A 912596-nucleotide genomic window follows, 5' to 3' on the forward strand; every position below is an offset into this window, starting at 1 on the left:
CGCGCCGTCCTGGTCGCCCTCGGCCCGCTGCTTACGCGCCTGTTCCCATCGGCCGGGCCTCTCTCCTCGGACTCGCTTTTGGGAAACCCACGCCGCAGCTCCGGCACCATCATGGCCATGGCCCTCTCGCTCACCTTCGTGCTCGGGCTTGGGGGGTACATGGGCTCCACCAGGCTCACCATCGTGCGCTGGATGGACGACATCCTCACCTGCGACCTGTTCGTGCGCGCCTCGGCCAACTTCTCGCGTCCCGACTTCCTCTACCCCGGCGCGGTGAAGGGTGAGATCCTGGCCCTTCCCGGCGTGCGCACCGTGGAGAGCTACCGCGCCATACGGCCGCAGTTCCGCGGCAGGCAGATCCTGGTCGGATCGGTGGAGATGGACACCCTGATGCAGCGGGTGCGCTACGACTTCGCCCAGGGGGACCTGAAGTCCATGCGGGAGGGACTCATCAACAAGGAGATGTGCGCCGTCACCGAGAACTTCCGGGACCGTTTCGGCCTCGGCGTCGGCGACAAGGTGCCGCTCAACACGCCGGGGGGGATGGTGGAATTCCCGATCGCCGCCGTGATCCGCGACTACTCCTCGGACCAGGGCGCCGTCTTTCTGGACCGCAACGTCTTCTTGAGGCACTGGCAGGACGACCGGGTCGACATCTACGACGTGTCGGTGACGCCGGGGACCGACCCGGGCCGCGTGCGCGACCAGATACGCGCCAAGCTCTCCGGCAGGTACCCGGCGCTCATCTCCACACAGCGCGAATTCAAGGACGAGATCGGCAAGGCCATCGACGCCTTCTACGCGGTCATGCGCATCACCGTATTGCTGGCGCTCGGGGTCGCCTTCCTCGGCATCGTCACGTCGCTCCTCATCTCGGTCGCCGAGCGCACCCGGGAGATCGGGATTCTGAAGGCGCTCGGTGCGCTCCCCGGCCAGATCGCCCGCAGCGTGGTGCTGGAGGCATTGGTGCTCGCGATGGTGGGGCTCATGCTGGCGCTTCCCGCCGGCAACCTGTTCGCCTCCTTCATGGAGGGGCCGGTGGCCAAGGCGTTCACGGGGTGGGCCATGCCGCACCATTATCCCTGGGAGGTGCTGGGTGAGCTCATCGTGGCGCTGCCGCTGGTTTCCTTCCTGGCCGCCGGGATTCCCGCGCGGCAGGCCGCCGGGGTCAAGGTGACCGAGGCGATCGAGTACGAATAGGAATTATCCTCCCTCTCCCCCTGGGAGAGGGCCGGGGTGAGGACGTCGGCAGTGGCAACCTGTTCGCCCGGGGCATCCCCCTCACCCGGCCTTCGGCCACCCTCTCCCGGAGGGCGAGGGTACAGGAAGAATGGACATCATCCCTCCTCTCCCCCTGGGAGAGGGCCGGGGTGAGGGCATCGGCAGTGGCAACCTGTTCGCCCGGGGCATCCCCCTCACCCGGCCTTCGGCCACCCTCTCCCGGAGGGCGAGGGGTACAGGAAGAATGGACATCATCCCCCTCCCCCAGGGGGGGAAGGGGGATCGTAACATATTGCACAATCAGGTAACGGAGGTATTCACCATGTTCCGAACACTGTTGAACCCGCTGCTGCTCCTCGTCGCCATGGTTATCTGCACGCCGCTCTTTTCCGCACCGGCCATGGCCGCCCCCGACGCCCGCGCGCTCTTGAAGGAATCCGAAACCCGGCACCGCACCAAGACCCAGCAGTACTCGGGCGACCTCACCGTGGTGAACAAGGAGGGGAAGGTCCGGAAGAAGGGGTGGAACAGCTACCGCCAGGGGTACGCGGGGGACTCGAAGAACCTGATCCGCTTCACCGATCCCCCCGAGGTGAAGGGGGTGGGCTTTCTCTCCCTGCCGCGGCCGGGCTCGGACAACCCGGACCAGTGGCTCTACCTCCCCTCCATGAAACGGGAGCGGCGCATCGCGCCCCAGGACCGGGACGCTTCCTTCGTCGGGACCGACTTCAACTACGAGGACATGGAGGAGTTCGATCACGAGAAGTACAAGGTCTCGCTGCAGGGGGAGGAAACGCTCGACGGCCAGCCCTGCTGGGTGATCACCGCGATCCCGCTTGAGAAGGGGAGCAAGTCGATCTACCAGAAGCTGACCCTCTACCTGAGAAAGGACATCCTCTACCTGGTGCGCGAGGACCTGATCCGCAAGGGGGAGAAGGAGCCGGCCAAGCGCCTGGTCCTCTCCGACATCAAGAACGTCGAGGGGCACTACGTCGCCGCGCGCATGGAGATGACCGACCTGAAGAAGGGGAGTCACACCACGGTGACCTTGAAGCAGATTTCCTTCAACCGTCCCCAACCCGCCAGCCGCTTTACGCTGCAGAACCTGACCCGCGAGGGGGGCGATTGAGAACCGCTCTCCTGCTTCTATTGCTGCTGGCCCTCCCCTGCTCCGCGCTCGCCGAAGGTTTCTCCGGCTATGCCGAAGTGAAGGGGTTCGCCTACGGTGAGCGCTTCGCAGGCGAGCCGTACGGCGCCGGCTGGGGCACGCTCTACGGCAAGTGGGAACAGCGCCTCGCCGAGGGCCAGTTCACGGCGTCGTTGCGCGCCGAGTGGCTCACCTCGCCGCAGACGAGCCCCCTCGTCTTCGACCCCGCGGACCGCAAGCTCCGGCGCCCGCCGCTCTCGGCCCCGGAGCTGTGGCTGCGCGTCCCGCTCGCTCCGTCGCACGACCTGGAGTTCGGACGCTTCCAGCTCGGCTGGGGCAAGACCGACGGCTACTCCCCCGCCGACGCCTTCCTCCCCCGCGACCTGACCGATCCCTTCGCCGACGAGAAGCTGCCGCTTTGGGCAATCCGCCTGAGCGGACAGGAGGAGAACCTGCGCTACCAGGCGGTGCTGGTGCCGGTGACGACGCCCTGGCGCCTCCCCCCCTTGGGAAGCCGCAACGCCCCCATCGCCTCGGGCGCCCTCCCGGCAGGGACCACGTTTCAGGAACAGGACGACGCACCGCCGCTCCCCGGCTTCGCCGCCCTGCGCCTCCTGGCCACCCACGGCGACTGGGACCTCGGCGTCTGGGCGAGAAGCGGCGTGCGGCCGGCGCCCATCCTGGCATTCTCTCTCGACCCGGCGATGCAGACCGGACCGGTCCCCGTCATCTCGGTCGGGCGGCGCTATCCGCGCGAGCATGGTGTCGGCGTCGAGGTCTCCCGCGTGGCCGGCCCCTACGTTCTGCGCGGCGAGGCGGCCGCCCTCTTCTCGGCGGACCGGGAACTGGGTGACGCGCTCATCGGCACCCTGAGCGTCGAGCGCGGTTTCGGGGACGGGACGCTCCTCGTCACCCTGGCCGGCAACGCCATCGACCCGCCGGTCGATCCGACGCTCCTCTTCGACCGCGGCCTCCTCCCCGCCCTGATCGTCGCCTGGAACCGGACCGAGGAGTGGGGTGCCTGGAAGCTCGTCTGGGACTGCGGCCTCGAACGGGGCGACGGCCTCGTCAAGGCGGAGGTCGGCTACAACGTCACCGACACCTGGAAGGTCACCGTCGGGGGCGATCTCCCCTACGGCTCGGACCAGGGCCCGCTGGGCGCGCTGCACGGGGCCCGGCGCGTGGTGGCCGCCGTCCACCGCAGTTGGTGACCCCCCTCCTCCGGTCTTGACAAGGTCGATTGAAAAATTAATATTTTCCAATTCGAACTGCCATAAGGGGGGAGCACCATGGACGTCGAGCTCGCCGTAATGCTGGGCAAGGAGTTGACCCGCCTGGGCGCCGACCTGATGTCGAAACACCTGGAGGCGCAGTTGGCAGGGAACGAAGAAGTCGCCACCATGGCCCTCGCCAAGGTGGTCTTTTACACCAAGGTCCTGGAGCGTTACCAGGAAAACGACGACTACTATACCTTCGTCATCGACATGCAGGTGGCGCGCGAGGTCCAGGAAGACTTCTACTACGAGTCCCGTGCGGCCAACGACCGGAAGCGGGCCCTGGTCGCGCTGGCCAGGCTCCGTTTCCTCGCCATGCTGCAGCGCCGCCTCGCCGCCGCGGAACGCGACAAGGCCATGGAAACCCTCCGCAACACCCCTTCCATCGTGCGTCACTGAACCCGCCCTCATTGACGTATACGCGGCCGCAACCCTTTGCGTGGTATACGTTTTAGACACCGCCCCGCCTTTACGCTACCATCGTAAACCTCTTCGGCACCCTGCCCCGGCCCAACCGCCACTGCACCGGGTAACCTCCTGCCGAAGCCGGGAGGACGATGGCTTTAATCAGTTCCGAGACCATTTCAGGGATCCGCCTTTTCAGCGGCCTCAAAGAGGGCGACCTGGAGCGCATAGCGCTGCGCCTGGAGCTGCGCGATTTCGCCGCCGGCGACGTCATCCTCGCCCGGAACGAGCCGGCGCAGGAGCTCTACGTGATCCTCTCCGGCAGGATCCGGGTGGAGCTTTTGGACCGCTCCGGGCAGATCCTCAACCTCACCGAGCTCGGCATCGGCAACGTGATCGGTGAGCGGGCCATCCTCACCGACGAGAAACGCTCCGCCGACGTGCGCGCCATCACCGACGTCCAGGCGGCGCGGCTCACCCGGGACCACTTCGAGGAGCTTTTGCAGGGCATGCCGCTGCTCTACGCGAACCTGAGCCGCATCCTCGCGGCGCAGCTGGGAAGCTGGGCGCACCGGCACCAGCGCGAGGAGAGCGAGCACCGCGAGGTGATCACCAACATCATCGGCTGGCAGCTCCTCCCCGAATTCGGCGAGTTCCCCGGCACATCCTCCTGGGTGCGCCTTTTGAACCAGCGCCTGCAGCACCTCTCCGACACCAGGAGCCACGTCCTCATCCTGGGGGAACCCGGCACCTGGAAAGACCTTGCCGCCCGCCTGATCCATTTCCACAGCACCGGCGACCGCCCGGTCCTCTTCCTCGACTGCGCCTCCCCTCCCCCGGTGATGGGTGAGGAATGCTCCGCCAGCGACTCCGCACAGCAGAATTCGCTCCTCCTGGGGCTTGCCCAGGAAGCCGCCCTGTTCGGCCACGCACCGGAGGGGGCGATGTACGCGCGCCGGGTCAGGCGCGGCATGATCGAGCTCGCGGCGGGGGGGGACATCATCCTCAGGAATATCGACTGCCTCTCCAGCGCTGTGCAGGAAGAGCTGGTCGAATTCATGGAGAGCGGCCATTTCACCCGCCGCGGCGAGACCAAGCTCAGAAGCGCCCAGATCCGCATCATCGCCACCAGCGGCAAACCGCTCCGCCCGCTCGTTGAGAGCGGCAAGTTCAACGCGGTGCTGTTCAAGAAGCTCTCCGGCGAGACCCTGGAGCTCGTGCCGCTCAGGGAGCGCAAGAAGGACATCCCGGTCATCGCGCGGAGCCTTTTGAAGTCCCTGAACGCCAAGCACCACAAACAGGTGCGCCGCCTCTCTCAGGACGCCCTGAACCGCCTGGTGGACCACGACTGGCCCCTGAACGCCAGCGAGCTGTACCAGGTCCTCTCCCGCGCGGTGGTGGTCTGCAACGACGACGAGATCCAGCCCGAGCACATCTCGCTGCAGGGACACCCCTTCGGGGACGGACGCTTCAACCTGCTCACCCTGCCGGCAGTGGAGAACCTGGCCAGGAACCCGCGCTTCCCGCGCCTGTTGCGCTGGCTTACCGTGCCGCTCTTTCTCGGCGTCACGTTCTACACCCTGTTCGGGCCGCGCCAGCACAACGCCGCCAACCTGGTGGCCTGGACCATCGGCTGGCCGGCGCTTTTGCTCACCGCCTTCCTTTTCGCCCGCGGCTGGTGCAGCTTCTGCCCCATGGAGGCGATCGGCGAGTACCTGGGGGTCTCCAGCCGCGTGGTGCGCGACCCCGCTCCCTGGCTGCGCCGCTGGGGACCGTCGCTCTCCTTCGCCGCACTGGTGGTGATCCTCCTTTTGGAGCAGGCCACCGGCATGTTCAGCTACGCGGGCGCGACCGGCGTGCTCCTCTCGGGGATCCTCTGCGCCACGGTGAGCGCGGACCTCGTGATCGGCCGCCGGGGGTGGTGCAAGTTCCTCTGTCCCCTGGGGCGGATCGTGAGCCTCGTCTCGCGCATATCCCCTTTGGAGATGCACAGCAACCACAACGTCTGCCTGAGCCGCTGCCGCGTCGACGACTGCATCAAGGAAAAGGGGTGCCCGATGGGGCTGCACCCCTCCGGCGTCGACAGCTCGGACCACTGCGTGCTCTGCCTGAACTGCGTCAGGAGCTGTCCGCACCGCTCCATGCAGCTTGACCTGAGAAACCCCACCTGGGGCGGCTTCAACCGGGCCCGGCGCGGCTTCCGCGAGGCGCTCTTCAGCACCACCCTGGTCGGCGTGGTCATAGCCGCCAAGGGGACGCCGCTTCTGGCCGGCCGGCCGGCCGAGATCTTCACGCGCACCCTTTGGAGCGTGAACGACTACCTGCTCGCCCTGGCCATCGTCACGGGGTTCACCCTGCTCGCCTGCCTCGCCTCGGCCCCGGTGCGCGGCACCGGCTGGCGCCCGGTCTTCACCACCAGCGGCCTCGCCTACCTCCCCCTGGCCGCGGCCGGCCTGTTCATGATCTTCTTCCGGGCCCTGGTCGAGGGGGGTGCGCAGATCGTCCCGCTCTCGATCCACGCGCTTGGGCTCGACCACGTCCTGGACGCGGCGGCGCTCACCCCGGAACTCGGAACGCTGCGCCTGCTCATCTACCCGCTGCTCCTCCTCGCGTCACTTTTCTCATGGGTGATCCTCGGCAAGCTGCAGCGCCAGGACGGCCTTCCGCCCCGGGCGCTGGTCGGGCACCGCCTGCTCATCCTGACGGCCGCAGCCATCTTCATAGCTATCCTGTAAAGTAATAATGTGAGATAATTCCAGTTACAGAAGCGCCGCCGAAAGTCATAGGGCTCGAGGTTACAGCCACCTCCTTGACACTGGCGGCGCTGGTGTTACTACTTGTTCCGGAGGTCACACTCAAACAGGAGGCGCACAATGAAGAGAATTGCTTTGGTCGTCATGGCAGGTTTTCTGGCAATCGGCAGCGTACCAGCCTATGCTGCGGACACCGGCGGCAAAGACGAGTGTCTGCTCATCTCCAAAAACTGTAAGAACGAAGTGGACAGCATCCAGCAGAAAATCAAAAAACTCCAGGTAGAGATCAAAAAGGGTAACAAGGTCTACACGACCGATGAACTGAAGAAACTCCACTCAAAACTGCAGGAGGCCAATCAGGTCCTCGAGGATCTTAACAAGCCCGGCCACTAGGCCCCCGGGTACGTCTTCGCGTCAGCACCACAAAGGCCATCGTGACAGTCACGATGGCCTTCCGCGTTTCCCAAAGCCCCCGGCTACTTTTTCCTTGCCACCCGCACCCAAACCTGTTACAAATTTTTGGTCAGACCGGCCGGCCATCGCCTCAAACTCCCACGGCTCTGACCACATACGCATAGCAGCACGGAATTCCTCGTTACGATGAGGCGTTTGCACAAACACAGGCTACTGCCCGGAAACGTCGAAAGACGCCAATGGGTAGACCAGGTATTGCCGGATTAAGGCTTTACTTAAGGTAGCTGGTCCCCGCGACCTACGTTGTGCACTGCCGAAAACCTACGAGTGGGGAATCACAGGCAGACGTCCAGGCCCGGGTTCCCCCGTGGCCTTTTTTCGTTTCAGCACGTCGGATAAGAAAGGTGGTGGTTCTACAAATTGGACAGTCATAGTAGCGAATATCCGTTACCCATCCCGTTCTTGCGGCGCTAGCCCCCTCTCAAAGCCTTCCTCCTTCCCTGCCTGCTTTGACCCGCTTCCGCCTGAGAACGGGACTTGAAGAAGCAGCGGGGAGTTGTAGTACACTCCCTCGTAGTGCAATCACCGACCGGTTTACGCGATCGGCGGCAGCTTGTCTGCCGTGCCGCGCCCGGGCCGGGGTGCGAACCGAGAGTTCTTTCTCTCGCCTGTTCTCCCCTGTCCAGTCGCCCCCCGCGTGACCGGTTTGCCGGCGCCCCCCGGGCCGCCGGAGTAAGGCCGTGGTCCGCCCCGCCAGGCGGCCCTCAGCAGCACGGACGTGATAGGAGAAGGAAGGATGTTCATCGTTTCCAATATAACCACCGGGCGTTCCGGGAAGCACCAGCCTCCCGCCCAGCGCGCCGCAGCGCAGAAAACCGCGTCCCAGGGCGCCAGCGAGCGCCGGCTGATCGAGCTCTGCGCGATGTCGGTGCGCGACTCGCTGAAGGAGCTGGACACCAAGGCGAAGGAAGGGCTCACCACCGAGGAGGCCGAAAAACGCCTCGACGAGTACGGCGCCAACGAGCTCGCCCACGCCAAGCGCCTTGGCGTGCTGGCCGACCTCCTCGAGCGCTGCAAGAGCCCGCTCGTCATCCAGCTCCTCGTCATCGCCATCATCTCCGGCGTCGTCGGGGAGACCAAGTCGGCCGTCATCGTCGGGGCAATGATCGTCCTGAGCGTCGGGCTCTCCTTCATCCTGGACCGCCGCTCCGGGCAGGCCGTCGAGGCGCTGGGCAAGAGGGTGCAGTCCCGCACCCTGGTGCTGCGTGACGGCGAGGAGACCGAGATCCGGATCTCGGACGTGGTCCCCGGGGACGTGGTGCTCCTCATGGCGGGCTCCATCATCCCCGCGGACGTGAGGCTCCTTGCCGCGAAGGACTTCTTCGTCAGCCAGTCGGCGCTCACCGGCGAATCGATGCCGGTGGAGAAGAGCGCGCAGGCCGACAAGGAAGAGGTGGCCGGCCTTTCCGCGTGGGAGCTTCCCAACGCCTGCTACCTGGGATCCAGCGTCAACAGCGGCTCTGCCCGCGCCGTCGTGGTCAACACCGGCGTGCGGACCCTGTTCGGCTCCATCTCCGCCTCCCTTGCCGAAAAGGGGGAGGACACCAGCTTCGACAAGGGGACCCGCTCGTTCACCTGGCTCATGATCCGGTTCATGCTGGTGATGACTTCCGCCGTCTTCCTGATCGTCGGCATGACCAAGGGGAACTGGGTCGACGCCCTCCTCTTCGGCCTCTCCATCGCCGTCGGCCTCACCCCCGAGATGCTCCCGATGATCGTGACGGTGAACCTCGCCAAGGGGGCGCTCACCATGGCCGCCAAGAAGGTGATCATCAAGCGCCTCCCCTCCATCCAGAACTTCGGCGCCATCGACATCCTGTGCACCGACAAGACCGGCACCCTCACCCAGGACAAGGTCGTCCTCGAGAAGTACGTCGACCTCACCGGCCGCACCAGCGAGGACGTCCTCACCTACGCCTACCTGAACAGCCACTACCAGACCGGCTTGAGGAACCTCATCGACCGCGCCATCCTCGACCACACCGACATGAACGTCCAGCTCTGCCGCCTGGTGGACGAGCTCCCCTTCGACTTCCAGCGCCGCCGCATGTCCGTGGTGGTCGACTTCGAGGGTGATCACGTGCTGATCTGCAAGGGTGCCGTGGAGGAGATCTACGAGTGCTGCAGCCACTACCAGATCGGCGAGGAGGTCTACCCCCTCTTCGCCATGATCCGGGACAACCTGTTCGAGGAGGTGGAGCGCCACAACCGTGACGGCTTCCGGGTCCTCGCCATCGCCTACCGCGAGTTCCCGCGCGAGAAGACCCAGTTCGAGGTGAAGGACGAGTCGCAGATGATCCTTTTGGGCTTCATCGCCTTCTTCGACCCGCCAAAGGCACAGGCGAGCGAGGCGCTGGGGCTCCTGCAGGAGGCCGGGGTGAGGGTCAAGGTGCTGACCGGCGACAACGGGCTGGTCACCCAGCGGGTCTGCACCAACGTGGGTCTCAAGGCGGACCGGATGCTTACCGGAGCCGACCTCTCCCGCATCGGCGAGGAGGACTTCGCCAAGGTGGTCCAGGAAGTGGACGTGTTCGTCAAGCTCTCGCCCGCCCAGAAGGAGCAGATCGTGCGCAGCCTGCGCGCGAGCGGCCACGTGGTCGGCTTCCTCGGGGACGGCATCAACGACGCCCCGGCACTGAAGGCGGCGGACGTGGGGATCTCGGTCGACTCCGGCGTCGACGTCGCCAAGGAGACCGCCGACATCGTGCTTTTGGAGAAGAGCCTCCTCGTCCTCGAGGAAGGGATCATGGAGGGACGCCGGGTCTTCGCCAACATCGTGAAGTACATAAGGATGGGGGCCTCCTCGAACTTCGGCAACATGTTCTCCGTGATGGGGGCGAGCTACCTGCTCCCCTTCCTCCCCATGCAGCCGGTGCAGATCCTGACCAACAACCTCTTGTACGACTTCTCGCAGACCGGGATCCCGACCGACCGCGTCGACCCCGAACTGGTGGCGAGGCCGCTTAAGTGGAACATCGGGAACATCAAGCGCTTCATGTTCTGCGTAGGCCCCATAAGCTCGCTCTTCGACTACGCGACCTTCGCCCTCATGTGGTATGTTTTCGGCTGCGCCGCCTACAACGCCCCGGGCGTCACCGCGCTGCAGCAGGAGGGACTGGCCAAGCTGTTCCAGACCGGGTGGTTCGTGGAGTCGCTTCTGACCCAGACCCTGATCGTGCACATCATAAGGACCCGGCGCATCCCGTTCTTCGGCAGCTGCGCCTCGCTTCCCATGACCCTGACCACGCTGCTGATCATGGGTATCGGCGCCTGGCTCCCCTACTCCCCCTTCGCCGCGGCGCTGAACCTCGTGCCGCTGCCGCCGGTCTACTGGGTCTGGATCATCGGCTTCCTGTTGACCTACTCGATACTGACCCACTTCGTGAAGACCTGGTTCTTCAACCGCTTTGGAGGTGACTGATGGACAGCTTGCTCGACGCACTACAGGAAGGACGTCTCCTCGAGATACCTGACGACTACGACAAGGAGGATGCGCTCCGCTTCCTGGCCCACATCCTCGAGGCCGTCCCGTCCCTGCCGCCGGACACGGACGTAGCGGGGCTCATCCTCGCCAAGGAGGGGACCGCCAAGACCGCCCTCGGCAAGGGATGGGCCTGCCCCGACGCCCGTGTTCCCTTCGACGAGGACCTGATCTGCGTCGTCGGATGGAGCCCGAAGGGGATCGACTACGGCTCCCCCGACGGCAAGGCGGTCAAGGTCATCGCCATGTACCTGGTCCCGGAGAACCAGCGCAGCAACTACCTGCGCGAGGTTTCCCTCCTCGCCAAGGCGCTCGAGATCTATCCCGAGATCGAGCGGTTGAACGCCGCCGACAGCCTGAACGACATCCGCGACCACCTGCTCGACCTGATCAGCACCACCAAGGGGACCGTCGGACCCGACTCCCGCGCCCGGATGATCCGCCTGCAGGGGAAGGTCGCAGCGGTGGAGCCCGCCCCCTACGACCTGGCCAACCTGGTCGTAGAGCCGATCACCATCCTGATCGGCAACGGCCTGAAGCCCGTGGTGCTCGGCCACGACCAGGCGCTCGTGGAGCTTTTGGAAGGGTTCCCGGGATTGGCCGGGGAGGTGACCGCCCACAGCGCCTTTAACACCGGCGGCTGGCGCATCGTCAAGCGCAAGGACGCCTCCTTCACCGGGGAGCGGCTCCTCATCGACTGCCTCGCCCTCAAAACTTCCGGGAAGTGACCGCGTAGACCTGAAGCACGTATCCACTGAACGAAAAAGGGCAGCCGTTACCGCGGCTGCCCTTTTTTCGCTGTGCCTGCGCCACAAATGACAGCTTTGTCATCTGTTTGTCATTGCCGCGCAATTTTTTCTCTCTTATCATGGCAAACTGCACCAACACCGAAAAGGAGACTGTCTCATGTCGGAACTCAACGACCTGCAGGAGCGGCTCGATTCATCCGAAGCCAAGAACAGCCTCAACAACTGGGTCGCCATCGCCGTCGCGCTCATCTCCGTCTTCATGGCGGTCTGCAAGGTGAAGGACGACAACATCGTCCAGGCCATGCTGCAGGCGAAATCGGACCAGGTCGACACCTGGAACGAATACCAGGCCAAGAAACTGAAGCAGCACCTGGCCGAACTGGGCCTGAACCAGGTCGCCGCCCTGGAGTCCCTGGCGCCGGGGAAGGTCTCAGCGTCCCTTTCCTCCCAGCAGAAACTCTACAGCGACAATATCGCCCGCTACAAGGTGGAGGAGGCGAAGCTGGCGGATAAGGCCAACGCCCTGGGCAAGCAATACGACGACCTCAACTACCGCGACGACCAGTTCGACCTCTCCGACGCCACGCTGGCGGTGTCGCTGGCCATGCTGGCCATCACCTCGCTCACCGGGAAGCGAAAGCTCCTCTACCTCGCGCTGGCGTTCGCGGGTTTCGGCATCCTCATGGGCGTGGCCGGCCTGGCCGGGCTGGCGCTGCATCCGACGGCGCTGGTCAAGGCCCTCTCCTAGCCCTGCCGGCAGCCTGAGCGCCCCCCTCCTCCGCGATGGTGTCGAAAAGCCCGGACACCACCCTGGAGAGGTGACACCCGGACAGCAGTTGGCCATAGCCGCGATCGTCGGTGATGATCCTCTTTTTCAGCGGCCTGTGCTCACTCTCCGACAGCAGCTCCTCGAGAATGCTCCGGATGGTCTTCCCCCTGGGGACCACCTCGATATCCCGCCCGCACCCCGAATCGTCCAGGGCGCAGACGTACCAAAGCCGCAAGGGAGCGAGCCCGGGGTCGGCCTCCAGGTGACCGCTGCTCTTCACGAAGTTGATCACCTTTAGTACCAGCTGCAGCTTCGCCATCTCGTAACAGGACTCGTCCACGAAGTTGCCGTGCTCGAAGAAGGGAATCACGTGCAGCCACGGTTCCTGGCGCACCTGATCCATCCCGGGCTTCAGCTCCCGCCCCACGACGAAGAGGGCCCATACGTACCCCGTGTAGAAGAGCCTTGAACTCGCGGGGTTGCCGATCACGCTGTGCCCTTCGTACTCGATGATGAATGCCTCGCGGTCCGGGTTCAAAAGCTCCTGCTGCGCGCCGCAGATCTCCCCCAGGAAGAAGCTGCCGGGAGGCCACAGCCTTCCGGTGATGCTCACATGCAGCGCGGGATGCGCGCCGCTATTTCTTCCCGCCACCGCCTTGCGCAGCTCCGCCAGCAGTTGCTCCTTCCTCTCGTCCCTCACCCGCACCCGCACCGAGTTGTTCTCGTCGCCAAAACCGTACTGCAGCGTCACCGGTCCCCCCCACTGATCGCAGCTGCAGATCGGCACGCTCGCCCCCCACAGAAGCCATAGGTTGAAGATGGCCATCTGCTGCGGCGAAAAGGCCCGGCCGGCCATGCGGTCATAACTGGAGATGATGGGGTCCCAGTCGTCGGCGAAACGTGACATGGGCCCCGCCAGGAGATTCAGAGGGAGCAAAAAGCCGTGCTCGATCTTCACGCTGCACAGAAACGGTGCCTGTTCGTCCAGCGCGAGCCTCAACTGCGACACCGCGAGCAGGTACTGCTTGATGCCGTCCTTGGTGCTTTCGTTGTTCAGGCGGAAGACGTCAACCACCTCGATCACCGGCTCCCGGTCCTCGATCTTCAGCGCGCCGAACTTCGCACGCGTCGAGCGTTTCCACTCGGCCAGTTCGTGACTGAAGGCAGCATCGTCGTACCGCAGCTGGTAGCGCTTGGTCCTCGGGTCGAGAAACCACTTCGGCTCCCTGCACGGCTTCGGGTGCAGCAGCCTCAGCTCCAGCCATAGGCGCATCTGTCTTCTGAACATGGCGGGGTTAAAGGGCCAGGCGGAGTCATAGCATGCCTTGAGGGTATTGAGGAGCGGGAGGTTTTCCTGTGTGGAGAGGCAGCGCCAGACCAGGCGGATGGGGGGCACGAAGAACCAGATCAGATAAAAGAATGCGGTGGCTACAGCGAGGATTATAGCGACAATCTCTTTGTAGCTTTCCATGGATGCCCCCGCTCACTTATTAAAAATAGCCAACAAAGTGTAGCGACCACCCCGCGTTTTTCAACGTAGGGCATTTTACACAGTGCCTTGCGCCAAGACTGCTAATTTTTCACTGAAATTTGCCGATAGAGTAAGACATCGGCGCCCGGCGCCTTACCCCTTCGCAGGAACGATAACGAAAATGACACGACGCACCATTCAGAAACCGGCACTGACACTGCTGGTCCTCATCTGTACCTGCCTCTGCCTGTGCGGCTTGGTCTTCCTGTTCTCCTATCAGCAGGCCAGGCAGTCGGCAATAACGAGGCTGCACGACGAGCAGATGATCCATGCCAAACAGGCGGCCCAGGGAATCCAGGATTACTTCAGCACCTGGACCGGCATCCTCAGCTCCATGGCCCGGCTGAAGGAGATTGCGGCCGCGGACGACTCCGGCCGGCAGCAGATGGAGTTCTTCTATGACGCCCACAGGGAGCAGATCCGCTCCTTCACCCGGGTGGATGAGAACGGCATCGTCCTGGTCAGCATCCCCCAGCGCGAGATGGCGGGGAAGAACATCGCCTCCCAAAAGCACATCCAGGAATTGCTGCGCACCCGCAAGCCGGTGGTGAGCGACGTTTTCAAGGCGGTTCAGGGATATGACGCCATCGCCCTGCACGTTCCGGTCTACGAGGGGAGCCGCTTCAGGGGAAGCATCGCCATCGTCATCAACTTCCAGAACCTAGCCGGACGTTACCTCGACGTGATCAAGATCGGCAAGACCGGCCACGCCTGGGTCATAAGCCGTGACGGGACCGAGCTGTACTCCCCTGTCCCCGGGCACAGCGGCCAGAGCATCTTCGCCAACGGCAGGGAGTACCCCACCCTGCTCGCCATGGCGGCGCAGATGCTGCGAGGGCTCTCCGGCACCGCGACCTACACCGCCCCGTCGGAAGGGGATGCGCACGGGACACCGGCCCGGCATCTGGCCGTCTACCGCCCCATAGCCATCGGCAACACCTTCTGGTCCATCGCGGTGACCTCGTCGGAGCGGGAGATCCTCGCGTCGCTCACCGCGTACCGCAACCGCCTGGTACTGGCTGTTCTGATCCTGTTGGCCGGAGGGGTGACGGTTTCCGTGTTCGTCGTGCGGGCCATGGTGATCGTCAAGGAAGAGGAGGCCCGCAGGGAGGCCGAGGAGGAGTTGAGGGCGAACGAACGGAGGTACCGCGATCTTTTCGAGCACAATCCCGCGCCGATGCTGGTCTACGAGCGGGGCAGCATGGAGATGGTCGCCGTCAACGAGGCGTTCCTGATCGCCTACGGTTACACGATGGAAGAGGTGCTCTCGCTGCACCTGCCCGACCTCTATCCGGAAAGCGAGAAGCGGAAGATCACGGAGGTGGCCGCCGGGCTGTCCGGCCATACCTACGTGGGCGAATGGCACCACCGCCGCAAGGACGGCACGGTTTTCCCCATCGTGGTCACCTCGCACGACGCCCTCTACCAGGGGAGGACCTGCCGCATAGCCGTCATCACGGACATAACCGACCGCAAGAGGATGGAAAAGGCGGTCGAGGAGGAGTCGCAGTTCAACCGGATCCTGCTGGAACAGTCCCCGGACGGCATCGTGATCATCGAGCCGGCTACCGCGCGCTTCATCAACTTCAACGGCGCCGCCTGCCGCCAGCTCGGCTACAGCAGCGAGGAGTTCGCGGAGCTCACGGTCTTCGACGTGGAGGCCCGTGAAACACAGGAGGAGACCCGCACGCGGATCGCCGACATCCTGGCCAACGGCAGGGGGAGCTTCGAGACCGTGCAGCGGACCCGTACCGGCGAGTTGAGAAACATCGAGGTGAACGCCCAGATCGTCACGATCCACGACCACCCCGTGTACTACTGCATCTGGCGCGACGTGACGGAACACAAGAAGCTGGAGGAGCAGCTGCGGCAGTCCCAGAAAATGGAATCGGTGGGACGCCTGGCCGGCGGCGTCGCGCACGACTTCAACAACATGCTCGGCGTCATCATCGGCTCCGCTGAACTGTGCCGGCACCAGCTCCCCGAGGAGAGCCCGGTGCACAAATACCTGGAGCACATCCTGAAGGCGGCGCAGCGCTCGAGCGAGATCACGCGACAGCTCCTCGCCTTCTCGCGCAAGGAGATCGTTTCCCCCAAGCCCGTGAACCTGAACAGCCAGATCATCGACTCGGAGAAGATGCTCTGCCGCCTGATCGGCGAGGACATCCGGCTCACCTTCAGGCCGGCCACCCCGATCTGGACCGTTCTCATCGACCCATCCCAGGTGGACCAGATCCTCATGAACCTCTCCGCCAACTCACGCGACGCCATGCCCGACGGCGGCATCCTGAACATCGAGACCGCCAACGTCCGTCTCGACGCGGATTACTGCCGGCATCACTCCGGCTGCACTCCCGGCGACTATGTGAAACTGACCGTCAGCGACACCGGCGTCGGCATGGACCGCGAGACCCGGGAGCACATCTTCGAACCCTTCTTCACCACCAAGGGGCTCGGCATGGGGACCGGGCTCGGGCTTGCCACCGTGTACGGCATCGTCACCCAGAACGACGGGCAGATAAGCGTCTACAGCGAACCGGGGCACGGCACCGTGTTCACCATCTACTTCCCGAGGTTGCGGGGCGCGGAAGCCGATGAGGAGGATGCCTGTGCCGCCATCCCCTCCACCGGAAGCGGGACGGTCCTACTGGTCGAGGACGAGGAGATGCTCTTGTGGACCACGACCAGGATGCTCGAGGAGATGGGATACACGGTGATCCAGGCCGGGAGCCCGGCAGCGGCCATCGGGATCTGCGGCAAGGGGGAGCGGATCGACCTGGTGCTGACAGACGTGGTGATGCCGGGGATGAACGGGCGGGAGATGGCCGAGCGGATCAGGGCGATCCGCCCGGAGGTGAAGGTGCTTTTCATGTCGGGCTACACCGCCGACATCGTGGCGCAGCGCGGCATCGTCGAGGAAGGGATGCACTACATCTCGAAGCCGCTGGACGCCAGGAGGCTGAACGAGAAGATCGCCCAGATGCTGGCGCAATGAGTTGCCGCCTGCGCGCCCCGCGCAGGCGTTGCCGTCCCGGGCGGCTCCCGCTCTAGGGCTTTGCTCTTCCCGCGTCAGGACCTCCCAACGACTCAAGGAGCGCGGCCAGCGCCTCGACCCCGAACGGCTTGCACAGGGCCTCGACGAAGCCGTACTCCCTGAAGCTGGCCATCACGGGGTCGTTCGAATAGCCGCTCATCACCACGAGGCGCGCCTGGGGATCCAGCGCCAGGATCTGCTGGGCCGCGTCCCGCCCTCCCATCCCTCCCGGGATGGTAAGATCGGCCAGGACCAGGCTGAACGGCGTGCCGTCCTGCAGCGCCCTCCGGTAAAGACTCACCGCTTCCGCCCCGTCCGCACAGGTACGGACCTGGTGCCCCAAATGCTGCAGCATCCCTTCCGCCAGCTGTCGTATGACGTCCTCATCATCCATCACCAGTATGGACAGGGGGGCGAGCACCTCCCGCCTGGACACCGTTGCCTCCGGTTCCTGCGGCAGGAAGGCCCTCCCCAGGGACGGCAGGTGGATGGTGAAGGTGCTCCCCTCGCCGACACGGGAATCGACGCTGAGACTGCCGCCGTGCCTTGTGACGATGGAGTATGCAGAGGCGAGCCCCAGCCCCCTCCCCTTGGGCTTGGTACTGAAGAAGGGGTCGAAGATCTTCTTCAGTGAATCCTCCGGGATCCCCGCACCGTGGTCCCGGAAGTCGATGCGCACATAAGGTCCGGGGGGGAGCTTGACGGGATTGCCCGCATCGAGAAAGAGCTCGCGCGCGGCGATGTTCAGCACCCCCCCCTCGGGCATGGCCTGTGCGGCGTTGATGATGATGTTGCTGAAAGCCTGGCACATCTGCCCCGCGTCCGCCTGGACCGCGCTCAGGCCGTGCGGGATGTCGACGATCCCCTTCACGTTGGAACCGCTCAGGGTGAGGGAAACGGCCTCATCGACGAGGGGTGCCACCGAGGTGACCTCCCTTACCGGCGCTCCCCCCCGGGCGAAGGTGAGGAGCTGCTTGGCCAGGTCCCCGGCGCGCAACGCCGCTTTCTCAGCCGCTTCCAGCAGCGGTTGCGAGCCGTGCTCCGGCGCCATCTGCAGCTTGGCAAAGGATATGTTGCCGAGGATAGCGGTCAGGATGTTGTTGAAATCATGCGCTATGCCGCCGGCCAGCACCCCCAGGGACTCGAGTTTCTCCATCTTTAGCCGCTCGTCTTCCAATGCCTTCAACGCCTGCTCCGCCTTTTTACTTCGGTCCCACTGCCTGCTGAAAATCATGGCGAGGGCGATCGTGATGGTCAGGAAGATGAGCATGAAAAAGGCGCCGTGATAAACCTCCTTGTACCAGTTGGCAAGATAGTCGGAGGTGGCCAGGGCCACGAAGACGTAAAGCGGCTGCGACAGCGAGACCTTCCTGAACGAATAGATGCGATCGCGTCCGTCGATGCTGCTTTTGGCACTATAGGTCGCCGAGTCCCGCCCCGCGGCCAGCAACGCCTGGAACTGCGGCGAGGTGATTTTTACTTCCGGCGCACCCGGCGGCCGGTTCAGCTTCGGGTAACGCGCCAGCAGGGTCCGGTCTGCCGCCACCAGCGCCAGCAATCCCTGTTTTCCTACGTTAACCGTGGCGAAGCTTTGCGAGAGGTAGTCGAGCGTGATCCCGGCATAGACCAGGCCGGCGAACGACCCGTCCGGGAAGTTGACCCTTCTGGAGAGCACAACCATCCATTTCCCGGAGATACCTCCCACCAGGGGTTTCGAGATCACCAGCCCAAGGGCCGGGTTGTCACGCTGGGAGCTGAAGTAGTCCCGGTGGGCGAGGCTCTTGGTGGTGGCCGGCGTGACTTCGGGTCCGTAGAGGGCCATCCCGGAGGGATCCGTGGCCCTGAGAGCCACCAGCTCGGGGAGTCTCTTGTGCTGGCGCACGATGAAGCCGTTCAGCTCTTTCGGTGCCACCCCCCCGGTTTTGAGCTCACGTTCATATTCGTCGCAGACCGCGAGCAGGGCGACGTCTATCTTGGAAAAGACGCCGGAGATATTCGCATCGAGGACCTTGGCGAGGTTCTGGGTCGCTATCTCGGTCCGGTTGCGATACGCTTCCCTGCTTTGCAGCACGGCGAAGGTTATCATCCCCGCCACGACAAGGTTCAGCAAGAGCACACCGGAAAACAGGTGCCGTTTGAGAACATTGACTGACTTGGCCAAGGCCGTGTCAGGCTCTGTATTTGATCTCAGCTTATCCATATCTTCAGACCGCATCTATCGTTTGCCAGGCGTGAACCACTCAGCCCCCTCACCTGCCACCATTGCCCCAGCCGGCTAGACATGGCCCCCCGCGGCCGGCTCCCGGTCCAGGATGTTCCGCACCCGCCGCAAAAGCTCCATCGGCTGCACCGGCTTCATGATCAGCTCCGTCCCGGCGTCTATGGAATCGCGCATGTACACGAAATCCCTGGTGTAGCCGCTGGTGAACGCCACCTTTACCTCGGGATTCATGGTTCTTATGGCGTCGCAGGCCTCCTTGCCGTTCATCCTGGGCATGATCATGTCCATCAGCACCAGGTCGACACTCCCCGCTCCCCGGAACTTCTCGACGGCGTCGAGCCCGTCCTCGGCGAGGATCACCCGGTAACCGTACTCGACCAGGACGCTTTGCAGCAGCTCGCGCAGGACCGGCTCGTCCTCGACGACCAGGATGGTTTCCGAGCCCGCCCTGGGGGGATCGAAATTACCCCGCGCCCTCTCGCCCGACTCCACGGTCTCGATGAGCGGCAGGTAGATCCGGAAGGTGGTCCCGACCTGAGGCTCGCTGTAGACGTTGACGAATCCGTTGTGCTGTTTGACGATGCCGTACACGATGGACATGCCGAGACCGGTCCCTTTCCCTTGCTCCTTGGTGGTGAAAAAGGGCTCGAAGACCCTGGACCGGGTCGCCTCGTCCATGCCCAGGCCGGTATCGGAGACGGAAATGACCGCGTAGTTGCCTGGTTCACCCAGATCGTGAGGCATGACGCGACGCTCTTCGAGCGCCTGCCACGACGTCTCTATGGTCACCACCCCTCCCTTGGGCATGGCGTCGCGGGCGTTGGTGGCCAGATTCATGAGCACCTGCTCGATCTGCCCGCAGTCGACGTTGACGGACAGGGGGGCGGCACTGACCACCGACCTCAGCTGGACGTCCTCGCCGATGACCCGGGTCAGGAATTTTTCCACGTGCAGGATGACGTCGTTGAGGTTCACCACCTCGAGCTTCATCACCTGTTTGCGCGAGAAGGCCAGCAGGCTCGCGGTCAGCTGCGCCCCCTTGTCCGCCGACTCGAGGATGTGCTCCACCTTCTCCTTTTGCTGGGAACCCAGGAGGGCGTCCGCGGTGAGCATGGAACCGTACCCCATGATCACCATCAGGATGTTGTTGAAGTCGTGGGCTACGCCGCCGGCCAGTTGCCCGATGGCCTCCATCTTCTGGGACTGCCTGAGCTGCTCCTCGAGCCTGTGCCGTTCGGTGATGTCGTCCTTCAGGATCAGGTAGTGGGTGACCTCCCCCTCCTTGTTGCAGATGGGCGAAACGGTGATCCGGGCCCAGAAGGATGCGCCGTCCTTTCTGTGGTTCGGCAGTTCCCCCTCCCAGGCAGCGCCGGCGGCGAGGGAGGCCTGGAGCTCTCCCTTGGCGCTGCCGGCGTCCTCCTGCGAGGTGAGGAAGACGTCCGCGGGCTTGCCGACCACTTCCTCCGCCGAGTACCCGGTCATCTCGGTGAACCTCGGGTTGACGAACTCCACCACACCGTCGCGGTCGGTGATGCGGATCGATACCGGGCACTGCTCGACGGCGTGCGACAGCTTTATGACCTGCTCTTCGGTATGCCTGCGCTCGGTCAGGTCGTCCACCAGTGCGATCAGGTAATCGGGAACGCCCTTTCTGTCCAGCGAGACGGAAGAGGTAAGGCGGCTCCAGCGCGGTCCGCCGGGGGTGGGGACCGGCGCCTCCCGCACCACGACCCGGCCCGGCGCCGGCAGCAGCTCCTCCGGGTCGAACCCCGCGAACCAGGCCTGAAACGGCTGCCCCAGCAGCTCCGCCTCCGATCTCCCCAGGAATTCCCTCAGCTGGCCGTTCGCCCTCAATATCTCCCCGTGCAGCTGGAGGTGGGCGATCCCCAGCCCCGCCTGCTCGAAGGTGCTCCGGAAGCGGTGTTCACTGTCGATCAGCTTGCGGCGCGTCTGCACCGACTCCAGCGCGTTGGCCAGGGTGAGCCGGATCTCGGTCTCGTTCCACGGTTTCTTGAAGTAGTAGTAGATCTGGCTGCGGTTGATGGCCTCGATCACGGCATCGATGTCGGCGTACCCGGTCAGTATCATGCGGGCGTTGTCGGGGTACTCCTCCGCCACCTTCTCGAGAAACTGGGTGCCGGTCATGCCCGGCATGCGCTGGTCGGAGACGATCAGGGGGATGTCGTTGCCTTGCAGCAACAGGAAGGCCTCCTCCGCCCTTTCCGCAATCAGCACCTCGTAGGTGTCGCGCAACAGCGCGCGCAGCGCCACCAGGTTGGGGCGCTCGTCGTCCACATAAAGGAGTTTCGGTCTGGCGGCGGCTTGCAGGTCTTCCATGATGACGGTCCTTTCCCCTAGGCTTCGAACTGCGGCAGCACCACCCGGAACAGGCTCCCCTGCCCGGCCCGGCTCTCCACTTCGATACTCCCTTCGTGGTCGCGTACGATGCCGTGCGAGATGGCGAGTCCGAGGCCTACCCCGTTCCCCACCTCCTTGGTGGTGAAGAAGGGCTCGAAGAGGTGCTGCTTGACCTGGTCGCTCATGCCGACGCCCGTGTCCGCGATCTCCACGACGGCGCAGCAGCGGCCGTCGCGCTCTTCCAGCCGGGTGCTGACCCGGATCTCCTCGTCGGCACCGGAAGCGGGCTTGGCGTTGATGGCATCCACCGCGTTTCCCAGGAGGTTCATGAACACCTGGTTGAGCCTTCCCGGCTGGCACAGCCAGAGGGGGAGGTCGCCGTAGCGGCGGTCGATGCGGATGTGGTCCTTGTAGCGGCTGTGCAACAGCAGCAAGGCCGCATCGAGGCATTCGTGCAGGTTGACGTTCTTCCTCTCGGCCTCGTCCAGCCGGGAGAAGATGCGCAGGCTGGCGACGATCTCGGCGGCCCGGTTGGCGCCATAGCAGGCGTTCTTCACCAGCTCGTTCATTTCCTGGCGCAACTCCTCGGGGTGGTTGGCGCCGCTCCAGGCCTGAAGGCGCCCCAGTACCGCGCCGTTATCCCCCCCCGCCAGTTCCTGGCAAAGCGCCATCAGCTCGTCGACCGGGGCCACCGTCTTTTGCAGCCCCTGGACGCTGGCGGAGATGAAGTTGAGGGGGTTGTTGAGCTCGTGGGCCACGCCGGCGGTGAGCAGCCCCAGCGCCGCCATCTTCTCCGACTGGATCAGTTGGGTCTGCGCCCGGGTCAGGTTCCGCAGCGCCTGCGCCAGGGCCTGGTTTTGCCGCTCGAGCTCCGCGCGCACGCGGGCGAGCTCGAGATGGGTCTCCACCCGGGCCAGCACCTCCTGCGGCTGGAACGGCTTGGTGACGTAGTCCACCCCTCCTTCCTCGAAGGCGCGCAGCTTGTCCGCGGTTTCCACCGCCGCCGACACGAAGATCACGGGGGTGCGGGCCAGCTGCGGGTCGTTCTTCAGCTCCCGGCAGACCTCGAAGCCGTTCATCTCCGGCATGTTTATATCCAGCATGACCAGGTCGGGGGGCTGGATGCGGGCGGCCTTGAGGGCGAGGCTGCCGTTGATGGCGGCCCGGACCGTGTACCCCCTCTCCTGCAGGATCGACTCCAGGAGCTGCAGGTTGGCCGGGGTGTCATCGACGACGAGGATGTTCACTCTGTTCTGTGTCATGTTCCGCTCCCTATCGCTTCGGGGTGTGCCCCCGTTATCACCCCTGCCGCTCTCCCGCTCCCGCCTGCGCGACCAGCTCCTCGATCAGGTCGAAACGGTACCTTTCAGCGAGCCCCTTAAGCCGCCGGGCCACCCCGGGTGCGCTTTGCGCCACCGGTTCCAGCAGCTCCAAGAGGGAGTTCTTGTCCAGCCTCCGGGCGGCGGCAACCAGGCTGCGGCACAATTCCGGCGGCAACCGGGTCAGCTCCTGGTCCAGCTCCCCCGGTTCCGGCTTCCGCTCCGCGGCCGGCGCACCGCGCCGGCGGTCGAGGGCATCGGCCAGCTCCTGGGCGGTGGCATGGCTCAAGGGTACGCTGAGGTGGAAGCAGGAGCCCTGCCCCAGGGTGCTCCGCACCGTGATGTCCCCCCCCATCAGGCGGGCGTACTGGCGGCTGATGGCCAGGCCGAGGCCGGCCCCCCCAGGTCCGCCCCCCCCAGGTGCGCCTGTTCGAAGGCGTTGAAGATCCGCTCCAGGTCCTCCGGTGCGATGCCGCAGCCGCTGTCCTCGACCTCTACCTCCAACCACGCCCCTGCCTCGCGGGTGCCGGTGCGGCTTCGTACCGACACGGCTCCTTCTCGGGTGAACTTGACGGCGTTGCCGACCAGGTCGCCCAGGATGTGGCGGATCTTCCCCTCGTCCCCCGCGGCGTAGCGCAACAGCTCCCCCGCCGGTTCATGGACCAGCTGCAGGCGCTTGGCGCGCGCCTCGGGGAGGAAGGATGCCACGACCTCGTCGAGAAGGGAGGGGAGCTCGAAGACGCCACGCTCCAGGGCGGCGCGCCCCGACTCGATCCTCGAGACCTCTATCACGTCGTTGATCAATGCCAGGAGCTGTTCGCCGGAGCGGTTGATGATTTCCAGGTTGTGACGGTTCTCCGAAGTGAGGGTGGCGTCGTGCAGGGCGATCTGGCTGAAGCCGAGGATCGCGTTCAGCGGGGTGCGGATCTCATGGCTCATGTGGGCCAGGAAGACGGTCTTGGCCCGGTTGGCCACCTCGGCGCGCTCCTTTGCCTGCGACAGCGCCTCGATCGCCCCTTCCAGCTTCCTGGTCCTGTCCTTGACGCGTTCCTCGAGGTGGCCGTTCAGCTCCCGCAGGGTCGCCTCGCTCGACCGCAGCTCCGCGGTCCGGGCGAGGACCAGCCGCTCCAGCTCCTCGCGCTGCGCGTAGCCCCCCCGGAAGTACAGCCCGAGGAACACGCTAACGAGCGCCCCGGCCGGCAGCAGCAGCCAGTAGGCCACCGGTGCGTTGTGCTCCAGGTAATCCCGGCTGGGAGAAAGCCGCATCGCCCATCGGCGCCCGCAGAATTCGATGTTGCGGACCAGGGTCCGGGAGGGGGGCAGCAGTGGGGCGTACCAGGTCGCCCCCCCCTGCTGCCGGCCGCTCCACCGGTAGAGCAGTTGCTCCCCGGAAGGTGCGGACAGGTCGACAAGGTCGAAGTCGAGGCCGAACGGGGCCGCCACGCCGAAGGTCGCGACCAGGAGCTTCTCGATGTTGAGCACCGCAACGGTTGCACCTTGGAACGCCATCCTGCGCTCCGCCACGTTCCCGGCCGGAAGCCCCCTGGCGTAGACCGGGTGGAAGACCAGCACGCTGTAGGTGGTGGCCCGGTCCTGTACCAGCTTGATCCGCTCCGTCGCCGTCGGTCTTCCCGTGTCACGCGCGCGCTCCAGCGCGGCCAGCCGCACCCGGTCCGATCCCACGTCGAAACCGATCGCCTTGCCGTTCTCCGCCATCGGCTCGATGTACCAGACCGGATAGTAAACATCCCGCTCCGCGGCCGGGACGCGCACGCCGCTCGCGTCACGCTCGGTGAGGACGAACCCGGAGCCGGCTTCCCTGCGTCCCCCCTCCTCGAAGCGCACCCTTTGCCCGCGTGGCACGGCGGGGTTCCAGGATAGCGCCTTGATGTCGGCGCGTTCCCTGAGAAACGTCTCCGTGAAGATGGCGAACTCCCCCCTGCTGACCTCCTTGCTCGAGGCAAAGTGGTTGCGCAGGGCCATCAGCACAAGCCCGGTGTCATCCACCTTGTTGGCCAAAGCGTCGGCGCAGTTGGAAACATCACGCTCCAAGCGGGACTGGAAGGAGGCCGTTTCCGATTTGCGCACCACGAAGAAGAGCACCACGGTGACCAGCAGCCCCGCCAACACCACGATGGGCACGCTCCAGTGGGGTCGGCGCGACCTCATCCCCGCCCCCCCGCCCCCGGGTATCGCAGCAACGCCTCCTCGATCAGATCGAAGCGGTAGCTCTCGGCATGTCCCAGCAGGCGGCCGGCGACCTCGGGCGCGACCGCCGCCAGCTCCGCAAGCAGCGCCACCACGCGCCCCCGGTCCAGCTCACTGGCCGCGGCGATCAGTGCCTCGCGCAGCTCCTGGGACATCGTCCCCAGCACCTCCACGAAGCCTTGCTCCGAAAGCCCACCCTCCTGCGCCGTCGGCCGAGGTTCAGCCCCGTCATAGGCGAACTGGGCCGGGAGCAGGCGGGCGATCTTCTCCAGCAGCTCCTCCTCGCGAAACGGCTTGCGCAGGAAGTCGTCCGCCCCTGCCTCCATCACCTCGCGCAACTGCTCCTCGAAGACGCTGGCCGAAACAGCGATGATGGTGACGTCTCTTCCCTCCGGCAGGGCGCGGATGCGCCTGGTCGCCTCGCGGCCATCCATCACGGGCATCACCACGTCCATGAGGACCAGGTGGGGCGCATGGGTCATGAAGAGCTCGACTGCGCTCTCACCGTCTTTGGCCTCCATGGTTTCGAACCCCACCGGGGAGAGCATCTTCACCAGGATCTCCCGGTTGGTGTCCCGGTCGTCCACCACCAGCACCCGCCACGCCTGCTGTCCCGCCTTCAGGCGCGCGATGCGCGGGAGCTCCCCCCAGGCCGTTGCAGCCGGGCGCTCCGCCTCGGCGACCGGCAGGGTCAGGTGGAAACACGCCCCATGTCCCGGCTGACTGGTGACGGTCAGGTCCCCCCCCATGAGCCGGGAGTACTGGCGGCTGATGGCCAGCCCCAGACCGGTGCCTCCCTCGGTTCTGCGCCCCATCTCCGCCTGTTCGAAGGCCCCGAATACGTTCTGGATGTCCTCCGGGGCGATCCCCGGGCCGCTGTCCTGGACCTCCACCTCGAGCCACAGTCCCCCATCCCGCACGGAAGTCCGGGCCCGGAGCGAAACCCCGCCCTTCTGGGTGAACTTGATGGCGTTACCGAGCAGGTTGATAACGATCTGGCGCAGCTTCCCCGCGTCGCCCATGACGTAGCGGCACAGGTCCGGCTGGGTCTCGAGCACCAGCTGCAGCCCCTTGGCCAGCGCCTTGGGGGTGAGCAGCTCCGTCTCTTCCCGGAGCAGCCCGGGCAGGTCGAAAGGCGCCTTCTCCACGGTCACCCGCCCCGACTCGATCTTGGCCATGTCCAGGACGTCGTTGATCAGGGCCAGCAGGTGCTCCCCGGAGCGGTTCACCGTCTCGAGGTTGTGGCGGTTCTCCGGCGACAGCTTCGGGTCGTGCAGCACGATCTGGCTGAACCCCAGCACCGCGTTCAGCGGCGTGCGTATCTCGTGGCTCATGTTGGCAAGAAAAAGCGACTTGGCCCGGTTGGCGGCTTCGGCCCCCTCCTTGGCCACAGCCAATTCCTCCATGGTGGCGCGCAGCTTGAGATTTGCTTCCTGGAGCGAGTAGGTCCGTTCCTCGACGCGCTGTTCCATCTCCTGGTTGACCAGCTGCAGCTCCCTGGTACGCGCCTTGACCTGATGCTTCAAAACGATGCCCCCGACGATGCTCATCAGCAGTGCCACGCCCAGCACCGGCCCCAGAAACTGCAGCCACAGCGGCAGCTTCCAATCGACCTCCTCCGAGGTCCACCGTTTCAAGATGGTGTAGTAGGCGGACTGGGGATCGTTCTTCATCTCGGCAAGGTGGCGGTCGATTGCTTCCAGCAACTGCAGCGATTCCCCGGAGGCCGGTTTCTGTGCGGCAAACAGGTAGGGGGCCGGATCGAACATGATGGGGGTATCTTCGAGGCCGGACTTCCTGGCGAACATCAGGCCGTAGTAGCGGTTGGTGACCCCGGCATCCACCTGCCCCGCGGCGATCATCTGGAACTCCGTCTTGTAATTGGAGACCGGGACCAGGGTCACTTTCAGTCCGAAACTCCTGGCCAGCCGGTCGACGGTTTCCAGCTGGATGGTCTTCTCCAGCCCCGCCACGCGCTTTCCGTTCAGATCCAGGATCGACTGGATGCCGCTCCCCTTGCGCGCGTAGACCTGGGACCAGCCGGACAGGATGGGGACCTTGTTGAAGACGTAGATCTTTTCCCGCTCCGCGGTGTAGGCCACGTCCGGCATCAGGTCAATCTCCCCCCTCTGCAGGCGCTCCAGGCCTTCACTCCAGGTACCCGGAACATAGCGCATGCGCCACCCTTCCTTTTCTGCGATCTGCTCGATGAGGTCGATGAAGATGCCGGTGGGCTTGCCGGCGTCGGAAGTGAAGATCTTGGGGGGATTTTCGTAGACTCCGACCGTCACGGTCCTGCCGGAGGCGCCCGCGGCTGCGGGGAAAAGACAGGTGCAGGTGAGGATTAACAAAAGACAAAAGACAAGGAAAACAGCAGGGTGGGTAAGAAGGGGACCTGCGACGAAGCGGAACGCATTCGTCCAGCGGGGCAGCTTTTCGACAGAGGGGGGAGCCGTCATGCGTGTCCTTGGTAACGGCCGCTTCTGTACGCCGCCGTTACTCTGTGGGCTTTTTCAGAGTGTACCTACCCCTCCACTATCAGTAGAGGAGATATATCAGTCTAAGCAAAAGCGTTCTCCTGCGTACAATGTGTCGTACCCCGAGACGGAAACACACGACGAAATCTTCCATGACAGTAATTTCTCGCCCCGTTCCACGAGCGACCCTGGTAAATACTACAACTAAAATAATTTTCTTCAATTGAGGAAAAAGTAAAGGGTACTTGCGCATCCGCTAAGACGAAGCCGATCAGCCATATAACGTTTTGATTGGCACTTCTGCCTTAACAATTCAAGGAGAATGCCACCTGCATCTGATCGCTTCCTACAGGAGTGAAGACGTCCATGAGAACAAACGGAAATAAAGAGAGGGGCCAGTTGTGGAAACCTGGCCCCCTCTCTTTGTTAATGGCAGGGAATGGATTCGTATTGCTTCTCAACCGCGGCGCCGGCCGTTCACCCTCTCTGATCCGGCAGCGTCACCGGTTCGCTTTCACCCCGTTACCCGAACGGCACCGCCGGCCGTCCCACCGCGAAGCCCCCCTGCCGCCGGCTCCTTCAGGGAAGCTCTATTCCCGCGGACGCAGCAGGTTGGCGTACTCGCGCAGCATCCAGCGCCGGGGCTCGGCTGGCAGATCGAGGATGCCGGAAAGGAGCACCCGGTACCCCCAGCATAGCTCCCCGTCCTGGGCGGCTTCCGGTTTTCCCCAGACCCTCCCGAACTGTTCGAGCTTTTCCGGCGGCAGCCGTCTCTTTATCTCCGCGAAGAGGGCCTGATATGCCACCGAGGTCTGCTCCTTACTGTTCGCCGGCAGACGCGGCGAGCGCGTAATCTCGGCGATCAGCGCTTTGCGGGTGAGGCGCAGGTACACCTGGGCATCTTCCAGCGGCAAAAGCTCCAGCCAGTGGTAGTCAAAAGCGCTTCCGGGGCGCAGCATATTCGCGCAGTCCCGTTCGGGGAGCCTGTCCGCCATGACGTTCATCACGCGCAGCAGCTCCTGGAACTCACGCTCGGAAAGGCGCGTCAGCCCGCGCACCGCGTAATCTCCGACGAGGGCCTTGCCGAAGGCATCGAAATCGGTGACGTGGGCGGCATTTTCCTTGACGGAAGTGTAGAGAAAATCTATTACCGCCGGGTCGGACAAGGTATCCCGCAGGTAGGAGTCGAAGAGGCGGTACATCTTCGTCCCCTTTTTAAAGGTGTTGTTCTTGTCGAGGAACTCCGGGTCCTTCAAAAGCTTCGCCACGGCCAGGTGGAACTCCTCGCGGCTCCCTGATGGCTCGCCCTTTTGCTCCACTTTCTTGTCCGGCGTAAGGGGTGCGACAGCCCCCCGGCTGACACCGGCGGCACCGAGAAGGAGAGCCACCAACAGCACGCCTGCGGACCTGTTTCTGCGCCATGTCATCGTCTTCGTCCCCTTCATTTGCCCCCCGTGGCGAAGCAGCCGGTCAAGGCCGCGGAGCGTAGTTCGGAAACCTCACCCCTAAACGGCGCGCGAGGGTCAGTCGGTCCGGGGGCGGGGCGACTGCACCTGTACCGCTCCTCGGCGCACGATCTCTTTGCGGAAACTCTCGGGAAGACGGGCCCGGCCGACGCCAAGGGTAGCGCGAACATAGCCACCGATTGCCAGCGCTGTCACAGCGCCGCCGGCTTCGCCCCCACCATCGCGGGACTCCTTTCCGGCAGCGGCGACAGGGACAACGACACCGCCTTCCCCTGCGGGTAAACCAGCACTGACTCATACAACAAAAGGTATGAGGACGCTACATTAAAAAAAGACCACTTGCAACAAAAATCCCGCCGCAGTTCCAGGAGTTACTGGAAGCGCGGCGGGACCGGAAGCGAATGATTCTTTGCCTACGGATGGAGGCTAGTTCGCGAGTTTTGCTGCTTGCTCCTCAGCATCGTATGCCTGCAGGTAAACTTTCCCAGCCACCCAACTGCCCCATCGAGCAAAATAACCCTCTTTAATCTTCATTTCGGTAAAGACCGCTTTCAGTAGTTTTGCCCCAGACAGCATATTCTCAGGAGTGAAGACATCCTTAACCGAATTGATTTGAGACTCAGCCCATTTCTTGATTTCCGGATCCTTGATGTGGGAGAGAGACGGGTTTAAGAGCGCATCCGGGTTTTTATTGAGACCAGCTATGACTTTGTCGACGTCAGCCGGGGTCAGCTTGGTAAAATCTTTCCTATCGCCGGGTTTAGTGAGTGTTGCTACAGCCCACACAATTCCGCCAACAAGGTAGACTGGGCGGCGGTTACGGTAACCCGGTCGCCTCTGCATTTCTGCCTTTAGCCTAGGGGCAAGCTCTTCATGAATGACCTTGTCTGCGGCGTTAGACAAGGCTTTCGGGTCATCGCCAGCTTTGGCTACAGCATCGGAGAGGGAAACAGTGCCAAGTGGCACTTCGACGGCAACAACATTGTCCCGACCATTGGCTCGATCCCAGTATCCAATCTTTGTGTTACCACTGCCGATGTCAACAGAGAGGGCTTTGGCGATTTTATCTGCAGGAATGCTTCCCACCACATTATAGAGGACTTCGTCATCCTTGGTAATGTATGTTAGCTTTGCGCCCGTTAGTTGCTTTACTTTTTCCGTCAAGGCATCACGGTTGGTGGCCTTTGCAACGGCGCTGCTCCCAACAAGGTAGATGTTTTTCATGTCGACCTTGTAGCTGCCAACCATCAAGTCGAAGAGTTCTTTTACGGCGTTGGCCGTCTCATCAATAGCCTGGGGTTCAAAGGCTCCCTTTGTTTTCACACCAGCGAAGATTGTGGTATTAATGGTTTTGCGGAGAGCCTCGTCTACATCATAAGACCCTTCAGGCAGAGGTTTGATAATTAACACAGAGGCCTTAACCCCTTTGGCCCCGATCTCGATTCCGCCATACGGACGGGGTTGCGAGAGGTCCTCAAATGCAGCTCTGGTATTTGCCAGGTCAGCAGCAGCCCCTATCTTGGAGTATATATCTATAGCGGCACTAAACCACTTCCGGGCAAGGGGTATATTCCCCATATCTCTGTACAACCGCCCCAGATAGACATCTGCTACAGCCTCCCAATATGCATCTTTGACCTTCCTGACTTTATCTAGTCCTTGGAAAAGGGAGTCGTTGGCCAGAGAAAACTCGCGCAACCGTGTTTGAATGGACCCTAAGTTCAGCAAATGTATTGCTTGAGCGTGGTAATCGCCTTTCTTTTCATCAATCTCAATTGCGCGTTTGATATATTCTACGGCTTTATCAGTGTCGCCTTTCGAAGCGTAAAGCAAGCCCATGTTATTGTAAACAGGAGCGGACTTCTCATCTTCAGTTAACTGAAGGGCTTTTTGATAATATTCTAAGGATTGATCAAGCTGACCACGATTATGGTAAATATCAGCAATATTTGCCAAGGCTGTACCTTCATCACCCGTTCTACCAAGCTCTTTAGCAATGCTTAGATATCTACTATACTCCTGCAACGCTTGCTCTTCTTCTCCGGTTGTACTTAGAACTATGCCTTGCTGGTTATAAATGTACATCAAGGCTTCTTTATCGCTGGTAAGTTCCTCTGCCTTTTTAAACGCGGACAAAGCGGAATTGAGTTCTCCTGCCATCCGTAAAGAATATCCAAGACAATAAAAACTTTCATAATTTTTTGGAGACGATTTAGTGGCTTTTTTTGCATGCTCTACGGCGCGTGAGTAATCACTTGCTTTTGAAAAGTTCCAGCATGCGTCCAAGTTAGCATCGGCAAAACTTAATACCGGCACCAGTAAAACTACAAAAGCCACCATTATTCGAAGAAACCGAATCACAATATTGCCCCTTTCTTGACCAATTGCGCTCAAACGTGGCGAGTTAACGGCGGACATTCCTTTGACGGCAACAGCCATCAGCTTGAAATGCTTTCATCGGCTGAAGAACCAGCCAATGATGCGACCGCACAGGCTATGGTGCCACAGAAGATCAAAATAGTACCGAGACCGATAGGGTGCCCCCGCACGAGCGGGGGCACTCAGTCTTTACTTGAAGTATCCCGCTATCTGGGAAGCGAGGCGGCCAGAGATCGTCTTGGTGGCTTCCTCACGGTTGATGTTGGTCTGCACTGCTTTCACGCCGATGCGGGTGCGGTACTCCTGCCTGCTGTCGGACACGCTCCGGGTGGTGTTTTTGGAGGTGCTGGATCCGTTGCTAAGGGAGGCTGTCTCTGTACCGGTGACACCACCTTCAACGGCTTCCTTGATCGAGATATCCACCAGGCCAAGGTAGGTATCGACGTGCACCATGGACCCGGCTAGGGCGCCGAGCCCCGCACCTGCTGCACCTATGGCGAGACCGGTAAGCCCCCCGCCGTATCCGCGCCCGTCAGCCCTGGCCATACCGAGAATGGCGCCACCGACGCCGCCGGCCACGGCCCCTTCCATGGTCATGTCTTTCTTCTCTTCACCAAGGTACAAAAGGTTCGCCTGCAACAGGTATGCTGCCTCTTTGGGGTTGGAGGTAACTTTGCGCCCCGAGGCTGTGATCTGGTCTTTCAGAGCTTTGCCGAAGTCGATCTCCTGGAAGTCGCTGGTATTGGTCACCCTGACGTAAATCGGCTTGCCGGATTCAAGAGTCTCCGGATCCAGGAACACCGTGTCGCTCATTTTCGCTGACACTTCGAGGTTGCGGTGCTGGATCGCCGCGCAACCGGGCAAGAGCATGGCGGTGAGAGCGAAGAGCATCATTACTTTCATAGTGGCTTTGAACATACTTCCTCCAGTTGTTGAGTGTGCCTGCAGCTGTTATGTGTGCAGGCCATAAAGAAACACCGCAGGTTCTGCCAGCCCGCTGTCGTCATAGCAGCGGGCACACAAAAAAAAGCGCCCGACTCAGCATTTACGCTGAGAACATGGGCGCTTTTAAAAATCCCCGCTTCTTCGGTAACCGGCTATCCATAATCTCTCTATGGACCCTATGGTTTTGCGTCATCAGATTACTCTGATTTTGCTCTTATCGGCAGCAGCCCTGAATTTCGCTTTTAGATTGCTATTCCCCGCTCTTCCTGCTTTCGCAGGCTCTAAGTTCAGTTGCTCTCATACCACTATTCACTTTCGATGTCTAATGATTTTATTTGATGAACTGGAGCAGGGCAAAAATAGAAGGGGAGGTTGAGGAGGTTCCAAGGGACGCGGGCGGCCAGCGTAAAGTGACTCCGGTGGACCATGGTGTCCGGTTCGTCTGTGAGGGAAAAGGAAGCTCTTTTCTAGCGACGTTTGCCGCTTTGCACCTGCACGGTCCCGCCTCGCTCGATCTCCCCCCTGAAGCTCTCAGGAATACGCGCCCAATCGAGGATATCGACGAGAATGGGGATGTTGCTGTCGGACAAAGCCTCTTTCAGCTCAAAAAGGTTTGGTTGCGGTACGCTGAGGTCGGCGACGTTCCGGGCGACCAAGTCGAGATCGCTACCGTCGTGGGACGTCCCCTGCACCCGGCTGCCATAAGCAAGCACCTCGGCATCCGGGAGATGAACGGCCAGCAACTGGCGAACCATCTCCAACCATTCAGGGCGCAAATCAAGCTTCGGCATCGCCTGAACGCTCCAGCAAAGTGGCCTCCAAGGCACGGGCGTCAACGATGAACCCGGGCAGGACTTTCAGTGTATCTTCCGCAAAACCGACACCATAATCATGTGCAGTGCTGTTTCGGTTGTCGCGATAGAGGAACCAGCGTTCGACAGTATCGGCCTCCATCAGACCGTGTTTGGCGGCATGACGCAAAACGTCTTTGTAGGTGAGACTGTCGACTTCTCTTGGGCTGCCGGTGTAAGCCTTCAGAGCCTTACGGAGCAGCTTGCCGCCCGTTTCCAAGGTCAACTCGAAACCTTTGACAACTGCGTTGCGATATATTTCGTATTCGATGCTGTCAGGATCAGACGCGGTGAGAAGCGTGAGGGAGCTCTCCAGGGTTTTGATGCAGCGAGCGAAGTGTTCGGTGTTCAGATGCATCACTGCCTCCAAGTGGTGTGACAGTACCTGCCGAGCCGTAAGGAAGAAATAAAAAAAGAGACCAGCTATTTCTAACTGGTCTCTTTACTTTCTAGTGGTGCCCAGAGACGGAATCGAACCGCCGACACGAGGATTTTCAATCCTCTGCTCTACCGACTGAGCTATCTGGGCAAGAGACCAACTTTATACTTTGATTCCCTGATTGTGTCAACCCTTTTCTTTCCACCTTCGCCAAGGCTTCGGTGGACAAGCTAAACTAGGCGCGGGAGATGAAACGACCGTCGCGGGTGTCGACCTTGATCTTCTCGCCTGCCTCGAGGTACGGCGGCACCTGCAGACGCAGACCTGTCTCCAAGACGGCTTCCTTGGTCTGCGCGGTGGCGGTGGCGTTCTTCATGGCGGGAGCCGTCTCGGTTACCACCAGTTCGACTACCATGGGAAGGTCCACGTTGACCATGCGCTCCTGGAAGATGCCAAGCTGCACTTCGGTACCGTCAAGAAGAAACGGCGCGATGGCTTCGAAGTTGTCCTCTTCCATCTCGAACTGCTCGTAGGTCTCCAGGTCCATGAAGATGCCGCGGCCGCCGTCGGCGTAGAGGAACTGCCCCTTGTGACGCTCGAAATCGGCCTCGTCTACCTTGTCACCGGAACGGAAGGTCTTCTCGAGGACCTGCGCGGTGATCAGGTTGCGGTATTTGGTCTTCACCATGGTGTTGGCGCCACGGGCCGAAGGGGACTGAAAGCTTACGTCGACTAACACGCAGGGCGCGCCGTCCAGCTGGATGACGAGGCCTTTCTTGAAATCGTTGGTAGTGTACATGCGGGGTTCTCCTTAGCGAAATGTCCCTTTTTAGCAGAATTTTGTGCTAAATTCAACCGCGCCATGACGGCGAGACTTTGAGATGTGGAGGATCTGTGAAGATAGATACAGAATTTATCAAGTTGGACAGTTTTCTTAAGGCGGTGGATGCGGTCTGCTCCGGAGGCGAGGCGAAAATCATCATCTCGGAAGGGATGGTCTCGGTAAACGGCGAGGTGGAACTGCGCCGCGGCAGGAAGCTGCGTCCTGGCGACAAGGTGGAACTTGGAGGAAAAACGTTCCCGGTGGAATAGCCGGATCAGCCTCCCGCGCGTTTGGCCTTGTAGCCGCGCTTGATCAACTCGGCGAGGAGCACCTCGGCGTGGTCGCCCTGGATCTCGATGACGCCCTCCTTGGCGGTCCCGCCGCAGCCGCAACGCTTCTTCAGTTCGCCCGCCAGTGCCGTGAGCGCCGCCGCGTCGAGGGGGAGCCCTGTGATGACGATGACGGTCTTGCCGCCGCGTCCTTTGGTTTCGCGTCTCAGGCGCACCACTCCGTCACCTGCGGGCGCTGAGGATTTCTTGCAGGCACAGGCGCTGACCGGCTTTCCGCAACCGGGGCACATGCGGCCGAATTCACAGGAGTAGACTACCGGGGCATCACTGTTGGAGGTGGTCTTTTTCATGGCTGCTTTTGTAGCAGAAAATCCACTTCGTGTCACGCAAAGCCGCAAAGACGCTAAGAAAGTCTGAACCATTAGCCACGGAGAAAATCTGAGAACTTCTGAGAAAACCGAGAAAAGCCGGAGGGTAGAAGCAAAAGGTTTTACCCTTTTTTTGTTTTTGCATTCTCAGATTTCCTCAGATTTTCTCCGTGGCCACTGGTTCTGTCTTGTGTCTCTCTTTGCGCCTTTGCGGCTTTGCGTGAGGCTCATAGCTCTACCGGCCGCGGCACCTCGCCTTCCATGATGGGACGCGGGGTCAATCGATCGGGGATCTTCAAAACGGTGACGCCGGGCGGCGGCTCGATCTCCTCATATAGCGGCGCACTCCCTCTCTGGTAGGTCTTCGAGAAGTGCATCGGCAGCACGTACCTGGGACGCAAGCGCTCCAGCAGCTTGTTGAACTGCGTGGTGCAGAGATGACGGGACAGCTCCGCCTTCTTCTGTTCGGACGCCAGGAATGCGCACTCGCACACCAGCAGGGTCACTCCTTCCAACAGGCCCGCCAATTGCTCCAGGTTCTCCCCGGAGTACCCGACGTCAGTCACATAGCCGATGCTGGCCGGCTCTTCAAACTTCCTGATGCGCTGGTACAGGGCGGCCGCATCCGGCTCCAGCCTCTCCTCCACGCTCCCTCCGATCTCGCACGGGTAGCGGACCGGGTTCCTCTCCATCACGCCGTCGTGGAACAGCTTCTCCATATCCTTCAGCCAGGCCCCCTTCCGCACCCCCTCTACGGCCATGCGATGGTCGTCGAGCACGAATGCGGCACCCTCGTCTATCCGGTAGGCCATCACCGGGATGTGGTGCTCGCACTGCGTGGCGGTGACGGTCAGGTGCCGGTTGCCGTAGAGCACGCCGTTACGCTCTCCCTCGGAAGTGGCGGCAAAGGCTTCCGGGCCGTTGTACAGGGTGCTGGTGACCCGGCCGTTTGCCCCGACCTCGTTGACACGGAAGTTACCCCAGAAGGTGTCGGCGAGGTTCCAGTCGTAGCAGGCGAACTTGTTGGCCATGCGGCCGGCAAGGCCGGGGGGGCCGAACACGTCGATGGTGCGTGGCGAGGCGTGACTGTGGCGGATCACGCTATCCATCCCCATGAAATGGTCCATGTGGGCGTGGCTTATGAAGATGGCGTCGATGGAGGTGTAGACTCTCTTGGCGAGGTGATGCATCTTGCCGCAATCGAAGAGGAGCGCACGTCCGGTGGGACGTACCCGGACCAGGAGCAGCGGGTCGTCGAAGAGACCCGCGAAGAAGGTGGGTTCGAGGTAGCGGAAAGGTTTGGGCATGCGCAGAATTTTACCATTAGATTGACCTGCATCAATTGCAACACTCTCTGTACGGGTTACAGTTCCCATCAAGAGAACAACGGCAAGCTCACAGGAAAAGGAGAAATGACATGGCTGAGAAAAAGGGTGTGGCTCTGGGTGAGGCATTGAACCTGGTGAATCTTGCGGGCTATCAGGACGGCGCGGTGGTGAGCAGGACGGTCATAGACAAGCCTGTCGGCACGATCACAGCTTTCGCTTTTGACGCCGGTGAGGGGTTGAGCGAACACACCGCTCCGTACGATGCCTTCGTGCAGGTGCTGGACGGCGAGGCGGAAATAAATATCGAGGGGACGACGCACACCGTGTCGGCCGGGGAGATCATCATCATGCCCGCCAACAAGCCGCATTCCCTGCGTGCGGTCAAGCGCTTCAAGATGCTGCTGGTGATGATCAGGGCCTAGAGACAAAAACTTGAAAAGCGGAGCACAGAGGACACCGGGGGAAAACCCGGGCGGACACAGAGACAAAGCTTTTTGTTTTCCTCTGTGAACCTCTGTGACCTCTGTGTTGACGCCTTAACACTTTTGTTTGACCCTCATTGCGCCTTGGGCTATGCTCACTCCTGCCAGAACAGCAACTTGTCGGGTCAGGATCATGACTATTTTCAACATCGATCAGTGGCGACAACACGTCGCTCTTGATGTCGGCACTGCAACCACTCGTATTGCGACCGGAAACTGCGGGATCTTCGAAGTCCCCTCCCGGATCGGCTCCCGCAGGGCGCTGCGCGACGGCGTCGTCGTCGACCCGGACACGACCGTCCAAATCCTGCAGCCAGTCATCGAAAAGCGCCGTGTCTTCGGCATGGTGAAGCCGAGCATCCTCGGCTGCGCCCCCAGCGACGCCAGTGAAAGCGAGCGGCAGCTGCTGACGGATGCGATCATGAAGGCGGGGGCCGCGGCGGTGTCCATCATCCCGGAGCCGCTCGCCGCCGCCGTTGGCGCCAGCCTCGATGTTTCTTCTCCTTACGCCCAGATGGTGGTGGATGTCGGCGACGGTGTCACCGATTGTGCCGTATTCCGCTGCGGAAAAGTCATCGCCAGCTACGCCCTCCGGGGCGGCTGTTGCCGTATGCGGCGGGCCATCGCGACGGCAGTCGCGTCGGAGCGCAAAACCACGCTTGATGAGGAGGAGGCGGACCTGCTGCTGCGGAGCTACGGCACCAGCGCTGGGGAACACCCGGCGGGAATGACGGCTGCTGCCGCCCTGCCCACGGTCCTCGAAGAGATTGCCGACGGTATCGACATCTTCATCAGGGACCTGCCCAACGATATTGGGTGCGACATCATCTACAGCGGCATCTGTCTCACCGGCGGCGGCGCGTTGATACCGGGACTGCGGCACCTGCTGGAGGAGCGCACCGGCATCAACGTCTTCACCGCAGCCCACCCGCGCAGCGCCGTCGTCGAGGGTGCACGCGCCATCCTTCCGGTCGTAGTGATGCTGAACCGGTGGAAATAACTGCGATGCCCTCCTTTGCGAAGGCTTTATTAGCGGACGGTGGCGGTATGGATCTTACAGGAGAGAGGGCGCACGGCAGAAGGGACTGGCTCCTCTAGCGGAACGCTCCATTCAGCTCAGCCAACGTCCCAAGCACCAAGGGGACAGGCCCCTGGCGGAGCCAGCCCCCCCCTTCGGGGAAGGGCTCCAAGGTGGGAAACCACCACGCATCGCTAATAGAACCTTTGCAAAAGGGGGAACGTGGGGACACGCGCGGTGCACCGCAGGCAACATACGCCACCTTCCCGCCAATTCCCCAATGAACATAAAAAAGCCCCTGCCGACAGAGTCGACAAGGGCTTTTACTTTATATGGTGCTACTGGCTACCGGCAGCCGCAGCCGCAACGGCCGTTCAGCTCCGCCTCGTAACCCTTGCGCAGCAGCTTGGCCACTTCTTTGGAGTGGTAGGTCAGGATCAGGTCGGCGCCGGCGCGTTTGAAGGACATCATGGTCTCCATGACCACGCGGTCCTCGTCGATCCACCCCATCTTGGCGGCGGCCTTCACCATGCTGTACTCGCCGGAGACGTTGTACACGGCGGTGGGGAGGTTGAACTCGTTTCTCACCTCGCGCACGATGTCGAGATACGGCAGGCCGGGCTTGACCATCAGGATATCCGCACCTTCTTCGACGTCCATCCTCGCCTCGCGGATCGCCTCGAGCCTGTTGCCCGGATCCATCTGGTAGGAGCGGCGGTCACCGAACTGCGGGGTGGATTCGGCAGCCTCGCGGAACGGACCGTAGTAGCCGGAGGCGTATTTGACCGCGTAGCTCATCAGCGGGATGTGGTTAAAGCCGTTGTTGTCCAGCGACTCGCGGATCGCGGCCACGCGGCCGTCCATCATGTCGGAGGGGGCGACCATGTCGGCGCCTGCCTGGGCGTGAGAGAGCGCCTCGCGGGCCAAGAGCTCCAGGGTCTCGTCGTTGTCCACGTCGCCGTTTTTGATCACGCCGCAGTGGCCGTGGTCGGTGTACTCGCACATGCAGACGTCGGTGATGACGGCGAGCTTGGGCACGCTCTTCTTGATGGCGCGGATGGTCTCCTGGATGATGCCGGTCTCGGAGTAGGCGTCGCTCCCCATGGCGTCCTTCTGCTCGGGGATGCCGAACAGGATCACGGCCGGAACACCCAGCTCGTAAACCTCCTGGGCCTCCTCGACGATGTTCTCGATGGACTGCTGATAGATCCCCGGCATGGACGAGATCTCTTTTTTGATCCCCTTGCCGAAGGCGGAAAACATCGGGTAGATCAGATCGTTGGCGGAAACGGAGGTCTCCCTGACCATGTTTCTGAAGACTTCCTTGCCCCGAATTCGTCTCGCTCTGTACACCGGGTAGAACATAGATTTCTCCTTTTGGTTATGCGTTCGTTTCTAAAAGGATCCCTCACGTCCCTCTCCCGGAGGGCGAGGGGACGTGAGGGGCAGATTGTGCGTGCTGCGAAGGATCTAACCGGGGGGGAAAGCGCTCTGCTATTTCCCGCCGAAGTACCTGACCATCTCCCGCGACAGCGCTTCCAGGGTGAACTCGGCCGGCTCCATGTGCACCTCGAGGCCGAGGTCACGGCAGGTCCTGGAGGTGATCGGCCCTATGGAGGCGATCTTCACCCCTTCCATCAGGTGCAGGAATCGATTTTCCCCAAGGATGCCCGCCAGGTTCTGAACCGTCGACGAGGAGGTGAAGGTGGCGCAGTCGATGCGCCTCTCCTCCAGCGCCTGTAACGCCTCCTCCGGGATGCTCGCGGGAGTATGGTTGGCGTAGGCCACCGGCGCGATCACCTGTGCCCCCAGGCGCCCGAGTTCTTCCGGAATCACTTCGCGGGCGCGGTCGCCTTTCGGGAAGAGAACCCACTTGCCGTCCATCTCCAATTCGGAGAAGGCGGCCACCACACCCTCGGCCTTGTACTCGGCGGGAATGAGGTCGGGGCGGATGCCGTAGGGGGCGAGCGCTGCGGCGGTCTTGGGACCTACTGCGCAGACGCGGCAGGCTCCCAGGGCCCGGCTGTCGAGGCCGTGATCGGCAAGCCTGGTGAAGAAGTATTTGACCGCATTGTACGAGGTGAAGATGATCCAGTGGAAGCTGTCCAGGGCGTCGATCGCCTCGTCAAGGGCCGCGTAGCTCCCGGGTGCCGCGATCTCTATGGTCGGACAGCAGTAGGCGTGGGCGCCCAACTGTTCCAGCATCGAGGTGAATTCGCCGGCCTGGTCGGCGCCGCGGGTAACCAGGACCGACTGCCCGAAGAGCGGGCGGTTATCGAACCATCTCAGCGTCTCCCTGAGGTTGACCACTTCACCGACCACGGTGATGGCGGGGGCCTTGAACCCGGCGACGCGCGCTTTTTCGGCGATGTCGGCCAGCGTCCCTACCAGCACCTCCTGCTCGGGGCGTGTGCCCCAGCGGATCAGCGCCACCGGGGTTGCCGGCGCACGGCCATGATCCATGAGGCTCTGCGCGATATGCGGCAGGTTGGTGACCCCCATGTAGAAGACCACCGTGCCGCTCCCGAGCGAAAGGCCCTCCCAGTCGATCTCGGAGGAGGCCTTTCCCTTCTTCTCGTGACCGGTCACGAAGGCGACCGACGTGGTGACGCCGCGGTGGGTAAGCGGAATCCCCGCGTAGCTGGTGGCGCCTACAGCGGCTGTGATACCCGGGACGATCTCGAATGGGATTCCCTCCGCCACCAGGGCCTCGCACTCCTCGCCGCCGCGGCCGAAGATGAAGGAGTCCCCCCCCTTGAGCCTGGCCACCACCTTGCCGGAGAGCGCTTTTTGCACCAGCAGGTCGTTGATCTGGCTCTGCTCGCGGTTGTGCTCGCCGCCGACCTTGCCGGCGTAAATGAGCTCCGCCCCCTTGGGAGCGAGCCGCAGCAGCTCGTCGTTGGCCAGGTAGTCGTACATCACCACCTGGGCCTTGGCCAGGCAGTCACGTCCCTTGACGGTGATGAGACCGGGATCGCCGGGCCCCGCACCGATCAGGTAGACATATCCTTTTTTTGTCGTATCAACGGTCATCTCGCACCAGGAAAAGAGAGTGTCGTGCGCAAAAGGCAAAAGGCTAAGGTAGAACCATTAGCCTTTAAAAGAAAGTCAGAACCGTTGGACACGGAGAGACGGAGGACACGGAGAAAGGCAAAAAAAGGGGTAACCCCAAAGTCTTTGGCTTTTCTCAGATTTTCTCCGTGCCTCCGTGGCTAATGGTTTGGTGGTTTTATACCGGGATTTCCTTCTCCCGGGAGACTTCACGCTGGTACACCTCGGCGAGGATGGCGTGGCCACCTTCGGAGAGGAGCTGCTCGGCGAGCTTCACGCCCAGCTTCTCGCAGTCGTCGGCGGGGCCGGTAACCACACCCTTCACGGAAACCTTGCCGTCCACCGAGGCGATGAAACCGGTCAGCTTCAGCTCGTCGCCGGTCACTTCGCCGTAGGCGGCGATGGGGACCTGGCAACCGCCCTCGCAGCGCCACAGAAGAGCACGCTCGGCACGAACGGCGCGGCTGGTGTCCGGGTGGTTGAAGAAGGAGATGGCGTCCTTCACATCCTCGTTGGAGAGGTTGCACTCGATGCCCAGCGCACCCTGGCCGATGGCCGGCAGGGAAAGGTCGGTCGGCAGGAGCTCGGTGATCTGGTCGGCGAAGCCCAGGCGGTTCAGGCCGGCGGCAGCCAGGATGACGGCGTCGAGCCCCTCGGTCTCGAGCTTGTCCATGCGGGTCTGCACGTTGCCGCGGATGATGACCATCTCCAGGTCGGGGCGGACCTTCAGCAGCTGCGCCTGGCGGCGAAGCGCCGAGGTGCCGATGCGGGCGCCCTGCGGCAGGTCGAGAAACTTGACGTTGCGGGAGATGACGGCGTCGCGCGGATCTTCACGCTCGGTGATGCAGTAAAGGCCCAGCCCTTCCGGGAACTCGGTCGGCACGTCCTTCATGCTGTGCACCGCGATGTCGATCTCGCCGCGCAGCATCGCCTCTTCGATCTCCTTCACGAAGAGTCCCTTGCCGCCCACCTGCGCCAGCGGCACGTCGAGGATCTTGTCACCGATGGTCTTGATCTTCTTCAGGGTGACCGTCATGTCGGGGTAGCGTTTCTCCAGCTCGGACTTGACCCAGTTTGCCTGCCAGAGTGCGAGCTGGCTCGCGCGGGTTCCTATTCTCAGCTCTTTCAGCGCCATATATATTCTCCTTTTCGGTTAAATTTAATCTTCCAGCTCCATCATGCCTTCCTGCTGCTCGGGGGTCTCCAGGTCGAAGAGGTGGCGCAGTGCGTCGACGTACAGGTCGTTGCGGCTCCCCTGGTCGGTCCTCTTCAAGAGGCTGGTCGGGTGGTGCAGCAGCTTGTTCATGATGGCGTTGGTCAGTGCTTCCATCTTCTTCTCCGCACCGGGAGGGAGATCCTTCCAGTTGGAGAGGGTCTTGGCCAGTTCCGCCTTCCTGATCTCGTCGAAGTGGCTCCTGAGTGCCACGATGGTCGGGGTCACGTCCAGCGAGGAGAGCCATTTGAAGAACTGCCCGATCTCCTGCTCGACGATGGCCTCGGCCTTGGCCGCCTCTATCTTGCGCTGCTCAAGGTTGGTGGCCACCACGCCGTTCAAGTCGTCGACGGTGTAGAGATAGCAGTTCTCCACGTCGTTCACCTTGGGGTCGATGTCGCGCGGTACGGCGATGTCGATGAAGAACATCGGCTTCAGCTTGCGGCGCCTGAGCACGTCCTCCATGTCCTTTTCGTGGATGATGAAGTGGGGAGCCCCGGTGGAGGAGAGGATGATGTCCGCCTTGGGGAGGTGGTCCATCAGGGCCTCGAAGTGGACCGGCTTGGCGTCGAACTCCTCGGCCAGCTTCTCGGCGCGCTCGTAGGTGCGGTTGGTGACCATGACGCCGCGCACGCCGACGTTGATGAAGTGCTTGGCGGCCAGTTCGCACATCTCGCCGGCTCCGATCAGAAGGACCGTCTTGTCGGAGAGCTCGCCGAAGATCTTCTTGGCCAGTTCCACCGCGGCAAAGGCGACGGAAACGGCCGAAGAGGCGATCTTGGTCTCGGTCCTCACCCTCTTGGCGACGGAGAAGGCCTTGTGCAGGAAGCGGTTCAGGATCACGCCGGAGCTCTTGAACTCGGCGGCGTAGCCGTAGGATGTCTTGATCTGCCCGAGGATCTGCGGCTCGCCTACCACCATGGAATCGAGGCTCGAGGCGACGCGGAACACGTGGCGGGTGGCCTCCTCACCGTGGTAGCTGTACAGGTGCTTCTCCAGCGTCTCCAGCGGGAAGTTGTGGTACTCGGCAAGAAAGCGCTTCAGGCGGGCCATGCCGCCGGCGACGTCACGGGTGGTGGCGTAGAGCTCCACGCGGTTGCAGGTGGAAACGATCACGGCCTCGGTGATGTCGGGGAGCGCCACGAGGGCATTGAGAGGCTTCTCCATCTGGGTGGGGGAGAATGCGACCTTTTCCCGGATTTCAACTGCGGCAGTTTTGTGCGAAAGCCCGACCACAATAATGTTCATAACAATCCCTGCCCCTTCTGGGGAAATCCCTCTTACTTGTAGCTGTGCAGCCCCGGCAGCAACAGGTTAACGCCGAGGAAGGTGAAAAGCATGATGACGAAGCCAAAGATGGAGAGCATGGCGGCTTTCCTGCCGCGCCAACCGGTGGTGAGCCTGCCGTGCAGCAAGGCGGCGTAGATGAACCAGGTGATCAGCGACCAGGTCTCCTTGGGATCCCAGCTCCAGTAGGTCCCCCAGGCGGTCTCCGCCCAGATGGCGCCCGAGATGATGGCGAAGGTCAGGAGCGGGAAACCGAAGGTGAGGCAGCGGTAGCTTATGTCGTCCAGAATGTCCAGCGACGGCAGCTTCTGGAACATGGAACCGAGCCGGCGCGTCTTCAGGAAGTGCGACTGGATCAGGTACATGATGCTGACGCCGAAGGAGATGGCGAAGGCGGCATACCCCAGAAACGCCATGATGGTGTGGACCGCGAGCCACTTGCTTTTCAGGGCCGGGTTCAAAGGCGGAATGATGGTGGAGAAGGAGGCGGAGATCGCCATGATCAACAGCGCCACCGGCATCATGAACGAGCCGAGGATGCTGATCTTGTAACGCCTTTCCAGCAGCAGGAAGATGCCGACCACCGAGAGACTGAAGAAGGAGAGCGATTCGTGCAGGTTGGTGATCGGGGTGTGCCCCGCCTCGATGAAGCGGTTCAGGGTGAAACCGCAGTGCACGAGGAAGCCGGCCAGGGTGAGCCAGAGGGCTGTTTTGCCCAGGGACTCCTTCGGCTTGAGCAGGTAGATCAGGTAGACAGCGGTGACGACCGCGTAGATGACCAGGGTGCTGTTGAAGAGCAAGGCGTTCATGAAGGGTCCTCTTTTCCTGCCCCTGCCGGGCCCGGTGCGGCCCCGGCAGCGGAGAGCTTCAGGAGTATCTGGTCTATGGCATCTCTCTGCCCATTTTTAATCAGCGCGGGGAGGTCCAGCGCGGCAAGCTCGGCAAAAACCGTGTCATTGTATGCGTTCCCCACCTTTTCAGTCAATAGCTTTTCACGGACGGCATCTAAAAGAGCAACAGCTTCACCGTATTCAGGACCAAACTGGGGCCTCAGTCGTTCGACGATGCTTTTTGACAGAGAAGGGCTGGCTCCACCAGTCGAGACGGTGATGAGAAGCCCCCCCTGTTCGAGAACGGCGGGTGTCACGAAGTCCCCATCTCCCGGCAGATCGACACAGTCGACGAGGATATTGAGTTCCCGGGCCTCCCGTGCCACCTCGCGATTGACGGCGGGATCGCTGGTGGCAGCAAAGACAAGGATCGCACCGGAGATGTCCCCGGACCGGTAGCTGCGGCACAGGTGCGCGACTCCCCCGTGCGCTACGAGAGCGGCAAGCGACTCCTCCACCACAGGCGCAACCACGGTGACACGCGCCCCCGCGCCGACCAGGCGCGCCGCTTTGCGGGCCGCGACCTTGCCTCCGCCTACGACCACGACAAGGCGCCCCTTCAGGTTCAGGTTTATGGGATAATGACGCACGGGCACTCCGTAGCACGCCGCCGGGACGGCCGGGGTCGTTGATTTATGGCGGTCGGCCGCCCCAATATGGCCCTATCCCGCCGACCTGTCAATGCTGAATACATGAACGATGCGAGGGGTTTGCCGACTTTAGTTGGCTCTCACCAAGGGGGCAATTACTCCTTGCTTTTTTCATCGGCTCATTTATAGTAGAACTCACTTTTTTTTATTAAAGGAGAAGGTTCCATGGCCAGCGAAAACGTACATACCTTTACCGACGACAACTTTGAGAAGGAAGTCCTGCAGTCCGACATCCCGGTGCTGGTAGACTTCTGGGCCACCTGGTGCGCCCCCTGCAAAGCTATCGCTCCCCTCATCGATACGGTCGCGTCCGAATACGAAGGACGCGTTAAAGTAGGCAAAGTCAACGTTGACGACAACCCGGCGACCCCTGGCAAGTATGGCGTGCGCGGGATTCCCACCGTAATCCTGATCAAGGACGGCAAGGTGCTGGACCAGGTGGTCGGCGCCATCCCGAAAGCCCAGCTGGAGGCCCTGATCAATAAGGCTCTCTAAAAATGAAAAAGCAGATGCAGTTTAAGAAATACCTGATGAGAATTACCCCGCTGGCACTCGCAGGCCTGCTGCTCTTCACGCAGCCGGCAGCCGCGATACTGCAAAAAGGCGACCCCGCTCCCCCGATCAGATTGACCACCACTTCCGGGCAGCCGATCACCCTGAGCAATTACAAGGGCTATGTCCTGGTGATGGACTTCTTCGCCACCTGGTGCCTCCCCTGTAAGGAGGCCATCCCCCACCTGAACTCGCTGAGGGCGAAGTACGGAAAGCAGGGGTTGCAGGTGCTCGGTGTCAGCGTCGACGAAGGGAGCGACCGCGACGTAAAGAACTTCATCAACGAGCGCAGGATCAGCTACCCCGTCGCCATAGCCGGCGAGGAGATGCAGACCGACTATGGCCTGCGTTCCATCCCGACCGTCTTCGTCATCAACAAGAAGGGAGTCGTCGCCGAAAGGTTCCAGGGGTTCTCGGATCAAACTGCGAAGACGATGGAAGACACCATAAAGAGGCTGCTCGCAGAATAGACAGGCAGTCAGCACCACGAAAAATGAGAAGAGCGGCGTCTCGCGGCGATACCATTTACGGTCATCGTCGCGAGACGCCGCTTTTTTTGTTCCCGCCCCCTCCCCGCCACGGATTCCCGCTGCTACTTACCTGCCTCTCCCGGCCAACACATTGACTTTTTTTAATCACATGGCACGATTCTGTGTGTTTTTCCGGACAATGCGAACAGGGGGTGACCCATGAGACTGAGGGCAACGGGAATGATAGGACAGGACGACGACGGCCACATAGTTCTCGAATTGAAAAATGGTCAGGATGTGGCGGCCATCAAGAGTCACGTGGGGGAGGAGGTCGAGATGGTAATCCTCACCAAGGAAGCAGCGGTGAAGGCACGCGAGTCGACTGCTTCAGAAAAGGGCTCGGAAGGTCTCAGCACATGCGCCAAGCCGGGGTATTGGAACATCGAGGACCAGCAATAACCACTCCTTGGAGCAACGGCCAGCAACAACTTCTTGGTGATGGCCATCAACACAGTTGCGACGGTCATCAACACAGTTGCGACGGTCATCAACATTGTTGCGATGGTCATCAACATTATTGCGATGGTCATCAACATCGTTGCGATGGTCATCAACATAGTTGTGATGGTCATCAACATAGTTGTGATGGCCATCAACATCGTTGCGATGGTCATCAACATCGTTGCGATGGTCATCAACATCGTTGTGATGGTCATCAACATCGTTGCGATGGTCATCAACATCGTTGCGATGGTCATCAACACTTTGTTGATGGGTACACCGCAGATGGGCGCTTTAGCGGATCAGGCGGAGACCGATGATGGAATGTCGGCGGTCGCCATGCGGCGCAGGTGGGTGATGTCCCGCAAGGGCGGCGTTCCGAACAGGCGGCTGTATTCGCGGCTGAACTGGGAGGCGCTCTCGTAACCTACGTTGAAGGCGGCAGTGGTCGCGTCCAAGCGCTCGGTGAGCATCAGGCGCCGGGCCTCGTTCAGGCGCAGCATCTTCTGGTACTGCAACGGGCTCATGGCGGTCAGGGTCCGGAAGTGGTGGTGGAAGGTCGAGGTGCTCATGTTGACCTTGGTTGCCAGATCGTCGATACGCAACGGACTGCTGAAGTTCCCCTTGAGCCAGTCGATGGCCCGGGCGATCTGCTGGCTCTGGCTTCCCGCCGAAGCAATCTGCCTCAGGCGCGCCCCCTGGTCGCCGACAAGCAACCGGTAGATGATCTCACGCTGGATCATCGGTGCGAGAATGGCAACATCCTTCTCGTCGTCAAGCAGGTCGAGCAAGCGCTGGAACGCGCTGAGAAGCGGCAAGGTCACCTCTCCGACCGCCATGCCGCGGCTGGACTGCTGGGTACGGGGCTGGGGGAGGTTGCTGTCGAGCATCAGTTGGGAAACCTCTCGCAGGTCGAGCATCAGCCTCAGCCCCAGATACGGCTTTTCGGGGCTTGCCTCGATGATCTGCACCACCGTGGGCAGATGCACCGACGTGATCAGGAAGTGATTGGCGTCGTAGATCAGAGTTTCGTCACCAAGCTGAACGCGCTTGGCGCCTTGCGCTACCAGGCAGACACTGGGCTCGTACATGCCGCTGGCGGGTTCGGTGACTTCTTCCCTTTTGAACAGCGACAGGCCGGGGACCGGCGTCTGGAACAACTCTCCCCGTTCAGTCCATCGGGCAACACTCCGTCTCAAACTTTCAATAGCGTCTTTCATTGCGAGAACCTCCAAGCAGCAGCCCAACAAGCTGTTTTAACAACCTTTTGACGTAACTCATCCTACCCAAGCTCCGCACCCATTACAACATTTTTTGCAGCGCCCGGAGAATCAGGCAAAAATCAGGCAGGATCGGTCTACCAACCTTTCCGTTATAAGAGCTACGATCCAATCATCTCCAACGGGACACGAGCATGGCCGGCTGGAGCATGGGGCACGATGCGGTAGAATTTGCCGGTATGCCGACTCTCACAACATCGGTCCCTACTGCATCAACTACAACACCTATCAGTTAAAGGAGACCAGTATGCAAAAGCGTAAACTCGGAAACAGCGGGCTGGAAGTTTCCGCCCTGGGCCTTGGTTGCATGGGGATGAGCTTCTCGTACGGTCCGCCCAAGGACAAACAGGAGATGATCACCCTGCTGAGGACGGCGGTGGAACGCGGCGTCACCTTCTTCGATACGGCCGAAGTCTATGGCCCCTTCACAAACGAGGAACTGGTCGGCGAGGCGCTCGCTCCCCTGAGGGAGCAGGTGGTAATCGCGACCAAGTTCGGCTTCGACATCGCCCCCGGCAAAGATCCCAGGGGGATGAAGGGCGCGACTCCGGCATTGAACAGCCGCCCGGAGCACATCCGGGAAGTCGCCGAGGCCTCCCTAAAGCGGCTCAAGATCGACGTCATCGACCTCTTCTACCAGCACAGGGTCGACCCGGACGTTCCGATCGAGGACGTGGCAGGCGCGGTGAAGCAGCTGATCCAGGAAGGGAAGGTGAAACACTTCGGCCTGTCCGAGGCGGGCGTGCAGACCATCCGCCGTGCACATGCCGTGCAGCCGGTCGCCGCGCTGCAGAACGAATACTCGCTGTGGTGGCGCCGCCCCGAGGCGGAGATCCTCCCCACGCTGGAGGAACTGGGCATCGGGCTCGTCGCCTACAGCCCGCTCGGCAAAGGCTTCCTGACCGGAAAGATTGACGCCGGCACCACCTTCGACAGCACCGACTTCCGCACCACCCTCCCCCGCTTCACGCCCGAGGCGCGGCAGGCGAACCAGGCACTGGTGGACCTCTTGGGGGAAATCGCGGCTCAGAAAAAAGCCACCCCCGCGCAGATCGCCCTCGCCTGGCTGCTGGCGCAAAAACCGTGGATCGTACCCATCCCGGGAACAACGAAACTTGAGCGCCTGGACGAGAACAACGGCGCCCTCGACATCAGCCTGAGCCGGGACGACCTGCGCCAAATCGACTCCGCCGCCGCGAAGATACACGTGGAAGGGGACCGCTACCCCGAGATGCTGGAAAAGCTCACCAACAGGTAAGGAGGATCAATCATGTATAAGGCAAAAGCATATTCCGCCGCCAGCGCGACTGCCCCGCTGGCATCGACCACCATTCAGCGCCGCGAGCCGACCGACCGCGACGTCCAGATCGAAATCCTTTTCTGCGGCATCTGCCACTCCGACCTGCACACCGTGCGCGACGAGTGGAACAGCGTCATGCCGACCATGTATCCCTGCGTTCCGGGACACGAGATCGTCGGGCGCGTGACCAAGGTGGGCTCCGCGGTAACCAAGTTCAAGCCGGGCGACCTGGCCGGCGTGGGCTGCCTGGTGGATTCCGATCACAGCTGCCCCAGCTGCGAGGCAAACCTGGAGCAGTTCTGCACCAACGCGACCTTCACCTACAACTCCCCCGACAAGCACCTGGGGGGGATCACCTATGGCGGCTACTCGGACAGCATCGTGGTGGACGAGCACTTCGTATTGCGCGTCCCCACCAACCTGAACCTGGCCGGGGTGGCACCGCTGCTTTGCGCCGGAATCACCACCTACTCCCCCATCCACCGCTGGGGCGACATCAAGGGTAAGAAGGTCGGCGTGGTCGGTCTGGGCGGCCTCGGTCACATGGGGGTCAAGTTCGCCAAGGCGTTCGGCGCGCACGTGGTGGTCTTCACCACCTCGCCCGGAAAGAAAGAGGACGCCCTGCGGCTGGGCGCCAACGAGGTGATCATCTCCACGGATGCCGAGCAGATGAAACAGCACGCCGGCAGCTTCAACTTCATCCTCGACACCATCGCAGCCGACCACGACTTGAACGCCTACATCCACATGCTGGGTCTGGAAGGGAACATCACCCTGGTCGGTGCGCCGGACAAGCCGCTCGCCCTCTCCTCCTTTGCGCTCCTCTTCGGCCGCCGCAGCGTCTCCGGCTCACTCATCGGAGGGCTCGCCGAGACCCAGGAGATGCTCGACTTCTGCGGACAGCACAACATCACCTCCGACGTCGAGGTCATCCCGATCCAGAGGGTGAACGAGGCCTACGAAAGGCTGGTGAAGTCGGACGTGAAGTACCGCTTCTCTATCGACATGGCCTCGCTGAAGGCGGAGTGAACAAAGTTGGCCGGTGTGCCCTACCCCTCCCCCCTCCCCTTGCGGGAGGGGGTTAGGGGGTGGGGGAAGGTGCCATGGGGAAAAATGAACCTGAAGCGAAAGATCATCGCGGTAATGGTTGTCGGAGGCTTAACAGTCATGGCAGTACGTAGCGGCGACGAAGTTGACCGGGACCGGTCAGCGCAAGCCGGGAAAAAACCATCAGGAGAAGTGATGACCACCGGAGGAATCCTCGAATCGACCCGCGTCATGTGGAATTTCTTCTTCAACAAGCCGGCCGACACCCGTCCTGCCGGGAAAATACCGGTCCACAAGATATCCAGCGAAGAGCTGCTCTCCGCGCCCAACAACACCGTCTTCAGGATCGGGCACTCCACCGTCCTCCTGAAGCTGCAGGATGCCTTCTGGCTCACCGATCCGATGTTCTCGGACCGGGCTTCACCGGTCCAGTGGGCGGGTCCGCAGCGGTTCCATCAAGCGCCGATAAGCATCGAGGAGTTGCCCCCCATCAAGGGGGTGATCATCTCCCATGACCACTACGACCACCTCGACCGCGATTCCATCGTGAAGCTGGCCGCCAAGACGGAGCACTTCCTGGTGCCGGCCGGGGTGGGCGACATCATAACCGGTTGGGGCGTCCCCGCCGCCAAGGTGCGGCAGCTGAACTGGTGGCAGTCGGCACAGGTGGAGGAGGTGCGGCTGGTGGCCACTCCCTGCAGTCACTTCTCCGGCCGCGGCCTTTTCAACAAGAACCAGACCCTGCAGAACTCCTGGACCATCTTAGCCCCCGGGTTCCGGGTATTTTTCAGCGGGGACTCAGGGTACTTCCAGGGGTTCAAGAGGATCGGCGAACAGTACGGCCCGTTCGACCTGACTTTACTCGAGGCAGGGGCCTACAACGTGAACTGGTCGGGGGTGCACATGATGCCGCAAGAGACGGTACAGGCACACATGGACTTGAAGGGGAAAAGGATGCTGCCGATCCACAACGGCACTTTCGACCTTTCCATGCACGCGTGGCACGAACCGTTCGACAGGATCCTTGCCCTGGCGCAGGCGCGGAGCATCGACGTGGCCATACCGGTCATGGGCGAACCGCTCTACTCATCCGCAGCCGCTCAAGACCGGCCCTGGTGGGCGGCGGTCGATGCGGTGCCTGCGCCGGCCACGGGAAAATTCAAACCGTTGGCCACGCCTTTGGGCCGCAGCCCCCAGGGCGCAGGATCGGAGGAAATCTGAGGAAATCTGAGAAAAGACAACAGCTGAGGGAGGCAAAAGTCTCTCTGGACATGAAACTGCTAGTGGCAAATGCTTTCCCAATTTGGAGGCTGACATGACAAAGGAAAAAGGGGGGACCTTCACCCGCCGGGAGTTTCTGAAGGGAGTAGGGGTGGGTGGGGGCGCGCTGGTGCTGTTCGGACAGTTCGGGATTCACTCGGCAGCCTGGGCGCTGTCGGGCGAATCTGCCCTGAAGATGGTCGTGGTCGATTACAACAAGTGCACGGGATGCCGGACCTGCGAGACGGCGTGCTCGGCGCGCAACAGACCCGCATCGGTCGCGGGCAGGGAACTCCCCGGCCTGGGCAACCCCTACTTCGCCAACATCAGGGTCCACAACTTCAACCCCGACGTGGACGTCCCCAACGTCTGCGCCATGTGCGCCGACACCCCATGCGCCACGGCATGTCCGGTGGACCCGGACCCGAAGACGGGCCGGCGCGCCTTCTACCGGGACCAAACGAACCACGCCATGCGCAACGACACCGCCCGCTGCATCGGCTGCGGCAGTTGCGCCAAGGCCTGCGCCTCGCAACGCACCGGCGTCATCCGGCCCAACCCGGAGACGGGGAAACCGGAGCGGATGTGTACCCTGTGCGGTGGCGATCCGCAATGCGTCAAGCGTTGCCCCTTCGGGGCGCTCTCCTACGTCGAAGTGCGGCGCGACAGGAAATTCTACGGCCTCGGGCCGGAAAAGATAGCTGCTGAACTGGCCAGAAACTGGTACGGGACGGCAGAGTTCGGAGGTGTGAAATGAGCGGCAAAGCGGGATACCACGGCAGGATCCTTGAAATAGATTTGAGCTCCGGGAAGTCCAGGACCGTGGCCATCCCTTCCGAGGATCTGGACAAGTTCGTGGGGGGACAGGGGCTGGGGATGAAGCTGCTCTGGGACCGGCTGAAAAAGCCGGGTGTCGACGCACTCTCTCCGGAAAACCCGCTCATGTTCATACCGGGACCGTTTTCGGGGCTCCCCGTCCCCTCTTCGTCGAGAACCTGCGTGGTCACCAAGTCCCCGATCACGGCTCCGCTGAAATCAGACCATCGCCATGCCTCCACCGTCACCTACTCCAACATGGGCGGCTTCTTCGGCCCGGAGATCAGGTTCGCGGGGTACGACGGACTGGTGGTTGTCGGCAAGGCGAAAGAGCTTTCCTACATCGTCATCGACGACGACAAGGTGACGATCCGGGACGCCCGGAAGTTCAAGGGGATGCGCACCGACGCCTTCGACAAGGCTTTCCTGGAGGATCTCGGCGACCGGAAGTACAAGACGGTCTACATCGGGCCGGCGGGTGAGAACCTGGTCCCCTACTCCAGCATCATCCACACTGCCGGGAGGGCCGCAGGGCGCGGCGGATCGGGATGCGTCATGGGGTCCAAGAACCTGAAAGCCATCGCAATCAAGGGCTCCGGCCAGCCGGGCGTCGCCAACCACGAACGCTTCCTCACCGCACTGGAGAAGTCCAGGCGCGCACTGTACGGGACGACCTATGCCAAGTCCTGGGCCGAACAGGGGACGGCCCGGGCCATCGTCGGCAACAGCAACGCCGGGACCGAGTCGGTGCGCAACTACCGGGAGGGGACCTTCACCGGGGCGGACAAGATCGGCGGCGACGCGGCGCGGCGCGACGTGTGGGTGAGGGACTTCGCCTGTTATTGCTGCCCGCTTGCCTGCAAGAAGAGCGGCGTCACCAAGGGGAAATACGGCGGCGTGGTGCACGACGGCCCCGAGTACGAAACCGGCGTCATGCTCGGCTCCAACCTGATGATCTCCGATATGCCCGGTCTTTTGAGGGCGATCTACAACATCGACGACCTGGGGCTGGACCAGATCTCCACCGGCAACGTGATCGGCTTCCTGATGGAGGCCTACGAAAAGGGGATGATCGACCAAAAGTTCCTGGACGGCATCGACCTCACGTGGGGGAACGTGGACGCGACCCTGGCCATGATCGAAAAGATCGCGGCCAAGGACGGGGTGGGCGCGCTCGCCGCCCAGGGCGTGGCGACCTTGTCCCGCCACATCGGACAGGGAAGCGAGAAGTTCGCCATACACGTGAAGGGGCTGGAACTGGCGGCGCACAACATCCAGGGGAACCAGCCCAGGGCGCTTTCCTACGTCACCGCGTCCCGGGGGGCCTGCCACATGAGCGGCGACGACATCGCCATGCAAAACAGGCGCGCCATGCTCGACTCGACCGGGATGTGCTTTTTCCCCACCTTCGAACCGGCGCTGGAAGAGCCCATGCTCGAATTGCTGAGCGCGATCACCGGCCACGAGTACGACAAGGCCGAGTTCGAAAAGGCCGGCGAGCGGATCTTCAACCTGGAGAAAATGTTCAACTACCGCGAGGGATTCCGCCGAGGAGACGACAAGCTTCCGGACCGTTTCTACGAGGATGCCTTCACCATCGGCGCGAAGAAAGGAGCCGTGCTCGATCGCAAGAAATTCGAGGAGATGCTGACCAAATACTACCAGGACCGCGGCTGGGACCCGAACAGTACCAAGCCCGGACCGGCAAAACTGAAAGAGCTGGGGCTGGACCTCGTCTAACAGACACAGAAAACGCAGAGAGGATGTTTTTGATGAGCAATGAAAGCAACAGGGCAAGCTTCGGGGGGTGGAAGGTTCTGACCGTGTACTTCTCGCATTCCGGGAACACCAGGGAGTGTGCCCGGCAGATCAACCAAAGGGTAGGAGGCGACCTGCTCGAATTGACACCGGTACAACCGTATCCCGAAGATTACGATACCGTCGTGAGTCAGGCGAAGCGGGAACTGCGGGCGGGGTACAGGCCGGAGCTGAAGGCGAAGGGCGACGACGTCGCCGACTACGACGTCGTGTTCGTCGGCTCACCGAACTGGTGGAACACGGTAGCGCCGCCGGTCATGACCTACCTGGCCGGATACGACTTCGCCGACAAAGCGATCGTGCCGTTCATCACGCATGAAGGCACGGGCTTAGGACAAAGCGCCCGGGACATCAGGGATCTCTGCCCCGGCGCCACAGTTCTGGAGGGCATCGCCATTCGAGGCGGCGAGGTCAACAGGGCCGGGCAGAAGCTGTCGGAATGGCTACGCAAACTCGGCATAGCAGAGGCGGCGTGACGAGCCGCACAGGGAGAAACCAATGACAAAACCTGAAGCAGCAAAGGGGATGAGCGATCTGGAGGCGGTGGGGACGTGCTGGACGCCTTGGCGGAATAAAACCTGTAGGGGCGAATAAATATTCGCCCGCCGTTACCGCACCTGGCACCTCGGCCTCTCTCGCCATTGGCAGAGGCAGGGGCACCGGCGGCTGGGCAAATAATTATTTGCCCCTACAGCACCTGCGGCGTCCCTTGGCTGTACCGCTCGGCCATGTAGGAGCTGCGCACGTAGGGTGCGCTCTCGACGTGGAGCAGGCCGGCGGCAAGTGCCTGCTCCTTCAGCCTGTCAAAACGCTCCGGCTCGACGAAATTCTGTACCGGATAGTGCTGCCGGCTGGGAGCGAGATACTGGCCGAGGCTCAGGTAGCTGCACCCAGATGCAACCAGATCCTTGAATACCGCGAGAAGTTCGTCCTCCTCCTCGCCCAGCCCGAGCATCAATCCGGATTTCGTCTTCAACGCCGGCTCAAGCCGGCGGGCGTTGGCCAGAAGCCGCAAAGATCTCTGATAATCGGCGCCGGAGCGGATGGCGTAGAGCCTCGGCACCGTCTCCAGGTTGTGCCCCAGGATGTCGGGCGCGCTTGCCAGCACTTTCTTCAGCGCGTCCAGGTCCCCCTGGAAATCGGGGATCAAGAGCTCGATCTTCGTGTCGGGGGAGGCCGAGCGAATGGCGGCGACGGTCTCGGCGTACTGTCGGGCGCCACCGTCGGGGAGGTCGTCCCGGGTGGGGCTCGTGATAACAACGTGGGAGAGCTTCAAACGGCAGACTGCCTCGGCTACCGCGGCCGGCTCGCCCTGCTCCGGCGGCAGCGGCACCTCCTTGGAGACCGAGCAGAACGAGCAAAGCCGCGTGCAGGCGCGACCGAGGATCAGGAAGGTCGCCTGCCTCTGCCGGAAGCATTCCGTGATGTTGGGGCAGCGGGCCTGCTGACAGACCGTATTCAGGTTGAGCTCTTTAAGGAGCCCTTCCATCTCCGCGTGTGCCGCCGGGTTCACCTTCTTTTGCAGCCATTCCGGCTTGCGTACTGCTTTCATCTCCCCCCCAAAAAACCGTCCACATCCCCTCTCCCTCCGGGAGAGGGGACCAGCATAGGTTGCTTTTAGCTCCGCCCCTCGAAGGTCCAGGTCGGGCAGCGGTATTTGTGTTCCGCAAGTTTCCGGGCACTCACCGCCTCATCGTCCGTGACCGGTTCGGGCAGCAGGTCAACACCCATGCGCTCCTGGAAGCACTCGACCAGGAGACGCTTCAGTTCATCGGGCTCCGGCGTGTGCCCCAGTTCCGAGAGGCTCACCGAGCGCGCCGCACCGGGAGCCGGTTCTTTCAGGTAGCGCAGTCCCTGCTGCACCCGGTTTTCCAGCGGGATGGAGCCGTGCTGCAGTATGGCGCCGGAAAGCCTGCGCTGGGCGTTGCCGCCGATCTTGCGGTCGTTGACCACCACGTCGAATTCCTCCTTCCCGGCAAAGCAGAAGGAAGTCCGCTCTCCCAGCCGCTCCCCGTCCGGGTTGCAGTCGACGGCGAAGCGGGCGTCGAGCCCCAGGCGCTGATAGGTGCCGAGGAGGAAGCCGCACAGTTTGCGGAAACCTTCCTTGACGCCGGTCCGGTCTCCCAGGTGTTCGGGCGCGCAGACCACGCTGTAGGTCACCTCCGCCGCGTGGTAGATGATGCCGCCGCCGGTCATGCGGCGCACCACCGGCACCCCCTCCTCACGGCAGAGATCGAGCTTCAGCGCGGCGGCCGCGTCCTGGTAACGCCCCACCGAAAGCGTGGCGGGACTCCAGCCGTACAGGCGCAGAACCGGCCTGGCGGGGTCCTTCTGGAAGCAGTTGAGAAGCGCCTCGTCCAGGGCCATGTTGGCAGGCCCATCCAGGGGACCCGTATCTATCAATCGCCACTTACACATAAAACCTCTAAACCATTAGCCACGGAGAAAATCTGAGAAAAACAGAAACCTGAGAGGAACAAAAAGACCTAAATCTGGGACACTACGGGTCCTTTAAGGCTTTAGCCTTTCAAAGCCTTTATCTTTTCCCATGTTTCATGGTTTTCTCAGATGTTCTCAGATTTTCTCCGTGGCCAATGGTTTTGTCTTTGTCTCTCAGGTTCTATTCGCAGCAGACCTGCTGCATCCTCGCCGCGCGGGTCTCATCCAGGCGGCCGACGGGGGTGGTCACCGGCGCTTGGTGCAACCGTTCCGGATCCTCCCTGGCCAGCCGCGCCGCTTCCAGCATCACCTCGATGAAGGCATCCATGGTCTGCTTGCTCTCGGTCTCGGTCGGCTCGATCATGATCGCCTCCTTGACGTTGAGCGGGAAGTACACGGTCGGCGGATGGAAGCCCCGGTCGATCAGGTACTTGGCGACGTCTATGGCGTGGACGCCGTTTTGCACCTGGCGGCTCGCGGAGAAGACGCACTCGTGCATGCAGGTCTGATCGAAGGGAATCTCGTACTCCTCCTTGAGCCTCGCCATCATGTAGTTGGCGTTCAGCACCGCCTGCTCACTCACCTCGATCAACCCTTCGCGCCCAAGTAATGTGATGTAGGCGTAGGCGCGCGCCATGATGGCGAAGTTGCCGAAGAAGTCGGAAACACGCCCGATCCCCTCGGGATGGTCTTCCACGGCGTAACTGCCGTCCTCCCTGCGCAGCACGCGCGGGGTCGGGAGGAAGCGGACCAGGTCCCCTCTCACGCCGACCGGACCGCTGCCGGGGCCGCCGCCACCATGAGGGGTGCCGAAGGTCTTGTGCAGGTTGACGTGGATCACGTCGAAGCCGACGTCGCCGGGGCGCACCTTGCCCAGGATGGCGTTCAGGTTGGCGCCGTCGTAGTAGGTGAGTGCCCCCCCCTCGTGAGCGATGGCGCAGATCTCGGCGATGTGCGGGTTGAAAAGCCCCAGGGTGTTGGGACAGGTCAGCATCACCGCCGCCACCTCGTCGTTCATCGCCTGCCGGAACAGGTCGAGGTCCATGTCGCCGTAGGGGGCGGTCGGCACGGTGACGATCTCGTATCCCGCCATGGCGGCGCTGGCGGGGTTGGTGCCGTGCGAGGAGTCGGGGACGATGACATACTTGCGCTTCCGGTCACCGCGCGCCTTGTGATAGGCGGCGATCACCATGATGCCGGTCATTTCGCCGTGGGCGCCGGCCAAAGGCTGCGTGGTCACCTCTTCCATGCCGGTGATCTCGGCCAACTGCCGCTCCAGCTCATACACGATGGCCAACGGTCCCTGCACCAGCTGGTCTCCCCCCGGGAGCAGCGCCAGCATCGGATGGCAGGAGGCGAAGAGCCCACCGGCATTCTCGGTGACCTTGGTGTTGTACTTCATGGTGCAGGAACCAAGCGGATAGAAGTTGGTGTCCACCGAGAAGTTCCTGCGGGAAAGGTTGGTGTAATGCCGCACCAGGTCCAGTTCGCCCACCTCGGGCAGCCGCACCGGCTCACCGCGCCGCAATTCGCCGGGCAAAGGGGCGGCCTTGGGTACGTCACTCAAGGGGACCCTGACACCGGTGCGTCCGGAGACGGATTTCTCGAAGATCAGCTCCATAACGCCTCCTCAAGCAGCGCCGCCAGGCGGTCGATCTCGTCCCGGGTCCGCTTCTCGGTCACGGTCACCACCAGCGCCCGCTCCATCCCGGGATAGTACTGCCCAAGCGGCACGCCGGCCGCCACTCCCTTGTCGAGCAGCCGTTGTACCACTTCGGCGGCGTCCTTGGGAAGAGACAAGGTGAACTCGTTGAAGGTCGCCCCGGCGTTGAGCACCTCCACCCCGCGCACGGCGCCGAGCACGGACCTGGCGTACTGCGCCTTGTCGTAATTCAACCGGGCGAGTTCCTCGAATCCCTTCCGCCCCAGGGAGGCGCAGAAGATGAGGCCGCGCAGGGCGCACAGGCTCTGGTTGCTGCAGATGTTGGAGGTCGCCTTGTGCCTCTTGATGTGCTGTTCACGCGCCTGGAGGGTGAGCACGAAACCGCGCCGCCCCTGGTGGTCGACGGTCTCCCCCACGATGCGTCCGGGAAGGTTCCTGATGAAGCGCTTGCGGGTGGCGATGAAGCCGAAGTAGGGGCCGCCGAAGGAGAGGTGGTTGCCGAGACTCTGCCCCTCTCCCACCGCGATGTCCGCTCCCATCTCGCCGGGGCTCGCAACGAGACCCATGGCGATGGGGTAGCAGGACACGATCAGCAGCGCCTCGTGGTCATGCGCCTTCTGCGCCAACTCCCGGAAGTCCTGCACCGAGCCGAAGAAGTTGGGGCTCTGCACGATCACCGCTGCGGTCTCGTCGTCGATGGAGGCGATCAGGCGGGCGAGGTCGGATGCGCAGCCGTCGGATGCGACCTGCACCGCCTGCGCGGAGAGGCCGTGCAGGTAACCGGTTACGATCTCCCGGTGCAGCGGGTTAACGGACCCGTCCAGGATCACCTTGTGGCGGTCGGTGATGCGCAGCGACATCAGCGCCGCCTCGGCCACCGCGGTGCCGCCGTCGTAGAGCGAGGCGTTGGAGGCCTCCAGTCCGGTCAAGCGGCAGATGGTGGTCTGGTACTCGTAGAGGGCCTGGAGCGTCCCCTGCGCGCATTCCGGTTGGTAGGGGGTGTAGGCGGTGTAGAATTCGGCGCGGGAGGCGAGGTGATCGACGGCGGCAGGGATGAAGTGGTCGTAGATCCCCCCGCCGATGAAGGGTGTGATCCCGGCGCCGCAGGAGGCCGCCTTCTCCCTCATCAGCCGCATGAGTTCCAGTTCGGACATGCCGGGGGGGAGATCGAAGGATTTGGCGCGCAGCTGAGCGGGAATCGGGGCGAAGAGCTCCTCCACACTGGCCGCGCCGATCGCCGCCAGCATGTCCCGGATGTCATCCGGCGTGTTCGGGGAGTATCCCATGTCAGAGTCCTTTCAGGTACTCGGTGTACGCATCGTCATCCATAAGGGCGGAGAGTTCGGCGCTATCGCAACCTTCCAGTTTGCAGATCCATCCTTCGGACTCGGCCCACTGGTTCACCAGCTCGGGCGCCTCCTCCAGCGCCTGGTTCACCTCCGCGACCTTCCCCGAGAGCGGCGCGTAGATGTCGCTGGCAGCCTTCACCGACTCGATAGCCGCCAGGGCCTCGAACTGTTTGACGCTTTTACCGATCTTCGGGAGTTCGACGTAGGTGATGTCCCCCAATTCGTGGGCCGCGTGCTCGCTGATCCCCACCGTCGCCTGCGCCCCTGCCACCTCGACCCACTCGTGCTCCTTGGTATAGAACTTTGCCATCGGTGCGACCTCCGTTTCGAATTATGGATTTGCCCCCCTCCCTTGACGCGAGGGGGAGTTATCGTGCAAGTTTATGACCTTAAGGATCCTCCGGTGTAGAAGGGAAGTTCGACCACCTGCGCCTCCATCTCCACCTTTTCATGCCTGATGGTGAGCCGTGTCCCGAGCGCCGCCGCCCCGGGTTTGACCAGCCCCAGGCCGATGCCACAGGAGAGCATGGGTGAGAAAGCGCCGCTGGTTACGACACCCACCTCCTCCCCCTGGTGCAGGATCCGGTAATGGTGACGCGGCGCACGCCGGGAGTCGACCTTGAAGGCGACCTTCATCCGGGGGGAGCCCTGCACCAGCTCCCGCTCCAGGGCCGCCTTGCCGACGAATTCCTTGTCCATGTTCACGAAGGAGGAGAGCCCGGCGGTGAGGGGGGTGATGGTTTCGTCGAGGTCGTTGCCGTAGAGGGAGTACCCCATCTCCAGGCGCAACAGGTCGCGGGCGCCCAGCCCGGCGGGGGCAACGCGCGGGTCCTCGAGCAGCAGCCGCCACAGTTCGGGCACCTTGTCCGCCGGCAGGAAGATCTCGTAGCCGAGTTCGCCGGTGTAGCCGGTCCGGCTCACGATCGCGTCGCTCCCCAGGATGGCCGTTTTGATGAACTTGAAGAAGGGGATGTCCCTGATCGCCTCGCCGAAATGCTCCACCATGATCGCGCGGGAGAGCGGTCCCTGCAGATCAACTTTACCGGTGCGGGCGGAGATGTCGGTGAGGGCGGCGGGATTCTTCAGCCGGGAGCGGATCACGGCGAAATCGTTGCCGGTGGTGGCTGCGTTGACCACGATCATGGCCTCGTCGCCCGCCAGCCGGAATACGATGAGGTCGTCGATCACTCCTCCGGCATCGTTCAGCAGGAACCCGTAGCGCGAGCGCCCCACGGGAATGGTGCTGACCGGGAAGGTGAACACCCCCTCCAGCCCGTCGGCGACCAGGTCCCCCTTGAAGAGGAACTCCCCCATGTGGCAGATATCGAAGAGCGCGCCCTTCTCCCGGCACCATTTGTGCTCGGCGATGATCCCCGAGTACTGGATCGGCATGAGCCACCCGCCGAAGGGTGCCATCAGCGCCTTGAGGTTCTCGTGCTCCGCGCGCAGCGGCGTCGCCTTGAGATCTTCCATAACCTGGACTCCTTTCAGCCGGCAAAAGGTTAGCTTCCGTCAACAAAAGAAACCGGACGTACTGTTTGAAACCGCCCCAAACACCCTATCTCTTTAACTTCTTGCTAAATTCTCCAATATGAATATAATCTAGCCTTTGTCAGGAGAACTCATGGATAAGTCTGAGTTATTACAAAAGACAGCTGAAAAGCTGACGCCGTTCGAGACGGCCAACATTATAGACTTCGCCCGGCACCTCACCGTGAAGAGCGCGCTTTCGAACCCGTGGATCGTCTGCGGCTTCCTGATCATCACCTTCTACGCCGTGGTGGTACGGTCGAAATTCGTGCTGGCAGCCTTGTTCACCACCATTTCGCTACTGCTCCTGATCCGCTACACCATGCCGGCGGAAGGCGACTCGCTGAACCTCTCTACGACCCTTCCCTTCGCCTTCGGCGGTCTCGCCATCGGGGCCTTCCTCATCTATTTATTTTTCATCAAGACGGAGTAGAACTTTTGCGCAGAGTAGGCTTTACCACCACCATCCCGCTGGAAGTACTGGTCGCGGCGGGCGTGGTCCCCATCGACCTGAACAACGTCTTCATCACCCACCCCGAAAACTACTCACTGATAGAAGATGCCGAATTGACCGGCTTCCCCCGCAACGTCTGCGCCTGGATCAAGGGTATCTACGGCGCCGTGGTCGCCAGCGGCGTAAAGGAGATGATCGCCGTTACCGAAGGTGACTGCAGCTACACGAAGGCGCTCATGGAGGTCCTTTCGCTGAACGGCGTCCAGGTCTACCCCTTCGCCTATCCGGCGAGCCGCGAGGCCCTTCCGCTCAAGGCGGAGATAGAGAAGCTCATGTCCGTTTTCGGTGTCGGCTGGCCGGAGGTGGGCGAGGCGAAAGAGCGCCTGGACCGGATCAGGGCGAAGGTGCACGAGATAGACCGCCTCACCTGGCAGGAGAACCGGGTCAGCGGCGAGGAGAACCACTACTTCCAGGTCTGCACCTCGGATATGAACGGCGACCTGGACGCCTTCGAGGCGGAGGTCGACGCCTTCCTGGCGCAGGCAACGCAGAGGCCCGAGCGCGGGGAGCGGATCAGGCTGGCCTACCTGGGGGTCCCCCCCATCGTTTCCGGGCTGTATGGTTTCGTCGAGGAGGTCGGTGCCCGCGTGGTCTTCAACGAAACCCAGCGGCAGTTCTCCATGCCGTACGGCATCCAGGACCTGGTGGAGCAATACCGCACCTACACCTACCCCTACGACATCTTCCACCGGCTCGGCGACATCAGCAGTGAACTGGAGAAACGGAAAGTGGACGGGGTTATCCACTATGTGCAGTCGTTCTGCTTCAGGCAGATCGAGGACATGGTGCTCAGAAAGAGCATCAAGCTCCCGATTCTGACGCTCGAAGGTGACAAGCCGGGTAAGGTCGATGCCAGGACAAAGATCAGGCTGGAAGGCTTTCTGGAATTGCTCGAGGAGCGTAGCTGACAAGCCCCCGGCTGTGCCAAGCCCGTGACCAAATATACAATGGCCTATGCGATTGGCAAGCAGGGCCACAAGATAAAACCGTCCCGCGCATTCCCTGGAAAGCATGTGAACGGCAGGCAATGACAGGAGAAGAGATTCAGGTGTCAGATACACTGAAAATAGGAATAGACCTCGGGAGCAGGAAGGCGAAGTTCGCCCTGATGCGCGGCGACCAGATCGTCAGACTGGCGGACCTGGACACCATCGCCTTCTACAAGAAGTACGGCAGCATCGTGAACGAAGAGCTGTCGCTCGACCTTCAGGGGAGTGGCATCTTCAGCGCTGAAGAGCTGGCCGAGGCGCAGATAACGGTGACCGGCTACGGCCGCAACAGCATCAACCTGCACGGCGCGCGGGTCATATCCGAGATCAAGGCGCACGTCGCCGGTGCGCGCACCCAGACCGGGCTCGCCAACTTCACCCTGCTGGACATGGGGGGACAGGACACGAAAGTGGCCCAGGTGGTCGCGGGGAGGCTCACCGACTTCGTCATGAACGACAAGTGCGCCGCCTCCAGCGGCCGGTACCTGGAAAACATGGCGGCGGTGCTCGAGGTAAGCCTGGAGGAACTCTCCTCCCACTCCGACGACCCCATCGCACTGGATGCCACCTGCGGCATCTTCGGCGAAAGCGAGCTGATCGGCCAGATCCTGCGGGGGTATCCCGTCTCCAGGCTCTGCGCCGGCGTCAACCTCACCCTGGTGAAGCGGGTGATGCCGATGCTGAAGCGCTTCCCCGGGGACACGCTGGTCATCACCGGCGGGGTCGCGATGAACGCCGCCATGGTGAACCTGTTGAGGGCGCAATGCGGCATGGAGATCGTGATTCCACAGCACCCGCAGCATAACGGCGCCATCGGCTGCGCCGCAAACCTTTAAAACCATTTTCAACGCAAAGTCGCAAAGGCGCAAAGACACCAAGAGAACCAAAAAGCTCGAACTTGACGTCTCAAAGATTTTCTTTGCGGCTTTGCTTTGCGTTAAAAGCTTTAAGCCTCAACGTAAAGCCGCGGTGCCGCAAAGGCGCAAGTAAAAGCGGAAATGGTTTCAAACCAAAAAGCTTTCACAGTTCCCCGTACTTGTTCTTTCTCTTTGCGCCTCCGCGCCTTGGCGTCTTTGCGTTAAAGGCTCTTCTAACAATTTTTCTTGAATTTTCCCTGCGGCCCGTTTAACCTCGCCGCTTAGATTTGATCCCCGGAGGGCACATGCGTATCGGCAAAAAGGACTGGATCTTCATCGGCATCATCGCTGCCGTTTTTCTCATCTTCTACGTCATTTCCGGCGAGGAAAAGACCAAGCGCGTCCCCCTGGACGACGCCCACAAGCCCTCCTACGAGCTGTTCAAGAAGACCGGCAGCAAGATGGAGGCCGACAAGGGCTGCCCCGCCTGCCACAACACCAATCCCGGCGGCATCCCTTTCCCCGCGAAACACCCCGTGAAACCCAAGGACGGGCCGATGCGCTGCCTGTTCTGCCACAAGCTTAAGTTAGCCGGAGTGCAATGACCACGCTGAACCTGACCGGGGAGCTGGAGCGGCTGATCTACGACATCACCCTCCGCACCCCGGAGCTGCAACACGTCATCCCCGAGAAGCTGCTGGTCTGCGTCTCCACCGGCCGGACCAGCCGCGGCGGGAGCCTGGCGAAGATCCACCCGCTGCGTTTCGCCGGCGGAGAAAGATCGGTCAAGACCAGGCGCGGCAGGCGTAGCGTCCTTTGCACCATGCCCAGCATCACCCACCGCGGCGAGGAGATGCTCTACGTCATCTACTTCCTGATCCCCCGCTTCCTGGAACTCTCCTTCCGCGAGAAGATGATCACCATCTTCCACGAGCTCTACCACATCTCCCCGGCCTGCGACGGCGACATCCGCCGCTTCCCTGGCCGAAACTACGCCCACGGCTCGTCCACCAAAAGCTACAACCTGTTGATGGGGCAACTGGTGGACCGCTACGTGGAGGCGCTGCCGGACCGGTCCGCGCTCGACTTCCTGGAGGGGAACCTGGCGGCCCTGCGCTCGCGGCACAGCGCCATCGTGGCCCGACGGCTGCAGGCCCCCCGCATCAGCATCACGCCGGCTTGAGAATAAGCCATTCTTGACTTTTCACGGGTAAAACTATAATTTCGCAGACATTTACAGATCCGTAGACCCCAAAGGGGGCACATCGTCATGTTGAAACTCGACTACACCGTCACCCGCAAGTTCGAGGAACTCGCCGAGAAGGCGAAAAGGGTGAGCTCCTCGCAACTCATCAACGACATCGCCGCCACCGTCGACTCGAAGCTGTTCCAGGACTGGGCCAACTCGGCGCTGAGCCTTTTGCAGCAGATCTTCGGCGAGGAAAGCGCCTACTACCGCAACTTCCAGTCCATCTACTCCAAGATCATCAACATCACCTACAAGGAGAGCTTCGACAACTGCCGCGCCATCGTGCACTCCGCCCGCGAGGAGTACGAACAGGGAGGGCTCACGGAGATCGGCCTGTTCCTGGATCACGCGGTGCTGGAGTACCTGGGAGGCAGGACCTCCGACTTTTTGAGGCGCGGCGACAACCACACCGCCTGCATCCTGGCCTCGGTGTTACTGGAGCAGGTGCTGATGCTCATCTGCGGCAACAAGGGGATCGCTACGGGAAGCACCGACGAGATGAACGAAGCGCTTTACCAGGCGAAGGCGTACCAGGTGGGGACCTACCAGCGGGTCAAGGACTGGTGCTACATGAAGGCGGATTTCCTGGCCGGGCAAGGGGAGCGGTACCGCACCGCCGACGTGGACGAGATGCTGCGCGGCGTGCAGCGCTTCATCACGAAGGAGATCGGGTGAAGGAAGCTCAAGATAAAGGTTGAGAACTCAGATCGAGATACATTCGAGACGGAAAAGTGAAAAAGGGGACGCCATACGGCCTCCCCTTTTTTATTACGCGGTCCCTGGCTGGCAGCCGCCAGGGTTTCCTCATCTCAGTCTTTATCTACTTTGTCACCACGCAGTCGATGATGGCGTTGATCCTGCGGTTCTTGGCACGTCCTTCGGCCGTGCTGTTGTAGGCAACGCGCCTGGTGTAGCCGTATCCCTTCGCGGTCAGGCGCCCCTTCTCGATGCCGAAGTTGTCGACCAGGTACCGCACGGCGCTCTCGGCGCGCTCGCGCGACAGCTTCATGTTGTACTCATAGCCACCGACGTTATCGGTATGCCCTTCGATGATCGCGGTGGTGGTCGGGTACTTCTTCATGTAATCGGCGACCTTCGCCATTTCGTCCTTGTACTGCGGCTTTATGTCCGCCTTGCCGGTGTCGAATTCGACCACCAGGGCCATGCACAGACGCTCGGGAGGCTTAACCTCCTTCACGTCGAAGGCGCAGTCGATGATCGCCTCGATGCGTCGGTTGGCCTGGCGTCCCTCGTCCGTCGCATTGGACGCCACCGGGCGCGCCATGCCGAAGCCGCGCGCCTCGAGACGCGAGCGGTCGATGCCGCAGTTGGCGACCATGTAGTCGACAACAGCCTGGGCGCGACGCTTGGAAAGGTCTAGGTTGTACTCGGGGGTTCCGACGTTGTCGGTGTGCCCCTCGATGACGGCGGTGGTGGTGGGGTACTGCTTCATGAACTCACACACCGGAGCGATCTGTTCCTTGTCCTCCTGGCGGATGGCGGCCTTGTCGATGTCGAATTCGCCATGCAGGGTGACGCAGTACTTGTAGTGGCCAGGCGTCGGCTCAGCCGCCGGGACCACCTCCAGGGGGGGCTCCTCAGCGGGAGCCGGCTGCGCCACCGGTGCCGGTTTTGCTACGGCCGCGGGGGCCTCCTTGACACCGCCGAACACGAAGTCCAACCCGACGCTGTACTCGAGGTTGTGGAAGGATTCGCCATCCTCCCTGAGGATGAGATGCCGCAGGTCTCCCCTTAGCGCCATGGCTTCAGTTAGGAAGTACTTTACGCCAGCACCGTAGTTGAAGGCGGAACGGGTGGTCTCGAACGGCCCGGATGCTTCACGGGACTGCCCGCCATAACCGGCTGCGACGTAGGGGACCAACTGCCGGTCCGGCATGAAGTGATAGAGCATGTCGAGGTGGTAGTTGTAGGCATCCAGGTCGCCGATGTTGCTGTTTCTCTTGCCCTCGGTGGGGACATAGTCGAACACAGCCTCCAGGCCGAAGTGCCGGGTGAAGTTGTAGCCGCCGCGCAAACCGAAGGCGGGGGCTGTTTCCAGGTGTTCCTTGCCGATGAAGGTGTAACCGCCAACAAAGGGTGAGAGGGAGAAGCTTTGTGCCTTGATCTCGGCGTGTGCCTGCGGGAGCAGGGTGAACAACAATGCGGGAACCAGAACAAGCAACAGCAGGTACTTTTTCATCTGACACCTCCTCTGTTTGTTTAGGCTTCTAGTTGTGTAGCGTTCTTACTTCACGTCGTGCGGTTCGTTCAGTTCCTACTGCTCCGACGTGCAATTGGGGCAGCGGCTGGCATTCACCGGGATCATGGTGCAGCAGCGCGGGCACTCCTTGGTCGTCACCGGTGCAGCCGGCGCCGGCTGCAGCCTGTTTATCTGGCGCACCAGAAGGAACAGGGCAAAGGCGATGATTACGAAGTCGAAAATGGCGTTCAGGAAAAGGCCGTAAGCCACCACCGGCACGCCCGCAGCCTTGGCTTCCGCCACGGAGCGGACGGGGGTGCTGGAAAGGTTGATGAACAGGGAGGAGAAATCCATGTTGCCGAGGAGTTTTCCGATGGGCGGGGTGATGATGTCTGCGACGAAAGAGCTGACCACTTTGCCGAAGGCCGCGCCGATGACGACTGCAATTGCGAGATCAAGGACATTTCCCTTCAACGCGAACTGCTTGAATTCCTTTAACATTCTTGTAAGCCCTCCTTGTTAGAACGATAGCAGCCAAATCACAATGAGAAAGGCTACCACCCTTTACACGGGGCGCAAGAAAGCCTGCCCCTTTTTTGCCCGGTTGAAGGGGCGGGGCAGGCCGTTGTCTGGTTCCGGGGAAAAAGAGGAAGTCAGAAGAACGATACAGGTTGTCTCGTGAGTAAGAAGTCCTGGTCAGCCTCCGGCTAACCCGCTGAACTTCAACTGCAGGAGCAGGCAATGCCGCTCGCCTTGCCGAAGGCCTCCCTCCCCTCCTTGAAGCTGAACCAGGCGATGCCGAGTGCTCCGGCCGAGTCGAGCCAACCGATGCCGGTGAGATAATAGCCGGCGCTGGAGACGAGCAGGATGACGGAAAGGTAGAGACAGACCCTGGTGCAGGCGGCGTCGGCGAGGATAGCCTGGGAACCGAGCTCCTTCCCCACCTTCACCTTCTGTTGTATCAACAGCCACATGGAGAGTATGGAAACCAAGGAGACGACGATCCCCCAGAAGGTGGTGGCGGGGGCGTGGTGCTGAAAGGCGTCGTAGACGGCGGTACCGAGCAGACCGGCAGCGAGCAGGTAAAAGCCGCCGCCGGTGATCCTGAGCGCCCCGCGCTCGAACTGGTCGGGCGCTTGGTCGGGGTTCTCCCGCTGGCGGCGCACCATGTGCCATATCCCCGCCCCGGACACCACCTCGACGAAGGAATCGAGGCCGAAGCCGAAGAGCGCCAGTGACTCGTCCTCGAAGCCGAACCAGGCCGAGACGACCCCTTCGAGGACGTTGTAGAAGACGGTTATGAAGGCCAGCAATTGCGCAGCCCGATACAATTTTTGAAGTCGCGTGTTCATCGTGGTCCTTTCGCCGCTGCTGCGAATAAAACATTGCGGGTTTTGAATATATCCCGGCCGTCGCTGCAAAGTCAACCGTGGCGCGCAAACACGAGATGAACCCGAGCGGGGGTGACCCGACTGTCGCCAGGCTAAACCACGGATTTGACGGAGCTCTTAATAGGGGGATCGGGGAGAGCCTAAAAAATGAAATTTTCGGAGGGAACGCCTGCAGAAATATTATTGACAGCCAAAAACCGCTATGCTATACACGTAATCTCTTCGCGGCACAGGGCGAAGAAAACCAATATTCCCGAGTAGATCAGTCGGTAGATCAGCGGACTGTTAATCCGTGTGTCGTAGGTTCGAGTCCTACCTCGGGAGCCAAATTATTCAAAGGGTTACAGCTTTTAGCTGTGACCCTTTTTGCTTCATAGGTAACACATAGGTAACTTCAGGTGATGTTTCACGCGAACCTGCTCCCCCCTGCTCCCCCGAATGCCCCAAACCGGTTCCTATAATCTATCCAGTAAAAAAATCTTTATCCTTAGTGTGGGCCATGGTATTTTCTCACGCAATACCAGCAGAGGCTAGGGGAGAGGTCTATCATGAATAACGCGAGCTTCGAATTGTTCGTAAGGCTTGTAAGGCAAAAGCATCAGCAGTTAGTTTCCAACCTCAATACAGTTTTAGAAAAGTTGTCTGGAGAGGATGCCCAAAGTAAGACCGCCTCTGCTGAAGCTATGTCCTTGACAGCCAAAGATTTACGGGGGTTGATGGCAAATGAGGATATCCCTAACTGGTTAAATCAAACTATTCAAAGTTTGACTAATTATACAAGCGGACAATGGAATGGATACAACCTCCTTGTCTCGCTTATAAATCTTAAAAGCCAAATTGAGTCCTATGCTTTTGTCTTCGAAAACCAGAAAGAGGTCGGATTTGATTTTGATGCAATATATGAGCACTTCAAAAATGAAAGCAGATTGCCTGAGCTTTTTGAAGAGATAATCAGAATTTTAGAGGAAATACAGAGTAGTGGCGCAGTAGATAGTGTAACCATGCTGTCAGCACTTGAAAAAGTGATTGCTACTATCAGAAGAGGTAAAGGCGGCTCATATCTTTCTATGATAAGCTCTTGGAATTTCCTTATGAGTTTTTTGAAGAATTATATGTGGGGGGAGCTTTCAAAACTTCCAGTAATCGGGACAGCTATGGAAGCACTCGAAAAGACCATAAAAGAAGCTGATGAAGAAATGGAGAGGCTTCATCAGAAGGTAGAAGCTGATGCAAGGCGTGTAGTGGAGACCGAGGTGAAAGCGCTGGCGGGAAAAGCGCAATTCCCTGGGATTACTTATAGAAGTACTGGCGGCCTGATAACACACCAGCCAGATGCAACGATTACTACAACCTCTACTATAGCCTAGGACCTGCAATGAGTTCAGTTGAGACGACCGTTTCATGCATGCATTGCGGCACCGACCTACCTGAACAGACAGCCCCATTGCCTGGGGACCGCCCCCCCTGCCCTGAATGCGGTTCAATGGCTCGCACCTTTCACGTCCACATTACCGAGACTGTTACCGTTTTTCAAAAGATTGGTACAAAACACAAACGTCCCGGAAAGAAAAAACCTATCTTTGAGTCTGTTACAGGCGATGACCTCCACCGTGCGACCGGCAGATGGAACAAACTGACTCGTCAAATCGACAGGGAAAACGATCACTACAGGGAGATCATATTTGATCCCGAGACGGGCCATATCATACGAGAATGCGACGAACCCCTAAGTGAGCATGTGGGAAGGGGGTCAGATAAGCCACAGTTGAATGACCCGAGTTGACTGTCCCAAACAGAGAAGGGGCCAGTCTCCCGGCCCCTTCTCAATCCTTCTCCTGCTCTTGTCGGCTACGCTGCCAGCAGCACCAACGCCCCATCCTCGATGTCCCGCCGCTCAAGCTCCGCCTCACAGGCTGCATAAAGCTCTTTGTCCCCCTCACCCAACGCCACCCACCGGAAATCTGCCAATTCGTAGCGCGACATCTGCGTTAACTTGGTTCCCATCATGCCCCTCCATGTGCAATATCATTGAATTGAACAACTGCAACGAGTATCGCACAAAGCCGTCTACAACACAAGAAAATTCAACAAAATCAATCACTTAACAACTAGGTTGTTTCGGTGACTCAACCAAGTTGCGCCCCCCCTCCCTACCCCCGGACCCCCAAAACGCCCCCGGCGAGTTCCTGTGAAGTCATTACCGGTATCCGGTCCAAAACAGCCCGAAAAGCCGTTGTGTGAAATCCGACGGTCCCTCTCAACGAGAGTCCCCGTCACCGCAGCCGCACTACTACCTCGCCTCAAAATAAATTTTGCAAATTAGCAGGCACCATGATATAGCGAGCGTTCAGGCACAGGTACGGCTTGGACTGTAGCATCAGACATGATAGGAAGGCACTATGGTAAGGTCGGTAATTCTTTGGTTGATACTCGCAACAACTGTAAGTAGTCCCTCTACTACAGAAGCTGCCATAGGCGACTTTATGGCCACAAAAGCATGGGGGACAACTAACGACCGCGCCACAAAAGCCCCAGCCAAGAATAATAACCGTGCCCCTAAAGCCTCCGCCACAGATAATAACCGTCCTGCTATCAAAGAATTGAACAAGTGGGCTGCTGGCACTATAGTATTTAACCCGCAGCCAGCAATGACACTTTATGAGTGGCACAGCTTTGACGTGATAATTTCACCGGTGAAATACAGCAAAGCTCTCCTTGAGAAGTTAGTCAGAAGCCTCAGAAGACCCACCTTCGTTCAATACACCTCTGTCAATCACGTTACCAGCAAAATGAAAATTCAACTTTCTGGTGGCCATCCAGACGATTTTGATATTACGCCAAAAGAACCTGTGGTGTTGGATATAGTTCAAGCCGCAAAGCAAGACTTCTCAGTTATGCCTTTGAAAGGTGGGCTACTTAATCTTTACCTAAATGTGAAACCGGTAATATATGACAGAGTGACCGGCAAGGAAACTACAATCAATGGTCTTGACGAACTTAACAGGAAGATCGAGGTAGAAGTCACAACAGTTGGATCAATAAAACGATATTCACCTTATGTGAAAGATTATTGGACAGTCATTGCATCTATTTCAGGCGTCTTTGCGATAGGTGCCGGCTACGCTTGGAGAAAACGAGCCGAGATTTTCAGCTTCATCAAGCGATTTAGGAGCTAGCGAAGCAAGCAAACCAACCACAAGCCCAAAGCTTGTGTACCAGAAGGCTGATGGCCTGTTCACGTCCAAAGGAGGGCAAAAGGACTGCAAATCCTTCACGGCCCGAAGGGGCATAACCCGCACAACCTCTATCTGGTTATCTTTATAGTCTTAAGAGACTGTAAGTCTCTACTATAGTCCTCTCGGTACTATAAGGTCTGATTGGTAATGTGAATGTAGGGCAGGAAATTACGGCGCTGACAGCCACGATGTCTTGCATTTCCCACATGCGCGACGAATACCTATTAGAGGTTTCACTGCTCTCTGAGGTAACACCGCTAGGGGGATCGTTACGCTATCCTGAGATGCCGTGCGGCCATAGCCACTTCTGTCTTCTCGTCTTCCGTGTAGAGGTCAGGGTTCGCTTCCATCTCTTCCAGCATCGCCTTGACCCTTGCCACTCGTTCTTCTCTCGGTCTTGGTGTCTGCTGCTTCTCCGTAGTGGGCATCATGCCTACCCCTCCAGTCGTATCAAGTAGCTCCTTTTTCGGCAGGAGCAGGCAAAATCCTCCAGTAGCGATTGCAACTATGGCCCACTGTACTAAAAGCCTTTGAATATCAATACGGCCAAGCGTCTCGTAACTGGAACTTAAGGTGGGTCTGGTATAGCTCGGCGGGGTTGCGATGAAAACATACCCAAGATCTTTGGTCACAGTTCGGTATTCACCTGCTTTGTAAGTGATAATCCACGGTGGGAACATACCGATCAACACGACCAACGCGATTCCTGCGGCAAGACCCTTTTGTTGGTTCAGCGAGCCCAGCGAAAACATTCTCCGAAACGAAGTTAACATGCGCCCCCCCTATGAATACCTGAACGTGCACCTAGATTATCGAAAGGCATACATATTGACAAGATATAATTGGCTTATGCTTATGGCTTTGAGCAGGTACAAGAAAGCCGGCCCTCAATAGAGAACCGGCCCCTGGACCTTCCGCCACTGTTTCTGTGAATTGCGAGTAAACAGCCCCTTAAACAACCCCTCCTCGCCCACCCCTTACCTCGCTATTCCTCCCCCTCGGTTAACGCCCCTCATCAGGCGTCTGCTTCGCAAAAAGCACAGGGTGTCACTGATTGACGGCCTCCTTGGCAACGTTTCTCTTGGCGGCCCTCGCGGCCTCTCGCTCCTCCCGCCTCTTCATCCAAGCGTTGAAAGACTGCTCCGTTGCAAAGACAGCGTGTTCGAGCTTCACCCACTTGAGGGGTAGGATACCTTTGTTGCGGCCACAGTAGAGGTAATTGGTGGTGAGGCCACTTCTTGCCGCCATCTGTGGTATCGAAAGTAAGTTCTTCATGATCCAGACTCCTTGTTTCCCCTTCACCAGGGGCTAGATTAATGTGGGCAGTTGAGGTGCCACCGCCCGGCTAGGTTAGACTTCCCATGCCCTTTTGGGGCCGTTGTAGCCGCTGGCAGATTCGTCAACCTCATCCTCCCACCGTCTACCAGTGAGCCAGTTGGCAGGATCGGGGATGTATCGGGTTCCCTCATCGAGGCCCGTCCAAACCGTGCCGTGTTGCAGGTGCACGGCATCAACGATGGCCTGACATAACCCCTCGTCCGGTTGGATTGCTGACCATGCCTCCTCTGCCTGCTGTCGCTTTACCTTCTTTGGGTACACCTTCCAGAACCGAAGAAACCCTTCGACCGGCGCACGCGGGGTGCTTGTTGTTTTTCCCTTCTTCCCCTTTTTTACATCTTCCCTTTCTTGTTCGGGGACTGTTTTCGGGTCCGGCTTCGCGCCGTTTTCGGGTCCGTCTTCAGTGCCGTCTTCGGGTCCGCCGAATTGGTAGCGGTCGTAATTAGTGATGGTAATAAGAGAAGTTGCAGCTACGTTTTTCAGGGCCGTCTCTCTGGTGATCATCTCCCGTTCTTTAAGCTCGTTCAGGAAACGTTTTACCTTCCCTTCGCTCCAGAGCCATCTTGCAGCAAGGGCATCCTGCGAGTACCCGACTTGGCCCCGCTTTACCTTGACCGCGATGCCCCGTCTGCGGATCATGCCCGACTTGTGGTTGGCGAGGAGAATCAAATCAACCCAAGCCTGCCCCCTTGTAAATGGTTCACTCCGCCAAAGGTCATGCTCCTGAAGCGACCTGTCCACCATTATCCAACCCATACGCCCCCCTGCATCGCTTTACGAGCCTGCCTGTAGAGCCACGCACGGCAGGCGGCAAAACGTTTGACGGGTTGATGAAGGGCGCCAGTGGAATAGGCCAGGGCGATGTACTGGTGCTCCTCGCTCGCCTCGAAGGCGAAGCTAACCAGACTGTTGCCCGACTGACGGTGGATGTTAGGGCGGGTCCCAGTACCCGCCATGATGGCGGCGGCTTGGTCGAGGTCGGTTGTCTGTAGTTGCTCTGTCGGTCTCATGCTGCCCCCCCTACGCCGCGTGGTCGGCTTCGGTGGTTGACCCGAACGCCTCAAGGCCGGCGATGTAGGCGGTAACATCGCTGAAGCGATACCTGACCGAGCGTCCGATCTTAACGAACTTCGGCCCCTGGCCTTTGAGGCGCCACTGCTCAACCGTCGATTTGGCCGCACCGAGCATAGCCTGTACCTCGGCCTGCCTCAGAAGACGATCACCGTGAGGTTGTGCCGTTGCTGCGCGGGGGAGTTGAGTGACATTTGGGTTATTCTTCATTCTTGTAAACCTCCGTAACGTGAACCTACTGAACATCACATAACAGTGCACAGTTGTGGATAGAACCACACAGTAGTTATTCAAGTCAAGTTACAGAGGCATTTTCTTTAAACGCAAAAAATCCGCGCCTACATAGTAAGTGCGGATTCTTCAGATAGGATCAAGCTTTTTCCAGATACAAAGTTGTAAACAACTCACGATGCTAGAATTGTTAACGTGGGGCGGTGGCCTCCGATGGATGCCTTTCATACGGGAACTTTGTATCCGCCTGCCGCTGCCGCCTCTTCTCCGCAAGGTTGATGACGCCCGGATTGGATTCTGCCGGGGTCGGTTGTTCATAAGGGCTCCATGCGTGGGCCGCAAACATCAAGGTGTCCGTAACTCGCTGCATGAGGGGGCGGAGCTTTTCGACATTTTTGACCACGTACCCTGCGGTAACATCGTTGGTATTGGCCGCATGGTTCAGCAAACGCTTCAGTTCATAGTAGCCCACAACGCCGTCGATCGCGCTTGTATAAGACCGCCTCATGTCGTGCAGGGTGAACTTAACGCCCGTTTCGTCCATCACCTTGAGCATCTGCTTCCTCGGCTCGACTAGATGACCATGCTTCCCAGTCCCCGGAAAAACGAAATCGTTTTCACGCAGAGCCGCACGCCGCTGGAAGATTTGATAGATGAAGTCACTCATGGGGAGAGGCAAGGGCTTTCCGTTCTTGGTCTTGGTGAGGACAAAGGTTCGCTGCCCCATGTCTACGTCCGACCATGATAGTGATGCCGTCTCTGTGCGCCTAGCGCCAGTGAAGAGGAGCAACAAGAGGTAGTCTCGGATGGTCGGATTGTCCAGCCTGTTGACACTGGTGAGCCATTTGGGGAGATCGGCTTCCGCGACAATGCTGTCTCTCCGTTCGACCTTGAACCACTGGCGCGTGTTCGACAGTCGCTTGACGGGGTTCACGGGCAAGGTGTCATCCAAAAGTTCGTTGGCAAAATTGTAGACCAGTCGCAGGGTACGCATGGTGTTGTTTGCGGCGGCCTTTCCCTTCTGAGAAACCTTCAAGTGCCGTTGCGCCACCATGTCCTTAGTAATTTCCCCAATGGGCTTACTCATCCAGTCAGAGAGGTACAGCCTGAAAAGGTCGCGGTAGGTGGTGACAGTGCGCGGCTTCAACTCCTGCCGGGCCATGAAGTAGCTCTCAAGCATGTCCCCGAGGCTGACGCCTCGCTCCCGGTTCTGTGCTTTCTCGCGGTTGATGTCGATGCCTTTGTGTAGTTCCGAGAGGGCGTCTATGGCGGCGGCGCGTGCGTTCTCAGCGGTAAGGATGCCATGCTTGCCGAGCGTCACCCGTGTTAACTTCCCGTTCACGCGCTTCATCACGAAGTATGCCTTGCTCGTATGTGATACGCGGACGCCAAAACCTTTCAGGTCTGAATCCCAGTAGTCAACCTGCTGGCCTTTCTGCGCAAGCGGCAGTCCATCGACAGACCTCTTCCCGATCTTGATCTTCCCCTTTGCATCTGCCATGTCCGCCCCCCTTTGAATTGCCATCCTATCAACAGGTAACACATAGGTAACACAATAAAGGTAACACGTCAATACAGCACACAACTACAACAGATATAAACACTTGATATTTCATAGGTCACAACACTCCACATCAACACACGCAATACAGACCCTCAAACTGTTAATCCGTGTGTCGTAGGTTCGAGTCCTACCTCGGGAGCCAAAAATTCAAGGGTCACAGCGCAAGCTGCGACCCTTTTTCATTTACTCCCTCCCCGGATGCTCCTTCCCCCTTCACGGCCCTTTTATTTTCAGTACCTGCGCTCGCCGTACCCGCCGCGGTCATCATAATGCCTGCCGCCGCGACCGTAGCCATCATCATGCCACCAGCACGGGCAACACCCCGACAGCAGCGTGACAAGGAGCAGCAGCCCCACCGATATCCTTATCTTCTTCATGATCATTTCTCCTTCACTTCGGCACCCTTCGCAACCTCCATTGTAATCCAAATGACCAGGTTATTGACAATTTCCAGCCACCCCATCCCGCCCCATCCAAGCTGCATCACTTCACTCTCCACCGCTTGACATGCCGCGAGGCATGACCTATAGTCAAATCTGACCATGAGTCAACTTTAAGGAGAACCGTGATGAGCAGCGTCACAAAGCAGAATCCCCCCCCTGCCGACCGCCCCTCAGGACGCAGGGCGAAAAGGAGCGAGGAAACCAGGCAGCGGATCTTCCGGGCCGCGCTCGGCCTCTTCGCGGAGCGGGGGTTCAACGCTACCACCATAGAGGCGATCACCGCCGCCGCTGACGTGGGCAAGGGAACTTTTTTCAACTACTTCGAAAACAAGGAAAGCGTCCTGCTCGAATACCGGGAACTGCAGATGGAGCGGGTGGCGGAGTTCGTCACCGCGCACCGTGATTCGGACCGTCCGCTCGCGCCGCTTTTGCTGCAACTGGCACTGACGCTGACTGCTGAGCAGGAAAAAGGGCCCGGGCTGATCCAGAGCCTCATGACCGCCGTTTTCGGCAGCGAGACGGTCCAGAAGCGGATGGCGGAGGCGATGGAGGGCAACATCCGGCAGCTCTCGGCCCTCATGGCGCGGCGCCAGCAATCGGGGGAGATCCGCTGCGACCTCGATGCCTTCAGCATCGCTCAGTCGTTCCAGCGCATCATTTTCGGCACCATGATCACCTGGTCGCTCAACCCGGTCGATCCCCTGGAGGAGAACCTTAAGAAGAGCATCCAGCTCTTCGTCGACGGGGCCCGCTCCACGTAGCAACAAAGGACACGCCATGATCACAAACGCCTTGAAACTGTTGACCGTATCCCTCCTGCTGGCTCTGGCGGGGAGACAGGCGTGCGCCCAGGACTCCCCTCCCCTGGCGCTGTCGCTGGACCAGGCCATCACCCGCGGGCTGGAGACGAACTTGAACGCGGTGCTGGCGAGATCCAGGGTGAACGAAGCGGAAGGGACGCGGGAACGCAGGGTGGCCGGTTACCTCCCGCACCTGCGCATCGAGACGCCGTTCGCCTGGCAGACCCGCAACCTGCGCGCCCAGGGGATCAGCCTCCCCAACTCCCCGGCCGTGGTCGGTCCCTTCACCAGCTATGACTTCCGCATCTACGGCGAGCAGAACATCCTCGACCTGCAGAGCTACCACGCCATCAGGGCGGCCGAACAGGAGAAAAAGGCGCGGCTCGACGACTACCTGGATGCGCGCGGCGAGGTGATCCGGCTGGTCACGGTGCAGTACCTGAATGCCGCCTACGCCGAGGCCCGGGTGGCGACGGCGCGAAGCCGGGTGCAGACCTCGGAGGCCCTGGAGAAACTGGCCCGGGACCAGCGCGCGGCCGGGGTGGCCGACGGCCTGGACGTGCTGCGCGCCCAGGTGCAGCTTGCCAACGACCGCCAGAACCTCCAGGTGACCGGGAACAACGCGCAACTCGCCCTGCTCGCCCTGGCCCGCAGCGTCGGCATCGACCTGGGCACCCCCATCACCCTCACCGACAAGCTCGCCTTCAAGCCCCTGGAACCGCCGCGGATCGAGCAGGGGATCGAGGCCGCGCTGGAAAGCCGCCCCGACTACCGCTCGCTCTTTTCCCAGCGCGCCTCCCTGGAGGAGCTGGTGAAGGCCTCCCGCTCGCGCTACCTCCCGAAGATCGTGGTGAGCGGCAACTACGGCACCAGCGGCCAGGAGGTGAGCAGCCTCGATCCGAGCGGGATGCTGCAGGTCAACATGGTGCTGAACCTGTTCGACTACGACCGCAAGGGTGAGCGCCTGGAACTGGAGAGCCGCCTCGAGCGCAACGCCCGGCAGGTGGCCGACCTGAAACTCGGGGTGGAGCAGGACATCCGCGCGGCCCTGTTGACTCTGGCTTCCGCGACTGACCAGGTGGCCACCGCGCGGGAAGGGGCGCAGCTCGCCGAGCGCGAACTGCAGTACGCCGGCGACCGCTTCAGAAACGGGGTCGCCAACAACATCGAGGTGGTCACGGCGCAGGAAGCGCTGGCGCGGGCTCGCGACAACGAGCTCAACGCGCTGGCGCAGCACGCCGAGGCGAAGATAGCGCTCGCCCGCGCCTTGGGCGACACGGAAAAGGTGTACCGGCTGTTCCTGGGCATCGAATAACTGCGAGGTCACGCACGCCATGAAAAGAAAACTGATCCCGATCATCCTGCTGGTCGCCGTCGCAGCCGGCGCCGGATACTTCTTCACCCACCGCGCCGCTAAGGATGCCGGCGCCACTTCGGTGACGCTCTCCGGGAACATCGAGGCGCACGAGAGTGTGCTCGGGTTCAAGGTTCCCGGTCGCCTGACGGAACTGCCGGTCGAGGAGGGGGAGCTGGTCAAGGCGGGAGACATCCTGGCAAGGCTCGACCAGAGCGATTACCGGCAGCAGGTGCAGATCGACGAGGCGGGCGTGGGGACACGCCAGGCGGAGCTTGGGCTCGCCACTGCCGGGAGCCGTCCACAGGAGAAGAAGGCGGCGCACCAGTCGGTCTTGGACGCCCAGGCGGACTACGAGCTGAAAAAGCACGACCTGCAGCGCTACCAGGCCCTCTACGAGAAGGACGAGGTGTCGGCGCAGGTGCGTGACACGGCCTCCGCCGCGCTGAAGCGAAGCCAGGCGGCCCTGGAGCGGGCGAAGCAGAACTACGACCAGGTGCTGGAGGGGGTGCGCAAGGAGCAGGTGGAGATCAATCGCGCCGCGGTCCGGTCGGCGCGCCAGGCGCTGGAACTCTCCCGGATCAAGCTCTCCTACACCACCCTCCAGGCCCCCATCTCCGGGGTGGTGCTGGTGCGCCAGGCCGAACTGGGCGAGGTGCTCGCCGCCGGGGCGCCGGTGGTGACCATCGCGGACCTCGACCACCTCTGGATGCGCGGCTACCTGAGCGAGACCGACCTCGGGAGGGTGAAGCTCGGCCAGGTCGCCACGGTCAAGACCGACACCTATCCCGGCAAGTCCTACCGGGGACGGGTCTCCTTCATCTCGTCCCAGGCCGAGTTCACCCCCAAGTCGGTCGAGACTCACAAGGAGCGGGTGACCCTCGTGTACCGCATCAAGATCGAACTCGAGAACCCGGGGCACGAGCTGAAACCGGGGATGCCGGCGGATGCGACCTTCTCCGTGGCGCCGGCCAGGTAACATGAGCGGCGGGGAGAACACCATAGAGCTCACCGGGCTCACCAAGTCCTTTCCGGGGGTGCGGGCCGTGGACCGGCTGAGCTTCGCCGTCCGGCGCGGCGAGATCTTCGGGCTGGTCGGCCCGGACGGCGCCGGCAAGACCACCACCATGCGCATGCTGGCGGGAGTACTCCCCCCCGACGAGGGAAACGCCACCGTGGCCGGCTACGACCTGCGCCGCGACGCCGAGCGCGCCAAGCACCACATAAGCTATATGCCGCAGCGCTTCGGGCTTTACGAGGAGCTGACCGTGGACGAGAACATCCGCTTCTACGCGGACCTCTTCGGGGTGCCGCGCCGGGAGCGGGAGGAGCGCTCCGTGGAACTGCTGCAGGCGGCCGGGATGGCGGAGTTCCGCTCCCGCCTCGCCGGGAAACTCTCCGGCGGGATGAAGCAGAAACTGGGGCTTGTCTGCGCGCTGATCCACACCCCGGAGGTGCTCCTGCTGGACGAGCCGACCAACGGGGTCGACCCGGTGTCGCGGCGCGACTTCTGGCGCATCCTCTACACGCTTTTGGACCAGGGCGTTACCATCCTCACCACCACGGCCTACCTGGACGAGGCCGAGCGGTGCCACCGCGTGGCGCTCCTGCACGAGGGGCGCATGCTCTTTTGCGACACCCCCGCCAACCTGAAGGGCTCGCTTCCCGGCGCCGTCTTATCCATCGTCTGCGCCGAACCGCGCCCGCTCCGGGACCTGTTAGCCGGGATGGAGGGGATCTCCACCGTCATGATCGTGGGGGACGGCCTGCACCTGGTGGTCAGCGACCCGCAGCGCATGATCCCGGAACTGCGCACCCGCATCGCCGCGGCCGGAATATCCTGCGACGCCATCGAGCAGGTCCCCCCCTCCATCGAGGACCTCTTCGTCGAGGCGGTGCAGCGCGAACAGGCCGGACCGGCCAACCAGGGGGGCGGGCGATGAACGGGACGCCCCCGGCAGTCGTGGTGCGGGACCTGGTGAAGCGCTTCGGCGACTTCGTGGCCGTGGACAACATCTCCCTCGAGGCGAGCCCGGGCGAAATCTTCGGGTTTCTCGGGCCCAACGGCGCCGGCAAGTCCACCACCATCAGGATGCTGTGCGGCCTGTTACGGCCGAGTTCGGGACAGGCGCTGGTGGCCGGACTGGACGTGGCGCGCGAACCGGAGCGGGTGCGGCAGAATATCGGCTACATGTCGCAGAAGTTCTCCCTGTACAACGACCTGAAGGTGATCGAGAACCTGCGCTTTTTCGCCGGGATGTACAGCGTACCGGCGGCCGATCTCACGGAGCGCATCGACTGGGCCATCGACATGGCGGGGCTCTCCGGCCGGGAGCAGCTCCTCACCGGGACCCTCGCCGCGGGATGGAAGCAGCGCCTGGCCCTGGGCTGCGCCGTGCTGCACCGCCCCCCCATCGTCTTTTTGGATGAACCCACCTCGGGTGTCGACCCCATCTCCCGGCGGCTCTTCTGGGAGCTGATCCACCGCATGGCCGACGACGGGGTGACCGTCTTCGTGACCACCCACTACATGGATGAGGCGGAGTACTGCAACCGCCTGGTGCTGATCGACCGCGGCAGGATCGTCGCCTCCGGATCGCCGCTGGAATTGAAGGAAAAGAGCATGGCCGGGGATCTCCTCCTCGTGGAATGCGACCAGGTGGGGAAGGCCCTTGAGGAATTGCACGGGGCGCCGGGCGTCACCGACGCCGCCATTTTCGGTAACGCGTTGCACCTGGTGGTACCTTCCGCGCAGCGCGCCATCCCGCAGGTGCAGGAGTTCCTCGCCGCGCGCGGCATCCAGACAACCCGCATCGAGCGGATCCGCCCCTCCCTGGAGGACGTCTTCGTGGCGCTCACCACCCTGAACAGGGATGCAGGGGACACGGAAGGGAACTGGGATGAAGGGGATACAACCGGGGCAACCGGGGCAACCGGTGGGGAAAAGGGGCAACCATGAACTGGAACAGGCTCTGCGCCATGGCACGCAAGGAAATGATCCAGATCCGGCGCGACGCCCGCAGCATCGGCATCGTCATCGCCATGCCCATCGTGATGATGTTCGCCTTCGGCTACGGCGTGAGCTTCGACACCAAACACATCCCGGTCTACGTCTACGACCAGGAGAAGAGCCAGCAAAGCCAGGACTTCCTCAAACGGTTCCAGGCCTCGGTCTACTTCAAGGTGGTAAAAACGGTGGCAAGCTACCCGGAACTGGTGCAGGCGATCGACAAGGGAGATTGCCAGATCGGCCTCGTGGTCCCTCCCGACTTCTCCAGGAAACTCCGCTCGGGGCAGAAGGTGAGCATTCAGGCGATTTTCGACGGCACCGACAGCAACAGCGCGAGCCTGGGGATGAGCTACACCGAGGCGGTGGCGCAGGCGCACTCCCAGCAACTCCAGCTCGAATGGCTGCAGGGGCGCGGACAGGGGGAGGCGCGGCTTCCCTTGAGCGTCGACGCCCGGACCTGGTTCAACGAGAACCTGGAAAGCATGGTCACCATCGTCCCGGGCGTGGTGGCCATGGTGATGGCGGTGGTCGGGACCTTCCTCACATCACTCACCGTGGCACGGGAATGGGAGCGCGGCACCATGGAGCAGCTCATCTCGACGCCGGTGACTCCCTTGGAGATCATGCTCGGCAAACTCGCACCCTACGTGGCGATCGGTCTCGCCGACACCACCCTCTGCGCCATCATGGGGGTATGGTGGTTCGGCGTCCCCTTCCGCGGGCACATCTGGGTCTTCCTGCTGAGCACCTTCCTGTTCCTTACCGTGGTCCTTTCGCTGGGGTACTTCTTTTCAGTAGTCGCCAAGACGCAGCTCGCGGCGAGCCAGATCTCGCTGATCGCCACCTTCCTCCCCGCGTTTCTCCTGTCCGGCTTCGTGTACCCGATCGACCAGATGCCGGCGATGGTCCAGGGCATCACCCACATCGTGCCCGCCCGCTACTACATGGCGATCCTGCGCAACGTCTTCTTGAAGGGGTCGCCCGTCCTTACCATGTGGCAGGATTTCCTGGGGCTCGCCATCTTCGCGGCCCTGCTGGGGCTTGCCGCCACGCGGGTCTTCCGCAAAAAACTCGCCTGAGGGGAGAGACATGCTCGGTCGCCTGCGCCAGATGCTGATCAAGGAGTTCCTGCACGTCATCCGTGACAAGAGGGCGAGATTCTTCCTGTTCGCCCCACCGGTCATCCAGACGCTGGTCTTCGGCTACGCCGCCACGCTGGAGATCAAGCACGTCCCGATCGCCGTCGTGGACTACGACAACAGCCAGGTGAGCCGGGACCTCATCTCCCGCTTCCAGGCGAGCCGCTACTTCCAGGTGCGCCGTGTCGCCGACCGCCGGGAGATCCCGGACCTGATCGACCGGAGCGAGGTCACCATGGCGCTGCAGATCAATTCGGGGTTCGCGCGCGATCTGCGCAAGGGGGAGACCGCGCACCTTCAGGTGATAGTCGACGCCAGCAACTCCAACACGGCGCTGGTGGGGCTTGGTTACCTGAACCAGGTGGCACAAGGGTTCGCCCGGCAGTACCGGCTCGATGCGCTGAACCGCCAGGCTCCCGCCGTCGCCGCCACGCTCCCCGAGATCGTCGTCGAGCGCCGCCCCTGGTACAACCCCGACATGAGCAGCCAGTGGTTCTTCGTGCCGGGGGTGATCGGCAACCTGGTCCTGGTGATCGTGGTCACCCTGACCGCCTTCGCGGTGGTGCGGGAGCGCGAGATCGGCACCCTGGAACAGATCATGGTGACGCCGATACGGCGCACCGAATTCATCCTGGGCAAGACCATCCCCTTCTTCCTGATCGGGCTCCTGGACACGGCGCTGATCAGCCTGGCGGGGACGCTCTGGTTCCGCGTGCCGCTCACCGGCAGTTTCCTGGTGCTGGCCGCCGGGACCGTCTGCTTCATCCTGTGCATGCTCGGCGTCGGGCTCTTCATCTCCACCGTCTCGGCGACCCAGCAGCAGGCCATGGTGACCAGCTTCTTCTTCATCATGCCCGCCGTCATCTTCTCCGGCTTCGGATCCCCCATCTCCAGCATGCCGGAAATCCTGCAGTGGCTCACCTACCTGAACCCGCTGCGCTACCAGGAGGTGGTGCTGCGAAGCGTCTACCTGAAAGGGGTCGGCTTCGATGTGCTCTGGCCCCAGATGGCCGCCATGGCGCTCATCGCCGCGGTCATGCTCACCGTGAGCGTGCTTCGCTTCCGCAAGTCGCTGGAATAGCCGCACCGGTTCTGCCGCTGCCACCCCATACTTCCTTTAATTCAAATAATGTGATACAACACCCCTCCGGGATACCTGCCCCTCAAGCTGCGGTACGCCGCGGCCACCATACCGGAGGTTTTCATGAACAAGGAAAAGCAACAGGAACTGATCAGCAGGCGCGACTTGCTGAAAGGCTCGCTCTGCCTGGGCGTCTGCCTCGCAGCGGGAAACATCTCCGGCGAGGCCGGGGCGGCCGCCGACGCCAAGACCGCGGCAGGACGCCCGGAAGCGGCCAGGAAACATTTCCTGAAATCGACGAACTGCTCCCAGGCTATCCTGGAGAATTACGCTCCCGCTTACGGCATCTCTCCCGAAGCGGCCGGCAGGCTCGCCACCGGATTCGCCGGAGGGATGACCACCGGCCACGAGTGCGGCGCGGTCACCGCGGCCTACATGGTGCTTGGCCTCGCTTACGGCCCCAAGGAAAGGAAGGTGTTCCCGAAGGTCGAGGCATTCAACAAGGAGTTCAAGGCGCGCCACGGAGAACTGGGGTGTTCGCAGCTCCTCGGCATCGACATGTCGACCAGGAAAGGGATGAAAGAGGCCGACAGCAAGGGGCTCTTCAAGACCCGCTGCCCCCATTTAGTGAAAAGCGCCGGGGAGATCCTCGAGGAAATGATCTAGCGTGCCGCCCGCGCCGGTCTTATTCCGGTGCGGGCTCGATCTCCCCATCCCGCCTCCCCGCACCTCCCTCCGGTGCCGCTCCCGCGGCTCCACACCGGGTGCCGTCGCTTGAAACTGTGGTCAATAATCCACCGTTTGACTCCACGACGATCATTTTCCACCTTTAATCCGTCAAAGCCGATCTAAACCGTTGACGTAGCGCATGACCGGTGTATAAAATGCCGCACCGAAATCGGTCCTACAGCGCGCAGGACGGTGACCGACGTCACCTTCGGCCACGCCCCTCAACCGCGGGAGCACGACGACGATGACGCAACCGAGCTACCACTCCAAAACCCGGGCCGAGTACCTGATCGCCACCGGGCGCGTCATCCTCTCCGCTTTCTTCCTGTTCGCGGTCTGGCTCGACCCTTCCGAGCCGACCCGCTACGCGGCAACAGCCTATGGCATCCTCTCCGGCTACCTCGGCTACTCACTCGCCATTGGCGCTCTCACGTGGCGTCAGGCCTTTGGCTGGAGCAGGCTGCACCTGATCACGCACAGCATCGACCTCCTGGTCTTTGCCTGCCTCATGTTCCTCACCACCGGGCCCAACAGTCCCTTCTTCGTCTACTTCATCTTCATCCTGGTCTGCGCCACCTTCCGCTGGCAGTGGCGCGGCACCCTCTGGACCGCAGTGGCGGCGATGTCCATCACCTTGCTGCTCGCGTGGTACCCTTCCAACCTGCTGTTGGAGCACAGTTTCGAGCTCAACCGCTTCATCATCCGCATCGCCTATCTCGCGGTAGTAGCGGGGCTTCTGGGCTACCTCGGCGCCTACGAGGAGTCGATGCGGGAGATCCTGGCCATGCTGTCCCAGTGGCCCAGGGAAACGCTCCCGCAGGAACCGGGGGCGGACGGCCAGGGGATGCTGGGTCACGCCGCGGCCATCCTGAAAGTGCCACGCGTGGTGCTTTTGTGGGAGGAGGAAGAGGAACCGTGGCTGCACCTGCTGTGCTGGACGGCCGAAGGGTGCCGCTACGAGTGGAAGGAGCCCGGCATCTTCGGCGACCTCGTCGCCGGGGGACTGGAACGGGCGAGTTTCTTCTGCCGTGAGGCCGGCTCCGACCGGGCGCTGGTGGTGTGCAACACCGCCGGCGGTTTGCAACAGCGCCGCTGCGCACCGCTGCACCCCGAGTTCGTACGCTACTTCAACGTCTCCTCCGCCTGCATCTCGCCGCTGGGAGGGGAGAAAGTCTCCGGGTACCTGTTCGCCCTGGACCGGAGCCACCTCACCCCGGACGACCTGGTCCTGGGAGGGATCGTGGCACGCGAGATCGCCGCCCGCCTCGATCACGCGCTGCTCTTGAAACAGCTCCAGCAGGGGGCCGCTGCAGACGAGCGTCTCCGGCTTGCCCACGACCTGCACGACGGCCTGCTCCAGGCCCTGGCGGGCGCCGGGCTGCAACTGGCGGCGGCGAGCCGCCAGATCGCGACGGACCCGGCCGCGGCCCGGGAGAACATCCTGCAGGTCCAGCAACTGCTCGCCTCCGAGCAGCGGGACCTGAGGACCCAGATCAACGACATGAAGCCGCTCTTCTCGCGGCGCAAGACCGAGGAGTTCGGTCTCCCCAAGCGGTTGGAGGAACTGGCCGGGCGCATCAAGCGCCAATGGGAGGTCGCCTGCTCCGTCACCTGCCACACCCCCGCACCGCGGCTGCAGCGCAGCATGGCGCGCGAGATCTATTTCGTCGTTCACGAGGCGCTGATCAACGCGGTGCGCCACGCGGAGGCGACGACGCTGCGCGCCGAGATCCATTTCGACACCCAGTGGGCGCGGATAACGGTGACCGACGACGGGCGCGGCTTCGGCTTCCAGGGATGCTTCGACCAGGACCAGCTAAGCGACCTGAAGCGCGGCCCGGTGACGCTCAGGGAGCGCATCGACGCGCTCAACGGGAAACTGGTGATCGATTCCAGCGAGCACGGCGCCCGCCTCGACATCACACTGCCCCTCATGGAACTAGGAGGCTGACATGATTCGACTGGTCATCGCCGACGACCACCCGCTGATCCTTAACGGACTGACCGGACTGTTCAACTTCGAGGAGGATTTCGAGGTGCTGGCCAGTTGCAGCAACGGCGCTGAGGCGCTGGAAGAGATCCGCCGGCAGCGCCCCGACGTGGCGGTGCTCGACATCCGCATGCCGGGGCTGACCGGCATCCAGGTGGCACGCAGGGTGACCGAGGAACGGCTCGGCGCGCGGTTGGTCCTGCTCACCGCGGCCCTGGAGGACGAGGATATGCTGGACGCGGTCATGCTCGGCATCCAGGGGGTGGTCCTGAAGGAGATGGCGCCTCAGTTCCTGGTGCAGTGCATCAGGAAGGTGCACGCCGGCGAACAGTGGCTTGAGCGCCGTTCGGCCAAGCAGGCACTGGAAAAGCTCCTGAAGCGCGAAGCGGGGGGGCGCGAGGTGGCCAACCTCCTCACCCAGCGCGAGGTCGAGCTGGTACGCATGGTGGCAGGCGGGTCGCGCAACAAGGAGATCGCCGACAGGCTCTGCATCAGCGAGGGGACGGTCAAGGTCCACCTGCACAACATCTACCAGAAGGTCAACGTCGACGGCAGGCTCGCACTGTTGCGCTACGCACAGGAAAAAGGATTGGTCTAGCAGCCGCCATCCGCCACAGGCATCCACCTCCCCTCTCCCTCTGGGAGAGGGTCAGGGTGAGGGGAGGTGCCAAAGGCAAGATCCCAGCAGGCGGCGCCCTCACCCGCCCTTCGGGCACCCTCTCCCGGAGGGAGAGGGAACTGACGCAAGATCCCTCCATTCTGTCATTACTCGCCCCGCCGACACGTCAAAATATTCTTGTTTTACTCATAAACACCATTCATTCTGACTTTTTTTCTCACCAGACTCACTTTCCCCTCTTGCAATAAAACATCTTTCTACTAAAATAGCATATACTGCCAGTTCTGGTTCACGCGCCAAAGAGTCCACCGTTTCGCTGTCAGCAAGGGGAGGCCGGGATGAGCACGACGAGAACGGAGCCGTGTAACGAAACACGGGGAGATACCCAGCGCAATGAGGATCTCTCCATCAGCCAGATACTGAAGGAGCGCGGCGTCTCGCGACGCGACTTCCTCAAGTTCTGCTCTACGGTCACGGCGGCCCTGGCGCTGCCACCTTCCTTCGCCCCGTCCGTGGCCCGGGCGCTGGACGAGGTGAAACGTCCCCCCCTGGTCTGGCTCGAATTCCAGGGGTGTACCGGCGACAGCGAGGCGCTCCTGCGCTCGGCCAACCCCACGGTCGCCGAGATCATCCTCGACATCCTGTCGGTCGACTACCACGAGACCATCATGGCCGCCGCCGGGCACCAGGCGGAGGCCGCGCTGGAGAAGACCATCACCGACTACAAGGGGAAGTACTTCGCCGTCATCGAGGGCTCCATCCCGATGAAGGACGGCGGGGTCTACGGCTGCGTGGGGGGGAAGTCGAACCTGGAACGCGCCCGCCAGGTCTGCGGCGGCGCCGCGGCCACCATCGCCATCGGCAACTGCGCCTCGTACGGCGGGATTCCCGCGGCCGCCCCCAACCCGACCGGCGCGGTGGGGGTCAAGGAGGCGGTCCCCGGCGCCACGGTGATCAACCTCCCCGGCTGCCCCTGCAACGCCGACAACCTGACCGCCACCATCGTGCACTACCTGGTCTTCAACAAGATCCCCGCTCTCGACGGCCACGGCCGGCCGCTCTTCGCCTACGGCAAGCGCATCCACGACAACTGCGAACGGCGCCCGCACTTCGACGCCGGACAGTACGTGGAACGCTGGGGGGACGACGGGCACCGCAAGGGGTACTGCCTCTACAAGATGGGGTGCAAGGGCCCCGCGACCTTCCACAACTGTCCCACCCAGCGCTACAACGAGAAGACCGCCTGGCCCATCGGCTCGGGTCACCCCTGCGTCGGCTGCGCCGAGCCCCAGTTCTGGGACGTCATGTCCCCCATGTACAAGAGGCTTCCCAACGTGCCGGGCTTCGGCATCGAGCACACCGCCGACGCCATCGGCCTCGGGCTCGCCGCGGGTGCTGCGGGCGCCTTCGTGGTGCACGGAGCGCTTTCCGCCATGAGAAAGGACAAGGAACCGGGCGAGGACGCCAAGGAGGAGTAAGATGACCAAGATCGTTGTCGACCCGATCACCAGGATCGAAGGGCACCTGCGCGTCGAGGCGGAAGTCTCCGGCGGCAAGATCAGCAATGCCTGGGTCTCGGGCACCATGTTCCGCGGCATAGAGACGATCCTCAAGGGGCGCGACCCGCGCGACGCCTGGTACTGGACCCAGCGCTTCTGCGGCGTCTGCACCACGGTGCACTCCATCGCCTCCATCCGAGCCGTCGAGGACGCGCTGAAGATCCCGGTCCCCCCCAACGCGCAGCTGATCCGCAACATCATCATCGCCATCCAGAACACCCAGGACCACGTGATCCACTTCTACCACCTGCACGCCCTGGACTGGGTGGACATCACCTCGGGGCTGAAGGCCGACCCGGTGAAGACCGCGCAGCTCGCCGCCTCCATCTCGGACTGGCCCAACAACTCGCCGACCTACTTCAAGTCCGTGCAGGACAAGGTGAAGGCATTCGTCGGTTCCGGGCGGCTCGGCCCCTTCGCCAACGCCTACTGGGGGCACCCGGCCTACAAGCTCCCGCCGGAGGCGAACCTGATGGCCACCGCCCACTACCTGGAGGCGCTGGAGTGGCAAAAGGACATCATCAAGATCCACGCCATCCTGGGGAGCAAGAACCCGCACCCGCAGACCTTCCTGGTGGGTGGGATGTCGATCCCCATCGACCCGGACTCGCAAAACGCGCTCAACGCCGACAAGCTGATCGAGATAAAGCGCCTGCTGCACAAGGCCCAGGAATTCGTGGAGAAGGTCTACATCCCGGACCTTTTGGCGGTCGCCTCCTTCTACAAGGATTGGGCGGGGATCGGCGCCGGGGTCGGCAATTACATGTGCTACGCCGAGTTCCCCGACGCCAATGGGAAACCGTGGCTCCCCGGCGGCGCCATCCTGAACCGGGACATCTCCAAGGTGGTGCCGCTGGACCAGAAGAAGATCACCGAGCACGTGGAACATTCCTGGTACCAGGATGCCGGCAGTGACGGCAAGGGACTGCACCCCTGGGAAGGCTCCAGCGAGCCCAACTACACCGGCCCCAAGCCCCCCTACCAGTACCTCGACACGGACAAGAAATACTCCTGGGTCAAGGCGCCGCGCTACGAGGAGAAACCGATGGAGGTTGGGCCGCTCTCCCGCGTGCTGGTCGCCTACGTCTCGGGGCACAAGGAGACCAAGACGGCGGTGGACCTGGTGCTGAAGAAACTGGGTGTCGGCCCGGAGGCGCTCTTCTCCACCCTCGGTCGGACCGGCGCCCGCGGCATCGACTGCCTGGTCATCGCGCAGCAGGCCCCCAAGTGGCTGGACGAGCTGATCGGCAACATCGCCAAGGGAGACCTGAGGATCCATTCCAACGAGCTGTGGGACCCGGCGACCTGGCCGGCCGAGGCGCACGGCTACGGCTGGCACGAGGCGCCGCGCGGAGGGTTGGGGCACTGGATCAAGATCAAGGACCAGAAGATCCTCAACTACCAGGCGGTGGTCCCCTCCACCTGGAACGCCTCGCCCCGCGACGGCAAGGGGCAGGCGGGGCCCTACGAGGCGGCCCTTCTGGGAACGCCGGTGGCGGACCCGGAAAAGCCGCTCGAGATCCTGCGTACCATCCACTCCTTCGACCCCTGCCTGGCCTGCGCCGTGCACGTCCTCGACGCCACCGGCAGGGAGATGGTCAGGGTGAAGGCATCCTAGAGGAGGTGGGCCATGTCGGATCGTTGCAAGTTCAAGCAGTACGTCTGGGAACTGCCGCTGCGCTGGTTCCACTGGATCAACGTGCTCGCCATCGTGCTCCTGTCGGGGACTGGGTTCCTGATCGGGCACCCGGTGACCCTCGGGGCGAGCGCAAGCGACTACGCCATGGGGTGGATCCGCCTAATCCATTTCGTGGCGGCCTACGCCTTCACCGTGAGCGTCGCCTCGCGCGTGGTCTGGTCCTTCATCGGCAACGAGCACGCCAGCTGGCGCGCCTTCTTCCCGATGTTCAGCGCCACGGGGAGAGAAAAGCTCCGGCACATGATACGCTACTACACGCTGCAGACGCACCAGGTGCCGGAAACGGTGGGGCACAACCCGCTGGCGACCACCGCCTATTTCGCGCTCTTCCTGGTCTACCTGGGCATGATCCTTACCGGCTTCGCCATGTACGCCACCCACGCCCCGGGGGGCGTGATGTTCACGGCGCTTGGCTTCATGTACTCCCACTTCAGCCTGCAGGGGATGCGCCTGGCCCACCATTTCGGGATGTGGCTCATCTTCGGCTTCGTCATCAACCACATCTACAGCGCATGGCTGATGGACATCAAGGAGCACGGCGGAGAAATCTCCAGTATGTTCAGCGGGTACAAGTTCACCGTTAAAAAGGGAGAATAACCTCCTGGATTCCCTCTCCAGAACCCCGGACTCCAAAATCCCCTCACCCTAGCCCTCTCCCAGGGGGAGAGGGGATTGTAAGAGTTGGGGGGGGCGGAAGATCGCGCAAGCTCTCTCCCGGGAGGAGAGGGGATTATAAAAGAGTCAGGGGGCGGAAGATCACACAGGCGCTCTCCCGGGGGGAGAGGGGATTGTAAGAGTCGGGGGGCGGAGAGCATACCTAATTAAAGGAGAACGAACACGTGGCGGCAAATTCCGTGAAAAACGCACCGAAGGTACTGGTGCTTGGCGTAGGAAACCTGGTGATGGGCGACGACGGCGTCGGCATCCGGGTCGTGCAGCAGCTGCAGCGGGAGTTCCTGTTCCCAAAGAGCGTGGAGATCGTTGACGGCGGCACGCTGGGGCTCGACCTCCTCCCGGTGCTGGAAGGGAGGAGCCACCTGATCATGGTGGACGCGGTGGAAACGGGGAAGGAGCCCGGAACCTGCGTGCGGCTTTCCGGCGAGGAGCTCCCGATCGCCCTGGAGACCAAGGTCTCGCCGCACCAGATGGGGCTCAAGGACCTCCTCTCGGTGGCGCGGCTCATGGGGCAGGCCCCGGGCAAGATGGTGCTGATCGGCGTTCAGCCCGGGAGCATCGAGATGGGGACCGAACTCACCCACGAGGTGTCGCTGCAGGTGGAAACCATGAAGGGGGCGGTACTGAAGGAACTTTCCGCCTTCGGCGTCCAGTGCCGCCCCGTCTCCCGCTCCTTCAGCGAATGCAGGGACTAGCCGCCATGCCCCTGCGCCCCACAACTTCTCCATCAGCTCCTCCCCCCGGAAGGGGAAGGTCGGGAGGGGGGGCTCATGGGAGGCAAGGACATCGCCCGGTGCCGCTGCCGCCACCGTTACCGGGCCGCCACATCGCCGCCTGCCTCGCCGCCTGCCTCGGCATGGCCGCGCTCCTTGGCGGCTGCACCGAGTCTCAGAAAACCGGCTCCCCGCCTGTGGCCAGCGAGCGCGGAGCGCAGCTGTTCAAGGTGCGCTGCGCCCCCTGCCACCCCGACGGCGGCAACGTCATCAATCCCAGGAAGACCCTGCACGGCGGCGTGCTCGCCGACAACGGCATCGCCTCGCCCTCCGGCATCATGAACAGGATGCGCAACCCGGGCCCCGGGATGACACGCTTCGACCAGGGGACCATCCCGGACTCCGACGCCCGCCTCATCGCCGAGTACATCCTCGCCACCTACCGCTGAGCTGTGCGGCACCAGGCCGCCCCGCCATAACGTCCTCGATGGTATGATCTTGCACCACTCTCCTCTCCCTCCGGACCTTCCCCCGCCATCTCCCACAGCGTCTCGTTCCTGGACATGCTGGTCTGGGCCGGGGTCGCCCTCCTGGTCCAGCTGCTCGCGTTCCTGGCGCTGCGCCTGGTCTTCGCCGACTTGAGCCGTTCCATCGCCGGCGACGCGCTTGGGCCCGCGGTTTTGCGGGGAACCCTCTCCCTTGCCGCCGGCATCCTGAACGCCGCCTGCCTCACCTACTAGGACTCCCCTGAGGCGCCAGCCGCTCCATTCCGGCTGTCCCCCCACTTCCGGCTGAGTCCCACTTCCGGCGGCAACCGCCCCTCCCCCCGGAGGGGGGAGGCTGGGAGGGGGAGGAAGGTGGTGCCGCATCACGTGGCAGGTGCCCCTTTTTACAGCAGACCCCGCTCTTCTCCCCCCTTAGCCCCTTTTCCACCCCCACTGTCACCACGGTTCACCGGAGATTGCGGGAGAACGGCCCGTCGCCCCCCTTCCCTTTGCAGGAGGGACAAGGGAGCAACAAAAAACGGTGTCATTTCTGCTTCTTGCGGCTTACCTACCCCACCCCCTCCCGTCAAGAGAGGGGGGCGTCCCGAGGCCGACGTTCTCCCGGAACTTTTCTTTGGACCTTCGTCAGCTGACAACTAAGCCATCCCGACCGATGTGGCACGCGTCATGTAATCGAGGCAACGACGGCAAAGCACGCCGGTTCCCCCCATACATTCCGCAATAAAAGGAGCGCGCCATGAAGAAAGTTCTGATCCGGGCAGCATCGTCCCTCTTCGCCCTGCTTTTGCTGGCAGCACCGGCTCTCGCCGGTGAAATCTCCATCTCGGCCGCCGCGAGCCTCAAGGAAGCCCTCAACGAACTCGCCGACGGCTTTTCACGCCAGCACCCCGGAGTCAGGATCGTCACGAACTACGGCGCATCCGGCACTCTCGCCAAGCAGATCGAGAGCGGCGCCCCCGCGGACATTTTCATCTCCGCCAACGAGGTGTGGATGACCTACTTGAAGCAGAGAAAACTCATCTCCTCCGTCGACACCCTGGCCTGCAACACCCTCGTCTTCGCCGGGAGCACCGGCAAGAAGGTCACCGGCATGAGCGACCTCGCCCTCCTGGACAGAATCGCACTGGGGAGCCCCGGCAGCGTCCCCGCCGGCGAGTACGCCGCCGGGGCCATCCGGCAGGCCGGTCTTGAAAAACGGCTGAGCGGTAAACTCATCTTCGCCAAGGATGTCAGGCAGAGCATGATGTACGCGGAGCGCGGCGACGTGGACGGCGCTTTCGTCTACCGTACCGATGCCCTGCTCGGGAAACGGGCCCGCATCCTCTTCACCGTGCCGCGGCAGCTCTACCCGCGCATCACCTATCCCATGGCACTCACCCCGTCCGGGGCGGGAAAGAGCGAGGCAACCGCTTTTTTCAGTTACCTCAAAGAGGCTCAAGCTGTGTCGGTTCTGAAAAAGTACGGATTCACATTCTGACGACCAGCATGACTGTATCTGACACATCGTTACACTGACACCCCTTTATCTTGGTCACTATAAACCCCTTTTTTATCGAATAAAAACCGAGTTCCACGCAGCACAAAGAAAAATATTTGAGAGAAACAAATTATCTGCTAATAATGTTTTCCGACTCAACCAACTCATGCGACTGATCTAGACCCGAGCCAGGTTCAGCAGAGGTTCAGGATGCCAACAAAAGACAGCCACACTTTCCACCCCCCCCTTCCCCCGGACAGGAACACCGCCGGCTCCGGCGGCAACGCCCCCGTCCTGGAACAGATGCTGGCGGACCATTACTTGAAAATCCTGGCCGAGGCCCCGGTGCTCATATGGCGCGCCAACACGAGCGCCGAGTGCGACTGGTTCAACGACTCCTGGCTGTCGTTCACAGGCCGGACCATGGAGCAGGAATACGGCAACGGGTGGGCCGAGGGAGTGCACACGGAGGACCTGCAGCGCTGCGTCGATATCTGGCTGGGAGCCTTCAAGAAACGGGAAAGCTTCGAGATGGAGTACCGTCTGCGCCGTCACGACGGGGAGTTCCGCTGGATCATGGATATCGGGCGCCCCTTCAAGGCCGTCGACGGCTCCTTCGCCGGCTACATCGGCTACTGCTTCGACATCACCGACCGCAAGGAGGCGGAGATGGCGCTGGTATTAGCCAGGGAGAGCGCCGAGGCGGCCAACCGGGCCAAGAGCGACTTCCTCGCCAACATGAGCCACGAGATCCGCACCCCGATGAACAGCATCATGGGGATGTCGCAACTGCTCGCCTTCACCGAACTCACCCCCGAGCAAAAGGAGTACGTCGAAGGGATCATGGGCTCCTCCGAAGGGCTTCTGGCCATCATCAACGACATCCTCGACCTCTCGAAGGTGGAGGCGGGCAAGATAGACCTGGAACTGCACAATTTCAGCATCAGGCGCAGCATCAACGACGTCATCAAGTCCCAGATGAGCTCCGTCCTGGGCAAAGGGCTGTTCCTGCGGCCGGAAGTGGCCGAGGATGTGCCCGACACCCTGGTTGGGGACCAGTTGAGGCTGAAGCAGGTGCTCTTCAACATCGTGGGCAACGCCGTCAAGTTCACCAACGAGGGGGGCGTCACCGTATCGGTCTCACTCCAGGAAGAGCGCGGGGATGTCGCGGTCCTGAAGATCAGCGTCACCGACAGCGGCATCGGCATCACTCCCGACGCCATCGAGCGCATCTTCTCCCCTTTCGGCCAGGAGGACAGCTCCACCACCCGCAAGTACGGCGGCACCGGGCTCGGGCTTTCCATCAGCAGCAAGCTGATCGAGCTCATGGGGGGGCGGATCTGGGCCGAGAGCCTCAAGAACGCGGGGAGCAGCTTCCACCTCTTGATCCCGTTCCGACGCTCCGACGAGCGGCCGGACCTGCTCGCACCGGCAAGAAGCGGCATGACACCGCTTTGGGAGGGAGAGAAGCTGCACATCCTGCTCGCGGACGACCAGGAGACCAGCCGCAATATCATGTCGCGTCTTTTGGAGCGCTTCGGACATACGCTGGAGACCGCGGCCGATGGCGAGGAGGTGCTGCGGAAATGGCGCGAGCAGCGGTTCGACGTCATCCTCATGGACGTGGAGATGCCCACCATGAACGGCAACGAGGCGATGCGCCAGATAAGGGAGATGGAAGCGCCCTCCGGTAACCGGACCGCCGTCATCGCCCTCACCGCCCACGCGCTGAAGGACCAGCAGGAGATGTTCCTGAAACTGGGGTATGACGGCTACGTGGCGAAGCCGGTGGAGATCGCATCTTTGCTGCAGGAATTGAAGCGCTGCCTGCAGCTCCCTGCGGTCCACCTGGAAGCCCCGCCCGATGCCACAGCATCCACGGCCGTGTCTATTGACATAGCGAAACTCACCGACATACTTAGCTCGGTGGTTCCACTGTTAAAGCAGAGAAACATGGGGGTGCTGGACACGGTTAACGACCTTCCCCACGCCGGTCCACAACTCCCCCTGCTGTCTCAGTTGAACCTGCAAATCAGGCAGTTTGATTGCGCCGGAGCCTTGCAGACAGTGCAAAGGTTGTGCGAGGAGTTGAACATCCAGATCGACCAGCGCCTGTAAGCAGACTTCGGATCGTATTGAGGGCCCGGTGGCAAAAAAAACCCTTCTTGTCGTTGACGACACCATCGACAATCTCATAGTCCTCTACAAGGTGCTTCGGGCCGAGTACGACGTCATCGGCGCCAGCAATGGCAAGGAAGCGCTGCGACTTGTCGAGGCCACCCCTCCGGACCTCATCCTGCTGGACATCATGATGCCGGAAATGGACGGCTACGAGGTCTGCCGCCTGCTGAAGCTGGACCCGCGGCTCCGTGACATACCGGTCATCTTCATCTCGGCGCTGAACGAGGAGGTCGACGAGACCCGCGGCTTCGAGATGGGCGCGGTGGACTTCATCACCAAGCCGGTCAAACCGGCGATTCTGTGTCGCCGCGTGGCGGTGCACCTGGAACTGCGCTCCCAGAAGGAGGAGCTGCGGCGCCAGAACCAGGAGCTGCAGGAGGTCCTTTCCCAGGTGAAGGAGCTCTCCGGGCTCCTCCCCATCTGCATGACCTGCAAGAAGATCCGGGACGACCAGGGGTACTGGAACCAGTTGGAAACCTACATTTCCGAGCACTCGGACGTCCTCTTCAGCCACAGTTACTGCCCCGACTGCGCCGGGATCGCCTTGGAGGAGTTTCTCAAGTAGGGGGTACGCTCCTTTCTCAGAAGCCCCCTTACGAAGTTTCCCATACAGCCCTACATTTTCCCTCATTGACACCCATTGGCATACGCTATTAAGTAAAGGGGCGGGGCTTGTAGCAGCTCCAGTACCAGCTACTTCAATGACATTGCGGATACCGGGAACACTGATGAAATACCCCATCGCCGAACTTCTCGACATCCCGAAACTGCAAACGATCCTCGACAGCCTCTACGAGGTGTCAGGGATCCCGTCCGCCATCATCGACCTGGAGGGGAAGATCCTGACCGGCTCCGGATGGCAGGACATCTGCACCAGGTTCCACCGCGGCAACCCCGCCACCGAGAAATTCTGCATCGAAAGCGACCAGAAAATCACCAGCGGACTGCAGGACCAGCAGCGCCACGTCCAGATCACCTGCCCCATGGGGCTCACCGACACCGCCACTCCGCTCATCATCGAGGGGGAGCATCTCGCCAACATCTTCACGGGCCAGCTCTTCCTGCAACCTCCCGACCGGGGCCGTTTCCAGCTCCAGGCGCAACAGTACGGCTTCGAGGAGGCGTCCTACCTGCTGGCCATGGACCGCGTCCCGGTCATCAGTCAGGACAAGCTGGACCAGAACCTCTCCTTCATCGCCAACCTGACCGAGCTTCTCGCCCTGCAGGGACTGACGCAGTTGCGAAGTTTGGAGGTCCAGGAGTGCCTGCGCGAGAGCGAGGAGCGCGTGCAGCAGATCATCACCTCGGCACAGGAAGGGATCATCGTCTACGACTGCGGACTGCGCTTCCAGGTCTGGAACCGTTACATGGAGCAGCTGTCCGGCCATAGCGCCGGGGACGTCATCGGCAAGCTTCCCCAGGAGGTCTTTCCTATGCTCGAGCATTCGGGGGTAGTCGAGAGGCTGCGGCGCGTTCTTGCCGGCGACGGCGTCACCTCCGACGAGGTCGAATTGAGGCTCCCGGGCAGCGGCCGCACCATCTGGCATTCGGACACCCTGGCCCCGCTAAAAAATGCCAGCGGCGAGATCGTCGGCGTCATCGCCACCGTGCGCGACATCACCGAGCGCAAGCAGACCGAGGAGCAGCTGCGGCAGGCGCTGAAGATGGAATCGGTGGGGAGGCTCGCGGGAGGGGTGGCCCACGACTTCAACAACATGCTCACCGTAATCATGGGGCAGGCGCAACTGGCCCAGATGAAGATCGCCCCCGGTCACCCGCTGTGGCAGCCGCTGGAACAGATCGGGACCGCGGCGCAGCGCTCGAGCCAGATCACCCGCCAGTTGCTCGCCTTCTCCCGCAAGGAGATCATCGAACCGCGTCCGGTGGATCTGAACCAGCTGATCACCGAGGCGCAGAAGACGCTGCTGAGGCTGATCGAGGAGAACATCACGCTGCACTGCCTGCCGGGGGCCGACCTCTGGCCGGTCAAGATGGACCCCTCACAGGTCGACCAGGTGCTGGTCAACCTCGCCGTAAACGCCCGCGACGCCATGCCCAACGGGGGCGTCCTCTCCATACACACCGACAACGTCCACCTGAGCCAGAAGAGCTGCCAGTACCTGCACGACGCGGTGCCGGGCGATTACGTGCAGCTTGTCGTGAGCGACACCGGGGTGGGGATGGAGGCGGAGGTGCTCGAACACCTCTTCGAACCGTTCTACACGACCAAGGGGGTGGGCAAGGGGACAGGCCTGGGGCTTGCCACCGTGTACGGCATCGTCCGGCAAAACGGCGGCTTCATCAACGTCTACTCCGAGGTCGGGCACGGTACCTCCTTCAAGATCTTCCTCCCGCGCACCAGCGGGGATGCCCCGGCCGGGACTCAGCGCAGGTGCGCCGACGTCCGGATCGGCTCAGGCACCGTGCTGCTGGTCGAGGACAACGACATGGTGCGCAGGGTTACCAGGTCGTACCTCGAGGAGTTGGGATACCACGTGATCGTTGCCGACACCCCCAGGGGGGGGATAGATATCTGCAACGACCGGCAGAACAAGATCGACCTGGTGCTGACCGACGTCATCATGCCCGGCATGAGCGGCAACGAGATGGTGCACGAGATCAAAGCGCACTTTCCCGAGGTGAAAGTGCTGTTCATGTCCGGCTACACGGCCGACCTGGTGGCGAGAAGCGGCGTGGTCGAAGAGGGAATGCACTTCATCCAGAAACCGTTCGACATCAGCACCCTTTCCGTCAAAATCGAGGACACCTTCCTTTGCGACGACTGACCGGCTCCCGCGACGTTTTCCCAACCGGCTGGAGGTAGCTTGAACCGGCCGGTTTTTTTTGTTGACATTAGTTGGCCGTCAAACTAAATTCCGCTGTCATGGAAACCAGAAACATCGCCACCATCATCAGCGAGACGCGCGCGGGGATCAACCGGTACCTGCTCCAGGAGCTCAAGCGGCTGGGGATCGACGGGCTCGCCCCTTCGCACGGCGCCATCCTGTACCATCTCTTCAACAACGAAGAGGTCACCATGAAGGACCTGGCCAAGGCGGTGCGCCGGGACAAGTCGACGGTGACGGCGCTGGTAGGGAAGCTGGTTGCCAACGGCTACGTGGACAAGGTGAGCAGCACCGTCGACCAAAGGACCGTGTACGTCAGGCTTTCGCAGCGGGGGCAGGCGCTGCGCCCCGTATTCGAGGAGGTGTCGCGCAACCTTATCGATCAGATGTGGCGCGGCGTCGACGGCGCCGAGCAGCGCGAGCTGGTGCGCCTTTTGAAGAAGATCCGCGCCAACCTGCCCTAGGCCTTCGTCCCTTCCGTCCTGCATCTCTTTCATCCCCTTCATCCCTGTTAAAAATCCAAACGCCCTCCCCTCCCGCAAGCCATGGAATCGACGCGCTCCCGACGGAGCTGGGCGAATGATTATTCGCCCCTACAGTGGTCATCGCTCCCCTCCCTTGATCCCGGAGCGGGACCGTGGGGGCGATGTACCTGAGGATCAACGCGGCGCGCGCGGCGACACCCGAACTGCGGGAGCCGAACCGGTACTTCCTGGGACTCACGGGGGGAGGGTTCCACGAGGAGATCTTTTCGGTCGCGCGCTGGCGCGCGGAGGAGGGGGAGAGGGACGCGGTGACGCTGGTGTTCGTGAACCTGAGCGTATCCAACGGCAACGCCGGGACCTTCCGCCTGCCCGACAGCATCCGGCTATCGGGTCTTTACCAGGTGAGGAACCTGGTGGCGGACGACGCGGACCGCAGGCTGTGGCCGGCGCCGCGCGACGCGCGGGAGATCTATCAGGAGGGGGTCTTCGTCGTCTTCACCCTTCCCAACGAGGTGCAGTACCTGAAGCTGGTTCCGGTCTGACCGCTGTCAAGCCAGCCTCTCCAGCACGAAGCCGGCGATGGTGTGGGCGATCCGGTCGGAAGAACAGCGGTCGTTGTTGAAGAGGAGATCGTAGAGGGCGGGATCGTGCCCGTCCTGGTTGAGAAAGTCCTTGGTGAAGCGATCGCGCACCTTTTGCTGGCGGTGCATGAGCTTCTCGGCCTCCTCCTCTTCGATGCCGAGGCGGCGGGCGAGGGTCGAGATCTTGAATCGCTCGGAGCCGTAGATCCTGAAGTGGTAGGAGTGCTCCAGGTGCCTCGCCACGATGGCCCCGCCGAGATCGAGGATCAGGACGTTCCCCTGCTCCGCGAGCGCCACCACGTGCTGGGAAAGCGGCAGGAAATAGTCGTAATTGCTCTTCCAGCGGGAGGAGAAGGTGGCGAGGATCTCGGAGAGAAGCCGGTTGTTTTCCCCCAGCGTCTTCAGGATCTCCCGGGAAAGGTTGTGGCGCTTGGCCACCTCCTCGATGATCGCCCTGTCCACCAGGACCCATTCCTCCCCGGTCTTTCGCATCAGGATGTCGCGCAGCAGTTCCGCGGTGGGGTAGCCGGTGCAGCCGTACTCCCTCGATATGGTGATGCAGGGGCGGGCTTTCGGCTTGGCGTGCCGGGAGGCCGCCTTCTCCTTCTGTCTGCGGTTGTACTCCTCGAGGCTCCCGATCCTCAGGTCCACCGAGGGTATGAACAGGTTGTCAGGCATGATCCCCCCTTCGCGCGGCACTAGCCGCTCATCTCCTTCAATTCCCGTATCAGGTCCACCTGGCGCTGAAAGATGAACCGCGAGAGTACCCCCTCGATCTGGGGATCGGAGCCGATCGAAAAGCGGCACAACTCGCCGCCGTCCGCTTCGGCCAGTTCCACCACCGTCGCCGGCAGTTCCAGCGGGGTCACCGTGTTGTGCAGCAGGTTGGGTATCATGACCTTCAGCAGCACCTCGTCCCCCTTTTCCAGCAGGCTCCGCTCTGAGCTCAGCGCCGAGAAGCCGCCCAGTGATACATCGAGCGCCTTCGCCGCGACCTTCCGCCCCGCGATCGTTATCTCGGCGTCAGCAGGGGGCTCCAGTTCGAGCCGCAGCGAGGCGCGCTGCTCCACCATCAGGTCCACGTAGCTGAAGTTGTGCAGCGACGCCATCATGCGCCGCACGTCCGCGTCCTTGACCTCGGCAAGCAGGGTATGGGCGAAGGTGCCGCACTTGATGCAGGTCCGCCCGGAGATCCCCAGGGCCACCGCCTGCTGCGGGTGCACGTCCAGTTCCAGGATCTCCCCGCTGACTTCCACCAGGGTCGCCGGATAGCTGATCGGCAGCCCCTTGTAGTAGTTAAGCAGTTTCACCCCGACGCCCGGACCGCGCTTGACAAGATCCCTGAAGCCGCCGAGGATCTCGGCGCAGTCCGCCTCTGTGGACGCTTTCACCATGGTCCGGTAGAAATTAGGTTCCATGGAAAATCCTTGTCAGAGCAGCCCGTGGCGCTGCAGCACGGCCATCAAATCGGCCCGCGATACGGGTTTGACCAGGTAGTCCGTGCAGTCGCCGTCCCACATCGCCTCCTCCATGTTGGCGGGAGAGTTCAAGGAGGTGGTCATGATGATCACGCTCTTGCGCCCTGCCGTCCCCTCTTCCTTTTCGGCCTTGCGCATCAGCCGCAGCGCTTGCTGCCCGTCCATCTCCGGCATGACGATATCGAGCAGCACCAGGTCGAAAGGAGGCCCCTGTCGCAGCGCGGCGCTGAACAGATCCACCCCTTCCCGCCCGTTGCCCGCCGTCTCGATATCCGCCACCCCCTGCAGGAACATCATGAGCCCCTCACGCAGGAATTCGTTGTCTTCAATGATCAGGCACTTCATATCGCTCCCCCAACGGCCACGCCCGTGGCGCCGCGGCTGATTTCCCGGCCGTCATCCGCACGCCGCCGGTGATCCACTGCCATCCTTATCGGCGTCGTTTCATGAGCCTTGAATGCCGCTTACTGTTTTGTTTCCTGTGACGGCTCGAGCCGCTCCGCGCCTTCCTCCTCGAGCGCCAGTCGCACCGCCGCCTCGAAGCCGGTGAGCGGGATGGGGAGGATCTTCCGGATTTCCTGGTCGTGGCAGATGACCTCGTTGCCCAGCCCCTCTATGAGCGGCATGGAAATGGAGGGCTTCACGGGCGTGATAAGCCAGACCCAGTAGGAGGAGAGTTTCGGGGTGAGAAACGGGACCGGGATGATCTTGATGGACTTCTTTTCCACCGCCGCGAAGTGCTCCATCATCTCCCTGTAGGAGAGGAGTTCCGGTCCGCCGACGTCGTAGGTCTTCCCGGCCGTGCGCGGGTCCTTCAGGCACCCCACCAGGTAGGCGATCACGTCCTGCACCGCGATGAACTGGCACTTGGTCGAGACCCAGCGCGGCGTGATCATGACCGGAAGCCTCTCCACGAGGTAACGGATCATCTCGAAGGAGGCGCCCCCCGCGCCGATGATGACGGCGGCCCTCAGGTAGGTGGTCTGGAAGGCGCCGCGCTGCAGGATCCTGGCAACCTCCAGGCGGCTCGCCAGGTGCTCGGAGAGTTGGTCCCCCTCCTCCCCCAGCCCCCCGAGGTAGATGACCCGCTTCACCCCCTGCATCTCCGCCGCAGCCACGAAGTTCTCCGCCGCCTGCCGGTCGCGCCGCTCAAAGCCGGCGCGCTCCCCGGCCATGGCGTGCACCAGGTAGTAGGCCGTCTCGATCCCCCGCAGGGGAGCGAGCAGCGAGTTGCGCTGCAACAGGTCCCCCTGGGCCACCTCCACCTGCGGCGGGAAGGGGGCGTCGGGCCGGCGCACCAGGCAGCGCACCGGGATCCCTTCCGCTGTCAGCGCGTCGACGAGCCTCCTCCCTATGAAACCGGTGGCTCCGGTTATCAGTACCTTCGCTTTGGCGTTCTCACTCTGGCTCAAGAGCATCTCCGCTGTTACTGTTCTTTGGGGACATCCGAATTGAATCAGTTTAGGTGCTGGACACTCAAAGTCAACACCGCCCGAACCTGCGCGGCAAGCGTCTCATTCAATGGAAGTTTGCCGCTTTAAAACCTGCCCCGCATCCATTATCATTGCTACCTGGCCCCGCATCATCCGGGAGCCAACATCAGTCACGCAAGGAGAAAACGTCATGAAAGTCATGGTTGACCTGTGCATCGTCCCGCTGGGTGTCGGCGTATCCCTTTCCAGCTACATCGCTGCCTGCGAAAAGGTTCTGAACGACGCCGGCCTGAAGATCGCGCTGCATTCCTACGGGACCAACATCGAAGGGGAGTGGGACGACGTATTCGCCGCCATCAAGCGCTGTCATGAGACGGTTCACGCCATGGGCGCCCCGCGCATCACCTCCACCGTTAAGCTCGGCACCCGCACCGACCGGGAGCAGAGCATGGAGGACAAGATCAGGAGCGTGAAGGAGAAGATGTAAGGCTCCCCTGTGCGGAGAGGTTCGAGCCGCTTGCAAAACGTGCATCCCCACATATATTTCAACAGTCCCGGCTGGCCGCGCCGGGAGGGACGTCAATCTTTTCCCATGGGAGGTTCGTCTATGTCGAAGAAACTGGTGATGTGCTTTGATGGGACCTGGAACAAACCGGACGAGAAAAGCGACGGGAGAGACACCAACACCAACGTGGAAAGGCTCTTCGTCTCCATCGCCGGCGTCGATGCCAGGAATTACGCCGGTGGTGGCCTGACCACCGGTACCCTGAAATGGTACGACTCCGGCGTCGGCACCAAGTGGTACGAACACATCCGCGGCGGCGCCTTCGGCTACGGGCTGTCGCTCAACATCCGCGAGGGATACAAATTCCTGATCGACAACTACGATCCTGGCGACGAGATCTACGTCTACGGCTTCAGCCGCGGCGCCTACACGGCCAGGAGCCTGGTGGGGCTGATCAGGAACTCGGGGCTGCTGGACCGGGAACAGATTCTCAAGATCCGGGACGATGATAACTACCCCTGCTGGCCGCGCCCGAACCTCGATCAGTTGAAAAAGATGAAAGCCGATGACGTTCCGCACATCATGGACGCCTACCAGCTTTACCGCAACCGGGACGGCAGCGCCGACACGGATTTCGCGGTGATCTTCAGGGGAAACTATGCCTACCCCGACGTGAAGATCAGGCTGCTCGGGGTCTGGGATACCGTCGGCGCCCTTGGTATCCCGTTCAAACTGTTCGAATCCTTCAACGCCGAACAGTACAAGTTTCACGACCAGGAACTAAGCGCCATCGTCGAGAACGCCTTTCACGCCATCGCCATAGACGAGCACAGGGAGAATTACGATGTGACGATCTGGAATCCCAAGCAGAAGGTGAACCAGGTCATGGAGCAGGTATGGTTTGCGGGTGCGCACGCCGATGTCGGCGGAGGGTACGAGGTGCCGGAGCATCCCCTTGCCGATGCAGCGCTGGCATGGATGCAGAAGAAGAGCCTGCTGAACGGAAGCGGGCTGACCTTCACGACGATGCAGCAGGTGGATGAAGAAAAGATCCAACAGGCGCGCCCGACAGACTCCTTTAACCAGTTCCTCGGCGGCGTGTACCGGATGTTGAAAGACCGGCACTACCGGATGATGGGGGCAACGGAGTACGGCAACGAATATTGCCACGAGATCTGCCGCCAGATGAAGGGGTACGCCCCCAGGAACAAGGGGTATGTCACGATAAAGTTCGAACTGCCTGCGTCACCCTGATGAGCGGCGGAGTCGCCGCAGCGCCGGTCTGAATAGAACGCCCGCCCCCTTGGGGGCGGGCGTTGTTGTTTTCTTTGCCGGTTGCGGCAGGAAACCGGTGATGGTGGAACGCACGCAGAAGGGCGCCGCGTTTACCGCTCCTCGACGGCGAGCATCTCGACCTCGAAGAAGACGTCCTGCCCGGCGGGAAGGGGCTCGCGGTAATCACGGGTCCTGCCGGGGAGGGAAAGGGAGACGTCCCCTCCCGCACCGGGGCCGAAATCGTAGGCGACGCCCGGGGCCCGGCCGGTCGAGAAGGCGAAGTGGGAGCCCAGGGGAAAGGGGAAGAGGTTCGCCTCTGCGCCCGGCACGCGTATCACCCGGTGATCCCCCCGGGCCATCCCCATGAGCCCCTGCTCGAGGGCGGGAGGAACGCGCCCCGTTCCCACCACGAACTCGAAGGTGTTGTGCTCGCCGACCAGGTAGACCCTGCCGTCATCGAGCCTGCACTTGTACCTGATATTGACCCTTTTGCCGGATTCGGTTTCCATGGGGCACCGCCTTTTTTGGGGGTTGGACCAGAAACCACACTATAGTAGCAAAGACATTAATTATTTCAAACACGACACCGGAAACCGCTCAGACCCCGATCCAGGCGGCCCCGAAGACGCCGGCGGAATCACCCAACTCGTTTTTCAGGACCGGCGTGCGCAGGTCGTTGTGAAAGACGTAGTGCCGCACCCGTTCCAGGCCGGCGTGGTAGAGCTCCTCGATGTTGGAAAGACCTCCTCCAAGGACCACGGCGTCGGGATCGAGGACCGAGATGAGGCCGCCCAGGCTGCGGCCGAAGTCGTCGAGGAAGGTGTTGAAGGCCAGGAGGGTACGCGCCTCGCCGCGGCGCGCTCCGGCCACGATCTCCTCCATGGTGAGGCTCACGCCGTTGCGCGCGAGATAGGCCGCCTCCACGCCGGACCCGCTGATCTTGGTCTCGATGCAGCCGCGGTTGCCGCAGTAGCAGGGGGACCCCGCGGGATCGATCGAGACATGCCCCCACTCGCCGCTGATACGGTGCGGCCCCTCGCGCACGATTCCGTCGATGCAGATCCCACCGCCGCAGCCGGTCCCCATGATCACCCCGAACGCCACCTGGTGCCCGACGCCCGCCCCCTTGCGGCACTCGGCCAGGGTGAAGCAGTCCGCGTCGTTGCGCACCCCGACCCTTCTCCCCAGGATTTTTTCCAGGTCGGCCGGGAAGGGACGCCCGATCAGGCAGACGGAGTTGGCGTTGCGCACGAGGCCAGTGACCGCATCCACCGAGCCGGGAATGCCCACACCGACGCTGTACGGCACCCCCTCCGGGAGTCGTGCCGCGAGGTCCCGCACCAGCTGAGCCACCGACTCCAGGACGGCCTGGTACCCCTCCGACAGCGGCGTGGAGCGGCGCTGTCGGGCCAGGACCGCGTCCAGAGGGTCGAGGAGCACCCCCTCCGTCTTGGTCCCCCCGAGGTCGATGCCGATACGATACAGGTCAGCGTCTGTCATGTGCACTCCCTAAAAAAGATAGGCCCCCGGGAACGGGGGCCATGCATTTGTCTTCCGCTGGTTCCCGCTCCTTGCGGGAGAGGGGATTGAGGGTGTCCGTGGCGGCAGGCGAAAGCTGGCCCCTACTCCCCGGACTCCGTCTCTTCCGGTTCCACCTTTTTCTCCTTGAAGAACACCACGAAGGCGCCGCTCCCCCCCATGTCGCTGGGAGCCTGCACGAACTCGGCGACCATCCCCTTGCCGTGCTCCCTGAGCCAGTTGGCCACGGCCACCCTCAGGACCGGCTCACCCGCAGAGTTGTTCCCCTTGCCCGTGATCACCAGCACACCCTTCTGCCCCCGGTTGTAGGCGCCCCTCACGAAACGCTCCAGGTTTTCCACCGCCTCGTCCCGGGTCAGCCCGTGCAGGTCGAGTTGCAGGTCGATCCTGATGCCGCCGCGGCGTACCTGGCGCAGCCGGTTCACCGCCCCCGGACGCGGAGCGGGCTCGTCGTCCTGCACCTGGTCGGAAAACCGGACATCAAGCCGCAGGGCCTCGAGCGCCTTCAGGAAAACCTCCTGGTCTTCCTCGTCACGCCGGGCCTTCGCCGTCTGCTGCGCCTTCACCTGCGCCACAGGCGCGGTCCCGGACAGACGCTTGATCCCCGCGACCGCCTCGAAGAACAACATCTCGTCGGAGAGCTCCTGTGCCGCAGCCGCGGGCTTCTCTTCCTTCTTCTTCGCCGGAGTCGAGGCCGCTGCACCCTGCAGCTGCAAAGAGGCGCCCTTGAGGGCCTTGAAGGGTGAGGCGGCGAATTCTTTCTGCTTGGGCTGCTGTTTCTCTTTGTCCTTCCTTTTCATAGGGCGGGCCCTTTCCTTTGCTTCAGCTCTGCCTGCGGCCCGATCCTGCGCAGTGACAGATGCGCGCTAGCACAACATGCTGTTTTTACTGGTATTTATTTCGAGAGGTGAGGTTTTTAGAAAGAGGAGATAAATTAGCCTGCTCCAATCGGCATGGTATACTACCAAGGTTTTGGGGCCCATGTCAACGAGGAGTGTCAATCAGCGTCAGGCAGCCGGGATATGCCGGCGCTCACGCGGGGGAAGGTGCATGGAAAGCTACGGCAACTACCCGAACAAATCCACCCGCAAAGACGGGATGGAAGACTCCGGCCTGGAGATCGCCTCGCTGCTGGTCAGATCCGGCTACCTGGCTGAGACCCAGCTGGCGTATGCCCAGCGGGTGAAGACCAAGCTGGTGACGCCGAGAACCCTGATCGCGGTGCTGCTCGAGCTGGGATTTTTCAGTCGGGGGCAGCTGCGGGAGACCCTGCGCAACAACATCGTGTCGGTGAAGCTGGGGGCCCTGCTGGTGGAGCTCGGCTACCTCAAACCCGCGGAACTGCAGGCCGCGCTCGGGATCCAGCGCGACGGGGACAACTGCAAGATGCTGGGCGAGATCCTCGTGGAGCAGCGTTTCATCGAGGAGTACACGCTGGCCGAGGTGCTCGCCTTCCAGCTGGGCTACCCCTTCATCGACCTGCAGGCCGCCGACATCGACCGGTCGCTTTTGGCAAAGGTCCCGCAGCACTGGCTCGCCCAGCACAACTTCGTCCCGGTCCGGGAGGAGAACGGACAGATCCTGGTGGCGATCGCGGACCCGTTGAACCTGGAGGGAAGGCGGACGGCGGAGAAGCTCTTCGGCCAAGGGAACACGGTCTTCACCATCTGCACCATGAAGGCGATCCGCGAGGCCTTCACCCTCCTGAAAAGGGGGATGATCCAGGGCGACGGCACCGCGACCGACGAGCACACCGTCACCGGCATCGTCAATTCCATCTTCGAGGAGGCGCTCAAGGAGGGGGCAAGCGACATCCACATCGAGCCGATGCGCAGCGTGCTCAGGGTCCGCTTCCGCCGGGACGGGATGCTGGTGCTCTACAAGGACCTCGCCAAGGAACTGGCGCTGCCGGTCAGCAGCAGGATCAAGGTGATGGCCGAGGCCGACATCGCGGAGAGAAGAAGGCACCAGGACGGCAGGATATGCTACGAGAGCCCGAAGAGCGGCGCCACCCTCGACATGAGGGTCTCCTTCTACATCACCATCCACGGCGAGAAGATCGTGCTGCGCCTGTTGAGCATGAAGGGTGAGCTGCTCGACCTCAAGGAGATCGGCATGCCGGCACGCATGCTGGAGCGCTTCATCGACGACGCCCTGGATACGCCAAGCGGCGTCCTCATCGTCACCGGTCCCACCGGCAGCGGCAAGACCTCGACTCTTTACAGCTGCGTGCAGCACCTGAACGAGCTCACGACCAGTATCGTCACCGCGGAGGAACCGGTCGAATACGTGATCGAGGGGATCGCCCAGTGCTCCATCAACCAGAAGATCGGGGTGACCTTCGAAGAGACGCTGCGCCACATCGTGCGCCAGGACCCCGACATCATCGTGCTCGGCGAGATGAGGGACAACTTCTCGGCCGAGACGGCGATCCAGGCCGCATTGACGGGACACAAGGTCCTCACCACCTTCCACACCGAGGACAGCGTCGGCGGGCTGCTGCGCCTTATGAACATGGACATCGAGGCGTTTTTGATCGCCTCCACCGTGGTCTGCGTCCTGGCCCAGCGCCTGCTGCGCCGGATCTGCCCGGAGTGCGCCGAGCCGTACCTCCCAAACCCCACCGAACTGAGGAGGATCGGCTACAGCAACACAGACCTCAGGGGCGCCGAGTTCAAGACCGGACGGGGGTGCGGGAAATGCCGTTACAGCGGCTACCGTGGCAGGGTCGGCGTATTCGAGATGCTCATTTTGAACGAACTGGTGAAGGACGCCATCCTGAGCAAGAAGACCTCCTACGAGATCAGGAAGATCTCGACCGAAACCACGGGCATGGTCACCCTTTTGGAATCGGGGCTGTGCAAGGCGGCGCGGGGCGAGGTTTCGCTGCACGACACGGTGCGGCTGCTGCCGCGAATCGGCAAACCGCGCCCGATCGCCGAGATCAGGCGCCTTCTGGGGGAATGACATGCAGAGCAAACCCTTCGTGGAGGTCGTCAAGGAACAGTTGGAATCGGAAACCCTGAATCTTCCCGTCTTCCACCCGGTCGCGGTCAAGCTGCAGGGTATCCTCGCCGCCAAGGATTTCACCATCGACCAGGTGGTGGCGCTGATCATCAAGGACCAGGCGCTGACAAGCCAGATCCTCAGGCTCGCCAACTCCGCCTTCTTCAGCGGGCTCGCCAAGGTCACCACCATCACCGACGCGGTGGTCCGGCTGGGGGCACGCGAGATCGCCAGCGTCGCCATGCTCGCCTCCCAGCAAAACAGCTACAACAGCTTCACCCACCCGGAGCTTAAGAGCCACTCGCAGGTTCTTTGGAAGCAGGCCATCGGCTGCGCGATCGGCACCCGCTGGCTGTGCGAGAAAAGCGGCTACAAGCAACTCGCGCAGGAGGGTTTCATCGCCGGGTTGCTGCACGACATCGGGAGCCTGTTGATACTGAAGGTCCTGGAGGGGATTTTCGCCTCGGACGGGGAACGGAAGGGGGTGTCGCGCGAACTCACCTCGGAGATCATCGCGGCCATGCACACGGAGTCGGGGTACCAGCTGATGCAGAAGTGGAACCTGCCGGAACTCTACTGCACCATCGTGCGCGATCATCACACCGAAGTCACCGATACCAGCAACGTGCTTTTGAGCCTGGTACGGCTGGTGGATCACGCCTGCCGGAAGCTGGGGCTTGGGGGGGCGCCGGAGCCGAACCTGATGCTGGCGGCGACGTTCGAGGCGCAAAGCATGGGGATAAAGGAGATCATGCTCGCCGAGTTGGAGATCATGATCGAGGATGCCATGGAGATGGTCACCGCTGCCGCTTGAGGAACTCCACGAACCCCTCGTCGAAGATGCGCTGCACCTCCCACTTCTCGCCGCGTTCCTTGGCCATCCGGATGGCCCGCACCTGGCAGCCGACGAAGGCGACCAGGAGGAGGAAGGCCAGGGCGATCTGCAGGCGCCAGGCGAAGGGGGAGATCTTCGGCTCCGGGGACGGCAGCACCCTCGGAGTCTGCTGGGAAAGCTGAAGCAGTTGCTGCGCCGAGATATATCCGATCAGGCGGTCACGGTCGGCCTCATCGATCATGCGGTACCTCACCGCGGTGCTGAAGCGCACCTGGTCCGGCAGGTCCCGCACCTCCACCACCTCTCCCACGATCTCTATCAGGTGTGCCGAGTTGGGGACGTAGATGCTCAGCTCGATCAACTGCCCGACGATCAGCTTCTCGTTGGTGTTGATGCGCAGCCCGCCGCCGGAGATGTTGGCCGCCGCCGGCGGCCTCTCCTTGCGCTTTTCCAGCCTGGCCCGGATCTCCTCCCTGCTGTCCTCCAGTTCCTCCGGCTCTCCTGGTGCCGGGGCCTGCGCGGCGAACTCCATCTCCCGGCGGCGCGCCAGCCAGCGCAGCCTGACGTCGGCCTCGATCTGGGACAGGGGGAGCCGGTAGTCCAGGGGGAGGTAGACATCCTGGCGGTAGTACTCCCTTGGTTCGAAGGGGTAGACGTCCTCGATCAGCCGCAGTGCCAGGCGGTGCTCGACGCCGTCGACGCGGACCAGCACCGCGCGGCAGGTGAGCCCCTGCTCCTGCTCGGGGAGCCCCACGTTCAGGGTCTGGCCGGTCTCGAGCCTCGTCTCCTCGGGAAGCTGGTCCCGCGAGAGATCGACCAGCAGCAGGTCGTCGTCCAGCGTGGCGACCGAGCCCCACTCGGGAAACCAGCCGCCCCCCTCCAGCGGTATCCCCACGCGGACGCGGGCCCCTTCATGGAAGTATCTCGCGTATTGTTCCAGCTCCTCAGCCATAACACCTCCGTCCCTGCCAAGCACCTCTTCGGCGGTTGGCGCCGAAAACCTTAGTGGGCTTCGGCCCAGTTCTGGCCGAAGTTGAGGTCCACCTTGAGCGGCACAGAGAGGGGGAGCGCCCCTTCCATCTCGCTACGCACCAGCTCTTCCATCAGTTCCCGCTCGTTTTCAGGGACCTCGAACACCAGTTCGTCGTGCACCTGCATGATCAGGCGGCTGGCCACCCGCTCCTCGCGCATGCGGCGGGACACCTTGATCATGGCCGCCTTGATGATGTCGGCGGCCGAGCCCTGGATCGGGTAGTTGGTGGCGTTTCTCTGGGCGAAGGCGCGTATGTTGCCGTTCTTGCTGGCGATCTCCGGGATCTGCAGCCTTCTCCCCAATATGGTGGTGACGAAGCCGCAGGTCTCGGCCTCGGAGATGCAGCTGTCGAGAAAGCTCCGGGCCCCGGCATGGCGCTCGAAGTAGCTGTCGATGAAGGCCTTGGCCTGCTTCGCGGTAACCCCGAGCTCCTTGGCCAGCGAGAAGGCGCCCTGGCCGTAGATGACGCCGAAGTTGATCACCTTGGCCTGGCGCCGCATCTCGGGGGTGACCAGTTCCGGGAACATGCCGAAGACCTCGGCGGCGGTGCGGCGGTGGACATCCTCGCCGGAGGCGAAGGCTTCACTGAGCACCCGGTCCCCGGAGAGGTGCGCCAGTACCCGCAGCTCGATCTGGGAGTAGTCCGCGGAGAGGATCAGGCTCCCGGGCTCGGCCACGAAGGCGCGCCTGATGTCGCGCCCCTCCGCCCCGCGCACCGGGATGTTCTGCAGGTTCGGGTCGGACGAGGAGAGCCTCCCGGTATTGGTGACAGCCTGGTTGTAGGAGGTGTGCACGCGCCCCGTCCTCGGGTCCACCAGCTTCGGGAGCGCGTCGGTATAGGTGGATTTGAGCTTGGAGATGCTCCGGTACTGCAGCAGCAGCCGTGCCACCTCGTGCTGCTCCGCCAGCCGCTCCAGCTCCTCCACGTTGGTGGACCAGCCGGTCTTCCCCTTGGTCTTCTTGCCGACCGCGAGCCCCATCCGCTCGAAGAGGATCTCGCCCAGCTGTTTCGGGGAGTTGATGTTGAAGGGGCCGCCACAGTGGTCGTGGATCTTCGCCTCCAGCTCGATGAGCTGCCGCCCGAAGCCGGTGGAAAGCTCCTTCATGAGCTCCAGGTCCAGCTTCACGCCGCACAGCTCCATGTCCGCCAGAATCTCCAAAAGCGGCATCTCGACGTCGAAAAGGAGCGTCTCCATACCCTGCTCACGCACCTTTGGGAGCAGGATCTCGTGCAGCAGGAAGGTGGCGTCGACATCCTCGCAGGAGTATGGGCCGGCGCGGTCGAGGTCCACCTCGGAGAAGTTCAGCTCGCACTTGCCGGTTCCGGCCACCTCCGCGTAGGAGATCATGCGGTGGTCCAGGTACTCGAGCGCAAGGGCGTCCAGCCCCTGGCTGTTGCGCGACGGGTTGACCAGGTAGGCCGCCAGCATGGTGTCGCACCAGATGCCGGCGAATTTCACGCCGGCCAGCTGCAGCACCTGGTAGTCGTACTTCAGGTTCTGGCCGATCTTCTTGCGGGCGGGGTCGGCGAGGAGCGGTCCCAGCAGTTCCAGCACCAGCTTCTCGGGGAGCTGTTCCGGTGCCCCGAGGTAGCGGTGCCCGACCGGTATGTAGTAGGCCTCGTGGGAGTGGCAGCTGACCGCGTACCCCACGACGGCCGCTTCGAAGGGGTTCAGGCTGGTGGTCTCCAGGTCGATGGCGAAGGCAGGCGCCTTTTCCAGCTTCGCCACCAGTTCGCGCAGCTCGCCCTCCGTCAGCACCAGCGCGTAATGGTCGCAGGAAAGGGTGGGCGAACTGGTCAGGTCCTTCAAGAGCGTGGCGAACCCGTACTCGCGGAACAGCGCGGCCAGCCGGCGGTTGTCGGGAGGGGTGACGGCGAAGTCATCGATGCTGTACTCGATGGGAACGTTGCAGTCGATGGTGGCCAGGGTGCGGCACAGGCGGGCCTGGTCGGCGAACTCGATGAGCCGCTCCCCGGTTTTTCCCTTCACCTCGGAGGCCCGCGCCAGCAGTTCGTCCAGCGTGCCGAACTCCTGCAGCAGCTTTTTCGCGGTGACCTCACCGACGCCCGGGACGCCGGGTATGTTATCGGAGGTGTCCCCCCAAAGCGCCAGCACGTCGACCACCCGCGCAGGCTCCACGCCGAACTTCTCGATGACGTCGGGGATGCCGAAGCTCTTGTCCTTCATGGTGTCCAGAAGCGTCACGTGCTCGGTGACGATCTGCATCAGGTCCTTGTCGCCGGTGACCACCACGCAGTCCAGCCCGGCGGCTTGCGCCTTCTGGGCGATGGTCCCGATGATATCGTCCGCCTCCCAGCCGGGAAGCTCCAGCGCGGGGATGTTGAAGGCGCGCACCATCTGCTTGATCGGCTCGATCTGCTGGGCCAGGTCCTCGGGCATGGCGCTTCGGGTCGCCTTGTAGGCGGGAAAGAGCTCGTTTCTGAAGGTGATCTTGCCGGCGTCGAACACCACGGCCACGTGAGCCGGCGCCCTGTCCTTCATGACCTTCAGGAGCATCTGGGTGAAACCGTAGAGCGCGTTGGTGGGGAAGCCGTTGGGGGAGCTCAGGTGGCGGATGGCGAAATATGCCCGGTAGATGTAGGAAGAGCCGTCCAAAAGGTACAGTGTTTCTCTCTCGGCCGCCACCTAGTTCTCCTCTTTGGTGAAGACCACGAAGGCCATGGCCGGGCGCTTGCTGGCGTCACGCATGGCAAACTGCATGGCGTCGAATTTCCATCCCTTCCGGGTCCATTCGTTCAGCGCCTCCTCGATGGAGTCCTCGGAAACATGGCTTAACTCGACGACCTTGTACTGCAGCATAAATACTCCTCACGACAGGGATTTTCCGGCCCATAATATCCGATAACCCCTTATGCTTCAAGGCGAAATGTTCTGTTGCAAAAAAGATCCAAACTGCTATGATTCTCAAAACTCAAAAAAGGGGGTGCAGCAAGTTCAGGCAGTTAGGCGTCGGCGTTAACAACCAGGTAAAAGGGGAGCCAGCATGGCACGAGACGAAGAAAAAACCATCGACGAATTGGCACAGCGGATGGAAATCAACCTGGCAATGGACTACGAGAAAAAGGACTTGAAGGCACAACGGGAACTGGTGAAACAACACCTCTACGACGGCTCCAAAAAATTGAAGCACACCGTACCCAAAGGGAAGCGGATTTAAACCAGGAGAAGGAAACAACGGGGAGGGGGCTTGAGGAAACGGCTCCCTCCCCTTAAATTTTGCCTACCATACGCGCCCGGTGGCGCACCTTGCGGAGGGAGAAGATGGCGATCGTCAGGTACAACCCGCTCAGCGAACTCAGAAGCATGCAGGACAAGATGAACCGGCTGCTGGACCTGGCCTGGACCCGCGAGATCGGCGAGGAGATCAGGGAGGGGGTCTGGCACCCGCCGGCGGATGTCTACGAGAGCAACGCCGCGGTTACCATCAAGGTGGAACTTCCCGACCTGGACCTCTCCGACATCGAGATCCGCGCCGAAGAGCACACCCTGACCATACGGGGGGAAAGAAGGCACGGCGAGGAGATCAAAAAGGAGAACTTCCACCGGATCGAGCGCTACTTCGGCCCCTTCCAAAGGAGCTTCGCCGTCCCCCCCGACTTCGACGCCTCGAGCTTCAGCGCGAGCTGCGACTGCGGCGTCCTCACCATCGTCATCCCCAAGACCATCACGGTGGAAATCGCCTGAGGCTTCACCCCTCGTTCATGCTGCCGGTGCGGTACCCCTGCAGGTCGAGCGAGACGTAGGTGAAACCGGCCTGCCGGAAGAAGTCCAGCGTCCGCAGCCGCAACTGCGGCTCAAGCATCCGCCCCAGTTCCGCCTCGGAGAGTTCGATGCGCGCGCTCTCCTCGTGGAACCGCACCCGGTACACCCGGAACCCCTCCCCCTTCAGGAACTCCTCGCAGCGCTCCACCTGGTTGAGCCTCTGCTCGGTGATCTCGGTGCCATAGGGAAACCGGCTGGCCAGGCAGGCGTAGGCCTGCTTGTCCCAGGTGGGGAGGCCAAGCCCGCGGGAGAGTTCCCGGATCTCTTCCTTGGCCAGTTCCGCTTCGAGCAGCGGCGAGCGCACCTTCAGTTCGCAGGCGGCCACCCGCCCGGGGCGGTAATCCCCGAGGTCGTCGGTGTTGCTGCCGTCGGCGACGAAGGCGAAGCCGAGCTCGCGCGCTTTGTCGCCGCAGATCCGGAACAGCTCGCTTTTGCAGTGGTAGCAGCGGTCCTTGGGGTTGTGGCTGAACCCCGGGATCTCAAGTTCGTTGGACTCGACCAGGATCTGGGTGGCGCCGAGGGATGCGGCAAGGCGCTTGGCCTCGTTCAGCTCGCTTTCGGGGTAGGTGGGTGAGGTGGCGGTGACGGCCAGGACGCCCCCCGTTCCGAGGGTGTCGATGGCCGCCTTGAGCAGAAAAGTGGAGTCGACCCCACCCGAGAACGCAACCAGGACGGTTCCCATCTCGCGCAGGATCTCTTGCAGTTTGGTGTATTTTTCCTGGGGTGTTGCCATGGGGCCTCGCAGGACCGCGCCCGGGGACGCCCCACACGTAACAGCCGTTGGTGCCGCCGCGGCTGCAGTCGTTTTTTTTATGGAAAGCTGCCTGCCGTCTAGATGAAGTACATGAAGCGGTGATCCTGCTCCCGCTTGATCCCCAGCGCCTCCCCCCGTTCGCAGAGCGTCTTCAAGGTGATGGACTCGAAGAACTCGTTGAGCCGGGTGTTGGACTCCTCCCACACGGTCTGCGTCACGCAGCTCCCGTCGAAGCCGCACTCCCCCTTTCTCCTGCCGGCGCAGTCGACGATGAGGGTATCCCCCTCGGTCGCCTCGATCACGGCACGCACGGTGATCTCCTCGGGGCTCTTGGCGAGGCAGTATCCCCCCTGGGGACCGCGCTTGCTCTTCAGGATGCCGTGCTTTTTCAGCCCCTGGAAGATCTGTTCGAGGTAACGGGGCGAGATATCCTGACGCCGCGAGATGTCCTGAATCTGCGCCGGCTGACTCCCGGCGTTGTAGGCGATGTCAAAAAGAGCCCTAAGGCCGTAACGGCTCTTGGTGGAAAGTCTCATGTCTGTATCTCCCGCTGTTTAATGGTTAAGCGAGGATACAATACCACATTTTTCATGTCAAGAATATAAAGAATTGCATCTCCGCATTTACCACCGCGGACGTGCGCCATATCACCAGTACCGCTGCGGCGGCTCGACCCGCTCCATCAGGGTGATGGAACCGTCGACGACCTGGAAGACATCGCCGTACATGTTGGTCCACTTGTCCCCTTCTTCCAGCGGCACCGGAACCTCGCGGCTCCCCAGGAAAACCTCGGCGTCGCCGATGTAGGCGTACCACTCCAGGTTGCCGTTCATCCAGATCTTGTTCTTGATTTCCATTAATCCTCCCTGCCGTGTTTTCTCATGATACTACTGAAAAGTATACGCCCCGGTCAAGGATTCCGGTTTTTCGCTTGTTGCGGCAGGCCGTTTTTGTTATTAGAGAAAGATACTTTTCTTGGGGGTCTTTCTCTATGAAATTCACAAAGATGCAGGGAGCCGGCAACGACTACGTCTACGTCGACTGTTTCAAAGAATCCGTGCAGGACCCCGCCGCCGTCGCCGTCAAGGTATCCGACCGCAACTTCGGCATTGGTTCCGACGGCCTCATCCTGATCATGCCGAGCCAACAGGCCGACGTCAGGATGCGCATGTTCAACTCCGACGGCTCCGAGAGCGAGATGTGCGGCAACGGCATCCGCTGCGTCGCCAAATACGCCTATGACCACGGCATTGTGGCCAAGAAGGAGATTACCGCCGAGACCGGAGCCGGGATTCTGACCCTGCAGCTCTTTACCGGCGCGAACGACAAGGTGGAGAAGGTGCGGGTCAACATGGGGCCGCCCCGGCTCACCCGGAAGGAGATCCCGATGGTCGGCAATCCCGACGAAAAGGTGATCGGCGAACCGCTCAACATCCTCCACTCCACCTTCAGCATCACCTGCGCCTCGATGGGGAACCCGCACTGCGTGATCTTCGTCGACGACGTCGACAACTTCGAGGTGGCGAAGTACGGGCCGCTGATCGAGAACCACGAGCTGTTCCCGCGCCGCACCAACGTGGAGTTCGTGCAGGTGATCTCGCGCACCGAAGTGCGCCAGCGCACCTGGGAGCGCGGCGCCGGCGAGACGCTCGCCTGCGGCACCGGCTCCAGCGCGGTCACCGCCGCCTGCGTCTTGAACGGCCTCACCGAGAGGAAGATCCTGAACCACCTCACCGGCGGCGACCTCGAAATGGAATGGAGCGAGGACGGCAATATCTACATGACCGGTCCTGCGGTTGAGGTCTTCAGCGGCGAGATCGAAATCTAAAAGGGATCCTTATGAATTCATGCCCTATCTGCACCAAGTGGGAAGACGATGTGGACCAGCGGGTCATCGAACTGGAGCACACCCTGGTTTCGCTGAACCGGGACCAGTTCTTCGCCGGGTATTGCTTCGTCTATGCCAAGGACCACGTCACTGAACTATTCCACCTCTCCGAGCCGGTGAGAAACGGGGTGATGGCGGAGGTCTGCGCCGTTGCCGAGGCCCTTTACAACGCCTTCGCCCCGGACAAGATCAACTACGAACTGCTGGGCAACATGGCGCCGCACATGCACTGGCACGTGGTGCCGCGCCGCTCGGCCGACCCGCTCTGGCCCCGCCCGCACTGGAGCGAGCCGCACCAGGAACTGATCCTCAAAAGCGAGGAGTACCAGGCCCGGGCCGAGCTGATCAGGACCCACCTCGGGAAACTGGGCGTAAAGGGGAGGGCGTAATGGACCTGCTGGGCGCGCACGTCTCCATATCGGGGGGGATCCACAACGCCGTCGACCGGGGGGTCGCTTCCGGCTGCGGGGTGATCCAGGTCTTCACCCAGAACGCCAACCAGTGGCGCGGCAAGGCGGTTTCCGACGCGGACGCGAAGCTGTTCCGGGACAAGTTCGCGGCCAGCGGCATGAAGAGCGTCATGAGCCACGACATCTACCTGATCAATCTCGCCGCCGCCCCCGGGGAGGTGAAGGACAAGAGCCTGATCGCCTTCCGGGAGGAACTGGAGCGCTGCGCCACGCTCGGGATAGACAAGGTGGTCATGCATCCCGGCTCGCACAACGGTGACGGCGAAGAGACCGGTATCAGGCGCGTCTGCGAGGCCTTCGACCAGCTCTTCGCCGAGGTGCCGCAGTTCACCGGGAAGGTGCTGCTGGAGAACACGGCCGGCCAGGGGAGCAACCTCGGCTACACGTTCGGGCACCTGAAGGCGATTATGGAGGGGTGCTCCGACCCGAGACGCTTCGGCGTCTGCTTCGACACCTGCCACGCCTTCGCCTCCGGCTACCCTATCGCCGACCACGACGGCTACCGCCGGACCTTCGACGAATTCGACGCCCTGCTCGGGATCGACAGACTGATGGCCTTCCACCTCAACGATTCCAAGAAGGGGCTCGGGTGCAAGGTGGACCGCCACGAGCACATCGGCGCCGGGACGCTCGGCCTGGAGCCCTTCCGCTTTATCCTGAACGACCCGCACTTCGCACTGGTCCCCAAGGTGATCGAAACGCCGAAAGGGGACGACGACGAGATGGATGCGGTGAACCTGAAACTTTTGCGGAGCCTGATCGGAAGCTGATCCGGCACCGGCAGGGGGTGCGGCATGCGCGACAAGGTCGAGATCGTACAGGGGGATATCACCAAGGTGGCGGTGGACGCCATCGTCAACGCCGCCAACAGCTCGCTTCTGGGCGGAGGCGGGGTGGACGGCGCCATCCATCGGGCCGCAGGCCCCGAACTCCTCGCCGAGTGCCGCCCCCTCGGGGGATGCCCCACCGGAGAGGCGAAGATCACCAGGGGGTACCGGCTCCCGGCCCGGCACGTGATCCATACCGTGGGGCCGGTCTGGCACGGCGGCGGCCGCGGCGAGGCGGAACTGCTCCGGTCCTGCTATCGCAACTGCTTCCGGCTGGCACACGAAAACGGGCTTGCCGCAATAGCCTTCCCCGCCATCAGCACCGGCGTCTACGGCTATCCCAAGGGTCCCGCCTGCCGCATCGCGCTGGAAGAGGCCAAGGCGGCGCTGGCGAACTACCCGGAACTGGGGAAAATTATCTTCGTTGCGTTCTCCGCCGAGGACGCGCGGATCTATCGGGAAACGGTGCAGGAGGTTTTTCAGTGAAGGCGGTAATTCAGCGGGTCAAGCAGGCCAGCGTTACTGTGGAGGGGAAGGTGGTCGGGGAGATCGGCCCCGGGGTCCTGGTGCTGCTTGGCGTCGAGATCGGCGACACCACCAGCCAGGCAGAGTGGATGGCGGAAAAGATCGTCAACCTGAGAATCTTTTCCGATGACCAGGGAAAGATGAACCTGGCACTCCCCGACGTCAAGGGGGAGGTGCTGGCCGTCTCCCAGTTCACCCTGGCGGGCAACTGCTCCAAGGGGAGACGCCCCTCGTTCGATACCGCTGCCGCACCGGAAGACGCCAACAAGCTCTACAGCTACTTCATGGGGCAGGTCTGGGAGCTAGGCGTGCCGGTGCAAAGCGGGATCTTCCAGGCGGACATGGAGGTGTCGCTGGTAAACGACGGCCCGGTGACCTTCATCCTGGAGACCCCGCCCAAACGCTGAACTCACATGAGAGGCCGGACCTCACCGACCTTGAAATAAACGACGCGGGAAACCGCGGCACCTGCCTGCGGGCTCGCCACCAGCGCGGTCCGCTCCTTGATCTCGCCCAGCAGCTCCCCTTCACCCTTTTCCTCGATCATCGTGAGGGTCACCCTCCAGCCGCTGTAGCCTCGCGACGGTGCCAGGTACAGGTAGCTCGCATGCGGGTTCTGCCTCAGATTCGCGATGCTGCGCCCGTCGCCAAAGCCCCAGGCCAGGGTTTCGTCGTCGACTACATGAGGTATGGCGAAGACGGCGAGATTGACCACTCCGTTCGCGTCGGCCGTGCCGAGGATGCCGCGCCCCCCTTCCGGAAACAGTTCCGCAAGCTTCATGTGTTCCGCCCCCTTTTCTCTTTAAGCTGATGAAGCAACTATGATAATCTAGCAGGCTCGAACCAATTGTCTACCGCGCCGACACCGGGGCGGCCGCAGCGAAGGAAGGGCACGTGGAGCTGAAAACCATACTCGAAGCACTGTACCGGAACCGCTCCCAGGCCCACCTGGCCAACGACCCGCTCTCGTTTTGCCACCGCTACCAGGATCCCCCGGACCAGGAAGTTGCCGGGCTGGTGGCCTCCTCCTTCGCCTACGGCAACGTCAAGATCATCAAGAAGAACCTGGCAGTCATCTTCGAGGTGATGGGACCTTCCCCGCGCCGCTTCGTGGAGCGCTTCGACCCGGAGGAGGGGAGCCGTCTCTTCGCCGGGTTCAAGCACCGCTTCAACGACGCACGCGACCTCTGCGCCCTGCTCTTCGCCTGCCGCATCATGATCGAGGAGGGAGGCTCCATAGAGAAGTGGCTGCTGCGCTTCTACACCCCGGCGGACGAGGACCTGACGGGGGCCCTCTCCGGTTTTTCCGAGGCGGTGAAGAACCTCGACCTCTCCCCCGTATTCGGCCCCGGCGGCGTCCCCGCGGACTCCTATTTCCCGTTCTTCTTCCCCTCCCCCGCTTCGGGGAGCGCCTGCAAGAGACTCTGCATGTATCTCAGGTGGATGGTGCGCCCGGCCGACGGCATCGACCTCGGCATCTGGCAGGGCATCTCCCCCGCGCAGCTGGTCATCCCCGTCGACGCCCACATCCAGCGCATCTGCCGCTTCCTCGGCTTCACCAGCCGCAAGCAGGCGGACTGGCGCATGGCCCGCGAGATCACCCGCGCCCTGCGCGAACTGGATCCCGCCGACCCGGTGAAGTATGACTTCTCCATCTGCCACCTCGGGATCTCGGAAGGGTGCGACGGCAAGGACCGCCTCAAATGCGCCGCCTGCCCGATCGGCGACATCTGCTCCGCAGGCCCCACGTGACGCACCCTTTCCCGGCATACCTGCACGGTTTCGCCTTCACCGGGCAGGTCGGTGCGATCGTCGCATCGACGCCGGGGGAGGTGCAGCCCGCCTTCGAGGAACTGCAGCGCCAGGTGGCAGCGGGGCTCCACGCCGCCGGCTTTGTCTGCTACGAGGCCGCCGGCGCCCTCAACGAGGCATTCAACGATGCCTTCAGCACGACGCCCGGGCACCCGATGCCGCTCATGTGGTTCGGTCTCTTCACCGGGCGGAATGCGGAAACCTTTCCGCAGCACGGCGCCCCCTTCCGCTGCTCCGACTGGCAGACCACCCCCGGTTCGCAGAGGTATCGGGACTCCGTGCAGCAGATCCGGGAACTGATCGCCGCCGGAGACAGCTACCAGGTCAACTACACCATGCGGCAGCGCTTCGCGTTCAGCGGCTGCTCCCGCTCCTTCTTCAGCGAACTCTGCCGCAACCAGCCCACCCGCTACAACTGCTACCTCGAGTGCGGCAGGTGGCGCGTGCTGTCGGCCTCGCCCGAGCTGTTCTTCTCCCTCTCCGGCGGGCGGCTGGTCACCCGCCCCATGAAGGGGACCGCCCCGCGCGGCCGCTGGTACGAAGAAGACCTGGACCTGAAGGAGCGACTCAGGCGAAGCCCCAAGGAAGTAGCGGAGAACCTGATGATCGTCGACCTGCTGCGCAACGACATGGGGATGGTGTCCCGGACAGGCTCGGTCCGGGTCAACGCGCTCTTCGACGTGGAGAGCCACCCGACCGTGCACCAGATGACCTCCACCATAGAGTCCCGGGTCGGGGAAGGGGTGACGCCGCTGGAACTGTTCCGGGCCCTATTCCCTTGCGGCTCGGTGACCGGCGCCCCCAAGAGACGCAGCATGGAGATCATCGGGGAGTTGGAAAGAGCACCGCGCGGGCTGTACACCGGCTGCCTCGGCTATTTTTCTCCCGGTGGCGAGGCGCTCTTCAGCGTTGCCATCCGCACCGCCATCCTCGACTGTGAGACCGGTCAGGGCGAGATCGGCATCGGGAGCGGTATCACCTATGACTCCCGGCCGGAGGCGGAATACCGCGAGTGCCTGGACAAGCGAGCCTTCATCGAGGAGCAGCGGCCGGAATTCCACCTGATCGAGTCGCTGCTGCACGACGAGCGGGGTTACTTCCTGCTCGAGCGGCACCTGGAGCGACTGGAGCGCTCGGCGCGCTATTTCTCCTTCCCCCTCGCCGAGGGCGCGCCGCGACGGGCGTTGGAGGAGACCGCGGCCGGGCTCGACAGATCGGCGCCCCACAAGGTGCGCCTGCTCCTCTTCAAGGACGGGTGCCTCCGCTGCGAAGCTGCGCCGCTCCCCGGGGCGGCGCGGGAAGTGAAGGCTGCCTTCGCGCGACAGCGCGTCAGCTCCGCCGATCCCTTTCTCTACCACAAGACCAGCCGCCGGGAACTCTTCCACCAGGAACGTGCCCACCGCCCGGAACTGGACGAGGTGATTTTCGAGAACGAGCGTGGCGAGGTGACCGAAGGGGCCTACAGCAACCTGATCGCCGTGATCGACGGCACGAAATGCACTCCCCCCCTTGGCTGCGGCCTCCTCCCCGGCACCCTGCGCCAGGAGCTGCTGGCGCAAGGAACCATCGAGGAGCGGGTCCTGAGCAGGGAGGACCTGGCACGGGCCGAGGTGGTTTTTCTGGTAAACTCGGTGCGCGGGTGGCGGCGGGTGACACTGGTACCATGAGCGACCTCCGCACCCGCCCCGCGCCCACCTCTCCCGGCTGCCGGCCGGACCCTTCCGCGGAGGGTGCCGACAAGCGAGTCCGCTATTTCAGATTAAAGGAGACATCACTATGGAAACGTACGGCTTTTTAGGGCTGGGCATCATGGGGAGCGCCATGGCCAAAAACCTCATCAAGGCGGGTTTCAAGGTCAAGGTGTGGAACCGCTCCCCGGCCAAATGCGAGGAGTTCGCGGCACTCGGCGCGGCCGTCGCGGCGACGCCGGCGGAGGTGACTTCGACCTGCGCCATCACCATCGCCATGCTGGCCGACCCCGCCGCGGCCCATGAGGTCTGTTTCGGACCCCGGGGCGCGCTCGAAGGGATCGGCTCGGGGCGCGGCTACGTGGACATGTCCACCGTCGACGCCGCCACGGCCCAGGAGATCGCAGCGGCGGTTACCGCCAAGGGGGGGAGGTTCCTGGAGGCGCCCGTTTCCGGAAGCAAGAAACCTGCGGAGGACGGCACCCTGATCATCCTCGCCGCCGGCGACCACGGCCTCTTCGACCAGACCATGCCGCTCTTCGAGAAGATGGGAAAGAAGAGCCTGTTCCTGGGGGAGGTGGGGCGCGGCGCCGAGATGAAGCTCATCGTCAACATGGTGATGGGGGGGATGATGACCATCTTCTGCGAAGGGCTCGCCCTCGCCGACAAGGCCGGCCTCTCCAGCGCCGACCTTCTGGACGTGCTCGATTCGGGGGCCCTGGCCAACCCGATGTTCAAGCTGAAGGGGGCCCAGATGACGCAGGGGCTCTTCGACCCGGCCTTCCCGCTCAAGCACATGCAGAAGGACATGCGCCTGGCCGTCGCCCTGGGGGACTCCTTGAACCAGCCGCTGCCGTCCGCCGCTGCCGCCAATGAGAGCTTCAAGAGGGCGAAGGGGATGGGACTTGCCGACCGCGACTTCTGCGCGGTCCTGAAGGCCATCACCTCATGAAAAAGTTCCTCTCCTTTGCCGGGGTGACGCTTCTGACCACCGCACTTCTGGACCCGCTGATACAGTCGGGCCTGGACAAGCCGGTCCCCTGGCCTCGCGACATCGGGATGTTCGTGGCGGGTGCAGCCTGCCTGTACCTCCTGGTCAAATACCGCCGGGAGTTGTAGCAGGGGTCGTGAACCTGGGGCGCAGTTTGCCGTTGACAAATAGGAGCGGCTCCCTTATTCTGCACCCGAAAACTGAATAGAAAGACCTGCTTATCTAGAGTGGTGGAGGGAAAGGCCCTGCGAAGCCACAGCAACCGGCCCATTGGGCGACAGGTGCTAAATCCTGCCGAAAGGCGAAGATGAGAAAGGCGCTTTTAGCTATTGTCACACCCGAAAAGCCCCTTCTCACACCGAGACGGGGCTTTTTTTGTGCCGCCGGCCGGCACCCGAAAGTACGAGAGAGACATGTCCTACGGCATCGTGAATGAACAAATCGCCACCTTCGACACCGAACTGCGCCTGGAGAGCGGCCGCATCCTCGGGCCGATCGACATCGCCTACGAAACCTACGGCACCCTGAACGAGCAACGCTCCAACGCGATCCTCGTGACCCACGCCTGGACCGGTAGCGCGCACCTGGCCGGCCGCCATAGCGAGGACGAGAAGCGGGCGGGTTGGTGGGACGACATAGTGGGCCCCGGCTCCCTTCTGGACACCGACCGCTACTTCGTCATCTGTTCCAACGTGATCGGCTCCTGCTTCGGCTCCACGGGACCGACCTCCGTAAACCCGAAGACCGGCAAGCGCTACAACCTGGCCTTCCCGGTGATCACGGTGCGGGACATGGTCAACGCCCAGGCGTTGCTCCTGGACCGGCTCGGCATCGACAAGCTCTTCTGCGTTCTAGGCGGCAGCATGGGGGGGATGCAGGCCCTCGAGTGGGCGACGCAGTACCCGGAAAGGGTCGCCTCTGCGGTGGTGCTGGCCACCACGCCGCGCCCGTCGGCGCAGGCAATCTCGCTGAACGCCGTGGCGCGCTGGGCGATCTTCAACGATCCCACCTGGAAGAAGGGGGAGTACCGCAAGAACCCCAAGGACGGGCTGGCGCTGGCCCGCGGCATCGGCCACATCACCTTCCTCTCTGACGAGTCCATGACCTCCAAGTTCGGGCGCCGCTTCTCCGCCCGCGACGGCCAATTCGACTTCTTCGGCCAGTTCGAGGTGGAGCGCTACCTCAACTACAACGGCTACAACTTCGTGGACCGCTTCGACGCCAACTCCTTTCTCTATCTGGCCAAGGCCCTCGACCTCTACGACGTCGCCGCCGGCTGCGAGTCACTGGAGGAGGCCTTCGAGCCGGTGCGGGCGCCGATCCAGTTCTTCGCCTTCACCTCAGACTGGCTCTACCCGCCGGCGCAGACCGAGGAGATGGTCGCATCGCTCCAGAAGCTGGGCAAGCCGGTGGAGTACCACCTGATCACCTCGGCCTACGGCCACGACGCCTTCCTGCTCGAACACCAGACCTTCACGCCCATGGTGCAGCAGTTCCTGGACGGAATCGGAACCTAGACGCCTCGCGCAACCGGCATTACTGGATCCGCACATCGGAAAACCTGTAGGGGCGAATAATTATTCGCCCCGTTGGCACCGTTGCCATCTCGCCATTAACGGCGGTCGGGCATCGGCGGCTGGGGCGAATGATTATTCGCCCCTACAGAAAAAAAGGCGGATGATTATCGAGTCATCCGCCCTTCGTCGTTTCTTTTCACAGGCTTGCCGCTACTGCCACCCCATGATGGCGGCGACGTCCTCGTTGAGCACCAGGTCCTCGCCGCTTGGGACCACGAAGACCTTGACCGGGGAGTGGTCCGCGCTGATCAGCATCTCCTCGCCTCCCTTGAGCGCCTCCTCGTCCCGTTTCAGATCCACCTCGATGCCGAACTGGCTCATCCCCTGGAGCGCCATGCCGCGCACCGGCCAGTCCTCCCATCCCTCTCCGTAGGTGAACACGATGGCATCCGGCCTGCCGGTGACGGCGATGTAGGCGCCCAGGTACTTCCTCAGCCGGTAGGCCTCCATGTCGAGCGCGAGCTGGCAGCGGGGGTCACCGACTACCGCCTCGTCCACCACGGTCCGACGGCTGACCCGGCGTCCCACGATGCCGGCCAGGCCGCTCTTCTGGTTCAGGAACAGGTCGAGCTCCGTCACCGAAACACCCGCCTCGTTGGCCATGAACGGGATGATGCCGGGATCGATGTCCCCGCAGCGGGTCCCCATCATGACACCCTCGAGCGGGGTGAGCCCCATGCTGGTGTCGACCGACATGCCGTTTTTCACGGCGCAGAGAGAGACGCCGTTGCCGGTGTGGATGGTGACCATGTTGGAACTCTCCAGCGCCACCCCGGCGAGCTCCGCACCTCTCCTTGCGGCGTGCAGGTGGGACTGGCCGTGGAAGCCGTAACGCCTGACGCCGTGCTTTTGGTACCACTCGTAGGGAAGCGGGTACATGTAGGCCGGCTCGGGCATGGTCTGGTGGAAAGCGGTATCGAAGATGGCTACCTGGGGCAGCTCCGGCAGTAGTTCCTGCGCGGCACGGATGCCGGCGAGGTTGGGGGTGTTATGCAGCGGCGCGAGTGTCGCCACCTCCCTGATCGCCTCGACGACGTCCTCGTCGATCAGCACCGATCTGGTGAAGCGCTCTCCCCCGTGCACCACGCGGTGCCCGATGGCCTTGATATCGCTGACGCCCGAGATCAACCCCTCTCCGGCCAGGGTATCCAGAATCAGCCGCAGCGCATCCTTGTGATCCGCGCACTCCCCTTCCAGGTGCTTTGGGTCCGCCCCGGGTACCCGGTGGGTCAGGAAGGAATCTCCTACCACGATTCTTTCCACCTTGCCGGTGGCCAAAAGGGCCTGCTTGCCCCAGTTGTAGAGTTGGTATTGCGCCGAGAACCTACGGCAGTTCAGGGTGAGAATCAGCATGCTGCGAAACTCCGATCCGGGCAGGAGAAAGCTCAGCCGTGCCCGCTGCTAGTTGCGTATCAACCGGGAGAGGTACCGGGATGTCAGCTACGATACGTGTGGAGAGTATGATCGGTGGGATGCCGCGGTCTTCACGGTCTCGCATTGACGGAACGTCCATAACTAGCACTATCTGTTGAAAAGTGCAAACAGTAACGGGTATGACAAAAGGAAACTAACGGGAATCACTGAGGAAGAAGTCGGCTATGACGGGACGGTGATCCGAGGCCCTGCGGGTCCCGACCCAGCAGCGCTGCGCCTTGATCCCGGGGGTGGTCATGATGTGGTCGATGCGCATCCAGGACGCCCGCAGCCAGGGGACCTTGTTCTTGAGCAGGAAATGCCCGTAGGTGTAACCGTACCCCCTCCCCCCCCGGGCGAAGGCGTCGACGAGGCCGGCTTTTCTCAGGGTCTCACAGACCAGCGAGTGGTCAGGCGAGTTGAAATCGCCGGCGACGACTACCTCCCCCTTCTCCTGTGCCAGGTACCCGGACACCGCCTGTGCCTGCCTGAGGCGCGTATCCACGTTGGCCTCGAAGCGGTCGATGGCCTTGGGGATGTACCAGGCGCCCCGCCGCGCCTTGCGGAAGGCGTTCAAGCCTCTTCTGGGGGTCTTGAAGTGGACGTTGTACAGGGAGATGTCGCGGGAGCCGACCTGCACCCGGCAACGCAGGAAGGATTCCCCCTTCCTCTCGTGGTAGGGGAGATCATGGACCTCGACATCGGAGATGGGAAACCTGCTGGCAACCAGGTACTGCCCTTCGTTGTGCATCTGCCACCCGGCCAGGTAGTCGGACAGCGGCCCGTCCCCGGCATCCACCGCGTCCTGGAACAGGATGATGTCGGGACGGCTCCTTGCCAGTTCCTCGACGAGCGGCATCAGGTCCCGTTTGCCGTACTTGACGTTCCAGGTCATCACCCGCAGCGTCTGCGGGGAATTGGCCCACGCCTTGCGCGGAGCCCAGTGCCAGTCCATGATCGGCCCCAAAACCCACAGGACTCCCAGAAGTGGCACCCACACCAGGATTTTTGCGCCGCGGCAGGCGGCAAGGGCCAGCAGCAGCCCCGGAGCCGCCCAGATGAACTGGGGGAGGTAGAAGTTCAAGGCGCCGGCCCAGAAGCGGTCCGGGCCTGCCCAATTGAGAATGGTGATGGCGGCCAGCAACACGATGTAGGCCGCATTCAGTCCCAGGAGCCAGTTGAACATACTCATCCGCCTGCCTCCCTTGGCGCCGGCGGGGTGTTCCTTTGCCCCGCCGGCGCCGTGCTTCAAGGCTTGCACATGCTCTTGTTCCAAAAACATGCCACCTCGTGAGGCAGTTGGTGCCAGTACTGCCCTTCGTACTCCGTCTTGATATGGTCCAGCAGTTCCCGGTACAGGTGGTGAGGATACTCGTCGTAATCTACATTGCCATCGAAGCTCATGTAGTCGGGGTGGGTGATCAGCAGGGCCATGCCACCATGCTCCGCGATCCAGCGCAGTTTTTCCTTCCAGATGGTGATGTCCTTCTCCCGAAACAGGATGAACACCGTGAAGTCCTGGGGGAGCGTGTAGGGGAGCACCACGTATTCCCTTCCCGGGACCTTGGTCTGGTGCACCGGAAAGATCGTTTTCAGCCCGTCTGACTGCGGCTCGAAGGGGTCGGTATCGAAGGCCGAGGCCTCGTAGACGATGTCCAGCCGGTGCAGCCATTCGAAATTATGGTAGACGCACGGGGAGCGAAAGCCGACGGCTCCCCATTCCTTCAGGTAGTTGTTGATCTTCACGGCATGCTCTTCGAAGGTCTCGGGTGACTCGTAAAGCTTCCTGTTATGCTCCAGGCCGTGCACCCCCACCTCGAAACCGTGGGCGACCAGCTTCTTACGCAAGGCGGGGGGGAGATGGTAGTCATGAGCCACGAAGTTGAAGGAGGAGCGAAAGCCCAACTCCTGTTCGAGGGCCATGAGTTGCTCGCACCGCGCCACGCCGCGCGCCGTATCGACATCGTGCGTCAGCACCACTGAAAACCGTCTTCCATCCGGCCACCCCTGGAAACCGGGGGGCATTGCGCCCGCTTCGGGGTCTATGGGCCAGACGTTCTGGAAGATGTAGCGCTTGTACTTCGCGACGACGCTGCGCAACATGATTTGAAGCCGACGCGACATCCAGGGCTTGACCTGGTAGTAAGCGCGTGCGAGGGCCTCTTCGATGAAAGGCTTCATGACCTCTCCTTTGCATGCCCCGCGGGCCCTGATCCCTGGAGTCCGCGGGTAGAAGGTGAAGGGGAAACAATCCGGTAATGCGAATTAATTAGGAAACACAAAGACAAAATATATCCAAAGCCGCGCGCAATGCAAGCCCCCCGAAAGCGGGGGACGGCCCGGTGCGGAGACCTCTTTTGACCGAGACAGCTGCGGGCGGATATGGTATGTTCACCCGTCCGCGAGGGTGGGTCCTCCCCCCTCCGAAAACCCCGTACGCCCCCGAACCACGAGGACCGATGCCCCTGTACATCCACACCAGCAACCTGATGGAACACCTGGTGGACCGCCTGGAAAAGGTGGTCCGCGCGCCGCGGCGCGCGCCCGCCCACCCGTTCGACAAGGAGCTGATCGTGGTGCAGAGCAAGGGCATGCAGCGCTGGCTCTCCATGGAGCTGGCGGCGAGGATCGGCGTCTGGGCCAACGGCGAGTTCCTCTTCCCGAACCGTTTCGTGGAGCGGGTCTTCGCCAAGGTCCTCCCCGACGCGCCCGAGGAAGCCCCCCTGTTCTCTCCCGAGGTCATGACCTGGAGAATCCTCGACCTTTTACGGCAGTCGGCCGGCACGCCGGGGTTCGAGGAGATTGCGGCGTATCTCCGCGATGACGCCGACGGGCTGAAGCGGATGCAGCTCGCCCAACGCGTCGCGGACACCTTCGACCGCTACACCGTCTACCGCCCGGAAAAACTCCTGGAATGGGAGCAGGGGAGGGAAGATCACTGGCAGGCGCAGCTCTGGCGCTCCCTCACTGCCGGGATCACCCAAAAGCACCGCGCCCGACTGCTGCATGAGTTCCGCAAGGCGCTCGACGACGGCCGGCTCCCCGAACAGCGGCGCATTTCCGTTATCGGCATCCCCTCGCTCCCCCCCTTCCACCTCGAGGTCCTGGCCCGCCTCGCCCGCCACGCCGAGGTGAACCTGTTCCTCCTCAACCCCTGCCGCCAGTACTGGGGGGAAATCGTGTCGGAGCGCGAGCTGGCCCGGCTCGATAAGGAGAGTGGGGGGACGGAGCAATGGTACGAGACCGGCAACCCCCTGCTCGCCTCCTGGGGAAAGCTGGGACGCGACTTCTTCGACGCGATCATCGACGGCTGCGGTGAGCACGAAAGGCAGGACAGCTTCTCCGAACTGCCGCAGGGCGCACTGCTCCACGAAGTCCAGGCCGACATCGTGGAGCTGCGCGGCGCCGAGGCCGGGGTACGCCAGCTTGACGCCGGGGATCTCTCCCTCGAGGTGCACTCCTGCCACTCGCCCATGCGCGAAGTCGAGGTGCTCTACGACACCCTGCTCTCGGTATTCGACTCGAACCCCTCCCTGTCGCCCCGCGACGTTCTGGTGATGACCCCGGACATCGAAAGCTACGCCCCCTACATCTCCGCCGTGTTCGGCAGCCCCGAAAGCGGCGCCGAACGCATCCCCTATTCCATCGCCGACCGCAGCTTAAAGAACGAAGGTGAGGCGGCCCAGGCGCTTTTGTCCATTCTCGGGCTGTGCGGCGGCCGGTACGGTGTGGCCACCGTGCTGGACATCCTGGAGTCGGCGCCGGTGGCGCGGCGCTTCGGCCTCAGCGAGGACGACCTGGAGACGGTGCGCGACTGGCTCAGGGGGGCCAACATCAGGTGGGGCATCGATGCCGCCCAGCGCGCGGAACACGGTGTCCCCCCCTTCCACGAGAACTCCTGGTCCGCCGGGCTGGACCGGCTGCTCCTGGGGTACGCCATGAGCGGCGACGGGCGCTCCTTTTACAACGGCATCCTTCCCTTCGACGACATGGAGGGGGGCGTGGCGCTGGTGCTGGGACGCTTCCTCGCCTTCTGTGAAAAGCTCTTCGCCGAGACGCAGGCGCTCTCCACCCCCCGCGTCCCCGCCGAGTGGGTACCGGTCCTGCGCCGTATCCTGGATGATTTCATCCTCCCCGACCAGGAGGGGGAACGTGAGTTCCTCTCCCTGATCGAGATCGTGAAAAAACTGGGGGAGTGCGGCGGCCAGGCCGGGTTCGAGGAACAGATCGGGCTCGAGGTGGTGCGCTACTGGGTGGAGCAGCAACTGGGGAGCTCCGAGCGCGGCCTTGGCTTTCTTACCGGCGGGGTCACCTTCTGCGCCATGCTCCCGATGCGCAGCATCCCGTTCCCGGTGGTCGCCCTGATCGGCATGGACGAGGGGCGGTTCCCGCGCGGAAACCCCGCACAGGGGTTCGACCTCATGACCAGGGAGCGGCGCCCCGGCGACCGCTCGCCACGCGACGAGGACCGTTACCTGTTCCTGGAGGCGCTCCTCTCCGCCCGTAAGCGGCTGCACATAAGCTACGTGGGGCAGAGCATCAAGGACAACGCCGAGCTCCCCCCCTGCGTGCTGGTGAGCGAACTGCAGGATTACCTGGCCAGGTGCTTCGTGACCTCCGAGGGGAGACCCGCCGGTGAGGCGCGGCGCCACCCGCTGCAGCCGTTCAGTCCCAGATACTTCTCCGGCGACAACGGGCACTTCAGCTACTCGCAGCAAAACTGCGCCGGGGCGCAGGCGAAGCTTCTCCCTCCCGCCCCCCCCGCGCCGTTTCTGGCCTCCCCCCTCCCGCCGTGGGAGGAGGCGTCGACCGTCCCCCTGAAGGCCCTGGCCGATTTCCTGTGCAACCCGTCCAAGGAGCTGTTGCGGCGCAGGCTGGGCGTCCGCATCGTGGAGGGGGACGACCCGCTGGAAGAGGTGGAGCCGTTCGCGCTCGGTTCGCTGGAGAAATACCAGCTGGAGCAGGAAATCGTGGCAGCGGTGCTGCGCGGTGATGCGCTGGAAGTTCCCTTCGCCGTTGCCTGCGCCCGCGGCGACCTCCCACCCGGGGTCTGCGGTGCCGCGCTGTACCAGAAGCTGGGCGAGCCGGCGGCCGAATTCGCGGCCAAGGTCGAAGAGGTTTGCACGGGCGATCCTCTTCTTCCCCTGGACATCGACCTGAAGCTCCCCGCCGGGCGCATCATCGGACGGCTGGAAAACCTGAGAAACGACCGGATGGTGCGCTACCGCTACACCGACCTGAAGCCCAAGGACCAGCTGCGGCTCTGGATCGAGCACCTGGCGCTCAACTGCGCGAAGGCGGATGGCTATCCCTTGGAGAGCACCTTCATCGCGGCCAAGGGCACCGTCCACCTCCCCGCCATCTCCGGGAGCGAGGAGCACCTGAACCAGCTCCTGGAGCTCTACCAGAGGGGGATGAGCCACCCGCTGAAGTTCTTCCCGGACACCTCGTTCGAGTACGCCAAAAACGCCCGGGAGCCGAAGCATGCGGGGAAGGCGCTCGGCGCCGCCGCCACGGCGTGGCGGGGGGGCGAATTCAAAAGGGGGACGGCCAGGACGAGTACTGCCGCCGCTGCTTCGGTGAAGATCCCCCGCTGGACGAGGAGTTCCAGGCCCTGGCCCGGGGGGTCTGGGACCCTATCCTGGATAACCAGGTGAAGAGCGGCAGAAAGAAGTAACGACTCCCCCGCCATCCCCTCTCCCGGTGGCAGAGGGTGGCCGCAGACCGGATGAGGGCGACGCCCTCACCCCGCCCCTCTCCCACCGTGAGAGGGAGGATACGAATGAAGAGATTTGACCTCCTGCATACCCCGCTTGGCGGGCGCAACCTGATCGAGGCGAGTGCCGGCACCGGCAAGACCTTCACCATCGCCGGCGTCTACCTGCGCCTTGTGCTGGAGGAGGAGCTCGACGTGTCGCGCATCCTCGTGGTGACCTTCACCGAGGCCGCCACCAAGGAGCTCAAGGAGCGCATCCGCAAGAAGCTCAAGGACGCCGAAACCGCCTTCGACACCGGCACCAGCGACGATTTCCTCATCGCGGGGCTCGTGGAGCGGACCGCCGACAAGGCCAAGGCGCGCCGCCTGCTGGCGAGCGCCGTGCGCGGCTTCGACGAGGCCGCCATCTTCACCATCCATGGCTTCTGCCAGAGGATGCTGCAGGACAACCCCTTCGAAAGCGGCTCGCTGTGCGATACCGAACTTCTGACCGACCAGGGGAAGATCCTCAAGGAGATAGCCCAGGACTACTGGCGCATCAACTGCTACGGCGAGCCCGTTGACCGGATCGCCGCGGCCGACCATGCCAGGATCACGCCCGAGTCTCTGCTCAAGCTCGCCAAGAGGGTCTGCAGCGATCCTTACGCGCGCGTCATCCCCGATCCTCCCGCCGGCACGGAGGAGGTCGCAGACTGGCTCCTGGCGCTGCGGCGGAACTTTTTCGACTACCTGCGCGCCGAGCTCCCCAAAAGAAAGCGGCTCAAGAACGTGCGCGGCTTCGACGATCTCCTGGGCGACCTGCACACCGCCCTGACCCGCCCCGGCTCTTCGCTGGCGCGGCTTATCAGGGAGCGCTTCCAGGCGGCCCTCATCGACGAGTTCCAGGACACCGACCCGGTCCAGTTCGCCATCTTCGACGCCGTCTACCCGGTGGGGCACGAGGCCCCCTTCTTCCTGATCGGCGACCCGAAGCAGGCGATCTACAGCTTCCGCGGCGCCGACATCTTCGCCTACCTCGGGGCGGCCGAGGCGACCGAGCAGCGCCACACCCTCCTGCAGAACTTCCGTTCCGAGCCGGGGCTGATCAGGGCCGTGAACAAGCTCTTCACCTCGCGGGAACTCCCCTTCCTGCACGAAAAGATCGGCTTCAACGAGGTGGAGGCGGCTCCCAAGGAGCGGAGCATCCTTACCGAGGGTGGTGAACGGAAGGCACCGCTCACGTTCTGGGTCGCGCCGCGCAAGGAAGCGGGCAAGCCGATCAACAAGGGGGAGGCGTGGGAGCTCCTCCCGGAAACCGTGGCCTCCGAGATCGCCCGCATCCTGCGCGACGGCGCGGCGGGAAAGCTCACCATCGAGGAGCTCCGGCAGGATGGGGAGGAGGAGCGCTGGGTGCCGCGGCCGGTCCGGCCGCGCGACGTGGCGGTACTGGTGCGGGCCAACCGGCAGGCGAGGCTGATGCAGCAGGCGCTTAGCCGCAGGGGTATCCCGAGCGTCCTTTGCAGTGCGGGAAACCTGTTCGAATCGGATGAGGCGGCGGAACTCCTGCGGCTCCTCTCGGCGGTAGCCCAGCCCGGGCACGAGGCGCTCTTACGCGGGGCGCTCGCAACAGAACTGGTAGGCGTTACCGGATCGGAACTGGCGCAACTGATCGACGACGAGGAGAAGTGGGAGGAGGTCCTGGAGGAATTCCGGGAGTACCACGACACCTGGAACTCCTCTTCCTGCATGGCCATGGCCCTGCAGTTCCTGGAGCGGCGCAAGGTGCGGCAGCGGCTCCTGGCCGGGCCGATGGGGGAGCGGCGCATCACCAACGTCCTGCACGCCATCGAGACCATCCACCAGGCCCAGGTGAAGGAGCGTCTGGGGATGGAAGGGGTGGTCGCCTGGCTCTCCTGCCGCGTCACCGAGGAGCCCAAGAAGGAGGAGTACGAAGTCCGCCTGGAGACCGACGAGGCGGCGGTCCAACTGGTGACCATCCACAAGAGCAAGGGGCTCGAGTACCCCATCGTCTTCCTCCCCTTCTGCTGGGCCGAGACTGGCGGCAAGGACGAAGGGGCGCTCTTCCATGACGACAACGGCAAGGTGGTGCTCGACATCGGCTCCGAGGAGATCGGACAGAGCAAGGCGCAAGCCGCGCAGGAGGCGCTTGCCGAGAGCCTGCGGCTCCTCTACGTCGCGCTCACCCGGGGCAAGCACCGCACCTACGTCATCTGGGGCGCCTTCAAGGACGCAGGCGAGAGCTCGCTGCACTACCTGCTGCACCCCGGCCAGGACGTGGTGAAGGGGCAGGTGACGCTCTCCGACGAGGATATCAGGGAGCGCCTGGCCGAGTTGTCCGCCGCTTCCGCCGGGGCCATGGAACAGCTGGATATGCCGGGAGCCGACCTCCTTGGCTTCCGCGCCGGCAACGACGAGGTGCCCGCACTGGCACCGCTTCGCTTTACCGGCACCATCGCCCGTGACTGGCGCGTGGCGAGCTTCACCTCCCTTTCCAGCCGCCAGCATCACACCGCCGAACTCCCCGACCGCGACGAAACGACGCCGGTCGAGGAAAGCCCGGTGCGCGAGGTCGAACCGGCCGGCATCTTCGCCTTCCCCAAGGGGGCCAAGGCCGGCATCTTCCTGCACAAGGTATTCGAGGAGCTCGACTTCACGCAGGCCGAACACTTTCTGGCACCGCTGATCGAGGACGAGTTGGACAAGCATGGCTTCGCCGCCGAATGGAGTGGCGCCGTGCGCGACATGGTGCTGAACGTGCTGCAGGCGCCGCTAGGAGAAAAGGGGATCAACCTTGCACAGGTGACCACAGAGCGGCGTTTGACCGAGCTGGAATTCTTCTTCCCGCTGGCCCACGTCACCTCCGATGGGCTCAAGGACGCCGTCACGCGCTTCATGGCCCAGCATGGCGCCGCGGCCGCGTTCCCGGTGGACATGGCGGAACTGTGCGGCCGTCTCTCTTTCTCGCCGGTACGGGGGATGCTGCTCGGCTTCATCGACCTGGTATTCGAGCAGGACGGGCGGTACTACATCGTGGATTGGAAGTCCAACCATCTCGGCAACACCCCCGGAGAGTACGGCCAGGCGGCCCTGAAAAGGGAGATGGAAGCCAGCTTCTACCCGCTGCAGTACCTCCTCTACACCGTGGCGCTCGACAACTACCTGAGGCTGCGCATCGAGGATTACGATTACGACCGTCATTTCGGCGGTGTATTTTACCTCTTCCTGCGCGGCATCGACGGCACCGGCAACGGCGTCTTCGCCGACCGCCCCCCCAAGGAGTTCATAGCCGAGCTCGCCGGTGTGCTGCTGCCGGAAACCGTGCGGGGGGCTGCTGAGGCGCTCCCCTCTCCCAAGGGGCGGGGGGGAGCCGGCAACAAGTCCAGGAAGGGTGCGGTCGAGGGGCAGTTGAGCCTGGATCTGTACTGACGCAAACAGGGATGAAGGGGATAAAAGGGATACGGTGGTGACATGGCTCCTGAAGGAGTTCAGCTCGACGACATAGACCGGCAGTTCGCCGCTTTCATCTGCCGCCTGGCGGGGAGCCGCGACCAGTACCTGGAAGCGGCCGCCGCGCTGTTAAGCCGCGGGGTGACCGGAGGCGACGTCTGCCTCGACCTGGAAACCGCACTCGAGGAAGGTCGCGCAGCGGGATATCGCCTCGAATCCGCCAACTCCTGGCGCGAGCGGCTGCAAGCCTCGCCGGTGGTAGGCGCCGCCGGGGAATTCAAGCCGCTCATACTGGACCACGCCGGCCGGCTCTACCTGCAGCGCTACTGGCGCTACGAGAACGAGTTGGCCGAGGCCATCCTGAAACGGGGAGAACCCGCGCCGTTCGACCGGGAACCGTTGCGACAGGGACTGGCACGCCTGTTTCCGCCCACGCCGGGAGAAACCGACTGGCAACGCCTCGCCGCCCTGGCCGCGGTCACCAGGCGTTTCTGCGTCATTTCCGGTGGCCCCGGCACGGGGAAGACCACGACGGTGGTCAAGGTGCTCTCTTTGCTGCTGGAACAGTCGGAAATCTCCGGAACCGGCAGCGCCCTCCGCATCGCGCTGGCGGCGCCGACGGGCAAGGCAGCGGCACGCCTGAAAGAATCGATATCCGGAGGCCTCGAAAAGGCCGATCCGAAGGTGCGCGGGCTGATTCCGGAGGAGGTTTTCACCCTGCACCGGCTGCTCGGCTACCTGAAGGGTTCCAGCGGCTTCCGCCACAACAGCGACAACCCGCTCCCCTACGACGTCGTCATCGTCGACGAGGCCTCGATGGTGTCCCTGCCGCTCATGGCGAAGCTCGTCTGTGCGCTGCGGCAGGATACCCGCCTGATCCTTTTGGGCGACCGGGACCAGCTTGCCTCCGTCGAAGCCGGGGCCATCCTTGGCGACATGTGCGACACCGGCGGGGTGCACGGTTTCTCTCCCGAATTCGCGGAGCTTTCAGCCGACGTGGCCGGTGACGCGGTCGACGTACAGCCTGGGATAGGTCCGCTGGGCGATGCGGTGGTGCTGCTGCGCAAGAGTTACCGCTTCTCGTCCTCCGGAGGCATCGGCAAGGTCGCCTCCCTGGTCAACTCGGGAGACGCCCACGGAGCCCTCTCCGCCTGCCTCGACCCGGCCCTCGCCGGGGTCTCGCTCGCCTCGCTCCCTCCCGCACCCGGCCTCGCGGAAGCCCTCGCCAGACGCATCACCGACGGCTACGGTGCATACCTGCGCACGCAGACACCGGAAGAAGCCTTCGCCGAGTTCAGCCGGTTCCGCATCCTGTGCGCCATGCGCAGCGGCCCGTTCGGCGTCGAGGCGATCAACGTACTGGTGCGGCAGCGGCTGGCGCAGGCAGGTCTCATCGATCCGCATGGCCGTTGCTACGCCGGCGAACCGGTCATGATCACCAGGAACGACTACAACCTGGGCCTGTTCAACGGCGACGTCGGCCTGATCCTCCCCGACGCCGGGAACGGCGGCGAACTGCGCGCGTTCTTCCCGACCGGTTCCGGCGGGATGAGGAAAGTGTTGCCGCTGAGGCTCCCCGAGTACGAGTGCGCCTTCGCCATGACCGTGCACAAGAGCCAGGGCTCCGAGTTCGACAAGGTGCTCCTGGTCCTCCCCGACCGCGACAACCCGGTGTTGACGCGGGAACTTATCTATACGGCAATAACCAGGGCGAAGAAATCAGTCGAGCTCCTTGCCGACCAACCCCTCTTTGTCACCGCAGTCGGCCGCCGCGTAACCAGAAGATCCGGTCTGCGCGAAAGACTGTGGGGAAACTGAATAAAAGAGCCGTAGGGGCGAATAATCATTCGCCCGCCCACCTCCTCGAACAGAGGAGAGAACCTACAAGGAGCAACCATGAACATCACTGTTGATGATATAAATCTCGCCTACGACGACGTTGGCACCGGCCCCGCCGTTCTCCTCATCCACGGCTTCCCCTTGAACCGCCAGATGTGGCAACCGCAACTAAAGCCCATTGCCGAGGCAGGCTACCGCGTCATCGCTCCCGACCTGCGCGGTTTCGGTGCCAGCGACGCCCCGGCAGGCGGCTACAGCATGGACCGCTTTGCCGACGATATCATCGCGCTGCTCGATTCCCTTAACATCGAGCAGGCTGTGGTCGGCGGCATGTCCATGGGCGGCTACATCCTCATGAACCTCTTGGAGCGCTACCCGGACCGGGTCCGCGCAGCCTGCTTCATCGCGACCAGGAGTAACGCCGATGACGAGGCGGGACGTGAACGTAGAAAGGCCATGGCCGCGGAAGCGGAACGGCTGGGAGCGAACCCGGTCATCAAGATCTTCGCCGAACTCCTCTTCGCCGCGGACACTGCCCAGGAGAGGCCGGAACTGATCGCCCGCGTCACCTCGTGGATGCGTGAGACCAATCCGAAGGGGCTCGCCGGCGGCCTGCTCGCCATGAGCGTCCGGAAGGACTACACGCAGATGCTCCCCTCCTTCCGGCACCCCTCGCTGGTCATCGCCGGAGCCGAGGACCGCGCAGCGCCAGCCGAGACCGCCCGGACGCTCATAAAAGGACTCACCGGCTGCCAGAGCCGCGTCATCGAGAAGGCCGGCCACATGGTCAACATGGAGCAACCCGGGATTTTCAACGATTGCATGATCCAGTTCCTGAAGTCGCTGCCGGAGTAACCATGAGCGCCGACGCCCTGCAATTGATCACCCTGCTGCTTTTGGCCGCCACACTGGTGGTGGCGCTTTTGTGCTACCTGAACCTGAAGCGACTTTCCTCGTCGGAGGCGCGCTTCGATCAGCTGGAAAAGGGAGTGGAGCGGCTGGAGCGGACCCTGCAGGACGAACTGCGCCGCAACCGCGAGGAGCTTGGGGGGAACCTGCGCAACTTCGGAGAAGCTGTGCAAAAGAGGATGGTGGATATCGCCTCGCTGCAGAAGGGCCAGATGGAAGGGTTCACCCAGCAGCTCGCCAACCTCACCGCCAGCAACGAGCAGCGCCTGGACAAGTTGCGCGAGACGGTGGAAGTGCGGCTCAAGTGGCTGCAGGAGGACAACTCCAAGAAGCTCGAGCAGATGCGGGCCACGGTGGACGAGAAGCTGCACGAAACCCTAGAAAAGCGCCTGGGCGAGTCCTTCAAGCAGGTGAGCGGGCAGTTGGAGCAGGTCCACAAGGGGCTGGGCGAGATGCAGTCGCTGGCCTCGGGCGTGGGCGACCTGAAAAAGGTCCTCTCCAACATCAAGACCCGCGGCACGCTCGGGGAGGTGCAGTTGCACAACCTCCTGGAGCAGATCCTGACCCCGGACCAGTACGGCGCCAACGTGGCGACCAAGCCGGGGAGCGACGCCCGTGTCGAGTTCGCGGTGAAGCTCCCCGGGCGCGGCGACAAGCCGCTCTGGCTCCCCATCGATGCCAAGTTCCCGCAGGAGGACTTCCTGCGCCTGGTGGAAGCCCAGGAGCAGGGGAACCAGGCTGCCGTTCTCGAGGCCACCAGGCAGTTCGACAAGACGGTCCAGGGGATGGCCAAACTGATCTGCGACAAGTATCTCGCCCCTCCCGAGACCACCGACTTCGGCGTGATGTTCCTTGCCAACGAGGCGAGCTATGCGCAGGTATTGAGCCGCCCCGGACTTTTCGACACCATCCTGCGCGAGCACAAGGTCATCGTCGCCGGTCCCACCACCATCGCCGCCCTGCTCTCCTCCCTGAGCCTCGGCTTCAGGACGCTCGCCATCGAAAAGCGCAGCAGCGACGTCTGGCGGCTTTTGGGCGCCATCAAGACCGAGTTCATGACCTTTGGCACCCTCTTGGAGAAAACGAGGAAGAAGCTCGACGAGGCTTCCTCCAGCATCGACACCGCCGCGACCAGGACGCGCCGGATCCAGCGCAAGATGCAGGGGATCGAGGAGTTGCCCGAGCACGAGGCTAAGGGGCTTCTGGGTGTGGAACTCCCCGCCGGACCCGATATCGAACCGGGTGAGGTGGTGCTGATCGACGAGGCTTAGTCTTCCCCCCCCTCCCTTGACGGGAGGGGGCCGGGGGGTGGGTGAAGCCGCAACTCGCGTAAATGATGCCACCCTCCCTCGTTGTGCCCAAAAAAAACAGCCCGCCGGCAGGTGGTCCAAAGGACCGCTGCCGACGGGCTTTATGATGCAGCCGGGATAACCGCTGCGTTATTTGATCTGTCCGCGGATCTCGCCGTCCGGATATTTGTCGGTGTGAACGTTCACGTAGGTGTCCCCGGACCTCATGAGTTTGACCAGTTCGTCGAATTTCCCTTTGTAGTCGCCCATCAGGTCATTGGCACCGACTTTACCCTCGGAGAGCACGCCCGAGAATTTCCCTTTCTTGCCACCGCTGAAGAGTCCGACGATCGGCGGGCCGTTCTCACCTTTTTTGCCGACATGGATATGTGCCGCGCTGGCATCAACGACGTTTTTGACGTAGAGCTTGTAGGTCAGCTCCTTGCCATCTTTAGTGAGCTTGAATTCAGCCTTGCCTGAAGATTTGGCGTCAGGCTTGCCGACTTCCTCTTTAGGGGTCAATTTCGTCTTGAAGCTGTGCTCAGCGGCATAGCCGGTTGAGACAGCAAAAAACGCGGCTACCAACACCAGCAGTAACAGCCTAACCTTTCTCATCGCTTGCCTCCTTTACAGCCTTTGTACTCCACTAGTGCCGATTGTATCTCTTATATTCAAAAAACTCTATACAATTAATTTGGCGGTTTCAGTGACGTGGTGCACATCGCCCCTCCATCATGTGAATTCCGCGATGGCCTGCCCCGGCTGAACCGCTTCCCCGACGGAGACCAGGATCTTCTCGACCTTCCCTGACATGTGGGCGGTGATGTTGGTCTCCATCTTCATCGCCTCCAGGATCACGAGCAGGTCATTTACCTCGAGGTGCTGCCCCACCTGCGCCACCACCTTGAAGACAACGCCTGCTATCGGGCTGCGGCAGATCTTGTCCGATCCCGCTGACACGCCTCCCGGCGGCGCGCCGGTTACCGGCGTGGGAGCGGCCATCGGCATCCCGGCCATCGGCGCCGGTGCCGCCTGCACCGTCGTGGTCGGATAGGACTCGGCCAGCCGGACCTCTTCGCCCTCCTCGACTTCCACGTCCACCCGGTACTTCTTTCCGTCAATGGTCATGATCAGTTGCACGGTGGTCTCCTTATCGTCTGCTGTTCGGTGCAAGCATCCGGTTGCCGCTCCCCCCACTGGAACGAGAGGCGGTGGGGTGCATCCCCTTCCGGGGGAGGGAATTGAGGCATCTCCCCCTGGGACGTGAGGCATCTCCGCTGCCCCTCAGGGGAGAGATGAGAGGTGTCTCCCCTCGCCCTATGGGAGAGGGGCGGGGGGTGAGGGCATCGCCTTGCCCATTCATCGCACCTTGCCCATGCAAAGAACCTACGTATGTCTAATGTTGAGGTTATGCGAAGCCTGCAGCACCACGCGGCTCGACTGCCCCCACGCATTGACCTGCATCGGATCGACGAACCTCGCCTTCCGGATGCGGACGCTCCTGCCCAGGTAGGCCGCTACCGACGCCGACATCACCATCAGCAGTTCGGGCGTTATCTCCTCGTGATCCCCTGCGCTCTCTTCCACGGTCTCCTCCTTACAGCGGGATCAGCCCGTGCTTCTTCATGGGCCTGAACTCGCGCTTGGTGTGCAGGATTTCGAGCGTCATGGCGAGGTGACGCCTGGTCTCGGCGGGCTCGATGATGTCGTCCACGTCCCGCCGCCCGGCCGCCGCATACGGAGTGGCAAAGGTGCCCTGGTAGGACTCGATCAGCTCCTGCCGCCTCTTCTGCGGGTCTTCCGCCTGCGCGATCTCGTTCCTGAAGATCACGTTGACCGCCCCCTGCGGCCCCATCACGGCGATCTCGGCGGTGGGCCAGGCGAAGACGCGGTCGGTCTCCAGCTCCTTGCCGCACATCGCCAGGAAGGCGCCGCCGTAGGCCTTGCGCATGATCACGGTGATCTTCGGAACCGTCGCCGCCGAGTAGGCGAACAGCATCTTGGCGCCGTGGCGGATGATCCCCCCCTGCTCCTGCTGCACGCCCGGCAGGAAGCCGGGGACGTCCACCAGCGTGATCAGCGGGATGTTGAACGCGTTGCAGAAGCGGACAAAGCGCGCCCCCTTGTCGGAGGCGTTGATATCGAGGGCGCCGGCAAGGACGCTGGGCTGATTGGCCACGACACCCACGCTCCGCCCGAGTATCCTTGCGAAACCGACCACGATGTTCGGCGCGAACAGCGGCTGCACCTCGAGGAAATCGCCGCCGTCCACCAGGCGCGTGATCACCTGGCGCACGTCATACCCCTTCTTCGGGTCGGTGGGAACCACGGTGTTCAACGTCTTGTCAGGCACCACTACATCGTCTGCTTGCAGTTGCGGCGGGTCCTCGAGGTTGTTGGAAGGGAGGAAGGAAAGGAGCCGCTTGCAGATGCGCAGCGCCACCAGGTCGTTCTCGGCGACGAAGTGGGCCACGCCCGCGTAGTTCATCTGGGAGAGAGGACCGCCCAGCGCCTCGGCCGTGATCTCCTCGCCGGTGGCCTCCTTGATGACGGACGGGCCGGTAATGAACATACGCGCGCTAGCGGTCTGGATGATGAAGTCGGTGAGCGCCGGGCTGTAGGCGGCGCCGCCTGCACATGGGCCGCAGATCAGCGAAATCTGGGGCACCACGCCGGAGAGCATCACGTTGTGGTAGAAGATCTTGCCGTAGCCGGCAAGGGAGTCGATTCCTTCCTGGATGCGGGCGCCCCCCGAATCGTTCATGAAAACGAAGGGGGTTCCGGTCTTCAGTGCCGAAAGCATGGACTGGACGATCTTGTCGCTGTGCACCTCCCCCGCCGAGCCCCCTGCCACGGTGAAATCCTGGCTGGCCAGGTGCACCAGGCGCCCGCCCACCGTGCCCGCGCCGGTCACCACGCCTTCAGCGGGGAACTCCTTTCCCGCCATCCCGAAATTGGTGCAGCGGTGCCTGGCGAAGAGGCCGACTTCCTGGAAACTATCCTTGTCGAGCAGCGTCTCAACCCGTTCCCGCGCGGTAAGGCTCTGCTGGGCGTGCTGCTGATCGATCTTGGTCCGCCCTCCCCCCAGCTTCAGCCTCTCTTTCCTTTCGTTCAGTTCCTTGACCTTTTCCTCTATCGACATGAGCGCGCTCCTTTGGCGGGTGCGGCGTCTATTCCTGGCCGTACGGCGCGACGGTGACCTTGTGCTGCTGCCCGCTCAGGGTGACCGTGTAGGTGACGGGGCCGGTGATCTTGCCGGGGTGCCCCTCGGGGATGTTGGTTTCGGACGCGCCCGTGGCGGGATCCTTGCCGACGTTTCTGGGGCCCTCGTGCCTGCTGGCGAAGAACTTGGGCGCCACCTGGGGGAAAAGGGCGTAGGTGAGGACGTCCTCGTCGCTGCCGTCGCATCCTTCCAGCGGCAGCGCCGCCGCCCGCAGCTTGCCCCATTCAGGCTCGAGCAGGTCCGCCGGTCGGACGTTGATCGGCTCCTTCTTCGCGTGCCGCCGGGCCATCTCCACCACCTCGGGGTTCAGCTCTCCCGGCGCGGCCCCGTAGTAACCGAGCATCAGGTCGGCGAACTCGCCGGTCAGCACCTTGTAGCGCCCCATCAGCGTGTTCAGCACCGCCTGCGTCCCCACGATCTGGCTCGTGGGGGTCACCAGCGGCACGTAGCCGGTGTCCTTGCGCACCACCGGGATCTCGTCCAGCACCTCGTGCATGCGATCGGCCGCCCCCTGCTGTTTCAGCTGGCTTTCCATGTTGGAGAGCATCCCCCCCGGGATCTGGCTCCTGAAGATCTCGGTCTCAACCCCGGTCACGGTGGAGAGGAACTCGCGGTAGCGCGGCAGGATCTTGGAGAAATGCTCCTTCACGCGCAGCATGCGGCCGAGATCGATCCTGGTGGCGTTGCCGGTGTGGTCCAGCATCTCCACGAAGCTCTCGGTCGGGTTGTGTCCAGGCCCGAGAGACATGGAACTGACCGCCGTGTCGACGCCGTCCACCCCCGCCTCCACCGCCTTCATCAGGCTCACCATGGTGACGCCGGTGGTGGCGTGGACGTGCAACTGCACGCGGGTCTGCTCGCCGCAATATTCCTTGATGCCGCGCACCAGCTCGTAGGCCGCCTGCGGCTTGATGAGCGCCGCCATGTCCTTGATGCAGATGGAGTCGCACCCCATCTCCACCAGGCGTTTGGCCTGGTCCAGGTAGGCCTGGGTGGTGTGGATCGGGCTCACCGTGTAGGAGATGGCGCCTTGAGCGTGCTTGCCGACCTTCTTGACGGCTTTGACCGAGCGCTCCAGGTTGCGCAGGTCGTTGAGCGCGTCGAAGAGGCGGAAGACGTCGATGCCGTTCTCCGCGCTCTTCTGGACGAAGCGGTCCACCACCTCGTCCTGGTAGTGCCGGTAGCCCAGGAGGTTCTGGCCGCGCAACAGCATCTGCAGCGGTGTTTTGGGCATGAGCGACTTGAAGGTCCGCAGGCGCACCCACGGGTCCTCGTTCAGGAAGCGGATGCAGGCATCGTAGGTGGCGCCTCCCCAGCACTCCAGGGACCAGAAACCCGCGTTGTCGAGGTCCTCGCAGGCAGGGATCATATCGTCTATGCCCAGACGGGTGGCTATAAGGCTCTGGTGGGCATCGCGCAGGGCCAGCTCGGTGATGTCGATGATACGGTTCATGTTTCCCCCCCCTTGTCACGAAGGGATAGTCTACGGGAAGGAAACTCATTGGCAAGTACTAATTTCTATTTTAAGGTGGGGGGCTGGCAGCGCAGGTGGACGCACAGGGGAGACCGGCGGAGGCCGGGGGCAGCGGCAGGTGGACGGCATGGACAAAGAAGTGGACCCGGTGGACTCGGTGGACGGGGATCGCCGGGTGGACCCTGCCAAGGCACCTGCGGCGCCCGCGCGGGTGCGGCGGGTGCGGCGGGTGCGGCGGGTGCGACGGGTGCGACGGGTGCGGCTAGGCTGCGGAGAGGATGTCGCGGTACAGGGCGAGGTAGGAGCCGGCTTCTTTCTCGGGACAACAGCTGTCACGGACCAGGCACCTGCCGTTTTTCCCCAACCGGCCGCGCAGATGCGCGTCGGTCACCAGGTGTTCGGCTTTGCCGCGGAAATCGGCTGCGTCGCGGTAAACAAGGCCGGTGACGCTGTCCTTGATGATGGAACGGTTACCCTCGATATCGGAGACCAGGACGGGTTTGGCGTAGGCAAGGGCCTCGAGGACGGTATTGGCCATTCCCCCTTCGGTCAGGGAGGTGTTGAGAACAACGTCGACCCGGCGGTAGAGCTCTCCCATGGCGTCGTGGGCCACCACCCCCAGGTAGCGCGCGAAAGGGTACCGCTCCAGCTCTTCCATCACCTGCGCGGCATACCCCGGCTCAAGCACCGGCCCCGCCAGTTCCAGCCGCACCTGCGGGTAGCGGGAATGCAACTCGGCCAGGGGGGCCAGCGGGAACAACACGTTCTTTACCGGACGCATACCGGCGGGAAGCAGAAAAACAAATTCATCCTCCGCCCCGGCGCCGGCGAGGGGAGCATAGTCCGCCGGAAGCTCCACCCCCTGGTGGATCAGGACGGTCCGCTCTTCGATGCTGGGCAGATGCTCCCCCAGGCGCTTCTTGACGCAGGCGTGAAAGGCCACCAGCCGCGCCGCACAACGTAAGGCACCGTGCATCTCCAGGCCGCGCTGGTCGCACAGCGCCTGGTACACGTCGGTCCCGGTCAGCGTGATCAGGTAGGGGATCCCGAGCGATGTGGAGAGCGCGTGCGCCACCCTGCCGCCGTGATAGGCATGAAAGGCATGCAGCAGCTGCGGCGAGAACTCCTCCACGGCCGCCTGCAGCCGCTCGCCCGCCAGCCGCCCCACAGGAAAAACCCGCACGTCGCACCCCAAAAGCCGCAACTGGCGCTCGATGCGCCTGACTGTGACGGCATTGCCGGTTTCCGCGGGATAGTAGTTGGGGGCGATGATGCCGACACGCATGGGAACCTCTGCTAAAGTTTTTCCGCAGGCCATCATTAGAAAGTTCAGGCCGCGACAGGTTCAGATAATAGCGGTAAAACCCGCACTAGGCAAGGGATAAACCCCTTGCCTCACTCAAAGGTTCATGGTACTTTACCCGCATTCCGAGGTGCGACACATGAAAATTACCATCCTCGGCTCTGGTACCTCGACCGGGGTCCCCATGGTCGGCTGCCACTGCCAGGTCTGCGGTTCCTCTGACCCGCGCGACAAGAGAACACGTGCCTCCATCCTGGTCGAATCCAGCGGCCAACGCATCCTCGTCGATACCTCGACCGACTTGAGGACGCAGGCGCTGCGGGAAGGGATTCCGCAGATCGATGCCGTTCTGCTCACCCACACCCACGCCGACCACATCCATGGCATCGATGACTTGCGCGGCTTTCACTTCATCCACCGCAGGGTGATTCCATGCTATGCCAGCCAGGACACCATCGACCAGGTTCGCACCAACTTTTCGTACATCTTCGAGGGGCTCCACTCCGAGGGATACTGGCCGCTTCTGGAGGCCTTCCCCGTCGAGGCCCCCTTCGACCTGTTCGGCTGCCGCATAACACCGGTGCCGATCATGCACGGCTCCTTCCCGGCCACCGGCTACCGGTTCGACAACGCTGCCTACCTCACCGACTGCAGCGAGATTCCGGAGCGGTCGATGACCCTCTTACAGGGACTCGACCTGTTGATCATCGACGCCCTGCGCTTTTCCCCGCACCCCAACCATTTCAACATAGAGGGGGCGCTCAAGATAACGGAGATCCTGAAACCGCGCCGGACCGTGCTGACCCACCTGACCCACGAGGTGCACCACAGCGACGGAGAGCGGCTCCCCCAGGGCGTTGAATTCGCTTACGACGGCTTGTCGGTCGCGCTTTGAAGACGAACGAAAAGAACCTGAGAAACGGACGGAACTGATGTTCAGAGACATTCGGCTGCACGGCTATGCAAACGACCAGATCGAGTTCTATGCCATCACGGCGGGTAGCGAGGCGTACAACCGTTACTTCTTCAACACCGATCCCTCCGATCCCGACGAGATCCGGTTCTTCTCTCCCGGCAACGAGTTCATCATCGGCAAGAGCGGCATCAGCCACCGGGGCAACGGCGGCTCCTTCTGCGAGTACATGTTCGGCGTGGACCAGCCCATCGCCGACCTCGCCAAGGAGGACGTCTGCAACCGCCTCATCATCTACGGCACCCACTACGACCATAGAACCAGCACCCTGCGTTTCAGCGATCGCACCGAAGGATATGTCAGCTACGACAAGATCTTCTTCGACGGCAACGCCATCTTCAACTACTTCTTCGCGCTCACCGGCGTAGACTTTGCCGGACCGATGCACGAGCAGCAGGAGCGCATCCTCAGGGTGCTGGGCAAGGCCATGAAGCGCTCTGACGCCGTCGGCGAGGAGCAGGACAACCTCATCATCCAGGAGATCCTGGACATCGTCGACGATCCCAGCGCCCACCTCTTCCTTTTCAAGCTGATCAACATCCGGCACCGCGAGTACAGCGAGGCGTTCAAGTCGCTGTACTTCAACAACAAGAAGATCACCGACGCCGAGTTCCAGTCGCTGGCCGTGCTCGCCGAGCGCTACGGCATCGACCGGTACCAGCAGGAGCGGATCCGGATCGACGTGATGTACAAGCACCCGGACAACAGGCGCATCGTCGACGAATACAAGAACATCCTGATCGCCTGCAACCGCAAGGGGGAGATCAACAAGCTGGAGAACGCGCGCCTGACCCGCCTGAAGACCCTGTCGGTGCGCAACAAGATCCCGGGGGCGCTCTTCTATACGCTGGACGAGATGCTCAAGAAGGACAAGAAGCTGGTCGACCTGGAGGAGAGCAACTACATCTCCGAGACCAGGCAGATCCTGGAGGGGATGTTCCTTTCCGAGCGGCACATCGAGAGCACCATCGAGCCGGAGGACATGCTGAAGCTCCTCTTCGCCAAGAAGCAGGCGGCCGAGAACCGCGACCACGCCTTCGAGGAGATGCTGCTCGACGCCAGCAAGGCCTGCGACGAGAAGATCCGCGACGGCGCCGACATCTCCATCCTCGAGGGATACTCGTACATCATCACGTACTTCGACCGCTACGATGCGACCTCATCCGCCATCAACCAGCTGGCCTTCATGGAGAACGTGAGGATCTCGGAGGAGATGATCCGAAGCCTCCTGGGGAACAAGCACGCCTTCGACATGCTGGCCCCGCAACTGTTCACCAAGCTTTTCCTCTCCGGCATCTTCGAGGACAAGTACCTGGGGATCTACGGCAGAAAGAAGGTGAGCCACCTAGCCTCCGGATTGAAGCTCATCGAAGAGAACCGGCTCACCACCACTGCGCTCCTGGAACAGCTGGTGCAGATCGACAGCGACGAGCGTCTGCACCTCACCCTGCTCGAACACGTCAAGGACCGTATCCGCAACTTTTACTCGAAGTACGCCACCAAGGCGGACCAGGACGCGCTCAAGAAGGAGCTCACGGAAGAACTTCTCAACAAGAAGCTCATCGACGACGAGATCCCGGACCACCTGTTCCGCGAGGCGATCCTCACCATCAAGAAAGAGGCTGTGTACATTCACAATCTGCTGCCGCAGATCATCATCGAAAAGAACTCCTCGCTGCGTGAGGACTTCCTCGAGAACTCCGGACTGGACCGTTTCTACGTGGAGGAGCTGGAGCGCGAGTTCTTCGACCTGAACGGCCTGAACCTGGAAGAGCTGTACCAGATCAGGAAGGGGTTCAACTAAAAGGCGGGGGGCGAATGATTATTCGCCCCTACCCTTCCCCCACGCCCCTCCGCCCCAGCGTCCGGCCGGCGCCACCCCATCACCCCATCACCCCATCACCCCATCACCCCATCACCCCATCACCCCATCACCCCATCACCCCATCATCCCATCAACCCATCATCCCATCATCCCGTCATCCCGTCATCCCGTCATCCCGTCATCCCAGCTATCCCAGCTATCCCTTGACACCCGCCATCAATTCCTCTAGTGTGCCCTCGTGTGTATCTTTTGTACTCAGAGGAACTCATGTCCGTCACAGAGCTGCAACTTAAGACCCTAGGCGACCGGATCGCCTCTTTCGGCAAGGAAAACCTGGACGAGATGCTGCACCTGGTAGGGGAGGGAGCGCGACTGGTCTCGGACCAGGAGCGGGTGCGCATCTACCTGGAGGACCTGACCCGCGGCGCGCTCTCCTGCGCCTTCGCCTGCGGCAGTTTCGCCGCCGAGATCCGCGACGAGACCTTCCCGATCATCTCCGCCGAAGCCGGCGTTTCCAATACCTTCGTCACCCAGATGCCGTCCCAGTTTCTGCGCCCCGCAGACAGCGGGCTCCCCCTGGACCAAGACTTCTCCCGGCGCTTCCAGATCGACGGCACCACCATGCTCCCCATCACCAGCGAGGGTAAATCGATCGGCGTCGCCTGCGTCGACGGGGAACTCCTCTCCCGGGACCGGATCGAGATGCTGCTCCCGTTCCTGGCCAGAGCCGGCGAACGGGTGGACCATGCCCGCAAGTACCACCAGCAGCTGCTGCTGGCCCGCCGGGTCGAGGTCTACAAGAGAAGGGAGGCGGCGGGCTTCATGGTGCGCTCCGCCGTCAACCTGATCGACGGCCTGACTCTCGCCTCGGTGCTGGTCCCCGCGCGCGGCGGCATGGAGGTGCTGGCGAGCCACGCCGAGGACCCGGATCTGAAATCCCGATACGACAACGTCGGCAGCATCGACTTGAAACACGGCACCTCGCTGGTGTCGCGCTACGTCAACGAGGCAGGGGTGGTGACCGACGACCAGCTCCTGAAACCGCTCTTCATCGCCGACCTCCAGGACCAGACCATACAGCGTCGCGCCCTGACCGAGGAGATGGGACTGAGAACGCTGTACATGGTGCCGCGCATCGAGCCGGGGACGCGCCGGATCATCTGCCTCATCAACTACTTCACCCGCCAGCTCGCCAGCTTCTCCGAGTTCGAGGAGGGGCTGCTGCAGACCCACGCCGAGATGGTGGAGCGGGTCATCAACGAGGTGGGGGGCGAGCACCTCGAGATCAAGGTACTCTCCGAGATCTCCGACCTGCTGCAGGAGCGCAACGAGGGGCTGCACCCTTTCCTCACCAAGGTGCTCTCCAAGGCGACCGAGCTCATCGGCGCCGACACCGGGAGCATCGCCATCGTGCAGGAGCGCGAGGGGCAGAAGTACCTGGTCGTCGAGAACGAGGAAGGGACCATCGTCGGAGCGAAAAACAAGGAGTGGCTGAAGAAGAAGATCCCCCCCTTCAAGATCGGTGGAAGCGACCTTCCCGCTGAAGAGCGCAGCCTCACCGGTTACGTCGCCTGGACCAAGGAGCCGAAGATCATCGGGCAGGTCACCGACACCTCGCAGCACGAGGGTTTCCACCGCCCCATGAACGAGCTCATCAAGAGCGAGATGGCGGTACCGGTGATCAGCGATGACGAGGTGATCGCCGTCATCTGCCTCAACTCGCTCCAGGAAGGGTACTTCACCGAAGAGCACAAACGCATCCTGCAGATCATCGACCGCCTCACCTCGCGGCACATCTCCGACATCCAGCGCATCGAGCGGCTGCAGTCCGAGGTGAACAAGCTGCAAAGCGACATCGCCTACAAGGACCCCAAGGTTTCTTCCTACCGGCTGGGCAACATCATCGGCAACAGCCGTAAGGCACAGGAGATCGTCGCCTTCATCAACACCGTGTCGCAGCCGCTCTCCAACCGGATCGCCCTTTGGAGCCGGCACGTATTGCAGGAGGCCACCATCGGCCTCCCCTCCATCCTGGTCCTCGGCCCTACCGGCGCGGGGAAGGAGTTCTTCTTTAACAACCTGTACAACAAGCTGAACGAGCTGTACCGGCAGCAGATCAACCCGGACGGCGAGCTCCCGGTCAAGAAGACCAACATCGCCGCCTACAGCGGTGATCTCACCTACTCCGAGCTTTTCGGGCACATCAAGGGCGCCTTCACCGGCGCGTACAGCGACAGGAAGGGCATTCTGGAGGAAGCCTCCGGCGGCATCGTCTTCTTGGACGAGATCGGCGACGCCGACCCGAAGACCCAGGTGCAGTTGCTGCGCTTTCTTGACAACGGCGGGTTCGTCCGCCTGGGCGAGAACCGTGAGCGGATCAGCCGCGTTCTGCTCGTAGCCGCCACCAACAAGGACCTGAGAAAGGAGATCGCCCTCGGCAACTTCCGCGAGGACCTGTACCACCGGTTGACCGAGCTTTCCGTCGTGGTGCCGTCCCTGAACGAGCGGCGCGAGGACATTCCCGACCTCTCCACCCACTTTTTGGGCAAGCTCTACCGGACCTATCGAAGCACCGAAGAAGCTAGCGGCGACGACGAGCCAAGCCTCTCCAAGGACGCCAAGGAAGCACTGGTGGGGCACAACTACAAGGGGAACATCCGCGAACTGAGGAGCATCCTCTTGCGCGCGCTGTTCTTCAGGACCGGCAAATTGGTGACCGGGGAGGATATCAGGAAAGCGATCCGGGATGGTTCTCGCGAGCAGGTGTTGCCCGCGTTCGAACTGCTGGCCGAGGAAGTGGCAAGCGGCATCATGAAGGATATCGAGGCGGGGAAGGACTTCTGGGAGGCCGTGTACGAGCCCTACTCCCAGAGCCGGATTTCGAAGGATGTGGTGCGTCTGGTAGTCGAGAGAAGCCGTACCGTTGCCGGCAAGAGCATGCCCGAAGTCGCCCGTCACCTGAAAGCCATCACCGGCTCCCCCCAGGAGGACGAGGAAGAGAGGAAGCGGTTTTTCAGGTTCAAGAACTTCCTTTACAAGACGGTGAAGATTTAGCTGGCGCCCCCCTGCGCACCGCCCTTATTGCATTCACGCGCGATCTAGAAGGCCTGGAAAAGCAGGAAGATGCCCACCGCGGCGACAAGAGCTCCCGCTCCACGTTTCGTCCAGCGGGAGAAAGCAACGATACCCTTCGCTTTTATGAAGGAGTCGACGAAACCGGTGAACGTACCTGCCACCAGCATGAGAAGGCAGTGGCCGATGGCGTAGGTGAACAGCAGCGCCATGCCATAGAGGAGCCCCCCTTTGGCGGCCACAACCGTCAAAAGGATCACCAGGACCGGCGTCGCGCAGGGCGAGGAAACCACGCCGAAGAAGAGGCCAAGGAGAAACGCTCCCGGCACCCCTCCCCGCTTCGGCCTGTAGTTGATACCGGAAAACCAGTTGAGCTCGTAGAGCCCCAGGAGCTGCCCCCCCATTACGAGCGCCACCGCTGCGGCGGCCACGTACCACCATCCCCCGAGTGTTCCGAACATGGTGCCGAAAAGACCGGCGGCCGCGCCGAAGGCGGTAAAGGTCAGGGACAGCCCCAACACGAAGGCAAGCGAATACCTGAAGGCGCGCGCCCGGTCGCCGTTGGCGTACCCGCCGACGAAGCCGACGACCAAAGGGATGGTCGCCAGGACGCACGGTGAAACAGAGGACAACACCCCGGCCAGGAAGACGGTCCCGAAGGCGATCAGGGGGTAGGCGGCGATGATCTGCTCGGCGTTGTCGAGGATGCTCACCTTACCCCCAGCGCCTTCAACTCCCTCACGAGGTCCGCTTTTTCCAGCGCACCGACATGTCGTTTCACCTCGCGCCCTTTGGCGTCGAAGAACACCTGGGTCGGAATCATCTGGACTTTGAACCTCTCGGCTGCGGCGTTGTCCGCATGCACGTCGATGAACAGCACCGAGGCCCGTCCGCGGTATTGTGATCCGAGATCCTCCAGGATCGGCGCCATCTTTTTGCATGGGATGCAGGTGCGAGCCCCAAGGTCGATGACGGTGGGCTTGCCGGAGGCGAGAGCCTTGCGGATGACGGCGTCGGAGGCCGAGGGGAGTTCGGCATGGGCGGGAAGGGCGAACAGCAGCAGGGCTGCAGCGAGCAGTCGCTTCATGACAGCATCTCCATGATTTCGACTACCGATGCCACCTTGCCGGAGAACTTCACCTGGCCGTCGATGACCAGCGCGGGAGTGCTCATCACCCCGTACTTCATGATGGAGGGGATATCCTCTACCTTCAGCACCTCCGCCGCGGTGCCGGTCTCCTCGACCGCTTTCTTCGTGTTCTCGTACAGGGTCTTGCATTTGGCGCATCCGGTACCAAGGACTTCGATTTTCATGCTCTTTCTCCTCTCTATAGGATGGCGTTGAACAAATAGCCGACAATCACGATCGCGGCCGCGACGATTCCGAAAAAGGTGGCGAGAAGCCTCGTCTTCAGGACGTTCTTCAAGATGACGGCCTCGGGTAAGGACAGGGCCGTCACCGCCATCATGAAAGCTAGCACCGTGCCGATCGGGAGCCCCTTCTCCATCAGGGCCTGGACCACCGGGACGATGCCGGCCGCGTTGCTGTAGAGCGGGACACCGATAAGGACCGCCAGCGGCACCGCCAGGGGGTTGTCTCTACCCGCGTAGCGGACCAGGAGATCCTCCGGGGCGTAGCCGTGGATGAAAGCTCCCAGGCCGATGCCGATTATCACATACGGCCAGATCTTCTTGAGGAGCCCCACCGTGTAGCCGGCGGCGTAGTCGAGTTTTTCACGGAAGGTCTGTTCCTGCATCTCGGCGGCCCCGACCTTGATCTCCCAGACATAATCCTGAACGTGCCGCTCCATGCGGAGCCTGCCGATCACCATACCGGCGACGATCGCCACCACGACGCCGGAGCCGACATAGGTGAGCGCGATCTTCCAGCCGAACAGTCCCCAGAGCATGATGAGCGCCACCTCGTTCACCATGGGAGATGAAACGAGGAAGGAAAAGGTGACCCCGAGCGGGATGCCGGACTCGACGAAACCGATGAACAGGGGAACCGCCGAACAGGAGCAAAAAGGTGTCACTATCCCCAGAAGTGCCGCGAGCACGTTGCCGACGTACTCGCGGTTGTGGGAAAGGATGCGCCGGGTACGCTCCGGGGAGAAATAGGAGCGGATCACCGCGACGACATAGACGATAGTAGTCAGCAGCAGGAAGATCTTTACGGTGTCGTAAACGAAGAAGTCGAGGGCCCCGCCGAGCCGGCTCTTTGCATCGAGACCGACAACCTGGAACACGAAGTAATCGGCAAAGGTTTTTAGCATGGAAGGCTCCTATCAGGACAAAGAACAGCCACACCCCTTATCGGCACCTTCGTTGTTCAGGCCTGACACATTGAAGCTCGCGGCATACTTATCCATCTTTGCCGCGGCACCTCTTCTGACGGTTTTACCGACCTGTATCGCATCCTGAATCTCCTGCTCGTCGGCACCGTACTCTTTGGCTTTACCGGTGTGGTACTCAAGACATGGCTGACAGTTCGCGGTGATGGAAGCTCCGATTGCAATCAGTTCCATGATGCGGTCATCAAGTTTCATGGCCCCCTCCTTTTTCTTATTCAGATGGCGTTATTAATTCGGCAGCAGCCAAAAGCCCGGCTTTAACAACAAGTTCCTTGGGCACCACCTCGTAATCGCGCCCAGCCACCGAAACCGTTCTGCAATCATTGTCACCGCACGGGCCACAGCACCGGCTTTGTCCCGTTTGCACCTTCAGCCACTCTTCAAGCGGCTTCCCCGCGACCCATACCCGGTTTGACTCGAGCGGGTCCTGGGCGAATTCCGCTTCACCCAGGTGCGAGCTCTCGGCGATTACGGAGATGTTCAACGGCGCCAGCGCCACCCGTAGGAGATCTACTGCCTCCTGGACCTCGTCCCCGGTTCCAGCACAGCGGCCACACGTCTTGCCGGCGTCATCCACGAGACGTTGCCATCTGATTCTGAGTTCGGCCATAGGTCCTCCACCGCCTTTGCCTACGGAGTGGCAGAAGGAATCCACCCCTTTACTTTCGCAGCTATGGCATCCCGTATCCGCCTGATTGCCAACAGCTTCTCTTCATCCGTTCCCCTCAGAGCCGACGGATCGGGAAAGCCCCAGTGCAGCCGCTTCGCCGCTCCTGGAAAGATCGGGCAGCGCTCGGCGCTCGTCTCGTCGCAAACGGTGACCACGTAATCGAAGAGGACCCCTTTCTCGATGAATCCGGCAACGTCCTTGGTCCGGTTCCCCGAGATGTCGATCCCCACCTCCTTCATCGACTGGACCACCAGCGGGTTCAGGGTCCCCGGTTCGATCCCGGCGCTTTCAGCCTCGAAGACATCCCCGCCAAGCCGCTTCAAGAAGGCTTCCGCCATCTGGCTCCTGGCGCTGTTGTGGATGCAGACGAAAAGAACCTTCACCTTGTTTCCCATCACCCTCCCCTCCTCCTAAACCGCGGCCCGCGCAAAGTAGCGGCGCTGGAACCAGAAAGCCACGTTGACCAGGGCGATCATCACCGGCACCTCCACCAGGGGACCTATGACGGCGGCGAACGCGGCGCCCGAATTGAGGCCGAAAACTGCCACGGCGACCGCTATCGCCAGCTCGAAGTTGTTGCTGGCCGCGGTGAACGCAAGGGTCGTGGTCTTTGAGTAGTCGGCTCCGAGCCTCTTCCCCATCCAGAAGGACACCAGGAACATGAAGATGAAGTAAATGAGGAGCGGTACCGCAATGCGGACCACGTCCAGTGGTAGCTGGACGATGAGGCTCCCCTTCAGGCTGAACATGACGACGATGGTGAAAAGTAGCGCCACCAGGGTGACAGGCCCTATCTTCGGAACGAACTCCCGGTGGTAGCGCTCTTTCCCCATGACCTTCACGCCGACGAGCCTCGTGACCGCACCGGCGATGCACGGGATGCCGAGGTAGATGAAAACGCTCTTGGCGATCTGCTCGATGCTGACATCGACGACACTACCGGAGAGGCCGACGAGCGGGGGAAGCACCGTAATGAAGAACCAGGCATAGACGCTGTAGAAGAGCACCTGAAAGATGCTGTTGAAAGCCACCAGACCGGCCGCGTATTCGGTGTTCCCATCCGCCAGTTCGTTCCAGACGATGACCATGGCGATGCAGCGGGCCAGGCCGATCATGATCAGTCCCACCATGTATTCCGGCTTGTCCGGGAGGAACACCACGGCCAGGACGAACATCAAGACCGGTCCTATCAGCCAGTTCTGCACCAGGGAGAGCCCCAGCACGCGCTTGTTGTGGAATACCTCCGGCATCTCCTCGTACTTCACCTTGGCGAAGGGGGGATACATCATGAGAATGAGACCAGCGGCAATGGGTATGTTCGTCGTGCCGACCTGGAAGGAGTTGATGAAACCCTCCACTCCCGGGACCAGGTACCCTGCCGCCACGCCAAAGAGCATGGCAAGGAAGATCCAGAGGGTGAGGTAGCGGTCGAGGAACGAAAGCTTCTTGGAAACGCCGGCTGACATGAAAACTCCTTAAACGGTTCTTTGCATCCGAATGGGCGGATATATCAGGCAAAAAAAATCAGGCGCAGTGAGCACCTTCGGAAAAGGAAGCGAGTCGCTTGATGTCTTCACCTACCACGGCGATTTCGGCCAGGCGCTCTTTGAGCACCTCGGCGAGTTGCCGCTTCATGTCGTCGTCTGTGGCGACGGTGTAAAAGATCCAGACCCCTTCCCTGCGGTCGTTCACCCATCCTGCGTTCTTGAGATAGGAAAGGTGCCTGGAGACCGTCGACTGCGGAAGCTGCAGCGTCGCGGTGACGTCGCAGACGCAGAGCTCTCCGGAGTTGAGGAGGAGTGCCAATATGCGGAGGCGGGTTTCATCCGCCAGGGCTCTGAAATACTGGACTGTCTTTTTCATACGGGGGAATATATCCGGATAAGCGGATATGTCAAGGAAGAAATTGATAGTCCCGGCCCGGGGGCAGACCCGGTTCGTGCAACTTCCTGCGGCACCGTGCAAAAAATCCCCCGGAGCGGGTGGCGCTCCCGGGCATGGATAGCGGCAACTCCCGGGTCAGTACGAGTAGAGGACGGTCAGGGCCGCCTTTCCCCTGGCGTTTGAGATGCTCTCACCTTCGGTCTCTATGCGGTAAAGAGGGAAGCACGTCAACGGCTCACGCTCTGGCGGGGCAACTGCGCGGAAAGTTTATTACCCCATCTTACGCACGGCGAAGATGACGAGCATGCCGCAGAGCATGGCGGCGAGGGTGTTGCGGGTACGAAGCACGACGATGGCGGTAAGCGCGGCGGCCATGAGACCCCATACGCCTTCGGCGACGATGGACGGCAACACGAGCGAGAACAGCAGCGCACCCGGGAGGGCATCCATGCCGCGCCGGAAGCGACCGGAGCGCGGGAAGCGGGATGCGAGCAGCAGACCGCCCAGCCGCAAGGAGTAGGTCACCCCCGCGGCAAGCCCCACCGCGATCAGCACCTGCGGCTCAATAGCTGGGAACATCTTCCGCCTCCTCGACTTCGACCGGCTCGCAGGTCCCCAACATGGCGCTGACGGCACCGGCGAGCCCCCCGGCGACGATGTACCACTTGCCCGGCAGAAACTTGTGAACCAACAGGGCGGCTGCCCCGGCGACGATCCAGGGAACAACGTCGCCCTTGCCGCGCCACAATCCGACGGCAAGCGCGGTGAAGACGGCGGTGAAGGCAAAATCGAGGGCGTACTCTTCGGGCCTGGTGATGAAGCCGCCGCCCAAGAGACCGATCAACGTCCCGCTGCTCCAGGCAAGGTACAGGAAGACTCCGCCGCCGAAGAGAAACCAGGTGGTGGCGCTGCCGGTGCGCTGCTCGGACATGGTGACGGCCCAGTTCTCGTCGGCGACCAGGTGCATCATCCCCATCTTGTGCAGCGCCCCACGTCCCGAGAAGAGCGGGTCCAGGGAGGCCCCGATCAGCAGGTAACGCAGGTTGATCACCAGAACGGCAAGGGTCATCTCGAATACCGGCAGGTGGTTCGACCACATGTCTACCATGACGAACTGGGCCGCGCCGGCGAACACCGCGGTGTTCATGTACATCATGTCGAGCCAGCTCAGCCCCTTTTGCGCGGCGAGCACCCCCAGCACGCTGCCATAGGCCATGGCGCTGGCGGCCACCGGCACGTTGGCCCTGGCCCCTCTGATCATCTCCGGCTTCCTTCGTTTCATATTCCAACCTCGGTGCTGGCTGCCACGCGCAATTTTCATCCGGAGTCACCACCCTACTACGATGCAGTGGTGGGCAAAAGACACAGATGGTACTAAAAAAGAGGCGGGATTGTGTGCGGCGGGTTTTAAAAGGCAAATCCCGGAAGGCAAATACCCCCGGTCCCCCTTCGCCAAGGTTCATCCGGAAACTCCGGGGCAACATCCCAGACGGATCTCCCCTTCCCTTGACGGGAGGGGGCCGGGGGGTGGGTGAAACTGCAAGCTGAGGAACAGATGGCCAGTTCCCCCTCCCCCTAACCCCCTCCCGCAAGGGGAGGGGACTCCAGGCAGTTCTCACCGGGCTTCCCGGTTGAAGCTTCGCAAGGGGGGGTGACGCTCTCGTCTGCCCCCGGCTATGGAGGTCGCCGGTTCAGATGCTGTTCACATCGATCATCGCTTCGCCCATGACGTATTCGGTCTTGGCGTCGCGGGAGGCTTCGGCGAGGCGGGCTACGATGCGGCGGATCTTGTCCACTTCACCCTTCAGGTCGGACAGGTGGGTGCGGGCCTTCTCATCCCCCTCGCCCAGTTCTTTGGTGGCCAAGTGCAGATGCCACAGTATCGCGGTCAAGGGGTTGTTGAACTCGTGACTGATGGCGACAGCCATCTCCCGCAACAGCTTCAGCCTTTCGAACTCGACCGCCATCTGCTTCTCCCGCCGTGACGCGAGGTGGAGGGAGACGCGGGCTACCAGTTCCTCCGGGTAAAAAGGCTTCACGATATAATCATCCGCTCCCGCCTCGAATCCCTTCACCTTTTCGCCGCTGGTGTCGCAACTGGTAAGAAAGATTACCGGAATCTCCCGTGTGGCCGCATCCCCCTTCAGCTGCCGGCAGATGTCATAACCGTTCATCCCCGGGAGGTTGACATCGAGCAGAATCAGATCAGGACTCATTTCCAGTGCGACGGACCTGGCCAAGGCCCCGTCTTCCTGCAGGGTAACCTCGTACTCCCGGCTGAGGATGTCCAGCACCTGGGCCTGCGCCACCTTGCTGTCTTCTACGGCGAGGATCTTTTTCATGGCTCTCTCCAAAGGGGGACGGGGAACAAAGCTGTACCGGAAGTCAGGGTGCTGCAGCTTAACATTCCCGTTAGTCCGAATCAACGTATGTTTGGAGCCGGCTGGGGATGAACTGGACGTTCTGAGGAGGAGACTGTCGGCGCCCGATGGGACGCGCCGGATGGACCGGAAAGCGGGGAAGTGGGGGAGCCGCAACGGCTCCCCCACCATCTGCTACATCTTGGTGACGGTGAAATCCACGCGGCGGTTTTTAGCCTGTCCGGCTTTGGTCTTGTTGTCGGCAATCGGCTTGGTGTCGCCGAAACCTTTGGCGGAGAGGCGGTTGGCGGCTACGCCTTTCTTGTCGACCAGGTACTTCACGACGGCGTCGGCGCGGTCCTGGGACAGTTTCATGTTGGCCTCGGGCTTGCCGACGTTATCGGTGTGGCCATCGACTTGAACATGGAAACCGGGGTAGTCGGTCAAAATCGCAGCGATGGCGATCATGGTCTTGTCACAAGCGGGATCCACCTCGGCCTTGCCGGTTTTGAACTTGATCGGCCCTTTTTCGTTCTGAACCTTCTTCAGCTTCTTGGTCACAGCGCTCAGGGCGCCCTCTTTGGCAGTCGCCGCTGCTTCCTTGCCAAGGTCTTTGCCAAGGCCTTTCACGGCATCAAGCCCCGCATAGGAAACACCCGAAACAGTCAACGTCAGCACAGCAGCAACAGCAATTTTCCGTATCATCTATCTCCTCCTCTTGTTTAGTAAGCGCTCCAGGAGACATTGCTTCCCCGGAGAGCCGAACGCTATCTTATCCCTCACACCATATGAGTCAATGAAATTTTACTGATATTACCTGAACTGGAGCAATGCCGACGCCCTCTGTCCTAGGGAAAATCTCCGCAGTCACTGCGGAAAGTCCCAAATTGGTTTGACTATTCTCATTGCCGGATGGTAAATTCCCCCCTCGAACAAGATGCTTTGTACGTGAGTCCAAAGACAGCGGGAAGGGGGATCGATGAGCGAGGCGTCATCCTGCAACGAGGCGCAACGGGCGGAGACAAGGGTTCTCTCCCTGGTGCTGTTTGCGCTCGCCATACTGATCCTTTACGCCTGCAGCCGCTTCTCCTACCTCCTCTTCCACACCATGGTCGAGATCTTCTGTGTGCTCGTGACGCTTGGGGTCTTCCTTCTGGCCTGGAACTCCCGGAGGTTTCTCGACAACCATTATTTTCTTTTCCTGGCGATGTCCTTCGCCGTCTCCGGCATCCTGGAGCTGCTGCACACCTTCGCCTACAAAGGGATCGGGATCTTCGCCGGCTACGACGCCAACCTCCCCACCCAACTCTGGATCTCCTTCCGCTACGTGGTCAGCCTCTCCTTCCTGGCCGCCCCGCTGTTCATCAACCGGAAGCTCAACGTCGCCGCGGCCCTCACGTACTTCGGCGGCACAGCGGCGCTGCTCATCCTCGGCATCTTTTCCGGTCATTTCCCGGACTGCTTCGTGGAGGGAAAAGGGCTCACCCCCTTCAAGATCTACAGCGAATACATCATCATCTTCATCCTGCTCGCCTCGGCGGCCTTGCTATGGGCGAACCGGGAGCGTTTCGACCGTCGCGTGCTCAGAACACTCGTCGCCTCCGTCATAAGCGCCGCCTGCGCCGATGTCGCCTTCACGCAATACCTGAGCGTGTACGGGCAGGCAAACCTGCTGGGGCACCTCTTTCTCTTTCTCTCCGCCTTCCTGATCTACCGCGCCATTGTTTCCACCGGGCTCAAGGAACCCGCCGCCGTGCTGTTTCGCAGCCTGGAACAGAGCGAACAAGCGCTCAGGCAGAGCGAGGCGCGGCTTCAACTCGCCCTGGAGCAGCGCACCCGGGAACTGATCGAGAAGGAGGCTTTAAACGAGGAGCTGCAGCGGGAAACAGCCATGCGCAGGCAGATCGAGGCGGAACTCAGGGGGCGCGAGGAACAGTTCCGTCGCGCCATAGAGGAAGCTCCGATCCCGGTCGTCATGCTCACGCAGGACGGCGAGGTGCTGCAGGCGAGCCGGAGCTGGCTTGAGGTGACCGGTTTCGTGGCGGGGAAGATTCCAACCTTCGACAAATGGCTCGAGGCACAGGTCGCCCGGCAAGCCGCTGAAACGATCACCGCCCGGATGCGCGAACTGTTTCACCAGGAGCGCAACAGCTTCACCACCGACTTCCGGATAACAGGCAGCGACGGCTGTCCCCGTCATTGGACCTTCAGCACATCCTTCCTCGGCAGGCTGCAGGACAGCCGGCCTTTCGCGGTGGGCATGGGGGTCGACATCACAGAGCGCGAAGAGGGCGAGGCCGCCCTCAAGCGGAGCAACCAGCGGCTCGACCTGCTGGCCGACACGGCGAGCCGGCTGCTGCAGAGCAAGGACCCGCGGCAGCTGGCGGATACCTTGTGCCGGGAGGTGATGACGTTTCTCGACTGCGATGTTTTTTTCAATTTCCTGATGGATGAAGAGGAAGGGGGGCTGAAACTGAACGCCTGCGCCGGGATCGGAGAGGAACAGGCCGCAGCCATTGAACGGCTGCCCCTTGGGGTGGCGATCTGCGGCTGCGCGGCCCGCGACGGCTGCAGGATCGTCGCCGAAAACATACCCGATTCGCAGGACGCCCGTGCCGACCTGGTCCGGTCTCTCGGGATCCAGGCCTACGCCTGCCATCCGCTTATGTCGCAGGGGCAGGTGCTTGGCACCCTCTCTTTCGGCACGCGGAGCAGGAACAGTTTCAGCGACGACGAACTATCCCTGATGAAGGCGGTAGCGGACCAGGTCGCCATCGCCATGGAACGCAACCGGATGGAGGAGACGCTGCGCCAGGCCAAGCAGGCAGCAGAGGCGGCGAGCAACACCAAGAGCAGGTTCGTGGCCAACATGAGCCATGAGCTTCGTACCCCGATGACCGGGGTGCTAGGGATGCTCGACCTCGCCCTGCTGACGCCGGACGCCGCCGAGCGGGCCGATTACATCCAGACCGCCCAAAGGTCGTCCCGCTCACTGCTGCGTATCCTGAACGACATCCTTGACCTGGCCAAGGTCGAGGCCGGCAAGTTCTCGCTGGACAACCGCCCCTTTGGCCTGCGCGCCTGCCTGGCGCAGGCCGTCGACATCGTCATGCCCGAGGTGAAGCGTAAGGGTTTGCATCTCACCCTGCAGGTGGCGGAGGGCCTTCCCGATCACGTGCAGGGAGACCAGGTGAGGCTGCGCCAGGTTCTGACCAACCTGGTGGGGAACGCGGTCAAATTTACCGAGCGCGGCGGCGTCACCATATCCGTTGGGGCGGGAGAAGAGGGAGCCGACGGGAGCCTGGAGTTCCGTTTTTCGGTGCGGGACACCGGCATCGGCATCCCGCAGGACAAGAGGCACCTGCTGTTCAATTCCTTCAGCCAGGTCGATGACTCCAACACCCGCAGCTACGGCGGAACCGGGCTCGGGCTCGCCATCAGCAAGGAGATCGTGGAGCGGATGGGTGGGAGCATCGCCATTGAGGGCGAGGCAGGCGCAGGGAGCTGTTTCTCCTTCACGGTCAGGCTGGGCCTCGTGCAAGGAGAGGCGGAGCTCCCGTCAGCTCCCCCGCGCGCCCCCGCTCAACCGGGTTCGCCCGCCGGAGCAGGGAGGCATCTGCTGGTCGCCGAGGACGATCCCACCATCCGCCAGGTATTGGGAAACATGCTGGGGAGACTGGGTTACCAGGTGGAATTCGCGGAAGACGGCGCCCAGGCCGTGGCGAAGTGGCGGCAATCAGACTTCGACATGATCATCATGGACGTCCAGATGCCGCTGCTCGACGGCTTCGAGGCCACACGGTCGATCCGCGAGCAGGAGGTGCACCAGGGGCGACGGCTTCCGATCCTCGCCATGACCGCGCACGCCATGAAGCAGGACGAGGAGCGGTGCATCGCCGCCGGCATGGACGACTACATCTCGAAGCCCATCGACTTCAGGGAATGCCTGGAGAAGATCGGCGCGCTGCTCGGCTCAGCCGGTCCCGGCTGTCGATGACATGAAGAAAAGGGGAGACGCGCGGGGACGGGCACGGCGCACTGAAAAAATGATGACCTTAGCCGCAAATCATGATAATAGACACACGTTCATCATGCCTGTGAAACCAGACCTTTAGCGGAGCTGCAGCTGCAACTGAGCAGACACCTCTGCCATTCTTCACGAACTGCCGGAAGGGGGATTTCTGCCGTGCCCACCACCACGCTTTGGCCTTCACTTAGGTTCCACCTCGCAGCTGCAATACTCACCTTCGCGTTTATCGTATCGTCTCAGCCCGCCGTGGCCGTAGAGACCGTAAATCCGAGCCAGGTGACCTGCCGCTTCCCCACGCCCCCCGGGCGCGCCGACAGCCATACCGCGCTTCCCCCCGGTGCCATCCCGGGACCAAGATCGCTCTCCTCGCCCCCCCCGCAGGCAAAGAGACATGCCCCCGGCCGCTTCGTCGTCAAATTCGCCGATACCCTCCTGGAGCCGGCAGACGTCATCCACGCGCTGGGCCTCAGCTTCGCGTCCCAGACCACCGGGCAGGGCGTAGGGCTCGACGAACTGCACAAGAAACACAAGATCAAGGGGGTAAAGCCTCTGTTTCGTCAGTTCTTCGACGGGGACAGCGCTTCCTCCACCAAGAAGGGGCTCCTGGCCAAGAGGAAGCGCAACTTCGCCGACCGGGTCGCACTAACCAAGATGAAGTACCAGCGGCGTGCGCAACGTGCTTCCAAGGGGAGCAAGGTTCCGGATCTCACCAGCGTGTACATATTCGAGACCGCGGATGATGCAGACGTAGAGGCCGTCGCCAGGGAGTACGCCGCCAACCCGAACGTGCTCTATGCGGTGCCTGCCTACCAGTACCAAACCGAGTCCATCCCCAACGACCCCTTCTACTCTTCCTGGGGTTCCTGGGGGTACAACTACGATGACCTGTGGGGGCTCAAGAAGATCGGCGTCGCGGCCGCCTGGGACGTCACCAAGGGGGACGGGGTCATAGTCGGCGTGGTCGACACCGGCCTTGACTACAACCACGCCGACATCGCCGCCAACGTCTGGTCCAATCCCGCCGAAACGGCAGGCGCTCCCGGCGCCGACGACGATGGCAACGGCTTCTTCGATGACAACAAAGGGTGGGATTTCGCCTACGGCAGCAACGATCCCATCGATCACTTCGGCCACGGGACCCATGTCGCCGGAACCATTGCCGCCACCGGCGACAACGGCATAGGCGTGCCGGGCATTGCCTACCATTCCCGCATCATGCCGGTCAAGGGGCTCGACGACTACGGGAGCGGATACAACGACAACCTCGCCAACGCCATCATTTATGCGGCCAGTAACGGTGCCGACGTCATCAACAACAGCTGGGGGTGCTGGCCCTGCGGTGTCGACCCCGTGGTGGAAGACGCGGTCCGGACGGCTCATGCACTCGGGAGCGTCGTGGTGGTCGCCGCCGGCAACAGCAGTGGGGACGCCCTCTACGGTTCGCCCTCCAGCATCCAGGACGTGGTGACCGTCGGATCCACCGGCGTCCAGGACGTCCTTTCCAGCTTTTCCAACTTCGGCTACATCCTGGACCTGGTGGCTCCCGGCGGCGGCGCCACCGACGGTTCGGACACCTACAACATCCTCTCCCTGCGGGCCGCCGGCACGGCGGAAGGCTCCTCGTACCTGGTCGGGACCGACTACATCCGCCTGGCCGGCACCTCGATGGCAGCACCCCACGTCTCCGGGGTGGCGGCGCTTATCCTGGCCGCCAATCCCGATCTGACCCGCGAGCAGGTGATTTCCATCCTGAGGCATTCCGCCGACGACCAGGTGGGGCCGGTCGATTCAGACAAACCGGGTTTCGATCCCTTCTACGCGTGGGGGAGGCTCAACGCGGCGCGCGCGCTCTCCATGGCCTTTTCCCCTCCTGCCGACCCGCCCATCCTGAAGGTCCCGGTCACGAGCTTCGACTTCTCCCTGCCGCACTCGCAGTGCGGGGAGCAACGCTCGCTGGTCCTCGACCTCTTCAATATCGGCGGCGGGAACCTGACCTGGTCCACCGAGGCTCCCTCCTGGCTCACCGTCACCTCTTCCAGCGCCACCACACCCGCCACGGCCTCCCTTTCCTGCACCGCCCTTGAAAACAGGCAGGGGGTGGTGAACTTCGTAACCTCCGACCCTTCCCAGCGGCAGAACGTCGCGGTCGCGGCTACCGTGGTTCCCGATGCGCGCGTGGACAACTGCAACGTCGTGTTGTCCGAGGCCATGGGTAACCAGGGGTGGCAGCCGCCGTGGAACGTGAACGCACCGGGGATTTCCGACGGCCAGGGAGGTGCGTTCTATGTCTTCCAGGACGTCATGTTCAACCCGAACCTGTCCATGCAGCGCATTGACAGCCATGGCAAGCCCCTCTGGCGGGCCGGCGGCATCCCCCTCACCACCACCCCGGTCGGTAGCGCGGCCATCAAACCTGCACTAGCCAGCGACGGCGCCGGCGGGTTCTTCGTGGCCTACGCCGACGGGCTCAACGCAACCTTCACCGCCAATTTCAACATCAAGTTACAGCACGTCGACGGCGCGGGCACCCTGCTCTGGGGGAGCGCAGGCATTGGCATCACCCAGATCGCAGGCACCCAGGGAGGCAACGGCCAGACCGAGCCGAGGATCGCCGCGGACGGCTCCGGCGGGGTGGTCATCGCCTGGCAGGACAGCGCCGCGGGATTGGTGAAGCTGCAAAGGGTCGACGCCACGGGAGCGGCGCTCTGGCCAGCCGGGGGGGTAACCGCGACTGTCACCAGCACGGGACCAGACGGGGTGATGATGGCCGGCGACGGACAAGGTGGTGCCTTCGTTGCCTGGACCGACCGTCGCAGGCCCTACTGGGACATCTATGCCCAGCACATAGACGGCAACGGCAACAGGCAGTGGTCCGCCGATGGCCTGATGATCAACACCCCGTTGACATTGACAGGCGGGTTCGGGGCCAACGTGGTCTCCGACGGTGCAGGAGGGGCGATCATCGCCTGGCGCGACTTCAGAAACTTCGTCTATCACTCGGGTGCGAACTACCTGAACCTGAGCGACATCTTCGCCGTCCGCCTCAATGGGGCCGGAGAGCATCTTTGGGACCCGACAGGTGTACCGGTGGTGACCGGCCTGGTGGCCGGGACCAGCGCCTACCAGCCGGGGTGGAACCCGTCGCAGGTCACCATGACCGAAGACGGGGCGGGCGGGGCGATCTTCACCTGGCACGATGCCAGGAGCACCGACTATTATGGCGGGTGGGACATTTACGCACAACGCCTCGACCCCCAGGGTAATGCCGTCTGGCAGGCCAACGGCGTCCCCGTTTCCACCGGAAGGTATTCCCAGATATCACCTGCCGTCGCGGCGGACGGTGACGGCGGAGCGTTCTTCGCCTGGATGGACGGCGGGAGCGGAGATTGGGACATCTACAGCCAGCATGTGAACCGGGCGGGAACGCCGCAGTGGGGCAGCCAGGGTGTGTGGATGCAAAGCTGGCAGGGAAGCCAGCTCTTCCCCTACCTGGTCCCCCTGGCCGGCAGCAGAGTTTCAGTCACCTGGGATGACGAGCGCAACTACGACGCCATCGCCGGCTACATGACCGGCACCGGCCGGGAGTTCTTCGGCAAGGTGATCCAGTCTTGCAACGACCGCGACGGCAATGGCTATTACGACGAAGGCGGGATCTGCGGTCCGGTGGCCCCGCAAAGCCACGTCGCGGTGACCTTCGCCGGTCTGGGCAAAGGCTCGGTCGAGAGTGCGCCCTCCGGCATGACCTGTGACGATGCCGGCTGTGCGGGAGATTTCACGACAGGAGGCCAGGTCACCCTCACCGCGCTCGCCAACTCCAGCTCCTATTTCACCGGGTGGGGAGGTGCGTGCAGCGGCACCGGAAGCTGCACCGTCACAGCGTCCGAGGGCCTGCTGGTCACCGCGAATTTCAGCAGAAAGCCTCTGGCTATCAACTACGGCAAGCTCGGGACAGGTGCCGGGGACGTCAGTATGGAGCCGGGAGAAACGTGCGCCGGAAGTTGCGGCCAATACTTCGAACCCGGTACGAAGGTCGTGCTCAGAGCGACCCCCGCCATGAACGCCAGATTCGACGGGTGGGGAGGTGCTTGCAGCGGCACCCAAGCTTGCACCGTCACGGTTGACAGCGACAAAGCCGTCACCGCCTCCTTCACCGAACTGCCGACACTCCTCGCCGGCGGCAAGTCCTTCTCGGTGGTGCAACTGGGCGGCAGGATCCTGGCGTGGGGTGATGACAAATACGGGCAGTTGGGCGACGGCGGCACGGCGACACAATCAGTACCGGTGCTAGGCCCAGCGCCCGCCGAATACACCAGCATCGCAGCCGGGATACAATCCAATAGCGTCATTGCTCTTAAAAGCGACGGCACGGTATGGGGCTGGGGATACAACGGCGACGGCGAATTGGGTGACGGCACCTGGGTCAATCGCAGCTCACCGGTCCAGACCCGGCTTCTTTCCGGTGTGACTGTCATCGCCGCAGGTGGGACCCACTCCTATGCCATCAAGGGAGACGGCACCCTGTGGGGCTGGGGGGGTGGTGGCGTCGGTGATGGCACCCACTATGTCCGCAATGCTCCCGTGCAGCTCCCCCAAATTTCTGGAGCTGCGGCAGTCGCCGCCGGTGGATTTCACGGTTGCGCCATCGACTCACAGGGCGCGGTCTGGACCTGGGGCTACAACTGGTACGGGGAGTTGGGCAACGGGACGACAATAGAGCAAACGACGCCTATTCGTCTCACCGGGATCAACGGGGTGAGGGCCGTCTCCGCGGGCTTCTACCACACGCTGGCGCTCAAGACAGACGGGACGGTTTGGGCCTGGGGTTACAACAGTGAGGGAGAACTGGGGGATGGCACCAGCACCAACCGCGCAACCCCAGTACAGGTACAGGGCTTGGCCGACGTGGTGGCCATTGCGGCCGGAATGTACCACAGCGTCGCTCTTACCGTAGACGGAAGCGTCTACGTGTGGGGCGACATCTACGGTGGGCAACTGGGGGGCGGCACGCCGGTACGGGTTCCCACGAAAGTCTCAGGTCTGTCAGGAGTGATCAAGATCGCCTCGGGGAGCTCCCACGTCCTGGCGCAAAAGAGCGACGGCACACTGTGGGCCTTGGGGGTCAACGCCTTGGGGCAGCTAGGCGACGGAACCACCACAAGCCGCAAGACAGCGGCTCCGGTGCAGTTCGACCGCCAGCCCCCCACCACCACGGCAACTCCTGGAGGAGGGAACTATGCTGCCCCGCAAACGGTAACCCTGACTGCGAACGAGTCGGCCACCATCTGCTACACCCTGGATGGCTCCGAGCCGACTACGGCGTCGGCCGTCTACAGCGCTCCGATTACCGTCTCCAGCAGTGCGACCCTCAAGTATTTCGCCAGGGACCGCGCCGGCAATGCCGAGAGCGTCAAGTCCCAGTCCTACACGCTGACGCTCCCCCCGCCGCCGGTTGCCGACTTCGCCGCTGCCGTCACCGCTGGAGACGCCCCCCTCAGCGTCTTCTTCGGCGACCTGTCCAGCGGAGCGCCGACATCCTGGCTGTGGAACTTCGGTGATGCCTCGACCAGCACCGTGCAAAACCCGCAGCACACCTACTACAGCGGCGGCAGTTATACCGTTTCCCTCACCGTGACCAACTGGGGTGGCAGCAGCACCATGACCAGGACGGGCTATATCAGCGTCACTCCCTTCTCGCTGCAGCGCGCCTATGACACCGCTTCGGATGGAGGGAGCATAAAGGTGCGGGCTGAGGATCTGTTCGAAAACCCCATATTTGACCGGGATGTCCGGCTCTCGATCAGTGGCGGCTTTGACAACCCTCTGCAGCAGATCGTGGGGAAGACGGTTATTCACGGGACGATGAGGGTGAAAAGGGGCAAGGTTTCCCTTCAGGACGTGAGTTTCAAGTAGAGGAATCGTGGTGTGGCCATCCAGGCGGCAGCGGGCAGGGGTCCGGCTTGCGGCCGGTAGCGGCGCGGCCTCACGGCCAGGACAACAGGTTGCGTTCGAGGTGGAGTTGGTAGGGTTTTATGGCGTAGGAGCGGTAGCTGACGCCGCCGTCGTGGTTGAGCAGCCCGGTAAGCCGTTCGCGCATCACCGGGCTCGTCACCATCTTGAGGGCCTCTGCCTCTGACACCCACGCGGCAGCCTCGCTGTCATCGGTCGGGTTCAGCTCACCCGAGAGGTAGCGTCCCAGGAAGGCGAAGATCAGGGCGGAGGTGGGGGATACCATGGACCAGACGGCGGCCAGGGGACCGATCTCGACCTCGACCCCGGCCTCCTCTGCGACTTCCCGGCGCGCCGCGTCCAGCAGGTTCTCCCCCTCCTCGACGCGCCCCTGCGGAATCTCCCAGCCACGCTTGCGGTGTCGGATCACGAGAATTTCGTCTTTGGCATTGCGCACCAGGCACCCAACCACCACGGTGTGTCGCGGATCTGCTTGCTCTGTCATTCCGGTTCCCCTTTCTGAAAGTCTGCCATCGCGGCGCCATCCACTATGCCATTGAGCGGCCATCGCTGGCAAGAGTTCAGGCCGGCAAAGTGGCGGGCGCCCTCACCCCGACCCTCTCCCAGAGGGAGAGGGAGGATGGACTGAAACCTGAACCTTTGGCCACAGATAACATCTGAGACCTTCTGATAAAACCTGAAGCTGGTAGCGTTTCTGATTCGTCTCTCCCGGTTCTTGGTTTTTCTCAGTTCTTGTTATCTCTCAGTTCTTGTTCTCTCCCAGTTTTCAGTCTCTATCAGGTTTTCGTCTTTCTCAGGTTTTCTCAGATTTTCTCCGTGGCTAATGGTTTAAAAACGACAACGGCAGTGCTGTGCATCTCTTCCTCCCCAACCCGAAGATGCCAGACACTGCCGTTGCCGTATCGTTCTTGCTACTTTGCCTTGAGCCTTAGATCTCGGCGTTCACCTCGGCGAGGGACTCCTCGAGGATGGCCATGCCGCGGTCGAGCTGATCGTCGGTGATGACCAGCGGCATCAGCAGACGGACCACGTTGCCGAGGGCGCCGCAGGAAAGGATGACGAGCCCCTTGTCGTAGCAGAGCTTCACCAGCTTCTTGGCCAGGTCGCCGGCGGGCGCCTTGGTGTTCCGGTCGCGCACCAGCTCGAGGGCGAGCATGGGGCCCTTGCCGCGGACTTCGCCGATGATCTCGTACTTCTGCTGCATCTCGTCGAAACGCTGCTGCAGCTTCTCGCCGAGCTTCACGGACTGGTCCAAGAGGCCGTCGTTGAGGAAGATGTCGAGAACCGCGAGGGCCGCCGCGCAGGAGAGCGGGTTGCCGCCGTAGGTGCCGCCCAGACCGCCCGGGTGCGGCTGGCTCATGATCTCGGCGCGACCGGTGATCGCGGAGAGCGGCATACCGCCGGCAAGGCTCTTGGCGGTGGTGATGAGGTCCGGCTCGATGCCCCAGTGGTCGATGGCGAACAGCTTGCCGGTACGCCCCATGCCGCTCTGGATCTCGTCGATGATCAGGAGGATGCCGTGCTTCTTGCAGATCCCCTGCACGATCTCGAAGTACTCCTTCGGCGGGGTGACGAAACCGCCCTCACCCTGGATCGGCTCGATGATGATGGCAGCGGTCTGCTCGGCCGCCACGTAGCCGGTGAAGAACTCGTCGAGCTTGTGTGCGCAGGCGCAGCCGCAGCTCGGATAGCTCCCGCCGTAGGGGCAGCGGTAGCAGTAGGCGGAGGGAATCCGGTAGCTCTCCGGCGCGAAGGGACCGAAGCCGTACTTGTAGGGCTTCACCTTGCTGGTGAGGGTCATGGTCATCAGGGTGCGGCCGTGGAAGCCGTTCTCAAGCGAGATGACGCCGGGGCGCTTGGTGACGTAGCGGGCGATCTTGATGGCGTTCTCGACTGCCTCGGCACCGGAGTTGGCCAGCATGGTCTGCTTCGGGGAGCTGCCCGGCGCCAGCTCGTTCAGGCGCTGCGCCAGCTCGATGTACCCCTGGTAGGGAGCGACGTGGAAGCAGGTGTGAATGAACTTCTCGGCCTGCTCCTGGATGGCCTTGACCACCTTCGGGTGGCTGTGCCCCACGTTGTTGACGCCGATACCGCCGGCGAAATCGATCAGGTCACGTCCCTCGACGTCGGTCATGATGGCCCCCTGGGCCTTGGCGATGAAGGCGGGGCTCAAAAGTGCGACCCCTCCGGGGACATGCTTGTTGCGTAACTCCATCAGTTGCTCGTTACCAGCGGTCATGGGTGAAGCTCCTTTGCCTAGTAGTTGGTGACTACCGGGTCCCTGTGAGGATCCCGGTAAAGGTGTCGGATCAAGAGAACGGACCTCGTTCAGTCCGCCCGGTCATCCCCTACTACAAAGACCGTACCAAGGTGTCAGAGAGAAGACAGTAGTAGCGATCATGACTGTTGACGTAAAGGTTAATTTGCGGTGAGCTGAGCCTGGTGAGAGAGGCGAAACGCCCGTCACAGTAACGCCTTATATGTATACTGGCAGGGAATCATCCGTAGCACTATAAGTAGCTTCAAAAATGTCATACGCGAAAAGAAAGGACTTCCACTACTGAGGGTGATAAGAAGAGCTATGACTGTTTCCGGGCCGTTCTATTATTTACACTTGAATATTTGATTCATTTCTGCATAATGCGCCTCAAAGGCGATATGGTATACGCCACGACTGCCCGCCCTTAACGGCCTCGAGCCATGCGATAAAGAGCACCAGAAGGAGAACCGCCGCCGTGAACACCTCACTCAACCCAGTGGAACTGATCGGTTTTTCCAGCGGAGGCGAGCTGCGCTCGGACGCCTTCTACCAGGCCATGGTGAACGCAGTCGATGTCGGTATCCTGGCGGTCAACACCTCGGGCATGGTGATCCTCGCCAACCGGGCGGTCCGGGAAAGCTTCGGCGCCTTCCAGGGGGTGCACCTGAACGACGTGCTCCCCGACCTCTGGCCCAAGGTGGCGCAGAGACTATTGGGACATGCGCGCAACACGGAGATTTCGGTGCGCGGCATCGAATCGAACTTCCTGGTGCGGGTGAGCCCGATGCTTTTGGACCAGGAGCAGGTGGGTGCGGTCTGCGTCTTCGTCGAGAGCACGGAGCTCGAGGATATGGCCCGGCAAATGGAGTTTTTCCAGAGGCTTACCCGCGAGCTCGACACCATCATCGACTCCTCGTCGGACGGCCTCTGGATCTGCGACGCCGACGCCAACGTGGTGCGCATCAACCCGGCCTCGGAGCGGATCAACAACGTCCAGGCCAAGGACGTGGTCGGCCGCAACATGCGCGACCTGATCAACGCACGCGTTTTCGACCGCTCCGCCACCCTGGAGGTGATCAGGACCCGCGCCCGGGTGAACCTGTTGCAGCAGCGCGAGGGGCGCAAGCTGATCACCACCGCGACCCCGGTCTTCGACTCCGCCGGCCGCATCACCCGGGTCGTTGTAAGTGAGCGTGACATCACGGAAATCGACAACCTGCAGCGCGAGCTCGAAGACCAGGAGGCGATCAGGGACCAGTACCGCAACCAGATGCTGGAAATGCAGCAGGAACAGCAGCTTGAGAACCAGCAGATCATCGCTCGGAGCCCCGCCATGCTGAAGGCGCTGCGCCAGGCGCTCAAGGTTGCCAAGGTGGAGTCGACCGTGCTGATCCTCGGCCCCTCGGGGGTGGGGAAAGGGCTCTTCGCCGACCTGATCCACAAGAACTCCGAGCGCGCCGACAAGCCGCTCATCAAGATCAACTGCGGCGCCATCCCCGAATCCCTCATAGAATCGGAGCTTTTCGGCTACGACAAGGGTGCCTTCACCGGCGCGCAGACCGGCGGCAAGCCAGGCTATTTCGAGCTCGCCGACGGCGGCATCCTGTTCCTCGACGAGATAGCCGAACTGCCGCTCCCCTCCCAGGTGAAGCTGTTGCGCTTCATGGAGGACGGCACCATCATGCGTCTTGGGAGCACCCGCCCCCGCGAGGTGAAGGTGCGCATCCTCGCCGCAACCCACCGTAACCTTGAGCAAATGGTCGAGGAGGGAAAGTTCCGCCTCGACCTTTACTACCGTCTCAAGGTAATCCCGATACACGTCCCTTCCCTCAAGGAGCGCAAGGAATGCCTGCTCCCCCTCATCCTGCACTACATCGAGTGGTACGCGAAGAAGCACAAGACCAGCAAACGCCTCTCCCGCGCGGCCTGCGATACCCTTTTGGGCTACCCGTTCCCCGGCAACGTGCGCGAACTGATGAACCTGTGCGAGCGGCTGGTGGTCATGACCGAGACCGAGGTGATCAGCCTGCAGGATCTCCCCGCCGACGTGGCCAAAGGGGACACCAGCGACGCGACCGCGCCGGCGCAGTGGCCGGAGAGCATGACGCTGCCGCAAGTCATTGAAAGTACTGAGCGCGCCCTCCTGGCCCACGCGCTTAAATCCCACGGCTGCCAGGCGGACCTGGCCGAGGCGCTCGGCGTGAGTCAGCCGACCATAGCGCGAAAATTAAAACGCTACGGGCTCGCCTGCTGATGGCGCGCCCCTGTATACGACCATTATTCACATGTGAATAATTTTGCCGTCGCCCAAGGGTGCATCAGCGGGGCTGTACCACCCTCCACCTCCCCCTGCATCGCGCCGTTCACCGTTCATTGTCAGTAAGCATGCGGAGTTTCGCCAAACCCCGTTTTGCAAAATCCTCCTTTGCCGCCAGGAAGAGCCAATTGGCATGCTTTCTGCTGTATACGGGCTGCCAGCGCCGGGAGGTGCGGGCACCGGGTTCCCTCGGCCGACGGCAGCCGACGTCGTCCGCCGCACCGGCCGCGAGCCCTGAATGGAATGCGACGCAGGTTGTTTCAAAAACTTTTTTTGGCACATCAAACAACAGGAGGTAGCACAATGAAGTTTGGATTCGTCAGGGTACTGCTGCTGATCGCAGCCCTCTTCGTGGCCATCCCGGTCCACGCTGAGCAGAGGAACTTCTTCAAGATCGGTGTCATCACCGAGCTGTCGGGGGACCTCGTCACCGGCGGCAACATCACCAAGCGCGGCTACGATCTCTGGGCGCAGGAAGTAAACGCCAAGGGTGGTATCGTGATCCAGGGTAAGAAGTACCCGGTCAAGCTGGTGTACGCCGATGCCCAGAGCAACCCGGCTGCCGGCGCGGCAGCGGCCGAAAGGCTGATCACCCAGGAGAAGGTCGACTTCATCCTCGGCCCCTACTCCTCCGGCGTGACCCTCGCCGTGGCCCCGGTCGTCGACAAGTACAAGATCCCGATGATCACCGGCTCCGCGGAAAGCCCGCTCATCTGGAAGAACAAGTTCAAGTACACCTTCGGCACCATCCCGCCGATCAACTTCACCGGTGCTACCTCCATCAAGACCCTCACCGAGATGAAGCCGGCTCCGAAGACCATCGCCATCATCGGCTCCAACGATGCCTTCTCCAAGGCGACTGCCGAGTCCTACAAGGCTGCCGCCGAGAAGGCCAAGCTGAAGATCGTGAAGTTCAGCATCGTCCCCTCCGGCCAGGACATGACCCCGCTCCTCTCCGCAGTACGTAGCATGAAGCCCGACGTCATCGCCTTCGGCGGCCACGACGAGGAGCACGTGAAGTTCGTGAAAGCCCTCAAGCAGATCGGCTACACCCCGAAAGCCCTCCTCATGCACTGCGGCATCACCGACAAGGCCTTCATCGACGCGGTCGGCAAGGACGGCGAGCAGATCTTCGGCACCACCTGCTGGACCGGCACCGCCAAGACCAAGAGCAGCGTGCTCTGGCCCAACGCCGCCGCGTACGCCGCCGCTTCCCAGAAAGCCTTCAACAACCCGGGCGACTACACCCAGGGCGGCTGCTCCGCCGCCGGCATCGCCTTCCAGACCGCTCTGCAGAAGATCGGCGCCAAGCCGGGCATGGACGAGGCAATGCGCACCAAGCTGATCCAGGCACTCGAGCAGATCGACGTGCAGACCTTCTACGGCCGCGTGAAGTTCGCCACCTCCGGCGAGTTCTACCACGCCAACGTCGGCCTCGACCCGCTCACCATCCAGATCCAGGGCGGCCAGGTCAAGACCGTCGGCCCGAAGGCTTCCGTGGAAGCCCCGGCCATCTACCCGATGAAAGAGTGGAAGTCCCGCTAGTACCCGCAGATCCCCTGCCGGCCGCTGACGCCGGCGGGGGATCGTCTCCCCGACGGGGGAAACCACAACGGCCAGAGCGGCCCGGGCGGGCAACCGCCGCCGGTCCAGACGGACCACACAGAACGTAGCTGACATATTCGCTGGAAACGCAACGCTGGAGGACTTGTTTTATGATGGAACTGCTGCCACAAGCTTTGACCGACGGGATACTGCTGGGGGGGATCTACATCACCATCGCCATCGCATTCTCGCTCACCTACGGGGTCATGCACGTCATCGACTTCGCCGTCGGGGAATGGATCATGTTCGGGGCCTTCACCGGCTACTACCTGAACAAATGGACCGGCCTCGATCCCTTCCTTTTTCTGCCGGTCATTTTCGTCCTCTACTTCGGGGTCGGCTACGTGATCCAGCCGGTGATCCACCGGGTCCTTTCCGGGACCAAGGGGAACCCCTTCCTGATGGGGCTCGTGTTCACCTTCGGCCTGGCCATCATGTTCCGCGGACTCGCCCTCACCGCCTTCGGCTTCTACTCGAACTCGATCCCGTCCGCCTTCTCGGAAGGATCGTTCAACCTGGAGCCCTTGGGGCTTACCGTGACCATCCCGACCGTGCGTCTGGTGGGTCTCGGCTACGCGCTGGCCATCACCCTGATCCTGCACTACCTCTTGAAAAAGACCAATTTCGGCCTCGGCGTCCGTGCGCTGGCACAGCACAAGGATGCCGCGGGTCTCATGGGGGTGAACAGCAAGCGCACCGGCTCCTACGTGTACGGCATCTACGTCGGCATCTCGGCCATGACCGGCGTGCTCCTGGGCTGCATCCTCTCCATCGGCGCCCAGATGGGCAACGAGTACACCATCTTCGCCTTCTTCGTGGTGGTGCTCGCCGGCATGGGGTACCTGGCCGGCGTACCCTGGGCGGCGCTTCTTTTGGGCCTGGTGCAGTCGATCTTCATGATCTACTTCAACCCGAGCCACACCCTGCTCGCCGTCTTCGCCATCCTCTACATCATCCTGCTGATTTCCCCGCGCGGGCTGTTCGGCAAGGGGGTCTGACATGAAAAACCGTGGCGCAACCATACTGGCCATCCTGGTGGCCGCCCTTTTGATCCTGCCTCTCGTGGTGCACGACACCTTCGTACTGCGTGTCCTCACCGAGGGAGTGATGTGGATCGGGCTCGCCATCGCCTTCGACGTCATCGCCGGCTACACCGGCTACCTGAACTTCGGTCACGGTGCCTTCTTCGGCATCGGCGCCTACACCATCGGCATCCTGATGATGCAGGCTAACCTCCCCTTCTGGGCGGCGCTTCCGGCCGGCGGCGTCGCTGCCGCCATCGTGGCGCTCATCGCGGGTATCCCGACCCTGAGGCTCAAGGGTGCCTACTTCGCCATCGCCACCTGGGCGCTCTCCCGCGCCATCCAGCAGCTCGCCCTGAACGTCGAGTTCACCGGCGGCCCGGACGGCATGAGGCTCGAGGCGTTCCTGAACCCGCAGTTCTTCTACTACCTGATGCTGATCACCGTGGGAGTGACCTTCGCCATCCTCTGGTACCTCCTGGAGCGCGCCCCCTTCGGGCTCAAGCTGAAGGCGATCCGCGAAGACGAGGAGGGGGCCAAGGCTCTCGGCCTCAACCCGACCAAGCTGAAGATGCAGTCCTTCATCCTCTCGGCGCTCCCGACCGGCATCCTGGGGGGCATCTACGCCTACTGGATCACCTTCATCGACCCCTCCTCGACGCTCGGCGACCTGGTCAGCGACCAGGCGGTGGTCATGGTGGTCTTCGGCGGCATGGGGACCCTGTTCGGACCGGCTCTGGGGGCCATCCTGATCTTCGCCTTCAAGACGCTCTTCTGGGCCTACCTGTCGGACTTCCAGCTCCTCTACCTCATCATCCTGGGCGCGCTGATCGCGATCAGCGTCATCTTCATACCCAACGGCCTCTGGGGCACCATGTTCAAGCGCAAGGCGGACGCCACCAGGCCGCAGCACCAGCCGGAACCGGCATCGGAACCCGCGGCGCTTTCCGCCGTGGCAGCACCGGAAGAAGGGAACTAAATCATGGCTGAACCTATCCTCAAGGTAAATTCGGTAACCAAGTGCTTCGGCGGCCTCACCGCGGTGGACGACGTCAGCTTCAGCGTGGAAAAAGGCGAGATCGTGGGGCTCATCGGCCCCAACGGCGCCGGCAAGACCACCCTCTTCAACGTCATCTCCGGCTACTACGCCCCCACCAAGGGGAGCGTGATCTTCCAGGGGAACGACATCTCCGGCAAGCCCCCCTACCACCTGGCAGGCGTCGGCATCGGCCGCACCTTCCAGGTAGTGAAACCGTTCGCGGGACTTTCCGTCCTCGAGAACGTGACCATCGCCTCCTTTTTGAAGCACCCGAAAAAGGCCGACGCCGAGCGTCACGCCTGGCAGGTGCTGGAGACCACCGGGCTCGCCGACCGCGCCAACGTCTCCGCCGCCGGGCTCACCCTGGCGGGGAGAAAGCGCCTGGAGATCAGCAAGGCGCTCGCCCTGGAGCCCTCCTTCCTGCTCCTGGACGAGGTGGTGGCAGGCCTCAACCCGACCGAGGCGGACCGCACCGTCGAGCTGATCATGAAGCTCAAGGCGCAGGGACTCACCATCCTCATCGTCGAACACATCATGCGCGTCATCATGAACATCTCGGACCGCCTGGTGGTGCTCAACTTCGGCAAGAAGATCGCCGAGGGGACCCCGGCCGAGGTGTCCAGCGATCCGCACGTGGTACAAGCGTATTTTGGAGAGGAAGCGGCATGAATCTACTCGACGTCAACGGCATCTCAGTCAATTACGGGGACATTCAGGCCCTGTGGAACATCTCCTTCTCGGTGGCCAAGGGGCAGCTGGTCGCGCTCATCGGCGCCAACGGCGCCGGCAAGACCACGACCCTCAAGTCGCTGTGCGGCCTGATCCCGACCGCGAGCGGCACCATCCACTATGACGGCAAGCTGGTCACCGGCATGCCGGTGCACAAGGTGGTCGACCTCGGCATCACCCTGGTCCCCGAGGGGCGCCAGCTCTTCCCGAAGATGACGGTGGAAGAGAACCTCCTGGTCGGCGCCTACCTGAAAAGGGCCCACGGCAAACGCGCCCAGACCCTGAAGCGGATCTACGAGATCTTCCCCAGGCTGGAGGAGCGGCGCACCCAGACCGCCGAGACCCTTTCCGGCGGCGAGCAGCAAATGGTTGCCATCGGCCGCGCGCTGATGCAAGATCCCCAGGTGATCATGTTCGACGAGCCGAGCCTCGGTCTGGCGCCGATCATGGTGCAGGAGGTCTTCAAGGTGATCCAGGAGCTGCACAAGCAGGGGCTCACCATCTTCCTCGTCGAGCAGAACGTGCACCAGACCTTGAAGGTCGCCGACTACTGTTACGTCATGGAAAACGGGCGCATCGTGGGCCAGGGGACCGGCAAGGAACTCGAAGCCGACGAGTCCATCCGCGAGGCCTACCTCGGCTTCTAAGCAGCAACCTGTAGCACCGTTCCTTTCACCACCCTCCCTCCGCCCCCCGGTCGCCCGGGGCCGGAGGGATCCTTTTTCCGTTGTCATGACGGGAGGTTTCACATGCAGATCAAGGTAAAACTCTACGCGTCCCTGCGCAGGCAGAAGTTCGACGAGGCGGACTGGGAGTGCGCCGACGACGACAGAATCGCCTCCATCGTGGAGCAACTGGGACTTGCCCGGCAGGACGTGGGCACGGTCCTCGTGAACGGACTGCACGCGGGTTGGGACGAGACGGTGGCGGAGGGTGACGTCGTTTCCCTGCTGCCGCGCATGGGCGGAGGGTAGTAGCAAATCCCCCTGCCGTTCGGGGACTGGCTCCGCAGGTGCCTGTCCCCTTGCTTTCGACACCAAAACCACAAAGGCAGGGGGACAGGCACCTGGCGGAGCCAGTCCCCTAACGGCCATCACCTTATTTTTGCGGAGTAACGATATGAGCGAAAAAACCATCAGCAACAACCCTGCAAACGTCGTCTACCAGCGCTGCACCGTCGACCTTGCCAGCGGCACAACCACCTTCGCCCAGGTCCCCTGCAAAAACCTCGAGGACGTGCTGGGCGGCTTCGGCAGGAGCTTCCAGATCCTCGCCGAGCGCGACATCGCCGAGGCCTACTGCCCCGAAAACCCGGTTATCCTCAACACCGGCCTTCTGACCGGAACCAGCATCATGACCGGCATGCGCAGCTACTTCTCCGGTTACAGCCCCTTGAAGCAGTCCGGCACCGGACGCCCCGGCGCCATGTGGTCCACCGGCAGCGGCAACTTCGGCAACAAGTTCAAGTGGACCGGGCTGGACGAGGTGATCTTCGAGAACCGCTCCGACAAGCCGGTCTACGCGCTGTTGAAGGAAGGGGAGAACGGTCCCGAGGTCGAGCTGAAGCCCGCCGGCCACCTGGTCGGGCTCACCGGCCACGCCAAGATCATGGCGCTGTACCAGGAGTACCCGGAGGCCCACTTCGCCGCCATCGGCCCCGCCGGCGAGAACTGGGAGAACAACTACATGGGTGCCGTGGTGATGAGCACCGATAACGAGCTGAAGTCGGGCGAGCCCAAGAGCCGCTTCGCCGGTCGCGGCGGCATGGGGAGCCTGATGGGGTACAAGAACCTCCTCGCCATCGTCGCGCTGAGCTCCGACAAGCTGCCAAAGATCACCCCCGAGATCCGCGACGTGAACCGCGACATCCTCAAAAGCGGCGGCAGCGCCCGCTTCCAGCCGGCGAGCCAGGGTGGCGGCGGCGGGACCTGGGCCAACATCGAGGTGCTCCAGGTCTTCCACGCGGTACCGCTCAACAACTTCCGCCCCAAGGGGAACGACGACGTGGAGAGGCTCTTCCGCGACGAGGTGGAGAAGGAATTCGACATCGCCACCGAGGCCTGCCACCGCTGCGGCATCCGCTGCCACAACAACCTCTTCTACAAGAACGAGGACGGCAGCCGCGGCAAGCTGGCGGCGAAGTTCGACTTCGAACCGCTCATCCTGTTCGGCTCCAACCTGGGCGTGCACGAGCCGGCCAAGGTCTGCGACCTGATCCACCGCTGCGACCTTCTGGGGATGGACGCCATTTCCCTCGGGACCACCATTTCCTACGTGCTCGACTACAACGAGCGCCATCCGGATAAGCCGCTCTTCAACGGCGCCACCTTCGGCGACTACGATAAGATCGCCGAGCTGATCGAAGATGCTGGCCGCGGCAAGCTCCCCGGCATCGCCCGCGGCGTGAAGCGACTCTCCCAGGAGACCGGCGAGACCTCCTACGCCATGCACGTGAAGGGGCTCGAGCTCCCGGCCTACCTCCCGGATACCAACCCCGGCTACATGTTCGCCATCGCCGGCGGTCACATGTCGATGGGGACCCACATGATGCTGGCGAAAGAAGGGAAGCACTCCCTCGATGAGTGGACCCAGGCCATCACCACCGGCGGCCTCTTGCAGGTCGGCTACGACATGATCGGCCTGTGCAAGTTTGTCGGGGTAGGCATCGGTCACGACATCATCGTCAGGGCGCTCAAGGAGGCCGCGGGACTCGAGATCGCCTCGGAGGAGATCATCGCCGCCGTGCGCCGGGCTTACCTGCGCGGCCTCGCCCTGGAGCTACGCCAGGGGTTCCACGAGGAGAAGGAGTACACCCTCCCCTCACAGGTCATGGACGACCCGAACCCCAAGGTGACGCTGCCCAAATTCATCACCAACGAATTCCTGGGTGAGCTGCGCCAGCGCGTCTGGAGCGTCTTCAAGCCGGAAATGGAAGGACTGCTGCCGGTCCAGGGGGAGTGACATGTGCGCCGCCGAAACGGATGTGCTCGCCGCAGTTGACCGCCTGATCGGCGCCAACGAGGGGTGCACCCGGGAGAACCTTGCCTGGCTCCAGGGCCAGATGGACTCCTACTTCTTCATCACCATGCAGGAGGAAGCCGAGGCGTTGCACGCGCTGGCGGTGGGGCTGAGGACGCTGGCCCACAACCAGAAGCTGACCGTGGCGGACCGGGCGAAGACGCTGATCCTCGCCCGCTTGAACCAGCCCGGCTCCCTGTACGACACCCTGCGCACGCTGCAGGAGCGCGACATCTCCTACGCCGAGTTCACCCACTCAAGCGGCCTGGTGCCGGGGCTCACCCAGGGGCTCGAGGTGCAGCGCTTCGACTTCGACCGCAAGGAGCACGCAGAGATCGCCAACGCCGCGGCACCGGTCATCCCCCCCGCCATCCGCGACGGGATCGCCCAGGCGCTGCAAAGCCGCTACCCGCTGTTCGACATGAACCAGCTCGACCCGCTCTTGCGGCTTATCTGGCTCAACAACGAACAGTACGTGCGCATCTCCCCCCCCAACCGTGTGGCCCAGATCCTCTGGGTCTTCCAGGAGGGAACCGCCAGGGGGGGATCTTCCTCGACGTCGAGCAGACCGAGGACCAGGGTCCCGACGCCGAGACCCGCGTCCTCTTCGCGGTGGGGAACCCGCCCCAGAACGACTTCCTGCTGCAGACCATGGAGGTCTTCAACCGGCTCGACTTCGGGGTGAAGCGCGCCTACTGCCTGACCGTCTCCAACGGCGTGCATCCCTACTTCCTGGGCACCTTCTACGTCAGAAAGCGCGGCGACGCGGCGCTGCTGTCCAAGGGGAGCGAGCTTTTCGACCGGCTGCAGATGGAGCTCTACAACACGCAGATCCTCTCCACCGCCTCCACGACCTACCGCAAGTTCGTCACCACCCAGGTGATGACCGGGGAGGAGGCGTCGCTCGTCAACGCCTTCATCGCCTTTTGCCACACGAACCTCGCCCATCACCACCCCGACCCCTTCAGCCACGAAGAGGTGATGCTGGCGTTCCACTCCCACCCGGACATCGCCCTGCAGCTCGCCAAGCTGTTCCGGACCCGGTTCCAGCCGGGGCTCGCCCTGCGCGAGGAGTTCTACAGGAAGACACTGGAGGAGACGGTCCGCTTCGTCGAGTCCTACAACACCGGGCACCGCTACATCGACGACCTGCGCCGCTCCATCTTCCGCTGCGCCATCGCCTTCATCCGCAACACCCTGAAGACCAACTTCTACGTGCGTGAGAAGCACGCGCTCGCCTTCCGGCTCGATCCGGCCTACCTCTCGGAGCTCGCCCCCGAGTTCACCGCCGACCTGCCGCCGGAGATCCCGTTCCGGATCACCTTCTTCTTCGGACGCTACGGCTGCGGCTATCACATCGGCTTCTCGGACATCGCCCGCGGCGGCTGGCGCACCATCATCACCAAGAACCGGGACGACTACGTCACCTCGGCGAGCACGCTGTTCCGCGAGGTCTACGTGCTGGCCCACACCCAGCACCTGAAGAACAAGGACATCTACGAGGGGGGATCCAAGATGGTGGTGGTGCTCGACGCCGCGCGCCTCGAGGCCCACGACCTCTCCACGCAGCGCCTGTACAAGCTGCAATTCGGCTTCATCAACGCCTTTTTGGACATCTTCGTCACCGACGGCGGCCTGGCCCGCGACCCGCGCGTGGTGGACTACTACGGCGAGGACGAACCGATCGAGATCGGCCCCGACGAGAACATGCACGACGTGATGATCGAGATGATCGCGCGCCAGTCCCTGAAACGGGGCTACCTGCTCGGCATCGGCCTCATCTCCAGCAAGCGGGTCGGCATCAACCACAAGGAGTACGGCGTCACCTCCACCGGGGTGATGCAGTTCGCCGAGACCACCATGCGCGAGCTGGGGATCGACATCCGGCGCGACCGCTTCAGCGTGAAACTCACCGGCGGCCCGAGCGGCGACGTGGCGGGCAACGCCCTGCGCATCATGCTGGAGCGCTCCCCGCAGGCCTGCATCAAGCTGATCCTGGACGGCAGCGGCGCCATCTTCGACCCCGAAGGGATGGACCATGACGAACTGGCCCGCATCGTCTTGAAGGAGGACCTGGACGCCTTCAACCCCGCGCGTCTGCACCCGGGGGGCTTCATCCTGTACCGCAACCAGCGCCGCACCGACGGCCTGCGCGAGCTCTTCAAGCGCGCGGTCAGCACCGGCCTTGGCGTCGAGGAGCAGTGGGTCACCACGGACCAGTTCCACCGCGAGTTCGGCAACCTCCTCTTCTCCGTCCCCACCGACCTCTTCATCCCGGCCGGCGGGCGCCCGGAGACCATCGACGCCGAGAACTGGGCCCGCTTCTTCCGCGAGGACGGCACACCCACCACCCGCGCCATCGTCGAGGGGGCCAACTCCTTCATCACCCCGGAGGCGAGGACCCAGATGCAGCGCCGCGGCATCGTCATCATGCGCGACGCCTCGGCCAACAAGTGCGGCGTCATCTCCTCGTCCTACGAGATCATCGCCAACCTGATGCTCTCCGAGGAGGAGTTCCTGCAGCACAAGGAACGCTACGTGGCGGACGTGCTGCAGATCCTGGAGCAGCGGGCCCGCGACGAGGCACAGCTCATCTTCCGGCGCCACCGCGAAGCCGGGAGCAGCTTCACCTACACCGAGATCTCCGAGGCCATAAGCCACGAGATCAACGGGCACTACGCGCGGCTCTTCTCCTTCTTCCAGAGAAACCCGGAACTGTGCAACGAGCAGGCGTTCCAGCAGGCCATCCTGGCGCACCTCCCCGCGATGCTGCGCGAGCCCGAGTACCGGACCCGGCTGGAGCGTCTTCCCGCCAAGTGCCGCTACGCCATCCTCGCCGCCGAGATCGCCTCCTCGCTGGTCTACCGCGGCGACCAGGAAGCAGACTTCAAGGAGATGATCAAGGGGCACCTGCTGCGCAATTTCGCCGCCTTGGACAGGGCTTTACCGACCACATCCGCAGCACCAGCGACCGAGCACGTCACGCTCACTTATCAAGGAGGCGCAACCTGATGGAGCTGAAACAGATTCTTGTCTTCATGGACGATCCCGACCACTCGGCCGACCGGCTCGACCTCGCCCTCAACCTCGCCAAGCGGCACCGCGCCGGGGTCATCGGCCTCAAGGTGCAGCCGCACCACCTGATCCCGCTGCGCCGGGGGCAGGACCAGGACACCACCGGGGAACTGGCGCGTCTCTTCAGCGAGAAGACCGCTGCCGCCGACGTGAAGGGTGAATGGATCACCGTCGACGCCAAGGTGCTGGGAGGGGTGGTCGAGGCAATCAACCACTACGCCACCTTCGCCGACCTGGTGGTCGTGGGCCAGAGCGAGCACGGCTCCTCCGAGCGCCGCGCCACCGACTTCCTCCCGGAGAAGGTGGTGTTCGGCTCCGGCAAACCGGTGCTGATCGTCCCCTACACCGGCAAGTACAGCTGCGTCGGCGACAAGGTACTTGTGGCCTGGAAGTCCGGGCGCGAATCGTCCCGCGCGCTTACCGACGCCGTCCCCTTTCTCAAGGCCGCCGCATCGACTCACGTCTTTGAGGTTAACCCGAGCAAGGGGGAGGAAGCAGACCTGGAAGCCCTTCGCCGCTACCTCGCCGCACATGGCGTCACGGCCGAGATAGAGACCAGCCTGATCACCGAACTGCACGTGGGCGACGTCCTCCTGAACCGCGTGGCCGACGAGGGGAGCGATCTCCTGGTGATGGGGGCATACGCCGACCTGCACTTCGGCAACTACGTGCTCGGCGACGTCGCCAAACACGTGCTGCGCCACATGACCATCCCGGTCCTCATGTCGCACTGATGGAGAGGATCGTCTTTCTGGACCGCGGCGGCATCTCGGTGCCGCTGCGCACCCCGTGCTTCCCGCATCACTGGCAGGAGTACCCCGACACGAGGCCGGAACAGGTGGTGGAGCGTCTTGCCGATGCCACCATCGCGATCACGGACCAGGTCGGCATCACCGCGGAGCACCTGGCCGAGCTGCCACAGCTGCGCCTGATCGCGGTCGCCGCCACGGGGGTGGACCACGTCGACGTAGACGTCTGCCGCCACCAGGGGATCGCGGTAACCAACGTGCGCAACTGGTCGGTGAGCGTGCCGGAGCACGTATTCTCCCTGGTCCTCGCCCTGCGGCGCAACCTGCTCGCCTACCATGACGTGGTCCAGGGGGGCGCCTGGCAGCGCTCGGAAGGGTACTTGGTGCAGGTGGAGCCGATGCCGCGTTCGCTATCCGGCGCCACCCTCGGCATCATCGGAGTTGGTGCCCTTGGCAGCGCGGTTGCAGCGCTGGGAGAGGCCTTCGGCATGAAGGTGCTCTACGCGGAGCGAAAGGGGGCGCGGGAGGTGCGTCCCGACCGGACGCCGTTCGAGGAGGTCCTGGCCAAAAGCGACGTGCTGGTGCTGCTCTGCCCTCTCACGGAGGAGAGCCGCGGCATGATCGGTGAGGCGGAACTCAAGCTGATGCCGCGTCATGCGATTCTGGTCAATTGCGGCCGGGGAGGATTGCTGGACGAAAAGGCGCTGGCCCGGGCGCTGGAGGAAGGGGTCATCGCGGGGGCGGGGCTGGACGTCCTGACCCAGGAGCCGCCGCGGGACGGCTCTCCCCTGCTGGACCTGAAACGGCCCAACCTGATCGTAACGCCGCATGTCGCCTGGATCAGCGACCGCTCCCTCGCCACCCTCGCCGAGCAGGTGATCGGGAACGTGGAAGGTTTCGTCCTCGGCCACCCGCGCAACCTGGTGGTCTAAATAAAGGGAGGGACTAAAAGCGTCCTTTTCACAGATGACCGAAAAAAAAGCCGGGTCCCTGTTGAGGGAACCCGGCTTTTTGATTTTCAACCTGCTTAGGGCTATTCGCCGTACACGTGCAGTTTGTACTCCCCGAAGAGACCGAGGATGTTTTTGCCTTCCCAGTCCACCGCGGACACCTTGCTCACGCCGCCGTTTTTCTTGGCGGTTTCGATGCTGCAGTCACCGGTAGCCACCAGGCCCAGCACGCTCTTGCACTCGGCCACGCCATGCTTTCTCTCGCCGCCGTTCGCGGTAGCCGTCACCGGAAGCTTCAATTCGGTGTAGAGGGCGCCCATCGGGAAGGGCGAGGCACAACCGGACATGATCCCAAAACCAGCCAACAGACCTGCATAAAGAATCTTCTTCACTGCTTCCTCCTCATAACAAGATTTTCCATCTCACGTTCCAAAGCCACCGCCCAACAACAGCTTGCGCCGATGATGCAGCAATGATCTTCGGAACTTAGCCGCAGCGACCTTAGCACGTGCTTCAGATTAATTCAAGTTTTTGAACATATCCTTTCGAATAACCTGAGGGGCGAAGGTTGCGAGTCCGAGGGAAAGCACGCATAATCGTGTCCTTTCCTCGACAAAACAAGGGGGGCGTGCTAGCCTATGTCAACGCATATGCCAGGAGCAGTGGGAGGATAACCATGAGTGAGTTCACGGAGCGTCACGTCCGCCTTTTTAAGAATGGCAGGAACCAAGCCATACGGATTCCGCGTGAGTTCGAGTTGCCGGGGGACGAGGCGATCATCCACAAGGAAGGCAATCGGCTGATCATCGAGCCGGCAAAGAAGAAGTCCCTCCTGGGTCTATTGTCTACCTGGGGCCCCTCTGGTGAAGAATTTCCTGATGTTGACGAAGGCCTCGCGCAGTTGGACGACGTGGAACTTTAGCTGTGGAAGCTCTCATGTACCTCCTCGATACCAGCGTATTTTCTGACCTCATCAAACGCCCCGGGGGGCCGGTAACGCGTCGGATTGCCTCCGTTGGCGAGGACGCTATCTGCACCAGCATCGTTGTCGCCTGTGAGTTGCGCTTCGGGGCCGAAAAGAAACGCTCCACCTCTCTCACCGCCAAAGTCGAACAAATCATTGCCAATATCGAGGTACTCTCTCTCGATGTAGATGCAGATGCGCACTACGCGACCATTCGAAATGACTTGGAGTTGCGGGGGGAAACGATTGGCCCCAACGATCTCTTGATCGCTGCCCACGCCCGTTCTCTTGGCCTCATCCTGGTTACGGACAACGTGCGCGAATTCGCACGGGTACCCGGCCTCTCCGTCGAAAACTGGCTCACCCTCCCCTAACCGCCGGTCATCGCAAATCCCCTCCCATCTGCACATACTTCTTCGCCGTGCGCCGGTCGAGCTGGGTGCGTCGGGCCACCTCTTCGTAGGTGCCGTGGGTGTCGTAGAGCAGCCCGCAGTAGGCGGCTAACACTTCTTCGGCGTTCAACACCCCTTCCCTGAGCCCGGCCACCAGCCGCTCGGCCGCATCCCCCTTCCCCTTTTCCCGCGGCGCCCCCTGGTAACGACCGGTGAGGATGATCCTCTTCACGGCCTGCTCCAGTTCCCGCACGTTGCCGGGCCAGTCGTACTCCCCCCCCACATCACGTTTCAACACCTTCTGCACCAGGTGCCGCTCCCGCGCGGAAACCGGCTGCCCCGCGATGCGGCGGAGGATCGCCTCCAGCAGGTGCTCCAGCTCTTGGGGCTCCTCCTTGAGGCGCTGGCGCAGCGGCGGGATGATCACCACGTCGGAGCAGAGACGGTAGTAGAGGTCTTCGCGGAACTTTCCGTTGACGAGCATCTCGTCGAGAGGCCGGTTGGTGGCCGCCACGATGCGGCCGCTGAAGCGCCTGGGCTCATGGCTCCCGACCGGGAAGAAGACCCGCTCCTGCAGGACCTGCAAGAGCTTGATCTGAACAGGAATGCTGACATCGCCGATCTCGTCCAGGAAGATGACACCGTGCGGCGCGCAGCGACTGAAAAGCCCTTCGTGGTTCTCTACGGCGCCTGTGAAAGCCCCCTTCTTGTGTCCGAAGAGCTCGGATTCGAGCACCCCCTCCGAGTACTGGGACAGGTTAATGGCCACGAAGTTGCGGGTGAAGCTCTCGGTGAAGCCGTTTCGGGCGGGATCGTAGGGGATGAAGCCGGAGCGGCCGATGGCGGCCGCCGCGGCCCCCTTGCCGGTCCCGGTCTCTCCCAGAAGCAGGATGGAAAACTCCTCCATACGGTTCCACAGCCCCGCCTCGAACCAGCGGACGTCGTGGGTAAAGACGCAATCCCAAAGGTGGCGGCGCAGCGCCTTCATGGAAGGGGAACTCCCCACCAGGCCGTTCCTGATGAAGTAGAAGGCGCGGCGCAGCTGGTAGAAGACGGCAAAGGTCCGCTCCGCCTCCTCCGGGTTGAGGCCGAAAGCGGACAATTCCTCCAGCGCCTGTCTGGCGAAGCCGACGCGGCAGGGCTTGTCCCCCTCCTGCAACTGCGCCTGGATGAGCCGGTCGAAGTGATCGACGTAGCGATGGAATACGTGGAACAGGCAGAACCTGCGCAGAACCTCACGCCGGTTGCCCCCCTGACCCTGCAGGTCCGCCAGCCCCCTGCGGCGCAGGCTCTCCACCTGCGTCGCAACCCGGCTCAGCACCGATTCAAGGATCTCTTCAGATGACGACCCGCGCGGGGCGCCTCCGATGGCAAGGTCGAGATCGTCCCTCGTCTCCCCAAAGGGATTGGCAAAAGCGGCCCGCGCAACTGTCTCCAGGAAAGCCCATTCTTGATCTGTCATTTTGGTAGCAGTCATACATTTTATGTATTATCTATGAGCATTAAATGTCAAGACATGTTTCCAAGCAAAGACCCGCCTGTTCAGATGATCGTCGCAGGATCGGCATGTTGGGCTTACACTCTCCACCGATCGAGCATTGGCACAGTATCTGTAAAAGAAAAGGTATCCGACTCAGAGGGAGACCGACATGGATGTTTCCACAGCAAACGGCATCATCGACATTCACTGTCACACCGCCGGCATCGGCGCGAGAAACAGCGGCTGCTTCATCTCACCCGCGATGCGCAGGAGCTGGAGATACAGGATGTTCCTGAATGCCTTCGGCGTGACGGAGCAGGAACTGCTCAACGAAGGGGACAGCCTGGTAATGCGGCGCACATCGGAGCGCCTGGCGACCTCGAAGCGGGTGACCGCAGCGGTCATCCTGGCCATGGATGGTGCGGTGGACGACAAGGGGGAGCTGGACCGGGCGCAGACCGAGATGTTCATCCCCAACGAGTTCGTGGCTGCCGAAACGGCCAGGTACCCGAACCTCCTCTTCGGCGCCAGTATCAATCCGCTGCGCCGCGACGCCCTGGAGCGCCTGGAGCGGGCGGCGGCGGACGGTGCGGTGCTGGTCAAGTGGCTCCCCTCCATCCAGCACTTCGATCCTGCCGACCGGCGTCTGACCCCGTTCTACCTGAAACTGAGGGAGCTCGGGCTGCCGCTGCTTACCCACACCGGCTCGGAAAAGTCCTTCACCAGGACCCGCAACGAACTGGCAGACCCGGAGCGCCTGAGGCTGCCGCTCAGCCTCGGCGTGCGGGTCATCGCGGCACACGCCGCAAGTAACGGCCGCAACCAGGGGGAGAGCAACCACCGCCGCTTTCTCAGGCTCTGCGGCGAGTACACCAACCTGTACGCGGACATCTCCGCGCTCACCCAGTTGAACCGGCTGACGCACCTGCAGCGCCTGCTCAAGCACCCGGAGCTCTTCGGCCGGCTCCTCTACGGCACCGACATGCCGATCCCCAACACGGCGGCGGTCACCCCGTTCGGGTTCCCGAACCGGATCTCGCCGCGGCGCCTGCTGCAGATCTCACGGATCGCCAATCCGTGGGACCAGGACGTAGCCCTCAAGGAGGCGCTCGGGGTCCCGGAGCAGATCTTCTTCAACGCCCATTCCGTCATCAGGCTACAGGCCGCAGGAGTACCGCAATGAGCACCGCCATCACGTCATCGAAATCGTTCGCCTGGCTGAACACCACCCAGTTTCTTGGAGCGCTGAACGACAACATCCTGAAGCTTTTGATCATCTTCTTCCTGATAGGCAGCCACGGGCGCACCCATGCCGGCGCCGTCACCGCCACGGTGGGCGCGGCCTTCGTCCTCCCGTTCCTCCTCTTCTCGGCACCGGCCGGCTGCCTTGCCGACCGGATGGCCAAAGCGAAGCTGATCGTGAACGTGAAGCTGGTCGAAGTCCTGGTGACGCTCCTGGCGGTAGGAGCCTTCGCCCTGCGCCTGGAGCAGGGCCTCTACCTGGTGGTCTTCCTGATGGCCGCCCACAGCGCCTTCTTCGCCCCCGCCAAGTACAGCATCCTCCCCGAACTGGTGGAGAAGGAAGAGCTGTCCCGGGTCAATGGGACGATGGAATCCTGCACCTTCATGGCCATCATCGTCGGTACCGGGCTAGCCTCGGGGCTGGCCCAGTTGGTCGACGGCCGCTTCTGGCTGGCAGCCCTTTTCTGCCTCGTCATAGCCGTCGCCGGCTTCGGCTCGGCCCGTCTGATCGGGAAGAGCGAGCGCTGCGACGCCCATCACCCGGTGGCGCTTTTCCCCACCGAGATCCTGCGCACCATCAGGGGGGTGAGCCGCGACCGCCACCTCATGCTCGCCATCATCGGGCTGGCCTGGTTCATGTTCATCGGCGCATTCGCGCAGTTGAACCTGATCGGGTACGGCATGGAGCGGCTCGGGCTCCCGGAGGCCCACAGCGGCTACCTCTTCCTGGCCGCGGCACTGGGGATCGGCCTGGGGTCGCTCCTCGCCGCAAAGCTCTCCGGCCGCGACGTCGAGTTCGGCATCGTCCCGCTGGGCGCCGCCGGCCTCACCGTATCACCGTGGCTGCTGCACGCACTGCCGGCGAGCCTCCCGGTCAGCCTCGCAGTCATCGTCTGCTTCGGCATCTCCGCCGGCGTCTTCAGCCTGCCGCTGCAGACCTTCATCCAGCTGCGCGCAGACGCCTCCATGCGCGGCGAGGTACTGGCCGCCTCCAGCTTCATCAACTGGATCGGCATCCTCCTCGCCTCGGGGCTCACCTGGCTCTTCAGCGGGCCGCTGGGGCTTTCCGCGGCCCAGGGCTTCAGCATCATAGGAGCGCTCACCCTGGTGCTCACCATCCTCTCCTTCCGGATCCTGCCGGACTTTCTGGTCCGCTTCATCGCGCTGGTGACCATGCGCATCTTCTACCGCCTGCGCATCATCGGGCAGGATAACCTGCCGGTGGAGGGGCCCGCGCTGCTGATCCCCAACCACGTCACTTGGGCCGACGCACTGCTGCTCACCGCCACCTGCCAGCGCCGCATCCGCTTCGTCATGGAGCGCAGCATCTACAACACCCCGGTTCTGCGCGGCCTGTTCAAACTCATGGGGGTGATCCCGGTTTCCTCCACCGACGGCAGGCGTGAGATGCTCGAGTTCATCAAGAGGGCGCGCGCCGCGCTGGACGAGGGGTACATGGTCTGCATCTTCGCCGAAGGGGCGCTGACCAGAAACGGGATGCTGGGGGAGTTCCGGGGCGGCTTCGAACGGATCGTGAAGGACAGCGGTCACCCGATCATCCCGGTCTACATCGGCGGAGCCTGGGGGAGCATCCTCTCCTACGCCCACGGCAAGCTCCTCTCGCGGCTGCCGGCCCTCTCCCCGTATCCGGTGACCATCCTGTTCGGCACCCCCATGCCCGCGACCAGCCTCGCCGTCGAGGTGCGCCAGAAGGTGGCCGAGCTCTCCTGCGACTACTTCGCCTCGCGCAAGGAACAACGCAGGCCGCTGCCGGAATACTTCATCCGCACGGCGCGCCAGCACTGGAACCGCCGCGCCGTTGCCGACACCTCCGGCAAGAACCTTAGTTACGGCCGCACCCTGGTTGGCGCGGTTGCGCTCTCGGGCAAGCTGGAGCGACTGATTGGGCCGGAGGAGCACGTGGGGCTTTTGCTCCCCGCATCCGCCGGCGGTGTGCTGGCGAACCTCGCGCTCTCGATGCTCGGGCGGGTCACCGTCAACCTCAACTTCACCGCCTCCGAGGCGTCGTTTCGTTCCGCGGTCGACCAATGCGGCATCCGCACCGTGATCACCTCGCGCGCCTTCCTGGAGAAGGTCCCCGCCCTGCCGCGCCTGGAGGGGATGATCTGCCTGGAGGACATCGCTCCCACCGTCTCGCCCCTGGACAAATTCCTCGCCCTGTTCAAGGCGCGCCTCTACCCCGCGCCGCTTCTCTGCCGCGGCAACGGCTTCCACGCCGACAAGAGCGCCACGGTGATTTTCTCATCCGGGAGCACAGGCGAGCCCAAAGGGGTGATGCTCAGCCACCACAACATCATGTCCAACATCGAGGCGCTGCGCATGGTGTTCCGGGTGGACCTGAACGACAACATCTGCTCCGCGCTTCCCTTCTTCCACTCCCTGGGGTTCACCGCGACGCTCTGGTTCCCGCTCACCAGCGGCTTCTCCGCGGCCTATCATCCGAACCCGCTCGACGGCGAGAAGATCGCCCAGGTCGTGCGGGAGCACAACTCGACCCTGCTCCTGGCGACGCCGACCTTCCTCCTCTCCTACCTACGCCGCGCCAAGCGCGAGGACTTCGCCTCGCTGCGCCTGGTGATCACCGGCGCAGAGAAGCTGAAGAGCAAGGTCGCCGACACCTTCGAGGAGAAGTTCGGGGTGCGCCCCATGGAGGGGTATGGCGCCACCGAGCTTTCCCCGGTCATCTCCCTGAGCCTGCCGGACGTGGAGATCGACGGCGTGCGGCAGCAGGGCGCCAAGGAGGGGAGCGTGGGGCATCCGATCCCCGGGGTCGCCATCCGCATTGTCGATCCGGAGAGCAGGGCAGTCCTCAATCCCGGGAAAACCGGGATGATCGAGGTGAAGGGGCCCAACGTCATGGTCGGCTACCTCGGTAAAGCCGAGCAGACCGCGGCGGCGGTGCGGGACGGGTGGTACGCGACGGGGGACCTCGGCATCATGGACGACGACGGCTTCATCAGGATCACCGACCGCATCACGCGCTTCAGCAAGATCGGCGGCGAAATGGTGCCGCACGGCGCCGTGGAGGACGAACTGCACGGCAGGCTCGGCCAGAGCGGCGTCCTGGCGGTGACCGCCGTGCCCGACGAGAAGAAGGGGGAGCGGCTGGTGGTGATCTACACCCGGGGCGCCACCGACGCGGCCACCCTGTCGCGGCTTCTCTCGGAGAGCGAGCTCCCCAACCTCTGGAAGCCAGCGCGAGACGGCTTCGTCGAAGTGGAGAACCTCCCGATCCTCGGCACCGGCAAGCTCGACCTGAAGGGGCTCAAGGAGCTGGCGCTCGCGGCAACAAATTAGTTGTCACGGCGGCAAACTGCCGCTATCTTTGCCGCGTTTGGCTAACGCTCCCTCGCTCCCTCACCCCAGCCCTCTCCCAGAGGGAGAGGGAGGATGGATTGGGAGGATTTAAATGAGACGTAACGTCATCCTGTTCTCGCTCTTTGTCACCCTTTCCTGCGTGGTACCAGCCAATGCCGGAGATTCGCTCAAGGAACTGGCCCAGAAGGGGCTGTGCGGCGAAGGCGAATCCAGCAAGCCCTGCACCGGACACTTCCTCGAGGCGCACGGCTGCGGCAGGTCATCCGTCGAGCAAGGGCTCACCAGGGAGCTGGTTGAGTTCCGGACTCTGGCCGAAGAGGCGCTGGCGCTGCGGGCCGAGACCATCAAAACCGGCGTCCGCATCAAACAGGACATGGAGCACGGCAAGCCGCTCTCCGGCGACGACCTGGCGCTGATCAACCAGGGGATCATCCAGCACATGGCGCTGCGCCAGAAGCTTCTGGCGCTGGCGGAAGCGCACGAGTGCTGGCTGGAGGCGGGCGAGAAGGAACTGAAGGAACTGGGCGTGACCCCGGAAAGCAGGCTTAAAGGGGTGATGCTCTCGCTCTCCTCCGCCCTGGTCCTCTACGACAACTACCTGCTCGCGGTCTCCTTGTTCGAGGGGGACAGCAAGTTGCGTCGCATCCTCAACGAACGCGACCCCGGCTACGCGGTGCGGAGTGCCGAACTCGCCAAGGTGACCCTGAGCTACGACTCCATCGCCAACCGGCAGAGGGTGCGCCGGGCTATCAAGTTCTACGAGAAGCAGACCAGGAAGGCACCGTTCTCCTCCGATACGCTGGCCATGGAGTACGTCTCCACTCTGATCAGGCAGAGCCCCTCGTACGACATGGTCAAGAAGTGGTCCCCGTTCTACGTAGTGGGTAGAAAACTCGGCTTCTTCGGGGCCGTGACTACTGACACCGTGGTCGGGCTGGAGCGGGAAGGAACGAGCCTGTTCAGCATGATCTTCGGCAACGCGGTGGGGCTGGTCGAGACGCGCAAAGGGAAGCTCTACGGCCGGGAAGAAGTGCGGACCGAGGTGCAAAAGACGCTGCAGGCGGGGGATATCCTGCTTGAGAAGACGCCCTTCCGGCTGACCGACAAGTTGATTCCCGGGTACTGGGGACACGCGGCGGTGTGGACCGGAAGCGAGGCGGAACTGAGGGAACTGGGGATCTGGGATCACCCCGTGGTACGCCCGTACCAGGAGCAGATAAAAAGCGGGCACCAAGTGGTCGAGGCGCTGCGCTCGGGAGTCGAGATGAACACCATGCAGCACTTCCTCAACATCGACAGCATCGGCATCATGCGCAAGACCGCCGCCACCCGATCCGACCGCGCCAACACGGTGATACAGGCGCTGCGCCAGGTGGGCAAGCCCTACGATTTCAACTTCGACGTGGAATCCAAGGGGCGCGTCTACTGCTCCAAGCTCGTCTACATGAGCTACAGCGGTGTCGACTGGCCCACCAAGAAATCGCTGGGACGCACCACCTTCACGCCCGACGACGTCGCCATCAAAGCGGTCAAGGGGGGCTCGTTGCAGCTGGTGACCTTCTACCACGAGGGGAGCCGGGTTGCGGGGAACCCGCTGGAAACCATGGCGAGGCTGATGGGGGTGAATAACGGGAGCCAAGTTGCGCGGTAGCTTCCGGCAGAGACCCTGTAGGGGCAAATAATTATTTGCCCAGCGCTGTTACCACCATTGCCCTGCGCCAGGCAAGACGCCGGGGCTGCTCAGGGGGGCGAATATTTATTCGCCCCTACAGTGGACGTCGCAAAATAAACGGAAAAGGGGGACTGGCACCTGCGGAGCCAGTCCCCTTTTTTTAGGACGCGCGGTTAAACCCGGTGGATAAGCGCGCCGCGGTGCTGGACGGTGCGGGCGTACTGGACGGCGGGCTTGCCGAAGGCCATGCAGTAGCCCAGGGTGTGGTCCTCCGGTATCCCCAGGGTCGCTTGCGCTTGCGGCACCAGATCGGCGATGGCGATCTTCGCCAACCCGTCCCACACCGTGCCGACGCCATTGGCCTGCGCGAAGAGCTCGAAGTAACTCAGCGCGATAACGCAATCCTGCAGCGGCGATACGGCCTTGCTGGAAACCGACGCCACCAGCAGGTGCGGTGCCCCGCGGAACAGCACGTCCACCCCCTGTTCCTCCCAGAGCTTCACGAAATCAGCGAAGAAGGCGAGCTGTTCCGGAAGGGCGTTGTCCCGCACCAGGCGCGCGATTCCCGCCAGAAGTTCGTCGCGGAAGGCGGCCAGCTTATCGCAGTCGTCGATGACGGTGAAACGGACCTGGCGGGTGTTGACCCCGGTCGGCGCGTGCCACGCGACCTCGAGGAGCCGCTGCATCAGTTCGGGCTCCAGGTTCTCCGGCTGGTAGCGCCTCACCGAGCGGCGCCCCTTGATGAGCGTCTCGAGCTGCACCGGATCCGGGCGCCACTCTCCCACAAGTGGAGTGCTCTGTGCGGGATCGAGACCGAGGATGGAAACTGCGCCGGTGGGACAAACCGTGAAGCAGTGCTGGCAGCGATAGCAGCCCGCCTCCTTCTCGGTGGTGATCAACGGGAAGCCTTCCGCCGTGTCGATCACGTGGGCGGGGCAGTCGGCTACACAGAGCCCGCAACGGGTACATTTTTCTTTGGCGACCTTGAACTCCAGCATAAACCTCTCCTGCCTACCTGATGAAGTTGGTGAAAATCTTCGCTTCCTTTTCCGGCTCGGGCACCACGCCTTTGCCGTTTTCCAGCAGCCTCAAAAGCCACACCATCTTGTTGCCCAGGATGCGCATGATCTGCTTCCCTTCCTCATCCTGCAGCGCCTCGCCCGGCGTTCTGCCATGAATGACGTTCCAGTAGTTGGAGGTGGCCAGCAGCATCTCGGAGTAGTTCAGGAAGTGGTTCAACTCGTCGAAGGTGGTCACCCCGCCAGAGCGCCGCACCGCCACTACCGCCGCCCCGACCTTGTGGCGCAAAAGCCCCCCGTTCACGCCGGCAACGAAGAAGGCGCGATCGAGAAAGGACTTCATGGTGCCGCCAACACCTGAGTAGTGCACCGGCGAACCAAGGATGATGCCATCCGCCTCCTTCATCTTCTGGACCCACTCGTTCACCTCGTCCTTGATGGCGCACTGCTCGTCCTGGTTCTTCACGCACTGGTAGCAGGCGATGCAGCCGCGGATGGCCTTGTTGCCGACGTGGACGATTTCGGTCTCGACGCCCTCCTTCTCAAGTTCGGCCGTGACCAGCTTGATGGCGTGATAGGTGTTCCCTTCCTTATTGGGGCTGCCGTTGAATGCGACGACTTTCATTACTGTTCCTCCCGTTTAGCCGGTTTGTGTGAACCGGACGCTTTTCTTTTTTTACCGGATGGGCTATATAGGACCATTAGTTACCAATCGTCAATAACGAACTTTTTTGAAACGTAGTACCCATATCGAAACACAGTACCTTTTTGGAAACCACGGCAAAGGCGGGGACGGGATGCAACAGAATCAAGCGGCAGCGGAGCTTATGACATTTCGGGACAGGGAGTACAAGTGCGGCATCGATGTGACGCTGGCGCTGGTCGGCGGCAAATGGAAGGCTTCCATCCTCTGGCACCTGGCGCAGGAAACCATGCGCTTCTCGGACCTGCAAAGACAGTTCTCCGACACCACCCGGAAGATGCTCACCCAGCAGTTGCGCGAACTGGAAATGGACGGCCTGGTGCACCGCAAGGTCTATCCGCAGGTCCCCCCCAAGGTCGAGTACTCGCTGACTGAACAAGGACGGACCATCTTCCCAATCCTGGAAATGATGTGCGACTGGGGTCGCAACTACTCACAGACGGCCAACCAGCTGTAACCGGCGCTCAACATCCGGGTCCGCACAGCCGAACGGCTTGACGCACCGCCGCCTCGCCCTCACCCGGCCTCCGGCCACCCTCTCCCAGAGGGAGAGGGTACACCCTTGGCAGAGAGCCTGAAATAGAGAGCCCCTCCCGAAACCGGGAGGGGCTCTTTTCGCTACGTGTCTTAGGTATCAGCGGCCGCGGCCTTCGTCTCTATCCGGGCCGCGTCCCGGACCGCCGCCCCGCTCGCCACCTCCGCCTCTCTCCATCCTTTCCATGCGCTCAGGCATGCGCTCCTGCATCCGCTCCGGGCGCTCCATGCGCGGCTCATGCCTTGGTTCCGTGGCTTGCGGAGGCCGGGGTTCAACCCTCATCGGGGCCTGACGTTCGTGCTCCGGCCCGCGATGCATCGGTCCCGGAGGAGCCACAGCCGGCCCCCTCATCTCGGGACGTTCCTGGCGCGGTGCCGGGCCCTGCGGACGTTGGTCAACCTCCCTCACGTGCTTGCGCACAACGGGGTTCCGGGGCTCGTAACGATAGCTTTCCCTGTGCAGTCTGCGTTGTTGATCGGGGCCTGGATAGCGGTCACCTGAGTAACTGCGCTGATAAGCCGGCAGCGGCGCCCGTCTCGGGGCACGGTTGCGGTCCCAGCGATCCCAACCATGACGACGCTCTTCCCAACCGCGTCCCCAATGTTGGCCCCAGCGCGGCGGGCGGTCCGGGCCCCAGCCCCGGAAATAAGGAGGCGGTTCCCGGTAATAGCGCACCGGAACGCGCAGGATGTAGACCGGTACCGCGTACGGGTCGACCAGCGCCCACGGGCCGTTATACCAGGAGCTCGCGTACCAGGCATCGTTCCAGAAGACCCAGTACATACCATCATAGAAAAAGTAGTTGCCGTAGACGTTGGGGGCGTAATAGACGGGATACCCTGGAACCGGCCGCAGATCCGGATAGACCGGCAGGTTGATCCCAATGCTCACGTTGGGAAGACCGATGCCTATGCCAACGCTGACCGAGGCTGTCGCATTCGTCGACAGGCACAACAACAGCCCCAGCACAATGAAGCCGTAACGCAATCTTCGCATGTCGTCCTCCATCTTTCAGTAGGTGTTGTAGATAGCTCAAAGGGCGCTTTCTCTTGCTACAGTGCGCCGCATAACAGCATATCACAAAGTGGCTGATGCAGCCAAAATAGCAGCCGCATCCTTCTTCCGTCGACTGTTGGGACAATTCATTTCCCCTCGCCCTTTGGGAGAGGGGCAGGGGTGAGGGCGTCGGCCATGGCAACAACCTCCGCTCTGGCAGCGCCCTCACCCGCCCTGCGGGCACCCTCTCCCGGAGGGGAGGGGATCCCAAAAGGAAAAGCCACCCCGAGGGGTGGCTTTTCGTACTGCTTCTGTCACTGCGGGTGATTAATGTTCTTCTACATGCCCGCCGGTCATGCCCGCGCTGAAGGTATGGCAGTTGCTGCAGTCATACCCTTTGCCCTGGACGTGCCTGCTGTGTACGTCGTTGGCGGTAGTGAAGGACTTCAGGCTGTGGCAGTTGTCGCACAGCGTGGAGACCGCTTCCTTCAGCGGGTAGCCGGTGCCGTGGCAGGCCGCGCAGTTCTTGCGGTCGCGGTGGTTGCTGTGCAGCGAGGTGAAGCTCGTGTAGGTCTTCGCGCCGTGGCAGACGTCGCACATCTGGGCCGTGGTGCCGCGGCGGGTGTAGCCCAGGGTGGAGAACGGGATCCTGTTGGCGCCGGTGGTGACCTGGGGGTGGCAGCCGCCGTTCGCGCAGGAAACGGCGGTGGTCTTGGGACCGACACCGTGGAAGATCCCCTCGTACTGCTCGGTCGGGACGAAGGTGTGGGCGTTGTAGGTCATCCCCTGTGCTGCGGCGCCGAGCTGGATGGCGGTGGTGATGTCACCGGTCTCGAAGGCGTACTTGTTCTTCACCGGCAGGAGCTGTTTGGTGGTGGTTTCCATCGGCTGCGAACCCTGATGGAGCTTGAAGGGGAACAGCTTGGAGAACTTGCCGGCCGGGTCTTCGAAGGCGCCGTCGGGCTTGCTGATCACCTGCACGCCGCGGGCGTCGAGGCTGGCGGGATCCTTGAACTTGTAGAAGTGGCTGAAACCGTTGAACCAGGCGTAGGTCGGCATGACGTTGGTGGCCTTGATCATGGTCGGATCCCAGAGCGCCTTGGCGGTGTCGATCTCCATGACGGACCAATCACGGTTCATGTCGGTCGGGATGGTCTTGGCGAAGGTCGGCACGTGGCAGACCGAGCAGTTCACCTTGTCGCTGTGGCGGTTCAGATCGGTGTAGCTCACGTTGGTGGAGCGGTGCGGGATGCGGGAGTGGCAGTTCTCGCAGCTAAGCGGTGCGGTGGTATCGAGGGCGCGCATGTCGGAACCGCGGCCAGCCATCTTGTGGCTCGTAGTCCTGTGGCACTCCTGACAGTTGAAGTTCTGCCCGTCGGTGCCCATGTGCACGTCGTAGGCCTTGGTGCAGGTCTTGTTGGTGGACTCGATGTCGCCGCGCTTGTAGTTGTCGCCGCCGCCGGACTTCTCGTGGCAGCGCATGCAGGCGGTACGGTTGGGGCGGATCACGTTCTGCGCGATGGAAAGCACGTTCAGCCCGTCGGCCGGAACCATGGAGAAGGTGCCGTCGAGGTTCTGTACGACCTTCCTGGAGTAGCCGTTGCCGTGGCACATGAGGCAGTCGATGTTCTCAAGCTGCGCCTGGCTGGAGGTGGTGGAGGGCTTGAGGCCGTTACCCGCGTGGCAGACCGCGCAGCCGCCGGGGCCGGTGGTACCGTCGGTCTTCTGGAAGATGGTCAGCCAGTTCATGTCCGGCTGAATGCAGAAGTTGTTGATGCCACCAAGCTTCGAGGCCTTGGAACCGGAGGCCGCCAGCTCGATCGCCTTCTGGTTGTCGCCGGTCCACTGGTAGTGCACCGATCCGAACATGGCGCTCGCCTGGGTCGCGTGGCAGGCGCTGGTGATGCAGGTGGCGGGACCGTTGTACGAGGTCACGTAGCTCACATGGCTCGGCACCGGGAGCTGCACCTTGAAGGTTGTGGAGCCGGTGCCGGTATTACCGCTGGTGTCGGTGAAGCTGACCGTCGCAGTGTAGGTCCCTTTGGGGGCGGAACTGGAGAGGGTGTAGTTGTAGTAGGCAAAGCCGGTGTACGGGTCCTTGCTCATGGCGACGCCGTTCAAAAGCGTGGTGCCGCTGGGGTTCTTGATGGTGACGTTGGCGTAGCGGATGCTGCCCGTGGTGACCCTGGTGGTGCCGTTCTCTGCGTTGGCCTTGACGGTGACGACGGAGCTCTGCCCGTAGTTCAGCTTGTTGGTCGCCGTCTGCACCGACAGTGTCGCGCCGAAAGCGGTCCCGTAGAAGGACGCCAGCAGCACGCCCCCTACCAGTACGGATTTCTTCATGTCTGCCTCCTTGGAATATTTTCCCTGCAGTGATGAATCAACAGTCTTCCGTGGCCACGGTTGCTGTATTCACAAACCTCCGCTAATAAGCAACCCTTATACCAAGTTTCACTTTTTGAATAAGTAGCTGTTTTTGCTAATTAAAATATTGGCCGCACCTTTGCAGGGCGCACCCTGTAGGTGGGGCTCCTCACCTGCTTGGGTGTTTTACACCACAGCTTAGGGTGAAATGCCTATTAGAACTGAAGCGTTGACATGCTAAGGAAAATTTCATACAAATGCAGGCGGCGGAACCGGCCCGAGCCTGGATATGCCGAGGGAGGAAGCTATGAAAATGACGCTGTGCGGGATCTTGGTATCCCTGTTGATCGGCTCCGTGTGCGGCGCCGACGAAATCCCGGTCAAGCAGATCGCATCGGGAGTGGGAACCAGGCAGTATCCCGACATCTACGGCAGCCGCGTGGTCTGGCAGGATACCCGCAACGGCAAGGCCGACATCTACCTTTATGATATAGAAACCGGAACCGAAACCCGGATCACCCAAGGGGAGGTTAACCACAAGAAGCCGCGCATTTATGGCAACAGGATCTACTGGCAGGATTACCGCAACGGGACGTCGGACATCTACATGTACGACCTGGCCGAGGGGAAGGAGGCGCCGGTGGTGCTTTCGGGCGTCCCCAAGGTCGACCTGACCGTTTCGGATCGCTACCTTGCCTGGACCGAGATGAGCGACGGCAGGGAGACGCTCTGCCTCTACGACCTGCTCACGATGAAGGAGAAACGGATGGAAGCCGGGCCGGCGGCGCAAGGCTTTGCCGCCCTGGGCGTCGATTACCTGGCCTGGAAGGATGAGCGTAACGATTCCGGCGACATCTACCTGTACGACCTGGCCAAGAGTAAGGAAATGCGGGTGACCTCCAATCCTGAGGCCCAGTGGTCACCGTCGGTCTACGACAGCCTGGTGGTCTGGGAGGACAACCGCAACAAGGACGTGCTCCCCAACTACGACATCTATCTTTTCGACATCAACAGCAGACAGGAGCGAAGGCTCACCAAGAGCGACGCCAACCAGCGCTTTCCGCGCATCTGGGGCACCAAGGTGGTGTTTGTGGACAACTCGAAGGGAGAACTCGAGAACATCCATGTCCTGGACCTGGTTACCGGAAAAGAGACCGCCCTCGCCAACTGCAGCCAGGACCGGTACACGCCCGCCATCTACGGCAACCATGTGGTCTTCAGCGACTTGAACGGCATCTACCTCGCTGACATCGGAAATTCGAGCCGCTAATTCTTAAACCCGTCTCGCCCCCTCCAGCCGGCGGTGTAACGGTCAAGTGCCGGCACCGCGAAATGGATCACTGCGCCTTGGAGTCAACAGGGAAACGGGACGGGCTGCATCAAGTAGCTGGTTGTGTTTCGGTTGCAGATGCGTTATAAACGCTCTCGTTCGCTGCAATCTTTGCGCGGGCACAACGCTATGATCTACAAGAACCTGAGCCATAGAAGCCTCCTGGTGCTGGTCACCTGCCTCACCTCGATCTGCATCCTCACCTTCGGGATGCGGGGGCCGGACCTGTCACGTCCGAACCGCCCCAAATCAAAGCCCCGCGCCTACATCGAGGAGCAGTTCAAGAAGTCGCAGGAGACGGTAGCCAAGAAGTCCCTGGACCAGTCCCCGGCCGAACTGACTGCGAGCTGCGAACCCGTTCGCGACGCCACCTCCGACGCCGCATGCCACCCCGTCTTCCAAGGCGTGCAAGTCTCCCCCTTTCTCTCGGAGCTTACCCGGGGCCCGCCTGCTTTCGCCACCTGACATCCAGCACCCGACGCCACCGTTTCCGCAGTCGCAGCAGCACATGAGCCGCGGTTGATTGCGCCCGCACGCGCGTCGTCCCGCTCACCTATAACGGAACCATAAAGAGAGGAACTCCATGAAAACAACTTTGAAGCGACTGGTACCGGTCCTTTGCACCGGCGTATTCATCTTCAGCGGCTGCGCCAGGCAGCAGGCCGTCAAGGCCGACCAGGCCGTGGCCCCCTCGGCGACCACCCAGCAGGCGGCACCCGCCAGGATCGAGGCACCCGCAGCGCCGCAGCAAACAGCACCCACCACGACGGCGCTCCCCGCGACCACCATCAAGACGGACCCGATCCAGTCGCAGCCCGCCGCGCTGACCAAGAACGAAACCGCCCTCGCCGGCGCGCTCGAGAAGATCTATTTCGACTTCGACTCGGACGTACTGAGCGACGCAGCCCGCAAGACCCTGACCGACAATTACGCCAAGCTGAAGACGATGCCCAACGTGAAGATCCGCATCGAGGGGAACTGCGACGAGCGCGGCTCGGATGAGTACAACCTCGCCCTGAGCGAGCGCCGCGCCCAGTCCGCCATGAAATACCTGGTGGCCCTTGGGATTCCCGCCAGCCGCCTCTCCACCATCGGCTACGGCGAGGAGAAGCCCGCCGTCGCCGGCCACGACGAAGCCGCGTGGGGCAAGAACAGGCGCGACGAGTTTACCATCAACAAGTAGGCTTTCTCTTCACCCCGAAACGAGCAGAGGGGGGCGCAACGCGGCCCCCTCCGTGTTTTCAGACCTTACCTTCACAACAGATGATGAAGCCGTAGTGCCCACTCCCACCTAAGGCAGCCCCCCTTCTCTCGGAAAAGCTCATCGCCCAGGTTGCCTCTCACGGTACGGTACTGTTGTCGTCCGAACCGCACGCCGGCCCGTTCTCTTCATGCTTCACCTCCTGACCCGTTTGCGATAGGGGAGACTAAGCCCCCACATCTGGTATTCTAGAGGGCGCTGAATTAACAAAAACCAACACCCCCCCCGGATCATTCAATGGTGGAAAAGGAGAAAGCCATGACAGCAGCGAGCAGCAGAGTCGTCGTGATTACCGGTGCCTCGGCCGGCGTGGGGCGCGCCACTGCACACGCCTTCGCCAGCGAGGGGGCGAGCATCGGCCTTATCGCCAGGGACCGCGAGCGGCTGGACGCAGCCAGGCAAGAGGTGGAACGGCTAGGGGGGAGAGGGCTGGTGCTGGTGGGGGACGTGGCCGACGCGCGGCGCGTCGAGGAGGCGGCGTCCGAGGTGGAACGGGAGTTCGGCCCCATCGACGTCTGGGTGAACAACGCCATGACCTCGGTGTTTTCCTCGTTCAAGGAGATGACCCCTGAGGAGTTCAGGCGGGTGACTGAGGTGACCTACCTGGGCGCGGTGCACGGCACCATGGCGGCCCTAAAGCGGATGCTGCCGCGCGACCGGGGCATGGTGATCCAGGTGGGGTCGGCGCTGTCGGAGCGGAGCATCCCGCTGCAGTCCGCCTACTGCGGCGCCAAGCACGGCATGAGGGGCTTCACCGACTCGATCCGGTGCGAACTGATCCACGCAAAGAGCCGGGTGCACCTCACCATGGTGCAGCTTCCCGCGATGAACACGCCGCAGTTCGACTGGGTGGAATCGCGCCTTCCCAACCGGCCGCAGCCGGTCCCCCCGATCTACCAGCCCGAGGTCGCGGCCAACGCCATCGTCTGGGCGTCGCACCACCGGCGCCGTGAGATCTACGTGGGGCTCCCGACCGTGAAGGCGATGTGGGGCAACAAGTTCATCGCCGGCCTGCTCGATCTCTACCTGGGTCTCACCGGGTACAAGTCACAGCAGACCGGCGAGCCGGAGCGGCCCGACCGCCCTGCCAACCTGTGGGAAAGCGTTCCCGGCCCGTACGGCGCGCACGGGCGGTTCGACGCCCGCTCCACTGCCTTCAGCACCCAGGTCTGGCTCTCGGAGCACAGGTGGGGCCTGGGTATCCTCCTGGCCGGCAGCATCACTGCCGCCACCCTCTTCTCCCGGTCCCGCCACACCGGACACCGCTGTGGAAAATCGGGGCGGCCAGCCCGAAGTAAGTCATCCGGGCCGCAATGGCAGCCGCGAGCGAGATAAAAAGGAACCTGCCGACGGTGAAGAAGGTGTACATGGAGGCGGAAGGGAAGAAAAGGGAATAAAGAGAGCGTGTACCGGGAAATCAAAGGGGGGGGCGGCTTTTGGCCGTCCCCCCTTTTCCCTGCGTCACTCTTTGCTCTTCTTGAAATAGGCCAGGAACTCCTGGCGCGTGAGCCATTTCTTGCGCACCAGGTGCTCGATGCTGCGGCTCATGGCCTGGCGCTCGCCGTCCTTCATCTCCCCCTTGAGCAGCACGAAGAACGGGATGTTCCGCGTCTGCGGGTAGAGCCGGAAACGCTCCAGCAGCTCGAATGCGGCCTGGTCCGGGAGCATCAGCGAGCAGAACATCATGTAGGGATGGACGATGGTGCCAAGCGCCACCGCCTCCTTGCCGGTGTAGGCATTCACCACCTCGAAGCCGAGCTTGGTGATGGCGTGCTGCACCTGCTCCTCTCCCTTGCGGGTCACCATCATCACCTGCAGGTCGTAGTCATCGGACTCGTCGGTGAGCCCAAGTTGCTTCAGCTTCTTGGTCATGTAGGGCGTGTCGATGGGGAGGGTGAAAAAGCCCGCCACCGGGAACACGGCACCCACCTGGCCGATCTCGCTCAGGTATATGGGGAGGATCGGGATCTCCCGCGTCGCAGGGTTCTCCTTGAGGCTCAGCAGCACGCCCCAGCCGTCGTCGGACCAGGGGGAGAGATCCAGCAGGATCGCCCTCGGGGTGCAGCCGGAGAGTTCCGATACCTTGGCGGTCCTGGCGCGGTGCCCACCTTCGGCGAGGTAGCTGCACACGACGGCTCCCCGCTCCACCCTCTCGCCCAGTCCCATGATCCAGAGTTCTCGCTCGTCACATTCGATCATCGGTACTCCTTTATCGTTCCCGTCTCCGCGCTTCGCTGCGCGTCCGCGTCAGGCGAGGCGGTTCCGGGTGCCGAATTTTTAATGGTTTGCAGGGCGCCGTCGCCCCGGACCCGGCCCGCGGCCACCGGCCGCGACGCCGCTCCTGAAGCGTCGTTTCCACTTTTCCCCAGTGGACTACCCTGAGAATTTTTAATAAATAACATATTTTGCCGACAGAGCAAGAAAAAGTTACGTGCTGTTGAATCTGCCGGCGATATGTGATACCAATCGCAGATCGTTTTTCGGGTATCGCGTAAAGGAGGGGAAGCTTATGAAGAGCAAGGTGTTTTTCGCGGATATGAGGGCCGGTGCCAAGGAGAACCTGTTCGGCAAGATCGGCCGCCTGATGCAGCAGGCCGGGCTGGCGCAGAGCGTGGCGGCGGGAGATCTGGTGGCGGTGAAGGTGCACTTCGGCGAGCGGGGCAACCACACCTTCATCCGCCCCATCTTCCTGCGCCGCGTGGTGGACGAGATCAAGGCGCTGGAGGGGAAGCCGTTTCTGACCGACTCCTCCACCCTGTATCCGGGCGAACGCAAGGAGGCGGTCTCCGCGCTGGCCTGCGCCGTGGAAAACGGTTTCGCCTACGTGGTGGTCAACGCGCCGCTCATCATGTGCGACGGCCTCAAGGGGCATAACGCGAGGGACGTGCAGGTGGACGGCGAGATCCTGAAGACGGTGAACATAGGCGCCGAGATCCTGGAGGCGGACGCGCTCATCGCGGTGTCGCACTTCAAGTGCCACGAACTGACCGGGTTCGGCGGGACCCTGAAGAACCTCGGCATGGGGTGCTCGAGCCGTACCGGGAAGATGCAGCAGCACTCCACGGTGGCGCCCAAGGTAGCGGAGCGGTTCTGCAACGGCTGCGGCGTCTGCCTTAAGTCCTGCGCCCACGCCGCCATCACCCTCATCGAGGGGAAAGCCCAGATCGACCCCGCCGCCTGCGTCGGGTGCAGCCGCTGCATCACCGCCTGCCAGAGAAAGGCGATCAACATCCAGTGGAACGAAAGCGCGTCGCTGGTGATGCGCAAGATGGCGGAGTACGCCAAGGGTGCGCTCCACGGCAAGCAGGGGAAGACCCTCTTTTTGAACTTCATCACCCAGGTCTCGCCCGCCTGCGACTGCTACGGGCACGCCGACGCCCCCATCGTCAACGACATCGGCATCTGCGCCTCGGCCGACCCGGTGGCGCTGGACCAGGCCTGCGCTGACCTGGTCAACAACGCACGCGGCAACCACGAGACCGCGCTCGCTACAGGGCATGAGCCCGGCGGCGACAAGTTCCGCGGTGTTCACCCCGAGATCGACTGGGAGGTGCAACTGGAGCACGCCGAGAAGATCGGGGTCGGGACCAGGAGCTACGACCTGATCAGAATCTGAAACCTCTTGCGATGACCTTCACTGTTCCCCTCTCCCCCCGGGAGAGGGTGCCCGAAGGGCGGGTGAGGGATAGCGGAGCTGACCCTCCACCTGCCTCACAGGAAGCTCCCCCCTTCCAACGAGATCAGCAGGGAGAAATCGTTCTCCCTGCGGTCGTCGGTCAGGTTGTTGATCTCGTTGTACTCCCCTTTCAGCCCCAGGCTGGGGTGCCGGCTCCAACTGAAAAACCGCGCCAGGGGATAAACCGCCTTCAGCTTGGCGCCCAGGACCTCCCTGCCGGTCCCCGCCCCCCCCGTGCACTCCCGCTTGTATCCCCCCTTCAACTCGTAGTCGAGCCTTCTCTCCAGGAGCGTCCCGGTAAGCCCCAGGTTCAGCGCGTACTGGTCGGTCCGCTGGGCGGCGGAGAAATCCATGATCCTTTTCAGGGAGAGGTCCGGGACGACACTGAAACTCCCGGCCGAGAACCTGGGGAGGAAGCCGACGCTGGTTGTGGTCAGCTCCCTTTGCTGGCGCCGCCGGTCGGTACGCTGCGACAACCCGCCACGCAGCCCGAGGTCCCAGCTCCCCGCCAGGAGGTTTACCTGCCCCGAGACTGCATCCTCCGCCACCTCCCTGGGGAGCGACCCGAGCGGCTCCCTCGCGCTGTCGATGAAGGTCTTTTTGTACTGCAGCGCGAAAGGGAGCTCCCTCACCCCGTGGAAACGGTAGTCGAAGACCCCTTCGTAACGGTACAGCCTGGGGGAGAGTGGGTTGTGCTCCAGGTTGTCGTTGTAACGTGACAGTTTGAAGTCGAAGCCGTGAGCGGCCAGGGCGGTCGCGACGGAAAAACTCCCCCCCTGCCGGTCCCGGGCGGGCCCATCGCTCATGAGCCGGTACCTGGGGCCGGTGCGCTCGTAAAGCGCGTTGTAGCGGCTCCCCCCCCAACCTCCCGAGAGCTTCATGCGGTAGGCGCTGTCGCGCAGGGGAGCGGCCGGGTCGGAAGTATTGGCGTCGTAGCTCGCGTAATCGTATTCCGCCTCGGCGGCAAGCCTCCCCTTCAGCGGTTCCAGCTGCGCCACCAGGCCGACCACGTCACCCCGCCGCTCTCCGGCCGTGGGCCAACGCCCCTCGCGCCCCAGGGACTTGCGGCCGCTCAGGAAGATGGTCTTGAAACGCGCACCGTCATCCAGAAGCGACAGCTCCCCGGTCGCCCCCACCAGGGATTCTCCGGGGGTGCCGTGGCCGCCGGCGGCGGCGAAGGTCTCCAGGGTGCCCCTGCTGCCGGAACTCCCGGTCAGGACGGAGAAGCGCCCTCCCCGTCCCTGCGCCTCCTGCAGCGTGTTTCTGGTCTGATTCAGGCGCAGGTCCCCCATCTCGGCCAGCAGCTTGTAGCCGCTCCGGTCGAACTCGCCGCGCTGCAGGAACGTCGCCGGGAGGTCGCCTCCCGGGCCGGTCCAGGGCTCTTTCGGGTACTCGGCGCGGAACTCGGTGCGAAAAGCGGGAGCACCAGCAAGCGCTGCCTCCGGGACTGGCCCCGGGAGCCACAGGGGAAAGAGCTCTTCCTGGCCAGGGGGCGTCGCGACAGTCGAGGCGGGAAGGGATGCGTCTGGATGCGAGGCGCGAGCGGGAAGGGGCGCCGCGCCCAAGGCTGCGGCAACGAGGGGGACGAGGAGCGCGCGGACGAAGAACGCCCCGGCAGGGAATCTGCCAGGGCGCTGGATTTTGCTGTGACTATTCGATTTCGGCGGCATCCGGTGCACCAACTGCTGCGGCCTGTCACCCGCGAGGGCGCAGGGAAACCTCCGGGGCGGCTCCTACTTGAGGAAGCCGAATTTCTTCATGCGGTAACGGAACGCGTCGATGCCGAGGTTCAGCTTCTTGGCGGCCTTGGACTGGTTCCAGTCAGTGATCTCCAGGGACTGCTTGATCAGCTCGCGCTCCACCTCCTCGATGTCGATCCCCTCGGGCGGGAGCTTGAAGGTGGTGAGCGGCACGGTGACCTGCGAGGCCTTGGCCACGATCTCCAGCGGCAGGTTCTCAAGGAGCAGGTTTTCGTCGTTGCCGAGGATAATGGCGCGCTCGATGACGTTCTTCAGCTCGCGGATGTTGCCGGGCCAGTTGTACTCGACCAGGAGCTTCTCCGCCATGCTTGAGATCCCCTTGGTGGGCTTGCCGAACTCCTTGGAGAAGACGTCGATGAAGTGGTTGGCCAGCACCAGGATGTCCTCCTTGCGCTCGCGCAGGGCGGGGAGGAAGATCGGGATGACCTGGAGCCGGTAGTACAGGTCGTTCCTGAAGGACTTGTCCTCGATCGCCTTCATCAGGTCCTTGTTGGTCGCGGAGATGATCCTGACGTCGACGGGGATCACCTTGGCGCCGCCGATACGGCGGAAGGTGCGGTCCTCGAGGAAACGCAGCAGCTTGGCCTGCATGCCGATCTCCATGTCCCCGATCTCGTCCAGGAACACGGTGCCGCCGTCGGCCAGTTCGAAGAGACCCTTCTTGGAGGTCTTGGCGTCGGTGAAGGCCCCCTTCTCGTGACCGAAGAGCTCGCTCTCAAGCAGGGTGGAGGGGACGGCGGCGCAGTTGATGGCGACGAAAGGCTTGTCGGCGCGGGCGGATTCGTAGTGGATGTACTTCGCCACCAGCTCCTTGCCGGTACCCGACTCACCCTGCACCAGGACGGTGGAGGCGTCGCTCTTGGCCACCTTGGCCATCATCTCCAGCACGTTTTTCATGTGCTTGGAGTTGCCCAGGATCTTGGGTGGCCCCTGCTTCTTGTGCTCGCTGCGAAGCTGTACCACCTCGCGGCGCAGCTCGGAGGTCTCCAGGGCCTTCCTGACCACCAACGCCATCTCGTCCAGGTTGAAGGGCTTGTTGATGTAGTCGTAGGCCCCGTGGCGCATGGTGTTCACCGCTGTCTCCAGGCCTCCCTGGGCGGTCACCATGATCACCAGTATCTCCTCGTCGATCTCTTTGAGCCGCTGCAGCACCTCCAGGCCGTTTATGCCGGGGAGATGGTAGTCCAGCAGCACCAGTTCGGGCTGCTCGTCCCGGGCGATCCTGAGCGCGTCCTCGCCGGTCCCGGCCGTGCAGACCTCGTAACCTTGCTTCTTGAGGTTCTGCTCCAGGGACCAGCGGATCAGGTGCTCGTCGTCGACGACCATTATTTTCGCTCTGCGCATGGCGGCTCCTTAGGATGTGGTGCCGGGCCCGCTGGCCCGGTGTGGTAGGGGTCTGCCGTACTGCCTTTTGCTGCGATCGCTAACCGATTATGCCGCTGCTTAAATGGGCCTGTTCCAGCTCCTCCTGGCTCGGACAGTAGGCCGGCAGCTCCACCGAGAAGGTGGTGCCGACGCCGTCCTGGCTGACGCAGGAAAGGCGTCCGCCGTGCTGCTCGATGAGCCGGTGGCTGATGGCCAGGCCAAGCCCGGTGCCCTGGGCCTTGGTGGTGAAGAACGGGGTAAAGATCTTTTCCAGGATCTGCGGCGGGATGCCCGGTCCGGTGTCGTTGACCTGCACCCGTACCATGTCCATGCCATCCACGTGAGCCAGCGAGCTGGACACCGTGAGGACCCCCCCCGACTGCATGGCCTGCACCGCGTTCAGGAACAGGTTCAGGAACACCTGCTGGATCTGCTTGGGATCGACGTAGACCGGCGGCAGGTCTTCGGCGAGCTCCAGCTTCTTCTCGATGTTCTTGCCGCCGCGGTGCTGCGACGCGAAGATCAGGATCTTCTTGAGCGCACTGTTGATGTCGGTGCAGGTCGGCTCCGCAACGGTCGGCTTGCCGAAGAAGAGGAGATCGTTGACCGTCTTGTCCAAACGGGAGATCTGCTCCAGCACCTCGCCGATGATCAGGGTGCGCCCGTCCTCCGGAGAGAAGTCGTCCTTGAGCACCGTGATGGCAGCGGCAATCCCGGTGAGCGGGTTCTTGATCTCGTGGGCGATCCCGGCCGCCATCTCCCCCACCGAGGCGAGCCGGTCGGCGCGCTCCATCTGCTGGAAGTGGTAGGTCTCCAGCTCCTTCTTGGCGCGGTCCAGCCGGTCCACCATGGAGTCGAAGGAGACGATCAGGCGCCCGATCTCGTCCTTCCCCTCCGGGGTCATGCGCACCGAGAGGTCGCCCGCCTCGACGCGGGCCATGTTCTTGGCCAGCTGGAGCAGCGGCTTCTTGACGAACTTCAGCATGACCAGCGAGATGGCCAGCGACAGGAAGCCGATGATGGCGACGGTGGACATCACAAAGAGCTTGGTCAGCTCGACGATGCGCCGCCTCGTTTCCACCAGCGAGTAGTTGACGTTCAAGAGGCCGATGATCCTGCTCTTGGCGCCGTGGCACAGGTTGCACTGGCGGTTGTTGTAGATCGGCTTCACCATGCCGAGCACTTCGCCGTGCCCTTCCAGGTTGAAGACCCCCTCGCGCTTGTTGTCCAGGAAAAGTTTGAAGTCGTGCTGGTCCACGACGCGCCCGACCTCCGAGGCCTGGGAGGACTTCAGGATGACGCCGTGGGGATGGAAGATGCGCACACCCACCAGGTTCTCGCTCTGCCCCACCATCTCCAGGATCACCTTCACGTCCTCGGTGTTGCCGTGGCGCATGGAGTTGTAGAGGGAGCGTTCGATGGTGTCCAGCAGCAGTTCGCTGGATTCACGGGCGGAGTTGATGAGCTGCATCTGCTCGCGCCTAAGCGTCAGGAACGCGAAGGTCCCGATGCCGAACACGAGCAGGCAGATGGAAAGAACGATAACCCGCGATGTGAGACTCTTGAAAATCAGGGTGCCTCCGGTTTCGGGCGCCGCCCCCTCCGGGGAGGGGCCATCTGCAGCCTACGGGGTGGTGGAATTACTCCTGTTGGACCTGGACCTTCTGCCCGATCCGAACGGGGACCCTTCTTCCGTGGCCGGGGTCTCCGGCTGGGCGGTCGGGGTCTCCGGCTGGGTGGTCGGGGTCGGGCTGCCGCTGGTCTTTAGGCCGGTAATGGTGCCACCGGTCTTGATCGGCGGGATCCGGTCGTAGATGAATACCCACTCGTTGTACTTTTTCTTCTTCTCGAAGTCTTCGGGGTGGAGGTCGAAGGGAAAGTTCCCCTGCTTGACCGGCTCCAGTTCGCTCTTGGACTTCACGCCGACGATCTTGCCGTCCTTCCTGATCTCGTCCCACTCCTTGCCGGTGATGGGCTCGACCAGGGCGTAGGGGCGCAGGTAGCGCAACTTGCCCGGGGTGCTCGGGTCCTGGAGCAGCGACTTCAGCTCGGGGGGGCCCGCTACCGCCGGCGGCGCGGCGTTGACGTTGCCGGCATTGCCGGGAACCTGGTTCGACACCAGTTTCCCGTCGACGACCTTGACCTTGTACCACCTGCGCAGGGCGTCCCGGATCTGGGTGCCGCGGGAGATCAGTTCCTCCTCCCGCTCGCGCTTCATGGCGGTACTCCAGACCACCGCCGCCTGGCTGGCCATGATCCCGACGATCACGGCCATGACCAGGGCGCCGATATAGGTGAAGCCACCCGTGGACCGGAGTACCCTTGACATCATTTCTTCCTCGAAACGATCTCCCTGGCCTCTTCGATGAGGGTTTCGGCGTTGAGCCCGAAATACTTGAGCAGTTCGTCGGACTTGCCGGAGGTGCCGAAGCGGTCGTAGACACCCACCCTCTTCATCAGGGTCGGGCAGGTCTCGGCCAGGAACTCGGCGACTGCGCCGCCCAGGCCGCCCACCACGGAATGCTCCTCGGCGGTGACGATGGCGCCGGTCTCCTCGGCCGCCTGAAGCACCAGCTCCTTGTCCAGCGGCTTGATGGTCCCGATGTGGAGTACGCGGGCGGAGATCCCCTCGGCCTTGAGCTTCTCGGCGGCGGTTACCGCGGCGGCGGTCATGAGGCCGGTGGTGATGAAGGTAAGGTCGGTGCCGGGGACCACGACGACCCCTTTGCCGATCTCGAACTTGTGGCCGGCCGGGAAGACACTGGGGACCTTGTTGCGCCCGAGACGCACGTAAACCGGTCCCTTGTAGGCGGCGACGGCGCGGATGGCGCCCTTGGTCTCCTCGCCGTCGGCCGGCACGATGACGGTCATGTTGGGGATGGCGCGCATGATGGCGACGTCCTCCACCGACTGGTGGGAGCCTCCGTCCTCACCGACGGTGACCCCGCCGTGGGTGGCGACGATCTTCACGTTGGCCTTGGGGTAGGCGACCGACTGGCGGATCTGCTCCCAGCCGCGGCCGGCGGCGAAGATGGCGAAGGTGGAGAGGAAGGGAACCTTCCCCACCGCGGCAAGCCCTGCGGCCGTCCCCACCATGTTGGCCTCGGCGATACCCATGTTGAAGAAGCGGTTCGGGAATTTCTTCGCGAATACGCCGGTCTTGGTGGACCCGGAGAGGTCCGCGTCCAGCACCACTATCTTATCGTTCTCGCCACCCAGCTCGGCCAGCGCCTCGCCGTAAGCGTCCCTCGTTGCGATCATAAGTAATCCCTTTCTGTATGTGTCCCCGCCCCACGTTCCCTCCCCCGGAGGGGGAGGGCAGGGAGGGGGAAAGATTTTCGTCACAGCCTAAGCCCCCCTCCCGACCTCCCCCATCCGGGGGGAGGAGAGTTCGGGGAAGCGTCGGAAACCCGTCCGGTTTAGTCGCAGCACCCCAGGCACCTGAGCGCCTCGGGAAGCTCATCGTCGTTGGGGGTGACGCCGTGGTAGGATGCCTTGTTCTCGAACAGGTGCACACCCTTGCCCTTGACCGTCTTGGCGACGATGGCGGTGGGAGCCCCCTTGTGCGCCTCGGCCTGGTCCAGGGCGGCAACGATCTCCCCCATGTCGTGTCCGTCGATCTCGATCACGTTCCAGCCGAAGGCCTTGAACTTGTCGGAGATGGAGGAGACATTCATGACCTTGGAGACGTCGCCGTCGATCTGCAGGCCGTTGGAGTCGATCAGGGCGCAGAGGTTGTCGCTCTTGTAGTGGGAGGCTGCCATGGCGGCTTCCCATATCTGCCCTTCCTGCAGCTCACCGTCGCCCAGCACCGCGTAAACCCGGTTCTCCTTGCCGTCCAGCTTGAGACCCAGCGCCATGCCGTTGGCCATGGAAAGCCCCTGCCCGAGGCTGCCGGTGCAGACGTCCACGCCCGGGGTTCCCTTGCTGTCCGGGTGCCCCTGCAGGTGGCTGCCGAGGCGGCGCAGCATCATCAGGTCCTCGGCCGGGAAGTAGCCGCACTCGGCGAGCGTCACGTAGAGCGCCGGCGCCGCGTGCCCCTTGCTGAGCACGAAGCGGTCCCTCCCCTCCCAGGCGGGGTCGGCCGGGTTGTGGCGCATCTTGTGGAAGTACAGCGCGCACACCATGTCGATGGCGGAGAGCGAGCCGCCGGTGTGGCCGGACTGCGACTTGTGCAGCGTCTTCACGATGGCGACGCGCAGGCGCCTCGCCTTTTCTTCCAGATCTGCAATCTTTTCTTTCACGAAGGTTCCTTTCAGGCTGGCTTTATTTGTCCTCGCCCGTGATCAGGTAATCGAGGATCACCTCATCCAGGCTACGATGGGCTGAAGATGCCGGGGGCACGGTAGGGGCCGGCGGTGCCGGGGGGGGCTGCTGCGGAGGGCTCGCCATTGAGGGCGGCGCCGGTGCAGCCTGCGGCGCGGGGGATGCAGCGGCTGTCTGGACCGCAGGGCTTTGCTCTGCGACGGCGGCGCCCTGCTCTTCGGTCGCGGGCGCCGGTGCGCCGTCGGGGAAGATGCGGGCGTCGAACTCGCCGTTTTTCAGGCGCCGCATCATGTCCTTGTGCTGCTCTTTCATGATCGACTCGACCACCGCCTCCAGCTGCTCGACCTTGATGATATCGGCATAGCTGGTCTTGGAGGACGCGAGGATGGTCCCCCCGCGGTAAAGCAGGGTGATGATGTGGGGATTGGCGATTCCGCTGTCCTCGGTCTGGACGTGGAACAACTCCCCTCTGTACCTGATGTTATGGTTGAAACCTAGGACCATGCCTAACCTCTACGCCAAATGGCGGACCCGTCGCAAATTAGCACAGCGGAAGCAGCGTTGCAAGCGATATTCGGGGTGCGCACCGCTCCCGTCTCCGCAAAAAAGCGTTTATTTTGCCAGCAGTTCCTTGATGCGGGCCACCGCCTCCATGGCGTCCTTGGCGTAGAGGTCGGCGCCGATCTCATCGGCGTACTGCTGGGTGACCACGGCGCCCCCCACCATGGTGAAGCTCTTCACCCCTTCGGCCTTCAAAAGAGCGACCACCTTGTCCATCTGGGCCATGGTCGTCGTCATGAGCGCGGAGAGCCCCACCGCGTCCACCTGGTGGCTGCGCGCGGCGTCCAGGATCCTCTCGGCCGGGACGTTTTTGCCCAGGTCGATCACCTCGAAGCCGTTGTTCTCCAAGAGCGTCACCAGGATGTTCTTGCCGATGTCGTGGATGTCCCCCTCGACGGTGGCCATGAGGATCTTGCCCAGGCTCTTCAAGCCGCCGCTGGAGAGTTCCTGCTTCAACCGCGCGAAGGCCGCCTTCATGGTGTCGGCGGAAACCATCACCTGCGGCAGGAAGAAGGAGCCGTTGCCGAAGCGTCTCCCCACCTCGTCGAGGCCTACCAGGAGCGCCTCGGAGCTGATCTGCATGGGGGAGAGTCCCTCGGCGAGGGCCTCCTCGACCAGCGGAACCACGGCCTCCAGCTCGCCGTTTATGACCGCCTTGGCGAGCCGCCCCCGGATCCCCTCCGGCTCGACCGTTTCCGCGACGGGCACCGCACCGCCGGCTCCGGCCGCGGGCTGCACCGTGGCGCCCACCGACTGGCCGCGGTAGGCGTCGATGTAGCAGGCCGCGTTGACGTCCTTGCCCAGAAGCACCATGGAGCTTCTCCAGGCGGACATCATGGGGGCCTCCTTCACGTTCACGATGGCGGAGGTGAGCCCGGCGGCCATGGCCATCGAAAAGAAGGTGGACGAGATGAGTGGGCGGCACGGGAGGCCGAAGGATATGTTGGAGACACCGAGCGTGGTGTTGAGCTTCAGGCCGCTCACATGGCGTACCGCCTCCAGGGCGACCAGTGCCCCCTTGGGCTCGGCGCTCACGGTGAGGGTGAGGCAGTCGACCACGAGGTCGCTCCTCTTGATGCCGGCGGCCCCGGCGCGCTGGGCGATCTTTTGCGCGACCGCCACCCTCCCCTCGGCCTCGGCCGGAATGCCGGCATCGTCCAGGGTGAGGCAGACCAGGGCGGCGCCGTATTTCTTCGCCAGCGGGAGGATGGCGGCGAGGCTTTTCTCCTCGCCGTTCACGGAGTTGATCAGCACCTTGCCGTCGGCGGATTTAAGCCCCGCCTCCAGCGCCTGGGGGGAGGAGGAATCGAGCACCAGCGGCGTCTGTACCGCGCCGGTGACGCAGAAGACGGCGCGCTCCATGGCGGCGGGTTCGTCGATGCCCGGCGTCCCCACGTTCACGTCGAGGAGGGTCGCCCCCAGTTCGGTCTGCTCCAGCGCCTCGCGACGGATGTAGCTCACCTTCCCTTCGCGCAGCTCCTGGGAGTAGAGCTTCTTCCCGGTCGGGTTGATGCGCTCGCCGATCAGGGCCACCGGGTGCTTCGCGCCGATGGCCGCGAAGGAGCCGCGACTGGAGACCCAGGTGGTGCCGTCATCCGCCTTGGGGGCGAAGGGGGCCTGCCGCCCCGAGAGCGCCTCCTTGATGGCGGAGATGTGGGCGGGGGTGGTGCCGCAGCAGCCGCCGATGACGCGCACGCCGAGCCCGATCATGCGATCGTGGTAGGCGGTCATCTCGTCGGGGGTGCCGGGGAAGACGGTGACGCCGTCCCTGAGGATCGGGAGTCCCGCGTTGGCCTGCGAGATGAGCGGCAGGGAGGTCACCTTCCTCATGGCGCAGAGGATGTCGTAGATGCCGTCCACGCCGAGGCCGCAGTTGGAGCCCACCATGGAGGCGCCGGCGGCCTCCAGGGTGATGGCGGCCGCTTCCGGCGGCGAGCCGAGCACGCTTCTCCCCTTCTCCTCGAAGGTGAGCATGGCGATGACCGGGATGTCGGCGGAAAGCTCGCGGATGGCGATGAGGGCGGCGCGGATCTCCTTGATGTCGAGGAAGGTCTCCAGCGAGATGACGTCGCACCCCGCGTCGATCAGGGCCTTGGCCTGCTCGGTGAAGAGCGCGTGGGCCTCGTCGAAGCTCATGTCCCCCACCGGCTCCACGAAGCGTCCGGTGGGGCCGACCGAACCCGCCACGTAGGCGTCTTCACCGGCCACCTCGCGGGCGATGCGGACCGCCTCGGCGTTGATCCGGGCCACCTGGTCCCCAAGACCGTAGTGCTCGAGCTTCGCCTTGGTGCCGCCGAAGGTGTTGGTCACGATGATGTCGGCGCCCGCCTCGAGGTAGGCGCGATGCACCCCCGCCACCACCTCGGGGGCAGTCAGGTTCATCTCCTCGGGCGACTGTCCCGCCTCCAGCCCGCGTTCCTGCAGCATGGTCCCCATGGCGCCGTCCAGAACCAGCACCCGCTCTCTAACCGCCTGCATAAACGGCATCTTCATCGGTCGTCACTCCTGAAAAGGAAATTTGAAAATCGGAAAAAAGCGCTAACGACACAGGACAGCAGGGAGATCATCTCCCGCATCTGTCCACATCCCCTCTCCCGCCGGGAGAGGGTCAGGGTGAGGGAGTTGCCAAAGGCTAAATGACCGCAGCCGGCAAAGCCCTCACCCGCCCTTCGGGCACCCTCTCCCAGAGGGAGAGGGAACCGGCGTGGTTCGCTTTTGGTTTACTGTTTTTCCGGCGCCGCAGGCGCCTCTTTCTTCTCCAGCGTGAAGTCCGCCGCGATGGGGGCGGAAAGATCCAGGTGCCCCTTCAGCTCCTTGACCGGCACGCCGTCCACCAAAAACTGCACCGCTTTCACCTGCGGGAAGTTGGCAACCACGGTGTCCACCACGGAGTAGACGGCGCTCATCTCGGCGGAACTTCCCTCGGGGAGGCTCTCCACCAGCTCCTTCGAGAAATCGACCTGCACCACGTCCCCCTTCAACTGCGCTCCGATCACCCGCGCGTTGTGGGGCAGGGTGGGCGCCAGGTCTCCCAACGGCCCTACCACCAGCTCGTCAACGACGCTGGCGATCATGTCGTCGGTGGTGTCCTCGACCGCGATCTCGCGACCTTCCCGCGCCAGCGACGAGCCGTCCTGGTTGGAGAAGAACAGGGTCACCACCCGGGTATCGACCTGCTCGGCCGGCGCGGCGGGAGGCGTCACCTTGGTCGCCGTCTCATACTTCCTGAAGACCAACAGGCCGACCACCACCGCGAACACCAGGAACGCGATCAGCAGGACTCCCTTGGCCCTGTTAGCTCGTCTCTTCACCGTTCTCTCCTTCCTGCAGTTCCTGCTCCAGGCTCACCTGGTAGACATCCCCCAGCTCTCCGCCGAGGAAACGGTTGCCGACCCTGATGAACCCCGCAGGGATGTCGGTGACATAGTAGTGGTGATTGCCGCGTTCGTTGGCCGGGCGCAAGAGCCCCTCCGTAGTGAGGATCCGGGCGACGGTGCGGGCGGTTTCCGCGGCGGAGTCAACCAGGGTCACCTCCGGTCCCATCACCTGCGCGATGACCTCCTTGAGGATCGGGTAATGGGTGCAGCCGAGCACCAGGGTATCCACCCCCTGCGCCTTGAGGTCCTCCAGGTAGATGCGTGCCGTCATCCTGGTCACCTCGTTGTCCACCCATCCCTCCTCCGCCAGGGGGACGAACAGGGGGCAGGCGCGGTTCACCACCTCGATGTCGGGGTTGATCCTCTTGATCGCCTTGGTGTAGGCGGAAGAAGCCACGGTGGCGGCGGTGCCGATGACGCCGACCTTGCCGGTCCTCGTGGCCGCAGCCGCGGCACGGGCGCCGGGCTCGATCACCCCGACGATGGGGATGTCGAACTCCTGCTGCAGCGCCGCGAGCGCCACGGCGGACGCCGTGTTGCAGGCGACCACCAGGAGCTTGATGTCGCGGTTCAAGAGATAGCGGGCGATCTGACGCGAGTAGCGAATTACCGTCTCCGGCGACTTGGTTCCATAGGGAACACGGGCGGTGTCCCCGAGATAGATGGTGTCCTCCTGGGGAAGGGTCTGCACCACTTCCTTGAGGACGGTCAAGCCCCCCACCCCGGAGTCGAATATCCCGATTGCTTTCCAGGCCAAAATCTTTTCTCCAATTGCTGTTTATTGCGACTCTTCGCCACCAGGTCCCAAAGGAGTCGCAGCCGGCATTTCCCCCGGTAAACGTCCCCCCTCCCCTCGCGGGAGCGGGTTAGGGGTGGGGGCACCGCTGCCTGCTCCCCTCTTTGCAAAGGGGGGAGCGGCAGGTAGCGGAAGACTGCGCTGATTCCTCTGCGCAGCCGCTTTTGCCTTCATGGAGGCGAAGTACTGCATGTTATTTAATTATTAGGGAGAATGTCAAGGTTTACGACACGAAGAGCATAACCAGGGGAGGCGCCAGGAACACGGCCGGAAGCAGGTTCCCCACCGGCACCCTCTTGACACCCAGCATGTCCAGCCCGATGGCGAGGATGAGAAGCCCCCCCACCGCGTTCATCTCCTGCACCACCACCGGGGTCAGGATCTGTTGTGCCAGCGAGGCGGAGAGGGTGATGGCGCCCTGGTAGAGAAAGAGCGGCAGCGCCGAGAAGAGAACGCCGGCGCCGAGGGTTGAGGCGAGCGCCACGGAGGCGATGCCGTCCAGGGCCGCCTTGGCGTAGAGGATGTCCGGGCGGGAGCCGAGCCCGTCCTGGAGCGCCCCCATGATCGCCATGGCTCCGACGCAGTAGAGCAGACTCGCCGTCACGAACCCCTCGGAAATCCTGCCGCTTCCCTTGAAGCGGTCGCCGATCCAGTTGCCGAGGGCCTCCAGGCGCGCTTCGATGCCGAGGAGCTCGCCGATGATCCCCCCGCCGATGAGCGATCCGATGATGATCATCGGTTGCTGGCTTTTGAAAGCGAGCTGGATGCCGATAAGTAGTACGGCAAGCCCGAGTCCGGCCATGACGGTGCCGCGCACCTTGCTGGAGATGAGGTGCCCCGCCTTCAATCCGAGAGCGCTGCCGATGACGATTGCCGCCGCGTTTACCGCCGTTCCTTGCATGATCATCGGGCAAAGATAGGAATTTCTCCCCGCTAAGGCAAGCAAAACCTTATCCCGGTGGTAGCCTATTCTGGTTTGGGGAAAGTATACAAAAATATAACATGATTCCAGGATTGACATTCGAAGGGGAATCTGTTTTTATATGCCTCCCTTTGAATACACGATTAAACCCTCAAAACTTAAAAGGAAATTGGTTTTACCAATATAGTCATGGGTGTTTTAAAACGGCAATAAAATTTCCATCATTTGTTTTAGTCTCGGTAAAAAAATACCCCCACTAAAGGAGCGGAAATGGAAGCACGGAAATTCAGGAAGGTGATGGCAGCTAACCGCGGGGAGATCGCGATCAGGATCTTCCGCGCCTGCACCGAACTCGGCATCAGCACGGTTGCCATCTATTCGGAAGAGGACAAGCTCTCGCTGCACCGCTACAAGGCTGATGAAGCGTACCAGGTCGGCAAGGGGAAAGCCCCCATCGACGCCTACCTCGGCATCGACGAGATCATCGCCCTGGCCAAAAAGCGCGATGTCGACGCCATCCATCCCGGTTACGGCTTCCTGGCCGAAAACGCCGAGTTCGCCGAGAAGTGCGAGCAAAACGGCATCGCCTTCATCGGGCCGACCGCGGAGATGCAGCGCGCCCTGGGGGACAAGGTGGCCGCGAGGAAGGTGGCCAAGGCCGCCGGGGTCGCCACCGTCCCCGGCACCGAGGAGCCGATCGTCCACGAGGAAGAGGCCCTCATCTTCGCCAAGAACCACGGCTACCCGATCATCATCAAGGCGGCGGCCGGCGGCGGCGGGCGCGGCATGCGTGTCGCCACCAACCAGAAGGAGCTTCTGGAGGGGCTGCAGTCGGCCTCTTCCGAGGCGAAGGCATCCTTCGGCGACCCCTCCGTGTTCCTGGAGCGCTACCTGAAAAACCCCAAGCACATCGAGGTGCAGGTGTTAGGCGACGGCTACGGCAGCCTGGTGCACTTCTACGAGCGCGACTGCTCCATCCAGCGCCGCCACCAGAAGGTGGTCGAGTTCGCCCCCTCCCTGGCGCTCCCCGGCGACACCCGCCTCGCCCTGTGCACCGATGCCCTGAAGATCGCCAAGCAGGTGGGGTACCGTAACGCCGGCACCGTCGAGTTCCTCCTGGACGAGGAAGGGCGCTACTACTTCATCGAGATGAACCCACGCATCCAGGTCGAGCACACGGTCACCGAGATGATCACCGGCCGCAACCTGGTGCAGGCGCAGATCCTGATCGCCGAGGGGAAACGCCTCTCCGACCCGGAGATCAACATCCCCAACCAGGGCTCCATCGAGATGCGCGGCTTCGCCATCCAGTGCCGCATCACCACCGAGGACCCCACCAACAACTTCGCGCCCGACTTCGGGACGCTGACCACCTACCGCAGCTCCGCAGGGTGCGGGGTGCGTCTCGACGCGGGCAACGCCTTCACCGGCGCCCAGATCACGCCGCACTACGACTCTTTGCTGGTCAAGGTCAGCTCCTGGGGGCTCACCTTCACCGAGGCCGCCCACATCATGGACCGAAGCCTCCAGGAATTCCGCGTGCGCGGCGTGAAGACCAACATCGGCTTTTTGGAGAACGTGATCACCCACCCGGTGTTCCTGGCCGGCGAGTGCAACACCTCCTTCATCGACCAGCACCCGGAACTTTTGGTGATCCCGGAGAAGAAGGACCGCGCCAACAAGGTGCTCAACTTCCTGGGCGACGTCATCGTGAACGGCTCGGCCGGCGTCGCGAAGCCGCTGCGCTCCGCGGAGCTCATCGAGGCGGCCGTGCCGCAGATCGACCTCTTCGCGGAAAAGCCCAAGGGAACCAAGGACATCCTGCGCGAGAAGGGGGCCGAGGGGCTCGCCACGTGGGTGCTGGAGCAGAAGAAGCTCCTCCTCACCGACACCACCATGCGCGACGCGCACCAGTCGCTTTTGGCCACCCGCGTCAGAACCTATGACCTGTTGAAAATCGCGGACGCCACCTCGCACCTGGCGAGCGACCTCTTCTCCCTGGAGCTCTGGGGAGGGGCTACCTTCGACGTTTCCATGCGCTTTTTGAAGGAAGATCCCTGGCAGAGGCTGCACGCCCTCACCGAGGCGATCCCCAACGTCCTGTTCCAGATGCTTTTGCGCGGCTCCAACGCCGTCGGCTACACCAACTACCCGGACAACGTGGTGCAGCGCTTCGTGGCGCAGGCAGCCGAGTCCGGCGTGGACGTCTTCCGCGTCTTCGATTCGCTCAACTGGACCCGCGGCATGCAGGTGGCCATGGAGGCGGTGCAGAAGTCCGGCAAGATCTGCGAGGCGGCCATCTGCTACACCGGCGATATCTCCGACCCGGCCCGCACCAAGTACCCGCTCTCCTACTACGTCTCGATGGCGAAGGAACTGGAGAAGATGGGGGCGCACATCCTGGCCATCAAGGACATGGCGGGCCTTCTGAAGCCGTACGCCGGCTACCAGCTGGTCAAGGCGCTCAAGGAGGAGATCGGCATCCCGGTGCACCTGCACACCCACGACACCTCCGGCAACGGCGGCGCGCTCCTGCTCATGGCCGCGCAGGCCGGGGTCGACATCGTCGACGCGGCGCTCTCCTCTATCTCCGGTCTCACCTCGCAGCCCAACCTGAACGCGCTGGTGGCGACCCTGAAGGGGACCGACTTCGACCCGCAGGTGAACGAGCGCGGCCTGCAGCAGCTGGCCAACTACTGGGAGACGGTGCGCGACTACTACGCGCCGTTCGAGTCCGGCCTGAAAAGCGGCACCGCCGAGGTGTACCACCACGAGATCCCGGGGGGGCAGTACTCCAACTACAAGCCGCAGGTCGCCGGCCTCGGCCTCATCGAACGCTGGGAAGAGTGCAAGGAGATGTACCACAAGGTGAACCTCCTCTTCGGCGACGTGGTCAAGGTGACCCCTTCCTCCAAGGTGGTTGGGGACATGGCCATGTTCCTGGTGAAGAACAACCTGGAGCCCGCGGACGTCTTCAACCAGGACGCCGACCTCGCCTTCCCCGAATCGGTGGTCGGCTTCTTCAAGGGGATGATCGGCCAGCCCTACCAGGGTTTCCCCAAGGAGCTGCAGAAGATCATCCTCAAGGGGCAGGAGCCCATCACCTGCCGCCCGGGCGAGCTCCTGGAGCCGGCCGACTTCGAGAAGGAGCGCGCCGCTGCCGAGGCCAAGGTGGGGCACCCGGTGAACGACGAGGAGCTCATGTCCTACATGATGTACCCGAGCGTCTACGTGGAGTACGCCAAGCACCGCCAGGAGTTCTCCGACGTCTCCGTGATCCCGACCCCCATATTCTTCTACGGCCTCGAGCCGGGGCAGGAGACCTCGATAGAGCTCCAGCCCGGCAAGACGCTCATCGTGAAGCTCAACGCGATCGGCAAGACCCAGCCCGACGGCACCAAGAAGATCTACTTCGAGCTCAACGGCAACGCGAGGAGCGTCACGGTGCGCGACCAGTCGGTGCAAAGCGACGAGGCCGGCCACGAGAAGGCGGACAAGTCCAATCCCAAGCATGTCGGCGCCCCCATGCCCGGCAAGGTGATCAAGCTCAACGTGAAAGTCGGTGACGCGGTGAAAGCGGGCGATATTCTCGCGCTCACCGAGGCCATGAAGTCGGAGACGGAAGGGGGCGGTGAAAGAGGACGGCGCGGTCGCCGAGGTGAAGTGCAAGGAAGGGGGCAAGGTGGAAAAAGAGGAGCTCCTTTTCGTTATGGCATAACCAAACCTGCTACTGTCAAAGGGGAGCTTCGGCTCCCCTTTTTTTATGATCTAACGCCGGCGCCAAATGGTTGGCGCCCCCAGTAATCACGCCACTTTTCGCTGCTCAAAATTAGTGCAATTTGCTGGAGTGGTCCCCATTACGCCGTTTTCATGCCGCGCCCCCCGATTTCTCCACATGGTTTTCCACAGCTGACGTGGATAGAAGAACTACTGCCAGAGGCAATCTACACTGTAAACGCCGATAAAGCCTTGATAGTTGTCCACTTTGGCCCTGACAGAGCCCGTTTCGACAATATATTGACGCCCGGCGGCCGTCCCACTCCGCCGCCCCGGCGGTTGCGGATCGACACCCCCACAGAAAAGCCCTCGATTACAGGCAGATACAAAACAGCACACTCATAAAAATTAATTTATACTACTTTAAAGCCGGAATTTCCGTGAAAAGAAACCAGAGCATTGGCAGATTCAAATGGTAAATTGCTATACGCCTCGTTGTTATTTGTCCAGGAAGGTTTATAAGAGTTTCCATGACTCACACAGGCTGTCTGCCGTTTTGGCAGCGGAGCCCCACCTGAGACAGTAGGTGCACGGTGGCCCGTCAATCAGCAGCCATCCGGAGCCCATGTGCTATTCACCAGCATGAAAACCAAGATGACCCTGGCCGTGTTCCTTTTGGTGGTGGTCCTGATGACCGTTTCCGCCGTAGGGTCATTTCTTTTTTTCGAAAAAACGTTCAAGGAAAGCATTTCGCAGCAGCAAGCCGTGCTTTTGGACTCGCTGGCGGCCCAGATCGACGACCGGATCTTTGATTTCACCAAGGAGCTGCACAGCCTCTCCAGCCGTTTGACGGCCGATGCGGCGGCCCATCCCGAACAGGCCCAGCGCCTGCTCGATACCGAGCAGAGAAAGCACGCCTTTTTCGACAACTCCCTCTTTCTCTTTTCCGCCTCCGGCCACCTCGTTGCGGCCACCCCACGCGACCTGAACTTCATCGGCATGGACTTCTCTTTCCGGGAGTACTATCAGGAGACGGTGAAGCGCGGCACCACCTATATATCGCCCCCCTTCTCCTCGCTGCAAAAGCACAGCCGCCCCATCATCATGTTCACCGTGCCCATCTTCGACGGGAACCGCGCGCTGACCGCCATCCTCTCGGGAAGCATCGACCTGCGCGAACAGCACTTCCTGCGTTCCCTGGCCGCCCTCAAGCTCGGCAAGAAGGGGTTCCTGTCACTCTACGACAACAGGCGCAACGTCCTCATGCACCCGGACAAGCGCAGGGTGCTGCGCCAGGACCCGCCGGGGACGAACCCGATGCTGGATCGCGCCCTGCAGGGGTTCCAGGGGACCGCCGAGACGATGACCCGGACCGGTATCCCCGTGCTGCGCTCGGTGAAGCGGCTGAAGTCGACCGGGTGGGTGCTTGCGGTCAGCTATCCCATAGAAGAGGCCTATGCCCCGGTGTACGCCGCCAGGAACTACTTCATCGCGGGCTCTTTTGGGGCGGGGCTCCTTTCACTTTGTCTGGTCTGGCCCTTCATGCAGTACCTCACCAGGCCGCTGGTCTCCTTCACCAGGCACCTCGAAGAGCTTCCGGCCCAGGCGGGCCTCGCGCAAAAACTGGCGCCGGTGACCTCGGACGACGAGATCGGTCAGATGGCCCGCACCTTCAACAGGATGCTGACGGAACTCGAGCGCTCGGCGGACTTCTACCTGACCCTCTTCGAGAACTTCCCCACCATGATCTGGCGGGCCGGCACCGACAGCAAGGTGAACTATTTCAACCGGACCTGGCTCGATTTTACCGGGCGGGAACTGGCGGACGAGCTGGGGGACGGCTGGGCCACCGGGGTGCACCCCGAGGACCAGGAGTACTGCCTGAAAACCTACCGCAACGCCTTCGGCCAGCGCGCGCCCTTCCAGATGCAGTACCGGCTGCGTCACAACGACGGCGGCTACCGCTGGATCATCGACATGGGAAGGCCGTTCAACGGGCTGGACGGCAGGTTCGCCGGGTACGTGGGAACGTGTTACGACGTGACCGACCGTCTCCAGGCCGAGGAGGAGCGCAGGGCCCTGGAGCACCAGCTGACCCAGTCCCAGAAGATGGAGGCCATCGGCACCCTGACCGGCGGCATCGCCCACGACTTCAACAACATCCTGACCGCCATCATCGGTTACAGCACCATGATGCAGGTGCAGCTCGAGGAGGATCATCCCCTGCAGGGCAAGGTGAGCGAGATCCTGCGGGCGTCGGAGCGGGCCGCGAACCTGACCCGGAGCCTCCTGGCCTACAGCAGGAAACAGGTGACCAACCCTGCGCCGGTGGGGCTCAACGCCATCCTGTTGAACCTCGAGGTCATGCTGCGCCGCCTGATCCCCGAGCACATCGACTTCAGGATGGAACTCAGCGGCGAGGAGCTTTCCGTCCTGGCGGACTCAGGGCAGATTGAGCAGGTGGTCATGAACCTGGCGGTGAATGCCCGGGACGCCATGGCCAGCGGCGGCATCCTCTCCGTCGCCACGGACCGGATCATCCTGAACCAGGAGTTCGTGACGGCGCACGGCTACGGCCTGCCCGGGAGCTATGCCCTCATCACCGTGGCCGATACCGGCATCGGCATGGACCAGAAGACCCGGGACCGGATCTTCGAGCCCTTCTTCACCACCAAGGAGCCGGGGAAGGGGACGGGGCTGGGCCTTGCCATGGTGTACGGCATCGTGAAGCAGCATTCGGGCTTCATCAACTGCTACAGCGAGCTTGGGCACGGCACCGTGTTCAGGATCTACCTCCCCCTTATCGACCTCCCCGCGCGCAGCGAGAGCATGAAGATCGAGGAACCCGTGCATGGCGGGGAGGAGACCCTGCTACTGGTCGAGGACGACGCGGTGATACGCGATATGGTGCGGGAGCTTCTGCAGGACTTCGGTTACCGGGTGATCACCGCGGTGGACGGCGTGGATGCCGTGGAGAAGTTCCAGGCGGCCGGGGGGAATGTGGCGATGATCATCATGGACGTGATCATGCCGCGCATGAACGGGCGGGACGCGTACCGGGCGATCTGCGAGTTCTCCCCCGGTGCCAAGGTGATCTTCATGAGCGGCTACACCGCCGACATCATCACCGACACCCTCACCATGGGGGATCCGCGCCATTTCGTCTCCAAGCCGATCAAGATCAAAGAGCTTCTGGCCCGGGTGCGGGAACTGCTGGACGAGTGAACGACGGAGGGACTTTAACGTTCGGCGATCTGTGTGCGGCGTGCATCGAAAGTGACACGACAGGAGGGGACTCCCCTCGCCCTCCGGGAGAGGGGCGGGGGTGAGGGCGTTGCCCCGTTGCAGGCGAGGTGCCTACGGCATCTCCCTCACCCGCCCTGCGGGCACCCTCTCCCGGGGGGAGAGGGTAGGCAATGCCGGCGTTGAACGGCGTCTAGATCTCTTTCACCGCCGCCAGCAGCTCGGTCAGGTTGAGCCCCTGCCGGACCGGCTCGGCGAACTCGCCCGCACCGGCGCGGTAGAGGTCGAAATGGGGCGCCTTGCCGGCCTGGTCGTTCACCAGGCGGGAGGCGACGATCCCCGCCTGCGCGAGTTGCGGCTGGGCGCAGCAGTTCGGGCAGCCGGAGATGGCCCAGCTGAGCTGAAGCGCCCCTTCCCCGAGCTCGGCCACCACCGCCGCCGCGACGTCGCGGGTCGGGGCGAGCCCCATGATGCACTCGTGGTTGCCGGGGCAGACCCGGAACACCACCCGCCCGGCGGCGTTTTCCGCCGCGAATCCGGCGTCGGCCAGCGCCTTGAGCGCCTCGGCCCGGTCGCTTCCCTGGACCAGGTGCATCTCCACGGTCTGGTTACCGGTGATCATCAGCATCCCGCCACAGAACCTGCCGGCAATTTCCGCCAGCGCGGCCAGCCCTTCGGCGGCCAGCTCCCCCGCGAAGACGTATGCCTCCAGGCGGTCCTCATCCGCAGCCGGCACCGGCACGAGGCTCCCGGTCAGGGTAGGCGCGGTCGGCAGCTCCTCGAGCGCCTCTCCCAGCACCCTGCGCCTGAATTCCTCCTGCCCGATCTGGCGCACGAGGTGCTTCAACCGCTTGGGCGGCGGGGTGTTCGCTTCGTATTCCACCAGCACCCGCTCTATCAGCGGTATCAGGGCGTCCCCGGCCACCCCTTGCGCCAGCAGGAATCCGGGCTGCGGCTCCCGTCCGAGCCCGCCGGCCGCGTACACGTCGTAACGCGCACCGCCGTCATCGGAAACGGCCGGGACGAAGGCCAGGTCCTGGATCAGGTGCCTTTTGCTCGTCGTGTCCGCCTCGACGCCTATCTTGAACTTCTTGGGAAGCTTCTCGAAACGGGGGTTCCCCGTGAAATGCCGGTGTATCTTTCTCACCAGAGCCTCGAGGGCCGGAGCTCCCGCGGCGCCTAAGCTGCCGCAGATGACGCCGCGCACCGCGCCGCCGCAGGCGCCGCGGTTGTACAGCCCGACCTGGGCCAGCTGGGCGGCCACCACCGGAAGTTCCGCCTCGGTGAGCCAGTGCAGTTCGATGCTCCCGCGAGTCGTCAGGTGGGCCACCCCGCGGGCATACCGCCCGGCCAGCTGCGCCACCTTGAGCGCCTGATCGGCCGAGATGATGCCGGCGGGAAGCTTGACGCGCTGCATGAAAAATTCCTTCTGGCGCTGGGGGTAGATCCCCTCGAGGCGCAGGTTCTTGTCTAAGGTCATGGAACAACAGCCTCCTGGCTAGTCTTTACATCTTCTTCTACACCACCAGATCCCGGCCGCCGCTCTTGGCCTGGTACAGGTTCAGGTCGGCGCGCTTCAACACCTGCAAGAGGTCGTCATCATCCTGTAGGACGTTGGCGACACCCGCGCTGGCGGTGATCCGCATCGGGTTGCCATCCACCACGAAGGGCTCCTCGCGGATCAGGGACCAGATCTTGTGCGCCACGCTGAGGGTCTGTTCCCGGTCCGAGCCCGGCAGCACCACGAGGAACTCCTCGCCACCGAAGCGCCCCACGGAATCGTAGCTGCGCAACGAGGAGATGACCCTCTCGGCGAACAGCTGCAGCAGGTGATCCCCCGCCAGGTGGCCGTAGCGGTCGTTGACCTGCTTGAAGTGGTCGATGTCGATCATGATGAAACCGACTTCCGCGTCGGCCAGCCCCTTCTCCCTGCGGCGCAGGGCGCGCGCGAACTCCCTGCGCCCGATCAGCTCTATCTGCCTCTTGTTGAAGGTACCGGTCAGCCCGTCGATAAGGGTCTGCTTCCTGAGGACCTCCTGGGTCTCCTTCAGTTCGTTGGTGCCGCTTTTTATCAGCACGAACGAGAAGCCGAAGACCACCATCAGGATGGCGCACAGAGACCCCACGGACATGATCGCCGCATTCATGGTCTGCTGGCGGTACTTGGTGACGTCGATGTAGACCTCGAAACTGCCGATCACCCTGCCGCGGGCGCGGATCGGGATGTAGGTCTCCACCACGTCCACGTTGAACTTCAGCTCGTCGGCCAGGTCCTTCACCTCTTCCTTGCGCTCGAGCTTGGAATCGAAGGCGCCGGCCAGGGCCCGGGCAAGCCTGTAGTTGCCGCGGTTGACCTCGCCGATCAGCTTCGCCTCGGTGCTGTAGACGATGCGGTAATCGGAGGAGTAGATCTTGATCTTGACGATGTCGAAGGGGCTGAGGAATTTCCTGAGATCCCGGTCCAGTACCGCGAAGTTGGCCGGTGACACCTCCACGGCGAAGGTGCCGTCTTTGCTGGCCACGGTGAAGCGCGCACGCTCGTCCTCGGACAGGGCGGAGCTCACCTTGATCGCATCATCCTCCGCACTGTCTATCACGTTCTTTTGCAACACGCGGTAGAAGGCGAAGCCCGCGAGCGAGGTGATCGCGATGATGGAAACGAGGGCGACGGAGACGAACAGGCGCAGCAGGGAATCCGGATCCTTTTTCGCGTCCGCACGGGGGAATATGTTGCGGAATAGCTTCACGGTCAATCCTTGTCCCGGCAGGGCCGGGAGCGATGCTGTCAGGCCCAGCGCCAGAGCGAGAGGATCAGCACGATCAAAAATACGATGGTCAGATTCATGTACGCCATGAAGAAGAAGACCCGTTCATGCAACGGGGCCTTACGCTGGGTCACGTCCGCCAGGGCGCCCACCTCGGGCATCAGCAGCACCTTTTCGGCGCCGTGCGGCGCCAGCTTGAGCGCCTCGCTCAGGTCCTCGCCTGCGTGGTGGCGCCCCATGTGTACCCCCTGCTTCCAGAGACGGCTGCCGGTCGCATCGTAGAGCTTCCCTTCACAGGCGAAGTACGCCGGGCGCCCCTCTTTCCCGTCGAAGGAGGAAAGCTCGTCGAGGGTCAGTTCCTTGCCGGCGGGGAGCGCCACCGGCTCCCTCCGCTTGGCCTTCAGCTTGGGCCCGATGAAGAGCACCACGTAGGTCGCCGAGAGGACCATCACCAGGTAGAGGAAGATCTTGACGAGAAGCAGCACCCCGAAGCGGGTATGCAGCAGCATGTCCAGTGAAGTGACCCGGAAGTGGGTCAGGAGGGTCCCGGTTATCCCCATAACCACCATGGAGAGAACCCCGACCTTGACCTCGCCCCGGGGGAGTCCCCCGCGGCGTAAGCCGGCTTCAGGACCAGGTGCACGTAGAGGATGGTACCGAACCAGAGGATCGCGGTCAGCATGTGGAGGTAACCGGCCAGGAAACGCACCACCTTGGCCGCCGGGGCGACACGCGGCGCCTCGTTTTGGACGGCGCGCGAGGCGGCAAACTCCTTTCCCGCCGCCGTCAGCTCGCCGCCGCCCGCCGGGTCCACATGGCAGGCATTGCAGCTTTTCCCGGTTTGCTGTGCGTAAAGTTCCGTCGCGGATGAGGAGGTCGGAGCGGCAAGGCAGGCAAAAAGCAGAAAAAGTGGCAAAAGAAGCAGACGTTTCATGCGGACTGTATAGCTTTATTCACCAGTAAAGTCAACATATTGGGGCGTCACCTGTCCGAGCCGCGCCGCCCCCTGCCGGCCGGACGGTCATGACGGTTACCCAAACCTGCAGCATCATTCACCTAATTCACGTCTCCACCTCCAGCAAAGATTGAAAAGACGCACACATCCCGGTACAATAACACCCTTGCCCCAGGCCATTAACGTCCAACAAAAGAGGGAACGCCATGTCACACTGCCAGCACCAGACCATCCACCAGAAAGACTACAAGGTTCCCGACTACCTCATAGACACGGTGGAGCTCGCTTTCGATCTCGACCCGGAAGACACGCGGGTCGTTTCCCGGCTTGCCGTCCGCAGCAACCATGACCGGGGCGAGGGTGTCCGCCCTCTGGTTCTGGACGGCGAGGAACTCACCCTGCTGTCACTCAAGCTGGACGGGGCCGAACTGGAAGAGGGGGCGTACCGGGTCGACGAAAATTCCCTGGTGCTTGCGGCCCCTCCCGGGGAGTTCCTCCTCGAAATCGAGACCCGGGTCCACCCGAAGAAAAACAGCGCCCTCTCCGGCCTGTACGCCTCGGGTCCGATGCTCTGCACGCAGTGCGAGGCCGAGGGGTTCAGGCGGATCACCTATTTCACCGACCGCCCCGACGTCATGGCCGTCTACACCGTGACCCTGCGGGGCGACAAGGCGGCCTGCCCCGTGCTTCTGGCCAACGGCAACCTGGTCGAAAAGGGAGACCTCCCTGACGGGCGCCACTTCGCGGTCTGGCACGATCCCTTCAAGAAGCCGAGTTACCTCTTCGCGGTGGTGGCCGGGGATCTGGTCCACATCGCCGACCGCTTCACCACCATGAGCGGCCGGGAGGTGCGGCTCGAGATCTACGTCGAGGAGCGCAACCGCGACAAGTGCGAACACGCCCTCCGGTCCCTGATGAGCGCCATGCGCTGGGACGAGGAGCAGTTCGGCCGCGAGTACGACCTGGACACCTACATGGTGGTGGCCGTGGACGACTTCAACATGGGGGCCATGGAAAACAAGGGGCTCAACGTCTTCAACTCGCGCTACGTACTGGCAAGCCCCGAAAGCGCCACCGACGACGACTACCAGGCCATCGAGGAGGTGATCGGCCACGAGTATTTCCACAACTGGACCGGCAACAGGATTACCTGCCGTGACTGGTTCCAGCTCTCGCTGAAGGAAGGGCTCACCATCTTCCGCGACCAGGAGTTCTCCGCCGACATGCAGTCGCGCCCGGTCAAAAGGATCGCCGACGTGCGGAGCCTGCGCAGCGCGCAGTTCTCCGAGGACGCCGGCCCCCTGGCCCATCCGGTGCGCCCCGAATCCTACGTTGAGATCAACAACTTCTACAGCATGACCGTGTATCACAAGGGAGGCGAGGTGATCCGGATGCTGCAGACCCTTCTGGGGCGCGAGGCCTTCCGGGCAGGCATGGACCTGTACTTCGAGCGCCACGACGGGCAGGCGGTGCGGGTGGACGAGTTCGTCCAGGCGATGGCGGACGCCGGCAAGCGCGACCTCTCCCAGTTCATGCTCTGGTACGATCAGGCGGGGACCCCGGTTTTGACGGTCAGCGACGATTACCGCCCCGACGGGAGCTACACCCTGACCGTGACCCAGAGCTGCCCGCCGACTCCGGGCCAGCCGGAGAAGAAGCCTTTCCACATCCCGCTCGCCATGGGGCTTTTGGACCGGGAAGGAAACGAGCTGCCGCTCAAGCTTTCGTGGGAGTCGGAACCGGCGGGGAAAACGCGGGTCCTCGAGCTGAGACGGGAGACGGAAACCTTCACCTTCGTCGGACTCAAGGATCGCCCCGTGCCGTCGCTTTTACGCAACTTCAGCGCCCCGGTGAAGCTGGTGTGCCCGTACAGCGACGATGACCTCACCCTGCTGATGACTAACGACAGCGATCCCTTCGTGCGCTGGGAGGCGGGACAGATCCAGGCGGTGAAGCTGATCATGGAGCTGATCGCCGACATCCGGGGGGGGCGGGAAGCGCAGGTGCCGGAGCGCTTCATCGAGTCCTTCAGAAGGCTCCTTTCCGACGACCGCCAGGACCGTGCCTTCCTGGCCGAGACGCTCGCCCTCCCCACCGAGAGCTACCTCGCCGAGCAGATGGCGGTGATCGACCCCGACGCGATTCACCAGGCGCGGGAGCTGGTGCGGGCCGCGGTAGGGCAGAGGCTCGGCGCGGAGCTCGCCGCCGTGCGGAAAGCCTGCGCCCCCAAGGCCCCCTACCGCCCCGACGACGGGCTCGCCGGCTGCCGCAGGCTCAAAAACCTCTCCCTTTCCTACCTGATGGCGGCGGGGGGGCAGGAAGCCATCGACGCCTGCATTGCCCAGTTCAAAAGCGCGGACAACATGACCGACAGCCTGGGAGCCCTCTCCCCGCTGGCCAACTGCGCCTGCCCCGAGCGCGAGGAGGCGTTCGCTTCCTTCTACCAGTGCTGGCGCGGCGACCGCGGCGTGATCGACAAGTGGTTCTCCCTGCAGGCCTCTTCGCGTCTGCCCGACACGATGGACCGGGTGCTGGCGCTTTTGGAGCACCCCGACTTCGACGTCCGCAACCCGAACCGGGTCCGCTCGCTGGTGGGTGCCTTCAGCCAGGGGAACCAGGTTCGTTTCCACGACGTGAGCGGCAGGGGATACCGCTTCCTTGGCGACCAGATCCTGCGTCTGAACGGGATCAACCCGCAGATCGCCGCCCGTATGCTCACCCCTTTCAGCCGCTGGCGCCGCTTCGACCCGGCACGCCAACAGCTCATGAAAAAGGAACTGGAGCGCATCCTGGCCGAGCCCGGCCTGGCGCGGGACGTCTACGAACTGGCGGCCAAGAGCCTGTAGCGGCTGATGCGCCGAGCGACAAAAAAAGCGTCGTCCCTGGATGGGGCGACGCTTTTTTGTCATTTCTGGGGAACGCGGGGCGGGAGGGAGAGCTACAGCCAGCGCTTGTTTTTGAAATAGACCAGCATCCCCCCGGCCAGCACGAGGCAGATGACGAACACGACCGGATAGCCATAGCTCCACTCCAGCTCGGGCATGTGCTTGAAGTTCATGCCGTACCACCCCACGACGAAGGAAAGGGGCATGAAGATGGTCGCGATGATGGTGAGGACCTTCATCACCTCGTTGAGACGGTTGGAGACGCTGGAAAGGTAGATGTCCAGCATGCCCGAGAGCATCTCGCGCAGGGTCTCCAGGGTGTCGAGCACCTGGACGGTGTGGTCGTAGAGGTCGCGCAGGTAGATGACCGTGGTGTCGCGGATCAACTGTGAATCGCGGCGCTGCAGGCTGCTCGCCACCTCGCGCAGCGGCCAGAACGCCTTGTGCAGGAAGAGCATCTGACGCTTGAGCCGGTAGATAGTCTGGACGGTCGCCGTGGTGGGGTTGTCGATCAGTTCGTCCTCGACGTCCTCGATCCGGTCCGCGAGCTTCTCGAGGATCAGGAAGTAGTGGTCCACGATCACGTCCAAAAGGGCGTGCAGCAGGAAGTCCGGCCCCATCGCCCGCAGCCGCGCCTTCTCGTTGACCAGCCGGGCGCGCACCTGTTCGAACACATCCCCTTCGAGCCCCTCCTGGAACGAGATGAGGTAATTCTGTCCCAGCACCAGGCTCACCTGCTCGCTCTTGATCTCCCCCGTCCCGTCATCGACCCCCAGCATCTTGAGCACCACGTAGAGGTATTCCCCGTAGTCGGCCGCCTTGGGGCGCTGGTCCGTGGCCAGTATGTCCTCGAGGACCAGCGGGTGGATCCCGTAGCAGCTTCCGAAATGTCGCAGTACCTCGACGTCCGAGAGCCCCTCCACGTTGATCCAGGTGACCCCGGGGATACCTTTTTTGATCAGGCACTCGTCCAGCGCGGTGACCGGGCGCTTTTCCAGGCGGGTCTCGTCGTACTGCACCAGATCGACCCTGGTCGCGCCCCCCTTGTCACGCCCCATGTGGATCAACGTGCCGGGGGCAAGCCCTGCCTTTTTAGAGCGGTGCTTTATCGATGTCATGACACTCCTGAAACGGCAGAAGCCGTTCTACGTTCTACGTTCAAAGTCAAAGTTTGCAGCGAGGCCAGTCCCATCCCTCTCCCTCTGGGAGAGGGTGCCCGTAGGGCGGGTGAGGGAGGGGGGACAAGCGTCACCTGCCGGATTAGCTGCGCCCTCACCCGGAGCTCATCCTGGATCAGAGAAGACTTAAGGGTGGAGGCCGGCCAGCGTCATGATCCGGTCCCACTCTTCCTTGCGCACCGGCTGCACCGACAGGCGGCTGCGGTTCAGTAGCGCCATCTCCGAGAGTTCGGGGATAGTCTTCAGTTCAGAAAGGGTAACGGGCCGCGGCAACTCACGCACGAACCGCACATCCACCATGTACCAGGTTGGCTTCTCCGGCGTGCTCTTGGGATCGAAGTACTTGCTGTTCGGGTCGAAGGAGGTGAAGTCGGGGTAGCCCCCCCTGACCACCTCCGCGATCCCCACCACCCCGGGCTCCGTGACGTTACTGTGATAGAAGAGCACCCGGTCGCCGACCTGGATCTGGTCACGCAGGAAGTTACGCGCCTGGAAGTTCCGGACGCCGTCCCAGTGCTCCGTGGCACCGGGACGGTTCTTGAGGTCATCGAGGGAGAAGCTGGTGGGTTCGCTCTTGAAGAGCCAGTAGTTGGGCATGTTGCTTTCCTTTCTCATCGTCTCTAGGTGGCGAGGGGGGGGAGGGGACTGCCTGTAGGGGCGAATAATCATTCGCCCAGCCCGGCGTGCCCCTCCTCTAATGCCCGCAACCACGCAACGGGCGGCAGCATCGGGCGAATAATTATTCGCCCCTACGGGTGTCCGTGTTTCTTGCGTTTCAACAGTTTCAACAGCTCATCCGCCGTAAGCGTATTGAGCACGTCCTCCCGCTCCAGCCATCCACGCTGGGCGACCGCGATGCCCCAGGGGAGGGTATCGAACTGGAGCTTCGCGTGGGTGTCCGTGTTGATCGCGATCTTCACCCCCAGCTCCTTGGCGCGGCGCACGTAGCGGTCCTCCAGGTCGAGACGCAGCGGGTAGGAGTTGATCTCCAGCGCCGTCCCGGTTTCCCTGGCAACCTGGAGCACCTCCTCCATGTCCAGCTGGTACCCCTCCCGCTCTCCGATGATGCGTCCGGTGGGATGCGCGATGATGTGCACGTAGGGGTTCCTCATGGCGGCCACGATGCGCGCGGTCATGACTTCCCTGGAGTTGTTGAAACCGGAGTGGATGGATGCTACCACCACGTCGAGTTCCTTGAGCACCTCGTCCGGGAAATCCAGCGTCCCGTCGCCGTGGATGTCCATCTCGGTGCCGTGCAGCAACCGGAACCCCTTCAGATCGCGGTTCAACTCACGGATCTCCTCCTGCTGCTCGCGGAGCCGCTCCACGGTCAGGCCGCGGGCCACCCCGAGCCCCTGGGAATGATCAGTCACCGCGATGTACGAAAGCCCCCGCAGCCGGGCCGCCTCCGCCAGCTCCGCGATGGCATGGGCGCCGTCGCTCCAGCGGGAATGGACGTGCAGGTCACCGGTTATCTGCTCCCTGGTGATCAGCTGCGGCAGTTTCCCGGCCTGCGCCGCCTCGATCTCGCCGCGGTCTTCACGCAGCACCGGCGGCACGAAGGGAAGCTCCAGCAGACGATAGACGTCCTCCTCGTTCTCCCCTCCCAGGCGCACGTTGTCCTCCTCGCGGAAGATACCGTACTCGTTGATCTTCAGTCCCCGTTTCTGCGCCATCTCCCGCAACCGGACGTTGTGGGCCTGGCTTCCGGTCAGGTAGGCGAGCGCGGCGCCGTAGGAGAGAGGCTCCACCACGCGCAGATCGACCTGCACCCCTTCCCGGATGGTCACGCTGGCCCTGGTCGGGCCGCGCATGATGACGTCGTGCACCTGGGCCAGGTTCAGGAAGGCCTCCATGACGCCCGCCGGATCGGGAGAGGTCGCCACGATGTCGATGTCCTTGATGCTGTCGCGCCGGCGCCTGATGCTCCCCGCCACCTCGATCCGCTCCAGCGGCGCCTGCTGCTTGAGCGCCGCCACCAGCTCTTCCGCTGCCGGGAGCATACGTCCCAGCGGTTGCCGCTCCCGGCCCCGCTTGACCGCCTGGATTCCCTTGAGGATGTTCTCCTCGGTCTTTTCCTTGATCCCCTTGATGCCGATCAGCCGGTGTTCCTGTGCCGCCCGCTCCAGCTCCTCGAGGCTGCTGATGCGCAACGCCTCGTATATCGCCTTCGCGGTCTTCGGCCCCAGGTCGGGCACGGCCAGCATGGTGAAGACGCCGGCCGGAACCTCCTTTTTCAGCTCCTCGAAGTGCGCCGTGGTTCCGGTTTGCAGATATTCCTCGATACGTGCGGCCAAGTCCGCACCCACCCCCGGAATCTCCAGGAGCTCCTTGTGCGACATCTGGGCCAGATCACGGTTCAGCCCGTCCAGGTTGAGCGCCGCCCGGCGGTAGGCCCTGATCTTGAAGATGTTGTCCTGCCGGATCTCCATGATGTTCGCGATCTCTTCGAACATCCGGGCTATCTCTCGGTTCTTCATAGAATCCCCCGGCACCCACCGAGTTCTATGCTCTACGTTCTACGTTAAAACCCGTGCCGATCCTTGGTAAAAGTCCCCCTTTGGCAAAGGGGGATTTAGGGGAATTTGCCCTCACTTCCCGGCCTGGTCCCCCCAGAGTTCCTTGAGCCGGTGATCACGGCCGCAGCTCAAGCGGTAGTAAGAATACCGCAGAGGATTCTTCTTGTAGTAATGCTGGTGATATTCTTCGGCCGGGTAGAACTCGGTCGCCGCAACGATCTCGGTCTGGATGGGCGCCTTCAACTGCCTGCTCTTCTCCAGTGCCTGTTTGGACTGCAGGGCCAGGCGTTTCTGCTCCTCGTTGTGATAGAAAATGGCGCTCCGGTACTGGTGCCCGACGTCGCAGAACTGGCGATCTTTCACGGTCGGGTCGATGTTGTGCCAGTAATGGCTGAGCAGCTTGTCATAGCTGATCTTCGCCGGATCGTAGAGCACCTGCACCGATTCCGCGTGGCCGGTGCCCCCTGCGGATACCTCTTCGTAGGTCGGGTTCTTCACCTGGCCGCCGGTATAGCCGGACGTCACCGAGACCACCCCCGGCAACTCGTCGAAGGGATGCTCCATGCACCAGAAGCAGCCGCCGGCAAAAGTGGCCTTCTGCAACTGCGCAGCCGACGAGGAACCTGCCAACGCCAGGATGAGCAGAATGGCGCTCGCCAACAATATCGGACCTCTCATGTCAATGCCTCCCCCAAAACCACACCTGCCTCAGCGCAAAGACGGGGAGGCACGGCCCAAGACAAGCAGTCGAAGAGTCTTTGGCAGCTTCCTTTGCACCTCCGCGGCTTGGCGCCTTTGCGTTAGAGCCTTCGGTTTCTCTCTCAGTTTCCCCATTTGCTATCTTACTTGGTGGCCACGAACTGTAGGGCCGCGGAGTTCATGCAGTAGCGCAGCCCCGTCGGTTTGGGACCGTCGTTGAATACGTGTCCCAAATGCCCACCGCAGCGACGGCACAGCACCTCGGTCCGCGTGCTGAAGAAACTGCGGTCGGTTTCGGTCTTCACGTTTTCCTTCACTATCGGCTGGGTGAAGCTGGGCCAACCGGTGCCCGACTCAAACTTGTCCTCTGACTTGAACAGGTCCAGCCCGCACCCGGCGCAGCGGTAGATGCCGTGATCGTGGGTCGCAGCGTACTTGCCGGTAAAGGCCCGCTCGGTCCCCTTTTCCCGAAGGATATGGTACTGCTCCGGGGTGAGTATCTTCTTCCACTCCGCGTTCGTCTTCACTACCTCGTCGGACATGATATAGCTCCCCTTTTCCGCCGAATACACCTTGATACGGGAAGCGGCGTCAGCTTCGATACCAATGGCCGCCGCTACAAAGCATAATAGACCGAGGATGAATTTCGCATTCCTCATGACGTTATCTCCTGCAGGTTATTGAAACATCTCCTCTTGCACAGCCCTTAGGATAACACAGGGGGCGGAATATTGCATGACGGGCTCCTACTGAAGAAAGCGGTGGAAGTGCCGAAAAGTTATCATCCCCTTTTTGGCTTGAATGGGGGCGACTTATCCTTAATAATAGTTGACGTTGCGAGCAACACTTCGGAGGGTACATGAAGGCACTTATTGCAGTCCTGATGTTTTTTATGAGTGCGACGGCCGTTTCCGCCGAGTTCTACACCTGGAAGGATGGCAGCGGGACCAGGTTCTACACCAACAGCCTGAACGAGATTCCCGCCCGGTACCTGAAAAAGGCCCGGGTCCTCGATGTGGCGACCGGCAAGCTGGGAGGATTGGCAACGGCACAGCCGGCCACTCCTGCGGCATCGGCCGCGCCAGCGCGAGGCGCCGCTCCCGCGCCGGCCACTCAACCGCTACTGGTGCAACAAGCCCCGGGTCAGCCGGGAGAAACGGCGCCGGCAGAACCGGCACAGCCGGGTCCGGCCGGCGTGGCGGGCGCTGCAGGTGCTCCCGTAACCGCCCCCCCCCCGACCGCGCCAGTCGTTGCACCCGCTCCCACCGCACAAAACCCGACCCGCCCCGCAGGGAGAATGTCCCGCAGGGAACTGAGGGCACTAGGGAGGCGCAGCAACAATACCGGCGAGGAGTAAGCCGCCGGCAAGGAGCCCTGATGAAAACAGCAACCGTGATGTTCCTTCTGCTGTCACTGGCCGGCACAGCCGGCGCGGACGACCTCGTTTGCCGGGGAAACATCGTCAGCACCCAGGGTGAAGGGATCGTGGCGCGCAAGCACCGCTTCGAGGTCGCCGACGTCACCGGGAGCGACATACAGGACGTCCTGGAAAAGTGCAGGAGGATCGCACTGGAGCGACAGGCACGGGCGGCCCGGAAGAATCCCGGCGGCAACTTCACGTCTGTCTCCGAGGTGGAGTTGCGGTGCGCCAAAGGGACCGAACGGATCGAGGTGCGCCGCAGACTGCAGACCAGGTAGCGGCAACGCGAAAGGAGAACCATCACAAGAGAAGCCCCCCGGGCTTCTCTTTTTTTAATTGTGATACTATTTAGTCTTAATTTGAATTTCCACCCACGTTGTGCCGATAAGAATGCGGGGTGCGTTTCCCGCCGCTCCGCCAGATCCCCACGATATAGACGACTTACCTTCTGATAGCACGCTGCACCAGGCAAAATCCAAAGCTGCACCATAGGAGAACAGGATGAACATTCATGAGTATCAGGCCAAGGAGATACTGAATTCATTCGGCATCCCCATCCCCCGTGGTCGCGTTGCGCTCACCGCCGACCAGGTGGAGCGGGCGGCCAAGGAGATGGGGGGGCGCTGCGTGGTGAAGGCGCAGATCTACGCCGGCGGCCGCGGCAAGGCTGGCGGCGTCAAGCTCGTGCACCATCCGGAGCAGGCCCAGGAATACGCGAAGGAACTGTTCGGCAAGACCCTGGTGACCCCGCAGACCGGCCCGGAAGGGCTCAAGGTGCGGCGCATCCTGGTGGAGGAGGCGGTCGAAATCGCCCGCGAGTTCTACCTCTCCATCACATTGGACCGGAGCACGTCCCGCTACGTCCTGATCGCCTCCGCTGAAGGGGGGATGGAGATCGAGGAGGTCGCGTCGAGGACGCCGGAAAAGATCCATACGCTGGCCATCGACCCCTTCCTGGGGCTCAGATCGTACCAGGCGCGGCAGATCGCCCTGCAGTTGGGTCTCTCCGGGAGCGTCTGCGAGGACTGCGTCAACCTGATCCAGAACCTGTACCGGGTCTGCCTGGAGAAGGACTGCGCGCTGGTGGAGATCAACCCCCTCGTGGTGACCAGGGCCGGCTGGCTCATGGCCATGGACGCCAAGATCACCTTTGACGACAACGCCATCTTCAGACATCGCGAATACCCGGACATGATGGACTACTCCCAGCTCGACCCGCTCGAGATCAACGCCGGGAAATACGACCTCGCCTACATCAAGCTCTCCGGCTCCATCGGCTGCCTGGTCAACGGCGCCGGCCTCGCCATGGCGACCCTGGACGTGCTCAAGGAGTACGGCGGCGAACCTGCCAACTTCCTTGACGTCGGAGGCGGTGCGACGCGCGAGAAGGTGGCCGAGGCCTTCAAAATCATCCTGCAGGACGCGGATGTGAAGGGGATCTTCGTCAACATCTTCGGCGGCATCATGCGCTGCGACGTGATCGCCCACGGCATCATCGAGGCGGCAAGTGAAGTGAACTGCACCCTCCCGATCGTGGTGCGCATGGACGGCAGCCAGGTCGAGGAAGGGAAACGGCTCCTCACCGAGAGCGGCCTGAACGTCCAGTGCAGCGACAACCTGGGGGACGCCGCCTCGAAGATCGTCGGTATGCTGGGATAGCACTCCCCCTCCCTTGACGGGAGGGGGTCGGGGGGTGGGTGAAGCAACAGTCGGAGTGCACTGTGGCGTCCTTCCCCACCCCCTACCCTCCCGCAAGGGGAGGGGATCATATTCGGGAGACAAGTTATGTCCATACTGATCAACAATGCATCCAGGATAGTGGTCCAGGGGATTACCGGCCGCAGCGGCCTCTTTCACACCCAGCAGTGCCGCGAGTACGGCAGCAACATCGTTGCTGGCGTGACACCAGGCAAGGGTGGCATCCACATCGAGGGGATACCGGTCTTCAACACCGTGGCCGAGGCGGTGAAGTACACCAACGCCAACGTCTCCATGATTTTCGTGCCGCCGCCGGGGGCTGCCGACGCCATCCTCGAGTCGGCTGCGGCCGGTCTCGAACTCGCCGTCTGCATCACGGAGGGGATCCCGGTGCGGGACATGGTCCCGGTGAAGGCGGTACTCAAGCAGAGCAAGATGCGTCTGGTAGGACCCAACTGCCCCGGCGTGATCACGCCGGGCGAGTGCAAGATCGGCATCATGCCCGGGCACATCCACAAGCCCGGCAAGATCGGCGTTGTCTCGCGCTCCGGCACCCTCACCTATGAGGCGGTGAAGCAGCTCACCGACGTGGGGCTCGGACAGTCCACCTGCGTCGGGATCGGCGGCGACCCGATCATCGGCATGAACTTCATCGACGTGCTCAAGCTCTTCAACGAAGACCCGGGAACGGAAGGGGTATTCATGATCGGCGAAATCGGAGGATCCGCCGAGGAAGACGCCGCGCACTGGATCGAGGAGCACATGAAAAAACCGGTGGCGGCGTTCATAGCGGGGGTCACCGCGCCGCCGGGCAAGAGGATGGGGCATGCCGGCGCCATCATCACCGGGGGGAAGGGGAAGGCGGAAGACAAGATCCGCACCCTCACCGAGTGCGGCGTCACCGTCGCTTCCAGCCCCACCAAGATGGGGGAGGCGATGCAGGCCGCCCTCGCCGCCAAGGGAAACGGCAAAAAGAAGTGATCCTGCCTGGCGCAGCGTTAAAAAGGGCACCTCCCGGATGGGGGGTGCCCTTTGCTTTGCCTACGCGGCATCTTCCGCCGGATGCGCACATCGTCAACAACATCCCTCACCCGCCCTTCGGGCACCCTCTCCCAGGGGGAGAGGGGACCAGGGGAGGACCTTCGTTAACTCCCGCCCTTTAGGCACCCTCTCCCAGAGGGAGAGGGACCAGGGGGAGGTTCTCCGCTAACTTTCTTCGCCAAGCCTCGCCGCCAGGGGCGAAACCTTGCCCACTGGTATCCGGTCCTCGCACGGAACCTTGGTCTGGCACAGGCCGCAGCCCGTGCAGTGTACCCCGTACCGTTCGCCGACGGCGGCGGGAACCGCTCCATAGACATAGCCGCGGCAGATCCCTTTGTCGTGCCCCTCCCTTGACAGGGCGCCGACCGGACAGCGCCCGATGCACGCTCCGCAGCTCCCCTCCCGATACCAGAGACAGTTGGACCTGTGGTCACTCCAGGGCCGCTTGGACGGCTCGATGGCGAGGTCGGTGACGACACTCCCCAGGCGATGCGCGATCCCGCGCGGCGTGATGAGGGCATCGTTGAGGCTGAAAGTTCCCAGGCCGGCGGCGTAGGCGGCGTGACGCTCGGACCAGGAAGACGCGATCCCGACCGGGGAATCCGGGTACTCACGCCACGCCGGATGCAGCTGTGGAGCGAAGGCGTGATGCCCCGCATCGACCAGGAACCGAACCACCTGGCGGCGCAGGGCCGCGTTGAACGCTTCCCCGTGCTCCCTGGTGAGCGCCCACGCGCGGGAGGGATAGGTCGTCTCGGCGCGGTTGCCGCGTCGGGTCTCTTCAGAGATGGGCAGAGCCCAGCAGATAACGGTGGCAGGCTGCCAGGGCGGGGTTTCTTCCCGCGCCAGTTCCGTCGGGGTGAGATGGAACGAGCCGATCACCGCCTTGTACTGTGTGAAAAGCGGATCATCCGCTGCCGCGAACCCGATCAAAGGCTCAGCGAAATATGGTGCATCGTCTCCCGGGAACCGGTTGCCCCGCTCCTCTCCCACAAAGCTCATGATCATCCGGCAAAGCGTGTCTCTCATCCGTGGCACCTCCTGGAAAAAGAAAAACGGCAATTAACATACCACGTTCTAGGGCGGCGGCCACTTTTTATTGTCAGTACGGGGAGCCGTCCGGTCGAGGCGGCGGCCCTGAATCACATTATTTTCCTCAAATTCGGCACCTTTTGTTTACAGCCCGTCTCAAGTACATACCACTCATCCCGATAAGGGAACTGCATGACTGAAACATCGTTCGGCGGAAGCGGCTATCTGCCGCAGCATCGGCAAGGAGAAGGAAATGAAGGAAATCCTGAATATTTACCTCAACCTCACCATCAAGTTTAGGCTCAGCCTGCTGTGCATCTGCTACAGCCTCTGTCTGGTTGCCACAGCGATTGCCGCCCAAGCCGACTCCCTGCTGATCAAGTATGGCTCCCTCGCCCTCTTCATCCTCCTGGGCGGCATCTTCGGAGCGATTAACATCTGGTCCATCAGGACACCGCTGGTGCGGACCATGAGATACCTGGAGACCATGGCGCAGGGGGACCTGAGCGAAGAGATCGTGGTCAACCGCCGCAACGAGATCAGCGACATGCTGAGGGCCCTGCAGAAACTGCAGGCTTCCATGCGGGGGATGATCCAGGGGATCCAGCAGACCGCAGACGAACTAGCCAGCGCATCCAGTCAACTGAGCAATACCTCGCTCAGGATGGCGGAGGGGACGGTGCACGCTTCGGAGCAGTCCAGCTCCGTCTCCAGCGCCGTCGGAGAGATGGCTGGCGTCAGCAGCGACATCGCGCTCAGCTGCCAAAAGATGGCCGACCGGGCGGGAAGCACCAGCACCGCGACCAGCAAGGGGGAAGAGACCATCACGCGCATGACATCGGTGATGGGAGAGATCGAGCAGATGGTGTCGGGCACGGTCGACGCCGTCAAGGCCCTGGGCGCCAACTCGGACAAGATCGGAAACATCGTGGTCGCCATCGAAGACATCGCCGACCAGACCAACCTCCTGGCGCTCAATGCCGCCATCGAGGCCGCGCGGGCCGGCGAACAGGGACGCGGCTTCGCGGTGGTCGCCGACGAGGTCAGGAGGCTGGCGGAACGCACCACCTCGTCCACCCGCGAAGTGCAGTCGATAATCGCGTCGTTGCAGGGGGATGTGAAAAACGTGGTGGCGCTGATGGAGCGCAGCGCAACCAGTGTCAGAAGCGGCACCGACGACGTACAGCATTCCAGCCACGCCATCGGGACCATCAAGGAACATATCACCCCGCTCTTGGAGTACGTCTCGCAGGTTGCCACCGCGGCCGAACAGCAGTCCGCGACCACCACCAACATCTCCGAGAGCATGCGCCAGATCATCGGGGTGGTGCAGGAAACGGCGGGGGGCGCGCAGGAATCCGCCCGGGCCGCGGAGGATCTCGCCAACTCGGCGCGGTCGCTGCAAAACATGGTGAACCAGTTCAAGGTCGCGGCGTAAAGGCGGGAGTCGTTTAACAGGGATGAAGGGGATGAAAGGGATGAAAGCCCGTTGCTTCGGCTTTCCCCTCTATCCCCTTCATCCCTGTTGGAATCAGACGTGGAATTTGCGGGCGAGATCGTTGTCGATGACGTAAACGCAGATTTCCTTGGCGCACTGCTTGGTGTACTTGAACTTCTCTGAACTGAGGTTGTTGATCAGGAAGGTGACGTCATCCCTGATCCGCTTGTCGTAGGTCTTGAAGGTTTCGGTGTCGAAATCCTTGATGGCACGACGGAAGTTGGCGTTCTCCAGGAACGGCTCCAGAACTTTCTCCTTCAGATTGAAGACGTAACGGTCGTGCAGCGACTGGAACAGCGCGGTATCCTGCGCCCGTTTCCCCTCCACCATGATCTCCTGGGTCAACGTCCTGCCGGTGTACTCGCGCTGGGTCTCCTGCCTGAAAGCGAACCGCGCCTCGTCCTCCACCTTGGCGCCCAGCAGGCGCCGCTCGATCCCCGCCAGAAACTCCTCGGTGATTTCCAGCTTCTCCCCGGTGAACCGGCAGACCTCGACCGCGCCTGGCTCGAAGTTGACCGCGAACATGTAGTGCAGGATGTCGCGCTCGATCTGGGCCTCGTTGTAGTAGTAGAGCGCCTCCTTCACCTCCTGGAGCACCACGTAGTCGTAGTTGTGCACCAGCGATTCCATGAACCCGTCCGGGATCGACTCCTTCAGCTCTTTGTGCCAGCGGGTGAAGAACGTGGACAGGTTGTTCATCGTGATCATCTTGTCCTTTCTGGCATAGGCCGAGTAGAAGTCGGAGAAGATCTTGATCGACTCGCGCCCCGAGAAGCCGTGGTCCCCTTCATGCTCGCTCTCGGCGATGATTTTCTTCCTCCGCTTCGCGTTCAGCCGCTTCCTGTCCTCCTCGGAGAGCCACTCGGGGATGTGCCCGGTATAGATCTCCATCTTCAGGATCTGCAGGTTCTCGTCGCAGTAGAGCCGGTACTTCTCCGGGTCCCCGATCCACTCCAGGAGCGCGTCGGACTTCACGTTCATCCTGGTCGATATGATGACCCGCGCGAAGTTATGCAGCACCCGTGGCAGGAAGCTCGAGTCGATGTGCTTGCCGAAGATGTTGCGGTAGATCTCCACCTCGGTGTTCAGATCCATGACGTAGGGGATGTTGATGAACTCGATGCGGTCCGAGAAGGACTGCACCCCCTCGATGCTCCGCTCGTCCTCGGGGTTCATGAGCGCGATGAACAGGCTGCGCACGTTCTCCTCGATGTCCTCAACCTTGTGGATCCCTTCGCTGATGATGTTGTGCAGCTCCAGGAGCCGCTCGGCGTTGTGGGACTTCACGTCCATGAGGGCATAGATGCCGTTGTTGGTCTTGGCGAAGTTGGAGAAGATGTACTTCACCTCGTTGCTGTCGCCCAAGAGGAGGTCTACCTTCCTCTGCAGCATGTCGTTGGTGAGGATGTTCTGCTTCATCGACTTGTCGCCCGGGTTGAACACCGTGATCCCCTCGCCCAGCCTGCGGTTGAAGCGGTAGGGGCGCACCTTGATCATGCGGAAGATGTCGGTGGGGTCGTCCAGCCGCGCCGAGAGCGCCTGGAATATGGAGGTGCAGATGGTGCAGGGTGAGTCCCGGAACACCCAGTCGTACTCCTTCTCGGTGAAGAGCTTCCATTTGAAGGAATTGTTCTGGAAGACGTCATCGAAAAAGGCGCGCCGCTGGGCCTTGTCGATCATGAGCAGCGGGCTGTCATGGGACGGGCAGGGGACCTCGACCACGTCGCCGCCGCGCAACAAGGCCCGGGTATCGAGGTGGTCGTGGCTCTCCAGTTCGTACTCGTCAAGCAGGTGGGAAAGCTTTTCCACGAAGGCGCTGACCTGGTGCTCCTTGAAGCTTCCCAGGACGCGACGGTCCAGGTGCCAGACCACCTCGTAGGTCCTCCCCTCGTCGGTGCTGGCGTACTCCTCGAACTTCATCAGCACGTTGTTGAGGAACGTGCTCTTGCCCGAGCCCGGAGGCCCCTCGAAGATGTAGATCTTGTTCTGGCGCGCCCCGCTCTTCATGTCGGCGACGTGGCTCATGAAACGGTTCGCGAACAGGCGGTCGGCAAAGAACGGGCGGTCGGAGTTCTGCACGAAGAGCTTGGTGGTATCGTAGGGGACGAAGTTGATGGACTCCGGGTCCTCGGGATATTCGTCGGTTCCGGCGTTGACGTAGCTACTCACCATGTCGTGGAAGAGTTGGAAGATGTTGCGCATCATCCCTTCCGGCTTCTCGGTGACGAGCTGCATGTATTCCTCGAACGACATGTGCGTGGCGTTCTTGTGCTCGACGATGGTGCGGCTCAACTGCTTTATGACTGTCTCTAGATCTGGCATAGTTTATCCGCCTGTCACAGTACCTGCCGGCTGAGGACCTTGTCCTTCATGGTGTACACCACCCGCTGCCAGGTGATTTCTGGCTCTTCCACACCTTCCCGCCCGGAGCTGCCGCGCGGCTGTTCCATCAACGCCTCGCTGGTCTCCAACTGCACCGGCGCCCCCCACAGGTACTCGATGCCGACCATGGTGTTGGCGATGTATTCCGAGACCAGCTGTTTTCCCTCGAAATGGTGTACCAGGTAGAGCATCCCCTCCTCGCCACGCTCCGGTGCAATCTCGATGTGCGGCGGATGGTACAGTGAGGCAAGCACCATATCCCGGTATTCGTTGGCGTCCCGGCTCTTGACGTAGTACTGCCAGACCATGCGCTGCGGGTCGAGCCGCTTGCCGGTCACGAACAGGTCGTAGCGGTTGGTGAACTCCTGGTCCACGAAGTCCTTGATGAAGAGGTAGTCGCAGTAGTTGCTCCTGATCTTGAACAGATATTCGTCGCCTTTGCCCGTCGCGGCATCGAAGTGCTTCCTCTCTTCCCGGTCGGAGAGCCGGTCGAACTCGTAACCGGTCTTCCCCTTGTCGCCGTTCTCCTTCAACTGGTACATGAGCCGCATGCCCAAAGCGTACGGGTTCATGCCGACCCGCGGCATGGAGGTGACGCCGGCATGGACGCGGGCGAAGTCGACCTCGTGCCCCTTGATGCGGTCATCCACCAGGAAGAGCTTCTCGTGCCAGTAGCTCGCCCACCCCTCGTTCATGATCTTGGTACGGATCTGCGGCTGGAAGAAGATCGAGGTCTTTCTTACCACCTCGAGCACGCTGCGCATCCACTGGTTCTCGTCACGCGCCAGAAATTCGGAGTTCTCGATGAGGAACTTCATCAGGTCGCGCCGCTCCACCCGTTTCACGTTCTGGCTCTTGGCGAAGTGCGCCTCCATCTCGGGATACTTGGCAGTCACCTCGGCGAAGAAGATGCGCTCCCCTTCCTCCCTGTTCTGGGCGATGGCCTCGTTGTAGCGCGCCACCTCTTTCAGGTACTCCCCTACCGGAAGCTTCTTCTCGACCTGCAGGAAGACGTCGAAGTAATAGTCCAAGCGGCTCGAGGTGGCGGCCTCCGGCGCCATGAACAGGGGCGAGAGTTCGTCGTGGTAGCCGACCAGGTTGTCGATGGAGCGGGCGAACTCGAGGATGTAGTCCACCCAACGCCCCTTCTCGGCTCTGAGCTTCGCTATCACCCGCTTGTCCGAGAGTGCCTGCCCGGTGAAGTCGTATTCCCAGGTGTGCCTGAAGTAGAGGTTGTTCTGGAAGAAGTCGATGTGGCCCAGCACGTGGTAGAAGATCATCACGTTGAGCCAGTCCGGGTTATTGTCGTTGTAGAACGAGATGGGGGGGCGCGTGTTGATCACGGTCTCGTAGGGGTTGTGCGGGTAAAGCTCGTATTCGCCCTTGCCCCGGAGCACCTCCACGTCGTGCACCCAATAGTCGTACAGGGTCGGGATCATGACCTTTGGCGAGAGCTCGATGAGATCCCGGTTGGTCACGATGTACTCGAGGCTCTCGTCGGTGAAGGAGAGTCCTGCGGCGCGTGCCCGCTCCTTGCACCCTTCCATGATCGCCTTGGTATGTTGGTTGATCAGTTCCATAACCGCCTCTTGCCACCTATCGTCCCCTCCCCCGGAGGGGGAGGGACAGGGAGGGGGAAGGTTCAGCTCTCGTGTTAAGAAATCAGCCTCTTGATCCCCTCGATCACCCGGGCCTCCTCGGCGTCCTCGTGCATGATGTCCATGCGCAAAAGGTCGGGCTTGTCGCGGAGGAGCCCCGAATTCTCAAGGTAGCGCGCCACTTCGGTCCACTGCGTCCCCGCGTGTTCCGCGATGGTGACCCCCATGCGGCTCACATAGCTGAGGATCTTGACCAGTTCGGGAATCGACTTGTCGCCGCCGGTATCCCAGTCATCGCCGTCAGTGCCGTGGAAGACGTAGATGTTGTAGTCCGCTGCAAGATTCTCCTTCTCGACGATCTCGTTCACCAGCTTGTAGGCGCTGGCCACCTCGGTCCCGCCGGCCACCCGCGAGTTGTAGTAGGTGTCGAAGTCGGGCACCTCCTTCGCCTCGGTGTCGTGCAGGATGAAGCGTGATTCGACCTGTCCGGCGTACTGGTACAAAAGCCAGCTGTAGATCATTACATGCTGGGTTGCCACCAGCTCGGTCACCTTGCCCGCCATCGAGCCGGAGTAATCGCGCAGGAAGAAGACCATGGCCTGCGGCTCGTAATCCTTCTCCTGCGAGAAGATGCGGTACACCTTGTCCCGCGGCGAGATAAGGAACCGGGTCGGGTCCATGTCCGAAGGATCTGGGAGGTTGCCAAGCGAGATGTTGGTTTCCACGATCCTCCTGAGGGTGGCCTTCTTGTCCAGCACCTGTCCGGAACCGCGGTTCCGGTCGGTCAGATCGTAGATGTACCGGGTAAAGGAGCGCTTTTTCCCCTTTTCCTTGAGATTGGGGAGCTGGAATTGCTCGGTGAGCACCCGCCCCAGTTCGTAGGCGGAAGCGCCCATCTCATGGGCTTCTCCCTCGCCCTGTCCCGGCCCCTGCCCCGGCTCCTCGCCGGTCTCGCGCACCTTCTGCTCCCCGATAACCTCGCCTTCCTCGCCCTTGCCGCTGCCGCCGGTCGAGCCCCCCTTCCCCGGGGGTCGGATGGTTGGGTCGTGCAGGAACTTCTCCTCCTCGGTGGAGGGGACCACTACGATCTTCCCCTTGCCCCCTTTGCCCGGCTTGATCAACCGCCCCACCCTGATCTTGCGGGGGAAGCCGTCCTTTTCGCGCTGCCGGTCCCGCTCGAGGAGTTCGTCCAGCGCCTTCATGTGGAGCTGGTACGGGTTGGGGACCCGCTCCTGGTCCTGCAGCACCGCCAGGTCGTGCCAGGCGTAGAGGCCGCGGGAGAAGTCCGGGAAAGGTCCGCGCCGGTCGGCAGTCGATATCTGCCGCGTACCCGCCAGTTCCTCGCGAAAGCGCGCCTCGCGCTCGGGATCCAGGCCCTTGGCCTTTAGTTGTTCGAGGTATTTTTCCGGGTCTTTCATGGCATCGTCGGCCTTTAAAGGCGGGCGAATAATTATTCGCCCCTACGGTTGTTTTTTCGCCATGGAACATGGTGGTCGGGGCCTCTGTAGGGGCGAATAATTATTCGCCCCCTCACCGCGAACAGGCGCCCCTGCTAGCTCTCATCCTCCTGCGTGCAGAAGTACTCGATGGTCTTCTGGGCGCAGGTGCGGCAGTAGCCCAGTTTCCCAAGCATGGTCACGATCATCCGGTCGTAGAGCTTCTGGTTTTCCTCGTTGGTGCGGTTGGCCAGCGCCCCGATCAGGCTCCCGGCGCCCGCTATATCGGATTTCAGCCGCACGTCGGTGACCGCCTTCACCAGCTCAAGGTTGTCCATGAAGTCGTAGCTCGGGTCGACCGATATCTTCTGGCCGTAGATCTTCCGGATCGAGGTCCTGAAGGATGCACGCTGCTCCTCGGTCTTAAGGCCGATGCGCTCCTCGACGCTCTTCACGTAACGCTCGTCGATCTTGAGCGCCTTCAGCTCGCCGGTCTGCGGGTCTTTGTACTTCCACATCCGGTCCGGGCCGAGGTTCTCGGCGTCGATGCCGATGATCATGTTGACGTAGTTCTGCACGTCCTTCTTGATGGCGAAGGGCTCGTCCATGTAGGCGTTGAACATCTCGGTCATGATCCGCTCACGGTAGAGCTTCTTGCCGGTCTTCAGGTCTTCGAGGTACTTGGCGCGCTCGTTTGGTTCCACCACGTAGTCGAGCACGACCCGCTCCAGGCTCCTGAAAACGTCATAGGCCACCATGCAGCGTCCCTCGTTGGTCTCCGAGCTTTCCTTCAGGATCTGTATGCTGCGGCCGAGGCTCCTGTGCCCCAGGCCGCGCTGCCCGAAGCGTTTGGTGATGTCCGGCTCCTGCCCCAGGGTGTCGATGACCTCGGCCAGCGCCTTGATGCTCTTCTCGCCGGCCACCTCGCCCGCGGCAAGCTTCATGGTCTCGATCGGGGTCAGCTTCTCGGACCTCGGGAGCCTGGTGAGCACGACCCCGACGGAGGCGGCGTAGTTCAGGTTCGGATCCTGGTGCAGCACTTCCTTGGTGAGGGTGGTCTTCGATTCGCCGCCGATGGCATAGGCGGTGAGCCCTTCCTGCATCCGGTAGTTCGTGTTGTGCGAGACGTAGCAGATCCTGCAGCGGTCCACGATAGGCGCCTCCTCCTTCTCCGCAAGGAAGCGGTTGAACTCGGAGTTGTTACTGGTGGCGATGATCATGGAGTCGATGGGCCACTTGTAGCCGTCGATCTCGATGGCGCGGTTCTGGATCACGCCCAGGTAGACCTGCACCAGGTCCTTCTTGTTCTTGAAGATCTCGTCAGAGAAGTGGATACCGCCCCCCGCCACGCGGGCCAGGGCGCCGCGGCGCAGGTCGAAACGGTACGGGTTGTTGGTATCGGAGAGGTGCAAAAGGCGCTGGATCGATTCCTCACCGAGGAGGTCCACCGCGGACGAGGTGATCTTATCCTTGGCCGGATACTTGCCAGTCAGGGTCCCGAGGCTCTCGCTCATCGGTACCGGGAGGATGGCGATGCTCTCCAGGACCTTTTCCAGGTCGTTGTCGTGGTACTGCCGGATTTCATTGAGGATATAGCCGGTGCTCGCCCCAAGGGGGCGGTAATTGCGGTACAGGGTCTCGATCTCCGCGTCGGAGAACCCCTGTTCCCCGATGAAGCGGCGGCTTTCCTCCGGATCTTCGAAGAGGTTCATGGCCAGGATCATCGGGTCCTCGTAGGTCTCCGAGTCGATCTCGCGGATCCGCCCGTAGTTGCCGAGTTGCTCCATGTTGAGGAACCGGAAGCTGTACTTGCGGTTGCGCCCCTGCAGGAAGTTGCGGTACTTGCCGCAGAGGAACTCCACGAAGAAGGTCTTGCCGTTGCCGGGCTCGCCGACCAGCACGAACGCCATCTCCTTACTGGAGCCACCCTCGGCGGCGTCCTTCACGAACGAGACGAAGCTGTTGATCTCGTCGTACATGCCGATGGTGTGCTTGCGTCCGGTCCGGAAGATATTGAAGTCGTAGGTCGTTTTCCCGTTGACGACGACCTTCTCGAACCCCGGCTCCAGGATCATCCGGATGATCCCCTGGAAGGCGTTTTCAAAAACCCTTTCTCCCGCCTTGACGGCGGCCAGGTGCTGACGGAGCGTTTCGTTCTTGGCAGTCATGGTTTCCCTCCGCGTGTTATTAAGCTGCGGTCTCTGTTTTAATTGATTTTGACATCCAAAAAAATTATACCCCCCCTCCCTTTACTTTTGCAAAGTCTTTACGGGAAAGGGCCCGCAGGCGGTGTCAGCAGGTACAAGCCGTGCCGAGCAGCCGTTAAGCTCGTTACTGCTGCGAATACATTAGAAAATTAGCAAATGAATTGTACCCACAGCTTTTATTTCTGCAACCAAGGGAAGAGGTATTATGGCGGGGATTGAAAAAGCGAAGTGGCAGTTTCAATGTTGCGCTTGACTTTAAATTTTCCTATCCTCTGTTACCATTTGCTGGTCCTGATCCGGGCGGCTTTTAATTGGGATGGAGAAAAGGAGGCCTACATGAAGAAGAGAATTTTGTGGCTGGTACTGGCGGCGGTGCTTGTGGCTTTGGCAGGATGCGGAGGAGGCAACGAGCGCAGGGTACAAGAGATACTCCGCGATCCCAATATCGACGGATACATCAGGGAAAACCTCGACGCCCAGACTTTACAAGTGGTCCAACCCGCCACAAGATTATTTGCGGGGCTGGACCCGCTCGTCAATGATGAGTACCGGGCGTTCATCGAATTCCCGTTAGCAGGTGAGCTGATACCGGCACCTGCAAGGGTAGTGTCGGCAAGTATTGAGCTTTTTATCAATGACGTTTCCACCGACGCATCCAGAGTACCGATGCTTATTGAACTTGTTCCGTTTCAGCCGGTACTGGGACCTGCTGATTACGACAGGCCGGCTTTCACTCCAAGGGTAGTCAGCTTCTATGTATATCCCTCCGACCGTGGTAAATTCATTACAATTCCGGTGACTTCCTTGTTCCTTGAAGCTGCGTTGACGCCCCTGCCGACCTTCCAGCTCCGCATATCTCAGGACATCGTCCCATCTGCTCCGGGACGGGTCGAAATAGATGATACAACAGTGGACACGGCGCCATTGCTGCGTGTCGTTTACGACTAGAAGTACCTGCTCACGTCGAGGTCGTAGAGGTAGGGATCCAAAATAGCGGTAATGGTCTGAGGGGAGCCGGGTGAGCCGAGGGCAATCACCTCTCCCCCCTCCGTTTCGCGCCCCTCGCGGTCGGCGATGATGCGTACCAGCGGGTTGTCCCACTGGGCCGGGTCCTCGCTGTTTCCCACCACCACGGCGATGTCCTTTTCGTCCAGAAGCAGCAGCGACCCCACCGGATGAATCCCCACGCAACTGACGAAGACCTTCAGGAGAGCCTGGTCGTAGGACTTGCCGCTTTGCGACAGCATGACCCTGAGCGCCTTGTGCGGAGCGTAGGCGGCCCGGCCGCTGACCCGCGAGGAGGTAAGCCCGTCGTAACTGTCGGCGATGCTGATGATCCGCCCAAGAAGGCCAAGTTTCCGGTATCCCACGCGCGGGTACCCGGAGAAGTCAGCCATCAGGTGATGCTCAAAGATCCCGGTTATGATGCGGGCGGTCAGGTCATCGAGCCCCTTCAGCTTCATCACCTTCCTCACCCCGTACAGCGGATGTTTCTCCATCAGCTCCCGCTCCCCTGCCGACAACTCGCCCGGTTTGTCCAGTATCTCAGCCGGAACGTCACAGTTGCCGATGTCGTGGAAGAGAGCTGCGAGCCCCAGTTCGCAGAGGTGGAACTTGTTCATCCCGATCCGTTTTCCCACCAAAAGCGAGAGGATGCAGACGTTTGCGGCGTGATGCTGCGAGGAACTGTCATGGGAGCGCATGGTGCTGAGCCCAAGGAGGTCGGTTTCGTGCGTGTAAAGGAGGTCGATGATCTGCTGCACCACCCGCTTCGATTCCCGCAGGCGCAGTCTGCGCCCGGATGCCACCTCGGCCGCCACCTCGTCCATGGTCGAGAGGAGCTTGCGGTACAGCGGCCGCACCTTGTCCCCCGGCCCCCTGATCCGCCTGAGCTGCGGCGTCATGGTCAGCACCTCGTCCTCGCGCAGCAGGTCGAGCTCCAGGTTGCCGATCCCCCTTTGCTGCACCGCCTCCAGTAACCTCTGGAAGGCCTCTGACTCATCCTCTTGCGGCTCCTGCAGCAGGTACACGAAACGCTGCAGGTCCGCGCTGGTCACGCCCGGACCGAAGGTGATCCTCCCCAGGTGATGGCGCCGCATCAGCTCCATGACGTAGCGGGGCCCCTCGAAGGTGGCGATGTCGGGTCTGAGCCTGAGCTCTCCCAGGTAGAGATGTCCCCCCTTGAGGATGAGTGATGCATCGTCATCTTTCCCGGCGATGGACCGCACCACCTCGAGGAGGTTGCCCACGCGCTGCACGATGGCGGCGTGGCCGGCACCGTAATTGACCGAACTCTTGAGCAGGACGAAGAAATGCGACACCAGGGTCTTCCCCAGCCGCGCCAGCTCGTCTACAGAGTGATCCCGATCCATCTCAAGCGTCATGGCGCTACCTCACCTCGTCCAGCCTGTGCTCCGTGCCGCGCCGGATGGGACGCGATCGCCTGATCCAGGACGGACCGCACCTCGCCTCCCTTCTTCTGGCTGCGGGCCTCTTCCAGGAGCTGCAGCGCGGACCTGCTCCGGACACGTCCCAGCCCCAGGACGGCAAGCTGCACGGATTCCTTCTCATTTCCCTTCTGAAACCAATAGCGCTTCATCAGCTGGTCGCGCAACATCGGGAGCACGCTTTCCTGTCCCAGCTCTCCCATGGCTAGAAAGATCTCCCTCTTTTCCTCGAAGGGTCGATCGTGGAAGTCGTCACCTCCGGCAAGCGCCAGGATGGGCTTCAGCGCGAAGGAAAGCCTCTCCCGGGTCAGTACCTGCAGGGCTTTGACGCGCAGGGCGCTCGATTCGTCGCGCAGGTACTTTAGGAGATACGTCTTGGCCTTGGCGTCGGCGGTGCGCTCCAGAAACCCCAGCACCTCGCGCCGGATGCGCGGCTCACGATGCGAGATCAGCCCGAGGATCATCTTGAGCGCTGCCGGCGTGCCAATCAGGGAAAGGATGAGCACCACGTTGCGCACCAGGTACCAGCGCGGATCGTTGAGGAACGGCTCGAACACAGCCGGATCCTCCCGCCCCAGTTCCACCAGAACCTCGACAATCAGCTTGCGCACCTTGAGCTTCTCCACGCGCCCGAGCAGCTCGCAGATCGCCCCGAGCGCGGGGATGCCCAGGATCAGCAGCAGCTCCTTCAGCTCCCCGTAGTCGAAACCCGCCTCGGAGGTGTCGAGCGCCACCTTGAGCACCTCCACCGTCGAATCCGAGAGTATCCCCGCCAGGGCAGCCGCCAGCTGGTGCCGCTGCTCCGGCGCGGTGATCGGCAGCTTCTGCAGGCGGTCAAGAAACCGGGCCAGCTTGAGGGCGTGGGGGATGTCTCCGGCTACCACCAGGTTCACCGTCAAGTTGCCGAGGATGGCGGTGAAGTCGGCGAAAAGCTCCGGCTCCTGAACCTCGCTCACTATTGCTGCGAGGATGCCGATCACGTCATCGAGTCCGTTGCAGCGCCCTTCCACGTCGAGCGCCTTACGCAGCCACCCCTCCTCTTCAGCGGTGAGCATGAGCAGGTGCTTGGGAATCATGCGTGGCGCGGGAGGCGGCTGCTCGACCAGCGACTGCCGGATCCGCTCCAGGGCGTCCCGCTGCTGGTGCGCCGTGTCGTCCTCGGTCATGAGGTACGGATCGCTGAAATCATCCTCGGTGAGGTACCCGATGTGCTGGAGGTTGCGCTCCCAAAGCTGGGTCACCACGTCGTCGTCGCTGCTGGCGCGCTCGAAACCGAGCACCCCGAGAAACGCCACGATCTCCGCCGGCTCCACCCCCTGATCGAAGAACAGGATCCTGATGCCGTCGGCATGGAGACGGCTCGCGATGCTCTCTTTGGGATCCCTGTTCTCGTAGACCTGGCCCCCTTGATAACGCAGCACGAACTGCTCCACGTCGAGGGAGAGCTCGCCGTAACGCGCCAGGTGCACCGTCATCTTGGTACCAAGGTCCGAGATGAAGCCGATCAGCACCGGATTGTTGGGCAGATAGATCCGGAGGGCCTTCGACGTCTTGGTCATCCCAAGAACAATCTGGGTCACAGAGGCAAGTTCTTCCTTGCCCACGCCGTCAAGTTGGTCAACTCCCTGATCGATCATGCCGCTCCTCGCCAGCCGGTATCCGTCCTCTCATTGGTCCCCACCCTATCGCCGCAAGCATACGCTTTCGCTTATGTTTTGTAAAGACTGTGCCCTCATGAGCCGGACGCCCTCCCCCTTCGCCGGATGCCGCGTGAAGGCCCCCGCAAGGGACGCCGACACACCCGATGCCGGTATAAAAAAAGGGAGCCGGCTCGAAGGCCGACTCCCTTTTGATTGCTGCTTTTGACCTGCAGGGCTTACATCATGCCGCCCATGCCACCCATGCCGCCCATGCCGCCCGGCATTGCCGGCATCGCCGGCTCTTCCCTCGGCTTGTCGGCGATCATGGCCTCGGTGGTCATCATGAGACCGGCCACGGAAGCGGCGTTCTGCAGCGCGCTCCTGGAGACCTTGGTCGGGTCGATGATGCCGGCCTCGATCATGTCGACGTAGATGTCATCGGCAGCGTTGTAGCCGAAAGCATCCTTGCCGTTCTTCACCTTGTCGACCACGATAGAGCCGTCGACGCCGGCGTTCTGGGCGATCTGACGGATCGGCTCCTCGAGGGCGCGCTTGATGACGTTGACGCCGAACTGCTGCTCCGGAGCGAGCTGCAGGGAGTCGAGGGACTTGAGGGCGCGCAGGTAAGCGACGCCGCCTCCGGGGACGATCCCCTCGTCGACGGCCGCGCGGGTCGCGTGGAGAGCGTCCTCGACGCGTGCCTTCTTCTCCTTCATCTCGACCTCGGTAGCTGCGCCGACCTTGATCACGGCGACGCCGCCGACCAGTTTCGCCAGGCGCTCCTGGAGCTTCTCGCGGTCGTAGTCGGAGGTGGTCTCCTCGATCTGGGCGCGGATCATCTTCACGCGGCCCTGGATGTCAGCCTCGGAGCCGTAGCCGTCGATGATGGTGGTGTTGTCCTTGTCGACGGTGATCTTCTTGGCCTGGCCCAGCATGTCGAGGGTGGTGTTCTCGAGTTTGAAGCCGACTTCCTCGGAGATCACCTTGCCGCCGGTCAGGATGGCGATGTCTTCGAGCATCGCCTTGCGGCGGTCGCCGAAGCCCGGGGCCTTGACGGCGCAGACGTTCAGCACGCCGCGCAGCTTGTTGACCACCAGGGTCGCCAGAGCCTCGCCCTCGATGTCCTCGGCGATGATCAGCAGCGGACGGCCGGACTTGGCGGTCTGCTCGAGCACCGGGAGGAGGTCCTTCATGTTGGAGATCTTCTTGTCGTGGATCAGGATTGCGACGTTGTCCATAGCCGCTTCCATGCGCTCCGGATCGGTCACGAAGTACGGGGAGAGGTAGCCGCGGTCGAACTGCATACCCTCGACGGTCTCAAGGGTGGTCTCCATCGCCTTTGCTTCCTCGACGGTGATGACCCCTTCCTTGCCGACCTTCTCCATGGCCTGGGCGATGATATCGCCGATGGTCTTGTCGTTGTTGGCGGAGATGGTGCCGACCTGGGCGATTTCCTTGTGGTCCTTGATCGGCTTGGAGATGTTCTTCAGCTCGCCGACCAGCACTTCTACAGCCTGATCCAGGCCGCGCTTGATCTCCATCGGGTTGTGCCCCGCGGCGACCAGCTTGGAGCCCTGGCGGTAGATGGCCTGGGCCAGCACGGTAGCGGTGGTGGTGCCGTCGCCGGCGACGTCGGAGGTCTTGGAAGCGACTTCCTTCACCAGCTGCGCGCCCATGTTCTCGAACTTGTCCTCGAGCTCGATCTCTTTGGCGACGGTGACGCCGTCCTTGGTGATGAGCGGAGCGCCGTAGGATTTCTCGATGACGACGTTGCGCCCCTTGGGGCCCAGGGTCACTTTAACTGCATCTGCCAGGGTGTTGACGCCTTTGAGGATGCTGTTACGCGCCTCCTGGTCGAATTTGATGATCTTTGCTGCCATATTGAATATCCTCCTTGGGAATTGATTCTAGATCGCGGAACGTGTGACGGGATCTTTCCCGGAATTACTTCTCGATGACGCCGAGGATGTCATCCTCACGCATGATCAGGAAATCCTCACCTTCGAGCTTCACTTCGCTCCCTGCATATTTGCCGAACAGCACCTTGTCGCCCACCTTCAGATCGATCGGGTAAACCTTGCCGTCCTCGCCCCTCTTCCCGTTGCCGACTGCCACGACTTCGCCCTGCTGCGGCTTTTCCTTGGCGGTTTCCGGGATGTACAACCCACCGGCGGTCATGGTAGCTTCCTCAACCCTCTTCACGATGATACGGTCCTGCAGCGGTCTAAGATTCATGCTTTCCTCTCCTTTCCTTGAGATGCACCGATCTCTTGATATTGAAAAAAATATTAGCACTCAAAACTGCTGAGTGCTAAACGCCTGCTAAATATAAACAGCATGACCCTAAAAATCAAGGGTGGTCTGCAAAATAATTTTCATGCAGCTATCCCCTTGTCACCACTTTCTTTTTGCCAACTCCTCGGCGTAAAACTTCTGGTACAGGATCTCCCATTCCCGGCTCCCCGGGACCTTCGCCTGGCTGTAGGATGCGAGCTTCGCGCGCACCGCCTGGTCCACCTGTTCCATGATCGAGAAGAACCCGGAGATCGCGTCCTTGATGGCGTCGAGGGCGCGCCGCTCGTCCGGGAAATCGGCCAGGTCGTCGTTGTAGAGCTTGTCGTAGATCTTGTGGGCTATATGGGAAATGCGGTCTTCCGAGATATGCATAATCTCTCCTTGGATGGCTTGCCGGCGGACCGGTCAATCACAGAACGATCTTCCTCTCCTTGGCCAGCTTGTCCTTGACCATCTTGAGCATCTTGTGCCGGTCGATCCCCTGGCCTCCCACGGCCTTCAGCGTCTGCTCCAAAAGCGCCTCGGCGTCGCGCTCCAGGTCCTCCTCCTGCTTGATGTCCTTGGCGATGGCGGCCTTGATCCCCGCAAGTACGGCGCCGCGCCCCTGCTTCTGCTGCACCAGTTGAGCGCGCTCCAGGTCCCCCAGCACCTTCTCCGCCAGGCGCGCGATCTGTTCATCCTTAAGACGCATCTTGCCTCCCGTTTATTAAAGGGTTTCGGTTTGGCGCATTGTACGTCAACCCGGCAAAATTGCAACAGGTTTGGGACCCGCATGAGGGCGTTTGTCATTAAAGAAAACAAGGTTGATTTCTCATAAGCACAGATCTACAATACAGCCACTACACGCTCTCTCTGCCGTGCCCGTGAGGTTATTAAAGCCCCTGCGGAATAATTTATTGTACGGGAGCCTGTTTCGACCGTGGTGAGCTGCCCCATTGCGCGGGAATTGCCTGAAGCGGTCTACAGGAGCCCACCTGAATGGGAACTCGCTGTGAGGCCCCCAAACCAAACGACAGGGCGGAGAGAGCTGCTATAAGAAATTAGGGGATCCGGCAACGGTCCCCTTTTTTTCGTCTTGCGCTCCTGCCCCCTATGGATATATAGCAGAGGATGGCTCGCCACTCCCCGTATCCACGGTTCCGGAGGCACGCATGACTCCCCATTTCCTCCCCACCCTGGTGAACCCTCCCTTCGGGGACCCCGGCGTCTACGTCGATTTCCAGTTCGCCCGGCGCGCCCTCCTCTTCGACCTCGGGGAGATCCACCGTCTCGGTCCCCGCAAGATCCTGCGCTTAAGCGACGTCTGCATCTCCCACACCCACATCGACCACTTCATCGGCTTCGACCTGATGCTGCGCATCATGCTGGGGCGTGACATGGCTCTGCGCCTCTTCGGCCCCCCCGGCATCCTGCGCCAGGTCGAGCACCGCCTCGCCTCCTACAGCTGGAACCTGATCCAGAGCTACCCCACCGAATTCGTCATCACCGTTACCGAGCTCCACCCCGATGGCAGCGGGGTCCGCGCCCGGTTCAGCTCCCGCCGGGTCTTCGCGCGGGAAGACGAGGAAACGCTCCGTATCAGTGACGGCGTGATTTTGGAAGAGGAGAACCTGCTCCTGCGGGTCGCCTTTTTGGAGCACAGCATCCCCTGCCTCGCCTACTCCTTCGAGGAGAAGCTGCACGTGAACTTCATGAAGAACCACCTGGTGGAGTTGGGGCTCCCGGTCGGGCCGTGGCTGTCGGAGGTAAAGCGGGCCGTGCTGCGCGGCGAAGCGGATGACACCGTGGTAACCGCATCCCTGCCCGACGGGTCCGAAGGGCGGCGGCTCACCATCGGTGAACTGAAGGAAAAGGTGCTGCAGGTGGTGCCGGGAGAGAAGATCGCCTACGTGACCGACACCGCCTTCACCCCCGACAACCGCCGCCGCATCGTGGAGCTGGCGCGCGGGGCCGACTATTTCTTCATCGAGGCGGTGTTCCTTGACGTGGATGCCGAGCGTGCCCGAGAGCGCGCCCACCTGACGGCCCGCCAGGCGGGTCAACTGGCGCGCGAGGCGGGGGCTGCGCGGGTCATCCCGTTCCACTTTTCACCGAGGCACCTGGGTGCCGAAGACGAGTTGCGCCGCGAGGTAGCGGAGGCCTTTGCCGGGGTGCAAGGCTCCCTTTAAAGTCTCCCCTCTCCCTCCGGGAGAGGGTATGGGGCAATGACGTAAAAAAGGGGGATCCGGCACCCGGATCCCCCCTTCTGTGTGTTTCCTCCGTACTCAATACTGCGCCTAGTCGAGCCTGAGTGCCACGAACAGCGAGGCTTCCCCTCTCCTGAGCAGCATCTTCAAGTAGCCGCCTTTCTTCACGCTGGCGATCACCTTGCTGTAGTCCTTAACGCCCGAGATGCGCACGCCGTTGATCTCCCTGATGAGGTCTCCCTCCACGATGCCGGCCCTCTCGGCGATGCTGTCCTGCTGTACGTCGGTGACCAGCACCCCTTTCTCCCCCTGCAACCTCATTTGCTGGGCGCGCTCGGGGGTAAGGTCGGCGACCTTCAAGCCGAGGCGGTCGCCGGAGACGGCAGCATCCTCGTCCTCCCCGCCGTCCTTCAGCTTCTCGACGGTCACCTGGAGCGGCACCTGCTTGCCGTCCCGCAGCACCACGAGCTTGACCTTCTTGCCAACCGGGGTTGCGGCGACACGGCGCGGCAGTTCGGCCATATCCTTGATGGTGTGCCCGTCGTACTCGAGGATGATGTCACCCCCCTTGAGGCCCGCCTTCTCGGCGGGGCTCTCCTTCATCACCTCGGCCACCAGGGCGCCCTGCTCGCTCTCCATCCCGAAGGATTTGGCCAGGTCCTGGGTCACCATCTGCACCGAGACGCCGAGCCAGCCGCGGGTCACTTTACCACTTTCCTTGAGCTGCGGCAGGATCTCCTTGGCCATGTTGATCGGAATGGCGAAACCGATCCCCTGCCCCCCGGCGACGATGGCGGTGTTGATGCCGATGACCTCGCCGTCGGTGTTGAAGAGTGGCCCGCCGGAGTTGCCCGGGTTGATGGAGGCGTCGGTCTGGATGAAGTCGTCATAGGGGCCGCTGCCGATCACCCTCCCCTGGGCGCTGATGATGCCGGCGGTAACCGTCTGGCTCAGGCCGAAGGGGTTGCCGATGGCCATGACCCAGTCGCCCACCTCCATCTTGTCGCTGTCGCCCAAGGGAGCCACCGGCAGGTGCGCCTTGGTGTCGATCTTCACCAGGGCCAGGTCGAGCTTGTCGTCGCGCCCCTTGATCTCGCCCTTGTACTCGCGGCCATCGGAGAGCTTCACCTTGATGTCGTCGGCGTCCTTCACCACATGGTTGTTGGTGATGATGTAGCCGTCATCGCTGATGATGAAGCCGGACCCCATGCTTTGCTGCTTGTGGGGTTGCTGGCGCGGTGCCTCGAAGAACTTCTCGAAGTACTCCTGAAAGGGATCACCGCCGGGATGCTGCCGCTTTTTCATGGCGATGGTTTTGGAGGTGCTGATGTTGACTACAGCGGGCTTCAGCTTCTTGGCGAGCTTCGCGAAGTCGGGGGTGAGCGTCGCGGCGCCCGCGACGGAGGAGAAAACGGAGGAGAGAAATAAGCTAAACACCAGAAATCTTGCAACGATTGCTGCCTGCATGGCTACCTCCTGGGATTTGAGTACGGTAAAGCTAATACTGCACCATTAGTTTGTCAAGCCTCGCCCACCCATGAGATCTGTAAACGAAAACGGACCTCTCCCGGGCCGCTGCGGCCAGGAGAGGTCCGTTGGTCGGACTTCGCTATGTGGCGGGTTGCTACTCTTCTTCTTTGAGGATGTAGCCCACGCCCCTCACCGTGTGGATCAGCTTCTTGTCGGCTTCACGGTCGATCTTCTTACGCAGGTAGTTCACGTACACGTCGATGATGTTGGTGAAGCTGTCGAAGGTGTAATCCCAGACGTGCTCGGCGATCATGGTCCTGGTGAGCACCTGGTGCGGGTTGCGCATGAAGTACTCGAGCAGGCCGTACTCCTTCGCGGTGAGATCGATCTCCTTGTCCTTGCGCCACACCTTGTGGGTAACCGGGTCGAGACGCAGGTCGGCGAAGCGGATCTCGGCGCCGCGGTCGAGCTCGCTCCTTCTCATCAGCGCACGTACGCGGGCGAGCAGTTCAGCGAAGGCGAACGGCTTGGTCAGGTAGTCGTCGGAACCGGAGTCCAGACCCGCAACGATATCTTCCACGGAGTCCTTCGCGGTGAGCATCAGGATCGGGGTGACGTTTTTGCGCTCCCTGAGTTCCTTCAGCACGGAAAGGCCGTCCTTTTTCGGGAGCATCCAGTCCAGCACGATCAGATCGAACGGCTTCTCCAGCGCAAGCTTAAGCCCCTCTTCACCGTCTGCGGCCGTGTGGACTTCGTACTGCTCCTCCTCGAGCCCGCGCTTAATGAAGCTGGCAACCTTTTTCTCATCTTCAACCACCAAAATTCTCATGTTGATTCCCTCTCTTTGTAATTATGTCGACCTCTAATCGTACCTGATATCACCATGAAGCCTGCTCAAGATCTCCGCCGCAGACTCCTCAACCGATTTGTTGGTTACGTCGATAACCAGCCAGGCGGGGTGGGCTCGGTAAAAACGCCGGCAGTAGGCGAGCTCTTCTTCGACCTGCCTGTAGTCAGCATAGCTGCCGCGCGGGCTTTGCCTGAGATTCCTGAGCCGCGCGGATCGGATGTCGACCAGCCGCTGGGTGTCGATGATCAATCCGACCACTCGTTCCGGCTCCACCTCCTCCAGCTCGGGGGGAGGATCGATACCCTGGATGATCGGCACGTTCGCCACCTTGTACCCCTTGTGGGCCAGGTACATGGAAAGTGGCGTCTTCGAGGACCGGGATACGCCGATCAGGACGATGTCCGCCTTGTGCAGGTTGCGGGGTTCCTGGCCATCGTCCTGCTTCACTGTAAAATCAACCGCCTCCATGCGGCGGTAATACTCAGAGTTCATCTCGTACTGCAAGCCGGGAAGCTTCTGAGGCCTCATCTCAAGGAACTCGGCCAGCTTGAAGAGGAGCGGGGTGATCAGGTCCACCGCGTCCAGCTGCCTCGCCTCGCACTCGTTTCTGACGAACTGCGCCAGCTCCGTGTTGACCAGGGTGTAGAAGATGATGCCGGGAAGGCGGTCGACCTCGTCCAGGGCCTTGAGGATGTCCTCGCGGTTCCTGATCTGCCCGACGCGGCGCAAACGGACATCCACGTCCTTGAACTGGGTCAACGCGGCTCGTGCAACCCGCTCGACCGTCTCGCCGGTCGCATCAGAAAGTAAATAAACGTGATACATCCACTGTCACCCGAAAAACTGTGTCCAACCAAGGCCTTACCGGCACTCCCGTGAAACTCATTAGATATATACCATGTTTTTTCATTTTAGGCAAAACTAAAATTTAATGGGAAACGCTTCTGTAAAAATATTATCGGCAGATGCCGGAAAAATTTTAATTATAATTACGCCCTAGTTTTTTTGGATGTCAAGGTTTTCATTGCCATTCCCTTTATTTCTCTGGTAGTTTAATCCGGCAATTCGCACCCACCAAAGGAGAAGCAAACTCATTATGATTACAGATTGGGCGGAAATCGCCTGTGACGTCCCGGCCGAGATGGTCGACACATTAGCTGACTTTTTAGTTGAACTGACCGGCAACGGGGTCGGCGTGGACAACCTGCACCTCGATACCTTTACCCTGGATACCCTCGAGGACACCAGTATCAAGACGGTGAAGGGGTACCTCCCCCTGGACGACTCGCTCGAGGACATGCGCATCAAGATCGAGCAGTTCCTGGCCCAGCACGGGCCGGACTTTCCCGGCTTCGTCTACACCCCCCCCGTGGTCACCATCATCAAGAACGAGGACTGGGCCAACAACTGGAAGGTGCACTTCAAGCCGGTGCGCATCGGCAAGCGACTGGTGATCAAGCCCACCTGGGAGGAGTACCAGCAGGTCGAGGGGGACCTGGTGATCCAGATCGATCCCGGCATGGCGTTCGGCACCGGCGCCCATCCCACCACGAAGATGTGCCTGGAATCCCTGGAGCGCATCGCCTTCGCCGCCGGTTGCGCCAAGCTTCCCAACCCGGTCCTCGACGTCGGCACCGGCTCCGGCGTGCTCAGCATCGCCGCGGCGCTTTTGGGCGCCACCGAAATCACCGCCGTCGACATCGACCCCGAGGCGGTCCGGGTGACGCAGGAAAACCTGGAGCTGAACGGCGTCGACCGGGTCGTCACAGCCTCGACCACCGATCTGTCCCAGCTTCCCGGAGGCTATGCCGTCGTGGTCGCCAACATCCTCGCCGAGGAACTGGTACGCCTTTCCGACCAGCTCACCTCCCGCGTCGCTCCCGGCGGCTGGCTGATCCTCTCCGGCATCCTCACCGAAAAGGAAGAATTCGTCCGTGCCGGCTTCCCCGCACTTGAGCTCGTGGAAAACCCGAGAGAGGCGGAGTGGTCCTGTATCACCCTGAGAAAACCGCTGTAGCCGATGCGCAGCTTTTTCCTGGGAGATAACGAGGTCCATGACGGGGAAGCCACCGTGACCGGCGAATTGTACCGGCACATGGCGCGCGTGCTGCGCCTGAAGCAGGGAGCGGAGGTGGAACTTGTCGATAACGACGGCAGGCGCCACTGCGGCGTGATCGAGGAGGTCGGGGCTAAGAGCCTCACCGTCCGCATCGCCGCCACCTCCGCCGCCCCCGGGCCGGAACCGGGGCTGCGGATCACGCTGTACCAGGGCCTTCCCAAGGGGGACAAGCTCGACCTGATCCTGCAAAAGTGCACGGAACTTGGGATCTCGGAGGTGGTCACCTTCGACGCGACGCGATCCGTCGTGAAGCTGCGGGGCGAGAAGACGGCCGCCAAGCTGGCGCGTTTCGAGAAGATCGTGCAGGAAGCGGCGCGCCAGTCAGGACGGAATTCGGCACCCCGGACCGTCATCGGCGGAACCTTGAAGGAGGTACTGCGGGATACGCGGCACGCGGTGAAGCTGCTACTGTGGGAAGGGGAAGAGAAGACGACGCTGCGGGAGTGCCTGGAGCGCTACCAGGCGCCGGAGAGCGTGGCCGTGGTGGTGGGGCCGGAGGGTGGACTGAGTGCTGAAGAGGTCGAGGCGGCCGTCGCCTGCGGCTTCACGCCGGTGACCCTGGGGAAGCGGATCCTGCGCACCGAAACGGCCGGACTGGCACTGGTTTCCATACTGCAGTTCCACTGGGGGGACATGGGGTGACGGCCTGGCCGCCCCCCTTTTTCTTTGATCCATCGGAAAACCGGGGGAAGAGTTGCCCATAGTCCCACCTCCCGTCAGGGGAGGAGGGGGACCTAACGGAGCGCGACGACGAGCGCGACTATCGACACCAGCAGCGACACCCCCGCCACCGCCATGAGCAGCTTCTCCCGGGCCAACACCACCTTAAGGGTTTTGATGGTGAGCTGCAGGTGCCCCGAGGTTTCCAGGAGCGCCCGCTCCAGTTTCCGGTTCTCCTCTTCCAGTTGGTGCAACCTGGCCTCTATGTCGCTGGGGGACCCCGCCCCCATCAGCCTTCCCTTGGCGCGGTTGGCCATGTCCATCACCACGGGAAGGTTCTCTACCAGCCTGCCCCAGGGTATCCTGGTCGCCGCGATCTTGGCTACGCTCCAGATGCTCACGGTGCCTCCTTTATCCTTCAATCGTAAGAATATGTTAGTCCCTGCCCCAGCCCAGCTCTGAAACCGGTCCCCTTCCAGTTCATAGCCGACTGCCCCCTCCCCTGGAGGGGGAGGGTTAGGGAGGGGAAACCGGCGCGACATCCCCAGCCTAGCCCGCCGCAACGAGTTCCATGAACCGGCGCGCGAAAAGCGGTCCCTTCGCCTCGTCCTCGTGCTTGAAGAAGACGAAGGCCTCGCTCCATCCCCTGCCGCGGACCAGCTCCGCCCACGCTCTCAGTTCCTCCACCGGGTAATCCGGACGTCTCAGCCGCAAGTACCCCCAGGTGGCCGTCGCTACGGCCGGAATCTCCAATTCCCCCTCGGCATCGGCGATGCAGAGCGCTGCGTCATTTCTGTGCAAGAGCGCGAAGACCTCGTCATCCAGCCAGGAACGGTGGCGAAACTGAAGGGCCACGCGCCGCCCCGGCGGCACCAACGCCAGGAAATCGCGTAACAGGGGGAGGTCCTTCTTGAAAGTGGGCGGCAGCTGAAACAGCACCGCACCCAGGCGCCGCCCCATCACCGCCGCGACATCGAAGAAGTAGGAGACCGTGTCGGCCACGTCCCGCAGCCGGTTGACATGGGTGATGCGCTGTGGCGCCTTGAGCACGAACCTGAAGGTTTCCGGCACCTCCTCACGCCACCCCGCCAGCACCGAATCCTTGGGCATCCGGTGGAAGGTGTTGTTGATTTCCACGCAGTTGAACTGCCCGCCATAATAGCGCAGCATCTCCCGGGACGGCAGCTCACGGGGGTAGAAACTCCCTTTCCACTCCGTGTAGGAATATCCACTGGTGCCTATGTACAGGAGCATGGCGCGCCTCCGTCCCTGCCTCGCTTCGTCACAGCTTAATTGTTATACAACAGGGGTGCGCCTGTACAAGGCATTTTAATGGAAATCAAGACGGAAGCGGGCTCATAGGACTGAAAAGGGCGGGCTCCTCATAAGGAACCCGCCCATTCATGCCGCTATGTCTGACGCTCAGGACACCAACGACGCCAGCTCATCACCGAACGCCTCGCGCTGCCAGCGCTTCAAGAGGGCGTTCTGCGAGGAACCCGGCTCGGCGAGCGCCTCCAGGAGCGTGTTGTTCGCCACCAGCCCCACGCCCAGGCCAAGCTGGGCAGACTTCGCCTCGCGCCAGATCTTCAGCCGCTTCACCTTCTCGTCCTGGAGCCGGTCCAGAACCGGACGGCGGTTTGGCTGCACCTGCGGCAGCTTGTCCTGCGGCAGGGCCAGGCCATTGGCGATCGCCTGCAGCAGCCCGCGCCCGAGCCTCTCGATCAGCTTGGACGACATGGTGTGAATGCCGACCAGTTCGAAGTTGCTCCTGGGCTGCTTCTCGGCGAGTTCGCGCAACAGGTCGTTACTGAGGATCCTGAACGGGGGAACGTCCGCGATGCGCGCCTTCTCGTCACGGAACTTGAGCAGTTCCTCGAGGACGGCCAGCTCGCGCGGCTTCATCTTGTTGGCCCCCTTGAAGCGCAGGCACATGAGCTCGCCCTCGCGCGACGGCGATCTCACCCCCGCCACCAGTTCGGACTCCTCCTCAACCCAGGCCAGACGTCCCTTGGCGACCAGCTCCGCCTCGAGCTGACGGTACAGCTCGATCAAGAGGGAGGTGTCCTTCATGGCGTACTCCAGCATCTCCTGGGAGAAAGGACGCTTGCTCCAATCCGCCTTCTGGTAGCGCTTGTCCAGCTCAACCCCGAAGCGCTTCTTCAAAAGCGCGGCCAGGCCGAACTCGCTCTCGCCCAGGAACTGGCTGGCGATCATGGTGTCGAAGAGGTTGACCACCTCGATGCCGAAGTCGCGGTGCAGCGAACGCATGTCGTAGTCCGCGCCGTGAAAGATCTTCTTGATGGCCGGGTTGGCGAAGATCGGCGCCAGCGCCCGCACGTCGACCGGGGCCAGCGGATCGATCAGGCGGGTCTCCGACGGGGAGGATACCTGGATCAGGCAGACCTTCTCGGTATAGTGGTGCAGCGAGTCGGCCTCCAGGTCGAAGGCAAGCACCGACTCCTTCGAGAGCCGCGCTACGAGTTCATCCAGGGCTTTTTGGTCGGTGACGAGATGTGCCGCTGCGGGATTTGTTGCTTTATTCTTGTTCTGCAAATGGTTCCGTCCGTTTCTGCATCTATGTATGCTTGCGAGATATTTGGTGTTTTGAGACCTGTCCTGGTCACGGCGACTGCGCCAGCCGCAAAGATTACAACTTTTTCACCTTGTACACAAGTCCAGATCCGCATCCCCCGAAAAAATCCGGGAATTACTGACCCGGACCTATTTCGATCAGCGCCTGCACGGTGCGCTCCATCTCTTCTCTGGTGCCGATGGTGATGCGCAGGCCGTGACGCAGCTTCGGGTCGGTGAAGTGCCGCACCAGGATCTTGCGGTCGTACAGCCCCTGGTAGACGCGGGTGCCGTCCCGGTCGGGAGGGGTGGCGAAGACGTAGTTGCCGCTGGAGGGGATGACGTGGTAGCCGATCTCCAGCAGTCGCTGGGTGAACCAGGCACGGGTCTCCTTGATCTTGGCCACGCACTCCAGGAAGTAGCCCTGATCGTGAAGCGCGGCGGTGGCGGCGGCCTGCGCCAGGCGGTCCAGGTTGTAGTGGTCGCGGATCTTGTTGAGAGCGGCGATCACCTCCGGGCGAGCGATGGCGAGGCCGAGCCTCATGCCCGCCAGGGAGTAGCTCTTGGAGAAGGTGCGGGTCACCACCACGTTTTCGTAGGAGCGCACCAGTTCCAGCGAGTTCTCCTCCGCGAAGTCCACGTATGCCTCGTCCACCACCAGCATTCCGGAAATGCGCCCGGCGAGGTCGGCGATGTAGTTTTGGCTGAAGGTGAAGCCTAACGGAGCGTTCGGGTTGGTGAGGAAAAGGAGCTTGCCGTCGTAGCGCTCCGGGATCCCTTCCGGCTCGAAGGCCTCGGTGAGGCCGAAGGTGCGCACCTTGGCACCCTGGACTTCGGCCAGTGTGCCGTAGTAGGAGTACGAGGGATGGATGTAGGCGATCTCCTCCCCCTCGCCGGCGAAGGCGCGGATCAGGTTGTTGAGCACCTCGTCCGAGCCGTTGGCCATGATGATCCAGGAGGGATCGAAACCGTACAGCTTTCCGGCCTCCTCGCGCGCCAGACGGCTGGCAGCGTCGGGATACCGGCGCAGCCCCTCGCCGACCTCCGTGCCGATGGCCTCGATCACCTGCGGGGACGGCGGATACGGGTTTTCGTTGGTGTTCAGCTTGATGTAGGAGGCGACGTCTTCGGGCTGGAAGCCCGGGACGTAGCCGGCCATCTCTGCGATGTTTTGCCGCAGGGCGATCATGGCAACTCCTTTGCTGGGATTCGATCTGTGACTATAACCGGAATTCAATGAGAAAGTCAAAGGGGCAGCCTCTAATACCGCTCCAGTTCCCGGTAGAGGGTGGTGCGGCGGACCGGCGTAAACCCCGCCCCCTTAATGAGGTCGATCATCTGCTGCTGCGAAATGCGGAAGCGACATCCCGCCGCCGCCACCACGTTTTCTTCCAGCATGGTGCCACCCACGTCGTTGGCTCCGAAGAAGAGCGCGACCTGCGCCATCTTCGCCCCTTGCGTCACCCAACTTGCCTGGATGTTGGGGATGTTGCGCAGCACGATGCGGGACAGGGCCAGGACCTTGAGGTATTCGACGCCGCTCGCGGTTTCCCCGCCCAGTTCCGTGTTGCCGGGCTGGTAGGTCCAGGGGATGAAGGCGGTGAAGCTTCCCCCCTGCGCCTGGAGTTCGCGCACCCGGAACAGGTGCTCGACCACGTCCTCGATCCGCTCCTTGCTGCCGAACATCATGGTCGCGGTGGTGGGCATACCCAGTTTCGCAGCCTCGCGCATGACGGTCGCCCATCCCTGCCAGCCGATCTTCTTCGGCGAGATCTCGGCACGCACGCTGTCCACCAGAATCTCCGCTCCGCCCCCCGGGACCGAGTCGAGCCCCGCCTCCTTGAGACGCTTGAGGGTCTCCGGTATGGAGAGCCCCGAGAGTTTGGCGGTATGGGTGATCTCCGCCGGCGACAGGGAATGGTTCTGGACACTCGGGAAGCGGCTCTTGATCTCGCGGAACAGCGTGTCGAAGTAGGTGATGTCGAGCGACGGGTGCAGCCCCCCCTGCATCAGGAGCTGAGTCCCTCCCTGGTCGACCAGTTCCTGGATTTTGGCCATGATCTGGTCGTTGGGGAGCAGATAGGCGTCCTCGGCATCGGGATTTCTATAGAACGCGCAGAACTTGCACTGGGACTCGCAGACGTTGGTGTAGTTGACGTTGCGGTCCACGACGAAGCTGACGCAGCCGTCGGGGTGCATGCCGCGGCGGATGGAGTCGGCGATGCGGCCGACGGCAAGAAGATCCCCCTCGGTCAGGCACCAGAGCGCCTCCTCGAAGGTGATGTCGGCGCCGGCGGCGACTTTTTCGGTGATGGTGTTGAGCATGATGAACCTGCGGCTTTCTTTGGCTAAAGGGCGACGGGGGTACCCGGTCTGCCCAATGGACCTTGTGGACCCGGTGGACGGGGGGCGGAATCAATAAACCTTGAGCTCGCGGTAGAGGGTGTCGCGCTCGACCGGGACGCGGCCGGCCTTGCGGATCATGGAAACGATGCCGTCGCGGCTCATTGCCTGCGGGGTGTCGGCGCCGGCTTCATGACCGATACGTTCCTCGACCACGGTGCCGTCCAGATCGTTCACGCCGAAGCAGAGCGACACCTGGGCAATCTTCTCGCCCAACATGACCCAGTAGGCCTTGACGTTGGCGAAGTTGTCCAGATAGATGCGGCCGACGGCTAAAGTGCGCAAGTCGTCGACGCCGCTGGTGCCGCTGCCGCCGATCTTCAGCTGGGAATGCTCGGGCTGGAAGGCGAGCGGGATGAAGACCTGGAACCCGCCCGTCCTGTCCTGCAGCTCCCGCAGCTGGCGCATGTGGTCGACCCGGTCCTCGACGCTCTCCAGGTGCCCGTAGAGCATGGTCGCGTTCGACTTCAGCCCGGCGTGGTGCACCTGCTCCATGATGGCAAGCCACTGCGCGCCGCTGATCTTCTCCGGGCAGAGCTGGTTGCGGATCTCCGGGGCGAAGATCTCGGCGCCCCCTCCGGGGAGCGACCCGAGGCCCGCCTCCTTCAGCTTCTCCAGTGTCTGCGGTATGGAAAGCGCGGCGAGCTCCGCCAGGTAGGCGATCTCCACCGCGGTGAACGCCTTCACGTGCAGCTCCGGGGAGACCGACTTGATGGTGCCGAGGAGTTCCAGGTAGAACTCGAAGGGAAGGTCGGGGTGCAGCCCGCCCACCACGTGGATCTCGGTGGCGCCCTGCTGGAGCGCCTCCTCGGCGCGGGCGCGCACCTCGTCGAGCGACATCAGGTAGGCGCCTGCCTCGCCGGGCCTGCGGAAGAAGGCGCAGAAGCGGCAACGGTTGACACAGATGTTGGTGTGGTTGATGTGGCGGTTGACGTTGAAGAAGACCTTGCGGCCGTTACGCCGCTCGTTCACCGCCTGGGCCAGCTCGCCCAGCTCCAGGAGGTTCGGGTGCCGGAACAAAAGGAGCGCTTCGGCTTCGCCGATGCGCCCCCCGGAGAGGACGTGATCTTTTATGGCTGCAAATGTCATTGCTGGTTCTTTTTCCTTTCTTTGTCGGACGAGTCTGACTGGCGGCGGACGGCGGAGGCCGGTCGCAGGTTACTCGCCGCCCCAGCGCCGGAACAGACTATGCTCTACCTGCACGCTGTCCAGCACCTTGCCGACCACGAAGTCCACCAGGTCCTCCATGCTCTGCGGCTGGTGGTAGAAGCCGGGCATTGCGGGTACCACCCTCACCCCGAGCCGGGACAACTTCAGCATGTGCTCCAGGTGGATGGCGTTCAACGGGGTCTCCCGCGGCACCAGCACCAGGGGGCGCGCCTCCTTGAGCATGACGTCCGCGGCCCGCTCCAGGAGATTGCCGGCGTTGCCGCTACTGATGCGGGACAGGGTCCCCATCGAACAGGGCACCACCAGCATGGCGTCAGGGGCCGACGAACCGCTGGCGATGGGGGCGAAGAGGTCGTCGCAGGCGTAGTACCGAAGCTCGCCCAGACTCCCCACCCTCTGCCGCAGTTGCTCCTGTACCACTTGAGCCGCGCCGCCCCACTCCAAACCGCACTCCTCACGCAACACAGCAAACCCCGCCTCCGTGATCAGCACGCTGACGCGCGCCGCCGAGCGGAGCAGTTCCTCGATCAGCCTGAGCGCGTAGATACTGCCGGAAGCCCCGGTTATGGCGACGACGAAATGGCGCTGCTTCACATCGCCCCCGCTGTCAGGGTATCCAGCAGCGTGGCTACGAAGAGGGTCACGCTGATGTAACCGTTCATGTTGAAGAAGGCGGCGTCGAGGCAGTCGAGGTTGCCGCCGCGCAGCAGGTGATGCTCGTAAAGAAGCATCGCGCAGGTGGCGACCAGGCCGGCCAGAAAAAAGGTTCCGAGGCCAAGCTGCAGATAGAGGCCCAGCAGGAAGAGACAGGAAAGGACGTGGAAGATGCGCGAGGTCCAAAGCGAACCCGTTACCCCGAGCTTCGCGGGAATGGAGTGCAGGCCGCTTTGGCGGTCAAAGTCCATGTCCTGCAGTGCGTAGAGGATGTCGAAGCCGGCAACCCAGAAGAGAACGGCGAAGGCGAGGAGAAAGGCCGGGAGTTCGGCGCTGCCGCGAATGGCGATCCAGGCGCCCAGCGGCGCACCGGCCAGGCAGATCCCCAACACTACGTGTGCCAACGCCGTGAAACGCTTGCAATAGGAGTAAAGGAAGATGAACCCCAGCGCCACCGGCGACAGGTAGAGGCAAAGCGGGTTCAGCATCCGCGCCGCAAAGAGCATGAGCAGCACGGACAACGCGATGAAAAAGGTGACCGAACCGCGCCCGAGCAGTCCTGCCGGGATCGCACGCCCGGCGGTGCGCGGATTGCGGCCGTCGATGTCGGCGTCGATCACCCGGTTAAGCCCCATGGCAGCGGTGCGCGCCCCCACCATGGCCAGCACGATCCACCCCGCCTGCGCCAGCGTGGGGAGCCCCTTCGCCGCCAGCACGGCGCCGGTGAAGGCGAACGGAAGCGCAAAAATGGTGTGGCTGAACTTTATCATCTCCAGGAATACCTTGATCCTGGCGTACATCGTCATCTCGACTCCTGCCTGACTGCTCATGAGTTCCTTTCCCGCCCCTAGCTCAGTGAAAGCCGTACTCCCGCCATCTCCGCTCAACCTGGGCACTAACCGATGCATCCGGTTGCAACAATTGCTTTTGCTCCCCGCCTTCTTCCGGGAACTTACCGGTGGCGTCGACTCCGAGGCAGCCGTCCGGCGTCACCACCAGGTCCGCCGGGAAACGGACCGCATTCAGCGCCTGCCAAAACCCGTGCGCCAGGGTAAGTCCTTCCCGGGTCTCATCCACGACCACCAGGAGCTTGCCGCGTTTCAGCCATCCCTCGCCACGCAAGGACTCCAGCACCCGGCGTCCCTGTCCGGCCGTCTTCTTCTCGATGGAGATGACGGCACAACCGTGAAAGATCCCCTCCACCGGCATGACCAGGTCGACGATCTCGGGGCATTGCCGGCGCAGCAGCGGCAGCAGCAGCCGCTCGGCAGCCTTGGCCAGGTAGCAATCTTCCATGGGCGGCGGGCCCACCACCGTCGCCGGACAGATGGGATCTTTCCTTCGGGTGACGCAAGTGACCCGAACCAGGGGCACCTCTTCGCCGGGATCGTAGCTCCCGGTGTGGTTGCCGAAAGCGCCCTCGTAGCGGGTGGCGCCGGGATCGATCACGCCCTCGATGACCAGCTCCGCTTCAGCCGGCACCTGCAGTGCCGACCCGAGTGAAGGGACCATGGCGACCGGGGTCCCGTTGAGGTATCCGGCGAAGGAGACCTCGTCCAACCGTTCCGGCAAAGGGAGCATCGCGGCCAGCGTCAGCGCGGGCGCGGCGCCAACGGCGATGGCCACGGGCATCGGCAATCCTGCCGCCAGATACTTACTGTGATGGGCAAAGCCGCCGCTGCCTTGTTTCCAGCGGATCCCCACGCAGCCGTCGTCGAAGATCCGGACCCGGTACATGCCGCAGTTGACGAGACTTGTCTCGGGGTCCCGGGTGAACACCAGGGGGAGCGTGATGAAGCGCCCGCCGTCATCGGGCCAACTCTTCAGGAAAGGGTATCGTCCCAGGTCCGGATGCCGCTCGATCACCTCCTGACAGGGTGCCTGCCCCACGAGGATCGGCGCCGGCGCGCTCTCGGGTGCAGCGAGGAGCCGTTCCATCTTGCCCGACAGCAGGGAAAGGTGTTCGACCTGGAGCGCAAGCGCCATACGGGAAGGGGAGCCGAAGAGGTTGGTTGCCACAGGGTGGGAACTTCCCTTGACGTTTTGGAAGAGAAGGGCCTTGCCGCCACCGGGGAGCTTGCTCTGCCGGTCGGTGATGCAGGAGATTTCCAGTTCGGAATCCACCTCCGCATCCACCCGATGCAGCTCACCTGCGGTGTCCAGCACGGCGAGAAAGTCTCGTAAGTCCCTGATGGCCATGCACACTCCGCAAATAACCTGAAGAGAAAGTTTTTAGCACTTCCACCAGGGGATGACAATGATTTTCTTCCCCCTTCTTCTCCACGAAGGACATCGAGAGAAGCGGCGCCGAGGCGCGAGCCTTCAAGAATGCAGTGGCCGGTGTTAGTGGCACAACCATACCCCAGGGGGGAGAGCCGCCAGCGGTAACGGGGCGCCAGCAGGATTACGCATCCCAGGCAGTCAACCGACAGTTGCGGCTGGATACGGGTGACGGTGGTGCCGCCAGCTCCCCGTGATTTCAACGTATTGGCAGGGACAGAGATCGGAAAGGGAATATTTTAAAGAAGAATACTTCTTATTGCTTGACAATCAGCGATCAATGCTGATATATCTCTCCTCCTGATTGACCCGTCAGAGTTTCAAAGCCGGAATGTAGCGCAGCCTGGTAGCGCACCTGCTTCGGGAGCAGGGGGTCGGAGGTTCGAATCCTCTCATTCCGACCATTATTTAGAAAAGGCCCTTGGCATCAGCCAAGGGCCTTTTTCGTTGCCGCTCCTCCACGGGAACAACTCGCCACCCCCCCCACCTCCAGCTCCCGCGCGCAGCTCCACAGGTCACTTTTCTATTTTCGCGATCGACTCCCTGATTATCTCAGGTGAGATGCTCGCCTCCCCCATGTATGGGCGGTCCATGACCGCTATCAGGACCAGTACCAGGGCCGTCAGACCGGCAAGCCCAGCGGCGAGAACCTGGTACCATCGCTTGTGCAGGCCGAAAAGGAACGTGAAGGTGGATGAAACCGACTATATCGTTGTGTTCGCGCCTGAACTCGGTGGGGTGCACGCGGTAGATGACCTCGTTGCCGACGACGGCCAAAAGCACGAAGACGGCGACGATGATGGAGCCTCCAAGCCAGGTGGGGATGGTGTCCTGCTACCCTCCGATCTCCATTTACAAAGAGAAAATACTAAACAAATGTTGCCGACTAAGACTTGACTGAGTGAATAGGGGAACCGTCTCCCAACAACGAAGGCCCTTGGCAATCGCCAAAGGCCCTCGTTGTTCATGCTGTACCTTCACGTTGAGCCCGCAGAAAGGAAGGGGCCCTAGACAATTCCGAAATTCAACGGTGCTCGTTGTGCTCCGGGAAAAGTTGCACCTGCAGCTCGGTCTGATCGAGGTCCCAGGCACCGGCACCCATGATGCCGATGGCAGGAACAAGGAACACGGCAGCACCTACGACGTCCAATTTCCCGGTGCCGTTCAAGTGGTGGTCGATCAACCTGGTGTAGGGTTCGAACCCTTTTTTCTCCGCCTCGACCTCGATCGTCTTGTTACGGAGCACCTCGAGGGTGGCGGGGCAATTGTATCTGTTCCCGTTGACCCTGAGGAGTGTGCCCTTTTCATTGCACGTGATGTTCAGGGTCTGTGTTTCGGACCTGAATACGGAGCATCCCGTAGTGAAAAGCATCAACAACGAGACCATAAAAAGGCATCTGTGCAAAAGTTCCTCCTGCTGACATCCCATGAAAAATTTTCCATTGAATACATCTGCATTGCACTATATGTCAAGAACAAGATGGGCCGTAGGGACCGGCAAGGTGCATGAGGGGACGCAGGTGCATGAGTGCATGAGGGGACGGCATGAGGGGACGCAGGCGGCATGAGGGGCAGGTAACATACGTAACATATTTATCTTCGACCTCCTGATCTTTCTCATGTTGGGCACGTTCAATGGCTCTCAGCACTGCAACATGAGACCGTCCTGTCATACGCCCCAGATCAGTTACCTCGCCCCTGCAGGCGCCGAAAAGTCCCCTGGACTTGATCGGGCATTTACACAAAATCCTGTACACATCTACCCCTGGAGTTAATCAAAATAAAAAGTTACAAAATTTATGCAAGTGAGGAGGAGGGTTGACCAACTTAAGACAAAAGTTAACCAACTTAGGGTAAAAGTTGTGCAAGTTAGGACAAGAGCTGCCCAACCTAGGGCAAGGGTTGGGCAAATCAGGAGAAGAGTTCACCAACTCAGGTCGAGAGTTATGCAAAATAAGACAAAAGATGCCCAAATTCGGAGAAAAGTCATGCAATTTTTGGGGAAACTTCCGATACTTCGAGGGGGACTTGTGAGGGGAGGGAGAAGTCGCGTGAAATGGAAGGCCACCACGTCGAAATGTGAGTTCCGCGTGGTGGCCATGGTGTGAAGGGATCTAGATCGCCATCATGCCTACAAAGTTCGACCAGGGGCTGTTCCCGCCGGAAAGTACCGCCCTGATCCTGAAGTAGTACATTCTGCCGGGTGTCAGCCCGGTAATTTCGATATGGTTCACCCGCGTGGAGTGTGAGTGGTATCTCCAGTTGCTTTCTACCATCGGATCACCGTCGCAGACCCAGATTTCGTAGTTCTTGGCACCTTTGACACTACCTGCCCGCGCAATCAGGGACAGCCCCTTGTAGACCAGCCTCAGGTTTTCAGGCGAGGAGAAATGGTTCGTGAGGGACCGTTTGGTCGGGGTGGGAGCGGTGATGCCAAGACTCTGTGGGATGCTCGGGTCGCGGCTGCCAGTCAGCTGAACCAACCCGTGGAACACACCAAGATGGTTGTTGGTATCCATCCGGGCAGCATCAAGTTCCCCCTCCTTCTCGCGATTCCCCCCCAGAACCTCTGCGAATAGGGCTCGGTGGCGATCATGCACCGTTTTCATCTTCCCTAACTCGGGCATGAATGTCGATATCCGTTCAAGGATGGTGGGATCGTTGTCCAACGTGGTGATCAACTCGCCCAGTGTGCGAATCGAGGATTCGTCGTTTGTGCCAGAGTCGTTTTTTTTCGCCATGTCGGCACCTCCGTTATAGTATTAAAACGTACTAACTTAAAAAGTAGCAACATGTCAGAAAAAAGCAACTCTTTCGGCGGCGGAAAAACCCAGGAGATATAGAAACAAAATGCTGCCGCCGTGCCGGGTGATGATGGAATGGCTCGATGCCAGCCCCAGCCCGGTCCCTTTTGGATGATGACGGTCTCTGCAATTGGCAGAAGCACCTGTGAATAGACGGGCTGAGCGCGACGCAGGCCATCCGGCAACTGCCGCAGGACACCCCCAACCGCGAGGTCCCGGTCTTCGCCCTCACCGCTCATGTCATGGGTGAAGCCCAGGAGCGCTTCCTGGCGGGCGGGGTGACCCAGGTGATCACCAAGCCGGTGGACTTCAAGGCGCTGCGCGAAGTGCTGGAGCAGTACAGCACGGAGTCGGAGTCGGAATCGGCCGGGGGCCTTGATGTGACCGCAGCGGCTGCTTGCATGTGCAGTTCCTGCAGCAACCTTTTCCTCCTTGCACAGAGAAAGGCCCTGGGCACTTCGCCAGGGCCTTTTTTGCCACATGCTTTCTCCCCACTTCTATCCCCAGCCAAAGCGTGCTACCATCTCGCCCCACAGTTGAAAAGGAGGAGCCGGACTGCCGGGGGAACCCGAGGACCGGCTCCATCGACCATGCAGCAGAGGCACTATTCAAGCCCGGAGATCTTCCACCTCATGCCAGCAGCAAGCACCCTTTCCCCCCTACTCACCGGCTTCGGCCTCGGAGCAAGCCTCATCGTCGCCATCGGCAGCCAAAATGCCTTCGTTCTCAGGCAGGGCCTCAAGCGGCAGTACGTTTTCGCCGTCTGCTCGATCTGCTTTCTGTGCGATTCGCTGCTCATCTCCCTCGGCGCCGGGGGCTTCAGCTCCGTGGTCGCCTCCTCGCCACGTCTCATGCAGGCGACCCTCTGGGGTGGCGTCACCTTCCTCTTCTTTTACGGGGTGCGTGCCTTCATGTCAGCGCTGAAGCCCGGCGCTATCGATGCGAGCGGGGAAGACGAGGTAACCGGCGGCCTCGCCAAGGTGGTCCTTACCACGTTGATGCTGAGCCTCGTCAACCCGCACGCCTTCCTCGACACGGTGGTGCTGCTCGGCAGCCTGGCCGGGCGCTATTCGGGAGGAGCCCGCCTGCTCTTCGCGCTCGGCGCGATGACCGCCTCCTGTGTCTGGTTTTACGGCATCGGCTACGGCGCCAGGATGCTGGCCCCGCTGTTCCGCCGGCCGGTGGCGTGGCGCGTGCTCGACATCCTCGTCGGCTGCACCATGTGGGGGATCGCCGGCAGCCTCGCTTTCGCCCGGTAACGTTGCGGCTCGCGCCCCCTCGGGCGCCTTAGGAAAACAGAAAGAGCGGCTCGATCATGATCGAGCCGCTCTTTTCATATCATCGGCACCGGCGGGGGTGGTCCAGCTGCTGTATTTTGTCGGCTGTAAGGCTACGGTGGAGCACCTGCCGGACGGCTCCGCCGGACCTAGAAGACACGCGGGCGGTTACGGTTCATGAACATGCGCACCGCAAGGTATACCACCGGCAGTATACCGATGATGAAGAGGATGTCCCCCGGCAGACGCAGCCACTCGAAGAAACGAACTGCCGGGTCGGTGAAGAATTCCGGCTGCCGCCCCTCCCAGTACGAGGTGGCGAGGATCTTTCGCAGCTGGAGCAGCCCCACCGGAAAAAGGTTCAGGAAAAGCATGCAGGCGAGCCCCAGGTTGGTGCACCAGAAGGCGATGGCCATGGCGCGGTTGCTGGCGCGGTCCAGGGGGACGAAGTAGCGCGCGACGAACATGAAAAAGCCCAGGGAGAGCATGCCGTAGACTCCCATCATGGCGCCGTGCCCGTGGTTCGCGGTCCACTGGGTGCCGATCTCGTAGTAGCTCACGATGGGGAGGTTGATCAGGAAGCCGAACACCCCCGCTCCCAGAAAATTCCAGAAGCCCACCGCTATCAGGAACATCACCGCCCATTTGTGCGGGAACATGTCGGCCGTGGTACTGAGCATGGAACTGCCGGCCGGAGCACCAAGCCCCATGAACTTCCACGCCTCATAGGTAAGGAGCAGCAGGGGGATCACTTCCATGGCGGAGAAGAACGCACCAAACGCCATGTGCACCTCGGGCTGCCCGCTGAAGTAGAGATGGTGCATGGTCCCCAGCACCCCGCCTATGGAGTAGAGGATGATATCCAGATATATGATGGTGGTTGCCACCCGCATGCGCACTACCCCCATGAGCATGAAGACGTAGGCCACCATGATGGTGGTGAAGAGTTCCAGAAAATCCTCCACCCACAGATGCACCACCCAGAAGCGCCAGAACTCCACCTGGTTGAAATGGGTGGTCTTGCCATACAACATGCCGGCGGCATAGAAAAGGGGGATGGAAACGGCGCTGTAAATGAACAGCCACGGCATGTTCCCGGGATGCTCCCCACGCAGCCTTTCACTCATCCCGCGCACCAGAATCACGAGCCAGATCAGCATCCCGGCCGTCAGCAGGATCTGCCACAGCCGCCCCAGATCAAGGTACTCCCACCCCTGGGACCCGACGTAGAACCAGGGGCCAGCGGTGGCAAGCATCCCCTTGAGGCTCATCGCCTCACCGGTCAGGCTCCCCAGCACCACGACCACCAGCGCGCCCAGGAGAACCAGCGCCAGTTTCTCCTGATGCGGCGGCTCCTTTCCGGCGATCATCGGGGTCAGGAAAATCCCCATGGCGAGGAAACTCGACGCCACGAAGAAGAGCGCGAGTTGCACATGCCACATGCGGGAGAGGTTGTACGGCAGGATGTCCCCGAGGGAGAAGCCGTAAAATCCCGCCGGTTCCACGTGGTAGTGCGCGTTCACCCCACCTAAAAGCCCCTGCAGGAGGAAGAGCCCCGACACCACCAGGAAGTACCACGCCACGGTGCGTTGAGATGGGGTGAGCTGCACCTTTTCCGGAGCCTGCAGCTTCGCTGAGTATTCGTCCGCCGAATGCCAGCCGAGGAACTCGTAGCGGCCGAACACGAAGAGGATGGCGCCGGTGCCGCATAGCAGCGCGATGAGGCTCAGCACGCTCCACAAAAGTATCCCCGCTGTCGGACGGTTACCCGCGAGGTTGTCCGGGGGCCAGTTGTTGGTGTAGGAGTGACCGGTGCCGGGGCGCTCCGCGGTGCTGGTCCAGGCGGCCCACGAGAAATAGGCGGTGAGCTTCCTGATTTCCTCGGGATCGTTCAGGTAAGGCCGCTTCAGCCCCTGCTGAGTCTGCAGCGGCCCGAACCAGCCGCGGTAGTAGTCGATGAGCTCCGCATGTGCGCGCGCCCGGGCGGGAGAAAAGGTGAGCAGACCGCTCTCCGGGACATAGCTGTTTTCCCTTAGCTCGGTACGCACCTTGGCTGCCGCGTCTGCGGCGGAGCCCCCTTGCCCCGCGTAGTACCCCGTTTGCTTCTCGCCGCTCAGGTGCAGGTATTGGGCGGTGAAGTCCGGGCCGAGGTACGCGCCGTGACCGAAGATGGTGCCGTACTGCATGAGCCCCAGTTTCTGGAAGATCTGTTGGCCGCCTATGACATCGTCTCCGGTGTACAGCACCGTGCCGTCCGTCGTCCTCACCTCGCGCGGGACCGGTGGCCCCTCATTGGCGTTGCGGTAGGCGAGGTAGCCCATCACGGCAAATCCGAACAGGAAGGTGACCACTGCAGTCATCAGCCACCGGGGCGAGAGAACCAGGTTTCTTTCGTGCACGCTCATGGTAACCTCCATTACCAAACCAAAACCCAGGAAGGAAAGTATCACGCAGCAGCCGCGAGTCAATAGAACTAGCTAATTATTCACACTCCGACTCAAAATCGGAAGCACTGAGGCATGGGATTCTCCTGACAGCAGTAGGGGGAGCATGGATAAGGAATCATCACATCAGAACCTGAACAGGGTTGTCCGGTCGATTGTGCAAAGGCTGAACAATGAACCCACGACGACTTAGAGCCCAAGTTCGCAAGACGCTGTAATTACGGCACATTATTACAATTAAATTGCCACTGACATTGGCACCCTCCTTGTACTGGTCCAGGTAACGATGAAACCAGTACAGGAGTCAGCCATGAAAACCGCAAAAGATACCAAAGCGACGCTTTTAGCGATAATCACCCTTTCCCTGCTCACCATCACCTCTCCCGTGCTCACCGCGACGGCGCACGCCGACGAATCCGACGCGACAGTCCTCCGCGGCAGATGCCCCTATTCGCTCCAGTTGCAGAAGTCCGTCGAGGCCCAGAGGGCATACCTGGTGAAGGTTGAACGCGCCAAGGCGGGCAACCCTATCCCCGCTCCCGGGGAGGTGGCCGGTGCAACGGCCGAAGCAGCGCCGATGGAGATGACCGAACTCCCCGTCGCCTGGGTCTCCTTCGCTTGGGGCTCACGCGCCGAATAAAGGGGAGATAGCGAAGGCGCGGCAGATCTCTAAAGAAACGGCGCACCCTGCCGATAGGACATAGCATCACCGGAGGAGGAAACCCATGTCACTGAGCTTCAAGGAAGCAGCGCTCGTCGCCTTTGCGGCGGCACTGTTCATAATGGGGGTGGTCACGGCGCCGGCCGCACCGCCGCCGCAACTCGACCCCCTTTCCAAGGAATGCATCGGCTGCCACGACGGCGCCGCCGGCCCCGATGTGAGGGTCGATCTGCGCAACAACCCGACGGGGCGGGGGTCGCATGTTCATTCCTTCGACGGCGAGCACCCGATCGGAATGATCTACCAGAGCTACGTCGACACGAAACCGGGTTACAAGCCGATCTCCGTACAGGAGCGCAACATGATCATGGTCAACGGCGCCGTCGGGTGCCTCACCTGCCACGATCCGCTCAACCCCGCCAAGGGACACCTCATCAAGAGCGATAAAAACAGCGCACTCTGCCTCACCTGCCACGACAAATAGGCGGCTCGCGACCCTGTGCCAAAAGCCCCCTTGGCCGCACCACGGGGGCTTTTTACGTTTCCGCGCCCTGCCATACCCTTCGGCCTTGCCCCTTCCTTGACAAGAGCTGCGATTTTCATTAGGGTACCGGCACAGGTAGCCGCAGGGGCCAGGCTGCCACCGGAATTCCCCATTCCCGCTTCCGCCGCACGAGAAAAAGCCCTCTCTCGCCGGGGCTTTGGTTTCCGCTCCGGTCCCATTCGCACCAAAGGAAGTGTCCGACCGCATGATCGAAGAGCAACACTTTTCCTACCGCCCCATAGGCCTTTTGCGATCCCCCTATTCCCGCCGCATCGACGCGCCGCACCAGGGCACCGTGGTGGCCGGCACCGAGACCGGCGACTTCGCCACCGCCACGCTGGAGCTCCAGGAGTGGCTGGACGAGAAGGCGATCCAGGACCTCGGCGGCTTTCAGAGACTTTGGCTGATTTTCGCCTTCCACCGCAGCGAAGGGTGGAAAAGCAACGTGAAGCCACCCCGCGGGGGACCCAAACGCGGCGTCCTGGCAACACGCTCACCGCACCGCCCCAACTCGATCGGGCTGTCCGCCGTGGAACTGGTGAGGGTGGAAGGAAAGACGCTGCACCTGCGCGGTGTGGACCTGCTCGATGGCACGCCCGTTCTCGATATCAAGCCGTACGTCCCCTACGCTGACGCTTTTCCTGATTCAAAGGCGGGGTGGATAGACGAGATGGATGAAAAGGTGGGGCGCTACTTCGCTCCGGGACCTCGCAAACCGCGGTGACCGGAACCGGCGATCCCCGGAAGCTCCACGACCTCGCGCAAAGCCTCGGAGACCGCGTTCATGCAGGTGTCCTTCCCGTAGTAGCAGCCGATTCCCCCCAGGGCCTTCACTGCCTCGCGGGCGTCCAGTCCGGACCTCAAGGCATAGGAGAGTATCCTGGTCAAGCCGTCGAAGACGGCCGCACCACAATGGCCGGCCTTGCCGAAGCGGACGAAGATCTCGAACGGCTTCCCTTTCGGGTCCATGGTCACCGTCACATAGATCCTGCCGCAGTGGGTTTCCTTCTGAAAGGTGACGCTCGGAAGGGATCCGGGCCGCGCCTTCTTCTTCATAGCTGAACCTCCCTCTCCTCTTCAAGGCGATCGGACGCCTGATAGTATATCCGCACCTCTCACTGCCACAACGCTTTGTCTATCGTCGCCGCCCGTTTTTGCCGGCAGCGGCGCCCCCGTCGGTAGTATTGTCAATAACATCGCCCGGCCATAAGTAACCACGGCTGCACCTTTACGTTATTGCTCAAAGCTTAGGGAGTATCCCGTTCGGTACCTCCTGTGTTTACGCTTTTTTGACCTACATCAAGGAATTCCTCCCCCGCATATGGTTTACATGTGCCCTGTTTTTTTAATTATCAGGGGAGGTAGTTACATGATTGATGGCATGAAGAAACTGGGAGGGGCGCTGGCGCTGGTGCTGATGCTGGCCGGGGCGGCCTTCGCCGGGAAGAGCAACTGTATAACCTGTCACGAGAAGGTGACCCCCAACATCGTCAAGGATTTCCTGTCCGGCGAGATGGGCAAAAGCGGCAGCGTCGACTGCTCCAGCTGCCACGGCACCGCCCACCAGAGCGCCAAAGACGTCGCCAAGGTGAGCATGCCGACCGAGAAGACCTGCAAGGAATGCCACACGAAGCAGCACGACCAGTACGCCTCCGGGAAGCACGCAGTAGCCTGGGTGGCTATGGACGCCATGCCGACCAACAAGATCCAGCCCCACGCCTACATCCAGGGCATGAAGGGTTGCGGCGGCTGCCACAAGGTCGGCATCCGCGACGACAAGTCCCGCGCCGAAGGGCAGTACGGCTCCCCCTGCAACTCCTGCCACACCCGCCACAAGTTCAGCAAGGCCGAGGCCAAGAAGCCGGAAGCGTGCCGCACCTGCCACATGGGCTTCGATCACCCGCAGTGGGAGATGTGGTCCAACTCCAAGCACGGCTCCATCTACCAGATGGAGGGTGACACCGGCCGCGCTCCCACCTGCCAGACCTGCCACATGGGCGACGGCGACCACAACGTGATGACCTCCTGGGGCTTCCTCGCCCTGCGCCTCCCGGAAGAGGATGCGGAGTGGATGGGTTACCGCGCCACCATCCTCAAAGGGCTGGGCGTGCTCGACCCGGCAGGCAAGCCGACCGGCCGCCTGGAACTGGTCAAAGCCGGCAAGGTGGCGCGCCTCACCAAGGAAGAGTGGCAGGCGTCCCGCGACAAGATGGTCGGCATCTGCAGCAAGTGCCACAGCGCGACCTACGCCAAGACGCAGCTTGGCAACGCCGACCAGATGATCAAAGAGGCGGACAAACTGATGGCCGAGGCGATCACCATCGTTGCCGACCTCTACGAGAAGGGTGTCATCAAACCGCAGAAGGGTCAGCCGGCCTATCCGGACCTGCTCACCTTCTACGACACCAGGACTCCGATCGAGCAGACCCTGTACGTGATGTTCCTGGAGCACCGCATGCGTGCCTTCCAGGGGGCGTTCCACATGAACCCCGACTACGTCACCTGGTACGGTCTGGCCGAGTTGCAGAAGGACCTGGTTGATATCAAGGCCGAGGCGGCCTCGATGATCCGCGAGTCCGGCCACAAGAAGTAAGCACAGCCGCTGAACACGCAGTCCCCGCAGCGGGGCGTCACCTGACGCCCCGCTGTTTTTTTGTAGCCAGGCCCGTTGGCCACCCGGCAGCCCATATTGCCACGTCAATCAGTCGGAAATTTCGAAGGCATCACCGGGAAAAGTCACATTGCATACGTTGATATGGGCGTTACACTCACTGGGGTTCCCTATCAAAATGCGGAGGTGACTTATGGTGAAGAAGCTTTTACTGGCGATCGCGATTCTTTCTCTCACCTGCGCCTGTGCGGTGCCGCGCGCGAAGCAGGATTCCAATCCCGCTTACAGCACCCACCAGTTCACCAATCACGAACTCGACATCTCCTGGAAAGCGGAAAGCACCGACAAGGGCGTTCGCATCGACGGGACCCTCAGGAACGTGCGGCCGGATCTCCCCTACACCTCGCTGCAGTTGACGGCAAAACTCCTGGATGAAAGCGGCAAGGAGATCGGGAAGGGGACTAAGAACGTCGACGGACGCTTCACCGGGAGCGAACCGTTCACCATCGACATCCCGATGGTCCGGCTGGAAACCGTCAAGCGGGTCAATTTCTCGTACTCTTACGGCACGACGGAAGATTTTCACCGCGACGACTTCACCAGCGTGCCCTAACGCTCATCGACCGGAACCGTTTGCCCAAAACGAAGGCCCTTGGCGACAGCCAAGGGCCTTTTCATATCCGCAGTTCTTCGACGCTCCCTAGCGGGGCTTGTCGCGTCTCCAGCCGCGCCACTCGCCGTGGCGCAACGCCTTGAAGGAACCGATCAGCACTTCCGCGGGAATCACCAAAAGCCAGATGGTCAGGATGACCGCTATGATGATCAGGAGCACGAGCAGTATCGTTTTCATAATAATCCTCCTTTGCCTCCCTTAATAAGACCTTACCATAAGGGTCTTCACATGAACAAGCCGCGCCTTCCGCTCCGCCATTCCCAGGGGCGCATTCTACGGTATCATTCATCTCTGGCGCTCCGCCCGATACCCGCTCCCCGCGCAGGGGACTGCATTAACGAGGTGCCGTCATGCCCGCTAGCGACACGGCAATACCGGAGAAACTGCAGCGCGACCTGGACTACCTGATGGAGTGCCTGGCCGAGATGTTCAACGGCCTTGGCGAGTCGCAGATCGCGGCCTGCCTTCCGAAGTCGGGGTCGGTGACGCCGTCGGAAGATTGCAAGTTCGTGAGGGCCTGGTCGATAGCCTTCCAGCTCCTCAGCATGGCGGAGGAGAACTTCGCGGTGCAGACGCGGCGGGGGGTGGAGACGGGCCAGGGGCTGGTGGCCGAGCCGGGCCTTTGGGGGCGCGTGCTGGAAAAGCTGAACCGCGGCGGGGTGCCTCAGGAAGAGATCGCCGACCTTTTGGGCCAGATCAGGGTGGAGCCGGTCCTCACCGCCCACCCGACGGAGGCGAAGCGGGCCTCTGTCCTCAGGCACTTGCGCGAGCTTTACCTCCTGCTGGTGAAGCGCGAGAACACGGTCTGGACCCCGCTGGAGCGGGAAGAGATCCGCGAGGAGATCGTGGCCATGCTGGAGCGGCTGTGGCGGACCGGCGAGATTCACCTGGAGAAGCCGCAGGTCCTGAACGAGCTCGCCACCATCATCTACCACCTGCGCGAGATCTTTCCGCAGGTGATCCCGATCCTGGACAAGAGGATCTGCCACGCATGGCGCGAGGCGGGTCTCACGAGGCCCCTCTCGCCGCTCACCGACCGCCTCCCGCGCGTCTCCTTCAGCACCTGGGTCGGGGGGGACCGCGACGGGCACCCGCTGGTCACCCCCGAGGTCACCGCCGCCACCCTGAGGGAACTCAGGCTGAACGCGTTGCTGCTGATCCACGGCCAGCTTACCACCCTCGGCAGCAGGCTCAGTATCTCACGCCTGCTGCTCCCCCCGCCCCCCGAGCTCTCCAGGCGCCTGCAGGTACTCGCCGCGCCCACCGGGGCTCTGGGCGCCGAGGCGCTCCGTCGCAACCCCGAGGAGCCCTGGCGGCAGCTGGTGAACCTGATGAAGGCGAAACTGCCGGTTGACGTTACCGGACAGGAGGAGACCCTCTGCGGCGACTCCGGTTCCCGTTACTGCCGGGCTGCGGAGCTCGAGGAGGACCTGCGCCTGCTCCGGGACACCCTGGTGGCAACCGGCGCGACCCGGCTGGCCCTCGCCGACGTGGTGCCGGTGCTGCGCAGCGTGGAGGTGTTCGGCTTCCACCTGGCCTCCCTCGACATACGGCAGAACAGCGCCTTTCACGACAAGGCGGTGGAGCAGCTCATGTCCGCGGCGGGAGTGGAGCAGCAGGGCTTTTCCCAGTGGCGGGAACCGGAGCGCCTCGCCTTCCTCAACCGTGAACTCGCCTCGCCGCGCCCCTTCCTCCTCCCCGACGCGCAGCCCGGGCGGGAGGCGCAAAGCGTCATCGGCTGCTACCGCGTGCTGGCGGCCCAGATCCAGAGCTACGGCCCGGAGTCGCTGGGGGCCCTGATCGTCAGCATGACCCGCTCGGCTTCCGACCTCCTGGTGGTCTACCTCCTGGCACGCGAGGCGGGGCTCATGGTGACTACGGAACAGGGGCTGGCCTGCCTCCTTCCCGTGGTCCCCCTCTTTGAGACCATCGAGGACCTGGACCAGAGCGCCCGGATCCTCGAAGAGTTCCTGGGGCATCCCATGACCCGCCGCACCCAGGCGCGCCTTTGCGGCGTGCATCCGGTGCAGCAGGTGATGGTCGGCTACAGCGACAGCAACAAGGACGGCGGGATCATGGCGAGCCTGTGGGGGCTCTACCGCGCCCAGGAGGCGATGCTGGCGGTCGCGCGGCGCCAGGGTGTCCGCCTGCGCTTCTTCCACGGCAGGGGGGGGACCATCAGCCGCGGCGCCGGCCCCACCAGCCGGTTCCTGCGCGGGCTCCCCGAGGGGTCGGCGTCAGGCGACCTGCGCCTGACCGAGCAGGGGGAGGTCATCTCGCAGAAGTACTCCAACCCGCTGAACGCGGCCTACCACCTGGAACTCCTGCTCGCAGGGACCGCCGGCGTCAGCATCCCCCAGCGCGGCGGGCCCGGCCCGGGGCACCCGCTGGAACCGGTGATGGACCGGCTGGCGCAGCGAAGCCGCCTGGCCTACCAGCGGCTATTGGCGAGCGAGGGGTTCGTCACCTTTTTCCGTCAGGCCACCCCCATCGACGTCATCGAATCAAGCAGCATAGGCTCCCGCCCCGCGCGCCGCACGGCGCAGCCGAGCCTGGGCGACCTCCGGGCCATCCCGTGGGTCTTCAGCTGGAGCCAGGCCCGCTACTTCCTCTCCGGCTGGTACGGCATCGGCTTCGCGCTGGAAGAACTCATGAGAGAAGATGCCGCCACCTTCGGCGAACTGGTGCGCAACTGTCAGAGCTGGACCGTGCTGCACTACATCATCAGCAACGCCGCCACCAGCGTCGCCAGCGCCAATGTCGCCATCATGCGCAGCTATGCCGGGCTGGTACACGACGAAGCCATCCGGGAGCCGATCTTCACCGCCATCAGCGAAGAGTACCTGCGCACCGTGAGCATGCTCGAAGAGATCTATGGCGGCTCCCTGGCCGAGCGGCGCGCCGCCGTGCACAGCTCGCTGGCGCGGCGCGAGGACGCGCTCAAGGTGCTGCACGAGCGCCAGATCGCCCTGCTGCATCAATGGCGCCAGGACGCCGGGCGGCACGACACGGCGATGTCGGGAGGGCTCTTGTTCCGGCTTCTTGAAACCGTCAACGCCATAGCCGCCGGGCTTGGCACCACTGGCTGACCACGAGAAGTTCCCTGTGCGGCACCTTCCCCCCTACCCCCTTCCGCCAGGGGAGCGGAGCTATCGCGCAAGCCGTAGGGTAATCCGCAACGCCCTCTCCATTTATTCCTCCTGAAATTGCCAAGGGTCCTTTCTTAAGAAATCCCGGCTCGCGCCGAAAAGCCCCGTAAGTCGCGCGGAAATATCCAGTCTCCCGGGACGGAGTTTTACGCGTGACCAAGGAGCCTTGCCATGACCATCAAGTCGAAGTTGATCCTCAACGCCGGCATCGTACTGCTGGCCGTTGCAGCCGTTTCCGCCGCGAGCTTCCTCAGCATGAATTCGATCAGGGGCAAACTCTCCTACCTCACCGAGAAAAGCACACCGTTCCAACTGCGCACCATGGAGTTCCAGCGGGCGCTGCAGGGTGCGACCGCCGACCTGGTCAAGGTTGCGGCTGCCCACAACGAGGCCGAGTTCGCGGCGGCGAAACAAGAGGCGGAGAAGTCGCTGGCCGAGGTGCGCGGCGCGCAGGAGAAGCTGGAAGCCATATCCGGTGAGAAACTGGAAGCCTCCGCCGAGTTCGGTGACATCGCCCGGGAGCTCTACGCCACCATGACCGCGCGGCTCGCTTCCCAGCGGGAATCGGCCCAGGCACATGCGCTCATACTGCAAAAAGGGCAGGAGGCGGGTACCCGGCTCCAGGACCTGGAGGCCAAGGTGAGCCTCTTGCAGCGTTCCAGTTCGTCGGCCTACGCCACGGCCAACGACGAGGCCGACAAGACATCCAAGAACATCGCCAGCATCGAGACGCTGAAGGTCTCCCTCAAGGAGCTGAGGTTCCTTCTCTACGACATGCAGCGGGCGCCCGAGAAGAAGCAGACCTTCAGCCAGTACGCGAGCACCATGAAGAAGGTGCAGCAAAACAGCAACATCCGGCACAACAACCGGATCGGCGGCCAGTTCACCGCGTTCAGCGCGAAGGCGGACCTGCTCGCGAAGACTTTAGCTGAAGGAGGGGACCCGCGCCGGGGCGAAGCGCAGCTCAAGGAGGCGCTCGAGGCGTTGAGCGAGGTGGACGACGAGATCGAGGATGAGGTGGACAAGGCCCAGCTGCTGGTGGGGAGGATCTCGGGGAAGCTCCCCGGCTACCTCTCGCGGGCCAACGCCGCCGTCAACGTCCTCTCCATCAACACGGAGCTCGTGTCCCTGGGGAAATCGCTCGAAGGTCTGTCGGGGCGCTTTTTCTTCGCCAACACCCCCGGCGAGCTCGACGCGGTCGCCGCCGAGTTCAACCGGCGCTACGACAGGCTGGGTCAGGTGGAGAAATCCGTGGCGGCGCAGCTCAAAGCCGCCGGGGCCCAAGGAGAGCTGCGCATCCTGGGTGGCGTGAGCGCCTCCCTGGCCGGCATCCGCTCCACGGTTTTCGCGCAAGACGGCATCATGGTCAAGCTGCGCCAGAAGATGCAGTTGGAGGAAAAAGCCAACAAGGGGGCGGCGCGGTTGCGGGAAGTGGTGGCGAAGCAGGCCGAAATGGGGAAACGGACCGTATCCGCGGCGCAGGAGGGGCAGGAGCAGGCGATCGGGACCGTGAACCGGACCATACGCTTCAGCATGATCCTGATCCTGGTGATTGCCGTCGGCACGGGGCTGCTGGGGAACGTGGTGGGCATCTGGATCTTCCGGAGCATATCCCGTCCCATCGCGCAGTTGACCGACCTGGCGGAGCGGGCGGCGGAAGGGAATCTGGCCGTCACCATCGCCGCGGACAGAAAGGACGAGGTGGGACGGGTTCAGCTTGCCATGTCGCGCATGCTGGCCAGCCTCAGGGACGTGGTCGGCAGGATCGGGGATGCCACCTGCACCCTCGCCAGCAGTTCCGAGCAGATGGCGGCCACGGCCGGCGTTCTTGAGGACGGAGCGGCGCGCCAGGCGCACCGGGTGGAGCAATCGGCGCTCTCCATGTCGCAGATGACGGCCACCACGGTGGACATGGCCCAGAACGCGTCGGCAACGGCCAGCGCCGCGGACACCATGAAGGAGATAGCGCTCGCGGGGAAACAGGCGATGCAGCAGACGGCCGAACAGCTGCAGAGCTTCGCCCATACCTTTGCCGAAACCGCAGGGATGGTGGAGCAGTTGAGCGGGCAGTCGGCACAGATCTGCGAGATCGGGGTCCTGATCCGCGACATCGCCGACCAGACCAACCTCCTGGCGCTCAATGCCGCCATCGAGGCCGCCCGTGCCGGGGAACAGGGGAGGGGATTCGCGGTGGTCGCCGACAACGTGAGGGAACTGGCAGAGCGGACCGCGGCGGCCACCGCCGAGATCGACCACACCGTGAAGGCGATGCAGGAAAGCGTGAACCGCTCGGTGCGCAAGATGAGCGAGGAACGGTCCTCGGTCGACACCATCATGAGCCGGGTTCAGGGCACGGAGGAGGCGATCGACCGGATGGCAACCTACGTGGCCCAGGTGCACGACATGGTGCGGCGCATCGCCGTCGCCACCGAAGAGCAGTCGGCGACCAGCGCTGCGGTGGGGGAAAATGTGGAGGAGATCGCGGGACTGACCCGCGAACTGCGCGCCGCCTGCAGCGGCATCCGGGAATCCTCGGACGGACTTTCCCGCCTGGCCGGAGATCTGAAGGGGATGGTGGAGTGGTTCCGGGTCTGACCTGGACCGCGCGCCAGACAAAGCGAAGGCCCCCTTGCTGATGCCAGGGGGCCTTTTGCATTACTGCTGGTTGGGGAAAAAAATCCCCGGGGAGGAGGACCAGCACCTCCTCCCCAGGCAGGACGGCTGATGCTACGGGTTGGTGGTGATGGGGAACGGAGCGGCGTTCACCCATCCGGAGGAAACGATGGTGCCGTTGTTGGACCTGATCCGGTACCAGTAGTTGGTGTTCCGGGCGAGCCCGGTCTGGGTCAGGGTGGTCACCCCGGCATTGACGGTGACGCTGTTCAGGTTCTTGGTGAAGCCAGAGTCAGTGGCTCTCTGGATGGTGAAGCCTGTTTCGTTGCTGGAGAGATCCTGCCAATTCAGGACTACGCTCCTGCTGTTGCCGGTGTTCGGTCCGCTGACGGCGGTGAAGCTCCCCGGGGCCGCCGGCTGTGCCGGAAGCAGGATGGTCGGGGAAACCGCGTAGCCGGAGAGGCCGGCGACGTTGACCGCCGCGACACGGTAGGCGTAAGTGGCATCGGCCGCCGAGAGGGTCAGGTTGTCGGTGTAGCTCACGCTGCCGGTGTTGCTGCGGGCCGGGAGCGCGGCGATCTGGACGAAGGCGCCGCCGTTCACGGAACGCTCGAGCACGAAGCCGGTCTCGGTGATGGCGTTGTCGGTGAAGGTGATGGTGACCTTCGGTCCGGCAACCAGGGTTGCGGTCAGGTTGGTCGGGTCAGCCGGCACGGTGCCGGTAAGAAGCGGTGCGGAAACCGACTTCACAGTCAGGCTCGGCATCTGGCCGCCGTACCCGACGGTGTTCTGCGCCACTACCTGGTACTTCGCGACCACGTTGGGGTTGTAGACCGCCGGGTCCTGCAGCGTTTTGACGCCGGTGGTGTTGGCCTGGTCCAGCGGAGAGGCGATGGTGCCAACGTTGGTCCAGGTGGTGCCGTTGGTGGTCTTTTGCACCACGAACGAGGTCTCGGTGATGGAGTTGTCGTTCCAGGTCAGGGTGAGCCGTGCCTTGTTGCCGGAGCCTGTAGTGGTGAAGGCGAGGCCGTCAGCCTGCTTCGGCGGCAGGGCCAGGGAGACCGGACGCATCATGTCCATCTCCTCGTGGCTCAGGATGTGGCAATGCCATACGTATTCCCAACCGAAGTTGACCAGCTGGTTGATGATCGGGTTGGTCGGGTTGCCGGAGACGTCTGTGGGCTCGAACATCGCGGTGGAGCCGGCCGGCATCATCGGGTTGAGGAGCCTTACGCTGTTCGGGATCTCGAACGGCAGCGTCGGAACGATCGGCCTCAGGGCTACGATGGTGTCCTCGAGCGGGCTGATGCGCACGGTGTCTTTCCAGCCCAGTTCGTTGGCGTCCGGCGGGATGATGATGTTGTCCCAGGTCACGCGGTTGAGCACCTGCACGTCGTAGAGGTGGAAGTGGATCGGGTGGGTATCCACGCCGTTATGGGTGATCTTCCAGATCTGGGTTCCGTCCTGGGTCGAGATCGGGGTGACGTTCACGTCCCCCTTGGGCAGGTTGGTGCCGTCGATCAGCTCTGTGGCCGGGTTGACGTACGGGTAGAGGATCACGTTCTGTGCGCCCGGGGCGGCCGGAACTGCCTCGAGACCCATGTTGGCGGTCATCCTGCCGAACTCGTCGAAGGCAACCGCGTTCATCTCGTCATGCAGTGCTTTGGGCTGCAGCGGGATCTGGAGCTTGGTGGCCGGGCCGAGCAGCGTGTTGAAGCCGAACAGGTCGCCGCCCTGATCAGAGATGCGGGCGAAGCCGTCGCAAGAATGGTTGGTGCTGCCAGGTGCGTTGCACCAGCTGGCGGCCGGGAAAGTGGTGCCGTAGGCCGTGTTGTAGGCGGCCTGCCCCACGATGATGGGGTGCTGACCGGACTCGAAGACACCGGAGCCGTCGGCTTGGTGCGCGAACGCTGTCTGCAGCGCGGCCAGGTCGAAGGGGGCCGGGGTAACCGTCGGGTCGGGAAGCGGGTTGACCCTGATCTGCATCACGGTCCTGGTATTCGGGCCGTAACCGGGGATTACGCCGGGAGCGCCGACCGGAGAGAGGTCGGGGGAGCCGGTGTAGTAGTCGTAGCTCGCCACGCGGGCCGGGTAGGCCGCCGGGGCGTCGTTGTACAGGATCAGCGTCTGCCCTGCGTATTTGGAGAAGTCGACGATCACGTCGGCCCTCTCGGCCGGTGCCAGCGCCAGGGAGTGCTGGTCCACGTTACCCACGTCGAACCTGGTGGGATCGGTGATCCAGGTGATGGGCTGCGGCGGGATTACCGCCGGTGCCGGGAGGAAGCCACCCTCGCTGCCGATCTGGATCCAGTCCGGACCTTTCGGGGAGAGGTTGGTGTCCGGGGTCGGGAATACGTTCGGGTCGAGTTGTGCCGCTGCCAGTTCGGCTGCCTTGAAGGCGACCTCGGTGCCGCCGATCGGGTTGCCGTCGGCATTGAGGGAGGCGCTGGCGGTGTTGGCGTCGGCGACGTACATGTGCAGGTTGAAGAAGCGGTCGTTGGCGGCGTTCAGGATGCGCAGGCGGTACGCCTTCGGATCAACCGTGGTGTACGGGTAGACCGTGCCGTTGACCACCGGAGTGTCGTTGAACTGCTCCATCCCGACGGAGATGTTCGGAGTCCCCGGGATCAGCTCAGGCTCGCAGAACGGGTCGGTCTGGTACTGCCAGGTGGCCGGATCGTTCAGGTTGCAGGCAACCGGCAGCGGCGTGGTGAAGGCGGTCGCCGGGTCCATGTTGTAACGCGGGTTCTTGATCGGCGGGTACATCGGCTTTGCCGGGGGCCAGAACCAGGGGCCGTACATCCAGCGGCCGAAGGCGCTCATGCCGCTCGGGTCGCTCGGGTTCTGCGCCGGCATGTAGACGTGGTGGTACCAGAGGTTGCCGAAACCGCCCCAGCGGTCGGCGTCCCAGGTCGGGTCCTGGTCGTAGAGCTGGCCGGTGCGGGCAACCTTGTCACCCTGCGGCACGAAGGTACGGTCCTGGACGATGAGCGGGATGGTGCTGTCCGGCCCGGGGATGAGCCCCTTGGTGAGCAGCGCCTGTTCGGTCTGGTCCTGGATGATGTAGCCGGCAGCCTCGCCCGCGTAGACGTTGAGACGGGTGATGCCCCAGGAATGGTCGTGGTAGAACATGAGACGCGCGCTCTGCTGGTTGGTGTAGAAGAAGGTCATGGCACCCGGGCCCGGATCGGGCATGTCGGGGACGTTCTTCACGCTGACGCCTGCGGGCCACGGGGTCATCTCATCCTTCGGAGTGGTCCACTGGTGCGGCGTACCGTCGCTGATCCAGGGGGTCACGCCGCCATGGAGGTGCAGAGTTGCCCTGTTGTCCTTGAAGCACATGTCGGATTTCGGATTGGCGGTGCACAGCGGGTTGCGCACGGTGTCGGTGACCGCGCCGGAGTCGGTGGGGGAAACCATCGACATCGGCCCCATGCCGGAACCCATCATGGTCGCGTCAACGGGGAGGAACAGGTCGCCACCTGCGTCTTTGGGCAGCAGGTTGCGGAACAGGATCCTTACCGGACGGTCCTTCTGCGCCACGATGACGGGTCCGAGGTAGTTGGGGGGGGTCACGCCGGTGTAGCCGGCGATGGAAACCGTGCTGCCGTCAACCAGGGCGTTGGAGAGGGGTACCTGCTGGCCGGGGACCACGGTGGTGGAGAGCTGCACGTAGCCGCGCAGCAGGGTCGGCGGCAGGTCGGAATGCATCTTCTGGCGGTACTGCACCACGCCGATTTCGTAGTAGTCGGCGTCAGGATAGGTGGTGGTGTCGGCGACCGCTACCGGGAGGTACTGGCCCAGGTCGTTGGCATTCGCCTCGCCTAACCCCGGCAGGCGGTTCACGAACTTCTTGATGCCGCCGGAAGCAGCGCCGGTGACCGGGTCGACCGTCGGCAGCGGGCTCAGCGCCCAGTTGGGAGCCGGTCCGAAATAATGAGGGACTTTCGTTTCATCGATGGCCTGTGCCGGTGGGGGAGCCAGTCCCCACAGCGTGATCACCAGCGTCGCCAGGCACGCTACCAATGTCGTTCTCAGCCTGTCCATAACTTCCTCCTTTTTACATATCAAGGTCGTTTCTTTGCTGGTTTACTTCTTCATCGCCTGCTGTCTCTTCGCGTGTCCTCTTTTTTCCAATTCCTGCATCTTCTTGCTTCGTTCCATCTTGGCCTGCGCTACCTTCTTGGCATTCTGGATTCCCTTTGCCGTCTTGGGAGCCGCGCCCTTCCCGGCCGGAGCTGCATTCGCGGCTACCGCCAGCGAAAGGGATAGTATCAGTCCCACTGTCATCGTTATTAATCGCCTCATAACCGTTTCCTCCTTTGCGCCCTGTAGTTGTCATGTCACCGTTTCGATCACAGTTTCAGTCCCTTTTTGGCTGAACCAATGCCCAAGTAATTACAGGGACCGTGCCACAATGGCGAAAAATTTTTTATTCATAAATATCAGGCTGTTACAGGCAGAGGAACGTGCGGAGCGTGGCAGCGACGGCTGTCGCGAATAGAAGGTGCCGCCGCAGGCGCAGCGGGGGTAAATCCGCTCCAGCCATAGATCCGCACCCCCCGTATACGCTTTGTGACAAGTGGATGTTTTTTTGCACCCCTTCGTGAAGTTAATCTCAGGGTGGGGATGAGCTTCTCACCTGGGCATGTCCCGGGGGAGAGAGATGGCTGTCTCAGGGTTTTCGAAATGGTAATTGTTTCTTCTTCACTTTGGGGCCAGAGGATATTACTATGGGCGCGATAAGTGCTCGTGATCATTTCCAGTTGGCGGCGAACGGCACTCATGCGTGCGGTGCCCAACGAAGCGGGCAGCTACATTCATTACGGAGGAGGGAACATGAAGAAGAAGTTAGTAGTACTGGGGTTGGCGGCTATCGCTGTGATGGGTATTAGCGGGTGCGCCATTACGACAGACACCATAGCGGTGAACTACCAGCCCCAGACCGGGGTGACCCCCCTGCAGGGCGCCCAGTCGGTGGTGGTGGACGTTAAGGTAAAGGACAACCGGCTCATCCAGGACAAGGTCAGTTGCAAGAAGAACGGTTTCGGCATGGAAATGGCGCGCATCATAACCGCCGAGGACGTGAACATTACGTTCAAGAAGGCTCTGGAGCAGGAGCTGAAGGCACGCGGCTTCGCCATCGGCCCCGAGGCCCTGGTCACCGTGGACGCCGAGCTGAACAAGTTCTACAGCGACTTCAAGATGGGCTTCGTTTCCGTCGACGCCCTCGCCGAGTGCAGCCTCGGCGTCACGGTTAAAGGCAAGAAAGGGAACCTGCTCTTCTCCCGCCAGTACATGACCGAGGGAGCCGAGCGCAACGGCATGATCGCCGGTGGTGACAATGCGCGGCTCGCCCTGGAGCAGGCCCTCGCCCAGGGGATGCAGAAACTCTTCGCCGATCCCGCCTTCATCGCGGCGTTATTGGACGCCTCCAAAAGCTGATCACCCTCCCCGGCTCCGCCTTTCTCACCAACCTGGGCGGAGCCGGGTATCTCTCCCCTCCCTATACGCACCTCCCTCACATTCCCTTCCCATCACAAGATGTGTCATTGACTTGTCCCTGAAATGTTGTATCTGAACAGCTTGCGCAGGATCCGGCCGCCGGAGAACCGCTGTCCGCCACCGTCAGGGTGCGGAAGCCAAGGAGGTACGATGAGCTACATCACCGTGGGGAAGGAGAACTCCAGCAGTATCGATCTGTATTACGAGGATCTGGGTGAAGGACAGCCGGTGGTGCTGATCCACGGCTGGCCGCTCAGCGGGAGGTCCTGGGAGAGGCAGGTCCCATCCCTGCTGGAAGCGGGATACCGGGTGGTGACCTATGACCGGCGCGGCTTCGGCCAGTCGGGCAGGCCCTCCAGCGGCTACGACTACGACACGCTGGCCGCCGATCTCAACGCGCTCTTGAACGCGCTCGACCTGCGCGACGCGGTACTGGTGGGATTTTCAATGGGAGGTGGCGAGGTGGCGCGCTACCTGGGTCGCTACGGGTCGGAGCGGATCCGGAAGGCGGTGTTCATGGCGGCGGTGACGCCGTTTCTGCTGAAGATGCCGGATAACCCCGCGGGGGTGGAAGGGGAGGTATTCCAGGGTATCCGGCAGGGGATCAGGAGCGACCGGCTCTCCTTTTTGACCAGCTTTCTCGGCAACTTCTACAACGTGTACGCCTTCGGGGGGAAAAAGGTGAGCGAAGAGGCGCTGCGTCTTAGCTGGAACATAGCGGCGCAGGCCTCCCCCATCGCGACGCTCTCCTGCGTGGACTCCTGGCTTACCGATTTCCGGGAGGACCTGTTGAGCATCAAGATCCCGACCCTGGTCATCCATGGCGACGACGACCGGATCCTCCCCTTCGCGGCCACCGGGAGTCGCACCCATGAAGCGCTGCAGGGAAGCCGTCTCATCGTGGTCGCGGGCGCGCCGCACGGCCTGAACTGGACCCATGCCGAAGAGGTGAACGACGGTTTGATCGATTTCTTGCAGGAAGCGCTATAAACACAAAAACAAAACCATTGGCCACGGAGAAAATCTGAGGAAATCTGAGAGAGGCAAAAACAATCTTCTGGTTTAAACCAAAAGCTTTGCCTGGTTGCTTTTCTCAGACGTCCTCAGGAGTTCTCCCTGCCAGTGGTTTTGTTGTTTAAGTCTTTTTGTTTTTCTCGGAAGTTCTCAGATTTCCTCCGTGGCTAATGGTTCTGGTTTTCAGTTTTGAACTCCCTGAACCGCTGCACCGCCTCGGGTATCGTTTCCTCCCTGATGTTCCCGAAGGCGAGCCTAAGATACCCCTCCAGCCCCGGCCCGAACACCTCGCCGGGGAGAAGCAGCATTCCCGACTCCTCGACCAGCCGCTTCGCCACCTCCCGGCCGCTCCTCCCCGCACAGGGGTGCGCGACCCAGCCGAAAAAGGGACCGCTCGCCACCAGCCGGAACGGGTTCCCCGGCTTCGCCATCTCGCCCCGGAACACCTCGTGGCGCCGCTCCATCATGACCCGGTTCTCCGCCACCCACCCGGAAAGGTGGTCGAAGCCGTACTGCACCGCGTGCTGGGTGACCCGGGGCTGACAGACCGCCATGGTGTCCTGGGCCTTCAGGGCGTGCCCGATGAACCTCTCCGAGGCGGCCAGCATCCCGGCCCGGTACCCGGTGAGCGCGAAGGTCTTGCCGAAGGAGGCGATATGGACGAAGTGGTCCCCCCAGGAGGGATCCCGGAACAGCCCGTGAGGCCGCACGCCGCCGGTGATGAAGCTGTTGTAGGTCTCGTCCAGCACCAGCGCCACGTTGCGCCGGCGGGCCAGTTCGTGGAGCTCCTGCACGGTTTCGGGGGGGATCACCGCTCCGGTGGGGTTACTGGGGGTGACGAGGAGGATGGCGCGGGTCTTCGCGGTGACGAGACCGGCGATGGCGGCGACGTCGGGGAGGCCGCCGGTCGACTCGTCAAAGGGGGCGAAAACGGCGCGTATCCCCAGGGCGGCGAGCGCCATGGGGTGGTCGAAGTAGGCCGGCAGTTGCACGATGACCTCGTCGCCGGCGCGGCACAGCGTCACCATGGCGAGCCACAGCGCCTGGCTGGCGCCGATGGTGAGGCAGATCTGGGATGGTTCGATGCGGGCGTCGTAGAGCTTTCTGTAGCCGCGGCAGACCGCCTCGCGCACCTCGGGGAGCCCCTCGTCGATGCTGTAGCGGGAGGTGAGCGGGTCGCGCATCACCTGCGCCAGGTGGTCGATCAGCTCCGGCGGGGGCGGGTAATCCGGGATCGCCTGGCAGAGGTCGATCAGCGAGAGCTTGGGATTGGCGGCCGCCAGCCATCCCTTGACCTCCGAGATCGGCGGCGGGTGGACCCCCTCTATCAGTTCAGACACCGGAAACTTCATCCTCTTCCCTCCTTGAAACCTAAAAAACCATTGGCCACGGAGAAAATCTGAGGAAATCCGAGAGAGGCAAAAGACAAGGCTTCGGGTTTAAAACCTAAAGCTTTGTCTCTTTCTTTTCAGATGGTCCCAGAAGTTCTCCTGCCAATGGTTTTCAGTTCAGTCTTGCGGTTTTCTCCGAAATTCTCAGATTTTCTCCGTACCTGCGCGCTGTAGCGCTACGGTCCGCAAGCGTGGCCAATGGTTTCGCCTTTCCGTTCTCAGTGCTCCTGCGGCTGGGAGGTGAGGTACTGCTCGAACTGCCGCTTGTCCTGGCAGCAGCGGTACGCCTCTTCCGGCGACACCTTCTTGGTCTTCAACAGATCCAGGATGTGCTGATCCATGAGCTGCATGCCGTCCTTCCTCCCTGTCTGCATGATGGACGGGATCTGGAAGGTCTTACCCTCGCGGATCAGGTTGCCGATGGCGGGGTTCCAGACCATGATCTCCTGCGCCGCGGCGCGCCCCTTGCCGTCCGCGGTCTTCAGGAGCTGCTGGCAGACCACCCCCTTGAGCGACTCGGAGAGGATGGCGCGCACCTGCTCCTGGGCGTCCTTGGGGAAGACGTCGATGATGCGGTCCACGGTCTTCGCGGCCGAACTCGTGTGCAGGGTGCCGAAGACCAGGTGACCGGTCTCGGCGGCGCTCATGGCGAGGCTGATGGTCTCCAGGTCGCGCATCTCACCCACCAGGATGACGTCCGGGTCCTCCCTCAACGCCGCCCTGAGGGCGCTCGCGAAGCTCTCCGAGTGCTCCCCGATCTGGCGCTGGTTGAAGAGCGACATCTTGTTCTCGTGGATGAACTCGAGCGGGTCCTCGAGGGTGAGGATGTGCTCGCGCCGCGTGCTGTTGATCAGGTCGATCATGGCGGCCAGCGTGGTCGATTTGCCGCTCCCGGTGGGGCCGGTGACCAGCACCATCCCCTTCCTGAGCCTGGTCATGTTGCGGATCCCCTCGGGAAGGCCCAGGTCGTCCGCGGAGAGGATCTTGCTCGGGATGATGCGGAACACCGCCGCGATGCCGCGGTGCTGCATCATGTAGTTGCCGCGGAAACGGGCCAGCCCCGGCACCGAGTAGGCGAAGTCGAGGTCGTGCTTCTCCTCGAAGTACTCGCGCTGCTTGGGGGTCAGTATCTCGTACAGAATCGCCTTCAGTTCCTCGTGCGAGAGGGTCTTGAAGTTCTGGCGCTCCATCTCGCCGCGCAAACGGAAGATCGGCGGGGAACCCGCGGAAAGGTGCAAATCGGAAGCACCGGCGTCGTTTAGCAGCTTGAACAGCGCATCAATCCTTGCCATGTCTTCTCTCCGTCACAATATTATTGAAGCGACGTACTCGCCGGGGGCGATCTCGCCCCGCTCCAGGAGCTCCGCTCCCTCCTCCGCGATGCCGCGGAAGCCGGTGTCCCTCAGGTAGCGGACCACTTCGTCGCTATTACGGATCATCTCCAGGGCCTCCAGGAGGTCCTGGTCGAACCGGATCACGTCCAGGAGGTACTTCTTGCCGCGGTAGCCGGTCTGGTCGCAGGCCGGGCAGCCGGTGGGGCGGTAATACCCGCGGTCGCCGGCGGCCAGCCTGAGCGCCGCCAGTTCCTCGGGCGCCGGGGTGTAGCGCTCCTTGCACTCGGGGCACAAAAGCAGCGCGCAGCGGCTGGAAACCACCCCCCTGATGTGGGTCGGAATCAGGAAGTTCTTCTGGATCAGGTAAATGAGCTGCTTCAGCACCTCCGTCTTGCTCGCCAGCGACATCCCCGCCACCACAAGCTTGCCGCGCATGACCGCCTTGCTTGCCGCGATGAAGGTGGGGAGGTCGGTCACGTCCTCGATCACCAGGGTGTCCGGGTCGTGCTCGAGGGCCGTCCCGATGACCGCGGCGCTGTCGTCCACGCTGCAGCGGACGCTGGAAAGACGGGGGAAGCGGGTTCTGCCGCGCCCGAGCCGCTCACCGACCAGGAGCACGGTGCGGCCGGCATGATCGCAGGAATCGAGGAAGAGGTCGACGAGCCGGCTGCGCTCCTCGGCCGAACGCCCGGCGAAGAGGATCAGCCCCTCCTTAGCGGCGGTCAGGGTCCCAAGGTCGTCGCGCTGGCGCGGCGTGAGCCCCAGGTCGTCCATGGTGTTCAGCTGGGGCGCGACGGCGTGCAGCCTGAGGGTCACGTAGTCGCCGCCGTCGCCAGCCATCAGGAGCGCCTGGAAGGGGATCTTCTTCCCCTGCCAGAGGAATTTCAGTATCCCGCTGGCCGCCCCCTCTCCCCCGGCGGGAAGATTGGCGAGGCGACGGATGCGCTCGGTCAGCCGGGCGTAGTGGGTGATGGCGATCCGGCCCATTTCGGCGCTCTTGTGGCCGCTGCGCGCCAGCACGCGCACCTGGTCCCCCATGGGCTGCAGGGCGATGCCGGTGAATTTCTTCTGCACCACGCGCAGGAGCAGGTGGTTGAGGAGCGTGGCGCCGGTAAGGTCGGCGTTGGCCGCGGCGAGGACGTTGGCGCTGAAGTGCCCGGAGGAAAAGCCGAGTTCCGGCTGGGTGACGTCCGGCCCGTACAGGGTCTCGTGCATCTCCCGGATCTCGCGGATCAGCCCCACCGAGATGTTGATGTGGCAACCGGAGACGCGGGAAAGCTCCTCGATGGCCTCCTTGTTGAGCGGGTCGGCTATCGCCACCGAGAGCTCGCTGCCGGTGAGGACCACGGGGCAGAGGCTGTGGCGCCTGGCGAGGTCCCCCGGAACCTTCTCCACGGCGGCGGGGTCGATGTTTTCCTTCTTGAGCCGTACGTAGGGGATGTTCAGCTGGTTGGCGAGCGCCCAGTCGATGTCTTCCTGGGTGACCACCCCCATCCGGACCAGCGCCTCGCCGACCCGGCATCCCGAGACCTTCTGCGCCTCGAGGGCGGCCCTCAACTCATGTTCGGTGATGATCTGGGATTTGAAGAGTACCTCACCGATGGACCCTTCCTTGACAAGCCCGTTCATTGCATAACCTCCAGGATGCTGCAGATGGCGGTGCCAGGGGGAAATGTACCCGAAAACAAATCAATAGGCAATTGACAATGGAGCGGACAAATCAATTGACAATTGAGAATGGACAATTGACAATGGCCCGGACTCAGTCCTCAACGCAGATCCCTTCCCGCTTATCTGTCAGCCGCGTTGCAAGTCACTGCCATCATTACAGATAAAGAACACACGTTGTCAATTGGCAATTCTGAATTGTCAATTGAATAAGGAGTTTGCATGCAAAGAAAAGCCATCGCCCTGCTTTCGGGCGGACTTGATTCTACCCTCGCCGTGAAGGTGCTCCTGGAACAGGGGATCGCCGTCGAGGCGCTCAACTTCACCTCCCCGTTTTGCACCTGCACCGGCAAGAACGCCGGCTGCAAGTCGGAGGCGGTACGGGTGGCCGAGGAATTCAAGATCCCCATCAAGGTGATGCACAAGGGCGCCGACTACCTGGAGATCATCAGGAACCCCAAGCACGGCCACGGCAAGGGGATGAACCCCTGCGTGGACTGCCGCATCTACCTGCTGCGAAAGGCCAAGGAGTACATGGAGCAATCGGGCGCCGACTTCGTCATCACCGGCGAGGTGCTGGGGCAGCGTCCCATGAGCCAGCGCCGCGACACCCTGCGCATCATCGAGAGGGAGAGCGGGCTCGAGGGGCTCCTTTTGCGCCCGCTCTCGGCCAAGCACTTCAACCCCACCATCCCCGAGCAGCAGGGTTGGGTGGACCGCGAAAAACTCCTCTCCATCTCGGGGCGCTCCCGCAAGGAGCAGTTCGATCTGGCCGAGGAGCTGGACGTGAAGAACTACCCCTGCCCGGCCGGCGGCTGCCTGTTGACCGAGCTCTCCTTCGTCGGCAAGATCCGCGACGTCTTCGACCACTCGGACGAGCTGAACCTCAGGGACTTCAGGCTACTGAAGCTCGGCAGGCACTTCAGGATCGGCCGGCGCACCAAGGTGATCGTGGGGAGAAACGAGTCTGAAAACGAACTCCTGGAGCGGGCCATCCAGCCCGGTGAGGCGGCCCTGCGCTGGAAGGACGGCAAGAGCCCCCTGGCTGCCCTCATGGGGGAAAGCTCGCCGGAGCTCCTGGAGCGCGCCGCGCAGATCCTTTTGCGCTACACCAAGGCGGAGCCGGGGGCGGCGGCGACCATCGCCGTGACCTGCGGCGACACCGGGACCGAGTTCGGCACCACCAACTCCATGGACGAGGCGGCCGTGGAGAGCGTCCGGCTCTAGACGCCGCAGCAGGCTCCCTGCTCCGACTGGCTGATCCGGTACACGTTCTTCCCCTCCTGCTTGGCGCGGTACATGGCGCCGTCCGCGCAGCGCACGATGTCATCCAGGTTCTCGCTGCAGCTTGGATAGATGCAGATCCCGATACTCACACCGACACCTGCCTCCGCCCCTTCCACCTGGAAGGGGCGGTTGAAGGCCTCCAGTATCCTCTCCGCCACCACCGACGCGTCCTGCCGCTCCGCCATCTTGGTCAGGATGATGGTGAACTCGTCCCCCCCCATGCGCGCCACCATGTCGCAGGCGCGCACGCAGTCTTTCAGCCGCTGCCCCGCTTCCATGAGCACCGCGTCCCCCGCCGCATGGCCGAAACGGTCGTTGATCTCCTTGAAGCAGTCCAGGTCGAGGTACATGAGCGCCATCGGGTGGCGGTAGCGCCTGGCCTCCGAGAGCGCGTGCGTCAGCCGGTCGAAGAAGAGCACCCGGTTCGGGAGCGAGGTGAGCGAATCGTAGTGGGCCAGGGTCTCCAGCCGCGCCTTGGCCAGCTTGCGCTCCGTGATGTCACGGAAGATCACCTGCAGCGCCCGCTCGCCGCGGTAGACGAAGGGCCCCACCCCCAGCTCCACCTCGATGCTGGTCCGGTCGTTGCGCAAGAGCCGTTCCTCGATCCAGGGTGCGCTGCTCTCCCCCTGCTCCGCGTAGGCCGCCTGCTCCAGGAACAGCTCCGCCGAATCCCTCTCGATGAACTCCAGCATTTCCCGTCCCATGAGCTGGTCCGGCGACTGGCACCCCAGCAATTCGCTGCCGGCGGGGTTGATGAAGACGAAGCGACGCCCGACCAGGATGGCGATGCCGTCCAGCGACAGCTCCACCAGGCGCCGGAAGCGTTCCTCGCTCTCTCCGATGGCCGCCACCATGTTGGTGAGGCGCTCTTCGGTCTTCGCCTTTACGGTCACGTCCTGCAGGGTCTCTATGGCGGCCACCACGTTTCCCTCGCCGTCCCTGACCGGGGCCGCGTCGAAACAGAGGTAGCGCTGCTTCCCCTTGAGCGTGTACCACGCCTCGGCGCGCAGCCCCTTGGGGATCAACTCCGAGTCCGCGTAGCAGTCGTACAGGTCCGCCATCTCCTGCAGCGTGCCGTCCACCACGACGTCGGCCAGCACCCGGCGCTTTTCCGGGTAGAAGGCGCGCCACGCCTCCGCCTTTCCCACCAGGCTCTCGGCGGTGATGCCGGTCAGCTCCTCGATCGCCTTGTTCCAGATGATGACCCGGTGCCCGGCGTCGATCACGAAGCAGGGGAGCGCGCAGTGCTGCAGCAGTTGCACGGCGAAGCTCTTCTCCCGTTCCAGCAGGCGCCGCTGGCTGGAAAGCTCCAGCATCATCGTGTTGAAGGCCCGCACCAGCTCGCCGATCTCGTCCTGGCTTGGCAGCGGCATCGGTTCGAAGGAGGCCCCCTCACCCATGCTGCGCACCCTCGCCGCGAAGGTGAGAAGCGGCGTGGTCAGGCGGCCGGCGAAGATCCAGACGAAGAGCAGGGCGACGGGAAGGAGCGCGCAAAGGCTGTACAGCACCAGCGTGCGGGCCCGGTAGATCGGCTCGTACGCCTCCGAGAGCGGACGCTCCGCCGCGAGGATCCACCTGGTGGAATTGAGCTTCTTGAAGGAATAGATGCCGGGTACGCCGGAGGGGCCGGTCATCTCCCCGCTTCCCTCGTAGCCGCCGATGACCCGGTCCAGCAGCTCGATCGTTCCCTGGGGGGGGAGCGGGATGGCGAGCCGGTCCCGGTTCGGGTGCACGATCATGTGCCGCTGGTCGTTGAAGAGAAAGAAGTTGCCGCCGTCGCCGACCTTGAGGCGCCCCACCCGGCTCAGGAAGTTTTCCTCCGCGAGCTCCACCCTCCCCCCCAGCACGCCGATCAGTTTGCCGTCGAAGCCCAGTACCGGAGCGGTGAAGACCACGAGGAGTCTCCCCCGCGCCGAGATCAGCGGCTCGGATATGTACGGTTTCCCGGAGCCGATCGTGCGGGTGATGTATTCGCGGCTGGAGAAATCCTTGCCGATGAAGAGGGACTGGCCGGGGGCGGAAGCGAGCAGGATCCCCTTGGGGGAATAGAACCCGGTACCGTCACTGAAGACCTGGTGCAGGTCGAGGCGGGAGTCGAGAAAGTGCTGCAGGCGCTGTGGATCGGCCGCGAGGGAGGGGGGGATGCTCAAAGCCACCGCGACCAGTTCCCGCTGCGCCGAGGCGATGCGGTCGTCCAGGTCCGAGGCCATGGCGCTGACCACAGAATACTGGCGGCTGGCGATGCTGGCCTTGAACTCCTTGATGAAGAACATGAGACCGAGTCCGGCGACTCCGGTGCTCACTATTCCGATCACGAGAAAGACCACCAGCGCCAGTTTTATTTTCAGGCTGAACCTGGGCATCGCTTGTCGGTGTTAGTCGTTGTGGGTGGCGTAGATGGTCTCGAAATCGGTGGCCACCGCCTGGAATGCCTCCAAAACCCGTGGGTCGAAATGATGGGGCATGGTCCTGCCATCCCCCTTGGTGATGATCTCCAGGGTCCTCTCATGATCCAGCGCGGGTTTGTAGACCCGCTTGCTTCTCAGGGCGTCGTACTGGTCCACCAGCATGACGATGCGCCCTTCCATGGGGTCGCCTCCCCCACCAGCCCTCGAGGGTATCCGCCGCCGTCCCAGCGCTCATGATGCGTGTTGGCGATGGACGCCGCCATCTGCAGCACCAGGTGGTTGGAACCGGCGAGGATCTTCCCCCCGATGGTGGTGTGGCTCTTCATGATGCCGAATTCCTCCGCTGTGAGCGGCCCCGCCTTCAGGAGGATGGCGTCGGGGATGCCGATCTTGCCGACGTCGTGCATCGGCGAGGCCATGGCGATGCCGTCTACGAACTCGCGCGACATGCCGAGCTGCTCGGCCAGCCGCTTGGCGTAGAGGCCGATGCGGGAGATGTGCTTGCCGGTATCCTCGTCCCTCAACTCGGCCGCGGCGGTCAGCCTCTCGATGGTCTCCCGGCTCATGCTGCGCATCTGCACCAGCGCCTCGCCCAGCTCCCGGGTCCGGTCCAGCACCTGGCGCTCCAGTTCCGCCTTGTAGTTCTTCTCCACCAGCAAAAGCCTCTGGTAGTTGATCCCCTTTTCCACCGCATAGATCAGGTAGGGTGTCTTGAAAGGCTTGATGATGAAGTCGAAGGCCCCCTTCTTGATGGCCGACACCGCCATCTCCAGTTCCGCGTACGCCGTCATCAGGATGACGGGGATGTCGCGGTCGAACTCGTGGATCTGCTCCAAAAGCTCGATGCCGGACATCTGCGGCATGTTCACATCGGTGAGAACCACGTCAGGAGGTGACTGGCGCAAGACCTCCAGGGCATCCATGCCGTTTGAGAAAGGATGCACCTCGAAGCCGCTCACAGAGAGGAGCAACGCCACGCTTTCCAAGACATAAGGGTCGTCGTCCACGAGGATGACGCGGCCAGATATGGCTGTTTCCATCACACTTCTCCAGTAGCTTGGGACGTTGATTCGTCTTCTAAGTAGGTTTCGGCAGATTTAATGGGAACTTGAGGGGGAGAATTTTAAGATAAGTCTAAGCAGGGTGGTGGGAAAGGGTTGGCGGTGGGAGCGGTGGGAGCGGTGGGAGCGGTGGGGGGATGGAGTCGGATGGGGTTGGAGGAATTCATGGGGAAGCCGGGGCGGCTCCCTCCCCGGAGGGGGAGGGGTAACCGCCGGCGGCTATGGGTTTTGTTGCGAGGGGGCCCCTTCCTTCGCCGGGGCCGTCTCCTGCGGCTTCTCCGGCGCAGGCTCGGTAACGCCCGGGGCCTGCTCGGCCGGTGCACCGGCGGGCTCGACCGCCCCCTTCTCCGGCTCCGGGGTAAGCCCTTGCGGGACGGTCGCGCTGGTGCGGTTGGCCATGACCTCGACCTGCTTGATGCTCTCGTCGACCTTCCTCTGCATCCGTCCGATGTTGGGCATCTCCGCCAGCGCCGCCTGGTACTCGCCGGAGGAGAGCACCCCCTTGTTGGCCAGAAGCCTCAGGATCATGTTGGAACGCTTGAGCACCTTGTCCAGGTTCTTGTACGGGTTGTAAGCGACGCGCGGCCCCGGGAGCATGGCGGCCAGGAAGGCGCATTCGCGCGGGGTGAGCGCGGCCGGGGACTTGCCGAAGTAGTAGCGCGCTCCGTGACCGATGCCATGCACCATGGGGCCCAGCTCGATCACGTTCAGGTAGAGCTCGATGATGCGCCCCTTGGTGAGCTCCTGCTCCATCCGCTTGGCCAGGTAGAGCTCCTTCGCCTTGCGGGTCAGCGTCTTCTCCCGTGACAGGAACAGGTTCTTGGCCACCTGCTGGGTGATGGTGGAGGCGCCGCGGGCGAAACTCTGCTTCTCCAGGTCGTACCTGATCGCCTCCTTGATCGCCTTCACGTCGATCCCCTCGTGCTTGTAGAAGGAAGCGTCCTCAGCGAGGATCACCGCCCACTTCATCTCGGAAGGGATCTGCGAGAGGGGCGCCCAGTAACGGTTCTTGGGGCCGACCACCAGCGGGTGGTAATTCCCCTGCCAGTCCTTGACCTGGATGGTCATGTTGGTCTTCTTGTCCTTGAGCGCGGTGACCGGCGGCAGGAAAAAGAGCGAGACGACGACATAGACGGCGTACACGGCGCAGAGAGCGGCGCCCCAGAGGAGGTATTTCTTCCATTTCATGATCGAGCAGTTTCCTTTGTTGAGCAGATAGGACCTTCTGCCTGGTGGTCCAAGATCCCCTCTCCCTATGGGAGAGGGTCAGGGTGAGGGGGAAGCCAGCTAATCCCCTCACCCGCCCTTCGGGCACCCTCTCCCGGAGGGAGAGGGATCTTGTGGCCCAGCATGCGTGACCGCTTGCGCCATCTGCGCGGCCATGACAAGGGCGGCCTTCATGCTGGCGGGACTGGCCTTGCCGGTCCCGGCCAAGTCGTAGGCGGTGCCGTGGTCCACCGAGGTGCGGATGATGGGGAGGCCGAGGGTGACGTTCACCCCGTCGTCGAAGTGCAAGAGCTTGAGCGGGATGAGCCCCTGGTCGTGGTACATGCAGACCACGGCGTCGTACCCTCCCTGCGCGGCGAAGTGGAACAGGGTGTCGGCGGAGAGCGGTCCCACCGCGTCTATCCCCTCTTCCCGCGCCGCGGCCACCGCCGGGGCGATGATGCGAGTCTCCTCGTCGCCGAACATCCCCCCCTCGCCGCAGTGCGGATTGAGCGCCAGCACGGCCAGGCGCGGCGTCTTGCAGAACCAGCGGGAGAGCGAGTCGTGGGTGATCCTGATGGTGGAGAGAACCCGGTCGAAGGTCACCAGTTCGGGAACGCGGGAAAGTGCCTCGTGGATGGTGACCAGGGTGACCCTGAGCCGGTCGCCGGCCAGCATCATCACCACCTCGTGCCCGCCGGTCAGCTCCGCCAGGAGTTCGGTGTGCCCCGGGAACTGGTGTCCGGCGCTGTTCAGCGACTCCTTGTTGATGGGGGCGGTGGCCATGGCCGCCACCGTGCCGTCCATGCAGAGGCCCGCCGCCGTGCAGATGTAGCGGTAGCAGGCATCGCCCCCGGCGGGGGTGGGGCGGCCGTAGAGCATCTGGTCGGGCTGGAGGGCGGAGAGTTCGCGCAGGTAGATGGTTCCCGGTGCCGGGTCCACCGGGGGGACCAGGTCGGGGGCCGAGACGATGGAGAGCTGCGCACCCGCCACGGCTATGCCGCGCTCGATGGCGACGCGGTCGCCCAAGACGAGCGGCCGGCAGATCCCAGTGACGGCGGGATCGGCCAGAGCGGCGGCGATGATCTCCGGTCCGATGCCGGAAGGATCGCCCATGGTGACGGCGATGATCGGTTTTTCCAAATCGTTCTCCTTTCACGGCGGCGGGCAGGCAGGGGCAACGCCCTCACCCGGCCTTCGGCCACCCTCTCCCGGAGGGCGAGGGTAAACAAACGCAGCCACCCACTTTCTCCAAGTGCGCCGCCCCCCGCCGTCCCTGCGCACCGTCCACCCCCTCGCCCTCCGGGAGAGGGGCAGGGGTGAGGGAAGCCAGGCGTGACTGAAGCCGCACAAAAGAATAGGGGCTGATGGAGCCCCTATTCGCGTTTGAAGCAAGGGGGACAGGCACCTGGCGGAGCCAGTCCCTTTCAGCCTACTTGCGCACGTTGAGCGGCAGGATCAGCTTCTGCACCTGGCCGGTCTCCTTCTCGCGCCACTGCAGCCGCAGCTCCTTTGCGCTCGGGGCCTCGCCCGGGAAGAAGATGAAGCCGTTGGAGAGGCTGTCGGCCGGGATGGGCTTACCCTCCAACCCCTTGCTCCTCAGGTCGTCCGAGATACGGTTCTCGCGGTCGTTGGAGGTCCCCTCCTGGGTGCCGCCGATGATGGCGCCGCCTGCCGCGCCGAGTGCGGCACCCTTGCCGAGCGACCCTGCCACGCTCCTGCCGGAAACGATGCCCAAGGCCGCACCAAGGACCGTGCCTGCCGCTGCCCCGAGCACGGCCCCCTTGCCAGCCCCCTTCCCGAAGAAGGAGGCGAACTGGGTCGAGCTCTCCAGCCGGTCGAAAGCCACCTTGTTGGTGACCAGCGGCCAGTAATTCCCCGCCTCGTCAACCAGGAACGTCTGCCCCCCCATGAGCTCGAGCGTCTTGCCGCTCTTGTTGTCCATGACCAGCATGACCGGCAGCAACCCCGCTCCCTTGATGTCGAAACCAAAGGCCTTCTCCGCCGCGTCGGAGGTCGCGTACGCCTCACCCCCCAGCGACACGCCGGACTGCTCCAGGTGGTTCTGGTACGCCTCGGGCGGCCGGAAAGAGACGTACTGGCTCTTGTAGTGAGTGCATCCGGAGAACAGCATCATGGCTATCATGAAGACGGCTAGTTTTCTCATGGTTGTCTCCTTGTCATTCTCATTAGTGACGCACGTTAACTATATCCCGGTTTTCACGCCCGCTCAAGGCCGGCAAAGCGCACCAGGAGCTTCTTGGGCCCTCCCAGGGAGTTGAACCAGACGATCACCTTCTGGTTGTCGCCCTCCCCCTCGATCTTCCTGATGGTGCCCGGCCCGAACTGGGCGTGGCGCACCTTCATCCCTACCCGGATGCCGTCGTCCTCGTCGTCCGGTACCATGCGCACCTCGTTGTCCTCGAACTCCGGCTCGATCTCGTCCTCGAAGAGGGAGGCGAGGTTGTGCGAGGAGGAAGAAAAGTCGCGGGGCTCGGGGCGCTGCCAGAGGTCGCCGCTGTCCAGCAGCTCCCTTGGGATGTCGGCGATGAAACGGGCCGGCGCGTTCATCTGTTCCTGCCCGAAGATGTGGCGCCGGCGCACGTTCAGAAGGAACAGGCGCTTCTTGGCACGGGTCATCCCCACGTAGCAGAGCCTTCTTTCCTCCTCCATCTGCTCGGGGTTCTCCAGGGCGCGCACGTGGGGGAATAGCTTCTCCTCCATGCCGATCATGAAGACCAGCTGGAATTCCAGCCCCTTGGCCGAGTGGAGGGTCATCAGCGTGGCGGAGGACTTCTTTCCCTCCCCCTCGTGCTCCAGGTCGGAGACCAGCGCGACCCGTTCCAGGAAATCGGCCAGCCCGTGCTCGCCCGGCATGCTTTCGTAGGTCTGCATGGCGGTCACCAACTCCTGGAGGTTGTCGATCCGTTCCTGGGCCTCGTCGGTCCGCTGCATCTTCAGGCGGGCATAATACCCCGAATCGTTGATGACGGCGGCGGTGAGCTCGGATAACGGGAGCTTCTCGCTCAGGGTCTTGTACCCCTCCAGCTCGTTGACGAAGGCGGCCACCTTGCCGCGCGCGGCGGCGGGGAGGAGCGGCCCATAGGCGCCTTCCAGCATCGCGTCGTAGAAAGGGAGCCCCTTCTCGTTGGCGAAGTCGGTGATTTTCTGCACCGTGGTGTTGCCGATACCGCGCGGCGGCGTGTTGATGATCCTCTTCACCGCGACGTCGTCGGAAGGGTTGTCCAGCACCTTCAGGTAGGCGAGGATGTCCTTTATCTCGAGCCTCGCGTAGAAGCGCACTCCTCCGACCATGTGGTGCGCGATCTGCGCCCCCACCAGGGCCTCCTCGATTACGCGGGACTGCGCGTTGGTACGGTAGAAGACCGCCACCTCGGAGAGGTCGCCCCCCTCGGCGAGGAAGCGTTCGATCTCGCGGCAGACGGTGCGCCCCTCCTCCCACTCGTTGGGGAGGGTGCGGTACACGATGCGCTCACCTTCGGGGTTGTCGGTCCACAGACGCTTGGGCTTTCTCCCCCTGTTCTTCTGCACCACGTGCCAGGCGCCGTCCAGGATGGTCTTGGTGGAGCGGTAATTCTGCTCCAGCTTGACCACCTTGACCCCGGGGAAATCCTTCTCGAATTCCAGGATGTTGCGGATGTCGGCGCCGCGCCAGCCGTAGATGGACTGGTCGTCGTCACCAACGACGCAGAGATTCTGCCGGGCGCCGGCCAGAAGCTGCACCAGGCGGTACTGCACCGGGTTGGTGTCCTGGTACTCGTCCACCAGTATCCAGCGCCAGCGCTGCAGGTACTTGTCCAGCACCTCCGGGTGCTCCTCGAAGAGCTGCACGGTGAGAAGGAGCAGGTCGCCGAAGTCGGCCGCGTTGCAGCGCTTCAGGCGCTCCTGGTAGCAGCGGTAGGCCCGGGCCAGGGTCGCCTGATAGGGGGAATCGGCGGGAACGTCGAAGGGGCTCATCCCCTGGTTCTTGAATTCGTCGATCGCGCTTCCCAAGAGCTTCACCGGGTAGCGCTTCTCGTCGAGGTTCAACTCGGCGGCGCAGTCCTTTAAAAGGCGTTCGCAGTCCTTGTCGTCGTAGATGGCGAAGTTGGAGTCGTAGCCGAGGCTCTTGATGTCGCTTCTCAGGATCCGTGCGCAGGTGGAGTGAAAGGTGGAGACCAGGGGAGTCTCCCCTTCACCCAGCATGTGCTGGATGCGCTCGCGCATCTCTCCGGCGGCCTTGTTGGTGAAGGTGACGGCCAGGATCTGCCAGGGGGGGACGCCCCGCTCGTGGATGAGGTGGGCGATGCGGTGTACGATGACGCGCGTCTTGCCGGAGCCGGCGCCGGCGAGGACCAGCATAGGTCCCTCTCCGTGCAGCACCGCCTCCTGCTGGGGAGGATTCAGATTGTGGAGCAGTTTCATGATTTTCCTTAAGGCCTGCCGGGGCTTAGGCGCCGCGAAGTGCCGAGCGCCTATTTATACCACTTAGCCCAATCGAGGTCAAAAGGGAATGTCGCTACAGCCTTTCCAGCGCATGAGCCAGCGCGGAACGGAGCTGTTTGGGCAACAGGGCGAACTTGAGCCCAAGCCCCTTGGGGCGCACGGGAGAGCTGTCGCCGGACCAGATCACCTTGCACGGGGAATCGATTAACGTACCGTCGGGAAGGGTGAAGGAGAGGTTGACCACGTTGCCGGCCCGGGCGGAGAGACCGGTGATCACGTAGGTGCCGTCCACCCCGAGGTCGTGCAGCGTGCAGGAGGCCGTCTCGCCGTTGTGCTGCAGAGTTCCGGCGAGATTGCAGGGAACGCGCTTTTCGCGCCGGTCGATGCCGGGTATGAACTCGCGGGCGATCTCCAGGAAACGGTCACGGCCGGCGGGCTTGGTGAGGAAATAGTTGCAACCGGCGGCAAGACAGTCGTCCTTGTCCTGCGGCACCGAGGTGGAGGAGATGATCACCACCGGAAGAGCGGAATGGTCCGGATGGGAACGGATGGCCCGGCAGCACGCCGCCCCGTCCATGTTGGGCATCTGCAGGTCCATGAAGACCAGGGACGGCTTCTCCCTCTTGACCACCTCGAAAGCCTCGACACCGTCGCGCGCCGTTACGATTTTCACATCGGTATGTTTGAAAAAGTCCTTCTCGATCTCAAGAAACATCTGCAGATCGTCTACGAGCAGTATCGTTGGTTGCAAAGCGCCTCCATTCGGAAAATTCAAACTTTGAATATAGGATATTCGGCATAAAATACGCCCCGGGATGGAGCTAGTCAAGCCACTGGTTGCCCTCAAACTCTTCGGCAGGTTATGGCCGAAACTGAAAGGGCCGCACATTGCTGTGCGGCCCTTGCCTTTCCACTGTTAATTGAGTTAGTTGGACCGCCTGGCGAGAATGCGGTCCTTGATCTCTCGCACCTCCCTGAGCGCCTGGACGCTCAAACGGTCCGGCGCGCAGTTCTCGCGGTCCGCCCGCCGCACCTCCTCGCAGAAGGAGATGGTCCCGAGCAGCTGCGGCGCGGGGATTTCAGCCTCGATCAGCCGCCGGTCCTCGTCGTCGCGCACCTTGCTCCCCACCACGAAGACCTCCTCGATGCCCAGGTCGGCGGCCAGCCGCGTAATCTGGCGGGCGGTCTGCAGACTGCGCTGCCCCGGTTCCACAACGACCACCAGGGCGTCCACCGATTCGGCCGTGCGGCGTCCCAGGTGCTCGAGCCCGGCCTCCATGTCCATGACCACCACCTCGTCCCGTTCCAGGAGGAGGTGTCCCATCAGACGTTTCACCAGGGTACTTTCCGGGCAGGCGCAGCCGCTCCCCCCCTGCTCCAGGGTTCCCATCCAGAGGAAACGGACGCCGTCGTGCTCCAGGCAGAACTGCTCCGGCAGGTCGCAGACCTTGGGGTTCAGCTTGAAGAAGGAGCCGTAGCCGCCGCTCGCGCCGGTGCGTTCCTCCGCGAGTTCCTTCATGCGCGCCACCGGTTGCAGCTTTGCGGCCCGCTCGGCCGGGATCCCCAGCGCCGCAGCGAGATTGGCGTCCGGGTCGGCGTCCACGGCCAGCACCCTGGCGCCGTCGCTTGCGAAGGCACGGCAGAGGAGGCTCGCGAAGGTGGTCTTGCCCACCCCCCCCTTGCCGGTGATGGCGATCTTCAGCCCCGGGCCGCGCTGGGGCACGGCGTGGAGGTGGTGATGGCTGTGACTATGGTCGTGATGGTGATCATGGTCGTGGTCATGGTCGTGGTCATGGTCGTGGTTGTGATGGTCGCACACTGTTCGTACTCCTTCTCTCGTTCCAACAGGCTGTGTGGCGGAAAAAGGGGACAGGCTACTTTTTGGGGAGAACGTCTCGGTGAAAAAGCAGCCTGTCCCCTTTTATTCAGCCTCCCCCTCCGCGGGGAGGAGTTGTACTCCTCACGCTGCTAAATCCCCAATCCCTTCCTGCGCTCCTCGATCACCTCCAGGAGTTTGTCCGCCGCGAGGTTCGGGTCGAGTTCCACAAGGAAGTAGCCACCCAGCAGATCCTTGGCGGTCTGGGTCAGGAGCTCGGTAACCTTGGCCGAACCGGTGACCTGCGGCATGGTGCCCAAGTGGGTCGGGATGCCGAGCGCCACGCTCCAGGTGCCGATGGCGACCGCCTTTTCCGACATCGCCTCGGGCGCCGAGGCGACCAACGGGAGCTGGTCGAGGTCCACGCCGAGCTTGTCGGCGACGGCCACCGCCACCTGGACGGCGCGGCTGTTGTCCACGCAGGATCCCATGTGCAGCACCAAGGGGAGCGGCCCGTTCAGCCCGGCCGAGGTGCCGATTGCGGTCATGACCGCCTTGAGGGAATCCCCGGCGTACTCCAGCGTCGCCTCCTGGGTCATGAGACCGTGCTTGGCGAAGGCCCCGGCGCCGCAGCCGGTGGCGAGCATGAGCACGTTGTTGGCGGCGAGCTTCTTGGCCATGGTGACGAAGCTGCTGTCCTGCGCCACCTGGGTCGAGTTGCAGCCGGCGAAGAGGGCGATGCCGCGGATGTTGCCGTTGGCGATGTTCTCGATCAGCGGCTGGAGCGGGTCTTCGGCGTTCAAGGTCGCCAGTGCCCCCACCACGGACTCGACGCCGAAGCCGACGATGGCGGTCTGCTTGAAGTCCGGGATGTTGACCCGGCGCGGGTCGCGGCGCTTGTAGGCCTCGATGGCGGTCGCGACAATGCGGCGCGCGTTCTCCAGTGCTGTTTCCTCCCTGAATTCCACGTGGGTGGCACCGGGGATCTTGTTCTCCGCCATGGTGGTTATCACGGCGGTGTGGAAGCAGGCGCCGATCTCGCTCACCGAGGGCATGATGCACTGTACGTCAACCACCATGGCGTCGACCGCGCCGGTGACCAGCGCGAGCTCCTGCGAGAGGTAGTTGGCCGCCAGCGGGATGCCGTGGCGCACCATGACCTCGTTACCGGTGCAGCAGATACCGACGATGTTGATCCCGTCCTTGGCCCCGGCCTTCCTGGCCTCCTCGTCCATCTGACCCGCGACCTCGCAGACCACCTCGCTCAAAAGCGGATTGTGGCCGTGCACCGCGATGTTCACCGCATCCGGCTTGATGACGCCAAGGTTCGCTGCCGTCACCACCGGGCTCGGCGTCCCGAAGAGGACGTCGGAAAGCTCGGTTGCGAGGCACATGCCGTCAAAGTCGGCAAGCGCGCCCTTGATGCCGCCGAGGATCAGGTTGACCGGATCGGCGTCGCACCCGACCAGGGTGCGCCCCATGATCTGGGTGATCACGGCGTCGATGTTGTGCGGCACGACGTGCAGGGCCTGCAGGCGCTCCAGGCGCTTTTTCGTCAGGCTCGCCTCCACCCAGTTGCAGGGGGCGTCGTGGTCCTGATTCTGGAAATCCTCCAGGGTAGCCTTGGCTACCGCGGCGGCGATGGCCGGGATGTCCTCTCCTTCGGTGCAGATGCCGAGTTTCGCCGCAACCGCACGCAGCTTGGCCTCGTCGCGAATCTGGTAGGCGGGGAGCCTCCCCTCCGCCACCCCCTGCAGGGCGAGCGCCACGTGGCGGCCGTGCTCGGAGTGACCCGCAGCGCCGGCCGCGATCATGCGGATCACGTTCCTGGCCACGATGGTATCGGCGTCGGCGCCGCAGATGCCGCGCTGGGGGCCGTCCCCGAACGGATCGATGCGGCAGGGGCCTTTCCAGCAGATGCGGCAGCAGACGCCTAACTGGCCGAAGCCGCACTGCGGCTGCATGGCGCGGTGGCGGTCCCAAACGGTGGAAATCCCTTCTTTCTTGGCGATGGGCAGCAGGGTCGCCGCGGACGGATCGGTGCTGAGCTTCATGGTCATATCCTTGCCTTCCTTGATTTGAGATGTTGGAGGGATTGGGCCAGTTCGGCGGCCCTCGCCTCGATCAGGGTCTGACGGTACTCTTCCAGGTCCACGAGCGAGAGCGCCTTGGTGGGGCACCCCTCGACGCAGGCGGGGACGTCGCGCCCGGTGCCGGCGCAGAGGTCGCACTTGCGCGCGATGCCACCGTTGGTGCGGCAGCTTTCCGGATCGCCCCCCTCGTGCTTCACGCTGATGGCGCCGAAGGGGCAGACCATGACGCAGACCTTGCACCCCACGCAGTTCTTCTCGCGCACCCCGACCTGGCCGCTCTCCTGCAGCATGGCGCCGGTGGGGCAGGCCGCCGCGCAGGGCGCGTCCTCGCACTGGCGGCACTGAACCGGCATCATCACACCGCCGGCCGCCACCACGCGGTTGCGCGGCCTCAGTGTCAGCCCCGAGAGCGCCGCCTGGTGCAGCCCCGTCCCGGAATGGGCCACCGCACAGGCCAGCTCGCAGCCGTGACAGCCGAGACAGCGCTCAGGATCGGCAAATACGATGGCATTTTCACGTTGTCGCTTCATTGTGGTCTCCTTTGCATGTCAATCCTTACGCATCTTTTGCTACCTACGTCCACATCCCCTCTCCCCCGGGAGGGCCAGGGTGAGGGCGTTGCCATGACAAGATGACTGCAGCCGGCAAGCCCCTCACCCGCCCTTCGGGCACCCTCTCCCAGAGGGAGAGGGAAGGAACACCAGAGGGAGGGCTCCATCTCCAAACAAGTTGCCGCTGCGTCCCCTCTCTCAAAGGGAGAGGGAACACCAGAGAAAGGGCGCCCCATCTCCACACAAGTTGCCGCTACGTCCCCGCCCCCGGAGGGGGAGGGACAGGGAGGGGGCTGCCTCATGCTTCCCCCCCCCCATCCTCCCCCTCCGGGGGGAGGGGCGCCAAGCTGCCACTTATCGCTGACAGTCAGTCGCTTTGCGGCATGTGCCGCTAGCCGGGTTACAGATTGCCTCCAGGCTCTCCACATAAAGTTCCCTGCCGCCCGTCATCTCGACGTCGCCTCCGGTGCAGCGGGGGCAGATAAAGCGGTAATTCTCGATCCTGAAGCGCTCTCCGCAGCCCCGGCAGCGCCCCGTGAGCGGCACCTCCTCGATCTCCAGTCTGGCCCCCTCGGCCACGGTCCCCTCAGCCACTACCTCGAAACAGGCGGCAAGGGTCATCGGCTCCACCGCAGCCAGCGCCCCCACCTTCAGGCGCACCGCCGAGATGGACTCGATCCCCCGCGCCGCCACCTGCTCGTTGATGATCTCGAAAAGCCCGGTCACCAGTGTTATCTCGTGCATGGCGTCTCCTAGCGGTCCGTGCAGGCGATGCAGGGATCGATGCTGTTCACGATGAGCGGAATGTTGGCGACCGGCTCCCCTTTCAGCATCACCTTGAGGGCGTCCCAATTCATGTAGGAGGGGACGCGCCACTTGAGACGCACCGGGAAGTCCGAACCGTCGGTCCTCAGGTAGTACATGAGCTCGCCGCGCGGCGCCTCCGACTTCGCAATCGCCTCGCCGGCGGGGATCTCCGGGAGGGTGTCGGCGTACAGCGGCCCCGCTGGGAGTTGCGCCAGGCACTGCTCTATGAGCGACACCGACTGCCGCGCCTCGGCAAGCCGCACCAGGTTGCGCGCCCGGACGTCCCCCGCCGTTTGAGTCGCCACTTCGAATTCGAGGCGGTCGTAGGCGCCGTAGGGGCTTTTCCTGCGCACGTCGTATCCGATGCCGCAGGCCCTGGCCACCGGCCCCACCACCGCGCACTCGACGGCGGCCTCGCGCGGCAGCACCCCTACCCAGGCCATGCTCGCCATGAGCGCCGGGTTGTTGCCGAACTGCAGGTAGAGCTCGTCCAGCGGTTTTTTCATCTCCTCCATCGCCCTCGCCAGGTAGGTTGCCGCCTCCGGGGTGAGGTCGTAGCGCACGCCGCCGATCACGTTCGCAGCCAGGTCCATGCGGTTGCCGTAGATCGCCTCCTTGGCGCGCTGCATGATCTCGCGGATCTCCATGACGCGGCGGAACAGCGCGGTCTCGCCTATCGCGTTGGCCTGCACCGCGCAGCAGAAAAGGTGCGAGGCGATGCGCTTGATCTCGTCGGCCACGGCGCGCAGGTACTCGGCCCGCGGCGGGATCACGATCCCCGCCACCTCCTCCACCGCCGCGCAGAAGGTGCTCGGATGGCTGTTGGAGCAAAGCGAGCAGAGCCGCTCCAGGAGGGTTATGTTCTGGTACAGGTTGCGGCGCATCACCAGGTGCTCCATCCCGCGGTGCACCTGTCCCGGCAGGACGTCCAGATCGGCCACCCGGTCCCCCTCCAGCCTGACCCGGAAGTACATCGGCTCCTCGAGGGCCAACTGGTGAGCACTCAACTTGATTACCCTGGTGTTCATGCATCCTCCCGTTCGCCAAGCACCCTGTCCCAAAGCGCCTTGCCGGTTGCCGCGTTGCTGAACGTGGAATACGGGACCAGGCGCTCGAAGGGTGCGTGGGTAATGGTGTGATCGAGGAACAGGCGCCGCGGATCGGGGTGCCCCACCACCTGGACGTCGTAGAGTTCCATCAGCTCCCGCTCCTGCCAGTCGCAGTTGCGAAAGATTGGGGTGAGGGAGGGAATTCGCGCCCACTCCAGCGGGAGTGTGACGGTGAGGGTGAGGGTGGCGCCGTCCAGGTCGAAGTGGTAGGCGATCTCGCGCCCGCCCTTCTCCTGGGACCGTTCCGGCAGATACGGCGTCACCATGGCCAGGCGCCCCTCTAACTCCGCGATGGCACGGGCCGCCGGGAGCAGCGCTTCCCCGGAAGGGAGGCGGCACCAGCCGGTCAGTACCCCCTTGCGGTCCCGGCGCCATGTCACCGTGGTTTCCTCCCCCGCCGCCAAGGCCAGTGCGGAGGCGACGCCAGCTACGACGCCGGTCACGTCCGGTGTTCCGCCACCTTCAAAACCATCCCTCATCCGACCTTCAGGCGCCCTCTCGCGGCGGGAGAGGGGAGCGGTCGGCGTATCGCCTGTCTCGTTGGTGCAATCGTTCATCTTACCGGTGCTCCTATGCTCATCCGCCGCCGGCAGGCCGGGCAGAGGGTTGTCAGCTTTTCGATTTCGGGAGTGGGGCGGCGGAAGGCCGCGTGCAGGAGTTGGGGGGCCGCCGGGATGATGGGGTCGCCGCAGCCGGAGCAGGGTGCGTATGGTACCTCGCCCCGCTCGACCTGGGCGAAAGCGTCGACGGCCCGGTGGTCGAGGCGCCAGTCGCCCGTGACGGAAAGGGCCCCGGTGGGGCAGTAGTGGCTGCACAGGCCGCAAAATACGCAGCTGTTGTGCCAGAGGGTCAGGCGGGCGCCCCGCTCCCCCTCCTCGAAACGGATCGCCCCGGCGGCGCAGACGTGCCGGCACATGCGGCAGTCCACGCAGGCGCCAGGATCGAAGCTCAGCCTCCCCGGGCGGGGAAATTATCGGTGATGGGGCACTTCCGGTCACCCGGCTCCCCGCCCCGCTCCCCCCCGCCGCGGCGGGCCCGGAGGATCTCCAAGGCCCGGGCGATCCCGGCCAGCAGGGCCTGGGGGCGCGGCGGGCAACCGGGCACGTTCACGTCCACCGGCAGGTGGCGCTCAAGCGGGCCGTCCACCGCGTAGCTGTCGCGGAAGACACCGCCTGACACCGGGCAGACCCCGACGGCGACGGTGACCTTGTCCTGCGGCGTCTCCGCGTAAAGGCGCAGCACCTCGTCCTTGGCGCGGACGGTGAGCGGGCCGGTGATGAGGAGGATGTCCCCCTCGTGCGCCGAGCCGGTGTAGCTGCACCCCAGTTGCTCCACGTCGAATTCCGTCACCGCCGAGGTCACCGCCAGTTCGACGTCGCAGCCGTTACAGGACCCGGTGTTGATGCGGAACAACCGCACCGGCTCCGCTGCCGTTTCTTCTACCTCGATGTGCATCGCCCTCTCCCGTTGATGACAAATTGCAGCCATGGGCGGCAATGTAGGCGAAAAAGCGGCCGCGGTCTGTCGGACAGCCGACAGTTCGTAGTTTTTCTTCGCCAAATAAGTTTGTCCCCCAGTCCCTCTCCCTCTGGGAGAGGGTGCCCGTAGGGCGGGTGAGGGACACGCCACGAAGGGGGCTCATGGACGGGCGCGCCGCCTCTTTCCCTCACCCCAGCCCTCTCCCAGAGGGAGAGGGAGTAGGAGTGGGAGAGATAGTGGGGGGGAGGGAGATTCGTGTGGGAGGTGGGAGCGCGGCCGCGGTCTATCGGACAGCCGCAATGCGTTGTTTTTTCCTCGCCGCAAATGTCCTTCCCCCAGTCCCTCTCCCTCTGGGAGAGGGTGCCCGCAGGGCGGGTGAGGGATACGCCACGAAGAGGGCTCATGGACGGGCGCGCCGCCTCTTTCCCTCACCCCTCTCCCTCACCCCGGCCCTCTCCCAGAGGGAGAGGGAGATAAAAAAGGGGAGTGTGGACCGGTTCAGCTTACGTGGGAACTACGTGGGAACTACGTGGGAACTACGTGGGAACTACGTGGGAACTACGTGGGAACTGCATGGGAAACTGCATGGGAAACTGCGTGGGAACTGTGGGTGGGCGTTTGTCTGCGGAGAGATCTGCAGGAAATTGAGGCGAAGACAGCGCCAGAAGTGGAGCGATCAGGAAAATTCCTTCATCTCCTTGAAGGCATCCAGTTCCTTGATGAGCAGGGTCTTGCGGTCGATCTTCACCAGCAGGCCGGCCTTGATGAAGTCGTTGATGATCTGGGAGATGGTCTGACGGGTGGTGCCGACCAGGAGGGCGATGTCCTCGGTGCCGAGGCCTAACTGCACCACGGTCCCTTGCGGGGTCACCTGCCCCCGATCGGCCGCGGCGCCGAGGAGAAAGTCCACCAGGCGCAGACGGACGTCCTTGAAGGCGAGCCCCTCGATGGTCTGGATGGAATTCCGCAACAGCTCGCCGAGGACCTTCACCATGGTGAGCGAAAGCTCGGGACGACGGGCCAACGCCTGCCGGAACGTCGCGGTGCTGCAGACCAGGATCTCGGTCCCCTCCAGGGCTTGAACGAAGGCGGGTGTATGGGTGCTGAAGACGTCGCCTTTCTCCAGGAGCGCCAGGGTGAATTCCTTGTCCTCATAGGCGAGGTAGATGCGGAGCCGGCCGCTTCGCACCACGAAGACCAGGTTCTTCTCCTCGAAGGGTGAGTAGACAAGCGTCTTCCTGGCGTAATGGCGCGCCGTGAAGTTGGTCTGAAAGTCGGAGTCGGCGTGAAAAAGCGAGAGGAGGTCCGCGTCGGAAAGCTTCATCTTGTTCGGCATAACTGGCTCCCTTGTCGCATTGGGTACCGCCGCATTATGCAGCAGCGCCCCCAAAAAAGGCAAGGCGGCAACGGCTAATCCCCGTATACATTGAGCAGTTACAACGACAGGCAGCCGTCACGGCCGGTACCGCCCTGCTCACCCGCAGCCAAAGACTGAAGTAAAAACGGGTATCTGCCGATGTAGGATAAAGACGTACTCCAAAATAAGCCGGGTCCTTATATAAGGACTCACCCTGATTTGCTACTTTAGTGGTCGTTTTGGGTCGGACGCGGTGAGCAGTGCCAATGCCGGATTCCCTGTAAGACTTCAGCACCGGATCCACACTCGCTTGGCCGCCACTGGAGACAGTATTTCATGGCATCTACGGCTGTACAGCAGCAGCTTATGGCAGGCGGAGGGTCCCGTTGCGTCGCTGGGGTCGCCCTGGCCTACGCGATTCTCGGGGCGCTGGGACTTGGTCTCGCCATCCCCCCCGGCTACGCCAGCCCGGTTTTCCCCGCTGCCGGGCTTGCCCTGGCCGCCGCCCTCCACTTCGGCAAATGCGCCCTTCCCGGCGTCTGGCTCGGCTCCCTGGCCCTCAACCTCGTCACACCCTGGTATCACGGCAAGCTCGACTGGAGCGCCGCCGTTGTGGCCCTGCTGGTCGCCACCGGCGCCATGCTGCAGGCCCTTGGAGGTACCGTCGCGGTAAACCGGGCTATGGGGGAGAGATGGCGCAGCCTGGAGACCGAGCGGGACATCGTCACCTTCCTTGTCGCGGCCGGTCCCCTCGCCTGCCTCGTCTCCGCGACAACTGGAACCGCCGCCCTCTACCTCGCCGGCATGGTCCAGTCCGGCGGCCTCGCCTTCTCGTGGTGGAACTGGTGGAGCGGCGACACGCTGGGCGTGGTGATCTTCGCGCCACTCACGCTCATTTTCCTGCTCAGGCAGTCCCCCTGGCGGGAGCGCCTCGTGACCGTCGCGATCCCCATGGCGATCACCCTGATCCTGGTCATCGCCGCCTACCTCGGCATCGCCCGCTGGGAGCAGAAGCAGCAGGTGGCCCAGTTAGCCGACCACGGCAAGAAGCTCACCCAGTTGCTCGACCGTCGCCTGGTGGCGCACCAGGAGGCGCTCGCCGCGCTGCGTCGCGTCATCGAGGTGAACCCGGAGATGACTTTCGGCCAGTTCGAGTATTTCACCCGGATCACGCTGCAGGACCACAAGGACATCTTCGGTCTGAGCTTCAACCACTTCGTGCCCCACGCCGCCCGTCACGCCTTCGAGCGCTCCATGGTCTCCAAATCCCCCACGGGCAGCTTCGCCATCACCGAACGAAACCGGAACGGGGAACTGGTTGCCGCAGGGGACCGCCCGCATTACGTCTGCGTCGGGTACATCGCCCCCATCAAGGGAAACCTCCCCGCCATCGGCTTCGACATCAACTCCGAGCCGATCCGCCGCAGCGCCATCGACGCGGCCCGCAGAACCTTCAGGCCCGCGGTCACGGCCCCCATCCAACTGGTCCAGGAACAGCGGAAACGGGTCGGGGTGCTGCTGCTGCATCCCGCCTTCAGAAACCCCGAACTGAGGGATGCGCGGGGGGACGGCTCCCTTTTCGGGTTCGCCGTTGCCGTCATCAAGGTCGACGAGATGGTCCGGATCGCGATGCAGGACCAGCTACCGGCGGGGCTCGTGCTCCGGGTCAGCGACCCTGCGGCGGCAGGCGCCAGGCGCATCCTGTTCCAGTCCGACGGCGCCCGGACCGAACCGCTCCCCCCCCAGGGGTGGCACACCACGCTTTCCATCGCCGACCGTCTCTGGAGAGTCGACCTTCTACCCACCCAGGAGTACCTGCGCCAGCAGCGCTCCTGGATGGCCTGGGGCATAGGGGTCCTCGGCCTGCTCTTCGCCGCGCTGCTGCAGGTGATGATGCTGGCGATGTCGGGCCGCAACTCGGTCATCCAGCGCACGGTCTCCGAGCAGACCAAGGCCCTCATGAAGGCCAAGGAAGACGCGGACGCCGCCAACCAGGCCAAGAGCGCCTTCCTGGCCAACGTGAGCCACGAGGTCCGCACGCCGATGAACGCCATCATCGGTGTCGCCTACCTGATGCGCAAGGACGCCAGCGGTCGGCAGCGGCAGCAGCTGTGCAAGATCGACCGGGCCGCCCGGCACCTTTTGGAGGTCATCAACGACGTGCTCGACTTCTCCAAGATCGATGCCAGGAAGATGACGCTTCAGCCCACCGTGTTCGGCGTCCCCTCGGTGATCGAAACGGTCCACGCCCTTTTTGCCGATCGCATCTCCGCCAAGGGACTCGATTTCTTCGTGGATATCGCCCAGGTCCCCCGCAGGGTGCACGGGGACGACCTGAAGTTGGAGCAGATCCTGCTGAACCTCGTCAGCAACGCCCTGAAGTTCACCGAACACGGTCGCATCGAACTGCGCGGGGAAACGATCCGCCGTGACGGGGAGACCGTCTGGCTGCGTTTCAGCGTCGCGGACACCGGGATCGGCATCCCCGCTGACAAGCTGGACCGGGTCTTCGAGCCTTTCGAGCAGGGGGACGGCTCCACGACACGCCGCTACGGCGGAACCGGCCTCGGACTCGCCATCTGTCGCAGCCTGGCGGAGCTCATGGGGGGGAGCATACGGATAGAGAGCACCCCCGGCGAGGGGAGCACCTTCAGCTTCGAGGCGCCGTTCCGGGCGGTTGAAGAGAGCGAGTACACCGGCCGGAGCGTGGCCACGGCAGCCGCCCGGGCCGGGAACGGTGACGCCGACGCGCGCCTTGCAGCGCATGCGGGACAACGGGTGCTCCTCGCCGAGGACAACCCGTTGAACCAGGAGGTCCTGGTCGATTTGCTGCAGCACGTAGGCCTGGCCGCGGAGGTGGCGCCGGATGGCCGCCAGACCCTGGAGCTTGCGGGGCGGCAGCGGTACGACCTGGTGCTGCTCGACCTGCAGATGCCGGTGATGGGAGGCATCGAGGCGGCGCGGGAGCTCCGCCGGCTCCCCGGGTATGGCGAGGTGCCCCTCATCGCTCTCACCGCCAACGCCTACGATGAGGACGTTGCCGCCTGCCTCGCCGCCGGAATGAACGCCCACCTGAGCAAGCCGGTTGATCCCGGACAGCTGTACGCCGCGCTGCTGCGGTGGCTCCCCACGCCTTCGGGGACCGCCTCGACGCCGCCAGGGGGGAGGCAGGCAGATACCATGGACCACGGGCTGGAGCAGCTTACCCGCATTCCCGGGCTCGACTTCGCCGCCGGGCTGCGCACCTTCAGCGGGAACCAACTCCGCTTCAAGGAGCTCCTGCAGCGGTTCGTGACCAACCATGCGACCGACCCGCAGGAGATCAGGGAAGCCCTGGTGCAGGACGACCTCGCGGCGGCCCGGCATCTCGCCCACAGCCTCAAGGGGACGGCGGGGGCCCTCGGGCTGGTCCGCATCCAGGCGGCGGCCGAAAAGTGCGAAAACGGACTGAAGGGGTCGCAGCCGAAGCAGGTGCTGGAGCGGCTGTGCCAGGACCTGCAGGCGCTGCTTGACGAAGTCGTCCCCATGCTTGGGCAGGTACTCTCGAGTGCCACGGGGAGCGCCACTGCCGTCACCCTTCCCAAACTGCACGCCGGGCTGCAGGAACTGCACGCCCTGCTGGCCGAAGACGATATCGAAGCGGTCAGATGCTTCAAAAGCCTCAACGAGGCGCTGGCGCTGGCAACCAGGGGGAAAAGCCGGGAACTGGAGAGGTGCGTGGAGTCCTTCTCCTTCGACCAGGCCCGGGTGGAACTGGAGATCCTCATGGAAATGCTGGCGGTGCCACGCCCGGTGCAGGGCAAGTGAAGCAGAGGAGGGGCAGATGAACGGCAACAAGAAACGCGCGACGGTGCTGGTCGTGGATGACACCCCCGACAACCTGGTCTGCATCGGCGATCTGCTGAAGGACGAGTACCACGTGCGCGTCGCCAACAACGGCGCCAAGGCGCTGCAGATCGCGCAGCAGGCGCCCCCTCCCGACGTGATCCTCCTCGACGTGATGATGCCGGGGATGGACGGCTACGAGGTCTGTCACAGGCTGAAGTCCGCCCCCGCCACCCGCGACATCCCCGTCATTTTCCTCACCGCCAAATCCGACCTGGAAAGCGAGCGCCACGGTCTTGAACTGGGCGCCGTCGATTACATAACGAAGCCGCTCAGCCCTCCCATCGTACTGGCCAGGGTAAAAACGCACCTGAACCTGAAGCTGGCCGCCAATATCATACGCGACCGCAACGAGGCGCTGGAGCAGGAGGTGGCCGAGCGGACCCGTGACCTGCAGGACACCAACACGCAGTTGCGCCGGCTCGCCGCCCGCCTGGAGACGGCGGTGGAAACCGAGCGCACCGGCATCGCCCGGGAACTGCACGACGAACTGGGGCAGCTGCTCACGGCACTCAAGATCGACTTGGCCTGGCTGGAAAAGCGCTGTCCGCAGGAGGACGAGAAGGTTATCGCCAAGGTGGAGTCAATGGATGCCGTGCTCGATCTCACCATCGGCACGGTGAAGCGCCTGGTAAGGGGGCTGCGCCCGAGGATGCTGGACGAGTTCGGCCTGGTCGCCGCCATCGAGGCCCAGCTGGCGGACTGCCGCGACAGGCACATCCAGTGCCGTCTGGAGGCGCCGCGCCGGGACGTCGAGATCGACAAGGAGCGCCAGATCTCCCTCTTCAGGATCTTCCAGGAAAGCATGACCAACGTGATGCGCCACGCAGAGGCGACCCAGGTGGACGTCCTCCTCGACCTGAACGAAGAACGCGCCCTGCTGCAGGTTCAGGACAACGGGCGGGGGATCGCACCCGGGGCCGCGACCGGCCAATCGCTGGGGCTGGTGGGAATGGAGGAGCGTGCCCGCCGCTGGGGCGGGAGCTTCGAAGTCACCGGCACCCCCGGAGCCGGTACCACCATCCGGGCTACCATCCCGCTGCGGGATAAAACGGCTCCCCCCGTCCCGCCGGAACCGGCATAACCCGCTGCGGGGCTCCTCTACACCCGCGGATTCCCCCACCCCAAGGGTCTGCCACCCCCACCGGCACGCGCAGATTACCTCTTTCATGGCCCCGCCCCCCTTCTCACGGTGACGACGGTGTTCATCGTCTCGTGAAAGTCAGATGGACCATAGCCATTTTTGCCGTAGCGGTGCGGCGTCAGGTCGATCCGGGTTGCCCCCTTCACCTTTCTTGTTAATATTCTCCAATGTGTTTTCCGCGCGGGGGCGATTCATGGGAACCGGACGAGACATACTGATCGTCGATGACAACGAGGTGGTCACCGGGGTGCTGGTCGAGCTGTTCCGCAAGGAAGGCTACGACAGTGCGGGGGTCGCCACCGGTGAGGCATGCCTGTCAGAACTGCGGCAGGTGGGATACAAACTGGTCATGCTTGACGTGCGCCTCCCCGGCATCAGCGGCATCGAGGTGCTGCGCGCCCTCGGGGACGACTATCCCGACACCGACGTGATCATCATGACCAGCCACGTGTCGCTGGAGACTGCCGTCCAGGCGCTGCGGCTGGGCGCACAGGACTACCTGTTCAAGCCCTTCGACGACCTCGAAATGGTGGTCGCCACCGTGAACAGGGCACTGGAGCGCCGCCGCCTGATCGAGCAGCACGAACACCTCGTGCGCACCCTGGCGGATCTCGCCGTTGAAAACACGCGGATTCTCTCCGAACTCCGCATAGCGAACAGCGACCTGGAGGAAAAGGTCGCGCAGCGGACCGCGGAAATCACCAAGGCCAACCTGCAGCAAAAGGCGACCATCGCCGAGCTCAAGCAGGCAAAGGAGGCCGCCGAGGCGGCCAACCGCGCCAAATCACAGTTTCTCGCCAACATGAGTCACGAAATCCGCACGCCGATGAACGGCGTCCTCGGGATGACGGAACTGCTGCTGCACACCGAACTGAACCAGAAACAGCGGGGCTACGTCGAGATGCTGCACCAGTCCGGCGAGTCGCTGTTGGGGATCATCAACGACATCCTCAACATCTCCAAGATCGAGGCGGGAAAGCTGGAGATAGAGAAGATCCCGCTGGACGTGCACGAGACGGTGCGGGGGGCCGTGGAGCTCTACCGCGAGGTGGGGCGCCGCAAGGGGGTGACGGTGGACCTGCAGATCGCCCCGGACGTTCCCCGCCGCGCCCTGGGCGACCCCAACCGCCTGCGCCAGGTACTCATCAACATCGTCAACAACGGCCTCAAGTTCACGGAAAAGGGATCGGTCCAGGTCCGGGTTTCCCTGGTTGAGCAAAGCGGCAACGGCCACTACGTCGGCTTCGAGATCAGGGACACCGGCATCGGGATCGCCGCCGAGGCGCTGCCGGCCATCTTCGAGCTGTTCACCCAGGTGGACGGATCGACGACCCGCAGGTACGGCGGTACCGGTCTCGGGCTGGCCATAGCCAAGCAACTGGTGGAGCTGATGGGGGGGGAAATAGGCGTGGAGAGCGAGCCTGGATGCGGCTCCACCTTCACCTTCATCGTGTACCTGGAGCACGCCCCTGACGCCGGAACCGATGACGAGGAACTCCCGATTGAACTGGAGAACGCGCTGGAGGATTCCTTCCGGCAGGCCCCGTGCCACGCGCGCGTACTGCTGGCGGAGGACAACCCGGTGAACTGCGAGGTGGCTCACGCCATGATGACCGCCCTGGGGTGCCAGGTGGATGTGGCCCAGAACGGAAACCAGGCGGTTTCGGCCCTGGCGCGGAAGTCCTACGACCTGGTCTTCATGGACTGCCAGATGCCGGAACTGGACGGTTACGAGGCGACCCGAGCCATCAGGGAGCAGGAGCGGGACTCCGGCAGGCACACCCCCATCATCGCGCTCACCGCCCACGCCATGGCGGGTTCGCGTGACTACTGCCTGAGCGCCGGCATGGACGATTTCCTCAGCAAGCCCTTCAACCTCGGACAACTGCAGGAGCTGATAGACAGGTGGACCTCATCCTGAGAGTCCCGCAGCTGTTCCCCCGCACCCTCCCACCCACGTTCCAGTTGCCATCGTTGCCACTGTCCGAGGGCCCTCCATCAGGGGGTGACCTGGTCGACGAACCTCCCTCTGTATTTAGCCGCGCCCAGGCAGCGCTCGAACACGAACTGGCAGATCCTGGTCCCGGGATACAGCGCCAGGGTCTTGTGTCCCAGGTTCACGATTTCCAGCACCTGCTGGTTGGAGATGCCCGGCTGCATGAATCCCGCCGTAACGTGGACCGCAAGCCCGAAGCGGGCGAAGCGGCTGCGCCCTTCCAGCCACCCCGCCATCGTGTCGGCGAGGGTGATGCGTTCCCTGGTGATGCCGAGAATCATCTCGCAGGGGGCTATGGTTATGAATTCTCCGTCCGCCACCGACACGGCTTCCGTGACGTCGGCGAAATCTGAGTCGTTGTGTACGTGGCAGACCCCGGTCTCTTTCTTGAAGATCCTGAATTCGTTGCCCAAGGTCAGATCGACCGATCCGGGGCCGATCTGAGATTGCTCCAGCGGATCTATGCCTATTTCACCGCGAGCGATGGCATCCTTTATTTCCTTTCCCACCAGAATGGACATGTCTCCACCTCGCTGTGCCTTGAGATTTCGGGCGCTGCTTCACCGCCCGCCCGTATAGTGTACTAGGTTAGTTGATTGGCGTGCGTTTATTTGTTATGGCTTGGCCCGGTTGACCCAGTGGGGGGGCAAAATGTGAAGACCCCGGTGGCCTTTCGGCTGCCGGGGTCTTCTCTTCTGAGCGATATGATTTCTAAGGTTGGACTGGATGCGACTCCGGTCTACTCGACGGTGACGCTCTTGGCCAGGTTGCGGGGCTGGTCGACGTCGGTCCCTTTCAGCACGGCAACGTGATAGGCCAGTAGCTGCATCGGGATGGAGATGATGATCGGCATGACTTCCTCGCCGTCCTCCGGGATCTCCAGCGCGACCTCCACCTTGTCGGCGACCTCGGCGTCACCCTTGGAGCAGACCGCGATGACGCGGCCACCGCGGGCGATGACTTCTTCCATGTTGGAGAAGACCTTCTCGTAGTTCGCCCCCTTGGGCACCAGCACCACGACCGGCATGTGCTCGTCGATCAGCGCGATGGGGCCGTGCTTCATCTCCCCTGCGGCGTACCCTTCGGCGTGAATGTAGGAGATCTCCTTCAGCTTCAGCGCGCCTTCCAGGGCGATGGGGTAGTTCATGCCACGGCCGAGGTAGAGGAAGTCGCGGGCGGTCAGGTAGTTCCTCGCCACCTTCTCCACCTGCTCGTTCAGTTTCAAGGCCTCTTCCATCAGGGCCGGAACGCGGACGATGGCGGAGATCAGCTTCCTCCCCTGCTCCTGGTCCATCTTCCCGCGGGAGCGCCCCAGGCGGATGGTGAACAGGTAGAGTGCGATCAGCTGCGTCACGAAGGCCTTGGTGGAGGCGACGCCGATCTCGGGGCCGGCGTGGGTGTAGATGACGCCGTCGGCCTCACGGGCGATGGAGGAGTCGACGACGTTGCAGATGGCGACGCACTTGCCGCCGCGGCGCCTGGACTCGCGCATGGCGGCGAGGGTGTCCGCGGTCTCGCCGGACTGCGAGATGAGCATCACCAGGGTGTTCGCGTCGATGACCGGGTTGCGGTAGCGGAACTCCGAGGCGATATCGACCTCCACCGGGACGCGGCAGTGCTCCTCGATCAGGAACTTGCCCACCAGCGCCGCGTGCCACGAGGTGCCGCAGGCGATGATGCAGATCCGGTTGATCCCCTGCAGGTCTGCGTCGCTGAGCGCCAGGTCTTCGAGGTAGACGTCCCCCTGCTCCTCGCGCAGCCGGCCGGCGATGGTGTCGCGGACGGCGCGGGGCTGCTCGAAGATTTCCTTGAGCATGAAGTGCTTGTAGCCACCCTTCTCGGCCATGTGGGCGGACCAGTCGATGTGGCGCGGGATCTTCTCGAGCGGGGTGCCGTCCACCGTGCTGAAGCTGGCCGCGCCCCCCTTGAAGACCACCATCTCGCCATCCTCCATGAAGATCATGGAGCGGGTATGGGACAGGATGGCCGGGATGTCGGAGGCGACGTAGAATTCACCCTCGCCAAGGCCCACCACCATCGGGGAGCCGAGTTTCGCGGCGATCATCAGGTCGGGATCGTCCTCGCTCACGATGCAGACGGCGTAGGCCCCCTTGAGCAGCGCCAGGGCCTCGCGCACGGCCTGCTCGAAGCAGCCGCAGCCCTTCAGGCGCTGGTCGATCAGGTGCGAGATGACCTCCGTGTCGGTCTCGCTCTTGAAGACGTGCCCCTGCGCCTTCAACTCCTCGCGCAGCTGCAGGTAGTTCTCGATGATGCCGTTGTGCACCACGACGATGGGGCCCGCCTGGTGCGGGTGCGCGTTGATCTCGGAGGGGCGGCCGTGGGTGGCCCAGCGGGTGTGACCGATGCCGACCGTCCCCTTCACCGGACTCACCGCCAGAAGCTTCTCCAGGTTGGAAAGCTTCCCTTCGCTGCGCCTGATGCTCGCCTTGCCATCGCTGATGGTGCAGATGCCGGCCGAATCGTAACCCCGGTATTCGAGCCTTCTCAGCCCTTCAATGATGATGGAGGTGGCTTCCTGCCGCCCGGTGAATCCAACGATACCGCACATGTATGACTCCGTTTCGTCTATCTGTTAATTAATAATTTGGGCAGGCCCAAGACGTTACAGGATAGCATCTTGGCCGGATCCGCAACAGTTATTTTTTCCTGAGGGTCCACCCTTCCTTGTTCACCTGCGGCGAGCGGGCGATGGCCAGGGAGTCGGCGGGGACGTCCTTGGTGACCGTGGTGCCCGCCGCGATCAGGGAGTTCTTCCCGACCGTGACCGGGGCCACCAGCTGCACGTCGCTCCCCACGAAGACCCCGTCCTCGATGACGGTCTTGTGCTTGTTGACGCCGTCGTAGTTGCAGGTGATGGTGCCGCAGCCGATGTTGACGTCGCGCCCTATGGTCGCGTCGCCGAGATAGGTGAGATGCGAGGCCTTGGACCCCTCCCCCATGAACGCCTTCTTGGTCTCGACGAAGTTGCCGATCTTCACCTGCGCCGAGAGCTCGGTGCCGGGGCGCAGGTGCGCCATCGGGCCGATGGCGGCCTCCGGGCCGACCTTGGAATCCTCCAGCACGCTCCCCGCCTTGACCACGACGTCATCGGCAATCCGGCACCCCTCGATCAGGGTGTTCTGGCCGATCTTGCAGCGTTCGCCGATGACGGTGTTCCCCTTGATGACGGCGCCCGGGTAGACCACGCTGTCGCGCCCGATCTTCACCCCATGGTCGATGTAGACCGCGCCGGGGTCGATGATGGTGACGCCGGAGAGCATCAGCTCCCGGTTAATGCGCCGCCTGAGCACCGCCGCCGCCTCTGCCATCTGGACGCGGTCGTTGACGCCGGAGATCTCGAGAGGATCGCTCACCTGGAAGCTGCGGCAGGCGAGCCCACGGGCGTTGGCCTGGCGCACCACGTCGGTCAGGTAGTATTCCTTCTGGGCGTTGTCGTTGTCGAGCTTGTCCACCGCCTCGGCGAGGAAGGCGCGGTCGACGCAGTACACGCCGGCGTTCACCTCGCGGATCAGGCGCTCGGCCTCGCTCGCGTCCTTCTGCTCGGTGATGGCGACCACCTTTCCGTCCGCGTCCTTGACGATCCGGCCGTAGCCGAAGGGGTTGTCCAGGGTCGCGGTCATGACGGTGACGCAGGCACCGCTTTGCCCGTGGGCGGCGAGCATGTCGCGCAGGCTGTCAGCGGTGAGCAGCGGCGTGTCGCCGCAGAGGATCAGCACGGTTTCGGCATCGCTGTCGATCCCGGGCATGGCGCAGCGGACCGCGTGCCCGGTGCCGAGCTGCTCGGCCTGCAGCGCGAACCCCACCTCGGGGCGGCCGCCGAAGAAGTCACGTACCTTCTCCTGCTGGTGCCCCACCACCAGGACGCAACGCTCGACTCCCGCGGCGAAGGCTGCGGCAACGGACCAATCTATCATGGGGGAGCCGGCCACCGGGTGCATCACCTTGACCAAGCCGGATTTCATCCTGGTTCCCATGCCGGCTGCTAGCACTATTGCGGATATCTTCTTCATCGTAGTCTCCCTCGCCTCTTAGCAAATTGTTCTTTTTTAACAATAATGCCTGATGAGGTCAAGCTGTTTCACTCCCGGTTTCCGCGCGCCCCGGGTGCTTTTTATCGTTTACTAAACCGAGACTTATCGCTATAGTCCTGCGGTGGAGGTTTCATGGGTGTCGCCGAGGACATAGCCAAGCTGGAGCTTGACCTGCGTGAGCTTGTCATCAAGTACGAGCAGTACTTCTTCGGAATCGAGAAGAGGGAACCGCTGCGCCTGCTCGACAGCGTGGAGCGCGCGGTGCGACGCTACCAGAACGTCAGCATCCCGAACACCAGCCAGAGGTTCAAGTATGACTCCCTGGTAGCCACCCTGAGCGTGCACAAGCAGAAGTGGACCCGTACCAACCGCCTGATCGAGGAGGGGAAGTTTCAACGGGACCGCTTCCGCATGTCTTTGCACCAGGCGGAATCGGCCGCCAAAGGGGACAAAACCAAAGCCCCGCCCCCTCCCCATGACAACCAGATAGACACGGTCTTCCAGCAGTACCTCAACGCGCGCCTGGCCTGCAATCTCCCGGTGGACAACATCAGCAGGGAGAAGGTGGCCGAGGCGATCAACCGGCAAAAACCGGTCCTGATGCAGAAATACGGTTGCCGCGACGTCGACTTCGTCGTGGTGATCGAGAGTGGCAAGCCCACCCTGAAGGCCCGCCCCAAGAATTCATGAAAATAACCCTGGTCGCCATTCACCCCCACCCTTCCCCGCAAGCGGTGCCGCTGGCCTGCGCGTTCCTGCAGGAGGCACTCCTGTCGGACCATGCCCTGCACGGGAAGGTCCACACCGGGATAGCCGAGTTCTTCCTCCACGACGACGCCGCGCGCTGCGCACGGGATATCGCCGCACGCGCCCCCGACCTGGTCGCCTTCTCGGTCTACGTCTGGAGCCGCGACCACGCCGTGGCCGTGGCGAGGGAACTCCGCTCCCTGCTCCCCGGCCTCATTCTGTGCGCCGGCGGCGCCGAACCGACCGCCAACCCGGCGGGGCTTCTGGACGAGGGGGTCTTCGATTTCCTGGTGCGGGGCGAGGGGGAAGCCCCGTTGGTGCAGGCGGTGCGGCTGCTTCGCGCCGGCGGGAACCCGGCTGGCGTGCCGGGGATCGTCGTCCCGGGCGGCGCCGCTGCGGCGATGCCTCCCCCGCTGGAGCTCGACACGGTCCCCTCCCCCTACCTGTCCGGCCGGCTCGACCCGGCCATCCCCGGAGGGGCCCTGTGGCAGCTCTCGCGCGGCTGCGACTTCGCCTGCTCCTTCTGCTTCGACCACAAGGGGAGCGGAGGGGTGCGCCGCTTCTCCATGGACCGGATCGAGGCGGAACTGCGCCTCTTCGCGCGGCTCAAGGTCCCCCAGGTCTTCGTGCTCGACTCGACCTTCAACAAGGACGTCAAGAGGGCCAAGGCGATCCTGCGCCTGATCGGCAAGGTGGCCCCGCACGTCCACTTTCACTTCGAGGTGCGCAGCGAGTTCATCGATCCGGAGATGGCGGATCTCTTCGCCTCGATCACCTGCTCGCTGCAGATCGGCCTGCAAAGCTCCGACGCCGCCGTGCTGCGGGGTGTGGGGCGCGGCTTCGACCGCGACGACTTCGAGCACCGCGCGTTCCTTTTGAATCAAAGCGGCGCCATCTTCGGCTTCGACCTGATCTTCGGGCTCCCGGGGGACACCCCGGAGCTGTTCCGGTCGTCGCTCGATTTCGCCCTCTCGCTCTACCCGAACCACCTGGACATCTTCCCGCTGGCGGTGCTCCCCGGAACGCGGCTCTACGGCAAGGCGCAGGCGCTCGGACTCGAGCACCTGGACGCCCCCCCCTACACCGTCCTCGCCACCCCCGGCTATACCGCCGGAGAGTTGGCGCAGGCCGGGAGGCTCGCCTCCGCCTGCGACGTCTTTTACAGCCGGGGGAAGGCGGTCGCCTGGTTCAACTCCGTGGTCACCGCCCTCAAACTCACCCCGAGCGCCTTTCTCACCTCCTTCGCCTCCTTTCTGGGCGAGCGGGCGGAGGCCGAGATCCTCGAGGAGGAGATATGGGGACTGCAGAGGGCCTTTCTGGAAAGGATCTTCAAGGAAAGAAAGAAGGGGAAGCTCCTCCCGCTAGCCCTCGACCTCGCGGACTACCATCACCACTACGCCGCTGCACTCATGGCCACCCCGCCGGCGCCCCCCTCGCAGAAGCAGCTGCGTAAGCTCGACCCGCTGCGGCAGCCGCTGGCGCTCTCCGCCAGCACCACCCTGGCGCGTTTCAACTACGAGGTGCTCGAGATCCTGGACGCCGGCGAGCCGGACCTGGCCGAGTTCAGCGCCTGCTTCAACCCGACCGGCTCCTGTGCCGTCATCTACCCCGCGCACGGCGAGGTCTGCACCGAATCGGTCTCCACCCCCTACTTCGAACTGCTGGGCGCGCTGGACGGGAAGGCCGGCGCCTGGGCGCTCTGCCCGGGCATTCCGCTTTCCGAAACGGAGGCCCGCGAGTTCCTGGAATTCGCCCTGGCCGAAGGGATCGTCGTGGTGGCGGGGCCGGCTCAGGTTTAATGGGATCTTTTTACTCTTATTAGGCGTCACCCTCCCGGCACGCCGGCGTCATCCCGTATACGCAATATTTATATTCAATCCAAACTCATTGAAACCGCACTTAGTTGTGAAATCCTCATCAAACATCGCACACCCCTCTATCTAATCTCCAGTTCAGATCATGACGTAACAGGTATTTACAGCTCTATCGTTAGACAAACCACACTCAACCCTCTCCAGTCACTCGCCAGATAGAGAAGCGGGCAAAAGCGTGCCGATAAAGTTGTATCCTGCTTATTAATTGACGCTTTTTCAGTTGATTTATGAAGCCGCGCGTATTAAAGTAGGCGCCGTTGCGAGCGCCCCAATAGATTAAAGCGTTCTAAAACGATCCTAAATACAGGAGATTACAATGGTTCAAGTCTTCACACGCCTCATCCCGCTGCTACTGCTCCTAGCATTAGCCCGGCCCGGTTTCGCCGCACAGGGCCTGGCCATCGACCCGGCAACCTGCCTGGGCTGCCACGGCAACAAGATTTCCGCCGAGCTGATGGCCAACTCCGTGCACGGCAAAAACGGCTGCACCAGCTGCCACATCGAGATCGTCGAACTCTCCAAGCACATGAAGGGTGAGATCAAGGTGGGCAAAGTCCAGTGCGTTCGCTGCCACAAAAAGGAAGCGGCCGAGCACGCCAAGAGTATCCACAGCGAGAAGGGCATCGGGTGCGCACAGTGCCACACCGACATGCACAGCCACACCTACTGGAACAAGGACAAGCGTAGGGTCCTCGTCAAGTGCACCCAGTGCCACAAGGACGAGCGCGGCTTCACCCAGTCGGTACACGGCAAAGGCGTACTCGCCGGGAACCAGGATTCGGCAGCTTGCAACGACTGCCACAACCTGCACGAGATCAAGGCGCTGGGCGATCCGAACTCCCACTCCAACCGCGAGTTCCACACCAAGGTCTGCCTCCGCTGCCACGCCGACCAGAAGCTGGTCGAGCGCAACCACATCTCCGAAGTCGCCGTCAAGAGCTACATGGAGAGCTACCACGGCAAGAACTACCGTCTGGGCTACCCGGAGAAGGTCGCCGGCTGCGCCGACTGCCACACCGCACATGCGATCCTGCCGTCCAAGGATCCCAAGTCCTCCGTCAACCCGGCCAACCTGGTCCAGACCTGCTCCAAGTGCCACAGCAAGGGGAGCATGCTCTTCACCAAGTTCTACGCTCACGGCGAGCACAACGACCGCGAGAAGTATCCCATCCTGTTCTACACCTTCATCGCGATGACCGGCCTGCTGGTCGGCACCTTCACCGTGTTCTGGATTCACACCCTGCTCTGGATGATCCGCGGCTTCGTGGAGAACCGTGAGAAGGCAGCGGCTCTCGAAGAGGGCATCATCCTGCACCACGTACCCGACGGGCACAAGCAGTACCGCCGCTTCAGAAGGGTCCACGTGTTCATGCACCTGCTGGTCATCATCAGCTTCCTCGGCCTCTCCTTGACCGGTCTGCCGCTGAAGTTCAGCGACCAGATCTGGGCCAAGTTCCTCATGGATCTCTACGGCGGGGCGCCGAACGCCGGCCTCTTCCACAGGGTCTGCGCCGGCATCACCTTCGTCTACTTCTCCATGGCCCTGTTCATGAGCGTCCACTTCCTCTTCATCAGGAAGGACATCAAGGGCAACCCGCTGCAGAGACTGTTCGGACCTGACTCCCTCTGCCCGAACCTGCGCGACATCAGCGACGTGATCGGCATGGTCCGCTGGTTCTTCTTCAAAGGGCCGAAGCCGGCCTTCGAGAGATGGACCTACTGGGAGAAATTCGACTTCATCGCGGTCTTCTGGGGTATGTTCGCCATCGGCGGATCGGGCCTGATGCTCTGGTTCCCCGAGTTCTTCGGCATGTTCCTCCCGGGCTGGGCCTTCAACGTGGCCACCATCGTCCATTCGGACGAGGCGCTCCTGGCGACCGGCTTCATCTTCTCGGTTCACTTCTTCAACACCCACGGGCGTCCGGAGAAGTTCCCGATGGACTTCGTCATCTTCAACGGCCAGATGTCCAAGCACGAGTTCGTGGAAGAGCGTGGCGACCAGTGGGCCCGCTACGAGAAGGACGGCATCACCGAGAAGTTCGCAGCCAAGAAGTCTTCCGGCATCTTCTACGACTTCTGCCTGAAGACCTTCGGCTTCACCGCGCTGTTCATCGGCATCACCCTGCTGATGCTGATGATCTACGCCTTCATGCACCCGCACCACTAAGCGGCTGCTGAACCAGCAATGAGAAAAGGGGCCTCCCATCCGGGAGGCCCCTTTTTTTGTTGGCTCTATGAGCGAATCGTTATGCGGACGTCTCCGGAGCGGGAGGGCGTGCGACAGAAGGGACTGGCTCCGTCAGGTGCCAGTCCCTCTAGCGGAACGAACCTTTCAGCTCAGCCACCTTCAGAAACCCTAGGGGTACAGGCACCTGGCGGACAAGCACTAAGGGGACAGGCAAGCACTAAGGGGACAGTCCCCTCCTTCGGCGAAGGCGCTAAGGCGGGAAACTCCCCCTCCCCTTGCGGGAGGGGGTCAGGGGGTGGGGGAAGGTGCGGTCTGCGCCACGGTCACTCCCGGGGGAGCGCCCTCACCCCGGCCCTCTCCCAGGGGGAGAGGGAGCACGTCACAGCATGTCCACCGGGTCCACGTCGATGGTGAGGCGCACCGTGGAGGGGTGGCCGAAGCCGCCACGGAAGTGGAACAGGAGCCGGTGCAGGTCGGCGCGCTCCACCCCCTTCAGGAGGATCTGCCAGCGGAAGCGGCCGCGCACCTTCCCCAGCGGCGCCGTGACCGGCCCGAGCACTTCCACCCTGAGCCGCGCCTCGCGCTTGATCCTGCGCAAAAGCCCGGCAGCCTCCTCCGCCGCACGTTCCCCCTGAGCCGCCGCCACCGCCGAGAAGGTGAGCGCCGCCAGGTGCGCGAAGGGGGGATACCCCACCTCCTCCCGGAAAGCGATCTCCTCGCGGTAGAACCCGAGGTAGTCGTGCGCCACCGCGTGGGTGAGCGCGTAGTGCTCGGGGGCGAGCGTCTGCACCAGCACCCTCCCCGGCTTGTCGCCGCGCCCGGCGCGCCCCATCACCTGGGTCACCAGCTGAAAGGTGCGCTCGGCGCTGCGAAAATCGGGGAGGTTCAACGAGGCGTCCGCGGAGAGTACCCCGACCAGGGTGACCCCCGGGAAGTCGTGCCCCTTGGCGATCATCTGGGTGCCGATCAGGATGTCGACCGTCCCCTCCTCCAGTTCCTTCAGGACCCGGGCGTGCCCCCCCTTTCCCCGGGTGGAGTCCCGGTCCATGCGCGCGACGCGCGCGTCCGGAAAGAGCTTCTGCACCTGGTCCTCGACCCGCTCCGTGCCGCGCCCCAGGAGGGTGATGGCGCCGCTTTGGCAGTCGGGGCAGGTGCTCGGCGGGAGCATGGTGAAGTCGCAGTAGTGGCAGACGTGCTTTCCCTTGATGCGGTGATAGGTGAGGGTGACCGCGCAGTTGGGGCAGCGCAGCACGTGACCGCAGGTCTCGCAGACGAGATAGGTGGCGAAGCCGCGCCGGTTCAAGAAGAGCAGGGTCTGACCGCCGGCGTCCAGGTTCTCCCCCAGCGCCTCGATAAGTTCGGGGAGAAAGATCTCCCCCTTGTGGTTGCGCGCGTCCAGCATCCGCGTTTGCGGCATGGGGAGGTCGCGCACGCGGTCCGGGAGGCTCAGGTAGCCGAGCCGCCCCGTCTGGGCGGCGTGGTAGCTCGTGACCAGCGGCGTGGCGGACCCCAGGAGCACCACGGCCCTGCCCAGCTTGCCGCGCACCAGCGCCAGGTCGCGCGCGTTGTAGCGCACCCCCTCGGACTGCTTGTAGCTCCCCTCGTGCTCCTCGTCGACCACGATCACCCCGATCCCCTCCAACGGCGCGAAGAGGGCCGAGCGGGCCCCGATCACGATGGACGCCTCGCCGCGCCGGATGCGGCGCCATTCGTCGAAGCGCTCGCCGTCGGAAAGGCCGGAGTGCAGCACGGCGATGCCGCAGTCGAAGCGGCGCTTGAAGCGCCCCACCAGCTGCGGGGTGAGGGCGATCTCCGGGACCAGCACCAGCGCACTCCTGCCGGCGCCAAGGGCCACGGCGATGGACTGCAGGTAGACCTCGGTCTTGCCGCTGCCGGTGACGCCGTGCAGCAGAAAGGGGGAGAACTCCCCGGTTTCGAGGGCGGCCGAGACTTTGGCCAGCGCCTCCGCCTGGGCGGGGTTCAGCTGAAGGGGGCCGTCGTGGCCGTACTCCCTGGCCTTGAAGGGATCGCGGTACACCTCGCGCTGGGAGAGGCGCGCGGCGCCCAGTTCCACCAGGCGCCCCAACTGCGCCGTGCAGGGGCCGAAGCGCTCCCTGAGCTGCGGGCCGGAACACTCCCCCACGTCCAGCAGGTATTCGAGGATCTCGAGCCCCTTCCCCCGGGGGCGAACCGTGCAGTCCGGCACCGCCGTGTAGAGCCGCTCGGTGCGCACGCTCTTCCCTCCGGCCAGGTACTCCTTGAGGACCGGGGTGCCGTCCTCCGACTGCTCGCAGCGGTAGCGGCTCACCAGGTTGATCCCGGCGGGGAGCGCCATCTTGATCACCTCGCCCAGCGGGTGCAGGTAATAGCCGGCGATCCAGCGGTAGAACTCCAGCTCGGCCGGCGTGAACAGCGGCTCCTCGTCGAGGATCTCGAGCACTTCCTTGAGGTCCCCGGCGCCGGGCGCGTCGGCGTCCCCCAGCAGGTACCCGGTGACCTTGCGCCGTCCGAACGGGACCAGGACGCGCTTGCCGGGGGCGGCGAGCGGGGACAGGCGCCCGGGCACGAGGTAGTGGAAGCTTCCCTCCAGTGGGAGCGGGATGGCGACCTCTACGATGTGCTGGCTGGTTGTCTGCATGGGATCGGGGTTGGTACTCCTCCCCCCGGAGGGGGGAGGTTGGGAGGGGGGGAAGAAGGGTGGATCAGGACGCTGAGTGCCCCCTCCCTGTCCCTCCCCTTCCGGGGGCGGGAACGCTGCGGGAGAGTTCTGCCTGCTGCCGCGTCCTGAGATGACCCTTCTACTTTTTGAGGACTTCTTCGGCCACGGCGCGCCCCAGCGCCTCGCACTCGGCGAGGATCTCGGGCTTGGGCATGAAGGGAGCGCGGATCAGCGGCGCCGGGAGCTTGAAGTTCATGCTCTTGAGCCTCTCCTCGGCCATGCGGCAGGCCTCGCCGGACCAGCCGTAGCTGCCGAAGACCCCGCCGATGTTCCCCTTGAGGCTCACGGTGGAAAGGTAGGCGAGGACGTCCCACATCGGCTTCGGGATATCGCGGTTGATGGTCGGCGTGCCGAAGATGAGGCCGTCGCACTCCTCCATCAGGTCGCGGATGTCGGCTACGGAGGCGTGGTTTATGTGGCACAGCGTGACGTGGACGCCGGCGTCGCCGGCCCCCTTGGCCACGGCCTCGGCCATCTGCTCGGTGTTGCCGTGCGGGGAGATGTAGAAGATGGCGACGCGGCGGCCGGCGGCCTTGGGCTGGGACCACTTCTGGTACAGCTCCACCGCCTTCCTTGCGTCGCTTCTGTACACGGGTCCGTGGCTCGGGCAGAGCATCTTGAGCTCGATGCCGTCGAGCTTCGCCACCGCCTGCAGGATGCGCTCCTTGAAGGGACGCATGATGCAGTCGAAGTAGAAGCGGGTCTCGCCCGAGAAGTCGGGGCACTCGTCGGCGAAGAGCCCTTCCGGGGAGTAGTGCGAGCCGAAGGCGTCGCAGGAGAAAAGGGCCTGGTCCTCTTCCAGCAGGGTGAACATGGTGTCCGGCCAGTGCAGAAACGGTGCGGCGATGAAGCTCAGGGTGCGCCCGCCGAGGTCGATACGGTCGTTGTCCTTCACGATGCGCGACTCGAAGGGGGCGTGGATCTGGTTTCCGAGGAAGGTGCGTGCGGCCTGGCTTGAGACGACCGTCGCCTTCGGGCAGTGTTTCAGAAGCTGGGAGAGGGACCCGGAGTGGTCCGGCTCGGAGTGGTTCACCACGATGTAGTCGACGTTGGCCGGATCGGTGATGGAGCGGATCTTCTCGAGAAACTCGTCGAAACGCTTGGCCTTGACCGTGTCGATGATGGCGATGTGGGACTCGCCCTGCACCAGGTAGGAGTTGTAGGTAGTACCGTACTGGGTGGGAAAGAGGTCGTCGAAGACGGTGAGGCTGGGATCCTTGACACCGATCCAGTGGAGACCCTTTCCAAGTTCAACTGCTGCGGACATCTGCTACCCCCTTCGTATCTCTCATGTCTGCCGTTAGCCGGCGGCGCTCAGTCGCAAGCGGCCCCCGCGGCGGGACGCCGGGGGGCCGTGTATACACAGGTGCAAACGATACCAAAACCAACGACTTAAAGCAAGGAAAAGGCTAGTTTCCCGCGCCGCCCCTGCCGCGACGGTACTCGACCACCGGCTGCGCGTCGCGCCGGCCGGGGCCGCTTCCCTGGCCCGGACGGGCGCTTTGCCCGGGGCGTCCCCCCTGGGCGGGACGCCCCTTGGGAGCGAAGCCCTTCTTGCGCGGATCGAAGCCGGGGCGCCCCTTGCGGGCGCCGGGGCCGGAGTTGTTCCTTCTCAGGGGACGGGTCGGCTCGAGCCCCTCGATGACGTGCTGGGGGAGCGGTTTCCCGGTCAGGCGCTCGATGCGGTCGAGGTAGGCGACCTCGTTCATGGAGCAGAACGAGATGGCGATGCCGGTGGCGCCGGCGCGGCCGGTGCGGCCGATGCGGTGCACGTAGTCCTCGGCGAACTTGGGCAGGTCGAAGTTGATCACGTGGCTGATGCCGGAGACGTCCAGGCCGCGGGCGGCGACGTCGGTGGCGACCAGAAGGCGCACCTTGCCGCGGCGCATGTTGGTGATGGTCTTGTTGCGCGCCCCCTGCGACATGTCGCCGTGCAGCGCGGCGGCCGCGTGACCCTGCGAGTAGAGTTCGAAGGCGAGCTGGTCGGCGTCCCTCTTGGTCGCCGAGAAGATGATCGCCTTGGTGACGCTCGCGTCGGAGACCAGGTGCTGCAGCAGGCGGTTCTTGTGGCGCATGTCATCTGTGACATGCAGGCGCTGCTCGATCTGGAGGTTGGTGACCTGCGTCACGTCCACCGCGACCCGGACCGGATCCTTCAGGAGGCGCTGGGCGAGTTTCGCCATGGCGTCATCCATGGTGGCGGTGAAGAGCAGGGTCTGGCGCTCGGTCGGCGCCGCGGCCGCGATGCGGTCCACGTCCTCGGAGAAGCCCATGTCGAGCATGCGGTCCGCCTCGTCGAGAACCAGCATCTCCAGGCGGGAGAAGTTGATGGAGCGGCGGTCCAGGTGGTCGATCAGGCGCCCCGGGGTGGCCACGATGATGTCGACCGGGCTGGAGAGGAGCATCATCTGGTCGCGGTAGGGCATCCCCCCAAGGATGGAACCGCAGCGCACCCTCATGAACTTGCCGTAGGTCCGGACCGCGTCGACGACCTGGATCGCCAGTTCGCGGGTCGGCGTCAGCACCAGGATGCGCGGCCCCTTGCCGCGTACCTGCGACGGGACCAGGAGGCGCTCCAGCGCCGGGAGGACGAAGGAGGCGGTCTTGCCGGTGCCGGTCTGGGCGCTGCCGATGAGGTCGCGGCCGGAGAGCGCCAGCGGGATGGACTCGGCCTGGATCGGGGTCGGCTCGGTATAGCCGCAGGCGCTGATTGCTTTGAGGAGAGGGGCGGAGAGATTCAATGATTCAAAAGACATGCGTTTCCTTTACGTACCCTCACGACAAAGCATGACCACGCTGCGATCCCGGGAATCCCCACGGGACGAAGGCGGCTGCTGCGCCGGAAGGCGGTGAAATGTGGGGCGTGCCAAACCCGCCGCGACAACGATTGTCGCAGGCTTAGCTGAATATTTCTCGGCAACACGCCATTATGACCGGCAAACCATACATCGTTGCCAACCAATTAGCTGCTGCCGCATTTCTCGTGGGGATTAACCTGAATGCGAGGGGTTGGATCGATGGGAGGGGTATAACCCCGGTGGAACTGATGTCAGTCAGGCGAACAGCTTTACTACATGCGCCCGACAAAGGCAAGTTTTTCTTTTACCGTATACGTTTACAAGAGAAAACCCCGCTTTGGGGGCGGGGTTCTCATGCGTGCCGGAGACGTAGCAACAGTCGTGGAGGGGCACGTCGCTGGCTGGTCCGGGACTACTTCTTCTTGGCAGCGATGGCGTCCTTCAGGGCCTTGCCCGGGCGGAACTTGGGCACCTTGGCTTCGGCGATCTTGATCTCCTTGCCGGTCTGCGGGTTCCTGCCGGTACGGGCCTGGCGGCTGGAAACCTCGAAGCTGCCGAAACCTACCAGGGTTACCCTGTCGCCCTTCTTCAGCGCACCGCTCACGGTGGAGATGAATGCACCGACGGCCTTCTCGGCTGCGGCCTTGGGGATGTTTGCGGACTTCGCCACTGCTTCGACCAGTTCTGCTTTAGTCATGTGAGACCCTCCTTGGCTGGATTAAATTAACGCCACTATAATCATATATTCGTAACTTGCAAGGGTTTTTTTGATCCGGCTGCCATTTTCCCCGCGTCAGGAGCGGTTCTAGCCCATTTTTAACGCCTCGATCCGCTCCTGGCAAGGGTTTACGCCGGCGGGTTCCGGCGGGCCAAACAACCGTCCCCGCCGCAGAAAAACCTTCTGAAACCGGGCTGTTACGGCGTAGAAGCCGCCTCGGGCGCCGGGTCCGAGCCGTAGCTGGTCGGCTCGGTCCCCGAGACGAAGCATTCCTGCACCGCACCCGGGGTCCCTTCCTTGGCCAGGTGCCCGTTGCGCGGGTCGATGAGGGCGAAGGTGACGTTGCCCGGGGTGGGGAACGATTTCACCGGGACCCCGGCCAGGGCGCGCTGCATGAACTCGGTCCAGATAGGGGCGGCCGCCTGCCCGCCGGAACCGCCGGAACCGAGACTGCGCTCCTGGTCGTACCCGACCCAGACCCCGGCCACCAGTTGCGGCACGTATCCCACGAACCAGGCGTCCTTCATGTCGTTGGTGGTGCCGGTCTTGCCCGCCACCGGACGCCCCAGGGCGCGTGCCCTGCCGCCGGTACCGCTGGAGACGACGCTTTCCATCAGGTTGGTCATGATGAAGGCGGTCTCGGGGGGGATCACCGGGACCACGCCACCGCTCGCCTCGGAGAGCACCGGCTGCCCCGGCTGCGGAACCGCCGGCGGGGCAGCCCCCTCCTCACCGTCCCCTTCCGCAGGCGCATCCGCCGCAGCGCTCGACATCTTGCCGAAGACCGGCACCTTCGGCTCCTGCACCTCTTCCAGCACGTTGCCGTCGCGGTCGAGCACCTTGGTGACGAAGTAGGGGGTGGTGCGGTAGCCGCCCGAGGCGAACACCGCGTAGGCGCTGGTGAGCTCCATGGGGGTGACGCTGGAGGAGCCCAGGGCAAGCGTCAGGTTGCTGGCCAGGGGGGAGGTGATGCCGAGCTTCTTGGCGTAGTCGATGGCGGTACCCACGCCGATCTTTTCCAGGATCTTGACGCTGACCACGTTGATGGAGTTGGTAAGCGCCTCGCGCATGGTGACGGGGCCGCGGTAGACGTTGTCGTAGTTCTTCGGCTTCCAGGCCTTGTCGCCGCCGCTTTCGTACTCCACCTGGGAGTCGTCGATGATGCTCGCCGTGGTCATGCCGTGCTCGAGGGCCGCCGCGTAGATGACCGGCTTGAAGGCGGAGCCCGGATTCCTCTTGGCCTGCATGGCGCGGTTGAACTGGCTCTTCTTGTAGTCGTACCCGCCGACCATGGCCCGCACCCCGCCGGTCATCGGGTCGATGGCGATCAGCGCCGCCTGCGCCTCGGGGACCTGGTCCAGGGCGAAGACCGCACCGGCGCGGTTCTTGTCCGGCTCCTTCACCTGCAGCTCGAGCACCGCGCCCAGGCCTATGGCCCTTTTCGCCTGCGGCTTTCCGTAGCTGTTGACGAGTTCCACCTTGCCGGCCCACTCCATGTTTTTCTTGGGGAGCGTCCCGGTGCGGTCACCAACCCGGACCGTCAGCTCGCGTTTCGCCGGATCTACCCCGGTCACCACGCCCTGGTAGACCGCTCCCTGCTTCAGGGAGAGTTCGTCGATGTCGTCCTCGACCTTCTTGCAGAAGGGCTCCACCTCGGTCTCGGCGAGGTACCTGGCTGCGCCGCGGAACCCCTGGCGCTTGTCCACCGCCTTGAGACCGTTGACCACGGAGTCGTAGGCCCCCCTCTGCATCTCGGCGTTCATGGTGGTGTAGATCTTGAGGCCGTCCTTGTAGAGGCGCTCCTCGCCGTACTTCTCGACCAGCTGCTGCCTCACCTGCTCGAGGAAATACGCCGACTGCTCCGCGTTCACCTTCTTCAGGGGCTGGATCACGATGGGGGTCGCCTTGGCGTACTCCGCCTCGGCCTGCGTGATGTACCCTTCCTTCACCATCCGCTCCAGGACGTACCCCTGGCGCTCCTTGGCCCGCTCCAGGTGCTTGATGGGAGAGTAGCTGTTGGGGGCCTTGGGGAGACCGGCCAGCATCGCCATCTCGGCCAGGTTCAGCTTGTCGACCTCCTTGCCGAAGTAGGTCTCCGCCGCCAGCTGCACGCCGTAGGCACCGGCACCGAGGTAGATCTGGTTCAGGTAGATGTAGAGGATCTCGTCCTTGGTGAGCCGCTCCTCCATCCTCTTGGCCAGGATCGCCTCCTTGAGCTTCCTGGAGAACTTCTTCTCCGGGGTGAGCAGCATGGACTTGGCCACCTGCTGCGTGATGGTGGAAGCCCCCTCCTTCTTGCGCATCGAGATCAGGTTCTTCACCGCGGCGCGGGCGATCCCCAGGTAGTCGATCCCCTTGTGCTGGTAAAAGTTGGAGTCCTCGGCGGACACGAAGGCCTGGATCAGCCGCTTGGGCATCTTGTCCACCGGCACCACGGTGCGCCGCTCGAGGTAGAACTCGCCGACCAGGGTGCCGTCCTGGCCGTAGACCTGCGAGAGGATCGGGGGGCGGTAGTCGGCGAGACGGTCCACCTTGGGGAGCGCGCCCAGGAGGTAGAAGAAATACCCCAGGAAGGCGAACAGCATGACGGTTGCGCCACCGGTGGCGCCCCAGAGCAGGTACTTGAGGGTTGGCGATTTCTTCAACCTGCGCTGCGGCTGTCGCGGCTGCGCCTTGTAAGTTTCCATGTCGAGAGGATCTCCGATCGGGATAGATGCGTGCGCTGGATCAGACCCGGCGTACCCGGAAGGCCGGTGGTCGGGGAGGCGGGAAGCTCCTTTGCCCCCTGCGGCAAGGGTAGAGCTGGACGGGAATCTGCGGTGCACCTCATTGATGCCGCGCCCGGGATCCGGGCGCCAAGACGGAGATTATCCCAGATCGTCCTTGCAATTCAAGGTTATTATGCTCCCCTCGCGCCGCGCCCCCCCTCGCGGGGACCGGCGCCGGCACCTCCTGGCCGCGGGGTCGCCCCCCCTCCACTCCCCTCCCGGAACCCCCTTATCCCTTTATAATGTATACACATTCTCTTATTGGGCCAAAAAATGCTATGATCCTCCCGCTGTACCATCCCCGGACCCGGAGCCCGACCCTAGAGAGATGACCAGCCACCTTCCCAAACTTGCGCAAGACCTGGCGCGCGGAGCCTTCATGGAGCTCTACCTGACCCCGAAACCGGGGCTCGTGGATCTCTGCGACTGCGGCGCCCACCCCGACCTCTCCGTCCCCCGCCTGGAGGCCTCGCTGAAGATCGTCTCCCTGTACCTCATGGACCTCTGCGACGCGGTCCTTTCCGGCGAGGACCTGGCGGCCCGGGTGCGCCTGGGGGTCGCGGCCGAACGCGCGGTGCAGCGTGCCGTCGGCACCAGCTGCCACAAGGGGTACATCTTCCTGGGGGGGCTGGTCCTCTGCGCCAGCGCCTGCGCCCCCGGCCGCAACGAGGCGAGCCTGCGCGCCTCCATCGAGACGCTCGCACGGCTCTTCTTCGAGCACAGCGATCCCGGGGCGGCGCAGCGGGTACGCAACCGCTTCCAGGGGGGTGGTATCCGCGAGGAGGCGTTGGCGGGGCTCCCGAGCCTCTTCGACGAGGCGCTTCCGGTGTACCGGCGCGAGCTGGCCAACGGCGGCAACCGCGGCAGCGCCGTCTTCGCCATGATGGGAAGGCTGATGCAGACCGTCGAGGACAGCACCACCCTGCGCAGCGGCGGCCGCAGCGGACTGAAGACGGTGCGCGAGGACGGCCGGCTGCTGGAGCGCATGGTCGCGCAACGGGACGATTTCGTCGACTTCCTCGTCCGGCGCAACGCCCACTACGTAAGCCGCAGCCTCACCATGGGGGGCGTCGCCGGCCTGCTCGCCCTCGCCCTCGCCTGGCTCAGCCACACCGGGGAACTGGAGGCCGCCTAGCACCCGCCGCCTTTTTGCCAATTCTCCAGCAATTCCGATTTACTTACCCCCAACCGCATGTTAGAATCTCCCCCGCTTGACCCGCTTGACCCGCACCACCTCACCCACCACAGGCAGACAAGGGTACCGGCATGTCCTTTGAAGGCGATTTAGAGCACCTTCCCTTAGTGGATGTCATCCAGCTGCTGCACCAGACCGGCAAGACCGGCACCCTCACGCTCAAAGGCGCCAAGGGGGAGAGCCAGCTCGTTTTCCGGGACGGCTTCATCGTCAGCGCGAACCACGTCAACAACTCCATCCGCATCGGCCAGGTCATGGTGGACATGGGTCTTTTGAGCCGCGAGGCCCTGGAAAGGACCCTGACCGAGCAGCGCAACGCCGGCGACGCCCGCAAACCGATCATCCAGATGCTGATCGAGAACGGCACCGTCGAGACCCAGGTCGCCTACCAGGGGCTCGAGGCGCTGATCGAGATGACCATCGTGGAGGTGCTGACCTGGACCAGGGGCACCTTCTGCCTCGACGTCGACAAGATCGTCGTCTCCGACGAGTACCGCTACTTCCCGGAAAAAAACAACCAGCAGATCAACATGAACACGCAGAGCATCCTCATGGACGCCCTGCGCATCTACGACGAGCGCAAGCGCGACGGCACCCTCACCTCCGAGTCCATCTTCGGCAACATGCCCCTCCCCGAGGCGCAGCGCGGCTCCGGCTCCGCCGAGATCTCCGCCGCCGACCTGGGGCTCGAGGAACTGGAGGAACTGGAGAGCCGCATCCCCACCTACTTCTCCGCGATCCAGGAGGAGGTCGTCGAGACCGCCGCCAGCCGGTTGCGGGGTGAACTGGCGGGAATCCCGTCCCACGAGCAGCAGGAACTCTTCAGCTACCTGGAACAGCTTGCCGGGCGCGCCCCGGCACCCGGCGGCGACCTCGGCGTGGTCCTTTTGACCTCCGGGAGACTGATGCGCGAGTGCTGCGCGTCGGTCTGCGGCCCGCGTTTCATCTGCGCGACCGACGATCCCGACCAGCTCGAACCGGTCCTCGACCAGGCGCTTTCGCGGGAGAAATCCCCGCTGCTGCTTCTGGACGCCGGCGAACCTTCCGGGAGAAACGGGCGCGACCTCGCCGCGTTGCTGAAACAAAAACGGGAGCGCTTTCCCGATCTCCCCATCGCCCTCCTGGTGACCCCGGCGGATTACGCGCTCTGCGCCGCGGCGCAGGAAAACGGCGTGTCCGCGCTGCTGCCGCGCCCAAGCCGCGAGCTGCGCCCCGACACCTTCATCGCCGATACCATCAACAGCTGCCGCGCGCTCGCCGCCTACCTGGACCGCGACCACGGCAAGCCGGCACAGGATCACTCCGACAAGTTCCGCAACCAGTTCCTCACGCTGGCCGAGCGGCGCGACCCCCCCGAGGTGACCTTCGCTCTGCTGCAGGCCGCCTGCGGCGTCTTCCGCCGCGGCGTCACCATGGTGGTGGTGCGCTCGGAGCTGATCGCGGAGCGGGCCATCGGCGTCGACGCGGCTGGCGCCGTCACCTCGGTGAAGCTGCGCCTGAGCCCCCCCCCCGAGTCGCTGTACCAGCGGGCGCTCGACGGCGAGATCTGCTACTGCGACGCGGACCAGCCCCTGCGCGACACCATGTACGGCGCCATCGGAGCGCCGCTTACCGCCAAGGCGCTGCTGCTCCCGGTGAAAAGTTTCGGACGCGTCATCGCCGTGATCTACGCCGACTTCGGCCCGGGTACCGGGACGGACCCGCAACTGCCGCTGCTGGAGATCCTGTCCCAGCACGCCGGCCTCGTTATCGACAACATCCTGTACCGCAAGCGCTGCGCCCAGAAGTAGGGCGCAGCCGCCCCGACTTCCATCAATCAATCTGCCGGAGCAAGAGAGGGACCGCATGGATGCCAAGATCTTCGTCCAAATTCTGGAAATAGCCTTCAGCAAGAAGGTGTCCGACGTGCATTTCGAGGTGGACAACCCTCCCTTTTTCCGCGGCAAGGGGCAGATCATCCGCTCCAAGCTTCCCAACCTGAACGCCGAGGACACCGAGTTCATCGCCGCGCAGATCATGACGCACCACGGCCGGCGCTGGGAGCCGGACCAGAAGGAATTCGACACCTCCTTCTCCCTTCCCAGCGGCGCGCGTTTCCGCGTCAGCATCTTCAAGCAGCGCGGCCACTTCGGCATCATCATGCGGGTGATTCCCGCCCACATCGGCACCTTCGACGAGCTGCGCCTGCCACCGGTCCTCGGGGAGATCGTGAAGGCCCCGAACGGCCTGATCCTGGTCACCGGCCCGACCGGCAACGGCAAGTCCACCACGCTCGCCTCGATGCTGCGCTACATCAACGAAAGCTTCAGCTACAACTGCATCACCATCGAAGACCCGATCGAGTTCCTGTTCCAGTCGGAGAAGAGCTGCATCATCCAGCGCGAGGTCGGCATCGACACGGACAGCTTCAGCTCGGCGCTCAAGGCCGCGCTGCGCATGGACCCGGACCTGATCATGGTGGGCGAGATGCGCGACACCGACACCATCGAATCCTGCCTCATGGCAGCCGAAACCGGCCACCTCGTGATGTCGACCCTGCACACCCAGGGGGCGGTATCCACCATCAACAGGATCGTCGGGCACTTCCCCCCCGACGCGCAGGAGATCGTCAGGCAGAGGCTGGCCGACATACTGGTGGCCACCGTCTCCATCCGACTGGTGATGAACAAGACCGGCGAGTCCATCATCCCGGTACTGGAGATCATGCGCGCCACCACAACCATCCAGAGCTGCATCCGTGAGGGGCGCCTGGACGAGATCGAGGCGCACATGGAAAACGGCCGCAGCCAGTACCAGATGCAGACCCTCGACCAGCACCTGATCCAGCTGCACGAGCAGGAGCAGATCACCATGGAAGAGGCCAAGCGCCTATCCCACTCGATGGACCTGGAGCGCAAGCTCATGTTCACGAACTAGGCTCCCCCGCACCCGGATTCCAAGGGGATGACGACCCGTGCCATCATCCCCTTTTTTACCGCTCTCCCCCCGCCGCCCCGCCAGGTGTGTACTCTCCAAAATTAAACAGAGTAATAAAAGTAATTCACACCTCCTCTGCTGATTACTTTTTCACCACCTCCACCACCCCCACCCCTGAGGCATTTGCCAACAAAATCAGCACCATTTCACCATATGCACATTTAATGTGCGTATATGCCTAAAAATGGTTCACGACGTGCATTAGACTGCGACATATTTCGGCATGCGGCACCGCACACGCCGCCGTGACTGATTAAAGAACGGGCAACCGCTCTTACAATGCGCAAAGGAGGATGTATGTCGCCACAGATTGACGAAAAAGTAGAGCCGATTTTCCAGGAAGTCCTGAAGAGAAATCCCGGCGAGGTCGAGTTCCACCAGGCGGTACGCGAGGTACTGGAGTCGCTGGGACCGGTCCTGGTGAAACACCCGGAGTTCACGGATCGCAAGATCATCGAGAGGATCTGCGAGCCGGAGCGCCAGATCATCTTCCGCGTGCCCTGGCAGGATGACGCCGGCAACGTACACATCAACCGCGGCTTCCGCGTCGAATTCAACAGCGCGCTCGGCCCCTACAAGGGCGGCCTGCGCTTCCACCCCTCCGTCTACCTCGGCATCATCAAATTCCTCGGCTTCGAACAGATCTTCAAGAACTCCCTCACCGGCCTTCCGATCGGCGGCGGCAAGGGTGGTTCCGACTTCGATCCCAAGGGGAAATCCGACAACGAGATCATGCGTTTCTGCCAGAGCTTCATCACCGAGCTCTACCGCCACCTGGGCGAGCACACCGACGTCCCGGCCGGCGACATCGGGGTCGGCGGACGCGAGATCGGCTACATGTTCGGCCAGTACAAACGGATCACCAACCGGTTCGAGCCGGGTGTCCTGACCGGCAAGGGACTTGACTGGGGTGGCTCCCTGGTGCGCACCGAGGCGACCGGCTATGGCGCCACCTTCTTCGTCGACGCCATGCTGAAGGTCCGCAAGGAAACCTTCGAAGGAAAGACCTGCTCCGTTTCCGGCTCCGGCAACGTCGCCATCTACACCATCGAGAAGATCCACCAACTGGGGGGCAAGTGCGTCACCTGCTCCGACTCCAACGGGGTTATCTTCCACGAGAAGGGGATCGACCTCGACCTGGTCAAACAGCTCAAGGAAGTGGAGCGCCGCCGCATCGAGGACTACGCGAAGTACCATAAGGACGCCAAGTACATCGCCAACGGCAACATCTGGGACATCCCCTGCCAGGTGGCCATGCCTTCCGCGACCCAGAACGAGATCAACGGGAAGGACGCAGCCACCCTGGTCAAGAACGGCTGCATCGCCGTGGGCGAAGGCGCCAACATGCCGACCACCCCTGAGGGGGTGAAGGTGTTCCTGGAGGCGGGAATCGCCTACGGCCCGGGCAAGGCGGCCAACGCCGGCGGCGTCGCAACCTCCGCTTTGGAGATGCAGCAGAACGCCTGCCGCGACGCCTGGACCTTCGAATACACCGAGCAGCGCCTCGCCCAGATCATGAAAAACATCCATGACACCTGCTACGAGACCGCCGCCGAGTACGGCACCCCGGGCAACTACGTGAACGGCGCCAACATCGCCGGCTTCATCAAGGTCGCCAAAGCCATGGTGGCCCACGGCCTGATCTAATCAAAGCCGCCGCTGGATCTGGAAAAACAAAGAAGGCTCGACCGGATGGTCGAGCCTTCTTTCGTCTGCGAAGCACCGCAGGTGAGCTCAGGTTTCCCCTTTGCGAAGGGGGACAGGGGGATTTTCCCGGCTGGAGATGTGGCGCCGCCCTACGAGAAGGCGGCCAGCAATTCCTCCACCTCCCGGCGCAGTTCGGCAATCTCCTGGCGCAAGCTGCCGACTTCCTGCTCCAGGTGCTCCAGGCGCTCGCCCCCCGGCCGGGTCCTCGGCGCCGAAGGCGCGGCCGGCGCCTCGGGCTCCTCTTCGGGGAGTTCGGGCATCCCGGCGAAGACCTGGGCGTAACGCGGCTCTTTGCGCCCGGCCTGGCGCGGCAGCCGTACCACCAGGGAGGGACCGTGCTGCTGCAGGCCAAGCAGAATCTCCTCGACCGCAACCAGGTTTCCCACCTCGGTCATCCGTTGGCAGCGGCTACGCAATTCCGCCGCCGTCTGCGGCCCGCGCAGCATCAGCTCGGCGAGCACCGCCCGCGCGGGAGCGGACAGCCCCAGCTTGTCGCCCATCGAGTGTACGTACTTGTTCACCCGTCCGCCGGTGGTGGTGAGCCGCGCCAGCCCACGCGCACCCAGGGCCTCCAGGCCTCGCTGCAGGTCCGGCTCGGAAAAGCTCAGCACCGGGTCCCGGTTCGACTTCTGGTTGCAGGCCGCGGCGAGCGCATTCAGGGTGAGCGGGTAATATTCGGGCGTCGTCAGCTCTTTTTCCATCAGGCATCCAAGGATCCTGATCTCCAACTCGCTCAGATTCATTCTCATCGGCTGCTCCTTGGCAAGAAAATCGCGGCAGGCGCACCCGCGGTTACCGGCGCCTGGTATGGCAGCGATACTTTATCAGATGACATGCCGATTCCGAAAATGTATTATTGAGCGAATTGTGCTCCGGACGGCAGTCGCAACCGCCGCCGGCATCCGCCCGCCAACCTCGCCCCTGACTGCGGATGACCCCACCCCCCAAAAGAGGACCCGTGATGGGTAAAGCCACACTGCTTTACACGGCAGCAGCCCTTTTGCTCGCAGCGACGACCAACGCTTCCGCTTTCTGCTTTGAAGAAGCCGGCGCCGAATATGGCATCAACCCGCAAATCCTGCGGGCGATCGCCAAGGTGGAATCCAATTTCAACCCCGCCGCCGTCAACCACAACACCAACGGCACCTACGACTTCGGGCTGATGCAGATCAACTCGAGCTGGGCTCCGACCATCGGCAAGCAGCGCTGGAACTCCCTGGGAGACCCGTGCAACAGCGTGAAGACCGGCGCCTGGATCCTTTCCATGTGCATGGAGAAGTACGGTTACACCTGGAAGGCCATCGGCTGTTACAACAGCCAGACGCCCGACAAGCGGGACCGTTATTCCAAAAAGGTCTTCGACCAGCTGCAGCGCGTGAAACCGGTGCGGCAGGAAGCGGAGTACCGCCCCCTCAAGGACAACATAGAGGCACTGGTGCGCCAGAAGGTGGATGGCTGGGTGGACGAAGCGGCGAAGGGAAAGCGTGACGAGTTCAAGGAGAAGGTGAAAGCAACCGTGCCGGCTCCCAAGGAAGTGCTGCAGCAAAAGCCCGACCCCGCGGAAACCACTGCGAAAAACGCGTTCCCCGCGGCGCCCCCCCCGCAAGGCAACTCCAGCTCCCACGACAACATCGGTTACTACACCGAGGATGGGGAGCGCTCCGCGATCCCCATCCCCTGATGTCCGCCGCTACCTGGCGCCGCACCCGGCAGGCATGACCCACTTGTGCCCCGGAGGAGGCGCCGTATCTGTGATCACCACACGCCTCCCCGCCGCGTCATCCTGCTGGACCAGGAACCCGGTCACCCGGCTCCCCTCCCGCAGCGCGTGCGCACCGAAATCCGGGGAGATCCCCGCCAGCCTGAGCAGCTTCTCCGTCACCGTCTGAAAATCTTCCTTCCCTGTCAGCATGAGCACCCGGTATCCGGCACTCTCCAGTATCCTGATCAGTGTGTAGTTGTACGGGTCGTTCTCCCCGATGCTGATTATGTAGCGGTTCCCCTTGTACTCGAAATAGCGATCGACCCTGATGCTGAAGGGGGTGGCGGCCCCCGCGGCGGAATGGATGATCTTGTTGCGGCTCCACGCGGCTGAGACAGCGTTCAGAACAGAGTCGACGACGCTGCCGGCATCGTGCCGGTTGACCGGGCAGACCCACGTGGGGGCCACGGGGAGCGCGGGCTCCGACTGCGCCGCTGCGGGAGCCGGAGCCGGAGCAGGAGCAGGTTTCGGGGCCGGTACCGGGGCCGGGGCGGGTTTTGGAACCGGTTCCGCCTTGACTGCCGGGGCCGGAGCTGGTTCAGCCTTTCTTGCCGGTGCGGTCTTCACTACCGGGGCAGGCGCCGGAGCGGGTACGGCTGGCTCGGGTCTCCCGGGAGCGGGTTCGGGCGCCCTCGGCGCCTCGGCCGGCGCCGGTGTCGCCTCCTTGCGGGGCACCGCCCCTTTCGGCTTCTGCGACGGCGCTTCCCCGCTCTTCGCCTTCTCCGTCTTGCCCGGTTTCGCCTCATGCCCTTTCAAAGCCGCAGCCGGGATGAGCAGCGTCCGTCCGACTTCGAGGGCCTTGATGTTTTTGATGTCGTTGAGCTCGATGATCTCCGGGACCAGGCGCTCGGCCGCCTCGTTGGACATCCCGAAATGCCCCACGAGGATCTTGAAGATGTGGTCCCCCGGCTTGATGGTGTAGCGGACGTTCTCGCCGCCGGAAGGGGCCTGCTCCTTTTTCATCTCGTGCTGGGCCTTCGCCGCCGGCTCTTTCTTCCGGGGCGCCTGCTTTTGCTGCTTCGGGACCGGCTTGTGCGCAGGCTTGGGCGCCGCGGCAGGGTGTTGCCGGTCCAACTCCTTCAAGTCGATCTGGAACTCCGGAGGCGCCGCGTAGATCCGTGCAGGGATCAACAGCAGCGCCAGAAGTAATGTGGCCTTGTCGGCAAAGATCATCTGTCGCCTCGTATCAGGGGTAATAGACCACCAGGGCCTTCATCTTCCTGTCTGTCTTGTTTCGATAGATGGTGAGCGCGGAGGCCCCCGTGGTCAGGCACTGCTCGACCAGGTAGTCCCCCTTGCTCGCGGTCGACTCTACGCGATAGCTGTCCGCGCCGCCAAACTGGCGCAGCACCCTGTGGAACTGGTCGTCGGAGATGGTGCCGCCGGCAACAGGGATGACCTGAATGGCACGGTACACGTTATTCTCCTTGAACAGCTTGTACTCGGCCCGGATGCCGATGTACCTGACCCAGCCGGGATGCTTATTTTCATACCCGGCGTCGACCTTGGTACCTTCCAGCATGGCAGGAAGCTTTTCCACGCCCCGTCGCGCGGCGCCCTTCGCCTGCTTCTCCCCTTCCGGTTTAGAGCTGGCCGGCGTCCGCGGCTTGGTTGAAGGCACTGCTGTAGCGGCGGACGGCACTGCCGGTACGGCAGGCGGCACTGCCGGTGCGGCGGGAGGCACGGCCCCGGGGGGGGCGGGAACAGCGCCGGGAACAGGCAGCGGCACAACCGGTGCGGCACCCCGCGGGGCGCCGGAAGCGGTAGGCTTCTCTGCCGGCTTGGGCGCGGGCAGGGCCGCCCGGTCTGGCGCGGAGCTTCTGCCGGCAAGGTACGAGGCCAGCGGGACAGCAACGAGGAGCAGCACCGGGACGATGAACAGTAACGGCCGGCGCCGTTTCTTCCGCTCGGCCCGGAGCAGCGCGTCGGCCACCGTCTCGCCCGCATAGTAACCGCCCCCACCCTTGGCCGCTCCGTCCAGCGCGGGTGGAGCCGGCAAAGACTCCCCGGTAATTTCGTTTCTGCCCCCTCCCGTTCTCACCTCGACCCGGTCTTCCACCTCCGACAACGCCGCTTCCACCGGCGCGGTCCTGGCTTCGGCCTGCTGCATCGCCTCCTCGAAGACGGAGACGGCGCTCCTGCCCCCGCGCCGCACGGGAGGGTACTCACCCGCGGCCGCCGGCTCCGCTGGCAGCGGCTGAGCGGCAACAGCAGGCAACGGGGCGGTTTCTTCTCCCTCCGGCGTAAGATCTGATGGTTCAAGGCCTGCGGCTTCAGGCTCCGCAGGTTCAGGGCGCGCCTGTGCGGCGTCTTCGCGAGGGACTTCTTGCAGCGCGGCATTCCCGGCGGGAGGCACTTTTCGCGCCCTGGAGACCGCCGTCTTGGCAGGCTGCGGCTCCTCCGGAAGCTGTGCCGCGGGGAGGGTCTCCCCTGTCAGCAGCGCCGCCACCGACTGTTCAAGGAGCCCGTCCTCCGTGGCGAGGTCGAGCGAGGTCCTGCCGTGCCTTTTGGCCTGAACGGCATCCTCACTGTCGCCGGCCAGGAGCACCAGCCGCCCCCCGGAGGGGAGCATCTTGTCCAGATGGCGCAGCAGGATGTCTCCTGAAAACCCGGAGATGCGGCTTTGAACGAAGGTGATGTCGGGGGAAAAGGTGGATAGTTCGAATTCACCCAGGGCGAGGGTTGACGCCGTCTGCAGTTGCAGCAGTCCCTGCTCCGCCATGTTGTGGAAGATCCGTTGCACCCGTTGGGTGTCTGCGATGAGGAGGACGCGCGTCATGGGTTCCCTTGGTTTTTAGTGGCACATTTTAGGGTAGGGAAGAGGAATAATCAATATTATTCAGTTCATGGGAACAAATTACACATTGCCCGAATTACGCAATTAGTTGCGTCCCGGTGCGCAATCGTGCTAGATTAGCCGGCGGACCGCCGTATGCCGTCACCGCCCAAGGAGTTGTAATGCAAGGCTTGTTACGAAAACTGTCTTTTGTGCTCGTGGCGCTCATCCTGAGCGGTTGCGCCACCACCTATGTTCCGATCAGTTGGGGCCACGGCGAGAAGGTCAAGAAGCTCTCCACCGAGGATCTTTTCCTTTGCTCCCTTTTCAACCGCTACGACCCCGACCGCAGCACCGTCCGGGTTTCAGGCGCCTCGTTTGAAGAGGTGATGATGCCCGATGAAGTAAAATTTCACCTTGGCGCCTACCGCCAGGACACCAAGCTCATCTATCGCAACCTGTTCCAGAAATACAGCGACGTGCAGTTGCGCTCGGTGATGCTGCACGAACTGGCGCACCACGTGTGGTACAACGGCATCACGCCGCAGCAGCGCGACGAATGGCGCCAGTACCTGGGCAACAACCCGACCCCCATGCAGGCCATAGTCCGCAGCACCTACAAGCCGGGGAGCGACTTCGACAGCGAAGATTTCGCATTCGCCGTCGAGTACGCCCGGCCGCGCGACCTCGAGGAGTTGGCCCGCCTCAAGATCATCACCAACGAGGAATGCGCCAGGCTCATGGCCGAGAAGTTCCCGAAGCAGGCGGAATCGCCCAAGGGGCCGCCACTGGTCCAGACGGCATCGGTTCCCCAGCCCGTCATCGGCGATCCCGACGAGGATATACCGCACCAGGCGACCCCAGCCGCGAACGCGAAGGATCAAAAGGAGCGGGCCCCACAGCATGAAATTTATTGACCGCCTGGATAGAAAGATCGGCCGCTACGCCATCCCCAACCTCACCATCTACCTCATCGCGGGCCAGTCGTTCTTCTACCTGATGTACATGACGGGGAAGCTGGACCGGATGGCGACCTACTTCTCCGCCGGGCTGTTCCTGTCCGGTGAGTGGTGGCGCGTCTTCACCATCCCCTTCGATCCACCGCGGTCCAGCCTCATCTTCACCCTGATCGCCTGGTACTTTTTCTACATGCTCGGCTCGACGCTCGAGGAGCACTGGGGAGCGTTCCGCTACAACGCCTACCTCGTGCTCGGCTGCCTGATCACCTTCGCCGCCTCGTTCCTGATCCCGGAATATCCGGTCAGCAACGCGTTCCTCGCCGGCTCGGTCTTTCTCGCCTTCGCCACCCTGTTCCCCGAATTCCAGATCCTGCTTTTCTTCGTGCTGCCGGTGCGCATCAAATGGCTCGCGCTCTTGACCTGGCTGGGCTACGCCTATCAGGTCATCGTCGGCGGCTGGCCCTCCCGGATCATGGTCATGGCGGCAATCGCCAACTACCTCATCTTTTTCGCCAACGACATCTACCTCAACCTGCGCCACGGCAAGAGGCAGATCACCAAGAAGGTGGGCGGACTTCAATTCCGCGAGAAGGAACTGGTACACAAGTGCACCACCTGCGGCATCACCGGGAAGACCCACCCCGACATGGACTTCCGCTACTGCCCGAAATGCAACGGGCAGTACGGCTACTGCAGGGATCACATCTTCAGCCACGAACACAAGAAATGATCACCCCCCAAGGGGGCTACAGGAGAAGCAGATGCTGAACAAGCTGGCCGGCATACAAGGGAAGTTGAACAACATCGGCGACGAAGTCTACCAGACCTGGAGCCATGAGCAGCGCCACGAGGAGATCGCCAAGCTGGTGCAGGGATTCAGGAACGGGCTCCCGGTCCAGATCCTTTGCCAGCTCTCGGCCTCCATAGCCGGGGGCACCGCGGAGGCCGCCGAGCATCTCGCCATCCTGATCCCGCGCCGGGAGAGAAAAACCATCGTCAACCGGGAATCCGGGTCGGACAAGGCGCTGCGCGACCTGCTGGAAGCCACCCTGCTCCCCCCCCGGAACTGAGCCCCCTACTCCTGGTCCGGCATCGCCCCCGGTCCCCCGAGCACCCTCCCCGGCGCCGTATCGGCCGGGGCCAGCACGAAGTCGACCCCTGAAATCATGTCCCCTCCCGGCGGCACCGTCGCGCCGCGCGCGGGCAACGTGCTCGCCTTCATCCGTTGCAGTTCGTCGGCGGGTATGCGCACCAGGTACCTGCCGGGCCTAACCGCCTTGAAAAGGTAGTAGCCGCTTTCCTCCGACAGCGTCGTCGCCTGCGCCCTGCCCTGTTGCTCCCCCTCCCCGGCCAGTTCCACCTTGACCCCCTTGATGGGCACCTCTCTTCCTCGCGCCAGGCGCACCGTCACCGTCCCGTCGATTTCGCCGCCGGTGGTCATCGTGAAATCGCACCTGGCAACCACGCCGCCCCTGGGCACGATGCGGCACCCCTCCTGGCTAGGGACCATAAAAGGATCCTCGATCGACGTCAGGTCCACCGTTACATCTACGGGGATGTCCGGCTGCAGGAACGCGATCACCTGCCCCCCGGAACCGTCGGGCAGGGCCCTGACCCGGCTGCCGTTCAGGAGGAAGTCGACCCGCGGCAACGGCGTCGTCGTGCCGTCGGGCTCGGCGACCGTGGCGGAAACGGCAACCATCCCGTAAGGCGCCAGCGGCTCGGCCGATGCCAGCAGCCGTCCTGCCGGAGCAGCGGCGACCGATGATCGCACGCCGAAGTCGAAACCGTAGGCGCCGTCGGTGCTGCCATGGGCGGCAACCGAATACCCCACCTGCCCCATCCGCTTCGAAACCCCGAGCCGCAGCCCGGTCAACCGGTCCGCCGGTACATGGGACAGCGCCGAATTCAGCTGCAGCCCCGGGGCGATCTCGACATCCGCACTGATGTCGACTCCGGAGGGCTTGGCGGCCGGCACGAAAACGAACCCGGCCTCCCCCCTCACGCTGACGTCGCTCAACCTGGTGCTGACCTGGACCTTGCTCGTGGCGCAGGTTTCTCCCTGCAGCCGGGAGAGGTCAGCCTGCAGCGTCGTGTTCCAACCATTCCAACCGCCCGAAACGCGCCACTGGGATGTCGTTTCGATCCGGCCCGAGTTTCTGGTGCCGAAGCCGATCTCGACCGAGTACGGAACCCGGATCTCGTCCAGCAAGGTGAAGGACGAGTTTCCCTTCACCGTCGTCAGGGTGCGCAGGGGGGGGTCACTGTAGTAGAACTGCGGCGAGTAATAGTTGTGGAAAAAGCGCTGTCCCAGTTCCAGGTTCAAACCGAACAGGTTGCGGCTGGATGACTTGACGCTGACCAGCTGCCCCTCCAGGTCCTTTCCCGGCGCCAGCATCTGGATCACATCCAGGGACAACAGGGTGGATCGCAAGGCCGTGCGGACCCCGGCGCCGAAGTATTCCAGCGCCGAGCCCCGACGCTCCGTATGCCTTACCACCAGTAACGAGCCGGTCAGGTTCCTGGTCAGGCCGAAGTCCGAGGTGAAGGTGATGTTGGACTCTGCGTCGCCATCCTGGACCTCGTGCCGCGTCAGCCCCGTCTGCCAACCGGCTGAAAGGGTGTACAGCAGCTCTCCGGTCGGAGTGGTGGCATCGGACACGAACACCTCTTCCGACTCCTGCCTTTCTCCAAAAGGTCCATGCAGCACCACCTTGAAACTGTTGACGCCGTAATAGACGCGGAGGTTGACGAAATGGTACATCCCTTCAGCGGTGGGGGGCTGGTAGCGGATCTGGGTGCCGTTGTGAAAGAGCTCGGCGTCCCAACCGGGCGGGAGCTGGCCGTGCATGTCGTGGGTGAGGAACTGCCCGCCGCCCAGCAGGGGGCGGTTGGAGAGGTAAAGGCCGTACATCGGTTTGGTAGACGCCCCGACCCCGTCCACGTGTGGCGCCTGGTTCGAGCCCAGGGCCACCTGATTGAACCCCAAAGGTCCCATCCGGTAGCCGGCGGCGCTGCGCCTGGACAGGGTGAGGTCCAGCCGCCTGAGATCCTCGTTCTCCGCGAGTACATGTGCCTCCCCCGTCATGTAGAGGAGGTCGCCGGAGAGGTTCATCGAGTTCAGCACCCGGCTGCCATTACCCTTGTACCCGTCCGATGACCGGGAGAATTCCGCGGCGAGGTCCGCCGTCGGGACAGCCGCCGCACCCCTGGGGGGGGTCGCATCCGGATACAGTCGCTTCTGGTCCAAGGTTTTCGGCGCCATGAAGGCGCGCCGCTTCCTGGCCGCCTGCAGCGGCAGCGGCTCGCGCGCCCTAACCTCCAGCGTCGAGGTTTCCCGGCGCAGGTGGAAATCCACCGGCAGCCACCTCGACAGCGCGCCGGAGTTCACCAGGATCTCCCCCTTCTGCACGAAAGCCTCGCCGTTTATGGAGAATGATTCCCTGCCATGGACGGTGTAGCCTTCCTCCAGGTCGATGACGAAGGGTCGCGCCTGGTTCAGCGCGAAGCCGAAGGCCCTGTCCTTGTCGCAGCTGATCGCCAGCGAGAGGGCATCGGCGAGGGAGCAGACCGGGATGTAGATCTCTCCGCTTCTTTCGACGAGGAGGAAGCTGTCGGCCAGCGTTTCCTTGTCCAGTTCCAGCGCGACCACCAGCTCCTGGTCGGGGACGGCGGGCGGTCCCGGTTCGGCCGGGGCGGCAAGACACGGGGCGCATGGCAAAAGGAGGTGGGCGAACAGCAGGAGGGCCGCACAGGTACACACCCGCCGGGTATGGGCGCGTGCGCGGGGCACCATGGGCTAGGGAAGGACGACGGCGGTCTCGGCCAACGGCTTTTTTTCGTCACGCTCGGTGAAGACCAGGCGTACCGTGTCGCCGCTTCTGAGACGCGTGTTCTCCTGCACGACTATGGCTACCTTGCGCGCCGTATTGGGGGTGTAGATGGCGAAGCCTTTCCCCTCGGCGACCTTATCCTCGCCGCGGTAGGCTGCCACGTCGCCGTACACCGACCTGGTGCCGTTCCGGAGCATGGTGAAGGCGAGCACCTGCTGTTTTCCCCCCTGCTGCCGTAGCTCGACCGATGCGGGGTCTATGGTCGCACCCGCTTCCAGCTCACCGTGGCGGGCGATGACCGGAATGGAGATCCCGACGTTGGCGACGATGTTCATCTTGATGACGCCCGGTTCTTCGTCCTCTTGCTCCGGGAGGCTGGCGATGGCAGGGGCGGCGCGCGTGAACAGCATGTGGGAGCGGTACTCTCCCGGCCCTAGCTGGGGGGGGATTTTGAACATGATGCGTATGGTCTGACCGCCTCCCGGCAGCAGGGTCACCTGGCGCGGGGAGAACTTGACCACCTCGTCAGCGAACTTCTCATCCTTTTCAGGCGTGGTCACCTCCCGGAAGTCCCCCGTCTCCGTCATCCGTCTCCTCACCATGGTGATCTTGTAGGTGGCTTGGGCGGCTCCGGAGTTGATGATGTCGACCTGCGCGGTCCGCTGCCTGTCGGTCAGGACGACCCGGGTCGGGTACACCATGAGATCGGCCGCGATGACCGTCACGGTGGGCGTGCCCAGGATGACTTGCGCGGCGGTTAACAGCAAAACCATCGACTTGATCAGCAGTAGCTTCACGTCCCCTCCTCATTTCACCGTAACGTTCATGTTGCTGCTGTAAAGGGCGTTGCGCTGCGTTGCACCCACGTTCAGGGTCCCCCCCACCGAGAAGGAGACCGTCCCCCCGGCAGGAATCACCCCGGTGAGTGGTATGGAAGGGGTGACCGCCGTCACCGTCATCTGGTCCCCTCCTGCGTTGATGGTGAACTCGGCCGGCAGGGTGATGGTGTAGCTTTTGCCGACGGTTCCCGTGATGGTGAAGCGTGCGGGCGAGAAGGAGGTTCCCAGCGGGAGGACGCTCCCGGAATAGGTCCTGCTCCCGGCGGAGGTGATGGTGACCGTGCCGGCGCGCCCCGCCCCGCCGGCGACCTTGCCGAAGTTGAAGTCCTGGTTCCTGGTGACGGAGGTCGGCGCGGCGATTGCGCTCTCTGCGGTCAAAAGCCGCAGCGCCAGGAAGATCGCGCCGGCCTTGGCAGGCATCCCCTTAGCGCTCATCACACCCTCCCCTGCTGCGTTTAACGGCGCGCCACAGGCAAGGGGGGCGGAGAGTTCCGCCCCCCTTGCCGCTGACTGGCTTGCAACACTAGTTGTAGTTGACCGCTACGTCCATTGTGCCGCTATAGGTGCCGGAGGCCTGGCTGGCGCCGACGGTGAGGGTGGCGCCGACGGAGAGGATTTCAGACGCGGCGCCGAAGGTGTTCAAGGTGCCGCTGCTGGCGGTGGTGAAGGTGCCGATGGTCATGGGAGCCCCGGGCCCGGTGAGGTTGGTCTGTGCCGGGAAAGTGACCGCGTACGTGCTGGTGGGTTCACCGGAAATGGTGAACGCGGCCGCGGCCGCGGTGCTGCCAAGCGCCGTGGTGGTGGTGACCCCGCCGGTGACGGACTGGGCGCCTCCGGTGCTGACCACGACGGTCCCGCCTAAAGCACCCGACATGAACCTGCCGAAGTTGAGGTCAACGGTCTTTGTGATGGTGACGGGGAGGACCACCGTGGCGGTGGTATTGGCCTGGGCCGTTGCCGCCTGGCTGACGCCGGAGCCTGCAGCCCACGCCAGGGCGGTGCATCCTGCCATGACTACGACCTTCCGTAATGTTTTCATAGGGGTATCTCCTTTAATGCATATCTGCACTGTCTCGGAGGGGTAGCACCTTGTGAACACAGCGGACGACGCCCCGGCGGCGGCCTCCCCCGGCCATGGTGGAGTTGAACGTCGCTGCCACTGTTACGGTCCCGTGGTTGCCATTGCATGTGGTCCTCCGGACGGATCGGCCGACATTTCTGTGCCGGAGCCCGTCGCCGAACGAGGTGCCCTTCTGGCAGGTGCGTGGGGTTATTGGGAGTGTCGATGTTCCATCCAGATCCTGAACCGGCTCGGGATTTTCCCGAGGATTAAATATATCCAATCAATCAAGCATTGCCACGGCTTTGCTATTATTTTCTCGCCCCGGCAAATCCGGCGAGAGCTGATAAGATGTTGTAGTCGAAGCCGACGGATTCCGTGAAAGGAAGGAATATGAACAGGTTGACGCTGATAGGGATGCCCGGGTCGGGCAAGAGCGCCATAGGAAGAATCATCGCGACCCGCCTGGGGTGGCGCTTCATCGACACCGACCACCGCATCGAAAAGCGCTTCGGTAAAAAACTTCAGGCGGTGGTGGACCAGGTGGGGGGGGAGGAGTTCGCCCGGATCGAGGAGGAAACCGTACTGGCTCTGCCGTCCGAAGGTCCCATGGTCATCTCCACCGGCGGCAGCGTGGTCTACTCCGATGCCGCCATGCGCCGCCTCGCTGCCATTTCCACCGTCGTTTTCCTCGACGTGCCGATACAAAGTCTGCACGGCCGCATCAAGAGGGCGGCACCGCGCGGCATCGTCGGGATGGGCGAAGGAGGGCTGGAGGAACTGTACCGGAAGCGCTTCGAGCTGTACCACAGATACGCGCACAGCATCGTGCTGCTCCACGGGGAGAACCTGCAGGAGGCTGCCACGAGGGTGATGTCACAATGCGGCCTGTCATGATGAACCAGCGCCAACCGCGTTGACTTTGTCGGCACTGTCCCCTAATATCTACCTCATGCCTGAAACCATCGAGACAAAAACGTCTTCGAGGGTCAGCCTGTCGGGGCTCTCCCTGATACAGAAGATAAGCGCCGGTTACGCCGCGATGGCCCTGTTCACCGCGGCCGCGCTCGTCTTCTCCTCCTACAACATCTACCGCAGCACCAACATCACACGAAGCATCGCCAGCAATGAACTCCCCGTCATCAGCGCGCTTATTGAACTGCGCACCTCGCTATTGAGCCAGGAGAGCTTCGCGGGAAAGTACGCCATCCTCAAGGACCCCGCCTTCATCGACCTGTTTCACCAGCGACAGGCGGAGGCCCTGGCAAGCCTCGACCTCCTCGGCAAGGGGAAGCCGACGGCGGACCTGAAGCAGTTGAACGGTCTGTACCTGGCCTACCAGAAGGCGGCGGAGGACCTCTTCGCCGGTCATACCGGCAGCACCGCGCCCATGCGGTCGTCCGCGCTCAAGCTGCTCAACGCCGTCGACGCCTCCTACCTCAAGCGCAAGGACATGCTGAAGCTGGTGCTCTCCCGCGCCGACGAGCAGCAGAAGCAGACCATCTGGTGGACCGTCGCCATCTCCTGCACCGGTTTCCTGCTCGCCATAGGCGTGGCCCCCTTCGTCACCTACCGCACCTTCGGGGCGATCCGCGAGCTGCAAAGCGCCACGCACCGCATCGCGGCCGGAGACTTCGACTACAACCCCAAAATCCCTTCCGGCGACGAGATAAGCGAGCTCGCCCGGGACTTCACCAGGATGGCGGCGCGCCTGAAGGTCCTGGAGCAGATGAGCCTGGATGCCAGCCCCCTCACCCGCCTGCCCGGCAATTTCGCCATAGAGCGGGTGCTGGAGGAGCGTCTGCAAAGTGGCGAGCCCTTCGCCTTCTGCTACGCCGACCTGGACAACTTCAAACCCTACGGCGACCACTACGGCTATGCGAAGGGAAGCGAGCTGCTCCGGCTCACCGGCGACCTGATCCAGGCGGCCATGAAGGAGCACGGCGGGAGCGAGGGCTTCGTCGGGCACGTGGGTGGCGACGATTTCGTGATGGTGATCCCGGTGGACCGGATCTCCTCGCTGTGCGAGGCGGTGATCCGGGACTTCAACGCGGAGGTACTTAACCACTACTCCCCTGAGGACCTGGGGCGGGGGGGGATAGAAGGGTGCGACCGCTACGGGGTGCAGCGCTTCTTCCCGGTGATAACCATTTCCATTGCGGTCATCATCTGCGGAAGGGACCAGTACTCCTCGGCCGTCGACATCGCGAGGGCCGCCGCCAAGGTCAAGGACAGCGCCAAAGAGAAACCGGGGAGCAAGTACCTCATCGGAACCCCCGACAAGGTGACGGCATGAGAAGCGGGGTTTTCATCATCTCCCTGGCCGCGCTCCTCGGGGGAGGGTGCGCGACCACGGGCCCCGGAGGGGGGACCTTCCTGGACCGCTACAGCGGTTCGCGACAACTGGCCCAGGCGGAAACGATGCTGAAGGAGGGGGACAGCCCCGGCGCGGCCCACGCCCTGGAAGCCGTTTGCAACGCCCCGGCCGTCGCCGGGGTGACCGACGAGGCGCTGTTTCGCCTGGCGCTCCTGACGCTGAAGTCGAAGCCGGGGTCGGCGCAGGCGCAGCAGCTGCTGAAAAGGTTGAAAAAGGAATACCCGGGGAGCCAGTGGACCGCCCTGGCGGCACCCGTCGCCGATCTCGCCAACTCCCTCGAGGAGCAGCGGCGCCAGAACAGGGTACTCAGGGGGAGCAACCAGGCGTTGAGCCGGGAGATCACCGAGCTCAACCAGCGCCTCGAACAGTTGAAGACGCTCGACCAGGAGTTGGAGAAGAAGGCGCGCTAGGGAGGCTCCCCGAGTCTTCTAGCCTGGAGATGAGAAGAGGCGGCCGGGACACCCGGCCGCCTCTTCTTGCTTTGTCGCAGCTTCGCTACGGGAGCTCCAGCGGCGGTTCTTCGAGCGCCGATAGCTGCTCGCGCAACTGAAGGATGTGCTCGCCCCAGTAACGGACCGTGTTGAACCAGGGGAAGGCGGTGGGAAAGGCCGGGTCGTCCCAGCGGCGCGCGAGCCAGGCGCTGTAATGCAACATGCGCAGCGAACGCAGCGCCTCGACCAGACGCAGCTCCGCCGGGTTGAAGTCGCAGAACTCCTCGTATCCCTTGATCAGCTGGGCAAGCTGGGCCAGCTGGCGCGGTCGGTCGCCGGAGAGCATCATCCAGAGGTCCTGCACAGCCGGGGCCATGCGGGCGTCGTCGAAGTCCACGAAGTGCGGGGCGTCGTCGCGCCAGAGGATGTTGCCGGCGTGGCAGTCCCCGTGCGCGCGGATGTAGCGTATCTGCGGCACCGAGGCGAAGATCTCGTCGACCACCTGCAAGAGCTGGCCGGTCACCGCCTGGTAGCTCTCCCTGTACTCCTCGGGGATGAAGCGCTCGCGGATGAGCGCGACGCTGTCATGGCCGAAATCGCGGCTGTCCAGGGACGGGCGCTGCTCAAACGGCCGCACCGCGCCGATACTGTGGATGCGCCCCAGCATCCGCCCCAGGATGAGCAGGTTCTGGTCGTTGTCGAACTCCGGGGCGTGCCCCCCCTGGCGCGGGTAGAGCGCGAAACGGAATCCGTTGTAGTGGAAGAGGGTCTCCCCGGACGGGTTCACCAGGGGCGGCACCACGGAGAGCTCGTGCTCGGTCAGCTCCAGGCAGAACCGGTGCTCCTCGACGATCTGCGCGTCGCTCCAGCGCCCGGGACGGTAGAACTTGGCGATCAGCGGTTTCCCTTCCTCAATCCCCACCTGGTAGACGCGGTTCTCGTAGCTGTTCAGGGCGGAGGTGCGGCAGTCGCAGCGGTACCCCTGGCTCTCGACGGCGTCCATGATGAAGTTCGGGGTCAGGGTATGGAACGGGTGCTGGGCATCTTGCATAATGGGTCCTCTCCGGGATGGTTTTCACCCACGCACAATAGCACCAATCGCAGCCGGAACCAAGCGGTGTGACACGGGCCGCCCGTGGCATCACCGCCGGCCGGGCAAAAAAAGAGCCTGCCGCGCAACCGCGCGGCAGGCTGGTAAAGACGGCCCCTCCCATGAACTAGAAGAGAGCCTTGGTGAAAATGTCCGCCGGCGCCTGGAACGGTCCCAGCGGGTTCACCTGGTCGGTCATCTGGTCGATCTTCGGCTCGCCGCTGGAGAGCTTGTAGGCGACGTGGTGGTTCACGAATACCACCAGGGCCTTGAAGCGCCACCCCGTCTCATGGGTCTTGCGCTTGAAGTTGAAGATGTCGAGCCAGAAGTTGCCGACCCGCTTGCTGTAGCTCCTCTTCGGCTCGAAGACATAGGCCCGGCAGTCGGACCTCGCCCTCAGGCAGGCCTGCAGCCCCGGGTCGAGGTCCTTGGACGGCAGCCCCTGCAGCATCGCCGCGATGTCCAGGTAGTTGAGGATCTTGATGTTGGGGGATGACTTGATGTCGAACCCGATCTTCTGCAGGTCCTCCACCGTGGTCTTTCCCACCGTGATGCTGTCGTAGGACGCCTTGGCCGCCTCATACTGCTCCCATGGCGATTCGGTGACCGCCTTGCTCCGCGGGAGCAGGGTGGAGCATCCAAGCTGCGTCGACAGCAGTAGCAACAGCAGCATTTTCTTTATGAATATTGAACGCATGGGGCGATCCTTTCTGTGGGTCCCCGAAAAAACAGTGAGCAGATTATAACGCAGTTCCGCGCCAAGTCCCGCTCCTCAGTCCTTCTTTTTCTGCGCCTTCAACCCGCAGTAAGGGCAGCGTTTCTCCGGCACCGGCCGGGCGCAGGATTCACACCAGTAGGGAAATATCTCCTCGCGGCGGCATGCCGCACATCCCTCCTCCCCTTTGCCTTCGTGCTCGCACCCGGATTTCTTGACCATGGCCCACGCCTCCGCGCTACAACAGCATTTTCTTCAGGTACTGCCCCGTGTACGAGCGATCCACCCGTCCCACCTGCTCCGGCGTCCCCACCGCGATGATCTCTCCGCCGCGGTCCCCACCCTCCGGCCCGAGGTCGATGATCCAGTCCGCGGTCTTGATGACGTCGAGGTTGTGCTCGATCACCACGATGGTGTTCCCCGCGTCCACCAGCTTGTGCAACACTTCCAATAGCTTCGCGATGTCCGCGAAGTGCAGGCCGGTGGTCGGTTCGTCGAGGATGTAGATGGTACGTCCGGTCGCGCGCTTGGAGAGCTCCTTGGCGAGTTTCACGCGCTGCGCCTCCCCCCCGGAGAGCGTGGTGGCCGATTGCCCCAGCTTGATGTACCCCAACCCCACCTCCTCCAGGGTCTGCAGCTTTGCCCTGGTGCGCGGGATGTGCTCCAGAAAGACCAGGGCCTGCGACACGGTCATGTCCAGAACCTCGGCGATCGAGCGCCCCTTGAACTTGACCTCCAGGGTTTCCCTGTTGTAACGCGCCCCCTTGCAGACCTCGCACTGGACGTAGACGTCGGGGAGAAAGTGCATCTCGATCTTGATGATGCCGTCCCCTGAGCAGGCCTCGCAGCGCCCCCCCTTGACGTTGAAGGAGTAGCGACCGGGCTTGTACCCCCGCATCTTGGACTCGGGGAGCTGCGCGAAGATCTCCCTGATCTCGGTGAAGAGCCCCGTGTAGGTTGCGGGGTTGGAGCGCGGGGTGCGCCCGATGGGGGACTGGTCGATGTTGATGACCTTGTCCAGCACCTCAATGCCGTGGATCGCCCGCACCGCCCCCGCCTTCTCGCGGCTCTTGTAGAGCCGCTGGTTCAGCGTCTTGTAGAGGGTGTCGATGATGAGCGTGGACTTTCCCGAGCCGGAGACGCCGGTGATGCAGGTCATCACGCCGAGCGGGACGTCCACGGTCACGTTCTTCAGGTTGTTTTCGCTCGCCCCTTCGATGTTCAGGAAACGGTGTCCCTTCCTGCGCTTCTTCGGGACGGGAATGGTGAGCGCACCGGAGAGGTAGCGCCCGGTGAGCGAATGGGGGTTCGCCATGATCGCCGCCGGGGTCCCCTCGGCCACGACCTCGCCCCCGTGCACCCCGGCCCCCGGTCCCATGTCGATGACCCAGTCCGCCTCGGTGATGGTCTCCTCGTCGTGCTCGACCACCAGAACCGTGTTGCCGATGTCGCGCAGGTGCCGCAGCGTCGACAAAAGCCGCCCGTTGTCGCGCTGGTGCAGCCCGATGGAAGGCTCGTCCAGGATGTAGAGGACGCCGACCAGCGATGAGCCGATCTGCGTCGCCAGCCTGATCCGCTGTCCCTCGCCGCCGGAGAGCGTCCCGGAGGAGCGGTCCAGCGAGAGGTAGTCGAGCCCCACGTTGACCAGGAAGTTGAGACGCTCCCGGATCTCCTTCAGGATCCTGCGCGCGATGTCCTCTTCCTTTTCGGTGAGGGCGAGCGACTCGAAGAAGGTGAGGCTGTCCTTGATGGAGAGGGCGGTCACCTGCTGGATGTTCTGGTTCCCCACCAGGACGAAGAGCGCCTCCTTCTTGAGGCGCGCGCCGTTGCAGGAGGGACAGGGCATCACGTCCATGTACTTTTCCAGCTCCTCGCGCACCGTCTCCGATTCGCTCTCGCGGTGGCGCCGCTCCAGGTTGTTCAACACCCCTTCGAAGGGTTTGCGGTAGGTGTGCCGCTTGCCAGCGTCGTCGACCCACCAGAAATCGACGGCATCGCCGCCGGAGCCGTGCAGGATCACATCCTTGGCCTTCTTGGAGAGGCTCTTGAAAGGGGTGGTCATGCTGAAGCCGTACGCCTTGGCGAGCGCCTCCAGGGTGAGCTGGTACCAGCCGGAGAAGCGGGTCTGCCACGGCGCGATGGCCCCCTCGGCCAGGGACAGCTCCGGTTCCGGCACCACCAGTTCCGGGTCGAGGTACATCCTGGTGCCAAGGCCGGTGCAGTCCGGGCAGGCGCCGTAGGGGTTGTTGAACGAGAACATGCGCGGGGTCATCTCCGGATAGGAGATGCCGCATTCGATGCAGGCGGCCGATTCCGAGAAGAGGAGCGTCTCGGCCTTGATCTCCCGGGTCTCGTCCCCGGAAAGCGCCACCTTGACGATCCCCTCGGCGTGGGAGAGGGCCGTTTCCAGCGAGTCGGCGAGCCGTTTCTCGAAGCCCGGTTTCACCACCAGGCGATCCACCACGATGTCGATGTCGTGCTTTTTCTTCTTGTCGAGGGTGATCTCCTCGCCCAGGTCGTGGGTCTCGCCGTCGATCACCACCCGGACGAAGCCGTCCTTTCTCAGCTGGGCCAGTTCCTTTTTGTACTCCCCTTTCCGGCCGCGCACGATGGGGGAGAGGAGGGTGAGCTTCGCCCCCTGGGGGAGCCCGGCGATCTGGTCCACCATCTGGGAGACGGTCTGCGAGGAGATGAGGCGCCCGCAGTTGTAGCAATGCGGCTGGCCGATGCGGGCAAAGAGCAGGCGCAGGTAATCGTATATTTCTGTGACGGTCCCCACAGTCGAGCGGGGGTTCTTGCTGGTAGTCTTTTGCTCGATGGAGATGGCGGGGGAAAGCCCCTCGATGGACTCCACGTCCGGCTTCTCCATCTGCTCAAGGAACTGGCGCGCATAGGCCGACAGCGACTCGACGTAGCGGCGCTGCCCCTCGGCGTAGATGGTGTCGAAGGCGAGGGTCGATTTCCCCGACCCGGAGATGCCGGTGATCACCACCAGCTGGTCCCTGGGTATCTCGACGTCGATGCATTTCAGGTTGTGCTCGCAGGCACCTTTAACGATGATCTTGTCCGTTGCCATGATGCTCCCGTAGTCTCTCTTTCCAGCGCGTCCGGTGCGCAGCTGTAAAATATAGCACATGCACCCTTCATTGTGCAGCCAACAGATTCATTATAATGAGAAGCCGGCCGCCACCACAAGCAAACACCCTTCAGCTTTTTCGAAGGGTGCCGATAAGGAACGAAGCTTCCTTCCGGTTCATGCCGGAGAGGAAATCAGTAACGGAGGCGCACCATGAACCGCTATTTCGCACCCCCCATCGCCTGCTTCACCATGGCTTTCGCCCTATGGGCCGGACAGACGCTCGTTGCCGCACAGGCCAGCGCTGCCGGGCCCGAGCCCGCCAAGGCGGCCAAGGAGCGCGCCGCCGGCGACTCAGGGGAGAACGCGGCCGAGGCATTGAAGCTGAAACTGGCCGAGGCCAAACTCGCCGCGCTGGCCAAGGAGTCCGAGCTCAGCAAGCCCGCGGCCCAGGTGACCAAGAAAGGTGCCGGCAAGAAGAATGTCAAAGGGAAGTTGAAGAAAGCCAAGGGGGGCAAGAAGGGGACCGTCGCCGCCAAGGGGAAGAAGGGCAAGGGAGGCGGGGCTGCCGTGGCCGGCAAGGTGCTCGACCGCCGCATGACCCCCGCCGAGGTCCAGGGGATTCTGGCCGGCAGCCGGGACTTTTCCGGCACCGACCTGAGCGGCCTCAACCTGAACGGCTACGACCTGTCCGGGGCCAAGTTCAACCGGGCCAAGCTGCAATCGGTCAATCTGGAGCGCGCCGACCTCTCCGAGACCGACCTGGAGCTCGCCGACCTTTCCGGCGCGGACCTGCGCGGGGCGTCGCTGAACCAGGCGCGCCTGCGCGGCACAAGGCTCGCCGGCGCCAAACTGGACGGCGCCCTGTGGACCGACAAGACCATCTGCCGCTCCGGATCGGTGGGGAACTGCATCGAATAGGGAGGGGCGGACTACCGCACCTGCAACAGCGAACATAGCGAACAAAAAAAAAGCCCCCGGGGTTTCCCCCGGGGGCTTTTCGTCGTTTAAAGGATGGACTTTAAACCCTTACTACGTTGGCTGCCTGGAGGCCTTTCGGTCCCTGCTGCACGTCAAAAGTTACAGAATCGCCCTCTGCCAGAGATTTGAACCCTTCGCTCTGGATCGCGGAGAAGTGTACGAACACATCCTCGCCGTTCTCCTGCTCGATGAAACCAAAACCCTTGCTGTCATTGAACCACTTCACTACACCTTTAGCCATTACCACTTCTCCTGTTACTACTCTTTTACGTGATTGCGGGACCATCCCCGGCACAGGTAAAGATTTTATGCACGGGTCTGGCCCCTGTCAAGCGCTTTTGTTACGTGTCTTTCCTATTTCTCGAAGTCCATTTCAGCCATCCGCTTGTACAGATCGAAGCGGCGTGCAGTGAGTTCGGAGGAGCGGGCCATGAGGGTGGCGGCCGCCTCGGGGTTGTTCTTCTTCAGTACGCGGTAGCGGTTCTCGCCGTAGGCGTACTCCTCGAGAGATATGCTCGGGTCCTTGCTGTCCAGGACGAGCGGGTTCTTGCCCTGCTCGGCCAGCTCGGGGTTGTAGCGGACCAGCGGCCAGTGACCGGAGGCGACGGCGCGCTTCTGGGTCTCGACGGCGGTGGCCATGTCGATGCCGTGGGCGATGCAGTGGCTGTAGGCGAGGATCAGCGACGGGCCGTCGTAGGCCTCGGCCTCCATGAACGCCTTGACCACCTGGGCCGGGTTGGAGAGGGACACCTTGGCGACGTAGACGTTGCCGTAGGCCATGGCGATCATGGCCAGGTCCTTCTTGGCCTGGGGCTTGCCCCCCGCGGCGAACTGTGCCACGGCGCCCATCGGGGTGGACTTCGATGCCTGGCCGCCGGTGTTGGAGTACACCTCGGTGTCGAGCACCAGGAGGTTAACGTTCTTGCCGGAGGCGATGACGTGATCGAGGCCGCCGTAGCCGATGTCATAGGCCCAGCCGTCGCCGCCGACGATCCAGACCGACTTCTTGACCAGGTAGTCTGCGATGGAGAGGAGCTTCTTGGCGGCGGCGTCGCCGGAAGCCGAGAGGATCTCCTTCAGCTTGGCCACGCGGCCCCGCTGTGCCTCGACCCCCGCCTGGGTCTTCTGGTCGGCGCCCTTGATCTCGGCCACGAGGTCGGCCGGGAGGGAGATGGTATCGATCAGCTCGAGCGCCGCCTGGTTGAACTTGTCCACGGCGAGCCTCATGCCGAAGCCGAACTCGGCGTTGTCCTCGAAGAGCGAGTTGGACCAGGCCGGGCCGCGCCCGTCGGCGTTTTTCGCCCAGGGTGTGGTCGGCAGGTTGCCGCCGTAGATCGAGGTGCAGCCGGTGGCGTTGGCGATGAGCGCGCGGTCACCGAAGAGCTGGGACATGAGCTTCAGGTACGGGGTCTCGCCGCAGCCGGCGCAGGCGCCGGAGTACTCGAAGAGCGGGCGTACCAGCTGGCTTCCCTTGAGGGTGTCGAGCTTCAAGAGGCTCGGGTCGGTCTCGGGGAGGTTGAGGAAGAACTCGTAGTTGGCTGCCTCGGAGGCGCGCAGCGGCGCCTGGAACTTCATGTTGATCGCCTTGTGCTTCGGGTCCTCCTTCGACTTCGCCGGGCAGTTGGCCACGCAGGCGGCGCAGCCGGTGCAGTCCTCGGGGGCTACCTGGATGGTGCACTTCATCCCCTTGAACTCGTTGCCGCGGGCGTCGGCGGATTTGAAGGTCTCCGGTGCGCCGGCCAGCTTGTCGGCGTCGTACACCTTCATCCTGATGGTGGCGTGCGGGCAGACGAAGGAGCAGATGCCGCACTGGATGCAGAGCTGCTCGTCCCATACCGGGATGTCCACGGCGATGTTGCGCTTCTCGTACTGCGAGGTCGCGGTCGGGAAGGTGCCGTCGGCCGGGAGCATGGAGACCGGAACGTCGTCGCCGTGGCCGGCGATCAACTGGGCGGTCACTTCCTGTACGAACTTGGGAGCGTGGGCGCTCACCACGGCGGGCTTTTTGATCTTGCTGGTAGCGGTCGCCGGGACGGTGATCTCGAAGATGTTCTCGAGGGCGGCGTCCACCGCCTTGTTGTTCATCTCGACCACCTTCTCGCCGGACTTGCCGTAGGACTTCTTGATGGCGTCCTTGATGGAGGCGATGGCGGCGTCGAGCGGCATGATGTTGGAGATCTTGAAGAAGGCGGTCTGCATGATCACGTTGATCCTGGCGCCAAGCCCCAGCTTCTCGCCGAGCGCGATGGCGTTGATCACGTAGAACTTGAGCTTCTTGTCGATGATCTGCTGCTGCACCTCGACCGGCATGGAGTTCCAGACCTGGTCCTTGTCGTCGGTGAGCGAACAGAGGAGGAAGGTGCCGCCGACCTTGGCGCGGGTGAGCATGTCGTACTTCTCGAGGAAAGAGAAGTTGTGGCAGGCGACGAAGTCCGCCTGGTCGATCAGGTACGGGGAGCGGATCTCACCCTTGCCAAAGCGCAGGTGCGACACGGTCACGGTGCCGGCCTTCTTGGAGTCGTAGACGAAGTAGGCCTGGACGTTGTTGTCGGTGTTCTCGCCGATGATCTTGATGGAGTTCTTGTTGGCGCCGACGGTGCCGTCGGAGCCCAGGCCGAAGAACATGGCGGAGTAGGTACCGGCGGAGGGGTTCACGAAGCCCGGATCGTAGTCGAGCGAGCAGTTGGTGACGTCCTCCTTGATGCCGACCACGAAGTGGTTCTTCGGCTTGTCGGCTTTCAGGTTGTCGAACACCCCCTTGGCCATGCCCGGGGTGAACTCCTTGGAGCCCAGGCCGAAGCGCCCCCCCACGATGACCGGGTAGGACTTGAAGGAGGTCTTGCCGTCGGCCATGGCCTCGCCGATGGCGGTCCTTACGTCGAGGTAGAGCGGCTCGCCCAGGGAGCCCGGCTCCTTGGTGCGGTCGAGCACGGCGATCTTCTTGACGCTGGCGGGGAGGCAGGCTGCGACGGCGTCGACCGGGAACGGCCTGAACAGGCGCACCTTGACCAGGCCCACCTTCTCGCCGGCGGCGTTCAGGGTCTCCAGGGTCTCCTGGACCGTGTCGGCTGCGCTACCCATCACGATGATGACGCGCTCCGCGTCCGGGGCGCCGACGTATTCCGCGACGGAGTACTTGCGGCCGGTGAGCCCGGCGAACTTGTCCATCTCCTCCTGCACGATCTGCAGGGCTTTCGGGTAGTAGGCATTGACGGTCTCGCGACCCTGGAAGTAGACGTCCGGGTTCTGGGCGGTGCCGCGCAGCACCGGGCGGTCCGGGGTCAGCGCGCGTGCCCGGTGCGCCTGCACCAGCTCGTCGCTGATCATGAAGCGCATGTCGTCAAAGGTAAGCTCCTCGACCTTCTGCACCTCGTGGGAGGTCCTGAAACCGTCGAAGTAGTGCATGAAGGGGACGCGCGCCCTGAGGGTGGCCGCCTGGGAGATCAGCGCGAAGTCCATGACCTCCTGCACGTTGTTGGAGCAGATCATGCCCCAGCCGGTGGAACGGGCGGACATGACGTCGGAGTGGTCGCCGAAGATGTTCAGCGCGGCGGCGGAGATGGCGCGGGCCGAGATGTGGAACACCGTCGAGGTGAGCTCGCCGGCGATCTTGAACATGTTCGGGATCATGAGCAACAGACCCTGGCTGGCGGTGAAGGTGGTGGTGAGGGCGCCGGCCTGGAGCGCGCCGTGCACGGCACCGGAGGCGCCCCCTTCGGACTGCAGCTCGGAAACCGAGGGGACGGTGCCCCAGATGTTCTTCTCGCCCCGGGCGCTCTTCTCGTCCGAGATCTCCCCCATGACCGAGGAGGGGGTGATCGGGTAGATGGCGATCACCTCGTTGGTGGCGTGCGCCACGTGCGCTGCCGCGGTGTTACCGTCGATTGTTACCATTCTGCGGGACATTGATTTCCTCCTGTGTTTGAAAATCTAATTGAGCTTTACGGTAAAAGATCGTTCTAGTTCCCACATCCGGGAGGGGCTCAAAGCTCCGAACGCCCCTCCACCGCCCGCTGCACGGTCGCCGCATCCACGTATTCCAGGTCGCTGCCGATGGGGATGCCGTGCGCCAGACGCGTCACCCTGATCCCGAGCGGCTTGATCATCCTGGTCAGGTAGAGCGCCGTCGCCTCCCCTTCCACCGTGAAGTTGGTGGCGATCAGCACCTCGCGCACCTCGCCCCCCTCCAGCCGCTGCATCAGCTCGGCGATCCTCAGGTCGCGCGGTGTAACGCCGTTTAACGGTGAAAGCGCTCCCTGCAGCACGTGGTAGCGGCCGCGGAAAGCGCGGCTTCTTTCCAGAGCCAGCAGGTCTTGCGGCTCCTCCACCACGCAGAGCGTGGCGCCGTCCCGCTCCCCCGAGCAGATCCAGCAGGGATCATCCTCGGTGATGGCAAAACAGCGGGAGCAAAAACCGACCTTCTCCTTCACCTGAAGGAGGCTCTCCGCTAACGCCTCGATATTGCCGGGATATTTAAGCAGATGAAAGGCGAGCCGCAAGGCACTTTTTTCACCGACGCCGGGGAGTTTTTTCAATTCCCCCACCAGCCTGGTCAGCGAGCCCGAAAAATGTAGCATATTCCCACCACGGATAAAACAAGTTTTTACTGGTTATTTTTACGAAAAAAAATTTGATCGTAGAATTGGATAATTAAAGGGCGCACACCAACCGATATGCACCCTTTCCCTTCATCCTATTCCCGCAGCGGCGCCGCGAAGCTCTAGAAAAGGCCCGGAATGCTCAGCCCGCCGGTGATCTTGCTCATCTCCTCGCTCATCTCCTGGTGCACCTTCTTGAGCGCCTCGTTGATGGCGGTGATGACCAGATCCTGCAGCATCTCCACGTCTTCCGGATCGACGGCCTCCTTCTTGATGACCAGCGAGAGCACCTGGTTCTTGCCGTTGACAACCGCCGTTACCGCACCGCCACCGGTGGTGACCTCGGCGGTTTTCTCCGCCGCCTGCTCCTGCAGCTTGCCCATCTTCTGCTGCATCATCTGGGCTTGTTTCATGATCTGCGCTAAACCTTTAGACATCGTATCCTCCAATTTTTCTCTTATTGTCGCAGCGTACCGCGGAACGTTGTTATGATTTGACCGCTTCTTTTTGCGAAAGCTCCTGCACTTCGGCGATCTCGCCGTCGAACATCTCGACCGCCGCGGCCACCAGCGGATGTTCCTCCGCCTCGCGCCTCAGGACGGCCTTGCGCTCGGCATCTTCAAGGCTTTTTTTTTCCGACAGGGTCGGGGCTGCGTCGGTCGGCGGCGCGTTCAGCGCAACCACCTTGACCTGCGTCGGCACCCCGAAATGCGCCTGCGCCAGGCTCTTCAGCTCGTTGATCTGCTCAGGGTCCTGCAGGCGGGTCAGCTGGAAAGAGCCCTGCAGGCACCCGATTTCCAGTATCCCCTGCGCCACCTTGACCGGGTACACCTCTTCCAGCGCGCCCCCAAGCATCGGCTTCTTCCCTTTCACAGCCTGCACGAAGCCTCCCCAGAGGTCGGCGGCGGTGCCGGAAGCGAAGGAAGCGGCCGGGACGGCCTGGGGCGCCGCTGCGGGACGGGACGCCGGTGCCGCGGCATGATGCGGTGCGGGCGCCGGGTCGCGCGCGGGATGGGACGCGGCGGCAACGGGAGCAGCGGCGGGGCGCGCGGGGGGGGCGGGATGGGCCGGATGCGCCGGGCGCGCTGCCGGGGAGCCCCCTTTTCCAGGGCGTCCAGCCGGGTCAGCAGCTCCTGCACCGGGATGGCGGGGGCCATCGTCGCCATCTTCATCAGAGCCATTTCCAGGATCAGGCGCGGAAAGCCCGCATGCGCCATCTCGGCCTCGGCCTTGAGCAGGATGGCGAGGTGGCGCTGCAGTTCCTGCTGGCCGGCGCCGGCCCCCAGCCCCCTCAACTCACCCAGCTCGGCGTCGGAGAGTTCCAGGAGGTCCCCCGGCTCCCCCACCGCCTTCAGGATGGCGATGCTGCGGAACCGGTCGATAAGCTCCTGGCAGAACTGGCGCATGCTGTAGCCGAAGGAATCGACCTGGGCCACGATTTCCAACGCCCCTTTGACGTCCGCCTGCAGCACGCTGCGGCAGCCGTCCATGATCAGGCGACGGTCCACCACGCCCAAAAGCGCGGCCACGTCGGCATCCGATACGCTGTTGCCGCAGAAGGCGAGCACCTGGTCCAGCGTGGAGAGGGAGTCGCGCATGCTGCCGTCCCCCTTGCGGGCGACGACCGAGAGCGCCTCGTCGGAGACCTGCACCCCCTCCTGGTCCACGATGAAGCGAAGCCTCGAGACGATGCGCGGCAGCGCGATCCGCTTGAAGTCGAAGCGCTGGCAGCGCGACAGGATGGTTATGGGGACCTTGTGCGGCTCGGTGGTGGCGAAGATGAATTTGACGTGCGGCGGCGGCTCTTCCAGCGTCTTCAAAAGGGCGTTGAAGGCGTTGGTGGTGAGCATGTGCACTTCGTCGATGATGAAGATCTTGTAGCGCGAGCGCGACGGGAGGTACTTGATGTTGTCGCGGAGTTCCCGGATGTCGTCGACCCCGGTGTTGGAGGCGCCGTCGATCTCGAAGACGTCCACCGAGTTGACGTCGGTGATCTCCATGCAGGTGGAGCAGGTGTTGCACGGCTCCACGGTCAGGCCGCACTCGCAGTTCAGCGCCTTGGCGAGGATGCGCGCCGAACTGGTCTTGCCCACGCCGCGGGCGCCGGTGAAGAGAAAGGCATGCGCGACCCTGCCGCCGTCGATGGCGTTTTTCAAGGTCTGACTGACATGCTCCTGGCCGACCAGGTCGCTGAAGGTCTGGGGGCGCCATTTTCTAGCAAGGACAAGATAGGACAAGGCGGCGTACCTCTATGGCTTCACGTGGTTCATGGTTCGTGCGGGGTGTGGGGCGGGCGGGGGGTTGCGGAAAGAGCTGATAGCTGGGCTACCCCGCGGCACACGGGGGCGGTTACTGCCGCTGCTTCCTTCCGGACCTGACGGGGTTCATAACCTTCCGTTGCGCGGGACCCAGCTATCAGGTCTATCCGCAAAGGGTAATGTAAGTATGGCGGAGAGAGAGGGATTCGAACCCTCGGTACGCTATTAACGTACACACGCTTTCCAGGCGTGCTCCTTCAACCACTCGGACATCTCTCCACAACAAGGAGGAGATATATAATACACGCCGCATTAATTGTAAAGCGAATTCTTCAGGGGAACGTAAAACACCGGGTGGCCCAGCAGCAACGATGGGCCGGACCCGGCACCAGTGCGCTGCGGTCAGCCGGCCAGTTCGTCGGGGCGGCGTCCCTTCTTGCGCATGAGGATGGCCTGGAGGAGGGACTGCTTCTCTTTTTGCAACAGCTGCTTCGCGATGATGGAACGCACCGAGAGGAGCTCCTTCCTGAGCGCCTCGGCGTTTCTCACCAGGTGCCTGGCCCTGGGGTCGCTCCGGACGTAGGGGGAGAGCAGGTGCACGGCCTCGGAGATCTTGCGGCTGACCAGCACGCGCTCACGGTAGTCTTCCAGACGGCCCGATTTGAGGCGTTCCTCTAGTGCAGCAAACTCCGCGCTGAAGTAATTTATCACGTCGGAGTGGAGGATATCTTCTTGTTTCATAGGCTCACCCTTGATTAAACCGCTCTCACCTTTTACTCCTCAGGCTTCAAGAGGCTCTTCGGCGGCTCCGGTTATTTACTTTACTTTTATTTGGGGGGAGCGGAAAAAGTTTGGCCGCAAGCGTCTGGATAATCGGCCCCGTTTTTGCTATGCTCAACCGGTGCTTGAGAGCTCCACCCACCAAAGCGAAAGGCCCCGCCACGACACGATGACCATGCCCGAAGCGCAGTACCTGAAACAGCTCAACGAGAAACTGAATCCCCCCGCATGCCAGGTGAGTGTGACCGGGCTCGAGGGGGGGGCGCCGGCCTACCTCCTGTCGCGGCTTGCCGACCACGTCGGCGCACCGCTGGTGGTGCTGACCGCCGACCAGGAGAGCGCGGACGAGATCACCCGCGAACTGCGCTTCTTCGCCGCGCGCCCGGAGACGGTACTCCCCTTCCCCGCCTGGGACGTCACCCCCTTCGAGGCGGCCTCGCCGCACCCCGACCTGGTGGGAGAGCGGCTGAACGCCCTGGTCCGCCTCCTGGATGGCGGCGTGCAGGCGCTGGTGCTCCCGGTGGCGAGCGTCCTGCAGAGGGTGATTCCCCGCGGTACCCTGGGCGGCGTCTGCCACTACCTGGTGGCGGGCGAGGAGCTGGAGCGGGACGGCCTGGTCGAGAAGCTGGTGAAGCTAGGGTATTCACACGTCCCCCTGGTCGAGGACCGCGGCACCTTCTCGGTACGCGGCGGCATCCTGGACATCTTCCCCCCCGACCGGGAGCAGCCGGTGCGCATCGAGTTCTTCGGCGACCTGGTCGAGACCATGCGTCTCTTCGATCCCGTCTCCCAGCGCTCGCTCGAGCCGCTCGAGGAGCTGGTGCTGCTCCCCTCCCGCGAGGTGATCCTCTCCGAACAGGTGGTGAAGGATCTCGCCCCGAGGCTCAAGCGCCGCTGCGACCACCTCGGCATCGGCGCCGACCGGCGCCGGGAACTTCTGGATCAGCTGCAGCACGCCATCTACCCCCCCGGGGTCGAATTCCTGCAGCCCCTGTTCCACCCGCAGCTGGAGTCCATTCTCGATTACGCGGGGGAGAACGCGGTGCGGGTCCTGGTCGACCCGGCGGCCGTAGCCGATGCGCTGCAGCGCTTCGGTGAGGATCTGGAGAGCGCGGCGAAACGCGCCGAGCTGCGCGACGCCATCGTCTGCGATCCCGCCGAGCTCTACCTCACGGCGCAGGAGCTCGAGCGCGCGCTGGCAACCGGGCGCCGCCTGGAGTTCCCCCGCCTGGAGATCGAGGGGGAAGGGGGGGAGAAGCTCCGGGTCGGCTGCGCGGGGAATCAGGACCTCAGGCTGGACACCACCCCGGAAGGGGAACGGGTGCTGGCCCCCCTGACCGAGAAGATGGTGACCTGGATCGCGGCGGGGAACCGCGTGCTGATCCCCTGCCACCAGGCGGGACAGGCGAGGAGGCTCTACGAGCTCCTGTCGCACTACCGGCTCCCCCTGGAGCACTCCCAGGACTCGTTCCGGACCGCCGCCTCCCGCCCCGCCGGGCGGGTGGAGATCCTGATCGGCGAGATATCCCGCGGCTTCCGCCTGGAGCAGGAGCGCCTGGTGGTGATCGCCGAGGAGGAGATCTTCGGCAAGAGGGTGAAGCGGCGCGGCCTGTCCGAGGCGAAAAAGAAACAGCTCCTCACCTCGCTGGCCGAGTTGAAGCCGGGGGACCACATGGTCCACATCGACTTCGGGGTCGCGCTGTACCGGGGGCTGCAACACCTGAGCCTCACCGGTCTGGAAGGCGATTTCCTGCTTCTCGAGTACGCCGGCGGCGACAAGCTCTACCTCCCGGTTGACCGCATCAACCTGGTGCAGCGCTACGTGGGAGCCGAGGGGATCGAGCCGAGGCTCGACCGCCTGGGGGGCGCCGGCTGGGAAAAGGCCAAGGCCAAGGCACGCGCCGAGATCCAGGAGATGGCGGCGGAACTTCTGAAGATCCACGCCGCGCGCGAGGTCCAGGAGGGATACCGCTACTCCCCCGCCGACGACATGTACCGGGCCTTCGAGGCCTCCTTCGCCTTCGAGGAGACGCCGGACCAGGCGGCCGCCATCGACCAGGTCATCGCCGACATGGAGAGCCCGCGCCCCATGGACCGCCTGGTCTGCGGCGACGTCGGCTACGGCAAGACCGAGGTGGCCATGCGCGCCGCCTTCAAGGCGACCCTGGACGGCAAGCAGGTGGCCATCCTGGTCCCCACCACCGTTTTGGCCCAGCAGCACGCCGAGAGCTTCGCCGCGCGGCTCAAGGATTACCCGGTGCGGGTGGAGATGCTGTCGCGCTTCCGTACCCCGCAGCAGCAGAAACAGATCCTCGAGGGGGTGAAAAAGGGTGAAGTCGACATCGTCATCGGCACCCATCGCCTGCTGCAAAAGGACGTGGTCTTCAAGGACCTGGGGCTTCTGATCGTGGACGAGGAGCAGCGCTTCGGCGTCGCGCACAAGGAGAGGCTCAAGCAGTTCCGGGCCGTGGTCGACATCCTCACCCTCACCGCGACTCCCATCCCGCGCACCCTGTACATGTCGCTCATGGGGATCCGCGACCTCTCCATCATCGACACCCCGCCGGTGGACCGGCTCGCCATCAAGACCTTCGTTTCCCGCTCCTCCGACGAGCTGATCCGCGAGGCGGTCCTGCGGGAGCTGAGGCGCGGCGGCCAGGTCTTCTTCGTGCACAACCGGGTGCAGTCGATCGGCGCCATGGCCGAGGAGCTCAGGCGCATCGTCCCCGAGGCGAAGATCGCCGTGGGGCACGGGCAGATGGCGGAGAAGGAGCTGGAACAGGTGATGCTCTCCTTCATGCACGGCGAGGCGAACCTCCTTTTGTGCACCACCATCATCGAAAGCGGCCTGGACATCCCCACCGCCAACACGCTGATCGTGAACCGCGCCGACACCTTCGGCCTCTCGCAGCTCTACCAGTTGCGCGGCAGGGTCGGCCGGTCCAAGACCCGCGCCTACGCCTACCTCCTCATCCCGGGGGAGGGCTCCATCTCCTCCGACGCGCGCGAGCGGCTGAAGATCATCCAGGAGCTCACCGAGCTCGGGGCCGGGTTCAGGATCGCCACCCACGACCTGGAGATCCGCGGCGCAGGCGACCTGCTGGGGGCGCGCCAAAGCGGCGACATCGCGGCGGTCGGCTTCGAGCTCTACACCGAACTCCTCGACGAGGCGGTGCGGACCCTCAAGGGGGAGGCGCTCCCCGACCGGGTGGAGCCGGAGATCAAGCTCAAGGTCCCCGCCTTCATCCCCGAGGATTACGTGCGGGACCCGAACCAGCGCCTGCTCATCTACAAGAAGCTGACCCAACCGGCGGACGAGGCCGAGATCGACGACATCCGCGAGGAGCTGGCGGACCGGTTCGGCCCGCTGCCGGTCGCGGCGCTCTTCCTCCTGGAGGTGATGCGCCTGCGCGTCGCCTTGAAACGGTTGCTGGTGAAGGAGATCGAGTTCTCCGGCAACGAGCTCTCGCTCGCCTTCCACGAGAGGACGCCGGTCTCCCCCGACGCCATCACCGGACTGCTGCGCAAAGAGAAGGGAAAATACAGGTTTACGCCGGACTTCCGGCTTTACGTGCGCGTCGCCGACAGCTCCTTCGACGGGGTGCTGGCGGAGGCCAGAAATGTCTTGAAATGCCTAGTCTGATATGCTAGCGTTCACCGGATTGAAATAAAATTAGCAAGTTCAAAGGAGCCAACCGTGCATTTCAGCAAAACTGCCGCAGTACTTTTACTCGCACTGAGCGTGGCCATGACCGGCTGCAAGAAGCAGCAGGCGGGCACCGAGGCGAAGCAGGAAGGCCCGGGCAAAGGGATCGTCCTCGCCGAGGTGAACGGCGCCAACATCACCGACAACGATTTCTACAAGGAGCAGGCCGCTCTTCCTCCCCAGCTCAAGCCGATGACCGAGACCCCGGAGGGGAAGAAGGAGATGATCGACACCATGGTGGTGCGCGAGCTGATCATGCAGCAGGCGGCCAAGGACGGCATCGACAAGAGCCCCGAGGTGGCCGCTAAGCTCGAGGACCTGAAGAAGCGCGTCATCGTCGAGGCGTTCCTCAAGAAGAAGATTGAGGAGTCCGGCAAGGTGTCCGACGCCGAGATGCAGGAGTACTACAACAAGAACAAGGACAAGTTCAAATCCGACGCCCAGATCAGGGCGAGCCACATCCTGGTGAAGTCCGAGGCGGAGGCCAAGGATGTCGAGAAGCAGCTTAAGGGCGGCGCGAGCTTCGAGGAGCTCGCCAAGAAGCACTCCATCGACGGTGCAGCTCCCAAGGGGGGCGACCTCGGCTGGTTCGGCAAGAACTCCATGATCCCCGAATTCGAGAAGGTGGCCTTCGGCCTCAAGGAGGGTGAGACCTCCGGGATCGTGAAGACCCAGTTCGGTTACCACATCATCAAGAAGACCGGCGCCCGTCCGGCCGGCCCGCGGAGCCTGGACGAGGTGAAGGACGAGATCAAGGCGGCCCTGCAGCCCGCCAAGCAGCAGGAGGTCTTCAAGAAGCTGAAGGAAGACCTGAAAAAGCAGGCGAAGGTTTCCGTGAAAGAAGATGCGCTGAAAGAGCTCGGCGGCGAAGGGGCCAAGGAGGGCGCAGCTCACCCCGCCAAGCCGGGCGAGGCAGCGCAGCCGGCTCAGCCCGCCAAGGGCAAGTAGCCGAAACCGTTAGGCAACAACCGAAGAACCGACGGCCGGGCGCGAGCCCGGCCGTTTTTGCACAAACGCCGCGCCACGCGGCCACAGAGAGAACCCATGGCTAAGATCATCATCGCCTGCTGCATGCTGGCCCTTTTCGCAATCGCCCCGGCTTTCGCCGGCACCAAACAGATCAGCGGCATCTCCGCCATCGTCAACGACGAAGTGATCACCAACACCGACGTCGACAAGGAATACGCCCAGGTGCAGAAGGAAGCCGAAAAGCTTCCCCCCTCCGACAAAATCGACCTGCGTAACCTGGCCATCAACCGCCTGATCGACCGGAAACTGGTCGAACAGAAGATCCGCGAGCTTGACATCAAGGTGAGCGACGAGGACGTGCGCCTGGCCATCGAGGACGTCAAGAAGCAGAACAACCTGACCCAGCAGGCCCTTGAGCAGGCGCTCGCCAGCCAGGGGCTCAGCTTCCCGCAGTACAAGGTGCAGCTCAAGGAGCAGCTGGAGCGGATGCGGCTCATGAGCCAGGAGGTCCGCTCCAAGATCCAGGTGGGTGAGCGCGAGACGCGCGAGTACTACGAAACCCACCGCGCCGACTACGGCGGCAGCAGCGAGACCTTCCATGCCCGCCACATCTTCTTCAAGCTCGATCCGAAGGGGAGCGCCGGCGACACCGCCAAGGTGGAGAAACTCGCCAACGAGGTGCTGGTGAAGGCACGGGGGGGGGAGGATTTCGTCGAACTGGCCAAGAAGTACTCGCAGGATCCCGCGGCCGCCAAGAACGGGGGGGATCTCGGGACCTTCAAGAGAAGCGACATGCTGGCCGAAATCGGCAACACCGTCGCCGCGATGAAGCCGGGCGAGGTGAGCTCACTGGTAGCAAGCCCTGCCGGACTGCACATCATCAAGCTGGAAGAGAAGAGTCAGGAGAAGGGGCGCGCCTTCGAAGAGGTAAAGGACTCCATCGAAGAGCAGCTCTACAAGAAGAAGTCGGACGAGCGCTTCAACCAGTGGGTCAAGGACCTGCGCAGCTCCGCCAGCATCGACATCAAGCACCCCTGACACCGTTTCCCGAAAGCAAAAATCCCCCTCACCGGCACCCGGCGAGGGGGATTTTTTTATGGTGGGATGTCGTGCGGGTTGCTTAAGCTAGAGCTCTTCGGCTGCCAGTTGTTCGACCAGTTCACGCTGGCGCGCCGACAGTTTTTCGGGCACGCGCACCGCGATCCTCACGTACATGTCGCCGCGCGCCTGCGACCCGAGCACCGGGAACCCCAGCCCCTTGAGGCGCACCTTGGTGCCGGACTGGATGCCTGCCGGAATCTTGATCCTCTTGGCCCCCTCCATGGTCGGCACCTCGACCTGCCCCCCCAGCACCGCCCGCGAGAAGCGCACCTCGTGGCTCAGCACGATGTCCGCGCCTTCACGCTGGAACAGCGGATCGGTTCCCACCGTCACCGAGAGGTAGAGATCCCCGGCGGGTCCCCCCATGCGCCCCGGTGCGCCGCGCCCCGCCACCCTGAGCCTCGCCCCCGTCTCGATCCCGGCGGGGATCTTCACCGACAGCTCTTCGCGCGTGCCGTCGCGCATGAAGGCCACCCGTTTCTCGGCGCCGTCGTAGGCGTCGCGGAAGGTGACCTGGATCTCCATCGAGAAGTCCTCCCCCTTGGCGGCCATGGAGCGACCGCGACCGCCGCGCTGACGCCGCACGGCGTCGCCGAAGATGCGGGAGAAGATGTCGTCGGTGCCAAAGCCCTGGTCGCGGAACATGTCGTCCACGTTGAAGCCCCGGAAGATATCCTCCTGGGAGAAACGCTGATGGAAGTTTGTGGAGCCAAACTGGTCGAACTGCTCTTTCTTCTTGGGATCGGAGAGTACCGCGTAGGCCTCGTTGATCTCCTTGAAGCGCTCCTCGGCCTGCTTGTCACCCGGATTCTTGTCCGGGTGATACTTGACCGCGAGTTTGCGGTAGGCCCGCTTGATCTCTTCAGCCGAGGCGCCCTTCTTGAGACCGAGCACCTCGTAATAATCGTTCTGTGCCATGCTTAATTCCCTTTCATATTCCTTCTTTTGAGCTTCACAGAATGTAATAGCTGACCGAGCCATTGTCAACATGTTGTAAACCTTGACAACCCGCCGTAGCCGCGCTTATATAGGCTGGAATTAACGACCCTTAAAAACAGGAGCTGCCAGATGAAGCAATTCGACGCCATCGTCATAGGTGCAGGGATCAGCGGTCTCAGTTTCGCAAGTCATGCAGCGGCCAAGGGGCTGAACACGCTGGTTTTGGAAAAGAGCGACCGGCCGGGGGGCTGCTTTCATTCACACCGCTTCGAAGGGAGCGCATCCGGGTTCTGGCTGGAGCTTGGTGCCCACACCTGCTACAACTCCTACGGCGGATTGCTGGAGCTGATGGAGAGGCATGGCCTGATGGGGAGCATCCTTCCCAGGGAAAAGGTGTCGTTCAAGATGCTGGTGAACAACGAGGTGAAGAGCATCCCTTCGCAGCTTTCCTTCCCCGAGCTCGCCTTTTCCGCGTGGAAGCTCTTCACCCTGAAGAAGGACGGGGCCAGCGTCTCCTCCTATTACGGCAGCATCGTCGGCCGCAAGAACTATGACCGGGTCTTCGGTCCCGCGTTCAACGCCGTCATCTCCCAGCGTGCCGACGACTTCCCCGCCGACATGCTGTTCAACAAGCGCCCCAGGAGAAAGGACGTCATCAAGAGCTTCACCCTGCAGGGAGGGCTTAACAGCGTCATCGACAAGCTTGCCGTCGCGGACCGGGTGACCCTGCAGACGGGCGCGGAGGTGGCGCGCATCGCCAAGGGGACGGACGGCTACACGGTGGAGCTCGCCGACGGGACCGCTTACCAGGCGCCGCGGCTGACCCTCGCCGCCCCTCCCCCCTCGAGCGCCGCGCTTGCCGCCGGGATCGCGCCGGAGCTCGCCGAGGTACTCACCCAGATCAAGCTGGAAACCATCGAGAGCGTGGGGGTGGCGGTCAAGAAGAGTAAGCTGAAGCTCCCGCTTCTGGCCGGCCTGATCCCGATCGGGGAGGAGTTCTACTCCGCCGTTTCGCGCGACACCGTGCTCCATGACAGCTATCGCGGCTTCAGCTTCCACTACAAGGCGGGCAAGGTATCCCTGGAGGCCAAGCTGAATCGGATCGCCTCCGTGTTGCAGGTGCAGACCGAGGACCTGGAACAGGTGGTGCAGCGCGAGAGCCAGCTTCCCTCCCCGGTGGTCGGGCACAAGGGGCTCACAGACCAGATCGACCGTCTGGTTGCCGGCAGCAACCTCTACGTCACCGGCAACTATTTCGCTGGCATGGCCGTCGAGGACTGCATCGTGCGTTCGAAGAAAGAATTCGAAAGGCTCGCCGCGTCGCTGTGACCGCGACATTGCTGGTATGAAAAAAGCCCGTCCACTACGTGGACGGGCTTTTTTTTATGGGCCGTGGTGGAAGGGGTAGCCAGGTGCCGTGGTAAAATGCCTGGTGCCGGGGAGGAAGCCATGGTCGACGTCGAAAGTGGAAAGCTGTTGCAGAGCCACGGGGGGTATCGTCAGCTGAAGAGTTTTCAGCTGGCCCAATTGGTGTATGACGTGACCGTCCGCTTTTGCGACCGCTACATCGACAAGCGGAGCAGGACCCATGACCAGATGGTACAGGCCGCCCGGAGCGGCGTGCAGAACATCGCGGAAGGAAGTCAGGCTTCAGGGACCTCCAAGAAGACCGAGTTGAAATTGACCAACGTCGCCCGCACCAGCCTAGAGGAGTTGCGCCTGGACTACCAGGACTTTCTGCGTCAGCGCAGGCTGCCACGGTGGGATCGCTCAGACCCGCGCCGCACCGCCTTGGTTGCCCGGCGCTGTAAAAGCGCCGACGAGGTGGCCCGCTGGGTGGTGGAAGTTTGCAGGGGTGGGCAGGGGGAACCAAGTGGACAAGAACCAAGTGGACATGGACTGAGTGGACCCGGTGGACCACATGGACAACGAAGTGGACACCAAGCGACCACGGTAGCCGCCCCCACAGCCCCCACAGCCCCCACAGCCCCCACAGCCCCCACCAGGTCCACCGGGTCCACCGGGTCCACAAGGTCCACAAGGTCCACAAGGTCCACTAGCAGCTATGCCGAGGCGGCGGCCAACGCTGCGCTTACCCTCATAGCGGTGGCATGCTCACTGCTGGAGCGCCAACTCAACGCCCAGGCTGCTGCCTTTGAAAAAGAAGGTGGTTTCACCGAGCGCCTCTACCGGACCCGAGCACAAAGCCGCAACCGCCTCTAAAGCCCCCACCGCCACCAACACACCCCCACGGCCCCGCCATAAAGCAACACCCCGGCGGGACTGGAAACGGCAACCTTCAGGTCCTGGCCCGACGGTACCGAGCTGTAGCTGAAAACGTAAATGGCAACGTACATCAACAGCGTGTGCGGCAGATCGCCGGGGAACCACCGGCTCCAACCGAGATACAGGTAATACGCCACGAGATTCAACAATAACGGCGCAAGCGCCGAAGGGAGCGCTGACACCGTCCCGGGGTTACTGATGGTAACCGATCCCAGCACCCACCGCCCCGGACCATCCCGGCGAGGCACGATGGTGAACCCCACGGGGCGCCCACCGGTGATACCCGCGACTACGAGGTGAGACAGCTCGTGCAGCAGCGTCCCGGGGAGCGCCCAACAGATCTGCCAGAACGCACCGGCCTTCCCTACCCGCGCCTGCGATACCGCCAGCGCGATGACCAGCAGCACCCCCGCAAAATGGTGCCACCTTGCCGGGTCCACCGCCGCCTCCATCATACCGCTCATCTTAGCTCCTCCGTTGACCCGCGGCAGCATACCTTGAATCAAAGCCGGTTACAACAGGCGTCATGCTCATTCCCCTTGCCAACCACGGCCATTCTGCTATGGTTTATCGGCTAATGAGAAGCACGTCAAAGGAGGAGATTATGTTTCTGGAAGGTCAAAAGGCACCGGAGTTCAGGCTGCAGGGGAGCGACGGGAAGGAGCACACGCTCGGAGATTACAAAGGCAGGATCCTGGTTCTCTTCTTCTACCCCAGGGACAACACCCCCGGCTGCACGGCGGAGGCGGTGGGCTTCGCCAAGCTGCACGCGCTCTTCGAGCAACTTGGAGCGGTACTGGTCGGAGTCTCGAAGGATTCCCTGAAGTCCCACGACAAATTCATCGCCGATTTCAAGCTCCCCTTTACCCTCCTCTCCGACCCGGACGCTTCGGTGATGAAAACGTACGGCGCCTTCGGCGAAAAGGTGCAATACGGCAAGACCACCATGGGCACCATCCGTTCCACCGTGGTGATCTCACCGGAGGGAATCGTCATCAAACACTGGCCCAAGGTCGCCAAAGCATCGGAGCACCCGGACAAGGTGCTTGATTTCTTCAAGATGCTCGCGAAGGGACGGTAGGCAAAAGAAAAGGGGCGAACCGGTTCTTCGCCCCTCATTTCCTTTACTTTTACGCCCCGTGCCGCGCCGGCATCTCCCGCTCAATCCACGAAATTATAGTTCGTTTCCGAATCCAGAATCTTCACCATAGACTCTGCGGTGTACGGGTACTCTGTCTGCACGTCCTCGGCTTTCCTGTTGGGCGGCGGCGTCCAGTGCAGCACCCAGTCTCCGTCACGTTTCTCTCTGGAAACTCTCCCCTGACAACGGGCCTCCAATGTACGCCACATCTCATCTTCGTTGATCAACTCGAACCCGTCGATCTTCTCACTCTCTTTCAGGTTCTGCAGGAACCTGTCGAGCAGATCGAAGTCAATGAAGTCCTCCTCATTGCGCCACCACTTGATGAATACCCGGTCGGGGTGAGCACTCTTCGCGTCTCTGATCTCCTTTACCAGTTGGTATCCTTTCATGGCCACCTCCTTCGGGCGTGTACCTGCCAACCTCATTCTCCCTCATAGTACCAACTAAATAGTACATCCGCCGTTGTTTTTGTGCAAGGCAGCGGTATCAGGCTGCAGCGATGGCCGTGCCGGGACCGGGAACCGCCGCGCCGCATCTACTCGACGGTGCTTGAATTTAGGAAAAAGGAGGCTTAAATGTAGTAGCGTTAGCAATCCCCAATACGGAGCGCGCCATGAGACGAATCTGCTGCCTGGTGTTGATCGCAATCGCTCTGTCTCTCGGGGCAGAAGGCCCCGCGTCGGCGAACAACTGGGGCCCCTTCGGTGTGCGAGGAGGATTCTCGGTCGACGGCAAGGACCACGGCGCCCAGATGATCGAGGCCTTCGCCTGCTACCAGCTCCCCTGGAGCCTGCGCAGCAAAGGTGGCTGGGGCATCTCAACCGAGGTATCCCTCACGGCCGGGGCCCTTTCCAGCGGCGACGACCTCGGCCTCGTCGGTTCGCTCGGTCCGGTCTTTACCATCGGCAATCACAACTCCGTCGAGCTCGACCTCGGCGTAAGCATCGCGGTGCTCGGCCGCGACAGGTTCGGCGGAAGAGATTACAACGGCATCGAGCAGTTCATCTCCCATGCCGGCGTCATCTACCACTTAACCCCGACGTTCGCGCTTTCCTACCGGTTCCAGCACATGTCCAACGCGGGCCTGAACGGAAAGATCAACCCCGGACTCAACATGCACCTGTTCGGGATCAACTGGTACCCCGGAAAATAATCATCTTCCTTTGACAGATTCCCAACCGCGTTATAGTATCTGTCCGCCAGGGGCCTGGATATCCGCCACCACGGCCCCGGCAGGACATTACACTCAGGAAGGTTCACCATCGTTACATCCAGAAAAAGCCGGCTACACCGGCTAATCATCGAAAGGCTGACGCAGGATCTGTCGGTTTTGTCCAACGCCGCCAAAACCGCGCACGAAGCCGCCATCCACGAAGAAAACATCCCCGATAACAAATACGACACGCTCAGCCTGGAAGCATCATACGTGGCACAGGGGCAGGCAAACCGCGCCCAGGAGTTGAAGCGCGCCCTGCAGGCCTACCGACAGCTACCCCTGCACCCCTTCGGCGAGGGAGCCAGCATCCGGCTCACGGCCCTGGTGACGCTCCTGGACGAAGAGGGGGCGGCCAAAACCTTCTTCATCGGTCCGCAGGAAGGGGGGCTGAAACTGCGGCTTGATGACGAGGAGGTACTGGTCATCACCGCCGGTTCCCCCTTGGGGCGGGAGCTGATAGGAAAGTCGCTCGGAGACGAGGTGGAACTGGGGAGTAATCGCTACGAGATAATCGACCTTTGCTGAGCCGGCGCAACTCACCGTTTGCTATTGACATTGTCCTGCGGCGGCTCTAAATTAGCGCTCGATTAACAAAGTCGGTCCCGTCCAGCCCGGAAGGTCAGTCCGCGCGGACGCTGCCGTTTGGGTTGGCGGCTTTTTTTGTCACTGGCTCAACGAGTTATACCTGCAATTTTGATGACATGCCGGAGGGGAGCTTGGAAAAGATGAGGTTGGGCGAAATGCTGGTCAAGGCCGGAAAAATCACGGCGGCCCAGCTTGATGAGACGCTGAAAGGACAGGCAATATTCGGAGGACGTTTCGGCACCAACCTGGTGGAAATGGGATACCTGGACGAGCAGGATCTGGCGGAATTCCTCAGCCAGAAGGTAGGCATCGCCCACGCCGCTCCGGGACAACTGCTCGACATCCCCCCTCACATCATCAAGCTCATCCCGGTGGACTACGTCAAGAAGTACAAGGCGGTCCCCATAGCGCTCAACAACCGCAAGGTCACCCTGGCGATGGTCGATCCCACCGACCTGCACGCCATTGATGAAATAGCGTTCGCCACCGGCTATATCATCGTCCCGGTCATCGCACCGGAGCTGCGCATCGTGACGGCGCTGGAGAAGTACTACGGTATCAAGCGAGACGTGCGCTACATCAGCGTCGAGGGAGGCAGCAGAAGCAGGAGCAGGCAGCATGCCGCCCATTCCGCCGCCCCCTCCCCGGCTACGCCGGCTGCACGGGTCGTGACAGCCCCCCCTCCCCCACCAGAACCGACACCGACGCTCGGTGAGTGGCCCGCCCACGTCGAGGAAGAGATCCTCGACCTCCCCATGCTGGAGGAATTGAGCCTTGCCGGCCTGGAGCAACCCGAGACGACACCGCCCCCGGCGCCACTCCACCCCGGCGCCCCTGCGGCGACGCCGGCCGCTGCGCCGGCGGCCTCTTCTACTCCTGCTCAGGCTCCGGCACCCGAATCGGCGCCCCACCCGGCACCGGCGCCCCCTCCAGCGGAACCGCCCCAACAGACGGTGACAGCCGCAGCTCCAAAGCCCGCGCCTATCGCGGAACTTTACCGGGAGGAGATGGAGGAACCAGAGCAGGACTACTCGCTGGACAGCGTCCTTGCCGGGCTCGCCGAGGCCGACGACCGCGACTGGATCGCTGAACTGATCACCGGCCACCTGGGGCCCCAGTTCAAGCGGGTCGCCTTCTTCCTGCTGCGGGGGGGAAACGCAACAGGGTGGATGGCGCGGGTAGACAACAAGCCGGTCCCGGAGTTCGAGGGGCTGGAGCTTTCCCTGAGCGACCCCTCGGTGCTGAACGTGGTGAACCAGAGCAAAAGCTTCTTCCTGGGCCCCATGCCTCCCACTCCCGGCAACCAGGCCATCATGGAGGCCCTCGGGGGGGGCACCCCTTTCAACAACCTTCTGGTGCCGCTACTGATGATGGGGCGCGTGGTCGCCGTCCTGTACGTCGGCGGGGGAAGAACACCCCTGGACGAAAAGGTGCCCGAGATACAAAAACTCATTAGTAAAGCGGCCATGGCGTTCGAGATCCTGATACTGAGGAGCAAGATTATGATGTCCTGATCTAATGATCCGCACCTCCCCCGCGGACTAATTGACTTTCGGCGGCGCTACGCTAGATTATACGGGTACCAAAATCCCCTGTTATTCTCATTGAAAGGCCGGTATGCCAGTCACCGCACAGCAGGTCGAGTTCATCCCCCTCGCCATTTACACCGTCATCGCGGTGGGGCTCATCGGCGTCCTGCTGGCGGCAGCGTACTTTCTCGGCTCGGGCCATGATTCAGCCGACAAGCACATACCCTACGAGTCAGGGGTGGCCCCCACCGGTGCCGCCCGCCACACCTCGCAAGTCCCCTTCTACCTCATCGCCATCTTCTTCATCGTGTTCGACGTCGAAGGCTCCTTCATCCTGACCTGGGCCACCGCCTGGGATCTTCTGGGTATCCAGGGGCTGGTGCACATCACGGTCTTCATCGTCATCCTGATGCTCGGCCTCGTCTGGCTCTGGATGAAAGGCGGGCTGGAGTGGGGACCTTCCGCCACCCGTACGCGAGGTAGATCTTGAGCGAGAGGGACGACGAAAAAATACCGGAAAACGTCCTCCTCACCTCCCTGGACGACCTGATCAACTGGGGGAGGGCGAACTCACTCTGGCCGATGTTCTTCGGGCTTTCCTGCTGCTTCGTCGAAATGATGGCTTCCTTCACCTCGCGCTACGACGTTTCGCGCTTCGGCGCCGAGGTGCTGCGCGGCACGCCCCGCGAGTCCGACCTGATGGTGATCGCGGGAACGGTCTTCAAAAAGATGGCCCCGAGCATCCTCAGGCTCTACGACCAGATGGCCGAACCCAAATGGGTCATCTCCATGGGAAGCTGCGCCAACTCCGGCGGCATGTACGACGTCTATTCCGTGGTGCAGGGGGTGAACCAGATACTGCCGGTCGACCTCTACATACCCGGCTGTCCGCCGCGCCCCGAATCCTTCCTCGAAGGGCTCATGCTGCTGCAGCAAAAGATCAGGAGCGAGGAGCGGCCGACCCGTCCGGTGCTCCGGATGCAGGGGGGAACGCAGGGGACCGTCGCCCCCATCCTCGAGGACGGCGTCACCAAGTCGCGGGACACCCGCGGGCCGGGCCTGGAGGGGGTTCCCATCCGCGGCAGCTCGATGCAGCACCCCTATTTCGCCGCACCCCGCTCGGACGAGCTCTGGCGCCCGAAACAGCCCCGGCTCCCCTACCCCGAGTTCGGGCTGGAAGAGGAACTGCAGGCGGCATTCAATGGGGAGGTGGTCAGGGACGAGGCAGGGGCCGACATGCTGACCTTGCGCGCCCCCGCCCGCTTGGTGCCGGAGCTCCTGAAGCACCTGAAGGAGCGTAAGTCTTCGCAGTTTCGCCGCCTGGAGGACATCGCCTGCGTCGACGAGTCCTGCCGCCGCGACAGGGACAGGTTCCGGGACTTCACCGTCAACTACCACCTCACCTGCTTCGACACCCCCGGCAGGATCAGGATCAAGACCGAGCTGGACGGGGAGTACCCCGAGATCCCCAGTGTCACCTCCGTCTTCCCCGTCGCCAACTGGTACGAGCGGGAGGCGTACGACATGTTCGGCATCCGCTTCGCCGGTCATCCCAACCTGACCAGGATCCTGATGCCCCCCGACTGGGAAGGGCACCCGCTCAGGAAGGAGCATCCCTCCCGGGCCACCGAGATGCCCGCGTACACCGCGGAGCATGCGCGCGGGCGCAGGACCCTCCCCGGCAGCGACTTCTTCGACCGCGTCGACGACGAGACACTGATCCTGAACCTCGGTCCCCAGCACCCCGGTACCCACGGGGTGGTGCGCTTCGTCCTGAAACTCTCCGGCGAGGAGATCGTCGACATGGACACCGAGATCGGCTACCACCACCGCGGGGCCGAGAAGATCGGGGAGCGCCAGAACTGGCACCAGTACATGCCTTACACCGACCGGGTCGATTACCTGGCCGGCGTCCAGAACAACCTCGCCTACGTCAATTCGGTGGAGAAGCTCTGCGGCATCGAGGTGCCGGAGCGGGCCATGTACATCAGGGTCATGCTCTGCGAGCTGTTCCGCATCGCCAACCACCTGGTGTGGCTTGGGACCTTCGCCGCCGACATCGGGGCCATGACCCCGGTCTTCTACACCTTCACCGACCGGGAGAAGATCTTCGACATCGTGGAGCTGATCACCGGCGGACGGATGCACCCCGCGTGGTTCAGGATCGGCGGCGTCGCGGACGACCTCCCGGCGGGGTGGCTGGACAAGGTCCACGCTTTCCTGGAGTGGTTCCCCCCCCGCCTCGCCGAGTACGAAAAGCTTCTGTCCGGCAACCCCATTTTCACGGCGCGGCTGAAGGGGGTTTCCGCCATCACGGTGGATGAGGCGCTGGAGTGGGGACTCACCGGGCCGATGCTGCGCGCCTGCGGCTTCGACTGGGACCTGCGCAAGAAGATGCCCTACTGCGGCTATGACCGTTTCGACTTCAGGGTGGCCACTGCCGAGGGGGGAGACTGCTACGCCCGGTACCTGGTGCGCATGGAGGAGATGCGGCAATCGCTCTCCATCGTCAGGCAGGCCGCCCAGGGGATGCCGGACGGACGCTGGATCTCCCAGGATTACCGTTACACGCTGCCGCAAAAAAGAGACGCCCTGGAAAACATCGAATCCCTGATCCACCACTTCGTGAACGCGACCCGCGGGATGTCCCCTCCAAAGGGCGAGTGCTACGCCCCCATCGAGGCCCCGAAGGGGGAATACGGCTACTTCGCGGTTTCCGACGGCCTGCACACCGCCTACCGGATGCGGATCAGGACCGCGACCTTCCCGCACATCCAGTCCCTGCCGGTCTTGAGCCGCGGCTGGCTGCTGTCGGACTTCCTCGCCATCATCGGGTCCGTTGACTTCGTGTTGGCGGACCTGGACCGGTAACCATAAGGAGCAGAACCGGGAAATGATTCCAGAGACCCTCAAAACATCGCTTGAGGCGCGCGTCGCTTCCGCCATCACCCCGCGCGAGGCCGCGGTGGACGTGATGAAGGAGCTGCAGACCCACTACGGATGGCTTACCGACGAGGCGGTAGGGGAGGCCGCGGTGCTGCTGGGCCTGTCGCCTTTGCAGGTGGAGGAGCTCGCCACCTTCTACGAGATGATCTACCGCCGCCCGGTGGGGAAGAAGGTGATCCACGTCTGCGACTCCATCTCCTGCTGGTGCGCCGACTGCGACACGATCATCCAATACCTGAAGGACAAGCTCGGCGTCGGGCTGGGGGGGACCACGGCGGACGGCGTGTTCACGCTGATTCCCTGCTGCTGCATGGGGATGTGCGGCGACAGCCCCGCCATGTCGGTCGGAGGGGTCCCGTACGGGAAGCTGACGCCTGAACTGGTGGACAAGATACTGGAAGCGGAGCGGAACAACGGGTAAAGGCACCCTCACCCCGACCCTCTCCCGGGGGGCGAGGGAGTCCCATCCCTTCTCCCCTTAGAAGAAGGGTCCGCGAAGGGGATGAGGGCGCAGCCACAGGGTGAAAGACAGAGAACGACAAGGAACCATGGAACTCCCTCTTTTCCGACATAACCGCCCCGACCGCGTGGTCACTTTTGACGAGTACCGCGAGGAGGGGGGCTTCGAGGCGCTGAAAAAGGCCTTCTCCGGGATGAGCCCGGACGACGTGCAGCAAACCGTGATGGATTCGGGGCTCCGGGGACGCGGCGGCGCCGGCTTCGCCACCGGAAGGAAGTGGTCCTTCGTCCCCCGCGACCTCCCCGGCCCGCGCTGGCTCATCTGCAACTGCGACGAGATGGAACCGGGAACCTACAAGGACCGGGTGCTCCTGGAGCACAACCCGTACTCCCTGATCGAGGGGATGACCCTCGCCTGCTACGCGCTCGGAGTCCGGCACGCCTTCATCTTCATCAGGAAGGGATACGAGCAGGCCGCGGCCAACCTGGCTCGCGGCATCGAGGAGGCGAAGAAGGCGGGACTGCTCGGCGAGCACATCCTGGGGAGCGAGCACGCCATCGAACTGGACCTGCACCTCTCCGCCGGCCGCTACATCTGCGGCGAGGAGACCGCGCTCATCAACGCGCTGGAGGGGAAGCGCCCCAACCCGCGCTCCAAGCCTCCCTTTCCGGCGGTGAAAGGGCTCTGGCAGGGACCGACCGTGGTGAACAACGTGGAGACGCTGGCCAACGTCCCGGCCATCATCGCCAACGGAGCCGCCTGGTTCAAGGGGCTCGCGCTCAACCCCGAGGGGGCCGGCAGCAAGCTCTTCTGCGTGAGCGGCTCGGTCAAGAACCGCGCCTGCGTCGAACTCCCCATCGGCACCACGCTCGGGGACATCATCGACGGGGCCTGCGGCGGCATGCGCGACGGCAAGAAGTTCAAGGCCTGCATCCCGGGGGGGGCCTCGACCCAATTCCTGAAGCCGGAGCACTGGACGCTCCCGATGGACTACGACACCGTGGCCAAGGCGGGCTCGCGCCTCGGCTCCGGCGGGGTGATCGTCTTCGACGAGGGACACTGCCTGGTGGAGGCGACCCTGAACCTGATCAACTTCTTCGCCCGCGAATCCTGCGGCTGGTGCACCCCGTGCCGCGAGGGCCTTCCCTACGTGAAGGAGATCCTCACCCGGATCGAGAACGGGCGCGGCGAGGAGGACGACATCACCATCCTGCGCGAGCACGTGAAGTACCTGAACTACACCTTCTGCGCCCTCGCCCCCGGCGCCATGGCCCCGCTGGACGGCCTGCTGCGCGATTTCGAGGACGAGGTGCGGGAGCACATCGTCAAGAAGAGGTGCCCGCTGAAATAAGGTTCCATGCCGCGCCCTCACCCCTGCCCCTCTCCCGGAGGGCGAGGGGAGAATGGACAGATGCTACAAGGATGAAAGAGGACGATGCCCAAACTGATCATCGACGACATACCGGTGGAGGTCGCGCCGGGGACCAGCGTTTTGGAAGCGGCCCGCAGCGTCGGGATCACCATCCCGCATTTCTGCTACCACCCGGCCCTGGCCATCGCCGCCGCCTGCAGGCTCTGCGCGGTGAAGCTGCTGGACGGCCCGGTGAAGGGAATCCAGATGTCCTGCGCCCTGCCGGCCCAGGACGGCATGGTGGTCTCCACCACCGACCCCGAGGCGCTCAAGATGCGTGCCCTGGTCATCGAGTGGCTCATGCTGAACCACCCGCACGACTGCCCGGTCTGCGACGAGGGGGGGGAGTGCCTGCTGCAGGACTTCACCATCGCCGGAGGTCACAGCCGCCGGCGTTACCAGGGGAAGAAGCGGACCTTCCAGAACCAGTACTTGGGGGAGGGGATCCACCACGAGATGAACCGCTGCATCGAGTGCTACCGCTGCGTCCGTTTTTACCAGGACTACGCCGGCGGCACCGACTTCGGCGTGACCGGAAGCGCCGGCCGGGTCTACTTCGGCCGGTTCCAGGAGGGACAGCTGGAGTCCCCCTTTTCGGGGAACCTGGTGGACATCTGCCCGACCGGGGTCTTCACCGACAAGACCGGACGCTTCCGGGCCCGCTACTGGGACTACCAGTTCGCCCCCTCGGTCTGCCAGCATTGCTCGGTCGGGTGCAACACCTCTCCGCAGAACTTCCAGCGCGAGACCATCAAGATCGTCGGACGCCGCAACGACCAGGTGAACGGCTGGTTCATCTGCGACCGGGCCCGCTTCGACAAGGGGTACCTGAACGACCCGCAACGCCCCAGGGAGCCCCGTCTCGACGGCGCCACCTGCGGCTACGATGTCGCCGTTGACGCGGCCGCCAAATCCATCGCGGAGTTCGTGCGCAAAAACGGCGCCGACAGCCTTGCCGTGGTCGGTTCCCCGAGGCTCTCGCTGGAAGCAATGATCCTGCTGGCACGGCTCGCCCGCGCCGCCGGGGGAGCGCGGATCTGCTACTTCGGCGATGCCGCCCAGCAACAGGGGAGCGTGGCGGCGGCCCGGCTCCTCCACGAGGAGAACAGCGCCCACATCAGGGAAATAGAGCAGGCCCAGTGGGTCGCCCTGCACGCGCTCGACCTGATCGAGGAGGCGCCCATGCTGGCCCTGGCCGTGCGCAAGGCATTCCTCGCGGGAGCACAGATCTTCCTGGTCGACGGCAACCCGATCCCGGAGCGGAACACCCCGCCGTTCAAGTACGCCGCCGTGGAGTCGCTGGACGACGTCCCCTTCGAGGGGGGCGGCAAGGGGATTGTCATCTGCGGCGCCGGCAGGAAGGATCCCGAACTACTGGCGCACATCGCGTCCAGCGGTGCGAAGCTGGTCATACTGCAGCCGGGGGCGAACGGATTCGCCGCCGGGCTGCTCGCGCAGGAGCATGCGACATCCCCCCTGACCGAGCTGGTTGCTGCCCGGCAGGTGCGGGGAGTAGTCTGCTTCGAGGCCGATGTGCCGGAAGGACTCCTCTCCGGATTGGAGGTCCTGGCGAGCGCGGACTGGCGCCGGGGACCGGTCGAGGCGAAAAGCCCCATCTTCCTCCCCACCACCACCTGGGTGGAGTCCGACGGCACCGCCATCAACTACGAGGGGAGAGCCCAGCGTTTCCAGCGCAGCAGGGTTGCCGGGCTTCCCTTGAAGGGGCTCGACCCGAAGTACTACGGCAGCGCCACCGAGGCCGTCACCCTGCACCCGCCACGGGTACACCGCAAGGACATCCCCGGCGGGGCGGAGCGCGACGCCTGGCAGGTCATGGCGCAGTTGATCGTGAGGCTTGGGGGTGAGCCGGTAGTGGAGCCTTTGGCTGGGAAATGGAGCGCACTGAGGAGCCTCGACCCGGAGGGGGAGGGGGTCCGAATTTTCGACATCGTTTCGGGCGAATGATTATTCGCCCCGCCGACAGCATCTGCACACTCTCCCTCTCCCTTTGGGAAAGGGCTGGGGTGAGGGCGCCATTTCGCTCCACCATGTTCAATAGCACTGGCACGACACCTCCCTCACCTGGCCTCCGGCCACCCTCTCCCGGAGGGAGAGGGGACGTGGGCAGGCAAAAGCGGGAAGGAATGAGGTCATGACCTGGACTGCCACTGACATAGCGCTGATGCTCGCGAAGATCGTGCTGCTCTACGCCATCATCCTGACCGGCGCAGCATACCTGGTGCTGGCGGAGCGGCGCATCCTCGGCTTCATCCAGGACCGGATCGGCCCGAACCGGGTCGGCCCGCTCGGACTTTTGCAGCCTTTGGCCGACGTGATCAAGATGCTCACCAAGGAGGATATGATCCCCACGGCCGCCGACCGCCTCCTCTTCTCCATGGCGCCGGCAATGGCCGCCATCCCGGCCATACTGACCTTCGCCATCATCCCGGTCGGGGCGCCGCTGCAGCTATTCGGGCGCCAGGTGAACCTGCAGATCGCCGACCTGAACGTGGGGGTCCTCTTCTTCATGGCCCTCTCCTCCGTCGCGGTCTACGGCGTCGCCCTCGGGGGATGGGCCTCGAACTCGAAGTACGCGCTCCTCGGGAGCATACGCGGCCTGTCCCAGCTGATCTCCTACGAGCTCTCCATGGGGCTGTCGCTGGTCCCCGTTGTCATGCTGGCGAAGTCGTTGAGCCTGGCCGACATCGTCAACGCGCAGGCCGACATGCCCTTCATCGTGTACCAGCCGGTCGCCTTCGTCATCTTCCTGGTCAGCATCCTGGCCGAGTGCCGCAGGATCCCCTTTGACCTCCCCGAGGCGGAGGGGGAACTGGTCGCGGGCTTCCACACGGAATATTCCGGGATGCGCTTCGGGCTTTTCTTCGTCGGGGAGTACATCAACATCATCTCGCTGGGATCGCTCGCCTCGCTCTTTTTCCTGGGTGGGTGGCGCGGCCCGCTGCTGCCGCCGGTCTTGTGGTTCTTCATCAAGGTCGGGCTTTTCTCGTTCCTGTTCATCTGGGTCAGGGGAACCCTCCCACGCCTTCGCTACGACCAGCTCATGCACCTGGGCTGGAAGTTCCTGACACCGCTTGCTCTTCTCAACATTCTAGTCACCGGGTGGTGGCTGGCTTTACGATAAGAGGCGTTGTACTGGGCAATGTATTCTCACAAAGGAGGAACTGCGATGACAACAACCGTGGAAGTCGAGTTGGGGGCAGGGTTCAGGGCGCAGGTGGATGCGGTGGACAAAAACGGCCACACCCCCCTCATGGACGCAGCGAAGGCCGGCAACCTGGCGGAAGTCTCCGACCTGTTGGAGCGGGGCGCGAACCTGGTGGCGAGAAGCGACAAGGGGAAAACGGCCCTGCACTTCGCGGCGGCGCACGGCAACGCGGAGGTGGTACGCCTGCTGTTGCAAAAAGGGGCCGAGGTCGACGCCCGCGACCGTGACGGCCACACGCCTCTCATGCTGGCAGCAAACTACGGATGCACCCAGACCACGCAGATGCTGGTCGACAGCGGGGCCGACCCGCTGGCAATGTCGTACTCCGGAACCACCGCCCTGGCCTACGCAGAGAACAACCAGCACAGACAGACCCTCGACGTCTTGATGAAGTCACTACGGCCCAACTGACACCTCCTTCCGGCAGGCGGCATCACGCTGCCTGCCGGGCCCCGGCCCGCCCGGCGCTGTCACGGCGTACGGTGCGGACACTAAGCATCTGCCGGCATCTACTACGGCACCAACGACACCTCGAGCAGGAACGGATGCCCATACTGAACGACATAAAAGAGATCCTGACCGGTCTTTCCATCACCTTCCGGCACATATTCCGGAAGCCGGTCACGGTGCAGTTTCCCGAGGAGCGCAGGGCCATGCCCGAGCGTTTCCGCGGCAGCATCGTCCTGACCCGCGACCCCGACGGCGCCGAGCGCTGCGTCGCCTGCTATCTGTGCTCCGGGGCCTGCCCCGTCGACTGCATCTCGATGGCCGCGGCGGAAGGGGAGAACGGCCGGCGCTACGCCGCCTGGTTCCGCATCAACTTCTCGCGCTGCATCCTGTGCGGCATGTGCGCCGAGGCCTGCCCGACGCTCGCCATCCAGATGTCGCCCGAGATGTTCCACTGCAGGCGCCAGGTCATGGACATGGTCTACGAGAAGGAGGACCTGCTGATCGACGGCACAGGGAAGGATCCCGATTACAATTTCTACCGCCATGCCGGAACCGGCGTGGTGCAGCCGCGCGGTGGCGGCGAAGGCGAGCAGGCACCGGCAGACCCCAGAAGCCTGTTGCCGTAGGAGTGAAATAGGAACTCAGGGGCGTCCTCCCTCTCCCTCTGGGTGAGGGGAAGAGGACGCCCCCTTCACACAAGGGGCAACTGCTGGAGCAAGACAGCTCCCCCTCCCTGTCCCTCCCCCTCCGGGGGCGGGGACGCAGGGGGACGCAGGGCAGACGGACACACCGGTACTTTCGGAGCGACATGGAAGCGACACTTTTCTACATACTTGCGGCGGTGCTCCTCACCGGGATCCTGTTCGCCATAACGGCGCGGCAGGCGGTGCGTTCCATCGTCTACCTGGTGACCTCGTTCTTCGCCCTGGCCCTGATGTTCTACCTCCTCGGGGCGCCGCTCATCGCGGCTTTCGAGGTCATCATCTACGCCGGCGCCATCATGGTGCTATTCCTGTTCGTCATCATGATGCTGGAACTGGAGTCGCCCGAGAAACTCCCGCAGCCGCACTTCAAGAATTGGCTGCCGGCCCTGCTCCTGGCGGGCGCGGTGGTCGGCTCGCTGGTGGTCCTGCTCTGCTCCCGCCTGCAGGCGGTGCCTCCCGGGTTCGTCGAGATCCCGGTGCGCCAGTTCGCCTTCGCGCTGTTCAAGCAGTACGGGGTTGCCGTGGAAGTCGTTTCCATGCAGCTCCTCTTCGCGCTGGTGGGCGCGCTCTACCTCGGGAGGCGCAGATGAGCGTACCGCTGTCCCACGTGCTGATCGTGGCATCCCTGATGTTCGCCATGGGCCTTGGCTGCGTGGTCGCCTGGCGCGCCAACGTGATCATGATGCTGATCGGCATCGAGATCATGCTGAACGCCGTGATGCTCACCTTTGTCGGCGGCTCCGCCCACTGGGGCATCGCCGACGGACAACTTTTCTCCCTGATGCTGATGGCACTGACGTCCGCGGAGGTCTCCCTGGCGCTCGCCATGGTCGTTTACCTGCACCGGCGCAAGAACACCGTCAACACGGACCAGTTCGACTCCATGAAGGGATAGCCCTTTCTTTCCCTCCCTCTTCCCCCGGGAGAGGACCGGGGGGAAGGAGCAGCAGTGGCAGCGCTGCCGCATTAGCACCGCCCTCACCCGCCCTGCGGGCACGCTCTCCCAGTGGGAGAGGGGATGTTGGACAGAAACAGAACGACAAAGGACAAGGATGCTTCCTACCTACCTCACATTGATGCTCCTTTTCCCGCTTCTGGGCGGGCTCGCCTGCGCGGTGGCCGGACGCAAGCTGCCGCGCGCGCTGGTGGAGGTGCTCGCCTGCGCCACGGTCTGGGGGAGCTTTGCCTGCGCCGTGCTCGCGGCCGCCGCCTACACCGGTCCCCAGGTGATCACCCTCACCGACTGGTTCGCGAGCTTCGACCTCTCCGTCCCCTTCTCGCTCTACCTCGATCCCCTCTCGCTGTCGATGACGGTCATGATCGGTTTCGTCTGCGGGCTGATCCACGTCTATTCCGTCTTCTACATGCGCGAGGACGAAGATTACGCGCGCTACTTCGCCCTGCTGAACCTGTTCGTCTTCGCCATGCTGACCCTGGTCCTCGGGGAGACCCTGCCACTTTTGTACCTCGGCTGGGAGGGAGTGGGCTTCTGCTCGTACCTCCTGATCGGCTTCTGGTACTCGGATTCGGAAAACGCCGACGCCGGCCGGAAGGCCTTCATCACCACAAGGATCGGCGACGTGGCGCTGATGATCGCCCTTGCCTGGCTGTTCCAGCTCTTCGGCACCCTTTCCATCACCAAGGTGAACGGGATGGGGTTCCTCATGCCGGGCTCCGTCATCACCATGCTGGGGATCCTGTTTCTGATCGCCGCCATGGGCAAGTCGGCGCAGATGCCGCTCATGGTCTGGCTTCCGGACGCCATGGCCGGTCCGACACCGGTATCCGCCATGATCCACGCCGCGACCATGGTGACCGCCGGTGTCTACCTGCTGGCGCGCCTGTTGCCGCTGATCGGGAGTTCCCAGGCGGCCCTCGCCGCCATCGCGGTCACCGGGGGGGTGACCGCCTTCTACGGCGCCACCTGCGCCCTCGCGCAGCGCGATCTGAAACGGGTCCTCGCCTATTCGACCATCAGCCAGATCGGCTACATGATGCTCGGCGTGGGCGCGGGGGCCGTGACCGCGGCGACCTTCCACCTGCTGGTGCACGCCTTCTTCAAGGCGCTGCTCTTTCTCGGTGCCGGCTGCGTCATCGCGGCCATGCACCACGAGCAGGACATCTACAAGATGGGCGGGTTGAGGCGCTCGCTGCCGCTTACTTTCTGGAGCTTCCTGGCCGGCGCTGCCTGCCTGGCCGGCATCCCTCTCACCGGCGGCTTCTTCAGCAAGGACAGCATTCTGCTGGCGGTGTGGCTCAAGGGGGGAGTGCTGTACCAGGCGCTATACCTGCTGGGCCTGCTCACCGCGCTGATCACCGCCTACTACAGCTTCCGGTTGGTGTTCCTCGTCTTCGCAGGCGGCAACGGGCAGGTGCACCGCAGCTCCGGCCTCACGGTGATGGAACTTGTGCTGGTCCCGCTCGCCATCCTCGGACTGTTAGGTGGCCTTCTCGACCTCCCTGCCTACCTGGGCGGCGGGTACCTGAGCGCTTTCTTCGAGGGACTTCCCGCTGGCGACCTCCTGAAGGTCTCGCATGAGCAGGAGATCGCCATGCAGATCCTGGCCGGAGCCATGGCACTACTCGGACTGCTCACGGCGTATTTCCGGTACGGCAAGGGACGTGCGGATCGGATGCGGGAGGCGCAGGCGCAGCCGTCGGTGCTGATCTCCTTCCTGTCGCAAGGGTGGTACTTTGACAAGCTGTACCACCTGGTCCTGATCCGTCCTTACCAGGCATGCGCCGACTTCCTCTGGGAACGGGTGGACCGTGGGGTGATAGATGCCTCCGTGGACGGCCTCGGGTCCGGCATAGGTGGCGCCGGGCGCCTGCTGGGGCGCTGGAGCACCGGGAAGGTCGCCGTCTACCTCATCAGTTTCGCCGCCGGTGGCGCCCTCATCCTTGGGTACCTCGCCTGGCTCGCGCTGTAACGTAACCGGCGCCTGCGCGCCAACGGGAACTGCCGATGACCTCTCACATCCCGATACTCACGCTGCTGGTCTTTCTCCCGCTTTTCGGGTCGCTGCTGGTGTTCGCGCTGCGCCGCAGCGACGCGGCGGTGCGCTGGGTGGCGCTCGCCTTCAGCCTGGCAGAGCTCGCCCTTTGCCTCTGGCCGCTCGCCCTGTCGGGCGGGATTGCCGCGGGGGCGCCGGCCGGTTTCTTTCTCTACCAGGATGCTCCATGGATCGAGCGCTTCGGAATCCGCTACACCCTGGGCATGGACGGGATCAGCCTGGTCATGACGCTGCTGACCGCGTTCATCACCTTGATCGCCGTCGTTTCCGCCTGGCGGGTGAGGGAGCGCGCCGGGCTCTTCTTCTCGCTTTTGATCGCCCTTGAAGCCGCCGTCCAGGGGCTGTTTCTGAGCCTCGACCTGTTCCTCTTCTACCTTTTCTGGGAGGCGATGCTGATCCCGATGCTGTTTCTGATCGGCGTCTGGGGGAGCGGCCGGCCGGTGTACTCCACCATCAAGTTCTTCCTGTACACCTTCGTGGGTTCGCTGCTCATGCTGGTGGCGATCATCACGCTCTACCTGATGCACGGGGCGCAGAGCGGCAGTTATACCTTCGCCCTCCCCGAGCTGGTCCGCACCGTGATTCCCTACGGTATCGGGCTGTGGCTCTTCGCCGCGTTCCTCCTCTCCTTCGCCATCAAGTTCCCGCTGTTCCCGCTGCACACCTGGCAGCCAGACGCCTACTGTGACGCACCGGTAGCCGGCACCCTCATGCTCGGCAGCCTCCTTTCCAAGACTGCCGCCTACGGGCTTATCCGCATCGCCTATCCTCTCTTCCCCGAGGCATCGCGCGCCCTCACGCCGCTGGTCTACGTGGTGGCCGTGTTCGGCATCGGTTACTTCGCCTGGATCGCCTTCGCGCAGCGGGACATGAAACGCATGCTGGCGTATTCGAGCGTCAGCCACATGGGCTTCGTCGCGCTCGGAATTGCCGCCTGGAGCCCCGTGGCGGTTTCCGGCGCGCTGTTGCAGATGGTGAACCACGCCATAACAACGGGCGCGCTCTTCCTCGTGGTCGGTATGCTGGAGGAGCGGGCCGACAGCCGTGATCTTTCCGGCTACGGCGGCACCTGGGGCAAGATTCCCGTCTTTTCCTTCTTCTTCCTCGTCTTCAACATGGCATCCGCCGGGGTGCCGGGGCTCAACAACTTCGTAAGCGAGCTGATCATCCTGGTGGGTACCTTCCGCGTCGCGCCGTTAGCGGCTGCTATCGCTTTCCTGGGGACCATACTCACCCTGGTCTACACGGTGCGGCTGGTGCAGGAGGTGCTGTTTGGCAAGGAGAAGAAGCCGCTGGAACTGAAGGACCTGTCGCCGAGGGAGGCGGGTGTATTGGCGGTGATGGCGCTGTTGGTGGTAGGGCTGGGCGTGCACCCGGGGCCAGTGCTGGAGCTGTTTAGGATGCCGTTGGAGGTACTGCTTAAACCATAACCCGGAACACAGAGGACCCAGAGGTCCACAGAGGGCACGGAGGAAAACCTTGTATGGATGCTAACGTCATTACAGGGCATATCATCGATGCAGCTCTCAAAGTCCATACTGCACTAGGTCCGGGCCTACTGGAAAGCGCGTACGAGGCATGTCTGGTCCACGAACTCCAAAAGCGAGGTTTCAGGACTGACAGCCAACTCTGTCTCCCTGTCTATTATGACGGCGTGACCATCGACTTAGGTTATCGAGTCGACTTGCTTGTTGAGAACCAGATAATCGTGGAACTGAAGGCACTTGAAAAGCTTCACCCTGTACATAAGGCACAGCTGTTGTCCTACCTGAAGCTAAGTAAAAAGAAGTTGGGTTTACTCCTGAATTTTGGGGAGGTGCACCTGAAAGACGGTATCGAAAGGATTATCCTCTGAGCCCTCTGTGGACCTCTGTGAACTCTGTGGTGAGCTTTTCAGCTTTGGAGCTTGAATGACCCTACAAGATTTATATACGATCATGCCGATTGTGATCACCGCTGGGGCGGCGCTGTTCGTGCTGCTGTGCGGGCCGGTGCTATTGTCAGCGAGCCTCACGGCCATTGGGGTGACCGCGGCCGCTGCTGCCGGCCTGTGGGCGGCGCTCACGGCACCGGCAACCACTCAAGCCGTCGCTGGCCTCGCTTTCACGCCGCTGGCCCGCTTCCTCATCCCGCTCTTTTGCCTGGCGGCGGCCGTCACCCTGCTCCTCTCCCACAGCTACAACCAGCGCCGGGGCATCAAGGGGGAAGAATTCCCCGCCACCGTCCTCTTCGCCCTGTTCGCCCTCTGCGTGCTCCCCTGCGCCACCAACATGCTCATCCTGTTCCTGGCGCTCGAGTCGGTTTCTTTCGCCTTCTACATACTCGTGAGCATGGACCTGAACCGGGCGGAATCCGGGGAGGCCGGGCTCAAATACCTCCTGCTCGGCGCGGTCGCCGCCGCCTTCACGGCCTTCGGCTTCGCCCTCCTCTTCACCGGCAGCGGCACGCTGCAGCTCTCCGGCGCCCTGGCCCGCCCCGAAAACAGGGCCATCATCTCCGCAGGGTGGGGCGTCATCCTGGTCGGCATCGCCTTCAAGCTGTCGCTGGTCCCCGGGCACCTCTGGACCCCCGACGTCTACCAGGGCGCCCCCGCGCCCGTCTCGGCCTTTCTTTCCACCAGCTCCAAGGTGGCCGCCGCCGCGCTTTTGCTGATGCTGCTGGCCCTGACCCCCCCGATGTGGGAGCTTCGCGCCCCCCTCGCCGCCATGTCGGTGCTTTCCATGGTGCTCGGCAACCTGGCTGCGCTACTGCAGCAGAACATCAAGAGGATGCTGGCATACTCCTCGGTCGCCCACATGGGCTACCTGACCCTCGCGTTGTTGAGCGGCAGCAGGGACGGCTACGCCGCCGTCCTTCTCTACGGTGCCGTCTACACCGCCATGAACCTCGCGGCTTTCGGCGCGATCTCTTCGCTCTCCGTTGAAAAGGAACGGGAACTCATCACCGACTACGCCGGGCTTGGCTTCACGGCCCCCCTGCGCGGTGGCGTACTGGCCCTCGCCATGATCTCTCTGGCCGGGATCCCGCCCGCCGCCGGCTTCATAGGCAAGTTCTTCATCTTCTACTCGGCCATAAAGGGAGGCGCGGTTGCCCTCGCCATCATCGGCATCCTGAGCGCCGCAGTGTCCGCCTATTTTTACCTCAGGGTGGTTGCCCAGCTATACATGCATCGAGGCGAAGCCCCCGCGCCCCCTGCCGTCTCGTTTGCCGAAGGGCTCGCCCTCTCCCTCGCATCCGTCATGATCCTCGTGGTCGGCGTCTATCCCGCCCCGCTGCTTGAGGCGATCGATGCAGCCCTGCGCTGACCGGATGCGCAGCTCCCGGAGTATGGCGGCAAGGGAGGACACCATGGCCGCATCCCCCTGCCACCATTAGCCGCCAACAAAAAGGCACCGTGCCCCGGAGCGGGCAGATGCCTCTTTTCATTCCCATTTTCCATCCTGGCTACTGCAGCGTGTCCCTAAAAGTATTCAGGTACTGAAGATCGAAGGAACCGTCCATCTCGCCGTACATGATTTCGAGGGCGCTCTCCTTGGAAAGGGCCTGGCGATAGGACCTGTTGGTGGTCAGAGCGCTGAAGACGTCCGCGATGGCAGTGATCTTCGAGCTCCGGGCGATGTCGTAGCTCGAGAGGCCATCGGGGTAGCCGCTGCCGTTTTCCTTTTCATGATGGTGCTTCACGATGCCGAGCGCGACCGGCGTGAAGATCTCCAGATCCCTCAAGGTGCTGTAGCCATAGACGGGATGTTTCTTCACTTCCATGAACTCGGTCGCCGAGAGCTTACCCGGCTTGTCCAGAAGCTCCTTGGGGACGTACACCTTGCCGTAGTCATGAAACAGAGACCCGATACCGACGTCCATCAGCTCGTCGCGGCCGAGATCGAACTCCTTGACATGCAGGGATATGGAATAGGTCGCAACCTGGACCGAATGCACATAGGTGTAGGCGTTGTGATCGACCAGGCTGCTCAGGGCCGGCATCACGCCGTCAGAGTTCATCACGTCGTTGAGGATGTGGTTGATGAGGTTCCTGCAGCGGTCCACGTTTTGCCTTATGGCGATAGCGGGACAGTCGAAGATCTCCTGCACGTAGTTGACCGATGCCTGGTACAGCATGTTCTGCTTGAGCTCCGGCTCGATACTGTCGTCGCTCAGTAGCAGCGGGAGATTCGCCTCCACGTACTGGTTGTAGACCGACATCTCAGCCGCCCTGACGAAGAGATGCTTCACGTTGTTGTCGAGCAGCCGCTCCTTGTCCCCTTGGGTGAATGAGAGCGTGGGGTCCTTGTACAGCACGTGGTTGTCGCCATGCCTTATGAACAGCGCGACTCCCGGCAGCGTCTCCGGTATCAGGGATTCCAGCTGAATCATTCGGTACATGCCCGACCTCCTGAAGAAGTGGGAACTGCGCCGCAGCAATGCTACTGGAACATTCGGACCACCTGCTCATGCAATTATTAAAAAATACAAACGCTAGTCTACCATGTCTTTTCCTTATTGCCGATTTCAGGCCTGCCCCAAACGGCGGTAAAACCCGGGCCACAAAAAGGGGGAGCGGCCAATCGGCCCTCCCCCTCGTCGGTACATCTGTTTTCTGATTGTTACCAGGTCTCGTCCGGCTCGCCCCACAGGTTGAAGGCGATGTCGTCCAGAAGTTCCGGGATCCCCTCGCCGGTCGCCGCGGAAATGGGGAACACCTTGATTCCGCGCTCCTTGAAGTAGGGGAGCACCTTCTCCAGGTTCTCCCTGACGTGCGGCAGGTCGATCTTGTTGATCACCACGGTCTGACGCTTCTCCGCCAGTTCCGGGTTGAACAGGGCCAGCTCGCGGTTGATCGCCTCGTACTCGGCGATGGGGTCGCGGTCCGGCATCCACGAGAGATCGAGCAGGTGCAGCAGCTGCCCGGTGCGCTCCAGGTGCTTGAGGAAACGGTGCCCGAGCCCCGCCCCCTCGCTCGCCCCCTCGATGAGACCGGGGATGTCGGCCATCACGAAGCTGCGGTAGTTCTTGTACTTGACCACGCCCAGGTTGGGCTTGAGCGTGGTGAAGTGGTATTCCGCGATCTTCGGACGCGCAGCCGAGATCTTGGTGATCAGGGAAGACTTGCCCACGCTCGGCATCCCCAAAAGCCCCACATCCGCCATGAGCTTCAGCTCCAGTCGGATCCAGCGCTCCTCGCCCGGCTCGCCAGGCTGCGCGAACTTCGGCGCCTTGTGGGTCGCGGTCTTGAAACGGGCGTTGCCTTGCCCCCCACGCCCACCCTTGAGGAGCACGATGGTGGAGTCCGGCTCGGTCAGATCCGCTAGAATTTCACCAGTCTCGGCGTCCTTGACCACGGTCCCCTGCGGCAGCAGGATCTCCTTGGCCTCACCGTTTGCGCCGTGGCGGTCGCTGCCCATGCCGTTCCTGCCGCGCCCGGCCTTCTGGTGCGGATGCTGGCGCAGGTCGAGCAAGGTGGAGAGGTGCGACGAAACCTTGAGCACCACATCGCCACCCTTGCCACCGTCGCCGCCGTCCGGCCCACCCAGCGGAATGAACTTCTCACGGCGGAACGAAACGCATCCGGCACCGCCGTCGCCTGACTTCACATAAATCTTTACTTCATCTATGAAACTCATTAAGTCTTATCCTGTGCAAACGGCAAAAGCCCGGACCTTGCGGCTCCGGGCTTTCACACTTTCGTCTTGCTGCGCTGGCTAGTTGGCCGGGTAGACGGAGACCTTCTTGCGGTCCCTGCCCAGACGCTCGAACTTCACCACGCCCTCGATCAGGGCGTACAGCGTGTAATCCTTACCGAGGCCCACGTTGTTGCCCGGGTGGATCTTGGTGCCGTGCTGACGGTAGATGATGTTGCCAGCTTTGACGGCTTCGCCGCCAAACTTCTTGCAACCAAGTCTTTGGCCGTCGGAGTCGCGACCGTTCCTGGAACTACCGACGCCTTTCTTGTGTGCCATTTTCTGCTCCTTCTGCCGGTAGCGGCCCTGATCCCAACGAATCCCGGCTGCCGCACCGCCGTTTGAATATTACCTAGGCGTTAATCTTCTCAATCAACAGAATAGTCCTGAGTTGACGGTGCCCGTTAAGTTTCCTGGAGTTTTTCCGGCGCTTGGACTTGAAGACCAGAATCTTCTTGTCTTTGCCCTGCTCGACAATCTTGCCGACCACAGAGGCGCTGGGCACTAAAGGTGTTCCGATAACAACCTTATCGCCGCCAACCATCAGGACATCGGAGATCTCGACGGTATCACCTACCGCACCCTCCAGTTTTTCGACTTTCAAGAAGTCGCCTTCGGAAACTTTGTACTGTTTCCCTCCGGTTTTGACTACTGCGTACATGTACTTCACCACCTTTACTCTAGATTTACAATTGAGCGGTCAAACTTATCCTGAAAAGTATTTTGAGTCAAGGCTTTTTTCGGTTACTGCGAATTTTCTGTGGAGAGAGCGGCAGAGGCTAACCGAGTTCGACGAAGACCTCGTCGCCGCGGATCTCAACCGGGTAGATCTTCAGGGGAGCGCACTCCGGGTGCTCGGAGCAGGCGCCGCTCACAAGGTCGAAACGGTAGCCATGGCGCTGGCAGGAGAGCTTGCCGGCCTCCTTTACCAACGCCCCCTGCAGCGGCGCCCCCTGGTGCGGGCACTCGTGCTCGCAGGCGTACACCGTCCCCTTGGTCTTCACCAGGAGAACCTGCTCCCCTCCCACCTCGACCAGCTTCTTGCCAAATTCGGGAATCTCGGAAACTTTCGCGGCAAATACCATGGCACACCTCCGGATCATCAAAAAATTGGTCCACACATGCCTTTGTTCAGCGTCTCCCTGTAGGGGCGAATAATCATTCGCCCCCCATAGACGAATCACCTTGGACACCAACTGTACGGGTCGTGCGGCAGGGGCATTGCCGAAGGCACCTGCGGCTGGGCGAATATTTATTCGCCCCTACAGAAACCTCGCCCCCCTCCCAACCTCACGCCTCCAGATTACCCCAACTTACCCTTACCGCTTCACGATCTTCACGCAATGCGCCGACTCTTCAGCCTTGGCGCGGGCCTCGTCGCAATCAGCACCGAAGGCGAGCGCGACACCCATGCGGCGCCCCTTCCTGGTGTCGGGCTTACCGAAGAGACGCAGCTTGCTGCCGGGAACCGCCAGCGCCTGCGCCATCCCCTCGAAGCTCACCTCGGCTGCAGCGTCCTCTGCGAGGATCACGTGGGATGCCGCGCACCCCTGGCTCACCACCTCCGGCACGGGAAGACCGAGGATGGCGCGCACGTGCAGCTCGAACTCGGACAGGTTCTGGGAAATCATGGTCACCATGCCGGTGTCGTGCGGCCTCGGAGAAACCTCGGAGAACCAGACCTTGTCGCCGGTCACGAAAAACTCGCAGCCGAAGATGCCGCGCCCGCCCAGGGCACCGGTCACCGCCTCGGCCTGACGCTGCGCCTCGGCCAGCACGGCCGGGGCCATCGGCGTCGGTTGCCAGGACTCGTGGTAGTCACCGTCGATCTGACGGTGGCCGATCGGGGGGCAGAAGCTGGTGCCGCCGACGTGACGCACGGTGAGCAGGGTGATCTCGTAGTCGAACGGGATGAACTCCTCGACTATTACCTTGTTGGACGCTCCGCGCGCCCCCTCGATGGCGTAGGTGAAGCAGCGCTCCATGTCAGCCGCGTCGCGCAGCACGCTCTGCCCTTTACCGGAGGAACTCATGATCGGCTTCACCACGCAGGGAAGGCCGATCTCGCCGACGGCCACGGCGAACTCGTCCATGCTGGTGGCGAAACGGTAGGCGGCGGTGGGCAGGCCCAGCTCCTCGGCGGCGAGGCGGCGGATCCCCTCGCGGTTCATGGTCAGGTTGGTGGCGCGCGCCGTCGGGACGACGTTGAACCCTTCTCTTTCCAGTTCCAGGAGGTACCCGGTGTTGATTGCCTCGATCTCGGGGACGATATATGCGGGCTTCTCCAGGCGTACCACCCGGTCCAGCTCTTCGCGGTTCAGCATGTCGATCACGTGGCTTCTGTGCGCGACCTGCATGGCCGGCGCGTCGGCGTAGCGGTCCACCGCTACCACCTCGATTCCGAATCTCTGGGCCTCGATGGCCACTTCCTTGCCGAGCTCACCCGAACCCAACAGCATCATCCTCGTCGCACAATTTTTCAGCGGCGTGCCAATCATCTTTTCTCCTGGTCCTTTATTTAACTTACGGCTACTTCAAACTGTTCCTGGTGGAAACCGGGCTTGGCGCGCACGGTGATCCGCTTCTTGAAGTTCTTCTCCAGCTCCTCGAGGCCGCGGCGCTCCTCGTCGTAGAGGAGGTCGGCCACCTGCGGGTGCACGGTGAGCATCACCTTGGTGCCCCGGATGTCGAGCATCTCGCGGCGCAGTTCGCGGAAGATCTCGTGGCACACCGTGATTTTGGACTTCACGTAGCCGCGCCCCTCGCAGTACGGGCAGGGCTCGCACATCATGCGGCCGAGGCTCTCGCGTACCCTCTTTCTGGTCATTTCCACGAGGCCGAGCTCGGAGATCTTCAGGATGTTGGTCTTGGACTTGTCGCTCTTGAGCGCCTCCTCGAGCGCGCCGTAGACCTTCTCGCGGTTCACCTCCTTCTCCATGTCGATGAAGTCGATGATGATGATCCCGCCCAGGTTCCTCAGGCGCAGCTGGTAGGCGATCTCCTTGACCGCTTCCAGGTTGGTCTTCAGGATGGTGTCTTCGAGGTTGTGCTTGCCGACATAGCGACCGGTGTTGACGTCGATGGCGGTGAGGGCCTCGGTCTGCTCGATGATGATGTAGCCGCCCGATTTCAGCCAGACCTTGCGTCCCAGTGCACGGCTGATCTCCACCTCGAGGCCGAAGTGGTCGAAGATCGGCTCCTCCTCGTCGTAGAGCTCGATGGAGTACTTCATCTTGGGCATGAAGGTGCTGATGAACTGGACGATCTTGTCGTGCTCGGGCTTGGAGTCGACCACGATGCGCTCGACGGATTCGGTCAGAATGTCTCGCACCACCTTTTGGGTCACGTCCAGGTCTGAGTGGATCAGGCTGGGGGCACCCGCCTTGTCCTTCTTCTTGGCGATCTCGTCCCATAGCTTGGTGAGGTAATGCAGGTCGGCGACCAGGTCCTCCTCGCTCTTCCCTTCGGAGACGGTCCTGACGATGAAGCCGCCCCCCACCGGCTTGATGCGGTCGACGATCTCCTTCAGGCGCTCGCGCTCGGCCTCGTCCTCGATGCGGCGCGAGATGCCGACGTGGTCAACGGTCGGCATGTAGACCAGGTGCCGCCCCGGGAGCGAGATGTGGGCGGTGATGCGCGCCCCCTTGGTGCCGATCGGCTCCTTGGAGATCTGCACCAGGAGTTCCTGCCCTTCCTGCAGCAGTTCCTCGATGGGGTGCAGCGGGTGCGGCACCGGCTCCTCACCCTCCTCCGGCTCGATGTAGCTGTCGTACTCGTCCATGGCGTCGAAGACGTCCGCCACGTAGAGAAATGCCGCCTTTTCCAGCCCGATGTCCACGAACGCCGCCTGCATGCCGGGCAGCACCCGGACCACCTTTCCCTTATAGATGTTGCCGATGATCCCCTTCACCCTGCTCCTCTCGACGTACAGCTCCGCGATGGTGCCGTTCTCGATGAGCGCGATGCGGGTCTCGTGGGAGGTGGTGTTGATAACCAGCTCGTTTCCCATGCTAACCCCTTCCTGTATATAAAATTCAAAAGCAAACTGTTTCAGGTTCTACAAGCCTGCGTCCTGTAGGGGCGAATAACATTCGCCCAGCCGCTAGTGTTGCCGCCGGCACGTCGACGCGCAAGCCGCAGCCAAAGGCGGCCAAGGGGGGCGAATGATTATTCGCCCCTACGGAGGTCACACAGAGCGCTGCTCCCTTATTCCTTGAAGAGCACTTCCAGCTTCTCCATCTGCGCCTCTTTGAGTTCTTCAGTGGGGACACCGAGGATGGCGCTGGTGAATTCGAGCAGCTTGCCGCGCCCCGCCACCATCTCCAGCGTCCGTCCCTCGACCTTCAGCTCAACCAGTTCGTGACGCAGGTCGAACTCGGTCGACTTCCCTTTCTTCTCGCGCTTGACCGGCGACGACTCCAGGGCGAGGAACGCCGCCGCCTTCGCCTCCAGGTCGACCGCCAGCTCCTCGGGAAGGGTCACGCGGTAGCGCACCTTGTCCATGATCACGGACAGCGCCGGTGCGCGCAGGGCGATTTCCTGCGCCTCCAGCACCCGTACCCCCTCCGGGAGGGTCGCGTTCAGCGCTTCCTGCAGTTGGGCCGCCGTATAGCCGGCGTCAACCTCGAAATCCATGTACTCCGCGCAGGATTCGATGCCGACGGAGAGCGCGGTGGCGAAGGAAAACTTCGGGTGGGGATGGAACCCCTGCGAATAGCGGATAGGGATGCCGGAGCGGCCGACCGCCCTGGTAAACAGGGTCAGCATCTCCAGGTGGCTCAGGAAACGCATCCGGCCGACCTTCTCGAAACGGATCCGGATCCTCTGCGCGTCTTCGGTCGGCTCCTGCACCGCTGCCTCGCGGGCGTAGGTGCCGAACGGAACGGGATCGTTGAGCCGCAGCTTCACTTCCTTGAAATCACAGACGCCGCAGCCGGTGCACCGGTCGAAACGGCAGTCGGGGGTGGCCAGGCCGACAAGCGACGCCTCGCGCTCCTTGAGCAGGAAGGGCTTTGTCACCCCGCAGTCGATGTGGTCCCAAGGGAGCACCTCGCCCAACTCGCGCCGCCTGAGGTAGAAGGCGGGGTCGATGCCGGAGTTCTCGAAGGCCTGCGCCCATTTCAGACGATCGAAGTGCTCCCACCAGCCGTCGAAACGGCAGCCCAGGCTATGCGCCTCGATCAGGAGCTTGGCGAGCCGGCGGTCGCCGCGGGCGAAGACCCCCTCCATGCCGGAGAGGGACGCATCCTGCCACTTCATGATCAGCTTCTTTTTCTTGAGCGCGTCGCGCAGGTGGCGCTGCTTTTCGACGATCTCGCTTTCGGTGATCTGCGGCTCCCACTGGAACGGGGTGTGCGGCTTCGGCACGAAGCTCGAAACCGAGACGTTGACGTCGCCGCCGTTGCCGGCCAGTTTCCCCTGCCGCTTCACTTCACGGGAAAGCTCCACGATCCCGTCCACGTCCTCCATGGTCTCGGTCGGCAACCCGATCATGAAGTAGAGCTTGATCAGGCGCCATCCGTTACTGTAGACCGAGCGCGCGTTCTCCAGGAGCGCTTCTTCCGTGATCCCCTTGTTGATCACGCTTCTGAGCCGCTCGCTCCCGGCCTCGGGGGCGAGGGTGAATCCGGTCTTGCGAACCCGGCGGATCTCCTCGGCCATCTCGTCGCTGAGGCTTCCCACGCGCATCGAGGGGAGCGACACGGCCTTTTTCTGGGCCGCGTAGCGGTCCATGAGCCCCTTGAGCAGCGGGGTGAGGCAGCCGTAGTCCCCGGTGGAGAGGGAGAGGAGCGAGATCTCGTCGTATCCCGTGTTGCGCAGCGCCTCTTCCATGATCTCGAAGACGCGCTCGGGGCTGCGCTCCCGCACGGGGCGGTAAATGTACCCCGCCTGGCAGAACCTGCACCCCCTCGTGCAGCCACGGGAAATCTCCACACTCACCCGGTCGTGCACCGTCTTTAGGAACGGGACGATGGGCGAGGTCGGGTAGTAGGCGGTCTCCAGGTCCGCGACGAAACGCCTGCGCACGCTCTGGTACCACTCCTTCCTGGGAGTGATGGCGGCAACAGTGCCGTCGTCGTGATAGCTCACCTCGAACAGGGAGGGGACGTAGACACCTTCGATCCGGGCCAGGCGCTCCAGGAGCTGCGCCTTGGCCACCCCCTGTTCCTTCGCGCTACGCACGCATTCCGCCAGCTCGATCACCGCTTCCTCGCCGTCGCCGATCAGGAAGGCGTCGAAGAAGTCCGCCAGCGGTTCGGGATTGTAGGCGCAGGGGCCGCCCGCGATGACGAGCGGATATCCCTGCGGCCTGTCGCTGGCAAGCAGCGGGATCCCGGAAAGGTCCAGCATGTTCAGGATGTTGGTATAGGAAAGCTCGTACTGCAGGGTGAATCCCAGGATGTCCGCCTCTGCCAGAGGCGTCCCCGCCTCCAGCGTGACCAGGGGCTTCGCCCCGGCGCGCAACGACGCCTCGAGGTCCGGCCACGGCGCGTAGGCGCGTTCGGGCATGACCCACGGCACCCCCTTCAGGACACCGTACAGAACCTGAAGCCCGAGATGACTCATCCCGATCTCATATACATCAGGGAAAGCGAGCACGAAACGAAGCGCTCCCTCCCGGTTGGCAACTGTTCCCATCTCCCCGCCCATGTAACGGGCCGGTTTTTCCACTGACAAAAGTATGTTATTGCTCAAAAATCCCCCAAAAACGCTGGTTCAGCCGTGACCGGACATAATAACAAAATAAGCGGAGCAGAGGCAAGGTAAATACCCGCCGCGCCGCCCCGCGAGTCGCAACGCATACCTTATTTGCGGTACTCATTGGAGCATATCGGGTGCGGTTCTCATGAGCCCGGAGGGCTCGCCACCACCCACCACACCGTATTTCAACTGTTTACAGCTATAATGAGAGGCTGGCACGCTACCTGCTAAAGAAAGGGCACCAACCCATTTTGTACAAGGAGAATTACCATGAAAAAAGTTCTGTCCTCCGTAGTTGCTGCTCTCGTTGCTGTTGCTTTCGCTGGTGTTGTTTTCGCTGCTGACGCTGCTCCGGCTGCTGCTCCGGCTGCAGAGGTTAAGAAAGAAGAGAAAGCTCCGGCTAAGAAAGCTGCTCCGAAGAAGAAAAAAGCTGCTAAGAAAGCCGCTGCTAAGAAAGAAGAGAAGAAAGAAGAAGCTCCGGCTGCCGCTCCGGCTGCAAAGTAATTTCCCCTTAACGGGTAATTGCGAAAGGCCGCATCTCACGATGCGGCCTTTTTTTATGTCCTGCTCCTGGACATGCCAGCGGTCCCCGCTCCCACAGCAGCACCCTCACCCCGCCCCTTTCCCGGAGGGCGAGGGGGTAGAACGTCGCCCGGCCTCCGCGCTTCGTTATTGCGGGACATAAAAAAAGATCCAAGGGTTCCGGTCGCGGAACAAGCCTTGGATCTTTTTTGCGTCAATGGCTGGCGATGCCAGGTCCGCCTACTCCTTCTGCCAGGCGTAAGCCGGGTCGAGGTAGGGATCGTAAAAGCCGGGATAGGCCAAAAAGAACGTCGCCGTCTCGCCAACACCCGATGCCGTGCGCACCAGCGTCATCCCAATTCCCTTAAGGGGACCGACGGTGACACATTTGGCAGCCCCGTCCTCCTTGCAGGTGATGTAGATCTGCTTGGGGATCTCCAGCCATCCGGTCGCGATGTTGGCGACACCCCGGACCAACTTGTTTGCCATGCCGTCCACCACTTCCTGCGGGGAGGCGCTATCCAAGGAGCGGGAATCGGCGGCGTGCCCGTTCTTCGCCGTCAGGACCAGGGCCAGCGCCAGCATGGCCAGAAAAACAAACCTCTTCCCCATCATCTACTCTCCCTTGGCCTGAACGGGTTGAGCTTCGCTCTGCCCTCTCGGTTCGACCCTTTTTTCCTCCCATCCCTCCCAGACGTATTCCGGGGTGATCAGGGGATCGTAATAGCCAGGCTGGGGGACCGCGAAGAACACGGTCTCGGTCAGACCGGTCAGCAAGCGATAGAAGGCCATGCCCACGCCTTTCAAAGGCCCGACCACATAGCCGATGCCGCCGCGGTCCCGAACCATCAGGTACGACTGCTTGGGAACCTCGGCCACTGAGGTCACCGTATTGGTCACCCCGCGAACCAGTTTGAACGCCATCTTCTCGGCAATGGCCTCCGGCTGCTGACCTTCCAGCGCAAACGAAGACGTGGCAAAAACCATGAGCAGCAACAGGGATAACAAGGTGGCCTTGGTACGCATGTCGACTCCTTTTTGAGCTACATGTCGGTAAATGCTATGTTCTTGTAGCATAGATGGCTTTCATTGGCAAGACAGCACTAACTCTATCATTGTAGGGATCAACTGACAAAAAAGGCGCGGTTTGAAAAACCGCGCCTTTTTCCTGTTCAGCCTGTGGCTAGATAGTCAATTACTTGCCGTGCTTCTTGGCGAGATACTCTGCAACGCCTGCGGTGGAAGCCTTCATTGAATCCTCGCCTTCCTGCCAGTTGGCCGGGCAGACTTCGCCGCCGTGGGTCTCGACGAACTGGAGGGCGTCCAGCATCCTGAGCGCTTCGCCGACGCTGCGCCCCAGCGGCAGGTCGTTGATGACCGAGTGACGCACAACACCTTTGGTGTCGATGAGGAAGAGCCCGCGCAGCGCGACCGACTCGTTCAGCAGGATGCCGTAGCTCCTGGCGATGGACTTGTCGAGGTCCTCGACCAGCGGGTACTGGACGTTGCCGATACCGCCGTTTTCCACCGCGGTGCTCTTCCAGGCCAGGTGGGTGAACCGGGAGTCAACCGAAACGCCGATCACCTCGCAGTTTTTCTCCTTGAACTCAGCCACCCTCTTGTTGAAGGCGAGGATCTCGGAGGGGCAGACGAAGGTGAAGTCGAGCGGGTAGAAAAAGAGGACGACGTATTTGCCGCGATATTTGGACAGAGTGAGCTCTGCGAAAGAATTATCGGGCATTACCGCCTGCGCTGTAAAATCGGGGGCTTCCTTAGTTACCAAGGTAGTGAGACTCATAGGTGCTGTTCTCCTTTGGGCTGATTGGGATTCTAATGGGAGAAACTGTACCAGCGGTCCAATCCCGTGTCAATCAAAAAAGATAAAAAGCGTCCTATTTGTCCTTTAGGCCTTTTGGAAAGTCCGATTTCCACCTACGCGGCGCCTATTAGCGCTCCACGATTTCGCCGCGGATACTGATAGTTACCTCGCGGAACGGGATCTCCATGCCGGAAGCCGCCAGGGCCTGGCGCGCCGCCATGACGATGCCGCCGCAGCAGGGGACTTCCATCCTGAGCACCGTGATCCCCTTGATGCCGGAGACGCGGAACAGCTCGGTCAGCTTTGCCAGGTACGCGTTGTTGTCATCCAGTTTCGGACAACCGACCACCACAGCCTTGCCCGCCAGGAAATCCTGGTGATAGTTCGGATAGGCGAAGGGGACGCAGTCAGCGGTGATGAGCAGCTCGGCATCCTTGAAGTAGGGCGCCGTCACCGGTACCAGGTGCAGCTGCACCGGCCATTGAGCCAGTTGGCTCTGTACCGCGCCCGCCGCCGGGACCGGAGCGGACGGAGCCGGTGCGAAACTCTGAACGCGGGAGCCGGGGCAGCCGCCACCGTGACCGCCACCGTGACCGCCACCGTGACCGCCACCGTGACCGTGACCGTGACCGTGACCGTGACCGTGACCGTGACCGTGACCGTGACCATGACCGTGACCGTGACCATGAGCGTGAGCGGCGGGGGCTCCGCCCTGAGCGGTCAGATGTTTCTCTACGGCGGCCTCGTCGAATTCATCCGCTTCACGTTCGATGATGGTGATGGCGTCCTGCGGGCACTCGCCCAGGCATGCACCCAAGCCGTCGCACAGATTGTCAGCGGCGATGTGAGCCTTGCCGTCCACAATCTTGATGGCGCCTTCCGCACAAGACGGTACGCAAAGTCCGCAGCCGTCGCACTTCGCCTGGTCGATATGTACGATTTTCCTGATCATCTTTATCCCCCCGAAATCCGTTCTAAGTTATACGTTTATGTTTTTTGTTAAAACCAAAAGAGTGTTGTTAGTGCTCCGAAGTTCGCAGGTCCAGGTTCTAACGTAGGACGTAGAACGCAGAACCTAGAACGTCCTCTAGAAAAAGTAGTGCCAGAGAAGGTCGAGACGGCCACGCAGCATCAGGTGCTTGCCGGAGTAGGCCATGATCTCGCGGATCCTGGCGCGCTGTGCCTTGCCGTAGCAGTGCACGTGGCAATGTTTGCAAGTCGGCTTAGGGTCGAGAGGGCATTTCTCACGCTTCACTCTGGCATAGGCGAGCAGCTCCGAGCACTCCTCGCAGAGCGCCCCTTTAGGGGTCTTGTGCTTGCCTCGGCAGTAACAGCCGATGAAGGTTTCCAGCACCCGGATGTCTTTTTCCTGCTTCTGCGTCTTTTCCATGGTCGCCACCTTAACAGAACAAATCCGGTTTAGTCATGACTAAAGTCAACAATTTAAACTTCGCACCCTTTGCCTTTGCTGCGGATTTATGTTAATTTTCCGCGAATGAACACTAACATGGAAAAAGTCATCATCCCGCGCGCGGAGCACTCCATCTCCCGTTCCCTGTTGAGCCCCAACGGTGTGAAGGTGCTCTACAAGCTAAGGGAACAGGGGTTCATCGCCTACCTGGTGGGCGGCGGCGTCCGGGACCTGCTCCTTGGGAGAGAGCCCAAGGATTTCGACGTCGTCACAGACGCCACCCCCAATCAGCTCAAAAAGCTGTTCCGCAACTGCCGCCTGATCGGGCGCCGCTTCCGCCTTGCCCACATTCACTTCCACGACGAGATCATCGAGGTCGCCACTTTCCGCTCCACGGTGGATGCTGCCGAAGCTGCCGCCGAAGCGGTTGCCGAGGATGCTGTCGAGGCTGTTCCCGAGACCGTTGACGAGGCCGAGGTGCTGGAAGGGGAGCGTGACCGGAGAAGGCGCCGTCACCACCATGGCCCGCCCATACTGAAGAGCGAAGACGGAATGGTGCTCAGGGACAATGTCTTCGGCACGCCCGAAGAAGACGCGGTGCGCAGGGACTTCACCGTCAACGCCCTGTTCTACAACATCGCCGACTTCTCCATCATCGACCACGTGGGAGGGATGGAGGACCTGAAAAACGGCCTCATCCGCACCATCGGCGACCCCATGGTCCGCTTCACCGAAGACCCGGTGCGCATGATCCGCGCCATCCGGTTCGCCTCCATGCTCGGCTTCAACATCGAGCCCCGCACCGAGGCCGCTATCGAGGCCCTATGCGGTACCATCAACAAGGCCACGCCCCCGCGCCTTTACGAGGAAGTGCTGAAACTGCTGCTCATGGGTGCCGGGGAGCGGACCTATCAGATGATGCGTCACAGCGGGCTGTTTGAACCGCTTTTCCCCCACTTCGACGCCTGGCTTTCCCGGGAATCGGATTGCTATCCCCACGTCCGGGTCGGCAAGGCCCTCGAATGGGCCGACGACCTGATCGGCCAGGGCACCGCCGTCACGCCGCCCCTGTTGATCGCACTTATGTTCGGCGAGTACCTGGAGGAGAAGGTGGCACAGTTCCGGGACGAGGGGCTTGCGCCGCAGCAGGCCACCGACGCCGCTGTGGCCGCCTTCGCCGGAGAGCTCGCGCCGACGGTCTCGGTGCCCAATCGGGTGCTGGTCACCGTGCGCGACATCCTGAACCTGCAGCACCGCTTCCAGAAGACCCCCGGCAGGAACGGCCGCGGAGTGCTGGCCCGCCCCGCCTTCCGCGACGCGCTGCAGTATCTGCGTTTCATGGAACTGCTCGCCCCGCCGAAACGGTCCCTGGCCGAATGGTGGGAACGTTACGCCGTGCAGCAATCGGAGGGAGGTGAATCCGCACCCGAACCAAGAGGCGAGGCGGCAGCCGCGGAGGCCGAGAAGAAAAAGCGGCGCCGGAGAAGGCGCCGGAGAAAGCCTGGGGGAGCGCCGGAATAAGGCATCCCCCCTCCCCAGCCCTCCCCCTCCGGGGGCGGGAGCAGAAAAAGCCCCTCACCCGTAACACGGAATGGAGGGGCTTTTTCGTTGTGAATTGTCCATCGTCAGCCGTCAATTGCCTTTTGTAATTTCCGCCACTTCCAGCCGTTTGATCTTGTCGCGCAGTTCCGCCGCCTTCTCGAACTCCTGGGCCTTGGCCGCCGCCAGCATTTCTTTCTTCAACCGCTTCAGCGTCTTCTCCAGGTCCTTCGGGTTGAGGAACTCGTCGGCCTTCACCGGCACCGTGACCCAGTCCTTCTCCTCCGGGGCCTGCAGCACGTTACCGATCACCCTTTTCACGCTCTCAGGCGTGATGCCGTGCTCGCTGTTGTAGGCCTGCTGCAGCTCCCGCCTTCTCATCGTCTCGTCGATGGCCGCCTGCATCGAGCCGGTCACCTTGTCCGCGTACATGAGGACGCGTCCGGACACGTTCCTCGCCGCGCGGCCGCAGGTCTGGATCAGGGAACGGGTCGAGCGCAGGAATCCTTCCTTGTCCGCGTCGAGGATGGCCACCAGCGACACCTCGGGGAGGTCCAACCCCTCGCGCAGCAGGTTGATCCCCACCAGGAGGTCGAATTCACCCAGGCGCAGGTCGCGCAGGATCTCCATGCGCTGGAAGGTGTCGATGTCCGAGTGGAGGTAGCGCACCCGGATGCCGAGCTCCCGGTAGTAGTCGGTGAGTTCCTCCGCCATCCTCTTGGTCAGCGTGGTCACCAGGACCCGCTCTCCCCTCTCCGTGGTCACCCGCGCCTCGTGCAGCAGGTCGTCCACCTGCCCGGCGGCGGGACGCACCTCTATCATCGGGTCGATCAAGCCGGTGGGGCGGATCAGCTGCTCGACCACCACCCCCTCCGACATCTTCAGCTCGTAGTCGGCCGGAGTTGCCGAGACATAGATCGTCTGGTTCAGCTTCCGGGTGAACTCCTGGAAGGTGAGCGGCCTGTTGTCCAGGGCAGAGGGGAGCCTGAAACCGAAGTTCACCAGGGTCTCCTTGCGGCTCCTGTCACCGCGGTACATCCCACCCACCTGTGACACCGTGATGTGGGACTCATCCACCACCAGCAGGAAGTCCTCGGGGAAGTAGTCGATCAGCGTGTAAGGGGGCTCGCCCGCCTGGCGCCCGTCGAAGTGACGCGAGTAGTTCTCGATCCCCTGGCAAAAGCCCATCTGCTCCATCATCTCGATGTCGAAAAAGGTGCGCTGTTCGATGCGCTGCGCCTCCAGGAGCATGTTCTGCTCCTTGAAGTAACGGATGCGCTCCTCCAGCTCGACCCGGATCTGCTCCACCGCCCGCTCCAGGGTCTGGCGGCTCGCCACGTAATGCGAGGCGGGGTAGATCGCGAAGCGCGGCAGTTTCTGGATCTGCACGCCGCGCAGGGGATCTATCTCGGAGACCGACTCGACGGTGTCGCCCCAGAACTCGATCCGGATGGCGCGCTCGTCATCGTGCGCCGGGAAGACCTCTACGGTGTCGCCGCGCACCCGGAAGCTGCCGCGATGGAAGTCGACGTCGTTTCTTTCGTACTGGATCTCCACCAGGCGCTTCAGGAGCTCGTCGCGCCCGAGCTCGTCCCCCTCGCGCACCCGGATCTGCATTTCCTGGTACGATTCCGGCGATCCGATCCCGTAGATGCAGGAGACCGAGGCGACGATGATGACGTCGCGCCGGGTCAGAAGGCTTCGCGTCGCGGCGTGGCGGAACTTGTCGATCTCGTCGTTGATCGAGGAATCCTTCTCGATGAAGGTGTCTGAGGAGGGGATGTAGGCTTCGGGCTGGTAGTAGTCGTAATAGGAGACGAAGTACTCGACGGCGTTGTTGGGGAACAATTCCTTGAACTCGCCGTAGAGCTGGGCCGCCAGGGTCTTGTTGGGGGCGAGCACCAGGGCGGGACGGTTGCACCTGGCTATCACCTGCGCCATGGTGAAGGTCTTGCCGGAGCCGGTGACCCCGAGGAGAACCTGGTGCCGGTCGCCGCGCAGTACGCCCTCGGAAAGTTCTTCGATGGCGCGGGGCTGGTCGCCCCGCGCATGAAAACCGGTTACCAGTTCGAATTTGTCCATGGGGCGGATATTAGCAGGAGGAGGGGCCGGTTGGCAACAGGGGTATCACGCCGCTGTGCAGGTCCGGTGCGGGGGGAGCTGGTTCACGACCAACCAGTAGTTCATCACCTGCTTCATGTTCTCGCAGAACTGGCCGTAGTCGACCGGCTTGCGGATATAGCTGTTGGCCCCCAGGCGGTAGCTGTCCAGGATATCCTGCTCCTCGGTGGACGAGGTGAACACGATAACCGGTATGGAGCGGGTCTTCGCCTCCTCCCTCATGCGGCGCAGCACCTCCAGGCCGTTCACCTTGGGCAGTTTCAGATCGAGGAGCACCAAAAGGGGGGCCGGCGCCTGCTCTCCCCCGGCCCTGCGCCCGGTGCCGAATAGGTGCTCCAGCGCCTCTGCGCCGTCACGCGCCACCACGATGCCGTACGGCATGTGCTTGCGTATCGCCCTAAGGGTCAGAGCCTCGTCGTCAGGATTGTCCTCCACCAGCAGGATCATCTTGTTCACTGGGTCCTCCTTGCTTGAGAGATGGGGCCCCAAGTTTTTAACAAAGTTTTAACATCTTGGCAATAATTTTTTAATAATCCAGCTCTTAATCTCCCTTTAATCCAACTGTTGATTTTTCCGCCCCCCCTGTGCGATACTGCAGCATCTTACGCATTTACCCAAAGGGAGGTCACATGTTTGGATTCGGCATGCCGGAGCTCATTATTATCCTGGTGATCGTGCTCGTGGTGTTCGGTGCCGGCCGGCTCCCGGAGATCGGCGGCGCGCTTGGCAAGAGCATCAGGAACTTCAAGAAGGCTTCCAGCGGCAAGGACGAAATTGAGATTAAAGCCGGCCGCCCTGATGACGATAAGAAAGGGAGCTAGCTCCAGCTCATTAGTTTGAGTCTCGTCGTTCCGAGGTCCCCGCTGCAGCTTGCGGGGGCCTTTTTATTTTTTTGGCGCGGCGTAAAGGCGAAACAAGGCAGCCACACCGGGAAGGATCATGAAAAAACAGCACAAGGAACCAGCAGCAGCCCATGGCGCCGGGCAGATCGTGGAACTGCTGGTCGCCACCGGCGTCATCACCAATCAGCAGCTGCTCTACGCCCAGCGGGTGCACAGCAAGCTGCAGTCCCCGAAGACGCTGATCGACGTGCTCCAGGAACTGGAGTACATAAAGCGTGAGGACGTGGTGCGCACCCTGCGCGAGAACAGCCTCTCCATCCGTATAGGAGACCTGCTGGTGGAGCTCGGCTACCTGAAGCAGAGCGAGCTGCTCACCGCGCTGAACCTGCAAAAGGAGGGCGGCACCCCGCGCAAGATGCTCGGGGACATCATCGTCGAAAAAGGGTTCATCGAGGAACGCAGGCTGACCGAGGTGCTTTCCTTCCAGCTCGGATTCCCGATGGCCGAGCTGGAATTCCGCAAGCTGGACCGCAAGCTGTTCGCCAAGGCGCCCTTCGAGGTGTTCCGGGACGAGCTCTTCGTCCCTTACGCCGTGGACGAGGACGGCGCGACGCTGGTCGCCTTCGCCAACCCGCTGGAGAAGTACTCGCGCCTGTCCGCCGAGAAGATCTTCGGCAGGAACGTGAAGCCCTCCATCGCCACCCGTACCGCCATCCTCTCCGCCATCATCGCTGCGCAAAAAACCGCCGGCGACGACGCCGCGGTGCCGGACGAGACCACCGTCGTCGGGATGATCAACAAGCTCTTCGACGACGCCATGACCATGGGGGCGAGCGACATCCACATCGAGCCGCTCAGGGACCGGCTCCGCATACGGCTGCGTCACGACGGCGTGATGATGCCGCACATGGAGCTCTCGCTCGACCTGGCTCCGCAGCTCTCCTCGCGCATCAAGGTGATGGCCCATGCCGACATCGCCGAGAAAAGGCGTCACCAGGACGGGCGCATCATCTACGAGAGCCGGCTGCACGGCTTCAACCTCGACATGCGCGTCTCCTTCTACATCACCATCTTCGGCGAAAAGATCGTGCTGCGCCTTTTGAACAAGAAGGAGGCGATCCTCGAGGTCTCGCAGATCGGGATGGCGCCGCGCATGCTCAAGCAGTTCATGGAGGACGCCCTGGAGACCCCGTCGGGGGTGATGATCATCACCGGCCCCACCGGCAGCGGCAAGACCTCGACCCTCTACGGCTGCGTAAGCCACTTGAACAACATCAACACCAGCATCATCACGGCCGAGGACCCGGTGGAGTACGTCATCGAGGGGGTGGCCCAGTGCTCCATCAACAACAAGATCGGGGTGACCTTCGAGGAGACCCTGCGCCACATGGTGCGCCAGGACCCGGACGTGATCGTCCTGGGCGAGATCCGCGACACCTTCTCGGCGGAAACCGCGATACAGGCCGCACTCACCGGCCACAAGGTGCTCACCACCTTCCACACCGAGGACAGCATCGGCGGCCTTTTGCGCCTGATGAACATGCAGATCGAGTCGTTCCTGATCTCCTCCACCGTGGTCTGCGTCGTCGCACAGCGCCTGCTGCGCCTGGTCTGTAACGACTGCGCCGAACCGTACATCCCCACTCCCGCTGAGTACGGCCGCATGGGCATGACGGCCAAGGACCTGGCCGGAGCCAACTTCCGCGCGGGGCGTGGCTGCTCCAACTGCCGGTTCACAGGCTTCAAGGGGAGAAACGCCGTCTTCGAGCTCCTGGTCCTGAACGAGCCCGTGAAGGAGGCGATTCTGCAAAACAGGTCCTCCGCCGAGATCCGCAAGCTGAGCATGGAGACCTCCGGGCTGGTGACCCTGTTCGAGGATGGCCTGGTGAAGGCTGCCAACGGGCTGATCTCCGTCCACGAGGTGCTGCGCGACCTCCCCCGCATCGGGTCGCCCCGGCCACTCATGGAACTGCGGCGCATCCTGGGGTACTGAGGAGGAGAAGAGATGCATTCATCAAGAAGGGGGCTGACATGAACCAGCAAACCTCGATCGTCGACGTGATCAAGGCGCGGCTTGCCGAGGGAAGCCTCAGCATCCCGGTGTTCCACGTGGTGGCGCTCAGGCTGCAGCAGGCGCTGGCCCGCCCGAACTTCGACATCAAGGAGGTGCACCAGCTCCTCAACGCCGACCCGGGCATCGCCACCGGCGTCCTCAGGGCGGCCAACTCCGCCTTCTACGCCGGCCTCACCAAGGTGAGCACCATCCGCGAAGCGATCATCAGGCTGGGCGCCAACGACGTGGCCACCCTTGCCATGGTCACGACGCAGCAGGACCTGTACCGCTCCAACGACACCCGGTACAACGCCATCATGCAGACGCTTTGGAAACATGCTTTCTGCTGCGCGGTGGGGAGCAAATGGCTGGCGCAAAAGGTGGGGTTCGCTGCACAGGCACAGGAGGCGTTTCTGGGAGGGCTGCTGCACGACCTGGGCAAACTCTTTCTCCTGAAGTGCATGGAGGAGGTGTGCCGCGAGCAGCATTTCAACGGGGTCACCAGCCAGGCGGTCTTGAGGGAGGTGCTCACCACGCTGCATGTTGAGCAGGGCTACCAGCTCATGGTGCAGTGGCAGATGCCGCAGGTGTACTGCGACATCGTGGCCAGTCACCAGCAGGAGCGATGGGACCAGGGGAACGTACTGCTGGCCATGGTGCGGCTCGCCAACCTCGCCTGCCGCAAGCTGGGCATCGGGATGAACCGCGACCCCGCGGTCCTGCTCTTCGCTTCGGGGGAGGCGCAGGTGCTGGGTCTCAAGGAGACCACCCTCGCGGAATTGGAAATCGTCATCGAGGACGCCCTGACCGTCCCCATGTCGGCGGATTAGCGGCGGGCGGGGCGGCGGTCAGTGCAGCCACCGCTTCAACAGCTCCGGGTTGAGCGGTTTCGGCAAGACGGCCAGTACGCCAAGGCTCCTGCACTGTTCGAGATCCTTGGGATCTTCCGATGAGGAGAGCGCGAAGACCTTGAGGCCCCTGGTCCGCTCGTCGCTGCGCAGCCGCTGCAGCACCCCCACCCCGTCGATCTTGGGGAGTTTCATGTCCAGCAGCACGAAGTTGGGCTCATGGTGCTGCCCCCACGTCCCCTCTCCCAGCAGCATCCCCAACGCTTCAGCCCCGTCGCGCGCAACCACGACATTGTCATAGCCCGCCTTCTTCAAGGCCCGCAAGGCGAGTTCTTCGCAATTGCTGTTATCTTCGACCAACAAAATCTCAGCTTCTTGCATAGCGCCTCCCAAAACTGCGGCTCAGGGTTCCTGTACTGTCGAACTGGACGTGGTGATTCGGCGGTGTTCCGTCTTTAAATATTAAACAGTATTTAACATTTTACACTATAAATTAAGTGGGCGCTTCCGCTGCCTCACAGCTCCTAGCTGCTCTTGCCGTCCTCGCACGACCTCGTGCAAACATCTCTCAAAGGCCGCCATTTCGCCAAAGAATGCGATAATCGCGATGTCTCAGTGATGGGGTATTGAGAGCAGGCTCCCATCACTGTGACAGTGACCCATCCCCTATAAGCTAGGTATTATTGTATATCATACATTAACATATGCACAAATAGGGTTTTTCGAAAGCTCAAAAAAAAAAACGCCGCACCGTGATTTCTCACTGGCGCGGCGCGGCTAATGTTCGCTGCGACAGGCCCTAACCCTCTACCGGCGCTCCGTGCGACGGCTTGCGTCCTTCCCGCTTGCTTCTTTGGAAGGCCAGGGCGATCTCGTGCTGCTGCTCCTTGCCGAGGGCTTTCCTCGCCAGCTTGAAGACCTCCCGCTCCTCCTCCTGCATGTGGTGCTCGACGATCTCACCGAGCACCTTCAGTTTCGCCATCCAGCGTTCGTCATCCACAGCCAGGGATTGGAAGGTCCCCAGCACGGTCTTTGCGACCTGGTGTTCCTCGAACGCCTGCAGTACCTTGTCGCGCATCTCCTCGTTCTGTTCCAGAACGCTGTAGAAGAACCGCTCCTCCCCTTCCATATGCAATTCGAGCTCTTCCACCAATTGCGAGAACAGCTTCTGTAGCGATGAGATCTCCTTCTTGCCCGCCTTTTCCGCCTTGTCGAAAAGGTAACGCGCCTTCTCGTGATCCTGCTTCAGCACGTCGAAGATGGTCATCTCCGCGCGGCCGTGCGACTCGCTGCTCTTCTGGCTTGTCGGCATCTGATTTCTCCTCGTGGCGCCACGGTACCCGGCGCTCATACATGTAGGGGCGAACTTCCGTTCGCCCCCGCGTTGCAACGTCCTGGTTTCACAACCGGTCCCTATGCCATACCCCTCGGCTTGGGTTTGTCGGAGCTGGCGAAATCCGCCTTGGACTCGCCCTCGGAGCCGATGTCGGAGGCGCCGGTCTGTTTCAGGATCTCGATGGCGCGCTTTTTCCAGTCGGCGTTGTCACAGTGCACCGAAAGGAGGATCCCCCCTTCCTTGACACGCCCTTCATAGCGCTTGGCCTCGTATTCCGGGATCCCCATCCCGACGAGCGCCCCGGCGACCCCGCCGATCACGCCCCCCGCGCCCACGCCTGCCAAAGCCGCGACGATCGGCCCGGCCGCGATGAAGGGGCCGACGCCCGGGATGGCCAGTGCGCCGATGCCGCTCAGCCACCCGAGAGCCCCGCCGATCACCGCCCCTGTGCCCGCGCCCGTCGTGGAGCCTTCCGGGAGCTTCGTGTGTTTCTCGTGGGCGAAATCCTTGGTCCCGACGTTCTCTGAGAAGAGGACCGAGATGTCGGTGTTGCGGAAGTCCGCCGCGCGCAGCGATTCGACTGCCTGTTCAACACTGTCGCGGCTGCGGTAGATGCCGAAAACTGCCGTGTTCTTTGCCATTTTAGGCCTCCTTTTTTCTCGTACTGCCGGATTGCGGTGCCCGTCTTACTTCTTCTTCGGAGGCTCAGGCACCTTGGCTCCCTTCTCGCGCGCCTCCGAAAGACCGATGGCTACGGCCTGTTTGCGGTCGGTTACCTTTTTGCCGCTGCCACCGCTTTTCAATTCCCCCTTTTTGAACTTGTCCATAACCTCGTGCACCGTTTCCTGCGCTTTCTTCCCGTACTTGTTGGCCATAGCGTTTTCCTCCCCGTCCCGCCCCGCCTAGATGCGTCCCAAGAGCACCAGGATCAGCAGGATCAACAGGACCAGCCCCAAGCCGCCGCTCGGGTAGTAACCCCACCCCGCGCTGTAGGGCCAGGTGGGGAGTGAACCGACGAGCAGCAATATCACGATCAAAAGCAGAATCAACCTCATGACGTCCTCCTTTTCCTCTTTGGGATCTGCCACAGCTGCATCACTTGTGTTTGCCGAGCGCGTCGACGTTCCTCTCGAAGGTGGGCAAAATGGCCTTGATGAAGGCGTTGCGGATCAGTTCCACCACGACCTGCCACGTATTGGTCTTCGGGTTTTGCAGCGGGCCGGAGATGTCCGCCTTGGTCGCCACCTGGTCCCGGGGCCTGTTCTCCAGCAGCTTGGCTACCCCTCCCACCAGCATCTCGTACACCCTGTGGAAGAACCCCTTGTTCTTGTCCTGGCGCCGGTCGTACACCTTCATGTCCTTGAAAAAGGGCTTGATGTACCCGTTCACCCTGTTGTTCTTCACGTGCAGTTCGGTGACCAGTGAAAAGGTGCCGGCGGTCACGTCGAAGTGGCCGTAGCTGCGGAGCAGGTCGTTGAGCGAGACGAGCTGGGTGTTGTCGATTTTCAGGTAGAGATCGAGGTCCGGACCCTTGTCCTCCGGCCGGAAGGCCGCCGTCGCCTGGGTACTCCCGCTCCCCATGAATTTCCCCGACAGCCTCGCCTTTGCCGGTCCCTTGGAGAACTGGTTGGAGAAGTTGTCCAGGTAGAAGTTCGCATCGGAGAGGAACAGGCGGACCCTTCTGCCGTCGTAGGTGTTGATGAAGCCGACGTTGGCATCGGTCAGGCTCAAATGCTCGATGGTCAGTACCAGGTCGGGCTTGTTGCTCACCTCCTTGGCCGCCTTCTTCACTTTCTCCGCCCTTCTCGATTCCGCCCGGGCCGTCTGCGCCGTGTGGATGTAGTCGAGCTTCACGCCCTGGATGGCGAGCTTCTTGAGCCGCGCCGTCTGCACCTTGCGGCCGTACTCGACGTCGCCGCTCGCGCTCAGCACGCCCCCCTCGATCCTGACGTTGGAGCGGGCGGCAAGCTGCGCGAAATATGCGATGGGGACCTTGGCCAACTCGATGGCGGCCTTCACCGCGGGCGTCGGTTCCGCCAGGAAGTTGGCCCTTCCCTCCACGGTGCCATGTCCGTTGCCGAAGATGTCGGTTTCAAGGCGGAAGTCGGACGGGTAGACCTTGTCGGGCAGGTGTATGTTGCGGATGTTGTCCGCCGACAGGCTCAGGTGGCTAAGTCTGAGCGGCCGCTTGGGATCTTCATCGATATAGGTGAGGCTTCCGTCGGTGATCTTCAAAAGGTTGATCTTCAGGGGGTAGATCGCCTCGAACGCCTGTTGCCACCCCTTCTGTTTCATGGGGACCTTGCTCGCCGCCTCGCTTTTGAGCTGCTGGAGGTTGACGTGGATCTTAGGCCCCTCGATCCGCATGTCTCCGACCAGCTTGGCGGAGAGGATCTCGCGCCACTGGACGCTGGCCCTCAGGTAGGGAAACTCCGCCACCGGCGGCTGGGGGTGGGCCTCCTGGGAAATGGTCAACCCCTTGAGGGTGATGGAAAGACCGATCAGGCTGAAGTGCAGTTTGGGGAGCCGTACCTTGTACCCCTTGAGGCTCTGGTTCATCCGCCGTTCGGTGGTCCGTCGCAGCGGCTCGTCGATGAAGAAGCTGGCGATGAAGACGATCAGCACCAGGGAGATCAGTATCCCCACGATCCAGAGCAGCGCCTTCGGTACTGCCGGCATGCGACGGGTGCCGCCCGGCACCGGTTCGTTCCGTTCAACCATAACAATCTCCAGCGGTTACGGCAGACGCCCTGAGGCTTGATGAAAACACGCTAATAAATGTATGCGGTGCGCCTGCTTTGTCAATCGCGTCTGGCGCTTTAAGCCCTGTCGCCACCGCAAAAAGGAAGGGCGCGCATGCGGGGCAACGAGGCGTGCCCGCCCCTGCAGAGCGCTATCATCTGGATGGGCGCCTTCCGGCAATAATGGTAGAATTCGAGCTGTGCCTGCAGAAGACGCCGGCAACGAAGGCCAGCACCCAAGGAGGTAGACGATGAGAGCCATGTGGTCCGGTTCGATAAGCTTCGGCTTGGTGAATATCCCGGTGAAACTTTACAGCGGCTCGCAGAGCAACTCGCTCGATCTTGATATGCTGCGCAAGAACGATCTCTGCCCGATCAAGTACCTGCGGGTCTGCAAGACCGACAACAAGGAAGTTCCCTACGAGGAGATCGTGAAGGGATACGAGTACAGCGACGGCGAGTACATCGTGCTCACCGACAAGGACTTCGAGAGCGCGAGCCTTGAGAAGACCCACCTCATCGACATCGTCAACTTCATCGATGAGAAGGAGATCGACGCCCGCTATTTCGAGAAGCCTTACTACCTCGAGCCGGACAAGAGCGGGCCGAAGGCGTACGCGCTGCTCAGGGAGGCCCTGAAGCGGTCGGGGAAGGTGGGGGTCGCCTACTACGTCCTGAGAAACCGCGGCAGCCTCGGCATCGTCCGCCCCCTGGACAACCTGCTTATATTGAATCAGATCAGGTATTCCGAAGAGGTCCGTGACGCCACCGACCTGAAGCTGCCCGGCAACGAGCAGGTGCGTGAGCAGGAAGTAGCCCTGGCGCTTACCCTGATCGAACAGCTGACCGTGAAGTTCGACCCGGCGCAATACAAGGACCAGTACATCGACGACCTGAAGCGGCTGATCGAAGAGAAGGCGCAAGGGCGCCAGCCCGTAACGGCCAAAGCGCCGCCTCCCCCAAAGGTGGCCGACATGATGGCCCTTTTGAAGGAGAGCCTGAAGCAAAAACGCAAAGAGGCGGCATGACCGCGCCTCTCCTCCGCGGGGTCCATGCTCCCCCCTCCCCATCCCTCCCCCTCCGGGGGAGGGAGCCCCGCCGGTCCATCCCGGTCCATCCCGGTCCATCCCGGTCCATCCCGGTCCATCCCGCTCATCCCGCTCATCCCGCTCATCCCGCTCATCCATTCTCCTGCTCATTCAGTCAGCCATTCAGCCAAAGCCATTCATCCATAGCTCCCATCCTTCCCATGACTGCGGTTCCCACAATTCCCGCCGCCCCCATTGCAATCGCGCCCTCGTGTGTTAGTTTGTTCTAATTCAAAAAACCGGAACCTTAATAAGAACGGGCGCCATCAGCTTCCAAGGGAGGATCAGGCATGGAATCGAGTGAAACCGAGCACAGCCAATCGAGAGAATGGCGAAGGGAAAAGCGGGTGAACGTGGGCCCCACGGAGCGGAAAGCGTCCGTCATCGGCGGCGCCGCCCTGGCGATGTCGGGGCTCAGATGCATAAGCAAGCAGAACTACGCCTCGGGCTTGGCCATGATGCTGGCGGGGGGGATGTTCCTCTACCGGGGCCAGACCGGGCATTGCGGCATCTACGACGCGATGGGGGTCGACACCGTGCACACACGCAACTCAGCCTTGACCATAGAAAAGGCGGTCACCATCGGCCTGCCGCCGCAGGAGGTTTATGAATTCTGGCGCAACCTGGAGAACCTGCCGCGCTTCATGAGACACCTGGAGTCGGTGCAGGTGACCGGCGTGCGGACCTCCCACTGGAAGGCGGTCGGCCCGGGCGGCATCAGCGCCGAGTGGGACGCGGAGATGATGGAGGACACGCCGGGCCAGCAGATCAGCTGGCATTCGGTGGGTGAGGCGGACGTCCCCAACAAGGGGAGCGTCGAGTTCAAGGAGGCACCGGGACACCGGGGGACCGAGGTGAAGGTGACCATCGATTACTATCCTCCCGGCGGCGGCGCGGGGCGGGCAGCAGCGAAGCTCGCCCAAGGGATCAACGCCCAGCAGCTCGAGGAGGACCTGAAAAGGCTCAAGCAGATCCTGGAGCTTGGCGAGGAAACGACGGCACGGCGGACGGTCGAATAAACGCTATCCCGCCCGGCACGCGGCGGGCAAGGAGGGTATATGAGGGCGGTGTGCTGGCACGGCAAACACGACGTGCGGGTGGATGAGGTAGCTGACCCGCAAATCGTCAGCAAGGGGGATGTCATCGTCAAGGTCGCGCTCACCTGTATCTGCGGCTCCGACCTGCACCTGTACAACGGCTACGTCCCCACCATGAAGAAAGGGGACATCATGGGGCACGAGTTCGTCGGCGAGATCGTCGAGGCGGGAAGCGGCGTCACCCGTTTCCATGTCGGCGACCGGGTCATCGTCCCCTTCCCGATCTCGTGCGGCGTCTGCTGGTACTGTAAGCGCGAACTCTGGTCGCTGTGCGATAACTCCAACCCGAACTCCTGGATGCTGGAGCACCTCTACGGCGACACCGGGGGCGGCATCTTCGGCTACTCGCACATGTACGGCGGCTTTTCCGGCGGCCAGGCCGAGTACGTCCGGGTCCCCTTCGCCGACGTCGGGCTGGAAAAGATACCCGACGGGGTCCCCTACGAGCAGGTGGTGCTGTTGACCGACGTCTGCCCGACCGGCTACCAGGCCGCCGACAACTGCAACATCAACCCCGGCGACACCGTCGCCGTCTGGGGGTGCGGCCCGGTGGGGCTCATGGCAATGATGTCGGCACGGCACCTCGGGGCGGAGCGGGTGATCGGCATCGACCGGTTCCCGGAGCGCCTGCGGATGGCCCACTCGCAGTGCAGGGCCGAGGTGCTGAACTACGAGGAGGTGGACGTGGCGGAGGCACTGCAGAACATGACCGGGGGGCGCGGCCCGGACTCCTGCATCGACGCGGTCGGGCTCGAGGCGGTGGGGACCGGCATCGAGGGGGTCTACGACTCGGTGAAGCAGGCGCTCAGGCTGGAAACGGACCGGGCCTCGGCGCTGCGCCAGCTGACCAAGGCGTGCCGCAAGGGGGGTACGCTCTCCATCGTCGGGGTCTACAGCGGCTTCATCGACAAGTTCCCCATGGGCGCCATCTTCGCCAAGGGGCTCACCCTGCACGCCGGGCAGGCACACGTTCACAAGTACCTGCCGCACCTGCTCAAGCTAGTCGCCGACCAGCAGCTGAACCCTTCCTCGATCATCACGCACCGGCTGCCGCTCGAACAGGCCCCGGGTGCGTACAAGACCTTCCTCAACAAGCAGGATGACTGCATCAAGATCGTGCTGAACCCGCAGGAATCGACAGGTACCGCCAGGCCGGGCTCCGAAGAGGCGGGAGCCGCCTGACACCGGGCCCCATAACCCCACCAGCAAGGATGGCCTTGCCCCCCTGCCCTTGTCCCCCTCCCCTTGCGGGAGGGGGCTAGGGGTGGGGGAAGGTGCCATCATTTTCCATGTCCTGCAGCTTCACCCCCCCTCCCCCTCCGCGAGCCGCAGCGTAACGGCACGCAGGCACGTCAAGGGAGGGGGGCAAGCAAAGGCAGGTGCCCGAAAACCCGAAGCCTGATAAGGAGGTCCCATGAAATCTGCCGACCGACGCAATACGCTGGCCCTGGGCATGTTGGGAGCCGGGGCCGCTTTTTTCCTCTGGAGCCTGCGCCGCAGCGCGCGCCGCATCGACTTTCTCGGCAAGACGGTGCTCATCGCGGGAGGATCACGGGGACTCGGGCTGGAGATAGCCCGCCAGTTGGTCAAGGAAGGGGCGAGGCTGGTCCTGTTGGCGCGCCGGCCCGACGAGCTGGAACGTGCCCGCGCCGAACTGGCGCGCTCGGGCGGCGACGTGATCACCTTCCCGTGTGACGTCGGGGTGCGCCAGCAGGTCGAGGAGGCGGTGGCCGCGATGATCGAGCTCCGTGGCAGGATCGACGTGCTGATCAACGTGGCCGGCGTGATCCAGGTGGCACCGTTCGAGAACCTCGAGTTGAAGGACTTCCAGGAGTCGATGGATGTCCACGCCTGGGGCCCCTACCACCTGATCCGCGCCGTTGCCCCGCACATGCAGCGGCGCAAGAGCGGCCGCATCGTCAATGTCTCCTCCATTGGCGGGCTGGTGGCCGTGCCGCACCTTCTGGCCTACACCATGGGGAAGTTCGCGCTCACCGGCCTCTCCGACGGCTTCCGGGCCGAGCTCGCGAAGGACGGCATCCATGTCACCACCGTCGCTCCGGGTTTGATGCGCACCGGTTCCCACGTCAATGCCAACTTCAAGGGACAGCACAAGAAGGAGTTCGCCTGGTTCGCCATCTCGGGCGCCAACCCCGCGCTCTCCACGGCGGCGCCGGCCGCCGCGCGCCAGATCATCGAGGCATGCCGGTACGGCAAAGCCCGCCTCATCATCAATTGGCCGGCGCGCCTTCTGTACGCCGCCAACGCCCTGTTCCCGGAAGCCGCCTCTTTCGCCACCGGCATCGCGGCAAGGATGCTCCCCGGTCCGGCGGCGCCCGCCGACAACGAGCAGCATCCAGGCTGGGAGAGCCGCTCCAATCTGGCACCGTCCTTCCTCACCCGCCCCAGCGACCGGGCCATCGAGGCGAACAACGAGCAGCCTGCAGATTCCCCATACATGGCAAGGGGCCACCGCAGGAGACAATGAGACCGCCCCCGGCTACGGTATCTGCCAATAGACAAAACCTATAGCGCAGCCCTTTCGTCCCCTCCCCCGGAGGGGGAGGGACAGGGAGGGGGATCACCGGCGGCCACAGCCTTCCCCCCTCCCGCTCCTCCCTCCTCCGGGGGGAGGAGCGGCACTGCAGTGAACCGCCAGGCTTTCAAAAATGAAAAGGAGTCGACCATGTTCTCACTGCGCAGTTACTTCAAGCTGGGTGACACCAGCTACAAGGACCTGGCCAAGCAGGTCTACCGCAAGTTCAGCGACGAGGACTGCTCCGAACACGCAGCCGCCATGGCCTACTACTTCCTGTTCGCATCATTCCCGTTCCTGCTCTTTCTGACCACGCTGATCGGCTATCTTCCCATCCCCCACCTCATGGAGTACGTGCTGTCCAACGCAGCGAAGTTCCTCCCATCCGAGGCGTTCTCCCTCATCGAGAGCAACATCAAGTCCCTGTTCCTGAACAAAAAGCAGGGACTGCTGTCGATCGGGATACTGCTGGCGCTCTGGGCATCGTCAAACGCCATAGTCTCGGTTATGGACGCCATGAACAAGCTCTACGACGTCAAGGAGGGGCGGCCGTTCTGGAAGGTGCGCCTGATCGCCATCGGACTGGTGGTGGGTCTCTCCCTGCTCATGTTGGGGGCGATGGTCCTGCTCATGTTCGGCGTGAAGATCGGAAACTTCATTGCCGCCCTGATCAACTTCGGCGCGGGCTTCAAGGTGGGCTTCGTGATCGCCCTGGTCCCCATCACCCTGTTCCTCCTGGTCCTCGCCATCGCCGTCATCTACTACTTCACCCCCGATGTCGAGCACGAATGGAAATGGATCAGTCCCGGCGCGGTCGTTGCCATCCCGTGCTGGATCGTCATGTCGTTTGGTTTTTCCTACTACATCAACAATTTCGGTTCCTACGACAAGACCTATGGCAGCATCGGCGCCGTCATCGTGCTCCTGTTATGGCTCTATCTGAGCGGGCTGATCATCCTGGCCGGAGCAGTGATCAACGCGGTCATCGAGCACAATTCGGCGGAGGGGAAGGAGCCTGGCGAGAAGGTGGAAGGGGAACATGCCGCGGAGCGCGGCACGCATTCCAAGGAGGAATCCCAGCAGAAGGAAAAGGGAAAAACAGCGAGATCTTAGGGAGATAAAGAAGGGGGCGATGGCAGCTCCTCCCCCCGGAGGGGGAGGCTGGGAGGGGGATAGCCGGAACCCCTTCCCCTCCCTGACCCTCCCCCTCCGGGGGAGGGACCTAAGGGTTACTTGATCTGCCCCCTGATCTCGCCCATGGGGTAGGTCGCCGTCGGCACGTCGACATAGGCCTCACCGGAGTCAATGATCCGTACCAGGTCTTCGACGGTTTTCCCCTCCAGTTCCCCGATCAGGTTCTCATTGGTTATCAGCCCCTGCGAAAGTATCCCCTTGAAACTCCCCATCTTGGCCGGCCCACCAAAAAGCCCCACTAAGGGCGGACCGTTTTGTTCCGGCGTGCCGCGGTGGATGTGCGCCGCAGTGGGACTCGTAATCCTGCTGACGTCGAGCTCGTAACTCATCTCGCCATCCGTGTAGATCATCTTGAGATCCCCACGGGCCGGCGTCTTCACCGCAGGGACCTCATCCTGACCGGAAAGCTTCGCCCGAAAGATCCGCTGCTCCGCCCCCGCTGGCAGGGCAGCCAGCACGGCCATAACCACGATCGACATCAGCCATTTCCTCATGACGTTCTCCCCTTTTCAGCGCCCTCCGGCCTGGCAGCTGTCTGTCCTACAGCCAGGAGGTCGAGAATGCCGGATAGTGGGATCTGTACCCATTCCGGACGGTTGTTGAGCTCGTAGCCCAGTTCGTAGATCGCCTTGTCCAGCATGAAGGTCTGCAACATGATTTCGATCTCGTCCATCGCGGTCGGCATGAAGCGGGCTCCGGCCACCCCTTCCCGGTAGGCCTGCAGGAACACGGAGGCGCTGTAACGGTACCAGGACTGCACCCAGGGGAGCAGGTAGGCGATGTCCTCGTCGCGCACCTGGGTACGCTGCATGATGACGGCATGGGCGGCGTAGTGGAAGGAACGCAGCATGCCTGCCACGTCCCGCAGCGGCGACTGCTTGATCCTGCGCTCGCTGAGCGATTTGATCGGCTCCCCCTCGAGGTCGATGATGAGGAAGTTGTCGCCGGTGTAGAGCAGTTGGCCGAGATGGTAATCGCCGTGGATTCGGGTCTTCATGGCGCCGAACTTGCGCACCATGAACTTTTGAAATACCGCGAGCACGTCGTTCTCCATGGCGAGGAGCCCTTCGGCGTCGGCGGCCACATGCTGCGGGATCCGGGCCATGTTCTTGCGCAAAAGGTCGAAGACCTTCTTGCAGCGGCTGCGCATGGACTGGTACACCGAGCGCTGGTAGAGGAGCGCGAATGGCTCCGGGGAGAAATCGGGGTCGTCGTTTCGGGAGGAGAGCGCCAGGTGGAATTCGGCCGTCCTCCTGCCGATCAGTGCGACCATCTCCGGGTAGACCCCCTGGATCAGTTCCAGCAGCGTCGCGGTGTAGCCGCTCGACTCGTTGCCCGGGTGGGGTTCCACCCGCGACTTCCTGGCCTCCTCGCGCTGGGCGAGGACCCGGTCCACGAACTGCCCGACCTCTCCCAGGGTGAAGGTCCAGGCGTCCCCCTGGTTGGGGACGAACCCCTGCAAAAGCCCCAGGGCGAAGCTCTCGCCGTTGCTGCGCCGGTACTCAAGCGAGCCTGCCAGGGGCGCCACGTATGGGAAGCGCACCCGGTCCAGGAAGGTGCCGATCTCCACCTCGGGGTGGGCTCCTTCCTCCATGCGACGGTACATCTTCAGGAAGAAACTCTTCTCGAAGAGCACCGAGCTGTTGCTCTGCTCCGATGTCGCCACCTGCGAGGGGAACGGAGTCTGCTTCCCTTCCATGAGCGCAGCCATGCCGGAGCCGGGGCGCCCCGAAAGCCTGCCGCTGTCGCCGCGCAGCGTCTTGCGGCGCCAGACAAGCTCGAAGAGGATCCAGCGCAGGTGGGAGTTGTGCAGTCCGTCGTAGAGCACCCCCGGGCGGTCGGCCACCTTGAGCAGGCAGATCACGGCCTCCGGCGAGCCTCCCAGCAGGGTCTCGCCTCCTCCGTCCATGGGGAGATAATGCAGCGGCAACAGGTACACCTCCGGGGCCCCTTCGCTGTAGGTCACCTCCAGGAAGGTGATCACGACGGAAGAACTGTCGATGGGGACCGGGAGCCGGTCCAGCACCGAGAAGCGCACCATGATGCGGCTCTTTCCCTGGAACCAGCGCATCTTCCTGAGGTAATCCGGCAGCACCGATTGCTCCAGCTGGCGCAGCCCGGCCGCCCTGAGCACGTTCTCCCAGCCACCGGTCACCGCGATCTCCTCCAACACCCCTTCCTCGCGCGGCTTGGTCCTCTCGCGCCCATCGGTCAAAAGGAGCAAGTGGTAGTCGTAAGGGCCCATGATGACGCCGTAGGGCGAGTCCTTGATGGCGGGGAAGCGGTTGCGGCTGAACATCTCCTCGGGGTAGAACCCGACGAAACGGGGCTGGTTCACCTGCACGAACTGCGTGGCCCGGGAGAGGTTAATCAGCACCAGGATGGTCTGGTCCTCGTACTGGCGCAGCATGGCGAGCACCTTGGGGTTGTCCAGCGTGATAAACTCAAGCGTCCCCCAGCCGAAGGCCCGGAAGCGTTTCCTCAGGTCGATCATCCGCTTCATCCACCAGAGGAGCGACGAAGGGTTCTTGGCCTGGTTCTCGACGTTGCGCGCCTCGTAGTGGTACTCCGGGTCGATGATGGCCGGGAGGTAGAGCTTCTGCGGGTTGGCCGGCGAGAAGCCGGCGTTGCGGTCGGGGCTCCACTGCATCGGCGTGCGCACCCCGTTTCTGTCGCCGAGATAATAGTTGTCCCCCATGCCTATCTCGTCGCCGTAGTAGATGATGGGGGTTCCGGGCATGGTGAACAGGAGGACGTTCATAAGCTCGATCTTGCGCCGGTCGTCCCCCATCAGGGGCGCGAGGCGGCGGCGGATGCCCAGGTTGATGCGGGCCCGCGGGTCCCGGGCGTAGATGCGGTACATGTAGTCCCGCTCCTCGTCGGTCACCATCTCCAGGGTGAGCTCGTCGTGGTTTCTCAGGAACATGGCCCACTGGCAGTGCTGGGGGATGGTCGGGGTCTGCTGCATGATGTTGATGATGGGGAAGGAGTCCTCCATCTGCAGCGCCATGAACATGCGGGGCATGAGCGGGAAGTGGAACGCCATCTGGCAGGCGGCGCCCCCCCCGAAGTAGGAGGCGGCATCCTCGGGCCACTGGTTCGCCTCGGCGAGCAGCATCTTGTCGGGATACTTGGCGTCGATATAGGCACGCAGTTTCTTCAGGAACTCGTAGGTCTCCGGGAGGTTTTCGCAGTTGGTCCCCTCGCGCTCGTACAGGTACGGAACCGCGTCCAGCCGCAGGCCGTCCACCCCCATCCCTAACCAGAAATCGATGACCCGGAACATCGCCTCGTGCACCCGCGGGTTGTCGTAGTTCAGGTCGGGCTGGTGCGAATAGAAGCGGTGCCAGTAATAGCTCTTGGCGACGGGGTCGCGGGTCCAGTTGGAGACCTCGAAATCCTTAAAGATGATGCGCGCGTCCAGGTACTTGTCGGGGGTGTCGCTCCAGACGTAGAAGTCGCGCCAAGGGGAGCCGGGCTTGGCGTTGCGGGACTTCTGGAACCAGGGGTGCTGATCCGAGGTGTGGTTCAGCACCAGTTCGGTGATGACCCGCATCCCCAGGGCGTGCGCCCCCTTGAGGAATTCCTGGAAGTCGCGCAGCGTGCCGTAGTCCGGGTGGACGCTGCGGTAGTCGGCGATGTCGTAGCCGTCGTCCCGAAGCGGCGATGGGTAGAAGGGGAGCACCCAGACTGCGGTGATGCCCAGGTCGCGCAGGTACGGGAGTTTCTGCAAAAGTCCCCGGAAATCGCCGATGCCGTCCCCGTTGGAATCGCAAAAGCTCCTGATGTGCACCTCGTAGATGACGGCGTCCTTGAACCAGAGCGGGTTCTTCTCGTTGCGAAATGGCATGATCTCACTCCCGGATGCTGCTGCCCCCCTCCCCTTGCGGGAGGGGGTTAGGGGGTGGGGGAGGATGCCATCACCTCAGCAACTTGCGGCTTCACCCTCCCCCCGGCCCCCTCCCGTCAAGGGAGGGGGAGTCTAAAAGTAATAGTCGAAATCGGACTCCCGGCGCTGCCAGGTGCTGATCCGGTAGATGCAGGCGGGGTTCACCTGCGGGTCGAGCCGCACGGTGGTGGTCTCACCCTGCCAGATGGAGTGATCGCCGCCGATCAGGTCGTGTAAGAGGTAGGACTGCCCCGGCAGGACGCCGAACAGCGCCAGCGGCAGGGTGAGGCGCGCCGTGCGCACCCGGAAGGGGTCGAGGTTCACCGCGACCAGGAGCGCCCCCTTCTTCTGCTTGGCGGTCTTCGCGTAGAAGATGACGCTGTCGTCGTCGGACGGCAGGAAGGTGATGTTGTTGGTCTGCTGCAGCGCATCGTGGTCGCGGCGGATCCGGTTCAGGGCGACGATCAGCTCGCGGATGTTGCCGGCGCCCTTCCGGTCCCAACGGCGGATCTCGTACTTCTCCGCGTCCCGGTACTCCTCGGAGCCCGGCTTTTCCGCCTTCCCCACGCAGAGCTCGTACACCGGACCGTAGATGCCGTAGTTGGAGGAGAGCGTGGCCGCGAGCACGAGCCGGATCATGAAGGCGGGGCGCCCGCCGTACTGCAGGTACTCGGTCAGGATGTCCGGCGTGTTGGGCCAGAAGTTGGGGCGCATGAACTCGCTGGTGTCGCCGCGGGTCAACTCGGTCAGGTACTCCATCAGCTCCCCCTTGCTGTTGCGCCAGGAGAAGTAGCTGTAGGACTGGGTGAAGCCGAGCTTGGCGAGCCGCGCCATGATCTTCGGACGGGTGAAGGCCTCGGCCAGCAAGATGACATCCTGCGACTTCTCCTTCGCCTTGTCGATCAGCCACTCCCACATCGGGAAGGGTTTGGTGTGCGGGTTGTCCACCCGGAAGATGCGCACCCCCTGGTCCATCCAGAAGAACACGATGGACTTCAGTTCCTCCCAGAGTTCCTCCCACCGCTGCGTTTCGAAGTTGATCGGCACGATGTCCTGGTACTTCTTGGGAGGGTTCTCGGCGTACTGCACCGTGCCGTCGGGGCGCCACTTGAACCACTCCGGGTGCTCCTTCAGGTAGGGATGGTCCGGCGAGCACTGGAAGGCGAGGTCGAGCGCGATCTCTATCCCCTTCGTTCCCGCCTCGCGCACCAGGTCCCGGAAATCGTCCAGGGTGCCGAGCTCCGGGTGCACTGCCTTGTGCCCCCCCTCCCCGGAACCGATGGCCCAGGGACTGCCGGGGTCGCCGGGCTGCGCCTCGACGGCGTTGGCCTTTCCCTTGCGCTTGCTGGAGCCGATGGGGTGGATCGGGGGAAGGTAGAGGACATCGAAACCGAGTTCCGCTATGTCCGGGAGGAGCGCGATGCAGTCCCTCAGCGTGCCGTGGCGCCCCCCCTCCCCGAGCGAGCGGGGGAAGAGCTCGTACCAGCTGCTGAAGAGCGCCTTCTTGCGGTCCACCCGCACCACCAACTCCTTGTGGTAGCGGGTGGCGAGCCCGCGCGCGCAGCAGGTGCTGACCATTGCGGAGAGCCGCGGATCGAGCCCCAGCGCGACAGCCCCTTCCTGATCTGTTTCCGCCGACAACGCCGCCACCGCCTCCCGCAGCCTCGGGGCATCCGCGTCATTGGCCTCTACGGCGGCCTGCTCGAGGATCTTCGCACCGATCTGCAGGTCGACCGCCACGTCCTGCCCCGCCTCGAACCTCTTTTGCAGGTCCCTCTGCCAGGTGCGGAAGTGGTCCACCCACCCCATCAGGGTGTAGTGGTAGAAGCCCGGTTCGCCCAGGACGAAGCTCCCCTCCCAGCGATCGTTGTCGAGGCGACGCATCTCGGACTCCTGCCACTTCTCCTCCCCCGTCCTGCGATACAGAAGCAGCGCCACGACCTCGTCGTGCCCGTCGCTGAAGACGTCGGCCTGCACCACCATCTCGTCGCCGGCGACCCGCTGCACGGCGAACCTGCCGCAGTCGATCTGCGGGTGGACCGCCTCGATGGCTATCCGGGCTCTCCCTTCCATAGGCTCACCTCTGTAAAAGCTCCCTCCCCGGAGGGGAGGGCTGGGGAGGGGGATATTTCTATACGGGCTCCAGCAGCGCGACGCCTATCTCCGCGAAAAGGACTGAGAGGGGAATGACGCTGCGACCATCCTTGCGCACCGCCTCCACCTGCTGATCGTTGATGATATTCCGGAACCGCTCCCCGGCGCCTTCCGGGAGCAGCAGCATGGTGTCCTGCCAGACCGCCTCGCCCAGAGGCGCGCTCCCCTCCTCCGGCGTGAGGGTCGCTACCAGCCGAACCGCCGCGACGATCAGCATGTTCCGGCTCGCTTTCCTCGCGAAGGCGCAGACGTGCCGCTCCCGCACCCCCTTGGCCTCAAGCGGCAGGTACTCACCGGAGTCGAAGGGGTCCCGGTTCTCCCTGCGGTAGTTCAGAACCCGGTAGATGAGGAAGAGCTTGATCCTGCCGTTCTCCCCCTGCTCCAGGAGCTCCCGGCACAGAGCCTGCGCCCCGGTTTCCGCCTCGCGCGCCCGGAGCTCACGCAGCGCCTCGATCCTCGCGCCATAGTCGACCTGGCGCCGGTTGTCGGGATCGACCAGGGTGAACTCGATCAGCTCCGTACCCTGGTAGAAATCGGGAACGCCGGGGGAGGTCATTTTCAAGAGCGTCTGGGACAATGAGCTGAACAGGCCGCAGCGGGCCAGGCGCTTTTGCAGCGGTCGGAACTCCCGCAAAAACGGATTCCCCGGCGACTGCTCGAGGATGCCGTCCACGAACCCGAGCACAGCCTCCTCGTAAGCAGCGTTGGGACTCACCCAACTGGAGTTGACCTTGGCTTCCCGCAACGCCTTAGTCACGTAATCCCTGATCCTCCCCTTGAAGCTTTTGTAGCCGGCCTGGTCGACTTCTCCAGCGGGCCAGGCGCCGAGCAGGGTCTGGTAGATCAGGTATTCCTCGTTGCGGTTGGGAACCCGCTGGTTTTCGATCAGGCTGCCCCGCGCCTTGTTGATCCGGCTCCAGCGCACCACCGATTTCTGCCACAGATCCGGGAGTTCGGAGAGTGCGTCGATCCTGGTGCGCACGTCCTCGCCGCGCTTGGAATCGTGGGTCGCGGTGGCGATCATGGAGTGAGGAAAATTCTTGTTGCGCTCCAGGTTCTGCCCGTGGAAGGCCTCGAGGGTGGTGCCGAACTTGCCGGGCATGCCGCCGACGTCGTTTAAGGAGATGAGCCGGTGGTAGACGTAGAAGGAGGTGTCCTCGAGCCCCTTGGCCATGACCGGTCCGGTGATCTGCTGGAAACGCATCGCGAAATAGAGCCAGGCGCGGCGGCTCTCCTCGCTGGCGCGCTCCGAAGCCTTCAAAAGGAGCACATCCCTGACGAAATCGAACACGGAGCCGCTGATGGCGGGGTTTCTTCGCTTGGCTTTCGAGGCCGCCGCCTCGATGTACTGCACGTCCTTGTCGCGCACCGAGGGCGAATTGACGTAGGTGCGGTACACCGGGAAGCAGGCGATCACTTCGCTGATGGCGCGGGCCAGGCTGTTCAGGGTGAAGTCGCGGGTGAGACGGTCCTGCTCGGCGATCTTGCTCAACTGGTGCGCCAGCATGTTTACCTCGCCCGAGAGCGAAACCTGCATCACCAGCTTCTTCTTTTCATAGACGATTTCGGTGAAGTCGGAGGTGCTCTTGACGAAGCGGTCGTAGATGCGGTCGAACTGCTTGGCGGCCTCGGTGTCCACGAAGATGCCGTTCACGCTGTTCAAAAACTCGTACCCGGTGCTCCCCGCCACCGGCCACAGCTCGGGGAGCTGCTCCCCTTTCATAAGGATCTTTTCCACGACGGCGTACAGCGGCTGGTAGCAGGGATGACGCTCCAGTTCGCGGAAATACTCCCCCTCCGCGCCGTTGCCCCCCTCCCCTCCTGGTTCGCAGCCGCAGAGCTGAACGTACGCGCTCTTTTGCAGGTTCTGCAGGTAGGACACCGGGTCGTAAAGACCGTCGACGTGGTCGATGCGCACCCCCGTCACCTTCCCCTCCCGGATCAGCTTGAAGAGCAGTGCGTGGGTGAGGTCGTAAACCGCCTGGTCCTCCATGCGGATCGCCGCCAGTGCGTTGATGTCGAAGAAGCGCCGGTAGTTGATCTCCTCGGTGGCGACCCGCCAGTAGGAGAGACGGTACACCTGATCCCGCAGCAGGTGGTCCAGGGGGTCGAAACTGTGGGGATCCCCCTTGCTGCCGTTGAAGATCCTGACGTTCTCCTCGATGAACTCCATCACCTCCGGCGCGTCCTGGCACAGCTGCCAGAGCCGTTTCTTGATGATCTCCTTCTCCCGGTGGCGCTCCCCCATCTGCTCCGGGTCCCGCTCGGTCGCCAGGGGCAGGTGCTGCAGCCCGGTCTCGATGCTCAACAGCTCCTGGACCGGCCCGGCGTCGGGCGGGAACTTCTCTTTCAGCGTGTCCAGGCGGTGCTGCAGGATGTGGAGGTAACTGCGCGGCTCGACCGGGATATGCAACGAATAGCACTGGACGAAGAAGGCGCCCTCGCGGAAGAGAAGCTGCAAGCCCCCCCCCTCAAGCACCTTGCCGTACTGGTCTCCCAAGAGCGGCAGCAGCACCTTGCCGGTCAGTTCCTTTTTCACCGGCTCCCAGTCGATGTCGAAGAAGTGGGCGTAGAGCGAGCTCATGCCGTTTTCCAGCACGTCCATCCACCAGACGTTGTCGGCGCTCTCGATACACATGTGGTTGGGAACGAAGTCGAGGATGTGCCCCATGCCGTGGCGGGAGAGTTCCTCCACCATGGCCTGGTAGCTCTCCTCGTCGCCGACCTCCTTGTTCAGGATGGTCTGGTTCACCACGTCGTAGCCGTGCACGCTCCCCTCCTTGGCGGCCAGGTAGGAGGAGGCGTACACGTCGCTGATCCCGAGATCGTGCAGGTAGCCGATGATCCTGGTGGCGTCGGCGAAGGTGAACCCGGCGTTGAACTGCAGCCGGTAGGTGGCGCCGGGAATGCGCGCGTCGGGCAGGTTAGGTGCTCCCATGCGTTCCCCCGGTCTAAGCCTGCGGCAGCACCGCCCCCAGATTGAAGCGCAGGGTATCCCCGAGCTTCCTGAATGCGTCCAGCCAGATGCCGGCCCCCTCCTCGCCCCCGGCGGAGCGGGAGAGATACTCGGGGTACACGTTTTTCGCAAGCTGGTAGTAGTCGTTTTGCATCTGCCAGAGCACCACGTTGACCGGAATCTCGTTCAGAAGGTCCATGTACTTCTGCATCCGGGCGATCAGCTTGAGGTCGGACGGGTCCCGCACCAGTTGGCCGGACATCTCCTCGATGCGTCGCCTCATGAAGAATTCGGTCCCCGGCTCCTCGACGGATACCCCCCAGGTCCGGATCTGCCCCACGATCCTGTGCACCGCCTCCGCGTCCACCTCCTCCTCGCTCATGGCGTGCCTGAGCGCCTCGTTCAGCGCGGGTTGCGCCACCGCCATGAAGATCTGCGGCACCGGAACCCGGGTGTCCTTGACGAATTCCATGAGGGGGCGGCTGCGCTCGTACATCTCCTGGTAGCTGGAGATCTCCTCTTCCATGCTCTGCCTGATGATCTGGTTGATGATCTTGCGCTGCTCGTCGCTGAAGAGGTTCACCAATGAGAAGCTGTGGGTGCCGAAGTGCTTGTCCATCAGTGCGACCAGGTCGGTGTAGAGCCCCTTGTCGAAGGCGCCGCTCATCTCCTCGCGCATGGCGGCGTACCCCCCGGCGTCGCAGACCTCCTTCACCCCCCCCTTGAAGTCGTGGCTCCCGATGCGCATGACGCAGAAGGTGAGGCAGGCTTCCTCCTCGGTGACCTCGCTCGCCACGTGGATGCGCCCCATGGCCATCACCGCATCCGGCGTCGAGAGCTTGGTGTACTCCTCCCTGGCGATGGCGTAGCAGTAGATCTGCGAGTGCTCCTCGTACTCCTCGTAGAGGGAGCTGAAGGCGAAGTGGGCCCCGACCTTGACCAGGTCGAGCCGGATCGGAAGCACGAAGTTCTGGTAGATCCAGAGCCCGTCCTGGTGGTCGGGGATGTTGCTCTTCGCCTCCTTGAGGCGGTCCAGGAAGGCCTTCTCCACGTTGCCTTCAGCGATCCCCTCCGAGAGCTGCAGCGCGCGGCTCGCGTAGTCGATCACCTGCACCGTTTCCAGGCCGGACAGCTCGTCGAAGAACCAGCCGCAGCTCGTGTACATCAGCATGGCGTGGCGCTGCATTTCCAGCAGCTTGAGCGCCAGGATCTTCTCGTCCCTGGAGAGCTCGCGCGAGGCGTGCTGCGCCAGGAAGCGCTCCGCCTGCTCCATGCCGCGCTCCAGGATCACCTCGATGTAGGCGTCCCGCGCCTGCCACGGATCCTTGAAAAGCTCGAGCCCCTTCTGCTCGAAGACCTTGGCGAGGCGGTCCCGCAGCCAGTCCAGCGAGGCGCGCAGCGGGGTGCGCCACTGCTGGTTCCATCCCTGGATGCCGCCCGAGCAGCCGCAGTCGCTGTTCCAGCGCTCTACGCCGTGGGCACAGCTCCAGGAGGTGCGCTCACGGATCCTCACCTCCACGGCGGGGGGACACAATTCCAGGTACTCGCCGTAGTTGGTGAGCCGCGCCAGGTTGTTCCCCTCGATGTGGTTCAGGCAGGCGGCCAGCGCCATGTCGCCGAACTTCTGGTGGTGGCCGTAGGTCTCGCCGTCGGTCGCGATGTGCATCAGTTGCGGCCACTCCCGGTCCTCGGTGAAGCCGCCCACCAGCCGGCCCGCCAGGGCCTCCCCGCGGTCCAGGAGGTTCTCGAAGGCGACGGCACGGGATATCGGGCCGTCGTAGAAGAACAGGGTGATGGATCGACCGGAGGGGAGCTTGCAGAGGTAGGCGCGGGTCGGGTCGATCTCCGCCTCGGTCCACTCCTCGGTCCCCAGCGCGCGATAGGCCTCCGCCTGGTGCGGCGCCAGCACGGTGTACTTGATCCCCTGCTCGGCCAGTATCCCCAGGGTCTCGAGGTCCACCGCGGTCTCGGCGAGCCACATCCCCTCGGGGAAGCGCCCGAAGCGTTTCTGGAAGTCCGCGATGCCCCACACCACCTGGGTCCGCTTGTCGCGCGCGTTGGCGAGCGGCATGATCATGTGGTTGTAGACCTGGGCGATGGCCGAGCCGTGCCCGGAGCGCCACTCCATGCTCTGCTTGTCAGCGGCCAGGATGGCGTTGTAGATGTCGGGGGCAGCCAGTTCCATCCAGGAAAGGACTGTGGGACCGAAGTTGAAGCTGATCTTCGCGTAGTTGCTGGTGATGTCCATGACCCGGCTGTCGCCATCCAGGATGCGCGAAGCCGAATTGGAGGCGTAGCACTCGGCGGTGATGCGCTCGTTCCAGTCGTGGTAGGGGAAGGCCGAGTCCTGGATCTCGACCGCTTCGAGCCAGGGATTTTCCCGGGGCGGCTGGTAAAAGTGACCGTGGATGCAGACGAAACGCAGGTTAGCCTCTTCCATGTGCTCCTCCTGAGAGATCCGCGCTGTACACGACTACGCTGAAGGGATTGATCCTGATCATGCGGCTCTGCTCCGCCGCGCCCACCTGCACCGTTTCCGGCGTCTCTTCTCCCGGTCCGCGCCACTTGAGCGCCGACGAATCGAGCACCCGTTGCCACGCCCCCTGCGGCAGGGCTAGCGGAACCTCCTGCTGGATGTTGCTGTAGCTGAACAGGCAGAGGACCGAGTTGTCGCCGCTCCACCTCCTCAAAAAGAGAACCTTTTGTTCGGGAAGCCCGGAGACCGCCATGGCGTCGCGCTGGAACACCTGCAGCGCCGGGAGGCTGCCCCGTAGCACGAACAGCTGCTTGTAGAACTCCAGCAGCACCGCCTGCTCTCCCTCCTTGGGGGCCGCAACGTCGATGATCGACTCCTCGAAGGTCGCCTCGGCCGAGGGGTCCGGTATCTCACCCTCGCAGATCCCCGAAGCGTGTTCCTCCTGTTTCCCCTTGCGCACCAGTTCGATGAGCTCAGGGTTGGAGTGATCTACGAAGTAATGGAAGGGAGCCCGCTCGCCGTACTCCTCACCCATGAAGAGCAGCGGCAGGTAGGGGGAAAGGATCACTGTGGCGGCCGCCAGGAGGAGCTGGTTCAAGGCGAGGTTGGCGCTCAGGCGGTCGCCGCACTTGCGGTTGCCCACCTGGTCGTGGTTTTGCGAGAAGACCACGAACTGCGAGCCGGGGTGATTTTCGGTCGGTCCTCCGTGCCGGCGCCGGCGGTACCTGGAGTACTCGCCCGTGAAGACGAAGGCTTGCTCGAAGGCCTTTTGCAGCTGGCTGAACTGGCCGAAATCCTCGTAGTAGCCGGTGACTTCCCCGGTAAGGAGCGCGCGCAGCGCGTGGTGGAAGTTGTCGCACCACTGTGCGTCCAGCCCGAAGCCGCACTTGTCCGGGGAGTTGATGAGGCGCACGTCGTTGGTGTCGTTCTCGGCGAAGAGGTAGATGTGGCGCCCCAGCCTGTCCCGGTGCAGGTGCATCTCGTCCGCCAGCCGGCGCAAAAGCGGCTTCGGGGTCTGGTCGAAGATCCAGTCCACGGCGTCAAGGCGCAGCGCGTCAAACCGGAACTCCGAAATCCAGTACCCCGCGTTGCACAGGAAGTACTCGAGGACCGGGTCGCTGTCGGGGCCGTCCAGGTTCACCGCCCGCCCCCAGGGGGTGCGGTACTTGTCGGTGAAGTAGTTGCCGAACAGGTCCAGGTACGACCCCTCCGGCCCGAAATGGTTGTAGACCACGTCCAGTACAACGGCGAGTCCTTTCCTGTGGCAGGCGTTGACCAGCCTCCTCAGTCCCTCCGGGCCGCCGTAATTGCTCTGCGGAGCGAAGTGGTACACGCCGTCGTAGCCCCAGTTGCGCTTGCCGGGGCATTGTGACACCGGCATCAGCTCGAGCGCCGTTATCCCCAGGTCGACCAGGTAGTCGAGGTGCTGGATCACCGCCTCGAAGGTCCCTTCCCTGGTGAAGGTCCCGATGTGGATCTCGTAGATGCGGTACTTTTCCAGCGGGACCCCCTGCCACCCCTCCTCGGTCCAGAGGAACTGGTCCGGGTCGACCACCTGCGAGGACTCGTGCACGCCGTCCGGCTGGCTGCGCGAGACCGGGTCGGGATAGGTCTTTCCGGAATCGAGCTGGTAGAGGTAGCGGTCGCCGTCGGCCGCGCCGGGGACTGTGACCGAGTAGTACCCCTTCCCCTCCGGCTGCATGACCACGGTTCCTGCCGCCCGGCCGGTAAGGATGAGGAGGTTCACGGACTTGGACTTGGGAGCCCAGACCCGGAACAGCGTTCCCCCCTCCTTCAACACCATGGCGCCGAGCTCGACGCGCCAGCCACCCGCTACCATAAAACACCTCCGCCAGCCATGACAGCCTCTCTCATGAGATCGCCGCGGTTCACATAAAAAAATACTAACCAAAGATACATTAGCGATCTTTCATGTCAACGCCTCGGGAAACGCTGATTTGCAGAAGATGAGTAGCGTGACGTGCATCGCTAATGAAAAAAAGAGCCCGGATCCGTCGGACCCGGGCTCTTCTGTGATCGCTCCGCACCAGCGCCGGCGGGCGTACCCGTCGCGCTACCCCGGAGAAGCCTCCGGCACCGCCGCGATGGCGGTCCCGGGGGGGGTGGTTGTCAATTGTCCTTTGTTTTTGATCTACTTGCGCAGGGTGGCGATCGCCTCGCGGATGAAGGAGAGGTGGCGCTGTTCGTCGGCGAAGTTGGCGCGTACGATGGCCGAGATGTCGACGGGGAAGTCGAGCTTGGAGGCCTCCTCGTAACGGCTGGTGGTCAGGCGTTCGTTGCTCTCCATTGCCTCGAGCGCTCCTTTCGAACCAGTCAGGCTGCGCAGGGCCGTGAAGCCGGAGATCAGGAACCCCTTGAAGTCCGAGGTCAGCTCCGGCGGGGTCCCCCCCAGCTCCAGCACCTTCGCGGAGAGGAGGTCGATGTGCTTGCGGTGCTCCCCCTGGAACTGGATCAGCTTGTCCTTGATGACCACCTCGTTCACGTTTTTGATGGCCTGGTCATAGGCGTGGGTAGCATCGACATCGAGCTGGATCAGTTTTTCCAATTGTTCGAGAATGTCGTCTCTGTTCATGCGTTCCTCCTGATCAGAATTTGGTATTTGTTTGCACGCGGCCCGCATGGCCTCGGGTAAACCGTTCTTCCCTCCTTCAGTCAGCATGACCCCATAACATGACGACCGTTACTCCTCCCGCATCTTCTCGATCAGGCCCCAGTCATGACCCGTCGACTTGTGGTGGTTCTCCCCCACCTCGCGCGCCATCTCCCTGCTGCTCAACCAGTCCGTTATGGCGCCGCAGCCGTCCTTGCACTCCGGCAGGTAGATGTACTTGGTGTAGTCGAAGTCCATGTGGCGCCTCCCTCAGGATGGTTGTCAGTTGCAGTCCTCCGCCCAGAGGCAGCCCCCCTGGCCGCACTGTGAGGACTGCCCCGAATCGAAACACGCGAGATTCCCTTCTTTGCTTTGGATCAGGCGGATCAATTCGCCTTTTTTCAGCTTCCCGCAGGGGATGTTCATCCTTTGGGCTATTTCCTTGATGTCCTGGACCTTCATGCTTCTTCTCCTTTCTGGTGCCCTGTCCGGGCTGGATAGGCCAAAATTGGCAACGCCTAATAATCTAGCCGCCGCTCTCATTTTGTCAATCTCACGGTTCCTGCCGCTGTGATAGACTCATGTGCAGCCAAAGGAGGTAGTCTCATGGGACTGGAGGAGTATCAGCGCAAGAGGGACCTGAGTAAAACGCCCGAGCCGCATGGCAAAGGCGGCCGTTCCGTGAGGGAATGGCGTTTCGTGGTCCACAAGCACGCGGCCTCCCACCTGCATTACGATTTTCGCCTGGAGATGGACGGGGTGCTGAAGAGTTGGGCGATACCCAAGGGGCCGTCGCTCGATCCGTCGGTGAAGCGTCTCGCCATGATGGTCGAGGATCACCCGTACGAGTACGGCGATTTCGAGGGGGTGATCCCGAAAGGGAACTACGGCGCCGGCGAGGTGATCATCTGGGATGCCGGGACCTTCCATGCCGCCGGGAGTGAGGACCCGGAACAGGGTCTCGAGCTTTTGCGCGAGGGGCTGCGCAAAGGGGACCTGAAGTTCGTCCTGCACGGCGAGAAGCTGAACGGAGAGTTCGCCCTGGTGCGCATCAAGAGCGACAAGGGGAATTCCTGGCTCCTGATCAAGAAGCACGACCGCTTTGCCGGCAGCGACGACGTGACGCGGCTGGAGCGCTCGGTGGTGAGTAACGCCACCATCGAGGACGTCCGGGCGGGCAGGATGCCGCAGCGCCCGCCAGTCCGACTGAGTGTGTCGGACCAGCCGGACATGACCGGCGCTTCCCCGCTCGCCCTCATGCCGCGCCAGCTCGCCCCGATGCTGGCCACCTCCGCCGCCGAGCCCTTCGACGACCCGGACTGGCTCTTCGAAATCAAGCTGGACGGCTACCGCGCCATCGCGGAAGTCGCCGGCCAGGACGTGGCGCTCTACTCGCGCAACAACCTATCCTTCAACAAGAAGTTCCCCACCGTGGTGGCGGCGCTCGCCTCCCTCGGTGTCGAGGCGGTCTTCGACGGCGAGGTGGTGGTGCTGGACGAAACCGGCCGCTCCTATTTCCAACTGCTGCAGAACTACCAGCGCACCGGCCGCGGCAACATAGCCTACTTCATCTTCGACCTCCTCTACCTGAGCGGCGAAGACCTGCGCAACCGGCCGCTGCTCGCCCGCAAGGAAAGATTGCGCGCCCTGCTTCCCGACCTCCCCGACCTCCGCTACAGCGACCACGTCATGGAGTCGGGCAAGGAGTTCTTCGAGCTCGCGCGCCAGAACAACCTGGAGGGAATCCTGGCCAAGCGCGCCGCGAGCCTGTACCAGGCCGGGAAAAGGAGCAGGGAGTGGCTGAAAATCAAGGTGCGACTGCAGCAGGAGGCGGTCATCTGCGGCTTCACCCAGCCGCGCCGCAGCCGGAAAGGGCTCGGGGCACTGGTGCTCGGGGTCTACGAGGACGACCGGCTAGTCTGCATCGGCTTCGCCGGAGGAGGGTTTGACGAGGCGGGTCTCAAGGAGATGTACGACCTGCTGCAGCCGCTGGTGCAAGACGGATCACCGTTCCAGCAACCGGTCAAGTCCGACATGCCGATCACGTGGGTGCGGCCGGAACTGGTCTGCGAGGTGGAGTTCTCCGAATGGACCGACGAGAACGTGATGCGCCAACCGGTATACCTGGGACTGAGGGAGGACAAGGAACCGAAGAGCGTGGTGCGCGAGATGGTCGCCTCCCCCCCGGCGCCGCCGCAGCGCGCCGCCGATGCGCCCCCCCCTATCCTTCCGCGTCAGGCGGGCGGCAAAGGGGCGAGCGGTAAGAAAGGGCAGGAAGAAATCATTATCCTGGACGGCCACCGGCTCGAGCTTTCCAACCTTGACAAGGTGTTCTGGCCGGACCAGGGGTACACCAAGGGTGACGTCATCAACTACTACCGGAGCGTGGCCCACGCCATGCTCCCCCACCTGGTCGACCGTCCGGAGTCCCTGTACCGCACCCCCAACGGCATCGCCGGCCCCGGTTTCTTCCAGAAGGAGGCGGGCGAGCTGCCCCCTTCCTGGATCACCACCCGCGAGATCTACTCCAAGCACGTGGACAAGAACATCAAGTTCTTCGTCTGCCAAGACGAGGCGACCCTGGTCTACATGGCCAACCTCGGCTGCATCGAAATCAACCCATGGCTGTCACGCCTGCAGCACCTCGACTACCCGGACTACTTCGTCATCGACCTCGACCCCGAGGACATCCCCTTCGCGAAGGTAATCGAGACGGCGCTGGCGGTCCGGGAGGTGCTTGACCGGGCCGGCGCCGTCAGCTTCCCCAAGACCTCCGGCGCAACCGGGATCCACATCTACGTTCCGCTGGGTGCCAGGTATGACTACGATGCCGCCGTCGAGTTCGCCCGGGTCATCGCCACCTTGGTGCACCACAAGGCCCCCGACTTCACCAGCATCCTGCGCAGCCCCAAACTGCGGCAGAAAAAGGTCTACCTCGACTACCTGCAGAACAAGCCGGGACAGACCCTGGCGGCACCCTACAGCATCCGCCCCAGGCCCGGGGCGACCGTGTCGACCCCGCTTACGTGGGAGGAGGTGAACCCAGGCCTCGACCCCGGCCGGTTCACCATCGCCACCATGCCGGGACGGCTGGAGCAGCTGGGGGACCTGTTCGCGGGGGTGCTGGGGCCGGGAATCGATCTGGAGCAGTGCATCGAAAACCTGGAGCGGGGGTAGGCAGAGGCAATCGACAAGGGATAAGCTGCGAACGACTGGGGACGCGCAACGGGAGCGGCATCCATGGCTCATGAGGGGGGGACGCCACCCTTAAAAATTAAAAAAATACAAGATTTAAAACCCGATCCTTCCCATGATACACTTTGTATAAGGAAGTTAATGAGTATCGAGGGAGGTGAACGACCATGTTACGTTGGGCCATCATATTTTTCATCATCGCCGTAATTGCCGCCGTGTTCGGCTTCGGTGGTATCGCAACAGCGGCAGCCGGTATCGCCAAACTGCTCTTCTACCTGTTCCTGGTGGTCGCAGTGGTTATGCTGGTGGCAGGCCTTCTGGCAGGACGGAGCATTACACGATGACAAACCTGGCACGACTTTCAATCAAGGCGGCGTAAGCCGCCTTTTGTTGTTCTCCACGTAAAGCCGTCCGCAACGGATCACGATTTCACCAACTCCTCGCGGATGGCGAGCAACTCCCGCCGTTTTTCTTCCGATGTTTCCGGGTAGTTCATCTGCAGCTCTTCCAGCAGGTCTACGACCACCTGGGCCACGATAAGCCGCGCGTTTTTCTTGACGTCCGCAGGCACCACGTACCATGGCGCATCCTTGCTGCTGGTGGCACCCAGGCAATCCTCGTAGGCACCCATGTACTGCTTCCAGAGCTTGCGCTCCTCTATGTCATCCCGGTTGAATTTCCAGTTCTTCTCCGGGTTGTCGATCCGCTCCAGGAACCGCTTGCGCTGCTCCTCCTTGGAGATGTGCAGGAAGAACTTGATGATGCGGGTGCCGTTTCTGGTCAGGTGCGCTTCCAGGTCGTTCATGGAACGGAGGCGGTCGCGCCAGATGTTCTTCTTCGTCGACAGTTCGTCCGGAAGGTTTTCCGCCGCGAGGATTTCCGGGTGCACCCGGACGATAAGCACCTCCTCGTAGTACGAACGGTTGAAGATGCCGATGCGGCCCCGCTCCGGCAGGCGCCTGATGCTGCGCCAGAGGAAATCGTGGTCCAGTTCCTCGGGGCTTGGGTGTTTGAAAGAGTACACCTCGCACCCCTGCGGGTTGATCCCCGAGAGGACGTGCTTGATCATGCTGTCCTTGCCGGCGGCGTCCATGGCCTGGAAGATGAGCAGGATGGACCAGCTGTTATTCGCATAGAGCAGCCCCTGCAGGGTGCTCAGCCGTTCGATCTGTTCGTTCAGAAGCTCCTGGTACTGTTCCTTGGAGTGGTAAAAAGGGGGGACCGAGGTAGGCCACTGCTTCAGCTCCACCTTGTCCTTTGGTTTCACCCGAAATTGCCCGGTCGAGATCTTCATCCACGCCTCCTTTCCGACGACACCTGTTGAGGCTAACGCAGATTGCCAGCTTTTCAATGAGAGGCCGAAACCGCACCCCCTCATTGGTTGGTGACTTCGGATGGGGGAGCGGGAGAGTTGGGACGAACAAGGGACCGTCCCCTGCGGACCGGTCCCCCGTGATCGTCGTTCATCGCCAATGGTCCATCGTCAATTATCCATCGATCTCAGTCACTTCTCGCTTCTGGCCAGCAGCGTCGACATCATCTGTTTCGCCGACTGCGTCACGATGCCCCCCAGATTCGGGTCCCCCTTGAAGAGCGAGGAGAGGAGCCCCTTCGCCTGGTCGAAGGTGATGTGCGGCGGCAGCGGCGGCACGTCCGGGTCGCAGCGGGCATCGATCACCACCGGCCGGTTGGCGGAGAGCGCCGTCCTCCAGGCCGAGCGAATCTGCTCCGGGTCATCCAGCTGGATCCCGTCCAGCCCCAGCATCTCGGCATACCCCGCGTAGGGGAACTCCGGGATGTCCTGGGAGGCGCTGAATTTGGCGTCGCCATTCATGACGCGCTGCTCCCAGGTCACCTGGTTCAGATCGCCGTTATTGAGGACCAGGACCACCAGCTGCGGATTGCTCCATTCTTTCCAATACTTGGCGATGTTCACCAGGCCGTTGATCCCCTGCATCTGCATGGCCCCGTCCCCGACCATGGCGATCACCGGCCGGTCCGGGTAGTTCATCTTGGCAGCGACGGCGTAGGGAACCCCCGGGCACATCGTGGCGAGTCCGCCCGACAGGGAGGCCATCATCCCCGCCCGCACCTTGAGATCCCGTGCATACCAGTTGGCTGCCGAACCGGAGTCGCAGGTCAGGATGCAGTTGTCGGGAAGCTGGGCGGAAAGCTCCCAGAACAGGCGCTGCGGGTTGATCGGGTTCGCCTCGACCTTGGCGCGGGCCTCCAGGACCTCCCACCACTCGGCAACGCCCTTTTCGATCCCCTCGCGCCATCCGCGATCCTGCTTCTGCTCGAGAAGCGGTATGAGCGCCCGCAGGGTCAGCCTCGCGTCCCCCTGCAGGTTCACCTCCATGGGATAGCGCAGGCCGAGCATCCTCGGGCTTATATCGATCTGAACCGCGCGCGCCTGCCCTTCCTTGGGCAGGAATTCGGCATAGGGGAATCCGCTGCCGATCATGAGCAGGGTGTCGCACTCCTTCATCATCTCCCAGCTCGGCTTGGTGCCCAAAAGACCTATGGAACCGGTGACGTAGGGAAGCGTGTCCGGCAGCACCGCCTTGCCCAGAAGCGCCTTGGCCACCCCCGCCCCCAGCTTCTCGGCGGCTATGGCGACCTCCTCGCCCGCCCCGAGCGCTCCGGCGCCCACCAGCATGGCCACCTTCTTCCCGGCATTCAAGATGTCGGCGGCACGTTTCAAATCGTCGCGGGCCGGCATGATCTCGGGCCGGGTGAAGCCCAGGCCGGTGAAGGTCGAGCCGTGCTTGCGCACCGGCGACGGGACAGCGTCCATCTCCTGCACGTCGGTCGGGAGAATGACGCAGGTGACGGTGCGCTCGGCCAGGGCAATGCGGATGGCACGGTCGATCAGTTGCCGGACCTGCTCGGCGCTGCTGGCCATGTGCACGTAGTGGTGGGCCACGTCCTTGAACAACGAGATGAGATCGACCTCCTGCTGGTAATCCGCGCCGAGCGCCGTTGTCGACTGCTGTCCCACGATGGCCACCACGGGCTGGTGGTCCAGCTTGGCGTCGTAGAGACCGTTCAGAAGGTGTATCGCCCCCGGACCGGAGGTCGCGATGCAGACCCCGACCTCGCCGGTGAACTTGGCGTGCGCGCAGGCCATGAAGGCGGCCTCCTCCTCGTGGCGGGTCTGGATGAAGGAAACCTTCTCCTTTTCACGGTTCAAGGCGCCCATCACGCCGTTGATGCCGTCGCCCGGGTAGCCGTATATCTTGCGCACCCCCCAGTCGTAGAGACGTTGCACCAGGTAATCGCTGGCAGTTGTCATGAGACCTCCCCGTTCATTAGATTTAATTTTTTTAATCAACCCTAACAGTCTAGGAACCGGACCTTCTTTGTCAACAGCGCCCGCCTCGATTCACCACCCGAGGCTTGACAAGAACATCCGCCTTGATAAATAAGGTTAATCTTTTTTCATCTTGGTTTTCATTGAAGCAACGAGGCAACCAGAACCGTCCGGGGGCTGCCGATGTCCGAGATGTCCAGACGCACCTTCTTATGGATCACGGGGGGGAGCAGCATAGCGCTGGCGACCGATACGCCGCGCAAGCTGGTCAACAAGCTGATCCCCAAGGTGACCCCACCCGAGGAAATCTCCCCCGGCGACTGGACCTATTACGCCACGACCTGCCGTGAATGCCCCGCCGGCTGCGGCATGCACGTCGCCAACCGGGATGGTCGCGCCACCAAGGCCGAAGGTAATCCCGGGCACCCGGTGAACCGGGGCGCGCTCTGCCCGCGCGGGCAATCCTCGCTGCAGGGGCTCTTCGACCCCGACCGGGTCACCAGGGTGCTCTACCGCAGCGGGAGGAAGCTCCGGGAAAAGAGCTGGCAGGAGGCGTTCACCTCCATCTCCACGCGGCTCGCCTCCGGAGGAAGGGTGGCGCTGCTGTCCAGCCTGCAGACCGGGGCTCTGGCCGAGGTGCTGCACGCCTTCACCGCCACCTTCGGCTCCGACCGGCTCCTCTTCTACGAGCCCTTCAACTACGAATCCCTGCGCGCCGCCCATCAGCAGCTCTTCGGTCTCCCGGTGATCCCCCGCTACGACCTGGAGGGGAGCGACTTCATCCTGAGCTTCGCGGCGGACTTCCTGGAAACCTGGGGGTCGCCAGTGCGCCAGGCCCGGCAGTTCTCCGACGCTCGCGGCTACCGGGAAGGCGAGTCCCCCGCGCGGATGGCCTACCTCGGGCCGCGCCTATCCATGACCGCGAGCAACGCGGACCGCTTCGTCCAGGCTTCCCCGGAGCAGATCCCGGTGCTGGCGGCGGCCCTGCTCAAGGTCGTACTGGACCGCGGCTGGTACAGGAACGATCCGGGGCCGGTCCGGCCCGCGCTCGACGCGCTGATTAAATCCTCCCCGCTCCCCGCGCTGGACCAGGAGCTCCTGGTCACGCTGGCACGGGAATTCACCTCGGCACGCCGCCCAGTCGCCCTGACGGGTCCCCAGTATGCCGGCGGCTCCGCCGGGACCGATACCGCTCTCTGTGTGGCCCTTCTCAACTACGCCGTCGGGGCGATCGGCACCACGGTTGACTTTTCCCGTCCCCATGCCCTGAGCCTCAGCGCCCGCGCGGCTGAGCTCGACCTGTTCTTTGCCTCCCTGGGCCCGCAAGACGTCCTCTTCGTCCTCGACGCGAACCCCGCCTACTGCAGGACGGGAGCGGCGGAGCAGATGACACGGGCCGGGATGGTGGTGTACCTCGGGACCCAGTTGGACGAGACGGCGGAACTGGCGCGCTGGGTTCTCCCCACAGACACCCCGCTGGAATCATGGGGCGAATATCAGCCGGAACCGGGGGTGGACGGCCTGATGCAACCGGTGATGGGGCGTCTCCATGACACCCGCGGCGCGGGCGACATCCTCATCGCACTGGCCCGGCTGGCCGGCAGGCCGCTCAAAACCGCGCGCGGAACGGCGCCCGCCGATCTGCTGGCGTGGTTGAAGGAGAGGCGCGGCTTGAGCGGCGGGGAGCAGGCGGAGCAGGCCTGGCAGGCGGCGCTCAGGAAAGGCGGAGCCTGGCAGGAAACCCCGCCTCCCGCGGGGACGGGGCCCGCCCCCAATCTGGCGGGGTTTTCCTTGCACGCGCCGCTCCCGGGGCCGGCGCGTGCCGAGGATGTGGAGCTTTGGCCATGGGCATCCATCATGCTGTACGACGGGCGCCAGGCCAACCGGGGATGGCTGCAGGAAGCGCCTGACCCGATCACCTTCATCGTCTGGGGGAACTGGATCGACCTGCATCCGAAGAAGGCTGCCCTCCTCGGCATCGAGGATGGGGACCTGGCGCAGCTAACCAGCCACGCCGGGTCGCTGCGCGCGCCGGTCCGCCTGACCCGGGAAGTGGAAGAGCGGACCGCGGCCATCGGCCTGGGCCAGGGGCACAGCGCCCTCGGCCAGAACGCGAGGGGAGTCGGCTCCAACGTCTTTCTCCTGCTCGACGCCGTCCAGCGGGCCGGCTTCTTCACCCCCTGCCGGGTCAGCCGGGTGGCTGGCAACGCCCCCCGCCCCATCCGGACGGCACTGCAAAGGGAGCAGTTGCACCGCGACCTGCTCCAGTCGGTGCCGCTGTCGGTACTGCGTTCCGGCAATGCGCCGCCGGAAGCCTTCGACCTCCCGCTCCCGGAAGGGTACCACGAGGACCACGACCTCTACCCGAGGCACGAACATCTCAAGCACCGCTGGGCCATGGTGGTCGACCTGCAGCGCTGCATCGGCTGCGGGGCCTGCGCCGTCGCCTGCTACGCCGAGAACAACGTCCCGGTGATCGGCCCGGAGCTGGTGGCGGACGGCCGGGAGATGGCGTGGCTGCGCGTTCCCCCTTACCGCGTCCCCGGGAGCCCCTGGCGCTACGCCTGGCTGCCGCTGCACTGCCAGCATTGCGACGCCGCACCGTGCGAGCCGGTCTGCCCCGTCTTCGCCGCCGTGCACAACGAGGAGGGGCTGAACGCCCAGATCTACAACCGCTGCATCGGCACCCGCTACTGTTCCAACAACTGCCCCTACAAGGTGCGCCGCTTCAACTGGGTGAACCTGGAATGGAGAAAGCCCCTGGACCTGCAGCTCAACCCCGAGGTGACCGTGCGCCAGCGCGGCGTCATGGAGAAGTGCACCTTCTGCGTGCAGCGCATCCGGCAGGCGCAGTACCGGGCCGCGCGGGAGGGGCGCAAGCTCAAGGACGGCGAGGTGGTGCCTGCCTGCGCCCAGACCTGCCCGGCGCGCGTCTTCACCTTCGGTGACCTTCTCGACCCCGGCGCCCAGGTGACCAGGCTGACCAGAGGCGACCCGCGCCGCTACCACCTGCTGCATGAGCTGAACACCAAGCCCGCAGTGACATTTCTGCGAAGAGTGGAGAACGACGTGGTCTGACAAGTCTGACTGGTCTGACTCGGACCGGTCGGACATGTCCGACCAGTCTGACCAGTCTGACCGTCCGACATCAGACAAAGGAGCGCCTGTGCCGCCAAGCTACGGCCAAATCAACGACGACGTCCTGAACGCCATGGAAAAGCCGGGCTACGCGTTCTACCTTGCAGTGGTCTCGCTGGCCGGGCTGGTGGGGCTCGCGGCGCTCTGCCTGATGTACCAGGTCCAGGCGGGGATGGGGGTCACCGGTCTGAACCGCCCCGTCGGCTGGGCGGTCTATATCACCAACTTCGTCTTCTGGGTCGGTATCGCCCACTCCGGAACTCTGATCTCGGCGATCCTCTACCTCATGCGCGCCAAGTGGCGCGACGCCGTGTCGCGCTCGGCCGAGGCGATGACCATCTTCGCGGTCATGACGGCCGGGCTCTTCCCGCTCATCCACCTGGGGCGGCTGTGGGCGGTCTACTACATCATCCCCTACCCGTCGCAACGCCAGATCTGGCCCAACTTCGTGAGCCCCCTGGTATGGGACGTCCTCGCCGTCTCCACCTACTTCACCGTGAGCCTCATCTTCTGGTACATCGGCATGATCCCGGACCTCGCGGCGGCGCGGGACCGCTACCGCTCGGAACTGGGCCCGGAGCACGTGAAAAGCCGAATCTACCGCGCGCTGTCGCTCGGCTGGTCCGGCTCGGGGACCCAGTGGCACCACTACGGCCGCTCCTACCTCTTCTTCGCCGCCCTGGCGACACCGCTGGTGGTCTCGGTGCATTCGGTGGTCTCCTGGGATTTCGCGATGAGCCTCCTGCCGGGATGGCACAGCGCCATCTTCCCCCCCTACTTCGTGGCAGGCGCCATCCACTCGGGCCTCGCCATGGTGCTCACCCTGCTGATACCGATGCGCAAACTCCTGCACCTCGAGCGCCTCATCGAGATGCACCACTTCGAGATGCTGGCGAAGACCATCATCCTCACCGCGACCATCGTCGGCTACGCCTACGGCGTGGAGGCCTTCATCGCCTGGTACTCGGGGGACCTGGTCGAATGGCAGAACCACAAGTGGCGCATGTTCGGGCCGGTGGCCTGGATGTACTGGCTCTGCGTGGTCTGCAACGTGCTGATCCCCTGGCTCTTCGTGTTCAGGCGCATGCGCACGCACTACCTGTCTCTGTTCGTCATATCGCTCCTGGTCAACCTGGGGATGTGGTTCGAGAGGCTCATGCTCATCTACACCGCCCAGGCGCACGACTTCCTCCCCCACAACTTCGGGCGCTACCTTCCCACCTGGGTGGAGCTGGGGATCACGGCCGGTTCCTTCGGCTTCTTCTTCCTCTTCTTCATCCTCTTCACGAGGGGGCTCCCGACCGTGCCGCTCAGCGAGCTGAAGGAGCACATAGCCCAGAAGGAGATCCCCCCTACTCCCAAACCGTGCCAGCACCGGGTCGGCCAGAGGCTGCCGCAGCATCGCCCCAGCGTCCTCGCCGTCTTCTCCAACGCCGGCAATCTCCTTGACGCCGCGAAGTCCTGCTGCGACAGCGGGTTCGAGGTGATGGAAACCTTCTCGCCGGTGAAGCTCGAGCCGCTCACGGAGATCCTGAAACTGAAAAAGAGCCCCGTGCGGTTCTTCACCCTGGTGGGCGCCCTGTGCGGCCTCGCCGGCGGCTTCTGGCTCGCCGGTGGCACCGCCCTGGTGAACAGCCTGACCGTGGGGGGAAAACCTCCCCTGTCCTGGATCCCGTTTTGCGTGGTCGGCTTCGAGGGGACCATCCTCCTGGGAAGCCTGGCGAACCTCCTGGGGCTCGCGCTTTTCGCCCGCTTGTTCCGCCTGGAAACGCGCCCCTGCTACGACCCGCGCTTCTCGCGCGACAAGTTCGGCCTGCTGGTGAGCTGCGGCCCCGACCAAATCGAGCTGCTGAAGGAGCGGCTCTCCCCCGCGCGGCCGGAGGAACTCCATGTCCACCAGTAAGCGCCCCAGCGCCAGGTTCTGGCTGCCGTTCTGGCTTCTCCTGGCCGTCGCCGGGGTGACGCTGTGGGCCGTTTCGGTCCACGACGCCGGGGAAGCGCGGGCGTGGCGCTCGCTGCTGGTCAACTTCCTGTTCTTCACCTCCCTGGCCGGCGGGATGATGGTTTGGCCGCCGCTGGTGGCGACCTGCAACGCACGGTGGCACCTGAACGCCGAACGCCTCGCCAGCGCCGGCATCGCCTTCGCGCTCCCCTCGCTGGCCGCCCTCATCCTGCTCTGGGCGACCAACGGGGAATGGGGACCCTGGCGCGGCATCCACTACTCCCAGGGGAGCTGGCTGCGTCCGGGATTCCTGTTCGGGCGGGACCTGGCGGCGCTGGCCCTGTTCTGGGGCATGGGGGCCTACCACCTGCGGCGCCGGCGCGAAGGGGAAGGAGAACGCCTCGGAACCGTGCTGGTGCTCGTTTACTGCCTGGTGTTCTCCCTGCTCGGCTTCGACCTGGTCATGGCGCTCGACCCGTACTGGTACAGTAACCTCGCCGGCGGCTACTTCTTCATGTCCGGGCTCTACATCGCCATCACCTGCTGGGCGCTTCTCGCCGCGCAGCATCCGGCGGCGGAACCGGACCTGCTGCACGACCTGGGAAAGCTGATGGTGGCCTTCAGCCTGATGACCACGTACCTCATGTACGCGCACCTCTTGCCGTTTTGGTACGAGAACCTCCCCCGCGAGGTCCGCTTCGTGGTCCCTCGCCTGCACGGGCCACAGTGGGCACCGGTGAGCACCTTCCTGCTGGCCCTGGTCTATTTCGGGCCGCTGGTGCTGCTTCTGCCCATCCGCGCCAAGCGCAGCCGCCGGGCACTCGGCGCGATCTCCTTCCTCGTTCTCTGCGGGCTGTGGGTCGAGCGCTGGTGGCTGGTGGCGCCGACCTTCGAGCAGACGCCCCGGCTCGGGCTCCCCGAGCTTTCCCTTGCCGCCGGCTTCGCCGGGGTGCTCGGGCTCGGCATGACCTGGATGCGCCGGGGTAAGGGGGGAAGGCCATGACGCCGTCCACCGGGAAAGATCTGAAGACGGGGAATGGGGAGCAGCCGCAACGCGCCTGGAGGCCGCTTTGGGCCAACGTCGTTGCCGCCGGGGTGATCCTATGCGCCGCGGCTGCCGCACTCATCTACCTGGACCGGCTCTACCCGGTGGGGCTCGGCCCGCGCCAGCCCATCCCGTTCAGCCACAGGGTGCACGCGGGCATAAAGCACATCAGCTGCTTCATGTGCCACGACAGCGTGACCCGCTCGTCGCGGGCCGGCATACCGCCGCTGCAGACCTGCCTGCTCTGCCACGCCCGCATCATCCGCACCTACCCGTACATCGCCCGGTTGCGGGAGCAGGCGGCGCGGAACCAGCCGGTGGTCTGGCAGCGGGTCAACTGGCTGCCGGAATTCGTCTACTTCGACCACTCCATGCATCTGCGGCGCGGCGTCGACTGCAGCCACTGCCACGGCGACGTCCGGCAGATGGACCGGGTGGCGGGGGCGGTGAAGTTCGAGATGGGCTTTTGCATCCAGTGCCACCGGGACAACCGGGTCACCCACGATTGCTTCGTCTGCCACAGGTAAACCGGCGCCCTCCCGACCTCCCCCCGGAGGGGGAGGTCGGGAGGGGGGATGGAAGCGCATGCTTCCCCCTCCCCAACCCTCCCCCTCCGGGGGAGGGAGCACGGGAGAAGAGGGGACAGGGACTGCGGCGGTAAGCTGAGGCGGAAAGGGTACAGGCACCTGCGGAGCCAGTCCCCTTTACAGGATCTGAGGATACTTCGATGACCAACTTTTTCCACAAACCCCAGAGCGCAGCACTTGCCTTCATGGTCGCGGGCGCGGTCTGGTTCGTGGTGGGCGCCGTCTACGGCATGTTCTCGGCCATCCACCTGGTGGCGCCCGAGTTCCTCCCCCACGTGGCGCCCCTGGTGTTCGGGCGGGAGCGCCCGGTGCATGTGAACACCATGCTCTACGGCTTCACCGGCACCATGCTGGTCGGGGTCGGGCTCTACTACCTCCCGGCCCTGCTCAAAACCAGGCTCTGGTCGGAGCCCCTGGCCTGGATCGCCTTCGCCTTCTGGAACCTGACCGTCCTGAGCGGTCCGCTCGGCTTCGCCTTCGGCCTCACCCAGGGTCGCGAATACAACGAGTACGTCTGGCTCGCGGACGTCTCGCTGGTGCTCGCGGTCGCCTGCCTCATCGTCAACACGGCACTCACCATCGTGAACCGGCGGGAACAGCAACTCTACGTCTCCATCTGGTACTTCATGGCCACTTTCCTCTGGACCGCCAGCAACTATCCCCTGGGGAACGTGATGTGGCATCCCGCCACCGGGGCGATGCCGGGGCTCATCGATTCGCTCTTCCTCTGGTTCTGGGGGCACAACCTGCCGGGGCTCCTGATCACGCCGCTCGCCACCGGGGCCGCCTATTTCGTGATCCCGCGGGTGACCCGCACGCCGCTCAACTCGCACACCCTGTCGCTTCTGGGGTTCTGGCTCCTGATCGCGCTCTACAGCCACATCGGCGGCCACCACGTGCTGCAGTCCCCCATCCCCAACTGGCTGAAGACGGTGTCGGTGGTCGACTCGGTCTCCATGGTCCTGCCGGTCTCCATCGTGGTGATCAACCTCTGGCTCACCGCGCGCGGCTTCGGGGGGAGGGTCTGGAGCGATCCGCCGGCGCGGCTGGTGATGGGGGGAATCGTCTGGTACATCATCACCTGCATCCAGGGGCCGCTGCAGTCGCTCCCCTTCCTGCAGCGGGTCACCCATTTCAACAACTGGACCGTGGGGCACGCCCACATCGCCATGCTCGGTTTCGGCGGCTACATAGCGCTGGGGGCCATGTGGCACGTGCTCCCCCTGGTGAGCGGGCGCCCGGTTTATTCCAACAAGCTGATCAACCTTCAGTTCGGCCTGATCACCTTCGGGCTGACCGGGTTCTTCGTGGTTTTGACCATGGCCGGGCTGGTGCAGGGAACCGCCTGGCACAACGGCGAGACGGTGCTGCGGGTGCTGCCGCAGCTTGCCCCCTTCATGGTGATGCGGGCCGCACTGGGAGTCTTCATCCTGACAGCGGCGCTGGTCGGTCTGGCCAACCTGTACCTGACCCTGCGCCCGGCACGGGAAGAAGAGCCCTTGCTGCGCGGGGAGGAGGCCGCATGAAGATGACACCCGCCTTTCTCATCGTCGGCGCGCTCCTGGTCTTCTGGGCCTCCACCTTCATCATCGTCGGGCTTCCCTCCATGACCATGAAGGACAACCCGTCCGACATCTGGAGACCGCTTTCCCCCCTGGAGCGCGAGGGGCACCGGCTCTACGTGAAAAACGGCTGCAGCTACTGCCATTCGCTCTTCATCCGGGTCAGCGACTGGGACATCGGGGCGGAGCGGATCGCCAAGGCGGGTGACTACGCCGGGATCGAGCCGGCCATCCTGGGGAGCGAGCGTACCGGGCCGGATTTGTCCCAGGAGGGGGGAGAGCACAGCGACGACTGGAACATCGCCCACTTCAAGAACCCGCGCTACACCACGCCGGTCTCGCTGATGCCCTCGTGGGATTTCCTGACCAACCACGAGATTGCGGCACTGGCGGCATACGTGCAGGCGCTCGGGGGGAAGGATGCGGATGTGCGCCAAAAGCGCCAGCGCGAGTGGAAGCGCCAGGCGCAGGCCGCCTACGCGGGGGGGGTGGACCGGAACATCGAGTGGCTGCACGCCCAGGTTCCCGAGGTCTGGCGCCGGATGCCCAACCCCTACCCGGCAACCGAGGCGGCGCTGCAGCGCGGCAAGAGGATCTACCAGCAGCTCTGCATCAATTGCCACAGCCCGATCGGCGACGGCAACGGCCCGGCGCAGCCGTTTTTGGGGCCGCCGCCGCTGAACTTCACCATCCTCAGGCGGCACCTGGTGGAGAACAGGTACATCGGCGGGATCTTCTATTACCAGATCATGAACGGCATCACCGGCACCGCCATGCCGTACTTCAAGAAGCACCTGGAGAGCGAGAAGATCTGGGACCTGGCCAACTACCTGGCGGTGTCGTTCCTGGGATACACCGACGCAAACACGGAGCCGCGCGGCATCGACGCCTCCTACGAGGGGGAGTGGCAGAACCGGTACCAGGCGCCGGCCGTGAACGAGTCGCCGTAGCTCCCCGTCGGGGGGTGTGGGCAATTGTGGTGTGTCCCCACCAAGGGCGGACCGTTTTGCCGATGACGGATGCTTTCCGCTCCGTGGGGCCCACGCCCTCAAAAGTGAAGACAGCTCATAGCTCAGGGAGCAGCATTCTCTGTACGTCTCCCCCTCCCTTGACGGGAGGGCGAGGGGTGGCTGGAGAGATATCTATGAACAGCCCGTTGGACACACCCGCTTTTTTGTTCATCTGGATCTGTTTCCCGCTCTTCATGTGCGGGACGCTGATCGTCTTCTTCCTCTGGGGGGTACGGTCGGGACAGTTCGCGGACCAGGAGCGCGCGCGCTACCTGGCGTTGGACAGCGGGATTCCGGAGGAGGCCGCAGAGGAGCCGGGGAGGGGGGCGAATGATTATTCGCCCCTACAACGGCCGGATGCCAGGATCGGGGAGAGTTGTCCGAACGGGAGGGGAAGCCGCGTGGAGAAAGGAGTTAGGGGGAAGCCATGCTGATGCTCTACCTGTACGTGCTGCAGAACCAGTGGCTGGTCATCGCGCTCTTGTCGGGGGGGGCACTGGTCCTGGTCACGGCGCTCACCTACCAGGCGCTCTGGCAGCCGCGCGGTGTCGAGAAGCGGAGCGAGGCGATCAAGGTGCGCGGAGCGGCCAGCTTCTTCCGCTGGCTGCGCAGCTTCATGCCGTGGGTGATCATCCTCCTCTTTGCGGCATGCATCGCGTTCACCCTCTTCGATGTCACGCAAAACCACGCCATCCCCCCCAACTGGTGAGGCGACCATGGAACAAAAGCCCGATTACGACGAGCACCAGGAACTTCGCTCCCCATGGGAGTGGGTCATCCTGATCGCCTTCAGCGGCTCCATCATGGGATTCGGATGGCTGGTGTACCTGCTGGTCCAGGACGCGCCACGGCGCTGGGACTTCGGACAGCTCCCGGACGCTCCCGCGGAGTCGATCTATTCGAGCGAACAGCCGCAGCGTAAAGCGCAACGGCAGATCCGGGCGCTGCCGGAGGCGGTGCCGCTGCCGCCGCGGGGGGAAAGGGGGAAAGGGGGGGGAGACCGATGAGGAAGCTGACGCTTTTCTTCGTGGTGGCGCCCCCACTGTTAGGGGCGGTGATCTTCGGGTACATACTGTTCCGCGCCCCCCGGATGACCGTGCAACACCACGTGCGGGAGTTCCAGATGGTGCTGCCGGCGCCGCCGGCGGGGACCGCCAGCGTGACGCCGTCGCCGAACCGCGCTCCGGTACCGGCCGGCGCGGCCGGGCTCGTCAACCCTGTGCCGGCAAGCCCGGCGGCCCTGGCGCGGGGGGCCGTCTACTACGGCTATTACTGCGCCTTCTGCCACGGCGATTCCGGAGCCGGCGACGGCCCTGTCGGTAACAGCTACGTCCCCAGGCCCGCCGATTTGCGTCTCCCCCGGATCGCCTCCTATCGCGACGGCGAACTCCTGCGCGCCATGCTCACCGGCGCCGGCCATGAGCCGGTGCTGGAACGGGTGGTCCCCCCCGCGCACCGCTGGCCGCTGGTGATCTACCTCCGCTCCCTCACATCGCGCGGGTGAAGCCGCGAGGAGTTGGAGCCGCAACCGTTTGACATGCGGCGCCTTCCCCCAGCCCTCACCCCTCCCGCAAGGGAAAGGGAGCAACGGCAGCCCTTCCACCATCCCCCGATCAACGTCTTGTCACAAGGATGCTTCATCGTCCCGCGCCGCTAACACCGACGCCAGCAACCGCGACAGTTCGTCCAGCTGGAAGGGCTTCTTCAGGAAGGGGGGGGCACCATTTCCGTTATGCCGCTCCAGGATGGAGTCGGTGAAGCCCGACATGTAGATGCACTTGAGCGCCGGGCGCGTCCGCCAGATCCGCGCCATCATCTCCTCCCCGCGCAGTCCCGGCATCAGCACGTCGGTTAGCACCAGGTCTATCGGCACCTCGGGGTTGGCGGCCACGAGGACGGCCTCCCTCGGGTCGGAGATGGCGAGACACCGGTACCCCTGGGACTCAAGCATGGATGCGGCAAGGTCGCGCACCATGTCCTCGTCCTCCACCAGCATCACCGTCCCCTTTCCCTTGCGGGGGGGGGACGTCTGCTCCCGCTGTTGCTGCGCCCCCTGTTCGGCCTCGCACCGCGGGAAGTAGATGCTGAACGCGCTTCCCCGCCCCGCAGCCGTCTCCACCTCGATGAACCCGCCGTTTTGCCTGACTATGCCGTACACGGTGGATAGCCCCAGGCCGGTGCCGCCCCCCTTCGCCTTGGTGGTGTAGAACGGCTCGAAGATGTGGGCGCAGGTCCCGGCGTCCATCCCTTGGCCCGTGTCACGGCAGACGATCCTGACGTACCCTCCCGGCGGCGTTTCCGGATGCCGGGACGGGGACTCGTCCAGCTGCACGTTGGAGGTCGCGAAGGTGATGGTCCCCCCTTCGGGCATGGCGTCCCGGGCGTTCACGGCGAGGTTCATGACGATCTGGTCCAACTGCACCGGGTCGATGCTGATATCCCAAAGCGGCGCCCCCGGCTCCAGCACGATGGAGATGTGTTCGCCGATCAGGCGCCCCAGCGACTTCCTCAACTCCTCCAGCATGGCGTTGACCTGTACGCGCCTCGGGGTTACCACCTGCTGCCTCGAAAAGGCGAGCAGTTGCCTCGTGATGTCGCGGGACTGCTCGGCCGCCTTGACGATCAGGCCCAGGTACTCCAGCAGCGCCGCGTCCTCGGTGCGCTTGGTGGCCAACTCCGCGCTCCCCATGATGACGGTGAGCTTGTTGTTGAAGTCGTGCGCCACCCCCCCTGCCAGGCGCCCCACCGATTCCAGCTTCTGGGCCTGACGCAGTTGCTCCTCGATGCCGCGCCGCTCGGTGATGTCGCGAATGGTCCCGATCACGCCGGTGACCTCACCCGACGCGCTTCTCAAGGGGGCGGAGGCGTCGGAGAACCAGATCGTCCGGCCGCCGGGCTCCTTGACGCTGAATTCGACCACCTCGGGGGCGCTCCCCGTCAGCAGCGCCTCAAGGCGCGGCAGCAGCTCCGCTTCCCGCAGCATCGGGAAAACGTCGGCGGGGTGTCTCCCCAGGACCTCGCTCGCCGCTATGCCGGTTATCTCCTCCATGTAGGGGTTCCAGACCAGGTAGCGCAGCTCCCTGTCATAGACGACGATACCTTCCCGGGCGCTGTTGATGATCTCCTGGTTGAACTGCAGCGACTCGTTGAGCTGCTCTTCGCCGGCCTTTTTGGCGGTGATGTCCTCGTAGACCCCGAGCACCCCCCGGACCGCGCCGTTCTCGTCGGTGAGAGGGATCTTGCTGGTGTCGATCCAGATGACGCTGCCGTCGGCCTGGGTCAGGTTCTCGATGATGTGCATCTTGGCGCGGTTGCTCTGCATGACCTCGCGGTCGTCTGCCAGGTAGCCATCCGACTCCTCCCGGCTCCAGGGGAGCTGGTAGTCGGTCTTCCCAACGATTTCGGCCGGGTCCGCGAGCCCCGCCCTCCCGGCGAACTCCCGGTTGCAGCCCAGGTAGACGCTGGCGCGGTCCTTCCAGAAGATCGACTGCGGGATCGAGTTCATGATGTGCAGGAGCACGTCGTTGGTGTGGCGCAGCTCCCGGTAGGGGCGCTCGACGGCGGTGGCGAAGATCCCTTTGTAGATGAGGGCAAAGGCGGCGAGCTTGTACAGGTGCCCCAGCACGTTGTAGACGTCGAAGGCGCTCTTGTAGACGGTGAAGAGAAGTTCGCTGACGATGCAGAGGATGAAGGCGCAGAGGTAGTAGAGGTAGATCCGGTTCCCGCGGCGGCGCAGCCTGCGCAGGTACACCAGGGCGGACAAAAAGAGCAGGGCGATGATCAGAAGCTCGGACACCTTCTTGAAGGGGGTGAGCCCCACCCCTGCGACGAAAGTCTCTGGCACCAGCTCCGGGTAGAAGGTGATCGACATGAAGGTGAAGGCGCAGAGGGAAAGAACTCCCAGCATCAGCGGCAGCCGCCCCGGCCAATGCCGCTCTTTCCTCTCGTCGATGAAACCGCTCAGCAGGAAGGATGCGGCAGCGAAAAAACGCACGGCAATCCAGAACTGGGTGGACTTGTTCGGGGAGTTGGGGGTGATCAGCGGAGGCATCCCCGTGTAGCCCAGGGTGTGCATGAAGTCCATGAGCCCGATGCCCAGGAAGACGACCGAGAGGAAGAGGGTGTGCCGGTTGTGGCTTTGGCCGTAGGAATACCACCCCACGCCGAAGATGGAGAGCGAAACCATGACGCTGAAGAGCTCGACGGTGTTATGGAAAAGGAGGTAGCCCGGCACGTCCAGCACCGGGTTGCACCTCGAGCCGCACACCCCCATGAGCAGCAGCGGCACCAAAGCCAGCGCCGTCAGCGCAACCAGTACCTTCCCGCAACCTGCGGGTAGCTCGCCTGAGGCCATCCCCACCCTCCCTTCGCCACCTGCACCCGCCGCGACTGTTCGACTACCCTACATGCACACCTTCAGGATCTGCTCCAGGTCGGTCTCCCCCTGCAGCACCTTGACCAGGCCGTCCATCTTCAGCGTCCACATCCCCTCGTCCATGGCGATGCCGCGGAGCTCATCCATGCCGACGCCGCGCCTGATCGCCGTCTTCACCTTGTCGGTCCCCACCATCAGCTCGTGCAGGGCGATGCGCCCCTTGTAGCCGGTGCCGCCGCACTCCTCGCACCCCACCGCCGTCATGAAGTTGGCTTCCTTGAAGTCGGGAACCACCTCCTTCCTCTCCCCGACGATCTGCCCGAGGGAGGCCACCACCTCATCGTAGCGCTGGCGCTGGTCACGCGCCGGCCTCTTGCACGCGGAACAGAGTCTCTTCGCCAGGCGCTGGGCCACGATGCCCAAGAGCGCGTCCGAGAAGTTGAAGGGGTCCATCCCCATCTCGATCAGGCGCACCGCCGCCTCGGGGGCGGAGTTGGTGTGCAGCGTGGAGAAGACCAGGTGGCCGGTGAGCGAGGCCTCGATGGCGATCTTCGAGGTTTCGGCGTCGCGCATCTCCCCGATCATGATCACGTCGGGATCGGCGCGCAAAAAGGAGCGCAGCGCCTCGGCGAAGGTGAAGCCTATCTTGGCGTTCACCTGTACCTGGCAAAGCCCCGCCTGGGTGATCTCCACGGGGTCCTCGGCGGTCCAGATCTTGCGCTCCTGGGTGTTGATGTGCCCCAGCGCGGAGTGCAGCGTCGTGGTCTTGCCGGAGCCGGTGGGGCCGACGCAGAGTATGATGCCGTGCGGCTTGTCGAGGATGTCGACGAAGCGCTCCAGGTTGTGCGGCAACAGCGCCAGCCCCGCCAGGGGAAGCGGCTTCGACGCCGCCAGGAGCCTCAACACCGCCCCCTCCCGGCCGCCGACCATGGGGGTGATCTCGACGCGGTATTCCAGCATCTGTTGCCGGTAGCGGAGCAGGATCTTGCCGCTTTGCGGCCGGCGCCGCTCGGCGATGTTCAGGTCGGCCATGATCTTGATGCGCACCGTTATGGCACCCTTGTAGGAGGCGGAGACCTTGTGGGCGTGGATGCATTCGCCGTCGATCCGGTAGCGGATGTTGAGCGGCTCGTTGCCGGCCCCCGGCTCGAAGTGGATGTCGGAGGCGCCCCGCCGGTAGGCGTCGATCAGGATCCGGTTCACCAGGGAGATGATCTTTGAGTCGGGCTCGAAAAGGAGACGGGTGTCGTCCGCCTCCTCCTCAATGGTCACCGTCTCCGCCTCCCCCTTCATCGAGTTCAGCAGGGTGTCCACCGTCTCGATCCGGTTGCGGTAGTACTTGTCGATGGCGGCGAGGATCTGGCGCGACGGGGCGACCACCAGCTCGGGCGCGAAATTGGTGGAGAACCTCAGGTTGTCCCCGATGGTGAGGTCGGTGGGGGCGCAGGTGGCGACCACCAGCTTCCTCCCCTCCAGCGAGATGGGGAAGACCTTGAGGCGGGTGGCGAGCCCCTCGGAAATGGCGCCCAGGGCGGCCTCGGCCGGGACCACCGTCTCCAGGTCCACGAAGCGGAGCCGGAACTTGGTCGCCAGCGCCGACAGGAGCTGCTCCTCGGTGATCAACCCCTTCATGATGAGGAGTTCGCCCACCTGCAGCTTCTTCCCCTTCTGGCTTTTGAAGGCGGCCTCCACCTGTTCCCTGGTCACCAGCCCAGACTCGACCAGTATGTCCCCCACGCGCGCGTGGTGTATCTCGTTGCTTTGTGCCTGCTCGTGCATCTCGCCCTCGTCTACCGCGTCGGCCAGCAGGATGGTGGCATCCTGTTCCCCGCGGTTCGCCTGCTCCTGTTCCTGCTGCTGCTTCAGCGCCGCCTCCAGTTTATCCGTGGAGACGAATCCCTGGTCCTGGAGGATCTGCCCGGTATAGCGGGCATCCTGGCGGTAGCGCACCCCGGTGTCGGTGAAGAAGAAGGTCTGGTAGCTCTCCCCCTCACCCGGCAAGAGCCCCAGAAAGCCCTTCAGGAACTTGCCGTTGGCCGGCACGCTGACCCGGAAGGTCTCGCCGGCGATGGTCTGCACCTCCTCCATCGTCTCGCTGCCGCCGTGCCCGATGCCGGCAGGGGGGCTCAGGAAGCGGATGTAGCAGATCTCGTCCAACGAGAAGAGCAGCGTCTCCCTGCTCCCCTCGGTAAGCACCTCGACATCGGTATCCTGATATTTGAAGGAACGGGTCAGCACCCCCTTGATCTCGTCCCCGGTCTTGAGCTTTATGGTCAGTTCGTTCATGTCCCCCCCCGGCGCGCGCTACGGCGCTCCGCCTACCAGATGCCGCGCGGTTCCCCCCTCCAGGGTTTCCGCCGCGGCGCTGTGCGACTGCAGGTGATCCTCGTCCGTGAAGAACCGGGCGACGCGCTCCGCGTTCACCGGCCGCGACACCAGGAAGCCCTGGATCTCGTGGCACCCCTGGTCCTTCAGTGCCTCCAGCTGTTCCACCGACTCCACCCCCTCTGCCACGATCTGCATCTTGAGACTCTTCGCCATGGCGATGATGGCGGTCACGATGGCCTGATCCTCGGAGCTCTTCATCATGTTCAGGATGAAGGTGCGGTCGATCTTCAGGGTGTTGATGGGGAAGCGGTGCAGGTACGAGAGCGAGGAGTAGCCGGTGCCGAAATCGTCCACGGAGATGGTGACCCCCATCTCGCGCAGCTCGTTCAGCACGCGGCATGTGTACTCGTCGTTCTGCATGAGGGCGCTCTCGGTGATCTCGATCTCCAACAGGGCCGGGTGCAGCCCCGTCGCCCCCAGCACGCCGCAGACCGACTGCTTCACGTCCTGGCGCTGGAAGTGGAACGGGGAGAGGTTCACCGCCACCCGGACCGGCGCGAGGTTCGCCTCCTGCCATGCCCTGGCCTGCAGGCAGGCGGTGCGCATGACCCAGTCGGTCAGCTCCGCGATCATCCCCCCCTCTTCCGCGAGGCGGATGAACTTGTCCGGCGCCAGCATCCCAAGCCGCGGGTGCATCCAGCGCACCAGCGCCTCCACGCTGGTGACCTTGCCGGTCATCAGGTCCACTTTGGGCTGGTAGTGCAGCACGAGCTGCCCAAGCTCGACGGCCTGGCGCAGGTCCGCCAGAAGGGTGACCCGCTCGCTGGCGTGCTCGTTCATCCTCTTGTCGAAGAGCGCGTAGACGTTCTTGCCGCACCCCTTGGCGTGGTACATGGCGATGTCAGCGTTCATGAGCAGCTCGTCCACGGTCTTGCCGTCGTGGGGGAACAGGGTAACCCCGACGCTGGCGGTCACCCGGATCTCGCTGGCGCCCAAACGGAAGGGGGTGGCGAACAAAGCGACCAGCTTCTGCGCCACGAGGGACGCGTTCTCCTCGTTGTCCACGTTCTGGCAGAAGATGGTGAACTCGTCCCCGCCGAGGCGCGCCACCGTGTCGCAGCTTCGCACCACGGTGGCCAGCCGGTTGGCCACCTCGATCAGCAACAGGTCCCCGGTGCGGTGCCCCAGGGTGTCGTTGATGTCCTTGAAGTGGTCCAGGTCCAGGAAGATGACCGCCACCGCCTCCCGGGACCGCTCCGCGTGGAACAGCGCCTGGGCCAGGCGGTCGTAGAAGAGGGTCCGGTTGGGAAGCCGGGTCAGCGGGTCGTAGTGCGCCAACTGCTGCAGGTGGGCCTGCCGCTGGGTGAGGATCAGGTCCCTCTCCTCGATCTCGTGGAGCATGTCGTTGAAGCCGTCGTACAGGAGGCCTATTTCGTCGTCGCAGGGCTTGGCCACCCGCAGGGCGAAGTTCTTGCCGGCCGAGATCTCCTTCATGGCGGAGAGGAGGCCCAAAAGGGGCGCCGAGATCATCAGCTGCAGCCGGGCCGAGAACAGGCAGAACACCGCGAAGGTGACCGCCATGAAAGCCACCGCGACCAGGATGTTGTAGCGCAGGCTGTGCAGGAATCCCCTGGCGTTGGCCTGGATGACCACGGTGCCGACCTGCTCCCCCTCCAGCAGGATCGGCTGCACGACGCTTGCGTAGCCGGACAGGAAGGAGCTCGTGTACGCCTCCCGGCTCACCTGCTGCAGCGCCTGGGTCACCTCGTCCGGCGACGCCCAGTCGGGAAGAAACTCCAGCGGGAGTGCGGCGTGCATCTGCTCGGCGGCATGGTAGCGCGCGAAGAGGCGGCCGTCCTTGTTGAGGATGTAGACGGAGAGGATGTTGTTTTTTTCGGTGAGGGGACGGATGGTCTCCTGCACCGACTTCAGGTCGTTGAAGACGATCGCGGAGGCGCTGTTTTTGCCGATCAGGTCCGCGACCGAGACCAGGTACTCCTGCTGGTCCCGGTACAGGACCTTCGCCTCGCGCGCGACGAAGAAGAGGGAGGAGACGAAAAGGGTCGCCGTGCAGCAGCTCATGATGATCAGCATCAGCTTGCGCTGCAGGGGAAGGTTCCTGATGAACATTTCGCCCGTCCGTCTCATATCAGTCCCCCTCGCGTACGATCCTGGCCAGTTTCAGAAGCTGCGAACTGATCTTGAACCTGGCCTGCTGCGCCGCCTTCACGTTGATCTCGAAACGGACCTTTCCCTCGATGTCCACCAGGCCGATGATCCCCCCTAGCCGCGCGAAGTCCGGGACATCGCTCACCGTCAGCAGGGACCTCTTGCGCGCGTGATCCAGGATGCCGGCCAGGTAGCGTTTCTCCACCCCGCTCACCACCAGCAGGTGGCACTCCCCCAGCTCCTCGCCGGGCTGCACCCGCTTCACATGCAGGGGATGCCCCAGCACCGTCTTGCCGCGGTACTGCTCGAGCGCCCCCGCGAAGGGGCCGCGCCCGAGACTGCAGACCACGAGGGGCGCGCCGCTTCCGGAGAAGGAGTCGGCGGGCCAGTCGATGTACTTGGCCATGTTGAACACCATGGCCCCCTTCACCTGGTACTCCTGTGGCGCTTCCGCGCCCAAAGGGCTCGTCCTGCCCAGGAGAAGGCAGAGGAGGAGCGGGAGCATCAGCCCCGGGCGGCACCTCCTTGTGCGTGGCATCGCTGGCATCGGCATCGCTCTCCCCTAGAACCGGTAACTGAACAGGAGCCGGTAGGTCCTGCCGTCCTGGGGGATCAGGCTCTGCACGTGGTCGGTGGTGGCCGGGTCCTCCAGGCGCCGGTCCAGGAGGTTGTACACGGAGAAGGAAGCCTCCACCCCGGGAAAGAGCGCCGTCGACGAGAGGGTGGCGTTGGTGACCAGGTATCCCGGGGAGGCGACCTGGGCGCCGTTGTGGCTGAACTCGCGCCGGCTCACCCCCTGCATCTCGACGCCGGCGAAGACCTTCTTCAGGTACAGGGGCGCGGTCAGGTTGAGCTTCACCAGGTGGCGCGGCGAGTAGTCGAGGCTCTGGTCGGTTCCCTGGTCCCTGGCGGACACGAAGCCGTAGCTGCTCCTCGCCGCGAAGCCGCTGCTCCACTGCCCCTCGATCTCGAACTCCCCCCCAAGCGCCCTGACCCGCTCGACGTTGGCGAAGGCGACCTGGGTCGGGGAGAGGTCCTGGTAGCTGATCAGGTTGTCGATCTTGTTGTAGAACAGGCTCGCGCTGGTGCGCACCACGTCGCCGTAGTACTGCTCGTAGATCGCCTCGTAGCTGCGCACGGTTTCCGGTTTCAGCGACAGGCTGGTGGCGTAGCCGTTGAAGACGTCGTTGTAGTACAGCTCGTAGGCGTTGGGCGCGCGGAAGGCCTGGCCGTAGACCAACTTGAAGACCGTTCCCTCGACCGGGGTGTAGATGAGGGCCAGGCGCGGGCTGGTGGCCCCGCCGAAGGTCTCGTAGTGGTCGTAGCGCACCCCGGCGTTCAGAATGAGGGAATCCAGGATGCGCAGCTCAGCCTGGCCGAACAGGGCGTAGAAGACGTTTTGGTGGCTGTTCTCCAGGCTGCGCCCACCCGGCACCCGGTCGAAGTTCGGGATGTCGATCTGGTAGTTGTCGCGGAACCGCGCCCCACCCGTCAACTGCAGGCGCGGCAGCAACTGGCGGCTCCCCTGCACCTCGGCGCCCCACCAGCGCGCCAGGTGCTGGTCGCGGTTGACGTAGGTCGCCGGGTAGAACGGGGGATCGTCCCCCGTCTTGTCGTAGGGGAAGTTGCCGGTGAAGCGGAACTCGTCGTAGAAGAGCCTCGCGGTAATCCCGGTTCCGTCGATCGCCTTCTCGTATTTGAGGTCGAGGTAGCTCCTGCGGTCGTTGGAGTTGGTGCGCGGATCGTTGAAGATGGTGCCGAAGGAGGCGGTCGGTATCCGCTTGTCGCGTGAAACCAGGGCGCCTGCCAGGGTGAAGTCCCGCAGGTGCCCCGAGGCGAACAGCGAATAGCTGCGGTCCCGGTCCATGTTGCGGGCGATGCCGTTGTTGGTGGAGGGATCGTTGAACTCCGGGAAGAAGAGGCGATCGTTGCCCCGGCTGGAGTAGCCGGAACCGGAGATGAGGAACTCACCGCCGTTGAAGATCTTGCCGTAGCTGATGCGCCCGGAGCCGGTCTGCTGGCTCCCCCAGCTCCCTCCCGCTTCCACCCCTTCGAGCTGTTTCGCGCTGCGGCTGATGACGTTGATCACGCCGAAAAAGGCGCCGGCGCCGTAAAGCGAGGAACTGGGTCCCCGGATGATTTCGATGCGGTCGATGAGCGCCATGTCGAGGACGAACTCGGTGCCGATGGCCGCCGACTCGTAGATGGCGTCGTTGATCTGGTGACCGTCCACCAATAGGAGCACCCGGGTGTTGTAGTCGCCGGGCCGGTTGAAGCCGCGGGTGCCGATGTAGCTGTAGTTCCTGTCGTAGGTGGTGAAGAAGCCGCGGGTAGCCTTCAGCACGTCGGCCAGGGTGCGCCAGCCGTAACGCTTGATCTCCTCGGAGGTGACCACGGTCACCGAGGCCGGCGCCTCGGTCACCACCTGCTCGAACTTGGAAACCCCGTAGACCGTCTCCACCTTGAGGTTGGTGAGCTGCTCAAGATCCATCGACTCGAGGTCGGATGGCGCCGGCTCTCCGGCGCCATCCAGGGCGAGCGCCGCCGTTGCGCAAAGCAGCGACAGCAGCAATGCGCCGGCCAGGGCCAGCCTCGGCCTGGGACGGAATCTTCTCATCGTCTTCCTCCAGCATGTCTGCTTCTTCTACACCTGTGCCGCTGGTTGGGACAACGAGCCTGTGGAAGAAGGCGCGGCAGTAACTCGACAATTCCAGAGTGAACCGCTGACGGGTAACGGATCATTTAATATTTTATTATTATTGTCAACGATTAATACGTTTATCAACCAGGCATTTACGGGGCAAACTGACAAAGAAAAAACAATAATAATTAATCGGCTGCAACTATACTGAGCTAACTGTGCATTATGACTTGTAGAGACGTCGTGGGGAAGGGTATCACACTGTACAAGCAATGCAATTTAGACACAAAGCCTGTCACCGGTCTTCTTTTGCCGTCACTGTCACATTGTTCTCATCGGTCGATGACCCGTTAAACTTAGGGTTCTCGTTGTTTATTGTGCCGGGGACGTGAAAACGGGGATCAGGGGATCAGAAGGGGGGGCGGCGCACGGTCATCCGTCCCTGCGGGGGGGGAGGGTCAACGCGGCAGGGTGACCCGGACCTGGAACCCGCCGGGGACGTTGCGGGCATCGATGCTCCCATGGTGCTGGACCACGATCTTGCGCGCGATGGCGAGCCCCAGGCCGCTCCCCTCCGCGGCGGCGTTCCTGCCGCGGTAGAAGGGCTCGAAGATGTCGCGCAGCTCCCTCTCGTCGAGCGGCGCATGGTCGTTGGTGACCCTGAGCTCGGTCCGGTCTTCGCGCCGGCCTAGCTCCACCAGCACTTCGGCACCGGAAGGGCTGTGCAACACGGCGTTCTCCAGCAGGTTCTTCAAGGCGATGCGCAGCACCTCCTCGCTCCCCCGAACCGGCTCCGCCCCGTCGATGGCGAGACGGACCGAAATCCCCCTGCTCTTCGCCAGCGGCCCCACCGTCTTCACCAGCGCGGAGGCGAGCTCCGCAAGGTCGACCCGCTGCCCCAGCTGCAGGGGCGCCTGCAGGTCGAGCTTCGAGTACTGCAGGATGTCCCCCACCAGGCGGTCCGCCTCCTCGATGTCCTCCCAGATCGCCTCGAGCATCTCTTTAGCATCCCCCCGGTCACCCCGGGAGAGCGCGCCGTCGAGACACTCTCCGGCCACCCTGATCCGGGCCAGCGGGCTGCGCAGTTCGTGGGAGACGTTGGCGGTCAGCTCGCGGCCGCCGCGCACCATCCGCTCCACCTTCTCGGCCATGTCGTTGAAGGCGCGGGCCAGGCGGCCGATCTCGTCGCGTTCGGAGAGCTCCGCCCGCGCCGACAGGTCCCCGGCGGCGATGCGCAGGGCGGACTCCTCCAGACGCTTCAAGGGGCGCGTGATGCGCAGGGTGAGCGGCACGGCGAGGAGCGCGACCAGGGCGCCGATCAGTGCGAGCCCGACCGCAAAGCCGCCGACCGGGAAGCTGGCGCCATGGCGCTGCGACAGGAGGTGGAGCAGCAAGGGATGGTTTCCGGCAACGGGAACCGGCAGCACCGCGTACCAGGGAAATCCCCCGGCCGGGTCGATGGTTACCGTCACACCTTCGTGGGTACCGGTCCTGCGCGGCGCCCTCTCGACCTCCGGCGCGCGCCCACCGGGAAAGGAGGAGGCCAGCAACTCGCCGGCGGCGCCGGTGACCCAGACCTGGGCGTTGCTTCTTTGTCCAAGCCGCTGCACCGCGTCCCGCAGCGCGGGTCCATCCGCCGCCCCCCGCGCCAGCGCGGCATCGACCGATGCGCGCAGAAAATCGGCGGCGACATGGGAACTCTGCGCCACCGACCTGGCCACGTACTGGCGGTGGCTCTCACCGACCACGAAAACGAAGAGGGCGAAGACCAGTGCCTCGGTGACCATGAGGGCCACGCACCAGTGCAGCAAAATCTTCAGGTACAGGCTGCGGATCACGGTTCATCCACCTCGAACATGTACCCGGAGCCCCACACCGTCTTGATGCAGCGCTTCCCCCCGGAGAGCTGCTCGGTCTTTGTGCGCAGCTTGCTGATGTGCACGTCGATGCTGCGGTCGAAGGGGCCGAAGTCCTTGCCGCGGGCGTAGCTCAACAGCGCCTCGCGGCTCAGGACCGTGCCGGGCAAGCTCATCAGCGCCTCGAGGAGCCGGTGTTCCGTCGCCGACAACTCCACCTCCTGCCCAGCGAAACAAACGGTGCGGCGCTTGTGCAGCAGGACGAATCCCCCCGCCTCGATGCTGTCCCCCGCTGCGGCCTCGCTCCGGGTGGTGGGCTGGCTGCGCCGGAGCACCGCGTTGATCCTCGCTACCAGCTCCCTGGGGTTGAAGGGCTTGGGGAGGTAATCGTCGGCGCCGAGTTCAAGGCCGGTGATGCGATCCTCATCGTCCCCTTTCGCCGTCAGCATTATTACCGGGACCGCGCTCTGCTGCCGTATCCGCCTGAGTATGTCCAGCCCGCTCTCCCCCGGGAGCATGATGTCCAGGATGACCGCGGCCGGCTCCACCTCGCGCAGCGCCTCCGCCACCTGGGAGCCGTCCGGGAACTCCCTGATGTCGAAGCCCTGGTCCACCAGGAACTTGGCCACCAGGCGCCTCAGTTTCAGGTCGTCGTCCACCAGGAAAATGGTTTTGTTCTCGGTCACTCCCCGCCTCCGGTTTTTCGCTTTTTGCATAGTAGCAGGGAAGCGCGGCGATCCGGCCGGTTTTTACCTTTTTTTACAAAAGTCACATACTTTTTTTACAACTTCCCGTTATCATCCCTGACCGTAACCATCACCGATGTAAACCCCGGCCGGCACGACCCGGTCGCGTCATGAGCCAAGGAGCCAGGTATGAGCACCATCGAAGTAAGCGAAGAGATCCGCCGTAACTTTCACCTTTTCTGGGACAACTACCCCGAACCCGTGATGCTGATCTACAAGGACAGGACCATTCTCGAGGGGAACCGCGTCGCCCAGGAGCAGGGGTACCCTACCGGTCTCAGGTGCATCGACCTGGGCGAGAAGAAGCATCATGCCGGCTGCCGCGCCAACATCGCCCTGCGCGACAAGACAGGCGTGCGCGACACCGCCTGGTACGACTTCCGGTCTGCGTTCCTGGACAGCTACTGGATCCCGCTGGCCGGCGCCGAGGACTTCTACGTCCATTTCGCCAACGACATCACCAAGTTCGCGGCGGAGCACCTGCTCCCGAAAGAGGACTGCTCCGGCGGCTGCTCCTCCTGCACCGGGCACGAGTAACCGCCGCCTCCCACGCTCACCCACCAGCCCGATATATCGGCGCTTCCCGTCCCGTCGGGCCGCCTGTCGCGACCACAGAAGGGGCGCGGAGTGAACAAACAAAGGGGCTATGCGTACGCATAGCCCCTTTTTGTCGCCGCGGCGCTCGCCCCGACACCCCGCCGCGACGTCCTCCCCGTCTCAGTAATCGGTTCCCATCACGTAGCTCCGGACCGCCACCGCGTTCGGTACCACCTCGTCCGGCCGCATCATCTCGTTGTCCTCGTGATCGATGATGTGGCAGTGCCAGACGTATCCGTTGCCGCCGTTGGGATCGAAGGCGAAGGAGGCAGCGGCAGGCGCGGTCGACGCCGGCAGGTCCGTGGGAGCCCAGCGCACCGCGATCCGGGTCACCTGTCCGGGGAACGCCACGATGGTGTCCTTCCACCCCGCTTCCTGGGGCAGCGCCGGTGCGGCCGGTCCCTGGAGATACACCGGCTTTCCGTTCTTGCCCATCAAGGCGATATCGGGGTTGCCTCCGACCGCCCTGCTGTTCCCCGGGTTGGCATCGTAGTTCTGCGGCGGCCCGAAGCCCGGGATGAAGACGCCGCTTGGATAAGGCGCCCCGGTCATGGGATCGTACCCGCCGCCCGGGAAGGCAGCGGCGTAGGCGGCACCGTACTCGCGGGTGTCGAAACTCTGGCGGTTCACCAGCTGGAACTGCGCCAGGTGCAGGTGGATCGGATGCGCGTCCTCGGTCAGGTTCACGATCTCCCATACCTCGGTTTCACCCTCCTTCGGCTTCTCGGAGATGAAGTTCCCGGTCGCATCCTCACTGAAGCCGGGGATCGGCTCGAACCGGTACATCCCATCTTCAACGCCGGTGATCCGCTTGCCGCTCCACTTGGTGTTGTTCACGAGGATTTCCAGCGGCCCGCCTGGGTAACTGGTCAGGGCTCCCGTGACCGGATTGATGGCGACCTGGGGCATTCCCATCACCTCGTTCAGGGTAAGCTGACGAGTCTTCTGGACGGTGACTCCCGCGGCCAGGGTGCCTGCCGTTTGGTTCGCCAACCGCACAAGCGCCGGTCCCTGCCCCGCAGCCCCGCGCAAGGTTGCTCCGGCCTTCGCCGGGTTAAAGGAGGAATCCGCCACCGTCGCCGCGCCGACCTTGAACAGCATGATCCGCCCCGTCGTGTTGCCGTTCGGTGTCTCCCCGCCCGGGTACGGCGTCTTGGCCGTGTTGCGCAAGAGCCACGTGCCGGAATACGGCACCCCGTTGGGCCCTTTCTTGCCGGCCTGGTAGCCTGCGAAGTCGACGATGACCTGGTAGCGCTCACCCGGCATCATGACCAGCTTTCCTCCCAGCGCAGGATCGAGTTTGGCGGGGCGGTCCAGGTAGCCCCCGTCGGTCCCTATCACGTACAGCGGGGGACCGAGGTTCTTGGAAACCGGGTCGACCAGCGCCATCTCGTAGGTCCGGGCGTTGGATCCGTTCAGAAAGAGGAAGGTGTAGCGCTTCGCCTCTACGTTTTTGTAGGGCCAGGACTTCCCGTTGACCACGATGACGTCACCTACGAACTCGGGGTTCCAGTAGGGGTGGTCCGGGTTCAACGCCCAGAGTGCGCCCCCGGCGCTCGCGGCCGTGAAGAAGAGCTGCCCGTTGCTGTCGAACATGCGGTCCTGGACCACCAGCGGCACCAGCTCCGGAAGGTTAGCCGGGTCCCGTGCGGGGTCGGTCACGAGGTAAGCCCCCGCCAGCCCCGCGTAGACGTTCAGCCGGGTGGCACCCAGGGTATGGTCGTGGAACCAGATCGGCGCCCCTTCCTGGGAGTTGGGGTAGCGGTAGATGGCGTAGTTCGACGCCGTCGAGCCGTCGCTGCTGTAGAAGGAAGCCCCCTTCATGGTGCCGTCGCTGGTGAACCAGGAATCGGGCCCGCCGTCCAGCTGCGGCGGCACCTCGCCCCCGTGCAGGTGGACCGCCGCCGGAATGGGAGCGTCGAAGCTCTCTCCGTAGTTCGAGGCGCACTCGCTTCCGGGCACGGGGGGCATCGCCATGTGGGCGCACATACTTTCCCCGCCGTTGAGGGGATCGGCCCAGTGCAGCGTCTGGTCCGTGCTGTAGCGGTAAGCCAGCACGTTGGTGGTCTTCGCCGTCGGCAGCTCGTTGACAAATTTCATCTCGGTGGGGACTCCGCGGGTGGCCACTATTACCGGCCCGATGAAGGACTGACGCCCCGGCACCGTCCCGTCGGCGAGTTGTCCCGCCACCTGACCCGGCTTCAGGTACCCCCAGACCCAGGTCCCGGTGTACCCGGCAACAGCATTGGCCGGAAGCACCATGCTCTTGAACTCCCTCATGCGGAGCTCGATCCGATCACCTCCCGCGGGTATGACATCCAAATCGGGCAGTCGGTCCACGAACTGTGGAATGGAGGAGCCCGCCAATGGAACCTGTGCGGAAACCCCTCCCCAGACATCCGCCCAGCATGTCGTGACAAGGGCAACCGCCCCGAGAGTACTCGCTACCAGTCTCGTCCTCATAGCAATCCCTCCTTCACCATTTTTATTACATAACTATTAGCAGCAATTATTATACCCACGTGCAAGGGCCCGTTTTTACGTTATTTATGTTTTTTCGACTGATACCAACAGCCGCTTCACTGTAACCATTTCATCCTTCGCTGGAGCTATGTGTCTCATTTTTTGCACCCTTATCTACTGGCGTCGCTCACTGCCAGCATTTCTCCGGACCCCAAAAAACAAACAGGGCCAGCCTGTTCGGCTGACCCTGTTTGTAGAGACTCTATGAGCGTTCTTCTTGCAGCTACTCCGGAACGTACTCCGCAGCGCCAATTTCGGTAAGGTAGAGTCTCACCGTGATCGAGCAGGCACCGGTGATGCCGTTGACCGTGGCCATGACTTTTTCCAGGATGGCCGCCGCCAGCTTGTTCTCCACGGAAGTGCGGGGGCCGAGGCTTCTGGCCAGCACGATGATGCGGATGTCCGCGCCGATGTCCCAGGAGCTTGCCTGGGAGAACTGCAGCGAGATCTGCTCCGGCTTGAGGATCGCCATCTTACCGCCGCGGATCTCCAGCAATTCCGAAATGATGGCAGGGAGCTCTCTGGCCAGGCCGTCAAGCACCTCGTCATTCACATTTGCTTTGTGGACTATCGCAACATTCATGATTACCTCCTCCTTGTGCGGTATAAGCAGTATACAATCGCGACAGTATAGAAGAAAACAACACAGACATCAATAAAGAGATGGCCTGCTCTCTGATACTTCGCAGGAAGGCAGCAATGGAAAAGGGACCAGACATAGTCGTGGTCCCTTTGATCGTGGCCGGTGTGTCGGCTCGATTATTACGGCAAGGTGAAGAAGAAGATAGCCCCCTTCCCCTTTTCCGATTCGGCCCAGACCTTCCCCTGGTGCCGCTCGATGATGCGTCTGACAGTGGCAAGCCCTATGCCGTTGCCTTCGAACTCCCTGCCGTGCAGCCTCTGGAACGCGTCGAAGAGGTTTTCCTTGTAGACGCTGTCGAACCCCACCCCGTTGTCTTTCACGAAGATGACCAGCTTGTCGTCGACGATGACGCGCCCGACTTCAATCTTCGCCGCGGCGGTGGTCGATGTGTATTTCCAGGCGTTCTCGAGGAGGTTCCACATCAACTGGCTCAGCAGGGCCTGGTCCCCCTGGACGAACAGCCCCTCGGCGACGACCACGTCCACCACCCGCTCCGGGTCCCCTTCCCAAAGCCGCTCGATGGCGGCATGAGCCACACCGGAGAGGTTCACCATCTTGCTGTTAATTTTTATGCGGCTGACCTTGGCCAGGTCGAGCAGGTCGTCGATGAGCCGGGTCATGTCCCTGGTGGCCCGGCGGGAACGCTCCAGGAGCCTGCGCGCCTCCCCGGGGAGACAGGATTCGAAATCCTGCGCCAGGATGCTCAGGTACCCGTTGATATGGCGCAAGGGCGCCTGCAGGTCGTGTGACACCGCGTAGCTGAAGGATTCCAGCTCCTTCACGGCGAGTTCCAGGCTGTGCGCCCGTTCGTCCGCCTTTTCCCACGCCGCCAGGAGTTCCAGGTTCTTCAACTCCAGTTCCTTCTGGCGCTGTTCGGCTTCCGCCAGCAGGCGTTGTCTGTCCGCCTCAAGCAAGGCGGAAACTTCAGGCGCAACGCGTGGCAGACCCGGCTTAGCCGGCCCCTCAAACCTTCTGCTCCCCTCACCCGTACTGTGCGCACCCATAAAATCACCAGACATAAGTAATTTTTAAAACGAGTCAGCACATTAACGGATTTACAGATTAACAGCAACAAAAATTCAGACGTGTCCCATCCGGAAAAACGAAAGGGGCCAGGCAAAAATGCCTAACCCCTTTTCAAATGGCGCGCCCGGAGCGATTCGAACGCCCGGCCCCAAGATTCGTAGTCTTGTGCTCTATCCAGCTGAGCTACGGGCGCAAACTACTGTTTTCACTGCAAACCTTCAAAAATGGGCATTTGAAGGTCAAAAATCAAACGGGGGATCAGATGAAGCAACCGATCCCTTGTTTTTATGGCGCGCTCGGAGAGATTCGAACTCCCGACCTACGGATTCGTAGTCCGTTGCTCTATCCAGCTGAGCTACGAGCGCAACTTTTTTCAACTGGCCGGCTGGTAGTCGACCAGGGTGAAACCGTACTGCGGATGCTGGAACGCATGCGTGGCGGGGTAGAGCGAGAACAGCCACCCCTTGTAGATCTCCTTCCCATTCTCCCTGATCACCAGCTGCGCAGCGGGATTGACCAGGTCGTTGGACTGGGAGGTGAGGGTGGTACCCTCCATCACGAAATGCGGTAAAAACGTTTCGACCTTGAGCGTCAGATCGGATCCCGGCAGCTTGAAGTCGGAGCCGATTTTGACGCTGTAGACCTTTTTCAGGTGGGCGTTCTTGTCGGCGACCTCGATCTGCACCGCCTTCCATTTCCCCTGCACCTGTGCCGGCACTACTACCGTCGATAAAGCCTTGGTCACTTGCGGAGCCGGTGAAGACTGCTCCTCTGTTTCCTTCTTGTTGCACCCTGCTGCGAAACCGATAGCGACCAAAGACAAAACCGTTAGTTTCATCAATCGCTGCACCACAACCTCCGCTGCCCTGCACAACTCGCTTACTGCACGCTGCAAAAAAAGTGGCGGAGAGCGAGGGATTCGAACCCTCGATACCGGTTTCCCAGTATACACGCTTAGCAGGCGTGCGCCTTCGACCTACTCGGCCAGCTCTCCGTTTGAACCTCTACTACTATGTGTGCTGCGATAAATCAATGGCGGAGGAAGTAGGATTCGAACCCACGGAACTTTCGTTCAACGGTTTTCAAGACCGCCGCCTTCAACCACTCGGCCATTCCTCCAAAGCCTAGCTGATGCGCTCCGCTCCACCCATGTAGGGCCTGAGCACCTCGGGGATCAGCACCGAACCGTCCGCTTGCTGGTAGTTCTCCAGCACGGCTACCACGGTCCTACCGACTGCGAGTCCCGAGCCGTTCAGCGTGTGGACAAATTCCGGCTTTGCCTTCTCGTCCGGGCGGAATCGAATCCCTGCCCGACGCGCCTGAAAATCCTCGAAACAGCTGCAGGAGGAAATCTCCCGGTAGCAGTTCTGACCCGGCAGCCACACCTCGATGTCGAAGGTTTTGGCGGCGGAGAAGCCGATGTCGCCGGTGCACAGCTCGACCACACGGTAAGGTATCTGCAACCTGCGCAGCACCTCCTCGGCGTTGCCGAGCAGCTTCTGCAGCTCCTGGTAGGATTCCTCGGGGGTGGTGAACTTGACCAGCTCGACCTTGTTGAACTGATGCTGCCTGATCAGGCCGCGCGTGTCTTTGCCGTAAGAACCCGCCTCCTTCCGGAAGCAGGGGGTGTAGGCGCAGTACGATATCGGCAGGTCCGATCCTTTCAGGATCTCGCCGCGATGAATGTTGGTAACCGGTACCTCAGCCGTGGGGATGAGAAAAAAATCGACCCCTTCCAGATGGAAGAGATCTTCCTCAAACTTGGGCAACTGGCCCGTCCCGGTCATGCTGTCCCTGTTTACCATAAAGGGCGGCAGCATTTCAATATATTTATGCTCGTCGACATGGAGGTCGAGCATGAAGTTGATCAGCGCCCTCTCCAGCCTCGCTCCGAGCCCTTTGTACAGGGTGAAACGCGCGCCGGTGAGTTTCGCGCCACGCTCGAAATCGAGGATCCCGAGGTTCTCACCGATCTCCCAGTGCGGCTTGGGCTCGAAGGAGAAGCTGGGGATGTCCCCTTCCAGGCGGACCACCACGTTGTCCTCTTCGGACTTGCCGAGCGGGGTGGTTTCGTTCGGGATGTTGGGGACGGTGAGCAGGAAGGACTGCAGTTCCTCTTCCACCCCTTTCAGCTGCTCGTCGATCCCCTTGATCTGCTGGGAGACCTCGCGCATCTGCGCCTTCTTGTCGGCGCCCTGGCTCTTGTCCTGGAGCCGCGCGATCTCCTCGGTGACCTTGTTGCGCAGCGCTTTCAGCGTTTCGCTCTGCTGGAGCAGCTCGCGACGTGCACCGTCGAGTTCCTTGAAGCGGGCTATATCAACGCCCTCGCCCCTGGTCTTCAACCGGGCTTCTACAGTCTCCAGGTTTTCGCGTAAGTATCTAGCGTCGAGCATGGGTGCGCCTTTACTTTCAGATCACCAAAGCTATACTGTCTAACATTCAATTTCGGGTTAGTCAACTCTTTTTTTACCGTGCCCGCACTCCTCATACCGTCGCTGACTGGAGAACACCATGGCCAGACTCTTCATCGCCATAGAGTTACCTGATGAAATCAAGGGTGCTTTGTCATCCTTTTGCGCCGAGATTCCAGGCGCGCGCTGGGTACCTCCTGACCAGATCCACCTGACACTGCGTTTCCTCGGCGACGTTCTGCCCGAGACCGCCGCTCTCCTGAAGAAGAACCTCGCTGCCATCGACTTCGCCCCCTTCCCGCTCGCCATGCGCGGGGTCGGGCACTTCCCGCCGCACGGGCACCCCAGGGTCGTCTGGGCCGGTCTGGAGGAGTCCGGGCCACTGCTAATCCTGCAGCGACGGATCGAGGCTGCGGTCGCGGGGGTCGGCATCGCCCGCGATGAGCGCGGCTTCTCGCCGCACATCACCCTTGCCCGCATCAAGGAAAACGCCTCCGCCGCGGTGGCACGTTTCGAGGCCACGCACCGGGATCTCAGCTTCCCTCCCTTCAGCGCGGAGGAGTTCATCCTCTTCTCCAGCGTCCTGACTCCAAAAGGCGCCACCCACCGCAGGGAACAAACCTGCCGCTGCCGCTGAGGCCACACCCGTTGCAGCACCGCTGAACGCCGCGGTCACACGTCGGCTGCGGGGGAGGTCAGCTATCGGTCAATTTTTTGTCGGGGAATTTCTGTCTGGGGCGCAGGTGCCAGGTCAGCCGGTCACCGGGTGCGCGGGGAGGGAAAAGGGCCGGCCCGGAGCGGTATCCGCTCCGGGCCGGGTTGGGGTTAGAACAGCTTGAGTACGGACTGCGCTGCCTGCGAGGACATGGAGAGCGAGGTGGTACCCAGGCTCTGGCGCGTCTGCAGCATCAGCATGTTGGCGCCTTCCTGGTTCATATCGGCCAGTGTCAGGTTGTCGGCGCCGGTCTGCAGCGTGTTCACCATGGCATCGGTGAAGCTCTGGCGGGTGGTGATGATGTTCAGGTTCGCCGCCAGCGTTTGGGTGTTGGACCGCAGCGTCGAGATCGCAGTATCCATCTTCGCGGTGTCGGTGGTGATGTCGGAGTTGGTAGCCCAGGCGCCGCTTGCGCCGGAGAGGCTCAGGCCGCTGGCGTTGCCCAGGAAGCCGACGACGTCGAGGCTGGAGCTTGCGTCCTCGTTGAAGTTCACGGTCAGCGTGTTGGTGGAGCTCAGCAGGTTAAGGCCGCGGTACCCCGAGTCGGAGGAGATGTTGTCGATCTGGCTCCGAATGGTGTCATACTGGGTGGCCAGTTTGGACCTGGTACCGGTGTCGCTGGTGGAGAGTGCGGACTGGGCGATACCTTTGGCGGCGTTGATCAGGCCGGTGATGGCCGTGATGCCCGCGTTGGTGGCGCCGACAGTCTGCACCGCCTCCGACATGCCGTCCTTGCGGTCGGACAGGTCGCTGGCGCGCTGGTTCGCGTTCTGTGCTGCGAAGTAGTTGGTCGGGTTATCAAGTGCACTGTTCACCTGTTTGCCCGACGACAGCCTCTCCTGCGTTCTGTTCAGGAGCTTGCTGGTCGATTGGAGGTTGAGGAGGTTGGTCCTCATTCCTGCTGTTAAAGAGATATCGCTGGTTGACATGGTGTTTCCCCCTTCTGGTTTTTGGTCCCGGCGTTCTTGCCGGTTTTTTTACTGCGGCCGATAGGGGACAACCCATTTTCACCATGCGTGCCGTTTTTCACCTGTCCGTCCCGCCGCGCATCCTTTCGCCCACCGCCGCCTGCTCCGGGCACACCACGACGCCTCGCAAAAAGCTTCATATCTATCGATGCTTACCGGATGGGGATATCGGAAAACCGCACGGGGGAAGGGGGGTGAAAAAAAATTTCGAGGGGGGAAGCCATGAACCCGCATGGTGCGGCTCAGGCCTGCAATCGGGGAGGCGAGTCAAAAAACCGTCAGCGCGTTCCTTGCCCGGGGCGCAGCGCTGTCAAAAATAATGAAGACGCAGGGAGATTGCGGCACATGAAGGAACTACTCCGCCTTGAGCCGGTACCCCACCCCAGGCTCCGTGACGATGTAGCGCGGCCGGGACGCATCCGATTCGATCTTGCGCCTGAGGTTGCTTATGTTGACCCGCAGGACGTGGGGCTGCTCCAGGTAGGCCACGCCCCATATCTGCCTGAGGATCTGGCTGTGGGTCAGGACCTTCCCCGCGTGGGTCACCAGCATCCGTAACAGCTCGTATTCGGTTGGCGTCAACTGCACCTCTTCCCCACGCACGCTCACCCTCCGATGCGGCAGATCCACTTGAAGCTCGCCCGCCTGGATGACCGGCTCGGGGGCCTGCTGCAGCGAACGCCGCAGAGCCACCTTGATGCGCGCCAGCAGTTCCCCGACGCCGAACGGCTTGGTCAGGTAATCGTCCGCGCCGGCGTCGAGCGCCTCCACCTTCTCGTCCTCGCGCTCCCGCACCGAGATGACGATGATGGGGACCTGGGACCACTCCCGCACCCGCCTGATGACCTCCATGCCGTCGAGGTCCGGGAGCCCAAGGTCCAAAAGTATCACGTCCGGGCGCACCGCCACCGCGGCCGCCAAACCCGAATGGGCCGTGCCGGCGATGTGCACGGAGTAATCGCCCGTGCCGAGCGCCGTCTTCAGGAAACGCTGGATGGCCACCTCGTCGTCGATCACCAGCACCCGCGGCAGGTTCGTCTTCTGGTCCTCGCCCTTCATCGGCTCTCCTCTTCCGGCTCCGCGAGCAGCGGAACCTGCACTGCGATTGTGAGTCCCCCACCGGGGCGGTTCGCGGCCCGCACGCATCCGCCGTGCGCCTCGACGATGCCCCGGCAGATGGAGAGGCCAAGCCCGGTTCCGCCGACGACTTCGGGGACCGGCGTCCGGTAGAACTTCTCGAAGATCCGCGCCAGGGACTCCTCGGGGACCCCAGGGCCCCGGTCTGCGACCTCGATGACGAGCCGCGCCCCTTCCGCGTACGCGCCGACCTCGATACTCCCTCCGGCCCCACCATGCTTCAGCGCGTTGTCCAGCAGGTTGACCAGCACCTGGAGCATCAGCACGAAGTCGAGCGGCACGAGCGGCAGCTCCGGGGCGAGCCGCACCGTGACCTCAACGCCGCCAAGACGCGGATCCACCGCCCCCAACGCGGTGCCGACCAGGTCCTGGACGTCGCACGGCTCCTTCTTCAACTGCAGCACCCCCGCTTCCAGGCGGGTCATATCCAGCAGGTTCCCGACGAACCGGTTCAGGCGCGCCGCTTCCTCGCGCGCGTTTTCCAGCAGTTCGTCCCGCGACGCGCTGTTGAGCTTCTCCCCCTCCTCGAGCACCGCGCTCAGGGCACCGGTGATGGCGGTGAGGGGCGTGCGCAGGTCGTGGGAAATCGAGTTGAGCAGCGCCCGTTCCAGGTTCTCCCTCTCCTTGAGAATCCGCGTCTCCTGCGCCTGCTGCAGCAGGCGCAGCCGTTCCAGCGCGATGGCGACCTGTGTGGCATAGGCGTTCAACAACCGGTGCAACTCCGCCGGGTGGAGGGTCTCCTCCTCCAGCTTCAACACCAGCACCCCGTGGGTCTCCACGAGGGCCTTGAGCGGAACGTAGGTGAGCGGGTCGCCGCCGTGGGAGTCGCATCCCGCACCCGCCATGCGCCGGCTGCGCAGGCACCAGCCGGCTATCTCCAGCCGGTCCCGTTCCGGAGCAAACCCTTTACTCGCCGCGGCGATTTGGAGCTCCCCCTCGCGCGGCAGGAGCAGGGCCACCTCCCCCCCGACGCTGTGCTCTATGTTTTCGACCGCTGCCCGCACCAGGGACGCGATGTCGGTCGCGGCCGCGAGGTCGCGGCTCAGGTGGTACAGGCTCGTGGTCTGACGTTCGCGCACCTTGAGCGCATCGAGCCTTTCGCGCGCCTTCGCCACCAGCGAACTGATGACGATCCCCACGGTGAACAGGGCGAAGAAGGTCATCAGGTACTCCTTCTCCTCCACGCTGAAGGAGAAGCGGGGCGGCACGAAGAAGAAGTCGAAGGCGAGCACGCCCAAAAAGGCGCTCAGCATGGCGGGCCGGCGTCCCAGAAAGAGCGCCGCCAGCACCACCACCAGCAGGTAGCCCATGACCATGTTGACCGGCGAGAGATAGGGGCGCGCCTGGTTGCAGATCACCGTCGCCGCCGCGACCATGGCGACGGCGGCGAGGTAGCCGACCGGCCCGAGGTCCCGGATGCCGATCAACCGCTCCCGGAACGAGTCCCTCTCTAATGTGGATTTCCCCGCGTTCACACTCATGTGTCGAATCTAGCAAGACCATCAAATATTACAAGCAGTATCTGGCTGATACCGCCCCGAAAGCGGCACGCTCAGATGCTTACCCGGATCGGAAGAATGACCGTGGTGAGGCCGTCCCACTGCAGTCGCCTCTGTATCGCGAAAGCGGTCTCGTTATGCAACATCCTGTGGTAGAACTTTTCCAGCCTGAAGGTGAGCTGGCCGGTGAACACGGTGGAGCGGGGATACTGCTCGCCCAATTCCTTGCAGACCTCCACCACGCTTTCCACCACGTCCGTCGCCACCGTCATCCGGCACTCCGCCGCGTAACCAAGCCGGCGCGCCAGTTCCACGTACTTATCCAGCCCCTGCTGCACCGAACTTTCCAGCGCCGCCAGCTCCTCCGCTCCCTTGAAGGAACCCGAGTCGATGACCGCTACCGACACGAAAATCACGTTCTTGTATGTCTTCGGGAAGGTGGTCAGGATCGAGAGGAGCGTGTGCACACCGAAGCCGCTGTACGCCGAAACCAGTTGGATCGCGGTCAGGTCGTTGCGGCAGGGATCGGCGTCGTTCCTGATGCCGCTGGTGGGAAAATCGAGCAGCGCCTCGTCAAGTTGCGCCATCCCCTTGCGCACCGAGCGATAGTGCCCCTTGATGAGGTAGCACAATGCGATGACCGCCGACGTCATCACCAAGGTGAGCCACCCCCCCTCCGCGAACTTTTCGAAAGTGGTGACCACCAGGATGGTGGCGCACAGGATCAGCCCAACCAGATGCACCGACAGGTGCCGCACCCACTGCGGGTCCTCGTGGCGGCGCTGGATGTAGAAGCGCGACATGCCGAGCTGCGACAGGGAGAAGGTCAAAAACACGTTGATGGAATACATGACCACCAGTGCCGAAACGCTCCCTCCGGTATAGAGCATGAGCAGGATGGCCGCTATTCCCATGAGAAGGATACCGTTACGCATGGTGAGACGCACCGACAGGGCCCCGAACCGGTGCGGCAGCCAGGAATCGACCGCCATATTGGACATGACCCTGGGGCCGTCGACGAATCCGGTTTGGGCCGCGACCAGCAGCAAGGCTCCCTCTGAGAAGATGGTGATGAAGGCGATGGTCGCGCCGAAGGGCCACCCGGCAAAGAGGGTATCCGCCAGGACCGCGTTGAAGGTCTTCCCCGCCACCGGGCTGATGCCGACCAGGGTGTAGCAAACGAGCAGGAGTCCCGCAGTGAAGGCAAGCGAGGTAGCCATGTACATCATGGTCCTCTTCCCGGTCTGGACCCGCGGCTCGCGCATGATCTGCAACCCGTTGGAAACGGCCTCGATCCCCGTGTAGGTGCCGCCCCCCAGGGAGTAGGCACGCAGGAAGAGCATCAGGATGCCGAAGATGCCGATGGAGGAGAGGTCGTGCGACAGGCCGGTTCGGAACCCGGCGGCCACATGGGCAAAGCGGTCGGCGTGGGTTAAGATGCCGTTCAAGAGCAACAGCACGTGGGTCCCCACGAAGACCATGAAGATCGGCGCCATCACCGCGATGGATTCTTTCACCCCCCTGATGTTCATCACTATCAAGAGCACGGCTAGTGCACAGCCGACCTCCACCTTCCAGACGTGGTAGGCCTGGGGGACATAGCTGAAGAGGGCGTCGACGCAGGAAGCGATGGACACGGTGATGGTGAGCACGTAGTCGACCAGGAGTGCGCTTCCTGAGACTACGCCGGCGTCTGGCCCGAGCATGTGGCTCGCCACGATGTACCCCCCGCCTCCGTGCGGGAAGTGCTCAATGATGCGGGAGTAGGCATACGAGATGATAAAGACGGTGAGAGCGGCGAAGGCTGCGAGCGCCATGGCGAGGTAGGTGTGGCTGCCCAGGGTGCGGAAGGCTTCCTCGGGCCCGTATGAGGAGGATGAGAGGCCGTCGGCCCCCAACCCCACCCACGCCAGCACCGGGATCAGGGACATCTTGTGGAAAAGCCCCGGGTCCTTGAGATATTTGGGCGCGCCGAAAATCGCCGTGGCCAATCGCCTGACCAGGCTTTGCCTTGCGGTGGAAAATTCCTGTCCCATGTTCGCTCCTCCCCTGCCGGCTCTTGTTTCCGGCCCTGAGAAGGATGCTATCGCTTCCGGCATAAAGGGGGTATCAAGATCCGGCAGGCCCCATTAAGAAAGTGTCAAGACGAGGGGAAATGCTCCTTTATTGAAGGATTGTCGAGGCGGGGCCCCGATGATCTTGATGTTTTCTTGATGCTTCCCGCCCCTATTTTGATCCTGCTTTTACAGCCAAAGATCTATGGTGAAGTCAGGGACGTGCGGGAAGGAAGCGGAGGGGCGGCATGAAGATTTACCTTTTCAACATGGAAAACGGCGTCTACCTGGGCGAGGACTTTGCTGACGAGGCGGCTTTTTCAGCGGAGTTGCCGCCAGGGGCGACTTCGATAGCACCTCCCCCCTTCCAGCGGAGGGAGGTGCCGGTCTTTCTTCCCGATGAAAACAGGTGGGAGCTCACGTCGAGGATGCTTACTCGACGATCATAGGCCCCTTCTGCAGCAAAGGAGAGTAAGGCTATAAGCTTTTGATATAAAACAGCTTTAACCAAACCACTCACTATTGGGTAGGATATGGGTAGGTCAATTTAACCTATTCGACCAGCTAAATTGCATAGCCTTCAGGCAGGAGGTCAGGTACTTGTGCCCCTAAGGTTCTGGATGGTTTTTTTTGTACAACTCTACGAAATTCATCGGGGGGAGATTTAATGGAGGGAAGCCCGCACGTCTAATAGTCTCTGATACAAGTTCCCTTACATAGGGAAATGTAATCGCAGCACAATTCACTTCAGCGACCTTGCGAAGGTCGTTAGCATCTGTCACTACATTGTCGAAGACGAACAGAGAACCGCCCTCGATAGAGAGAGCAAAAGGCATGTCCGCTCCTCCAATCTCCACCTTCATGGACAGCTTAAGAACTTTTTTTTCAAGCTCAAACTGGTGGCTCATCGTGAGGTTGGCAGACACTTCCCGATCACTGGCTGATGGCAGTTCTTCACCCACCTTTAGCCTGAACGATGAGGAAATGAGCCTGAAATCAACGAATTGGAATTCATAGCAACTATTTGCCATAATTAACAACCATGTGACCAGTCATGACAGCCCCAAACTTAGCCTTAAATGGGATGGTTGTCTGGGGAGTCTGCTTACCCTTCGCTTTAATAATATCTAGATTTTCAGGCTTTGCATCGAGCAGACGGAGCAGGTGATCCATTGCTAAACTCTGAACGACCTCACAATTCTCGTATCTAGCAAAGCTCTTGCCACCGCCTCCAAGGAGCTCCGAAGCGGCATCCTGACTAAGCCCAAGACGCAGCCTAATCTCCCGTATCTGGCTAGACGTGAGCAGCCCGTCTACCTCCCTGTAAAAGTCGCGGAGACGACGCGCCGACTCTTTCATTGTCTTATCCCCGACAAACTGCTCAGAGCACGTCAGGCATTCGTGCACAATATAATTGTCATACTCCAGGTTCTGCCCTTTATAAGAAAAAATCTCTGTCTCAGCTTTTGCTTCTAATACCCCACCACATAATGGGCAAGGATCACCATTTTTATAATTGCGTGCCATCGCTATTTACCTCCTAGAGGTATCTTGTTTAAAGGAAATCACAACACCAGCCCCAGATGCTATCTGTAGTTTAATATAAAGACCAGTGCCATTTCCTTCATTAGATTTATAAACATCCTGCCAGAGCCCTTGGGCTCCGGGGGTTTCAGCTTCCATCGTTTTGTAAAATTCAGAAGGATGGAGACGAATAATGCGGTCGACCATTTCGTCATCATCGGCATAACCGAGTGAAGCGGCCACAGCCCGGTCTCTACGCCTTATTATTCGCGTATCGGGATCACGCAGCAGATTCTTTATTTCTTCAAGTGAATAATGTGGTCCGTTAGGCATTATTATGATTTCTCGCGGGTGGTTGTCAAGGCAAAAAGTATCATTATGATACTTCAGGCGATGGGGATTGTACATCTTGTGGATAGCGTTGTTTCGACCACAAAATGTGGGATTGCACCATTGGCCCAACCAACATATCTGGCGCATAGTAGGTGGTGCAGGAGAGAAAAACAATGAAAAAATTCATCATTAAACCTGCAAACCAGCCGCAGCTAACCTACTTCTGCCTACCAACTGGTCGACCTCCTTACCCTGGTCTGCATGAAGGCCTCTATTGCTTCCTGCTCATACCTCACCGCCCCCTTACCATCCGAGAGTTTGATGAAGGGGATCCCGCCGCCGGTTACCCTCTTCCGCCTCAACCAGTGCACCGATACCCCTATCTGCTCTGCCACCTCTTTCTCATTCAGTAGCCGCTGCATGCGCCACCTCCCTTGGCCTTCTCCCCACGGCAGGTGATCGTTACCTTTACGGTGATGGTCCAGCCTGGTGCTGTGTCGGTCTCTTCCAGCGGCATGTTCTCTTTAGGGTCGCCGGCGGGCCCGCCGGCGACCTCACGATCACTCTCTTCCAGGGTGCGGCCGGCACCTTGCTGCATGTCCTCGAACAGACCCAGTTGGTCAGGGTGTACATGGACCCGCTTCCCTCTCCGACCAGGTGCAGCCCCTGGATAGATCGCCCCTGCTTTTTTTGCGCACGTGGGGCCGACACCGGCGGCGATGGACGCCTCTGTTGTGAGGAGATGGTTGCAGAGTCGACAGCGCACCTCCGGGCGAACAGAATTTAGGCCCCCAGCGCCTACCTCGTTGGTCTCAGGTGGGCATCCGTGGGCGTGGTTGAGGTCTGGTCTTTCTTGGTCGACTGGGAGTGGCATTTTGAACCTCCTGCGGGTATTTGCAGGAGGAATGCTTCAGCAGGCAGACAAAATCGCCCAAGCAGTGGTGCGCCAGGAAAGAACTGGAAAAACTACACCGGAAACGCAACCGGAAACACACCCGAAAACGAACACGAAAAATGCACCCTTTTGGCCAGTCGTAAATACGTATTTCATATAGATGGGAGAATTCCCCACTTATTTTTTACCCCGCTGGAGGATACTTTTTGTGTTTTTGGTTGAGGGGTTACAGACCGAGAAGGGGTGCACGAAAAAGGCACTTCATTTACTAGCAAAACAACGGGCGTTTGGAGGGGTGGCAATCCTACCCGCCAATGTCGTTATGCAACCACGGCGGGTAGGATTTAAGAAACTAAGGTCTAGGACGCTAGGGATGGGTTAACGATCCGGAGGTCTGTCTCCCCGAGCTCCCGGGAATTCTGCTATTATCCTAACCTACGGCGGTTTAGATCATTGACTTCAGACAATATCTTACGAGCGAGGTCCCTTGCCATTACCGAAGTCGTTTCCCCACCTTGGACAGTAATGTTGATATCACCATGGAAACTCACGCCCTGGCCACCGTTGTTGTACTTAGCTGGCACGACCGCTTCGCCTTTGTGCAGAAGCGCAGGGAAGTTATCATACGGGATGAAATTGGTCCCGACAGCAAGCGGGGTCCAGGTGGTCATGGAAGGCATCCCGTAGGGGTTGATTACGTTCCCGTTTTTGTCCACGGACTCTCCCCAGTAGTTTTTGCCTACCTCAGCCCCAGCGTTTGAGAGAAGCTGCGCGTTAGACACATAGCCATTGGCCGCCTGCTGTTTCTGGTACGAGTCGGCGTAGATGGGAGTGTTCCCACTATAGCCCACGATTTTTCCGGTCAGCTCATCTCTACGATTTCTGAGTTCAATCTCCCGTTGCAGGCGCAGGTTAAGCTGTTCTTGCAGGCTGATCTCAGCATTGAGGCCGGAAATAGCTTTCGCATTCCCGACGGCCCAGGCTATCGATAGCTTGTCGCGGAGGTCCTTCTCCTTATTCATGCCGTCGCGCAATTCGGCATTGGTCTTGATGACCTCCCTATCCACGCCATTCAGCGCTTCCACCTCGTCCTGCATCCTGGCCTTGTCAGCCTCATACTGCCGAGCCGCTTCATGTTCCTTGGCTGCGGCCGTAGCATTATCGACAGCACGCCGCTTTTCTGTGTCGGCCAGAGCCGCCACGGCATAGGCCTCGCCTCCCTCAGCTGCGAGCTTCATGCGCTGATACTCTAAGCTCTTTTCCTCGAGAGACTGTTTCTCTTGCTCCGCAGCAATATACTCGCCGGCTGCAGACAGCGTCTCGCTTCTGAGCTTGGAATACCCGTCCGCTTCCTGCTTGAGAGCCACGCGTTTCTGTTCTGCGTTTACTATGACGCTCTTGTCGTAGGCAAAAGTAACGGATTGCAGCTCCTTTTGGGCGTCTGTCAGCTTTCTCGATTCGTCCAGTGCCTCTTTACTGCCAGAGCCGAACATGCTCTTCGCAGCCTCGAAGATGACAGACTGGGCGTCAACGACCCATTTTGCTTCGTCTATGCGACTCTGTCCGGCCCACCTATCCATTTCCTCAACATAGCTGTAATAATCCGCGGTAGAGATCTTTCCCTGGGCATACTGGTTCTTCCAATTCTCCAGTGCTATCTCCGACTGCCCCTTAGCATAGACAGTCTGCTGCACAGCGGCTGATTTGTAGTCGGCCAGCTGCTTGTTGAGGAGTTCTAACCGGTCCTTGTTTTGTTCCTGGGAGGGCCCGAGGTTCAGCTGCGGGATAACCGCCGCACTTACCGCACGGTTCTGAGGTGAGCGCTCATTCTGGGACTGGAAGAAGGTCCATCGGGAATCGGCGTCAGCGCTTCGCTGTTGTTGTTGGCGATACATTTCCTCATAGGTGAGGCTGATGCCGAATTTGTTGTAAAGGGCGCGATCTGCCCACCGGACAGCGGGTTGAGCAGCGTAGCCGACGCCTATGCCGAGGGGGATGGCAGGTAGAACCGCACTTCCAAGCGCTCCCCATGAAATGGTGCTTCCTAGAATTCCCGTACCTGCAGCTGCCGACCCTGTGAAAATTCCACTTAGCCCTCCAGCACCAGCTGCGCCGGCGGCAGTTCCGGCAGCTCCTGCAGCACCCGCCCCAGCTCCGACCATGCCTATACCGGCCATCGCCGCACTGGTAGAGACCGCAAGGTCACGCAGGGTGGTGAACAACCCAACCGCCTTGGCCAGCCCGGTAAGCAGCGCCCCGCCAACAAAGAGTACGGTAAAAGGCTCAAAATTGTTGTAAATCGCCCTGGCTATCGTCGCGGCATCCGACATGAGGCTCTTTGCCTCCTCCCAAGCCCCCTTAATCTTTGTGCCTATTTCCTCACGGTGGGTTTTCAGATAGTCGTTGATTTTACCAAACCAACCGGCGACGTCCTTCACGATATCGGAAAAACCTGCGCGCATCACCAGGCTTATCGAAGTCTCCAAAGAACTCTTCACTGAGCTCCAAGAGGTGGCCAGGTCGTCGGCGGCGGGTCCAAAACCACTCAGGCGTTCTCCAAGCTCTTTTACGATCGTTCCGGAGGCTATCCATTGCTCAACCTGCTTCTTGAGCGGCCCGTCGACCGTGCGCTGCAGCATCGATGCGAGTTGGCTATTCTGGTCAACCTGCCCCTTGAGCAGCGCGGAAACTTCCTGGCGTAACTGCCGTTCGTCGGCGCCGTTTCGGCTATACACCGCTACCGCATTGGCAAGACGGGTGAACCCCTCCACCTGCTGGGCGTTGGTATAGTCGAGGACCACCCCTTGCTTGACCATCTCCTCGGTGATAGCCTGCAGGTTGGCCAGGTTGAGGTTAGTCCGGCTGTCGACCTGCATCAGTACATCGTTCAGGCCGGTAGCGTACTCTTTCGCTCGTTGGTAACTTCCGGCTATATCTTTGTCCTGAGAGAGCGAAGCGATAATTGCCGCGCTCTTAGTAACCGCCTGCTGGAAATCGTCGACGCTTTGGATGCCATATTTGAACCCGTCCCAGAGTTTCGAGCCGGCGTAGAAAATGGCGAGGCTGGCAACAAGCCCCGTGAATCTCGGGGTAAGGCGGTCAACGGCCCCACCGATGTCGTCGATGTGCTGCGTGAAGGTCTTTGCGCCGGCGGATCCCGGCCCAAATTTGGACTCCAGATCCAGAGCCTGCACCTTGGTTGTCATGGCCGCGTGCGCGGTCTGGATTTCCTGCCAAGTCGCGACCCCCGAAGCCCTGATCTGTTCGTAGGCGGCCACTGCAGTGGCGCGCTCTTTCTCGATCGCCGCGGTGGATCGTATGCCGAGTTGCTCAAAGGCGACAGAGAGGCGATCAACCACCGACTCCCCGCTTGCCATCATCGCCGCAATCTCCTGATCGATGCGCGCCAGCTTTGTGCCTACGGGGTCAAGCCGGGTTGCAAGCTCGGTGACCTTCGCGGTCATGGCCGCGTGCGCCGACTGGACCTCTTGCCAAGTTGCGGTGCCTGAGTTGCGGATCCGCTCGTATGCGGAGATGTAAGCGGCCTGCTGAGCCTCGACCGCTACAGACGATTGGAGCCCCAGCTGGGAGAATGACTGCTCGAGCACGCTGGCGACCTGCTGGCCAGTCGCCTGCAGCTTCCTAATCTCCCGTTCGGCACCATCTACGTTGCCTGAAATCTTGAGGCTAATGTCTTTCGCCATTGGATTCACCTCTCATCGTGCCGTCTCCCGGCTCGTCTTTCCCGAGTTCCACCAGGACCTCTTCCACTCCCTTCAGGTCCTCTCCTGCGATCTCAGACCGATCATCCTCGAGGAACTGCAGTTCATCAGTGCAGACCCGAAACACGAATTCGGCAAACCTCTTACTCTTCACCATGTGCCGGTTACGGTTATCCGTGCTGAAGGGAAACGGCGATCCGTCAGGTAGTTGAAAGCCTGGCTCATCATCGGTGCCGATTTTGCGCCAGTTGAGCACCGCTGCCCTGCCCAGGAAGATATCCTGCACGTCGCTGGCTTTTGCCCTCATCTTCTTGGCCTCTTCAGCTCCCTGCATCAAAATCGTGTTAAGCCGGCTTTTTTCGACGTGCTGCAGTAGCACCTCAGTGTCATTGTCGTACTGGAACCACTTCTGCGGTTGTTCCTCGAAGATACCTACCTTACCCATGTTTCACCCCCCCCTATTTGACTAATTTGAGTTGCGGCTTTTTGCCGTTGCTGCATTTTCTGCAAATGTAATTCTCATGCTTGTAAATCATTGAACCGCAAGCACACTCTGCGGCGTTTCCCTCGAAAGTGTCAGCGATTGATTTCAAAAATTTTGTGACGTCCGAATCCTGCCACTCTTCAGGAACCCAAATCTCTAGCATCGGTGTGCCCGTTTCATCGTTTACCGTTACGAATCTTCTCATTTAATCTCCTCCCGATAGACTCCTGCGCGCCTTAAGAATTAATCTTGGCCTCACCTCCTCCCGTAGGTGCAACATCCGGCCCCTATCAAAGCCTTACCAGGCTTGAGGACGTAGAATTCCGTACTCCAAAGAGGGCAACTATCGGCAAGGCAGCGCTTGCCTTTACCACTACCTTGCCGAGTGACCGGGCACACCTTCGTACGGGCCTCTACCACCGTCATAAGGCTACGATTCCTATTCTTTGACACCACCCCACCTCCTTTCAAATTTTAGGGTTATAAGCCGTTGGCCCCTTCCCCCATGGAAGTCTTTTCATGGCTGGGAATGCTCGGCATGCTACTGCTACACTCGTACACCGCCCATGCGTTCAGATGCTGTAGCCTCCATGCCTCTAGCGTTTCAAGGAAGGTGGCTTCGTCTTCTGCTGCATACGCGTCGTCGACAATCTTGCTAAGCTCCACTAGCTCTTTCACCAGCGACGGGTGGTTTTGGTCGAGCCATGTCTGGGCGCCGGCAGGACGTGCAGCAATGACCTCTTTGGTGGTGATGCTGAGGAGCCTCTGCAGTCCCTCCCTGTCAAAGCTCCGCGGCAAGGCCTTTACCTCTTCCCGCCCCTGAGAAGAAACCCTCATCGCCGGCGGAAGACCTGCTACTACCCAGTCTCTGAGGTTGACGCCCTCGGCATAGGCCTCCCCTGGATCTTTCCCCTTGGGAACAGGCCAACGACGAGCTGTAAAAGGGAAGGTCGTCTTCCACCATTGAGACGCCTTTGCACCTGGAGCATGAACTTTGCCTTCTCTGATCTCTCCATCGAAGTCCATTGCCACTAGGATGCGAAGACTCTTGTTTAGCAGTTCGTACACCGAGGCCTTTGGGTGTACCGAACACGATCCCAGCGGGACAGCCCCCACTAGGTCCCCGGCCAGCCAGTCGACCAGAAGGCCATCCAGATCGCTTTCGACTACACAATGCGCCCCTGCTTGGGGATTGAGGCAAACGATATCGGTGCCGCTACCGTCGACCCACATGTAGCGCGGATCCTTTGGTCCGGAGACCTTTGCTTTACGGTATCTGAGCCGATGCACCCGGCCGTTGATGAACCAGGGGATCAAGATCCCTTGCTGGAAGCCCATCGACGTGATCCACCGCTGCTCATCGTTGTGCCACTTGTCTGGCAGCCCCCAGGCCCGCCGGCTTTTGAACTCTGTCTCCGGTATCCATCCAAGCTGGTACTTCACGACGGCTTCCCTAGGGAGCCCTCTACTTGCCAGGTAGGCCAGTTGTTCCGGGGACTCCAGGAGCCGTTGGTGGCAGCGCGTAACATATTCCTGAGCCCGATCCTGCCACCTTGCATCCGGATCTTCTGCCATGGTCGGCGTGTATCCCTTTTCCTCCCGAGGAGCTGCAGGGGTTGCGCGATCATCTCGGCGTTGCCTCACCCTTCCTTCTCCCTTGGAGCACTTCGACCATGCAGGACAGTCTGGACTGTCACAGCGCCGGTCCGCTTCCCGGTGTGCATCCGGGCAGCTAAGGCCTTCCATTTCCCGAAGAAGCCTGATCACATCGGTATTGAAGCCACAGGAGTAGCAGTGACCGAAGTCCTTGACCGTGTTGACCACGAACCGGTCGCTATCCCTGGTGCCTCCACACTTGGGGCAGGGGCCCACCATATTTTTCCCGGACTTCCGCAGCACAACGTAATTTTGGACCTGGTCAAGGAAGGTCATGGCTTTATTCCCAAATCTCTGCTTTGGTGGATGGGAATAATGGGAATAAAAATAGGCATAAGCCACAAGACTTTGGTTTTACTGTTCTTTTAGTGTTTATTGTTTCTTTTATTCCCATTATTCCTAAAGTCATATAAGTGGAAAAAATTTTTATAAGACTAGAAAGATAAATAAAGCCCAAGGCACTCATACTTTCGCGCGCGCGTGCGAGACTGTGAGACTTTCGGAATAATGGGAATGAAAACGAAATAGGTTCTATCATTCGCGCATTTAGATTCATTCCTTAATTTATGCCCATATTCCCATTTTCGTACGATGGGAATAAACTTAACCCTGAACCCCTCCCGGTGGAGTCTGCAGGGAGCATAAGCGGAGACTAAGGCACCACGAGCTTGAGGCCATACACGCGCTTCGTTCCCCCCGTAGACTTCTTGTCGGGACTGTCGTACCCCTTGCTTTTCAGCTCCGCTGACACCCGCTTACTCGAAGGGATAAATTTGGCGTCCTTACTGTCCTTATCGATGCACTCTTCCTCGCAGTACCAGCGCACAAAGGACGCGTAGAGCAGGTTGTAGACTTCCCACTGCTCCGGGCCAGTTTGGTCACAGCAGTCGCAAATAAACCTGCCGACGTAGTCCTCCGCATGCCGGAGTTCCTCAACAGCGTTGCGGATCGACTCCGGCGGCTTCAGCTTCCCGTCAGCCTGCCATTGTGCACAGCCTCTGACCAGCCACGCGAGGATACCGGGTAGCTCCTTGACCAGCCGATCCTTCAAGCCACGATCCTTGAGGCGGTAGAACTCCGCGTTCGGTGGATCCTCCTGTGCCTTGACCACCGGATCGTCTACGAACCGGTATGGGAAGGTGATGTACAACAAGCGCTCCCGCAACGCGAAATCCTTAGTAAGCCCCTCCGGCACGTTGTTGGTGCGGAGAAACAGCTTGTGAGTCGGTCGGAAGTTGGTGTCGTGCTTGTCGTACAGGAGGCGGGCATTGAGGGTATCGCTGCCGGTAAGTTCCTTCACCCGGGCGCAGCTTATGCGCCGTCCTTGGTCGGTCTCAGACGCAGCACAGATCCGGCGCCCCTTTAAAGCCACGATGTCGGGAGACGCGCCGGCGCTGGAACGTGCGTTCTTGTTCTCGAGCAGAAGTTCTGCCTGGATAGTCCAGTACAGCGGCCCCAGAATCATCTCCAGGATCTCGAAGAGGACTCCTTTGCCGTTGCGGCCAGGTCCCATGAAGACCGCGATGAACTGTTCGATTGAGTGGCCGGTGATCCCGTACCCGAAGAGCGTCGGCAGGAACCTGAGAATGTCCGGGTCCGGCTGAATCGAGGCGAGAAACTTTTCCCATTCCGGACATGGCTCCTCGAAGCCTCGGTACTCCACAGGGCAAGCCTTGGTGAGCCAATCACCGGGGGTACCTGGTCGCAACTCGCCCGTGCGAAGATCGATAATCCCGTTCTTGCATGGCAACAGCCAGGGCTGCTGGTCCAGCTCGTCCCCGCTGATCGCCAGGGGGTGTTCTACGATGTGGGCCCACTCCGCGCACTTCGACGCCCCGTTGATGGCCCTCAGCCGGTCGATACGGCGGTGGTATGCCTTCTGCTCAGAGATAAGCGCACCGAGCTCAACAGCTGCAGCCTTAACCATATTGTCGAGTTCGGCAGCAGCCGCTTTTGCTGATTCATACTGATGCTCGGCTTCGGAGAGTCCCGTCCTCTCCTTAATGGCATCTTTAATCGCCTTCTCTGCATCTACGACCAAGCCAGCCGCAACTTTTGCGCGACCTTTCAGCTCCCGCAGGTCGCTCCCCTGCTGATCAATGGCTGGCTGTAGGGCGTCCCCCACCTCTTTGTAGGCAAGAGCCACCTTCTCAACTGCGCGAAGGTGCTCCTGGTACACGTCCTGCTCCCAAAAGTGGGACGAGAATTTAAGCCACTCCTGGCTCTTCTTGACGTAGACAAACTTCCCCCTGTGGAGCCGGCTGTAAAGGATGCCATCACCACGCTCGTTGTTGGCCAAGCATTTGCGCACCAAATCGCGGTCAATGGGGCTCTCTTGAACAGGTGTGACAGCAGGGGGCGGAAGAAGCTCATTTTCCTCTACAACACGGGCTTCAACTTGTTCTCTGATATCTGAAATATCTGGAGTATCAAACATTCACGCCTCTGCGACTGGAGGGTTCAAGGGCAGCAGAAGCGTCAGGACTCGGGAGGCCCTCATGCAGATGGATCTCCTTCGCCTTCTCAACCCACACTTGTACCGTTGAGACCTGCAGGTCTAAACGATCGGATATTTCCTTAGGGGAAAGCCCGAGGCCCGTGTAGAAGACAATCAAGTAGAGCTTTCGCGCGCTGATCTTCAGGTTCTGAAGGGGCGTCCCCGAGAAACCTGAGAAAAGCTTGTTGCACCGCCTGCAGGAGACCCTCCTCAGTGCCCAAAAGCTTTCGAGGGCCCTTGAAGACGTTACGGCCATCCCACAGCCAGGGCACTTAGCTTCGTAACCGTGCATGGCCTGCAGGAAGCACTTCACCGCGGCCGGCTCATCAAGCAGGCATTCCGTCAGGTGCCTTGAAATCTCACTGAAAAGCCTGCTGTTTTTCACGTTTTTCTCCCTAGATAAATAATCCTGCAGATGGAACTGAAACCCGAAAAACCGAACCGATAAAAATTGCTTAGCTACAGAATGTTTGCGAGCTCAGCCGCCCGCACTACACGTCGGCCTGGAAGGACCCGCGATTTTTTGGCTCCCCCAACGCTGGATACGCGCCCCCCCCCGATCGGTTTACTGCCTACTCCTCGGTAGGCATGTCGCATGCGCCTACCTACGGCGACCGCCTGGGCAGAAAAACCAGAGATGATCTTCTGAGCGGACGCGCGTGTGAGGGGGCAGGGGGGATGGGATAGGCTGCTTCGCCTCGGCACCTTTGCCAATCCAAGCCGCCTATACACTACTTCACCTTGATTCGCGTACCTGCTGCCGGTTCGAGTAAGGCGATCAGCGGCGCCGATTGAGGCAGCAGTTCTATCAATTCAGGATTTTTCCGGAACTCTACGTCGATGAAAATCTGTCCCCTGAAATTGGAGGTCTGCAGCGACTGGACTGCGCCGTAGAGTTCCTGGTTCCCTGTAGCAAGCGTAGACCCGACGAAAACCTCATCCACCGGAATATAAGGCTTCATCGTTCCGTCCTCGTCCTGATATCGCGCCGAATAGCTGAAGAGGTCCACATTCATATCGGAGTCACGGATGCTGCCGAGGTATGTTGTGCCGGGGTCGATCTGCGTAGGGGATATCATCCCCAGGTCTAGGTTCAGCATATTGAGCAGCCCTTTTGCTCGCAGATCTTCACGGAAGAGCGGCCATGCCTCAGCACCGAATACAACGGTGTCCGATACGACCTGCCCATCCTGGGCATTGATCCGGCACGCGTTCACCAAGTCGTCCCAGGGCGTAGCTGTTCCAACCTGATCCCAGGCGGCCGCGTTCAGAAGAATGATGTTGTGAGTGGGAGGGAGATTGAAGTCGATAATATGGTTGTAGCCCTCACCGGTGACGGGGATGACACCGGCGAAAAGCGCCTTGGATGCCTGCTGCTCAATCCTAAAAGCGATTTCGTCGTTGATCTCAGCCACCCTTTCCCCCATCAGCTCGTCGAGCACCTTAGCCAGGTCCTCCCCTTGATCGTACAGGGTTGCACTTGGCCGACGGACGTACAGGTGATCAGGAGTTATCAGCTTGTTTGGTTTAAGGGTTGGCGGCGTATAGGTCTTCATGGTGTACCCCTGCGACGAAGTAACCTTGCCGGCTAGAGTGGGATGAACGTAAGGCGCCATCCCACGTTTAGGCATAACGACATCGATGTCGATATCCGTGGTACCAAAGGTGTAAACGCGGCCAAAGAACCGCTGCCGCAGGAACCTGCCGGGAACCGGCACCCTTTGGACTACAGGGGCCAGCGTGCGCCTGAGGAATGCATCGATACTCATGGAATCTCCTTTGTGCGTTGCAATTTATCTGCAGAGGGCCTGCGGCCCTTAAGCCTTCGCCTCGGTAAGCATCGGGTAGACCACGTCTTCATCTAAGGTACGAAGTGATTCCGACAGAAGCGACAGCACTTCCCCACACTCATACAAAAAGTCAACGATCTCTGTGACGTCTGTTTCTGGGGATTTAGGGCTGAGCTGATCGCCCGCTCCATTCGCCTTGCTGGCAAATCTCGACACTATCGAAGATGCCCTGACTAATTCGGTGCTTACCTGCTGAACGGAATGGTCCCACACCTGTATTTTTTTAATCATGTGTCTCCCCCTTTTGTGTTGTTGATCTAACTCCTCCGACAGGGCCAGAATTGCGCACTATCGCAGTATCGCTAGCTGCTCAAGCCGTATGGCATCCACCCACTTTCAGCTGTCTCTGTGAGTTCCTTGTAGGTGAAGCTACTCGTGGGTAACATCCCCACCCTCCTTATCACTTATCGCTTCCCTTGCCCCTGCGCGCGATCAGATGCGCCTTAAGCCTCACGGTCACTTCCATGAAGCGGCAGAAGTTGGCCCAATCCTCGTCGGTAAGATGCTCTCTCTGTATCTGTTCCACCTTTGCAGCCATATTCAGCCTCCTTTTGTCATGTTTCAGCCAAGTTAGCGGCACATAGCCGGGGTCTCCTTGACCTAGCCCCTGGTACAGCATAATTGGAGGTCAACTTGTTGATGCCGCGATCACCTATGCTGTACCTCTCCTCGGATGACCGCGGCAAATTTGTCCCAGCTAGCTTTTGAAGAGTTTGGAAAACAGACCCGTCTTGGCCTCTTCTCCTGAAGGAGAACCATATTCTTCCACCAGCTGCTGCTGCGCCGCCTGAATGGTCGCGCTGGAGCCGACCATATTGGAGTCATAGAATTTTCGAACAAAGAACTGCTCAACGTCCTCCGGGTAGAACCCAAGCCACCCCAGACTGGATGCCGAACATGCTCCACCCTTCGCGGCATAGAGAAGCCGCAGTACCTGCGGGATGGTTTTGGTAAGCTCGACCTCGTAAACCAGTCGCCAGAACTGCTCCTGCTCATGCTTCAGTGTTTTTTCGATCTGCGCTATCTGGCGTACAGGCTCTTCGCGCTTACTCCTGGCCACCGCCAGAGCAGACGTTACCGTAGAGAGTTTGGTCTCAAGAGTGCCAAAGGTTGCCTTAAGGCGGTGGAGGTTCTTTTCAACCGGCTCCCCATCCGCATACCTTGACGTCAGCGAGGCAATTTCAGCCCGCGCATCCTGGATTTGGTTCTCCAGCATCGCCTGGCTCCCCTCCAGTTCCGACACCCTTTTATCTACGGTAGCCAGGATCTGCTCCACGCCGCTACGCTGCTCCTGTACGGCCCGGATCCTCTCTTTGACTCCTTCCAGTTGAAACTTCAACTCGTCGACTTGCTCCATATGAGGCTCCCCTTACGCGGCTTTCCGCGCTTTGTAGTCTGCGAAGACGCTCATGGCATCTTCAGGAAATGCGATCCGCAAGCAGCACAGAACAAAAAAAGAGGCTCCGCTATTTTTTTGAGCGGCCTCTTTCATCAATGCCAATTTGCACTCGGCTGTAGCTGCAACCAGGTCGATGGCAGTGTTTTTGTGCAGCTTGCCAGATGCGGGGACCACCGCACCATCCAGCACCCCCAGGATTAAGCGGGTGCAGCGCGCCGGGGCCATCTCCGCAACCAAGATCTGTTCGATCTGGTAAAGCGCTTCCTCTGCGATACTGTCCCTTCCTACAGTGCACCTCCTTTTTGGCACGACCGAGGATGGGTTCACCATTTTTCTGTCAACGTAGGGAGTGACCGTCTTGATGCTGTTGCGTTTCATTGTCCTCTCCTTTAGTAATTGTTGCCACCACTCCACATGCTTCCTGTCGTCCTGCTTCGGCACAGGCTCTGCAAACCTGTTCAGTACGCGCTTGTCGAATTTTTTACCCTGTCGCGCATATAAGCCTCCACAGCTTCCGGGGTATACCTCACACTAGCCCTTGCATTGTCGCCCATCTTGATAAACGGTATCCCCCCTCCATAGACACGCTTGGATCTCATCCAGGCGACCGACATTCCAATTGCCTCGGCAACTTCTTTCTCGTTAAGCAGCTTTTTTGACATAACGTCCTCCCTATGCCGTAGATGTACCGTACCCACCCTGTAGTATTATACAGTTGTATGATATTGCCTATTATACTGTTGTATGATATCTGTCAATATATTTTTTTACGCGAGGCGACAAAAATGGGAAAAACCTATCCGAGGGTGATTGAATTGCTAAATAGGGAGTTTGGAGATAAAAAGGTCACAAAGTATGCGTTTTGCAAAGCAACAACTATAAATCCCACGAGCGTGGAGCGGTACCTTCATGGCATTTCTGAACCATCCCAGGCCAGCCTTGAAAAAATTGCTAATTATTTCGGCGTCACAGTATCGTGGTTAAGGGGGGAAAACGAGGAAGGCGATGGATCGGTCAAGTTGACGCCTGAAGAGCTATGGACCAAAGCGATAGAGTCGATAGCGGCAATAGAACCAGGTTCAGGGGCTGAGACAGAACTCATCGAAAAAATGATCGCTGCCGCCACCGATAAATTGAAGCAACTCAAAACAGTGAGCAGCGGGGCAGCGAAAAAGCTGAAAAATCAAAAGCATTGATTTACATGTTGCACATCTCTAAGGTAAGCAAAAAATTCCTTTATTACCTCCTTGCCGCAACCGCCAATTCCACAACTTTCCCGCCCACACCATGAACAAGAAGCCGCTCGATTTCGTTGGCAATGGCTTGGAGAGGGGTACGCAGATCGTCAACGTCTGTGCAGTCATAGTGCTTTCCCGTCACACTCCCGTCTGAGTGGTTGGTCAGCTTGTCAATATCCTGCCGACGCAGCTTCAGCCGCTCCCCTACCGTAGTGAAGGATCTGCGCAACCCGTGGACCGTGAGCTTGAGCCCGGTCTTGAACTGAAGGAGATCGGCCTTCAAGGCGATATGTCCGGTCTTGCTCGCATGATTGGCGTTAAGTGAAGGGAACACGAACGGATTCCCTTCTGGGTTTTGCTCTTTCCTCCGCTTCAGAATCACCAGGGACTGCCGAGATAGGGGGACCTTCAGCGGCTGATTATTTTTCGTGTCTGGAAGGACCAGAGTCGCCTCCACCAGGTCGACATACTCCCACCGGAGCCCTGCCGCTTCCCGATTCCGCAAGCCATGATATAGACAGAACACGTAGCAGTCTTGCGTGATCTCGTTGAAGGACTTGATACCCTCCCTGAAGACCTTGAAGTCATTCCCCCTCAAGCAGTCATCCCGAGCGGATGTCTTTGGCCACAGGCCGGCGATGCCGATGACGGAGCAGGGGTTCACCGGCATCGCCGCCGGGTACTTCACCTTCGCGTAATTTAGGATAGCCTGCAGCTTACCGAAGTTGTTCTTAGCCGACATTCTCCCGTGGGCCTTTTCGATTTGCTTGAATCGGTCTATGATCACATCGGCGGGGATCTTGCTGATCTCGGTGAGCGGCAAGTCCATCCAGGTATCAAACTTGATCGGGATCTCCGACCGGTACGAGTGCTCAGTCCGCGGTTTGAGCGTTTTGTCCGCCAAATGAATGTCCATCATTTTGGCCAGCGTCGGCACATTGGAAGGAACTACAGGCCGCCCATCCCGGAGCTGTTGCAGGAGCAACCGCGCCTTCCCACGTGCCTCATCAGGGGTCAATTCGCCAAAGGCCCCCACCTTGGCCTTACGGGTGACGTATTTGCCCTTTGCCGGGTCCATTACGTCCGCCTGGACGTAGAACACGCGGGCCCCCTTCTGCTTCACTCCTCCCTTATCCAGGAAGTCGGCGGACACCCTCAGCAAGAAGCCCCTCAACTCCGTATCGAAATAATCAACCCTCCCCAATTCCGGCGGCACGATCTGCCTTATCTCTCGCAACGTCAGGTTGATCTTCGGCATGGCACCCTCTCCTTTTCCTACCCACGATCCCAAACCAGCAAGGCGGGTAGGACATGGGTAGGTCGAGAATTAAAAAAACCGCTAAAGCTGTATTAAACCTTAGCGGTCCATCGGGTGGAAAGTCAACCATAAATTATTGATATTATGAATGTTTATCAACACATATCAATATGAATAAATCATTTTATGACCAAAGGCCCCTTCTGCAGCCTCTTATAGTAGAAGTTTTGGCCGTAGAGTACGGCGGCGGGGTTGTGGCCGGTGACGCGGTCTTTCACCACCAGCGTGGTCACCGGGGCCTTGGAGTACTTGTTGAAGAGCATGTCGTGGCCGACGCACAGGCCGACGATCATGTTCATGTCGGTGTCGAGACCGTTGCAGATCTCCGCCTGCGCGATGGGATTGCATGCAGGCTCGAAGGTTCCCGGCCGGACCTTGTCGCTCTCTGCGAGCCCCAACTCCTTCTTGTCGATGCTTCCGGCCTTGCAGCAGACGCTGAAGGGTGTGAACCCCTGGGCCTTCAGGATGGCGACCAGCCGCTCGCACTCGTCGAGAAGGCCGATACAGGTGGCGATACCGATCCTCTGGTATCCCATGAGCTTGGCGAAGGCGATGGTGTCTTCGACCCGGGTCCAGCGCGCGTTGACCGCGTCGCTGCCGGGGATGGGCTGGTAGCAAAGCCCCTCCACGCGGGCCGCCACGAAAGCCATCTTGGCGTCCTCGCTCTCCCCTTTCATCAGTTCCGCCGTTTCCTTTACCACGGCGGCGTGCCCGTCCGCCGGACAGTTCCCGGGTCTCGCGGGCGCCGTGGCCGGGTCGCCGCTCCAGCAGTTGGTGGTCCCTTTCTTCTGCCAGACGGCGCTGCAGCTCGCACAGGTTACTTCGGCGTATTCCTTTTCCATGTCCCCCTCCTTTCAGGCTCCCATCAAAGACTTTCAACGCGAAGGCGCCCAGCCGCAGAGGCGCAAAGCGGCAAACGGTTGACTTCATTCGCGTGATGCACTATCTGCCGCTCCCCCCTTTGCAGCGTTCATCCGGATTCCGGAGAAGCGGATACCATTGATTGCCCGCGACGCGCAGCGCCTTTGCGTCAAGGGAATTACAGGGCTGGTTCCTGGATCAACACGTAGGGAGAGATGATCAGGCAGTTGAAGATCTTCCCCTTCTCGGCGTCCCACTTCTGTATCTGCTCGCCGCTCGGCTTGGTCAACAGGGCAGAGGAAAGCCAGCGCTGCACCTTCTGCACGTCATCCACCGCGAGCGCCGCCCCCACCTCGGCCAGCTCCAGCAGCGGGTCCACCACGACAACGCCGCCCCGCTCGAGGTGCGCCCTGAGCGAGAGCCAGTCGGCGATATCCACCTTGGTGGCCAGTTCCTCCCTGGTTTCGGTCATCGGTAACTCCTATTCGAAAGATTTCTTGAAATCGGCGATGGTCTGGCGCAGGGCCGCAACCTCCTCGCGCAGGCCGGCAACCTCCTGCTCGAGCTCCGCGATCCGTTTGCTGTCCGCGCCACCCCTCGTGCCTTCCGGCGCAGCCGCCAATTCTGCGAGATCCGGCTCCCCCGACAGGAGCTGGCAGTAACGCGGCTCCTTGCGCCCGGGCTGAACCGGCAGACGTGTCACCAGCGGAGGCGTCCTCTCCATCAGGTCTTGCAGCACCGCCTCGACCTCGGCAAGGTCGGCGAAGCTGTGCATCCGCTCTCCGCGGGTCCGCAGCTCCCCCACGGTCTGAGGGCCGCGCAGCATCAGCTCGCACAGAATCGCGAGCTCCGCGGGGGTGAACCGGAACTTCTCCACCAGTGCGTGACGGTACTTGGACACCCTGCCGCCGGCACCCGAGAGAAGGGCGAACTGCTTGAAGCGCAGGCTGTCGAGGGCGGCGGTCACCTCGGCCTCGTCCAGGTTCGTGACCGGGTCGCGGTTCGATTTCTGGTTGCAGGCGTTCACCAGCGCGTTGAGGGAAAGGGGGTAATACTCAGGCGTGGTAAGCTCCTTCTCGATGAGCGAACCAAGCACTCTCACTTCGATGGCGTTAAGCGTCACATCCATGGGAAAGCTCCTTTATCCGGGGGCTTCAAATTGTCAATAGAACAACCGGCACGGCACGTTATGCCATGCATGGGCCAGAAAGCCGCTCCAACTTACTAGATTCGCGGACCGGGTTCAACGTAAAAAGAGCGGTTGCCACAGCCAAGACTCTTCTGTTGTATAACATTATTTTATTTGTTATGGTATTGAGCAGTTGACGCTGTAACAATGCATAACCACTCAAGGAGATTACATGGCGGCTACCCTGGACCTGAAGAAGATCAACAAGACCATCAAGATTTTCGCCGTGGCGCAGTTCGGGCTGATCGCCATCCTGATCTACACGGCGGTCAATTTCCAGCAGCGGCTGCAGGCGTTGGGCAGGGGATATCGCTTCATGAACGGCGTGGTCTACGCCTTCGTGATCCAGCTGTTGCTTTTCTACCCGATCTTCAGGTTCGCCTCCAAGGAGGCCGACCGCGACTTCACCTTCATCGGGAAGGTGCCGACCCAGGAGGAGACCAAGGAGTTCACCAAGAAGAAACGGTGGGCGGATGTCACCAAGATATCCGTCATGGGCTTCTATTTCATCTTCGCGCTGGCCGCCCCGCGGGACCCCTTCATTCTCAGCGTCATCATCTACAGCTTCCTGCTCACCGTTCTCACCTACCTGCAGTGCTACAGCTTCACGGTGAAGAAACTCTCCAAGGCAGCCTGATGCTGCGCGCAGAGGGCGCGGACGAGGAACCGCACCAACCGGGCCAGCCGGCGTTATGGTGCAATGCCAAAGAAAAAAGTGGACGTGGTGAAATTTTGCTGGACTAGCGGGTGCCGTCCCACGTACCATCCCTGACATAGCCAAAAGCTAGAAATCAAACCAATAGAAGGAACCGAGTAAAAATGGCAATTGCAAAGCAAGGCGACAAAGTACGTATCAACTTCACCGGCACCCTCGAGGACGGCACCATCTTTGACACCACCCTCAAGGATACCGGTTGCTGCGATGACGACGATTGCGGCTGCGGCGATGACGGCTGCGATGACGACAGCTGCGGCTGCGGCGGCGAAACCGGTCCGATGGAAATCACCATCGGCAACGAAGACTTCTTCCCCCAGATCGAAGCGGCCCTGGTAGGCATGGCGCCGGGCGAGAAGAAGACCGTGGTGATCCCGGCCGAGGACGCCTTTGGCGAATACGATGAGGACGAGGTGTTCGCCATCAGCCGCGAGCAGCTGACCGGCGACATCGTTCCGGAAGTCGGCATGGAGCTCGAACTGACCGGCGACGACGACGAGCCCGTCGACGTGGTCGTGGTCGAGGTCAACGAGACCTCCATCGTGGTCGACGCCAACCATCCGCTGGCCGGCGAAGACATCAGCTACGAAGTCGAGCTGGTGGAGATCCTCTAGATAAACATCCCTCTTTGCTGGGGTGAGCCACTCTCTCGTCCCCTCCCCCGGAGGGGGAGGGACAGGGAGGGGGCTTCCACATTCCAGCTTCCCCCTCCCAACCTCCCCCCTCCGGGGGGAGGAGCATGACACGAGGCCACCTCGCCTGGCAAAGACGGTATTCCTGATCGAGATGCAAACGTCAGAAGCATTCATTCCCGCCGGCTATCCGCAATCCAAGCACGTGCTCCCCTGGAACCCCGGGGAGAAGCCGATCATGCTCGCCCCCATGCAGGGGCTCACCAACCGCGCGCTGCGTGAGCTGTTCACCACCTGGGTGCGCCCGGACGTCGTGTGGACCGAGTTCATGCGGGTCAATTCCCAGTCGGAGAAGAAGCTACTGATGCCGGGGGACGTGCGCGAGTGCGCCGCCGAGGAGAACGGGGTGCCGCTGGTGGTCCAGCTGATCGGGCACGGCAGGGACGCCCTGGTTGCAGCGGCGAGGACGGCCCAAAAGGCGGGCGCGATCCACATCAACCTGAACATGGGCTGCCCCTACGGCCGCATGACCAGCGGGCTTACCGGCGGCGGGATGCTGAAGCGCCCGGAACTGCTGGAAGAGATCATACCGGCGCTGCGCGAGGAGATCCGCGGCTCCTTCTCGGTCAAGATCCGCGCCGGCTACGACGACCCGCGGCAGATCTTCACGCTCTTGCCGCTCTTCGAGCGGGCGAAGGTCGACTTCCTGGTGCTGCACCCGCGCACGGTGCGCCAGGCCTACGACGGCTTCGCCGACCACGCGGTGACAGCCGAGGTGATCAAAGAGACCTCCATTCCCGTCATCGCCAACGGCGACATCAGGAACGCCGCCTCTGGCCTTGGGATCCTGGAACAAACGGGTGCGGCGGGGCTCATGCTTGGCCGGGGCGGGATCGGGGAGCCGATGCTTTTCGAGCGGCTGCGCGGCCGCGCCGCCGCGAACCCTGACGTGACCGAGAGACGCGCCATGCTGCACCGCTACCTCAGCGACCTGCTCCCCCTTTACGGGAAACTCTTCTGCGGCGACATGCAGGTACTGGGGAAGATCAAAGGTGTCGTTTCCAACGTGGAGGACCACGAGTTGGAGCGCGAGCTGAAGCAGTTGAAGCGCGCCAAGAACCTGCACTCCTTCCGCGCCGCCGTGGAAGACCTGGTCCCCTAGCCCCTAGTCCCTGTCTCCTAGTCCCTGTCTCCTAGTCCCTGTCTCCTAGCCCCTGCCTCTCCCCCCGTCGTCCCCACCCTTTACCCGCTTTTCTCCCAGTAATCCCTGGCGAAGAAAAACAGCGCCGCCGCCACGGCCTGGATTCCCACCGGAACCAGGAAGGCGGAATGGAACGCCTGTACCGTCGCCTCCGGCGTGGTCTTCCCCACCGCGTCGATCACCATCCCCATGATCTGCTGCACCGAGGCGGCTCCCAAAAGCACGAAGAGGTTGATCGAGGTGAGCGCCGTACCGACGATGGATACCGGGAACATGGAGCGGTTGATGGGGTAGATCATGACGCCGCTCGACACGGCAAGCCCCAGGCAGAAGAAGTACGTGCCCAGAAGCCACAGGGGGAACTGGTCGATAGTCCCCTGGAAGCCGACCATCAGGATCAGCAGCAGGACCTGCCCCCAGAGAAAGGTCTTTTTGTAGGAATGAAGGATCTTCCGCGCGATGGTGTCGATGACGAGGCTGCCGCAGATGAAGCCTATCGAGGTGAACATCAGCATGCGCCCGGTCTCCTCGCGCGACAGCTTGCGCACCTCCATCAGGTACGGCCCCCCCCATAGTCCCTGCACGGCCAGGTAGCAGCCGTACCAGGCGAAGGCGAGTCCCGCCAGGAGCCAGAAGTCCCGGTTGGTGGTGATCCGCTTCCACGCCTCCAGCATCCCCATCTTCGCCGGCGCCGGTTCGCCTTCCTCCATTTCCGGAGCAGCCGCCGGACGGTCCCGCACCAGCAAAAAGACGAGCACCGTGGCCAGGGCCTGCATCACACCGATGGTGAGGAACGAGTTGCGCCAGCCGATCCAGGCGACCGCCAGGGCGAGCGGGGCCGTGCCGGCCAGATTCCCCATGTTTCCCACCGCGACCATGAGGCCGGAGACCCTGCCGAACTCCTGCTTGGTGAACCAGTGGCTGAAGAGGCTGAAGGTCGCCATCAATACGGAGGCGGTCCCGATCCCGATGAGGATGCGGGCGACGAGTGCCTGCCCCATGGTGCCGGCCTGCGAGAAGAGGATCCCCCCGATGGCGGTCAGCACCCCGCAGCCGCTGATCACCAGGCGGCTTCCCAGCCGGTCGATCATCGGCCCCAGCGGGACCTGCGCCGCCGCGTAGACGTAGAAAAGGATGCTGGAGAGCGAACCGAGTTGCGCCGGGGTGAGGTTCAGGTCGTGGGAGACGTCCTTGGCGACCACGGCAAGGGAAACGCGGTAGAAGTAAACCAGGATGTAGATCAGGGACAGGATGAAAAAGATTAACCAGCGCTGACGGCGCTGACGTGCATCGATCATGTATACAACCCTCCGCCGCGCACTCTAACACAGCGCCTGGTCAAACTCAACCAAGCGCGCGAAATCACATGCGCCTTGTGGACAAAGCGTTTTCGGGTACTCTCTTACAGGCTGTCTCAGTGGATGGCAGATAGTGCACAGATGGCAAGCCGGAGACAGAAACTATCACCACGCCTGTAGGGGCGAATGAATATTCGCCCAGCCGCCGGCGCCCAACCAGCGTCAATGGCTACCTGGACTGGGCTGCCACTGGGGCGAATGATTATTCGCCCCTACATTTACCCAAAAAGATTGGCACCTGCTCCGCCCTTCCCGGAAAAGGGAGCCCCCCAATGGAGGACATGACATGTTCCTGGAAAGCGACATCAAACTGGGATTCAGCGACGTATTGATCCGCCCCAAGAGATCCAACCTGAAGAGCAGGGCCCAGGTCGACCTGCAGCGGCACTTCAGGTTCCTGCACAGCAAGTACGATTGGAGCGGCATCCCGGTGATCGCCGCCAACATGGACACCACCGGCACCTTCGAGGTGGCGGACCGGCTGGCCGAGCACGGCATGCTGACCGCGCTGCACAAGCACTACAGCGTGGCGGAGTGGGACGCCTGGCTCACCAACCACAACCAGGGCGACGACATCTACAACCGCATCATGGTCAGCACCGGCACCTCCGACAGCGACTACGAGAAATTCTCCGCCATCATCGCCAACCATCCCAAACTGCAATTCATCTGCATCGACGTCGCCAACGGCTACGCTGAGAGCTTCGTCGAATTCGTGCAGAAGGTGAGGGACACCTTCCCGGACAAGACCATCGTCGCGGGAAACGTGGTCACGGGTGAGATGGTCGAGGAGTTGCTCCTTTCCGGCGCGGATATCGTCAAGGTAGGGATCGGCCCCGGCTCGGTCTGCACCACACGCGTCAAGGCCGGGGTCGGCTATCCGCAGCTCTCCGCGGTGATCGAGTGCGCCGACGCCGCGCACGGGCTAGGTGGAAGGATCGTTTCCGACGGTGGCTGCACCTGCCCGGGTGACGTCGCCAAGGCCTTCGGCGGCGGCGCCGACTTCGTCATGCTGGGGGGGATGCTCGCCGGCCACGACGAGAGCGGCGGTCAAATCGTGGAACGCGGCGGGCGGCAGTTCAAGCTCTTCTACGGTATGAGTTCGACGACGGCCATGGACAAGCACTCCGGAGGCGTGGCGCATTACCGGGCCTCGGAGGGAAAAACGGTGGAAGTCCCTTACCGCGGCCCGATTGACGAGACGGTGCGCGATATACTCGGGGGCGTCCGTTCCGCGTGCACCTACGTGGGCGCGGCGGCGCTCAAGGAGTTGACCAAGCGCACCACCTTCATCAGGGTGCAGGAACAGGAGAACAGGATCTTCGGGTAGGCTTCGTTGCTTCCACTTGCGAGAAGGGGATGACGCAGCATGGACCCGGGTAAGAAGCTCTTCCAGGCATGAAGCGTCGGCCCACTCCCCCCTCTCCCCCGGGAGAGGGTCGGGGTGAGGGCTTTTGCGGTGGAGAGGGAACAACTGGAGCGTCACTTCCCGGACAACCCCTCCACTGCCACCTTCATGCGCCTGAGCGCCTCCTTCAACAGTTCCCGGCGGCAGCCGAAGTTGAGCCTCACGTAGCCGTGAAGACCGAAATCGCTCCCACCTGAAAGGCCTACCCCGGCATCCTCGAAGAAGCGGACCGGGTCGGCGATCCCGGTCGCACGCACATCGATCCAGGAAAGGTAAGTTGCTTCGACCCGCGCCACGTAAAGCCCGAGTGCCGTCAATTCCCGTTCCACCAAGTCCCGGTTGCCACGCAGGTACTCCAGAAGTTCCTGGCGCCATTCCTCGCCATGTCTGTATGCCGCCTCGGCGGCGGTGTACCCCAAGAGATTGACGTGCGGCACGATGCGCCCCATCGCTTTCCTGAAGGCACGGCGCAGCGCGTCGTCGGAAATGACGGCGAACGAGCAGCCAAGCCCCGGCACATTATAAGTCTTGCTGGGCGCCATCAGCGTGATGGTGCGCCGGCTGTATTCCGGGGAGAGGGACGCGATCGGGATGTGCCGCACGCCCGGCTCCAGGACCAGCCCCGCGTGGATCTCGTCACTGCAGATCACCAGGTCATGCCGCGCCGCGAACTCCCCCAGCGCCGTCAGCTCCTCATGCGTCCAGACCCTCCCTACCGGGTTGTGCGGGCTGCACAAGAGGAGCTGTCTCGTCCTCGGAGTCACCGCTGCCTCCAGCGCGTCCAGGTCCACACCCCACCGGCCGGCCGCACAGACAAGCGGCACGTTGATCGCGTTGCGGCCGGAGAGAGGGGGGGCTGACATGAAGGGCGGGTAGACCGGGGTGAAGGTGATGACGTCGTCGCCCGCCTTCCCCACCGCGCGGCAGCTCACGTTGAGCCCGGTTACGAGCCCCGGCAGCCAGGTGATCCACTCCTTGCGGATCTGCCAGCCGAATTCCGCCTCCAGCGAGTCGATTACCGCCTGCGCCAGCCCCTCCGGCGGCGCCGTGTAGCCAAATACCCCGTGCTCCACCCGCTCGTGCAGCGCCTGTATGATGGCGGGGGGCGAGCGGAAATCCATGTCGGCCACCCACAAAGGTATGATGTCGCGGTCGCGGTACTTGTCCCACTTTTCGCTCGCGGTCCCGCGCCGGTCGATGATCTCGTCGAAACCGGACTTCTTTTGCGTCATGTAAGCTCCCATACGGTCAGTTCGGAAATGCCGTGCTGGAACTTGCGACGCGTCTCCCGTATCACGAACGGGACGTCGCGCGGCTCGCCCAGCATACGGAAATGCGGCGACAGCTCGGCCTTCAAAGCGTCCAGTGTCCAGACCGGCTCGCCCGCCTCCCGATACCCTCCCAGCCACTCCTCTTTCTTGGTGTACTCCTCGACCCAGGTATAGGGGGAAACCAGCACCAGAAGCCCGCCCGGGTTGATCCGGCCGCGGATGGACGTAAGGAAGCGGCGCGGCGAGTAAAGCCGGTCCAGGATGTTGGCGGCGAGCACCAGGTCGTAGCCGGCGAACTTGTCCGGCAGGTTGCAGGCGTCCCCCTGGTAGAACTGCACCCGGTCCCGCAGGGCGGCAAGCCCCAGCTCCTCCAGGCTCAGCTCATGGTAGGAGACGATCTCCCCCTCTTCGGGAAGGGCGTAGCGCAGGTATCCTTCCTCCTGCATCCGAGCCGCCAGCCGGAAGAACCTGCTGGAGAAGTCGATTCCCGTCACCCTGTCGAAGCCCCGCGCCAGCTCGAAACTCCCCCGTCCCAGGGCGCAGCCAAGATCGAGGGCATGTCCCCTGGCGCGCCCGGATGTTACCTCCAAACATATGTCCGCGCAAGCCTTGGCGAAGTTGGGGACCCCGAAATGCTCCGGTCCGTAATGGGCATCGCAGTACTGCGCCGCCAACGCGTCTGTTTCGTACGGGTCCTCGTGCAGTTGCACCGGGTTGTCGCTCTCAACGTAGCGGAAGCCCGCGTGCTGGAAGAAGTGGCGCCGGAAGGCGTAGCGCGACTCGCGGGTCGCCTCGTTACCCGTCGAGATCCAGGAGCCCCCCTTGATCAGGTTGTGGCGCGTGTCGAAGGTCGGCGTCGAGAAGTCGTCGTACCAGGGATGGATGCGGAACCCGTGGAAGGCGTAGATCGGGGTTTCGGTCCACTGCCAGACGTTGCCGATGACATCGAAGAGCTGCCCGAACCGGAAACGGTCTACCGGGCAGGACGAAGCCCAGTAGGCGAGGTTGATGTTGCCGGGAGCCTCGCGCCACTCCTGCGGGTCACGGACACCGGCCAGGTCGTGCATCCGGTACCACTCGTCCTCGCTGGGAAGGCGGATCCGTTTTCCTGTCCGGTCCGCCAGCCAATTGCAAAACGCCTTCGCTTCGAGTTGATTCACCTCCACCGGCCAGTTCCACGGGAGATCGATCACCTCGACCATGGTGCGCAGCCCCCAGCCGTGTGGGCGCTCGACCCAGAACAGCGGGTGACCGGCATCTTTGAAGTTGCGCCAGCTCCACCCCTCCTCGCTCCACCAGCGCTCCTCCCGGTACCCCCCCGCCTCCACGAAGGAGAGGAATTCACGGTTGGAGACCAGGTACTTCGACGCGGCGAACGGCTGCAACTGCGCCTCGTGGTGGCCGTACTCGTTGTCCCACCCGTAGAGGGGATGCCCCTCTTCCTTGCCCAGCACCACCTGCCCCCCGGCAACGGGAACCAGCTCGTTCTCCGGGGCCACCCCCGCATCGCGGCAGACCTCCCAGAACTCGTGACGGCGTACCCGGTCGATGGGGAGCTGGCGGATCAGCACGGATGAGGTTTCCAGGTGGATCCGCTCGTGCTCGATTCCCATAATGATGGCCCAGAAGGGGCTCTCCCAGGTGATGGGAAGGGTGAGCGGCAGGGTCTCGATCAGGCCGGTAACCAGCTCGAGCACCTGGTCCCGGTAGGCCTTGACCTCCCCGCGGGTGGGCCAGTCGTAGTGGGCCTCGTTCAGGTCGTCCCAGGACATCTCGTCCACGCCCACGGCGAACATCGCCTCCAGGCGCGGGTCGATACGCTTTTCGATGACCCGGGCGATTATCAGCTTGTTGACGAAGAACGAGGCGGTGTGCCCGAAGTAGAAGATAAGCGGATGACGAAGCCGGTCCGCCCTCAGGTAGAAGGCGCCATCGTCCTTCAGCGTGTCATAGAGCAGTTCGTCTATCGTGAACGTCGCTTTGAAGTAATCCAGTATCTCGGCGCGTTTCTGTTCCGGGTCCCCTTCGTTCAGTACGACGCTATGAGTCTTTTTGAGATCCATGTCATCCTCCACATTTTCTGTGACAACACTCCTGCCATTCTGGCTGAAGCAGCCGGCTTTCAAATAGTACCAGAACTTTTCCTGCAGTTGTCGCCCCTGGCTGCGGTAGTTTCCCGATATTTGACATCCCGGGTCATCACATTATCCTTTTCGCTGGTTTGAGCTGCCGACAAGGAAACGCTCTATGAACTGCAAGACAGCAATAGCGTGGATAGCTGCCTGCGCCGTGCTGACACTTTTCCTCCTTGGCACCGTAGGTGTTTCCATGGTGAGGATGCCCGGCAAATCCCACAAGGGACCGCTCCCCCCCCTCACCCCGGAGGAGCAAAGGATCAGCGAACGACTGCGCGAGCACGTCCTGATGCTGGCCGGACAGATCGGGGAACGGAACCTCTCCAACTACCACGCCCTCCAGGACGCGGCGCAATACGTCGGTGACCGGCTCAGGGAGTGCGGGGTCAAGGTGAGCGAGCAGAGCGAGCTGGTGGAGGGGAGAACGGTGCTGAACCTCGAAGGGGTGCTGCCGGGAAGCCGGGTTCCCGAGGAGATCGTCATCATCGGCGCCCACTACGATTCCGCCCCCGGCACGCCGGGCGCTAACGACAACGCCACCGGAGTGGCGGCGCTTTTGGAACTGGCGCGACGCTTCTGCGCCAAACGGCCGGAACGGACCCTGCGCTTCGTCGCCTTCACCAACGAGGAGCCGCCGCACTTTCAGGGCAGCACCATGGGGAGCATGTTCTACGCACGCCGCTGCAGGGAGCGCGGCGAGAATATCGTGGCCATGCTGTCCCTGGAGACCATGGGGTGCTACTCGGACCAGCCGCGGAGCCAGCAGTACCCGGCACCGCTGGACCGGTTCTATCCCGATACCGGTAATTTCATCGCCTTCGTGGGGAACGTGAAGTCGCGGGACCTCGTGCGGCGGGCCATCGGGACCTTCCGAAAGAGCGCCCGGTTCCCTTCCGAGGGGGTGGCGGCCCCGGAATCCCTCCCCGGCATCGGCTGGTCCGATCAATGGTCCTTCTGGCAGGCCGGCTACCCCGGCATCATGGTCACCGACACCGCACCCTTCCGCTACCCCCACTATCACCAACCTTCCGACACCCCCGACAGAATCGATTACCAGAGGCTAAGCCGGGTGGTGGCAGGACTCGAAACGGTGGTGGCCGAACTGGTCGGGAAATGGGGGAAATTAGGGGCTTAAATGAAACCGAGCTCTACACGTCTGCCAAAGACCTTGGCTATCTTCTCCAATGTTTTGATGGTGGGGTTGGCCTTGCGGGGGTTCTCCAAGCGCTGGTAAACCTGGTAGGCGATGTTCAACTGCTTTGCGATTTCCATCTGGGAGCGCTCGGCGCGCAGCGTCCGGAGCATGATTGCGACGGCGACGTGCGGCGCCACCGGGATCTGGTGCACGTTCTTCCCGGTTATATGACAAGGCTCCGGTATTTTGAAATTCCGCTCGAAATCCGACTCCAGGCAACCGTTCAGCGCTTCCTCGGCGTTGAGGAGGGCTTCCTCCATGGTCAGACCATAGGTCATCACATTTTCGAAATCGGGGAAGGTAACCACATAACCGTCCGCTTCCTTTTTTATGCGCGCAGCGTACGAAAGCATTTCTATTCCTTTATTTCCGCTTGTTTGAGTATTGCATGCACCAGCCCTTTCGGCAGGTCCACACTGCCATGGACAGGGACCGGAATGGAGCGGCGGCCATCCCTGATCATGATGTGGTGGCTGCCGGAGATGCGATCCAGCCGCCATCCCGATTCCAGTAGTAGCTTTTTAAGCTGTTTCCCGGTCATCCGGATGATATACAACATATAAGGTGTATGTCAAAGGGGATTCTAAGACGAAAAGGCGCCCGCTGCATGGCAGGGGCGCCTTTTCTGGTTGTGCTATTGCGTGCGGAATGCTAATCGCAGCTGAAATTGGACTCGATGCGACGGTTCTGCTGCTTGCCTGCCGCGGTCTTGTTGGGCGCCACCGGCTTGGTCGGCCCGTACCCTACCGCCTTGATGCGGTCCGGGGCGATGCCGAAGTTCTTGACCAGGTAGTTGCGCACGCTGTCGGCGCGACGCTGCGAGAGCTTCATGTTGGCGGCCTTGTCGCCGACGCTGTCGGTGTGACCTTCGATGGTCCCCTTGGCGTTGGGGAACTCTTTCAGGAAGTCCGCCAGCGCCTTCAGCTCGTCATGGTACTCAGCCTTGATGTCGGATTTGTTGGTGTCGAACTTCACGTTGATAACGGCCGGCTTGCACAGCTTGGCCGGCTCGGGCGGCGGGACCACCACGACCGGCACGGGCTTGGGAGCCGGGACCGACACGTCGACTTTCGCCACGCTCTTCGCGCTTCCCCCTGCACCGTTGCAGGTCAGGGTGTAGTTGGCGCTGTCCTGCGGGGTGATTACCATGGAGCCGGCAGGCTGCACCGGTCCAATCCCCGGTTCGATGACGCAGTCGGTCGCATTGCTGGAGTTCCAGTTAAGGGTTACCTGCTCCCCTTTCATGACCGAGGCCGGAGTTATCGTCAGCTGGTCGGTAGGGGGAACGGGAGGCGGCGGCTCAACCGGCTTGGGCGCGGGCTTGGGCGGTTCGGGTGCCTTGGCCGGGCAAAGAGCCTTGGCCTTGGCGGTGGCATCCTTGGCGAGCGCGATCGCCTCCTCGGTATGGCAGGCCCTCAAGACATCATAGGCGTTGTTCTTGGCGGCTTCGGCCTGCGCAAACTCGGCCGGACAGAGCTTATCCTTCCCCTCTGCACGCGCGGCCTCCACCGCTTTGTCCGCCTCCTGCACGTCGGCGACGATGTAGTAGCCGGGGATGTTGCCACGCCCGTTGTTGACCTCGTAATGCGCGCAGCCCGACATGGCCCCCACCGACACCAAAGCCGCCAGCAGTAAAGCCCCCCTCAACTCTCTTTCTCTTCTCATGTTACCTCCTTATCACATTTTTCCCTTTCAGCTTGTCAGCCGGTAAGTCACTGACTGGAGCAAGCGGGTGGGATCATAGAACAGCCGGCTTCAGACATTGGTCGAACTGCAGTTGCAGCCAACGCTTTGCCAAGCAGGCAGATAAAATTTACTTGAAATGATTGGAGATTCCAGCAGAACAAGTAATTAATTTGCACTAATCGCTATGGCGGACGGGTGAGCTATATCTTCATCAAAAAAAACGGCCGCCGGTGTCGGAACGGTGTCCGTCTGATAGGTAAATAGCGGTGGCCTACAGCGGCCGCGGATTGCAGAGGTAATCTTCAGAATCGGCTTTGGCGCGGCACCGGTTGCAGACGAATTTCGGCTGGGCGGAATGCTTGTCGATCTCCTCGATCCTCCCTTCATGCTTCAACTGGCACATATGCGCCGGATGTTGTTTCGGTTTTGGACAGCTTTCCTTATCGCTCATGACGTCCTCCTTTTTCTGCGACGTGGTGCCCCCATCATAGCAGGTCCAGGTCTGGCTTGCCGATGGCGAATCTGCAGAGCTGAACCGCAACAAGCTCTTTCTTTTCTTCTTTGCTCCACATTTCATCCTCAATTTTCTTCTAGTCTGAAGACGATGGCAACGTGTCCTGGTTAAAAGGAGAATAGAGATGAAAAAGAAAATCCGGTATCTGATCGCACTAGTGGTGTTACCGTCACTGCTGTCGGCCTGCGTTGTCGTGCCGGTGGATGATTATTACCGCGGGCACCACGGCGGCTATTACGACGACTACGGCGGGCGCTATGGCCGCGGCCCGTATGGCTACCGCAGGTAGTTTTACGTGGAAACTGCCCCCGACGGGAAGGTCCTTGCCATGTGGGAGTTTTTCGTCGGGGTTTTTCTGGCTACCCCCGCTTCAAAAGAGGCCTCAAGCTTCCCCCCTGTCTTCACGAGGGGGCTTTGCAAGAAACAAGGTCTGTTTTTCAACTACATGGGTGCATTTAATTTAAAGTAGACCATGTTTTTCTAATGTACGATGTGTTTTAAATTGAAAGAGGTCTGCTTAAATTAAAACGTGACGGCGCGTACCCGGGGGCAGCCTGTTGTCAAGATCGTGAGGACCATTTTTCATTTAACTCAACCCTCATTTTTAATCGCAGCAGCCTCCGCCATTACATGTGCACCCCGCTTATTTCAAAACTCCCTCGTTTAAATCGGTGCGGTGGTCGTCTCATTTAATGAAGTGACCAGTTTAAATTAATTACGGTCACGTTTATTTTGAACACGACCCTGTTTAAATTAACTACGACCCTGTTTATTTTAAACAGGGTGTCATTTATTTTAAACACGGTCTGCTTTATTTTAAACACGATCTGCTGCTTCTTCCGCATGACCCGTAGTGATTTCCATGCAGGTTGCCGCCGCTCAACAACGACCAGACGTTCGTTAGGTGCCGCTTGCCTTCAATTATTTCCGACCTGCCTTAAATTATGTACGACCAGCTTTCACGTGCACCTCAGTACACTCGACAAAAGCTTCCTGCCGCTCTCCCCTTACGGCCTCTTCGCCGTGAAGATCGCCCGTAAAGGTGCCGGGTGCCCCTCAATGGTCCTCTCCGCGTCATCGGGATCAAGAAAATCCGCCAGCGACTCAAACTTCATCCACTCCGTCGAGCGCTGCTCGTCACGGCTGGTGCGGTTGGTATCCACGCAGGTTATCTGCGTGAACCCGCAGCGCTGTAACCACAGGGTCATCGCGGCGATGGAGGGGAGGAACCAGACATTGCGCATCTTGGCGTAACGTCCCTGCGGCATGAAGACCGTCTCCTGATCGCCCTCGACAATCAGCGTCTCAAGAATCAGTTCGCCGCCGGGACGCAGGCATCCCTTGAGTTCGAGAAGATGATCGAGGGGGGAGCGACGGTGGTAGAGGACCCCCATGGAAAAGACACTGTCGAAGCAGGCGAGATTGGCCGGCACATCCTCGATTCCGATGGGGATGACATGATGGCGCGGATCGCGAAGGTAGCGCTGCATCACCAGGAACTGCTGCACCGAAAGCAAAAAAGGTTCGATGCCGAGCACGAAGTCTGCGCCCGCGCCGCGCATGCGCCAGCCGTGGTAGCCGTTGCCGCAGCCGACATCGAGCACTTTGCGCCCGGCCAGGGGCTCGATGTGCGGCACGACGCGCTCCCACTTCCAGTCTGAGCGCCACTCTGTGTCGATCTCTATGCCGAAGAAGTTGTAGGGGCCTTTTCTCCAGGGGTGGAACGCCTGAAGCCGGGCAACCAGCTGGTCGCGGTCGAAGTTTCCGAGATCGGCGCTGGAGCCGATGGTGACATTGTCGCGCAACTCCACCTGGGACGGGCGTACGTCCGGCAGCGACTGCAGGGCGTTCTGCCACCCCGCCAGCTTGCCATGACTTTCAAGGAGGAGCCTTTCCGGCAGGGTCGCTCGCAGCTGCTCTGCCCAAAGCTCCTGCCCCATGGTGGCGAGTTGGGGATAGAGGGAATCGTAGAAGTTCATTTCGTCGCGACCAGGGAGGCGAAGTTGAAGCACTGGAACCAGACTTCAGAGGAGGAGAATCCCGCCGCTTTCAGCCGCTCGTGGTGGCAGGCGAGGGTCTCCGGGATCATCACGTTCTCCAGCGCGGAGCGCTTCTGGCTGATCTCGAGGTCGCTATAGCCGTTGGCCCGTTTGAAGTCGTGGTGCAATTCGACGTGGAATTGCTGCCTTTCCGGCTCGTCGAAGGCGATCTTCTCGGAGAGGATAAGGATGCCGCCGGGATTGAGCCCGGCGTGGATCCGCTCAATCAGTGCCAGACGCTGCGCCGGGGGGATGAACTGCAACGTGAAGTTGAGGACCACCACCGAGGCGTTCCCGATGGCGACATCCTGGAGATCGGCGCAGACCATGGTCACCGGGACGGTAGGGCCGCTATCCCGCGCCAGGAGCTCACGCCCCCGCTCGATCATGGCGGGGGAGTTGTCGACGGCGATGATGTCGCAGTCCGGCTGGTTGATCCGCTGGCGCATGGCGAGGGTGGCCGCTCCGAGGGAACAGCCGAGGTCGTAGCAGTGGCTGCCGGGCTGCGCGTATTTCCCGGCGAGGATGCCGATGTTGGAGATGATCATGCCGTAGCCCGGAACCGAGCGTTGGATCATGTCGGGAAAGACTGCGACGACACGTTCATCAAACTTGAAATCGATCATTTCCTGCAGCGGGGCCGCGTAGATAGCATCCTTCGTCTTTGTCACTGTCTTCAAATCCTTTCAACAGGAGTGTCCGTAAAAAAGTCGAAGATAGCGGGTTTGCTGCGGAACATCAACCCCTTGTTGAAGAGCGGCGAGGACGGTTCAGCGCAGGAAGGCGACGTCCTTGATAAGGTCGAGCAGTTTCCGCACCTTCGGCGACGGCTCTCCCTTGGTTATCAGCACTACCGACGAAGCGACCGTCAGGCTCCCGGGGACCCGCACGCCGCGGGATACGAGAACGCTGGGACCGATGCCGATGGCGCCGGGCGTTTCCAGCACTTTCGCCCGCATTTCCTCGACGTTCGCGACCGGGAGAAAGGTGGATACGACCTCCTCACCCTCCATCACCTTTCTGACGAAGGCATCGTTTTCCCCATCAGCGGCCGGGGACCAGACCACGACGATGCGCCGGTTAGGGCCGCCGAACTTCCTCCAGTTGGTAATCTTGCCCGCGAAGATGGCCTTCAACTGCTTTTTGGTCAGCTTCTTGATTTTTACGCCGTGGTTGAGGAACACCACGGTCTCGTTAGTCCCGACGGGAACCTCCCGGAAAGCCTCTCCGTCCATTGGCGTTTCGTTTTCCGCGGCCCGCTTGAGGAAGGCCTCCAGGTCGAGGGTAGAGACGACGGCATCGAGGGCGCCGCTGTCAAGGTCCGCCAGTTCCGTTCCGGGTTTGCTCTGTATTGCGACCAGGCGCAGAGATGGGTTTTCCTCCTCGAAAGTCTCCTTCACCGGAGTGATGACCTCAGTAAGCGCAGCGTCGCCACCGCCGATCCTGATCACCTCAGGTGCCGAAGTCTGCTTTACCAGGTCTTTCTGCGACATTGCACACCCTGCGGTGAAGTAGATAGCGATAACCAGCATGTATAGTGAAAAGGACCGTTTCATTGCACCCTCCTACCCATAACGAGTAAAACCGATTCAACATCTAGGCGCATGAACATACGCGGCAAAAACATTGCCCCAATATCATCCAATTTTTGCTAATAATCAATACAGTATTTTTGAAAGCCAATACGTCATCGATGTGAGAAATCCCGGTTACAGTTGTGATAATTTCATATAGACACATCAATGAGTATTCATCCACAACCGGTGCTGAGTTGCCACCTGTTGCCAGTTACTATTCATCTTTTGCCAGTAACCATTTACAAGGGCAGTGTTGTTGGTAACATTAACGAGCCGAAGCGGCCACTACATCGTAGGAGTTGATCATGCAAAAGACCATGCGGGCACTGGTTAAGAAATATCCCAAGCCGGGACTGTGGCTGGACGAGGTACCGGTTCCGGAAGTCGGCATCAACGACGTCCTGATCAAGGTGCACAAGACCGCGGTCTGCGGCACCGATCTGCATATCTGGGACTGGAACGCCTGGGCCCAGAAGACCATCCCGGTACCGATGGTGATCGGGCACGAGTTCGTGGGGCGGGTGGTGGCGATGGGGAGCAATGTCGCGGACCTGAACATCGGGGACATCGTCTCGGGCGAGGGGCACATCGTCTGCGGCAGGTGCCGCAATTGCCTCGCCGGGAGGCGGCACCTGTGCAAGGATACCAACGGCGTGGGTGTCAACCGCACCGGCGCCTTCGCGGAGTACATCTGCATCCCGGTGACCAACGTCTGGCACGCGGATCCCTCCATCCCGATGGAGATCCTGAGCATCTTCGACCCCTTCGGCAATGCGACCCACACCACCCTCGCCTTTCCTGTGCTTGGGGAGGACGTGCTCATCACGGGGGCGGGGCCGATCGGGATCATGGCGACCGCCATCGCCCGGCACGCCGGGGCACGCTACATCGTCACCACGGACATGAACCAGTACCGCCTCGACCTGGCCAGGAAGATGGGGGCGACGGTGGCGCTCAACGTGAAGGAGCGGACGCTCGCCGACGTGCGCCGGGAGCTCGGGATGAAGGAGGGATTCGACGTCGGCCTGGAGATGTCGGGCAACGGGGACGCCTTCAAGGAGATGCTCGCCAACATGTGCCACGGGGGGAAGATCGCCATGCTGGGGATCCCCTCGGGGGATCTCGCCATCGACTGGAACCAGGTGATCTTCAACATGCTGACCATCAAGGGGATCTACGGCCGCGAGATGTACGAAACCTGGTACCTGATGCAGTCGCTCATCAAGATCGGCCTGGACCTCACCCCGGTGATCACGCACCGGATGCACTACACGCAATTCGAGGAGGCGTTCGAGGTGATGAGCAGCGGCAACGCCGGGAAGGTCATCCTCAACTGGGTGGAGGATGGCGAGGAATAATGACAGCGTCGAGCGTGGGGGCTTACCTGTAGGGGCAAATAAATATTTGCCCAGCCGCTCGGGCACACAATGTTGCCGGTGGCATAAGAGGTGCTGAAGGCACGTGGGGGGGGCGATTGATTATTCGCCCCTACAGTTTATAGGAGTTATACGATGGCAGACAAATTCGCCTGGATAACGGAAGAGATGAACGCCCTGGAAGGAGAGGGGCTTAGGACCACTATACGCACCATCGGCTCGGCCTGCGGCCCCTGGATGGTGGTGGACGGGAAAAAGGTGCTCAACTTCTGCACCAACAACTACCTGGGCCTCGCCAACCATCCGCGCCTCAAAAAGGCGGCACAGGAGGCGGTGGAACAATGGGGTGTCGGCCCTGCGGCGGTGCGCAGCATCGCCGGGACACTGGAACTGCACCGCACGCTGGAACAGCGGCTGGCCGCGTTCAAGGGGGTGGAGGACGCGCTCTACGTGCAGTCCGGCTTCTGCGCCAACCAGGCCGCCATCCCCCCCATGGTCGGCAAGGGGGACGTCATCTTCACCGACCGCCTGAACCACGCCAGCATCATCGACGGCTGCCGGCTCTCCTCCGCGAAGATCCTGGTCTACGAACATTGCGACCTCGCCGACTGCGAACGGGTGATCACGGAAAACATCGGCCAGTACCGGCGGGCGCTCCTCATCACCGACGGGGTCTTCTCCATGGACGGGGACGTGGCGCCCCTGGACCAGCTCTTCGAACTCTGCGAACGCCACGGCATCATCACCATGGTGGACGACGCACACGGCGAGGGGGTCCTCGGCAACGGCGGGCGCGGCATCGTGGATCATTTCCACCTCAACGGCAAGTTCGACCTGGAGATCGGCACGCTCTCCAAGGCCTTCGGGGTCATGGGCGGGGTGATCGCGGGGAAAAAGGTGGTCATCGACTGGATCCGCCAGAAGGCGCGTCCCTTCCTCTTCTCCAGCGCGGTGACCGCTGCGGATACCGCGGCTTGCCTCGCCGCGGTGGACCTCCTGGAGGAGAGCACCGCGCTGGTGCACAAGCTCTGGGACAACACGCGCTACTTCAAGGACGGGATGCGGCAGGCGGGCTTCGACATCGGGGTGAGCGTCACTCCCATCACACCGGTGATGCTGGGAGAGGCGACCGTGGCGCAGGAATTCTCACGCCGCCTCTTTGCCGCGGAACCGGGCATCTTCGCCATGCCCATCGGCTTTCCCACCGTGCCGCAGGGCAAAGCACGCATCCGCGTGATGATCAGCGCAGCTCACACCCAGGATGATTTGGAAACCGGCCTGAAGACCTTCACCCGCATCGGCCGTGAACTCGGTGTTATCGGCTGAGTATGCTTTCCCTCCCCTCCCCCTTTCCAACAGGGGGAGGGAACTTCCTCCCTTTGATTCCTCTCTCATAACCTGTCGTGATTCAATCACTGTTATCTATTGCAATATTAATTTCCTGTGTTAGTTTCACACAGTCAATTTCGTTCTTTTTTTAATCTGTGTTAAAGCCATGTCTCTTGCCAGCCGATATTCTGTCAAAACAGCCAATGACAGTAATACACACTTTTATGTGAATAGAAACCTCGGGAGGTGCTGCATGTTCCACCCCAAACGGCTCCGCGTCACGGGGGCAAGGCTTCTGCTTTTGTTGTGTCTCATGGTGTGGGGTGTCTCTTTCGCCCACGCCGGCAGCTTCATCGTCATCGCGAACAAGAGCGTCGTGGAAAGCACCCTCACCCGCGTGGAATTGCAGGGCATCTTTCTTGGCGAGAAGGTGAAGTGGGGCAACCGCAAACACATCAAGATGGCGGTACTGGAAGATGACCGGACGCTCAAGGAATTCCTGCAGGTAATACTTGGCAAGACCCCTTCCCAGTTCGACCAGCATTGGGTCCGGATGGTGACCACCGGGAAGGCTTCCATGCCTCCCGCGTTTCCGGACGGACAGCAGATGATCGATTTCGTCGCCAGGACACCCAATGCCATCGGATTCGTCCCCGCCGGGCAGGCGGGTGATGCCGTTAAAACCATTGCCATCAAGTAGGGAGATTTGGATATGAAGAAAGCATTGACTGCGATGATGCTGCTCGCCTTTGCCGGACCGGCCCACGCCGTGGAGTTGGCCGGTGTCGAGATCCACGGTTTTGCCTCGCAGGGGTACATAAAGACCTCCCCCGACAACAACTTCCCGGTCTCCAACAGCGGCGAGGGTTCTTTCAACTTCAATGACTTCGCCGTGAACTTCGTCAAGGAGGTCAACCCCGACCTGCGCGTCGGCCTGCAGCTGCTGGCCATGGACCGGGGGAGCTACGGCAAGGACAAGATCACCCTCGACTGGGCCTTCGGCGACTACCGCCTCACCGACTGGCTCGGCTTCCGGGCGGGGAAGATAAAGATCCCCCTGGGGCTGTACAACGAGTCGCGCGACAACGACGCAGCGCGCACCTTCATCTTCCTCCCCCAGAACGAGTACTACGACTACGAGCGGGACTCGGTGAACGCCATAACCGGCGCGAGCGTCTACGGCTCGATCCCGGCCGGCTCGGCCGGCACGGTGAACTACCAGTTCCAGATCGGTACCACGCCGATCCCCCTGGACGGCGCCTCCGCCAGGAACTACTCGGCCTACATCTCCACGGTCGACGCGCCTCTCACCACCACCGATGTCAACTCCGACACCGCCTTCGTGCACCACCTGGAATGGAGAACTCCGGTGGGGGTGCGGGCGACCTTCAGCGGGCTGCATACCTCCTTCGACGGCACCGCCACCGGCATCTACACCGATCCGGCCACCTCCGCCACCACCCCGGTCACCGCCAAGTGGAAGTTCGATTCCTGGCACCGCTACATTTTGGGGATCGAGTATATCTGGAACGACCTGACGCTCGCCACCGAGTACCAGTTGGACGACTACACCGTGTCGGCCGATTACCAGAACCCGGCCCTGGAGAACTTCACCTCCAAGCAGGCTTCGGACGGCTGGTACGTGAGCGCCGCCTACCGTTTCACGGACTGGTTCGAATTGGGGGGATACTACACGGAGATCTACGCTGACCGGCATCACCGCAACGGATCGACCTTCGAGGATCTGGGCGTGGGGGCTCCCTGGCAGACCTGGCAGAAGGAAAAGGTCCTGACGCTTCGCTTCGACCCGGTGCGCAACCTGGTGCTCAAGGTGGAGGGACACCTGATCGACGGGACCTGGAACATGTCGGAATACACAGAGGCTTCCAAGCGGAACTGGTACCTGGTGGCCACCAAGGCGACGGTATTTTTCTAGGCGGGGGAGTTAGCGGGCGGCCTTGAGGCTTCTGGGGTTGCAGACCACCAACGGGTCGTCCGCCTGCACCTTGCACTTGTTGCAATAGACGATCGGCTTTGCGGCGTGCCGGTCGAACTCTTCCATCCTGCCGTCCTTCTTCAGCTTGCACATGTGCGTCTTGTGCCGTGCCGGCTGCTCGCACTTCTCCAGATCTCCCATTCCAAACACCTCCTACATAGCTTTTCAAGTTCCCTCTCCTCTTGGGAGAGGGCGGCCGCAGGCCGGGTGAGGGCGATGCCCTCAGAGAAATTCTGCCTATTGCAACGCCCTCACCCCGGCCCTCTCCCAAAGGGAGAGGGAGGTCCGGCTCCCGGAGAGAAGGGGAGGTCCGGCTCCAGTTCCTTCTCAAGTCCCCTCTCCCTTTGGGAGAGGGTGGCCGCAGGCCGGGTGAGGGCGATGCCCTCAAAGAAATTCTGCCTATTGCAACGCCCTCACCCCGGCCCTCTCCCAGGGGGAGAGGGAGGTCCGGCTCCCGGAGAGAAAGGGAGGTCCAGCTCCAGATCCTTCTCAAGTTCCCTCTCCCCTTGGGAGAGGGTGGCCGCAGGCCGGGTGAGGGCGATGCCCTCAAAGAAATTCTGCCTATTGCGACGCCCTCACCCCGACCCTCTCCCAGAGGGAGAGGGAGGTCTGGATCCCAAAGGGAGAGGGAGGTTCGGATTCCGGAGACGAGAGGGAGGTCCAGCTCCAGATCCTTCTCAAGTTCCCTCTCCCCTTGGGAGAGGGTGGCCGCAGGCCGGGTGAGGGCGAGCCCTCAGAGAAATTCTGCCTATTGCGACACCCTCACCCCGACCCTCTCCCAGAGGGAGAGGGAGGTCTGGATTCCGGAGGCGAGAGGGAGGTCCAGCTCCAGCTTCTTCTCAAGTCCCCTCTCCCAAAAGGGAGAGGGAGGTCCGGATTCCGGAGGGGAGAGGGAGGTTCGGATCAGGAGACAAAAGGGCAGTCTGTATGGTCTGGATATGGACGCCCGTCAATAGCATCACGGGGAACCGTACAGCGCGAGGGTGAGCAGCGCCGGAAAGATGTTAACTCCGGCGAAGGCCGCACCTTCCCACCGCTCGAATGGATAAAGCAACAACGGCAGGCAAAACGCAAGGCACCACAGGGGCGCGTGCTGACCGGCGATCAGGCCGAAGACCGGGAGCATCAGCGTCGCCGCGATCATCGCCACGAGCCAGAGCACCAGAAACGGCGCCGGCCCACGGAAACTCCCCGGCACGAAAAGCGGCACCCCGGCACGCCGGTAATCCTCTGCATGCTTTTTCTGCAGCATCCAGAAGTGAGGCACCTGCCACAGGTACAGGATGCCGCACAAAAGGACGATCCTGAAATCGGTGAGGGCGCCCCCGGCCGCGCTCCAGCCGATCAAAGGGGGAAGCGCGCCGCAGACGGCGCCCACCAGGAGTGCGAGGGGCGTGCGACGCTTGAGCGGGGTGTAGAGAAGGAGGTACCAGCAAAGCGTGAAGATGGCGAGACAAAGCGGCGATAAACCAATCAGGTTGAGGAGCAGCGCCCCCGTCGCGAGGGCGCCCACGGCGATCGACAATCCCCCCCGCACCCCGAGTTCACCGGAGGCGATGGGACGCCGGTTGGTGCGCTCCATGATGGCATCGAGGTCGCGCTCCAGCACCTGGTTGAACGCCGAGGCGGCACACGCCATCAAAGCCACACCCGCAAAGAGTGAAAGCGCCTTCAAATCAGGCCGGGCCCGGCACAGCAGGTAGCCCCCCAGCGCCGCCGTCGCGTTCATCAGCGAAAGCGGAAGCCGGAAGAGGCGGTAGAGCCCTTTGCTTCTGGTCAAAACTGCAGCTGCTATCACTTTTCCCCTTCCAGGAATTCCACTATCGCCTTTAACTCCGCCTCCGGGATCTCGCTCTTGGGCATGATGGGCGGGAACCCCTCCACGACTGCGGCACCCGGGTCGACTATCGATTCACGCAGGTACTTCTCGTCCGCCTTCACGGTCTCGGGCTTGCCGCCCCGGGTCACCTTGACCTGGCTGTCGTAGAGCCCCTTGAAGGTCGGCCCCACCTTGGGTGTCCCGTCCAGAGAATGGCATCCCAGGCAACCGTATTTTTGCAACAATTCCTGTCCCTGAGCACCCACACCCGCCGGCTTCTGCCCCAGCCAGGCCGCGAACTGCTCGGGCGGTAGCGCCTCCACGGTGCTGATCATCGACGAGTGCGCGGTGCCGCAGTACTGCGAGCAGAAGAGATCATAGCTGCCGGGAGTGGCCGCCACGAACCAGACATGGTTCTTCATCCCCGGCACCACGTCGCGCTTAACCCGGAATGCCGGGACGTAGAAGCCGTGTACCACGTCCTTGGACACCAGGTTCACCTGCACGGGCCTGCCGACCGGGACGTAGAGCTTGGGGCTGCTCTTGCCGTTGTCGTAGATGAAGGTCCACGACCACATGCGCGCCTCGGCGGTCACCTGCATGGCGTTCTTGGGCACGGTGCGCAGCGACAGGTAGCTGGTCCAGCCGTAGTAGAACATGCCCATCACCAGCAGGGTCGGGAGCAGGGTCCAGACCACCTCCAGCAGCGGACTCCCCGCCACCTGCGATGTCGGTTCGGGGTTCTTGGAGCGCCGGTAGCGCACCACGAAGAAGATCATGGTGATGGTGATCCCCAAAAGGAGCACCGTACAGGCGCCGAAGAGGAACTTGAACACCGGGTCGACTGCTTGCGTCGTCGTCAATAGCTGATTTTCCACGTTCGCCCCTTTAACGGTAGAGTACGTCGAAGAAGGTTCCCCCGATGAAGCCCGCCAGGGTGAAGAGCGCCACGAACAGGATGATCCTGAACAGCCGCGGCTCGTACTTCATGTGCATGAAGAAGGCGATGACCAGACCGGACTTGACGCTGGCGATGGCAAGCGCCGCCCAAACCTTCCAGACCCCCAGCTCGATCCGGGTCACCATAATGGTGGCGGCGGTCAGGACCAGGAGCGCCACCCAGACGGTGGTCAGTTTTCCGTAACTCAGGATGTGTTCCGCGTGTTCCTCTGTCATACCGTTCACTCCAAATGCGTTTGAGCTCCCTTCGCCCCCCCCGATCCCCCCGTTACAGGATCAGGTAGTAGAGCGGGAAGATGAAGATCCAGACCAGGTCGACCAGGTGCCAGTACAGGGTCACATTTTCCAGGGTCACGTTGTCGGTTACGTTTATCCTCTCCTTGTGCACCATCACCGCGGTCCAGCTCATCAGCACCGCGCCCACGATGACGTGGATGCCGTGCAGGCCGGTGGTGAGGTAATAGAGGCTGAAGAATATGGACTCGCCCGGCGGCCCCGCGATCAGCTTCGGAGCATTCGGGTAGATGCCGTGGTGGAACTTGGCGCTCCACTCCAGGTACTTGATCCCCAGGAAGATGAACGCGCAGCCGACGGTTCCGGACAATAGCCCCAGGGTGAGTTTCTTGGCGCCGGTCTTGATCGCAGTAACCGACATGGCCGCTAACAGGGAGCTGCTCAGGAGCACCACCGTGTTGGTCGCGCCGTAGACCAGGTCCAGCTGGTGCCCCCCCAGACCGAACTCCTTGGGGTAGCGGGTGAGGTACACGGAGTAGAGGATGAAGACGCCGCCGAAAAGGAGCATCTCCGTGAACAGGAACAACCACATGCCGAGCTTGGCTCCGAAACTGTCCTTTTCCAGGTGACTCATGGAACCCCCACCCCTTTGAAATCGTACGGCCCGTGGGTCACCACCGGGTCCTCCTCGAAGTTTTCCGTGGGGGGGGGTGTCGGTATGCTCCACTCGAGACTCGCCCCACCCCAAGGATTGCCGGTGAACGGCTCACCCGTGAAAAGCCCCCGCCAGAGGTTCCAGACCACGATGGCTACCCCGGTCAGGAGGATCCAGCTTCCCACCGTGGCCACGAAGTTCAGCCGGGCGAATTCCGGGAGGTAGTCGTAGTAGCGGCGCGGCATCCCCTCCATCCCAAGCACCTGCATGGTGAAATAGAGGATGTTGAAGCCGATGAACATGAACACCCAGCCGACGATGGCCGGCTTTTCCTTGTAGCGGCGTCCGAAGTATTTCGGGAGCCAGTAGTGGGCCGCCGCGAAGAAGGCGAAGCCGGTCCCGCCGAACATGACGTAATGGAAGTGCCCCACGACGAAGTGGGTGTCGTGCACGTGGATATCGGTGGACGCCGCGCCGAGGATCAGGCCGGAGAGCCCGCCGATGGAAAAGAGCAGGATGAAGGAGAGCGCGAAGAGCATGGGAGCTTCCAGCGAGATCGACCCCTTATACATGGTGGAGACCCAGTTGAACACCTTGATGGCCGACGGGATCGCCACGATGAAGGTCAGGAAGGAGAAGACCAGGACGCCGAGGTCGCTCATCCCCGAGGTGTACATGTGGTGCCCCCACACCGCCGAACCGGCCGCCGCGATGGCGAGGCTCGAAAAGGCGATCATCTTGTAGCCGAATATCGGCTTTCTGGAGAACACGGGGATGATGTCGGAGATGACCCCCATCCCCGGCAGGATCATGATGTAGACCGCCGGGTGCGAGTAGATCCAGAACATGTGCTGGTACATGACCGGATCGCCGCCGCGGGTCGGGTCGAAGAGCCCGAGTCCCAGGATCCTCTCGGTCACCACGAGGAGCAGGGTGATGGCGATGATCGGGGTGGCAAGCACCTGTACCCAGGCGGTCGCGTAGAGGCTCCAGGCGAAGAGCGGGATCCGGGTCCATGTCATGCCGGGGGCGCGCATCCTGTGGATGGTCGTGATGAAGTTGATCCCGGTGAGGATTGAGGAGAAGCCGAGCACGAAGACCCCGAAGACCGCCAACGAGACGTTGGTGGTGGTCCGTGCGCTGAAGGGGACGTAGAAGGTCCAGCCGGTGTCCGGTGCGCCGCCGCCGGTGAAGAGCGAGATCAACACGATGATTGCGCCGATGGCGTAGAGCCACCAGGAGAAGAGGTTCACCCGCGGAAAGGCGACGTCGCGGGCGCCGAGCTGTATCGGGAGCACCAGGTTGCCGAAGGAAGCCGGGATTCCCGGGATGATGAAGAGAAAGATCATCACCACCCCGTGCACGGTGAACATCGCGTTATAGGTCTGCGCGGTCATGATGGTCGGGCCCGGCGCCATCAGCTCCAGCCTGATCAAGAGCCCGAGGAAGGCCCCGACCAGGAAGAAACCGAGCACGCAGTAAAGGTACATCAACCCGATCCGCTTGTGGTCGGTCGAGAATATCCAGGCTCCGATCCCGGTCTTCCCGGTGTCGCGCCAGAAGCCGCCCTCCGCCATTGCCGTTTGCTGACTCATTTTTCCCCCGAAAAGATTGCGGCGTCCGCACCCGCTAGACGTTGTTGTCATTCCCTTTTTTGTTGCCGTTGTTCTGGTTCTTGCCGCCCAGGGTGAGGAAGATGATGAACCCCACCACGCAGACGATGATCACCGTGGCGCTCACCCGCAGGATGTTGAACTGGTAGCTCTTGCTAGTGGGATCGAAGCTGAAGCAGTAGCTCACCATCTTGCTTATGGTGGTGCCGACGCGCCCCTGGCGCGCCTCCATGAGAGCCAGCGTGACGTCCTTGGGAAGGAACTGGGTGCCGTAAAGGTAGCGCACGATCATGCCGTCCCGCGCCACGATGAAGCTGACCACGGGGTGCACGAAGTCGTTTCCCTTGCGCTGGAAATGGAACCCGGCCGCGTCGGTGAGCCTGCGTATGTTGGCCGCGTCGCCGGTGAGGAAGGTCCAGTTCCCTTCCGGGAATTTCCCCTTCATCACGGTCTGGTACATGTGCTTGGACTTCAACGCCCGCTGCGGGTTCTCACGCTCGTCAAAGCTGACCGAGATGACCCGGTATTCCTTCCCCGGTTCCAGCTTGATCTCGGGGAGCGCCCTGGCCAGCCCTTCCTGGAGGTAATTGCAGACGTTGGTGCAGGAGTAATAGACCGGGAGGATGATGGTCGGGCCTGTGATCAGGTCACGCAGGCGCCGCTCGCCTCCGTTTTCGTCCCTGAACACCAGGTCGAGCGGTATCTTTGCACCCAGCCGCTCATCGAGCCCCACCTTGGCATCCGCCGGTGCGGCGCCCTCGTGGGTCTGATGCGGTGCGGCATCCTCCTCGCTGTGGGCGTGCACGGCAGCGGGAAGCAGTAACATGACCGCCACGCCAAAGCACACCGCCCGCCTCAAAAAACGAATGATATAGGTCGATTCCATTAGTCCTCTCATGGGAAAAACAAGTGCTCATTATAAAACAATCTCTTCAGCTGTCCACACGCCGCGAAATTATTTGGAAACTGCTCCCCCGGACCCATCAGCTTCCCCCCCCTGCCCAGGAAGGAATCGCCCCACGAAAGATTAAACTTGACTTAATCTCCTCTTACATTAGACTGTGCCAATGTCTTCTCTCATTTGGCAGTCTGTCCGGGGAGAGCTCCGATGCATCCCCGGGAACAAGGAGGCAGGCTATGAAGAGTTTTCCTTGCAAGATCGTGATGGCAGCCATCATCCTCTCGTGCGGTTTCGTGATGCAGTTCGAACAATCGGAGAAACCCCGGCAAAGGCAGAGAAACCAGCAGCTCACCAACCCGCAAATCGCAGACAACCTGGCCGCCGTCCAGGAGCGGCTGCACCAAGGGGGTCGTCCTTCCTGGTAGGGGCGATCGAACGAGGCTGGCGACAGAATGAAATCTCCCCGTTACTGTTAGACCGGGTTCTTCTTCCCTACTTTCCGTAAACAGAATGAAACTTTAAAGTTTTTCCCCAGAGCGACGATAATCTCCTTGAGTATGAAAAGCCGACAAAAGGAGATCGTCCATGTCATTTAGCGCCCGCCTGATCACGATCAACCTGATTGCTGTTTTTGCGACCATTGCCTCCACCGTTGCTGTTGGCAACTGCGGCAACACCCTGATAATGGTAGCCGTGGGGACGTCCATATTTTTCCTATCGGTTCTGGCCAGTTGGCTTGTGGTCCGGTCCGAATCGCGCGCCCTTCGGGAAGTCGCGGACGCCCTGGAGGCCGCGGCGCAAGGCAACCTTTCCTGCCGCGTCGAGCACATCGCCAGCGGTGAAATCGGGCGGATCGGCAGCGCATTCAACAACATGATGGGAGACTGGAACAAGACCATGCACCAGTTCTTCACCGTCACCGACCTCGTCAGGGACTCCGTTGCGCTGGTGAGCGCCACCAACGACGCCATGGCGTCCGCGGCCGAGGATGTCGCCATGCAGGCATCCACCATCGCCACCGCCAGCGAGGAGATGTCCGCCACCTCCGCCGACATCGCGCGCAACTGCATCTACGCCGCCGAGAACGCCCACAAGGCCACTGCGGAGACCACAGCCGGCGCCGAGATCGTCAGCAACAGCGCGCGGCTCATGGAGAACATCGCGCAGCGGGTCACCTCCACCTCCACCTCGGTGGCGGGGCTTGGTGAGCGTTCCGACCAGATCGGCGCCATCGCCGGCACCATAGAGGACATCGCAGACCAGACCAACCTCCTCGCCCTGAACGCGGCCATCGAGGCGGCGCGCGCAGGCGAGACCGGGCGGGGCTTCGCCGTCGTCGCGGACGAGGTGCGGGCGCTGGCCGAGCGGACCACCCGCGCCACCAAGGAGATCGACAGCATGATCAAGTCGATCCAGAGCGAGACCCGCGATGCGGTCGGCGCCATGAGCGAGGGTGTGGAGCAGGTGAACCAGGGGACCGCGGAGACCTGCCGCTCGGGCGAGGCGCTCAACGGTATCCTGAGCATGATCAACGACCTCACCATGCAGCTTTCCCAGATCGCCACCGCGGCCGAGGAGCAGACCGCCACCACCCACGAGATCACCGGCAACATCCAGATGATCACTTCCGTGGTCAACAGCAACGTGGAGAGCGCCCGCAACACCAAGGCCGCCACCAGCAAGCTGGTGCAGCAGGTCGACGAGCTGCACGAACTTGTCTCCCACTTCCAGCTCTCCGACGCCATGGTCTGGGACCAGAGCTTCGCCACCACCATCAACACCTTCGACGAACAGCACAAGAAGCTGTTCGCCATGATTAACGAGCTGGCCCAGGCGATGCAGCAGAAACGGAGCAAGGAGGCGATCGGTTCGGTGCTGCAGCGTCTCATCGAGTACACCGGAAGCCACTTCGCTGCGGAGGAGGAGGCGTTCCGCAAATCCGGCTACCCCGAGGAGAGCGCGCACGTCCAGCAGCACCGGGCCCTGGTGAGCCAGGTGGTCGAACTCCAGGAGAAATTCAAGTCCGGCGAAACGGTGCTCACCCACGACGTCATCGAGTTCCTGAAGAACTGGCTGGTGAACCACATCAAGGGAACCGACAAGCGCTACGCCCCCCACCTCACCAAGGCCGGCGTCAAGTAAAACCATTTAACAGGGATAAAGGGGATGAAGGGATAACTGCAAAAGCCTTGGAGCCTTAGGTTTCAAACCAAGCTGTGGGGCTTTTGTTTTCATCCCTTTCATCCCTTTCATCCCTTTCATCCCTTTCATCCCTTTCATCCCTGTTTCTTTTATCCCTTTTATCCCTGTTTCATTTGTTTTTGTCTCTTCTCCCTCCAATGAATTAAACCGGTTCTACTTCCCCGCGTTTTCTGCTACATTTCTTGGGCCACTATTCTCGCCCAAGAGGTCGCCATGTCAGACAAAACCGCACTCCTGCTGCTCCAGATGGGAGGTCCCGATTCGCTGGACGCCGTGCACCCTTTCCTCATGAACCTGTTTACGGACCGCGACATCATCAAGATCGGGCCGGCCTTTTTGCAGCCATTCATCGCCCGGCGCATCGTCAACAAGCGTGCGCCCAAGGTGGAGGAGTACTACCGGCAGATCGGCGGCAAATCCCCGATCCGGGAGCTGACCGAGGCCCAGGGATCTGGGCTGCAGGCGCTTCTGGGCGACCGCTTCCGCTCCTTCGTCGCCATGCGCTACTCCCGCCCCTCCACCATCGAGGCGCTGGCGGCCATCAAGCGCGAGGGGATCAGGCGCGTCGTGGCGCTCTCGCTCTACCCGCACTACTCCAGGGCGACCACCGGCTCCAGCGTCAACGAACTGCAGCGCGTGCTGAAGGAGGCGAATGCCGACTTCGAGATCAGCTACATCGACCGTTTTTACAACCACCCGCTCTACATCAAGGCGCTGGCGGGGAAGGTGATGCGGGGACTGCAGGCGTTTCCGGACCGCAAGGACGTGGAGATCGTCTTCTCGGCCCATTCGCTGCCGCAGTCGTTCATCGACGAGGGTGACCCGTACCTGTCGCATATCCAGGAGACGGTGCGGCTGGTGATGGAGCAGGTTGGCGAGGCGAGCCATCTGCTGTGCTTCCAGTCCAAAGCCAGCAAGGTCAAGTGGCTGGAGCCGTCGACCGAAGCGACCATCGAGCGGCTGGCCAAGGAGGGGAGGGAGAATCTCCTGATGGTGCCGCTTTCCTTCGTCTCCGACCACATCGAAACGCTCTACGAGATCGACATCCAGTATGCCGAGGAGGCGAAGGCGCATGGCATCAAGCGCTTCGTCAGGACGGAGTCGCTGAATTCCGACCCCATTTTCCTGGACTGCCTGGCGGACCTGGTCCGGACGACGGTAAAGGCATGAAAACCTGCAGCATCTGCAAGACCGAATACGACGAGAACGAACCGGATTCGCTGTACGGCGAGGCGGGTGAGTGGCTGGCGGAGGAATTCTTCAAGGATGCCGGCGAGCTCTGCAGGAGCTGCCGCGAGAACCGCGCCCGGCTGGTGATGATGTACGGGCACGAAATGAACACCTAAAACCACAAAACCATTTAGCCACGGAGAACTTCGGAGAAAATCTGAGAGAACCAAAACAAAGCTTTAGGTTTTACGTTTTCTCAGATGTCCTCAGATTTTCTCCGTGGCCAATGGTTTTTGGCTTTTCTTGGAGTTTTTATGGACCGGATCACGATTGACGGCATCAACTTGACCCTCGCCAACCCCATCGAACTGCCGCTGCTCTGGGTGGGAGACGAGGAACTGCTCCGGCAGCTTCTCGCTGCCTGGATGGTGATCGACGAGCGGGACATCCCCTTCAACCCACGCCTGATCGGCAAGCCCGGTGTCGGCAAGACGACCCTCGCCTACGCCGCCGCTAAACGGCTGGGCCGAAAGGTCTACCTGTTCCAGGCCACCATGGACACCCGCCCCGAGGACCTGATCGTGACGCCGGTGATCGGACCGGAAGGAACCATCCAGTATGCAGCATCCTCGCTGGTCTCAGCCATGATCTCGGGAGGCGTGCTGATCCTGGACGAAGGAAACCGGATGAGCGAGAAGGCGTGGGCATCGCTCGCGCCGCTTCTCGACGACCGCCGCTATGTCGAATCCATCATTACCGGCCTCAGGATCTCAGCTCACCCGGACTTCCGCATCGTTGTCACCATGAACGAGGATTCCTCCACCTTCGAGGTGCCGGAATACATCCATTCCCGCCTGCAGCCCCAGCTCTTCATCGATTTCCCCGAGGCGGACGAGGAACTGGCGATACTGAAGGAGAATCTTCCCTTTGCCGGCAGTTCCATCCTCAACTATGTCGTGCAATTCCTGCAGCGGGGCCATGCCGCGGACGAGCCCTACTCCGTTCGCGACGGCATCAACATCGCCCGCTACGCGCTGAAGATGATGGCGGCCACCGAGAAGGATCCGCGCGAGCTACTGCCGCTCGCGGTCGAGCGGATCTTGGGGGAAGAGGCACTCCGTTACCTGAAGTAAGCCTTCGCTCTTTACCCTCGCCCCCCGGGAGAGGGTGGCCGCAGGCCGGGTGAGGGCGACGCCACAATGGACCACGCTGCCGCATGCCCTCACCCCTGCCCCTCTCCCGCAGGGCGAGGGGGATGAACTGCGGCCTAAAATCAGCTCCACACCTTTTACTTATGTCCGACCACCTCTACCTGGAACGATTCGGCAACGTCCACGCCCTCCCCATCCTGCACTACCGGATGGAGTTCGCACACCTGGTGCGGGAGGCGTTCGAGACGGTGCAGCCGGACTGCATCGCGCTGGAGCTCCCGCAAACGCTGGAGCAGCAGTTCCTGCGCGGCGTGCGGCGCCTGCCCGAAATCTCGGTACTCGCCTACCACGTCGCCGCCCAGTCCGCGTTCCTCATCATCGAGCCGGCCGATCCCCTGATCGAGGGGGCACGGCTCGCCCTGGAAAACGAGGTCCCGCTGCACCTGATCGATATCGACCTCGATTCCTACCCTTCACACCCGGAACAACTTCCTGATTCCTACTCGGTGCAGCGCATCGGACTGGAGCCGTTCTACCGCGAAGTCGCCAAGCTGTACCGGGAGATCCCGCCCGGCGAGGAGGATCTGCGACGTGAACGCGGCATGGCCTACCGCTTGCGGCAGCTTTCCGCACAGCACGAGCGCGTCCTCTTCATCTGCGGCATGTCGCACCTGGAGCGGATCCGGCAGGATTTCGACGCACCGCAGGCCCAGCCCCTCACCCGCACCCGCCGAGAGGGAATCACCATCTTCAACCTGCATCCGGAATGCTGCCACGAGGTTCTGGCCGAGTATCCCTTCCTCTCCGCCCTCTACGAGACCCGGCGCTCTCCCCTTCCTCCCGAGCCCGCGCCGGGCGGCCCCTCGCTGCGAAAGAGCTTCAACGCCTTCGAGCTGATCTTGGGTGGCAAGCAGAGCATCCCCGAGGAGGAGGCGCTGGCGGAATCGGTGCAGAGAAGCGCGCACCGCATAGGGGCGGAAGGGGAACTGCCGGACCGGCAGAAGATCATGCTGCGGCTGTTTTTGGAAGCGGCCCGCCACTACCGGCAGGAGACCGGCGACAAGGTGCACTTCTGGCAGAAGCGGGCCTTCTTCCGCTTTGCCCGCAACTACGCGCTTTTATCGCGCATGCTGCTCCCCGATCTGTTCCAGATGCTCGCGGCGGCTCGTGGCTGCCTGGACGACAACTTCGCCTACGCCTTCTTCCGCCTGGCTGCCCACTACCCGTGGCAGCGCGAGGCAAGCGACCTGCCGACCCTGAGGCTTTCCGCAGCCGAACTCTGGTCCGGCACCAAGAGGATTCGTTTTCGCCCGCGTGAACAGGTGCGTGCCAAGGGGCTCTCGCGGCTCAAGATGATGAACAGGAAGAAGGAGAAGCGCCCCGGGGACTGGCTGGAGGGATTCGACGACCCGTACATCTGTTCCTTTCCGCCAGAGGATCTCAACATCGAGGAGTACGGCCGCAACTTGAAGAGGATCGGAGCCCGGCAGTTGAGTGAGGAGGCGAGCAAATCCGAGCCGTTCTCCTCGTCGCTCCTGGACGGGATCGACATGCGCGAGACGCTGCGCAACCTGCACGAAGGGAAGATTTACGTCCGGGAGAACAAGCGGCTGAAGAGCGGCGTGGGGTGCGTGGTGGTGATCCTCGACGAGGACAAGGAGGGGACGAAATTCCCGTACTGCATGACGTGGCTGGGGGAGCACGCCCAGGAGTCCGACATGGCCTTTTACGCCACCCCGCCTACCGACAACATCGTCGGTCCGGGCATCTCGCGCTGCGAGTACGGTGGCTTCCTGCTGAGCTACCCGCCGCGCCGAATGGTGGATGTCTGGCACGACCCGGATTACCGGTACGCGCTTGGAAAGGGAGAGCACCTTTTGATGGCGGCGCTCGATTATTCCCTGGAGAAGGACGTGGTGTACGCCGCGGCGAAGCCCCCCAGAAGTTTCATGAAGCAGCACGCGGCGCGGCTGGGGAAGAGGATCATCTACCTCCCGCTCGGAAGTCTTTCCCCCGTGGCCCTCAAGAAGCTCCGGGCCTTCCACATCCTCTACGGGCGGGACAAGCGGGATATTGCCAAGGATTATATTTGGTAGAAGCCTTGCGATACGGTGGAAGTCTTCCCCCTCCCCTACCCTCCCCCTCCGGGGGAGGGAGGTGTGGACACCTTGCCTCTAAAGGCAGAAAGCTGCTACCAATGTAGCTGCCCTCCGGCCTGCAATCCCCCCGAACATACCGAATGTCCCCTCCCCCGGAGGGGGGGGGAGGTATGGACACCTTCCCTCTAAAGGCAGAAAGCTGCTACCAATGTAGCTGCCCTCCGGTCTGCAATCCCCCCGAACATACTGAATGTCCCCTCCCCCGGAGGGGGAGGGCTAGGGAGGGGGAAGGTTATCGTTTCTGCCATAATGGACTCCCGCTCTCTGTTGCAACACCTCGTAGATTCTTTCCAGCACCCCTTCCAGGTTGGCAAAGACCTCATGGTTCCACACCCTTAAAACACAAACGCCCTGCGTCTCAAGAAAGTCGCTCCTTCCTCGATCGCGCAGGGCGTTCTTTGTTTGGTTGTGCTGCCCACCGTCCAGTTCCACGGCGAGTCTTGCCTCTGGACAATAGAAATCCAGAACGTACTTCTCAATAGGGTGCTGCCGCCGGAACCGGAATCCGCTCAACTGTTTCCGCCGCAGACAATACCAGAGCAGCTGCTCCGCGTCGGTCATGTGCTGACGTAGCGCGCGAGCGGCCTGAAGTAGTTCGGCAGGAAGCGGAGTTGGGCGAAAAAAGATTTCTCGTCTGCGTCCATGGCTTTCCCCCTCCCCAACCCTCCCCCTCCGGGGGAGGGAGCTGAGGCAAAGCACACAGAAGCATAACCAAGATGTGACTGGCGGCAACAGACAAAGGAGAGGGGTCATCCCTTCCTCAACACCCTCTTGTCGCCCATACGGATGGTGAGCTTCTCCTGGTCGAAGTACTCCAGCAGCGGGATCATGAACTTCCTGGACAGACCGGTGAGGTCACGGAACTCCGGCGGGGTGATCTCCCCCTTCTCCTTCAGGTGAGCTACCAGCTTGTCACGCAGCTCGTTGACGGCACCGGGGGCGTAGAAGATGTCCCCCTTGATCTTGGCCACCCTCCCCTCGCGGAACATCATGTTGGCGTGGTCGAGCACCTGCTTTTCGGTGGCACCAACAAGGTCGCAGAGCTCCTTCAGGGTGGGAGGCTCGAACCAGGCCCTGGTAAGCGCCTCCTCGAGGGCGCGCTGCACGCTCGCCTGGTCCTGGGTGACGCCAACCTTGCGGCCGGGGAGCTTCACCAGTTCGCGGTCGGAGAGCGCCAGCCCGTCCTTCTCCAGGCTCGCCAGCACCGGACCGAAAAAGCGCGAGTCGCTGCGCCTGGGGATCCGGGACTTCAATTCCTCCTTGCCGATACCTTCCTGCATCGGGTTTTCCTGGAGATACTCGTGCAATTCATCGGAAAGCTTCTGCTTAAGCTGCGCAAAGGCGTCCTTGCTGAGGAAGATGCGCGGCTCCTTCACCACCTGGAGCACCGCGCCGCTTGAGAGCAGGGGAGCCAGCGCAGTTTCGATCCTTTTGCCGGACATCCCGGAGCGGTTCACCATCTCCTGGATGGAGATGCCGGAGAGGAGCGACGACTCGACCAGCAACCGGATCCGCTCCTGGTCAACGCCGGACTCGGCGGCCTCCAAAAGGGCCAGCGCCTCCGCGGAACGGCGGCGGCGCCGCGGCGGCGCTGGGTCAAGAACGGTTCCGCCGCCCAGGGTCGCCTGGGGCGAGTAGGTTCGCAGCACGAAGGGGTCGCCCGGCAGCAAAAGTACCGGGTGGGCGAGACGGAGCTGCACGTAGGCACTTTCGCCGGGTTGAAGCGCGTCACGGTCAAAGAGGATGATCTTGGCCGGGACCTCGTAGGTGGCGGAATGGAGACGGATGCTGGCGCGATGCTTCAGCTCCTTCCCCATCGAGGCGAGGTAGTTGAGCCGCACGTCCACGGCGCTGGTCGGCTTGTAGAGCCCCTTGGGAACGACCACGTCGCCGCGCTGCACGTCGGTGTGGTCCACCCCCTGAAGGTTGACCGCGAGCCTTTCACCCGCCCCACCCTTCTCGACCTTGGAACCGAAAGACTGCACGCCGCGCACGCGGCAGGCGATGCCGGTGGGAAGGATCTCGACCTCGTCCCCCACGGTGACGGCGCCGGAGAGGAGCGTGCCGGTGACGACGGTGCCGAACCCGGTGACGGTGAAGACGCGGTCCACCGGAAGACGGAAGGGGGAATCGACCCGTTTCTGTTCGATCTCCTTCGCCATCCTGGCGAGCTCCGCCTTCAGGTTTTCGATACCGTCGCCGGTGCGGGAGGAAACACTGACGATGGGCGCGCCGGCGAGGAAGCTTTCCGCGAGGTAGTCGCGCACCTCCTCGGTTACCAGGTCGAGCCAGTCCGGTTCCACCATGTCCTTCTTGGTCAGCACCACGATGCCCCGCTTGACCCCCAGCAACTGGCAGATCTCCAGGTGCTCGCGGGTCTGGGGCATGATCCCCTCGTCCGCGGCGATCACCAGGAGCACAAGGTCCATGCCGCCCACGCCCGCCACCATGGTGCGCACGAAGCGCTCGTGGCCGGGGACGTCGACGATGCCGAAACGGAGATCCCCCGGGAGTTCCAGGTGGGCGAAGCCGAGTTCGATGGTGATGCCGCGGGCCTTCTCCTCCTTGAGACGGTCGGTGTCCACGCCGGTCAACGCCTTCACCAGCGAGGTCTTGCCATGATCTATGTGTCCGGCGGTGCCGAGTATGAGATGCTTCATGGTGATGCTCCGTGAGAAAAGTGTTTCTTATATCTCAATTTTTGAATGAAAGGTCAATCATTGATGTATGGTCTTCACTGTAAGGGTGAATAAACATTCGCCCCCCTTGGCCGCACCATTGAACCTCTTGCCATCGACAGCGGCCGGGGCATCGGCGGCTGGGCGAATGATTATTCGCCCCTACGGAATCAATGCGAGGCGGGGAGGGCACCTAAGCGAGGGAGTGGACTCCCGTGTGCTAATCCTTGAATTGCAGCTGGTACAGCCGGTAGTAGACCCCCTGGGCGGCCATCAATTCCGCGTGGGTCCCTTCTTCGACCTTCTCGCCGCGGTGAATGACGACGATGCGGTCGGCATCGCGGATGGTGGAGAGCCGGTGGGCGACCACGAGCGTGGTGCGCCCCTGCATCAACCCTTCGAGCCCCTGCTGGATCAGCCGCTCGCTGGCCGTGTCGACGCTGGCGGTCGCCTCGTCCAACACCAGGATCTCCGGATCGAAGGCCACGGCGCGCGCGAAGGAGATCAGCTGACGTTCGCCGGCGGAGAAATTCACACCGCGCTCGCGCACCTCCTCCTCGTACCCCTTGGGAAGCTCCCGGATGAAACGATCGGCCCCGACCACCGCCGCTGCCTGCTCCACCCTCTTGAGCGCCTCGGGGTCTCCCAGGGAGATGTTGTAGGCGATGGTGCCGGAAAAGAGATAGGGATCCTGCAGCACCACGCCGATGCGCTTGCGCAGGGCCGGAAGCGGCAGCTCCCGGATGTCGGTGCCGTCGATGGTGATGGAGCCGCGCTCCACGTCGTAGAGCCGGGACAGGAGCCTGGTCACCGTGGTCTTGCCCCCGCCGGTCTCCCCCACCAGGGCCACCTTCTCGCCGCGCTTCATCTGCAGGGAGAACCCTTTCAGGACGTAGTCCCGCTCCTTGTAGGCAAACCAGATATCGTTGAAGCAGATGCTTTGCAGCGCGTGCGCCGGAGCGCCCTGGCAAGGAGGAGTCGTCCCCGTTGCCTTTTCCGGGACCGGCAGCGAGGCGGGTTCACGGTCCTCGTTGTCCAGCAGCGCGAAGATCCGTTCGAGGGACGCCATGGCCCCCTGCATGATGGAATATTTGGCCGAGAGATCGCGGATCGGCGAGAAGAACTTCTCTATATACTGGATGAAGGCCACCAGCGAGCCGAAGGAGAGGGTCCCCTTCACGATCTCGCCGCCGCCGTACCAGATGATCAGCGCAACCGCAACCGACGAGAGCGATTCAACCACCGCGTAGAGCGCGGCGTCCCAGGTTATCACCGGGAGGTTCGCCTCCACGTAGGAGGCGTTCAGGCGTCGAAACTCCTTCGCCTCGTCATGCTCCCGGTTGAAGAGCTGCACCACCGCCATGCCGCCGATGCTCTCGGCGAGGAAGGCTGAGAGGTTCGCCTGGCGCGCGCGCACCTGGCGGAAGGCGAGCCGCATCCACTTGCGGAAGGCGAAGGCGACCCATATCAGTACCGGCAGCACCGAGAAGGTGACCAGCGAGAGCCGCACGTTCATCCAGAGCATGATGCCGACGATCCCCGCAAGCACCAGGATATCCCCGACCACGGTCACGAGGCCCGCGGCGAACATCTCTCCCAGCACCTCGATATCGCTGGTGAGCCGGGAAACCAGGCTCCCTACCGGGGTCTGATCGAAGAAGCGGGTGGACAGGCGCTGGATGTGGCTGAAAAGCTTGACCCTGATGTCGTACATGACCCGCTGCCCCACCCACTGCAGCAAGTAGACCTGTCCGAACATGAGGATGGATTCGAGGAAGATGACGGCGAGGAAGGCCGCGGCAAGGGCGGGGAGTCCCGCCATGCGCCCCTTGACGATGTGCTCGTCGATGGCGACCTTGATGATCCAGGGCTGGGCCAGTTTGGACGCCGCGATTAGCGGGAGCATCAGGAGCGCCGTTATCAGCATGCGGCGGTAGGGGACGACATAGGCGACAAAGCGCCCCATCAGGCGTCTGTCGTACACCTTCCCTACCGTTTCCTCCTCGTATATCCCGCCGAAGTGCATGCTGCTCCCTTAAAAAATGAAAAGCCTGAAAACCTTTGTATTTAACGCAAAGGCGCAGAGACGCAAAGAAAAGCGTTTTGGAACTAACCGTTTCAGATGTTGGATTCTCTTAGCGCCTTTGCACCTTTGGGTTTAAAAAATGGCCTTTGCCTTTAAAGCCTCTCTATCTCCGCCTTAAGCTGTTCTTCCCTGTGGATGGCGGCGTAGCGGCCTCCCACCTCCAGGAGCTCCGCGTGGCTCCCCTGCTCGACGATGGCCCCCTGCTCCAGCACGATGATCCGGTCGCAGTTACGCAGCGGCGAGAGCCTGTGCGACACGATGAGCACGGTCCTTTTGCCGTAATAGCCGGAAAGCGCGGAGAGGATCTCCTCCTCGGTATCGGCGTCGACCGCGGAGAGGGGATCGTCCAGAATCAGTATGCTGGGCTCCTTGATGAGAGCCCGCGCTATCGAGACACGCTGCTTCTGCCCCCCGGACAGGGTCACCCCCCGCTCTCCCACCAGGGTGTCCAGCCCCTGCGGAAACCGGGTGAGGTCGCCGGAAAGGCCGGCGATCCGCGCCGCGCGCTCGATCTCCTCCCGGGTCGCGCCGGGTTTGCCGTAACCGATGTTTTCGGCGATGGTGCGGGAGAAGAGGAAGGTTTCCTGGGGGACGAAGCCCACCGCGTCCCTGATACGCTTGAGCGGCAGCAGGTTGACATCGATGCCGTCGACAAAGAGCGTCCCCTCAGCGACCGGGAAAAGCCGCGGGATCATGCGCACCAGGGTCGATTTGCCGCTCCCCACCACGCCGACGATGCCGATGCGTGCGCCTCTTGCGATCTTCAGGTCGATGCCGCGCAGCATCCCGGCGCCGCCGTAGCTGAAGCTGAAATTGCGGTACTCGATCTCCCCCTTGATCTCGCCGGGGTCGACGGGCCGCTCCGGCTCCGCCACCTCGGGGCGCGCGTTCAGGATCTCGCTCAGCCGCGTCATAGACGCGGCACCCCTCTGCACGAGGTTGAGGATCCAGCCAAACATGATGGTGGGCCAAACCAGCATGGCGAGATAGCCGTTGAAGGCGACGAACCCGCCCAAGGTGAGCTCCCCCCGGATCACCAGGTTTCCGCCGACAAAAAGGATCACGAGAGTGCCGATCGCTCCGGTCGCAGCCATCACCGGCAGCATCATCCCCCGGATCTTCGCCATGGCCATACTGGCATCGCTGTAGCTGTCGCACACGGCGCCGAAACTCTTGATCTCCCCATCCTCGCGGCAGTACGCGCGCACCACAGCGGCGGCGGAGACGTTCTCCTCGACCCGGGTGGTGAGGTGGGCCAGGGCTTCCTGCGTCCTCTTGGAGACGCGGAACATGGAGGCGCTCATCCGCTTCACGATCAGGATCATGACCGGGAACGGGAGTACGGCGCATACGGTGAGAAACGGGGAGATCCGGGTTAACAGGATGAGGGAGGCGGTGTAGATCACCACGGTGTTCAACAGGCTCAGGACGCCGAAACCGAGCAGCATCCGTACGTTGGTGAGATCGTTGGCGAGGCGGGACAGGATGTCGCCGGTGCGCCAGTTGGAGAAGTAGGTCCGATCCAGGGTGAGCAGGTTGGCGTAGAGGTCTTCGCGCAGCTCGTATTCGATGCGGCGGCCGGCGTTTAAGAGCGTGGTGCGCGAAAAGACGCGGATGATCCCCTGCGCCACGGCGGCCGCGGCGATCATCGCGCCGTACTGCGCCGGCGTGTAGCCGGCCCTGGCGGGAGCCTGCAGCGCCTCGATGGCCAGCTTGAGGAGCCACGGGATCGCAAGTCCGCATACGTTGGTCCCTACCAGCAGCAGGGCCCCTAACAGGTAAGCCCCCCGGCGATTGCGCATGTAGCGGTATAGTCTTGTCAATTCGCCGATAGCTCACCTCACCTGGATAACGCCCCGACAGTATTATTACATTTACTTTTTTCTGTCAAAGTATTTGCCGATTCCAATGATTTGCGTGCCGTGTTTTAAAAAAACGTAAACAAACGGTTTTGACCCTGTCAAACGCGTGTGCAGCCAGGATTTCCACGCATCTGAATTTTCTAACCATTTGTCGCGCTACTTCAAGCACTTCCGGACAGTATGGTAACAACCTCCTTGTTGTTCTAAAATTTCACTTTTTACCCCCGGATTTTCACTCAAAACGCCAGCCACGGAACTCGTTCAGCGTGTAATTTTCACAAAAGCCCTTCTTTTTCAGACAGTTCCGACTCAAACAAATGCTTGCTTTTTTGTTTTAAAATGGCGTATAGTCCATTCCAAATTTTTGTATGACAGAAATTTCTACCGTTTTAAAACAGCGTTCTCGCAAAACATGAATCACAGCCACAAAGCACTTGCCCTCAGGCTTTTGTTGGGCGTATGATTTCGAGCTGTTTATTAACAAAATGGTCCCCGACCATGAATCAGTCACGAGGTCCGCAGTGAAAAACAAGTTGATGCACCTCTCCAACGAGACCATGAACATCGGGTTCGTGAAGAAGGTGGAGGCACTCTCCGGCAGTTCGGTGCGGCGCTGCTTCCAGTGCGGCAAATGCTCCGCCGGCTGCCCCATGTCCGCGTTCATGGAACACCCCCCGAACCGGGTGGTGCGCCTGCTTCAGCTTGGGCAGGGACAGCGCATCCTGGCGGGGCGCTCCATCTGGTACTGCGCCTCCTGCGAGACCTGCACCACCCGCTGCCCCAACAAGGTCGATCTCGCCGCCATCATGGACGCGCTGAGAAAGCTCTCCTGGGACGCCGACGGCCCCTCCAAGGAAAGCTACGTCCAGCTCGCGAACCGCCTCTTCATCGAGAACATCCGCACTTACGGCCGCCAGTACGAGCTGCGCCTCGGTGCGGCCTTCAACATGAAGAGCGGGCAGTTCCTCAAAGACCTCATGCTGGGACCAAAGCTGATCTCCAAGGGGAAGCTGAAGATGTTCCACTCCAAGAACAAGAACATCGCCGACATCGAAGGGATCTTCAAGAGGATCGAGGAGATGCGCAAGAAAGGGGAGGCGCTGTGACACCTGGCAAGAAACGTCTTAGTTATTCCTATTACCCGGGCTGCTCGCTGCACGCCTCCGGGCGCGAATACGATATCTCCACGCGGGCCCTGTTCAAGGCGCTCAACGTGGGGCTGAAGGAAGTGCCGGACTGGTTCTGCTGCGGCGCGACCCCGGCCCACAACGTGGACGAGCTGTTGTCGCTTTCGCTCTGCGCCAAGAACCTCTCCCTGGCGGAAGAGGTCGAGGGGGACCTGGCGGTCGCCTGCGCCGCCTGCTTTTCCCGCCTCAAGACCACCCAGCACCACCTGAAAGAGGACGACAACAAGAGAAAGCAGGTGGAGGTGGCCATCGACGGCGCCGCTGCGCTGAACAAGCCGGTCAAGCACATCCTGGAGATCCTCGCCCGCGAGTACGGTCTGGCCAAGCTCGAGGAGAGCGTCAAGAAGCCGCTTGTCGGGCTCAAGGTTGCCGCCTACTACGGCTGTCTGCTGACCCGCCCGCCGGAGGTGCCGGAACTGGACGATTGCGAAGACCCGAGCATCATGGAGGACGTCCTGCGCGCGCTGGGGGCCGAGCCGGTCAAGTGGAGCCACCGCATGGAGTGCTGCGGCGCGAACTTCACCCTGTCCCGCCCGGGTGTGGTGCTCAAACTCTCCAACGCCATCCTGGAGAGTGCGCGCATCGCCGGCGCGGACTGCATCATGGTCGCCTGCCCCTTGTGCCACGGCAACCTGGATATCCGCCAGAAGGAGATCAAGGAAGCCTACGGCGCCCCCGACTCCACCCTGTTCGGGAACATCTTCGGTTCCGAGCTGCACGGCGGGAGCGCCCCCGACCAGCGCGACGTCCCCATCTTCTACGTCACCCAGCTCGCGGCCCTCGCCATGGGGGTAGCCTCGCAGAGCCTCGGTTTCGAGAGTGTCATCACCGACCCGAAGCCGCTTTTGAGAGATAAACAGCTGCTCTAGCCCGCGGGCCGCAGCAATTGGATTGAGGAGCTTATGTCCAGAATCGGCGTTTTTGTGTGCCACTGCGGTGAGAACATCTCCCGCACCGTGGATGTGGAGCAGGTGGCGAAGGCCGCAGGGGAGATCCCCGGCGTCGCCTACTCCTGCGATTACAAGTACATGTGCTCGGACCCGGGCCAGACCCTGTTGAAGAAGGCGGTCGCCGAGCACAAGCTGGACGGCGTGCTGGTGGCGGCCTGCAGCCCTCGCATGCACGAAAAGACCTTCCGCAAGGCGGCCGAGGCGGCAGGGCTGAACCCGTACCTGTGCGAGATGGCCAACATCCGCGAGCACTGTTCCTGGGTCCACGAGGACCGGGAGATGGCGACGGCCAAGGCCAAGGACATCGTGAAGCTCATGGTGGAAAGGGTCCGGAAGGGGAAGTCGCTGGCCCCGATCACCGTACCGGTGACCAAGCGCGCGCTGGTGATCGGCGGCGGCATCGCCGGGATCCAGGCGGCGCTGGACATCGCCGACGCCGGCCACAAGGTGGTGCTGGTGGAGCGCGAGCCTTCCATCGGCGGGCACATGGCCCAGCTCTCCGAGACCTTCCCGACGCTCGACTGTTCGCAGTGCATCATGACCCCCAAGATGGTCGACGTGGCGAACCACCCGGACATCACTCTCTACACATATTCGGAGATCGAGAAGGTCGACGGTTACATCGGCAACTTCCAGGTCACCGTGAAGCACAAGGCGCGCTCGGTTGACGAGTCCAAGTGCACCGGCTGCGGCATCTGCATGACCAAGTGCCCCAAGAAGAAGATCCCCAACGAGTTCGACCAGGGGCACGGCATGCGCCCCGCCATCTACGTCCCGTTCCCGCAGGCGGTCCCGAACACCCCGGTGATCGACCGCGAGAACTGCACCATGTTCCAAAGCGGCAAGTGCGGCGTCTGCGCCAAGGTCTGCGGACCTGGCGCCGTCGATTACGAGCAGCAGGACACCCTCACCGTCGAGGACGTGGGCGCCATCGTTGTCGCCACCGGCTTCAAGCTCTACACCATCGACCGCAAACCCGAAGGGAGCCCGATCCAGGGGTACGGTGAGTTCGGCTACGGCACCATTCCCGACATCATCGACGGCATGACCTTCGAGCGGCTCGCCTCCGCCTCGGGACCTACCGGCGGCAAGATCCTCAGGCCCTCGGACGGCAAGGAGCCCAAGCAGGTGGTCTTCATCCAGTGCGTCGGCTCGCGCGCCAGGGAGAAGGGGATTTCCTACTGCTCCAAGGTCTGCTGCATGTACACCGCGAAGCACACCATGCTCTACCATCACAAGGTGCACGACGGGCAGGCCTACGTCTTCTTCATGGACGCGAGGACCCCGGGGAAGGGGTACGACGAGTTCTGGCGCCGCGCCGTCGAGGAAGAGGAAGCGGTCTACATCAGGGGGATGGTGTCCCGCATGTACCAGCGCGGCGAAAAGATCGTGGTCATGGGGAGCGACATCCAGGTCGGCACCCAGGTCGAGATCGAGGCCGATCTCGTGGTGCTCGCGACCGCGGTGCAGCCCCAGGACGGCGCGGACCTCCTGGCCCAGAAGCTCGGCATCTCCTACGACAAGTACAACTTCTACTCCGAGGCCCACGCCAAGCTGAAGCCTGTCGAGTGCGCCACCGCCGGGATCTATCTCGCCGGCGCCTGCCAGGGGCCGAAGGACATCCCGGACACGGTGAGCCAGGCCTCCGCCGCGGCGGCCAAAGTGATGACGCTCTTCGCCAAGGACAAGCTGGAGCGCGACCCGGTGGTCGCCAAGGTGAACGAGAAGTACTGCGTCGGCTGTTTCGCCTGCAAGAAGGTCTGCGCCTACGGCGCCATCGAGGAGAAGGAGATCCGGGACCGCCAGGGGAACCTGGTGAAGAAGGTCGCCTACGTGAACCCGGGCGTCTGCGGCGGCTGCGGCACCTGCCAGGCCACCTGCCCGTCCAAGTCCATCGAGCTCGACGGCTACACCGACGAGCAGATCATGGCGATGATAGAGGCGCTTTAAACCTAAAAATCGTTACCACAGAGGACACGGAGGTACACAGAGGGCACAGAGGAAAACCGGAGACAGGGGGAAAATCAAAAACCTCGTTTTTGTTTTTCTCCGAGACCTCTGTGCTCCTCTGAGACCTCTGTGTTGAACTTCTGACTCAGGTTTTAAAAGGATTTTTCATGCACGGTGAGCACATCAAGCACGATTTCGAACCGAAGATAGTCGCCTTCGTCTGCACCTGGTGCACCTACGCGGGGGCGGACCTCGCGGGTACCAGCCGGATGCAGTACCCACCTAACGTCCGAGTGCTCAAGTTCCCCTGCACCGGGAGGATCGACCCGGTCTTCATCCTGCGCGCCTTCCAGAAAGGGGCGGACGGGGTGCTGGTCTCGGGGTGCCATCCGGGGGACTGCCACTACATGGCCGGCAACTTCCACGCCCGGCGTCGCTTCGCCGCCTTCCGCGCCCTGCTCGACTTCGTCGGGGTGGATCTGAACCGGCTCCAGTTCTCCTGGGTCTCGGCGGCCGAAGGGGGCAAGTGGGTCGACGTGGTGACCGAGCTGACCGAACGGGTGCGCACCATGGGGCCGATGCCCGAATTCAAGGAACTCGAGCACGAGGAGCAGTGGTCCACCTTCGCCGAGGCTACGGCGGACAAGTCCCAGGTGCTCAACACGCCGGAACTGAAAGAGGCGTACGACAGCATCGGGTAACTCCTCCTATCTGACGCTGTAGGGGCGAATGATTATTCGCCCCTACAATAGTCCTCTCCCCCGGAGGGGAGGGTTAGGGAGGGGGAAATTTCCGCTCCTAACCGACAAAACTTGCGCCCGGCACCTGCCGCGACGCCAACGGACCAGACATGAACGCTAAAGCAAACAAGAACCACGTGACCAGCATCGAACCGGCGTACTACCAGGCGGTCACCGAGGCCATCCGCAAGGAAGCGGTCAAGATCCTGAAGGACGAGACCGTCGTCGGCGTGGTCGGCTATCTCCCCGGCCGCCGCCAAGGAACCGCAAGCCCCGCGCTGGTCACCACGGTGGAAGAAGCCGAAAAGCTCATCTTCTCCCCTGCCTGCGTGAACAACCTCTCGGTCTATCTCACCAAGGCGAAGAAAGGGGTGCTGAAGCAGGGCAAAGTCGGCATCGTCGCCAAGGGATGCGACATGCGCGCGCTGGCCGGGCTGATGACGGAATCGCAGCTCCAGCGCGAGGACCTGTTCATCATCGGCGTGGTCTGCCCCGGCGTGTACGGCTTCGGCGTCGAGCGGACCGGGACCCTCACCGAGGCCAACATCGCCCGCAAGTGCCGCGAATGCACGGTGCACATGCCGGAAGGCGCCGACGTTGCCGCCGGAACCCACACCGAGCTCGCGGACCTGACGCCGGAGGAAGCTGAGGAGATGGCCCGCATCGAGGCGATGCCGCAGGCGGAGCGCTGGGCCTTCTGGAAGGAGCATTTCTCGCGCTGTATCCGTTGCATGGCCTGCCGCCAGGTCTGCCCCTTCTGCTACTGCGAGCAGTGCCTGTGCGACAAGAACCGGCCGCAGGCGGTGGAAAGTTCGCCCCGCCCCGCCGGCAACATGGCGTGGCACTTGGTGCGCGCCATGCACCTTGCCGGTCGCTGCGGCGGCTGCGCCGAGTGCGAGCGCGTCTGTCCGATGGACATCCCGCTGAACCTCCTGAACCGCCGCATGGCTAAGGAACTGAAAGAACTCTACGATTTCGAGGCGGGCCTCGCGCCGGTCGACAAGGGACCGCTGAACCAGTACAAGGAAGACGACGACCAGTCGTTCATAAAGTAGCGAGGTCCGCTGCCCTCTCCACCGAATATCTCCCTCCCCCTCCGGGAGAGGGCCGGGGTGAGGGCGATGCCAGCGGAGCCCAGTGGGACGCAGTAACAGCAGGAGCAGGGTGGGGCTCCTCCCCCCTCAGGGGGAGGGGCTTGGAATTCAGAGTAGCATCACATCAGTCAGCAGCGCCCTCACCCCTGCCCCTCTCCCGGAGGGAGAGGGGAGAAGGCCACTACAAAGAGACCTTTATGCCGCAGATCATTACGGAACAGAACCTTCGCAATCTGATCGACCTCCTGGTCAAGGAAGCCAAGCTCGTGGTGGGCCCGAAACTGTCCGGTTCGGTGGTTCTTTATGAACCCCTGACCGCCGGCTCGGACCTCACCCTCGACGCGCTGCCGCGCCGCTCCTCGAAGGAGTTGTTCTTCCCGATCTGCGAGGACATCCTCTCCTACAAGAGGGAAAACGGGTCCATGAAGGTGACCGACGTGGACCGCTCCCAGTTCCCCGAGGCCGTCCTGATCGGCGCTCCCCCCTGCGACGCCGGCTCCCCCGCCATCCTGGACGCGGTGATGTCCTGGGACTACAAGGACGAGTTCTACCTGGAGCGCCGCCGCAAGAGCACCATCGTCGGGATCGCCTGCACCAAGGGTGACGACGCCTGTTTCTGCCGCGCCGTCGGCCTCGCGCCGGACGCCGAGGCGGGAAGCGACCTGTTTCTCACCCCGCTCAAGGACGGCTCCTACGCCTGCAAGGCAGTCACCGAAAAGGGGGAGGCGCTGGTAGCTGCGCACCGGAATCTTTTTGCCGAGGGAGCGGGAGGCGATCCGGTTCCATTTGTGGATCAGGGCGTCGGCAAGCTCGATCTGGTCAAGATCAAGAAATGGCTGGAAGAGCACTTCGAGGATCCGCTCTGGGAGAAGATCGCCGACATCTGTGTCGGCTGCGGCGCCTGCGCCTTCATCTGTCCGGCCTGCCACTGCTTCGACATCAACGACGAGGGGAGCACGGACGACGGCGTCAGGCGCAAGCACTGGGACGCCTGCGGATTCGCCAAGTTCACCAACCACGCTTCCGGCCACAACCCGCGCGACGTGCAGAACAAGCGCTACAGAAACCGTATCATGCACAAGTTCAAGTACTACGACGGCAAGTTCGGCAAGACCCTTTGCACCGGCTGCGGCCGCTGCATCCGTGCCTGTCCGGTCGGCATCGACATCGCGGAAATCCTCGAGACCATCAACTCCAAGCAGGACTAACCTATCTCTCCCCCTCCCTTGACGGGAGGGGGTCGGGGGTGGGTGAAGATGCAACCGGCAACGCCGATGGCCGCTTCCCCCCACCCCGGCCCTCCCCGCAAGGGGGGAGGGGGCATGAGAGAAAAGACCTATGTGCAAATCTGAAAACATCTACCTCCCAAACCTTGCCACCATCGAGGCCATCGTCGACGAGACCCCGGACGTCAGGACCCTGCGTCTGGTCTTCCAGGACGAGCAGGTCCGGGAGAACTTCAGCTTCCGCGCCGGCCAGTTCGCCGAATACTCCTCCTTCGGCTTCGGCGAATCGACCTTCTGCATCGCCTCGGCGCCGACCCGCAAGGGTTACATCGAGTGCTGCTTCAGGAGCGTCGGCCGCGTGACCGAGTCGCTGAGAAGGCTTGAGGTCGGCGATACCGTCGGCGTGCGCGGCCCCTACGGCAACTCCTTCCCTATCGAGGATTTCTACGGCAAGAGCCTGGTCTTCATCGCCGGCGGCATCGCTTTGCCGCCGCTCAGGACCGTGATCTGGAACTGCCTGGACCTGCGCGACAAGTTCAAGGACATCACCATCGTCTACGGTGCCCGCTCCGAGGCCGACCTGGTCTATAAGCACGAGTTGAAGGAGTGGCAGGAGCGCGACGACGTGCGCCTGGTGAAATGCGTGGATCCCGGCGGCGCCGGCCCCGATTTCGACGGCAAAGTCGGCTTCGTCCCCACCGTGCTGGAGGAGGCGGCGCCCAGCGCCGAGAACACCATCGCCCTGGTCTGTGGGCCGCCCATCATGATCAAGTTCACCCTCCCGGTTCTCGAGCGCCTCGGTTTCACCGATGACAACATCTACACGACCCTCGAGAACAGGATGAAGTGCGGCGTCGGCAAATGCGGCCGCTGCAATGTCGGCAACGTCTACGTCTGCAAGGACGGCCCGGTGTTCACCGCCCGCCAGGTGAAGGCGATGTCGCAGGAGTTCTAGATCCATTCGGGCGAACGCCCTTTCGACCTCAACCAACTCCCCCTTCCCTGCCCTCCCCCTCCGGGGGAGGGTTTTGTTTTTTATCCCCTTTATCCCCTTTATCCCCTTTATCCCCTTCATCCCCTTCATCCCCTTCATCCCCTTTATCCCTGTTCAATTAGCTTGACCAACTCCGCAAAATGAGAGAGTCTTTCCGCTTTGGCGCCGCCCTCACCCACTCCCCCTCTCCCAAAGGGCGAGGGGGAGTGGACGAAATTTTTGCCGCAGCAGGTTCCGCCTATGCCGTACCTCCTCCTCACCCTGAGCGCACTGATCTGGTCCGGGAACTTCGTGATCAGCCGGGCGATGAACAACGTGATTCCCCCTGCAGGCTTCGTCTTCTGGCGCTGGGTGGTTGCGCTCATCGTGCTCCTCCCCGTGGTGCTGCCGCGGCTGCGCGAGCAGTGGCCCATCGTGCGGGCGAACCTGCCGCTCGTCGGGATCTCCGGTCTGTTCGGCGTCACCCTGTTCAACTTCCTGATTTACACGGCCATGCACTGGACCACCGCCATCAACGCCGCGCTGGTGAACTCCGCCATCCCCATCTTCATCATCATGTTCGCCCGCATCTTCTACGGACAGCGGGTCATGCTGCGCCAGCACGCCGGCATCGCCCTTTCCCTGGCCGGCGTGGCCGCCATCATCCTGCGCGGGGACCCGGCGCGCATCCTCACGCTCAGCTTCAACCGGGGCGACCTCCTGGTGCTTCTGGCCGCCATCGCCTGGGGACTCTATTCAGTCGCCATCAAGCGCTACCCGCAGGGGCTCAATCCCTTCGTGTTCCTGTTTTCCATGACGGTGTGCGGCCTGGTGCTGCTCATCCCCTTCTACGGGTACGAGATCTCCCAGGGGCACCTGATGACCTGGAACCTTCCGACCATCCTCAGCGTCCTGTACGTCGGCATCCTCGCCTCCGTGGTTGCTTTCACGGCCTGGAACCATGGTCTGCGAAAGGTCGGGCCGCACGTGGGGGGGCAGTTCGTGCACCTGATGCCCGCCTTCAGCACTATCATGGCGGTAGCCTTCCTGGGCGAGCGGCTGCAATCCTTCCACGTGGTGGGGATCGTGCTCATCTTCGCCGGCATCATCTGCGCCACCTATAAAGTAAGGGCGTAATGAGAGCATCCCCCCCTCCCCTACCCTCCCCCTCCGGGGGCGGGAGCTGTCGTGCCTCAGGCCAACTCCGTATTCTGTCGAATTCCCCTCTGGCACTTTCTGCTCTGGCAACTCCCCACTCAGCGAGCCCACTCGGGGAGCCCACTCGGGGGCAGCCCCTCTCAGAGAAGTTCCCCCTCTCCCTCTGGGAGAGGGTCGGGGTGAGGGCTCCCCTTTCCGGCCTTTCGTGGCACACCCCCTCACCCGCCCTCCGGCCGCACTCTCCCGGAGAGAGGGAATGGACGACGCGGGGACCACGTGGATTCCTGATGTCGCACGCTCCTCTCCATTGCCAATCCTCCATTGTCGATTGTTCATTACCTCAGCCTTTCCGTATACTTCCTTGCGCTTTTTCCCTTCCACCTGATATCGTATTCACTACGCTAAAACAGCTGCAACACAATCCCCTCGAAAAAAGGTGACCCAATGTTCGAAGTTGTAAGCAACGAGATTCTCGCGGAAAACCTCCACAAGATGGTGTTGGTCGCTCCCCGGATCGCACGCGCCAGGAAGGCCGGACAGTTCGTCATGGTCAGGCTGACACAGGGCGAAGAGCGGATCCCGCTGACCATCGGCGACGCGGACCCGGCCGCCGGGACCATCACCCTCTTCATACAGGCAATCGGCGCCTCGACCCGAAAGATCGTCTCGACGCCCGCAGGCGGCTTCATCCGTGATGTGGCAGGCCCGCTCGGCAAGGAAACCCACATCACCAACTGGGGACGGGTCGCCTGCGTCGGAGGCGGCGTCGGAACGGCAGTGCTCTTTCCGCTGGTGAAGGCATTGGCGGAAGCTGGAAACGAGATCACCACCATTATCGGCGGCCGTTCGGAGCGCTATGTCATTTTGGCGGACGAGTTGGGCGCTCTCTCGAAGAACTTGCTGATCACCACCGAAGACGGGAGCCTCGGCCATAAGGGATTCGTCACGGGACCGCTCTCAGAGATGATCGCCGACCCGGCGCGCGCCCCGCAGGCGGTATTCGCCGTGGGTCCGGTCCCGATGATGAAAGCGGTCGCCAACCTGACCCGGGAGCCGGGAATAGAGACCGTCGTGAGCCTCAACCCGATCATGATCGACGGCACCGGGATGTGCGGCGGCTGCCGCGTCCAGGTGGGCACCGAGACCAAGTTCGCCTGCGTGGACGGCCCCGAATTCGACGCGCACCAGGTGGACTTCGACGGCCTTTCCGACCGGCTCACCAGCTATCGCAAGGAAGAGGCGGCACGACACGCGGCCGAGGGCTGCAAACTGGCTAAGGAGGTGGCAAAGTGAGCAACAACCTGTCCCCCAAAGAGAGGATGGCTATAGATAGGGTTCATATGCCGGAGCTTCCGGCGGACGAGCGGAGCACCAACTTCGAGGAAGTGAACCTCGGGCTCTCCGAAGACCAGGCACTTTCCGAGGCGCAGCGCTGCCTGCAGTGCAAGACCAGGAACTGCGTGGCGGGGTGCCCCGTCGGCGTCTCCATCCCCGAGTTCATCGACGCGCTGGCCTGCGAGGACCTCCCGCGCGCCGCGCAGATCCTGCGCGGCGACAACGCCCTCCCCGCGGTCTGCGGCAGGGTCTGCCCGCAGGAGACCCAGTGCGAGGCGCTCTGCGTACGCGGCAAGAAAGGGGACGCGGTGGCCATCGGCTACCTGGAGCGCTACGTGGCGGACTGGGCCATGCTGCACCCGGACCGTCTGCTCAAGGAAGCGAAGCCGGCTCAGACCGGGAAAACCGTCGCCGTGGTCGGCTGCGGCCCCGCCGGCCTTACCGCCGCCGGTGAGTTGGCCCGCCAGGGGCACCAGGTAACCATCTTCGAGGCGCTGCACGACACCGGCGGCGTGCTCCGCTACGGCATCCCCGAGTTCCGTCTCCCCAAGGAGATCATCGACCGTGAGGTCGCGGTCCTCGCGGAGTTGGGCGTCACCATCGAGTGCAACGTGATCATCGGCAAGACCCTCACCGTCGCCGAGCTGAGCGAGGACTTCGACGCCGTCTTCATCGCCAACGGCGCCGGGCTCCCGACCATGCTCAACATCCCGGGGGAGAACCTGAAAGGGGTCTACGCCGCCAACGAATTCCTCACCCGTGTCAACCTCATGGAGGCGGGGCGCAAGGAGGACAGAGCGACGCCGATTCTGCAGCGGGACGAGGTAGCCGTCATCGGCGGCGGCAACACCGCCATGGACTGCGTCAGGACCGCCCGCAGGCTGGGGGCCAGGCGCGCCATGATCATCTACCGCCGCGGCGAGGCCGAGATGCCTGCCAGGGTCGAGGAGATCAAGCACGCCAAGGAGGAAGGGGTGGAGTTCGTCATGCTCACCGCCCCCGTCGCCATCGTCGGCACCGAAGACGGCTGGGTGTCGGCCCTGCGCTGCCAGAAGATGGAGCTCGGCCCTGCGGACGATTCAGGGAGGCGCCGTCCGCAGGCCGTTGCCGGGTCGGAGTTCGACATTCCCGCCGGCATCGTCATCAACGCGGTCGGCACCAACGCCAACCCGCTCCTCACCGCCACCGCGCCTGATCTCAAGTTGAACAAGTGGGGCAACGTCGTGGCCGACGAGGAGGGGCAGACCAGCATCCCCGGTGTCTTCGCCGGCGGCGACATCGTCAGGGGGGGCGCGACCGTGATCCTCGCCATGGGGGACGGCAAGCGCGCCGCTGCCGCCATCAATGAGTACCTGAAGCGCTGAGACCGGCGCAACAGACCTGAACCAGCAAAGGGGGCCGCAAGGCCCCCTTTTTCATTCCCGTGCACCCGTCCACCGTAGGGGCGAATAATCATTCGCCCCCCTTGGTGGCGCCTCCGCCTCCCCCGCCATCTGCATCGGCCATGCACCCGCGGCTGGGCAAATGATTATTTGCCCCTACAGCCCCACACCACCGGACGCACGCAAAAAGGTTGACACCCATCACTCGCCTAGTAACTTTAAATAGTTGTCATTCCAGCATACAGGAGGTCACATGAAGAAAATTCCTTTGTTGCTGCTCCTACCGCTCTGCCTCTGCCAAACCTCTCACGCCGCCGATGACCTGATGTCCCGCGCCAACAAGCTCTTCAAGCCGATCCCTACCAAGGCCCCTCACCTCAAGGCGAACCCAGCGACCGCCGCCAAGGTAGATCTGGGCATGAAACTCTTCTTCGACCCGCGGCTTTCCACCTCACAGCTGATCAGCTGCAACACCTGTCATAACGTGGGGTTGGCCGGGGCGGATCTCCAGGAGACCTCGACGGGACATGGCTGGCAGAAGGGACCGCGCAACTCCCCCACCGTCTTCAACGCGGTGTTCGACGTTGCTCAGTTCTGGGACGGACGGGCGAAGGACCTGCAGACCCAGGCAAAGGGACCTGTGCAGGCGGCGGCTGAGATGAACAGCAACCCGGACCTGGTGGTTCGCACCTTGAAGAGCATCCCGGGCTACCTCCCCCTCTTCAAGGCGGCCTTCCCCGGCGAGAAGGAGCCGGTCAGCTTCGACAACATGGCCAAGGCGATCGAGGTGTTCGAGGCGACCCTGCTCACGCCGGACTCCCGTTTCGACCGGTTCCTGAAGGGTGAAGCCGGCGCCTTGGACGCGAAGGAGAAGCGGGGCCTGCGCGTCTTCATGGACAAGGGGTGCGCCCCCTGCCACGCCGGCACCAACGTGGGAGGGAGCGACTACTATCCCTTCGGCGTGCGGGAGACGCCGGCCACCGAGATCCGCCCTGCCGGAGATACCGGCCGCTTCATGGTCACCAACACGGAAAGCGACCGCTACGTCTTCAAGGCGCCCTCCTTGCGCAACGTGGCCGTGACCCAACCCTACTTCCATTCCGGCAAGGTCTGGACGCTTCACGACGCGGTGACGGTGATGGGATCGGCCCAGCTCGGGGTAAAGTTAAAGGACAGCGAAGTTGCGGACACGGTTGCTTTTCTGAGGACACTGACGGGGAGGCAGCCGAAGCTTTCCTATCCTCTGCTACCGCCGGGCTCTGACGAGACGCCCCACCCTCAGCTCAAGTAGGGCGGACCGTGTATCAGGGGGAAGCGGTGATCGACGCGGCGGCGTTGCCCGGGAGTTGGATCAGTGCCTGTTTCTGGCTCCAGGACAGCGCCTTGATTGCCGCTTCGCGCTTGGCCGCCCCGCTCCTGTCGAAGCCGCTTTCCAGATAGATCAAAGCCTTTGGCTGCCGGCCGCGGAAGTATTTTGCCCCGCGGCCGGTGGCATGCTGCCGCAGGCGCCTTTTCACGTCGGTGGTTATCCCGGTGTAGAGGGTCTCGTCCGAGCAGAGGATGATGTAGACGTGCCAGTTCAAAGCGGCTCCTTGTCTCCGAGCACCTGCTTCAGCGACTCCAGGTCGTAAGGCTTCTGGATGAACAGCGCGCCGCGCTGCCCGGAGAGCCGCCTTGCCTCTTCGATGGCGCTATAGCCGCTGGAAAGGATTATGCGCACATCGGGACGGATCCCGCGCAGCCGCTCTGCCGCGGTCATGCCGTCCATCTGCGGCATGGACAAATCCATGATGACGTAGCCTATCTCCGCCGCATGCTTGCCGAACAGTTCCACCGCCTCCGCACCGTCGGAGGCGAGCATGGTGCTGTAACCAAGCCCCCGGACCATGGCGCGGCAGACAAGACGCACCATCTCATCGTCGTCGACGATCAGCACCGTCCCCGGTTTGCCGTCTCCCTTCACCTCCGGTGCGGAGGCATCACCTGGCGCGGCTACCAAGGCAGTTTTTTCCACCGCCGCACCGTCCCTCCCCTCCGCTTCCTTGGCCAGTGCACGCTCCAGTACCGTCCCACGCGGAGTCGCCGTTTCCCGTCGTGCCGGCGGTGTGGCAACCTCCGCCGTCGACGGCGGCCCCACCACCGGGAACAGCACCTGGACCGTGGTTCCGGCGCCTGCACCGGTCTCGACGAAGATGGCGCCTCCATGCCCCCTGACGATCCCCTGCACCGCCGAAAGCCCGAGTCCCCTCCCGGTGAACTTGGTGGAGAAGAAGGGATCGAACATGCGCTCGCAGGTGGCGCGGTCCATACCGCAGCCGTTATCGGCAACCCTGAGGAACAGGAAGCTCCCCGGCGGCGGCTTTCGTTCCAGCCGGCTCCGGCCCAGTTGCGTCGCCTGGAATTCCGCCAGCCCCGTCGCCACGGAAATGGTCCCCCCCTCCCCTGCCGCCTCTATGGCGTTGGTGACGAGGTTGACGATCACCTGCAACATCTGCCCGGGGTCCGCCTCGAACAGGGGGAGTCCGGGCTGCAGTTGGACCGTCACCACCGCCCCCTTCCGCAGCGACGCCTTCATGAGCTCCACGTTCTCGCCCACCAGCAGGTTCAGATCCACCAGCTTGACGCTGTACCCCCCCTTGCCCGAATAGGCCAGCATTTGCCGGGTCAGATCCCCGGCACGCTTCACGGCCTGGTGCGCGTTATCCAGGTACTTGGTGACGGAACTTCCCGGCTCGACCGCCTGGCGCACCAGTTCGAGATTGCCGCCTATCGCCATCAGGAGGTTGTTGAAATCGTGGGCGATGCCGCCGGCCAGCACACCGAGACTCTCCAGCTTCTGGGTGTGCAGGAGTTGCCGCTCCAGTTCGCCGCGCTCCTGCTCTGCCTGCCGCTTGTGGGTGATGTCCTCGCCGGAGCACAAAACGCCCTGGATGCCCCCCTCCTCGTCCCGCATCAGGATGTTGTGCCAGGAGATGAGTCGCTCCCCCTTGTCACGGGTCTGGATCTGGTTCTCGTAGAATTCCAGGAGTTGTTGCTCGCCGCGCATCAGCGAGTCGAACACCTCCCTTACTTCCTTCTTCCTGTCAGCAGGGAGGAAGTTGTCGAACCAGTCCAGGTTGAGAAGCTCTTCTTCCGTCCCCCCAAAAGCCTTCCCCCGGCCCTGTTGATCATCCTGATTCGGCCGTCGCTCCCCAGGAGAATCAGCATGGTGCCGGCCAGGTCCAGGTAGCGCCGCGCGTTCTCCTTCTCATGGCGCAACTCCCTGGTCCTTTCGGCCACCTTCCTTTCCAGTTGCTGGTGCGAATCCTCGATGCGCCCCGCCATGCTGTTGAAGGTCGCGGCGAGGTCGGCTATCTCCTGGGGCACGCCGGTCTTCGCTGCCGCCCTGGCGGAGAGGTCGCCGTCCTCGAGGGCCAGCACCGTGTTTCGCAGCTCCCTGATCGGCCCGGCCACCCGTCCTCCGCCCCAGCCGACGAGAACCAGGGCGATCGCGATCAGGCCCAGCCCGAACAGGGCGGCCCTGGTCTTGGTGGAAACCAGGGGCGCAAATGCCTTTTCCTGATCCATCGCCACGGCTATCCCCCATCCCTGGGCCACCCCCAGGGGGACATACCGGTACGCGGAGATGATCCGCCGTCCGTCATCCAGGGTCTCGAGCCGGGCGGATTCGGTCATGGTCATGGCCTGCCGCGAGAGTCGAGCCAGCAGAGGATCTTTCTCCGCCGACGCCGGCTCGCGCTCCGGCAGCGACGCCAGGAGCTCACCCCGCGCCCCGACCAGGATCATCTGGTTCCCCTCGGCATCGGCGATCCCCGGCAACAGCGCCAGCGCCTCCAGGCTCTGCTGCGGCCTGGTTACGCTCACCAGGACCGCCGCCACCTCTCCCGTCTCCCCCCCTTCCCTGTCCCGGACCGCCAGCTGCCGCGAGATCAGGATCACCGGCTCGCGGTCGTGCAAGGCCGTCCCGATCTGCTCGCTGGCCCCCACGGTGAAGGCCGCATCCAGGAATTCACGGTAACGATAGCTGCTCCCGACCTGTCCGGGGTCGCTTGCGGCGATCACCTTCCCGGTAGGGGCAACGAGTGCGACACTGTCATAGGCATCGGGAGCGGTCCGCGTGAGGGTGGCCAGATGTTGGCAGAGGAGCCGGACAAGGTCTTCGGGAGGGGCGGGGGGTGCTGGCTGATGGAGCAGGGCCGCTGCCGATCCGGCAAAATCCTCGGAATTGGCGACCAGCGCCAGCTCGGTGCGGCGCGAGCCGAGCCAGGTCAGTATCGATTGCTTCTTCAGATCCGCCGCATTTTCCAGGGCCCGGACGATCTCGGCTTCCTTGAGGCCGTGGATCCCTTCGATCCCCAGCCACGGGGCCCCGTAAACCAGGACGAGGAGCAGCGCCCCGCCGCCCAGAAGCGACAGGACGCCGAAATACGTGATGATGCGCTCGCGTATGCCACGCAGTCTGCCGTGCCCCGTTCCTCGCGCGGTCACGGCAGGTACTCGAACTCACCCAGCCGATAGCGCCGGGGGTATTTGACCACCTGCTGGAGCCCGTCGTAGCCAAACGCGCGCTCCACCCTCGGGAACGCCGCGTCCGCCGGAATCTTTCCCATCCGCTTCAGGAAATCGAATTCCCCCTTCAACGGCTGGGAGGCCGGGAGCCTCACGATGACCGGCGCCGCCGGCACATCGAGGATCTCGCGCCGGGTTATCTCGATCAGTTGGCTCGGCGGCAGTTTCCTGCGGCGCGGGCTAAGCTGCTCGCCGTCCTTTTCTGCCCAGGCCGCCGCCTGCAGGAGGTTCGCATTGCTTTTCCTCATCCAGTTCAACGCGCGCGCCAAGGCGGCCGACAGCGCCAGCGCGGCCTGCGGGTCCTTGCGCGCCAGGTCACCGGAAATGACGAAGAAGTCGCTGCTTGCGCCCCGGAACAGCACCCGCGCCTCGGTACTCTTCACAAGCGCCAGGGTCGGCGCAGGCTCCCACGCGGCGAAGGCGTCCACATCTCCCGATTCCATCGAGGCGGGCATGGCATCGACCTCCATGGGAATCAACCTGATGTCCTTCTCGCCGAGCCCCACGCTTGCCAGGGCCTGCAGCAGCGTGTGATGCGCCGAGGACCCCTCCGGGCATCCCACCCGCTTGTTTTTCAGCTGGGCGAGCAGCGTAATGTTGCGACCTACCACCGAGGTGAAGGTCTTCTTCGTCAGCCCCACCACGCAGACATCGGTGCGGGTCGCCATCCTGATGGCAGGCATGTCCCCGACGATGGCTGCACTGAGCGAACTCCCCATAAGGTCGACCATGTCGCTCCCCTTGCGGAAGGGGATGAACTTGAGAACGTACCCAGAGGATGCCAGCTCCCGCCTCAGCATGGCGTCATGCCCAAGCACCGTACCGATCATCGCCGCCGGATATCCCAGTGGCTGCACGCCGACCGCAATGACCGCGGGGCGCCCGGAAGGGGAGGGGGCCGCGTTAGCCTGCCCCAACGGCGTGAGGACCAGGAAAAACAGTATGAGGATATGCCAGCTTACCGTGAACAGCATGAGCGTGCTCTCTTAAAACATCCGGTCGAGATAGAAACTTCGGCTGGGATCAGGCAACCCCGCGGGTCGAGCCCGTGAAGGGACAGCCGAAAAGACGGGAAATCTGGTTCATGTATCGGCTGATAGAGAAGTCACTTGAGGTTTTAGTTGGGGGCTATGGCGCACATGGAAGGTTCGCGGCGAGGTCGTGGCAAAAAGATAACGCCCCCCCGTCAGGAAAAGTGGGGAGAGGGGCGCTTGATCCCTGAACGGTTCGATGAACCACGGACGGAGGGGGCGGCTTTCGGCTCCGTTGTTACATGAAGTGCCAGATGAGGCCCAAGTCGTAGGAGGTTTCCCTGACATTGGACCCGAAGGAGAAGGTTCCGCTGGCATCGGTCTCGCTGGTCGTGTTGTCGAGGGCCCACATCCCGCCGAGATGGGCCTCGAACCTGCTGGAGAACTGGTATCCGATTCCACAGGTGAAGTGGTGTTCGGCGATAGCGGGGAAGCCGATCATGCGCAGGTACTCGTACAAAAGCGTCGGCACCGTGCTCCCCTGCAGGCTCGTCGTTCCCGCAGCATCGAACCCCTTGTGCAGGCGTACCGGGCTCTTGCCGTAGTTGTAGCCAAGGCGCAGGGTGAGGCCATCCGGATCCTTGTACTGCATCCCCAGGGCGTAGACCCACTGGTTCTTCCAGTCGAATTCCTTGTACCCCTCGGCGTCTTTCCAGTTCAGCCACTTGGCGTCCGTCTCGATGAGAAGCTGTTCCGTGGGGCGCCAGGCGATGCCGGCGGATGCGGTCCGCGGCGATTCCATGCTCAACTGCCGCTTCTGGAGGCCGCTGCCGAAGTCCGTGACGTTCTGGTGCGAAATTTTTTCCGGGGTGGTGTAGCTTGCCCCGAAGGAACAGGAGCCGGCACGGTAGAGGGCGCCGAACTGCTCCCCGAAACCGTAGTTGTGCGCGGTCCCCTGGCCGAGGTCCAGCGAGCCATAGAGCAGGTGCATCGAGGTGCCGATGGAGAAGTCGGGTGTCACCAGGAAGGCGATGTTGGGGGCGAACTTCAGGATCTGCAGCTGGGTGTAGATGTCACCTTCGCTGCCGGCGTTCAAGGGGTTCAGGTCGATCCCCTTGTTGCGGTAATCAACACCCATCCCGGTGATGCCGAACATGCCGAGACCGAAGCGCAGGCGGTCGCTGATCGGCGTGATCATGCCGACTGCCGGGATGATGAACGGCTTCATGTCGCTTTTGGCGGTGGTGGTGTTGGGGCCGACCCTGACGGTGGCCTTGACCGAGGGATCGTAGATGGTCGAGGCGAAAACGAACTCGCTTCCGGGGCAGTAGGGGCCCATGCAGACCGCGGCGGGGTTGGCGAAGATGGCGCTGATGGCGTCCTGGGGCGCCGCCACACCGGCCCCGCCCATGGCGCGCGACGCGGGGGCCACGCCGATCAAGGTGTCTCCGTTGGTTGCCCATGCTTTTGGTAAGGAAAAGGAAAGTACCAGTGCTGCCGCCGCTGCCAGGACCGCTCTCTTCGCCATAAGACCGCCTCTTTTCGATGTGACCGACGCGGCGACTTATATCATTTTTATGACAACATGTAAATCATCCATTTATCTCTATACGCTTACTAATCATAACATTTCGGGAACTTGCCCTGCCTCGCTACAACCATCCCTTGCGCTTGAAGTACCAGTAGGGAGCGAACCCCGAGATGAGCATCAGCAGCAGGGCCCAGGGGTAGCCAAGCCCCATCTTCAGTTCCGGCATGATCTCGAAGTTCATCCCGTAGATGCTCGCCACCAGGGTAGGGGGGAGGAACACGACCGCCGCGATAGAGAAGATCTTGATGATCTGGTTCTGCTCGATGTTGATGAAGCCCTGGGTGGAGTCCATCAGGAAGTTGATCTTGTCGAACAGGAAGGTTGTGTGCGACATCAGGGTCTCGACGTCCCGGGCGATCTCCCTGAGCGTCTCGGTCTGGTCGGTGCGGTCCCGCAGGTGGCGCAGGAGGAAGGAGATGTCCCTCTGGGTATCCATGAGGCAGAGGCGGATCTTCCCGTTGCTGTCCTCGAGGCGGGCGAGCTTGCTGATGGCGTCCTCGAGCTCGGACGCGTCGTCCTCGAGCACCATGTGGCTCACCCCCTCCAGCTGGCGGTGAATGTCCTCCAGGGTGTCCGCGTGGTTCTCCACCTTCTGGTCCAAAAGGAGGACCAGAAGCTCCGCGGCGGAGCGGCACTCGACGTGCCCCCTGCGGGCGCGCATGCGCAGCAGGCGGAAGTCGGCGAGGTCCCCCTCGCGAATGGTGATCAGGTGCTTCGCCTGCAGGATGCAGGCGACGGTGAGCGTCATGTGACGCCCCTCGCTCTGGGAGAGGAACAGCGGGTGTACGTGTATCCCGGCCGCGTCCACGAAGCAGCGGGCCGAGATCTCGATCTCGTCCACCTCGTCCGACTCGGGGATGTCGGTGTGCAGCAACAACTCAAGGAGATCCCTCTCCTCGTCGTCCGGCTCGTGCGCGTCGATCCAGTCCGCCTTGAGGATCTGGGTCGGGAGCTCTTCCCTCTGGTACTCCATCTCCTTGATGAGCCCGTTGTCTATCTTGAAAAGCCTAAGCATGATGCGCTCCTGGCAGCTCCGGCGCCTGGCGCGGCGACACGCCGCCGGATCCATTTACGGGGTCAACAAGAAGGGCGGCCTTATCGGCCGCCCTTGTCTGTGGTCCTGAATTATTTCTGCGTCAGCCGGTGCACGCAGTCGACCATGAAGATGGCGTTTTCCGGCGGGACGGTGGGGAGGATGCCGTGCCCCAGGTTGAAGATGAGGCCCGGTCTGCCGGCGTTCTCGTCCAGCACGCGCTTCACTTCGCGCTCGATGATCTCCTTGGGAGCGAAGAGGACGGTCGGGTCGAGGTTGCCCTGCACCGCCATGTCGCCCAGGACGTCGCGGGCCTTGCCCAGGTTGACGTGCCAGTCGAGCCCCATGACGTCGCCGCCCGCCTGCTTGACGATCTCCAGCATGGTGCCGGCGCCCTTGACGAAGTGGATGACCGGGACGTTGGTGCGGTTCAGGCCGTTGATGAGGCGCTGGGTGTAGGGGAGGACGTAGCGCTCGTAATCGGAGGGGGAGAGCATGCCGCCCCAGGTGTCGAAGATCTGGATGGCCTGGGCACCCGCCGCGATCTGGGCGTTCAGGTATTCCATGTCCATGGTGGTGATCTTGTCCATGAGGGCCGCGTAGACTTCCGGCTCGGCGTACATCATCTTCTTGAGCGCGGCGAAGTCCTTGGACCCCTTGCCTTCCACCATGTAGCAGGCGAGGGTGAAGGGCGCGCCGCCGAAGCCGATCAGGGGCACCTTGGCAGCGAGTTCTTTGCGGAGCAGTTTGACGGCGTCCAGCACGTAGGGGACGTCGGTCTCCATTTTCGGGATCTTGAGCGCCTCGACGTCGGCCATGGTGCGGATCGGCTTGGAGAACACCGGGCCCGGGGTGAAGTCGAGCTCCATGCCCATCGGCTCGATCGGGGTGAGGATGTCGGAGAAGAGGATGGCTGCGTCGACGCCCAGGATGTCCACCGGCTGAATGGTCACCTCAGCGGCAAGTTCCGGGGTCTTGCACAGTTCCAGGAAGGTGCATTTGGAGCGGACGCGCATGTAGTCGGGGAGATAACGGCCAGCCTGGCGCATAAGCCATACCGGCACTCGGTCTACCGGCTGACCCCAACAAGCGTCTAAAAAGCGAGTGTTCATAGTAATCCTCCTGGGTGAAATTTTACGGCATCAAGAATCAGAGCTGCCCCTCTCCCCCTGGGAGAGGGTGGCCGAAGGCCGGGTGAGGGAGGTGCCCAGCGCTACACCGCCTCTTCGTTGCAACGCCCTCACCCTGTCCCTCTCCCGGGGGGAGAGGGGACGCCACAGGGTAGGGGCCATAGTTTTTCAACGCACAACGGCAGTTAGTCTTTCTGCTTTCTCTGCACCTTGATGGGCACGTAGTTGCAGAACGGTTCTTCTTCCATGTAGTCCCCGTACACCGCATCGGCGCGGGCGCGGCAGCCGCCGCAGACGTTCAGGTACTCGCACTCGCCGCACTTCCCTTTGTACGCCTTGAAATCGCGGAGATCTTTGAAGATCTCGGAGTTCTCCCAGAGTTCCTTGAAGGGAGTTTGCTTGACGTTGCCGGCGGTGCGGTGGAAATAGGAGCAGGGTTTGAGATTTCCGTAGCAGTCGATGAGGCAGATGGTCTGCGCGGCGATGCAGCCTTTGCCGCCGCCGGTGGAGAAGGTGAGCGAACGGCGTTCGAACTTCTCGCCTTCGGCCTTCGCCTTCTGCGGCACGATGCGGTAGTAGTGCGGCGCGCAGGTGGGACGCATGAGGATGTCGTCCTCCATCTTCTCCTGGCGGTAGTGCCAGTCGAGGATCTCCTCGTAGTCCTCCTTGGAGATGAGTTCGCTCATGATCTCCTCGCCGCGGCCGGTCGGAACGATCATGAACATGTACCAGGCGGTGGCGCCGATGGACTTGGCCACCTTGAAGGTGTTGGCGATGTCGGTCTGGTTCCTCTTGGTGAAGGAGGAGTTGACCAGGAACTTCTGGCCGTGCTTCTTGAACAGCTCGGCGGCGCGCATGACCCCTTCGAAGGACCCCGGGCACTGGCGGAAATTGTCGTGAACCTCGGCGGTGGAGCCGTCCAGGGAGAGCGAAACCATCTTGATGTCCGCTTTCTTCATCTTTTCGCAGACCTCGTCGGTGACCAGCGACCCGTTGGTCGCCATGCACATCCTGAGGCCGAGCGAGGTGCCGTACTCGGCCAGTTCGAAGATGTCCGGCCTCATCAGCGGCTCGCCGCCGGAGAGTACCACGACCGGCTTCGAGAAATCGGCTATTTCCTTGAGAAGTTTCTTGCCTTCCTCGGTGGTGAAGTCACCTTCGGACGAGGTCAGCTCGGAGGAGCAGCGGCAGTGCACACATTTGAGGTTGCAGCGCTGGGTGGTCTCCCAGGCGATCCATTTGGGGATGAACTCTTCGGCCATGGTATCTCCAATAGTTACCCTGGAAAGCGTGGCAGTGCGGCGGGGGGCTAATCGACTCGGGCAGGAAAAGAATTCGCGCCAAAAACGGTCGGCTCTGCGACAAGGTACGCTCGGTCTGCCTGCTGCACGGCACAGCGCCGGAAGCGGCATCCAGGAGGTAAAAAGTTTACTGCAAACTTTACTATGAAAGGTGCGGCGAACTCAAGAAGAATCGCTTATTCCGCCATTTTGCGGTCGAAGGTGTATACGGCGATGATGAAGCAGATCGCCGCCGTCAGCACCAGGTTCACCAGGTACTGTGACGGGATGACACCTGTGAGTAGTGCATAGCGTGCGCCTTCGAAAACCGCGGTCGTTGGAAGGAGCTGTATCAGTGGAAGGATGGATGAGGGGTAGGAAGAAAGCGGGAAGAAGATTCCCGCCATGAAGATGAGCGGCACGATGACCACCGACTGCACCCGTCCGATGTTTTCAGGCTTGTCTATGACAGTGCCGCAGATGGTGCCGAGGCAGGAGAACGTCATCGATGAGAGTGCGATGCTGAGCAGATACACCGGCAGGTTGGCGTAGTCGATGCGAAACGGCGTGAGCGCGAGGATCACCAGGAAGACCACGGTTCCCTTGACCGCCCCCTGGGAGAAGCCGGAGAAGATCTTGCCGATGACGATGTCGTACACGGTGACCGGAGTGACGCGGTACTCCTCGATGGTGCGCTGCACCTTGCGGTGGAACCACATGCTCCAGGAACTCTCGTCGAAGGCGGCGTTGACCGCCGTCATCGAGATGAGGCCGGGGGCTATGAAAAGAGGGTAGGGGACGCCGTTCACGGAGGTGATGTACCCCTTGAGGCCGAAGCCGAAGGCAAGGTAGAGGGTGAGCGGGTAGGCGATCACGGAGACGAGTTCCGAGATGATGCTGCGCCTCAAGACCAGCATGTCCCTGCCCCAGATGGAAAAAGCGCCTTTGAACATGAGGCTCCTTTGGTGGACGGTCCGACGGTCGGACTGGTCCGACGCTACTCCCTGACCTTCTCCCCGGTCAGCGAGATGAAGACGTCCTCCAGTGTGGGCTCCTTCAAACAGATGCGGCGGATGTCGGAGCCGGAGAGGTGGTCCATGAGCGGCTTTATCGACTCCTCGCCGGCCAGGGTGATCTGGAACAGGCTCCCGTCGCGCTCCACTCCCTTCACGAAGGAAAGCCCGGCCAGCACCTCCTGGTAACGGTCGGCATCGCGCCTGAATTCGACCTGGTAGGTGTGCGCACGGGAGAAGGCGTCCTTCAACTCCCCCGCGGTGCCGTCAGCGAGACATTTGCCGTGATCCATGATCATGATCCGGTCGCACAGGGCATCGGCCTCGTCCATGTAGTGGGTGGTCAAAAAGACGGTCATGCTCCGGCGCAGGCCGCGGATGTGGTCCCAAAGGGAACGCCTCGACTGCGGATCGAGGCCGGTGGTGGGCTCGTCAAGGAAAAGGACCCGCGGCTCGTGCACCAGGGCGCGCGCCACCACGAGACGACGCTGCATCCCTCCGGAGAAGGTGTCGGGAAAGTCGTACTGGCGCGCGGTGAGCCCCGTCATCTCCAAAAGCTCGTCGATGCGCCGGTTGTAGACCGCAGGCCGCATGCCGTGCAGCCTGGCGTGCAGGACCAGGTTCTCGCGCGCGGTCAGGTAGCGGTCCAGGTTGTTCTCCTGGGGGACCACGCCGATCAGCCGGCGCACCTCCTTGCCCGCCGTCACCACGCTGTGTCCCTCCACGAAGGCGTCCCCGAGGGTAGGGCGCATCAGGGTGGTGAGGATCTTGATCAGCGTGGTCTTGCCGGCCCCGTTCGGCCCCAAAAGCCCGAAGACGGTGCCGCCCTGCACCTCCAGCGAGAAGGCATCCACGGCCGTGAAGCCGTCGTAACTCTTGGTGATGTCATGCAAGGTGATGGCGTGAGTCATGACTTCCCCTAACAGCGATCAACAGGGATAAAAGGGATGAAATGGATAAAAACCGGTAAAAGCCTTAGGGTTTATCCGGCGTTATCCCTTTTATCCCTGTTAATTTTGCAGTGGAAAAAGCAGCGAGAAGGTGCTGCCGCCGCCGGCCGCCTCTTCCACCCAGACCACACCCTCGTGGGCGTCCATAATGCCGCGCACGATGGAGAGACCAAGCCCCGACCCCTTGGACATGAAGGCGGTCTCGCCGGAGAAGTGGTGGGCGATGTCTCCCACGCCGTAGAACTTGTCGAAAATCCTGACCCGCTCGTCGGCGGGAATCCCTATGCCGTTGTCGCTCACCTGCAACAGGTAATAGCTCTCGGCCGTGGCAACGTTGTTGGGGAAGGGCGTGTAGAACTGGCGCAGGGTCGGGGCCAGCTCCTTCAACCGCGCATGCTTCATCACCCGGCCGGTAAGCCGCACCTCGCCACCGTCGGGCGTGAACTTGATGGCGTTTTCCATGAGGTTGCGGATCGCCAGCGTCACGAAAGCCTCATCGACCGGGACGTCGGTCTCCTCGCCGTCGATGCGCACCGTGATGTGCCGCTCTGAAAGCGGCAGCACGAAGAGGTTTTGCACCTCGCGGCAGACCTGAATCAGGTTCGCCGGTTTCTTCTGCGCCAGCGGCCCCTGGGTCTCGATCCTGGAGATGGAAAGAAGATCCTCGACCAGTTTCCTCAACTGCACCGTCCCCTCGTAGACCGATGCCAGGATGTTGTGCTGCTCCGGCGTCATCGGGATCCCGGAATACTTCAGCAGGAACTCCGCCCCCCCCATGATGGAGGTGATCGGGGTTTTGAGCTCGTGCGACGCGATGCCGATGAAGTTGTTCTTGGCGGTGTTGAGCCGCCCCAACTCGATGTTGGCGCGCTTTACCTTCTGCAAGTTGTCCTTGAGCTCCATCTTGCTCTTGTAGAGCTCCTCCGCCTTCTCCTTCATCTTGTCGTAGAGGCTGTAGTTGTCGATGAGGACGGCGAGCTGGCCGGCAATGGAGCAGAGCAGGAAGACGTCGCGGTCGCTGTAGCTGCGCCCGGAGAGGGTTCCCACCGTCATCACGCCCATCACTTCCTGCCCTATCTTGAGGGGGACCGTGCACCAGGAGTGCAGCCCCATCGCCGCGGCGGCCTTCTTGGCTTTATCCGGGAAGCGCGCGTCCGGCTCCTCTCCCAGAAACGGCCGCCCGCTCTGCGCCAGCCGGCTCCACTCCGCATCCCCGGGGAGCGCCTTCATCGCCTTTTCGAATGCGGGCGATACCCCCAGCGAAGCGCGCATCTTGAGCTTCTCCCCTTCGAAAAGGTGAATGCAGGAGAAGTCCATCTGCAGCATGTTGTGCAGCTGGAACAGGAGGTCTCCCATCACCTTCTCCACCCCCTTGGTGTACTGAAGGCGGAATGCCACCGCGTAAAGGGTGAGGAGTTCCCGGTCGCTGGTACGCTTCTCCTCCTCCACCTCGCGCCGCTTGGTGATGTCCTTGATGATATGCACGAAGCCGCGGTCGTTCCCCTCGGCCCGCATGGGGTAGCTGGCCACGTTGTACCAGCCGCTCAGGTTGGGGAAACGGACGTCCTCGTCGGCTTCCCCCTGGCTGTGCAGGAAGCGGAATACCTGCCCTTCGGGCTGCTCCGCACCGAAGAAGATCTCGTCGATGCGTTTACCGAGCACCGCATCGTATCCCCCCGGGAAGTAGGAGGTCACCCGGCCGTTGCAGCGGGAGATGACGCCTTCGGCGTCGGTGATGATGATCAGGTCGGAAACCGCGTCGAATACCGATTCCCATTCCGCTTTGCCGCGGCGCACCTTCTCCTGGGTCTGCCGGTGGGTCCTGCGCTCCTCCGCCTCGCGCAGCTCGCGCTCCACCACCGGCACCAGGCGGGCAAGGTTTCCCTTCATCAGGTAGTCGCTGGCCCCGGATTTCATCGCGGCGACGGCGAGGTCCTCGCCGATCTTGCCGGAGACGATGATGAAGGGGAGGTCCTGGCCGCTTTCGTGCAGCACCTGCAGGGCGCCCGGGGCATCGAAGGAGGGCATGCTGTAATCGGAGATCACGACGTCCAACTTGCTCGCTTCCAGCGCGCGCCGCATCCCCTCTGCAGTTTCCACCCTCTGGTGCTCGAGCTTGTAGCCGCCGCGCACCAGCTCCCGGACCAGAAGCAGGCTGTCTTCCTGGGAATCCTCAACCAGCAGAACTTTGAGCTCTTTCGACGACATGGCTAAACCCGATTGATGATTGACGATATTTTGCTTCAGGTGATCTCTGCACGAGGAACGAAGGGCGCTCCCGGTTCCGGCAGCGGCACTGCTGACTGCGGCCTCTCGGCTGCCAACTGTGATTCCCACATGGTCAATTGCCTAACGGCTCAGCGTGAAATAGAAGGTCGCGCCCTTGCCCGGCACGCTTTCGGCCCAGATCCTGCCGCCATGACGGGTCACGATGCGCTGGGCGATGGCGAGGCCGACCCCGCTTCCCTCGAACTCGTCGGCACGATGCAGCCTGTGGAACACCGTGAAGAGCTTCTCGGCGTAGGTCATGTCGAAACCGGCCCCGTTGTCGCTGACGAAGTAGACCCGCTCCCCCCCCTCGTCCCTGACCCCGAACCGGATGCGGGCGCCCGGGGTCTTGGAGCTGAACTTCCAGGCGTTGCCGATCAGTATCTCGAGGAGCTGACGCGCCTGTTTGGCATCGGCCTGCGCGCTGACCCCCTCGGCTATCTCGAACTCCACCGCTCGTTGCGGCTCCTGGTGTTTCAATTCCAGCGCGATCACCTGGGCCTTGACGCTGAGATCGACCTCCCGCGGCTCCAGTTCGCACCGTCCCGCTCGCACGAGCTGCAGCACGGCGTCGATGAGCTGCGCCATCTTTCCGGTGGCCTGGCAGATACGGGTCAGGTACTCCTGCCCCTGGCTCCCGAGTTGTTCCCCGTAATCGTCCAGAAGGGCGCGGCTGAAGCCGTCGATATGCCTTAAAGGAGCCCTCAGGTCATGGGAAACGGAATAGCTGAACGCCTCCAACTCCCGGTGCGCCGCCTCCAGCTGGGCCAACTGCTCGGCCACCTGGCGGCGCAACTCGGCCTGGTCGTCGCCCTCCCGGGTCGGCTGCAGTTGCCGCACCAGCACCAGGTGCGCGGGCTCGTTCTGGAAGGTGACCGGATGCCAGGTGAGCTGCACCTCCAGCTCGGTGCCGTCCACGCGGCGCTGCAGGGAGGGGAGGCCCCGGTCCTCATCGCCGGCGGGAGGGGCCACCTGGCCCAGGCGGGAGAGGTCCAGTTCCATGAACTGGTTGCGGCGATACCCGTAGAGCCTCAGGGCGGCTTCGTTGACGGCGAGAAATTGCCCGGTTTCGCGGTGGCAGACCCACATCGCCTCAGGGTTTTCCTCGAACAACTCGCGGTATCCCGCGTCGCTTTCTCGCAGCGCCACTTCGCCCTCCCCAGGTCCAGATCATGTCAAGGTCGTCAAGGTCATCATGTCAAGGTAGCTGCCGGCATTCCCATGAGAGGGTCCCCTTCTCCGGCGCTGCTCTACTTTACTATATTTGTTCAAAGAGAAAAGAAGAATAATTAGAGGATGTTTCAAAACCCTCGATTGAGTATGAATCCCCCCCAACTAATGAAGCGGTGGCAGCGTCACTCCTCCGGCTCTTCCGGCTGTGCGGGAAGCAGGATGGTGAACACGCTCCCCGCCCCCGGCTCGCTTTCGGCCCAGATGTAGCCGCCGTGCGCATCCACTGCCTTCCTGCAGAAGGCAAGCCCCAGCCCGGTGCCGCGGGTCTTCCCCTGGCGGCGGTTCCTGGCCTGGACGAAGCGGTCGAAGATGGATCCCAGGGCTTCCTCCGGAATGCCGACCCCGCTGTCGCGCACCCTGATCCTGACGAATTCCCCTTCCGCAGGGAGCTGCTGTGGCGCGTAATTCTGCTCCGGGACCTTTCCCGTCACCGTGCCGGGGTCCTGCACCAGGTCGGCCGAAACCTCGATCTCGCCCCCTTCCGGGGTGAACTTCACCGCGTTGGAGAGGAGGTTCCCCAGGATGCGGTTGAAGGAGGAACGGTCCGCGGATACCGGGGGGAGCCCGGAGGGGAGGGTGGTGAAGAGCCGGATGTCGCCGCGCTGCGCCAGGGTCTGGAACTTGGTGACGCTGCGGTTGACCAGGGAGGCCGCATCCTCGTCCCGGAAGCTGAGCTTCATCTTGCCCGCCTCGAACTTGTGGATGCCGAGCAGGGTGTCGATCATCTCCACCATCTCCTCGCAGCTCTCGATGGCGGCGTTGAGGTACTCGCGCTGATCCTCCGTGACCGGGCCGAGCTTGGCCTCACGCACGAGGTCAATGGAGCCGACCACCGCTGTGATCGGGGACTTCAGGTCGTGCGACAGCATGCTGACGAAGTCCTCCTTCTCCTGCTCCAGTTCCTTGAGCTTGGAGATGTCCCGTATGATCTCGACGCTCCCCACCAGCTCTCCCGCCGCGTTTTTCAGCGGCGCCGCGGAGGAAAGCACCGGCACCAGCTGTGCGCCGATCTGGAGCTGGTAGGCGACGTCCAGGCATGGCTCGCCGGTGCGCAACACGGTCCGGGCCGGAAGTTCCCCCCCCGGCACCTCCCCTTGAGCACCTCTTCCAGACCCTTCCCCTTGATCTCCCCCTCGCCGGAGAGGACGCTCTCCGCCTGGCGGCTCGCCGTGATGATGGTACCCTGCAGGTCTACCGCCAGCAGGAGGTCCGCCATCCCCTGGAGTACCGCCGCCATCTTGAGGCGCTCTTCGTCCAACTGCCTCTGCAGCCTGGCGTTCTCCTTCCGGGTCCGGTCGATGCCGATGGCGCGCTCCACCTTCTGCAGCATGTCCTCCGCGGCGAAGGGCTTCGAGATGTAGTCGAGCGCCCCCTTCTTCATCGCGTCCACCGCGATGTCCTCGCTGCCGTGTGCGGTCATCATCACCACCGGAGTCTGTTCCCCGCGGATCCGGCTCAGCACCTCCAGGCCGTCCATGCGGGGCATCTTGATGTCCAGCATGATCAGCGCGAAATGTTCGCGCTCGACCGCCTCCAGCGCCTCCACCCCGTCGCGGGCCCGCTCGGTCTCGAACCCGGCGTCTTCCAGTTGCAGCTTGAGGATGAGGGCTATGTCCGCCTCGTCATCGACTATGAGAATCTTATCCTTTGGCATCGGTCTCCCCTATGATTGGCACGGTAAAGCTGAAGGTGTTGCCGCGCTCCTGGGCGGCGGTGTAGAAGATCCGGCCGTGATGGCGCTCGACGATCTCCTTGCAGATGGCGAGCCCCAGCCCGGTCCCTCCCACCTTGCCGCGTTCCTGGCATTCTATCTGCTGGAATTTCTTGAACAGCTTGTCGCGGTCCGACCACTGGATCACGCGCCCCTTGTCGGCCACCGACACCACCACGTAGTTTCCTTCCTGCTCCGCGCTCACCATGACCACCTTCCCCTCGGGCGAGAATTTCACCGCGTTGGAAAGGAGGTTGGTGATCACCTGGATCAGGCGGTCGCTGTCGCCGTACACCATGGGGAGGTGCTCCCCGACCGTGTTGACGATGGTGATGTCGCGCCCCATGGCGTAGGACTTTATCTCCTCGACCGCGTAGACGGTGAGCTCGCCGATGGAGACGGGCTTGAACTTGAACACCATCCCGCCCGATTCTATCCCGGAGATGTCCAGTATCTCGCTGATCAGCCGGATCAGGCGCTGCGTGTTGCGGAAGCAGACGGTAAGGAGCTGCCTCTCGGTGTCGGTCAGCCACTTGCTCCGGGTCAACAAAAGCTGCAGCGATCCCTTGATGGAGGTGAGCGGCGTCTTGAGCTCGTGCGAAACGGTCGAGATGAATTCGGTCTTCATCCGGTCCACCTGCTGCTCGACGGTGACGTCTCGGATGGATATAACGATGCCGGCGAAGTTGCCGACCTCGTCGGAGAGCGAGGAAAGGTAGACGTGGAGCCTCTTTCCCTTGACCGTCAGCTCCTCCTTGGTCCCCCCCCCGCGCTCCGGCTGCGCCAGTTCCTTGATCCGCTCGAGCAGCGGTGTGAACCCCACCAGTTCGCACACCTGCTCGATGGGCTGCCCGACCACGCGGTGCGGCACCATCCCGAAGAGCTGCTGCGCCGCCGGGTTGAAAAGCACCACCCGGTTGTCCAGGTCGGTCACCAGCACCGCCTCGGCGAGGCTGGTCAGCACGGCCTCCAGCCTCCCCATCTCCATGACCAGGGCCGAGGTCCGCTCGTCCACCATCCGTTCCAGCTGCTCGTTCAGCTCCTGGAGGTCGTTGGTCTTCCTGTTGATGATCGAGTCCCGCTCCTTGAGCGCCTGCACCATCTTGTTGAAGGACGAGGCCAGCATCCCCACCTCGTCCTTCTGGTGCCCCTCGACCCTCTGGTCCAGGTCCCCCTGTTCTATCTTGCTGGCGCTCGCGGCCAGTTGCCGCAGCGGCCGGGTCAGGTGGCGGGAGGCAAGGAAGGCCAGGCCGAAGGAACAGAGGATGCCGATGAATGCGGAGGCGAGGATGTTGCCCAGGTTTTCCCGCTTGGTTCCCCTGAACCGTTCCATGGCCACGGCGACCGAAATGGAGCCGACGAACTCGCCGCGACTGTTCAGGATGGGGTCGATGACGGTCTCGTAGTTTCTCGATCCGATGCGGGTCTCGCCGCGGTAGACCTCGCCCCGCTCCAGCACGTCGATGACCTTCGGGGAGAGGGTGGAGGCGTCTCGCAGGGTGGCCGGCAGACTGCTGGCGATACGCAGGTCCCGCTGGGTGATGCTCACCTCGACGTCGTTGCCTGATACCTCCTGAAGGTCGGTGGGGAGGGTCGCTTGGTTGTTAAGGATTTCGGCGGCGACGAAGCAGCCCAAGACGCTGCCGCCTTGGCCGAGCACCGGGACCACCACTGTGTTTACCATCGCCTCCGCGTTGCTTTCCTGCTCGCAATAGCGTTTGGCCCCTGCCTGACACAGCGTTGCAGCCGGCAGTATCTCTGTCGAGCTCACCACACCTTTTCCCGCCATTGCCTGATCCAGTATCCCGGGCAGGTACAACTCCTCGTCGTACGAAGTGGTGTCGATTCCCGCTAAGATCCTCTTTTTGCCATCCAGCATCAGCAAAATATCCAGGGACGGAAGCACCCTGTGCACTTGTTTCAACCGATCGTTCAGCCATTTGCGATCACCCGACGCAACATGTCCCTGCACCACCGGCGCGGTGGCGGGCTGCAGCAGCGAATAATTGATGACATTGGCGCGGTCGCGGTACTGGCTGCGGGCGTAGGTGAGGTTGGTTTCCAGGTTACGGTCGACCTCTGTGCGCAGGGACGCGCTCATGGTCTTCATGGTCGAATAGATGAGGGTGGAATAGGAGATGAGGAGGATGGCGAGAATGGACAGGAGCAGTTTGGTTCTTATGCCAAAGCGTAGTTGCATTACCTATCCTTGAAAACAGAGAAAGGGTGAGATTAGGAAAGGCAGCGCTCCCCCTGCACCCGGGATGCACCGTATTTCCTAATCTCACCTACATCTCAAAACTGTTGCTAAGCTCCTTCGGCCTTGAGGTTCCTGGTCATAAGCTCCAGGACCGCTTCGCGAGCCGGCTTGTTCTGGTAGAGCATCTGGTACATCTGGTCGATGATGGGCATCTCTACCCCCAGCTTCCTGGCCAGGTTGTAAGCCGACTCCGTGGTCTTTACCCCTTCGGCCACCATGCGCATCTCGCCGAGTATCTCGTCGAGGCGCCGCCCCTGCCCGATCTGGATGCCGACGCTGCGGTTCCTGGACAGGTCGCCGGTGCAGGTGAGCACCAGGTCCCCCATACCGGCGAGCCCCGCGAAGGTGGCGGGCTGGGCCCCCATGGCCAGTCCCAGGCGGGTCATTTCGGCAAGGCCGCGGGTGATGAGCGCCGCGCGGGTATTGCTCCCGAAGCCGAGGCCGTCGGATATGCCCGCTGCGATGGCGATGACGTTCTTGATGGCGCCCCCCAGCTCGACCCCCACAACATCGGAGTTCCTATAGACCCGGAAGAAGCTGGTGGTGAAGGCTTCCTGCACCCGGCGCGCGATCGCCTCGGTAGCCGCGGCAGCGGCGACGGCCGTCGGCATCTCCTGCGCCACTTCCCGTGCGAAGCTCGGGCCGGAGAGGGCGGCGAACCCGGCGTACATCTCAGCGGGAAGGATCTCCTGGTAGATCTCGGAGACGGTGGCGAGGGTGTCGACCTCTATCCCCTTTGAGGCGGAAACGATGACCGCGTCCTTCGGGATGAAGGCGAGGGAATTGGTGATCACCCGGCGCACCAGCTGGGACGGCACCACGCAGAGCACCATGGTGCAGCCGCGGTACGCCTCTTCCAGGTCGTTGGTGAAGGCAAGATTGTCCTGCAGCCTGATCCCGGGGAGGAAGATGTTGTTCTCCCTGGTCTCGCGCATGGTGACTACCAGTTCGGGCTCGTACGCCCAAAGGGTGACCTCGTGCCCTTTCTTGGCGAGCAGGTCGGCCAGCGTGGTGCCCCAACTGCCGGCACCTATAACGGCAACTTTCTCTAGCATCTATTCAAGCCCTCTTACAGTGTCTCTAGCCCTCATGAGGACTTCATTGTAGCACAAATAATTAAGATTCTCCGCAGCTAGTAGCCCTTGCGCCAGCTGCATCCATATCCACTCTCCATCGGGAGTGGGGCAGGGGGGGCGCTACAGCTCTTCGACCGCCCTCAGCGGCGCTTCCTCGCCACGCTCCAGCGATTCACGGGCGATCTCCATACTCTCATGGGCGAAGCGGCGCAGGAACGGGTGGAGATGGTGGGGGAGCGGGTTGTCAATCAGGCTGTCGGCAAGCCCCACGACACGCGCCGCCTCGAGGTTGTCCCTGCCGCAGCGGCGCATCAGGTCGGCGCAGACCAGCAACCGCTCACGGATGAGCTCCAGCTCCGGTGCCAGAAGCTCGGTGCAGAAACGCTCCAGGACCTGGTCGCCCCCCTTGCCGCCGCGGTATTGCTCAGCGAAATCGTAGACCCGCTGCTCGGCCATGAACCATCCGGAGAAGAAGGAATCGGCGAAAAGCCTCTGGGCCAGTTCGTCCCCTTCCTGGAAGCTGAGCCGGCGGGAGCGGGGGAGGTCGGTGAGCTTGTCGGTGAAGCGGGCCGGAGTCATGTCCTCGCCGGCGAAGATGCCGCGCCTCATGTAGAAGTCGGCGGGAAGGTAGCAGAGATCGCGGCTCCAGTAAAGGGCGTCGCGCACCAGGTCCAGAATGTACGCGGGCGCAACCTCGATCAGGTCGTCCTGCATGCGGAAACCGTCGACCTCGGCGGAGAAGTTGTCCAGGGTCAGCTCCCCGGCGCCCCAGGCCGCCAGCACCCCGCGTCTCTCGTGCACCTGCATGTACAGGACACTCACCGTGTCCGCCCCCGCCCAGCGGGCCAGGAGCAGCGAGCGGTATCCGTCCCCGTCTGGCGGGGTCGCGTAGCCGGAATGGAACGGGAGCAGCGTGCGCGGCTGCGGCACCGCGACTCCAAGGAAGCGGAGCCTGCGCAGTGCCTTCTCCGCGAAGGGAGCAAGCTCCGCGCCGCAGTCAGCCAGGAAGTCCTGCAGCACGCCTGCCGCCCGGGGATCCCTGATCTTGCCGAGTGCCGCCACCGCGGAGTGCACGATGTCGCGGTCCTCGTGCCAGAGCATCGCCTCCAGCAAACGGGGTGACTGGCTGTCGCCAGACTGGCACAGTTCACGGATCACGATCTGCTGCACCTCGGCGGGGTAGGAGAGGAAGTCGTCCAGGAAGGTGACCATCCCTTCCTCGCCCAACTGCATGGCGCCCTGTACCTGCTGCCCGAGGGAAGTGCCGCCGGAGCCCGGCTTCTCCTGCTTGAAGGGAGGGGAGCTGACGTCGATGCCGTAGCCTTCCAGCGCGATCAGGAGGGCGGCCTTGCCGTCGGCCGCGAGGTCCTGGCGCTTGAGCGCTATCTGGACCAGCTGGTCGAGCCAGTCGCTGGTGTCGAAGAAGTCCAGGATGTAGGCGTACTTGGTGATCAGTTCGCCCGAGTTCTCACGCCATAGTTCCCGCACCAGCGGTCGCAGCGCGCGTTTACCGGCCTGCTGGAACTTCTGGCCGATCCGCTCCATCTCGCTGATGGAGATGCCGTCACCCTTCAGCCGCACCAGGAGATCCAGAATGTCGCGACGCTCCTTCAGGGAGTTATCTACCTTCACGCTCTGTTGCATGGGCCTACCCTTTTTCACTGCATGGCACCCCTCCAAAGGAGGGCAAAGATTGCATGTTCGTCTGACTACGCTGTGCTGCTTTTCGCGGGTGGGGTTCCGGCTCGTGCATCACCCTCACCCCTGCCCCTCTCCCAGAGGGCGAGGGGTTTCTGCCTCGTGCAAACTCACCCTCTCCTTGTGGAAAAGGGATTTCTGCCTCGTTTACTCACCCTCTCCCGGTAGGTGAAGGGGTTCTGCCTCGTTCAACTCACCTCTCCCCTTTGGGAAGGGAGTTTCTGCCTCGTTCGACTCCCCCTCTCCCGGTGGGCGAGGGGGTTCCGCCTCGATCAAACTCACCCTCTCCCTCTGGGAGAGGGCCGGGGTGAGGGAGGGCTCTACTCCTCCCCTTCGCCCCCCTCCGCCTCGAGTTCGACGATGTCATCGATCTCCGAACCGTCCTCGATCTCTTCCACGTCCTCTTTCTCGGCCAGGCGGGCCACGGCGACCACGCGCTCGTTCTCTTCCTTGACCATGAGCCGCACCCCCTGGGTGTTGCGGCCGATGATGGAGAAGCCGGCAACGGAGACGCGCAGGATCTTGCCCTGGTCGGTGATCAGCATCAGGTCGTTGTCGTCCACCACCTGCTTGATGTCCACCACCTGCCCGTTGCGCTCGGTGGTCTTGATGGTGATGATCCCCTTGCCGCCGCGGGACTGGGTGCGGTACTCGCTGATCTCGGTCCTCTTGCCGTAGCCGTTCTCGGTCACGGTGAAGATGGTGGAGTCGGTGAAGTTCTCGTTCAGGATCTCCATGCCGATCACCACGTCCTCGTCCTCCAGCGTCATGCCGCGCACGCCGCGGGATACGCGCCCCACGGTACGGACGTCGTCCTCCTTGAAGCGGATCGCCTTGCCGTTGGAGGTGGCGAGCAGCACGTCCTGCTTCCCGTCGGTGAGTGCAACGGAGATGAGCTTGTCCCCTTCGTCCAGGTTGACGGCGATGATGCCGCCCACCCTCGGGTGGGAGTACTCCATCATGTTGGTCTTTTTCACCACGCCGTTCCTGGTGGCCATCATGATGAACTTGTCGTCCACGAACTCCTTCACCGGGAGGATGGTGGTGATCTTCTCGTTGTTGGCGAGGTTCAACAGGTTCACGATCGCCTTGCCGCGCGCAGCGCGGCCCGCCTCGGGGATCTCGTACACCTTGAGCCAGTACACCTTGCCGGCGTCGGTGAAGAACATGAGGTAATCCTTGGTGGAGGCGATGAACAGCTGCTCCACGAAATCCTCCTCTTTGGTCTTCATGCCGGTCTTCCCTTTGCCGCCGCGGCGCTGCGCGCGGTACAGGGTGACGGCGTTGCGCTTGATGTACCCGGTGTGGGAGATGGTGACCACCATGTCTTCCTCGACGATGGTGTCCTCGAGCGAGATGTCGGCCGTCTGCATGACGATCTCGGAGCGGCGCTTGTCGCCGAACTTGTCCTTCAACTCCAGCAGTTCGCCCACGATGATCTTGAGGATCTCGGCCTCGGAGGCGAGGATCTCCTTCAGGCGGGCGATGTATTTCAGGATCTCGCGCAGCTCCTCGAGGATCTTCTCGCGCTCGAGACCGGTCAGGCGGTGCAGCCTCATGTCCAGGATGGCCTGGGCCTGCAGGTCGGAGAGCCCGAACTTCTCCATGAGGCCAACCTTCGCCTCGGCCGGCGACGCGCTCGCCTTGATCAGGGCGATCACCTCGTCCAGGTTGTCCAGGGCGATCTTCAGACCTTCCAGGATGTGGGCGCGGGCCTCGGCCTTCTTCAGGTCGAAGATGGTGCGGCGGGTGACGATCTCTTTCCTGTGCTCGATGAAGAACTCGATGGTCTCCTTCAGGGTCAACACGCGCGGCCGGTTGTGCACGATGGCCAGCATGATGATGCCGAAGGAGGACTGCATCTGGGTCTGCTTGTACAGGTGGTTCAGGATGATGGTCGGGTTCTCGTCCTTCTTGAGCTCGATGACGACGCGCATACCCTCGCGGTCGCTCTCGTCACGGAGGTCCGAGATCCCCTCGATCTTCTTCTCCTTGACCAGCTCCGCGATCTTCTCGACCAGCTTCGCCTTGTTCACCTGGTACGGGATCTCGGTGACCACGATGGACTGGCGCTCGGTCTTCTTCTGGGTCTCGATCTGCACCTTGGCGCGCATCTGGATGATGCCGCGGCCCGTGGAGTAGGCCTTCATGATCCCTTCGCGGCCGTAGATGAAGCCGCCGGTCGGGAAGTCCGGGCCCGGTATAAGCTCCACCAGTTCCTCGAAGGAGAGCTGCGGGTTATCGATGATCGCCACGATGGCGTCGACCACCTCGGAGAGGTTGTGCGGCGGGATGTTGGTCGCCATGCCGACCGCGATGCCCGCGCTCCCGTTCACCAGGAGGTTCGGGAACTTGGAGGGGAGAACCAGCGGCTCCTTCAGGGAGTCGTCGTAGTTCGGGCCGAACGGGACGGTTTCCTTGTCCAGGTCGTTCAACAGCTCGTGGGCGAGCTGCTCCATCCTGATCTCGGTGTAACGCATCGCCGCCGGGGAGTCGCCGTCGATGGAGCCGAAGTTGCCCTGGCCGTCCACCAGCGGGTACCTGAGCGAGAAGTCCTGGGCCATCCTGACCAGGGTGTCGTAGACGGCGGTGTCGCCGTGCGGGTGGTACTTACCGATGACGTCGCCGACGACACGGGCCGACTTCTTGTACGGCTTGTTCCAGTCGTTGCTCATGTCGTACATGGCGTAGAGGCAGCGCCTGTGCACCGGCTTGAGGCCGTCGCGTACGTCCGGAAGCGCGCGGCCGACGATGACCGACATGGCGTAGTCCATGTAGGAGCGCTTCATCTCGTCTTCGATGTTTACCGATACCTTGTTCAGTTGATTCAGCATTTAGGAAACCCTTTCCGGTCAAAAGGCGGCACTTCCGGGTGAAATCCCCCGAAAAATGCCCTCACAATTGATTTGCAGTAGATATATGCAAAACGCTATCCCCTCCCGAAGGGAGGGGAAATTTTTTTTATTTAAGCATCCCGCGGTCTTAACTGGTTCTAACGCGTCTTATCCAACTCACCCTCGCCCTCTGGGAGAGGGCCGGGGTGAGGGCGTCGGCAGGAGCGAGACTTATCCTTTGTGGCAACTCCCTCACCCCCATCCCCTCTCCCAAAGGGCGAGGGGGGCGATGGTGCTACACGTCCAGGTTGCTCACGTTCAAGGCATTCTGCTCGATAAAGTCGCGGCGCGGCTCGACCTGGTCGCCCATCAGCACGGTAAAGATCTCCTCGGCCGCCACGGCGTCCTCGATCTTCACCTGCAAGAGCACCCTGTTCTCCTGGTGCATGGTGGTCTCCCAGAGCTGCTCCGGGTTCATCTCGCCCAGACCTTTGTAGCGCTGGATGTAGAGACCCTTCTTGGCGCTCTCCATGAACCAGGAGAGGATCTCCACCTGGCTCTCGCTCTCGAACATCACCTTGTCTTCCGGTCCGAGGATCACCCCTGCGCCCACCCCCATGACGGAGCGGACCCGCTTGTGATGCTCGAGCAGCATGGCGTACTCGTAGGACTCGAGCACCTCGAAGATCTGCTGGTCGATCTTGACCCTCAGGTTACCGAAGGCGAAGATGATGCTGTCGTCGTAGACCTGCGCCTCCACCTCGGGGTAGGCCTCCTTCATCTTGGGCAGAAGCGCGATCAGGTCCGACATCTCCTCCAGGCCCGGCTTGATGCCGGCCTTCAGGAAGACCTTCAGGAGCAGTTCGTTGATCCCCTTCTTGACCACCTTGTCGAAGAGTTCGTCGAAGTCGATCAACTGGGTGAGGATCGGGATGATCTGCTTGCCGCGGTAGACGCGCTCGTCGCTGCCGGAGCCCAGTTTGAGGGTCATGTCCTCGGTCCCTTCCTCGAGGAGGTAGGCCTGCAGCGCCACTTCGTTCTTTAGGTACTGCTCTTTCCTGCCGCGCTTGATCTTGTACAGAGGCGGCTGGGCGATGTAGAGGTAGCCGCGCTCGATAAGCTCCATCATCTGGCGGAAGAAGAAGGTGAGCAAAAGCGTCAGGATGTGCGAGCCGTCGACGTCGGCATCGGTCATGATGATGATGCGGTGGTAACGGAGCTTCGCGATGTCGAAGTCTTCCTTGCCGATCGAGGTCCCCAGGGCAGAGATCAGGGTCCTGATCTCCTGGGAGGCGAGCATCTTGTCGAAGCGCGCCTTCTCGACGTTGAGGATCTTACCCTTCAAGGGGAGGATCGCCTGGTACTTCCGGTCGCGCCCCTGCTTCGCCGAGCCCCCTGCGGAGTCACCCTCGACCAGGAACAGTTCGCACAGCGCCGGGTCTTTCTCCTGGCAGTCGGCCAGCTTGCCGGGGAGGGTGCCCACTTCGAGCGCCCCCTTGCGGCGGGTCAGTTCGCGCGCCTTCCGGGCCGCCTCGCGGGCGCGGGCCGCGTCGATGGACTTCTCCAGGATCTTCCTGGCCATGGCCGGGTTCTCTTCCAGGTAGGTGGCGAGCTTCTCGTTCATCAGGGTCTCGACGAAACCCTTCACCTCGGAGTTGCCCAGCTTGGTCTTGGTCTGCCCCTCGAACTGCGGCTGGGAGATCTTCACCGAGATGACGGCGGTGAGCCCCTCCCTCAGGTCGTCGCCGGATATCGCCACCTTCACGTTCTTCAGAAGGTTGTTGGCGGTGGCGTAGTTGTTCATGGTACGGGTGAGCGACGCCTTGAAGCCGATCAGGTGCGTCCCCCCTTCGTGGGTGTTGATGTTGTTGGCGAAGGAGAACACCTTTTCGTCGTAGGAGTCGTTGTACTGCATGGCGATCTCGATATCGACGCCGCTTTTCTCGCCCTTGATGTAGATCGGCTCCGGGTTGACGAGGTTCTTGTTCTTGTTCAGGTACTCGACGAAGCTCCTGATCCCCCCCTCGTAGAAGAAGTCGTGGTCCTTCTCGGTCCGCTCGTCGTGGATCTTGATGCGCACGCCGGCGTTCAGGAAGGCGAGCTCCCTGAGCCTCTTGGAGAGGACGTCGAAGGAGAACTCCGTCGTCTCGAAAATCTCGCCGTCGGGGAGGAAGGTGATCTTGGTGCCGCGCCTCTTGGTCTCGCCGGTGATGGCGAGCGGCGCCTGGGGCACGCCCCTTCTGTAGCTCTGGGTGAAGAGCTGGCCGTTTCTGCGGATCTCCAGCTCCAGCTTGGTGGAAAGCGCGTTGACGACCGAGCTCCCCACGCCGTGCAGGCCTCCGGAAACCTTGTAGGAGGAGTTGTCGAACTTGCCGCCGGCGTGGAGCACGGTGAGAACGACCTCCGCCGCCGACCTTCCCTCGGTGGGATGCATGTCGGTAGGGATGCCGCGACCGTTGTCCTCGACGGTCACGGACCCATCCAGGTGGATGGTGACCTGGACCGCGTCGCAGTAGCCGGCCAGCGCCTCGTCGATGGCGTTGTCCACCAGTTCGTAAACCAGGTGGTGCAGACCCTGAGCAGCGGTGGAACCGATGTACATGGCCGGACGCTTTCTTACCGCTTCCAGTCCTTCCAGAATCTGGATCTTATCCGCCCCGTAATCGCTTTGTTCTTCTGAGCTCATCGTTACCTCTTTCAAGAAAGTTCAATTACTCAATTACCCCTCCCCCGGAGGGAGGAGCGTCACCAGCTAGGTATCACTTCTCGATGATGCGGCCTTCTTTTATTCTGAAGGTCCTGTTGTCTTCCATATCCTCTATCGCCACGTTGGAGAGCGACGTGGTGGTGATGAAGACCTGCATCTCCCTTTTCTTCAGAAAATCCATCAGGTTCTGATTGCGCTCCCGGTCCAGTTCGCTGGTCATGTCATCCAGAAGGAGCACCGGCGGCGCCTCGAAGCACCTGGTGATGTACTCTATCTCCGCCATCTTGAGCGCCAGCACGAAGGACCTCTGCTGTCCCTGTGAGGCGAAGTGCCGTGCCGACCGTCCGTTCAGGCCGAAGTAGAGGTCGTCCCGGTGCGGCCCGATGGCCGTGGTCTGGCGCCTCTTCTCTTCCGCCGCGTGCGCCTTGATGGCATCGGCCAGTGCCGCCGCCGGATCTTCCGCGTAGGCCTGCGGGTCCACCCCGTGCAGCCGGTACTCGATCTGCACCGTCTCGTCGTTGCCGGAAATCTCGCTGTAGAACCCCTGTAGCAGCTTCCCCATCTCGGCAAGATACGCCTTTCTTCTCTCTATCACCAGCTGGGCCGCCTGGATCAACTGGTCGGTCCAGACCTCGATCCCGCCTCCGTCACCCACCTTCAAGAGGGCGTTGCGGTTCTTGAGGATCTTCGAGTAGTCGTGGAAGGCGGCCAGGTAACTGAGGTCGCAGGTGAAAACCGCCCGGTCCAGGTACCGGCGCCGCAGGTCCGGTCCCCCGCGCACCATGGATATCTCTTCCGGCGTGAAGAGCACCACGTTCAAACTGCCGAAGAAGTCGTCCAGCCGCGTCGCGAGCTTGGCGTCTATCTTCGCCTTCTTCCCCTGCTTCTCCAGCAGGACCGCTATCTCCCTGCTGACCCGGTCCCGTTCCACGATCCCCTTGATCAGGGCGAACTCCGAGCCGAACGCGATCAGCTCGACGTTTTTCGCCTGCTTGAAGGACTTCATCGTGGCGAGGAGGTAGATCGATTCCAGCAGGTTGGTCTTGCCCTGGCCGTTGTTGCCGTAAAAAACGTTGAACTTCTTGCCCGGAACAAGCTCGATGTTCTGCAGGTTACGGAATGAAGCAAGTTTGAGTTTTATCAGTTTCATTAGGGCCTTAACGACACAGGCTGCTACTTCACACCCCTCCGTGATCACAACATGGACGCCACGTTGCAGCGCCCTCATCCGCCCCTTTGGGGCACCTTCTCCCGAAGGGAGAAGGGAAATGTACAAGCCCTCGCCCTCCGGGAGAGGGTGGCCGAAGGCCGGGTGAGGGTAGGTCTACAGCCTCATCGGCATGATGACCGCCAGGAACTCGTCGCCGTCGGCCGCCTTCATGATGACCGGGGAGAGCTCGTCCTTCAGTTTCAACTCCACCTCGCGCTGCTCCATCACCGAGAGCACGTCGATCAGGTACTTGGCGTTGAAGCGGGCCGAGATGCCGTTGCCATCGTAATCGATCTCGATCTCCTCGCGTGCCTCGCCCAGTTCAGGGTTGGAGGAGGAGATGATCACCAGCTCCGGATTGACGTCGATCTTGACCCCCTTGAACTTCTCGGAGGAGAGGATGGACATCCTTTTCAGCGAGTGGAGGAACTTGTCGCGGTTGATCTGGACGATGCGGTCGTTGGCTACCGGGATGACCTTGGTGTAGTCCGGGAACTCGCCGTCGATGAGTCGCATCACCACCACGGTGTTCCCCTTCTTGATGACGGCGCTGTTGTCCATGAAGCCCAGCATGATCTCGCCGTCTTCTTCCTCCACCATCTTCTTCAACTCGAAGATACCCTTCCTCGGGAAGATGACCCCCTTGGAGAGCTCGGCGGTGATGTTGCCGTTGATCTCCTTTTGAGCGACAGAGAGGCGGTGACCGTCGGTCGCCACCATCTTGAGGACGTTGGTGCCGTTCTCGTCGAACGCCTTGATGAAGATGCCGTTCAGGTTGTACTTGGTCTCGTCATAGCAGATGGCATAGGAGGTCTTCTCGATCATGTCTGCCAGGATCTCGTTCTTGAAGACCAGGAAGCTCTCCTCCTTCACCTTGGGGAAGTAGGGGAACTCCTCGGAGGAGAGGCCAACGATGTTGAAGCGGGCCTTGCCGCAGGTGATCTCGACCCAGTCGTTGTCCTTGGTGGAGAAGAGAATCTCCTCGTCCGGCATCTCCTTGACGATCTCGTAGAGTTTCTTGGCCGAGACGGTGATCTTGCCTTCGCGAATCACGGTGGTCGGGTAGGAGCTCTTCATGCCGACCTCGAGATCGGTCGCGGTGATGAAGAGCTGGTCGTTTTGTACCTCGAGCAGCGCGTTGGAGAGAATGGGCATGGTGTTGCGCTTTTCTACGATACCCTGGATTCTCTGGAGGGCTTTCATAAAAATCTCTTTGCTGATTCTGAATTCCATGTCGTCTCTCTCCGGTTCTGTTTTTATTATGTTTATCTTTAAAGATTGTAGTAGTAGATAGTGTCCTGTTGATACTGTGGACAACCCTGCTTACCCTTTGAAACTGTTCCGCTTTTGGCTCGGGAAACCTGACGGGAAAATCCGCCTGGTTATCTTGGTTTATGCACAGCTTTTTTTGACAGGGCTTTCGGCAGGCTATTTCTCCACAGTTATCCCCACTATGTGAACAGCCTTTTCTTGATCTCTTCCACAGTCGCCTTCAGGTCCGCATCGGCTGCCAATTGCTTCTCTATCTTCTTCACCGAGTGGATGATGGTCGAGTGGTCCTTGCCACCGAATTTATCGCCGATTTCCGGGTACGACGCCTTGGTCAGCTCCCGGCATATATATATGGCGATCTGGCGCGGCACTACCAGGGTCTTGATGCGCTTGTCCGACTTGAGCTCGGAGACCTTGATGCGGAAGTGGTCGGCCACCATCTTCTGGATCATCTCCACGCTGATGTCGCGGGTCTTCTCGACGATGATGTCCTTCATCACCTCGCGTGCCATGGAAAGGGTGATCTCTTTGCCGGTCAGGCTGGCGAAGGCCTCCAGGCGGATCAGCATTCCTTCCAACTCTCGGATGTTGCTGGTGGCACCCTCGGCCAGAAACAGCGCCACGTCGTCAGGGAGGTTCACCGCGTGCATGTCGGACTTCTTCTTGAGAATGGCCACCTTGGTTTCCACCCCCGGCGGCTGGATGTCCGCGATGAGGCCCCACTCGAAGCGCGATCTCAGGCGCTCTTCCAGGCCAGGGATGTCCTTCGGGAACTTGTCAGAGGTCACCACGATCTGCTTGTGGGACTCGTAGAGCGCGTTGAAGGTATGGAAGAACTCCTCCTGGGTCGCCTCTTTTCCCGCCATGAACTGTATGTCGTCGATGAGCAGCAGGTCCATCTTCCTGAACTTGTTACGGAACTCGTCCATCTTCTTGTAGCGGAGCGAGTTGATCATCTCGTTCATGAACTTCTCTGACGAGTAGTAGCAGATCTTCGCCTTGGGGTTCTTGGCCAGGATCTGGTTGCCGATGGCGTTTACCAGGTGCGTCTTTCCCAAGCCGACACCGCCGTAGATGAAGAGCGGGTTGTAGTTGGAGGCAGGCTTGTTTGCGACAGCCTGGGAAGCTGCATAGGCGAACTGGTTGCTCGGGCCGGACACGAAGGATTCGAAGGTGTACTTGGGGTTTAGGTTGGGGACCAGTTCCGGCTTCTTGTCCTTCTCCTTTTCCTTTTCCTGCTCCTTCTCTTTTTCCTTCTCCTTAGCCTTGGCCTTCGGTTCCCTCTCCGCTTTGGGCTCGGAACTCTCCGGCTTTTGTTCGGCGACGTGAAACTCGATGTGGTAGTTCTTTGAGGTGATCGCGGAGAGTACTTCCTTGATCATAGAGAGGTACTTGTCAGTGACCCATTTCTGAAAGAACGAGCTCGGCACTTCGAGGACTACGGTATCGGCGGTTGCACCCAAGAACTTCAACGGCTCTATCCAGGTCGTGTAAGTCTGCTCGGTTAATACCTGTTTAAGATTTGTCTGGGCTTCCAGCCAAATATTTTCCATGGAGAGAGGCCTTTTTTTCACTGTTTTTAAACAGCTTTATCAACAACTGTTGATAATAGATAAGTTACACAATTTCAGTTATTTACTGGATTTTGAACAGAATAAGCCTATGTTAAGATTTGCGGCCTGTCACACTACCATGTCAGCCCCTTTTTTTGCAAGGCAAAACTTGGCTTTAAAGAAACACCTTGACAAGAATTGGCGTTTATGTTTAAGTTCGACACTTGCCTTTAAAAGCATTGTAACCCTAAGACTTAAGGAGCAGATAAAGATGAAAAGAACTTACCAGCCCAGCAATACCTCCAGGAAAAGGACTCACGGCTTCCTCGTGCGCATGGCCACCAAAAACGGCCGTCTCGTTATCAAGAGGAGAAGGGCCAAAGGTCGCAAGCGTCTTTCCGTAGGCATTGCTACCAAGTAATATCCTTTTTGTCCTGCTCGGATTTTCCCAAGGCTGAACGCCTGCGCAGGCGCCCCGAATTCCTGCAGTTCAACGACGGCGCGTCGAAGATGCACACGCCGCACTTTCTGCTGCTTTGGAAGGTTAAAGACGGGTGCGCCACCAGGGTCGGGTTTACCGTAAGCAAGAAGGTAGGAAACGCCGTAGTCAGAAACAGCATCAAGAGAAGGTTGCGGGAGTTTTACAGGCAGAACAAGTCTCTTTTCATCTCGGCCGATTTCAACATCGTTGCCAAGAAAGGAGCTGACTTGCTTGACTTTCACCAGATCTCAACCGAGCTCGCAGCCGCCTTCGGGCGGCTGCGTAAAAAACATGGTAACTAGCACACTCAAAGGCCTGATCGTTCTCTACCAGAGATTCATCTCTCCGCTCAAGGCCCCGTCCTGCCGTTTTTACCCTACCTGTTCGCACTACTCCTTACAAGCATTGGAAAAATACGGTCCTGTAAAAGGGCTGTTGTTGACGGCTGCGCGCATACTCAAGTGTCATCCGTTTCACCCGGGCGGTTACGATCCGGTCAAATAGTCTGTCCAGGAGAATGTAATGGAAAAACGTACTATCATAGCGATACTGCTCTCCATCGGGGTTCTGTACGCTTATTCTTTTATCTTTCCCCCCGCAAAGCCGGTTCCGCCCGCAGGTAACGCCAAGCAGGGTGCGGTGAGTTCCGCCACGGTAGCCGCTGCACCGCAGGCCGCCCCTGCCGGGGCTGCTGCTGCTCCCATCGCCGTGCCGGCACTACCCGCCGGGGCTGCCCGCGACATAACCGTCGATACCGATCTGTACAGTGCCGTCTTCTCGACCCAGGGTGCCGGCCTGAAAAAGTTCGTGCTGAAGAAGTACAAGGATGTGGCAGGATCGAAAGGGCAGGACATCGTCCTTGTCAACGAGACCGCTGCCAGCAGGTTCAACCTGCTCAGCGATTCCCGCGAACTTGGTCTCAACCCGACCGCCCTCTACAACGTCAGTGGCAGTGACCTGAAGCTTACCGGCGCCAACAAGGGGACCCTCGAGTTCACCACGACCACCCCGCAGGGGGTCGTGTTCAAGAAGAGTTACACCTTCTCCGGCGACGCCTATCGCATCGGGCTCACCGAGCAGGTGCAGAATGCCGGTTCCGCACAGGTTGCCGCACCGGTGCACCTGCTACAGACCTCCCGCGTGATCGACCAGAAGGCGGGCGGCGGCCGTTACGAGGTGTACGGCCCCTCGACCCTCACCGACAACGCCGTCAAGAGCGAGAAGCTCGACAGCCTGCTGAAGACTCCGGTGCAGTTCGACAAGAACATCGTCTGGTCGGCCTTTGCCGACAAGTACTTCATGGAGAGCGTCATCGCCGAGAAGGGGAGCATTGCTCAGGTGCGCCTGTCCCGTCCGTCCGCCGACGCCAACCTGAGGGACATCGTTTCCCCGACCGTCACCGTGGCCCCCGGCCAGAGCGCGGCCGTCAGCTACGCCCTGTACTACGGGCCGAAAGATCTCGACATCCTCAAGGCGCAGGGGAGCAGGCTGGAAGAGGTCATCGATTATGGCTGGTTTGCCGCCATTGCGAAACCTCTGGTGGTCTTCCTGAAGTTCCTCTACAAGTACACCGGCAACTACGGCATCGCCATCATCATCATCACCTGCATCCTGAAGCTGGTGTTCTTCCCGCTCACTCACAAGAGCTACAAGTCCATGAAGGACATGCAGAAGCTGCAGCCGAAGATGAACGAGCTGAAGGAGAAGTACAAGAACGACCGCGACGCCATGAACCGCGCCGTGATGGAACTGTACAAGACCCACAAGGTCAACCCGCTGGGCGGCTGCCTGCCGATGCTGGTCCAGATCCCGGTGTTCTTCGGTCTGTACCGCGCCCTCATGTACTCCATCGAACTCAGGCACGCTCCTTTCTATCTCTGGATCACCGACCTTTCTGCCAAGGACCCGTACTACGTGACCCCGCTCATCATGGGCGCCACCATGTTCATCCAGCAGAAGATGACCCCGACCAACATGGACCCGGTTCAGGCCAAGATGATGCTGATGCTCCCGGTGGTCTTCACGTTCATGTTCCTGAACTTCCCGTCCGGCCTGGTTATCTACTGGCTGGTCAACAACGTGCTGACCATCGCGCAGCAGATGTACATCAACAAGTCGGTCGCCGACTGACCGAAAGTGGAATAAAGCAATGTATGTTCGCGACACAATCGCAGCAATCAGCACAGCGGTAGGTGAGGGGGGAATCGGGATCGTAAGGATCTCCGGCCCTGCCTCTCTGCCGATAGCAAACAGCATCTTCAGAGCAAAGTCGAACGGTGGCCTAAAAAGCCACCGTTTTTCTTATGGCGAAGTGGTAAATCCTGGCAACGGCGATCTGATCGATGAGGCCATGGTGGTCTACATGAAGGGCCCCAACTCCTACACCCGCGAGGACGTGGTGGAGATCCAATGCCATGGCGGCACCCTGGTGGTTTCGCGCATTCTGTCGCTGGTGCTGACTGAGGGGGCGCGGCTTGCAGAGCCGGGAGAATTTACCAAGCGCGCCTTCCTGAATGGGAGAATCGACCTGGTTCAGGCCGAGGCGGTCATGGATGTCATCTCCAGCCGCACCGACGCCTCGCTGGCCCTGGCTCAGCACCAGCGTGAAGGGCTTCTCTCCAGGCGGATTACCACCGTCAAGGAAGGGATCGTTTATGCCCTTGCCTACGTTGAAGCGCTCATTGATTTCCCTGAGGACGATGTCGACGTGGCTGTCGAGACCGATGTCCTCGGCAAGGTAGCTCCCGCGCTGGCCGAATTGGATGCCCTTATAGAGGGGTTCGATGAGGGTAGGGTGCTGCGGGATGGAGTATCGGTAGTCATTGCCGGCAAGCCCAACGTCGGCAAGTCGAGTCTCCTCAACACCCTGTTGAAGGAGAAACGGGCCATTGTGACCTCCGTCCCTGGCACCACGCGCGACCTGATCGAGGAAGTGGTCAACATCAACGGGCTGCCGGTGAAGCTTCTCGATACGGCAGGGATACGTGAGTCTGAGGACCAGGTGGAGCAGGAGGGGGTCAGGCTGTCGCTGGACCGCATTCCCAAGGCTGACCTGGTGCTATTCGTGGTTGACGGTGCCAGCGAGTTCGGCCAGGATGATGCTGCGATCTTGCAGGCGATAGGCGACAAGAGTTACCTCGTTGTTCGGAACAAGGCCGACCTTCAGATAAATGCAGTGTTGCCTGCTGAGTGTACCGGCCCTGTGGTTGCCATTTCCACGTTGACGGGTGATGGAGTGCCTGAACTACGCGATGCCATCACCAACGCCTTCATGCACGGACACGCCATCGACGGCCGGGAGTTTGTAGCAGTCTCCAAGGCGCGGCACCGCGACGCCCTGCTTAAGGCGCGTACCTCTTTGCAGTCATTCGTTACCAATCTTGAAGCGGGGGTGAACCTGGAGTTGTTACCGGTGGACCTGCGGGACGCACTGGATGCCGTGGGCGAGGTGACCGGCGAGACCACTGCCGACGATGTGCTCGACAGGATCTTCTCCAGCTTCTGCATTGGCAAGTAGCACGGGGTAGTGCGGCTGGTGTTCCTGTTTCACGTGAAACAATTGCCCGTTTCGATGTGATAGTAAAGGTTTACCTTGTCTTTCGCATCCGACCTGTAGGGGCGAATAACTATTCGCCCAGCCCCCGCCGGCCGAACCCGTACCGCAGGTCATCGATTACGCAGGTGGCTTAAAGGCGGGCGAATGATTATTCGCCCCTACAGTGGGTTGCCCCTAAAAGGTGTGGTTTGATTTATCTGGTGGTTTTTGTGTAACATGCTGAACCTGCGCCTCTTTTGCACGATGTTCCACGTGGAACACAACTGGGGAGGTCGCCCGAGAGGTACGGTGCTTGATTCGCCCCTGCCTCCCGGGCCAAATACAGCTTCTGATACAAACGGAGTACGGCTTGATAGTTTATGACAAGAAATATGACGTGATCGTGGTAGGCGCAGGACATGCCGGCTGCGAGGCGGCCCTCGCCGCGGCGCGCATGGGGCAGTCCACCCTTATGCTCACCATCAACCTGGACGCCATCGCCCTGATGTCCTGCAACCCGGCCATCGGTGGTCTTGCCAAGGGACATCTGGTCAAAGAGATCGATGCCCTCGGCGGTGAGATGGGTCGCAACATAGATGCTACCGGCATCCAGTTCCGCGTGCTCAACACCAAGAAGGGGCCGGCCGTTCGCGCCTCCCGGGCCCAGGCGGACAAACAGCTTTACCGTCTGCGCATGAAACACGTGATGGAGCAGCAGGACGACCTGGACCTGAAGCAGGTCGAAGTGACCGGACTGGTGATCGAGGGAGACGAGGTGGTAGGCGTCGATACCCGCGGCGGCGTCCGCTTCCTGGGCAAGACCGTCATCCTCACTACCGGCACCTTTATGCGCGGTCTCATCCATATAGGCCTTGTCAATTACCCGGGCGGCAGGGCAGGGGACCTTCCTTCCATCGGCCTTTCCGACGGCCTCAAGGATTACGGGTTCGACGTCGGCCGTCTCAAGACCGGCACCCCTGCGCGCCTGGACGGCAGGACCATCGACTTCGACAGACTGGAAAAACAGTACGGCGACGAGAACCCGATCCCGTTCTCGTTTTCGACCGAGCGCATAGAGCAGCCGCAGGTTCCCTGCCACATCGCCTATACCAATCCCAGGTCCCATGAGATCATCCGTAGCGGTTTGGACCGTTCGCCGCTCTACGCCGGGATCATCGAGGGGATCGGCCCGCGGTATTGCCCGTCCATCGAGGACAAGGTGGTGCGCTTCCCGGAGAAGGACCGCCATCAGACTTTCATTGAGCCCGAAGGACGTGAGACGGTCGAGGTCTATCCCAGCGGCATGTCCACCTCGCTTCCCATCGATATCCAGTGGGCCTTCTACCGGAGCATCGAGGGTCTGGAGCGGGTCGAAATCATGCGTCCCGCCTATGCGATCGAGTATGACTATGTCAATCCGATCCAGTTGCACGCCTCGCTGGAGACCAAGTTGGTGCGCAACCTCTACCATGCCGGCCAGATCAACGGCACTTCAGGTTACGAGGAGGCCGCGGCGCAAGGGCTCATGGCCGGTATCAACGCGGCCCTCAGGGTACAGGGGAAAGATCCCCTGGTACTTGGACGCAGCGAAGCCTATATCGGCGTGATGATCGATGATCTGGTGACTCTTGGGACCAAGGAGCCGTACCGCATGTTCACCTCGCGAGCGGAGTATCGCCTGTTGCTGCGCGAAGACAACGCGGACCTGCGCCTGAGGGAAAAGGGACACGAGATCGGGCTGGTGAAGGAGGAGGTGTACAGTTCTTTCCTCGCCAAGAAGGAACTGATCGAATCGGAGCTGGCGCGTCTTTCCAAGGAAAGGCTGACTCCTTCGGCTGCTGGTGAAGACCTGCTGGAGGAATGGGGATTGGCAGGAATGCAGAACGCGATCAGCTACGAACAGCTGTTGCGTCGCCCAGAATTCACCTGCCAGGATCTCTCAAGGGTCTATCCGGCCATCATGGATCTGCCGGAACAGGTGCGTGAGCAACTCGAAATCCAGATCAAGTACCAGGGCTACATCCAGCGCCAACTGGAGCAGGTCGACCGCTCCGCCAGGCTGGAAAGCACCAAGATTCCCGATGACATGGACTACGGCACCATCTCCGGCCTTTCCGCGGAGGTGCGGGAAAAGCTCGCCCGTTTCCGTCCGGACACCCTGGGGCAGGCGTCCCGCATCCCCGGCGTCACGCCTGCGGGAATCACGATCCTGTCCATAGCGCTGAAGGCGAGGTATGGCCGATGAACCAGCGTGCCAAGGATCTCCTGAAAAAGGGGGGCGCTGAACTGGGGCTCGACCTGACACCGTCCCAGTTGAACGCCCTTGACCTCTTCGCCGAGGAGTTGAAGAAATGGAACCGCAAGATCAACCTCACCGCCATCACCGATGACGAAGGTATCGCGGTGAAGCACCTGGTGGACTCGCTGAGCCTGCTGAAAGTCGTGCACGGGCCTGGATCCCTGCTCGACATTGGTTCCGGTGGCGGCTTTCCCGGCATTCCGGTGAAGCTGGTGCAGCCCGATCTGGAGATTGTTTCCGTCGATGCGGTGGTGAAGAAGATCAGCTTTCAGAAGCAGGCGGTGCGCCTGCTGAACCTGGTAGGCTTCGATGCGCTGCATGTACGCGCCGAGACACTGACCGCGCAGTACGCGGGACATTTTGATTGGGTTGTCTCACGCGCCTTTTCGGATATTCCTTCCTTCGTTGCCATGGCCTTGCCGGTTTTGAAGGAGGGGGGACGCATCGTCGCCATGAAAGGGAAGAACGCGGCCGAGGAAGTCACCGCTGCTGCTGGTGAGTTGGAAAAATTTGGCGCGCGGGTCGAGTCGGTGCAAGATTTCACTCTTCCCTGCTCCGGCGACGCCAGATCGCTGGTTATCATCATGAGAAAATGATTAGTCTTTGCTAATTTTGCTTAAAACGAGCAAAAAAGGCCATAGGAGCGGTTTTAGCTGTCAAGGGAGGTCTGTGGTTGCGGTGTGGCGAGAACGGCTGTTTTAGGCAGTAAAATGGCAGCCTAAAATTTGTGCAATTTCTTGTAAAATCGTCCCTGTCTTCTTCTCGCTCAGTCGCAGGTGAGAGGGGGGACCGAAGGCAGGTCGAAGACAGGGGGGCGTTGCCGGTTGCGACGCCCTCACCCCGACCCTCTCCCAGAGGGAGAGGGAGGATGGACACCAACACTCGCCCCTCTCCAAAAGTGAGAGAGAGATGATGGACGCCAACACTTGGCCCCTTCTCCCAAAGTGAGAGAGAGGATGGACACCAACACGTGGCCCCTTCTCCAAAAATGAGAGGGAGGATAAACACAAACACACGATCACCTCGCCCAAGGTGAGAGGAAAGATGGACACCAACACTCGACCCCCTCGCCCTCCGGGAGAGGGGCAGGGGTGAGGGCTGCTTTCACTTCAGATGAAACACCGGCAAATATTCCGGGGCAAGGCGCATGATGCTCTGGGAGGTTTTCCTCTTTGAAACCCTGTTAAGCGAGCTCAATCTCAGTGATTCTCCGGTCGTGACGCGGGAAAAGCGGTCAGCATTACTTTGACTTTTTATCTCTTTATATGTTAGAAATAAAAACTTTTTTTGTTTACGACGACAGCGAAACCTGGTGCAACAGGACGCGTCGCAGCAGGACACTCCATAAACACCCCAGACATTCACATAGCTCTAATGAGGAGGTAAACCATGTTTCACGGAAGTATCGTTGCCATCGTGACGCCGTTCAACAACCACGCGGTGGACGAGGAAAAACTGAGGGAACTCGTCGAGTTCCAGATTGAGAACGGCACCGATGCCATCGTGCCCTGCGGCACCACCGGTGAGTCCTCCACCCTCAGCTATGAGGAGCACGACAGGGTCATCCAGATCGTGGTTGAGCAGGTCAACAAGAGGGTTCCCGTCATCGCCGGCACCGGCTCCAACTCCACCCACGAGGCCATCGAGATCACCAAGCACGCCAAAGAACTTGGCGCGGACGGTGCCCTGCTGGTGACTCCTTACTACAACAAACCGTCCCAGGAAGGCCTCTACCGTCATTACAAGGCCGTCGCGGACGCGGTTGCGCTCCCCCAGATCCTGTACAACGTACCGGGCCGTACCGGCGTGAACCTGCTGCCGGAAACCGTGGCGCGGCTCGCCGAGCACCAGAACATCGTCGCCATCAAGGAGGCAACCGGGTCGCTGCAGCAGGCTTCCGAGGTGCTGGCGCTTTGCGGCGACAAGCTCGACGTTCTCTCCGGCGATGACTTCATCACCCTGCCCATCATGGCGGCGGGCGGCAAGGGGGTTATCTCGGTTACCGCCAACATCATGCCCAAGGAAGTGTCGTCCCTGGTCGACGCCTTCAACGCCGGTAACCTGGAGGAGGCGAGGAGGCTGCACCTGTACCTCCTGAAGATATCCAACGCCATGTTCATCGAGAGCAACCCGGTTCCGGTCAAGGCCGCGGTTTCTCTCATGGGCAAGTGCAGCGACGAAGTCCGCCTGCCGCTGGCCCCGCTCATGGAGGCCAACAAGGCGAAGCTCGTGGCTATCATGAAGGAATACAAGCTGATCTAAAAGGTGGAGCCCCCTTCACGTGGGTGAACTGTAAAAGCGGGCGAATGATTATTCGCCCCTACAGTGATCGTGGTGTCGGAAAAAGATGGGGATTTGTGGGGGCGAATAATCATTCGCCCAGCCCTAGCGCCTCACGAGGGCTGTCGCCATCATCAAAATAATGGAGAAACCAATGGTTAAAATAGCTGTTTGCGGGGCAGCCGGCCGCATGGGTGGCCGCATCATCGCAGCCATAAGGGAGTCCGAGGGCGTGGAACTCTCCGGCGCTCTGGAGCGCCCGGGCCACCCGATGGTGGGGCAGGATGCCGGTTACAATGCTGGGTTGGGCGCCATCGGCGTCCTTATCAGCGACGATTTGAACGCAACGGTACAGGGGTGCGACGTCCTCATCGACTTCACAGCTCCCAAGGTGTCCCTGAAAAACCTCGAAGTCTGCGCCCTTTACAAGAAGTCCATCGTCATCGGCTCCACCGGCTTCACCCCCGAAGAGCGCGCGCTGGCGGCGGAGCTTGCCCGCGAGATCCCTGTCATCATCGCTCCCAACATGTCGGTAGGCGTCAACGTCTGCTTCAAGGTCCTCGCCGACGTGGCCAAGATCCTGGGCGAGGACTTCGACGTCGAGATCGTGGAGGCCCACCACCGCCTGAAGAAGGACTCCCCCTCCGGGACCGCGGTCAGGATGGGCGAGGTCGTGGCCAATGCGCTCGGGCGCGACTACAACCAAGTCGCCAACTACCACCGCGAGGGGATCTGCGGCGAGCGTACCCATGACGAGATCGGCATGCAGACCGTGCGCGGCGGTGACATCGTCGGCGAGCACACCGTATACTTCATCGGCATGGGCGAGCGCATCGAGCTCACCCATCGCGCCCATACCCGCGACATGTTCTCTCGCGGTTCGGTGCGCGCCGCCAAGTGGGTGGTGACCGCCAAGCCGGGCGTGTGGGACATGCAGGACGTGCTGGGGCTGAGATAAGTGATACAGGCTGCCTGGTGGCCGCCGTTTAGTTTAATTCTGGAGGAAATACGTGGCAAAGATAAACGATAACTACCTGAAACTGAAAGCAGGTTACCTCTTCCCGGAGATCGGGCGCCGCGTGCGCGCCTTCGCCGCCGCCAACCCGGAGGCGAAAGTGATCCGCCTGGGGATCGGCGACGTGACCCGCCCCCTGGCCCCGGCCGTCATCAAGGCGTTCCACGAGGCGGTGGATGACCTCGCCACGGTCGAGAACTTCGCCGGATACGGTCCCGAGCAGGGCTACGACTGGCTCATCAACGCCATCATCGAGAAGTCCTACAAGCCGCTCGGCGTCGACCTGAAGACCGAGGAGATGTTCATCTCCGACGGCTCCAAGTGCGACTGCGCCAACATCCTGGACATCTTCGCGCTGGACAACGTGGTGGCCATCGGCGACCCGGTCTACCCGGTGTACAACGACACCAACGTGATGATAGGCCGCACCGGCGAGGCGGACGAGAAAGGGTACTACAAGGGGATCGTCTACCTTCCCTGCACCGAGGAGAACGGCTTCATCCCGGCGCTCCCGACCGGCAAAGTGGACATCATCTACCTCTGCTTCCCCAACAACCCGACCGGCACCGTGGCCAGCAAGGCGGAGCTGAAGAAGTGGGTGGACTATGCCCTCGCCAATGACGCCGTGATCTTCTACGATGCCGCCTACGAGGCGTTCATCACCGATCCCAACATCCCGCACTCCATCTACGAGGTGGAAGGGGCGAAGAAGTGCGCCATCGAGTTCCGCTCCTTCTCCAAGACCGCCGGCTTCACGGGCGTGCGCTGCGGCCTCGTGGTCGTGCCGGAAGAGGTCATGGGGACCACCGAGAGCGGCGAGAGATACTCCTTCAACAAGCTCTGGCTGCGCCGCACCACCACCAAGTTCAACGGCGCCTCCTACCCGGTGCAGAAGGCCGCTGCCGCGGTCTATTCCGAGGAGGGGTGGAAACAGAACAAGGAAATCATCGACTACTACATGGAGAACGCGCGCATCATCCGCGAAGGGCTCGCTGAAGCCGGGCTGACCGTGTACGGCGGCGTGAACGCCCCCTACATCTGGCTCAAGACCCCGAACGGGCTCTCCTCCTGGGACTTCTTCGACAAGCTCCTCAACGAGTGCAACGTGGTGGGCACCCCGGGGAGCGGCTTCGGCCCCGCCGGCGAGGGGTATTTCCGCCTCTCCGCCTTCGGCAACCGCGACAACGTCATCGAGGCGGTAGAACGGATCAAGAAGAACCTCAGGTAACAGTGGCAAATGCACGTAATGAAAAGGCGGCTCCCGATCGGGAGCCGCCTTTTTTTCGTCAAATCTCGCAGAAGCTGTTTATTCACCCGCATGGATTTACCCTTGCGCCTTCAGCATCCTGGTCAACTCGCGGCAGAAGGCCGGGAGATCGTCAGGCTTTCTGGAGGTGATCAGGTTGCCGTCAACCAGCACCTCGATGTCCTGGTATTGGGCCCCGGCGTCGCGCAACTCGGGGGCGACGGACTCGTAACAGGTGGCCTTGCGACCCTTGAGCAGCCCGGCGGATACCAGGATCTGCGGGCCATGGCAGATGGCCGCTACCGGCTTCTCCGAGGCCATGAAGGCACGGGCGATTTCCTGGACCGCAGGGATGTTCCGGATCGCGGCCGGTGCCTTCCCTCCCGGGAGCACCAGGATGGCGTAATCGGCAGCGTGGATGTCGGAAAAGAGCTTATCAACCGGCACCTCGTATCCGTGTTTGCCGTGGATGGTGCCGGGACTTTCCGACGCCACCACGACTGAGAATCCCACCTCACGTAGCCGGTAAAGGGGAACCAGCAGTTCGGTATCCTCGAAGTTGTCGGCGCTCAAGATCAATGCTTTCATGATACCTCCGGTCTTAAAATTTAATTAGGCTAGTGCCGCCTCGGTCAGGCACGCCGAAAGGGCCCAGGTACGACGGACACAGTTTACCATGCGCCTGGTGATTGGCATGAGCGGAAGTAAAAAAAGCTAATGATCCGGGCGGGGTGACACTTCTAGCAGGGGAGGGGGGAAAGGGACGAGAAGGTGGAAGGGTAGAGGGGTTACTTCAACACCGTGTAGCCGTGCTTGGCGTCCCAGCGGTAGCCTTTGCCGCTCCAGATCGCCTCGATGGTCTTCCAGTCCAGCCCCAGTCCCTTCATCTCCTCGCAGATGTAGTAGGCGGGCATGATCTCGTCGTCATCGATGCGGCCGTCGCCGTTGCTGTCGGCCCAGTGGTAGGAGCCGATATGGATGGCGTTGGAGCCGCCGACGGCCTCGGTCCGGTTGGAGGAGCCGGCGCTGTGAATGACAATCTCCCCTTTAAGGGCGGCGTCCTTGCCGGGGGGGAAGGTGGCCGGGATTTGGAGGGTGAAGGACGCGGTGATCGGCGTTACGCCGCTGGGAACCAGCCACTTCACCTCTGAGTTCGACGACGAGGAGGGAGGGACCGATTTGACCAGGCGGGCGCCGGCGGGGAGCTTTTCCCTGAGGATGAAGCCAAACTGGGTCCCGGGTTGACGCGCCACCTTGATCTGCACGGGAAAAACCTCCCCAGGTGCGGCGAAACGCGGCGTCCAGCGGGTGGCGCTGGGGGGAATGACTGGCTGACGAAGCACGAAGAACAGGAGCAGGCCCAGCAACAACGTCACAAGGAGGACGACAATGGCTATTACGGCCGTCCTCTGGCCTTTGGACGGGGTGGGGGGAGGTTGAGTTGAACCTTCTTCCGGTTCGGGGGAATCCGGGCGCAGGACCTCCTCGAGGGGAACCTCCAAGGCATCAGCCAGCTTCTGGGCGTTATCCCGCTTGATGGACGGGTACCGGTTGTTCTCCCAGCGGGAGATGGTATCGGTGGTCACCCCGACCACGCTTGCCACGTAGAGCTGGGTGAGTTTCTTCGTCTCTCGTATGGTCCTGATCCGGATGCCGTCGATGGCGACGCTGGGCTGGAGAGACTTTTCGGCTTTGTCGTTGGTTTCCGCCATTACAACGCGCTCCGCTGGTAAAACGGGAAATTTGGTGCGGTGAACGACCCGACATGGCCCCTTTGGGACCCGACATCGGGTCGAATTGCTATAGATGTCGATACCGGGGCGGTCGACCAGATGCTATTTTTACCACAGTTCGGAAGCAAAAAACCCAAAAAGAAAAGGAGCAGACCATGAAAAAGGTAATTGTAGCTGCAGCCCTCGTCGTCTTCGGTGCCGGAGCGGCACTGGCGGCGGACGTAGTCACCCTTCCGGCCAAGAACGGCAACGTGACCTTCAACCACAAGAAACACCAGGAAGCCTTGAAGGACTGTAAGGTGTGCCACGAGAAGGGACCGGGCAAGATCGAGGGCTTTGGCAAGGACTGGGCGCACAAGACCTGCAAAGGGTGCCACAGCGACAAGGGTGCAGGTCCGACCAAGTGCGCGGACTGCCACAAGAAGTAGTCAAAACGACCAGCGTGAGCCGTGCCCCACCGGGGGACGGCGCAAGGCGGCTCTCCAATGGAGGCCGCCTTTTTAGTTTTTGGGACGTCTTTTGGTTTCCTACCTTAGAGTCCCTTCTGCCGCGCACCCTCTCTCTCCAGAAAGCTCAACACGGTTCGCTCACATCGTGCTACTGCGCGAACAACGCGTCGATCGCGTCGAAATCGAGACGCTCTTCGGCGAGGGACCGGATCAGGTTCAGCTTCTCGGTGTCCTTCGCCGTCAGCTTGGAAACATCCTCGGTGATGAGCTTGTAAAGGTCGGTGGTGGTCTGGTTGGTACGGAAATAGGGGATGTTGCTGCGGTCGATGATGCGCTGGGTGATACCGCTGACCGGTGCCTGGCCCGAGATGACCAAACCGGCGATCTGCTGATGGAACTCGGGCATCTGGTACAGGTTGGCCAGGGTCACCAGTAATTCATCCCGGCTGCTGGTGACGAGCAAAAGCGAGGAATCGCGCAGCATCTCGGTAACCCTCTGCGTCGATGCGGCGCCTATCTGCACGTGGTGGATGATACGCTTCACCTCGCGGCGGTTGCCGTGCAGAGGCAGGTCGAGGAGACGCGCGACCCTGACCAGGGAGGGGTTCGCAAGCACCGGCTTGTAGTCGAAGCCGCCCAGAACGGAGAACGGCTGGTCGATGAAAGCGCGCCCCAGGTAATCAAGGACCGTTTCACGCTTGTCGGTGAAAAGCTTGTTCACGAGGACCCCGCGCACGTCGGCCTCTTCGAGCTTGAAGAGTGCCGTATTCATGGCGAGCGTGTCTATGACGTTCCCCACACCTCCACCACTCAGCATCAGGACGGGGGCATCCAGCATCTTGGCGATGCGTGCGTTGGAGAGGTTCAGCACGGACCCGACGCCGGGATGGCCGGAACCCTCGATGACGATGAAGTCGCAGTGCTTCTCCAGTTCGGCGAAGCTGGTCATGATGCAGTCGGCGAGTTCCGGGAGGTTCAGCTCGCCGTCAATGGCCTGCCGCGAGGTCTCGGGGTAGACCACCACCGGCGACATGTAGCGCAGATCCTTGGTCAGGTCGAACACCTGCGCCATCAGGGCAGCATCCTTATCGACGGGAATGCCGCGCAGGACGGTGGGCTTGGGCCCCAGTGGCTTCATGAAGCCGACCCGGCCGTATTTCTTCTGGGCAAGGTGCAGCAGCGAAACGCTGATGGTCGTCTTGCCGATGTTCTGACCCGATGCCGCGATGAAAATCTTTCTGGCCAAGGCTATCCTCCGCTCCAATCACATGAGAATGCTGTAAACGCGATGTCATGATCGTATCGAAGCAGCGGCTTGTCAAGCTGAAAGGGGGCGGAGGCGTTTGCGGGAAGGAGGAAGTCGCTGTATCTTAGGGTGGTGCTGCCATCGGGGGGTGACATGGAAGACGACGACCTGAAACAACGCCTGTTTCACTACACGGAGACCGAGGAGTTGGCCAACCGCTGGACCCATGGCATCGGGCTGCTCCTGAGCGCGGTGGGGGCAGCGGCACTCATTGCCCTGGCGGTGCGCATCGGCGGGCAGGCGCGCATAGTATCGGCGGCGGTGTATGCCGCGGCGATGCTGCTCTTCTACAGCGTTTCAACCATCTACCACAGCGTGAGAAGGCCGCGCCTGCGCTACGTGTTCCGCATCCTGGATCATGCGTGTGTGTATTTCATGATAGCCGGAACCTACACGCCGTTTGCCATGGTGACGCTCCGGGGGGCGTGGGGGTACTGGCTGTTGGTCACGGTGTGGGGACTGGGGACGGTGGGGGCCTTTATGAAGCTGTACACCACGCACCGGCTTCCCTACCTGGGGCCCGCTCTCTACCTCGGTCTTGGCTGGCTGGTGCTGGTGGTCATCAAGCCGCTCGCAGCGGCACTCGCGCTCAACGGGTTACTGCTGCTCTTTGCCGGCGGCGCGGCCTACACCCTCGGTGTCCTCTTCTACCTCTGGGACCGCCTTCCTTACAACCACGCCATCTGGCACGTTTTCGTGCTGGTCGGTAGTGCCTTCCATTTCCTGGCCATATTCTGGTACGTGACGCCCGACGGGCGGTAAAAACGACCCCGGATCACCGTTCAAGGTGCCAGGGGCACCGGTCCAGCATCCGGGTGAGGGCGTAGAAGTAGACCTCGGCCCGGCCTCGCATGTTCTGACAGTACTCCGGGTGCGGCTGCCGGGCGTTTCCGGTCATGTCGTAGTGGGTGGCGTAGCAGCCGCCGGCGCAGTCGTAACGCAGCCAGCAGGCATGGCAGGGAGGTTGGCGGTCCACCTCGAACCCCTGCAGGGTCTGATGCAGGGAAAGGGAACCCTGCCCCGTCTGCCCCATGGCGAAGTCGGCACGTTCCACGAAAGCGATGCACGGGAATACCTCACCCTGACTGTTGATGGCGAGGGTGTTGGTGCCCGCGCCGCAGGGACGGGTGAAGCGGTTGGCGCGCTTGATCCGGTTGATGCTGTCCAGCAGATTGGAGACGAAGGGGATGTCCCGGGTGCTCTTGTAGCTGGCGATGTAATCGACGTAGTAATCAACAAATTCATGCAATTCCGACAGCTGCCTTTGTGGGGGGACTATCAGCTTCTCGTAGATGGGGTTTTGATGGTATCCCGGCTCGTGGCAGTACTCAAGTTGGATCCTCCCGACCCCAAGGGTCGTGAGGTGCAGGAAGGTCTCCAGATAGCTGTCGGAAAAAGTGGTAAGCGTGGCGCGGATCCCGAGGAGTTTCGGGTTGGGAAAGCTCCTGATGTTGTTGACGATGCGCTGCCAGGTTTCCTCCCCGTATTTGCCGGGGCGCTGCAGGTCGTGGATGCGCTGGCTGCCGTCCAGGCTGACCCCGACCTGGGTGAAGTAGCGGGCCAGATACTGCGCGGCGTGCCCTTCCAGGAGGGTGCCGTTGGTATCCAGGGTCAGGTGGAAGTTCTTGCCAAGGCGCGCCTCGTGCTTCAGGAGTTCGCGGGTGATTTGCTGCAGGACCTGAAAATCGAGCAGCGGTTCTCCGCCGTAGAAGTTGATGAAGATCTTCTCCGCCGTGGAGCGCTCCACCAGGGACACGATCAGCTGCGTCGCGCGCCGGGCGGTGTTCCACCCCATCACGCGGCCGGGTTTCCCGAAGGTGCCGCCCCGGTTCCAGCAGTAGCAGCAGGCCATGTTGCAGGTCTGGGCGAGGTAGATGGAAAAGGTCTGGTAGCTGTTTTCGCCGGGGGAGTCGTCCTGCTGGTGCGGTGCCGGAAGCGGGAGGGCCAGTTCGCGGTGGAAGAGGTACAGCAGCTCAACGTACAGCTCGGTCTCCCCGGGGGAGAGCGTATCTGGCGGCGCGGACCCTGAAGCCGGCAGGGTCGCTTCTGGTTGCGCGGGGAAGAACTCCCGGACCAGACGGGCCGCGAGCGGGCTGATCTGGTAGAGCTTTGCCGAGCGGCTGAAGAACAGGTAGGTCACACCTCCCTGATCGAAGGCATGGAAGTCGCTCATGACGGATCTCCGGCCGGGGCGCGGGTCATAACCTTTCGCTGTAGACCAACAGCCCGGTGGGCACCATACGGATGGAATATTTGCGGTCCATATCGATGATGAACCAGACCCTGCCGGACTGCTGCACGGTCAGCTTCGCCGCCGGGGAGAGCGGGGAGCCGTTGGTTTCGAACTCCTGCCGCACTTCCGGTGGAACCTCCCCCTGGTCCAGTCCCACCGCGTGTTCTAGTGGAAGCGAAAAGACATAGGTGTCGTTGGTCGGCAGGGTCATGCACACGTTGTTGTAGGCCCTGAAGTTCTCCATCTGCTGCGGTGTGATGCAACTGGAAACAAACTGGTCGGGCGACCAGCATTGGGCCCGCCGCGTGGCCGGCTCCCCCCCTCCCTCCGAGACAAGCCTGAGATGCCCGCTGTCGCCGCGCTCCCCACCCGCATTCTCTTCGGCCATCGCTCACTCCTTTCATTAATAGCATCCGGATGAGGACCTCCTCGGCCCCACAGCCGGGAATCGGGCACCGCCTCACGGCCGGGCCGGCTGCATCCCGGCGTACACCGCGATGCGCGCCGCGATCAATCTGACCGGGTAGGAGCGGGTTTCATCCGCCACCAGCCACAGCTTGCCGGGCTCCTTGACCGATACGGTCGCTGCCGGGCTCAAGGAGAGGCCCAGCAAAAGCAGGCGTTGACGCAGCAGGGGGGGGAGTATCCCGCGGTCCAGCTCCTCCGCGTGGTCGGGAGGCAGGGTGCAGATGGAGCTCTCAGGCGGCGCCGTCCCGGCAGCGACCGCGGCGGGAAAGACAGTGTGCTGCGCCTCGGTGGTGCAGTTCTGGGTGGCCTGGATGGAGTCGATGCAGACCAGTTCCGGGCTCCGGGCGTGGGTACTTCCCCCCTCGGAGATGAGCCTGATGTGGGAGGAGCCACCGGTTTCATGGTGGTGCAGGTCGTGGAAAGGGTCCCTCATGAGTGAATCTCCTCTGCCTCAACCTTTAATGTAGGAGCTTGGCAGCCCGGGGCCGCGCCGCACATCCCCGGCATACCTCGTAGGACCAGGGAGTTGGCAGCCGACGCAAGATAAGCAGGGAGAGCCGGGCGACTTCATTATCCGAAAAAATTAAAGAATGTCAATGTTGTCGGGAGGGTTCTAATTGATTTTATGCGGGAGGCGGAAACGAAAGCGGCGGAGGCCGTGGCCCCCGCCGAGGTGCGGATCGGGCGGGAAAGAGGGCTACTTCTTATGACACTCGTTGCACTTTGTGGGCCCTTTGGCCTTTTCGGTGTGGCACCCTTTGCAGGTCTTGTGTGCCCAGTCCTTGCCAAGATCGGCGATCTTGCCGCCCTTGTCGGTTTCGTGGCAGTTGGTGCACTTCATCTCGGGCATGTCCTTGTGCTGCTTGTGCGGGAAGGTCACGTTACCATTCTTGGCCGGGAGCACCACCACGGTCTCGTCAGCGGCATAGGCGAATCCGGCACAGAAAAGGGTCAGGACGGCGGCTGCAATGGCTCTTCTCATGTTTTGCTCTCCTTTTGGCTTGTAATTAGAAATACGCTGAAGAGCATACCCTCTAAACGAGCTATTGCAACGAGCCGCGGATTCTTAACTTGACAAACGGGAAGCGGTCATTAGAAAGTGGCGGAGAATCAAGGGGCTAACAGACCGCATGAAACCAGCAAGCGACATCATCAACATCCCCGTAGGCTATTTCGCCCTCCCAGTGCCGCGTACCGGGAGCATCGAGCCCCGCTCGGGGTACGACCGCTCCACCAGCGACGGACAGGAGATCCATCAGCGGGTACAGCGGAGGCGGGCGCAGGAGGATTCGCGCTACCAGGGGGAGGTGGCGGTGGGGCGCCTGCTGGAGCGCGGCGGCTTCCGTTTCCAGATCAACGGGCGCATGGACGGTTTCATCGGCCACGAAGATCCATCGATCGAGGAGATCAAGAGCTGCTTCAACCTGTGGGAACTGAAGCGGCGCTTGAGCGGCGGATCGCTCGAGGAGCCGTACTGCCTGCAGCTTTTCACCTACGGCTACTTCCACTGGCTGGAGCACGGCGTGGTGCCGAGGCTATCCTTCCATCTCGTCTCTTCGCGCAACGGGCAGTCCGCCGACCTCGAGGTCCGGCTCGACCTGGAACAGTACCAAAGCTGGCTCGATGAACGGCTGGACGAGTTGGTCCTGGAAGCGGCCGCCGCGGCCAAAAGGGCGACGCGCAGGCGGAAAGTGGCGGCGGCGTTTCCATTTCCCTTCGAGAAGCCGCGCCCGGGACAGGTCGAGCTGATGCGGGAGGTCGAGCTGGGGATGGCGCTGGGGCGGCGCATGCTGATCCAGGCTCCGACCGGGCTGGGGAAGACGGTGGGCGTGCTGCATCCGGTACTCCGCGAGGCGCTCGGACGGGGGCAGGCGGTCTGCTACGTGACGCCCAAGAACAGCCAGCACGAGGTGGCCGAGGACGCGGTGCACAGGTTCCGCGAGGCGGGAGCCAAGCTGCGCTCGCTGACCATCACGGCGAAGAGCAAGATCTGCTTCAAGGACGAGCCGGTCTGCACACCGGAGTACTGCGAGTACGCCCGCGACTACTACGCCAAGGTGGCAAGGCACGGCATCGTGGCGCAGCTGGAGAAGAAAAGGAGCCTCAAAAGCCGCAGTTTCCGGCAGTTCGGCGAGCAATACCAGGTCTGCCCCTTCGAACTGCAGATCGACAGCGCGAAACTGGCCGACGTGGTCATCTGCGACTACAACTATGTCTTCGCTCCGCGCTCGGCGCTGGGACGTGCCGCCGGTCTCCCGGTGGACCAGGCGGGCAAGCCCAACCTCGTGATCGACGAGGCGCACAACCTCCCCTCCCGCGCCATGGAATACTACTCCCCGAGGCTCTCCAGTGCGGTCCTGGAAGGGATGCGCGAGGAGCTGGCAGGAGTGCCGCCGGCGTTTCGGCGCGAGGCGGCTGGGCTTTTGGATGAGTGCGTCGCGGCGGTGCTCTCGTGCCGCCGCGGGGAGGGGGGGAAGGCGGCGAGGATCGAGCCGCCGCTGGCCATCTTCCTAGACCTGGACGGTAGGCTGCGCGGGCTTTTGTCACGCTACCTCGAGGCGGACCTGGAGATCAGGCAGGAGGACCCCGTCCTGCGCCTTTGCTACTACTGGTCGGAGTTCACCGAGACGCTGGAATTCGCGGTGCGCTCGGAGCGCCAGGAATTCTTCACCTCGTACCAGCCGCACGGCGGCGGTGGCAGCGTCAAGGTGACCTGCTGTGACGCCTCCGGGCTGATACGGGAGCGCTACGGCGAGTACCAGCAGGTGGTCGGCTTCTCAGCGACGTTGAAGCCGATGGAGTATTACGCCAAGCTCTCCGGCCTCGACCCGGACCAGGTGCGCTGGTCCGAGTTCCAGAGCCCCTTCCCGCCGCAACGGCGCAAGCTTTTGATCATCCCGCAGGTTTCCACCCGCTATTCCCAGCGCGAACGCAACTACGCCCGCATCGCCGATGCCCTGGCCCGGATCGTCGCACTCAGGCGCGGCAACTACCTCGCGTTCTTCCCAAGCTTCACGTTTCTCGATCGGGTCGCCGAACTGTTCCGGGTGCCGGAAGGGTTCGATGTGCTCCGGCAGGAGCGCAACATGAAGGGGGCGCGGACCGCCGAGTTCCTGGAGCAGCTTCGGTCGGGACTGGTACCGACGGTGGTCTTCGCGGTGCAGGGGGGATCGCTTTCGGAAGGGGTGGATTACGCGGGTGACATGGTGATCGGCGCCTTCGTGGTCGGGCCGCCGCTTCCCAACTACGACCTGGAGCGCGAGGAGATGCGGGCCTACTACCAGCGCCATTACGGCAAGGGGTTCGAGTACGCCTACACCATCCCCGCCATGTCCAAGGCGATCCAGTCGGCGGGGCGGGTGATCCGCTCCGAGACCGACCGCGGCGTGATCGTGCTGATGGACGACCGTTTCCTGGAGGAGGGGTACAGTTCCGCCATGCCGGCGGACTGGTTCGAGACGCGGGCGGACGAGCTGGTGTCCGGAGCGATCTTGAAGGATATCGGTGATTTCTGGGCGCAGCCGCAGGGGACAGAACAATAAAAAGGCCGCTTCTTTGGACAAAGAAGCGGCCTTTTGCTCTTTTGGGGGGCAATGTCTTAGAGTGAACTCCCCCTCCTTTGACGGGCCTGCGCGCCGAAGCCCTTCGTCCCGCGAAGGCGGGAGGAGAACCAACTGGAAAAGGGGACAGGCTACTTTTTCCACATAAAGTAGCCTGTCCCCTTTTCAGCTCCACCTCACCCAAGCCCTGAGGGGACAGGTACCTGGCGGAGCCAGTCCCCCGCCCTTACTAGTTATTTCCCTTGCGTAACCAAGGCCTGGTAGGGCCACCCCTGCATGCCGTCCTCGAGGATCAGCATGCGCGCCTCGGCAATCCCTTTCCCCTTCAGGTAGTCGTAGGTGTTCTTGGCTCCGCCGCCGCCACGGGGGCAGACGATGACGATCTCCTCGCGGGAAGCGGTCAACTGCGGCAGAACCCGGTCGAGCTTCTGCTTCTCCTCGGCAGATTTCACCGGGAAGGCGTTGGTCTGCAGCGCCCCTTTGAAGTGGTGCTGCTGGTACTCCGCAGGCACCTGTATGTCGACGATCTGCACCTTCTTGCCGGTCTCCAGCCACTTCTTGAAATCGGCGGGCGCGATGTAGTGGTAGTTGCCGCCGAAAAGGGCGCCGGCGAACGCGGCCGTCGCGGCCAGTGTCACCATTACTGCCAGGGTAAGTGCCACAATTCTTCTCATCTTTCTCTCTCCTGTTCCGTTTTCTATCGGGCCTACCGCCCGTGCTGCAAAAATAATGTGTCGCTGCGCCTCAGGAGCAGCCGGCGTGCAGTGCGGCGCCGAGAGCGCCCGTTATGGAAGGGTCCTCCGGGACCAGCACCGGAACCCGCAACGCCATCTCCAGCATCGCCACCAGTGTCTTGTTGTTGGCGACGCCACCGGTAAAGACCAGATGGTGGCAGTCACCGGTCTTGGAGACCATGGCCGCCAGCCGTGAGGCGACGGCCAGGTGCACCGAGCGGGCGATCTCAGCCGGGGGGATGCCCCTGTTCTTCAGGGAAATCACCTCAGACTCGGCGAAGACGGCGCACATGCTGTTGATGGGGGTGCTGGCATCTGCCTTCCCCGCGGCAAGGCCGAATTCGCCCAGGCCGTATCCCAGGGACACCGCCATCATCTCCAGGAACCGTCCGGTGCCGGCCGCGCATTTGTCGTTCATCTGGAAGTTGACGATGCGCCCGTTCTCGCTCAACTGGATCACCTTGCTGTCCTGCCCTCCCACGTCGAGAATGGTGCGGCAGTGGGGGAACAGGTGCCTCGCTCCAAGGGCATGGGCCTTGATTTCCGTGATGATGTCGAGTTCGGCGTGCTGCTGCATGAGGTGCCGGCCGTAGCCCGTGGCCACGACGCGCGCCGTGGGGTGGTCGCCAAGCAGCTGCAGGGCCTGGCGGTGCGGCTCGAAGCCGCTTTCGACGACGCGGCGCTGCAGCACGGCACCACCTTTCAGGGCGACGGTCTTGATGGTGCGCGAGCCGAGGTCGATCCCAACCTGCATGGCTACCCCCTGATCTGTTCCAAAAATGCCTCGACGCGGGTCTGCAGCTGCCCTACATCGTCAGGCGAATAATCGGTTTCTATCGACATGAAGGGGATCCCCCGCGCCTCGCAGGCCTCCCTCAATTTCACCGCTTCGATGTTGTAGGTGTGGCAGAACTGCAGGCAGTAGTCGATGATCCCCTCGGCGCCGGAGGCCTCGTACTCCTTAAGCACCTGCGCGATGCGGTCGTCGTTGGGGGTGAAGCAGGAGCAGTCGATCTTCATGTAGCGCTCGGTGAGCCGTTCCAGTTGCTGCTCCAGGTCCGTGGCGCCCTCGTCGATCAGGTCCTTGTAGTAGCGGGTGCCGATGCAGCTCTCCTCGTTGACCACGATGGCGCCGGCGGATTCGATGATGTGGTGCAGCTTCCAGTTGGGAAGCGCCATCGGGGTGCCCGAGACCATGATGCGCGGCGTCGAGGCCGGCGCCACCGCGATGCCGTTACCGATGCGCTGCTCGAGTTCGTCGCACAGTTCGTGCACCTTCTGCGCGAAGCGGACCGGCTCGTCGTAGAAGGCGATCTGCTCGATGAGCAGCATGTCCTTCCCGCTTATGGGCGAGGGGTTGTGGTGGCGCAGGGCGTTTAGGCGCTGCAGGGCGAAGCGCTTGGCGTTGATGGTCTTGATGCCGGCTGCCACGGCATCGAAATCGGCGACGGTATCGGTGATGCGATCCACGGCGGCCTTGAAATCCTTCACCTCGTCCAGCCAGAGCCGCTTGTCCCGCTCCCGCTTCATCTGGGGGATCTCCATGACGTGAGTGGGGACGTAGCGGTCCAAAAGCTCCCAGGTCTTCTTCTTCGCGTCGCAGGTGGTTTCACCGTAGACCAGGTCGACCACCTGGAAATAGGGGCAGATCTTGCCGACCTTGAAGCCGAAGGCGGACTTGACCATCGGGCAGATGTTGCGCGGCAGAATTTTCTCGGCGTCGGCAATGGAGCCCTGGGCGCCGCCGCAAAGCCCGATGCAGATGCCCCCAGCGGCGATCACCAGTTCCTCGGGGACGTAGACGCAGAAGGTGCCGATGACCGGTTTTCCCCCCTGCTTGGCGTCGTAGATCTCCCTGATGCGCCCTGTGTGGATGTTTGCCACCATGTCGTCGAAGTACGCCATCCTTTCGGGGCGGTTGTGCTGCGACAGGAAGATGTTCTGGTAGGCGTTGGTCAGCATGGGAGGCATTCCCGCAAAGCGGGCCACGTCCATGCCAAGCTTTTCCCACAGCTCCGGATCGGACTTCACCTGAAAACCGTTACTCATCGCATTCCCTCCGAATGGCTCATAGAAATATGAACATTTATATATGTTTACCATGAAGAGAAGTCAAACTGTTAGTTTCGATGGAAACGTTGAAGTCAATCGTAAAAAGCGATCACTAGAAGTGGCGGGGAGGGCGAGGGGAAGCGGGAACCTTGTCCAGGAAGAAGCGGTGGTGGGAGCGGGCGTTAAAAGAAAAGCCCCCGCGGGGTGCGGGGGCTTCGGGTGCAGTATGCGCCGTCTACCGGTTTGCCGGCCGGCGGCGGTGGCTTTGCGCTGCCTGTGAACGGGTGCTGCCGGCGTGAGGGGATCACTCCTGTTCAGAGGGGTCACACTCATCAGGCGCATCAGGGCACCCCTGTTTTTGGCGCAGGCACAGTTTCACCTTCCTGATCGCCTCCTGGTCGCCGGGGAAAGGATCGAAAAGAGCGTGCTCTCCCGTTTGCTTGTAGATCTGGTACCTGTTGCAGCTTTGGTAGTCGCCAAAGCAGAGCTTGCTTTGAATGTACTCGGCAGCCTTGGGAAGGTCTTTCATGTTGTCTTTGAAGAACTGGCAGCATTCGACGAGTTCGCACGCCATCACACACCTCGATTCACAATAAATTGCAGGGCAGGCCGATCCGGCCATGCGCAGGGCGCCGCGGGTGCCGCGGGTGCCGCTCAAGCGGTGGCGGCAGAGCCGCGCTGTTGGACCCCCGGCTAATCCCGGTTGCGCAGCCGGTCCAGCGTCGCCGCTATGGTGGCGGCAGTGACGGAGTCACCGAAACAGCCGGCCCCGGCGTAGCTGTCAAAGTCCTCTACCTGCTGGAGGAGAAGCCTGTACAGGTCCGTCGGTGCCGGCCCGGGTACGGGGGATGCGCTAAGAGCGACGATCTCCTCGACCAGCCACTCCGGGAGGTCCGCTTCCTCGTGCTGTCGCCTTGCCGTCTCGGCGAGCTTATCCAGGAAATCCATGGAAACTCCTCCACGTGCCGGGAGGGCAGGCGGTAGAAGCGTCATCTCCCGTCCACCCCGCCGAAATCGCCAGCGCCTTTTGCTGAACGAGGGCTTGAGCGACCTTGCTGCGCGCAGCAGCGAGCAGGCGCTGTACCGTGCCGCGGGAGACCCCCATGCAGACGCCTGCCTGCTCCTGGGTCTTCCCCTGCCCGTCGCACAGGTGCAGGGCATCCAGTTCATCATGGGCAAGCCGGACCAGGTCCAGATCACTGAGCGGGATGCCCGCCGGTTTGAAGAGCGCGGCGAAGCCGGAGCGGTGCGGGCAGATACAGGTTCTGGGCTTGCGCGGGCGGGGCACTGCTAGTGAGAGCAGCCGTGGCCGTGGCTATGGCCGCCGCAGGTATGGCCGGGGAGGTACTCCTGCAGCTGGTTCGCCCGAAAAAGCGCGAGGTTGTCGGCCACCGTACCCGCCAAAGCCCTGAACACCCTCATCCCGGCTGCGTTCAGTTTGTGCAGCGCACCGCCGCCGATCCCGCCGACCACGACAGCGTCCACCTCATGCCCTGCGAGCCCCGCAACCGGGTTGCAGGCACCATGCTGGTGTATGCGGTCGCCGTTGACGATGGCGCTGCATGCGCCGGTTACGCTGTCCACCACGACGAAGCCCGGTGCGGAGCCGAAATGGCCGTAAACTGCGCTGGAGAGGCCGAGGTTCTGTTCCACTGGAAAACAAATTTTCATGAAATATCTCCATGTGTAGTGTGCATATGCACATGGCACAAGTAACATTCAAAAATGCATATGTCAATATCTTTGAAGGAAAAGATGGCATTTTCTCCAGTAACCAGTGCGGGATTCTGGGGGGAGAGAGCGCCTGGCGAGGACGTACCGGGATGACGCGCAGGATATTTGTTTTGACGCGAAGTTACCCCAGGTGTTATAAGTTGCGCGAACTCCCCCTCACTCTCATGTGCTCCTTCCTTTGGCGATGCCGGCAACCCGTTACGCACAGGAGCCTCTTGCCATGTTGACCCGAATCCTTTTGCTGCTGATCGTTCTGGGCCTGACCGCCTCCGGGGTACACGCCGAACCACCACCGGGGCGTGACCTGAGCGTCATCGTCGTGGGCGGCAACAGCAACTATCCTCCCTACCAGTTCCTGGACAAAAACGGCCACCCCGCCGGCTACATCGTGGACCTTACCAAGGCGATCGCCCGGGTCATGGGGATGCAGGTCGAGATCCGGCTGGACGACTTCGGCAAGATCCTCAAGGAGCTGGACAGCGGCGACATCGACATCCTCGAGGGGCTCTCTTACTCTGAGGCGCGGGCGAAGGAATACGACTTCTCGACGCCGCATTCCATCATCGTCCAGGCCATCTTCGCACGGAAGGGGACCCCCGCGGTGAAGAGCCTGGAAGAGCTCAAGGGGAAAAAGGTGCTGGTGCACCGCGGCGGCGGGATGCACAGCTACCTGCAGGAACGGCACTACGACCCCGACCTGGTGCTGACCGACAGCCCCCGCGAGACCCTGCAGCAACTGGCGGCCGGGCAGTGCGACTATGCCGTGGTGGCCCTGCTGCCGGCCATGTACATCATCCGCGAGGAGAAGCTCTCCAACCTGGTGCCGGTTGCGACCAACGTGGCGCCGCAGCGCTACTACTGCTACGCGGTGAAAAAGGGGAACGCGGAGCTGGTGGCCCAGATGAACGAAGGGCTTTCCATCCTCAAGAAGACCGGGGAGTTCAACCAGATCTACGACAAGTGGATCGGCGTCCTCGAACCTCAGCGCACTTCGTGGGTCACGGTGGCGAAATACGCGGCACTGGTGGTGATACCTCTCTCCCTGATCCTGGCGGCGACGGTGCTCTGGTCGTACTCCCTGCGCCGGCAGGTGGCACAGCGCACGGAGTCGCTTTCCAACGCCCTGGCCGAGCTGCAGAGAAACCAGCAGCAACTGGTGCAGGCCGACAAGATGGCGGCACTCGGCATCCTGGTATCCGGGGTGGCCCACGAGATCAACAACCCCACCGGCATCATCCTGATGAACATGCCTACCCTGAAGAAGATATTCAGGGATGCGGAGCGGATACTGGACCGGTACCAGGAGGAAGAGGGGGAGTTCACCCTGGGGGGGATACGGTACCAGAGGGTGCGGCAGGAGGTGCCGCAGATCCTCGACGAGATGCAGGACGGCGCCCAGCGCATCAAGAAGACGGTCGAGGACCTCAAGAATTTCGCCCGCAAGGACGACGAGGCACGCAAGGAGCTGCTGGATTTCAACCACGTGGTGCAGACGGCGGTACGCCTGGTGGACGTGGCGACGCGCAAGTGCACCAACAATTTCAGCGCCTATTACGGCGAAGGGCTGCCCCCGGTGTTCGGCAACGAGCAACGGCTGGAGCAGGTGGTGGTGAACCTGGTCATGAACGCGGGGCAGGCGCTGCCGGACCCGGGCAAGGCTATCTCCCTGGAGACGAGCCACGATGCCGGCAGCGGCCGGGTGATGCTCACCGTGCACGACGAGGGGACGGGAATCTCTCCTGAGCACCTGAAGCATCTCACCGACCCTTTCTTCACCACCAAGCGCGAGAGCGGGGGGACCGGACTGGGACTCTCCATCTCGGCCAACATCATCAAGGACCACGGCGGCGAACTCAGCTTTGATTCCAGCCCCGGCAAGGGGACGACGGTCACCCTCGCGTTGCCGGCTGCCGTGACAGGGAGCGAAAATGGACAGTGAACTGTACCCCTGCTTCAAGGTGCTGCTTGTCGACGACGAACCGGCCTGGCTGCGCTCGTTGTCGCTGGCGTTGGAGAGCAGTTCCGGGATCACCAACGTGGAGCTTTGCAGCGACAGTCGCAAGGTGCTGGATATCCTCGCCAATGGGGATGTCGCCCTGGTTCTGCTCGATCTCACCATGCCGCATGTTTCGGGAGAGGACCTCCTGGTCCAGATCGCCGAGCGTTTCCCTGGGGTGGCGGTGATCGTCGTGAGCGGCATGAACCAGGTGGGCAAGGTGGTCAACTGCATGAAGCTCGGTGCCTACGATTACTACGTGAAGACCGATGACGAGGAGCGCATCGTCTGCGGCGTCCAGCGTGCCATCAAGCACCTGGAACTGCAACGCGACAACAAGGAGATGGCCCGGCGTTTCGTCTCCTGCGAACTGCAGCACCCCGAGGCGTTTTCAGCCATCTGCACGGCGGACCGGGCCATGCAGGCGCTCTTCGCCTACATCGAGGCCGTGGCCGTCAGCCCGCTCCCGCTTTTGATCACCGGCGAGAGCGGGTCGGGAAAGGAGCTCCTCGCCCAGGCCACGCACCGGTTGAGCCGCTGCCGGGGCGATCTCGTGGCCGTCAACGTCGCCGGCCTCGACGACACCGTGTTTTCGGACACCCTATTCGGCCACGTGCGCGGCGCCTTCACCGGTGCGGAAGGTGTTCGCCGCGGCATGATCGAGGCGGCAGCCAACGGCACCCTGTTCCTCGACGAGATCGGCGACCTGAGCATCGCATCCCAGGTGAAGCTTTTGCGGCTGCTCCAGGAAGGGGAGTATTTCCCGCTGGGGAGCGACCAGCCACGGCGCCTCAAGGCGCGCATCGTGGTGGCGACCCACCAGAACCTGGAGGCCAAGGTCGCGCAAGGGAGCTTCCGGTGCGACTTGTTTTACCGGCTGCGTACCCACCATGTGGATGTGCCGCCGCTGCGCAGCCGCAAGGGGGACATACCGTACCTGCTTGACCTGTTCCTGGAGGAGGCTGCCGCGATGCTCGGCAAGAAGAAGCCGACTCCGCCCCCGGGACTGGTGCAGCTCCTCTCCACCTACAGCTTCCCGGGCAACGTCCGCGAGTTGAAGGCGATGGTCTTCGACGCGGTCAGCACGCACAAGGAGCGCATGCTCTCGATGGATTCCTTTGCCAAGGCCATCAGCGCCGGCGGCGGCGTTGCGGAACGGGCGCCGGACCAGAACCCGTTTGCCGGTTTCGAGCCTCTCCCCACCTTCGCCAACGCTGCCAATTACCTCCTCGATGAGGCGATGAACCGCGCCGGCGGCAATCAGACGCTGGCGGCACGGCTGCTTGGCATATCCCAACCCTCCCTCTGGAAACGCCTCAAACTGGCCCGCGGATGAACCCCTATTGCCGGAGTCTATAGCTATAGACTCCGGCAATAACGCTGTAACTCCCGATTAACACACGAACAACCCACCTCCTCACGGGAAGCTCCATAGCCTGAGTCTATAGCCGTTACTCCCCTCCCTATTTTAAATTCCTGTGTAATTGTAAGCGCTTACCTTCAATTCAACCTTTGGTATCGATCCTGCTCTAACTAGATCAAAAGCGATCACGGGGCCATGCGCCCCAAAACACCGAAGGAGAGGATCATGAATCAGAAAGCGGCAATGGCAATGGCAGGTTTTCTGGCGGTAACGGCTGTGGGGTACGATGCCCAGGCGAAGAGCCTGGAGGACATCCTGAAGGAGAAAGGTGTCATCACCGAAGCTGAGTACAAGGAAGCCTCGAAAGCCAAGCCTTTCGACTACAAGCTGGGCAAGGGATTCGCATTCACCTCGCCGGACCAGAAGTTCCAGCTGCTGCTTGGCGGGCAGATCCAGGCCCAGTACGAGCTGGACAACTACGAGGTGGCCAACAAGCAGGACGTGAGCCAGTTCAACCTGCGTCGCGTCAAGACCCTCCTGAGCGGCTATGCCTTCACCAAGGACCTCACCTACAAGGCGACCTACAACTGGTCCAACGTGGTGAAGGAGAACACCAAGGCGATGGAAGAGGTGAACATGAAATACCGCGTCGCCGATGAACTGCAGGTCATGCTGGGGCAGGAGAAGATCCAGTACTCCAGGCAGTGGATCACTTCCAACACCGCGCAGCAATTCGTCGACGGCTCCTTCGTGAGAAATGCCTTCATGCAGGGGTACGACACCGGCATCAACCTGCACGGCGATCTCTGGACCGGCCTGGTGAAGTACGACGCCGGGCTCTTCGGTGGTGCCGGCCAGAACACCAAGAACAAAACCAGCGACAACGCGTACAACTTCAGGCTGACCTTCAACCCGCTCGGGGATATGAAATACGGCGAGGGCGACCTCGAATACTCGAAGAAGCCACTGGTCTCGCTGGGGAGCAGCTACTACCTCAATACCGTCAAAAAGACGGTCTCCGGGACCGGCGCCGCGGCGACTTCCGCCATCGACAACAACAACTCCAACTTCGTAACCGACGCCAACGGCTGGCTCGGCACGGCGGTGAAGGGGAAATACTTCGGCACCAAGGCGGCCGAGGACATCAGCGTCGACTCCTGGGAAGCGGATTTTGCCTGCAAGTGGCTGGGCGCTTCGATGCAGGGCGAGTACTTCTGGGGCAAGGCGGTGGGTGAAACCTCCGGGAAAGAGCTGATCGCCAGGGGCGGTTACGTCCAGGCGGGTTACTTCGTGATCCCGCAACGCCTTGAGCTCGCCCTCCGTTACGCGTGGATGGATCCCAACCGCCAGGTTTCCAGCGATTCCATCTCCGAGATTCAAGGGGCGGTCAACTACTTCCTCTACGGCAACAACCTGAAGATCCAGGGCGACGTCGGCAACCGCCACATCTACAAGGGCCAGGTTGATGATCTCGTGGCGCGTGCCCAGGTGCAGCTGCTCTTCTAAGTGGCGGTGACCACAAGATGACGAAATTACAGGAGAGAAAAATGAAATCCAAAACTATCGTACCGGCGCTGCTGTTCGCGGTAGCCCTGCTGATCGCAGTATCGGTGGCATGGGGGGCGGACTCGTCCAAGAGCTCCTTCCTTTCCGGGGTGCATAAAAAAAACCAGATAACCTGCGCGGATTGCCACGGCAAATCGCTCGCCGTCGATGACAACGAAACGGCGCTGAACAAGAACTGTAAGGGGTGCCACGGCGGCTTCCCTGAGCTGGCGGCCAAGACCAAGGAGCACATCAACCCGCACCAGTCGCACCTGGGCGATACCAACTGTACGGCCTGCCACAAGGGGCACGTCGCCTCGAAGGCTTATTGCAATTACTGCCACAGCTTCGCCATGAAGATCCCGGCCATGGGGACGGAGAAGGAATCGAGCGACAAGAAGTGGGTGCAGGAAACCGCCCCTGGGAAAAAGGATCTGCAATCGGGGCGGACGGAATCGACCGACGTGGTCGTGATCGGTGCGGGCGGCTCCGGATACGTGGCCTCCATCAGCGCGCATGACGCCGGGGCGAAGGTGATTCTCCTGGAGAAGATGCCCATCACCGGCGGTAACAGCATGCTGGCGGCCGGCGGGATCAACGCGGCCAGGACCCGCTACCAGGAGCGGCTCGGGATGCATGACGACCCGGCCGAGATGGTGAAGGAGACCATGAAGGGGGGCCGCGACAAGAATGACCCCGAGCTGGTCAAGGTGCTCGCCTACAAGTCCGCCGACGCGGTGGATTTCCTGGTCTCGCTCGGTGCGGACATGACCGACCTGGTGCGCTCCGGCGGCGTCGCGGTCGACCGCACGCACCGTCCGGTAGGGGGGGCAGCGGTCGGGCCGCACCTGATCAAGGTGTACCGGGAGAACGCGGCCAAGCGCAACCTCGACGTGCGTGTCAACTCCGAGGTGGTGCAGATCCTCTCCGACGGCAACGGGCGCGTGACCGGCGTCCAGGTCAAGGGGAAGCACAGCGGGGTCTACACCATCAAGGCCAAGGCGGTGATAGATACGGCCGGCGGCTTTGCGGCCAACAACGAGCTCGTAGGCTTCTACAAGCCCCAGTTTAAGGAGACCGCCTCCTCGAACCAGCCGGGGGCTACCGGTGAAGGCGTGTCGCTCGCCGAAAAGATCGGCGCCAAGGTCATCGACATGGAGCAGATCCAGATCCACCCCACCATGGGAGGGGAGACCAAGGTCCTGATCTCGGAGACGGTGCGCGGCAGCGGCGCCATCCTGGTCAACCATGCCGGCAAGCGCTTCGTGAACGAGTTGACCACCCGCGACAAGGCCTCCGCGGCCATCCTGGCGCAGCCTGAGAAGTCCGCCTTCCTGGTCCTCGGTGAGGACATCCGCAAGAGCAACGTCCAGATCGACGGCTATATCGTGCTCGGCCTGGTGCAGGAGGCGGACAGCGTGGCTGCGCTGGCGGCCAAGATGGGGGTCCCCGCCGATGCGTTGACCGCCACCGTCGATGCCTACAACAAGGCCTTCGCCACCAAGAAGGACCCCGAGTTCCAGCGCCAGGACATTCCAAGGCCGGTCAACGGGCCGAAGTACTACGCCATCTGGGTCAAGCCGGGGCGCCACCACACCATGGGCGGCGTGAAGATAAACACCGAGGCGCAGGTGATCGGCAAGGACGGCAAGCCGATAACCGGTTTCTACGCTGCGGGCGAGGTCACCGGTGGAGTCCACGGCTGGAACCGTCTGGGCGGCAACGCCATCACCGACACGGTAGTCTTTGGCCGCATCGCCGGCAACAACGCGGCACGTTTCGTTAAAGAAGCGAAGTAGGGGCTGTACCCGTAGAAAACGAGCGCCCTGCGTTGCCTAGCGCAGGGCGCTTTACCATGGACGCAGAGACTTTGCCTCCAATGGCCAATGGGAACAGGGGACGCCCTGCCGTATGCAGAGACGCACGCGCGGAGGAGAGACCCCTGCCCGCAAGGACGCCGGCATGAAGAACGCAAACCTGTTCCAGTCGCTGTTTCTGATCAATTTCGCCACCAGCCTCGGCTTCGGCATAGCCGACGCCTTCTTCTCCACCTACCTCTTCACCCTCGGGGGGCGCGGCATCCTGCTGGGGCTGCCGCTCCTCCTGTTCTCCCTTTCCAAGATTCTCTTCGGCCCCGCGATGGGGGCCTGCGTGGACCGCTTCGGCCCGAGGGTCGCCGTCACCCTCAGCCTTACGCTGTACCTCCTGGTTTCACTCGGCTACCTTTTCAGTTCCGACCTGGTGCTCATCACGCTGCTGAGGGTGGTGCAAGGAGTGGCCTGCGCCATGTTTCGCCCGGTGATGCTTTCCCTGGTCGGGGCAGAAAGCAGGGCGAAAGGGGAGGGGTGTGCCACCGGGACCTTCGACATCTCTTTCTACCTCGCCATCGGAATCGGCCCGCTCCTGGGAGGCGTCCTGCACGACCTGTGGGGTTTTTACGGCATCTTCTCCTGTCTCGCACTGCTATGCCTGTGTGCGCTGGCCGTCGCGTTGCGGCGCGTGCCGCGGGACAGTGTGGCGGCAGTCCCGTCCCGAAAGCCGGGGGCGTGCGTGGCGCTGCCGGACGCCCTGGAGGCGGCGAGACACGGGGCGATGGGGGGGCTGCTGGTGTTCATCTTTGGGCGGGGGTGCGGCATCTCGCTGCTGGCGGGCTTTCTACCCCTCCTGCTGAGCGGGCGGCTGGGGCTCACCGGCACCCAGACCGGCATGGTACTCGCCTCCAGCACCGTGGTGATCGGCACGCTGCTGCGGCCGGCAGGCCGGCTTTCGGACCGGCTTCCCCGTAAGACCCTGGTGCTGCTGGGGGGAATCTCGGTGTCGCTGCTTTACTTCCTGATACCTGTTGCCCAGGGGTTTCACCAGGTGCTCATGCTGGGGGGAGGGATCGGGCTGTGCAGCGTGCTTTCGCAGCCGGCCAGCACCGCCCTTCTTTTGGAGCAGGGGGAGCGTCACGGGACGGGACTGGCGGTGGGGATCTTCAATGCCGCCATGAATTTAGGATTCGTGGCGGGACCGCTACTAGGGGGATGGCTGCAGAACCGTTTCGGCCTCACCGCAGTCTTTTACGCCGCCGGCTGGATCGGCCTTGCGGCCGCGGGGCTTTTTGCCCTCAGTACCATGGTGCGGGAGAAGAGAGACTGCGCCGGCACACCTACCTGAAATAACATCGGGAGCGGCTTTGACGGCGGCCATACTCCCCCGCCTCTCAAGCCGCTCCCGCGTATTCACCCTTCCTTGTTACTCCTTGATGTTCTTGTCGATCCCGGCGCGGCCGTCGTCGCATTCCTCCTCGGGCTGCCCGGGGCGGCTGTAGCGCGGGTCGCTGGTCGCGCTGACGCAGACCGGCGCAGGCTCCTCCGCCGCTCCCGCGGCGGCGGGGACGTGGTCGTGCTTTCTCCCCCCGTCCTTGGGTACGTCCCCCTTGCTTGGCTGCCAATCCGCCATGTCCCGGAACATCCGGAAACGCTCCAGCGCCTCCCGCTCCATCTGCTCGCGAAGCTGCCGGGCCACCTCAGGGTTCTGCTTTTCGAGCGCCTGGAAGCGCACCTCCCCGGAAAGGAACTCGGCGAGCGAACCGTCGGGTTTCTTCGACTCCAGGATGAAGGGGTTTTTCCCTTCCTGCTTCAAAAGAGGGTTGTAGCGGTACAGCGGCCAGTAACCCGCCTTCACGGCGAGCTGGCTCTCCTCGATCGATTTCCCCATCCCCTTCCTGAGCCCCTGGTTGATGCAGGTGGAGTAGGCGATGATGAGCGACGGGCCGGGGTACGCCTCGGCTTCCGTGATGGCGCGTAGCGTCTGGTTCTTGTCGGCGCCTATGGCTATGGAGGCGACGTAGACGTAGCCGTAGGTCATGGCCATGCGCCCGAGATCTTTCTTGGAAGTCCGCTTGCCGGAGGCGGCGAAGCGGGCGATGGCCCCGAGCTGGGTCGCCTTGGAACACTGGCCGCCGGTGTTGGAGTAGAGCTCGGTGTCCATCACCAGGAGGTTCACGTCCTCGCCGGTGGAGATGACGTGGTCGAGCCCGCCGAAGCCGATGTCGTAGGCCCAGCCGTCGCCGCCGTAGATCCAGATGGACTTCTTGGTGAAGAGGTCCGCCGAGGCGGCGATCTGTTGCAGGAACTCGTTGTCCCCCGCCTTGGGGAGCAGCTCCTTCAGCCGGTCGCCGTGGCGCCGGGAGAGTTCCGGGTCCATCATCCCGTCCAGCCAGGCGGAGAGCTCTCCCCTTAGTTCCCCTTCCGGCAGGCTGTGCACCGCGCGGCGCACCTGGTCGGCCAGAAGGTTCCTGCGCTGCGACACGGCCATATGGTAGCCGAAGCCGAACTCGGCGGCGTCCTCGAAGAGCGAGTTGTTCCAGGCGGGGCCATGCCCATCGGCGTTGGCACAGTAGGGGGAGACCGGCGCCGAGGCGCCCCAGATCGAGCTGCAGCCGGTGGCGTTGGCGATCATCATCCGCTCCCCGAAGAGCTGCGTGACGATCCTGGCGTAGGGGGTCTCGCCGCAGCCGGAGCAGGCGCCGGAGAACTCGAGGAGCGGCTGCTGGAACTGGCTGCCGATCACCGTGGCCCGCTTCACCAGGTGTCCCTTGGGGGAGAGCGTCTCGGCGAACGTGCGGTTCTCCTCCTGCACCGCGGCCTGGGTGTCGATCGGCTTCATCACCAGCGCCGGGACCTTGGCGGGGCAGATGTCGGCGCAGTTGCCGCACCCCATGCAGTCCAGGGTGTAGACCTGGATACGGAAACCCATCCCCTTGAATTCCTTGGCGTTGGGGGGGATGGTCTCATACGTCGCCGGCGCGGCAGCCAGCTCCTGTTCCGAGGCGATGAACGGGCGGATGGTGGCGTGCGGGCAGATGTAGGCGCACTGGTTGCACTGGATGCAGTTTTCCTTGATCCACTCCGGGACGTTGATGGCGACGCCCCTTTTTTCGTAACGCGCGGTGGAGAAGGGGAAGACCCCGTCGGGCGCGAAGGAGGAAACCGGCAGGTCGTCCCCCTTCTGGCGCAGGATGGGGAAGACCATGTCCCGCATGTAGTCGGGCATCTGCTGGTTGAGGCGGAAGTCGGTGCCGCGCTCGTCATTCGCGTCGCGCCAGGAGTCGGGGTAGTGGATCTCCACCAGGCTCTGCACGGCGAGGTCGACGGCGGCGAGGTTCATCTCCACCACCTGGTCTCCCTTCCTGCCGTACTCCTTGCGTATGGAGTCCTTCAGGAGTTCCACCGCCCGCTCGAAGGGGAGCACGCCGGAGAGCTTGAAGAAGGCGGTCTGCATGATCATGTTGATGCGCCCACCAAGCCCCGCGGACTGGGCGATGCTGATGGCGTCCACGTTGTAGAGGCGGACCTTCTTTTGCGCGATGGCCCGGCGCATGGTTGCCGGGATGTTCTTCTCCATGGCCTCGACGCTGTTCCAGGGGGAGTTCAGGAGGAAGGTGCCCCCTTCCTTGATCCCCTCGAGGAGGTCGTAGATCTGCACGTAGGGCGCCTTCTGGCAGGAGATGAAATCGGCGGCGTCGACCAGGTAGGTGGACTGGATCGGGCTCTCGCCAAAGCGCAGGTGCGAGACGGTGATCCCCCCGGACTTCTTCGAGTCGTAGGAGAAATAGGCCTGCACGTAGAGGTCGGTGTTGTCGCCGATGATCTTGATGGCGGCCTTGTTGGCGCCGACGGTGCCGTCGGCGCCCATCCCCCAGAAACGGCACTGTATGGTTCCTTCCGGGGTGGTGGAGAGGGTTCCCTCGACCGGGAGCGAGCTGTCGCTCACGTCGTCGGTGATCCCGACGGTGAAGTGGCGCTTGCCGGGGCGGCCGTCCATGTTGTCGAAGATGCTCTTCACGTGCACCGGCCGGAATTCCTTGGAACCGAGCCCGTAGCGTCCCGCGTAAAGCTCGGGGACCTGGCCGCCGCGCTCGAGGAACGCGGTGCAGACGTCCTGGTAGAGCGGGTCCCCCTGGGCGCCGGGCTCCTTGGTCCGGTCCAGCACGGTGATCTTCCCGGCCGTGGGGGGGATGACGGAAAGGAGGGCATTGGAATCGAAGGGGCGATACAGCCGGACCTTGACCAGGCCGACCTTCTCCCCCTGACTGTTCAGGTACTGCACCACCTCCTCGGCCGTCTCGCAGGAAGAGCCCATGGTGACGATGACCCGGTCCGCCTCCGCGTGCCCGATGTAGTCGAAGAGCCGGTAGTGCCGCCCGGTAAGCTGTCCGACCCGTTCCATGGAATCGGTGACCACCCGAGGCAGCGCCTCGTAGAAGGGGTTGGCGCGCTCCCGCCCCTGGAAGTAGATGTCGGGGTTTTGCGCCGTGCCGCGCAGTTCCGGATGCTCGGGATTCATGGCCTTGCTGCGGAAGGCCGCCAGCTTGTCGTGGTTAACCAGCCGGGCCATGTCCTGGTAATCGATCACCTCGATCTTCTGCACCTCGTGGGAGGTCCGGAAGCCGTCGAAGAAGTGCAGGAAGGGGAGGCTCCCCTCCAGGGCGGCCAGGTGGGCCACCAGGGCGAGGTCCATCACCTCCTGGACCGAGGAGGAGCAGAGCATCGCGAAGCCGGTGGGGCGCGCGGCCATGACGTCCTGGTGGTCGCCGAATATGGAGAGGGCGTGGGTGGCGATGGCGCGTGCCGAGACGTGGAACACGCCCGGGAGCTGCTCGCCCGCTATCTTGTACATGTTGGGGAGCATCAGCAAAAGCCCCTGCGACGCGGTGAAGGTGGTGGTGAGCGCTCCCGCGACCAGCGAGCCGTGCACGGCGCCCGCCGCCCCCGCCTCCGACTGCAGCTCTTTTATGTTCAGCACCTGCCCGAAGATGTTCTTGCGTCCCTCCGCCGCCCACTCGTCCGCCACTTCCCCCATGGTCGAGGATGGGGTGATCGGATAGATGGCCGCCGTCTCGCTCAGCGCATAGGCGACATGCGCCGCTGCCGTGTTGCCGTCCATCGTTTTCCTGGTTGCGCTCATGTGAACAGTCCCCCTTGTCCAGAGATGGCCACGCCCGCCTGGTGGTCCTGTCCGCAATAATGGGGACGCAGAGAGGGTGGCAATAATGAAGTTTAATATGTTACCACTAATTTATTGGAAGGGAAGGGCCAAGCGGGGCCAAGCGGGGCCAAGCGGGGCCAAGCGGGGCCAAGCGGGGCCAAGCGGGATCAAGCGGGATCAAGCGGGATCAAGCGGGATCAAGCGGGATCAAGCGGGATCAAGCGGGATCAAGCGGGATCAAGCGGGATCAAGCGGGATCAAGCGGGATCAAGCGGGATGGATAGCTGGGGGACCGGTGTGCCGGGACGATTCACCGTGGCGCCAGTTCCTGGGGCGGGGTCAGAGAGAACCTGTGGAAGATCCCTTCGATGAGGTCTGAGAGGGTCGGGTCGAGGCTGCGGTTCTTCTCCATGACCAGGCGTCGCGGCCGCGCCGGAGCGAACCCCTCGACGCGGTGGCTGACCAGGGAGCCGTCGGCCAGGTGCGCGGCGACGACGCTGCGGGAAATGAAGGTCACCCCCTCGCCGGCCTGCACCGCCTTGATGATGAAGGGGATGTCGTCGAAGTAGACCGTGTTGCGGAACTCCACCGCGTCGCGGCCAATCCCCTGCATGCTCTTCTCCAGGAAACGCCGGGCGCAGCAGCCGGATTTCTTGCAGTACAGGCGCTGGCCGAGCATGGTTTCCACATCGACGACCTTGGCCTCGATGCCGAAGCCGGGCCTGCTCACGAATACCATCTCGTCGTCGGGCAGCGGGTAGGCCGCGAACTCGTCGAGATTCAGATCCTCGCAGAATTCGATCAGCACCAGGTCGTACAGCTTTTCCTTTAGCCCCTTCAGGGCCCCCTCGGGCATATCGAAGACGAAGCTCAGTTGGCTGGTCTCGGAGTTACGCGACATGAAGCGGGTGAAGATGTCCGGGAGATAGGAGATGCCGAAGGGGGCGGTGCAGCAGAAGGAGATCTTGCGCTTGCGCGCAAGCATCTGAAGGTCGTGGAGGAATTCCTGTTCCATCTTCAGCACCTGCCGAGCCTTCTCGACAAGCAGGTGTCCGGCGTCGGTCGGTTTCAGCGCGAGGCCGGAGCGGTCCAAAAGTAGTTGGCCGTAGTGATCCTCGAGGATCTTTATCCTCCGGGAAACGGCGGACTGCGTCACACAGAGGATCTCGGCCGCCTTGGAGAAGCTGCCGCACTCGACCGAAACTACGAGAGTTTTCAGGTTGGTGAAATCCATGTAGTCGTCTCAGCGCTGCCAGGCCATGTGAAATACGCATAGGTTGTGTGAGAATATGTCGTTTGTGCATATTGCAAAAAACTTATATAGATTGCAACACTGAATTTCATAAATTTGCTGTGAGGCGAATACTGCTGTGAGTTTTAGTTAATTACCATGCGTATCACGCATGAAGCCATGAAAAACTTTCACTTGAGTAGTTTACCCTATCCTGCGAAAAAGTCACAATGCCACTTGGGGCAGCCTTTATGTCTGGGCCTATTGTTAAAAGTCATCTTAACTCATGTATTTATGCCAGATTGGTGGAGGCAGGCCCTTCAGCACGACTATCCTTCAACCTCGGATGTGTCAATTACTCCGCATCTTAACCAGTCACAGCAACATTCTTGACATAAAACGAAAATATTTTAACGTTTGCGGGTGTAACTTTTGACTATGTTAATCAAGCAGAAAGGAGGACGGGAACTCTAAGATCTGTTGGAAGCCATATTTCACCCAATCCAAAGGAGGTTGTATGTCGGAGAAGATGATGCAAAAGAGCAGATTACTGCTGTTCTCGCTGCTCGGTCTGATCGCCGTAGCGGCTCTCAGCATCTGGGGGTGCGGGGGTACCAGTTATGACAACCCCGCGGAGAAGGCAGTTACGACCAAGACCGCTACAGCACTGATAACCGCGGCCGACCTGAAAGGGTGGATCGACGCCGGTCTGGTGAACAAGTCGGGGGGGTATGACCGGGTGGTGATTCTCGATGTCTCCAACAACGACCCCGACACATCCAACAAGTACAACACCGTGGGGCACATCCCCGGCGCACAGCTGATCTCCACCGGGTCCGCAGCCTTTATGGACAATACCCGTGCCGAGGGTCCCTTCAACGTCACCGGGAGCATGGTCGTGACCGGCGCAGCGATGGATACCCTGATCCAGAATGCCGGCATCGATGGCAACACCACCGTCGTCTTCACCAACAACGCGACCAACACGGTCAACGTGGCCCGCGCCTATACGACGTTCCGCTACTGGGGCTTTGCCAAAAACCGGCTCAAGGTCCTCCAGGGGGGAAATGCGGGATGGGTTGCGGCCGGCTACCAGCTGACCAAGGCCGTCCCCACCGTCGCCAAGTCGAGCTTCGGCGTGGCACAAAACGGCACCACCAGGGTCAACACCGACATGCGCGTATCCCTGCCGGAGATGATCGGCTACGTGCAGGGCATAGTTGCGGGGAACGCCGCCAAGGTGACCCTGGTCGACACGGTGCGTGGCGCTACGAACCCGTTGGCCACCATCTCCTCTACCACGGACCTCCTTGTGAGCGGTAACGCCTACACGCCGTTTGATGGCGCCATCAAGGGGTCGTACTCCTACGGCGCTCCGGCGATGGTCGCGCCGGCCGGTACCCTCAACTTCAAGGATGCCGCCACCATAAAAGCGGACCTCGCAGCGGCACTGGGTACCGACGGCGTGGCGACCCTTGGCGCGGCAGGGCGCGATGCCACCAGGACCTTCATCTCCTTCTGCCGGGCCGGCAACTACGCATCGGTGGGCTTCTTCGTCCTCGACGGCATCGCCTATTACAACGATCCCACCGTGGACGTGAAATGGTATGACGGCTCTTATGGCCAATGGAACCTCCTGGCGTCATCGGACCGCACCGCGGTCAACACGGCGGGCGCCACCGTGGCGGCAGGCGGCAAGCTTGCGGTCGGCTCGATCTGGGACACCACCTCGTTGATGGACAACCTGACCTGGAACGTGAGCCGTTTCCACACCGGCACGACCCAGCGCATCATCGTCGATTACGGCGCACGGGTGTACGCGGTCGAGCCGAGCTTCGCGGAAGGGAACCAGATCGAGACTGCCGACCGGGCCTATCGAAGCACCGTGAGCGCCCCGTCGTCGGGGGGCTCAAGCAGCGGCGGTGGCGGCTGCTAGTGGAAGGGTGGTCTGCGCCCCTGCGGGGGCTGACTTACAACGAAAAGGAGTGATCTATGCTGAAAATGCCTAAGATATCGACCGTCGCCGGGACGATGCTGGGGATAGCCCTCATGGCCGGCACTGCCTTCGCCGGACCCAAAATGACCTTCGGCCCAAACGACGAGGGGGCGCTGCAGCTGGACTACAAGGGCCAGTTCCAGATGACCTTCCGTGACCTCGGCTCGGGCGACAACAACGAAGACACCACGATGAACTTCAACTTCCGCCGCAACCGCCTGGCCCTCATGGGCAAGTACGGCGACATGATGTCGATCTACGTCCAGACCGAGTACACCGACGACCAGAACCTGACCCCGCTGGACGTTTCACCGACCAACCGCGGCTCGGAGTTCCAGCTCCTGGACGCAGTGGTCCGCTTCAAGATCGACAACGCCTTCCGGGTGAACGTCGGCAAGTTCAAGTACAACCTCTCCCGTGAAAACCTGGAAGCCTGCGAGATGCCACTGACACTGGACCGCTCGCTTTTCATCCGCGCCCCCTTCACCACCACGCGGGACACCGGCGTCGCGGTATGGGGCAACCTGTTCAACGACATGTTCCAGTACCGCCTCGACGCCATGGAAGGGCGCAAGGCGGTCTCGGGAGACACCGCGCCTGCCTCCAAGTTCCGCTACTCGGCGCGCGCTCACGTGACCCTGCTCGACCCGGAAAACGACTACGGCTACAAGGGGACCTACCTGGGCAAGAAGAAGGTCGCCACCTTCGGTGCCGCGTACCAGTTCGAGCCCGACGTCGCCTATGGCAACACCGTCCTGAAGAGCGACAAGAAGGACTACAAGGCCTGGACCTTCGACGCCTTCGTCGAGTACCCGGTCGAGGCGCTGGGCACCTTCACCGTTTCGGGCGCCTACGAGAAGATCGACCTGGACGATGCCTACCTGGGTGACAACCCGGATGTCGACGTGACCGGCATCAACGGCGAGAAAAACGGCTACTACCTGAAAGCGGGATACATGCTCCCGAACCTGCCGCTGCAGCTCTTCGTCAGGCACGAGAACTGGAAGTTCGCCAACCTGAACGGGATCTACGACCAGCGCATCTTCTGGACCGGCGGCGGCGTGAACTACTACCTGCGCGACCAGAACCTGAAGCTCACCTTCGAGGCCAACTCGACCGGCTTCCGCCGCGGCAGCGGCACGCAGGCAGACAGGACCGAGGACTTCATGACCTACGTGACCCAGCTGCAGGTGATTTTCTAGCACCGACCAAGGAGGATCCACATGATACGCAAAACGATCAAGATGCTGGCGGCGGCAGTGATGGTGGTGAGCCTCGCGGCTGCGGCCTATGCCGCCGGTCCCGCCAAGGGGAAGGTAACCAAGGTTGAGGGGGAGCAGGTAACCGTGACGCTGGAGGCGGCTCCGCCGGCGTACATCAAGAAAGGGGCCATGGTGACCGCTTTGGGGGGCTCCCCCAAGGTACTCGCCGTGCAAGGCAACGAGGTGACGCTGAAGTTCGGCAAGGCCAAGGCGGAAAAGATCAAGGTCGACTCCGCGATTTCCCTCTCCGAGTGCGAGGGGGATGAACTGCAGGGCTGTTGATGAGGGGCGCGGCGCCCCGCGCAGCGGGGCGCCGCGTCATCGTCGTCAGACCGGAAAGGATGAATCATGAAGAGACTGACGGTGCAAGCAAGCCTGGCCGCGGCCCTGCTCTTGGGAGTGCTGGCCGTGCCGGCGTTCGCGGGGAAAGCGGGTATCGGCTGGCAGGATACCATAGCGGCCAAATCGGGGAAGGCGAAGACGCTCGCCGAACTCGCCATGATGTACGACTCGAGCTCCTGCGTCGAATGCCACCAGGAGCAGCATGACCAGGCCTCCAAGTCGATCCACTCGCGCTCCCTCTTCGGCACGGCGCGCACGGCCATGACCATCATGACCACCATCGAGAACGGCCTGATGGAGGAGCCCTATTCCGGGGTGAAGAGCGCGAAGGACGTCAAGGTCGAGCACCTGATGGGGTGCGCCAAGTGCCACCTGCCGCAGCTCGCCGACGCCGAGGACTCGGTGGCCCAGGAGCTGGTCACCACCCTCTACGGCTGGAAGGAGGCGCGGGCCAAGAAGGACAAGGAGGGGGCCAAAAAGTTCGAGGAGAAGCTGAAAAGCGTCTCCATCAACTGCCTGGTCTGCCACAACAGGAACGCCATCACCCACAAGTGGCAGGACGGCTACCCCAAGGCGGGGGTGGTGTACGGCTCCAAGGACGGCGATCATCCCTCGGACAAGTTCCCCAAGATGGCCAAGAGCCCGATCATGGACCAGGCGATCCAGTGCGGCCAGTGCCACGGCCTTGGGCCGAACCTGGAGCTGGACGAGCCGACCCAGTGCTGCACCTCGTACGGCAGCTACCTGTGGGCCTACAAGGCCGAGGTGGGGCAGGAGAACTGCCAGGACTGCCACATGAAGAACTCGAAGCTCGGCCACAACATCCAGTCCTATCGTGACGCGGCCATGAGCGACAAGGCGGTCGAATTCAAGGCCGAGGCCTTCGGGTACTACTGGCGCGACGGCGCGAAGATCAGGCCCAGGGCCGTGGTCAAGGTCGAGATGCTGAACAAGGCGGGGCATTCCATCCCCGACGGCTGACCGACCCCCAACCGACTGGTTCTGTCGGTAATCGGTAAGACAAAAGACGGCAAGGAAGTGTTCAACCAGGAGAAGATTTACATGCCGGTCCCGCAGCAGCTCGCCAGGGGGGACCGGATGGGGCGCGGCCCCTACGAGAAGAGCGGCCTGATCGAGGACACCGGCCTTCCGCCGGGCAAACTGGTGAAGGAGCGCTTCGAAATCTTCTATCCGCTGGAGGAGGTCGAAGTAAATGGCAAGACGGTGGAGAAGCCGGCCGCGTACGACCTGGACGTGGAAGTGAAGCTCACCTATCTCCCCTTCGGCACCCCCAACAGCGATCCGTTCGTCTGGAAGGAGTTCACCAAGACGGTGAGTATCAGCCAGAGCGGGAAGTAAGGCGAAGAGAAGGTTCCTGGTTTGCTATGCCGGCATCCACCGCGATGCCGGCTTTTTTTGTCCAGGGCTCATGAAAGGTTTTGGAGAATGGCTCTAATTTGACTATAATGCGCGGGAGTTCAGGGGGTGTCTCCTGTTCCATCGGAGAATGAGGCGATCAAAAGGCAACGACAAGCGGGCGGCATGATAGCGAGCGGCAATCGGCATGGAGGAAGAGCTTCCAATGGGGCGTTACCCGCTCCTCCCCCAGGAGGGGGGAGGCCGGGAGGGGGGCTCTTGCCAGGGCGGCGGAAAGCTTCCCTTTCCCTGCCCTTCCCCCTCCGGGGGAGGGGAATGTTGGACCCCTGCCTGGGGCCGCAGCGCAGTATCGGCGTGTGGCGGTACGGCTGCGGGGAGTCGGCCGGAACCTGCTGCTGCTGCTGGGACTGCTGGTGCTTGCCGGCTGCAACGGCAAGAGCGCGGCGGGAGGGGGGTGCCTCGCCTGCCACGCCGGCATCGAGCACGCCTCGGCCACGCACCGCGACTGCGTCGCCTGCCACGGCGGTGACGCCAGGGCACGGGAGAAGGAGGCGGCGCACCGGGGGATGTTCGGCAGGAGCAACCCTTCCGCCCCCGAACATTGGGACAAGAGCTGCGGCTCCTGCCACCAGTACCAGCTGGAACGGGTGAAATCGAACCTGATGTACACCACGTCCGGGATGATCCGCAACATCCGGCTCACCTGGGAGGGGCCACAGGAGGGGGAGTACGCCAGCCGTGCCGGGGATGTCTACGCCCCGACCGGGAGCGCGCTGCAGTTGAAGCCGGTGGCGGAGCTCGACCACCTCTCCGGGGAGCTGTACCGCAAGTTCTGCTCCCAGTGCCACGTGGCGCGTGAAAGCACGCAGGTCTACGGTGCGAGCCACGCCTCGGGATGCGCCGCCTGCCACTTCCCTTACAACGACCGCGCCACGTACCGCGGCAGCGACGCGACGGTGCGGGGGCGTGCCCCCTACGCGGCGAGTCACGCCATGGAGCGGCTTCCGGGCAACGAAGTCTGCTCCCGCTGCCACAACAGGAGCGGGCGCATCGCCCACTCCTACCAGGGGCTCAACGACGGCAACAATTCGCTGGTGCCCACCCGTTTCGGGCTCCCGGGGCCGGTGATGACCAGCGGCACCAGGAACCTCACCCACATCGCACCCGACGTCCACTTCGCGGCCGGGATGGACTGCATCGACTGCCACACCTCGCGCGACGTGATGGGGGACGGCTACGCCTACCGGAACATGTACCTGCAGACCGAAATCGGCTGCGAGGATTGCCACGGTGGCGCGAGGCCCCCGCGCTACCGCGAGATCACCGGCGAAAGCGACGAGGCGCTGCGGGAGTCCCGGGGGTACCGGATGCAGATGCGCCAGGGGATGAAGATGATCCTCACCGCCAGGGGGCGTGCCTACTCCAACGTCTTCTACAAGGACGGCGCGGTCTGGGTGCTGGGTAAGCGCAGCGGCAGGCTCTTCAGGAGCAAGGTCATCACCGGAACCCCCGAGCACACCGTTGTGGGGCACGGCCGGATGGAGTGCTACTCCTGCCACAGCCGTACCGTGGTCCAGTGCTACGGCTGCCACACGAGCTACGACAAGACGCGCTCCGCCATGGATTACGTCAAGGGGGTGGAGAGCGCGGGGCGCTTCAGCGAGAAGGAGGATTACCGGATGCTCTACCCCTTCCCGCTGGCCCTGAACCAGCGCGGCAGGATCTCCACTGTGACGCCCGGGTGCCAGACGTTCGTCACCGTGGTGGAGCCGGACGGGACCCTCTCGAAACACGAGTACGTGGCGCGTTTCAAGGGGAAGCAGCAGCTCCGCTTCGCCCCGTTCTATTCGCACAACACGGGGAAGAAGGCGATCGGCTGCGGCGAGTGCCACGGCAACCCCGCCTTCCTCGGTTTCGGCCAGCACGTGGTGTCCGGCAGGAACATCGAAGGGACCATGATCTGCGAGCAGTCGGCGGACAAGCCGCTGGACGGCTTCCTGACGCTGCAGGAAGGGAAGGTGCGCGCCTATTCGGCCATCACGCGCGAGCGCTCCCGCCCCTTGAACGGAACCGAGGTGCGCCGCGCCCTTGCGGTCAACCTCTGCCTGGTGTGCCACGACAAGGCTGCCGACCCCATCTATCGAAAGGAGCTGGACCATCGTGCCCTCAATGATGCGCTGCATCGTCGCCTTATTCCTGCTCCTTAGCGCGGCGCTGGCCCTGGCCGGGGAGAACTGCACCGTCTGCCACAAAAAGGTGGTCAGGGGGCGCACCGGGGGCTTCCCTGTCTCTCCTGCCATCTGGACGAGACCAGGACCCTCGCCAACCCCGCCTCCCGGGAGAGCGGCGCCGCCGGCTGTGTCGGCTGCCACAAGGGGTACGCGGCGCTTTTCGACCACGCGATGGGGAGCCGGCAGGGAGAGCGCGACTTCGTCGCGGCAAGCTACGGCCGGGTCGATAAAGGCTTCTTTGGCAACAACTGCGGCGCCTGCCACCTCGGTGGATGCACCGACTGCCATGCCGGGCGGGGGCACGAGATCGGCAAGCCGCGCGACCGCGACTGCTTCACCTGCCACAAGGGGTACTTCGTCGGTACCGATTACTACGGCATGGCCCCGCGCGAGGACAGCATGCGCTACCAGCGCGGTGAGGTCGCCTACGGCGAGGCGTACCTCAAGATGACCCCGGACCTGCACGCGGAGGCGGGCCTTTCCTGCGGCGCCTGCCACACCATGAAGAGTCTCGCCGCCGGGCGCAAGTCCGCAAAGGTCTGCACCGACTGCCACGAGCCGGACCGGAGGGTGCCGGAACACCGCATCGCGGCCCACCTGGAAAAAATGGAGTGCCCGGCCTGCCATTCGGCGTGGGCGGCGCAGGAGTATGGCACCTTCTTCCTCCGTTTCAGCAACAGCCCGTCGCAGGAGCTCTACGCCCTGCGGCGTGACCAGGCCGCCGAGGAGTACGTGAAGAGCGCCTATTTGAGGAGGCAGGATGCTCCTCCCCTGGGGCTGAACGCGAGGGGGATGGTGAGCCCGATCAGGCCCGAGTTCATCGCCTACTTCACCGACGTCAGGAACGACCGGGCCGTGTGGGACGAGAACCGGCTCCTGGCGGCGCGGTGGAAGGCGTTCTTCCCTCACACGGTGCGCCGGGGCACGGTGATGTGCGAGGGGTGCCACGAGAACCCGCGCCGCTTCCTGCTGGAGCGCAAGGAGGAGCGTATCTACCAGTTGCAGGCGGAGGGGATGACCCTCCCGTCGTTCTGGGACGCGACGGGGCAGCAGGTTGTAAACGGCGCCTTCTACCCGGCGCGGCGTTACCAGGTTTTGAGCGGCAAGACGGCGGAGTACCGGAGGGCGTACCTGGAAAAATGGCAGAGCTTGGTCAATCACGTCGAAGCTTCATCGGCACGCTGATCGCGCTGGTTGCGGGAGGGGTGTTCCTGGGGAAGTTCCTGGCCCCGCGGCCCAGGCGCACCAAGACGCTGCTCGCCGTGCCCAAGGGGGATCTCCCGCGCGACGGCGCCCTGGTCTACCGTGAGGCGCGCATCGCGGTTATGAGCCGGGGAGGGCGGGTCTACGCCCTGAACCTTGTCTGCACGCACCTCGGCTGTACGGTCAACGTGACCCCTGCGGGGCTGATCTGCCCCTGCCACGGTTCCGAGTTCGACAGCGAGGGGAGGGTCCTGAAGGGCCCGGCCGACCGGGCGCTGGAGCGCTACGAGGTGCAGCTGGTGGGAGAGAGCTATCAGGTGCAGGTGTAGGGGCGAATAATCAGTTCGCCCGGCCCGTTTCTACAAGGGTTCTTCTGAATTTCCCGGGGGGCTCCCCTCCCTTGACGGGAGGGGGCCGGGGGGTGGGTGAAGCGGCAAATGGCGGAAATGATGGCATCTTACCCCACCCCCTAACCCCCTCCCGCAAGGGGAGGGGGAACTCGGTGGGCCGGGGCAGGGTAGCTGGCGTTACAGGTAAAACAGCGGGAGCGACTGACTTGATCGAGGACTTCCTCAAACATCTTTTTCCGAGGGCGGTGCTGCAAAGGAACCTGACCCTCTCCTATACCCTCTGCCTGGGAGGGTTGGCCTTCACCTGCCTGATGCTGCTGGGGGCTTCGGGGGGGCTGCTCCTCTTCTACTACCAGCCCACTCCGGCCGCAGCCTACCCGTCCATCCTGCTCCTGGAGTCCTCTGTCTGGGGAGGGCGCTACCTGAGAAGCCTGCACCGGCTCGCCAGCCACTTCTTCCTGGTGCTGATCGTGCTGCACACCCTGCGGGTGATCCTCACCGGCGCCTACCAAAAGCCCCGGCAGTTCAACTGGCTGGTCGGCTGCGCGCTGTTTCTTTGCGCCGTCTTCGAGGGGTACACCGGCTACCTTCTCCCCATGGACCAGCTCGCCCTCTGGGCCACCCAGACCGGGATGGAACTGCTGCACATCATGCCGCTTGGTGGCGCGCTGCGCGCCGTGCTGGTGCCGGACGGGGTGGGTGGACCGGCATCGCTGCTCAGGTTCTACGTGCTGCACATCCTGATGGTCCCGGGATTACTCCTCTTTTTGAGCGGGCTTCACTTCTACCGGATCAGGAGGAACAAGGGGGTGCTTCCGTACCTATGAAACGAGGCTACGTCAAGAGTTCGCCGCACTTCTTCCGTCTGATAACGATCGCGCTGGGGCTCACCGCCGTCGCCGTCATGCTCCTGGCCGCGCTGGTCCCGGCCCCCCTGCAGGAGCAGGGGAATCTCGCCCGCGTGCCCAACCCGGTCAAGTCCGCCTGGTTCCTGCTCTGGATCCAGGAGCTGGTCAGTTACTCAAAGTACCTCGTCTACCCGGTGCTGGCGCTGGCGGCCTGTTTCATCGCTCTCCCCTGGCTCTCCCCCGCGGCGCCGCAGCAGGGTGCCTGCTGGTTCCCGCGCGCCTGCCGGGGGGTGAGCTGGGGGCGCTTGTCACATGTCTGCTGGTGCTCACGCTGACTCTCCTGGCCATGTTCTGCAGAGGTGCCAATTGGCAGTTCGTTTCCCCCTTCTGATCGCGCTGGCGACCCTCCTCGCGCCCTTCTCTGCACATGCGGGCAAGGTGTCCTGTCTCGACTGTCACCCATCGCACTACCGCGCCCTGGGAAGCTGCGTGGCCTGCCACCGTGGCGATCCCCGTTCCGGCCGGATTCGCATCGCCCATCACGACCTGGTGCAGGGGCGGTTCGCGTGGTTTGCCGTGCCCGGCGCAGCTTCCACGCGGCGGGGACGCGATCTGATGGAGACCTACGCCTGCCGTCGCTGTCACACCTCCGCGGGAAAGGGGAACCGGCTGGCCGCCGACCTCGACCGTCTTCCGGCAGGGAGCACGGCGCAGGGGATCTTCGAGGCGATCGGTGCTCCGGCGCTGTTGATGCCCCAGTTTCATTTCGATGAGCGCCAGAAAACGGAGCTGGTGAACGCGGTCCTTGCGGGGGCGCGGGAAACCGCGCGCAAGGGGGAGCGGCGTGAAGGGGAGTCGCCCCAGGTGGTGCATTTTCTGGATGGGGATGCCGGCCGGGACAACATCTTCGAGAAGCGCTGCGGGGCCTGCCACCGGGTGCTCACCCGCACCCGGGGAGGGCTTGGGCGCGGCAGCATCGGCCCGAACCTTTCCGGGCTGTTGACGGAGTTCTATCCCAAGACCGCGGCAGGGGGGACCGCATGGAGTTCTGCGGCGCTGGAGAAGTGGCTGGAAAATCCGAGGAAAATCCGTGAGCAGACGCAGATGCGTCCGGTACCCCTGCAGCCAGGCGAGTTGGCGAAGCTGCTGGCCGTTTTCACAGAGCGCGCGCCGCAGTAGCCCAAACCGCACCTCCGTGTCACCGGGTCCGCCGCCCCCCCGTGCTGAAAACAAAGCGGCCCCGCCGGATACCTGGTCCGGCGGGGCCTTCCCTCCCCGTCTCAAGGAGGTGAGAGGCGGGGTGGACCCGTTACCCGTGCACGATCTCCTCGAGGTTGCTGGCTATGGTGGTCGAGGTCGCTGCCTGCTCCTCGGAGGCGGTGGCGATCTGCGCGATGACGTGTTCGATCTGCTCGATTGAGTGGACGATGTTGGCGAGCGAGCTGTCGACCTGGTGCGAGAGCGCCTCGCTCACCTCGGCCTCGCTCTTGCCCCGCTCGATCGATTCCACCGCCAGGGAGGTTTCCTTCTGGATCTCCTCGACCATGAGCCGGATCTCCTTCGTGGAGGCGACGGTGCGGTCCGCCAGCCGGCGCACCTCGTCGGCCACCACGGCGAAGCCGCGTCCCTGCTCGCCGGCGCGGGCCGCCTCGATGGCCGCGTTCAGCGCCAGCAGGTTGGTCTGGTCGGCGATGTCGTTGATCACCGCCACGAACTCCCCTATCTTCGCGGACTTTTCCCCGAGGTTCCCTACGATCCCGGCCGAATCCCTCACGATCTCGGCGACCTTGCGCATCTCGCTCACGGCCTGGCTCACCACGCTCTGCCCCTCGCGGGCGTTGCCGGCCACCTCGGCGGCGGAGTCGGCGGCGTTCACGGTATTGCGCGCCACCTCGTTCACCGTCATGCTCATCTCTTCCATGGCGGTGGCGATCTGGGTTACCCGCGTCTCCAGGTATTCCTTGCGATCGATGGCCTCGCGCTGATGCTGCGCCACCGCCTTCTCGGCGGTGATGTCATTCCAGCAGGCCATGTAGCAGAGGACCTTGGAGGGGTCGCGGCTGTCCCAGATGGGATAGGTCGAGGTGCGCAGGGTGATTTCGCCTATGGGGATTTCCGCCGTGTGCGGCATTCTTCCCCGCGGTTCGCCGAAGATGCTGCGGATCCGTGCCGGGTCCTTGTGAAACTGGTGAATGCTGTTCCCTTCGGCGTTGGCCACGTCTGCGCCCCGCAAGCCCGAGTTCAACTGGCTTCGGAACTGCTGCATCAGGGCCCGGGCCTGCCTGTTCATGTAGATGATCCTGTTTTCGTGAGTGGTGTCGCAGAGCATGACGATGTTGTCGACGTTGTCGAGCATCTGGGTCATTTTCGCGATTTCGACTGCCTGCTCGTCGAGGACGGATCTGTTGGGATTGCCGAAGAATTTCATGAATGCTCCCTTCGCGCCCACTCGGGGCCAGTTGGATGGTATCAACCCCGGCCCCAAGAGGCGCACGGGGAGAGGCACGGGTCTCATACCTTCATCGGCAGAACGCTTCCAAACTTTAATGTGGCACCCTTTTTACCCTTTTTTCAGCGGGGAACCCGCCGGACGTGTTGGACGGCTTCACTTCCCGATCGCTCATGTTAAAATCCTCTACTGTTGTTCCGGCGGGAAATCCGCTAGGGGCGGTATCACCGGCACGGCAGCCGGACCGGAAGCCGTCGACAGGAGGCGGGGATGCACGAAGCGATCATCGTTTTTTCCCACCTGCGCTGGAGTTTCGTGTACCAGCGTCCGCAGCAGCTTCTGGCGCGCATGGCGGAGCGCCGCCGCGTGGTCTTCTTCGAGGAACCGGTATGGGACCGGGAGGCCGCCCCGTTCCTGGAATGCTCCACCCCGGCCCCGGGGGTGCTGGTCTGCCGTCCGCACACACCGGTGCGGCAGCCGGGATACCACGACGAGCAGTTCCCATGCCTGCTGCCGCTTCTGGAACAGCTCCTGCGCGAGGAGCGCCTGGAGCGCTACCTCGCCTGGTTCTACACCCCCATGGCGCTGCCGCTTGTGGCGACCCTCACCCCCCGCCTGGTGGTCTACGACTGCATGGATGAACTGTCGGGGTTCCTCGAGGCGCCGAGCGAACTGGCGGAGCGGGAGCGGGCCCTGCTCGCCCGCGCCGACCTGGTGTTCACCGGCGGCCCGAGCCTTTACCAGGCGAAACGGCGCCACCATTCGCAGGTGTTCTGTTTCCCGAGCAGCGTCGACGCGGCGCATTTCCGCCTGGCGTGCAACGCCGGTATCGAGCATGAAAGCCAGCTCTCCCTGCCGCGGCCCCGCCTTGGTTACTTCGGGGTGCTGGACGAGCGGCTTGACCTCCCGCTGCTTGACGCACTGGCGCTCTCTCACCCGCAGTGGCAGATCGTGATGGTGGGACCGGTTCTGAAGATCACCCCGCAGGCCCTGCCGCGGCACACCAATATCAGCTACTATGGCCAGCAGGAATACGCCCAGCTCCCCCGTTTCCTTGCCGGCTGGGACGTTTGCCTCATCCCCTTCGCGTTGAATGACGCCACCCGCTTCATCAGCCCCACCAAGACCCTCGAATACATGGCAGCAGAGAAGCCCGTGGTGAGCACCCCCATCACCGACGTCGCCGAACCCTACGGCGGCATCGTCTTCATCGGCAACGGCATCGAAAGTTTCATCGCGGGATGCGAGCAGGCCCTGGGGCTGTCCGAGCAAAAGCAGCGGGACATGGTGGGGGCGATGCGTGCGGTGGTCGCCGCCACCTCCTGGGATGCGACGGTCCGGGCCATGGAGGAGTTGATAGCGGCGCCGTCGCAACGGTAGCCACTTCCCCCACCACTTAACCCCCTCCCGCAAAGGGAGGAGGGACCAGGAACAGCTCTCCCGGGAATGCGCGGAAGAACTTAAAAAAGGCCCCGTTCAGGGGCCTTTTTCCGTCTCTACGCCACGGCTCCGCTCCGGGGGGTGCGCTTCGGGCGGCGGGGCGGCATCCCGGAAATAGCGGGAGAGGGCGTCCTGGAGGGAGGGGAGGGCGGCTCCACGCTCGCTCGCCAGGGCCGAGAAGGGGGGACGGCGGGCGACAAAGCCCAGGGAGGAGGCGGGGCGGGGGATCACGGCCGCGGGATCGAGTCCCGCCATGCTCGCGCAGCACCCGGCGAACTCGGCCCAGGTAACCGCCCCGTCGTTGCTCACATGCCAGATGCCGTGCGCGGCGTCCACCAGCAGGTCGAGGCAGGCGTGCACCAGGTCGGGGAGGTAGGTGGGGGAGACCACCAGGTCGGAGGCGGCATCGATGGTACCTCCCCGGGCGAGGCGGTTCAGGGTCGTCGTGACGAAGTTGTACCGGTCCCAGGGGCCGAAGAAGGCGCTGGTGCGAATCAGCAGCGCTCCCGGATGGAGCCTGAGCACCCGGCGCTCGGCTTCCGCCTTGCTCCGGCCGTAGACGTTCAACGGGGAAACCGTGTCGGTCTCGTGGTAGGGGCTTCCCTTGCTGCCGTCGAAGACCAGGTCCGAGGAAAAGGTGACGAGCGGAATGCCTCTGCGGGCGCAGGCCGAGGCGAGTATCTGGGGCCCGACCGTGTTTTCCCTGAAACAGGTGGCGGCGTCCCCCTCCGCCTCGTCGACCCGGACGAAACCCGCCGCGTTGATGACCGCCCAGGGGGCGAAGAGGTCCAGGGCCGCGGCGATCGACTGCGGCGAGGTGATGTCGAGTTCGGCGCGGGAAAGGAGATGGCAGGGGACGCAGCGGCTGGCGCAGACCAGGGAGAAGGCACGCCCCAGGGTCCCGCTCTTGCCGATCACCACCACCCCTCCGGTCCCGGGCTGCGGTGCGGCGCGGAGCGGGGGGTGCGGGCGGCAGCCGGGGAGGAGCCGGTCGGTACGGCGCCACCAGCCGGGACTGGCGAGGGTGGGGTGGAAGGCTCTGCCCACGAGCGCGACCTGCTGCAAGGCGGTGGCGAGGGCGGTGGGGCGGGGAGCGGGACCGCGCACGTCGAAGACGCCCGGCTCGTACCTCCCCTCCATGCTGGTGAGGAGCTCGCACCAGTCGAACGACCCGAGCAGGGCCCACGAGGTGACCGCCCGCACGGGAACCCCCTCCCGGCACAGCTTCAGCGCGGCCTGCCACGCCTCGTGGAACCAGCGCAACTGATCCTCCCTGGTGGCGCCCGCATGGACCTCGGTGAGGGCCACCTCGCGCCCGTAGCGCAGCCAGGCCAGGCGGAGCACCTCCTCGTGCCCCAGGATCCCCTCCGGGCAGGCGCGCACGGCTTCCACATCGACGTAGCGGTGCCGGTCGTTGCCGCCGTGACATGTGGCGGGGTAGCGCTCCAGGCGTTCGTCGAGGTAGCGATCGCTGGTGAGGTAGTAGTTGAGCCCCACCACGTCGGGAGTCGTGTCGCAGCGAAGGAAGTAGTCGAAATCCTCGTCGGTGGCGCCGTTTTGGGAGAGCCACAGGCGCAGGGGATGATCCCGGTCCACCCGCCCCCCCAGAAGGTCGAGGCTCAGCCACCGGCGGCAGTTCTCGTAGTCGGCCTGGTAGGTGAGGAGGGGGGTCGACGAGGTTCTCCCCATGTCCTCGGTCATCACGAGCCTTGCCGCCGGGATGACCCTCCTGATGGCCCGCATCGCCTCCACGATCCCCCGGCACTGCACGACGACCGCGCTGACGAAGGTGCGATCGTCGCGCCCGTGGGGGTACCAGTGACCGTAGAGGCAGCTGAAGCGTGCGGTGGTGAGCGGTTCGTTGACCGGGGTGAACGAGGTGAGCCAGGGGTAGCGTGCCGCGACCATCCCGGCGTAGCGGGCAAGCAGGGTGGGGAAGGCCGCGTCGGTGAGGCTCGTGTAGCGCGGCCCGCTGCCGTGATGCAAAAAGCCGACGATGGGTTCGAGCCCAAGACGGCGCAGCAGTGAAAGCCGTTGGTCGCTGAAGCTCCAGTCGGGGCGGTCCAGGGAGTCGGGTGCCACCATCTCCCAGAGCACCGGGTAGCGCAGCGCCGTTATCCCGAGGGTCGCGAAGAGCTCCAGGTCGGATGGGCGCGCCAGGTGGCCGCTCAGCTCGATCTGGCTGTGGAAGCGCTCCCCCACCCGGTGCAGGGTGCACTCGACCCCACCCCAGAGTTCGGGAAAGAGCCGTTGGCCGTCCGCCCCAGTCACGTCTGTGCCCTCCCTACCGGGGGACCAGCAGCGTCCCCTGCTGTCCCTGTTCCTGGTACAGCCCGAGCACCCGCTCCCCCACGGCGCGCGCGGAACCCTGCCGCACCAGGGCCACGCAGGCGCCGCCGAACCCGGCGCCGGTCAGCCGCGCCCCGAACACCTCCACCTGCTGCTGCAGCAGGGAAACCAGGAGATCGAGCTCCGGTGTGGAGACCTGGAAGTCCTCCTTTAGACTTCGGTGCGACTCGTTCATCAGTTCCCCGAACCGGCAGGCGTGAGGCGCCACGAGGGCCTGAAGCACCCGCTCGTTCTCCCTGATCACGTGCCGGGCCCGGAGCGCCAGGTCCCGCGGGAGGCGGCTCAGTTCCGTGGGGTCCTCGAGATCGCGCAGCGAGGCGAGTCCCAGAAGGCGCGCGGCCTCCTCGCACTCCTGCCGGCGCAGATTGTACCTGCTCTCCCCCAGGCGGCGCGGCACGCCGCTGTCCAGGACCAGGAGCTCGGAGTTGCGCGGCAGGGGGACCAGCTTGCGCTCCAGGGAGCGGGTGTCCAGAAAGAGCATGTGGGTGGTGTCGGCGAGGCTCGAGGCCATCTGGTCCATGATGCCGCAGTTGACCCCGGCGTAGCGCACTTCGGCCTGCTGCGCCATCAGGGCCAGGGAGAGGTCGTCCAGGTCGAAGCCGAACAGCTCGCGCAGGGCGCGCAGGAAGGCGACCTCGAGGGCGGCGCTGCTGGAGAGCCCGCTCCCCATCGGGACCCGCGACGTCACCCGGGCGCAGACCGGGTCGCAGTGGTAGCCCGATACCCGCAACAGGGCGAGACAGCCGTGCAGGTAGGCCGCGAACCCGCTCGGGACGGCCCCTCCCGCCTCGGACCAGGCGCGCTCCTTCAGCTCGCAGGCGAAGTAGTGGTTCAGGCCGTCGCGGCTTCTGGCCACCTCCACCCGGGTCTCCAGCGGGATGGCTATGGGGAGGACGAAGCCGTCGTTGTAGTCGGTGTGTTCGCCCAGGAGGTTCACCCGCCCGGGTGCGGAAGCTGCGGCCTGCGCCGGAAAACCAAAGACCCCCTGGAAGCTTGTCTCGTCCATGGTTCGCTCCTTGTCTACCCCTGCCAGACCAGCGGCCGCTCAAGGCCCGCGACCGGCGCGCTCGGCCACACCGGGTCGATGGTGAGGTTCAAGAGCCCTGTTTCGGTGATGAGGAAGGTATCCTCGATCTTCGCGCCGGCAAGGCTCGGGTTCCAGGCCACCGCCATCCCCGCCTGGAGCACCTCCCGGCTCTCCGGCCCCGCGATGACCTCCCGGGAGAGGTACCCGGTGATCCCACCCTGGTGGTGTTCACGGATCGCATCGCCGAAGCCGAACCCGGCGTAGGCGTAGCTGAGTTCGCGGTAGATCTCGTCCAGTTGCTCGTCGGGGCGCGAAAGGGAGAGCGCGCGCGCCTCGATCTCCCGAACCAGCTGGTGCCGATTCTTATCCTCGCTCCCCATGGGGCCGAAGACGACGAAACGGGTCAGGTTGGCGTAAAGGCCGAAGCCCCGGGCGCAAAAGACCAGCATGCCGCAGCGGCCGAGGGGCTCGCCGGTCGGGAGGGGGTGGCGGTAAAGCCGCCCGCGCCGCTCTCCCGACGCGAGGATGAGCGCTGGGGCGAGGCCGCGCGAGAGGAGGGCTCTCCCCCCTGCTGCCGCCAGCTGCCGTTCCGTCCACTCCGGCTGGGCCTGGGTGAGCACCTCGGTCATCGCCTGCGCCGCCAGAAGCCCCACCGAACGGTAGCGCTGCACCTCCCCTTCGGTGAGCACCCGTTTCGCGTTCAGGAAGGGGAGGGGGAGCTCATGCTCCCCGTTGTCGGGACGGTCGGAGCAGACCGGCAGGCCGTGGGCCAGTTCGCGCAGCACCACCTCGACCTGGGAGGGGTAGGCCCAGGGGAGGACCCGCAGTTCGAAACCTTCCGGGAGCTGCTCGTCGGCCAGGCGCTGCGCCTCGATCTCGTTGGTGATGACATAGGCGCCTTCCGGGGTCACCACGACCTCCGCGACCCCCGTTTCCGCGGCGAGCAGTACCTCGTTCGACCCGCCCGCCGTGACCCAGGCGAACCAGTCCACCCCCTTCAGGCGCACCGCCATCTCCGGGCACAAGGTCTCCCGGATCAACCTCACCTTTCCGGCCGCTTCGGCCGCGCGGGACGTGCCGTTCATAGCGTCACCTCCACGTTCCTCAATTCCCGCGCCTTCTCCTCGGGAAGCGCGTCGTTGGCGAACATCCCGGCGGCGAGCTCGGTTCCGGCCAGGTACTTGAGCCGGTCGCTGGAGCGATAGGGGGGGTAGAACTCGGCGTGCAGGTGGCACTCCGGATGTTCGTGGCCGTCGGTAGGGGCGCCGTACCACGCCATCAGGTAGGGGAAGGGGCGCTGCCACAGGCCGTCGTATTTGAGGAGCGTCGTCTTCAGCGCCCGGGCCAGGTCCGCCCGCACCGCCGGGTCCAGCTTGTCGAAACCGGTCACGGCGCGACGCGGCGCCACCCACACCTCGTAGGGGTAGCGGGCGCACGGGGGGACGAAGGAGACGGCGTGTTCGCCGAGGTAGAGGATGCGTTCACCCGAGGCGGCCTCCCCCTCGATGAGCTCCTCGAGCAGCGGGCGCCCCTTCTCCCGGTAATGGGCCAGTTCCTCGGCCTGCATCCGCGCGGGGACCGGGGGGACGAAGGGATAGGCGTAGATCTGGCCATGCGGGTGGTGCAGGGTGACGCCGACCTCGACCCCCTTGTTCTCGAAGGGGAGCACGTACTTGATGCAGTGATCCCCCCCCAAAAGGGCCACCCGGTCCCCCCATACCTCCATGAGGAGTTCGATGTGGTTGAGCGGCAGCCCGGCGAGCGAGGCGGAGGGATCCTTGGTGAAGACCACCACCTCGCACTTGCCCCGCGCCGGCGCCGTCTTCACCCCCGCCGGCGGAGGGTCGTGCGCGGCGGGCGAAAGGGAGGGGAAGCGGTTGTCGAACACCGCCACCTGGTACTCCCCCTGGGGAAGTTCGGTCGGGTTCTCCGGGTCGCGGGTGGGGGCGAGCGGGTTGTACTCGGGGGGAGGCATGAAGGTGCGCCCCTGGCGGTAGCTCGCGTAGGCGACCCATTCGCCTCTCAAGGGGTGCCAGCGCAGGTGCGGGTTGGCCTGCAGAGGCTCCCGGTTCGGGCTCGGGGCGGGCCCGACGAGACGGACCGGAGTGTTGCCGTAGAGGGTGAGGCTGCGTCCGTCGGGCTTGGTCATCTCTTCCCTGTAGAGCATGGCGTCGTTTCCCTTTCCTACCCGCCGGGGCGGGAGGGTCTCTTTTCGCAGGAGTTAAGGCGGGATGGCTAGGTGCTTTCCCAGTGCAGCGCCCCCTCCTCGACCTGGCCGCGCACCGCCTCGCAGATTCTCTCGAGCGGGATCTTGGGGGTCCGGTCGGCGTAGAGGAGGCCGTTGGCCTCCTGGAAGGTGTCGGCGAACTGGGTGTAGCAGAAACCGCTGAACATGGCGGTCCCCCGGGCGACGTCGATGAGGGCCAGGACCAGCTTCTCGAACTCCTCGAGGCTCGCGTGCCTGAAGTACCCCCAGGTCCCCTGGTGGCTCTCGTCGGCGGGGTTCACGTAGGCGACGCCGCCGAACTCGGTGAGGATGATGGGTTGCCCCCGGTGCGGGTAGCCGTCCAGGGTGAGGATGCGCCCCCCCGGCCGGCGCCGGTCGAAGAGCTCGTCCGGCTTCACCTGCGGGCCGTACCGTTCCCTGAGCGTCTGCGGGTTGTTGTCGTAGTCGTGGATGCCGATGATGTCGGTGGCGGAGCTTTCCCATCCGTCGTTGCCGATCACCGGGCGTTCGGGGTCGAGCGTCTTGGTGAGGTGGTAGAAGGCGTGCACCGCGTCGCGGTGCGCCTGGGTGGCGGTGAGGTCCGGGACCCCCCATGACTCGTTGAAGGGGACCCAGACGATGACGCAGGGGTGGCTGTAGTCCCGCTCGATGGCCTCGGTCCATTCCCGCATCAGGCGCTTCACGGCGCGGGTGGTGAACCGGAAGGCGGAGGGCATCTCGCCCCAGACCACGAGCCCGAGCCGGTCCGCCCAGTAGAGGTAGCGCGGGTCCTCGAGCTTTTGGTGCTTTCTCACCCCGTTGAACCCCATCTGCTTGGCGAGTTCCACGTCGCGCCGGGCGGCTTCGCTTGACGGGGGCGTCATCAGGGTCTCCGGCCAGTACCCCTGGTCCAGCACGAGTTTCAGGGGGTAGAGCCGCCCGTTCAAAAGGAAGCGGTCCCGGTGCACCTTCGCCGAGCGGAGCGCGGTGTAGGAGGTGATGCTGTCGATCACCTCCCCCCCCTTCAAGAGCTTCACTTCCGCGTCGATGAGGCGCGGGTGCTCGGGGGACCAGAGGAGGTCGTTCCTGAAGTCGTCGATGCCGGGATCCGAAAGGGCGATCCTGCGGTGCACCTCCCCCCGTATCACCCGGTAGCGGTCCTCGACCAGGAGGTCGCCGTCGCTGGAGAGGCGCACCTGCACCTCGAGTTCGTCCGCGATGGGCCCCAGGATGAAGGCCTCAAACCCGATCTCCCAGCGCTCCAGGTGGGGCGACCAGCGGATCCGTCTCACGTAGGTCTCCGGCACCTGTTCGAGCCAGACCGTCTGCCAGATGCCGGTGGTGCGGTAGTACCAGATGGCGTGGGGCTCCGGGCGCCAGTCCTGCTTGCCGCGCGGCTTCTCCAGGTCCTCCGGGTCGTCCTCCACCCGGACCGTCAACCGCTGGGTGCCTAAGGGGGAGAGGAGGTGGCCGATGTCGGCGCTGAACGGGGTGAAGCCGCCGCGGTGCCTCGCGACCAGCATGTCGTTCACCCAGACGTGGGCCAGGTAATCCACCGCGCCGAAGTGGAGGATCACCTTCTTCCCCTCCTCGGGGCGGTACTCGAAGTCGCGCTGGTACCAGCAGACCTTGTGGAAACCGGTGTCGCCGATCCCCGAAGCCTTCGCTTCCGGGGCGAAGGGGACCTCGATGGTGAGGGGCCAGGCCCCGATGTCGGACGGGACGCCGTAGCGCGCGTCGTCGTCGAAGGTGAAGCGCCAGGGACCGTTGAGGGAGAGCCATTCGGGGCGCTGCAGTTGCGGGCGGGGGTATTCCATGTACAAGCCTCGAAAAAGGATTAAAAAAAATTCACCCGCATAGACTAGCAGGGCGGAGGCGATTTACAACTGGGGGCCGTCATCCCCTTCCAGGGTGTGGAAGAGGTCGAGGGCGTTCTTGAAGGCCTGGTCCATGTTGAAGTACTTGTAGTTGGCCAGGCGCCCGACGAAGTGCACGTCGGGGAGCCGCTCCGCCTCCTCCTGGTAGCGCCGGTAGATCGCCTCGTTCTCCGGGGTGGGGACCGGGTAGTACGGATCCCCCTCGTCGGTGGTGTATTCGCGGGAAATGGTGGTCTTGTGGTGTTTCTGGCGGGTGAAATGCTTGTATTCGACGATGCGGGTGAACTCGCCGTCGGCCGGGTCGGGGTAGTTGATCACCGAGTTCTCCTGGAAGAATTCCCGGTCCAGGGTGATCCATTCGAAGCGGATGGAACGCCACTGCAGTTTCTTGTGGCGGGAATGGCGGTAGTCGAAGAAGCGGTCGATAGGGCCGGCGTAGAAGAGCTTGCGGCAGCCGCGCAGCTCGGGGCTTTGCCTCACGTCGAAGTAGTCGCTGTTCAGGCGCACCTCGATGTTGGGGTGCCGGAGCATCTTCTCGAAGAGCCTCGTGTAGCCGTTGACCGGGAGCGCCTGGTAGCGGTCGCTGAAGTAGCGGTCGTCGAAGTTGGTGCGGATGGGGATCCTCTGCAGCACGGAGGCGTCCAGTTCGTGCGGGTATTTGTCCCACTGCTTCTTGGTGTAGTGCTTGAACATCTTCTCGTAGAGGACGTGTCCCACCCGCGCGAGGGCGGCCTCCTCGCCGTTTCTGGGCGCTTCGTGCTTTACCTGCACCCGCTCCAGGAAGCCGCGCATCTCCTCCTCGCTGCGCAGGGAGAGCCCGAAGACGGAGTTCACGGTGGTGATGTTGACCGGGATGGGCACCAGCTTGCCGTCCACGCGGGCGAGCACGCGGTGCTCGTAAGGGTACCAGTCGGAGAAGCGGTTCACATAGCGCCAGACGTCCTCGAACTCGGTGTGGAAAAGGTGGGCGCCGTAGTTGGAGATCAGGATGCCGTGCCTGTCGTAACTGTCATAGCAGTTTCCCCCGATGTGGTGCCGTTTCTCCAGCACCAGCACCCGCGCCCCGCGGGAGGCGTAGCGCTCCGCCAGCGTTGATCCCGAAATGCCTGCTCCCACGACGACGATGTCGAATGTGCCCATATAGCCACCTCGCTGCAGGAAATTTGACATTAGGGAATGATAATGTCTTGCGCCGTCCAGTCAACGGGCGGCCTGTTGGAGGCGGTGGCGGCCGGACAAAACACTCATAGGAATTGTGATTGCAGTCACCAGCAGAAGAAAAAGTTGTCATAAGGAGCCAGCCTCTGTCAGAAAGACAAGACATTGCAGTGGACTAATCATCGAAGGAGGTGTAAGTTTTATTCCTACCTGGCTTACTACCTCTCCCTTCTTCCGTTCAAGCTGTGTTGGCTGGATCCGGTTGTCGTTGTTGTGTAACAACTTGCTACCTGGAGAAATGCATGGCCACCTCCTGCTACTCTGGTAACGCTGCCGACCATCTCTACAGTCCGCCCGTGCTACTTCTGGAAGCCGCTCTGGTCAGCATGGACCGGCTGGCCGTGCGGCAGATCTATGACCATTCCGGCCTCTCCCCCCTCAGTTTTTGCGAACAGGTAATCGCACCGGCACTCTCCGTCATCGGGGAGAAATGGGATCGCGGCGATCTTTCCCTCTCCCATGTCTATATGAGCGGCCGGGTGTGCGAGGAGTTCATGGAGCAGGTGCTCGGGGGGCGGTCCGACTGCGTGGACGAACGCAGGCGCGTGGCGCTGGCGGTGCTCGAGGACTACCACCTGCTGGGCAAGCGCCTGGTCGGTTTCGTGCTCAAGGGGGCGGGCGTCCCCTACCTCGACTACGGGACGGTGTCGGCGCAGGAACTGGTGCGGCGCGTGCAACGGGACGGGGTGCGGGTGCTCCTCATCTCCGCGCTCATGCTGCCGTCCGCCCTGAAGGTGCGGGAGGTGCGCGACGCCCTGGACCGGCTCGGGGTGGAATGCCGCATCGTGGTGGGAGGCGCTCCCTTCCGGCTTGACCCCGCGCTGCACAGGGAGGTGGGGGCGGATCTGAGCTGCGACACCGCCTCGCAGGTGCTGCTGGCCCTGGGGCAGCTCAGGGAGGGGGAGTCATGACCAGCATGGAACGCGTCCTCACCACGCTGTCGCACCGGGAGCCGGACCGGGTTCCGCTCTTTTTGCTCCTATCCCTGCACGGCGCGCGGGAACTGGGGCTCACCATCGAGAAGTATTTCTCCAGGGCCGAGCACGTGGTGCAGGGGCAGCTGCGCATGCTGGAGCGTTACGGTCACGACTGCATCTACACCTTCTTTCACGCCTCCCTCGAGGCCGAGGCATGGGGAGGGTGCACCATCTTCAGGGAGGACGGCCCTCCCAACGCGGGACCTCCGCCGGTCACGGCCGACGCGATCGCCTCGCTCACCCCGCCGCGGGTCGAGGACGTGCCGTGCTTGAGGCGCGTGCTCGAGGCCCAGCGCGCCCTGAGACAGGCGGTCGGGGAGGCGGTACCGGTGATCGGCGTCGTCATGTCCCCCTTCTCGCTCCCGGTCATGCAGCTTGGCTTCGACCACTACCTCGACCTCATGTTCGACCGCCCGGACCTCATGCAGAGGCTCATGGAGCTCAACGGAGCCTTTTGCGCCGACTGGGCCAACGCCCAGCTTGCCGCCGGTGCCCACGCCATCTGTTATTTCGACCCGCTCGCCTCACCCAAACTGATCGATCCCCTCCTGTACCGCCGCTACGGCGCTCCCGCAGCCCAAAAGGCCATGGCGGCCATTTCTGGTCCCACCGCCACCCACCTCGCCTCCGGCCCCTGCCTCCCGGTGGTGGATGACCTGGCCGCTTCGGGCACCATGATGGTGGGGGTGGGAGGGGAAGAGGAGCTCGCGGCCGTCAAGAACGCCTGCCGGGGCCGGCTCACGGTGCTGGGAAACCTCAACGGCGTAGAGATGCGCTCCTGGGACGAGGGGGCCACCCTGGCCGCGGTCAAGGGGGCCATCGATGCCGCGGCCCCCGGCGGCGGCTTCATCCTCTCGGACCAGCATGGCGAGATCCCCTGGCAGGTGCCCGAAGCGACCCTGCGCCTCATCGGCGAGGCGGCGCGGGAATTCGGCAGCTACACCGGTACCGGCGGGAGGGATTGAGGATGGCGACCACGCGCATCTACTGCTGCGAGACACTCGGGGGGGACGTCAGGGCCGCCCTGGCCCAGGGGTGCCTGGGGTGGGTGGAATGCACCACCTTCACCGGGTGCTGCGGCCGCCCCCCCGTTTCGTGGGACGATCTGCGGCGCATATGCGGCCCCTCTCCCGCCATCGTGGTCGGGGGGGAGTGCCTGGCGCACCTGGGTGCCCCACCTGACGACCTGCGCCGGGTACATCTGCTGAAAAAGCGCCATTGCGCAGCGCTTATCTGCGGTGATTACGCCTTCGACAGGCACACCGCCGCCGGGGCGTACCTGGTCACCCCCGGATGGCTCGCCCGGTGGCGTTCCTTCGTGGAGGGGTGGGGCTTTAACGAGAGTACCGGTGCCGAATTCTTCGCGGAAAGCTGCTCCAGGGTGACCCTGGTCGACACGGGGAGCTCGCCGGAGAGTCTCCGGTCGCTGGAGGAGTTCGGGGCTTTCGTGCAGCGGCCGGTCGAGGCGGTTGCCGCAGGGCTCGAGCTTTTGAGCCTGCAGCTGGAAAGGGCGCACGGCGAGCTGGAGCGGCAGGGCGCAGAGGGGGGCGACGCCGCGCCTGCGCCGGCCTCCGACTACGCGCTGCTCCTTGACCTGCTCTCCAGGGTGTCGAGCAGCAGCGGCGAGCAACGGGTGGTCGAAGAGCTCCTTACCCTGTTCGCCATGCTGTTTGGGGCGAGGGAAGCGGCCTTCATCCCGGGAAACGGGGGGCCGCTCTACCGTCATGGCGAGGCGGTGACCGAAGACCGGAGGCTGCGCCAGCTCGCCGGGGAGATGCCGGGAAGCTTCGAGGTGGCGGAGGAGGGAAGAGGGTTCCTGGTGCGCCTGAGCCACAACGGTCTGGTGGGGTGGCTGTGGGCCGCCCACTTCGCCCTCCCCCGGCACCTGCAGAGATACCTGAACCTCGCCGCCAGCGCCGCCAGCGTCTGCGCCATGGCCATCGTGTCCGCCAGGACCGTGCACCGCAACCTCAAGGAGAGCGAGGAGAAGTACCGGCTGTTGTTCGAGAACATGGGGAACGGGTTCGCCCTCCTGAAGATGCTCCTGGGGCCGATGGGAACCCCGGCGGACTTCCGCTTCGTAGAGATCAACCCCGCCTTCGAGGCCTTCACCGGCAGGACCGAGGAGGAGCTGGTGGGGCGGACCATGCTGGAGCTCCTCCCCGATTTCGAGCCGTCCCAGCTGGAAAGCCTGGGGCAGCTCGCCCGCGAGGGGACGCCGCTCGCCCTGGAGCGCTACTTCTTCAACGGCAAGTGGTGCCAGGTTTGGCTCTTCCGTCCCAGGCCCGGCTACTGCGGCATGATCATCAACGACATCACCAGGCAAAAGCTCCTGGAGGACAAGCTCAGGCAGTCGATCAAGATGGAATCGGTGGGGCGTCTGGCGGGAGGTGTCGCTCACGAATTCAACAACATGCTGTCGGTCATCATCGGTTACGCGGAGATGCTGGGGATGGAGCACTTCGCCAACTCGCGCGTCACCGATTCGCTTCAGGAGATCTGCAAGGCGGCGCAGCGCTCCCGGGACCTCACGGCGCAGCTCCTCTCCTTCTCGCGGCAGCAGCTCATCTCGCCGAAGAACGTGGATGTGAACCAGGCGCTGGAGGTGCTGGCGCGCAAGGTATCGCTCCTGGCCGGACCGGGGACGCGGGTTTCCCTGAAGCTCTGCCCGGAGCCGTGGCCGGTGCGGATCGACCCGGCCCAGCTGGAGGAGATCGTCGCCAACATCGCCAGCAACGCCGGCGCGGCCATGCCCGGCGGGGGGACCCTGGTCATCGCCACCGGCAACATCACGGCCGGCGAGGAGATCTGCTACACCAACATCGACGCGGCGCCGGGGGAGTACCTGGAGATAGCGATCTCCGATTCCGGGCACGGCATGGACGGCGAGACCTGCCGGCACGTCTTCGAACCCTTCTTCACCACGCGGGAGGTGGGGCAGGGGAGCGGCCTGGGGCTTGCCAGCGTGTACGGCATGGTGACCCAGAACGGCGGGTTTGTGACCGTGGAGAGCAAGCGCGGGGAGGGAACCACCTTCCGGGTCTGTCTCCCCCGCGTCCGGGACCGGGTCCAGGAGACGAAGGTGGTAGCGCCGGGGAAGGCGAGCGGCACCGTGCTGGTGGTCGAGGACGACGAGATCGTGGGGAGGATGACCCTGAAGATGCTGGAGCACATGGGATACCGCGTGCTGCTGGCGGGCGATTCGACCGAGGCGCTCGAACTGTGCCGGACGGAACATGGCATCGACCTGGTGCTGTCGGACGTGATGCTGCCGGGGGCGAGCGGCAAGGAGGCGGTGGAAGCCATCCTCGCCCTGCGCCCCGATTTGAAGATCATCTACATGTCCGGCTATGCCCCGGAAACCCTGCTGGACAAGGGGGTGGACCGCGGCCGGGTCAACTTCATCCAGAAGCCCTTCGACATGGCGAGCCTGTCGGACAAGATCAGGTCCGCCCTCTCCGGGACCTTCGCTACCGGGTAGCCCCGCCGTCTTGTCCCCCGTCCCCGCGCGCCGGCCGGAAGCACAGGGCGAGCACCACCGCGACGGCCAGGGTCGCGGCGAGCAGCAGACCGGAGACCAGCGGGTCGCTCAAAAGCGCGGGCCTCATTAGAAGCACCACCGCGAGCCCCAGCATCATCACCCCCGAAACGAGCTTCAGCACCCGCCCCTGCCATTCGCTCAGCTTCCTTCCCCCCAGGGTGACGGTGAAGATCACCACGATCACCGCCAGCGGCACCACGTAGACCAGGCAGTACAGGGCGAGATAGAAGTAATAGCCAGCGGCGGCGAGCCGGTGCAGCGTCAGCGCGCGGGTGAAGACCATGGGAAACCCCGCGGTGCACAAAAGCTCGTAGCTGTTGGCGGCCACGGCGAGCACGGCGGTTCCCAGCAGAAGGGGCGCAAGCGATTCGGCCTTCAGAAGCAGCCTCATGCGGGCGAAAAGCTTCGGTTTTTTCCCCTCGGGGATGCCGAGCGTCACCCCCTGCCGGAACAGGAAGAAGTCCTTCACGTTGATGAACCCGATGAGGAGCGCCAGGATCCCGGCGGTCGTGGTGACGGCGGGGAGTGTCCCGACCAGCAGGAACAGGTTGAGCCAGGCCGCCAGGAACAGGAAATAGAGGAGTCCCGAGACGAGCACGAAGACCCCGCCGATCAGCAACATGCGTCGCCGGGAACGGGCGTGGATCAAAAGGCTCAAGAGGAAGAAGAGCACGAAAAAGGCGCAGGGGTTGAAGCTGTCCAGCGACGCGATCACCAGGGTGAAGAAGGGGAGGGAATGCCGCCGCGGGTCGAGCTCTCCCACCCCGGGAAGCGTGAGCCCGCCGGCCGTACCAGGGGTGCCGGCTTGGGGCGCAGCCCTCTTCGGGGTGACCGCACCGGGGACCTGGGGGGTGACGGCGCGCGGCTTCAGCGCCTCCTCTACCGCCCCCTCGAGCTGTGCCGGGGTTGCTTCGGAAAAACCGCTGAAATAGTGTGTTCCGATGATGAAGACCGGCACCCCGGTCGCCTCCCGCCCCCTCTCCTTGGCCATGCGCATCAGTCGCGGTATGTTCTCCCGGTGTTCCAGCACCTCCCATGATTCCACCTTCAGTCCCGGGTGCTTGCGCTGCAGTTCCTCAAGAAAAGGCTTCGCCTTCGCGCAGTGCGGGCACCCCTCGCCCCAGAAGTAGTAGAGAGTGGCGGAGGAGGAAGTCGAGGCGAGGGCGCACCGGGCAGCGGGACAGAAAAGAACGAGGAGCAGGACGAGAGCGCCGAGAAGGCGCATCGCCCATTGCGGCACTGGTTGGCGCGAAGGTAATACCGGGAGGATGCGAGGGGGGGGCGTGCCGGCGCGGGGACCGGTGCGGGAAGCGGGGAAGCTCGTTGTGTGGTGGATGGCGGACATGGGGAAGATCATACTACGGCGTCCCCCTTTGGCCAGGGCGCGCCGTCAGACCAGGCGATAGGCCTTCAGTTCCTGCTTGAGCCAGGCGTAGACCACGGGGGCCGCGACGAGCCCCGCGACGCCGAAGATCGCTTCCATGACCAGCATGGCGGTCAAAAGCTCCCACACGCTCGCCTTCACCTCGCTCCCGACGATGCGGGCGTTGGTGAAGTACTCAAGCTTGTGGATCAGCACCAGGAAGACGAGGGAAGCGACGCCGACCATGGGGGAAACCCCGAGGCTGATCAGCACGATGGTGAAGTTGGAGATGAGGTTTCCCACCACCGGGAGGAGCCCGGCGATGAAGGTGAGCAGGATCAAAAGCGTCACCATGGGAAGCTGGACGCCGCACAGGGGAAGGATAACCGCCAGGTAGAGCGCGGTCAGGGCCGTGTTCAGAAGCGAGATCTTCACCTGCGCGAACACCACCTTGTCGAAGGCGCTGGCGAGGTTCAGGAGGCGGTCGTGCAGGTTGGCGGCCAGCGGAGGGAAACCCTCCTCCTTGTTGAAGCGGTGCAGCACGGCGAGGCTTCCCACCACCATCCCCAGGACCATGTGCGCGAAGGTCTTCACCCCGGACATCCCCACCGACGAGATGTTCTTGCCGTGCTCGCGCAGCATGGTGACGATCTGCTCGCGCAGTTCGTCCACCGTGTCCGGCAGCATGGCGGTCAGGTCCTCGGGGAGGTTCCGCTTCAGGTTGTCCAGGGTCTCGGCGGCGGTCCCCAGGAGGTTGGACATGCCGTGGTGCCCGCGCAAAAAGGACCAAAGTCCCAGGCCGATTGCGGAAACGAGCCCGATCACGAACAGGATGATTCCCGCCAGCGCCAGCTTCTGGGTGAGCGACCCCCAGCGTCCCGGGAGTTTCAGCGCGAGCTTCGCCGTCAGCGCGTACACCGCGAGCCCGGCGAACACCGCCGGCAGCAGGTGGAAGTGCAGCACCGTGAAGACGGCGAGTACCGCCAGCGCGTAGCTTACCTGCAGCGTGGTGGGGATCGTTCTGGTTTCCATGACCATCCTTTTACTATCAACGTATGCGCCGCGTCCAGAAAAATCCGGCAGGAGTGCCGTGCGCGGCAGGCACAAAAAAAGCGCCCGCTGCAAAGCCGCGGGCGCCCTCTTCGCGTTCTGACGCGGTTGAGACTAGAGAAGCCCCTTCGCCGCCGCGAGCACCGCGGCGTAGTCCGGCTCCTGGGTCACCTCGGGGACGAACTGGATGTAGCGGATCACGTTCTTCTGGTCGATGACGAAGATGGCGCGCGAGAGGAGCTTGAGTTCCTCGATCAGTACGCCGTAGGCGAGGGCGAAGGAACGGTCGCGGTAGTCGGAGAGGGTGACCACCTTGTCGATCCCGGCCGCGCCGCACCACCTCTTCTGGGCGAAGGGGAGGTCGGCGCTGATGGTAAGCAGCGCCACATCCCCGGGGAGGCCGGCGGCCTCCTGGTTGAAGCGCCTGGTCTCCGTATCACAGACCGGTGTGTCCAGTGAAGGAACGGCGCTTATGATCTTCACCTTTCCCTCATAGTCGGCCAGGGTCACCTGGTTGAGAGAGTTGTCCACCACGGCGAAATTGGGAGCGGCATCTCCCACCTTCAGTTCCGGCCCCACCAGTGTCACCGGGTTTCCCTTGAAAGTAACTTTAGGCATAGTTCCTCCTGCGCAGGTTGAATTCTCGGGAAAGGGTAAGACATTTTCTGCGGATTGCAACTGGTGACTGGTACAGGAGATGCCCGCGCGCCCGGCCGCCTCCGCTTTTCTGCCTCCCACTCGCTTGACGGGAGGGGGCGGGGGGGTGAAGCCGCAGGAGACGGAAATGATGGCACCTTCCCCCACCCCCTAACCCCCTCCCGCAGGGGGAGGGGGATCAAGGGCAATCCGTCCCGGGGATAAAAGGGGACGGGGATAAAAGGGGACAGGCACCTGCGGAGCCAGTCCCCTTTTACGGCATGGCGAGCCCCTCGACCAGGAGCCGTGTGATCTCCTCCGGGGGCGCCGGGCGGCAGAAAAGGTACCCCTGCATGACGGAGCAGCCATGCTCAAGAAGGAAGCTCATCTGCTCGGCGGTCTCCACCCCCTCGGCGACGATCTCGAGCCTCATGCTGGTGGCCATGGAGATGATGGCGGTGGTGATGGCGGCACCGTCGGGGTCCCTGGTCACGCCCGTTATGAAGGAGCGGTCGATCTTCAGGGTGTCGATGGGGAAGCGCCGCAGGTAGCTCAGGGATGAGTAGCCGGTGCCGAAGTCGTCAATGGAGACGGTGACCCCCATCCGCTTTAGTTCCGCGAGGGTGGCCGTCGCCTGCTCCACGTCCCGCATGATCACCCCTTCGGTGAGTTCCACCTCGAGGTGGCGCCCCTCCAGCCCGAAGTTCTGCAGGCACTCGGAGACCATCTCCACCAGGCTCTTCTTCAGGAAGTGGCAGCCGGAGAGGTTCACCGCAACCCTCGGGGGGGTGATCCCCTGGGCGAGCCAGGCGGCGAGCTGGCGGCATGCGGCATGCACCACCCATTCGTCGATCAGCGTGATCTGCCCGCTCTCCTCGGCGAAGGGGATGAAGCTCCCGGGGGGGACGAAGCCGAGCTCCGGGCTCTGCCAGCGAATCAGCGCCTCCAGCCCGATGATGCTGCCGCTGCCGGCATCGACCTGCGGCTGGTAGTAGAGCACGAATTCCTCGTTGGCGAGCGCCTTTCTGAGCTGCCGCTCCAGGAGGAGCCGCTCGCAGGCGGCGTCGTTGAGGGCCTGCATGAAGAACTGGGCGTTGTTGCGCCCCTCCCTCTTGGCGTGGTACATGGCGGTGTCGGCGTTTTTCACCAGGGTCATGGCGTCTTCGCCGTCGTCGGGGTAGATGCTGATGCCGATGCTGGTGGTGACGCAGATCTCCACCCCGTCCAGGAGGAACGGGTCGGAGAGGAGCTGCAGGATCCGCTGCGAGGCCGCGATCACCCCCTTGGTATCCTGGATGTCCTCCATGATGACGGTAAACTCGTCCCCACCCAGCCGGGCCACCGGGTTTTCCTCCCCTTTTACTCCCCCCGGCCAGACGGAGTCATAGCCGCGGACGCAGTGCTTGAGGCGCTCGGAGACTTCCCTGAGCAGTTGGTCCCCCACGGCGTGCCCGAGGGTGTCGTTGATCTCCTTGAAGCGGTCCAGGTCCAGGAAGAGAACCGCCACTTTCTTGCGGTAGCGGCGCGCGAAGGTGAGGGCGCGGTCCAGGAGTTCGCCGAAAAAAACGCGGTTGGGGAGGCCGGTGATGCTGTCGTAGTAGGCCAGGGAACGGACCTGCTCCTCGATCCGCTTCCTCTCGGTGATGTCCTGGATGGTGCCGGAGATGCGCACCACCTGGCCGGTATCGTCCGTGCCGATCTCGCCCTCGGTGTGGCAGCAGCGCTCGTCGCCGCCGGGGAGCACGATCTGGTGGTCCAGGCTGATGGGCCGCTTCAAGGAGCAGGAGTCCTCGAAGGCCTTGTTGAAGAGCTCCTTGTCCAGCGGGTGGATGGTGTTGAGGAAGGCCGAGTACGATGAGTCGAATCCGGACGGGTCGACGCCGAAGATGTTGGATATCTCATGGGACCAGTGGAACTTGTCGTTGAGGACGTCCCACTCCCAGCTCCCCATGTGGGCGATGCGGTGGGCGTTGTTCAGACGGGCCTCGCTCACCCTGAGGTCGCGGATCGCCTTGCTGGAACGGAGCATGTAGCGGACCCGGTGCCGCAGGATGGCCCAGTGGATCGGCTTGGTGATGAAGTCGGTGGCCCCGGCGTGATACGCCTGGTCGATGGCACGGGTGTCATCGAGCCCGGTCATCATGAGGACCGGCACGTCCACGCCGGCGGGGAGGGCGCGCAGGGCGCGACAGGTCGCGAAGCCGTCCATCTCCGGCATCATCACGTCGAGCAGGACAATGTCGGGCTGCAACTGCCGGAACTGCTCCAGGGCGATGACGCCGTTTTCTGCCTCGGCCACGAAGAACCCCGCCTGCTCCAGGGCCGCCACGGCCAGGTCCCGCATCATCTCGTCGTCATCGACGACCAGCACCAGCTCGGGCCGCAGTTCGCTCTCGTCGTAAGGGTTCGCTTCCATGTGTGTCGTCGTTTCCTCCATGTAATTATCCCAGCAGCGCCTGCACGGCGGCCACCACCTTCGACGTCCCGAACGGTTTGTGCAGGTAGCCGCTGGCCCCGGTGCTCTCCACGAGCGCCTTCAGTTCCTCCTCCGGGCGGCCGGAGACATAGAGGATGGGGATGTCCCGGGTCGCCTCGTTGGACTTGTAGATCCCGGCCACCCGGTCACCGGAGAGGAAGGGCATCATCACGTCCAGGATAATCAGGTCGGGCTTCACGCCCTCCCAGAGGTGCCGGTTGGCCTCGGCGGCGTTGCCGGCCAGCCGGACCTCATAGCCCGCCCATTCCAGGACCCCGCGCAGCAACGTGGTGATGGTCTCGTCGTCGTCGATCACCAGGATTTTTCGCTTTTCCATGCTCGACTCCTTTCTCAGGCCCGCGGGAGGTCCGGGAGCGCGGTCAGGAACTCCAGTGCTTTGCGGTGCTGCGCCTCGATCCGCAACAACAGCGGCTCGGCCCCCTCCATGCCCCCTTCCACCGTCAGGAGCTCCAGCTGCCGGCAGGTCTCGGAAAGCCCCAGGCACCCCAGCGAGGCGCTGCTCGATTTCAGCGTGTGCGCGGCCTGGCGCACCCCCTGCGGGTCCCCTCCGGACAACCCCTCACGCATCGACGCCAGCAACAGCGGGCTGGACTTCATGAAGGACCCCACCACCTTGACCAAAAGGTCCGGCTTGCCAGGGAGCTGCAGCGCGCGGATTTCGTCAAGCACCGCCGGATCGATGCGGTCATCGCCGGCGACCGCCACCGCATCCTGCCCCGGCCCCACCTGTTCCTCCGCGGAGGGTGGCGGCGGGACGATCCACCGCTGCAACAGGGCGACCAGTTGCGCCTGCGTGAAGGGTTTGGTCAGGTAATCGTCCATGCCGGCGGCGAAGCACTGCTCGCGGTCGCCGCGCATGGCGTGGGCGGTCAGGGCGATGATGGTGCGGTGTTTTACTTCCGGCGCGCTTCTCTCCCGCTCCCGGATGGCGCGGGTGGCGGCGTAGCCGTCCATGACCGGCATCTGGCAGTCCATGAAGATCAGGTCGAAGTCGCGCCGGGAGACGGCCTCCAGGGCCTCAGCCCCGTTGTTGGCCACGCTGACCCGGCAGCCGGACGCCTCCAGCATGGCTGTCGCCACGTCCTGGTTCACGGGGTTGTCCTCCACGAGGAGCACCATCGCCGACAGGGGTGCCTCTCCCCCCTGGTCCGCGTCTCCCTGCGGCTGCGCCGCATGGCTCATCCCCACCCCCAGAAGGTCGACGATGGCGTTGTACAGCCGTGACTGGCGCACCGGCTTGCTGATGTAGCAGGCGATGCCGGCCTTGACCGCTTCGGCCTCGTCGCCGTACTGACCCACCGATGTCACCATGAGGAGCCTCGTCGGGGCGAGCGCCGGGTCCGCCTTGATGGCGCGGGCAAGGTCGATACCGTTCATCCCCGGCATCTGCATGTCCAGTATGGCGAAATCGTAGGGCGACCCGTCCCCTGCCGCCTTCCGCATCAGGTCGAGAGCGGTCGCGGCGTTGTCCGCCATGTCGGCTTTGATGCCCCAGGCGTGCAGCTCGTGGTGCGTGATGCTCAGGTTGGTCGAGTTGTCGTCGACTATGAACGCCCGGTAACCCGCGAGGGAGGCGCGTTCGGATGGATCGCTCCTCTGCGCGGTCTCCCGGCGCAGGCTGAGGGTGAAGCGGAAGGTCGAGCCCATGCCCGGTTCGCTCTCGAGGCCGATCTCCCCCCCCATGAGTTCCACGAGCTGGCGGGCGATGGTGAGTCCCAGGCCGGTGCCGCCGTACTTGCGCGTCGTCGAGTTGTCCGCCTGGGAGAACCCCTCGAAGATCCTCTCCTTCACCTCGGGGGGGATCCCGATGCCGGTATCCGCAACCTCGAGCCGCACCACGACCTCCTCGCCGCGGTCCTCCTTGAGGGTCCCGCGAATGACCACCTCCCCCCGGTCGGTGAATTTCACCGCGTTTCCCACCAGGTTCATCAGGACCTGGTGCACGCGCACCTGGTCCCCCACCAGCAGCGGGGGGACGTCGTTTTCCACCAGCGCGACGATCTCGAGCCCCTTGCGGTGCGCCGTCTCGGCCAGGAGTTCGACCACGTCGGCCACCGTCTCCTGCAGGTTGAAGGCGGTCTCCTCCAGCTCCAGCTTGCCCGCTTCGATCTTGGAGAAGTCGAGGATGTCGTTGATGATGCTGAGGAGCGCCTCTCCCGAGCGGCGCACCGAGGAGACGAAGCGTCTTTGCTGCTCGTCCAGCCTGGTGGCCATCAGCAGTTCCGTCATCCCCAGCATCCCGTTCATCGGGGTGCGGATCTCGTGGCTCATGTTGGCCAGGAACTGGCTCTTGGCGCGGCTCGCCGTCTGTGCCGCCTCCATGGCGCGCTGCAGTTCGGCCACCGTCAGTTCCAGTTCACCGGTGCGTTGCGCCACCTTTTGTTCCAGCTGGTTCCGGTAGCTGGCGAGTTCGCGGTCGCGGGCCTGGATCTGCCGCAGCATCTCGTTGAACCCCTGCATCAGGGCGCCCAGTTCGTCGTCGCCGCTTTTTTCGACCCGGACCGCGTAGTCCTGGTCCCGGGAGACCCCCTCCATGGTGCGGGCGAGCCGCACGATGGGCGCCGATACCACCCCCTGCAGCCGGAGCGAAACGAAGTAGGAGCAAAACAGGCTCCCCAGCATCGACAGGAGTGCGGCTCCCAGCACCCAGATGACCTGCCTGTTGACTTCACGGTAGTCCGCCCGGATCACCACGGTCCCCAACTGCTGTCCCTCGAGGATGATCTTCGAGCTGACCACCATGTCCCCGTCGAGGTCCCACATGTCTCCCCATGCCGCTTCCAGTGCCAGCGCCTTGCCGGACTTGGCCTGCCGCCCGGCCCCTGCGGCCTGGTAGGAGGCGAAAGGCTGCCAGTCCTCCGCAAGGACGTACGCCTCCAGTATGTATTTTTTGTCCTTGAGGAACTGCAACGTGCGCTGGGCGTCGGCCCTGTCCCCGAAGGCGACCGCGGCTGAGCTGTTGTGCCCGACGATGGAGGCGAGAGTGGAGAGTTCCTGGTGCATCCCGATACGGGACCAGACGAAGGTGCCGACCACGAAGGTGAGCGAGACGAGCGCAAGGGTGAACCCGCTGGAGATCAGCAGGATCAGCATCAGCTTTTTCCGAATCGGCAGCCGGCCGATCAATTTCCTCATGGTCTTCTACCCGTCAAGCATGGCCGTTCTGGCCACCTTTCCTGCGTCAAATCCGAACATCACGGCGGGCTTCCACCGCTAGTCACAGCGTATCGGAACCATGATCCACAACTTGAACGAATTATGGCGCACCGGGCCCTCCTGGTCTGACAAGGGGGCATGCCTTTGACAGGGAAAGCTATGAGCGGCGGGACAGTTCTCTCAGTCGAGGACGATGACGACGGGTTTTTCCTGGTGCGTGGTGGCGTAGGCCCCGAGCACGGTGTCCCTTTGAGCGATGTGGTTCACCAGCCAGTTTTTGAGAAAGGATATGATCTCGAGCGAGAGGTGGGAGGCACCGGTCACGAAGTCCTTCTGTATCTCCTTCACCCTGCGGATGAAGTAGGCATGTTCCTTCAGGTGCTCAGGCGTGTCGGGAAAACCCGTCTTCTCCATGAGGAGCTCTTCCTGGCTGAAGTGGTAGGTGGCGTAGTCGATGAGTTCATCGAGCACCGCCTGCAGGACCTCCTGGTCCTTCCTGTCACAGAACTCGTCGTAAGTCTTGTTGAGCAGCTCCACCAGGTGTTCGTGATGCTGGTCGATCATCTCGTGTCCGACCGCCAGACTTCCGTCCCACGTCACGATAGGCATGCTGATCCCTCCTCGAAAGTTTCATGCTGCATACAGGTATTATCGGAAGGAGGCGCGGAAACTTGAAGAAGTGCGGCGTGCTAAAACACCTACGCCGGAAAAGCCTCTTCAGGTGATTTCAGGAATTGTGCAAACGCCCCTCCCCCTCCTTGGACGTGAGGGGAGCGGGGTGGGTGAAGCCGCAAGGCATGGAAAGGTCCCAATCCCGCAACTCCCTCCCGCAAGGGGGGCTCTTCCCGGGAATTGACCAGGAACCTGAAAAGGCACCTGCGTCAGAGATGCAGGTGCCTTTTCTATTTGTGCCATTACCTGCGCCACAGCCCCGGCGCGGTCATACGGTGAAAAGCTAGGGGGAAACCAGCCGCTGGCCCAATTCGAAGGCCTTCTGGAGGTTTTCCGGGAAGAGCACGCTGTGCCTTTGCCGCCGCTGCTCGGGATCGAAGTAGTTGAAGACGTATTTGCCGTAGTCGTCGAACTGGACCGTCTCGTTGCAGCAGAGCGTTTCGCACCCGCCGAAGATCCTGGCCAGGTAGTTCTCGTTCCCCCCGATGTGAACCGCGTAGTTCATCTCCCGCATGAGAGTTTCCGGCACGTTCATGGTGTAGATGAAGGCGGTGCGGATCCTTCTTCCGAACAGCGACGCCGGCGGCTGTGAGTAGACGAAGTACTGGAACAAAAGCCTTTCCAGGAAGGAGCACATCTCACCGGAGACCCTGCCGAAGTAGACCGGCGACCCGAGCACGAGTGCGTCGGCCTGTGCGATTTTTTCGAGGACCGGGGTAAGGCCGTCCCGCATGGCGCACTTTCCATAGCTCGTGCCACCCTTCAGCTTGCAGGCAAAGCAGCTGGTACACCCCTTGAAATCGACCTCGTAGAGATGAACAAGCTCCGTCTCCGCCCCTTGCGCCGCCGCGCCGTCCAGCGCCTTTTGCAGCACCTGCGCGGTGTTCCACTTCTTCCTGGGACTGCCGTTGATTCCGATGACTTTCATGGAGGTCCTCCTGTAGATGTGTCCATCACCCGCGGTAGCGGGAGTCCCGGCAGCATAAAGCATCGCGGCTTCGTTGCAAAGTACGAACATTTTAGTGACATAGTACCCGCAAGGATACCCGCATCAATGACTGACAGGGGGGAGTGCCGTGATGTGGTGGCGACGCGAAGGAGGGAAACGACAAAAAAAAGAAAGGGCCGTCCCATAAAGAACGGAGGCGGTATCACCAGTGCTTGGGCAGGACGATGCGGAATTCGGCGCCGAGGCCGGGGTGGTTGGTCACCTGGATCTTGCCGCCGTGGTTGGTGATGATCCGGTTGGCGATGGGGAGACCGAGGCCGGTGCCCCCCTCCTTGGTGGTGAAAAACGGGGTGAAGATGTTGTTCAGCTGCTCGAGCGGAATGCCGCCGCCGGTATCGACTATCTTAACCGTGACCGCTTCCTTGCCGTCGAGCTCGCTGGGCTGCACCTGGATCATCAGCTTGCCGCCGGCGCTCATGGCGTCGAGGGAGTTCAGGATGATGTTGATGAACACCTGCTTCAGCTGCTGGCAGTCGCCCAAAAGGAGCTGGCGCTGACGCGGGAACTTCGTGCTGATCTCGATCCGCTTCTCCTCGACCGGCGGAGCGACCACGGCGAGGGATTCCTTGACGATGTCCGCGATGTTGCAGCGGGTATAGCAGATGGTGGTCTTCTTGGAGAAGAGCAGTATCTCGGAGAGGATCCCCTCCAGGCGCACCACCTCGCGTACGATCAGATCGGCGTTGGCCCGTTCCTCGCTCTCCGATGGCAGCTTGCGGGCCAGCCGGCTGGCGAACCCACCTATGGAGACCAGCGGTCCTTTCAGCTCGTGCGCGATGCCGGCGGCGACCTCGCCGATGGCGGCCAGGCGCTCCTTCTGGAGCAGGTTCTCCTGGGCCTCGCTCAACTGGCGGTGCGCGTCCTCGATCTTGTTGTAGAGTATCGAGTTCTCGATCGCCATGCCGGCCTGGTTGGTGAAAAGCTGCAGGAAACGGAGGTGTTCCTGGGTGATCGGCGAGAGGGTGATCGCGTTGTCGACCAGCACCACGCCGACGGTCTGCCCGTGGGCGATGAGCGGTGAGGCGGCCAGCGCGATACGCGATACCGCGGGCGTGTCGGCGCCGATGCCGGCTTCTTCCGGAATGTAGATCAGCCGCCTCTCGAGCACGGCCTGGGACGCGATGTTCAGTGTGGGATCGAGTTCGAGCCTTTTGCCCTGCACCTGCCGCGAGAATTCCGACTCGCGCTGGGCAGCCATCTCGTCCTCGGTGATGTCCCAGCGGCTGGAGAGGAGGTCGTCGCCACCCCCCTGTGGTATGGAAAGGGAAGGGGCGTTCTCGTTGGTGACCCCGAGCATCCCGACCAGGGAGCCGGAGCGCTCGTTGGCCAGGAACAGCATGGCGCGGTCGAAGAAGGGGGTGGGGCCCGAGGTGAGGGCGGTAAGGGTCAGGTGGATCAGCTTGTTCAGCTTGATCGTGGAGAGCATGGTGTTGCTCAGCCGGTACAGGAGGGAGAGTTCCTTCAGCTTCTTCTCGTTTTCGGTGTCGAAGCTGGCCACCCGCTCTTCGCAGATCGCCTCGGTGAGCGCAGCGGCGATCTGGCGGGCAACGGTTTCACACAGTTCGATCTGTTCCGTACCAAGGAGTTGCGCGCCGCCGAACAGGGTCACGGCGCCCAGCTGCTGGCCGTTGCTACTGAGGGGGGTGCAGAGGGCATAGCGGCACGATCCCGGGAGCGGTAGCTTTTCGGTCCGGGTGGCGCCGCCGGCGATGCTCCGCGCGGAAAGCCTCTGCTCGACCTCCAGAAACGCTGTCAGCTCTCTCTTGGCGCAGCTGTGGCAGCCTTTGAACACCCTCCCCCGGTTGCGCCCCTTGGGGGCGAGCCGGATGACGGCGCACCCTGCGAGCCCCGAGCCGGTGCAGAGCTTCACCAGCTGCGGCAGCAGCGTGGCTGCCGGTGCGGGAACGGAGAGCAGCTGCCCCAGCGAAGCGAGCAGCGCCAGGTTGCCGCGCGCCTTTTGGGCCTCCTGTTCGGCGGCGAGACCGGCCAGGGTGAGGGAGAAGACCGGGACCAGCTGCCGGCAAAGCGCCAGGCTTTCGTCGGGAAGCTCGGGATCGGGGCAGGCGAGGGCGAGGATGGCGGCGAGTCCCGTGCCGTCCAGGATGGGGATGGCCGCGAGCTGCCCCGCCTCGCCGCTGCCGCGCTCTTCGGGATGCAGGTCGGCAGAGCTGCCGTAGACCTCGCGCAGTTCGGCGGCGGCGCGGCCGGCGCACCCCTGTCCGTAGGGGATCAGGCAGCTGCGGCTGGCACCGGGGAGCAGGGAGCTGAAACATTCGCTGAGCGCGGGTTCTGTAGAATCTGGTAGAAAGAGGGAGGCCGAGGCAAAGCCGGGGGTACGGGCAGCCAGACGGAGCAGGCCGCGGAGCCGGCCCTCATGGGAGCGGCCGGAAGACTGGGCAACGCGTAACGCTTGCTCCAGGAGGTTATTTCCCTTCCGGGCAGCCATGCGCACTCCGAAGGACCAACAACTCGTGGGGATGGGTATCTAGCGGAACCGTTCCTTCTTTTCCTGTTCCATCTTGCAGTCGATACAGAGGGTGGTCACTGGGCGGGCCTTCAGGCGCGCTTCGCTGATGTCCTCTTCGCACACTTCGCAGATGCCGAAGGTGCCGCTGTCGATGCGGTTCAGCGCTTCCTGGATCTTTACGATCAGCTTGCGCTCGCGGTCCCGGATGCGCAGTTCGAAGGTGCGGTCCGATTCCTGGGTGGCGCGGTCGGTCGGGTCCGGGAAGTTGGTCGTGTCGGAGTTCATCTCCATGACGGTCCGGCCTGCCTCTTCCAGGAGCGATCGTTTCTCTTCCTGCAGGATACCTCTGAAGTACTCGAGCTTTTCCGAATTCATGACACCTACCCTTTCTAATCAATTCGACATTAAAGAGGATTTTTCTAAATTAGTAAAGTGAAATTTTCCTCTTAACGAAAAGTGCGGCAACGGCGACGTACACTGCCGGAACTGCCGCGGTCTTGCCTAGATGGCGTCCAGGGCTTCGGCGAGACAGGTGACCCCGACCACCTTCATCCCTGGGATCTCCTTCTTGGGCGCGTTCCCCTTGGGGACGATGGCGCGGGTGAATCCGTGCTTCACCCCTTCCTTCAGCCGTGACTCCCCGTTGGAGACCGGGCGGATCTCTCCGGAAAGCCCCACCTCCCCGAACACCAGCAGATCCTGGGGGAGCACCGAGTTTCTGAAGCTGGAGACGATGGCGAGCCCCACGGCGAGGTCCGCGCTGGTTTCCAGCACCCGTATCCCCCCCACCACGTTGACGAAGACGTCCTGGTCGGAGAGGACCAGCCCGCCGTGCTTGGTTATCACGGCGAGGATCATGGCGATCCGGTTCTGGTCCAGGCCGATGCCGAGCCGGCGCGGCGAGCCGTACTGGGCCGACACGACCAGTGACTGGATCTCGACCAGGAGGGGCCTGGTGCCTTCCCATAGCACGCTGATCAGGCTCCCCGGCGCCGCGTTCTCGGTGCGGGAGAGGAAGATGGCCGAGGGGTTCTTCACCTCGCGCAGCCCCCGCTCCGTCATGGCGAATACCCCCAGCTCGTTCACCGGTCCGAAACGGTTCTTGGTGGTGCGCATGAGCCGGTAGCGGGCGTCCTCGGTGGAGGAAAGCATCACCTGGGTGTCAACCATGTGAGACAGGGTCATGGGGCCCGCCAGGGACTGGTCCTTGGTGACGTGGCCGACCATGATGAGGACCACTCCGGAGGTCTTCGCGTAGCAGGTGAACGCGGCTGCCGACTCACGGACCTGGGACACCCCCCCCGGCGCGGCGTCGATCCCTGCCGACTGCATCACCTGGATCGAGTCGATGACCACCACCTCGGGCCGCTCACGTTCGGCCGCCTCCAGGACCCGCTCAACCGAGCTCTCGGCCAGCATTTTGACCCGGTCCAGCGGCAGCTGCAGCCGGCGTGCGCGCCCCGCGATCTGCTGCAGCGATTCCTCGCCCGATACGTAGAGCACCTCCCTGGCCTCAGCGGCGTGGCACATGGTCTGCAAAAGGATGGTGCTCTTCCCCGCGCCGGGGTCGCCACCGATCAGGATCACGGAGCCTGGAACGAAGCCGCCGCCAAGCACCCTGTCGAACTCGTCGCTGCCGCTGGAGAAGCGGGTTTCCTCCGTGCACTTCACGTCGCCCAGGAGGGTGACCGCGGAGATGGCGCCGGCGAAGCCGTCGCGCCGGCCGGCCCGTGGTTCCGGGCCCAGGCGGACCTCCTTTATGGTGCTCCAGGCGTCGCAGGCGCTACAGTGACCCTGCCATTTGGGATAGGTCGCGCCGCAGTCGGAGCAGACGTACCCGGTCTTCACCTTCACCTTTGCCATATCCCCCCAAGCCCCGCCGAGGGCGGGCAAAAAAAGCTAGGTAATCCTAAGCTTTTTGGCTAGCAGTGTCAACTCCGGCGCGCTTGCGGGGGCGCCTTTGCATTCAGTTTGACAAGGTTTCCCCCGCTAAGATAAAATCACTCCTTCCTTTTAACGGCTGGCTTGATCCAGGAGGCCCAGTGCCCGCTGTCGACAAGAAAAGAGTAAAGTCCCCCTCGCCAAAAGAGATGGAGCGGATTTCCGCGCTTTGCCTCGAGGCTGTCGATGCGCTGAAGGAGGTCTTCGAGGAGATCGTCAAGGGCGCGGTGCCGTCTGCGGAGCCTCTCCTGGAGCGCGTGCGCGCCCTGGCGCGGGCCGCATCGAAAGACCCCGCCTCGCTGCTTCAGCTGGCGCCGACCGGTCCCGGTGACGGCTACACCTTCCAGCACAGCGTGAGTGTCGGGGTGCTGGCCCTGGCGCTGGCGGCGTCCCTGGGACATGACGTGGAGCAGGTGGCGGAATGCGGGTTGGCCGGGTTCCTCCACGACATCGGCAAGACCAGGGTCGATCTCTGCATCCTCGACAAGCCGGGCGAACTTTCCAGGGACGAGATCCTGGAGATCCGCAAGCACCCGGAGTACGGAGCCGAGATCGTGCGCGGCATGACCGGGGTGCCGCCGGGCGTGATCGAGGCGGTGCTCGGGCATCACGTGCGTTTCGACCGGACCGGCTACCCGGAGTCGGCACGCACCCTCTGTCTAGGCGTGCCGTGCGCCGTCGTCGCCGTGGCGGATTTCTACGACGCGACCACGACGCTCAGGGCCTATCAGCGGCCGATGCTGCGTGGCGAGGCGATAGAGGCGCTCAGAAGGGCGCGCGGAACCGTGCTCGACGGGAGCATAGTGGAAGGGTTTCTCGAGTTGACGGACGGGGGAGTGTGAACCGGGATCAGGGAAGCTGCGCCAGGGCGGTGGCCGCGGCGGCGCGGGTCTTGTCGAAGGGGGACGAAAGGAGCTTGATCATGGCGTCGGAGAGGGAGGCTCCTCCCATCCGTCCCAGGGCGAGTGCCGCCTCGGCGTCGAGTATGCCGTCGTTTTCATCCAGAAAGGGGACGATCTTGGCCGCCAGGGCCGGGTTGCGGTAGCGGGATACCGCCTCGATGGCGAGCGCGCGCACGCTGACGGCCGGATCCTGGAGCTTCTCCAAAAGCGTGGGGAGGGCGTCGGGACGGGCGATCTCGCCGAGGACCTTGACCGCCGCGCAACGGATGTCCTCTTCGGGCCTCCCGGCGCAGTAGTAGAGGATGGGCAGCACCTTGTCGTCGCCGATGCGCCCCAGGGCGTAGATGGCGGTCACCTTGGTGGCGCGGTCGCCGCGCTTCAGGCGATCGAACACTTCCTCCAGGCTCTCCGCCGCCTCCAGCGCCTCCAGGGCGATAGAGGCGGCCAGGCGCACATCGGCGTCCGGGTCCTTTAAAAGCGGGATGATGGCGTCGCGCCTTTTGATGCGTTCGGCATGGTCCATAGCGATGATAACTAACAAAATTCGGCCCGCTGCACAACACAATTTAATCAATCCCCGCTAGCGGCGGGTGTATAAGGAGATATGGATGGCAAACAGGATCAAATGCATTGCACTTTCCGCCCTGGTGCTCCCCGGGCTTGGGCAGCTGTACCGGGGGAGCCGGGTCAAGGGAGGGGTGATGCTCCTGCTCGATAACATCTTTCTGCTCGGGGGGCTGTTCGTCGGGCTGCGAAGCGCAGGGAAGCTGATGGCGGCCGGGCAGCAGGGACTCACCCCCGAACAGGTGCTGGCTGCGATCCAGGTGGATGCCCCTTACGTAAAATGGCTTTTGGGCGCTTTCATGATTCTCTGGGCGTACGGGGTGGTAGATGCCGCTTTTTTCAAAGGAGATAATTGACAAACAGTATTTTACTGTGAGATAAGGGTAGCGTTTCCCGGCCGTTCAAGCGGGATGCAAGGGAGGCGCTCTCTACATGATACGTGCGGAAATCCTGGGGACCGGCGGCTACGTGCCGGCGCGGGTGGTCCCCAATGCTCACTTCGACTACCTGGTGGACGACGCGGACCAGTGGATCCACTCCCGGACCGGCATCCGCGAAAGACGCTTCGCGGCGGCTGAAGAGTCCACCTCGGACCTCGCCACCAACGCCGCCCTCCTCGCCCTGGAGAACGGCGACGTGGACCCCCTCGAGATCGACTGCATCATCGTCGCCACTTCCACCCCCGACATGATCCTTCCCGCAACAGCCTGCATGGTGCAGAAGAACATCGGCGCCGCCAGGGCCTTCGCCTTCGACATGAACGCGGTCTGCAGCAGTTTCATCTACGCCACCGAAGTGGCCGACAACCTGATCCGCTCCGGAAAATACCGCAAGGTGCTCCTGATCGGCGCCGATACCTACTCCAAGATCCTCGACATGGATGACAAGACCACCGCGCCGCTGTTCGGCGACGGTGCAGGCGCCCTTATACTCGGGGCGGGGCTCTCCGGGAAGGGGATCCTGCACACCGTGATGCAAAGCGACGGCAACGGTTGGGAGCTGATCCAGGTTCCTTCCTCCGGATCGAGGAAGCCGGTCAGCGCCGAGAGCATCGCGGCCAAGGAGAACACGTTCAAGATGGCGGGCAAGAGCGTCTTCAGCTTCGCCACCGACGTCATCCCCCGCATCATCTCCGACCTCGCCGAGCGCGGCGGTGTGAAGCCTGAGGAAATCGACCACATCATTCCGCACCAGGCCAACGTGCGCATCATCGACTTCATCTCCAGGAAGACGGGGATTCCCAAGGAGAAGTTCCTGCTCAACCTGGACCGTTACGGCAACACGGCGGCGGGTTCCGTGGGGCTCGCCCTGGATGAGAACCGCAGAAATGGCGTGATCAAGCCGGGCGAACTGGTTCTGATGATGGGGTTCGGCGGCGGGCTTTCCTGGGGCGGGGTGCTGCTGAGGGCCTAGAGGCAGGGGAAGGCCGAGGCCGAGAGAGAGAAAAAACAGAACGTGCAAAAAGGGGATGGGGCTGCCGGCGCCGTCCCCTTTTATTTTGGCAGCGCGCCGTGAAACCTCCCTCACCCCTGACCCCTCTCCCAAGGGGCGAGGGGAATAGATGCGGGTCTTAAGCCACCTTTTTCCCGGCTATCCCTTCCGTCACCTCCACCGGGAGCAGGCCCGCGTCCCGCATCCGGGCGATGAGCGCCTCCCGCGGGACGCGCAGGTGCCAGCCGGCATGGAAGCGGTCGGCGGCAAGGAGCAGACCGCCGGGGGCAAGACGGGCGGCAAGGCCGGCAAAGGCGTCCCGCAACTGCTCCGGCTCGTGCAAAAGCGGCCCGCCGAGGAGCCCGTTGCAGAGCACCAGGTCGTATGGCTCGCGCTGAGGTGCCGTGTCCACCCGGTCCTGGTAAAACTCCAGAGCGGGCCCCGTCTCTCCCGGTACCAGCCCCCCGACCCGCGCCCGGTACTGGCGTTGCCGCTCGCGGGCGTGCGGGAAATAGAGATGCGCGGCGGCGAACAGCTCGATCTCTTCCAGCGTTGAACCGTGCAGCACGCTCCCCCGGCCCAGTCCCACATCCGCGACAAGCTGCGCTGCCTGATAGGCTCCCTCGCCGCTGCCGCAGGCGGCATCGAGCACCCGGATTCCCGCACCCGCACGCGTCGCGTTCTCCCGCAGCCAGTCCGCCAGCCACCGGTACTGGTCCGGATACCTGTCGAAGCCGCCGCCGAAGTGCTGGGGTAGCATCAGGGCGAAGAGGAAAGCCTCCCGCTCGGCCCCGTCCTGGGCCAGCCGGCGCAGCGCCGGCGCCGGGTCGGCAGCTTCAAGCCGGGAAGGGAGCTTCTGGAGCAGGTCGAGCCAGCTTGCGGCGTTGTGCAGATAGCTTCCGGAAAGAAGAGGGGCGAAACGGCAGCCGCGGCGCAGAATCAGCTCCAGCACGGCCCGGGGGCGCTCCAGCGGGAACAGGGCCTCGGTCGCCCCCCGCATCTCGTTACTGACGGCGAGGCCGGGAGCCCAAAGAGGGAGGGGGTAACTGGCGGCGTAACATGCGAATTCCGAGGAGAGCCGCTCGATGCGTCGTTCCAGAGCGGCGTCGAGCAGGGAACCGGGGACCAGGAGCCGTTCCAGCCGCTGCCGGATCTCGCTCCCGTCGGTGGTCGGGATGAACGAAAGCTGCATCGTCAGATGATGACCTGGTGCAGGTCGCGGCGCTGGTAACGCCACCAGAAGGCTCCGGCACGGAAGAACCAGTCGATGAGGAAGACGCTCCAGACCGCGTACAGGGAGAGCCGCAGCGGCACGGCCGCGATGTAGGAGAGAAGGACCCGGATGCCCCACATGGAGACGAGGGTGACCAGGAAGACGTAGTGGGTATCACCGGTGCCTCGCAGGCTCCCGGCATAGACGAAGGAGATGGCGAGCGGCACCTGGGCGAAGGCGACCAGTCTCAGAAACACGCTCCCTTTCTCGATCACCTGCGGGTCGTGGGTAAACAGGGCGATCAACTGGTGCGGCAGGAACAGGAACAGCAGGGCCATGCATCCCATGACCAAAACGGCGAGGCGGAGCGCCTCGGTGTGGCTCATGTGGGCGCGCCGGAGTTTCCTGGCGCCGATCGATTGCCCCATCAGGGTCGCCGCGGCGATCCCCATGCCGGCGCCGGGCATGAAGGAGAGGGACTCGATGGAAAGCCCGATCTGGTGCGCGGCGTAGGCGGCGGTGCCGAAGCCGATGATGAACTTGGAGTAGAAGAGCTGCCCCGACTGCTGGGCCACGCGCTCTAGTGCCACCGGGTAGCCGATGCCGATCACCTTCTTCAAAAGGGGGAGGTCGGGGCGCCCGATCTTCAGGTACCCCTTCCTGAGCGCCTGGATCAGCAGGTAGCTGAAGCCGGCGGCCTCGGAGAGGTTGATGGCGTAGGCGGCGCCCAGCACACCGTAGCGCGGGAACCCCAGGTGGCCGTAGATGAGGGGATAGGCGATGGCGACGTGCAGGACGTTGACCAGCAGGATCCCCTCCATTGGGGTGCGGGTGTTGCCGGTCCCCTGCATGATGGCGGAGAGGATGTTGAGGCCGGCGGTGAAGCCGAAGTAGAGAAAGACCAGGCGGATGTAGTCCGAGGCGTAGGCGAGGACGTCCGGGCTCGCCCCGAGAAAGACGGCGACATCCCTGCCGAAGCCGATGCCGAGCAGGGTGGCGGCGACGGCGAGTACGGCGCAAAAGAGCAGGGAGGCGAAGGCGGTGCGGCGTGCCTCCAGGCGGCGTCCCGCGCCCCACAGGTGGGCGATGACGACGTTTGCGCCGGTGGAGAATCCCCAGAAGACCGTCATGGTGACGAAGATGAGGAGCTGCCCGAGGCCCGTGGCGGCGATGGCCGCCGCCCCCAGTCCCCCCACCATGAAGATGTCCACGATGGAGACCAGGCGCTGGAACAGCGAGGAGAGAAGCACCGGCATGGAAAGCGCAGCCACGTTGCGCCGGATCGAGACCCGTTTGGTGCTTTTATTGATCGTAAAATATTTCAAGATTGAAAAACCTTACAGGGATGAAGGGGATGCGGGGACGAGGCGAAACCGCAGCCCAGCCTTATCCCCTGCATCCCTTTCATCCCTGTTAGCGACTACAGTTCCTTCAAGATGCCTTCCTGGCTGCGCACGAAGTTCTTGGCCCGCCCCGACGGGGCGATGATGCCGTAGGCCATGGCTTCGTTCAGTTCCGCTTCCGTTGCGCCTGCTTCCTTCGCGACCGCGAAGTGCTTCTTCAGTCAGTCGGGACAACCGACCGCCACGGCACAGGCGACACGGATCAATTCCCGGTACTTGGTCTCGAGGACTTCCTCGTACTCGAAATCCAGGATCTTCTTGCGGATTTTCATGGTCCACCTCCTCGCAGGGGAGCTGTACTGACAAGCGCCTACATAACTAGCACAAATGCAAGCCTCTGGAAACATCAACCTGCTGGGGGGACAGGGGAGGGGAGGCGCCCGGGAGGGGCGCGGATACTATTCGGTGACGGGGTGCCCGGGGCGCGGAGAGCCGGTCAGCTTCCTGACCGCGTCGGTCATCCCGCGCACCTTGGTCTCGAACTCCCCGTAGGCGCGCGCGATCTCTCCCTCGGCGCTTGCCACCAGGGCGTTCAGCCTCCTCTCGGCGGCCTCGAGCTCCTTGCGGTACTGGTTCAGCTGTTCATCGACGTCCATCAGCATGTTTTCCAGCTTCCAGCGCCGGTGGGCCGGCGTCAGGGAATAATCGTTGAGGATGGCGGTGATGTCATCCTCGGTGCTGCGCAAAAGCGCCTCCGCTTCCCTTCTTTTCCTGATCGCCTGCCGCGTCTTCTCCAATGAAATGATCTTCGCCATGCCTGTTCTCACTCTAGAGCCGCTCACCTTCTCAACCAAACCCCGCCTATCATATTGTATTTGCGGGAAACGTGTAAATACTCAAAATGAAGAGGGAAATCTCATGCGGAGGCGCTCAGCCCGTGCTGTGCGGCCATAACGGCGCGAGCCCCTGTCAACCGCCGCGGTAGCGGCGAGGCTTGAAAGTGGTTAAAATCCTGATACTTTTTCCACCTGTGCCGTTGTCCTCTACTGCGGGAAAGCGCCGAGCGGTCATGGGGAGGTCCTGGGGAGGCGGTGCAGACGGCGGCACGAGGTTCACAGTGCTGGTCTGACGACTGGGCAGGCAGCAACGTACTCTGAGAGTGAAACCACAGAGACGTTGCCGGACATGGTGTCTCAGAAAATATTTTTTCTCTCTATGAAAGCGCGCCCAGAGCCACATCAGTGTCAATGCCCGCTCCGTTCAATCAGTGTGGATAAAAAATATGATTGCAATTGTTTCTATGTGGTGATATGAAAGTTCCATAACTGAAAAAACGTTCTCCGAACGGGCAAAGCCAGAGTAATCTGGTGACGCAAAGCCACGGGTCCTGACATCAGGATAGCCGAGTTGCCGAAGAGATGATTTGCATCTTGGCATCCGGCGTTTTTTTTTACCGACACAAGAGCACTGTCATCTATCTGATGGCAGTGCTTTTTTTTTGTCCTCTTCGTTCTTTCAAAACCGGTCCGGTTCGTCTCGGGTCCTGCATCGGAAACACAGGTGCGGGGGCGGGCGAGCCAGAAAAAGTCGCCGAAAGGGTAAAGCACGTGCAAACGTGCGGCACAGAGCCACCATCCAGCGGGAGCTGGTTAGAGGGGCCGTCGAAGTGACTTGCAGGAAAATTCCGTCTTCTTCCTGTCGAGCCCAGCCCCCTTTTGGGACGAGCTTTTCTGTTTTTTACTCCCCCGTTTACAACGGGAGGGGCTTGTAATGGATTGCGATTCCAGCAAAAGAGGGAGGAGTCGATGAACACACTACGTAGTCTGATGGCAGGAGTTTTACTGCTGGTAGCGCCCATCACGGCGCCGGTCACAGCCTTGGCGGCGTTGGACACCACGCCGCCGGCCACGGTAGCCAGCCTGACGGGTACCAAAGGAAGCGACGGCTGGTACTCGACACCGGTAACCGTCACGCTTGCCGCAACAGATGCTGCGGGTGGCTCGGGAGTGGCGAAGATAGAGTACAGCCTCGACAACGCGTCCTGGCAGTCCTATACCGCTCCGCTGGTCTTCGACAAGGACACGAACGGCTACGTCTTTTTCCGCTCGACCGATCTTGCCGGCAACGTTGAAACTCCCGCCAAGTCTCAGGAGATCAAGGTCAACAGGAGTGGCCTCGTGGGGCTGTGGCACATGGACGGCGACTGGAGAGACGCCTCCGTGGCAGGAAACCACGGCACAGGATTCAACGGAGTGACGTTCAGCACGAAGGCGAAAATCGGGGCGCAGTCCGGGAGCTTTGACGGAACGAACGATTATGTCGCCATCCGCGATGCCGATACTCTGAGCCCTCAAGCTAACGGGCGGATCAGCATTAGCGCCTGGGTCTATCTCAGGTCTTACCCGTCTGCAGGCCAAGGGCGTACTCCCGTCATTGCCAAAGGAGACGGAAGCTATGAGTATGCCCTCTACGTTTACAGTAACGGCAATGCCGGTTTGTCTCTTTGGCAGCTGTCAGGCGGGAGTCACATAGAAATCCTCGGTGGCGCCATACCGCTCAATACGTGGACCCACGTGGCCGGCGTGTACGATATTTCTGCCCAGAAGAAGGCGGTTGTGTATGTAAATGGTGCCGAGGCCGCCAGTGGCACGACGACATCAGGTTCTGTGGCCAACGGGCCGTCACCGGTACATATCGCCCACCGTCCCGACAACGCCGCGTACCAATACCTTAACGCACTCCTCGACGAGGTTTCCATTTACAACCGTGCCCTGTCGGAAGCGGAAGTCCAGGAGCACTATCGCCATTACGCCGTCAACGCCCCGACGGTGAACCCCGTCGCGTCCCCAATCGCCAACTCGACCATCACACTCGGCGGCACCAAGCCGGCGGATACCGCCGTGGCGGTGAATGGGAACATCCTGGTGCCGCTCGATGGAACGACCAATTGGCAGGGGAGCTACACCCTGACGCAGGGAACCAACACCATTTCGGTCACCGCTGTGGACGGCCTCAATCGCAACAGCCTCCCGGTGGTTTCGACCGTGGTTCTCGACATGATGCCGCCCCAGGTGACGGCGACCGCGCCGGCACGCAACGCGGTTGTGAGCGCCGCTCCGGGCGCAGTCGCCCTGACCCTGGCAGATGCCGCCTCCGCAGTCGACTATGCCGCCACTTTGAGAGGCGCGGCGGTGACCAACGCGTACGGTCTCCAGATCGCCGGGACGTGGAGCACCTCGGGCAGCGGCGCGGCCGGCTCGGTTGTCTTCACCCCCTCGGCCGAGCTAGGGGACGGATCTTACACGGTTACCATCAAGCCGACGGACGTTTTGGGTAACGGCACGACTTACAGCCTTTCCTTCGCCGTCGACCGCACGCCTCCCGCGGCTCCGGTCATCGACCCCGTCGCCGGGGCGATTCGTGTTTCCGCGCGGACCATCACGGGCACGAAGAGCGCTGACAGCGCGAGTATCACCGTCCTCTGCGCGGGTGCCTTCGCCGGCACCGTCTCCTACCCGACCGCCACGACCTGGAGCGTAAACGTCTGGGGGCTGAAGGAGGGGGCTAACTATGTAACGGCCTACGCGTACGATGCGGCGGGGAACGCCAGCACATCGGCCACCGCGACCATCACGCTCGACACCGTTACGCCCTCCGTGGGTGCGACGCCTGCCGGCGGGCTCTACAGCTCGACCCAGAGCGTGGTCCTCGCCGCCAGTGAGCCGGGTATCATCTATTACACCATTGACGGCTCGACCCCTACCGCAGGCGCTGCCACATACGGCGAGCCGATCTCCATTCCCGCGGGAGCGACCCTCAGGTACTTCGCACGTGACCTGGCCGGTAATGACAGCGAGATCAAAACCGAAAATTACGTCATCGACAGCGCTCCCCCGGTGCTGGCAATCTCGGCACTCAGCGACGGTGCGCTCACCAACAACGAGATCCTGAACATTTCGGGTACCGTTACCGACAGCACCGGCGTGAAGGAACTCATGGTCAACGAGGCGGCGGTCCAGGTGAATGCGGACGGCAGCTTCAGCTATCCGCTGGTACTGAAGGCGGGCCCGAATTGCGTGACGGTTGCAGCAACAGACCTCATTGGCAACAAGGCGACCAGCATGCGGAGTGTAACGCTGGACCAGACGGCGCCGGTCCTGGTGGTCTACAGGCCCGCCGACAACAGCAAGACGGGCACCGGCCTTCTGGAGCTGCACGGCACCGTCGACAAGGCATCCACTGTAACGGTTAAACGGAAGGATGCGGTCCAGAGCGCGCTCATGAGCGGAGCGGACTTTATCGCCACGGTCAGCCTCGACCCCGGGTACGACACCATCGAGATAATCGCCACCGACCTGGCCGGCAACCAGAGCTCGCAGAAGCGGACGGTGGTGTTCGATGACCAGGTGCCTTCCTTGGCCGTGACCGTGCCGAACCAAGACGTCCGTACCAACCAGAGCAGCGTGACCATCAAGGGGACGGTGTATGACGCCCTCACAACGGTTGGCGTCACGGTAAGCGTGGACGGCAACGTGGTCACTGTACCGGTGATTGACGGAGCCTTCGAGCAGGTGGTGAGCTTCAGCGAAGAGAAGACCTACAGCATCATGGTCACGGCAACCAACGAGGCAGGCACCTCCACCACTGTCCAGCGCAACGTCATTTACGACATCACGCCGCCGTCCCTCGGCATCGATCCGGTTGCCACTCCCGTTAACCAGACGAACGGGACGATAAGCGGCACCAGGGAAGCTGATGCCGTGGTAACGGTGGCCTGCGCTACGGCGACCGTGGGAGAAGTCAGCTATCCGACCGCGACAACCTGGCAGGTGGCTGTGTCCGGCCTCGCAGAAGGCCAAAACCTGATCACCGCCGCCTCGACCGATGCGGCCGGTAACGCGGTCACGGCAACAACGACCATCGTTTTGGTGACCAAATCCCCCGAAATCACGCTCCAGGTGACCCCGGATGTGATCTGGCCGCCGAAGAGGAAGATGGTGCCGGTGAAGATAACCGGAGGAGTTGAAGCCTACGGTTCCCGCATCGCTTCCACCTCGGTATCGGTGAGCGACGAGTACGGAAAGATCCAGTACAAAAACCTCGCGCTTGGCAGCACGGTGATGCTGGACGCATGGTGCAATGGGACCGACAAGGACGGCAGGAAATACACCATCACCGTGGCAACTACCACCGTGGGCGGGATGACGACGACCAGGACGGCGACAGTGACCGTACTGCACGACAAGTCGGGGAAGACCACCTCCAGCGCAGCCGTTACGCCGGTCAAGGCAAAGACCACGCCTACCACACCTGCCGCGCAGGCAAAAACAAAGGCCACCTCCACCGTGCCTGCCACGCCGGCTAAAACCAAGGCCGCGACCACCGCACCTGCCACGCCGGCTAAAACCAAGACCGCGACCACCGCACCTGCCGCGCCAGCTAAAACCAAGACCGCGACCACCGCACCTGCCGCGCAGGCGCAAACCAAGACCACGACCAGCGCGCCTGCCGCACAGACAAAGGTCAAGACCGCGTCGGGCGCATCTGCCACGCGCCCTTAACTTGGGGTGCGGAAGCTGGCGCGCTCCTCAGGTGGAAGGTGACCGGCCAGCATAGACAAAAAAAAAGACGCAGCCTGAAGGGCTGCGTCTTTTTTGCGTTTTTGCGGTCTGCCTAGAACGGTAATACATTCACAAGATGTGTAAAGTATGGATGATGGTGCTGTAATTTCAGCTAGATGCGTATGTGGATGGGGAGGCTTTTCCATGGGTTTTTAACCTTTTGGCCTTTCATCGCTTTTACACTTTTTTTGCTGACTGCTTAACGTCACAAAAATTTCGACGCTTTATCTCTCGCCTTCTTGCTCCTCATCACCCCTGGACTCGTTGCAAGCGCAGCCGGTGGGGTGTTTGCCGCCAGGTCAGCACGCAGGTACGACTCCTGACTTTACAATCGGCGGAGCTTCTTCGGCAAAGAAACAGTCCAATCCCAAGACTCACGCGAAAGTTGAGATTGGTACGACGCGATTCAGGTGTCAGCATCAATATTTTCCAGAACAATACCCTCCCCTCTCCACACTAAGTAGCGTGCCAACGTCTACACACTGATTCAGGGTGTCTGGATAAGACAATTCCAGGCATTGTGGTAACCTTTACCCTATGCCTGTTCCAAGCAGTTGTTTTCGTCTTTTGATCATGGGGCGAGGGTTTTTTTTATTGTAAATACAGGCGTTGAGCAACGTGTTTGGCGGTTCCCCATGTTCCGAGAAATCCTCCCTGTCAGACAGTTCCCGAATGTTGGCAATATCATTTTCTGCATCAGCTTGGCTGCCTGTCCGGGATGCTCGATCTGCTGGGCAGTTCAGCGACCCATCAGATTAAGACTTGGGTGGATGTCGCTTTTATAGAAGTGGTTAATTGTGGTTTGGTATTTTAGCGCTGGAGTGCGGGGGCAAAGGTATTGATGGATCCCATTGATCGGCCTGTACCGTGGCTGATATTCGGTGCTGAGTTGCTGGGCACGGCATTGCTTGTTGCAGTTGGCTTGTCGCTCGTGATCCTAAGCTTTGGCAATGGCAGTCCCATAATTAAGCTCATCCCGAGTGTCGGCTGGCGCCGGCTTATCACCGGATTCCTGTTCGGCACTACCGGCGCCCTGATCGCGCTCTCGCCACTTGGCAAAGAAAGCGGGGCGCACATCAATCCGGTTGTAACCCTTGGATTCTGGCTGATGGGCAAGCTGAGGATCAGCCACGCCATAGGCTACATCCTTTCGCAACTCACCGGCGCCGTACTGGGGGCGTTACCTTTACTAGCGTGGGGGGAGATGGGACGCAGCGTGGCATACGGGGCTACCCAGCCCGGCGCGGGTTACGGGTTTGTATCGGTGTTGTTGGGCGAAACGGCAACTACGTTCGCCCTCATCGTCGGGCTCTTCTTCTTCCTCCGGCATCGACGGCTAAGGTCTTTCACACCTGCTCTGTTTCCCGTCCTGTATGCCGTCATGGTTTTCGCGGAAGGGCCAATCTCGGGGACCAGCACCAATCCGGCCCGCAGCCTTGGGCCGGCAGTGATCTCCGGGGCCTGGCAGGGGTGGTGGATTTACTGGATAGGCCCGTTGCTGGGCACTTTTCTCGGTGTGGCCATGTACCGGTGTATGGGGCCGCGTTGGTTGACTATTGAAGTTGCAAAGCTCCATCACTTCGGCCATGACCGCTACGGCGTATTTCGCGGGAAGCGTTGAGTTGTGGCCCAACCGCAAGGAGGACGAGCATGAACGTGCGGCTTGACGGCAAACGGGCCGTCGTCACCGGCGGCAATTCCGGTATCGGTGAGGCGATTTCAGTATGCCTCGCCGAAGCGGGCGCTCTAGTGGCAATCAACTATGTTGCCCATCCTGAGGCCGCGCATGCGCTCGTGCAGCGGATTCAGGAGCAAGGCGGCATTGCCATGGCAATCCAAGCCGACGTATCCGATCCCGAGGCTATCGCGAAAATGTTCGAAAGCATTCAAGCTGCCTGGGGTGGGGTTGATATCCTGGTCAACAATGCGGGCATCGATGGTGGTCGCGCCTTGGCCTGGGAGACAGATATCGCCGCCTGGCGAAAAGTGATCGAGGTGAACCTGACAGGAGCCTTCTGTTGCGCCCGAGAAGCCCTGCGGCGGATGGTGCCGCAGAACAGTGGCGTCATTCTCACCATCAGCTCGGTGCATGAAGAAATTGCCTGGTCCGGTTACAGCGCCTACACGGCCAGCAAGGCTGCCGTATCCATGCTGACCAAGACCCTGGCCCAGGAAGCTGCGCCACACGGGGTGCGCGTGCTCGCTGTTGCGCCCGGAGCGATCAAGACGCCGATCAACCGCGCCGTATGGAGCGATGCCGGGAGCTTGCAGGACTTGCTCGATAAGATCCCGCTGAAACGAATCGGAGCGCCCGAAGAAGTCGCCCGCATGGTGGTAGTACTGGCCTCGGACATCGCCTCATATGTGACCGGTCGCACCATCTTCGTGGACGGGGGCATGACCGACTATCCCGACTTCGCACATGGCGGTTAGTCGCGGTAAGCGGCCTGGCCATTGACCTGCTGAAAAGACCGCGTTCCGAAACCAAAGGAGACATCATGAGTCCCTCGGATCGTTTCGCGCCGGGATGGCCCGGCATCCCGGCGCGCTGGACCTCCAGCGCCAAATCCGGCGTAGGTGTGTCCCTGAGCAACATGAGCCATGTTTGGTTCACTCTGAGCCACGGAATTTTCAACGAGATCTATTATCCACGGATAGACCAGGCCTGCGTGCGCGACATGGGGTTGATCGTCACCGACGGAGCAGATTTCTTCTCAGAGGAAAAGCGTGACGCCGTCAGCGAGGTTCAGTGGTTGGCCGAAGGCGTGCCCGCCTTTCGTGTAGTCAGCAGATGCCGTAAGGGTCGCTACCGTATCGAAAAGACGATTCTGACCGACTCCAAGCGGGACACGGTGTTGCAGAAAACACGATTTTTCGCCCAGGAAGGGGAGATTTCAAATTGTCGCCTGTACGTATTGCTCGCTCCGCACCTGGCCAACCACGGAGCCGGCAATACAGCCTGGGTTGGCGAATACAAAGGCATTTCCATGTTGTTCGCGGAAAGGGACGGGAGCGCCCTGGCTTTGGCCTGCTCCGTTCCCTGGCGCAATCGTTCCGTCGGATTCGTCGGGTTCTCGGATGGGTGGCAAGATCTGTTGTCCCACAAAAAGATGACATGGGACTATACGCGGGCCGAGAACGGGAACATCGCCCTGACGGCAGAGGTTGACCTTGAATCGGGTAATGGGGAATTTCTGTTAGCCTTGGGGTTCGGACGCAACGCCGCCGAAGCGGGGAACCGTGCGCGTGCGGCACTCCAGGACGGCTTTAACACTGCGCAATCGGAGTACGTTGAAGGATGGAACAGATGGCAGGGGCTGTTGCTGCCACTCGATACAGACCGGGGATTGGGCCGGCCAAACTTTTACCGGGTGAGTACGACCGTCTTGCGTGTCCACGAGGCCTTCAATTTCCCCGGGGGAATTATCGCCAGCCTATCGATCCCGTGGGGATTCAGCAAGGGGGACAACGATCTCGGCGGTTATCACCTCGCCTGGCCGCGCGACCTGGTGGAGTCGGCGGCGGGGCTTCTGGCTGCCGGGGGGCATGAGGAGGTTCGTCGCGTCCTCTGTTATTTGCAGGCGACCCAGGAAGCCGACGGGCACTGGGCACAGAACATGTGGTTGGATGGCTCCCCCTACTGGAACGGCATCCAGATGGACGAAACAGCCCTGCCGGTCCTGCTCGTTGACCTGAGCCGGCGTGAAAAGGCGCTGGCCGCGGACGATGTGGCCCGGTTCTGGCCTATGGTTCGACAAGCCGTGGCTTATCTGGTCCGCAACGGGCCGGTGAGCCCGCAGGACCGCTGGGAGGAAGATCCCGGCTATTCGCCATTCACGGTCGCCGCCGAAATCGCCGCTCTCCTGGCGGCGGCGGATCTGGCCGAGATGCAGCAGGAGCAGTCAATCGCAACGTATCTACGCGAGACTGCAGATGTGTGGAACGCGTCCATCGACCGCTGGATCTACGTGAAAGGTACCGATTGGTGTCGTGAGTTTGAGGTCGCGGGGTATTACGTCCGGATCGCACCGGTCGAGACAGTAGGCGGGGTGTCTCGCTTTCAAAAGAGTGTTCCGATAAGAAACGTCGCTCCCGACCAAGCCGAAAGTCCTGCCTACCATATGGTGAGCCCGGACGCGCTGGCCCTTGTTCGTTTTGGCCTGCGCAGCGCCGACGACCCGCGCATCCTCGATACGGTCAAAATCATCGATGCTCTGCTCAGGGTGGAGACGCGACAGGGCTCCGTCTGGCGTCGCTACAACGGCGACGGCTACGGTGAACATGGGGATGGCGAACCGTTTGACGGTACCGGGATCGGCCGGTGCTGGCCTCTGCTGACCGGGGAGCGAGCCCATTATGAACTGGCGGCCGGCCGAGAGGGAGACGCACGGCAACTTCAGGCGGCTATGGAAAACTTTGCCGGCGCGGAAGGACTGTTTCCCGAGCAGATCTGGGACGGGGCGGACCTGCCGGAGCGTGAGCTTTTTTTCGGCCGGCCGTCCGGTTCCGCCATGCCGCTTGCGTGGGCACACGCCGAGTATCTGAAGCTGCTGCGTTCTCTGCACGATGGACGGGTCTTCGACATGCCGCCGCAAACCGTGCAGCGCTACCTGGTGGAGAAAACAGAATCTCCGTTCATGGTGTGGCGTTTCAACCACAAGATCCGCTCCCTGCCAGCCGGCAAGATACTGCGCATCGAGACACTGGCCCCGGCGGTCATTCACTGGAGCGATGATGAATGGCACACGGTCCATGACGACAAAACGCGCGATACCGGGCTTTCGGTCCATAGCGCAGATCTGGCAACGGAATTGCTCTCGGCAGGAAAAGAGATCAAATTCACCATTTATTGGCCGGACCCAGGCCATTACGAAGGCAATGACTTCGTTGTCAGCGTAGATTCCCCGCCCCAGGTGTTTTGCTGAGAAGCGCCGCGGCCGACCTTTGTGCAGGTTTTGTTCTCCGAGCGCGCCGCGACCGCTACACTGAAAAACCGGGAATTGGAAAATCCGCAAAAAAAAAGAGGCGCAACACCTGATGGTGTGCGCCTTTTTTTTACATTAATTAAAAGGGGGGGCTAGAACGGGATCTCGTCGTCCGGGTTGAAGGTCGGCTCTTCGTAACCGCCACCCTGGTTGTAGTCCTGCTGCTGCGGGCGGCCGCCGCCCTGGCGCTGGCCGCCGCCTTCGCCCTTGGCGGAAAGCATCTGCATCTTCTCGCCGACGATCTCGGTGGTGTAGCGGTCCTTGCCGTCCTTGTCGGTCCACTTGCGGGTCTGCAGACGTCCTTCGATATATACGGTCTTCCCCTTGGAGAGGTACTCGCCGGCGATCTCGGCGAGACGCGCCCAGAGGGTGATGTTGTGCCATTCGGTCTTGTCTTCCCAGTTGCCGTCCTTCCCCTTGATGCGGTCGGTGGTGGCCAGGGAGAAGGAAGCTACGGCGGTACCGCCGGCGGTGTAGCGCACCTCGGGGTCCTTGCCCAGGTTGCCTATGAGCATCACCTTGTTGAGACTTGCCATGGGGTTCTCCTTTGATCGTGTCGCGTTTTGAATTCCGGGAAGTGTATAGAAATCGGGGTCTCATGGCAAGCGATATTGTTTGACTCTCACCGTAAAAAAAAGTAACGTAACCGGTCATGCTGAGAGCTCGTATCTACCTTCTTTTCTTCGTTCCGTACACCTTGTTGTGCAGTGTAGCCGCCGTGATCGGCGGCCTTTTCGACTCCTCCGGGCGGGCCGGACACGCCTGCGCCAGGGTCTGGAGCCTCGGGTCCCTCTGGGCGGCGCGCATCAACCTGGAGGTGGAGGGGCTGGAACTGGTCCCGACCGAGGGGCCGGTCATCTACATGGGAAACCACCAGGGTAACTTCGACATCCTCGCCCTGACCCGCGCCATCCCGCGCCTGTTCTCCTGGGTTGCCAAGGAGGAACTCTTCAGGGTGCCAGTGTTCGGCGCCGCCATGCGCCGGGCCGGGTACATCCCGCTGGATCGCAGCGACGGCAGGAAGGCGCTGAAGAGCATGAACCAGGCGGCGCAGCGCATCGCCGCGGGGGCGAGCGTGGTGATCTTCCCCGAGGGGACCCGCACCAAGGACGGGGCCCTGCTTCCCTTCAAGCGCGGTGCCTTCATGCTGGCAGTCAAGGCCGGCGTTCCCATCGTCCCCTTCACCATCAACGGCAGCCGGGCGATAAACCCGCGCAACCGCATCGAGTTGAGACCCGGAACCATCAGGATCAGCTTCGCGGCGCCCATAGAGGTCGCGGGTGTCCCGGAAGCGGAACTGCTGGAGCGGGTACGGTCGGCTATCGCAGCAAAGCTGGAGGTTGAATAAGATGGTCATGGTTTACCTGGCGCTGGCCCTTTGTGGAGTCGGCCTGATCGCGTGGGGGCTCCCCGCGGCGCACCGGCTGCGCTCACCGCTGAACGTCGTTGCGGCCGCATCCGTCCTCCTGGGCGTGCTGCTTGCCCTGCTCGGGACGCTGCTCTTCGTGGCGCCCAACTTCTTCCAGGGGTAATCCCCTGCGGCACAGGAATCATAAAAGACATGGATAAGGTCAAGACCATAGCGGTAAATGTCGCGGCGATCGCGCTGATTTCCCTGGCACTGTTCTGGGGCAACGCGCTGTACCGCCAATACGTGCAGTTCGAAAAGGGTGAGAAGGGGACCGCGTCCGGGGACTTCCCCGCGGCTGTGGCAGGGTACGAGGCCGCCATCCACATGTACACCCCCGGCAGCTCCATCGTCCCCCGCAGCGCGCAAAAGCTGTGGGACCTCGGGCAGATGGCGGAGGCGAGCCACGACACCAGGCGGGCCCTGATCGCCTACCGCGCCCTGAGGAGCTCTTTTTACGCGGTCGGCGGTATCTGGTCGCCGGGACACGAATGGATCGAGCTTTGTGACGCCCGCATCGCCAAACTGGTGCAGCAGCAGGGGCGGTAAAACCGGAGGTAGGGGCTGGCGGCGCGACCGCCCGACCTGGAACCGCCGCACGGCATTCATGTAAAGGATCATCTTTGGAAGCAAGCAGCATTGAAAATACCGGGCTGAAGTTCGTGGCCCTCGGAGGACTCGGGGAGATCGGCCTGAACATGGCCGCCTTCGAGTACGGCGATGACATCGTGATCGTCGACTGCGGGCTTATGTTCCCGGAGCCGTACATGCTGGGGATAGACGTGGTCATCCCCGACATCGGCTACCTCCTGGAGCGTGCCGACCGGATCCGCGCCATCCTGCTCACCCACGGGCACGAGGACCACATCGGCGCGCTTCCCTACGTGCTGCGTGACATCAATCCCCCCATCTACGGCACCGCCCTCACCCTGGGCTTCGTCAAGGAAAAGTTGAAGGAGTTCGAACTCGACGAGAAGGTCGACCTGCGGGTGGTGAAGCCAAGGGACGTGATCGAGCTCGGCGATTTCATCGTGGAGTTCATCCGCGTGGCCCACTCCACCGTGGACGGCTGCGCGCTGGCCATCACCTCCCCCGAAGGGGTGGTGATCCACACCGGCGACTTCAAGCTGGACCAGACCCCGGTGGACGGCGAGCTCACCGACCTTCCCACCTTCGCCCGCTACGGCCAGGCCGGGGTGCTGGCGCTCTTCGCCGACTCCACCAACATCGAGCGGGAGGGGTACACCCTGTCGGAGCGGGTGGTGGGGGAGGCCTTCGACGAGATCTTCCCGAATTGTCCCGGCAGGGTCATCGTCGCCGCTTTCTCCAGCAACATACATCGCGTCCAGCAGGTGGTGCACGCGGCGCAAAAGAGCGGCCGGAAGGTCCTCTTGAACGGCCGCTCCATGATCGCGAACGTGCAGATCGCCCGGGAACTCGGCTACCTCAGCATCCCCGATGACATCATGATGGACCTGAAGGAACTCCCCAAGCTCCCCAAGGAGCAGGTCTGCATGATCACCACGGGGAGCCAGGGTGAGCCGAGGAGTTCGCTGATCCGGATCGCCATGGACGATCACAAGCAGATCAAGCTGGAGCGCGGCGATACCGTCATCCTCTCCTCGCGGTTCATTCCGGGCAACGAGAAGACCATCTCGGACCTGATGAACCACCTGTACCGCCGCGGCGCCGAGGTGATCCACGAGAAGGTTTCCGAGGTGCACGTCTCCGGGCACGCCAGCCAGGAGGAGCTGAAACTCCTGCACAACCTGGTGAAGCCACGCTTCTTCGTCCCGGTGCACGGCGAGTACCGGCACCTGGTGAAGCACGCCCAGCTGGCCCAGAAGGTCGGCACCCCTGAGGAGCGCTGCATCCTGGCGGTGAACGGCGACGTGGTGCTCTTCTCCGGCGACGAGGCGGCCATCGTGGACCATGTGAACACGGGGCGGGTTTTCGTCGACGGCAAGGGGGTCGGTGACGTCGGCAACGTGGTCCTGAAGGACAGGAAGCACCTCTCCGAGGACGGCATGGTGGTAGTCATCGTCGGCATCAACCAGGTGAGCGGCGAGATCATCTATGGCCCCGACATCGTGTCGCGCGGCTTCATCTTCGAGGATGAAAGCCAGCAGTACCTGGACGAGGCGAAGAAGGTGGTGCTGGACACGCTGGCCCTGGTGAGCACCGAGGCGATGACCGACTGGAACGAGGTGAAGCTGGAGGTGCGCCGCGTGCTGCGCCGCTTCTTCAACAAGACCATCGAACGCCGCCCGGTGATACTGCCGCTCGTGCTGGAGATGTAGCACACCGGATCTCACCGTCTACTGTAGGGGCGAATAATTATTCGCCCGCTTTTATCTTTCTTGCCAGGGAATCCGAGGGGCACCAGCGGCTGGGCAAATGATTATTTGCCCCTACAAACAGCCGTTCGCCCCACGTTCAATCCCGAGCGAAGGCTTCCGGGAGCCCCCTCCCCAACCCTCCCCCTCCAGGGGAGGGAGCACACAACACGGACAACGCATGACGACTGAAGAGAAGATCGAAAAAAAGGAAAAGGTAGCCAAGGAGGTTAAGGGGATGGCGTTCGGCGTCGCCGGCATCTTCCTGTTCATCGCGCTCGCCTCCTTCCACGGCGAGGACCTCTCCTTCAACAGCGTCTCCACCTTTACCCAGACCAAGAACCTGGGGGGACGTTTCGGCGCGGAGCTGGCCGATTTCTTCCTGCAGCTCTTCGGCATGGCATCCTATATATTCCCCTGTACCCTCATCTACTTGGCTTACCGGTCCTTCACGTCGGATCCCATCAGATGGCGCCGCTACAAGCTGGTGGGGTTCATACTGCTCCTGCTGTCGCTCTCGGGGCTTTTCGCCTTTTTTCATGAAATGACGGAGTTCCTGGGACAGCGGGTCCAGACCGGCGGGTTTATAGGCTTCCAGGGAGCCTCCCTGCTGAAGCGCGCCTTCGGCCAGATCGGGGCGATGCTCATCCTCCTTCCGATGCTGGCTGCGAGTGCCATGCTCCTGTCCCGCTTCTCCTTCGTCCTCTTCGCCAACTGGTGGTTTACCGCGCTCAAGGAGAGCTGGGAGAAGCGCAAGCAGCGCCGCGCCCTGCAGCGCGAGCTCGCTTCGGAAAAGGGGGAGAAGGACGAGAAGCCCCGCCAGCACGCGGCCCCCATCATCAAGCCGGCCGCGGTGCCGCCGCCGGTTCCCGCGCCGGTGGCCAAGAAGGAGAAGAAAAAGGACGACAAGAAGACCGCCCCGGTGCAGGAGGCCTTCGATTTCATCAAGGCGGAAGGGGATTTCAAGACCCCGCCGCTGTCCCTGCTCGATCCGCCCCCCGAGGGAGCCAAGCGCCAGGACAAAGAAACCCTGACCATGAACGCCCGGCTCATGGAGAAAAAGCTCAAGGACTTCGGCGTGGAAGGGGAGGTGGTGGAGATCTGCCCCGGCCCGGTCATCACCATGTACGAGTTCTCCCCGGGCCCCGGCATCAAGGTGAGCCGCATCGCCGGACTGCAGGACGACCTGACCATGGCGCTGCAGGCGCACTCGATCCGCATCGTGGCCCCGATTCCCGGCAAGGGGGTGGTCGGCATCGAGCTCCCTAACCGGGAGCGCGACATGGTGTCGCTCAGGGAGATCTTCAACTCCGAGCAGTTCCACAAGGGGAAGATGAAGCTCCCGATGGCGCTCGGCAAGGACATCGCCGGCACGCCGCTGGTCACCGACCTGGCCAAGATGCCGCACCTCCTGGTCGCCGGCGCCACCGGCTCGGGCAAGTCGGTCGCCATCAACACCATGATCCTGTCGCTTCTGTACACCTCGACCCCCAACGACGTCAGGATCATCATGGTCGACCCGAAGATGCTGGAACTCTCCGTCTACGAAGGGATCCCGCACCTCTTGCTCCCCGTGGTCACCAACCCCAAGAAGGCGGCCCTCGCGCTCAAGTGGGCCGTCGAAGAGATGGGACGCCGTTACCGCCTCATGTCCGACAAGGGGGTCAGGAACATCGATTCCTACAACCGCGAACTGGAGCGGCAGGAGAAGGAAGACGCCGAGAACAGGGCGCGCGAGACCGTGGTGGTCGAGGAGATCGACGAATCCGATCACCTCGAGGACCCGGAGGACATGGAGGCGCGCGAGGCGGCCATCCAGGCCTTCCTGGCCAAGGAAGAGCAGCTGGAGCACGGCCATCTCCCCTACATCGTGGTCATCGTCGACGAGCTCGCCGACCTGATGATGGTGGCCGGGCGCGAGATCGAAGAATCCATCGCCCGACTGGCCCAGATGGCGCGTGCCGCGGGCATCCACCTGATCCTCGCCACCCAGCGCCCCTCGGTCGACGTCATCACCGGTCTCATCAAGGCCAACTTCCCGGCCAGGATCTCCTTCCAGGTCTCCTCGAAGATCGACTCCCGCACCATCCTGGACGGCAACGGCGCCGAGTCGCTCCTGGGCGCCGGCGACATGCTCTTCCTCCCGCCGGGAACCTCGAAGATGCTCCGCTCCCACGGCGCCTTCGTCTCCGACGCCGAGGTGCAGCGCGTGGTCGAGTTCCTGAAGAAGCAGGGGAAACCGGTCTACGAGAAGTCCATCCTGGAGATGAAGGCCGGCGACGAGAAGGGAGGTGGCGACGACGAGGAGGATATCGACGAGCGCTACGACGACGCCCTGGCCCTGGTGGCCGAGGCGAAACAGGCCTCGATTTCGATGATCCAGCGCCGCCTGCGGATCGGCTACAACCGTGCCGCCCGCATCATCGAGAAGATGGAGCAGGAAGGGGTCATCGGTCCCTCCGACGGCACCAGCAAGCCCCGCGAAGTTTTTATCAACAAGATCTAGTCAGTCCGGGGACTGGCTCCGCAGGTGCCTGTCTCCATAAAACGGACCTTTAGAAGGAGGCCCAATGAACCTTTGTCGCAAGCCCAACCTGGCCCATTTCGCCGTCACCATCATCGGCAAGGACCGCACCGGCATCGTGGCGGACACCTCCGAGGTGCTGTACAAGCTCGGCTGCAACGTCGAGGACTCCAGCTGCACCATGCTGGGGGGCGAGTTCGCCATGATCCTGATCGTCTCCCACGAGAAGCCCTTCTCCAAGAAGAAGCTGGAAGAAGAGTTCACCGCCAAGACCGCGGGCACCGGACTTTCCGCATTCGTTAGGACCCTGAAGGACGACGAAGTCTGCTACCAGGGGCCGGAAGGGGAGCTCTGCCTCATCTCGGTGTACGGCTCGGATAAACCGGGCATCGTCTATCGCGTCACCCGCGAGCTTGCCGACCGTGGCGTCAGCATTGCCGATCTGAACACCAAGCTGATCGGCAAGCCGACCGAGCCGGTGTACGTGCTGGTGCTCGAGGCCGCGCTGCCCCAAGGGCTCTCGGTTGAGGATGCGACCGCCCTGCTGGAAAAACTGAAAAAGGAGCTGAGTGTGGAGATTTCGGTGCGGCTCATTACACCCGTTTCCCTCTGATTCTAATATGGCAGTTAAACCGATAGTCATCTATCCCGACCCCATTTTGAAGCAGGTCTGCCCCCCGGTGCAGGCCATCGACGATGAGATACGGCAGCTGATCGAAGACCTGGTGGACACCATGCACGCCGGGCCCGGTTCCGTCGGCGTCGCGGCGCCGCAGATCGGCGTCTCCCGGCGCGTCTGCGTCATCGACGTCTCGAAGAACCGTCACGGCAAGGAGAACAACCACGGGCTGTTGCTCATGATCAACCCGGAGATCCTGGCCAAGAGCGGCGGCGCCGTGATGCGCGAGGGGTGCATGAGCGTGCCGGACTACACCGGTGACGTCGAGCGCGCCACCGAACTGACGCTTCGTTTCACCGAGCCCGACGGCAACGTGCGCGAGTTCGAGGCCTCCGGCTTCGAGGCCGTGGCCATCCAGCACGAGATGGACCACCTGGACGGTTTCCTGTTCCTGGACCGCATCGCCTCGCTGAAGACCGGCCTGTTCCGCAGGAAAAGCTACAAATAAACCGAAACCCTTGGCCACGGAGAAAATCTGAGGGAATCTGAGAGAACCTGAAACCTTTTACTGGTCTCTCTCTGCTTGCCCACCGAAGCACAACGTGCGAAGGCGGGTGCCCTCTGTGTCCCTCCGTGTCCTCTGCTGGCCCGCCGAAGCACATCGTGCGAAGGCGGGTGGTAACGCTTTCAGGCTTCCCCGAGTTCCCCTATGAAATGGCTTCTCATCACTTCCGCGCTGCTCTACGTCGCCTCCATCCGCCGGCCCATCTTCGTGGCGGCGCTCGGCTGCAGCCTGGCCTACCTCGCCTCGCGCGGGATGGCGCTGGGACGGCTTCCCCTGATCGGACCGCAGGATACCCTGGCCTTCTTCTCGGGGGCTCTCGGGCTCATGGGGCTTCCGTTCCTCTATAGCCGGCAGACTGCGGGCGTACGCTGGTTTTGCTGGGGGTGCGGCGCGCTGGCCGGCCTCTTCGCCGCCCTGGCGCTTCCCTTCCCGACCATCAACATGCCGCTGCCTCCCATCCTCGACACCTACTGGTTCGAGTTGCACGTGGCGCTTGCCTTCTTCGCCTACGGCCTCTTCGGCATCGCGGCGCTCCTCGGTGTGGCCTTCCTGCAGGGGGGAGGGAAGCCGGCGCTCGACCTGCAGTACCGGGCCGCGCTGGTGGGGTACAGCTTCTTCTCCCTCTCCATGGTCTCCGGCGGCATCTGGGGGTATTACGCATGGGGCACCTACTGGCTGTGGACCGCCAAGGAGCTCTGGACCTCCATCCTCTGGATCTTCTACTCGCTATTCCTGCACCTGCGCCTCAAGGGGCAGGCATGGGAGCGCGGCTTCGCCTGGCTCGGCATCGTCGGATTCCTGGTGACGCTTTTCACCTACCTGGGCGTCAGCATGCTGATGCGGAGCTCGCATAGTTTCTAACCGGTAGCTTGGGGACAGGGACCTGCGGAGCCAGTCCCCGGGTCCGACCAAAGAGGGAATGCCCTTGCTGAAAAAACTCTACTCGACCTTCTGCTCCCTAAACCTCGGCCTTTGGCTCATGACCGGGGTCATGGTCACCCTGGCCCTGGGCTCCTTCTCCAGCGCGAGCTCGGAGCAGGGCGGCCTCAACGACATGCCGCTCCTCTTCTGGCTGCAGCGCGCGCCGCTCGGCTACTCCTGGTGGCTCTGGCTCTGCGTCGCCTGCATAGCGGTCCTCTTCGTCAACGCGCTCGTCTGCTCCATCGACGCCTTGCGCCGCAAAGGGCGCAGCGTGGCGCCGCACCTGATGCACGCGGGCTTCCTCCTCATAGTCCTGGCGCACCTCCTCTCCGCATATGGCGGCTTCAAACAACAGATGCAGCTGCCGCAGGGGGATTCTTTCGGTTTTCCGGACGGCGAGCGGGTCGTGGTGGAGCGGATCACAGGCGATGTGGGGCCGATGGGCATGATGAGCGGCTACCGCGCGGATCTCAGGCTCTCGGACGGTCTGCACGTAGTGCAGCCGAACCAGCCGCTCTTCCACAAGGGGTACGGCATCTACGTGAAGGACGTGGCGCTCAACCCGGTGCCGATGGCGCTCTTCGAGGTGCACAGGGAGCCGGGCGCGCTGACCGCATTCATAGGGGCGTTGATCTTTACGGTGGGTAACCTGATGCTGCTGGCGCAGCGCAAGGGGAGATAAGAAGGAAGGGGCGCCTGGCGGCGCCCCTTTTACGTTGCTCGATCGCTTTACGCCGTTACTTGATTTCTTTGACGCTCTTGATGATCATCGGGGTCTGCGGCACGTCCGGCATGCCGTTGGCGCCCCTGCCGGTCTTGGTGGCCGCGATCTTGTCGACCACGTTCATTCCCTCAATGACCTTGCCGAATACGGCGTAGCCGTATCCCATCATGCCGCCGCCCGGCCTGTTGTTCAGGAAGTCGTTGTTCACGGTGTTGATGAAGAACTGGGCGGTGGCGGAATCGACCACACCGGTGCGCGCCATGGCGATGGTGCCGCGCTCGTTTTTCAGCCCGTTCGCAGCCTCGTTCTTGATCGGGGCCTTGGTCGGTTTCGGATTCAGGTCCTGCCCGAAACCACCTCCCTGGATCATGAAGTTGGGGATGACGCGGTGGAAGATGGTCCCGTTGTAGAAGCCGCTGTTCGCGTAGTCGAGGAAGTTCTTAACGGAAATCGGCGCCTCTTTCTGGAACAGTTCGACCTTCACGTTGCCCTGGTTGGTCTCGATCAGCACCACCGGGTTCTTCGCCTCGGCGGCGAAGGCGCCGCCCGCCAGGAAGAGCCCCAGGATCAGAGCGTAGATGAATCTTTTCAGCATGTTTTCATACCTCCTCTGGGATGGTTTATCGTTGCACACTTATAAGCCAATCCCCGCCGCCGGTCAACCATTCGCTGCTGTCCGGGCAACTAAGGGTTGACAGATCGGGCGCCGCCGTGGAAAATGCCCCATCATTAACGTTTATGGAGGAATGGACTTGCAGATACAATTCGGCACAGACGGGTGGCGCGGCGTCATCGCCGACACCTTCACCTTTGAAAACCTGTCGCTGGTGGCGCAGGCCACCATGGATTATCTGCATAAACAGGGGCTTGCGGAAAAGGGACTGGTGATCGGTTACGACCGCCGCTTTCTCTCCAAGGAATTCGCCGAGCGCGTCGCGGCCATAGCGGCGGGCAACGGCATCAAGACCTGGCTCTCCGAAGGCTACGCGCCCACCCCCGCCGTCTCGTGGGCGGTTCACGAGAAGAAAGCAGGGGCCGGGGTGATGATCACCGCGAGCCACAATCCCGCACGTTACAACGGCTTCAAGGTAAAGGAATCCTTCGGCGGTTCCGCGCGCCCCTCCACGACCAAGGTCCTGGAGAAGATGGTGGCCGAGAACCAGGCGGCCTCACGTCCGGTGCAGGCCCTCGCGCTGGCCGAGGCGCTGGAGTCGGGACAGGTGGAGCTTTTCGATGCCACCGCCCCGTACCTGGCCCAACTGGGGCGCTACGTCGACCTCGAGCTGATCCGCTCCGCCGGCATCAAGGCGGTGGTCGATCCGATGTTTGGTGCCGGCTCCGGGCTGTTGCCGCTGTTGGTCGCCGGGATCGAGGAGATCCATGGTGCCGAGAATCCCTCCTTCGGCGGACATCCCCCCGAGCCCATCGCCGAGCACCTGGGTGAACTGGCGGCCATGGTCGAGGCCGGGAAGTTCCAGGTGGGATTGGCCCTCGATGGCGATGCCGACCGGATCGGCGCCGTAGACGAGACCGGCGAATTCTTCTCCTCGCACCGCATATTCACCGTGCTGTTGCGCCACCTCTACGAGCGCAAAGGGGTACGCGGCGCGGTGGTCAAGACCGTCTCCACCACGCAAATGATCGACCTCCTGGCGCAGAAATACGGCCTGAAGCTCTTCGAGACCCAGATCGGCTTCAAGCACATCTGCGAGCTGATGCTGGACAACGACATCCTGATGGGGGGCGAGGAGTCCGGCGGCCTGGGAGTAAAGGGGCACATCCCGGAGCGCGACGGTATCCTGATGGGGCTGCTCCTTCTCGAGGCGATGGCCATGAGCGGGAAAGGGCTGCGGGCGCTTCTCGAGGAGACCATGGATGAGATCGGGCACTTCCACTATTCCCGCATTGACCTGCCCATCGACCCGCAGGCGAAGCAGCTCCTCCTGGAAAGGATGCAGGCCGGCGGGATCACCAGCATCGCCGGATTCGCCGTGGCGCGCCACAATTTCAGCGACGGTTTCAAGTTCATCTTCGGGGACGGATCCTGGCTTTTGATACGCCCGTCGGGGACGGAGCCGGTGCTCAGACTGTACAGCGAGGCGGGGGACCCGGAGAAGGTCGCGCTTCTTCTGAATGCAGCTCGCGACATAGCAAGCGTCTAAGGAGCGGTTATCGCTAAGGCAATTACCTTGAAATGGCGTAACGCTTCTGCTATAGAATAAGCTTCGCAGCAAAAGTACCCCGCCAAGGAGACATTCATGTCGAATCCTCAGTTGATTATGTACGATGAGGAATTCAAACAGATAAACGTCGTGCTCGACAAGTTGCTGCGCGAAGCCAATGCCAAGGTGATCTTCCTGGTGGACAAGAACGGCCAGTTGATCACGGGGTGCGGCGAGACCGAGCGTTTCGACACCACGTCGCTCGCCTCGCTCACCGCCGGCAACATCGCCGCCACGGGCGGCCTGGCCAAGCTGATCGGCGAGAAGGAGTTTTCCATCCTCTTCCACGAAGGGGAGAAGGACAACCTCCACATTTCCATCGTGGCCGGCCGCGTGATCCTGGTGGTGCTCTTCGATACCCGCTCTTCCCTGGGGTTGGTTCGTCTGCGCGTCAAGAAGGCTTCCGAGGAGCTCACCGCCATCTTCAACCGTCTTCTGCAGAAGAACGAGGAGAAGGAGAAGAGCGGCGACAGCGAGTTCCCCTTTGCGGAAATCACCGACGACGATATCGACAACCTGTTCAGCTAACCGGCATGCTTCGGTAGGATGGGGTGGCAGTGCGCGCCCCGGAAAACCCTGTGGTGCAGTAATTCATAAGAGGTAATGTAGGATGTCCTTCATCAACTACGCTTCCCGCGAAATAAACTGCAAGATCGTCTACTACGGCCCGGGTCTCTGCGGCAAGACCACCAATCTTCAGTACGTCTACCAAAAGACCGCCGCCGACGCGAAAGGGAAGATGATCAGCCTCGCGACCGAGACCGAGCGCACCCTTTTCTTCGACTTCCTCCCCCTGGCCCTGGGCGAGATCCGCGGTTTCAAGACGCGTTTCCACCTGTACACCGTTCCCGGCCAGGTCTTTTACGACGCCTCCCGGAAGCTGATCCTGAAGGGTGTGGACGGCGTGGTCTTCGTGGCGGACTCCCAGGAAGAGCGCATGGACGCCAACATCGAGAGCGTCGAGAACCTGCGCATCAACTTGATCGAGCAGGGATATGACCTGGACAAGATCCCGTATGTGGTCCAGTACAACAAGCGCGACCTCCCCAACGTGGTCAGCGTTGAGGAACTGCGCCGCGAGCTGAACCCGACCAACGTCCCTGATTTCGAAGCCTGCGCCACCACCGGCGAAGGGGTCTTCGAGACCCTGAAGGCGATCGCCAAGCTGATCCTGTTCGATCTGAAAAAAGGGAAGTAGCCAGAAACCGCCGGGACGGCGGTGCATAGATAAAGAGAAGGGGGCGCCGGTATGACCGGCGTCCCCTTTTTTATCGATCGCGGCAAAAAAATCAATGTAGGGGCGAATAATCATTCGCCCCAGTTGGCACCTCAGCCCATCTCGCCACTGAAGGTGGTTGGGCGCCGGTGGCTGGGCGAATGTTTATTCGCCCCTACAGGTCTTGGCCGTGGAGGTGTTCCCACAGCGCCCTCGCCGCGGTCTCCGTCATCCCCGGCGCCGCCTTGAGTTCCTCCAGCGTCGCCCCCTGCACCCCTCGCAAGCTCCCGAAGTGCTTCAACAGCGCCTTCTTCCTCTTCACTCCGATCCCCGGGACCTGGTCCAGGCTGGAGCCGGTCAGGGTCTTGCTCCGCACGGCCTTGTGGTAGGTGACCGCGAAGCGGTGCGCCTCGTCACGGATGCGTGCCAGGAGCAATAGCGGCGCCGAACTCTGCCTGAGCGTGATCGGGTTCTTGCGCCCGGGCCGGAACACCCGCTCGTCACTCTTCGAGATCTCCTCGCTTTCCATGTCCCTGAAGGTCCGGCTCTTGGCGAGGCCCGCCGCCTCCACCCCGGTAACACCCAGTTCGTCCAGCACCGCGTTCAGGACCCCCAACTGTCCGAGCCCGCCGTCGACCACGATCAGGTCGGGCTGCTCCTCCGTGGTCTCGGCCTTGAACCGGCGCGACAGCACCTCGCGCATCATGGCGAAGTCGTCGGATTGCAGCACCCCCTTGATGCGGTAGCGCCGGTAGAGGTTCTTGTCCGCCTTGCCGTCGATGAAGACCACCCGGCTCCCGACCGCCATCTCCCCCTGGATGTTGGAGATGTCGTAGCACTCGATCCTTCTGGGGGTGCGGGCAAGGTGCAGCTTCTCGGCAAGCTCGGTCAACAGCGTTGCCGACGAGCTTTCCTTCGCCAGCCGCTCCTGTGCCGCTGTCTCCGCGTTCTTCTGGGCCAGCTTCACCATCTCCAGCTTGGGGCCGCGTTGCGGAGCGGCGATGATCACCTTCTTGCCCGCCTTCTCCGACAGGAGCTCCTCGAGCGGGCCCGGTTCCGGGATGGGGAACGGGATCAGTACCTGCGGGGGGAGCGGCGCGTCCAGGTCGTAGTACTCGTTCAGGAACGAGGCCAGCCCCTCCTCGGTTTCCAGCTCCCAGCCGAAGAGGAAGGTCCGGCCGCCGGTCACCGTGCCGCCGCGGATATGCAGCAGGGCGATCTGCATCTGGTCCCCCTCGCGATGCACCCCGAACACGTCGCTGTCCCCGCCCTGCGCCACCATCTTCTGCCGCTCCACCGTCACCTCGATGGCGCGCACCAGGTCGCGGTAGCGGGCCGCATCCTCGTAGCGCATCTCCTGGGACGCCTGGCTCATCTTGGCGCGGTACAGGCGTGCTATCTCGGTGTTCTTTCCTTCCAGGAAGAGAGCCGCACCCTCGGCAAGGACGGCGTACTCCTCCTTGCTGATGAGGCCGCAGCAGGGGGCGGAGCATTGCTTGATCTGGTGATAAAGGCAAGGGCGCTTCTTTGCCATGCAGGTCGCCAGCGGGTAGTGACGCAGCGGGAACATCTTGTAGAGCTGCTTCAGTACCTCCTTGGCTGAGGTGGCCGAGGAGTAGGGGCCGAAGTAGCGCGCGCCGTCGGACGGGATCTTGCGCACCAGGGAGAGGCGCGGGAATTCTTCTTTCATGTCCATGCGCAGCGAGAAGTAGGTCTTGTCGTCGCGCAGGTTGATGTTGTACTTCGGGCGGTGCTGCTTGATCAGCGTGTTCTCGAGGATCAGGGCTTCCTTTTCCGTGTCGGTGACCAGGTAGTCGACGGACTCGACCAGTTGCACCATGAAACGGATGTGGACGCGTGAATCGCGGGTGTCGCCCACGTAGGCCCGGACGCGGTTTCTCAGGTTGCGCGCCTTGCCGACGTAGATGACGCTGCCGTCCGAGGTCTTCATGAGGTAGACGCCGGGGGAGGTGGGGAAGTTCTCGATCATCTCCTGGGTTATCATGAGGCGTAGTATAGACGGTTGCTGATTAGAAGGGAAGGTGGGTTGTGTTAAGGGAGGGAGAAGGGTGGGTTCCGTAGGGGCGAATAATCATTCGCCCGCCTTTAGCAATGGTGACCGGACATGGAGTCCTGGCGTGTCGGCGGCATGGGGCGGTTGTGTTGCGGCGGAGGGGGGAAAGACGGGGCGAATGATTATTCGCCCCTACAGGTTTGGTGATGGGGGCTAGCGCTTCCCGGTCCTGCTGCCGGGCTTGGGTGTGCCGGGACGCGAGGCTGGCTTTGACCCTGCGGATTTCGCGGCACCTGCCGCCCTGGATCCCCCTGCTTTCGCAGCGGCGGGTCTGGCTCCAGCCGGTTTCGCACCGGCAGTCTTGGCTGCGGGCTTGGCGTCTACGGGTTTAGCCGCCGGTTTCGCTGCCGGTTTGGCCCCCGCGGGTTTAGCTGCAGGCTTGCCGGCCGGAGCCGCCGCTGCCGCTTTCTTTTCAGCGGCTTTCTTCTCGGCCGCCTCGATGCGCCACCTGGGGAGGGTCTTGGCGCCACCGCCGCTCGCCTTCATCTTCTGCGGGTTCGCGTAGGAGACGGTGATGTGCTTGTCGATGAGCCAGGCACCGTCCAGCGAGTCGATGGCATCCCGCGCCTCGGCCTCCGTGGACATCCTGACGTAGCCGCACCCCTTGAACTGGCCGGTGTCGGGGTCCCTGATCAGGTGCATCGAGGTGACCGTGCCGGCCACCGCGAACAGCTTCTGCAACTCGTATTCGGTGACATCGTAGGACAGGCTGCCTACGTAAAGTTCCTTACCTGCTTTTGCCATGGAATCTAACTCTCCTTGATTTTGTCGGCACACTCTAGCATAACACGCTGGCAAACCGCAAAGTTTCTCTGGACTTGGCGCGTCAGCCGCCGTTTCGCTGCCTGAGGATGGCGGTAAAGAGAGGCTCGCGGTCCGCCTTCGAGGCCGAGACCACCATCTCCACGACAGTTGCCCTCCCGCTGGCCCCGCGCACGGTTTGCCGCGTGGTTTCCTCCTTGAATTCCCCCGGCCGCTCTATCCGCTCCCGCAGGCCGCCGTTCTCCAAGAAGTCAAAGATGGATTCACCCAGCAACTGCTGCCTGTTCCTGCCGAAGAGCGCTTCCGCCTTCTCGTTGACGATCACAATCTTCCCGTCCTTCAAAAAGGTCACCACCGCGGAGGCGGCCACCTCGATGAAGCGGCGGTAGCGCTCGTCCGCCTCGCGTGACTGGACCGTGCGGTGGGAGAGCTCCTCCATCATGTCGTTGAAGGCGGCGATGAGCATCCCGATCTCGTCGCGGCTTTTCTGGGGAAGCTTTTCGTGAAAGTCGCCGGTCCTTGTGACATCGATGATCCGGTCCGAGAGGACCTTCACCGGGCGGATGATCTGCCGGTTCATGATGACCCCCATGACCACGGTGACGATGAGATACACCAGCGCGCGGGCCAGCAGGTCGAGTTTGAAGTTCGCCCCCAGTTGGGCGTAGAGATCCTTGACCGGGATACTCACCGACACCGCGCCGATCACCTCGCCCACCCGGTAGTTGTAGGAAAAGTGGCCGGGGGGGAAGCGCTTTTTGACAAAATCGGGGGCGCTCTGGTAGCTGCCGTGGCATCCCAGGCAGGAGGGGGTGGCCCGCATCGGCTGCAGGTAGCGGAAGAAGCTGGTATCGCCGCTTTGCACGATGTCGTAGCTTTCCGATGTGGGGTTGGTGAGGAACTTCTGCAGTTGTGCAGTCTCGTAGGCGTCCGGGCGGTTTTCGGGATTGCGGTAGCGCAGCGACACCTGGCGCACGTAGAACTTGCTGTTCTGGGTCACTCTTTTGGCGACCTGGGTCGCCACCACCTGCGGAACGAGGCTGTAGTTCGTTTCCGGCTCGTTCTTCACCGCGGACGACATATACTCGCGGGTCTCGATGAGCTGGGTTGCGAAGCTGCGGGCGTTGTCCACCGCGAAGCGGAGCACGAAGTCTTTCTGGCGCTGGTAAAGAAAGATGCCCGAAGCGAGCAGGAGGGCGATCAGAAGCAGGGACATCAGGCCGAAGAACTTGGTGCGGATGGAGAAATCTGCGGGGCGGGTCATGCATCCTCCTGGAATTCATAGCACTGAAGCCCAAAGTATAGCGGAGGAGGCAGAAGGTGCAAGGTAATCGGAGACTTAGAAAAAGCCCCCACCCCGGCTCTCTCCCGCCTGCGGGCCGAAGCCCTACGGTGGGCGAGGGGGGGAGCCGCAAGGAATGGGAGGCGATGGCACCTTCCCCCACCCCCTAATCCCCTCCCGCAAGGGGAGGGGGGACAAGGTCAAACGGACGAACTGTCGGCAAAAGCCTCTTTCGGACGGGAAGGGACCGCAAAGAAAAAACCCTCTCCCTCTGGGGAGAGGGGAGGGTGAGGGCGGTGCAAAGTGCGTTGACGTGCCAGCCGGGGACGAGGTGCCCCGGCGGCGTCCGCAACAGGTTCTATTTCTTGTGGCACTCGAAGCAGATCTCTTCGGTCTCGCGCCGCTTGATCTGTGCGGCCTTGTCTTTGGGAATGCCCTTGCCCATCAGCTTCTCGCCCATCTTGTGGCAGTCGAAGCAGTTCCTTCCTTTCAGCGCCTTGTGCATCTTCACCATCGCGGGGTTTTTGCTATGACAGACGTTGCACTCGAAGCCATAGGCGGCGGGGGCGACAAGCAGCAGCGACAGGACCAAAAGCGTTTTCTTCATGCGGAGACTCCTTCCACGTTATCGGGTTACCAGCTGATCAAGCGCCGTCAGCTTAAACCTTGGCCAGTCAAGGCGCCTTGACCTAAGTCAAGGAACGCATTGGGGCCTTCTCCGAGAAAACACTTTTCATAGCTCCGGCAGTATGGTAATTTTCCCTGCTTTGCATTTTCGGTAACACTCGGATCATTCACAAATCGAGAAGAAACTATGGCTAAGATCATCTGTGTGGCGAATCAAAAGGGTGGGGTGGGCAAGACCACGACGGCCGTGAACCTCTCGGCCTCGCTGGCCGTCGCCGAACGCCGCGTGCTCCTCGTGGACATGGATCCGCAGGGGAACGCCGGTAGCGGCGTGGGCGCGGACAAGGACGTCCTCGAGGAGAGCATCTACGACGCCCTCATCGACGACGCGCCGGCGTCGCGTATCGTGCTCAAGACGGAACTCCCCTACCTGCACCTCTTGCCGGCAACCTCCGACCTCGCCGGCGCCGAACTGGAGCTTGTGAGCGTCACCGACCGCGAGCGGAAGCTGAAGCGGATCCTCGATTCGCTGTCTGACTCCTACGACTACATCTTTATCGACTGCCCTCCCTCGCTGAACCTCCTCACCATCAACGCGATGACCGCGGCGCACTCGGTGCTGATCCCGCTGCAGTGCGAGTTCTACGCCATGGAAGGGCTTTCGCAGATACTCAAAACCATCAACCTGATCCAGCAGGGGCTGAACAAGTCGCTCTCCATCGAGGGGATCCTGCTCACCATGTTCGACGCCAGGAACAACCTGTCGCGCCAGGTCGGCGAGGAGATGCGCGCCCACTTCCCCAAGGAGACCCTGGAGACGGTGATCCCGAGGAACGTGAGGCTCTCGGAGGCGCCGTCGCACGGAAAGCCCATCTGCCTGTACGACATCACCTCCAAGGGGGCGACCAGCTACATGGATCTGGCCAAGGAAATCATCGCGCGCGAGGTGTCGCATGGTTAAGAAAATGGGATTGGGCAAAGGGATGGGGGCTCTGCTCCCGGTCGTGGAGGATCACGGCAAGAAATACTTCTCCTGCCCCATCGAAGACATAAAGCCCAACAAGGAACAGCCCAGAAAGACCTTCGTCAACGAGAAGCTGGAGGAGCTGGCTGCGTCCATCCGCGAAAAGGGGATCATCCAGCCCCTGGTGGTGGTCAAGAAGGCCGGGCACTACGAGCTGATCGCGGGTGAGCGGCGCTGGCGCGCCGCCCAGAAGGCGGGCCTCAGGGAAGTACCGGTCGTCATCCAGGACGTCTCCGAGGAGACCGCCCTGGAGATGGCACTCATCGAGAACATCCAGCGCGAGGACCTGAACGCGGTGGAGGAGGCCGAGGCTTACCACGCCCTTTTGGAGCGGTTCTCCCTGTCCCAGGAGGAACTGGCGAAGCGCGTGGGCAAGGAGCGCTCCACCATCGCCAACGCCCTGCGCCTGTTGCGCCTTCCGGCCGAGATCAAGCGTGACGTGGCCGAGGACCGCATCTCCATGGGGCACGCCCGGGCGCTCCTGACCCTCGAGGACGTCGAGGAGCAGAAGGCTGTGCGCGACGAGATCGTCAAGGGGCACCTCTCGGTGCGCGAGACCGAGGCGCTGGTGAAGCGCAGGAAGGCGGGGCCGCCCAAGAAAGCGGCGAAGCCGTCCCTCGACCCGGACCAGAAGGACCTCTTGGAGCGTATGCAGCGCCACTTCGCCGCCAAGGTCGCGCTGAAGCGCGCCGGGCGCGGCGGCAAGCTGGAGATCAGCTTCGCCGACATGAAGGAGCTGACCCGCATCGTGGAGCTTTTGAACCTGTAGACACCGCCTCGCTCCCATCCCGCGAGGGGAGGGGAGAGTGCACGATCGGAGGGCAGAGCTCCCTCCACCCGGGCGCGCTGTAGGGGCGAATAATTATTCGCCCGGCCGCCGGTGCCCCGGCCCCATCACTAGCAAGAGCAGCACCGGCGCGATTGGGGGGGGCGAATGATTATTCGCCCCTACAGAAAACCCGCCTTTTTCCTCAACGCCTGAAACATCGTTCCAAATGTCATACACGATGCTGTCTACAAAACCCGCGTTAACTCTCGCTTCGCGGTGCTGAGACAGTCCCGCGGCACCCCGACTGGCACAGCTTTCGGGGCGCAAATCACTGATGTTGGGCACTGTCCAAGTGTATACAATTCTTCACGCAAAAGGATAAATCGCTTGACACAAAAAGCATTTATGTGATAGCAATCACCTGTTTTGCGCGGAGCCATGCACAGTCTGAAGGCGTATACGCCTTTAAAAATGTTCGAATAGAGGTGGTTTGGTGATCAATTTAGACATCGCATTTGTATTCCAGCTGGTGAACTTCCTGGTGCTGGTACTGCTCCTGAACGTCTTCCTCTACAAGCCGATCAGGAAGCAGCTCGCCGACCGCGCCGCCCAGGTCAACGGGGCGAAGCAGAAGAGCGCCGAAGTCGACAGGGAAGTGCAGGAGAAGCTGGCCAGCTACGAGGCACGCATGCGCGAGATTCGCGCCGGTGCTGCCGACGAGCGTGGTGCCCTGAAGAAGGAGGCCCAGCAGCAGGAGGCCGCCATCCTCGACAAGGCGCGTGCCGAAGCTACCGAGTCCCTTTCCGCCATCAAGGCCAAGGTGGCCCAGGAGGCCGAAGAGGCACGCCGCATGCTGACCGCAAGCGCCGAGACCCTGTCCTCCGAAATCTGCGAAAAAGTTCTCGGGAGGAGTCTCTAGCATGCATATGAACAAGAAGCTCATCGTTTCCCTGCTCACGGTCGGCGCGATCATCGCCCTGGCTTCCCTCGGTTTCGCCGAGGAGGCCGCCGAGCACGCAGGCGCCGCACACGAAGGGGGCCACCAGGCCGCACAGATGAAGGACTTCATGTGGCGCTGCATCGACTTCGCCGCCCTGGTCGCCATCGCTGTCTGGGCTCTCAAGAAGGCCGACGTGAAAGGCACCCTGGCCGCTCGTCGCGCCGGCATCGAGAAGACCCTGCAGGAAGCGGTCGCCGCCAAGGAAGCCGCCGAGAAGAAGTTTGCCGAGTACTCCCAGCGCCTTGACCAGGCCAACCAGGAGATCGAGGTGATTTCCGCCAACATGAAGCGCGAGGGTGAGCTCGAGAAGGAGCGCATCATCGCCGAGGCCAAAGAAGCCGCCGCCCGCATCAAGGCCCAGGCCGAGGCAGCAGCGACCCAGGAAGTCCTCAAGGCGAAAGACGAGCTCCGCGCCGAGGCTGCACGCCTCGCGGTCGAGCTGGCCGAGCAGAAGATCAAGCAGAACATTGCAAAAGGCGACCAGGACAAGCTGGTGGGCGACTATATCTCCAAGGTGGTGACTCTACATTGAGTACTAACGCTATTGCCAAACGTTACGCCAAGGCACTCGTGCAGATTGGCTCGGAAGCGGGGAGCGTGGAAGGGTTCAACGGTGAACTGTCCCGCTTCAGCACTGTCCTGACCGACAGCCGCGAGCTTTCGGCGGTCTTCGCCAACCCTGCCTATGGCATCGAAGAGAAGAAAGAGATCCTGAAGGACCTGGTGGCGAAGCTCTCCATCTCCCCGATGATCTCCAACCTGATGATGCTCCTCCTCGAGCGCGGCCGCCTTTCGGTGCTGCCGCAGATCGCGGAGAACTACGGCATCTTCGCCGACGAGCTCTCCGGCGTGATCAGGCCGACGCTCTCCTCCGGGCTGCCGCTGGACGCGGCCCAGGTCGAGGAGATCAAATCGGCCCTGGCCAAGTCGACCGGGAAAAAGGTTGAACTGAAGGTTGTGGTTGATCCGTCGCTCATCGGCGGTGTGGTAACGCAGATCGGCGACAAGGTATTCGACGGCTCGGTAAGGACTCAGTTAGCTAACATTCAGGATATATTACAGAAGGGGTGAGACGGTTCTATGGAAATCAAAGCGGAAGAAATCAGCGAGATTATCAGGAAGCAGATCAAGGAGTACGGCAAGGAAGTGGCGGTAGCCGAAACCGGCACCATCATCTCCATCGGTGACGGTATTGCCCGTATCCACGGTCTTGACAAGGCGATGGCAGGCGAGCTCCTCGAGTTCCCGCACGGCATCACCGGCATGGTTCTCAACCTTGAGGAAGACAACGTCGGTGCAGCGATCCTCGGCGAGTTCTCCGAGATCAAGGAAGGCGACGCGGTCAAGCGTACCGGCAGGATCGTCGAGGTCCCGGTAGGCCAGGCTCTCGTCGGCCGCGTGGTCGACGCGATCGGTAACCCGATCGACGGCCTCGGCCCGATCAACACCTCCACCTTCGGCAAGGTCGAAGTGAAGGCCCCCGGTATCGTCAAGCGTAAGTCTGTTCATCAGCCGATGCAGACCGGCCTCAAGGCGATCGACTCCATGGTTCCGATCGGGCGCGGCCAGCGCGAGCTGATCATCGGCGACCGCCAGACCGGCAAGACCGCCGTCGCGATCGACACCATCATCAACCAGAAGGGCGGCGACGTCGTCTGCATCTACGTCGCAATCGGCCAGAAGCGTTCCACGGTCGCCCAGGTTGTTGCCAAGCTGAAAGAGCACGGCGCCATGGACTACACCATCGTCGTTGCCGCTACCGCTTCCGAGCCGGCACCGCTGCAGTTCATCGCACCGTACACCGGTGTCACCATGGGCGAGTTCTTCCGCGACGCAGGCAAGCACGCGCTGATCATCTACGATGACCTCTCCAAGCAGGCCGTCGCATACCGTCAGCTTTCCCTGCTGCTTCGCCGTCCGCCGGGGCGTGAAGCTTACCCGGGCGACGTCTTCTACCTCCACAGCCGTCTCCTCGAGCGTGCGTGCAAGGTATCCGACGAGTGCGGCGCAGGCTCCCTGACCGCTCTGCCGGTCATCGAGACCCAGGCAGGCGACGTTTCGGCCTACATCCCGACCAACGTCATCTCCATCACCGACGGCCAGATCTACCTGGAGAGCGACCTGTTCTACTCCGGCGTACGCCCGGCCATCAACGTCGGCCTCTCCGTTTCCCGCGTCGGCGGTTCGGCACAGGTTAAGGCGATGAAGCAGGTTGCCGGTACCCTCCGTCTGGCGCTCGCTCAGTACCGCGAGATGGCAGCGTTCGCCCAGTTCGGCTCCGACCTGGACAAGGCTACCCAGATGCAGCTCGCCCGTGGCGCACGCCTGGTCGAGATCCTGAAGCAGCCGCAGTACCGTCCGATCCCGAACGAGAAGCAGGTCCTCATCATCTTCGCCGCCAACAACGGCTTCGTCGATGACTACCCGATCGGGTCCCTGGGCCGTTACGAGCAGGAACTCTACGCTTTCTTCGACTCCAGGAAGGCTGCCCTCCTTGGGGAACTCCGCGACAAGAAAGCGATCGACGACACCATGAAGGGCGAGATCATCGCCGGTCTGGAAGAGTTCAAGAAGGAATTTACTGCCTAAACCAAGGACGGACTTAGCGAATGGCAAACCTTAAGAGCATCAAGAAACGGATCGTATCCGTAAAAAATACCCGGCAGATCACCAAGGCCATGAAGATGGTCTCTGCCGCCAAGCTGCGTCGCGCCCAGGAGAACGTGGTCGCTGCGCGCCCCTACGCGGGGAAGCTCGCGGAGGTGCTTGAGCGGCTTGCCAAGACCCAGGAGTCGGATGCCAATCCGCTCATGGTGAAGCGCGACGGTGGTCGCGCCCTTCTGGTGGTGGTGACCTCGGACCGCGGCCTGTGCGGCGGCTTCAACGCCAACCTCTCCAAGGCCGCCGACCGCTTCCTCAAGGAGCGCAAGGGCGACTTCTCGGAAATGACCCTGATGACCATCGGCCGCAAGGGTTACGAGTTCCTGAGGAACCGCCACACGGTCCGCAAACATCACGGCAACATCTTCTCCACCCTCTCCTACCAGACCGCGGCCCTGGTTGCCGGCGAACTGATCGAGGGGTACCTGGCTGAAGAGTACGACGAAGTCTTCATCATCTACAACGCCTTCAAGAGCGTCATGACCCAGGACATCACCCTGGAGCAGCTCCTGCCCATCGCACCGAAGGCCGGCGAGGAGGACGAAGTCGGGACCGAGTACATCTACGAGCCGTCCAAGGGCGCGCTTTTGGACGAACTCCTTCCCAAGCACATCGAGGTCCAGGTCTTCAAGGCCCTCCTCGAGTCGGTCGCCTCCGAGCACGGCGCCAGGATGACGGCGATGGATGCGGCTTCCAAGAACGCCACAGAGATGATCGCCAAGCTGACCCTGATCTACAACAGGGCGCGCCAGGCTGCCATCACGACGGAGCTGATGGAAATCATCTCCGGCGCTGAATCGATCAAGGGTTAACACTTATAAAAATATGTGGCCCTCTCGGCCGCAAAAGGAAGAGGTTTAAACATGAGTCAGAACTTCGGAAAAATATCGCAGGTCATCGGCGCAGTTATCGACGTCGAATTCGAGCCGGGCAAGCTTCCCCCGATCTACCAGGCTCTCAGGGTAACCAACCCCGCGATCGACGACCAGGAGTTCAACCTGGTTCTGGAAGTCGCACAGCACCTGGGCGAGAACGCCGTCAGGACCATCGCTATGGACGGTACCGACGGTCTGGTTCGTGGCCAGCAGGTCATGGACACCGGCAAGCAGATCTCCGTGCCGGTCGGCCGCAAGACCCTGGGCCGCATCCTGAACGTCATCGGCGAGCCGGTTGACGAGATGGGTCCGGTAGGCAACGAGAAAGAGTACGGCATCCACCGCGAGGCTCCGCTCTTCGTGAACCAGTCGACCAAGGTCGAGGCGTTCACCACCGGCATCAAGGTCGTTGACCTCCTCGCTCCTTACGCAAGGGGCGGCAAGATCGGCCTCTTCGGCGGCGCAGGCGTCGGCAAGACCGTTCTCATCATGGAGCTCATCAACAACATCGCCAAGCAGCACGGCGGCTTCTCGGTATTCGCCGGCGTCGGCGAGCGTACCCGTGAAGGGAACGACCTCTGGATGGAAATGAAAGAGTCCGGCGTTCTCGACAAGGCCGCTCTCGTGTACGGCCAGATGAACGAGCCTCCGGGGGCGCGTGCCCGCGTTGCTCTCTCCGCGCTCTCCATCGCAGAGTACTTCCGTGACGAGGAAGGGCAGGACGTGCTCCTCTTCGTTGACAACATCTTCCGCTTCACCCAGGCGGGTTCCGAGGTTTCCGCACTTCTCGGCCGTATCCCTTCCGCCGTCGGTTACCAGCCGACCCTGGCTACCGAGATGGGCGAGCTGCAGGAGCGCATCACCTCGACCAACAAGGGTTCCATCACCTCGGTTCAGGCGATCTACGTTCCGGCCGACGACTTGACCGACCCGGCTCCGGCAACCGCCTTCGCCCACCTGGACGCGACCACCGTTCTCTCCCGTCAGATCGCCGAGCTCGGCATCTACCCGGCAGTGGACCCGCTCGACTCCACCTCCAGGATCCTCGATCCGCAGGTCATCGGCGACGAGCACTACGCCATCGCGCGCCAGGTTCAGTACGTGCTCCAGAAGTACAAGGATCTCCAGGACATCATCGCGATCCTCGGTATGGACGAGCTTTCCGAAGAGGACAAGCTGGTCGTTGCCCGCGCAAGGAAGATCCAGAAGTTCCTCTCCCAGCCGTTCCACGTGGCAGAGGCCTTCACCGGCTCCCCGGGCAAGTACGTCGAGCTGAAGGACACCATCAAGGGCTTCAGCGAGATCATCGCCGGCAAGCACGACGACCTTCCGGAGCAGGCCTTCTACATGGTCGGCACCATCGAGGAAGCCATCGAGAAAGCTCAGAAGCTCGCAGTTTAATTAATCTGGTACGGCTAAAGGTTTGAGAAAAGGGGACTGGCTCCGCAAGGTGCCTGTCCCCCTCCCTTCCGCCTTTGCCTCAAGAGGTTTATATGGCTGAAAAACTGAAGGTTGAACTGGTAACGCCGTACAAGAAGGTCATGTCCGAAGAAGTGGACGAGATCACCGCAACCGGTGCCCTCGGCGAGTTCGGCGTCCTTCCGGGCCATGCCCCCTTCCTCACCTCGCTGAAGATCGGCGAGCTGGCCTACAAGAAGGACGGCGTGCTGCACCACCTGGCGCTCAACTGGGGCTACTTCGAAGTGGAGAACGACCAGGTCACCGTGCTGGTCGAGACCGCCGAGAGGGCCGACGAGATCGACCTGGAGCGTGCCAAGGCAGCCCTTGGGCGTGCCGAGACCGAGCTCAAGTCGCTCACCCCGGAAGACAAGAACTTCCGCATCTACGAGGCCGCGCTTGAGCGCGCCCTGATCAGGGTGCAGGTGGCCGGCAAGGCGGCCAGACGCTAAATAGGCGTCCGGCAGAGAAACAAATGAGAAGAGCGGCCGTGCCGCTCTTTTTTTTTGCACGGAGGGCGTGTAAGCTTAAGGCTTTCCGCCAGGCGACCAGCCAAACGGCCCGACAGCCGTACCAGTCCGACGTCTGACATGTCCGACTGGTCCGACATGTCAGACCTGCTGCTGCCCTTTGAGGCTTGCCCATGAACCACGGCCATGACCTGCTGAACCAACCCATACCCGGCCTGATCCGCAAGATCGCCCTGCCGACCAGTGTGGGTTACTTCTTCAACACCATGTTCAACGTCGTGGACACGTTCTACGGCGGCAGGATCTCTACGGACGCTTTGGCGGCCCTCTCCCTCTCCTTTCCCGTCTTTTTCCTGATCATTGCCATCGGCGCCGGCATCTCGACCGGGGCCACCGCGCTGATTGGCCATGCGCTGGGTGCGGGCGACCGCGACGGCGCGCGACACCTCGCCGGCCAGACCCTCTCCTTCGGCCTGGTGCACGGTTTGCTGGTGACCCTGTTGGGGCTCACCGGCGCCCCCCTTCTGTTCGGCCTCCTCGGCGCCAAGGGCGCGGTGCTTGACCTCGCCTTGCAGTACATGGGGTGCATCTTCACCGGGAGCGTCTTCTTCCTGGTGAACTACGTGTTGAACGCCATCCTCAACTCGACCGGTGACAGCCGCAGTTTCCGCAACTACCTGGTGCTCGGCTTCTTCCTGAACCTCGCCTTCGACCCCTGGTTCATGTACGGGGGAATGGGGCTCCCCGCCTTCGGCCTTCCCGGCATCGCCTGGGCAACCGTGCTGGTGCAGGCCCTCGGCAACTGCTACATGCTGATGCGGGTGAGACAGTCGGGGATGCTTCGCCATTTCCGGCTCCGGGAACTCGTTCCGGACCGGCACGCCTACTTCCAGCTCGCGCGGCAGGGGTTCCCGTCCAGCCTCAACATGATGACGGTCGCCATCGGTATCTTCGTCATCACCAGGTTCGTCGCCCGCTTCGGCAGCGACGCGGTCGCCGCCTACGGCATCGGCACCAGGATCGAGCAGATCGCCCTGCTCCCCGTCATGGGGATGAACGTGGCGACCCTGGCGCTGGTGGCGCAAAACAGCGGGGCGAGGCAGCTCGAGCGCGTGGTGCAGACGATCCGCACGTCGCTTCGGGCCGGCATGGTCCTGATGAGCTTCGGAACGGCCGCCGTCTTCTTCGCGGCCAGGCCGCTGATGTCGTTCTTCAGCAAGGACCCCGTCGTCATCGACATCGGGGTCCATTACCTGCACATAGAGGCGTTCGTCTTCACCGCTTACGTCATCCTCTACACCAGCGTGGCGGTGCTGCAGGGGCTTAAACGGCCGGCCATACCTCTGGTGATCGGCCTGGCGCGGCAGGTCGTGATTCCCATTCCGGTCTTCTACCTCCTGGCCGACGTGCTTGGGTGGGGGCTGACGGGCATCTGGTGCGGCATCCTTCTGGTCACCTGGAGCGCCGCCTGCATTATCCTGCTCTACGTGCTACGGCTTGCCGCCACGATGGACGGCCCCGGGGTGGCGGTGCCTGAGGCGGAACAAGAAGGGCCCTGACCCCCGCGGCGGGAGAGTTGTCGGATATTTTTACCTCGCACGCACCTGGCGCAGACGCGCTCCTCATAGTGCGCTAGAATTTCCTGTCGTCGAACGTTCGCTGTGCGTCGCAGACCTGGTCTGCCGTGGGTGGTCGCTATGGATCTCGAGCATCTCTGCGGGGGAATAAAGGAAAGGGTCGCGCTGGAGCTGCGGGAGATCACGGAGGGCTCCACCCGGCAGGAGTTGCTGCTCGCGGCGCTCACCGACGTGGAACGTGTCGTGTTCCCGGCGCTGGCACAGGCCGAGGGGAGGCAGGAATACCGCGCTCTGCAGGATGCGGTACTGGACCTGGTAAGTTCGATCGCGATTCCGCTGATCAAGGCGGGGGACCGCGATGCAGGCGCCGCGCTCGCCGAACTGGCGGCAGCCTGTCCCGACGCCATGATCAGAAGGAAGATTTCCGGTTACGCCCTGGAGCTCTCGACACAGCACGAGGCCCGGGAGCGGAGATGCGCCTCCCCCGCAAAAACAGCCGCCGGGTTCGCGGGGCTCGTCGCGGTGGCAGCCGTTATGTTTTTCCTGCTCTGGCCCTATGCCGCGCCGGAACAGGTTGCGCTCGCGCCGGCGCAGCGTGCGGCTGTAGAAGGAGAGGACAGGGGAGAGGCACAGGCCGGCGAAGTGGCCCCGTCGCAGGAGTGGGAGGGGGAGCGAAGGGAGGCGCAGCTTTCATCGCGCGAGGAGAGGACGGCAGGGGCGCTCACTCCGCCACCCAACGGAGAGGTCGTCACCAAGGTACGCGTGGTCGACAACCAGGTGCTGGTCCCTGTTACCATAAGGCACGGGGGGCAGGCGGTACGGTTGGAACTGGTGCTCGATACCGGCGCCACCAGGACGGCTCTGCACGAAAGTGTTGCCAGCAGGCTGCCGATTGATTTACGCTCTGCCGGCAACGCCCAGGCCGAGTTGGCAGACGGCAGGGTCGTCCGCTCAAAGATCGTCAGGGTCGACGCCGTGGTGGTGGGTCCCCATGTCCACGCCCCGATGGAGGTCGAATTGATCTCCTACAGCGGCAGCGCGGGGATGCACGACGGTTTGCTCGGCATGGATTTCCTGCGCCGGCACCGCTATCAGCTGGATATGGAACATGAGTCGATCCGCTGGTTCTAGCGGACGGCTGTCGGAGGGGAAGTGGCAGGTTTTTGTAAGGGTACAGCGCCCCGGCCGCGCAGACCTTGGGGCGGGGTGCCTTTAGCATGAGCGGTAACTTGAAACCGGTATATCTGAAGCTGGTACTGACCACCTTTTTCTGGGGTGGCACCTTCGTGGCGGCGCGTCTGGCGGTAAAAGAGGCGCCGCCTTTCTTCGCGGCCGCCACCCGCTTCGCGGTCGCGGCCGCCTGCCTGATCGCCCTCACCGCCTGGTACGCGCGCAGGGAGAAGAAACCGTTCCCGGCACCAAGGAGCGTGCGGGAATCGGGCCTGCTCCTCAGTCTCGGCCTGACCGGCATCTTCTGTTACAACGCCCTCTTTTTCACCGGGTTGAAACTCACCACAGCCACAAGCGGCGCCCTCATCGTCGCCATCAACCCTCTCCTCACCGCTGTCATCTCGGCGCTGTGGCTGCGGGAGCGGGTCAGCCTGACCCAGGGGATGGGGCTTATGGTCTCGCTCCTCGGTGTCTGCGTGGTCATCTCGAAGGGGTCCTGGGCCGTCCTCGCCGGCTTCGCCTTCAACAAGGGTGACCTCATCATGCTGGGGGCGCCGCTTTGCTGGGCGCTCTATTCCATCCTGGGCAAAAAGGCCCTGGCGACCTTCACGCCTCTGGCGGCCACCGCCTACGCCTCGCTCTTCGGGGCGGCGCTCCTTCTTCCGGCGGCACTGGTGGAGCACGCGGCGCTGGGCGGCCCCTGGCCTTCCTTCAGCTGGGTGGGGTGGCTCGCCATCCTGCAACTGGCCCTGCTGGGAACGGTGGTCGGGTTCGTCTGGTGGTACCAGGGCGTGGGGAGGATCGGCGCCTCGCGGGCCGCGGTGTTCGTGAACCTGGTCCCGTTCTTCGGGGCATTGCAGGCAGCGCTTGTTTTGGGCGAACGGGTGGTACTGCCTCAGCTCTGTGGAGGGTTGCTGGTGGTAGCCGGGGTCTACTGGGGGAGTCGCGTCAACGGTGAAAAACAGCAGGTGGCGATTCAGCAGTCGCGGGAGCGCGGCGTGCCTGGCGAGGGAAGGGGTAAAGCGGGGATATGAAAAGGACGTTGCGAACCGTTGCGCTCATGTGGGACGCGCTGCTTCCAGCGCGTGGCGGCATACCGGAGCCCGTCGAGCCGGGCGTGCTGCGCCGTTGCGATCCGGCCGATATACGGGGTGGAATGGGTCGTTACCTGGACGCCTCGGGGGAACTGCGGCTCCTCGTCCCGGACTGCCGGGGGCTCGCGGCCCCCTTCGTGCTGTTCCGGTTGAAGAGGGAGGGGTTCTCGCGCTGCAGCGTCAGGGTGGTCGAGGACGGACTCCTGATCCAGGCGCGTCGCTAGTCTCAGCCGATCTTCCCGATCTCGAAACCTATCTGGTCCAGCGGGAGCACCACGTCGGCCACCTTCCCGTCGATACAGGCGCGCGGCATCCCGTAAATGGTGGAGGTCGCCTCGTTCTGCACCAGGGTCAGCCCGCCTTTTTCCTTCAGATGTTTCATCCCCTTGAACCCGTCGTTCCCCATCCCGGTGAGGATCACGCCGAGCATGGCACCGTTGCTGGCATCGGCCATGGAGGTGATCATCTGGTCCACCGAAGGGATGTAGATGTACTGGGGGAATTCGCTGGTGGGGGAGGTCTTCACCACGATGTTGCTTCCCTGCCTGACCAGGCTGGTGTGCATCCCGCCGGGGGCGATCAGCACCTGCCCCCCCTTGACGATGTCGCCGTCGACCGCTTCCCTGATGGAAAGCGAGCATTTGGCGTTGAGCCGCTCGGCGTAGGGGCCGGTGAAGGCCTTGGGCATGTGGATGGCCACCACGATCCCGTGGGGGAAATTGACGGGGATGCGGGAGATGACCTCCTGGAGCGCGACCGGCCCCCCGGTGGAGGCGCCGATGCCGACGTAGCCGACGCGGCGGTTGGCAAACTGGGATGGGCGCACCTGTGCCGGAGGTGCGACGCGGGGTACGATCCCCATGCCGGCGCGTCGCGGAACGGCCGAAACGGCGGCCTCGCGCACCTTCTCGAGGAGAGCCTGCTGGAACATCGCCTGGGCGTCCTTGCAGTCGCTGACGTTCTTGGGAACGTAGTCGATGGCGCCGGCGTCGAGCGCCTCGAAGGTGGCGCGGGCCCCCTCGCAGGTGAGCGTGGAGACCATGAGCACCCGGGTGGGCTGCTTGGCCATGATCTGCTTCAGCGCGGCGATGCCGTCCATGCGGGGCATCTCCACGTCCATGGTGATCAGGTCCGGCTTCAGCGCCAGGGCCTTTTCCACCCCTTCCATGCCGTCGGCCGCGATGCCGACGATCTCAACGCCGGGGGCCTTGGTGAGGATGCCGCGGATCGCCATCCTCATGAAGGAGGAGTCGTCGACGATCAGGACCTTCAGTTTGCTCGAGGTTGCGGGGATCATGACGTTTCTTTGGCTCCTATGCCCTGGAATATAGATTTGACCATGTCCTGGATCTCGGGGACGCGGTCGTCCAGCTCGTAGCAGAAGCGCTCCACGTCGAGGTCGGCGAGGTTGGGCGCGTAGGACTTCAGGATGGCCCAGGCCTTCTCCTCGGCGAGGTTGAAGGTGACCCAGGAGCTCCCGCCGTAGTCGAGCTGGCGCACGGAGCAGAAAAGGTCGGCCAGGTTGACGATGGCGCAGAGCGTCGGGTCGAGGACCGCCTGCTCCGGGTCGTGGTGCAGCCCGATCACCTCGCAGTAGTCGGCCGGGAAGTTCCACTTGCGGGCGATGCACAGGCCGATCTCGCTGTGGGAGGTCCCGAGGTACTCGGCCTCCTTTTCAACCAGCCGGAAGGGCTGCCCCTTCACCGAGTCGAGCAGGGCGCGGAAGGTGTCCTGGCGGTAGTAGGAGAGGAACACCTCGCCGATGTCGTGCACGATCCCCACCAGGTAGGCCTTTTCCGTGTCCGGGTAGCGCACCCGCTGCGCGATGATCTTGGAGACCACGCCCACGCCGAAGGAGTGCTCCCAGAACGTCCTGACGTCGAAGATGCCGTCCCGCCCCTCGAAGACGTCGACGAAGGAGCAGGTGAAGGCCAGCTCGCGGATGTGACGGAAGCCCAGGTAGATCAGGGCCCTCTTCACGGACTTTATCTCGTTGGCCGGCTTGTACAGCGGCGAGTTGACCATCTTGATGACCCGGGCCGCCAGAACCTGGTCCGCCAGGATCATGTCGGCGACCTCGTCCAGTTCGACGCCGGGGCGGTCCAGAAGCTCGATCACCCGGGTGGCCACGTGCGGGATGGTGGGGAGGTCAACGAAGCTCTCGACCATCTCCTGGGCAGTCTGCATCATGGCTGCTTTTTCCATTGCCTCATCCTCACTTGTTGTAGGTGAACCCGCCGGGGAAGTGTACGGTCTTGAATTTGTCGTTCACCCCGTGCAGCGACTCGGACTGCCCCACGAAGAAGTAGCCATATGGCTGCAGGTTGTTGTAGAAGTGCTGTACCACCTTGCTCTTCGAGGAAGTGTCGAAGTAGATCAGCACGTTGGCGCAGAAGATGAAATCGAAGCTCTTCATGAAGAGCATCTTGTTGTCGTCGTAGAGGTTCAGCTGGCTGAAGGTGGCCAGCTTCTTGACCTCGGGGGAGAGCACGAACCGCCCCGGGCTTTCCTCCTTGAAGTACTTCTTCAGGTAGTAATCCGGCGTGTTGCGCACCGAGTAGCTGTTGTAGACCCCCTCGCGCGCCTGGGCCAGCACGGTCTCGTTGATGTCGGTCCCCACGATCTCAATGATCCAGTCCTTGAGCAGCGTGGCGCGCTTCTCGAGGAGGATCATGGCCATGGTGTAGGCCTCCTCCCCCGAGGAAGAGCCGGCGCTCCAGATGCGGAGCTTCTTGAAGCCGATCTTCCCCTTGGTGCCGATGATCTCGGGGAGGAACTTGTTCTCCAGCGCGTTCAACTGGGGCATGTTCCTGAAGAAGCAGGTCTCGTTGGTGGTGATCTCGTCGAGAAGCTTGGTGAGCTCGTTCCTGCCGGTGGCCGGGCTGCGCACGAACTGGTAGTAGTCCGCATGGGTCTTGCAGCCGGTCCCCTCCATCCTGCGCGCGAGCCTGCTTTCCAGGAAGTACTTCTTGCTGCTGTGGAAGTAGATACCGCAGACGTTGTATATGTAGTCCCGAAGCTGCTCGAAATCCTTGTCGGAAATCTTCGGGGCGCTTTTAGCGTCAAATGGTTTCATGTCAAATGCCATTATCGCCCCCTCAGGCTGCTCCACCGACCAGTCCGATCGGATCCACGATTAGTGCCACCCTGCCGTCTCCCATGATGGTCGAACCGCCGATCCCGGGGAGGTTGGCGAGGAACTTGCCCAGCGATTTGATGGCAACCTCCTGTTGCCCAAGGAGCCTGGTCACGATCAGGCCGATCCTCTTCTCGGCGACCCCCACGATGACCACATAGCAGGTGTCCCGGTCGGTGTAGGCCTCCTGGCAGCCGAAGGTCCGCTGCAGCCGCAAAAGCGGCAGCACCGAGTCCCGCAGCTTCAGCACCTCCTGTCCGCCGATCATGTGGAACTCCTTCTTGCTGACGCGCATGGTCTCGATGACCGACGCCAGCGGGATGGAGTACACCTCCTTCTCGACCTCAACCAGCAGGGACTGGATGATGGCCAGGGTGAGCGGCAGCTTCAGGATGAACTCGCTGCCGTGCCCCAACTCGTTCTTGATCTCGATGATGCCGTTCAGCTTCCGGATGTTGGTGCGCACCACGTCCATGCCGACACCGCGCCCGGAGAGGTCCGTGGTCTGCTCTTTGGTGGAGAAGCCGGGAAGGAAGATCAGGTCGAGGATCTCGCGCGTCCCCATGGCCGCGACCTGCTCGTCGGTGACGAGCCCCTTGTCGAGCGCCTTCCTGGCGATCCGGTCCGGGTCGATCCCCCGGCCGTCGTCCTTGATGCTGATGACGATCTGGTTCCCCTCGTGGGCGGCGGAGAGGACCACGGTGCCGGTCCGGTCCTTGCCGGCGGCAAGGCGCTGGTCAGGGGTCTCCAGGCCGTGGTCGAGGGCGTTCCTGATCAGGTGGATCAAGGGGTCGCCGATCTCGTCCACGACGGAGCGGTCCAGTTCGGTCTCCTCTCCGTAGATGACCAGGTCGACTTCCTTCCCCAGGTCGCGCGCCAGGTTCCTGACGATGCGGGGGAACTTCTTGAAGACCTTCTCCACCGGGAGCATGCGCATCTTGAGGACCTGCATCTGCAGTTCAGAGGTGACGAAGTTGAGCCTCTTGGAGAGCTTGCCGAAATCGTCGCCGAACTCGGCGGGGTTCAGCCCGGTCTGGTAGTCGCTGTGCAGCTGGATCATGCGGTTACGCTCCAGCACCAGCTCGCCCACCTGGTTCATCAGGTCGTCCAGGCGCTTCACGTCCACCCTGACCGTCGAGTTGTCGGCGAGATCCTCGCCCCCTCCCTTGGCGGGAGCCTTCTGGGGCTCCTTGACCGGCTGGGGCTTGGGCTGCGGCGCCGGCGCCACCTGCCGGGAGGGTGCCGGCTCGGCTTTCGCCTGCGCCTCGGGCTCCTGCGGGGGGGCTGACGCCTCGGCGGCGGGGGCGGTCGCGGCGGGTTCAGCGGGCGTTGCCGCCGGGGCTCCCTTCTTCTCTTCCTTGGGGGCGAAGACCGGGGCGAGCACGGTCGCCTCCACGGCGTTCTCGGAGAGGAAGGGGATCAGCTTGGCGATGGTACCCTCCAGGTCCCGCTCGACGATCTCGCCCCCCTTGATGTCGGCCACCAGGGTCTTCACCAGGTCGACCGCCTCCAGGATCACGTCCATGATCTCGGAGGTGAGCGTCAGCTCCACCTTCCGCAGGCGGTTCAGAACGTCCTCGGTCTTGTGCGTGACCTTGACCAGCATGTCGAACCCAAGGAAGCTCGAGGCCCCCTTGACCGTATGGATGGACCGGAAGATCCGGTTCATGAGGTCGGCGTCTTCCGGGCTCTTCTCCAGGGAGATCAGGTCGTCGTCAAGTTTTTCGAGGAGTTCGGTGGTCTCGGCGAGAAAGCCGTCCAATAACTCCTGATCTTCGCAGTCTATGGCCATTTTATGCTCCGGGAAGGGGGATCCTTTCCCCCAGGTGGTGCCTTACGCTACGTTGCTGAACAGCCTTCTTTCGTCGGCGGAGAACATCTTCTCCAGGTCGAGCAGCACCAAAAGCCGCTCCGCCTGGTTGATGACTCCCGCCATGCACTCCTGCTCGATGCCGCTGGAGACCACCGGGGGAGGCGGCTGGATCTCCTTGCCGGAGATGCGGATCACCTCGGACACCTCGTCGACGATGAACCCCATCAGTTCGCCCACCACCTCCATCACCATGATGCGGGTGCGCTTGTCGTACTCCGCGTCCATGAGGTCGAACTTCTTGCGCAGGTTGATGATGGGGATGACCTTGCCGCGCAGGTTGATCACCCCCTCCACATAGTGGGGGGTGTTGGGCACGCGCGTGATGTTGAGCATCCGGATGATCTCGCGCACCATCAGGACGTTGATGCCATACTCTTCTTTTTCCAGGTTGAAGCTTACCAACTGGATCAGCTCCCCCCCGTACTCTTCGCTCTTGACCTTGGTGAGTGCGGTCTCCATGGACCCTCCCTCTGCGGTGAAATGGACGGGGTGTGGGGCACCCGCCCTATTGTCCCCTAATCGGCCAGCCGGGACAAAGGTTGAATATTTTTTTCCTCTAACGCAAAACGAAGGCCAGCTCCGCGAAGCGGCGGCCCGTGCGGTTGGAGCCGCCGCGCCGGAGTCGGTATCCGGCCAACGGGCAGAAAATTGACTGGTGGGAAATCATCGCAAGTCATTTAATTGACATTGCCGAAAGAACTCGCTATAGTTTCGGACGTTGACCGTTTTTGTATCGGCTTGATTCGCAGCAACTTTAACCGAAATCGGGGAAACGATGGAAACGCCGAAAATACTGATCGCAGACGATGACAAGAAGACACGGGACTTCGTGGCCGCCTTCCTGAGCTACAAGGGGTACCAGGTCTACCAGGCCTTCGACGGGCAGGACGCCCTGCAGAAGATCGAGATGCACGACGTGCAGATGGTCATCACCGATATCATGATGCCGCGGGTGAACGGTCTGGAGTTCATCCGGCAGCTTAAATCGCTCCGCCCGGAGATAGTCACCATAGCCTACAGCGCCTTCGCCAATAACGAGATGACCGCCAATCTCCTGAAGGCGGGGGCGTTCTTCTATCTGGAGAAGCCCTTCAACCTCGAGGAACTGGAAACCCACGTCAAGCGCGGCCTGGAGCACCAGGCGCTGCAGAGCAAGAGCTTCCGGTCCAAGCCTTGCATAAAGAACAGGGCGCTTTTGAACAACATCATCGGGGAAAGCGAAAAGATGCTTTCGCTCTTCGAGATGATCGAGAAGGTGGCCACCTCCGACTCCACCGTGCTGATCCAGGGTGAGTCGGGGACCGGCAAGGAACTGGTGGCCCGCGCCATCCACGACCTCTCCAACCGCTCCGACAAGAATTTCGTGGCGCTCAACTGTGCGGCTATTCCCGACGAGCTCCTGGAGAGCGAGCTGTTCGGGCACGTCAAGGGCTCCTTCACCGGCGCCGTCGCGACCCGCGTCGGCCGCTTCGAGATGGCCGACAAGGGGACCCTGTTCCTGGACGAGATCGGGGACATGAAGGCGAACCTGCAGGTGAAGCTCTTGCGCGTGCTGCAGAGCAGGGAACTGGAACCGGTCGGTTCGACACGTTCCAAGAAGGTCGATGTCAGGATCATCGCGGCCACCAACCAGAACCTGGACCACATGGTCGCCTCCAAGGAGTTCCGCGAGGACCTGTACTACCGGCTTTCCGTGATCCCGATCATGCTTCCCCCCCTACGCGAGCGCGGCGCGGACATCCCGCTGCTTTTGAACAGCTTCCTGGAGAAGTTCAACCGGAGCAAGCAGCGCAAGGTTCAAGGTTTTGACAAGCAGGCGCTGGAGATCCTCGGGAGCTACGACTGGCCCGGCAACGTGCGCGAGCTGGAGAACCTGGTGGAGCGCCTGGTGATCATCAAGGGGACCGGGGTGATCAACATCCACGACCTCCCCGAGAAGTACCGCGGCGGCCGCAGCACCCCGGTGGTGCACGGCGAGCACATGATCACCCTTCCCGATGACGGCTTCTGCCTGAACAGCGCCGTCGAGGAATTCGAGAACCGGCTGATCATGCAGGCCCTGGAGAAGAGCGGCGGCAACAAGAAGGAGGCTGCCGAGCTCCTGAACCTGAAGCGGACCACGCTGATCGAGAAATTGAAGAAGAAGAAACTTGTTTACGGGGAGACCACGCTTTCCCCGTAAGAGGGGAGCCTATGTCGATCAATCCGATAAACACGGCGCCGGCGGGCGTCGAAGGGGCCAGGAAGCCGGCCCCCGCCTCCGGTTCGCCGGCAGTACCCTTCCGGGACATGCTGGACCAAAGCGGTGCCGGCGCCGAAGTGACGCCGCAGGCCGCGGCCGAGGCGCTGCGGCTGAAGATGCTCAGTTCCGCACTCGCCATCGGTGGTGACGCCGCCGCGTCGTCCCCCTCCACCACCCCCAACGTCAACGTGCAGGGATTGTTGAACCGGTTTCTGGAGCAGCTTCCTGCCGGCGGCAGCGCCGTAGCCGAGACCCGGGAAGCCGCGGCCGATCAGGGGCCCGAGGCGGCTTTCCAGGCGCAGCAGGCCCATTTCACTGCCGGCGAACTCCCCGCGGTACCGGGGCTGTCGGGTGACAGCTCCACCGATGCCATCATCCAGCGGGCCAGTCAGCGCTACGGTGTCGACAGCGGACTGATCCGCGCCGTCATCAAGGCCGAGAGCGACTTCAATCCCCGTGCGGTGAGTTCAGCCGGAGCCCGGGGGCTGATGCAGTTGATGCCCGCGACCGCGCGGGGGCTCGGCGTCACCGATTCCTTCGATCCCGAGCAGAACATCATGGCCGGCACCAGGTTCTTGAAGGACATGTTGCGGCGCTACAACGGCAACGTCGACGAAGCCCTCGCCGCCTACAACTGGGGCCCCGGCAACGTCGACCGTCACGGCACCGACACCCTCCCCCGCGAAACCCGGAGCTATCTGGCCAAGGTAAAAGGGTACTACGCCCAGTACCTGGCTTAGAGACAGGGGTCGAGTAAAAACAAAAGCCTCCGCACCAAAAGGTGCGGAGGCTTTTCACATTGTGGTTCTCCGCGTTACCCCGTCCACCGGGTCCACCAGGTCCACTTCTGTCCACCGGGTCCACAGAAAGCCGCTCCCTCGGCCGCCGTAGCTGCCGTGTTGGCCGGCGCCCTTCGGGCGCCTTACCCGACTACTCCCTCACATAGATGTTCTGATCCGAACTGTGCACCATGGTCATGACGCGCATGTACTCGTCCTCGATCATGTCATAGTGCCCCTGGGTTTCCCTGATCACCGTCTCGAACACGCGACGTACCAGCGGATCGACCACATCCTTCACCAGGATGGTGTAGAAGTCGATGCAGGCCTTCTCCTCCTTCAGCGCGATCTCAAGCGCCTTCTGCTCGTGGCTCTCGGCGGCGATGGCCTGCTCCAGCGCGAGATGGGTGGCGGACTGCTTGTCAGGGGGTGAGGCGAGGTAGCTGTCGATGTCCCCCAGGTCCCCCCCGCGGTAGTGGTCGAAGAAGGCGCGCAGGTGCCCCGCCTCTTCGTTGGCCAGCAGGGCGAACACCTTCTTAGATCTCTCGTCCTTGCTCACTGACCCCGCCCGATGGTAGAAGTCCATGCTTTCCTTCTCGGTCTTGATGGCCAGCTTCAATGCTTCCTGCAGAGTATATTCCTTGAACATGGCTGCACCTCCGTAACGGTTCAATGGGAATTGCCTGGCAAAGAGTATATCGAAGCCGGGTAGGAGGTCAAATTACTGAAATGGCAATGAAAACAGTCTAATGCGCAGGTCGGGCGGCCAGGGAGGGGGCGAGTTTCAAGAGGCGGACGGTATTGTCGAAGGCATGGCGGCCAAGATCCTCGAGCGGGATGCCCCTGATCTCGGCCACACGCCGTGCCGTGGCGATTAGGTGGGCGGGCACGTTGATGTCGCCGCGAAACGGTTCCGGCGCCAGGTCCGGCGCGTCGGTCTCCAATAGCATCCGCTCCAGCGGAACCTCCCTGGCGACCTCCACCGGGCGTCGGGCGTTGGCGTAGGTGACGGTTCCGGAGAGGGAGATGTGCAGCCCGAGCTTCAGGCAGGCGTGTGCCGTCTCGATACTCCCCGAAAACGCGTGCATCACCCCCCCGGTGCCCTCCACCCCGGACCCGCGCAGGATGGCGAGCAGGTCCTCGAACGCCTTCCGGCAATGAAGCAGTACCGGCAGTCCCGCCTCCACCGCGACCTGCAGTTGCGCCGCGAAGGCGAGCCGTTGCGCCTGCCGGGAAGGGGAGGGGAGGAGGTAGTCGAGCCCGATCTCGCCTATGGCGCAGGCCGATGCCGCTTTACGTCGCAACTCGGAGAGTGTCGAAGGGGTGACGATATCGGCGTGCATGGGGTGGACGCCGTAGGCGGGGAAGATGCGGGGGTGACTGGCGGAGAGTGAGTGGATGGCTTGCCACCCGGAAGGGTGCACGCCCGGGACCAGGAAGGCTGCGATACCGGCCCCCTCAGCCTCCTGGAGGAGCGTGCCCAGGCGGGGGAGCAGCTGCGGGTCATCCAGGTGACAGTGGCTGTCAAAAAGCATGGCCTAGAGGGTTACGCCGGGGTGGTCCTTGAGTTCCTTGATGATCTCCACCTGGCGCTGGAAGATGTACTGGGAAATGATGAGTTCCGCCGCGCGCGACGGTTCGATTTCGAAGACCATGCGGAAGGTGTCGCCGGTGTGGATCACCTTGAGCAGGGAAGCCGCGACCGTGATCGATCCGGAGGGGAGGGCTATGGTGAGTTCACCCGCCTGGCTGAGCGGCAGATTCGGCTCCCTGGCGACGTTGATGGACATTCCCGTAAGCGACATGTCGTGCAGGCGGCCGTGCAGCGCGTCCAGCTCCGGCGCGGCGAAGGAGGCGTCGATGGCTGAACCGAGCTGGACCCTCACGGACATGCGGCGGTCGGCGCGCACCAGGGCGTAGCTCAGATTGGAGACCACCACCCGCGATTTCTCCACGTTCACGTAGGTCACCGCCGCAGCGACGTCCCGGTGAAAGTGGCTGCTTTTCAGGACCGTCAGCTTTTCATGCGCGATCACCACGGCCTGAATCTGGTTCACCGCCAGTTCCGCATCATGTTCCTCTACCGTGAGGACCTCGGCGCCGTAGCTCACCGGCACCTCGCGGTAGAAGTTGAGCAGCCTCAGGTCGTTTTTCAGCTTCCCAGCCTTGATCGCGGACAGGGTGGCGATGATCTCCGCCTGGTCCTGAGCTTCACTGGCGAGATGGAGCCGCTGGTAGATGTCGTTCATGAAGGTTCCACCGGAAAAAAATTATTGCCCTTTAGGCGGTTGCTGTGCAATTATGCTTTGCTGTGATGGTCCGGCGAAGATACCCTCTTCGCCTTTCTTTTGTCCAGAGAATTTTAACGGGAGTTCCAGTTGATGCGGCACAACGAGCAAGAAATAGAGAAGCGGCGCACCTTCGCCATCATCAGTCACCCTGACGCCGGTAAGACGACCATAACCGAGAAGCTGCTGCTCTTCGGCGGCGCCATCCAGCAGGCGGGAGAGGTCAGGGCCCGCAAGTCGGCGCGCCATGCCACCAGCGATTGGATGGAGATGGAGAAGCAGCGCGGCATTTCCGTAACCTCCTCGGTGATGAAATTCACCTACCGCGATTTCGAGATCAACCTCCTGGACACCCCCGGTCATAATGACTTTTCGGAAGATACCTACAGAACCTTAACCGCCGTTGACTCCGTCCTCATGGTCATCGATTCGGTGAAGGGTGTCGAGAGCCAGACCAAGAAGCTCCTCGAGGTCTGCCGGCTGCGCCACACGCCGATCATGACCTTCATCAACAAGCTGGACCGCGAGGGGCGTGAGCCGCTCGACCTGCTCGATGATATCGAAAGCACCCTCAATATCCAGTGCGCACCCATGACCTGGCCCATCGGCATGGGGAAGCGTTTCCGCGGCACCTACCACCTCTACACCAAGGAAATCACCTTCTACGACCCGGAGGCCGACCGCGGGGTAGGGCAGGTCGTGACGGTCAAGGGTCTTGACGACCCACTCCTGGACGAGCTTCTCGGGAGCCAGGTGGAGGAACTGCGTAACGACGTTGAGCTCCTGGAAGGGGCGGCGCATCCCTTCGATGCCGAGGCCTACCTGGCCGGCAGGCAGACCCCCGTCTTCTTCGGTTCCGCCATCAACACCTTCGGGGTGCAGCAGCTCCTGGATTCCTTCGTCGAGAACGCACCATCCCCGCTGCCGCGCGAGGCGACCACCCGCACCGTCGACCCGTACGAGGAGCCCTTCACCGGCTTCACCTTCAAGATCCAGGCGAACATGGACCCGGCGCACCGGGACCGCATCGCCTTCTTCAGGATCTGCTCGGGCAAGTTCGTGCGCGGCATGAAAGTGAAGCACCTGAGGTTGGGGCGCGAGGTGCAGATCTCCAACGCCACCATCTTCATGGCCCAGGACCGCACCAACGTGGATGAGGCCTATGCCGGGGACATCATCGGTATCCACAACCATGGCACCATCAAGATCGGCGACACCTTCACCCAGGGTGAGGAACTTAAATACACCGGCATCCCCAACTTCGCTCCCGAGCATTTCAGGAAGGTGCGCATCCTCAACCCGCTCAAGTCGAAGTCGCTCGAGAAGGGTTTGGTGCAGCTCGCCGAGGAGGGGACGACCCAGGTGTTCCGTCCGCTCATGGGGGCCGACTGGATCGTCGGTGCGGTGGGTATGCTGCAGTTCGACGTGGTCATGCACCGCCTCGAGCACGAGTACGGCGTGAAGGCGGCCTACGAGCCGGTTTCCTACGTCACCGCGCGCTGGGTTACCGGTGACCGAAAAAGACTGGACGAGTTCCAGAAGAAAGAGGCGATGAACCTTTACCTGGACGGTGAAGGGAACCTGGCCTACCTTGCCGGGAGCCAGTGGCGTCTCGACAACACCATGGACAACTGGAAGGACCTCAGCTTCCACGCCACCCGCGAACACAGCTGAGGCAGGCATCGGTCGGCGTCCCACCAGTTTCACCAGTCCGACCAGTCCAACTGAATCAACGAGAAAAGCCGACCATGAATACTGCACCCAAATCCGCCGCAGGCGGCGCCCTCCTCGTCCTTGCCGCCGCCACCCTTTGGGGGACCTCCGGCACCGCCCAGGCCCTCTCGCCTGCCGGCGTCACCCCCTGGAGCGTCGGTGCATTTCGCCTCATCGTGGGAGGCGCGGCTCTCATGGTCCTTGCCTTATTCAAGGGGGGGCTCGGCAAGGGGCGCTGGCCCTTCTGGGGCACCCTGGCGGCGGGCGGCTTCGTCGCCCTCTATCAACTTACCTTTTTCACAGCGGTCCACAGGACCGGCGTTGCCGTCGGCACGCTGGTCGCCATCGGCAGTTCCCCCGTGATCGCCGGGATTCTCGGGTTCATCGTCCGGGGAGAACGCCCGGGGCGTGCCTGGGGGATCGCGACCGTGCTCGCCCTCGCCGGCTGCAGCCTGTTGGTGACCGGTGGCGGTGACATCGCCATCGATGTCGTGGGCATACTGCTGGCTCTTGGTGCAGGCACCTCCTATGCCTGTTACACCATGGCCATCAAGGTGCTTCTTCCCGGGAGGAGCTCCGAAGCGGTCATGGCGGTCGTCTTTTGCCTGGGCGCGTTCCTGCTCCTGCCGGTGCTTTTCCTGACCGACATCACCTGGGTGGCCACTCCCCGCGGGACCATGGTGGTCCTCTACCTCGGCGTCGTGATCACCGCCCTGTCGTACTGGCTCTTCGCCATGGGACTGCGCAGCGTCCCGGTGGCCTCCGCGGTCACCCTTTCGCTGGCCGAGCCGCTCGTCGCCGCCCTGTTGGGGATCCTGTTCCTGGGTGAGCGCCTGACCCCCACCGCAATGGGGGGGATCCCGCTCCTCTTCGCGGGTCTCGCCGTCCTCGCCTACTCCATGTCCGGGAAACGAGCAGTATAAATAAGTAAAGGGGCGCCGTCACCGGCGCCCCTTCGTTTGTTGATCCCGTCTCTAGCGATGTGCAGGGCCTGTAGGGGCGAATAACCATTCGCCCGCCTTTTCCCCGCCTCGTCCGTCCGGCTCCCTTTCTATTCGCTGAACCCCAGGAAATCCAGAAGCCTCTCCCACGAAGCGTTCACCACCTGCCCCTCGGCGATACCAGCCTCAGCGGCTAATTGCAGCGCCTGATCAAAGACCCCGACCCCCTGGCAGATGTGCGCATCGCTCCCGATCATCACGCGTGCCCCGATCCTGGCGCAAAGACGCGCGATCTCGGCGCAGTTCTCGCTGCTCCCCTTGCGGCTAACCGCCGCCAGCGAGGAGTTGTTCAGTTCCAGCGCGGTGTCGGTGGCCAGCGCCCCCATGACGACTTCTTCATAGTGAAGCGGAAAGATGGGGTTCCCCGGATGGGAGATGCATTTCACCAGCGGGTTTTCCATGACCGTCAACAGGGTCCTGGTGTTGCGGTCCCGGTCCTGCCCGCAGATGCCGCAATCCTCGTGGAAGCCTGCCATCACGTAATCGAGGGTCTCCAGGACGTCCTGTTCGAGGTCGAGTCTCCCGGTATGGTCGAGTATGTTCGCCTCGATGCCGCGGAAGATCCTGACTCCGGCGATGGAGGGGGGGACAAAGCGCATGGCGCAGAAGTGGTAGCGGTGCGGACCGCCGGGAAGTCCGGGCCCGTGGTCGGTGATGCCCAGCCCGCGCAGCCCTGCCTGGGCGGCGGCTTGAGCCAGTTCGTTGATGGTGGAATAAGCGTGCCCCGAGGCGAGGGTGTGAGTGTGCATGTCGGCTATGATTTTCATGGCCTGGACTATTTCATAGCGGAAAGTAAATGTCAAGGCAGCCCCGTCACCCCGCTCTCCCTTGTCCTCAGGGACGGGCTTTCCTGTACCCTCTCGCCCTCGTCGTCGCTCTCCCATCCCCTCTCCCTCTGGGAGAGGGTGGCCGCAGGCCGGGTGAGGGAGATGCCACGCAGCTACGGTAGAGTGACAGCCTAGCCCTCACCCCTGCCCCTCTCCCAGGGGGAGAGGGGGGACGGGATGCTAACGGGGAAGTATCAATCTCTTTCTTCCTGCCCTCTATTGGTCTCCGCGACCTCTGTGGTCCTGCGTTTGGCTCCCTTCGCGCATAAAAAAAGGGCGTACCTTGCGGCACGCCCTTTTCGCGTTTCTTGAAGAAACTAATTACTTCGCAACAGCCTTGATAGCGCTCATTGCAACTTCTTTGTACGGGTTAGCGAAGAGGATGATGAGGCAAACGACGAGGGCGTAGATTGCCAGGGACTCGATCATCGCCAGACCGATCATCATGGTGGTGAGGATTTTGCCGGAAGCGCCCGGGTTACGGGAAACGCCTTCAACAGCGCTCTTAACTGCGAGACCCTGGCCGATGCCGGTGCCGAGGGTGCCGAGAGCCATGCCGATGCCTGCTGCGAGTACACACATAGTAAAGAATTCCATTTGTTTCTCCTTTGCTGCGTATTTTTCCTAAATAGTATAGGAATTAAAAGTCAGTTCTAAGTTCAGTGTTCTAAGCTGAGAGGCCCCGGATTCTAACGTAGAACCTGGAACCGCCTCTCAACGGCCTCTTAGTGTGCGTGCTCCAGCGAGCCCTGGATGTAGATCATGGCCAGGAGCATGAACACGAAGGCCTGGATGAAGGAAACCAGCACGCCCATCAGCATCATCGGCAGCGGCACCAGGAAGGGAGCCAGGCCGAAGAAGATGATCAGGACCAGCTCGTGGCCGTTCATGTTACCGAAGAGACGCAGGGTCAGCGAGATGACGCGGCTCAGGTGGCCGATCACTTCGATGAAGAACATCATCGGGGCCAGCCAGGCGATGGGACCCAGGAAGTGCTTGATGTAACCGGCGCCATGCTCCTTCACGCCCACGATGTGGGTGGTGATGAAGACGACGACAGCGCAGGCCGCGGTGGTGTTGATGTTCGCGGTCGGCGGGAAGAAGCCCGGGATCAGGCCGATCAGGTTGGACACCAGGATGAACAGCGCCAGGGTCGCGACCAGCGGGAAGAACGGACGGCCGTGCTCGCCCATGGTCTCCACCAGCATGTTCTCGATGCCCCCCACGATGACTTCCATGAAGTTCTGCGCGCCGGAAGGAACCGCCTGCAGCCTCTTGGTGGCCACGATGGAGAAGAGCACCAGGCCGATCATGATGAGCCAGGTGTAAACGACGGCGTCAGCGCTGGCCTCGGAAAAACCGAGGGGGTGCAGCAACTCACGGAAAAACTGAAGGAATAAAAAGGGATGAACCATTGCAGCTAGCCTCCTTTACGGGTCGACAGATATATCGAAAAAGCGATTATGTTCAGAACAAGGACCGAGAGTCCGATCACCAGGCCGAAGATGTCGGCCTTCAGGACTACGATCAAAAGGTACAAAAAGGCCGCCATGATGGCCAGCCGTAACACGTAGCGCATGATCGCGAAGCGCGATGCGTTGCGCGGCTGCAGCCTGAGTGCCGCTTCCAGCCCGGCCCGGATCCAGAAGAAGTTGGCCAGGGCCAGCAAGCCCCCCACGAACAGCGAAGCGCCGAACCTCGGGGAGAACAGCAGCGCGCCCGCCGCGCCGAGTACGGCGCTCAGCAGCAGGCTCCCCCGGACCAGCCAGGAGAAGATGTTACTCTCGTTTATCCTTGTCTCCGCCATCGCGCAGTTCTTTGCCCGCTAATATGAAGATATTGCGGAAGCCTGCCGCAATGCCGAAGAAGAGGAAAATGAAGAAAAACCACGGGTCTGTCCCGAGCCAGTGGTCCAGTTTCAACCCGACGAACACGCCGATGGCAATCGCCACCGCGAAGGAGATCCCCATGGTGGAGATCATGCCCAGTGTCCTGAGCAGGTTCTTTTTTTCCTCATCCATGACTGTGTGTCCTCTTTCCCGTATACAAATCACGGGTAGAAAACCAAGGCTAAATAGCACGTCCCCGGGGCTAATGTCAATTAATTTCCAAGACACGCCTCAACAAAAATAACGATTTATCGCGGATTCCGTCCGCCAACTGGGCATTGCCTTGCCCGCCTCAGTCATTGTAACAGCATGCTGGTGGCGCTGCCAACTAGTCCCGACCCCAGTTTGACAAGGCGGAGCCGGTTTACTTTTCTGTCAGTCCATGCAGAAGTTCGTTGATTCCTCAATCTGCGTTAAGTAGAATGTGCCAACTTTGCTGTTCCAGCGGACACACTTTTGAACCAGGATCGTAGGCCTCAAGGAGGTAACCGATGTCGGTGAAACTTGGCGAGATGTTGCTTAAAGTCGGGGCGCTTACCAAAGCTCAACTGGACCAGGTGCTGCACGCCCAGGCCATCTACGGCGGAAGGCTCGGCACCAACCTGGTCGAGATGGGGCTGGTCGCGGAGGAGGAGCTGGCCCATGTGCTGAGCGAGCAGGTAGGGGCCCCCTGCGTGGAACCGGCGGAGTTGAGCACCATCCCCGACCAGGTGCTGCGCCTGGTTCCGTTCGAGTTGGTACAGCGCTACCGGGTGGTACCGCTCGCCATCGAGGGAAAGCGGCTCACCCTTGCCATGGTGAACCCTCATGACTTCAAGGCGCTGGAGGAGATCGGCTTCGTCACCGGGCTGGTGATCAAGCCCAGGATCTGCCCGGAGCTCAGGCTCAACGTGGCCCTGGAAAGGTTCTACCGCATCACCCGCCCCACCCGCTTCATTAAGGTCGAAGGGGGATTGAGGACACGTTTTGAAGCGGAGGGGGACGAGGCCGGATTCGCAAACCCGCTGGAAAACCGGGAGCTTGTGCCGGTTGGAGAGCCGGTATTCGCGGACCGGATCACCGTCAAGGACCTGGCGGGCACCATGTCGGCAGCCGTCAGCGAGAAGGAAGTGGTGCAGGCTCTTGTCGGCTACATCGGCGGTGAGTTCGACCGGGGCGGGTTCCTGCGTCTCAAGTCCGGAACGGCGGTCGGGGTACAGGCTGTTGCCGATGGCGTTCCGGTGGAGGGTTTCTCAGGCTTCGAGGTGGAAATCGGGAAAATGGCCCATCTGCAGCGCATGGTCCAGGAAAAGGGGCTGGTGCTCTGCGAGTTCGCGACCGGCGACGCCGAGGGGAGCCTCGTTCGCGCCATGGGTGGGAAGCTTCCCGCTCCGGCCCTGCTCCTCCCCGTCTCCCTGGGGGAGCATGTCGTCGGAGTTATTTGTGCAAGCGACAGCAAGGGAAGGCTCGGCGGCAGCGCTTTCGAGTTGCAGCGGGTGGGGGTGATGGCCGAACTCAGCCTGGAGATGCTCTCGCTGCGCAGGAAGATACAGAGCGCGTAACCTTCATCCTCCCATCCCGGGCGCGGCCCGGGAGGAGATAGTGCTACATGTAGGGCGTCACCGGACTCGGTGGCGCCTTTTTTGTTCACACGGAATTCCAGGGGAGCACAGATTTAAGCTTCGCCACCAGCGCCGTCCATGACCGCGTTCCCCTTTGCGAAGGGGTCAGGAGTGTGTTGCCTCAACGGGTGAGACCACGCTATTACATTCCCCCCTTTTGCAAAGGGGGGACAGGGGGGATTTTGCCGTGCGTGCATCTTCCGCCATCTCTGCATTGCAGCTTGAGGCCGGCCCGGTAGAATGATTGGCGTTGTCTAATCATTCATTCGGAAACGTCATCCTGCTGTCCCCTGTGGCGCGCGGTAATTCCGGCGCCGGGAGGAGGTGCAACATGGCGGCACGGCTCGGCGAGATGTTGATGAAGATAGGCGCGTTGGACGCGTTCCAACTGGAACAGGTGCTGAACGCCCAGGCCATCTACGGTGGCAGGCTTGGTACCAACTTGGTGGAGATGGGGCTGGTGGAGGAGGACCAACTGGCGCGGGTCTTGAGCGAGCAGCTCGGCGTTCCGTGCGTGGATCACGACCTGCTGGCTGAGGTCCCGCAAAGCCTGCTGGAACTGCTGCCGCTGGAACTCGCGGAGCGTTACCGTGCGCTGCCGGTTTCGCTGGACGGCAAACGCTTGATGGTCGCCATGGCGGACCCGTCGGATTTCAAGGCCATCGACGAGATCGGGTTTATCACGGGGCTGGTGATCATCCCGCGCGTCTGCTCCGAGCTGCGCTTGAGCATCGCCCTCGAGCGCTACTACGGGATCAAGCGCCCGGTACGCTACATTCCCGTCCAGGGGGGCATCAGGTCCAGGTTCGCCCCTCCGGACCAGCACGCAGCGGTGCTGGAAAGCGAGTGGACAGGGGGCAACGGCGAGGCTGGCCCGCCGGAGCGCGTCTCTCTACCCGAGTTGGCGGACCGGCTGGCTCAAGCCTCGGTGGAACAGGAAGCGGTCCAGGCGCTCCTTGCCTATGTCGCCGGGGAGTTCGATAGGGGGGCGCTGGTCAAGTTGAAAAACGGAAGCCTGTTCGGGGTCCAGGCGGTGGCCTCCGGCGAGCCTGTGCCGGGGTTCAGCGGCTACGCCCGGCCCCTGGAGGAGGCGCCCCACTTGCAGCGCGTGGTGCAGGAGCGGGACATGTTCCTGGGAGAAGTCTGCGCCGGGGCCGAGGGGGCGCTGCTGCAGGCCATGGGGGGGGAGCTGCCGGCGCCTGCGCTCCTCGTGCCGTTGAAGCTCGGGGGGCAGGTCGCAGCGGTGATCTGTGCGCACGACAGCCACGGACGCCTCGGGGGAGGCGCCTTCGAACTGCAGCGCGTAGCGGTGATGGCGGAACTGAGCCTGGAGATGATCGCCCTGCGCAGGCGGCTCGTCTCGGTCTAGGCTCCCGCCAGTTCAGGATCACCCCCTGTGCCTGCTCTCCCCCTCCCTTGACTGGAGGGCAGCCGCAAAGACGCAAAAGATTATGGGCAACTCAATTGTGTTTCGTTTCTCTTTGCGTCTTTGCGCCATTGCGTTCAAATCCCGTCTTTTCGCCATTAGCCTTTGGGTTGAAACCTGAAGGCTTTATTAACGCAAAGCCGCAAAGGCGCAAAGATTATGGGGCAACCGATTGTGTTTCGTTTCTCTTAGCGTCTTTGCGTCATTGCGTTAAAAATCCAGCCTTTCTGCCTCTGCCTTAGGGTTGAAACTTGAAGGCAGGGAGGGGAAGTTGCCATTAGCACCAATGTCCGCATCTACCCCCACCCACTAGTCCCCTCCCGCAAGGACTTTGGCTAACCGACAACGCGCTGGGATCAACCATGAAAAAAGGCGCCCGCGATAAACGCGGGCGCCTTTTTTGTTTGTGTGCAGCGGGAAGCCAGGCCTAGAGGGCCTTGAAGCATTTGGCCGCGGCGGCGATGGTCTTCTCCAGGTCCTTCTCGGTGTGCGACGCCCCCACGAAGGCGGTCTCGAACTGCGAGCAGGCGAGGTAGATCCCTTCCTCGAGCATGCCGCGGAAGTAGGTGGCGAACGCCTTGGTGTCGCACTTGGCGGCGCTGTCCCAGTTGTACACCGGCTCCTTGGAGAAGAAGCCGCAGAACATGGAGCCGACGCGGGTGGAGTAGAGCGGGAAACCGGCGTCCTTGGCGGCCTTGGCGATACCCTCGGCCACGAACTTGCTCTTCTCCTCCAGTTTCTCGTAGAAGCCCGGCTCCTGCAGAAGCTTCAGGGTCTCGATGCCGGCGGTCATGGCCAGCGGGTTGCCGGAGAGGGTTCCCGCCTGGTAGACGCCGCCCGCGGGGGAGAGCTGGGACATGATTTCCTTCTTGCCGCCGAAGGCGCCCACCGGCAGGCCGCCGCCGATGATCTTGCCCAGGGTGGTGAGGTCCGGGGTGATGCCGAAACGCTCCTGGGCCCCGCCGTAGGCGACCCTGAAGCCGGACATGACCTCGTCGAAGATCAGAACGATCCCTTCCTCGGTGCAGATCTCCCTCAGCCCCTCGAGGAAACCTTCCTGCGGCGGAACGGTACCCATGTTGCCCGCCACCGGCTCGACGATGACGCAGGCGATGGTCCCCTTGTTGGCTGCCACCAGCGCGCGCACGGAGTCGAGGTCGTTGTAGGTAGCGGTCAGGGTGTGCTTGGCGAGGTCGGCCGGAACGCCCGGGGAGTCGGGCACGCCGAAGGTGGCGAGACCGGAGCCCGCCTTCACCAGCAGGGAATCGGAGTGGCCGTGGTAGCAGCCGGAGAACTTGAGGATGTTGTCACGGCCGGTGTAGCCGCGGGAGAGCCTGATCGCGCTCATGGTCGCCTCGGTCCCGGAGCTCACCATGCGCACCATCTCGATGGAGGGAACCGCCTTGATCACCATCTCGGCCAGGGTGATCTCAAGCTCGGTCGGAGCGCCGAAGGAAGCGCCGCTCTCGGCGGCCTTCTTGATCGCCTCGACCACCTTCGGGTGGCAGTGCCCGACGATCATCGGCCCCCAGGAACCCACGTAGTCGATGTAGCCGTTGCCGTCCTCGTCGAAAATCATGGGGCCGGCAGCGCTCTTTATGAACAGCGGATCGGAGCCTACCGAGCGGAAGGCACGCACGGGGGAGTTGACCCCGCCGGGGATGGATTTGAGCGCCTGCTGAAAGAGTTGCGAGGAACGGCTGTTTTGCATGACTGGGTTCTCCTAACTGGCTGGAAATTATTAACTATCGGGGTCTCTGGTAGCATAGCGGCGGATATTCTGTCAAGAATTAAAAAGTTTTCTCGTATACGGCCGGAGGGGGGCACGGAGGCTCAAGCGGGGGGAAGGCCTAAGGGTGTAATACAATTTGAGAAAAAGTATACGTGGTTCTGTAAACGGTTCGAGGATAATTGGATAATTTCTGCTTGACAAAGATGGTGAAATGAAATAATTTTCGGTCGCAATGTTGTATACAGTATACTTTTTCGAAGGCGCAGCGCTTGCTAACTGTCGGAAGCAGCGGGGCTTGTTGGTCGAGAAGCGTGCAGTATACGGCATTTCCGCGCGTTTTGAAAGAAATTAACAACAAACCTGGTGGTACGGGAGGATAAGGGATGCTTGGTGCATATCTGCCAATCTTGGTGCTGGTCGTCATAGCGTGCTTGTTCGGTCTGGGCTCGGTGATCTTTTCATCGCTCATCGGCCAGAAGAAGCCGTCTCAGGTAAAGCTTGCACCTTACGAGTGCGGTTGCGAGCCGGTCGGCAGCGCACGCGAGCGCTTCTCGATCAAGTTCTACCTGATCGCGATGCTCTTCATCCTGTTCGATATCGAGGCCGTCTTCATGTACCCCTGGGCCGTCCTCTTCAAGCGCCTGGGCATGTTCGGCCTGGTCGAGATGGGTCTGTTCATCGTCATACTCTTCGTAGGCTACATCTACGTTTGGAAAAAAGGAGCACTGGAATGGGAGTAACTCAGCCGCTGGGCGACAACATCATCACGACTTCCCTGGACAGCCTGGTTAACTGGGCTCGGAAGTCCTCCATCTGGCCGATGACCTTTGGTCTTGCCTGCTGCGCGATCGAGATGATGGCGACCGGTGCGGCCAAGCACGACCTGGACCGTTTCGGTATCATCTTCCGCGCCTCCCCGCGCCAGGCGGACTGCATCATCATCGCCGGCACCGTCACCAAGAAGATGCTCCCGGTCATCAAGACCGTGTACGAGCAGATGCCGGAACCGAAGTGGGTGGTCGCCATGGGCGCCTGCGCCTGCTCGGGCGGGATCTTCGACACCTACTCCGTCGTCCAGGGCATCGACGAGGCCCTTCCGGTCGACGTCTACATCCCGGGCTGCCCGCCGCGGCCTGAGGCCCTTCTCTACGGCCTCATGAAGCTCCAGGACAAGATCGCCAACGAGAAGAACTCCTTCGGTTCTTCCATCGGCTTGGGCGAAAGACTCGAACCCGCCGCTTAATCTACAACGACCAAAGGGAAAGGTAAGGCTGACATGGCAGAAAATAATCGCGCTGTAGTGAAGCTGAAGGAGCGTTTCGCGGATGCCCTGCTCGAATACAAGGAGCATCGCGGCGAGGTGACGGTGACCGTGAAGAAGGAGAGCATCCTCGAGGTACTGAAGTACCTGAGGGACGACCTGCGCTACAACTTCTTGTCCGACGTCACCGCCGTCGACTATCTGGGTCAGGAGCCGCGTTTCATGGTGGTCTACCACCTCCTCTCCATCCCCAACAAGGACCGCGTCAGGGTTAAGGCGCCGGTGACCGAGGCGGACTGCTCCATCGATTCCGCCACCGCGCTCTGGAACACGGCCAACTGGCTGGAGCGCGAGGCGTACGACCTGTTCGGCATCGAGTTCAAGAACCACCCGAACCTGGTGCGCATCTTGATGACCGACGACTGGGTCGGGCACCCGCTCAGGAAGGACTACCCGCTCCAGGGACCCGACCGCGAGCCGTACAAGGGGCGTCTGTCGTAAGACGGATCCAGTTCGAAACCAGGGACGATTTCCATTTCCAAAAAATAGAGGCGATCAATGGCTAGCGAAATAATGACTTTGAACATGGGGCCCCAGCACCCCAGTACCCACGGCGTTCTCAGGCTCGTAGTAGAGCTGGACGGCGAGGTGATACAGAAGATCACCCCTCACATCGGCTACCTGCACCGGGGCATCGAGAAGCTCTCCGAGCACCGCACCTACCACCAGACCCTGCCCCTCACGGACCGCATGGACTACCTGGCCCCGATGCACAACAACCTGGGCTACGTGCTGGCCGTCGAGAAGCTCCTGGGGATCGACGTCCCCGAGCGCGCGAAACTGGTGCGCGTGATGATGGCCGAGCTCACCCGTCTTAAGAGCCACCTGGTCTGGATCGCCTGCCACGCCCTCGACATCGGCGCCATGACCGTGTTCCTCTACGCCTTCCGCGAGCGCGAGCTGGTGATGGACCTCTACGAGATGGTCTCCGGCGCCAGGATGACCTCCAACTACTTCCGCGTGGGCGGCCTCTCCCGTGACCTCCCGGCCGGCTTCGAGCAGAAGGTCCAGGAGATCGTCGACACCTTCCCGGGTCACTTCGACACCTACGAGGGGCTCCTCACCAAGAACACCATCTGGCTGCAGAGGACCATCGGCAACGGCGTCATCTCCGCCGAGGACGCCATCGACTTCGGCATCTCCGGCCCGGCCCTCAGGGGCTCCGGCGTCGACTTCGACCTCCGTCGCGACCTCCCCTATTCCGGCTACGAGAACTTTGAGTTCAAGGTACCGGTCGGCGAGAACTGCGACACCTTCGACCGCTACAAGGTCCGTCTGGTCGAGATGCGCGAGTCGGTGAAGATCATCGACCAGGCCCTGAAGAAGCTGAAGCCCGGACCGATCCTGGCCGACGCGCCGCAGGTCTGCTACCCGCCGAAGGAGAGCGTGTACAACTCCATCGAGGGTCTCATCCACCACTTCAAGATCGCTTCCGAGGGCTTCCCCGTCCCCGAGGGCGAGGTTTACATGGCAGTCGAGAACCCGAAAGGGGAGCTCGGCTACTACATCGTGTCGGACGGCGGCAACATGCCGTACCGCATGAGGGTCCGCCCGCCGTCATTCGTGAACCTGGGCGCCATCGAGAAGATGGCCAAGGGCTCCATGCTGGCCGACCTGGTTGCCATCATCGGAACGCTGGACATCGTACTTGGCGAAATCGACCGTTAGTTTAATCAACAAGTAAAGGAGATGGGGTAAATGTCTAACGCTCCAGCCGAAGAAATTCCGGCCGAAGAAATCGATCTGACCGAGGCCAACGAAATCATCGACAAGTACCTCACGCTGCCGGGCAACCTCATGCCGGTTCTGCAGGGGATCCAGGACGCTTACGGGTTCGTCCCGAAGCCGACCATCGACCTGGTCGCCGAGCGGCTGAACGTCTACCCGAGCCAGATCTACGGCGTGCTCACCTTCTACGCCCAGTTCCACCTGAAGCCGCGTGGCAAGTTCATCATCAGGGTCTGCGTCGGCACCGCCTGCCACGTGCAGGGGGCCGAGCGCATCACCGAGACCTTCTTCGGGCGCCTCGGCATCGGGCACGCGGAGACCACCGAGGACCTGCGCTACACCTTCGAGAAGGTGGCGTGCCTGGGTGCCTGTGGCATGGCTCCTTTGGCCATGGTGAACGACGACACCTACGGCAAGATGACGGTCCAGAAGGTGGACGAGATCATTGAAACCTACAACGCGCGGCCGATGAAGTAGCCGAGACGTCAATTTCTCAGCAGGGGACCTTTTGTCATGAGCGATAACGCAGGAATCAAAATACTTATCTGTCAGGGTACCGGCGGCATCTCGGCCGGCGCCAAGCAGGTCGAGGCCGAGTTCACCAGGCTGATCGCCGAGAAGGGGATCGTGGCCCAGGTCGGCAAGCGCTGCGACGTCGTCAAGACCGGCTGCCGCGGCCTGTGCGCCAACGACGTGTTGGTCGACGTCATCACCCCTGAGCTGGGCCGGATCACCTACGACTTCGTGGTACCCGAGGACGTCGCGGCGATCCTCGACCAGCACATCGTCAACAACGAAGTCATCGAGAAGAAAAAGGCCAAGGCCTACTACAACACCTTCGTCGACCAGCAGATGCGCGTGGTCATGACCGGCTGCGGCCAGATCGACCCGGAGCGCCTGGACGCCTACCTCGAGGAGGACGGCTTCAAGGCCATCGAGAAGTGCGTCAAGGAGATGAAGCCGGCCGAGGTCATCGACGAAGTGAAGAAATCCGGGCTTCGTGGCCGTGGGGGCGGGGGCTTCCCGACCGGCATGAAGTGGAGCTTCTGCGCCGCTTCCCCGGGCAATCACAAGTACCTCATCTGCAACGCCGACGAGGGCGACCCGGGCGCGTTCATGGACCGCTCCATCCTCGAAGGCGACCCGTACTGCGTCATCGAGGGGATGATGATCGCGGCCTACGCCATCGGCTGTGACGCAGGCTATGTCTACGTCCGCGCCGAATACCCGCTCGCCATCGACCGTCTCCAGAAGGCGCTCGACACCTGCTACGAGAAGGGGTACCTGGGCAAGAACATCCAGGGTTGGGGCTTCGACTTCGACATGAGGATCAAGAAGGGCGCCGGCGCCTTCGTCTGCGGCGAGGAAACGGCACTCATGGCCTCCATCGAGGGCGAGCGCGGCATGCCGCGTCCCCGTCCGCCGTTCCCGGCGGTCAAGGGTCTCTGGGGCTTCCCGACGAACATCAACAACGTTGAGACCTTCGCCAACGTGCGCCACATCATCAACAAGGGCTCGGCCTGGTACGCAAGTCTCGGCACCGACACCACCAAGGGTACCAAGATCTTCGCGGTCACCGGCAAGGTGAAGCACACCGGCCTCGTCGAGGTTCCCGCCGGTATGTCCGTGCGCGACGTTATCTACCAGGTCTGCGGCGGCATTGCCAACAACCGCAAGTTCAAGGCCGTCCAGGCCGGCGGCCCCTCCGGCGGCTGCATCCCGGCCGAGGTGCTCGACACCCCGGTTGACTACGACTCGCTGATCAAGGCGGGCGCCATGATGGGCTCCGGCGGTCTGGTCGTCATGGACGAGACCACCTGCATGGTCGACGTGGCCCGCTTCTTCCTCTCCTTCACCAAGATGGAGTCCTGCGGCAAGTGCGTTCCCTGCCGTATCGGCCTGAAGGCGATGCTCGACATCCTCGAGCGCATCACCGAAGGTCGCGGCGAGATGGCCGACATCGACACCCTGCTGGAAATGGGCGCCACCATCAAGAAGGCATCCCTGTGCGGTCTGGGCCAGACGGCCCCGAACCCGATCCTCTCCACCGTGAAGTACTTCCGTCACGAGTACGAGGCGCACATCCAGGACAAGCGCTGCCCCTCCAACTCCTGCAAGGAACTGCTCCTTTGGCAGGTGGTCCCCGAGAAGTGCGTCAAGTGCGGCGCCTGCCTCAGGGCCTGCCCATCCAACGCGATCAAGTGGGAGAAGGGCGAGGTCGCCGAGCTGATCAAGGAAAACTGCACCAAGTGCAAGTCCTGCTACGACGCCTGCCGCTTCATGGCCATTGAATAAAACGGTTCAACGTTCCGGGTTCCGACCCGGAACGAGCCGAACGCCTTAACGTTGATCATTGAACGTTGAACCGATTTCAGGGAGACAGAGGTCGAGATGGTAAATCTTACGATAGACGGAAAACAGGTTGCGGTAGAAAAGGACGCCACCATTTACGACGCCGCCAAGGCTTGTGGCATCAAGATACCGATCCTTTGCCATGACAAGAAACTGCATCCGTTCGGTGGCTGCCGCATGTGCCTGGTCGAGGTCGAGCAGATGAAGGGACGCTTGATCCCCTCCTGCACCACCCCGGTCACCGAGGGGATGATCGTGCAGACCACCACCGACGAGATCGTCAAGGCCAGGAAGCTGGTGCTGGAGCTTCTGCTCCTCAAGCACCCGATCGACTGCCCGGTCTGCGACGCCGCCGGCGACTGCGACCTGCAGAACCTCACCTACGAGTACAAGGTGAACATGAACCGGTTCGTGGATGAGAAGTTCAACCACGAGATCGACTACGAGAACCCGCTCATCGAGCGCGACATGAACCGCTGCATCCACTGCGGCAAGTGCGCGAGGATCTGCGACGAGATCGTTTCCTACGGTGCCTACACCTTCATCAACCGCGGTATCGAGGCGAAGATGGGTACCGAGTTCGACGGCCCCCTGAACTGCGAGTTCTGCGGTTCCTGCGTCTCGGTCTGCCCGGTCGGCGCCCTCAACTCCCGTCCCTTCAAGTTCAAGGCTCGCTGGTGGGCGCTGCAGAAGACCAAGAGCGTATGCTCCTACTGCGGCACCGGCTGCCAGCTGACCCTGGGCTCCAAGGACGGCAAGGTGCTCACCACCATCTACGACGAGAACCAGGGCTTCCATAACGGCCAGCTCTGCACCCGCGGCCGCTTCGGCTACCAGTTCGTCAACTCCGACAAGCGCCTCACCGCCCCGCTCATCCGCAAGAACGGCAAGCTCCAGGAAGCCACCTGGGAAGAGGCACTCGCCGAAGTGACCTCCAGGCTTTCCGCCGGCAAGAGCGACCCGGCTTCGGTGGCGGCCCTCGCCACCCCGCGCCTGACCAACGAGGAGCTCTTCCTGTTCGAGAAGCTCTTCCGCGGCACCGTCGGCACCGACAACATCGATCACTCCGCCGGCTTCGCCCACGAGGCGCTGACCAAGGGTGCCGTCGCCTCCTTCGGAGTGGCCGCATCCCCGGCCGAGATCGCCGACGTGCAGAAATCCAAACTCCTCCTCGTGGTCAAGAGCGACGCCTACGAGACCCACCCGGTCATCGGCTTCGAGATCAACCTCGGCGTGAAGAGGAAAGGGATCGCCCTCAGGATCGTCTCCGACAAGAAAGGTAAGCTGACCCGCCTGCCGGGCGCCAAGACCACCGTCCACGCGCCGGGAAGCGAAGTCGCCCTCTTCAACGCCCTCTGCAAGTCGGTCATCGACCAGGGGCTGGCAGTGGAAGGCGTGGCCGGACTCGACGCACTGAAGGCAGCCGTCGCCGACGCCTCCGCCGAGAAGGCTGGGGTTACCGCAGAAGAGATCGCCGCTCTCGCCAAGGATTTCGCCTCTGCCGAGAAGGCGCTCATCATCCTCCCGATCGGCCAGGGCTACCCCGGCCACAACGCGGCGCTAGCCAACGCGGCAGCGAACCTCGCCATCCTCACCGGCCAGGTCGGCAAGGAAGGCGCCGGTCTCCTGATCATGGGGGAGAAGAACAACAGCCAGGGCGCCGTGGACATGGGGATCTACCCGAAAGGGACCGGCCTCAACGCCGCCGCCATCCTGGACGGCTGCGCGAACGGCAACGTGAAGACCCTGTTCGTCGCCGGTGAGAACCCGGTGGTCTCCTACCCGAACCGCAAGAAGGTCGAGAAGGCCCTCGAGAACGTCGAGTTCATGGTGGTCTCCGATCTCTTCCTGACCGAGACCGCTGCAATGGCCGACGTGGTCCTCCCCGCCTGCTCCTTCGCCGAGAAGAGCGGCACCTTCACCTCGCTGGGCCGCAGGGTCCAGAACGTGAGGAAGGCGATTCCCGCTGTGGGGCTCGCCAAGAGCGACTTCGAGATCCTGAACGCCATCTCCCAGGCTCTGGGCGGCGCTGGCTACAACAACCAGGGGGAGGTCTTCACCGAGATCGCCGCCACCGTCCCGGCCTACAAGGGGCTCACCCAGGCCTGCCTCAAGGACGAGGGTGCGGTCTACCCGGTGGCGCTTTCCGCCAAGCTGGTCCCGGTCGCAGCCAAGGCCGCCGCACCGGCCGCCGGCAAGCTGGCCCTGGTCACCGGCAGCGCGCTCTACCACTGCGGCACCATGAGCCGCTTCGGCGAAGGCCCCATGTACGTCTGCCCGGATGCCTACGCCGAACTGAACGTCGCCGATGCGGCTGCCCTGAAGATCGGCGAAGGGGACCAGGTCACCGTGACCTCCGGCACCGGCGCGGTGCAGGTCGCCGTCAAGGTCGGCAAGAGGGTGCCCCAGGGCGTGGTCTTCTCCCCGTACCACTTCGGTGAGGGAAGCGTCAACACCATCACCGACGGTTCGGAAGTCACCTACGTCACCGTCGCGAAGAAATAACTGACAGCTAGAAAATCTATACAAGAGGGGAAGACTATCAGATGGATACGCTAATCTTAGGACTGCCGGTCGCGTACTACATAGCCATGGTTGCCAAAGTGCTCGTAGCTTTCGTCTTCGTGCTCCTTACCGTGGCCTACGCCACCTACGCGGAGCGCAAGATCATCGGGCACATGCAGGTGCGTCTGGGTCCCATGAGGACCGGCTGGCACGGCCTGCTGCAGCCGATCGCGGACGGCGTCAAGCTGTTCTTCAAAGAGGAGATCGTTCCATCCCAGGCGAGCAAGTTCGCCTTCCTGATCGCTCCCCTCGTCGCCCTGATCCCGGCGTTCATCTCCTTCGCGGTCATCCCCTTCGGTGACAACGTGACCATCGGGGGGTACACGGTACCGCTGCAGATCGCGGCGTACTACGACCAGGCCGGCAAGCAGGTCTTCGACGTCAACGTCGGCGTCCTCTACATCCTGGCCATGGCCTCCCTGGGCGTCTACGGCATCGTGCTCGCCGGCTGGGCCTCCAACTCCAAGTACTCGCTCCTTGGGGGGCTCCGCTCCGCGGCGCAGATGATCTCCTACGAGCTCGCCGCCGGCCTCGCCATCATCTCGGTCTTCATGCTCTCCGAGAGCCTCTCCCTGCACAAGATCGTAGCCGATCAGGCAGGTGGCGCCTGGTACGCCTTCAAGCAGCCGCTGGCCTTCGTGATCTTCTTCATCTGCTCGCTGGCCGAGATCAACAGGACCCCGTTCGACCTTCCCGAGGCGGAGACGGAGCTGGTCTCCGGTTTCTGCACCGAGTACTCCTCCATGAAGTACGCGATGTTCTTCATGGCGGAATACGCCAACATGATCACCGTCTGCGCCGTCACCACCACCCTGTTCCTGGGGGGCTGGCACGGCCCGGCGTTCCTCCCCGGCTGGTTCTGGTTCATCGCCAAGGTGTACTTCCTGATCTTCGTCTGCATGTGGGTCAGGGCCACCTACCCGCGTTACCGCTACGACCAGCTGATGCGTCTCGGGTGGAAGGTGTTCCTGCCGCTCACCCTGGTCAACGTGATGGCAACCGGCCTCTGGGTCATGTTCATCAACAAGTAGAGAGAGTCAAGCTACACAACTTCTAGGCGAGGTGCCGCAAATGATAATGCCGCTCATCAAAGGTCTTCAGATCACCATTTCACATATGTTCAAGAAGCCGGTCACCCTGCAGTACCCGACCGAGCGTCCTGACGTCAAGCCTGGTTTCCGCGGACTGCACGCGCTGAACGTCTCCCATGACAAGGCGAAGTGCGTTGCGTGCTACCTCTGCCCCACCGTCTGCCCGGCCAAGTGCATCACCGTCGAGGCGGGCGAGGACGCAAACCACGACAAGTATGCTGCCAAATACGAAATCGACATGCTGCGCTGCATCTTCTGCGGCTACTGTGTGGAAGCGTGCCCGGTTGACGCGATCCGGATGACGGAACAGTTCGAACTCGCCAACTACTCGCGCGCCGACTTCACCTACACCAAAGACAGACTCTTAGAAAAGAAATAAAGGAGCAGCAATGGAATCGATCTTCTTTCTCGTCGTGGCTGCGGTGGCCGTTATTTCCAGCATACTCGTGGTCACCTGCAAAAACCCGATCAACAGCGCGCTGTCGCTGGTGATGACCTTCTTCTGCCTGGCGACCTTCTACGTCATGCTGGACGCCCCCTTCATGGCGGCCACCCAGGTGATCGTGTACGCAGGCGCCATCATGGTCCTGATCATCTTCGTGATCATGCTCCTGAACGTGAGGGTTGAGACCGTGAAGCGCGGCACCCACGCGGTGATCGCCGGAAGCGCCATCGGCCTGTTCGTTCTCTTCCAGACCATCTGGTTCCTCATGAAGGGTTCCATGACCGGCAAGGTGGGCGACATGACCAAGGAGCAGATCGTGAGTGTCGGCCACGTCGAGTTGATCGGCAAGGCGCTCTTCACCGACTTCCTGCTGCCGTTCGAGATCACCTCGGTGCTGCTTCTGGCCGCGATCGTCGGCGCAGTCATCCTGGCCAAAAAGAAAATTTAACGCTACGAGGGGAACTGACATGCTAGCGATCGAAAATTACCTGATAGTTTCGGCCATACTCTTCGCCATCGGGACCATCGGGGTCCTGACCAAGAGGAACGCCATCGTCATCTTCATGTGCATCGAGATGATGCTGAACGCGGTGAACCTGACCTTCATCGCCTTCTCCAGGCACCTGGGCAACATCGACGGACAGGTCTTCGTCTTCTTCGTAATGACCGTGGCCGCCGCCGAGGCGGCAGTCGGTCTCGCGCTGATGATCGCCTTCTTCAAGAACCGCGAGTCCATCGACGTCGAGGACGTCAACCTGCTGAAGCTCTAGAGCGGGGCTTCAGGCCGCCGCCACTGGATGCGCTCAGCTGCAGGCGGAGCAATCCGCGACAGTCACAAGCGAATGGGCGGCGACGTGCCGCTTGCCAAGATACGACTTATAAGAATACAGAACAAAGGAGTCAGGGATGTTTGATTTAGTATGGTTGATCCCACTGTGCCCTCTCATCGGCTCGGTCATCAACGGCCTACTCGGCAAGAAGATAAAGAACGAGACGGTCATCGGCGGTATCGCCGCCGGTAGCGTGTTCGCCTCCTTCATGGTCGCCTGCGGGATCCTGTTCCAGCTCCTGAGTCTGCCGGGCGAGGAACGGGTGATCCAGAAGACCATCTTCACCTGGATCCAGTCCGGTACCTTCAAGGCCGACATCGGCTTCCTGATCGACCCGCTGTCCGCAACCATGCTGATGATCGTAACGGGGATCGGTTTCCTGATCCACCTCTACTCCATCGGCTACATGCACGGTGAGGAAGGGTTCTACCGCTACTTCTGCTACCTGAACCTGTTTACCTTCTCCATGCTCTGCCTGGTGTCGGGCAACAACCTGCTCCTCATGTTCATCGGCTGGGAAGGCGTGGGTCTCTGCTCCTACCTGCTGATCGGCTACTACTTCCACAAGAAGAGCGCCGGCGACGCGGGCAAGAAGGCGTTCGTGATGAACAGGGTCGGCGACTTCGGTTTCCTGCTCGGTCTCTTCACCCTCTTCTACTACCTGGGCACCAACCACAACGTCTGGACCATCAACTTCGTGGAGCTCGCCAAGAACGCCGACCTCCTGGTCCCGGGTGCCGTGGTTACCACCGTCTGTCTCTGCTTCTTCCTGGGCGCCACCGGTAAGTCTGCCCAGATCCCGCTGTACACCTGGCTGCCGGACGCGATGGAAGGCCCGACTCCGGTCTCCGCGCTCATCCACGCCGCCACCATGGTTACCGCCGGCGTCTACATGATCGCCCGCATGAACTTCATCTTCATCAAGAGCCCGACCGCGCTGCTCGTCATCGCCTGCGTCGGCGCCGCCACCGCGCTCTTCGCGGCGACCATCGGCACCGCCCAGAACGACATCAAGCGCGTCCTCGCGTACTCCACGGTTTCCCAGCTCGGCTACATGTTCCTGGCCATGGGCGTTGGCGCCTTCACCGCCGGCGTGTTCCACCTGATGACCCACGCCTTCTTCAAGGCCTGCCTGTTCCTTGGTTCCGGCTCCGTCATCCACGGCATGCACCACGCGCTGCACCACGAGCACTCCGAAGCTGACCCGCAGGACATGAGGAACATGGGCGGCCTTCGCAAGAAGATGCCGATCACCTTCATGACCTTCCTCCTGGCCACCATCGCCATCGCCGGTATCCCGGGCTTCGCGGGCTTCTTCTCCAAGGACGAGATCCTCTGGCAGGCCTTTGCCAACCCGCATCACCACGCCGTCAACTACGTCCTCTGGGGCGCAGGCGCCGTGGCTGCAGGCCTCACCGCCTTCTACATGTTCCGCCTGGTCTTCATGACCTTCTTCGGTGAGACCCGTCTCTCCGAGAAAGCCTTCCACCACCTGCACGAGTCCCCGTGGGTCATCACCGTGCCGCTGGTCTGCCTCGCCACCCTGTCCGTCTTCGGCGGCTGGATTGGCGTGCCCAAAGTGCTCGGCGAAGTGCTGGGCGAAATGCCGAACTACTTCGAGCACTGGCTTGAGCCGGTCTTCGCGTACTCGACCCACTACACCGAGGCGCACGGCGCGCACGGTCTCCACTCCGTCGCTCTGGAGTGGGGCCTCATGGGCACCTCCGTCCTGATCGCCTGCGGCGGTATCGGCCTCGCTTACGCGCTCTACATCGTAGCCCCGGGTTTCCCCGAGAAGTTCACCTCGACCTTCCCGGCGCTGCACCGCGCGGTCTACAACAAGTGGTACGTCGACGAGATCTACGACTTCGCTTTCGTCAACCCCTGCAAGGCTCTCGGCAACTTCCTCTGGAAAGGGTTCGACGTCCTGGTGGTCGACGGCGCTGTCAACGGCGTGGCAGCGGTAGTCCGCGGCTTCTCCGGCATCCTGCGCTATGTGCAGACCGGCTTCGTTCACAACTACGCCTTCACCATGGTGTTCGGCGTGGCCCTGATCGTTGCGGTGTACATCTTCCGCTAAGATTCGAGACTTGAGATAATTTTGACCTGTAAGTAAAAGGAGCAGAGTAAATGAACCAGCTACCGTTACTGAGCATATTAACCTTCACACCGCTGATCGGGGCGATACTGCTCCTCTTTGTGAACAAGAACAGCCACGGCGTGCTCCGTACCATCGCCATGGCGGTGACGGTGGTGACGTTCGTCCTCTCGTTGCCCCTGATCACTGGGTACAACGCGCCGGGCAGCGACATCGGCGGGTTCCAGTTCCTCGAGAATGTGCCCTGGATCGCGGCCGGTCCCTTCCAGATGAGCTATCATCTGGGCATCGACGGCATCAGCCTCTGGCTGGTCATCCTGACCACCTTCATCATGCCCATCGCCGTCCTCTCCACCTACACGGCGGTTGAGGAGAAGGTGAAGGAATACATGATCTGCCTCCTGCTCCTCGAAGTCGGCATGATCGGTACCTTTATCTCGATGGACCTGTTCCTCTTCTACATCTTCTGGGAAATCATGCTGATCCCGATGTACTTCATGATCGGTATCTGGGGCGGCAAGAACAGGATCTACGCAGCAGTCAAGTTCTTCATCTACACCGCGGTCGGTTCGCTCCTCATGCTGGTCGCATTGATCTCCCTCTACTTCAAGGCGGGCGGTGGCGACTTCAGCATCCTGCGCTTCTACCAACTGCACCTCGACCCGACCACCCAGATGTGGATGTTCCTGGCCTTCGCCCTGGCCTTCGCCATCAAGGTCCCGATGTTCCCGCTGCACACCTGGTTGCCGGATGCCCATACCGAGGCGCCGACTGCAGGCTCCGTGATCCTGGCCGCCGTCATGCTGAAGTGCGGTACCTACGGTTACGTTCGTTTCGCCATGCCGCTGTTCCCGGATGCCAACGCGCAGTTCACTCCGCTCATCGCCACCCTGTCCGTGATCGGCATCATCTACGCATCGCTGGTCGCCATGGTGCAGCAGGACGTTAAGAAACTGGTTGCTTACTCTTCCGTAGCCCACTTGGGCTTCGTCATGCTGGGCGTGTACGCGCTGAACCAGCAGGGCGTCACCGGCGGCATGCTGCAGATGCTGAACCACGGTGTTTCCACCGGCGCATTGTTCCTTATCGTCGGCTTCATCTACGAGCGTCGTCACACCCGTGCCATCAGCGACTTCGGCGGCCTGGCCAAGCAGATGCCGGTTTTCGCCACCATGTTCATGATCGTCACCTTCTCCTCCATCGGCCTGCCGGGTACCAACGGCTTCGTCGGTGAGTTCCTGGTGCTGCTGGGTTCCTTCGAGAGCGGCCTGCGCTGGTACGCCATCATCGCGACCTCCGGCGTCATCCTCTCCGCCGTCTACATGCTCTGGATGTTCCAGAGGGTCATGTTCGGCGAGCTAAACAACCCGAAGAACCAGACCCTGAAGGACCTGAACGCACGCGAAGTCGCCATCATGCTGCCGCTCATCTTCCTCATCTTCTTCCTGGGCATCTACCCGCGTCCGATCATCGACTCCATGGCACCGTCCATCGACAGGCTGATCGCGCAGACCAAGGTCCAGAAGCAGGTAGCACAGGTAGCAGCACCGGCCGCAATGGCGCTTCCCCCGGGGCACATGGCGGTACCCGAAGCAGGTGCGGCACCCGCAGGTATGCCCGCAGGTCATCCCGGCATGCCGGAGGCAGGCGCAGCACCCGCCGGCATGCCTGCAGGACACCCGGCCATCCCCGCAAACAACGAAGCAAAATAGACCGCTTAGAACTACTGACGGAGGATTATAGATGGAAACAATTGCTATGCCGGCCATAAACCTGGCAGTGATCATGCCTGAGATCCTACTCTCATGCATCGCCATGGTGCTGCTGCTCGTCAACGTCTTCGTGCCGGGCAAGAACAAGGCCTACCTCGGTTACCTGAGCATCATCGGCCTTGCAGTGACCGCGGCGAGCGCCGTGGGCGGCTGGGGGCCGTCGGTATCAGCGTTCAACGGATCGGTAGTGCAGGACAACTACGCAATCTTCTTCAAGGTCATCTTCATCATCTCCGCCGGCCTGGCCATCCTGATCGCGGACCGCTACATGGTCCAGGAGGATTGCAACCATGGTGAGCTCTACCCGATGGTGCTTTTCGCCACCGTCGGCATGATGCTGATGGCGAGCGGGACCGACCTTATGGTCATCTTCCTCGGCCTCGAGCTCCTCTCCATCCCGCTGTACATCCTGGCCGGCTGGAACCGTGACAACCTGGCGTCGAACGAAGCGGGCCTCAAGTATTTCCTGCTGGGCGCCTTCTCCACCGGCTTCCTGCTCTACGGCATGGCGCTCACCTACGGCGCCACCGGCAGCACCAAGATCCAGGCCATCTCCGCCTACGTGATGGGCAACCCCGGCGTAGCCAGCAACCCGCTCTTCGTCGTGGGGATGCTGCTGATCGCCGTCGGCTTCAGCTTCAAGATTGCCGCCGCACCGTTCCACATGTGGACCCCGGACGTCTACCAGGGCGCACCGACCCCGATGACCGCGTTCATGTCCGCCGGTCCCAAGGCCGCCGGTTTCGCAGCCTTCATCCGCGTCATGATCTTCGCCTTCCCGATGCTGAGGGCCGAGTGGAGCGATCTTCTGTGGGTCCTGGCAGTCCTCACCATGACCGTTGGTAACATCATCGCCCTCTCCCAGGACAACGTGAAGAGGATGCTGGCCTACTCCTCCATCGCCCATGCAGGTTACGCGCTGGTAGGTTTCGCCGCGGTCAACGCCGAAGGTGCAGCAGGCATCCTGTTCTACATGCTCTCCTACGCCTTCATGAACATCGGCGCCTTCGGTGTCATCGTTCTCATCACCAAGAAGGGCGAAGTCAACGGCAACGTGCAGGATCTGGCCGGTTTCGGTCACAAGAAGCCGCTTCTTGCCATGGTGCTGAGCATCTTCCTGTTCTCCCTGGCCGGCATGCCGCCGACCGCCGGTTTCATCGGGAAGTTCTATCTCTTCAGTGCCGCCATCAAAGCCGGCTACGTGTGGCTTGCCATCATCGGCGTACTGAACTCCGCAGCGTCGCTGTACTACTACCTGCGCGTCATGGTCTTCATGTACATGAAAGACCCGACCGAAGACTTCGAGTGGGCAGGCGCGACCCCGGCCATCGCCGTCTGTCTCCTGGTAGCCGTAGGTGCCACCCTGATCCTCGGCGTAGTACCGGGCACCGTCCTCGAGCTGGCGCAGAAGGCAGTTCAGTTCTAAGACGAGTCTAGATAGAAGAAACAAAGAGGGCACCCGATAGCGGGTGCCCTCTTTGCGTTTTATGAACCTTCCAAGTCCACCCCCTCTACCTCCGGGAGAGGGGCAGGGGTGAGGGCGCAGCGTCCCGAGGCGTACCCGTAATCCTGTAGGGGCGGATAATCATTCGCCCGTCCACCTCCTCTCTCACATATGCCAACGAAAACGTGGTGTCCCACCCTTGCGAAACCTTGTCCCCGCAGCGTCGCCGCGCCCCTCACGTTCCCCCCTTTAACGAAGGGGGGACAGGGGGGATTTGCTTTGGTCCGCTAGCCTCTACTCCTCTTGATAATATCCAGCCAATGGGATACCGTGATCAGACTCCCTCAGGTTGTCCGGGACGGTATTGATGCCTAGCTGATGGAAACACGTATAGGCGGACCAGTACGAGGGAACGAGGCCGACATATGTGGTTATATGGCGAGAGGATAAACGCGAAGTCCGACTGGTCGAGGTGATATATGCGGGCACTCACGAACAAGCCCCGTACTGAAAAGCAGATTGAAGCACGCTTCGAAGGAAGCTATGCCGAGATGGTCAAGCTGCGCAGGATGGCGCAGACCCTGAGGGTGAAGGATCTCACCGAGTGGGCATTGGAAGAAAAAGAGGTCTACAGCCCTGAGGAAATATCGCCGGAGCTGACATGGAACGGCGGCGGAGTAGCCATCCGTGGCGCGCGCGGCAAAGAGGGGTTGACGCAGAGACAGTTAGCCGAACTGACCGGCATAGCGCAGCACCATATAAGCGAGATGGAGAATGGCAAGCGCCCCATCGGCAAAGAAACGGCAAGAAGACTGGCCGATGCCCTCAATATTGATTACCGCGTGTTCTTGTAGAAAGACAAAGACACTTCCCCTTTCTGCCGTTTTTTGCCTCGGACTGCTGCCAGAAGAGTTTCATCCTAAGGTCTCCGCTGTGCTTTCCGTGCACCTGTACGTCGTCAGATGGATGCAGTCCTCCTGAATTTGACACCCGCCGAGCCCTTGGTACATTTCCATCTTCACGACCTCTCCCGCAGGAGGTTCCGAGATGGCCGGTTCCCGTCAAGACCACGTCCGTCGCGATCCATTCCAGCGCCCCTCCCTGACTCCAGGCCCTCTAGGGCACAATGACGCAGCGTCCCCAAACACACGGAAAACTCTTGTCGGAGACACTCCAGGGCCGCTAGGAGTGAAGGATCATGCGGATCCTAGTCTTAGTAGAGCAGCTCGACGAAATGTTGGACTCCCAGGTGGCTACGGGAATACTGGAGCGAGGACGAAAGCGATACATGAGGGCTCTTCAGAAGAGGAGTTGGTGAAAGATCCTCGTGTGAGGGCGCTCCTCGATGTTATCGCTTATGCAGAGGGTGCAGATTATGCCACGATGGTAAAGGGGGAAGGCAGCGTTCCTATCACGGACTTTGCTAGGCATCCTAATGTCCTTGTTACTCTCAGCAAATCGTTGAAAAGTACCGCTGCAGGACGCTACCAATTTCTGTACAGCACATGGCAAGGGCTCAAGATGCCAGACTTCTCGCCTATCTCTCAGGATAAAGCTGCCGTTAAACTATTGAAAAGAAGAAGGATGCTTAAACCCTTATTCGCTGGTGATGTTGAGCAAGCAATCCGCAACGGGAACAGAGAGTGGGCTAGCCTGCCGGGATCTCCCTATGGTCAACCAACGCACCAAATGGCGGAGATGCTACAGGTCTATTCAAAAAGCCTGGCAAAGTGGAGCAGACGATGAGACCGATAGTCTTCATGCTTGCTGTGGTTGCACTACTTTCCCTGGCAGCAATTGTGTATGGCGGAGGTAGACCTGAGATTACAGGGAAGTGGGTAAAAGTAGGAGCTAACCCTGAAGAGTGTGCTTGCGGAGACTGCATAGACATACCGCTTGAGGGCAAGCTCGTACCCTTTTGTGTGGAATCGAACCAGATTTACCTAAACGTCCGATATGAGCTTGATGAGCGGCAGGGCAAGGTCTACATTTTGTTTGACAGTGTGCTCGAAGTTGGAACTGGTGGGGCTGCTTTGCCTTGGGACAAGTATGACAAGCAGGAGCCTCTGGCTGAGCTGGACGTGAACAACGTCCGGAGCGGAAGGATGTCTGTGAGATGGTTTGGCTTTAGGAGAAAGGACAAACATCAGGAGCAGTATGTCTTCGGTAGTGATTATAGCGGCATTTATCGAAGGCGTGCTGCCAAGTGAGTGGGGTTTTAGGGGTACCCCCGGGGCACGAAAGAAGCTTTTACAATTATGGCCAAAATGTTTAACCTGGCTTGGTGGTGGCTAGATATGCAACAGAAACAGAGTACAGGACTACAGAACCAAGCTGCCAAAAGCCGGGGTCACGTTCGTTCACATGTGGATACCAGATGCTTCGGCTCCAGGGTTCCCAGCAGAGTGCTTAAGACAATCCGGTTACAACCCGTGATGACCAGAACCTGAAGGATCTTGAGGAATTTTGGCCGTTGCCGATTTTGATGCCCCTTCGAATTCGAGGTAACGATGTACTGGGATGTAAAAGTCGTAAAATCGCTGCCGGACTACTGCATCTACGTGGAAATCGAAGACGGCCGCAAAGGGATCTTCGACCTGAAGCCGTACCTTGACCACGGCATCTTTCGCGAGCTGAAGAAACCCGCGTACTTCAACCAAGTGGGCACCTTTTCGGGACGGTAGCATGGCCCAACAACCAGGACATAGCCCCCGAAACCCTCCTCGCCGAACTGCGCCCCGTTACACGATGACTCCTGCTACTCCGACATCGGCTGCAACTCTGCTGCGATGGTATCGGGACCCAGATCCTGCCCTTCCGGCCAGCCGATGCCGGTGAAGAAGAGGGAGACCTGCCTAAAGTAGGCCTCCTCATTCAAGCGCTGGAAAAAATCGCTTTTGATGTAGGGGGCGACATCGAAGATGCCTGACCTGCCATCGGAAAGGACGACCGCTACTTTTTTGTCATCCAAAGGTTTTACGGAAACAACTTTATTCATGACTACTCCAAAGGCTTTATGGGCAAAGGATTTTGGCCGTTTACGGCAAGGTGCCAGTCGGTCAGCAGATCATCCTTGTGGATCTCAATCCATGCCTGAACGAGCTTTTGCTTATTCCTAGGGAAACTGCCTTCGAGCAACTCTGCATCCTCGATGGAAAACACGGCGTCATATTCACCAAACGTTGCATGCAGGTGCGGCAGGGAATGCCTCTTGTTGTCGTAAAAGAACATGTAAATGACGATTCCGAAAAACATCGAGATGGTAGGCATCAGGACCTCCAACACCTGAGACATTTATGGAATTCGCCTCATCTGCATGCGCCAGCAGCTAATATACAGCAATTAGCAATACAGCTCAATCGTCGTAGATGCGGCTTTAGGGCCACCTCACTGCGCTTCTCCGTGGACCTCCGCTCGTATCCGGCAGTTATCCCTTTTATCCCCTTCATCCCTGTAGATCGCTTCTCTTTGCGTCTCTGCGCCTTTGCGTGAGCTGATTTCAGCCTTCCTCTGGGTCCTCCGCGCACCTCTGTACCCTCTGTGGATGACCTTTCAACTGCGCCAACGGATGCAGCCGCTAGGGGAAAATCCCACCGCCTTGCTTGACAACATTATTGGTGTGGTTTAATAATTACTCCCATCATTTCACACGAACACGGGAGGCAACGATGAGCGAACCTTTCGACATCACCGGCCTGAAAGACCTTTCCGATGGAGACCTGGCCCTCTGCGGCGAGACCCTGGCCGACCACCTGGAGGAACATCCGGCCTACAAGGGGCAAAACATCCCGATCTGTATTCCGGGCCCAGGCAATCTGAGGGAGGAAGCACATGACGTCAAGCAGGCGTCAAATGCGGCAAGGCAGGACCCTTCGAAAGAGCCCTTCAGGCTTGAGAAGCGGGACAAGATTATCAACTCCATAAAGTTCTCCTGCCAGTACGTGGTTATGTATGCGACCCACACCAATGACCCCAGCCAACTGGACGGCGTACCTGTCAATAGACAGCAAAAAGCGCCCCGGAGCACGACCGTCAAGCTGCCCAAGAAGTTCAACAAGTTCAAGGTCAGCCATGGTGACAGATCCGGTGGAGTGAAGATGTACGTCAACAGTTGGGAGGGAAAGGCGAGTGTCGATGTTCAGATCTGTTACGCTAATCCGGCACAGGAAGAGTCGTGGCAGGCCCTGAAGATGTCCCACTACTGCCACTTCACCGTCGACGGTTTGGAGCCGGCGCGCAGGGCCTACTTCAGGGCCAGGCTGATAAACGATGCCGGCGTCGGCCCCTGGTCCGAGGTAGTCGAACTGATTATCATCTAAAAACAGCTTTCCGGTATGCGAAGATTCTTCGGGTATTGGAAACTCGAAGAATGCAGCCACGAAGCGCTGCCTGAGGAAACAGAGTCCCCCCTTTGCGAAAGGGGGACAGGGGGGATTTGCCTTAGTTAGCCTTTACCACGAAGCGGCTGCACCAACGTGCAGCCGCTTTCGTTCATTCCTCCCCCGAACATCCCGCCTTTCACCCCCCAGACCTGGATGCCCGCCACAAAATCCCCATCATCACCGACGGAATGAACACGCAGCCGCCCCCTTCTCGTACTCTCACCCACTGATGGCAGTCCAACCCGCTTCCGTTGACCACCGTCCCAGGCAATCCTGCAGTCCCAACCAAAATAGTGGGATTTTGCCAGAAATAGTGCTATTTCATCTGAAATCTCCTTATTCCATTTGAAATAGTGCAATTCCGGATCGAAATCTCACTATTCCATCTGAAATAGTGCAATCATGGGAGAAATAGTGAGATTTTGCGCGAGATAGTGAGATTCCGGGTGGAAATAGTGCTATTTCCAGCAGAATAGTGCGTTTCCCGTCTGGAATCTCACTATTCCATTTGAAATAGTGAGATTTCGATCCCGGTTTGCACTATTCCGTTTGAATTAGTGCAAACCCAAACCGAAATAGCACTATTCCGTCAAGAGTAGTGCAAACCGAATCCGGTTTCGACTTATTTCGTCGGCAATAGTGCAACCGCCACCCGGCACCTCCCAATCCCCCCGTGCCCATCCCCTTTATCCCCTTCATCCCTGTCAATGTCCGCCTTTCTTTGCGCCTTTGCGGCTTTGCGTGCCGAAAAACGTTTTGGATGTTGATTCTGCTTTATTAAGGCAAATCTATGTGTTAGTTATGTGTTTACGATTTCCCCTTGTGGCCCTGGGGGACGTTGTTAATATTTTGACATTTGATTGGTAGCGGCTAAGATCTTCGCATGCCAAGGTTCGCTCGACTTGATGCGGTTGGTTTGCTGCAGCATGTGATGGTCCACGGAATCGAGAAGTCCGACATCTTCCTCGATGACAAGGACCGATACTCTTTCCTCGATCGCCTATCGACGCTGCTGGTGAAGACGGGTACCTCGTGCTTCGCCTGGGCGCTGATGACCAACCACTTCCATCTCCTGTTGAGACCGGAAAAGTCCAAATTATCCTCCTTCATGCGCCGCCTACTCACCGGGTACGCGGTGACATTCAATCAAAGGCACAACCGTGCCGGCCACCTCTTTCAAAATCGTTACAAGTCCATTGTCTGCGAGGAAGAGCCTTACCTTCTTGAACTGGTGGGCTACATTCACCTCAATCCTGTCAGGGCCCACCTTGTCCAGGGCGTGGACGCATTGGACAGCTATCGCTGGAGCGGCCACGCGGTACTAATGGGGAACCACACCCTCCCCGGACAGGTCACGGACGAGGTGCTGTCCAGATTTGGCGGCAGGTTGTCGGAAGCCAGAAGGAATTACCGGTTGTTTGTCATGGAGGCTGCGGCAAAAGGTCATCGTGAGGAGTTCGTTGGAGGCGGCATGTTCAGAAGTTGTGACTTTCTTCATACGCAGCCTGGTACAGAGGCTTTTGATGAGCGGATCCTTGGTGGGGGCGAGTTTGTAGAAGACGTATGGCGGGTGGAAAAAGATGCACACATAGAAGGTATACCGTCCCTGGAATCAGTGGTCATTGACGTTGCTGCAAGATACGGGATTAGCACAGAAATACTATGCACAGCCACCAAGGAGCGAACTGTATCAGAGGCCCGCGCAGTAGCCTGTTTCCTTGCACTGCGTGTCTTGGGATACAGCGGGGCTGCCATATCGCCCTTGCTTAAGATCTCTCGTGCAGGGGTAACGGTGGCTGCGAAGAGGGGAGAGGCCTTGGTGAAGGACGGTGCAGCTAAAGATCTGGTTTCAAATGTAAAAATATTAACAACGTCCCCCTAGGGGTGCGCCGTTAAAAACCATTCCACAAAAGGAGAACGACCATGGCCTACCTTGAAATCACGCTGAAGGTGTCGAACCAGAATCGTCAAGCCGCCGCTGGGGTGTACAAGAAATATAGGGAACCGTTCCTGGAGCAGATAAAGGGTGCGAAGTCCAAGCAACTCCTGATCAGGGATGAGGATGTACAGGTGCTGCACGGCTTCGCAAGTGTAGCCGATGCCAACGCCTACCTCGAGAGCAGCCTCTTCACGCAGGATGTTGTGAAGGAGTTGACTCCATACCTGGACGGCTCCCCGGAAGTCCGCGTCTATGACGTGGTAGAATAGTGCTGCTCTTTGAATGCTCCCTGAGGGCGTTGTTGAGATTTTGACATTTGATTCTCGTGCGAAGGGAACTAGTTCGTTCGATTACATTGTGGAGCCAATGGGGGCCGTACTAAAGAGTGCGGCCCCCATTTTTACAACGAGCGCTCCTGGTGCATGACCCGTTGTTTTGCCATGGGCGCTTGTACCCATGGCAAGAGACATCGGAGGTCCTTGGCAGATTCGGAACCAATGCGCAGAACGAGCGATGAAAACTATGAGAAGTATGTGGCCGATGGGCTGAAAGCCGGTAAAAGACCGGATCTGACTGGTGGAGGCTTGGTGCGGAACTGGGATGGTTAATTAAGTGGAAATATGTATTAGTTTGTGATATGAGATAGCATTTACTGTTAAATGCACCTTTCTCGATGCATTTTAACTGCTATAGTTTGTTGCTGTGTAATGTTTGATTAAAATTTTATGTAGTCAGATGCTATTTTTGTCATGCAGTACTTGGAATTTCGATGTCTGACATAATTGTTTTATCTAATAGTGCCAATAATTTATATGGCGAAGCTGGGCTCATCAGATCTCAGCAGAGGCAAGTCCATTTTCGTACCAGCAACAAGGAATCTGCTGCGATACAGATAAATGGCAAGGCTGATGCGGAGACAGCATTAATCGCAGTAGATGCCGCACCAGACTACGGTTATGCCGTACCAAGAAGAATCGAGAATATCGCTCATGACGCGCCGTTGTCCCTGCCTCCCCCAGATCCCAAGTCCTACCACCACCTGCAAGCAAGACTGGCTTACGAAAGCGCAGGGAGCCTCGATGGCTCCCCGAAAAAGCTTCTGAGCATCTCCGTCTGATTCTGCTCCTATCCCCAATGAACACCGCACGTGAGAATCTGGGGAGAATCTGGAACCGGCTTTCAGGTATACGCGCGGGCTAAGCTGGCGACTAAACAGAGTCGGGCACCCCAGCCTTTTCCATTCGAACCCTCAAAACCGCCTGCACTCATCTCCTTTATCCCCTCCGGGCATGATCTATTTCTTTTGTAGGGCAAGTGCAGCCATTTCTTCTCTGTTCATGCGATCTGCCGCAACTGGGTCAACCTGAAAGCTGGCGATCTTTTTTGGAAGCCATCCGCAGTAGTCTTCCTGAACTAACCGAAAGGACCGCTCTGCCCCACCCCCTTTGAACGCATAAAAGAGAGCCTCTTCTCGTCCGGCAAAAACAGCAGCGCTCTTCGCCTCCTTTTTGCGATCCTCAAACTCGTTGCCCATAAGCAGTGCTGACTTGGGATTGGAACTGGCAGTTATCAAACCGGTAGCCAAAGCTACTCCCACATGGAAGAGTGTGTTGCGGTCGGTATCGTAGACATAAAGTAGTTTTGCTGTTGAGTGAAGCACTAGATCGGCATCATCGGGTATCGTGGGGCCACTGGTGACTACGAGACCTGACTGGCTCAGGCAGCTTGTGATACTTTTTTCAATGATGGATACAGGTTGGGATGCCGAAATGTAAGGGGATTTCACATCGGTAGGGTTCCCACTCACGGTGGAATAGTAGGCATTGTCATACTTAACAAGCCTTGCCGAATCAACTACCGGCATAACATGCAATTTGCCAGTGAGTCGTGCGGCTGGTTTAAGATCATCGCTGATCGGACCAAGGGTCACCTTAGTCGCGCAACCTGTGGTCACGGAGACCGTTACCATCATGGCCCGGCCTAGCACACGATGTTTGAGGAACTTCTTGGGCACCCCTGGAGCGAGCCACTGCCTTTAGAGGCGGGTAGAGGAAGAGCCAATAAGGGAGAGGAGGCAAAATATGTCCTTTGACCCTGGTAAATAGTACATGGGCTATTTGGAGGTGCATAACACCAGCCTTCCTAAAGGTGAAATCTCCCTGCGCCTTCAACGGCCTGGCCTGTGTCCTGACTTTGGCTCTTTATCGAGCATGCGGAACCTCTTCTGCTTGTTATTCCAAATCAGCGGGGGATAGTACCGGTCGCCGGAAACGGTAGGGTCATAAACATCGACTCGTATTTCCGTAGGTATGGTAGCTTTCCATCTTCCAAAGTAAATTGCAGGCTCCGTTGGTGGGTCTATCGGAAAAATGACTGGTAGCGCTCCCAGGATGTTCATGTCACCATCGACGATGATGCTAGATGGAAACTCCTCCCACATGTTACTTTGCTTGGTATTGAGATAATCCTCAGTCCAGACAGAGACAATGAAAACGCGTGCTTTTGAGGTTGGCGTTTTGCTTAAGGGACAAATTTTTGTAAAGGCCAGGTATTTGCGCCACGGAGAAGGCAACTTCTCCGCATGCTGTTGATCAATAGGGACACAGACAGTCGAATTTAATTCAACAAAGTCGGGATACCCTGCGAAGGACCTCGAGGTTAACCATGACAGGTGGAAGACAAGAAGTATCAACAAAACCTTTTTGTACACTTGCCGGCCTCCTCAGTGCCCTACGCCTGCTGCCGCGCCATATGGTGTGCCAACATATTTGAAAAACTTAACTCCCTGGAATTTATCTCGGGACCAGGAATCACGGACTGTCAAGTTTCCTTTGCTTTTTGCCCCCGGCCAACTTCCCATCGAAGTGGACATAGCAAGAGGATATATGCCGTGACTAGGCATTATCTTGTTTTCCCCTTCGCGGTTTATGTATGTGTACCCGCCGTCACTCTTGGGTTGGCCTGGATATACAACAATCACATGTCCATGTGGGGAGTCAGCTGCGCCGCCTACGACAAGTACACCGTCATTTGCAAGTTGAGCCAATTCATGAATCTGAACCTCCTGCCATTTAGGGCTTCTCCCTACAACTTGGAGAAGGTTGTTTGCGGTAAGGTATGGTTGGTTGTAGACATATTTTCTGATGACATGCCAAACAGCATGACTACATGACTTTGGATAGGTCTGGAATGCCTCGTCGCAAGCAGCCTTCAACGTGTGGCAGTTTTGGCAGCTGTTGCTAGACATGACTCCTCCTTTGCCCCCGCTTGGATAATTTCTGACGTCAAAAGTTAAATTTTACAAATCTAGCGGGTGTGGTCAAGCTAGCCACTGGCGGCCGGGCGTGGTTAAAATTTTGACATTTTATTGGTAGTTGTTAAATTTTTGGAATCCCGAGTCTTGCCCGTCCCGATGCAGTTGGTGTATTGCGTGCCATGCTTGGTCTTAATCACCAAGGATCTATCTGAAGAAGGCGCGAAGCTCTCAGTATTCTTACGCCGCCTTCAAACCTTTCTCTGGAACCGCAGCAATATTTCGTCGCTCAATATTTTAAAGGAGGCGCCAGTCTTATGAGACTGCTACTTGCGTTGATCTTGGTGTTGGTTGTGGTTGGAACCGCTCCGGCGAAGGAGATTGAAGGGGTGAGGGTCGAACCACAGGTGACGGTGAATGCGGAAACGCTGAAACTAAACGGCAGCGGCACCAGGAAGAAATTCTTCGTCAGGGTCTATGTCGGCTCCCTGTATTCGGCGAGACGCCTCACCAGCGGCTCGGAAGCGATCAAGGACTCGGGCGACAAGTTGATCAGGATGGACTTCGTGTACCCGAAGGTGGAGAAGGAGAAGATCGTGGAGGCATTCCAGGAGGGGATTCACAACAACACGCCTGAGCTCTCCGACTCCGAGGAGGTGAAGAAATTCCTCTCTTTTTTCACCGATGACTTCAAGCGCGGCGACCAAGTCGATCTCTACCTCGGCGGGGACGGCACCGTTACCGCGAAGCACAATGGCAAAGTCCTCGGCACGATTGTCTCCCCCCCCCTTGCCACCGCCGTCCTCGCCATCTACCTCGGCGACAAACCGGCCGACGCAAACCTGAAGAAGGGGATGCTCGGCAAGTAGACCGTTGCGTATTTGGAGCAAGACATCGGAGGTGCGAACATGAAGGTCGAACAGCACGTATGCCTGGTTTGCGGCTTCAACATGATCGGCTTTCACCCGGAGCGCTGCCCATTCTGCGGGGCGGCGAGGAGCCATTTCATCACCGCGGAGGAGTGCTCGGCGCGGTTCAGGGTGACCAGCACTTCTGTGAACGACAAGGTAACGAGGCTGAACTCGGACCCGCCGCTAGGTCTGGAACACGCGGCCTACCGCGTGGAGACCGCTCACGGTCCCTGCTGGATCGACTGCCCTTCGTCCTTCGACCGGGCCCTGGACCGCGCCGACGCGATACTGTTCACCCACCACCACTTCCTGGGGGCCTCAAACCTCTACCGCGAACTCTTTTCCGCCAGGGTTCACATCCACCACGCGGACTCGCTCCACGATATCTGCCGTCCCTTCCCCTTCGACGTCACCTTCCAACACGATTTCGTCCACAACGGGATAGAGGCGTTTCACATCGGCGGCCACACCCCGGGGTTCACCTTCTACATCTTCGAGGATGTCCTCTTCATCTGCGACTACGTCTTCCTCCATGGCGACGGGTTGAAGTACAACCCCTTCGGGCCGGCGGACCAGACCATGGCGGGAGGCGACCGCATACGGGAGTACCTGGATGGGCGGCAGCTCTCATCGGTGTGCGGCTACAACTACACCGTCGGGTACGAGGAGTGGAAACGCAGGTTCGACGCGGGACCGGTTTTCGGGGGGCATTGAGCGGCAAGGGTGATCCCCTAAGTCGTCCGTTTGTACGAGGAGGATTTCATACGGTGCGCACTGGTACCGCTTGAGCCCCGCATCCCCACAAGCTGCGTTAACCCGGCCTCTGCTGTTCCAAAAACGTCACGTGTTCCAGCTTGGACCGCTTTCGCTGTTCCGTTTTATTCCACTACGCACGATGATCTTTTCCTCTCCGGATATACCTGCCTGACCAACTCCCCTTTGTTTACGCGCAGTAATAGCTCCCCGCCAATGAAATAGCGACTGCAGTCAGATCTAGGTATGGCTGTTGCTATAAAGCCATTCTATTTAACTGTATGCGTTATTTTGCAGGTTCATTGCTGACACAGCTTTGGGCCCAAACGGAACAGTGTCTGGCAAATAAGCATTTCAATATTGTCATACAAAAACACATTTCTAAGAGGTGAAACGGCAGCGGTTGTTATAAAGACCACGCTTTTACATACATTCTACGGCTGTAATGGAATCAATAAAACCAGGGGGGAAAATGCAGAAAAAGAACATCACCATGCTGGCAGCGGTCCTGGCTGTCGCAGCGAGCGCACATTCGGTGCAGGCTTTCGAGATCGGTGGGGCTAACGGGTGGAAGTTTTCCACGGACGGCTTCCTGAACGTGTTCGCTACCTATGAATCGGTCGGGCGGCGCCCGGCGGGCGTCATCGGCGGGGAGATCGGCGGTGACCAGACGGGAACGGGTGAGGCCCAGCAGCAGTTCAGGGTGAGGACGGGCCTCCTTCCGGTGGGCGTGGGGCTCAACATCCAGGCTCCGACCACCAACGGCGTGGACTACGCGGTGCGCCTGGGATTCTACCCGCAGGTGCAGAACAACGGCGGTTCCCGCACCGACCTTTCGCCCAACATCGACTTCCGCGAGATCAACATGACCGCAACGGGGAGTTTCGGCCAGATCCTCGCCGGCCGCGCCATCAACCTGTACCAGGCCAAGAACATCCTGACCGACATGACGCTCTTCGGGGCGGGGGTGATCGGGCCGGTGGACAGCGGGCCGACTATGGGACACATCGGTTACGGCTATCTCTACCCCAACTTCGGGGCGCAGATAAGGTACACCACTCCCGAGGTGAAGGGTTTCAAGGTCGCGGTCAGCGTGAACGACACCAACGACATCGGTGCCGCGAAGATCCGTAACGTCCCGCGGCTGGAGACCGAAATCTCCTACATGAACAGCTTCACCGGCGGCAAGTTCCAGGCCTGGCTCTCCGGCCTGTACCAGCAGGCCAGCTTCTCCTCCGCCCAGACCGTGACCGTGCCGGTGACGCTGAACCCGGACGGAAGCATCACCCCCGAGCATACCATTCCTGCGGTACGTCCTGGTGGTCACGTGACTTCGCTGGGCGGCGCGGGGGGCGTACAGCTCGACGTGGGTGGCCTCCAGTTGCTCAATTCCTGCTACGGTGGACAGGCGCTGGGGATGTTGGGAATGCAGGGGGCGGATGCGCTTTCCGCTGACGGCAGGGAGAGGACCAACTGGGGCTTCCTGAACCAGGCGACCTACCAGGTCAACCCGGCATGGAAACTCGGCCTCAACTACGGCCAGAGCCGGGCGGAGCTAGCGGGTAACGACACGGAGCTGAACATTCAGAAACAGCAGGCGGCAGTGGTCGCGGTGACCTACAACGTGAACAAGTTCGTCCAGGTGATCGGCGAGTACACCTGGGCGCAGGACCGCTGGTTCAACGGTGCAACCCAGGACGCCAACATCGGCGCCGTCGGAACCTTCATTTACTGGTAATCGGGCGGGGACGGTTCAACATCTACCTTTGTCGCGTCAGCACGGGCGCATCCCATTCGGGGTGCGCCCGTATTTGTTCAAGGCACTATGGTGAATGAGGAACGCTGTCAGGGATTTTGACATCCAGCCAGCCGCTGCTACAGTTTGGTCCTGCATCACCTCGACCGGCCCCAATGACTGCGGGCCCATCGCCCGCTTCGGCGCCGGCGGTCACAACAATGGAGAATGACATGACAAAGCCAGCAAAGAACACCATCTGCCTCTGGTACGATGGCGCCGCCGAAGAGGCGGCACGCTTTTACGCCGGGATCTTTCCCGATTCATCCGTCGACGCCGTGCACCTCGCCCCGGGAGACTACCCGTCGGGGAAGAAAGGCGATGTGTTGACGGTCGAGTTCACCGTGATGGGAATTCCCTGCCTGGGACTCAACGGCGGCCCCGAGGTCAAGCACAACGAGGCATTCTCGTTCCAGGTCGCGACCGCGGATCAGGAGGAAACGGACCGCTACTGGAACGCCATCGTCGGCAACGCGGGCAGGAGGTTGTGTGCGGTTGGTGCAGGGACAAATGGGGGATCTCCTGGCAGATCACACCGGTGGCCCTGACGGAGGCGATAACGGATTCCGATCCCGCTGCGGCCAAGCGCGCCTTCGATGCGATGATGCAGATGGTGAAGATCGACATCGCAGCTATCGAGGCTGCGCGCCGAGGGTGAGGTTCCACGACGGGATGAGGCAAAGGGGAGGTCCGCCTTGGTCCCGATGCCGGCGGAGTGCCTTTTTTTCGCGGGCGCTGTCAACGCCCGCCGGTCCCTTCCGCCTGTTGCCGGGACTTCTTGCGCTTCTGCTCGTCGGTGTAGCCGCAGATGCAGCTGGCGCCGGAAACGACGATGAGCAGGTACAGCCCCCAGGCTGCCTTGGAACCGAATTCGACCAGTAAAATGAGACCGATGGCGGTCGCAATGCCGGCGGAGACGACCCGCAACTGATGTTCCTGGAACCAGGAGAGGGCGGCATAGCCCGTGGACGAAGCCAGCAGCAGGTAACCGATCCCCCCGATGTCAGAGCCGGACTGGTAGAGGTTCATACCCATGAAGCCGAAGTCGACCAGCGGCATGAACCACAGGATCACCCCCGCGAGACCCAGCATCACCCCTTTCGTCTTGTGGTCCATGTCGCCTCCTTGCTGTGCTCCGGTCGTAATCACCCCTGGGTGTCCTGCACTGAATCCTTGGCCGCGTCCCAACAGGTAGCCGCGGCGATCCAGCTCGCTATCGACACGATGCCGAGTCCGTACAGACCCCAGGCGGCGTTGCTCCAGGCTTCGGTGAGAAAAAGCAGGCTGATGGCGGTCGATACCGTTGCCGCGATGACCCGCAGCTTGTGCAGTTCGAAGAAGGAGAAAATGGCATAGGCCAGTGAGCATACCACCAGAATATAGCTGATGTTCCCGACCTCCCTTCCCGCCACGTAGACGTTGATCCCCACCTTCGCCATGGGCATGAACCACAGCACGACGCCAGCGACCCCCAGAGCGACTCCTATCATCTTGGTTTTCATGCAGTTCCCCCTTGGCAGCGGCACCCGCATGGGGTGAGGCCGTTGTTCATGTTGGCGAAGCTGGCACTTTGCTGCGAAAGAGAACCGTATTGCGAATTGAATTAAAGTATCCTAATGCCTGGGGTTGTCAATGAGTGAGGGGGGATGCGGGGGGACGGGGACAAAAAAAGGCACCCTCGGAAACCGGGTGCCTTCTTGCCTGGTACTGGGCCTAGTAGCCGGGGCGATGCCTCACGATGCGGCGGTACTGCGGGCGGTAGACGCGGCCGTCGTAGTGGCCCCTGTCGCGCACGTAGCGCCGGTACTCGACGTCGCGGTAGTGCCGGATGTTGACCACCTCGTAGCGCACGAACAGCTGAGGGTAGGACCTGCGGGGGACGTAGCTCCAGGGGCCGTTGTAGTAGGCGCTGCGGTACCAGTTGCCGCCGTAGAAGTAGAAGTATTCGTTGCCGCTGTACACGAGGTCGAAAGGGACGCCGACGGCGACGTAGGCGTCCAGCCGGGGCGAATAGACGAACTCGGGCGGCTCGGCTTCGTACTCCTCGGGAGGAGGCGGGAGGATGAGTTCCGGCCCGGGAGGGGGAGGGGGCGCCATGACGGGGGGGGGTGCTACCGGCGGTGGAGGAGTTGCGACCGGGGGAGTGACAACCCGTGCGGGGGGAGGCGGGGCCGGCCTGGCCGCGACGGTTTGTCTCGTTCCCGGAACCTGGTTGTTGTAGGTGTACATGCACTGGACGTAGGCGTTGTCGTACTGACGCTGCGCCTGCGCCCCGTAGACCTGCGCCGAACCCGAGCCCGCAGCGGCGCCGAAGAGAAGGCCGGTCGCGGCGCCGATGGCTGCGCCGGCCCCGGTGTTGCCCGAGGCGGAACCGAGGACGGCCCCGACGCCGGTGCCGACTGCCGTTCCCACCACGGCGCTGGTGGCCATGTTCTTGTCGTAGGTTTCCTGCACCGGTGACCCGATCTGGGAGTTCGCCCACTGCCGGCAGGTCGCGTCCTCCTTCATGAAGGTCTCGAAGGACTTCCCCTTGGTCGGAAGGACTTTCACGCTGGGGCCGGTCGGGACCGTGACGCATCCCCCCAGGGCCAGCAGCACGCAAACCGATGATATCCGTCTTTTCATTGTTACCCCCTTCTGTGTAGCACTACCTGCCGGCCGGTTGCGGCCCCAGGCAGACTCCTCATCGCACACCCTTACCATATTCATGAAATAGGGAAGCAATGTGGCAGAAATGAGGAAATCGATTTTTCTCACTGTCTCAGGCGACATGCTCCTGCGACTGGTACGATGGCCGGCCCGGTCTGGCTCGGCGCACCACCATCGGGACCAGGAGCATGAGCGCCAGGATGATCCACATGGTGGTGTCCGGGTCCTTTATGTACTTGTTGAGGCGCAACGTGGAGAAGGCGATCACCGCGAAGTAGAGCATGTCGCCCGCAATGGCGAACGCCCACCCCGCCACGAAACCGTGACCGGCCGCGAGCGCCGAGGCCCGGCCGGTCATGGGGTCGACGCCGAAGGCTATCATGACGAGTGCGACCGGCCCGGTGGCGGTCCCCTGGAAGTGTGCGGCGTTGCGGGCGTTGGCTGCCCGCAGGGCGGCGCTTATGCGGCGCAGCACCGGAATCTTCCCGCAGACGAAGGCGATCAACCGTAGTACGGGCTCGAAAGCGACGGCCAGGATGACATCGGAGACGAGGTACAGGAGCGTGGTGACGGGCCAGTGCAACCCCTTGGCCTTGGCGAGTAGCACGCCGGCGGGTATCCCCCCCCCGACGGGAATCAGGAAGAGTTTCAGCACCGGTCCCATGGCGGAAGCCGATGGGAGCCAGTCGAGGAGGAGCTTATAGATGTGGGGGATGGTTTCTGTCATCAGGTCGGGCACGCGCTCTTTTCCGGGTCTGGAAGTTCCCCTGCCAGGGCAGGAAACCCGGGAGCATCGTACATTAAAGAAGGAGGGGACCGCAACAGCTTTCAGGCGGCAAGGCTAGATGCCCCCCACCAGGGTCAGGGTGACATCGCCGACCTTCATGGTGGTGGTTATCCTCACGGGGATCCTGCGGTCGTCATCGGTAAACCAGAAGGTGGCGTTGCCAACCTTGGCCTCCTCCCCGTTATGTTTCAGCCGGGAGGTCACCATCACGGTCTTGAATTTCCCCAATGGCGTCGTCACCTCCTGCCGCCGTACCACCCGGACCTCGGTATTCCACAGACGCTTGGTGTCGTAGATGTCGAAGAAGATGGCGCGGCCGGGGGGCAAATCGCTGCCTCGTATGAAGTAAATGCTGGAGAGGTTGTCGTAGGTCCTGGGGGTGATCGGGGCGGTCGTCTCGATCTTTTTCTGCAGATCCACGCTGTTGGCCGTGAGCGTGTTGAAGTTGAAGGTCGCCTCACGGGCGGCGCGGTAGCTCCCCTCCCGCTTGTTCTCCCGGAAGAACTTGGGCCTTCCGGCACGGGTCGTCACCGATTCGGTCCGGTCGTCGATCTTGAAGAAGGCGGAGACGAATCCCGTCGAGCGGATGGTGTTGGTGAGGCGCAGTTCGTCGCCGCTGGGAGTCACTTCGAGGAGCGCCGAGCCCGCCTTCATCCCGGACCAGGTCACGTCGTAGACCAGGCGCTCGGGGACGGGAAAGGCCGACGCCGGTGCGGCGAAGAAGGTAAGGGCGAGGAAGAAGGCTATCCTGGGACCGATTTTTTTCATCCCTAGATGGTACAGCAATATTTTATTTTTTTAATGCGGCGGGGGCGCAAAAAAACGCGGTGGGACTTCCGTTTTCAGGCCTCCCGGTTGCGGCGGGTCGTGCGGGCCAGCTCGTGGTACCACGCGCAGGTTTCCGTTTTCACGCCGCACTGAAGGCAAGGGTTGCCGCTGGTGCGGAACCAGAGGTAGACAAATTGATGGGAGTTGCTGACTGCTTCGCAACTACTGCCGACATAGTCACTCATAGTTATTCTCATATCACCTCCAACGATAGCAACAAGAGTACAAGATTGTGCTGTAGTTGCATCATTGCGGAGGAAAAATTATCTATGTCAGTAAAAGGTTCTTTACGATCAGTCTCCTGCAGGTGCTTCCGCAGGATACGTTCACATCACCCTCTCTCCCGGGAGAGGGGCAGGGTGAGGGGAGCCGGTGAAATAACGTCCCTCACCCCCCCTTCGGGCACCCTCTCCCAGGGGGAGAGGGGAGTGGCGGTACATCTTCGCCAGGGCATGACGAGGCCTTGACGGAAGTGAAAAAGAAAAGCGGCAGGATGCCTGTGGGGGCGTCCTGCCGCTTTTTCATTACATGCTTTACCGGGTGAGCCTACAGGTCCCAGCTGTCGATCTTCATGGTTCCCTTCTTGGCGAGGTTCACCTGCATCTTGAAGACGCGGTCCAGAAGCTGCGGTTCGTGCCCCGCCTTTCTCCCCAGGCAGTCGAACGCGGCGCGCTCGAAGTAGTCGGACAGGAGCGCCTTGTAGTCGGGGTGCGCGCATTTCTGGATGATGAGCTTGGCGCGGCTCTTCGGATCGAGTCCGCGCAGGTCGGCAAGCCCCTGCTCGGTGACCAGGACATCGAGGTCATGCTCGGTGTGGTCGACGTGCGGCACGTGCGGTACGACGCAGGTGATGCCGGTCGGGTCGGTCTTGGTCGGGCGCGCCGACGGCGTGTGCATGATGGAGAGGTAGGCGTTTCTGAGAAAATCGCCGGAGCCGCCGATGCCGTTGATCATCCTGGTGCCGCCGACGAGCGTCGAGTTGGCGTGGGCGTAGATGTCGAACTCGACCGGGGTGTTCATGGCGATGCAGCCGAGACGGCGGATCGGTTCGGGGTGGTTGGCGATGGAGAGGGGACGCATCATCACCTTGTTGCTGTACTTGTCCCAGTTGCCGTAGAAGCGCTTGAAGCCGTCCACCGAGAAGGAGAGCGACACGGTGGAGGCGAAGTCGAGCTTGCCGGAGTCGAAGAAGTCCAGCATGGTGTCCTGCAGCACCTCGGTCCAGACTTTCAAGCCGGTGAAGGGGCCGTTGGCCAGCCCGCCGATGACGGCGTTGGCGATGGAGCCGACGCCGGACTGCAGCGGCAAGAGGTTCTTCGGCAGGCGCCCCGCCTTCACCTCGGCGGAGAAGAAGTCGATGATGTGTGCGGCGATGGCTTCGGAGGTGTCGTCCTGCTCGCTGAAGGCGCGCCCGTTGTCCGGCTTGTCGGACTCGACGATGGCGACGATCTTGTCGTTGTCGACGCGGACGTAGGGGGAACCGGCGCGGTCGTCGACGCGGCAGATGAGATACGGGAGACGGTTGGGAGGCGCGACCGGCTCGACGATGTCGTGCAGACCCTCGAAGTTCGGGATCGAGGTGTTGATCTCGATGATGATCTTGTCGGCGATCTGGACGATTTCGGGGACGGCGCCGCAGGAGGCGGTGAGGACGAGGTCGCCGTTTTCGGTGATGGCGGAGCACTCGATGATGGCGAGGTCGAGCCGGCCGCCGTTGTCCTTGGTGTAGAAGCCGTAGCCCAGGTCCTGGGCGAACATGGAGAGGTGCTTGTCACCCATGCGGATGCGCCCCTCGTTGATGCCGGCCTGGATGTTCTTGCCGGTCTGGTAGGGCCAGCGGCGGTCGATCATGTCGAGCGAGGCCCAGCGGTCCTCGGTCTCGACGCCGACGGAGGCGCCGATGAAGAGGTTGAACCTCAGCTTTCCCTGCAGCTGGTTCTTCTCGACGTGGTCGGCGAGGGCGATGGGCACCGCTTTGGGGTAGCCGGCGGGGGTGAAGCCGGACCAGCCGAGGCTCATGCCATTTTTGAACAGGGGAAGTACCTGGTCGACGGTGGTGATCCGGGAGTGAAGGCTGGACTTTCTGATCCTTTTGTGCAATTCGGACATTGAACTGGATCCTCCTTTGATGATGTCATCCCGCTGTGGCAGCGGAAATTGAAAGTTGACGCGGGAAGCGGCCGGTGATTGTATCGAACGATCGTTCGGCGAATACAACATAACAGCACGATGTTCTATTTGCAATATAGAATTGGCATTTGCCCGGCATTTTTGCTAATGTTGGCGCGCTCGCATCACGTGGCTGGGGTAGGCAATGGAAAAAACGGAGTGCAACAAGAAGTTATTGGATGTGGCGACGCAGCTCTTCTCCGAGAGGGGGCTGTACGGCGTGAGTATCCGGGAACTCTCCCAGGCGGCGGGGACCAGCATCTCGATGATCTCGTATCATTTCGGGAGCAAGGAGGGGCTCTACTCGGCGGTGCTGCAGCGGCAGTTCGCCTGTTTCGCAGAGATCCACGAGATCAGGGAGCGGGTGAGCGACCCGGTGGAGATGGTGGAGAGTTACCTGCGCTGGACCTTCCGCAGGCACCGCGACAACCCGTACCTCTTGCGCTTTTACACGAGCGAGCTCACCAACCCGACCGCGTTCTTCGCGACGCTGGTCCTGCCGGTTATCGACGAGGTGATCGTGATCATGGCGCAGGCGATCGGGGAGGGGATACGGCAGAAGCGGTTCCGCGAGGATGTGGACCCCACCAACGCGGCGCTGGCGCTGGCGGGAATGGTGAATTACTTCTTTTTGAGCAGCCTTGCCACCGAGAACCTGATCAGCCACTCCCCCGAGCGGGACGAGGAACTGGTGCAGCAGTACCTGAAGATCTTCACCTGCGGGGTGGCGGCTAGCTGAGGGAGGGGCTGCTTATCCTTCGAGAATGGCACGAACCTTCAGGATGACTTCTTCGAGGACTTCCCTACTTGCCCTGCCGCCTTTCTCTGGTCGTCGTACTTGCCAGTCCAACGATTTCACCTGGTCGGCCAATATGACGCCCCAGACAGTGGTAACCCCAGCAACTGCCACCTCGAACGGGTAGCCCTTTACCTGTGATGTGATTGGACAGCAGAGCATGAGGCTGGTTTTCTTATTGTAGCTGCGTGGCGACAGCACGAACGCTGGGCGCCGGCCGGCATGCTCGTGCCCCGCCTGAGGATCGAAATCAAGCCAGACCACCTCTCCTCTGTCTGGAACGTAACCCATCACTGTCATAGCAATTCCCTGCCAACAGGTTTTCCGCTACTTACCTCTGAATGCAGATTTTCCTCGTTGATTCCATCAAGGAGGGCGTCCAGCGAAAAGACCTTGTTGACGATGGGCTTGATGATTATGTATCCCTCCTGCCTGGTGATCTCTACAGGGGAATCCGCTTCAATACCACACTCTGCCGCTATTGACTTCGGCAAACGCACTGCCAGGCTGTTGCCCCACTTTTGCGCTTTCGCTACCATGTAGCTCTCCTTTGTCTTCTGAATCCACCAAGAGCGAGTGTAGCAAGGTATCTACAATGTATCAATAGTTCAGGAAAGATTACCGTTGTGCCGGGAGCTTGTGGCAGTCGACGGTGCAGTGGTCGCAGCCGCCGGGGCAGGGCTCGAGGTGCACCAGTATGTGGCTGTAGGGGAGCCGGCGCTCGATCTCGGCGGTGATCTCGTGGCTCAGGGTGTGGGCGGCCTCCACGGTCATCTGCTTGGGGACCACGAGGTGCATGTCGATGTAGCGCAGGTGCCCCGACTTGCGGGTACGCAGCTTGTGGTACTCGATGAGGCGCTCGCCGTAGTGCTCCAGCACCTCGTGGATCACCGCCTCCTCCTCTTCTGGGAGTTTCACGTCCAGGATGTGGAAGAAGGCGCTCCTGGTCAGATCCCAGGCCGCCTTGATGATCATGAGCGCGACCACGATGGCCACGATGGGATCGAGGATGGGGACCCCGGTGAGCTTGATCGCCACCAGGCCGCCCAGGACGCCGGCGGAGGTGTAGACGTCGGTACGCAGGTGCATGGCGTCGGCTTCCAGCGCGACCGAGTCGGTAGCGGCGGCGACGTTCAACAGGTGCCGGGAGACGAGGTAGTTGGCGACCGCCGACACGGCCATGACCGCCGCGCCCAGACCGAGCCCCTCGATTTCCACCACCCCCCCCCGGAGCTTTTGCACGGCCTCCCAGATGATGTAGAAGGCGGCGCCGAAGATGAGCACGGCCTCGATGGTGCCCGCGACGTTCTCGATCTTGCCGTGCCCGTAGTGGTGGTCCTCGTCCGCGGGCTTGCCAGATTCGCGCACGGAGTACCAGGCGATCCCCGCGGCGACGAGGTCGACGCCGGAATGCACCGCCTCCGAGAGCACCGACACGGAGCCGGTGATCATGCCGACCGCGAGCTTGGCGATGACCAGCGTCGTGTTGGACGCGACCGACAGCCGCGCGGCCCTTCTTTTCAGGGCATCGTGTTCTGCTGAAACCATTTCCCTTTCCCTCTGGCAACTTCAGGATCGGTGCGGCACTAAAAAAGGCCCCGGATTCCCGCGGCCTTTTATCTGCGCTTAGAGCTGCCTCACCGAAACGGTTCTATACAACTCCCGCCGTCAGATGTCAACCCTTGCCAAGTATCTCCCTCGCCCGTTCCGTCTGGTTGGGGAAGAGATCCTCAGGCACGGCATCTTTCCCGAGTTCCTTGCGCACGGTGTAGCGCGCACATCCCTCGAAGTTGTCGTTGCAGTACATCATCTTGAAGACGTTGCTGGTGGACGGCATGTTGGCCATCTTGTCGTTGAAGAAAATACACCCGGCCAGAAGCTCGCAATCCGGCATTACTCTCCTCCTATCGTGTCTGATAAAGGTACGGTTTGAGCGCGGAAACCTGGTGACGGAAATGGGAGGTTAAGCCGCACAAACCACGGGTGAATATAGACCTTTGTAACTGCCGCTGCAATAGGATTTTAGGATGTGGCTCAGGTGTATTTCGAAATCCTGCGGGCGCTGATCAGGCTGGCGAGGGTGACCGAGCCGAGTATGATGACTCCTCCGACGAGCGTGTTCGCGGTCGGAGCTTCCCCCAGCACCAGGAAGACCCAGACCGGGTTGAACACGGGCTCGATCACGGCCAGGAGGTTGGCGGTAACGGCGGAGACGCGCTTGATGCCGTAGGAAAAGAAGAAAGCGGCGAGGCCGATCTGTACGACGCCCAGTACGAGGATACTGCCGATGGCCCTGGTGGTGAAGGGGGGGAGGGGGAGGAAGATGGCGACGGTCAGGGCAACCAGCGCGGCCACGGCGTGGGAGGCCATGAACGACTGCAACGGGTCTCCTTCTTTTTGCATCCGGGTGAAGATGAACATGAGGGAAAAGGTGAAGGCCGAGGTGAGGGCCATGAGGTTGCCGACGAGCTGCCCCGGCGAGAGGCGGTCCAAAAACAGGACCACCATGCCGACCATGGTCATGAAGAGGGCGAGCACCTGCTCGCGGTACAGGTGCTCCTTCAGGAAGATCACGCTGAAGAGGGCGGTGAAGACGGGCGCCAGGTACTGCAGCAGGATGGCGTTGGCCGCCGTGGTGGTCTTGTTCGCGGCGACGAAGAGGAGCATGGTGGCGGCGTTGGCGAGGGCGGCGCCGAGGAGCGCGCCGGACCATTTTAGACGCACGGTGCCGACCAGGGCGAAAAGGAACAAGAAGGCGATGAGGCTCCTCAGGCCGGCGATCAGGAACGGGTTCCAGTTCAGGACCTTTATGAAGAGGCCGGCGAGGCTCCATAAAAAGCCGCAGACGATCATGGCCAAAGCGCCGGAGAGAGCGGGGGAGAATGTGCTTCGCATGTGTGGACCTTGCCGCGGTTGACGGTTGAGATGAGGCGACAGGTTAAGGGACCGCTAAAGGGATGTCAAAGGGGAAATGGGGGGAGAGGGGGGGCGGCTGGGCGCTCCCCCTTGTGGACACGGTCTCAAGCTGTTACTTGGCAGGCTCCTTCGGCCTCTGGATGATGGCGGATTTGTCGCCATAAACCACCGTGCAATCGGTGCTGAAGGGGAAGTACCAGGTACCGGTTTGGCCGATCAGTTCGACGTTGTTGATGCCGCCCCTGCGGGCTGCGGTCAGGATGGAGCCATCGCCGAAGAGCGGGATGACATAGAAGATGTTGAAGGTACAGGCCTCTCCTCTTTTCATCTGGTTCAGATCGAGGAACTTGATGTTTTCGACCCCAACCGGTGTGTTGTCTGCGTAACGCAGAGTTTTTGCGAGGTCGTGAGTAGGAAGACAGCCGCACAGACCAGCCAGAATTAGCACCATCGCGCTCAGCCTTTTCATAACGCCTCCTTTTCCTGCTGAATGAGAGAGACCATACAGTTTTAAGCTTACTGCGTTCCCTGATTGAGACAAATTATATTTATTCCAACTGAGGGCGGTGAAGGCTAAGAGACAACTGACTATTTTTTGTTGAGTCGCCGCAGCTGATGCCGCTACAATTTACTCCCCGTCGTTTGACGGAAGGGAGCAGGGTGGTGGGTAGAGGGGAGGGGGACTTTTCCGGCCGGCCACGATCAGGAGACGGCGCATGACCGAGACAGTAACGAATCAGGAAGTGGCGGCTTTCCGGCGCGCCATTGTCGACCACTACGTCGCGCACGGACGGCGCCTCCCCTGGCGGGAGACCCGCGACCCCTACGCCATCCTGGTTTCCGAGATCATGCTGCAGCAGACCCAGGTGGAGCGGGTCCGGGAGAAGTACCTCCGGTTCCTGGCGGTCTTCCCCGGCTGGGAGGAACTGGCCGGGGCGGAACTCTCCGGCGTGCTGTCGCTTTGGCAGGGGCTCGGCTACAACAGGCGCGCGGTCTCGCTGCAGCTCTGCGCCCGGGGGGTGCTGCAGCGCTTCGGGGGTACGCTGCCGCGCGAGGTGGAACTCCTGCAGTCACTTCCCGGCATCGGCCCCTACACCGCGCGCGCCGTCGCCGCTTTTGCCTTCGGCGTCGCCACTCCCTTCATCGAAACCAACATCCGCTCGGTCTTCATCCACCATTTTTTCCCGGAGAGCCACTGCGTGCGTGATGCCGACATCCTGCCCCTGGTCGAGCTGACCATGGACCGGGAGCATCCCCGCGAATGGTACTACGCGCTGATGGACTACGGTGCTCACTTAAAGCGCGGCACGGCGAACCCGGGCCGCAACAGCGCCCATCACGTACGCCAGTCGCCGTTTCGGGGCTCCAACCGCGAACAGCGCAGCCTGATCCTCAAGGCCATCCTGGTCGAGCCGGGGATGGACCGGAGCCGGCTGGAGGAAAAGCTCGCCATGGAGACGGCATCGCTCGCGCGAAACCTCGGGGAGCTCGAGCGGGAGGGTTTCATCCGGCAGGAAGGTGGCAGAGTCTGGATCCGTTGAAGCGGGGCGCGTTTTGACAGGCCGGCATATGTTGGTAGATTTTAATTTCCCCGCTTCTGGTTCGGCGCGTCCTGGTGGCTGGGATTCGCGGGGGTGGCGGGTGCCCTCGACTTCTGGGGCAGGAAAAGGATTGTGTCGGCGTCATCCCGGAACCGTGAATGGGGACTGATCATCCAAGCGGGTCTAACACAAAGAAACCGCTTCCAGGGCCCGGTTGCAAAAGAGAGGTGCCAAGGTAGACTAGTCTCTGCCGTTGATACTCCCGAACGCTTATACGGCTACGAAAACTCCTATCTTGCTCCCGCTAGTACAGTTGAAAGCCGGGTTATTGTCAGACACACCCGAATTATAAGCAAATCCCGAATCTGTACTGAAGGAGGAAAAGGTGGCCGAAGTGCCGACAAAGAATGTCAAGGTTGTGCTGGCACTTCTGCTACCATTTCTGGCCTGCGCGGTACAGCTGCTTCTCTGGGACTTCCTGCAGCCTTTCGCCTACCTCCTTTTCTACCCCGCCGCCTACATCAGCTCCCGCCTGGGCGGTAAACGCGCGGGCATCGCCGCGACCGTCATCTCCGCGCTCCTCATCGTCTATTTCTTCATACCGCCGCGTTTCTCGCTCCTGCTCCCCGGGGGAAGCCACTTCGCTTCCGTGATGGTATTCGTCGTCATGGGGGTCCTGTTCGGCTATTCGCAGGAGCGCCTGAGGCGGGCGTGCGAAGGGGAGACGGACGCGCGGGCGTTGGCTGACGGCACGGAGGCGGAACTGCGCGAGGCCCGTGTCGAGCTCCTGGAGATGGAGCGGCGACTGGCCCAGGAACAGCTGCGGGAAACCGAGGAACAGTTCCGCATCATGTTCATGGAGTCGAGCGTGGGCGAGGCGCGGCTGGACCCGGGGAGCGGCGCCTTCCTCAAGGTGAACCCCGCCTTCTGCCGCATGACCGGCTACCAGGAAGCCGAACTGCTCGGCATGGACCTGGTCGCGGTGACCCACCCGGAGGACCGGGAGGCCTGCCGGGAGAGCCTCAAAAGCCTGGGTGAAAGCGGGCGGAGCGGCGTGCAGGCGGAACTTGGCCTGCTGCGGCGGGACGGGACTCCGGTGTTTTGCCAGGCAACCCTGAACCTGCTCCCCGGCTCCGGTGGACGCGGCAGCTCGGTTCTGGCGGTGCTCCTGGATGTTTCCGGGCGGCGCCAGGCCGAAGAGGCCCTTTTGAAGTCCGAGGAGAAGTTTTCACGGGCCTTCTCCGGCAACCCTGCCGCGATCGCCCTGAGCCGTTTCGAGGACGGGGTGTTCCTGGATGTCAACGAGACCTGGGAGGCCCTGACCGGCTACACCAGGGAAGAGGCCATCGGCAGGTCGGGGCGGCACATCTGGCCCGATCCGGAGTCCGTGCAGCGCTTCCTGGCGCAGTTGCGCAGCACCGGGACGCTCCGGGGATGGGAACAGCCGTTTCTGCGCAAGAACGGCGAGACCTTCATCGCCCAGCTCTCCTCCCAGGTCCTCTCCGTGGCCGGAGAGGAGGTCATCCTCTCGACGCTGGTCGACATCACCCAGCTCAAGCAGACCGAGGCCGCCCTGAGGGACAGCGAGAACCGTTTCAGAACCATCTTCGATCACGCGCCGCTTGCGATCGGCATCGGCGCCGTCGACGACGGACGGCTCCTGGACGTGAACCCTGCCTGGCTGCGGCTGCTGGGCTTTGAGCGGGATGAGGTCCTTGGGCGGACCGCGCAGGAACTGGGGGTCTACCTCGACGAGGGGAGGCGCGAGGAGATCGTTGCCACCATCCGGCGGGGACGCGGCTTCAGCCAGGAGCTGCAACTGAAGCGCAAGTCGGGGGAGGTGATCGACGTCCTGTTTTCCGCCGACGTGGTGGTTCTCGAAGGTTCGCCCTGCCTGCTGGTCCTGCTGAACGACGTGACGGTTCAGAAACAGGCCGAGCGGGCGCTGCAAAAAAGCAAGCAGGACTACCAGCAGCTGTTCCAGAACATGCTGGAGGGGTTCGCCTCCTGCCGCATGGTCCGGGATGCTTCGGGAGCGGGCGAGGACTTCGTCTTCCTCAACGTGAACCGCGCCCTGCTGCAACTGACGGGGCTCGACGAGCTGGTAGGGAGGCGGGTTTCGCAGGTGATCCCCCGGGTGCGCGAGACCAACGCCGACCTGCTGGAGGCGTGCGGCAGGGTGGCGGAGACGGGACAGCCGGAGCACCTGGAGACCTACCTCCCGCCGCTGGAACAGTGGTACGCGGTATCGCTTTATAGCGTCGAACGGGGGTACTTCGTCGCCCTGTGTGACAACATCACCGCGAGGAAACGCGAGGAGCTGAGGCGCAACGCGACGGTCGAGCTTTTGCGCATCTGCAACGAGGCCCGCAACCTGGACGAGCTGATGTGGCGCACCGCCCTGTTTTTCCGGGAGCTTTCCGGCTGCCGCGCCATCGGGATCAGGTTGCGCTCGGGTGACGGCTACCCCTACTGCGAAACCATCGGTTTTCCGGACGACCTTTCACGCGCCGCCGGGGGGCTCTGCGACCGGCTCACCACGGGGGTGCAGTCACCCCCGGCGCAGGGGCAGCCCTTCCTGCGCTGCCTCTGCGCGGAGGTGATCTCAGGGGAGACCGGCTCTGCGGCAGAGGTGACGCAGCACGGCAGCTACTGGACCTTGTCCGGGACAGCGGTTGCGCCGGGCGCAGCGGGAACGCGCTGTCGCGCCGAAGAGTTCCAGTCGCTGGCCCTGATCCCGCTGTGCTCCGGCGGCGAGAGGACCGGCCTGTTCCAGTTCAGCGACCCGGCACCGGGGCTTATGTCCGCGGAGAAGGTCGCCCTGTACGAGGACCTGGTCGACTACATCGCCATCTCCCTGTCCAAGTTGAGGGCCGACCAGGCGCTCATCGAGGCGAGCCAGTACAACCAGCAGATCATCGCGGGGGCCCAGGAGGGGATCATCGTCTACGACCGGGAGCTGCGCTGCCAGGTCTGGAACCCCTACATGGAGCAGCTCACCGGGATCGGGGCCGGCGACATCCTCGGGCGTCGCCCCCAGGAGGTATTTCCGTCCCTGGAGGAGAACGGCATCGTGGTGAAGCTGGCCAGGGCGCTCAAGGGGGAGGAATCCAGTTCCATCGACTTCCGCTTCTCGATAGAGGGGTCCGGGCGCTCGGTGTGGGCGACAGACACGCGCGCGCCGCTTCGTGACGCGCAAGGGGAGATCATCGGGGTCATAGCGACGGTGAGGGACATCACCGCGGAGCGGCGTCTGGAGGAGCAGCTCAGGCAGGCGCAGAAGATGGAGGCGGTGGGGCTGTTGGCGGGGGGGGTCGCGCACGACTTCAACAACGTGCTCCAGGTGATCATGGGGTACTGCTCGCTCCTGGCGGCGGACCCGAAGCTGGACGAGGGGCAAAAGGGGGAGGTGGACCAGATCCTGGTCTCCGCCGAGCGGGCGGCGCAGCTCACCAAGGGGCTTTTGGCCTTCAGCAGAAAACAGGTCATGGAACCTAGGCGCGTCAACCTGTGCGACATCGTGCAGCACGTGCAGAAGTTCCTGGTGCGCATCATCGGGGAGGACATCGCCCTCAAGGTCGTTTCCTGTCCGAGGCCGGAACTGCCGATCGTAGGGGACAGCGGTCACATCGAGCAGGTGCTGATCAACCTGGCCACCAACGCGCGCGATGCGATGGCCAAGGGGGGGACGCTCACCCTCGAGACGGAGGTGGTGGAGGTCGAGGAACCGATGGAAACGCAGTTCGGACACACGGAGCCCGGGCGTTACGCCTGCATCATCATGGCCGATAGCGGCAGCGGCATGGACGAGGAGACCCGCAACAGGATCTTCGAGCCCTTCTTCACCACCAAGGAGGTCGGCAAGGGGACCGGGCTGGGGATGGCCATCGTCTATGGCATCGTCCAGCAGCACGGCGGTTTCATCAACGTCTACAGCGAACCGGGCCGTGGCACGACCTTCAGGATTTACCTCCCCTTGCCAAGGAGGGGGAGAGCGTGCCGGCGGGACAGGTGGAGCTCCCGCCTCCCCGGGGTGGAACCGAGACATTGCTGCTGGCCGAGGACGACGTGGAGGTCCGCAGGTTACTGGTGACGGTCCTGACCAGGTTCGGGTACCGGGTCATCGAGGCCGCGGACGGGCAGCAGGCGGTGGATCTCTTCTTAGCGCACCGGGACAGCATCGCCCTGGTGGTGATGGACCTCATCATGCCCAAAAAGAACGGCATGGAGGCGGGGTTGGAGATCGTGCAGCTGAAGCCGGGAACGAGGATCCTGTATTCAAGCGGATACACCTCCGACTTCATGGAGCGGCGCGGGATCTTGGAGCAGGGGATTCAGCTGATCATGAAGCCGGTGCAGCCGGTGCAGCTTTTGCGCAAGGTGCGCGAGATGCTGGACGGCTGAGGGGAAACCGCGCGGGGAGTGGTGGAAAAGGCCTATTGAGAACGTGCTAACGGAGTCCTATATTTAGAGGATCTCAGGGCGCCGGCAGGCGCCACCGATATCAACGACGGATTGGCAGGAGGTAGCCCATGATTAAGACGTCCTTTGCGATAGCACTTCTTGGCACCCTTTTCCTGGCTCCGGCCGCACCGGCCGCGCCGGCCGCTCCCGAAGGCCTGGCACCCGTGTACGGCGCGGGCGCGGAGCAGGCCATCCCCGGGCGCTACATCGTGGTGTTCCGTCCCGGCAGTGCCGGACATGACGTGAGCGCGGCGGTGCAGGCGGCAGGCCGGCTGGGGGGGAAGGTTCACTACGTTTACACCGACGCGCTGCAAGGGTTCGCTGCGACGCTTCCCGACCAGGCACTGCAGGGGCTGCGCCATAACCCCAACGTCGCCTTCCTCGAGCAGGACCAGGCGGTTTCCATCGGGATCGAGGTTTCCCAGGGGGTCTCCACGTGGAACCTGGACCGCATCGACCAGCGCACCCTTCCCCTCAACGGCTATTTCAATTACCTTAACACCGGCGTCGGCGTCACCGCCTACGTCATCGACACCGGCATCCGCACCTCCCACACCGAGTTCGCCGGCCGCGCCTCCATCGGCTATGACGCCCTCGGGGGGAACGGCCAGGACTGCAACGGGCACGGCACCCACGTCTCCGGCACCATCGGCGGTTCCCACTACGGCGTCGCCAAGGACGTCTCGCTGGTCGCCGTGCGGGTGCTGGACTGCTCCGGTTCGGGTACCACCTCAGGCGTCGTTGCCGGTGTGGACTGGGTCACCAAAAACAAAAAGGTGCCGGCGGTGGCCAACATGAGCCTTGGAGGCGGCGCCTCCACCGCGCTCGACAATGCGGTCGCCGCTTCCATCAACAGCGGGGTGACCTACGCCATCGCCGCGGGTAACAGCAAGCAGGACGCCTGCCGTTACTCGCCCGCCCGGGTCCCGGCCGCCCTCACCGTGGGCGCAACCACCTCCACCGACGCGCGCGCCTCCTACTCCAACTACGGAGGCTGCCTCGACCTCTTCGCCCCGGGCTCCAACGTCACCTCCTCCTGGTACAGCAGCGACACGGCTACCGCCACCCTGAGCGGGACCTCGATGGCCACCCCGAACGTGACCGGCGTCGCCGCGCAGTACCTGCAGCTGAACCCCACCGCCACGCCCGCCGGAGTCGCCTCGGCCCTGACCGGCAACGCGACCACGGGAGTTGTGGGGAACGCCGGCAAGAAATCGCCGAACCTCCTTTTGTTCACCGACTATTAACCGCCCACGCTCCAGCGGGTGCACCACCGGGCCGGCCGCGACAGGGATTCGCGGCCGGCCCTTTGCTTTGTCCTCCCCTCCCTTGGTGCCCGTGGCGATAGCCAGATCTTGAGACCATCGACGGCGGTGATGCACCTTCCCCCACCCCCCAACCCCCTCCCGCAAGGGCGATGCATGCTGAATTCGCGCGACGATTCAACGTGGAATGGCCAAACCGTCCTGAGGCGCAGCCGGATGAACCTTACCCCACCCCCGAGCCCCTCCCGCAAGGGGAGGGGGAGCAAGGGCCATCTTTCCACTAAATTCTCCAACGGCGTGATAACCGTGAGCCGTTAAACGGCCTTGACGGACCCCGACTTTAAGTTGTATGATGCAACTATATGGATGCCATGACCGAATACAAATTGGACAAGTCGCTGGGGCACCTCGCCTCCCGTTTCTCCAGGATGGTGCTCAGGCGCTTCAACGCCGTGCTGGTGCAAAACGAGATGCCGATCACCTCGGAACAGTATTCGCTGCTGGTGCAGCTCTGGGACTCGAACGGACTCCCCCAGGGGATGCTGGCCGAGAAGACGGCCAAGGACAAGACCACCATGGCGCGCCTGGCCGCCGGGCTGGAAGGGCGCGGCCTGATCGCGCGGCTCCCGAGCCCAAGCGACGCGCGCGAGCGGCTCCTGTACCTGACCGACCGGGGCAAGGAGCTGATGGACCGGGCCACCGCGCTGGCGCGGGGGATATTGGAAGAGGCGCAGCAGGGGATCGACCCGGCGGAGCTCGAGGTCTGCCGCGATGTGCTGCGCCGCGCCTGCAGCAACTTGAAGTAGTTTTTTTTTGTCTGGATAGTTGTATAAGGCAACTTTCCAGCGTAAGCGAGGTTTTCCGCAATGGGTTTCGCCAAAGCCGCACCAACGATCCACCCCACCGAGATGACCCGGCGCCAGCTGACCGTCTTCGTCCTCATCCTCGGCGCCCTGACCGGGTTCAGCGCCATGTCCATCGACATGTACCTCCCCGCCTTCCCGCAGATGGCCCGCGACCTCAAGGTGCCGCTCAGCACGGTGCAGCTGTCGGTATCCGCCTTTTTGTTCGGATCGGCGGCGGGGCAGCTCTTCTACGGGCCGCTCGCGGACCGCTGGGGGAGGCGCCGGCCGCTGCTGCTGGGGCTCTCCCTCTACGTCGCCGCGACCATCGGCTGCGCCATGGTGCATTCGGGAAGCGGACTTTTGTGGTGGCGGGTGGTGATGGCCCTTGGCGGCGGGGCCGGCATGGTGATTTCGCGGGCGGTGGTGCGGGACCTTTACGACACGGCCGAGGCGGCGAGGATGTTCTCACTGCTCATGCTGGTCATGGGGCTCGCGCCGATCCTGGCGCCGGTGGCTGGGGGGCAGCTGCTGCTGGTCAGCGGCTGGAGGGGGATCTTCATCTTTCTCGGCGTGTTCGGCCTCGCCTCGCTGATCGCGGCGGCGGTCGCGCTTCCCGAGTCGCTCCCGGTGGAGCGGCGGGTCCGGCGCAGCGCCTCGGACATGACCAAGGTGTACTGGCACCTCTTGAAAAACCGTCACTACCTGCGCTACGCCGTCGCCCTCGGGTGCGTGGCCGGCGTCAACTTCTCCTACATCTCGGGCGCCCCCTTCGTCTTCATCGAGCTGCACGGCCTCTCGCCGCAGTTCTTCGGCGTCTTCTTCGGCGTCAACGCCTGTGGCCTCATCGGTGCGTCCCAGCTGAACCGCCGGCTTTTGCGCCGTTTCTCCCCCGGTGCCATCGCCCGCAGCGCGTTCATGGTGGCGGGCGCGGCGGGGATACTGCTCATCGCCGCCACGGCGACCGGTTTCGGCGGATTTCCGCTGCAGATGCTCCTCATCTTCGCCTCGCTCTGCATGACGGGTCTTCTCTACCCCAACATCACGGCGCTCGCCCTGGCACCCTTTGACAAGGCGGCGGGAAGCGCGTCGGCCCTTTTGGGGACCATCCAGTATCTCCTGGGCGCCTCGGGGGGCGCGCTGGTAGGGGCCTTCCACAACGGCACCGCCCTCCCCATGACCGGCACCATGGCGCTTTGCGGCACGCTCGGCTTCATCGCCGTAGTGGGGGCGGGGCGGAGCAAGGCGCAGCACTGACCTCCGCTTCCCGCGCAGGCCGGGGCGCGCACGGCGACGCATCGGGGAGAGGATCTAGTTGGTCTTGAACTCTTCGGTCGGGCAGCAGTAGTAGTCCCTGCTACACCAGATCATGACCTTGGTACCGGGGCTGGGCGGGGTGGCGCTGTCGATGGCGAACTGGTGGTTGTCGCAGAAAAGGGTTCCGTCCGCGCGCACCTCGGCGAGGTAGCGCCCGTAGAACAGGGGGGTGAGTGCCGGGGGCTGGATTTCACGTAACTCGATGAGACGATAGATGTGCATCAAAGACTCCAGGTGCTGCTTCCGTTGCTGGTACCCGTATCGGCAGGACTGGGATTTTGTTTATTGATTTGCGCGGAGGTGCTTGCGGCTTCACCCACCCCCGTCCCCCTCCCGTCAAGGGAGGGGGGGAGTGAAAGCGACTGTTCATCGAACAACTTCGGGGCAGGCTGTTGTTGCCCCGCAAGCGCTGCCGGCGACCTCGCGTCCCCGTTTCGCAAAGGGGCATTGAGGGGGAATTGACCCCGTCGCAGGCCCGGTCGTGAAGTAAATAAAAAGGGCGTCCCGTTTCCGGGACGCCTTTTTTTTCATATCGCCTGCAGGGAAACCGTCCTGAACCACAGGTTCAGTGGGCGCCGTTGTGCTGGCTCCTGGCCACCAGGTAGTAGACGATCCCCAGGATCAGGAGGGTGCCGGCCAGAAAGGCCTGGGTCTCCAGGGCGTCGTGGCGCAGGGTGGAGATCAGGATCTCGCGGATCAGGGCGACGATGATCACGCCGATGAAGATGAGGATGTTGAATTTCCCCCCCTTCAGGGTCTTGATCTCGTTGTCCATCAACTCGATCATCATCCACAGGATCAGGAGGGAGCCGAGCGCGGACAGGATCCCCTTCTCGAAGTCGCCCCGGAAGATGTGCACCAGGTCCCAGAAGAAGAGGCTCACCACGGAAAGGGAGACGCCGGCGAGGGCGATCACCAGGATGAGGTTCAGGCCGTAGGTGAAGCGCTCGGCCGCGTGGATCAGCTGGGACTCGAGCTTGTGCGACACGAACACCCTGCGCAGTTCCTCCTCCTGGTAGGAGGTGCTCATGATGTCGAGGTTGATGTCGAGGATCTTCTCCACCGCGATGCGGTACTTGCGCCGCACCGAGATGTCCGGGAAGTTCGCCTGCAGCATCTCGATCAGGAAACGGCGCACCACGTTCATGGCGGCGTTCACGTAGTGGGCGCTCACCTTGATGCGGACGTGCGCCTGCCCTATCGACTGCAGGGTGAGCATGTACTCGTTGTCGTAGTGACCGCAAAACAGGGAAAGGAACCACTCGGTGTGGGTCTTTTTCAGGCGCGCCAGGTCCTTGGGGTCGCGCAGGAAAGCTGCGGTTTCGGGGATCTTCAAAAGGTAGGTGTAGAACTCCTCTACCATGGCTTCGCTGTTCTTTTGGGCCAGCGGAAAAAGCTCTTTGAGCAGTTCCGCATCCGCTTCCGCGAAGTAATAGTGGTTCTTTATTTCCTGCATGGTAAGCATTGAGGTTCTCCTGAGACAGTAATACGAATTCTGGACAGTGAATCGTTGTCCTCTAACCGAAGGGACATTCAATGCTAGCACACACGACATGGTTTGCCAGGGATGTATACGTGGCGGATGCCGCGACTAGAGGGCGCCTGTCCCGCAATTGCGGGAAAATATTTCCCTGCGCGCTCTCCTTGGGGGCGTCGTGCGCGTCAGCGCTGGAGTCTGCAAGGGGGGGATAAGGAGGGGCGGTCATTCAGGCGACGGTGGTTTCAGAGCCCCCCCTCAGGGCTTCCCCCCTCCGGGGGGAGGAGGATAGGCTCGTGTGCGGTGTGGGTAGAGCCGAAAAGGGCGAGGAGCCAGAAGGAGAGGGCCATGACGGCGTACCCCGCGGCCAGGTGCCACACGATGGGCTGGGGCGGGGCCAGGGGGGAGAACATGGCGCCCGAGGGGAGCGGAGAGTGGATGATGCCGCACAGTGACAGCGCCGAGCAGAAAAGGAGGTAGACCGCCGCCTTGCCGGGGCGGTGGTCCAGCACGTTGGCGAAGGCGGCGCCCCAGAGGAGCGAGGTGACGATGAAGCCGTTGCCGAGGATGATGGTCGCCTGCCAGGTCGCCAGCAGCTCCCCGGTGAGATCGGCGGCACTCTTGCCCAGGCCGCCCAGCATCTGCCCGAACTCGATGGTGGTGAGGCAGGCGATCACCGGGATGAAGGAGATGGCCACCGCCCGGTAGTGCCGCTCGGGAGTGGCTTCGAAGGCCTGCGCCGTGATCTCGATGCCGATGAAGATAAGGATCGGGGCGACGGCGGCCTCGGGGAGGAGCCCCACGAAGAAGGAGAGATAGCCGGAAATGGCGGCGAAGCCGATGAAGAGCGCGGTGGCGACGGTGTAGCCGGCGCGTCCCCCCATGTCCTTGTAGGCGGGATGGCCGATGTAGGGGCAGGACTGCATCACCCCACCGCACAGTCCGGCCACCAGCGTCGCAAACCCCTCCACGAGCAGGATGTCCCGGGTGTCGTAATCGTCTCCCGCCACCGCGGCGCTCTCGGTCACGTCCACCCCGCCGACCACCGTGGCGAGCGCGAACGGGATGGCGAGCGGGAGGTAGGAGAGCGCCCGCGGCACCCCGGCGAGGAATTCCAGGGTCGGCAGGGGGAGGTAAAGGGCCGGCTGCGGCACAGGGAGCAGGGCGTGGGCGCCCCCCGGGAGCAGTCCCAGGCTCCCCAGGAGGTAATAGGCGATGGTCCCGCTGACGATGCCGGCCAGTGCGCCGGGGAGGCGCAGCGGGAGCCGGAATCTGGCCAGAAGCGAGATGAAGACGATCCCCAGCGAGAGAAAACCGACCACCGGGGAGGAAAAGAGTTTCAGAAACGGGAGGTAGGCGATCAAAAGGAGGGCGACGGCGGCGATGCTTCCCAGGAGCCCCGCGCGGGGGATGTTCCTTCTCAGGGCGGGGCCGCAGAAGGAAACGGCAACCTTGAACACCCCCATGAGAACGATGGTCGCCATCCCGACCTGCCAGGTCAGGTGCGCGTCCCTGGTGGCGAGGAAGCAGGGGCCGAGCACGCCGAAGGCCATCCCGAAGGTCGAGGGGGTGTCCAGCCCAAGCGGCATCGCGGTAACGTCGTTGCGCCCGGTGCGGCGCGCCAGGCGCAACGCCAGCCACGAGTAGAGCAGGTCGCCGAAAAGAACGCCCACGGCGCTGCCGGGGAGCATCCGGGACAGCACCAGGTCGCGCGGCATCCCGAAGACGCCGGTCAGGATCCCGGCCATGATCACCAGGCCGGACATGTTGTCCAGCATGAGCCCGAAAAAGGCGTTGACGTCGCCGGCACCTGCAAGGATTGGTTGTCGTCGTTTCATGGGGGGCACCTCCTCTGAGGGCCCCAACGTTGCCATAGCGAAAGGATCTTTGCAAGATCAATGTGGCCGGCGGTGGGGAGTGGTAACCCAGTCCGGCGCGAATCTGCGCCAATTACCCCAGATCTTCACGCAGCCTTAATGAGCTTATTGGCCGGTGTTAACCTTGTGCGGACCCTTCCGAACCGGTATTTCCTGTTTTGCTAATGATTACAGTAGGAAATGTGTTACGGGGGGGAGCGTGATTTGTGACGCACGCTCTATCTCATGTTGGAACGGTTATTGCTCGCTAATTGTCTCGCCCTTGGATAAGAGGCAATCAAGGGAATACCTGAGGCTGACCTCAATAAAATCATTGAAAGGACACGGCAATGGAAAAGCAAGAGATCAACAACGCTATCAGCGAACATGCCATGTACAGGTTCAAGCTCAATGACTTGATCAGCAAGGGGCAGCTGGAAGATCACAAAGGCCCCTGCACCGAGACGGATTGCCAGTTCGGCAAGTGGTTCTTTGATGCCGCCGTTTCGTCCCGGCACCGCTCCTCGTACTTTTACAAGCAGGTCCGGCAGCTCCACGGCAACTTCCACGAGGTCGCCTGCAAGGTCGCGGGGCTTGCGGCCGAGGGCAACACCGAGGAGGCCCGCAAGATGATGGATTACGACGGCGAATTCCACCATGCCTCCAACAGGCTGGTGGAGACGTTGATGAGATGGAGAGATCTGGTCTGACCAATTTTATATTCTGTTTAATTAGATCAAAAAAAGGTGAACTGCGCCGAAAAACGTGCTAGCTTTACGCCGCTTTTGAAGCGGAAACGTTTGACAAGGTGAGTGGCGCCCGCAAGGGCGCAGCGGTTCGTCTCCTGCGCTTTATCCCCCTTTAGCAGAGAAACCACCCCCCAGCCTGCGACTTTCCCCAAAAGAGTCCCCCTGTCGACCCAAACGGTCCCGGCCCGCCGCTGCCCGTGATGGCGTCGCTGCGCCCGTTCTTACGGCCGTTGCCGGTGGCGAATCCCCTGAAGTGCATTTTCAGCTACCGCCAGGTAGTCAGCATGTACCACAAAAGGAGAGCACCTTGAAGAAGAGATCGATCCGTAGCGTCCTGTCCACCGGCTTCAAAACCCTGGCCCTCACCGCCCTTTTCCTGGCGCCTTGCGCCGCCCAGGAAGCGCAAGCCGGCATGACCCTCTGGAACCAGACCAACCTCCAGTACCTGTGGGGTGGCAAGTTCAAGCTCCAGGAAAACAGCACCCAGTCCACCATCACCATCGAGCATGCTAACGGCTGGAAATACGGCGATAACTTCCTTTTCTTCGACGTCACCAACCCCGACAGGGAAAACGCCGCCATTTACGGCGAGCTTTCCCCGAGGCTCTCCCTCGGCAAGATCACCGGCCGCGACCTCTCCGCGCCGTTGGTCAAGGACGTCCTTTTGGCGGGTACGCTCGAGGTGGGGCAGGGCTTTCGCAACTACCTTTACGGCGTCGGGCTGAGCCTCAACCTGCCGAAGTTCAACTTCGCCGACCTCAACGTCTACGTGCGCAACGACCCGAAACAGGCTGGCAGCACCTACCAGGTGACCCCCTGCTGGCAGCTCCCCTTCACCGTGGGCAAGGCCGACATGATCTTTGAAGGCTTCACCGATATCGCCGGCAGCGAGGGAGACCTTTCCTTCAACATCGACGCGCAGCCCCGCCTGCTTATGGATCTCGGCAAGTTCTGGGACGCCCCCGGCAGCGTATTCGTCGGCACCGAGGTGATCTACTGGCACAACAAGTACGGCGTCAAGGGCGTGAACGAGTTCGCACCGCAGGCAATGATCAAGTTCGTGATGTAGCGGAAAAAAGCGGTCAATTGACGGTGGGTAACTGACAAATTGACCGCCCGACGGCGTGGCGATACGCGGCGCGGCCGCGAATAACAAAAAAAAACGGGAAGGGGCCGGGATGTCGACGGCCCCTTTTCTATGCATATAAGCGCCGGCAATCTGGGAAGTCCCCCTTTCGCAAAGGGGGATTTAGGGGGACTTGCTTTTGGTTGGAAAGAGGCAAATCCCTCCTGCCCCCTTCGTAAAGGTGATTCAGACAAGGGGAGAGCGGCGTCCCCCTCCCCTTGCGGGAGGGGGTTAGGGGGTTGGGGTAGCTGCCACATGTGCGCTCATGGCATTTTCACCCACCCCCCCGGCCCCCTCCCGTCAAGGGAGGGGGAGATTGGGAGGCGGCTACGTTTCCCCCTTTACGAAGGTTCATCCAGGAATTCGGGGGGAATGTCCCCAAAGCGTCGTCCTTCGGCGCTATTCGGATTTCTCATTGGAAGCCTTGCCAACCCGGCGCTCGCACGCTAGAGTGTCCCTCATGCCCGAAAGCGTCCGCCAACACTACGAGCTCTACCCCTACCCGGACTACCCCCTCTTCGCCTCGGTGCGCCGCAGCGATACCTACGCCAACAACCTGGACGCCCTCTGGGCGCTCTTCAACGGGGAGCTCCCGCCACCGGAGTCGCGGCGCATCCTCATCGCCGGCTGCGGCAGCTTCGCCCCCTATCCCTTCGCGCTGGCCAACCCGGCGACCTCGATCGTCGCGCTCGACCTGTCGCGTAAGAGCCTCAACCGGGCACGCCTGCACTGCCTGCTGCACGGCATCTCCGGCGTCGATTTCGTGCCGGGGGACCTTTGCGACCCGGACCTGGCGCCGGGGCCTTTCGGGATGATCGACGCCTACGGGGTGCTGCACCACCTGGCCGACCCCGGGGAGGGGCTCCGGGCGCTGGCGGCGCGGCTCGGGGAGGGGGGGATACTGAGGATCATGGTCTATAGCCACTACGCGCGCCGGGAGGAGGATTCGATCCGCCGGGCGCTGAAGCTTTTGAAGGTGCGGGAGCCGGAACAGGTGCGGAGGATGGTGGCGAAAAGCGGGAAGGAGTCACGCCTCAGGGGGTTCTTCGAGAGCTCCGGCGAGGTCGCCAGCCGCTCGGGGCTCGCCGATGCGCTGCTCCATCCGCAGGTGACCAGCTACCGCATCGACGCCTTCCTCGACCTGATCGCGGCGAGCGGCCTGACCCCGCTGCGTTTCGCCCACCGCGGCGCCCTCCCTGAGCCGGAACGGGAGATCGCGAGAATCCGGTCACTCGAACAGGAGAAGCGTGCGCCCGGGAACTTCGTGCTCTACCTGGGGCGCGACACCAAGGGGCCGTGCCAGCGGGAGGGGGGGTTCCGGCTGAACCCCTGCCTGGCGCCGGCGCTCGCCCCCTGGCGCTTGGGGACGCTGCGCATCCCGGGGCGGCTGGGACACGAAAATGCCGCCCTGGACGGTGCCGGGCGCCGCTTCCTGCGCCGCTTCCGCAACCCCGTCCCGGCGGCATCCCTTGCCCCCGATGAACTCGCCAAGGCCGGCAGTTACGCCGACCGCCTCTTCCTCATGCGCAGCCGCGGCTGACGCCCCTTACGCGTCGAGCATCTCCCTGACCTTTTTCAAAAGCTCCAGCGGACGTACCGGCTTCATGAGCAGTTCGGTTCCCTCCTCGATGAGATCCCTGCTCTTGATGATGTCCATGGTATAGCCGCTGGTGTAGAGCACCCGCGCGTTCGGGTCGAGCTGCCGGATCGCCTGGCAGGTGTCCTTGCCGCTCATGCCGGGCATGATCATGTCCATGAGCACCAGGGAGATCTCCCTGCCGTGCCGGGCGTACTGCTCGACGGCCACCGCGCCGTTTTCGGCCATGATGACCCGGTACCCCGCGCCGGTGAGGATCTGCTCCAAAAGGACGCGCAGGTCCGCCTCGTCCTCCACCACCATGATGGTCTCGCACCCCCCCTTTGGCTTTTCCACCTCCCTCAGGGCCTCCTCGGCGAGGGGGCTCGTCACGCTGAGCGGCAGGTAGATCCTGAACGTGGTGCCGATGCCCGGTTCGCTGTAGACGTTGACGAAGCCGGAGTGCTGCTTGATGATCCCGTAGACGATAGACATGCCGAGGCCGGTTCCCTTCCCCACCTCCTTGGTGGTGAAAAACGGCTCGAAGATCCGTTTCCTGGTGGCCTCGTCCATCCCGACGCCGCTGTCCGAAATGGAGATCATCGCGTAGGGGCCGGGCTCGCCGATGGCGTTGGCCTGCACGAACCCCGCGTCCACCCGCTGCAGCGAGGTCTCTATGGTGAGGAGCCCCCCGCGCGGCATGGCGTCGCGCGCGTTGGTGGAGAGGTTGACGAGGACCTGCTCGATCTGGTTGGCGTCGATGTCCACCGGAAGGGGGTGCGGCGCGAACGCCGCCCTTAGCTGCACGTCCTCGCCGATGATGCGGGAGAGGAACTTCTGCACGTGCCGGATCACCTCGTTCAGGTCGGCGGTCTGGGTCTTGATCACCTGCTTGCGACTGAAGGTGAGCAGCCCCGAGGTGAGCTGCGCCGCCTTGTCGGCGGCGTCCATGATGCGGTCGACCTGCTCGCGGTGCGGCCCAGACAGCGTGGCGTCGTTTCGCAACATGCTACCGTACCCGAGGATCACCATGAGGATGTTGTTGAAGTCGTGGGCCACCCCCCCTGCCAGCTGTCCGATGGCCTCCATCTTCTGGGATTGAACCAGCTTCTCCTCGAGCTGCCTGCGCTCGGTTATGTCTTCGGCGATTCCCAGCAGGTAGCGCGCCTTCCCCTGGTCGTCCAGCAGCGGGATCTTCTTGGTGCGCAGGATCCGGTCGCCGGCCGGGGTGGTGACGACCTCCTCGGGGATATCCACCAGTTGCCCTCGTTCCAGAGTTTCACGGTCCTTCTCGCTGAAGAACTCGGCCTGCCCGGGGGGGAACAGCTCGGCGTTGCTCTTGCCGAGGATTTCCTTCCTGGTGAACCCGAGCAGCTCCTCGCCGTACTTGTTGATGGTGATGAAGCGCAGCTGCTGGGCGTCCTTGGCGAAGACCATGGCCGGGATGTGATCGACGATGTTCTTGAGGAACTCCTCGCTTTGCCGCAGCGCCTCCTCGACCGCACGCCGCTGCGTGATGTCGCGCGCCACGGCGAGGACGTAGGTCCGGTCCCTGAAGTGCATCCGGTTCAGCGTCAACTCGGCCCAAAAGCTCCCGCCGTCGTGCCGGTGCAGCTCGGTGACGATCAGGTCGCGCACCTCCTCCTCCCCGACGGCGGAGCGGATCAGGGAGGCGGCGGCGGGATCCTCATGCAGGTCGGAGAGGTCGAAAAGGGATTTTTCCAGCAGTTCGTCACGGCTCCAGCCGAGCTGCCGGCTAGCGGATTCGTTGAGGTCGACGATCCTCCCGGTCAGCACCTCCACCAGGAAGATGGCGTCGTTACTGTGATCAAGGAACGCCTTGAGACGTTCCAGCTCCTCCAGGCGCTGCTGCAGCTCGGGGTAGTAGGTCTTGCGCATGGAGGTTTCGCCAAGGCCTGCGAGCTTGCGCTGCAGCGCTTCCAGCGCGTCCTGCTCAGGGGGAGATTCGGGAGATTCGGGAGATTCGGGAGAGCCGCCGGACCCGGAGGAGTCACCGGCGCCGGCAGGCTCGTTGGGGACATCGGAGCTGTCAGGGGAACGGGGGTCAGAGGGATTCTTCATAGACGACCTCGACGTCCCTCTTGGAGGCGCGGCGCGGGTTGGTGGCCATGCAGGGATCCTTCAGCGCGTGCTCGCTGTAAAGCGCCAGGTCGTCCCGTCCCACCCCGACCTCGGCCAGGGTCCGTCCCACGCCGGCTTCCGCCTTGAGCGTGCGGACGTGGTCGAGGAGGCGCTGTTTCTTCTGGGGCAGGGTGAGGCCGCGCAGGTCGAGCCCGAGGGCCTGCGCGATCTGCTCGAAGCGCTCCGGGGCCGAGTCGAAGTTGAATTCGATGACGTGATCCAGGAGGATAGCGTTGCATTCGCCATGGGCCAGGTCCAGGGCGCCCCCAAGGCTATGGGCCATGGCGTGGTTGGCGCCGAGGATGGCGTTGGAGAAGGCGAGGCCGGCCTGCAGGCTTCCCATCATCACGTTGCTGCGCAGTTCCTCGTTTTGGAGGTCGCGGATGCTCGGGACCAGGTTCACCGACAAAAGCCTCAGGGCCTCCAGGGCGTGCAGATCGGTCATCGTGGAACTGGCGGTGGATACGAAGGCCTCGATGGCGTGGGTCATGGCGTCCAGCCCGGTGCAGGCGGTCAGGTAGGGATCCATGGTGATCAGGGTGACCGGGTCGATGAGCGCTATGTCGGGGACCACGGACTTGCTGATGATGGCGATCTTCACCCTCTCGCGCGGGTTGCTGATGATGGTGAACTGGGAGACGTCGGCGGATGTGCCGCCGGTGGTCGGGATGCAGATGAGGGGGGGCATGGGGGCCTTGACCATGTCGACCCCCTCGAATTCGAGGATGTGCTTGTGGTTGGAGGTGACGATGCCGATTCCCTTGGCGCAGTCGATGGGGCTGCCGCCGCCCACCGCCACCAGCGCGTCGCAGTGCTCCGCCTGGTACACGGCGACGCCGGCCATGACCTCGTCCGCCTTGGGGTTGGGCGTCAGCGCGGTGAAGAGGACCCAGGAGACGCCGGCGGCGTCCAGGCTGTCGGTGACATCCTTGGTCCATCCCGCCTTTACCACGCCCGGGTCCGAGACCACCAGGACCTTGCGGCCGCCGAGGTTCTTGGCGTAGCGCCCGGCCAGCTCCCTGGCCCCCGCGCCGAAGATGAATTCCGGGGCAAGAAATTTTCTTAGCTGCAAACCTTCCGCCATCTCCCATCTCCCGATCGAACTGAATCCCCTCAATCATGGACTGCCAAGGACAGCAATCAAACCGGCAACTTTCGTAGTGTAGCAGTATTTTTGTTTAATTGCCACGGACAAGCCGTCTATGTTTAGTGCTCTTTAATCGGCAGTACCCGGAAAAACTTTACCGCAAAGTTGTGTCTGCGAATATCCATGTTGCCGGTGGGCAACTGTGAGACTGCTGCCGACAGCAGTTTTCATAAGCATCCACGTGCAGTGAGAAAATCAGGAAGTGGGCGCAGGCAGTGAGGGCGTTTTAAGGAACATCTTGTGGAGAAGGTAAAGGCGTCGTGACCCCCACTGCTCTTTTTATACGGGAAACAACGAAGCTGGTAGTTCGTTTCTGCCCATGCATCACAAGCCTCGTGCTACCGAATAGGAATAGTTGGAACCATGCTGCCACAAAGAGTCAAAGGAGACGTGAATGGCAACCATACGGGCCAAGATCATCGCCAACCTGCTGGTAATGCTGATCACCATCGCCTTCATCGTTACCCTGGAATTCCGTGCCATTGCCACCCTGGGCAGCATGCAGGATGAGGGCGCCCAGCGCTCCGACGCTGCCCTCCTGGTCAAAGAAGCCTCCATGGGAGGGCTCGCGCTGTACCGGATCATAGCGGATGCCGAGATAAACGGGAATCTGGAACAGGTCTCGAAGGACTGGCAGGCCAGGAAGGGGGAGGTGCTTAAATCCCTGGGGGATGCCGCCGCGAAGGCAGATACCGCAGAGGAGAAAAGGCTCGTGGCAGAGGTGCAGGAAGCCACCGGCAGCGTAATCCGGAGCTTCGAGGAGAAGATGCTGCCGCTACTGAAGGCGCCGGGCGACAATAATATGCAAATTAAACAGCTGGACAGCGAGATAGACCTGCAGGTGGGCAAGATCGAGACGGAGATGGACACGGTGACCGGCTCTCTGGTCAAGGAGATGCGGCAGGCTGACGGGGACTTCGATGCGGAGCGAAAAAGGGCCCTCACCGGCGCGGTCATCATAGGCCTTGCGGGTGCCCTGCTGCAGGCCGCTTTGGGCATCATGCTGCTTCGGGCGATCATGGGATCAGTGAACGCAATGCGCGAGCTGCTCACTTCGGTGAGCGCGGGTGACCTGACCTGCCGGGCCGTTATCAACAGCCAGGACGAACTCGCTAGAACGGCCGAGGATTTCAACGACTTCGTGCAAAAGCTGCAAGGCATGGTGCGGCAGATCTCCGAGAATTCGCAGCAGGTGGTGGCAGAGTCGGGCCGGCTCAGTTCCAGCTCGGAGAAAATAGCCGCTGCAGCGGAGGAGGTGGCACAGCAATCAACGACGGTGGCAACTGCGGGCGAGGAAATGTCGGCCACCTCCGGTGACATCTCCCAGAACTGCCAGAGGGCTTCCGAAGGCGCCAATCTCGCCACGGCTGCGGCGCAGGACGGAGCCCAGGTGGTGGAACGGACCGTGACGGTCATGGCGGACATCGCGGCGAAGGTACGGGAAAGTGCCCAGGTGGTCGCGAGTCTCGGGGAACGCTCCGACCAGATCGGCGCCATTATCGTCACCATTGACGAGATAGCCGACCAGACCAACCTGCTCGCGTTGAATGCGGCTATCGAAGCGGCCCGTGCCGGCGAGCAGGGGAGAGGGTTTGCCGTGGTCGCCGACGAGGTGCGGGCCCTTGCGGAGCGCACCACGCGTGCCACCCGCGAAATCGACGAAATGATCAAGGCGATCCAGAAGGAAACGCGGGACGCGGTCGCGGTGATGGAGCGGGGCGTCGAGCAGGTGACGGCGGGGACGGCAGAGGCCACCCGGTCGGGCGAGGCGTTGCGCGCCATACTCGATCAGGTGCATGACGTGGCCATGCAGGTGGACCAGGTGGCCACGGCTGCCGAAGAGCAGACGGCGACGACCGAAGAGATTTCCGGCAGCATGCAGCAGATCACAAGGATCGTACAACAGACCGCCTCTGGTGCCCACGAATCCGCCGAGGCGGCTCACCAACTGCACGGAAACGCAGAAGAGTTGCAGCAGATGGTGGGGCAGTTCCGGGTATAGCCACGGCCGGTATGAGGTCACCAGGCAAAGAGAGCGGTGCGGAAAAGTGCCGCTCTCTTTGAACAGCGGCGCCACAAGAGCGCCAAACTTCCCCCTGCAGGCCAGCCGCGCCACCCTTCAGCAGCTCTCCCTCTCCACTTGATCCAGAAGATTCAGGGCCGCCTCGTCACCGTACTCCTCGAACAGTTCCCGTATGTTGTTGATGTAGGAGTGGACCAGGAACAGTTCATCCAGGCAGCGCCCGCCGTTGCCGGCGGGCTGTCCGACCCGCGCGAGCTTCTCCTTGAACTTCTCCCAGAACGGGTTGCTCTTCTCCGGGTCGTCGATGTGCCGGCGCAGCAGCGTGATCAGCTCTTGCGAGTTCTTGTCACCCTCTATCTCGGCGAAGGAGACGTAGCGGTCCGGTTTGCCTGCTATCTGGTCCAGGCGTAGGGCGAAGGTCAGGTTGCACCCCGCAAGCGGGTGGTTGGCGTCTAGGGTCACCGCCTCAGCGGTCACCGCCGTCACCAGCATCACCCGCGCCGCGCCCCCGGCGAACTCGATGCCCAGTTTTTGGCCGGGCTTGATCTCTTTTTCGGCAGGGAAGGAGCCGCGGGCGACGCGAATGACGTTCTCCTTGAGGCGCGGCCCGTAGGCTTCCCCGGCGCTGAGAGATATGTTCCTCGTCTCGGCGGGCCTCATCCCGACGATGGCATTCTCCAGCGCCGGGAAGAGCTCCCCCGCCCCCAAAGTGACCGTCAGCGGGCCTGCCGCCTCGGTGCTGTGGAAAATGGTGCCGTCATCGAGGGTCCCGATGTAGCTGATGGTGATGGTGTCTCCCATTCCGGCTGTCGCCATACCAGTCTCTCCTTGGTCGCTGTTTTCGCTGGCGCCGGTATGCCGGTGCCTGCGCGGCGTAAGCTGAGGTTGCAACTCCCGGACCAGCTGCGGCACACTGTTGTCATCTCCCCCTCCCTTGACGGGAGGGGAGGAGGGGATTTACCGTGCAACATCGAAACCCGACAACGCTGGCTGCGGCGTAGTGATGGGAAGGATGGGAAGGGGCGCGGGAGCCGAGAGGGGAAGAGGGTGAAAGGGCAGGAGAGCGAGAGAGAGGGGGCTACGAATTGCCGGCGTAAGGGTCGGTATAGGAATCCCCGGGGGGAGGCGCCGCCGGGGAGGAGGGGGTGAGCGGCGTCCGGTCTTTCACCCGGAACACCTCGATGGCGGCCTTTCCCTCGAGCGGACAGACGTTCTCGCAGATGCCGCAGCCGTTGCATAGTTCATCCACCACGTAGGGCTGCTGCACGGTTCTCTTTACGCCGTCGAAGCCGGTCAGCTCGACCCTCTCGGACCGGATCGCCTTTCCCGGGATGGGGCAATGTTCCTCGCAGACGATGCAGTCGATCCTCTTGGCGAAGGGGAGGCAGTGGTTCTTGTCGAACGCCGCCTTGCCGATCACCTGGCGCTGCTTCTCCTCCCTGGGGAGATCGGGGATGGCCCCGGTGGGGCAGACCTGGCCGCAGAGGGTGCAGTTGTACTCGCAGTAGCCAAGGCGCGGCAGCAGTAGTGGTGTGTAGAGCCCTTCCGCGCCGGCCTGGAAGAAGGCGGGGTAGAGCGCGCTTCTCAGGCAGACCTTCATGCACTCGCCGCAGCGCACGCACTTCTTCAGGAACTCGTCCTCGTCGCGCACCCCCGGCGGCCGCAAGAGCTTTGCCTGCGCGGCAGGATCCCGGAAGCGGAAACCCCTGGCCAGCACCACCCCACCCACGACCCCCCCGAGAAACACGCGCCGCTCCATTACCGGCCCGACCTGCGGCCGCGGCCCGGCAAACCGGAAGCGGACCCGCCGCGACGGGCAGTGCAGGGCGCACTCCATGCAGAGGATGCACTCCTCCGTCTGCAGGAGCTCCTGGTCGAAGGAGGTGGGGCAGCGCTCACGGCAGGCCCGGCAGTCGGCGCAGAGCTTCGCGGGGGTCCGGCGCAGCGGACCCAGGCGGGAGACCAGTCCGAGCAGCGTCCCCAGCGGGCAGAGGCGGCGGCACCATGCCCGCCTTTCGTACCTTTCCAGGAACAGGATGAGCACGAACAGGAGCGCGGAGAAAAAGGCGAGCGGGTAGAGGGTTTCCCGGAAGGGGAGGAGGTAATCGCGCAGCAGGCGGTAGCCGGGGTCGAGGAGGTCGCGCCGCTCCCCCATGAGGCCGTACAGGGAGCGCCAGCCGCCGCGCACCGTGTCCCCGAAAAGGGGATGGAAGAAGAAGGTGAGGGCGCGCAGGAGGAGCGCTATGGGGTCGAGGAGGCCGGCCAGGTTCACCCCGAGCAGCGAGGAGGATAACAGCGGAAGGAGGAGCCAGTACTTGGCGCGGCCGGTGAGCGCACGGATCGCCCCGACCTTGCGGATCCTGCCGGTGACGAGGTCGAGGATGGTCCCCAAGGGGCAGATCCAGCCGCAGAAGAACCTCCCCAGGAACAGGGCGGCAACGAGCACGATCAGGCCGGGAAGGAGCAGCGGGAGATAGCTTCTCGCCGCCAGCATGGTGCTGGCGGCGGTGAGAGGGTTGGCGCGGAAGAAGCCGTTCACGGCGGCGACGATGCGGTCGCTCCCCCGGTACTCGGTCGCCAGGAACAGGACCAGGAACAGGGCGAGGAACAAGAGCTGCGAGATGCGGGGGGTGGTCACCTTCTTCACACCCGGACGATCCTCATCCGGTCCAGGTTCATCTCCCCCAGGCCGCGCCGGTAGGCGGCACGGGTTACGGCGATGTCGGCGGGTTTCAGCCCGAAGAGGGTGGTGGCGTAGGCGTCGGCGGCGACGATGTCGGTCGAGGCGATCACCTGGTTCAGGACCTTCACGTCGGCGAGGTTCCCCCCTTGCGGGCCGTGGGCGGTGAGGATCCTGGTTGCGTCGATGAGGGTGAGGTGAGGACGAAACGCCGCGTTCACGTCGGCGAGCGCCTGGTCGATGTTCTTGTGGATGGAGCCGCGGTTGCCCCCCATGATCCCCATCACGTTCTTCATGCCGAGGGTCAGGCGGCTCAGGCCGTGGTGTTTTGCGACCGGGACGTTGATGTAGACGTCGGCGGAGACCGCCTCGCCGTAGAGTTCCCACTCCTTGAGCACCTTGCCGTTCAACGCGACATTCTTGAAGCGCTCCTCCTCGAGGTGCTTCACCTCGACGTTCTTCATCCCCTTGAGTGCCGCTTCGATGCCGCTGGAGGCGTAGCAGCGCCGCGGGTCGTTGCAGGTGCGGTCGAATACCTTCACCTTTTTCGCGCCCGCCTTCAGGCACTCCTCGACCAGTGTCCTGACCACGACGGGATTGGTGGTGGCGGCGTACTCGGGCGTGCGGTCCCAGCCGATGTTCGGCTTCACCACCACGGTCTGCCCCGGCTTCACGAAGCGCTGCATCCCGCCGAGCGCCGAAAGCGCCTTGCGCGTGATGCCCGCGTGGTCCGTACCTTGTGCGACGGCGACCACGGGGCCTTGCGCGGCGAACAGGTCGCGCAGCCAGCCGTGCAGGAAAAGGGATGACAGGCCCAGTACCTTGATGAACTGCCGTCTTTCCATGGAGACCTCCCGGCAAAGGTGTGAGCGCTCCAGCGCCAGGTCTCATTATATGAGGGATTGCGGTTAATTCAATTCGGCGCGGCAAAACCGCGGCACCGGCCGCGAAAAAACGATGCCCGGCGTGTGGCTGCGCCGGGCAATAATGAGAAAGGTTGCTGGCACGCGGCGTTACTTCTGTCCGTGCTCTCCGCGGTGTCCGTCGTGCCGCACCTTCTTGCCATGCTTCTCCGGAGCGTGCCCCCCCGGTTCGCCGTGTCCGGCGTGACCGGCGGCGTCCTGGTGCAGCCGCTCGACGTAATGGGTGTAGTCGACGTAGGCCTCGACGAACTCACGCCCCTGGGCCACGCTCTCGTCCTTGTGCTGGTAGGCAGCGGCGGCTCTCTGGTAGCGCGTGCGGATCCCTGCCGCCACGTCATCGGTGACGAGCTTGACCAGTGCGTCCGCGGAGCCGCCGGCCAGCGCCTTGTCCGCCTCGGCGATGGCCGGTTCCACGCTCCCCGCCGGCTAGAGCCCGGTGAAGGGGGCCCCTTCACCGGCGCGGTGCACCTTGACCAGGGCACCGAAAAATTTGTGTTCGGCCGCCTCTTTCGCTCCCGGGCGCGCCGAAATGACCTCCTTGAAGGCAGCGCGCACGACTTTCTCGTCCTTCGTTTTCACCCACTTGAGAACCGGCGTCACGTCTTTGGCTGCGATGGCCTTCCTTGCATCCTGGATCACCGGCCCGTCCAGGGTGTCGCAGTGCGCCGATGCGCTGTGGGGAACGGCCAGGTAAAGGAAGGCGGCCGCTGTCACGGCCCAAAAGGCTGATTTCACATTCGCTACGCTCATTGCTATCTCCTCGTCATCTTTGATTGGCGGTGCTGAACCACCTCACTCACGGTACGCCGCAAAAGTTGTACATCCCTTGACTAACGTCATTTTTATTCACTCGGAAAGGGTAATGCCGGATCCATGTGTGTCAAACAACCCGTCACACCATCCTGGCCGGCCGGGAGGAAAGGGGGGGCGTCGCCGGTAGCAACCACCTGTGACGAGAAACAGGGATGGCAAAGGGCCATCGATACGTGGTACTGGAAATTTCTGTTGACCCGTCTACAGCTTCACGGTTTAGTATTCCTGCTGTCATGGCCATGACCCACTAACAGCAAAGGAGAGACGACTATGAGCAAGGTAACAGTGGAGGAGTGGACGGCCCGGTTCCGGGCGATAGGGCTGGACGACGCGGCCATGGAGCAGTGGCACCGTCTGTTCGAGCGGGAGAACCCGGAGGGGCACCAGGAGTTCCTTGAGTGGCTGGGGCTTCCCGCCGAGCGCATCGCCGCTATCCGCAAGCATCACGCCTGACCTCGCGGCCCCGGGTCCGCCCGGGGCCGCTTCCTTCGCAGGAGGATTCATGTACCGCGTAAGTCAACTGGCCGCGAAGTTCGGCCTCTCCCGCAGCACGCTGCTTTACTACGACCAGGAGGGGCTCCTCTCCCCGTCCGGCCGCAGCGGCGCGGGTTACCGCCTCTATTCCGAGAGGGACCTCGAGCGCCTGGCCGCCATCGTCTCCTTCCGCAAGGCGGGGCTCTCCATCGAGGAGACCCGGGTGCTCCTGGCGTCGGGTGAAGGGGAACAGTCGGTGCTCAGGAAGCGGCTTGCCGTCATCGGCGACCAGATCCGCGCCCTCCAGGCCCAGCAGCACCTCCTGGCCCGGATGCTCCGGGTGCAGTCGGGGGGGGAACTTCCGGAGAGCGTGGACAAGGAGACCTGGGTGGAGATGCTGCGTGCCGCGGGCATGGACGACGAGGCCATGGAAACGTGGCACGCCGAGTTCGAGCGGCGGGCTCCCCAGGCGCACCACTCCTTCCTCCTCAGCCTGGGGATCGGGGAGCAGGAGGCGCAGGCCATCAGGGCGTGGTCGGCGGCCGGCGGAAAGGAGGGGGCGGTCCGGGAGGGATAGCAACTTCCGCCCGCTGCGCGTTGAAATCTCCATGCTGGTGGTTAGAATGTGCTAGTTGTTTTTCCGGCCACCAACAACAAAGGAGACACGACATGAAGACTTCGGAAATGTTCGCCGCCCATCCCAGGAAACTCACCATGGATGTCACCGCCATCACCGAGTGCATCAGCTCGCTCGTAGAATGCGCCGACGTCTGCACCAGCTGCGCCGATGCCTGCTTGGGCGAACAATCGGTGCAGAACCTCACCAAGTGCATCCGGCTCAACCTCGACTGCGCCGATATCTGCCAGACCACCGCCCGCGTGCTTTCCCGCCAGACCGACCCGGTCCCCCAACTGCTCAGAACCCAGCTCGAGAGCTGCGTCGTCGCCTGCCGTCTCTGCATGCAGGAGTGCGAGGTGCATTCGGAGACGCACCAGCATTGCCGCATCTGCAGGTCCAGCTGCCAGAATTGCGAGAAGATCTGCCAGGACCTGATTTCCCGTCTCTCCGAGGGGGCCAGGACCACCTTTTTGTAACAGTGGCGGGGGCGGCTGCGGCCGCCCCCGTTTGGAACTGGGGCCAAGACCAGGAGGCTGCCCATGAGCAAGCTGGCCTGTAACGTCGTTGCCTATCGGCCGGATCCGGCAATGCTTGCCGCACGTTTTGATCCGCGCCACGTGGAGGTGCTGCTGGAGCAGGCGGAGGGACTGCTGACGCGCGCCGTCGCGGACTTCAGGGAGTATGCCGCGCTGGACCGGGCCTGGCAGGAACTCAGCCACGATCTGGAGATGCAGGAGCAGGAGCTGGAACTGGACCGGCGCCGGGTCGAAGGGGAGGAGCCGGTGGCGGAGGAGCCTGCCCCGGAAACGGCGGCCGCCGAGGAGCAGGAAAAGGTTGAGGGAGAAGCGGCGCACGAAGAGGCGGAGGGGGCGGCTGAGGCAGAGGCGGCACCCGAGGCAGAGGCTCCCGGGGCGGCTGCCGAGGCAGAGGAGCCGGTTTCGGTTACCAGCATGCTGGAACTGCGCGGCGAGTCTATCCGGCGCAGGAGGGAGCTCGCGGGCGCAGGTGGGCCACTGGCACTCGACGAGCAGCGCGACCTGGTGCTCAGGCGCCTGTGCCGCGACTACGAGGAGGGGCTGAACCGGGTAGCGGTGGCGGAGGAAGGGTTGAGGCGCATCTTCGGATACGACGTGGCGTCCCCGCTCAGCTCCTGGTCGGAAACCCTTGGGAGCTCTCTCGCCAGCAACATTGTCTGGACCAGGAACGCGCTGGAGTGGCTCGCACTCTACATACAGAGTGAGCAGTCCTTCACCCGCGCCTTTTCGGTCCGCGCACTCATGAACCGCAACGCCTGGGGGCAGTTGCGGCACGCACGGGACAGCTTCTCGGTACGGCTGCAGGTCCCGACGGAAATCTTCCAGGGCTTCGAGAACTGCCGCTTCCGCGGGGTGAGCGCATCGCTGCTGGGGGAGGCAGGCGGGGTCCCGTGGTCGGCACTGGTGAGGCTTCCCGAGACGGCCTATTATCTGCGCTCCGGCCAGCGGGTCGAGGTGGATCAGCGCGAACTTCCCCAGATTCTCCTGGGACGGGTGGAAAACCGGCGCTCTGTGCGCCGCTCCGAGTTCTGCGGCATGGTGACCCACCTCAATGCGAGCCCCGTGGGGAAGCCGGTGAACGAGGGGCAATGGTCGGTGGAACTGCTGCGGCCGGTGGGTGCGGGTTCTGAACTATTCGCACAGGTCGACGACCTGGTGATCGAGGTGAAGGTCTCAGGGGTGGCGCAGAGGACGGAGCGATGACGAGGCGTGCCGGCGCGCCAGCGCCGGTACCAGGACAAGGGGGTGACTCATGGAAAAGATGCGGTTGAGCAGCCCGGCCTTTCAGGACAACGGGCGCATTCCCGCCAGGTACACCTGCGACGGCGACAACATGAACCCTGAACTCAGGTTCGAGAACGTCCCCGACGGCACCAGGTCGCTGGCGCTGGTCATGGAGGACCCGGACGCTCCAAACGGGTTGTGGGTGCACTGGATACTCTGGAACATCGGGCCCCGGGTGACCACGCTGGTGGAGCAGGCCGAGCCGCGCGAGGTGGTGATCGGGAAGAACAGCTGGGGGCACAACCAGTACGGCGGTCCCTGCCCTCCATCCGGCAGCCACCGCTACATCTTCAGGCTCTATGCGCTTGACACCACGCTGGACCTGGCGGGGACGGCCAGCAAGGGGCAGCTGGACGTGGCCATGCAGGACCATGTCCTGGCGGAGGCGTCCCTTACCGGGATGTACGGCGGGGGGTAGCAGGAAGTAAAGAGAAGATGAGGAGGCACCCGGTCGCCGTCGCCAGGCCGGGTGCCTCTTTTCGTTCAGGGTTCGGGGCGCTCGTTGATGAAGTTGATGAAGGCCCGGTCGGTGTTCTGGATGTGGCCGACCAGCCAATCCTTGAGGAACACCAGCACGTCGATGGCGACGAACGATTCGCCGGCGTCGGAGCGGTCCTTGAAATTGTGGATCGACTTGATGAACTTGCGATGGGCGGCGGCATGCGACGGCGCCGACGCATATCCGAGCCCGGCCATCAGCTGTTCCTCGGCCTGGAAATGGTACTGGGTGTAATCCAAAAGCTCGCCGACCACTCCCTCCAGCTCGTGGCTGTGGTCGTGCAGCATGAGCGCCCGGTAGCACCGGTTCAGAATCTCGACCAGCTTGTGGTGGTGTTCGTCTATCTGCGGCAATCCTAGGACCAGCGTATCGTCCCACTCTACCAGTGTCATTGGTGACTCCGACTGCAACTGACAAAAATAACCTGCCCGGTCTATTAATCGGAAAGAACGGGCAAAACTGCAACTAATTTGTTGAGACTACTTGAATGCGATCACTTCCAGCCTGCCGTAATCGCCGCGCTGTGCCTTAAGGGCGCGCCGTTCGAACTCGATTTCCTTTCTTTTGCACGTTACCTCCTCCTCTTCGGCCGCGGTTCCGCGGGACAGCGTCTGCCGCAGCACCATCCCCCCCACCACCAGGGAGGCGAGGGCGTACCTCCGCTTGTAGATAAGGCCCAGCGCGCCGCCGATCAGCAGCGCAGCCGGAGGGGCGAGCAGGAACTCCAGGGCCGACTGCAGCCCCAGTTTCAGGTTCAGCTCCCTGACCTGCGGGTCCAGGTTGCCCCGCTGATCCTCCCGGTAGTTGAGGGGGAGATCCTCCAGCCCTGCCAGTTTGTCGCTGTTCATGGGTTCGCTCCTTTTGCCGGGGATGACGACGCAGCTTATCTTAACAGCGCCGCGCCGTTCCTCAATATCGGAGGGTATTTTTTGGTTCCGGGGCATTCTCTGAAGGACCTCGATCTTTCGGCGGGTCCGCGGCAGGGGGCGTGCGTCTTGACTTCGCGACTGCGGCGGATAAAGTGTGGATTTGTTAATTTATCGTGCGCGAGCAGGGGAACCGTCATGGCTGTCAACGTCAGCAGGGAATTGGGCGAGGGGGACCTCGGCAACGGTGTCGGCATCATCGATCCGCTGCGCAACCACCGCTGGGACCGTTTCGTCCAGCAGCACCCCTACGGTTGGATCACCCACCTGTCGGGATGGAAGCGGGTGCTGGACCACGCCTTCCCCCACATGACCGGTTACTATCTTGCCCTCAAGGACTCCGCCGGAGGGTTCCGGGGGGCGCTGCCAGTGTACGCCGTGGAGAGTTGGCTCACGGGGCGGCGGCTGGTGAGCATCCCCTTTGCCACCCTTTGCGATCCGCTGGTGACGGATGCGGCGGACATGGAGCTCCTCAGCGAAGCGGTTCTGCGCCTGGCCCAGAGACTCGGGATCTCCCGCGTCGAGATCAGGACAGCCGCCGCCGCACACCTTTTGAACCGCGACAGGTTCCACGCGGATTGTGTCCGAAAGCATCACTTCCTGCCGCTTTGCCCCGACCCGGAACTGGTCAGGCAGCGCTTTCACCGCAGCTGCGTGCGGCAGCGCATCGCCCGGGCGGAGAGGAGTGACCTTCACCTCATCAGGGGCAAGCGCGAGTCCGACGTCATGGAGTTTTACCTGCTGCATTGCGGCACCAGGAAGAGAAAGGGATTGCCCCCTCACCCCTACCTCCTGGTGAAGGCGCTTTGGCAGACCTTCGCGCAGCAGGGGCTGGTGGAACTGCTGCTGTGCCGCAAGGGGGAAGAAACGGTGGCGGGGCTCCTCCTGTTCAAGTACAAAGGGCGCGTCTCCATCGAGTACTCCGCCGTCAACGCCCTGCATAACGATTCCAGCCCGGTGCATTTCCTGTTCTGGAACGCGATCAAGGAGGCCTGCCTCACGGGCTACCGCGTGCTCGACTTCGGCCAGACATCGGTGCGGAACACGAGCCTGATGGAGTTCAAGTCCCACTGGGGCGCCGAGGTCTCGGACCTCCCCCATTTCATATACCCCAACGACCCCGCGAATTCCTGCGCGGCCGGCGAAGAGTCCATGGCCGAGAAGCTGCTGCACTTCGTCTGCAACAAGGCCCCGGACACGGCGCTCAGTTACCTGGGGGATTTCTGCTACCGGCACCTTGGATAGCACGGTTGGTTTTGAAGTTTTCTCTGCTACCCTATTACGGGCCGGGTTGGAAACGTCCAATGACCCGTGAGCGTCACAGCGGTACAAGACCATCCCTGACCAGGATGGAAGGAGGAAGACATGGCCGAGGCAAGAAGGATTCAGATTCAGGAGGCGCGCAGGAAGGTGCAGGCGGGGGAGTCGCTCTTCGTCTGCGCCTACGACAGCGAGGAGATGTGCGGCGGCATCCGGCTGGAGAAGGCCTGGACGATGGGAGAATTCAACGCCAGGCTTCCCGAGGTGAAGAAGGACCAAGAGATCATCTTCTACTGCAACTGACCGCAGGAACATACGTCTGCCGGTCGGGCAGCTGAATTCGCAGAGAAGGGATTCACCAAGGTCTGGGCGCTGCAGGGCGGGGTGAACGCCTGGAAGGAGGCGGGGTACAAGTAAGAGGGGGCGTATAGAGTGGAAAGGGCCCTCCGGCGGTTGCCGGAGGGCCCTTTTTTTATTCGGTCTCGGTCGTTTCCGATGGCTCCTTCTTGTCGGGCGCTTCGCCCAGGAAGGTGGCAATGCCGTCCCGGGTCCACATCACCGCCTGCTTGCTCCGGAAGGGCTGCAGGAAGTAGTAATCCTTGGGGTTTACCGGTACCGTGTCCTTCTCGTAGGTGATCAGCGCGATCTTGTCGTGGGTAGCAGCGTAGGCCCGGATCTGGTCCCTGCTGGGGAGTTCGACCAGGGGTTGGCTGAGCCTCCCCATGAAATGGAACTGGCCGTGGTACTTGCCGGCGTGCAGGACCTGGTACCCCTCGGCCTGTTTCTGCCGGACCGCCGCCGCGATCGGGTGCAGGTCGTAGCGCTGGAACATGGTGTCGCCCCCGACTATCACCAGGGTGCAGCAGGCCAGGGAGGAAACGGCGACCTGGTTGATCAGGGCCTGCATGGTGCGCGGGCGCAGCATGAAGAGCACCCCCCCCACGACGATGAGCCCGGCTGCCGCGATCCTGATCTCCGTGAGGTCGAAGTGCTTCAAAAGCGTGCCGTGCTTGATGAGCGACGCGGTGATCATGCCGGCGCCGAGGAAGAGGTAGAGGCCGGCGATGGGAAGCCGGAAGCGGGAGACATCCCCCTCTTCCTGAGCGGCGCTTTTGGCCATGAGGAGGCTGAAGGTCGGCAGCACCGGGATCAGGTAGTGGACCTGCTTGCCGCTTAAAAGCGAGAAGATCACGAGGCTCCCCGCGCCCCAGATCAGCACCATCCTGAACCCGGAGTCGCCGGAGAGGCGCTTCCAGGCCCGCCACGCCGGCGGGAACAGGGTCCAGGGCATCAAAAGGGTAGGGATCCAGGGGAGGTACCACCAGAGGGGGCGCTTGTGCGCGAAGGAGTTCGCCATGCGGTCCACGGTCTGCCCCCACAGGATGGCGCGCCGGTAGGTTTCGCCGCCGGTGAGCGCGGCGGGGACCAGCCAGAAGAGCACCACGCCGATGCCGATCAGGAGCGAGAGCCCGAGCCAGGCGTACCACTTCCGGGAAAAGCGCTCCCTGGGGACCCACAGGAAGCCGAGCAGGGCCGCCGGGAGGACGTAGACCAGCACCACCGGCCCCTTGGTGAGGATGCCGCCGCCGATGGCGAGGCCGAGTTGCAGGTAGCAGGCGAAGCGGTGCTCCCGCGCCGCCGAGATCACCGCCAGCGCGGCGAGGAGCACCCAGAAGGCCAGGATCACGTCGAACATGATGACCGAGGACCAGAGCAGGTAGGAGAGCATGGAGGCGAGGATGACTGCCGCGTAGCGCGCCACCTGCCGGTCGTCCCACAGCTTGAGGGCGATGCGGTACACCAGGGTGAGGTTCAACAGGCTGAAGATGAGCGGGATGAAGCGCAGCGTCCCCTCGTTGACGCCCAACAGGAGCCAGTCCAGGTTGACCAGCCAGAAGAGCAGGGGGGGCTTGTGCGAGTAGGGGAGCCCGTTTTGCAGCGGCACGATGAAGGAGTGGTTGTTCCACATCTCCCACGCCACGCCGAGATAGCGGGTCTCGTCCACCGGGAAGTACGGAAGGAGCAGTGCGAGCACGATCCCTGGGATGATCAGGATCGCGAAGGGAAGGCGCAGCTCTTTAATCAGCAGCCGGATCGCTTGCGGCATCTTTCTTTTCCTTGTGGATGAAGAACAGGTTCCTCAGGTAGACGGTGGTGCCGAACGCCTGTCCCAGGATGAAGACCGGGTCCTTGCGGTACAGGGAGTAGACCAGCAGGATCAGCGATCCGAAGATGCTGAAGTACCAGAACGATTCGGGGATGACGCTCTTTCTCTTTTTCTCGGTGGCGATCCATTGCACCACGAAGCGCATGGTGAAGAAGAACTGCCCGGCCAAGCCGATGGCCACCCAGGCCTTTTCCGTTAATACCATCTAGTCGCACCTCGTGATCTTTACGTTCTTCGCGCGCATGCGCAGCCAGCAGACTCCGAAAATGTCGACGATGCCGACCCAGAGGCGGTTCAGTGTGCCGTATTTGGAGACCCCGGCGGTGCGGGGGCGGTGGTGCACCTCGACGGAAATGACATCGCCACCCTTCATCTTGATCAGCGCGGGGAGGAAACGGTGCATGTGGTCGAAGAAGGGGAGCTCCAGAAACGCGGAACGGTAGAAGACCTTGAGGCCGCAGCCGGTGTCCGGGGTCTCGTCGCGCAGGAAGGAGCGGCGGTACGCGTTGGCGAGCTTGGAGGAGATGATGCGCCAGGGAGGATCGTCCCTCTTCTTGCGGTACCCCGCCACCATCTTCAGGTTGGGGTTGTCGCTTTTGAGGATCGCTTCCACCATCTTCGGGACATCGGCGGGATTGTTCTGGCCGTCGCCGTCCATGGTGGCGATGATGGTGCCGGTGGCTTGCCTGATGCCGGTGGCCACGGCGGCGCTCTGCCCGTAGGCGCGGTCGTGCTGCACCACCTTGAGGGACGGGACGGAGCCTTTTAACGCTAGCAGTCTGGCATGGGTGTCGTCGGTACTGCCGTCGTCAACCACGACTATTTCGCAGGCAAGCCCGGTGGCGACGATTTCCTGTACCAGGGAGCCTATGTTGTCCGCCTCGTTGTGGGCAGGTATCACGACTGAGATAGTGTTCATAAAATTCTCTGTTTTTTCAAGTGGATGCTGCAGTAAGTGGCATAAATGGACAATTCGGCAAGATAACACAACCTTGCTGGTGAATCATAGCTTTTTTTGAATGACAAAACTGTCATCTTTCGCGGCTGTAGCGGGTTTTCGCCGCTATCTCAAGGACCAAGTAGCCATGGGAAAATTCGGTATACGCGGTTACGTTTACAACTGTTTAGTGTTAGTCTTTGCGAATGGTTACTTCACTGCTCTCCACCGATGATCTCAGACAGGCCCGGGTGCTGCTGGAAGCAAGCGGCCTGCAGTTCGAGACACCATACGATGACCTGGTCGGTATCTTCGAAGCCGGGCGCATGGTCGCGGTCGGCGCCAGGCAGGGGCGCATCCTGAAGATGCTGGCGGTGGCGACCTCGCACCAGGGGGGGACCCTTTTGGATGAGGTGGTAACCGAACTGGTCGGGCGCGGCTATCAGGAGGGGGTGGACTCCTTCTTCGTGTTCACCTCGCCCGCCCTGGCGCCCAACTTCGAGGCGCTCAACTTCAACCTCCTGGCGGCGTCCGGCAAGACCGCGCTCCTCGAATACGGCGACGGCCTGAAGCGCTACCTCGCCCGCTACACCCGCCAGATCCACCCCGGCAACAACGGCGCCATCGTGGCCAACTGCAACCCGTTCACCCTGGGGCACCGCTACCTGGTCGAACAGGCCGCGGCAGCAGTGGATCAGCTCTTCCTCTTCGTGGTGCGCGAGGAGCGCTCACTCTTTCCATTCGGCGCCCGCATGCGCATGGTGCAGGACGGCACCGCCGACCTGGCCAACGTCACCGTGGTGGACACCTCGTGGTACGCCGTCTCCAGCATCACCTTTCCCACCTACTTCCTGAAAGATGGAGACCCGGGAGGCGCCATACAGATGGAACTCGACCTGCTGCTCTTCGCGCAACGGATCGCGCCGCATTTCCAGGTGAGGACCCGCTTCGTGGGGAACGAGCCTTTGTGCGGCACCACCGCCGCCTATAATGAGGCCATGCACCGGATACTCCCTCCCCTTGGGGTCGAGGTGCGGGAGATAGAGAGAAAGAACGCGGACCAGCAACCGATCTCGGCCTCGCGGGTGCGGGACATGCTCCTGCGCGGAGAACTGGAGGGGATCGCGGAACTGGTGCCGCTCAGCACCCTGGACTTCCTCCTTTCCAGCGAGGGGATCAAGATCTGGGTCAAGGGAGAGACGAAATGAAGATCGTGAAAAAGGCGCAGGCCGGGACCATGCAGTCCAGCGACCTGATGGTGTTCCTGGAGCCGGCCGACACGCTGAAGGTCACCATCGAGTCGACGGTCCTGAAGCAGTTCGGAGAGCTGATCCGGGCCAAGGTGGACGAGGTGCTGCAAAAACACGGCGTCGAGGCGGCGGAGGTACGCATCACCGACCGCGGCGCCCTGGACTACGCCATCGAGGCGCGCCTGGAGACGGCGATCATGCGGGCGACGGAGGGGTAAATGGAAGGTCTCTGGTACAAGGAGTGCAGCAACGGCAGGCGCTTCATCATCAAGATCACCCCGGGTGAGAGCCTCACCACCCGGCTCTTGCAGTTCGCGCACCTGACCGACGTGCGCTACGCCATGATCGTGTCGGCCCTGGGGAGCGTGAAAAACGTGCGCCTCAGGGGGATCAAGACCGGCGCCAGGCTTCCCATCACCACGCCGCGGGTCACCATCCACGACATCGAGGGGCCGTGCGAGCTTTTGGGGCTGCAGGGGAACATCGTCCCGGGCGAGGACGACCTTTTGGACTGCCACTTCCACATCATCATGTCCAAGTCCTCGGGCGAGGTGGTGGGTGGCCATCTCTACGAGGCCGAGGTGTTCGCCACCTGCGAGATCGTCCTCACCGAGCTCGACGTCTCCGGGGTGGAGCGCCACGTTTCCAAGGTGGGAGGGATCCCCACCATCTACATCGACGAGGAGGCGCCCTGATGGCCGGCTTCAAGCTGAGACGCTCCCTTTTGTACGTCCCGGGCAACATGCCCTCCATGCTCCAGAACATCCCCATCTTCAACTGCGATTCCGTCATCATCGACCTCGAGGACGCCGTCCCCCTCTCCGAGAAGGACGCGGCGCGCCACCTGGTCAGGCGCTTCCTGTTGAACTACACCGACCGCAACAAGGAGCTCCTGGTCCGCATCAACCCGCTCGACACCAGGTGGGGGTACGAGGACCTGAAGGTGGTGCTCCCGGCGATGCCGGACGGCATCCGGCTCCCGAAGGCGGACACCCCGGAGATCGTGGAGCGGCTGGACACGCTTTTGACAGAATTCGAGGAGGAGCTGGAGGTGGAGATCGGCCGTTTCGGCATCCTCCCCTCCCTGGAAAGCGCGCTCGGCGTCATCAACGCGGTGGGGATCGCCAACAGCTCCGAGCGCATCTTCGCCCTCGCCTTCGGCGCCGAGGACTACACGGCCAGCATGGAGATAGAGAGAAGCCGCGGCGGCGAGGAGCTCTTCAACGCCCGCACCCGCGTCCTCTGGGCCGCCAAGGCCAAGGGGATCCAGGCGGTGGACACCATCTTCGCCGACGTCTCCGACATGGAGGGGCTCAGGGCCGAGACCGAACTGGCGAAAAGGCTTGGCTACACCGGTAAGTGCCTGGTCAACCCGCGCCAGATCGAGGTGGTGCACGACGTGTTCGCCCCCAAGGAGCACGAGGTGGAGTACGCCCTGCAGGTCATCGAGGCGATCCAGCGGGCGCGGCAACTTGGGACCGGCGTCATCGCCCTCGGGGGGAAGATGGTCGACGCCCCCGTCGTGAAGCGCGCCGCCCGCGTGCTGCGCACCGCCTACGCCCACGGCATGGTGGACACCCTGATCGACGAGGAGGCGATACATGGCGCTCAATAGCCTGGGACGGGAGATTCCGGAGAGCTACGCCGGCAAAGGGCTGATCCCCTACGGCGACCCGTTTTCGCTGCGGCCGCAAGGGCGCGTCGCGTCGCGCCCCCTGAAGCGGGTGAACCCCGGTGCCAGGAAGCTCGTGGGCTCTTTGCGCGAGGCGGTCGAGGCGAGCGGGCTCAGGGACGGCATGACCATCGCCACGCACCACAGCCTCAGAAACGGCGACTTCCTGCTGAACCGGATCGTGGCGGAGATCGCCGCGCTGGGACTCAAGGGGATCTGGATCGCCTCCTCCTCGGTGCACCCGGTGCACGCCGAGATCATCCCGCACATAAAGAGCGGTGTCATCGCCGGCTTCGAGTGCGGCGTGAACGGCCTGATCGGAGAGCTGGCCACCAAGGGGGAAATATCCTGCCCCATCGTGGTCCGGACCCACGGCGGGCGGGCCCGCTCGGTCATCGAGGGGAGCGTCCCCATCGACGTCGCCTTCATCGCGGCCCCATGCTGCGACGAGTACGGCAACATGAACGGCTACTACGGTCCCTCGGCCTGCGGCAGCCTGGGCTACGCCCAGATCGACGCCGCCTACGCCTCCTGCGTGATCGCGGTCACCGACAACCTGGTCCCCTTTCCGGTGGTCCCGGTCAGCATCCCGCAGACCCTGGTGGATTTCGTGGTGGTCGTGGACCGGCTCGGGGATCCGGCCAAGATCGTCTCCACCACCACCCGCGTCACCACCGACCCGGTCGGGCTGCAGATCGCGAGCTACGCCTCGCAGGTGATCGAGGCCTCCGGGCTTTTGCGGGACGGCTTCTCCTTTCAGACCGGCTCGGGCGGCATCTCGCTCGCCGTGGCCGAGAAGGTGCGTAACTCCATGCGCAAGGGCTCCATCAAGGGGAGCTTCGGCTGCGGCGGCATCACCGGTTACTTCGTCGAGATGCTGGAGGAGGGACTCTTCTCCGCGCTCATGGACGTGCAGTGCTTCGACCAGGAGGCGGTGCGCTCCATCGGCAGGAACCGCGCCCACCAGGAGATCAGCGCCGACATGTACGCGAACCCCTTCAACGCCGGAGCCGTGGTGAACCGGCTCGACTGCGTCATCCTCGGGGCCACCGAGGTGGACACCTCCTTCAACGTCAACGTGAACACCGAGTCCAACGGCTACCTCCTGCACAACACCGGGGGGCACTCCGACACCGCGGCCGGCGCCAAGCTTTCCATCATCGTCGCCCCCTCCATTCGCGGGAGGCTCCCCATCGTCAGGGACCGGGTCACCACCATCACCACGCCGGGGGAGACCATCGGGGTGGTGGTCACCGAGCGCGGCATCGCGGTGAACGAGAAGCAGGGCGAGCTCAAGGAGGAGCTGATCCGGAGGAAGCTCCCGGTAAAGGATATTGGCGACCTGCAGCGCGAGATCTGCCGCGTCACCGGAACGCCGCGGCCGCTGGAGTTCGAGGACGAGGTGGTGGCGGTGATCGAGTACCGGGACGGGAGCGTCATCGATGTCGTCAGACGCGTTAAGGAATAGCATCCTCGCCGCGCGCGACCAGCGGCAGGCGCTCCTGGACGGGCTGTTCCCTACCCCCTTCCCGGCGACGGTGATGCTGTCGCTGAACCTGCCGGGGGGGGAGAAGACCGGGGCGCGTGCCGAGCGGCTGTTCGCCTGGGGGGAAGAGGCTCTCCTGAAGGCCCTGAAGGTGACCCCGGCCCTGCGCGGCTCCGATGCCCTGGGACCGTTCGCCTTCTACCATACCCGGCTCCAGGCGACCCAGGTCAAACGGCTCGGGATGGCGCTGGAGACCAGGCACCCCGCCGGGCGGCTGCTCGATCTCGACATCTACGACCACGCCGGCCGCCAGGTGGGGCGCGCCGAACTCGACATAGCCCCCAGGAGCTGCCTGATCTGCTGCGAGCCGGCGCTCGCCTGCATCCACGCCAGGCGCCACAGCACCGAGGAGCTGGTGCTCAAGGCACGGGCGGTGATCGATGCCATCTGAACTGAGAAGACTGGCCCATAACCTCGTGCGCGGCGCCTTCCTGGAACTGTACCTGACCCCCAAGCCGGGGCTCGTCGACCTGAACGATCCCGGCTCCCACCACGATCTATCCCTGGAGCGCATGGAAGCATCCCTGGAAGTGGTTTCCGGCTACCTCTGCCGACTGGCCGACTCGCTCGCGCGTGGGGAGGAGCTCGCGGCCCAGGTGCGCCTGGGAATGGAGGCCGAAAAGGCCATGCTGGAGCGCGCCGGCACCAACTGCCACAAGGGGTACATCTTCCTGAGCGGACTTCTCCTGGCGGCGGCCGCCCGGTCCCGGGGGGGAGGGGAGGAGGCGCTCAGCGAAGCGGTCGCCGGCATCGCCGCCCGCCTTTTCGACGGGGCGCGGGAGGAGAGTAACGGCAGCCGCGCCTGCACCAGCTACGGCGCCCGGGGAATCAGGGGGGAGGCCCTGGAAGGGCTCCCGGCGCTGTTTCGGGAGGCGCTTCCTGCCTTTAGGCGCGAACTCGCCGCCGGCAACCGGGGGAGCGCGGTGTACGCCATGCTGGGACGGCTGATGGCCACGGTGGAGGACACCACGGCGCTGCACCGCTGCGGCAGCGAAGGGCTGCGCACGGTAAAAGAGGACGGCCGGGCGCTGGAGCTGTTGGTCGAGCGGCGCGACGACTTCATGAGTTTTCTGTCCCGCCGCAACGAGCACTACGTGAGCCGCAACCTCACCATGGGGGGAGTCGCCGACCTCCTGGCCCTCTCATTTGCCTGGCTGAGCCACACCGGCGAACTGGAGATCGCCCCGCAGTAGCAGCACGGTTTGACAGGGCATGGTTAATGATATTTAATTCTGCCTATGGTTCATTGCACCCTGCCCCATAGCGTCATCGCCCTCCTGCTTTTTCTCGGCAGCGCCGCACCCGCGGCAGCCGCTGCCGGCCACTCCGCCGCACCCGCATTCCAGCATTGCCAGGATTACGCGCCTCCCTCAGCTCCGGCTGTGGATGGGAGCTCGTCGCCGGGAGCGCCGGACTCCCAACCGGTGAGTTATGGTTCCTCAGGCCATTCCCGTCCGGGAGCCACGGAATCAGCCTTTGCCCCCCTCCCCTCGCGGGAGGGGGTAGGGGGGCCGGGGAAGCTGCCATCACCTGCAGAGCTTGCCGTCGTTGACTCCCCCTCCCTCGCGGCCGAAGACTTCCTGATCCGCCCGGACGGTGCGGCAGGATCGGGCGCAGGCGGGCCGGCGGCTGCGACCGGCGATCCGCGCATCACCGCGGAATTCCCCGGGCCGGCCTGGCGCTGGCGCAGGTCCGGGGTGCCCGGCTACCTGGGGGTAGCCGTCCTCGGCGCGGGCGCCATGTACGTCGAGAGCGCGCATGGCGATCCCGAACCCAAGTGGAAAGGGACCAACGGCTTCGACGAGACGGTGCGCGATGCCCTGCGCCTGCACTCCCGTGGCGCCCGCGAGGTGGCGCACGACGTGGGGGACGCGCTCATGTACGGCATGATCGCCGCCCCGGTTCTCGATTCCCTCGCCACCCTGGGAATTCGTGACCGAGCCTGGGATACCCTGTGGCAGACCGAGATGGTGAACCTCGAATCCTTTGCCTTCACCTCCTTCGTTTCCTCCCTGGTGCAGAACCTGGTGGCGCGCGAGAAACCGTTGGTGCGCAATTGCCGCGGCGGCGCCTGCGAGGGGGACGCCCCCAACCGGAGCATGCCGAGCGGTCATGTCGCTTTTGCCTTCACCGGCGCCGGGCTCGTCTGCAGCCACCACAACTTCCAATCCCTGTACCGGGACCCCGGTCTGGACCGCGCGGCCTGCTGGACCGGCCTCGGGCTCGCCGCCGCGGACGGCGTGGCCCGCATCATGGCCGATCACCACTACGCAACCGACGTGGCGGCGGGTGCCGCCATCGGCCTCTTCTCCGGATTCCTGCTCCCCCGCCTGCTGCACTACGATCGTCCCGAGAAGCCCACAGAAGGAAAAAAGGGGAGCGGCTCGATCATCAAGGGCCTTTCCTTCCGCCCGCTGATTTTCGGCGGCAGCGCAGGCCTCGCCTGCGAGATGAGGTACTAGCCATGAATGCTGACACGCGGGGCCAAGGTTATCCCGGGCATCCCTGGGAGAAGGCGCGGGCCTGGGCGGTGGCGGCCTTGCTGGAAAGCACGCTTTTCGAAGGGGTGAAGGTCCTCGGTGTCGGATGCGGCGACCCCTATCTTTGTCAGACCGTGTTTGGCGCGCTGCAGCGCAAAGAGGTGACGGCCGTCGACCCGGGCCTGGCCGAGGAGCGGCTGGGCGAACCGGGGCCCGAACCCGGGATCAGCTACAGCCGCGAGCTCCCGCCGGGGAGAAACCGCTTCGACGTCACCCTGATCCTGGACGTCCTGGAGCGGGCCGAGGACGACCGGGGGTACCTCAAGCGGATGGTGCGGCAACATGTCGCCGCCAGGGGGCGGGTCCTGGTCACGGTCCCGGCCTTCCAGGCGCTCTACAGCGGACACGACTGGTTCCGCAGACGCTACCGGCGTTACCGGTTGAGGCAGGTGGAGCAGCTCGCCTGGAGCGCAGGGCTGGTGGTGGTGAGCTCCGGCTACCTCTTCGGCTCCTTGATCATCCCGAAGTTCCTGTCATCACGGCTCTACCACTGGGGGAGGGTGCGGGACCGCGGGTGCTGGCGCGGGGGGCGGCTCCTGGCCGCTGTCGTGGGAAAGATACTGGAATGGGACAACAGCGTGATGATCGCGCTGGCTCGGGGCGGGATCCTTCTCCCCGGAGCCACGGCGTGGGTGCTGTGCGAGAACCGGCGCAGCGCCAATTGACACATTGTTTTAATTTGACAGCGGGCTTGCTGATAACGTATACAGATTTAACAAAATTACCGGGGGTTACTTGGGCATGATTGTTTCACCAGAACAAACTGCCGGTTCGGAGCCCACCACACAGAGGACGGAAAAGTACATGCTGAATCTGAAACCGGAGGTCGTAGCCCAGCTCGAGCGCGTGCTCAGCTCTGTCGAAATGTTGCTCCCCAGGGCGGTCAAGGCCGTCAACTGGGCCACCTGCCCCGCCGCCAACTGGCGCCGTCATTCCTTCTCGGGATACCTGGAGGCGGTGAAAGTCACCGACCAGACCAGGCTCGACGACCTCTTGGGTTGCGAGAAGCAGAAAGAGATCATGGTGTACAACACCCGCCAGTTCCTGAAGGGGCTCCCGGCCAACAACGCGCTCCTCTGGGGATCGCGCGGCACCGGCAAGTCCTCCATGGTGAAGGCGCTCCTGAACGAGTACGCCAACGAGGGGCTGCGGGTGATCCAGGTGGAGAAGGAAGACCTCATCTACCTCTCCGAGATCTTCAGCGCCGTCGAGGAACAGCCCTACCGCTTCATCCTTTTGTGCGACGACCTCACCTTCGAGATCGGCGAGCTCTCCTACAAGATGCTGAAGAGCGCCCTGGACGGCTCGGTCTACTCCGCACCGGAAAACGTGCTCATCTACGTCACCTCCAACCGGCGCCACCTGCTGCCGCAGTACAACACCGACCTTCTGGGGGGGAAGTACGTGAACGGCGAACTGCAGGAGAGCGAGGCGATGGAGGAGAAGGTTTCCCTCTCCGACCGTTTCGGCCTCTGGGTCGCCTTCCACGTCTTCACCCAGGACCGCTACCTCGACGCCGTGCGCCAGTGCGTGGAGCGGGAGGCGAAAAACCGCAACGTCAGCATCCCCTGGAGCAAGGAGTTGGAACTCGATGCCATCCAGTGGTCTCACGACAAGACCAAGCGCTGCGGCCGCACCGCGATGCAGTTCTCCCGGCACTGGGTGGGGCGCTACCTGCTCAACCAGCCCTCCGCGTAACGCGGGGCTGCAACTTCCCAATCGAGACCGGCGTGCCCCAGGTGGAGCACGCCGGTTTTTTTTTATCGCGCAGTACGGCCGTTATTTTCATGTGAAAGAGGACGGCCTCTTCCTAAGTGATAAAATGTTCCGGTCCCGCAGCTGCCCGCATCCTTCCGTAACCGTTGCTTATGCAGTTATTACCTTGACAACTGCTGGATCTGCATATATATAATAATTCGAATATATCTCGTATTAGTATTCTGACTGCACCGGCAAGGAGGTTTCCGGGTGAATCAAAGGTTTTTACCGCTCATCGCTCTGCTCGTCGCCTCGTTTGCGGCGCCTGCCTTTGGCGAGGTGGTCTCGCTGCCGGAGGCGGTCAAGCGCGCCCTGGAGAGCAACCACCTGCTGAAAGCAGCGTCGCTGGAGCGCGGTGCGGCGGAGCAGGACGTGGCGGCGAGCCGGAGCCGATACCTTCCCCGCGTGGCGCTTGAGAGCGGCGCGGTCCTCTCCACCACGCCGAGCGCGGTTTTCATGATGAAGCTGGACGAGGGGCGCATCAACCCGGGCAAGGACTTCGCGGCCGACACCCTGAACGATCCTTCCCCCCGCGGCGACTTCAAGACCGCCGTGACGCTTGAGCAGCCGCTGCTCGATTTCGGTATCGCCACCGGGGTGGCGTTGGCCGGGAAGGGTTCCGAGGCGGCCGCCTTCTCCGAAGAGGCGAAGCGCGAGGAGATCGCCTTCCGCGTCTACCTGGCGTACCTGGGGGTGCGCAAGGCGCTGGCCTACCGTGAAGTGGCCGACCAGGCGCTTTTGAACGCGCGGGAGCACGACCGCCTGGCGGCGGTGCGCGAGAAGGACGGCATCGGCCTCAAATCGGACCGGCTGCGCACGGCGACGTCGGTCGCCCAGGCGGAGCAGCGCGTGATCTCGGCCCAAAACGACCTTTTGATCGCGCGCCTGAGGCTCAACCTGGTGGTCGGCGGAAAAGAGGGAGAGCCCCTGGATGTGGCGGAACTCCCCGCGCTGGCGGAGCCCGCAAAGGAGCTGGAACAACTCCTTGCCCTGGCGAGGCGGAACCGCCCCGACCTGAAGCTGGCCGAAAATTCGCAAGAGCGCGGTGAGCTTCAGGTCAGGCAGGCCCGCAACGCCTATCTCCCGACCCTGTACGCGCGGGGGAGCTACCAGATCAACGACCGCGACGTCCCCCTCGGGACCGACAAGGACTCCTGGACCGTCGGGGTGAACCTGCGCTGGGACCTCTTCGATGGCGGCAAGCGCTCACATGACAAGAAGAAGGCGGAGCTCGCGCGCCAGGGCGCGGCGGAACTTTTGGAAAACGAACGCAGGGAAGTGGCGCTGCAGGTGACCGAGAGCGTGCTGCGCCGCCAGGAGGCGCGTCTCAAACTGGAGAGCGCGCAGTCCGCGGTGCGGGATGCCGAGGAGAGCCGGCGCCTGGTGACGCTGCGCTTTGGCAATGGGCTGTCATCTCTCGTGGAGGTGATGGACGCGGAGAGCGCGCTCACCCAGGCCCGCGCCAACCTGGTGGAGGTCGAGAACGGCTTCCATGCCGCGACGGGAGAGATCTATTTCCGCGCCGGCGTCTTTGTGAAGGAGGTGCTGCAATGAGAACGTACCGGGCGGCGTTGGTTGCCCTAGTGATAGCGAGCGGCCTTGGTTGCGGGAGGAAGGAAGGGGACACTGTCGCTCCGGCGCCGCCGCCGGTGGTGAGGGGCGCCACGGTGCAGACCCTCGCGGCGGAGGATCTACCGGACCTCCAGGAGGCGGTCGGCACGGTGCGGGCGCGCAACAGCGCCCAGCTCGCGGCCCGGATTCCCGGCAGCGTGAGCCGGGTCTTCGTGCGCGAAGGCGATCGGGTCGGGCGGGGAAAGGTGCTGGTCTCCATCGAGGCCGTTGAAAGCGGTGCCGCTGCGGCCGGTGCGGTGTCCGGTGTCGAGGAGGCGGCGCGGGCGCTCTCCGAGGCGCAGGCGCAGAAGAACCTCGCCAACGTCACCTTCGACCGTTATTCCCGGCTCTTCGCCGAGCAGGCGGTGACCCGCCAGGAATACGACACCAGGAAGACCGAGCAGGAAGTGGCGGCGCAGGCGGTGGCGAGGGCGGAGGCGCGCCTGGCACAGGCGCGGCACGGCGCACAGGCTGCCGGTGCCGTGGCCGGGTACGGCAGGGTGGTCTCTCCCATTTCCGGGGTGGTGGTGTCCAAGCAGGTCGAGGCGGGGCAGACCGTTTTTCCCGGGACGCCGCTTATGACCGTCGAGGGTGACGAAGGGTTCCGGCTGGAAGTGGCGGCGCCCGAGTCGCTTTTGGGTAAGGTGAGGGCCGGAGACCAGATCGGCATAGCCGTCGAGGGTGCGCCGGAGACGGGCCGTGTTTCCGAGGTCGTTCCGGTGGTCGATCCCGCCACCCGCACCTTCACGGTGAAGGTAGATCTCCCCTCGGGCAGGCTCCGTTCCGGCAGTTACGGCAAGGCATTCTTCAAGACCGGTTCCCGCAAAGGGGTCTCGGTTCCCGCGGCTGCGGTGGTGCAGCGTTCCTCGCTCACCTCGGTGTGGGTGGTGTCCCCCGAAGGGGTGGCGCGTCTGCGCCTGGTGAAACCGGGGCGGACCCAGGGGGGGCGCGTGGAGATCCTCTCCGGCCTCGCCCCCGGCGAAAAAGTGGTCACGGCCGGTATCGACAAGATGGTAGACGGCGCCAAGGTGCAGTAGGCGGCGGGGTAGGTGGGTTCAGGGTGCATCGCCTGACGCAGCTTCCCCCCACCCCCGACCCCCTCCCGCAAGGGGAGGGGGAGCTGCATGGGTAGTGATCGTGCTATTCGGAGGTGGAACTGACTGTCGGCGTTATCCCCCCTCCCTTGACGGGAGGGGGCTAGGGGGAGGGTGAAGCTGCCATGGACAAAGCTGTAGCTACCGCCAGAGCTCGCGCCCTTCGCAACGATTGCACAGACGCAGAAGCAACGCTGTGGCGCTACCTAAAGCACAACCAGCTGGAGGGCGTGAAGTTCCGCCGCCAGCAGCCCATAGAGCAGTACATAGTTGACTTCGTCTCCTTCTCGAAAAAGCTGATTGTTGAGCTGGATGGCGGGCAGCACCAGGACCAGAGAAGCTATGACGCCAGGCGAGACGCCTGTCTCAGCAAAAACGGCTTCACTGTGCTGAGGTTCTGGGATCACGAAATCTTTGAGAACATGGAAGGGGTGCTGGAGGCGATCCGGACGCATTGCCTGAAGCAGCTTCCCACACCCCCCGACCCTCCCACCCCTTCGCGGGGCGAAGTGCTACGGGCGCACGCCCGCAAGGGGAGGTGGAGCTGAAGGCTGCAATGGCTCCTTTCAATAAAGGGCAGCGGTAGAAGTACCATTGTCACCGGAGAACGCATGAACAACCTGGGCTTCGCGGGGAAAATCGCCCGCGCCTTCATAGATTCCAAACTGACGCCGCTCATCGTGGCGGCCTCCCTTTTGATCGGGCTCTACTCGGTCATCGCGACGCCGCGCGAGGAAGAGCCCCAGATCGTGGTCCCCATGGTGGACATCTACCTCCCCATGCCCGGTTCCTCCCCGAAAGAGGTCGAGGAGCGGGTGGTCACCACCTTCGAGAAAAAGATCTGGGAGATCAACGGGGTCGAGTACATCTACTCCGCCAGCCGCCAGGGGATGGGCATCATCACGGTCCGCTTCCTGGTGGGCGAGAGCATGGAAGACTCCCTGGTCAAGCTCTACAACAAGGTGATGAGCAACCGCAACCTCCTCCCTCCCGGAGCGGGGGAGCCGCTGGTGGTCTCGAAGTCGATCGACGACGTCCCCATCCTGTCGCTCACCCTCTGGTCGGACCGCTACGACCACAACGCCCTGCGCCGCGTGGCTCGGGAACTGTGCGATGACCTGCAGAAGGTCGAGAACGTGGCCCACTCGGAGATCAAGGGGGGACTGTCGCGCGAGCTGAAGGTGCAGCTCGACCCGGCCCGGCTCGCCTCGTACGGCCTGACGCCGCTTGCGGTGATGGGGGCGCTGGAGAAGGGAAATGTATCGCAGCGCGCCGGCACCTTCGCCTCGGGGAACCGCGAGTACAGCCTGGAAGCAGGCGGCTTCATCTCCGACCCCGCCGATGCCGGCCGCCTGGTGGTGAGCGTGAAAGACGGCCGACCGGTCTACCTCTCCGACGTCGCCACGGTGACCGACGGGGTGCAGGATCCCAAGGACTACGTCTTCTTCGGCCTGGGGCCGGCCGCGGCCCGCAAAAACCTCAAAGGGGGGGCGGCGGACTATCCCGCGGTCACCATCGCCATCGCCAAGAGGAAGGGGGCCAACGCGACCTGGGTCGCCGAAGACCTCCTGAAGCGGGTCGAGTTCCAGAAGGGGAAACTGATCCCCTCCGAGATGCAGGTCACCGTCACCAGGAACTACGGCGAGACCGCCAAGGACAAGAACGACGAGCTCCTGTTCCACATGTTCCTGGCGGCCATCTCGGTTACCATCCTGATCGCGGTCTTCATGGGGTGGCGCGCCGGCGCGGTGGCGGCCATCGCCATTCCCGTGACGCTCGCCCTCACCATGTTCATCTTCAACCGGATCGGCTACACGCTGAACCGGATCACGCTGTTCGCACTGATCTTCTCCATCGGCATCCTGGTGGACGACGCCATCGTGGTGGTGGAGAATATCCACCGCTACTTCACCACGACCAAGTTCAAGCCGCTTGAGGCGGCGATCCGGGCGGTGGACGAGATCGGCAACCCGACCATGCTGGCCACCCTCGCGGTGATCGCCTCGATCCTCCCCATGGGTTTCGTGGGGGGGCTCATGGGGCCGTACATGCGCCCCATCCCGGTCGGCGCGTCCATGGCCATGGTCTTCTCGCTCCTCATCGCCCTGACCGTCACCCCCTACTTCGCCTACCGCTTCATGAAGGGCGAATCGCACTACGGCCGTGAGGCGGCCCCCGAAGAGACCTGGATGACCCGGTTCTACCGGCGCATGATGGGGCGGCTTTTGCACGACACCAGGGTGCGCCACGGCTTCCTCGCCATGGTGGTGGTGCTCCTTCTCCTGTCCTGTTCCCTGATCTACTTCAAGGCCGTTACGGTCAAGATGCTCCCGTTCGACAACAAGAGCGAGCTGCAGCTGATCGTGGACGCGCCGGAGGGGACGACGCTGGAGGAAAACGCCCGCATGGTGGCCGAGCTCGGGGAAGCGCTCAGGAAGGTCCCCGAGGTGACCGACTTCCAGAGTTACGTCGGCACCAGTTCTCCCTTCAACTTCAACGGCCTGGTGCGCCACTACTACCTGCGCCAGGGGCCGAGCGTGGCGGAGATCCAGGTCAACCTCGAGAGCAAGGACCAGAGAAAAAGCCAGTCCCACGACATCGCGAAGAGGATCCGCCCGACCCTGAAGGCGATCACCGACCGTTACGGCGCCCGGTTGAAGGTCGCCGAGATCCCCCCCGGCCCGCCGGTCCTCTCCACCCTGGTGGCCGAGGTCTACGGCCCCGACCAGCAAAGCCGCGTGGACATCGCCGGGAAGATACGGGAGATCTTCCGGAAGACCCCGGGGGTGGTCGACGTCGACTGGTACCAGGAGGACGATCAGCCCACCCTGCGTTTCGAGGTGGACCGCGCGAAGGCGGCACTTTCCGGCGTGGACGCGGCCCAGGTGGTGCAGACGCTGAAACTAGCGGTAGGGGGGACGGACGTCGGGCTCATGCACGTGCCGCAGGAGAAGGAGCCGGTCCGGATCAACCTGCGCCTGCCGGTCGGCTCCCGCAGCGACGTCTCCTCGCTCTCCTCCATCTACGTGGCGGGGAGCAAGGGGAACGTCCCCCTTTCGGAGCTGGTGCGCGTGGTGCGCGGCGTGGAGGAGAAGTCGCTGTACCGGAAAAACATGAAGAGCGTGGTCTACGTCATCGGCGACGTCGCCGGGGTGATCGAGGCGCCGGTCTACGCCATCCTGAAGATGCGCAAGGATATCGACAACATCCCGCTGCCGGGCGGCTACCACATCGAGCAGCGCGCGGCCTCCCAGCCCTGGAGCGAGGAGCGTCCCGGCATCAAGTGGGACGGCGAATGGCACATCACCTACGAGGTCTTCCGCGACCTCGGCGCCGCCTTCGCGGCGGTCATGGTGCTCATCTACGTGCTGGTGGTGGCCTGGTTCCGCGACTTCACCACGCCGCTGGTGATCATGGCGCCCATCCCGCTCACCCTGATCGGCATCCTGCCGGGGCACGCCATCATGGGGGCTTTCTTCACGGCCACCAGTATGATAGGCTTCATCGCCCTGGCCGGGATCATCGTCAGGAACTCGATCATCCTGATCGACTTCGCCGAACTGAGGCGCCGGGAGGGGATGGCGCTGGACGAGGCGATCATCGACGCGGGCGCGGTCCGCTTCCGCCCCATGCTGCTGACGGCCGCGGCCGTCGTGGTGGGGAGTTTCGTGATCGTGTTCGACCCGATCTTCCAGGGGCTCGCGCTGGCCATGATGTGCGGCGAGATCGCCTCCACCACGCTTTCCAGGATCACCATCCCCATCCTGTATTTCATGGTGCAGTCATGGAAGGAAAAACACACGAAGCAGGCAAGAAACGCAGGCTGAGGTTGAGTCCTGGTCTGAACGAATTCAGGAAAGGGAGGGCAGGTGGGCAGGTGGAGGTTTCTTGACCTCGGCCTCGACCTTGACCTGCTTTCAGGAGGTTGATGGTGTTCTGGTTGCGAAAGAATGTTGCGGAAAAGGCCGGCGACGAGCCGGTGGCCGAGAAGGTGGCCAACGAGGCGGAAGGGTTCTACCGCTCCGGGAAGATGCACTGCGCTGAGGCGGTGCTCGCCGCGGTGAAAAACGAGTTCCTCCCCGAGGCGGGAGACGAACTGGTTCATCTCGCCTCCGGCTTCGGCGGCGGTTCGGGCGCCGGCTGCATCTGCGGCGCCGTGGCCGGCGGAACGATGGCGATCGGCCTGGTGGTCAAGGACCGCAAGGAGGCCGCCGCGCTCACCAAGGAGCTGCACCACTGGTTCAAGGAGCAGTACCGCGTCACCTGCTGCAAGGCGCTCACCGCCAACGGCAAGAAGCGCTGCGTCGAGTTCACCGCCAGCACGGCGGGCAAGGTCGCCGAAATGCTGCAGCAGAGAAAGTGATCCGGTAAAGGGAGGTTCACATGTACATCGACAGAATGTTGAGACTGATCGCCGGCACCTTCACCCTCGTTTCCCTGGCGCTGGCCCACTACCACGACCCGCGCTGGCTCTGGTTCACCGCCTTCATCGGGTTGAACCTGCTCCAGTCCGGCTTCACCAACTGGTGCCCGATGATGACCATACTGGACAAGCTCGGCGTGCCCAAGCTCCCCCCGGGGGAGTGCCGCAAGTGATCTGCCGCATCAAGGTCCTCTGCGACAACACCGCCGGCTCGATCTCCGGCACCCTCGGCGAGCATGGCTTCGCCGCCCTGGTGCAGGCGGGCGACCAGTCGCTTTTGTTCGACACCGGCGGAGGGCACACGCTGCTGCACAACGCCCAGCGCATGAACGTGGACCTGAAGGGCGTGGACCAGGTGGTGCTCTCCCACGGCCACTACGATCATGCGGGAGGGCTCTGGCCGCTGCTGCAGGCCGCGGGGCCCAAGCGGATACTGGCGCACCCCGGGATCTTCACCCGGCGCTACGTGCTGCGCGAGGGGAACACGCGCTCGGTCGGGGTCCCTTATGCCGAGGAGTTCCTCACCGGGCTCGGGGCGAGCTTCTCCTACAGCGACGCCTTCCGGGAGGTTCTCCCCGGCGTCTTCCTGACCGGCGAGGTGCCGCGCAGCACCAGCTACGAGGAAGGGGACGCGGGGCTTTTCTGCGACGAGGCCGGCTGCCACAGGGACCGGGTTACCGACGATCAATCCCTGGTCATCGTGACGGAGAAGGGGCTTTTGCTGCTGCTGGGCTGCTGCCATGCCGGCGTGGTGAACACCCTGGAGTTCGCGCGCGAGCGGACCGGGGTGGAGCAGGTGTACGGGGTGGTGGGGGGATGCCATCTCGCCTTCTCCCCTCAGCCCCAGATTGACGCGACCATCAAGGCCCTGAAGCGTTACGGGCTGAAGAAGATCTGTCCCGGCCATTGCACCGGGTTCCATGCCGCCGCGCGCCTCGCCGCCGCGTTTCCCGGTGGATTCAAGCCCATGCAGGTGGGGTACCTGCTTGAAGTAGACTAATCACCGAAGAGAGGTTCGTTCATGAGATTTATCGCCGTCCTGTTTTCCGTTTTGATGCTGATCGCTTCCCTGTCCCAGGCCGTCGGCCCCGCCAACGTCACCTCGAAGCAGGCCCAGGCCCTGCTGGCCAAGAACGCCAGGATGGTGCTTCTCGACGTGCGCACCCCGGACGAGTACCGCCAGGCGCACCTGAAGGGGGCGCAGCTGATCCCCCTAGGGGAGCTTAACCGCCGGGTGCAGGAGATCCCGCGCGACCGGCCGGTGCTGGTGTACTGCGCCGTCGGCGCCCGCTCCTCCACAGCGGCGAGTTTCCTCTCCTCCCGCGGCTACCGCGAGATCTACAACATGACCGACGGCATCGTCGGCTGGTACAAGAACGGCCTGCCGCTGCAGATGGGGCGCTAGCTCCCCCTCCCGGCTACTGCGCGCCAGATCCCCCCTCCCCACCCCTCCCCCTCCGGGGGAGGGAGCCCCTGCTACCCTCCCGCTTTCCCATACTCCGATAAATTCCCATCACTCCCATAATTCCCATTCACCCTCCCTCTGGTAAACTTTTGCAGTTCTTTTGGCTCAAGCTATGCAAACAGGTTCCGATAAGCCAAACGAGGGTTTGTTTGAAGGTGGAGGGCCTATGGAGGAGGAACGTAAAAACCTGGCGGCACGTCTGCTGGAGGAGGTCGACTGCGGGACGGTCTATCTCGACGCCGGCGGCAAGGTGCTGTTCATCAACCGCAGGGCCGAGGAGATCCTGCACGTCGAACGGGCCCAGGTCCTGGGGAAGCGTGTGGACATGCTGCCGCTCAGGACCCCGATCTACCGCGTGCTGAGCGAGAACGCGCAGGACGAGCCGGTGGAGGTGAGCGTCGACGGCGCCGTGATCCAGGTCCGTTCCACCCCGCTTGGGGGAGCCCCCTCGAAGGGGAACTCTTCCAGTTGCGCGACATCAGCAACGACAAGAGGGAAAAGCGCCAGCGCGAGGAGTTCGTGGCCATGATGACCCACGACCTCAAGTCCCCCCTCACCGTGATCATGGGGTACATGCAGGCGCTCATGGGGGAGATGCCCTCGAAGATGGACCCCTCGCTGCACCTCTTCGTGAAGGAGATGGACAAGAGCGCCGTCAAGATGCTCTCCATGATCGACGACGTGCTGGACGCCTACCGGCTGGAGGCGGGGCTTTTGCAGATCGACCGGCAGCCCTGCGACGCGCACGGCCTGCTGGAGGGGTGCTGCCGCGACGGCGAACGGGAGGCCGCGGTACACGGCTCATACTTCCTGAGCGAGATCTGTGACGGAATTCCGACACTCGACCTCGACGAGAAACAGATCACCCGGGTCTTCGCCAACCTGATCGGCAACGCCATCAAGTTCACCCCCAGGCGCGGCACCATCAGCGTCACCAGCACCATCGAGGACGACTGCCTGCTGGTCCAGGTCAGGGATACCGGCATAGGCATCCCCGAAACCGAACTGCCGCGCATCTTCAACAAGTACTTCCGCGCCTCGGGGGCCCAGGGTTTCAAGGGGACCGGGCTCGGGCTCACCATCAGCAAGGCCATAGTGGAGGCGCACGGCGGGAGTATCCGCGTCGAGAGCAGCGCCGGCAAGGGGAGCTGCTTCTCGGTCCTTTTGCCGCTGCGCAACGAGCGCTGCAGCTTCAAGCTCTGATTTAAGGGTTAAAGTTCCCGCCGTCCGGCGCCGATTAGGCAGTCATCGGCTCCGCCCGATGGGGCGAGCGCCCCGGAAACGAAATAAAAGCCGCCCTGTGCGCGCACAGTTAACAGCCAAGGAGGAGAACAGCATGGGCAACGTATTGATAGTGGACGATTCCTCGACCATGAGAAAGATCATTTCCCGCAGCCTGCGCCAGGCGGGGCTCGCCATCGACGACATCTACGAGGCCGGCGACGGCATCGAGGCCCTCTCCGCCATGGAGGGGAAAACCATCGACCTGATCCTCTCCGACATCAACATGCCCAACATGGACGGGCTGGAATTCATCAAGTGCGTCCGGGGCAAGGGGGTCAACACCCCGATCGTCATGATCACCACCGAGGGGGGCGAGGACATCCTCAAGGAGGCGATCAACAACGGCGCCAGCGACAGCATCAAGAAGCCGTTCACGCCGGACCAGTTGAACGAGAAGCTCGGAGGACTTTTATGATGTCCCTCAACCAGGAAATCGCAGCCGCGACACACCTGCAGGAGGCGGATCTGGCCAGCTACGTCATCAACGCCACCAAGGAGGTGTTCGAGACCATGGTGATGATGGCCCTCGAGGACAGCTATCCCCTCAAGGAGCCGGTCACCTCATTCCACTGCTCGGTCACCGGGATGGTCGGGCTGGCGGGGACCTACACCGGGATTCTCTCCATCCACTGCCCCCAGCACCTGGCCCTCAGGATCACCTCCAACATGCTGGGGATGGACGTGGACGAGGTGGGGGAGGACGTCAACGACGCCCTGGGCGAAATCGCCAACATGCTGGGGGGGTACGTGAAGCAGATCCTCTCCAAGGGGGGGCTGGACATCAACCTCTCCATCCCCACCGTGATCTCGGGCGAGGATTATACGGTCAACTCGATGGCCGACAGCGACTGCGTGATCATCCCCTTCACCAACGAGGGTGACCGCTTCCTGGTCGGCCTGAAGCTCAGGAAGGAAGTCTAGGCGGTACGGTAATGGCTGCATTCGAAAAGCTACAATCGATGCTGGACGCCGCGATGAAGCAGGCCGGCGAGGAGAGCAGCATGCTCCTCGGCCAGGCCATGAGTGTCGCGGCTTCCGACGTCCTCAACACCAACCGCAAGAGCTACCTGGGTGACGAGGACAACCCCATCTACGTGGTGGGCGTGGAGTCGCGCGAGGCGTACCCCGGCTTCTTCTACCTCCTCTTCTCGCTGGGCGACACCATCGTGATGAGCTCGATTCTCCTGGGGATCCCCGGGCCGAGGATCCAGGAGAAGCGCCGGCTCTCCATCCAGGAGCCGGACGACGTGGACGCCTTCGGCGAGATCGCCAACCAGATCATCGGCTCCTTCAACTCCATCTTCCAGCCCAACCTGCCGGACAAGGTACACCTGAAGCTCCTCCCGCCGCAGAAGTACGTCCCGGGGACGGACCCGCTCACCGACGAGCTCCCCTTCCCGGAGGGGGACTACCTGATGTACCGTGCCCCCCTGCAGATCGAGGGGCACGAGATGAACATGGTGGACATCCTGATCCCCCACCCGCTGGCCAACCTCTTCGACCCGCAGCCGGAGGAGGCTGCGGTCGAGGCGGTACCCGAGGCCGAGGCGGCGGCCGGGGAGAGCGCCGGGCCGCTTCCCTCCATCCTCGTCCTGGGGGATGACCAGGTGCGCCAGGAGCTGGTGCACGAGCTGGCCGAAAGCGGCCTCAACCTGATCGACGCGCCGCTGGGAGCGGACCTCCCCGGGCTCTTCGCCCAGGGGGACGTCCGTGCCGCGTTCATCTGCCTCAAGCAGACCTCCGACCGCGACCTGGCCATCTGCAAGCGGGTGGTCCCCCTGGTGGACCGCAGCGGCGGCGCCGTGCTCCTCTCCGCCCCCGAGTGGACCCGGACCGCGGTGCTGAAGGCGCTCAAGGCGGGGGTCAAGGGGGTGGTGATGCCCCCCTTCGCGCCGCATGAACTGGCGGACAAGCTGCAGCAGATCCTGCACCACTAGGGCCGAGTCAAAAAAACATCCCGGTGCTCCGTTTTTTTGACTGGCCCGCCTCCTTGGGCGCCTTACGGGCGCCGCGGAAAAATCCCCCCTGGATAAAGTGCCGTGGGATTGACGGGTTAGCGGGTTGACGCTTCCCGCGCCCCTACGGCATGGCTTTTGCCTTGCAGTTCCCCATGACCTTCACGCTGCGCATACCCGGCCCGGGGCTGTTCCTGGGACTCGTCACGATACTGTTCGCCTGCGCCCTCCCGCAAAGCGCCCTGGCGCAGCAGGAGAACCGCCTGTGGCGCGTCGCGGTGCATCCCCACCAGGGGTTCACCAGGGTCAACCTCTTCTTCCAGTCCCCCCCCGACTACACGCTCCGGGTCCTCCCCGGGCGGGTCAGGCTCGAGGTGCGCGGGGCCGATTCCCCGACTTTCAAGAAACTGCGTGCCCTGAACGACAGGGAGCTCGCCGGCGTCACCACCTCGGAGCTGCGCGGCGTGCTCAGCGTCTCCATTGCGGTGCGCGAGGCGGAGCCCGGGGTCCAGGTGGTCTCCTGCGCCAACCCGAGCGTCCTCTCCCTCGACGTCGGGCCGGGGGTGAAGCGGGCGGTGCGGGTGGACATCGCCCCGGGGCGTGAACCGATCCTCTCCGGCACCGAGCGTTTCGTGCGCGACTTCGACGCCGACCCCGGCGGGGTCCCCTTCGCCCCCACCGACGGGAAGGTTCTGAAGGGGCTCCTCCCCGAGGGGGAGGCGCTCCTGTTCCAGCAGGGGGAAAGCCTCCTGTACCGGGACCGGGCCGAGGAGGCGGTAAACGTCTTCTCCATGTTCACCAACAAGGGGGCGGCCCCGAAGGCGCTCGCCTCGTTCCGGCTCGGCGAGGCCCTGGAGCGGCTGGGGCGTCACCAGGAGGCCCTGTCCTATTTCCGTCAGGGGGAGGCGCTCTGGCCCCAGTACCTGGAGCAGGCCCCGGAACTCCTGCAGCCCTACTCCGACGCGCTGGCGCGGACCGGCGACTTCCCCGCCGCGCGCGCCCTGCTGCTGCGCCTCATGAACCGGTACCTCGGGACCCCGTACCAGGCCGAGCTCCTGAACCGCCTGGCCGACCTCATCGAGCGCAACGGCCAGAAGACGGCGGCCCTCGCCATGTACCGAAGCGTTGCGGTCTACGCGGCCGGGAGCGCCGCGGCCGGCAGGGCGCGCCTGAAGCTCGCCGACCGGGAGCTTTTCACGCTGTCCCGGGACCGTTACCAGGAACTTTTGGGGAAATACCGGGCGGTCTACCAGGAGCCCGGGGATCCATCCTCGCGCGACGAGGCGCTCTTCAAGATGACCCTGCTCCTCTCGCTCTACGCCTCGCCCAGGGAGGCCCTGGACACGGTCATCACCTACGACCGGCGCTACCCGCGCGGCATCTTCAGCACCATCGTCAAGAAGATGCGGGAGGAGATCCTCTTCCCGGTGTACCAGGACGCCGCGGCCGCCGGCAAGGACCAGGAGCTGGTCCAGCTCGCCCTGGACAACCGGGAGTACCTGGCCCGCTGCTTCGGCGACCCCGGCTTCGCCCCCAGGATCTCGCAGGCCTTCGAGAAGAGCGGCGCCACGGCAAAGGAGCTCGAGCTCTTCGGTTACCTGGATCAGAAGAACTGGGCCGCCGGCAGCGCGCCGTTTCTGCTGGCCCGCATGGTCGACGACGCCGTCGCCATCGGCAACGTGCCGCTGGCCGAGGCGACCGCCCGCGACTTCCTCTCCCGCTTCCCCCGTGACCGGTACGCGGGGCGGGTGCGGGAACAGCTGGGACGGCTCGCCTTCGAGAGGGGAGACCTCCCCGGCGCCGCCGCGCAGCTCGCCTTCCTGCGCGCCAAGGGGGGGACGCCCCAGCTGCCGGACAGCGAATACTACCTCGGGAAGGCGCTCGAGGGGGCCAAGGACCATGCCGGCGCGGTGCGCAGCCTCGCCCGTTTCACCCTGGCTGCGAAACGGGACAACCCGTTGCTCCCGGACGGCTACTTCACCCTGGCCACGGCCCTCGCCGCCGGCAAGGACTACCAGCGTGCGCTGGCGGCCTGCGTGGTCGGGGCGAGCGTCGCCTCCGGGGAGATGAGCGGGCAGTTCCTGTACAAGACCGGCGAGCTGCAGCTGCAGCTGGGTGAGGTGCGTCAGGCCAAGGCGACCTGGGAGAAGGGGGCCGCGACCGGGGGGGCCTGGGGCAGGCTCGCCTCGGAGGCGCTCAGCGACCTGAACTGGCGCATGAAGATCGCCGGTCAGCTCCCCTGACACTGTCAAAAATATGACCGGGCGGAGGCCCTCCGGCGTAACCTGCCGATAACAGGGACCTCCCCCGGGTGGTACGCCTTTTGCTATTGCAGCTTGGCGGCCAAGGAGGAAGAGATGCCAGTACAAGGATTATTCGGGACCACGGTGGAACTTCTGGGCAAGACCCTGGACCTGAGGGCGAAGCGGCAGACGATGATCTCGGCGAACCTCGCCAACGTGGAGACTCCGGGTTATACCAGCACCGACATCTCCTTTGAGGGGCAGCTGAAAAGCGCCCTGAAGGGGGGAAGGAAAACGGCAGCGCTGACCAACCCGCGCCACATACCGCTCAAGGGCGCATCCGCGGGCTCCCTGGAAAGGGTGCAGGGTGACGTGGTCGAGGTCACTTCCCGCAACATGGCTCCCGACGGCAACGGCGTGGAGATGGAGACCGAGATGGGGCGCCTGGCCGAGAACCAGATCATGTACAACGCCAGCGTGCAGATCCTCACCAAGAAGTTCGAGGAACTGAAGCAGGCCATAAGGGGTACCTTATAATGGACTTTTTCACCTCCATGGACATCAGCGCCTCGGCACTCGCCGCCGAGCGTACCAGGATGAACCTGATCTCCTCCAACCTGGCCAACGTCAATTCCACCAGGACCGCGGAGGGGGGACCCTACCGGCGCAAGGATGCGGTGTTCACCGCCACCCCGGTCAAGGAGGGGAACTCCTTCGGCGCGGCACTCTCCCGCGCCAACGAGGCCAAGAGCGTGCAGGTTACCCAGATCAACGAGGACCAGAGGCCCCCGCGGCTGCAGTACGAGCCGGGGCACCCGGACGCGGACGGGAACGGCTACGTGGCGTATCCCAACGTCAACGTGGTCGAGGAGATGGCCGACATGATCACGGCCAGTCGCAGCTACGAGGCGAACATAACGGCGACCAACGCGGCCAAGAGCATGGCACTGAAAACGCTCGACCTGCTGCGCTAGGTAACGGAGGTACTACATGGAAATATCGGCACTTACCAAGGTAGGCGGGCTCTCCGAGGCTTTTCCCACCCAAGAGACGCAGGGAATCCAGGGGGCGCAAAGCAACCCCACCGTCGGCTTCGGCAAGTTTCTGGAGGAGATGGTCTCCAAGGTGAACGAGCAGCAGGGCGCCGCCGACCGTTCCATCCAGGGGCTGGCCACCGGCGAGAGCAAGGGGCTGCACGAGGTGATGCTCGCGGTGGAAAAAGCCAGCATCTCGTTCCAGATGCTGACCCAGGTGCGCAACAAGGCGGTCGAGGCGTACCAGGAGATCATGAGGATGCCGGTATAAAAGGCAGCTGAATAGGTCCCCCTCCCCCTGCGGGAGGGGGTTAGGGGGTGGGGGAAGGTGCCACTTGGGATGCCGAGGGCTGCTTCACCCACCCCCCGGCCCCCTCCCGTCAAGGGAGGGGGGGATTAAAGGAAACACGGGGACACCATGCCGGAAGGGCTTAAAAAACTGCTGGAACCTTTTCTCGCTCTGTCGAACGGGAAGCGCCTGGTCGTCGCGGGGGTGGCGCTCGCGTCGCTGCTCGCCTTCGGGGCGCTGATCACGGTGGCGAACAAGACCGACTACCGCCCGCTGTTCGCCAACCTGAACAGCGACGACGCCGGCGAGATCGTCAAAAAATTGAAGGAGCAGAAGGTCCCGTACCAGATCGCCGCCGACGGCAAGGCCATCCTGGTCCCGTCGGACAAGGTGTACGACCTGAGGCTCTCCATGGCGAGCGACGGGCTGCCGCAGGGTGGCGGCGTCGGCTACGAGATCTTCGACCGCAAGAACTTCGGCATGACCGAGTTCGTGCAGAAGCTGAACTACCAGCGCGCCCTGCAGGGCGAGCTCTCCCGCACCATCTCCCAGATCGCCGGCGTCGAGTCGGCCCGGGTGCACCTGGCCATCCCGGAGAAGACCCTGTTCAAGGAGGCGGAGAAACCCGCCACCGCATCGGTCGTCCTCAAGATGAAATCGAACCGGATGCTCAGGGAAGGGGAGGTGCAGGGGATCGTGCACCTGATCGCCGCCTCCATCGAGGGGATGGACCCGGAGCAGGTGACCGTCCTGGACAGCCGGGGCAAGATGCTCTCCGGCAACACCCCCTCCGACCCGGCCAGCAAGCTGACCGGCTCCCGCCAAGAGACCCAGCGCAACTTCGAGAAGACCCAGGAGGACAAGCTGCAGTCGCTTCTGGACCGCGTGGTTGGCTCCGGCAAGTGCGTGGCCCGTGTCACCGCCAACTTCGACTTCAAGCAGGTCGAGAAATACGAGGAGCGCTACGATCCCGAGTCCGCCGCGGTGAGAAGCGAGCAGAGAAGCGAGGAGAAGGGGGGGACCACGACCACCGCCTCCGGCGTCCCCGGCGCGCAGACCAACCTCGGGCGCAACGCACCGGGAGCCCCCGGCCAGAGCGGCGGCGGCTCCAAGACCGACGAGACCTTGAACTACGAGGTGAGCCGTTCCACCGCCCGCATCATCGAGCCGGTGGGGGCGCTTTCCAAGGTGTCCATCGCCGTTTTGGTGGACGGCAAGTACGACCTCCCGGTTGGGGCGAAGCCGGGTGCCACGCCCAAGTACCAGCCCCGGACCCCGGACGAGATGCAGAAGATCGAGGCGCTGGTGAAGAGCGCGGTCGGCTTCAACGCAGAGCGCGGCGACCAGGTGACCGTGGCCAACATCCCGTTCCAGGAGACCGGCGATACCGGTGGCGAGGCCCCGAAGTGGTACGACGCTCCCATCGTGCAGGCCCTGATCAAGAACGGACTGATCGGCCTGGGGTTCCTGGCCCTGATACTGTTCGTGATCCGGCCGCTTTTGAAGACGCTGAAGAGCGAGAAGCCCGCCTCCTCCTCATTCCTCCCGATCCAGGACGAGGCCGAGAACGCCCACATGCTCGAGATGCAGAAGATCGCCCAGGAGAAGATGCGGGTGACCCAGATCGAGCTGGTGGAGAAGGTGAAACAGGACCCCTACCAGGCCGCCCAGATCCTGCAGAACTGGCTGTCGCGCAAGGAGTAGATGAGAACCATGACCTTTAGAGGTGCAGCATGACCGGAGCCGAGAAGGCCGCCATACTCCTTTTGTACCTGGGCCCCGAGGCGACCGCCAAGGTATTCGGGCATATGGATGACGGCGACATCAAGCGGATCAGCCAGAGCATGTCCAAGCTCGGCCACGTCCCGCGCGAGGAGATCGCCTCGGTGGTGGAGGAGTTCACCGACATCACCAACCCGGAGACCGGCTTCTTTTCCCAGGGTGAGGAGTTCGTCAAGAAGATCCTCGAGAAGGCCCTGGGTCCGCTGCGGGCCGAGACCCTCCTGCAGGAGATCCGCACCTCCGGTATCGGCGACATGGCCGACATCCTCTCCACCATGGACCCCCGCACCATCGCCAACTTCTTCTCCCAGGAGCACCCGCAGACCATCGCCGTGGTGCTGGCGAAGTTAAAGCCCAAGCAGACCAGCGAGATCATCGCCCTTCTGCCGCAGGAGCTGCAGGCCGAGGTGGTGATAAGGATCGCCGAGGTGGACCAGGTCTCCCCCGAGATCCTGGCCGAGATCGACGAGGTGATCCGGGTGGAGCTGACCGCCCTTGGTGGGGTGCAGCGCTTCAAGGTCGGCGGCGTCGAGAAGGTGGTGGACATGTTCGCACACCTGGACAGAAGCCGCGAGAAGAAGATCCTGGACAAGCTCGACACCATGAACCCGCCGCTGGCCGAGGTGATCAGGAAGCACCTGTTCACCTTCGAGGACATCTTCAAGCTGGACGACCGCGCCATCCAGTCGATCATGCGCGAGGTCTCCAACGACACCCTGACCCTGGCCATGAAGACCTCGGTGGACGAGGTGAAGGACAAGATCTTCCGCAACATCTCCAGCCGCGCGGCCGAGATGATCAAGGAGGACCTGGAGGTCATGGGGCCGGTGCGCCTCTCCGACGTGGAGAAGGCCCAGAGCGAGATCATCAAGATCGTCCGGAAGATGGAGGAGGAGGGGAAGGTGGTCATCGCGGGACGCGGGGCGGAAGATGTCCTCGTCTAAGATCATCAGGAAGGGGTTCGAGACCGAGGCCTACACCCTGGAGCCGCTGGGTGGCGTGCTGGTCCCCTCCGCCGGACAGGAGGTGTTCCGTCCCATCCAGCTGGGGGGGGAGGAGCCCGCTCCGGCCGAGGAAGAGGAGGAACCCGAGGCACCCCCCGCCATGATCGCCGAGGACGAGGCGCTCAAAAGGATCCAGCAGGCGCACGCCGAAGGGATGAGGAAGGGGAGGCAGCAGGCCGAGGAGGATCTCGCCAAGGTGAGCGAGGCGCTGGCCCAGGCGCTCCTCTCCACGGGTGCCCTGCGGGCCCAGCTCATGCACGACGCCGAGGAGGACCTCCTCAAGCTCTCCGTGCTGATCGCGCGCAAGGTGATGATGCGCGAGTTCTCCCTGGACCCGGGGCTCGTCGCCGGCCTGGTGCACGGCGCGGTGGAGCTTGCCGCGGACGAGGGTGAGATCGTGGTGCGGCTCAACCCGGAGGAGTACCAGGTGGTGGCATACTCGCCGCAGTTCCAGGCGCTCTCCCGGGACCGGAAGAAGATCACGCTGCGCGAGGACCCGGCGCTCGGGCCGGCGAGCTGCCTGGTCGAGACGGTGCGGGGGAACATCGACGCCGGTCTGGACGCCCAGCTCGACGAGATCATGCGCCGGCTCTCCGAGGAGAGGAACGCGCGGCGGGAGGAAGAGGCAAGTGGGGATTGATCTGGCGCGCTACATGCCGGTGGTCGAGGCGGCCAAGCCGGTCCGCTTCCACGGCAAGGTCACCCAGGTGGTGGGGCTGGTCATCGAGGGGTACTGCCCGGAGACCGCGGTGGGGAGCGTCTGCGAGGTCCATTCCGAGGGGCATCCCCCCATTCCCGCCGAGGTGGTCGGTTTCCGCGAGAACAAGACCCTGCTGATGCCGCTTGGCGAGCTGCGCGGCGTGGGACTGGGGAGCGTGATCTCGGTCCGGCGCGAGAAGGCGGCTTTGGGGGTCGGGCCCGCCCTTTTGGGACGGGTCATCGACGGGCTGGGGGAGCCGATCGACGACAAGGGTCCCATCGAGGTGGCGGACGAGTACCCGATCTACGCCCTCCCGGTGAACCCCATGAAAAGGCGCCCGATAAGGAAGCCCCTGAACCTCGGCATCCGCGCCATCAACGGTCTTCTGACCTGCGGCGAGGGGCAGAGGGTCGGCATCATGGCAGGCTCCGGCGTCGGCAAGTCGACGCTTCTCGGGATGATCGCCCGCTACACCGAGGCCGACGTCAACGTGATCGCCCTGATCGGCGAGCGCGGCCGGGAGCTGCGGGAATTCATCGAGAAGGATCTGCAGGCCGAAGGGCTCCGGAAATCGGTCGTGGTGGTGGCGACCTCCGACCAGCCCCCGCTGGTGCGGATGCGCGGCGCCTACATAGCGACCACCATCGCCGAGTACTTCCAGGCCCAGGGGAAGAAGGTGCTCCTGATGATGGACTCCGCCACCCGTTTCGCCATGGCGATGCGCGAGGTGGGGTTGGCCATCGGCGAGCCCCCCACCACCAAGGGGTACACCCCGAGCGTGTTCGCCGCGCTCCCGAGGCTTTTGGAGCGGACCGGCAACTTCCAGGGGGGGAGCATCACCGGCCTCTACACGGTACTTGTCGAGGGGGACGACTTCAACGAGCCGATCTCCGACGCCATGCGCAGCATCCTGGACGGGCACATCATCCTGACCCGCGAGCTGGCCGCGAGGAACATCTATCCTCCCATCGACCTGTTGAACAGCGCGAGCCGCGTCATGAGCGACGTGACCAGCAGGGAGCACCGGGCGCTCGCAGGGCAGTTCAAGGAGACCCTGGCCACCTACCGCCAGGCCGAGGACATGATCAACATCGGCGCCTACAAGGCCGGCAGCAACCCGAAGATCGACCTCGCCATATCCCGGATGGACCAGATGGTCGCCTACCTGAAGCAGGACGTGGCGGACCAGGTCACCTTCGAGGAGTCGATCGAGGCTCTGGCGCGGATCTTCGGGACGGGAAGTCTGAACGATTAGCGCCTCAAAAGGTGCGGGGTTTATTTTGCGGTGTGGCAAGGGGCTTGCCCACCGTAGCTTTAGCGAAGGTGGGAGGGAGTAAGCCATGGCAGGACAGGAATTCAGGCTCGAACAGGTGCTCAAGTTCCGCAAGGAAGTGGAGAAGATGCACCAGCTGGAACTCGCGGCGGCGAAGCAGCAGCACGAGAGCGCCAGGGAGCGGCTGAAGAACGAGAAGGCCATGATGGAGCAGCTGGAGCAGGAATACGCCCAGCGCCAGATGAAGGGGATCGAGGCCAAGGACCTGCAGCTTTACGGGAACTTCTCGCGCAGGAAAAGCCACGAGATCCAGCAGTTGCGGGAAAGCCTCGTGACGCTCGAGAAGGCGGTCCAGGAAAAGCGCGAGGCGCTTTTGGCTGCGGCCAAGGAGAAGAAGGCGCTCGAGGTATTCAAGGAGAAGAAGATGCGCGACCTGCGCATGGAACAGTTGAACCGCGAAAGGGCCTTCCTGGACGAGATAGCCGTGCAGGGGAGGGGGCATAAGTGAAAAAGCTGATTGGCGTGCTGGTGCTGGTGGTGCTGGCCCTGCCGCTGTTATGGAACGAACGGCAGATGTTCACCGCCCAGGCGGCGGAGGTGAAGAACCCGCCCCGGAACATGTCCAGCGAGAGCGCGGCCCTGGAGGCGAAGCGGCAGCAACTGGCGCAGAAAGAGGCGGCCCTGGCGGCCAAGGAAGCCGCCCTGAACCAGCTCTCCGCCAAGTTGGACGCCCGGGTGGCCGAGTTGAACGCGGCCAAGAAGGGGATCGAGGAGTCGCTCACCGCCAAGAAGAAGCAGGACGACGAGCGCTACAAGAAGATGATCAAGATCTACAAGGGGTTGAAGCCTGAGGAGGCGGGGACCCTGCTCAACAAGCTGGACGAGAAGATGGTGATCCAGATGCTGAACCAGATGGACCAGAAGACGGCGGTGAAGCTGATCCCGTTCATCAACCAGCCCCGGGTCCTCGAGTGGACCAGGCTGAACCTCGCCGGGAACTGACCCAACTGACATCTCTATCAGACGCCGCTTGAGGCGGATGGGAAACGGCGGCGTATCGGCGCTGCCGCAATTAAGACAAAAGGAGGTGATACGTACATGATGGTTCAAAACGCAGCATTCATTCCAGACGCCATCCCGGCCCCAGCGGCGCAGAGCGGGATGGCGACGGCAGCGGCGGCCCCCGGCGCAGGGGTGTTCCAGCAGCTGCTGCAGGGGAGACAAACCCCGGCGGAGAACACGGCACGGCCGGCGCCGGAGAAGACCCCGAAGACCTCCCCACGCCCCGCCAGGGCGGAGGAGAAAAACCAGGCAACGGAAACCCGTGGCGCGCGAGACGGCCTCCCGGCCCAGGCCACGCATACACCGGCGGCTGAAAAGGCGGCGGTGGAAAACGGCAAGCTCCAGGCCCGCAAGGCGGATCCCGAAAAGGAGACATCCGAACCGGCGCGGGACGCCGGGGCGGAGGCCACTTCGGGGAACGTTGCGCAGGCGGGGACGGAGCAGGCGGCACCGGCGATGCCGGAAGCTTCGGCTACCGGTCAGGCGGGCGATGCGGCGACCGGGACGGTCCCGGAGACGCAGCCCGATCCCAACCCGGGCCTTGTCGTGGCCATGGCGGCTCTAGAGTCGAACATGGCGGCAAGGAGCGAGGATGCCAACGCGGAAGCAGGCTCGACCGCGCTGGAAAGGCTCCAGGCCCTGCAGCAGGGCGCGCGCCGGGAACCCGCAGCGACGGGGGACGGCGTGGAGAGCGGTGCACAACCGGAGCTGCCGCAGCAGGCAGCGCCACAGCGGAACCAGCAGCAACAGACCACCACCGGCACGGCCGGTATCGCTCTCGGCCAGAAGGCGGAGCCGGCGGAGCTTTCACAGGTGGTTTACTCTACGTGCGCGACAGAAGGAGCGCAGGTCGAGAAGCCCCAGGCGCCGGCGGCGCAGGGGGGGGCGGAGCGGCAGCAAGGCCCGGGGCAACTCCCCGATGCCGCGAAAACCGCCGTCGCCCCCGGTCAGACGGTGGCAACCGCACATCTCGCGGCGAAGGAGACCGGTGCGGGGCGCTTCGTAGCCATGCCGGTCAGGAAGCAGGCGGAGCCCGCGACGGCGACCGGTCCTGCCACAACCCCGGCAACGGCCGGGGAGGAGAGTGCGCCGGCACAGCAGGAAGCGGCACTACCGCAGGACGCAACGGAGCAGGTGCAGGCGCCGACACCGGAAGCGTCAGCCGCGACAGCAGCGACAGCAGCGAAGAGCAGCGGCGCGACGGTCGCCCCGGCCAAGGCGGAGGCGGCAGCGTCGGAGCTGAAGACACAACCGGAAAAGCAGGGTGCACCGGAACAGCAGGGCGCACCGGAACAGCAGGGCGCACCGGGGCAGGCGGCGGAGCAGGCTCCACAGGCGCCGCGCAAGGACGCGCACGGTGAGGCCGTTACCGGTAAGCAGGTCCGGGAGGCGGCGCAGGCCCAGCAGGGGAACGTCTCCACTGCACCGGGAGAGGAGCTTTCCGGCACCAAGAATGCAACGACGGCAACTGCCAAGCCGGTCCCCGAAGCAGGGGCGGTGCGGGAGATGTCGGGCGGCCAAAGCGAGCAGGGACAATCGCACCAGAAGGGTGAGCAGAGCCAGAACGGCCAGATGCTCGGCGCGGGATTGACGGCGCAGGCAGCCCCTGCCGAAGTGGCGCAGGCGGAAACCAGGCAGGCGGGCGGCAAGAGCTTCCTGCACGAAAGCATCCTTTCCCAGGTGAGGGAAGGGGTGGTGACGCACGACGGCAAGGGGAACGGCCAGATGAGCATCAGGCTGAACCCGGGCGAGCTGGGAGAGCTGAAGATCCAGCTCCGCATGGAGAACAACCGGCTCAACGTGGAGGTACAGGCGGACAACCGCATGGTCAAGGACCTCCTGATGAGCAACCTCGACTCGCTGCGCGAATCCCTTTCCGGCAAGAACCTCACCATGGAAGGGTTCAACGTCTCTACCGGCGGTGGCGGGTTCAACGCCCCCCTCAACGAGGAGCGGGGCAACCAGCAGCAGCACCAGCCCCAAAGGTTCGCCAGGGGCGCAGGGTACGACGGGCAGGATGCACCCCGGGTCAATTATCTGACGGCCGAGGTCAACAACCTGCTGGACGTGAGATTCTAGAAAGGAGGTAAGGATGATAACCGACGCAACATCAGCAGCAACAACGACGTCAGCCGCGGCCGCGATGAAGAAGGCGACGGGAATGAACAAGGACGATTTTCTGAAGCTGTTCGTGACCCAGCTGCAGAACCAGGACCCCCTGAACCCTCAGGACGGCACCCAGTTCATCTCGCAGCTCGCCCAGTTGACCCAGGTCGAACAGGCCTACAACACCAACACCAACCTGCAGAGCCTGCTGAGCCAGGGAAGCAACGCCGGCACCCTCGCGGCGGTTTCGCTGATCGGCAAGCAGGTTGAGGCTCCCGGTTCCCAGGTGGAGCTCACACCGGGGAGCGGCGCCGCCATCAACTACAACCTGGGGAGGAACGCGGAAACCGTGACCGTCTCCGTCCTCGATGCCAACGGCAAGGTGGTGAAGACCATCACCGGCGGCACCCAGAGCTCGGGCAACAACAGCGTCACCTGGGACGGCACCGACAACTCCGGTGCGCCCCTCACCCCCGGCGCCTACAGCTTCAGCGTCTCCGCCAAGGACGCCTCGGGGACCGCCATTTCCACCACGGGTCTCGTGCGCGGGAAGGTGAACGGCGTCGACATGTCCGGCAGCACCCCGGTACTTTCCGTAGGGGCGCTGAAACTCAACCTGACCGATGTCACCTCGGTGACCGAGGGAGTCTAAGATGATCGACAACAGCATCTTGTTTCCCCAACCGATCCAGGCGCCGGTCAAGCCGAACCAGACCGCCAACAAGCCGGCCGCGAAAGGCACGGGGAGCGGCACCCCCTTCGCCCAGGTCCTGGACCAGAAACTCCCGGGGCAGCCGGTCAAGCTCTCGCAGCACGCGCAGGAGCGGCTTAAATCCCGCGGCATCACCCTCTCCGACGCCGACATGAAGCAGCTGGAAGGGGCGGTGGACAGCGTGGCGCAAAAGGGAGGCCGGGAATCGCTGATCCTGATGGGGGACGCGGCCCTTGTGGTGAGCGTCAAAAACCGGACAGTGGTGACCGCCATGGATCGCCAGGGGATGAAAGGAAACGTTTTCACCAACATCGACTCGGCAGTATTTTTCTAAAACGCAAAGACGACAACCGAAACGGGCTGGCCCTCCAGAAGGAAAGCCCGCGGGACACCGACCGACTGAGGAGTCCCACAACCAAGCCTGAGGAGGCAAAAAAATGAGTGTTACTTCCGCATTGTTTACCGGCGTTACCGGCCTGATCCAAAACGGCGAAGCGATGAACGTCATCGGCAACAACATCTCCAACGTCAACACGGTAGGTTTCAAGGGGGCCAGAACCCTCTTTTCTGACATGCTGTCCCAGAACATCGGCGGCGGTTCCCAGATCGGCAAGGGCGTGCAGATGCAGGCGGTGCAGAACGTGTTCAGCCAGGGCTCGACCCAGAGCTCGGAGAACGTGACCGACCTCGCCATACAAGGGACCAGCTTCTTCGCCCTTAAGCCGCCGACCGCGGCCTCCCCGGTGGCGACCCAGAATTCCGCCTTCCTCTCCCGCGCCGGCGCCTTCCAGGTAGACAACAACCTGACCCTGGTGAACCCGGACGGCTACCAGGTGCTGGACACCCAGGGTAACCCGATCAAGTTCGTGAACAGCGGCGCGGCGCCGACCACCGACTTCGGCAAGATCATCAGCATCGACAACTCCGGCCTGATCACCTACCTCGCCACCGACGGCATCACCCAGAACTACTACAACACCTCCGGCGCCGTGGGCGTAGCGGCCACCCCCGCCAACTCCGCTACCGTGCAGCGCCTCGCCGTGATCACCGCATCCGACCCTACCGCGCTCAGCAAGATGGGGGGCTCCCTGTACCAGGCGACGGCGGATGCCGGCGTTTCCGGGGCCGCCTTCTCCCTGGCCGCCAACAAGCCCAACGGCGTGAGCGAGAAGATCCTCTCCAACACCCTCGAACAGAGCAACGTCGACATGGCGAGCGAGTTCGTCAAGATGATCATCACCCAGCGGGCCTACTCGGCCAACTCCAAGACCATCACCACCACGGACCAGATGACGCAGGAAGTTCTGCAGCTGATCCGCTAGCACAAGCAGGGGGCGCGGCTCGCGCCGCGCCCCTCATCCTCGCCGTGTCAAAGGCGCCCCCGGCGTCGGAGGTCTGACACCGCCCCCTGCGGCGCGGTGCCGCGCCTGCGGCGGCAAAAGAAGCGCCCCTTTCGGGCGTCATGGCACCGGTGCGCCCGGTTGCCCCCTCTTTTGCCGTCCCGGGCCCCCTTGCGCCCCGCGCCCGGCTCCCGGCGACCCGCACGCCGCCCCCGGCACGCTGGTCAAAATCTTGACCCGTGCTCTTTTCCGCCTCCCTCACCCATTCCCCGGCAATATCTTCTTTTCCCGCGCAAGATTCCGTAACATAACGATTTACCCGCCCCTTTGCGCAGCCGGCCCGATGCTGTCGCAGGCATATCTGGCGCGGCGCTACGGTTCTGGCACTTGGGTTGCAAGGTGTTCAAAACGAATACACCAGCTTAAGCTGTTTCCAAAAGGAGAACCCAGCATGGCCGAACCGGCGAAGCCGCAAGAGACCCCGGAAAAGAACAACAAGAAGCTCTTCATCATCATCGGCGCCGTGGTAGCGGTCCTTGCCATCGGGGGGGCGGCAGCCTTCTTCATGGGGGGGAGCAAGAAGGAGAAGGCGCCGGAAGGCGCCAAGGTCGAGGCCAAGGCGGAAGGTGGCGGCGAACACGGCGCGCCCGCCAAGGGAGGTGAGGGCGCGGCTGCCGGCGGCGGCACCGTCTATCCCCTGGAGCCTTTCATCGTCAACATCTACGACGGCCAGGAACTCCGTTACCTGAAGATCAAGGTAGAGTTCGAGATGGCCAACCCGCAGGCGAAGGCGGAGCTCGACGCGAAGCTCGCCCCGCTGCGGGACGCGATCCTGATCCTTTTGACCACCAAGACCATGCAGGAGATCCAGGACCTGCAGGGGAAAAACCAGCTGCGCGAGCAGATCCTCGCCGCGGTCTCCAAGGTGGTCCCCCCCAGCAAGGTAACCAAGGTGTATTTCACCGACTTCGTGGTGCAGTAAAAGGTGCCATCGATGGAAAAATTCCTTACCAAGGAAGAGATCGACGCCCTGGTGGCGGCCGTTTTCGACGGGAGCCTGATCCCGGATAACGAGCTGGCCAAGGAAGGGCCTCAGGCGGAGCAGTTCGACCTGCTCGACATCGAGGCCCACCGCGCCATCCCGAACCTGGACATCGTCTACGACGGCTTCATCCGCTACAACCGGGTCACCATGTCGAACCGGCTCGGGCGGATGGTGGACATCAAGAAGGAGGAGGCGGTCCCCTACAAGTTCGGGGATTTCCTGAGCGTGCTTCCCTCGCCGGTCTGTATGGCCATCTACAAGATGGACCCGTTGAAGGGGGCGGCGCTGATCGCCTTCGACAGCACCCTGGTGTTCACCATCGTGGACAGCATCCTGGGTGGATCGGGGGTGCCGTCGGGGCAGGGGATGAACCGGCTCTTCACCTCCATCGAGCTCCGCCTGGTGGAGAAGATCGTCAAGGACGCGCTGGCCGACCTGGAGCGCGCCTGGGCGCCGCTTTGCCCGGCCAGCATGAACCTTTTGCGCCTGGAGATGAACCCGCGCCTGGTCAACATCGTCCCCCCCGAGTACCAGGTGGTCACCATGAGCATGAAGATCCAGATCGAGGAGACCGTGGGGAGCATGATCCTCGCCATCCCGTTTTTGACCATCGAGCCGATCCGCGACAAGTTGAAGCGCGGCGTGCAGATGGACATGATGGTGGTGGATCCCCTCTGGTCCTATCGCCTCTCCGAGGAGCTCATGGGGGCGCCCATGGACATGTCGGTGGAGATGGGGGGCGCGACCATATCGCTGGCGGACCTGTTGGGGCTCACCCCCGGGGACGTGATCATGCTCGACTCCAGCGGCAAGGACGAACTGGTGGTCAAGGTGGGGGGAACGAAGAAGTTTATGGGAATTGCCGGGGTAAGCGGCGGAAACAAGGCGGTACAGATCACCCGCACCCTGACAGGAGGTGAAGATTGAGCGAAAAACTCGCTTTAGACGAACAGAAGGACGTTCCGCAGCCGAAGAACCTGGACTTCATCATGGACATCCCGCTGCAGCTCACGGTCGAGCTGGGGCGGACCAAGCTCCTGGTGCGGGACGTCTTGCAGCTGAACCAGGGCTCGGTGGTGGAGCTGACCAAGCTCGCGGGCGAGCCGCTGGATGTCTTCGTGAACTCCAAACTGGTGGCGCGCGGCGAGGCGGTGGTGGTGAACGACAAGTTCGGCATCAGGCTTTTGGACATCGTGAGCCCCAATGAAAGGGTGGACAAGGTGCTATGAGAAAGCTCGCGGCGGTGACAACGGCGACGCTGCTCATCCCGGCGGCGGCACACGCCGATAGCGGCGGACCGGACCTGCTGGGGAGCCTGGCGCAGATGGTGGGATCGCTGATCCTGGTGATCGGGATCATCCTGATCCTCTACTACCTGGCCGGCCGGCTCATGAAGATGCCGCAGGGGAAGTCCGCGGGGTACATCCGGGTGGTGGAGACCAGGCACCTGGCCCCCAAGAAGTCGCTGATGCTGGTCGAGGTGGGGGGCGAATACCTGCTTCTGTCCAACAGCGGCGAGGGGGTGAGCCTGATCAAGCAGGTGGAGATGCTGGAAGAGATCGAGCTGGTCGAGGAAAGAAGCGCCGCGGCGCTGATCCCGGGGCGGCTCAGGAAGAAGCTGGAGACCCTGGCCGGCGGGCTCCCCCGTAAGGAGGCGCCGCTTGGGCAGCTCGGCAAAAGCGGTGGGTTTGCGTGAGACATAAAAAGATCCTGGGAGCGCTGCTCCTGGTGGCTCTATCCCTGATACTGGCGGCGACCGCGGGCGCGGAGCCGCTTTCCCTTCCCACGGTGAGCGTGGGGGTCGGCAAGGTCAGCAAGCCCGCCGACGTCTCCGTGGTGCTGCAGATCTTCTTCGTGATGACCATCATCTCGCTGGCGCCGAGCCTCCTGATGATGACCACCTCCTTCACCCGCATCGTCGTGGTGCTCTCCTTCCTCCGGTCGGCGCTGGGAACCCAGCAGGCCCCCTCCAACCAGATCGTGGTGGGGCTGTCGCTGTTTCTCACCTTCTTCATCATGGCCCCGGTCTGGCAGCAGGTGAACACCCAGGCGCTGCAGCCCTACAAGGCGCAGACCATCACGCAGGAGGAGGCCTTGAAGCGCGGCGTGGCCCCCTTGCGCAAGTTCATGCTATCGCAGGTGCGCGAGAAGGACCTGGCCCTCTTCATCAACCTCTCCAAGCTACCCAGGCCGCGCAACGCCGACGACATCCCCACCATGACGCTGATCCCGGCCTACATGGTGAGCGAACTGAAGACCGCCTTCCAGATCGGCTTCTTGATCTTCATCCCGTTTCTGGTGCTGGACATGGTGGTCGCCTCGGTGCTCATGTCGATGGGTATGATGATGCTGCCGCCGGTGATGATCTCGCTTCCCTTCAAGATACTGCTGTTCGTCCTCGTGGACGGCTGGGGGCTGGTCATCGGGTCGCTGGTGAAGAGTTTCGGATAAGACAAGGAGTTTTCAGATATGACCCCCGAAATGGTAGTCCAACTCGGCAGAAGGAGCTTCGAGGCGGTGATCCTCCTCTCGGCGCCCTTGCTCATCTGCGCCCTGGTGGTCGGCCTTCTGGTCAGCATCTTCCAGGCCGTCACCTCGATCAACGAGGCGACGCTCGCTTTCGCCCCCAAGATCATCGCGGTGATGGTGGCCATGGTCATCTTCTTCCCCTGGATGATGATGTACATGAGCGACTTCACCCGCGAGATCTACGGCATGATCGCCAACATGAGGCATTAGGTGCTTGGCTCCCTCCCGCTCAAGGCCCTGGCCGACCTGATCCCCTTCGCCCTGGTCCTGGCCCGGGTCGCGGCGCTGTTCATGGCCATCCCGATGTTCGGCGCCCGTCTGGTCCCCAACCGCGTCAAGGCGGTGCTCATCTTCGCGATGGCGCTGGTCATCTTCCCCATCATCCGCCTGCAGGCCGTCCCCGCCGATACCGACTCCCTCTCCCTGATGACCCTGGTGCTGCGCGAAACGCTGGTCGGACTGACGCTCGGGGCGATTTCGCAGTTCGTCTTCGCGGCGGTCGAGTTCGGCGGTCAGCTGGTGGGGACCCAGATGGGGATCTCCATCGCCGCCCAGTTCGACCCGACCACCCAGAACAACGTCCCCACCATGGCCATCTTCGAGGGGGTGCTGGCGACCCTGATCTTCCTCGCTCTCGACGTGCACCATTTCTTCATCAAGGGGATCGTGGAGAGCTACCAGCTCATCCCGCTGGGGGCCTGGCACGTGAGCGGCGGCCTGCTGAAGTTCCTGGTGCAGACCAGCACCGGCATCTTCGTCATCGCGCTTAAGCTCGCGGCTCCGGTCTCCGTGGCGCTTCTGGCCACCACCGTGGCGCTGGGCATCGTGGCGCGGAGCTTCCCCGCCATGAACGTGTTCATGGTCAGCATGCCGCTCAACATCGGCATCGGCTTTCTCATCCTCGGCATCACGCTGCCGGTGTTCCTGCGTGTTCTCAACGGGAGCTTCGCCGGGTTCGTGCAGCAGATGCACACCCTGTTCAGGCTGCTCGCCTAGGCCCGCGCCATGTCAGACGACAAACACTCCAAAACAGAGAAACCTACCAGTAAGAAGGTCTCCGATGCCAAGAGCAAGGGGAACGTAGCGCGCAGCCGCGAGATGACCTCGGCGGTCACCCTGATCGCGGCGATGGTGGCCCTCTACGCAAGTTCCGGCATGATGCTGAAGACCCTGCAGGGGACCATGAGGGACATTTTCGGCGGGCTCGCCACCATCGAGATCACCCCGGCCGGCGTGCACCACCTGATGATCCGGGAATTCGCCAACCTGGGCATCATGCTGACTCCGTTCATGCTGGTCTGCCTGGTCGCGGGGCTCGGCGTGGAGATCAGCCAGGGGGGGATCAACCTCAGCTCCGAGAAGCTCAAGTTCGACCTGGGGCGGCTCAACCCGGTGCAGGGGGTGGGAAGACTCTTCAACAAGGACTCGCTGTTCGAGGTCGCCAAGTCCTTCATGAAGATGGCGATCGTGGGGTACATGGCGTACAAGGTCCTGACCGAGGAGATGGAAGGGATCATCTTCCTGGTGGACCAGGACCTGCAGGGGATCCTGCAGTTCATCGGGCACATCGCCTTCAAGATCGTGCTGCACACCTGCGGGGTGCTGATCATCCTGGCGGTGCTCGACCTGGCCTTCGTCAAGTGGCGCTTCATGGACAACCTGAAGATGACCAAGCAGGAGGTGAAGGACGAGCACAAGAACACCGAGGGTGACCCGGCCATCAAGGGGAAGCAGCGCCAGAAGGCGTTCCAGATGGCGCGCCGGCGCATGCGGCAGATCATCCCGACCGCCGACGTCGTGGTCACCAACCCGACCCACTACGCCGTGGCGCTCAAGTACGACCGCTTCAAGATGTCCGCTCCGGTGGTGCTCTTCAAGGGGGTGGACCAGATGGCGCTGCAGATGAAGATCGTGGCGCGGGAGAACAACGTGACCCTGGTGGAGAACCGTTTCCTGGCCCGCGAGCTCTACGCCCAGGTGGAGGAGGGATACGAGATCCCGGAGGGGCTTTTCGCGGCCGTCGCCGAGATCCTCGCCTACGTGTACAGCCTGAAGCGGAGGTGAGGCGGGCGCCTCACCTCCGCTGAGTCAACCCGGAAAGATTCATCCCCACAGTATCAGCCCCGGGTCGTACACGGTGCCAAGCTCCGGGTGCCGCGGCATGACCCGCAATAGGAAGCCGTGCCTCCCGCAGAAGCGGCATTCCAGCTCGCCTCCGAAGTGGCCGACCTTGTCCGGCTCGGTGGCGGGGTCAAGCGGCACCACCTCCCCCCCCATGATGGCCCCGCGGGAATCCAGCACCCCGAAGTAGACCTCCACGGCGATCTCGGTGAGGGGCACCTCTCCCGGCGTGATCTGCACCGAGATGGGGACCTTCTGCCCCACGGTCACCTCCCGGTCGCATTCGGCCTGGACCGCGACGATGGAAAGCCCCCCCCAGACGCCGTGCAGCCGTTCCTTCCAGCGCGCCAGTTCCACCGCGAGCCTCAGGTCGTCCCGGTTCAGCCGCTCCCAGTTCTCGAAGGCGGGGAGGTAGCAGCGCCGGGCGTACTCCTGCACCATGCGGTCGGTGGAAAAGACGGGGCAGAGGGTCTGCATCGACGCCTTCATGAACGCGGTCCAGCCGCGCGGCACCCCATCGCTGCCGCGGTTGTAGAAAAGCGGCACGATCTCCTTCTCCAAGAGGTCGTAGATGGCCCTGCTCTCCACCTCGTTCTGGTAGGCGAGGTCGTCGTAGACCTCCCCCCTGCCGATGGCCCAGCCGTTGTTGCCGCGGTACCCCTCGCACCACCACCCGTCCAGGATACTCATGTTCAGCCCGCCGTTGAAGGCGGCCTTCATGCCGCTGGTGCCGCTGGCCTCCTGCGGCCTGAGCGGCGTGTTCAGCCAGATGTCCACCCCCTGCACCAGGCGTCGCGCCACTGAGATGTCGTAGTCCTCGAGGAAGATGATGCGACGCCGGAACCCTTCCTGCTGCGCGAGCTGCACGATCTGCCTGATCAGTTCCTTCCCCTGGTGATCGGCGGGGTGGGCCTTGCCGGCGAAGACGATCTGCACCGGCCGCTCCGGGTGGTTGAGGATCCGCTCCAGCCGCTCCTTGTCGTGCAACAGGAGCGTCCCCCGCTTGTAGGTGGCGAAGCGGCGCGCGAAGCCTATGGTGAGGATCTCCGGGTCGAGCACGTCGGAGGCGCGGTCGATCTCCTTGGCTCCGGCGTCCAGCTTCTGCAACTGGGCCTTAAGGCTCAGGCGGGCGTAGTCCACCAGGCGCTCGGTGCCGCGGCGGTGGGTGCGCCACAGCTCGGCGTCGGGGATGCGCGACACCTTGCGCCAGAGGGAGTCGTCGCTCTGCTCCAGCCAGCGGGTGCCAAGGTAGCGGGTCAAAAGTCCGCTCATCTCCTCGGAGAGCCAGCTCTTCTGGTGCACGCCGTTGGTGACGTAGGTGAGGGGGAGTTGTTCTTCCGGAAGGTCGGGCCAGACGTCGGCCCACATGCGGCGCGACACCATGCCGTGCAGTTCGCTCACGCCGTTTGAGTGCAGCGAGAGCTTCATGGCCAGCACCGCCATGCAGAAGTTCTCGTTGCTGCGGCCGTGGTTCTGCATCCCCAGGGTGAGGAACTGTTCGCGGGTGAGCCCCAGGTGGCGGTAGTAGCACCCGAGGTAGCGCTCGAGGAGCTCGGGGGGGAAATGGTCGATGCCCGCCTCGACGGGGGTGTGGGTGGTGAAGACGTTGCCGCCGCGGACCGCCTCCATCGCCTCCTGGAAATTGAGCGAGCGCTCCTCCATGAGGATCCGGACCCGTTCCAGGGCGAGGAATGCGGCGTGCCCCTCGTTCATGTGGCAGACGTTGGGCTCGACCCCGAGAAGGCGCAGCGCCCTGATGCCGCCGATTCCCAGCAGGATCTCCTGCCGGATGCGCATCTCCTGGTCGCCGCCGTAGAGCCTCGTGGTGATCTCGCGGTCCGCCGGGGTGTTTTCCTCGAGGTTGCTGTCCAGAAGGTAGAGCCGCAGCCGCCCGACCTGGACCCGCCAGACCTGCACCCGGACGTTCCTGCCGGGATACTCCAGCTCCAGGGTGAGCGGCTCGCCGGCGCCGTCCCGTTCCAGGTGCAGCGGCAGGTTGTAGAAGTCGTTCTCGGGGTAGATCTCCTGCTGCCACCCTTCCAGGTTCAGGTGCTGCCGGAAGTACCCCTGGCGGTACAAAAGACCCACCCCCACCAGCGGCAGCCCGAGGTCGCTGGCGGACTTCAGGTGGTCGCCGGCCAGGATCCCGAGCCCGCCGGAGTAGATGGGGAGCGACTCGTGCAGGCCGAACTCCATGGAGAAGTAGGCGATACGCGCCCGCGGGGTGCCGTGCCGCTCGTACCAGGTGTGCGAGGCCAAGTACTCGTCGAGCCTCTCCTCAACCTGGGCCAGGTGCGACATGAACCCCTCGTCCAGCATCAGGCTGTCGTAGGTGGCCTGTTGCAGGCACCCCAGCATCTCCAGGGGGTTGTGGCGCGTCGCCCGCCACAGTTCCGGGTCGAGGCGCTTGAAGAGTCGGATGGCCTCCGGTTCCCAGGTCCACCAGAGGTTGTATGCGATCCGTTGCAGCCCGGAGAGCTCCTTGGGGAGCGAGGGGACAACGGTGAAGCGGTGCAGCGTCGAGAAGAGGTTCATACCGCCTCCTCGCTACTTACTCCGGCCTCCCGATACCGAACTTCTCCAGCCGGTATTGTAGCGTCTTGTAGCTCATGCCCAGAAGTGGTGCCGCTTTGGCGATGACCCAGTCCGCCCGTTCCATCGCCTTGGTGATCAGGTCCCGTTCGAGGTTGTCGATCGATATCCCCTCGGCCGGGAAGTCGAAGGGGAGTGAACCGGCCGGGGAGGCGTCGTGGTGCACCTCGGCGGGGAGGTCCTCGGGTTGAATGTAGTCGCTTTCCGCCATCAGCACGCCGCGCTCGATCACCGATTCGAGCTGGCGCACGTTGCCGGGCCAGTTGTAGTCTAGCAGGATCTTGAGCGCCGGCTTGCCGATTCCCTTGACCGACATGCCCGAGGCCCGGCTGTACTTATTCAGGAAGAAGTTGGCCAGTGTCACGATGTCGTTGCCACGCTCGCGCAGCGGGGGGAGCGTGATGCGGATCACGTTGAGCCGGTAGAAGAGATCCTCGCGGAAGTTGCCGCGCTTGGTCTCCTGCTCCAGGTCCTTGTTGGTGGCGGAAATGATCCGGACGTCGACGGGGATGTTCACCTTCCCCCCCACCCGGCGGATCTCCTTCTCCTGGATGGCGCGCAAGAGCTTCGCCTGCATCGAGACGTTCATCTCGCCGATCTCGTCCAGAAAGACCGTCCCCCCCTCCGCGGCCTCGAAGATGCCGATTTCCCTGCTCCCCGCGCCGGTGAAGGAGCCCTTCTCGTGGCCAAAGAGCTCGCTCTCGATGAGGGCGTCGGGGATGGCGGCGCAGTTGATGGCGAAGAATGCCTTGTCCTTGCGCGGGCTGCCGTCGTGGATGGCGCGGGCAACGAGCTCCTTGCCGGTGCCGGATTCCCCGTAGATGAGCACCGTGGTGGAGGTAGGGGCGATCTTGTGGATGATGCGCGCCACCTCCATCATCTTGGGGTGTTCGCCGATCATGTTCGGCAGGGTCCTCGTTTCCGCCAGCTTCTTGTGCAGCACCCTGTTTTCCTTGAGGAGCATGATCCGCTCGAAGGCGCGCTGCACGGTGAGGATCAGGTCCTCCCGCTCCAGCGGCTTCTCAAGGTAGTCGAAGGCCCCTTTCTTCATCGCCTCGACCGCCGAGTCGATGGTGCCGTGGGCGGTCATCATCACCACGCACTGGGACGGGTTGTCGGAAAGCACGCGCTCCATCAGCTCCATCCCCGAGATCCCCTGCATCTTCAGGTCGGTGAGCATGAGGTCGTACTCGGCCTGCTCCAGTTCCTGCAGCGCTTCCTCGCCGCTGGGGACGGAGGTGATCCGGTACCCCTTCTTGGACAGGATGGCGCTCAGGATGTCGCGCTGCCCTTTCTCGTCGTCTACTATCAGGATGCTGCCGCTCATTGCCACTCCCAGGTATCTCCTAATTTCCCGCTGCTTCATTGGGTCCGGCGGGCACCAGCGCCGCCTCCCTTCCATCCCCCTTGCCGGAGGGGGCCGGGGCGACCAGCGCCCCCGCCGGGAGGATCACCGTGAAGGTGGTCCCTTCACCCTTGCGGCTTGCCACGCAGATGCGCCCGCCGTGCTCCTTCACGATGCGCTCGGTGATGGCGAGCCCCAGCCCGATACCCGCCTCGCGGGTGGTGAAGTAGGGCTGGAACACCTTCTCGATGTCCTGCTCCTCGATGCCCACGCCGCAGTCGCTGAAGCTCAGCCGGCACTCCCCGCTTTCCGGTTCCACCGCGGCCCCCAGGGTGATGGTGCCGCCGTCGGACATGGCCTGCATGCTGTTGCTTATGAAGTTGCACAGGCAGTTGCGCATCAGTTCCGGGTCGATCAGCATGGCCGGCAGGTCCGCGGGGATCTCGCGCACCACCTGCATGTTCCTTTCGGTGAGCCGGTCCTGCATGAGGTGGATCGCCTTGTCGACCAGGTCGGGATAACTCACCTGCTGGCGCTTCAGCTTGAGCGGCCGGCCGTAGTTCATGAAGTTGAGCACCATGTAGTTGGCCTTGCGGACCTCTTCCTTGATGTTGTCCGCGATGGCCTCGAGTTCGCCACCCTTCTCCGGGCAGGAGGGGAGCAGCTCGCTTTTCAGGTGGTCGATCGCGAGGCTTATGTAGTTGAGCGGGTTCCTGATCTCGTGGGCGATCCCCGCGGCCAGCTGTCCCACCTTCGAGAGGTGCTCCGCCTCGTAGAGCCGCTTCTCCAACTGCTCCTTCTCCTTGAGCTTCTTCACCATCTCGTTGAGGTTCTCGGCGAGTTCGCCGATCTCGTCGCCGCTCTCCGCCTCGAAGGTGACGCTCAGATCGCCGGCCGATACGTTGGTGACCCCCGCCGCCAGGCGGTGGATCGGGTTGGTGTAGCGGCGCGCCAGGAAGATGATGAGGATCATGCCCCCCATGAACACCAGCACCGTCGCGGAAAGGCGCCGGACGAAGTTGGCGTGCTGGATGTCGCGGATGTTGTCCAAGAGGAGGTTGATCTGCACGTAACCCAGTTGCTCGTCACCGACGATGACCGGTACCACCAGGTCGTAGGGCTTCAGGGAACTCCCCCCCCCGCCCCCACGGCGCTTGAGCCCCTTCTCAAGCTTCTTTATCTCGCGCTTCTTGCCGACCTGCGCGGGGTCGGAGGAGTTGATGATCTCCCCTTCGTTGTTGATGATGTTGATCTCGTTGACGCCCTTGTTCTTGGCCTGGCTGAGATATTCCGAAAGCCGCGTCGATTCCTCTTCCGAGGTCAGGTCCTCGACGCTTAGCTGAATCGCCTTGGAAACGACGGTGGAGCTTTCCTGGATCTCCTGCACCAGGTCGTTCTGGCTGAATTGGTTCAGGATGAAGAGAATCAGCGTGGCGACTACCAGCATGGTGAGCATGATCATCACCAGCTTCGTGTTCAGTTTCATGACATTTTTTCCGATATATGAGTTTTCACTAAGCTCGCAAGTATACAGCAGCGCCCCTGGCTAGACAAGGCCAATGTCAGTTGCGGCGGGGATGAATTAATTGACTTCCATTAGCGTGGACTTGCTGCTAAGATGCCGGTCGTTGAAATGCGCCAGAACCAGGGGGCGATGGGAGGAGGCATGGGCTACAGCGTCGACAGGATTTCGGGGGGGCTCAGGATCGACCCGGATGCCGGGGGGCAGGAGCATCAGCGCAGGCGGGGCAAGCCGGCCCACAAGCCGGAGCCGGCTGACAGCGTCAGCATCTCCGATGAGGCGAAGAAACTGCTCGAAAAAGCCGAAGCCGGGGACATCTCCGAGTGACCCCTAGCTGGTGAACAGGGCCTTGTCTTCGGCGAAGGCCTTGTCGAACACCTCCAGCATCTCGGCCGCGTTCTCTTCCGTGATATTGAGCAGCTGACCCGCCTTGGACGCCGCCGGTTCGATCTCTTCCTGCGGCTCCCGGATCCCGATGCCAAGCTTGAGACAGAACTGGTCCGCCAGGGAGGTCACCGCGGTCAGGTTGATCAGTGCCGGGTCGTCCAGTTCCGTGAAGTCCAGTTGGTGGTGCTGCAGGATCGCCGTGGTCAGGATCTCCGGGAAGTTCCATTTCTTGATCACGTACGCTCCAACCTCGTCATGGGTGAAGGGGTAAACCCCCTTCTCCGCCTGCCCGAAGGAAATCCCCTCGTTATAACAGTGCTGCATCACCTCCTGGAACTTGTCGCGGTCCAGGGTGTTCATGATGATCTTGCCGATGTCGTGGAACAGTCCGGCGAGGAAGGCCTCTTCCTCGTTGGCGAGGCGGGTGCGGCGGGCGATGATCCTGGCGGCGAGCCCGGCGGCGAAGGAGTGCTCCCAGAGCATCTTCTCGGTCAGACCGTAGGGCTTGTAGACCTGCTTCACGGACGCGGCGACCACGAGGCTTCTCAGGGTGCTGAAGCCAAGGACGACGATGGCGCTGGAGAGGGTCTGGATCTGCCTGCGGCAGCCGTAAAAGGAGGAGTTGGAAATCTTGAGGACCCGCGCTGCAACGGCGGGATCCGATGACACGATCTTGGCGAGTTCTTCGGCCGTCGCGCTGTCGCTCTCGATAAGCTCCATCACCTTGATGGCAACGATGGGAATGGTGGGCAGGTCCGCTGCGGTCATGATCGCAGTCTCGAGTTCTTTATTCATGCCTTGGATCCTTCCGTTTGCTGGGGCCGGTTCTGGTCAGGTTCAAAAATATACCAAAATGTTAGCTTTAGGCAAGCTCGGATTTAATGATTGAAAGGGGGCGCTCCCCGGTCTATACTGCCCTGAAAAAAAAGGGAAAAGGTTTCACCTTGATTGTAAAGAACACGCAGTTCATTAAAAGTGCGACCCGTCCGGCGCACTACCCGGAGGGGAACCTGCCGGAGATCGCCTTCGCCGGACGCTCCAACGTCGGCAAGTCTTCCCTGGTCAACGTGCTGGTGAACCGGAAGAACCTGGTGCGCACCAGCTCCACCCCCGGCCGCACCCAACTGATCAACTTCTTCCAGGTAAACGACGACTTCATGCTGGTCGACCTCCCCGGCTACGGCTACGCGAAGGTGCCGCTGGCGGTCAAGAAGGACTGGCGCCCCATGATGGAGACCTACCTTGCCAAGCGGGAGAACCTGCGCGGCGTGGTGCTGATCCTGGACATCCGCCGGGTTCCCAGCGACGACGACCTGCAGATGCTCGCCTGGCTGCGCGCGTACTCGGTCGCCCCCATCATCGTGGTCACCAAGTGCGACAAGCTCTCCAAGAACGAGCGTGCGCGCCAGACCGCCGTCATCTGCGCGACGCTTGGCGTCGAGAAGCAGGAACTCACTTTTTTCTCCGCCCTGAACAAGGAAGGCAAAGACGCCGTCTGGCGCCGGATCGACGCCCTTTTGGACGCGGGGGAGGGGGAAAGCGGCGAATTTGCGGAGGAAGCGGCGCCGGTTAGTGATTGACTTTCACCGTTGCGTCTGTTACTAAACAGGTCGCTGAAAAAAAGACATAGACGTTCGTCCTGGTGCCCCGAGAGGGGTTAAAAGGGAAGAGGGTGTGAATCCCTCGCTGTCCCGCAACTGTGAACGGAGATGAAAGCCGCAACAACGCCACTGATCGAATCGGGAAGGCGCGGCGAGTAAGACGACCCGTGAGTCAGGAAACCTGCCTGGATGCAAGCTTGTTGGAACCTCCGTGGCAGAGGGGCTAAAGCCGGAATCGCGCCTGTAGTGCGAATTTTGACCCGCCTTCCGTCATGGGAAGGGGGGTTTTTTTATGTCCAAAGTGGTCCTGGTCACCGGCGGCGCCCGCAGCGGCAAGAGCCGCTACGCCGAAGGTCTGGCCGAGAAGTACGCGCCGCTACGGGGGTACCTCGCCACCGGCGAGCCGGGGGACGCCGAGATGGCCCAGCGCATCGCGCGGCACCAGGGGCGGCGCGGGGCGGAGTGGCAGACCGTGGAGGAACCGGTCCGGGTGGCGGAGGCGATCCGCAGCCACGAGGGGCGCTTCAACGTGATGCTGCTGGACTGCGTCACCCTCTGGATCTCCAATCTCCTCTTCCGCTGCCCGGGCGGGGCCGCCGAGGCCCTCGCCGAGGTGGAGAGCTTCGCCGGGAGCTTCGCCTCCCTTACCACCCCGCTCATCATCGTCACCAACGAGGTGGGGATGGGGATCGTCCCCGAGCACCCGCTCTCCCGCGCGTTCCGGGACCTTGCCGGCGAGGCCAACGAAATCATCGCCGCGGCGGCGGACGAGGTGTACGTCACTATCTCTGGACTGCCGCTCAGGCTGAAGTGATATGCCATGACCAGTGAAATGCCATGAAACCCAAGGAGGAACCGATGCAACTTCTGGAAACGACACTCGCCAAGATCCAGCCGGTGGACGAGGCGCTGCTCGCCAAGGCCCAGGCCAAACTCGATAACAAGACCAAGCCGCTTGGCTCACTGGGACGCCTGGAGGAGGTAGGGCGCCGCTTTGCCGCCATCACCGGCGACCTCGCCCCCGACACCGCCAAGAAGGTCATCTTCACCTTCGCCGGCGACCACGGCATCGTGGAGGAAGGGGTCTCCCTGTTTCCCAAGGAAGTCACCCCGCAGATGGTGCTCAACTTCCTGCGCGGCGGCGCCGGTGTCAACGTGCTCGCCCGCCACAGCGGCGCTGAGGTGCGCGTGGTGGACGTGGGGGTGGACTACGACTTCGAGCCGGCCCCGGGCCTGATCATCCGCAAGGTGGCCAAGGGGACGCGCAACTTCGCCAAGGGTAGCGCCATGACCCGCGAGGAGGCGGTCGCCGCCATCGAGGTCGGCATCGCGCTCGCCGACGAGGCCAAAAAGGAAGGGGTCGCCATGGTCGGCACCGGCGAGATGGGGATCGGCAACACCAGCCCCTCCTCCGCCATCATCGCCGCCATCGCCGGCTGCACCGTCCGCGAGGTGACCCACCGCGGCACCGGCATCGGCGACGAGGCCCTGGAGAACAAGGTCAAGGTGATCCAGGCCGGTCTCGACCTGAACCGCCCCGAGCCGCAGGACCCGCTGGACGTTCTCACCAAGGTCGGGGGACTGGAGATCGCCGGCATCGCCGGCCTTGTGCTCGGCGCGGCGGCCAACCGGATGCCGGTGGTCGTCGACGGCTTCATCTCCACCGCCGGCGCACTGATCGCCTCCGAGATGCATCCCGCCGTGCGTGACTACATCTTCACCGCCCACACCTCGGTCGAAATAGGGCACCAGATGATGCTGGAGCGCATCGGCGTGAAGCCGCTGCTCGACCTGCAGCTGCGCCTCGGCGAGGGGACCGGCGCCGCGCTGGCCATGGGACTCATCGAGGCCGGGGTCAAGATCCTGAAGGAGATGGCGACCTTCGAAGAGGCCGGGGTGGCCTCCTCCTGAGTGAGGCGGCCCGGGGTGAACTCATGAGGCTCTTCATCATCGCATTCCAGTTCCTGACCATCGTGCCGCTGCCGGTTTCGGTGCGCTGCGAGGAAAAGGATCTGGGGCGTTCCATGGCGCTGTTCCCGCTGGTGGGGCTGGCCCTCGGGGCGCTTCTTGCCGGTACGGACTTCCTGCTGGCACCGCTTTTGCCCCGCTCCGTGGCCGACCTGGTGCTGGTCGCGCTACTGAGCGTCGTCACCGGTGCGCTGCACCTGGACGGACTCTCCGACGTCTGCGACGGGTTGGCCGCGCGCGGTTCCCGCGAGCGTTTCCTGGAGATCATGAAGGATTCCCGGGTCGGCGCGGTGGGGGCGGTCGGCCTGGTGCTGGGGCTGACGCTCAAGTACCAGGCGCTGCTCGCGCTCCCTCTGGAACACAAGCGCGAAGCGCTCCTCTTCTTCCCGATGGCCGCCCGTTTTGCCCAGGTGCAGATGACGGTCGGCTCGCAGCGCGCCCGGAAGGACGGGCTCGGGCACGCCTTCGTGGGAGGGGCGGGGATGCTGCAGCTGGTCCTCGCCGGCGTCTGCGCGGTCGCTGTCGGGGCCGCTCTGCTCCGGTTGCCCGGCCTCATCACCCTGCTGCTCCTGTTCCTCCTGACCTGGGGGATCAAAGGGTGGTCGCATAGAAAGCTTGGTGGCGTCACCGGCGACGTGATCGGCTGTGCCAGCGAACTGAACGAGATCTTTTGCCTTATCTTCCTGCTGGCGCTGTTGGGCCGGCTGGGGTAGGGGTAAGGGGACTGGCTCCGCCAGGTGCCTGTCCCCGTGGCGCATCCCCCTGCCGCAGGTTGATATAGAGGAGAACCCATGACCCAAAGAACCAGGATCCACCTGATCCGTCACGGCGAGGTGGAACGCCCCTACTGCTACAACGGCCACTTCGACGTCCGCCTCACGCCTCGCGGCGAGGAGATGTACCACCAGCTGAAACCGCGCCTGGAGCCGGACCGGATCAGCGCCCTCTACACTAGCGACCTGCAGCGCACCGTGCGCGGCGGGGAGATCCTGGGCCCGTACCTCGGGGTCGAGCCGGTCAAGGTCCCCGCCCTGCGCGAGCTGAGCTGCGGGGTCTGGGAAGGGCTCTCCGTGGCCCAGATCCAGGAACAGCGCCCGGACGAGTGGGCGGCGCGCCTGGCGGACCTGGAGAACTTCTGTGCGCCCGGCGGCGAGAGCCTCGGTGAACTGGCGGGGCGCGTGTTACCCGCCTTGAAGGAGATCGTGGAGCGGCACCGGGGCGAGGAGGTCCTGGTGGTGGCGCACGGCGGGGTGAACCGCATCATCCTCCTGGACGCGGTCAAGGCGCCGCTGGGTTCCTTCTTCAGTATCGACCAGCAGTACTGCGCCGTGAACATCATCGACTACTGGGCCGACGGCAACACCGTTGTCCAACTGGTCAACGGCTGACGGAGACTCCCCGGGCATGAAGCGCATCGTCATCGCAGCGCCGCACAGCGGCTCCGGCAAAACCACCGTGACCCTCGGCATCATGGCGGCGCTCAGGCGTCGCGGGCTCAAAGTGGCGCCGTTCAAGGTCGGGCCGGATTTCATCGATCCCGGCTACCACGCCCTGGTGACCGGCGCCCCGTCCATCAACCTGGACGGCTGGATGTGCCCGCGGGAATTCGTGAGCGACAGCTTCGCCCGCAGCACGGCGGACAGCGACATCGCGGTGATCGAAGGGGTGATGGGGCTCTTCGACGGTATCGACGGCAGTTCCGACGCCGGGAGTACGGCCCAGGTCGCCAAGGAACTCGCCGCGCCGGTCATCCTGGTTGTGGACGCCAGGAGCCAGGCCCGCAGCGCCGCCGCGCTGGTCAGCGGCTTCGCCGGTTTCGATCCCGGTGTTCGTGTGGCCGGCGTAATCTTCAACAACGTGGCGAGCGCGAACCATGAGCGGATTCTGCGCGAGGCACTGGCGGCGCATCTTCCCGGCGTCGCGGTGCTGGGGTGCATGCCGAGGGACGCGGCGCTGGCCATCCCGTCGCGACACCTGGGGCTCACCACGGCCGAGGACAACCCGCTCTCCGCAGAGTTTCTGGACCACCTGGTCGAGGTCGTTGAGCGGCACCTCGACCTGGAGGCTCTTTTAAACCTGAAACAGCAGAAACTTCCGGCGTTGCCGCAGCCGGAAGCGGAAGGCGGGAGGGGAGGCGCGCCGGTGCGGATCGCCGTCGCCCGCGATGCCGCCTTTTGCTTCGCCTACCCGGACAACCTGCGGCTTCTTGCCGAGGAGGGGGCCGAGATCTGCTGCTTCTCCCCGATGGAGGATGCCGCATTGCCCGATGGGATCGGCGGCATCTACCTTCCCGGCGGCTACCCAGAACTCTTCGCCGCAAAGCTGGCCGGCAACGAGCCGATGCTGCAGGCGGTCCGCCAGGCGGTCGAGGCGGGCGTCCCCGTCTACGCCGAGTGCGGCGGATTCATCTACCTCACTCAAGGGGTGGCGGGCGAAGGGGAAACGATCCCGTTTGTCGGTGTCTTCCCGGTGCGGACCCGTATGCTGCCGCGCCGCAAGGCACTCGGGTACCGGGAGATAGAGCTGATCGCCGACACCGTGGTCGGCACCAAGGGGACCAAAGCACGAGGGCACGAATTTCATTATTCCGAGATGGGGGAGATGCCGGAGAGGATCGAACGCCTCTACCGGGTCAGCAGGAAGGGCGCCGACCTGGGGCTGGAAGGGTTTCGCTACAAGAACTGCCTGGCCTCCTACATCCATTTACACTTCGGCAGCTCACCGGGTATCGCACGTGACTTCGTGGGACACTGCAGGGCATACCGGACCAGGAGTCTCACATGAAAACGCAGATTGAAGCGGCGCGCGCGGGGATCATAACCCCGCAGATGGCGCAGGTGGCATTCGACGAAGAGGTAACACCGGAATACGTCCGGGACAAGGTGGCCGCGGGGCAGATCGTCATCCCGTGGAACCACGTGAGGAAGCCGAAGGTGGCCGGCATCGGCACCGGACTGCGCACAAAGGTGAACGCATCCATCGGCACCTCGTCGGACATCATCGATTACGAGGCCGAAGTGCGCAAGGCACAGGTGGCGCAGCAGGCGGGGGCGGACACGCTGATGGAGCTCTCGGTCGGCGGGGACCTGGACCGGGTGCGTCGCGAGGTGATCGCCGCCGTCGACCTGCCGGTGGGTAACGTGCCGCTCTACCAGGCGTTCTGCGAGGCAGCCAGGAAGTACGGCGATCCCAACAAGCTGGACGAGGAGATGCTCTTCGACATCATCGAGCGCCAGTGCGCCGACGGCATGGCCTTCATGGCGGTGCACTGCGGCATCAACCTCTACACCCTGGAGCGCCTGAGGAAACAGGGATACCGCTACGGCGGCCTGGTCTCCAAGGGGGGCGTCAGCATGGCCGCGTGGATGATCGCCAACAACCGCGAGAACCCGCTCTACGAGAAGTTCGACCGTGTGGTGGAGATCCTGAAGCGCTACGACACCGTGCTCTCGCTGGGTAACGGCCTCAGGGCCGGCGCCATCCACGACTCCAGCGACCGCGCCCAGATCCAGGAGCTGCTGATCAACTGCGAGCTGGCCGAACTCGGCCGCGACATGGGGTGCCAGATGCTGGTGGAAGGGCCGGGGCACGTGCCGCTGGACGAGGTCGAGGGGAACATCAAGCTGCAAAAGCGAATGAGCGGCGGAGCCCCCTATTACATGCTGGGCCCGATTTCCACAGACGTGGCGCCGGGCTTCGATCACATCACCGCCGCCATTGGCGCGGCCCAGTCCTCGCGTTACGGCGCCGACCTGATCTGCTATATCACGCCGGCCGAGCATCTGGCGCTCCCGAACGAGGAAGACGTCAAGATGGGTGTCAAGGCGGCCAAGATAGCCGCCTACATCGGTGACATGAACAAGTACCCCGAGCGGGGGAGGGAGCGCGACAAGGAGATGAGCAAGGCGCGCCGGGATCTGAACTGGCAGCGTCAGTTCGAGCTGGCCCTCTTCCCTGAGGACGCCGCAGCCATCAGGAAGAGCCGCGTCCCCGAGGACGAGCAGACCTGTACCATGTGCGGCGACTTCTGCGCCTCCCGCGGCGCCGGAAAGATCTTCGCGGAACATCTGCGCGGGGACAAGATTTGATACGGATTCACCATCGAACTACCGATTTACGGGGGCAGTTCCTGGCAGACATTGCATCAGTGTCCAGACCCGCTCCGGACAGGAAATCCCCTCTCCCTTCGGGAGAGGGTGGCCGAAGGCCGGGTGAGGGAGATGTCACGGAGAAAGAACCCTGCCATGGCGGAGCCCTCACCCCGACCCTCTCCCGGAGGGAGAGGGGGACTGTCCGGTCGTCGGTCGCTCGTGACAGCTTCTCTCACAGCTGGGGAGGATTTAGGGCCGGTTCGTTGTTCGCGCTGGTGCTGGCCTTCTCCATGTTGGTCGCCACCCCGGCCCATGCCATGCACATCTCCGAGGGAATCCTTCCCTTCCCGTGGGCGGTCGCCTGGTTCCTGGTGCTGGTACCGTTTCTGGCCCTGGGGATCAGGCAGTTGAACGCCCTGGCGCGGGAGGATCTCTCCATGAAGCCGCTGGTCGGGCTGCTCACCGCCGTGGTCTTCATCATCTCCTGCATGCCGATCCCGGTGCCGACCGCCGGGACCTGCTCGCACCCCTGCGGCACCGGGGTGTCCGCCATACTGGTGGGGCCGCTGGTGAGCGTGATCATCGCGGCGGTGTCGCTCCTGATCCAGGCGCTGTTTCTCGCCCACGGCGGTCTCTCGACCCTGGGCGCCAACACCCTCTCCATGGGGGTGGTCGGCTCCTTTGCCGGGTGGTCCGCCTTCCGGGTTCTGCGCCGGGTCGGCGGGAGTTTAGCTCTGGCTGGATTTATCGCCGGGCTTGTGGCAGACTGGGCCACCTACGCCACCACATCGCTCCTCCTTGCCCTCGGCATCCGGGGTGAGTCGCCGCTGTGGCCGCTGTTCGTGAAAATAGTGTTCGCGTTCCTCCCCACCCAGTTGCCGCTGGGCATCCTGGAAGGGGTCATTACCGCGGGGATGGTCACGCTTTTGTACCGCAAGCGCCCGGACCTGCTCGTTAAGATGAGGGTCATCACGGAAAAGGAGGTTGCCGGCAATGCCTGACAGAAAACGCAGGTGGAAAGTCCTGCTGCTGCACACCGTGATGCTGCCGACGCTGTTGTTCGCGTTCTACTTCTTCTCCCTGGCCCCCAAGTCCTACCAGGGGGTGGACGAGGCCGTGGTGGAGAAGATCGCCAAGGAGCACGGGCGGGAGGCCAAGGCGCCCCTCATCGATCCGGGCTCCGGCGACCTGCTTCTGTTCGCCTTCCTGGGGGCCGGGGTCGTGGGCGGTTTCGCCGCCGGATATTATTGGCGGCAGCTGACGGGCAAGGACAAGAAGGAAGGTTGATGCACCATCACTTCAACGCATACCGCCACCACGCGGCCCATCCTCTCGCTTCGGTGGACGCGCGGGTGAAACTGGTCAGCGCCCTCGCCCTCCTGGTCATGGTGCTGAGTTCGCAGGGAGTGGCCTTTCCCCTGGCGGTGGCCGTGCTCGGGTTCCTCCTCTGCCTGCACCTGGGCACGCCGGTGCGTATCCTCGTGCTGCGCTTCTCCGAGCCGCTCTTCATCGCGGTCATGGTGCTGGCGCTGAAGACCTTCTTTTCCGGGACCATCCCCCTTTTCAGCGTCGGTGTGGCCGGCTGGGAACTGGTCGGGCACCGCGACGGCCTGGCGGCGGGGCTCCTCATCGCCGGGCGGATCCTGGGGGGCGTCTCCCTGCTCGCCGCGGTCGGCTTTGCCACCCCCTTCACCGAACTGATGGCCGCGCTCTCCTGGCTCAGGGTGCCGCAGGTGCTGGTGGATGTCGCGCTCTTTGCCTGGCGCTACCTGTTCCTGCTCCTCGAGGATGCCCAGGTGGTCTATAACGCCCAGAAGAACCGCCTCGGCTACGTGGGGTGCCGGCGCGCCCTCTCCTCCTTGGGGACCCTCGCTGGCGTGCTGGTAATCAAGGCCTTCGACAACAGCCAGAGCATCACTACCGCGATGGTGCAGCGCGGCTACGACGGCGCCATGCCCACGTCCGTGCATCGGCCGCTGCGCGGGGTCGAGGTTGGCTCGGCGATCCTCTTCGTCAGCGCCGCGGCCCTGTTCAGATTGATGCAATAGAGTAAAGGCCCTGAAAGGCATCATCTCCCGTTACAGCTGTCCACATCCCCTCTCCCTCAGGGAGAGGGCCAGGGTGAGGGCGTTGCCAAGGGAAAATAACCGCAACCGGCAGAGCCCTCACCCGCCCTCCGGGCACCCTCTCCCAGAGGGAGAGGGACTCGCGGAAGAAGATCTTCGCTAAAGGTAAAGGAACGCCTGTGGACCCGATCAGAATATCCGTCAACCTCGAAAGCTATAAGTATCCTGACGGAACCGTTGCCCTCTCGGACATGCAGCTCCGGATCGCCCGGGGGGAGTTCGCCGGCATCCTCGGCTCCAACGGCTCGGGGAAAACGACGCTGCTGAAGATCATGGACGGCCTGATCAAGGGGTACCGTGGCGAGGTGCTCCTGGATGGCGACAACGTGCTCCGACTGCACCCGCGCGACATCTACCGCAAGGTCGGACTCGTGTTCCAAAACCCGGACGATCAGCTCTTCGCCGGCAACGTCTTCGAGGACGCCGCCTTCGGTCCGCGCAACATGGGATGTGCCGAGGCCGAGGTGAAAAGCCGCGTGGACGCCGCACTGGCGAGCGTCGACATGTCGGAGTTCGCCGGGAAGGGTATCCACAACCTGAGCTACGGCCAGAAGAAGCGGGTCTGCATCGCCGGGCTTCTCGCCATGGGGCACGAGATCCTGCTCCTGGACGAGCCGACCGCCGGGCTGGATCCCATGGGCGAGTACCGGATGATGGAGCTCTTGACCCGGTTGAACCGGGACCAGGGCGTCACCATCGTTATGGCGACCCACAGCGTCGACCTGGTGCCCATCTTCCTGCACCAGCTCCATATCCTGAGCAAAGGGCGCCTGGTCCGGGGCGGCACCCCAGAAGAGGTGTTCACCGCACCGGAAGAACTGGCCAACGTCAAGCTGCGCCTCCCCCACATCGCCGAACTTATCTACCAGCTGAAACACGAGGAGGGGCTTCCCTTCAGCCGCCTCCCCCTCACCATCGGCGAGGCGCGCCGGGAGATGGTGGAGGCGATGTCCCGAAAACGATGATTGCTGCAGCGCGCTCCCTTCCAGGGCGACCTCACGGTCGCCCTTTTTCGTGTCACCGTGGCGGCGGCGTTAGCTATTGAGACAGTTCGGCGTCCCGCTTTCGCACAGTTCTCGGCCGGACAACCCGCTCCGGTGCCGTAACCGCGCGTTTTTCCATGCTCCGGCACTCCGGAGTCGAAGCGGCATGCATCGTGCTCATTAGAAAGTGCGCCCGCGGTCGAGGACGTACCTCTTCCGCGGCGAATCCACTATATATATGGGAGTGACAGATGGGTGGTTTCTTTATCGCGGTGGGGGTGGTGTACGCAGTGGCAATCCTGGTACAGATCGCCTGCTACCGGAGCGGCTTGAAGAAGGGGACGAGAGAGAGCGGAGCAGGTGTGGTGGCGGCCCAGGGGTGTCACTAGACGCGCGACCGGCGGTACGAAAAAAGCGGGGCGGATCTGTCGATCCGCCCCGCTCTTGTTTTCAGCGAGCAGGCGTAGGGGCTATCGCTTCTCGAGGACCTTGGCCCGCGCCCGGCCGATCATGCCGGCGATGCTCCCCATCTCGTCCAGCGATTCCCCCTCGATCAGCTTGATGTGCGTGACGTCGGCGGGGACCTGGTTGAAGGTCGGATCGACCGGGACCCATTTCCCTTCCAGGTAACTCTCGGCCCAGCTGTGGTACAAGAACCCGTCGCCTTGGTACACGAGGCCGGACACGAAGCGGGTAGGGATGCCGGCGGCCCGCGCCAGGGAGACGTAGAGCCGCGCGTGGCTTTGACAGTTGCCGCGGCCCTTCTGCAAGGTCTCCAAAGGCGACTGGGAATCGATCACGTCGGCTTTGATCTGGGCGGCCACCCACGCCGCCAGGCGGGCGATCTTCTTGGCCGGATCCTTCTCGTCCCCGACGACCGCCCTCATGCGCGAGACGATCTCTGGGTTGTCGCTGGGCGTCCGCTCGCCGGGGTTGAGGTCGGCCTGGGTGGGAATTTCTTCTGCGGCAGGGCCGGGGTTCGGGAGGACGAAGATGACGCTGCCGTCCGGCTGGCGCTCGGCCCTTTGCCACGTTCCCTGCAGCAGGCGCTGCTCCGCCGGTATCCCCGTTATCTGCAGCAACAGTTTCTGCAGCCGCTCGGGATGCTCCAGGGGAGGCGTGACGCGGATCAGGCTGAAGTCGTAGACGAGGTCCTTTTTGCCCATGGCCGCTTCCGCGAGTTCGGCCTTCGCGGTCGCCTCGTCGCGGGCAAGCGTGACTACCAACCCGTCCCGCACCGATTCCTTCAGAACGTTACCCGCCAGGTCTACCCAGATGTCGTTGTCCACCATGGTGTAGAGGTCGTTTTTAAGGTGTACCACCTGCTTCCCGTCCAGCGTTTCCGGGCCGATTACCTCGACCTTCGCCTCCTTCACCTTCACCGCTTCCGGGTCGAGGTACTTGATTTTATAGGTTTTTCCCGGCACGGTGCCCTTCATGAGCGGGTACAGGTTCAAGGCGTGCGGAGGGTACACCGGCCCCTTCACCTTCAGGGTCCGCTCCTTGTTGCCGTTGGCCGAGCGCGTGTGCACCGTGATCCCTTTGGGGGTCACAGCCCCGTCGATGTCGACCGGGCTTCCATCGATACGGTTTTGAACCTGGAACGAGCGCAGGGTCAGGTCGGGTGCCACCTGATAGGATTCGGTGGAGCTAGCCTCGCGGGAGAACCCCATGACCTTCATCTTCACGCTGCTGCGGGAGGAGATCTGGTAGCCGCTGGCGGTGCGTGTCACGGTGGTCTGGCCGAAGCCGACCTGCTCGTCTCCCATGATGATGCTGTACCAGCGCTCCCCTTCGGGGGGGGCAGCCAGTTTGGGGAGTGGGGCGGCCGCGAGGAGCTGGAGCGGCAAGAGGACCATGGCCAGTACCGCCATGAACCGTAGTGTGAATGGGAAACGTGCCGTGGTTGTCATACATCCTCCTTGGCTGAATTCGGGGTAATTTATACCACACGACTTGCGCCGGGCGCAATGCGCCAACCCGCCATTTTTCTTATGAAACCCGGTCACGCGTGAGCTCATGAGATGGATCGTGAAAAGAGTTCTTTGATTAATTATAGTTAAGCTCTTGCAGTCTTCAGAGCGTCTCAGTATAATGTGTTCATAGATAAGAGTTGCGGAGGATCGTAGGATCCTCCTTCCCCTAGCCGACTTGCCCTCCTAGTCGCTAGGGTTTTTTTTGCCTCGAATTCGCTCGAAGTGTGCCAACTGTTGCACACTTTCCCCGATTCCTATACAATCCAACCTGATTCTGCGATTTTATCCGGCTGTGCCTGCGAGGACCGATGTATCCCATTGTAACCATTACCGATCAGTGCCGAAAATGCTACTCGTGCGTGCGCAGTTGCCCCGTCAAGGCGATCAAGGTGGAGAAGAGCTACACCGAGATCATCTTCGAGCGCTGCATCGGCTGCGGCAACTGCCTGAGCAACTGCCCGCAGCATGCCAAGGTCATCGCTGACAACGTGGTGGTGACGGAGGCGCTTCTTACTTCCGGCGACCCCGTCGTCGCCGTCCTTGGCTGCTCTTTTCCTGCCTTCTTCCACAACTGCTCTCCCGGCCAGCTCTCGGCCGGCCTGCGCCAGCTCGGTTTCGCCGAGGTGCACGAGGGGGCAAGCGGCGTGGAACTTATCGCCGGAGAGTACAGAAACGCCATCGAAAAGGCGGAGTTGCCGCTCATCTCCTCCCATTGCCCCGCCGTCGTCGATCTCGTGGAGCGGCACTACCCGCAACTGATCGAAAACATGGTCGGGGTGGTGACCCACATGGTGGCCATGGGGCGCTACCTGAAGCACGTGCTGGGAGAGCAGGTCAAGGTTATCTATATAAGCTCCTGCATCGCCGGAAAGTTCGAGGTGCAGGCCGAGCAGACCAAGGGGGCGGTGGACGTGCTGCTTACCTACCGGGAGCTGGAGTCGATCTTCAAGGAGCGGGGCATCGATCTGGCCGCACTCGAGGAAGAGCCCTTCGACGGCAGGGAGCCGCACATGGGGCGTATATTCTCCCTGTCCCAGGGCTCTTTCCAGGCCTTCGGCATCAACCCCGACCCGCTCGATACCGATATCGTCACGGCCGAGGGTGAGGTCAACGTAATGGGGATCATAAAGGACCTGGCCGCCGGGCGCATCAGCCCCAAGCTGGTCGATCTCCGTTTCTGTTACGACGGCTGCATCGGCGGCCCCGGGCGCAACAAGGAACTCACCGAATTTTCCAGGCGCAACATGGTCATTTCCCATTTCAGAAGCGAGATCCCGTACCGGGTGGCGCCGCACTACCAGAAGCAATGGGACATCGACCTCTCCCGCACTTTCTCGGACAAGTACGCGAAGCTTCCCACTCCAAAGGGGGGGGACGTAAAAAGATCCTGCACGCGACCAACAAGTTCACCCAGAAGGACGAACTCAACTGCCGCACCTGCGGCTACCGCACCTGCCGGGAGTATGCCGTGGCGGTATTCCAGGGGCTGGCGGACCTCGAGATGTGCCTGCCGCACAACCTTCAGCAGCTGGAGGAGGAGAGAGGGCGCCTGATCCAAAAGTACGAACTGGCCAAGAGGGAGTTGGACCGGGAATACGGCGACGAGTTCATCGTGGGGAGCGACGGCAATACGCTTGAGGCCCTGGACCAGATCAAGCAGGTCGGGCCGACGCCGACCACGGTGCTGATCCGAGGCGAGTCCGGCACCGGCAAGGAGCTCGCCGCGCGCGCCATCCACCGCTACAGCAAGAGAAACGACAAGCCGCTGGTAACCGTCAACTGCACCACCATCACCGACTCCCTGCTGGAAAGCGAACTGTTCGGCCACAAGAAGGGATCCTTCACCGGTGCCATCACCGAGAAGAAGGGCCTTTTCGAGGCGGCCGACGGCGGCACCATCTTCCTGGACGAGATCGGAGACATCACCCCGAAACTGCAGGCGGAACTGCTGCGCGTGCTCGACCTGGGGGAAGTGCGCCCGGTGGGGGGCACGATGGCGCGCCGCGTCGACGTCAGGCTCATCGCCGCCACCAACAAGTCCCTGGAGGACGGGGTGCGCGAGGGGTGGTTCCGTGAAGATCTCTATTACCGGCTCAACGTATTCTCCATCACCATGCCCCCGTTGCGTGAGCGGGTGGAATCCATCCCGCAGCTCGCCCACTACTTCCTGGAGAAGGCGCGCAACAAGCTGAACAAGCACATCGTGGGCATCGAGGAGCGCGCTATCAACGCCATGGTGAAGTACCCCTGGCCGGGGAACATCAGGGAGATGCAGAACGTCATCGAGCGCGCCGCGGTCCTCACCCACGACGACATCATAAAGCTGGGCAACCTGCCTCTGGCGTTCGCGGAAAGCTACGCCGACGAGGGGGAGGACGTCATCGACCTGCGCTCGTTCAAAAAGGAGCGCGAACCGCACGTACTGAGGGTCGAGAAGAAGCTGATCCAGCGCTATCTGGCAGACGCCGGAGGCAATGTGTCAAAAGCGGCACAACTTGCCAACATACCAAGAAGGACCTTTTACCGTCTTTTGGCCAAACATGGGTTGAAAGGGCGCACAATCCGTGCGCGGGAGGAAGAAGATGAGTGATTTGCCACATGGCGGGGAGTGCCACCCCGGCCAAAATGATACAAATGGGCACAATTACGCACTCTGTGCCAAAAGTGGCGCACTTTGTATACACTGTTGGGTTATAGGGCTTTAACGTGAATTAAACGGTATACGTGAAAACAGCAGGTTACGCCGCAGGACTGTTCTTTTTTGGGGTTGGCACGCATATAGCAATATTGTAGACATCGTGTCACCAATCTTGAGCAGTACAAGGAGAAGAAGCAGATGGGCAGAATGAGAGAGAACCCCAGGTACAATGTCATTTCCATGAGGATCAGCGACGCAGAGCGTGAGACCCTCGAAGCAATCATGGACTCCACCAAGAAAAGCGTTTCCGACATCATGAGGGAAGCGATGGAACTCGTGAAGGCGAGAAGCGCTGAGCTGAACCAGAAGGCGGCCTAGGCCGCCTCGCATCACCCGCCGAAGCATAAAAAACGGCCGCGTTAAGCGGCCTTTTTTTATTCCTGCGCTACCGGTCGTGCCGGCAGCTTCCTACTTCACCGACCAGGTGGTCCCTTCCTTGCCGTCCAAAAGGACGATGTTCTTAGCGAGCAGCAGGTCCCTGATCTCGTCGCTGCGCTTAAAGTCCTTCGCCTTCCGGGCCTCGGCGCGCTCGGCTATCAAAGCCTCTATTTCCTCAACCGGAATTTCCATATCCGAGGTCTTGCGGTCCTTCATACGCTGCATGAACTCCACGGGCACCGAGTCGCACACCCCGAGGGTCGTCGCGATGTTGGCGACTTCCCGCTTCACGCGCGCGAGCAGTTCCAGCGGCGAGACCGGCAGGGCGCGGTTGATGCTGCGCACAAGGTCGAAGACGTGCCCGAGCGCCATGGCGGTGTTGAAGTCATCATCCATCGCCTCGGTGAAGCGGGCTCCGATGCTGCCGCACTTCTCCTCCAGTTCTGCGCTCTCCTCGGTGGCGGCGTGGTCGGTCCCGGCCGCCAGGCGCTCGTCGATCCCCGCCAGTGCCTTGTAGATCCTTTCCAGGCCTAGCTCCGCTTCCTTGAGGTTCTGGTCCGAGAAGTCGATCGGGGAGCGGTAGTGCGCCGAAAGCAGGAAGAAGCGGAGCACCTCGGCGTCGTAACGCTCCAGCACGTCCTTGATGGTGAAGAAGTTGCCGAGCGACTTGGACATCTTTTCGGAGTTGATGTTCACGAAGCCGTTGTGCAGCCAGTACTTGACGAAAGGCTTGCCGGACGCAGCCTCGGACTGGGCTATTTCATTCTCGTGGTGCGGGAAGATGAGGTCTTTCCCCCCGCCGTGGATGTCGAGGGTATCGCCCAGGAACTTGGTGCTCATGGCGGAGCACTCGATGTGCCAGCCGGGCCTGCCGTGGCCCCAGGGGGATTCCCAGTACGGCTCGCCCGGCTTGGCGCCCTTCCAGAGCGCGAAGTCCATCGGGTGCTCTTTCTTCTCGTCCACCTCGATGCGGGCCCCTGCCTGCATGTCCTCGAGGTTCCTCTTGGAGAGTTTCAGGTACCCCTCGAAGCGGTCCACCCGGAAGAAGACGTCGGAGCCGGACGCGTAGGCGTACCCTTTGTCGATCAGCCTCTGCACCAGCGCGATGATCTCCGGGATATGCTCGGTCGCCTTGGGCTGGAAGGTGGGGAGCTGCAGCATGAGCCGCGCCATGTCCTTGTCGAACTCCTCGATGAAGCGCTCGGAGATCTCGTTGTAGGGGACGCCGTCGCGGTTGGCGCGGTTGATGATCTTGTCGTCGATGTCGGTGTAGTTGCGGACGTAGGTGACGTCGAGCCCCTTGGCCTGCAGGTAGCGGTAGATCATGTCGAAGACGACGTTCGCGCGGGCGTGCCCGATGTGGCAGTGGTCGTAAACCGTTACGCCGCAGACGTACATGCCGACCTTGCCGGGGTTGATCGGTACGAATTCTTCCTTGCTGCCCGTAAGGGTGTTGTAGACGCGTAAAGCCATATGTCAGATCCTCTTTCTAAAAAGTGTTAACCCTGTTCAGGGCCGGATTCGTATCACCAACGTGCAAGCCCCTCTCCCTTTGGGAGAGGGTGGCCGGAGGCCGGGTGAGGGCATTGCCATTCAAGTGCGACCTTGCCTATTGAGGCGCCCTCACCCCTGCCCCTCTCCCGGAGGGCGAGGGGGAATATGCCGTTACCGCTTGCCGTCGTTCCAGGAGTCGCGCAGCGTGGCGGTCCGGTTGAAAACCAGCGCGCCGGGACGGGAGTCCTTGAGGTCGGGGCAGAAGTATCCCAGTCGCTCGAACTGGAAGCGGTCCTCCTGGGTGGCCGCGGCCAGCGACGGCTCCAGCTTGCAACCGTTGAGCACCTCGATGGAGTTCGGGTTCAGCGAGGTGCGGTAGTCCGGCTCGTTCTTCCCGCCGGGGTTGGGTGTGCTGAACAGCCGGTCGTAGAGGCGCACCTCGGCGTTGACGGCATGCTCGGCGCTGACCCAGTGGATGGTTCCCTTGATCTTGCGGCCGTCCGGGGCGCTGCCGCCGCGGGAGCCCGGGTCGTAGCTGCAGTGCACCTCGACCACCTCGCCATTCTCGTCCTTCACCACCGACTCGCATTTCACGATGTAGGCGTAACGCAGCCGCACTTCCTTGCCCGGCGCCATCCTGAAGAACCCCTTGGCCGGTTCCTCCTGGAAATCGTCGCGCTCGATGTACACGGTCTTTCCGAAGGGAACCATGCGGCTCCCCATTTCGGGGTTGTTGGGGTGGTTGGCCGCCTCGAACTCCTCGGTCTCCCCTTCCGGGTACCCCTCGATGACGACCTTGAGGGGGCGCAGCACCGCCATGGCGCGCGGGGCACGCAGGTTCAGGTCCTCGCGCACCGCGTCCTCGAGGATGCTCATGTCGATCAGGCTGTCGCTCTTGCCCACGCCGATGGTCTCGCAGAAGGCGCGGATGGATTCGGGGGTGAAGCCGCGGCGCCTGATCCCCACGAGGGTCGGCATGCGCGGGTCGTCCCACCCGTCGACGAGTTTCTCCTGGACCAGTTCGAGGAGTTTTCTCTTGCTCATCACCGTGTAGTTCAGGTTCAGGCGTGCGAACTCGATCTGCCGCGGGTGGCAGGGGACCGGGAGCTGGTCCAGCACCCAGTCGTAGAGCGGGCGGTGATCCTCGAACTCCAGGGTGCAGATGGAGTGGGTGATCCCCTCGATGGCGTCGGAGATGCAGTGCGCGTAGTCGTACATCGGGTAGATGCACCAGGCGTCGCCGGTCCTGTGGTGGTCGACCTTCTTGATGCGGTAGATGACAGGGTCGCGCAGGTTGATGTTGGGGGATGCCATGTCGATCTTCAGGCGCAGCACCTGGGTGCCGTCCTCGAATTCGCCGGCGCGCATGCGGGCGAAGAGGTCGAGGTTCTCTGCGACTTCGCGGTTGCGGTACGGGCTCTCCTTCCCCGGCTCGCTCAGGGTACCGCGCATGGCGCGGATCTCATCGGCGCTGCTGCTGTCGACGTAGGCGAGCCCCTTCTCGATGAGGATCTGCGCGTACTGGTAGAACTTTTCGAAGTAGTCGGACGCGTAGTACATGTGCTGGCCCCAGTCGAAGCCGAGCCACTTCACGTTCTCCTTGATGGAGTCCTCGTACTCGATGTCCTCCTTGGTGGGGTTGGTGTCGTCGAAGCGCAGGTGGCAGCGGCCGCCGAAGTCGCGGGCCAGGCCGAAGTTGAGGCAGATCGACTTGGCGTGCCCGATGTGCAGGTACCCGTTGGGTTCGGGCGGAAAGCGGGTGACGATGCTCTGGTGCTTGCCGTTTTTCAGATCGTCGGTGACGATGTTCCGGATGAAGTTGGCCGCCTTTTCGACGACCGGGGTTTCTTCTGTAGTCATATAGATGTCCTGTCCGCAGCCGTCTGATAACCGGTGTGCGTAGAGTTAATTAGTGAATGGCACCCGCCTCGTGGGGCGGATGTGGGGGGCGAATGATTATTCGCCCCTACAGGGAAACGGTGCTTTTTACCCTTACCCTTTTTTAGCCAAAAGCGCCACCGAGTAGGCTGCGATCCCCTCGCCCCGGCCGGCGAAACCGAGCTCCTCGGTGGTGGTCGCCTTCACGTTGACCCGGTCCTCCCCGGTGCCCAGCGTCTCCGCGATGTTCCGTCTCATCTGCTGGATGAAGGGGGCGAGCTTGGGGCGCTGCGCCACGATGGTGGCGTCGACGTTGCCGATTATGTACTCCTTGCGCTCGGCCAGGTCCATGACGTGGCGCAGGAGTTTCCGGCTGTCGGCCCCCTTGTAAGCGGGATCGGTGTCCGGGAAGTGCTTGCCGATGTCCCCCTCGCCGATGGCGCCCAGGATGGCGTCGGAGATGGCGTGCAGCAGCACGTCGGCGTCGGAGTGCCCGAGAAGCCCCTTCACGTACGGGACATCTACCCCTCCCAGGACCAGTTTGCGCCCCTCTACCAGTCTGTGTACGTCGTAGCCGTGTCCGATGCGCATCATGTCAGTTCTTCTCCTTCAAAAACGCCTCGGCGAGGATCATGTCCTCGGGCGTGGTGATCTTTATGTTGCGGTAGTCGCCCTGCACCACCCGGACCGGCTCCCCCTGCCATTCCAGGAGCGAGGCGTCGTCGGTTCCTAAAAAACCGGCTGCGGCAGCCTGGTCGTGCGCAGCGCGGATCATGCCGTAGCGGAAAGCCTGCGGCGTCTGTGCGAGCCAGAGCGTTTCGCGCGGCGGCGTAGCGGTGATGATCCCGTCGCGGACCACCTTGACCGTGTCCTTCACCGGGACGGCGACCACCGAGGCTCCGGCATCCCTAGCGACGGCGGCGGCGTCCTCGATCATCTGCACGGAGACGAAGGGGCGCACCCCGTCGTGGATCAGCACCACGTCGTCGGGGTTGATATCCCCGATGGCGCGCAGCCCGTTGTACACCGAGTGCTGACGCTCGCTCCCCCCGGGGACGATGGCCCGGACCTTGGTGAAGCCGTAGCGTTCGACCACCTCGCTGCGGCAAAAGGGGATCTCTTGTTCCGGGGAGACCAGGTAGATCGCGTCGATGCAGCCGGCTTCCTGGAATGTCCGGACGGTGCGGGCGAGGATGGGCATTCCGTCCAGCATGAGGTACTGCTTGTTGGAGCCTGCTCCCATCCTCTTTCCCATGCCGGCGGCGGGGATCAGCGCGAACGTTCTTGCCAAAATCACCTCGGGATCAGCGAAGGCCCCCTGTACGGGGAAAATCGCCGAATTATACAGTTTGGCTGTGAAAAAACCAGTTAAATATGACCAAAGTACCGATCCTCCCCTCGCCCTGCGGGAGAGGGCTTGGGGGTGAGGGCACCAGCCGCCAGCGGCACAGACGGCAGCTGCACCCACCTCCCGCCCCCCTCCGCGGATCGAAGCGTTTCGGCGCGCAGGCCGTCAAGGGAGGAGGAGCGAGTCGCTCGGTTCATGCCGGAGGCCGATGCTCAGCCGGCGAGTGCGCCCAGCGCCGCTGCCAAATCGTCCAGGTCGGCGTCCTGCAGGGTTCTCGGGTCGAGCAGGAAGGCGTTCTTGTTGATGCGCCCGATCACGGGGATCTCCATCCCGCGCAGCCTTGCCTCGATGTCGTTGGGAGTGAGCCCCTCGACCGCAACCTCGATCAGCATGGTGGGGAGGTTCAACAGCGGCAGCGTCCCTCCCCCCGCCTGGGAGAACCCCTCGCTGAGCTTGAAGCTGACGGCGTCCGGAGTGCGGCGGCGCAGCCGGCCGGTGATCTTCCTGGCCCGGGCGGTCAGCTCGGGGAGGGTTGCGGTCAGCATGCGCAAGGTCGGCACTTCCTTCAGCGCCACCATCTCGTCGCGATAGAGGGCGAGCGTCGCCTCGAGGCTTGCCAGGGTCAGCTTGTCCATCCTGAGCGCGCGCAGCAGCTGGTGCTTCTTCATGGCCTCGATGAACGGCTTCTTCCCGACTATGATGCCGGCCTGGGGACCGCCCAAAAGTTTGTCCCCGCTGAAGGTGATCACGTCGACCCCGGCGCGGACGAAGTCCTGGACCGTCGGTTCGGGGCAGGGGAGCCGGTTGGAAAGGTCGACCAGGTTGCCGCTTCCCATGTCGGCCAGAACCGGCACTCCAGCCTGTTTCCCCAGCTCGACCATCTCCTCCGCGGTGACCTCCTTCGTGAAGCCGAGCACGGCGAAGTTGCTGCAGTGCACCTTGAGGAAGACGGCGGTGTTCTCGTTCACCGCGCCGAGGTAATCCTTGGGATGGGTCCGGTTGGTGGTGCCGACCTCCTTCAGGGTCACGCCGGACAGCTTCATGACCTCGGGGATCCGGAAGGACCCGCCGATTTCCACCAGCTCCCCGCGCGACACCACGGCCTCGCGCCCGGCCGCCATGGCACTCAGCGTGAGGAGGACGGCCGCGGCGTTGTTGTTCACCACGATGGCCGCCTCGGCGCCGGTCAGCTCGCACAAAAGCGCCTCCACGTGGCTGTAGCGGCTGCCGCGGACACCCTCGTCGAGGTTGAATTCGAGATTGGAATAGGAAAAGGCGATCGTGTTCAGCGCGTCGCGCGCCGCCTCGGGGAGAATGGAGCGCCCGAGGTTGGTGTGGATCACGATGCCGGAGCCGTTGATGACCCGCTTCAGGCTCGGCTGGGTCAGCAGCCGCAGCTCACGCGCAACCTCGGCGCAGACGGCGGCTTCGCCAAAGGCGTCGTCGTTGAGTCCGCCGGCGCGGGCACCGCCGCGCAGCCGGTCCAGCACGATCCTTACCGCCTTCAGGACCAGCTCCCGCGGCTGCCCGGAAAGAAGCGTGCGCACCGCCTCCCATTCGAGCACGCGGTCAACCTTGGGGATCATTTTGAGCTGCTGCACGACGCCTCCCTTCTCATTGAAATGGCAACGGGCTAATTTAGCGCAAAGTGCGCCGTGAGGCAAAGGAAAACCACAAGGGGAACGGGCAATTGCCCACTAAAGAAGGGGGAAGGGATGACGCAATCGGCAACGGACCAGTGACGATGGGCACCTGAGGCATTGCAGTGAATCCAAAGCGGAGCGAAGCGGACGGGTGACGAAGGCGCGGGGTAGCGGGTGAGAGGGGCGGGGGGGATGACAGGCCGCCTCCGGAACCATGAAAGAGAAAGGCCCCGCGTCTCCTTGGAAACGGGGGCCTTATGGGAAATATTACAGATCGAGCCCTTTGCAGGTCCATGCTTCAGCGGCGGCGGCGTCTTCCTCGATCAGCACCTTGCCGCCATACTCGGCATTTTTCTGCACCAGCATCTCGGCCATGACCGGATCACGCTTGCGGAAAGCCTCGATGATCTTCTCGTGTTCCTCCACCGAGAGCTGCATCCGGCCCGGCTTCATGAGCGACGCCAGGCGCAGCCGCTGGAACTTCTTCAGCAACTGGGCGATCATGTCGTGCAGCTTGTCGTTGCCGGCTCCCTTGATGAAGAGGTCGTGGAAGCTGTTGTGTACCTTGAAGAAATGACGTACGTCGCCTTCCTCCGCGATCTCGCGCAACTTCTCGTTGATCGCTTCCAGCTTGTTTATCTCCCTGGTGCTGAGCAGGCTGCAGGCCTTGCGGGCGGCGTAGCCTTCAAGAATGCTCTTTATGGCGTAGAACTCTTCGACGTCTTTCGCGGAGAAACTGGCGACCAGCGCCCCTTTGCGCGGTATGACGGAAAGGTACCCTTCGGATTCCAACTGGCGGAACGCTTCGCGGATGGGGGTGCGGCTGATGCCGAAACGGGCTGCGAGTTCGGGTTCAGCTACCTTTTCTCCCGGCTTGAGGGCTCCTGACATGATGGCATCGCGGATCGTCTCAAGTATCCGTTCTCTAAGGGTAAGGTGCTTCTCGACATTCTTCTTCATGCGGCCCCCTTCAATGATCGCCGTATTGTATACAGTATCCAAAGATTGTCAAGAACTTCCCTCTTTGAAATTGTGGTGTTGCACATGAAAAAGCTTGAAATCTCGCTGCACGCTCTGTATGTTGCGACGCTGAGGGAGTTTAGCCATGGACCCGGTACGACATTTCAAGATATCCATCGGTGTGCTGTTGCTGTTGCTTACCGTTGGCACCTGCGGCTACATGACGCTGGAAGGGTGGAGCCTGCTCGACGCCCTGTACATGACGGTGATCACCCTGGGAACCGTCGGCTTCCGCGAGGTCCACGACCTGAGCCACGTCGGCAAGGTTTTCACCATGATGCTGATCTTCTTCGGCGTCGGCGTCATCGGTTACATCGTGGGGAGCCTGGCCCAGATCATGTTCGAGGGGCAGTTCCAGCGGATCATCGGGAGGAAAAAGGTGGAAAAGGCCATTGCCGCCCTGGACGGGCACTACATCATCTGCGGTTTCGGGCGCATAGGCTCGCTGATCTGCAAGGAGTTCGCCGCCAAGCCGCTTCCTTTCGTGGTGGTGGAGAAGGACATCGAGATGATCGCCCAGATGGAGCAGGACGGCCACGGCTACCTGTTCCTGCCCGGCGACGCGACCATCGACGACGTGCTCCTGAGGGCGGGAATCAAGAAGGCCAAGGGGCTCATCTCCGTGGTCACCTCGGATACCGAGAACGTCTACATCACGCTGACGGCGCGGGGGCTCAACCCCGACCTCTTCATCCTGGCACGCGCCGGCGAAGAGGGGAGCGAGCTGAAGCTGAAGCGGGCCGGCGCCAACAAGGTCGTTTCCCCCTACCTCATCGGTGGTTCCAGGATGGCCCAGGCGATCCTGCGCCCCACCGTGGTGGATTTCATCGAAATCGCAACCGGACGGGAGCACATGGAGCTGCAGATGGAGGAGATCCTGATCCCTGCGCACACCGGCTTCATCGGCGAGACGCTGGCCAGTTCAGGCTTTCGCAAGGAGACCGGCGTCATCATCGTCGGGGTCAAGAAACAGACCGGAAAGATGGTGTTCAACCCGGAATCCCACACCAAGATAGAGGCGCACGACACGCTGATCGTGCTGGGGGAACCGGCGGCGATACAGAAGCTGGACCAGCTGGTCCGCTGCGACAGCTGCGCCGAGGAACTGATCAAAAAACACAGGAAAAAAGATGACTAAAAGAGTCTTCGTCCACGTCCCGCACACCCAGATCGAGGAGCATCTCCCCTTCATCCTGGAGCGCCGGCTGAGCCCGGAGATCTACTTCTCCGCCGACGCGCTCGACGCCGCCACCCCGGCGCGACTCGCCGAGACGGCGCAGGCGCTCAAGGGAGAGGGGCTCACCTGCACCATCCACGCGCCGTTCATGGACCTGAACCCCGGCTCGCTGGAGCGGATGCTGCGGGACGCGACCCTGCACCGCTTCGGGCAGGTGCTGGACGCAGCCGAAATACTGCGCCCCGAGGTGATGGTGTTTCACCCCGGTTTCGACCGCTGGCGCTACGGCGAGGCGCAGGGGCAGTGGCTCGAGTTGAGCGTCGCCGCCTGGCGCGGCGTTTTGCAGAGGACCAAAGCGATCGGCACGGTGGTGGCGGTGGAGAACATCTTCGAGGAGGAGCCGTCGACCCTGAAGGCGCTCTTCGAGGCGGTGCAGGAACCATCATTCGGGCACTGTTTCGACGTGGGGCACTGGAATCTGTTCAAGCGGGTGGGGATGGCGCAGTGGTTCGAGGCGCTGGGGACGTGGATCAGGGAGGTGCACATCCATGACAACAGTGGCACCAGGGACGATCACGCGCCCCCGGGGGAAGGCGCCATCGACTTCGAACTCTTCTTCCGGTTGATGGGGCGCTACGCGCCGGATGCCGCCTATACCATCGAGTCACACAGCAGGCCACACCTGGAGAGCTCGCTGCGGGTCTTGGCCCCGCACCTGGGCTAGCGGCGGGACTTCGAGGAGCGCTTGAGGGCCCAGGCGAGGTAACCGACCACGCCGACGTTGACCAGGAAAACCGTGACGCGGGCCCAGTCCGGTTTGCGGAAGATCTCGATGACTTCGACGGGGAGGTAGATCGCTCCGGAGAGGAAGCCGAACCATTCCGCCCATCGTTTCTCATGCCACAGCCCGTATGCTTCCGCCAGCCGGACCGCCGCGAAGGTGAGCGCGGAAGCCGCAAGCATCCAGAGCTGCAGGTCGGTAACGCGGTTGGCGGCGTCGATAAAGATGCCCGGATAGTGGCGCGCCGGGTTCATGTGCAGGACCAGCACCAGCCGCACCGCGATGTGGTGCAGGTCCTTGTGCACCAGCGCCAGCACGCCGCAGCCGGCCAGAAGGACCACGGCCCCCTTCAACGCCTCGAAGACCGCCACCACGCGCAGCCCGCCCCGCTTTGCCTTCCCCCTCACCGCCATCCGCAGTTGCCCCCGTTTTATCCGCGAAAGATGAAAAAGACGGCCCCCGCCATGCAGAGCCCCGCCCAGAGATAGTCGAGCTTGAGCGGTTGCCCCATGTAGAACACGGCGAACGGGACGAAGACCGAAAGGGTGATCACTTCCTGCATGATCTTTAATTGTCCCAGGTTAAATGTTCCGAAGCCGGCGCGGTTCGCCGGCACCTGGAGCATGTACTCGAACAGGGCGATGCCCCAGCTGGCGAGGACTGCCACGTAGAGCGGCGCACTGCGCAGGTCTTTGAGGTGCGCATACCAGGCGAAGGTCATGAAGACGTTGGAAAGGATCAAAAGTACGATAGTTCTCATAGCGGTTCCGATAAAGATTTAGCTCCGTTACGCCGGGGGCGCGCGGCCGCCGCTGGCCGGGTCCGGAGCGGGTGGCACACCGGAGGGGGCTGCGGCGACTGGCAAGGATAGCACGAGAGGTGCGTCCCGCGCAAAGGTTGCAACAGGATAAAACGCCGGTGGGCAAAGTGACGGATAAATATTGGTCTCCAGTAATTAACAAAAACATTACTTGCTGATCTTTCAGAAGTTTCAATTGTTTACATCACAAAAATACTGTAGTATGCGGGCGTTTTGGCCGTTCCTGTTGCTGTCGTTCTGTCAACCGCGAAATGATTCGGTGTACTTAGGCGATGCCTTGGTGGCAGTTGACAGTGGCTCGTCGGCCGTTATGTACGCTGAGTTTTGCGTCGAGGCGCGTGGTCGTGTCCGGCGTTATTTTCTGCGAGGGGACGGAACTATGAAGATTGAGAAACAGGAAGCTTATCTGAAGGAATGGCAGGGGCATGAGGAACTTGCCGAGCGCATGCTCCCGATCATCGGCCATCTTTACCGCGACAACAACATCGTCACCACGGTGTACGGCCGCTCGCTGGTAAACAGCCCGACCATCGAGATCCTCAAGGCGCATCGTTTCGCTCGTCTGATCCTCGACGGCGAGCTGACCGTCCAGGAGACGTTCCCGGTCCTGGAAGCCCTCGCCAAGCTGGACCTGGCACCGGCACGCATCGACCTGGGGAGGCTCGCGGTCCGCTATGAGGCCGTCAAGGACAAGGTCTCCATCGACGACTTCGTCGCCAGCGAGCTCGCCTCGGTCAACACCGGCCGCACGCCGCTGCTCGACGAGCCGCAGGACATCGTGCTTTACGGTTTCGGCCGCATCGGCCGCCTGCTCGCCCGCATCCTGGTCGAGAAGTCCGGCAGCGGCGAGAAGCTCCGTCTGCGCGCCGCCGTGGTGCGCAAGGCCGGCCCGGACGACCTGGTCAAGAGGGCGAGCCTCCTGCGCCGTGACTCCGTGCACGGTCCCTTCAACGGCATCATCACCATCGACGAGGAAGAAAACGCGATCATCGCCAACGGCAACATGATCCGCATCATCTACTCCGACGCCCCCGAAAACGTCGACTACACCGAGTACGGCATCCATAACGCCATCGTCATCGACAACACCGGCAAGTGGCGCGACCGCGAAGGGCTCGGCCGTCACCTGAAGGCGCCGGGCGTCTCCCAGGTGCTCCTCACTGCACCGGGCAAGGGGGACATCCCCAACGTCGTCGCCGGCATCAACAACGAGCTGATCGTGGCGCAGGAGACCATCTTCTCCGCGGCGAGCTGCACCACCAATGCCATCGTTCCGGTGCTGAAGGCGGTCAGCGACAAGTTCGGCATCGTGAGCGGCCACGTCGAGACCTGCCACTCCTACACCAACGATCAGAACCTGATCGACAACTACCACAAGGCCGACCGCCGCGGGCGGAGCGCCCCGCTCAACATGGTCATCACCGAGACCGGCGCCGCCAAGGCCGTGGCCAAGGTGCTTCCGGAGCTGACGGGCAAGCTGACCGGCAACGCCATCCGCGTGCCGACCCCGAACGTCTCGCTGGCGATCCTCAACCTGCAGCTCAACACCGAGACCGACGTGGAGACGCTGAACAGCTACCTGCGCGCCATCTCGCTCGATTCGCCGCTGCAGAACCAGATCGACTACACCAACTCCCCGGATGTCGTCTCCAGCGACTTCGTCGGCTCGCGCCATGCCGGCGTGGTCGATTCCCTGGCCACCATCGTCCAGGGGAACCGCTGCGTGCTCTACGTCTGGTACGACAACGAGTTCGGCTACAGCTGCCAGGTGGTGCGCATGGTCCAGAAGATGGCGGGCCTGGAACTTCCGGCGCTGCCGGTCTAGCTTCGTCACAGGCAAAAGCGGACAGACAAGGAAAAGGGGCATCCGGAGCGGGTGCCCCTTTTTGCGTCAAGGGCAGGCCGGTAACGCCGTGGTGGCCGCCGGATGCTTCTCTTGCCCACGGCGGCGAAGCAGGGTAAAGTTCACGCTGCACGGCGAGGGGACACATGAAAGTCGACAGTGGCACAACTTTAATCCCGCAAGGCCCGGTCCGGATCCTGGCGTATATCGCCGCCGGGGTGTTCTGCGTCTGCCTGCTCGCGTTCGTCCTCCTGCACGCCTATCTCGCCACACCGCTCCCCGCCCGACAGATCTCCCGCCTGGTCAGCTCGTCCTTGCAGCAGGAATTCACCGTGCGGCGTGTTTCCTTGTCGGGGCGCACGGTGGTGCTGGACGGGGTCAGGCTGCGCAACCCCAAAGGTTTCGCGGGACCCGATGTGGCCGCCGCGGAGACCGTGGTCATCAAGCCGCAGTGGCTGGCGTTATTGCGGGGGAAGCGGCGCTTCGACCTCATCGCCATCGACGGCGGCAACATCAACCTTCTAAAAAATGACGCGGGCGCCTGGAATTTCAGCGACCTGCAGCGCAGGCTCGCAGCCAGGAAACCGGTGCAGCCTCCCCCGGAGACGGTGATCGGCAAACTCCTGGTGCGCAAAGGGGCGCTGACGGTGCAGGGTGAGGGGGTGCGCGGCGTCGACCTCAAGCTTTACAACCTTACCAGCGGAGGGTCGCGCAACGCCCAGGTGGAGCTCGCCTTCGAGGACGCGGCGGCCAACCGTTACCAGTTACAAGGGACCGCACGGCCCGGCGCCGAGGCCGCGGTGGACCTCACCCTGAGTGCCCCGGTCCTGTCGCTGCGGAGGGTCGCCACCCTGCTGAAGCTGAAGAACCCGGCGGCGCTGGAAAAGGCGCGGGGCTCTCTCACCGTCAACGGGGTGCTGGCCAGGGGGGAACTGCGCAGCTCAGGCTCCTTCCGGTTCACAGACGTATCGTTGCCGGCCGCCGGGGGAACCTATCCCGTCGCCGGGACGCTGCAGTTCAACGGCTTTTACAGCCTTACCGAGGACCGGGCGGACCTGAACGAGGCGACGCTCGACATCGAAAAGGTGGCTCAGCTGCATGCGGAAGGGAGCCTGAGCGGGATCAGGAAGGAGCGGCGCTTCGCCCTCCTGTTCGGGGTGGACCAGGTAGACCTTGCCCTTCTGAACGTCCTGCTGCCGGAGGAGGCGCGCAGGGGGGTGCTGCTGGGGGGAAGCTTCGTTGCGAATCGCTGCGGCTGGAGGGTACCGCAGCGGGAGGCGTGGAGAGCGCCGCCGGCATCCTGCTGCTAAGGGAGGGGTGGCTGGCGAGGAAGGGGGAACGGCTGGTCACGGGGCTCTCGGGGAAGGCGACGCTCTCCCGGAAGGGAAACGGGGTGTCCGCCATCGGGGCGCTTTCAGAGGCGCCTGGGGAGGGGGGGGCGGTCGTCGGCTCCCTCCGCCTGCCCTTCGACGTCACCCTTTCCTCGCACCTGAAGCCGGTGGCGATGCACAGCTCCGGCTTCAGCGCCCGGGTCTACGGTGTTCCCGTGGACGGCCACATCTCGTATGAAGCGCAGCGGCCTGAACCGCTGTCGGCTGCACTGAGAGTGGCGCAGGCGAAGCTCACCTCCCTGAACCCTTTCCTGCAACGCCATGACCTGCAGGCGACCGCGGGCACCGCATCGGGAACCGCCGTGTTGGCCGGAAAGAACGCGCAGGAGCTGAAGCTCTCGGGAAGAATCGCGCTTGCCGGCATCACGGGGAAGCGGGGCAAAGACCCGGTTGCGGTCAAGGAGGGGGTGGTCACGGTCGCACTGCGGCAGCAGGGGGGACACCGGCAGGCCTCCGGTGAGGCGAACCTGGCAGGGATCGCCTTTGGTTCCCGGAGCGGGGATGCACGTTTCCGCTACCGGCTGGAGGACGAGCAGGTGAGCCTGGAGGGGGTACAGGCGCGGCTGGGAGCGGCGAGAGTGGCGGCCACCCGTATCGCCGGCCGGTTACCGCCTCGAGTTGCCTCCGCCGGGCGCGTTCCGCTGGTCGTGGAGCTCGAAGGGGGGACGTGGCACCAGGGTGACCTTGAACTTTCCGGCCTCTCGGGGCGGACCCGGGGGGACATGGTCACGTCAGGAGCGGAAAAATGGCTGGAGGGGACTGCCACCCTCTTTTCCCGCGCCGTCACCATGAAAGGGTACGCCGCGGGGGGCGCTCAGCTGCAGGCGAGGTTCGACAGAGCGGGGGGGCATGCCGGGCTGAGCGGGAAGTTTCTGGGGGGGGAGCTTGATGCAGAGGCGGTTTTCCGTCCCTTTGCTCCGGAGGGGGGCGTCACCTTCAAGGCCACCCTGCAGGATGGGGGTGCGGCCCAGGCGGCGTCCTTTTTACCTAAGACGGCAATCATCCGCCCGACCGCGGGGCACCTGGAGGTCAGGAGTTCCGGTACCTACTCGGGCAAAAGGGGGGTGGAGTGCCGATTCGAGACCAGGGGACGCGGGCTCGCCTTCTCCAAAAGCGGCAAGAGCGCATTGTCAGGAGCCTCCCTCTTCCTGTCGGGGAGCTACTCGACTGGGAAGCTTTCCATCGGAGAGGGGCTGTTTTCGCCGGGAAAAGGGGTGGCGCTGCGGGCGCGGGGGCAGGTGGCGGAGCTCTTCTCCTCCAAGCGCAGTGGGATCATCACCTTTTCCCTTCCCGGCACCCCGGTGGAAGCCCTGGTTGACGCCACCGTGAACCTCATCCCCCCGGCACTCCAGGAGGCGACGCTCAAAGGGGCGCTCTCGGCGGATGCAACGCTGGAATTCCGGGAGGGGCGGCAACTTCTGGAAGGGGTCGTCGATGTGCGCGACGCACGTATCGAATCGGCACCCCAGAAGCTGGCCATGAGCGATATCAACGGCAGGATTCCTGTCTCCTTGGATCTTTCAGGGAAGAGCGCCTCGCAGCCCAAAGACACCAGGGAGTTCAGCAGGGGGAACTACCAGCGCCTGCTGGGGCAATTGGGGGGGCTCCCCGCAGGAGGCGAGCAGTTCACGGTGGGACGGACGGTATTCGGCACCCTGGAACTGGGCAAACTGACCCTCCAGTTGCGCGCCTCGCAGGGGCTCATGGAAATCGCTCCCCTCCGCACCACCCTCTATGACGGCGCCATCCTGGGCTCCGGCTACCTTGCCGTCAGGGATAAACCGACCTACCGCGTGGACCTGCTGGTCAACGGGCTCAGCCTGAAGAAACTCTGCCGCAGCCTCCCCAGCCTCCAAGGGTACATCTCAGGGCGGGTGGACGGCGTGATCAGCGTCAGGGGCGTGGGAGGGGGCATCCTGGGGATGACCGGGTTCGTCGACCTCTGGGCACGCGAGGGGGGGGGCGAGAAGATGCTGGTCAGCAAGGAGTTCCTGCAGCGCCTGGCAAAGCAGAAGCTGAGCGGATTTTTCCTGACCCGCGACCGCGCCTATGACGAGGCGGAGATCAAGGCGAACCTGCAGGAGGGGGACCTGAGTTTCAACACCCTGAAGATCGTCAACACCAATTTTTTCGGGGTGAAGGATCTGAACGTGAACATCGCGCCGACGCAGAACCGGATCGCCCTGGAGCACCTGCTTGAGTCGATCAAGGAGGCCGCGGTGCGCGGAAAGCCCGCAACCGGTGAGCCGCCGGCGGAGAAGGCGCCGGCGAAACAGGAACTGGTGCCGGAGTTCAAGTGGGAAGAGTGATCCTACTGTGTTATATTTCGTGATGTCCACATCCGGAGCAGACCAACGTATAGATGGGGGTATTCCATGAACAGAAAATTGATCAAGTTGCTGCTGGCCCTTGCCTGTTTCTCCCTTGCCGCCTGCGCGGTGATCACGGTCAACGTCTACTTCCCCGAGAAGGCCGCCAAGGAAGCCTACAAGTCGCTGGACGACATGCTCCTAAAGAGCGGGGAGAAGCCGGCCACCCCGGCCCCTGCGCCGGGACTGCCGCCGGCCGCACCCCTCGACAAACCGCAGAGTCGGCTTTTTGACAGTCTGCCGGAGTTCTCGTTGGTGGCCCAGGCTTTTGCCGCGGATGCCGATGCCGACGCGGAAGCGCTGGCAGTCGAGCTTTCCAGCATGCCGGAGGTTCTGAAGGCCTACGACGAGATGAGCAAGCGTCTCCCGAGGCTGAACGCCCTCTTCGCCAGCGGGGCCGTCGGGATCTCGAAACAGGGGCTGGTGGTGGTTCCCCCCTCTGCCAAGGGGAAACTCGGGCCGCAGGATGAGGCCTTGCTGGCCGCTGAAAACCAGAGCCGCAAGACGGTGGTGCTCAGCATGGCCAAGGCGATTCTGAAGCTGCAGAAGCAAAAAGAAAGCAAGGAGGCGCTCAACCTGGTCATGGCGAAAGCGGCGGTTACCTATGCCGACACCAAGCGGGAAGCAGCCCAGCCGGGGTGGTGGATGCAGCTGCAGAACGACCGGTGGGTGCAGAAGTAGTTTCCGGCGACATCACGGGAAAGAAACGGCCGCGGCGCTTGGTGCCCGCGGCCGTTTCTTGTAGCAGGCTGGGGCAATGGGGGCGACCTCCCTCTCCCTCCGGGAGATGGCCGGGGTGAGGGTGCGGCCACCATTTCCCAGGAGGAGAGTGGGACGCCGGTCAGGAGCGACGACACGGGGATGGCGGAATTTTGACACCTGTGCAAAGTTTGAACTGCTGCTCAAAATGTGAAAGTCCTTGATTCTATGCTGTTTTCAGCGCAATCGGCGGGCGGGGAGCGGCTTCGCTGTTCAACCGCTGAGTCGGCAGGACGGGACGGTCATCGCCAGGATCTCTCTCAAAACCGTGTAAAATCGGTACGTTGAAAAAAATTTGAGCTGCCGGTGGGTTTGGCACCGCTCTTGTATTAATGAAAGACAAAGCGGCACTGCAGATGCCGCTTGCCAGAAAACCCAACTTTTGCGCCGATGATGGATCCTCCTTTTCCTCTCGGCGCTTTTTTTTGTTCATCCGGGAGTCGCGGGAAAAGGGCCATTTACCCCGCGTCCCTTGCGGCAATCATTTCCGTGCCTTGCGGCTTCACCCACCCCCCGGCCCTCTCCCGTCAAGTGCGGGGGTGGCGTGAAAAGGGGGGGCTCCGCAGAGTTCCCGGATGAACCAATCTGGCCCGCCGGGGGGCTCAGGCCAAAAGCAGCCGCCCCAGCGACGCCTTCGCGGACGACCCTGACACGTCCGGCATTATCTCGAGTTCGAGCGTGGTCACTCCGGCCAGGTCCACCTGGTACTCCTCCTGCTCGGTCGTGGTGCCGGGAGGGGCAAAGGTGAACTGCTGGCGCACGATCTCCCGGAAGCTTCGGGCGTGGTTCTGCGCGTAGCGCAGCACGAACTCCTGGGTCCGCGTCACTTCCTCCTCGTTGATCAGCAGGTAGATCCGCTTCAGGTTTTGCGGAGCGTCAAACAGCAGGCGGATCATCTGGGGACCCGGGTCCGCCGCACGCCATCCCGGTGCCCCCACCGGTTGCAGCGCCGATTCGATGGGTTGCGAAGGATCTTCCGACGTTATTTCCACTTGGGCGATGCTGTCGAGGTCCAACCACTCCGCTCCCGTCACCGGGCGCTCCTGAGCCTGTCTCTTAACAACAGTTTTGCGCATCTGGTTCTCCTGTTCCGCCGTGGCGGTGCCCTCGCCGGCTGATCCGTGCGGGGGGTAAAGGTACGTTTAAAGGTGTAACGCGACAGCCCACCAAGCGATCAAGGCCGCTTCCGCTACCGCGTCCAGCAGGTAAATTGGTGCGATGATCTTCCTGGAGACGTAAATGACATCAACGGCGGCGAGGGCCGCAGCGCTCCCGACCGCGAGCAGTCTCACCGCCTCACCCAGCTCCGCATTGAAGCCGGCAACGAGGAGCGCCGCCCCGATTACCGCCAGGACAGCACCGACCGTCTTTACCAGCCACAGGTCGGTCTTGGGACCGGTGACCATCATGAAGGTGGTGATGCTGAAGATGGGCCACAGGCCCGTGATCAAAAAATAGGCCCCCTGCACGAGGGCGACGGCCTGTTCCATGGCTCCCCCGGGTGCGGCTAGAGCTGACCGTGGTCGGCGAAACTGTAGAACTCGTTCTCGCCGATGATGATGTGGTCGAGCACCCTGATCCCCATGAGGTGCCCGGCGTCGCACAGCCGCCGTGTCACCTCGAGGTCTTCGAGACTGGGGGCAGGGTCACCGGTTGGATGGTTGTGCAAAAGGATCATGGCGGCTGCGGACTGGCGCACGGCGGCGTTGAAGACCTCGCGCGGGTGCACGATGCTCTGGTTCAGCGACCCCTCTGAGATGAGGGCGCGGGTGATGATCCGGTTTTTACCGTCCAGAAGCAGCGCCATGAACTGCTCGGTGTGGCGGTCCCTGAATTCATGGTTCAAGTGCTCGAAGACCTGGGACGCAGAGGTGAAGCGCTCGAACGATTCGATGGGGCGCCGCTCCTTCTCGCGGATGCGCCGGGAAAGGTCGAGCGCGGCGAGGATGCAGGTCGCTTTGGCCGGGCCGATTCCCTTCACCTGCTGGATTTCCAGGTAGGAGGCGTCGGCGAGGGCGCGCAGCGACTTGAACTGGAGCATCAGCTCGCGCCCCAGGTCGAGAGCGCTGCGGCGGCTGGCGGCATTGCCGCTGCCCAGGATCAGCGCCAGCAGCTCCGCCTCGGACAGAGCCGAGGCGCCTCGTTGCATCAGCTTCTCGCGTGGACGCTCCGCTTCGGGCCAGCACTTGATTCCGCCGCTCATGAAGTGCTCCTGTCCGGGTGGTGGGTGCTAAAAAATTAAAGTGCAATCATACCCGAAGGGCGCTAAGTTTGCCAGGCGGCGCGGGGGGCAAGTGTAAACGGTGGACGCCGGGTTGGTTAGGTTAATTTACTTATTTCATTGTTTTATATTTGCCGGGAATGTGGTATATCTCGCCAGTTTGTAACTAGATGCCGGCCGTCAAGACCGGGACTTTGGAGGGACTAATGTTTGGGTTGATGCCAAAAGAAGAAAAGTTTTTCGCCATGTTCAGGGAAATGTCCCACAACATCATCGAAGGGGCCCAGCTCCTGAAGGACATGCTCGACAACTTTGACGATCCGGTGGCCAGCCAGCGCAAGATAAAGGACGTTGAGCACAAGGGCGACACCATCACCCACGACATCATCAAGAAGCTCAACAAGAGCTTCATCACCCCCTTCGACCGTGAAGATATCTATGCCCTCTCCGCGGCCCTCGACGACATCCTCGACCTGATCGACGCCTCGGCCCAGCGCTTCGTCATGTACAACGTAGAGAAGCCGACGCCCGAGTCGAAGGAGCTTGCGTTCCTGATCCTCAAGGCCTGCCAGACCATCGACAAGACCGTCGCGGTCCTGGGCGGGAAGCTGGAGCCGATCAGCGCCTACTGCATCGAGGTGAACGCCCTCGAGAACGAGGCGGACCGCGTCTGCCGCGAAGCGATCAGCCGTCTCTTCGCCGAGGAGAAGGATCCGATCCAGCTCATCAAGTGGAAGGAGATCTACGAGACGCTGGAGACCGCAACGGACAAGTGCGAGGATGCCGCGAACATCCTGGAAAGCGTGGTGGTAAAAAATGCCTGAGGTCACACTGGTCCTGCTGGTGGCCGTCATCGGCGCGGCCCTGCTGTTCGACTACATAAACGGCTTCCACGACACAGCCAATGCCATCGCTACCTGCGTCTCCACCCGCGCGCTCACCGTCAGGACGGCGATCTTCATGGCCGCCGGACTCAACTTCCTGGGTGCCATGATCTCCACCAAGGTCGCTGCTACCATCGGCAAGGGGATCGTCGACGCCAGCAGCATCACCCAGATGGTCGTGCTTGCCGGCATTCTCGGCGCCATCATCTGGAATCTGATCACCTGGTACTACGGGCTCCCCTCTTCCTCCTCCCACGCCATCATCGGCGGACTGGTCGGCTCGGTGGTCGCCCATGCCGGCAGCGGTGCGCTGCACTGGGCCGGTCTCAAGAAGATCGTGACCGTGCTCGTCATCTCGCCCATCGTGGGTGCCTTCTTCGGCTTCATGTTCATGGTCGGCATGATGTGGGCCTTCAGGAACAAGGCGCCCTACAACCTGAACAAGGTGTTCCGCAAGCTGCAGATCCTTTCCGCCGCGGTCATGGCCTTCTCCCACGGCACGGCCGACGCACAGAAGTCGATGGGGGTCATCACGATGGCACTGCTGAGCTACGGTTCCATCACCACCTTCGATGTCCCCAACTGGGTGAAGATGTCGTGCGCCATCGCCATGGGGCTTGGCACCGCCGCCGGCGGCTGGAGGATTATTAAGACCGTCGGACATGACTTCGTGAAATTGCAGCCGGTGCACGGTTTCTGCGTGGAGACCGCTTCGGCGGCGGTCATCCTGGGCGCATCGGCCATGGGGCTTCCCACCAGCACCACGCACGTGATCACTTCCTCCATCCTCGGCGTCGGGCTCACCAAGAGGATTTCGGCGGTCAACTGGGGCGTCGCCTACCGCATCGTCACGGCATGGGTGATCACCATTCCGGCTTCGGGCTTCGTGGGTTTTGTAAGCTACATCGTGTTGTCACCATTTCTGGGCAAGTGACAGGGGGGAGACATCGGGAAGAGAGGTCGGGGGCGGTCTGCGGACTGCTCCCGATTTTTTTTGCGGCTATTCCAGTTCTTCGCCCACCTCGGTCATCTCCTTGGCGAGTTCCGCCTGGGCGGCGTCCTTGGCGCGGAACCGTATGACGAGGTAATAGCAAAGGAAGTAGGCGATGATGGCGGCGAAGAAGCCGAGGATGGAGGAACCGAGGATCAGGGACTTGGCGTAGCGCTCCAGGTTATGCCACTCGAGCCCCCCCGCGAGCGGGAGGTCCTTGATGGGTCGGCCGCGCAGGAAGGCGCCCAGCTTGTAGCTCACCCCCAGGATGGGGACCACCGTGATGGGGGTGTTGACCCAGGCCCCGGTGATGCAGGTGAGCTTGTTGAGTCTGAGGAGAAAGGCTGCCGCGATGGCGAGAGGGGTGTGGAGGCCGAAGAACGGGGTGAAGCTGATGAACACGCCGACCGCGAATCCGGCGGCTATGTGCCCCGGATGGCTGTCGAGCGAGAGGATGCCGTAGATCCTTTTTTTCCAGCGTTCTTTGTTCAGCAACAGTCACCTCGAAATGGGGCCCAGTCTAAAGTTCGCACCACTCTTTGTCAATGAGTTTGAGTCCGCGCGCTCCTTAAGAAAATTGCCATGGGTGGGGAAACGTGTTAGTATCCTTGCCTTTACTAAACAAATAGACGGAATTCGGTATGCGTAAGGAACTGCTCAAGAAGGTAAAGAGAATCGTGGTGAAGATCGGCTCCGGCGTCCTGACCTGCGAGGATAACGGCATAGACCCGGCGTTCCTGGACGGGCTCGCCTCGCAGATAGCGGGGCTGCGCGCCCGGGGGATCGAGGTGGTCGTGGTCTCCTCCGGCGCCGTGGCCGCCGGGCGCCAGGCGCTCGGCCTTCCGGACCGGCCGCGGACCCTGCCGCAGAAGCAGGCGGCCGCCGCCATCGGCCAATCGCGCCTCATGCGCGCCTACGAGGAGGCGTTCTCCGCCTATGAGCTGAAAGTCGCCCAGATCCTGCTGACCCGCGACGACCTCGCCAACCGGCGCCGTTTCCAGAACGCCCGCGGCACCCTGGATACCCTCCTCTCCTGCGGCATCGTCCCGGTCATCAACGAGAACGACACCGTCGTGGTCGACGAGCTGAAGTTCGGGGACAACGACAACCTTTCCGCCCTGGTGACCAACCTGGTCGAGGCGCAGCTCCTTTTGATCATGACCGACATCGACGGTCTCTACACCGCCGACCCGCGCACCGATCCGGGCGCCACGCTGATCCACCAGGTGGGCGCGGTGACCCGCGAGATGGAGCGCGGGGCGGGGGGAAGCGGCACCAGTGTCGGCACCGGAGGCATGGCGACCAAGCTCGCCGCCGCCAAGAAGGTGGTGAAATCCGGCGTCGCCGCCATCATCTTCGCCGGCAAGGGTGAGGGGAACCTGGCGCGGGTCATGGGGGGGGAGCTGCTCGGGACCCTGTTCCTGCCCGCGGGAGAGTCGCTGAACCGGCGCAAGCACTGGATCGCCTTCACCATCAAGCCGGCGGGGAGCCTCGTCGTCGATGCCGGCGCCCGCGGCGCCCTCGCCACCCACGGCAAGAGCCTGCTCCCCTCGGGGATAGCGAGGGTCGAGGGGCGTTTCGACCGCGGCGCCTGTGTCAGGGTCGTCGACCCGGAGGGGGTCGAGTTCGCGCGCGGCATCGTGGACTACTCAAGCCAGGAGATCGAGAAGATCAGCCGTCACAAGAGCAACGAGATCGAGCAGATCCTCGGTTTCCGCTACGGCGACGACGTCATCCACCGGGACAATCTCGTTTTGTTGTAAACCGCATTTAACAGGGATGAAGGGGATGCAGGGGATAAAACCGGAAACGGTTCAAGAGGTTTTCTCCCATGCGTTGCCTCCTTATCCCTTTCATCCCCTTCATCCCTGTCGGAGGTACACATGTCAGTTGCCGAACAGATCCGCAGCATAGCAGCCGAGGCCCGGCAGGCCTCCTTCGCCATGGCGAAACTCTCTTCCGCCGTGAAGAACGAGCTTCTTCTGGACATGGCGCAGGGGCTTGTGGGCAACGCCGAGGAGATCATCGCGGAGAACCAGAAGGACCTCGAGGCCGGCAAGGAGCGGGGGCTTTCTTCCGCGATGCTGGACCGCCTCATGCTGAACGAGGCCCGCATCAAAGGCATGGCCGACGCCATCCGCGAGGTAGCCGCGCTTCCCGACCCGGTGGGCGAGGTGACCGGCATGTGGAAGCGCCCCAACGACCTGATGGTCGGCAAGATGCGCATCCCGCTTGGCGTCATCGGCATCATCTACGAGTCCCGCCCGAACGTCACCTCCGACGCGGCCGCCCTCTGCCTGAAGAGCGGCAACGCCGTGGTGCTGCGCGGCGGCTCCGAGGCGATCCACTCGAACCTCGCCATCGCCACCGTCCTCAAGAACGAGCTGGCCAAGCGCAATATCCCTGCTGCTGCACTCTCCCTGATCCCGTTCACGGAGCGCGAGGGGGTCACCGAGATGCTAAAGCAGGAGGAGTTCATCGATGTGATCATCCCGAGAGGGGGCGAGAGCCTGATCCGCTTCGTGGTGGAGAACTCGAAGATCCCGGTCATCAAGCACTACAAGGGGGTCTGCCACGTCTTCGTGGACGCCTCCGCCGACTTCGAGATGGCGCGCGAGATCATCATCAACGCCAAGGTGCAGCGCCCCGGCGTCTGCAACGCCCTGGAGACGCTGTTGATCCACAAGGACATCGCGGAGAGCTTCGTCCCCTTCATCTACCAGGCGCTCGACGCGCAGAAGGTGGAGCTGCGCGGCGACGAGACCTTCCGCCGCTTCGCTCCGCAGGCCGTGCCGGCCACCGAGGATGACTGGTACGCCGAGTACCTGGAGCTGATCCTGGCCGCGCGCGTGGTGGACGGGCTGGACGCCGCCATCGACCACATCAACCGCTACTGCTCGCTGCACACCGAGTCGATCATCACCGGCGACTACGCCAACGCCCAGCGCTTCATCCGTGAGGTCAACTCCGGCGTGGTGATGGTGAACGCCTCGACCCGCTTCTCCGACGGCAACCAGCTGGGTCTGGGGGCCGAAATCGGCATCTCTACGACCAAGCTGCACTCCTTCGGCCCGATGGGGCTCACCGACCTGACCACGACCAAGTTCATCGTGTACGGCTCGGGGCAGGTGCGGCCTTAAAAGCCTCAACGCAAAGACGCAGAGCCGCGAAGGCGCAAAGAGAACCAAAAGAAGTCCGGTTTACGTCCTTGCGCCCCTGCGCCGCGGCGGCTTTGCGTTACGGCCTTTGGTCTTCGTCAACAACCGGAGCCTCGACACCATGAAAACGGGGATACTGGGGGGTACTTTCAACCCCATCCATAATGCGCACCTGCGTATCGCCGAGGAGGCGCGCGACCTGTTCCAGCTGGACCGGGTCGTCTTCATCCCGGCTGCCGCACCGCCGCACAAGCCGCAGGTGGGGGAACTCTCCTTCGCCTGCCGCCTCGAGATGGTCCGCCTCGCGGTCGCCGGCAACCCCTGCTTCGAACTCTCCGACATGGAGGCGGTGCGCGGCGGACGCTCCTATTCGGTGGACACGCTGCGCCAGTTGCGCGCCGAACATCCCGGGGACGAGCTTTTCTTCATAGTCGGGGCGGACTCCTTCAACGACATCTCCACCTGGCACCAGTACGAGGCGATCTTCAGCATGTGCAACATCATCAGCGTGCAGCGCCCCGGCTCCACCATCGCCAGTCTCACCCAGGCCCTCCCTGTTGCCATAAGTGGGGAGTTCTGCTATGATTCGGCGGCTAAACGCCTGAACCACAGTTCGGGCCACTGTGTCTACGCGCTGGACGGTGTGCTGCTCGACATCTCATCCAGCCATATCCGGCAGCTTGTCAAAGCCGGCCGCTCGATCAGGTATCTCCTTCCGGAGGCCGTCGAGCACTACATAAAGGAACAAGGGTTATACGTTGATGCAAGATAAGGAAGTAGTAGTACCGGCAGTGGAACGCGCCGTGAAATGTGCGGCTTTCGCGCTCGACAAGAAGGCGCTCGACGTCAAGGTGCTCGAGATCAAGAACATCTCCAGCATCGCGGACTACCTGGTGCTCGCCACCGGGCGCTCGGACCGTCAGGTTCAGGCCATGGCCGACTCGGTCAAGCAGGGGCTCAAGCCCATCGACAGGGCGATCGACACCGAGGGGTACGACGAGGGGCGCTGGGTGGTGGTCGACTTCGGCGACGTGATCGTGCACCTTTTCCAGGAAGAGGTGCGCAAGATATACAACCTGGACGATCTCTGGAACAGGGCGCCGCAGATCGAGATTCCCGAGGAATACCTCTGGGAGCATAAAGAGAAATGAGGCTGAAGCTCCTTTGGGTCGGCAAGACCCAGGAGAGCTGGGTCCGCACCGGCATCGACGAGTACGCGGGGAGGGTGAGGCGCTACGCACCGCTGGAGATCCTGGAGGCCCGCGAGGAAAAGGGGGCGCAGGCGGCCACCATGCGGGAGCGCGAATGCGAGCGCCTCGCGAAGCTGATCCCCAAGGGGGGAAAACTGGTACTCCTGGATGAGAGGGGGGAGCAGATGAGTTCCCCGGAACTGGCCTCCTTCCTGTCCAGAAACAGGGACCAGGGGACCCAGGACCTGGTCTTCGCCATAGGCGGGGCCTACGGCTTCACCGACGGTTTCCGGGCCCAGGCTTTCAAGACCATTTCGCTCTCGCGGATGACCCTCACCCACCAGATGGTGAGAGTCTTCCTGCTGGAGCAGATATACCGCGGCTTCACCATCATTAACGGTGAGCCGTACCATCATGAGTAGGGTAAGTGATTGATTGTTTAAAGGTGAAGTCGTTCTGCTTCACCTTTTTTAATTGGATCTAATACTTCTAATGAGGGAGAAAATGCCATGCCGAAAAAGCCTCTGCTCTTGATGATCCTCGATGGCTGGGGGATCAACCCCGAACAGGAAGCCAACGCTGTCGCCCAAGCGAAGACACCCAACATGACCCGGCTCACCGCCGAATACCCTTCCGGCCAGATCGACGGCTCCGGCCTCGCGGTGGGGCTCCCCTCCGGCCAGATGGGGAACTCCGAGGTCGGGCACACCAACATCGGCGCTGGTCGCGTGGTTTACCAGGATCTCACCAGGATCAGCAAATCGATCAATGACGGCGATTTCTTCACCAATGCGGCCCTGGTCGACTGCATGACCAAGGTGAAGGGGGGAAGCGGCAGGCTGCATCTGGCGGGGCTCCTCTCCGACGGCGGCGTGCATTCTCATGATACCCACCTCTACGCGCTCCTCGAGATGGCCAAGAGGGAGGGGGTTTCGCAGGTGTTCGTGCACTGCCTCATGGACGGTCGCGACACCCCGCCGCAGAGCGGGGGCGACTACATCGGGCGCCTGGAAAGGGAGATCGCCCGGCTCGGCTTCGGCCAGATTGCCACAGTGATCGGGCGCTATTACGCCATGGACCGCGACAACCGCTGGGACCGCGTGGAGAAAGCATACCGCGCCATAGTTTTGGGCGAGGGGAACCCCTTCGCGAGCGCGGAAGCCGCCATGAAGCAGAGCTACGCCGACGGGGTCACCGACGAGTTCGTCCTCCCCAGCGTGATCATGTCCGGAGGTGCCCCGGTGGGTAGACTTTCCGACGGCGACGGCTTCATCTTCTTCAACTTCCGCTCCGACCGTGCCCGCGAGATCACCCGCGCCTTCACCGATCCGCAGTTCAGCGGATTTCAGAGGGAGGCGTGGCCCAAGCTCTCCTCGTACGTCTGCATGACCTCCTACGACGAGACCTTCGGCCTCCCGGTCGCCTTCGGTCCGGAGGATCTGGTCAACATCTTCCCGGAAGTGATCAGTGACGCCGGGCTGACCCAGTTGAGGATCGCGGAGACCGAGAAGTACGCCCATGTCACCTTCTTCTTCAACGGCGGCAGGGAGGAGGCCTTCCCGGGTGAAGACCGCGCCCTGATCCCGTCCCCGAAGGAGGTCGCCACCTACGACCAGAAGCCGGAGATGAGTGCGTACCTCGTCACCGAGGAACTCATGAAGCGGCTCGACGAGGACAAGTACGACGTCATCATCCTCAACTTCGCCAATGCCGACATGGTCGGGCACACCGGCATCTTCTCCGCCGCGGTTCAGGCGGTCGAGGCGGTGGACGAATGCGTGGGCAAGCTGGTGGAGAAGGTGCGGGCGAAGGGAGGCATCACCATCATCACCGCCGACCACGGCAACGCCGAGATGATGCAGGACGAGCAGGGGGGACCGCACACGGCCCACACCTGCGACATGGCGCCGGTGGTGCTGGTGGATGACACCAGGAAGGGTGTGAAATTGAGGACCGGTGTCCTCGCCGACCTGGCCCCCACCATGCTTGAGCTGCTCGGTCTGCCGCAGCCGCCGGAGATGACCGGGAAGAGCCTGCTGGCAGGTTAGCTCGGTCGCACTTGTTTCCCGTCCGACTGGTCCGACTGGTCCGACTGAAAAGAAAGGGAGAGACCCCCATGAAGATTCTGGCAATCAACGGCAGCCCCCGCGGCATGAACGGCACCACTGGGCGGCTTTTGGAAGAGGTGCTGGCCGGAGCGGTGCAGGCGGGGGCCGACATCGAGATCGTCTCGCTTTCCGAGACCCCGATCAAGCCGTGCGTCGCCTGCGACGCCTGCCACAAGGTGGGCATCTGCCCGGTGAAGGACGAGTACGAAACCCTCAAGGACAAGCTTCTTGCGGCGGATGCCTTCATCCTGGCGACGCCCAACTACCTCCTGAGCATCACCGCCCAGTTGAAGGCGTTCCTGGATCGCTGCAACGGGTTGATCCATCTCACCGCTTTGGAAGGGAAGTACTCGGCCCTGGTCGAAACCTCCGGCGGTGGCGGGGACGAGGAACCGCTTGAGTACATGCAGCGCATCGTCAATGCCATGGGCGCCCAGAACGTCGGCAGCATCGGGTCGCCCGGCGCCGGGCCGCGCATGTTCCCGGACCAGGAGGCGCTGTTCCAGAAGGCCCGCGCCTTGGGCAAGGAACTCTGCGACAGTGTGCGGGAGAAGCGCAGCTTCCCGGAACAGGATTGCTTCCGCCTCGGCTTCAAGGAGCGGATGAGCCACCTGATCGGCTTCATGGGCGAGTGCTGGCCGTATGAGAAGGAATACCTGGCACAGAGGTAGCCCCGGGGCCTCACCCTCACTTTTTCCCTCACCCCGCCCCTCCCCCAGGGGGCGAGGGGTGGATGATGCCTTCTCCCTCCGGGAGAAGGTGCCCCGCAGGGGCGGATGAGGGATGCGCCGTTGCAGTGTAGGAATGGCGGGGCTGGAGCGTTTAGCTGGACGTAGTCAACTGTCACACGGAGGCGGTAATGAGCAACACTGAAGAGTTGAACGACTGGGCCTATGCCCACAAATGCCAAAAAGCGGTGGAAAACCTGAAGAAGAACGGCTTCGACGCGTTCTACTGCCATGACGGCGAAGAGGTCTTCCACTACATCGTGAACGAGGCGGCGGGGGCGCAGAGCGTCGGCTTCGGCGGTTCGCTTTCCATCGCGGACCTGAAACTTTCCGACAAGCTGAAGGGGATGGGGAAGGAGATCCTGAACCACGGCCTGCCCGGCCTTTCTCCGGAGGAGAAGCTCGCCATCACCAGGCGGCAGCTCACCTGCGACCTCTTCCTGACCGGCAGCAACGCGGTCACCCTCTCCGGTATCCTGGTCAACATCGACGGCAACGGCAACCGCGCCGCCGCCATGTTCTTCGGACCGCAGAAGGTGATCGTGGTGGTGGGGCGGAACAAGCTGGTGGATGGCAGCATCGAGGACGCGGTGCAGCGCATCAGGACCTACGCCGCGCCGCCCAACGCCAAGCGGCTGAACCTCGCCACGCCCTGCACCACCACCGGCTTCTGCTCCGACTGCAACTCTCCGCAGCGCATCTGCCGCGTGACCACCATCATCGAGAAGAAGCCCAGGAACACCGACATCAAGGTGCTGGTGGTAAACGAGGACATGGGACTTTAGAGAAGCGGAACCCGTTCCACGTTTTACGTTAGAACCGGAAAGCCGGGGCTCACCCCCCAACGTGGAACGCCGCATTCAGGACGCAGAACTTTCTTTTTTGGGGTGACAATGCTCTTTCGCCCTCTGATCGATCTGCTGTTTCCCCCTTTATGCCATGCCTGCAAAGGGGCCATACCTGTAACCGGGGCGGAGGGAACTCCGCCCCAGCCCTTCATATGCGCCGGTTGCCTCGGCAAGATTTCCTTCCTCGAATCCCCGTTGTGCACCCTCTGCGGGGCCCCCTTTGCCACCGACGCTGGCAGCGACCACGTCTGCGGCGCCTGCCTTTCTCATTCTCCTTTTCACACCTGCCGCTCGGCGGCCGTCCTGGGAGGACCGCTCCAGGACCTGATCCATCGTTTCAAGTACGGCGGCAAGATGCACCTGGGTGACCCCCTGGGGCTGCTGGCTTGGCAAAGGCTGGAGCGATTTATTGCCCAAGCCAGGCCGGATTGCGTGGTTCCGGTGCCGCTGCATCGCAGAAGGCTCAGGCAGCGAGGTTACAATCAGTCGCAGTTGATAGGAGAAGTGCTCGGGAAGAAGCTGGGGGTGCCGCAAGTGGTGGGGAATCTGAGCCGGTTACGCTGGACGGAGCCCCAGACGGGACTGGATGCAGGAGACAGGGTGACCAACGTGAAAGGCGCCTTCGGGGTGCGGGAGCCGGAAGCTCTGGCGGGAAAGCGGTTGCTGCTGGTGGATGACGTCTTCACCACGGGAAGCACGCTGGGGGCCTGCGTCGATGCGCTACGCGAAGTGGAGGTCGCCGCGGTGGTGGCGGTAACGGTGGCGCGGGGGCTCCAGCAGTAGTGTGGCGCCCGGGTCTGGGCTCTTGGCGAACTCGCGGTGGCCGCGCCGACCGGATAGCCGGCCCAAATCCCCCGAGTCCCCCCTTCGCAAAAGGGAACTTGAGGCCTAGTTCAACAGGGGGAAAAGGGAAAAGGGGACAGGCTACTTTATAGGGTGTGGCAGCGGGAAATGGAAAAGTAGCCTGTCCCCTTTTTTTCTTTTTTTCTCCCGAAGGAGCCTCTAGGGGGGCGTTGCAAAGAAGGCCTCTAGTCTGCGGCAGATCTCTTCCTCAGGCGCTTTCTGAACGCTGACACCGTGCAGCGCAGTCAGGAAGATCTTGCCGTAGTTCTTGGTGAGCACCCGCGAGTCCAGGATCAGCACGGCGCCGCGGTCCTCCTTGCTCCGGATCAGCCTTCCGAACCCCTGCTTGAACTTGATCACCGCCTGCGGCACGGTGTAGCTCATGAAGGGATCGCCCCCCTTGGCGGTGATGTGCTCGCTCCTCGCCTCCAGGATCGGTTCGGTGGGAACTCTGAACGGTAGCCGGGTGATCACCACCAGTTCCAGCCCCCGCCCCTGCACGTCCACCCCCTCCCAAAAGGAATCGGTACCGAAGAGCACCGGGTTGACCGAGTTGCGGAACTTGGAAAGGAGCATGTGCCGGTTGGTCTCCCCCTGGCGCATCGGGGTGAGGCCGGCGCCCTTCAGTGGCTCGGCGAGGCGGTTGAAGACCCGGATCAGGAGATCGTACGAGGTGAAGAGGACGAAGGCGCGCCCCTGCGAAATTTTGAGCGCGTCCAAGAGGTGGCTGCAGAGCCGGGCCTCGAACATGGGGGAGGTCGGCTCGGGCATGTCGGATGGAACCGCCACCAGGGCCTGGTGCGCGTAGTCGAAGGGGGAGGGGAGCAACAGCTCGCTCGTCCGTTCCTTGGGGAGCAGTTCGATCCCGGTGCGGTGCTTTAAAAAGTCGAACTTCTCCCCGATGGCGAGGGTCGCGGAGGTGAGCACGACGGTCTTGAAGCGGTCCAGGATCGCCTTCTTGATGGACTCGGCCACCTCCAGCGGAGAACAGCAGAGTTTCACCAGCGGCCCCTTCCTCAGCTCGAACCAGCGGCAGAACTCGTCTTCCCGCGCCATGAAGAAACGCAGGGCATCCACGGCGCACTCGATCCTCCCCTTCACACCGCGAAGATCGGTGAGCGGCCCCGCCAGCTTTTCCAGCACCTTGTCGGAAAGCTTCTCGCACCCTTTCAGAAAGGCCTGCATGGCGAGGGCGTAGTCCGAGAGCTCCTTGGCCATGTTCTCGATGTGCGGGGTCACCTCCTGCCAGAGCGGCGTACTGTAAATCGCCGGCGTCACCCGCAGCTTCTGCTCGGCCCCGTCCTTCTTCAGCTTCCTGAACAGCGCTTCGCCGATCTGGTCCATGCCGCGCGTCACCGCGTCCAGCACCGCGACCCTTCTCGGGATCAGGCGCCCCTCCAGGACCTCGGCGATCTCCAGGTAGAGGTCGTCTTGCGATTCGGGGACGGCGGCGGAAAGCTGGGTCGAGAGCTGCGGCAGCACGCCGCGGTGTGCCTTCCTGGGGTGCTGCAGCTTGCCCAAAAGTTTCACCAGCCCCAGGCGAGACACCTGGCTGGAGAGGAAGCTGGTGGCAACGTCCTCGAGGTGGTGACCTTCGTCGAAAACGAGCCGGGTGAAAGGAGGGAGGATGGCGGTGGCGTCGTAACCGGTTTCCTGGCGCACCGAGAGGTCCGCGAGGAGCAGGGCGTGGTTGACCACGAGGAGATCGGCGCCGGCGGCCTCGCGTCGTGCCTTGTAGAAGAAGCAGCGCGGGTACTCCGGGCACTTCACCCGGCCGCACTGGTCCGACTCGCAGCAAAGCTCCTCCCAGACCTCGTCCTTGGGGATGAAGGCCAGGTCGCCGCGGCAGCCGTCCTCGGTCTTCTTGCTCCAGGTCACGATGGCATCTAGTTCCTGAGCGGTCTCGTCCTTGAACAGCGACGCGTCGGCGGCGTTTACCCGCAATTTCCTGAGGCAAAGGTAGTTGCCGCGTCCCTTGACCAGCACCGCCCGGAACTGCACCCCGGCGTGCTGCTGCAAAAACGGGATGTCCTTCTGGATCAGCTGCTCCTGCAGGTTGATGGTGTTGGTGGAAACCACCACCCGCTCCTTGTTGCGCACGGACCAGAGGGCGGCGGGAAGGAGGTAGGCCAGGGATTTCCCAGTCCCGGTACCCGCCTCGACGATGGCCACCTTCTCCTCGTTGAAGGCTTCGGAGAGGTTGAGCGCCATCCGGCTCTGCTCGGGGCGGTGCTCGTACCCCGGCAGGGCCTGCGCCAGAACGCCGTCGGGCGCGTAGAAGTGCTCCACCTCGGGATAGGAGAGGCGCTCCACCACCTTGCGGGCGAAGGGCGCGACCACCTGGTTCGCGCGCGAGGCGTCGTTGTTGACGATGTAGAAGCCGACCCCCTGGTTGCCCAGGAGCGACGCGATCTCTATGTCAGGTTGCGAAGGGGTGAGGTTGCCGGACGGGTGGTTGTGAATGACCACGTC

811 protein-coding genes, 8 tRNA genes, 2 other RNA genes, 8 pseudogenes and 5 riboswitches (2 of these 834 only partly in view) are annotated in these 912596 nt (G+C 62.6%); of the genes and pseudogenes, 415 read left to right on the forward strand and 414 right to left on the reverse strand.

Annotated elements, in window-relative coordinates; all coding sequences use genetic code 11:
• The 9 genes from KP001_RS14090 to KP001_RS14130 all read left to right on the forward strand — a co-directional run.
• Positions 1–1200 carry the end of an ABC transporter permease gene (locus KP001_RS14090; protein WP_217286241.1) on the forward strand. It extends 1353 nt beyond the left edge of the window, so the window shows 1200 of its 2553 coding nt (coding positions 1354–2553); the start codon falls outside the window, past its left edge; its stop codon occupies positions 1198–1200.
• Positions 1201–1585: 385 nt separating this feature from the next.
• Entirely contained in the window at positions 1586–2350 is a 765-nt protein-coding gene (locus KP001_RS14095; protein WP_367620613.1) for an outer membrane lipoprotein-sorting protein, read from the forward strand.
• Positions 2347–3579, forward strand: coding sequence for a hypothetical protein (locus tag KP001_RS14100; protein WP_217286243.1), 1233 nt, complete (start codon positions 2347–2349; stop codon positions 3577–3579). Before KP001_RS14095 ends, KP001_RS14100 begins: the two co-directional genes overlap by 4 nt.
• A gap of 78 nt (positions 3580–3657) precedes the next feature.
• Entirely contained in the window at positions 3658–4041 is a 384-nt protein-coding gene (locus KP001_RS14105; protein WP_217286244.1) for a hypothetical protein, read from the forward strand.
• Positions 4042–4199: 158 nt separating this feature from the next.
• Entirely contained in the window at positions 4200–6782 is a 2583-nt protein-coding gene (locus KP001_RS14110; RefSeq protein ID WP_217286245.1) for a sigma 54-interacting transcriptional regulator, read from the forward strand.
• Positions 6783–6920: 138 nt separating this feature from the next.
• A complete protein-coding gene (locus KP001_RS14115; protein ID WP_217286246.1) occupies positions 6921–7193 on the forward strand; it encodes a hypothetical protein in 273 nt (90 codons plus the stop codon).
• A 191-nt stretch (positions 7194–7384) separates the two neighbouring features.
• A riboswitch (M-box (ykoK) riboswitch) is annotated at positions 7385–7553 on the forward strand.
• A gap of 457 nt (positions 7554–8010) precedes the next feature.
• A complete protein-coding gene (gene mgtA, locus KP001_RS14120; RefSeq protein WP_217286247.1) occupies positions 8011–10695 on the forward strand; it encodes a magnesium-translocating P-type ATPase in 2685 nt (894 codons plus the stop codon).
• Positions 10695–11483 carry a PTS sugar transporter subunit IIA gene (locus tag KP001_RS14125; protein WP_217286248.1) on the forward strand — a complete coding sequence of 263 codons (789 nt, stop codon included), beginning with the start codon at positions 10695–10697 and terminating at the stop codon, positions 11481–11483. The genes mgtA and KP001_RS14125 overlap by 1 nt, the downstream gene beginning before the upstream one ends.
• Before the next feature lie 178 nt (positions 11484–11661).
• Complete coding sequence (locus tag KP001_RS14130) at positions 11662–12252, forward strand: DUF4337 domain-containing protein (RefSeq protein ID WP_217286249.1); 591 nt, start codon at positions 11662–11664, stop codon at positions 12250–12252.
• Here KP001_RS14130 and KP001_RS14135 read toward each other — a convergent pair.
• Positions 12236–13744: a hypothetical protein gene (locus tag KP001_RS14135; protein WP_217286250.1), complete on the reverse strand. Its 1509-nt coding sequence runs from the start codon at positions 13742–13744 to the stop codon at positions 12236–12238. The genes KP001_RS14130 and KP001_RS14135 overlap by 17 nt on opposite strands.
• A gap of 181 nt (positions 13745–13925) precedes the next feature.
• On the opposite strand from KP001_RS14135, the gene KP001_RS14140 reads away from it, so the two are divergent.
• A complete protein-coding gene (locus KP001_RS14140; RefSeq protein ID WP_217286251.1) occupies positions 13926–16799 on the forward strand; it encodes a hybrid sensor histidine kinase/response regulator in 2874 nt (957 codons plus the stop codon).
• Positions 16800–16851: 52 nt separating this feature from the next.
• Here KP001_RS14140 and KP001_RS14145 read toward each other — a convergent pair whose 3' ends face one another.
• The 7 genes from KP001_RS14145 to KP001_RS14175 all read right to left on the reverse strand — a co-directional run bounded on the left by KP001_RS14145 (position 16852) and on the right by KP001_RS14175 (position 28848).
• Positions 16852–18948, reverse strand: coding sequence for a hybrid sensor histidine kinase/response regulator family protein (locus KP001_RS14145; RefSeq protein WP_217286252.1), 2097 nt, complete (start codon positions 18946–18948; stop codon positions 16852–16854).
• 165 nt (positions 18949–19113) lie between these two features.
• On the reverse strand, positions 19114–21396 hold the full coding sequence (locus tag KP001_RS14150; protein ID WP_217286253.1) for a response regulator: 2283 nt from the start codon (positions 21394–21396) through the stop codon (positions 19114–19116).
• 17 nt (positions 21397–21413) lie between these two features.
• Entirely contained in the window at positions 21414–22679 is a 1266-nt protein-coding gene (locus KP001_RS14155; RefSeq protein ID WP_217286254.1) for a sensor histidine kinase, read from the reverse strand.
• Positions 22680–22716: 37 nt separating this feature from the next.
• A complete protein-coding gene (locus KP001_RS14160; RefSeq protein WP_217289683.1) occupies positions 22717–23073 on the reverse strand; it encodes a hypothetical protein in 357 nt (118 codons plus the stop codon).
• A 17-nt stretch (positions 23074–23090) separates the two neighbouring features.
• Positions 23091–24905 (reverse strand): CHASE domain-containing protein, encoded by a 1815-nt coding sequence (locus tag KP001_RS14165; RefSeq protein WP_217286255.1) that lies wholly within the window; start codon positions 24903–24905, stop codon positions 23091–23093.
• Positions 24902–27235, reverse strand: a complete 2334-nt coding sequence (locus KP001_RS14170; protein ID WP_239027787.1) for an ATP-binding protein — start codon at positions 27233–27235, stop codon at positions 24902–24904. The genes KP001_RS14165 and KP001_RS14170 overlap by 4 nt, the downstream gene beginning before the upstream one ends.
• Before the next feature lie 776 nt (positions 27236–28011).
• Complete coding sequence (locus KP001_RS14175) at positions 28012–28848, reverse strand: hypothetical protein (protein WP_217286257.1); 837 nt, start codon at positions 28846–28848, stop codon at positions 28012–28014.
• 27 nt (positions 28849–28875) lie between these two features.
• On the opposite strand from KP001_RS14175, the gene KP001_RS14180 reads away from it, so the two are divergent.
• Complete coding sequence (locus KP001_RS14180; protein WP_217286258.1) at positions 28876–29169, forward strand: hypothetical protein; 294 nt, start codon at positions 28876–28878, stop codon at positions 29167–29169.
• A gap of 144 nt (positions 29170–29313) precedes the next feature.
• On the opposite strand, the gene KP001_RS14185 is transcribed toward KP001_RS14180, so the two are convergent.
• From KP001_RS14185 to KP001_RS14210, 6 genes are all read right to left on the reverse strand, one after another.
• Positions 29314–31326 (reverse strand): tetratricopeptide repeat protein, encoded by a 2013-nt coding sequence (locus tag KP001_RS14185; protein ID WP_217286259.1) that lies wholly within the window; start codon positions 31324–31326, stop codon positions 29314–29316.
• Positions 31327–31455: 129 nt separating this feature from the next.
• A complete protein-coding gene (gene traT / locus KP001_RS14190; protein WP_217286260.1) occupies positions 31456–32184 on the reverse strand; it encodes a complement resistance protein TraT in 729 nt (242 codons plus the stop codon).
• Between the two features lie 167 nt (positions 32185–32351).
• Positions 32352–32434, reverse strand: a riboswitch (cyclic di-GMP riboswitch).
• A 244-nt stretch (positions 32435–32678) separates the two neighbouring features.
• Positions 32679–33002, reverse strand: coding sequence for a nucleotidyltransferase family protein (locus tag KP001_RS14195; protein ID WP_217286261.1), 324 nt, complete (start codon positions 33000–33002; stop codon positions 32679–32681).
• Positions 32989–33420 carry a nucleotidyltransferase substrate binding protein gene (locus KP001_RS14200; RefSeq protein WP_217286262.1) on the reverse strand — a complete coding sequence of 144 codons (432 nt, stop codon included), beginning with the start codon at positions 33418–33420 and terminating at the stop codon, positions 32989–32991. Before KP001_RS14200 ends, KP001_RS14195 begins: the two co-directional genes overlap by 14 nt.
• 95 nt (positions 33421–33515) lie before the next feature.
• Positions 33516–33591, reverse strand: a tRNA-Phe gene (locus tag KP001_RS14205).
• 85 nt (positions 33592–33676) lie between these two features.
• Positions 33677–34240 (reverse strand): elongation factor P, encoded by a 564-nt coding sequence (locus tag KP001_RS14210; RefSeq protein WP_216499167.1) that lies wholly within the window; start codon positions 34238–34240, stop codon positions 33677–33679.
• A 95-nt stretch (positions 34241–34335) separates the two neighbouring features.
• On the opposite strand from KP001_RS14210, the gene KP001_RS14215 reads away from it, so the two are divergent.
• The gene (locus KP001_RS14215; protein ID WP_217286263.1) at positions 34336–34533 is read left to right on the forward strand and encodes an RNA-binding S4 domain-containing protein; all 198 of its coding nucleotides are present in this window, start codon (positions 34336–34338) and stop codon (positions 34531–34533) included.
• 5 nt (positions 34534–34538) lie between these two features.
• On the opposite strand, the gene KP001_RS14220 is transcribed toward KP001_RS14215, so the two are convergent.
• Together KP001_RS14220 and KP001_RS14225 are read right to left on the reverse strand one after the other, a co-directional pair.
• Positions 34539–34904, reverse strand: coding sequence for a translation initiation factor Sui1 (locus KP001_RS14220; RefSeq protein ID WP_217286264.1), 366 nt, complete (start codon positions 34902–34904; stop codon positions 34539–34541).
• A gap of 245 nt (positions 34905–35149) precedes the next feature.
• A complete protein-coding gene (locus tag KP001_RS14225) occupies positions 35150–36229 on the reverse strand; it encodes a ribonuclease Z (RefSeq protein ID WP_217286265.1) in 1080 nt (359 codons plus the stop codon).
• Between the two features lie 110 nt (positions 36230–36339).
• Between KP001_RS14225 and KP001_RS14230 the strand changes: the two genes are divergently transcribed.
• Positions 36340–36672 (forward strand): cupin domain-containing protein, encoded by a 333-nt coding sequence (locus KP001_RS14230; protein WP_217286266.1) that lies wholly within the window; start codon positions 36340–36342, stop codon positions 36670–36672.
• 193 nt (positions 36673–36865) lie between these two features.
• A complete protein-coding gene (locus KP001_RS14235; RefSeq protein ID WP_217286267.1) occupies positions 36866–37732 on the forward strand; it encodes a rod shape-determining protein in 867 nt (288 codons plus the stop codon).
• 363 nt (positions 37733–38095) lie between these two features.
• Here the strand turns inward: KP001_RS14235 and hemB are convergent, their stop codons facing one another.
• From hemB to KP001_RS14265, 6 genes are all read right to left on the reverse strand, one after another.
• A complete protein-coding gene (gene hemB, locus KP001_RS14240; protein WP_216499173.1) occupies positions 38096–39115 on the reverse strand; it encodes a porphobilinogen synthase in 1020 nt (339 codons plus the stop codon).
• Positions 39116–39244: 129 nt separating this feature from the next.
• The gene (gene cobA / locus KP001_RS14245) at positions 39245–40783 is read right to left on the reverse strand and encodes a uroporphyrinogen-III C-methyltransferase (protein WP_217286268.1); all 1539 of its coding nucleotides are present in this window, start codon (positions 40781–40783) and stop codon (positions 39245–39247) included.
• Positions 40784–40979: 196 nt separating this feature from the next.
• Entirely contained in the window at positions 40980–41936 is a 957-nt protein-coding gene (hemC, locus tag KP001_RS14250) for a hydroxymethylbilane synthase (protein WP_217286269.1), read from the reverse strand.
• A gap of 24 nt (positions 41937–41960) precedes the next feature.
• Positions 41961–43262, reverse strand: a complete 1302-nt coding sequence (hemA, locus tag KP001_RS14255; protein ID WP_217286270.1) for a glutamyl-tRNA reductase — start codon at positions 43260–43262, stop codon at positions 41961–41963.
• A 32-nt stretch (positions 43263–43294) separates the two neighbouring features.
• The gene (gene ccsB, locus KP001_RS14260; protein ID WP_217286271.1) at positions 43295–44110 is read right to left on the reverse strand and encodes a c-type cytochrome biogenesis protein CcsB; all 816 of its coding nucleotides are present in this window, start codon (positions 44108–44110) and stop codon (positions 43295–43297) included.
• Positions 44107–44781, reverse strand: a complete 675-nt coding sequence (locus KP001_RS14265) for a precorrin-2 dehydrogenase/sirohydrochlorin ferrochelatase family protein (protein WP_217286272.1) — start codon at positions 44779–44781, stop codon at positions 44107–44109. The genes ccsB and KP001_RS14265 overlap by 4 nt, the downstream gene beginning before the upstream one ends.
• A gap of 225 nt (positions 44782–45006) precedes the next feature.
• Here KP001_RS14265 and trxA point away from each other — a divergent pair, with 225 nt between their 5' ends.
• From trxA to KP001_RS14280, 3 genes are all read left to right on the forward strand, one after another.
• A complete protein-coding gene (gene trxA / locus KP001_RS14270) occupies positions 45007–45336 on the forward strand; it encodes a thioredoxin (protein ID WP_199396653.1) in 330 nt (109 codons plus the stop codon).
• Positions 45337–45350: 14 nt separating this feature from the next.
• Positions 45351–45863: a TlpA family protein disulfide reductase gene (locus KP001_RS14275; RefSeq protein ID WP_224961639.1), complete on the forward strand. Its 513-nt coding sequence runs from the start codon at positions 45351–45353 to the stop codon at positions 45861–45863.
• A 240-nt stretch (positions 45864–46103) separates the two neighbouring features.
• On the forward strand, positions 46104–46322 hold the full coding sequence (locus KP001_RS14280; RefSeq protein ID WP_217286274.1) for a hypothetical protein: 219 nt from the start codon (positions 46104–46106) through the stop codon (positions 46320–46322).
• Positions 46323–46666: 344 nt separating this feature from the next.
• On the opposite strand, the gene KP001_RS14285 is transcribed toward KP001_RS14280, so the two are convergent.
• Entirely contained in the window at positions 46667–47584 is a 918-nt protein-coding gene (locus tag KP001_RS14285) for an AraC family transcriptional regulator (RefSeq protein WP_217286275.1), read from the reverse strand.
• Between the two features lie 307 nt (positions 47585–47891).
• On the opposite strand from KP001_RS14285, the gene KP001_RS14290 reads away from it, so the two are divergent.
• The 6 genes from KP001_RS14290 (at position 47892) to KP001_RS14315 (ending at position 54361) form a co-directional block, all read left to right on the forward strand.
• Positions 47892–48902 (forward strand): aldo/keto reductase, encoded by a 1011-nt coding sequence (locus KP001_RS14290; protein ID WP_217286276.1) that lies wholly within the window; start codon positions 47892–47894, stop codon positions 48900–48902.
• 12 nt (positions 48903–48914) lie between these two features.
• Entirely contained in the window at positions 48915–49973 is a 1059-nt protein-coding gene (locus KP001_RS14295) for an NAD(P)-dependent alcohol dehydrogenase (protein WP_217286277.1), read from the forward strand.
• Positions 49974–50186: 213 nt separating this feature from the next.
• On the forward strand, positions 50187–51212 hold the full coding sequence (locus KP001_RS14300; protein ID WP_239027788.1) for an MBL fold metallo-hydrolase: 1026 nt from the start codon (positions 50187–50189) through the stop codon (positions 51210–51212).
• A 94-nt stretch (positions 51213–51306) separates the two neighbouring features.
• On the forward strand, positions 51307–52008 hold the full coding sequence (locus tag KP001_RS14305; protein ID WP_217286279.1) for a 4Fe-4S dicluster domain-containing protein: 702 nt from the start codon (positions 51307–51309) through the stop codon (positions 52006–52008).
• Entirely contained in the window at positions 52005–53807 is a 1803-nt protein-coding gene (locus KP001_RS14310) for an aldehyde ferredoxin oxidoreductase family protein (RefSeq protein WP_217286280.1), read from the forward strand. Before KP001_RS14305 ends, KP001_RS14310 begins: the two co-directional genes overlap by 4 nt.
• A 32-nt stretch (positions 53808–53839) precedes the next feature.
• Complete coding sequence (locus tag KP001_RS14315; protein WP_217286281.1) at positions 53840–54361, forward strand: flavodoxin; 522 nt, start codon at positions 53840–53842, stop codon at positions 54359–54361.
• A gap of 212 nt (positions 54362–54573) precedes the next feature.
• On the opposite strand, the gene lipA is transcribed toward KP001_RS14315, so the two are convergent.
• From lipA to gcvT, 6 genes are all read right to left on the reverse strand, one after another.
• Positions 54574–55437 carry a lipoyl synthase gene (gene lipA, locus KP001_RS14320; RefSeq protein ID WP_217286282.1) on the reverse strand — a complete coding sequence of 288 codons (864 nt, stop codon included), beginning with the start codon at positions 55435–55437 and terminating at the stop codon, positions 54574–54576.
• Positions 55438–55502: 65 nt separating this feature from the next.
• Positions 55503–56303: a lipoate--protein ligase family protein gene (locus tag KP001_RS14325; protein ID WP_217286283.1), complete on the reverse strand. Its 801-nt coding sequence runs from the start codon at positions 56301–56303 to the stop codon at positions 55503–55505.
• 202 nt (positions 56304–56505) lie between these two features.
• Entirely contained in the window at positions 56506–57945 is a 1440-nt protein-coding gene (gcvPB, locus tag KP001_RS14330) for an aminomethyl-transferring glycine dehydrogenase subunit GcvPB (protein WP_217286284.1), read from the reverse strand.
• Positions 57936–59273, reverse strand: a complete 1338-nt coding sequence (gene gcvPA / locus KP001_RS14335; RefSeq protein ID WP_217286285.1) for an aminomethyl-transferring glycine dehydrogenase subunit GcvPA — start codon at positions 59271–59273, stop codon at positions 57936–57938. The genes gcvPB and gcvPA overlap by 10 nt, the downstream gene beginning before the upstream one ends.
• 1 nt (position 59274) lies before the next feature.
• Positions 59275–59646 carry a glycine cleavage system protein GcvH gene (gene gcvH / locus KP001_RS14340; RefSeq protein WP_217286286.1) on the reverse strand — a complete coding sequence of 124 codons (372 nt, stop codon included), beginning with the start codon at positions 59644–59646 and terminating at the stop codon, positions 59275–59277.
• A 71-nt stretch (positions 59647–59717) separates the two neighbouring features.
• Positions 59718–60809 (reverse strand): glycine cleavage system aminomethyltransferase GcvT, encoded by a 1092-nt coding sequence (gene gcvT / locus KP001_RS14345; RefSeq protein ID WP_217286287.1) that lies wholly within the window; start codon positions 60807–60809, stop codon positions 59718–59720.
• Between the two features lie 151 nt (positions 60810–60960).
• Between gcvT and KP001_RS14350 the strand changes: the two genes are divergently transcribed.
• The 6 genes from KP001_RS14350 to KP001_RS14375 all read left to right on the forward strand — a co-directional run bounded on the left by KP001_RS14350 (position 60961) and on the right by KP001_RS14375 (position 65150).
• Positions 60961–61299, forward strand: coding sequence for a hypothetical protein (locus KP001_RS14350; RefSeq protein ID WP_217286288.1), 339 nt, complete (start codon positions 60961–60963; stop codon positions 61297–61299).
• A 5-nt stretch (positions 61300–61304) separates the two neighbouring features.
• Entirely contained in the window at positions 61305–62288 is a 984-nt protein-coding gene (locus tag KP001_RS14355; RefSeq protein WP_217286289.1) for a 2-hydroxyacyl-CoA dehydratase family protein, read from the forward strand.
• Positions 62289–62428: 140 nt separating this feature from the next.
• Entirely contained in the window at positions 62429–63205 is a 777-nt protein-coding gene (locus KP001_RS14360; RefSeq protein ID WP_217286290.1) for an acyl-CoA dehydratase activase, read from the forward strand.
• A 326-nt stretch (positions 63206–63531) separates the two neighbouring features.
• Positions 63532–63831, forward strand: a complete 300-nt coding sequence (locus tag KP001_RS14365; protein WP_217286291.1) for a cytochrome C — start codon at positions 63532–63534, stop codon at positions 63829–63831.
• Positions 63828–64409, forward strand: coding sequence for a putative metallopeptidase (locus KP001_RS14370; RefSeq protein ID WP_217286292.1), 582 nt, complete (start codon positions 63828–63830; stop codon positions 64407–64409). Before KP001_RS14365 ends, KP001_RS14370 begins: the two co-directional genes overlap by 4 nt.
• A gap of 87 nt (positions 64410–64496) precedes the next feature.
• Complete coding sequence (locus KP001_RS14375) at positions 64497–65150, forward strand: hypothetical protein (protein ID WP_217286293.1); 654 nt, start codon at positions 64497–64499, stop codon at positions 65148–65150.
• 145 nt (positions 65151–65295) lie between these two features.
• Here the strand turns inward: KP001_RS14375 and KP001_RS14380 are convergent, their stop codons facing one another.
• The 3 genes from KP001_RS14380 to KP001_RS14390 form a co-directional block, all read right to left on the reverse strand.
• Positions 65296–66675, reverse strand: a complete 1380-nt coding sequence (locus KP001_RS14380) for an OmpA family protein (RefSeq protein ID WP_217286294.1) — start codon at positions 66673–66675, stop codon at positions 65296–65298.
• Between the two features lie 75 nt (positions 66676–66750).
• Positions 66751–67176: a large conductance mechanosensitive channel protein MscL gene (gene mscL / locus KP001_RS14385; RefSeq protein WP_217286295.1), complete on the reverse strand. Its 426-nt coding sequence runs from the start codon at positions 67174–67176 to the stop codon at positions 66751–66753.
• A 221-nt stretch (positions 67177–67397) separates the two neighbouring features.
• The gene (locus tag KP001_RS14390; protein WP_496197180.1) at positions 67398–67988 is read right to left on the reverse strand and encodes a cation efflux transmembrane domain-containing protein; all 591 of its coding nucleotides are present in this window, start codon (positions 67986–67988) and stop codon (positions 67398–67400) included.
• Positions 67989–68317: 329 nt separating this feature from the next.
• Between KP001_RS14390 and KP001_RS14395 the strand changes: the two genes are divergently transcribed.
• Together KP001_RS14395 and KP001_RS14400 are read left to right on the forward strand one after the other, a co-directional pair.
• Positions 68318–68393, forward strand: a tRNA-Asn gene (locus KP001_RS14395).
• Positions 68394–68614: 221 nt separating this feature from the next.
• On the forward strand, positions 68615–69433 hold the full coding sequence (locus KP001_RS14400; RefSeq protein ID WP_217286297.1) for a hypothetical protein: 819 nt from the start codon (positions 68615–68617) through the stop codon (positions 69431–69433).
• Positions 69434–69914: 481 nt separating this feature from the next.
• Here KP001_RS14400 and KP001_RS14405 read toward each other — a convergent pair whose 3' ends face one another.
• Positions 69915–70070: a hypothetical protein gene (locus KP001_RS14405; RefSeq protein ID WP_217286298.1), complete on the reverse strand. Its 156-nt coding sequence runs from the start codon at positions 70068–70070 to the stop codon at positions 69915–69917.
• 395 nt (positions 70071–70465) lie between these two features.
• On the opposite strand from KP001_RS14405, the gene KP001_RS14410 reads away from it, so the two are divergent.
• Entirely contained in the window at positions 70466–71242 is a 777-nt protein-coding gene (locus KP001_RS14410; protein WP_217286299.1) for a hypothetical protein, read from the forward strand.
• A gap of 329 nt (positions 71243–71571) precedes the next feature.
• Here the strand turns inward: KP001_RS14410 and KP001_RS14415 are convergent, their stop codons facing one another.
• The 7 genes from KP001_RS14415 to KP001_RS14445 all read right to left on the reverse strand — a co-directional run bounded on the left by KP001_RS14415 (position 71572) and on the right by KP001_RS14445 (position 75883).
• Positions 71572–72075, reverse strand: a complete 504-nt coding sequence (locus KP001_RS14415; RefSeq protein WP_217286300.1) for a hypothetical protein — start codon at positions 72073–72075, stop codon at positions 71572–71574.
• Positions 72076–72349: 274 nt separating this feature from the next.
• Complete coding sequence (locus tag KP001_RS14420; RefSeq protein WP_217286301.1) at positions 72350–72577, reverse strand: hypothetical protein; 228 nt, start codon at positions 72575–72577, stop codon at positions 72350–72352.
• A gap of 75 nt (positions 72578–72652) precedes the next feature.
• Positions 72653–73396, reverse strand: a complete 744-nt coding sequence (locus KP001_RS14425; protein ID WP_217286302.1) for an LvrA C-terminal domain-related protein — start codon at positions 73394–73396, stop codon at positions 72653–72655.
• A complete protein-coding gene (locus KP001_RS14430) occupies positions 73384–73650 on the reverse strand; it encodes a hypothetical protein (protein WP_217286303.1) in 267 nt (88 codons plus the stop codon). The genes KP001_RS14425 and KP001_RS14430 overlap by 13 nt, the downstream gene beginning before the upstream one ends.
• A gap of 10 nt (positions 73651–73660) precedes the next feature.
• Positions 73661–73921, reverse strand: a complete 261-nt coding sequence (locus KP001_RS14435) for a helix-turn-helix transcriptional regulator (RefSeq protein WP_217286304.1) — start codon at positions 73919–73921, stop codon at positions 73661–73663.
• Between the two features lie 211 nt (positions 73922–74132).
• Entirely contained in the window at positions 74133–75443 is a 1311-nt protein-coding gene (locus tag KP001_RS14440; RefSeq protein ID WP_217286305.1) for a tyrosine-type recombinase/integrase, read from the reverse strand.
• Positions 75444–75736: 293 nt separating this feature from the next.
• Positions 75737–75883 carry a hypothetical protein gene (locus KP001_RS14445; protein ID WP_217286306.1) on the reverse strand — a complete coding sequence of 49 codons (147 nt, stop codon included), beginning with the start codon at positions 75881–75883 and terminating at the stop codon, positions 75737–75739.
• Positions 75884–76074: 191 nt separating this feature from the next.
• On the opposite strand from KP001_RS14445, the gene KP001_RS14450 reads away from it, so the two are divergent.
• The 22 genes from KP001_RS14450 (at position 76075) to KP001_RS14555 (ending at position 99354) form a co-directional block, all read left to right on the forward strand.
• The gene (locus KP001_RS14450) at positions 76075–76710 is read left to right on the forward strand and encodes a TetR/AcrR family transcriptional regulator (protein ID WP_217286307.1); all 636 of its coding nucleotides are present in this window, start codon (positions 76075–76077) and stop codon (positions 76708–76710) included.
• Between the two features lie 16 nt (positions 76711–76726).
• Complete coding sequence (locus tag KP001_RS14455) at positions 76727–78064, forward strand: TolC family protein (protein ID WP_217286308.1); 1338 nt, start codon at positions 76727–76729, stop codon at positions 78062–78064.
• A gap of 19 nt (positions 78065–78083) precedes the next feature.
• Entirely contained in the window at positions 78084–79082 is a 999-nt protein-coding gene (locus KP001_RS14460) for an HlyD family secretion protein (RefSeq protein WP_217286309.1), read from the forward strand.
• A gap of 1 nt (position 79083) precedes the next feature.
• Positions 79084–80046, forward strand: coding sequence for an ABC transporter ATP-binding protein (locus KP001_RS14465; RefSeq protein ID WP_217286310.1), 963 nt, complete (start codon positions 79084–79086; stop codon positions 80044–80046).
• On the forward strand, positions 80043–81062 hold the full coding sequence (locus KP001_RS14470) for an ABC transporter ATP-binding protein (RefSeq protein ID WP_217286311.1): 1020 nt from the start codon (positions 80043–80045) through the stop codon (positions 81060–81062). Before KP001_RS14465 ends, KP001_RS14470 begins: the two co-directional genes overlap by 4 nt.
• Entirely contained in the window at positions 81059–82192 is a 1134-nt protein-coding gene (locus KP001_RS14475) for an ABC transporter permease (protein ID WP_217286312.1), read from the forward strand. Before KP001_RS14470 ends, KP001_RS14475 begins: the two co-directional genes overlap by 4 nt.
• Positions 82193–82202: 10 nt before the next feature.
• Positions 82203–83333: an ABC transporter permease gene (locus tag KP001_RS14480; RefSeq protein WP_217286313.1), complete on the forward strand. Its 1131-nt coding sequence runs from the start codon at positions 82203–82205 to the stop codon at positions 83331–83333.
• 123 nt (positions 83334–83456) lie between these two features.
• Complete coding sequence (locus KP001_RS14485; RefSeq protein WP_217286314.1) at positions 83457–83999, forward strand: C-GCAxxG-C-C family protein; 543 nt, start codon at positions 83457–83459, stop codon at positions 83997–83999.
• Between the two features lie 307 nt (positions 84000–84306).
• A complete protein-coding gene (locus KP001_RS14490; protein WP_217286315.1) occupies positions 84307–86013 on the forward strand; it encodes a sensor histidine kinase in 1707 nt (568 codons plus the stop codon).
• A 1-nt stretch (position 86014) separates the two neighbouring features.
• Entirely contained in the window at positions 86015–86650 is a 636-nt protein-coding gene (locus KP001_RS14495; RefSeq protein ID WP_217286316.1) for a response regulator, read from the forward strand.
• Between the two features lie 359 nt (positions 86651–87009).
• The gene (locus tag KP001_RS14500; protein ID WP_217286317.1) at positions 87010–88149 is read left to right on the forward strand and encodes a hydrogenase small subunit; all 1140 of its coding nucleotides are present in this window, start codon (positions 87010–87012) and stop codon (positions 88147–88149) included.
• A 1-nt stretch (position 88150) separates the two neighbouring features.
• Positions 88151–89848 (forward strand): nickel-dependent hydrogenase large subunit, encoded by a 1698-nt coding sequence (locus tag KP001_RS14505; RefSeq protein WP_217286318.1) that lies wholly within the window; start codon positions 88151–88153, stop codon positions 89846–89848.
• Between the two features lie 12 nt (positions 89849–89860).
• Complete coding sequence (gene cybH, locus KP001_RS14510; RefSeq protein WP_217286319.1) at positions 89861–90526, forward strand: Ni/Fe-hydrogenase, b-type cytochrome subunit; 666 nt, start codon at positions 89861–89863, stop codon at positions 90524–90526.
• Positions 90527–90768: 242 nt separating this feature from the next.
• Entirely contained in the window at positions 90769–91299 is a 531-nt protein-coding gene (locus KP001_RS14515) for a HyaD/HybD family hydrogenase maturation endopeptidase (protein ID WP_275423316.1), read from the forward strand.
• A gap of 98 nt (positions 91300–91397) precedes the next feature.
• Positions 91398–91766 carry a c-type cytochrome gene (locus tag KP001_RS14520; RefSeq protein WP_217286320.1) on the forward strand — a complete coding sequence of 123 codons (369 nt, stop codon included), beginning with the start codon at positions 91398–91400 and terminating at the stop codon, positions 91764–91766.
• Positions 91767–91853: 87 nt separating this feature from the next.
• Positions 91854–92057 (forward strand): DUF350 domain-containing protein, encoded by a 204-nt coding sequence (locus KP001_RS14525; protein ID WP_437178174.1) that lies wholly within the window; start codon positions 91854–91856, stop codon positions 92055–92057.
• Positions 92058–92559: 502 nt separating this feature from the next.
• Positions 92560–93300, forward strand: a complete 741-nt coding sequence (modA, locus tag KP001_RS14530; RefSeq protein WP_217286322.1) for a molybdate ABC transporter substrate-binding protein — start codon at positions 92560–92562, stop codon at positions 93298–93300.
• 210 nt (positions 93301–93510) lie between these two features.
• Positions 93511–95418 (forward strand): PAS domain-containing hybrid sensor histidine kinase/response regulator, encoded by a 1908-nt coding sequence (locus KP001_RS14535; protein ID WP_217286323.1) that lies wholly within the window; start codon positions 93511–93513, stop codon positions 95416–95418.
• 28 nt (positions 95419–95446) lie between these two features.
• On the forward strand, positions 95447–96046 hold the full coding sequence (locus KP001_RS14540; RefSeq protein ID WP_217286324.1) for a response regulator: 600 nt from the start codon (positions 95447–95449) through the stop codon (positions 96044–96046).
• 163 nt (positions 96047–96209) lie between these two features.
• The gene (locus tag KP001_RS14545; protein ID WP_217286325.1) at positions 96210–98267 is read left to right on the forward strand and encodes a PocR ligand-binding domain-containing protein; all 2058 of its coding nucleotides are present in this window, start codon (positions 96210–96212) and stop codon (positions 98265–98267) included.
• 98 nt (positions 98268–98365) lie between these two features.
• On the forward strand, positions 98366–98791 hold the full coding sequence (locus tag KP001_RS14550; protein WP_217286326.1) for a MarR family winged helix-turn-helix transcriptional regulator: 426 nt from the start codon (positions 98366–98368) through the stop codon (positions 98789–98791).
• Positions 98792–98964: 173 nt separating this feature from the next.
• Positions 98965–99354 (forward strand): hypothetical protein, encoded by a 390-nt coding sequence (locus tag KP001_RS14555; protein WP_217286327.1) that lies wholly within the window; start codon positions 98965–98967, stop codon positions 99352–99354.
• 6 nt (positions 99355–99360) lie between these two features.
• Here KP001_RS14555 and KP001_RS14560 read toward each other — a convergent pair whose 3' ends face one another.
• From KP001_RS14560 to KP001_RS14575, 4 genes are all read right to left on the reverse strand, one after another.
• Complete coding sequence (locus KP001_RS14560) at positions 99361–100071, reverse strand: cytidylate kinase-like family protein (RefSeq protein ID WP_217286328.1); 711 nt, start codon at positions 100069–100071, stop codon at positions 99361–99363.
• 20 nt (positions 100072–100091) lie between these two features.
• The gene (locus KP001_RS14565; protein ID WP_217286329.1) at positions 100092–100811 is read right to left on the reverse strand and encodes a PilZ domain-containing protein; all 720 of its coding nucleotides are present in this window, start codon (positions 100809–100811) and stop codon (positions 100092–100094) included.
• 12 nt (positions 100812–100823) lie between these two features.
• Positions 100824–101216, reverse strand: coding sequence for a response regulator (locus tag KP001_RS14570; protein ID WP_217286330.1), 393 nt, complete (start codon positions 101214–101216; stop codon positions 100824–100826).
• Positions 101217–101335: 119 nt separating this feature from the next.
• The gene (locus KP001_RS14575) at positions 101336–102283 is read right to left on the reverse strand and encodes an NmrA family NAD(P)-binding protein (RefSeq protein WP_239027789.1); all 948 of its coding nucleotides are present in this window, start codon (positions 102281–102283) and stop codon (positions 101336–101338) included.
• 211 nt (positions 102284–102494) lie between these two features.
• Between KP001_RS14575 and KP001_RS14580 the strand changes: the two genes are divergently transcribed.
• Together KP001_RS14580 and KP001_RS14585 are read left to right on the forward strand one after the other, a co-directional pair.
• Complete coding sequence (locus tag KP001_RS14580; protein WP_217286332.1) at positions 102495–102791, forward strand: MTH1187 family thiamine-binding protein; 297 nt, start codon at positions 102495–102497, stop codon at positions 102789–102791.
• 120 nt (positions 102792–102911) lie between these two features.
• Entirely contained in the window at positions 102912–104063 is a 1152-nt protein-coding gene (locus KP001_RS14585; protein WP_217286333.1) for a T6SS phospholipase effector Tle1-like catalytic domain-containing protein, read from the forward strand.
• A 131-nt stretch (positions 104064–104194) separates the two neighbouring features.
• Here KP001_RS14585 and KP001_RS14590 read toward each other — a convergent pair whose 3' ends face one another.
• The 3 genes from KP001_RS14590 to KP001_RS14600 form a co-directional block, all read right to left on the reverse strand.
• Positions 104195–104593, reverse strand: a complete 399-nt coding sequence (locus tag KP001_RS14590) for an FKBP-type peptidyl-prolyl cis-trans isomerase (protein ID WP_217286334.1) — start codon at positions 104591–104593, stop codon at positions 104195–104197.
• An 88-nt stretch (positions 104594–104681) separates the two neighbouring features.
• Positions 104682–105584 (reverse strand): ROK family protein, encoded by a 903-nt coding sequence (locus tag KP001_RS14595; RefSeq protein WP_217286335.1) that lies wholly within the window; start codon positions 105582–105584, stop codon positions 104682–104684.
• Positions 105585–105706: 122 nt separating this feature from the next.
• Positions 105707–106423 carry a Smr/MutS family protein gene (locus KP001_RS14600; protein WP_217286336.1) on the reverse strand — a complete coding sequence of 239 codons (717 nt, stop codon included), beginning with the start codon at positions 106421–106423 and terminating at the stop codon, positions 105707–105709.
• A gap of 250 nt (positions 106424–106673) precedes the next feature.
• On the opposite strand from KP001_RS14600, the gene KP001_RS14605 reads away from it, so the two are divergent.
• Together KP001_RS14605 and KP001_RS14610 are read left to right on the forward strand one after the other, a co-directional pair.
• Complete coding sequence (locus tag KP001_RS14605; protein WP_217286337.1) at positions 106674–108590, forward strand: GspE/PulE family protein; 1917 nt, start codon at positions 106674–106676, stop codon at positions 108588–108590.
• A gap of 1 nt (position 108591) precedes the next feature.
• A complete protein-coding gene (locus KP001_RS14610) occupies positions 108592–109443 on the forward strand; it encodes an HDOD domain-containing protein (protein ID WP_217286338.1) in 852 nt (283 codons plus the stop codon).
• Here the strand turns inward: KP001_RS14610 and KP001_RS14615 are convergent.
• The 3 genes from KP001_RS14615 to KP001_RS14625 are packed head-to-tail and all read right to left on the reverse strand — an operon-like array spanning position 109427 to position 113319.
• On the reverse strand, positions 109427–110416 hold the full coding sequence (locus tag KP001_RS14615) for a PilZ-like domain-containing protein (protein ID WP_217286339.1): 990 nt from the start codon (positions 110414–110416) through the stop codon (positions 109427–109429). The genes KP001_RS14610 and KP001_RS14615 overlap by 17 nt on opposite strands.
• Positions 110417–110466: 50 nt before the next feature.
• Entirely contained in the window at positions 110467–113145 is a 2679-nt protein-coding gene (gene polA, locus KP001_RS14620; protein WP_217286340.1) for a DNA polymerase I, read from the reverse strand.
• A complete protein-coding gene (locus KP001_RS14625) occupies positions 113146–113319 on the reverse strand; it encodes a DUF4177 domain-containing protein (protein WP_217286341.1) in 174 nt (57 codons plus the stop codon).
• Between the two features lie 184 nt (positions 113320–113503).
• Between KP001_RS14625 and KP001_RS14630 the strand changes: the two genes are divergently transcribed.
• A complete protein-coding gene (locus KP001_RS14630; RefSeq protein ID WP_183345018.1) occupies positions 113504–113677 on the forward strand; it encodes a hypothetical protein in 174 nt (57 codons plus the stop codon).
• A gap of 104 nt (positions 113678–113781) precedes the next feature.
• Positions 113782–114204, forward strand: a complete 423-nt coding sequence (locus tag KP001_RS14635; protein WP_217286342.1) for an Hsp20/alpha crystallin family protein — start codon at positions 113782–113784, stop codon at positions 114202–114204.
• Between the two features lie 4 nt (positions 114205–114208).
• On the opposite strand, the gene larE is transcribed toward KP001_RS14635, so the two are convergent.
• From larE to KP001_RS14650, 3 genes are all read right to left on the reverse strand, one after another.
• Positions 114209–115015, reverse strand: coding sequence for an ATP-dependent sacrificial sulfur transferase LarE (gene larE / locus KP001_RS14640; protein WP_217286343.1), 807 nt, complete (start codon positions 115013–115015; stop codon positions 114209–114211).
• A 98-nt stretch (positions 115016–115113) separates the two neighbouring features.
• On the reverse strand, positions 115114–115572 hold the full coding sequence (locus KP001_RS14645) for an RrF2 family transcriptional regulator (RefSeq protein ID WP_217286344.1): 459 nt from the start codon (positions 115570–115572) through the stop codon (positions 115114–115116).
• A gap of 111 nt (positions 115573–115683) precedes the next feature.
• Entirely contained in the window at positions 115684–115893 is a 210-nt protein-coding gene (locus KP001_RS14650; RefSeq protein WP_217286345.1) for a hypothetical protein, read from the reverse strand.
• Between the two features lie 134 nt (positions 115894–116027).
• Between KP001_RS14650 and dapF the strand changes: the two genes are divergently transcribed.
• Genes dapF through dtd form a run of 5 tightly spaced genes read left to right on the forward strand, consistent with a single transcriptional unit; the run spans position 116028 to position 119153 of the window.
• A complete protein-coding gene (gene dapF, locus KP001_RS14655; protein ID WP_217286346.1) occupies positions 116028–116864 on the forward strand; it encodes a diaminopimelate epimerase in 837 nt (278 codons plus the stop codon).
• A gap of 11 nt (positions 116865–116875) precedes the next feature.
• Positions 116876–117313, forward strand: coding sequence for an HIT family protein (locus KP001_RS14660; protein ID WP_217286347.1), 438 nt, complete (start codon positions 116876–116878; stop codon positions 117311–117313).
• Complete coding sequence (locus KP001_RS14665; RefSeq protein WP_217286348.1) at positions 117313–118164, forward strand: deoxyribonuclease IV; 852 nt, start codon at positions 117313–117315, stop codon at positions 118162–118164. Before KP001_RS14660 ends, KP001_RS14665 begins: the two co-directional genes overlap by 1 nt.
• A 24-nt stretch (positions 118165–118188) precedes the next feature.
• Positions 118189–118707, forward strand: coding sequence for an O-acetyl-ADP-ribose deacetylase (locus KP001_RS14670; RefSeq protein WP_217286349.1), 519 nt, complete (start codon positions 118189–118191; stop codon positions 118705–118707).
• A complete protein-coding gene (gene dtd / locus KP001_RS14675) occupies positions 118704–119153 on the forward strand; it encodes a D-aminoacyl-tRNA deacylase (RefSeq protein ID WP_217286350.1) in 450 nt (149 codons plus the stop codon). Before KP001_RS14670 ends, dtd begins: the two co-directional genes overlap by 4 nt.
• A 2-nt stretch (positions 119154–119155) precedes the next feature.
• Here dtd and KP001_RS14680 read toward each other — a convergent pair whose 3' ends face one another.
• Positions 119156–119527, reverse strand: a complete 372-nt coding sequence (locus KP001_RS14680) for a pyridoxamine 5'-phosphate oxidase family protein (protein ID WP_217286351.1) — start codon at positions 119525–119527, stop codon at positions 119156–119158.
• A 113-nt stretch (positions 119528–119640) separates the two neighbouring features.
• Between KP001_RS14680 and KP001_RS14685 the strand changes: the two genes are divergently transcribed.
• The 5 genes from KP001_RS14685 (at position 119641) to metX (ending at position 124754) form a co-directional block, all read left to right on the forward strand.
• The gene (locus KP001_RS14685) at positions 119641–120498 is read left to right on the forward strand and encodes a TIGR02757 family protein (protein ID WP_217286352.1); all 858 of its coding nucleotides are present in this window, start codon (positions 119641–119643) and stop codon (positions 120496–120498) included.
• Positions 120495–122225 carry an aminodeoxychorismate synthase component I gene (gene pabB / locus KP001_RS14690; protein ID WP_239027790.1) on the forward strand — a complete coding sequence of 577 codons (1731 nt, stop codon included), beginning with the start codon at positions 120495–120497 and terminating at the stop codon, positions 122223–122225. The genes KP001_RS14685 and pabB overlap by 4 nt, the downstream gene beginning before the upstream one ends.
• Before the next feature lie 109 nt (positions 122226–122334).
• Entirely contained in the window at positions 122335–123198 is an 864-nt protein-coding gene (locus KP001_RS14695) for an NAD(P)-dependent oxidoreductase (protein WP_217286354.1), read from the forward strand.
• Positions 123195–123365, forward strand: coding sequence for a hypothetical protein (locus KP001_RS14700; RefSeq protein WP_217286355.1), 171 nt, complete (start codon positions 123195–123197; stop codon positions 123363–123365). Before KP001_RS14695 ends, KP001_RS14700 begins: the two co-directional genes overlap by 4 nt.
• 87 nt (positions 123366–123452) lie before the next feature.
• Positions 123453–123551: riboswitch (SAM riboswitch) on the forward strand.
• 99 nt (positions 123552–123650) lie between these two features.
• Positions 123651–124754, forward strand: a complete 1104-nt coding sequence (metX, locus tag KP001_RS14705) for a homoserine O-acetyltransferase MetX (RefSeq protein ID WP_217286356.1) — start codon at positions 123651–123653, stop codon at positions 124752–124754.
• A 210-nt stretch (positions 124755–124964) separates the two neighbouring features.
• Here metX and KP001_RS14710 read toward each other — a convergent pair whose 3' ends face one another.
• From KP001_RS14710 to KP001_RS14720, 3 genes are all read right to left on the reverse strand, one after another.
• Positions 124965–126167: an acetate kinase gene (locus KP001_RS14710; RefSeq protein WP_217286357.1), complete on the reverse strand. Its 1203-nt coding sequence runs from the start codon at positions 126165–126167 to the stop codon at positions 124965–124967.
• Between the two features lie 214 nt (positions 126168–126381).
• Positions 126382–127509, reverse strand: coding sequence for an endonuclease/exonuclease/phosphatase family protein (locus KP001_RS14715; RefSeq protein WP_239027791.1), 1128 nt, complete (start codon positions 127507–127509; stop codon positions 126382–126384).
• Positions 127476–128408: a polysaccharide deacetylase family protein gene (locus KP001_RS14720; protein WP_217286358.1), complete on the reverse strand. Its 933-nt coding sequence runs from the start codon at positions 128406–128408 to the stop codon at positions 127476–127478. The genes KP001_RS14715 and KP001_RS14720 overlap by 34 nt, the downstream gene beginning before the upstream one ends.
• Positions 128409–128686: 278 nt before the next feature.
• On the opposite strand from KP001_RS14720, the gene recC reads away from it, so the two are divergent.
• The 5 genes from recC to KP001_RS14745 all read left to right on the forward strand — a co-directional run bounded on the left by recC (position 128687) and on the right by KP001_RS14745 (position 139409).
• The gene (gene recC / locus KP001_RS14725; protein WP_239027792.1) at positions 128687–131884 is read left to right on the forward strand and encodes an exodeoxyribonuclease V subunit gamma; all 3198 of its coding nucleotides are present in this window, start codon (positions 128687–128689) and stop codon (positions 131882–131884) included.
• Between the two features lie 125 nt (positions 131885–132009).
• The gene (gene recB, locus KP001_RS14730; RefSeq protein WP_217286359.1) at positions 132010–135369 is read left to right on the forward strand and encodes an exodeoxyribonuclease V subunit beta; all 3360 of its coding nucleotides are present in this window, start codon (positions 132010–132012) and stop codon (positions 135367–135369) included.
• A 42-nt stretch (positions 135370–135411) separates the two neighbouring features.
• Positions 135412–137208, forward strand: coding sequence for an exodeoxyribonuclease V subunit alpha (gene recD, locus KP001_RS14735; protein ID WP_217286360.1), 1797 nt, complete (start codon positions 135412–135414; stop codon positions 137206–137208).
• Positions 137209–137286: 78 nt separating this feature from the next.
• Positions 137287–138084 carry an alpha/beta fold hydrolase gene (locus KP001_RS14740; protein WP_217286361.1) on the forward strand — a complete coding sequence of 266 codons (798 nt, stop codon included), beginning with the start codon at positions 137287–137289 and terminating at the stop codon, positions 138082–138084.
• A gap of 2 nt (positions 138085–138086) precedes the next feature.
• Positions 138087–139409, forward strand: coding sequence for a DNA recombination protein RmuC (locus KP001_RS14745; protein ID WP_217286362.1), 1323 nt, complete (start codon positions 138087–138089; stop codon positions 139407–139409).
• A gap of 168 nt (positions 139410–139577) precedes the next feature.
• On the opposite strand, the gene KP001_RS14750 is transcribed toward KP001_RS14745, so the two are convergent.
• The 6 genes from KP001_RS14750 to KP001_RS14775 form a co-directional block, all read right to left on the reverse strand.
• Entirely contained in the window at positions 139578–140042 is a 465-nt protein-coding gene (locus KP001_RS14750; protein ID WP_217286363.1) for a CHRD domain-containing protein, read from the reverse strand.
• 117 nt (positions 140043–140159) lie between these two features.
• Positions 140160–140567 carry a biotin/lipoyl-containing protein gene (locus KP001_RS14755; RefSeq protein WP_217286364.1) on the reverse strand — a complete coding sequence of 136 codons (408 nt, stop codon included), beginning with the start codon at positions 140565–140567 and terminating at the stop codon, positions 140160–140162.
• 246 nt (positions 140568–140813) lie between these two features.
• Positions 140814–141014, reverse strand: coding sequence for a hypothetical protein (locus tag KP001_RS14760; protein ID WP_217289684.1), 201 nt, complete (start codon positions 141012–141014; stop codon positions 140814–140816).
• 10 nt (positions 141015–141024) lie between these two features.
• Complete coding sequence (locus KP001_RS14765) at positions 141025–142569, reverse strand: acyl-CoA carboxylase subunit beta (protein ID WP_217286365.1); 1545 nt, start codon at positions 142567–142569, stop codon at positions 141025–141027.
• A 28-nt stretch (positions 142570–142597) separates the two neighbouring features.
• Positions 142598–144103 (reverse strand): methylmalonyl-CoA carboxytransferase subunit 5S, encoded by a 1506-nt coding sequence (locus KP001_RS14770; RefSeq protein WP_217286366.1) that lies wholly within the window; start codon positions 144101–144103, stop codon positions 142598–142600.
• Between the two features lie 283 nt (positions 144104–144386).
• A complete protein-coding gene (locus KP001_RS14775; protein ID WP_367620590.1) occupies positions 144387–145445 on the reverse strand; it encodes a GPMC system family 4 glycosyltransferase in 1059 nt (352 codons plus the stop codon).
• 121 nt (positions 145446–145566) lie between these two features.
• Here KP001_RS14775 and KP001_RS14780 point away from each other — a divergent pair, with 121 nt between their 5' ends.
• From KP001_RS14780 to KP001_RS14790, 3 genes are all read left to right on the forward strand, one after another.
• Positions 145567–146322, forward strand: a complete 756-nt coding sequence (locus KP001_RS14780) for a GPMC system MBL fold metallohydrolase (protein WP_217286368.1) — start codon at positions 145567–145569, stop codon at positions 146320–146322.
• A gap of 37 nt (positions 146323–146359) precedes the next feature.
• A complete protein-coding gene (locus KP001_RS14785; protein ID WP_217286369.1) occupies positions 146360–148204 on the forward strand; it encodes a TIGR04442 family protein in 1845 nt (614 codons plus the stop codon).
• A gap of 288 nt (positions 148205–148492) precedes the next feature.
• Complete coding sequence (locus KP001_RS14790) at positions 148493–151279, forward strand: GPMC system transcriptional regulator (RefSeq protein WP_217286370.1); 2787 nt, start codon at positions 148493–148495, stop codon at positions 151277–151279.
• A gap of 44 nt (positions 151280–151323) precedes the next feature.
• Here KP001_RS14790 and KP001_RS14795 read toward each other — a convergent pair whose 3' ends face one another.
• From KP001_RS14795 to KP001_RS14855, 13 genes are all read right to left on the reverse strand, one after another.
• Positions 151324–152010 (reverse strand): cytochrome c biogenesis CcdA family protein, encoded by a 687-nt coding sequence (locus KP001_RS14795; protein ID WP_217286371.1) that lies wholly within the window; start codon positions 152008–152010, stop codon positions 151324–151326.
• Positions 152007–152384 (reverse strand): thioredoxin family protein, encoded by a 378-nt coding sequence (locus KP001_RS14800; protein ID WP_217286372.1) that lies wholly within the window; start codon positions 152382–152384, stop codon positions 152007–152009. The genes KP001_RS14795 and KP001_RS14800 overlap by 4 nt, the downstream gene beginning before the upstream one ends.
• The gene (locus KP001_RS14805; protein ID WP_217286373.1) at positions 152381–152611 is read right to left on the reverse strand and encodes a thioredoxin family protein; all 231 of its coding nucleotides are present in this window, start codon (positions 152609–152611) and stop codon (positions 152381–152383) included. The genes KP001_RS14800 and KP001_RS14805 overlap by 4 nt, the downstream gene beginning before the upstream one ends.
• Positions 152612–152625: 14 nt before the next feature.
• A complete protein-coding gene (locus KP001_RS14810) occupies positions 152626–153573 on the reverse strand; it encodes a permease (protein ID WP_217286374.1) in 948 nt (315 codons plus the stop codon).
• A 12-nt stretch (positions 153574–153585) separates the two neighbouring features.
• A complete protein-coding gene (locus KP001_RS14815; RefSeq protein ID WP_217286375.1) occupies positions 153586–153846 on the reverse strand; it encodes a carboxymuconolactone decarboxylase family protein in 261 nt (86 codons plus the stop codon).
• 16 nt (positions 153847–153862) lie between these two features.
• Positions 153863–154261 carry a DUF2703 domain-containing protein gene (locus tag KP001_RS14820; RefSeq protein ID WP_217286376.1) on the reverse strand — a complete coding sequence of 133 codons (399 nt, stop codon included), beginning with the start codon at positions 154259–154261 and terminating at the stop codon, positions 153863–153865.
• A 20-nt stretch (positions 154262–154281) separates the two neighbouring features.
• A complete protein-coding gene (locus KP001_RS14825; protein ID WP_217286377.1) occupies positions 154282–154716 on the reverse strand; it encodes an arsenate reductase ArsC in 435 nt (144 codons plus the stop codon).
• 15 nt (positions 154717–154731) lie between these two features.
• On the reverse strand, positions 154732–155787 hold the full coding sequence (arsB, locus tag KP001_RS14830; RefSeq protein ID WP_217286378.1) for an ACR3 family arsenite efflux transporter: 1056 nt from the start codon (positions 155785–155787) through the stop codon (positions 154732–154734).
• Between the two features lie 58 nt (positions 155788–155845).
• Complete coding sequence (locus KP001_RS14835) at positions 155846–156184, reverse strand: ArsR/SmtB family transcription factor (protein ID WP_217286379.1); 339 nt, start codon at positions 156182–156184, stop codon at positions 155846–155848.
• A gap of 291 nt (positions 156185–156475) precedes the next feature.
• Entirely contained in the window at positions 156476–156784 is a 309-nt protein-coding gene (locus tag KP001_RS14840; protein WP_217286380.1) for an AzlD family protein, read from the reverse strand.
• Complete coding sequence (locus tag KP001_RS14845) at positions 156768–157487, reverse strand: AzlC family ABC transporter permease (RefSeq protein WP_217286381.1); 720 nt, start codon at positions 157485–157487, stop codon at positions 156768–156770. Before KP001_RS14845 ends, KP001_RS14840 begins: the two co-directional genes overlap by 17 nt.
• A 409-nt stretch (positions 157488–157896) precedes the next feature.
• Positions 157897–158547 (reverse strand): ATP-binding response regulator, encoded by a 651-nt coding sequence (locus KP001_RS14850; RefSeq protein WP_217286382.1) that lies wholly within the window; start codon positions 158545–158547, stop codon positions 157897–157899.
• Positions 158548–158760: 213 nt separating this feature from the next.
• Positions 158761–159270, reverse strand: a complete 510-nt coding sequence (locus KP001_RS14855) for an OmpA family protein (protein WP_217286383.1) — start codon at positions 159268–159270, stop codon at positions 158761–158763.
• Positions 159271–159544: 274 nt separating this feature from the next.
• Between KP001_RS14855 and KP001_RS14865 the strand changes: the two genes are divergently transcribed.
• A complete protein-coding gene (locus tag KP001_RS14865) occupies positions 159545–162562 on the forward strand; it encodes an MASE3 domain-containing protein (protein ID WP_239027794.1) in 3018 nt (1005 codons plus the stop codon).
• 279 nt (positions 162563–162841) lie between these two features.
• Positions 162842–168505: a S8 family serine peptidase gene (locus KP001_RS22045; protein WP_275423317.1), complete on the forward strand. Its 5664-nt coding sequence runs from the start codon at positions 162842–162844 to the stop codon at positions 168503–168505.
• 70 nt (positions 168506–168575) lie between these two features.
• On the opposite strand, the gene KP001_RS14890 is transcribed toward KP001_RS22045, so the two are convergent.
• Both KP001_RS14890 and gabT read right to left on the reverse strand, forming a co-directional pair.
• On the reverse strand, positions 168576–169046 hold the full coding sequence (locus tag KP001_RS14890) for an NUDIX hydrolase (protein ID WP_217286384.1): 471 nt from the start codon (positions 169044–169046) through the stop codon (positions 168576–168578).
• Positions 169047–169490: 444 nt separating this feature from the next.
• Complete coding sequence (gene gabT / locus KP001_RS14895; protein WP_217286385.1) at positions 169491–170801, reverse strand: 4-aminobutyrate--2-oxoglutarate transaminase; 1311 nt, start codon at positions 170799–170801, stop codon at positions 169491–169493.
• A 496-nt stretch (positions 170802–171297) separates the two neighbouring features.
• On the opposite strand from gabT, the gene KP001_RS14900 reads away from it, so the two are divergent.
• The 11 genes and pseudogenes from KP001_RS14900 to KP001_RS14950 all read left to right on the forward strand — a co-directional run bounded on the left by KP001_RS14900 (position 171298) and on the right by KP001_RS14950 (position 185308).
• Positions 171298–173076: a sigma 54-interacting transcriptional regulator gene (locus KP001_RS14900; protein WP_217286386.1), complete on the forward strand. Its 1779-nt coding sequence runs from the start codon at positions 171298–171300 to the stop codon at positions 173074–173076.
• Positions 173077–173442: 366 nt separating this feature from the next.
• Positions 173443–174684 (forward strand): amino acid ABC transporter substrate-binding protein, encoded by a 1242-nt coding sequence (locus KP001_RS14905; RefSeq protein ID WP_217286387.1) that lies wholly within the window; start codon positions 173443–173445, stop codon positions 174682–174684.
• 170 nt (positions 174685–174854) lie between these two features.
• Positions 174855–175742 (forward strand): branched-chain amino acid ABC transporter permease, encoded by an 888-nt coding sequence (locus KP001_RS14910; protein ID WP_224958422.1) that lies wholly within the window; start codon positions 174855–174857, stop codon positions 175740–175742.
• 1 nt (position 175743) lies between these two features.
• Positions 175744–176745, forward strand: a complete 1002-nt coding sequence (locus tag KP001_RS14915) for a branched-chain amino acid ABC transporter permease (RefSeq protein WP_217286388.1) — start codon at positions 175744–175746, stop codon at positions 176743–176745.
• A gap of 3 nt (positions 176746–176748) precedes the next feature.
• Positions 176749–177474: an ABC transporter ATP-binding protein gene (locus tag KP001_RS14920; RefSeq protein WP_217286389.1), complete on the forward strand. Its 726-nt coding sequence runs from the start codon at positions 176749–176751 to the stop codon at positions 177472–177474.
• On the forward strand, positions 177471–178181 hold the full coding sequence (locus tag KP001_RS14925) for an ABC transporter ATP-binding protein (protein ID WP_217286390.1): 711 nt from the start codon (positions 177471–177473) through the stop codon (positions 178179–178181). Before KP001_RS14920 ends, KP001_RS14925 begins: the two co-directional genes overlap by 4 nt.
• Positions 178182–178283: 102 nt before the next feature.
• Complete coding sequence (locus KP001_RS14930) at positions 178284–178508, forward strand: MoaD/ThiS family protein (protein WP_217286391.1); 225 nt, start codon at positions 178284–178286, stop codon at positions 178506–178508.
• Positions 178509–178653: 145 nt separating this feature from the next.
• Complete coding sequence (locus KP001_RS14935) at positions 178654–180495, forward strand: aldehyde ferredoxin oxidoreductase C-terminal domain-containing protein (RefSeq protein ID WP_217286392.1); 1842 nt, start codon at positions 178654–178656, stop codon at positions 180493–180495.
• Position 180496: 1 nt separating this feature from the next.
• A pseudogene (locus KP001_RS14940) lies at positions 180497–183480 on the forward strand (NAD-glutamate dehydrogenase domain-containing protein); the annotation flags it as partial.
• An 83-nt stretch (positions 183481–183563) separates the two neighbouring features.
• Positions 183564–184361, forward strand: coding sequence for a universal stress protein (locus KP001_RS14945; protein ID WP_217286393.1), 798 nt, complete (start codon positions 183564–183566; stop codon positions 184359–184361).
• Entirely contained in the window at positions 184361–185308 is a 948-nt protein-coding gene (locus KP001_RS14950; RefSeq protein ID WP_217286394.1) for a D-2-hydroxyacid dehydrogenase, read from the forward strand. Before KP001_RS14945 ends, KP001_RS14950 begins: the two co-directional genes overlap by 1 nt.
• Before the next feature lie 101 nt (positions 185309–185409).
• Here the strand turns inward: KP001_RS14950 and KP001_RS14955 are convergent, their stop codons facing one another.
• Positions 185410–185718, reverse strand: coding sequence for a TRL-like family protein (locus KP001_RS14955; RefSeq protein WP_217286395.1), 309 nt, complete (start codon positions 185716–185718; stop codon positions 185410–185412).
• A gap of 284 nt (positions 185719–186002) precedes the next feature.
• Between KP001_RS14955 and KP001_RS14960 the strand changes: the two genes are divergently transcribed.
• Positions 186003–186248 carry an antitoxin gene (locus KP001_RS14960; protein ID WP_217286396.1) on the forward strand — a complete coding sequence of 82 codons (246 nt, stop codon included), beginning with the start codon at positions 186003–186005 and terminating at the stop codon, positions 186246–186248.
• A gap of 14 nt (positions 186249–186262) precedes the next feature.
• Positions 186263–186664, forward strand: coding sequence for a type II toxin-antitoxin system VapC family toxin (locus tag KP001_RS14965; protein WP_217286397.1), 402 nt, complete (start codon positions 186263–186265; stop codon positions 186662–186664).
• A gap of 7 nt (positions 186665–186671) precedes the next feature.
• Here the strand turns inward: KP001_RS14965 and KP001_RS14970 are convergent, their stop codons facing one another.
• Complete coding sequence (locus KP001_RS14970) at positions 186672–188144, reverse strand: sigma 54-interacting transcriptional regulator (RefSeq protein ID WP_217286398.1); 1473 nt, start codon at positions 188142–188144, stop codon at positions 186672–186674.
• A 187-nt stretch (positions 188145–188331) separates the two neighbouring features.
• On the opposite strand from KP001_RS14970, the gene KP001_RS14975 reads away from it, so the two are divergent.
• The 3 genes from KP001_RS14975 to KP001_RS14985 all read left to right on the forward strand — a co-directional run bounded on the left by KP001_RS14975 (position 188332) and on the right by KP001_RS14985 (position 194394).
• Entirely contained in the window at positions 188332–189345 is a 1014-nt protein-coding gene (locus tag KP001_RS14975; protein ID WP_217286399.1) for an amidohydrolase family protein, read from the forward strand.
• Complete coding sequence (locus KP001_RS14980; RefSeq protein ID WP_217286400.1) at positions 189342–192722, forward strand: acyl-[ACP]--phospholipid O-acyltransferase; 3381 nt, start codon at positions 189342–189344, stop codon at positions 192720–192722. The genes KP001_RS14975 and KP001_RS14980 overlap by 4 nt, the downstream gene beginning before the upstream one ends.
• 112 nt (positions 192723–192834) lie before the next feature.
• A complete protein-coding gene (locus KP001_RS14985) occupies positions 192835–194394 on the forward strand; it encodes a YiiX/YebB-like N1pC/P60 family cysteine hydrolase (RefSeq protein WP_217286401.1) in 1560 nt (519 codons plus the stop codon).
• 194 nt (positions 194395–194588) lie between these two features.
• Here KP001_RS14985 and KP001_RS14990 read toward each other — a convergent pair whose 3' ends face one another.
• Together KP001_RS14990 and KP001_RS14995 are read right to left on the reverse strand one after the other, a co-directional pair.
• Positions 194589–195413 carry a nitroreductase family protein gene (locus KP001_RS14990; RefSeq protein WP_217286402.1) on the reverse strand — a complete coding sequence of 275 codons (825 nt, stop codon included), beginning with the start codon at positions 195411–195413 and terminating at the stop codon, positions 194589–194591.
• A gap of 13 nt (positions 195414–195426) precedes the next feature.
• Positions 195427–196059: a flavodoxin family protein gene (locus tag KP001_RS14995; RefSeq protein ID WP_217286403.1), complete on the reverse strand. Its 633-nt coding sequence runs from the start codon at positions 196057–196059 to the stop codon at positions 195427–195429.
• A gap of 202 nt (positions 196060–196261) precedes the next feature.
• On the opposite strand from KP001_RS14995, the gene KP001_RS15000 reads away from it, so the two are divergent.
• Complete coding sequence (locus tag KP001_RS15000) at positions 196262–196594, forward strand: winged helix-turn-helix transcriptional regulator (RefSeq protein WP_217286404.1); 333 nt, start codon at positions 196262–196264, stop codon at positions 196592–196594.
• A gap of 177 nt (positions 196595–196771) precedes the next feature.
• Here KP001_RS15000 and KP001_RS15005 read toward each other — a convergent pair whose 3' ends face one another.
• Together KP001_RS15005 and KP001_RS15010 are read right to left on the reverse strand one after the other, a co-directional pair.
• Positions 196772–197668 (reverse strand): putative RNA-binding protein, encoded by an 897-nt coding sequence (locus KP001_RS15005; RefSeq protein WP_217286405.1) that lies wholly within the window; start codon positions 197666–197668, stop codon positions 196772–196774.
• 327 nt (positions 197669–197995) lie between these two features.
• Positions 197996–200011 (reverse strand): hypothetical protein, encoded by a 2016-nt coding sequence (locus KP001_RS15010; RefSeq protein ID WP_217286406.1) that lies wholly within the window; start codon positions 200009–200011, stop codon positions 197996–197998.
• A gap of 328 nt (positions 200012–200339) precedes the next feature.
• Between KP001_RS15010 and KP001_RS15015 the strand changes: the two genes are divergently transcribed.
• The 4 genes from KP001_RS15015 (at position 200340) to KP001_RS15030 (ending at position 203958) form a co-directional block, all read left to right on the forward strand.
• Entirely contained in the window at positions 200340–201302 is a 963-nt protein-coding gene (locus KP001_RS15015; protein WP_217286407.1) for a TolB family protein, read from the forward strand.
• A gap of 189 nt (positions 201303–201491) precedes the next feature.
• Positions 201492–201827, forward strand: coding sequence for a hypothetical protein (locus KP001_RS15020; RefSeq protein ID WP_217286408.1), 336 nt, complete (start codon positions 201492–201494; stop codon positions 201825–201827).
• Positions 201828–201945: 118 nt separating this feature from the next.
• Positions 201946–202545 (forward strand): peptidoglycan-associated lipoprotein Pal, encoded by a 600-nt coding sequence (gene pal / locus KP001_RS15025; RefSeq protein ID WP_217286409.1) that lies wholly within the window; start codon positions 201946–201948, stop codon positions 202543–202545.
• 336 nt (positions 202546–202881) lie between these two features.
• Entirely contained in the window at positions 202882–203958 is a 1077-nt protein-coding gene (locus KP001_RS15030) for an SDR family oxidoreductase (protein ID WP_217286410.1), read from the forward strand.
• A 126-nt stretch (positions 203959–204084) separates the two neighbouring features.
• Here KP001_RS15030 and KP001_RS15035 read toward each other — a convergent pair whose 3' ends face one another.
• On the reverse strand, positions 204085–204822 hold the full coding sequence (locus KP001_RS15035; protein ID WP_217286411.1) for a response regulator: 738 nt from the start codon (positions 204820–204822) through the stop codon (positions 204085–204087).
• 310 nt (positions 204823–205132) lie between these two features.
• Here KP001_RS15035 and KP001_RS15040 point away from each other — a divergent pair, with 310 nt between their 5' ends.
• On the forward strand, positions 205133–206239 hold the full coding sequence (locus tag KP001_RS15040) for a DUF362 domain-containing protein (protein WP_217286412.1): 1107 nt from the start codon (positions 205133–205135) through the stop codon (positions 206237–206239).
• Positions 206240–206334: 95 nt separating this feature from the next.
• On the opposite strand, the gene KP001_RS15045 is transcribed toward KP001_RS15040, so the two are convergent.
• From KP001_RS15045 to KP001_RS15095, 11 genes are all read right to left on the reverse strand, one after another.
• A complete protein-coding gene (locus KP001_RS15045; RefSeq protein ID WP_217286413.1) occupies positions 206335–207969 on the reverse strand; it encodes a hypothetical protein in 1635 nt (544 codons plus the stop codon).
• 63 nt (positions 207970–208032) lie between these two features.
• Positions 208033–209403, reverse strand: a complete 1371-nt coding sequence (locus KP001_RS15050; protein WP_217286414.1) for a sigma-54-dependent transcriptional regulator — start codon at positions 209401–209403, stop codon at positions 208033–208035.
• Between the two features lie 79 nt (positions 209404–209482).
• Positions 209483–210997, reverse strand: a complete 1515-nt coding sequence (locus KP001_RS15055) for a two-component system sensor histidine kinase NtrB (RefSeq protein WP_217289624.1) — start codon at positions 210995–210997, stop codon at positions 209483–209485.
• A 51-nt stretch (positions 210998–211048) separates the two neighbouring features.
• Positions 211049–211753 carry a type II secretion system protein gene (locus tag KP001_RS15060; protein WP_239027795.1) on the reverse strand — a complete coding sequence of 235 codons (705 nt, stop codon included), beginning with the start codon at positions 211751–211753 and terminating at the stop codon, positions 211049–211051.
• The gene (locus KP001_RS15065; RefSeq protein ID WP_217286415.1) at positions 211753–212685 is read right to left on the reverse strand and encodes a transketolase family protein; all 933 of its coding nucleotides are present in this window, start codon (positions 212683–212685) and stop codon (positions 211753–211755) included. Before KP001_RS15065 ends, KP001_RS15060 begins: the two co-directional genes overlap by 1 nt.
• A 158-nt stretch (positions 212686–212843) precedes the next feature.
• Entirely contained in the window at positions 212844–213668 is an 825-nt protein-coding gene (locus tag KP001_RS15070) for a transketolase (protein ID WP_217286416.1), read from the reverse strand.
• Between the two features lie 22 nt (positions 213669–213690).
• A complete protein-coding gene (locus tag KP001_RS15075; RefSeq protein WP_217286417.1) occupies positions 213691–214194 on the reverse strand; it encodes a RomY N-terminal domain-containing regulatory protein in 504 nt (167 codons plus the stop codon).
• Between the two features lie 108 nt (positions 214195–214302).
• Positions 214303–216744 (reverse strand): homocysteine S-methyltransferase family protein, encoded by a 2442-nt coding sequence (locus tag KP001_RS15080; protein WP_217286418.1) that lies wholly within the window; start codon positions 216742–216744, stop codon positions 214303–214305.
• Between the two features lie 227 nt (positions 216745–216971).
• Positions 216972–217562 carry a GerMN domain-containing protein gene (locus KP001_RS15085; RefSeq protein ID WP_217286419.1) on the reverse strand — a complete coding sequence of 197 codons (591 nt, stop codon included), beginning with the start codon at positions 217560–217562 and terminating at the stop codon, positions 216972–216974.
• On the reverse strand, positions 217546–218385 hold the full coding sequence (gene murI, locus KP001_RS15090; protein ID WP_217286420.1) for a glutamate racemase: 840 nt from the start codon (positions 218383–218385) through the stop codon (positions 217546–217548). Before murI ends, KP001_RS15085 begins: the two co-directional genes overlap by 17 nt.
• A gap of 262 nt (positions 218386–218647) precedes the next feature.
• On the reverse strand, positions 218648–219325 hold the full coding sequence (locus tag KP001_RS15095) for a DUF554 domain-containing protein (RefSeq protein WP_239027796.1): 678 nt from the start codon (positions 219323–219325) through the stop codon (positions 218648–218650).
• 291 nt (positions 219326–219616) lie between these two features.
• Here KP001_RS15095 and KP001_RS15100 point away from each other — a divergent pair.
• Together KP001_RS15100 and KP001_RS15105 are read left to right on the forward strand one after the other, a co-directional pair.
• Positions 219617–223064 (forward strand): annotated as a pseudogene (locus KP001_RS15100) (pyruvate carboxylase).
• Positions 223065–223690: 626 nt separating this feature from the next.
• Positions 223691–226288, forward strand: a complete 2598-nt coding sequence (locus KP001_RS15105) for a cache domain-containing protein (protein WP_217286421.1) — start codon at positions 223691–223693, stop codon at positions 226286–226288.
• Between the two features lie 211 nt (positions 226289–226499).
• Here KP001_RS15105 and KP001_RS15110 read toward each other — a convergent pair whose 3' ends face one another.
• The 4 genes from KP001_RS15110 to KP001_RS22060 are packed head-to-tail and all read right to left on the reverse strand — an operon-like array spanning position 226500 to position 230005.
• On the reverse strand, positions 226500–227786 hold the full coding sequence (locus tag KP001_RS15110) for a nitrite/sulfite reductase (RefSeq protein ID WP_217286422.1): 1287 nt from the start codon (positions 227784–227786) through the stop codon (positions 226500–226502).
• Positions 227787–227823: 37 nt separating this feature from the next.
• On the reverse strand, positions 227824–229053 hold the full coding sequence (locus KP001_RS15115; protein WP_217286423.1) for a GGDEF domain-containing protein: 1230 nt from the start codon (positions 229051–229053) through the stop codon (positions 227824–227826).
• 38 nt (positions 229054–229091) lie between these two features.
• Positions 229092–229640 (reverse strand): cytochrome b5-like heme/steroid binding domain-containing protein, encoded by a 549-nt coding sequence (locus tag KP001_RS22055; protein WP_239027797.1) that lies wholly within the window; start codon positions 229638–229640, stop codon positions 229092–229094.
• Entirely contained in the window at positions 229622–230005 is a 384-nt protein-coding gene (locus tag KP001_RS22060) for a hypothetical protein (RefSeq protein ID WP_239027798.1), read from the reverse strand. Before KP001_RS22060 ends, KP001_RS22055 begins: the two co-directional genes overlap by 19 nt.
• A 227-nt stretch (positions 230006–230232) precedes the next feature.
• On the opposite strand from KP001_RS22060, the gene pepN reads away from it, so the two are divergent.
• Entirely contained in the window at positions 230233–232872 is a 2640-nt protein-coding gene (pepN, locus tag KP001_RS15125) for an aminopeptidase N (RefSeq protein WP_217286424.1), read from the forward strand.
• 92 nt (positions 232873–232964) lie between these two features.
• Here pepN and corA (KP001_RS15130) read toward each other — a convergent pair whose 3' ends face one another.
• The 5 genes from corA (KP001_RS15130) to msrB all read right to left on the reverse strand — a co-directional run bounded on the left by corA (KP001_RS15130) (position 232965) and on the right by msrB (position 237966).
• A complete protein-coding gene (gene corA, locus KP001_RS15130; protein ID WP_217286425.1) occupies positions 232965–234029 on the reverse strand; it encodes a magnesium/cobalt transporter CorA in 1065 nt (354 codons plus the stop codon).
• 186 nt (positions 234030–234215) lie between these two features.
• A complete protein-coding gene (locus KP001_RS15135) occupies positions 234216–234686 on the reverse strand; it encodes an EVE domain-containing protein (RefSeq protein ID WP_217286426.1) in 471 nt (156 codons plus the stop codon).
• Between the two features lie 152 nt (positions 234687–234838).
• Positions 234839–236569, reverse strand: a complete 1731-nt coding sequence (gene polX / locus KP001_RS15140; protein ID WP_217286427.1) for a DNA polymerase/3'-5' exonuclease PolX — start codon at positions 236567–236569, stop codon at positions 234839–234841.
• A 111-nt stretch (positions 236570–236680) separates the two neighbouring features.
• The gene (gene msrA, locus KP001_RS15145; RefSeq protein WP_217286428.1) at positions 236681–237286 is read right to left on the reverse strand and encodes a peptide-methionine (S)-S-oxide reductase MsrA; all 606 of its coding nucleotides are present in this window, start codon (positions 237284–237286) and stop codon (positions 236681–236683) included.
• 164 nt (positions 237287–237450) lie between these two features.
• Positions 237451–237966, reverse strand: coding sequence for a peptide-methionine (R)-S-oxide reductase MsrB (msrB, locus tag KP001_RS15150; RefSeq protein WP_217286429.1), 516 nt, complete (start codon positions 237964–237966; stop codon positions 237451–237453).
• Between the two features lie 200 nt (positions 237967–238166).
• Here msrB and KP001_RS15155 point away from each other — a divergent pair, with 200 nt between their 5' ends.
• From KP001_RS15155 to sucD, 4 genes are all read left to right on the forward strand, one after another.
• Entirely contained in the window at positions 238167–238664 is a 498-nt protein-coding gene (locus tag KP001_RS15155) for a hypothetical protein (protein WP_217286430.1), read from the forward strand.
• Between the two features lie 20 nt (positions 238665–238684).
• Positions 238685–239005 carry a hypothetical protein gene (locus KP001_RS15160; protein ID WP_217286431.1) on the forward strand — a complete coding sequence of 107 codons (321 nt, stop codon included), beginning with the start codon at positions 238685–238687 and terminating at the stop codon, positions 239003–239005.
• Positions 239006–239228: 223 nt separating this feature from the next.
• A complete protein-coding gene (sucC, locus tag KP001_RS15165) occupies positions 239229–240386 on the forward strand; it encodes an ADP-forming succinate--CoA ligase subunit beta (protein ID WP_217286432.1) in 1158 nt (385 codons plus the stop codon).
• A gap of 126 nt (positions 240387–240512) precedes the next feature.
• Positions 240513–241406 (forward strand): succinate--CoA ligase subunit alpha, encoded by an 894-nt coding sequence (sucD, locus tag KP001_RS15170; RefSeq protein ID WP_217286433.1) that lies wholly within the window; start codon positions 240513–240515, stop codon positions 241404–241406.
• Between the two features lie 225 nt (positions 241407–241631).
• Here sucD and KP001_RS15175 read toward each other — a convergent pair whose 3' ends face one another.
• A complete protein-coding gene (locus KP001_RS15175) occupies positions 241632–242495 on the reverse strand; it encodes an epoxyqueuosine reductase (RefSeq protein ID WP_217286434.1) in 864 nt (287 codons plus the stop codon).
• Between the two features lie 256 nt (positions 242496–242751).
• Here KP001_RS15175 and KP001_RS15180 point away from each other — a divergent pair, with 256 nt between their 5' ends.
• Complete coding sequence (locus KP001_RS15180; RefSeq protein WP_217286435.1) at positions 242752–243936, forward strand: methyl-accepting chemotaxis protein; 1185 nt, start codon at positions 242752–242754, stop codon at positions 243934–243936.
• Positions 243937–244029: 93 nt separating this feature from the next.
• Here KP001_RS15180 and KP001_RS15185 read toward each other — a convergent pair whose 3' ends face one another.
• From KP001_RS15185 to KP001_RS15200, 4 genes are all read right to left on the reverse strand, one after another.
• Positions 244030–246318 (reverse strand): serine protein kinase PrkA, encoded by a 2289-nt coding sequence (locus tag KP001_RS15185; RefSeq protein ID WP_217286436.1) that lies wholly within the window; start codon positions 246316–246318, stop codon positions 244030–244032.
• Positions 246319–246332: 14 nt separating this feature from the next.
• Positions 246333–247958 carry a SpoVR family protein gene (locus KP001_RS15190; protein ID WP_217286437.1) on the reverse strand — a complete coding sequence of 542 codons (1626 nt, stop codon included), beginning with the start codon at positions 247956–247958 and terminating at the stop codon, positions 246333–246335.
• Positions 247959–248032: 74 nt separating this feature from the next.
• Positions 248033–249394, reverse strand: a complete 1362-nt coding sequence (locus KP001_RS15195; protein WP_217286438.1) for a DUF444 family protein — start codon at positions 249392–249394, stop codon at positions 248033–248035.
• Positions 249395–249528: 134 nt separating this feature from the next.
• Complete coding sequence (locus tag KP001_RS15200) at positions 249529–251580, reverse strand: serine protein kinase PrkA (RefSeq protein ID WP_217286439.1); 2052 nt, start codon at positions 251578–251580, stop codon at positions 249529–249531.
• A gap of 375 nt (positions 251581–251955) precedes the next feature.
• On the opposite strand from KP001_RS15200, the gene KP001_RS15205 reads away from it, so the two are divergent.
• On the forward strand, positions 251956–252567 hold the full coding sequence (locus KP001_RS15205; protein ID WP_217286440.1) for a hypothetical protein: 612 nt from the start codon (positions 251956–251958) through the stop codon (positions 252565–252567).
• Here the strand turns inward: KP001_RS15205 and KP001_RS15210 are convergent.
• The 6 genes from KP001_RS15210 to KP001_RS15235 form a co-directional block, all read right to left on the reverse strand.
• Entirely contained in the window at positions 252564–254003 is a 1440-nt protein-coding gene (locus KP001_RS15210; RefSeq protein ID WP_217286441.1) for an HD-GYP domain-containing protein, read from the reverse strand. The genes KP001_RS15205 and KP001_RS15210 overlap by 4 nt on opposite strands.
• Positions 254000–255703 carry a HEAT repeat domain-containing protein gene (locus KP001_RS15215; RefSeq protein ID WP_217286442.1) on the reverse strand — a complete coding sequence of 568 codons (1704 nt, stop codon included), beginning with the start codon at positions 255701–255703 and terminating at the stop codon, positions 254000–254002. The genes KP001_RS15210 and KP001_RS15215 overlap by 4 nt, the downstream gene beginning before the upstream one ends.
• Positions 255704–255942: 239 nt before the next feature.
• Entirely contained in the window at positions 255943–257586 is a 1644-nt protein-coding gene (gene groL, locus KP001_RS15220; protein ID WP_217286443.1) for a chaperonin GroEL, read from the reverse strand.
• A 64-nt stretch (positions 257587–257650) separates the two neighbouring features.
• Positions 257651–257941 (reverse strand): co-chaperone GroES, encoded by a 291-nt coding sequence (gene groES / locus KP001_RS15225; RefSeq protein WP_216509180.1) that lies wholly within the window; start codon positions 257939–257941, stop codon positions 257651–257653.
• A gap of 159 nt (positions 257942–258100) precedes the next feature.
• Complete coding sequence (locus tag KP001_RS15230; RefSeq protein WP_217286444.1) at positions 258101–258373, reverse strand: DUF507 family protein; 273 nt, start codon at positions 258371–258373, stop codon at positions 258101–258103.
• A 37-nt stretch (positions 258374–258410) separates the two neighbouring features.
• Positions 258411–258692 carry a DUF507 family protein gene (locus KP001_RS15235; RefSeq protein WP_217286445.1) on the reverse strand — a complete coding sequence of 94 codons (282 nt, stop codon included), beginning with the start codon at positions 258690–258692 and terminating at the stop codon, positions 258411–258413.
• A gap of 155 nt (positions 258693–258847) precedes the next feature.
• On the opposite strand from KP001_RS15235, the gene ssrS reads away from it, so the two are divergent.
• A non-coding RNA gene (gene ssrS, locus KP001_RS15240) (6S RNA) lies at positions 258848–259029 on the forward strand.
• A gap of 123 nt (positions 259030–259152) precedes the next feature.
• Positions 259153–260169, forward strand: coding sequence for a ribonuclease Z (locus tag KP001_RS15245; protein WP_217286446.1), 1017 nt, complete (start codon positions 259153–259155; stop codon positions 260167–260169).
• Between the two features lie 108 nt (positions 260170–260277).
• On the opposite strand, the gene KP001_RS15250 is transcribed toward KP001_RS15245, so the two are convergent.
• From KP001_RS15250 to KP001_RS15260, 3 genes are all read right to left on the reverse strand, one after another.
• The gene (locus KP001_RS15250) at positions 260278–261654 is read right to left on the reverse strand and encodes a DegQ family serine endoprotease (protein WP_217286447.1); all 1377 of its coding nucleotides are present in this window, start codon (positions 261652–261654) and stop codon (positions 260278–260280) included.
• Between the two features lie 157 nt (positions 261655–261811).
• Positions 261812–262486 (reverse strand): response regulator transcription factor, encoded by a 675-nt coding sequence (locus tag KP001_RS15255; RefSeq protein ID WP_183344735.1) that lies wholly within the window; start codon positions 262484–262486, stop codon positions 261812–261814.
• 33 nt (positions 262487–262519) lie between these two features.
• Positions 262520–263332, reverse strand: coding sequence for a pyruvate, water dikinase regulatory protein (locus KP001_RS15260; RefSeq protein WP_217286448.1), 813 nt, complete (start codon positions 263330–263332; stop codon positions 262520–262522).
• A 271-nt stretch (positions 263333–263603) separates the two neighbouring features.
• Here KP001_RS15260 and prmA point away from each other — a divergent pair, with 271 nt between their 5' ends.
• Together prmA and KP001_RS15270 are read left to right on the forward strand one after the other, a co-directional pair.
• Complete coding sequence (prmA, locus tag KP001_RS15265; protein WP_217286449.1) at positions 263604–264524, forward strand: 50S ribosomal protein L11 methyltransferase; 921 nt, start codon at positions 263604–263606, stop codon at positions 264522–264524.
• 3 nt (positions 264525–264527) lie between these two features.
• Positions 264528–265268, forward strand: coding sequence for a 16S rRNA (uracil(1498)-N(3))-methyltransferase (locus tag KP001_RS15270; RefSeq protein WP_217286450.1), 741 nt, complete (start codon positions 264528–264530; stop codon positions 265266–265268).
• Positions 265269–265360: 92 nt separating this feature from the next.
• Here the strand turns inward: KP001_RS15270 and KP001_RS15275 are convergent, their stop codons facing one another.
• From KP001_RS15275 to KP001_RS15315, 9 genes are all read right to left on the reverse strand, one after another.
• On the reverse strand, positions 265361–265687 hold the full coding sequence (locus tag KP001_RS15275; protein WP_217286451.1) for a hypothetical protein: 327 nt from the start codon (positions 265685–265687) through the stop codon (positions 265361–265363).
• 148 nt (positions 265688–265835) lie between these two features.
• Positions 265836–266540 (reverse strand): DUF72 domain-containing protein, encoded by a 705-nt coding sequence (locus tag KP001_RS15280; RefSeq protein ID WP_217286452.1) that lies wholly within the window; start codon positions 266538–266540, stop codon positions 265836–265838.
• 168 nt (positions 266541–266708) lie between these two features.
• Positions 266709–267842 carry a ribonuclease D gene (locus KP001_RS15285; RefSeq protein ID WP_217286453.1) on the reverse strand — a complete coding sequence of 378 codons (1134 nt, stop codon included), beginning with the start codon at positions 267840–267842 and terminating at the stop codon, positions 266709–266711.
• Between the two features lie 154 nt (positions 267843–267996).
• A complete protein-coding gene (hisC, locus tag KP001_RS15290) occupies positions 267997–269049 on the reverse strand; it encodes a histidinol-phosphate transaminase (RefSeq protein WP_217286454.1) in 1053 nt (350 codons plus the stop codon).
• Between the two features lie 71 nt (positions 269050–269120).
• Positions 269121–270185, reverse strand: a complete 1065-nt coding sequence (gene mqnC / locus KP001_RS15295) for a cyclic dehypoxanthinyl futalosine synthase (protein WP_217286455.1) — start codon at positions 270183–270185, stop codon at positions 269121–269123.
• Positions 270186–270275: 90 nt separating this feature from the next.
• Entirely contained in the window at positions 270276–271352 is a 1077-nt protein-coding gene (gene mqnE / locus KP001_RS15300) for an aminofutalosine synthase MqnE (protein WP_217286456.1), read from the reverse strand.
• A gap of 69 nt (positions 271353–271421) precedes the next feature.
• A complete protein-coding gene (locus tag KP001_RS15305; RefSeq protein WP_217286457.1) occupies positions 271422–272027 on the reverse strand; it encodes a UbiX family flavin prenyltransferase in 606 nt (201 codons plus the stop codon).
• Complete coding sequence (locus tag KP001_RS15310; protein WP_239027799.1) at positions 272024–272917, reverse strand: 4-hydroxybenzoate octaprenyltransferase; 894 nt, start codon at positions 272915–272917, stop codon at positions 272024–272026. Before KP001_RS15310 ends, KP001_RS15305 begins: the two co-directional genes overlap by 4 nt.
• A gap of 22 nt (positions 272918–272939) precedes the next feature.
• Positions 272940–274286 (reverse strand): UbiD family decarboxylase, encoded by a 1347-nt coding sequence (locus KP001_RS15315; RefSeq protein ID WP_217286458.1) that lies wholly within the window; start codon positions 274284–274286, stop codon positions 272940–272942.
• A gap of 408 nt (positions 274287–274694) precedes the next feature.
• Between KP001_RS15315 and KP001_RS15320 the strand changes: the two genes are divergently transcribed.
• Positions 274695–274771 (forward strand) — tRNA-Pro (locus KP001_RS15320).
• A gap of 111 nt (positions 274772–274882) precedes the next feature.
• Here the strand turns inward: KP001_RS15320 and KP001_RS22465 are convergent.
• Complete coding sequence (locus KP001_RS22465) at positions 274883–275038, reverse strand: hypothetical protein (protein WP_496197187.1); 156 nt, start codon at positions 275036–275038, stop codon at positions 274883–274885.
• A 19-nt stretch (positions 275039–275057) separates the two neighbouring features.
• On the opposite strand from KP001_RS22465, the gene KP001_RS15325 reads away from it, so the two are divergent.
• Entirely contained in the window at positions 275058–275264 is a 207-nt protein-coding gene (locus KP001_RS15325) for a hypothetical protein (protein ID WP_217286459.1), read from the forward strand.
• Positions 275265–275391: 127 nt separating this feature from the next.
• On the opposite strand, the gene KP001_RS15330 is transcribed toward KP001_RS15325, so the two are convergent.
• From KP001_RS15330 to KP001_RS15340, 3 genes are all read right to left on the reverse strand, one after another.
• The gene (locus tag KP001_RS15330) at positions 275392–275772 is read right to left on the reverse strand and encodes a hypothetical protein (RefSeq protein ID WP_217286460.1); all 381 of its coding nucleotides are present in this window, start codon (positions 275770–275772) and stop codon (positions 275392–275394) included.
• 709 nt (positions 275773–276481) lie between these two features.
• Positions 276482–277108, reverse strand: a complete 627-nt coding sequence (locus tag KP001_RS15335) for a fibronectin type III domain-containing protein (RefSeq protein WP_217286461.1) — start codon at positions 277106–277108, stop codon at positions 276482–276484.
• 298 nt (positions 277109–277406) lie between these two features.
• Positions 277407–277574, reverse strand: coding sequence for a hypothetical protein (locus tag KP001_RS15340; RefSeq protein WP_217286462.1), 168 nt, complete (start codon positions 277572–277574; stop codon positions 277407–277409).
• Positions 277575–277803: 229 nt separating this feature from the next.
• Between KP001_RS15340 and KP001_RS15345 the strand changes: the two genes are divergently transcribed.
• Positions 277804–278430, forward strand: a complete 627-nt coding sequence (locus KP001_RS15345) for a LysE/ArgO family amino acid transporter (protein ID WP_217286463.1) — start codon at positions 277804–277806, stop codon at positions 278428–278430.
• A 167-nt stretch (positions 278431–278597) separates the two neighbouring features.
• Here the strand turns inward: KP001_RS15345 and KP001_RS15350 are convergent, their stop codons facing one another.
• Positions 278598–280853 (reverse strand): nitric-oxide reductase large subunit, encoded by a 2256-nt coding sequence (locus KP001_RS15350; protein ID WP_217286464.1) that lies wholly within the window; start codon positions 280851–280853, stop codon positions 278598–278600.
• A gap of 349 nt (positions 280854–281202) precedes the next feature.
• Between KP001_RS15350 and KP001_RS15355 the strand changes: the two genes are divergently transcribed.
• The 3 genes from KP001_RS15355 (at position 281203) to tsaA (ending at position 282821) form a co-directional block, all read left to right on the forward strand.
• On the forward strand, positions 281203–281532 hold the full coding sequence (locus KP001_RS15355) for a hypothetical protein (RefSeq protein WP_217286465.1): 330 nt from the start codon (positions 281203–281205) through the stop codon (positions 281530–281532).
• 85 nt (positions 281533–281617) lie between these two features.
• Complete coding sequence (locus KP001_RS15360; RefSeq protein WP_217286466.1) at positions 281618–282037, forward strand: cytochrome c3 family protein; 420 nt, start codon at positions 281618–281620, stop codon at positions 282035–282037.
• Positions 282038–282302: 265 nt separating this feature from the next.
• Entirely contained in the window at positions 282303–282821 is a 519-nt protein-coding gene (gene tsaA / locus KP001_RS15365; RefSeq protein WP_217286467.1) for a tRNA (N6-threonylcarbamoyladenosine(37)-N6)-methyltransferase TrmO, read from the forward strand.
• Here the strand turns inward: tsaA and KP001_RS15370 are convergent.
• Positions 282788–283153 carry a TSCPD domain-containing protein gene (locus tag KP001_RS15370; RefSeq protein WP_217286468.1) on the reverse strand — a complete coding sequence of 122 codons (366 nt, stop codon included), beginning with the start codon at positions 283151–283153 and terminating at the stop codon, positions 282788–282790. The two genes, tsaA and KP001_RS15370, sit on opposite strands and share 34 nt — an antisense overlap.
• A gap of 313 nt (positions 283154–283466) precedes the next feature.
• On the opposite strand from KP001_RS15370, the gene KP001_RS15375 reads away from it, so the two are divergent.
• Together KP001_RS15375 and KP001_RS15380 are read left to right on the forward strand one after the other, a co-directional pair.
• Positions 283467–284690, forward strand: coding sequence for a multiheme c-type cytochrome (locus KP001_RS15375; RefSeq protein ID WP_217286469.1), 1224 nt, complete (start codon positions 283467–283469; stop codon positions 284688–284690).
• Positions 284691–284901: 211 nt separating this feature from the next.
• Positions 284902–285321 (forward strand): hypothetical protein, encoded by a 420-nt coding sequence (locus KP001_RS15380; protein WP_217286470.1) that lies wholly within the window; start codon positions 284902–284904, stop codon positions 285319–285321.
• Positions 285322–285408: 87 nt separating this feature from the next.
• On the opposite strand, the gene KP001_RS15385 is transcribed toward KP001_RS15380, so the two are convergent.
• Positions 285409–285558 (reverse strand): hypothetical protein, encoded by a 150-nt coding sequence (locus tag KP001_RS15385; RefSeq protein ID WP_217286471.1) that lies wholly within the window; start codon positions 285556–285558, stop codon positions 285409–285411.
• Positions 285559–285731: 173 nt separating this feature from the next.
• On the opposite strand from KP001_RS15385, the gene KP001_RS15390 reads away from it, so the two are divergent.
• Both KP001_RS15390 and KP001_RS15395 read left to right on the forward strand, forming a co-directional pair.
• A complete protein-coding gene (locus KP001_RS15390; protein ID WP_217286472.1) occupies positions 285732–288470 on the forward strand; it encodes a phosphoenolpyruvate carboxylase in 2739 nt (912 codons plus the stop codon).
• A gap of 231 nt (positions 288471–288701) precedes the next feature.
• Positions 288702–291125, forward strand: a complete 2424-nt coding sequence (locus KP001_RS15395) for a methyl-accepting chemotaxis protein (RefSeq protein ID WP_217286473.1) — start codon at positions 288702–288704, stop codon at positions 291123–291125.
• A 132-nt stretch (positions 291126–291257) separates the two neighbouring features.
• Here KP001_RS15395 and KP001_RS15400 read toward each other — a convergent pair whose 3' ends face one another.
• Both KP001_RS15400 and KP001_RS15405 read right to left on the reverse strand, forming a co-directional pair.
• A complete protein-coding gene (locus KP001_RS15400) occupies positions 291258–295190 on the reverse strand; it encodes a multicopper oxidase domain-containing protein (protein ID WP_217286474.1) in 3933 nt (1310 codons plus the stop codon).
• 42 nt (positions 295191–295232) lie between these two features.
• Positions 295233–295451 (reverse strand): hypothetical protein, encoded by a 219-nt coding sequence (locus KP001_RS15405; protein ID WP_217286475.1) that lies wholly within the window; start codon positions 295449–295451, stop codon positions 295233–295235.
• Between the two features lie 531 nt (positions 295452–295982).
• Between KP001_RS15405 and KP001_RS15410 the strand changes: the two genes are divergently transcribed.
• Together KP001_RS15410 and KP001_RS15415 are read left to right on the forward strand one after the other, a co-directional pair.
• Entirely contained in the window at positions 295983–296588 is a 606-nt protein-coding gene (locus tag KP001_RS15410) for a YajG family lipoprotein (RefSeq protein ID WP_217286476.1), read from the forward strand.
• Between the two features lie 210 nt (positions 296589–296798).
• A complete protein-coding gene (locus KP001_RS15415; protein WP_217286477.1) occupies positions 296799–297638 on the forward strand; it encodes an alpha/beta fold hydrolase in 840 nt (279 codons plus the stop codon).
• Positions 297639–297829: 191 nt separating this feature from the next.
• On the opposite strand, the gene KP001_RS15420 is transcribed toward KP001_RS15415, so the two are convergent.
• The 3 genes from KP001_RS15420 to KP001_RS15430 form a co-directional block, all read right to left on the reverse strand.
• On the reverse strand, positions 297830–299014 hold the full coding sequence (locus tag KP001_RS15420) for an aminotransferase (protein ID WP_217286478.1): 1185 nt from the start codon (positions 299012–299014) through the stop codon (positions 297830–297832).
• A 257-nt stretch (positions 299015–299271) separates the two neighbouring features.
• A complete protein-coding gene (locus tag KP001_RS15425) occupies positions 299272–300345 on the reverse strand; it encodes a type IV pilus twitching motility protein PilT (protein WP_217286479.1) in 1074 nt (357 codons plus the stop codon).
• A gap of 12 nt (positions 300346–300357) precedes the next feature.
• The gene (locus KP001_RS15430; protein ID WP_217286480.1) at positions 300358–302016 is read right to left on the reverse strand and encodes an ATPase, T2SS/T4P/T4SS family; all 1659 of its coding nucleotides are present in this window, start codon (positions 302014–302016) and stop codon (positions 300358–300360) included.
• 261 nt (positions 302017–302277) lie between these two features.
• On the opposite strand from KP001_RS15430, the gene KP001_RS15435 reads away from it, so the two are divergent.
• Positions 302278–303282, forward strand: a complete 1005-nt coding sequence (locus KP001_RS15435) for a hypothetical protein (RefSeq protein WP_217286481.1) — start codon at positions 302278–302280, stop codon at positions 303280–303282.
• Here the strand turns inward: KP001_RS15435 and KP001_RS15440 are convergent.
• The 17 genes from KP001_RS15440 to KP001_RS15515 form a co-directional block, all read right to left on the reverse strand.
• Complete coding sequence (locus KP001_RS15440; protein WP_217286482.1) at positions 303279–305705, reverse strand: sensor domain-containing diguanylate cyclase; 2427 nt, start codon at positions 305703–305705, stop codon at positions 303279–303281. The genes KP001_RS15435 and KP001_RS15440 overlap by 4 nt on opposite strands.
• A 12-nt stretch (positions 305706–305717) precedes the next feature.
• Positions 305718–305930 (reverse strand): hypothetical protein, encoded by a 213-nt coding sequence (locus KP001_RS22065; protein ID WP_239027800.1) that lies wholly within the window; start codon positions 305928–305930, stop codon positions 305718–305720.
• Entirely contained in the window at positions 305885–306790 is a 906-nt protein-coding gene (locus tag KP001_RS15445) for a response regulator (protein ID WP_239027801.1), read from the reverse strand. The genes KP001_RS22065 and KP001_RS15445 overlap by 46 nt, the downstream gene beginning before the upstream one ends.
• A gap of 240 nt (positions 306791–307030) precedes the next feature.
• Complete coding sequence (locus KP001_RS15450) at positions 307031–307999, reverse strand: transglycosylase domain-containing protein (RefSeq protein ID WP_217286483.1); 969 nt, start codon at positions 307997–307999, stop codon at positions 307031–307033.
• A 108-nt stretch (positions 308000–308107) separates the two neighbouring features.
• On the reverse strand, positions 308108–309133 hold the full coding sequence (gene pdxA, locus KP001_RS15455; RefSeq protein ID WP_217289627.1) for a 4-hydroxythreonine-4-phosphate dehydrogenase PdxA: 1026 nt from the start codon (positions 309131–309133) through the stop codon (positions 308108–308110).
• 316 nt (positions 309134–309449) lie between these two features.
• The gene (locus KP001_RS15460) at positions 309450–310184 is read right to left on the reverse strand and encodes a glycine zipper family protein (RefSeq protein WP_217286484.1); all 735 of its coding nucleotides are present in this window, start codon (positions 310182–310184) and stop codon (positions 309450–309452) included.
• Positions 310185–310237: 53 nt separating this feature from the next.
• Positions 310238–312442 (reverse strand): ATP-dependent helicase, encoded by a 2205-nt coding sequence (locus KP001_RS15465; protein ID WP_217286485.1) that lies wholly within the window; start codon positions 312440–312442, stop codon positions 310238–310240.
• Between the two features lie 94 nt (positions 312443–312536).
• Positions 312537–313214: a response regulator gene (locus tag KP001_RS15470; protein WP_217286486.1), complete on the reverse strand. Its 678-nt coding sequence runs from the start codon at positions 313212–313214 to the stop codon at positions 312537–312539.
• A 174-nt stretch (positions 313215–313388) separates the two neighbouring features.
• Positions 313389–314282 carry an ATP-binding protein gene (locus KP001_RS15475; protein WP_239027802.1) on the reverse strand — a complete coding sequence of 298 codons (894 nt, stop codon included), beginning with the start codon at positions 314280–314282 and terminating at the stop codon, positions 313389–313391.
• A 149-nt stretch (positions 314283–314431) separates the two neighbouring features.
• The gene (cooS, locus tag KP001_RS15480) at positions 314432–316339 is read right to left on the reverse strand and encodes an anaerobic carbon-monoxide dehydrogenase catalytic subunit (RefSeq protein ID WP_217286487.1); all 1908 of its coding nucleotides are present in this window, start codon (positions 316337–316339) and stop codon (positions 314432–314434) included.
• Positions 316336–316902, reverse strand: a complete 567-nt coding sequence (locus tag KP001_RS15485) for a 4Fe-4S dicluster domain-containing protein (RefSeq protein WP_217286488.1) — start codon at positions 316900–316902, stop codon at positions 316336–316338. The genes cooS and KP001_RS15485 overlap by 4 nt, the downstream gene beginning before the upstream one ends.
• Positions 316903–317277: 375 nt before the next feature.
• A complete protein-coding gene (gene hypA / locus KP001_RS15490) occupies positions 317278–317667 on the reverse strand; it encodes a hydrogenase maturation nickel metallochaperone HypA (RefSeq protein ID WP_217286489.1) in 390 nt (129 codons plus the stop codon).
• Positions 317668–317675: 8 nt separating this feature from the next.
• A complete protein-coding gene (locus tag KP001_RS15495) occupies positions 317676–318758 on the reverse strand; it encodes a hydrogenase large subunit (RefSeq protein ID WP_217286490.1) in 1083 nt (360 codons plus the stop codon).
• Positions 318755–319396: an NADH-quinone oxidoreductase subunit C gene (locus tag KP001_RS15500; protein WP_217286491.1), complete on the reverse strand. Its 642-nt coding sequence runs from the start codon at positions 319394–319396 to the stop codon at positions 318755–318757. The genes KP001_RS15495 and KP001_RS15500 overlap by 4 nt, the downstream gene beginning before the upstream one ends.
• The gene (locus tag KP001_RS15505; protein ID WP_275423318.1) at positions 319393–319767 is read right to left on the reverse strand and encodes a 4Fe-4S dicluster domain-containing protein; all 375 of its coding nucleotides are present in this window, start codon (positions 319765–319767) and stop codon (positions 319393–319395) included. Before KP001_RS15505 ends, KP001_RS15500 begins: the two co-directional genes overlap by 4 nt.
• A gap of 20 nt (positions 319768–319787) precedes the next feature.
• Positions 319788–320294 (reverse strand): NADH-quinone oxidoreductase subunit B family protein, encoded by a 507-nt coding sequence (locus KP001_RS15510; protein WP_217286493.1) that lies wholly within the window; start codon positions 320292–320294, stop codon positions 319788–319790.
• A 700-nt stretch (positions 320295–320994) separates the two neighbouring features.
• Positions 320995–321654 carry a Crp/Fnr family transcriptional regulator gene (locus KP001_RS15515; RefSeq protein ID WP_217286494.1) on the reverse strand — a complete coding sequence of 220 codons (660 nt, stop codon included), beginning with the start codon at positions 321652–321654 and terminating at the stop codon, positions 320995–320997.
• Positions 321655–322011: 357 nt separating this feature from the next.
• On the opposite strand from KP001_RS15515, the gene KP001_RS15520 reads away from it, so the two are divergent.
• The 3 genes from KP001_RS15520 (at position 322012) to KP001_RS15535 (ending at position 328625) form a co-directional block, all read left to right on the forward strand.
• Positions 322012–325482 (forward strand): CHASE domain-containing protein, encoded by a 3471-nt coding sequence (locus tag KP001_RS15520; RefSeq protein WP_217286495.1) that lies wholly within the window; start codon positions 322012–322014, stop codon positions 325480–325482.
• 16 nt (positions 325483–325498) lie between these two features.
• A complete protein-coding gene (locus KP001_RS22240) occupies positions 325499–326644 on the forward strand; it encodes an ATP-binding response regulator (protein ID WP_275423319.1) in 1146 nt (381 codons plus the stop codon).
• Positions 326645–326897: 253 nt separating this feature from the next.
• The gene (locus KP001_RS15535; protein WP_217286496.1) at positions 326898–328625 is read left to right on the forward strand and encodes a response regulator; all 1728 of its coding nucleotides are present in this window, start codon (positions 326898–326900) and stop codon (positions 328623–328625) included.
• 77 nt (positions 328626–328702) lie between these two features.
• Here the strand turns inward: KP001_RS15535 and dcd are convergent, their stop codons facing one another.
• The 3 genes from dcd to glmU all read right to left on the reverse strand — a co-directional run bounded on the left by dcd (position 328703) and on the right by glmU (position 332731).
• Positions 328703–329221, reverse strand: coding sequence for a dCTP deaminase (gene dcd, locus KP001_RS15540; RefSeq protein WP_217286497.1), 519 nt, complete (start codon positions 329219–329221; stop codon positions 328703–328705).
• A 218-nt stretch (positions 329222–329439) separates the two neighbouring features.
• Positions 329440–331269: a glutamine--fructose-6-phosphate transaminase (isomerizing) gene (gene glmS / locus KP001_RS15545; protein ID WP_217286498.1), complete on the reverse strand. Its 1830-nt coding sequence runs from the start codon at positions 331267–331269 to the stop codon at positions 329440–329442.
• Between the two features lie 88 nt (positions 331270–331357).
• Complete coding sequence (gene glmU, locus KP001_RS15550) at positions 331358–332731, reverse strand: bifunctional UDP-N-acetylglucosamine diphosphorylase/glucosamine-1-phosphate N-acetyltransferase GlmU (protein ID WP_217286499.1); 1374 nt, start codon at positions 332729–332731, stop codon at positions 331358–331360.
• 153 nt (positions 332732–332884) lie between these two features.
• On the opposite strand from glmU, the gene KP001_RS15555 reads away from it, so the two are divergent.
• From KP001_RS15555 to KP001_RS15565, 3 genes are all read left to right on the forward strand, one after another.
• Positions 332885–333442 (forward strand): MXAN_5187 C-terminal domain-containing protein, encoded by a 558-nt coding sequence (locus KP001_RS15555; RefSeq protein WP_217286500.1) that lies wholly within the window; start codon positions 332885–332887, stop codon positions 333440–333442.
• On the forward strand, positions 333439–335298 hold the full coding sequence (locus KP001_RS15560; protein WP_217286501.1) for a B12-binding domain-containing radical SAM protein: 1860 nt from the start codon (positions 333439–333441) through the stop codon (positions 335296–335298). Before KP001_RS15555 ends, KP001_RS15560 begins: the two co-directional genes overlap by 4 nt.
• Before the next feature lie 391 nt (positions 335299–335689).
• Positions 335690–337540, forward strand: coding sequence for a cytochrome c3 family protein (locus tag KP001_RS15565; RefSeq protein WP_217286502.1), 1851 nt, complete (start codon positions 335690–335692; stop codon positions 337538–337540).
• A 400-nt stretch (positions 337541–337940) separates the two neighbouring features.
• Here KP001_RS15565 and priA read toward each other — a convergent pair whose 3' ends face one another.
• From priA to KP001_RS15590, 5 genes are all read right to left on the reverse strand, one after another.
• Positions 337941–340199, reverse strand: a complete 2259-nt coding sequence (gene priA, locus KP001_RS15570) for a replication restart helicase PriA (protein ID WP_217286503.1) — start codon at positions 340197–340199, stop codon at positions 337941–337943.
• 160 nt (positions 340200–340359) lie between these two features.
• Positions 340360–341547 (reverse strand): FprA family A-type flavoprotein, encoded by a 1188-nt coding sequence (locus tag KP001_RS15575; protein ID WP_217286504.1) that lies wholly within the window; start codon positions 341545–341547, stop codon positions 340360–340362.
• A gap of 142 nt (positions 341548–341689) precedes the next feature.
• A complete protein-coding gene (locus tag KP001_RS15580; RefSeq protein WP_217286505.1) occupies positions 341690–343036 on the reverse strand; it encodes a DEAD/DEAH box helicase in 1347 nt (448 codons plus the stop codon).
• A 454-nt stretch (positions 343037–343490) separates the two neighbouring features.
• A complete protein-coding gene (locus tag KP001_RS15585) occupies positions 343491–343775 on the reverse strand; it encodes an HU family DNA-binding protein (protein WP_217286506.1) in 285 nt (94 codons plus the stop codon).
• Positions 343776–343993: 218 nt separating this feature from the next.
• Entirely contained in the window at positions 343994–346483 is a 2490-nt protein-coding gene (locus tag KP001_RS15590) for a penicillin-binding protein 1A (protein WP_217286507.1), read from the reverse strand.
• Between the two features lie 409 nt (positions 346484–346892).
• Here KP001_RS15590 and KP001_RS15595 point away from each other — a divergent pair, with 409 nt between their 5' ends.
• From KP001_RS15595 to gdhA, 4 genes are all read left to right on the forward strand, one after another.
• Positions 346893–347699, forward strand: a complete 807-nt coding sequence (locus KP001_RS15595; protein WP_217286508.1) for a triphosphoribosyl-dephospho-CoA synthase — start codon at positions 346893–346895, stop codon at positions 347697–347699.
• Between the two features lie 131 nt (positions 347700–347830).
• Positions 347831–349549: a response regulator gene (locus KP001_RS15600; RefSeq protein WP_217286509.1), complete on the forward strand. Its 1719-nt coding sequence runs from the start codon at positions 347831–347833 to the stop codon at positions 349547–349549.
• 55 nt (positions 349550–349604) lie between these two features.
• Positions 349605–350675, forward strand: a complete 1071-nt coding sequence (locus KP001_RS15605) for a type IV pilus twitching motility protein PilT (RefSeq protein ID WP_217286510.1) — start codon at positions 349605–349607, stop codon at positions 350673–350675.
• A gap of 357 nt (positions 350676–351032) precedes the next feature.
• A complete protein-coding gene (gene gdhA, locus KP001_RS15610) occupies positions 351033–352382 on the forward strand; it encodes an NADP-specific glutamate dehydrogenase (protein ID WP_217286511.1) in 1350 nt (449 codons plus the stop codon).
• 149 nt (positions 352383–352531) lie between these two features.
• On the opposite strand, the gene KP001_RS15615 is transcribed toward gdhA, so the two are convergent.
• A complete protein-coding gene (locus KP001_RS15615) occupies positions 352532–353191 on the reverse strand; it encodes a YceH family protein (RefSeq protein ID WP_217286512.1) in 660 nt (219 codons plus the stop codon).
• A gap of 212 nt (positions 353192–353403) precedes the next feature.
• Here KP001_RS15615 and KP001_RS15620 point away from each other — a divergent pair, with 212 nt between their 5' ends.
• Positions 353404–354123, forward strand: a complete 720-nt coding sequence (locus KP001_RS15620) for a lytic transglycosylase domain-containing protein (protein WP_224958801.1) — start codon at positions 353404–353406, stop codon at positions 354121–354123.
• A gap of 9 nt (positions 354124–354132) precedes the next feature.
• On the opposite strand, the gene KP001_RS15625 is transcribed toward KP001_RS15620, so the two are convergent.
• Positions 354133–355377 (reverse strand): LysM peptidoglycan-binding domain-containing protein, encoded by a 1245-nt coding sequence (locus KP001_RS15625; RefSeq protein WP_217286514.1) that lies wholly within the window; start codon positions 355375–355377, stop codon positions 354133–354135.
• Positions 355378–355390: 13 nt separating this feature from the next.
• Entirely contained in the window at positions 355391–356983 is a 1593-nt protein-coding gene (locus KP001_RS15630) for a hypothetical protein (protein WP_217286515.1), read from the reverse strand.
• 179 nt (positions 356984–357162) lie between these two features.
• On the opposite strand from KP001_RS15630, the gene KP001_RS15635 reads away from it, so the two are divergent.
• Genes KP001_RS15635 through KP001_RS15645 form a run of 3 tightly spaced genes read left to right on the forward strand, consistent with a single transcriptional unit; the run spans position 357163 to position 359009 of the window.
• Positions 357163–357897, forward strand: coding sequence for a hypothetical protein (locus tag KP001_RS15635; protein ID WP_217286516.1), 735 nt, complete (start codon positions 357163–357165; stop codon positions 357895–357897).
• Positions 357884–358669: a rhomboid family protein gene (locus tag KP001_RS15640; RefSeq protein WP_217286517.1), complete on the forward strand. Its 786-nt coding sequence runs from the start codon at positions 357884–357886 to the stop codon at positions 358667–358669. Before KP001_RS15635 ends, KP001_RS15640 begins: the two co-directional genes overlap by 14 nt.
• A 31-nt stretch (positions 358670–358700) precedes the next feature.
• Entirely contained in the window at positions 358701–359009 is a 309-nt protein-coding gene (locus KP001_RS15645) for a hypothetical protein (RefSeq protein WP_217286518.1), read from the forward strand.
• Positions 359010–359014: 5 nt separating this feature from the next.
• Here KP001_RS15645 and KP001_RS15650 read toward each other — a convergent pair whose 3' ends face one another.
• The 4 genes from KP001_RS15650 to KP001_RS15665 form a co-directional block, all read right to left on the reverse strand.
• Complete coding sequence (locus tag KP001_RS15650; protein WP_217286519.1) at positions 359015–361732, reverse strand: carboxypeptidase-like regulatory domain-containing protein; 2718 nt, start codon at positions 361730–361732, stop codon at positions 359015–359017.
• 6 nt (positions 361733–361738) lie between these two features.
• Positions 361739–362569, reverse strand: coding sequence for a fimbrial biogenesis chaperone (locus KP001_RS15655; protein ID WP_217286520.1), 831 nt, complete (start codon positions 362567–362569; stop codon positions 361739–361741).
• A gap of 9 nt (positions 362570–362578) precedes the next feature.
• On the reverse strand, positions 362579–363046 hold the full coding sequence (locus KP001_RS15660) for a DUF4402 domain-containing protein (RefSeq protein ID WP_217286521.1): 468 nt from the start codon (positions 363044–363046) through the stop codon (positions 362579–362581).
• Positions 363047–363134: 88 nt separating this feature from the next.
• Positions 363135–363650, reverse strand: a complete 516-nt coding sequence (locus KP001_RS15665) for a DUF4402 domain-containing protein (RefSeq protein WP_217286522.1) — start codon at positions 363648–363650, stop codon at positions 363135–363137.
• A 414-nt stretch (positions 363651–364064) separates the two neighbouring features.
• On the opposite strand from KP001_RS15665, the gene KP001_RS15670 reads away from it, so the two are divergent.
• From KP001_RS15670 to KP001_RS15680, 3 genes are read left to right on the forward strand one after another with little or no spacing between them, the layout of a single operon-like run.
• Positions 364065–364568, forward strand: coding sequence for a shikimate kinase (locus KP001_RS15670; protein WP_217286523.1), 504 nt, complete (start codon positions 364065–364067; stop codon positions 364566–364568).
• 55 nt (positions 364569–364623) lie between these two features.
• Entirely contained in the window at positions 364624–365967 is a 1344-nt protein-coding gene (locus KP001_RS15675) for a HAMP domain-containing protein (RefSeq protein WP_217286524.1), read from the forward strand.
• Positions 365964–366458, forward strand: a complete 495-nt coding sequence (locus KP001_RS15680) for a hypothetical protein (RefSeq protein ID WP_217286525.1) — start codon at positions 365964–365966, stop codon at positions 366456–366458. Before KP001_RS15675 ends, KP001_RS15680 begins: the two co-directional genes overlap by 4 nt.
• 85 nt (positions 366459–366543) lie before the next feature.
• On the opposite strand, the gene KP001_RS15685 is transcribed toward KP001_RS15680, so the two are convergent.
• The 4 genes from KP001_RS15685 to uvrA form a co-directional block, all read right to left on the reverse strand.
• Positions 366544–367530: a serine/threonine protein kinase gene (locus tag KP001_RS15685; protein WP_217286526.1), complete on the reverse strand. Its 987-nt coding sequence runs from the start codon at positions 367528–367530 to the stop codon at positions 366544–366546.
• A 166-nt stretch (positions 367531–367696) separates the two neighbouring features.
• Positions 367697–368266, reverse strand: a complete 570-nt coding sequence (locus tag KP001_RS15690) for a hypothetical protein (RefSeq protein ID WP_217286527.1) — start codon at positions 368264–368266, stop codon at positions 367697–367699.
• 75 nt (positions 368267–368341) lie between these two features.
• On the reverse strand, positions 368342–368506 hold the full coding sequence (locus KP001_RS15695; RefSeq protein ID WP_217286528.1) for a hypothetical protein: 165 nt from the start codon (positions 368504–368506) through the stop codon (positions 368342–368344).
• 16 nt (positions 368507–368522) lie between these two features.
• On the reverse strand, positions 368523–371360 hold the full coding sequence (uvrA, locus tag KP001_RS15700; RefSeq protein ID WP_217286529.1) for an excinuclease ABC subunit UvrA: 2838 nt from the start codon (positions 371358–371360) through the stop codon (positions 368523–368525).
• 213 nt (positions 371361–371573) lie between these two features.
• Between uvrA and KP001_RS15705 the strand changes: the two genes are divergently transcribed.
• Positions 371574–372281, forward strand: a complete 708-nt coding sequence (locus KP001_RS15705; RefSeq protein ID WP_217286530.1) for a pentapeptide repeat-containing protein — start codon at positions 371574–371576, stop codon at positions 372279–372281.
• A 100-nt stretch (positions 372282–372381) separates the two neighbouring features.
• Here KP001_RS15705 and KP001_RS15710 read toward each other — a convergent pair whose 3' ends face one another.
• The 9 genes from KP001_RS15710 to KP001_RS15745 all read right to left on the reverse strand — a co-directional run bounded on the left by KP001_RS15710 (position 372382) and on the right by KP001_RS15745 (position 379938).
• Entirely contained in the window at positions 372382–372582 is a 201-nt protein-coding gene (locus tag KP001_RS15710; protein WP_129125226.1) for a cold-shock protein, read from the reverse strand.
• Positions 372583–372695: 113 nt separating this feature from the next.
• Entirely contained in the window at positions 372696–376247 is a 3552-nt protein-coding gene (nifJ, locus tag KP001_RS15715) for a pyruvate:ferredoxin (flavodoxin) oxidoreductase (RefSeq protein WP_217286531.1), read from the reverse strand.
• Positions 376248–376324: 77 nt separating this feature from the next.
• Positions 376325–376918: a recombination mediator RecR gene (gene recR, locus KP001_RS15720; RefSeq protein WP_217286532.1), complete on the reverse strand. Its 594-nt coding sequence runs from the start codon at positions 376916–376918 to the stop codon at positions 376325–376327.
• Positions 376919–377061: 143 nt separating this feature from the next.
• Positions 377062–377376, reverse strand: coding sequence for a YbaB/EbfC family nucleoid-associated protein (locus tag KP001_RS15725; protein ID WP_217286533.1), 315 nt, complete (start codon positions 377374–377376; stop codon positions 377062–377064).
• A 49-nt stretch (positions 377377–377425) separates the two neighbouring features.
• On the reverse strand, positions 377426–377821 hold the full coding sequence (locus tag KP001_RS22070; protein WP_239027804.1) for a hypothetical protein: 396 nt from the start codon (positions 377819–377821) through the stop codon (positions 377426–377428).
• Positions 377809–379176 (reverse strand): DNA polymerase III subunit gamma/tau, encoded by a 1368-nt coding sequence (dnaX, locus tag KP001_RS15730; protein ID WP_239027805.1) that lies wholly within the window; start codon positions 379174–379176, stop codon positions 377809–377811. Before dnaX ends, KP001_RS22070 begins: the two co-directional genes overlap by 13 nt.
• 78 nt (positions 379177–379254) lie before the next feature.
• An RNA gene (ffs, locus tag KP001_RS15735) (signal recognition particle sRNA small type) lies at positions 379255–379353 on the reverse strand.
• 32 nt (positions 379354–379385) lie between these two features.
• Positions 379386–379476, reverse strand: a tRNA-Ser gene (locus tag KP001_RS15740).
• Between the two features lie 123 nt (positions 379477–379599).
• Positions 379600–379938, reverse strand: a complete 339-nt coding sequence (locus tag KP001_RS15745; RefSeq protein WP_217286534.1) for a hypothetical protein — start codon at positions 379936–379938, stop codon at positions 379600–379602.
• Between the two features lie 208 nt (positions 379939–380146).
• Here KP001_RS15745 and mfd point away from each other — a divergent pair, with 208 nt between their 5' ends.
• The 3 genes from mfd (at position 380147) to KP001_RS15760 (ending at position 385690) form a co-directional block, all read left to right on the forward strand.
• Complete coding sequence (gene mfd, locus KP001_RS15750) at positions 380147–383620, forward strand: transcription-repair coupling factor (RefSeq protein WP_217286535.1); 3474 nt, start codon at positions 380147–380149, stop codon at positions 383618–383620.
• 54 nt (positions 383621–383674) lie between these two features.
• Positions 383675–384631, forward strand: a complete 957-nt coding sequence (locus KP001_RS15755; RefSeq protein ID WP_217286536.1) for a peptidylprolyl isomerase — start codon at positions 383675–383677, stop codon at positions 384629–384631.
• Positions 384632–384727: 96 nt separating this feature from the next.
• On the forward strand, positions 384728–385690 hold the full coding sequence (locus tag KP001_RS15760) for a peptidylprolyl isomerase (RefSeq protein ID WP_217286537.1): 963 nt from the start codon (positions 384728–384730) through the stop codon (positions 385688–385690).
• An 87-nt stretch (positions 385691–385777) separates the two neighbouring features.
• On the opposite strand, the gene KP001_RS15765 is transcribed toward KP001_RS15760, so the two are convergent.
• The gene (locus KP001_RS15765; RefSeq protein ID WP_217286538.1) at positions 385778–386671 is read right to left on the reverse strand and encodes a DnaJ C-terminal domain-containing protein; all 894 of its coding nucleotides are present in this window, start codon (positions 386669–386671) and stop codon (positions 385778–385780) included.
• Positions 386672–386821: 150 nt separating this feature from the next.
• Between KP001_RS15765 and KP001_RS15770 the strand changes: the two genes are divergently transcribed.
• Positions 386822–388021, forward strand: a complete 1200-nt coding sequence (locus KP001_RS15770) for a protoporphyrinogen/coproporphyrinogen oxidase (protein WP_217286539.1) — start codon at positions 386822–386824, stop codon at positions 388019–388021.
• A 120-nt stretch (positions 388022–388141) separates the two neighbouring features.
• The gene (locus tag KP001_RS15775; RefSeq protein ID WP_217286540.1) at positions 388142–388915 is read left to right on the forward strand and encodes a four helix bundle suffix domain-containing protein; all 774 of its coding nucleotides are present in this window, start codon (positions 388142–388144) and stop codon (positions 388913–388915) included.
• Here the strand turns inward: KP001_RS15775 and KP001_RS15780 are convergent.
• Positions 388912–389442, reverse strand: coding sequence for a hypothetical protein (locus tag KP001_RS15780; protein ID WP_217286541.1), 531 nt, complete (start codon positions 389440–389442; stop codon positions 388912–388914). The genes KP001_RS15775 and KP001_RS15780 overlap by 4 nt on opposite strands.
• A gap of 140 nt (positions 389443–389582) precedes the next feature.
• On the opposite strand from KP001_RS15780, the gene KP001_RS15785 reads away from it, so the two are divergent.
• Positions 389583–390059 carry a peroxiredoxin gene (locus KP001_RS15785; protein WP_217286542.1) on the forward strand — a complete coding sequence of 159 codons (477 nt, stop codon included), beginning with the start codon at positions 389583–389585 and terminating at the stop codon, positions 390057–390059.
• 80 nt (positions 390060–390139) lie between these two features.
• Here the strand turns inward: KP001_RS15785 and KP001_RS15790 are convergent, their stop codons facing one another.
• Positions 390140–390511, reverse strand: a complete 372-nt coding sequence (locus tag KP001_RS15790) for a hypothetical protein (protein ID WP_217286543.1) — start codon at positions 390509–390511, stop codon at positions 390140–390142.
• Positions 390512–390735: 224 nt separating this feature from the next.
• Here KP001_RS15790 and KP001_RS15795 point away from each other — a divergent pair, with 224 nt between their 5' ends.
• The 17 genes from KP001_RS15795 (at position 390736) to KP001_RS15875 (ending at position 408968) form a co-directional block, all read left to right on the forward strand.
• Positions 390736–391275: an acyloxyacyl hydrolase gene (locus KP001_RS15795; RefSeq protein ID WP_217286544.1), complete on the forward strand. Its 540-nt coding sequence runs from the start codon at positions 390736–390738 to the stop codon at positions 391273–391275.
• Positions 391276–391452: 177 nt separating this feature from the next.
• A complete protein-coding gene (locus KP001_RS15800; protein WP_217286545.1) occupies positions 391453–391863 on the forward strand; it encodes a GreA/GreB family elongation factor in 411 nt (136 codons plus the stop codon).
• Positions 391864–392063: 200 nt separating this feature from the next.
• Complete coding sequence (locus KP001_RS15805) at positions 392064–393437, forward strand: GspE/PulE/PilB domain-containing protein (RefSeq protein ID WP_217289630.1); 1374 nt, start codon at positions 392064–392066, stop codon at positions 393435–393437.
• 103 nt (positions 393438–393540) lie between these two features.
• Complete coding sequence (locus tag KP001_RS15810) at positions 393541–393942, forward strand: NADH-quinone oxidoreductase subunit A (RefSeq protein WP_217286546.1); 402 nt, start codon at positions 393541–393543, stop codon at positions 393940–393942.
• On the forward strand, positions 393939–396323 hold the full coding sequence (locus KP001_RS15815) for an NADH-quinone oxidoreductase subunit B/C/D (protein ID WP_217286547.1): 2385 nt from the start codon (positions 393939–393941) through the stop codon (positions 396321–396323). The genes KP001_RS15810 and KP001_RS15815 overlap by 4 nt, the downstream gene beginning before the upstream one ends.
• A gap of 22 nt (positions 396324–396345) precedes the next feature.
• Positions 396346–396819, forward strand: a complete 474-nt coding sequence (gene nuoE, locus KP001_RS15820; RefSeq protein ID WP_217286548.1) for an NADH-quinone oxidoreductase subunit NuoE — start codon at positions 396346–396348, stop codon at positions 396817–396819.
• A 127-nt stretch (positions 396820–396946) separates the two neighbouring features.
• Positions 396947–398209, forward strand: a complete 1263-nt coding sequence (nuoF, locus tag KP001_RS15825) for an NADH-quinone oxidoreductase subunit NuoF (RefSeq protein ID WP_217286549.1) — start codon at positions 396947–396949, stop codon at positions 398207–398209.
• Positions 398210–398293: 84 nt separating this feature from the next.
• On the forward strand, positions 398294–400234 hold the full coding sequence (locus KP001_RS15830) for a 2Fe-2S iron-sulfur cluster-binding protein (protein WP_217286550.1): 1941 nt from the start codon (positions 398294–398296) through the stop codon (positions 400232–400234).
• 187 nt (positions 400235–400421) lie between these two features.
• A complete protein-coding gene (gene nuoH, locus KP001_RS15835; RefSeq protein ID WP_217286551.1) occupies positions 400422–401411 on the forward strand; it encodes an NADH-quinone oxidoreductase subunit NuoH in 990 nt (329 codons plus the stop codon).
• Positions 401412–401456: 45 nt separating this feature from the next.
• A complete protein-coding gene (locus KP001_RS15840; RefSeq protein ID WP_217286552.1) occupies positions 401457–401906 on the forward strand; it encodes an ankyrin repeat domain-containing protein in 450 nt (149 codons plus the stop codon).
• A gap of 134 nt (positions 401907–402040) precedes the next feature.
• Entirely contained in the window at positions 402041–402571 is a 531-nt protein-coding gene (gene nuoI / locus KP001_RS15845; protein ID WP_217286553.1) for an NADH-quinone oxidoreductase subunit NuoI, read from the forward strand.
• A 182-nt stretch (positions 402572–402753) separates the two neighbouring features.
• On the forward strand, positions 402754–403239 hold the full coding sequence (locus tag KP001_RS15850) for an NADH-quinone oxidoreductase subunit J family protein (RefSeq protein ID WP_217286554.1): 486 nt from the start codon (positions 402754–402756) through the stop codon (positions 403237–403239).
• Positions 403236–403544, forward strand: a complete 309-nt coding sequence (gene nuoK, locus KP001_RS15855) for an NADH-quinone oxidoreductase subunit NuoK (RefSeq protein ID WP_216497066.1) — start codon at positions 403236–403238, stop codon at positions 403542–403544. Before KP001_RS15850 ends, nuoK (KP001_RS15855) begins: the two co-directional genes overlap by 4 nt.
• Positions 403545–403701: 157 nt before the next feature.
• On the forward strand, positions 403702–405579 hold the full coding sequence (gene nuoL / locus KP001_RS15860) for an NADH-quinone oxidoreductase subunit L (protein ID WP_217286555.1): 1878 nt from the start codon (positions 403702–403704) through the stop codon (positions 405577–405579).
• A 35-nt stretch (positions 405580–405614) separates the two neighbouring features.
• The gene (locus tag KP001_RS15865) at positions 405615–407093 is read left to right on the forward strand and encodes a complex I subunit 4 family protein (protein WP_217286556.1); all 1479 of its coding nucleotides are present in this window, start codon (positions 405615–405617) and stop codon (positions 407091–407093) included.
• A 53-nt stretch (positions 407094–407146) separates the two neighbouring features.
• Complete coding sequence (locus tag KP001_RS15870; RefSeq protein WP_217286557.1) at positions 407147–407518, forward strand: GxxExxY protein; 372 nt, start codon at positions 407147–407149, stop codon at positions 407516–407518.
• A 55-nt stretch (positions 407519–407573) separates the two neighbouring features.
• Positions 407574–408968, forward strand: coding sequence for an NADH-quinone oxidoreductase subunit N (locus KP001_RS15875; protein ID WP_217286558.1), 1395 nt, complete (start codon positions 407574–407576; stop codon positions 408966–408968).
• Between the two features lie 139 nt (positions 408969–409107).
• Here the strand turns inward: KP001_RS15875 and KP001_RS15880 are convergent, their stop codons facing one another.
• The 8 genes from KP001_RS15880 to KP001_RS15915 all read right to left on the reverse strand — a co-directional run bounded on the left by KP001_RS15880 (position 409108) and on the right by KP001_RS15915 (position 418034).
• Entirely contained in the window at positions 409108–410043 is a 936-nt protein-coding gene (locus KP001_RS15880; RefSeq protein ID WP_217286559.1) for an HD-GYP domain-containing protein, read from the reverse strand.
• Positions 410044–410264: 221 nt separating this feature from the next.
• Entirely contained in the window at positions 410265–411281 is a 1017-nt protein-coding gene (obgE, locus tag KP001_RS15885; RefSeq protein WP_217286560.1) for a GTPase ObgE, read from the reverse strand.
• Between the two features lie 78 nt (positions 411282–411359).
• Complete coding sequence (gene rpmA, locus KP001_RS15890) at positions 411360–411617, reverse strand: 50S ribosomal protein L27 (protein WP_217286561.1); 258 nt, start codon at positions 411615–411617, stop codon at positions 411360–411362.
• 73 nt (positions 411618–411690) lie between these two features.
• Positions 411691–411999, reverse strand: a complete 309-nt coding sequence (gene rplU / locus KP001_RS15895; protein ID WP_015718499.1) for a 50S ribosomal protein L21 — start codon at positions 411997–411999, stop codon at positions 411691–411693.
• A 118-nt stretch (positions 412000–412117) separates the two neighbouring features.
• Positions 412118–412423: a Rieske (2Fe-2S) protein gene (locus tag KP001_RS15900; RefSeq protein ID WP_217286562.1), complete on the reverse strand. Its 306-nt coding sequence runs from the start codon at positions 412421–412423 to the stop codon at positions 412118–412120.
• A gap of 234 nt (positions 412424–412657) precedes the next feature.
• Positions 412658–413836, reverse strand: coding sequence for a formate-dependent phosphoribosylglycinamide formyltransferase (gene purT, locus KP001_RS15905; protein ID WP_217286563.1), 1179 nt, complete (start codon positions 413834–413836; stop codon positions 412658–412660).
• A gap of 20 nt (positions 413837–413856) precedes the next feature.
• Positions 413857–415347 (reverse strand): Rne/Rng family ribonuclease, encoded by a 1491-nt coding sequence (locus KP001_RS15910; RefSeq protein WP_217286564.1) that lies wholly within the window; start codon positions 415345–415347, stop codon positions 413857–413859.
• A 197-nt stretch (positions 415348–415544) separates the two neighbouring features.
• On the reverse strand, positions 415545–418034 hold the full coding sequence (locus tag KP001_RS15915) for a TIGR03960 family B12-binding radical SAM protein (RefSeq protein ID WP_217286565.1): 2490 nt from the start codon (positions 418032–418034) through the stop codon (positions 415545–415547).
• Between the two features lie 276 nt (positions 418035–418310).
• On the opposite strand from KP001_RS15915, the gene KP001_RS15920 reads away from it, so the two are divergent.
• Positions 418311–418544, forward strand: a complete 234-nt coding sequence (locus tag KP001_RS15920) for a hypothetical protein (protein ID WP_217286566.1) — start codon at positions 418311–418313, stop codon at positions 418542–418544.
• 258 nt (positions 418545–418802) lie between these two features.
• Here KP001_RS15920 and KP001_RS15925 read toward each other — a convergent pair whose 3' ends face one another.
• The 5 genes from KP001_RS15925 to KP001_RS15945 form a co-directional block, all read right to left on the reverse strand.
• Positions 418803–419174, reverse strand: a complete 372-nt coding sequence (locus KP001_RS15925; protein WP_217289631.1) for an exosortase system-associated protein, TIGR04073 family — start codon at positions 419172–419174, stop codon at positions 418803–418805.
• Positions 419175–419177: 3 nt separating this feature from the next.
• On the reverse strand, positions 419178–419588 hold the full coding sequence (locus KP001_RS15930; protein ID WP_217286567.1) for an exosortase system-associated protein, TIGR04073 family: 411 nt from the start codon (positions 419586–419588) through the stop codon (positions 419178–419180).
• Between the two features lie 169 nt (positions 419589–419757).
• Complete coding sequence (locus KP001_RS15935; RefSeq protein ID WP_217286568.1) at positions 419758–420360, reverse strand: peroxiredoxin; 603 nt, start codon at positions 420358–420360, stop codon at positions 419758–419760.
• Between the two features lie 148 nt (positions 420361–420508).
• Entirely contained in the window at positions 420509–421333 is an 825-nt protein-coding gene (locus KP001_RS15940; protein WP_217286569.1) for an ATP-binding protein, read from the reverse strand.
• 135 nt (positions 421334–421468) lie between these two features.
• A complete protein-coding gene (locus KP001_RS15945) occupies positions 421469–421771 on the reverse strand; it encodes a nitrous oxide-stimulated promoter family protein (protein ID WP_217286570.1) in 303 nt (100 codons plus the stop codon).
• Between the two features lie 105 nt (positions 421772–421876).
• On the opposite strand from KP001_RS15945, the gene KP001_RS15950 reads away from it, so the two are divergent.
• The gene (locus KP001_RS15950; protein ID WP_217286571.1) at positions 421877–423313 is read left to right on the forward strand and encodes a tRNA nucleotidyltransferase/poly(A) polymerase-related protein; all 1437 of its coding nucleotides are present in this window, start codon (positions 421877–421879) and stop codon (positions 423311–423313) included.
• 111 nt (positions 423314–423424) lie between these two features.
• Here KP001_RS15950 and uvrB read toward each other — a convergent pair whose 3' ends face one another.
• Together uvrB and KP001_RS15960 are read right to left on the reverse strand one after the other, a co-directional pair.
• Positions 423425–425413, reverse strand: coding sequence for an excinuclease ABC subunit UvrB (gene uvrB, locus KP001_RS15955; RefSeq protein WP_217286572.1), 1989 nt, complete (start codon positions 425411–425413; stop codon positions 423425–423427).
• Between the two features lie 45 nt (positions 425414–425458).
• Entirely contained in the window at positions 425459–425908 is a 450-nt protein-coding gene (locus tag KP001_RS15960) for a response regulator (RefSeq protein ID WP_217286573.1), read from the reverse strand.
• Between the two features lie 173 nt (positions 425909–426081).
• Here KP001_RS15960 and KP001_RS15965 point away from each other — a divergent pair, with 173 nt between their 5' ends.
• The 3 genes from KP001_RS15965 to KP001_RS15975 all read left to right on the forward strand — a co-directional run bounded on the left by KP001_RS15965 (position 426082) and on the right by KP001_RS15975 (position 429177).
• Positions 426082–426273, forward strand: a complete 192-nt coding sequence (locus tag KP001_RS15965; RefSeq protein WP_015718486.1) for a twin-arginine translocase TatA/TatE family subunit — start codon at positions 426082–426084, stop codon at positions 426271–426273.
• Between the two features lie 118 nt (positions 426274–426391).
• The gene (locus tag KP001_RS15970) at positions 426392–428287 is read left to right on the forward strand and encodes a GspE/PulE family protein (RefSeq protein ID WP_217286574.1); all 1896 of its coding nucleotides are present in this window, start codon (positions 426392–426394) and stop codon (positions 428285–428287) included.
• A 38-nt stretch (positions 428288–428325) separates the two neighbouring features.
• Positions 428326–429177: an HDOD domain-containing protein gene (locus tag KP001_RS15975; RefSeq protein ID WP_217286575.1), complete on the forward strand. Its 852-nt coding sequence runs from the start codon at positions 428326–428328 to the stop codon at positions 429175–429177.
• 18 nt (positions 429178–429195) lie between these two features.
• Here the strand turns inward: KP001_RS15975 and KP001_RS15980 are convergent, their stop codons facing one another.
• The 6 genes from KP001_RS15980 to KP001_RS16005 all read right to left on the reverse strand — a co-directional run bounded on the left by KP001_RS15980 (position 429196) and on the right by KP001_RS16005 (position 433252).
• Entirely contained in the window at positions 429196–429576 is a 381-nt protein-coding gene (locus KP001_RS15980) for a response regulator (protein WP_217286576.1), read from the reverse strand.
• Between the two features lie 418 nt (positions 429577–429994).
• Positions 429995–430507, reverse strand: coding sequence for a hemerythrin domain-containing protein (locus KP001_RS15985; RefSeq protein WP_217286577.1), 513 nt, complete (start codon positions 430505–430507; stop codon positions 429995–429997).
• A 101-nt stretch (positions 430508–430608) separates the two neighbouring features.
• On the reverse strand, positions 430609–431172 hold the full coding sequence (locus KP001_RS15990; RefSeq protein ID WP_217286578.1) for a quinol:electron acceptor oxidoreductase subunit ActD: 564 nt from the start codon (positions 431170–431172) through the stop codon (positions 430609–430611).
• 45 nt (positions 431173–431217) lie between these two features.
• Positions 431218–431406, reverse strand: coding sequence for a DUF6496 domain-containing protein (locus KP001_RS15995; protein ID WP_217286579.1), 189 nt, complete (start codon positions 431404–431406; stop codon positions 431218–431220).
• Positions 431407–431433: 27 nt separating this feature from the next.
• Positions 431434–431586, reverse strand: a complete 153-nt coding sequence (locus KP001_RS16000; protein ID WP_217286580.1) for a DUF3309 family protein — start codon at positions 431584–431586, stop codon at positions 431434–431436.
• Positions 431587–431626: 40 nt separating this feature from the next.
• A complete protein-coding gene (locus KP001_RS16005) occupies positions 431627–433252 on the reverse strand; it encodes an AsmA family protein (RefSeq protein ID WP_217286581.1) in 1626 nt (541 codons plus the stop codon).
• A gap of 271 nt (positions 433253–433523) precedes the next feature.
• Here KP001_RS16005 and ku point away from each other — a divergent pair, with 271 nt between their 5' ends.
• From ku to KP001_RS16030, 5 genes are all read left to right on the forward strand, one after another.
• Positions 433524–434300: a non-homologous end joining protein Ku gene (gene ku / locus KP001_RS16010; protein WP_217286582.1), complete on the forward strand. Its 777-nt coding sequence runs from the start codon at positions 433524–433526 to the stop codon at positions 434298–434300.
• Positions 434301–434650: 350 nt separating this feature from the next.
• Complete coding sequence (locus KP001_RS16015) at positions 434651–435379, forward strand: SRPBCC family protein (RefSeq protein ID WP_217286583.1); 729 nt, start codon at positions 434651–434653, stop codon at positions 435377–435379.
• Positions 435380–435418: 39 nt separating this feature from the next.
• Positions 435419–436639, forward strand: coding sequence for a zinc-dependent alcohol dehydrogenase (locus KP001_RS16020; RefSeq protein ID WP_217286584.1), 1221 nt, complete (start codon positions 435419–435421; stop codon positions 436637–436639).
• Between the two features lie 232 nt (positions 436640–436871).
• Entirely contained in the window at positions 436872–437945 is a 1074-nt protein-coding gene (locus KP001_RS16025) for an SDR family NAD(P)-dependent oxidoreductase (protein WP_217286585.1), read from the forward strand.
• Between the two features lie 198 nt (positions 437946–438143).
• Positions 438144–439106 (forward strand): YihY/virulence factor BrkB family protein, encoded by a 963-nt coding sequence (locus KP001_RS16030; RefSeq protein ID WP_217286586.1) that lies wholly within the window; start codon positions 438144–438146, stop codon positions 439104–439106.
• 116 nt (positions 439107–439222) lie between these two features.
• On the opposite strand, the gene KP001_RS16035 is transcribed toward KP001_RS16030, so the two are convergent.
• From KP001_RS16035 to KP001_RS16075, 9 genes are all read right to left on the reverse strand, one after another.
• The gene (locus KP001_RS16035; RefSeq protein WP_217286587.1) at positions 439223–439681 is read right to left on the reverse strand and encodes a CHRD domain-containing protein; all 459 of its coding nucleotides are present in this window, start codon (positions 439679–439681) and stop codon (positions 439223–439225) included.
• The gene (treS, locus tag KP001_RS16040) at positions 439678–443037 is read right to left on the reverse strand and encodes a maltose alpha-D-glucosyltransferase (protein WP_217286588.1); all 3360 of its coding nucleotides are present in this window, start codon (positions 443035–443037) and stop codon (positions 439678–439680) included. The genes KP001_RS16035 and treS overlap by 4 nt, the downstream gene beginning before the upstream one ends.
• A 132-nt stretch (positions 443038–443169) precedes the next feature.
• Positions 443170–445149 (reverse strand): alpha-1,4-glucan--maltose-1-phosphate maltosyltransferase, encoded by a 1980-nt coding sequence (locus KP001_RS16045; RefSeq protein WP_217286589.1) that lies wholly within the window; start codon positions 445147–445149, stop codon positions 443170–443172.
• Between the two features lie 58 nt (positions 445150–445207).
• Positions 445208–448168 carry a malto-oligosyltrehalose synthase gene (locus KP001_RS16050; protein ID WP_217286590.1) on the reverse strand — a complete coding sequence of 987 codons (2961 nt, stop codon included), beginning with the start codon at positions 448166–448168 and terminating at the stop codon, positions 445208–445210.
• 13 nt (positions 448169–448181) lie between these two features.
• On the reverse strand, positions 448182–450626 hold the full coding sequence (locus KP001_RS16055) for a DUF3536 domain-containing protein (RefSeq protein ID WP_217286591.1): 2445 nt from the start codon (positions 450624–450626) through the stop codon (positions 448182–448184).
• A complete protein-coding gene (treZ, locus tag KP001_RS16060) occupies positions 450613–452502 on the reverse strand; it encodes a malto-oligosyltrehalose trehalohydrolase (protein ID WP_217286592.1) in 1890 nt (629 codons plus the stop codon). Before treZ ends, KP001_RS16055 begins: the two co-directional genes overlap by 14 nt.
• A gap of 312 nt (positions 452503–452814) precedes the next feature.
• Positions 452815–453255, reverse strand: a complete 441-nt coding sequence (locus tag KP001_RS16065) for a ferritin-like domain-containing protein (RefSeq protein WP_217286593.1) — start codon at positions 453253–453255, stop codon at positions 452815–452817.
• A 108-nt stretch (positions 453256–453363) separates the two neighbouring features.
• Positions 453364–453531 carry a hypothetical protein gene (locus KP001_RS16070; protein WP_217286594.1) on the reverse strand — a complete coding sequence of 56 codons (168 nt, stop codon included), beginning with the start codon at positions 453529–453531 and terminating at the stop codon, positions 453364–453366.
• 24 nt (positions 453532–453555) lie between these two features.
• On the reverse strand, positions 453556–453735 hold the full coding sequence (locus tag KP001_RS16075) for an SAP domain-containing protein (protein ID WP_217286595.1): 180 nt from the start codon (positions 453733–453735) through the stop codon (positions 453556–453558).
• Between the two features lie 144 nt (positions 453736–453879).
• Between KP001_RS16075 and ligD the strand changes: the two genes are divergently transcribed.
• Positions 453880–456450, forward strand: a complete 2571-nt coding sequence (gene ligD, locus KP001_RS16080; RefSeq protein WP_217286596.1) for a DNA ligase D — start codon at positions 453880–453882, stop codon at positions 456448–456450.
• Positions 456451–456635: 185 nt separating this feature from the next.
• Entirely contained in the window at positions 456636–456812 is a 177-nt protein-coding gene (locus KP001_RS16085) for a DUF1328 family protein (protein ID WP_183344353.1), read from the forward strand.
• 77 nt (positions 456813–456889) lie between these two features.
• On the opposite strand, the gene KP001_RS16090 is transcribed toward KP001_RS16085, so the two are convergent.
• Positions 456890–457762, reverse strand: coding sequence for an ADP-polyphosphate phosphotransferase (locus tag KP001_RS16090; RefSeq protein WP_217286597.1), 873 nt, complete (start codon positions 457760–457762; stop codon positions 456890–456892).
• Positions 457763–457972: 210 nt separating this feature from the next.
• Positions 457973–459763, reverse strand: a complete 1791-nt coding sequence (locus KP001_RS16095) for a thiamine pyrophosphate-requiring protein (protein ID WP_217286598.1) — start codon at positions 459761–459763, stop codon at positions 457973–457975.
• 201 nt (positions 459764–459964) lie between these two features.
• On the opposite strand from KP001_RS16095, the gene KP001_RS16100 reads away from it, so the two are divergent.
• From KP001_RS16100 to KP001_RS16145, 10 genes are all read left to right on the forward strand, one after another.
• Positions 459965–462859 carry a 4Fe-4S dicluster domain-containing protein gene (locus tag KP001_RS16100; RefSeq protein ID WP_217286599.1) on the forward strand — a complete coding sequence of 965 codons (2895 nt, stop codon included), beginning with the start codon at positions 459965–459967 and terminating at the stop codon, positions 462857–462859.
• Between the two features lie 88 nt (positions 462860–462947).
• Positions 462948–464822, forward strand: a complete 1875-nt coding sequence (locus KP001_RS16105; RefSeq protein ID WP_239027806.1) for a quinol:electron acceptor oxidoreductase subunit ActD — start codon at positions 462948–462950, stop codon at positions 464820–464822.
• Entirely contained in the window at positions 464809–465864 is a 1056-nt protein-coding gene (locus tag KP001_RS16110; RefSeq protein WP_217286601.1) for a hypothetical protein, read from the forward strand. The genes KP001_RS16105 and KP001_RS16110 overlap by 14 nt, the downstream gene beginning before the upstream one ends.
• Positions 465861–466433 (forward strand): cytochrome c3 family protein, encoded by a 573-nt coding sequence (locus KP001_RS16115; RefSeq protein WP_217286602.1) that lies wholly within the window; start codon positions 465861–465863, stop codon positions 466431–466433. The genes KP001_RS16110 and KP001_RS16115 overlap by 4 nt, the downstream gene beginning before the upstream one ends.
• Positions 466434–466633: 200 nt before the next feature.
• Positions 466634–468019 (forward strand): cbb3-type cytochrome c oxidase subunit I, encoded by a 1386-nt coding sequence (locus tag KP001_RS16120; protein ID WP_217286603.1) that lies wholly within the window; start codon positions 466634–466636, stop codon positions 468017–468019.
• Positions 468016–469005, forward strand: coding sequence for a cbb3-type cytochrome c oxidase subunit II (locus KP001_RS16125; RefSeq protein WP_217286604.1), 990 nt, complete (start codon positions 468016–468018; stop codon positions 469003–469005). The genes KP001_RS16120 and KP001_RS16125 overlap by 4 nt, the downstream gene beginning before the upstream one ends.
• Positions 469006–469199: 194 nt before the next feature.
• Entirely contained in the window at positions 469200–469499 is a 300-nt protein-coding gene (ccoS, locus tag KP001_RS16130; RefSeq protein WP_217286605.1) for a cbb3-type cytochrome oxidase assembly protein CcoS, read from the forward strand.
• Entirely contained in the window at positions 469493–469774 is a 282-nt protein-coding gene (locus KP001_RS16135) for a hypothetical protein (protein WP_239027807.1), read from the forward strand. Before ccoS ends, KP001_RS16135 begins: the two co-directional genes overlap by 7 nt.
• Positions 469775–469781: 7 nt before the next feature.
• Positions 469782–470072, forward strand: a complete 291-nt coding sequence (locus KP001_RS16140) for a hypothetical protein (RefSeq protein ID WP_217286606.1) — start codon at positions 469782–469784, stop codon at positions 470070–470072.
• Positions 470069–470569, forward strand: a complete 501-nt coding sequence (locus KP001_RS16145; RefSeq protein ID WP_217286607.1) for a cytochrome C — start codon at positions 470069–470071, stop codon at positions 470567–470569. The genes KP001_RS16140 and KP001_RS16145 overlap by 4 nt, the downstream gene beginning before the upstream one ends.
• 120 nt (positions 470570–470689) lie before the next feature.
• Here KP001_RS16145 and KP001_RS16150 read toward each other — a convergent pair whose 3' ends face one another.
• The 7 genes from KP001_RS16150 to KP001_RS16180 form a co-directional block, all read right to left on the reverse strand.
• On the reverse strand, positions 470690–473419 hold the full coding sequence (locus KP001_RS16150; protein ID WP_217286608.1) for a hybrid sensor histidine kinase/response regulator: 2730 nt from the start codon (positions 473417–473419) through the stop codon (positions 470690–470692).
• Positions 473420–473467: 48 nt separating this feature from the next.
• Complete coding sequence (locus tag KP001_RS16155; RefSeq protein WP_217286609.1) at positions 473468–475726, reverse strand: GspE/PulE family protein; 2259 nt, start codon at positions 475724–475726, stop codon at positions 473468–473470.
• 18 nt (positions 475727–475744) lie between these two features.
• Positions 475745–477916: a putative bifunctional diguanylate cyclase/phosphodiesterase gene (locus KP001_RS16160; protein WP_217286610.1), complete on the reverse strand. Its 2172-nt coding sequence runs from the start codon at positions 477914–477916 to the stop codon at positions 475745–475747.
• Between the two features lies 1 nt (position 477917).
• Complete coding sequence (locus KP001_RS16165) at positions 477918–478484, reverse strand: TOL_0243 family YfiR-like periplasmic protein (protein ID WP_239027808.1); 567 nt, start codon at positions 478482–478484, stop codon at positions 477918–477920.
• Between the two features lie 15 nt (positions 478485–478499).
• A complete protein-coding gene (locus tag KP001_RS16170) occupies positions 478500–480554 on the reverse strand; it encodes a TonB-dependent receptor plug domain-containing protein (protein WP_217286612.1) in 2055 nt (684 codons plus the stop codon).
• 482 nt (positions 480555–481036) lie between these two features.
• On the reverse strand, positions 481037–482416 hold the full coding sequence (locus KP001_RS16175; protein ID WP_217286613.1) for a sensor histidine kinase: 1380 nt from the start codon (positions 482414–482416) through the stop codon (positions 481037–481039).
• Positions 482413–483120, reverse strand: coding sequence for a response regulator (locus KP001_RS16180; protein ID WP_217286614.1), 708 nt, complete (start codon positions 483118–483120; stop codon positions 482413–482415). Before KP001_RS16180 ends, KP001_RS16175 begins: the two co-directional genes overlap by 4 nt.
• 189 nt (positions 483121–483309) lie before the next feature.
• On the opposite strand from KP001_RS16180, the gene KP001_RS16185 reads away from it, so the two are divergent.
• Entirely contained in the window at positions 483310–483717 is a 408-nt protein-coding gene (locus tag KP001_RS16185; protein ID WP_217286615.1) for a hypothetical protein, read from the forward strand.
• Positions 483718–483897: 180 nt separating this feature from the next.
• Here the strand turns inward: KP001_RS16185 and KP001_RS16190 are convergent, their stop codons facing one another.
• From KP001_RS16190 to serS, 9 genes are all read right to left on the reverse strand, one after another.
• On the reverse strand, positions 483898–486057 hold the full coding sequence (locus KP001_RS16190; RefSeq protein WP_224959098.1) for a multicopper oxidase family protein: 2160 nt from the start codon (positions 486055–486057) through the stop codon (positions 483898–483900).
• Positions 486058–486523: 466 nt separating this feature from the next.
• Positions 486524–486883: a hypothetical protein gene (locus KP001_RS16195; protein WP_217286617.1), complete on the reverse strand. Its 360-nt coding sequence runs from the start codon at positions 486881–486883 to the stop codon at positions 486524–486526.
• 179 nt (positions 486884–487062) lie between these two features.
• Positions 487063–487857, reverse strand: a complete 795-nt coding sequence (locus KP001_RS16200; RefSeq protein WP_217286618.1) for a sensor histidine kinase — start codon at positions 487855–487857, stop codon at positions 487063–487065.
• Between the two features lie 228 nt (positions 487858–488085).
• A tRNA-Arg gene (locus KP001_RS16205) sits at positions 488086–488162 on the reverse strand.
• Positions 488163–488257: 95 nt separating this feature from the next.
• Positions 488258–488334, reverse strand: a tRNA-Arg gene (locus KP001_RS16210).
• Positions 488335–488342: 8 nt separating this feature from the next.
• Complete coding sequence (locus KP001_RS16215) at positions 488343–488819, reverse strand: DUF2155 domain-containing protein (protein WP_217286619.1); 477 nt, start codon at positions 488817–488819, stop codon at positions 488343–488345.
• 51 nt (positions 488820–488870) lie between these two features.
• Positions 488871–488963: transfer RNA gene (locus KP001_RS16220), tRNA-Ser, on the reverse strand.
• Positions 488964–489002: 39 nt separating this feature from the next.
• Positions 489003–489088: transfer RNA gene (locus tag KP001_RS16225), tRNA-Ser, on the reverse strand.
• A 5-nt stretch (positions 489089–489093) separates the two neighbouring features.
• Positions 489094–490362 (reverse strand): serine--tRNA ligase, encoded by a 1269-nt coding sequence (gene serS / locus KP001_RS16230; protein ID WP_217286620.1) that lies wholly within the window; start codon positions 490360–490362, stop codon positions 489094–489096.
• 118 nt (positions 490363–490480) lie between these two features.
• Here serS and thpR point away from each other — a divergent pair, with 118 nt between their 5' ends.
• The gene (gene thpR, locus KP001_RS16235; protein WP_217286621.1) at positions 490481–491017 is read left to right on the forward strand and encodes an RNA 2',3'-cyclic phosphodiesterase; all 537 of its coding nucleotides are present in this window, start codon (positions 490481–490483) and stop codon (positions 491015–491017) included.
• 188 nt (positions 491018–491205) lie between these two features.
• On the opposite strand, the gene KP001_RS16240 is transcribed toward thpR, so the two are convergent.
• The 4 genes from KP001_RS16240 to KP001_RS16260 form a co-directional block, all read right to left on the reverse strand.
• Complete coding sequence (locus KP001_RS16240; RefSeq protein ID WP_217286622.1) at positions 491206–492024, reverse strand: flagellin N-terminal helical domain-containing protein; 819 nt, start codon at positions 492022–492024, stop codon at positions 491206–491208.
• A gap of 393 nt (positions 492025–492417) precedes the next feature.
• Positions 492418–493122: a response regulator gene (locus KP001_RS16245; RefSeq protein ID WP_217286623.1), complete on the reverse strand. Its 705-nt coding sequence runs from the start codon at positions 493120–493122 to the stop codon at positions 492418–492420.
• Positions 493119–494681 (reverse strand): DUF4118 domain-containing protein, encoded by a 1563-nt coding sequence (locus KP001_RS22075; protein WP_224959114.1) that lies wholly within the window; start codon positions 494679–494681, stop codon positions 493119–493121. Before KP001_RS22075 ends, KP001_RS16245 begins: the two co-directional genes overlap by 4 nt.
• 71 nt (positions 494682–494752) lie before the next feature.
• Positions 494753–496735, reverse strand: coding sequence for an APC family permease (locus KP001_RS16260; RefSeq protein ID WP_217286624.1), 1983 nt, complete (start codon positions 496733–496735; stop codon positions 494753–494755).
• A gap of 266 nt (positions 496736–497001) precedes the next feature.
• On the opposite strand from KP001_RS16260, the gene KP001_RS16265 reads away from it, so the two are divergent.
• Entirely contained in the window at positions 497002–497202 is a 201-nt protein-coding gene (locus KP001_RS16265; protein ID WP_217286625.1) for a hypothetical protein, read from the forward strand.
• A 159-nt stretch (positions 497203–497361) separates the two neighbouring features.
• Here KP001_RS16265 and KP001_RS16270 read toward each other — a convergent pair whose 3' ends face one another.
• From KP001_RS16270 to KP001_RS22405, 5 genes and pseudogenes are all read right to left on the reverse strand, one after another.
• The gene (locus tag KP001_RS16270; RefSeq protein ID WP_217286626.1) at positions 497362–497715 is read right to left on the reverse strand and encodes a protein-export chaperone SecB; all 354 of its coding nucleotides are present in this window, start codon (positions 497713–497715) and stop codon (positions 497362–497364) included.
• Between the two features lie 58 nt (positions 497716–497773).
• Positions 497774–498280 carry a type II toxin-antitoxin system MqsA family antitoxin gene (locus KP001_RS16275; RefSeq protein WP_217286627.1) on the reverse strand — a complete coding sequence of 169 codons (507 nt, stop codon included), beginning with the start codon at positions 498278–498280 and terminating at the stop codon, positions 497774–497776.
• A 6-nt stretch (positions 498281–498286) separates the two neighbouring features.
• Positions 498287–498757, reverse strand: a complete 471-nt coding sequence (locus tag KP001_RS16280; protein ID WP_367620591.1) for a type II toxin-antitoxin system MqsR family toxin — start codon at positions 498755–498757, stop codon at positions 498287–498289.
• Positions 498758–498837: 80 nt separating this feature from the next.
• Positions 498838–499032, reverse strand: a complete 195-nt coding sequence (locus KP001_RS16285; RefSeq protein WP_217286629.1) for a helix-turn-helix transcriptional regulator — start codon at positions 499030–499032, stop codon at positions 498838–498840.
• Positions 499033–499304: 272 nt separating this feature from the next.
• Positions 499305–499484, reverse strand: a pseudogene (locus KP001_RS22405) (DUF6011 domain-containing protein); the annotation flags it as partial.
• On the opposite strand from KP001_RS22405, the gene KP001_RS16290 reads away from it, so the two are divergent.
• The gene (locus KP001_RS16290) at positions 499437–499727 is read left to right on the forward strand and encodes a hypothetical protein (RefSeq protein WP_217286630.1); all 291 of its coding nucleotides are present in this window, start codon (positions 499437–499439) and stop codon (positions 499725–499727) included. The pseudogene KP001_RS22405 and the gene KP001_RS16290 overlap by 48 nt on opposite strands.
• Positions 499728–499930: 203 nt before the next feature.
• Here KP001_RS16290 and KP001_RS16295 read toward each other — a convergent pair whose 3' ends face one another.
• The 12 genes from KP001_RS16295 to KP001_RS16350 form a co-directional block, all read right to left on the reverse strand.
• Complete coding sequence (locus KP001_RS16295; protein ID WP_217286631.1) at positions 499931–503209, reverse strand: hypothetical protein; 3279 nt, start codon at positions 503207–503209, stop codon at positions 499931–499933.
• On the reverse strand, positions 503193–503672 hold the full coding sequence (locus KP001_RS16300) for a hypothetical protein (RefSeq protein WP_217286632.1): 480 nt from the start codon (positions 503670–503672) through the stop codon (positions 503193–503195). The genes KP001_RS16295 and KP001_RS16300 overlap by 17 nt, the downstream gene beginning before the upstream one ends.
• Before the next feature lie 13 nt (positions 503673–503685).
• Positions 503686–503916: a hypothetical protein gene (locus KP001_RS16305; RefSeq protein WP_217286633.1), complete on the reverse strand. Its 231-nt coding sequence runs from the start codon at positions 503914–503916 to the stop codon at positions 503686–503688.
• 275 nt (positions 503917–504191) lie between these two features.
• The gene (locus KP001_RS16310; RefSeq protein ID WP_217286634.1) at positions 504192–505643 is read right to left on the reverse strand and encodes a CHC2 zinc finger domain-containing protein; all 1452 of its coding nucleotides are present in this window, start codon (positions 505641–505643) and stop codon (positions 504192–504194) included.
• A gap of 376 nt (positions 505644–506019) precedes the next feature.
• Positions 506020–507804 carry a DNA primase family protein gene (locus KP001_RS16315; RefSeq protein ID WP_217286635.1) on the reverse strand — a complete coding sequence of 595 codons (1785 nt, stop codon included), beginning with the start codon at positions 507802–507804 and terminating at the stop codon, positions 506020–506022.
• On the reverse strand, positions 507797–508249 hold the full coding sequence (locus KP001_RS16320; RefSeq protein WP_217286636.1) for a hypothetical protein: 453 nt from the start codon (positions 508247–508249) through the stop codon (positions 507797–507799). Before KP001_RS16320 ends, KP001_RS16315 begins: the two co-directional genes overlap by 8 nt.
• 346 nt (positions 508250–508595) lie before the next feature.
• A complete protein-coding gene (locus tag KP001_RS16325; protein WP_217286637.1) occupies positions 508596–509633 on the reverse strand; it encodes a major capsid protein in 1038 nt (345 codons plus the stop codon).
• A 48-nt stretch (positions 509634–509681) separates the two neighbouring features.
• Positions 509682–509945 carry a hypothetical protein gene (locus KP001_RS16330; RefSeq protein ID WP_217286638.1) on the reverse strand — a complete coding sequence of 88 codons (264 nt, stop codon included), beginning with the start codon at positions 509943–509945 and terminating at the stop codon, positions 509682–509684.
• A 169-nt stretch (positions 509946–510114) separates the two neighbouring features.
• Entirely contained in the window at positions 510115–510252 is a 138-nt protein-coding gene (locus tag KP001_RS16335; RefSeq protein ID WP_217286639.1) for a hypothetical protein, read from the reverse strand.
• A 159-nt stretch (positions 510253–510411) separates the two neighbouring features.
• Positions 510412–511071 (reverse strand): hypothetical protein, encoded by a 660-nt coding sequence (locus KP001_RS16340; protein WP_217286640.1) that lies wholly within the window; start codon positions 511069–511071, stop codon positions 510412–510414.
• Positions 511072–511083: 12 nt separating this feature from the next.
• Complete coding sequence (locus KP001_RS16345) at positions 511084–511491, reverse strand: hypothetical protein (RefSeq protein WP_217286641.1); 408 nt, start codon at positions 511489–511491, stop codon at positions 511084–511086.
• A gap of 80 nt (positions 511492–511571) precedes the next feature.
• Positions 511572–511775 carry a helix-turn-helix transcriptional regulator gene (locus KP001_RS16350; protein WP_217286642.1) on the reverse strand — a complete coding sequence of 68 codons (204 nt, stop codon included), beginning with the start codon at positions 511773–511775 and terminating at the stop codon, positions 511572–511574.
• A gap of 123 nt (positions 511776–511898) precedes the next feature.
• Here KP001_RS16350 and KP001_RS16355 point away from each other — a divergent pair, with 123 nt between their 5' ends.
• Positions 511899–512309 carry a helix-turn-helix domain-containing protein gene (locus KP001_RS16355; protein WP_217286643.1) on the forward strand — a complete coding sequence of 137 codons (411 nt, stop codon included), beginning with the start codon at positions 511899–511901 and terminating at the stop codon, positions 512307–512309.
• A 43-nt stretch (positions 512310–512352) separates the two neighbouring features.
• On the opposite strand, the gene KP001_RS16360 is transcribed toward KP001_RS16355, so the two are convergent.
• The 4 genes from KP001_RS16360 to KP001_RS16375 form a co-directional block, all read right to left on the reverse strand.
• Positions 512353–513609 carry a tyrosine-type recombinase/integrase gene (locus tag KP001_RS16360; protein ID WP_217286644.1) on the reverse strand — a complete coding sequence of 419 codons (1257 nt, stop codon included), beginning with the start codon at positions 513607–513609 and terminating at the stop codon, positions 512353–512355.
• A 179-nt stretch (positions 513610–513788) separates the two neighbouring features.
• Positions 513789–514511 carry a DUF1847 domain-containing protein gene (locus KP001_RS16365; protein WP_217286645.1) on the reverse strand — a complete coding sequence of 241 codons (723 nt, stop codon included), beginning with the start codon at positions 514509–514511 and terminating at the stop codon, positions 513789–513791.
• A gap of 197 nt (positions 514512–514708) precedes the next feature.
• On the reverse strand, positions 514709–515002 hold the full coding sequence (locus KP001_RS16370; RefSeq protein WP_217286646.1) for a DUF2288 domain-containing protein: 294 nt from the start codon (positions 515000–515002) through the stop codon (positions 514709–514711).
• A gap of 9 nt (positions 515003–515011) precedes the next feature.
• Positions 515012–515659, reverse strand: a complete 648-nt coding sequence (locus tag KP001_RS16375; protein WP_217286647.1) for a YceH family protein — start codon at positions 515657–515659, stop codon at positions 515012–515014.
• A gap of 232 nt (positions 515660–515891) precedes the next feature.
• On the opposite strand from KP001_RS16375, the gene KP001_RS16380 reads away from it, so the two are divergent.
• From KP001_RS16380 to KP001_RS16390, 3 genes are all read left to right on the forward strand, one after another.
• A complete protein-coding gene (locus tag KP001_RS16380; RefSeq protein WP_217286648.1) occupies positions 515892–516356 on the forward strand; it encodes a hypothetical protein in 465 nt (154 codons plus the stop codon).
• A gap of 182 nt (positions 516357–516538) precedes the next feature.
• Complete coding sequence (locus KP001_RS16385) at positions 516539–517048, forward strand: FKBP-type peptidyl-prolyl cis-trans isomerase (protein ID WP_217286649.1); 510 nt, start codon at positions 516539–516541, stop codon at positions 517046–517048.
• Positions 517049–517220: 172 nt separating this feature from the next.
• Positions 517221–518228: a tRNA dihydrouridine synthase gene (locus tag KP001_RS16390; RefSeq protein ID WP_217286650.1), complete on the forward strand. Its 1008-nt coding sequence runs from the start codon at positions 517221–517223 to the stop codon at positions 518226–518228.
• Positions 518229–518308: 80 nt separating this feature from the next.
• On the opposite strand, the gene KP001_RS16395 is transcribed toward KP001_RS16390, so the two are convergent.
• Complete coding sequence (locus tag KP001_RS16395) at positions 518309–519565, reverse strand: MFS transporter (RefSeq protein ID WP_217286651.1); 1257 nt, start codon at positions 519563–519565, stop codon at positions 518309–518311.
• 346 nt (positions 519566–519911) lie between these two features.
• Here KP001_RS16395 and KP001_RS16400 point away from each other — a divergent pair, with 346 nt between their 5' ends.
• Complete coding sequence (locus tag KP001_RS16400) at positions 519912–520955, forward strand: GMP reductase (RefSeq protein WP_217286652.1); 1044 nt, start codon at positions 519912–519914, stop codon at positions 520953–520955.
• Between the two features lie 152 nt (positions 520956–521107).
• On the opposite strand, the gene KP001_RS16405 is transcribed toward KP001_RS16400, so the two are convergent.
• Both KP001_RS16405 and ovoA read right to left on the reverse strand, forming a co-directional pair.
• On the reverse strand, positions 521108–522265 hold the full coding sequence (locus KP001_RS16405) for a MalY/PatB family protein (protein ID WP_217286653.1): 1158 nt from the start codon (positions 522263–522265) through the stop codon (positions 521108–521110).
• On the reverse strand, positions 522262–524367 hold the full coding sequence (ovoA, locus tag KP001_RS16410) for a 5-histidylcysteine sulfoxide synthase (RefSeq protein ID WP_217286654.1): 2106 nt from the start codon (positions 524365–524367) through the stop codon (positions 522262–522264). The genes KP001_RS16405 and ovoA overlap by 4 nt, the downstream gene beginning before the upstream one ends.
• Before the next feature lie 184 nt (positions 524368–524551).
• Between ovoA and KP001_RS16415 the strand changes: the two genes are divergently transcribed.
• Positions 524552–525574 carry a M28 family peptidase gene (locus KP001_RS16415; protein ID WP_217286655.1) on the forward strand — a complete coding sequence of 341 codons (1023 nt, stop codon included), beginning with the start codon at positions 524552–524554 and terminating at the stop codon, positions 525572–525574.
• Here KP001_RS16415 and KP001_RS16420 read toward each other — a convergent pair.
• The 4 genes from KP001_RS16420 to KP001_RS16435 form a co-directional block, all read right to left on the reverse strand.
• Positions 525571–525987 carry a type II toxin-antitoxin system HicB family antitoxin gene (locus KP001_RS16420; RefSeq protein ID WP_217286656.1) on the reverse strand — a complete coding sequence of 139 codons (417 nt, stop codon included), beginning with the start codon at positions 525985–525987 and terminating at the stop codon, positions 525571–525573. The genes KP001_RS16415 and KP001_RS16420 overlap by 4 nt on opposite strands.
• 2 nt (positions 525988–525989) lie before the next feature.
• Entirely contained in the window at positions 525990–526193 is a 204-nt protein-coding gene (locus tag KP001_RS16425; protein ID WP_224959144.1) for a type II toxin-antitoxin system HicA family toxin, read from the reverse strand.
• 92 nt (positions 526194–526285) lie between these two features.
• Positions 526286–527299, reverse strand: coding sequence for an OmpA family protein (locus tag KP001_RS16430; RefSeq protein ID WP_217286657.1), 1014 nt, complete (start codon positions 527297–527299; stop codon positions 526286–526288).
• A gap of 292 nt (positions 527300–527591) precedes the next feature.
• Positions 527592–527771 carry a hypothetical protein gene (locus KP001_RS16435; RefSeq protein ID WP_217286658.1) on the reverse strand — a complete coding sequence of 60 codons (180 nt, stop codon included), beginning with the start codon at positions 527769–527771 and terminating at the stop codon, positions 527592–527594.
• Positions 527772–527958: 187 nt separating this feature from the next.
• Here KP001_RS16435 and KP001_RS16440 point away from each other — a divergent pair, with 187 nt between their 5' ends.
• Positions 527959–528123, forward strand: coding sequence for a hypothetical protein (locus KP001_RS16440; RefSeq protein ID WP_217286659.1), 165 nt, complete (start codon positions 527959–527961; stop codon positions 528121–528123).
• A 718-nt stretch (positions 528124–528841) separates the two neighbouring features.
• Here the strand turns inward: KP001_RS16440 and cmoB are convergent.
• From cmoB to KP001_RS16455, 3 genes are all read right to left on the reverse strand, one after another.
• Positions 528842–529813: a tRNA 5-methoxyuridine(34)/uridine 5-oxyacetic acid(34) synthase CmoB gene (gene cmoB / locus KP001_RS16445; RefSeq protein ID WP_217286660.1), complete on the reverse strand. Its 972-nt coding sequence runs from the start codon at positions 529811–529813 to the stop codon at positions 528842–528844.
• Positions 529810–530544: a carboxy-S-adenosyl-L-methionine synthase CmoA gene (gene cmoA, locus KP001_RS16450; protein WP_217286661.1), complete on the reverse strand. Its 735-nt coding sequence runs from the start codon at positions 530542–530544 to the stop codon at positions 529810–529812. The genes cmoB and cmoA overlap by 4 nt, the downstream gene beginning before the upstream one ends.
• Positions 530545–530643: 99 nt before the next feature.
• Complete coding sequence (locus tag KP001_RS16455; protein WP_217286662.1) at positions 530644–531429, reverse strand: substrate-binding domain-containing protein; 786 nt, start codon at positions 531427–531429, stop codon at positions 530644–530646.
• Between the two features lie 326 nt (positions 531430–531755).
• On the opposite strand from KP001_RS16455, the gene tdh reads away from it, so the two are divergent.
• The 4 genes from tdh to KP001_RS22245 all read left to right on the forward strand — a co-directional run bounded on the left by tdh (position 531756) and on the right by KP001_RS22245 (position 536091).
• Positions 531756–532808 carry an L-threonine 3-dehydrogenase gene (gene tdh / locus KP001_RS16460; RefSeq protein WP_217286663.1) on the forward strand — a complete coding sequence of 351 codons (1053 nt, stop codon included), beginning with the start codon at positions 531756–531758 and terminating at the stop codon, positions 532806–532808.
• A gap of 153 nt (positions 532809–532961) precedes the next feature.
• Positions 532962–534152, forward strand: coding sequence for a glycine C-acetyltransferase (locus KP001_RS16465; RefSeq protein ID WP_217286664.1), 1191 nt, complete (start codon positions 532962–532964; stop codon positions 534150–534152).
• 256 nt (positions 534153–534408) lie between these two features.
• Positions 534409–534855, forward strand: a complete 447-nt coding sequence (locus KP001_RS16470; protein WP_217286665.1) for a type 2 periplasmic-binding domain-containing protein — start codon at positions 534409–534411, stop codon at positions 534853–534855.
• A 12-nt stretch (positions 534856–534867) separates the two neighbouring features.
• Complete coding sequence (locus tag KP001_RS22245) at positions 534868–536091, forward strand: putative porin (protein ID WP_217286666.1); 1224 nt, start codon at positions 534868–534870, stop codon at positions 536089–536091.
• 9 nt (positions 536092–536100) lie between these two features.
• On the opposite strand, the gene KP001_RS16480 is transcribed toward KP001_RS22245, so the two are convergent.
• From KP001_RS16480 to KP001_RS16510, 7 genes are all read right to left on the reverse strand, one after another.
• Positions 536101–536292 (reverse strand): hypothetical protein, encoded by a 192-nt coding sequence (locus KP001_RS16480; protein ID WP_217286667.1) that lies wholly within the window; start codon positions 536290–536292, stop codon positions 536101–536103.
• Between the two features lie 817 nt (positions 536293–537109).
• Entirely contained in the window at positions 537110–537880 is a 771-nt protein-coding gene (locus KP001_RS16485; RefSeq protein WP_217289635.1) for a protoheme IX farnesyltransferase, read from the reverse strand.
• Between the two features lie 65 nt (positions 537881–537945).
• Positions 537946–538848, reverse strand: coding sequence for a cytochrome c oxidase subunit II (gene coxB, locus KP001_RS16490; protein ID WP_217286668.1), 903 nt, complete (start codon positions 538846–538848; stop codon positions 537946–537948).
• A 10-nt stretch (positions 538849–538858) separates the two neighbouring features.
• Complete coding sequence (locus tag KP001_RS16495; RefSeq protein WP_217286669.1) at positions 538859–539146, reverse strand: cytochrome C oxidase subunit IV family protein; 288 nt, start codon at positions 539144–539146, stop codon at positions 538859–538861.
• A 52-nt stretch (positions 539147–539198) separates the two neighbouring features.
• A complete protein-coding gene (locus KP001_RS16500) occupies positions 539199–539798 on the reverse strand; it encodes a cytochrome c oxidase subunit 3 family protein (RefSeq protein ID WP_217286670.1) in 600 nt (199 codons plus the stop codon).
• Entirely contained in the window at positions 539795–541414 is a 1620-nt protein-coding gene (ctaD, locus tag KP001_RS16505; RefSeq protein ID WP_217286671.1) for a cytochrome c oxidase subunit I, read from the reverse strand. Before ctaD ends, KP001_RS16500 begins: the two co-directional genes overlap by 4 nt.
• 34 nt (positions 541415–541448) lie before the next feature.
• Positions 541449–542318 (reverse strand): SCO family protein, encoded by an 870-nt coding sequence (locus KP001_RS16510; protein WP_239027810.1) that lies wholly within the window; start codon positions 542316–542318, stop codon positions 541449–541451.
• Positions 542319–542569: 251 nt separating this feature from the next.
• On the opposite strand from KP001_RS16510, the gene KP001_RS16515 reads away from it, so the two are divergent.
• From KP001_RS16515 to KP001_RS16540, 6 genes are all read left to right on the forward strand, one after another.
• Complete coding sequence (locus tag KP001_RS16515) at positions 542570–542758, forward strand: hypothetical protein (RefSeq protein ID WP_217286672.1); 189 nt, start codon at positions 542570–542572, stop codon at positions 542756–542758.
• 160 nt (positions 542759–542918) lie between these two features.
• Positions 542919–544475, forward strand: a complete 1557-nt coding sequence (locus KP001_RS16520; protein ID WP_217286673.1) for a bacteriohemerythrin — start codon at positions 542919–542921, stop codon at positions 544473–544475.
• A gap of 273 nt (positions 544476–544748) precedes the next feature.
• The gene (gene hemH / locus KP001_RS16525; RefSeq protein ID WP_217286674.1) at positions 544749–545705 is read left to right on the forward strand and encodes a ferrochelatase; all 957 of its coding nucleotides are present in this window, start codon (positions 544749–544751) and stop codon (positions 545703–545705) included.
• Positions 545702–545881, forward strand: a complete 180-nt coding sequence (locus tag KP001_RS16530; protein WP_217286675.1) for a hypothetical protein — start codon at positions 545702–545704, stop codon at positions 545879–545881. Before hemH ends, KP001_RS16530 begins: the two co-directional genes overlap by 4 nt.
• A 138-nt stretch (positions 545882–546019) precedes the next feature.
• A complete protein-coding gene (locus KP001_RS16535) occupies positions 546020–546838 on the forward strand; it encodes an AAA family ATPase (protein ID WP_217286676.1) in 819 nt (272 codons plus the stop codon).
• Positions 546839–546999: 161 nt separating this feature from the next.
• Positions 547000–548952 (forward strand): TraB/GumN family protein, encoded by a 1953-nt coding sequence (locus tag KP001_RS16540; protein WP_217286677.1) that lies wholly within the window; start codon positions 547000–547002, stop codon positions 548950–548952.
• A 279-nt stretch (positions 548953–549231) separates the two neighbouring features.
• On the opposite strand, the gene KP001_RS16545 is transcribed toward KP001_RS16540, so the two are convergent.
• The 4 genes from KP001_RS16545 to KP001_RS16560 form a co-directional block, all read right to left on the reverse strand.
• On the reverse strand, positions 549232–549768 hold the full coding sequence (locus KP001_RS16545; RefSeq protein WP_302466948.1) for an endonuclease domain-containing protein: 537 nt from the start codon (positions 549766–549768) through the stop codon (positions 549232–549234).
• Positions 549765–551675: a selenocysteine-specific translation elongation factor gene (gene selB, locus KP001_RS16550; RefSeq protein ID WP_217286679.1), complete on the reverse strand. Its 1911-nt coding sequence runs from the start codon at positions 551673–551675 to the stop codon at positions 549765–549767. The genes KP001_RS16545 and selB overlap by 4 nt, the downstream gene beginning before the upstream one ends.
• Before the next feature lie 238 nt (positions 551676–551913).
• The gene (locus KP001_RS16555; RefSeq protein ID WP_217286680.1) at positions 551914–553719 is read right to left on the reverse strand and encodes an ABC transporter ATP-binding protein; all 1806 of its coding nucleotides are present in this window, start codon (positions 553717–553719) and stop codon (positions 551914–551916) included.
• A gap of 152 nt (positions 553720–553871) precedes the next feature.
• Positions 553872–555581: an ABC transporter ATP-binding protein gene (locus tag KP001_RS16560; protein ID WP_217289637.1), complete on the reverse strand. Its 1710-nt coding sequence runs from the start codon at positions 555579–555581 to the stop codon at positions 553872–553874.
• Between the two features lie 581 nt (positions 555582–556162).
• Between KP001_RS16560 and KP001_RS16565 the strand changes: the two genes are divergently transcribed.
• From KP001_RS16565 to KP001_RS16615, 11 genes are all read left to right on the forward strand, one after another.
• Entirely contained in the window at positions 556163–556747 is a 585-nt protein-coding gene (locus KP001_RS16565) for a 4Fe-4S dicluster domain-containing protein (protein WP_217286681.1), read from the forward strand.
• Entirely contained in the window at positions 556744–557697 is a 954-nt protein-coding gene (locus tag KP001_RS16570; protein ID WP_217286682.1) for a CoB--CoM heterodisulfide reductase iron-sulfur subunit B family protein, read from the forward strand. Before KP001_RS16565 ends, KP001_RS16570 begins: the two co-directional genes overlap by 4 nt.
• Before the next feature lie 33 nt (positions 557698–557730).
• On the forward strand, positions 557731–559728 hold the full coding sequence (locus KP001_RS16575; protein ID WP_217286683.1) for a CoB--CoM heterodisulfide reductase iron-sulfur subunit A family protein: 1998 nt from the start codon (positions 557731–557733) through the stop codon (positions 559726–559728).
• A 167-nt stretch (positions 559729–559895) separates the two neighbouring features.
• The gene (locus KP001_RS16580; RefSeq protein WP_217286684.1) at positions 559896–560429 is read left to right on the forward strand and encodes a hydrogenase iron-sulfur subunit; all 534 of its coding nucleotides are present in this window, start codon (positions 559896–559898) and stop codon (positions 560427–560429) included.
• Positions 560430–560578: 149 nt separating this feature from the next.
• A complete protein-coding gene (locus KP001_RS16585; RefSeq protein ID WP_217286685.1) occupies positions 560579–561523 on the forward strand; it encodes a ferredoxin family protein in 945 nt (314 codons plus the stop codon).
• A gap of 236 nt (positions 561524–561759) precedes the next feature.
• Positions 561760–562770: a 4Fe-4S dicluster domain-containing protein gene (locus KP001_RS16590; protein ID WP_217286686.1), complete on the forward strand. Its 1011-nt coding sequence runs from the start codon at positions 561760–561762 to the stop codon at positions 562768–562770.
• A 130-nt stretch (positions 562771–562900) separates the two neighbouring features.
• Positions 562901–563743 carry an FAD/NAD(P)-binding protein gene (locus tag KP001_RS16595; RefSeq protein ID WP_217286687.1) on the forward strand — a complete coding sequence of 281 codons (843 nt, stop codon included), beginning with the start codon at positions 562901–562903 and terminating at the stop codon, positions 563741–563743.
• 279 nt (positions 563744–564022) lie between these two features.
• Positions 564023–564898 carry a DMT family transporter gene (locus KP001_RS16600; protein ID WP_217286688.1) on the forward strand — a complete coding sequence of 292 codons (876 nt, stop codon included), beginning with the start codon at positions 564023–564025 and terminating at the stop codon, positions 564896–564898.
• Between the two features lie 465 nt (positions 564899–565363).
• Positions 565364–566212 carry a sulfide/dihydroorotate dehydrogenase-like FAD/NAD-binding protein gene (locus tag KP001_RS16605; protein WP_217286689.1) on the forward strand — a complete coding sequence of 283 codons (849 nt, stop codon included), beginning with the start codon at positions 565364–565366 and terminating at the stop codon, positions 566210–566212.
• Entirely contained in the window at positions 566209–567618 is a 1410-nt protein-coding gene (gltA, locus tag KP001_RS16610) for an NADPH-dependent glutamate synthase (RefSeq protein ID WP_217286690.1), read from the forward strand. Before KP001_RS16605 ends, gltA begins: the two co-directional genes overlap by 4 nt.
• Before the next feature lie 271 nt (positions 567619–567889).
• Positions 567890–568927, forward strand: a complete 1038-nt coding sequence (locus KP001_RS16615) for a cytochrome-c peroxidase (RefSeq protein WP_217286691.1) — start codon at positions 567890–567892, stop codon at positions 568925–568927.
• Positions 568928–568940: 13 nt separating this feature from the next.
• Here the strand turns inward: KP001_RS16615 and KP001_RS16620 are convergent, their stop codons facing one another.
• The 22 genes from KP001_RS16620 to dnaA form a co-directional block, all read right to left on the reverse strand.
• Positions 568941–569219 (reverse strand): GIY-YIG nuclease family protein, encoded by a 279-nt coding sequence (locus tag KP001_RS16620; RefSeq protein WP_217286692.1) that lies wholly within the window; start codon positions 569217–569219, stop codon positions 568941–568943.
• Positions 569216–570751, reverse strand: coding sequence for a hybrid sensor histidine kinase/response regulator (locus KP001_RS16625; protein ID WP_239027990.1), 1536 nt, complete (start codon positions 570749–570751; stop codon positions 569216–569218). The genes KP001_RS16620 and KP001_RS16625 overlap by 4 nt, the downstream gene beginning before the upstream one ends.
• Positions 570703–572124: a cache domain-containing protein gene (locus KP001_RS16630; RefSeq protein ID WP_217286694.1), complete on the reverse strand. Its 1422-nt coding sequence runs from the start codon at positions 572122–572124 to the stop codon at positions 570703–570705. Before KP001_RS16630 ends, KP001_RS16625 begins: the two co-directional genes overlap by 49 nt.
• Positions 572121–573179, reverse strand: a complete 1059-nt coding sequence (locus tag KP001_RS16635; protein ID WP_217286695.1) for an NrtA/SsuA/CpmA family ABC transporter substrate-binding protein — start codon at positions 573177–573179, stop codon at positions 572121–572123. The genes KP001_RS16630 and KP001_RS16635 overlap by 4 nt, the downstream gene beginning before the upstream one ends.
• A 295-nt stretch (positions 573180–573474) precedes the next feature.
• Positions 573475–574704, reverse strand: coding sequence for an OmpP1/FadL family transporter (locus KP001_RS16640; protein WP_217286696.1), 1230 nt, complete (start codon positions 574702–574704; stop codon positions 573475–573477).
• Between the two features lie 124 nt (positions 574705–574828).
• Positions 574829–575782 (reverse strand): magnesium/cobalt transporter CorA, encoded by a 954-nt coding sequence (gene corA / locus KP001_RS16645; RefSeq protein WP_217286697.1) that lies wholly within the window; start codon positions 575780–575782, stop codon positions 574829–574831.
• A 110-nt stretch (positions 575783–575892) separates the two neighbouring features.
• Positions 575893–576912 carry a uroporphyrinogen decarboxylase gene (gene hemE, locus KP001_RS16650; protein ID WP_217286698.1) on the reverse strand — a complete coding sequence of 340 codons (1020 nt, stop codon included), beginning with the start codon at positions 576910–576912 and terminating at the stop codon, positions 575893–575895.
• Between the two features lie 203 nt (positions 576913–577115).
• The gene (locus KP001_RS16655) at positions 577116–578192 is read right to left on the reverse strand and encodes a radical SAM/SPASM domain-containing protein (protein ID WP_217286699.1); all 1077 of its coding nucleotides are present in this window, start codon (positions 578190–578192) and stop codon (positions 577116–577118) included.
• A 215-nt stretch (positions 578193–578407) separates the two neighbouring features.
• Complete coding sequence (locus KP001_RS16660; protein ID WP_217286700.1) at positions 578408–579163, reverse strand: ABC transporter permease; 756 nt, start codon at positions 579161–579163, stop codon at positions 578408–578410.
• 44 nt (positions 579164–579207) lie between these two features.
• On the reverse strand, positions 579208–580134 hold the full coding sequence (locus KP001_RS16665) for an ABC transporter ATP-binding protein (RefSeq protein ID WP_217286701.1): 927 nt from the start codon (positions 580132–580134) through the stop codon (positions 579208–579210).
• Positions 580135–580233: 99 nt separating this feature from the next.
• On the reverse strand, positions 580234–582381 hold the full coding sequence (locus KP001_RS16670) for a hybrid sensor histidine kinase/response regulator (RefSeq protein WP_217286702.1): 2148 nt from the start codon (positions 582379–582381) through the stop codon (positions 580234–580236).
• 141 nt (positions 582382–582522) lie between these two features.
• Positions 582523–583590 (reverse strand): sensor histidine kinase, encoded by a 1068-nt coding sequence (locus KP001_RS16675; protein ID WP_217286703.1) that lies wholly within the window; start codon positions 583588–583590, stop codon positions 582523–582525.
• 206 nt (positions 583591–583796) lie between these two features.
• Entirely contained in the window at positions 583797–584543 is a 747-nt protein-coding gene (locus KP001_RS22410) for a sensor histidine kinase (RefSeq protein WP_367620614.1), read from the reverse strand.
• 95 nt (positions 584544–584638) lie between these two features.
• Complete coding sequence (locus KP001_RS22415; protein WP_367620592.1) at positions 584639–585328, reverse strand: sigma-54-dependent transcriptional regulator; 690 nt, start codon at positions 585326–585328, stop codon at positions 584639–584641.
• Positions 585315–587585: an ATP-binding protein gene (locus tag KP001_RS16685; RefSeq protein ID WP_217286704.1), complete on the reverse strand. Its 2271-nt coding sequence runs from the start codon at positions 587583–587585 to the stop codon at positions 585315–585317. The genes KP001_RS22415 and KP001_RS16685 overlap by 14 nt, the downstream gene beginning before the upstream one ends.
• A gap of 107 nt (positions 587586–587692) precedes the next feature.
• Entirely contained in the window at positions 587693–588700 is a 1008-nt protein-coding gene (locus tag KP001_RS16690; protein WP_217286705.1) for an NAD(P)H-dependent glycerol-3-phosphate dehydrogenase, read from the reverse strand.
• Between the two features lie 141 nt (positions 588701–588841).
• Positions 588842–590365 (reverse strand): HEAT repeat domain-containing protein, encoded by a 1524-nt coding sequence (locus KP001_RS16695; RefSeq protein WP_217286706.1) that lies wholly within the window; start codon positions 590363–590365, stop codon positions 588842–588844.
• A 374-nt stretch (positions 590366–590739) separates the two neighbouring features.
• Positions 590740–593253: a DNA gyrase subunit A gene (gene gyrA, locus KP001_RS16700; RefSeq protein WP_216500153.1), complete on the reverse strand. Its 2514-nt coding sequence runs from the start codon at positions 593251–593253 to the stop codon at positions 590740–590742.
• A 295-nt stretch (positions 593254–593548) separates the two neighbouring features.
• The gene (gene gyrB, locus KP001_RS16705) at positions 593549–595939 is read right to left on the reverse strand and encodes a DNA topoisomerase (ATP-hydrolyzing) subunit B (RefSeq protein ID WP_217286707.1); all 2391 of its coding nucleotides are present in this window, start codon (positions 595937–595939) and stop codon (positions 593549–593551) included.
• 73 nt (positions 595940–596012) lie between these two features.
• Entirely contained in the window at positions 596013–597110 is a 1098-nt protein-coding gene (gene recF, locus KP001_RS16710; protein ID WP_217286708.1) for a DNA replication/repair protein RecF, read from the reverse strand.
• A 174-nt stretch (positions 597111–597284) separates the two neighbouring features.
• Positions 597285–598403 carry a DNA polymerase III subunit beta gene (gene dnaN, locus KP001_RS16715; RefSeq protein WP_217286709.1) on the reverse strand — a complete coding sequence of 373 codons (1119 nt, stop codon included), beginning with the start codon at positions 598401–598403 and terminating at the stop codon, positions 597285–597287.
• A 218-nt stretch (positions 598404–598621) separates the two neighbouring features.
• Positions 598622–599995, reverse strand: a complete 1374-nt coding sequence (dnaA, locus tag KP001_RS16720; protein WP_217286710.1) for a chromosomal replication initiator protein DnaA — start codon at positions 599993–599995, stop codon at positions 598622–598624.
• 271 nt (positions 599996–600266) lie between these two features.
• On the opposite strand from dnaA, the gene rpmH reads away from it, so the two are divergent.
• The 10 genes from rpmH (at position 600267) to KP001_RS16770 (ending at position 610833) form a co-directional block, all read left to right on the forward strand.
• Complete coding sequence (gene rpmH, locus KP001_RS16725) at positions 600267–600416, forward strand: 50S ribosomal protein L34 (protein WP_183344104.1); 150 nt, start codon at positions 600267–600269, stop codon at positions 600414–600416.
• An 8-nt stretch (positions 600417–600424) separates the two neighbouring features.
• Positions 600425–600778, forward strand: a complete 354-nt coding sequence (gene rnpA, locus KP001_RS16730) for a ribonuclease P protein component (RefSeq protein WP_216500148.1) — start codon at positions 600425–600427, stop codon at positions 600776–600778.
• A complete protein-coding gene (gene yidD, locus KP001_RS16735) occupies positions 600768–600980 on the forward strand; it encodes a membrane protein insertion efficiency factor YidD (protein ID WP_217286711.1) in 213 nt (70 codons plus the stop codon). The genes rnpA and yidD overlap by 11 nt, the downstream gene beginning before the upstream one ends.
• 18 nt (positions 600981–600998) lie before the next feature.
• The gene (gene yidC, locus KP001_RS16740) at positions 600999–602606 is read left to right on the forward strand and encodes a membrane protein insertase YidC (protein WP_217286712.1); all 1608 of its coding nucleotides are present in this window, start codon (positions 600999–601001) and stop codon (positions 602604–602606) included.
• Positions 602607–602625: 19 nt separating this feature from the next.
• Complete coding sequence (mnmE, locus tag KP001_RS16745) at positions 602626–603993, forward strand: tRNA uridine-5-carboxymethylaminomethyl(34) synthesis GTPase MnmE (protein ID WP_217286713.1); 1368 nt, start codon at positions 602626–602628, stop codon at positions 603991–603993.
• A gap of 388 nt (positions 603994–604381) precedes the next feature.
• Complete coding sequence (gene mnmG, locus KP001_RS16750; protein ID WP_217286714.1) at positions 604382–606256, forward strand: tRNA uridine-5-carboxymethylaminomethyl(34) synthesis enzyme MnmG; 1875 nt, start codon at positions 604382–604384, stop codon at positions 606254–606256.
• Positions 606253–606906: a 16S rRNA (guanine(527)-N(7))-methyltransferase RsmG gene (rsmG, locus tag KP001_RS16755; protein WP_217286715.1), complete on the forward strand. Its 654-nt coding sequence runs from the start codon at positions 606253–606255 to the stop codon at positions 606904–606906. Before mnmG ends, rsmG begins: the two co-directional genes overlap by 4 nt.
• Before the next feature lie 793 nt (positions 606907–607699).
• Entirely contained in the window at positions 607700–608572 is an 873-nt protein-coding gene (dapA, locus tag KP001_RS16760; RefSeq protein WP_217286716.1) for a 4-hydroxy-tetrahydrodipicolinate synthase, read from the forward strand.
• A gap of 172 nt (positions 608573–608744) precedes the next feature.
• Complete coding sequence (gene dapB / locus KP001_RS16765) at positions 608745–609548, forward strand: 4-hydroxy-tetrahydrodipicolinate reductase (RefSeq protein ID WP_217286717.1); 804 nt, start codon at positions 608745–608747, stop codon at positions 609546–609548.
• A gap of 52 nt (positions 609549–609600) precedes the next feature.
• Positions 609601–610833 carry an LL-diaminopimelate aminotransferase gene (locus KP001_RS16770; RefSeq protein WP_217286718.1) on the forward strand — a complete coding sequence of 411 codons (1233 nt, stop codon included), beginning with the start codon at positions 609601–609603 and terminating at the stop codon, positions 610831–610833.
• 96 nt (positions 610834–610929) lie between these two features.
• Here the strand turns inward: KP001_RS16770 and KP001_RS16775 are convergent, their stop codons facing one another.
• Together KP001_RS16775 and KP001_RS16780 are read right to left on the reverse strand one after the other, a co-directional pair.
• Positions 610930–611439, reverse strand: coding sequence for a type 1 glutamine amidotransferase domain-containing protein (locus KP001_RS16775; RefSeq protein ID WP_217286719.1), 510 nt, complete (start codon positions 611437–611439; stop codon positions 610930–610932).
• A gap of 200 nt (positions 611440–611639) precedes the next feature.
• Positions 611640–612563: a helix-turn-helix transcriptional regulator gene (locus tag KP001_RS16780; protein WP_217286720.1), complete on the reverse strand. Its 924-nt coding sequence runs from the start codon at positions 612561–612563 to the stop codon at positions 611640–611642.
• 176 nt (positions 612564–612739) lie between these two features.
• On the opposite strand from KP001_RS16780, the gene KP001_RS16785 reads away from it, so the two are divergent.
• A complete protein-coding gene (locus KP001_RS16785) occupies positions 612740–613012 on the forward strand; it encodes a cytochrome c7 (protein WP_217286721.1) in 273 nt (90 codons plus the stop codon).
• Positions 613013–613181: 169 nt separating this feature from the next.
• Here the strand turns inward: KP001_RS16785 and KP001_RS16790 are convergent, their stop codons facing one another.
• A complete protein-coding gene (locus KP001_RS16790; protein WP_217286722.1) occupies positions 613182–614279 on the reverse strand; it encodes a phosphotransacetylase family protein in 1098 nt (365 codons plus the stop codon).
• Between the two features lie 153 nt (positions 614280–614432).
• Here KP001_RS16790 and trhA point away from each other — a divergent pair, with 153 nt between their 5' ends.
• Positions 614433–615101: a PAQR family membrane homeostasis protein TrhA gene (gene trhA, locus KP001_RS16795; RefSeq protein ID WP_217286723.1), complete on the forward strand. Its 669-nt coding sequence runs from the start codon at positions 614433–614435 to the stop codon at positions 615099–615101.
• Between the two features lie 13 nt (positions 615102–615114).
• On the opposite strand, the gene KP001_RS16800 is transcribed toward trhA, so the two are convergent.
• The 4 genes from KP001_RS16800 to KP001_RS16815 all read right to left on the reverse strand — a co-directional run bounded on the left by KP001_RS16800 (position 615115) and on the right by KP001_RS16815 (position 618022).
• Positions 615115–616512, reverse strand: coding sequence for a radical SAM/SPASM domain-containing protein (locus KP001_RS16800; protein ID WP_217286724.1), 1398 nt, complete (start codon positions 616510–616512; stop codon positions 615115–615117).
• Positions 616513–616537: 25 nt separating this feature from the next.
• Positions 616538–616960 (reverse strand): hypothetical protein, encoded by a 423-nt coding sequence (locus KP001_RS16805; RefSeq protein ID WP_217286725.1) that lies wholly within the window; start codon positions 616958–616960, stop codon positions 616538–616540.
• Between the two features lie 72 nt (positions 616961–617032).
• A complete protein-coding gene (locus tag KP001_RS16810) occupies positions 617033–617473 on the reverse strand; it encodes a hypothetical protein (RefSeq protein ID WP_217286726.1) in 441 nt (146 codons plus the stop codon).
• A 264-nt stretch (positions 617474–617737) separates the two neighbouring features.
• Positions 617738–618022 carry a cytochrome c7 gene (locus KP001_RS16815; protein ID WP_217286727.1) on the reverse strand — a complete coding sequence of 95 codons (285 nt, stop codon included), beginning with the start codon at positions 618020–618022 and terminating at the stop codon, positions 617738–617740.
• A gap of 148 nt (positions 618023–618170) precedes the next feature.
• On the opposite strand from KP001_RS16815, the gene KP001_RS16820 reads away from it, so the two are divergent.
• The gene (locus KP001_RS16820) at positions 618171–620582 is read left to right on the forward strand and encodes an ATP-dependent DNA helicase (RefSeq protein ID WP_217286728.1); all 2412 of its coding nucleotides are present in this window, start codon (positions 618171–618173) and stop codon (positions 620580–620582) included.
• Between the two features lie 251 nt (positions 620583–620833).
• Here KP001_RS16820 and KP001_RS16825 read toward each other — a convergent pair whose 3' ends face one another.
• The 7 genes from KP001_RS16825 to KP001_RS16855 form a co-directional block, all read right to left on the reverse strand.
• Complete coding sequence (locus KP001_RS16825) at positions 620834–621274, reverse strand: rhodanese-like domain-containing protein (RefSeq protein ID WP_217286729.1); 441 nt, start codon at positions 621272–621274, stop codon at positions 620834–620836.
• Between the two features lie 70 nt (positions 621275–621344).
• Complete coding sequence (locus tag KP001_RS16830) at positions 621345–622088, reverse strand: acyl-CoA dehydratase activase (protein WP_217286730.1); 744 nt, start codon at positions 622086–622088, stop codon at positions 621345–621347.
• A gap of 2 nt (positions 622089–622090) precedes the next feature.
• Entirely contained in the window at positions 622091–623383 is a 1293-nt protein-coding gene (locus KP001_RS16835) for a double-cubane-cluster-containing anaerobic reductase (RefSeq protein ID WP_217286731.1), read from the reverse strand.
• Between the two features lie 307 nt (positions 623384–623690).
• Positions 623691–623960, reverse strand: coding sequence for a hypothetical protein (locus KP001_RS16840; RefSeq protein ID WP_217286732.1), 270 nt, complete (start codon positions 623958–623960; stop codon positions 623691–623693).
• Positions 623961–624079: 119 nt separating this feature from the next.
• Complete coding sequence (locus KP001_RS16845; RefSeq protein WP_217286733.1) at positions 624080–624334, reverse strand: GSU3529 family protein; 255 nt, start codon at positions 624332–624334, stop codon at positions 624080–624082.
• Positions 624318–624674, reverse strand: coding sequence for a DUF134 domain-containing protein (locus tag KP001_RS16850; RefSeq protein ID WP_217286734.1), 357 nt, complete (start codon positions 624672–624674; stop codon positions 624318–624320). The genes KP001_RS16845 and KP001_RS16850 overlap by 17 nt, the downstream gene beginning before the upstream one ends.
• A gap of 2 nt (positions 624675–624676) precedes the next feature.
• On the reverse strand, positions 624677–625057 hold the full coding sequence (locus KP001_RS16855) for a NifB/NifX family molybdenum-iron cluster-binding protein (protein ID WP_217286735.1): 381 nt from the start codon (positions 625055–625057) through the stop codon (positions 624677–624679).
• 283 nt (positions 625058–625340) lie between these two features.
• Between KP001_RS16855 and KP001_RS16860 the strand changes: the two genes are divergently transcribed.
• The 5 genes from KP001_RS16860 (at position 625341) to KP001_RS16880 (ending at position 633183) form a co-directional block, all read left to right on the forward strand.
• Positions 625341–627059, forward strand: coding sequence for a transporter substrate-binding domain-containing protein (locus tag KP001_RS16860; RefSeq protein WP_217286736.1), 1719 nt, complete (start codon positions 625341–625343; stop codon positions 627057–627059).
• Positions 627049–628452: a sigma-54-dependent transcriptional regulator gene (locus tag KP001_RS16865; protein ID WP_217286737.1), complete on the forward strand. Its 1404-nt coding sequence runs from the start codon at positions 627049–627051 to the stop codon at positions 628450–628452. The genes KP001_RS16860 and KP001_RS16865 overlap by 11 nt, the downstream gene beginning before the upstream one ends.
• Positions 628453–628704: 252 nt before the next feature.
• Positions 628705–629985 (forward strand): porin, encoded by a 1281-nt coding sequence (locus KP001_RS16870; RefSeq protein WP_217286738.1) that lies wholly within the window; start codon positions 628705–628707, stop codon positions 629983–629985.
• A 41-nt stretch (positions 629986–630026) separates the two neighbouring features.
• Positions 630027–631823: a flavocytochrome c gene (locus tag KP001_RS16875; RefSeq protein ID WP_217286739.1), complete on the forward strand. Its 1797-nt coding sequence runs from the start codon at positions 630027–630029 to the stop codon at positions 631821–631823.
• 163 nt (positions 631824–631986) lie between these two features.
• On the forward strand, positions 631987–633183 hold the full coding sequence (locus tag KP001_RS16880) for an MFS transporter (protein ID WP_217286740.1): 1197 nt from the start codon (positions 631987–631989) through the stop codon (positions 633181–633183).
• A 78-nt stretch (positions 633184–633261) separates the two neighbouring features.
• On the opposite strand, the gene nifJ (KP001_RS16885) is transcribed toward KP001_RS16880, so the two are convergent.
• Entirely contained in the window at positions 633262–636978 is a 3717-nt protein-coding gene (nifJ, locus tag KP001_RS16885; RefSeq protein WP_217286741.1) for a pyruvate:ferredoxin (flavodoxin) oxidoreductase, read from the reverse strand.
• Positions 636979–637309: 331 nt separating this feature from the next.
• Positions 637310–638233, reverse strand: coding sequence for a LysR family transcriptional regulator (locus tag KP001_RS16890; protein ID WP_217286742.1), 924 nt, complete (start codon positions 638231–638233; stop codon positions 637310–637312).
• A gap of 514 nt (positions 638234–638747) precedes the next feature.
• Between KP001_RS16890 and extH the strand changes: the two genes are divergently transcribed.
• The 10 genes and pseudogenes from extH to extS all read left to right on the forward strand — a co-directional run bounded on the left by extH (position 638748) and on the right by extS (position 649018).
• A complete protein-coding gene (gene extH, locus KP001_RS16895; protein WP_217286743.1) occupies positions 638748–640166 on the forward strand; it encodes a selenite/tellurite reduction operon rhodanese-like protein ExtH in 1419 nt (472 codons plus the stop codon).
• Positions 640167–640222: 56 nt separating this feature from the next.
• Positions 640223–641428, forward strand: coding sequence for a selenite/tellurite reduction operon porin ExtI (gene extI, locus KP001_RS16900; protein ID WP_217286744.1), 1206 nt, complete (start codon positions 640223–640225; stop codon positions 641426–641428).
• Between the two features lie 21 nt (positions 641429–641449).
• On the forward strand, positions 641450–641770 hold the full coding sequence (gene extJ, locus KP001_RS16905; protein WP_263634441.1) for a selenite/tellurite reduction operon protein ExtJ: 321 nt from the start codon (positions 641450–641452) through the stop codon (positions 641768–641770).
• A gap of 66 nt (positions 641771–641836) precedes the next feature.
• Positions 641837–643189, forward strand: coding sequence for a multiheme c-type cytochrome (seleno)protein ExtKL (extKL, locus tag KP001_RS16910; RefSeq protein WP_275423324.1), 1353 nt, complete (start codon positions 641837–641839; stop codon positions 643187–643189).
• 374 nt (positions 643190–643563) lie between these two features.
• Complete coding sequence (gene extM, locus KP001_RS16920) at positions 643564–645414, forward strand: selenite/tellurite reduction operon c-type cytochrome ExtM (RefSeq protein WP_217286747.1); 1851 nt, start codon at positions 643564–643566, stop codon at positions 645412–645414.
• Positions 645380–646623, forward strand: a pseudogene (gene extO / locus KP001_RS16925) (selenite/tellurite reduction operon b-type cytochrome iron-sulfur cluster-binding subunit ExtO). Before extM ends, extO begins: the two are co-directional and overlap by 35 nt.
• Positions 646578–646970: a QcrA and Rieske domain-containing protein gene (locus tag KP001_RS16930; RefSeq protein ID WP_217286748.1), complete on the forward strand. Its 393-nt coding sequence runs from the start codon at positions 646578–646580 to the stop codon at positions 646968–646970. Before extO ends, KP001_RS16930 begins: the two are co-directional and overlap by 46 nt.
• A 227-nt stretch (positions 646971–647197) precedes the next feature.
• Positions 647198–647818 carry a cytochrome b N-terminal domain-containing protein gene (locus KP001_RS16935; protein WP_217286749.1) on the forward strand — a complete coding sequence of 207 codons (621 nt, stop codon included), beginning with the start codon at positions 647198–647200 and terminating at the stop codon, positions 647816–647818.
• On the forward strand, positions 647815–648174 hold the full coding sequence (extQ, locus tag KP001_RS16940) for a selenite/tellurite reduction operon b-type cytochrome membrane protein ExtQ (protein WP_239027811.1): 360 nt from the start codon (positions 647815–647817) through the stop codon (positions 648172–648174). Before KP001_RS16935 ends, extQ begins: the two co-directional genes overlap by 4 nt.
• Positions 648175–648205: 31 nt before the next feature.
• Positions 648206–649018, forward strand: coding sequence for a selenite/tellurite reduction operon c-type cytochrome lipoprotein ExtS (extS, locus tag KP001_RS16945; RefSeq protein WP_217286750.1), 813 nt, complete (start codon positions 648206–648208; stop codon positions 649016–649018).
• Positions 649019–649148: 130 nt separating this feature from the next.
• Here extS and KP001_RS16950 read toward each other — a convergent pair whose 3' ends face one another.
• Positions 649149–650267, reverse strand: a complete 1119-nt coding sequence (locus KP001_RS16950) for a methyl-accepting chemotaxis protein (protein WP_217286751.1) — start codon at positions 650265–650267, stop codon at positions 649149–649151.
• A 291-nt stretch (positions 650268–650558) separates the two neighbouring features.
• Between KP001_RS16950 and KP001_RS16955 the strand changes: the two genes are divergently transcribed.
• On the forward strand, positions 650559–651668 hold the full coding sequence (locus KP001_RS16955; protein WP_217286752.1) for a glycosyltransferase: 1110 nt from the start codon (positions 650559–650561) through the stop codon (positions 651666–651668).
• A 96-nt stretch (positions 651669–651764) separates the two neighbouring features.
• Here KP001_RS16955 and KP001_RS16960 read toward each other — a convergent pair whose 3' ends face one another.
• The 6 genes from KP001_RS16960 to glf all read right to left on the reverse strand — a co-directional run bounded on the left by KP001_RS16960 (position 651765) and on the right by glf (position 660327).
• A complete protein-coding gene (locus KP001_RS16960) occupies positions 651765–653999 on the reverse strand; it encodes an SDR family oxidoreductase (protein ID WP_217286753.1) in 2235 nt (744 codons plus the stop codon).
• Positions 654000–654012: 13 nt separating this feature from the next.
• The gene (gene galK / locus KP001_RS16965; protein WP_217286754.1) at positions 654013–655083 is read right to left on the reverse strand and encodes a galactokinase; all 1071 of its coding nucleotides are present in this window, start codon (positions 655081–655083) and stop codon (positions 654013–654015) included.
• Positions 655084–655097: 14 nt separating this feature from the next.
• Positions 655098–656189: a M24 family metallopeptidase gene (locus tag KP001_RS16970; protein ID WP_217286755.1), complete on the reverse strand. Its 1092-nt coding sequence runs from the start codon at positions 656187–656189 to the stop codon at positions 655098–655100.
• Positions 656186–657271, reverse strand: a complete 1086-nt coding sequence (gene galT / locus KP001_RS16975) for a galactose-1-phosphate uridylyltransferase (RefSeq protein WP_217286756.1) — start codon at positions 657269–657271, stop codon at positions 656186–656188. Before galT ends, KP001_RS16970 begins: the two co-directional genes overlap by 4 nt.
• A gap of 68 nt (positions 657272–657339) precedes the next feature.
• Positions 657340–659127 carry a glycoside hydrolase family 2 protein gene (locus tag KP001_RS16980; protein WP_217286757.1) on the reverse strand — a complete coding sequence of 596 codons (1788 nt, stop codon included), beginning with the start codon at positions 659125–659127 and terminating at the stop codon, positions 657340–657342.
• Between the two features lie 63 nt (positions 659128–659190).
• The gene (gene glf / locus KP001_RS16985) at positions 659191–660327 is read right to left on the reverse strand and encodes a UDP-galactopyranose mutase (RefSeq protein WP_217286758.1); all 1137 of its coding nucleotides are present in this window, start codon (positions 660325–660327) and stop codon (positions 659191–659193) included.
• Positions 660328–660647: 320 nt separating this feature from the next.
• Here glf and KP001_RS16990 point away from each other — a divergent pair, with 320 nt between their 5' ends.
• The 3 genes from KP001_RS16990 to KP001_RS17000 are packed head-to-tail and all read left to right on the forward strand — an operon-like array spanning position 660648 to position 664863.
• Positions 660648–661316, forward strand: a complete 669-nt coding sequence (locus tag KP001_RS16990; protein ID WP_217286759.1) for a cobalamin B12-binding domain-containing protein — start codon at positions 660648–660650, stop codon at positions 661314–661316.
• A complete protein-coding gene (locus tag KP001_RS16995; protein WP_217286760.1) occupies positions 661313–662347 on the forward strand; it encodes a uroporphyrinogen decarboxylase family protein in 1035 nt (344 codons plus the stop codon). Before KP001_RS16990 ends, KP001_RS16995 begins: the two co-directional genes overlap by 4 nt.
• Before the next feature lie 2 nt (positions 662348–662349).
• Positions 662350–664863: a response regulator gene (locus KP001_RS17000; RefSeq protein ID WP_217286761.1), complete on the forward strand. Its 2514-nt coding sequence runs from the start codon at positions 662350–662352 to the stop codon at positions 664861–664863.
• On the opposite strand, the gene KP001_RS17005 is transcribed toward KP001_RS17000, so the two are convergent.
• The 11 genes from KP001_RS17005 to radA form a co-directional block, all read right to left on the reverse strand.
• Complete coding sequence (locus tag KP001_RS17005) at positions 664853–666280, reverse strand: glutaredoxin family protein (protein WP_217286762.1); 1428 nt, start codon at positions 666278–666280, stop codon at positions 664853–664855. The genes KP001_RS17000 and KP001_RS17005 overlap by 11 nt on opposite strands.
• A gap of 33 nt (positions 666281–666313) precedes the next feature.
• The gene (locus KP001_RS17010) at positions 666314–667318 is read right to left on the reverse strand and encodes an AI-2E family transporter (RefSeq protein ID WP_217286763.1); all 1005 of its coding nucleotides are present in this window, start codon (positions 667316–667318) and stop codon (positions 666314–666316) included.
• Positions 667319–667450: 132 nt separating this feature from the next.
• On the reverse strand, positions 667451–667954 hold the full coding sequence (gene tpx, locus KP001_RS17015) for a thiol peroxidase (protein WP_217286764.1): 504 nt from the start codon (positions 667952–667954) through the stop codon (positions 667451–667453).
• Between the two features lie 292 nt (positions 667955–668246).
• Positions 668247–670388: a putative bifunctional diguanylate cyclase/phosphodiesterase gene (locus KP001_RS17020; RefSeq protein WP_217286765.1), complete on the reverse strand. Its 2142-nt coding sequence runs from the start codon at positions 670386–670388 to the stop codon at positions 668247–668249.
• 25 nt (positions 670389–670413) lie between these two features.
• Positions 670414–670785: a response regulator gene (locus KP001_RS17025; protein ID WP_217286766.1), complete on the reverse strand. Its 372-nt coding sequence runs from the start codon at positions 670783–670785 to the stop codon at positions 670414–670416.
• A gap of 14 nt (positions 670786–670799) precedes the next feature.
• Complete coding sequence (locus tag KP001_RS17030) at positions 670800–673604, reverse strand: response regulator (protein ID WP_217286767.1); 2805 nt, start codon at positions 673602–673604, stop codon at positions 670800–670802.
• Positions 673605–673805: 201 nt separating this feature from the next.
• Positions 673806–674234 carry a bacteriohemerythrin gene (locus tag KP001_RS17035; RefSeq protein ID WP_217286768.1) on the reverse strand — a complete coding sequence of 143 codons (429 nt, stop codon included), beginning with the start codon at positions 674232–674234 and terminating at the stop codon, positions 673806–673808.
• 346 nt (positions 674235–674580) lie between these two features.
• Positions 674581–675225: a flavodoxin family protein gene (locus tag KP001_RS17040; RefSeq protein WP_217286769.1), complete on the reverse strand. Its 645-nt coding sequence runs from the start codon at positions 675223–675225 to the stop codon at positions 674581–674583.
• 223 nt (positions 675226–675448) lie between these two features.
• Positions 675449–677752 (reverse strand): GAF domain-containing sensor histidine kinase, encoded by a 2304-nt coding sequence (locus KP001_RS17045; RefSeq protein ID WP_217286770.1) that lies wholly within the window; start codon positions 677750–677752, stop codon positions 675449–675451.
• 39 nt (positions 677753–677791) lie between these two features.
• Positions 677792–678148: an RNA polymerase-binding protein DksA gene (gene dksA, locus KP001_RS17050; RefSeq protein ID WP_217286771.1), complete on the reverse strand. Its 357-nt coding sequence runs from the start codon at positions 678146–678148 to the stop codon at positions 677792–677794.
• 126 nt (positions 678149–678274) lie between these two features.
• A complete protein-coding gene (gene radA, locus KP001_RS17055) occupies positions 678275–679636 on the reverse strand; it encodes a DNA repair protein RadA (RefSeq protein ID WP_217286772.1) in 1362 nt (453 codons plus the stop codon).
• 179 nt (positions 679637–679815) lie between these two features.
• Between radA and KP001_RS17060 the strand changes: the two genes are divergently transcribed.
• Positions 679816–680556 carry an HD-GYP domain-containing protein gene (locus tag KP001_RS17060; protein WP_239027812.1) on the forward strand — a complete coding sequence of 247 codons (741 nt, stop codon included), beginning with the start codon at positions 679816–679818 and terminating at the stop codon, positions 680554–680556.
• A gap of 7 nt (positions 680557–680563) precedes the next feature.
• Here KP001_RS17060 and KP001_RS17065 read toward each other — a convergent pair whose 3' ends face one another.
• The gene (locus KP001_RS17065; RefSeq protein ID WP_239027813.1) at positions 680564–681157 is read right to left on the reverse strand and encodes a HEAT repeat domain-containing protein; all 594 of its coding nucleotides are present in this window, start codon (positions 681155–681157) and stop codon (positions 680564–680566) included.
• 67 nt (positions 681158–681224) lie between these two features.
• On the opposite strand from KP001_RS17065, the gene KP001_RS17070 reads away from it, so the two are divergent.
• Positions 681225–681536 (forward strand): hypothetical protein, encoded by a 312-nt coding sequence (locus tag KP001_RS17070; protein WP_217286773.1) that lies wholly within the window; start codon positions 681225–681227, stop codon positions 681534–681536.
• A 76-nt stretch (positions 681537–681612) separates the two neighbouring features.
• Positions 681613–682593, forward strand: coding sequence for a beta-ketoacyl-ACP synthase III (locus KP001_RS17075; protein WP_217286774.1), 981 nt, complete (start codon positions 681613–681615; stop codon positions 682591–682593).
• 157 nt (positions 682594–682750) lie between these two features.
• Here KP001_RS17075 and KP001_RS17080 read toward each other — a convergent pair whose 3' ends face one another.
• From KP001_RS17080 to KP001_RS17090, 4 genes are all read right to left on the reverse strand, one after another.
• Complete coding sequence (locus tag KP001_RS17080) at positions 682751–683803, reverse strand: class I SAM-dependent methyltransferase (RefSeq protein ID WP_217286775.1); 1053 nt, start codon at positions 683801–683803, stop codon at positions 682751–682753.
• 2 nt (positions 683804–683805) lie between these two features.
• Entirely contained in the window at positions 683806–685149 is a 1344-nt protein-coding gene (locus KP001_RS17085) for an MATE family efflux transporter (protein ID WP_217286776.1), read from the reverse strand.
• 95 nt (positions 685150–685244) lie between these two features.
• Complete coding sequence (locus KP001_RS22250) at positions 685245–685499, reverse strand: GSU3128 family (seleno)protein (RefSeq protein WP_263634443.1); 255 nt, start codon at positions 685497–685499, stop codon at positions 685245–685247.
• Positions 685500–685625: 126 nt separating this feature from the next.
• The gene (locus KP001_RS17090) at positions 685626–685982 is read right to left on the reverse strand and encodes a hypothetical protein (protein WP_217286777.1); all 357 of its coding nucleotides are present in this window, start codon (positions 685980–685982) and stop codon (positions 685626–685628) included.
• Between the two features lie 522 nt (positions 685983–686504).
• A riboswitch (cyclic di-GMP riboswitch) is annotated at positions 686505–686582 on the forward strand.
• 411 nt (positions 686583–686993) lie between these two features.
• Here KP001_RS17090 and KP001_RS17095 point away from each other — a divergent pair.
• The 4 genes from KP001_RS17095 (at position 686994) to KP001_RS17110 (ending at position 695713) form a co-directional block, all read left to right on the forward strand.
• The gene (locus KP001_RS17095; RefSeq protein ID WP_437178175.1) at positions 686994–690728 is read left to right on the forward strand and encodes an OmpL47-type beta-barrel domain-containing protein; all 3735 of its coding nucleotides are present in this window, start codon (positions 686994–686996) and stop codon (positions 690726–690728) included.
• A 901-nt stretch (positions 690729–691629) separates the two neighbouring features.
• A complete protein-coding gene (locus tag KP001_RS17100; protein WP_217286779.1) occupies positions 691630–692409 on the forward strand; it encodes an MIP/aquaporin family protein in 780 nt (259 codons plus the stop codon).
• Positions 692410–692438: 29 nt separating this feature from the next.
• Entirely contained in the window at positions 692439–693221 is a 783-nt protein-coding gene (gene fabG, locus KP001_RS17105; RefSeq protein WP_217286780.1) for a 3-oxoacyl-ACP reductase FabG, read from the forward strand.
• A gap of 65 nt (positions 693222–693286) precedes the next feature.
• The gene (locus KP001_RS17110; RefSeq protein ID WP_217286781.1) at positions 693287–695713 is read left to right on the forward strand and encodes a glucan 1,4-alpha-glucosidase; all 2427 of its coding nucleotides are present in this window, start codon (positions 693287–693289) and stop codon (positions 695711–695713) included.
• 152 nt (positions 695714–695865) lie between these two features.
• Here KP001_RS17110 and KP001_RS17115 read toward each other — a convergent pair whose 3' ends face one another.
• Entirely contained in the window at positions 695866–696309 is a 444-nt protein-coding gene (locus KP001_RS17115) for a single-stranded DNA-binding protein (RefSeq protein WP_217286782.1), read from the reverse strand.
• Positions 696310–696425: 116 nt separating this feature from the next.
• Between KP001_RS17115 and KP001_RS17120 the strand changes: the two genes are divergently transcribed.
• The 9 genes from KP001_RS17120 (at position 696426) to KP001_RS17160 (ending at position 704828) form a co-directional block, all read left to right on the forward strand.
• Positions 696426–697121: a lysophospholipid acyltransferase family protein gene (locus KP001_RS17120; protein WP_217286783.1), complete on the forward strand. Its 696-nt coding sequence runs from the start codon at positions 696426–696428 to the stop codon at positions 697119–697121.
• 1 nt (position 697122) lies between these two features.
• A complete protein-coding gene (locus KP001_RS17125) occupies positions 697123–697305 on the forward strand; it encodes a hypothetical protein (protein ID WP_217286784.1) in 183 nt (60 codons plus the stop codon).
• Positions 697306–697334: 29 nt separating this feature from the next.
• The gene (locus KP001_RS17130) at positions 697335–697730 is read left to right on the forward strand and encodes a hypothetical protein (protein ID WP_217286785.1); all 396 of its coding nucleotides are present in this window, start codon (positions 697335–697337) and stop codon (positions 697728–697730) included.
• A gap of 74 nt (positions 697731–697804) precedes the next feature.
• Positions 697805–699481, forward strand: a complete 1677-nt coding sequence (locus KP001_RS17135; RefSeq protein WP_217286786.1) for a ribonuclease J — start codon at positions 697805–697807, stop codon at positions 699479–699481.
• 217 nt (positions 699482–699698) lie between these two features.
• Entirely contained in the window at positions 699699–702023 is a 2325-nt protein-coding gene (locus KP001_RS17140) for a DNA translocase FtsK (protein WP_217286787.1), read from the forward strand.
• A gap of 64 nt (positions 702024–702087) precedes the next feature.
• Positions 702088–702654, forward strand: coding sequence for a glycine cleavage system transcriptional repressor (locus KP001_RS17145; protein WP_217286788.1), 567 nt, complete (start codon positions 702088–702090; stop codon positions 702652–702654).
• 7 nt (positions 702655–702661) lie between these two features.
• Positions 702662–703168 (forward strand): peptide deformylase, encoded by a 507-nt coding sequence (gene def, locus KP001_RS17150; RefSeq protein ID WP_217286789.1) that lies wholly within the window; start codon positions 702662–702664, stop codon positions 703166–703168.
• Positions 703169–703369: 201 nt separating this feature from the next.
• A complete protein-coding gene (locus KP001_RS17155) occupies positions 703370–704086 on the forward strand; it encodes a cytochrome c biogenesis protein (RefSeq protein WP_217286790.1) in 717 nt (238 codons plus the stop codon).
• A 64-nt stretch (positions 704087–704150) separates the two neighbouring features.
• Positions 704151–704828, forward strand: coding sequence for a cytochrome c biogenesis ResB family protein (locus tag KP001_RS17160; protein WP_217286791.1), 678 nt, complete (start codon positions 704151–704153; stop codon positions 704826–704828).
• A gap of 55 nt (positions 704829–704883) precedes the next feature.
• Here the strand turns inward: KP001_RS17160 and KP001_RS17165 are convergent, their stop codons facing one another.
• Positions 704884–705465 (reverse strand): peptidylprolyl isomerase, encoded by a 582-nt coding sequence (locus tag KP001_RS17165; RefSeq protein ID WP_217286792.1) that lies wholly within the window; start codon positions 705463–705465, stop codon positions 704884–704886.
• 157 nt (positions 705466–705622) lie between these two features.
• On the opposite strand from KP001_RS17165, the gene KP001_RS17170 reads away from it, so the two are divergent.
• The 3 genes from KP001_RS17170 (at position 705623) to KP001_RS17180 (ending at position 708290) form a co-directional block, all read left to right on the forward strand.
• A complete protein-coding gene (locus KP001_RS17170) occupies positions 705623–707032 on the forward strand; it encodes a phosphoglucomutase/phosphomannomutase family protein (RefSeq protein WP_217286793.1) in 1410 nt (469 codons plus the stop codon).
• A 96-nt stretch (positions 707033–707128) separates the two neighbouring features.
• Positions 707129–707620, forward strand: coding sequence for a roadblock/LC7 domain-containing protein (locus KP001_RS17175; RefSeq protein ID WP_217286794.1), 492 nt, complete (start codon positions 707129–707131; stop codon positions 707618–707620).
• 82 nt (positions 707621–707702) lie between these two features.
• Positions 707703–708290 (forward strand): GTP-binding protein, encoded by a 588-nt coding sequence (locus KP001_RS17180; RefSeq protein ID WP_199390678.1) that lies wholly within the window; start codon positions 707703–707705, stop codon positions 708288–708290.
• A 193-nt stretch (positions 708291–708483) separates the two neighbouring features.
• On the opposite strand, the gene uvrC is transcribed toward KP001_RS17180, so the two are convergent.
• From uvrC to KP001_RS17200, 4 genes are all read right to left on the reverse strand, one after another.
• A complete protein-coding gene (uvrC, locus tag KP001_RS17185) occupies positions 708484–710313 on the reverse strand; it encodes an excinuclease ABC subunit UvrC (protein ID WP_217286795.1) in 1830 nt (609 codons plus the stop codon).
• A 222-nt stretch (positions 710314–710535) separates the two neighbouring features.
• Entirely contained in the window at positions 710536–711126 is a 591-nt protein-coding gene (locus KP001_RS17190; RefSeq protein WP_217286796.1) for an RNA recognition motif domain-containing protein, read from the reverse strand.
• A gap of 82 nt (positions 711127–711208) precedes the next feature.
• On the reverse strand, positions 711209–712408 hold the full coding sequence (locus tag KP001_RS17195) for a c-type heme family protein (RefSeq protein WP_217286797.1): 1200 nt from the start codon (positions 712406–712408) through the stop codon (positions 711209–711211).
• A 376-nt stretch (positions 712409–712784) separates the two neighbouring features.
• A complete protein-coding gene (locus KP001_RS17200; protein WP_199390674.1) occupies positions 712785–713033 on the reverse strand; it encodes a cytochrome c3 family protein in 249 nt (82 codons plus the stop codon).
• A 207-nt stretch (positions 713034–713240) separates the two neighbouring features.
• Between KP001_RS17200 and KP001_RS17205 the strand changes: the two genes are divergently transcribed.
• The 13 genes from KP001_RS17205 to KP001_RS17265 all read left to right on the forward strand — a co-directional run bounded on the left by KP001_RS17205 (position 713241) and on the right by KP001_RS17265 (position 725375).
• Positions 713241–714014 (forward strand): ParA family protein, encoded by a 774-nt coding sequence (locus KP001_RS17205; protein WP_217286798.1) that lies wholly within the window; start codon positions 713241–713243, stop codon positions 714012–714014.
• Positions 714007–714846, forward strand: a complete 840-nt coding sequence (locus tag KP001_RS17210) for a ParB/RepB/Spo0J family partition protein (RefSeq protein ID WP_217286799.1) — start codon at positions 714007–714009, stop codon at positions 714844–714846. Before KP001_RS17205 ends, KP001_RS17210 begins: the two co-directional genes overlap by 8 nt.
• Positions 714847–715339: 493 nt before the next feature.
• On the forward strand, positions 715340–715765 hold the full coding sequence (locus KP001_RS17215) for a F0F1 ATP synthase subunit B family protein (protein ID WP_183343915.1): 426 nt from the start codon (positions 715340–715342) through the stop codon (positions 715763–715765).
• 7 nt (positions 715766–715772) lie between these two features.
• Positions 715773–716378: a F0F1 ATP synthase subunit B gene (locus KP001_RS17220; RefSeq protein WP_217289641.1), complete on the forward strand. Its 606-nt coding sequence runs from the start codon at positions 715773–715775 to the stop codon at positions 716376–716378.
• The gene (gene atpH / locus KP001_RS17225) at positions 716375–716917 is read left to right on the forward strand and encodes an ATP synthase F1 subunit delta (RefSeq protein ID WP_216508854.1); all 543 of its coding nucleotides are present in this window, start codon (positions 716375–716377) and stop codon (positions 716915–716917) included. Before KP001_RS17220 ends, atpH begins: the two co-directional genes overlap by 4 nt.
• A 9-nt stretch (positions 716918–716926) precedes the next feature.
• Complete coding sequence (atpA, locus tag KP001_RS17230) at positions 716927–718435, forward strand: F0F1 ATP synthase subunit alpha (protein ID WP_217286800.1); 1509 nt, start codon at positions 716927–716929, stop codon at positions 718433–718435.
• 20 nt (positions 718436–718455) lie between these two features.
• Positions 718456–719319, forward strand: a complete 864-nt coding sequence (gene atpG / locus KP001_RS17235) for an ATP synthase F1 subunit gamma (RefSeq protein WP_217286801.1) — start codon at positions 718456–718458, stop codon at positions 719317–719319.
• A gap of 51 nt (positions 719320–719370) precedes the next feature.
• Positions 719371–720783 (forward strand): F0F1 ATP synthase subunit beta, encoded by a 1413-nt coding sequence (atpD, locus tag KP001_RS17240; RefSeq protein WP_216500167.1) that lies wholly within the window; start codon positions 719371–719373, stop codon positions 720781–720783.
• 92 nt (positions 720784–720875) lie between these two features.
• Positions 720876–721292 (forward strand): F0F1 ATP synthase subunit epsilon, encoded by a 417-nt coding sequence (locus tag KP001_RS17245; protein WP_217286802.1) that lies wholly within the window; start codon positions 720876–720878, stop codon positions 721290–721292.
• 191 nt (positions 721293–721483) lie between these two features.
• Positions 721484–722869 carry an MATE family efflux transporter gene (locus KP001_RS17250; RefSeq protein ID WP_217286803.1) on the forward strand — a complete coding sequence of 462 codons (1386 nt, stop codon included), beginning with the start codon at positions 721484–721486 and terminating at the stop codon, positions 722867–722869.
• A gap of 138 nt (positions 722870–723007) precedes the next feature.
• A complete protein-coding gene (locus tag KP001_RS17255) occupies positions 723008–724018 on the forward strand; it encodes a retropepsin-like aspartic protease (RefSeq protein WP_217286804.1) in 1011 nt (336 codons plus the stop codon).
• Between the two features lie 86 nt (positions 724019–724104).
• Positions 724105–725091 carry a DMT family transporter gene (locus KP001_RS17260; RefSeq protein ID WP_217286805.1) on the forward strand — a complete coding sequence of 329 codons (987 nt, stop codon included), beginning with the start codon at positions 724105–724107 and terminating at the stop codon, positions 725089–725091.
• Positions 725088–725375: a hypothetical protein gene (locus tag KP001_RS17265; protein ID WP_217286806.1), complete on the forward strand. Its 288-nt coding sequence runs from the start codon at positions 725088–725090 to the stop codon at positions 725373–725375. Before KP001_RS17260 ends, KP001_RS17265 begins: the two co-directional genes overlap by 4 nt.
• A 2-nt stretch (positions 725376–725377) precedes the next feature.
• Here the strand turns inward: KP001_RS17265 and KP001_RS17270 are convergent, their stop codons facing one another.
• Genes KP001_RS17270 through KP001_RS17290 form a run of 5 tightly spaced genes read right to left on the reverse strand, consistent with a single transcriptional unit; the run spans position 725378 to position 730619 of the window.
• Positions 725378–726448 carry a protein-glutamate methylesterase/protein-glutamine glutaminase gene (locus tag KP001_RS17270; protein WP_217286807.1) on the reverse strand — a complete coding sequence of 357 codons (1071 nt, stop codon included), beginning with the start codon at positions 726446–726448 and terminating at the stop codon, positions 725378–725380.
• Positions 726445–727356, reverse strand: a complete 912-nt coding sequence (locus KP001_RS17275) for an HDOD domain-containing protein (RefSeq protein WP_217286808.1) — start codon at positions 727354–727356, stop codon at positions 726445–726447. Before KP001_RS17275 ends, KP001_RS17270 begins: the two co-directional genes overlap by 4 nt.
• A 10-nt stretch (positions 727357–727366) precedes the next feature.
• On the reverse strand, positions 727367–728239 hold the full coding sequence (locus KP001_RS17280) for a CheR family methyltransferase (RefSeq protein ID WP_217286809.1): 873 nt from the start codon (positions 728237–728239) through the stop codon (positions 727367–727369).
• 10 nt (positions 728240–728249) lie between these two features.
• On the reverse strand, positions 728250–730079 hold the full coding sequence (locus KP001_RS17285; protein WP_217286810.1) for a chemotaxis protein CheA: 1830 nt from the start codon (positions 730077–730079) through the stop codon (positions 728250–728252).
• Between the two features lie 42 nt (positions 730080–730121).
• Positions 730122–730619, reverse strand: coding sequence for a chemotaxis protein CheW (locus KP001_RS17290; protein ID WP_217286811.1), 498 nt, complete (start codon positions 730617–730619; stop codon positions 730122–730124).
• A 316-nt stretch (positions 730620–730935) separates the two neighbouring features.
• On the opposite strand from KP001_RS17290, the gene KP001_RS17295 reads away from it, so the two are divergent.
• Together KP001_RS17295 and KP001_RS17300 are read left to right on the forward strand one after the other, a co-directional pair.
• Positions 730936–732342, forward strand: coding sequence for a sigma-54-dependent transcriptional regulator (locus KP001_RS17295; protein WP_217286812.1), 1407 nt, complete (start codon positions 730936–730938; stop codon positions 732340–732342).
• Between the two features lie 11 nt (positions 732343–732353).
• Positions 732354–733142, forward strand: coding sequence for a lytic transglycosylase domain-containing protein (locus KP001_RS17300; RefSeq protein WP_217286813.1), 789 nt, complete (start codon positions 732354–732356; stop codon positions 733140–733142).
• 190 nt (positions 733143–733332) lie between these two features.
• Here the strand turns inward: KP001_RS17300 and KP001_RS17305 are convergent, their stop codons facing one another.
• The 3 genes from KP001_RS17305 to KP001_RS17315 form a co-directional block, all read right to left on the reverse strand.
• The gene (locus KP001_RS17305) at positions 733333–733830 is read right to left on the reverse strand and encodes a ferritin-like domain-containing protein (RefSeq protein WP_217286814.1); all 498 of its coding nucleotides are present in this window, start codon (positions 733828–733830) and stop codon (positions 733333–733335) included.
• 97 nt (positions 733831–733927) lie between these two features.
• Complete coding sequence (locus tag KP001_RS17310) at positions 733928–734716, reverse strand: TatD family hydrolase (RefSeq protein ID WP_217286815.1); 789 nt, start codon at positions 734714–734716, stop codon at positions 733928–733930.
• Between the two features lie 3 nt (positions 734717–734719).
• A complete protein-coding gene (locus KP001_RS17315; RefSeq protein WP_217286816.1) occupies positions 734720–735430 on the reverse strand; it encodes a PilZ domain-containing protein in 711 nt (236 codons plus the stop codon).
• A 129-nt stretch (positions 735431–735559) separates the two neighbouring features.
• Between KP001_RS17315 and KP001_RS17320 the strand changes: the two genes are divergently transcribed.
• Positions 735560–737143 (forward strand): peptide chain release factor 3, encoded by a 1584-nt coding sequence (locus tag KP001_RS17320; RefSeq protein ID WP_217286817.1) that lies wholly within the window; start codon positions 735560–735562, stop codon positions 737141–737143.
• 74 nt (positions 737144–737217) lie between these two features.
• Positions 737218–738105: an EamA family transporter gene (locus KP001_RS17325; protein ID WP_217286818.1), complete on the forward strand. Its 888-nt coding sequence runs from the start codon at positions 737218–737220 to the stop codon at positions 738103–738105.
• 128 nt (positions 738106–738233) lie between these two features.
• Here the strand turns inward: KP001_RS17325 and KP001_RS17330 are convergent, their stop codons facing one another.
• The 5 genes from KP001_RS17330 to KP001_RS17350 all read right to left on the reverse strand — a co-directional run bounded on the left by KP001_RS17330 (position 738234) and on the right by KP001_RS17350 (position 741031).
• A complete protein-coding gene (locus KP001_RS17330) occupies positions 738234–738986 on the reverse strand; it encodes a phosphatase (protein WP_302466953.1) in 753 nt (250 codons plus the stop codon).
• Positions 738987–739331: 345 nt separating this feature from the next.
• Positions 739332–739607 (reverse strand): ATP synthase F0 subunit C, encoded by a 276-nt coding sequence (atpE, locus tag KP001_RS17335; protein WP_199391134.1) that lies wholly within the window; start codon positions 739605–739607, stop codon positions 739332–739334.
• 128 nt (positions 739608–739735) lie between these two features.
• Complete coding sequence (gene atpB, locus KP001_RS17340) at positions 739736–740425, reverse strand: F0F1 ATP synthase subunit A (RefSeq protein WP_217286819.1); 690 nt, start codon at positions 740423–740425, stop codon at positions 739736–739738.
• Between the two features lie 5 nt (positions 740426–740430).
• Positions 740431–740817 carry an ATP synthase subunit I gene (locus tag KP001_RS17345; RefSeq protein ID WP_217286820.1) on the reverse strand — a complete coding sequence of 129 codons (387 nt, stop codon included), beginning with the start codon at positions 740815–740817 and terminating at the stop codon, positions 740431–740433.
• Positions 740789–741031, reverse strand: a complete 243-nt coding sequence (locus tag KP001_RS17350) for an AtpZ/AtpI family protein (RefSeq protein WP_216508834.1) — start codon at positions 741029–741031, stop codon at positions 740789–740791. Before KP001_RS17350 ends, KP001_RS17345 begins: the two co-directional genes overlap by 29 nt.
• 359 nt (positions 741032–741390) lie before the next feature.
• Here KP001_RS17350 and KP001_RS17355 point away from each other — a divergent pair, with 359 nt between their 5' ends.
• The gene (locus KP001_RS17355) at positions 741391–742440 is read left to right on the forward strand and encodes a GspE/PulE/PilB domain-containing protein (protein WP_217286821.1); all 1050 of its coding nucleotides are present in this window, start codon (positions 741391–741393) and stop codon (positions 742438–742440) included.
• Between the two features lie 391 nt (positions 742441–742831).
• Positions 742832–743869: a GspE/PulE/PilB domain-containing protein gene (locus KP001_RS17360; RefSeq protein WP_217286822.1), complete on the forward strand. Its 1038-nt coding sequence runs from the start codon at positions 742832–742834 to the stop codon at positions 743867–743869.
• A gap of 484 nt (positions 743870–744353) precedes the next feature.
• Here KP001_RS17360 and hemL read toward each other — a convergent pair whose 3' ends face one another.
• Positions 744354–745637: a glutamate-1-semialdehyde 2,1-aminomutase gene (gene hemL, locus KP001_RS17365; RefSeq protein WP_216508831.1), complete on the reverse strand. Its 1284-nt coding sequence runs from the start codon at positions 745635–745637 to the stop codon at positions 744354–744356.
• Between the two features lie 404 nt (positions 745638–746041).
• On the opposite strand from hemL, the gene KP001_RS17370 reads away from it, so the two are divergent.
• The 19 genes from KP001_RS17370 to KP001_RS17460 all read left to right on the forward strand — a co-directional run bounded on the left by KP001_RS17370 (position 746042) and on the right by KP001_RS17460 (position 763988).
• Positions 746042–746398 carry an NADH-quinone oxidoreductase subunit A gene (locus KP001_RS17370; protein ID WP_183343843.1) on the forward strand — a complete coding sequence of 119 codons (357 nt, stop codon included), beginning with the start codon at positions 746042–746044 and terminating at the stop codon, positions 746396–746398.
• Positions 746389–746901, forward strand: coding sequence for an NADH-quinone oxidoreductase subunit B (locus tag KP001_RS17375; protein ID WP_217286823.1), 513 nt, complete (start codon positions 746389–746391; stop codon positions 746899–746901). The genes KP001_RS17370 and KP001_RS17375 overlap by 10 nt, the downstream gene beginning before the upstream one ends.
• A gap of 33 nt (positions 746902–746934) precedes the next feature.
• The gene (locus tag KP001_RS17380; protein WP_217286824.1) at positions 746935–747420 is read left to right on the forward strand and encodes an NADH-quinone oxidoreductase subunit C; all 486 of its coding nucleotides are present in this window, start codon (positions 746935–746937) and stop codon (positions 747418–747420) included.
• A 57-nt stretch (positions 747421–747477) separates the two neighbouring features.
• Positions 747478–748647: an NADH dehydrogenase (quinone) subunit D gene (gene nuoD, locus KP001_RS17385; RefSeq protein ID WP_217286825.1), complete on the forward strand. Its 1170-nt coding sequence runs from the start codon at positions 747478–747480 to the stop codon at positions 748645–748647.
• Positions 748648–748677: 30 nt separating this feature from the next.
• Entirely contained in the window at positions 748678–749184 is a 507-nt protein-coding gene (gene nuoE, locus KP001_RS17390) for an NADH-quinone oxidoreductase subunit NuoE (protein ID WP_216508826.1), read from the forward strand.
• 36 nt (positions 749185–749220) lie between these two features.
• On the forward strand, positions 749221–751002 hold the full coding sequence (nuoF, locus tag KP001_RS17395) for an NADH-quinone oxidoreductase subunit NuoF (RefSeq protein WP_217286826.1): 1782 nt from the start codon (positions 749221–749223) through the stop codon (positions 751000–751002).
• Positions 751003–751098: 96 nt separating this feature from the next.
• Positions 751099–753564: a molybdopterin-dependent oxidoreductase gene (locus KP001_RS17400; protein ID WP_217286827.1), complete on the forward strand. Its 2466-nt coding sequence runs from the start codon at positions 751099–751101 to the stop codon at positions 753562–753564.
• A 41-nt stretch (positions 753565–753605) separates the two neighbouring features.
• Positions 753606–754655, forward strand: a complete 1050-nt coding sequence (gene nuoH, locus KP001_RS17405) for an NADH-quinone oxidoreductase subunit NuoH (RefSeq protein WP_217286828.1) — start codon at positions 753606–753608, stop codon at positions 754653–754655.
• Positions 754656–754695: 40 nt separating this feature from the next.
• A complete protein-coding gene (gene nuoI / locus KP001_RS17410; RefSeq protein ID WP_129124942.1) occupies positions 754696–755094 on the forward strand; it encodes an NADH-quinone oxidoreductase subunit NuoI in 399 nt (132 codons plus the stop codon).
• A gap of 10 nt (positions 755095–755104) precedes the next feature.
• The gene (locus tag KP001_RS17415; protein WP_217286829.1) at positions 755105–755608 is read left to right on the forward strand and encodes an NADH-quinone oxidoreductase subunit J; all 504 of its coding nucleotides are present in this window, start codon (positions 755105–755107) and stop codon (positions 755606–755608) included.
• 19 nt (positions 755609–755627) lie between these two features.
• On the forward strand, positions 755628–755930 hold the full coding sequence (gene nuoK / locus KP001_RS17420; RefSeq protein ID WP_183343823.1) for an NADH-quinone oxidoreductase subunit NuoK: 303 nt from the start codon (positions 755628–755630) through the stop codon (positions 755928–755930).
• A gap of 136 nt (positions 755931–756066) precedes the next feature.
• Positions 756067–758070 (forward strand): NADH-quinone oxidoreductase subunit L, encoded by a 2004-nt coding sequence (nuoL, locus tag KP001_RS17425; protein WP_217286830.1) that lies wholly within the window; start codon positions 756067–756069, stop codon positions 758068–758070.
• Between the two features lie 50 nt (positions 758071–758120).
• The gene (locus tag KP001_RS17430) at positions 758121–759800 is read left to right on the forward strand and encodes an NADH-quinone oxidoreductase subunit M (protein ID WP_217286831.1); all 1680 of its coding nucleotides are present in this window, start codon (positions 758121–758123) and stop codon (positions 759798–759800) included.
• Positions 759801–759831: 31 nt separating this feature from the next.
• Complete coding sequence (locus KP001_RS17435; protein ID WP_217286832.1) at positions 759832–761286, forward strand: NADH-quinone oxidoreductase subunit N; 1455 nt, start codon at positions 759832–759834, stop codon at positions 761284–761286.
• Positions 761287–761783: 497 nt separating this feature from the next.
• Positions 761784–762158, forward strand: coding sequence for a helix-turn-helix domain-containing protein (locus tag KP001_RS17440; RefSeq protein WP_217286833.1), 375 nt, complete (start codon positions 761784–761786; stop codon positions 762156–762158).
• A 460-nt stretch (positions 762159–762618) separates the two neighbouring features.
• Positions 762619–763050 (forward strand): glycoside hydrolase family 24 protein, encoded by a 432-nt coding sequence (locus tag KP001_RS17445; RefSeq protein WP_217286834.1) that lies wholly within the window; start codon positions 762619–762621, stop codon positions 763048–763050.
• Positions 763047–763514, forward strand: coding sequence for a hypothetical protein (locus KP001_RS17450; protein WP_217286835.1), 468 nt, complete (start codon positions 763047–763049; stop codon positions 763512–763514). Before KP001_RS17445 ends, KP001_RS17450 begins: the two co-directional genes overlap by 4 nt.
• An 85-nt stretch (positions 763515–763599) precedes the next feature.
• A complete protein-coding gene (locus KP001_RS22420; protein WP_217289643.1) occupies positions 763600–763740 on the forward strand; it encodes an antitoxin MazE-like protein in 141 nt (46 codons plus the stop codon).
• 74 nt (positions 763741–763814) lie between these two features.
• Positions 763815–763988 (forward strand): DUF2442 domain-containing protein, encoded by a 174-nt coding sequence (locus KP001_RS17460; RefSeq protein WP_217286836.1) that lies wholly within the window; start codon positions 763815–763817, stop codon positions 763986–763988.
• 74 nt (positions 763989–764062) lie between these two features.
• Here the strand turns inward: KP001_RS17460 and KP001_RS17465 are convergent, their stop codons facing one another.
• Positions 764063–764302 carry a DUF2442 domain-containing protein gene (locus KP001_RS17465; protein ID WP_217286837.1) on the reverse strand — a complete coding sequence of 80 codons (240 nt, stop codon included), beginning with the start codon at positions 764300–764302 and terminating at the stop codon, positions 764063–764065.
• Between the two features lie 2 nt (positions 764303–764304).
• Entirely contained in the window at positions 764305–764574 is a 270-nt protein-coding gene (gene dhiT / locus KP001_RS17470; RefSeq protein ID WP_217286838.1) for a type II toxin-antitoxin system toxin DhiT, read from the reverse strand.
• Between the two features lie 398 nt (positions 764575–764972).
• Here dhiT and KP001_RS17475 point away from each other — a divergent pair, with 398 nt between their 5' ends.
• From KP001_RS17475 to KP001_RS17490, 4 genes are all read left to right on the forward strand, one after another.
• A complete protein-coding gene (locus KP001_RS17475; RefSeq protein WP_217286839.1) occupies positions 764973–765623 on the forward strand; it encodes a fibronectin type III domain-containing protein in 651 nt (216 codons plus the stop codon).
• A 946-nt stretch (positions 765624–766569) separates the two neighbouring features.
• Positions 766570–767568, forward strand: coding sequence for a transposase (locus KP001_RS17480; protein ID WP_217286840.1), 999 nt, complete (start codon positions 766570–766572; stop codon positions 767566–767568).
• 41 nt (positions 767569–767609) lie between these two features.
• Complete coding sequence (locus tag KP001_RS17485; RefSeq protein ID WP_217286841.1) at positions 767610–767894, forward strand: hypothetical protein; 285 nt, start codon at positions 767610–767612, stop codon at positions 767892–767894.
• A gap of 500 nt (positions 767895–768394) precedes the next feature.
• Complete coding sequence (locus tag KP001_RS17490; RefSeq protein WP_217286842.1) at positions 768395–768742, forward strand: hypothetical protein; 348 nt, start codon at positions 768395–768397, stop codon at positions 768740–768742.
• 177 nt (positions 768743–768919) lie between these two features.
• On the opposite strand, the gene KP001_RS17495 is transcribed toward KP001_RS17490, so the two are convergent.
• The 3 genes from KP001_RS17495 to KP001_RS17505 form a co-directional block, all read right to left on the reverse strand.
• Positions 768920–769597: a hypothetical protein gene (locus KP001_RS17495; RefSeq protein ID WP_217286843.1), complete on the reverse strand. Its 678-nt coding sequence runs from the start codon at positions 769595–769597 to the stop codon at positions 768920–768922.
• 195 nt (positions 769598–769792) lie between these two features.
• A complete protein-coding gene (locus KP001_RS17500; protein WP_217286844.1) occupies positions 769793–770335 on the reverse strand; it encodes a hypothetical protein in 543 nt (180 codons plus the stop codon).
• 12 nt (positions 770336–770347) lie between these two features.
• Positions 770348–770872 carry a hypothetical protein gene (locus tag KP001_RS17505; protein WP_217286845.1) on the reverse strand — a complete coding sequence of 175 codons (525 nt, stop codon included), beginning with the start codon at positions 770870–770872 and terminating at the stop codon, positions 770348–770350.
• 323 nt (positions 770873–771195) lie between these two features.
• Between KP001_RS17505 and KP001_RS17510 the strand changes: the two genes are divergently transcribed.
• From KP001_RS17510 to KP001_RS17525, 4 genes and pseudogenes are all read left to right on the forward strand, one after another.
• A complete protein-coding gene (locus KP001_RS17510) occupies positions 771196–771747 on the forward strand; it encodes a chalcone isomerase family protein (RefSeq protein ID WP_217286846.1) in 552 nt (183 codons plus the stop codon).
• A 39-nt stretch (positions 771748–771786) separates the two neighbouring features.
• The gene (locus tag KP001_RS17515; protein WP_217286847.1) at positions 771787–772503 is read left to right on the forward strand and encodes an MBL fold metallo-hydrolase; all 717 of its coding nucleotides are present in this window, start codon (positions 771787–771789) and stop codon (positions 772501–772503) included.
• A gap of 511 nt (positions 772504–773014) precedes the next feature.
• Positions 773015–774280 (forward strand): hypothetical protein, encoded by a 1266-nt coding sequence (locus KP001_RS17520; protein ID WP_217286848.1) that lies wholly within the window; start codon positions 773015–773017, stop codon positions 774278–774280.
• Positions 774281–774510: 230 nt separating this feature from the next.
• Positions 774511–774995 (forward strand): annotated as a pseudogene (locus KP001_RS17525) (VOC family protein).
• An 80-nt stretch (positions 774996–775075) separates the two neighbouring features.
• On the opposite strand, the gene KP001_RS17530 reads toward KP001_RS17525, so the two are convergent.
• The 7 genes from KP001_RS17530 to scpC form a co-directional block, all read right to left on the reverse strand.
• On the reverse strand, positions 775076–775453 hold the full coding sequence (locus tag KP001_RS17530; RefSeq protein WP_217286849.1) for a hypothetical protein: 378 nt from the start codon (positions 775451–775453) through the stop codon (positions 775076–775078).
• Between the two features lie 29 nt (positions 775454–775482).
• The gene (locus KP001_RS17535) at positions 775483–775839 is read right to left on the reverse strand and encodes a hypothetical protein (RefSeq protein ID WP_217286850.1); all 357 of its coding nucleotides are present in this window, start codon (positions 775837–775839) and stop codon (positions 775483–775485) included.
• A gap of 211 nt (positions 775840–776050) precedes the next feature.
• Positions 776051–776962 carry a YMGG-like glycine zipper-containing protein gene (locus KP001_RS17540; RefSeq protein WP_217286851.1) on the reverse strand — a complete coding sequence of 304 codons (912 nt, stop codon included), beginning with the start codon at positions 776960–776962 and terminating at the stop codon, positions 776051–776053.
• Between the two features lie 136 nt (positions 776963–777098).
• Positions 777099–777713 carry a hypothetical protein gene (locus KP001_RS17545; RefSeq protein WP_217286852.1) on the reverse strand — a complete coding sequence of 205 codons (615 nt, stop codon included), beginning with the start codon at positions 777711–777713 and terminating at the stop codon, positions 777099–777101.
• A 114-nt stretch (positions 777714–777827) separates the two neighbouring features.
• Positions 777828–778541 (reverse strand): DUF3108 domain-containing protein, encoded by a 714-nt coding sequence (locus KP001_RS17550; RefSeq protein ID WP_217286853.1) that lies wholly within the window; start codon positions 778539–778541, stop codon positions 777828–777830.
• Between the two features lie 74 nt (positions 778542–778615).
• Positions 778616–778798 carry a hypothetical protein gene (locus KP001_RS17555; protein WP_217286854.1) on the reverse strand — a complete coding sequence of 61 codons (183 nt, stop codon included), beginning with the start codon at positions 778796–778798 and terminating at the stop codon, positions 778616–778618.
• A gap of 349 nt (positions 778799–779147) precedes the next feature.
• Entirely contained in the window at positions 779148–780710 is a 1563-nt protein-coding gene (gene scpC, locus KP001_RS17560; protein WP_217286855.1) for a succinyl-CoA:acetate CoA-transferase ScpC, read from the reverse strand.
• A gap of 205 nt (positions 780711–780915) precedes the next feature.
• Between scpC and KP001_RS17565 the strand changes: the two genes are divergently transcribed.
• Positions 780916–781509, forward strand: coding sequence for a TetR/AcrR family transcriptional regulator (locus KP001_RS17565; protein ID WP_217286856.1), 594 nt, complete (start codon positions 780916–780918; stop codon positions 781507–781509).
• Between the two features lie 12 nt (positions 781510–781521).
• Here the strand turns inward: KP001_RS17565 and mazF are convergent, their stop codons facing one another.
• From mazF to KP001_RS17595, 6 genes are all read right to left on the reverse strand, one after another.
• A complete protein-coding gene (gene mazF, locus KP001_RS17570; protein ID WP_217286857.1) occupies positions 781522–781866 on the reverse strand; it encodes an endoribonuclease MazF in 345 nt (114 codons plus the stop codon).
• Complete coding sequence (locus KP001_RS17575) at positions 781863–782105, reverse strand: AbrB/MazE/SpoVT family DNA-binding domain-containing protein (RefSeq protein ID WP_217286858.1); 243 nt, start codon at positions 782103–782105, stop codon at positions 781863–781865. The genes mazF and KP001_RS17575 overlap by 4 nt, the downstream gene beginning before the upstream one ends.
• Before the next feature lie 79 nt (positions 782106–782184).
• The gene (locus KP001_RS17580; protein WP_217286859.1) at positions 782185–783114 is read right to left on the reverse strand and encodes a cation diffusion facilitator family transporter; all 930 of its coding nucleotides are present in this window, start codon (positions 783112–783114) and stop codon (positions 782185–782187) included.
• Between the two features lie 127 nt (positions 783115–783241).
• A complete protein-coding gene (locus tag KP001_RS17585) occupies positions 783242–783460 on the reverse strand; it encodes a hypothetical protein (protein ID WP_217286860.1) in 219 nt (72 codons plus the stop codon).
• A 140-nt stretch (positions 783461–783600) separates the two neighbouring features.
• Positions 783601–784461: a DMT family transporter gene (locus KP001_RS17590; RefSeq protein WP_217286861.1), complete on the reverse strand. Its 861-nt coding sequence runs from the start codon at positions 784459–784461 to the stop codon at positions 783601–783603.
• Between the two features lie 133 nt (positions 784462–784594).
• Positions 784595–784951, reverse strand: a complete 357-nt coding sequence (locus KP001_RS17595) for a TRL domain-containing protein (protein ID WP_217286862.1) — start codon at positions 784949–784951, stop codon at positions 784595–784597.
• A 247-nt stretch (positions 784952–785198) separates the two neighbouring features.
• On the opposite strand from KP001_RS17595, the gene KP001_RS17600 reads away from it, so the two are divergent.
• From KP001_RS17600 to KP001_RS17625, 6 genes are all read left to right on the forward strand, one after another.
• A complete protein-coding gene (locus KP001_RS17600; protein WP_217286863.1) occupies positions 785199–786023 on the forward strand; it encodes an HhH-GPD family protein in 825 nt (274 codons plus the stop codon).
• A 394-nt stretch (positions 786024–786417) separates the two neighbouring features.
• Positions 786418–790116: a PAS domain S-box protein gene (locus KP001_RS17605; RefSeq protein WP_217286864.1), complete on the forward strand. Its 3699-nt coding sequence runs from the start codon at positions 786418–786420 to the stop codon at positions 790114–790116.
• On the forward strand, positions 790071–790427 hold the full coding sequence (locus KP001_RS17610) for a response regulator (RefSeq protein WP_217286865.1): 357 nt from the start codon (positions 790071–790073) through the stop codon (positions 790425–790427). Before KP001_RS17605 ends, KP001_RS17610 begins: the two co-directional genes overlap by 46 nt.
• A gap of 128 nt (positions 790428–790555) precedes the next feature.
• Positions 790556–791734: a S8 family peptidase gene (locus KP001_RS17615; protein ID WP_217286866.1), complete on the forward strand. Its 1179-nt coding sequence runs from the start codon at positions 790556–790558 to the stop codon at positions 791732–791734.
• A gap of 389 nt (positions 791735–792123) precedes the next feature.
• Positions 792124–792558, forward strand: coding sequence for a MarR family winged helix-turn-helix transcriptional regulator (locus tag KP001_RS17620; RefSeq protein WP_217286867.1), 435 nt, complete (start codon positions 792124–792126; stop codon positions 792556–792558).
• 60 nt (positions 792559–792618) lie between these two features.
• Positions 792619–793851, forward strand: coding sequence for a multidrug effflux MFS transporter (locus KP001_RS17625; protein ID WP_217286868.1), 1233 nt, complete (start codon positions 792619–792621; stop codon positions 793849–793851).
• Between the two features lie 54 nt (positions 793852–793905).
• Here KP001_RS17625 and KP001_RS17630 read toward each other — a convergent pair whose 3' ends face one another.
• From KP001_RS17630 to KP001_RS17640, 3 genes are all read right to left on the reverse strand, one after another.
• A complete protein-coding gene (locus KP001_RS17630; protein WP_217286869.1) occupies positions 793906–794133 on the reverse strand; it encodes a hypothetical protein in 228 nt (75 codons plus the stop codon).
• Between the two features lie 343 nt (positions 794134–794476).
• On the reverse strand, positions 794477–795376 hold the full coding sequence (locus KP001_RS17635; protein ID WP_217286870.1) for a protoglobin domain-containing protein: 900 nt from the start codon (positions 795374–795376) through the stop codon (positions 794477–794479).
• Positions 795377–795633: 257 nt separating this feature from the next.
• Positions 795634–797226 (reverse strand): MFS transporter, encoded by a 1593-nt coding sequence (locus KP001_RS17640; RefSeq protein WP_239027815.1) that lies wholly within the window; start codon positions 797224–797226, stop codon positions 795634–795636.
• Between the two features lie 368 nt (positions 797227–797594).
• Between KP001_RS17640 and KP001_RS17645 the strand changes: the two genes are divergently transcribed.
• The 3 genes from KP001_RS17645 to KP001_RS17655 all read left to right on the forward strand — a co-directional run bounded on the left by KP001_RS17645 (position 797595) and on the right by KP001_RS17655 (position 800659).
• Positions 797595–797954 carry a CZB domain-containing protein gene (locus tag KP001_RS17645; RefSeq protein ID WP_217286871.1) on the forward strand — a complete coding sequence of 120 codons (360 nt, stop codon included), beginning with the start codon at positions 797595–797597 and terminating at the stop codon, positions 797952–797954.
• Positions 797955–798300: 346 nt separating this feature from the next.
• Positions 798301–799062, forward strand: coding sequence for an outer membrane protein OmpK (locus KP001_RS17650; protein WP_217286872.1), 762 nt, complete (start codon positions 798301–798303; stop codon positions 799060–799062).
• Positions 799063–799579: 517 nt separating this feature from the next.
• The gene (locus KP001_RS17655) at positions 799580–800659 is read left to right on the forward strand and encodes a class I SAM-dependent methyltransferase (RefSeq protein ID WP_217286873.1); all 1080 of its coding nucleotides are present in this window, start codon (positions 799580–799582) and stop codon (positions 800657–800659) included.
• Positions 800660–800665: 6 nt separating this feature from the next.
• Here KP001_RS17655 and KP001_RS17660 read toward each other — a convergent pair whose 3' ends face one another.
• Both KP001_RS17660 and ercA read right to left on the reverse strand, forming a co-directional pair.
• The gene (locus KP001_RS17660; RefSeq protein ID WP_217286874.1) at positions 800666–802777 is read right to left on the reverse strand and encodes a hybrid sensor histidine kinase/response regulator; all 2112 of its coding nucleotides are present in this window, start codon (positions 802775–802777) and stop codon (positions 800666–800668) included.
• Positions 802761–803921 carry an alcohol dehydrogenase-like regulatory protein ErcA gene (ercA, locus tag KP001_RS17665; protein ID WP_217286875.1) on the reverse strand — a complete coding sequence of 387 codons (1161 nt, stop codon included), beginning with the start codon at positions 803919–803921 and terminating at the stop codon, positions 802761–802763. The genes KP001_RS17660 and ercA overlap by 17 nt, the downstream gene beginning before the upstream one ends.
• 457 nt (positions 803922–804378) lie before the next feature.
• Here ercA and KP001_RS17670 point away from each other — a divergent pair, with 457 nt between their 5' ends.
• Positions 804379–805986, forward strand: coding sequence for a methyl-accepting chemotaxis protein (locus KP001_RS17670; protein ID WP_217286876.1), 1608 nt, complete (start codon positions 804379–804381; stop codon positions 805984–805986).
• Positions 805987–806103: 117 nt separating this feature from the next.
• Here the strand turns inward: KP001_RS17670 and cowN are convergent, their stop codons facing one another.
• From cowN to KP001_RS17690, 4 genes and pseudogenes are all read right to left on the reverse strand, one after another.
• On the reverse strand, positions 806104–806823 hold the full coding sequence (gene cowN, locus KP001_RS22085) for a N(2)-fixation sustaining protein CowN (protein ID WP_239027816.1): 720 nt from the start codon (positions 806821–806823) through the stop codon (positions 806104–806106).
• A 262-nt stretch (positions 806824–807085) separates the two neighbouring features.
• Positions 807086–808654, reverse strand: coding sequence for a 4Fe-4S binding protein (locus tag KP001_RS17680; protein ID WP_217286877.1), 1569 nt, complete (start codon positions 808652–808654; stop codon positions 807086–807088).
• On the reverse strand, positions 808651–809532 hold the full coding sequence (locus KP001_RS17685) for a DUF362 domain-containing protein (protein ID WP_217286878.1): 882 nt from the start codon (positions 809530–809532) through the stop codon (positions 808651–808653). The genes KP001_RS17680 and KP001_RS17685 overlap by 4 nt, the downstream gene beginning before the upstream one ends.
• 168 nt (positions 809533–809700) lie before the next feature.
• Positions 809701–810360, reverse strand: a pseudogene (locus KP001_RS17690) (DUF6448 family protein).
• A gap of 333 nt (positions 810361–810693) precedes the next feature.
• Between KP001_RS17690 and KP001_RS17695 the strand changes: the two are divergent.
• From KP001_RS17695 to KP001_RS17715, 5 genes are all read left to right on the forward strand, one after another.
• Complete coding sequence (locus KP001_RS17695) at positions 810694–810876, forward strand: MerR family transcriptional regulator (protein ID WP_216508749.1); 183 nt, start codon at positions 810694–810696, stop codon at positions 810874–810876.
• Positions 810877–810925: 49 nt separating this feature from the next.
• Positions 810926–811474 (forward strand): MerR family transcriptional regulator, encoded by a 549-nt coding sequence (locus tag KP001_RS17700; RefSeq protein WP_217286879.1) that lies wholly within the window; start codon positions 810926–810928, stop codon positions 811472–811474.
• Between the two features lie 92 nt (positions 811475–811566).
• On the forward strand, positions 811567–811992 hold the full coding sequence (locus KP001_RS17705; RefSeq protein WP_217286880.1) for a four-helix bundle copper-binding protein: 426 nt from the start codon (positions 811567–811569) through the stop codon (positions 811990–811992).
• 63 nt (positions 811993–812055) lie between these two features.
• Positions 812056–813255 (forward strand): hypothetical protein, encoded by a 1200-nt coding sequence (locus KP001_RS17710; RefSeq protein WP_217286881.1) that lies wholly within the window; start codon positions 812056–812058, stop codon positions 813253–813255.
• A 49-nt stretch (positions 813256–813304) separates the two neighbouring features.
• A complete protein-coding gene (locus KP001_RS17715) occupies positions 813305–813754 on the forward strand; it encodes a YbhB/YbcL family Raf kinase inhibitor-like protein (RefSeq protein ID WP_217286882.1) in 450 nt (149 codons plus the stop codon).
• 65 nt (positions 813755–813819) lie between these two features.
• On the opposite strand, the gene KP001_RS17720 is transcribed toward KP001_RS17715, so the two are convergent.
• Positions 813820–814227 (reverse strand): bacteriohemerythrin, encoded by a 408-nt coding sequence (locus tag KP001_RS17720; protein WP_217286883.1) that lies wholly within the window; start codon positions 814225–814227, stop codon positions 813820–813822.
• An 87-nt stretch (positions 814228–814314) separates the two neighbouring features.
• On the reverse strand, positions 814315–814683 hold the full coding sequence (locus KP001_RS17725; RefSeq protein ID WP_217286884.1) for a hypothetical protein: 369 nt from the start codon (positions 814681–814683) through the stop codon (positions 814315–814317).
• Between the two features lie 216 nt (positions 814684–814899).
• Here KP001_RS17725 and KP001_RS17730 point away from each other — a divergent pair, with 216 nt between their 5' ends.
• A complete protein-coding gene (locus KP001_RS17730) occupies positions 814900–816006 on the forward strand; it encodes a lipid II:glycine glycyltransferase FemX (protein ID WP_217286885.1) in 1107 nt (368 codons plus the stop codon).
• A gap of 120 nt (positions 816007–816126) precedes the next feature.
• On the forward strand, positions 816127–816324 hold the full coding sequence (locus KP001_RS17735) for an ArsR family transcriptional regulator (RefSeq protein ID WP_217286886.1): 198 nt from the start codon (positions 816127–816129) through the stop codon (positions 816322–816324).
• A 169-nt stretch (positions 816325–816493) separates the two neighbouring features.
• On the opposite strand, the gene KP001_RS17740 is transcribed toward KP001_RS17735, so the two are convergent.
• From KP001_RS17740 to KP001_RS17750, 3 genes are read right to left on the reverse strand one after another with little or no spacing between them, the layout of a single operon-like run.
• Positions 816494–818128, reverse strand: coding sequence for an ArnT family glycosyltransferase (locus KP001_RS17740; RefSeq protein ID WP_217286887.1), 1635 nt, complete (start codon positions 818126–818128; stop codon positions 816494–816496).
• Positions 818100–818393, reverse strand: a complete 294-nt coding sequence (locus tag KP001_RS17745) for a lipid-A-disaccharide synthase N-terminal domain-containing protein (protein WP_199395801.1) — start codon at positions 818391–818393, stop codon at positions 818100–818102. Before KP001_RS17745 ends, KP001_RS17740 begins: the two co-directional genes overlap by 29 nt.
• The gene (locus KP001_RS17750) at positions 818394–819107 is read right to left on the reverse strand and encodes a glycosyltransferase family 2 protein (RefSeq protein WP_217286888.1); all 714 of its coding nucleotides are present in this window, start codon (positions 819105–819107) and stop codon (positions 818394–818396) included.
• Between the two features lie 224 nt (positions 819108–819331).
• On the opposite strand from KP001_RS17750, the gene citC reads away from it, so the two are divergent.
• The 45 genes from citC (at position 819332) to flhB (ending at position 858906) form a co-directional block, all read left to right on the forward strand.
• Positions 819332–820333, forward strand: a complete 1002-nt coding sequence (gene citC / locus KP001_RS17755; RefSeq protein WP_217286889.1) for a [citrate (pro-3S)-lyase] ligase — start codon at positions 819332–819334, stop codon at positions 820331–820333.
• Positions 820330–820593, forward strand: coding sequence for a citrate lyase acyl carrier protein (gene citD, locus KP001_RS17760; protein WP_217286890.1), 264 nt, complete (start codon positions 820330–820332; stop codon positions 820591–820593). Before citC ends, citD begins: the two co-directional genes overlap by 4 nt.
• A complete protein-coding gene (locus tag KP001_RS17765; RefSeq protein ID WP_217286891.1) occupies positions 820594–821070 on the forward strand; it encodes a PPC domain-containing DNA-binding protein in 477 nt (158 codons plus the stop codon).
• On the forward strand, positions 821070–821990 hold the full coding sequence (locus tag KP001_RS17770; RefSeq protein WP_217286892.1) for an HpcH/HpaI aldolase/citrate lyase family protein: 921 nt from the start codon (positions 821070–821072) through the stop codon (positions 821988–821990). The genes KP001_RS17765 and KP001_RS17770 overlap by 1 nt, the downstream gene beginning before the upstream one ends.
• On the forward strand, positions 821977–823515 hold the full coding sequence (citF, locus tag KP001_RS17775; protein WP_217286893.1) for a citrate lyase subunit alpha: 1539 nt from the start codon (positions 821977–821979) through the stop codon (positions 823513–823515). The genes KP001_RS17770 and citF overlap by 14 nt, the downstream gene beginning before the upstream one ends.
• Positions 823490–823984, forward strand: coding sequence for a citrate lyase holo-[acyl-carrier protein] synthase (locus tag KP001_RS17780; protein WP_217286894.1), 495 nt, complete (start codon positions 823490–823492; stop codon positions 823982–823984). Before citF ends, KP001_RS17780 begins: the two co-directional genes overlap by 26 nt.
• Positions 823974–824786 carry a triphosphoribosyl-dephospho-CoA synthase gene (locus KP001_RS17785; protein WP_217286895.1) on the forward strand — a complete coding sequence of 271 codons (813 nt, stop codon included), beginning with the start codon at positions 823974–823976 and terminating at the stop codon, positions 824784–824786. The genes KP001_RS17780 and KP001_RS17785 overlap by 11 nt, the downstream gene beginning before the upstream one ends.
• 45 nt (positions 824787–824831) lie before the next feature.
• Positions 824832–826055 carry a phosphatase PAP2 family protein gene (locus KP001_RS17790; protein WP_217286896.1) on the forward strand — a complete coding sequence of 408 codons (1224 nt, stop codon included), beginning with the start codon at positions 824832–824834 and terminating at the stop codon, positions 826053–826055.
• A gap of 2 nt (positions 826056–826057) precedes the next feature.
• Entirely contained in the window at positions 826058–826798 is a 741-nt protein-coding gene (locus KP001_RS17795) for a class I SAM-dependent methyltransferase (protein ID WP_217286897.1), read from the forward strand.
• A gap of 139 nt (positions 826799–826937) precedes the next feature.
• Positions 826938–827831 carry an ATP-binding protein gene (locus KP001_RS17800; RefSeq protein ID WP_217286898.1) on the forward strand — a complete coding sequence of 298 codons (894 nt, stop codon included), beginning with the start codon at positions 826938–826940 and terminating at the stop codon, positions 827829–827831.
• A gap of 270 nt (positions 827832–828101) precedes the next feature.
• Positions 828102–829445, forward strand: coding sequence for a TolC family protein (locus KP001_RS17805; protein WP_217286899.1), 1344 nt, complete (start codon positions 828102–828104; stop codon positions 829443–829445).
• Complete coding sequence (locus tag KP001_RS17810; protein WP_217286900.1) at positions 829442–830539, forward strand: efflux RND transporter periplasmic adaptor subunit; 1098 nt, start codon at positions 829442–829444, stop codon at positions 830537–830539. Before KP001_RS17805 ends, KP001_RS17810 begins: the two co-directional genes overlap by 4 nt.
• A gap of 182 nt (positions 830540–830721) precedes the next feature.
• Complete coding sequence (locus tag KP001_RS17815; protein ID WP_217286901.1) at positions 830722–831144, forward strand: endonuclease domain-containing protein; 423 nt, start codon at positions 830722–830724, stop codon at positions 831142–831144.
• Between the two features lie 63 nt (positions 831145–831207).
• The gene (locus KP001_RS17820; RefSeq protein WP_217286902.1) at positions 831208–834423 is read left to right on the forward strand and encodes an efflux RND transporter permease subunit; all 3216 of its coding nucleotides are present in this window, start codon (positions 831208–831210) and stop codon (positions 834421–834423) included.
• A gap of 104 nt (positions 834424–834527) precedes the next feature.
• Entirely contained in the window at positions 834528–834959 is a 432-nt protein-coding gene (locus KP001_RS17825) for a C-GCAxxG-C-C family protein (protein ID WP_239028000.1), read from the forward strand.
• Positions 834960–834979: 20 nt separating this feature from the next.
• Positions 834980–835192, forward strand: coding sequence for a YgaP family membrane protein (locus KP001_RS17830; protein ID WP_217286904.1), 213 nt, complete (start codon positions 834980–834982; stop codon positions 835190–835192).
• Positions 835189–836019 (forward strand): MBL fold metallo-hydrolase, encoded by an 831-nt coding sequence (locus tag KP001_RS17835; protein WP_217286905.1) that lies wholly within the window; start codon positions 835189–835191, stop codon positions 836017–836019. Before KP001_RS17830 ends, KP001_RS17835 begins: the two co-directional genes overlap by 4 nt.
• A gap of 21 nt (positions 836020–836040) precedes the next feature.
• Complete coding sequence (locus KP001_RS17840) at positions 836041–836424, forward strand: rhodanese-like domain-containing protein (RefSeq protein WP_217286906.1); 384 nt, start codon at positions 836041–836043, stop codon at positions 836422–836424.
• A gap of 226 nt (positions 836425–836650) precedes the next feature.
• Complete coding sequence (locus tag KP001_RS22090; RefSeq protein ID WP_239027817.1) at positions 836651–837013, forward strand: PAS domain-containing protein; 363 nt, start codon at positions 836651–836653, stop codon at positions 837011–837013.
• Entirely contained in the window at positions 836953–837687 is a 735-nt protein-coding gene (locus KP001_RS17845) for a sensor histidine kinase (RefSeq protein WP_239027818.1), read from the forward strand. Before KP001_RS22090 ends, KP001_RS17845 begins: the two co-directional genes overlap by 61 nt.
• Before the next feature lie 133 nt (positions 837688–837820).
• Positions 837821–838183 (forward strand): response regulator, encoded by a 363-nt coding sequence (locus KP001_RS17850; RefSeq protein WP_199395781.1) that lies wholly within the window; start codon positions 837821–837823, stop codon positions 838181–838183.
• A complete protein-coding gene (locus KP001_RS17855) occupies positions 838180–838689 on the forward strand; it encodes a chemotaxis protein CheX (RefSeq protein ID WP_404813561.1) in 510 nt (169 codons plus the stop codon). The genes KP001_RS17850 and KP001_RS17855 overlap by 4 nt, the downstream gene beginning before the upstream one ends.
• Positions 838690–838700: 11 nt before the next feature.
• Positions 838701–839705 carry a response regulator gene (locus KP001_RS17860; protein WP_217286907.1) on the forward strand — a complete coding sequence of 335 codons (1005 nt, stop codon included), beginning with the start codon at positions 838701–838703 and terminating at the stop codon, positions 839703–839705.
• Positions 839706–839878: 173 nt separating this feature from the next.
• Complete coding sequence (locus tag KP001_RS17865; protein ID WP_217286908.1) at positions 839879–841966, forward strand: tetratricopeptide repeat protein; 2088 nt, start codon at positions 839879–839881, stop codon at positions 841964–841966.
• A gap of 114 nt (positions 841967–842080) precedes the next feature.
• Positions 842081–842503, forward strand: a complete 423-nt coding sequence (flgB, locus tag KP001_RS17870; RefSeq protein ID WP_217286909.1) for a flagellar basal body rod protein FlgB — start codon at positions 842081–842083, stop codon at positions 842501–842503.
• The gene (gene flgC / locus KP001_RS17875; RefSeq protein WP_217286910.1) at positions 842503–842940 is read left to right on the forward strand and encodes a flagellar basal body rod protein FlgC; all 438 of its coding nucleotides are present in this window, start codon (positions 842503–842505) and stop codon (positions 842938–842940) included. The genes flgB and flgC overlap by 1 nt, the downstream gene beginning before the upstream one ends.
• A gap of 16 nt (positions 842941–842956) precedes the next feature.
• Complete coding sequence (fliE, locus tag KP001_RS17880; protein ID WP_217286911.1) at positions 842957–843271, forward strand: flagellar hook-basal body complex protein FliE; 315 nt, start codon at positions 842957–842959, stop codon at positions 843269–843271.
• A 147-nt stretch (positions 843272–843418) separates the two neighbouring features.
• A complete protein-coding gene (fliF, locus tag KP001_RS17885) occupies positions 843419–844993 on the forward strand; it encodes a flagellar basal-body MS-ring/collar protein FliF (RefSeq protein WP_217286912.1) in 1575 nt (524 codons plus the stop codon).
• 29 nt (positions 844994–845022) lie between these two features.
• Positions 845023–846015 carry a flagellar motor switch protein FliG gene (gene fliG / locus KP001_RS17890; protein ID WP_199395774.1) on the forward strand — a complete coding sequence of 331 codons (993 nt, stop codon included), beginning with the start codon at positions 845023–845025 and terminating at the stop codon, positions 846013–846015.
• Positions 846002–846715, forward strand: a complete 714-nt coding sequence (locus KP001_RS17895) for a FliH/SctL family protein (protein ID WP_217286913.1) — start codon at positions 846002–846004, stop codon at positions 846713–846715. Before fliG ends, KP001_RS17895 begins: the two co-directional genes overlap by 14 nt.
• A 13-nt stretch (positions 846716–846728) precedes the next feature.
• Complete coding sequence (gene fliI, locus KP001_RS17900) at positions 846729–848030, forward strand: flagellar protein export ATPase FliI (protein ID WP_217289645.1); 1302 nt, start codon at positions 846729–846731, stop codon at positions 848028–848030.
• Positions 848031–848115: 85 nt separating this feature from the next.
• Positions 848116–848556 (forward strand): flagellar export protein FliJ, encoded by a 441-nt coding sequence (gene fliJ, locus KP001_RS17905; RefSeq protein WP_217286914.1) that lies wholly within the window; start codon positions 848116–848118, stop codon positions 848554–848556.
• Complete coding sequence (locus tag KP001_RS17910; protein ID WP_217286915.1) at positions 848553–849050, forward strand: MotE family protein; 498 nt, start codon at positions 848553–848555, stop codon at positions 849048–849050. The genes fliJ and KP001_RS17910 overlap by 4 nt, the downstream gene beginning before the upstream one ends.
• Before the next feature lie 96 nt (positions 849051–849146).
• Positions 849147–851189 carry a flagellar hook-length control protein FliK gene (locus KP001_RS17915; protein ID WP_217286916.1) on the forward strand — a complete coding sequence of 681 codons (2043 nt, stop codon included), beginning with the start codon at positions 849147–849149 and terminating at the stop codon, positions 851187–851189.
• Between the two features lie 13 nt (positions 851190–851202).
• Positions 851203–851868, forward strand: a complete 666-nt coding sequence (locus KP001_RS17920) for a flagellar hook assembly protein FlgD (protein ID WP_217286917.1) — start codon at positions 851203–851205, stop codon at positions 851866–851868.
• Between the two features lies 1 nt (position 851869).
• Positions 851870–852262 (forward strand): TIGR02530 family flagellar biosynthesis protein, encoded by a 393-nt coding sequence (locus tag KP001_RS17925; RefSeq protein ID WP_217286918.1) that lies wholly within the window; start codon positions 851870–851872, stop codon positions 852260–852262.
• A gap of 103 nt (positions 852263–852365) precedes the next feature.
• On the forward strand, positions 852366–853250 hold the full coding sequence (locus KP001_RS17930; RefSeq protein ID WP_217286919.1) for a flagellar hook-basal body protein: 885 nt from the start codon (positions 852366–852368) through the stop codon (positions 853248–853250).
• Between the two features lie 469 nt (positions 853251–853719).
• The gene (locus tag KP001_RS17935) at positions 853720–854250 is read left to right on the forward strand and encodes a flagellar basal body-associated FliL family protein (RefSeq protein ID WP_217286920.1); all 531 of its coding nucleotides are present in this window, start codon (positions 853720–853722) and stop codon (positions 854248–854250) included.
• 12 nt (positions 854251–854262) lie between these two features.
• Positions 854263–855240: a flagellar motor switch protein FliM gene (gene fliM, locus KP001_RS17940; protein WP_217286921.1), complete on the forward strand. Its 978-nt coding sequence runs from the start codon at positions 854263–854265 to the stop codon at positions 855238–855240.
• On the forward strand, positions 855237–855542 hold the full coding sequence (gene fliN / locus KP001_RS17945) for a flagellar motor switch protein FliN (protein WP_199395764.1): 306 nt from the start codon (positions 855237–855239) through the stop codon (positions 855540–855542). The genes fliM and fliN overlap by 4 nt, the downstream gene beginning before the upstream one ends.
• Positions 855539–856009, forward strand: coding sequence for a flagellar biosynthetic protein FliO (gene fliO, locus KP001_RS17950; RefSeq protein WP_217286922.1), 471 nt, complete (start codon positions 855539–855541; stop codon positions 856007–856009). The genes fliN and fliO overlap by 4 nt, the downstream gene beginning before the upstream one ends.
• On the forward strand, positions 856006–856764 hold the full coding sequence (gene fliP, locus KP001_RS17955) for a flagellar type III secretion system pore protein FliP (RefSeq protein WP_224959581.1): 759 nt from the start codon (positions 856006–856008) through the stop codon (positions 856762–856764). Before fliO ends, fliP begins: the two co-directional genes overlap by 4 nt.
• Positions 856765–856782: 18 nt before the next feature.
• A complete protein-coding gene (gene fliQ, locus KP001_RS17960; RefSeq protein ID WP_217286923.1) occupies positions 856783–857052 on the forward strand; it encodes a flagellar biosynthesis protein FliQ in 270 nt (89 codons plus the stop codon).
• Positions 857053–857838 (forward strand): flagellar biosynthetic protein FliR, encoded by a 786-nt coding sequence (fliR, locus tag KP001_RS17965; RefSeq protein ID WP_217286924.1) that lies wholly within the window; start codon positions 857053–857055, stop codon positions 857836–857838.
• A 9-nt stretch (positions 857839–857847) separates the two neighbouring features.
• A complete protein-coding gene (gene flhB, locus KP001_RS17970; RefSeq protein WP_217286925.1) occupies positions 857848–858906 on the forward strand; it encodes a flagellar biosynthesis protein FlhB in 1059 nt (352 codons plus the stop codon).
• A gap of 39 nt (positions 858907–858945) precedes the next feature.
• Here the strand turns inward: flhB and glgP are convergent, their stop codons facing one another.
• The 3 genes from glgP to KP001_RS17985 are packed head-to-tail and all read right to left on the reverse strand — an operon-like array spanning position 858946 to position 864386.
• Positions 858946–861498 (reverse strand): alpha-glucan family phosphorylase, encoded by a 2553-nt coding sequence (gene glgP, locus KP001_RS17975; protein WP_217286926.1) that lies wholly within the window; start codon positions 861496–861498, stop codon positions 858946–858948.
• 16 nt (positions 861499–861514) lie between these two features.
• The gene (locus KP001_RS17980) at positions 861515–862882 is read right to left on the reverse strand and encodes a sigma-54-dependent transcriptional regulator (RefSeq protein WP_217286927.1); all 1368 of its coding nucleotides are present in this window, start codon (positions 862880–862882) and stop codon (positions 861515–861517) included.
• A gap of 19 nt (positions 862883–862901) precedes the next feature.
• Positions 862902–864386, reverse strand: coding sequence for a HAMP domain-containing sensor histidine kinase (locus KP001_RS17985; RefSeq protein WP_217286928.1), 1485 nt, complete (start codon positions 864384–864386; stop codon positions 862902–862904).
• A 132-nt stretch (positions 864387–864518) separates the two neighbouring features.
• Between KP001_RS17985 and KP001_RS17990 the strand changes: the two genes are divergently transcribed.
• Positions 864519–864749, forward strand: coding sequence for a hypothetical protein (locus KP001_RS17990; protein WP_224959587.1), 231 nt, complete (start codon positions 864519–864521; stop codon positions 864747–864749).
• A gap of 3 nt (positions 864750–864752) precedes the next feature.
• Here KP001_RS17990 and KP001_RS17995 read toward each other — a convergent pair whose 3' ends face one another.
• A complete protein-coding gene (locus KP001_RS17995) occupies positions 864753–865604 on the reverse strand; it encodes an HDOD domain-containing protein (protein ID WP_217286929.1) in 852 nt (283 codons plus the stop codon).
• 149 nt (positions 865605–865753) lie between these two features.
• On the opposite strand from KP001_RS17995, the gene yihA reads away from it, so the two are divergent.
• From yihA to KP001_RS18055, 12 genes and pseudogenes are all read left to right on the forward strand, one after another.
• A complete protein-coding gene (yihA, locus tag KP001_RS18000; RefSeq protein ID WP_217286930.1) occupies positions 865754–866389 on the forward strand; it encodes a ribosome biogenesis GTP-binding protein YihA/YsxC in 636 nt (211 codons plus the stop codon).
• A gap of 43 nt (positions 866390–866432) precedes the next feature.
• Positions 866433–866613: riboswitch (cobalamin riboswitch) on the forward strand.
• An 89-nt stretch (positions 866614–866702) separates the two neighbouring features.
• Positions 866703–867224, forward strand: a complete 522-nt coding sequence (gene cobU / locus KP001_RS18005) for a bifunctional adenosylcobinamide kinase/adenosylcobinamide-phosphate guanylyltransferase (protein ID WP_217286931.1) — start codon at positions 866703–866705, stop codon at positions 867222–867224.
• Between the two features lie 44 nt (positions 867225–867268).
• Entirely contained in the window at positions 867269–868321 is a 1053-nt protein-coding gene (gene cobT, locus KP001_RS18010; RefSeq protein ID WP_217286932.1) for a nicotinate-nucleotide--dimethylbenzimidazole phosphoribosyltransferase, read from the forward strand.
• A gap of 23 nt (positions 868322–868344) precedes the next feature.
• Entirely contained in the window at positions 868345–869091 is a 747-nt protein-coding gene (gene cobS, locus KP001_RS18015; protein WP_217286933.1) for an adenosylcobinamide-GDP ribazoletransferase, read from the forward strand.
• Positions 869092–869169: 78 nt separating this feature from the next.
• The gene (locus tag KP001_RS18020; RefSeq protein ID WP_217286934.1) at positions 869170–869766 is read left to right on the forward strand and encodes a histidine phosphatase family protein; all 597 of its coding nucleotides are present in this window, start codon (positions 869170–869172) and stop codon (positions 869764–869766) included.
• Positions 869767–869782: 16 nt separating this feature from the next.
• Positions 869783–871162: a cobyrinic acid a,c-diamide synthase CobB gene (locus tag KP001_RS18025; protein ID WP_217286935.1), complete on the forward strand. Its 1380-nt coding sequence runs from the start codon at positions 869783–869785 to the stop codon at positions 871160–871162.
• Positions 871159–872466 carry a phosphomethylpyrimidine synthase ThiC gene (thiC, locus tag KP001_RS18030; RefSeq protein WP_217286936.1) on the forward strand — a complete coding sequence of 436 codons (1308 nt, stop codon included), beginning with the start codon at positions 871159–871161 and terminating at the stop codon, positions 872464–872466. The genes KP001_RS18025 and thiC overlap by 4 nt, the downstream gene beginning before the upstream one ends.
• A 293-nt stretch (positions 872467–872759) precedes the next feature.
• A complete protein-coding gene (locus KP001_RS18035) occupies positions 872760–873470 on the forward strand; it encodes an energy-coupling factor ABC transporter permease (RefSeq protein WP_217289647.1) in 711 nt (236 codons plus the stop codon).
• Positions 873471–873567: 97 nt separating this feature from the next.
• A pseudogene (locus KP001_RS22445) lies at positions 873568–873756 on the forward strand (cobalt ABC transporter permease); the annotation flags it as partial.
• Positions 873756–874517: a cobalt ECF transporter T component CbiQ gene (gene cbiQ / locus KP001_RS18045; RefSeq protein WP_217286938.1), complete on the forward strand. Its 762-nt coding sequence runs from the start codon at positions 873756–873758 to the stop codon at positions 874515–874517. The pseudogene KP001_RS22445 and the gene cbiQ, both read left to right, overlap by 1 nt.
• A gap of 206 nt (positions 874518–874723) precedes the next feature.
• Entirely contained in the window at positions 874724–875560 is an 837-nt protein-coding gene (locus KP001_RS18050) for an energy-coupling factor ABC transporter ATP-binding protein (RefSeq protein ID WP_217289648.1), read from the forward strand.
• A 269-nt stretch (positions 875561–875829) separates the two neighbouring features.
• A complete protein-coding gene (locus KP001_RS18055; protein WP_217286939.1) occupies positions 875830–875967 on the forward strand; it encodes a hypothetical protein in 138 nt (45 codons plus the stop codon).
• 81 nt (positions 875968–876048) lie between these two features.
• Here the strand turns inward: KP001_RS18055 and KP001_RS18060 are convergent, their stop codons facing one another.
• Positions 876049–877491, reverse strand: coding sequence for a transglutaminase-like domain-containing protein (locus KP001_RS18060; protein WP_217286940.1), 1443 nt, complete (start codon positions 877489–877491; stop codon positions 876049–876051).
• Positions 877492–877862: 371 nt separating this feature from the next.
• On the opposite strand from KP001_RS18060, the pseudogene KP001_RS18065 reads away from it, so the two are divergent.
• Both KP001_RS18065 and KP001_RS18070 read left to right on the forward strand, forming a co-directional pair.
• Positions 877863–880144 (forward strand): annotated as a pseudogene (locus KP001_RS18065) (sigma 54-interacting transcriptional regulator).
• Positions 880145–880390: 246 nt separating this feature from the next.
• Positions 880391–880570 carry a ribbon-helix-helix protein, CopG family gene (locus KP001_RS18070; RefSeq protein WP_216508682.1) on the forward strand — a complete coding sequence of 60 codons (180 nt, stop codon included), beginning with the start codon at positions 880391–880393 and terminating at the stop codon, positions 880568–880570.
• 90 nt (positions 880571–880660) lie between these two features.
• Here KP001_RS18070 and cysS read toward each other — a convergent pair whose 3' ends face one another.
• The 6 genes from cysS to KP001_RS18100 form a co-directional block, all read right to left on the reverse strand.
• Complete coding sequence (gene cysS, locus KP001_RS18075; RefSeq protein WP_217286941.1) at positions 880661–882103, reverse strand: cysteine--tRNA ligase; 1443 nt, start codon at positions 882101–882103, stop codon at positions 880661–880663.
• Between the two features lie 192 nt (positions 882104–882295).
• Positions 882296–883984, reverse strand: a complete 1689-nt coding sequence (locus tag KP001_RS18080) for a glutamine--tRNA ligase/YqeY domain fusion protein (RefSeq protein ID WP_217286942.1) — start codon at positions 883982–883984, stop codon at positions 882296–882298.
• Between the two features lie 132 nt (positions 883985–884116).
• On the reverse strand, positions 884117–884593 hold the full coding sequence (gene ispF, locus KP001_RS18085) for a 2-C-methyl-D-erythritol 2,4-cyclodiphosphate synthase (RefSeq protein ID WP_217289649.1): 477 nt from the start codon (positions 884591–884593) through the stop codon (positions 884117–884119).
• A gap of 4 nt (positions 884594–884597) precedes the next feature.
• Positions 884598–885293, reverse strand: a complete 696-nt coding sequence (gene ispD, locus KP001_RS18090) for a 2-C-methyl-D-erythritol 4-phosphate cytidylyltransferase (RefSeq protein WP_217286943.1) — start codon at positions 885291–885293, stop codon at positions 884598–884600.
• A 269-nt stretch (positions 885294–885562) separates the two neighbouring features.
• Positions 885563–886936: an L-seryl-tRNA(Sec) selenium transferase gene (selA, locus tag KP001_RS18095; protein ID WP_217289650.1), complete on the reverse strand. Its 1374-nt coding sequence runs from the start codon at positions 886934–886936 to the stop codon at positions 885563–885565.
• Between the two features lie 324 nt (positions 886937–887260).
• The gene (locus KP001_RS18100; protein WP_217286944.1) at positions 887261–887953 is read right to left on the reverse strand and encodes a GntR family transcriptional regulator; all 693 of its coding nucleotides are present in this window, start codon (positions 887951–887953) and stop codon (positions 887261–887263) included.
• A gap of 145 nt (positions 887954–888098) precedes the next feature.
• Here KP001_RS18100 and KP001_RS18105 point away from each other — a divergent pair, with 145 nt between their 5' ends.
• Positions 888099–889151: a potassium channel family protein gene (locus KP001_RS18105; RefSeq protein ID WP_217286945.1), complete on the forward strand. Its 1053-nt coding sequence runs from the start codon at positions 888099–888101 to the stop codon at positions 889149–889151.
• Positions 889144–889914: a sugar phosphate isomerase/epimerase family protein gene (locus tag KP001_RS18110; protein WP_217286946.1), complete on the forward strand. Its 771-nt coding sequence runs from the start codon at positions 889144–889146 to the stop codon at positions 889912–889914. The genes KP001_RS18105 and KP001_RS18110 overlap by 8 nt, the downstream gene beginning before the upstream one ends.
• On the opposite strand, the gene KP001_RS18115 is transcribed toward KP001_RS18110, so the two are convergent.
• Both KP001_RS18115 and KP001_RS18120 read right to left on the reverse strand, forming a co-directional pair.
• Entirely contained in the window at positions 889911–890384 is a 474-nt protein-coding gene (locus tag KP001_RS18115; RefSeq protein WP_217286947.1) for a DUF2127 domain-containing protein, read from the reverse strand. The two genes, KP001_RS18110 and KP001_RS18115, sit on opposite strands and share 4 nt — an antisense overlap.
• Positions 890385–890401: 17 nt before the next feature.
• Positions 890402–890731, reverse strand: coding sequence for a DMT family protein (locus tag KP001_RS18120; protein ID WP_217286948.1), 330 nt, complete (start codon positions 890729–890731; stop codon positions 890402–890404).
• 439 nt (positions 890732–891170) lie between these two features.
• On the opposite strand from KP001_RS18120, the gene KP001_RS18125 reads away from it, so the two are divergent.
• From KP001_RS18125 to KP001_RS18140, 4 genes are all read left to right on the forward strand, one after another.
• A complete protein-coding gene (locus KP001_RS18125) occupies positions 891171–892616 on the forward strand; it encodes a glyceraldehyde-3-phosphate dehydrogenase (RefSeq protein ID WP_217286949.1) in 1446 nt (481 codons plus the stop codon).
• Positions 892617–892780: 164 nt separating this feature from the next.
• Positions 892781–893944, forward strand: coding sequence for an AsmA family protein (locus tag KP001_RS18130; RefSeq protein WP_217286950.1), 1164 nt, complete (start codon positions 892781–892783; stop codon positions 893942–893944).
• Positions 893914–896334, forward strand: coding sequence for an AsmA family protein (locus KP001_RS18135; protein ID WP_217286951.1), 2421 nt, complete (start codon positions 893914–893916; stop codon positions 896332–896334). The genes KP001_RS18130 and KP001_RS18135 overlap by 31 nt, the downstream gene beginning before the upstream one ends.
• Positions 896335–896400: 66 nt before the next feature.
• Positions 896401–897075, forward strand: coding sequence for a DUF1318 domain-containing protein (locus tag KP001_RS18140; RefSeq protein WP_217286952.1), 675 nt, complete (start codon positions 896401–896403; stop codon positions 897073–897075).
• 244 nt (positions 897076–897319) lie between these two features.
• Here the strand turns inward: KP001_RS18140 and KP001_RS18145 are convergent, their stop codons facing one another.
• The 4 genes from KP001_RS18145 to radC form a co-directional block, all read right to left on the reverse strand.
• A complete protein-coding gene (locus tag KP001_RS18145; RefSeq protein WP_217286953.1) occupies positions 897320–897586 on the reverse strand; it encodes a hypothetical protein in 267 nt (88 codons plus the stop codon).
• Between the two features lie 169 nt (positions 897587–897755).
• A complete protein-coding gene (locus KP001_RS18150) occupies positions 897756–898229 on the reverse strand; it encodes a hypothetical protein (RefSeq protein WP_217286954.1) in 474 nt (157 codons plus the stop codon).
• Positions 898230–898295: 66 nt separating this feature from the next.
• Positions 898296–898643, reverse strand: coding sequence for a hypothetical protein (locus KP001_RS18155; protein ID WP_217286955.1), 348 nt, complete (start codon positions 898641–898643; stop codon positions 898296–898298).
• Between the two features lie 17 nt (positions 898644–898660).
• Entirely contained in the window at positions 898661–899356 is a 696-nt protein-coding gene (gene radC / locus KP001_RS18160) for a RadC family protein (RefSeq protein ID WP_217286956.1), read from the reverse strand.
• A gap of 224 nt (positions 899357–899580) precedes the next feature.
• Between radC and KP001_RS18165 the strand changes: the two genes are divergently transcribed.
• Together KP001_RS18165 and KP001_RS18170 are read left to right on the forward strand one after the other, a co-directional pair.
• Positions 899581–900198, forward strand: coding sequence for a DUF47 domain-containing protein (locus KP001_RS18165; RefSeq protein WP_217286957.1), 618 nt, complete (start codon positions 899581–899583; stop codon positions 900196–900198).
• Positions 900191–901192 (forward strand): inorganic phosphate transporter, encoded by a 1002-nt coding sequence (locus KP001_RS18170; protein ID WP_217286958.1) that lies wholly within the window; start codon positions 900191–900193, stop codon positions 901190–901192. The genes KP001_RS18165 and KP001_RS18170 overlap by 8 nt, the downstream gene beginning before the upstream one ends.
• Positions 901193–901258: 66 nt before the next feature.
• Here the strand turns inward: KP001_RS18170 and KP001_RS18175 are convergent, their stop codons facing one another.
• Complete coding sequence (locus tag KP001_RS18175) at positions 901259–901744, reverse strand: DUF2062 domain-containing protein (RefSeq protein WP_217286959.1); 486 nt, start codon at positions 901742–901744, stop codon at positions 901259–901261.
• Positions 901745–901890: 146 nt separating this feature from the next.
• Here KP001_RS18175 and proB point away from each other — a divergent pair, with 146 nt between their 5' ends.
• The 9 genes from proB to KP001_RS18220 all read left to right on the forward strand — a co-directional run bounded on the left by proB (position 901891) and on the right by KP001_RS18220 (position 910064).
• Complete coding sequence (proB, locus tag KP001_RS18180; protein ID WP_217286960.1) at positions 901891–903012, forward strand: glutamate 5-kinase; 1122 nt, start codon at positions 901891–901893, stop codon at positions 903010–903012.
• 105 nt (positions 903013–903117) lie between these two features.
• Complete coding sequence (locus KP001_RS18185) at positions 903118–904389, forward strand: glutamate-5-semialdehyde dehydrogenase (RefSeq protein ID WP_275423384.1); 1272 nt, start codon at positions 903118–903120, stop codon at positions 904387–904389.
• Positions 904390–904528: 139 nt separating this feature from the next.
• On the forward strand, positions 904529–905179 hold the full coding sequence (nadD, locus tag KP001_RS18190) for a nicotinate-nucleotide adenylyltransferase (protein ID WP_217286962.1): 651 nt from the start codon (positions 904529–904531) through the stop codon (positions 905177–905179).
• Positions 905169–905558, forward strand: a complete 390-nt coding sequence (gene rsfS / locus KP001_RS18195; RefSeq protein ID WP_217286963.1) for a ribosome silencing factor — start codon at positions 905169–905171, stop codon at positions 905556–905558. Before nadD ends, rsfS begins: the two co-directional genes overlap by 11 nt.
• Complete coding sequence (locus KP001_RS18200) at positions 905555–906019, forward strand: 23S rRNA (pseudouridine(1915)-N(3))-methyltransferase RlmH (protein WP_217286964.1); 465 nt, start codon at positions 905555–905557, stop codon at positions 906017–906019. Before rsfS ends, KP001_RS18200 begins: the two co-directional genes overlap by 4 nt.
• Positions 906020–906106: 87 nt before the next feature.
• On the forward strand, positions 906107–907645 hold the full coding sequence (gene gpmI, locus KP001_RS18205; RefSeq protein ID WP_217286965.1) for a 2,3-bisphosphoglycerate-independent phosphoglycerate mutase: 1539 nt from the start codon (positions 906107–906109) through the stop codon (positions 907643–907645).
• 68 nt (positions 907646–907713) lie between these two features.
• Positions 907714–908376, forward strand: coding sequence for a flavodoxin family protein (locus KP001_RS18210; RefSeq protein WP_217286966.1), 663 nt, complete (start codon positions 907714–907716; stop codon positions 908374–908376).
• Between the two features lie 188 nt (positions 908377–908564).
• The gene (locus KP001_RS18215; RefSeq protein WP_217286967.1) at positions 908565–909218 is read left to right on the forward strand and encodes a lactate utilization protein; all 654 of its coding nucleotides are present in this window, start codon (positions 908565–908567) and stop codon (positions 909216–909218) included.
• A 108-nt stretch (positions 909219–909326) separates the two neighbouring features.
• Complete coding sequence (locus KP001_RS18220; protein ID WP_217286968.1) at positions 909327–910064, forward strand: ComF family protein; 738 nt, start codon at positions 909327–909329, stop codon at positions 910062–910064.
• Between the two features lie 219 nt (positions 910065–910283).
• Here KP001_RS18220 and KP001_RS18225 read toward each other — a convergent pair whose 3' ends face one another.
• Positions 910284–912596: the 3' portion of a helicase C-terminal domain-containing protein gene (locus KP001_RS18225; RefSeq protein ID WP_217286969.1), read on the reverse strand. Its footprint extends 183 nt past the window's final position; the window shows 2313 of its 2496 coding nt (coding positions 184–2496); the start codon falls outside the window, past its right edge — the gene reads right to left on this strand; its stop codon occupies positions 910284–910286.

This window comes from Geomonas subterranea (assembly GCF_019063845.1).
Classification (GTDB): Bacteria; Desulfobacterota; Desulfuromonadia; order Geobacterales; family Geobacteraceae; genus Geomonas; species Geomonas subterranea.

Excerpts from the sequence above, each read along its gene's own strand:
- glf (WP_217286758.1), bottom strand. The coding sequence starts at position 660,327 with ATGGGCACATTCGACATCGTCGTCGTGGGAGCAGGCATTTCGGGATCA.
- KP001_RS15535 (WP_217286496.1), top strand. The coding sequence starts at position 326,898 with ATGGGAACCGGACGAGACATACTGATCGTCGATGACAACGAGGTGGTC.
- atpG (WP_217286801.1), top strand. The coding sequence starts at position 718,456 with ATGGCAAACCTTAAGAGCATCAAGAAACGGATCGTATCCGTAAAAAAT.
- KP001_RS18155 (WP_217286955.1), bottom strand. The coding sequence starts at position 898,643 with ATGGAACAGGCCGTCGCCCTCGTGCAGGGGGCCTATTTTTTGATCACG.
- gabT (WP_217286385.1), bottom strand. The coding sequence starts at position 170,801 with ATGACCGCTGGTAACGAGCAACTGATGGAGTTACGCAACAAGCATGTC.
- KP001_RS14800 (WP_217286372.1), bottom strand. The coding sequence starts at position 152,384 with ATGAAGCGACTGCTCGCTGCAGCCCTGCTGCTGTTCGCCCTTCCCGCC.
- KP001_RS16340 (WP_217286640.1), bottom strand. The coding sequence starts at position 511,071 with ATGGAGCAAGTCGACGAGTTGAAGTTTCAACTGGAAGGAGTCAAAGAG.
- KP001_RS14300 (WP_239027788.1), top strand. The coding sequence starts at position 50,187 with ATGACCACCGGAGGAATCCTCGAATCGACCCGCGTCATGTGGAATTTC.
- ovoA (WP_217286654.1), bottom strand. The coding sequence starts at position 524,367 with ATGGATCTCAAAAAGACTCATAGCGTCGTACTGAACGAAGGGGACCCG.
- KP001_RS15270 (WP_217286450.1), top strand. The coding sequence starts at position 264,528 with ATGCGCAGCTTTTTCCTGGGAGATAACGAGGTCCATGACGGGGAAGCC.
- traT (WP_217286260.1), bottom strand. The coding sequence starts at position 32,184 with ATGTTCAAAGCCACTATGAAAGTAATGATGCTCTTCGCTCTCACCGCC.
- citF (WP_217286893.1), top strand. The coding sequence starts at position 821,977 with ATGGCGCTCAATAGCCTGGGACGGGAGATTCCGGAGAGCTACGCCGGC.
- KP001_RS17615 (WP_217286866.1), top strand. The coding sequence starts at position 790,556 with ATGATTAAGACGTCCTTTGCGATAGCACTTCTTGGCACCCTTTTCCTG.
- KP001_RS16560 (WP_217289637.1), bottom strand. The coding sequence starts at position 555,581 with ATGCGCAATCGCCGGGGGGCTTACCTGTTAGGGGCCCTGCTGCTGGTA.
- KP001_RS17125 (WP_217286784.1), top strand. The coding sequence starts at position 697,123 with ATGGTCATGGTTTACCTGGCGCTGGCCCTTTGTGGAGTCGGCCTGATC.
- KP001_RS16990 (WP_217286759.1), top strand. The coding sequence starts at position 660,648 with ATGGCCACCTCCTGCTACTCTGGTAACGCTGCCGACCATCTCTACAGT.
- KP001_RS14610 (WP_217286338.1), top strand. The coding sequence starts at position 108,592 with ATGCAGAGCAAACCCTTCGTGGAGGTCGTCAAGGAACAGTTGGAATCG.
- KP001_RS15695 (WP_217286528.1), bottom strand. The coding sequence starts at position 368,506 with ATGGTCAAGAAATCCGGGTGCGAGCACGAAGGCAAAGGGGAGGAGGGA.
- rpmH (WP_183344104.1), top strand. The coding sequence starts at position 600,267 with ATGAAAAGAACTTACCAGCCCAGCAATACCTCCAGGAAAAGGACTCAC.
- gdhA (WP_217286511.1), top strand. The coding sequence starts at position 351,033 with ATGTCGCCACAGATTGACGAAAAAGTAGAGCCGATTTTCCAGGAAGTC.
- mqnC (WP_217286455.1), bottom strand. The coding sequence starts at position 270,185 with ATGCTCAACACCATCACCGAAAAAGTCGCCGCCGGCGCCGACATCACC.
- ku (WP_217286582.1), top strand. The coding sequence starts at position 433,524 with ATGAGAGCCATGTGGTCCGGTTCGATAAGCTTCGGCTTGGTGAATATC.
- hemL (WP_216508831.1), bottom strand. The coding sequence starts at position 745,637 with ATGCAAAACAGCCGTTCCTCGCAACTCTTTCAGCAGGCGCTCAAATCC.
- KP001_RS17595 (WP_217286862.1), bottom strand. The coding sequence starts at position 784,951 with ATGAAAAGGCTGAGCGCGATGGTGCTAATTCTGGCTGGTCTGTGCGGC.
- KP001_RS16020 (WP_217286584.1), top strand. The coding sequence starts at position 435,419 with ATGAGGGCGGTGTGCTGGCACGGCAAACACGACGTGCGGGTGGATGAG.
- KP001_RS17415 (WP_217286829.1), top strand. The coding sequence starts at position 755,105 with ATGGAATCGATCTTCTTTCTCGTCGTGGCTGCGGTGGCCGTTATTTCC.
- mscL (WP_217286295.1), bottom strand. The coding sequence starts at position 67,176 with ATGTTAAAGGAATTCAAGCAGTTCGCGTTGAAGGGAAATGTCCTTGAT.
- KP001_RS14890 (WP_217286384.1), bottom strand. The coding sequence starts at position 169,046 with ATGACAGAGCAAGCAGATCCGCGACACACCGTGGTGGTTGGGTGCCTG.
- KP001_RS15690 (WP_217286527.1), bottom strand. The coding sequence starts at position 368,266 with ATGCGTTCAATATTCATAAAGAAAATGCTGCTGTTGCTACTGCTGTCG.
- fliI (WP_217289645.1), top strand. The coding sequence starts at position 846,729 with ATGCCGGTGGTCGAGGCGGCCAAGCCGGTCCGCTTCCACGGCAAGGTC.
- KP001_RS17140 (WP_217286787.1), top strand. The coding sequence starts at position 699,699 with ATGACGACTGAAGAGAAGATCGAAAAAAAGGAAAAGGTAGCCAAGGAG.
- KP001_RS16285 (WP_217286629.1), bottom strand. The coding sequence starts at position 499,032 with ATGCAGCGGCTACTGAATGAGAAAGAGGTGGCAGAGCAGATAGGGGTA.
- KP001_RS15865 (WP_217286556.1), top strand. The coding sequence starts at position 405,615 with ATGACCTCTCACATCCCGATACTCACGCTGCTGGTCTTTCTCCCGCTT.
- KP001_RS17255 (WP_217286804.1), top strand. The coding sequence starts at position 723,008 with ATGGATCTCGAGCATCTCTGCGGGGGAATAAAGGAAAGGGTCGCGCTG.
- nuoL (WP_217286830.1), top strand. The coding sequence starts at position 756,067 with ATGTTTGATTTAGTATGGTTGATCCCACTGTGCCCTCTCATCGGCTCG.
- KP001_RS15205 (WP_217286440.1), top strand. The coding sequence starts at position 251,956 with ATGAAGAAGAGAATTTTGTGGCTGGTACTGGCGGCGGTGCTTGTGGCT.
- KP001_RS17510 (WP_217286846.1), top strand. The coding sequence starts at position 771,196 with ATGAGACTGCTACTTGCGTTGATCTTGGTGTTGGTTGTGGTTGGAACC.
- KP001_RS17505 (WP_217286845.1), bottom strand. The coding sequence starts at position 770,872 with ATGTCTAGCAACAGCTGCCAAAACTGCCACACGTTGAAGGCTGCTTGC.
- KP001_RS16000 (WP_217286580.1), bottom strand. The coding sequence starts at position 431,586 with ATGAGGTTGATTCTGCTTTTGATCGTGATATTGCTGCTCGTCGGTTCA.
- KP001_RS17520 (WP_217286848.1), top strand. The coding sequence starts at position 773,015 with ATGCAGAAAAAGAACATCACCATGCTGGCAGCGGTCCTGGCTGTCGCA.
- corA (WP_217286425.1), bottom strand. The coding sequence starts at position 234,029 with ATGACATCGATAAAGCACCGCTCTAAAAAGGCAGGGCTTGCCCCCGGC.
- KP001_RS16100 (WP_217286599.1), top strand. The coding sequence starts at position 459,965 with ATGTCCGAGATGTCCAGACGCACCTTCTTATGGATCACGGGGGGGAGC.
- KP001_RS14925 (WP_217286390.1), top strand. The coding sequence starts at position 177,471 with ATGAATCTACTCGACGTCAACGGCATCTCAGTCAATTACGGGGACATT.
- KP001_RS16390 (WP_217286650.1), top strand. The coding sequence starts at position 517,221 with ATGCAAACGTCAGAAGCATTCATTCCCGCCGGCTATCCGCAATCCAAG.
- KP001_RS17725 (WP_217286884.1), bottom strand. The coding sequence starts at position 814,683 with ATGAACAGCGACAAACTGGCAGGGCTGGAGGATCTCCCCCTCAACTAC.
- KP001_RS17070 (WP_217286773.1), top strand. The coding sequence starts at position 681,225 with ATGGCAAACAGGATCAAATGCATTGCACTTTCCGCCCTGGTGCTCCCC.
- KP001_RS14820 (WP_217286376.1), bottom strand. The coding sequence starts at position 154,261 with ATGGCCGAACTCAGAATCAGATGGCAACGTCTCGTGGATGACGCCGGC.
- KP001_RS15670 (WP_217286523.1), top strand. The coding sequence starts at position 364,065 with ATGAACAGGTTGACGCTGATAGGGATGCCCGGGTCGGGCAAGAGCGCC.
- KP001_RS14375 (WP_217286293.1), top strand. The coding sequence starts at position 64,497 with ATGTTGAAACTCGACTACACCGTCACCCGCAAGTTCGAGGAACTCGCC.
- KP001_RS17095 (WP_437178175.1), top strand. The coding sequence starts at position 686,994 with ATGGCAGGAGTTTTACTGCTGGTAGCGCCCATCACGGCGCCGGTCACA.
- KP001_RS16695 (WP_217286706.1), bottom strand. The coding sequence starts at position 590,365 with ATGCAACAGAGCGTGAAGGTAGATAACTCCCTGAAGGAGCGTCGCGAC.
- KP001_RS15420 (WP_217286478.1), bottom strand. The coding sequence starts at position 299,014 with ATGAAGTTTCCGGTGTCTGAACTGATAGAGGGGGTCCACCCGCCGCCG.
- KP001_RS14095 (WP_367620613.1), top strand. The coding sequence starts at position 1,586 with ATGGTTATCTGCACGCCGCTCTTTTCCGCACCGGCCATGGCCGCCCCC.
- KP001_RS16835 (WP_217286731.1), bottom strand. The coding sequence starts at position 623,383 with ATGAGTAACGGTTTTCAGGTGAAGTCCGATCCGGAGCTGTGGGAAAAG.
- KP001_RS14140 (WP_217286251.1), top strand. The coding sequence starts at position 13,926 with ATGACACGACGCACCATTCAGAAACCGGCACTGACACTGCTGGTCCTC.
- radA (WP_217286772.1), bottom strand. The coding sequence starts at position 679,636 with ATGGCAAAGGTGAAGGTGAAGACCGGGTACGTCTGCTCCGACTGCGGC.
- KP001_RS17695 (WP_216508749.1), top strand. The coding sequence starts at position 810,694 with ATGAGCAAGGTAACAGTGGAGGAGTGGACGGCCCGGTTCCGGGCGATA.
- KP001_RS15900 (WP_217286562.1), bottom strand. The coding sequence starts at position 412,423 with ATGGTATTTGCCGCGAAAGTTTCCGAGATTCCCGAATTTGGCAAGAAG.
- KP001_RS17190 (WP_217286796.1), bottom strand. The coding sequence starts at position 711,126 with ATGGCAAAAGCAGGTAAGGAACTTTACGTAGGCAGCCTGTCCTACGAT.
- KP001_RS16400 (WP_217286652.1), top strand. The coding sequence starts at position 519,912 with ATGTTCCTGGAAAGCGACATCAAACTGGGATTCAGCGACGTATTGATC.
- KP001_RS17130 (WP_217286785.1), top strand. The coding sequence starts at position 697,335 with ATGGATAAGGTCAAGACCATAGCGGTAAATGTCGCGGCGATCGCGCTG.
- serS (WP_217286620.1), bottom strand. The coding sequence starts at position 490,362 with ATGCTCGACGCTAGATACTTACGCGAAAACCTGGAGACTGTAGAAGCC.
- fliF (WP_217286912.1), top strand. The coding sequence starts at position 843,419 with ATGCCGGAAGGGCTTAAAAAACTGCTGGAACCTTTTCTCGCTCTGTCG.
- KP001_RS15580 (WP_217286505.1), bottom strand. The coding sequence starts at position 343,036 with ATGTCTTTTGAATCATTGAATCTCTCCGCCCCTCTCCTCAAAGCAATC.
- KP001_RS17545 (WP_217286852.1), bottom strand. The coding sequence starts at position 777,713 with ATGACAGAAACCATCCCCCACATCTATAAGCTCCTCCTCGACTGGCTC.
- KP001_RS14670 (WP_217286349.1), top strand. The coding sequence starts at position 118,189 with ATGCGCGACAAGGTCGAGATCGTACAGGGGGATATCACCAAGGTGGCG.
- KP001_RS14400 (WP_217286297.1), top strand. The coding sequence starts at position 68,615 with ATGAATAACGCGAGCTTCGAATTGTTCGTAAGGCTTGTAAGGCAAAAG.
- KP001_RS16025 (WP_217286585.1), top strand. The coding sequence starts at position 436,872 with ATGAAATCTGCCGACCGACGCAATACGCTGGCCCTGGGCATGTTGGGA.
- KP001_RS22075 (WP_224959114.1), bottom strand. The coding sequence starts at position 494,681 with ATGAGTGTGAACGCGGGGAAATCCACATTAGAGAGGGACTCGTTCCGG.
- KP001_RS15725 (WP_217286533.1), bottom strand. The coding sequence starts at position 377,376 with ATGTCTAAAGGTTTAGCGCAGATCATGAAACAAGCCCAGATGATGCAG.
- KP001_RS17440 (WP_217286833.1), top strand. The coding sequence starts at position 761,784 with ATGCGGGCACTCACGAACAAGCCCCGTACTGAAAAGCAGATTGAAGCA.
- KP001_RS15970 (WP_217286574.1), top strand. The coding sequence starts at position 426,392 with ATGAAAAAACAGCACAAGGAACCAGCAGCAGCCCATGGCGCCGGGCAG.
- KP001_RS14630 (WP_183345018.1), top strand. The coding sequence starts at position 113,504 with ATGGCACGAGACGAAGAAAAAACCATCGACGAATTGGCACAGCGGATG.
- KP001_RS17220 (WP_217289641.1), top strand. The coding sequence starts at position 715,773 with ATGAACAAGAAGCTCATCGTTTCCCTGCTCACGGTCGGCGCGATCATC.
- nuoK (WP_216497066.1), top strand. The coding sequence starts at position 403,236 with ATGAGCGTACCGCTGTCCCACGTGCTGATCGTGGCATCCCTGATGTTC.
- KP001_RS15230 (WP_217286444.1), bottom strand. The coding sequence starts at position 258,373 with ATGCATATCTCGGAAGACCGCATTTCCCATATAGCCCACAAGATCTAC.
- KP001_RS15280 (WP_217286452.1), bottom strand. The coding sequence starts at position 266,540 with ATGCTCCTGTACATAGGCACCAGTGGATATTCCTACACGGAGTGGAAA.
- KP001_RS15250 (WP_217286447.1), bottom strand. The coding sequence starts at position 261,654 with ATGCAGGCAGCAATCGTTGCAAGATTTCTGGTGTTTAGCTTATTTCTC.
- KP001_RS16315 (WP_217286635.1), bottom strand. The coding sequence starts at position 507,804 with ATGTTTGATACTCCAGATATTTCAGATATCAGAGAACAAGTTGAAGCC.
- KP001_RS16135 (WP_239027807.1), top strand. The coding sequence starts at position 469,493 with ATGCTGATGCTCTACCTGTACGTGCTGCAGAACCAGTGGCTGGTCATC.
- nuoL (WP_217286555.1), top strand. The coding sequence starts at position 403,702 with ATGCTTCCTACCTACCTCACATTGATGCTCCTTTTCCCGCTTCTGGGC.
- KP001_RS15680 (WP_217286525.1), top strand. The coding sequence starts at position 365,964 with ATGAGAAGCGGGGTTTTCATCATCTCCCTGGCCGCGCTCCTCGGGGGA.
- KP001_RS15210 (WP_217286441.1), bottom strand. The coding sequence starts at position 254,003 with ATGACGCTTGAGATGGATCGGGATCACTCTGTAGACGAGCTGGCGCGG.
- KP001_RS14200 (WP_217286262.1), bottom strand. The coding sequence starts at position 33,420 with ATGCATCTGAACACCGAACACTTCGCTCGCTGCATCAAAACCCTGGAG.
- KP001_RS14710 (WP_217286357.1), bottom strand. The coding sequence starts at position 126,167 with ATGCTGATTCTCACCCTGAACTGCCGTAGGTTCTCGGCGCAATACCAA.
- arsB (WP_217286378.1), bottom strand. The coding sequence starts at position 155,787 with ATGTCAGCCGGCGTTTCCAAGAAGCTTTCGTTCCTCGACCGCTACCTC.
- radC (WP_217286956.1), bottom strand. The coding sequence starts at position 899,356 with ATGAGCGGCGGAATCAAGTGCTGGCCCGAAGCGGAGCGTCCACGCGAG.
- KP001_RS17720 (WP_217286883.1), bottom strand. The coding sequence starts at position 814,227 with ATGACACTGGTAGAGTGGGACGATACGCTGGTCCTAGGATTGCCGCAG.
- gcvPB (WP_217286284.1), bottom strand. The coding sequence starts at position 57,945 with ATGGAGCTGATCTTCGAGAAATCCGTCTCCGGACGCACCGGTGTCAGG.
- KP001_RS17110 (WP_217286781.1), top strand. The coding sequence starts at position 693,287 with ATGAGTCCCTCGGATCGTTTCGCGCCGGGATGGCCCGGCATCCCGGCG.
- KP001_RS22060 (WP_239027798.1), bottom strand. The coding sequence starts at position 230,005 with ATGAAACGTCTGCTTCTTTTGCCACTTTTTCTGCTTTTTGCCTGCCTT.
- KP001_RS17145 (WP_217286788.1), top strand. The coding sequence starts at position 702,088 with ATGAACCTTTGTCGCAAGCCCAACCTGGCCCATTTCGCCGTCACCATC.
- KP001_RS16600 (WP_217286688.1), top strand. The coding sequence starts at position 564,023 with ATGCCGTACCTCCTCCTCACCCTGAGCGCACTGATCTGGTCCGGGAAC.
- KP001_RS15015 (WP_217286407.1), top strand. The coding sequence starts at position 200,340 with ATGAAAATGACGCTGTGCGGGATCTTGGTATCCCTGTTGATCGGCTCC.
- KP001_RS15760 (WP_217286537.1), top strand. The coding sequence starts at position 384,728 with ATGGCTAAGATCATCATCGCCTGCTGCATGCTGGCCCTTTTCGCAATC.
- KP001_RS17305 (WP_217286814.1), bottom strand. The coding sequence starts at position 733,830 with ATGTTCAAGGAATATACTCTGCAGGAAGCATTGAAGCTGGCCATCAAG.
- KP001_RS16335 (WP_217286639.1), bottom strand. The coding sequence starts at position 510,252 with ATGGCTGCAAAGGTGGAACAGATACAGAGAGAGCATCTTACCGACGAG.
- KP001_RS16660 (WP_217286700.1), bottom strand. The coding sequence starts at position 579,163 with ATGTTCAAAGGCGCTTTTTCCATCTGGGGCAGGGACATGCTGGTCTTG.
- KP001_RS17000 (WP_217286761.1), top strand. The coding sequence starts at position 662,350 with ATGGCGACCACGCGCATCTACTGCTGCGAGACACTCGGGGGGGACGTC.
- fabG (WP_217286780.1), top strand. The coding sequence starts at position 692,439 with ATGAACGTGCGGCTTGACGGCAAACGGGCCGTCGTCACCGGCGGCAAT.
- KP001_RS17025 (WP_217286766.1), bottom strand. The coding sequence starts at position 670,785 with ATGGAAAAGCGAAAAATCCTGGTGATCGACGACGACGAGACCATCACC.
- KP001_RS14115 (WP_217286246.1), top strand. The coding sequence starts at position 6,921 with ATGAAGAGAATTGCTTTGGTCGTCATGGCAGGTTTTCTGGCAATCGGC.
- KP001_RS17210 (WP_217286799.1), top strand. The coding sequence starts at position 714,007 with ATGGTTAAGAAAATGGGATTGGGCAAAGGGATGGGGGCTCTGCTCCCG.
- KP001_RS16605 (WP_217286689.1), top strand. The coding sequence starts at position 565,364 with ATGTTCGAAGTTGTAAGCAACGAGATTCTCGCGGAAAACCTCCACAAG.
- KP001_RS15355 (WP_217286465.1), top strand. The coding sequence starts at position 281,203 with ATGAAAACCGCAAAAGATACCAAAGCGACGCTTTTAGCGATAATCACC.
- KP001_RS14595 (WP_217286335.1), bottom strand. The coding sequence starts at position 105,584 with ATGACAGACGCTGACCTGTATCGTATCGGCATCGACCTCGGGGGGACC.
- KP001_RS16485 (WP_217289635.1), bottom strand. The coding sequence starts at position 537,880 with ATGAACGCGACGGCGGCGCTGGGGGGCTACCTGCTGTGCCGGGCCCGG.
- KP001_RS18210 (WP_217286966.1), top strand. The coding sequence starts at position 907,714 with ATGAAGATTCTGGCAATCAACGGCAGCCCCCGCGGCATGAACGGCACC.
- KP001_RS14715 (WP_239027791.1), bottom strand. The coding sequence starts at position 127,509 with ATGTTTTTGGAACAAGAGCATGTGCAAGCCTTGAAGCACGGCGCCGGC.
- KP001_RS14130 (WP_217286249.1), top strand. The coding sequence starts at position 11,662 with ATGTCGGAACTCAACGACCTGCAGGAGCGGCTCGATTCATCCGAAGCC.
- KP001_RS15010 (WP_217286406.1), bottom strand. The coding sequence starts at position 200,011 with ATGAAGAAATCCGTACTGGTAGGGGGCGTGCTGCTGGCGTCCTTCTAC.
- nifJ (WP_217286531.1), bottom strand. The coding sequence starts at position 376,247 with ATGTCCCGCAGAATGGTAACAATCGACGGTAACACCGCGGCAGCGCAC.
- KP001_RS17540 (WP_217286851.1), bottom strand. The coding sequence starts at position 776,962 with ATGAAAAGACGGATATCATCGGTTTGCGTGCTGCTGGCCCTGGGGGGA.
- KP001_RS15660 (WP_217286521.1), bottom strand. The coding sequence starts at position 363,046 with ATGAGCGCTAAGGGGATGCCTGCCAAGGCCGGCGCGATCTTCCTGGCG.
- KP001_RS14325 (WP_217286283.1), bottom strand. The coding sequence starts at position 56,303 with ATGTGTAAGTGGCGATTGATAGATACGGGTCCCCTGGATGGGCCTGCC.
- cobS (WP_217286933.1), top strand. The coding sequence starts at position 868,345 with ATGAGGCTCTTCATCATCGCATTCCAGTTCCTGACCATCGTGCCGCTG.
- KP001_RS14990 (WP_217286402.1), bottom strand. The coding sequence starts at position 195,413 with ATGCTGGAGTTCAAGGTCGCCAAAGAAAAATGTACCCGTTGCGGGCTC.
- KP001_RS16145 (WP_217286607.1), top strand. The coding sequence starts at position 470,069 with ATGAGGAAGCTGACGCTTTTCTTCGTGGTGGCGCCCCCACTGTTAGGG.
- KP001_RS17490 (WP_217286842.1), top strand. The coding sequence starts at position 768,395 with ATGTCTGACATAATTGTTTTATCTAATAGTGCCAATAATTTATATGGC.
- yidC (WP_217286712.1), top strand. The coding sequence starts at position 600,999 with ATGGAAAAACGTACTATCATAGCGATACTGCTCTCCATCGGGGTTCTG.
- KP001_RS14980 (WP_217286400.1), top strand. The coding sequence starts at position 189,342 with ATGAGCACCGCCATCACGTCATCGAAATCGTTCGCCTGGCTGAACACC.
- KP001_RS17660 (WP_217286874.1), bottom strand. The coding sequence starts at position 802,777 with ATGAAGAATCCCTCTGACCCCCGTTCCCCTGACAGCTCCGATGTCCCC.
- nuoE (WP_217286548.1), top strand. The coding sequence starts at position 396,346 with ATGATTCCAGAGACCCTCAAAACATCGCTTGAGGCGCGCGTCGCTTCC.
- KP001_RS16190 (WP_224959098.1), bottom strand. The coding sequence starts at position 486,057 with ATGAGGGAGTTCAAGAGCATGGTGCTTCCGGCCAATGCTGTTGCCGGG.
- KP001_RS14780 (WP_217286368.1), top strand. The coding sequence starts at position 145,567 with ATGAAAATTACCATCCTCGGCTCTGGTACCTCGACCGGGGTCCCCATG.
- KP001_RS16435 (WP_217286658.1), bottom strand. The coding sequence starts at position 527,771 with ATGAGCGATAAGGAAAGCTGTCCAAAACCGAAACAACATCCGGCGCAT.
- KP001_RS16845 (WP_217286733.1), bottom strand. The coding sequence starts at position 624,334 with ATGGATTTCCTGGATAAGCTCGCCGAGACGGCAAGGCGACAGCACGAG.
- KP001_RS15515 (WP_217286494.1), bottom strand. The coding sequence starts at position 321,654 with ATGCCGAACAAGATGAAGCTTTCCGACGCGGACCTCCTCTCGCTTTTT.
- KP001_RS14490 (WP_217286315.1), top strand. The coding sequence starts at position 84,307 with ATGACGCAACCGAGCTACCACTCCAAAACCCGGGCCGAGTACCTGATC.
- KP001_RS18200 (WP_217286964.1), top strand. The coding sequence starts at position 905,555 with ATGAGGCTGAAGCTCCTTTGGGTCGGCAAGACCCAGGAGAGCTGGGTC.
- recF (WP_217286708.1), bottom strand. The coding sequence starts at position 597,110 with ATGAAACTGATAAAACTCAAACTTGCTTCATTCCGTAACCTGCAGAAC.
- KP001_RS14750 (WP_217286363.1), bottom strand. The coding sequence starts at position 140,042 with ATGAGAAAGGTTAGGCTGTTACTGCTGGTGTTGGTAGCCGCGTTTTTT.
- corA (WP_217286697.1), bottom strand. The coding sequence starts at position 575,782 with ATGCTTAGGCTTTTCAAGATAGACAACGGGCTCATCAAGGAGATGGAG.
- KP001_RS16890 (WP_217286742.1), bottom strand. The coding sequence starts at position 638,233 with ATGGATTTCACCAACCTGAAAACTCTCGTAGTTTCGGTCGAGTGCGGC.
- KP001_RS17830 (WP_217286904.1), top strand. The coding sequence starts at position 834,980 with ATGTACATCGACAGAATGTTGAGACTGATCGCCGGCACCTTCACCCTC.
- KP001_RS15620 (WP_224958801.1), top strand. The coding sequence starts at position 353,404 with ATGGGTAAAGCCACACTGCTTTACACGGCAGCAGCCCTTTTGCTCGCA.
- scpC (WP_217286855.1), bottom strand. The coding sequence starts at position 780,710 with ATGTCCGAATTGCACAAAAGGATCAGAAAGTCCAGCCTTCACTCCCGG.
- KP001_RS15495 (WP_217286490.1), bottom strand. The coding sequence starts at position 318,758 with ATGAACACCAGGGTAATCAAGTTGAGTGCTCACCAGTTGGCCCTCGAG.
- KP001_RS14790 (WP_217286370.1), top strand. The coding sequence starts at position 148,493 with ATGTCCGTCACAGAGCTGCAACTTAAGACCCTAGGCGACCGGATCGCC.
- KP001_RS17280 (WP_217286809.1), bottom strand. The coding sequence starts at position 728,239 with ATGGCATTTGACATGAAACCATTTGACGCTAAAAGCGCCCCGAAGATT.
- KP001_RS15180 (WP_217286435.1), top strand. The coding sequence starts at position 242,752 with ATGAAGGAAATCCTGAATATTTACCTCAACCTCACCATCAAGTTTAGG.
- KP001_RS16050 (WP_217286590.1), bottom strand. The coding sequence starts at position 448,168 with ATGGGAGCACCTAACCTGCCCGACGCGCGCATTCCCGGCGCCACCTAC.
- KP001_RS14600 (WP_217286336.1), bottom strand. The coding sequence starts at position 106,423 with ATGAAAAGGAAGGACAAAGAGAAACAGCAGCCCAAGCAGAAAGAATTC.
- KP001_RS17005 (WP_217286762.1), bottom strand. The coding sequence starts at position 666,280 with ATGATCTTCCCCATGTCCGCCATCCACCACACAACGAGCTTCCCCGCT.
- thiC (WP_217286936.1), top strand. The coding sequence starts at position 871,159 with ATGAAAACGCAGATTGAAGCGGCGCGCGCGGGGATCATAACCCCGCAG.
- KP001_RS18115 (WP_217286947.1), bottom strand. The coding sequence starts at position 890,384 with ATGGCGGTGAGGGGGAAGGCAAAGCGGGGCGGGCTGCGCGTGGTGGCG.
- KP001_RS17200 (WP_199390674.1), bottom strand. The coding sequence starts at position 713,033 with ATGAAGAAAACGCTTTTGGTCCTGTCGCTGCTGCTTGTCGCCCCCGCC.
- flgB (WP_217286909.1), top strand. The coding sequence starts at position 842,081 with ATGCCAGTACAAGGATTATTCGGGACCACGGTGGAACTTCTGGGCAAG.
- KP001_RS18120 (WP_217286948.1), bottom strand. The coding sequence starts at position 890,731 with ATGAGAACTATCGTACTTTTGATCCTTTCCAACGTCTTCATGACCTTC.
- KP001_RS14305 (WP_217286279.1), top strand. The coding sequence starts at position 51,307 with ATGACAAAGGAAAAAGGGGGGACCTTCACCCGCCGGGAGTTTCTGAAG.
- KP001_RS16370 (WP_217286646.1), bottom strand. The coding sequence starts at position 515,002 with ATGACCGAAACCAGGGAGGAACTGGCCACCAAGGTGGATATCGCCGAC.
- KP001_RS14135 (WP_217286250.1), bottom strand. The coding sequence starts at position 13,744 with ATGGAAAGCTACAAAGAGATTGTCGCTATAATCCTCGCTGTAGCCACC.
- ercA (WP_217286875.1), bottom strand. The coding sequence starts at position 803,921 with ATGGCGGAAGGTTTGCAGCTAAGAAAATTTCTTGCCCCGGAATTCATC.
- KP001_RS16635 (WP_217286695.1), bottom strand. The coding sequence starts at position 573,179 with ATGCTGTTCACGGTAAGCTGGCATATCCTCATACTGTTTTTCCTGGTC.
- KP001_RS14825 (WP_217286377.1), bottom strand. The coding sequence starts at position 154,716 with ATGGGAAACAAGGTGAAGGTTCTTTTCGTCTGCATCCACAACAGCGCC.
- KP001_RS15705 (WP_217286530.1), top strand. The coding sequence starts at position 371,574 with ATGAACCGCTATTTCGCACCCCCCATCGCCTGCTTCACCATGGCTTTC.
- def (WP_217286789.1), top strand. The coding sequence starts at position 702,662 with ATGGCAGTTAAACCGATAGTCATCTATCCCGACCCCATTTTGAAGCAG.
- nuoH (WP_217286551.1), top strand. The coding sequence starts at position 400,422 with ATGACCTGGACTGCCACTGACATAGCGCTGATGCTCGCGAAGATCGTG.
- KP001_RS14110 (WP_217286245.1), top strand. The coding sequence starts at position 4,200 with ATGGCTTTAATCAGTTCCGAGACCATTTCAGGGATCCGCCTTTTCAGC.
- KP001_RS15370 (WP_217286468.1), bottom strand. The coding sequence starts at position 283,153 with ATGAAGAAGAAGGCGCGGCCCGGATCCCTTCCGAGCGTCACCTTTCAG.
- priA (WP_217286503.1), bottom strand. The coding sequence starts at position 340,199 with ATGCAGACAACCAGCCAGCACATCGTAGAGGTCGCCATCCCGCTCCCA.
- KP001_RS17735 (WP_217286886.1), top strand. The coding sequence starts at position 816,127 with ATGGCCGAGGCAAGAAGGATTCAGATTCAGGAGGCGCGCAGGAAGGTG.
- KP001_RS16465 (WP_217286664.1), top strand. The coding sequence starts at position 532,962 with ATGGCAGACAAATTCGCCTGGATAACGGAAGAGATGAACGCCCTGGAA.
- KP001_RS16775 (WP_217286719.1), bottom strand. The coding sequence starts at position 611,439 with ATGAAAGCATTGATCTTGAGCGCCGACAACTTCGAGGATACCGAACTG.
- recB (WP_217286359.1), top strand. The coding sequence starts at position 132,010 with ATGAAGAGATTTGACCTCCTGCATACCCCGCTTGGCGGGCGCAACCTG.
- recC (WP_239027792.1), top strand. The coding sequence starts at position 128,687 with ATGCCCCTGTACATCCACACCAGCAACCTGATGGAACACCTGGTGGAC.
- KP001_RS17250 (WP_217286803.1), top strand. The coding sequence starts at position 721,484 with ATGAACCACGGCCATGACCTGCTGAACCAACCCATACCCGGCCTGATC.
- KP001_RS15625 (WP_217286514.1), bottom strand. The coding sequence starts at position 355,377 with ATGATCTTTGCCGACAAGGCCACATTACTTCTGGCGCTGCTGTTGATC.
- ispF (WP_217289649.1), bottom strand. The coding sequence starts at position 884,593 with ATGCGCATCGGACACGGCTACGACGTACACAGACTGGTAGAGGGGCGC.
- KP001_RS17700 (WP_217286879.1), top strand. The coding sequence starts at position 810,926 with ATGTACCGCGTAAGTCAACTGGCCGCGAAGTTCGGCCTCTCCCGCAGC.
- KP001_RS17275 (WP_217286808.1), bottom strand. The coding sequence starts at position 727,356 with ATGGAAAAAGCAGCCATGATGCAGACTGCCCAGGAGATGGTCGAGAGC.
- gyrB (WP_217286707.1), bottom strand. The coding sequence starts at position 595,939 with ATGAGCTCAGAAGAACAAAGCGATTACGGGGCGGATAAGATCCAGATT.
- KP001_RS15315 (WP_217286458.1), bottom strand. The coding sequence starts at position 274,286 with ATGGCCATCAGGGACTTACGAGACTTTCTCGCCGTGCTGGACACCGCA.
- proB (WP_217286960.1), top strand. The coding sequence starts at position 901,891 with ATGCGTAAGGAACTGCTCAAGAAGGTAAAGAGAATCGTGGTGAAGATC.
- KP001_RS14570 (WP_217286330.1), bottom strand. The coding sequence starts at position 101,216 with ATGAAGTGCCTGATCATTGAAGACAACGAATTCCTGCGTGAGGGGCTC.
- KP001_RS16480 (WP_217286667.1), bottom strand. The coding sequence starts at position 536,292 with ATGGGAGATCTGGAGAAGTGCGAGCAGCCGGCACGGCACAAGACGCAC.
- dapB (WP_217286717.1), top strand. The coding sequence starts at position 608,745 with ATGGTTAAAATAGCTGTTTGCGGGGCAGCCGGCCGCATGGGTGGCCGC.
- KP001_RS14290 (WP_217286276.1), top strand. The coding sequence starts at position 47,892 with ATGCAAAAGCGTAAACTCGGAAACAGCGGGCTGGAAGTTTCCGCCCTG.
- extI (WP_217286744.1), top strand. The coding sequence starts at position 640,223 with ATGCTGAAAATGCCTAAGATATCGACCGTCGCCGGGACGATGCTGGGG.
- KP001_RS16095 (WP_217286598.1), bottom strand. The coding sequence starts at position 459,763 with ATGACAACTGCCAGCGATTACCTGGTGCAACGTCTCTACGACTGGGGG.
- KP001_RS16265 (WP_217286625.1), top strand. The coding sequence starts at position 497,002 with ATGAAGATTTACCTTTTCAACATGGAAAACGGCGTCTACCTGGGCGAG.
- KP001_RS14585 (WP_217286333.1), top strand. The coding sequence starts at position 102,912 with ATGTCGAAGAAACTGGTGATGTGCTTTGATGGGACCTGGAACAAACCG.
- KP001_RS14440 (WP_217286305.1), bottom strand. The coding sequence starts at position 75,443 with ATGGCAGATGCAAAGGGGAAGATCAAGATCGGGAAGAGGTCTGTCGAT.
- KP001_RS15965 (WP_015718486.1), top strand. The coding sequence starts at position 426,082 with ATGTTTGGATTCGGCATGCCGGAGCTCATTATTATCCTGGTGATCGTG.
- KP001_RS14745 (WP_217286362.1), top strand. The coding sequence starts at position 138,087 with ATGAGCGCCGACGCCCTGCAATTGATCACCCTGCTGCTTTTGGCCGCC.
- purT (WP_217286563.1), bottom strand. The coding sequence starts at position 413,836 with ATGATTGGCACGCCGCTGAAAAATTGTGCGACGAGGATGATGCTGTTG.
- KP001_RS17895 (WP_217286913.1), top strand. The coding sequence starts at position 846,002 with ATGTCCTCGTCTAAGATCATCAGGAAGGGGTTCGAGACCGAGGCCTAC.
- KP001_RS14785 (WP_217286369.1), top strand. The coding sequence starts at position 146,360 with ATGTTCAGAGACATTCGGCTGCACGGCTATGCAAACGACCAGATCGAG.
- KP001_RS14430 (WP_217286303.1), bottom strand. The coding sequence starts at position 73,650 with ATGAGACCGACAGAGCAACTACAGACAACCGACCTCGACCAAGCCGCC.
- KP001_RS14465 (WP_217286310.1), top strand. The coding sequence starts at position 79,084 with ATGAGCGGCGGGGAGAACACCATAGAGCTCACCGGGCTCACCAAGTCC.
- KP001_RS14505 (WP_217286318.1), top strand. The coding sequence starts at position 88,151 with ATGACCAAGATCGTTGTCGACCCGATCACCAGGATCGAAGGGCACCTG.
- KP001_RS18145 (WP_217286953.1), bottom strand. The coding sequence starts at position 897,586 with ATGAACAAAAAAAAGCGCCGAGAGGAAAAGGAGGATCCATCATCGGCG.
- cobU (WP_217286931.1), top strand. The coding sequence starts at position 866,703 with ATGTCCAAAGTGGTCCTGGTCACCGGCGGCGCCCGCAGCGGCAAGAGC.
- KP001_RS17155 (WP_217286790.1), top strand. The coding sequence starts at position 703,370 with ATGAAATGGCTTCTCATCACTTCCGCGCTGCTCTACGTCGCCTCCATC.
- KP001_RS15765 (WP_217286538.1), bottom strand. The coding sequence starts at position 386,671 with ATGGCACAGAACGATTATTACGAGGTGCTCGGTCTCAAGAAGGGCGCC.
- KP001_RS16860 (WP_217286736.1), top strand. The coding sequence starts at position 625,341 with ATGTTGACCCGAATCCTTTTGCTGCTGATCGTTCTGGGCCTGACCGCC.
- KP001_RS16185 (WP_217286615.1), top strand. The coding sequence starts at position 483,310 with ATGAGCACCATCGAAGTAAGCGAAGAGATCCGCCGTAACTTTCACCTT.
- KP001_RS17810 (WP_217286900.1), top strand. The coding sequence starts at position 829,442 with ATGAGAACGTACCGGGCGGCGTTGGTTGCCCTAGTGATAGCGAGCGGC.
- KP001_RS15155 (WP_217286430.1), top strand. The coding sequence starts at position 238,167 with ATGAAGGCACTTATTGCAGTCCTGATGTTTTTTATGAGTGCGACGGCC.
- KP001_RS17670 (WP_217286876.1), top strand. The coding sequence starts at position 804,379 with ATGGCAACCATACGGGCCAAGATCATCGCCAACCTGCTGGTAATGCTG.
- KP001_RS15775 (WP_217286540.1), top strand. The coding sequence starts at position 388,142 with ATGGTCGACGTCGAAAGTGGAAAGCTGTTGCAGAGCCACGGGGGGTAT.
- KP001_RS16875 (WP_217286739.1), top strand. The coding sequence starts at position 630,027 with ATGAAATCCAAAACTATCGTACCGGCGCTGCTGTTCGCGGTAGCCCTG.
- KP001_RS15925 (WP_217289631.1), bottom strand. The coding sequence starts at position 419,174 with ATGGGGAAGAGGTTTGTTTTTCTGGCCATGCTGGCGCTGGCCCTGGTC.
- KP001_RS17745 (WP_199395801.1), bottom strand. The coding sequence starts at position 818,393 with ATGGTATTAACGGAAAAGGCCTGGGTGGCCATCGGCTTGGCCGGGCAG.
- KP001_RS18140 (WP_217286952.1), top strand. The coding sequence starts at position 896,401 with ATGAACAGAAAATTGATCAAGTTGCTGCTGGCCCTTGCCTGTTTCTCC.
- polX (WP_217286427.1), bottom strand. The coding sequence starts at position 236,569 with ATGAAGAACCGAGAGATAGCCCGGATGTTCGAAGAGATCGCGAACATC.
- KP001_RS14295 (WP_217286277.1), top strand. The coding sequence starts at position 48,915 with ATGTATAAGGCAAAAGCATATTCCGCCGCCAGCGCGACTGCCCCGCTG.
- metX (WP_217286356.1), top strand. The coding sequence starts at position 123,651 with ATGTCCTACGGCATCGTGAATGAACAAATCGCCACCTTCGACACCGAA.
- KP001_RS14480 (WP_217286313.1), top strand. The coding sequence starts at position 82,203 with ATGCTCGGTCGCCTGCGCCAGATGCTGATCAAGGAGTTCCTGCACGTC.
- KP001_RS17045 (WP_217286770.1), bottom strand. The coding sequence starts at position 677,752 with ATGGCTGCCCGGAAGGGAAATAACCTCCTGGAGCAAGCGTTACGCGTT.
- KP001_RS15075 (WP_217286417.1), bottom strand. The coding sequence starts at position 214,194 with ATGGTCCTAGGTTTCAACCATAACATCAGGTACAGAGGGGAGTTGTTC.
- sucC (WP_217286432.1), top strand. The coding sequence starts at position 239,229 with ATGAACATTCATGAGTATCAGGCCAAGGAGATACTGAATTCATTCGGC.
- KP001_RS17770 (WP_217286892.1), top strand. The coding sequence starts at position 821,070 with ATGGCCGGCTTCAAGCTGAGACGCTCCCTTTTGTACGTCCCGGGCAAC.
- KP001_RS17535 (WP_217286850.1), bottom strand. The coding sequence starts at position 775,839 with ATGAAAACCAAGATGATAGGAGTCGCTCTGGGGGTCGCTGGCGTCGTG.
- KP001_RS16930 (WP_217286748.1), top strand. The coding sequence starts at position 646,578 with ATGGCAGAGCTTGGTCAATCACGTCGAAGCTTCATCGGCACGCTGATC.
- KP001_RS15795 (WP_217286544.1), top strand. The coding sequence starts at position 390,736 with ATGAGACGAATCTGCTGCCTGGTGTTGATCGCAATCGCTCTGTCTCTC.
- KP001_RS16155 (WP_217286609.1), bottom strand. The coding sequence starts at position 475,726 with ATGAACGAACTGACCATAAAGCTCAAGACCGGGGACGAGATCAAGGGG.
- KP001_RS17750 (WP_217286888.1), bottom strand. The coding sequence starts at position 819,107 with ATGAACACTATCTCAGTCGTGATACCTGCCCACAACGAGGCGGACAAC.
- KP001_RS16035 (WP_217286587.1), bottom strand. The coding sequence starts at position 439,681 with ATGAGGAAATGGCTGATGTCGATCGTGGTTATGGCCGTGCTGGCTGCC.
- KP001_RS17290 (WP_217286811.1), bottom strand. The coding sequence starts at position 730,619 with ATGGAGACCGCACTCACCAAGGTCAAGAGCGAAGAGTACGGGGGGGAG.
- KP001_RS15110 (WP_217286422.1), bottom strand. The coding sequence starts at position 227,786 with ATGACCTTAGACAAGAACCTGCGCCTCGAGGGGATCTACCCCCAGCGC.
- KP001_RS16595 (WP_217286687.1), top strand. The coding sequence starts at position 562,901 with ATGTGCAAATCTGAAAACATCTACCTCCCAAACCTTGCCACCATCGAG.
- KP001_RS17840 (WP_217286906.1), top strand. The coding sequence starts at position 836,041 with ATGAGATTTATCGCCGTCCTGTTTTCCGTTTTGATGCTGATCGCTTCC.
- KP001_RS17475 (WP_217286839.1), top strand. The coding sequence starts at position 764,973 with ATGAGCGAACCTTTCGACATCACCGGCCTGAAAGACCTTTCCGATGGA.
- KP001_RS16030 (WP_217286586.1), top strand. The coding sequence starts at position 438,144 with ATGTTCTCACTGCGCAGTTACTTCAAGCTGGGTGACACCAGCTACAAG.
- uvrB (WP_217286572.1), bottom strand. The coding sequence starts at position 425,413 with ATGGACAAATTCGAACTGGTAACCGGTTTTCATGCGCGGGGCGACCAG.
- KP001_RS18215 (WP_217286967.1), top strand. The coding sequence starts at position 908,565 with ATGAGCAACACTGAAGAGTTGAACGACTGGGCCTATGCCCACAAATGC.
- fliO (WP_217286922.1), top strand. The coding sequence starts at position 855,539 with ATGAGAAAGCTCGCGGCGGTGACAACGGCGACGCTGCTCATCCCGGCG.
- KP001_RS14370 (WP_217286292.1), top strand. The coding sequence starts at position 63,828 with ATGACCACGCTGAACCTGACCGGGGAGCTGGAGCGGCTGATCTACGAC.
- KP001_RS18170 (WP_217286958.1), top strand. The coding sequence starts at position 900,191 with ATGCCTGAGGTCACACTGGTCCTGCTGGTGGCCGTCATCGGCGCGGCC.
- KP001_RS14625 (WP_217286341.1), bottom strand. The coding sequence starts at position 113,319 with ATGCTGCAGTACAAGGTCGTCGAGTTAAGCCATGTTTCCGAGGACTCC.
- KP001_RS16260 (WP_217286624.1), bottom strand. The coding sequence starts at position 496,735 with ATGGGACAGGAATTTTCCACCGCAAGGCAAAGCCTGGTCAGGCGATTG.
- KP001_RS14495 (WP_217286316.1), top strand. The coding sequence starts at position 86,015 with ATGATTCGACTGGTCATCGCCGACGACCACCCGCTGATCCTTAACGGA.
- KP001_RS18060 (WP_217286940.1), bottom strand. The coding sequence starts at position 877,491 with ATGACAACCACGGCACGTTTCCCATTCACACTACGGTTCATGGCGGTA.
- KP001_RS15260 (WP_217286448.1), bottom strand. The coding sequence starts at position 263,332 with ATGTATCACGTTTATTTACTTTCTGATGCGACCGGCGAGACGGTCGAG.
- KP001_RS17315 (WP_217286816.1), bottom strand. The coding sequence starts at position 735,430 with ATGAACGACATCTACCAGCGGCTCCATCTCGCCAGTGAAGCTCAGGAC.
- KP001_RS17430 (WP_217286831.1), top strand. The coding sequence starts at position 758,121 with ATGAACCAGCTACCGTTACTGAGCATATTAACCTTCACACCGCTGATC.
- KP001_RS14680 (WP_217286351.1), bottom strand. The coding sequence starts at position 119,527 with ATGAAGCTTGCGGAACTGTTTCCGGAAGGGGGGCGCGGCATCCTCGGC.
- KP001_RS16555 (WP_217286680.1), bottom strand. The coding sequence starts at position 553,719 with ATGCACTTCGGCGGGATATACGAGGAGGAAACGGTAGGGAAGGTGTAC.
- KP001_RS16575 (WP_217286683.1), top strand. The coding sequence starts at position 557,731 with ATGTCCAGAATCGGCGTTTTTGTGTGCCACTGCGGTGAGAACATCTCC.
- hisC (WP_217286454.1), bottom strand. The coding sequence starts at position 269,049 with ATGATCGCCCTGCGGCAAAACATCGCAGAGATGGCCGGCTACGTCCCG.
- KP001_RS16825 (WP_217286729.1), bottom strand. The coding sequence starts at position 621,274 with ATGAGAAGAATTGTGGCACTTACCCTGGCAGTAATGGTGACACTGGCC.
- KP001_RS15190 (WP_217286437.1), bottom strand. The coding sequence starts at position 247,958 with ATGGAACTGATCAACCAACATACCAAGGCGATCATGGAAGGGTGCAAG.
- KP001_RS15920 (WP_217286566.1), top strand. The coding sequence starts at position 418,311 with ATGAAAAAAGTTCTGTCCTCCGTAGTTGCTGCTCTCGTTGCTGTTGCT.
- KP001_RS14695 (WP_217286354.1), top strand. The coding sequence starts at position 122,335 with ATGGAAACGTACGGCTTTTTAGGGCTGGGCATCATGGGGAGCGCCATG.
- trhA (WP_217286723.1), top strand. The coding sequence starts at position 614,433 with ATGGAAGACGACGACCTGAAACAACGCCTGTTTCACTACACGGAGACC.
- fliJ (WP_217286914.1), top strand. The coding sequence starts at position 848,116 with ATGGCAGGACAGGAATTCAGGCTCGAACAGGTGCTCAAGTTCCGCAAG.
- KP001_RS16195 (WP_217286617.1), bottom strand. The coding sequence starts at position 486,883 with ATGAATGTTGCGATAGTCCACAAAGCAAATGTGAATGACGAGGTGCTT.
- fliE (WP_217286911.1), top strand. The coding sequence starts at position 842,957 with ATGGAAATATCGGCACTTACCAAGGTAGGCGGGCTCTCCGAGGCTTTT.
- KP001_RS18080 (WP_217286942.1), bottom strand. The coding sequence starts at position 883,984 with ATGACTACAGAAGAAACCCCGGTCGTCGAAAAGGCGGCCAACTTCATC.
- glmU (WP_217286499.1), bottom strand. The coding sequence starts at position 332,731 with ATGAAGAAGATATCCGCAATAGTGCTAGCAGCCGGCATGGGAACCAGG.
- KP001_RS16245 (WP_217286623.1), bottom strand. The coding sequence starts at position 493,122 with ATGAAGGGCGAGGACCAGAAGACGAACCTGCCGCGGGTGCTGGTGATC.
- KP001_RS17590 (WP_217286861.1), bottom strand. The coding sequence starts at position 784,461 with ATGCGAAGCACATTCTCCCCCGCTCTCTCCGGCGCTTTGGCCATGATC.
- KP001_RS17990 (WP_224959587.1), top strand. The coding sequence starts at position 864,519 with ATGCCGGTCGTTGAAATGCGCCAGAACCAGGGGGCGATGGGAGGAGGC.
- KP001_RS17580 (WP_217286859.1), bottom strand. The coding sequence starts at position 783,114 with ATGGTTTCAGCAGAACACGATGCCCTGAAAAGAAGGGCCGCGCGGCTG.
- ligD (WP_217286596.1), top strand. The coding sequence starts at position 453,880 with ATGGGACTGGAGGAGTATCAGCGCAAGAGGGACCTGAGTAAAACGCCC.
- KP001_RS22090 (WP_239027817.1), top strand. The coding sequence starts at position 836,651 with ATGGAGGAGGAACGTAAAAACCTGGCGGCACGTCTGCTGGAGGAGGTC.
- KP001_RS17575 (WP_217286858.1), bottom strand. The coding sequence starts at position 782,105 with ATGGTAGCGAAAGCGCAAAAGTGGGGCAACAGCCTGGCAGTGCGTTTG.
- hemA (WP_217286270.1), bottom strand. The coding sequence starts at position 43,262 with ATGAACATTATTGTGGTCGGGCTTTCGCACAAAACTGCCGCAGTTGAA.
- KP001_RS17400 (WP_217286827.1), top strand. The coding sequence starts at position 751,099 with ATGGTAAATCTTACGATAGACGGAAAACAGGTTGCGGTAGAAAAGGAC.
- extQ (WP_239027811.1), top strand. The coding sequence starts at position 647,815 with ATGAAACGAGGCTACGTCAAGAGTTCGCCGCACTTCTTCCGTCTGATA.
- larE (WP_217286343.1), bottom strand. The coding sequence starts at position 115,015 with ATGGCAACACCCCAGGAAAAATACACCAAACTGCAAGAGATCCTGCGC.
- KP001_RS16015 (WP_217286583.1), top strand. The coding sequence starts at position 434,651 with ATGGAATCGAGTGAAACCGAGCACAGCCAATCGAGAGAATGGCGAAGG.
- KP001_RS14810 (WP_217286374.1), bottom strand. The coding sequence starts at position 153,573 with ATGCTAAAAACCTTTGCCGATTACTTCGTGTTCCAGGTTGTCGGTCTC.
- KP001_RS17515 (WP_217286847.1), top strand. The coding sequence starts at position 771,787 with ATGAAGGTCGAACAGCACGTATGCCTGGTTTGCGGCTTCAACATGATC.
- KP001_RS15520 (WP_217286495.1), top strand. The coding sequence starts at position 322,012 with ATGGCATCTACGGCTGTACAGCAGCAGCTTATGGCAGGCGGAGGGTCC.
- KP001_RS15685 (WP_217286526.1), bottom strand. The coding sequence starts at position 367,530 with ATGCAAGATGCCCAGCACCCGTTCCATACCCTGACCCCGAACTTCATC.
- KP001_RS15930 (WP_217286567.1), bottom strand. The coding sequence starts at position 419,588 with ATGCGTACCAAGGCCACCTTGTTATCCCTGTTGCTGCTCATGGTTTTT.
- msrB (WP_217286429.1), bottom strand. The coding sequence starts at position 237,966 with ATGAGGAATGCGAAATTCATCCTCGGTCTATTATGCTTTGTAGCGGCG.
- KP001_RS14605 (WP_217286337.1), top strand. The coding sequence starts at position 106,674 with ATGGAAAGCTACGGCAACTACCCGAACAAATCCACCCGCAAAGACGGG.
- KP001_RS22240 (WP_275423319.1), top strand. The coding sequence starts at position 325,499 with ATGAACGGCAACAAGAAACGCGCGACGGTGCTGGTCGTGGATGACACC.
- KP001_RS16310 (WP_217286634.1), bottom strand. The coding sequence starts at position 505,643 with ATGACCTTCCTTGACCAGGTCCAAAATTACGTTGTGCTGCGGAAGTCC.
- KP001_RS16300 (WP_217286632.1), bottom strand. The coding sequence starts at position 503,672 with ATGGGTAAGGTAGGTATCTTCGAGGAACAACCGCAGAAGTGGTTCCAG.
- KP001_RS16810 (WP_217286726.1), bottom strand. The coding sequence starts at position 617,473 with ATGAGGGACCCTTTCCACGACCTGCACCACCATGAAACCGGTGGCTCC.
- KP001_RS14905 (WP_217286387.1), top strand. The coding sequence starts at position 173,443 with ATGAAGTTTGGATTCGTCAGGGTACTGCTGCTGATCGCAGCCCTCTTC.
- KP001_RS17740 (WP_217286887.1), bottom strand. The coding sequence starts at position 818,128 with ATGCCGCAAGCGATCCGGCTGCTGATTAAAGAGCTGCGCCTTCCCTTC.
- modA (WP_217286322.1), top strand. The coding sequence starts at position 92,560 with ATGAAGAAAGTTCTGATCCGGGCAGCATCGTCCCTCTTCGCCCTGCTT.
- cooS (WP_217286487.1), bottom strand. The coding sequence starts at position 316,339 with ATGACCATGAAGCTCAGCACCGATCCGTCCGCGGCGACCCTGCTGCCC.
- glmS (WP_217286498.1), bottom strand. The coding sequence starts at position 331,269 with ATGTGCGGTATCGTTGGATTCACCGGGCGGCAGGAAGCCACCTCCATC.
- KP001_RS14985 (WP_217286401.1), top strand. The coding sequence starts at position 192,835 with ATGAGACGTAACGTCATCCTGTTCTCGCTCTTTGTCACCCTTTCCTGC.
- KP001_RS15345 (WP_217286463.1), top strand. The coding sequence starts at position 277,804 with ATGCCAGCAGCAAGCACCCTTTCCCCCCTACTCACCGGCTTCGGCCTC.
- hemB (WP_216499173.1), bottom strand. The coding sequence starts at position 39,115 with ATGTTCTACCCGGTGTACAGAGCGAGACGAATTCGGGGCAAGGAAGTC.
- KP001_RS15215 (WP_217286442.1), bottom strand. The coding sequence starts at position 255,703 with ATGATCGATCAGGGAGTTGACCAACTTGACGGCGTGGGCAAGGAAGAA.
- KP001_RS17815 (WP_217286901.1), top strand. The coding sequence starts at position 830,722 with ATGGACAAAGCTGTAGCTACCGCCAGAGCTCGCGCCCTTCGCAACGAT.
- KP001_RS15640 (WP_217286517.1), top strand. The coding sequence starts at position 357,884 with ATGAAATTTATTGACCGCCTGGATAGAAAGATCGGCCGCTACGCCATC.
- KP001_RS14665 (WP_217286348.1), top strand. The coding sequence starts at position 117,313 with ATGGACCTGCTGGGCGCGCACGTCTCCATATCGGGGGGGATCCACAAC.
- KP001_RS15065 (WP_217286415.1), bottom strand. The coding sequence starts at position 212,685 with ATGATCGCAACGAGGGACGCTTACGGCGAGGCGCTGGCCGAGCTGGGT.
- KP001_RS15380 (WP_217286470.1), top strand. The coding sequence starts at position 284,902 with ATGGTGAAGAAGCTTTTACTGGCGATCGCGATTCTTTCTCTCACCTGC.
- groES (WP_216509180.1), bottom strand. The coding sequence starts at position 257,941 with ATGAATCTTAGACCGCTGCAGGACCGTATCATCGTGAAGAGGGTTGAG.
- KP001_RS15175 (WP_217286434.1), bottom strand. The coding sequence starts at position 242,495 with ATGAGAGACACGCTTTGCCGGATGATCATGAGCTTTGTGGGAGAGGAG.
- citC (WP_217286889.1), top strand. The coding sequence starts at position 819,332 with ATGGTTACTTCACTGCTCTCCACCGATGATCTCAGACAGGCCCGGGTG.
- KP001_RS15440 (WP_217286482.1), bottom strand. The coding sequence starts at position 305,705 with ATGCCCAGGTTCAGCCTGAAAATAAAACTGGCGCTGGTGGTCTTTCTC.
- KP001_RS18070 (WP_216508682.1), top strand. The coding sequence starts at position 880,391 with ATGGGCAGAATGAGAGAGAACCCCAGGTACAATGTCATTTCCATGAGG.
- nifJ (WP_217286741.1), bottom strand. The coding sequence starts at position 636,978 with ATGAGCGCAACCAGGAAAACGATGGACGGCAACACGGCAGCGGCGCAT.
- gpmI (WP_217286965.1), top strand. The coding sequence starts at position 906,107 with ATGCCGAAAAAGCCTCTGCTCTTGATGATCCTCGATGGCTGGGGGATC.
- KP001_RS14210 (WP_216499167.1), bottom strand. The coding sequence starts at position 34,240 with ATGTACACTACCAACGATTTCAAGAAAGGCCTCGTCATCCAGCTGGAC.
- KP001_RS17860 (WP_217286907.1), top strand. The coding sequence starts at position 838,701 with ATGGCTGCATTCGAAAAGCTACAATCGATGCTGGACGCCGCGATGAAG.
- cobA (WP_217286268.1), bottom strand. The coding sequence starts at position 40,783 with ATGACCGTTGATACGACAAAAAAAGGATATGTCTACCTGATCGGTGCG.
- KP001_RS17175 (WP_217286794.1), top strand. The coding sequence starts at position 707,129 with ATGTCGAATCCTCAGTTGATTATGTACGATGAGGAATTCAAACAGATA.
- KP001_RS14165 (WP_217286255.1), bottom strand. The coding sequence starts at position 24,905 with ATGAGGTCGCGCCGACCCCACTGGAGCGTGCCCATCGTGGTGTTGGCG.
- KP001_RS17585 (WP_217286860.1), bottom strand. The coding sequence starts at position 783,460 with ATGCCGGATTGCGAGCTTCTGGCCGGGTGTATTTTCTTCAACGACAAG.
- KP001_RS17855 (WP_404813561.1), top strand. The coding sequence starts at position 838,180 with ATGATGTCCCTCAACCAGGAAATCGCAGCCGCGACACACCTGCAGGAG.
- KP001_RS16995 (WP_217286760.1), top strand. The coding sequence starts at position 661,313 with ATGACCAGCATGGAACGCGTCCTCACCACGCTGTCGCACCGGGAGCCG.
- KP001_RS15045 (WP_217286413.1), bottom strand. The coding sequence starts at position 207,969 with ATGCCGCCGAAATCGAATAGTCACAGCAAAATCCAGCGCCCTGGCAGA.
- KP001_RS16355 (WP_217286643.1), top strand. The coding sequence starts at position 511,899 with ATGGGAAAAACCTATCCGAGGGTGATTGAATTGCTAAATAGGGAGTTT.
- KP001_RS17375 (WP_217286823.1), top strand. The coding sequence starts at position 746,389 with ATGGGAGTAACTCAGCCGCTGGGCGACAACATCATCACGACTTCCCTG.
- KP001_RS16545 (WP_302466948.1), bottom strand. The coding sequence starts at position 549,768 with ATGACCCCTCTCCTTTGTCTGTTGCCGCCAGTCACATCTTGGTTATGC.
- KP001_RS16880 (WP_217286740.1), top strand. The coding sequence starts at position 631,987 with ATGAAGAACGCAAACCTGTTCCAGTCGCTGTTTCTGATCAATTTCGCC.
- KP001_RS15430 (WP_217286480.1), bottom strand. The coding sequence starts at position 302,016 with ATGAACGGGCTTGTCAAGGAAGGGTCCATCGGTGAGGTACTCTTCAAA.
- KP001_RS15935 (WP_217286568.1), bottom strand. The coding sequence starts at position 420,360 with ATGAGTCTCACTACCTTGGTAACTAAGGAAGCCCCCGATTTTACAGCG.
- KP001_RS15160 (WP_217286431.1), top strand. The coding sequence starts at position 238,685 with ATGAAAACAGCAACCGTGATGTTCCTTCTGCTGTCACTGGCCGGCACA.
- KP001_RS17370 (WP_183343843.1), top strand. The coding sequence starts at position 746,042 with ATGCTTGGTGCATATCTGCCAATCTTGGTGCTGGTCGTCATAGCGTGC.
- KP001_RS15945 (WP_217286570.1), bottom strand. The coding sequence starts at position 421,771 with ATGGAAAAGACGCAGAAGCAGGAAAAAGACATCCGGGTGCTGGAAACC.
- KP001_RS22065 (WP_239027800.1), bottom strand. The coding sequence starts at position 305,930 with ATGGAAGGGCGCATCGTCATGCTGGTGGACCAGTACGACGCCCTGAGA.
- KP001_RS15980 (WP_217286576.1), bottom strand. The coding sequence starts at position 429,576 with ATGCAAGAAGCTGAGATTTTGTTGGTCGAAGATAACAGCAATTGCGAA.
- KP001_RS17685 (WP_217286878.1), bottom strand. The coding sequence starts at position 809,532 with ATGGAAAGACGGCAGTTCATCAAGGTACTGGGCCTGTCATCCCTTTTC.
- KP001_RS14425 (WP_217286302.1), bottom strand. The coding sequence starts at position 73,396 with ATGGGTTGGATAATGGTGGACAGGTCGCTTCAGGAGCATGACCTTTGG.
- KP001_RS16785 (WP_217286721.1), top strand. The coding sequence starts at position 612,740 with ATGAAAAAGGTAATTGTAGCTGCAGCCCTCGTCGTCTTCGGTGCCGGA.
- KP001_RS16120 (WP_217286603.1), top strand. The coding sequence starts at position 466,634 with ATGACCAACTTTTTCCACAAACCCCAGAGCGCAGCACTTGCCTTCATG.
- KP001_RS16275 (WP_217286627.1), bottom strand. The coding sequence starts at position 498,280 with ATGGCACGCAATTATAAAAATGGTGATCCTTGCCCATTATGTGGTGGG.
- KP001_RS15360 (WP_217286466.1), top strand. The coding sequence starts at position 281,618 with ATGTCACTGAGCTTCAAGGAAGCAGCGCTCGTCGCCTTTGCGGCGGCA.
- cbiQ (WP_217286938.1), top strand. The coding sequence starts at position 873,756 with ATGCACCATCACTTCAACGCATACCGCCACCACGCGGCCCATCCTCTC.
- KP001_RS14930 (WP_217286391.1), top strand. The coding sequence starts at position 178,284 with ATGCAGATCAAGGTAAAACTCTACGCGTCCCTGCGCAGGCAGAAGTTC.
- rsfS (WP_217286963.1), top strand. The coding sequence starts at position 905,169 with ATGCAAGATAAGGAAGTAGTAGTACCGGCAGTGGAACGCGCCGTGAAA.
- KP001_RS15975 (WP_217286575.1), top strand. The coding sequence starts at position 428,326 with ATGAACCAGCAAACCTCGATCGTCGACGTGATCAAGGCGCGGCTTGCC.
- KP001_RS16375 (WP_217286647.1), bottom strand. The coding sequence starts at position 515,659 with ATGGATGTGACGCTTAACGCCATCGAAGTGAGAGTGCTTGGTTCGCTC.
- KP001_RS15850 (WP_217286554.1), top strand. The coding sequence starts at position 402,754 with ATGGAAGCGACACTTTTCTACATACTTGCGGCGGTGCTCCTCACCGGG.
- KP001_RS15630 (WP_217286515.1), bottom strand. The coding sequence starts at position 356,983 with ATGACGCGCGTCCTCCTCATCGCAGACACCCAACGGGTGCAACGGATC.
- pepN (WP_217286424.1), top strand. The coding sequence starts at position 230,233 with ATGTCACACTGCCAGCACCAGACCATCCACCAGAAAGACTACAAGGTT.
- dnaA (WP_217286710.1), bottom strand. The coding sequence starts at position 599,995 with ATGGAAAATATTTGGCTGGAAGCCCAGACAAATCTTAAACAGGTATTA.
- KP001_RS17655 (WP_217286873.1), top strand. The coding sequence starts at position 799,580 with ATGCCCGAAAGCGTCCGCCAACACTACGAGCTCTACCCCTACCCGGAC.
- KP001_RS14185 (WP_217286259.1), bottom strand. The coding sequence starts at position 31,326 with ATGGCTGTTGCCGTCAAAGGAATGTCCGCCGTTAACTCGCCACGTTTG.
- KP001_RS14660 (WP_217286347.1), top strand. The coding sequence starts at position 116,876 with ATGAATTCATGCCCTATCTGCACCAAGTGGGAAGACGATGTGGACCAG.
- KP001_RS15040 (WP_217286412.1), top strand. The coding sequence starts at position 205,133 with ATGAAGAGCAAGGTGTTTTTCGCGGATATGAGGGCCGGTGCCAAGGAG.
- KP001_RS16640 (WP_217286696.1), bottom strand. The coding sequence starts at position 574,704 with ATGGCGAAGAGAGCGGTCCTGGCAGCGGCGGCAGCACTGGTACTTTCC.
- KP001_RS15465 (WP_217286485.1), bottom strand. The coding sequence starts at position 312,442 with ATGAAACTGCTCCACAATCTGAATCCTCCCCAGCAGGAGGCGGTGCTG.
- KP001_RS17310 (WP_217286815.1), bottom strand. The coding sequence starts at position 734,716 with ATGCTTTTTGACAGCCACTGTCACCTGGATGACCCGCAGCTGCTCCCC.
- KP001_RS16665 (WP_217286701.1), bottom strand. The coding sequence starts at position 580,134 with ATGACTCACGCCATCACCTTGCATGACATCACCAAGAGTTACGACGGC.
- KP001_RS14945 (WP_217286393.1), top strand. The coding sequence starts at position 183,564 with ATGGAGCTGAAACAGATTCTTGTCTTCATGGACGATCCCGACCACTCG.
- KP001_RS15415 (WP_217286477.1), top strand. The coding sequence starts at position 296,799 with ATGAGCTACATCACCGTGGGGAAGGAGAACTCCAGCAGTATCGATCTG.
- KP001_RS16075 (WP_217286595.1), bottom strand. The coding sequence starts at position 453,735 with ATGAAGGTCCAGGACATCAAGGAAATAGCCCAAAGGATGAACATCCCC.
- KP001_RS14650 (WP_217286345.1), bottom strand. The coding sequence starts at position 115,893 with ATGGAAATCAAGAACAAGATCTGGATGAACGGCAACCTGGAGTGGTAC.
- KP001_RS17995 (WP_217286929.1), bottom strand. The coding sequence starts at position 865,604 with ATGAATAAAGAACTCGAGACTGCGATCATGACCGCAGCGGACCTGCCC.
- KP001_RS15080 (WP_217286418.1), bottom strand. The coding sequence starts at position 216,744 with ATGAAGATGCCGTTTATGCAGGCGGTTAGAGAGCGGGTGCTGGTTCTG.
- KP001_RS14500 (WP_217286317.1), top strand. The coding sequence starts at position 87,010 with ATGAGCACGACGAGAACGGAGCCGTGTAACGAAACACGGGGAGATACC.
- KP001_RS15245 (WP_217286446.1), top strand. The coding sequence starts at position 259,153 with ATGACTCCCCATTTCCTCCCCACCCTGGTGAACCCTCCCTTCGGGGAC.
- KP001_RS14845 (WP_217286381.1), bottom strand. The coding sequence starts at position 157,487 with ATGAAACGAAGGAAGCCGGAGATGATCAGAGGGGCCAGGGCCAACGTG.
- KP001_RS15575 (WP_217286504.1), bottom strand. The coding sequence starts at position 341,547 with ATGTCCGCAGCAGTTGAACTTGGAAAGGGTCTCCACTGGATCGGTGTC.
- KP001_RS16425 (WP_224959144.1), bottom strand. The coding sequence starts at position 526,193 with ATGTTGTATATCATCCGGATGACCGGGAAACAGCTTAAAAAGCTACTA.
- KP001_RS17040 (WP_217286769.1), bottom strand. The coding sequence starts at position 675,225 with ATGAAAGTCATCGGAATCAACGGCAGTCCCAGGAAGAAGTGGAACACC.
- KP001_RS16865 (WP_217286737.1), top strand. The coding sequence starts at position 627,049 with ATGGACAGTGAACTGTACCCCTGCTTCAAGGTGCTGCTTGTCGACGAC.
- KP001_RS14805 (WP_217286373.1), bottom strand. The coding sequence starts at position 152,611 with ATGAAAATCGAAGTCCTTGGTACCGGATGCGCCAAATGCAAGACCCTG.
- KP001_RS15340 (WP_217286462.1), bottom strand. The coding sequence starts at position 277,574 with ATGCAAGCAGCCGCTGCGGTCACATCAAGGCCCCCGGCCGATTCCGAC.
- KP001_RS15635 (WP_217286516.1), top strand. The coding sequence starts at position 357,163 with ATGCAAGGCTTGTTACGAAAACTGTCTTTTGTGCTCGTGGCGCTCATC.
- KP001_RS22415 (WP_367620592.1), bottom strand. The coding sequence starts at position 585,328 with ATGCCAAAGGATAAGATTCTCATAGTCGATGACGAGGCGGACATAGCC.
- KP001_RS14285 (WP_217286275.1), bottom strand. The coding sequence starts at position 47,584 with ATGAAAGACGCTATTGAAAGTTTGAGACGGAGTGTTGCCCGATGGACT.
- KP001_RS15445 (WP_239027801.1), bottom strand. The coding sequence starts at position 306,790 with ATGGAAACAGCCATATCTGGCCGCGTCATCCTCGTGGACGACGACCCT.
- KP001_RS15805 (WP_217289630.1), top strand. The coding sequence starts at position 392,064 with ATGAGGTTGGGCGAAATGCTGGTCAAGGCCGGAAAAATCACGGCGGCC.
- KP001_RS15840 (WP_217286552.1), top strand. The coding sequence starts at position 401,457 with ATGACAACAACCGTGGAAGTCGAGTTGGGGGCAGGGTTCAGGGCGCAG.
- KP001_RS14470 (WP_217286311.1), top strand. The coding sequence starts at position 80,043 with ATGAACGGGACGCCCCCGGCAGTCGTGGTGCGGGACCTGGTGAAGCGC.
- KP001_RS17120 (WP_217286783.1), top strand. The coding sequence starts at position 696,426 with ATGCTGAGAGCTCGTATCTACCTTCTTTTCTTCGTTCCGTACACCTTG.
- KP001_RS17640 (WP_239027815.1), bottom strand. The coding sequence starts at position 797,226 with ATGAAACGACGACAACCAATCCTTGCAGGTGCCGGCGACGTCAACGCC.
- yidD (WP_217286711.1), top strand. The coding sequence starts at position 600,768 with ATGGTAACTAGCACACTCAAAGGCCTGATCGTTCTCTACCAGAGATTC.
- KP001_RS15450 (WP_217286483.1), bottom strand. The coding sequence starts at position 307,999 with ATGAAATGGAAGAAATACCTCCTCTGGGGCGCCGCTCTCTGCGCCGTG.
- KP001_RS14855 (WP_217286383.1), bottom strand. The coding sequence starts at position 159,270 with ATGATACGGAAAATTGCTGTTGCTGCTGTGCTGACGTTGACTGTTTCG.
- KP001_RS17790 (WP_217286896.1), top strand. The coding sequence starts at position 824,832 with ATGGTTCATTGCACCCTGCCCCATAGCGTCATCGCCCTCCTGCTTTTT.
- KP001_RS17565 (WP_217286856.1), top strand. The coding sequence starts at position 780,916 with ATGGAAAAAACGGAGTGCAACAAGAAGTTATTGGATGTGGCGACGCAG.
- KP001_RS14915 (WP_217286388.1), top strand. The coding sequence starts at position 175,744 with ATGAAAAACCGTGGCGCAACCATACTGGCCATCCTGGTGGCCGCCCTT.
- KP001_RS15880 (WP_217286559.1), bottom strand. The coding sequence starts at position 410,043 with ATGTACCGAATGATTCAGCTGGAATCCCTGATACCGGAGACGCTGCCG.
- KP001_RS17485 (WP_217286841.1), top strand. The coding sequence starts at position 767,610 with ATGGCCTACCTTGAAATCACGCTGAAGGTGTCGAACCAGAATCGTCAA.
- KP001_RS14545 (WP_217286325.1), top strand. The coding sequence starts at position 96,210 with ATGAAATACCCCATCGCCGAACTTCTCGACATCCCGAAACTGCAAACG.
- KP001_RS14840 (WP_217286380.1), bottom strand. The coding sequence starts at position 156,784 with ATGTTCCCAGCTATTGAGCCGCAGGTGCTGATCGCGGTGGGGCTTGCC.
- KP001_RS17030 (WP_217286767.1), bottom strand. The coding sequence starts at position 673,604 with ATGAGGAAATTGATCGGCCGGCTGCCGATTCGGAAAAAGCTGATGCTG.
- fliM (WP_217286921.1), top strand. The coding sequence starts at position 854,263 with ATGGAAAAATTCCTTACCAAGGAAGAGATCGACGCCCTGGTGGCGGCC.
- KP001_RS16855 (WP_217286735.1), bottom strand. The coding sequence starts at position 625,057 with ATGAAAATTTGTTTTCCAGTGGAACAGAACCTCGGCCTCTCCAGCGCA.
- KP001_RS15375 (WP_217286469.1), top strand. The coding sequence starts at position 283,467 with ATGATTGATGGCATGAAGAAACTGGGAGGGGCGCTGGCGCTGGTGCTG.
- KP001_RS17205 (WP_217286798.1), top strand. The coding sequence starts at position 713,241 with ATGGCTAAGATCATCTGTGTGGCGAATCAAAAGGGTGGGGTGGGCAAG.
- KP001_RS17035 (WP_217286768.1), bottom strand. The coding sequence starts at position 674,234 with ATGCCTATCGTGACGTGGGACGGAAGTCTGGCGGTCGGACACGAGATG.
- KP001_RS15675 (WP_217286524.1), top strand. The coding sequence starts at position 364,624 with ATGCCTGAAACCATCGAGACAAAAACGTCTTCGAGGGTCAGCCTGTCG.
- cmoB (WP_217286660.1), bottom strand. The coding sequence starts at position 529,813 with ATGAACTTCTACGATTCCCTCTATCCCCAACTCGCCACCATGGGGCAG.
- KP001_RS16870 (WP_217286738.1), top strand. The coding sequence starts at position 628,705 with ATGAATCAGAAAGCGGCAATGGCAATGGCAGGTTTTCTGGCGGTAACG.
- KP001_RS17460 (WP_217286836.1), top strand. The coding sequence starts at position 763,815 with ATGTACTGGGATGTAAAAGTCGTAAAATCGCTGCCGGACTACTGCATC.
- KP001_RS16085 (WP_183344353.1), top strand. The coding sequence starts at position 456,636 with ATGTTACGTTGGGCCATCATATTTTTCATCATCGCCGTAATTGCCGCC.
- KP001_RS15510 (WP_217286493.1), bottom strand. The coding sequence starts at position 320,294 with ATGCACATCGAGGTAGAAGAAACGGCAGCGGAGCCGGTGCGGTTGTTC.
- KP001_RS17100 (WP_217286779.1), top strand. The coding sequence starts at position 691,630 with ATGGATCCCATTGATCGGCCTGTACCGTGGCTGATATTCGGTGCTGAG.
- KP001_RS15035 (WP_217286411.1), bottom strand. The coding sequence starts at position 204,822 with ATGATCGAATGTGACGAGCGAGAACTCTGGATCATGGGACTGGGCGAG.
- KP001_RS14350 (WP_217286288.1), top strand. The coding sequence starts at position 60,961 with ATGGATAAGTCTGAGTTATTACAAAAGACAGCTGAAAAGCTGACGCCG.
- KP001_RS17260 (WP_217286805.1), top strand. The coding sequence starts at position 724,105 with ATGAGCGGTAACTTGAAACCGGTATATCTGAAGCTGGTACTGACCACC.
- KP001_RS14700 (WP_217286355.1), top strand. The coding sequence starts at position 123,195 with ATGAAAAAGTTCCTCTCCTTTGCCGGGGTGACGCTTCTGACCACCGCA.
- KP001_RS15605 (WP_217286510.1), top strand. The coding sequence starts at position 349,605 with ATGGATGCCAAGATCTTCGTCCAAATTCTGGAAATAGCCTTCAGCAAG.
- KP001_RS15990 (WP_217286578.1), bottom strand. The coding sequence starts at position 431,172 with ATGGCAAAGAACACGGCAGTTTTCGGCATCTACCGCAGCCGCGACAGT.
- selB (WP_217286679.1), bottom strand. The coding sequence starts at position 551,675 with ATGAAGCATCTCATACTCGGCACCGCCGGACACATAGATCATGGCAAG.
- KP001_RS14970 (WP_217286398.1), bottom strand. The coding sequence starts at position 188,144 with ATGACAGATCAAGAATGGGCTTTCCTGGAGACAGTTGCGCGGGCCGCT.
- KP001_RS14175 (WP_217286257.1), bottom strand. The coding sequence starts at position 28,848 with ATGACATGGCGCAGAAACAGGTCCGCAGGCGTGCTGTTGGTGGCTCTC.
- KP001_RS15995 (WP_217286579.1), bottom strand. The coding sequence starts at position 431,406 with ATGGCCAACAAGTACGGGAAGAAAGCGCAGGAAACGGTGCACGAGGTT.
- KP001_RS15405 (WP_217286475.1), bottom strand. The coding sequence starts at position 295,451 with ATGAGGCGATTAATAACGATGACAGTGGGACTGATACTATCCCTTTCG.
- fliG (WP_199395774.1), top strand. The coding sequence starts at position 845,023 with ATGACCGGAGCCGAGAAGGCCGCCATACTCCTTTTGTACCTGGGCCCC.
- KP001_RS15200 (WP_217286439.1), bottom strand. The coding sequence starts at position 251,580 with ATGACTGCCAAGAACGAAACGCTCCGTCAGCACCTGGCCGCCGTCAAG.
- KP001_RS16520 (WP_217286673.1), top strand. The coding sequence starts at position 542,919 with ATGTCATTTAGCGCCCGCCTGATCACGATCAACCTGATTGCTGTTTTT.
- KP001_RS16090 (WP_217286597.1), bottom strand. The coding sequence starts at position 457,762 with ATGAAGATCTCGACCGGGCAATTTCGGGTGAAACCAAAGGACAAGGTG.
- KP001_RS14965 (WP_217286397.1), top strand. The coding sequence starts at position 186,263 with ATGTACCTCCTCGATACCAGCGTATTTTCTGACCTCATCAAACGCCCC.
- KP001_RS15235 (WP_217286445.1), bottom strand. The coding sequence starts at position 258,692 with ATGCGTCTTAAGGATGAACAGATCGCGCGCCTGGCGGAGAAGGTGCTG.
- KP001_RS17530 (WP_217286849.1), bottom strand. The coding sequence starts at position 775,453 with ATGGACCACAAGACGAAAGGGGTGATGCTGGGTCTCGCGGGGGTGATC.
- mnmE (WP_217286713.1), top strand. The coding sequence starts at position 602,626 with ATGTATGTTCGCGACACAATCGCAGCAATCAGCACAGCGGTAGGTGAG.
- KP001_RS16500 (WP_217286670.1), bottom strand. The coding sequence starts at position 539,798 with ATGAGTCACCTGGAAAAGGACAGTTTCGGAGCCAAGCTCGGCATGTGG.
- treS (WP_217286588.1), bottom strand. The coding sequence starts at position 443,037 with ATGCCATTTCGCAACGAGAAGAACCCGCTCTGGTTCAAGGACGCCGTC.
- KP001_RS14435 (WP_217286304.1), bottom strand. The coding sequence starts at position 73,921 with ATGAAGAATAACCCAAATGTCACTCAACTCCCCCGCGCAGCAACGGCA.
- KP001_RS17020 (WP_217286765.1), bottom strand. The coding sequence starts at position 670,388 with ATGGAAGCGAACCCTTACGACGAGAGCGAACTGCGGCCCGAGCTGGTG.
- KP001_RS17465 (WP_217286837.1), bottom strand. The coding sequence starts at position 764,302 with ATGAATAAAGTTGTTTCCGTAAAACCTTTGGATGACAAAAAAGTAGCG.
- KP001_RS15565 (WP_217286502.1), top strand. The coding sequence starts at position 335,690 with ATGGTTCAAGTCTTCACACGCCTCATCCCGCTGCTACTGCTCCTAGCA.
- KP001_RS18130 (WP_217286950.1), top strand. The coding sequence starts at position 892,781 with ATGAAAGTCGACAGTGGCACAACTTTAATCCCGCAAGGCCCGGTCCGG.
- galK (WP_217286754.1), bottom strand. The coding sequence starts at position 655,083 with ATGGACGAGACAAGCTTCCAGGGGGTCTTTGGTTTTCCGGCGCAGGCC.
- dksA (WP_217286771.1), bottom strand. The coding sequence starts at position 678,148 with ATGAATTCGGAAAAGCTCGAGTACTTCAGAGGTATCCTGCAGGAAGAG.
- KP001_RS16140 (WP_217286606.1), top strand. The coding sequence starts at position 469,782 with ATGGAACAAAAGCCCGATTACGACGAGCACCAGGAACTTCGCTCCCCA.
- KP001_RS16005 (WP_217286581.1), bottom strand. The coding sequence starts at position 433,252 with ATGGTTGAACGGAACGAACCGGTGCCGGGCGGCACCCGTCGCATGCCG.
- recD (WP_217286360.1), top strand. The coding sequence starts at position 135,412 with ATGGCTCCTGAAGGAGTTCAGCTCGACGACATAGACCGGCAGTTCGCC.
- KP001_RS17915 (WP_217286916.1), top strand. The coding sequence starts at position 849,147 with ATGATGGTTCAAAACGCAGCATTCATTCCAGACGCCATCCCGGCCCCA.
- KP001_RS15665 (WP_217286522.1), bottom strand. The coding sequence starts at position 363,650 with ATGAAAACATTACGGAAGGTCGTAGTCATGGCAGGATGCACCGCCCTG.
- KP001_RS17080 (WP_217286775.1), bottom strand. The coding sequence starts at position 683,803 with ATGCAGCTTTCGTTCATCCCGACCACCGACGGGAGCGAGATCCGGCAG.
- KP001_RS14225 (WP_217286265.1), bottom strand. The coding sequence starts at position 36,229 with ATGCCCAAACCTTTCCGCTACCTCGAACCCACCTTCTTCGCGGGTCTC.
- KP001_RS16840 (WP_217286732.1), bottom strand. The coding sequence starts at position 623,960 with ATGGCGTGCGAACTCGTCGAATGCTGCCAGTTCTTCAAAGACAACATG.
- KP001_RS16830 (WP_217286730.1), bottom strand. The coding sequence starts at position 622,088 with ATGCAGGTTGGGATCGACCTCGGCTCGCGCACCATCAAGACCGTCGCC.
- KP001_RS17980 (WP_217286927.1), bottom strand. The coding sequence starts at position 862,882 with ATGAGCGGCAGCATCCTGATAGTAGACGACGAGAAAGGGCAGCGCGAC.
- KP001_RS15770 (WP_217286539.1), top strand. The coding sequence starts at position 386,822 with ATGAAGCAATTCGACGCCATCGTCATAGGTGCAGGGATCAGCGGTCTC.
- KP001_RS14275 (WP_224961639.1), top strand. The coding sequence starts at position 45,351 with ATGCAGTTTAAGAAATACCTGATGAGAATTACCCCGCTGGCACTCGCA.
- tsaA (WP_217286467.1), top strand. The coding sequence starts at position 282,303 with ATGATCGAAGAGCAACACTTTTCCTACCGCCCCATAGGCCTTTTGCGA.
- gcvH (WP_217286286.1), bottom strand. The coding sequence starts at position 59,646 with ATGGCAAAGTTCTATACCAAGGAGCACGAGTGGGTCGAGGTGGCAGGG.
- KP001_RS14150 (WP_217286253.1), bottom strand. The coding sequence starts at position 21,396 with ATGGAAGACCTGCAAGCCGCCGCCAGACCGAAACTCCTTTATGTGGAC.
- KP001_RS18020 (WP_217286934.1), top strand. The coding sequence starts at position 869,170 with ATGACCCAAAGAACCAGGATCCACCTGATCCGTCACGGCGAGGTGGAA.
- KP001_RS16590 (WP_217286686.1), top strand. The coding sequence starts at position 561,760 with ATGCCGCAGATCATTACGGAACAGAACCTTCGCAATCTGATCGACCTC.
- KP001_RS14635 (WP_217286342.1), top strand. The coding sequence starts at position 113,782 with ATGGCGATCGTCAGGTACAACCCGCTCAGCGAACTCAGAAGCATGCAG.
- hemC (WP_217286269.1), bottom strand. The coding sequence starts at position 41,936 with ATGGCGCTGAAAGAGCTGAGAATAGGAACCCGCGCGAGCCAGCTCGCA.
- KP001_RS16780 (WP_217286720.1), bottom strand. The coding sequence starts at position 612,563 with ATGGCGGAAACCAACGACAAAGCCGAAAAGTCTCTCCAGCCCAGCGTC.
- rsmG (WP_217286715.1), top strand. The coding sequence starts at position 606,253 with ATGAACCAGCGTGCCAAGGATCTCCTGAAAAAGGGGGGCGCTGAACTG.
- KP001_RS14740 (WP_217286361.1), top strand. The coding sequence starts at position 137,287 with ATGAACATCACTGTTGATGATATAAATCTCGCCTACGACGACGTTGGC.
- nuoI (WP_129124942.1), top strand. The coding sequence starts at position 754,696 with ATGATAATGCCGCTCATCAAAGGTCTTCAGATCACCATTTCACATATG.
- KP001_RS15710 (WP_129125226.1), bottom strand. The coding sequence starts at position 372,582 with ATGGCTAAAGGTGTAGTGAAGTGGTTCAATGACAGCAAGGGTTTTGGT.
- extH (WP_217286743.1), top strand. The coding sequence starts at position 638,748 with ATGTCGGAGAAGATGATGCAAAAGAGCAGATTACTGCTGTTCTCGCTG.
- KP001_RS16365 (WP_217286645.1), bottom strand. The coding sequence starts at position 514,511 with ATGGAAAAGGAATACGCCGAAGTAACCTGTGCGAGCTGCAGCGCCGTC.
- KP001_RS15875 (WP_217286558.1), top strand. The coding sequence starts at position 407,574 with ATGACCCTACAAGATTTATATACGATCATGCCGATTGTGATCACCGCT.
- KP001_RS15255 (WP_183344735.1), bottom strand. The coding sequence starts at position 262,486 with ATGAGAATTTTGGTGGTTGAAGATGAGAAAAAGGTTGCCAGCTTCATT.
- KP001_RS18165 (WP_217286957.1), top strand. The coding sequence starts at position 899,581 with ATGTTTGGGTTGATGCCAAAAGAAGAAAAGTTTTTCGCCATGTTCAGG.
- KP001_RS16150 (WP_217286608.1), bottom strand. The coding sequence starts at position 473,419 with ATGGCCTCAGGCGAGCTACCCGCAGGTTGCGGGAAGGTACTGGTTGCG.
- KP001_RS17930 (WP_217286919.1), top strand. The coding sequence starts at position 852,366 with ATGAGTGTTACTTCCGCATTGTTTACCGGCGTTACCGGCCTGATCCAA.
- KP001_RS15095 (WP_239027796.1), bottom strand. The coding sequence starts at position 219,325 with ATGCAAGGAACGGCGGTAAACGCGGCGGCAATCGTCATCGGCAGCGCT.
- KP001_RS14815 (WP_217286375.1), bottom strand. The coding sequence starts at position 153,846 with ATGAAACTTGATGACCGCATCATGGAACTGATTGCAATCGGAGCTTCC.
- uvrA (WP_217286529.1), bottom strand. The coding sequence starts at position 371,360 with ATGGCAACGGACAAGATCATCGTTAAAGGTGCCTGCGAGCACAACCTG.
- KP001_RS14775 (WP_367620590.1), bottom strand. The coding sequence starts at position 145,445 with ATGATGGCCTGCGGAAAAACTTTAGCAGAGGTTCCCATGCGTGTCGGC.
- KP001_RS16615 (WP_217286691.1), top strand. The coding sequence starts at position 567,890 with ATGAAGAAAATTCCTTTGTTGCTGCTCCTACCGCTCTGCCTCTGCCAA.
- hemH (WP_217286674.1), top strand. The coding sequence starts at position 544,749 with ATGTCAGACAAAACCGCACTCCTGCTGCTCCAGATGGGAGGTCCCGAT.
- KP001_RS16350 (WP_217286642.1), bottom strand. The coding sequence starts at position 511,775 with ATGTCAAAAAAGCTGCTTAACGAGAAAGAAGTTGCCGAGGCAATTGGA.
- KP001_RS15810 (WP_217286546.1), top strand. The coding sequence starts at position 393,541 with ATGCCAGTCACCGCACAGCAGGTCGAGTTCATCCCCCTCGCCATTTAC.
- KP001_RS17435 (WP_217286832.1), top strand. The coding sequence starts at position 759,832 with ATGGAAACAATTGCTATGCCGGCCATAAACCTGGCAGTGATCATGCCT.
- KP001_RS15350 (WP_217286464.1), bottom strand. The coding sequence starts at position 280,853 with ATGAGCGTGCACGAAAGAAACCTGGTTCTCTCGCCCCGGTGGCTGATG.
- KP001_RS14365 (WP_217286291.1), top strand. The coding sequence starts at position 63,532 with ATGCGTATCGGCAAAAAGGACTGGATCTTCATCGGCATCATCGCTGCC.
- KP001_RS14565 (WP_217286329.1), bottom strand. The coding sequence starts at position 100,811 with ATGGAACCTAATTTCTACCGGACCATGGTGAAAGCGTCCACAGAGGCG.
- KP001_RS15790 (WP_217286543.1), bottom strand. The coding sequence starts at position 390,511 with ATGAAAGGATACCAACTGGTAAAGGAGATCAGAGACGCGAAGAGTGCT.
- KP001_RS14975 (WP_217286399.1), top strand. The coding sequence starts at position 188,332 with ATGGATGTTTCCACAGCAAACGGCATCATCGACATTCACTGTCACACC.
- rpmA (WP_217286561.1), bottom strand. The coding sequence starts at position 411,617 with ATGGCACACAAGAAAGGCGTCGGTAGTTCCAGGAACGGTCGCGACTCC.
- treZ (WP_217286592.1), bottom strand. The coding sequence starts at position 452,502 with ATGGTAGCGGGTGGCTGGCGCGTCGAGCTCGGCGCCATGGTGTTGAAG.
- KP001_RS22410 (WP_367620614.1), bottom strand. The coding sequence starts at position 584,543 with ATGCTGTCGCACGACCTGAAGTCCCCGATCACAGCGGTGGTCGGCTCC.
- KP001_RS16980 (WP_217286757.1), bottom strand. The coding sequence starts at position 659,127 with ATGGAATACCCCCGCCCGCAACTGCAGCGCCCCGAATGGCTCTCCCTC.
- uvrC (WP_217286795.1), bottom strand. The coding sequence starts at position 710,313 with ATGATAACCCAGGAGATGATCGAGAACTTCCCCACCTCCCCCGGCGTC.
- KP001_RS14960 (WP_217286396.1), top strand. The coding sequence starts at position 186,003 with ATGAGTGAGTTCACGGAGCGTCACGTCCGCCTTTTTAAGAATGGCAGG.
- KP001_RS15555 (WP_217286500.1), top strand. The coding sequence starts at position 332,885 with ATGGGTGTCGCCGAGGACATAGCCAAGCTGGAGCTTGACCTGCGTGAG.
- KP001_RS18150 (WP_217286954.1), bottom strand. The coding sequence starts at position 898,229 with ATGCGCAAAACTGTTGTTAAGAGACAGGCTCAGGAGCGCCCGGTGACG.
- tdh (WP_217286663.1), top strand. The coding sequence starts at position 531,756 with ATGCAAAAGACCATGCGGGCACTGGTTAAGAAATATCCCAAGCCGGGA.
- KP001_RS17785 (WP_217286895.1), top strand. The coding sequence starts at position 823,974 with ATGCCATCTGAACTGAGAAGACTGGCCCATAACCTCGTGCGCGGCGCC.
- KP001_RS18100 (WP_217286944.1), bottom strand. The coding sequence starts at position 887,953 with ATGAAGAAGAATGTCGAGAAGCACCTTACCCTTAGAGAACGGATACTT.
- KP001_RS16580 (WP_217286684.1), top strand. The coding sequence starts at position 559,896 with ATGCACGGTGAGCACATCAAGCACGATTTCGAACCGAAGATAGTCGCC.
- KP001_RS16380 (WP_217286648.1), top strand. The coding sequence starts at position 515,892 with ATGGCGGCTACCCTGGACCTGAAGAAGATCAACAAGACCATCAAGATT.
- sucD (WP_217286433.1), top strand. The coding sequence starts at position 240,513 with ATGTCCATACTGATCAACAATGCATCCAGGATAGTGGTCCAGGGGATT.
- KP001_RS17925 (WP_217286918.1), top strand. The coding sequence starts at position 851,870 with ATGATCGACAACAGCATCTTGTTTCCCCAACCGATCCAGGCGCCGGTC.
- KP001_RS16470 (WP_217286665.1), top strand. The coding sequence starts at position 534,409 with ATGTTCCACCCCAAACGGCTCCGCGTCACGGGGGCAAGGCTTCTGCTT.
- KP001_RS16325 (WP_217286637.1), bottom strand. The coding sequence starts at position 509,633 with ATGAGTATCGATGCATTCCTCAGGCGCACGCTGGCCCCTGTAGTCCAA.
- KP001_RS17625 (WP_217286868.1), top strand. The coding sequence starts at position 792,619 with ATGGGTTTCGCCAAAGCCGCACCAACGATCCACCCCACCGAGATGACC.
- KP001_RS16815 (WP_217286727.1), bottom strand. The coding sequence starts at position 618,022 with ATGAGAAGAGCCATTGCAGCCGCCGTCCTGACCCTTTTCTGTGCCGGA.
- KP001_RS17800 (WP_217286898.1), top strand. The coding sequence starts at position 826,938 with ATGCTGAATCTGAAACCGGAGGTCGTAGCCCAGCTCGAGCGCGTGCTC.
- KP001_RS16510 (WP_239027810.1), bottom strand. The coding sequence starts at position 542,318 with ATGGAATCGACCTATATCATTCGTTTTTTGAGGCGGGCGGTGTGCTTT.
- flgC (WP_217286910.1), top strand. The coding sequence starts at position 842,503 with ATGGACTTTTTCACCTCCATGGACATCAGCGCCTCGGCACTCGCCGCC.
- flhB (WP_217286925.1), top strand. The coding sequence starts at position 857,848 with ATGTCAGACGACAAACACTCCAAAACAGAGAAACCTACCAGTAAGAAG.
- KP001_RS14950 (WP_217286394.1), top strand. The coding sequence starts at position 184,361 with ATGGAGAGGATCGTCTTTCTGGACCGCGGCGGCATCTCGGTGCCGCTG.
- KP001_RS17765 (WP_217286891.1), top strand. The coding sequence starts at position 820,594 with ATGGAAGGTCTCTGGTACAAGGAGTGCAGCAACGGCAGGCGCTTCATC.
- KP001_RS17635 (WP_217286870.1), bottom strand. The coding sequence starts at position 795,376 with ATGCTTACCATGCAGGAAATAAAGAACCACTATTACTTCGCGGAAGCG.
- KP001_RS17195 (WP_217286797.1), bottom strand. The coding sequence starts at position 712,408 with ATGACCCGCCCCGCAGATTTCTCCATCCGCACCAAGTTCTTCGGCCTG.
- KP001_RS15135 (WP_217286426.1), bottom strand. The coding sequence starts at position 234,686 with ATGCCCAACTACTGGCTCTTCAAGAGCGAACCCACCAGCTTCTCCCTC.
- KP001_RS16670 (WP_217286702.1), bottom strand. The coding sequence starts at position 582,381 with ATGTCGTCGAAAGAGCTCAAAGTTCTGCTGGTTGAGGATTCCCAGGAA.
- KP001_RS17985 (WP_217286928.1), bottom strand. The coding sequence starts at position 864,386 with ATGAAACTGAACACGAAGCTGGTGATGATCATGCTCACCATGCTGGTA.
- KP001_RS16110 (WP_217286601.1), top strand. The coding sequence starts at position 464,809 with ATGTCCACCAGTAAGCGCCCCAGCGCCAGGTTCTGGCTGCCGTTCTGG.
- KP001_RS16495 (WP_217286669.1), bottom strand. The coding sequence starts at position 539,146 with ATGACAGAGGAACACGCGGAACACATCCTGAGTTACGGAAAACTGACC.
- KP001_RS15335 (WP_217286461.1), bottom strand. The coding sequence starts at position 277,108 with ATGGCGAAAAAAAACGACTCTGGCACAAACGACGAATCCTCGATTCGC.
- KP001_RS15615 (WP_217286512.1), bottom strand. The coding sequence starts at position 353,191 with ATGAGAATGAATCTGAGCGAGTTGGAGATCAGGATCCTTGGATGCCTG.
- KP001_RS14590 (WP_217286334.1), bottom strand. The coding sequence starts at position 104,593 with ATGGAAACCGAATCCGGCAAAAGGGTCAATATCAGGTACAAGTGCAGG.
- KP001_RS14485 (WP_217286314.1), top strand. The coding sequence starts at position 83,457 with ATGAACAAGGAAAAGCAACAGGAACTGATCAGCAGGCGCGACTTGCTG.
- gyrA (WP_216500153.1), bottom strand. The coding sequence starts at position 593,253 with ATGCTGAATCAACTGAACAAGGTATCGGTAAACATCGAAGACGAGATG.
- fliQ (WP_217286923.1), top strand. The coding sequence starts at position 856,783 with ATGACCCCCGAAATGGTAGTCCAACTCGGCAGAAGGAGCTTCGAGGCG.
- mqnE (WP_217286456.1), bottom strand. The coding sequence starts at position 271,352 with ATGACATTTGCAGCCATAAAAGATCACGTCCTCTCCGGGGGGCGCATC.
- KP001_RS15485 (WP_217286488.1), bottom strand. The coding sequence starts at position 316,902 with ATGAAGCGACAACGTGAAAATGCCATCGTATTTGCCGATCCTGAGCGC.
- KP001_RS16805 (WP_217286725.1), bottom strand. The coding sequence starts at position 616,960 with ATGGCCGAAGAGAATGCGGGTGGGGAGCGCGGCGACAGCGGGCATCTC.
- KP001_RS17480 (WP_217286840.1), top strand. The coding sequence starts at position 766,570 with ATGCCAAGGTTCGCTCGACTTGATGCGGTTGGTTTGCTGCAGCATGTG.
- obgE (WP_217286560.1), bottom strand. The coding sequence starts at position 411,281 with ATGAGTTTCATAGATGAAGTAAAGATTTATGTGAAGTCAGGCGACGGC.
- KP001_RS16405 (WP_217286653.1), bottom strand. The coding sequence starts at position 522,265 with ATGACGCAAAAGAAGTCCGGTTTCGACGAGATCATCGACCGGCGCGGG.
- KP001_RS14230 (WP_217286266.1), top strand. The coding sequence starts at position 36,340 with ATGGCTGAGAAAAAGGGTGTGGCTCTGGGTGAGGCATTGAACCTGGTG.
- KP001_RS14475 (WP_217286312.1), top strand. The coding sequence starts at position 81,059 with ATGAACTGGAACAGGCTCTGCGCCATGGCACGCAAGGAAATGATCCAG.
- KP001_RS14560 (WP_217286328.1), bottom strand. The coding sequence starts at position 100,071 with ATGCCTGACAACCTGTTCATACCCTCGGTGGACCTGAGGATCGGGAGC.
- KP001_RS15390 (WP_217286472.1), top strand. The coding sequence starts at position 285,732 with ATGCCCGCTAGCGACACGGCAATACCGGAGAAACTGCAGCGCGACCTG.
- KP001_RS15940 (WP_217286569.1), bottom strand. The coding sequence starts at position 421,333 with ATGATCAGGAAAATCGTACATATCGACCAGGCGAAGTGCGACGGCTGC.
- KP001_RS16280 (WP_367620591.1), bottom strand. The coding sequence starts at position 498,757 with ATGCGCCAGATATGTTGGTTGGGCCAATGGTGCAATCCCACATTTTGT.
- nadD (WP_217286962.1), top strand. The coding sequence starts at position 904,529 with ATGAAAACGGGGATACTGGGGGGTACTTTCAACCCCATCCATAATGCG.
- KP001_RS17495 (WP_217286843.1), bottom strand. The coding sequence starts at position 769,597 with ATGATGGTAACGGTCTCCGTGACCACAGGTTGCGCGACTAAGGTGACC.
- cobT (WP_217286932.1), top strand. The coding sequence starts at position 867,269 with ATGCAACTTCTGGAAACGACACTCGCCAAGATCCAGCCGGTGGACGAG.
- KP001_RS18055 (WP_217286939.1), top strand. The coding sequence starts at position 875,830 with ATGGGTGGTTTCTTTATCGCGGTGGGGGTGGTGTACGCAGTGGCAATC.
- KP001_RS17295 (WP_217286812.1), top strand. The coding sequence starts at position 730,936 with ATGGAAACGCCGAAAATACTGATCGCAGACGATGACAAGAAGACACGG.
- KP001_RS16415 (WP_217286655.1), top strand. The coding sequence starts at position 524,552 with ATGAACTGCAAGACAGCAATAGCGTGGATAGCTGCCTGCGCCGTGCTG.
- KP001_RS18105 (WP_217286945.1), top strand. The coding sequence starts at position 888,099 with ATGGACCCGGTACGACATTTCAAGATATCCATCGGTGTGCTGTTGCTG.
- nuoF (WP_217286549.1), top strand. The coding sequence starts at position 396,947 with ATGGAACTCCCTCTTTTCCGACATAACCGCCCCGACCGCGTGGTCACT.
- KP001_RS17600 (WP_217286863.1), top strand. The coding sequence starts at position 785,199 with ATGACCGAGACAGTAACGAATCAGGAAGTGGCGGCTTTCCGGCGCGCC.
- KP001_RS14315 (WP_217286281.1), top strand. The coding sequence starts at position 53,840 with ATGAGCAATGAAAGCAACAGGGCAAGCTTCGGGGGGTGGAAGGTTCTG.
- KP001_RS15030 (WP_217286410.1), top strand. The coding sequence starts at position 202,882 with ATGACAGCAGCGAGCAGCAGAGTCGTCGTGATTACCGGTGCCTCGGCC.
- KP001_RS15400 (WP_217286474.1), bottom strand. The coding sequence starts at position 295,190 with ATGGACAGGCTGAGAACGACATTGGTAGCGTGCCTGGCGACGCTGGTG.
- KP001_RS17620 (WP_217286867.1), top strand. The coding sequence starts at position 792,124 with ATGACCGAATACAAATTGGACAAGTCGCTGGGGCACCTCGCCTCCCGT.
- KP001_RS17180 (WP_199390678.1), top strand. The coding sequence starts at position 707,703 with ATGTCCTTCATCAACTACGCTTCCCGCGAAATAAACTGCAAGATCGTC.
- KP001_RS15005 (WP_217286405.1), bottom strand. The coding sequence starts at position 197,668 with ATGCGAAGATTGCGTTACGGCTTCATTGTGCTGGGGCTGTTGTTGTGC.
- KP001_RS17115 (WP_217286782.1), bottom strand. The coding sequence starts at position 696,309 with ATGGCAAGTCTCAACAAGGTGATGCTCATAGGCAACCTGGGCAAGGAC.
- KP001_RS15310 (WP_239027799.1), bottom strand. The coding sequence starts at position 272,917 with ATGAGCAGTCAGGCAGGAGTCGAGATGACGATGTACGCCAGGATCAAG.
- KP001_RS17555 (WP_217286854.1), bottom strand. The coding sequence starts at position 778,798 with ATGAGAATAACTATGAGTGACTATGTCGGCAGTAGTTGCGAAGCAGTC.
- KP001_RS17795 (WP_217286897.1), top strand. The coding sequence starts at position 826,058 with ATGAATGCTGACACGCGGGGCCAAGGTTATCCCGGGCATCCCTGGGAG.
- KP001_RS14155 (WP_217286254.1), bottom strand. The coding sequence starts at position 22,679 with ATGACACAGAACAGAGTGAACATCCTCGTCGTCGATGACACCCCGGCC.
- selA (WP_217289650.1), bottom strand. The coding sequence starts at position 886,936 with ATGATCCCCAAGGTTGACCGCGTGCTCGAATGGGAGGCGGTGCGCACG.
- KP001_RS17075 (WP_217286774.1), top strand. The coding sequence starts at position 681,613 with ATGATACGTGCGGAAATCCTGGGGACCGGCGGCTACGTGCCGGCGCGG.
- KP001_RS14455 (WP_217286308.1), top strand. The coding sequence starts at position 76,727 with ATGATCACAAACGCCTTGAAACTGTTGACCGTATCCCTCCTGCTGGCT.
- citD (WP_217286890.1), top strand. The coding sequence starts at position 820,330 with ATGAAGATCGTGAAAAAGGCGCAGGCCGGGACCATGCAGTCCAGCGAC.
- KP001_RS16065 (WP_217286593.1), bottom strand. The coding sequence starts at position 453,255 with ATGAACAGAGACGACATTCTCGAACAATTGGAAAAACTGATCCAGCTC.
- KP001_RS17245 (WP_217286802.1), top strand. The coding sequence starts at position 720,876 with ATGGCTGAAAAACTGAAGGTTGAACTGGTAACGCCGTACAAGAAGGTC.
- KP001_RS17285 (WP_217286810.1), bottom strand. The coding sequence starts at position 730,079 with ATGGCCATAGACTGCGAAGATCAGGAGTTATTGGACGGCTTTCTCGCC.
- ctaD (WP_217286671.1), bottom strand. The coding sequence starts at position 541,414 with ATGAGTCAGCAAACGGCAATGGCGGAGGGCGGCTTCTGGCGCGACACC.
- KP001_RS17270 (WP_217286807.1), bottom strand. The coding sequence starts at position 726,448 with ATGATCCCCGCAACCTCGAGCAAACTGAAGGTCCTGATCGTCGACGAC.
- KP001_RS17935 (WP_217286920.1), top strand. The coding sequence starts at position 853,720 with ATGGCCGAACCGGCGAAGCCGCAAGAGACCCCGGAAAAGAACAACAAG.
- KP001_RS14550 (WP_217286326.1), top strand. The coding sequence starts at position 98,366 with ATGGAAACCAGAAACATCGCCACCATCATCAGCGAGACGCGCGCGGGG.
- KP001_RS16950 (WP_217286751.1), bottom strand. The coding sequence starts at position 650,267 with ATGAAATTCTTCGGCAATCCCAACAGATCCGTCCTCGACGAGCAGGCA.
- KP001_RS17090 (WP_217286777.1), bottom strand. The coding sequence starts at position 685,982 with ATGGCGAAGATCATTTCATTGGAGAAGACGCGGCAGGCGATCAGGAAA.
- ccoS (WP_217286605.1), top strand. The coding sequence starts at position 469,200 with ATGAACAGCCCGTTGGACACACCCGCTTTTTTGTTCATCTGGATCTGT.
- KP001_RS17780 (WP_217286894.1), top strand. The coding sequence starts at position 823,490 with ATGTCGTCAGACGCGTTAAGGAATAGCATCCTCGCCGCGCGCGACCAG.
- KP001_RS15500 (WP_217286491.1), bottom strand. The coding sequence starts at position 319,396 with ATGAACGATTGCACCAACGAGACAGGCGATACGCCGACCGCTCCCCTC.
- KP001_RS17345 (WP_217286820.1), bottom strand. The coding sequence starts at position 740,817 with ATGGCGGAGACAAGGATAAACGAGAGTAACATCTTCTCCTGGCTGGTC.
- KP001_RS16430 (WP_217286657.1), bottom strand. The coding sequence starts at position 527,299 with ATGAGAAGAGAAAGAGAGTTGAGGGGGGCTTTACTGCTGGCGGCTTTG.
- KP001_RS15060 (WP_239027795.1), bottom strand. The coding sequence starts at position 211,753 with ATGTCAAGGGTACTCCGGTCCACGGGTGGCTTCACCTATATCGGCGCC.
- KP001_RS16420 (WP_217286656.1), bottom strand. The coding sequence starts at position 525,987 with ATGCTTTCGTACGCTGCGCGCATAAAAAAGGAAGCGGACGGTTATGTG.
- KP001_RS17645 (WP_217286871.1), top strand. The coding sequence starts at position 797,595 with ATGGAAAAGCAAGAGATCAACAACGCTATCAGCGAACATGCCATGTAC.
- gcvPA (WP_217286285.1), bottom strand. The coding sequence starts at position 59,273 with ATGGGATACTCCCCGAACACGCCGGATGACATCCGGGACATGCTGGCG.
- KP001_RS16070 (WP_217286594.1), bottom strand. The coding sequence starts at position 453,531 with ATGGACTTCGACTACACCAAGTACATCTACCTGCCGGAGTGCAAGGAC.
- KP001_RS15000 (WP_217286404.1), top strand. The coding sequence starts at position 196,262 with ATGACATTTCGGGACAGGGAGTACAAGTGCGGCATCGATGTGACGCTG.
- cysS (WP_217286941.1), bottom strand. The coding sequence starts at position 882,103 with ATGGCTTTACGCGTCTACAACACCCTTACGGGCAGCAAGGAAGAATTC.
- KP001_RS14105 (WP_217286244.1), top strand. The coding sequence starts at position 3,658 with ATGGACGTCGAGCTCGCCGTAATGCTGGGCAAGGAGTTGACCCGCCTG.
- KP001_RS14720 (WP_217286358.1), bottom strand. The coding sequence starts at position 128,408 with ATGAAGCCTTTCATCGAAGAGGCCCTCGCACGCGCTTACTACCAGGTC.
- KP001_RS17850 (WP_199395781.1), top strand. The coding sequence starts at position 837,821 with ATGGGCAACGTATTGATAGTGGACGATTCCTCGACCATGAGAAAGATC.
- KP001_RS14615 (WP_217286339.1), bottom strand. The coding sequence starts at position 110,416 with ATGGCTGAGGAGCTGGAACAATACGCGAGATACTTCCATGAAGGGGCC.
- KP001_RS17265 (WP_217286806.1), top strand. The coding sequence starts at position 725,088 with ATGAAAAGGACGTTGCGAACCGTTGCGCTCATGTGGGACGCGCTGCTT.
- KP001_RS15385 (WP_217286471.1), bottom strand. The coding sequence starts at position 285,558 with ATGAAAACGATACTGCTCGTGCTCCTGATCATCATAGCGGTCATCCTG.
- ccsB (WP_217286271.1), bottom strand. The coding sequence starts at position 44,110 with ATGAACGCCTTGCTCTTCAACAGCACCCTGGTCATCTACGCGGTCGTC.
- KP001_RS17705 (WP_217286880.1), top strand. The coding sequence starts at position 811,567 with ATGAAGACTTCGGAAATGTTCGCCGCCCATCCCAGGAAACTCACCATG.
- KP001_RS17730 (WP_217286885.1), top strand. The coding sequence starts at position 814,900 with ATGGCTGTCAACGTCAGCAGGGAATTGGGCGAGGGGGACCTCGGCAAC.
- KP001_RS15785 (WP_217286542.1), top strand. The coding sequence starts at position 389,583 with ATGTTTCTGGAAGGTCAAAAGGCACCGGAGTTCAGGCTGCAGGGGAGC.
- KP001_RS17350 (WP_216508834.1), bottom strand. The coding sequence starts at position 741,031 with ATGGATGAGGAAAAAAAGAACCTGCTCAGGACACTGGGCATGATCTCC.
- dnaN (WP_217286709.1), bottom strand. The coding sequence starts at position 598,403 with ATGGAATTCAGAATCAGCAAAGAGATTTTTATGAAAGCCCTCCAGAGA.
- KP001_RS15585 (WP_217286506.1), bottom strand. The coding sequence starts at position 343,775 with ATGACTAAAGCAGAACTGGTCGAAGCAGTGGCGAAGTCCGCAAACATC.
- KP001_RS14865 (WP_239027794.1), top strand. The coding sequence starts at position 159,545 with ATGAGCGAGGCGTCATCCTGCAACGAGGCGCAACGGGCGGAGACAAGG.
- KP001_RS15645 (WP_217286518.1), top strand. The coding sequence starts at position 358,701 with ATGCTGAACAAGCTGGCCGGCATACAAGGGAAGTTGAACAACATCGGC.
- KP001_RS15745 (WP_217286534.1), bottom strand. The coding sequence starts at position 379,938 with ATGAAACAAGAAGATATCCTCCACTCCGACGTGATAAATTACTTCAGC.
- KP001_RS18035 (WP_217289647.1), top strand. The coding sequence starts at position 872,760 with ATGTTGGTCGCCACCCCGGCCCATGCCATGCACATCTCCGAGGGAATC.
- KP001_RS15435 (WP_217286481.1), top strand. The coding sequence starts at position 302,278 with ATGCAAAGAAAAGCCATCGCCCTGCTTTCGGGCGGACTTGATTCTACC.
- KP001_RS14995 (WP_217286403.1), bottom strand. The coding sequence starts at position 196,059 with ATGAAAGTCGTCGCATTCAACGGCAGCCCCAATAAGGAAGGGAACACC.
- KP001_RS15910 (WP_217286564.1), bottom strand. The coding sequence starts at position 415,347 with ATGGGAAACGAGCTGGTTATCAACACCACCTCCCACGAGACCCGCATC.
- hemE (WP_217286698.1), bottom strand. The coding sequence starts at position 576,912 with ATGAACACTCGCTTTTTAGACGCTTGTTGGGGTCAGCCGGTAGACCGA.
- KP001_RS18125 (WP_217286949.1), top strand. The coding sequence starts at position 891,171 with ATGAAGATTGAGAAACAGGAAGCTTATCTGAAGGAATGGCAGGGGCAT.
- KP001_RS14310 (WP_217286280.1), top strand. The coding sequence starts at position 52,005 with ATGAGCGGCAAAGCGGGATACCACGGCAGGATCCTTGAAATAGATTTG.
- KP001_RS17715 (WP_217286882.1), top strand. The coding sequence starts at position 813,305 with ATGGAAAAGATGCGGTTGAGCAGCCCGGCCTTTCAGGACAACGGGCGC.
- KP001_RS14935 (WP_217286392.1), top strand. The coding sequence starts at position 178,654 with ATGAGCGAAAAAACCATCAGCAACAACCCTGCAAACGTCGTCTACCAG.
- atpD (WP_216500167.1), top strand. The coding sequence starts at position 719,371 with ATGAGTCAGAACTTCGGAAAAATATCGCAGGTCATCGGCGCAGTTATC.
- KP001_RS16330 (WP_217286638.1), bottom strand. The coding sequence starts at position 509,945 with ATGATTAAAAAAATACAGGTGTGGGACCATTCCGTTCAGCAGGTAAGC.
- KP001_RS16820 (WP_217286728.1), top strand. The coding sequence starts at position 618,171 with ATGAAACCAGCAAGCGACATCATCAACATCCCCGTAGGCTATTTCGCC.
- KP001_RS17325 (WP_217286818.1), top strand. The coding sequence starts at position 737,218 with ATGAATACTGCACCCAAATCCGCCGCAGGCGGCGCCCTCCTCGTCCTT.
- KP001_RS17820 (WP_217286902.1), top strand. The coding sequence starts at position 831,208 with ATGAACAACCTGGGCTTCGCGGGGAAAATCGCCCGCGCCTTCATAGAT.
- nuoE (WP_216508826.1), top strand. The coding sequence starts at position 748,678 with ATGTCTAACGCTCCAGCCGAAGAAATTCCGGCCGAAGAAATCGATCTG.
- KP001_RS17360 (WP_217286822.1), top strand. The coding sequence starts at position 742,832 with ATGGCGGCACGGCTCGGCGAGATGTTGATGAAGATAGGCGCGTTGGAC.
- KP001_RS15395 (WP_217286473.1), top strand. The coding sequence starts at position 288,702 with ATGACCATCAAGTCGAAGTTGATCCTCAACGCCGGCATCGTACTGCTG.
- gcvT (WP_217286287.1), bottom strand. The coding sequence starts at position 60,809 with ATGGAAGATCTCAAGGCGACGCCGCTGCGCGCGGAGCACGAGAACCTC.
- hypA (WP_217286489.1), bottom strand. The coding sequence starts at position 317,667 with ATGCACGAGATAACACTGGTGACCGGGCTTTTCGAGATCATCAACGAG.
- KP001_RS14850 (WP_217286382.1), bottom strand. The coding sequence starts at position 158,547 with ATGAAAAAGATCCTCGCCGTAGAAGACAGCAAGGTGGCGCAGGCCCAG.
- KP001_RS16685 (WP_217286704.1), bottom strand. The coding sequence starts at position 587,585 with ATGCAACTACGCTTTGGCATAAGAACCAAACTGCTCCTGTCCATTCTC.
- KP001_RS14220 (WP_217286264.1), bottom strand. The coding sequence starts at position 34,904 with ATGAAAAAGACCACCTCCAACAGTGATGCCCCGGTAGTCTACTCCTGT.
- lipA (WP_217286282.1), bottom strand. The coding sequence starts at position 55,437 with ATGAAAGCAGTACGCAAGCCGGAATGGCTGCAAAAGAAGGTGAACCCG.
- prmA (WP_217286449.1), top strand. The coding sequence starts at position 263,604 with ATGATTACAGATTGGGCGGAAATCGCCTGTGACGTCCCGGCCGAGATG.
- rplU (WP_015718499.1), bottom strand. The coding sequence starts at position 411,999 with ATGTACGCAGTAGTCAAAACCGGAGGGAAACAGTACAAAGTTTCCGAA.
- KP001_RS16345 (WP_217286641.1), bottom strand. The coding sequence starts at position 511,491 with ATGAAACGCAACAGCATCAAGACGGTCACTCCCTACGTTGACAGAAAA.
- galT (WP_217286756.1), bottom strand. The coding sequence starts at position 657,271 with ATGCTCTACAGGGAAGAGATGACCAAGCCCGACGGACGCAGCCTCACC.
- thpR (WP_217286621.1), top strand. The coding sequence starts at position 490,481 with ATGGCCAGACTCTTCATCGCCATAGAGTTACCTGATGAAATCAAGGGT.
- KP001_RS16530 (WP_217286675.1), top strand. The coding sequence starts at position 545,702 with ATGAAAACCTGCAGCATCTGCAAGACCGAATACGACGAGAACGAACCG.
- KP001_RS14235 (WP_217286267.1), top strand. The coding sequence starts at position 36,866 with ATGACTATTTTCAACATCGATCAGTGGCGACAACACGTCGCTCTTGAT.
- KP001_RS15780 (WP_217286541.1), bottom strand. The coding sequence starts at position 389,442 with ATGAGCGGTATGATGGAGGCGGCGGTGGACCCGGCAAGGTGGCACCAT.
- KP001_RS16160 (WP_217286610.1), bottom strand. The coding sequence starts at position 477,916 with ATGAGACGGACGGGCGAAATGTTCATCAGGAACCTTCCCCTGCAGCGC.
- KP001_RS16240 (WP_217286622.1), bottom strand. The coding sequence starts at position 492,024 with ATGTCAACCAGCGATATCTCTTTAACAGCAGGAATGAGGACCAACCTC.
- KP001_RS15600 (WP_217286509.1), top strand. The coding sequence starts at position 347,831 with ATGTCCTTTGAAGGCGATTTAGAGCACCTTCCCTTAGTGGATGTCATC.
- dhiT (WP_217286838.1), bottom strand. The coding sequence starts at position 764,574 with ATGCCTACCATCTCGATGTTTTTCGGAATCGTCATTTACATGTTCTTT.
- KP001_RS15595 (WP_217286508.1), top strand. The coding sequence starts at position 346,893 with ATGACCAGCCACCTTCCCAAACTTGCGCAAGACCTGGCGCGCGGAGCC.
- dcd (WP_217286497.1), bottom strand. The coding sequence starts at position 329,221 with ATGTCCATTCTGGTGGGAAAGGAAATAAAGGATGCCATCGCTCGCGGT.
- mfd (WP_217286535.1), top strand. The coding sequence starts at position 380,147 with ATGACCATGCCCGAAGCGCAGTACCTGAAACAGCTCAACGAGAAACTG.
- glgP (WP_217286926.1), bottom strand. The coding sequence starts at position 861,498 with ATGAACCTCTTCTCGACGCTGCACCGCTTCACCGTTGTCCCCTCGCTC.
- KP001_RS16395 (WP_217286651.1), bottom strand. The coding sequence starts at position 519,565 with ATGATCGATGCACGTCAGCGCCGTCAGCGCTGGTTAATCTTTTTCATC.
- nuoF (WP_217286826.1), top strand. The coding sequence starts at position 749,221 with ATGAGCGATAACGCAGGAATCAAAATACTTATCTGTCAGGGTACCGGC.
- KP001_RS16440 (WP_217286659.1), top strand. The coding sequence starts at position 527,959 with ATGAAAAAGAAAATCCGGTATCTGATCGCACTAGTGGTGTTACCGTCA.
- KP001_RS14380 (WP_217286294.1), bottom strand. The coding sequence starts at position 66,675 with ATGAAAAAGTACCTGCTGTTGCTTGTTCTGGTTCCCGCATTGTTGTTC.
- trxA (WP_199396653.1), top strand. The coding sequence starts at position 45,007 with ATGGCCAGCGAAAACGTACATACCTTTACCGACGACAACTTTGAGAAG.
- recR (WP_217286532.1), bottom strand. The coding sequence starts at position 376,918 with ATGCTACATTTTTCGGGCTCGCTGACCAGGCTGGTGGGGGAATTGAAA.
- KP001_RS15590 (WP_217286507.1), bottom strand. The coding sequence starts at position 346,483 with ATGGAAACTTACAAGGCGCAGCCGCGACAGCCGCAGCGCAGGTTGAAG.
- KP001_RS14920 (WP_217286389.1), top strand. The coding sequence starts at position 176,749 with ATGGCTGAACCTATCCTCAAGGTAAATTCGGTAACCAAGTGCTTCGGC.
- KP001_RS14405 (WP_217286298.1), bottom strand. The coding sequence starts at position 70,070 with ATGGGAACCAAGTTAACGCAGATGTCGCGCTACGAATTGGCAGATTTC.
- nuoK (WP_183343823.1), top strand. The coding sequence starts at position 755,628 with ATGCTAGCGATCGAAAATTACCTGATAGTTTCGGCCATACTCTTCGCC.
- atpA (WP_217286800.1), top strand. The coding sequence starts at position 716,927 with ATGGAAATCAAAGCGGAAGAAATCAGCGAGATTATCAGGAAGCAGATC.
- atpB (WP_217286819.1), bottom strand. The coding sequence starts at position 740,425 with ATGGTTCATCCCTTTTTATTCCTTCAGTTTTTCCGTGAGTTGCTGCAC.
- KP001_RS17710 (WP_217286881.1), top strand. The coding sequence starts at position 812,056 with ATGAGCAAGCTGGCCTGTAACGTCGTTGCCTATCGGCCGGATCCGGCA.
- KP001_RS14280 (WP_217286274.1), top strand. The coding sequence starts at position 46,104 with ATGATAGGACAGGACGACGACGGCCACATAGTTCTCGAATTGAAAAAT.
- KP001_RS16385 (WP_217286649.1), top strand. The coding sequence starts at position 516,539 with ATGGCAATTGCAAAGCAAGGCGACAAAGTACGTATCAACTTCACCGGC.
- KP001_RS14580 (WP_217286332.1), top strand. The coding sequence starts at position 102,495 with ATGAAAGTCATGGTTGACCTGTGCATCGTCCCGCTGGGTGTCGGCGTA.
- KP001_RS14125 (WP_217286248.1), top strand. The coding sequence starts at position 10,695 with ATGGACAGCTTGCTCGACGCACTACAGGAAGGACGTCTCCTCGAGATA.
- KP001_RS15830 (WP_217286550.1), top strand. The coding sequence starts at position 398,294 with ATGCCCAAACTGATCATCGACGACATACCGGTGGAGGTCGCGCCGGGG.
- KP001_RS16970 (WP_217286755.1), bottom strand. The coding sequence starts at position 656,189 with ATGAACGGCACGTCCCGCGCGGCCGAAGCGGCCGGAAAGGTGAGGTTG.
- KP001_RS14460 (WP_217286309.1), top strand. The coding sequence starts at position 78,084 with ATGAAAAGAAAACTGATCCCGATCATCCTGCTGGTCGCCGTCGCAGCC.
- KP001_RS14450 (WP_217286307.1), top strand. The coding sequence starts at position 76,075 with ATGAGCAGCGTCACAAAGCAGAATCCCCCCCCTGCCGACCGCCCCTCA.
- dapF (WP_217286346.1), top strand. The coding sequence starts at position 116,028 with ATGAAATTCACAAAGATGCAGGGAGCCGGCAACGACTACGTCTACGTC.
- KP001_RS16055 (WP_217286591.1), bottom strand. The coding sequence starts at position 450,626 with ATGGAAGAGGCTAACCTGCGTTTCGTCTGCATCCACGGTCACTTTTAC.
- KP001_RS17380 (WP_217286824.1), top strand. The coding sequence starts at position 746,935 with ATGGCAGAAAATAATCGCGCTGTAGTGAAGCTGAAGGAGCGTTTCGCG.
- KP001_RS22245 (WP_217286666.1), top strand. The coding sequence starts at position 534,868 with ATGAAGAAAGCATTGACTGCGATGATGCTGCTCGCCTTTGCCGGACCG.
- KP001_RS15870 (WP_217286557.1), top strand. The coding sequence starts at position 407,147 with ATGGATGCTAACGTCATTACAGGGCATATCATCGATGCAGCTCTCAAA.
- KP001_RS15560 (WP_217286501.1), top strand. The coding sequence starts at position 333,439 with ATGAAAATAACCCTGGTCGCCATTCACCCCCACCCTTCCCCGCAAGCG.
- KP001_RS14645 (WP_217286344.1), bottom strand. The coding sequence starts at position 115,572 with ATGAGACTTTCCACCAAGAGCCGTTACGGCCTTAGGGCTCTTTTTGAC.
- atpE (WP_199391134.1), bottom strand. The coding sequence starts at position 739,607 with ATGGAATTCTTTACTATGTGTGTACTCGCAGCAGGCATCGGCATGGCT.
- KP001_RS14770 (WP_217286366.1), bottom strand. The coding sequence starts at position 144,103 with ATGAACCGTATCATCGACATCACCGAGCTGGCCCTGCGCGATGCCCAC.
- KP001_RS14195 (WP_217286261.1), bottom strand. The coding sequence starts at position 33,002 with ATGCCGAAGCTTGATTTGCGCCCTGAATGGTTGGAGATGGTTCGCCAG.
- dapA (WP_217286716.1), top strand. The coding sequence starts at position 607,700 with ATGTTTCACGGAAGTATCGTTGCCATCGTGACGCCGTTCAACAACCAC.
- groL (WP_217286443.1), bottom strand. The coding sequence starts at position 257,586 with ATGGCAGCAAAGATCATCAAATTCGACCAGGAGGCGCGTAACAGCATC.
- KP001_RS17920 (WP_217286917.1), top strand. The coding sequence starts at position 851,203 with ATGATAACCGACGCAACATCAGCAGCAACAACGACGTCAGCCGCGGCC.
- KP001_RS15050 (WP_217286414.1), bottom strand. The coding sequence starts at position 209,403 with ATGCGCAGAGCGAAAATAATGGTCGTCGACGACGAGCACCTGATCCGC.
- KP001_RS15185 (WP_217286436.1), bottom strand. The coding sequence starts at position 246,318 with ATGCCAGATCTAGAGACAGTCATAAAGCAGTTGAGCCGCACCATCGTC.
- nuoI (WP_217286553.1), top strand. The coding sequence starts at position 402,041 with ATGCCCATACTGAACGACATAAAAGAGATCCTGACCGGTCTTTCCATC.
- tpx (WP_217286764.1), bottom strand. The coding sequence starts at position 667,954 with ATGCCTAAAGTTACTTTCAAGGGAAACCCGGTGACACTGGTGGGGCCG.
- KP001_RS16360 (WP_217286644.1), bottom strand. The coding sequence starts at position 513,609 with ATGCCGAAGATCAACCTGACGTTGCGAGAGATAAGGCAGATCGTGCCG.
- KP001_RS16295 (WP_217286631.1), bottom strand. The coding sequence starts at position 503,209 with ATGGCGAAAGACATTAGCCTCAAGATTTCAGGCAACGTAGATGGTGCC.
- KP001_RS15460 (WP_217286484.1), bottom strand. The coding sequence starts at position 310,184 with ATGAGAAAACTAGCCGTCTTCATGATAGCCATGATGCTGTTCTCCGGA.
- KP001_RS17010 (WP_217286763.1), bottom strand. The coding sequence starts at position 667,318 with ATGGAAACCAGAACGATCCCCACCACGCTGCAGGTAAGCTACGCGCTG.
- KP001_RS14910 (WP_224958422.1), top strand. The coding sequence starts at position 174,855 with ATGATGGAACTGCTGCCACAAGCTTTGACCGACGGGATACTGCTGGGG.
- KP001_RS14415 (WP_217286300.1), bottom strand. The coding sequence starts at position 72,075 with ATGTTAACTTCGTTTCGGAGAATGTTTTCGCTGGGCTCGCTGAACCAA.
- KP001_RS16170 (WP_217286612.1), bottom strand. The coding sequence starts at position 480,554 with ATGAGAAGATTCCGTCCCAGGCCGAGGCTGGCCCTGGCCGGCGCATTG.
- KP001_RS17300 (WP_217286813.1), top strand. The coding sequence starts at position 732,354 with ATGTCGATCAATCCGATAAACACGGCGCCGGCGGGCGTCGAAGGGGCC.
- KP001_RS18025 (WP_217286935.1), top strand. The coding sequence starts at position 869,783 with ATGAAGCGCATCGTCATCGCAGCGCCGCACAGCGGCTCCGGCAAAACC.
- KP001_RS16585 (WP_217286685.1), top strand. The coding sequence starts at position 560,579 with ATGAACGCTAAAGCAAACAAGAACCACGTGACCAGCATCGAACCGGCG.
- KP001_RS14535 (WP_217286323.1), top strand. The coding sequence starts at position 93,511 with ATGCCAACAAAAGACAGCCACACTTTCCACCCCCCCCTTCCCCCGGAC.
- KP001_RS16515 (WP_217286672.1), top strand. The coding sequence starts at position 542,570 with ATGAAGAGTTTTCCTTGCAAGATCGTGATGGCAGCCATCATCCTCTCG.
- mgtA (WP_217286247.1), top strand. The coding sequence starts at position 8,011 with ATGTTCATCGTTTCCAATATAACCACCGGGCGTTCCGGGAAGCACCAG.
- KP001_RS17865 (WP_217286908.1), top strand. The coding sequence starts at position 839,879 with ATGACCTTCACGCTGCGCATACCCGGCCCGGGGCTGTTCCTGGGACTC.
- KP001_RS16955 (WP_217286752.1), top strand. The coding sequence starts at position 650,559 with ATGCACGAAGCGATCATCGTTTTTTCCCACCTGCGCTGGAGTTTCGTG.
- KP001_RS14410 (WP_217286299.1), top strand. The coding sequence starts at position 70,466 with ATGGTAAGGTCGGTAATTCTTTGGTTGATACTCGCAACAACTGTAAGT.
- mazF (WP_217286857.1), bottom strand. The coding sequence starts at position 781,866 with ATGACAGTGATGGGTTACGTTCCAGACAGAGGAGAGGTGGTCTGGCTT.
- extJ (WP_263634441.1), top strand. The coding sequence starts at position 641,450 with ATGATACGCAAAACGATCAAGATGCTGGCGGCGGCAGTGATGGTGGTG.
- KP001_RS15950 (WP_217286571.1), top strand. The coding sequence starts at position 421,877 with ATGAACACTAACATGGAAAAAGTCATCATCCCGCGCGCGGAGCACTCC.
- KP001_RS17165 (WP_217286792.1), bottom strand. The coding sequence starts at position 705,465 with ATGCTGAAAAGATTCATCTACGCTCTGATCCTGGGGCTCTTCCTGGCG.
- KP001_RS15195 (WP_217286438.1), bottom strand. The coding sequence starts at position 249,394 with ATGAAAGACCCGGAAAAATACCTCGAACAACTAAAGGCCAAGGGCCTG.
- KP001_RS15985 (WP_217286577.1), bottom strand. The coding sequence starts at position 430,507 with ATGCCGACAAGCCAGAAGAGCAGCGAGTCGCACGGCCGCGCGGAGATG.
- KP001_RS15020 (WP_217286408.1), top strand. The coding sequence starts at position 201,492 with ATGATCTACAAGAACCTGAGCCATAGAAGCCTCCTGGTGCTGGTCACC.
- KP001_RS22055 (WP_239027797.1), bottom strand. The coding sequence starts at position 229,640 with ATGGTGGTTATGGGGATAACCGGGACCCTCCTGACCCACTTCCGGGTC.
- KP001_RS18220 (WP_217286968.1), top strand. The coding sequence starts at position 909,327 with ATGCTCTTTCGCCCTCTGATCGATCTGCTGTTTCCCCCTTTATGCCAT.
- KP001_RS16540 (WP_217286677.1), top strand. The coding sequence starts at position 547,000 with ATGTCCGACCACCTCTACCTGGAACGATTCGGCAACGTCCACGCCCTC.
- KP001_RS16655 (WP_217286699.1), bottom strand. The coding sequence starts at position 578,192 with ATGGCCGAAGAGTTCATCCCCAAATGGATCGCCTGGGAGACCACCCAG.
- KP001_RS16455 (WP_217286662.1), bottom strand. The coding sequence starts at position 531,429 with ATGAAACGGTCCTTTTCACTATACATGCTGGTTATCGCTATCTACTTC.
- KP001_RS15425 (WP_217286479.1), bottom strand. The coding sequence starts at position 300,345 with ATGGCAAGGATTGATGCGCTGTTCAAGCTGCTAAACGACGCCGGTGCT.
- KP001_RS16115 (WP_217286602.1), top strand. The coding sequence starts at position 465,861 with ATGACGCCGTCCACCGGGAAAGATCTGAAGACGGGGAATGGGGAGCAG.
- msrA (WP_217286428.1), bottom strand. The coding sequence starts at position 237,286 with ATGAGAGGTCCGATATTGTTGGCGAGCGCCATTCTGCTCATCCTGGCG.
- KP001_RS18110 (WP_217286946.1), top strand. The coding sequence starts at position 889,144 with ATGACTAAAAGAGTCTTCGTCCACGTCCCGCACACCCAGATCGAGGAG.
- pdxA (WP_217289627.1), bottom strand. The coding sequence starts at position 309,133 with ATGGGCGATCCTTCCGGCATCGGACCGGAGATCATCGCCGCCGCTCTG.
- KP001_RS16800 (WP_217286724.1), bottom strand. The coding sequence starts at position 616,512 with ATGAGCGACTTCCATGCCTTCGATCAGGGAGGTGTGACCTACCTGTTC.
- KP001_RS17355 (WP_217286821.1), top strand. The coding sequence starts at position 741,391 with ATGTCGGTGAAACTTGGCGAGATGTTGCTTAAAGTCGGGGCGCTTACC.
- nuoH (WP_217286828.1), top strand. The coding sequence starts at position 753,606 with ATGGATACGCTAATCTTAGGACTGCCGGTCGCGTACTACATAGCCATG.
- KP001_RS16125 (WP_217286604.1), top strand. The coding sequence starts at position 468,016 with ATGAAGATGACACCCGCCTTTCTCATCGTCGGCGCGCTCCTGGTCTTC.
- KP001_RS16045 (WP_217286589.1), bottom strand. The coding sequence starts at position 445,149 with ATGGAAGGGAGAGCCCGGATAGCCATCGAGGCGGTCCACCCGCAGATC.
- KP001_RS17450 (WP_217286835.1), top strand. The coding sequence starts at position 763,047 with ATGAGACCGATAGTCTTCATGCTTGCTGTGGTTGCACTACTTTCCCTG.
- KP001_RS16535 (WP_217286676.1), top strand. The coding sequence starts at position 546,020 with ATGGACCGGATCACGATTGACGGCATCAACTTGACCCTCGCCAACCCC.
- pal (WP_217286409.1), top strand. The coding sequence starts at position 201,946 with ATGAAAACAACTTTGAAGCGACTGGTACCGGTCCTTTGCACCGGCGTA.
- KP001_RS14835 (WP_217286379.1), bottom strand. The coding sequence starts at position 156,184 with ATGAAAAAGACAGTCCAGTATTTCAGAGCCCTGGCGGATGAAACCCGC.
- cybH (WP_217286319.1), top strand. The coding sequence starts at position 89,861 with ATGTCGGATCGTTGCAAGTTCAAGCAGTACGTCTGGGAACTGCCGCTG.
- KP001_RS16690 (WP_217286705.1), bottom strand. The coding sequence starts at position 588,700 with ATGCTAGAGAAAGTTGCCGTTATAGGTGCCGGCAGTTGGGGCACCACG.
- KP001_RS16165 (WP_239027808.1), bottom strand. The coding sequence starts at position 478,484 with ATGCCAGCGATGCCACGCACAAGGAGGTGCCGCCCGGGGCTGATGCTC.
- KP001_RS14765 (WP_217286365.1), bottom strand. The coding sequence starts at position 142,569 with ATGTCGATAGAGGAAAAGGTCAAGGAACTGAACGAAAGGAAAGAGAGG.
- cowN (WP_239027816.1), bottom strand. The coding sequence starts at position 806,823 with ATGGCGACAGCCGGAATGGGAGACACCATCACCATCAGCTACATCGGG.
- KP001_RS15410 (WP_217286476.1), top strand. The coding sequence starts at position 295,983 with ATGAAGAAGAAGTTAGTAGTACTGGGGTTGGCGGCTATCGCTGTGATG.
- nuoD (WP_217286825.1), top strand. The coding sequence starts at position 747,478 with ATGGCTAGCGAAATAATGACTTTGAACATGGGGCCCCAGCACCCCAGT.
- KP001_RS14445 (WP_217286306.1), bottom strand. The coding sequence starts at position 75,883 with ATGAAGAAGATAAGGATATCGGTGGGGCTGCTGCTCCTTGTCACGCTG.
- KP001_RS17550 (WP_217286853.1), bottom strand. The coding sequence starts at position 778,541 with ATGAAAAAAATCGGTCCCAGGATAGCCTTCTTCCTCGCCCTTACCTTC.
- KP001_RS16305 (WP_217286633.1), bottom strand. The coding sequence starts at position 503,916 with ATGAGAAGATTCGTAACGGTAAACGATGAAACGGGCACACCGATGCTA.
- KP001_RS17630 (WP_217286869.1), bottom strand. The coding sequence starts at position 794,133 with ATGCACATCTATCGTCTCATCGAGTTACGTGAAATCCAGCCCCCGGCA.
- KP001_RS14420 (WP_217286301.1), bottom strand. The coding sequence starts at position 72,577 with ATGAAGAACTTACTTTCGATACCACAGATGGCGGCAAGAAGTGGCCTC.